General features: G+C 65.3%; 840 protein-coding genes, 1 tRNA gene, 1 other RNA gene, 77 pseudogenes and 3 riboswitches (2 of these 922 cut by a window edge). Of the genes and pseudogenes, 401 read left to right on the top strand and 518 right to left on the bottom strand.

What is annotated here, in order from left to right; genetic code table 11:
• Both ACVWWN_RS23385 and gcvP read left to right on the top strand, forming a co-directional pair.
• Positions 1-456 carry the 3' portion of a MerR family transcriptional regulator gene (locus ACVWWN_RS23385; protein WP_457145976.1) on the top strand. It extends 168 nt beyond the left edge of the window, so 456 of the gene's 624 nt are visible here — the last part of the coding sequence; the start codon falls outside the window, past its left edge; its stop codon occupies positions 454-456.
• A gap of 91 nt (positions 457-547) precedes the next feature.
• Positions 548-646, top strand: a riboswitch (glycine riboswitch).
• A riboswitch (glycine riboswitch) is annotated at positions 647-756 on the top strand.
• 45 nt (positions 757-801) lie between these two features.
• Positions 802-3642 (top strand): aminomethyl-transferring glycine dehydrogenase, encoded by a 2841-nt coding sequence (gcvP, locus tag ACVWWN_RS23380; RefSeq protein ID WP_457145975.1) that lies wholly within the window; start codon positions 802-804, stop codon positions 3640-3642.
• Here the strand turns inward: gcvP and ACVWWN_RS23375 are convergent.
• The 6 genes from ACVWWN_RS23375 to ACVWWN_RS23350 form a co-directional block, all read right to left on the bottom strand.
• Entirely contained in the window at positions 3639-4298 is a 660-nt protein-coding gene (locus ACVWWN_RS23375; protein ID WP_457145974.1) for a LysM peptidoglycan-binding domain-containing protein, read from the bottom strand. The genes gcvP and ACVWWN_RS23375 overlap by 4 nt on opposite strands.
• A 241-nt stretch (positions 4299-4539) precedes the next feature.
• The gene (locus ACVWWN_RS23370) at positions 4540-6174 is read right to left on the bottom strand and encodes a peroxidase family protein (protein WP_457145973.1); all 1635 of its coding nucleotides are present in this window, start codon (positions 6172-6174) and stop codon (positions 4540-4542) included.
• Between the two features lie 67 nt (positions 6175-6241).
• Positions 6242-8317 carry a substrate-binding domain-containing protein gene (locus ACVWWN_RS23365; protein ID WP_457145972.1) on the bottom strand — a complete coding sequence of 692 codons (2076 nt, stop codon included), beginning with the start codon at positions 8315-8317 and terminating at the stop codon, positions 6242-6244.
• A gap of 99 nt (positions 8318-8416) precedes the next feature.
• Entirely contained in the window at positions 8417-10627 is a 2211-nt protein-coding gene (locus tag ACVWWN_RS23360) for a malate synthase G (protein ID WP_457145971.1), read from the bottom strand.
• Between the two features lie 118 nt (positions 10628-10745).
• Complete coding sequence (locus ACVWWN_RS23355) at positions 10746-12113, bottom strand: alpha/beta hydrolase (protein ID WP_457145970.1); 1368 nt, start codon at positions 12111-12113, stop codon at positions 10746-10748.
• The gene (locus ACVWWN_RS23350; protein WP_457145969.1) at positions 12110-13339 is read right to left on the bottom strand and encodes a lipase family protein; all 1230 of its coding nucleotides are present in this window, start codon (positions 13337-13339) and stop codon (positions 12110-12112) included. Before ACVWWN_RS23350 ends, ACVWWN_RS23355 begins: the two co-directional genes overlap by 4 nt.
• 82 nt (positions 13340-13421) lie before the next feature.
• Here ACVWWN_RS23350 and ACVWWN_RS23345 point away from each other — a divergent pair, with 82 nt between their 5' ends.
• Positions 13422-14285 (top strand): 3-methyladenine DNA glycosylase, encoded by an 864-nt coding sequence (locus ACVWWN_RS23345; RefSeq protein ID WP_457145968.1) that lies wholly within the window; start codon positions 13422-13424, stop codon positions 14283-14285.
• Between the two features lie 28 nt (positions 14286-14313).
• Here ACVWWN_RS23345 and ACVWWN_RS23340 read toward each other — a convergent pair whose 3' ends face one another.
• From ACVWWN_RS23340 to ACVWWN_RS23315, 6 genes are all read right to left on the bottom strand, one after another.
• The gene (locus ACVWWN_RS23340) at positions 14314-15366 is read right to left on the bottom strand and encodes a hemolysin family protein (protein WP_457145967.1); all 1053 of its coding nucleotides are present in this window, start codon (positions 15364-15366) and stop codon (positions 14314-14316) included.
• Positions 15359-16726 (bottom strand): hemolysin family protein, encoded by a 1368-nt coding sequence (locus tag ACVWWN_RS23335; RefSeq protein ID WP_457145966.1) that lies wholly within the window; start codon positions 16724-16726, stop codon positions 15359-15361. Before ACVWWN_RS23335 ends, ACVWWN_RS23340 begins: the two co-directional genes overlap by 8 nt.
• Before the next feature lie 204 nt (positions 16727-16930).
• On the bottom strand, positions 16931-18367 hold the full coding sequence (locus tag ACVWWN_RS23330) for a GuaB1 family IMP dehydrogenase-related protein (RefSeq protein ID WP_457145965.1): 1437 nt from the start codon (positions 18365-18367) through the stop codon (positions 16931-16933).
• Between the two features lie 49 nt (positions 18368-18416).
• Positions 18417-19895 carry an NADP-dependent phosphogluconate dehydrogenase gene (gene gndA, locus ACVWWN_RS23325; protein WP_457145964.1) on the bottom strand — a complete coding sequence of 493 codons (1479 nt, stop codon included), beginning with the start codon at positions 19893-19895 and terminating at the stop codon, positions 18417-18419.
• 54 nt (positions 19896-19949) lie between these two features.
• The gene (locus ACVWWN_RS23320; protein WP_457145963.1) at positions 19950-20897 is read right to left on the bottom strand and encodes a M56 family metallopeptidase; all 948 of its coding nucleotides are present in this window, start codon (positions 20895-20897) and stop codon (positions 19950-19952) included.
• Between the two features lie 14 nt (positions 20898-20911).
• On the bottom strand, positions 20912-21319 hold the full coding sequence (locus ACVWWN_RS23315; protein ID WP_457145962.1) for a BlaI/MecI/CopY family transcriptional regulator: 408 nt from the start codon (positions 21317-21319) through the stop codon (positions 20912-20914).
• Between the two features lie 221 nt (positions 21320-21540).
• Between ACVWWN_RS23315 and ACVWWN_RS23310 the strand changes: the two genes are divergently transcribed.
• Entirely contained in the window at positions 21541-22089 is a 549-nt protein-coding gene (locus tag ACVWWN_RS23310; RefSeq protein ID WP_457145961.1) for an iron reductase, read from the top strand.
• A 106-nt stretch (positions 22090-22195) separates the two neighbouring features.
• On the opposite strand, the gene ACVWWN_RS23305 is transcribed toward ACVWWN_RS23310, so the two are convergent.
• Entirely contained in the window at positions 22196-22573 is a 378-nt protein-coding gene (locus tag ACVWWN_RS23305; RefSeq protein WP_457145960.1) for a rhodanese-like domain-containing protein, read from the bottom strand.
• Positions 22574-22636: 63 nt separating this feature from the next.
• On the opposite strand from ACVWWN_RS23305, the gene ACVWWN_RS23300 reads away from it, so the two are divergent.
• From ACVWWN_RS23300 to ACVWWN_RS23270, 7 genes are read left to right on the top strand one after another with little or no spacing between them, the layout of a single operon-like run.
• Complete coding sequence (locus ACVWWN_RS23300) at positions 22637-23041, top strand: PaaI family thioesterase (RefSeq protein ID WP_457145959.1); 405 nt, start codon at positions 22637-22639, stop codon at positions 23039-23041.
• A gap of 54 nt (positions 23042-23095) precedes the next feature.
• Positions 23096-23398, top strand: coding sequence for an urease subunit gamma (locus tag ACVWWN_RS23295; RefSeq protein ID WP_457145958.1), 303 nt, complete (start codon positions 23096-23098; stop codon positions 23396-23398).
• 17 nt (positions 23399-23415) lie between these two features.
• The gene (locus ACVWWN_RS23290; RefSeq protein ID WP_457149245.1) at positions 23416-23730 is read left to right on the top strand and encodes an urease subunit beta; all 315 of its coding nucleotides are present in this window, start codon (positions 23416-23418) and stop codon (positions 23728-23730) included.
• The gene (locus ACVWWN_RS23285) at positions 23727-25457 is read left to right on the top strand and encodes an urease subunit alpha (RefSeq protein WP_457145957.1); all 1731 of its coding nucleotides are present in this window, start codon (positions 23727-23729) and stop codon (positions 25455-25457) included. Before ACVWWN_RS23290 ends, ACVWWN_RS23285 begins: the two co-directional genes overlap by 4 nt.
• Positions 25457-26092: an urease accessory protein UreF gene (locus tag ACVWWN_RS23280; protein WP_457145956.1), complete on the top strand. Its 636-nt coding sequence runs from the start codon at positions 25457-25459 to the stop codon at positions 26090-26092. Before ACVWWN_RS23285 ends, ACVWWN_RS23280 begins: the two co-directional genes overlap by 1 nt.
• Before the next feature lie 20 nt (positions 26093-26112).
• Complete coding sequence (ureG, locus tag ACVWWN_RS23275; RefSeq protein ID WP_457145955.1) at positions 26113-26841, top strand: urease accessory protein UreG; 729 nt, start codon at positions 26113-26115, stop codon at positions 26839-26841.
• Entirely contained in the window at positions 26823-27449 is a 627-nt protein-coding gene (locus tag ACVWWN_RS23270) for an urease accessory protein UreD (protein WP_457145954.1), read from the top strand. The genes ureG and ACVWWN_RS23270 overlap by 19 nt, the downstream gene beginning before the upstream one ends.
• Here the strand turns inward: ACVWWN_RS23270 and ACVWWN_RS23265 are convergent.
• The 3 genes and pseudogenes from ACVWWN_RS23265 to ACVWWN_RS23255 form a co-directional block, all read right to left on the bottom strand.
• Positions 27446-28819, bottom strand: coding sequence for an NAD(P)/FAD-dependent oxidoreductase (locus tag ACVWWN_RS23265; protein WP_457145953.1), 1374 nt, complete (start codon positions 28817-28819; stop codon positions 27446-27448). The genes ACVWWN_RS23270 and ACVWWN_RS23265 overlap by 4 nt on opposite strands.
• 116 nt (positions 28820-28935) lie before the next feature.
• A pseudogene (locus ACVWWN_RS23260) lies at positions 28936-29449 on the bottom strand (hypothetical protein); the annotation flags it as partial.
• 27 nt (positions 29450-29476) lie between these two features.
• Positions 29477-30148 (bottom strand): SDR family oxidoreductase, encoded by a 672-nt coding sequence (locus tag ACVWWN_RS23255; protein WP_457145952.1) that lies wholly within the window; start codon positions 30146-30148, stop codon positions 29477-29479.
• A gap of 226 nt (positions 30149-30374) precedes the next feature.
• Here ACVWWN_RS23255 and ACVWWN_RS23250 point away from each other — a divergent pair, with 226 nt between their 5' ends.
• The 3 genes from ACVWWN_RS23250 (at position 30375) to ACVWWN_RS23240 (ending at position 33441) form a co-directional block, all read left to right on the top strand.
• Complete coding sequence (locus ACVWWN_RS23250) at positions 30375-31142, top strand: ABC transporter permease (RefSeq protein WP_457149244.1); 768 nt, start codon at positions 30375-30377, stop codon at positions 31140-31142.
• Entirely contained in the window at positions 31139-32197 is a 1059-nt protein-coding gene (locus tag ACVWWN_RS23245; protein WP_457145951.1) for a sulfate/molybdate ABC transporter ATP-binding protein, read from the top strand. Before ACVWWN_RS23250 ends, ACVWWN_RS23245 begins: the two co-directional genes overlap by 4 nt.
• 233 nt (positions 32198-32430) lie before the next feature.
• On the top strand, positions 32431-33441 hold the full coding sequence (locus ACVWWN_RS23240; protein WP_457145950.1) for an alanine and proline-rich secreted protein Apa: 1011 nt from the start codon (positions 32431-32433) through the stop codon (positions 33439-33441).
• A 27-nt stretch (positions 33442-33468) separates the two neighbouring features.
• On the opposite strand, the gene ACVWWN_RS23235 is transcribed toward ACVWWN_RS23240, so the two are convergent.
• Positions 33469-33720 carry a CDGP domain-containing protein gene (locus tag ACVWWN_RS23235; protein ID WP_457145949.1) on the bottom strand — a complete coding sequence of 84 codons (252 nt, stop codon included), beginning with the start codon at positions 33718-33720 and terminating at the stop codon, positions 33469-33471.
• A gap of 273 nt (positions 33721-33993) precedes the next feature.
• Here ACVWWN_RS23235 and ACVWWN_RS23230 point away from each other — a divergent pair, with 273 nt between their 5' ends.
• Together ACVWWN_RS23230 and ACVWWN_RS23225 are read left to right on the top strand one after the other, a co-directional pair.
• The gene (locus tag ACVWWN_RS23230; protein ID WP_457145948.1) at positions 33994-34296 is read left to right on the top strand and encodes a GlsB/YeaQ/YmgE family stress response membrane protein; all 303 of its coding nucleotides are present in this window, start codon (positions 33994-33996) and stop codon (positions 34294-34296) included.
• 49 nt (positions 34297-34345) lie between these two features.
• Positions 34346-35374, top strand: coding sequence for a zinc-binding alcohol dehydrogenase family protein (locus ACVWWN_RS23225; RefSeq protein ID WP_457145947.1), 1029 nt, complete (start codon positions 34346-34348; stop codon positions 35372-35374).
• Here ACVWWN_RS23225 and ACVWWN_RS23220 read toward each other — a convergent pair.
• Positions 35371-35859, bottom strand: coding sequence for a hypothetical protein (locus ACVWWN_RS23220; protein ID WP_457145946.1), 489 nt, complete (start codon positions 35857-35859; stop codon positions 35371-35373). The genes ACVWWN_RS23225 and ACVWWN_RS23220 overlap by 4 nt on opposite strands.
• Positions 35860-35972: 113 nt before the next feature.
• On the opposite strand from ACVWWN_RS23220, the gene ACVWWN_RS23215 reads away from it, so the two are divergent.
• A complete protein-coding gene (locus ACVWWN_RS23215) occupies positions 35973-36563 on the top strand; it encodes a CGNR zinc finger domain-containing protein (protein ID WP_457145945.1) in 591 nt (196 codons plus the stop codon).
• A gap of 9 nt (positions 36564-36572) precedes the next feature.
• On the opposite strand, the gene ACVWWN_RS23210 is transcribed toward ACVWWN_RS23215, so the two are convergent.
• Positions 36573-37337, bottom strand: coding sequence for a CPBP family intramembrane glutamic endopeptidase (locus ACVWWN_RS23210; protein ID WP_457145944.1), 765 nt, complete (start codon positions 37335-37337; stop codon positions 36573-36575).
• Positions 37338-37366: 29 nt separating this feature from the next.
• Positions 37367-39787, bottom strand: a complete 2421-nt coding sequence (locus tag ACVWWN_RS23205) for a phosphoketolase family protein (RefSeq protein ID WP_457145943.1) — start codon at positions 39785-39787, stop codon at positions 37367-37369.
• An 84-nt stretch (positions 39788-39871) separates the two neighbouring features.
• On the opposite strand from ACVWWN_RS23205, the gene ACVWWN_RS23200 reads away from it, so the two are divergent.
• Positions 39872-42265: a CoA transferase gene (locus ACVWWN_RS23200; protein ID WP_457145942.1), complete on the top strand. Its 2394-nt coding sequence runs from the start codon at positions 39872-39874 to the stop codon at positions 42263-42265.
• Positions 42266-42269: 4 nt separating this feature from the next.
• A complete protein-coding gene (locus ACVWWN_RS23195) occupies positions 42270-43745 on the top strand; it encodes an acetyl-CoA acetyltransferase (RefSeq protein WP_457145941.1) in 1476 nt (491 codons plus the stop codon).
• Positions 43746-44270: 525 nt separating this feature from the next.
• Here the strand turns inward: ACVWWN_RS23195 and ACVWWN_RS23190 are convergent.
• From ACVWWN_RS23190 to lon, 7 genes are all read right to left on the bottom strand, one after another.
• A complete protein-coding gene (locus ACVWWN_RS23190) occupies positions 44271-44864 on the bottom strand; it encodes a hypothetical protein (protein WP_457145940.1) in 594 nt (197 codons plus the stop codon).
• A gap of 46 nt (positions 44865-44910) precedes the next feature.
• Positions 44911-46146, bottom strand: a complete 1236-nt coding sequence (locus ACVWWN_RS23185) for an NAD(P)/FAD-dependent oxidoreductase (protein WP_457145939.1) — start codon at positions 46144-46146, stop codon at positions 44911-44913.
• Positions 46147-46448: 302 nt separating this feature from the next.
• Positions 46449-47180, bottom strand: a complete 732-nt coding sequence (locus ACVWWN_RS23180; RefSeq protein ID WP_457145938.1) for a DUF72 domain-containing protein — start codon at positions 47178-47180, stop codon at positions 46449-46451.
• Positions 47177-47824 carry an endonuclease gene (locus ACVWWN_RS23175; RefSeq protein WP_457145937.1) on the bottom strand — a complete coding sequence of 216 codons (648 nt, stop codon included), beginning with the start codon at positions 47822-47824 and terminating at the stop codon, positions 47177-47179. Before ACVWWN_RS23175 ends, ACVWWN_RS23180 begins: the two co-directional genes overlap by 4 nt.
• A gap of 21 nt (positions 47825-47845) precedes the next feature.
• Positions 47846-48193, bottom strand: a complete 348-nt coding sequence (locus ACVWWN_RS23170) for a TfoX/Sxy family protein (RefSeq protein WP_457145936.1) — start codon at positions 48191-48193, stop codon at positions 47846-47848.
• Positions 48194-48223: 30 nt separating this feature from the next.
• Positions 48224-49249 (bottom strand): LLM class flavin-dependent oxidoreductase, encoded by a 1026-nt coding sequence (locus ACVWWN_RS23165; RefSeq protein WP_457145935.1) that lies wholly within the window; start codon positions 49247-49249, stop codon positions 48224-48226.
• Positions 49250-49268: 19 nt separating this feature from the next.
• On the bottom strand, positions 49269-51599 hold the full coding sequence (gene lon, locus ACVWWN_RS23160) for an endopeptidase La (protein ID WP_457145934.1): 2331 nt from the start codon (positions 51597-51599) through the stop codon (positions 49269-49271).
• Between the two features lie 96 nt (positions 51600-51695).
• Between lon and ACVWWN_RS23155 the strand changes: the two genes are divergently transcribed.
• Positions 51696-52115, top strand: a complete 420-nt coding sequence (locus ACVWWN_RS23155) for an SDR family oxidoreductase (protein ID WP_457145933.1) — start codon at positions 51696-51698, stop codon at positions 52113-52115.
• Positions 52112-52441, top strand: coding sequence for a hypothetical protein (locus ACVWWN_RS23150; RefSeq protein ID WP_457145932.1), 330 nt, complete (start codon positions 52112-52114; stop codon positions 52439-52441). Before ACVWWN_RS23155 ends, ACVWWN_RS23150 begins: the two co-directional genes overlap by 4 nt.
• Positions 52442-52509: 68 nt before the next feature.
• Here ACVWWN_RS23150 and ACVWWN_RS23145 read toward each other — a convergent pair whose 3' ends face one another.
• The 4 genes from ACVWWN_RS23145 to ACVWWN_RS23130 all read right to left on the bottom strand — a co-directional run bounded on the left by ACVWWN_RS23145 (position 52510) and on the right by ACVWWN_RS23130 (position 58546).
• Positions 52510-53505, bottom strand: a complete 996-nt coding sequence (locus ACVWWN_RS23145; protein WP_457145931.1) for an esterase family protein — start codon at positions 53503-53505, stop codon at positions 52510-52512.
• A 212-nt stretch (positions 53506-53717) separates the two neighbouring features.
• Complete coding sequence (locus tag ACVWWN_RS23140; protein WP_457149243.1) at positions 53718-54962, bottom strand: alpha-hydroxy acid oxidase; 1245 nt, start codon at positions 54960-54962, stop codon at positions 53718-53720.
• Between the two features lie 12 nt (positions 54963-54974).
• Positions 54975-56375 (bottom strand): mechanosensitive ion channel domain-containing protein, encoded by a 1401-nt coding sequence (locus ACVWWN_RS23135; protein WP_457145930.1) that lies wholly within the window; start codon positions 56373-56375, stop codon positions 54975-54977.
• On the bottom strand, positions 56372-58546 hold the full coding sequence (locus ACVWWN_RS23130; protein WP_457145929.1) for an adenylate/guanylate cyclase domain-containing protein: 2175 nt from the start codon (positions 58544-58546) through the stop codon (positions 56372-56374). Before ACVWWN_RS23130 ends, ACVWWN_RS23135 begins: the two co-directional genes overlap by 4 nt.
• A gap of 38 nt (positions 58547-58584) precedes the next feature.
• Here ACVWWN_RS23130 and ACVWWN_RS23125 point away from each other — a divergent pair, with 38 nt between their 5' ends.
• Positions 58585-59037 (top strand): DUF1810 domain-containing protein, encoded by a 453-nt coding sequence (locus ACVWWN_RS23125; RefSeq protein ID WP_457145928.1) that lies wholly within the window; start codon positions 58585-58587, stop codon positions 59035-59037.
• Here ACVWWN_RS23125 and ACVWWN_RS23120 read toward each other — a convergent pair whose 3' ends face one another.
• The 7 genes from ACVWWN_RS23120 to ACVWWN_RS23090 all read right to left on the bottom strand — a co-directional run bounded on the left by ACVWWN_RS23120 (position 59038) and on the right by ACVWWN_RS23090 (position 65215).
• Entirely contained in the window at positions 59038-60333 is a 1296-nt protein-coding gene (locus tag ACVWWN_RS23120) for an alpha-amylase family protein (protein ID WP_457145927.1), read from the bottom strand.
• Positions 60330-60809, bottom strand: coding sequence for a nucleoside deaminase (locus tag ACVWWN_RS23115; protein WP_457145926.1), 480 nt, complete (start codon positions 60807-60809; stop codon positions 60330-60332). The genes ACVWWN_RS23120 and ACVWWN_RS23115 overlap by 4 nt, the downstream gene beginning before the upstream one ends.
• 11 nt (positions 60810-60820) lie before the next feature.
• A complete protein-coding gene (locus ACVWWN_RS23110) occupies positions 60821-61432 on the bottom strand; it encodes a rhomboid-like protein (RefSeq protein ID WP_457145925.1) in 612 nt (203 codons plus the stop codon).
• 65 nt (positions 61433-61497) lie between these two features.
• Positions 61498-63198, bottom strand: coding sequence for a tetratricopeptide repeat protein (locus ACVWWN_RS23105; RefSeq protein ID WP_457145924.1), 1701 nt, complete (start codon positions 63196-63198; stop codon positions 61498-61500).
• Positions 63122-64195, bottom strand: coding sequence for a hypothetical protein (locus tag ACVWWN_RS23100; RefSeq protein ID WP_457145923.1), 1074 nt, complete (start codon positions 64193-64195; stop codon positions 63122-63124). The genes ACVWWN_RS23105 and ACVWWN_RS23100 overlap by 77 nt, the downstream gene beginning before the upstream one ends.
• Positions 64188-64778: a TetR/AcrR family transcriptional regulator gene (locus ACVWWN_RS23095; protein ID WP_457145922.1), complete on the bottom strand. Its 591-nt coding sequence runs from the start codon at positions 64776-64778 to the stop codon at positions 64188-64190. Before ACVWWN_RS23095 ends, ACVWWN_RS23100 begins: the two co-directional genes overlap by 8 nt.
• Positions 64779-64867: 89 nt before the next feature.
• Positions 64868-65215, bottom strand: a complete 348-nt coding sequence (locus tag ACVWWN_RS23090) for a DoxX family protein (RefSeq protein ID WP_457145921.1) — start codon at positions 65213-65215, stop codon at positions 64868-64870.
• A gap of 41 nt (positions 65216-65256) precedes the next feature.
• Between ACVWWN_RS23090 and ACVWWN_RS23085 the strand changes: the two genes are divergently transcribed.
• Entirely contained in the window at positions 65257-65640 is a 384-nt protein-coding gene (locus ACVWWN_RS23085) for a hypothetical protein (protein WP_457145920.1), read from the top strand.
• 263 nt (positions 65641-65903) lie between these two features.
• Complete coding sequence (locus tag ACVWWN_RS23080; protein ID WP_457145919.1) at positions 65904-66044, top strand: TetR/AcrR family transcriptional regulator; 141 nt, start codon at positions 65904-65906, stop codon at positions 66042-66044.
• Between the two features lie 50 nt (positions 66045-66094).
• Here the strand turns inward: ACVWWN_RS23080 and ACVWWN_RS23075 are convergent, their stop codons facing one another.
• From ACVWWN_RS23075 to ACVWWN_RS23045, 7 genes are all read right to left on the bottom strand, one after another.
• A complete protein-coding gene (locus ACVWWN_RS23075) occupies positions 66095-68539 on the bottom strand; it encodes an arylsulfatase (protein WP_457145918.1) in 2445 nt (814 codons plus the stop codon).
• 17 nt (positions 68540-68556) lie between these two features.
• Positions 68557-70923, bottom strand: coding sequence for an arylsulfatase (locus ACVWWN_RS23070; protein WP_457145917.1), 2367 nt, complete (start codon positions 70921-70923; stop codon positions 68557-68559).
• 140 nt (positions 70924-71063) lie between these two features.
• The gene (locus ACVWWN_RS23065) at positions 71064-73121 is read right to left on the bottom strand and encodes an FUSC family protein (RefSeq protein ID WP_457145916.1); all 2058 of its coding nucleotides are present in this window, start codon (positions 73119-73121) and stop codon (positions 71064-71066) included.
• A gap of 18 nt (positions 73122-73139) precedes the next feature.
• Positions 73140-73463, bottom strand: a complete 324-nt coding sequence (locus ACVWWN_RS23060; RefSeq protein ID WP_457145915.1) for a ScnB — start codon at positions 73461-73463, stop codon at positions 73140-73142.
• A 314-nt stretch (positions 73464-73777) separates the two neighbouring features.
• Positions 73778-74491 carry a thiocyanate hydrolase subunit gamma gene (gene scnC, locus ACVWWN_RS23055; protein ID WP_457145914.1) on the bottom strand — a complete coding sequence of 238 codons (714 nt, stop codon included), beginning with the start codon at positions 74489-74491 and terminating at the stop codon, positions 73778-73780.
• Positions 74488-74799, bottom strand: coding sequence for an SH3-like domain-containing protein (locus ACVWWN_RS23050; RefSeq protein WP_457145913.1), 312 nt, complete (start codon positions 74797-74799; stop codon positions 74488-74490). The genes scnC and ACVWWN_RS23050 overlap by 4 nt, the downstream gene beginning before the upstream one ends.
• Positions 74796-75221 (bottom strand): hypothetical protein, encoded by a 426-nt coding sequence (locus ACVWWN_RS23045; protein WP_457145912.1) that lies wholly within the window; start codon positions 75219-75221, stop codon positions 74796-74798. Before ACVWWN_RS23045 ends, ACVWWN_RS23050 begins: the two co-directional genes overlap by 4 nt.
• Positions 75222-75414: 193 nt before the next feature.
• Here ACVWWN_RS23045 and ACVWWN_RS23040 point away from each other — a divergent pair, with 193 nt between their 5' ends.
• The 3 genes from ACVWWN_RS23040 to ACVWWN_RS23030 are packed head-to-tail and all read left to right on the top strand — an operon-like array spanning position 75415 to position 77394.
• A complete protein-coding gene (locus tag ACVWWN_RS23040; RefSeq protein WP_457145911.1) occupies positions 75415-76140 on the top strand; it encodes an EthD domain-containing protein in 726 nt (241 codons plus the stop codon).
• Entirely contained in the window at positions 76137-76580 is a 444-nt protein-coding gene (locus ACVWWN_RS23035; RefSeq protein WP_457145910.1) for a TIGR03618 family F420-dependent PPOX class oxidoreductase, read from the top strand. Before ACVWWN_RS23040 ends, ACVWWN_RS23035 begins: the two co-directional genes overlap by 4 nt.
• Before the next feature lie 16 nt (positions 76581-76596).
• Positions 76597-77394 carry an enoyl-CoA hydratase/isomerase family protein gene (locus ACVWWN_RS23030; RefSeq protein ID WP_457145909.1) on the top strand — a complete coding sequence of 266 codons (798 nt, stop codon included), beginning with the start codon at positions 76597-76599 and terminating at the stop codon, positions 77392-77394.
• Positions 77395-77414: 20 nt separating this feature from the next.
• On the opposite strand, the gene ACVWWN_RS23025 is transcribed toward ACVWWN_RS23030, so the two are convergent.
• Positions 77415-77612, bottom strand: coding sequence for a (2Fe-2S)-binding protein (locus ACVWWN_RS23025; RefSeq protein ID WP_457145908.1), 198 nt, complete (start codon positions 77610-77612; stop codon positions 77415-77417).
• A 10-nt stretch (positions 77613-77622) separates the two neighbouring features.
• Entirely contained in the window at positions 77623-78255 is a 633-nt protein-coding gene (locus tag ACVWWN_RS23020) for a fatty-acid--CoA ligase (protein ID WP_457145907.1), read from the bottom strand.
• A gap of 242 nt (positions 78256-78497) precedes the next feature.
• On the opposite strand from ACVWWN_RS23020, the gene bfr reads away from it, so the two are divergent.
• The 3 genes from bfr to ACVWWN_RS23005 all read left to right on the top strand — a co-directional run bounded on the left by bfr (position 78498) and on the right by ACVWWN_RS23005 (position 81009).
• Positions 78498-78977, top strand: coding sequence for a bacterioferritin (gene bfr, locus ACVWWN_RS23015; RefSeq protein ID WP_457145906.1), 480 nt, complete (start codon positions 78498-78500; stop codon positions 78975-78977).
• A 139-nt stretch (positions 78978-79116) separates the two neighbouring features.
• The gene (locus tag ACVWWN_RS23010) at positions 79117-79599 is read left to right on the top strand and encodes a carboxymuconolactone decarboxylase family protein (protein WP_457145905.1); all 483 of its coding nucleotides are present in this window, start codon (positions 79117-79119) and stop codon (positions 79597-79599) included.
• Positions 79600-79656: 57 nt separating this feature from the next.
• Positions 79657-81009, top strand: coding sequence for a glutamine synthetase family protein (locus tag ACVWWN_RS23005; RefSeq protein WP_457145904.1), 1353 nt, complete (start codon positions 79657-79659; stop codon positions 81007-81009).
• Positions 81010-81026: 17 nt separating this feature from the next.
• On the opposite strand, the gene ACVWWN_RS23000 is transcribed toward ACVWWN_RS23005, so the two are convergent.
• The 4 genes from ACVWWN_RS23000 to ACVWWN_RS22985 all read right to left on the bottom strand — a co-directional run bounded on the left by ACVWWN_RS23000 (position 81027) and on the right by ACVWWN_RS22985 (position 84674).
• Positions 81027-82799: an N-acyl-D-amino-acid deacylase family protein gene (locus tag ACVWWN_RS23000; protein ID WP_457145903.1), complete on the bottom strand. Its 1773-nt coding sequence runs from the start codon at positions 82797-82799 to the stop codon at positions 81027-81029.
• Between the two features lie 9 nt (positions 82800-82808).
• A complete protein-coding gene (locus ACVWWN_RS22995) occupies positions 82809-83252 on the bottom strand; it encodes a nuclear transport factor 2 family protein (RefSeq protein WP_457149242.1) in 444 nt (147 codons plus the stop codon).
• Between the two features lie 102 nt (positions 83253-83354).
• Complete coding sequence (locus tag ACVWWN_RS22990) at positions 83355-83663, bottom strand: hypothetical protein (protein ID WP_457145902.1); 309 nt, start codon at positions 83661-83663, stop codon at positions 83355-83357.
• A 93-nt stretch (positions 83664-83756) separates the two neighbouring features.
• A complete protein-coding gene (locus ACVWWN_RS22985) occupies positions 83757-84674 on the bottom strand; it encodes an SDR family oxidoreductase (protein WP_457145901.1) in 918 nt (305 codons plus the stop codon).
• Between the two features lie 68 nt (positions 84675-84742).
• Between ACVWWN_RS22985 and ACVWWN_RS22980 the strand changes: the two genes are divergently transcribed.
• The 5 genes from ACVWWN_RS22980 (at position 84743) to ACVWWN_RS22960 (ending at position 88720) form a co-directional block, all read left to right on the top strand.
• The gene (locus tag ACVWWN_RS22980) at positions 84743-85675 is read left to right on the top strand and encodes a dienelactone hydrolase family protein (protein ID WP_457145900.1); all 933 of its coding nucleotides are present in this window, start codon (positions 84743-84745) and stop codon (positions 85673-85675) included.
• A gap of 237 nt (positions 85676-85912) precedes the next feature.
• Positions 85913-87019: a glycosyltransferase gene (locus ACVWWN_RS22975; RefSeq protein ID WP_457145899.1), complete on the top strand. Its 1107-nt coding sequence runs from the start codon at positions 85913-85915 to the stop codon at positions 87017-87019.
• 33 nt (positions 87020-87052) lie between these two features.
• Positions 87053-87742: a YoaK family protein gene (locus ACVWWN_RS22970; RefSeq protein WP_457145898.1), complete on the top strand. Its 690-nt coding sequence runs from the start codon at positions 87053-87055 to the stop codon at positions 87740-87742.
• A 14-nt stretch (positions 87743-87756) separates the two neighbouring features.
• On the top strand, positions 87757-88155 hold the full coding sequence (locus ACVWWN_RS22965) for a hypothetical protein (protein ID WP_457145897.1): 399 nt from the start codon (positions 87757-87759) through the stop codon (positions 88153-88155).
• 169 nt (positions 88156-88324) lie between these two features.
• Positions 88325-88720: a cupredoxin domain-containing protein gene (locus tag ACVWWN_RS22960; RefSeq protein ID WP_457145896.1), complete on the top strand. Its 396-nt coding sequence runs from the start codon at positions 88325-88327 to the stop codon at positions 88718-88720.
• Here the strand turns inward: ACVWWN_RS22960 and ACVWWN_RS22955 are convergent.
• Positions 88713-89087: a ClpX C4-type zinc finger protein gene (locus tag ACVWWN_RS22955; RefSeq protein WP_457145895.1), complete on the bottom strand. Its 375-nt coding sequence runs from the start codon at positions 89085-89087 to the stop codon at positions 88713-88715. The genes ACVWWN_RS22960 and ACVWWN_RS22955 overlap by 8 nt on opposite strands.
• A 111-nt stretch (positions 89088-89198) precedes the next feature.
• Here ACVWWN_RS22955 and ACVWWN_RS22950 point away from each other — a divergent pair, with 111 nt between their 5' ends.
• A complete protein-coding gene (locus tag ACVWWN_RS22950; protein ID WP_457145894.1) occupies positions 89199-89894 on the top strand; it encodes an HAD family hydrolase in 696 nt (231 codons plus the stop codon).
• Positions 89895-89902: 8 nt separating this feature from the next.
• Here the strand turns inward: ACVWWN_RS22950 and ACVWWN_RS22945 are convergent, their stop codons facing one another.
• Positions 89903-90544: a TetR/AcrR family transcriptional regulator gene (locus ACVWWN_RS22945; protein ID WP_457145893.1), complete on the bottom strand. Its 642-nt coding sequence runs from the start codon at positions 90542-90544 to the stop codon at positions 89903-89905.
• A gap of 59 nt (positions 90545-90603) precedes the next feature.
• Here ACVWWN_RS22945 and ACVWWN_RS22940 point away from each other — a divergent pair, with 59 nt between their 5' ends.
• Positions 90604-91926, top strand: coding sequence for an FAD-dependent oxidoreductase (locus ACVWWN_RS22940; RefSeq protein WP_457145892.1), 1323 nt, complete (start codon positions 90604-90606; stop codon positions 91924-91926).
• On the opposite strand, the gene ACVWWN_RS22935 is transcribed toward ACVWWN_RS22940, so the two are convergent.
• The 3 genes from ACVWWN_RS22935 to ACVWWN_RS22925 all read right to left on the bottom strand — a co-directional run bounded on the left by ACVWWN_RS22935 (position 91923) and on the right by ACVWWN_RS22925 (position 94081).
• Positions 91923-93206: a cytochrome P450 gene (locus ACVWWN_RS22935; RefSeq protein ID WP_457145891.1), complete on the bottom strand. Its 1284-nt coding sequence runs from the start codon at positions 93204-93206 to the stop codon at positions 91923-91925. The genes ACVWWN_RS22940 and ACVWWN_RS22935 overlap by 4 nt on opposite strands.
• Before the next feature lie 42 nt (positions 93207-93248).
• Positions 93249-93578, bottom strand: a complete 330-nt coding sequence (locus tag ACVWWN_RS22930) for a hypothetical protein (protein WP_457145890.1) — start codon at positions 93576-93578, stop codon at positions 93249-93251.
• A 65-nt stretch (positions 93579-93643) separates the two neighbouring features.
• Positions 93644-94081 carry a hypothetical protein gene (locus ACVWWN_RS22925; RefSeq protein ID WP_457149241.1) on the bottom strand — a complete coding sequence of 146 codons (438 nt, stop codon included), beginning with the start codon at positions 94079-94081 and terminating at the stop codon, positions 93644-93646.
• A gap of 108 nt (positions 94082-94189) precedes the next feature.
• Between ACVWWN_RS22925 and ACVWWN_RS22920 the strand changes: the two are divergent.
• The 3 genes and pseudogenes from ACVWWN_RS22920 to ACVWWN_RS22910 form a co-directional block, all read left to right on the top strand.
• A pseudogene (locus ACVWWN_RS22920) lies at positions 94190-94471 on the top strand (alpha/beta hydrolase); the annotation flags it as partial.
• A 67-nt stretch (positions 94472-94538) separates the two neighbouring features.
• Positions 94539-94922 (top strand): alpha/beta hydrolase fold domain-containing protein, encoded by a 384-nt coding sequence (locus tag ACVWWN_RS22915; RefSeq protein ID WP_457145889.1) that lies wholly within the window; start codon positions 94539-94541, stop codon positions 94920-94922.
• Between the two features lie 131 nt (positions 94923-95053).
• On the top strand, positions 95054-95506 hold the full coding sequence (locus ACVWWN_RS22910; RefSeq protein ID WP_457145888.1) for a hypothetical protein: 453 nt from the start codon (positions 95054-95056) through the stop codon (positions 95504-95506).
• Between the two features lie 23 nt (positions 95507-95529).
• On the opposite strand, the gene ACVWWN_RS22905 is transcribed toward ACVWWN_RS22910, so the two are convergent.
• Complete coding sequence (locus tag ACVWWN_RS22905) at positions 95530-95991, bottom strand: SRPBCC family protein (protein WP_457145887.1); 462 nt, start codon at positions 95989-95991, stop codon at positions 95530-95532.
• Between the two features lie 37 nt (positions 95992-96028).
• On the bottom strand, positions 96029-96442 hold the full coding sequence (locus ACVWWN_RS22900) for a DUF6188 family protein (RefSeq protein WP_457145886.1): 414 nt from the start codon (positions 96440-96442) through the stop codon (positions 96029-96031).
• Positions 96443-96528: 86 nt separating this feature from the next.
• On the opposite strand from ACVWWN_RS22900, the gene ACVWWN_RS22895 reads away from it, so the two are divergent.
• Positions 96529-97410 carry a TIGR03854 family LLM class F420-dependent oxidoreductase gene (locus tag ACVWWN_RS22895; RefSeq protein ID WP_457149240.1) on the top strand — a complete coding sequence of 294 codons (882 nt, stop codon included), beginning with the start codon at positions 96529-96531 and terminating at the stop codon, positions 97408-97410.
• On the opposite strand, the gene ACVWWN_RS22890 is transcribed toward ACVWWN_RS22895, so the two are convergent.
• Complete coding sequence (locus ACVWWN_RS22890) at positions 97367-97879, bottom strand: DUF6653 family protein (protein WP_457145885.1); 513 nt, start codon at positions 97877-97879, stop codon at positions 97367-97369. The genes ACVWWN_RS22895 and ACVWWN_RS22890 overlap by 44 nt on opposite strands.
• Positions 97880-97984: 105 nt before the next feature.
• Here ACVWWN_RS22890 and ACVWWN_RS22885 point away from each other — a divergent pair, with 105 nt between their 5' ends.
• Positions 97985-98491, top strand: coding sequence for a protein disulfide oxidoreductase (locus ACVWWN_RS22885; protein WP_457145884.1), 507 nt, complete (start codon positions 97985-97987; stop codon positions 98489-98491).
• Positions 98492-98505: 14 nt separating this feature from the next.
• On the top strand, positions 98506-99408 hold the full coding sequence (locus ACVWWN_RS22880) for a cytochrome c biogenesis CcdA family protein (RefSeq protein WP_457145883.1): 903 nt from the start codon (positions 98506-98508) through the stop codon (positions 99406-99408).
• Here ACVWWN_RS22880 and ACVWWN_RS22875 read toward each other — a convergent pair.
• From ACVWWN_RS22875 to ACVWWN_RS22860, 4 genes and pseudogenes are all read right to left on the bottom strand, one after another.
• A complete protein-coding gene (locus ACVWWN_RS22875) occupies positions 99350-99649 on the bottom strand; it encodes a hypothetical protein (protein WP_457145882.1) in 300 nt (99 codons plus the stop codon). The genes ACVWWN_RS22880 and ACVWWN_RS22875 overlap by 59 nt on opposite strands.
• An 89-nt stretch (positions 99650-99738) precedes the next feature.
• Positions 99739-100224: pseudogene (locus tag ACVWWN_RS22870) on the bottom strand (chorismate mutase); the annotation flags it as partial.
• Positions 100225-100347: 123 nt separating this feature from the next.
• Complete coding sequence (locus tag ACVWWN_RS22865; RefSeq protein ID WP_457149239.1) at positions 100348-100554, bottom strand: hypothetical protein; 207 nt, start codon at positions 100552-100554, stop codon at positions 100348-100350.
• Positions 100555-100639: 85 nt separating this feature from the next.
• Positions 100640-101554: a bifunctional helix-turn-helix transcriptional regulator/GNAT family N-acetyltransferase gene (locus ACVWWN_RS22860; RefSeq protein ID WP_457145881.1), complete on the bottom strand. Its 915-nt coding sequence runs from the start codon at positions 101552-101554 to the stop codon at positions 100640-100642.
• 220 nt (positions 101555-101774) lie between these two features.
• On the opposite strand from ACVWWN_RS22860, the gene ACVWWN_RS22855 reads away from it, so the two are divergent.
• On the top strand, positions 101775-102659 hold the full coding sequence (locus ACVWWN_RS22855) for a cyclopropane mycolic acid synthase family methyltransferase (protein WP_457145880.1): 885 nt from the start codon (positions 101775-101777) through the stop codon (positions 102657-102659).
• A gap of 330 nt (positions 102660-102989) precedes the next feature.
• Here ACVWWN_RS22855 and ACVWWN_RS22850 read toward each other — a convergent pair whose 3' ends face one another.
• Positions 102990-103304 (bottom strand): hypothetical protein, encoded by a 315-nt coding sequence (locus ACVWWN_RS22850; RefSeq protein ID WP_457145879.1) that lies wholly within the window; start codon positions 103302-103304, stop codon positions 102990-102992.
• Positions 103305-103385: 81 nt separating this feature from the next.
• Complete coding sequence (locus ACVWWN_RS22845; protein WP_457145878.1) at positions 103386-104234, bottom strand: alpha/beta fold hydrolase; 849 nt, start codon at positions 104232-104234, stop codon at positions 103386-103388.
• Between the two features lie 60 nt (positions 104235-104294).
• Between ACVWWN_RS22845 and ACVWWN_RS22840 the strand changes: the two genes are divergently transcribed.
• Positions 104295-104927 (top strand): TetR/AcrR family transcriptional regulator, encoded by a 633-nt coding sequence (locus ACVWWN_RS22840; protein WP_457145877.1) that lies wholly within the window; start codon positions 104295-104297, stop codon positions 104925-104927.
• A gap of 151 nt (positions 104928-105078) precedes the next feature.
• Here the strand turns inward: ACVWWN_RS22840 and ACVWWN_RS22835 are convergent, their stop codons facing one another.
• The 6 genes and pseudogenes from ACVWWN_RS22835 to ACVWWN_RS22810 form a co-directional block, all read right to left on the bottom strand.
• Positions 105079-105612, bottom strand: a complete 534-nt coding sequence (locus tag ACVWWN_RS22835) for an N-acetyltransferase family protein (protein ID WP_457145876.1) — start codon at positions 105610-105612, stop codon at positions 105079-105081.
• Between the two features lie 9 nt (positions 105613-105621).
• On the bottom strand, positions 105622-105999 hold the full coding sequence (locus tag ACVWWN_RS22830; protein WP_457145875.1) for a thiol-disulfide oxidoreductase DCC family protein: 378 nt from the start codon (positions 105997-105999) through the stop codon (positions 105622-105624).
• A 10-nt stretch (positions 106000-106009) separates the two neighbouring features.
• Entirely contained in the window at positions 106010-106273 is a 264-nt protein-coding gene (locus ACVWWN_RS22825; protein WP_457149488.1) for a hypothetical protein, read from the bottom strand.
• A 62-nt stretch (positions 106274-106335) separates the two neighbouring features.
• Positions 106336-106548 (bottom strand): annotated as a pseudogene (locus ACVWWN_RS22820) (nitronate monooxygenase); the annotation flags it as partial.
• Between the two features lie 115 nt (positions 106549-106663).
• Complete coding sequence (gene speB / locus ACVWWN_RS22815) at positions 106664-107695, bottom strand: agmatinase (protein ID WP_457145874.1); 1032 nt, start codon at positions 107693-107695, stop codon at positions 106664-106666.
• A gap of 35 nt (positions 107696-107730) precedes the next feature.
• Positions 107731-108165: an acyl-CoA thioesterase gene (locus tag ACVWWN_RS22810; protein ID WP_457149238.1), complete on the bottom strand. Its 435-nt coding sequence runs from the start codon at positions 108163-108165 to the stop codon at positions 107731-107733.
• Positions 108166-108452: 287 nt separating this feature from the next.
• On the opposite strand from ACVWWN_RS22810, the pseudogene ACVWWN_RS22805 reads away from it, so the two are divergent.
• Together ACVWWN_RS22805 and ACVWWN_RS22800 are read left to right on the top strand one after the other, a co-directional pair.
• Positions 108453-108611, top strand: a pseudogene (locus tag ACVWWN_RS22805) (LLM class F420-dependent oxidoreductase); the annotation flags it as partial.
• A 124-nt stretch (positions 108612-108735) separates the two neighbouring features.
• A complete protein-coding gene (locus ACVWWN_RS22800; RefSeq protein WP_457145873.1) occupies positions 108736-110073 on the top strand; it encodes an ISL3 family transposase in 1338 nt (445 codons plus the stop codon).
• On the opposite strand, the gene ACVWWN_RS22795 is transcribed toward ACVWWN_RS22800, so the two are convergent.
• Positions 110063-110797: a plasmid pRiA4b ORF-3 family protein gene (locus tag ACVWWN_RS22795; protein ID WP_457145022.1), complete on the bottom strand. Its 735-nt coding sequence runs from the start codon at positions 110795-110797 to the stop codon at positions 110063-110065. The genes ACVWWN_RS22800 and ACVWWN_RS22795 overlap by 11 nt on opposite strands.
• 71 nt (positions 110798-110868) lie before the next feature.
• Between ACVWWN_RS22795 and ACVWWN_RS22790 the strand changes: the two are divergent.
• Both ACVWWN_RS22790 and ACVWWN_RS22785 read left to right on the top strand, forming a co-directional pair.
• Positions 110869-111630, top strand: a pseudogene (locus ACVWWN_RS22790) (TIGR03560 family F420-dependent LLM class oxidoreductase); the annotation flags it as partial.
• Between the two features lie 25 nt (positions 111631-111655).
• Positions 111656-112603, top strand: coding sequence for a threonine ammonia-lyase (locus tag ACVWWN_RS22785; RefSeq protein WP_457145872.1), 948 nt, complete (start codon positions 111656-111658; stop codon positions 112601-112603).
• Positions 112604-112985: 382 nt separating this feature from the next.
• Here the strand turns inward: ACVWWN_RS22785 and ACVWWN_RS22780 are convergent, their stop codons facing one another.
• The gene (locus ACVWWN_RS22780) at positions 112986-114452 is read right to left on the bottom strand and encodes a peptide MFS transporter (RefSeq protein ID WP_457145871.1); all 1467 of its coding nucleotides are present in this window, start codon (positions 114450-114452) and stop codon (positions 112986-112988) included.
• 212 nt (positions 114453-114664) lie between these two features.
• Here ACVWWN_RS22780 and ACVWWN_RS22775 point away from each other — a divergent pair, with 212 nt between their 5' ends.
• From ACVWWN_RS22775 to ACVWWN_RS22765, 3 genes are all read left to right on the top strand, one after another.
• Entirely contained in the window at positions 114665-115957 is a 1293-nt protein-coding gene (locus ACVWWN_RS22775) for a DUF7159 family protein (RefSeq protein ID WP_457145870.1), read from the top strand.
• Between the two features lie 84 nt (positions 115958-116041).
• Positions 116042-116665, top strand: coding sequence for a Pr6Pr family membrane protein (locus ACVWWN_RS22770; RefSeq protein WP_457145869.1), 624 nt, complete (start codon positions 116042-116044; stop codon positions 116663-116665).
• A gap of 146 nt (positions 116666-116811) precedes the next feature.
• A complete protein-coding gene (locus ACVWWN_RS22765) occupies positions 116812-117558 on the top strand; it encodes a L,D-transpeptidase (protein WP_457149237.1) in 747 nt (248 codons plus the stop codon).
• Between the two features lie 12 nt (positions 117559-117570).
• Here the strand turns inward: ACVWWN_RS22765 and ACVWWN_RS22760 are convergent.
• From ACVWWN_RS22760 to ACVWWN_RS22750, 3 genes and pseudogenes are all read right to left on the bottom strand, one after another.
• Positions 117571-118248, bottom strand: a pseudogene (locus ACVWWN_RS22760) (sterol desaturase family protein).
• Positions 118245-118870, bottom strand: a pseudogene (locus ACVWWN_RS22755) (FadR/GntR family transcriptional regulator). The pseudogenes ACVWWN_RS22760 and ACVWWN_RS22755 overlap by 4 nt, the downstream one beginning before the upstream one ends.
• Before the next feature lie 30 nt (positions 118871-118900).
• Positions 118901-119293, bottom strand: coding sequence for a nuclear transport factor 2 family protein (locus ACVWWN_RS22750; RefSeq protein WP_457145868.1), 393 nt, complete (start codon positions 119291-119293; stop codon positions 118901-118903).
• Positions 119294-119367: 74 nt separating this feature from the next.
• Here ACVWWN_RS22750 and ACVWWN_RS22745 point away from each other — a divergent pair, with 74 nt between their 5' ends.
• Positions 119368-119949 carry a PadR family transcriptional regulator gene (locus ACVWWN_RS22745; protein WP_457145867.1) on the top strand — a complete coding sequence of 194 codons (582 nt, stop codon included), beginning with the start codon at positions 119368-119370 and terminating at the stop codon, positions 119947-119949.
• Here ACVWWN_RS22745 and ACVWWN_RS22740 read toward each other — a convergent pair.
• Positions 119927-120346: a lipoprotein LpqH gene (locus tag ACVWWN_RS22740; protein WP_457145866.1), complete on the bottom strand. Its 420-nt coding sequence runs from the start codon at positions 120344-120346 to the stop codon at positions 119927-119929. The two genes, ACVWWN_RS22745 and ACVWWN_RS22740, sit on opposite strands and share 23 nt — an antisense overlap.
• A 68-nt stretch (positions 120347-120414) precedes the next feature.
• Positions 120415-121152, bottom strand: coding sequence for an MmyB family transcriptional regulator (locus tag ACVWWN_RS22735; protein ID WP_457149236.1), 738 nt, complete (start codon positions 121150-121152; stop codon positions 120415-120417).
• 125 nt (positions 121153-121277) lie between these two features.
• On the opposite strand from ACVWWN_RS22735, the gene ACVWWN_RS22730 reads away from it, so the two are divergent.
• A complete protein-coding gene (locus ACVWWN_RS22730) occupies positions 121278-121583 on the top strand; it encodes a hypothetical protein (RefSeq protein WP_457145865.1) in 306 nt (101 codons plus the stop codon).
• A gap of 7 nt (positions 121584-121590) precedes the next feature.
• Here the strand turns inward: ACVWWN_RS22730 and ACVWWN_RS22725 are convergent, their stop codons facing one another.
• The gene (locus ACVWWN_RS22725; protein WP_457145864.1) at positions 121591-122847 is read right to left on the bottom strand and encodes a cytochrome P450; all 1257 of its coding nucleotides are present in this window, start codon (positions 122845-122847) and stop codon (positions 121591-121593) included.
• A gap of 259 nt (positions 122848-123106) precedes the next feature.
• Between ACVWWN_RS22725 and ACVWWN_RS22720 the strand changes: the two genes are divergently transcribed.
• Positions 123107-123604: a hypothetical protein gene (locus tag ACVWWN_RS22720; RefSeq protein ID WP_457145863.1), complete on the top strand. Its 498-nt coding sequence runs from the start codon at positions 123107-123109 to the stop codon at positions 123602-123604.
• Between the two features lies 1 nt (position 123605).
• Here the strand turns inward: ACVWWN_RS22720 and ACVWWN_RS22715 are convergent, their stop codons facing one another.
• Positions 123606-124097, bottom strand: a complete 492-nt coding sequence (locus ACVWWN_RS22715; protein WP_457145862.1) for a hypothetical protein — start codon at positions 124095-124097, stop codon at positions 123606-123608.
• A complete protein-coding gene (locus tag ACVWWN_RS22710; RefSeq protein ID WP_457145861.1) occupies positions 124094-124690 on the bottom strand; it encodes a DUF2867 domain-containing protein in 597 nt (198 codons plus the stop codon). The genes ACVWWN_RS22715 and ACVWWN_RS22710 overlap by 4 nt, the downstream gene beginning before the upstream one ends.
• A 62-nt stretch (positions 124691-124752) precedes the next feature.
• Between ACVWWN_RS22710 and ACVWWN_RS22705 the strand changes: the two genes are divergently transcribed.
• Complete coding sequence (locus ACVWWN_RS22705; protein ID WP_457145860.1) at positions 124753-125301, top strand: TetR/AcrR family transcriptional regulator; 549 nt, start codon at positions 124753-124755, stop codon at positions 125299-125301.
• Positions 125302-125310: 9 nt separating this feature from the next.
• Here the strand turns inward: ACVWWN_RS22705 and ACVWWN_RS22700 are convergent, their stop codons facing one another.
• From ACVWWN_RS22700 to ACVWWN_RS22680, 5 genes are all read right to left on the bottom strand, one after another.
• Complete coding sequence (locus ACVWWN_RS22700; RefSeq protein WP_457145859.1) at positions 125311-127581, bottom strand: molybdopterin-dependent oxidoreductase; 2271 nt, start codon at positions 127579-127581, stop codon at positions 125311-125313.
• The gene (locus ACVWWN_RS22695; RefSeq protein ID WP_457145858.1) at positions 127571-128167 is read right to left on the bottom strand and encodes a TetR/AcrR family transcriptional regulator; all 597 of its coding nucleotides are present in this window, start codon (positions 128165-128167) and stop codon (positions 127571-127573) included. The genes ACVWWN_RS22700 and ACVWWN_RS22695 overlap by 11 nt, the downstream gene beginning before the upstream one ends.
• A gap of 129 nt (positions 128168-128296) precedes the next feature.
• On the bottom strand, positions 128297-129430 hold the full coding sequence (locus ACVWWN_RS22690; RefSeq protein ID WP_457145857.1) for a nitronate monooxygenase: 1134 nt from the start codon (positions 129428-129430) through the stop codon (positions 128297-128299).
• 56 nt (positions 129431-129486) lie between these two features.
• Positions 129487-129843, bottom strand: coding sequence for a VOC family protein (locus ACVWWN_RS22685; protein WP_457145856.1), 357 nt, complete (start codon positions 129841-129843; stop codon positions 129487-129489).
• 27 nt (positions 129844-129870) lie between these two features.
• The gene (locus tag ACVWWN_RS22680; RefSeq protein ID WP_457145855.1) at positions 129871-130638 is read right to left on the bottom strand and encodes an HAD family hydrolase; all 768 of its coding nucleotides are present in this window, start codon (positions 130636-130638) and stop codon (positions 129871-129873) included.
• A 381-nt stretch (positions 130639-131019) separates the two neighbouring features.
• Between ACVWWN_RS22680 and ACVWWN_RS22675 the strand changes: the two genes are divergently transcribed.
• Together ACVWWN_RS22675 and ACVWWN_RS22670 are read left to right on the top strand one after the other, a co-directional pair.
• Positions 131020-131415, top strand: a complete 396-nt coding sequence (locus ACVWWN_RS22675; RefSeq protein WP_457145854.1) for an STAS domain-containing protein — start codon at positions 131020-131022, stop codon at positions 131413-131415.
• A 44-nt stretch (positions 131416-131459) separates the two neighbouring features.
• Positions 131460-131894 (top strand): ATP-binding protein, encoded by a 435-nt coding sequence (locus ACVWWN_RS22670; RefSeq protein ID WP_457145853.1) that lies wholly within the window; start codon positions 131460-131462, stop codon positions 131892-131894.
• Here ACVWWN_RS22670 and ACVWWN_RS22665 read toward each other — a convergent pair whose 3' ends face one another.
• Positions 131895-132968, bottom strand: coding sequence for an NAD(P)H-dependent amine dehydrogenase family protein (locus ACVWWN_RS22665; RefSeq protein WP_457145852.1), 1074 nt, complete (start codon positions 132966-132968; stop codon positions 131895-131897).
• Positions 132969-133074: 106 nt separating this feature from the next.
• Here ACVWWN_RS22665 and ACVWWN_RS22660 point away from each other — a divergent pair, with 106 nt between their 5' ends.
• The 3 genes from ACVWWN_RS22660 to ACVWWN_RS22650 all read left to right on the top strand — a co-directional run bounded on the left by ACVWWN_RS22660 (position 133075) and on the right by ACVWWN_RS22650 (position 138108).
• Positions 133075-133812: a glucose 1-dehydrogenase gene (locus ACVWWN_RS22660; protein ID WP_457145851.1), complete on the top strand. Its 738-nt coding sequence runs from the start codon at positions 133075-133077 to the stop codon at positions 133810-133812.
• Positions 133813-133861: 49 nt separating this feature from the next.
• Entirely contained in the window at positions 133862-135205 is a 1344-nt protein-coding gene (locus ACVWWN_RS22655) for a pyridoxal phosphate-dependent decarboxylase family protein (protein WP_457145850.1), read from the top strand.
• A 137-nt stretch (positions 135206-135342) separates the two neighbouring features.
• On the top strand, positions 135343-138108 hold the full coding sequence (locus ACVWWN_RS22650; protein ID WP_457149235.1) for a glycosyl hydrolase 2 galactose-binding domain-containing protein: 2766 nt from the start codon (positions 135343-135345) through the stop codon (positions 138106-138108).
• 25 nt (positions 138109-138133) lie between these two features.
• Here the strand turns inward: ACVWWN_RS22650 and ACVWWN_RS22645 are convergent, their stop codons facing one another.
• Entirely contained in the window at positions 138134-138271 is a 138-nt protein-coding gene (locus tag ACVWWN_RS22645; RefSeq protein WP_457149234.1) for a hotdog domain-containing protein, read from the bottom strand.
• A complete protein-coding gene (locus ACVWWN_RS22640; RefSeq protein WP_457149487.1) occupies positions 138232-138471 on the bottom strand; it encodes a PaaI family thioesterase in 240 nt (79 codons plus the stop codon). Before ACVWWN_RS22640 ends, ACVWWN_RS22645 begins: the two co-directional genes overlap by 40 nt.
• A 78-nt stretch (positions 138472-138549) precedes the next feature.
• Here ACVWWN_RS22640 and ACVWWN_RS22635 point away from each other — a divergent pair, with 78 nt between their 5' ends.
• Positions 138550-139860: a competence/damage-inducible protein A gene (locus tag ACVWWN_RS22635; protein WP_457145849.1), complete on the top strand. Its 1311-nt coding sequence runs from the start codon at positions 138550-138552 to the stop codon at positions 139858-139860.
• The gene (locus tag ACVWWN_RS22630) at positions 139857-140081 is read left to right on the top strand and encodes a hypothetical protein (RefSeq protein ID WP_457145848.1); all 225 of its coding nucleotides are present in this window, start codon (positions 139857-139859) and stop codon (positions 140079-140081) included. The genes ACVWWN_RS22635 and ACVWWN_RS22630 overlap by 4 nt, the downstream gene beginning before the upstream one ends.
• Before the next feature lie 11 nt (positions 140082-140092).
• On the opposite strand, the gene ACVWWN_RS22625 is transcribed toward ACVWWN_RS22630, so the two are convergent.
• The gene (locus tag ACVWWN_RS22625) at positions 140093-140467 is read right to left on the bottom strand and encodes an ACT domain-containing protein (protein WP_457145847.1); all 375 of its coding nucleotides are present in this window, start codon (positions 140465-140467) and stop codon (positions 140093-140095) included.
• A 62-nt stretch (positions 140468-140529) separates the two neighbouring features.
• Between ACVWWN_RS22625 and ACVWWN_RS22620 the strand changes: the two genes are divergently transcribed.
• Entirely contained in the window at positions 140530-141759 is a 1230-nt protein-coding gene (locus tag ACVWWN_RS22620; RefSeq protein ID WP_457145846.1) for an enhanced intracellular survival protein Eis, read from the top strand.
• On the opposite strand, the pseudogene ACVWWN_RS22615 reads toward ACVWWN_RS22620, so the two are convergent.
• From ACVWWN_RS22615 to ACVWWN_RS22595, 5 genes and pseudogenes are all read right to left on the bottom strand, one after another.
• Positions 141756-142689, bottom strand: a pseudogene (locus ACVWWN_RS22615) (alpha/beta fold hydrolase). The gene ACVWWN_RS22620 and the pseudogene ACVWWN_RS22615 overlap by 4 nt on opposite strands.
• A gap of 177 nt (positions 142690-142866) precedes the next feature.
• Positions 142867-144330, bottom strand: coding sequence for an amidase (locus ACVWWN_RS22610; RefSeq protein WP_457145845.1), 1464 nt, complete (start codon positions 144328-144330; stop codon positions 142867-142869).
• 58 nt (positions 144331-144388) lie between these two features.
• On the bottom strand, positions 144389-144628 hold the full coding sequence (locus tag ACVWWN_RS22605; protein ID WP_457145844.1) for a hypothetical protein: 240 nt from the start codon (positions 144626-144628) through the stop codon (positions 144389-144391).
• Between the two features lie 42 nt (positions 144629-144670).
• On the bottom strand, positions 144671-145033 hold the full coding sequence (locus ACVWWN_RS22600) for a hypothetical protein (RefSeq protein WP_457145843.1): 363 nt from the start codon (positions 145031-145033) through the stop codon (positions 144671-144673).
• 37 nt (positions 145034-145070) lie between these two features.
• On the bottom strand, positions 145071-145931 hold the full coding sequence (locus tag ACVWWN_RS22595) for an oxygenase MpaB family protein (protein ID WP_457145842.1): 861 nt from the start codon (positions 145929-145931) through the stop codon (positions 145071-145073).
• Between the two features lie 270 nt (positions 145932-146201).
• On the opposite strand from ACVWWN_RS22595, the gene ACVWWN_RS22590 reads away from it, so the two are divergent.
• Positions 146202-146696 carry a hypothetical protein gene (locus ACVWWN_RS22590; protein WP_457145841.1) on the top strand — a complete coding sequence of 165 codons (495 nt, stop codon included), beginning with the start codon at positions 146202-146204 and terminating at the stop codon, positions 146694-146696.
• 150 nt (positions 146697-146846) lie between these two features.
• Here the strand turns inward: ACVWWN_RS22590 and yaaA are convergent, their stop codons facing one another.
• From yaaA to ACVWWN_RS22575, 3 genes and pseudogenes are all read right to left on the bottom strand, one after another.
• Entirely contained in the window at positions 146847-147593 is a 747-nt protein-coding gene (gene yaaA, locus ACVWWN_RS22585; protein ID WP_457145840.1) for a peroxide stress protein YaaA, read from the bottom strand.
• Between the two features lie 73 nt (positions 147594-147666).
• A pseudogene (locus ACVWWN_RS22580) lies at positions 147667-148321 on the bottom strand (peptidoglycan endopeptidase).
• Between the two features lie 243 nt (positions 148322-148564).
• Positions 148565-149704 (bottom strand): alkaline phosphatase family protein, encoded by a 1140-nt coding sequence (locus ACVWWN_RS22575; protein ID WP_457145839.1) that lies wholly within the window; start codon positions 149702-149704, stop codon positions 148565-148567.
• 102 nt (positions 149705-149806) lie between these two features.
• On the opposite strand from ACVWWN_RS22575, the gene ACVWWN_RS22570 reads away from it, so the two are divergent.
• From ACVWWN_RS22570 to ACVWWN_RS22560, 3 genes are read left to right on the top strand one after another with little or no spacing between them, the layout of a single operon-like run.
• Positions 149807-150580, top strand: coding sequence for an ArsR/SmtB family transcription factor (locus ACVWWN_RS22570; protein ID WP_457145838.1), 774 nt, complete (start codon positions 149807-149809; stop codon positions 150578-150580).
• The gene (locus tag ACVWWN_RS22565; RefSeq protein ID WP_457145837.1) at positions 150577-151314 is read left to right on the top strand and encodes a DUF899 family protein; all 738 of its coding nucleotides are present in this window, start codon (positions 150577-150579) and stop codon (positions 151312-151314) included. Before ACVWWN_RS22570 ends, ACVWWN_RS22565 begins: the two co-directional genes overlap by 4 nt.
• Before the next feature lie 5 nt (positions 151315-151319).
• On the top strand, positions 151320-152066 hold the full coding sequence (locus ACVWWN_RS22560; RefSeq protein WP_457145836.1) for a DUF899 domain-containing protein: 747 nt from the start codon (positions 151320-151322) through the stop codon (positions 152064-152066).
• On the opposite strand, the gene ACVWWN_RS22555 is transcribed toward ACVWWN_RS22560, so the two are convergent.
• Positions 152063-152713 carry an MBL fold metallo-hydrolase gene (locus ACVWWN_RS22555; RefSeq protein WP_457145835.1) on the bottom strand — a complete coding sequence of 217 codons (651 nt, stop codon included), beginning with the start codon at positions 152711-152713 and terminating at the stop codon, positions 152063-152065. The two genes, ACVWWN_RS22560 and ACVWWN_RS22555, sit on opposite strands and share 4 nt — an antisense overlap.
• A gap of 98 nt (positions 152714-152811) precedes the next feature.
• Here ACVWWN_RS22555 and ACVWWN_RS22550 point away from each other — a divergent pair, with 98 nt between their 5' ends.
• The 3 genes from ACVWWN_RS22550 (at position 152812) to ACVWWN_RS22540 (ending at position 155430) form a co-directional block, all read left to right on the top strand.
• Positions 152812-153237: a hypothetical protein gene (locus ACVWWN_RS22550; protein ID WP_457145834.1), complete on the top strand. Its 426-nt coding sequence runs from the start codon at positions 152812-152814 to the stop codon at positions 153235-153237.
• Between the two features lie 183 nt (positions 153238-153420).
• Entirely contained in the window at positions 153421-154677 is a 1257-nt protein-coding gene (locus tag ACVWWN_RS22545; protein WP_457145833.1) for an acyltransferase family protein, read from the top strand.
• Between the two features lie 60 nt (positions 154678-154737).
• Complete coding sequence (locus ACVWWN_RS22540) at positions 154738-155430, top strand: Rv0518 family GDSL lipase (protein ID WP_457145832.1); 693 nt, start codon at positions 154738-154740, stop codon at positions 155428-155430.
• A gap of 70 nt (positions 155431-155500) precedes the next feature.
• Here ACVWWN_RS22540 and katG read toward each other — a convergent pair whose 3' ends face one another.
• From katG to aceA, 8 genes are all read right to left on the bottom strand, one after another.
• A complete protein-coding gene (gene katG / locus ACVWWN_RS22535; protein WP_457145831.1) occupies positions 155501-157729 on the bottom strand; it encodes a catalase/peroxidase HPI in 2229 nt (742 codons plus the stop codon).
• Positions 157730-157775: 46 nt separating this feature from the next.
• Positions 157776-158201, bottom strand: coding sequence for a Fur family transcriptional regulator (locus ACVWWN_RS22530; RefSeq protein WP_457145830.1), 426 nt, complete (start codon positions 158199-158201; stop codon positions 157776-157778).
• 38 nt (positions 158202-158239) lie between these two features.
• On the bottom strand, positions 158240-159664 hold the full coding sequence (locus ACVWWN_RS22525; RefSeq protein WP_457145829.1) for an aldehyde dehydrogenase family protein: 1425 nt from the start codon (positions 159662-159664) through the stop codon (positions 158240-158242).
• A complete protein-coding gene (locus tag ACVWWN_RS22520) occupies positions 159664-160764 on the bottom strand; it encodes an AMP-binding protein (RefSeq protein ID WP_457145828.1) in 1101 nt (366 codons plus the stop codon). Before ACVWWN_RS22520 ends, ACVWWN_RS22525 begins: the two co-directional genes overlap by 1 nt.
• Positions 160765-161717: 953 nt before the next feature.
• Entirely contained in the window at positions 161718-162488 is a 771-nt protein-coding gene (locus tag ACVWWN_RS22515; RefSeq protein ID WP_457145827.1) for a glutamine amidotransferase, read from the bottom strand.
• Between the two features lie 80 nt (positions 162489-162568).
• On the bottom strand, positions 162569-163885 hold the full coding sequence (locus ACVWWN_RS22510; protein WP_457145826.1) for a septum formation family protein: 1317 nt from the start codon (positions 163883-163885) through the stop codon (positions 162569-162571).
• A 146-nt stretch (positions 163886-164031) separates the two neighbouring features.
• Positions 164032-164286, bottom strand: a complete 255-nt coding sequence (locus ACVWWN_RS22505; RefSeq protein WP_457145825.1) for a hypothetical protein — start codon at positions 164284-164286, stop codon at positions 164032-164034.
• Between the two features lie 6 nt (positions 164287-164292).
• Positions 164293-166581, bottom strand: a complete 2289-nt coding sequence (gene aceA, locus ACVWWN_RS22500) for an isocitrate lyase ICL2 (RefSeq protein ID WP_457145824.1) — start codon at positions 166579-166581, stop codon at positions 164293-164295.
• Positions 166582-166817: 236 nt separating this feature from the next.
• On the opposite strand from aceA, the gene ACVWWN_RS22495 reads away from it, so the two are divergent.
• On the top strand, positions 166818-167144 hold the full coding sequence (locus ACVWWN_RS22495) for a hypothetical protein (protein WP_457145823.1): 327 nt from the start codon (positions 166818-166820) through the stop codon (positions 167142-167144).
• Here the strand turns inward: ACVWWN_RS22495 and ACVWWN_RS22490 are convergent.
• Complete coding sequence (locus ACVWWN_RS22490) at positions 167096-167692, bottom strand: TMEM175 family protein (protein ID WP_457145822.1); 597 nt, start codon at positions 167690-167692, stop codon at positions 167096-167098. The genes ACVWWN_RS22495 and ACVWWN_RS22490 overlap by 49 nt on opposite strands.
• A gap of 304 nt (positions 167693-167996) precedes the next feature.
• On the opposite strand from ACVWWN_RS22490, the gene ripD reads away from it, so the two are divergent.
• From ripD to ACVWWN_RS22435, 11 genes and pseudogenes are all read left to right on the top strand, one after another.
• Positions 167997-168641: an NlpC/P60 family peptidoglycan-binding protein RipD gene (ripD, locus tag ACVWWN_RS22485; RefSeq protein WP_457145821.1), complete on the top strand. Its 645-nt coding sequence runs from the start codon at positions 167997-167999 to the stop codon at positions 168639-168641.
• Between the two features lie 79 nt (positions 168642-168720).
• Positions 168721-169164 carry a YybH family protein gene (locus ACVWWN_RS22480; RefSeq protein ID WP_457145820.1) on the top strand — a complete coding sequence of 148 codons (444 nt, stop codon included), beginning with the start codon at positions 168721-168723 and terminating at the stop codon, positions 169162-169164.
• Complete coding sequence (proS, locus tag ACVWWN_RS22475) at positions 169164-170570, top strand: proline--tRNA ligase (protein ID WP_457145819.1); 1407 nt, start codon at positions 169164-169166, stop codon at positions 170568-170570. Before ACVWWN_RS22480 ends, proS begins: the two co-directional genes overlap by 1 nt.
• A gap of 113 nt (positions 170571-170683) precedes the next feature.
• Positions 170684-172270, top strand: a complete 1587-nt coding sequence (locus ACVWWN_RS22470; RefSeq protein ID WP_457145818.1) for a GMC family oxidoreductase — start codon at positions 170684-170686, stop codon at positions 172268-172270.
• Positions 172271-172518: 248 nt separating this feature from the next.
• Positions 172519-172974 (top strand): hypothetical protein, encoded by a 456-nt coding sequence (locus ACVWWN_RS22465; protein WP_457145817.1) that lies wholly within the window; start codon positions 172519-172521, stop codon positions 172972-172974.
• A complete protein-coding gene (locus tag ACVWWN_RS22460) occupies positions 172974-173630 on the top strand; it encodes a LysE family transporter (RefSeq protein WP_457145816.1) in 657 nt (218 codons plus the stop codon). The genes ACVWWN_RS22465 and ACVWWN_RS22460 overlap by 1 nt, the downstream gene beginning before the upstream one ends.
• Before the next feature lie 124 nt (positions 173631-173754).
• On the top strand, positions 173755-174135 hold the full coding sequence (locus ACVWWN_RS22455) for a helix-turn-helix transcriptional regulator (protein ID WP_457149233.1): 381 nt from the start codon (positions 173755-173757) through the stop codon (positions 174133-174135).
• A gap of 5 nt (positions 174136-174140) precedes the next feature.
• Complete coding sequence (locus ACVWWN_RS22450; RefSeq protein WP_457145815.1) at positions 174141-174551, top strand: VOC family protein; 411 nt, start codon at positions 174141-174143, stop codon at positions 174549-174551.
• 26 nt (positions 174552-174577) lie between these two features.
• Positions 174578-174970, top strand: a complete 393-nt coding sequence (locus ACVWWN_RS22445) for a DUF1801 domain-containing protein (protein ID WP_457145814.1) — start codon at positions 174578-174580, stop codon at positions 174968-174970.
• A pseudogene (locus tag ACVWWN_RS22440) lies at positions 174927-176448 on the top strand (excinuclease ABC subunit UvrA); the annotation flags it as partial. The gene ACVWWN_RS22445 and the pseudogene ACVWWN_RS22440, both read left to right, overlap by 44 nt.
• A 265-nt stretch (positions 176449-176713) precedes the next feature.
• A pseudogene (locus tag ACVWWN_RS22435) lies at positions 176714-176833 on the top strand (NAD(P)-dependent oxidoreductase); the annotation flags it as partial.
• 145 nt (positions 176834-176978) lie between these two features.
• Here the strand turns inward: ACVWWN_RS22435 and ACVWWN_RS22430 are convergent.
• Entirely contained in the window at positions 176979-177284 is a 306-nt protein-coding gene (locus tag ACVWWN_RS22430; RefSeq protein ID WP_457145813.1) for a hypothetical protein, read from the bottom strand.
• A gap of 234 nt (positions 177285-177518) precedes the next feature.
• Between ACVWWN_RS22430 and ACVWWN_RS22425 the strand changes: the two are divergent.
• The 5 genes and pseudogenes from ACVWWN_RS22425 (at position 177519) to ACVWWN_RS22405 (ending at position 180725) form a co-directional block, all read left to right on the top strand.
• Positions 177519-177898 (top strand): annotated as a pseudogene (locus ACVWWN_RS22425) (DUF4267 domain-containing protein).
• Between the two features lie 3 nt (positions 177899-177901).
• Positions 177902-178282, top strand: coding sequence for an NYN domain-containing protein (locus tag ACVWWN_RS22420; protein WP_457145812.1), 381 nt, complete (start codon positions 177902-177904; stop codon positions 178280-178282).
• 101 nt (positions 178283-178383) lie between these two features.
• On the top strand, positions 178384-178575 hold the full coding sequence (locus ACVWWN_RS22415; protein ID WP_457145811.1) for a hypothetical protein: 192 nt from the start codon (positions 178384-178386) through the stop codon (positions 178573-178575).
• A 215-nt stretch (positions 178576-178790) separates the two neighbouring features.
• The gene (locus tag ACVWWN_RS22410; protein ID WP_457145810.1) at positions 178791-179675 is read left to right on the top strand and encodes an extracellular catalytic domain type 1 short-chain-length polyhydroxyalkanoate depolymerase; all 885 of its coding nucleotides are present in this window, start codon (positions 178791-178793) and stop codon (positions 179673-179675) included.
• Between the two features lie 132 nt (positions 179676-179807).
• Positions 179808-180725 carry an alpha/beta hydrolase fold domain-containing protein gene (locus tag ACVWWN_RS22405; protein ID WP_457145809.1) on the top strand — a complete coding sequence of 306 codons (918 nt, stop codon included), beginning with the start codon at positions 179808-179810 and terminating at the stop codon, positions 180723-180725.
• Between the two features lie 25 nt (positions 180726-180750).
• On the opposite strand, the gene ACVWWN_RS22400 is transcribed toward ACVWWN_RS22405, so the two are convergent.
• Positions 180751-181419: an MOSC domain-containing protein gene (locus ACVWWN_RS22400; RefSeq protein ID WP_457145808.1), complete on the bottom strand. Its 669-nt coding sequence runs from the start codon at positions 181417-181419 to the stop codon at positions 180751-180753.
• A gap of 187 nt (positions 181420-181606) precedes the next feature.
• Between ACVWWN_RS22400 and ACVWWN_RS22395 the strand changes: the two genes are divergently transcribed.
• The 4 genes from ACVWWN_RS22395 (at position 181607) to ACVWWN_RS22380 (ending at position 184559) form a co-directional block, all read left to right on the top strand.
• The gene (locus ACVWWN_RS22395; RefSeq protein WP_457145807.1) at positions 181607-182170 is read left to right on the top strand and encodes a chorismate mutase; all 564 of its coding nucleotides are present in this window, start codon (positions 181607-181609) and stop codon (positions 182168-182170) included.
• Between the two features lie 77 nt (positions 182171-182247).
• Positions 182248-182544: a hypothetical protein gene (locus ACVWWN_RS22390; RefSeq protein WP_457145806.1), complete on the top strand. Its 297-nt coding sequence runs from the start codon at positions 182248-182250 to the stop codon at positions 182542-182544.
• A 12-nt stretch (positions 182545-182556) separates the two neighbouring features.
• Entirely contained in the window at positions 182557-182772 is a 216-nt protein-coding gene (locus ACVWWN_RS22385) for a tautomerase family protein (protein ID WP_457145805.1), read from the top strand.
• Positions 182773-183215: 443 nt separating this feature from the next.
• The gene (locus tag ACVWWN_RS22380) at positions 183216-184559 is read left to right on the top strand and encodes a serine hydrolase domain-containing protein (RefSeq protein WP_457145804.1); all 1344 of its coding nucleotides are present in this window, start codon (positions 183216-183218) and stop codon (positions 184557-184559) included.
• Between the two features lie 10 nt (positions 184560-184569).
• Here ACVWWN_RS22380 and ACVWWN_RS22375 read toward each other — a convergent pair whose 3' ends face one another.
• Entirely contained in the window at positions 184570-185124 is a 555-nt protein-coding gene (locus ACVWWN_RS22375; RefSeq protein ID WP_457145803.1) for an HPP family protein, read from the bottom strand.
• Between the two features lie 216 nt (positions 185125-185340).
• Positions 185341-186744, bottom strand: a complete 1404-nt coding sequence (locus ACVWWN_RS22370; protein ID WP_457145802.1) for an FAD-dependent oxidoreductase — start codon at positions 186742-186744, stop codon at positions 185341-185343.
• Positions 186745-186846: 102 nt separating this feature from the next.
• Between ACVWWN_RS22370 and ACVWWN_RS22365 the strand changes: the two genes are divergently transcribed.
• Entirely contained in the window at positions 186847-187353 is a 507-nt protein-coding gene (locus ACVWWN_RS22365; protein ID WP_457145801.1) for an LLM class flavin-dependent oxidoreductase, read from the top strand.
• 152 nt (positions 187354-187505) lie between these two features.
• On the opposite strand, the gene ACVWWN_RS22360 is transcribed toward ACVWWN_RS22365, so the two are convergent.
• Complete coding sequence (locus ACVWWN_RS22360) at positions 187506-188066, bottom strand: TetR/AcrR family transcriptional regulator (protein WP_457145800.1); 561 nt, start codon at positions 188064-188066, stop codon at positions 187506-187508.
• Between the two features lie 136 nt (positions 188067-188202).
• On the opposite strand from ACVWWN_RS22360, the gene ACVWWN_RS22355 reads away from it, so the two are divergent.
• Positions 188203-189255: an aldo/keto reductase gene (locus ACVWWN_RS22355; RefSeq protein WP_457145799.1), complete on the top strand. Its 1053-nt coding sequence runs from the start codon at positions 188203-188205 to the stop codon at positions 189253-189255.
• Positions 189256-189267: 12 nt separating this feature from the next.
• On the opposite strand, the gene ACVWWN_RS22350 is transcribed toward ACVWWN_RS22355, so the two are convergent.
• The 4 genes from ACVWWN_RS22350 to ACVWWN_RS22335 form a co-directional block, all read right to left on the bottom strand.
• Positions 189268-189477, bottom strand: coding sequence for a DUF3072 domain-containing protein (locus ACVWWN_RS22350; RefSeq protein ID WP_457145798.1), 210 nt, complete (start codon positions 189475-189477; stop codon positions 189268-189270).
• Positions 189478-189544: 67 nt separating this feature from the next.
• Positions 189545-190120 carry a cobalamin-dependent protein gene (locus tag ACVWWN_RS22345; RefSeq protein WP_457145797.1) on the bottom strand — a complete coding sequence of 192 codons (576 nt, stop codon included), beginning with the start codon at positions 190118-190120 and terminating at the stop codon, positions 189545-189547.
• A gap of 112 nt (positions 190121-190232) precedes the next feature.
• Complete coding sequence (locus ACVWWN_RS22340) at positions 190233-190421, bottom strand: B12-binding domain-containing protein (RefSeq protein ID WP_457145796.1); 189 nt, start codon at positions 190419-190421, stop codon at positions 190233-190235.
• A complete protein-coding gene (locus ACVWWN_RS22335) occupies positions 190409-190726 on the bottom strand; it encodes a hypothetical protein (RefSeq protein ID WP_457145795.1) in 318 nt (105 codons plus the stop codon). The genes ACVWWN_RS22340 and ACVWWN_RS22335 overlap by 13 nt, the downstream gene beginning before the upstream one ends.
• Before the next feature lie 1496 nt (positions 190727-192222).
• On the opposite strand from ACVWWN_RS22335, the gene ACVWWN_RS22330 reads away from it, so the two are divergent.
• The 4 genes from ACVWWN_RS22330 (at position 192223) to ACVWWN_RS22315 (ending at position 195436) form a co-directional block, all read left to right on the top strand.
• Positions 192223-193566: an MFS transporter gene (locus ACVWWN_RS22330; RefSeq protein WP_457145794.1), complete on the top strand. Its 1344-nt coding sequence runs from the start codon at positions 192223-192225 to the stop codon at positions 193564-193566.
• 158 nt (positions 193567-193724) lie between these two features.
• Complete coding sequence (locus ACVWWN_RS22325; protein WP_457145793.1) at positions 193725-194336, top strand: hypothetical protein; 612 nt, start codon at positions 193725-193727, stop codon at positions 194334-194336.
• Between the two features lie 73 nt (positions 194337-194409).
• Positions 194410-194748: an AraC-like ligand-binding domain-containing protein gene (locus tag ACVWWN_RS22320; RefSeq protein WP_457145792.1), complete on the top strand. Its 339-nt coding sequence runs from the start codon at positions 194410-194412 to the stop codon at positions 194746-194748.
• 259 nt (positions 194749-195007) lie between these two features.
• A complete protein-coding gene (locus ACVWWN_RS22315) occupies positions 195008-195436 on the top strand; it encodes a helix-turn-helix transcriptional regulator (RefSeq protein WP_457145791.1) in 429 nt (142 codons plus the stop codon).
• On the opposite strand, the gene ACVWWN_RS22310 is transcribed toward ACVWWN_RS22315, so the two are convergent.
• The 8 genes from ACVWWN_RS22310 to ACVWWN_RS22275 all read right to left on the bottom strand — a co-directional run bounded on the left by ACVWWN_RS22310 (position 195422) and on the right by ACVWWN_RS22275 (position 204286).
• Positions 195422-195847, bottom strand: coding sequence for a (2Fe-2S)-binding protein (locus tag ACVWWN_RS22310; protein WP_457145790.1), 426 nt, complete (start codon positions 195845-195847; stop codon positions 195422-195424). The two genes, ACVWWN_RS22315 and ACVWWN_RS22310, sit on opposite strands and share 15 nt — an antisense overlap.
• A gap of 23 nt (positions 195848-195870) precedes the next feature.
• Positions 195871-198141: a xanthine dehydrogenase family protein molybdopterin-binding subunit gene (locus ACVWWN_RS22305; protein WP_457145789.1), complete on the bottom strand. Its 2271-nt coding sequence runs from the start codon at positions 198139-198141 to the stop codon at positions 195871-195873.
• Positions 198138-199037: an FAD binding domain-containing protein gene (locus tag ACVWWN_RS22300; protein ID WP_457145788.1), complete on the bottom strand. Its 900-nt coding sequence runs from the start codon at positions 199035-199037 to the stop codon at positions 198138-198140. Before ACVWWN_RS22300 ends, ACVWWN_RS22305 begins: the two co-directional genes overlap by 4 nt.
• Entirely contained in the window at positions 199034-199906 is an 873-nt protein-coding gene (locus ACVWWN_RS22295) for an ABC transporter permease (protein WP_457145787.1), read from the bottom strand. The genes ACVWWN_RS22300 and ACVWWN_RS22295 overlap by 4 nt, the downstream gene beginning before the upstream one ends.
• A gap of 20 nt (positions 199907-199926) precedes the next feature.
• Positions 199927-200757: an ABC transporter permease gene (locus ACVWWN_RS22290; RefSeq protein ID WP_457145786.1), complete on the bottom strand. Its 831-nt coding sequence runs from the start codon at positions 200755-200757 to the stop codon at positions 199927-199929.
• Between the two features lie 15 nt (positions 200758-200772).
• Positions 200773-201519 (bottom strand): ABC transporter ATP-binding protein, encoded by a 747-nt coding sequence (locus tag ACVWWN_RS22285; RefSeq protein ID WP_457145785.1) that lies wholly within the window; start codon positions 201517-201519, stop codon positions 200773-200775.
• Positions 201520-201618: 99 nt separating this feature from the next.
• Positions 201619-202764 (bottom strand): ABC transporter substrate-binding protein, encoded by a 1146-nt coding sequence (locus ACVWWN_RS22280; RefSeq protein WP_457145784.1) that lies wholly within the window; start codon positions 202762-202764, stop codon positions 201619-201621.
• 901 nt (positions 202765-203665) lie between these two features.
• Positions 203666-204286, bottom strand: coding sequence for a pyridoxamine 5'-phosphate oxidase family protein (locus ACVWWN_RS22275; RefSeq protein WP_457145783.1), 621 nt, complete (start codon positions 204284-204286; stop codon positions 203666-203668).
• Between the two features lie 419 nt (positions 204287-204705).
• Here ACVWWN_RS22275 and ACVWWN_RS22270 point away from each other — a divergent pair, with 419 nt between their 5' ends.
• Positions 204706-205362, top strand: a complete 657-nt coding sequence (locus ACVWWN_RS22270) for a hypothetical protein (RefSeq protein WP_457145782.1) — start codon at positions 204706-204708, stop codon at positions 205360-205362.
• A 52-nt stretch (positions 205363-205414) separates the two neighbouring features.
• Here ACVWWN_RS22270 and ACVWWN_RS22265 read toward each other — a convergent pair whose 3' ends face one another.
• Complete coding sequence (locus tag ACVWWN_RS22265; protein ID WP_457149232.1) at positions 205415-205780, bottom strand: RNA-binding S4 domain-containing protein; 366 nt, start codon at positions 205778-205780, stop codon at positions 205415-205417.
• Positions 205781-206254: 474 nt separating this feature from the next.
• Between ACVWWN_RS22265 and ACVWWN_RS22260 the strand changes: the two genes are divergently transcribed.
• On the top strand, positions 206255-206641 hold the full coding sequence (locus ACVWWN_RS22260) for a hypothetical protein (RefSeq protein ID WP_457145781.1): 387 nt from the start codon (positions 206255-206257) through the stop codon (positions 206639-206641).
• A 113-nt stretch (positions 206642-206754) separates the two neighbouring features.
• Here the strand turns inward: ACVWWN_RS22260 and ACVWWN_RS22255 are convergent, their stop codons facing one another.
• A complete protein-coding gene (locus ACVWWN_RS22255) occupies positions 206755-207018 on the bottom strand; it encodes a YdeI/OmpD-associated family protein (protein ID WP_457145780.1) in 264 nt (87 codons plus the stop codon).
• 303 nt (positions 207019-207321) lie between these two features.
• Between ACVWWN_RS22255 and ACVWWN_RS22250 the strand changes: the two genes are divergently transcribed.
• Entirely contained in the window at positions 207322-208236 is a 915-nt protein-coding gene (locus ACVWWN_RS22250; protein ID WP_457145779.1) for an alpha/beta fold hydrolase, read from the top strand.
• A 385-nt stretch (positions 208237-208621) separates the two neighbouring features.
• Here the strand turns inward: ACVWWN_RS22250 and ACVWWN_RS22245 are convergent, their stop codons facing one another.
• Positions 208622-208867: a hypothetical protein gene (locus ACVWWN_RS22245; protein WP_457145778.1), complete on the bottom strand. Its 246-nt coding sequence runs from the start codon at positions 208865-208867 to the stop codon at positions 208622-208624.
• A 326-nt stretch (positions 208868-209193) separates the two neighbouring features.
• Here ACVWWN_RS22245 and ACVWWN_RS22240 point away from each other — a divergent pair, with 326 nt between their 5' ends.
• The gene (locus tag ACVWWN_RS22240) at positions 209194-209640 is read left to right on the top strand and encodes a hypothetical protein (protein ID WP_457145777.1); all 447 of its coding nucleotides are present in this window, start codon (positions 209194-209196) and stop codon (positions 209638-209640) included.
• A 75-nt stretch (positions 209641-209715) separates the two neighbouring features.
• Here the strand turns inward: ACVWWN_RS22240 and ACVWWN_RS22235 are convergent, their stop codons facing one another.
• From ACVWWN_RS22235 to ACVWWN_RS22225, 3 genes are all read right to left on the bottom strand, one after another.
• Positions 209716-210387 carry a GntR family transcriptional regulator gene (locus ACVWWN_RS22235; protein WP_457145776.1) on the bottom strand — a complete coding sequence of 224 codons (672 nt, stop codon included), beginning with the start codon at positions 210385-210387 and terminating at the stop codon, positions 209716-209718.
• Positions 210388-210448: 61 nt separating this feature from the next.
• Positions 210449-211441: an asparaginase gene (locus tag ACVWWN_RS22230; protein ID WP_457145775.1), complete on the bottom strand. Its 993-nt coding sequence runs from the start codon at positions 211439-211441 to the stop codon at positions 210449-210451.
• Positions 211438-212283: an alpha/beta hydrolase gene (locus ACVWWN_RS22225; RefSeq protein ID WP_457145774.1), complete on the bottom strand. Its 846-nt coding sequence runs from the start codon at positions 212281-212283 to the stop codon at positions 211438-211440. Before ACVWWN_RS22225 ends, ACVWWN_RS22230 begins: the two co-directional genes overlap by 4 nt.
• A gap of 111 nt (positions 212284-212394) precedes the next feature.
• Here ACVWWN_RS22225 and ACVWWN_RS22220 point away from each other — a divergent pair, with 111 nt between their 5' ends.
• From ACVWWN_RS22220 to ACVWWN_RS22190, 7 genes and pseudogenes are all read left to right on the top strand, one after another.
• Complete coding sequence (locus ACVWWN_RS22220; RefSeq protein WP_457145773.1) at positions 212395-213675, top strand: MFS transporter; 1281 nt, start codon at positions 212395-212397, stop codon at positions 213673-213675.
• 92 nt (positions 213676-213767) lie between these two features.
• Positions 213768-215528: a CocE/NonD family hydrolase gene (locus ACVWWN_RS22215; protein ID WP_457145772.1), complete on the top strand. Its 1761-nt coding sequence runs from the start codon at positions 213768-213770 to the stop codon at positions 215526-215528.
• Positions 215525-216142, top strand: coding sequence for a cysteine hydrolase family protein (locus ACVWWN_RS22210; protein WP_457145771.1), 618 nt, complete (start codon positions 215525-215527; stop codon positions 216140-216142). The genes ACVWWN_RS22215 and ACVWWN_RS22210 overlap by 4 nt, the downstream gene beginning before the upstream one ends.
• On the top strand, positions 216139-217143 hold the full coding sequence (locus ACVWWN_RS22205; RefSeq protein ID WP_457145770.1) for an amidohydrolase family protein: 1005 nt from the start codon (positions 216139-216141) through the stop codon (positions 217141-217143). The genes ACVWWN_RS22210 and ACVWWN_RS22205 overlap by 4 nt, the downstream gene beginning before the upstream one ends.
• Before the next feature lie 54 nt (positions 217144-217197).
• A complete protein-coding gene (locus ACVWWN_RS22200) occupies positions 217198-218343 on the top strand; it encodes an aldehyde dehydrogenase family protein (protein WP_457149231.1) in 1146 nt (381 codons plus the stop codon).
• Positions 218322-219677 (top strand): dihydroorotase, encoded by a 1356-nt coding sequence (locus ACVWWN_RS22195; protein ID WP_457145769.1) that lies wholly within the window; start codon positions 218322-218324, stop codon positions 219675-219677. Before ACVWWN_RS22200 ends, ACVWWN_RS22195 begins: the two co-directional genes overlap by 22 nt.
• Before the next feature lie 291 nt (positions 219678-219968).
• Positions 219969-221180 (top strand): annotated as a pseudogene (locus ACVWWN_RS22190) (MCE family protein).
• A 127-nt stretch (positions 221181-221307) separates the two neighbouring features.
• Here the strand turns inward: ACVWWN_RS22190 and ACVWWN_RS22185 are convergent.
• From ACVWWN_RS22185 to ACVWWN_RS22150, 8 genes are all read right to left on the bottom strand, one after another.
• Entirely contained in the window at positions 221308-221517 is a 210-nt protein-coding gene (locus tag ACVWWN_RS22185; RefSeq protein ID WP_457145768.1) for a hypothetical protein, read from the bottom strand.
• A 283-nt stretch (positions 221518-221800) separates the two neighbouring features.
• A complete protein-coding gene (locus tag ACVWWN_RS22180) occupies positions 221801-223003 on the bottom strand; it encodes a cytochrome P450 (RefSeq protein ID WP_457149230.1) in 1203 nt (400 codons plus the stop codon).
• 202 nt (positions 223004-223205) lie between these two features.
• Positions 223206-224234 (bottom strand): alpha/beta fold hydrolase, encoded by a 1029-nt coding sequence (locus tag ACVWWN_RS22175; protein ID WP_457145767.1) that lies wholly within the window; start codon positions 224232-224234, stop codon positions 223206-223208.
• A 290-nt stretch (positions 224235-224524) separates the two neighbouring features.
• Entirely contained in the window at positions 224525-224953 is a 429-nt protein-coding gene (locus tag ACVWWN_RS22170) for a hypothetical protein (RefSeq protein ID WP_457145766.1), read from the bottom strand.
• A 9-nt stretch (positions 224954-224962) separates the two neighbouring features.
• A complete protein-coding gene (locus ACVWWN_RS22165; protein WP_457145765.1) occupies positions 224963-227794 on the bottom strand; it encodes an MMPL/RND family transporter in 2832 nt (943 codons plus the stop codon).
• A complete protein-coding gene (locus tag ACVWWN_RS22160) occupies positions 227773-228216 on the bottom strand; it encodes an MmpS family transport accessory protein (RefSeq protein WP_457145764.1) in 444 nt (147 codons plus the stop codon). Before ACVWWN_RS22160 ends, ACVWWN_RS22165 begins: the two co-directional genes overlap by 22 nt.
• A gap of 241 nt (positions 228217-228457) precedes the next feature.
• Positions 228458-229066, bottom strand: a complete 609-nt coding sequence (locus ACVWWN_RS22155) for a TetR/AcrR family transcriptional regulator (protein ID WP_457145763.1) — start codon at positions 229064-229066, stop codon at positions 228458-228460.
• 103 nt (positions 229067-229169) lie between these two features.
• Positions 229170-231110 carry a dipeptidyl-peptidase 5 gene (locus ACVWWN_RS22150; RefSeq protein ID WP_457145762.1) on the bottom strand — a complete coding sequence of 647 codons (1941 nt, stop codon included), beginning with the start codon at positions 231108-231110 and terminating at the stop codon, positions 229170-229172.
• Between the two features lie 64 nt (positions 231111-231174).
• Here ACVWWN_RS22150 and ACVWWN_RS22145 point away from each other — a divergent pair.
• The 6 genes and pseudogenes from ACVWWN_RS22145 to ACVWWN_RS22120 form a co-directional block, all read left to right on the top strand.
• A pseudogene (locus ACVWWN_RS22145) lies at positions 231175-231309 on the top strand (GMC oxidoreductase); the annotation flags it as partial.
• On the top strand, positions 231306-231653 hold the full coding sequence (locus tag ACVWWN_RS22140) for a hypothetical protein (protein WP_457145761.1): 348 nt from the start codon (positions 231306-231308) through the stop codon (positions 231651-231653). The pseudogene ACVWWN_RS22145 and the gene ACVWWN_RS22140, both read left to right, overlap by 4 nt.
• A gap of 12 nt (positions 231654-231665) precedes the next feature.
• Positions 231666-231821 (top strand): SH3-like domain-containing protein, encoded by a 156-nt coding sequence (locus ACVWWN_RS22135; protein WP_457149229.1) that lies wholly within the window; start codon positions 231666-231668, stop codon positions 231819-231821.
• 37 nt (positions 231822-231858) lie between these two features.
• Positions 231859-232455, top strand: a complete 597-nt coding sequence (nthA, locus tag ACVWWN_RS22130) for a nitrile hydratase subunit alpha (protein WP_457145760.1) — start codon at positions 231859-231861, stop codon at positions 232453-232455.
• On the top strand, positions 232341-232790 hold the full coding sequence (locus tag ACVWWN_RS22125; protein WP_457145759.1) for a nitrile hydratase accessory protein: 450 nt from the start codon (positions 232341-232343) through the stop codon (positions 232788-232790). Before nthA ends, ACVWWN_RS22125 begins: the two co-directional genes overlap by 115 nt.
• A gap of 202 nt (positions 232791-232992) precedes the next feature.
• On the top strand, positions 232993-233586 hold the full coding sequence (locus ACVWWN_RS22120; protein WP_457145758.1) for a TetR/AcrR family transcriptional regulator: 594 nt from the start codon (positions 232993-232995) through the stop codon (positions 233584-233586).
• A gap of 271 nt (positions 233587-233857) precedes the next feature.
• On the opposite strand, the gene ACVWWN_RS22115 is transcribed toward ACVWWN_RS22120, so the two are convergent.
• Together ACVWWN_RS22115 and ACVWWN_RS22110 are read right to left on the bottom strand one after the other, a co-directional pair.
• On the bottom strand, positions 233858-234946 hold the full coding sequence (locus ACVWWN_RS22115) for a class I SAM-dependent methyltransferase (RefSeq protein WP_457145757.1): 1089 nt from the start codon (positions 234944-234946) through the stop codon (positions 233858-233860).
• Between the two features lie 97 nt (positions 234947-235043).
• The gene (locus ACVWWN_RS22110; protein ID WP_457145756.1) at positions 235044-236231 is read right to left on the bottom strand and encodes a cytochrome P450 family protein; all 1188 of its coding nucleotides are present in this window, start codon (positions 236229-236231) and stop codon (positions 235044-235046) included.
• 609 nt (positions 236232-236840) lie between these two features.
• On the opposite strand from ACVWWN_RS22110, the gene ACVWWN_RS22105 reads away from it, so the two are divergent.
• Complete coding sequence (locus tag ACVWWN_RS22105) at positions 236841-237053, top strand: hypothetical protein (protein ID WP_457145755.1); 213 nt, start codon at positions 236841-236843, stop codon at positions 237051-237053.
• Between the two features lie 892 nt (positions 237054-237945).
• On the top strand, positions 237946-239196 hold the full coding sequence (locus ACVWWN_RS22100) for a nucleotide disphospho-sugar-binding domain-containing protein (RefSeq protein WP_457145754.1): 1251 nt from the start codon (positions 237946-237948) through the stop codon (positions 239194-239196).
• Positions 239197-239803: 607 nt separating this feature from the next.
• Here the strand turns inward: ACVWWN_RS22100 and ACVWWN_RS22095 are convergent.
• The 4 genes from ACVWWN_RS22095 to ACVWWN_RS22080 form a co-directional block, all read right to left on the bottom strand.
• Positions 239804-241075, bottom strand: coding sequence for a multidrug effflux MFS transporter (locus ACVWWN_RS22095; RefSeq protein ID WP_457145753.1), 1272 nt, complete (start codon positions 241073-241075; stop codon positions 239804-239806).
• 534 nt (positions 241076-241609) lie between these two features.
• On the bottom strand, positions 241610-242680 hold the full coding sequence (locus ACVWWN_RS22090) for a threonine aldolase family protein (protein ID WP_457145752.1): 1071 nt from the start codon (positions 242678-242680) through the stop codon (positions 241610-241612).
• 102 nt (positions 242681-242782) lie between these two features.
• Positions 242783-243349 (bottom strand): FKBP-type peptidyl-prolyl cis-trans isomerase, encoded by a 567-nt coding sequence (locus ACVWWN_RS22085; RefSeq protein ID WP_457149228.1) that lies wholly within the window; start codon positions 243347-243349, stop codon positions 242783-242785.
• Positions 243350-243863: 514 nt separating this feature from the next.
• Entirely contained in the window at positions 243864-244550 is a 687-nt protein-coding gene (locus tag ACVWWN_RS22080; protein ID WP_457145751.1) for a sensor domain-containing protein, read from the bottom strand.
• 396 nt (positions 244551-244946) lie between these two features.
• Between ACVWWN_RS22080 and ACVWWN_RS22075 the strand changes: the two genes are divergently transcribed.
• Both ACVWWN_RS22075 and ACVWWN_RS22070 read left to right on the top strand, forming a co-directional pair.
• A complete protein-coding gene (locus ACVWWN_RS22075) occupies positions 244947-246395 on the top strand; it encodes an amino acid permease (RefSeq protein WP_457145750.1) in 1449 nt (482 codons plus the stop codon).
• Positions 246392-247294, top strand: a complete 903-nt coding sequence (locus ACVWWN_RS22070; protein ID WP_457145749.1) for a universal stress protein — start codon at positions 246392-246394, stop codon at positions 247292-247294. The genes ACVWWN_RS22075 and ACVWWN_RS22070 overlap by 4 nt, the downstream gene beginning before the upstream one ends.
• Before the next feature lie 48 nt (positions 247295-247342).
• Here the strand turns inward: ACVWWN_RS22070 and ACVWWN_RS22065 are convergent, their stop codons facing one another.
• Positions 247343-248410, bottom strand: a complete 1068-nt coding sequence (locus tag ACVWWN_RS22065) for an NAD(P)-dependent alcohol dehydrogenase (RefSeq protein WP_457145748.1) — start codon at positions 248408-248410, stop codon at positions 247343-247345.
• A 557-nt stretch (positions 248411-248967) separates the two neighbouring features.
• Entirely contained in the window at positions 248968-249390 is a 423-nt protein-coding gene (locus tag ACVWWN_RS22060) for a MarR family winged helix-turn-helix transcriptional regulator (protein ID WP_457145747.1), read from the bottom strand.
• Between the two features lie 570 nt (positions 249391-249960).
• Here ACVWWN_RS22060 and car point away from each other — a divergent pair.
• Entirely contained in the window at positions 249961-253491 is a 3531-nt protein-coding gene (car, locus tag ACVWWN_RS22055) for a carboxylic acid reductase (RefSeq protein ID WP_457145746.1), read from the top strand.
• Here car and ACVWWN_RS22050 read toward each other — a convergent pair.
• The 12 genes and pseudogenes from ACVWWN_RS22050 to ACVWWN_RS21995 all read right to left on the bottom strand — a co-directional run bounded on the left by ACVWWN_RS22050 (position 253477) and on the right by ACVWWN_RS21995 (position 267821).
• Complete coding sequence (locus tag ACVWWN_RS22050; protein WP_457145745.1) at positions 253477-253884, bottom strand: hypothetical protein; 408 nt, start codon at positions 253882-253884, stop codon at positions 253477-253479. The two genes, car and ACVWWN_RS22050, sit on opposite strands and share 15 nt — an antisense overlap.
• Before the next feature lie 121 nt (positions 253885-254005).
• Positions 254006-254920, bottom strand: coding sequence for an MBL fold metallo-hydrolase (locus ACVWWN_RS22045; protein ID WP_457145744.1), 915 nt, complete (start codon positions 254918-254920; stop codon positions 254006-254008).
• A gap of 449 nt (positions 254921-255369) precedes the next feature.
• The gene (locus ACVWWN_RS22040; protein WP_457145743.1) at positions 255370-255984 is read right to left on the bottom strand and encodes a dihydrofolate reductase family protein; all 615 of its coding nucleotides are present in this window, start codon (positions 255982-255984) and stop codon (positions 255370-255372) included.
• Positions 255985-256048: 64 nt separating this feature from the next.
• Positions 256049-256310: pseudogene (locus ACVWWN_RS22035) on the bottom strand (integrase core domain-containing protein); the annotation flags it as partial.
• A 40-nt stretch (positions 256311-256350) separates the two neighbouring features.
• Entirely contained in the window at positions 256351-256956 is a 606-nt protein-coding gene (locus ACVWWN_RS22030) for a class I SAM-dependent methyltransferase (RefSeq protein WP_457145742.1), read from the bottom strand.
• 160 nt (positions 256957-257116) lie between these two features.
• The gene (locus ACVWWN_RS22025; RefSeq protein ID WP_457149227.1) at positions 257117-259309 is read right to left on the bottom strand and encodes an acyltransferase family protein; all 2193 of its coding nucleotides are present in this window, start codon (positions 259307-259309) and stop codon (positions 257117-257119) included.
• 59 nt (positions 259310-259368) lie between these two features.
• The gene (locus tag ACVWWN_RS22020; RefSeq protein ID WP_457145741.1) at positions 259369-259893 is read right to left on the bottom strand and encodes an AMP-binding protein; all 525 of its coding nucleotides are present in this window, start codon (positions 259891-259893) and stop codon (positions 259369-259371) included.
• 229 nt (positions 259894-260122) lie between these two features.
• Complete coding sequence (locus ACVWWN_RS22015) at positions 260123-260968, bottom strand: hypothetical protein (protein ID WP_457145740.1); 846 nt, start codon at positions 260966-260968, stop codon at positions 260123-260125.
• A 199-nt stretch (positions 260969-261167) separates the two neighbouring features.
• Complete coding sequence (locus tag ACVWWN_RS22010) at positions 261168-262730, bottom strand: glycosyltransferase family 39 protein (RefSeq protein ID WP_457145739.1); 1563 nt, start codon at positions 262728-262730, stop codon at positions 261168-261170.
• 822 nt (positions 262731-263552) lie between these two features.
• A complete protein-coding gene (locus ACVWWN_RS22005) occupies positions 263553-264296 on the bottom strand; it encodes an FAD-dependent oxidoreductase (protein WP_457149226.1) in 744 nt (247 codons plus the stop codon).
• A gap of 220 nt (positions 264297-264516) precedes the next feature.
• Entirely contained in the window at positions 264517-267378 is a 2862-nt protein-coding gene (locus tag ACVWWN_RS22000; RefSeq protein WP_457145738.1) for an MMPL/RND family transporter, read from the bottom strand.
• A complete protein-coding gene (locus tag ACVWWN_RS21995) occupies positions 267375-267821 on the bottom strand; it encodes an MmpS family transport accessory protein (protein WP_457145737.1) in 447 nt (148 codons plus the stop codon). The genes ACVWWN_RS22000 and ACVWWN_RS21995 overlap by 4 nt, the downstream gene beginning before the upstream one ends.
• A 944-nt stretch (positions 267822-268765) precedes the next feature.
• Between ACVWWN_RS21995 and ACVWWN_RS21990 the strand changes: the two genes are divergently transcribed.
• Complete coding sequence (locus ACVWWN_RS21990; RefSeq protein ID WP_457145736.1) at positions 268766-270169, top strand: FAD-binding oxidoreductase; 1404 nt, start codon at positions 268766-268768, stop codon at positions 270167-270169.
• Positions 270170-270255: 86 nt separating this feature from the next.
• On the opposite strand, the gene ACVWWN_RS21985 is transcribed toward ACVWWN_RS21990, so the two are convergent.
• Positions 270256-270666, bottom strand: a complete 411-nt coding sequence (locus tag ACVWWN_RS21985; protein WP_457145735.1) for a cupin domain-containing protein — start codon at positions 270664-270666, stop codon at positions 270256-270258.
• Positions 270667-270822: 156 nt separating this feature from the next.
• Complete coding sequence (locus tag ACVWWN_RS21980; protein ID WP_457145734.1) at positions 270823-272052, bottom strand: FAD-binding oxidoreductase; 1230 nt, start codon at positions 272050-272052, stop codon at positions 270823-270825.
• Positions 272053-273017: 965 nt separating this feature from the next.
• Here ACVWWN_RS21980 and sigJ point away from each other — a divergent pair.
• Positions 273018-273884 carry an RNA polymerase sigma factor SigJ gene (gene sigJ / locus ACVWWN_RS21975; RefSeq protein WP_457145733.1) on the top strand — a complete coding sequence of 289 codons (867 nt, stop codon included), beginning with the start codon at positions 273018-273020 and terminating at the stop codon, positions 273882-273884.
• A gap of 208 nt (positions 273885-274092) precedes the next feature.
• A complete protein-coding gene (locus ACVWWN_RS21970; RefSeq protein WP_457145732.1) occupies positions 274093-274551 on the top strand; it encodes a carboxymuconolactone decarboxylase family protein in 459 nt (152 codons plus the stop codon).
• A 122-nt stretch (positions 274552-274673) separates the two neighbouring features.
• Here the strand turns inward: ACVWWN_RS21970 and ACVWWN_RS21965 are convergent, their stop codons facing one another.
• The 9 genes from ACVWWN_RS21965 to ACVWWN_RS21925 all read right to left on the bottom strand — a co-directional run bounded on the left by ACVWWN_RS21965 (position 274674) and on the right by ACVWWN_RS21925 (position 286165).
• Positions 274674-275900, bottom strand: coding sequence for a cytochrome P450 (locus ACVWWN_RS21965; RefSeq protein WP_457145731.1), 1227 nt, complete (start codon positions 275898-275900; stop codon positions 274674-274676).
• Positions 275901-275979: 79 nt separating this feature from the next.
• Positions 275980-277533, bottom strand: a complete 1554-nt coding sequence (locus ACVWWN_RS21960) for an APC family permease (protein WP_457145730.1) — start codon at positions 277531-277533, stop codon at positions 275980-275982.
• 320 nt (positions 277534-277853) lie between these two features.
• Positions 277854-278162, bottom strand: a complete 309-nt coding sequence (locus ACVWWN_RS21955) for a hypothetical protein (RefSeq protein ID WP_457145729.1) — start codon at positions 278160-278162, stop codon at positions 277854-277856.
• A 375-nt stretch (positions 278163-278537) separates the two neighbouring features.
• Entirely contained in the window at positions 278538-279797 is a 1260-nt protein-coding gene (locus tag ACVWWN_RS21950) for a hypothetical protein (RefSeq protein ID WP_457145728.1), read from the bottom strand.
• An 816-nt stretch (positions 279798-280613) separates the two neighbouring features.
• Complete coding sequence (locus ACVWWN_RS21945) at positions 280614-281381, bottom strand: SDR family NAD(P)-dependent oxidoreductase (protein WP_457145727.1); 768 nt, start codon at positions 281379-281381, stop codon at positions 280614-280616.
• Between the two features lie 42 nt (positions 281382-281423).
• Positions 281424-282506, bottom strand: coding sequence for an ABC transporter permease (locus ACVWWN_RS21940; protein ID WP_457145726.1), 1083 nt, complete (start codon positions 282504-282506; stop codon positions 281424-281426).
• Positions 282503-283513, bottom strand: coding sequence for an ABC transporter permease (locus ACVWWN_RS21935; protein WP_457145725.1), 1011 nt, complete (start codon positions 283511-283513; stop codon positions 282503-282505). Before ACVWWN_RS21935 ends, ACVWWN_RS21940 begins: the two co-directional genes overlap by 4 nt.
• Positions 283510-285021, bottom strand: coding sequence for a sugar ABC transporter ATP-binding protein (locus ACVWWN_RS21930; RefSeq protein WP_457145724.1), 1512 nt, complete (start codon positions 285019-285021; stop codon positions 283510-283512). The genes ACVWWN_RS21935 and ACVWWN_RS21930 overlap by 4 nt, the downstream gene beginning before the upstream one ends.
• 85 nt (positions 285022-285106) lie before the next feature.
• Positions 285107-286165 (bottom strand): autoinducer 2 ABC transporter substrate-binding protein, encoded by a 1059-nt coding sequence (locus tag ACVWWN_RS21925; RefSeq protein ID WP_457145723.1) that lies wholly within the window; start codon positions 286163-286165, stop codon positions 285107-285109.
• A 239-nt stretch (positions 286166-286404) separates the two neighbouring features.
• Between ACVWWN_RS21925 and ACVWWN_RS21920 the strand changes: the two genes are divergently transcribed.
• The 4 genes from ACVWWN_RS21920 (at position 286405) to ACVWWN_RS21905 (ending at position 290452) form a co-directional block, all read left to right on the top strand.
• Entirely contained in the window at positions 286405-287523 is a 1119-nt protein-coding gene (locus ACVWWN_RS21920; protein WP_457145722.1) for a substrate-binding domain-containing protein, read from the top strand.
• Positions 287514-288233, top strand: coding sequence for a helix-turn-helix domain-containing protein (locus ACVWWN_RS21915; protein ID WP_457145721.1), 720 nt, complete (start codon positions 287514-287516; stop codon positions 288231-288233). Before ACVWWN_RS21920 ends, ACVWWN_RS21915 begins: the two co-directional genes overlap by 10 nt.
• Positions 288234-288575: 342 nt before the next feature.
• The gene (locus tag ACVWWN_RS21910; protein WP_457145720.1) at positions 288576-289529 is read left to right on the top strand and encodes an alcohol dehydrogenase catalytic domain-containing protein; all 954 of its coding nucleotides are present in this window, start codon (positions 288576-288578) and stop codon (positions 289527-289529) included.
• A 32-nt stretch (positions 289530-289561) separates the two neighbouring features.
• Entirely contained in the window at positions 289562-290452 is an 891-nt protein-coding gene (locus ACVWWN_RS21905) for an enoyl-CoA hydratase/isomerase family protein (protein WP_457145719.1), read from the top strand.
• Positions 290453-290626: 174 nt separating this feature from the next.
• On the opposite strand, the gene ACVWWN_RS21900 is transcribed toward ACVWWN_RS21905, so the two are convergent.
• A complete protein-coding gene (locus ACVWWN_RS21900; RefSeq protein ID WP_457145718.1) occupies positions 290627-292000 on the bottom strand; it encodes a pyridoxal phosphate-dependent decarboxylase family protein in 1374 nt (457 codons plus the stop codon).
• 312 nt (positions 292001-292312) lie between these two features.
• Positions 292313-292600, bottom strand: coding sequence for a DUF1272 domain-containing protein (locus ACVWWN_RS21895; protein WP_457145717.1), 288 nt, complete (start codon positions 292598-292600; stop codon positions 292313-292315).
• 543 nt (positions 292601-293143) lie between these two features.
• Between ACVWWN_RS21895 and ACVWWN_RS21890 the strand changes: the two genes are divergently transcribed.
• The 4 genes from ACVWWN_RS21890 (at position 293144) to ACVWWN_RS21875 (ending at position 295673) form a co-directional block, all read left to right on the top strand.
• Positions 293144-293656, top strand: a complete 513-nt coding sequence (locus tag ACVWWN_RS21890; RefSeq protein WP_457145716.1) for an FAD-dependent oxidoreductase — start codon at positions 293144-293146, stop codon at positions 293654-293656.
• Between the two features lie 485 nt (positions 293657-294141).
• On the top strand, positions 294142-294432 hold the full coding sequence (locus ACVWWN_RS21885) for a DUF4189 domain-containing protein (RefSeq protein ID WP_457145715.1): 291 nt from the start codon (positions 294142-294144) through the stop codon (positions 294430-294432).
• Positions 294433-295070: 638 nt separating this feature from the next.
• The gene (locus tag ACVWWN_RS21880) at positions 295071-295292 is read left to right on the top strand and encodes a hypothetical protein (RefSeq protein WP_457145714.1); all 222 of its coding nucleotides are present in this window, start codon (positions 295071-295073) and stop codon (positions 295290-295292) included.
• A gap of 42 nt (positions 295293-295334) precedes the next feature.
• Positions 295335-295673 carry a hemophore-related protein gene (locus ACVWWN_RS21875; protein WP_457145713.1) on the top strand — a complete coding sequence of 113 codons (339 nt, stop codon included), beginning with the start codon at positions 295335-295337 and terminating at the stop codon, positions 295671-295673.
• Between the two features lie 24 nt (positions 295674-295697).
• On the opposite strand, the pseudogene ACVWWN_RS21870 reads toward ACVWWN_RS21875, so the two are convergent.
• The 6 genes and pseudogenes from ACVWWN_RS21870 to ACVWWN_RS21845 form a co-directional block, all read right to left on the bottom strand.
• Positions 295698-295799, bottom strand: a pseudogene (locus ACVWWN_RS21870) (arabinosyltransferase C-terminal domain-containing protein); the annotation flags it as partial.
• Positions 295800-296639: 840 nt separating this feature from the next.
• A complete protein-coding gene (locus ACVWWN_RS21865; protein ID WP_457145712.1) occupies positions 296640-297707 on the bottom strand; it encodes a hypothetical protein in 1068 nt (355 codons plus the stop codon).
• A 1111-nt stretch (positions 297708-298818) separates the two neighbouring features.
• On the bottom strand, positions 298819-299334 hold the full coding sequence (locus ACVWWN_RS21860; RefSeq protein ID WP_457149225.1) for an alpha/beta fold hydrolase: 516 nt from the start codon (positions 299332-299334) through the stop codon (positions 298819-298821).
• A 246-nt stretch (positions 299335-299580) separates the two neighbouring features.
• Positions 299581-299913 (bottom strand): aldehyde dehydrogenase family protein, encoded by a 333-nt coding sequence (locus ACVWWN_RS21855; RefSeq protein WP_457145711.1) that lies wholly within the window; start codon positions 299911-299913, stop codon positions 299581-299583.
• Positions 299889-300128 (bottom strand): aldehyde dehydrogenase family protein, encoded by a 240-nt coding sequence (locus tag ACVWWN_RS21850; RefSeq protein WP_457145710.1) that lies wholly within the window; start codon positions 300126-300128, stop codon positions 299889-299891. Before ACVWWN_RS21850 ends, ACVWWN_RS21855 begins: the two co-directional genes overlap by 25 nt.
• Before the next feature lie 556 nt (positions 300129-300684).
• Positions 300685-302097 (bottom strand): MFS transporter, encoded by a 1413-nt coding sequence (locus ACVWWN_RS21845; RefSeq protein ID WP_457145709.1) that lies wholly within the window; start codon positions 302095-302097, stop codon positions 300685-300687.
• 313 nt (positions 302098-302410) lie between these two features.
• On the opposite strand from ACVWWN_RS21845, the gene ACVWWN_RS21840 reads away from it, so the two are divergent.
• The 3 genes and pseudogenes from ACVWWN_RS21840 to ACVWWN_RS21830 all read left to right on the top strand — a co-directional run bounded on the left by ACVWWN_RS21840 (position 302411) and on the right by ACVWWN_RS21830 (position 304758).
• Positions 302411-302938 (top strand): hypothetical protein, encoded by a 528-nt coding sequence (locus tag ACVWWN_RS21840; RefSeq protein ID WP_457145708.1) that lies wholly within the window; start codon positions 302411-302413, stop codon positions 302936-302938.
• Positions 302935-303146 (top strand): annotated as a pseudogene (locus tag ACVWWN_RS21835) (IS3 family transposase); the annotation flags it as partial. The gene ACVWWN_RS21840 and the pseudogene ACVWWN_RS21835, both read left to right, overlap by 4 nt.
• 193 nt (positions 303147-303339) lie before the next feature.
• On the top strand, positions 303340-304758 hold the full coding sequence (locus ACVWWN_RS21830) for an IS30 family transposase (protein ID WP_457149224.1): 1419 nt from the start codon (positions 303340-303342) through the stop codon (positions 304756-304758).
• On the opposite strand, the gene ACVWWN_RS21825 is transcribed toward ACVWWN_RS21830, so the two are convergent.
• From ACVWWN_RS21825 to ACVWWN_RS21810, 4 genes and pseudogenes are all read right to left on the bottom strand, one after another.
• Positions 304644-305642 carry a glycosyltransferase gene (locus ACVWWN_RS21825; protein WP_457145707.1) on the bottom strand — a complete coding sequence of 333 codons (999 nt, stop codon included), beginning with the start codon at positions 305640-305642 and terminating at the stop codon, positions 304644-304646. The two genes, ACVWWN_RS21830 and ACVWWN_RS21825, sit on opposite strands and share 115 nt — an antisense overlap.
• A 362-nt stretch (positions 305643-306004) precedes the next feature.
• Positions 306005-307041, bottom strand: a pseudogene (locus ACVWWN_RS21820) (FAD-dependent oxidoreductase).
• 184 nt (positions 307042-307225) lie between these two features.
• The gene (locus tag ACVWWN_RS21815) at positions 307226-307582 is read right to left on the bottom strand and encodes a hypothetical protein (RefSeq protein WP_457145706.1); all 357 of its coding nucleotides are present in this window, start codon (positions 307580-307582) and stop codon (positions 307226-307228) included.
• Between the two features lie 611 nt (positions 307583-308193).
• On the bottom strand, positions 308194-310995 hold the full coding sequence (locus tag ACVWWN_RS21810) for a helix-turn-helix transcriptional regulator (RefSeq protein WP_457145705.1): 2802 nt from the start codon (positions 310993-310995) through the stop codon (positions 308194-308196).
• Positions 310996-311905: 910 nt separating this feature from the next.
• Here ACVWWN_RS21810 and ACVWWN_RS21805 point away from each other — a divergent pair.
• The 3 genes from ACVWWN_RS21805 to ACVWWN_RS21795 all read left to right on the top strand — a co-directional run bounded on the left by ACVWWN_RS21805 (position 311906) and on the right by ACVWWN_RS21795 (position 317762).
• The gene (locus tag ACVWWN_RS21805; protein WP_457145704.1) at positions 311906-313300 is read left to right on the top strand and encodes a dihydrolipoyl dehydrogenase family protein; all 1395 of its coding nucleotides are present in this window, start codon (positions 311906-311908) and stop codon (positions 313298-313300) included.
• 322 nt (positions 313301-313622) lie between these two features.
• Entirely contained in the window at positions 313623-314414 is a 792-nt protein-coding gene (locus ACVWWN_RS21800) for an alpha/beta hydrolase (protein ID WP_457145703.1), read from the top strand.
• A 678-nt stretch (positions 314415-315092) separates the two neighbouring features.
• Entirely contained in the window at positions 315093-317762 is a 2670-nt protein-coding gene (locus ACVWWN_RS21795) for an MGH1-like glycoside hydrolase domain-containing protein (protein ID WP_457145702.1), read from the top strand.
• 682 nt (positions 317763-318444) lie between these two features.
• Here the strand turns inward: ACVWWN_RS21795 and ACVWWN_RS21790 are convergent.
• Positions 318445-318801, bottom strand: coding sequence for an alpha/beta fold hydrolase (locus ACVWWN_RS21790; RefSeq protein WP_457145701.1), 357 nt, complete (start codon positions 318799-318801; stop codon positions 318445-318447).
• 1135 nt (positions 318802-319936) lie between these two features.
• Here ACVWWN_RS21790 and ACVWWN_RS21785 point away from each other — a divergent pair.
• From ACVWWN_RS21785 to ACVWWN_RS21740, 10 genes and pseudogenes are all read left to right on the top strand, one after another.
• Positions 319937-320587: an Rv1733c family protein gene (locus tag ACVWWN_RS21785; RefSeq protein ID WP_457145700.1), complete on the top strand. Its 651-nt coding sequence runs from the start codon at positions 319937-319939 to the stop codon at positions 320585-320587.
• A gap of 53 nt (positions 320588-320640) precedes the next feature.
• A complete protein-coding gene (locus tag ACVWWN_RS21780) occupies positions 320641-321198 on the top strand; it encodes a DUF5994 family protein (RefSeq protein WP_457145699.1) in 558 nt (185 codons plus the stop codon).
• A 712-nt stretch (positions 321199-321910) separates the two neighbouring features.
• Entirely contained in the window at positions 321911-323176 is a 1266-nt protein-coding gene (locus tag ACVWWN_RS21775; RefSeq protein ID WP_457145698.1) for an NAD(P)/FAD-dependent oxidoreductase, read from the top strand.
• A 126-nt stretch (positions 323177-323302) separates the two neighbouring features.
• Positions 323303-323758: pseudogene (locus ACVWWN_RS21770) on the top strand (GreA/GreB family elongation factor); the annotation flags it as partial.
• Between the two features lie 267 nt (positions 323759-324025).
• Positions 324026-324508 carry a GreA/GreB family elongation factor gene (locus ACVWWN_RS21765; RefSeq protein ID WP_457149223.1) on the top strand — a complete coding sequence of 161 codons (483 nt, stop codon included), beginning with the start codon at positions 324026-324028 and terminating at the stop codon, positions 324506-324508.
• Between the two features lie 50 nt (positions 324509-324558).
• Positions 324559-324879 carry a hypothetical protein gene (locus ACVWWN_RS21760; RefSeq protein ID WP_457145697.1) on the top strand — a complete coding sequence of 107 codons (321 nt, stop codon included), beginning with the start codon at positions 324559-324561 and terminating at the stop codon, positions 324877-324879.
• 349 nt (positions 324880-325228) lie between these two features.
• Positions 325229-325780, top strand: a complete 552-nt coding sequence (locus ACVWWN_RS21755; RefSeq protein ID WP_457145696.1) for a DUF5994 family protein — start codon at positions 325229-325231, stop codon at positions 325778-325780.
• Between the two features lie 83 nt (positions 325781-325863).
• Positions 325864-326435, top strand: a pseudogene (locus ACVWWN_RS21750) (GreA/GreB family elongation factor).
• Between the two features lie 184 nt (positions 326436-326619).
• Entirely contained in the window at positions 326620-326760 is a 141-nt protein-coding gene (locus ACVWWN_RS21745) for a hypothetical protein (RefSeq protein WP_457145695.1), read from the top strand.
• A 146-nt stretch (positions 326761-326906) separates the two neighbouring features.
• Positions 326907-327674 carry a hypothetical protein gene (locus ACVWWN_RS21740; protein WP_457145694.1) on the top strand — a complete coding sequence of 256 codons (768 nt, stop codon included), beginning with the start codon at positions 326907-326909 and terminating at the stop codon, positions 327672-327674.
• 90 nt (positions 327675-327764) lie between these two features.
• Here ACVWWN_RS21740 and ACVWWN_RS21735 read toward each other — a convergent pair.
• Positions 327765-328053, bottom strand: a pseudogene (locus ACVWWN_RS21735) (ionic transporter y4hA); the annotation flags it as partial.
• A gap of 354 nt (positions 328054-328407) precedes the next feature.
• Here ACVWWN_RS21735 and ACVWWN_RS21730 point away from each other — a divergent pair.
• Positions 328408-329637, top strand: a complete 1230-nt coding sequence (locus ACVWWN_RS21730; protein ID WP_457145693.1) for a TerC family protein — start codon at positions 328408-328410, stop codon at positions 329635-329637.
• A gap of 35 nt (positions 329638-329672) precedes the next feature.
• On the opposite strand, the gene ACVWWN_RS21725 is transcribed toward ACVWWN_RS21730, so the two are convergent.
• Complete coding sequence (locus ACVWWN_RS21725; protein ID WP_457145692.1) at positions 329673-330320, bottom strand: trimeric intracellular cation channel family protein; 648 nt, start codon at positions 330318-330320, stop codon at positions 329673-329675.
• 64 nt (positions 330321-330384) lie between these two features.
• Between ACVWWN_RS21725 and ACVWWN_RS21720 the strand changes: the two are divergent.
• Positions 330385-331331, top strand: a pseudogene (locus tag ACVWWN_RS21720) (M20/M25/M40 family metallo-hydrolase).
• A 441-nt stretch (positions 331332-331772) separates the two neighbouring features.
• Here the strand turns inward: ACVWWN_RS21720 and ACVWWN_RS21715 are convergent.
• Positions 331773-332015 (bottom strand): hypothetical protein, encoded by a 243-nt coding sequence (locus tag ACVWWN_RS21715; protein WP_457145691.1) that lies wholly within the window; start codon positions 332013-332015, stop codon positions 331773-331775.
• Between the two features lie 399 nt (positions 332016-332414).
• Here ACVWWN_RS21715 and ACVWWN_RS21710 point away from each other — a divergent pair.
• From ACVWWN_RS21710 to ACVWWN_RS21695, 4 genes and pseudogenes are all read left to right on the top strand, one after another.
• Positions 332415-333100: pseudogene (locus ACVWWN_RS21710) on the top strand (aldehyde dehydrogenase family protein).
• Positions 333003-333236, top strand: a pseudogene (locus ACVWWN_RS21705) (methyltransferase domain-containing protein); the annotation flags it as partial. The pseudogenes ACVWWN_RS21710 and ACVWWN_RS21705, both read left to right, overlap by 98 nt.
• Positions 333237-333365: 129 nt before the next feature.
• The gene (locus ACVWWN_RS21700) at positions 333366-333569 is read left to right on the top strand and encodes a hypothetical protein (RefSeq protein ID WP_457149486.1); all 204 of its coding nucleotides are present in this window, start codon (positions 333366-333368) and stop codon (positions 333567-333569) included.
• A 1344-nt stretch (positions 333570-334913) separates the two neighbouring features.
• A complete protein-coding gene (locus tag ACVWWN_RS21695; protein ID WP_457145690.1) occupies positions 334914-336359 on the top strand; it encodes an FAD-binding oxidoreductase in 1446 nt (481 codons plus the stop codon).
• A gap of 1153 nt (positions 336360-337512) precedes the next feature.
• Here ACVWWN_RS21695 and ACVWWN_RS21690 read toward each other — a convergent pair.
• Positions 337513-337947, bottom strand: a complete 435-nt coding sequence (locus ACVWWN_RS21690; protein WP_457145689.1) for a hypothetical protein — start codon at positions 337945-337947, stop codon at positions 337513-337515.
• Between the two features lie 114 nt (positions 337948-338061).
• Between ACVWWN_RS21690 and ACVWWN_RS21685 the strand changes: the two genes are divergently transcribed.
• From ACVWWN_RS21685 to ACVWWN_RS21675, 3 genes are all read left to right on the top strand, one after another.
• The gene (locus ACVWWN_RS21685; protein WP_457145688.1) at positions 338062-340059 is read left to right on the top strand and encodes a hypothetical protein; all 1998 of its coding nucleotides are present in this window, start codon (positions 338062-338064) and stop codon (positions 340057-340059) included.
• On the top strand, positions 340056-340688 hold the full coding sequence (locus ACVWWN_RS21680) for a response regulator transcription factor (protein ID WP_457145687.1): 633 nt from the start codon (positions 340056-340058) through the stop codon (positions 340686-340688). The genes ACVWWN_RS21685 and ACVWWN_RS21680 overlap by 4 nt, the downstream gene beginning before the upstream one ends.
• Positions 340689-341348: 660 nt before the next feature.
• Positions 341349-342200: a TIGR03621 family F420-dependent LLM class oxidoreductase gene (locus ACVWWN_RS21675; protein ID WP_457145686.1), complete on the top strand. Its 852-nt coding sequence runs from the start codon at positions 341349-341351 to the stop codon at positions 342198-342200.
• Here the strand turns inward: ACVWWN_RS21675 and ACVWWN_RS21670 are convergent, their stop codons facing one another.
• The 5 genes from ACVWWN_RS21670 to ACVWWN_RS21650 all read right to left on the bottom strand — a co-directional run bounded on the left by ACVWWN_RS21670 (position 342201) and on the right by ACVWWN_RS21650 (position 347600).
• Positions 342201-343424, bottom strand: a complete 1224-nt coding sequence (locus ACVWWN_RS21670; RefSeq protein ID WP_457145685.1) for a glycosyltransferase — start codon at positions 343422-343424, stop codon at positions 342201-342203.
• A 467-nt stretch (positions 343425-343891) separates the two neighbouring features.
• The gene (gene pdxR / locus ACVWWN_RS21665) at positions 343892-345343 is read right to left on the bottom strand and encodes a MocR-like pyridoxine biosynthesis transcription factor PdxR (RefSeq protein WP_457145684.1); all 1452 of its coding nucleotides are present in this window, start codon (positions 345341-345343) and stop codon (positions 343892-343894) included.
• Positions 345344-345393: 50 nt separating this feature from the next.
• Complete coding sequence (locus ACVWWN_RS21660) at positions 345394-346152, bottom strand: isocitrate lyase/phosphoenolpyruvate mutase family protein (protein WP_457145683.1); 759 nt, start codon at positions 346150-346152, stop codon at positions 345394-345396.
• A 31-nt stretch (positions 346153-346183) separates the two neighbouring features.
• Positions 346184-346690: a carboxymuconolactone decarboxylase family protein gene (locus tag ACVWWN_RS21655; RefSeq protein ID WP_457145682.1), complete on the bottom strand. Its 507-nt coding sequence runs from the start codon at positions 346688-346690 to the stop codon at positions 346184-346186.
• 91 nt (positions 346691-346781) lie between these two features.
• Positions 346782-347600, bottom strand: a complete 819-nt coding sequence (locus ACVWWN_RS21650) for a thioesterase family protein (RefSeq protein ID WP_457149222.1) — start codon at positions 347598-347600, stop codon at positions 346782-346784.
• A 305-nt stretch (positions 347601-347905) separates the two neighbouring features.
• Between ACVWWN_RS21650 and ACVWWN_RS21645 the strand changes: the two genes are divergently transcribed.
• The 4 genes from ACVWWN_RS21645 to ACVWWN_RS21630 all read left to right on the top strand — a co-directional run bounded on the left by ACVWWN_RS21645 (position 347906) and on the right by ACVWWN_RS21630 (position 351507).
• Positions 347906-349108, top strand: coding sequence for an NAD(P)/FAD-dependent oxidoreductase (locus ACVWWN_RS21645; RefSeq protein ID WP_457145681.1), 1203 nt, complete (start codon positions 347906-347908; stop codon positions 349106-349108).
• On the top strand, positions 349108-350001 hold the full coding sequence (locus ACVWWN_RS21640) for an RNA polymerase sigma-70 factor (RefSeq protein WP_457149221.1): 894 nt from the start codon (positions 349108-349110) through the stop codon (positions 349999-350001). Before ACVWWN_RS21645 ends, ACVWWN_RS21640 begins: the two co-directional genes overlap by 1 nt.
• Before the next feature lie 14 nt (positions 350002-350015).
• Positions 350016-350528, top strand: a complete 513-nt coding sequence (locus ACVWWN_RS21635; protein WP_457145680.1) for a GNAT family N-acetyltransferase — start codon at positions 350016-350018, stop codon at positions 350526-350528.
• An 82-nt stretch (positions 350529-350610) separates the two neighbouring features.
• Positions 350611-351507 carry an alpha/beta fold hydrolase gene (locus ACVWWN_RS21630; protein ID WP_457145679.1) on the top strand — a complete coding sequence of 299 codons (897 nt, stop codon included), beginning with the start codon at positions 350611-350613 and terminating at the stop codon, positions 351505-351507.
• Here the strand turns inward: ACVWWN_RS21630 and ACVWWN_RS21625 are convergent.
• Positions 351443-352831 (bottom strand): purine-cytosine permease family protein, encoded by a 1389-nt coding sequence (locus ACVWWN_RS21625; RefSeq protein WP_457145678.1) that lies wholly within the window; start codon positions 352829-352831, stop codon positions 351443-351445. The two genes, ACVWWN_RS21630 and ACVWWN_RS21625, sit on opposite strands and share 65 nt — an antisense overlap.
• Before the next feature lie 138 nt (positions 352832-352969).
• On the opposite strand from ACVWWN_RS21625, the gene ACVWWN_RS21620 reads away from it, so the two are divergent.
• A complete protein-coding gene (locus ACVWWN_RS21620; protein ID WP_457145677.1) occupies positions 352970-354442 on the top strand; it encodes an MFS transporter in 1473 nt (490 codons plus the stop codon).
• Here ACVWWN_RS21620 and ACVWWN_RS21615 read toward each other — a convergent pair.
• Positions 354439-354891 carry a type II toxin-antitoxin system Rv0910 family toxin gene (locus tag ACVWWN_RS21615; protein ID WP_457145676.1) on the bottom strand — a complete coding sequence of 151 codons (453 nt, stop codon included), beginning with the start codon at positions 354889-354891 and terminating at the stop codon, positions 354439-354441. The genes ACVWWN_RS21620 and ACVWWN_RS21615 overlap by 4 nt on opposite strands.
• 465 nt (positions 354892-355356) lie before the next feature.
• Here ACVWWN_RS21615 and ACVWWN_RS21610 point away from each other — a divergent pair, with 465 nt between their 5' ends.
• The 4 genes from ACVWWN_RS21610 to ACVWWN_RS21595 are packed head-to-tail and all read left to right on the top strand — an operon-like array spanning position 355357 to position 359360.
• On the top strand, positions 355357-356397 hold the full coding sequence (locus ACVWWN_RS21610; protein ID WP_457145675.1) for an ABC transporter ATP-binding protein: 1041 nt from the start codon (positions 355357-355359) through the stop codon (positions 356395-356397).
• 59 nt (positions 356398-356456) lie between these two features.
• The gene (locus tag ACVWWN_RS21605; protein WP_457145674.1) at positions 356457-357641 is read left to right on the top strand and encodes a polyamine ABC transporter substrate-binding protein; all 1185 of its coding nucleotides are present in this window, start codon (positions 356457-356459) and stop codon (positions 357639-357641) included.
• A 4-nt stretch (positions 357642-357645) separates the two neighbouring features.
• A complete protein-coding gene (locus ACVWWN_RS21600; RefSeq protein WP_457145673.1) occupies positions 357646-358521 on the top strand; it encodes an ABC transporter permease in 876 nt (291 codons plus the stop codon).
• Positions 358518-359360, top strand: coding sequence for an ABC transporter permease (locus ACVWWN_RS21595; RefSeq protein WP_457145672.1), 843 nt, complete (start codon positions 358518-358520; stop codon positions 359358-359360). Before ACVWWN_RS21600 ends, ACVWWN_RS21595 begins: the two co-directional genes overlap by 4 nt.
• Here ACVWWN_RS21595 and ACVWWN_RS21590 read toward each other — a convergent pair.
• From ACVWWN_RS21590 to eltD, 10 genes are all read right to left on the bottom strand, one after another.
• Positions 359357-359566 carry a hypothetical protein gene (locus ACVWWN_RS21590; protein ID WP_457145671.1) on the bottom strand — a complete coding sequence of 70 codons (210 nt, stop codon included), beginning with the start codon at positions 359564-359566 and terminating at the stop codon, positions 359357-359359. The two genes, ACVWWN_RS21595 and ACVWWN_RS21590, sit on opposite strands and share 4 nt — an antisense overlap.
• 23 nt (positions 359567-359589) lie before the next feature.
• A complete protein-coding gene (locus ACVWWN_RS21585; RefSeq protein WP_457145670.1) occupies positions 359590-360456 on the bottom strand; it encodes an EamA family transporter in 867 nt (288 codons plus the stop codon).
• Positions 360457-360730: 274 nt separating this feature from the next.
• Entirely contained in the window at positions 360731-361201 is a 471-nt protein-coding gene (locus ACVWWN_RS21580) for a ribose-5-phosphate isomerase (protein ID WP_457145669.1), read from the bottom strand.
• A 2-nt stretch (positions 361202-361203) separates the two neighbouring features.
• Positions 361204-362949, bottom strand: a complete 1746-nt coding sequence (gene derK / locus ACVWWN_RS21575; RefSeq protein ID WP_457145668.1) for a D-erythrulose 4-kinase — start codon at positions 362947-362949, stop codon at positions 361204-361206.
• Positions 362946-364088, bottom strand: coding sequence for an ABC transporter ATP-binding protein (locus ACVWWN_RS21570; RefSeq protein ID WP_457145667.1), 1143 nt, complete (start codon positions 364086-364088; stop codon positions 362946-362948). Before ACVWWN_RS21570 ends, derK begins: the two co-directional genes overlap by 4 nt.
• A complete protein-coding gene (locus ACVWWN_RS21565; RefSeq protein ID WP_457145666.1) occupies positions 364085-365209 on the bottom strand; it encodes an ABC transporter ATP-binding protein in 1125 nt (374 codons plus the stop codon). Before ACVWWN_RS21565 ends, ACVWWN_RS21570 begins: the two co-directional genes overlap by 4 nt.
• Positions 365209-366090 carry a carbohydrate ABC transporter permease gene (locus tag ACVWWN_RS21560; RefSeq protein ID WP_457145665.1) on the bottom strand — a complete coding sequence of 294 codons (882 nt, stop codon included), beginning with the start codon at positions 366088-366090 and terminating at the stop codon, positions 365209-365211. Before ACVWWN_RS21560 ends, ACVWWN_RS21565 begins: the two co-directional genes overlap by 1 nt.
• Before the next feature lie 4 nt (positions 366091-366094).
• Entirely contained in the window at positions 366095-367051 is a 957-nt protein-coding gene (locus ACVWWN_RS21555) for a carbohydrate ABC transporter permease (RefSeq protein ID WP_457145664.1), read from the bottom strand.
• A 14-nt stretch (positions 367052-367065) separates the two neighbouring features.
• Positions 367066-368490 (bottom strand): extracellular solute-binding protein, encoded by a 1425-nt coding sequence (locus ACVWWN_RS21550; RefSeq protein WP_457145663.1) that lies wholly within the window; start codon positions 368488-368490, stop codon positions 367066-367068.
• Between the two features lie 28 nt (positions 368491-368518).
• Positions 368519-369607 (bottom strand): erythritol/L-threitol dehyrogenase, encoded by a 1089-nt coding sequence (gene eltD, locus ACVWWN_RS21545; RefSeq protein WP_457145662.1) that lies wholly within the window; start codon positions 369605-369607, stop codon positions 368519-368521.
• A gap of 164 nt (positions 369608-369771) precedes the next feature.
• Between eltD and ACVWWN_RS21540 the strand changes: the two genes are divergently transcribed.
• The gene (locus tag ACVWWN_RS21540; RefSeq protein WP_457145661.1) at positions 369772-370818 is read left to right on the top strand and encodes a sugar-binding transcriptional regulator; all 1047 of its coding nucleotides are present in this window, start codon (positions 369772-369774) and stop codon (positions 370816-370818) included.
• A gap of 10 nt (positions 370819-370828) precedes the next feature.
• On the top strand, positions 370829-371611 hold the full coding sequence (locus ACVWWN_RS21535; RefSeq protein ID WP_457145660.1) for an SDR family NAD(P)-dependent oxidoreductase: 783 nt from the start codon (positions 370829-370831) through the stop codon (positions 371609-371611).
• Between the two features lie 2 nt (positions 371612-371613).
• On the opposite strand, the gene ACVWWN_RS21530 is transcribed toward ACVWWN_RS21535, so the two are convergent.
• From ACVWWN_RS21530 to ACVWWN_RS21505, 6 genes are all read right to left on the bottom strand, one after another.
• Positions 371614-373095, bottom strand: coding sequence for an FGGY-family carbohydrate kinase (locus ACVWWN_RS21530; RefSeq protein WP_457145659.1), 1482 nt, complete (start codon positions 373093-373095; stop codon positions 371614-371616).
• Positions 373096-373137: 42 nt separating this feature from the next.
• Positions 373138-374265: an aromatic ring-hydroxylating oxygenase subunit alpha gene (locus tag ACVWWN_RS21525; protein ID WP_457145658.1), complete on the bottom strand. Its 1128-nt coding sequence runs from the start codon at positions 374263-374265 to the stop codon at positions 373138-373140.
• A 44-nt stretch (positions 374266-374309) separates the two neighbouring features.
• Positions 374310-375509 (bottom strand): NAD(P)/FAD-dependent oxidoreductase, encoded by a 1200-nt coding sequence (locus tag ACVWWN_RS21520; RefSeq protein WP_457145657.1) that lies wholly within the window; start codon positions 375507-375509, stop codon positions 374310-374312.
• Positions 375506-375868, bottom strand: a complete 363-nt coding sequence (locus ACVWWN_RS21515; RefSeq protein ID WP_457145656.1) for a bifunctional 3-phenylpropionate/cinnamic acid dioxygenase ferredoxin subunit — start codon at positions 375866-375868, stop codon at positions 375506-375508. The genes ACVWWN_RS21520 and ACVWWN_RS21515 overlap by 4 nt, the downstream gene beginning before the upstream one ends.
• 219 nt (positions 375869-376087) lie before the next feature.
• Positions 376088-377632: a BCCT family transporter gene (locus tag ACVWWN_RS21510; protein WP_457149220.1), complete on the bottom strand. Its 1545-nt coding sequence runs from the start codon at positions 377630-377632 to the stop codon at positions 376088-376090.
• A gap of 620 nt (positions 377633-378252) precedes the next feature.
• Entirely contained in the window at positions 378253-379035 is a 783-nt protein-coding gene (locus ACVWWN_RS21505) for an IclR family transcriptional regulator (RefSeq protein WP_457145655.1), read from the bottom strand.
• 216 nt (positions 379036-379251) lie between these two features.
• Between ACVWWN_RS21505 and ACVWWN_RS21500 the strand changes: the two genes are divergently transcribed.
• Both ACVWWN_RS21500 and purU read left to right on the top strand, forming a co-directional pair.
• Positions 379252-381711, top strand: a complete 2460-nt coding sequence (locus tag ACVWWN_RS21500) for a GcvT family protein (RefSeq protein WP_457145654.1) — start codon at positions 379252-379254, stop codon at positions 381709-381711.
• 40 nt (positions 381712-381751) lie between these two features.
• Positions 381752-382603 (top strand): formyltetrahydrofolate deformylase, encoded by an 852-nt coding sequence (purU, locus tag ACVWWN_RS21495; protein ID WP_457145653.1) that lies wholly within the window; start codon positions 381752-381754, stop codon positions 382601-382603.
• A 13-nt stretch (positions 382604-382616) separates the two neighbouring features.
• Here purU and ACVWWN_RS21490 read toward each other — a convergent pair whose 3' ends face one another.
• Positions 382617-383246, bottom strand: a complete 630-nt coding sequence (locus ACVWWN_RS21490) for a GntR family transcriptional regulator (RefSeq protein WP_457149219.1) — start codon at positions 383244-383246, stop codon at positions 382617-382619.
• A 138-nt stretch (positions 383247-383384) separates the two neighbouring features.
• The gene (locus tag ACVWWN_RS21485) at positions 383385-384056 is read right to left on the bottom strand and encodes a GntR family transcriptional regulator (RefSeq protein ID WP_457145652.1); all 672 of its coding nucleotides are present in this window, start codon (positions 384054-384056) and stop codon (positions 383385-383387) included.
• A gap of 114 nt (positions 384057-384170) precedes the next feature.
• On the opposite strand from ACVWWN_RS21485, the gene glyA reads away from it, so the two are divergent.
• The 6 genes from glyA to ACVWWN_RS21455 all read left to right on the top strand — a co-directional run bounded on the left by glyA (position 384171) and on the right by ACVWWN_RS21455 (position 391243).
• A complete protein-coding gene (glyA, locus tag ACVWWN_RS21480; RefSeq protein ID WP_457145651.1) occupies positions 384171-385484 on the top strand; it encodes a serine hydroxymethyltransferase in 1314 nt (437 codons plus the stop codon).
• Positions 385481-386725 (top strand): sarcosine oxidase subunit beta family protein, encoded by a 1245-nt coding sequence (locus tag ACVWWN_RS21475; RefSeq protein ID WP_457145650.1) that lies wholly within the window; start codon positions 385481-385483, stop codon positions 386723-386725. The genes glyA and ACVWWN_RS21475 overlap by 4 nt, the downstream gene beginning before the upstream one ends.
• A 38-nt stretch (positions 386726-386763) precedes the next feature.
• Complete coding sequence (locus tag ACVWWN_RS21470; protein ID WP_457145649.1) at positions 386764-387039, top strand: sarcosine oxidase subunit delta; 276 nt, start codon at positions 386764-386766, stop codon at positions 387037-387039.
• Positions 387039-389888: a 2Fe-2S iron-sulfur cluster-binding protein gene (locus ACVWWN_RS21465; RefSeq protein WP_457145648.1), complete on the top strand. Its 2850-nt coding sequence runs from the start codon at positions 387039-387041 to the stop codon at positions 389886-389888. The genes ACVWWN_RS21470 and ACVWWN_RS21465 overlap by 1 nt, the downstream gene beginning before the upstream one ends.
• Positions 389881-390474 carry a sarcosine oxidase subunit gamma gene (locus ACVWWN_RS21460; RefSeq protein ID WP_457145647.1) on the top strand — a complete coding sequence of 198 codons (594 nt, stop codon included), beginning with the start codon at positions 389881-389883 and terminating at the stop codon, positions 390472-390474. The genes ACVWWN_RS21465 and ACVWWN_RS21460 overlap by 8 nt, the downstream gene beginning before the upstream one ends.
• 100 nt (positions 390475-390574) lie before the next feature.
• Positions 390575-391243, top strand: a complete 669-nt coding sequence (locus ACVWWN_RS21455; protein WP_457145646.1) for a GntR family transcriptional regulator — start codon at positions 390575-390577, stop codon at positions 391241-391243.
• A gap of 58 nt (positions 391244-391301) precedes the next feature.
• On the opposite strand, the gene ACVWWN_RS21450 is transcribed toward ACVWWN_RS21455, so the two are convergent.
• Positions 391302-391688, bottom strand: coding sequence for a MerR family transcriptional regulator (locus tag ACVWWN_RS21450; protein ID WP_457149218.1), 387 nt, complete (start codon positions 391686-391688; stop codon positions 391302-391304).
• A gap of 93 nt (positions 391689-391781) precedes the next feature.
• On the opposite strand from ACVWWN_RS21450, the pseudogene ACVWWN_RS21445 reads away from it, so the two are divergent.
• Both ACVWWN_RS21445 and ACVWWN_RS21440 read left to right on the top strand, forming a co-directional pair.
• Positions 391782-392522, top strand: a pseudogene (locus ACVWWN_RS21445) (TIGR03619 family F420-dependent LLM class oxidoreductase); the annotation flags it as partial.
• A gap of 3 nt (positions 392523-392525) precedes the next feature.
• Positions 392526-392807 (top strand): OsmC family protein, encoded by a 282-nt coding sequence (locus ACVWWN_RS21440; protein WP_457145645.1) that lies wholly within the window; start codon positions 392526-392528, stop codon positions 392805-392807.
• A 15-nt stretch (positions 392808-392822) separates the two neighbouring features.
• Here ACVWWN_RS21440 and ACVWWN_RS21435 read toward each other — a convergent pair whose 3' ends face one another.
• Positions 392823-393908 (bottom strand): S-(hydroxymethyl)mycothiol dehydrogenase, encoded by a 1086-nt coding sequence (locus ACVWWN_RS21435; protein ID WP_457145644.1) that lies wholly within the window; start codon positions 393906-393908, stop codon positions 392823-392825.
• A gap of 19 nt (positions 393909-393927) precedes the next feature.
• A complete protein-coding gene (locus ACVWWN_RS21430; protein WP_457145643.1) occupies positions 393928-395976 on the bottom strand; it encodes an oxidoreductase in 2049 nt (682 codons plus the stop codon).
• A gap of 259 nt (positions 395977-396235) precedes the next feature.
• On the opposite strand from ACVWWN_RS21430, the gene ACVWWN_RS21425 reads away from it, so the two are divergent.
• The 3 genes from ACVWWN_RS21425 to ACVWWN_RS21415 are packed head-to-tail and all read left to right on the top strand — an operon-like array spanning position 396236 to position 398876.
• Complete coding sequence (locus ACVWWN_RS21425) at positions 396236-397624, top strand: L-serine ammonia-lyase (RefSeq protein ID WP_457145642.1); 1389 nt, start codon at positions 396236-396238, stop codon at positions 397622-397624.
• A 25-nt stretch (positions 397625-397649) separates the two neighbouring features.
• Positions 397650-397898, top strand: a complete 249-nt coding sequence (locus ACVWWN_RS21420; RefSeq protein WP_457145641.1) for a hypothetical protein — start codon at positions 397650-397652, stop codon at positions 397896-397898.
• Between the two features lie 60 nt (positions 397899-397958).
• Positions 397959-398876 (top strand): LysR family transcriptional regulator, encoded by a 918-nt coding sequence (locus ACVWWN_RS21415; protein ID WP_457145640.1) that lies wholly within the window; start codon positions 397959-397961, stop codon positions 398874-398876.
• Here the strand turns inward: ACVWWN_RS21415 and ACVWWN_RS21410 are convergent, their stop codons facing one another.
• From ACVWWN_RS21410 to ACVWWN_RS21400, 3 genes are all read right to left on the bottom strand, one after another.
• A complete protein-coding gene (locus ACVWWN_RS21410) occupies positions 398877-399119 on the bottom strand; it encodes a hypothetical protein (RefSeq protein WP_457145639.1) in 243 nt (80 codons plus the stop codon).
• Complete coding sequence (locus ACVWWN_RS21405; protein ID WP_457145638.1) at positions 399106-399345, bottom strand: DUF6400 family protein; 240 nt, start codon at positions 399343-399345, stop codon at positions 399106-399108. Before ACVWWN_RS21405 ends, ACVWWN_RS21410 begins: the two co-directional genes overlap by 14 nt.
• A gap of 129 nt (positions 399346-399474) precedes the next feature.
• Complete coding sequence (locus tag ACVWWN_RS21400; protein WP_457145637.1) at positions 399475-400872, bottom strand: xylulokinase; 1398 nt, start codon at positions 400870-400872, stop codon at positions 399475-399477.
• Between the two features lie 78 nt (positions 400873-400950).
• On the opposite strand from ACVWWN_RS21400, the gene ACVWWN_RS21395 reads away from it, so the two are divergent.
• From ACVWWN_RS21395 to ACVWWN_RS21380, 4 genes are all read left to right on the top strand, one after another.
• Positions 400951-401541 carry a dihydrofolate reductase family protein gene (locus ACVWWN_RS21395; RefSeq protein ID WP_457145636.1) on the top strand — a complete coding sequence of 197 codons (591 nt, stop codon included), beginning with the start codon at positions 400951-400953 and terminating at the stop codon, positions 401539-401541.
• Positions 401516-402022, top strand: a complete 507-nt coding sequence (locus ACVWWN_RS21390) for a DUF6328 family protein (protein WP_457145635.1) — start codon at positions 401516-401518, stop codon at positions 402020-402022. The genes ACVWWN_RS21395 and ACVWWN_RS21390 overlap by 26 nt, the downstream gene beginning before the upstream one ends.
• Before the next feature lie 36 nt (positions 402023-402058).
• Complete coding sequence (locus ACVWWN_RS21385; protein ID WP_457145634.1) at positions 402059-403000, top strand: DoxX family membrane protein; 942 nt, start codon at positions 402059-402061, stop codon at positions 402998-403000.
• Positions 403001-403115: 115 nt separating this feature from the next.
• Entirely contained in the window at positions 403116-403610 is a 495-nt protein-coding gene (locus ACVWWN_RS21380; protein ID WP_457145633.1) for an RDD family protein, read from the top strand.
• A gap of 13 nt (positions 403611-403623) precedes the next feature.
• On the opposite strand, the gene ACVWWN_RS21375 is transcribed toward ACVWWN_RS21380, so the two are convergent.
• Both ACVWWN_RS21375 and ACVWWN_RS21370 read right to left on the bottom strand, forming a co-directional pair.
• Complete coding sequence (locus ACVWWN_RS21375) at positions 403624-405099, bottom strand: GntP family permease (RefSeq protein WP_457145632.1); 1476 nt, start codon at positions 405097-405099, stop codon at positions 403624-403626.
• The gene (locus ACVWWN_RS21370; RefSeq protein WP_457145631.1) at positions 405096-405614 is read right to left on the bottom strand and encodes a gluconokinase; all 519 of its coding nucleotides are present in this window, start codon (positions 405612-405614) and stop codon (positions 405096-405098) included. Before ACVWWN_RS21370 ends, ACVWWN_RS21375 begins: the two co-directional genes overlap by 4 nt.
• Positions 405615-405738: 124 nt before the next feature.
• Between ACVWWN_RS21370 and ACVWWN_RS21365 the strand changes: the two genes are divergently transcribed.
• Together ACVWWN_RS21365 and ACVWWN_RS21360 are read left to right on the top strand one after the other, a co-directional pair.
• On the top strand, positions 405739-406446 hold the full coding sequence (locus ACVWWN_RS21365) for a FadR/GntR family transcriptional regulator (RefSeq protein WP_457145630.1): 708 nt from the start codon (positions 405739-405741) through the stop codon (positions 406444-406446).
• A gap of 21 nt (positions 406447-406467) precedes the next feature.
• Positions 406468-407352: an SCO6745 family protein gene (locus tag ACVWWN_RS21360; RefSeq protein WP_457145629.1), complete on the top strand. Its 885-nt coding sequence runs from the start codon at positions 406468-406470 to the stop codon at positions 407350-407352.
• Here ACVWWN_RS21360 and ACVWWN_RS21355 read toward each other — a convergent pair.
• The 6 genes and pseudogenes from ACVWWN_RS21355 to ACVWWN_RS21330 form a co-directional block, all read right to left on the bottom strand.
• Positions 407349-407564 (bottom strand): DUF2945 domain-containing protein, encoded by a 216-nt coding sequence (locus ACVWWN_RS21355; protein ID WP_457145628.1) that lies wholly within the window; start codon positions 407562-407564, stop codon positions 407349-407351. The genes ACVWWN_RS21360 and ACVWWN_RS21355 overlap by 4 nt on opposite strands.
• A gap of 114 nt (positions 407565-407678) precedes the next feature.
• On the bottom strand, positions 407679-408008 hold the full coding sequence (locus ACVWWN_RS21350) for a YnfA family protein (protein ID WP_457149217.1): 330 nt from the start codon (positions 408006-408008) through the stop codon (positions 407679-407681).
• A gap of 132 nt (positions 408009-408140) precedes the next feature.
• Positions 408141-408329: pseudogene (locus ACVWWN_RS21345) on the bottom strand (DUF7064 domain-containing protein); the annotation flags it as partial.
• Between the two features lie 101 nt (positions 408330-408430).
• Positions 408431-408691 (bottom strand): hypothetical protein, encoded by a 261-nt coding sequence (locus ACVWWN_RS21340; protein WP_457145627.1) that lies wholly within the window; start codon positions 408689-408691, stop codon positions 408431-408433.
• A 108-nt stretch (positions 408692-408799) separates the two neighbouring features.
• Positions 408800-410749: a primary-amine oxidase gene (locus ACVWWN_RS21335; protein WP_457145626.1), complete on the bottom strand. Its 1950-nt coding sequence runs from the start codon at positions 410747-410749 to the stop codon at positions 408800-408802.
• Between the two features lie 58 nt (positions 410750-410807).
• Positions 410808-412316, bottom strand: a complete 1509-nt coding sequence (locus tag ACVWWN_RS21330) for a carboxylesterase/lipase family protein (protein WP_457145625.1) — start codon at positions 412314-412316, stop codon at positions 410808-410810.
• 75 nt (positions 412317-412391) lie between these two features.
• On the opposite strand from ACVWWN_RS21330, the gene ACVWWN_RS21325 reads away from it, so the two are divergent.
• Positions 412392-413072, top strand: coding sequence for a hypothetical protein (locus ACVWWN_RS21325; RefSeq protein ID WP_457145624.1), 681 nt, complete (start codon positions 412392-412394; stop codon positions 413070-413072).
• Here ACVWWN_RS21325 and ACVWWN_RS21320 read toward each other — a convergent pair.
• The 10 genes from ACVWWN_RS21320 to ACVWWN_RS21275 form a co-directional block, all read right to left on the bottom strand.
• Positions 413062-413988, bottom strand: a complete 927-nt coding sequence (locus ACVWWN_RS21320; protein ID WP_457145623.1) for a cation diffusion facilitator family transporter — start codon at positions 413986-413988, stop codon at positions 413062-413064. The genes ACVWWN_RS21325 and ACVWWN_RS21320 overlap by 11 nt on opposite strands.
• Positions 413988-414371: an ArsR/SmtB family transcription factor gene (locus tag ACVWWN_RS21315; protein WP_457145622.1), complete on the bottom strand. Its 384-nt coding sequence runs from the start codon at positions 414369-414371 to the stop codon at positions 413988-413990. The genes ACVWWN_RS21320 and ACVWWN_RS21315 overlap by 1 nt, the downstream gene beginning before the upstream one ends.
• 22 nt (positions 414372-414393) lie before the next feature.
• Entirely contained in the window at positions 414394-414975 is a 582-nt protein-coding gene (locus ACVWWN_RS21310) for a hypothetical protein (protein ID WP_457145621.1), read from the bottom strand.
• Between the two features lie 55 nt (positions 414976-415030).
• Positions 415031-416122 carry an LLM class flavin-dependent oxidoreductase gene (locus ACVWWN_RS21305; protein ID WP_457145620.1) on the bottom strand — a complete coding sequence of 364 codons (1092 nt, stop codon included), beginning with the start codon at positions 416120-416122 and terminating at the stop codon, positions 415031-415033.
• 11 nt (positions 416123-416133) lie between these two features.
• On the bottom strand, positions 416134-417165 hold the full coding sequence (locus ACVWWN_RS21300) for an ABC transporter substrate-binding protein (protein WP_457145619.1): 1032 nt from the start codon (positions 417163-417165) through the stop codon (positions 416134-416136).
• A gap of 25 nt (positions 417166-417190) precedes the next feature.
• Entirely contained in the window at positions 417191-417928 is a 738-nt protein-coding gene (locus ACVWWN_RS21295) for an ABC transporter ATP-binding protein (RefSeq protein WP_457145618.1), read from the bottom strand.
• Positions 417925-418707, bottom strand: a complete 783-nt coding sequence (locus ACVWWN_RS21290; RefSeq protein ID WP_457149216.1) for an ABC transporter permease — start codon at positions 418705-418707, stop codon at positions 417925-417927. Before ACVWWN_RS21290 ends, ACVWWN_RS21295 begins: the two co-directional genes overlap by 4 nt.
• Before the next feature lie 159 nt (positions 418708-418866).
• Positions 418867-419580: a hypothetical protein gene (locus ACVWWN_RS21285; RefSeq protein ID WP_457145617.1), complete on the bottom strand. Its 714-nt coding sequence runs from the start codon at positions 419578-419580 to the stop codon at positions 418867-418869.
• Positions 419581-419674: 94 nt separating this feature from the next.
• Entirely contained in the window at positions 419675-420934 is a 1260-nt protein-coding gene (locus tag ACVWWN_RS21280; protein WP_457145616.1) for an alpha/beta fold hydrolase, read from the bottom strand.
• A gap of 84 nt (positions 420935-421018) precedes the next feature.
• Entirely contained in the window at positions 421019-421348 is a 330-nt protein-coding gene (locus ACVWWN_RS21275) for a hypothetical protein (RefSeq protein ID WP_457145615.1), read from the bottom strand.
• Between the two features lie 120 nt (positions 421349-421468).
• Here ACVWWN_RS21275 and rbpA point away from each other — a divergent pair, with 120 nt between their 5' ends.
• A complete protein-coding gene (gene rbpA / locus ACVWWN_RS21270; RefSeq protein WP_457145614.1) occupies positions 421469-421807 on the top strand; it encodes an RNA polymerase-binding protein RbpA in 339 nt (112 codons plus the stop codon).
• Between the two features lie 20 nt (positions 421808-421827).
• Here the strand turns inward: rbpA and lnt are convergent.
• The 6 genes and pseudogenes from lnt to ACVWWN_RS21240 form a co-directional block, all read right to left on the bottom strand.
• Positions 421828-424262, bottom strand: a pseudogene (gene lnt, locus ACVWWN_RS21265) (apolipoprotein N-acyltransferase); the annotation flags it as partial.
• Positions 424263-424416: 154 nt separating this feature from the next.
• Entirely contained in the window at positions 424417-426015 is a 1599-nt protein-coding gene (locus tag ACVWWN_RS21260; RefSeq protein ID WP_457145613.1) for an amidohydrolase, read from the bottom strand.
• Positions 426012-426527: an FxsA family protein gene (locus tag ACVWWN_RS21255; RefSeq protein ID WP_457145612.1), complete on the bottom strand. Its 516-nt coding sequence runs from the start codon at positions 426525-426527 to the stop codon at positions 426012-426014. The genes ACVWWN_RS21260 and ACVWWN_RS21255 overlap by 4 nt, the downstream gene beginning before the upstream one ends.
• Positions 426528-426625: 98 nt before the next feature.
• A pseudogene (locus tag ACVWWN_RS21250) lies at positions 426626-426808 on the bottom strand (PPOX class F420-dependent oxidoreductase); the annotation flags it as partial.
• Positions 426809-426825: 17 nt separating this feature from the next.
• The gene (cobN, locus tag ACVWWN_RS21245; RefSeq protein WP_457149215.1) at positions 426826-430422 is read right to left on the bottom strand and encodes a cobaltochelatase subunit CobN; all 3597 of its coding nucleotides are present in this window, start codon (positions 430420-430422) and stop codon (positions 426826-426828) included.
• A 233-nt stretch (positions 430423-430655) separates the two neighbouring features.
• Positions 430656-432113 carry a flavin-containing monooxygenase gene (locus ACVWWN_RS21240; RefSeq protein WP_457145611.1) on the bottom strand — a complete coding sequence of 486 codons (1458 nt, stop codon included), beginning with the start codon at positions 432111-432113 and terminating at the stop codon, positions 430656-430658.
• Between the two features lie 158 nt (positions 432114-432271).
• Between ACVWWN_RS21240 and ACVWWN_RS21235 the strand changes: the two genes are divergently transcribed.
• Positions 432272-433192 (top strand): TauD/TfdA dioxygenase family protein, encoded by a 921-nt coding sequence (locus ACVWWN_RS21235; protein ID WP_457145610.1) that lies wholly within the window; start codon positions 432272-432274, stop codon positions 433190-433192.
• Here the strand turns inward: ACVWWN_RS21235 and ACVWWN_RS21230 are convergent, their stop codons facing one another.
• Positions 433193-433501, bottom strand: coding sequence for a hypothetical protein (locus ACVWWN_RS21230; RefSeq protein ID WP_457145609.1), 309 nt, complete (start codon positions 433499-433501; stop codon positions 433193-433195). It abuts the gene before it with no gap.
• 720 nt (positions 433502-434221) lie between these two features.
• The gene (locus ACVWWN_RS21225; RefSeq protein WP_457145608.1) at positions 434222-434512 is read right to left on the bottom strand and encodes a hypothetical protein; all 291 of its coding nucleotides are present in this window, start codon (positions 434510-434512) and stop codon (positions 434222-434224) included.
• 149 nt (positions 434513-434661) lie between these two features.
• Here ACVWWN_RS21225 and cobG point away from each other — a divergent pair, with 149 nt between their 5' ends.
• The 4 genes and pseudogenes from cobG to ACVWWN_RS21205 all read left to right on the top strand — a co-directional run.
• Positions 434662-435774 (top strand): precorrin-3B synthase, encoded by a 1113-nt coding sequence (cobG, locus tag ACVWWN_RS21220; protein ID WP_457145607.1) that lies wholly within the window; start codon positions 434662-434664, stop codon positions 435772-435774.
• A gap of 19 nt (positions 435775-435793) precedes the next feature.
• Complete coding sequence (locus tag ACVWWN_RS21215; protein WP_457145606.1) at positions 435794-436420, top strand: precorrin-8X methylmutase; 627 nt, start codon at positions 435794-435796, stop codon at positions 436418-436420.
• Positions 436407-437900 carry a precorrin-2 C(20)-methyltransferase gene (locus tag ACVWWN_RS21210; protein WP_457145605.1) on the top strand — a complete coding sequence of 498 codons (1494 nt, stop codon included), beginning with the start codon at positions 436407-436409 and terminating at the stop codon, positions 437898-437900. Before ACVWWN_RS21215 ends, ACVWWN_RS21210 begins: the two co-directional genes overlap by 14 nt.
• A 22-nt stretch (positions 437901-437922) precedes the next feature.
• Positions 437923-438657: pseudogene (locus ACVWWN_RS21205) on the top strand (phosphotransferase family protein); the annotation flags it as partial.
• Positions 438658-438767: 110 nt separating this feature from the next.
• Here the strand turns inward: ACVWWN_RS21205 and ACVWWN_RS21200 are convergent.
• The 4 genes from ACVWWN_RS21200 to ACVWWN_RS21185 are packed head-to-tail and all read right to left on the bottom strand — an operon-like array spanning position 438768 to position 442228.
• The gene (locus ACVWWN_RS21200; protein ID WP_457145604.1) at positions 438768-439499 is read right to left on the bottom strand and encodes a cobalt-precorrin-6A reductase; all 732 of its coding nucleotides are present in this window, start codon (positions 439497-439499) and stop codon (positions 438768-438770) included.
• Positions 439499-440254 (bottom strand): precorrin-4 C(11)-methyltransferase, encoded by a 756-nt coding sequence (gene cobM / locus ACVWWN_RS21195; RefSeq protein ID WP_457145603.1) that lies wholly within the window; start codon positions 440252-440254, stop codon positions 439499-439501. The genes ACVWWN_RS21200 and cobM overlap by 1 nt, the downstream gene beginning before the upstream one ends.
• Positions 440251-441456, bottom strand: a complete 1206-nt coding sequence (gene cbiE, locus ACVWWN_RS21190) for a precorrin-6y C5,15-methyltransferase (decarboxylating) subunit CbiE (protein WP_457149214.1) — start codon at positions 441454-441456, stop codon at positions 440251-440253. The genes cobM and cbiE overlap by 4 nt, the downstream gene beginning before the upstream one ends.
• A gap of 28 nt (positions 441457-441484) precedes the next feature.
• The gene (locus tag ACVWWN_RS21185; RefSeq protein WP_457145602.1) at positions 441485-442228 is read right to left on the bottom strand and encodes an SDR family NAD(P)-dependent oxidoreductase; all 744 of its coding nucleotides are present in this window, start codon (positions 442226-442228) and stop codon (positions 441485-441487) included.
• A gap of 35 nt (positions 442229-442263) precedes the next feature.
• Here ACVWWN_RS21185 and ACVWWN_RS21180 point away from each other — a divergent pair, with 35 nt between their 5' ends.
• Positions 442264-442677 carry a F420-dependent biliverdin reductase gene (locus ACVWWN_RS21180; protein WP_457145601.1) on the top strand — a complete coding sequence of 138 codons (414 nt, stop codon included), beginning with the start codon at positions 442264-442266 and terminating at the stop codon, positions 442675-442677.
• A 22-nt stretch (positions 442678-442699) separates the two neighbouring features.
• Here the strand turns inward: ACVWWN_RS21180 and ACVWWN_RS21175 are convergent, their stop codons facing one another.
• Positions 442700-443005 (bottom strand): hypothetical protein, encoded by a 306-nt coding sequence (locus ACVWWN_RS21175; protein WP_457145600.1) that lies wholly within the window; start codon positions 443003-443005, stop codon positions 442700-442702.
• An 86-nt stretch (positions 443006-443091) separates the two neighbouring features.
• Here ACVWWN_RS21175 and ACVWWN_RS21170 point away from each other — a divergent pair, with 86 nt between their 5' ends.
• Positions 443092-444630 carry a recombinase family protein gene (locus ACVWWN_RS21170; RefSeq protein ID WP_457145599.1) on the top strand — a complete coding sequence of 513 codons (1539 nt, stop codon included), beginning with the start codon at positions 443092-443094 and terminating at the stop codon, positions 444628-444630.
• Between the two features lie 17 nt (positions 444631-444647).
• On the opposite strand, the gene ACVWWN_RS21165 is transcribed toward ACVWWN_RS21170, so the two are convergent.
• The 5 genes from ACVWWN_RS21165 to ACVWWN_RS21145 form a co-directional block, all read right to left on the bottom strand.
• Positions 444648-445109 carry a hypothetical protein gene (locus ACVWWN_RS21165; protein ID WP_457145598.1) on the bottom strand — a complete coding sequence of 154 codons (462 nt, stop codon included), beginning with the start codon at positions 445107-445109 and terminating at the stop codon, positions 444648-444650.
• A gap of 155 nt (positions 445110-445264) precedes the next feature.
• The gene (locus tag ACVWWN_RS21160; RefSeq protein WP_457145597.1) at positions 445265-445543 is read right to left on the bottom strand and encodes a hypothetical protein; all 279 of its coding nucleotides are present in this window, start codon (positions 445541-445543) and stop codon (positions 445265-445267) included.
• The gene (locus ACVWWN_RS21155; RefSeq protein ID WP_457145596.1) at positions 445530-445874 is read right to left on the bottom strand and encodes a hypothetical protein; all 345 of its coding nucleotides are present in this window, start codon (positions 445872-445874) and stop codon (positions 445530-445532) included. The genes ACVWWN_RS21160 and ACVWWN_RS21155 overlap by 14 nt, the downstream gene beginning before the upstream one ends.
• A 284-nt stretch (positions 445875-446158) precedes the next feature.
• Positions 446159-446377, bottom strand: coding sequence for a hypothetical protein (locus ACVWWN_RS21150; protein ID WP_457145595.1), 219 nt, complete (start codon positions 446375-446377; stop codon positions 446159-446161).
• Positions 446374-447567: a transglycosylase family protein gene (locus tag ACVWWN_RS21145; protein ID WP_457149213.1), complete on the bottom strand. Its 1194-nt coding sequence runs from the start codon at positions 447565-447567 to the stop codon at positions 446374-446376. The genes ACVWWN_RS21150 and ACVWWN_RS21145 overlap by 4 nt, the downstream gene beginning before the upstream one ends.
• A gap of 112 nt (positions 447568-447679) precedes the next feature.
• Here ACVWWN_RS21145 and ACVWWN_RS21140 point away from each other — a divergent pair, with 112 nt between their 5' ends.
• The 4 genes from ACVWWN_RS21140 to ACVWWN_RS21125 all read left to right on the top strand — a co-directional run bounded on the left by ACVWWN_RS21140 (position 447680) and on the right by ACVWWN_RS21125 (position 450958).
• Positions 447680-448045, top strand: coding sequence for a hypothetical protein (locus ACVWWN_RS21140; protein WP_457145594.1), 366 nt, complete (start codon positions 447680-447682; stop codon positions 448043-448045).
• Positions 448046-448502: 457 nt separating this feature from the next.
• Positions 448503-448745, top strand: coding sequence for a hypothetical protein (locus tag ACVWWN_RS21135; protein WP_457145593.1), 243 nt, complete (start codon positions 448503-448505; stop codon positions 448743-448745).
• The gene (locus ACVWWN_RS21130) at positions 448745-448897 is read left to right on the top strand and encodes a hypothetical protein (RefSeq protein ID WP_457145592.1); all 153 of its coding nucleotides are present in this window, start codon (positions 448745-448747) and stop codon (positions 448895-448897) included. Before ACVWWN_RS21135 ends, ACVWWN_RS21130 begins: the two co-directional genes overlap by 1 nt.
• On the top strand, positions 448898-450958 hold the full coding sequence (locus ACVWWN_RS21125) for an AAA family ATPase (RefSeq protein WP_457145591.1): 2061 nt from the start codon (positions 448898-448900) through the stop codon (positions 450956-450958).
• Here ACVWWN_RS21125 and ACVWWN_RS21120 read toward each other — a convergent pair.
• Positions 450889-451971: a DUF222 domain-containing protein gene (locus ACVWWN_RS21120; RefSeq protein WP_457145590.1), complete on the bottom strand. Its 1083-nt coding sequence runs from the start codon at positions 451969-451971 to the stop codon at positions 450889-450891. The genes ACVWWN_RS21125 and ACVWWN_RS21120 overlap by 70 nt on opposite strands.
• Positions 451965-452156 (bottom strand): hypothetical protein, encoded by a 192-nt coding sequence (locus tag ACVWWN_RS21115; protein ID WP_457145589.1) that lies wholly within the window; start codon positions 452154-452156, stop codon positions 451965-451967. Before ACVWWN_RS21115 ends, ACVWWN_RS21120 begins: the two co-directional genes overlap by 7 nt.
• Before the next feature lie 63 nt (positions 452157-452219).
• On the opposite strand from ACVWWN_RS21115, the pseudogene ACVWWN_RS21110 reads away from it, so the two are divergent.
• Positions 452220-452763: pseudogene (locus ACVWWN_RS21110) on the top strand (integrase catalytic domain-containing protein); the annotation flags it as partial.
• 151 nt (positions 452764-452914) lie between these two features.
• Here the strand turns inward: ACVWWN_RS21110 and ACVWWN_RS21105 are convergent.
• Positions 452915-454057 (bottom strand): M24 family metallopeptidase, encoded by a 1143-nt coding sequence (locus ACVWWN_RS21105; RefSeq protein WP_457145588.1) that lies wholly within the window; start codon positions 454055-454057, stop codon positions 452915-452917.
• A gap of 10 nt (positions 454058-454067) precedes the next feature.
• The gene (locus tag ACVWWN_RS21100) at positions 454068-454463 is read right to left on the bottom strand and encodes a VOC family protein (protein WP_457145587.1); all 396 of its coding nucleotides are present in this window, start codon (positions 454461-454463) and stop codon (positions 454068-454070) included.
• A gap of 309 nt (positions 454464-454772) precedes the next feature.
• On the opposite strand from ACVWWN_RS21100, the gene ACVWWN_RS21095 reads away from it, so the two are divergent.
• Positions 454773-455462, top strand: coding sequence for an SDR family NAD(P)-dependent oxidoreductase (locus tag ACVWWN_RS21095; protein WP_457145586.1), 690 nt, complete (start codon positions 454773-454775; stop codon positions 455460-455462).
• A gap of 230 nt (positions 455463-455692) precedes the next feature.
• Here the strand turns inward: ACVWWN_RS21095 and ACVWWN_RS21090 are convergent, their stop codons facing one another.
• Positions 455693-457465: an FAD-dependent oxidoreductase gene (locus tag ACVWWN_RS21090; RefSeq protein ID WP_457145585.1), complete on the bottom strand. Its 1773-nt coding sequence runs from the start codon at positions 457463-457465 to the stop codon at positions 455693-455695.
• Positions 457466-457700: 235 nt separating this feature from the next.
• Here ACVWWN_RS21090 and ACVWWN_RS21085 point away from each other — a divergent pair, with 235 nt between their 5' ends.
• Entirely contained in the window at positions 457701-460412 is a 2712-nt protein-coding gene (locus ACVWWN_RS21085) for a LuxR C-terminal-related transcriptional regulator (RefSeq protein WP_457145584.1), read from the top strand.
• Positions 460413-460421: 9 nt separating this feature from the next.
• Here the strand turns inward: ACVWWN_RS21085 and ACVWWN_RS21080 are convergent, their stop codons facing one another.
• From ACVWWN_RS21080 to ACVWWN_RS21035, 10 genes and pseudogenes are all read right to left on the bottom strand, one after another.
• A complete protein-coding gene (locus ACVWWN_RS21080) occupies positions 460422-460778 on the bottom strand; it encodes a hypothetical protein (protein ID WP_457145583.1) in 357 nt (118 codons plus the stop codon).
• Positions 460779-460917: 139 nt separating this feature from the next.
• A complete protein-coding gene (locus ACVWWN_RS21075; protein WP_457145582.1) occupies positions 460918-461607 on the bottom strand; it encodes a condensation domain-containing protein in 690 nt (229 codons plus the stop codon).
• 97 nt (positions 461608-461704) lie between these two features.
• Entirely contained in the window at positions 461705-462868 is a 1164-nt protein-coding gene (locus ACVWWN_RS21070; RefSeq protein ID WP_457149212.1) for a branched-chain amino acid ABC transporter substrate-binding protein, read from the bottom strand.
• Between the two features lie 84 nt (positions 462869-462952).
• A pseudogene (locus tag ACVWWN_RS21065) lies at positions 462953-463341 on the bottom strand (GMC oxidoreductase).
• A gap of 164 nt (positions 463342-463505) precedes the next feature.
• A complete protein-coding gene (locus ACVWWN_RS21060) occupies positions 463506-464039 on the bottom strand; it encodes a GMC family oxidoreductase N-terminal domain-containing protein (protein WP_457145581.1) in 534 nt (177 codons plus the stop codon).
• Positions 464000-464431, bottom strand: a complete 432-nt coding sequence (locus ACVWWN_RS21055; protein ID WP_457145580.1) for a GMC family oxidoreductase N-terminal domain-containing protein — start codon at positions 464429-464431, stop codon at positions 464000-464002. The genes ACVWWN_RS21060 and ACVWWN_RS21055 overlap by 40 nt, the downstream gene beginning before the upstream one ends.
• Before the next feature lie 146 nt (positions 464432-464577).
• Positions 464578-465405, bottom strand: coding sequence for a metal ABC transporter permease (locus tag ACVWWN_RS21050; RefSeq protein ID WP_457145579.1), 828 nt, complete (start codon positions 465403-465405; stop codon positions 464578-464580).
• A gap of 5 nt (positions 465406-465410) precedes the next feature.
• Positions 465411-466316 carry a metal ABC transporter permease gene (locus ACVWWN_RS21045; protein ID WP_457145578.1) on the bottom strand — a complete coding sequence of 302 codons (906 nt, stop codon included), beginning with the start codon at positions 466314-466316 and terminating at the stop codon, positions 465411-465413.
• On the bottom strand, positions 466313-467173 hold the full coding sequence (locus ACVWWN_RS21040; RefSeq protein ID WP_457145577.1) for a metal ABC transporter ATP-binding protein: 861 nt from the start codon (positions 467171-467173) through the stop codon (positions 466313-466315). The genes ACVWWN_RS21045 and ACVWWN_RS21040 overlap by 4 nt, the downstream gene beginning before the upstream one ends.
• Positions 467154-468074, bottom strand: a complete 921-nt coding sequence (locus tag ACVWWN_RS21035; protein WP_457145576.1) for a metal ABC transporter solute-binding protein, Zn/Mn family — start codon at positions 468072-468074, stop codon at positions 467154-467156. Before ACVWWN_RS21035 ends, ACVWWN_RS21040 begins: the two co-directional genes overlap by 20 nt.
• Before the next feature lie 203 nt (positions 468075-468277).
• On the opposite strand from ACVWWN_RS21035, the gene ACVWWN_RS21030 reads away from it, so the two are divergent.
• Entirely contained in the window at positions 468278-469246 is a 969-nt protein-coding gene (locus tag ACVWWN_RS21030; protein WP_457145575.1) for a 5'-3' exonuclease, read from the top strand.
• 3 nt (positions 469247-469249) lie between these two features.
• On the opposite strand, the gene ACVWWN_RS21025 is transcribed toward ACVWWN_RS21030, so the two are convergent.
• The 14 genes and pseudogenes from ACVWWN_RS21025 to ACVWWN_RS20960 form a co-directional block, all read right to left on the bottom strand.
• Positions 469250-470023, bottom strand: coding sequence for a DUF4333 domain-containing protein (locus tag ACVWWN_RS21025; RefSeq protein WP_457145574.1), 774 nt, complete (start codon positions 470021-470023; stop codon positions 469250-469252).
• A gap of 101 nt (positions 470024-470124) precedes the next feature.
• Positions 470125-472923 carry a DEAD/DEAH box helicase gene (locus ACVWWN_RS21020; RefSeq protein ID WP_457145573.1) on the bottom strand — a complete coding sequence of 933 codons (2799 nt, stop codon included), beginning with the start codon at positions 472921-472923 and terminating at the stop codon, positions 470125-470127.
• Positions 472907-473839 (bottom strand): twin-arginine translocase subunit TatC, encoded by a 933-nt coding sequence (gene tatC / locus ACVWWN_RS21015; RefSeq protein ID WP_457145572.1) that lies wholly within the window; start codon positions 473837-473839, stop codon positions 472907-472909. The genes ACVWWN_RS21020 and tatC overlap by 17 nt, the downstream gene beginning before the upstream one ends.
• 65 nt (positions 473840-473904) lie before the next feature.
• Positions 473905-474159 carry a Sec-independent protein translocase subunit TatA gene (gene tatA, locus ACVWWN_RS21010; protein ID WP_457149211.1) on the bottom strand — a complete coding sequence of 85 codons (255 nt, stop codon included), beginning with the start codon at positions 474157-474159 and terminating at the stop codon, positions 473905-473907.
• A gap of 30 nt (positions 474160-474189) precedes the next feature.
• Entirely contained in the window at positions 474190-475173 is a 984-nt protein-coding gene (locus ACVWWN_RS21005) for a helix-turn-helix transcriptional regulator (protein WP_457145571.1), read from the bottom strand.
• A 101-nt stretch (positions 475174-475274) separates the two neighbouring features.
• Positions 475275-476267 carry a helix-turn-helix transcriptional regulator gene (locus ACVWWN_RS21000; RefSeq protein WP_457145570.1) on the bottom strand — a complete coding sequence of 331 codons (993 nt, stop codon included), beginning with the start codon at positions 476265-476267 and terminating at the stop codon, positions 475275-475277.
• A gap of 10 nt (positions 476268-476277) precedes the next feature.
• Entirely contained in the window at positions 476278-476532 is a 255-nt protein-coding gene (locus tag ACVWWN_RS20995) for a hypothetical protein (RefSeq protein WP_457145569.1), read from the bottom strand.
• Between the two features lie 35 nt (positions 476533-476567).
• Positions 476568-477318 (bottom strand): annotated as a pseudogene (locus ACVWWN_RS20990) (SDR family NAD(P)-dependent oxidoreductase).
• 14 nt (positions 477319-477332) lie between these two features.
• Positions 477333-478102: pseudogene (locus ACVWWN_RS20985) on the bottom strand (SDR family NAD(P)-dependent oxidoreductase).
• Entirely contained in the window at positions 478099-478449 is a 351-nt protein-coding gene (locus ACVWWN_RS20980; RefSeq protein WP_457145568.1) for a hypothetical protein, read from the bottom strand. Before ACVWWN_RS20980 ends, ACVWWN_RS20985 begins: the two are co-directional and overlap by 4 nt.
• Positions 478416-479225: an MFS transporter gene (locus ACVWWN_RS20975; RefSeq protein ID WP_457145567.1), complete on the bottom strand. Its 810-nt coding sequence runs from the start codon at positions 479223-479225 to the stop codon at positions 478416-478418. The genes ACVWWN_RS20980 and ACVWWN_RS20975 overlap by 34 nt, the downstream gene beginning before the upstream one ends.
• On the bottom strand, positions 479192-479443 hold the full coding sequence (locus tag ACVWWN_RS20970; RefSeq protein ID WP_457145566.1) for a hypothetical protein: 252 nt from the start codon (positions 479441-479443) through the stop codon (positions 479192-479194). Before ACVWWN_RS20970 ends, ACVWWN_RS20975 begins: the two co-directional genes overlap by 34 nt.
• A gap of 31 nt (positions 479444-479474) precedes the next feature.
• The gene (locus ACVWWN_RS20965; protein WP_457145565.1) at positions 479475-480371 is read right to left on the bottom strand and encodes a polysaccharide deacetylase family protein; all 897 of its coding nucleotides are present in this window, start codon (positions 480369-480371) and stop codon (positions 479475-479477) included.
• A 45-nt stretch (positions 480372-480416) separates the two neighbouring features.
• Positions 480417-481388, bottom strand: coding sequence for an asparaginase (locus tag ACVWWN_RS20960; RefSeq protein ID WP_457145564.1), 972 nt, complete (start codon positions 481386-481388; stop codon positions 480417-480419).
• A 220-nt stretch (positions 481389-481608) separates the two neighbouring features.
• On the opposite strand from ACVWWN_RS20960, the gene ACVWWN_RS20955 reads away from it, so the two are divergent.
• Complete coding sequence (locus ACVWWN_RS20955; RefSeq protein ID WP_457145563.1) at positions 481609-482643, top strand: LacI family DNA-binding transcriptional regulator; 1035 nt, start codon at positions 481609-481611, stop codon at positions 482641-482643.
• On the opposite strand, the gene pafA is transcribed toward ACVWWN_RS20955, so the two are convergent.
• Positions 482644-484002, bottom strand: a complete 1359-nt coding sequence (pafA, locus tag ACVWWN_RS20950; protein WP_457145562.1) for a Pup--protein ligase — start codon at positions 484000-484002, stop codon at positions 482644-482646. It abuts the gene before it with no gap.
• Positions 484003-484084: 82 nt separating this feature from the next.
• On the bottom strand, positions 484085-484747 hold the full coding sequence (locus ACVWWN_RS20945; RefSeq protein WP_457145561.1) for a TetR/AcrR family transcriptional regulator: 663 nt from the start codon (positions 484745-484747) through the stop codon (positions 484085-484087).
• A gap of 62 nt (positions 484748-484809) precedes the next feature.
• Between ACVWWN_RS20945 and ACVWWN_RS20940 the strand changes: the two genes are divergently transcribed.
• The 8 genes from ACVWWN_RS20940 to ACVWWN_RS20905 all read left to right on the top strand — a co-directional run bounded on the left by ACVWWN_RS20940 (position 484810) and on the right by ACVWWN_RS20905 (position 488601).
• Entirely contained in the window at positions 484810-485301 is a 492-nt protein-coding gene (locus tag ACVWWN_RS20940; RefSeq protein WP_457145560.1) for a hypothetical protein, read from the top strand.
• Positions 485285-485563 (top strand): DUF7162 family protein, encoded by a 279-nt coding sequence (locus ACVWWN_RS20935; protein WP_457145559.1) that lies wholly within the window; start codon positions 485285-485287, stop codon positions 485561-485563. The genes ACVWWN_RS20940 and ACVWWN_RS20935 overlap by 17 nt, the downstream gene beginning before the upstream one ends.
• The gene (locus ACVWWN_RS20930) at positions 485560-487077 is read left to right on the top strand and encodes an alpha/beta hydrolase (protein WP_457145558.1); all 1518 of its coding nucleotides are present in this window, start codon (positions 485560-485562) and stop codon (positions 487075-487077) included. The genes ACVWWN_RS20935 and ACVWWN_RS20930 overlap by 4 nt, the downstream gene beginning before the upstream one ends.
• Positions 487062-487301, top strand: coding sequence for a hypothetical protein (locus ACVWWN_RS20925; RefSeq protein ID WP_457145557.1), 240 nt, complete (start codon positions 487062-487064; stop codon positions 487299-487301). Before ACVWWN_RS20930 ends, ACVWWN_RS20925 begins: the two co-directional genes overlap by 16 nt.
• Before the next feature lie 4 nt (positions 487302-487305).
• Complete coding sequence (locus ACVWWN_RS20920) at positions 487306-487545, top strand: hypothetical protein (protein ID WP_457145556.1); 240 nt, start codon at positions 487306-487308, stop codon at positions 487543-487545.
• The gene (locus tag ACVWWN_RS20915; RefSeq protein WP_457145555.1) at positions 487542-487964 is read left to right on the top strand and encodes a hypothetical protein; all 423 of its coding nucleotides are present in this window, start codon (positions 487542-487544) and stop codon (positions 487962-487964) included. Before ACVWWN_RS20920 ends, ACVWWN_RS20915 begins: the two co-directional genes overlap by 4 nt.
• Positions 487961-488197 carry a hypothetical protein gene (locus tag ACVWWN_RS20910; protein WP_457145554.1) on the top strand — a complete coding sequence of 79 codons (237 nt, stop codon included), beginning with the start codon at positions 487961-487963 and terminating at the stop codon, positions 488195-488197. Before ACVWWN_RS20915 ends, ACVWWN_RS20910 begins: the two co-directional genes overlap by 4 nt.
• A gap of 278 nt (positions 488198-488475) precedes the next feature.
• A complete protein-coding gene (locus ACVWWN_RS20905) occupies positions 488476-488601 on the top strand; it encodes a DUF2510 domain-containing protein (protein ID WP_457145553.1) in 126 nt (41 codons plus the stop codon).
• 280 nt (positions 488602-488881) lie between these two features.
• Here ACVWWN_RS20905 and ACVWWN_RS20900 read toward each other — a convergent pair whose 3' ends face one another.
• The 4 genes from ACVWWN_RS20900 to ACVWWN_RS20885 all read right to left on the bottom strand — a co-directional run bounded on the left by ACVWWN_RS20900 (position 488882) and on the right by ACVWWN_RS20885 (position 491603).
• On the bottom strand, positions 488882-489694 hold the full coding sequence (locus ACVWWN_RS20900; RefSeq protein ID WP_457145552.1) for a DUF2637 domain-containing protein: 813 nt from the start codon (positions 489692-489694) through the stop codon (positions 488882-488884).
• Positions 489691-489915: a helix-turn-helix domain-containing protein gene (locus ACVWWN_RS20895; RefSeq protein WP_457145551.1), complete on the bottom strand. Its 225-nt coding sequence runs from the start codon at positions 489913-489915 to the stop codon at positions 489691-489693. Before ACVWWN_RS20895 ends, ACVWWN_RS20900 begins: the two co-directional genes overlap by 4 nt.
• Before the next feature lie 129 nt (positions 489916-490044).
• Entirely contained in the window at positions 490045-490638 is a 594-nt protein-coding gene (locus tag ACVWWN_RS20890) for a hypothetical protein (protein WP_457145550.1), read from the bottom strand.
• 34 nt (positions 490639-490672) lie between these two features.
• Positions 490673-490783, bottom strand: a riboswitch (SAM riboswitch).
• A gap of 415 nt (positions 490784-491198) precedes the next feature.
• Entirely contained in the window at positions 491199-491603 is a 405-nt protein-coding gene (locus ACVWWN_RS20885; RefSeq protein ID WP_457145549.1) for a helix-turn-helix domain-containing protein, read from the bottom strand.
• Between the two features lie 447 nt (positions 491604-492050).
• Here ACVWWN_RS20885 and ACVWWN_RS20880 point away from each other — a divergent pair, with 447 nt between their 5' ends.
• From ACVWWN_RS20880 to ACVWWN_RS20865, 4 genes are all read left to right on the top strand, one after another.
• A complete protein-coding gene (locus tag ACVWWN_RS20880) occupies positions 492051-492488 on the top strand; it encodes a tetratricopeptide repeat protein (RefSeq protein ID WP_457145548.1) in 438 nt (145 codons plus the stop codon).
• A 260-nt stretch (positions 492489-492748) separates the two neighbouring features.
• Complete coding sequence (locus ACVWWN_RS20875; RefSeq protein WP_457145547.1) at positions 492749-496243, top strand: helicase-related protein; 3495 nt, start codon at positions 492749-492751, stop codon at positions 496241-496243.
• A 166-nt stretch (positions 496244-496409) separates the two neighbouring features.
• Positions 496410-499187, top strand: coding sequence for a DUF1156 domain-containing protein (locus ACVWWN_RS20870; RefSeq protein WP_457145546.1), 2778 nt, complete (start codon positions 496410-496412; stop codon positions 499185-499187).
• Positions 499188-502550 carry a Swt1 family HEPN domain-containing protein gene (locus tag ACVWWN_RS20865; protein WP_457145545.1) on the top strand — a complete coding sequence of 1121 codons (3363 nt, stop codon included), beginning with the start codon at positions 499188-499190 and terminating at the stop codon, positions 502548-502550.
• 101 nt (positions 502551-502651) lie between these two features.
• On the opposite strand, the gene ACVWWN_RS20860 is transcribed toward ACVWWN_RS20865, so the two are convergent.
• Entirely contained in the window at positions 502652-502783 is a 132-nt protein-coding gene (locus ACVWWN_RS20860; protein ID WP_457145544.1) for a hypothetical protein, read from the bottom strand.
• 39 nt (positions 502784-502822) lie between these two features.
• Between ACVWWN_RS20860 and ACVWWN_RS20855 the strand changes: the two genes are divergently transcribed.
• The 5 genes from ACVWWN_RS20855 (at position 502823) to ACVWWN_RS20835 (ending at position 506650) form a co-directional block, all read left to right on the top strand.
• Positions 502823-503221 carry a hypothetical protein gene (locus ACVWWN_RS20855; protein WP_457145543.1) on the top strand — a complete coding sequence of 133 codons (399 nt, stop codon included), beginning with the start codon at positions 502823-502825 and terminating at the stop codon, positions 503219-503221.
• Positions 503222-503288: 67 nt separating this feature from the next.
• A complete protein-coding gene (locus tag ACVWWN_RS20850; protein WP_457145542.1) occupies positions 503289-503780 on the top strand; it encodes a DUF4365 domain-containing protein in 492 nt (163 codons plus the stop codon).
• Positions 503732-504910 carry a hypothetical protein gene (locus tag ACVWWN_RS20845; protein ID WP_457145541.1) on the top strand — a complete coding sequence of 393 codons (1179 nt, stop codon included), beginning with the start codon at positions 503732-503734 and terminating at the stop codon, positions 504908-504910. The genes ACVWWN_RS20850 and ACVWWN_RS20845 overlap by 49 nt, the downstream gene beginning before the upstream one ends.
• Positions 504911-505158: 248 nt before the next feature.
• The gene (locus ACVWWN_RS20840; protein WP_457145540.1) at positions 505159-505668 is read left to right on the top strand and encodes a PIN domain-containing protein; all 510 of its coding nucleotides are present in this window, start codon (positions 505159-505161) and stop codon (positions 505666-505668) included.
• On the top strand, positions 505550-506650 hold the full coding sequence (locus ACVWWN_RS20835) for a hypothetical protein (RefSeq protein ID WP_457145539.1): 1101 nt from the start codon (positions 505550-505552) through the stop codon (positions 506648-506650). Before ACVWWN_RS20840 ends, ACVWWN_RS20835 begins: the two co-directional genes overlap by 119 nt.
• A 198-nt stretch (positions 506651-506848) precedes the next feature.
• Here ACVWWN_RS20835 and ACVWWN_RS20830 read toward each other — a convergent pair whose 3' ends face one another.
• The gene (locus ACVWWN_RS20830; RefSeq protein WP_457145538.1) at positions 506849-507418 is read right to left on the bottom strand and encodes a recombinase family protein; all 570 of its coding nucleotides are present in this window, start codon (positions 507416-507418) and stop codon (positions 506849-506851) included.
• Positions 507419-507696: 278 nt separating this feature from the next.
• On the opposite strand from ACVWWN_RS20830, the gene cas3g reads away from it, so the two are divergent.
• The 4 genes from cas3g to csb2 are packed head-to-tail and all read left to right on the top strand — an operon-like array spanning position 507697 to position 514473.
• Entirely contained in the window at positions 507697-510036 is a 2340-nt protein-coding gene (gene cas3g, locus ACVWWN_RS20825) for a type I-G CRISPR-associated helicase/endonuclease Cas3g (protein WP_457145537.1), read from the top strand.
• Entirely contained in the window at positions 510036-512129 is a 2094-nt protein-coding gene (cas8g1, locus tag ACVWWN_RS20820) for a type I-G CRISPR-associated protein Cas8g1/Csx17 (RefSeq protein ID WP_457145536.1), read from the top strand. Before cas3g ends, cas8g1 begins: the two co-directional genes overlap by 1 nt.
• A complete protein-coding gene (gene cas7g, locus ACVWWN_RS20815; RefSeq protein WP_457145535.1) occupies positions 512126-513085 on the top strand; it encodes a type I-G CRISPR-associated RAMP protein Csb1/Cas7g in 960 nt (319 codons plus the stop codon). The genes cas8g1 and cas7g overlap by 4 nt, the downstream gene beginning before the upstream one ends.
• Positions 513064-514473, top strand: coding sequence for a type I-G CRISPR-associated protein Csb2 (gene csb2 / locus ACVWWN_RS20810; protein ID WP_457145534.1), 1410 nt, complete (start codon positions 513064-513066; stop codon positions 514471-514473). Before cas7g ends, csb2 begins: the two co-directional genes overlap by 22 nt.
• Positions 514474-516243: 1770 nt before the next feature.
• Here the strand turns inward: csb2 and ACVWWN_RS20805 are convergent.
• From ACVWWN_RS20805 to ACVWWN_RS20780, 6 genes and pseudogenes are all read right to left on the bottom strand, one after another.
• A complete protein-coding gene (locus tag ACVWWN_RS20805; RefSeq protein WP_457149210.1) occupies positions 516244-516918 on the bottom strand; it encodes a helix-turn-helix domain-containing protein in 675 nt (224 codons plus the stop codon).
• Positions 516818-518017 carry an McrC family protein gene (locus ACVWWN_RS20800; RefSeq protein ID WP_457145533.1) on the bottom strand — a complete coding sequence of 400 codons (1200 nt, stop codon included), beginning with the start codon at positions 518015-518017 and terminating at the stop codon, positions 516818-516820. Before ACVWWN_RS20800 ends, ACVWWN_RS20805 begins: the two co-directional genes overlap by 101 nt.
• 35 nt (positions 518018-518052) lie before the next feature.
• Positions 518053-520140 carry an McrB family protein gene (locus ACVWWN_RS20795; protein ID WP_457145532.1) on the bottom strand — a complete coding sequence of 696 codons (2088 nt, stop codon included), beginning with the start codon at positions 520138-520140 and terminating at the stop codon, positions 518053-518055.
• A gap of 234 nt (positions 520141-520374) precedes the next feature.
• A complete protein-coding gene (locus ACVWWN_RS20790; protein ID WP_457149485.1) occupies positions 520375-521025 on the bottom strand; it encodes a hypothetical protein in 651 nt (216 codons plus the stop codon).
• Between the two features lie 86 nt (positions 521026-521111).
• Positions 521112-521486: pseudogene (locus ACVWWN_RS20785) on the bottom strand (DUF4238 domain-containing protein); the annotation flags it as partial.
• A gap of 861 nt (positions 521487-522347) precedes the next feature.
• Positions 522348-523240 (bottom strand): annotated as a pseudogene (locus tag ACVWWN_RS20780) (serine/threonine-protein kinase); the annotation flags it as partial.
• 261 nt (positions 523241-523501) lie between these two features.
• On the opposite strand from ACVWWN_RS20780, the gene ACVWWN_RS20775 reads away from it, so the two are divergent.
• On the top strand, positions 523502-523786 hold the full coding sequence (locus ACVWWN_RS20775) for a hypothetical protein (RefSeq protein WP_457145531.1): 285 nt from the start codon (positions 523502-523504) through the stop codon (positions 523784-523786).
• Positions 523787-523791: 5 nt separating this feature from the next.
• On the top strand, positions 523792-524070 hold the full coding sequence (locus ACVWWN_RS20770; protein WP_457145530.1) for a hypothetical protein: 279 nt from the start codon (positions 523792-523794) through the stop codon (positions 524068-524070).
• 266 nt (positions 524071-524336) lie between these two features.
• On the opposite strand, the gene ACVWWN_RS20765 is transcribed toward ACVWWN_RS20770, so the two are convergent.
• Positions 524337-524906: a recombinase family protein gene (locus ACVWWN_RS20765; protein ID WP_457145529.1), complete on the bottom strand. Its 570-nt coding sequence runs from the start codon at positions 524904-524906 to the stop codon at positions 524337-524339.
• Between the two features lie 472 nt (positions 524907-525378).
• Here ACVWWN_RS20765 and ACVWWN_RS20760 point away from each other — a divergent pair, with 472 nt between their 5' ends.
• The 8 genes from ACVWWN_RS20760 to ACVWWN_RS20725 all read left to right on the top strand — a co-directional run bounded on the left by ACVWWN_RS20760 (position 525379) and on the right by ACVWWN_RS20725 (position 530346).
• The gene (locus ACVWWN_RS20760; RefSeq protein ID WP_457145528.1) at positions 525379-525909 is read left to right on the top strand and encodes an ImmA/IrrE family metallo-endopeptidase; all 531 of its coding nucleotides are present in this window, start codon (positions 525379-525381) and stop codon (positions 525907-525909) included.
• A complete protein-coding gene (locus ACVWWN_RS20755) occupies positions 525909-526943 on the top strand; it encodes a hypothetical protein (protein ID WP_457145527.1) in 1035 nt (344 codons plus the stop codon). The genes ACVWWN_RS20760 and ACVWWN_RS20755 overlap by 1 nt, the downstream gene beginning before the upstream one ends.
• 108 nt (positions 526944-527051) lie before the next feature.
• Entirely contained in the window at positions 527052-527537 is a 486-nt protein-coding gene (locus ACVWWN_RS20750) for a hypothetical protein (protein WP_457145526.1), read from the top strand.
• A 185-nt stretch (positions 527538-527722) separates the two neighbouring features.
• Positions 527723-528061 carry a hypothetical protein gene (locus ACVWWN_RS20745; protein ID WP_457145525.1) on the top strand — a complete coding sequence of 113 codons (339 nt, stop codon included), beginning with the start codon at positions 527723-527725 and terminating at the stop codon, positions 528059-528061.
• Complete coding sequence (locus ACVWWN_RS20740) at positions 528058-528450, top strand: DNA-binding protein (protein WP_457145524.1); 393 nt, start codon at positions 528058-528060, stop codon at positions 528448-528450. The genes ACVWWN_RS20745 and ACVWWN_RS20740 overlap by 4 nt, the downstream gene beginning before the upstream one ends.
• Positions 528447-528659, top strand: a complete 213-nt coding sequence (locus tag ACVWWN_RS20735) for an excisionase family DNA-binding protein (protein WP_457145523.1) — start codon at positions 528447-528449, stop codon at positions 528657-528659. Before ACVWWN_RS20740 ends, ACVWWN_RS20735 begins: the two co-directional genes overlap by 4 nt.
• Entirely contained in the window at positions 528656-529363 is a 708-nt protein-coding gene (locus tag ACVWWN_RS20730; RefSeq protein WP_457145522.1) for a helix-turn-helix transcriptional regulator, read from the top strand. Before ACVWWN_RS20735 ends, ACVWWN_RS20730 begins: the two co-directional genes overlap by 4 nt.
• Positions 529360-530346 carry a hypothetical protein gene (locus ACVWWN_RS20725; protein WP_457145521.1) on the top strand — a complete coding sequence of 329 codons (987 nt, stop codon included), beginning with the start codon at positions 529360-529362 and terminating at the stop codon, positions 530344-530346. The genes ACVWWN_RS20730 and ACVWWN_RS20725 overlap by 4 nt, the downstream gene beginning before the upstream one ends.
• Before the next feature lie 213 nt (positions 530347-530559).
• On the opposite strand, the gene ACVWWN_RS20720 is transcribed toward ACVWWN_RS20725, so the two are convergent.
• Positions 530560-531519, bottom strand: a complete 960-nt coding sequence (locus tag ACVWWN_RS20720) for a hypothetical protein (protein ID WP_457145520.1) — start codon at positions 531517-531519, stop codon at positions 530560-530562.
• Positions 531520-531653: 134 nt separating this feature from the next.
• On the opposite strand from ACVWWN_RS20720, the gene ACVWWN_RS20715 reads away from it, so the two are divergent.
• From ACVWWN_RS20715 to ACVWWN_RS20700, 4 genes are all read left to right on the top strand, one after another.
• On the top strand, positions 531654-531905 hold the full coding sequence (locus tag ACVWWN_RS20715; RefSeq protein ID WP_457145519.1) for a DUF4238 domain-containing protein: 252 nt from the start codon (positions 531654-531656) through the stop codon (positions 531903-531905).
• Positions 531906-532035: 130 nt separating this feature from the next.
• Complete coding sequence (locus tag ACVWWN_RS20710) at positions 532036-532221, top strand: hypothetical protein (RefSeq protein WP_457145518.1); 186 nt, start codon at positions 532036-532038, stop codon at positions 532219-532221.
• Between the two features lie 138 nt (positions 532222-532359).
• Positions 532360-532506 carry a hypothetical protein gene (locus ACVWWN_RS20705; RefSeq protein ID WP_457145517.1) on the top strand — a complete coding sequence of 49 codons (147 nt, stop codon included), beginning with the start codon at positions 532360-532362 and terminating at the stop codon, positions 532504-532506.
• 77 nt (positions 532507-532583) lie between these two features.
• Positions 532584-533435 (top strand): hypothetical protein, encoded by an 852-nt coding sequence (locus tag ACVWWN_RS20700; RefSeq protein WP_457145516.1) that lies wholly within the window; start codon positions 532584-532586, stop codon positions 533433-533435.
• Between the two features lie 24 nt (positions 533436-533459).
• On the opposite strand, the gene ACVWWN_RS20695 is transcribed toward ACVWWN_RS20700, so the two are convergent.
• Positions 533460-534008, bottom strand: a complete 549-nt coding sequence (locus ACVWWN_RS20695) for a hypothetical protein (RefSeq protein WP_457145515.1) — start codon at positions 534006-534008, stop codon at positions 533460-533462.
• Between the two features lie 173 nt (positions 534009-534181).
• On the opposite strand from ACVWWN_RS20695, the gene ACVWWN_RS20690 reads away from it, so the two are divergent.
• On the top strand, positions 534182-534547 hold the full coding sequence (locus ACVWWN_RS20690; protein WP_457145514.1) for a hypothetical protein: 366 nt from the start codon (positions 534182-534184) through the stop codon (positions 534545-534547).
• Positions 534548-534889: 342 nt separating this feature from the next.
• Here the strand turns inward: ACVWWN_RS20690 and ACVWWN_RS20685 are convergent.
• From ACVWWN_RS20685 to ACVWWN_RS20675, 3 genes and pseudogenes are all read right to left on the bottom strand, one after another.
• Positions 534890-535000, bottom strand: a pseudogene (locus tag ACVWWN_RS20685) (hypothetical protein); the annotation flags it as partial.
• Between the two features lie 116 nt (positions 535001-535116).
• Positions 535117-535887: a hypothetical protein gene (locus tag ACVWWN_RS20680; protein ID WP_457145513.1), complete on the bottom strand. Its 771-nt coding sequence runs from the start codon at positions 535885-535887 to the stop codon at positions 535117-535119.
• Between the two features lie 123 nt (positions 535888-536010).
• Positions 536011-536103 (bottom strand): excalibur calcium-binding domain-containing protein, encoded by a 93-nt coding sequence (locus ACVWWN_RS20675; RefSeq protein WP_457145512.1) that lies wholly within the window; start codon positions 536101-536103, stop codon positions 536011-536013.
• A gap of 294 nt (positions 536104-536397) precedes the next feature.
• Between ACVWWN_RS20675 and ACVWWN_RS20670 the strand changes: the two genes are divergently transcribed.
• The 3 genes from ACVWWN_RS20670 (at position 536398) to ACVWWN_RS20660 (ending at position 538146) form a co-directional block, all read left to right on the top strand.
• Positions 536398-536538 carry a hypothetical protein gene (locus ACVWWN_RS20670; RefSeq protein WP_457145511.1) on the top strand — a complete coding sequence of 47 codons (141 nt, stop codon included), beginning with the start codon at positions 536398-536400 and terminating at the stop codon, positions 536536-536538.
• A gap of 131 nt (positions 536539-536669) precedes the next feature.
• Positions 536670-537317, top strand: a complete 648-nt coding sequence (locus ACVWWN_RS20665; RefSeq protein WP_457145510.1) for a toll/interleukin-1 receptor domain-containing protein — start codon at positions 536670-536672, stop codon at positions 537315-537317.
• 184 nt (positions 537318-537501) lie between these two features.
• Positions 537502-538146 (top strand): toll/interleukin-1 receptor domain-containing protein, encoded by a 645-nt coding sequence (locus ACVWWN_RS20660; RefSeq protein ID WP_457145509.1) that lies wholly within the window; start codon positions 537502-537504, stop codon positions 538144-538146.
• 147 nt (positions 538147-538293) lie between these two features.
• Here ACVWWN_RS20660 and ACVWWN_RS20655 read toward each other — a convergent pair whose 3' ends face one another.
• On the bottom strand, positions 538294-538551 hold the full coding sequence (locus ACVWWN_RS20655; protein ID WP_457145508.1) for a helix-turn-helix domain-containing protein: 258 nt from the start codon (positions 538549-538551) through the stop codon (positions 538294-538296).
• A gap of 154 nt (positions 538552-538705) precedes the next feature.
• Here ACVWWN_RS20655 and lpqN point away from each other — a divergent pair, with 154 nt between their 5' ends.
• On the top strand, positions 538706-539818 hold the full coding sequence (gene lpqN, locus ACVWWN_RS20650; protein ID WP_457145507.1) for an envelope biogenesis lipoprotein LpqN: 1113 nt from the start codon (positions 538706-538708) through the stop codon (positions 539816-539818).
• 718 nt (positions 539819-540536) lie between these two features.
• Here the strand turns inward: lpqN and ACVWWN_RS20645 are convergent.
• The 7 genes from ACVWWN_RS20645 to ACVWWN_RS20615 form a co-directional block, all read right to left on the bottom strand.
• On the bottom strand, positions 540537-540785 hold the full coding sequence (locus tag ACVWWN_RS20645; protein WP_457145506.1) for a hypothetical protein: 249 nt from the start codon (positions 540783-540785) through the stop codon (positions 540537-540539).
• A 3-nt stretch (positions 540786-540788) separates the two neighbouring features.
• Positions 540789-540980 carry a hypothetical protein gene (locus ACVWWN_RS20640; protein ID WP_457145505.1) on the bottom strand — a complete coding sequence of 64 codons (192 nt, stop codon included), beginning with the start codon at positions 540978-540980 and terminating at the stop codon, positions 540789-540791.
• Between the two features lies 1 nt (position 540981).
• Positions 540982-541131, bottom strand: a complete 150-nt coding sequence (locus ACVWWN_RS20635) for a hypothetical protein (RefSeq protein ID WP_457145504.1) — start codon at positions 541129-541131, stop codon at positions 540982-540984.
• Positions 541128-542039, bottom strand: coding sequence for a hypothetical protein (locus tag ACVWWN_RS20630; RefSeq protein ID WP_457145503.1), 912 nt, complete (start codon positions 542037-542039; stop codon positions 541128-541130). The genes ACVWWN_RS20635 and ACVWWN_RS20630 overlap by 4 nt, the downstream gene beginning before the upstream one ends.
• Positions 542036-542239 carry a hypothetical protein gene (locus ACVWWN_RS20625; protein ID WP_457145502.1) on the bottom strand — a complete coding sequence of 68 codons (204 nt, stop codon included), beginning with the start codon at positions 542237-542239 and terminating at the stop codon, positions 542036-542038. Before ACVWWN_RS20625 ends, ACVWWN_RS20630 begins: the two co-directional genes overlap by 4 nt.
• A gap of 193 nt (positions 542240-542432) precedes the next feature.
• Complete coding sequence (locus ACVWWN_RS20620; protein WP_457145501.1) at positions 542433-543380, bottom strand: hypothetical protein; 948 nt, start codon at positions 543378-543380, stop codon at positions 542433-542435.
• Positions 543381-543602: 222 nt separating this feature from the next.
• On the bottom strand, positions 543603-544934 hold the full coding sequence (locus ACVWWN_RS20615) for a recombinase family protein (RefSeq protein WP_457145500.1): 1332 nt from the start codon (positions 544932-544934) through the stop codon (positions 543603-543605).
• Between the two features lie 14 nt (positions 544935-544948).
• Between ACVWWN_RS20615 and ACVWWN_RS20610 the strand changes: the two are divergent.
• Positions 544949-545215: pseudogene (locus tag ACVWWN_RS20610) on the top strand (alpha/beta hydrolase); the annotation flags it as partial.
• Positions 545216-545235: 20 nt separating this feature from the next.
• Entirely contained in the window at positions 545236-546102 is an 867-nt protein-coding gene (locus ACVWWN_RS20605; RefSeq protein WP_457145499.1) for an alpha/beta fold hydrolase, read from the top strand.
• A gap of 11 nt (positions 546103-546113) precedes the next feature.
• On the opposite strand, the gene ACVWWN_RS20600 is transcribed toward ACVWWN_RS20605, so the two are convergent.
• Genes ACVWWN_RS20600 through ACVWWN_RS20575 form a run of 6 tightly spaced genes read right to left on the bottom strand, consistent with a single transcriptional unit; the run spans position 546114 to position 556151 of the window.
• Positions 546114-547964: a putative nucleotidyltransferase substrate binding domain-containing protein gene (locus ACVWWN_RS20600; RefSeq protein WP_457145498.1), complete on the bottom strand. Its 1851-nt coding sequence runs from the start codon at positions 547962-547964 to the stop codon at positions 546114-546116.
• Positions 547939-549474: a GMC family oxidoreductase gene (locus ACVWWN_RS20595; protein ID WP_457145497.1), complete on the bottom strand. Its 1536-nt coding sequence runs from the start codon at positions 549472-549474 to the stop codon at positions 547939-547941. Before ACVWWN_RS20595 ends, ACVWWN_RS20600 begins: the two co-directional genes overlap by 26 nt.
• A 1-nt stretch (position 549475) precedes the next feature.
• The gene (locus ACVWWN_RS20590; protein WP_457145496.1) at positions 549476-551023 is read right to left on the bottom strand and encodes an APC family permease; all 1548 of its coding nucleotides are present in this window, start codon (positions 551021-551023) and stop codon (positions 549476-549478) included.
• A gap of 13 nt (positions 551024-551036) precedes the next feature.
• Entirely contained in the window at positions 551037-552527 is a 1491-nt protein-coding gene (locus tag ACVWWN_RS20585) for an aldehyde dehydrogenase family protein (RefSeq protein ID WP_457145495.1), read from the bottom strand.
• Positions 552524-553696 (bottom strand): aromatic ring-hydroxylating oxygenase subunit alpha, encoded by a 1173-nt coding sequence (locus ACVWWN_RS20580; RefSeq protein WP_457145494.1) that lies wholly within the window; start codon positions 553694-553696, stop codon positions 552524-552526. Before ACVWWN_RS20580 ends, ACVWWN_RS20585 begins: the two co-directional genes overlap by 4 nt.
• A 4-nt stretch (positions 553697-553700) precedes the next feature.
• On the bottom strand, positions 553701-556151 hold the full coding sequence (locus ACVWWN_RS20575) for a GcvT family protein (protein ID WP_457145493.1): 2451 nt from the start codon (positions 556149-556151) through the stop codon (positions 553701-553703).
• A gap of 250 nt (positions 556152-556401) precedes the next feature.
• Between ACVWWN_RS20575 and ACVWWN_RS20570 the strand changes: the two genes are divergently transcribed.
• The gene (locus ACVWWN_RS20570; RefSeq protein ID WP_457145492.1) at positions 556402-557238 is read left to right on the top strand and encodes a glycoside hydrolase family 16 protein; all 837 of its coding nucleotides are present in this window, start codon (positions 556402-556404) and stop codon (positions 557236-557238) included.
• A 12-nt stretch (positions 557239-557250) separates the two neighbouring features.
• On the opposite strand, the gene ACVWWN_RS20565 is transcribed toward ACVWWN_RS20570, so the two are convergent.
• From ACVWWN_RS20565 to dop, 5 genes are all read right to left on the bottom strand, one after another.
• Positions 557251-558774, bottom strand: coding sequence for a glycosyltransferase family 39 protein (locus ACVWWN_RS20565; protein WP_457145491.1), 1524 nt, complete (start codon positions 558772-558774; stop codon positions 557251-557253).
• 19 nt (positions 558775-558793) lie between these two features.
• Positions 558794-559534, bottom strand: a complete 741-nt coding sequence (gene prcA / locus ACVWWN_RS20560) for a proteasome subunit alpha (RefSeq protein WP_457145490.1) — start codon at positions 559532-559534, stop codon at positions 558794-558796.
• On the bottom strand, positions 559531-560427 hold the full coding sequence (gene prcB / locus ACVWWN_RS20555) for a proteasome subunit beta (RefSeq protein ID WP_457145489.1): 897 nt from the start codon (positions 560425-560427) through the stop codon (positions 559531-559533). Before prcB ends, prcA begins: the two co-directional genes overlap by 4 nt.
• On the bottom strand, positions 560424-560618 hold the full coding sequence (locus tag ACVWWN_RS20550; protein WP_457145488.1) for a ubiquitin-like protein Pup: 195 nt from the start codon (positions 560616-560618) through the stop codon (positions 560424-560426). Before ACVWWN_RS20550 ends, prcB begins: the two co-directional genes overlap by 4 nt.
• Positions 560619-560735: 117 nt before the next feature.
• The gene (dop, locus tag ACVWWN_RS20545; RefSeq protein WP_457145487.1) at positions 560736-562232 is read right to left on the bottom strand and encodes a pup deamidase/depupylase; all 1497 of its coding nucleotides are present in this window, start codon (positions 562230-562232) and stop codon (positions 560736-560738) included.
• 63 nt (positions 562233-562295) lie between these two features.
• On the opposite strand from dop, the gene ACVWWN_RS20540 reads away from it, so the two are divergent.
• The 4 genes from ACVWWN_RS20540 to ACVWWN_RS20525 all read left to right on the top strand — a co-directional run bounded on the left by ACVWWN_RS20540 (position 562296) and on the right by ACVWWN_RS20525 (position 564367).
• On the top strand, positions 562296-563438 hold the full coding sequence (locus ACVWWN_RS20540; protein ID WP_457145486.1) for a hypothetical protein: 1143 nt from the start codon (positions 562296-562298) through the stop codon (positions 563436-563438).
• A 111-nt stretch (positions 563439-563549) separates the two neighbouring features.
• Complete coding sequence (locus tag ACVWWN_RS20535) at positions 563550-563789, top strand: hypothetical protein (RefSeq protein WP_457145485.1); 240 nt, start codon at positions 563550-563552, stop codon at positions 563787-563789.
• A gap of 82 nt (positions 563790-563871) precedes the next feature.
• A complete protein-coding gene (locus ACVWWN_RS20530; RefSeq protein ID WP_457145484.1) occupies positions 563872-564078 on the top strand; it encodes a hypothetical protein in 207 nt (68 codons plus the stop codon).
• A 16-nt stretch (positions 564079-564094) separates the two neighbouring features.
• Positions 564095-564367, top strand: a complete 273-nt coding sequence (locus ACVWWN_RS20525; protein WP_457145483.1) for a hypothetical protein — start codon at positions 564095-564097, stop codon at positions 564365-564367.
• On the opposite strand, the gene ACVWWN_RS20520 is transcribed toward ACVWWN_RS20525, so the two are convergent.
• A complete protein-coding gene (locus ACVWWN_RS20520) occupies positions 564339-565064 on the bottom strand; it encodes an SDR family oxidoreductase (protein WP_457145482.1) in 726 nt (241 codons plus the stop codon). The genes ACVWWN_RS20525 and ACVWWN_RS20520 overlap by 29 nt on opposite strands.
• Here ACVWWN_RS20520 and ACVWWN_RS20515 point away from each other — a divergent pair.
• Positions 565027-565635: pseudogene (locus tag ACVWWN_RS20515) on the top strand (hypothetical protein); the annotation flags it as partial. The gene ACVWWN_RS20520 and the pseudogene ACVWWN_RS20515 sit on opposite strands and share 38 nt — an antisense overlap.
• Here ACVWWN_RS20515 and arc read toward each other — a convergent pair.
• Positions 565624-567456, bottom strand: a complete 1833-nt coding sequence (arc, locus tag ACVWWN_RS20510) for a proteasome ATPase (RefSeq protein ID WP_457145481.1) — start codon at positions 567454-567456, stop codon at positions 565624-565626. The pseudogene ACVWWN_RS20515 and the gene arc overlap by 12 nt on opposite strands.
• A 145-nt stretch (positions 567457-567601) precedes the next feature.
• On the opposite strand from arc, the gene ACVWWN_RS20505 reads away from it, so the two are divergent.
• The 3 genes from ACVWWN_RS20505 to ACVWWN_RS20495 are packed head-to-tail and all read left to right on the top strand — an operon-like array spanning position 567602 to position 568960.
• On the top strand, positions 567602-568102 hold the full coding sequence (locus ACVWWN_RS20505) for a hypothetical protein (RefSeq protein ID WP_457145480.1): 501 nt from the start codon (positions 567602-567604) through the stop codon (positions 568100-568102).
• Between the two features lie 7 nt (positions 568103-568109).
• Positions 568110-568646 (top strand): hypothetical protein, encoded by a 537-nt coding sequence (locus ACVWWN_RS20500; RefSeq protein ID WP_457145479.1) that lies wholly within the window; start codon positions 568110-568112, stop codon positions 568644-568646.
• An 11-nt stretch (positions 568647-568657) separates the two neighbouring features.
• Positions 568658-568960, top strand: coding sequence for a DUF503 domain-containing protein (locus ACVWWN_RS20495; RefSeq protein ID WP_457145478.1), 303 nt, complete (start codon positions 568658-568660; stop codon positions 568958-568960).
• 420 nt (positions 568961-569380) lie between these two features.
• Here ACVWWN_RS20495 and ACVWWN_RS20490 read toward each other — a convergent pair whose 3' ends face one another.
• The gene (locus tag ACVWWN_RS20490; protein ID WP_457145477.1) at positions 569381-570208 is read right to left on the bottom strand and encodes a tRNA (adenine-N1)-methyltransferase; all 828 of its coding nucleotides are present in this window, start codon (positions 570206-570208) and stop codon (positions 569381-569383) included.
• Positions 570209-570292: 84 nt separating this feature from the next.
• Here ACVWWN_RS20490 and ACVWWN_RS20485 point away from each other — a divergent pair, with 84 nt between their 5' ends.
• Genes ACVWWN_RS20485 through ACVWWN_RS20465 form a run of 5 tightly spaced genes read left to right on the top strand, consistent with a single transcriptional unit; the run spans position 570293 to position 573477 of the window.
• Positions 570293-571168: a RecB family exonuclease gene (locus ACVWWN_RS20485; RefSeq protein WP_457145476.1), complete on the top strand. Its 876-nt coding sequence runs from the start codon at positions 570293-570295 to the stop codon at positions 571166-571168.
• The gene (locus ACVWWN_RS20480) at positions 571165-571962 is read left to right on the top strand and encodes a thioesterase family protein (protein WP_457145475.1); all 798 of its coding nucleotides are present in this window, start codon (positions 571165-571167) and stop codon (positions 571960-571962) included. Before ACVWWN_RS20485 ends, ACVWWN_RS20480 begins: the two co-directional genes overlap by 4 nt.
• Positions 571963-572013: 51 nt before the next feature.
• The gene (locus ACVWWN_RS20475; protein WP_457145474.1) at positions 572014-572331 is read left to right on the top strand and encodes an ArsR/SmtB family transcription factor; all 318 of its coding nucleotides are present in this window, start codon (positions 572014-572016) and stop codon (positions 572329-572331) included.
• Positions 572328-572828, top strand: coding sequence for an SRPBCC family protein (locus ACVWWN_RS20470; protein WP_457145473.1), 501 nt, complete (start codon positions 572328-572330; stop codon positions 572826-572828). Before ACVWWN_RS20475 ends, ACVWWN_RS20470 begins: the two co-directional genes overlap by 4 nt.
• Before the next feature lies 1 nt (position 572829).
• The gene (locus ACVWWN_RS20465) at positions 572830-573477 is read left to right on the top strand and encodes a flavodoxin family protein (protein ID WP_457145472.1); all 648 of its coding nucleotides are present in this window, start codon (positions 572830-572832) and stop codon (positions 573475-573477) included.
• Here the strand turns inward: ACVWWN_RS20465 and ACVWWN_RS20460 are convergent.
• The 7 genes and pseudogenes from ACVWWN_RS20460 to metH form a co-directional block, all read right to left on the bottom strand.
• The gene (locus ACVWWN_RS20460) at positions 573428-574798 is read right to left on the bottom strand and encodes an FAD-containing oxidoreductase (protein ID WP_457145471.1); all 1371 of its coding nucleotides are present in this window, start codon (positions 574796-574798) and stop codon (positions 573428-573430) included. The genes ACVWWN_RS20465 and ACVWWN_RS20460 overlap by 50 nt on opposite strands.
• Positions 574799-574808: 10 nt before the next feature.
• A complete protein-coding gene (locus ACVWWN_RS20455; protein WP_457145470.1) occupies positions 574809-575291 on the bottom strand; it encodes a DUF4126 family protein in 483 nt (160 codons plus the stop codon).
• 67 nt (positions 575292-575358) lie between these two features.
• On the bottom strand, positions 575359-576231 hold the full coding sequence (hisG, locus tag ACVWWN_RS20450) for an ATP phosphoribosyltransferase (protein ID WP_457145469.1): 873 nt from the start codon (positions 576229-576231) through the stop codon (positions 575359-575361).
• A pseudogene (locus tag ACVWWN_RS20445) lies at positions 576231-576513 on the bottom strand (phosphoribosyl-ATP diphosphatase). The gene hisG and the pseudogene ACVWWN_RS20445 overlap by 1 nt, the downstream one beginning before the upstream one ends.
• A gap of 43 nt (positions 576514-576556) precedes the next feature.
• A complete protein-coding gene (locus tag ACVWWN_RS20440) occupies positions 576557-578014 on the bottom strand; it encodes a sugar porter family MFS transporter (protein WP_457145468.1) in 1458 nt (485 codons plus the stop codon).
• A 57-nt stretch (positions 578015-578071) separates the two neighbouring features.
• The gene (locus ACVWWN_RS20435) at positions 578072-578752 is read right to left on the bottom strand and encodes an HAD family hydrolase (RefSeq protein WP_457145467.1); all 681 of its coding nucleotides are present in this window, start codon (positions 578750-578752) and stop codon (positions 578072-578074) included.
• Positions 578753-578909: 157 nt separating this feature from the next.
• On the bottom strand, positions 578910-582497 hold the full coding sequence (gene metH / locus ACVWWN_RS20430; protein WP_457145466.1) for a methionine synthase: 3588 nt from the start codon (positions 582495-582497) through the stop codon (positions 578910-578912).
• Between the two features lie 81 nt (positions 582498-582578).
• Between metH and ACVWWN_RS20425 the strand changes: the two genes are divergently transcribed.
• A complete protein-coding gene (locus ACVWWN_RS20425; RefSeq protein WP_457145465.1) occupies positions 582579-583469 on the top strand; it encodes a PAC2 family protein in 891 nt (296 codons plus the stop codon).
• On the opposite strand, the gene ACVWWN_RS20420 is transcribed toward ACVWWN_RS20425, so the two are convergent.
• From ACVWWN_RS20420 to ACVWWN_RS20375, 10 genes are all read right to left on the bottom strand, one after another.
• Positions 583466-584899: a DUF1254 domain-containing protein gene (locus ACVWWN_RS20420; protein ID WP_457145464.1), complete on the bottom strand. Its 1434-nt coding sequence runs from the start codon at positions 584897-584899 to the stop codon at positions 583466-583468. The two genes, ACVWWN_RS20425 and ACVWWN_RS20420, sit on opposite strands and share 4 nt — an antisense overlap.
• The gene (locus tag ACVWWN_RS20415) at positions 584896-585771 is read right to left on the bottom strand and encodes an SDR family oxidoreductase (RefSeq protein WP_457145463.1); all 876 of its coding nucleotides are present in this window, start codon (positions 585769-585771) and stop codon (positions 584896-584898) included. The genes ACVWWN_RS20420 and ACVWWN_RS20415 overlap by 4 nt, the downstream gene beginning before the upstream one ends.
• 45 nt (positions 585772-585816) lie before the next feature.
• Positions 585817-586626 (bottom strand): arginase family protein, encoded by an 810-nt coding sequence (locus ACVWWN_RS20410; RefSeq protein WP_457145462.1) that lies wholly within the window; start codon positions 586624-586626, stop codon positions 585817-585819.
• Positions 586627-586628: 2 nt separating this feature from the next.
• Positions 586629-587867 carry a cysteine--1-D-myo-inosityl 2-amino-2-deoxy-alpha-D-glucopyranoside ligase gene (gene mshC / locus ACVWWN_RS20405; RefSeq protein ID WP_457145461.1) on the bottom strand — a complete coding sequence of 413 codons (1239 nt, stop codon included), beginning with the start codon at positions 587865-587867 and terminating at the stop codon, positions 586629-586631.
• Between the two features lie 91 nt (positions 587868-587958).
• Positions 587959-588759 (bottom strand): 3'(2'),5'-bisphosphate nucleotidase CysQ, encoded by an 801-nt coding sequence (locus ACVWWN_RS20400; RefSeq protein ID WP_457149209.1) that lies wholly within the window; start codon positions 588757-588759, stop codon positions 587959-587961.
• Positions 588759-589595 (bottom strand): SCO1664 family protein, encoded by an 837-nt coding sequence (locus ACVWWN_RS20395; RefSeq protein ID WP_457145460.1) that lies wholly within the window; start codon positions 589593-589595, stop codon positions 588759-588761. The genes ACVWWN_RS20400 and ACVWWN_RS20395 overlap by 1 nt, the downstream gene beginning before the upstream one ends.
• Complete coding sequence (locus ACVWWN_RS20390) at positions 589579-590166, bottom strand: DUF3090 domain-containing protein (RefSeq protein ID WP_457145459.1); 588 nt, start codon at positions 590164-590166, stop codon at positions 589579-589581. Before ACVWWN_RS20390 ends, ACVWWN_RS20395 begins: the two co-directional genes overlap by 17 nt.
• 67 nt (positions 590167-590233) lie before the next feature.
• Complete coding sequence (locus ACVWWN_RS20385) at positions 590234-590950, bottom strand: histidine phosphatase family protein (RefSeq protein ID WP_457145458.1); 717 nt, start codon at positions 590948-590950, stop codon at positions 590234-590236.
• Complete coding sequence (locus tag ACVWWN_RS20380; protein ID WP_457149208.1) at positions 590947-591777, bottom strand: undecaprenyl-diphosphate phosphatase; 831 nt, start codon at positions 591775-591777, stop codon at positions 590947-590949. The genes ACVWWN_RS20385 and ACVWWN_RS20380 overlap by 4 nt, the downstream gene beginning before the upstream one ends.
• Positions 591778-591822: 45 nt before the next feature.
• Positions 591823-592134, bottom strand: coding sequence for a hypothetical protein (locus ACVWWN_RS20375; RefSeq protein ID WP_457145457.1), 312 nt, complete (start codon positions 592132-592134; stop codon positions 591823-591825).
• Between the two features lie 120 nt (positions 592135-592254).
• On the opposite strand from ACVWWN_RS20375, the gene ACVWWN_RS20370 reads away from it, so the two are divergent.
• From ACVWWN_RS20370 to ACVWWN_RS20360, 3 genes are read left to right on the top strand one after another with little or no spacing between them, the layout of a single operon-like run.
• Positions 592255-593292, top strand: coding sequence for a hypothetical protein (locus ACVWWN_RS20370; protein ID WP_457145456.1), 1038 nt, complete (start codon positions 592255-592257; stop codon positions 593290-593292).
• The gene (locus tag ACVWWN_RS20365) at positions 593289-593540 is read left to right on the top strand and encodes a DUF5703 family protein (protein WP_457145455.1); all 252 of its coding nucleotides are present in this window, start codon (positions 593289-593291) and stop codon (positions 593538-593540) included. Before ACVWWN_RS20370 ends, ACVWWN_RS20365 begins: the two co-directional genes overlap by 4 nt.
• Positions 593540-594601, top strand: coding sequence for a quinone-dependent dihydroorotate dehydrogenase (locus ACVWWN_RS20360; RefSeq protein WP_457145454.1), 1062 nt, complete (start codon positions 593540-593542; stop codon positions 594599-594601). Before ACVWWN_RS20365 ends, ACVWWN_RS20360 begins: the two co-directional genes overlap by 1 nt.
• Here ACVWWN_RS20360 and ACVWWN_RS20355 read toward each other — a convergent pair.
• From ACVWWN_RS20355 to ACVWWN_RS20345, 3 genes are read right to left on the bottom strand one after another with little or no spacing between them, the layout of a single operon-like run.
• Positions 594598-595059, bottom strand: a complete 462-nt coding sequence (locus ACVWWN_RS20355; RefSeq protein ID WP_457145453.1) for a nitroreductase family deazaflavin-dependent oxidoreductase — start codon at positions 595057-595059, stop codon at positions 594598-594600. The genes ACVWWN_RS20360 and ACVWWN_RS20355 overlap by 4 nt on opposite strands.
• Before the next feature lie 13 nt (positions 595060-595072).
• Positions 595073-595603, bottom strand: a complete 531-nt coding sequence (locus ACVWWN_RS20350) for a YbhB/YbcL family Raf kinase inhibitor-like protein (RefSeq protein ID WP_457145452.1) — start codon at positions 595601-595603, stop codon at positions 595073-595075.
• A 32-nt stretch (positions 595604-595635) separates the two neighbouring features.
• Positions 595636-596988, bottom strand: a complete 1353-nt coding sequence (locus ACVWWN_RS20345; protein WP_457145451.1) for a M20/M25/M40 family metallo-hydrolase — start codon at positions 596986-596988, stop codon at positions 595636-595638.
• 62 nt (positions 596989-597050) lie between these two features.
• Here ACVWWN_RS20345 and ACVWWN_RS20340 point away from each other — a divergent pair.
• Positions 597051-597139, top strand: a tRNA-Leu gene (locus ACVWWN_RS20340).
• Here the strand turns inward: ACVWWN_RS20340 and ACVWWN_RS20335 are convergent.
• Positions 597090-597452, bottom strand: a complete 363-nt coding sequence (locus ACVWWN_RS20335) for an ArsR/SmtB family transcription factor (protein ID WP_457149207.1) — start codon at positions 597450-597452, stop codon at positions 597090-597092. The genes ACVWWN_RS20340 and ACVWWN_RS20335 overlap by 50 nt on opposite strands.
• Positions 597453-597518: 66 nt before the next feature.
• On the opposite strand from ACVWWN_RS20335, the gene ACVWWN_RS20330 reads away from it, so the two are divergent.
• The gene (locus ACVWWN_RS20330; protein WP_457149206.1) at positions 597519-598727 is read left to right on the top strand and encodes an MFS transporter; all 1209 of its coding nucleotides are present in this window, start codon (positions 597519-597521) and stop codon (positions 598725-598727) included.
• On the opposite strand, the gene ACVWWN_RS20325 is transcribed toward ACVWWN_RS20330, so the two are convergent.
• From ACVWWN_RS20325 to ACVWWN_RS20305, 5 genes are all read right to left on the bottom strand, one after another.
• Positions 598706-602680, bottom strand: coding sequence for a molybdopterin-dependent oxidoreductase (locus ACVWWN_RS20325; protein WP_457145450.1), 3975 nt, complete (start codon positions 602678-602680; stop codon positions 598706-598708). The genes ACVWWN_RS20330 and ACVWWN_RS20325 overlap by 22 nt on opposite strands.
• A 109-nt stretch (positions 602681-602789) precedes the next feature.
• Complete coding sequence (locus ACVWWN_RS20320) at positions 602790-603185, bottom strand: universal stress protein (RefSeq protein ID WP_457145449.1); 396 nt, start codon at positions 603183-603185, stop codon at positions 602790-602792.
• The gene (locus ACVWWN_RS20315; RefSeq protein ID WP_457145448.1) at positions 603182-604720 is read right to left on the bottom strand and encodes a tripartite tricarboxylate transporter permease; all 1539 of its coding nucleotides are present in this window, start codon (positions 604718-604720) and stop codon (positions 603182-603184) included. Before ACVWWN_RS20315 ends, ACVWWN_RS20320 begins: the two co-directional genes overlap by 4 nt.
• Positions 604721-605245, bottom strand: coding sequence for a tripartite tricarboxylate transporter TctB family protein (locus ACVWWN_RS20310; protein WP_457145447.1), 525 nt, complete (start codon positions 605243-605245; stop codon positions 604721-604723). It lies immediately after the preceding gene.
• Positions 605242-606225 (bottom strand): Bug family tripartite tricarboxylate transporter substrate binding protein, encoded by a 984-nt coding sequence (locus ACVWWN_RS20305; protein WP_457145446.1) that lies wholly within the window; start codon positions 606223-606225, stop codon positions 605242-605244. Before ACVWWN_RS20305 ends, ACVWWN_RS20310 begins: the two co-directional genes overlap by 4 nt.
• Positions 606226-606326: 101 nt before the next feature.
• Here ACVWWN_RS20305 and ACVWWN_RS20300 point away from each other — a divergent pair, with 101 nt between their 5' ends.
• Positions 606327-607967, top strand: a complete 1641-nt coding sequence (locus ACVWWN_RS20300; protein ID WP_457145445.1) for an ATP-binding protein — start codon at positions 606327-606329, stop codon at positions 607965-607967.
• Positions 607960-608637 (top strand): response regulator, encoded by a 678-nt coding sequence (locus ACVWWN_RS20295; protein WP_457145444.1) that lies wholly within the window; start codon positions 607960-607962, stop codon positions 608635-608637. Before ACVWWN_RS20300 ends, ACVWWN_RS20295 begins: the two co-directional genes overlap by 8 nt.
• Here the strand turns inward: ACVWWN_RS20295 and ACVWWN_RS20290 are convergent.
• Positions 608623-609909: an HNH endonuclease gene (locus tag ACVWWN_RS20290; protein ID WP_457145443.1), complete on the bottom strand. Its 1287-nt coding sequence runs from the start codon at positions 609907-609909 to the stop codon at positions 608623-608625. The genes ACVWWN_RS20295 and ACVWWN_RS20290 overlap by 15 nt on opposite strands.
• A gap of 105 nt (positions 609910-610014) precedes the next feature.
• On the opposite strand from ACVWWN_RS20290, the gene ACVWWN_RS20285 reads away from it, so the two are divergent.
• The gene (locus tag ACVWWN_RS20285; RefSeq protein ID WP_457145442.1) at positions 610015-610170 is read left to right on the top strand and encodes a hypothetical protein; all 156 of its coding nucleotides are present in this window, start codon (positions 610015-610017) and stop codon (positions 610168-610170) included.
• A 31-nt stretch (positions 610171-610201) separates the two neighbouring features.
• On the opposite strand, the gene ACVWWN_RS20280 is transcribed toward ACVWWN_RS20285, so the two are convergent.
• Positions 610202-611746 carry a phospholipase D family protein gene (locus tag ACVWWN_RS20280; protein WP_457145441.1) on the bottom strand — a complete coding sequence of 515 codons (1545 nt, stop codon included), beginning with the start codon at positions 611744-611746 and terminating at the stop codon, positions 610202-610204.
• A gap of 180 nt (positions 611747-611926) precedes the next feature.
• Between ACVWWN_RS20280 and ACVWWN_RS20275 the strand changes: the two genes are divergently transcribed.
• A complete protein-coding gene (locus tag ACVWWN_RS20275) occupies positions 611927-612292 on the top strand; it encodes a PAS domain S-box protein (RefSeq protein ID WP_457149205.1) in 366 nt (121 codons plus the stop codon).
• Positions 612293-612302: 10 nt separating this feature from the next.
• On the opposite strand, the gene ACVWWN_RS20270 is transcribed toward ACVWWN_RS20275, so the two are convergent.
• A complete protein-coding gene (locus tag ACVWWN_RS20270) occupies positions 612303-612959 on the bottom strand; it encodes a TetR family transcriptional regulator (protein WP_457145440.1) in 657 nt (218 codons plus the stop codon).
• Positions 612960-613542: 583 nt separating this feature from the next.
• On the opposite strand from ACVWWN_RS20270, the gene ACVWWN_RS20265 reads away from it, so the two are divergent.
• Positions 613543-614775 carry a serine hydrolase domain-containing protein gene (locus ACVWWN_RS20265; RefSeq protein ID WP_457145439.1) on the top strand — a complete coding sequence of 411 codons (1233 nt, stop codon included), beginning with the start codon at positions 613543-613545 and terminating at the stop codon, positions 614773-614775.
• Positions 614775-615533, top strand: coding sequence for a type 1 glutamine amidotransferase (locus tag ACVWWN_RS20260; RefSeq protein WP_457145438.1), 759 nt, complete (start codon positions 614775-614777; stop codon positions 615531-615533). Before ACVWWN_RS20265 ends, ACVWWN_RS20260 begins: the two co-directional genes overlap by 1 nt.
• Here ACVWWN_RS20260 and ACVWWN_RS20255 read toward each other — a convergent pair.
• Positions 615489-616838 (bottom strand): TIGR01777 family oxidoreductase, encoded by a 1350-nt coding sequence (locus ACVWWN_RS20255; RefSeq protein ID WP_457145437.1) that lies wholly within the window; start codon positions 616836-616838, stop codon positions 615489-615491. The two genes, ACVWWN_RS20260 and ACVWWN_RS20255, sit on opposite strands and share 45 nt — an antisense overlap.
• Positions 616839-616984: 146 nt before the next feature.
• Between ACVWWN_RS20255 and ACVWWN_RS20250 the strand changes: the two genes are divergently transcribed.
• Positions 616985-617662: a phosphoribosyltransferase gene (locus ACVWWN_RS20250; protein WP_457145436.1), complete on the top strand. Its 678-nt coding sequence runs from the start codon at positions 616985-616987 to the stop codon at positions 617660-617662.
• Here ACVWWN_RS20250 and ACVWWN_RS20245 read toward each other — a convergent pair.
• From ACVWWN_RS20245 to ACVWWN_RS20150, 20 genes and pseudogenes are all read right to left on the bottom strand, one after another.
• The gene (locus ACVWWN_RS20245; protein ID WP_457145435.1) at positions 617659-618009 is read right to left on the bottom strand and encodes a DUF308 domain-containing protein; all 351 of its coding nucleotides are present in this window, start codon (positions 618007-618009) and stop codon (positions 617659-617661) included. The genes ACVWWN_RS20250 and ACVWWN_RS20245 overlap by 4 nt on opposite strands.
• A 46-nt stretch (positions 618010-618055) precedes the next feature.
• Positions 618056-618871, bottom strand: a complete 816-nt coding sequence (wag31, locus tag ACVWWN_RS20240; protein ID WP_457145434.1) for a DivIVA-like cell division protein Wag31 — start codon at positions 618869-618871, stop codon at positions 618056-618058.
• A 238-nt stretch (positions 618872-619109) separates the two neighbouring features.
• On the bottom strand, positions 619110-619400 hold the full coding sequence (locus ACVWWN_RS20235; protein WP_457145433.1) for a YggT family protein: 291 nt from the start codon (positions 619398-619400) through the stop codon (positions 619110-619112).
• Positions 619401-619556: 156 nt separating this feature from the next.
• Positions 619557-620195, bottom strand: coding sequence for a cell division protein SepF (locus ACVWWN_RS20230; protein WP_457145432.1), 639 nt, complete (start codon positions 620193-620195; stop codon positions 619557-619559).
• Between the two features lie 68 nt (positions 620196-620263).
• Positions 620264-621011: pseudogene (locus ACVWWN_RS20225) on the bottom strand (YggS family pyridoxal phosphate-dependent enzyme).
• The gene (gene pgeF, locus ACVWWN_RS20220; protein ID WP_457145431.1) at positions 621008-621715 is read right to left on the bottom strand and encodes a peptidoglycan editing factor PgeF; all 708 of its coding nucleotides are present in this window, start codon (positions 621713-621715) and stop codon (positions 621008-621010) included. The pseudogene ACVWWN_RS20225 and the gene pgeF overlap by 4 nt, the downstream one beginning before the upstream one ends.
• A 23-nt stretch (positions 621716-621738) precedes the next feature.
• Positions 621739-622875 carry a cell division protein FtsZ gene (ftsZ, locus tag ACVWWN_RS20215; RefSeq protein WP_457145430.1) on the bottom strand — a complete coding sequence of 379 codons (1137 nt, stop codon included), beginning with the start codon at positions 622873-622875 and terminating at the stop codon, positions 621739-621741.
• A gap of 188 nt (positions 622876-623063) precedes the next feature.
• Positions 623064-623978, bottom strand: a complete 915-nt coding sequence (locus tag ACVWWN_RS20210; RefSeq protein WP_457145429.1) for a cell division protein FtsQ/DivIB — start codon at positions 623976-623978, stop codon at positions 623064-623066.
• Positions 623975-625402, bottom strand: a complete 1428-nt coding sequence (gene murC / locus ACVWWN_RS20205; protein ID WP_457149204.1) for a UDP-N-acetylmuramate--L-alanine ligase — start codon at positions 625400-625402, stop codon at positions 623975-623977. Before murC ends, ACVWWN_RS20210 begins: the two co-directional genes overlap by 4 nt.
• Before the next feature lie 38 nt (positions 625403-625440).
• Positions 625441-626514 carry an undecaprenyldiphospho-muramoylpentapeptide beta-N-acetylglucosaminyltransferase gene (gene murG / locus ACVWWN_RS20200; protein WP_457149203.1) on the bottom strand — a complete coding sequence of 358 codons (1074 nt, stop codon included), beginning with the start codon at positions 626512-626514 and terminating at the stop codon, positions 625441-625443.
• A gap of 62 nt (positions 626515-626576) precedes the next feature.
• Positions 626577-628130: a putative lipid II flippase FtsW gene (ftsW, locus tag ACVWWN_RS20195; RefSeq protein ID WP_457145428.1), complete on the bottom strand. Its 1554-nt coding sequence runs from the start codon at positions 628128-628130 to the stop codon at positions 626577-626579.
• A gap of 6 nt (positions 628131-628136) precedes the next feature.
• A complete protein-coding gene (gene murD / locus ACVWWN_RS20190) occupies positions 628137-629600 on the bottom strand; it encodes a UDP-N-acetylmuramoyl-L-alanine--D-glutamate ligase (RefSeq protein ID WP_457145427.1) in 1464 nt (487 codons plus the stop codon).
• A gap of 1 nt (position 629601) precedes the next feature.
• Positions 629602-630681: a phospho-N-acetylmuramoyl-pentapeptide-transferase gene (gene mraY, locus ACVWWN_RS20185; RefSeq protein ID WP_457145426.1), complete on the bottom strand. Its 1080-nt coding sequence runs from the start codon at positions 630679-630681 to the stop codon at positions 629602-629604.
• Complete coding sequence (locus tag ACVWWN_RS20180) at positions 630678-632189, bottom strand: UDP-N-acetylmuramoyl-tripeptide--D-alanyl-D-alanine ligase (RefSeq protein WP_457145425.1); 1512 nt, start codon at positions 632187-632189, stop codon at positions 630678-630680. Before ACVWWN_RS20180 ends, mraY begins: the two co-directional genes overlap by 4 nt.
• The gene (locus tag ACVWWN_RS20175; protein WP_457145424.1) at positions 632186-633712 is read right to left on the bottom strand and encodes a UDP-N-acetylmuramoyl-L-alanyl-D-glutamate--2,6-diaminopimelate ligase; all 1527 of its coding nucleotides are present in this window, start codon (positions 633710-633712) and stop codon (positions 632186-632188) included. Before ACVWWN_RS20175 ends, ACVWWN_RS20180 begins: the two co-directional genes overlap by 4 nt.
• A gap of 42 nt (positions 633713-633754) precedes the next feature.
• Complete coding sequence (locus ACVWWN_RS20170; RefSeq protein WP_457145423.1) at positions 633755-635689, bottom strand: peptidoglycan D,D-transpeptidase FtsI family protein; 1935 nt, start codon at positions 635687-635689, stop codon at positions 633755-633757.
• The gene (locus ACVWWN_RS20165; protein WP_457145422.1) at positions 635686-636711 is read right to left on the bottom strand and encodes a hypothetical protein; all 1026 of its coding nucleotides are present in this window, start codon (positions 636709-636711) and stop codon (positions 635686-635688) included. Before ACVWWN_RS20165 ends, ACVWWN_RS20170 begins: the two co-directional genes overlap by 4 nt.
• Positions 636712-636713: 2 nt before the next feature.
• Positions 636714-637847 (bottom strand): 16S rRNA (cytosine(1402)-N(4))-methyltransferase RsmH, encoded by a 1134-nt coding sequence (gene rsmH, locus ACVWWN_RS20160; RefSeq protein ID WP_457145421.1) that lies wholly within the window; start codon positions 637845-637847, stop codon positions 636714-636716.
• Positions 637822-638253 carry a division/cell wall cluster transcriptional repressor MraZ gene (gene mraZ / locus ACVWWN_RS20155; protein ID WP_457145420.1) on the bottom strand — a complete coding sequence of 144 codons (432 nt, stop codon included), beginning with the start codon at positions 638251-638253 and terminating at the stop codon, positions 637822-637824. The genes rsmH and mraZ overlap by 26 nt, the downstream gene beginning before the upstream one ends.
• A 304-nt stretch (positions 638254-638557) precedes the next feature.
• Positions 638558-638959: a DUF3040 domain-containing protein gene (locus ACVWWN_RS20150; protein WP_457145419.1), complete on the bottom strand. Its 402-nt coding sequence runs from the start codon at positions 638957-638959 to the stop codon at positions 638558-638560.
• A gap of 240 nt (positions 638960-639199) precedes the next feature.
• Between ACVWWN_RS20150 and ACVWWN_RS20145 the strand changes: the two genes are divergently transcribed.
• The 4 genes from ACVWWN_RS20145 to ACVWWN_RS20130 all read left to right on the top strand — a co-directional run bounded on the left by ACVWWN_RS20145 (position 639200) and on the right by ACVWWN_RS20130 (position 643439).
• Entirely contained in the window at positions 639200-639802 is a 603-nt protein-coding gene (locus tag ACVWWN_RS20145; protein WP_457145418.1) for a GNAT family N-acetyltransferase, read from the top strand.
• 238 nt (positions 639803-640040) lie between these two features.
• Positions 640041-640679 (top strand): LppM family (lipo)protein, encoded by a 639-nt coding sequence (locus ACVWWN_RS20140; RefSeq protein WP_457149202.1) that lies wholly within the window; start codon positions 640041-640043, stop codon positions 640677-640679.
• Positions 640680-640771: 92 nt separating this feature from the next.
• Positions 640772-641860 carry a bifunctional (2E,6E)-farnesyl/geranyl diphosphate synthase gene (gene idsA2, locus ACVWWN_RS20135; RefSeq protein WP_457145417.1) on the top strand — a complete coding sequence of 363 codons (1089 nt, stop codon included), beginning with the start codon at positions 640772-640774 and terminating at the stop codon, positions 641858-641860.
• Between the two features lie 4 nt (positions 641861-641864).
• On the top strand, positions 641865-643439 hold the full coding sequence (locus ACVWWN_RS20130) for an alpha-(1->6)-mannopyranosyltransferase A (RefSeq protein ID WP_457145416.1): 1575 nt from the start codon (positions 641865-641867) through the stop codon (positions 643437-643439).
• Here the strand turns inward: ACVWWN_RS20130 and ACVWWN_RS20125 are convergent.
• Positions 643360-643764, bottom strand: coding sequence for an Rv2175c family DNA-binding protein (locus ACVWWN_RS20125; protein WP_457145415.1), 405 nt, complete (start codon positions 643762-643764; stop codon positions 643360-643362). The two genes, ACVWWN_RS20130 and ACVWWN_RS20125, sit on opposite strands and share 80 nt — an antisense overlap.
• Positions 643765-643800: 36 nt before the next feature.
• Between ACVWWN_RS20125 and ACVWWN_RS20120 the strand changes: the two genes are divergently transcribed.
• The gene (locus ACVWWN_RS20120) at positions 643801-645012 is read left to right on the top strand and encodes a protein kinase domain-containing protein (RefSeq protein ID WP_457145414.1); all 1212 of its coding nucleotides are present in this window, start codon (positions 643801-643803) and stop codon (positions 645010-645012) included.
• Between the two features lie 22 nt (positions 645013-645034).
• On the opposite strand, the gene ACVWWN_RS20115 is transcribed toward ACVWWN_RS20120, so the two are convergent.
• The 3 genes from ACVWWN_RS20115 to ACVWWN_RS20105 are packed head-to-tail and all read right to left on the bottom strand — an operon-like array spanning position 645035 to position 647844.
• On the bottom strand, positions 645035-646420 hold the full coding sequence (locus tag ACVWWN_RS20115) for a class II 3-deoxy-7-phosphoheptulonate synthase (RefSeq protein ID WP_457145413.1): 1386 nt from the start codon (positions 646418-646420) through the stop codon (positions 645035-645037).
• Positions 646421-646470: 50 nt separating this feature from the next.
• Positions 646471-646974 (bottom strand): polyadenylate-specific 3'-exoribonuclease AS, encoded by a 504-nt coding sequence (locus ACVWWN_RS20110; protein WP_457145412.1) that lies wholly within the window; start codon positions 646972-646974, stop codon positions 646471-646473.
• Positions 646975-646980: 6 nt separating this feature from the next.
• On the bottom strand, positions 646981-647844 hold the full coding sequence (locus ACVWWN_RS20105) for a hypothetical protein (protein WP_457149201.1): 864 nt from the start codon (positions 647842-647844) through the stop codon (positions 646981-646983).
• Positions 647845-647952: 108 nt separating this feature from the next.
• Here ACVWWN_RS20105 and ACVWWN_RS20100 point away from each other — a divergent pair, with 108 nt between their 5' ends.
• Entirely contained in the window at positions 647953-649230 is a 1278-nt protein-coding gene (locus ACVWWN_RS20100) for a glycosyltransferase 87 family protein (protein ID WP_457145411.1), read from the top strand.
• Here the strand turns inward: ACVWWN_RS20100 and ACVWWN_RS20095 are convergent.
• The 5 genes from ACVWWN_RS20095 to ACVWWN_RS20075 all read right to left on the bottom strand — a co-directional run bounded on the left by ACVWWN_RS20095 (position 649227) and on the right by ACVWWN_RS20075 (position 652557).
• Positions 649227-649946, bottom strand: coding sequence for a lysophospholipid acyltransferase family protein (locus ACVWWN_RS20095; protein WP_457145410.1), 720 nt, complete (start codon positions 649944-649946; stop codon positions 649227-649229). The two genes, ACVWWN_RS20100 and ACVWWN_RS20095, sit on opposite strands and share 4 nt — an antisense overlap.
• An 82-nt stretch (positions 649947-650028) precedes the next feature.
• Positions 650029-650409: a hypothetical protein gene (locus ACVWWN_RS20090; RefSeq protein ID WP_457145409.1), complete on the bottom strand. Its 381-nt coding sequence runs from the start codon at positions 650407-650409 to the stop codon at positions 650029-650031.
• Positions 650406-651668, bottom strand: a complete 1263-nt coding sequence (locus tag ACVWWN_RS20085; protein ID WP_457149200.1) for an ArsA family ATPase — start codon at positions 651666-651668, stop codon at positions 650406-650408. Before ACVWWN_RS20085 ends, ACVWWN_RS20090 begins: the two co-directional genes overlap by 4 nt.
• Complete coding sequence (locus ACVWWN_RS20080; protein ID WP_457145408.1) at positions 651661-652098, bottom strand: SRPBCC family protein; 438 nt, start codon at positions 652096-652098, stop codon at positions 651661-651663. Before ACVWWN_RS20080 ends, ACVWWN_RS20085 begins: the two co-directional genes overlap by 8 nt.
• Before the next feature lie 69 nt (positions 652099-652167).
• Positions 652168-652557: a polyketide cyclase / dehydrase and lipid transport gene (locus tag ACVWWN_RS20075; protein ID WP_457145407.1), complete on the bottom strand. Its 390-nt coding sequence runs from the start codon at positions 652555-652557 to the stop codon at positions 652168-652170.
• A gap of 91 nt (positions 652558-652648) precedes the next feature.
• Here ACVWWN_RS20075 and ACVWWN_RS20070 point away from each other — a divergent pair, with 91 nt between their 5' ends.
• Positions 652649-654454 carry an AMP-dependent synthetase/ligase gene (locus tag ACVWWN_RS20070; RefSeq protein WP_457145406.1) on the top strand — a complete coding sequence of 602 codons (1806 nt, stop codon included), beginning with the start codon at positions 652649-652651 and terminating at the stop codon, positions 654452-654454.
• Here the strand turns inward: ACVWWN_RS20070 and ACVWWN_RS20065 are convergent.
• The 4 genes from ACVWWN_RS20065 to ACVWWN_RS20050 all read right to left on the bottom strand — a co-directional run bounded on the left by ACVWWN_RS20065 (position 654439) and on the right by ACVWWN_RS20050 (position 657910).
• Positions 654439-655593, bottom strand: coding sequence for a glycosyltransferase family 4 protein (locus ACVWWN_RS20065; RefSeq protein ID WP_457145405.1), 1155 nt, complete (start codon positions 655591-655593; stop codon positions 654439-654441). The two genes, ACVWWN_RS20070 and ACVWWN_RS20065, sit on opposite strands and share 16 nt — an antisense overlap.
• Before the next feature lie 10 nt (positions 655594-655603).
• Positions 655604-656440 carry a peptidase gene (locus ACVWWN_RS20060; protein WP_457145404.1) on the bottom strand — a complete coding sequence of 279 codons (837 nt, stop codon included), beginning with the start codon at positions 656438-656440 and terminating at the stop codon, positions 655604-655606.
• The gene (ripC, locus tag ACVWWN_RS20055; protein ID WP_457145403.1) at positions 656409-657548 is read right to left on the bottom strand and encodes a peptidoglycan hydrolase RipC; all 1140 of its coding nucleotides are present in this window, start codon (positions 657546-657548) and stop codon (positions 656409-656411) included. The genes ACVWWN_RS20060 and ripC overlap by 32 nt, the downstream gene beginning before the upstream one ends.
• A gap of 158 nt (positions 657549-657706) precedes the next feature.
• Entirely contained in the window at positions 657707-657910 is a 204-nt protein-coding gene (locus ACVWWN_RS20050) for a hypothetical protein (protein ID WP_457145402.1), read from the bottom strand.
• Between the two features lie 118 nt (positions 657911-658028).
• Between ACVWWN_RS20050 and ACVWWN_RS20045 the strand changes: the two are divergent.
• Positions 658029-659819: pseudogene (locus tag ACVWWN_RS20045) on the top strand (DEDD exonuclease domain-containing protein); the annotation flags it as partial.
• On the opposite strand, the gene trpD reads toward ACVWWN_RS20045, so the two are convergent.
• Positions 659757-660815: an anthranilate phosphoribosyltransferase gene (gene trpD / locus ACVWWN_RS20040; RefSeq protein WP_457145401.1), complete on the bottom strand. Its 1059-nt coding sequence runs from the start codon at positions 660813-660815 to the stop codon at positions 659757-659759. The pseudogene ACVWWN_RS20045 and the gene trpD sit on opposite strands and share 63 nt — an antisense overlap.
• A 66-nt stretch (positions 660816-660881) precedes the next feature.
• Between trpD and ctaE the strand changes: the two genes are divergently transcribed.
• Genes ctaE through qcrB form a run of 4 tightly spaced genes read left to right on the top strand, consistent with a single transcriptional unit; the run spans position 660882 to position 665234 of the window.
• The gene (ctaE, locus tag ACVWWN_RS20035) at positions 660882-661493 is read left to right on the top strand and encodes an aa3-type cytochrome oxidase subunit III (protein WP_457145400.1); all 612 of its coding nucleotides are present in this window, start codon (positions 660882-660884) and stop codon (positions 661491-661493) included.
• Positions 661494-661552: 59 nt separating this feature from the next.
• Positions 661553-662359 (top strand): cytochrome bc1 complex diheme cytochrome c subunit, encoded by an 807-nt coding sequence (gene qcrC, locus ACVWWN_RS20030; RefSeq protein ID WP_457145399.1) that lies wholly within the window; start codon positions 661553-661555, stop codon positions 662357-662359.
• The gene (qcrA, locus tag ACVWWN_RS20025) at positions 662356-663555 is read left to right on the top strand and encodes a cytochrome bc1 complex Rieske iron-sulfur subunit (RefSeq protein ID WP_457145398.1); all 1200 of its coding nucleotides are present in this window, start codon (positions 662356-662358) and stop codon (positions 663553-663555) included. The genes qcrC and qcrA overlap by 4 nt, the downstream gene beginning before the upstream one ends.
• Positions 663552-665234 carry a cytochrome bc1 complex cytochrome b subunit gene (gene qcrB, locus ACVWWN_RS20020; protein ID WP_457145397.1) on the top strand — a complete coding sequence of 561 codons (1683 nt, stop codon included), beginning with the start codon at positions 663552-663554 and terminating at the stop codon, positions 665232-665234. The genes qcrA and qcrB overlap by 4 nt, the downstream gene beginning before the upstream one ends.
• A gap of 38 nt (positions 665235-665272) precedes the next feature.
• Here qcrB and ACVWWN_RS20015 read toward each other — a convergent pair whose 3' ends face one another.
• From ACVWWN_RS20015 to ctaC, 4 genes are all read right to left on the bottom strand, one after another.
• Positions 665273-665923 (bottom strand): DUF2561 family protein, encoded by a 651-nt coding sequence (locus tag ACVWWN_RS20015; protein WP_457145396.1) that lies wholly within the window; start codon positions 665921-665923, stop codon positions 665273-665275.
• Positions 665923-666792: an MmpS family transport accessory protein gene (locus ACVWWN_RS20010; RefSeq protein ID WP_457145395.1), complete on the bottom strand. Its 870-nt coding sequence runs from the start codon at positions 666790-666792 to the stop codon at positions 665923-665925. The genes ACVWWN_RS20015 and ACVWWN_RS20010 overlap by 1 nt, the downstream gene beginning before the upstream one ends.
• A 155-nt stretch (positions 666793-666947) precedes the next feature.
• Positions 666948-667367 (bottom strand): cytochrome c oxidase subunit 4, encoded by a 420-nt coding sequence (locus ACVWWN_RS20005; protein WP_457145394.1) that lies wholly within the window; start codon positions 667365-667367, stop codon positions 666948-666950.
• A 10-nt stretch (positions 667368-667377) separates the two neighbouring features.
• On the bottom strand, positions 667378-668457 hold the full coding sequence (gene ctaC, locus ACVWWN_RS20000; RefSeq protein WP_457149199.1) for an aa3-type cytochrome oxidase subunit II: 1080 nt from the start codon (positions 668455-668457) through the stop codon (positions 667378-667380).
• Positions 668458-668516: 59 nt separating this feature from the next.
• On the opposite strand from ctaC, the gene asnB reads away from it, so the two are divergent.
• A complete protein-coding gene (gene asnB, locus ACVWWN_RS19995) occupies positions 668517-670460 on the top strand; it encodes an asparagine synthase (glutamine-hydrolyzing) (RefSeq protein ID WP_457145393.1) in 1944 nt (647 codons plus the stop codon).
• Between the two features lies 1 nt (position 670461).
• On the opposite strand, the gene ACVWWN_RS19990 is transcribed toward asnB, so the two are convergent.
• Positions 670462-671436: a carbohydrate kinase family protein gene (locus ACVWWN_RS19990; RefSeq protein ID WP_457145392.1), complete on the bottom strand. Its 975-nt coding sequence runs from the start codon at positions 671434-671436 to the stop codon at positions 670462-670464.
• Between the two features lie 176 nt (positions 671437-671612).
• Here ACVWWN_RS19990 and ACVWWN_RS19985 point away from each other — a divergent pair, with 176 nt between their 5' ends.
• Complete coding sequence (locus ACVWWN_RS19985; RefSeq protein ID WP_457145391.1) at positions 671613-672260, top strand: Rv0361 family membrane protein; 648 nt, start codon at positions 671613-671615, stop codon at positions 672258-672260.
• Positions 672261-672273: 13 nt separating this feature from the next.
• Here the strand turns inward: ACVWWN_RS19985 and ACVWWN_RS19980 are convergent, their stop codons facing one another.
• Together ACVWWN_RS19980 and ACVWWN_RS19975 are read right to left on the bottom strand one after the other, a co-directional pair.
• Positions 672274-672636, bottom strand: coding sequence for an iron-sulfur cluster assembly accessory protein (locus ACVWWN_RS19980; protein WP_457149198.1), 363 nt, complete (start codon positions 672634-672636; stop codon positions 672274-672276).
• A 330-nt stretch (positions 672637-672966) separates the two neighbouring features.
• A pseudogene (locus ACVWWN_RS19975) lies at positions 672967-673173 on the bottom strand (glycerate kinase); the annotation flags it as partial.
• 219 nt (positions 673174-673392) lie between these two features.
• Here ACVWWN_RS19975 and ACVWWN_RS19970 point away from each other — a divergent pair.
• Genes ACVWWN_RS19970 through ACVWWN_RS19955 form a run of 4 tightly spaced genes read left to right on the top strand, consistent with a single transcriptional unit; the run spans position 673393 to position 676404 of the window.
• The gene (locus ACVWWN_RS19970) at positions 673393-674058 is read left to right on the top strand and encodes a DUF3043 domain-containing protein (RefSeq protein WP_457149197.1); all 666 of its coding nucleotides are present in this window, start codon (positions 673393-673395) and stop codon (positions 674056-674058) included.
• 17 nt (positions 674059-674075) lie between these two features.
• Positions 674076-674612, top strand: coding sequence for a bifunctional adenosylcobinamide kinase/adenosylcobinamide-phosphate guanylyltransferase (locus tag ACVWWN_RS19965; protein WP_457149196.1), 537 nt, complete (start codon positions 674076-674078; stop codon positions 674610-674612).
• Positions 674609-675676 (top strand): nicotinate-nucleotide--dimethylbenzimidazole phosphoribosyltransferase, encoded by a 1068-nt coding sequence (gene cobT / locus ACVWWN_RS19960; protein ID WP_457145390.1) that lies wholly within the window; start codon positions 674609-674611, stop codon positions 675674-675676. The genes ACVWWN_RS19965 and cobT overlap by 4 nt, the downstream gene beginning before the upstream one ends.
• Entirely contained in the window at positions 675673-676404 is a 732-nt protein-coding gene (locus ACVWWN_RS19955) for an adenosylcobinamide-GDP ribazoletransferase (protein WP_457145389.1), read from the top strand. Before cobT ends, ACVWWN_RS19955 begins: the two co-directional genes overlap by 4 nt.
• Before the next feature lie 4 nt (positions 676405-676408).
• Here ACVWWN_RS19955 and ACVWWN_RS19950 read toward each other — a convergent pair whose 3' ends face one another.
• Complete coding sequence (locus ACVWWN_RS19950; RefSeq protein ID WP_457145388.1) at positions 676409-677515, bottom strand: branched-chain amino acid aminotransferase; 1107 nt, start codon at positions 677513-677515, stop codon at positions 676409-676411.
• A 52-nt stretch (positions 677516-677567) separates the two neighbouring features.
• The gene (gene gcvT / locus ACVWWN_RS19945; RefSeq protein WP_457145387.1) at positions 677568-678677 is read right to left on the bottom strand and encodes a glycine cleavage system aminomethyltransferase GcvT; all 1110 of its coding nucleotides are present in this window, start codon (positions 678675-678677) and stop codon (positions 677568-677570) included.
• A gap of 241 nt (positions 678678-678918) precedes the next feature.
• Here gcvT and ACVWWN_RS19940 point away from each other — a divergent pair.
• Positions 678919-679220, top strand: a pseudogene (locus tag ACVWWN_RS19940) (adenylate/guanylate cyclase domain-containing protein); the annotation flags it as partial.
• A 6-nt stretch (positions 679221-679226) separates the two neighbouring features.
• Positions 679227-680750, top strand: a complete 1524-nt coding sequence (locus ACVWWN_RS19935) for a leucyl aminopeptidase (RefSeq protein ID WP_457145386.1) — start codon at positions 679227-679229, stop codon at positions 680748-680750.
• Here ACVWWN_RS19935 and ACVWWN_RS19930 read toward each other — a convergent pair.
• Both ACVWWN_RS19930 and ACVWWN_RS19925 read right to left on the bottom strand, forming a co-directional pair.
• Positions 680747-682528, bottom strand: coding sequence for an SDR family oxidoreductase (locus tag ACVWWN_RS19930; RefSeq protein WP_457145385.1), 1782 nt, complete (start codon positions 682526-682528; stop codon positions 680747-680749). The two genes, ACVWWN_RS19935 and ACVWWN_RS19930, sit on opposite strands and share 4 nt — an antisense overlap.
• Positions 682529-682584: 56 nt before the next feature.
• On the bottom strand, positions 682585-682941 hold the full coding sequence (locus ACVWWN_RS19925; protein ID WP_457145384.1) for an oxidoreductase: 357 nt from the start codon (positions 682939-682941) through the stop codon (positions 682585-682587).
• 159 nt (positions 682942-683100) lie between these two features.
• Here ACVWWN_RS19925 and sucB point away from each other — a divergent pair, with 159 nt between their 5' ends.
• Genes sucB through ACVWWN_RS19900 form a run of 5 tightly spaced genes read left to right on the top strand, consistent with a single transcriptional unit; the run spans position 683101 to position 688204 of the window.
• Complete coding sequence (gene sucB, locus ACVWWN_RS19920; protein WP_457145383.1) at positions 683101-684882, top strand: 2-oxoglutarate dehydrogenase, E2 component, dihydrolipoamide succinyltransferase; 1782 nt, start codon at positions 683101-683103, stop codon at positions 684880-684882.
• A gap of 4 nt (positions 684883-684886) precedes the next feature.
• Positions 684887-685795 (top strand): TIGR01777 family oxidoreductase, encoded by a 909-nt coding sequence (locus ACVWWN_RS19915; protein ID WP_457145382.1) that lies wholly within the window; start codon positions 684887-684889, stop codon positions 685793-685795.
• 18 nt (positions 685796-685813) lie between these two features.
• The gene (lipB, locus tag ACVWWN_RS19910) at positions 685814-686488 is read left to right on the top strand and encodes a lipoyl(octanoyl) transferase LipB (protein WP_457145381.1); all 675 of its coding nucleotides are present in this window, start codon (positions 685814-685816) and stop codon (positions 686486-686488) included.
• The gene (lipA, locus tag ACVWWN_RS19905; RefSeq protein WP_457145380.1) at positions 686485-687438 is read left to right on the top strand and encodes a lipoyl synthase; all 954 of its coding nucleotides are present in this window, start codon (positions 686485-686487) and stop codon (positions 687436-687438) included. Before lipB ends, lipA begins: the two co-directional genes overlap by 4 nt.
• Before the next feature lie 13 nt (positions 687439-687451).
• Complete coding sequence (locus ACVWWN_RS19900) at positions 687452-688204, top strand: DUF4191 domain-containing protein (RefSeq protein WP_457145379.1); 753 nt, start codon at positions 687452-687454, stop codon at positions 688202-688204.
• 6 nt (positions 688205-688210) lie between these two features.
• On the opposite strand, the gene ACVWWN_RS19895 is transcribed toward ACVWWN_RS19900, so the two are convergent.
• Positions 688211-688693 carry an RDD family protein gene (locus ACVWWN_RS19895; protein WP_457145378.1) on the bottom strand — a complete coding sequence of 161 codons (483 nt, stop codon included), beginning with the start codon at positions 688691-688693 and terminating at the stop codon, positions 688211-688213.
• Between the two features lie 150 nt (positions 688694-688843).
• On the opposite strand from ACVWWN_RS19895, the gene glnA (ACVWWN_RS19890) reads away from it, so the two are divergent.
• The 3 genes from glnA (ACVWWN_RS19890) to ACVWWN_RS19880 all read left to right on the top strand — a co-directional run bounded on the left by glnA (ACVWWN_RS19890) (position 688844) and on the right by ACVWWN_RS19880 (position 692259).
• Positions 688844-690280, top strand: coding sequence for a type I glutamate--ammonia ligase (glnA, locus tag ACVWWN_RS19890; RefSeq protein ID WP_457145377.1), 1437 nt, complete (start codon positions 688844-688846; stop codon positions 690278-690280).
• Positions 690281-691083: 803 nt separating this feature from the next.
• Positions 691084-691566, top strand: a complete 483-nt coding sequence (locus tag ACVWWN_RS19885) for a DoxX family protein (protein ID WP_457145376.1) — start codon at positions 691084-691086, stop codon at positions 691564-691566.
• Between the two features lie 207 nt (positions 691567-691773).
• The gene (locus ACVWWN_RS19880; protein ID WP_457145375.1) at positions 691774-692259 is read left to right on the top strand and encodes a MarR family winged helix-turn-helix transcriptional regulator; all 486 of its coding nucleotides are present in this window, start codon (positions 691774-691776) and stop codon (positions 692257-692259) included.
• A gap of 23 nt (positions 692260-692282) precedes the next feature.
• Here ACVWWN_RS19880 and ACVWWN_RS19875 read toward each other — a convergent pair whose 3' ends face one another.
• Positions 692283-692489, bottom strand: coding sequence for a hypothetical protein (locus tag ACVWWN_RS19875; protein ID WP_457145374.1), 207 nt, complete (start codon positions 692487-692489; stop codon positions 692283-692285).
• A gap of 551 nt (positions 692490-693040) precedes the next feature.
• Between ACVWWN_RS19875 and ACVWWN_RS19870 the strand changes: the two genes are divergently transcribed.
• The 3 genes and pseudogenes from ACVWWN_RS19870 (at position 693041) to ACVWWN_RS19860 (ending at position 695468) form a co-directional block, all read left to right on the top strand.
• Positions 693041-693859: a mycofactocin-coupled SDR family oxidoreductase gene (locus ACVWWN_RS19870; protein WP_457149195.1), complete on the top strand. Its 819-nt coding sequence runs from the start codon at positions 693041-693043 to the stop codon at positions 693857-693859.
• A gap of 88 nt (positions 693860-693947) precedes the next feature.
• Positions 693948-695031 (top strand): annotated as a pseudogene (locus tag ACVWWN_RS19865) (IS630 family transposase).
• 29 nt (positions 695032-695060) lie between these two features.
• Positions 695061-695468 (top strand): VOC family protein, encoded by a 408-nt coding sequence (locus ACVWWN_RS19860; protein WP_457145373.1) that lies wholly within the window; start codon positions 695061-695063, stop codon positions 695466-695468.
• Here ACVWWN_RS19860 and ACVWWN_RS19855 read toward each other — a convergent pair.
• Positions 695387-696070, bottom strand: a complete 684-nt coding sequence (locus ACVWWN_RS19855) for a TetR/AcrR family transcriptional regulator (RefSeq protein ID WP_457145372.1) — start codon at positions 696068-696070, stop codon at positions 695387-695389. The two genes, ACVWWN_RS19860 and ACVWWN_RS19855, sit on opposite strands and share 82 nt — an antisense overlap.
• Before the next feature lie 152 nt (positions 696071-696222).
• On the opposite strand from ACVWWN_RS19855, the gene ACVWWN_RS19850 reads away from it, so the two are divergent.
• The gene (locus tag ACVWWN_RS19850) at positions 696223-697632 is read left to right on the top strand and encodes an FAD-binding oxidoreductase (RefSeq protein WP_457145371.1); all 1410 of its coding nucleotides are present in this window, start codon (positions 696223-696225) and stop codon (positions 697630-697632) included.
• Between the two features lie 3 nt (positions 697633-697635).
• On the opposite strand, the gene ACVWWN_RS19845 is transcribed toward ACVWWN_RS19850, so the two are convergent.
• From ACVWWN_RS19845 to ACVWWN_RS19805, 9 genes and pseudogenes are all read right to left on the bottom strand, one after another.
• Entirely contained in the window at positions 697636-698388 is a 753-nt protein-coding gene (locus ACVWWN_RS19845; protein ID WP_457145370.1) for an alpha/beta hydrolase, read from the bottom strand.
• Between the two features lie 30 nt (positions 698389-698418).
• The gene (locus ACVWWN_RS19840; RefSeq protein ID WP_457145369.1) at positions 698419-699933 is read right to left on the bottom strand and encodes a GMC family oxidoreductase; all 1515 of its coding nucleotides are present in this window, start codon (positions 699931-699933) and stop codon (positions 698419-698421) included.
• 11 nt (positions 699934-699944) lie between these two features.
• A complete protein-coding gene (locus ACVWWN_RS19835; protein ID WP_457145368.1) occupies positions 699945-700553 on the bottom strand; it encodes an isochorismatase family protein in 609 nt (202 codons plus the stop codon).
• A gap of 127 nt (positions 700554-700680) precedes the next feature.
• Positions 700681-701029 (bottom strand): annotated as a pseudogene (locus ACVWWN_RS19830) (LLM class flavin-dependent oxidoreductase); the annotation flags it as partial.
• Positions 701030-701256: 227 nt separating this feature from the next.
• Complete coding sequence (locus tag ACVWWN_RS19825) at positions 701257-704223, bottom strand: bifunctional [glutamine synthetase] adenylyltransferase/[glutamine synthetase]-adenylyl-L-tyrosine phosphorylase (RefSeq protein WP_457145367.1); 2967 nt, start codon at positions 704221-704223, stop codon at positions 701257-701259.
• A gap of 37 nt (positions 704224-704260) precedes the next feature.
• On the bottom strand, positions 704261-705601 hold the full coding sequence (gene glnA, locus ACVWWN_RS19820) for a type I glutamate--ammonia ligase (protein ID WP_457145366.1): 1341 nt from the start codon (positions 705599-705601) through the stop codon (positions 704261-704263).
• Positions 705602-705646: 45 nt separating this feature from the next.
• A complete protein-coding gene (locus tag ACVWWN_RS19815) occupies positions 705647-707179 on the bottom strand; it encodes an alpha/beta hydrolase (RefSeq protein WP_457149194.1) in 1533 nt (510 codons plus the stop codon).
• 72 nt (positions 707180-707251) lie between these two features.
• Complete coding sequence (locus tag ACVWWN_RS19810) at positions 707252-708763, bottom strand: alpha/beta hydrolase (protein WP_457145365.1); 1512 nt, start codon at positions 708761-708763, stop codon at positions 707252-707254.
• 85 nt (positions 708764-708848) lie between these two features.
• The gene (locus tag ACVWWN_RS19805) at positions 708849-710240 is read right to left on the bottom strand and encodes a WS/DGAT/MGAT family O-acyltransferase (protein WP_457145364.1); all 1392 of its coding nucleotides are present in this window, start codon (positions 710238-710240) and stop codon (positions 708849-708851) included.
• A gap of 158 nt (positions 710241-710398) precedes the next feature.
• On the opposite strand from ACVWWN_RS19805, the gene panB reads away from it, so the two are divergent.
• Positions 710399-711235, top strand: a complete 837-nt coding sequence (gene panB / locus ACVWWN_RS19800; RefSeq protein WP_457145363.1) for a 3-methyl-2-oxobutanoate hydroxymethyltransferase — start codon at positions 710399-710401, stop codon at positions 711233-711235.
• Here panB and ACVWWN_RS19795 read toward each other — a convergent pair.
• Both ACVWWN_RS19795 and ACVWWN_RS19790 read right to left on the bottom strand, forming a co-directional pair.
• Positions 711232-711994: pseudogene (locus tag ACVWWN_RS19795) on the bottom strand (enoyl-CoA hydratase/isomerase family protein). The gene panB and the pseudogene ACVWWN_RS19795 overlap by 4 nt on opposite strands.
• 18 nt (positions 711995-712012) lie before the next feature.
• Positions 712013-712663: a TetR/AcrR family transcriptional regulator gene (locus tag ACVWWN_RS19790; protein ID WP_457145362.1), complete on the bottom strand. Its 651-nt coding sequence runs from the start codon at positions 712661-712663 to the stop codon at positions 712013-712015.
• A gap of 139 nt (positions 712664-712802) precedes the next feature.
• Between ACVWWN_RS19790 and ACVWWN_RS19785 the strand changes: the two genes are divergently transcribed.
• The 4 genes from ACVWWN_RS19785 to ACVWWN_RS19770 all read left to right on the top strand — a co-directional run bounded on the left by ACVWWN_RS19785 (position 712803) and on the right by ACVWWN_RS19770 (position 717758).
• Positions 712803-713555 carry a DUF1989 domain-containing protein gene (locus ACVWWN_RS19785; RefSeq protein WP_457145361.1) on the top strand — a complete coding sequence of 251 codons (753 nt, stop codon included), beginning with the start codon at positions 712803-712805 and terminating at the stop codon, positions 713553-713555.
• Entirely contained in the window at positions 713552-714190 is a 639-nt protein-coding gene (locus ACVWWN_RS19780; protein ID WP_457145360.1) for an urea amidolyase associated protein UAAP2, read from the top strand. The genes ACVWWN_RS19785 and ACVWWN_RS19780 overlap by 4 nt, the downstream gene beginning before the upstream one ends.
• On the top strand, positions 714187-716181 hold the full coding sequence (locus ACVWWN_RS19775) for a 5-oxoprolinase/urea amidolyase family protein (RefSeq protein ID WP_457145359.1): 1995 nt from the start codon (positions 714187-714189) through the stop codon (positions 716179-716181). Before ACVWWN_RS19780 ends, ACVWWN_RS19775 begins: the two co-directional genes overlap by 4 nt.
• Before the next feature lie 71 nt (positions 716182-716252).
• The gene (locus ACVWWN_RS19770) at positions 716253-717758 is read left to right on the top strand and encodes a CYTH and CHAD domain-containing protein (RefSeq protein ID WP_457145358.1); all 1506 of its coding nucleotides are present in this window, start codon (positions 716253-716255) and stop codon (positions 717756-717758) included.
• A gap of 10 nt (positions 717759-717768) precedes the next feature.
• On the opposite strand, the gene rnpB is transcribed toward ACVWWN_RS19770, so the two are convergent.
• Positions 717769-718193: RNase P RNA component class A (rnpB, locus tag ACVWWN_RS19765), an RNA gene on the bottom strand.
• A gap of 21 nt (positions 718194-718214) precedes the next feature.
• Here rnpB and ACVWWN_RS19760 point away from each other — a divergent pair.
• From ACVWWN_RS19760 to ACVWWN_RS19730, 7 genes are all read left to right on the top strand, one after another.
• Positions 718215-718667, top strand: coding sequence for a helix-turn-helix transcriptional regulator (locus tag ACVWWN_RS19760; RefSeq protein ID WP_457145357.1), 453 nt, complete (start codon positions 718215-718217; stop codon positions 718665-718667).
• A gap of 10 nt (positions 718668-718677) precedes the next feature.
• The gene (locus tag ACVWWN_RS19755; RefSeq protein ID WP_457145356.1) at positions 718678-719115 is read left to right on the top strand and encodes a VOC family protein; all 438 of its coding nucleotides are present in this window, start codon (positions 718678-718680) and stop codon (positions 719113-719115) included.
• A 532-nt stretch (positions 719116-719647) separates the two neighbouring features.
• Positions 719648-719929, top strand: coding sequence for a hypothetical protein (locus ACVWWN_RS19750; protein WP_457145355.1), 282 nt, complete (start codon positions 719648-719650; stop codon positions 719927-719929).
• A gap of 355 nt (positions 719930-720284) precedes the next feature.
• A complete protein-coding gene (locus ACVWWN_RS19745; RefSeq protein WP_457145354.1) occupies positions 720285-720677 on the top strand; it encodes a DUF1942 domain-containing protein in 393 nt (130 codons plus the stop codon).
• Between the two features lie 117 nt (positions 720678-720794).
• Positions 720795-721307 (top strand): methylated-DNA--[protein]-cysteine S-methyltransferase, encoded by a 513-nt coding sequence (locus ACVWWN_RS19740; protein WP_457145353.1) that lies wholly within the window; start codon positions 720795-720797, stop codon positions 721305-721307.
• The gene (locus ACVWWN_RS19735; RefSeq protein WP_457145352.1) at positions 721307-722023 is read left to right on the top strand and encodes a 2OG-Fe(II) oxygenase; all 717 of its coding nucleotides are present in this window, start codon (positions 721307-721309) and stop codon (positions 722021-722023) included. The genes ACVWWN_RS19740 and ACVWWN_RS19735 overlap by 1 nt, the downstream gene beginning before the upstream one ends.
• Positions 722020-722280 carry an Ada metal-binding domain-containing protein gene (locus ACVWWN_RS19730; protein ID WP_457145351.1) on the top strand — a complete coding sequence of 87 codons (261 nt, stop codon included), beginning with the start codon at positions 722020-722022 and terminating at the stop codon, positions 722278-722280. Before ACVWWN_RS19735 ends, ACVWWN_RS19730 begins: the two co-directional genes overlap by 4 nt.
• On the opposite strand, the gene ACVWWN_RS19725 is transcribed toward ACVWWN_RS19730, so the two are convergent.
• Positions 722277-722909: a class I SAM-dependent methyltransferase gene (locus ACVWWN_RS19725; protein WP_457145350.1), complete on the bottom strand. Its 633-nt coding sequence runs from the start codon at positions 722907-722909 to the stop codon at positions 722277-722279. The two genes, ACVWWN_RS19730 and ACVWWN_RS19725, sit on opposite strands and share 4 nt — an antisense overlap.
• Positions 722910-722956: 47 nt before the next feature.
• On the opposite strand from ACVWWN_RS19725, the gene ACVWWN_RS19720 reads away from it, so the two are divergent.
• Positions 722957-723532 carry a helix-turn-helix domain-containing protein gene (locus ACVWWN_RS19720; RefSeq protein WP_457145349.1) on the top strand — a complete coding sequence of 192 codons (576 nt, stop codon included), beginning with the start codon at positions 722957-722959 and terminating at the stop codon, positions 723530-723532.
• Here the strand turns inward: ACVWWN_RS19720 and ACVWWN_RS19715 are convergent.
• Genes ACVWWN_RS19715 through cobC form a run of 4 tightly spaced genes read right to left on the bottom strand, consistent with a single transcriptional unit; the run spans position 723529 to position 727530 of the window.
• Positions 723529-724620, bottom strand: coding sequence for a bifunctional RNase H/acid phosphatase (locus ACVWWN_RS19715; RefSeq protein WP_457145348.1), 1092 nt, complete (start codon positions 724618-724620; stop codon positions 723529-723531). The two genes, ACVWWN_RS19720 and ACVWWN_RS19715, sit on opposite strands and share 4 nt — an antisense overlap.
• Positions 724617-725354, bottom strand: coding sequence for a zinc ribbon domain-containing protein (locus ACVWWN_RS19710; RefSeq protein ID WP_457145347.1), 738 nt, complete (start codon positions 725352-725354; stop codon positions 724617-724619). Before ACVWWN_RS19710 ends, ACVWWN_RS19715 begins: the two co-directional genes overlap by 4 nt.
• Positions 725351-726478 carry a Nif3-like dinuclear metal center hexameric protein gene (locus ACVWWN_RS19705; protein WP_457145346.1) on the bottom strand — a complete coding sequence of 376 codons (1128 nt, stop codon included), beginning with the start codon at positions 726476-726478 and terminating at the stop codon, positions 725351-725353. Before ACVWWN_RS19705 ends, ACVWWN_RS19710 begins: the two co-directional genes overlap by 4 nt.
• Complete coding sequence (gene cobC, locus ACVWWN_RS19700; protein WP_457145345.1) at positions 726475-727530, bottom strand: Rv2231c family pyridoxal phosphate-dependent protein CobC; 1056 nt, start codon at positions 727528-727530, stop codon at positions 726475-726477. Before cobC ends, ACVWWN_RS19705 begins: the two co-directional genes overlap by 4 nt.
• 34 nt (positions 727531-727564) lie before the next feature.
• Between cobC and ACVWWN_RS19695 the strand changes: the two genes are divergently transcribed.
• Genes ACVWWN_RS19695 through ACVWWN_RS19685 form a run of 3 tightly spaced genes read left to right on the top strand, consistent with a single transcriptional unit; the run spans position 727565 to position 729577 of the window.
• Positions 727565-728251, top strand: coding sequence for an HAD-IA family hydrolase (locus tag ACVWWN_RS19695; RefSeq protein WP_457145344.1), 687 nt, complete (start codon positions 727565-727567; stop codon positions 728249-728251).
• A complete protein-coding gene (locus ACVWWN_RS19690; protein ID WP_457145343.1) occupies positions 728244-728747 on the top strand; it encodes a low molecular weight protein-tyrosine-phosphatase in 504 nt (167 codons plus the stop codon). The genes ACVWWN_RS19695 and ACVWWN_RS19690 overlap by 8 nt, the downstream gene beginning before the upstream one ends.
• Entirely contained in the window at positions 728747-729577 is an 831-nt protein-coding gene (locus ACVWWN_RS19685) for an SURF1 family cytochrome oxidase biogenesis protein (protein WP_457145342.1), read from the top strand. Before ACVWWN_RS19690 ends, ACVWWN_RS19685 begins: the two co-directional genes overlap by 1 nt.
• Here the strand turns inward: ACVWWN_RS19685 and ACVWWN_RS19680 are convergent.
• Positions 729531-730505 (bottom strand): cobalamin biosynthesis protein, encoded by a 975-nt coding sequence (locus ACVWWN_RS19680; protein WP_457145341.1) that lies wholly within the window; start codon positions 730503-730505, stop codon positions 729531-729533. The two genes, ACVWWN_RS19685 and ACVWWN_RS19680, sit on opposite strands and share 47 nt — an antisense overlap.
• A 36-nt stretch (positions 730506-730541) precedes the next feature.
• Between ACVWWN_RS19680 and ACVWWN_RS19675 the strand changes: the two genes are divergently transcribed.
• From ACVWWN_RS19675 to ACVWWN_RS19665, 3 genes are all read left to right on the top strand, one after another.
• Positions 730542-731369 carry an oxygenase MpaB family protein gene (locus ACVWWN_RS19675; RefSeq protein ID WP_457145340.1) on the top strand — a complete coding sequence of 276 codons (828 nt, stop codon included), beginning with the start codon at positions 730542-730544 and terminating at the stop codon, positions 731367-731369.
• Positions 731366-731791, top strand: a complete 426-nt coding sequence (locus ACVWWN_RS19670) for a hypothetical protein (RefSeq protein WP_457145339.1) — start codon at positions 731366-731368, stop codon at positions 731789-731791. Before ACVWWN_RS19675 ends, ACVWWN_RS19670 begins: the two co-directional genes overlap by 4 nt.
• Before the next feature lie 690 nt (positions 731792-732481).
• Positions 732482-732877 carry a VOC family protein gene (locus ACVWWN_RS19665; RefSeq protein WP_457145338.1) on the top strand — a complete coding sequence of 132 codons (396 nt, stop codon included), beginning with the start codon at positions 732482-732484 and terminating at the stop codon, positions 732875-732877.
• Positions 732878-732883: 6 nt separating this feature from the next.
• Here ACVWWN_RS19665 and ACVWWN_RS19660 read toward each other — a convergent pair.
• Positions 732884-734082, bottom strand: a pseudogene (locus ACVWWN_RS19660) (FAD-dependent oxidoreductase).
• Between the two features lie 36 nt (positions 734083-734118).
• Positions 734119-735459 carry an MBL fold metallo-hydrolase gene (locus ACVWWN_RS19655; RefSeq protein ID WP_457145337.1) on the bottom strand — a complete coding sequence of 447 codons (1341 nt, stop codon included), beginning with the start codon at positions 735457-735459 and terminating at the stop codon, positions 734119-734121.
• 158 nt (positions 735460-735617) lie between these two features.
• Between ACVWWN_RS19655 and ACVWWN_RS19650 the strand changes: the two genes are divergently transcribed.
• From ACVWWN_RS19650 to ACVWWN_RS19635, 4 genes are all read left to right on the top strand, one after another.
• A complete protein-coding gene (locus ACVWWN_RS19650) occupies positions 735618-736376 on the top strand; it encodes a GntR family transcriptional regulator (RefSeq protein ID WP_457145336.1) in 759 nt (252 codons plus the stop codon).
• A gap of 28 nt (positions 736377-736404) precedes the next feature.
• Positions 736405-737520, top strand: a complete 1116-nt coding sequence (locus tag ACVWWN_RS19645; RefSeq protein WP_457145335.1) for a sulfite oxidase — start codon at positions 736405-736407, stop codon at positions 737518-737520.
• A gap of 222 nt (positions 737521-737742) precedes the next feature.
• Positions 737743-739695 carry a M4 family metallopeptidase gene (locus ACVWWN_RS19640; protein ID WP_457145334.1) on the top strand — a complete coding sequence of 651 codons (1953 nt, stop codon included), beginning with the start codon at positions 737743-737745 and terminating at the stop codon, positions 739693-739695.
• 67 nt (positions 739696-739762) lie between these two features.
• Complete coding sequence (locus tag ACVWWN_RS19635; RefSeq protein WP_457145333.1) at positions 739763-740449, top strand: Clp protease N-terminal domain-containing protein; 687 nt, start codon at positions 739763-739765, stop codon at positions 740447-740449.
• Positions 740450-740477: 28 nt separating this feature from the next.
• Here the strand turns inward: ACVWWN_RS19635 and ACVWWN_RS19630 are convergent, their stop codons facing one another.
• Positions 740478-740888: a transglycosylase family protein gene (locus tag ACVWWN_RS19630; protein WP_457145332.1), complete on the bottom strand. Its 411-nt coding sequence runs from the start codon at positions 740886-740888 to the stop codon at positions 740478-740480.
• A gap of 391 nt (positions 740889-741279) precedes the next feature.
• On the opposite strand from ACVWWN_RS19630, the gene ACVWWN_RS19625 reads away from it, so the two are divergent.
• Positions 741280-741642: a hypothetical protein gene (locus ACVWWN_RS19625; protein ID WP_457145331.1), complete on the top strand. Its 363-nt coding sequence runs from the start codon at positions 741280-741282 to the stop codon at positions 741640-741642.
• A gap of 241 nt (positions 741643-741883) precedes the next feature.
• Here the strand turns inward: ACVWWN_RS19625 and ACVWWN_RS19620 are convergent, their stop codons facing one another.
• Both ACVWWN_RS19620 and ACVWWN_RS19615 read right to left on the bottom strand, forming a co-directional pair.
• Positions 741884-744157, bottom strand: a complete 2274-nt coding sequence (locus ACVWWN_RS19620) for an ATP-binding protein (RefSeq protein WP_457145330.1) — start codon at positions 744155-744157, stop codon at positions 741884-741886.
• A complete protein-coding gene (locus ACVWWN_RS19615) occupies positions 744084-744794 on the bottom strand; it encodes a hypothetical protein (protein WP_457145329.1) in 711 nt (236 codons plus the stop codon). Before ACVWWN_RS19615 ends, ACVWWN_RS19620 begins: the two co-directional genes overlap by 74 nt.
• A gap of 393 nt (positions 744795-745187) precedes the next feature.
• Here ACVWWN_RS19615 and ACVWWN_RS19610 point away from each other — a divergent pair, with 393 nt between their 5' ends.
• Positions 745188-746591 (top strand): protein adenylyltransferase SelO, encoded by a 1404-nt coding sequence (locus ACVWWN_RS19610; protein WP_457149193.1) that lies wholly within the window; start codon positions 745188-745190, stop codon positions 746589-746591.
• An 888-nt stretch (positions 746592-747479) separates the two neighbouring features.
• Here ACVWWN_RS19610 and ACVWWN_RS19605 read toward each other — a convergent pair.
• The 6 genes and pseudogenes from ACVWWN_RS19605 to ACVWWN_RS19580 all read right to left on the bottom strand — a co-directional run.
• Positions 747480-747614, bottom strand: a pseudogene (locus tag ACVWWN_RS19605) (IS3-like element ISMyma8 family transposase); the annotation flags it as partial.
• Positions 747602-750325 (bottom strand): annotated as a pseudogene (locus ACVWWN_RS19600) (AAA family ATPase); the annotation flags it as partial. The pseudogenes ACVWWN_RS19605 and ACVWWN_RS19600, both read right to left, overlap by 13 nt.
• A 187-nt stretch (positions 750326-750512) precedes the next feature.
• Positions 750513-751154 (bottom strand): annotated as a pseudogene (locus ACVWWN_RS19595) (IS3 family transposase); the annotation flags it as partial.
• Positions 751043-751879 (bottom strand): hypothetical protein, encoded by an 837-nt coding sequence (locus tag ACVWWN_RS19590; protein WP_457145328.1) that lies wholly within the window; start codon positions 751877-751879, stop codon positions 751043-751045. The pseudogene ACVWWN_RS19595 and the gene ACVWWN_RS19590, both read right to left, overlap by 112 nt.
• A gap of 918 nt (positions 751880-752797) precedes the next feature.
• The gene (locus tag ACVWWN_RS19585) at positions 752798-753793 is read right to left on the bottom strand and encodes a 1-acyl-sn-glycerol-3-phosphate acyltransferase (protein ID WP_457145327.1); all 996 of its coding nucleotides are present in this window, start codon (positions 753791-753793) and stop codon (positions 752798-752800) included.
• Positions 753790-754617, bottom strand: coding sequence for a patatin-like phospholipase family protein (locus ACVWWN_RS19580; protein WP_457145326.1), 828 nt, complete (start codon positions 754615-754617; stop codon positions 753790-753792). The genes ACVWWN_RS19585 and ACVWWN_RS19580 overlap by 4 nt, the downstream gene beginning before the upstream one ends.
• An 821-nt stretch (positions 754618-755438) precedes the next feature.
• Here ACVWWN_RS19580 and ACVWWN_RS19575 point away from each other — a divergent pair.
• Complete coding sequence (locus tag ACVWWN_RS19575) at positions 755439-755726, top strand: GlsB/YeaQ/YmgE family stress response membrane protein (RefSeq protein WP_457145325.1); 288 nt, start codon at positions 755439-755441, stop codon at positions 755724-755726.
• 27 nt (positions 755727-755753) lie between these two features.
• Here ACVWWN_RS19575 and ACVWWN_RS19570 read toward each other — a convergent pair whose 3' ends face one another.
• The 10 genes from ACVWWN_RS19570 to ACVWWN_RS19525 are packed head-to-tail and all read right to left on the bottom strand — an operon-like array spanning position 755754 to position 761221.
• Positions 755754-756041: a gas vesicle protein K gene (locus ACVWWN_RS19570; protein ID WP_457145324.1), complete on the bottom strand. Its 288-nt coding sequence runs from the start codon at positions 756039-756041 to the stop codon at positions 755754-755756.
• Positions 756038-756214 (bottom strand): gas vesicle protein, encoded by a 177-nt coding sequence (locus tag ACVWWN_RS19565; protein ID WP_457145323.1) that lies wholly within the window; start codon positions 756212-756214, stop codon positions 756038-756040. Before ACVWWN_RS19565 ends, ACVWWN_RS19570 begins: the two co-directional genes overlap by 4 nt.
• Positions 756211-756978 (bottom strand): GvpL/GvpF family gas vesicle protein, encoded by a 768-nt coding sequence (locus tag ACVWWN_RS19560; RefSeq protein ID WP_457145322.1) that lies wholly within the window; start codon positions 756976-756978, stop codon positions 756211-756213. The genes ACVWWN_RS19565 and ACVWWN_RS19560 overlap by 4 nt, the downstream gene beginning before the upstream one ends.
• Positions 756971-757354, bottom strand: coding sequence for a gas vesicle protein (locus tag ACVWWN_RS19555; RefSeq protein WP_457145321.1), 384 nt, complete (start codon positions 757352-757354; stop codon positions 756971-756973). The genes ACVWWN_RS19560 and ACVWWN_RS19555 overlap by 8 nt, the downstream gene beginning before the upstream one ends.
• Positions 757351-757722 carry a gas vesicle protein GvpO gene (locus ACVWWN_RS19550; protein ID WP_457145320.1) on the bottom strand — a complete coding sequence of 124 codons (372 nt, stop codon included), beginning with the start codon at positions 757720-757722 and terminating at the stop codon, positions 757351-757353. Before ACVWWN_RS19550 ends, ACVWWN_RS19555 begins: the two co-directional genes overlap by 4 nt.
• A 21-nt stretch (positions 757723-757743) precedes the next feature.
• The gene (locus tag ACVWWN_RS19545) at positions 757744-757977 is read right to left on the bottom strand and encodes a gas vesicle protein GvpG (protein ID WP_457145319.1); all 234 of its coding nucleotides are present in this window, start codon (positions 757975-757977) and stop codon (positions 757744-757746) included.
• Positions 757968-758711, bottom strand: a complete 744-nt coding sequence (locus ACVWWN_RS19540) for a GvpL/GvpF family gas vesicle protein (protein ID WP_457145318.1) — start codon at positions 758709-758711, stop codon at positions 757968-757970. The genes ACVWWN_RS19545 and ACVWWN_RS19540 overlap by 10 nt, the downstream gene beginning before the upstream one ends.
• Positions 758708-759151: a gas vesicle protein GvpJ gene (gvpJ, locus tag ACVWWN_RS19535; protein ID WP_457149192.1), complete on the bottom strand. Its 444-nt coding sequence runs from the start codon at positions 759149-759151 to the stop codon at positions 758708-758710. Before gvpJ ends, ACVWWN_RS19540 begins: the two co-directional genes overlap by 4 nt.
• A gap of 2 nt (positions 759152-759153) precedes the next feature.
• On the bottom strand, positions 759154-760377 hold the full coding sequence (locus ACVWWN_RS19530) for an SRPBCC family protein (protein WP_457145317.1): 1224 nt from the start codon (positions 760375-760377) through the stop codon (positions 759154-759156).
• 10 nt (positions 760378-760387) lie between these two features.
• Entirely contained in the window at positions 760388-761221 is an 834-nt protein-coding gene (locus tag ACVWWN_RS19525) for a hypothetical protein (protein WP_457145316.1), read from the bottom strand.
• Between the two features lie 2053 nt (positions 761222-763274).
• Between ACVWWN_RS19525 and ACVWWN_RS19520 the strand changes: the two genes are divergently transcribed.
• From ACVWWN_RS19520 to ACVWWN_RS19505, 4 genes are all read left to right on the top strand, one after another.
• Positions 763275-763589 (top strand): hypothetical protein, encoded by a 315-nt coding sequence (locus tag ACVWWN_RS19520; protein WP_457145315.1) that lies wholly within the window; start codon positions 763275-763277, stop codon positions 763587-763589.
• Between the two features lie 167 nt (positions 763590-763756).
• Positions 763757-764029 carry a CsbD family protein gene (locus ACVWWN_RS19515; protein WP_457149191.1) on the top strand — a complete coding sequence of 91 codons (273 nt, stop codon included), beginning with the start codon at positions 763757-763759 and terminating at the stop codon, positions 764027-764029.
• Between the two features lie 683 nt (positions 764030-764712).
• Entirely contained in the window at positions 764713-765087 is a 375-nt protein-coding gene (locus tag ACVWWN_RS19510) for a DUF3618 domain-containing protein (RefSeq protein ID WP_457145314.1), read from the top strand.
• A gap of 1270 nt (positions 765088-766357) precedes the next feature.
• On the top strand, positions 766358-766708 hold the full coding sequence (locus tag ACVWWN_RS19505; protein ID WP_457145313.1) for a hypothetical protein: 351 nt from the start codon (positions 766358-766360) through the stop codon (positions 766706-766708).
• 451 nt (positions 766709-767159) lie between these two features.
• Here ACVWWN_RS19505 and ACVWWN_RS19500 read toward each other — a convergent pair whose 3' ends face one another.
• Positions 767160-767366, bottom strand: a complete 207-nt coding sequence (locus ACVWWN_RS19500; protein ID WP_457145312.1) for a hypothetical protein — start codon at positions 767364-767366, stop codon at positions 767160-767162.
• 1628 nt (positions 767367-768994) lie between these two features.
• Between ACVWWN_RS19500 and ACVWWN_RS19495 the strand changes: the two genes are divergently transcribed.
• Together ACVWWN_RS19495 and ACVWWN_RS19490 are read left to right on the top strand one after the other, a co-directional pair.
• Complete coding sequence (locus ACVWWN_RS19495) at positions 768995-770143, top strand: AI-2E family transporter (protein WP_457145311.1); 1149 nt, start codon at positions 768995-768997, stop codon at positions 770141-770143.
• Positions 770144-770380: 237 nt separating this feature from the next.
• Entirely contained in the window at positions 770381-770845 is a 465-nt protein-coding gene (locus tag ACVWWN_RS19490; protein ID WP_457145310.1) for an FHA domain-containing protein, read from the top strand.
• 162 nt (positions 770846-771007) lie between these two features.
• Here the strand turns inward: ACVWWN_RS19490 and ACVWWN_RS19485 are convergent.
• Positions 771008-771142 (bottom strand): annotated as a pseudogene (locus tag ACVWWN_RS19485) (IS110 family transposase); the annotation flags it as partial.
• Between the two features lie 100 nt (positions 771143-771242).
• A pseudogene (locus ACVWWN_RS19480) lies at positions 771243-771395 on the bottom strand (hypothetical protein); the annotation flags it as partial.
• A gap of 395 nt (positions 771396-771790) precedes the next feature.
• On the opposite strand from ACVWWN_RS19480, the gene ACVWWN_RS19475 reads away from it, so the two are divergent.
• Positions 771791-772759, top strand: a complete 969-nt coding sequence (locus ACVWWN_RS19475; RefSeq protein WP_457145309.1) for a glycoside hydrolase family 26 protein — start codon at positions 771791-771793, stop codon at positions 772757-772759.
• 39 nt (positions 772760-772798) lie between these two features.
• Here ACVWWN_RS19475 and ACVWWN_RS19470 read toward each other — a convergent pair whose 3' ends face one another.
• From ACVWWN_RS19470 to ACVWWN_RS19450, 5 genes are all read right to left on the bottom strand, one after another.
• Complete coding sequence (locus tag ACVWWN_RS19470) at positions 772799-773677, bottom strand: alpha/beta hydrolase (protein WP_457145308.1); 879 nt, start codon at positions 773675-773677, stop codon at positions 772799-772801.
• A gap of 636 nt (positions 773678-774313) precedes the next feature.
• On the bottom strand, positions 774314-774793 hold the full coding sequence (locus ACVWWN_RS19465; protein WP_457145307.1) for a GtrA family protein: 480 nt from the start codon (positions 774791-774793) through the stop codon (positions 774314-774316).
• Between the two features lie 73 nt (positions 774794-774866).
• Positions 774867-776192 (bottom strand): UDP-glucose dehydrogenase family protein, encoded by a 1326-nt coding sequence (locus tag ACVWWN_RS19460; protein ID WP_457145306.1) that lies wholly within the window; start codon positions 776190-776192, stop codon positions 774867-774869.
• Between the two features lies 1 nt (position 776193).
• Positions 776194-777606 carry an ArnT family glycosyltransferase gene (locus tag ACVWWN_RS19455; protein WP_457145305.1) on the bottom strand — a complete coding sequence of 471 codons (1413 nt, stop codon included), beginning with the start codon at positions 777604-777606 and terminating at the stop codon, positions 776194-776196.
• A 107-nt stretch (positions 777607-777713) separates the two neighbouring features.
• Positions 777714-779114, bottom strand: coding sequence for a glycosyltransferase family 2 protein (locus ACVWWN_RS19450; RefSeq protein WP_457145304.1), 1401 nt, complete (start codon positions 779112-779114; stop codon positions 777714-777716).
• Between the two features lie 1300 nt (positions 779115-780414).
• Here ACVWWN_RS19450 and ACVWWN_RS19445 point away from each other — a divergent pair.
• The 6 genes from ACVWWN_RS19445 to ACVWWN_RS19420 all read left to right on the top strand — a co-directional run bounded on the left by ACVWWN_RS19445 (position 780415) and on the right by ACVWWN_RS19420 (position 785537).
• Positions 780415-780750 (top strand): helix-turn-helix domain-containing protein, encoded by a 336-nt coding sequence (locus ACVWWN_RS19445; protein WP_457145303.1) that lies wholly within the window; start codon positions 780415-780417, stop codon positions 780748-780750.
• Between the two features lie 121 nt (positions 780751-780871).
• Positions 780872-782227, top strand: coding sequence for a diaminopimelate decarboxylase (locus ACVWWN_RS19440; protein ID WP_457145302.1), 1356 nt, complete (start codon positions 780872-780874; stop codon positions 782225-782227).
• Positions 782228-782268: 41 nt separating this feature from the next.
• On the top strand, positions 782269-783351 hold the full coding sequence (locus ACVWWN_RS19435) for an amino acid permease (RefSeq protein WP_457145301.1): 1083 nt from the start codon (positions 782269-782271) through the stop codon (positions 783349-783351).
• Entirely contained in the window at positions 783351-783659 is a 309-nt protein-coding gene (locus tag ACVWWN_RS19430) for a hypothetical protein (protein ID WP_457145300.1), read from the top strand. The genes ACVWWN_RS19435 and ACVWWN_RS19430 overlap by 1 nt, the downstream gene beginning before the upstream one ends.
• Positions 783656-784513 (top strand): serine hydrolase, encoded by an 858-nt coding sequence (locus ACVWWN_RS19425; RefSeq protein WP_457145299.1) that lies wholly within the window; start codon positions 783656-783658, stop codon positions 784511-784513. The genes ACVWWN_RS19430 and ACVWWN_RS19425 overlap by 4 nt, the downstream gene beginning before the upstream one ends.
• A gap of 676 nt (positions 784514-785189) precedes the next feature.
• On the top strand, positions 785190-785537 hold the full coding sequence (locus tag ACVWWN_RS19420; protein ID WP_457145298.1) for a tautomerase family protein: 348 nt from the start codon (positions 785190-785192) through the stop codon (positions 785535-785537).
• Positions 785538-785596: 59 nt separating this feature from the next.
• On the opposite strand, the gene catC is transcribed toward ACVWWN_RS19420, so the two are convergent.
• From catC to ACVWWN_RS19400, 4 genes and pseudogenes are all read right to left on the bottom strand, one after another.
• Positions 785597-785878, bottom strand: a complete 282-nt coding sequence (catC, locus tag ACVWWN_RS19415) for a muconolactone Delta-isomerase (protein WP_457145297.1) — start codon at positions 785876-785878, stop codon at positions 785597-785599.
• A 127-nt stretch (positions 785879-786005) separates the two neighbouring features.
• Positions 786006-786476 (bottom strand): annotated as a pseudogene (locus tag ACVWWN_RS19410) (dioxygenase); the annotation flags it as partial.
• Between the two features lie 48 nt (positions 786477-786524).
• Positions 786525-787631 (bottom strand): mandelate racemase/muconate lactonizing enzyme family protein, encoded by a 1107-nt coding sequence (locus ACVWWN_RS19405; protein ID WP_457145296.1) that lies wholly within the window; start codon positions 787629-787631, stop codon positions 786525-786527.
• Positions 787628-788542, bottom strand: a complete 915-nt coding sequence (locus ACVWWN_RS19400) for a LysR substrate-binding domain-containing protein (protein ID WP_457145295.1) — start codon at positions 788540-788542, stop codon at positions 787628-787630. The genes ACVWWN_RS19405 and ACVWWN_RS19400 overlap by 4 nt, the downstream gene beginning before the upstream one ends.
• A gap of 133 nt (positions 788543-788675) precedes the next feature.
• Here ACVWWN_RS19400 and ACVWWN_RS19395 point away from each other — a divergent pair.
• A pseudogene (locus ACVWWN_RS19395) lies at positions 788676-789073 on the top strand (Rieske 2Fe-2S domain-containing protein); the annotation flags it as partial.
• Positions 789074-789131: 58 nt separating this feature from the next.
• On the opposite strand, the gene ACVWWN_RS19390 reads toward ACVWWN_RS19395, so the two are convergent.
• From ACVWWN_RS19390 to ACVWWN_RS19380, 3 genes are read right to left on the bottom strand one after another with little or no spacing between them, the layout of a single operon-like run.
• Positions 789132-789860, bottom strand: a complete 729-nt coding sequence (locus tag ACVWWN_RS19390; RefSeq protein ID WP_457145294.1) for a 3-oxoacid CoA-transferase subunit B — start codon at positions 789858-789860, stop codon at positions 789132-789134.
• Positions 789857-790552, bottom strand: coding sequence for a 3-oxoacid CoA-transferase subunit A (locus ACVWWN_RS19385; protein WP_457145293.1), 696 nt, complete (start codon positions 790550-790552; stop codon positions 789857-789859). Before ACVWWN_RS19385 ends, ACVWWN_RS19390 begins: the two co-directional genes overlap by 4 nt.
• A 22-nt stretch (positions 790553-790574) precedes the next feature.
• Entirely contained in the window at positions 790575-791750 is a 1176-nt protein-coding gene (locus ACVWWN_RS19380) for an acetyl-CoA C-acetyltransferase (RefSeq protein WP_457145292.1), read from the bottom strand.
• Here ACVWWN_RS19380 and ACVWWN_RS19375 point away from each other — a divergent pair.
• Positions 791670-791852: pseudogene (locus ACVWWN_RS19375) on the top strand (LysR substrate-binding domain-containing protein); the annotation flags it as partial. The gene ACVWWN_RS19380 and the pseudogene ACVWWN_RS19375 overlap by 81 nt on opposite strands.
• 167 nt (positions 791853-792019) lie before the next feature.
• On the opposite strand, the gene ACVWWN_RS19370 reads toward ACVWWN_RS19375, so the two are convergent.
• On the bottom strand, positions 792020-792355 hold the full coding sequence (locus tag ACVWWN_RS19370; protein WP_457145291.1) for a hypothetical protein: 336 nt from the start codon (positions 792353-792355) through the stop codon (positions 792020-792022).
• Between the two features lie 317 nt (positions 792356-792672).
• Here ACVWWN_RS19370 and ACVWWN_RS19365 point away from each other — a divergent pair, with 317 nt between their 5' ends.
• The 4 genes from ACVWWN_RS19365 to ACVWWN_RS19350 all read left to right on the top strand — a co-directional run bounded on the left by ACVWWN_RS19365 (position 792673) and on the right by ACVWWN_RS19350 (position 795776).
• Positions 792673-792942, top strand: a complete 270-nt coding sequence (locus ACVWWN_RS19365; RefSeq protein WP_457149190.1) for a hypothetical protein — start codon at positions 792673-792675, stop codon at positions 792940-792942.
• 773 nt (positions 792943-793715) lie between these two features.
• Positions 793716-793898 (top strand): hypothetical protein, encoded by a 183-nt coding sequence (locus ACVWWN_RS19360; protein ID WP_457145290.1) that lies wholly within the window; start codon positions 793716-793718, stop codon positions 793896-793898.
• A gap of 15 nt (positions 793899-793913) precedes the next feature.
• Positions 793914-794303, top strand: a complete 390-nt coding sequence (locus ACVWWN_RS19355; RefSeq protein ID WP_457145289.1) for an FAD-dependent oxidoreductase — start codon at positions 793914-793916, stop codon at positions 794301-794303.
• Positions 794304-794450: 147 nt separating this feature from the next.
• Complete coding sequence (locus ACVWWN_RS19350) at positions 794451-795776, top strand: GAF domain-containing sensor histidine kinase (protein ID WP_457145288.1); 1326 nt, start codon at positions 794451-794453, stop codon at positions 795774-795776.
• 759 nt (positions 795777-796535) lie between these two features.
• Here the strand turns inward: ACVWWN_RS19350 and ACVWWN_RS19345 are convergent.
• A pseudogene (locus ACVWWN_RS19345) lies at positions 796536-797203 on the bottom strand (MsnO8 family LLM class oxidoreductase); the annotation flags it as partial.
• Positions 797204-797398: 195 nt separating this feature from the next.
• On the opposite strand from ACVWWN_RS19345, the gene ACVWWN_RS19340 reads away from it, so the two are divergent.
• The 3 genes from ACVWWN_RS19340 (at position 797399) to catA (ending at position 800835) form a co-directional block, all read left to right on the top strand.
• Positions 797399-797809, top strand: a complete 411-nt coding sequence (locus ACVWWN_RS19340; protein ID WP_457145287.1) for a hypothetical protein — start codon at positions 797399-797401, stop codon at positions 797807-797809.
• A gap of 344 nt (positions 797810-798153) precedes the next feature.
• A complete protein-coding gene (locus ACVWWN_RS19335; RefSeq protein ID WP_457145286.1) occupies positions 798154-799767 on the top strand; it encodes a 4-hydroxyphenylacetate 3-hydroxylase family protein in 1614 nt (537 codons plus the stop codon).
• 201 nt (positions 799768-799968) lie between these two features.
• Entirely contained in the window at positions 799969-800835 is an 867-nt protein-coding gene (catA, locus tag ACVWWN_RS19330) for a catechol 1,2-dioxygenase (protein ID WP_457145285.1), read from the top strand.
• A 213-nt stretch (positions 800836-801048) separates the two neighbouring features.
• Here catA and ACVWWN_RS19325 read toward each other — a convergent pair whose 3' ends face one another.
• The gene (locus tag ACVWWN_RS19325; protein WP_457145284.1) at positions 801049-802125 is read right to left on the bottom strand and encodes a GlxA family transcriptional regulator; all 1077 of its coding nucleotides are present in this window, start codon (positions 802123-802125) and stop codon (positions 801049-801051) included.
• 575 nt (positions 802126-802700) lie between these two features.
• On the opposite strand from ACVWWN_RS19325, the gene ACVWWN_RS19320 reads away from it, so the two are divergent.
• Positions 802701-802877: a hypothetical protein gene (locus tag ACVWWN_RS19320; protein ID WP_457145283.1), complete on the top strand. Its 177-nt coding sequence runs from the start codon at positions 802701-802703 to the stop codon at positions 802875-802877.
• Between the two features lie 756 nt (positions 802878-803633).
• Here the strand turns inward: ACVWWN_RS19320 and ACVWWN_RS19315 are convergent.
• From ACVWWN_RS19315 to ACVWWN_RS19300, 4 genes are read right to left on the bottom strand one after another with little or no spacing between them, the layout of a single operon-like run.
• A complete protein-coding gene (locus tag ACVWWN_RS19315) occupies positions 803634-804104 on the bottom strand; it encodes a cupin domain-containing protein (RefSeq protein WP_457145282.1) in 471 nt (156 codons plus the stop codon).
• A complete protein-coding gene (locus ACVWWN_RS19310) occupies positions 804101-805039 on the bottom strand; it encodes an NADP-dependent oxidoreductase (RefSeq protein ID WP_457145281.1) in 939 nt (312 codons plus the stop codon). The genes ACVWWN_RS19315 and ACVWWN_RS19310 overlap by 4 nt, the downstream gene beginning before the upstream one ends.
• Positions 805040-805050: 11 nt before the next feature.
• Complete coding sequence (locus tag ACVWWN_RS19305) at positions 805051-806373, bottom strand: MFS transporter (protein WP_457145280.1); 1323 nt, start codon at positions 806371-806373, stop codon at positions 805051-805053.
• A gap of 26 nt (positions 806374-806399) precedes the next feature.
• Complete coding sequence (locus ACVWWN_RS19300; protein ID WP_457145279.1) at positions 806400-807038, bottom strand: HD domain-containing protein; 639 nt, start codon at positions 807036-807038, stop codon at positions 806400-806402.
• Positions 807039-809059: 2021 nt separating this feature from the next.
• Here ACVWWN_RS19300 and ACVWWN_RS19295 point away from each other — a divergent pair.
• Positions 809060-809239, top strand: coding sequence for a hypothetical protein (locus ACVWWN_RS19295; protein ID WP_457145278.1), 180 nt, complete (start codon positions 809060-809062; stop codon positions 809237-809239).
• Positions 809240-809487: 248 nt separating this feature from the next.
• On the opposite strand, the gene ACVWWN_RS19290 is transcribed toward ACVWWN_RS19295, so the two are convergent.
• Positions 809488-811356, bottom strand: coding sequence for a GAF domain-containing sensor histidine kinase (locus ACVWWN_RS19290; protein ID WP_457145277.1), 1869 nt, complete (start codon positions 811354-811356; stop codon positions 809488-809490).
• 2110 nt (positions 811357-813466) lie between these two features.
• On the opposite strand from ACVWWN_RS19290, the gene ACVWWN_RS19285 reads away from it, so the two are divergent.
• The 3 genes from ACVWWN_RS19285 to ACVWWN_RS19275 all read left to right on the top strand — a co-directional run bounded on the left by ACVWWN_RS19285 (position 813467) and on the right by ACVWWN_RS19275 (position 816535).
• Entirely contained in the window at positions 813467-813943 is a 477-nt protein-coding gene (locus tag ACVWWN_RS19285; RefSeq protein WP_457145276.1) for an MFS transporter, read from the top strand.
• Between the two features lie 150 nt (positions 813944-814093).
• A complete protein-coding gene (locus ACVWWN_RS19280; protein WP_457145270.1) occupies positions 814094-815758 on the top strand; it encodes an AMP-binding protein in 1665 nt (554 codons plus the stop codon).
• A gap of 243 nt (positions 815759-816001) precedes the next feature.
• Positions 816002-816535: a nucleoside deaminase gene (locus ACVWWN_RS19275; protein WP_457145275.1), complete on the top strand. Its 534-nt coding sequence runs from the start codon at positions 816002-816004 to the stop codon at positions 816533-816535.
• A 325-nt stretch (positions 816536-816860) separates the two neighbouring features.
• Here ACVWWN_RS19275 and ACVWWN_RS19270 read toward each other — a convergent pair whose 3' ends face one another.
• Positions 816861-817130, bottom strand: a complete 270-nt coding sequence (locus tag ACVWWN_RS19270) for a hypothetical protein (RefSeq protein ID WP_457145274.1) — start codon at positions 817128-817130, stop codon at positions 816861-816863.
• Positions 817131-817347: 217 nt separating this feature from the next.
• On the opposite strand from ACVWWN_RS19270, the gene ACVWWN_RS19265 reads away from it, so the two are divergent.
• Both ACVWWN_RS19265 and ACVWWN_RS19260 read left to right on the top strand, forming a co-directional pair.
• Positions 817348-817524, top strand: a complete 177-nt coding sequence (locus ACVWWN_RS19265) for a hypothetical protein (protein WP_457145273.1) — start codon at positions 817348-817350, stop codon at positions 817522-817524.
• 13 nt (positions 817525-817537) lie between these two features.
• Positions 817538-818158, top strand: a pseudogene (locus tag ACVWWN_RS19260) (class I SAM-dependent methyltransferase); the annotation flags it as partial.
• Between the two features lie 1202 nt (positions 818159-819360).
• Here the strand turns inward: ACVWWN_RS19260 and ACVWWN_RS19255 are convergent.
• The 4 genes and pseudogenes from ACVWWN_RS19255 to ACVWWN_RS19240 form a co-directional block, all read right to left on the bottom strand.
• Entirely contained in the window at positions 819361-819666 is a 306-nt protein-coding gene (locus ACVWWN_RS19255; protein ID WP_457145272.1) for a hypothetical protein, read from the bottom strand.
• Between the two features lie 3 nt (positions 819667-819669).
• On the bottom strand, positions 819670-819975 hold the full coding sequence (locus ACVWWN_RS19250; protein WP_457145271.1) for a hypothetical protein: 306 nt from the start codon (positions 819973-819975) through the stop codon (positions 819670-819672).
• 324 nt (positions 819976-820299) lie between these two features.
• The gene (locus ACVWWN_RS19245; RefSeq protein WP_457145270.1) at positions 820300-821964 is read right to left on the bottom strand and encodes an AMP-binding protein; all 1665 of its coding nucleotides are present in this window, start codon (positions 821962-821964) and stop codon (positions 820300-820302) included.
• A 260-nt stretch (positions 821965-822224) separates the two neighbouring features.
• A pseudogene (locus ACVWWN_RS19240) lies at positions 822225-822468 on the bottom strand (IS630 family transposase); the annotation flags it as partial.
• Positions 822469-822508: 40 nt separating this feature from the next.
• On the opposite strand from ACVWWN_RS19240, the gene ACVWWN_RS19235 reads away from it, so the two are divergent.
• The gene (locus ACVWWN_RS19235; RefSeq protein ID WP_457145269.1) at positions 822509-822883 is read left to right on the top strand and encodes a hypothetical protein; all 375 of its coding nucleotides are present in this window, start codon (positions 822509-822511) and stop codon (positions 822881-822883) included.
• On the opposite strand, the gene ACVWWN_RS19230 is transcribed toward ACVWWN_RS19235, so the two are convergent.
• The 6 genes and pseudogenes from ACVWWN_RS19230 to ACVWWN_RS19205 all read right to left on the bottom strand — a co-directional run bounded on the left by ACVWWN_RS19230 (position 822877) and on the right by ACVWWN_RS19205 (position 829539).
• Positions 822877-823734 carry a GNAT family N-acetyltransferase gene (locus tag ACVWWN_RS19230; protein WP_457145268.1) on the bottom strand — a complete coding sequence of 286 codons (858 nt, stop codon included), beginning with the start codon at positions 823732-823734 and terminating at the stop codon, positions 822877-822879. The two genes, ACVWWN_RS19235 and ACVWWN_RS19230, sit on opposite strands and share 7 nt — an antisense overlap.
• A gap of 33 nt (positions 823735-823767) precedes the next feature.
• The gene (locus ACVWWN_RS19225) at positions 823768-824910 is read right to left on the bottom strand and encodes an LLM class flavin-dependent oxidoreductase (RefSeq protein WP_457145267.1); all 1143 of its coding nucleotides are present in this window, start codon (positions 824908-824910) and stop codon (positions 823768-823770) included.
• Between the two features lie 114 nt (positions 824911-825024).
• Positions 825025-826437 (bottom strand): FAD-dependent oxidoreductase, encoded by a 1413-nt coding sequence (locus tag ACVWWN_RS19220; protein WP_457145266.1) that lies wholly within the window; start codon positions 826435-826437, stop codon positions 825025-825027.
• Positions 826424-826873 (bottom strand): AMP-binding protein, encoded by a 450-nt coding sequence (locus ACVWWN_RS19215; protein ID WP_457145265.1) that lies wholly within the window; start codon positions 826871-826873, stop codon positions 826424-826426. The genes ACVWWN_RS19220 and ACVWWN_RS19215 overlap by 14 nt, the downstream gene beginning before the upstream one ends.
• 150 nt (positions 826874-827023) lie before the next feature.
• Positions 827024-827392, bottom strand: a complete 369-nt coding sequence (locus tag ACVWWN_RS19210; RefSeq protein ID WP_457149189.1) for an MFS transporter — start codon at positions 827390-827392, stop codon at positions 827024-827026.
• A 1178-nt stretch (positions 827393-828570) separates the two neighbouring features.
• Positions 828571-829539, bottom strand: a pseudogene (locus tag ACVWWN_RS19205) (IS630 family transposase).
• A gap of 1168 nt (positions 829540-830707) precedes the next feature.
• Between ACVWWN_RS19205 and ACVWWN_RS19200 the strand changes: the two are divergent.
• Together ACVWWN_RS19200 and ACVWWN_RS19195 are read left to right on the top strand one after the other, a co-directional pair.
• Positions 830708-831049, top strand: a pseudogene (locus ACVWWN_RS19200) (hypothetical protein); the annotation flags it as partial.
• Positions 831046-831744, top strand: coding sequence for an alpha/beta hydrolase (locus ACVWWN_RS19195; protein WP_457145264.1), 699 nt, complete (start codon positions 831046-831048; stop codon positions 831742-831744). The pseudogene ACVWWN_RS19200 and the gene ACVWWN_RS19195, both read left to right, overlap by 4 nt.
• A 639-nt stretch (positions 831745-832383) precedes the next feature.
• Here the strand turns inward: ACVWWN_RS19195 and ACVWWN_RS19190 are convergent.
• On the bottom strand, positions 832384-832629 hold the full coding sequence (locus tag ACVWWN_RS19190; protein WP_457145263.1) for a hypothetical protein: 246 nt from the start codon (positions 832627-832629) through the stop codon (positions 832384-832386).
• A 330-nt stretch (positions 832630-832959) separates the two neighbouring features.
• Here ACVWWN_RS19190 and ACVWWN_RS19185 point away from each other — a divergent pair, with 330 nt between their 5' ends.
• Positions 832960-833793: a hypothetical protein gene (locus ACVWWN_RS19185; RefSeq protein ID WP_457145262.1), complete on the top strand. Its 834-nt coding sequence runs from the start codon at positions 832960-832962 to the stop codon at positions 833791-833793.
• Positions 833794-834121: 328 nt separating this feature from the next.
• Positions 834122-834418: pseudogene (locus tag ACVWWN_RS19180) on the top strand (4-hydroxyphenylacetate 3-hydroxylase C-terminal domain-containing protein); the annotation flags it as partial.
• A gap of 566 nt (positions 834419-834984) precedes the next feature.
• Here ACVWWN_RS19180 and ACVWWN_RS19175 read toward each other — a convergent pair.
• From ACVWWN_RS19175 to ACVWWN_RS19150, 6 genes are all read right to left on the bottom strand, one after another.
• On the bottom strand, positions 834985-835137 hold the full coding sequence (locus tag ACVWWN_RS19175) for a hypothetical protein (RefSeq protein WP_457145261.1): 153 nt from the start codon (positions 835135-835137) through the stop codon (positions 834985-834987).
• Between the two features lie 166 nt (positions 835138-835303).
• Entirely contained in the window at positions 835304-835459 is a 156-nt protein-coding gene (locus tag ACVWWN_RS19170; protein WP_457145260.1) for a hypothetical protein, read from the bottom strand.
• Positions 835456-836901 (bottom strand): FAD-binding oxidoreductase, encoded by a 1446-nt coding sequence (locus ACVWWN_RS19165; protein ID WP_457145259.1) that lies wholly within the window; start codon positions 836899-836901, stop codon positions 835456-835458. Before ACVWWN_RS19165 ends, ACVWWN_RS19170 begins: the two co-directional genes overlap by 4 nt.
• 243 nt (positions 836902-837144) lie before the next feature.
• Positions 837145-838527 (bottom strand): hypothetical protein, encoded by a 1383-nt coding sequence (locus ACVWWN_RS19160; protein WP_457145258.1) that lies wholly within the window; start codon positions 838525-838527, stop codon positions 837145-837147.
• A 714-nt stretch (positions 838528-839241) separates the two neighbouring features.
• Entirely contained in the window at positions 839242-839460 is a 219-nt protein-coding gene (locus tag ACVWWN_RS19155; RefSeq protein ID WP_457145257.1) for a hypothetical protein, read from the bottom strand.
• A 595-nt stretch (positions 839461-840055) separates the two neighbouring features.
• A complete protein-coding gene (locus ACVWWN_RS19150; protein WP_457145256.1) occupies positions 840056-840955 on the bottom strand; it encodes a LysR substrate-binding domain-containing protein in 900 nt (299 codons plus the stop codon).
• Positions 840956-842107: 1152 nt separating this feature from the next.
• Here ACVWWN_RS19150 and ACVWWN_RS19145 point away from each other — a divergent pair.
• Positions 842108-843481: an MFS transporter gene (locus ACVWWN_RS19145; RefSeq protein ID WP_457145255.1), complete on the top strand. Its 1374-nt coding sequence runs from the start codon at positions 842108-842110 to the stop codon at positions 843479-843481.
• 109 nt (positions 843482-843590) lie between these two features.
• On the opposite strand, the gene ACVWWN_RS19140 is transcribed toward ACVWWN_RS19145, so the two are convergent.
• Both ACVWWN_RS19140 and ACVWWN_RS19135 read right to left on the bottom strand, forming a co-directional pair.
• Positions 843591-843938, bottom strand: a complete 348-nt coding sequence (locus ACVWWN_RS19140; RefSeq protein ID WP_457145254.1) for an IS3 family transposase — start codon at positions 843936-843938, stop codon at positions 843591-843593.
• On the bottom strand, positions 843869-844552 hold the full coding sequence (locus ACVWWN_RS19135; RefSeq protein ID WP_457145253.1) for an IS3 family transposase: 684 nt from the start codon (positions 844550-844552) through the stop codon (positions 843869-843871). The genes ACVWWN_RS19140 and ACVWWN_RS19135 overlap by 70 nt, the downstream gene beginning before the upstream one ends.
• A 692-nt stretch (positions 844553-845244) precedes the next feature.
• Between ACVWWN_RS19135 and ACVWWN_RS19130 the strand changes: the two genes are divergently transcribed.
• The 5 genes from ACVWWN_RS19130 to ACVWWN_RS19110 all read left to right on the top strand — a co-directional run bounded on the left by ACVWWN_RS19130 (position 845245) and on the right by ACVWWN_RS19110 (position 850537).
• The gene (locus ACVWWN_RS19130; RefSeq protein ID WP_457145252.1) at positions 845245-845883 is read left to right on the top strand and encodes an HD domain-containing protein; all 639 of its coding nucleotides are present in this window, start codon (positions 845245-845247) and stop codon (positions 845881-845883) included.
• Between the two features lie 26 nt (positions 845884-845909).
• Positions 845910-847232, top strand: a complete 1323-nt coding sequence (locus ACVWWN_RS19125; RefSeq protein WP_457145251.1) for an MFS transporter — start codon at positions 845910-845912, stop codon at positions 847230-847232.
• Between the two features lie 11 nt (positions 847233-847243).
• Entirely contained in the window at positions 847244-847984 is a 741-nt protein-coding gene (locus tag ACVWWN_RS19120) for a CoA transferase (RefSeq protein WP_457145250.1), read from the top strand.
• Positions 847981-848703, top strand: coding sequence for an N-acetyltransferase family protein (locus ACVWWN_RS19115; RefSeq protein ID WP_457149188.1), 723 nt, complete (start codon positions 847981-847983; stop codon positions 848701-848703). The genes ACVWWN_RS19120 and ACVWWN_RS19115 overlap by 4 nt, the downstream gene beginning before the upstream one ends.
• 757 nt (positions 848704-849460) lie before the next feature.
• Entirely contained in the window at positions 849461-850537 is a 1077-nt protein-coding gene (locus tag ACVWWN_RS19110; RefSeq protein ID WP_457145249.1) for a GlxA family transcriptional regulator, read from the top strand.
• Between the two features lie 527 nt (positions 850538-851064).
• Here the strand turns inward: ACVWWN_RS19110 and ACVWWN_RS19105 are convergent.
• The 5 genes from ACVWWN_RS19105 to ACVWWN_RS19085 form a co-directional block, all read right to left on the bottom strand.
• Positions 851065-851961, bottom strand: a complete 897-nt coding sequence (locus ACVWWN_RS19105) for a response regulator transcription factor (protein WP_457145248.1) — start codon at positions 851959-851961, stop codon at positions 851065-851067.
• Positions 851962-852177: 216 nt separating this feature from the next.
• Positions 852178-854487 (bottom strand): N,N-dimethylformamidase beta subunit family domain-containing protein, encoded by a 2310-nt coding sequence (locus tag ACVWWN_RS19100; RefSeq protein WP_457145247.1) that lies wholly within the window; start codon positions 854485-854487, stop codon positions 852178-852180.
• Positions 854484-854918: a hypothetical protein gene (locus tag ACVWWN_RS19095; RefSeq protein ID WP_457145246.1), complete on the bottom strand. Its 435-nt coding sequence runs from the start codon at positions 854916-854918 to the stop codon at positions 854484-854486. Before ACVWWN_RS19095 ends, ACVWWN_RS19100 begins: the two co-directional genes overlap by 4 nt.
• On the bottom strand, positions 854915-856315 hold the full coding sequence (locus ACVWWN_RS19090) for an APC family permease (protein WP_457145245.1): 1401 nt from the start codon (positions 856313-856315) through the stop codon (positions 854915-854917). Before ACVWWN_RS19090 ends, ACVWWN_RS19095 begins: the two co-directional genes overlap by 4 nt.
• Positions 856316-856689: 374 nt before the next feature.
• On the bottom strand, positions 856690-856851 hold the full coding sequence (locus ACVWWN_RS19085; protein WP_457145244.1) for a hypothetical protein: 162 nt from the start codon (positions 856849-856851) through the stop codon (positions 856690-856692).
• 77 nt (positions 856852-856928) lie between these two features.
• Between ACVWWN_RS19085 and ACVWWN_RS19080 the strand changes: the two are divergent.
• Positions 856929-857111, top strand: a pseudogene (locus ACVWWN_RS19080) (IS1380 family transposase); the annotation flags it as partial.
• Positions 857112-857993: 882 nt separating this feature from the next.
• Here ACVWWN_RS19080 and ACVWWN_RS19075 read toward each other — a convergent pair.
• Positions 857994-858281, bottom strand: coding sequence for a helix-turn-helix domain-containing protein (locus tag ACVWWN_RS19075; RefSeq protein WP_457149187.1), 288 nt, complete (start codon positions 858279-858281; stop codon positions 857994-857996).
• Between the two features lie 587 nt (positions 858282-858868).
• On the opposite strand from ACVWWN_RS19075, the gene ACVWWN_RS19070 reads away from it, so the two are divergent.
• Positions 858869-859246: a hypothetical protein gene (locus ACVWWN_RS19070; RefSeq protein WP_457145243.1), complete on the top strand. Its 378-nt coding sequence runs from the start codon at positions 858869-858871 to the stop codon at positions 859244-859246.
• A 55-nt stretch (positions 859247-859301) separates the two neighbouring features.
• Here ACVWWN_RS19070 and ACVWWN_RS19065 read toward each other — a convergent pair whose 3' ends face one another.
• On the bottom strand, positions 859302-859559 hold the full coding sequence (locus tag ACVWWN_RS19065) for an aldose epimerase family protein (RefSeq protein ID WP_457145242.1): 258 nt from the start codon (positions 859557-859559) through the stop codon (positions 859302-859304).
• A 35-nt stretch (positions 859560-859594) separates the two neighbouring features.
• Between ACVWWN_RS19065 and ACVWWN_RS19060 the strand changes: the two are divergent.
• Positions 859595-860325, top strand: a pseudogene (locus ACVWWN_RS19060) (hypothetical protein).
• Between the two features lie 288 nt (positions 860326-860613).
• Here ACVWWN_RS19060 and ACVWWN_RS19055 read toward each other — a convergent pair.
• From ACVWWN_RS19055 to ACVWWN_RS19030, 6 genes and pseudogenes are all read right to left on the bottom strand, one after another.
• A pseudogene (locus ACVWWN_RS19055) lies at positions 860614-863363 on the bottom strand (helix-turn-helix transcriptional regulator).
• Between the two features lie 5 nt (positions 863364-863368).
• Positions 863369-863881: pseudogene (locus ACVWWN_RS19050) on the bottom strand (helix-turn-helix transcriptional regulator).
• A 765-nt stretch (positions 863882-864646) separates the two neighbouring features.
• Positions 864647-865009 (bottom strand): Ppx/GppA phosphatase family protein, encoded by a 363-nt coding sequence (locus tag ACVWWN_RS19045; RefSeq protein ID WP_457145241.1) that lies wholly within the window; start codon positions 865007-865009, stop codon positions 864647-864649.
• Positions 865010-865483: 474 nt separating this feature from the next.
• A complete protein-coding gene (locus ACVWWN_RS19040) occupies positions 865484-865666 on the bottom strand; it encodes a hypothetical protein (protein ID WP_457145240.1) in 183 nt (60 codons plus the stop codon).
• A 77-nt stretch (positions 865667-865743) separates the two neighbouring features.
• Positions 865744-866118 (bottom strand): hypothetical protein, encoded by a 375-nt coding sequence (locus ACVWWN_RS19035; protein ID WP_457145239.1) that lies wholly within the window; start codon positions 866116-866118, stop codon positions 865744-865746.
• Positions 866119-866253: 135 nt separating this feature from the next.
• Positions 866254-866976: pseudogene (locus tag ACVWWN_RS19030) on the bottom strand (SDR family oxidoreductase); the annotation flags it as partial.
• 369 nt (positions 866977-867345) lie between these two features.
• On the opposite strand from ACVWWN_RS19030, the gene ACVWWN_RS19025 reads away from it, so the two are divergent.
• The 4 genes from ACVWWN_RS19025 to ACVWWN_RS19010 all read left to right on the top strand — a co-directional run bounded on the left by ACVWWN_RS19025 (position 867346) and on the right by ACVWWN_RS19010 (position 874405).
• A complete protein-coding gene (locus tag ACVWWN_RS19025) occupies positions 867346-868608 on the top strand; it encodes an IS256 family transposase (RefSeq protein WP_457145238.1) in 1263 nt (420 codons plus the stop codon).
• Between the two features lie 842 nt (positions 868609-869450).
• On the top strand, positions 869451-871001 hold the full coding sequence (locus tag ACVWWN_RS19020) for a GMC family oxidoreductase (RefSeq protein WP_457145237.1): 1551 nt from the start codon (positions 869451-869453) through the stop codon (positions 870999-871001).
• A 920-nt stretch (positions 871002-871921) separates the two neighbouring features.
• Positions 871922-872791 (top strand): LLM class F420-dependent oxidoreductase, encoded by an 870-nt coding sequence (locus ACVWWN_RS19015; RefSeq protein WP_457145236.1) that lies wholly within the window; start codon positions 871922-871924, stop codon positions 872789-872791.
• Between the two features lie 99 nt (positions 872792-872890).
• A complete protein-coding gene (locus ACVWWN_RS19010) occupies positions 872891-874405 on the top strand; it encodes a GMC family oxidoreductase (RefSeq protein ID WP_457145235.1) in 1515 nt (504 codons plus the stop codon).
• Positions 874406-874484: 79 nt separating this feature from the next.
• Here the strand turns inward: ACVWWN_RS19010 and ACVWWN_RS19005 are convergent, their stop codons facing one another.
• Entirely contained in the window at positions 874485-875477 is a 993-nt protein-coding gene (locus ACVWWN_RS19005; protein WP_457145234.1) for an NADPH:quinone oxidoreductase family protein, read from the bottom strand.
• Positions 875478-876037: 560 nt separating this feature from the next.
• Here ACVWWN_RS19005 and ACVWWN_RS19000 point away from each other — a divergent pair.
• A complete protein-coding gene (locus ACVWWN_RS19000; RefSeq protein ID WP_457145233.1) occupies positions 876038-876673 on the top strand; it encodes a TetR/AcrR family transcriptional regulator in 636 nt (211 codons plus the stop codon).
• Positions 876674-876798: 125 nt separating this feature from the next.
• Here ACVWWN_RS19000 and ACVWWN_RS18995 read toward each other — a convergent pair whose 3' ends face one another.
• From ACVWWN_RS18995 to ACVWWN_RS18985, 3 genes are all read right to left on the bottom strand, one after another.
• Positions 876799-878139, bottom strand: coding sequence for a GAF domain-containing sensor histidine kinase (locus ACVWWN_RS18995; protein ID WP_457145232.1), 1341 nt, complete (start codon positions 878137-878139; stop codon positions 876799-876801).
• Positions 878140-878728: 589 nt separating this feature from the next.
• Positions 878729-879637, bottom strand: a complete 909-nt coding sequence (locus ACVWWN_RS18990) for an SDR family oxidoreductase (RefSeq protein WP_457144366.1) — start codon at positions 879635-879637, stop codon at positions 878729-878731.
• Positions 879638-879678: 41 nt separating this feature from the next.
• The gene (locus ACVWWN_RS18985) at positions 879679-880410 is read right to left on the bottom strand and encodes an SDR family oxidoreductase (RefSeq protein ID WP_457145231.1); all 732 of its coding nucleotides are present in this window, start codon (positions 880408-880410) and stop codon (positions 879679-879681) included.
• Between the two features lie 834 nt (positions 880411-881244).
• On the opposite strand from ACVWWN_RS18985, the gene ACVWWN_RS18980 reads away from it, so the two are divergent.
• The 4 genes and pseudogenes from ACVWWN_RS18980 (at position 881245) to ACVWWN_RS18965 (ending at position 885500) form a co-directional block, all read left to right on the top strand.
• A complete protein-coding gene (locus tag ACVWWN_RS18980; RefSeq protein ID WP_457145230.1) occupies positions 881245-882687 on the top strand; it encodes an aldehyde dehydrogenase in 1443 nt (480 codons plus the stop codon).
• Positions 882688-882715: 28 nt separating this feature from the next.
• A pseudogene (locus tag ACVWWN_RS18975) lies at positions 882716-883114 on the top strand (methyltransferase domain-containing protein); the annotation flags it as partial.
• 105 nt (positions 883115-883219) lie between these two features.
• The gene (locus ACVWWN_RS18970; protein ID WP_457149484.1) at positions 883220-883531 is read left to right on the top strand and encodes a hypothetical protein; all 312 of its coding nucleotides are present in this window, start codon (positions 883220-883222) and stop codon (positions 883529-883531) included.
• A gap of 343 nt (positions 883532-883874) precedes the next feature.
• Entirely contained in the window at positions 883875-885500 is a 1626-nt protein-coding gene (locus tag ACVWWN_RS18965; protein ID WP_457145229.1) for an amidohydrolase, read from the top strand.
• A gap of 487 nt (positions 885501-885987) precedes the next feature.
• Here ACVWWN_RS18965 and ACVWWN_RS18960 read toward each other — a convergent pair whose 3' ends face one another.
• The gene (locus ACVWWN_RS18960) at positions 885988-887202 is read right to left on the bottom strand and encodes a branched-chain amino acid ABC transporter substrate-binding protein (protein ID WP_457145228.1); all 1215 of its coding nucleotides are present in this window, start codon (positions 887200-887202) and stop codon (positions 885988-885990) included.
• Between the two features lie 719 nt (positions 887203-887921).
• Between ACVWWN_RS18960 and ACVWWN_RS18955 the strand changes: the two genes are divergently transcribed.
• Complete coding sequence (locus ACVWWN_RS18955) at positions 887922-889151, top strand: acyl-CoA dehydrogenase family protein (protein ID WP_457145227.1); 1230 nt, start codon at positions 887922-887924, stop codon at positions 889149-889151.
• Positions 889152-889740: 589 nt separating this feature from the next.
• Here ACVWWN_RS18955 and ACVWWN_RS18950 read toward each other — a convergent pair.
• Positions 889741-890061: a hypothetical protein gene (locus ACVWWN_RS18950; RefSeq protein ID WP_457145226.1), complete on the bottom strand. Its 321-nt coding sequence runs from the start codon at positions 890059-890061 to the stop codon at positions 889741-889743.
• A gap of 284 nt (positions 890062-890345) precedes the next feature.
• On the opposite strand from ACVWWN_RS18950, the gene ACVWWN_RS18945 reads away from it, so the two are divergent.
• The 3 genes from ACVWWN_RS18945 to ACVWWN_RS18935 all read left to right on the top strand — a co-directional run bounded on the left by ACVWWN_RS18945 (position 890346) and on the right by ACVWWN_RS18935 (position 893396).
• Complete coding sequence (locus ACVWWN_RS18945; protein WP_457145225.1) at positions 890346-891080, top strand: amidohydrolase family protein; 735 nt, start codon at positions 890346-890348, stop codon at positions 891078-891080.
• Positions 891081-891083: 3 nt separating this feature from the next.
• Positions 891084-891335: an isocitrate lyase/phosphoenolpyruvate mutase family protein gene (locus tag ACVWWN_RS18940; protein WP_457145224.1), complete on the top strand. Its 252-nt coding sequence runs from the start codon at positions 891084-891086 to the stop codon at positions 891333-891335.
• A gap of 528 nt (positions 891336-891863) precedes the next feature.
• The gene (locus ACVWWN_RS18935) at positions 891864-893396 is read left to right on the top strand and encodes an APC family permease (protein ID WP_457145223.1); all 1533 of its coding nucleotides are present in this window, start codon (positions 891864-891866) and stop codon (positions 893394-893396) included.
• A 324-nt stretch (positions 893397-893720) separates the two neighbouring features.
• On the opposite strand, the pseudogene ACVWWN_RS18930 reads toward ACVWWN_RS18935, so the two are convergent.
• A pseudogene (locus ACVWWN_RS18930) lies at positions 893721-894308 on the bottom strand (transposase); the annotation flags it as partial.
• A gap of 6 nt (positions 894309-894314) precedes the next feature.
• Here ACVWWN_RS18930 and ACVWWN_RS18925 point away from each other — a divergent pair.
• Positions 894315-894566: pseudogene (locus tag ACVWWN_RS18925) on the top strand (hypothetical protein); the annotation flags it as partial.
• Here ACVWWN_RS18925 and ACVWWN_RS18920 read toward each other — a convergent pair.
• From ACVWWN_RS18920 to ACVWWN_RS18905, 4 genes and pseudogenes are all read right to left on the bottom strand, one after another.
• Positions 894546-896108 carry a PE-PPE domain-containing protein gene (locus ACVWWN_RS18920; protein ID WP_457145222.1) on the bottom strand — a complete coding sequence of 521 codons (1563 nt, stop codon included), beginning with the start codon at positions 896106-896108 and terminating at the stop codon, positions 894546-894548. The pseudogene ACVWWN_RS18925 and the gene ACVWWN_RS18920 overlap by 21 nt on opposite strands.
• Positions 896109-896506: 398 nt before the next feature.
• Positions 896507-896853, bottom strand: a pseudogene (locus tag ACVWWN_RS18915) (transposase); the annotation flags it as partial.
• A 253-nt stretch (positions 896854-897106) separates the two neighbouring features.
• Positions 897107-897658, bottom strand: a complete 552-nt coding sequence (locus ACVWWN_RS18910) for a GMC oxidoreductase (protein WP_457149186.1) — start codon at positions 897656-897658, stop codon at positions 897107-897109.
• A 159-nt stretch (positions 897659-897817) separates the two neighbouring features.
• A pseudogene (locus ACVWWN_RS18905) lies at positions 897818-898642 on the bottom strand (GMC family oxidoreductase); the annotation flags it as partial.
• A gap of 891 nt (positions 898643-899533) precedes the next feature.
• On the opposite strand from ACVWWN_RS18905, the gene ACVWWN_RS18900 reads away from it, so the two are divergent.
• Positions 899534-899875, top strand: a complete 342-nt coding sequence (locus tag ACVWWN_RS18900) for a hemophore-related protein (RefSeq protein WP_457145221.1) — start codon at positions 899534-899536, stop codon at positions 899873-899875.
• On the opposite strand, the gene ACVWWN_RS18895 is transcribed toward ACVWWN_RS18900, so the two are convergent.
• From ACVWWN_RS18895 to ACVWWN_RS18885, 3 genes are all read right to left on the bottom strand, one after another.
• Complete coding sequence (locus ACVWWN_RS18895; protein WP_457145220.1) at positions 899854-900129, bottom strand: hypothetical protein; 276 nt, start codon at positions 900127-900129, stop codon at positions 899854-899856. The two genes, ACVWWN_RS18900 and ACVWWN_RS18895, sit on opposite strands and share 22 nt — an antisense overlap.
• A 1307-nt stretch (positions 900130-901436) precedes the next feature.
• Complete coding sequence (locus tag ACVWWN_RS18890) at positions 901437-902162, bottom strand: alpha/beta fold hydrolase (protein WP_457145219.1); 726 nt, start codon at positions 902160-902162, stop codon at positions 901437-901439.
• A 146-nt stretch (positions 902163-902308) separates the two neighbouring features.
• Complete coding sequence (locus tag ACVWWN_RS18885; RefSeq protein ID WP_457145218.1) at positions 902309-903307, bottom strand: alpha/beta fold hydrolase; 999 nt, start codon at positions 903305-903307, stop codon at positions 902309-902311.
• 1397 nt (positions 903308-904704) lie between these two features.
• On the opposite strand from ACVWWN_RS18885, the gene ACVWWN_RS18880 reads away from it, so the two are divergent.
• Both ACVWWN_RS18880 and ACVWWN_RS18875 read left to right on the top strand, forming a co-directional pair.
• The gene (locus ACVWWN_RS18880) at positions 904705-905766 is read left to right on the top strand and encodes a cytochrome P450 family protein (protein WP_457145217.1); all 1062 of its coding nucleotides are present in this window, start codon (positions 904705-904707) and stop codon (positions 905764-905766) included.
• Positions 905767-905846: 80 nt separating this feature from the next.
• Positions 905847-906973: pseudogene (locus tag ACVWWN_RS18875) on the top strand (IS3 family transposase); the annotation flags it as partial.
• Positions 906974-907540: 567 nt separating this feature from the next.
• On the opposite strand, the gene ACVWWN_RS18870 reads toward ACVWWN_RS18875, so the two are convergent.
• Positions 907541-907771: a hypothetical protein gene (locus ACVWWN_RS18870; protein ID WP_457145216.1), complete on the bottom strand. Its 231-nt coding sequence runs from the start codon at positions 907769-907771 to the stop codon at positions 907541-907543.
• 419 nt (positions 907772-908190) lie between these two features.
• On the opposite strand from ACVWWN_RS18870, the gene ACVWWN_RS18865 reads away from it, so the two are divergent.
• The 3 genes from ACVWWN_RS18865 (at position 908191) to ACVWWN_RS18855 (ending at position 910511) form a co-directional block, all read left to right on the top strand.
• Positions 908191-908385 (top strand): hypothetical protein, encoded by a 195-nt coding sequence (locus ACVWWN_RS18865; RefSeq protein WP_457145215.1) that lies wholly within the window; start codon positions 908191-908193, stop codon positions 908383-908385.
• A 488-nt stretch (positions 908386-908873) separates the two neighbouring features.
• Complete coding sequence (locus ACVWWN_RS18860; protein WP_457145214.1) at positions 908874-909335, top strand: hypothetical protein; 462 nt, start codon at positions 908874-908876, stop codon at positions 909333-909335.
• A 414-nt stretch (positions 909336-909749) separates the two neighbouring features.
• Positions 909750-910511 carry a DUF4062 domain-containing protein gene (locus tag ACVWWN_RS18855; RefSeq protein WP_457145213.1) on the top strand — a complete coding sequence of 254 codons (762 nt, stop codon included), beginning with the start codon at positions 909750-909752 and terminating at the stop codon, positions 910509-910511.
• On the opposite strand, the pseudogene ACVWWN_RS18850 reads toward ACVWWN_RS18855, so the two are convergent.
• Positions 910453-911426: pseudogene (locus ACVWWN_RS18850) on the bottom strand (IS256 family transposase); the annotation flags it as partial. The gene ACVWWN_RS18855 and the pseudogene ACVWWN_RS18850 sit on opposite strands and share 59 nt — an antisense overlap.
• Positions 911427-912147: 721 nt before the next feature.
• Here ACVWWN_RS18850 and ACVWWN_RS18845 point away from each other — a divergent pair.
• Together ACVWWN_RS18845 and ACVWWN_RS18840 are read left to right on the top strand one after the other, a co-directional pair.
• Positions 912148-912954: a class I SAM-dependent methyltransferase gene (locus ACVWWN_RS18845; protein WP_457145212.1), complete on the top strand. Its 807-nt coding sequence runs from the start codon at positions 912148-912150 to the stop codon at positions 912952-912954.
• A gap of 95 nt (positions 912955-913049) precedes the next feature.
• Entirely contained in the window at positions 913050-913316 is a 267-nt protein-coding gene (locus ACVWWN_RS18840; RefSeq protein ID WP_457145211.1) for an FAD-binding oxidoreductase, read from the top strand.
• 809 nt (positions 913317-914125) lie between these two features.
• Here ACVWWN_RS18840 and ACVWWN_RS18835 read toward each other — a convergent pair.
• From ACVWWN_RS18835 to ACVWWN_RS18820, 4 genes and pseudogenes are all read right to left on the bottom strand, one after another.
• Positions 914126-914731, bottom strand: coding sequence for a GNAT family N-acetyltransferase (locus ACVWWN_RS18835; protein ID WP_457145210.1), 606 nt, complete (start codon positions 914729-914731; stop codon positions 914126-914128).
• A 393-nt stretch (positions 914732-915124) separates the two neighbouring features.
• Entirely contained in the window at positions 915125-915349 is a 225-nt protein-coding gene (locus tag ACVWWN_RS18830; protein WP_457145209.1) for a GMC oxidoreductase, read from the bottom strand.
• 7 nt (positions 915350-915356) lie between these two features.
• Positions 915357-915467, bottom strand: a pseudogene (locus ACVWWN_RS18825) (NAD(P)-binding protein); the annotation flags it as partial.
• Positions 915468-916597: 1130 nt separating this feature from the next.
• Entirely contained in the window at positions 916598-917974 is a 1377-nt protein-coding gene (locus ACVWWN_RS18820; protein WP_457145208.1) for an FAD-dependent oxidoreductase, read from the bottom strand.
• A gap of 1128 nt (positions 917975-919102) precedes the next feature.
• Between ACVWWN_RS18820 and ACVWWN_RS18815 the strand changes: the two genes are divergently transcribed.
• The 5 genes and pseudogenes from ACVWWN_RS18815 to ACVWWN_RS18795 form a co-directional block, all read left to right on the top strand.
• Positions 919103-920188: a hypothetical protein gene (locus tag ACVWWN_RS18815; protein ID WP_457145207.1), complete on the top strand. Its 1086-nt coding sequence runs from the start codon at positions 919103-919105 to the stop codon at positions 920186-920188.
• A gap of 388 nt (positions 920189-920576) precedes the next feature.
• A pseudogene (locus ACVWWN_RS18810) lies at positions 920577-920803 on the top strand (prevent-host-death family protein).
• A gap of 3 nt (positions 920804-920806) precedes the next feature.
• A pseudogene (locus ACVWWN_RS18805) lies at positions 920807-921203 on the top strand (PIN domain-containing protein).
• A gap of 546 nt (positions 921204-921749) precedes the next feature.
• On the top strand, positions 921750-922274 hold the full coding sequence (locus tag ACVWWN_RS18800) for a hypothetical protein (protein ID WP_457145206.1): 525 nt from the start codon (positions 921750-921752) through the stop codon (positions 922272-922274).
• Between the two features lie 268 nt (positions 922275-922542).
• On the top strand, positions 922543-922746 hold the 5' portion of the coding sequence (locus ACVWWN_RS18795) for a DUF2510 domain-containing protein (protein ID WP_457149185.1). 171 nt of this gene lie beyond the right edge of the window; the window shows 204 of its 375 coding nt (coding positions 1-204); it begins with the start codon at positions 922543-922545; its stop codon lies off the right edge, out of view.

Genomic DNA, 922746 nt, shown 5'->3' with positions numbered 1-922746 from the left:
GGCATCACCTACCGGCAGCTGGACTACTGGGCACGGACCTCACTCGTGGTGCCTTCCATCCGCAGCGCGGCCGGATCGGGCAGCCAGCGGCTGTACTCGTTCAAGGACATCCTGGTCCTCAAGATCGTCAAGAGATTGCTGGACACCGGAATTTCGCTGCACAACATCCGCGTCGCCGTCGATCACCTGCGGCAGCGCGGAGTACGCGACCTGGCCAACATCACGCTGTTCTCGGATGGCACGACGGTGTACGAGTGCACCTCCGCTGAAGAGGTCGTAGACCTACTGCAGGGCGGCCAGGGGGTGTTCGGCATCGCCGTCTCGGGCGCGATGCGCGAATTGACCGGCGCCATCGCCGACTTCCCGGGCGAACGTGCCGACGGTGGCGAATCCATCACCGCCCCGGAGGACGAGCTGGCATCGCGACGTAAGCACCGCGACCGCAAGATCGGCTGAGACTTGTCGCTGCAGTTCGCCGCGGGTCGACGGCCGTTGCGGCGGCCTATTCGTGCTGTGATCCCGCTCACCGGTAGAATCAATCGAGCATCGCCCTTACGCGGGAGAGTTCCGTGACCGCCAGTCACGGACGCCGAAGGAGCAACACCTCTCCGTCAACCTCTCAGGCACCCGGGACCGCGCTCGGCCACGATGCCTCTGGAAAGCGGTAAGCGTCGCGCTTACCCGCCCATGGGGAAAGGCTGCGCGCAGGCCGAATCTCTCAGGCGCCCGATGCGGGTTGACGACAGAGGGGGAGGAACCCAGCGGTACCCGCTCGAGTTCCTGGGCCCTACACGTCGGGAGATGTCACCAGTGTTCCACCACGACCAACCCAATTTCGCCGACCGGCATATCGGACCGGATGCCGACGCCGTCTCGACCATGTTGAAGGCGATCGGCGTGGGTTCGCTCGACGAGCTGGCCGACAAGGCGTTGCCGGCCGGCATCCTCGACGCACTGTCCGCCGCTGGAATCGCTCCGGGGCTGGATCAGCTGCCGCCGGCCGCCAGTGAAGCGGAGTCGCTCGCCGAGCTGCGCGCGTTGGCCGACGCCAACACGGTCGCCGTGTCCATGATCGGCCAGGGCTATTTCGATACGCTGACCCCGCCGGTGCTGCGGCGCAACATCCTTGAGAACCCGGCCTGGTACACCGCCTACACCCCGTACCAGCCCGAGATCAGCCAGGGCCGCCTCGAGGCGTTGCTCAACTTCCAGACGATGGTCGCCGACCTGACCGGACTCGAAGTCGCCAATGCCTCGATGCTCGACGAAGCAACCGCCGCCGCCGAGGCGATGACGCTGATGCACCGCGCCGTGCGCGGCCCGTCGAACCGGCTCGCGGTTGATGCCGACATCTACCGGCAGACCGCTGCGGTGCTGGCCACCCGCGCCGAGCCGCTCGGTATCGAGATCGTGACCGCTGATCTGCGACAGGGCCTGCCGGACGGCGAGTTGTTCGGTGTGATCGCGCAGTTGCCGGGGGCCGGCGGCGCGGTGCCGGACTGGGCGGAACTGGTTGCGCAGGCCCATGAGCGCGGCGCACTGGTGGCGATCGGCGCCGATCTGCTGGCGCTGACGTTGCTCACCCCGCCCGGCGACTTCGGCGCCGACGTCGCGTTCGGCAGCACCCAACGCTTCGGTGTACCAATGGGATTCGGCGGACCCCACGCGGGTTACCTCGCCGTGCAAGCCAAACACGCCCGGCAACTGCCCGGTCGCCTCGTCGGGGTGTCGGTCGACGCCGACGGATCGCCGGCGTACCGGCTGGCACTGCAGACCCGCGAACAGCACATCCGCCGCGACAAGGCCACCAGCAACATCTGCACCGCGCAGGTGCTGCTGGCGGTGATGGCCGCCATGTACGCGAGCTATCACGGCGCCGACGGGCTGGCGGGAATCGCCCGCCGCGTCCACGGCCACGCCGAATTGCTCGCCGGGGCGCTCGGGGATGCGCTGGTGCACGACACGTTCTTCGACACCGTGCTGGCCCGCGTTCCCGGACGCGCCGACGAGGTGATCAGTGCGGCGAAGGCCAAGGGCATCAACCTGTGGCGCGTCGACGACGATCACGTTTCCGTCAGCTGTGACGAGGCGACCACCGATGCCCACGTCGGCGCCGTGCTGGAGGCGTTCGGGGTTTCGGCCGCCGAGCCGGTGCACACGGAAATCGAAACGCGGACATCTGAGTTCCTGACACACCCAGCGTTCATCAAGTACCGCACCGAGACCGAGATGATGCGATACCTACGGTCTCTGGCCGACAAGGACATCGCGCTGGACCGCAGCATGATTCCGCTCGGTTCCTGCACCATGAAGCTCAATGCGGCAGCCGAAATGGAGCCGATCAGCTGGCCCGAGTTCGCCCGCCAGCACCCGTTCGCACCGGTCGCGGACACGCCGGGGCTGCGCCAGCTGATCTCCGATGTGGAGACCTGGCTGACCGGGATCACCGGCTATGACCGGGTGTCCTTGCAGCCCAACGCCGGTTCGCAGGGGGAGTATGCCGGCCTGCTGGCGATCCAGGCCTACCACGCAGAGCGCGGCCAGCCGCACCGCGATGTCTGCCTGATCCCCTCGAGTGCGCACGGAACGAATGCGGCGTCCGCGGCGCTGGCCGGCATGCGCGTCGTGGTGGTGGCCTGCCGCGCGAACGGCGACGTCGACCTCGATGACCTGCGTGCAAAGGTGACCGAGCACGCGGATCGATTGTCCGCCTTGATGATCACCTACCCCTCGACCCACGGCGTGTACGAGCACGACATCGCCGACATCTGCGCCGCGGTGCACGACGTCGGCGGCCAGGTGTATATCGACGGCGCGAATCTCAACGCGCTGGTGGGGTTGGCGCGTCCGGGCCGGTTCGGCGGTGACGTGAGCCACCTCAACCTGCACAAGACGTTCTGCATTCCGCACGGCGGCGGGGGTCCGGGCGTTGGGCCGGTCGCGGTGCGCGCACACCTGGCGCCCTATCTACCTGGTCACCCGCTGGCCGAGGAACTTCCCGAGAAGCACGCCGTGTCGGCAGCACCGTACGGTTCGGCGTCGATCCTGCCGATCACCTGGGCCTACATCCGGATGATGGGTGCGGCGGGCCTGCGTGCGGCGTCGCTGACCGCGATCGCGTCCGCCAACTACATCGCCCGCCGCCTCGACGAGTACTACCCGGTGCTCTACACCGGCGAGAACGGCATGGTCGCTCATGAGTGCATCCTCGACCTGCGCGGCATCACCAAGGCCACCGGTGTCACCGTGGACGATGTGGCGAAACGACTGGCGGACTATGGTTTTCACGCTCCGACGATGAGCTTCCCGGTGGCGGGCACGCTGATGGTGGAGCCGACGGAAAGCGAAAGCCTGGCCGAAGTGGACGCGTTCTGCGAGGCGATGATCGCGATCCGGGCCGAGATCGACCGGGTGGGGGCGCGCGAATGGACCGTTGAGGACAATCCGCTCAGGGGCGCGCCGCACACCGCTGAGAGCCTGCTGGTCGCCGACTGGGATCATCCGTACTCGCGTGAGGAAGCGGCCTACCCGCTGGGTAAGGGTTTCCGGCCCAAGGTGTGGCCACCGGTGCGCCGAATCGACGGCGCCTACGGTGACCGCAACCTGATGTGCTCGTGCCCACCGGTCGAGGCGTTCGCCTAACCGCCGAGCTCGAACGACGGGAAGTAGATCACCTCACCGACGGTGATGTGGTCGGGGTCGTCGATGAAGTTGGCCGCGGCGACCATGTTCACCAGGGTGAACGTGCGGTCCGCCCCGCCGTCGCCGTAATTGTCCTCGACCAGCTTCCACAGCGTGTCACCGGCGGCCACCGTGCACTTGCGGTTCAGCCGAGGCTGAATCAGCACCGTGCCCGGCGCTGGGTCACCGTCCGGCAGCTGATTGGCGATCGAGATGATCGTCCATAACCGGGCTTCGCCGTACCAGCGCTCCGCCAGCCCCTCGAGGGTCTCGCCTGAGACGACGGTGTGGTGCCCGGCCTCGGCGAGATCGGGGATCAACAGCCATTCGCCGACGATCAGGTCGCGTTGCGCAGCCCCGTTTGGTATCTCGTATACCCCGCTCATCGCGGCGTCGTGGTAGAACTTCAGCGCCAGCTTCTTCTTCGTGTCACCGGCTCGCACGTGGTAACGCAAGGTGACGTACGGGATTTCCAGCTCCTGTCCCACCACGATGACGTCGGGGTCGGCCAGATGGTTGATCACGGCGATCACCGGATTCAGCCGCCCGTCGCCGTAGAACCGCCCGGCGAGTGCCCACAGGGTGTCGCCGCTCTGGATTTGATACTTCGCGCTCATAGGTGTCCCCTCGGTGTCCTTGATGCTGGATGCCGTCCCGGTCGGGACGCATGGAGATTGTGGAATCCAAGTGGGGTCGGGTCGCGAGTAGTGCACTACTCGAATCGGCACGCGCTGGCCACGTCCTCCGAGCTGTTGGCCCAGACCCGAAGTGCCACCCGCTGCCGATTGGCGAGCTGCCCGGAGCTGGGCGTTACCAGCTCGAGGTGCCGAGGAGTTCAGCCGGGCCGCGGTGGCCCCGCTAACGGCGCCACCGGAATGAGCGCCGTTCCTGGTTGAAGTCCACCCGGGGATTCGGCGCCTCGCCGGGGATGTTGCGCTTGACGATCTGGGCCAGAGTGCTCGTCGACCTGATCACGCCCATTCCGGCTGTGGAGAACGTCTCTTCGTTGAAAATTCCCGGGGCGAGCAGCGGATTGGTGAGCGACTGCGAGAATGCGTCCACCGCCACCATGGTGGCCATCAGCGTTGGTAACAGCCCGCCCTTCCGGATGTCCTCGGCGAACAGACCCGGGTACAGCTCGACCTTGTCGATATGGCCGTAGCAGTTCCGAAGAGCCTCCCGCACGGTGGGATTCGACGAGAGATCCTCCAATGAGGTCAATCTGGGGTAGCCACATCGCACCCGGTAATCGTTGTAGGAGGCGAGTTTGGTCGTGCGTCCGACGCCGATCGACTTCCCTTCGATGTCGAGCATCGAGGGGTCGGTGTTGAGCAATCCGATCGCGTTGCAAGGCTGCCTCGATGCCTCGTCGAACAGTGCCGCGAGGCCGTTGGAGGTCACCAAGTCGTTGTCCCACAGCACGTCTTTGACGTCACGGTCTTTGCCACCGACCCGCATGCGGCTGGGAATCATGGTGTGCCAGCGGTACAGCAGATTGAACTCGACTGACATCCAATTCTGGCGATACCACTTCTCTCTGACACCGATGCCCGATTCCGCGAACAGCTTGAACTTGATCGGCGTGATGTGGTTGATGTAATCCTCGATGACCACCTTCAGCAGCACCACGATCAGCGTATTGCGAGTCGTCTCGAAGACCCGGTCGTCGTCCCAATCCGGGTTCTCGGCGGCGATCAACCTGGCGACGCGGTTGTGCTCCCGCAGGAACAGCGTGCTCATCATGACCAGGCCGTAGTGGATGTTTCCCCGTGCGATGCCAAGGGCGAAGAGCTTCTCCTTCTGCGAAGGGTCGAACTCCACCAGCGGAACACCGGTCTTCGGATCTTCGAATGGCAGGTTCGCGATCTTGTCGCTTCCTGGGAACACGATCTCGAGGTTCTTGTACTCGCTTCTGACCTTGCCGTCCTCGCCGAAGTAGTGGGGCGGGAACTCCTGCCCGTTGATGAACTGGCTGGCCAGCTGTCCCCTGCCGGCGGCGCCGTAGCGAAGAACTTTCGTCGTGGTGTGCGTCTGCCCGTACAGCTGGCTGAGGTCGATGTCGTGGGTTGACTTGTTCTTCCGGACGTTCCTGGGGTCGGTACGCAGGAAGCCGTCGACGAACCACTGTGCGAAGTGGGGAAACAGCAACGTCGACTTGGGCGAGATTTTTCCGCCCGCCCCCGGTCGCCGAAACAACTCGGTGACGTCGCCGACCTCCGGAGGGGGCTCCTGCAGGGCCGGGTCCTCCGACAGGTGGCGCGCACTCCACCGACGGTCGGTGAGCCCGGGCCAGGACCGGTAATCGGCGAGCGTACTCAATCCCGATGGCCGTGGCGGCATCGTGTGGATGAGCCGGTTGATCAGCGTGCGGTTCACCAGCGAGCGCACCCTCGGCGTCCGGCGCAGGACCCACCACACCGGACCGAAATGCGTGGTCGCCCCGATCCGCAGGCCGTTCTTCCACCCGTTCTTGCGCCAAAACCCCCCGGTCACAGGATGAACGATCGCAGAATTTCGCGCCGGCTGTGCGGATTCGGCCCGCAATGACGCCGTAATTCGATCAGCCGAGGAAGGTGGTGACCGCCGACGTCAGGTCCGGTGATGTCGAGCTGTCCACGTTCTGGTAGGTTCCGCCGCTGGCCTGCGCGACCGCCTCCCAGGTCGCCCGGTCGGAGTCGTTGCCGAAGTCGATGACGTTGATCGCGACCGGCCGGGCCGGATCGAACGCGCCGCGGATGTACTGCTGCAGACCCGAACCGTCCAGCGACTGGTCGGTGTGGGGGCCCGTGGTGACCACCAGGATCGAATTACTCTGGCCTTGACGATAATTCGCCATCGCATCGGTGTAGATGAGCCGCAGCGTCGTGAAGGACACCGCGCCGCCGGCCGATGGGGATTGCGAGTTCAGGGCGGACGTCAGTGCCTCCGCGCGCCGCTGGCCGTTGACCTGGTCGGACAGCGGGCCCGTACTCACCTCCGACCTGCCCTCCGTGCCGTCGAAGCTCCACAGCCCGATGGCGGAGTTCGGCGGGAGCGCCTGCAGCCGCGCGTTGAGCGCCGCCACCACGTTGGCCAGCCGGGATTTGCCGCCCTCGTCGGCCGGCATCGACTGGTCGAGCATGATGGTCACCGCCGGATTGTCCACGGGCGCGGTCAGCGCGTTGGCCAGCGTCGTGCGCATGGCGTTGTCGCCGACCGACAACGGCGCGTCCACCGGCGCGAAGTTGGTGACGTCATTTTTCGGCGGGGTGCCGCCGTCGAACCGGAAGCCCGCCTTGCCGAGCTCGGCGAGGTGTTCGGGCTTGCGCATGAACCGCGCGAATTCGCTGGCGGCGCTGACCTGCTCCTGAGACAGCCACTTTCCACTGAGCAAAACGGTCGGATAGTCCGCGGTGGCGGTCGGGCCCGGTGGCAACCACATGGCGAGTTTGGACTTCGCGTCGGGCAGCGACGCCGCGCGCTGGAACACCTGCTGTTCCGTGGTGACCACGGCATGCACCGGTGCGGTGGCCGGATCACCGGCGTTCACCAACGCATCCATCGCGGTACCGGCCTTCGTGTCGGCGAGTTTGGGTTGGCCGGCGATCAGCGTGCTGACCGCGCCCATCCCGGCGCTGGCCGGCGCACCGTCGGGCGCGGACGCCGCGGCCACCGCCTCGGCAGCCAGGTACGACGAGTCGCTGTCGCCGCTGAGCGGCAGGGCCAGCCGCAGCGAGCCCCATCCGGAAAGGTCGAGGCCGTCCAACGCCGTGGGGTTGGTCTGCAAGCCGGGCAGCGTCGACCAATTCTGTTGACCCAGGTTGTCTTTGAGTTGCGGGGAAACGGCGAGCACCACCGGTGTGCTGACCAGCGAGCGGCTGTCGCTCACCGTCTCCTTGCCCGCCGCCCCTTCCAGCCGGGCCTCGGCCACGGAACTGGCCGGGACCCACAGTGCGGGGCGCTCACCGAGTTCGCCCGGCCAGTTGCCGACGAAGCCGTTGACCACCTGGTCGGAATCGGCGGGCTTGACGCCGACCTTGACGCATCGGTCTCCAACCGGGCTCGCGCTTTCGTTGTACGACTTCGCCAGCGTCTGGATCTGGTCGGCGATCGAAGGATCCGCGATCACCGCGACGGCGAGTTCACCGTCGACGCAGCGGGCGGCGGCGGCGTCCGAGCGGCTGGACAGTGCGTCGCCGAAGAAGCGCCACAGGATGAACGCGCCGACGACCACGACGACGGTGATGAGTGCGGCGATGACTCCGATGCTGACGCCGCGCCGCTTCGTGGTCACTGCGCGGTGGCTGCCGGTCCACTCGCCACCCTCCCATTCGCCGCCGTGCGCGGGGCCGCCAGGCCCCCGTGGCGGGGAAGTCGGGCCGCCGCTGAACATCCATCCCCGGTCGCCGGGATGGTCGGTGCCGTCGTAATCCGTTTCGTCGTAACCGGATTCGCTGTAGTAGGAGTCGTCGTCGTGAGAATCGTCGTAGTAAGAGTCGTCGTCGGACTCGTCGTCCGATGTGCCGTATCCCGACTCGCCGTAATCCCCTCCGTAGTCGGGATCGTCTCCGGCTTGGCCGAAACGCTGGGTCTCCGGCTCGTCTGGCCCCTGTTCGCCAGCCGAATCGTCGGGATCCGGAATGCTGTGCCTACCCATTCCTGCCCTTGTGCTCGTGTTGTCGACCGGTCATTGTTGGCCCGCCATCCGACGTTGCCGAAGTGTACTCAACGTCGGTGTGATCCTGCCCGAGACGACTCAGCCACCGTTGTTGGCGGCCCACTCCTTGAATTCGCGGCGCCGGCGATGAAGGATCGGTTCGGTGTAGCCGTTCGGCTGCTGGGCGCCGGACAGAATCAGCTCCTGAGCGGCCTGGAACGCGATGCTGCCGTCCGGGTCGGGCGCCATCGGGCGGAAGTCCGGATCCTTGGCGTTCTGCTCGTCCACCTTTTCGGCCATCCTGCGCAGGCTGGCCTTCACGTCATCTTCGGTGATCACACCGTGGCGCAGCCAGTTCGCCAGCAGCTGGCTGGAGATGCGCAGCGTGGCGCGGTCCTCCATCAACGCCACGTCGTGGATGTCGGGCACCTTCGAACAGCCGACACCCGCGTCGATCCACCGCACCACGTACCCAAGGATGGACTGGCAATTGTTGTCGACTTCCTCGCGGATCTCTTCCGAAGCCCAGGCGAGCTCCTTGGCAAGCGGGATCGTCAGCAGCTCATCGACGGTGGTGCGCGTCTTGCCCTCCAGATCCTTCTGCACCGTGAACACGTCCACCTCGTGGTAGTGCATCGCGTGCAGCGTGGCCGCGGTCGGGGACGGCACCCATGCGGTGGTCGCGCCTGCCTTGGGCTGACCGATTTTCTGCTCGACCATGTCGGCCATCAGTTCGGTCATCGCCCACATACCCTTGCCGATCTGCGCCTTACCGGAGAAGCCGGTCGCCAGGCCGGCATCGACGTTCGCGTCCTCGTAGGCCTTGATCCACGTCGTGCCCTTCATGGCGCCCTTGCGGATCATCGGGCCGGCCTCCATCGAGGTGTGGATCTCGTCGCCGGTGCGGTCCAGGAAACCCGTGTTGATGAACGCCACGCGGTCTGCGGCCGCCTTGATGCAGGCCTTCAGGTTGACGGTGGTACGCCGCTCCTCGTCCATGATCCCGACCTTGAGCGTGTTCTGCGGCAACCCGAGAACGTCCTCGACCCTGCTGAACAGCTCGCAGGTGAACGCGACCTCATCCGGTCCGTGCATCTTGGGCTTGACGATGTACACCGAACCCGTCCGGCTGTTGACCATGGGGCCGTTGCCGTCGCCCGCCTTGAGGCCGTGCACGGCGATCAAGCTGGTGAACAACGCGTCCTGGATTCCCTCGTACACCTCTGTGCCGTCGGCGGTCGTGATCGCGTCGTTGGTCATCAGATGCCCGACGTTGCGTACGAACATCAGGCTGCGCCCGGGGAGCGTCAACTCCCCACCCTCGGGGGTGGTGTACGTCCGGTCCTCGTTGAGCACCCGGGTGAAGGTCTCGTCGCCCTTGGTCACCTCTTGGGTGAGGTCACCCCGGTTCAGGCCGAGCCAGTTGCGGTAGCCGAGCACCTTGTCGTCCGCATCGACGGCGGCCACCGAATCCTCGAAGTCCATGATCGTGGTGATCGCGGACTCCAGCAGGACGTCCTTGACGCCCGCCGCATCGGTGGAACCGACGGGGGAATCGGGGTCGATCAGGATCTCGATGTGAAGACCGTGGTTCGCCAACAACACCGACCACTGGGGGGAGCCGAGCACGCCGGTGTAGCCGACGAACTGGTCGGGACTGGCCAGGCCCGTCGACTGATCGTCACCGAGGTCGACGACGAGCTGACCCGCCCCGTCCTCTTGATTGATCTTGATGCCGGTCGCGTCGCTCCATGAGCCCGAAGCCAGTGGCACCGCGCCGTCGAGGAACTGACGGGCGTAGGCGATGACCTTGTCACCCCGCACTCGGTTATATTCGGTGCCCTTTTCGGCGCCGTCGTCCTCACTGATGACGTCGGTGCCGTACAGAGCGTCGTAGAGCGAACCCCAGCGGGCGTTGGCCGCATTGAGCGCGAACCGCGCATTGAGGATCGGAACCACCAGCTGCGGCCCCGCGGTCGTGGTGATCTCGTCATCGACGTTGGCAGTGGTGATGGTGAAGTCGTCGGGCTCAGGTTGCAGGTAGCCGATCTCGGTGAGGAATTGCTTGTAGCCCTCGGGGTCGATCGGCTCGATCACGTGCTGACGGTGGTACCTGTCGATCTGCGCCTGAAGCTCGTCGCGGCGGGCCAGCAGGTCCTGGTTCTGCGGACCGAGGTCGGTGACGACCTTGTCCACCCCCGCCCAGAAGCTGTCGGGGTCGAGGTCCGTGCCCGGCAGCGCCTCATTGTTGATGAAGTCGTACAGCACCTGGGCGACGCGTAGGTTACCCACCGTCACGCGGTCCGTCATATTTCCTCCCTCGCCTGCAAGGCGCTCCACGCGCCATGCCGTCGATCCAGCTTACCCGCGGGTAACTGCAGCTTTACGCCGTGCGCCGGTTGACGGTCACGGCTCGCAGCAGTTTAGGTCAGCCCGCTCCCGGGCCGCCGGGGAGTGGGACGGGGTTCGCCGCGGGAGTTCCCAGTCGACCGGCCAACCACGGCAGCGCCGCGGCGAAAGCCTTGGCGGCGTCGCCGAAGTCGTGGTCGCCGCCTTGCGGAACCACCGAGCATTCGATGCCGCTGCTGCTCGCCAACGAGCAGAGGTAGTTCGCGACGCCCAGGTGATCCTCCGGCCCAAGGCCTGCACCTCCGTCCGGACCCGGCGCCGGCGCGGTACCCGCCGCCCGGTACATCGGTTGCCCCGGTCCGGAAACCGCAAACCATCCGGCGACGCCGGTGAACGGCCCGCGAACCGTCATCACCGCGGTGGGATCGAACGCGCGGTATGCGGCGGCGTCGCCACCGAAGAGCCGGTCGATCGTCTGGTCCTCCGAACCCGCGTTGGGTCGGAGCTGACCGTCGATGTCGAGGAACGTGCTGAACACATCGGGGTGCATCACCGTCGTGGTGATGGCGCAGGTGCCACCCGCCGACCAGCCGACGATTCCCCAGTGGGCCGATTCAGGACTCACCGTGAAGTGTGACTCGACGTACGGGACGACGTCCTTGGTCAGGTGGTCGGCGGCATTGCCCCTCACCCCGTTGACGCATTCGGTGTCATTGCTGAATCGCCCGCCGGTGTCGACGAACACGAGCAGCGGCGCGTTCCCGCCGTGTCGTGCGGCGAAGTCGTCTGCGGTGCGTTGCGCCTCTCCGGAGTCGGGCCAGTCGCTGGGACGTCCGAACTCGCCGCCCGCCATCACCAGGGCGGGCAGCGGCGGCGGGGCGTCGCCCGCGAACCACGCGGGTGGAAGGTAGACGAGCTCGTCTCGGTGGGGGAAGCCCGAGCCGGTGTCGGGGATCCTCACCGAGACCAGCACGCCAGTGTGCGGTATCTCCCGGTGCTCCCGCATGTGCTGCACCGTCGCCTCGTCCACCTGGCTGGGCAGCGGCTTCTCGGCGGCCCGATTCCACAGCGAGCCCACCGTCGGCAGGTATCCCGTCCACGCGTCGACAGTGAGCGCGACACACCCGACGCACAGTGGTATCGCGACGAGCGATGCGCCACGTCGCCACCATGTGGCGGTCCGCCAGCCGCTCGCGGCGACCGCAATGACCAGCCCGCTCAGCGCGATCCACCACCACAGGAACCATGGGGCGGAATCGTCTGCGATCGCCTCGTAGTCGATGAACCAGTGTGCGGCGAGCGCCAGCACGGCTCCCAACCCCGCCGCGAGCGGGATCCAGACTCTCCGCCAGCGTCGGCTGCGCCAGCCGATCGCGACGACAAGGACGCCTGCGGTAACGGTCTGGACGAGGATCGGCAGCCAGCCGTGCGTCAGCGCGAAGTTCACGAGCGCGGTTTCGTCTCAGCCACCGACCGACTGGCGGGGTAGCTCGGCACCGGACAGTCGGTTGTGGCGGGATCGGCGTCGAATCGGGCGTTGATCCACCCGATGACGGGCGTCGGGTCGGCACCCATCGGGGCGCCCACCTGGATGACGTCACCGAGGCCGCACGAGCGCCGGAGCGCATCCGCCGTCCAGTCGGTCGGGAGCAGATCCCCCTCGAGGCCGGCCGCGACGAGCATCGGCGCCGCCGTGCGGCCCTGCGGAAGCGACGTCTTTTTCAGGTACCCAGCCAGGATGTCGCTGGCTTCCTGACCGTCCGGCCGCAGATCGTCCGGCCCGAGCGCCGCGGCGAGCGCGGCGCGGTCAGCGAATTGCGGGCCCCAGCAGGCCGACAGTTCGTCCCAGTGGTCCTTGGCGACGCCGTGGCGGTAGCCGTCCAGGTCGAAGTCGCCGTACTCCTCGTGCAGCGCCTGAAGGTATTGCTGTAACACCAGTTGCTGGTCCCGGTTCAGCGTTCCCGCGGCCGCGCCGTCGGCCAGTCCGGCGAGGGCGGCCAGGGGCGCAACGGCGATCGCCCCGACCAGCCGCAGGCCGTCGTTGTAATCCGGCGAGAGCTCGTTAGCCGCCCACGCCGCCTGCCCGCCCTGGTCGCGGCCGTAGGCCAGCCACACGTCCGACGCGGCGGGCACCAGTCGCCGGGCCGCACGCACCGAGTCGATGAGGTTGTAGCCCTCGGTCGACGAGTCGAGGAAGGGGTGATAGTCGGCGGCGCCGCCGAGCCCCTGATAGTCGGTCATCGCGACCATGAAGCCGGCGCCGACGAGCGCGGCAATCAAGGGCGCCGAGCCGAGCAGGGTCGGGGACGCCGACGGCGCACATTCGGTGTGGATGCCGGACATCGGATGACCCACCGCGACGATGCGCCAGCCGCCTGGGGGCGGGCCGCCCTCAGGCACGAACACCGTCCCGGTCACCTGCGGGTGTTCGTCGTTAACACCCGAACTGGAGACGTAGGTGATGCGGGCCGCGAGCGACGTCTCGGCGCGCAGCAAGGGGTCGAGTTGGGGCAGGGTCTCGGCGGCGATCAGCGTTCCGGGCCCCGAGCCGCTGAAATCACCACGCATCGGTGCCCCCGTCGGCGGGGTGTGCTGTGCGATCGGTGCGGGCGCGCAGCCACCGAGCAACAGCACGGAGACGGCGAGCGACGCGAACGTCGCCAGTGCGCGCATCGAACTCCTCGTCGTCGGACCCTGCCTACCTCGCGTCCGCAACGAGGCAAACACATTGCGGCGCGATGTAATCTTGCGAAATATGATCCTCCTGGAAGCGAGGTCGGCGCAGCGTGACCGCCATCACGACCGTGTGGAGGCGTTGCTGGGGACCTACCTCCGACGACGCGCAAGCGGCGCGCCGCACCCGGTGATCGACTTCCTGTTCACCTACTACAACCTCACGCCGGGCCAATTGCGTCGCTGGCATCCCGGCTACGGAGTCACGCTGCACGGACCCGGCGCAGAAGAGTACGCCCGACGGCGCGGCTATCGACGCACCGAATCAGGCGTGAGCGTCGATCCCCGCTTTCTCGCCAAGCGCCGGGAGACCATCGCCTACGTCGCACGATTGATGGAGGCGACGGCGAGCCGCCCCGCAAGCCTGGGCTGTTTCGGCCTGCACGAGTGGGCCATGGTGTACCGCTCCCATCCCGGTGAGATCCGTCACGAGACGCCGCTGCGGCTCGGGCGGGAGGGTACCGACGCCGTGGTCGAGTCGCTGCCGCTGCGGTGCACACACTTCGACGCCTTCCGCTTCTTCACCGCACCCGCGCGCTCGCGAAACGCCGCCGAGCTCACGCGAGCCAGGCAGGTCGCCACCGAGCAGCCTGGGTGCCTGCACGCCGGGATGGATCTGTACAAGTTCACAGCGAAGCTACTGCCGTTGGTCAGTTCCGACATGCTATGGAGTGCATTCGAATTGGCATATGAGGCACGATCACTCGATATGCGCGCGTCGCCGTATGACCTGAGCGCGTACGGGTATCAACCGGTGCGGATCGACACGCCGGGCGGCCGTGCCGACTACGCCCGGGAACAGTCCGAACTCGCCGTTCGAGCGGCCGAGGTACGGAGCTCACTACTGGGATGGTGCCGAGGAATTTTGAGTTCCGGCGACGGCTGACTGTCCGCCGCCCGCCTCGAGCACGACATCAGGCGCGGTGCGTTCCGTCGCGCACGGCACCGATGAGGTCCTCGACCAGATCCTCCAGCGCCACCATCGCGGTCACGCTGCCGTCGGCCTTGGTGACCAGCGCCAGGTGGCTGTTGGTGCGACGTAACAGTGTCAGCGCGTCGGGCAGCGGCAGTGACTCAGGCACCTGCGGCAGCGAACGCACCAACGTCACGTCCACGACGGCGTCGGCGTCGTCGACGAGAGGAAGCACATCCTTGATGTGTACGTAGCCGACGAACCGGCCCGATGATTCCACTACCGGGAAGCGGGAGTAGCCGGTCTCGGCCAGTGCGCGCTGGATTGCCGCCACTGTCGGGCCGGCACTGTCGGCGGCCACCCGCACCGCGTGCACCTCAGCCAGCGCCACCGCAACCTCGCCCACCACGCGGTTACGGATCCGCAGGGCCCGCGACAGCCGATTGTGCTCTTCCGGGTCCAGCAGACCCTCGGACAGCGATTCGGCGATCATCTCGGACAGTTCGACGGTGGAGACGGTGTTCTCCAGTTCCGTCTTGGCCTCGACACCGAATATGCGCAGCACACGGTCCGCGCACCAGTCGTAGAACGCGATGACCGGCCGCGCGGCGCGCACCCACCACAGATACGGCGGCACGAGCAGCATGGCCGATGATTCCGGCCCCGCGATCGCGATGTTCTTCGGCACCATCTCGCCCAGCAACACATGCAACACCACGACGATCGAGATTGCGATGACGAACGAAACCGTGTGAAGGACTGTGTCGGGCATGCCGAGCAAATGGAACGGCCGCTCCAACAGATGCGCCACCGCCGGCTCGCCGACCCGACCCAGCAGGATCGAACAGGCCGTGATCCCGAGCTGCGCGCCCGCCAGCATCAGCGGCAGATTTTCACCGGCCCGGATGACCCGCACCGCGCTGTGTTTTCCTTGCTCCGCGAGGGCTTCCAGCCGGTCGCGGCGCGCGGAGATCAACGCGAATTCCGCGCCGACGAAAAATGCGTTGGCGGCGAGCAGCAGCATGGTCAGGAGCACACCGAGGAAGTCACCCATCGGCGGCTCCGTCGTCGTCGCCACGTCCGCCCAGCCGCGTCAGTTCCAGCTGGTCGATCCGGCGGCCGTCCATCTGCAGCACGGTGGCCAGCCAGCGCACCGGGTCTCCGAGCGGTGCGTCCGGGTCGAACGCTGCCAACTCGACCGACTCGCCCGGTTTGGGGATGTGGCCGAGTTCCTGCAGGACGAGGCCGCCGATGGTCTCGTATTCGCCCTCAACCGCCCGGAATCCGGTTCCGTCGGCCACCTCGTCGATCCGCAGCAGTCCCGAGACGTGCCAGCCCCCGCCGGCCTGGACGACGTCAGCGGTGGGCTCATCGTGCTCGTCGCGGATGTCGCCCACGATCTCTTCGATGACGTCCTCGACCGTCACCATGCCGGCGGTGCCGCCGTACTCGTCCACCACGAGGGCGGTCTGCAGACCGTTGGCGCGCAGCTGTGCCATCACGTCGTCTCCGTCCAGGGTCGACGGCACCCTGGCCACCGGCTGCGCCAGAGTGGCCAGCCGCCGTTCGTGGTGATGCGCGGGTGGCACTTCGAACACCTGCTTGACGTGCACGATTCCAACGGTCTCGTCGAGGTCGCCGTCGACGATCGGGAAGCGCGAGTAACCAGTCTGGATCGCGGCCTCCACCAGATCGGCGACCGTCCCGTCGATCTCGAGGCTGACGATTTCCGTCCTGGGCGTCATCAGCTCTTCCGCCTTCCGCGAGCCGAACTGCAGCGAACGGTCGACCAGCGCCGCGGTAACCGGATCCAGCGACCCTCGCCGCGCCGAGTTGCGGACCAGAGACCCGAGCTCCTGCGGTGAACGGGCCGAGCGCAGTTCCTCTGCGGGCTCGATGCCCAGCCGCCGCAGGATCCAGTTGGCGGTGCCGTTCGTCAGGTGAATCAACGGGGTGAACAGCATCGAGAACATCACCTGCGGGCCCGCCACCACACGTGCCACGGGTAGCGGCTTGGCCACCGCGAGATATTGGGCGACGAGTTCACCGAACACCATCGACACCGAGGTGGCGATCAGCAGGGCCAGCACCAGCGCCAGGCCGCTGGAGAGGTCACGGGACAACGACGTCGCCGCGAATATCGGCTCCAGCAGGTGAGCCACCAGCGGCTCGGCCAGATAGCCGGTGATCAACGTGGTGATCGAGATACCCACCTGGGCGCCCGAGAGCTGGAACGACAGCGTCCGGTGCGCCCGCTGCACGAGTTTGTCGCGGCGCCCACCGTTGCGGGCGTTCGCGTCAACCGTGCTGCGCTCCAGCGCGGTGAGAGAGAATTCGGCCGCGACGAAGACCGCGGTACCGGCGGTAAGAACGAAGAATGCCAGCACCGCGAGCACCGTGTAGAAGACGTTCATCGCATCTTCACCGCGACATCGCCGGGCCCGCAGCCCGGCTGACTAGGGGAGGGCTCGGCGTCCGACGGCTCGTGGGACTGCTGCTCGGCGCCGAGGGCCGGTCTCGCATTCGAGACGTCGACGCGTGCCTGCGGCACTGGTTCCCTTTCGAGTAGACGGCGTGATGAAAGCCCTATGTTAGCCGGTAACTCAGGCCGGGCAGGCTCACCAACCGGTCGGCAGGGGGTGCCCTTCCGCGTAGCCCGCTGCGGACTGCACCCCCAGCACCACCTTCTCGTGCAGTTCGGCGATGGTGACCGCACCCACGTAGGTACAGGTGCTCCGCACCCCGGAGGTGATGTGGTCGAGCAGGTCCTCGACACCCCCTCGGGACGGGTCGACGCCCATCCGCGAGGTCGAGATACCCTCCTCGAAAAGTGCCTTGCGGGCGCGGTCGAACGGGCTGTCGGCGGCGGTCCTGGCGGCCACGGCGCGCTTCGACGCCATCCCGTAGCTTTCCTTGTACTGCCGGTCTTCGCGGTCGCGCATCAGGTCGCCGGGGGATTCATAGGTTCCGGCGAACCACGAGCCGATCATCACGTTGGAAGCGCCGGCCGAGAGTGCCAGCGCGACGTCGCGGGGATGCCGGACCCCGCCGTCAGCCCACACATGGCCACCGAGTTGCTCTGCCGCCGCGGCACATTCGACCACCGCAGAGAACTGCGGCCGTCCGACACCGGTCATCATCCGGGTGGTGCACATGGCGCCGGGGCCCACCCCGACCTTGACGATGGTGGCGCCCGCGCTGATCAGGTCCCGGGTGCCCTCGGCCGACACCACGTTGCCGGCGGCCAGCGGCAGGCCGAGGTCGAGCGAGGACACCGTCTTGATCGCGTCGAGCATCTTGAGCTGATGGCCGTGGGCGGTGTCGATCACCAGCAGGTCGACGCCGGCTTCGGCGAGCGCCCGCGCCTTCGCGCCGACATCACCGTTGATGCCGACCGCTGCGGCGATGCACAGGCGACCCTCGTCGTCGACCGCGGGGCGATAGATGCCCGCCCGGATCGCCCCGGTGCGGGTGAGCACGCCGGCCAGCGCACCATCTGGTCCCGTCATCACCGCGACGTCCACCGGCGCGTGTTCGAGCAGGTCAAAAACTTTTCGGGGATCCGTTCCGACGGGCGCCGTGACGAAGTCGGGTATCGCGACATCGCGAACCCGGGTGAAGCGGTCCACCCCGACACAGTTGGCTTCGGTGACCAGCCCGATGGGACGCCCCTCGAACACCACGACCGCGGCGCCGTGCGCCCGCTTGTGGATCAGCGCGGTGGCGTCCGACACCGAATCGTCGGCCGACAGTGTCACCGGTGTGTCCACCACCAGGTCGCGGCTCTTGACGAAGTCCACCGTCTCCTTCACCGCCGAGATCGGAAGGTCCTGTGGCAGAACGACGATCCCACCGCGGCGCGCGATGGTTTCGGCCATCCGGCGACCGGCGACCGCAGTCATATTGGCCACCACCACCGGAATCGTGGTGCCCGACCCGTCAGATGTCGACAGGTCGACGTCGAACCGCGACTGCACGTCCGATCGGCCCGGGACGATGAAGACATCGTCGTAGGTCAGGTCATAGGCCGGTGTCTGGCCTTCGAGGAATCGCATCCCCACCGAGTCTAGTTCGCCCGGGTCTCGGCGAACGCGTCGCCGATTGCTACGACTGAACCTCGCTGCCGTCCCCGCTCCACAACGTATGGAACCGCTTCTCGGAATCGGCGTCGGTGCGGCCATAGGTATGTGCACCGAAGAAGTCGCGCAGCCCCTGGGTCAGCGCCGCCGGGAGCCGTTCGGTGCGCAGCGCGTCGTAGTAGGACAGCGCCGAGGAGAAGCCGGGAATCGGGATGCCGAGTTGGGTGGCGGTGACGACGACGCGGCGCCAGCTGTCGATCGCGGCCTCGATCGCGCTGCGGAAGTAGGGCGCCACGATCAGCGTCGGCAGGTCGGCATCCTCGTCGAACGCATCCTTGATCCGGTTGAGGAACTTCGCCCGGATGATGCAGCCGCCGCGCCAGATGGTCGCCAGGTCACCCGGGGTGATACCCCAGTCGTATTCGGCGCTGCCTGCCTGGATCTGGTTGAAGCCCTGCGCGTACGCGATGATCTTCGATGCGTAGAGCGCCTGACGGACGTCCTCCGTGAACTTTGCGGCGTCGCTGGGCTTTCCGCCGAGATCGCCCGATGCCAGGCCGGTGGTGGCCTTGCGCTGGATGACCGAACCCGACAGCGCCCTGGCGAACACCGCCTCGGCGATCCCGGTCACGGGCACCCCGAGGTCGAGCGCCGACTTCACCGTCCAGCGGCCCGTTCCCTTCTGTTCCGCCTCGTCGAGGATGACGTCGACGAGTGGCTTGCCGGTCTGGGCGTCGGTCTTGCGCAGCACCTTGGCGGTGATCTCGACGAGGAAACTGTCGAGGTCGCCCTTGTTCCATTCGTCGAAGACGTCGGCGATCTCGCCCGCGGACTTGCCGAGGCCGTCGCGCAGCAGTTGATACGCCTCGCCGATGAGCTGCATGTCGGAGTACTCGATGCCGTTGTGCACCATCTTCACGAAGTGCCCGGCGCCGTCGGGACCGATGTGGGTGCAGCACGGCACACCGTCGACGTGCGCGGAGATCTCCTCCAGCAGCGGCCCGAGCGACTTGTACGACTCGGCCGGCCCGCCCGGCATGATCGACGGCCCGTTCAACGCGCCCTCTTCACCGCCGGAGATACCCGCGCCGACGAAGTGCAGGCCGCGTTCCCGCATCGCCTTCTCGCGACGGATGGTGTCGGTGTACAGCGCGTTGCCGCCGTCGATGATGATGTCGCCCTTTTCCATCGCGTCGGCGAGTTCATTGATCACCGCGTCGGTCGGGTCGCCGGCCTTGACCATGATCAGCACCCGGCGCGGCTTTTCGAGTGCGGCCAGGAATTCCGGAATGGTTTCGCTGCGTACGAACTTTCCTTCGCTGCCGTGCTCGGCCAGCAGCGCATCGGTTTTGGCGACGGACCGGTTGTGCAGCGCGACGGTGTAGCCGTGGTGCGCGAAGTTTCTGGCGATGTTGGAACCCATCACGGCCAGGCCGGTGACCCCGATCTGAGCGGTGCCTGTGGTGTCGGTTCCGTCAGAAGGAGAGGTTTCAGGAGAGCTCATTCGGGCAGCCTTTCATTTTTTTGTTGTCGCAGTGCGGGCTTCGTTCGCGGCTGTCTAGGCGATGAACAGCCGGTGTAGTTCGGTCAGCCACGGGACCGCCAGCGCGACCGTGGGTACGAAGAGCACCGCGGCCGCCGCGAGGTAGGCCGTCGCGGACAGCACCAGGCTGTTGGGCTGGCCACCGAGCCTACGCACGCGCAGCACTGTGGTGGGGCCACCGGCGGCGAGCGCGCCCGACGGGGTCCGTCCGGACGCACAGGCGACCAGGGCACGGGCCAGGGGAGTGGGGCCTTCGGCGCGGACGGCGGCGTCGTCGGCGAGCAGCTCGATGAGCAACCGCACCGCATCCAGCGCGCTGGCGCTGCGGACGAAGCGCGGAAACGCCGCGTGCACCGCGGTGAACATTTCCAGCACCAGATCGTGCCGGGCCCGCAGATGCGCGCGCTCGTGGATGAGAATCGCGTTGATCTCACTGTCGGCCAACGTGTTCAATGTGCCCTCGCTGACGACCACGCGGCTACGCACCCCGGGCAGGCAGTACGCCAGCGGCTGCTCCACATCGAGGATCCGCAACTGGCCGGCGTGCTCACACGGCGGCGGCACCGATTCGCGAGGCATGTCGAGAAGGTCGACCAGCATCCGGTGGTGGGCCCTTCGACGCCGGGTGGCGATGGCCACCTGCAGCACCGCGATGATCAATCGCCCGCCGACCATCAGCGTCAGCGCGAAGACCACGACGTAGGCGATCCACAGCGGCCAGCCGAGCACGTCGATCTCACTGGTGATGGTGGCGGTCGGCCGCCCATCGAGCCCGGGAACGAAGAGCCGGCTGGCGATCGAGATTCCGGCGGAGAATGCGGACAGGACTGCGGCGAGTGCGATGGACTGCCACAGCACGATCGCGGCCCGCGGTGCCCGCGTCGGCCAGCTCGATCGCGCCAGCAGTGCCGGGACTGGTCCCGACAGAACCAGCGCGACGATGGTGAAGGCCAGCGCGGACACGCTGTAAGTGTCTCTCAGCCGGTGCCCGGATCGCCAGCGGGCGGGGTCAACCGGTGCTTGCTCTCCAACTCGGCCAGCGCACGGCGCAACGCCGCGGCCTCATCAGCACCGACGCGCTCGACAAAATGCACGAGAGCCGCCTCCCGGCTACCGGAGTCCGAGACCTGGTCCAGCGCGTCGACCATCAGCCCCGCGACCAGTTCGTCGCGGCCGTGGGTGGGGGCGTATCGGTGAGCGCGGTCGTCACGGTGTTGCACGACCAGGTTCTTCTTCGCCAGTCGCTGCAGCACGGTCATGATCGTGGTGTACGCGAGGTCGCGCCGGGCCGAGAGCGCCTCGTGGACCTGCCGCACAGTCTGGGGTTCGCGGGTGGACCACAGGTGGTCCATCACTGCGCGCTCCAGTTCCCCTAGACGCGTCACTTCGCCATGATCCGTTCATCTCCTACAGGCTCGAATCCAGGGTACTACGGCCGTACTACCGTGCGTCGTATCCGGCACCGCCGGACAATCTCGGGCTATCGGCGGGACGTTCCGCCCGTGGTCACCGCTGTTTCGTTGACCCGTGTGAGTCGGGTCACAGCGCCTGGCACCCCATTGGCCCGAATTATAGTAAGGCTAACCTAATTTTCACGGGAGGTGCCATGACGGTAGTCGTCGACAAGCCCTTGATCGCGGGCATGGCGATACGGCGGCCGTTGCCGCTGCACGAGTCGAGCCGACGATTGCGAGAGCTTTACCCCGCGTGTCCCCGCCTGTATGGCGTCGCGGTCATGGGTGATCTGTCCCGCCGGCGGTGGTGGCCGTTGGCGGAAGCGCTGACGACCGACCGGCTCAGGATGATGTTCGATCTGGCCGCCGAGGAGACCGACAGCCACGCCGCGGTCGCCCAGCAGTTGGCCGCCACGCTCGCGCATGTGGTCGTCGGCCGCGTGGTGCCTCTGCTCGTCCTCGAGGGGCGGGCGTGGGACACCGGACTGGAGAACCTCTGGGTGCACGTCGATTCCGAGGGTGCGATCGACTGGGTCGGGGTGGTGGATCCCACGCTGCGGGCGATGTCGGTCGCCTCGATGTGGCACATCGTCGGCGGTGCCGTGGTGAGCGCCGCGACGCAGGTGCCCCTTCTGGCCGGCTCGAGCGAGCTGACCAGCATGCGGCGCGCGCAGCCTTGCCTATTCTCTTCCCGGTGGTAAAAAACCAGCGGACCGCGCCGGAGTCCTGAGGGCTGCAGAGACCCCCGGTCCATTCGAAGGACGGGCCCCACGCCGTTGGTGTGGGGCCCGTCCCTCGTTCCCGGAGTCACTTGTCGATCGCTCCGCCGCTGTCGGCCCAGTCACCGAATCCGCCGAGGTTGTACACCTTGCCGTAGCCCATCTCCTTGAGTGCCTGTCCGGACAGGGCTGCGCGGCCGCCGGCCGCGCAGTACACGATGACGGCCTTGTCCTTCTTCAAAGTCTGGTCGTAATAAGGCGATTCGGGATCCGCACGAAACTCGAGCATCCCGCGCGGAATATGCACCGCGCCCGCCACCTTGCCGCTGGACTCGACTTCCGCCGCATCCCGTACATCCACGACCACCGTGTTGCCCGCCGCGATCATCTGCTGCGCCTGCGCAGGGGTGATCCGCGGTACGACAGCATTGGCGGCTTCAACGAGGTCCTTGACGCTTTTGCCCATACCCCGACGATAAACGCCGGGGTACGCGCACAGGCCTGGATAGGCAGGTGTAAACAGATTCGGGTGACGACAGACGCGCCGCCGGGTACCGGAACCGGATTCGACTCCGAACTCGGAATCACTTTCGACGGGATCACCCCCGACGGCGGTCGGGCGCGACTGCAACTCCACGACAGATTGTTGCAGCCGTGGGGGATAGTGCACGGCGGCGTCTACTGCTCGCTGATCGAAACCCTGGCCAGCCTGTCGGGACAGGTTTGGCTGGCCGAGAACGGGGGCGGCCACGTCGTCGGCGTCAACAACAACACCGACTTCCTGCGTGCCATCTCGTCGGGTGCCGTGACGGCGGAGTCGACGCCGGTTCATCGCGGCCGCCGTCAGCAGCTGTGGGTTGTCACCGTCACCGACAACGAGAACCGCCTCGTGGCGCGCGGGCAGGTGCGGCTGCAGAACCTGCCGCCCGAATAGCTGCGGATTCTCCTAGGCTGCTGATTGCCGCCACCCGTGGCAATATGCCGCGGTATGCGTTTGAGCCCGCATGAACAGGACCGGCTGCTGATCTCGTATGCCGCCGAACTCGCCCGCCGCCGACAGGCCCGCGGGCTCAAGCTGAACCACCCCGAGGCCGTCGCGCTGATCACCGACCACCTCCTCGAGGGCGCACGCGACGGCCGAACGGTCTCGGAGCTGATGATCACCGGCCGCGAGGTGCTCAGCCGCGACCAAGTCATGGAAGGTGTGCCCGAAATGCTCCACGACGTCCAGGTGGAGGCCACCTTTCCCGACGGCACCAAGCTCGTCACCGTCCACGATCCGATCTCATGAGCGGCGATCACACGCCAATGGTGCCGGGTGAGATCGTCTACGGCAGCGGCGACATCACCATCAACCCGGGCGCGAAACGCCTGACGATGGGCATCGTCAACACCGGCGACCGCCCGGTGCAGGTAGGCAGCCACGTGCACTTGTCGCAGGCCAACACGGCGCTGGACTTCGACCGTCAGGCCGCCCACGGTCATCGACTGGACATTCCGGCGGGCACTGCCGTGCGCTTCGAACCCGGAGTCGCCCAGCATGTCTCGCTTGTCCCGCTGAGCGGATCGCGGGAAGTGCACGGGCTCAGCCTGGATCCGCCCGGCCGATTGGACGCCATATGACCGAGCCTTCCCGGCTTTCCCGCGCCAGATACGCCGCGCTGTTCGGCCCGACGACCGGCGACCGGATCCGGTTGGCCGATACCGGGCTCTTCGTGGAAATCACGGAGGATCGCAGTGGCGGACCTGGTCTGGCAGGCGACGAGGCGGTGTTCGGCGGCGGCAAGGTGTTGCGCGAGTCTATGGGCCAAGGCCGCGCCACCAGGGCCGACGGTGCTCCCGATACGGTGATCACCGGCGCGGTGGTCGTCGATTACTGGGGAATCATCAAGGCCGACATCGGTATTCGGGACGGTCGTATCGCCGCGATCGGCAAGGCGGGCAATCCCGACATCATGTCCGGCGTGCACCCGGACCTGGTGGTCGGGCCGTCGACGGAGGTCATCGCGGGCAACGGCCGCATCGTCACGGCCGGCGGCATCGACTGCCACGTCCACCTGATCTGTCCGCAGATCATGGAAGAGGCGCTCGGCGGCGGCATCACCACGATCATCGGAGGCGGTACGGGTCCCGCCGAGGGCAGTAAGGCCACCACGGTGACGCCGGGCTCGTGGCACCTGGCCAGGATGCTGGAATCGCTGGACTCATGGCCGTTGAACATCGCACTGCTCGGCAAGGGCAACACGGTGAGCGCGGAGTCGATGTGGGAGCAGTTGCGCGGCGGCGCCTCGGGTTTCAAACTGCACGAGGACTGGGGTACCACACCGGCAGCGATCGACGCCTGCCTGCGGGTGGCCGACGCGTCGGGGGTACAGGTCGCGCTGCACTCCGACACGCTCAATGAAGCAGGCTTCGTCGAGGACACGGTCGGCGCGATCGCCGGGCGATCGATCCACGCCTACCACACCGAGGGGGCAGGCGGCGGCCATGCACCCGACATCATCACTGTCGCCGCCGAACCGTATGTGCTGCCGAGTTCGACGAACCCGACCCGGCCGCACACCGTGAACACGCTCGACGAGCACCTCGACATGCTGATGGTGTGCCACCACCTCAATCCCAGCGTCCCTGAGGATCTCGCGTTCGCCGAAAGCCGTATCCGGCCCTCGACCATCGCTGCCGAGGATCTGCTGCACGACATCGGCGCAATTTCGATGATCGGCAGCGACGCCCAGGCGATGGGCCGCATCGGCGAAGTCGTCATCCGGACCTGGCAGACCGCGCACGTGATGAAACGCCGCCGCGGAGCGCTCCCCGGTGACACCGTTGCGGACAACAACCGCGTCCGGCGCTACGTCGCGAAGTACACGATCTGTCCGGCCATCGCCCACGGCCTCGACCACGAGATCGGATCGGTCGAAGTCGGCAAGCTGGCCGACCTGGTGCTCTGGGAGCCGGCGTTCTTCGGCGTGCGCCCACACGCCGTGTTGAAGGGCGGGATGATCGCCTGGGCGGCAATGGGTGACGCGAACGCGTCCATCCCCACACCGCAGCCGGTGTTGCCGCGGCCGATGTTCGGTGCCGCTGCCGCGGTCGCCGCCGCCACCTCGGTGCACTTCGTCTCCCCGCAGGCCATCGAGGACGGCATCGGGGACCTGCTGGCCGTCAACCGCAGACTGGTTGCGGTCACCGACGTCCGGCAAGTCGGCAAGGCCCAGATGCCGCTCAACGACGCGATGCCGCGCATCGAGGTGGACCCTGACACCTTCACCGTGCGCATCGACGGCGAGGTGTGGCGGGAGCAGCCCGCCGCCGAACTGCCCATGGCCCAGCGATATTTCCTGTTCTGATGAGCAACCTCGCCACCCTTCTCGCGCTGGCCGATTCGCGCCTGCCGACCGGCGGTCACGTGCATTCCGGCGGTATGGAGGAAGCGGTGACGGCCGGCCTCGTGGTCGGCCTCGACACCCTGCGGGCGTATCTGCGCCGCCGGATCTGCACACAGGGTCTGGTGTCGGCGTCGATCGCCCATGCGGTGCATGCCGGGACGTTGTCGGTGCCGGACGGCGACCGTGAAACCGACGCCCGCACACCGGCGCCCGCGGCGCGTCAGGCCTCACGCGCGCAGGGCCGCGGCCTGGCCCGGCTGGCGAGACGGGTCTGGCCGCACGGTCACTGGGACACGCTCGGGGCGACGCCCCATCTGGCGGTGGTCGCCGGTGTCGTCGGTCAGGTCAGTGATCTCGAACCCGAACAGACGGCGCTGTCGGTCGTCTACACCACGATGACGGGCTCTGCGACGGCCGCGCAGCGGCTGTTGGCCCTCGACCCCGGCGACGTCGCGGCCCTCACCTTCGGCCTCTCGGCGCTGTGCGAGCAGATCGCCGCCGAGGCCACCAAGGAACTCGCCGACATGTCCGATCCATTGCTCGACGCGCTGGCTCAGCATCACAGTCAGCGCGAGCGACCGCTTTTCGCGTCCTGAAAGGCAGGAAGGTTCACGCTATGCCACCGCATTTCCTCGAGTCCGGTTCGGCTCGTCAACCACATGCGCACCCCGCCCGTCCCAAACGGGCGCGTCAGCCGGGGGAACCGTTGCGCGTCGGTGTCGGCGGACCGGTCGGCTCGGGTAAGACCGCGCTGGTGGCCGCGCTGTGCAGGCGGTTGCGCGATGAGTTGTCGCTCGCCGTCCTCACCAACGACATCTACACCACCGAGGATGCCGACTTCCTGCGCCGTCGCGCCGTCCTGCCCGACGAACGGATCGCCGCGGTGCAGACGGGCGGGTGCCCGCACACCGCGATTCGGGACGACATCACCGCCAACCTGGATGCCATCGACGATCTGATCGCGGCGCATACCGGTCCGGGCCGGCACCTGGACCTGATCCTGGTCGAATCCGGTGGCGACAACCTCACGGCGACCTTCTCGTCGGGCCTGGTCGATGTCCAGATCTTCGTGATCGACGTGGCCGGTGGTGACAAGGTGCCGCGCAAAGGCGGGCCGGGCGTGACGTATTCAGATCTGTTGGTGGTCAACAAGACAGACCTGGCACCGTTGGTCGGTGCCGATCTCGAGGTGATGCGTCGCGACGCCGGCGCGGTGCGCGGTGACCGCCCGACGGTGTTGATCTCGTTGACCGACGATCCCGCGGCAACCGCGGTGCTGGCGTGGCTGCGGGAACAACTCCCAGCCACCGAGACCGAGGGTCCCGAATGCGCTCGGACGTCTTGATCGTCGCGAGGCCCGCCCGGCAGCCGAAGATCGAGTGCTCGGGCGGTCTCGCCGCACGCCGCACCGAATCCGACACCGTGCACCTGGTGTCGGCGGCGGCCACGCCACTCGGGGGTGACATCATCCATATCCGCATCGTCGTCGAACGGGGCGCGCGGCTGCGCATGCGCGCCGTCGCCGCAACCGTGGCCCTGCCCGGCGCCCTGACACCCGAGTCGCACGCGTTCTGGACGCTGGAGATCGGGGGAGACCTCGATCTCGACCCCCAACCAACGGTGGTGGCCGCCACCTCGCGCCACGTCACAGCTACCCGGCTGGAGATGAGCCGAGACGCTCGAGTCCGGCTGCGCGAGCGGATTCAGATCGGCAGATCAGATGAGCGCCAAGGTTTTTGGTCCGGGTCGCTGCACGCCGACGTCGATGGCACACCGCTGTTGCGGCACCGGATCGAACTCGGCCGTGGATCGGTGGCCGACGACGAACTGGGCACGCCACTGGCGTGCGTCAGCGAGCTGTACTATCCCGAGACCGATGTCGACACCGCGGGGACACCACTGCAACTCGCCGGCGGCGGCTGCCTGTCGACGTGGCAGGGCGGGCGGCTCTAACTGGCCGCCCTCTCGGTGTCCTCGACGGCCGCGGCGATCTCTTCCAGCTGCTCGATCCGGGTGCGCGCGTACGCCTGTTGCTCGGTGATGGTGAGCTGGCCGCGGCTACGGCCCAGGAACGTCACCGTCCACGACAGCAGGGTGGTGATCTTGGTCTTGAACCCGACCAGATACACCAGGTGCAGCACCAGCCAGGCCAGCCAGGCGATGAACCCGCCGAACTCCAGCTTGCCGATCTGGGCGACGGCGTTGAACTTCGACACCGTCGCCATCGACCCCTTGTCGAAGTACTGGAAGGGCTCACGCTCAGCGGGGTTAGCGCCCTTCAGCTCGGCCTTGATGGCTTTCGCGGCGTACTTGCCACCCTGGATCGCACCCTGGGCCATGCCGGGTACGCCTTCGACGAGAGCCATGTCGCCGACGACGAATACGTTGGGGTGGCCGGGAATGGACAGGTCGGGCAGCACCTTGACCCGACCGGCACGGTCGAGTTCGACCCCGGACTGCTCGGCCAGATCGCGGCCGAGCGGGCTGGCTGACACACCGGCAGACCACACCTTGCACGACGACTCGATACGCCGGATGGTGCCGTCGGAATCCTTGACCGTGATGCCGTTACGGTCGACGTCGGTGACCATCGCGTTGAGCTGGATCTCGACGCCCATCTTCTCGAGCCGGGCCTGGGCCTTCTTGCCGAGTTTCTCGCCCATCGGCGGCAGTACCGCCGGCGCGGCGTCGAGCAGGATCACCCGCGCCTTGGTCGAATCGATGTGGCGGAACGCGCCTTTCAGCGTGTGGTCGGCGAGTTCGGCGATCTGCCCGGCCATTTCGACACCGGTCGGGCCTGCGCCCACCACGACGAAAGTGAGCAGCTTCTCACGCCGCACCGGGTCGCTCGAGCGTTCCGCCTGTTCGAACGCACCGAGGATGCGGCCACGCAGTTCCAGCGCGTCGTCGATGGACTTCATACCGGGCGCCCACTCGGCGAAATGATCGTTGCCGAAGTAGGACTGGCCCGCGCCCGCGGCGATGATCAGGCTGTCGAAGGGGGTCACGTAGGTGTGGCCCAGCAGTTCGGACCGGACCGTCTTCTTGGCCAGGTCGACGTGGGTGACATCGCCGAGTAACACCTGGGCGTTCTCCTGATTGCGCAGGATCACCCGGGTGGCCGGGGCGATCTCACCCTCCGAGATGATCCCGGTGGCCACCTGGTACAGCAGCGGCTGGAACAGGTGATGAGTCGTACGGGCGATCAACTTGATGTCCACATCGGCGCGCTTGAGCGTCTTTGCCGCCGTCAAGCCGCCGAAGCCGGACCCGACGATGACGACCTTGTGCCGATCCGTTGCCGTAGCTCCGGGGTGGCTCATTTCAACTCCTTGACGTACTTACCAGTTCCTTATCTGTCCAGTACAACCACTACGTTAGCGGGCGGGCATCCAGGTGGCGCGGTGAGATTGCCCACGCAGGCGTTTGTCCACGCGGTGACCATCGGCTTGAGCGCCTCGCCCAATGCGGTGATCAGCCCCGGCTGGTAGGCCTCGCATGTCGACCGGCTGGTTCAGGATCACCGGGTCGACGCCCACGTCGAAAATGTTGATCTTGATCTGCTCGGCGGTCGCTTCCGCGGTACCGACGACCATCCGTCCCTTCGTCTCCGCGGGAATGACCTCTGCTGTGACGTCCTTGTCGACAAGTGCCGTGGTAAGCACGCTTGTTTCGAATGTCGACGGGTCGCGGTAGGTGTTGCCAGTGACCAGCGAGCCCGGCTGGCTGCGCTCGGTGGCGGTGGCCAACCCGTCCAGTGCCGTGTACGCCTCGAGCATCGGTTGGTCCGGCGAGCCCAGCGGTGGCAGTTGATAGAAGTGGTCCATCACGAAGAGTGAGTCGAAGCCGGCCGCCTCCGCTTCTCGCGCCTGGGCGATGACCGTCGGGTAGAGGTCGCCGACGCCGGTGCCGTAGGAGAAGTTGGGGATCTGTGGTCCGACTCGAATTGTCACTTGGTCACCCCTAATGAACTGCCGCATCTAGCCGAAGTTGGTCAGCGCTCCGTTGCTGACGTGCAGGGTCTGACCGTTGATGTGGCGCGCGGCCGGTGTCGACAAGAAAAGTGCCAACCGGGTGATTTCGTCGGCGACCGACCGCGGCGTGCACGACAGGCCTTCGTAGCCCGGTTCGGCACTGCGTCCCGAGGCGACCGCGTTGACGGTGATGCCGCGGGTGCCGAAATGGGTGGCCTGTCCAGCTGTCCAGTTCGAGAGGGCGGCCTTGATCGCGGCGTCGGCGCTACCGTCGCGCGGGTGCTCCGGAACGATGCTCACGATCGATCCGCCGGAGCGCAGGTGGTCTCCGAGGATCTGCACTGTCAGCACCGCCGAGAGCACGGAGGATTCCAATGCGTTGCGCCACGCCGCAGCCTGATCGGACAGCGAGTAGGTGCGTGGGTCGCCACCTGCCCAGCGCGGGGCGGGCACGTTGATGATCGTGTCGAGGTGGTGCGGGAACTGTCCGCGGGCCTCCTCGAGGCCGACGGGATCCGTGTTGTCCAAGACGATCGCGTCGACGTCGAGTTCCTTGGCGGCCACCTCGAGGTCGTCGCGGCGCGCGCCGGCGATCACCACCGTGTGGCCGGCATCGCGGAAGCCTTCCGCGACCGTGCGTCCCAGATCGGTGTCGCCGCCGGTGACCAGCACCTCCATCACCATGACCTCCTGTCGTGTTCAACGCTGAACCCCAGCGATCGTGGAAAATGTTACTGGACAGTAGCTAGCAGACGAAACTCGGCACGCGCACGACATGACAACGGTTCGGCGTCGTCGCCCTAGTACTTTTGAGCCGTGGAGCGACCAGCCGCCCTGACCATGGCGAACGGCGCCGGTTCGTGACGCCGTGACCGCCTCGGCGGGCCTGCCCCGGTGGATTTACATGCCCGCCGCCTTCGGGGGGCTGTTCGTGGTGGTGCCGTTGATCGCGGTGATCGCCAAGGTCGACTGGCCGAATTTCTGGTCACTGATCAGCAGTCCCTCGTCGGTGGCTGCGTTGGTGCTGAGCCTGAAGACCGCGGCCGCCAGTACGACAATGTGTCTGCTGTTCGGGGTACCGATGGCGCTGGTTTTCGCCCGCAGCAACTCTGCGCTGGTGCGGACGTTGCGGCCGCTCATCCTGCTGCCCTTGGTACTGCCACCCGTTGTGGGCGGCATCGCCTTGCTGTACGCGTTCGGCCGCCTCGGCCTGATCGGCGAGTATCTGTACGCCGCGGGCATCCAGATCGCGTTCACCACCACGGCGGTGGTGCTCGCGCAGACGTTCGTGTCGCTGCCGTTCCTGGTGCTCGCCCTCGAGGGCGCCGCCCGCACTGCCGGGGCCGACTACGAAGTGGTCGCGGCGACGTTGGGGGCACGGCCGACGACGGTCTGGCGGCGGGTGTCATTGCCGCTGCTCGCTCCCGGCCTGGTGTCCGGGGCGGTGCTGGCATTCGCCCGGGCCCTGGGTGAGTTCGGCGCCACCCTCACGTTCGCCGGCTCACGGCAGGGCGTCACCCGGACGCTGCCGCTGGAGATCTATCTGCAGCGCGAAACCGATGCCGATGCGGCCGTCGCACTCTCGCTGCTACTGGTCGCGGTGGCCGCTGTCGTCGTGCTCGGGCTGGGCAGCCGACGGCTCCGCGGCGCCAGCGCCTGGAGTTCGACGTGACCGGCGTGGCGCTGCGTGCCGTTGTCGAAAGTCGGGACGTCGACGTCGAATTCGACGTCGCGGCCGGTGAGGTCCTGGCCATCCTCGGGCCTAATGGCGCGGGCAAGTCGACCGTACTGCACGTGCTCGCCGGCCTGGTCCGGCCCGACAATGGCACCGTGCGGGTGGGAGATCGCGTGCTCACCGACACCTCGGCGGGCATCCAGGTTGCCACCCATGACCGCCGCGTCGGGTTGCTGCTGCAGGACCCTTTGCTGTTCCCGCATTTGAGCGTCGCGGCGAATGTGGCCTTCTCTCCGCGCAGTTCCGCTGCGGCCGCGGCACATTGGTTGACCGAGGTGGACGCCGCCGACCTGGCCGATCGGATGCCACGCCAGCTGTCCGGGGGGCAGGCCCAGCGGGTGGCGCTCGCGCGGGCACTGGCGGCCGAACCCGATGTCCTGTTGCTCGACGAGCCGATGGCCGGACTCGACGTGGCCGTCGCAACGGCGATGCGCAAGGTGCTCCGCCGGGTGCTGTCCCGCGACGGCCGCTCTGCGGTCCTCATCACGCACGACCTGCTGGACGTGCTGACCCTGGCCGATCGCATGCTGATCCTCGAGTCGGGACGGGTCGTCGAAACTGGTTCGACCGCAGCCATCTTGGCCACACCGCGCAGCCGATTCGGAGCCCGCTTCGCCGGGGTGAACCTGGTCGGCGGCAGGGCAGGTGGCGGCGGCGTACTCAATACGAAATGGGGCACCGCTTGGCATGGAATGGACGGGCCCGACGTGGTGGCCGGTGAGCCCGCCGTCGCCGTCTTCACCCCGACGGCGGTTGCGGTGTATCGCGACAAACCGCACGGCAGCCCCCGCAACACTGTGGAGGTGACGGTGGCCGAACTGGACATCCGCGGTCCGGCAATCAGGGTGCGCACCGAGGAGCAACCCGACGGCGCGCCCGGCCTGGCCGCAGACATCACCGCCGAATCGGCGGCCGATCTCCAGTTGACGCTCGGCGACCGCGTGTACTTCTCGGTCAAGGCACAGGAAGTCAGCTTTCATCCGAGCCCGTAACGGTGTGCCCAGCCCGCGCGATCAACGGTTCGAATGAACCGTGAAGCCGACGGAAAACCAAGGCGGGGCAAGCGGTTCAACGCCCCCGTGCCACGCACGGGGACGTCGCCATGCCAGCTACCCGTTATTCACGGGGCTTACACGGAGTTCTCTGCTTCCAGCAACCTCTCAGCTGAGCACTTTATGAGCAACTCACACTTGCGTCACGGCCGTAACACTGTAGTTTCTTCCACATGGATCAGCCGGACGCGATTACCGAACACCGCAGGGGCTTCTCGAAGACGCTCGCAATCGCGGCACTGACCGGCGCCACCATGGCGGCGCTGACGCTGCCGTCGGTGGCGTACGCCGATCCCGAGCCGACGCCGCCACCGCCGCCGCCGCCGGGCAACATCTTCATGCAGGGTCCGCCGCCGGCGCCGAATGCGCCGCCGCCCCCGGCCGACCCGAACGCGCCCGCGCCACCGCCACCCCCGGCCGATCCGAACGCGCCCGCGCCACCGCCACCCCCGGCCGATCCGAACGCACCTCCGCCACCCCCGGCCGAACCGAACGCGCCACCGCCACCCCCGGCCGAACCGGGCCGCGTCGACAATGCGGCCGGCGGCTTGAGCTATGTGGTGCCGGCCGGCTGGAAGGTGGCCGACGCCACCCAGCTCTCCTATGGCCAGGCGCTGCTGAGCAAGATCCCGCCGGAGGGTGCACAACCGCCCAATGACACCAGCGTGCTGCTCGGGCGCCTTGATCTGAAGCTCTTCGCGGGTGCCGAAGCCGACAACGGCAAGGCCGCCCAACGGCTGGCCTCCGATATGGGCGAGTTCTTCATGCCGTTCCCCGGCACGCGGATCAACCAGGAGACCGTGCCGCTGAACGCGAACGGGATGACCGGTGTCGCCTCGTACTACGAGGTCAAGTTCACCGATACGACCAAGCCGAACGGACAGATCTGGGCCGGCGTGGTGGGCAACCCCACCGCCGCGGGTACGCCGCGGGGTCAGCGCGCGCCGGAGCGGTGGTTCGTCGTCTGGCTCGGCACCGCAACCAACCCCATACCCAAGCCCGAGGCCGTCACGCTCGCGCAGTCGATCCGCCCGTGGACGCCGCCGCCACCGCCCGTGCCGGATCCCAACGCGCCGCCGCCGCCGGTCGACCCCAATGCTCCGCCGCCGCGGCCGGGTATCGGCGTTCCCGTTCCGGTGGACCCGAACAGCGTTCCGCCGGCAATGACAGTTCCGCAGGGGTAGGGGTCGGTCGGGCCTGCTGGGTTGCCGTCATGGTCCGACGTACGGCACCTGCCCGGCGAGGTTGTCGATGTCGAGCAGGTAACAGTTGGTGCCGCCGAATCCCATCGCGCCGGCGGTCACGCACCGCTGGAACGTGCCGTCACCCGCGAGCGGTCCGTCACAGGTGGTGCCGCCCCCCCAGGGTGTCCACCCGCCCTGGCAACCGGCGCCCGCGGGGGAGGCCAACGCTATTCCGCCGGCTGAAAGCACGGCGATGGACAGTGCAACAAGGGTTTTCATAACTTCACCTCTTCTCGGCAGCACCGGTCTGGCGTGACCGGTACGGGTCGTCATCCGAGTTGCGGCCTCGGTCGCGCGCCGTGGTGACGGGTCGCGACGGGCCGTGTTATTACCAGGTTATTACTCTGCTGTCCGTTTGCAATCGGATTCGGCCGCGGCGAAAACCCAACGATCGTGCCCGTAGGACACGCCGAATCGTTATTCGCTGCGGGTATATCTGGGAGGTGGTTCAGCGAACGCGCTGGACTAGGTCAGCGACGGCAGGAGAGCCTGATGAACGTGATTGCCGCTACCGAATTTCTCGCCCGGTCGACGACGCTGACCAGCGTCGGGTGGATCGGATACATCGTCATCGGGGCCATCGCAGGATGGATCGCGGGGAAGATCGTCAAAGGCGGCGGCTCCGGCATCCTGATGAACATCGTCATCGGCATCGTCGGAGCCTTGATCGGTGGCTTCCTGCTCAGCTTCTTCCTCGACACCGGCGCGGGTGGCTGGTGGTTCACGTTGTTCACCGCGATCCTCGGTTCGGTGATTCTGCTGTGGATCGTCGGAATGGTGCAGAAACGGACCTAACCGGCGGTAACCATCTGCGCGCGAGCCCGTTTCGCGCCACCATGGGGCGATGCCCACGCAAACGATGAGAGCCTGGCAGGTCCGGCAACCGGGGCCGATGGACACCAAGCCGTTGGACCGGGTCACCGTCGAGATACCGAGGCCGTCGGCCGGGGAACTGTTGGTCGCCGTGCGCGCGTGCGGCGTGTGCCGCACCGATCTCCATGTCGCGGAAGGAGACCTGCCGGTACATCGACCCGCGGTGATACCCGGGCATGAGGTCGTCGGTGAGGTCTTGCAGGTCGGCCCGGAGGTGGACCAGGGCATCGGTGACGGGTTCGCGGTCGGCGATCGGGTGGGTATCGCCTGGCTTCGGCATACCTGCGGACGATGCAAGTTCTGCGTCCGCGGCCAGGAAAACCTCTGCCCGCAATCCCGCTACACCGGCTGGGACGCCGATGGCGGCTACGCCGAATTCGCCACTGTACCAGCTTCTTTCGCGCATCGTCTGCCTGCCGGTTATTCCGATACCGAATTGGCGCCGTTGCTGTGCGCGGGCATCATCGGATACCGGTCCCTGCGGCGGGCCGACCTGCCAACCGGTGGCAGGCTGGGCATCTATGGGTTCGGTGGCAGCGCGCACCTCACCGCACAGGTGGCCATCGCCCAAGGAGCCGAGGTGCACGTGATGACGCGCGGAGAGCGGGCTCAGGAATTGGCGCTGTCGCTCGGCGCGGCGTCGGCGCAGGGCGCGTCGGACCGTCCACCGGTGGCTCTCGACTCCGCGATCTTGTTCGCGCCGGTGGGCGAGCTGGTCCTGCCGGCGCTCGAGGCGCTGGACCGCGGCGGGACGCTGGCGATTGCGGGCATCCATCTCAGTGACATCCCGGCGCTGAACTATCAGCGTCATCTCTTCCAGGAACGTCAGATCAAATCGGTGACGTCGAATAGCCGTGCTGATGCCCGAGAGTTTCTCGACTTCGCCGGCGGCCACCGCCTTCACGTGACGAGCCCCGAGTATCCGATGGAACGCGCCGCTGAGGCGCTCGGCGACCTCGTTGCGGGCCGTATCTCCGGAGCAGCCGTGCTCGTGGTCTAGAGCGCGGCGAGTGCCGCGCGGAGCCGGCCCGTGAGGTCGCCCGAACCGTAGCGGTACAGCGGCCCGCGTCCGTCTGCCAGCAGCCGCCGCAGCCGCGCCACCCCACGCGCCCCGACCGGCCGCGGGGAGTGCAGCCGCAGCGTCACTGCGTCGATCACATCGGCGGCCGCAACGATGTTGGGCGCGTTGACCGGAATCCGCGACGACATCGGGCCCCCGTCCCACCGGGCGTCCCGCGCAACCTGCCGCAGCGCACGGGCGACCGCCTCGCGCTCGCCGGCAGACGTCAGCCGGGCCTGATGGACGGCGAGCGCACTCCCGGCCGGCGCGGGCACCCCGACGGCGAGCATCCGATCGTATTGATCGGCCCGGAACCGGGCGCTCATCCGGGCCAGCAGTGAGATACGCGGAGCGTCCTCGCGCCGGTCTTGGCGAAGAGCGGTGGAGAGAACCTCGGGCGAAATCCTGTTGTTCGGCATTGTCATCTACGTCTTGTCACGCTGCCTGGGCTTGTCTTCATGACTGTCAAACACGCTACAGCGGTCATTCATGACCAGTCAAGTGGATATACCGGTCACGTACGGCGTAGGCTTCCTTCATGACTGGACGGCCTATGGTGTGGCCCGGCGACCATGAATCGAAGCCGGCTCCGGGTGCGCTGGTGCTGGTTCAGGCACTGGTCAACACGGTCGAGCGGCCCGACGGCGCCGACCGGCTCGATGAGCCCGCCGAGGCGACCCCATGGTTGATCGACAACCATCTGCTCGGTCCGGATGACGGATTGACCGACGCTGACCTGGACCTGATCCGCGGCGTACGCGAGGCGCTGCGCGCGCTGCTCATCCGCAACGCCGGCGGTCCCTTACCCGACGAGGCGACGCTCGCCCCGCTGCACACGGTGGCGGCCGGCGGGCGAGCGCATGCCAAGGTCGGTCCCGACGGCGAGGTGCGGCTGGCCGCAGCAGGGGACTCCGTGCCGGAGCGCCTGGTCGAACTGCTGCTGATCGTGCGCGATGCGCAGCGTGACGGCAGCTGGGCGCACCTGAAGGCCTGCGCCAACGACGAATGCCAGTGGGCGTTCTATGACCGGTCCCGCAACCATGGCGGCACCTGGTGTGAGATGTCCTCATGCGGCAACAAGCTCAAGAACCGGCAGTTTCGCGCACGCCGTCGCGAAATCCCTCGCTGACGGGTCAGGTCAGGTGGACAGGTGCCACACCAGGGCGGCGGCCAGTGCACCGAGCCCGTTCAGCGACCAGTGCAGTGCGATCGGGGCCAACAGGCTGCCGCTGCGACGGCGCAGCCAGGTGAAGACGAAACCGGCGACTGCGGTGGCAATCACTGCCATCACCACCCCGGCGACGGTGCCGAGCAGCCCTCCGCCGAACAGCCGGGTGAAGCCCACGTTGCTGCTCGTAAGGCCCAGCGACGTGGCGATGTGCCATAGGCCGAACAGCAGCGACCCCGCCGCGGCCACGCCGCGCACGCCCCACGCGCGGTTCAGGGCGCCGTGCAGTACTCCGCGAAAGGCGAGTTCCTCGGGAATCACCGTCTGCAAGGGGATGATGATCATCGATGCGACGAGCGCCCCGGAGATCGTCGCGTAGTTGTTGTTCATGAACATCGGTCGCGTCCACGGCAGCAGCGCCCCGATCGCGATGACCGACACCACCACCGCGACGGCCGCGAGGGCGTATCCGAGGCCGGTCTTCGCGTGCTCGCGGCCGAGCCCGAGTTCGGCCCAGCCCAGCCCGCGCGAGCGGACCAGGACGAGTAGTCCGAGCGCCGCGGCCGGCACCGTCGCGATGCTCGCCCACGGCGTCGTGAAATGCGCGATGACGTTGGTGAGGGCCAGCACGACGACTACAACGGCGATATCGACGTACGTGCGGAAGTGATGGAGAGCGGAAAGCTGGGCAACCAGGGGGTGTGGTTGCGGCTCGGCTACCGCTTGCTCGGACACAGCACGCCAGTGTACCGGCGGTTGTGCCCTCAATCCTCGCCGCGCGTTTCCTGAGATAGCGATTGGGCCTGCTCCGAGGCGTAATCAGAGTTCCATGTCCATCCGGAGATCTGCGGGTCGTCCTCGCCGTGTTCACGGGTGTAGCGCCGGGCCGCCAGGCGGGCGTCGAGCATCCGCTGTCGCAACACCGCGGCCCGGTCGGCCAGTCCGGCCACCCGGTCGATGACGTCGATGACGAGGTGGAAGCGGTCGAGGTCGTTGAGCATGACCATGTCGAACGGCGTGGTGGTGGTGCCCCGTTCCTTGAAACCACGTACATGCAACTGGGCGTGGTTGGACCTGCGGTAGGTCAGCCGGTGAATCAGCCACGGATAGCCGTGATAGGCGAAGATCACCGGCCGGTCCGTGGTGAACAACGAGTCGAACTCGTGGTCCGACAGGCCGTGTGGGTGCTCGGTGTCGGGCTGCAGCCGCATGATGTCGACGACGTTGATCACCCGTACCTTCAGGTCGGGCAGTTCCCGGCGCAGGATGTCGGCAGCGGCCAGCGTCTCGAGCGTCGGGATGTCGCCCGCGCAGGCCAGCACCACATCGGGTTCAGCGGCGGTGTTGCTCGCCCACTCCCAGATGCCGAGGCCGCGGGTGCAGTGCGCGATGGCGTCGTCCATGTTCAGGTACGTCAGGGCCGGCTGCTTACCCGCCACGATGACGTTGACGTAATGCCTGCTGCGCAGGCAGTGATCGGCGACTGAGAGCAGCGTGTTGGCATCGGGAGGCAGGTACACGCGGACCACCTCCGGCCGCTTGTTGGCCACGTGGTCGATGAATCCGGGGTCCTGATGTGAGGCGCCGTTGTGGTCCTGGCGCCAGACATGGGACGTGAGGAGGTAATTCAGCGAGGCAATCGGGCGTCGCCACGGCAATTCCCTACTGCTGGTCAGCCATTTGGCGTGCTGGTTGAGCATCGAGTCGACGATGTGCACGAACGCTTCGTAACAGTTGAACAGCCCGTGTCTGCCCGTGAGCAGGTAACCCTCGAGCCAGCCCTGGCACATGTGCTCGGACAGCACCTCCATCACCCGGCCGTCGGGTGCGAGGTTCTCGTCGTCCGACCCGATCTCGGCCAGCCACGCCTTATCGGTCGCCTCGAACACCGCCGAGAGCCGGTTGGAGGCCGTTTCGTCGGGGCCCATCACCCGGAACCGGTCGGAATTGCGGGTGATGACGTCGCGCAGGAAAGTCCCGAGCACCCGGGTGGCCTCGGCGGTTTCGGTCGCGGGCTGGTTCACCGCGACCGCGTAGTCGGGAAACGGCGGCAGGTCCAGATCCCGCAGCAGCAGGCCACCGTTGGCGTGCGGATTTGCGCTCATCCTCCGCGTCCCGGAGGGCGCCAAAGCACGCAGTTCGGGGTTGAGCGCGCCGTTGGCGTCGAACAGCTCTTCTGGCCGGTAACTGCGCAGCCACGACTCCAGCGCTGCCCTGTGCTCCGGGTTGGTCCGCGTCTCCGACAGCGGGACCTGATGTGACCGCCAGGTGCCCTCGACCTTGTTGCCGTCCACCACTTTCGGACCCGTCCAGCCCTTCGGGGTGCGTAACACGATCATCGGCCACAGCGGCCGGCCCTCCTCGCCGTCCAGCCGCGCCGCCCGCTGAATCGCCGCGATCTGGTCGAACGCCTCATCGAGTGCGGTCGCCATCTGCTGGTGCACGTTGACCGGATCGTCACCGGCCACCGTGATCGGCCGGTAGCCGTAGCCGTTGAGCAACGACTCGAGCTCGTCGGCCGGAATCCTGGCCAACACCGTCGGGTTGGCAATCTTGTAGCCGTTGAGGTGCAGGATCGGCAGGACCGCACCGTCGGTGACGGGGTCGAGGAATTTGTTGGAATGCCAGCTTGCCGCCAGCGGGCCGGTCTCGGCTTCGCCGTCGCCGATGACGCATGCCACGACCAGGTCGGGGTTGTCGAATGCCGCACCATACGCATGCACCAGGGCGTAGCCGAGTTCGCCGCCTTCGTGAATCGAGCCGGGGGTGTCCGCCGCAACATGGCTCGGAATCCCACCCGGAAATGAGAACTGGCGGAATAGCTTTCGCAGCCCTTCCGCGTCCTCCTCGATTCCGGTGTACACCTCCGAGTAGGTGCCCTCCAGATAGGCATTGGCCACCAGTCCCGGGCCACCGTGTCCGGGTCCGGTGACGTAGATGACGTTGATGTCGCGGTCGCGGATGACGCGATTCAGGTGGGCGTAGATGAGATTGAGACCGGGCGTCGTGCCCCAGTGCCCGAGCAGTCGCGGCTTGACGTGTTCGGACGCCAAGGGCTCGTGCAGCAACGGGTTGTCCAGGAGGTAGATCTGGCCGACCGACAAATAGTTGGCCGCGCGCCAGTACGCGTCGACCAGGTTCAGTTCGTCGCCGGACAACATCGGGGAGAGGGCCTGGCTCGTCATGAAGGCATTATCGTCTCGTCGGGTGAACAGCAGGTGAGGCCTTAGTACCCGAATGCCCGGGTACTAAGCACTAGCCTGGCGGTCGTGCTGGGAGTGGAAGAAACGACTGCCGGACCGTCGAACAGCGGGTTGCTGGCGCACGTGCGCGTGCTGGATGTCGGTATTGGCGAATCCGACGGTGTGGGCCGACTTTTCGCCGACCTGGGCGCCGACGTGCTGAAAGTGGAGCCGCCGGGTGGCAGCCCCGGGCGCCGGACGTCACCCCGTGTCGCAGGCGTCAGCGTCCCGTTCCTACTGGACAATGCGAACAAACGTCTCACCGTGCTTGATCCGGCGGATGCCGCCGACCGCGATCGGTTGATCGCGCTGGCTGGGGACGCCGACATCCTCGTCGACGGCGGCGACCCCGGTGGCACGGCCGCGTTCGGCACATCGTGCGCCGCGCTCGCCGAGCGGTTCGCCCACCTGGTCGCGCTGTCGGTCACCGATTTCGGCGCCGCAGGACCACACGCGCGGTGGCGGGCCACCGACGCCGTGCTGTACGCGATGTCCACCGCGCTCTCGCGGACGGGTCCGACAACCGGGACACCTGTGCTGCCGCCTTACGGAGTCGCCTCGGCGACGGCCGCAGTCCAGGCCACCTGGGCGGCGCTGGTCGCCTACTACCATCGATTGCGTTATGGCAGAGGCGAGTACATCGACTTCTCCCGTTTCGAGGCGGTCGTTCAGTCGCTCGACCCGCCGTTCGGTTCCGAGGGTCAGGCGGCCGTCGGCCAGAGGCAGTCCAGCCAGCTGTGGCGCGGCCGGCCGCGCAATCAGCAGATCTACCCGACATTTCCGTGCCGGGACGGCCACGTCCGGATCTGTGTGCTGTCCTCACGTCAATGGCAAGGGATGCGGGCCTGGTTGGGGGAGCCCGAGCAGTTCGCCGACCCGAAGTTCGAGACCATCGCGGCCCGCTACGCGGCGTCCGCCGAACTCAACGCGGCGATCGCCGACCTGTTCGCACCGCAGACGATGGCCGAGTTGGTGGAACAGGGGCAGGAGCGGGGGGTTCCCATCGCGGCGGTACTCACCCCGGCGGAGGCGATGTCCTCCGAGCACTTTTGGGACGTCGGTGCGCTGACCGACACGGAGATCGCGCCCGGGACACACGTCATGGTGCCGGTGGGCGCCTTCGTCGTCGACGGCCGACACCGCGGCTATGTCGGGGGTGCGCAAGTCGACGAGCCGGCCTGGGTATCAGAACGACTTGCCCCGGTGACCGCCGGTGACAGATCCGCGATGCGACGTCCGTTCGACGGTCTGCGCATCCTCGATCTCGGTGTCATCGTCGCGGGCGGGGAACTGGGCCGGCTGTTTGCCGACCTCGGCGCCGAGGTCATCAAGATCGAGAGCGCCACGTATCCCGATGGGTTGCGTCAGACGGCGCCGGGCCAGGCGATGAGCAGATCCTGGGCGCTGACGCACCGCAACGAGTACGGCCTCGGTCTGGACCTGCGGAATCCATCCGGTGCCGATCTTTTCGGCCGCCTGGTGGCCAAGGCCGACGCGGTGTTCGCCAACTTCAAACCGGGCACGCTTGCCTCACTGGGCTTTTCGTATGACCGGTTGTACGAGATGAACCCACGCATCGTCCTCGGCGAGAGCAGTGCCTTTGGCGCCACCGGCCCCTGGAGCGCCCGCATGGGTTACGGCCCCCTGGTCCGCGCAACCACCGGTATCGCCCGGCTGTGGACGTCGGCAGATGCCGAAGCCGCCGAACCAGGCAGGTTCTACGACGCCACCACGATTTTCCCCGATCACGTTGTCGCCCGCATCACGGCGATCGCCACGCTCGCCGCTCTCATCGCGCGCGACCACACCGCAACCGGTGCACACGTGCATATTTCGCAGGCCGAGGTCGCGGTGAACCAGCTTGCCGCCACCTACGTCGCGGACGCTGCGCGCGTGGCGGGGCTGACGGTGACCGATGACGGGGCGGTCCATGCGGTCTACCCGTGCGACGGCGACGACGAGTGGTGTGTCATCTCGGTGCGCACCGAGGCTGATCGCGCCGCAGTGGCCGCCGCCATGGCACGCGAAGCACTGCCCGCCGACCGTGCCGGCCTCATCGCTGCGGTATCGCAGTGGACGGCGGGCAAGGACAAGGCGGCGATCGCGGATCAGCTACAGCGGCTGGGCGTGCCTGCGGGCCCGATGAACCGGGCGGTCGACGTGCAGAATGATCCGCAGATCGTGTTCCGGGGGCTGTACACCGAACTGATGCATCCGCTTTTCGACGCGCCGATGTCCAGCGAGACGGGCCCGGCCCCGTATCAACGCATCCCGCGCTCGGAGCTGCGGCCGGCGCCGATGCCGGGTGAGCACACCCGCGAGATCTGTCAGAAGGTGCTGGTCCTGGACGCCGCAGAAACCGAGAGTCTGATCGCAGAAGGCGCCCTTTTCACCGCCCGGCCCGACGGACCGGCGGACTAGAGGAATGCCCCTCGACCCCCGAACACCGGTGTTGATCGGCTATGGCCAGGTGAACCAGCATGACGACAATCCCGCGGTGGAGCCTGTCGATCTGATGGTCGCCGCGGCCCGGGCCGCCGCCGATCCCCGGGTGCTGGAGGCGGTCGACTCGGTGCGGATCGTCAACCTTCTGTCGTGGCGCTACCGGGATGCCGGGCTGCTGCTGGCGCAGCGCGTCCGCGCCAAGAACGCGGGCACCGTCTACACAGGTGTCGGCGGCAACGTGCCGCAGTCACTGGTCAACCAGGCCTGCCTGGACATCCAGGCCGGACGCACCGATGCGGTGCTGATCGCCGGCGCCGAAACCTGGCGTACCCGAACCCGGTTGCGGGCGAGCGGAGCCAAGCCCGCATGGACCAGCCAGGACGAGTCCGTGCCGATGGCCGTGGCCGCCGATGACAGTGTGCCGATGGCCGGGCCCGCGGAGATCCGGATCAAACTGGACCGTCCCGCTTATGTCTACCCGTTGTTCGAGCAGGCGGTGCGGATCGCGGCGCAGGAGTCACCCGACCACCACCGCCGCCGAATCGGCGAACTCTGGTCGCAGTTCAGTGCGGTGGCCGTCGGTAATCCGCATGCCTGGAGCCGTGAACCCCTTGCGCCTCATCAGATCTGGCAGTCCGGACCACGCAACCGGATGATCAGCTGGCCCTATACCAAGCTGATGAACTCCAACAACATGGTGGATCAGGGTGCCGCACTGGTGCTGACATCCGTGGACAAGGCGACGTATCTTCAAATTCCCAAGGACCGTTGGGTGTTTCCATATGCGGGCACCGACTCTCACGACACGTATTCGATCGCGGAGCGCTTGGAGTTCCACCGCTCACCAGCCATCAAGATCGCGGGGAAGCGGGTGCTGGAACTGGCCGGTGCGGGCGTGGACGAGATCGAGCTGATCGACCTCTATTCGTGCTTCCCGTCGGCGGTTCAGGTCGCCGCCGACGCACTCGGGCTTCCGGTGGGCGACCCCGCCCGGCCCCTCACCGTCACCGGTGGGCTGACGTTCGCCGGCGGCCCGTGGAACAACTACGTGACCCACTCCATCGCCACGATGGCCGAGCGGCTGGTCGCCGACCCGGGCCGGCGCGCATTGATCACCGCCAACGGCGGCAATCTCACCAAGCACAGCTTCGGCATCTACGGCACGGAGCCACCCGGTAACGAATTCCGTTGGGAAGACGTCCAGTCCGTCGTCGACCGGGAGCCCACCCGGCGAGCCGCGGTGGAGTGGGCCGGGGTGGGCACCGTCGAACCGTGGACGACGCCGTTCAACCGGGACGGCACGGCCGAGAAAGCCTTCCTCGCGGTCCGCACGCCCGACGACTCCCGCGCGCTGGCGGTGATCACCGACGCGTCGGAGGCACAAGCCACTGTCCGCGACGATATCGCGGGCACGAAGATCCAGGTCAACGATGATGGAACCGCCGCGCTGCTGTAACGGTCAGTCCAGATCCGCCAGCAGCATGTCGACTCGCTGGCGGACGACCGTCGGTGTACGGGCCGACGACCGCGTGCACCCGGCCCGGCGGCACCAGCGCGTACGAATGGGAACCAAGGGCGGTGTCAACCAACCCGGGACACAGCACTGTCGCACCCAAACACGCTGAGACGGAGCGCACCACACCCATCGGCTTGATGTCGACCATCCACCTCCACGTCTCGGGGCGCTGCTCCCAGACCGGTGATTGCTCGCCGACCACACCGGCGTTGTTGCAGACAAGGTCCACCGGCCGAATCGCTCGACGGTTTCGCCGGCGACGGCGTCCACGTCGGCCTCGACACCGACGTCGGCGCGTACCCCCGCCACCCGGCCTGGACAACGCGTCGACCGCGACCGGTATCGCGTCCTCGCGGATAACGGCGATCATCACGTTGACGCCGCGGCCCACCAGCGCGTCGGCGAGTGCGAATCAGATTCCGCTGGCTCCGCCGGTCACCACGGCGACCTGCCCCGCCTCGATCTTCATGGTGCGTTCACCGGCACGCTGGTGTACTGCGGCGACATCCCCGATTCCGCCGAAAAGGTGAAGCCCTTGCCGCTCAACTCACTCATGCAGGACACGCCGATTTCCTGGACGTTGCACCGGAATCCCGCGGCGGCCAGGATGCGATTGAACGGCAGCACTGTGGCCGGTCCGGTGTCGAGCCAGAATTCGGGCCTGTCCATGGCGACGAACTGCGGGTCGCCCTCGCGGTCGATCATGATCGCGTTCGGCGTGGTGTCTTCGCCCGTCGGGTCGGCGACGGTGGCCGGTTCGTCCGGGAGGTTCAGGCCGGACTGCCAGTTGCTGGCCGCCTGGCAGCCCGCCTTGTCGCGCGGCACGATCGCGCAGCGCCACTTGCCGCTCGGCGTGGTGAAGTAGTAGACCGCGCGATCGTCGACGTGCGCGACGTAGTCGAACGCGTTGACGAGATGCGCGTTGTCGGCCGGCGCCGAGGGCGGTGGCGCCGCTGTCGGTGCGCCGCTCGGCACCGGCGGTTCTCCGGTGTTCACGATGCGTTCTCCAGAGCAGCCGGCGACGAGCACGGCAACTGCAATGGCTGGGATCCGGGTCATGGCACGCATATCAGCCACCAAGGGTGCCGGATCTCTCTGTCGCGGCTCAGTGGGGGGTCAGTTCACCGAGCGCCTGCTTCGGGTCGGCCAGCCGGCCTGGTTCGATCGGGGCGCGCGAGCGCACCAGCGCCTTGACGTCGTCGAGCACATCCCAGACGTTGACGTTCATTCCGGCCAGCACCCGGTTGTCGCCGTCGAGCCAGAACGCCACGAACTCCCGGCCGTCCACGTCACCGCGGAACACCACCCGGTCGTAGGCGGGCGCGTATCCGACGTACTCCATGCCCAGGTCGTACTGGTCGGTGAAGAAGTAGGGCAGTTCGGCGTAGTTTTGTGGTCTGCCCAGCATCCCGGCCGCCGCGACCACGGGCTGCTTGAGCGCGTTGGCCCAGTGTTCGGTGCGGATGCGGGAGCCGAACAACGGGTGCTCGGCCGCCGCGATGTCACCGACGGCGAAGATGTCGGGATCGCTGGTGCGCAGCGATGCGTCGACGAGTACGCCGCCATCGCCCATGGCCAGACCGGCCTGCTCGGCCAGCGCGACGTTGGGCTGGGCGCCGACCGCGACGAGCACCGCATCGGCGGCGACTTCGGAGCCGTCACCGAGCTTCAGCCCGGTGGCGGTGCCGTCGCTCGTCATGATCTCGTCCACCGCGGCGCCCACGCGTAGGTCCACGCCGTGCTCTCGGTGCAGGCGGGCGAACACCTCGCCGACCTCACGGCCGAGCGCACCCATCAACGGCACCTCGGCCATCTCCACCACGGTGACGTTGACCCCCCTGGCGCGTGCTACGGCGGTCACCTCGAGCCCGATCCAGCCGGCGCCGATGACCGCCAGCGAAGATCCCTCCGGCAGAGCCGAATTCAGTGAATCGGCGTCGTCGACGGTGCGCAGATAATGCACACCGGCGGCATCGGCGCCGGGGATGGGAGGACGGCGTGACCGGGACCCGGTCGCCAGCAACAGTTTGTCGTAACCGACGGTGTCGCCGTCGGGCAGCGACACGGTGTGGCCCTTCGGGTCGACCGCCGACACCTCGGTGCCCATTCGCAACTCGACGTTGTGGTCGCGGTACCAGGCGGAGGATGCGGCGGCGAAGTCGCCGAAACTCTTGTTTCCGGCCAGATAATCCTTGGACAGCGGCGGACGCTCGTAGGGTAGCCGCTCCTCCGCAGCGAACAACACGATGTGGCCGTCGAAATCTTTGTCGCGCAATGCTTCTGCGGCCTTGGCGCCGGCAAGACCACCGCCGACGATGGCGAATGTGGACGACGTTGTCATGTCGAATCAGCGTACTCGCGTTGAGGTCTCAGAGGGGTGATGCACGCTTTCCGGAACCGGCAGCAATCCCCCTGGTAGAGGAGGCGGACCAGCCTTGGTGGGCAAACAACCCCGAGATCGAGGCCCTCCAGCACGAGCTCTCGACGAGATCATGGTGTTGAGCGCGACGAGCCTGAATCTGACACGCCCGACCCGGTAGTCCAGGTATTACTCAGCGGTGGGAGCGGCGGAGACGGTGGCGCTCACGTGGAGTGGCATCGGCCAGATCCTCGGGGTTTCGCGGCAGCCGCTGCACCGAAAGTTCAGTCGCCGGACGCCACCATCTCCTTGAGCGTGCGCGCATTCCGGACGGCGTGCCCGCCCAGGTCGTTGTTGAAATAGACGAGAACGCGGCGCCCTTCCCGCTGCCATCCGAGCACCCGGCCCGCCCATCGCCGCAGCTGGTCCTCTGGATAGGACCCCTCGTACATCGAGTCCTGATCGGGGCCGTGCAGGCGGACATACACCAGATCGCTCGTGGCGCGCGGCACGCAGCGCAGCCGGGCACCGCTCATCACCACATACGCGGCATTGTGGCGTTCGAGAATGGCGTAGACGATCTCGTCGTCCCAGGACGAATGCCGTAGTTCCATCGCCACCGGAATCCCGTCCGGCATCACCTCGAGGAAGTGTTGGAGCCGCTCGTCATCGCGCTCCAAGTCCGGATGCGACTGGACCAGCAGCGCTTCGCGCCGGTCGCCGAGGGCGTTCCAGCACCGCTCGAAGCGCTCTACCCACGGCTCCGGCGAACGCAGCCTGCGGTAGTGCGTCAGCCCCCGATGCGCCTTCACCGACATCGTGAATCCCTCGGGCAGCCGCTGCCGCCAGCCGGCGAAGGTGGCGTCCTTCGGCCAGCGATAGAAGCTGGCGTTGAGCTCGACGGTGTCGAACTCCTCCACGTACCGTGCCAGCCGCTTGGCAACCGGCAACCCCGGCGGGTACAACACGCCGGCCCAGTGGTCATAGGACCAGCCGGAGGTACCGATGCGGATCACGACGACTGCAGTACTTTGTCCCGCAGCCCGTCGTCGAGGGAAACCCGAACGAGGGCCGCCGCCAGCGTCGCGTTGGAACGCGGTGCGAGTGCGCTCAACTTGTCGGCGCCGGCGGGCAATCCGAGCACCTTGGCGGTGTCGAGAACACGTCGGTCGAAGTACGGCCGCGCCCATGTCCACACGTCCTGGACCTCGCGCAGGAAGATATCGGCGCCCGTCTCGCCGATTCCCTTGAACTGCTGCAGAAGTCGGGATGCCGCCTTCACCTCTTCGGATGCGGTACGCGCCAGCCCACGCAGGTCGTCGTCATATGTCTCATGGAGCGCGTCGGCGATTTCGGTGAGCCGGGTCGCCGAACTCTCGTCGTATCGTGCGTAGCCGGCCCGGCCGAAGGCGTCGATCATGGTCTGCCGTTCGGCCTCTCGGACTGCCCGCGGGGTTCGCAGGCCCGCCGCAAACAGTTCGCGAGCCGCGGCCACCGCGACGTCAGCGCTGATGGGCTTGCTGGCCAGCATGCACAGCGTCAGCAGCTGGAAGAGCGGCATCGGCTTATCTTTGAGCGTGATCCCGGCGGCATCGGCGTAGCTGGTGCCTGCCACCTCAAGCAGGCGCCGCACCAGCGCTTCGGGTGCCGACTTCTTCACCTGTACCGGCGTACCCGCGGTTCAGGCACGGAAACGTCTTTTGTCGGCCAGCCCCTTGGCGTGGTCGACGCCGCGGCTGACCCAGGACTGAAGCTGGCGCTTGGTCTTCACACCATCGACGGAGACGCGCAGCCAGCCACGCGTCTCACGGCCCGCCATCACCATCGGCTGAACGTGATCACGGGTCAGCAGCTTCTCAGTTTGATCCGGCGGCACCCGCACCATCAGCCCGCCTCGGCTGCTGACCGCCACCGACATATTGCCGTTGATGAGGAATGCCAGGCCGCCGAAGATCTGCTTTTCCTCGACGCCGCGCTCAGCGGCGATCAATTCGCGGATGCGATCTGCCAGCGCAGTGTCGTACGCCATCAGACGACAGTATCGCGGGCAACCGACAGGTCACCGGTTTGCCGGACTCCATCCCAGTTTGGGCCCGAGCTTCTCGGCGAGGTCGGTGATGATCTGGAGGTAGTCGTCTTCGGCGAAACTGAATGGCAAAGCGAAGGCGACTTCGTTCGCGCGCTGGAATCCCGCGTGAGCGTGCAGCGCCTCGGCCAGTTCATCGGAGGTGCCGACGAAGTCGGGGGAGAAGAGCATGCCGCGTGGGCCTTGCGGCGACTTGGTCCGCTCGAAGCGACTCGCCGCGTAGGCACGGTACTTGTCGATCTGCGCCGGCGACGCCGAGTCGGTCGGGATCACCACGAGACCGTGGCTGACCCGTGCGGTGTCCGGATGCGGATGGTGCGCACGGAAAGCATCGATGTACTCGGCCTGGATGGTCGCGAAGTCGCGGGAGTCAGTGCCGTCGATGCTGACGACCGAACTCGTCAGGTAGTTGATGCCCTGCCGCCCGGCCCAGACCGCCGACGACAGCCCACCTCCATACCAGACCCGGTCGGCGAGGCCCGGCGAGTGCGGCTGGATGTAGTCGGTGAACTGTTCGATACCGACGGTGCCCGCGAAATCGCTGACCTTTGCGCCGCGCAGGTAGTTCAGCAGCCGCACGACGCGCTCCTTCGAGAAATCCTCCGCTTCGTGCGTCGTCGGGTACAACGACTCCTTGTAGTGGTCGTAGAGCATCGGCGTGCCCACCGACACCCCGGGGTTGATCCGCCCGCCAGACAGAATGTCAACGGTGGCAAGATCTTCGGCCAACCGGAACGGGTTCTCCAAGCCCAGTGGAATCACCGCGGTGCCCAGTTCTATGCGGGTGGTCCGCTGGCTGGCCGCGGCCATGATCGCCACCGGAGAGGAGATGCCCGGCTGTAGATGCCGGCACCGCAGCCAAACGCTGTCGAATCCGAGCGTCTCGGCCTGTTCGATGACCCGGAGGGTCTCCTCGATTCCCGGCGCCGGATCGGCCGCATCGAAGCGGCCGATGGTCAAGAACCCGAGCTTGCCCAGGGGCTGTCCGCGAACCGGCATTTGCTGGTCACCTTCCCGGTCAGGCGGCCGCGGTGGCCGTCGCAGCCGCAGGCTCCAGCGCCTGCGCGACGATCTCCGCGACATCCGTCATCGGCCTCACATCCAGCGCCTCGAGCACCTCCGCCGGCACATCGTCCAGGTCGGGCTCATTGCGCTGCGGAATGAAAACCGTTGACAGGCCGGCACGTTGGGCGGCCAGCAGCTTCTGCTTGACCCCGCCGATCGGCAGCACCCTACCGTTCAAGGTCACCTCGCCGGTCATCCCGACGTCGGAGCGAACCTGACGCCCGGTGGCCATCGAGACCAGCGCCGTCACCATCGTCACGCCGGCCGACGGGCCGTCCTTGGGCACCGCACCTGCGGGCACGTGCACGTGGATCCGGCGGTCGAGCGCCTTCGGATCGACACCCAACTGCTCGGCATGCGAACGGACGTAGGACAGCGCGATCTGCGCCGACTCCTTCATCACGTCACCGAGTTGACCCGTCAGCTGCAGCCCGGGTTCACCGTCGGTCGCCCCGGCCTCGATGTAGAGCACATCGCCGCCGAGACCCGTCACGGCCAGCCCGGTCGCGACACCGGGCACCGCGGTCCGTTCGGCGGACTCGGGCGTGAAGCGCGGACGGCCCAGGTAGGCAACGAGATCCGGCTCGTCGATGGTCAACGCCTCCGGCGAGTCAGCGAGCTTCGTGGTGGCCTTGCGCAGCGCCTTGGCCAGCAACCGCTCGAACTGCCGAACCCCCGGCTCCCGGGTGTAATCCGCGGCGATCTTGCGAAGCGCGGCGTCGGTCACCGCCACTTCATCGGCCGTCAGTGCCGCCCGCTCCGCCTGCCGGGGCAGCAGGAAGTCGCGCGCGATGGCAACCTTGTCGTCTTCGGTGTAGCCGTCGATCTGCACCAGTTCCATGCGGTCCAGCAGGGCCGACGGAATGTTCTCGATCACGTTCGCGGTCGCCAGGAACACGACGTCGGACAGGTCCAGATCCAGATCCAGATAGTGGTCGCGGAACGTGTGGTTCTGCGCCGGGTCCAGCACCTCCAGCAGCGCCGCGCTCGGGTCGCCGCGGTAGTCCGAGCCCACCTTGTCGATCTCGTCCAGCAGCACAACCGGATTCATCGACCCCGCCTCGCCGATGGCACGCACGATTCGGCCCGGCAGCGCACCCACATAGGTACGCCGGTGGCCACGGATCTCGGCCTCGTCCCGCACACCGCCGAGGGCGACGCGGACGAACTTGCGGCCCAGGGCGCGCGCCACCGACTCGCCCAACGACGTCTTGCCGACGCCGGGCGGACCGGCCAGCACCATGACGGCACCGGAGCCGCGACCGCCGACGACCGCCAGCCCCCGCTGGGAACGCCGGGCCCGCACCGCCAGATACTCCACAATGCGGTCCTTCACGTCCTCGAGGCCGTGGTGGTCGGCGTCGAGGATCTGGCGCGCCGCCTTCAAGTCGGTGGAGTCCTCGGTCGTGGTGTTCCACGGCAGATCCAACACGGTGTCCAGCCAGGTGCGGATCCAGCCGCCCTCCGGGCTCTGGTCACTCGAGCGCTCCAGCTTGCCGACCTCACGAAGCGCCGCCTCCCGGACCTTTCCCGGCAGGTCGGCTTCCTCGATCCGGGTACGATAGTCGGCTGTTCCTCCTGGCCCGTCCGTCCCCTCCTCGCCCAGTTCCCTGCGGATCGCAGCGAGTTGCTGGCGCAGCAGGAATTCCTTCTGCTGCTTGTCCATGCCCTCGCGGACGTCTTCGGCGATCTTGTCGTTGACCTCCACCTCGGCCAAATGCTCGTTGGTCCAGTCGATCAACGCCCGCAGCCGCTCGGCGACATCAGGTGTCTCCAACAGCCGGCGCTTCTGGACCGCGGTCAGGTACGACGCGTATCCGGCCGTGTCGGCCAGCGCCGACGGGTCGGTGAGCTGGTTGACGAAGTCGATGATCTGCCAGGCTTCCCGTCGCTGCAGCATCGCCAGCAGCAACTTCTTGTACTCGGCACCCAGCGTCTTGGTCTCGTCGGCGGCCGGCTCCTCGGTTACCTCGGTCACCTCGACCCAGAGCGCGGCACCCGGCCCGTTCGTCCCGGTGCCGATGTGAGCCCGCCGCTCACCACGGACGACGGCGGCGGCGCCGCCTCCCGGCACCCGACCGACCTGCACGATCGAGGCGATCACGCCGTACGTGGGGTAACGATCATCGAGGCGCGGCGCGATCAGCAGCTTGCCGGACTCGCTGGCTTGAGCCGCGTCGACGGCGGCGCGGGCAGTGTCATCGAGTTCGACCGGGACCACCATTCCCGGCAGTACGATCGGCTCGCTGACAAACAGCACCGGCACTGAGATGGCTTCAGACATCAATCCTCCAAAGTTGAACCTGTTGCGCTCAACCCTGGAACTGGTTCCTTTGTTCCCGGCTTGCCTGGGGAAGCTGCCACCGGCAGTGTTGCGATCGTGACGAACGATCCGATCGACGGCACCGTCGTCGTCATCACCGGTGCCAGCAGCGGCATCGGGGAGGCGACCGCCCGGCTGCTGGCCGCCCGGGGCGCGGCCCTGGTGCTGGGTGCCCGCCGCAGCGAACGACTCGAGGCGATCGCCGGTGGACTGCGCAGCGACGGCGCGCGCATCCTGACCCGGGTTACCGACGTCGCCCGGCCCGACGCGGTGGAGCACCTGGTCGGCGCGGCGGCCGACGAGTTCGGGCGGCTCGACGTGCTGGTCTCCAATGCCGGCATCAGCAAGATCGGGCCGATGGGCACCGGCGACGTGGCCGCGTGGTCATCGATGATCGACGTCAACCTGCGTGGCGTCCTCAATGGCATTGCGGCGGCCACACCGATCTTCCGCCAACAGTCCATGGTCATTTCGTGACGACCATCTCCACCGCGGGGCTGAAGATCATGCCCGGGATGGGCTTGTATGCGGCGACCAAGAACGCGGTTCGCACGATCATGGAGACACTGCGGCAGGAGTCGACCGACGGGGTCATCCGCACCACGTCAAATCTCTCCGGGCTTCGTCGACACCGAGCTCGACGCCTCGATCGACGACCCGGCGCTTCGCGCCGAAATCCGTTCTCGAATGGACAGCTTCGGCCTGCCCGCGGATGCGGTCGCGGGGCCATCGCCTTGGCGATCGAACAGCCGCACGACGTCGAGATCGGCGATCTGACCATCCGCTCCACGGCGCAGGGCTGACAACTGTCAACAGCAGGAAGCCTGCCGTTCGGGGGTAACGGCAGGCTTCCTGGTTGTGGGTGGGTCGTTTATGCGGCGGCTTGCGCGCCCAGCACCCTCTGGATATCCGGCATCATCTGCTGCAGCTGCTGACCCCAGTAGCCCCAGCTGTGCGTGCCGTTGGCCGGGAAGTTGAACACCCCGTTGGTGCCGCCGGCGGCGACGTAGTTGTCCTTGAAGGTGACGTTGGTGCGCAACGTCAGGCCTTCGAGGAACTGCGCGGCCATCAGGTTGCCTCCGCCGCCGGAGGTGTCGAGTTCCGAAGGAGTACCGCTACCGCAGTAGACCCAGACCCTGGTGTTGTTGGCCACCAGCTGACCGATGTTGACCATCGGGTCGTTGCGCTTCCAGGCCGGGTCGGTGGACGGTCCCCACATGCTCTCGGCGTTGTAGCCGCCGGCATCGTTCATCGCCAACCCGATCAGCATCGGCCACCAACCCTCGGAGGGATTGAGGAAGCCGGACAGCGACGCGGCGTAGATGAACTTCTGCGGGTAATAGATCGAGTACGTCAGCGCGGTGCTGCCGGCCATCGAGATACCGACGATCGCGTTTCCGTTCGGCGACACACCCTTGTTCGCCTCCAGCCACGCAGGCAGTTCCTGCGTCATGAAGGTCTCCCACTTGTAGGTGTAGTCCTGACCGTTGCCCCGCGACGGCTGGTACCAGTCGGTGTAGAAGCTCGACTGGCCGCCGACCGGCATCACGACCGACATGCCGGACTGGTAGTACCACTCGAACGCCGGGGTGTTGATGTCCCAGCCGTTGTAGTCGTCCTGGGCGCGCAGACCGTCCATCAGATACACCGCATGCGGTCCGCCGCCCTGGAACTGAATGCGGATGTTGCGATTCATCGACGGGGAGAACACATCCAGATACTCGACGGGTAGACCCGGACGAGAGAACGCCCCCGCGGTCGCCGATCCCCCGGCGAAGCCGATCAGCCCGGGCAGTGCTGTCGCCGCGAAGGCGGCCACCGCCAACCGGCGCAACCACTTACCTCGAAACTTCTCTTTCAACTTCATAACGGCAACCAACCCACCTTTCTCGCGCTTGCCGCACTTTCCGCAACTTTGTGCCGTCGCTTTACGTGAGCTAGCTAAACACGCACAGGGGGTGGGTCCCTGGGCTCAACACTCGTTTGCGATATCGCGGTTGGCTAACGATTCCGACTCGGCGCGGACTCGTGGTGCCCGCCTATCCGCCGTGACCATTGGGAATGAAGTTACAAGTGTGACTAAGCGCGAAGCTCGGACTCGCCGCGGCCGAACCGGTGCAGTTGTGTCACGTGGTCGGGTGTCAGCTCATCGAGAGTTCGCACACCCAGGAGGGCCATCGTGCGAAGGACCTGCCCGGACAGGATCTCGATGGCCCGATCGACACCAGACTCGCCGCCCGCCATCAACCCGTAGAGGTAGGCGCGGCCGACCAGGGTGAACCGTGCCCCCAGCGCGATCGCGGCCACGATGTCGGCGCCGGACATGATGCCGGTGTCCAGCAAAATCTCGGTGGCCCCGCCGAGTTCGCGCGCGACGGCCGGCAGCAGGTGGAACGGCACCGGCGCGCGATCCAGTTGGCGACCGCCGTGGTTGGACAACACCACGCCGTCGACGCCGAGGTCAACCACCGTCCGCGCATCTTCAAGAGTCTGAATACCCTTGACCACCAACTTGTTCGGCCACTGGGACTTGATCCACGCCAGGTCCTCGAACGTCACGGTCGGGTCGAACATGGTGTCCAGGTATTCGGCGACGGTGCCCGGCCAGCGGTCCAACGACGCGAACGACAACGGTTCCGTGGTCAGCAGGTCGAACCACCAGCGGGGACGGGGCATCGCGTCGAGCACGGTCCGCAGCGTGAGCGTCGGCGGAATGGACATGCCATTGCGAGTATCGCGTAAGCGCGCACCGGCGACTGGGACGTCGACGGTGACGAGCAAGGTGTCGAAGCCGGCCGCGGCCGCCCGCTCGACCAGGGCCATCGACCGGTCCCGGTCCTTCCACATGTACAACTGAAACCAATTGCGGCCGTGTGGGTTCGCCGCCTTCACGTCCTCGATGGAACTGGTGCCCAGCGTGGAAAGGGAAAACGGGATCCCGGCGCGAGCGGCAGCGTGGGCGCCGGCGATCTCACCTTCGGTCTGCATCAGCCGGGTGAATCCGGTGGGCGCGATACCGAAGGGCAACGCGACGTGGTCGCCGAGGACCTCGCGGCCGGTGTCCACCTTCGCCACGTCGCGCAGGATCGTCGGGTGGAATTCGATGTCGCGGAATGCGCGCCGGGCCCGCGCGAGGGACAGTTCATCCTCGGCGGCGCCATCGGTGTAGTCGAACGCGGCCCTGGGAGTGCGACGCTTGGCGATGCGGCGCAGGTCGTCGATGGTCAGCGCCGCAGCCAGGCGCCGCTTGGTCGCATTCAGCCGGGGCTTACGAAATCCGATCAGGGGCGCCAGTTCGGCGGGGCGGGGGAAACGTCGCTTCATCGCGCTCACCGGCTATTCACCTGCAGCGGCGAGCGCTCGCCGGGCGCTGGCCCGTCGCTCCTCGATCGCGCGGCCGATGTCCTGTAACAGCACCGGCTTTCGCTCCACCAACTCCTCGATGCGGCGCCGATCGATCTGCAACACTGTCACCTCTTCAAGCGCATACGCTGCCGCGGAGACCGGTTCGCGGGTGAGCGCTGTCTGACCTAGGAAGTCTCCGTTCTCAAGAGTACGCACCGGGACGATCGCGCCGTCGTCGCCCGTCACCACAAGCCGAACCCGGCCGTTGACCACGAAGGACATCCGCTTGGGCACCTGCCCGGCGAATTGGATGTACTCATCCGTCCCGTACCTGGTGACACGCACGTGCGGAACCAGTTCTTCGTGCTCGGTCGGCGTCAATCGCAGGACGGGAGCGATGATCCGCAGAGACTCCTCTATCCGCTCGGCAGTCGCGAACTCGTCGCTTGCGCCATCGAGGTGGAGTCCGCCGCGCCGCGCCGCGTACCACACCCAGCGCAGGAACGTCGCCCTGGCGGCGGCGTCGTCCGCTGGGCTGCGCAGCGGAATCAGCGTCGTGTACTCGGCCTCGCCTGCGGGCCTGCTCGTCGGCGCCGAATCGGGCCGTAGCTGCGGAAGCGTGCCTGCCACCCGCGTCAGCATCCCGCACACGTCGTCCGGCGGGTCGTCCACCGTGAACACCGTGGTGACAGCGAGTGAGTGGGAGCCCGGAGGCCGGCTGAAGTTCGTGAAGGACGCGGCGGCCAACACCGAGTTCGGCATGATCAGCAAGCCGCTGCCGGTGTCGATATGTGTGGCGCGCCAGTTGACTTCGAGCACCCGGCCACTACCGGTGGGCGTCTCTACCCAGTCGCCGAGCTGGAAGGGCTGCTCGAACAGCACGAGCAGGCCGGAGATGATCTGGCCGACCGAGTTCTGCAGCGTCAGGCCGAGCACAATGGACGTGACGCCCAACGCCGTGAACAATCCGCCGATGTGCGCTCCCCAGATGTAAGCCAGCATCACCCCGACACCGACCGCGATCAGTGCGAACCGGGCAACGTCCAGGAAGATCGACGGAACTCGCTTGCGCCAGCTGCCTTCCGGCGCGCCCTGGAACAGGGTGGCGTTCAGCCCCGATAACAGCAGCACCAACACCACGAAGCCGAAGACCGTGGCCACGATGCGGACGGGTGTCGCCTGGCCCGACACCTGCATGGCGGGCACCAGCAGAATGAGCAGGGCGCCGAGCGGCAGGATGTAGTTGCGGATCAGATGGACCGGTCGGGCCAACCCGCTACCGCGGCGCAGTAACCCGTTATGCAGTTCGGTGAGCAGGACCAGGGCCGTGGGAAAGCCCACCGCCACCCCGATCGCCCAGTAGAACCACGGGGCGTCGAGCACGCTGGTCACGGCTGACGCTCCGCGAGCCGCCAGATCGGCTGTTCGTCGCCGTCGACGGTGACCACCCCGGCGGAGGTGAAGCTGCGGCTGCCGCCCATCGCGTCGTACACCCCCGAGGTGACATACACGCCGGCCTGTGGCGACCCACTCTGCACCTGATACGCGAGATTGACCGCCGAACCCCACATGTCGTATGCCAACGTCGACCGGCCAACCAGACCACTGGTCACGGTGCCGGTGTCGATGCCTGCCCGTAAATCCAGGTCGTGCCCGGCCTCGGCGTTGAACCGCTCGATGATTCGCTGCATCTCGACCGCGAAGTCGACGGTGCGACGAACGTTGTCCAGCCGCGGCACGCTCAGCCCGCAGCTGGCCAGGTAACCGTTGTGCAGCGTCCTGATCTGCTCGACGCCGAGGCTTTCTGCGGCCGAGTCAAACTGCTGGGTCAGCCTGTTCACGATCGATAGAAGCTCGTCGGAGCTCAGGGTGGCGGACAGCTCCTCGAGCCCGACGATGTCGGCGAAGATCACCGTCACGTTCTGGTGATCCTGTGCAATCGTCTCCTCGCCCTCCCGGTAGCGCTGCACCACCTGTTCGGGCATGAGCGACAGCATCAGCCGGTCGTTCTCGCGCCGCTGTTCGACGATCAATTCCTCCTTGATCGCGAGGTTGCGGCTCATGTCGTTGAACGCGACGGTCAGGTCCCCGAATTCGTCGCGCGATTGGACGGGCAGCGTGACGCGAAGATCGCCGGAGCTGATCTGTTGCGCGCCGGCTTCGAGTCGGCGGATCGGGCGCACGAACAACCGTGCCAACAGCATCGCGGCCAGGCAGACCACGAAAATGATGCCGGCCGTGGACAATACGAGGGTCCGAGTGAACCTTGCCACTGGGGCGAACGCCTCCGCGGTGTCGATCTTGGCGATGATCGACCAGTTCAACCCGCGCATGTCGAGCGGTGCGTACGCCTGCAGGGTCTCGTGCCCCAGATAGTCGTCTCCGATGGCGGTCCCCGTCTGGCCGCGCTGCGCCAGCCGAGTGGCCTCGTTTTCGACCGGCTGCACCAACGTGGTGCCGTGCTGGCGGAGCGACTCGTCCGCAACATCGGGTGGGGTGCCCGCTTCGATGACATCGCGTTTGAATCTCTCGGGGTCCTGCAGAAACAACCGCGAATCCGAGCGCATCAGGCCGTCGGGGCCGACCAGGAACGTCTCACCGGTGGCGCCCATCCCGGCCTTTTCCCATTGCTGGTCGGCCGTCATCAGCCTGTTGATCTTCGAGATCGGGAACTGTAGCGCCAGCACGCCTTCCACCCGGCCCTGCGGCCCGACCGGCGACATCATCCACGCGGTCGGCTCGTCTGCGGGTTGATAAACGCCGAAGTCGGTGATTCCGACATAATCGACGGCGTTGGACGCCATGGCCTTCTGGTAGGCATCCCGCAGTTCGCCCGCGCGGTAGGGGCCGGTGAGGATGTTGGTACCGAGGTCGACGCCCTTGTAGGCGCTGTAGACGACGTTGCCGCGGGTGTCGAGAAGCAGTGCATCCTCGAATTCGAAGCGCCGCACGATCTCGCGGAAGAAGTCGTTGAACCGGGCATTGGCCGCCGACCAGGCGCTGCCGTCGCGCGCATCGTCGAATTGCAGCGCCTTGTCCCAGTCGTCGAACGGAGCGGTGTAATAGGCCTGCAGATATTTCTGCGCATTCGAACCGGGCAGCAACGCGTCGACGTCGACCTGGTTGCCGGTCTGCTCGGCCTCGGCTTTTTCGAAATTCTTGGAGTAGTAATCGACAATCGACTGCCATTGCCCGGGGTTGATCGTGCTGTCGTTCAGTTGGTCGAATCCGGACGTGAATGCCGCGATCGCCTCGGTGCTCGTCGCACCCCTCGTGTAGACGATCAGAGAATCCTCGAGATCGGCGAACTTCGACTCCAATTGACGCGATTGCGACGACCGGATCTCGGTCAGCCGGTCGAAGACCGAGGCCCGCAACGACGACCGCCCGGACTGATAACCGATGGCGCCCACCACGGCGGCGGACAGGATGCTCGTCACCAGTAGCATCAACAGCAGCTTGCTCTGGATGCTGACCCGCGACAGCATGCGGCGGGGCAACCTTCTGGCCTTCGGTGCCGGCTCCGGCCGGGTCTGCGCTGGCTGTTCGGTGCTTGTGGTCATTGAGTCCAGAAGATTAGCCTGCAAAACTTGCCAACGAGATGACTGTGGGGAAATCGTTGTACTCAAATGACGCTGATCCGTTCGACCTGCAACGCTTTATCGACGCCCAGGACCCCATTTACGACACCGTGACCGCGGAACTGCGCAGCGGCGCGAAACGCAGCCATTGGATCTGGTTTGTATTTCCTCAGCTGCGCGAGCTGGGACGAAGCCCCACCGCGCTTCACTACGGAATTTCCTCGCTCGACGAGGCACGGGCGTATCTCGCACATGATGTGCTCGGGCCGCGCCTGCGGGAGTGCGCGCGGTTGGTCGTGAGCATCGAGGGCCGGTCGGTCGACGAGGTCTTCGGCTTCCCGGACAACCTCAAGGTGCGCTCGTCGATGACGCTGTTCCGGTACGCGACCGAGGACGAGGCCGATTTCCGCGCGGTGCTCGACAAGTTCTACGGCGGCGAAGAAGACCCGGCCACCCGCGAAGCGGTGTCGTGATCAGCGCGGCGCGATGATCAACCAACCATGCGGTTCGACTGCCGTCTCGGCGACGACGGCCTGCGGGGGAGCACCCGATCCCGCGAGCACCTCGCCCTCGTTGAATCCAAGCTCCACCAAGGACAACGGCAACGGGTCGCTGTCGACGTTCAGCGCCACCAGCAGTGTGTCGCCGCCGTTGCGGGTCGCATAGACGTACTGGGTATTCGTCAGGACCAGCGGCGATGTTCGGGCCGTGTGCAGCCAGGGATGGCGCCGACGCAGCCCGATCAGATACTGGTGCAGACGGAAGGTCTCGTGGCCATCCGTATCGACTTCGGTTGGCTGGGCGGCGAATTCGGGCCGCACCGCGTCGTCGCCGCCGAAGCGCTCCTCCTTCACGCCGCGATAGGCGGACTCGTCGCCGTAATAGACGCTCGGGGTTCCGCCGGTGGTCATCAGGATCACCAGTGCGTGCCCCAGATGGCGGATGTCTGACAACTGGCTGGCAATGCGGGTGACGTCGTGGTTGCCGATGAACGTCATCGGCACGAAGTCGTCGAGGAATTCGCCGTGCCGCACCAACGCCCAGTCGAGCTCATGGAAGTTGCCGTCGTTGAGGCTGCTCCAGATCGCTTTCCACAGTTCGTACTGGGTGACGGAGTCGAATCCGGACGCCCGGACCCGCGCCACGTAGTCGCCGTGGATGACCTCGCCGACGATCCAGGCGTCGCCGGCCTTTTCGCGCACCCTCGGCAGGACGCGAGCCCAGAACGTGTCGGGCACGGCGTAGGCGGCGTCGAGGCGCCAGCCGTCGGCTCCCCGCCGCAGCCAGTGCCCCATCACGTCCACGACGTAGGCCTCGACGTCGGGGTTGTCGTGGTTGAGGGCGATCAGGTCGCCATGACCCTCGAACGTGTCAACCTGGTTGCCGCGTTGTCGAAACCACGCGGTTTCTCCGTCGCGGTAGTGCCTGAAGTCGGTGCCGACATGGTTGAACACACCGTCGAGCAGCACCCGCAGGCCCCGCCGACGAGCCTGGGCGATCAGATGGTCGAAGTCGGCATCGTCGCCGAGTCGCGGATCGATCCGGTAGTGGTCGGTGGTGTCGTAGCCGTGTGTACGCGATGCGAAGATCGGCCCCAGCGCGATACCGGATGCGCCGAGTTCGATGGCGTAGTCGAGCCAGTCCGCGATGCGGCGCAGCCGGTGCTCGTCGGCGGTCGGCACGGGATCGGCGGGATGCGCGCCGACGAACCCCAACGGGTAGACCTGCCACCAGATCGCGTGCTGCACCCAGGCCGGGTCGGTTGTCACGCCCGGAACCTCTTCTCGTAGAGGCCTTTCACGGTTTCCGCGAACTGGAGGACGGGTCCGTCGACGCGCAGGCCGGGGGCGACGGTCGTGATGGGCAGCGGCGCCACCGGCGGCGGGGGTGAACCCCATTCGGCCAGCCACTGAGTCAGCTGTTCCGACGAGGTGGCGTACACGATGCGGCCAAGGCCAACCCAGGCATGTCCGGCGGCGCACATCGGGCAGTGCTCGCCGGAGGTGTAGACGGTGGCCTCCGCCCGCTCCGCCGCGGTCAGGTTGTCGACCGCCCAACGGGCGATCGCGAATTCGGGATGACGGGTCTGGTCACCGTCCTTGACGCGGTTGCGATCCTCGAAGAGCCTCACCCCCTGCGCCCCGACCAGAACGGAGCCGAAGGGTTCATCGCCGGCGTCCAGCGCCTCGCGCGCGAGGTCGACGCATCGGCCGAGCTGTTCGAGGTCGTCGTCGCTGATCACCACAGCCGGTGAGTTTACGCAGCTACCGCCACCGGCCGGCGCGATCGGGTCAGCGGATAGCACGCCAGCCCGATCAGCAGCGCACTGAAATGGCCGAGCTGGGTGAAGTCCTGTTTGACGGCCAGCGAGATGACGAAGACCAGTAGCGCGCCCACGACGTACATCCATCGCCAGCGTCGCGGAATGCGGTAAGTGAGCACACCCACGATGCCGACCACGAAATAGCTCACCCCGATGTCGCGCGCGTCGATCAGCCGCGGAGAGGACACCGCCTCCTGGATCCTCCAGTAGAGGTATCCCTCGCTCAGATACGTGGCCCCGACATGACTGACGAGCCCCACGAACAGCCATCGCAGACGCCCGAGCCAGCGCTCGGCGGGGGCCAGGAACAGCGTGAAGACCACCAGATAGGGCGTCCAGTACTGGCCATCGATCCACAGCAGGCTCTGGACCAGCACACGGACCGGATCCGAGGCCAGATGGTGCAGGTTCGTCGAGTCCTTCTGCAGCAGCGCGTGTAGCCGCCGTAGCGGTATGGAGTGTTGGACGATCGTCGTGACGAGCAGCAGGGCGAGCCACGAGTAGGTCAGCGGGGCGCTTTTCACGTAGCGCCAAACCCTCTCCACGTGTGACCACGATAGAGCTCGGCGGAAGGAGACCGTGGAATGAGTGTGTGGGTTTCGGCTGAGGCTCAGCCGTGGCAGCACGCCTCGGTCACCTCGAGACGGCAGGCGCAGGACGCAAGAATCGGCACATCGGCGCGGGCCTGCAACAACTCGAGCTGTTGGCCGATGATCGCGGCCTCCGCCCTGCGTCCGAGCTTATGCAGGCATTCGTGGTACCCGTGCAGGCTCCAGACGTTGCCGGGATGCTGGCACGGCCGGCTCAGTGTGGGGTCGAGGCCGAGGTCCGCCGCGTACACCTGGGCCGCCTCCTCGACATGCCCCTGTTCGAGCAGGAGCGCGCCGTAGGCATGCCGCGTCGGCTGCATCCAGCCCCACGGTTCGTCATAGGGCAGTGCGTCGTCGAGTTCGATGGCGCGCCGCAGATGGGCGAAGGCATCGTCGTATCGGCCTTCCCGGTAATCGATTTCGCCGTCGAGCATGGCGGCCGCCACGGCGAGAATGTCGCGGACGGTGTTGTTGAACAGGTATCGGGTATCGGGGATGCGGGCATACGCCTGCGTGAATGCCTCACGCTCGGCGCGCGCCGCGTCCACGTGTCCCTTCGCGGCGTGGGCCACCCCGCGGCCGTAATGGATGGTGGCCGCGGTGCTGCAGAACAGCTCGGGATCGGCGGGCAGCCGGTGGCCGATCAGCTCCTCCCACCGCCCGAAGCGGACCAGGACGTGAACACGCAGCGGAACGAACGCTTCGAGCCAATCGGCCATCGGGGGAGACTCGATGGCGAGCAGCTCGGGGGTGAGCTGCCCGGCCAACTCGTCGGCGGCCCGCAGAGCGATGGCCGATGAGCCCTCGAACATCGCGGAGTACACGATGAAGTGCAGGTTGTGTGCTCGGTACAGCGAGTAGAAGTTCAGCGGGCCCTCTCGCTCGACGAACCGTCGATCCGCTTGCGCCGCAGCCAGATTGGACACCACCGAATCGCGGTAATTGCCGCACAGCACATCGATGTGGCTGGCCATGTGCTGCAGATGACCCGCGTCGGGCACCAGACCGCGGAGCAGATCCGCGGCCGGCAGGGCATTCTGCGGGGTGCCCGACATCTCCATGGTGTGCAGATAGAGATGGAGGACACCGGGATGCTCGCGGCCGGAGGCGGTGGTCAGCGCATCGTCGAGGATGCGCTTCGCCTCCACGACCCGAGACCCCTTGGCGGGCTCTCCGGTTGCGGTGTCCCACAATGCCCATGCCGTCACATTCACCAGTGCATCGGCGGCCAGCGCCTGCACGTCGATGTCGTCGGCAAAGGCCGCGGCGAGCGCCGCCATCGCGTCGGCGTAGGCCCCGTGCCCGGCCTGCAGGGCCGCCGCGTCGAAGGGGTCATCGGTGGGGAAACGGGCCTGCAGCGCTTCGATGAGCCCGCGTTCGGCCGCATCGGCGCGCCCGTTGGCCGCCAGGCGCAGTTCCATCCGGGCGCGGGCAAGCGAGGCGGCCAGGTCGACGGGGTCGAACGCCTCCCATGCCTTGTTGTAGTTGGGCCCGACACAGTAGGCGACGCCCCACCGCGCGATCGCGAGGTCCGGATCCAGTTCGAGCGCACGGTCGAAACAGTGAATCGCCTCTTCATGGTTGAACGCGTACGCCCACACCATCCCGCGGTCGAACCAGATCTGTGCCTGCGGCGAGGTCGTCTCAATCGGCCGGTGATAGGACCCCAGGTCGTAATAGGGCTCGGTCTCGCCCGGCACGACCGGGGAGGTAACGCTCATAGAGGGCACGATAATTGACTCGCGAGGCGGTGGCGAGGAAAGCGAGCAGGGCGCCCGAACCGGCCCAGATCGCCAGCGTGACAAGCGGCGTGATGGCGCCGTTGCCGCCGAAGTAGGAGACGCTGCGCAGCAGCGAGACACCCGAGCCCTGGGGCACGATCGCGGTGAACGCGGAATAGAAGCCCGACAACAGCGGTCTGCCGACCGGACCGGCGGCAGCAGCGTTGCCAACCACCACCAGGAAAGCCGTCAGCACCATCGACGCGACCGCCCCGAATGCCGCCGCGACACCCGTGATGGCGCCGCCGACCGCCATCGCGTAGAGCCACAACACCGCGAACACCTGCCAGCTGTGGCCGGTCAACGCATCGAGAATCAGGTCGACATAAACAGTCACCGCGCCCGCCAGCAGGGCCGCATAACCGGCCAGTGTGGCGCTACGCAGTGCCAGCGTCAGCGGCTTGCGCACGGTACCCATCACACGCACGAACACGGTGGCGCCCACCGAGGCGCCGATCGAGATGAAGATGATCGCGTAGAACTCCACCGTGCCCGACGGGTCACCCGCCGAAGCGGGCGCGACATCCTCGACAGCGGGTCTCAGGCCGGCCTTGGCGGCGATGCTGCGGCCCACCGTCTCCCCGGCGGTGGCAACACTGTGCCCGCCACCGCCTGCGACATAGATCTTCATCTCGCCGTTCGGCGCGACGACGAACGCCGCGTCGGTCTTGCGCTCGTACACCTGCGCTCGGGCGGCGGCGTCATCACCGACTTCGTTGACCGTCAAAGCATCCCGACCGCGAATGCCGTCCACCAACTGCTCGGGTCCGGCGACGGCGACCGTCATGTGATGCAGCGTCGGCTTGGCGAACGCGCCGGAGTAACTGGCGATCATCGCGATGACGAGCAGCGTCAACCCGATCATTGCCAGCGCCACGGTGCGTACCGCGGCACGATCGCGAGCGGGATGCCGCTCGGCGGCTTGATGTTTAGCCATGGTGATCACCTTTCGAGTACGTGTTGAGCCCGAGTAGGCCGTCGACGGTGTCGAGCGCAGCGCTGACCCGCCCGCCGAGGTCGGTCGAGTCCGGGTCCTCCATCCAGGACCGCAGCACCTCCATGAACCCGCCGACCAGGAATCGCGTCACCGACTCCGGGGTCAGGCCGGCGATCCGGGAGACGACGGGCATGCCCTGCGTCGCGATTTGCTCGCAGGCTGGCAGGAGTTCGGTGCGGAATGCCGTCACCACTCGCTGGGTGACGGCGCTCGGCACGATGTTGCGGTACATCGTCCGGTGCTCGGCGGCGAAGTCGAACAGCCGGAGGATGCGGGCGCGGGCATCGCCGCACCCGTCGGCCGTCGCGGCGGCGAAAGCGGCGCCGAACGCGGTCGCCACGGCGTCGTCGCGGTCGCTGAAGTGCTGATAGAACACCTGCCGGCTGACGCCTGCCCGGGCGACGATGTCGCCGACGGTCAGCTCGTCCACCCGATGCTGGTGGGCCAGCGCGAACGATGCCTCTCGAAGCCGGGCGCGAACGCGTTCGGCGCGGGGGTCCACGCTGTTGGTTCGAGCAGCCATGGTGAAAGCCTAAACCATTTCGTAGACAACTGACCACGAAATGTTAGGTAATCTAAGACAGCTGTTTGCGCAGGTGTGACTCGCGCTACTCAGAGCGTGGGCAGCACGGCGGCGGCCAGGGCCAACACGAGTCCGAGCACGGCAGGCGCGGTATCGGCGGCCCCGCCTCGGACGCGCAGGTGAAATGCGATCGCCCCGACCGACAGCAGCGCCAGACCGGTCGCCGCAGCGATGCCGAGCGGGGCCCAGAGCAGACCGACGAGCACGCCCGCCACGCCGGCGAGTTCGAGCGCCCCGATGAGCCGCCACTGCAGAGGTTTGACGCCGAGGTGGTCGCGGATCTCCAGCGACTTGGGGACGCCGAGCAACTTGATGCTCGCGGAGAAGGTGAACAGCGCCGCGAGCAGCAGCGTCACGATTACGGTGGCGGTGTCCATCCCTTCGCAGGGTAGAAGCCCATGCTCATCAGGAGTCGGAAATGATCCGATGCGTTCGCTTGTGGACGGGCGACGACGACTCGTCGCATGTTCAGATCGGCCGACTCGACATGACGCCCGGCCGCAACGCCGACCAGGTGTCGCCGGCCATGGCGGTGTCTCATGTGACCGTCGAGGAGACCGCCACCGGCGGGGCATTGGCCTGGCACACCGCGCCGGTACGTCAACTGGTCGTGACGTTGGCCGGCACGTTGAGCTTCTCGACGCGAGACGGTGAGCAGTTCACGCTGCGCCCCGGCGACGTTCTGCTCGCCGAGGACACCGCCGGATCCGGCCACCAGTGGCGCCTCGAGGGCACCGATTCCTGGCGGCGGATGTACGTGGTCCTTGCCGAGGACACCGAGGTCCCGTTCGTCGTCGACTAGTGGCCCGGGATCGGCGCGCTTACCTTCTGGGACGTTCTTCCACACTTTCCGCACCGAGCCGCCTACCGAGTGGCGTTGCAGCGGCTCACGGGTCGGCTGACGGCTGGGCACGTACCTCGACGGCTGCCCGCGCGACCGTGCCGTCAGGGCGCTGCTGCTCGAGGCGCGCGGACACCTGCCGATCGCCGATGAGGTGACGCACGGCAATTGGACCTCAAACGCGGTCGCCGCGACTCCGCCGCCCTGCACAGCGGGCCGGCCTGATGGGAGCGTTCGTGATCGGCCTCGCCACCACGCGCTGCGTGCTGGCCAACCCGGCGATCGCAGATCTGAGCCATGACGAGCTCGTCCGCTGGGCCGGCCCCGTGATCAGTCAGCTGTTGGTAGGTCCCGCACCGCCGTAACGGAGATTCGACACCGTCGCTGGAACGTGTTCTAGTCCAGCTGTGCTGGACTACTGCCGTGCCATCGCCAGGTTGAACCGTTCTTCGGGCGTGATGAGATGGTCGTGGCCGTCCTCGCCGATGTCGAGCTGAACCCACTCGATCTCGCCGGTGAAGCGGTTGCCCGTCGGCCCGTAGTCCGGCGAGGCGGGCGAGCCGGTGTCTGAACCGACGTCGCAGGCCTCGTCGGCGGAGTAGCCCATCGGAATCGTGCGCTCGACTCGTCCTTTTCCGACGGCCTTGCCGTCGTAGTAGAGCGTGACGTCGCCGCCCTTGGCCAGGCCGCCGCCGTCGTAGCGGAACTCCATCCGAACCTGGTGCCTGCCCGTCGGGATCGGCTTCTTGGCGGCGACGATGTAGTGCTCGATGCCGAAGAAGTTGAAGCAGTACTTCAGCTTTCCCTCGTGCGCATACAGCGACCAGCCGCCGACGCTGCCGCCCTGGGTGACGATCACGCCCTTGGCGCCCGATTCGGGCACGACGACGTTGGCGGTCACCGAGTGTGATTTGTTCTTGAGCGTCAACACGGCCCACTCGCTGACGCGCATCCCCTGGAACAACAGCTGCGTGTTGCCGCGGATCAGTTGCGGACGCCCCGCGATGTCGGGATTGATCCGCTCGAACCCACGATCGTCGAGCGGGACAACGTTGTACTTGACCGCCTCGATCAACCAGAGCCGTTGCAGCTCAGCGAGTTTCTCCGGTCTCGCGGTAGCCAGATCGTGGGCCTGTGTCCAATCGTCGGGGCCGTACAACTCCCAGATGTCGTCGTCGAACGGCGGCGGAGTGTCGGCCTTCCATGGCGTGCGGTGCTTCGTCACCGCCGTCCAGCCCTGGTGGTAGATACCACGATTGCCCATCATCTCGAAGTACTGCACCTCGTGGCTCTCCGGTGCTTGGGCGTCGCGCAGTGTGCCCAGCATGCTCACGCCCTCCAGGGGTGCCTGCGCGATCCCGTTCACCAACGTCGGTGCGGGAATTCCGGCGGCCTCCAGAATGGTGGGCGCGACGTCGATGACGTGGTGGAACTGGTTTCGCGTCGCGCCTTTGTCCCCCATGCCCGTTGGCCAGTGCACGATCGTGCCGTTGCGGGTGCCGCCCCAGTGCGACGCCACCTGCTTGGTCCACTGGTAGGGCGCGCACAGGCCGTGGGCCCAGCCGACGGCGTAGTGGTTGTACGCCTCGGGAGTACCGAAGTCGTCGATCTTGGAGAGAAGGAACTCCGGGGTCTCGATCCCGGGCATGCCGTTGAGAGTCGTCATCTCGTTGAAGCAGCCGTTGAGTGTGCCCTCGGCTGATGCACCGTTGTCGCCGAGAATGTAGTAGATCAGGGTGTCGTCCAGGACACCGAGGTCCTCGATCGCGTCGATGACACGACCCACCTCGTGGTCGGTCTGCTCCATGAAGCCGGCGTAGATCTCCATCTGACGCGACAGCACAGGGTGAAGTTCGGCGGGCATGTCGTCCCAAGCGGGTATTTCGTCGTGGCGCTCGGTCAGCTCCGCCTTCCGCGGTACTACGCCCAACTTCTTCTGCTGTTTGAGCATCCGCTCTCGAAGCGCGTCCCAGCCGTCGTCGAACTTGCCCCTGTACTTGTCGGACCACCTCCCCGGGACGTGATGAGGAGCGTGGGTAGCCCCGGGGGCGAAGTACATGAAGAACGGCTTGTCGGGTAGCAGCGCTTTCTGCTGGCGCACCCAGGTGATCGCGTGGTCGGCCAGATCCTCGGTCAAGGTGTAGCCCTCCTCGGGTGACTTCGGCGGCTCGACCGCCGTGGTGCCCTCGTAGAGACCCGGATAGTACTGATTGGCCTCTCCGCCGACGAAACCGTAGAAGTATTCGAAGCCCGAACCGGTCGGCCACTGATGGAACGGCCCGACGGGAGTCACCTCCCAGCCCGGCACCTCATGGCACTTCCCGAACTGCGCCGTCGAATATCCGTTGAGCTTCAACGTTTCAGCGATCGGCGCCTTCTCCTTGGGCCGGATGCTGTTGTTGCCCGGCGCCGACGTCGCCATCTCGGTGATCGCCCCCATCCCGACCGAGTGATGGTTGCGACCGGTCAGGAGAGCCTGCCGGGTGGGGGAGCACAGTGCCGTGGTGTGAAACCGGTTGAGTTTCAGTCCGTTGGCCGCCAGTCGCTCGGCGACGGGGGTACTGCACGGGCCGCCGAACGCCGACGAGGCACCAAATCCGACGTCGTCGATGAGTACGATGAGCACATTCGGGGCGCCCGGCGGTGGCCGCAGCTCCGTGATGGGCGGATACTTTGTGTTCGGGTCCTTGGCGTCATACGTGGTGAGCCCGACGTGTTTGGGATCCGGGATGGGTAATTGCTCGCGCGCCAGGTGCGGCGCCGTCTGCGTCCCGACCGCCGGCGGCGCGGACTTCTTCGCCGCCGCGGACTTCTTCGCCACCGACTTCTTCACTGCGGTCTTCTTCGTGGCCTTCGCCATGGTCGGCCTCTCTGAGTTCACTGACGCGCCATGGCGACTCGCGCCTCGGCCTTCTTGGTCTCTGCTTCGTCGTGATCGGGTTTTCCGGATACGTCCACGGTGACTTTCGAGATCGTCCCGGTGAACGGGAACGGCGACGTGTACCGCGCCGACGTCGCCGAACCCGGATTGCGGCCGACGGCGAAACCGCTGCCGAGTCCCAGTGCCAGCGGAATCGTCACCGACAGATCAGCCTGACCCACCTGCTCTGCGTCGACGAAGAGCTTTCCGACGCCGGGGGTGCCACGCCCGGCCATCAGGTCCGGGGCGCCGGTGGGCTCGAATTCATAACGCAGCGCATGCTTTCCGGCGGGTATCGGTTCGTCGGAGGACACCGGGAGTTCCTCGGCGCCGACGTAGTTGTGGACGTAGTGCAATCTGCCATCCTGGATGAACAGCACGTAGCCGCCGACGTTGCTGCCGTGGCAGGCCAGCACGCCTTCATCACCGTCGGACAGTTCCACGTCGACGGTGATGCTGTGGGCACGGTTGAGAACCTTGGCGGCGACGTTCTCGGGCACCGCCTGGGTGCCGGGGAAGTAGACGTAGGTATCGCGGGCAGCGGCGATCTGCGGGCGCGGATCGGCGAACCTCATGGTCCCGCGGCTGTCCAATGGCAGCACGTTGTACTTGCCGGCCTCGGTGTACCAGAGCGCGATCATCTCGATCAGCGTGGCGCGCTCCTGCTCGGCGAGATCCCTGGTTTCGGCCGGGTCGACATCGACGTGGTACAGCTCCCACCCGGTCGCGTCGAGTGCGCGCAGTCGGTCCTCGGCCAGTTCGAGCTGGCCGAAGCTCACGCCTGCCTCCGCGAACGACGTGCCGGGGAACGGGCACACCGCGCGCCAGCCGTCGTGGTAGATGGCGCGGTGGGCGAACATCTCGAAGTACTGCGTGTGGTGCTTCGTCGGAGCTTCGGAGTCGTTGAAGGTGTGGGCCAGACTGACGCCCTCGATCTCCGACTGGGCCACCCCGCGAAGCTCGGTCGGCGCCTCGATGCCCAGCGCCTCGAGCACGGTCGGGACCATGTCGACCGCGTGCGCGTATTGGTTTCGGATCTCACCCTTCGCCTTGATCCCCTCGGGCCAGTGCACGATGAACCCATCGGACACACCACCGCGGTACGTCTCTCGCTTCCAACGCCGGAAGGGCGTGTTGCCGGCGAACGTCCAGCCCCACGGATAATGGTTGAAGTACTTCGGGCCGCCCAGGTCGTCCAGGGCGGCGAGGTTCTGCTCGAGGTCGTCGGGCACGTTGTTGAAGAACTTGTTCTCGTTGACCGAGCCGTGCGGGCCGCCCTCGGCGCTGGCCCCGTTGTCGGAGATGACCATCACGATCGTGTTGTCGAGCTGACCCACCTCGTCGAGGAAGTCGAGCACGCGGCCGATGTGGTGGTCGGTGTACTCGAAGAAACCTGCGAAGAGTTCCATCATGCGGGCGTAGAGCTTGCGCTCGTCCTCCGACAGGTCGGCCCACTCCTGCACGTCCGGGTCGTGGCGGGACAACTCGGCATCGGCGGCGATGATGCCGAGTTCCTTCTGGCGGGCGAACACCTTCTCCCGGTAGGCGTCCCATCCGTCGTCGAACTGCCCCGCGTACTTGTCCGCCCATTCCTTGGGTACCTGGTGCGGGGCGTGGTTGGCGCCGGTGGCGAAGTACAGGAAGAACGGTTTGTCGGGCGCTACTTGCTTCAGATCCGCGACGAACTCGATCGCCTTGTCCGCCAGGTCGGCCGAGAGGTGGTAGCCCTCGTCCGGCGTCTTCGGCGCCTCCACCTGGTGGTTGTCGAAGACCAGGTCCGGGTAGTACTGGTGGGTGTCGCCGCCCAGGAACCCGTAGTAGCGATCGAAGCCCCGGCCAAGGGGCCAGCGGTCGTACGGTCCCGCTGCGCTGATCTGTTCAGCCGGTGTCAGGTGCCACTTGCCGACGCAGAACGTGGCGTAGCCGCGGGGCAGCAGCATCTCGGAGAGGAATCCGTTCTCGAACGGGATCGCGCCGTTGGATCCCGGGTAACCCGTCGATCCCTCGGTGATGCACGCCATCCCGTTCGAATGGTGGTTTCGCCCGGTCAGCATGCACGACCGCGACGGCGAGCATAGCGCGGTGGTGTGCATGTTCGTGTAGCGAAGGCCGTTGGCCGCCAGCCGATCGAGATTGGGGGTGTTGATGGGCGAGCCGTAGCAGCCGAACTGCCCGTAGCCCGTGTCGTCCAGCACGATGTACAGGACATTCGCAGCCTCCGGCGCCGACCGGACAGGCGCGGGCCACGCCGGCTGCGACTCGCTTACCGTCCGCCCCATCCGACCGGTGAAAGTGGTGCCCGGTCTGTACTCGCGCAACGCCATCTCATCGCTCCCTGCTGCTCTGAAGGACCGGCGGAGCCGGAGGCGCTCAGCTTACGCCCGCGTCAAACAGGTATTGGCCGCTTCGAACAACCCAAAAACCCAAAGGGCCAATGGAAAACAGTGGACGTCAGCGGTTGGATTTATTCACCCGCGGTGGGTTCGCGAGTGCCCGCGATGCCGGACAGGCTGCTGGTGATCGTCGCGACCTCGGCGACCAATGCCCGCGCGGCTCCGTTGTCCGAATCCACTAGCGCCGCTTGTTCTCTGAGCTGTTGGTGGGCGGCCGTCAACTCCGCGATGTCGACCGCCCACGGGGTGGCCGGGCTCGGGGGTGCGCCCCGTAGTGCGTCGACGTAATCATCGACGGCCGCGATGAATTCGGGGCTCAGCGCCATCGCCGGCTTTGCAGGCAGACTGCTTTCCAGGGACGTGCACGCGCTCGTGACGGCGTTCAGCGCGGTGCGGTACGACCGCAGCCAACGGCGGAGCTCGCGCGAATCGCCTCTCGTCGCGCCGGCGGCGGCCTCGAAGGCGGCACGTGCGCGGTATGCCCGCTGCCAGGCCGCCGACAGCGCGTCGGCCGGATGATCCAGTTCGTGCACGAAGGCCTTGACAACAGTTGCCGCATAATCGATCTCCGTCTTCAACAGCTCTCCGGCCCGCTGCCGCAGCCGAATCATCGCGTGATCGGGCAGCATCACATGCGCCACTACCGCGAGCCCACCACCGATGACAATCGAGAACAACCGGTCTTCGGTCGTCGCACTGGCTGCGGCGACATCGATGCTGAGCAGGAAGAACACGGCGACCGCCAGCGACATGCTCACCGCCAGGTACCCCAATTGCGTCGCGCCGTAGGTCAGCGCGAGGAACACCGCGGCGACCAGGGCGGCCGACGCCCCGGTCGGTTGCCACACCGTTGTGAGCGCCGACGCGATCAACACTCCGACGGCGATGCCCGCGACTCGGCCGATACAGCGCGTATACGTGTGTGACGTCTCCGGACGCAGCACCATCAGCGCGGTCAACGCGATCCAATAGCCGTGCTCGATCGGAGCGAACCGGTCGCCGGCAATGCCCACCGCGGTGGCCGACGACAACCGGACCGCATGCCGCAGCACCGGCGAGGTCCAGGTCAGGTGGCTGCGCACCACCACGGCCGCGGCGCCGAGCGACCCGATCAGATCGGCACGGTGAATGTCGCCGAAGCGGGATGCGGCCGCTTCGTGGAGTTGCTGCGAAAACCGCTGTACCGTAGCGGCTTCGGCACCCGTCACGAGCTCGGCCGCGGCGTCGAACCGGACCAGCGCGTGTTCGGCGTCTCGCCGCGCGTTGTGGCCGTGTTCGGCGAGGGCGTCGAGGAACACGGCGGCGGCGCTGAGCATCTGCCGAACTCCGTCATCGTGGCTGTCGCCGCGGTCGTTGCGCATTGCACACAGGGTCACGCTGAGCCGCTCGGGCATCCGGTAGCCGCCGTGATAAGCCTCCGGACGGCGGGTGGCCTGGCTGTCCACGAATGCTTCCCGCAGCCACGGCAGAGGGGAGTCCTCGACCGGGGCGCTGCGGTCGGCGGCGATGCTGCGGGCGTCGGCCGCCAACGACCGGTATACCCGGGTCAATGCGTCACGCTGCACCCGCCACCGCTGGGGCGGCCACACCGCGATGAGTGCGGCCTGCACGCAGCCCGCCACCAGTGTCAGGAAGATCGACAGCGCCACCGTCGAGATCGTCGGCGCCGCCGGCGGTGCGATCACCAAGAGCGCACCGCATCCCGCCGCCACCAAGCCCGCGTGGCCGCCGAGTGCCCACTGCATGCCCGCGGCGAAACACCACACCGCGATCACACCGATGAACAGCACGTCATAGTGCGCGGTCACGGCGCCGAGAAAGACCGCGGCGCCCATTTGGATCGACACCCCGAGTACGAGTGGAACCCTCCCGGCGGGGCTGTCCTGGAGTCCGATGGCACCGGCGATCGCGGCTGCGCCGGCCCCCCACACCGCGGCCGGCGCGACATTGCACGCCAGCCCGATCGAGGCCATCGCCAGCACCCCGAGCATGCTGCGGGCCACCGCGCCGGCGTCCGGCGTGGTGAGCCGGACGGCGTGCCACCAACCGCGGCTCGCCGGCGGGATGAGCCGGCCGATGATCACCTGCCCATTCTCGCCCCGCCGGCGTTTCCCGAACGTGGAAAGCATGCGACGACTCGCCGCCGATTACGGCCGGTTGAACCTCTCGCGGACATCTGCCATCCGGGCCCGCAGTTCGTCGGGGGTGAATGCGCCGCGGTCCATCAGCTCGTGGGCGGTAACGACCACCGAGCGGGCATGCACTGGGACGTCGCGGTACGTGGACGCGCCGAGCCCGTCCTCGGCGTGGCGTCGTTCGAGATTGTCCAGGGCGCCTCGCCAGGAGAGGCATTCACACGTCGCCTGCATGCTGGACTCCCACGGATCGGCCTCGCGCTCCAATTCGGGCAGCGCCGTCTCGCGTTGCCCGCCCGAATCGAGGGTCTCGAGCAGAACCTCGTATGGGTTCATGTCTCGACTCCCGCTCGCTTCGGTCCTCGCTCGTTCCTCGCTGCGATCCTCACTCGCGCTCGTCTTCGGGTTCATGTCTCGACTCCCGCTCGCTCCGGTCCTCGCTCGTTCCTCGCTGCGATCCTCACTCGCGCTCGTCTTCGGGTTCATGTCTCGACTCCCGCTCGCTCCGGTCCTCGCTCGTTCCTCGCTGCGATCCTCACTCGCGCTCGTCTTCGGGTTCATGTCTCGACTCCCGCTCGCTCCGGTCCTCGCTCGTTCCTCGCTGCGATCCTCACTCGCGCTCGTCTTCGGGTCAGCGCTGGTGTTGGCGCTCATGCGTTGGCTTTGACCTCCGACGGTGGCCCCGACGCCGTCCAATCCGCTTGGGGCAGCGCGACTCCGATCATCGTGTCGCGAGTGATGATCGCCGCGAGCTGTTCCTCGGTCCAGTCCTCGGTGCCGTCTGGTCGCATCGGCATCACCATGAACCGCGACTTCTGGTTCGAGTCGTGCACCCGTACCTCGACGTCGGGTCCGAAGTGCAGGCCGAACTCGGCCAGCACCTCTCGCGGCCAGCGCACCAACCGCCTGCGGTAGTTCGGGGTGCGGTACCAGTCGGGCGACATGCCCAGCACCGGCCGCGGATAGCACGAGCACAGCGTGCACACGATCACGTTGTGCACCTCGGGGGTATTCTCCAGCACGTAGAAATAGGTGTAGTCGCTGGGCGTTCCTACGCCGGTCGGGTCGAGCCAGTCGATTCCGACCTCCTTACAGGCCTCGGTGCCGTCGGCGAGCAGCCGCTCCTTGAAGTCGGGGTCCGTCCAGGCCTTCGCGACGAGCCTGGAGCCGCCGCTCGGCCCGATCGATTCCGCCCATTCGGAAAACCGCCGGTGGTCTTCCTCGGAGAACAACCCCTTCTCGATGGCGAGCTCACGCACCGCCTTCTCCAGCACCTCGAATTCGCTGAGCTGATCGGATGCCTGGATCGGATCGTGGGCACCATGGTCGTGGTCATGACCATGATCACTGTCGTCGTGGGTCACTGATTCTCCTTCGCCGGCTCGAGCCAGTGCTCGGAGACCTCGGTCTCCAGCGTGTCGACGTCAAACCCGGTGTAGTTGGGCCACAGGTCAATCTGGCGAAACCGGACCACGTAGAACGGTTCATATCGGCCGCCGCGTTCCGCGTCGTCGCGGCCCCACGCTTCGTCCTCCGGAATCACCCATTCAGGCCGGAATTCGACCACCGTTCCCGTCTTGCCGCGGGTGAATGCCTGCGTCCTGGTGTGAAACAGGGTCGTGCCGTCCTTCACCGTGACGCGGTCGCCGATTTCGTATTTGTACTGGCTCACGCGTCGGCCTCCAATCGCGCTCGCACGTCGTCGATCTTCGCGGTCAATTCGTCGGGCGTGATCAGTCCCTTGTTCACCAACACCTTGGCGGCCACCGTCGCCCAGCGTGCGTAGTAGGGCAGACCGAAATACAGGGTCGCACCGAGATCGTTCTCGGCGCGCCTGCGCTCCTCGGAGTTCCACGCACCGCGCCAGCCGAGGCATTCGCACGTGACGTAGGTGTCCATCTCCCATTGCTCTTCGGGTTTTTCCTTGAACGGCAGCGGGAGATCGATCTGGCCGCCGACGTCGTGCAGCACGTGCCGCAGCGCTGCGTACAACTCATTCGAGATCTCATACGGCGAATCCAGGGGGTCACGAAAGACCGGCGCGAGATCAGCGACCCGACCTGCCACCGAATCGAAACTGCGGGGTGGGGACACCGGCACCTCCAACACAAATAGAAATTGACGTGTGCGTGTATGACTGCGGCGAGGTACGCGGCTTCGTCAGGTCGTGAAACCACAACCGCCCGACCGAAAATGAATCCACCACCCCTCCGGTATTCGAAGTTATCGGAAACCAGTGCGATCACGGGGGAAGAAACGAAATATCGGCGTCGGCTAAATTCGGGTGGTGGAAAAAGTGATCATCACGCTTCGCGGAGCCGAGGCCGACGAAGCGTGGTGCGCGAGACTGCGCGCACACGTCGCGGCCGATCTACTGGACCTCGAAGTGCCGGGACTGGTGATCAACGTACGCGACGACGCCGTGCGGAACTCGCTGATGACACTGTCGACGATGGATCCGCCGGTGGTCGCGTTCGTGACCGTGTGGACACAGCAGTACTACGGCGATCAGGTGCACGCCGCGATCGCGCGACTGAATGAGGAATGCGAGGACGTCGCGGCCTACCTTGTCACCGAATCCGTTCCGTTGCCGCCGCCGGCAACCGTGCCCGGGCAGCGCACGGTCGGCCTGGCCAACGTCGCACTGCTGCGGCGCCCGGGCGAATTGGACGAGGCCACGTGGAGATCGCGGTGGCATCTGGACCACACGCCGGTGGCCCTCGCGACCCAGTCCACCTTCGGCTACATCCAGAACACCGTCGTGCACCCGCTGACTGTGGCGGCGCCCGTCATCGCCGCGATCGTCGAGGAGCTTTTTCCGCAGGCGGCGATCTCCGATCTGCATGCGTTCTTCGGGGCTTCCGATGACGACGATCTGCGGGACAGAATGGAGCGCATGGTGGCCAGCACAGCAGCGTTCGGCGCGAACCGTGATGTCGACACCGTGCCGACAAGCCGGTACGTGTTCCGCAGCCCCTTCGGCAGCCCCGGCTCGCGGACGGTGAACCGATGACCACGCTCGACGAAGCGGTCGCCCTCGCGGACGAGGACAGCGGGCTGGCGGTGGTGTCGACCCTGCGCGCCGACGCGACGATCCAGGCGTCGCTGGTCAACGCCGGAGTGATCCCGCATCCGGCGACGGGCCGGCCCGTTTTGGCGTTCGTCACGTACGGCAAGGTGAAGCTGGCCAACCTGAGGGCGCGACCGCAACTCGCGGTGACGTTCCGCAAGGGCTGGATGTGGGCGACGGTCGAAGGGCACGGCGAACTGGCGGGCCCCGACGACCCACAACAGTGGCTCAGCGACCCCGACCAGTTGCGTCTGCTCCTTCGCGAGGTGTTCACCTCGGCGGGAGGAACCCACGACGACTGGGATGAATACGACCGGGTGATGGCCGAGCAGCGGCGCACCGCCGTGCTGATCGCCCCCAGTCGGGTGTACAGCAACGGCTGACGTTTACGCTGCTGCCGTGGAAGGCGCGCACCAGGAGCAAAACACCTCACTGCTGATCGACGACGACGGCAGGGTGCGCACCCTGACCCTCAACCGCCCCGAAGCTCTGAATGCGTTCAACGAAGACCTCTACCACGCCACGTCCGTCGCGCTGCGCGATGCGGCGACCGATCCGGAGGTCGCCGTCGTACTGCTGACGGGCGCCGGGCGAGCGTTCAGTGCAGGCAACGATCTCAAGGAAATGCAGCTTCGCATCACGGACCCGAGCTTCAACGATCGCGGCAGCCACTTCACGGACATGGTCGATGCGCTGACGGATTTGCCGAAGCCGCTGATCTGTGCCGTCAACGGCGTCGGAGTCGGCATCGGCGCAACGATTCTCGGTTATGCGGATCTGGTGTTCATGTCATCGACGGCACGCTTGAAGACCCCGTTCACCAGCCTGGGTGTCGCGCCCGAGGCGGCGTCCTCTTATCTTCTGCCCCGGTTGATGGGCCGGCAGAACGCCGCATGGCTGCTCTTGTCATCGGAATGGATCGATGCCGCCGAGACCCACCGGACGGGCCTGGCGTTCAAGGTCTGCGAACCCGACGAGCTGCTGCCTGAGGCGCGCAAGCACGCGGAAATACTTGCCTCCCTGTCGATTCCGAGTCTGATGGCGGTCAAGCAGACCATCGTCGAGCCCACCCGCGGCGAGATTGCCGCCGCGACAGCGAGGGAGATAGCGCACTTCGCTGCCCTGCTCGGCGCCGCGGCCAACGTCGAGGCGCTCACCGCATTCACCGAACGACCCGAAAAGCGCGCTCCCGACTGATCTCTGCGCCGACTTCCCGGCTAGCGACTGATGCGCTCCGTGGTACGGCCGTTCACGGCAAAATGCGCCTCGATCATCGCCCGCAGCGTACGGCGGCACCGGCCGCAGTCACCGCCGGCACCGCATGCCTCGGCGATCTGTTTCGACGTACAGGCACCGTTGGCCACCGCCTCGCTGACCGCGTGGCTGGTGACTCCCATGCACAGACAGACGAACATCGCGGCCCCGTCAACTCGGCTCTTCGACAGCCATGAGATGGGCGAACTTGCCGACGAACTGGGTCGGATAGGCGCCGAGACCGGCGTTGCACATCCACTCCGCGGCGGCGTCGGGATGCTCGATCCACTGCCGGGCGCTGACCTCGTCCTCGATCTCCTGGAGGATCATCACTTCGTGACCGTCGTCGAGGGCGCCGTAGACCCAGATCTTGCGCACGCCGCCGCTCTTGAAACGGTCGAGACCGTCGTGCACCTTGACCATCAGCGCCGACACATCCCCGACGGAGGACATCACGCCCACCACGACCTGGCCGACGTGCTCTTCGGACGACGGGCCGTACAGATCGATCTTCTCGACGACCTCGCCGCCGAATATCGGCGGAATGTCGTCCGCGCCGGAGATGTCGAACCATTCGAATAGCGCCGGCGATCGCAACACCTCTCGAATTGACCGGGCGTGACGAATTCCGATTGTGACCAATACCCGCCGGGGCTCCCAAATCGATTCGTAGAGAACCACATGGTGCGCACCGATGGCAGCGAGACCATCTTTGTGCTTTTTGATCCATCGCCACATTTGTTCGACATCATCGACGCGGTAATCGCACGCGAGAATAAGCGAGTGCAAATCGTACTCACTCATCCGTTTTCCCGTCTGGCCGAGGCCGTCGCGTTGTCGTTAGCGCAGTCTAACCTTAGTTAGCTTAGCCAGTCCACCGCCTGCCGGCCGATCGCGTCGCCCGGAGCCGAAGTTTGTTGGCGGAGCGCGTGAAACACGCCTACATCAGTGGAGATGGTTCGCCAGGCCGGTGGGCGCTGCACTAGATTGAACGGGCACGACAGTCTGCGACACTCGACCAGCCCCCACGTTGCTTAGGAGCGACCATGCAAGGCGACCCGGACGTTCTGAAATTGCTCAACGAGCAATTGACGAGCGAGCTCACGGCAATCAACCAGTATTTCCTGCACTCCAAGATGCAGGACAACTGGGGCTTCACCGAATTGGCGGAGCACACTCGAAAAGAATCGTTCGAGGAAATGGTGCATGCAGAGCACATCACCGATCGCATCCTCATCCTGGACGGACTGCCGAATTACCAGCGCCTCTTTTCGCTACGTGTCGGTCAGACGATTCGTGAACAATTCGAAGCCGATCTTGCCATCGAATACGAGGTGATGGCGCGGCTGAAGCCCGGCATCATCATGTGCCGCGAGAAGGGCGACGCCACCTCCGCCAACCTGCTCGAGAAGATACTGGCCGACGAGGAACTGCACATCGACTATCTCGAGACGCAGCTGGAACTGATGGTGAAGCTGGGCGAGGAGCTCTACTCGGCCCAGTGCGTGTCGCGGCCACCGCAGTAGCCCAGGCAGAACCTCGTTTACCGCCCGCTATGCGCTGCGCACGGCCGATCGACTGCGCTCACGCCCGGGTGAACCGTGACAGGGTGATCGGAAACTAGAACGTGTTCCAATCAGGGGCGCTCGGGCGTACGATCCCGCCATGAGCCGAATTGGACCTTACGCCGATGACGACGCCGCTGCCTGGGTGGCGAAATCGCCCGATATCGGTGTGGCGATGGCCCGCTTCACCACCGCGGTCTACACGAGGAACCGGCTGCCGATGCGGGTGCGGGAGTTGGCCAGAATGGTCATCGCGCTCGACAACGAGTGCGTGGTGTGCCAGCAGACGCGCGACTCCGACGGCATCGCGGCGGGTGTCGACGAGGACCTCTATGACCATGCCGCCGAATGGCGCACCTGGCCCGGGTACAGCCCCGCTGAACGCATCGCCGCCGAGTTCGCGGAACGCTTCGCCAGTGACCACACCGCGTTGCGGGACGACGAGGATTTCTGGGACCGCTGCAGCGAGCAGTTCAGTGACGAGTTGTTGACGGATCTGGCGTTGTCGTGCGCCATGTGGCTGGGCATGGGTCGCATGCTGCGAACGCTCGATATCGGCCAAACATGCAAAATCACGCTGTAGTTTTCGTCACCCGGTTCCTCTCTGCCGAACCCCCCGAGTTCCTTCTAAGCTGCAGGCATGGCAGCCAAACCCCTCGCCGCAGCGGCCATTGCCCAACTGGAGGCCGACGGGGTGGCCACCCTGATCGGCACCGTGGTCAACCCCGCGGGGCTCACCCATGCGAAGACGGTGCCGCTGCGCCGGATGGGGGCCTTCGCTGATCCAGGCCTCGGGGCGAGCCCGGTCTGGCATGCGTTCGGCATCGACCAGGTCGGTGTCGTGTTCGGCGACGCACTCGGCGTGGTGGGGGACCAGCGCATCCGCATCGATCTGGGCGCGCTGCGCATCCTCGGCGACGGATTGGCTTGGGCGCCGGGCGCTTTCTACAATCAGGACGGTTCGCCCGACCCATACTGTAGCCGTGGTGTGCTGCGCCGGGTCGAGGACAAGCTGTCCGACGCCGGAATCAGCGCGGTGGTCGGACACGAGATGGAATTTGTGCTCGTCGGACCCGACGGCGCCGCGTTGCCGTCGCGCATGTGGGCGCAGTACGGCCTGGCAGGGGTACTCGAGTTCGAGGGCTTCGTTCGCGATGTCACCAATGCGGCCACCGGATCCGGCGTCGCGATCGAGCAGTTTCATCCCGAGTACGGGCTCAACCAGTTCGAGATTTCGCTCTCGCCGCAGTCGCCGGTGGCTGCCGCGGACCAATTGATATTGATGCGCATCATCATCGGCCGGGTGGCCCGGCAGCACGGGTTGCGGGTGAGCCTGTCTCCGGTGCCGTTTGCGGGCAGCGTCGGATCGGGTTCACATCAACACTTTTCGATGCGGCGCGGTGAAACTCCGCTGTTCTCCGGTGGTGCCGGCGCCGCGGGCATGACGTCCGAGGGGGAGTCCGCGATCGGTGGCCTGCTCGCCGGCATACCGGCAGCCCAGGGCATCCTGTGCGGCTCGATCCTGTCCGGACTGCGGATGCAACCAGGTCACTGGTCCGGCGCGTATGTCGGCTGGGGCACGGAGAACCGGGAAGCCGCAGTGCGTTTCCTCGCCGGAGGACCCAGCAACCCTTACGGCGCGAACGTCGAAGTCAAGGTCATCGACCCGTCTGCCAACCCGTACTTCGCGACCGCAGCGATTCTCGGGCTCGCTCTGGACGGAATCGAACGTGAACTCACGCTGCCGCCGGAGACGACGGTCGACCCCGCCCAACTCACCGACGCTCAACGCCAACAGGCCGGTATCACGTTGCTGCCGACAAGCCCATCCGAGCCGCTCGACGCCCTCGACGAATCCGCTTTGTTGAGAAGCATTCTCGGCGACGAGCCGGTGGATGCCATCGTCGCCGTGCGGCGTTACGAGCAGCAGAACTACGGTGATCTCAGCCCGGAGGAGCTCGCGGAGAAGTTCCGACTGGCGTGGAGCGTGTGACTCAACGCCCCGGCTGACTACCGGACCCCGCGCAGCAGCCGACCGGGCCGGGCGCCGGTGTCAACTCCGTTGCGTCGGGTCACTTCTCCGCTGACAACGGTCGCGTCGTAGCCCTTGGCGCCTTGGATCAGCCTCCGGCCGCCGGCCGGCAGGTCGTAGGCCATGCGCGGCAACTCGAGCATCAGGCCATCCATGTCGATGACATTGAGGTCGGCCTTCTTGCCCACAGCGATGACGCCCCGATCGGACAGACCGTACAGCGTTGCGGTTTCCAGCGTCTGTTTGCGTACCACGTACTCCAGCGGGAACTTCGGACCACGGTGCCGGTCGCGCGCCCAGTGGGTCAGCAGGAACGTCGGGTAGGACGCATCGCAGATCAGCCCGCAGTGCGCACCGCCGTCGGACAGACCGGAAACGGCGGCAGGGTGGGTCATCATCTCGTAGATCACGTCGTGGTTCCCCGCGGCATAGTTGTAGAACGGCAGCATCAACAGTGCCGAGGTTTCCGATTCCAGCATCAGGTCGTACATCGTGGCCAGCGGGTCCTCGCCGCGGCGCTCGGCGATCGCCGCCACTGTCTGCTCGGCCGTCGGCTCGTAGTCGGGCGGGTCGCCGATCGCGTAGATGCGGTTCGCGCTGTACTGGATGAGGGCGTACATGCCGTCGAACAACGGAAGCGGCTGCGGCGGAAGGTCATCCTCGGACAGGATCGCCGCGCGCACCGCCGGCTCGGCCAGGCGGCGCGCCAACTCGTCGCGGTCCAGCTGCGCCTTCAGCTTTCGGAACGTGGGCCGGTGGGTGAACGCGTGGTAGCCGGGGAAACCGAACAACATCCCGAACGGTCGCGCGGCGATCTGGGCGTAGAGCTCGATTCCGTTCTCGAGCGCCTTCCCCGCACGATCCAGCATGTCCCGCCACAGGTCCGGAAGTCCGGACGACTGGATCATGCCGAACGACACGGGCCGTTCGATCTCGGCCGCCAGCTTGGTCATCCAGTCGAGCTCTCTCATCGACACCTCCGCGGGGCTCTCGCCGGCGATGCCCTCCGGCGCCACCTCGAACACCGCGCGGCCGCCGGCTGCCATCGCCCGCCCCAGGCCGAACAGCTCCCGCTCGGCCGCGTACGTCCCGGGCACCGCCTCGCCGTCGATGGCGCGATGCCCCTCGGTGCGGGACGTCGAGAATCCCAGTGCGCCCGCCTCGATGGCTTCCTGGACGATCCTCGCCATGGCGGCGATGTCGCCGTCGGTGGCCTCTTCGTTGCGGGCACCGCGGTCACCCATCGCGTAGCCGCGCACCGCGCCGTGGGCGATCTGGGTGCCGAAATCGATGGCGAGTGGACGCTTCTCGATCGCGTCGAGGTATTCGGGGAAGCTCTCCCACTGCCAGGTGATCCCCTCGGCCAGGGCGGATCCGGGAATGTCCTCGACGCCTTCCATCAATTCGATCAGCCACTGCTCGCGACCGGGTGCGACCGGGGCGAACCCCACCCCGCAGTTCCCGCCGACAACGGTGGTGACGCCGTGCAGGCTCGACGGCTCCAACAGCGGATCCCAGCTGACCTGCCCGTCGTAATGGGTGTGGATGTCGACGAACCCCGGCGCCACGATGCCACCGATGGCATCGATGGTCTGCGCCGCAGGGTTCTCGGAGCCCCTCAGCCCTGCCTCGTCACCGGCGCATCGGCGCACCTCGACGATCTTGCCGTCCTTGATGCCGATATCGGCGCGGAATCGGTCGGCGCCTGTCCCGTCGACGACGGTCCCGCCGGTGATCTTCAGGTCGTACATGGGGCGTCCTCAGACCAGACCGGTGGCGTCGAAAATCCACGACATGTCGGAAGTCATGAGGTTCTCCACCCAGTTCGGCGGTGCGGAATTGGCCAGCGTCGCCATGTCCCAGTAGTCCCTCCAGAGCGTGATCTTGCCATTCTCCACGCGATGGACGCTCACAAATCGATTCACCGCGGACTCGCCTGTCGGCCAATACCATGCCTCATGGTGCTCGTACATCGCATCCGCGCCGTTGGTCAGCAGCAGACCGGGAAAGTTCTCATAGGACTCGAGCTGATCAAAGGCGATCCGGATGCGCTTGACGATGTCTTCCGGCCCGCGGGCAGCCGCGGCCGGGCCATAGGGCACGTCGTAATAGATGCAGTCGTCGGACAGGAAGGTCTTCAGCGAATTCCAGTCCCGGGCCGACAGCGCCTTCCACATTCCGACGACCGTATGCTCAACTGACACTTGCCAACTCGCCTTCATTCGAGGTAACGGCCAGCGCCTTGTGCGCGGCGCGCAGGAACCTGCCGGTGCGGTGCGTGCCGACGAGCCCGGTGGCCTTGCCGTTCAAGAACACCGCGCGCCCACCCAGCGTGCCAGGCCGCCGTACTGTTCGACGCGGTCCCCGGCGTAGTCGTCCAGCGACGCGTCGAGCCGCGCCGGGTCGACGACCAGCAGGTCGATGATTCCGACAGTGACGCCGGGCATCACCCACGTGCCCGCCGCGCCGACGGTGAGCGGGCAATCCGTCGCATCGAGCTCGTGGGGCGTGATCGCCACGACCCGGCCGTCGCGGATACCGAGGTTGCGCTGCGCCGACGGGCCGCCGCTGCCAGCGAACCAGCGGCCGTTACGAATGACGATGTCGTGGCTCACCAGGTCATCGAACAGCGCGTGGTGGCGGGTGTCAACGGAATCTGTGAACAGATTTCGAGAAATGTCTACTTGGCACGCTGCCGGCGGCGCTGACTATGTCCAGCCATCCGGTTGGCGGCCGTCGGTGTCGGTGAAGCCGTACTCCTCCGCGAGTTCGGCCGAGGTCACCGACCGCTGATTCCAGCGCGACCTGTCCGAGTCGGCGGCGATCGCGACCACGCCCCTTCCGACGTACCGAGGCGTCTCGGACTCGGCGAAGCCCGGGGGAGCGATCGGGCCGTCGGACCGGTACGGGTCCAGCGCCGTCTGCCAGTTCTCCTCGGAGACCTGCCAGTTGTCGAGCATCATCTCCGACCGCAGCCAACCGGGCGTCACGGCGACGGCGGTGGCGCCGAACACCCTCAGTTCGTGGCCGTGGCTGAAGGCGAGCCGGTTCACCGCTGTCTTGGACAGGTCGTAGAAAACCGAGATCCGGTAGGTGGCGTCGTTGAATTCCTTTGTCCCGTCGGTCACCTCGACGAGCAACCCGCCGGGCCCGGTGACCAGCAGCGGCAGCAGACAGTGCGAGGTGATCAGGTGGGTATCGATGCCGAGCCGCAGTATCCGCAGCCCGTCGTCGAGATCGTGTTCCCAGATCGGTTTGTTCCACGACGACGGGCCGCCCTTGAGGATCTCGGCTCCCCATATGTCGTTGACGAGGATGTCGATCCTCCCGTGGTCGGCACGGATGCGGTCGGCAAGCCCACGCACCTGAGCGATGTCGAGGTGGTCGACTTGGACCGGAATGCCGACCCCGCCGAGTTCGGTGACCAGTTCGGCGGTCTCCTCGATGGTTTCGGGGCGGTCGTAGTCGGAACCGGCGTTGCCCGTGACGCTGCTGCGGCCCGTGCAGACGACGGTGGCACCGGCCTCACCGAGCGCCGCCGCGATGCCGCGGCCTGCGCCACGGGTCGCGCCGGCGACCACGGCAATGCGGCCGTGCAGCGCGCCGCGATCCGGTGTCCATTCCATGAGTCTGAGTATTGCCTGTAAAGGCATTCGTCAACGGCGATTCAGCTTCCGGAGGCATACTCGCGAAGGTGACACCGCTACAGCGCTATATCGCCGAAGAAATCGCCACCGACCACGTCGACGGTCTGCTGTCCAGACGCGAGGCCCTGCGCAGGCTCGCGCTGCTGGGCGTGAGCACCGCTGCTGCCACCGCCCTGATCGCCGCGTGTGGGGAGAACCAGAAGCCCACCGCGGAGGCCCCGGTGACCTCCACCGGCGCCGCCACCTCCAGTGCCGCCGCCACCCCGAGCGCCGCCGCGCCGCCCGGCATGGACAAGGCGGTGCCCACCGCACCCATCACCTGGACGGGTCCCCAGGGCGAACTGCAGGGGGCGTGGGCCGAGGCGCCGGCCGCCCGCGGAGGAGTGCTGGTCATTCACGAGAACAAGGGCTTGAACGACTGGGCCCGGTCGGTCGCGTCCCGGTTCGCCGGCATCGGCTATTCCGGGTTGGCCATCGACCTGCTGTCCGGCCAGGGCGGTACGGCCAAGTTCACCGACCCCGCCGAAGCCACCGCGGCGCTGGGCAAGATCGCGCCCGAGGAATTCGTCGCCAACCTCAAGTCGGGTGTCGGCGAACTGCAGCGCCGGGTCCCGGACAAGAAGGTCGCCGTGGTCGGCTTCTGCATGGGCGGCGGCCTGGCCTGGCAGCTACTCGCGTCCGGCGAGCCGCAACTGGCCGCGGCGGTGCCGTTCTATGGCCCCGCTCCGGACAATCCCGACTTCTCCGGCTCGAAAAATGTTGCAGTCCTTGGGTTCTACGGCGCGCAAGATCAGCGCGTCACGTCCACGGAGCCGGTCGTCAGGGCGGCGCTCGAGAAGGCCGGACTGGTCCACGACCTGATCACCGAACCCGATGCCAATCACGCCTTCTTCAACGACACCGGTGACCGCTACAACGCCGCCGCAGCCGAGGACGCCTGGCGCCGCGTGCAGGACTGGTTCAGCAAATACGTCGGCTGACCACCATCTCCGCGAGCGTGCGTGTCTGAGCCCGACACGCCGCGGATTTCCGCGAGTTCGCGCACCGTCGCGACAATCCACGGTGCAGCGAGCGTGCGGAAACTCGGGAGTCGCAACGGCGTGTCGCCGGCGGACACGCACTCCCGCGGAGAGTGGGGGCGGCGTGTTCACGCACCGTTTTCCCCACGGTCGGTGTCGCGTTGTTGACCGCACACGCGTGCCAGTTCTGATTCAGCCATGCGGGTGGTTCAGGTCGCCAACTTCTACGGCCCGCGTTCGGGAGGCCTGCGCACTGCGGTGGACCGGCTGGGCGCGGAGTACTGCGCCGCGGGCCACGATGTCTTCCTGGTGGTGCCGGGCCGCTACTCCCAGTGGCACGAACTCCCGTCGGGGGTGGTCCGTATCTCCCTACCGGCCAGACTGATCCCGTTCACCGGCGGCTACCGCGCGGTGCTGCCCGGACCGGTGACATCGCTACTGGAGCAACTGGCGCCCGAGGCGCTGGAGGTGTCGGACCGGCTGACCCTGCGTAGCCTCGGCGGCTGGGGGCGCCGGCACGGGGTGGCCACCGTGATGATCTCGCACGAACGCCTCGACCGACTGGTCGGACAGATACTGCCGGCTCGCGTCGCCCGCACGATCGCCGACGCCGCCAACCGTCACACGGCCGCCAACTACGACGCCGTGGTGTGCACGACGGCATTCGCGCGGGAGGAGTTCGACCGCATCCACGCGCCGAACGTCCTCACGGTGCCGCTGGGTGTCGATCTCGACCAGTTCCATCCCAGCCGCCGGTCGGCGCTCGTGCGGGAATGCTGGGTGCGACCCGGGCAGACCCTGCTCGTCCACTGCGGCCGGCTGTCGGTGGAAAAACATCCCCATCGCAGCATCGATACCGTTGCCGCGCTGCGTGATTCGGGGGTCGACGCGCGACTGGTGATCGTCGGGGAGGGCCCGCTGCGGGCGCGGCTGGAACGCCAGGCCGCCCGGCTGCCGGTGGATTTCACCGGCTACATCGGTTGCCGGAACACGGTGGCCACCATCCTGGCGACCGCCGATGTGGCACTGGCACCCGGTCCGCACGAGACGTTCGGGCTGGCCGCCCTCGAGGCGTTGGCCTGCGGCACTCCTGCCGTGGTGTCGCGGACCTCGGCGCTGGCCGAGATCCTCACCTCCGAGAGCGGGGCGACCGCGGACAACGACCCGGACGCCATCGCGCGTGCCGTCGCGTCGATCATCAGCAGACCCGAACGGCTGCGGCGCAACAGCGCACGCCGACGGGCCGAGCAGTTCACCTGGCCCCGCTCGGCGGCCGGCATGCTCGGCGCTTTGGGCGCAGGCTAGGCACGGTCGGCGGCGCCGGGCTAGGTTGTCCGGATGGTTGGCCCAGTTACCGGCCCCGCGGACGCCCAGCGGACGAGAAGCCTGTGGTTCGCCCTCCTGCTCACATTGGCCAACGGTTTCCTCGACGCGCACACCTACCTGGCGCGCGGCGGAGTGTTCGCGAACGTCCAGACCGCGAATGTCATCTTCGGCGCCATCGACTTCTCCGAGCGCAAGTTCGCGCTGGCCCTGGCTCATCTGTGGCCACTGCTAGCGTTCATCGCAGGCGTGGGGCTGGCCTCGCACATCAAGTCCGGTCGCGTGGAGCGCAAGGTGCCCCGGCCGCTGATCTGGACGATGGCGGTTCAGGCCTTGGCCTTGGGAATCATCGGCTTCGTTCCGCCGTCGGTGCCGCACAGCTATGTCACGGTGCCGATCAGCTTTCTGGCAGCGGTCCAGATCGGTCTCTTTCGCAATATCGGCGAACTCGTCTACCTGCCCGTCGCCACCACGGGGAATCTGATGCGGTTCGTCGAGGCCGGCTACGACGGGTTCGTGGAGAAGAAGGCGGCCTCCCGGCGCGCCTTCGCTGTCTACGGCTCCTTGATTCTGGCGTTCGCCTCCGGTGCGCTCATCGGCGCGATCGCCAGCCGCGCCTGGGGTGTGCACGCCATCTGGTTGCCCTCTGGATTTCTCGCCATCACTCTTTGTCTGTTCATCATCGATGAACAGCACATGCGGTGAACTACCATCCAGAGATGATCCGGTTTGCTGCGATCCTTGCCGCCGTGGTGGCGTTGGGAATGGCCGGCATCACGCCGGTGGCCGGCGCCGAACCGGGCCCGCCGCCATGCACCTACACGCTGTCCCCGCCGCACGTGGTCGACCTGTCCGGCACCAGTGTGGTGACGGCGACGGTGTCACCCGCGGCGTGCGATCAATCGATGACGTTCCAAATGGTGGCATGCGTTCAGCTGCAGGGCAGCAGCGACGCCGAACAGTGCGCCCTCGGGCAGGGGATCCTGCCCGCGCAGGTCTTCTACCAGCCGTACCGGCCCGGCGCGACGTACATCGCCACCGGCAGGGGATGCGCCTCCAAGGGCAATCCACCACAGCCGTTCTGTCAGCCGAGGGGACCGCTCGTCGCTACTCTCTAGTCGTCGAACCACGGCCCGTAATCCGTTGTCCCACAGTGGGTTCCGGCCCCGTTTACGCCGTTTACCTTTCCGGATCGCGACTCCGAGCTCCGAAACGGGCCATCGGTGAACCGAATTGGATCGGCAATCGTGTCTCTTACGAAAAGCGCATCCGGTCAAAGGGGTCACGATGAAGAAGTTCGGTTTGTTCTGCGCGACGATCTGTCTCATCACGGCGGTGGCCACCGCGTGCGGCGGTTCCGCTACCAGCTCCGAGCAGTCGGGAACGGCCACCGCGACCGCCAGTCCGGCGGAGACCAGCGGGCCCGCCGCGGCCGCCGGATCGACCATCACCATCGCAAGCATGAAGTTCGGAGACACCGTCACCGTGTCGCCGGGTACGCAGGTGACGATCAAGAACGACGACACGGTGGAGCATTCGGTCACGTCGGACGACAAAGGAAAGTTCGACGTCCATGTCGACGGCGGCGAACAGGGCACGTTGACCGCCCCGACCGAGCCGGGCGAGTACACCTTCTACTGCGTCTATCACCCCTCGATGAAGAGCACACTCATCGTCAAGTAGACGCGGGTGAGAACCGCTCCCAGGCAGATTGGCGGGTCATGCCCAGCGCCGCGCCGATGCGGGCCCAGGAGACGCCTCGCTCTCGCAGTTCGTGCACGCGATCGCGCAACCCTGATCCGATTTGGGCCGCCGACGATGCGATGAACGGGATTCCTTCCAGCAGTTCGTCATTCGAGAGCGAAGCCCATTCGGGCAGTGATGGAGGAGCGGCGGGCGATTCCTCGGCGAGGATGTCAACGCACAACCCCACGCAGCCATCGCAGATGTAGAGCCCGGGCACGGCAATGAGCTTCGCCACGTCCGTGTGCAGTTTGCCGCAGAAGGAGCACCGCGCTTCGAACGGCTCGGGAGACGTCGGACCCTCCACAGTTGTCAGGCACCTCCTGACTCAACACATGTCAGGCTAGCCCTGACAAACCATCGCAACAAGCACACGGCACGCCGGTTTAACGGATCCCGGCCCCGGGCACCCGGCGGCATGGCCACCGACACCAGGGCTCCCGCCGTGCTGTTCGACATCGACGGCACGTTGGTCGATTCGAACTATTTGCATGTCCACGCGTGGCAGCGGGCCTTCACCGAGGTCGGCCTTTCCGTCGAAGCGTGGCGGATCCACCGGGCGATCGGCATGGACGGTTCGCTGCTCCTCTCATCGCTGGCGGGTGATGCGGACGACGCCGTTCGCAGCCGCGCGAAGGACCTGCATGGCAGGTTCTACCAAGAAACAGCACCGCTGATGCGACGGCTGCCCGGCGCACGCGGACTTCTGGAACGCGTCGGGGATCTCGGCCTGCAGATCGTTCTGGCGACGTCGGCCCCGGAGGAGGAACTGGCCCTGACACGGAACGTGCTGGCCTGCGAAGACCTGGTCTCCGTCGTGACGTCGTCGGAGGATGTCGACACCGCCAAGCCACAGCCCGGCATCGTGCAGGTCTCGCTCGACCGGGCGGGTGTCGACAGCGATGGCGCCGTCTTCGTCGGCGATGCCATCTGGGACATGAAGGCCAGCCGGAAAGCCGGGGTGCCGTCGATCGGGTTGTGCAGCGGCGGGGTATCCCGGGCGGAGCTCGAAGACGCCGGTGCACGTGTCGTTTTCGATAATGCTCTCGACCTGTGCAAGCACCTCGACAGATCGCCCATAGCCGTGCTGGCAGACACCGTGTCGGCCCACTGACCATGTCGTCAGCCCAGCAACTGGCGGCACAGGGCGGCGGACAGCCACGCCTCGAACCGGCTTGGTGACCAACCCCGCACGATAACCAGCCGATCGAACAGCGCGGTGTCGGTGGCCAGCCACGCCACGTCGACGGCCTCGCGCCGGGTCAACCCGGACTGCAGTGCATCGAGAGCGATCAGACGTTTGACGATCAGGCGGGCGCCGTCGAGTCGCTGTCGTTGCGATTGCTCGACCAGCATCGCGGCCTGTGGTTCGAGGCCTGCGGCCACCTCGAGCGCCCGGGACAGCGCGGCGACGCGGGTGTCGATGCCGACCAGCAGGCCCACCCAGTCGGTGAGCAGCCCCCTCGGTTCGTCCCGATCGAGAAGCCGCCGCATTGCGATTCGCTCGCCCAGTGGAACCGGCTCGTCATCCCCGGCGACTGCCCAGTCCATCGCGACCTTCAGCAGGTCCAGCTTGCCGCCCACCGCGGTGAACACCGTCTTGCGGCTCACGCCGGCGGCATCGGCCACCGCGCCGATCGTGGTCGCGCCGTAGCCCTCGGTGACGAACAGCCGTGCGGCGGCTTCGACGATGGAACGCCGCGTCTCCTGCGCCTGGGCGGCCCGCAGGTTCGAGCGGTAATCACGCTTGACAGGTTCCGTCATTCTAGTTCACTCTGAGTGTATTCATTACACTGAATGTTACCTTAATTACGGGAGCGAGTGTGCGAGTTGTCATTGTCGGCGCCGGCCCGACCGGCCTGTTCGTTGCGATCTCACTGGCCCGTCGCGGTCACGACGTCGTGGTGATCGATCGCGACGGCGGACCGCCTCCGGCCGGCAGCCGATGGGACAGGAAGGGCGTGATGCAGTTCCATCACGCCCACACCTTCCGCGGCCAGGTCGTCGCTGCGCTGCGTGCCGAAATGCCCGATGTGCTCGCGAATCTGACCGCCGCAGGCGCGAGGATCGAACTCGGCCCGGACGGTCGGCCGCTGGCGCTCCTGTGTCGGCGGACGTTGTTCGAACGCATGCTGCGCAACGCCGCGACAGCAGAACCCGGCGTCGCCCTCATCATTGGACACGCCGAAGGAATCCACAGCGAACGAGGTCGGGTCAGCGCACTGACCGTCGACGGCCGCACGCTTCCGACCGCACTCATCATCGACGCGTCGGGCCGGGCCAGCCGATTCACCGACGGGATCCGCCCGCGGGCGGAAGGCGACGACTGCGGGGCGGTCTACGTGACCCGCCAATTCTCGCTGCGTGACGGCGCACCGGCCGGGCCGGTGAACTCACCGATAGGGCTGTCGCTGGGGTTCGCCGGCTACTTCGCGGTCGCGTTTCTTCATGACGGCCCCATGTTCTCCGTCACGTTCACCCATGACGGCTCCGACAAACGGCTTCGTCGGCTCCGCCACGACGAGGTATTCGACGAGGCCGTGCGCGCGATACCGCGCCTCTCCGAGTGGACAGATCCGACACGGTCGCAACCGGTCTCTCCGGCACTTCCGGGCGGACGGCTCTACAACACGTACCGCGGCCAGCTCGACCGAGCCGGTCGGCCGGTGCTGACCGGCCTGATTTCCGTCGGTGACGCCGTGTGCACCACCACCCCGCTGGCCGGGCGCGGGGTATCGCTGGCACTGCTGCAGGCAGGTGAGCTCGTCCGGATCCTTGAACTCGCCGGTGATGACATCGCCATGGCCACAACGCAGTTCGACCGATGGTGCGTGGACAACATCAGGCCGTGGTTCGACGACCATCGACACACGGACGCGGACCGGATGCGCCGATGGTCGGGCGGGGACGTCGATCTGCGCCGTCGGCTGCCATCGGACCTGATCGTCGCGGCGGGTGCGGCCGATCCGCGCGTGACGCACATCGCCCGTCTGTACACCACCATGGATGCCCTGCCGGCGAGCCTGACACCCGCCGAGCCACTTGCTCGTGCCGTCTACGCCACCGGATGGCGGCCCCTGCCTGCGGCGGGGCCGACGAGGGAGGAACTCGCCGAAATCTGCGGCGAAGACGCCAGCGCCGCCTAACCTCCCGGCGCCCAGGACACCGGGAGTCGCTTGATGCCGTGGATGAACGCGGAGTGCAGCCGATCGGGCTCCTCCGTTGCGGTGATGTCGGGAACACGCCCGTGCAGTTCTTCGAACGCGACGGTGATCTCGCGGCGGGCAAGATTGGCTCCCAGGCAGAAATGGGCTCCGCCGCCGCCGAACCCGACATGCGGGTTGGGATGACGGCGCACGTCGAAGCGCCACGGATCGGCAAACTTCGACTCGTCGCGGTTCGCCGAGCCGTACCACAGCGTGACTTTTTCGCCCGCGGCCATGGTCGCGCCCCCCAACTCGATATCGCGGGTCGTGGTCCGGCGCATGTAGGCCACCGGCGACGCCCAGCGCACGATCTCCTCGACCGCCGTCGGCGCCACGTCGTCGTAGTCGGCCCACCAGTCATCACGCTGGTCGGGGTAGCGGCTCAGGGCCAGCACGCCGTGGCTGATGGCGTTGCGCGTGGTTTCGTTGCCAGCGACCACGAGCAGGATGAAGAACGACGCGACTTCTCCGGACGTGAGCCGCTCACCCTCGAGTTCCGCCTGCACCAGGCTGGTGGTCAGGTCATCGCCGGGATTGCTCCGGCGGTCCTCGGCCAGCGCGGTGGCGTAGCCGCCGATGTCCAACGAGACCCGGACGAAATCGTCGAAGTCTGTCGCGAAGTCCGGATCGCCGAATCCCAGAATCACATTCGTCCAGTGAAAGATCTGCTGCTGATCCTGTTCGGGGATGCCCATCATGTCGCAGATGATCTGCAGCGGCAGGGGACCGGCCAGGTCGGTGACGATGTCACCCCTGCCGTCGGGATGGTTCGCGATCATGGCCGCCACCAATCGCCGCGCGCGGTCGCGCACCGAGTCCTCGATGAGCGCGAGAACCCGCGGCGTGAACGCGCTACGGACGATATTGCGTAGCCGGGAGTGCCGAGGATCGTCCATCGCGATCATCGAGCCGAAGTACTCGGCGAGTTCGGGGTTCTGGTCGCCGATCGTGATTCCCAGACTCGAACTGAAGATCTCTGGGTGGCGACTGGCATAGAAAACGTCGTCATAGCGAGTGAGAGCCCAGTGGCCGGCCATCTCGGCGGTGGCGTCCCTGAAGAACGAGGAGTGGTACGACACCGGCGCCTCACGCCGAAGCGTGGCGAAGGCGCCATCGCGCAGATCATCGTCGAGACCCCAGAAATCCCACGAGCCGAGATTCACCTCGGAGAGCGGAACCTCTGGCGGAGCCGCTCCGTTGATCCGCGTCACGATGCCCATCTGCCTGAGCCTAGGCCGTCTTCCAGCCGCGCCGTCAGTACGTCATGACGCCGCGGTCGATGTTGATCTGGCTGCCGTCAACGTGTTGGCCGCATCCCCGGCGAGCCATACCACGACCTCCGGCACCTCGTCGACCGTGATGTCAGCCCGGCCGCCAGGAGCCGCGGTGGTGTCCAGCGCGTGAACCGGCATCGGAGCGACGCTGTGTAGGTACTGCGGGTGCTCTTCTAACAGTTTCACCATCCCGGCGTTGGCCGTCATCGGCGTCGCCACGGCGTAGGGATGGATGGACGACCCTGACCGCGCGCTGCGCCGGTGATGAAACCACTCGCCCGTCCAGAGATCCGCCAGGCTCCACTTGTTGCTCCTCATGCGTCGGGGACACAACACCGTCTCCCGGAAACGCCCGGCGGCGGATTTCGATGCTGTGAACCGATTCAGGGATGCGCTTCGTGACCCGTCTTGCCGTGGGTGCGGCGGCGCTCCTTCATCTGTGCTTCGAAGGCGTGCCGGACGCCACCCATCAGCTCGTCGCGGATCCGGCGCTCGTGGTCGCGGAACAACGACCAGTAATCGTCGTCGAACTCCTCGACCACCTGGAAACTCCACCGGCCATAGAGCACGTTCCGCCCTACCAACTCGGTCTCCAACCGCTGCGCGACGCCCGCGTGGCCGGCGTCGCGCAGGTTGCCGGCGGCCTCGCCCAGCAACAGGTCGGCGTGCCCCATCAGCTGGTGGAACGAGTACAGATGCCCACGCGCCCGCTCGACGAACTCCAACGCTTCCGAGACCTTGCCGACCGCCTCGATGGTTTCATCGCCTACACCGTCCGGCCGTCGTCTCTCGTCGGTGCGGGATTCGAATGACTCGGTCACCGCGACGAAGTACCCCGCTGTGGGGGCGGGAACCCTCACGCTCGGCTGGTATCACTCGTCCGGCCCGAGCAACCGGGCAGCGCTGTCCTGTATCTGCACGGTGACGGGATGATCTTCGGCCTCGAGCAACTCGGCAACCTGGTCAACGCGATAGTCCGTGATTACGTTGCGGACTCGGGTCTGCCTGCGCTGGTCGTCGACTACCGGATCGCGCCCGAACACCCGCACCCCACCCCAGTGGAGGATTGTTATGCGGCGCTGAAGTGGCTTGCTGAACACGCGTCGACGCTCGGAGTGGACCCGGCCCGGATCGCGGTGATGGGGGACAGCGCAGGTGGCGGCCTTGCGGCGGGCGTCTGCCTGCTGGCCCGCGACCGCGGCGGGCCTGCCGTGGCCCAGCAGTTGCTGATCTATCCCATGCTCGACGACCGCACGACAACGCCCCGACCCACAGCTGTTGCCGTTCCTCACCAGGACCTATCACGACAACATCACCGGCTGGGGCGCACTGCTCGGCAGCAGTGCAGCCACTGGGGAGGTCTCGCCATATGCTGCGCCGGCGCGCGCCGCCAACCTCTGCGGTCTGCCCGACACCTACATCGACGTCGGTGATCTCGACATCTTCCGCGACGAGGACCTCTCCTACGCGCGCCGGCTCTCCGATGCCGGTGTGCCGACGGAGCTTCACGTGCACCCGGGAGGCATGCATGTGTTCGAAGCCCTGGCCGTGGCGCAGATGTATCACCGCGAGCAATCGCCGACCGGGTACGTCGCCTGGGGGCTCTCTGAACACCGCAAATCATGTCATTTCAGCTGGCGGCCCAACACTATCCGAAAGTAACGTCGCCGCCTCGCCGGGCGATATTCATCGCGGGGGCCATACCAGCCCGCACCGGGCTGCCCCGGGGAACGAACCGCGATAATCCCAGCGTCGATTCGACGTCTATGTCGCAAGCTAGGAGTTGACAAACGATGACAGTGTCGAAGTTCGCGTCTGCGGCCTTGATCATCGGGGCACTCGGCCTCGGTGCTTTCGGGCCCGGCGGAGCCGTGGCCGCAGCGCAACCGGGGCTGCCCGCACCGCTGAAGCCAGGACACGACGATCCATGTCCGCCGCCTGTCTGCGGTGGACACGGAAACGGCCACGGCAACGGTCCGGATTTCAGGGCGCCGGATTTCAAGCACTGGGATGGGGACAAGGGACAGTGGTGGGCGAACAATCGCCACGATTGGTGGGATGACCGCCAAGGGCCGCCACCGTGGGGTTGGGGCCCACCGCCGCCGTACCAGTGGGACGGCGGACCGCCACGTCCGTTCAACTACTGGGGTTACAACGTGAATCCCGTGTGGGATGACGGCTTCCACGGATGGGGTATCTGGCTGTTAGGCCAGTGGATCCCGGTATTCGGGATCGGCGTCAGCTGATCGAGGGGTGGGTCACCGGGCGGTCATCCGCCCGGTGACTCCACGACGTCTTTGATCCGTTCCAATGTCTTGCGCATGTCACGGAGGTTGCGCCGCCTACGCAACTGTCCGCCGAACACCGAGAACAGATTCGCGACGACGCCCTCGGTCATCCGGAAGGACTCGGTGACGTCAGTGCCGGCTGCCACGGGCGCCAAAGCGTAGTGCCAGTTGTTGACGGGCCGGTCGCCGACCAGCACCTCGAAGCCGAACTCCTGTCCCGGCTCACATGCCGTCACCCGGCACGTGGTCCAGTACACCGGGCCGATCTCATTGCGGCGCACGTGGCCGCGGAACCGCACCCCCAGCGCCGGGCCGGTGGCACCGTCCAGCCATTCCGCTTCGAAGGTCTCCGGCGAGAATCGGCCGGTGTTGCGGACATCCGAGATCAGCCCCCAGATCTTGTCTGCCGGGGCTGCCATGTTCACCGTTACCGAGCCGTCCATGCTGGGATCCTGCTACGCCGACGCCGTCACCGGTGCATCAGGGCTCGGCGGACTCGTCTTCGGGCAGATCGTGGCGAACCACGCGAACCCGGCCGTGCGACAGGCACGCCGCGTAGCCATGATCCTTGCCGTACAGCTCCCAAGCGGTTCGATGGTCGTCACTGTGCGCGTGAATTTCGTGTCCGTCGGAGAACCGGACGTGCAAGCTGCCGTCCTCATCCCAGCCGGCATGGGTGCATGTCGACCCGGCGAAGTCGAAGAGGGCGCGCTCCACATCTCTGAGCGCCTTCGGATCGATGTGCACCGCCTCTTCGGTGTCCTTCTCCGTCGCCGGCAGCGTCAGGAAGAATGGCACCGAGATCACGAGTTCGTTGTCGTCCAGGCTCAGCACCAGACCGTCACGGAACATGATCCGCTGGACCACACAGCCGCGGATCCATGGTTGGGTCATTTCTCAACTTTGGCTGCTCGCGCAACTGGACACAAGGGCTCCGACGGCGGTTTCCGTAGCATTGACCGGTGAATCTGGAGGTGCGTGTGAAGGTTCGCTTCGGAGTCGGGCTCGGCGCGGATACCGGCCCCGAGCAGCTTGCGGGCATCGTCGACCATCTCGAGGCAACCGGGGTCGATTCGCTGTGGTTCTCGGAGTTGGTGTACTCGAAGGCGGTCGACCCGTTTGTCGGGATGGCCTATGCGCTGGCGCGGACGACCCATTTGAAGGTCGGTACGTCCGTGGCGGTGCTGCCGGGCCGCCATCCGGTTCTGGTCGCCAAACAACTGGCGTCGCTGGCCGGCCTCGCACCCAAGCGCGTGCTGCCGGTTTTCGGTCTACGGTCGGCGATCCCCGCCGAGCGCGAGATATTCGTCGTGCCGGACGGTGCGCGCGCCGCGGTCTTCGACGAGTCGTTGCAGTTGCTCCGATCCGTTTTGGAACAGAACGATGTGGCGTTCGCCGGCGACTATTTCGCGGTCAACTCGGCGGGTGTCGAACCACGGCCGGTCAAACCGCTGGACATCTGGCTGGGCGGCTCCGCCCCGGCCGCGTTTCGCCGCATCGGAGCGCTCGCCGACGGCTGGCTCGGCAGCTTTCTCACCCCCGACGAAGCGCGTCGCGGCCGCGAGGAGATCCTGCGGGCCGCCGCCGACGCAGGACGCGAGATCGAGGCCGATCACTTCGGCATCAACATCGCGGTGAGCGACGGCTCGCTGCCCGACGAGTTGGTCGCCGCGGTCAAGCGGCGCCGCCCTGATCTCGACCCCGCGGAGGTGGTCGCGACCGACTGGTCGCAGCTGCATCGGCGGCTCGACGCCTACGAAGCGGCGGGGCTGACCAAATTCGTCATCCGGCCCGCTCGCCAGTCGGGGATCGACACCTTCATCGACCGCTTTGTGTCGGAGCTTCTGCCGCGACAGAACTGACATTGTCGTACAGCAACGCCATCCGGTCCAGGAACCACAGCTTGCCGAACATCTGGACCGCCAGTCCGAAGGCCGTCAACCACGGGTCGGAGACGACCAGTCCCCACACCAGAAATGGCAGACCGGCCGCACTGACGACGCTGAGCACCAACGGTACGGTTCGGTGCCGTGCAGGCACGGGCGTTGTCTTGCGGCGTGTCCACACCGCTTCACCGAGAACCGACCGCGACGCCCAGCTGTCCAGTGTCCGCGGCACAGGGAACACCCGCGGATTGAGCACCGTCCAGACGACGATCAGCGCAACCGGAATCAGCGACCACCAGCCGATCCAGGCTCTGCTCCAGACCGCCACGACCAGGAGCACCAGAATCGGGATGCGGGTGTAGACGCTCCACGGATTGGCGTGCCGCCGCCAGGCGTCGTCACCCCGCAGTCCGAAAATCTTGGCGATGCCCGCTTCGACCGTCAACGTCGTCCCTTCCGAGCATGAACGCAGACCCTCTTGCCCACGTGTTTAGAAGTGTGTGGCCTCGGGTCATTCACGCGCTGGAGCTTCAGCGAAGGAGATGAGGGAATGACCGGTAGATTCTCGCGGGTATGCAGGGCGCTCTTGCTTCTGGTGGGGGCCACCGCCCTGGCGCTCGGCCTGGTGAGTGCGCCTACCGCCACGGCCGCCGACGATCGGCTGCAGTTCACCGGGACAACTCTTGCGGGGGCGTCGTTCAGCGGATCGAGTCTGGCGGGCAAGCCCGCCGTGTTGTGGTTCTGGACGCCGTGGTGCCCGTTCTGCAACGCCGAGGCGCCCAACGTGAGCCAGGTGGCCGCCGCCAACCCGAAGGTCTCGTTCGTCGGCGTCGCAGCGCGCTCGGATGTCGCCGCCATGCAGGGTTTCGTGTCGAAGTACAACCTCAACTTCCCGAACCTCAACGACGCCGACGGTTCGATCTGGGCCCGCTATGACGTTCCGTGGCAGCCCGCTTACGTGTTCTACCGCGCCGACGGTACATCGACATTCGTCAACAACCCGACGTCGGCGATGTCGCAGCAGGAGCTGTCCGACCGGGTGGCGGCGCTAGCCTAGGCCGCGCGGCATCGATGAATCAGGACCTCGTCGGCCTGGCCTTCGGCGCCGGGCTGGTGGCGGCTTTGAATCCGTGCGGATTCGCCATGCTTCCCGCGTATCTGGGGCTTGTGGTGCGCGGCGGTGAAACCGGGCGGGCCGCGGCCGCGGGACGGGCGGTCTTGGCGACCGCGGCGATGGCTGCCGGATTCATCGCGGTATTCGGAGTGTTCGGGGCGCTGACAGTGACGGCGGCCTCGACGGTGCAGCGTTATCTGCCCTACGTGACTGTCGTCATCGGCATCGCCTTAACCGGGCTCGGCGGTTGGCTGCTCCTCGGGCGCGATGTCACGGTGCCGACCTTCGATCGGCTCAAGGGTCGCGCTCAGTGGGCACCGACCGGGGGGCTGGGCTCGATGTTCGGGTACGGGTTGAGCTATGCAGTCGCCTCGTTGTCGTGCACCATCGGGCCGTTTCTGGCCGTGACTGGGGCGGCCCTCCCCGGCGGCGGCACGCAAACGGTGACCGTCTATCTCGCCTATGCGGGCGGTTTCATCCTCGTGGTGGGTGTACTGGCGGTCGGGGCGGCCATGGCCGGTTCGGCGGTGGCCGACCGGATGCGCCGAATTGTGCCGTACGTCAACCGAATCAGCGGAGCGCTGCTGGTGCTGGTAGGTCTGTACGTCGGGTATTACGGCGTGTATGAGGTGCGGTTGTTCACGTTGAACGCAAGTCCTCAGGACCCGGTGATCGCGGCCGCCGGCCGAGTGCAGGGAGTGCTCGCTGGTTGGGTTCATCAGCACGGAGCGACGCCATGGCTCGTGGTGCTGCTCGTTCTCGGATTCGTCGCGCTGATCGCGACATGGCGGACGCGAGCGGCTAGATCGACTTCGAGACGTCGCCGTGCAGATCGGGCCACGGCGGCCGGCGGACCATAGCGATCCCGGCGAGCAGGGCCGACACCAGCCCAACCATGATTCCCATCGTCGCGACGCGGGTGGCGTTCACCGCGGGCTGCCAGTTCGCCTTGCCGTCCTTGACCGCGAACACCCCGACCGGTTTGAGGACCGGGATGACCGTTGTCCCGTCGGCGGTTTCGTACGATTGCCCGTACACGCGTGACGCGTCCGGGTCGGTGACCAGATCGTCGACGATCTTTCGAGCCTCTCGCAATTCCATGCCACCATGCTTAGCCCGAGCAGACGCAGAATCGCCCGCTTTCCCACAGATTTGACCCATTTTGCGACTGCTCGGCAAAGGCGTGTCCGTCACCGTCGACAGTAGGACCGCGTCGAGAACGAAATGGCCTGCTGGTAGAGCGGATCCAGCGCGCGCGCCGCGGCGACGGCAGCCCTGGCCTCTTCGAGCCGGGCCGGGCCGTCGGGGGAGTGCAACAGCGGCCAGTGACGCGTCATCTCGCCGACCATTTCCCGGTTCAGCCGGTCGATGGCCATCCGTGATGCGCTCAGATCGGGCGCGGTGTGCGGAGCGCTGTCGGGGTCGAGTTTCCACTGGGCGAACCGGGCGTACTCGATGGCTTCCGTCGCGTGTATCTGGTCGGTGAAGATCCCGGTGACGTAATCGCCATCGATGCCGCGACTCGCGGCGTCGGCGGCCACCGCGTGGAGCACCTGTTGAACACGTTGGGGGTCTTCGATCGACCCCCTCGTCCTCCACTTGATCGCCGCCACCGGCTCAGCGGTCTGCAACCGCGCTACAGCGGTGTCGACCAGGTCGAACAGCGGGCTCATCGTCTCATCGCGACTTCTCCAGTGTGGCGGTCAATCACTCGTAACCCAGGCGTTAGCGCGTTGCGCGGGAAGGGATCTCGCATCCACACTACATCGGCGCCGCGGCGCGGCCAGGTGTGGCTTCGCTCAGCGCTCGAAATCCGCGTCGTCGTCGGGAACGGCGATGGCCTGCTCGATCAGGTCGGCCTCGTTGGCTTCCCAGTCCCGCGCGCTCGAGACGCGAGCAGCATCCCGCCAGGTGTCCTCGTCGCCGGCATCGATCGGTATCAGTTGTTCGACCGTATCGGCTTCGGGCGCGTCGTCGCCGAAACCGCGGCTGTCAGGATTGGTCATCATCGGTCTCTGTCCATTGTCGAAAGGGACTACCCGTCCACGATAGTGCCACGGGCCTCGAGGGCAGGCCCGCGTCGCGCCGCCACTAGAGTTCGCGCGACCAGTACTCCCCGACGAGGTCGTGCCCAAAGCTGTGGTGGGGGTCGCGCCGGTCGAGCTGAAAGCCGGCACGTAGGTAAATGCTCCTCGCGTTGGCGAGAACGTCATTGGTCCACAACAAGATTCGCGTGTAGCCAGCCCTGCGGGCAAAGCGCAGGCATTCGTCGACAAGCCGGGTGCCGATCCCCGCCCCACGCGCCGACGGTTCGACGAGCAACAGGCGCATCAGGGCGGTGTCCGGCCGCTCGGAGCACGTGCAGAACACGCTTCCGACCCGTTCGCCGTCCACCTCGGCTATCCACGCCGCTTCCCGTCGGGTGTCGTTGCGTTCGGCGAAATCGGCGACGATCCGCGCCGCCAGCGCCTCGAACGTCACATCCCAGCCGTGATCGGCGGCATACCTCTGGCCGTGCTGGGCGACGACCCAGCCGAGGTCTCCCGGCGCCGGCGGCCGGAAGACGAGACCGGCCCAGCGGGGTTCGTCACCCAACATGCGCCGGATCCGGCCCATCGAGGCGACGAGATCCTTTCGCTGGCTCCCGTCGAGTGGGGCGAGCAACTTGTCGAGGGCCACAGTCTGCAGCCGTTCGAGTTCGGCGAAGGCCCGCTTACCGTCGTCGGTCAGCCGGACGATCTGCCGACGACCGTCGCTGGCGGACTGCTCCTTGGTAACCAGACGGGCAGTGGTGAAGCCGGTCAGTATCCGGCTGAGATAGCCCGCATCAAGATCAAGCCGGCGCCGGAGGTCGGATACCTCGATATTGTCGTCTTGCGCGAGTTCGAACAACACCCGAGCTTCGGTCAGCCCGAAGGCGGAGCCGGCCAGGTCGGGCTGCAAGAGGCCGATGACGCGGGTGTAGAAGCGGTTGAAGCCGCGGACATCCTCGATGACGCAGGACATAGTTGAGATAGTCAACGAGTTACCTGACGATGTCAACTACCATGCTCCGGCATGTCACGACTGATGTTTTGCCAACCGGTGACATCGGGGCGCTCGTGTCATTTACTCGTCACAGCTCTTCTCGGGTACTGTGCGTAAACTGCGCAGACGACGGGGGAAGGCTCCCAAGACGTGCGGAGCCTGTCGGATAGAACCAAACATATAGAGCCAAAGGCCTACCTTGCCAGACACCACGAGCGGCACCGGGAACTTGAAGCCGCACTTCGAAGACGTGCAGTCCCACTACGACCTATCCGATGACTTCTATCGGCTGTTCCTCGACCCGACCCAGACGTACAGCTGTGCATACTTCGAACGCGAGGACATGACGCTGGAAGAAGCTCAGATCGCCAAGATCGATCTCTCCCTCGGCAAGCTCGGCTTGGAGCCGGGCATGACGTTGCTGGACATCGGCTGCGGGTGGGGCGCCACGCTGAACCGCGCCTTGCAGAAGTATGACGTCAACGTCGTCGGCCTCACCCTGAGCGAAAACCAGAAGGCGCACGTCGACAAGCTCTTCGCGGAGTCGGACAGCCCGCGGCGCAAGCGAGTGCTGCTCGAGGGCTGGGAGCAGTTCAACGAGCCTGTCGACCGCATCGTGTCGATCGGAGCGTTCGAGCACTTCGGACGCGACCGATACGACGACTTCTTCAAAATGGCCTACTCGGTGCTACCCGACGACGGCGTGATGATGTTGCATACGATCATCAAGCCCAACGACGAGGAATTCGAGGCCACCGGCCTGCCGTTGACCATGCGCCTGCTCCGGTTCTCGAAGTTCATCATGGACGAGATCTTCCCCGGCGGGGACCTGCCGAAGCCTCACATCGTCGAGGATCACGCAGCGAAGGCCGGGTTCGAGCTCAAGCTCGCGCAACGGCTCCGGTTGCACTACGCGCGGACCCTCGAGATCTGGGCGGCTGCGCTGGAGACGCACAAAGACGAAGCGATCGCGATCCAGTCCGAAGAGGTCTACAACAGGTATATGAAGTACCTGACCGGCTGCGCTGAACTGTTCCGCGACGGATACACCGACATCTGCCAGTTCACCCTGACCAAGAGCTAGTCCCGGCGAAACCGCCGCCACAGGCGAAGCGGTAGCAACCCGAGCAGCGGCGCCCGCGTACCGATCGCGTCGCTGTCCCGTTTGTTGAACGCGGCGCTGTAGTGGATGCATCGTCCGCGCTGTCGTACCGCTTGGTGCCGCGCCTCGCCGCACCGGTCACCTGCCCATCGCATGGTGCGCCCGTCGTGGAAGCGGGGTTGGTGGCCGAACAGCCGGCACGCGAGTGTCACCACCGGGTCAGGCCGCTTGCTGTCCGGGCATCCCGGTGCGACCGGTGTCTTTGCGGCCGATCCTCCTCTCCACCAACGTCTCCCGCAGTGTCGGGCGTGTTCACTGCCGCCGCTTGTCGCTTTCGTCGGGTGCTGCGTCGTCATCGGCCGTCAGCGGCAATGCGATTTCCTCGAGTACGCGAGCCTTGGCCTTTCCCGAGGCGATCCCGTAGGACTCGCCCAGCAACGAGGCAAGTCGAAAAATCGCGCTAGCGCGTGAACGCGACACGGGACGTTCCGGCGGACCACCGGGACCGCCAGCCCGAACACCGCGCCGATCCCGAACGCCACCCGCGGCCGAATTGATGGCGGCATACTCACCGCCGATCCCGGCGCCGGTGAAGAACCGCGCGACGAAGGAGTACCACGGCGCCAACGCGAAGGCAGTCGCCGCGGCGGCCGTCAGGTACCCCGCCAGCGCAACCTGACATGCCCGGTGACGTAGGCGGGGAGTCGGTCAGGCGAGCGGCTTCGCTGCCCCGATGTTCGCGATCGCGTCCACCACGGCGGTCGGCGCATCCAGCGACACGAACGTCCGCGCGCCGGGCACCTCGATCAGCGTGGAGGCATCGAATACCGCGGCGAGCCGCCTCCCCAGTGCGGGTGTGAAGGCACGGTCGCGTTGACCCCAGACGATGGTCACCGGCTTGGTGAACCGGCACAAGCGGGTGGCGACATCGGTGAGATCCGTTTTCGCCACGGCGCGCAACATCCTCGTCAGATCGCGGCGGATGCCGGCGTCATCGCGGCAGGGTTGCAGCCACGAGTTGGTCAGTGCCGGGTCCGCGTCCGCCAGCAGCCCGAATCCCAGCGGCGAATGACGGAGGGGCTTCAGCCTCATCTGCTCGAACAGCACCTTGATCGAGATGGGCCCGCGCAACAACGCAAAGACGGCCGTGAACGGAAACGGCGGGAACTTGTCGAACGCGTCGCAGTTGGTGAGTACCAGGCGGCCGATGTGTTCGGGATAGGCGTCGATGACCAACTGGCACAGGCCGCCGCCGGTGTCGTTGCCGACCAGCGTGACATCGGAAAGGCCGACGGCAACAATGAAATCGCGAATCAAGGTGGCCACGCCGTGCGGTGTCAACGACGCCTGGTCGTTGACCGCGATGGTATGGGAGCCCAGCGGCCAGTTCGGCAGGTAGCAGCGGAAGCCCTGTCGGGCCAGGCGGTCGGCGACCCCATCCCAGAGTCGGCTGTCGACCAGGATGCCGTGCACGAACAGCACGGGCGGATGCACCGGGTTCTCCGGACCCAGCACGCGGTAGTCGATCGTGGCTTGTTGCAGCGCGACCTGCGGCATGTTCGCTATCCTTCCGGGCAGACTTACAAACACTGAGTATGAAAGTTACGTGCAGACTGTATGAAAGTCAACGATGTCATCGCCTCCGGCCCGTCCGGGCGACGCACTCAGGCAGAGCGCAGCGCCACGACGCGGGCTCTGCTGATCGGCGCCGCCCGGACATTGTTTGCCCACAAGGGCTTTACCGACGTTTCGACGCAGGAAATCGTGGCCGCGACCGGTGTGACGCGCGGCGCGCTGTACCACCAGTTCGGCGATAAGGCGGGCCTGTTCGCGGCGGTGTACGAAGACGTCGAGCGCGGTCTGGTCGATACTGTCGCCCGGGACATCGCCGAAGCAGGGCCCCTTGATCCGCTCGAGTCGATGCGGGTCGCGGCCCGCATGTTCCTGGATCGCTGCTCGGCTCCCGACGTGCAGCAGATCGTGCTCATCGACGCGCCCGCCGTCCTCGGCTGGGACCAGTGGCGCGCCGTCGGCGTGAAGTACGGGCTGGGCGTGATCGAAGGCATGCTCGCGTACGCGATCGCCGAGGGGGCCGTGCCCGAACAACCTCTGCGGCCGACCGCGCACGTGCTGCTCGGCGCGCTCGACGAGGCGGCGCTGTACGTGTCGCGGGCGGAGGACCGCGAGCAGGCGCGCAAGGACATGGACGCGGTATGCGACCGGTTGATCAGCGGAATCGCCGCGCGCTGATTCGGTCGCGGGCCCGGGGCACTGCTGATCGCGGCGCTGGCGGTGTCATTGCTCCTCGGCCCGCGTATCGGTCGTCCACGGAGCCGTTGACAGACCTTGCGAGCACGGCGCGGCTGTCGAATCGGCCGAACAGATCGTCAGAGCCCCAGGGTCACCGCGCAACTGCGGTGACGTCAGCCCCGTTCAGGTGTTTCTGCAACAGCAGGGTGTCGAGCCATCGTCCGTGTTTGAAGCCGACCGACGTCAGCCGTCCCGCGTCGATGAAGCCGCGATTACGATGCAGCGCAAGGGAAGCGGCACCGCCCTCATCGACAACGACGGCGATGACCTCGCGGATGCCCATGCGCTCGCAATCGGCGAGTAGCGCATCGAGCAGTCGTCCGCCGATGCCGCGCCCGACCGCATCGGGCGCTATGTACAGGGAGTCCTCCACGGTGAGGCGGTACGCGGGGCGCGCCTTCCACGGCGCGCAGTACGCGTATCCGGCCACAGCACCGTCGAGAGTGGCCGTGAGAAAAGGCAAACCGGCCGACGTGATCGTGTGAAAACGGCACAGCATCTCGGCCCGATCGGGCGGGTTCAGCTCGAACGTGGCCACCCCGGTTCGGACGTAATGGGCGTAGATCACGCCGATAGCGTCAAGTTCGCCCGGCGTCGTGGGCCGTACCGTCACCTCTGCAGACACAGCGAGAGGTCAGCAGGCGACCGGATGAGATTCGCAGTACGGCGTGGTGCCGGGAAACCGGTAGCGATGCGTGGCGACCCACCTGTACAGCGCGTCCTGCAGAAACCGTACGCCGGGGGTCCGGTAGACCAGCAGAGGCAAGCGGGTTCCGATCGCGGCCGACACCGCGGCGTTGATCGCCTCGGCGCCGCCGTATACGGCGCCGGAGGAGTCCAGCCACCACGCGGATTCGGCGAGACGCGAAGCGGCAACGCCGAGCCGCTCGGGGGTGCCGGGGTGTTGGAGCGGCACGGTCTCCAGGTCGCCGGTGCGGTCGAGTCGGACCAGGAGATTGCGTGATCGCGTGCACATTCCGCAAACACCGTCGAAGAAGAGAACTCCGGTCATGACTCCATTCTCACCCCGGCACGAGCTCGGTGAGCGCCTGCTGGGCGGACATCACAGAGGTGAGTCGCAGCACGGTGTCGCCCGCGTACAACGCCGAGCGGTCCACGGCGGAGGGGCATCCGAATCGTGGAAGCGACGGACAAGAACTAGGGCAGGCGAGAGGCGTCTGTAGCCGCACGGCTGAGCCTGCGGCGCTGTCCGGCAGCCTGGCCAGCACACCGCTGCGCCCGTTGACCTGCGAGGCGCCCGCTTCGCTGTGCCGTCGCCGTGACACCAGCGCCTGGTGGCGGCATTGGCCACCTCTCGGTGCGGGGCGGGCCATCCGCAACCAAACAGTGTCGTCCGAAATGTGTTGTCGGAAGCAAAAATTCGGCGCTGATATTCGGGATGCGCTCGGGATTCACGGGTCAGAAGGAAGCGGGTTCCCGCAACAACGCCGCTGGCGCCGCCCTCCAGCGCGGCGCGGGTGTCGTCCGCAGCTGCGATCCCGCCGGCCAGGAACACGGCGCGGGTGCCCGCGATCCCCAGTACCGAGGGTAGCAACGCCATCGCTTGGATGTCGCCGGACAGATGTCCGCCCGCCTCGACGCCCTCGGTCACCCTACCGGGCTCCGATAATGCTCTTGAGAAAGAAAACCGCTGGGGGACAACCTGTTGCGCTGTTCTACCGTGCGGGCGGACCGGGCTTGGCCTGCGCGGCGTCGCGGCGGCGCGCAGCCATGCCGGCCAGCGCCTCGAACACGACGCGGTGCGCGGCGTTGACCGTCAATTCGGCGTGGTCGTAGGCGGGTGAGACCTCGACCACATCGACGCCGGCCACGTCGTGTTCGTAACAGAGCTGACGAACCAGCCTCAGCAGATCGGCACTGGTGATGCCGCCGGGCTCCGGTGTGCCGGTGCCGGGCGCGTGTGCCGGGTCGAGCACATCGATGTCGACCGAGACATAGAGCTTGTCGGCCTTCGCCAACGCCTCACTGACCGCGTCGCGCATCACGTCCTTGAATCCGCGATCCCAGATTTCCTGCATGGTGTGCCAGGTCATCCCCTGTTCGAGCATCCACTCGAAGGTGTCCTGGGGTGGCCAGTAGCCACGCAGCCCGACCTGAACGAAGTGGGTGCCGGGAACCGCGCCGGATTCGATGAGCCTGCGCATAGGAGTGCCGTGGCTTGCCAGGTTGCCTTCGATCTCGTCCGCGGTGTCGGCGTGGGCGTCGAAGTGGACGATCCCGACATTGCCGTAGCCGTGCACGTCGGCCACCGCGGTGGCGGCCGGCCACGTGATGGAGTGGTCGCCGCCGAGGATCACCGGCACGATGCCACGAGAGGCGATTGCGTGCACCCGTTCGCGAATGTTGGCGTGCGACACCTCGGTCTGGCCGTGGGGGCAGTACGCGTCGCCGAAGTCGACGACCTCCAGCCAGTCGAAGATCTCGAGGCCGAGATCGAGGTGGTAGGTGCCCGGCTCGTAGGCCGTAGCCCGGATGGCCCGCGGACCGAACCGCGCACCAGGCCGGTTGGTCGTCGCGATGTCGAACGGGGCTCCGACGATCGCCACGTCCGGCCGCCACGACTCCAGCTGTTCGACCTCCGTCAGAAACGGGCGATGCCCGAACGACACGAGTCCGGCGTAGGCCAGATCTAGTTGCTCGGCCAGTCCCGGGGGGAGCTCGCGCTGGTGATCATGCTCGTGGACCATGTGTGAACCGTACCGCTGCGGAGCTGCGCAGGAGTTCATTCGCGAGCGTTACGCGCTTGGCCGTCAAGAGAAATCAGCGCATCGCGCAGCACACCGGGAATCGGTCGCTTCACCCAATCTTCGCTGGAGACCACGACATAGACGTTATGGCCGCGCACAGCCGGCGACTCGGCGGCGCCTGCCGGGTCCCCACTCCGTCGCAGCACCGTGAATCCCAGCGTGAAGCTCGTCGCTCCGACCCGCTCGCACGACACGGCGACCCGGACCGAATCCCGCCAGCGCACGGGCGCCAGGTAATCGATCTCGCTGTGCACCACCTGCAGATCGTGTCCGGTGTCGATGAGGCCCGGGTACGTCACGCCGAGGTGGTCGAGGAACCCGGTGAGCGCCTCATCGAACCAGGTCAGGTAATGCCCGTTGAACACCACGCCCTGTTGGTCGATCTCGGCATAGCGGGGCACCACCGGCATGGAGTACGTGGCATCGTCGTCGGTCCACGTGTGCTCGGAACTCACGCAGTCACAGTAGTGCCGCGGCGGCCGGCGACCATGACGCGGCCGCGGTGAAGCGATTGCCAGAAGCCGCCGGGTCTGCCCGGCCTGTTCCAGCAGTGGTTCAACCTGATGCCACTCCTGAAGTGAGGCAGCAAATTCCGGGTGCACGCCAACGGCTCGGAGTCCCGGTCTCCGCCGTGAATGTGTGGCCTGCCGAACGCGTTCGGTGTAGCGACACGTGAGCTAGAGATGCGGAGACGAAAGTGACCACACGACTTCGCCTGGCGATTGCGAACTACTCCTACCCAACCGGAGTTTCCGACCTGTTCGATTCGGTGATCCGGCAGGCCAAGGAGGCCGAAGCCGCCGGATTCGATTCGCTTTTCCTGCAAGACCACTTCTACCAAATGCTGTTCCTCGGGGGCATTGAAGAAGAGGGCCTTCGCAGATGAGGGTGTAGAGGTAGTCGGCGCGTCGTTGCTGGGATAGGGGTCGAGGTCTTCCGATGATGGAGGTTCCTACGCCACCCATCCGAAAGACCGCGACGTGCACGACGCTACCGGTCGCGCGGGCTTCGCCTGCGCTGACTTGACTACTTTCTGCCACCTCGACGAACTCGGGTTGGAGGTGACCGGTCAACGGCTCGCCGCCGACCGCGCGGTGCTGGCGTGCAGGATCGTCGAGGACGACCGATGGTGCCGTCGTTGTGGTGAAGAAGGCAGTCCGCGTGACAGCGTCACACGCACGCTGGCCCATGAACCGTTTGGGTGGCGGCCTACCACGCTGCTGGTCACGATCCGCCGATACCGGTGCGCCGGATGCCGTCATGTGTGGCGACAAGACGCCGGCAAGGCAGCCGAGCCACGCGCCAAGCTGTCTCGGCGCGGATTGCGGTGGGCACTGGAAGCCATTGTGTGCCAGCACTTGTCAGTGGCGCGGGTCGCGGAGGCCCTGGCGGTGTCGTGGAACACCGCCAACAATGCGGTGCTCACCGAAGGTCGACGTGTACTGATCGCCGATCCGGCCCGTTTCGACGGGGTGGCGGTGATCGGGGTCGATGAGCACGTCTGGCGGCACACCCGCCGCGGCGACAAGTACGTCACCGTGATCATCGATCTCACCCCTGTCCGTGACGGGACTGGTTCGGCCCGGTTGCTCGACATGGTGCAGGGCCGCTCCAAGAAGGCATTCGCCGACTGGCTGGCTGAGCGGCCCAAGGACTGGCGTGATGGAGTGGAAGTTGTTGCCATGGACGGATTTTCCGGGTTCAAGACCGCCACCGCTGAGGAGATGCCCGAGGCGGCGACGGTGATGGACCCCTTCCACGTGGTCAGGTTGGCCGGCAACGCCCTCGACGAATGCCGGCGCCGCGTGCAGCTGGCCACCTGCGGGCACCGGGGTCGCAAGACCGATCCGCTCTACGCGTGCCGGCGCACCCTGCACACTGGAGCTGATCTGCTCACCGACAAGCAGAAAGCTCGGCTGGCCGCCCTGTTTGCAGTCGACGCTCACGCCGAGGTCGAGGCCAGCTGGCAGATGTATCAACGCACCGTGGCCGCCTACCGCGAACCAGATCGCCGACAGGGCCACACCATGATGGCTGCACTGATCACCACGCTGAGCACCGGCGTCCCCAAGCCGCTGAAGGAACTGATCACCCTCGGGCGGACCCTCAAGAAGCGGGCCGCCGACGTGCTGGCCTACTTCGACCGGCCAGGCACCAGCAACGGCCCGACCGAAGCGATCAACGGCCGCCTCGAACACCTCCGCGGATCCGCACTGGGCTTCCGCAACCTCACCAACTACATCGCCAGATCTCTGCTCGAGACCGGAGGCTTCAGAGCCCAGCTCTTTCAACCGACAGGGAAAGCCCTCAACTCGTAGTCAGCGCGGCCAGAGCGTCGTTGGTCTCGGCCACCGAGAAACGGTCGGGGTGCCAGCCCTGGGGCAGCCAGTCCCTCATCTCCTCAGCACTGAGCCCCATGGGCGTTGCCTGCCGTTCGTACCCGCCACGAACCCAAGCAGCTAACTCCTCATAGCCGCCAAGGCCGCCACAGTCCTCCGGCGGGCAAGCCATCTTGCCCGTTAGGCAGACCAGAGCCGGAGGTCGATCGTCGAAAACGTCTTCAACCACCAGCACGTGCTCCCATCCGTCGCCGAAGTCGTAGTCATAGAACAACCGCTCGCCCTTGTCGGACAACACCTGATCGAGCCGCACGCTGTCCTCGGCGACGCCTTCGTCACCCTCGCTGAGATCGAACCCGGTGACGAAGTAGGCACGGGTACGCCGGTCCGCTCCGACACCGAACTTATGCAGGTGACCGTCCTGCCAACCCATCGCGACCTGCAGCACGACATGCAGCTCATCGAGCCTGAGGTCGCCCGGCAGGTCGAGACGACGCCAGATCGGCGGCTTGGCGTACATCAGGTCCACCCGCACCCGGAAACCCTGCGCTCGCTCCGGCACAGCCCGGACCTTGGGCGTCGGCTCATCGAACATATCGCCAGCGGCATTGGCCATCAACTTCTGAAGCAACGCCAAGTCCGCCCCCGCCCCGGGCACCCCGCTCTTCCTCTTCCGCTTCTTCTCCGGCACACCCCCAGCCAACCAGACCCCTCGATCACTAGTCGAGACCAGCTGGCCAACCGGTCCTACACCCTCAACTGCGAAGAGCCATTGAAGAGCCGATGCTGGAGGCATACACGGCGCTGGCGGGCCTCGCGACCGTGACCGGAAAGATGCAGCTCGGGACGCTCGTCACGGGCATCACCTACCGCAACCCGGCCCTGCTGGCCAAGGAGATCACCACATTGGATGTGATCAGCCACGGCCGGGCCATCCTCGGCGTCGGGGCCGGCTGGTTCGAGCTGGAGCACCGGCAGCTCGGCTTCGAGTTCGGTTCTTTCACTGAGCGTTTCCAGAGGTTGGACGAGGCGTTGCAAATCATGGTGCCGATGATCGAAGGCAAGCGGCCCACCTTTTCCGGCAAGTACTACAGCACCGAGTCCGCGATCGCCGAGCCGCGCTACCGCGATCACATCCCGACGATGATCGGCGGTGGCGGAGAGAAGAAGACCTTCGGACTGGCCGCACGCTACTGCGACCACCTCAACGTGGTCGCGGACTTCGACGAGATACCGGCCAAGCTCGAGGTGGTGGCCAACCGCTGCGCCGAGGTCGGCCGAGACGCCTCGACGCTCGAGACCAGCGTCACGGTTGCTGCGCTACTGGATGACAAACTCACTGTCGACCGGCTCCCCGAACCCATCAAGGGGCGGATCGTTCTGGCGGGCAGCCCCGAACGGATTGCCGATGAGATCAGGACCAGAGCCCTCGATGCCGGCATCGACGGGGTGATTGTCAACCTGCCGGTTCACGGCCACATCCCCGGCAAGATCACCGAGCTGGGCCAAGCATTGATGGCGGCTGTTGGACCGTGACGCCCGCTTCGGCCAGACTTGACCGGTGCAGCGGGTAACGATCGACGACATCCGGGCGGCCGCGGAACTGATTCGTCCATACATCGTGCGAACACCTCTACTGCCTGCGGGCTGGGCCGACCCGGAACGCCCGCTGTGGATCAAACCGGAGAGTCTGCAGCCGGTGGGCGCGTTCAAGGTGCGCGGCGCCTTCAACTCCATCGGCCACCTCGACGAATCTGTGCGCACCCGCGGGGTGGTGGCCTATTCGAGCGGTAATCACGGCCAGGCCGTGGCCTACGCGGCCGCTGTGTACGGGGTGCCCGCACACATCGTGATGCCCGAAGAGACCCCGCAGGTCAAGGTGGAGGCCACCCGGGGACATGGCGCCGAGGTCGTGCTCTGCGCGGCCGGCCAGCGGGAAAAGGTCGCCGCTGAGGTGGTGGAGCAGACGGGCGGCGTGCTGGTGCCGCCCTTCGACCACCCCGACGTCATCGCGGGGCAGGGCACGATCGGCCTCGAGATCGCCGAAGACCTGCCAAACGTCGACAATGTCCTGATCCCGGTGAGTGGCGGCGGCCTGGCGTCGGGGATCGGCACGGCGATCAAGGCACTCTGCCCCAATGCAGCGGTGTTCGGGGCCGAACCCGAATTGGCGGCCGATACCGCCGAGGCCCTGCGTGTCGGCCATCGGGTGGACTGGTCGATCCACGACCGAAACCGCACGATCGCCGACGGCCTTCGCTCACAGCCCTCCGACTTGACCTTCGCTCACCTGCAGAAGGTATTGGACGACGTCATCACCGTGTCCGAGAACGAGATTAGGGACGCGGTTCGCGAGATCGCCTACCGGGCGCACCTTGTCAGCGAGCCGAGCGGCGCCGTCGCACTGGCCGCCTACCGCCGGGGCTCGACGCCGCCGGGCCGCACAGTGATGATCCTGTCGGGTGGAAACATCGAACCGCTAATGCTGAAGGAGATCCTGGCGGGGTAGCGTCAACCTGGTCACGCGAATCACCAACGGGACTGACACCCTGCATTTCTGGTGCATCGAATGTATCCACGCATCCTGCTGGGCCGCGGCCTTGAGCAGCCGGTGGTGACCAGTCCAACCGCAAGAACACAGGGCCACCGAGTGACCCAAACCGTACCTGTGGACGGCGACCACGCCGGGCTCGAGCCAACCGAACGACGCGAGATCTCCCGTCTCGATCGATAGAGCCACCGACATCCGTCAGCCTCCTACGTCGGCCCGACCTCGCAGTCCCGTCAGGCGCACCCGTGCGATCCGGTTCCCATGCTGACCTTGATTCATGCCGAATTCGGTCGCGGCCGGGTCACGACTTGGCCACGGGCGCAGAAGCGCTCAGAAGCCCTCAGTGCACGCCTTCCATGAGCCGGCTGATCCACGACGAGATCGCGAAGACAATAACACCGACGACAATGGCGGCAGCGCCGATGATGCCGAAGTAGGCGAATTCGTGCGCCGGATCGTAGTAGCCGGCGAGCAGGCCCGACATCGACGTGCCGAGCCCGACGGAGAAGAAGTACAGCGCCATCATCTGTGCCCGAAATGCTTCCGGCGCAAGCTTTGTGGTGACCGACAACCCGATCGGCGACAGCAACAACTCGGATACCGCGAACACCGCCATGATGCCGACCACCAGCAGGGCCGGGACGGCCTTGCCGGAGGTTCCCGACATCGGGAGGAACAATAGGAATGCCGCGCCCATACCGATCACGCCGTAGGCGAACTTGCGCGGGGTGGTGGGCGCTCGATTCCCGAGTTTGGTCCACATGATCGCGAAAACCGGTGAGAGCAGGATTATCCAGACGGGCTCTATCGACCCGATCCAACTCGACGGCGCCGTCCAACCGAAAATCGACCAGTTCATTCGTTCGTCGGAATAGATCGCGAGCACCGTGAAGATCTGCTGGAACAAGGACCAGAACACGGCATTGGCGATGAACAAGGGGATGAACGCCCGGACCCGCGTACGTTCGATCGGACTGACCTTGTCGCTGGTCAGCATGATGACGAAGTAGGCCGCCGCGGCGACGACGATCACGCCGGTGGTGACCTGAGACAGGTTGGAGAGCTTGACCAGACCGGTGGCGAACACCACCGCGATCACGGCGGCCAGGACCACGACGGCGCCGACCGCCCATGGAATCCCGTTGCGGGGCAGGGGGTTCGGAACAGTACGTCCGTGGTCCCCCAGGTTCCGCCGGAACGCGATGTACTGGGCCAGACCGAGCGCCATGCCGACCGCTGCGGCGCCGAATCCGTAGTGGAACCCCACGTGGGTCTGGAGCAACCCGGTGATCAGTGGGCCGATGAAGGCGCCGAGGTTGATTCCCAGATAGAACAGCGTGAACCCACCGTCGCACCGCGGGTCACCCTTCTCGTAGAGCGTGCCGAGCAATGAAGACGCGTTGGCCTTCAGCGCGCCCGAACCGAGCGCGACGAGCACCAGCCCGGTCGCCACACCGGCCATGCCCGGCAGGACTGCCAGCCCGATGTGGCCGCACATCACCACCACGCCGCCGTAGAAGACCGTACGTTCCATGCCGAGCAATCGGTCGGCGATCCAGCCCCCGAGCACAGTCGAGAGGTAGACAAGGCCACCGTATGCCCCGACGATGCCGGTGGCGGTGCTCTTCGGCAGGTCGAGACCGCCGTCGGTGACCGAATAGTAGAGGTAGTAGCCGAGGATCGTGAGCATCCCGTAAAACGAGAATCGCTCCCACAGTTCCACCCCGAATAGGTTGGCGAGGCCGACCGGATGGCCGAAGAGCTTGCGCTCGGCGGGACGCCCCTCCATCTGTTCCACTGCAGCCATGTGGGTCACCCTGCCACTCCGTCTGTATCTGCGTGGGCAATAGCGCACACGGATTCTCCGGCAAAGGCAGTCATGCTGGACTTACAGGAGTTTCCTGCGGCGCAGCACATTTCGCTTCGCGGATTATGCCGGTGCATGGTCACGCCCGGGTAACGGCGGCCGCCGAACGGATGTAGTGTCACCCCGGTAAGTGGACGTCCGAAAGGGCTTATGTGGACGCCGTACTCGGCTTGTCGGTAACACCGTCTGCCGTCGGTCTCGTGCTCGTCGAAGGGCAAGAAGCCGACGGCGCCACCATGGACCGCGATGCGTTCGAGGTTCGCTCGGGCGGGCGGTCGAGCGCGCTGAAGACCTCGGAACAGGCCGCCGCGGCGGTGTTGCGCAGCGAGGCCATCGCCGCTACCCGCGGCCACCGACTGCATTCAATAGGCGTGACCTGGAGCGACGACGCCGACGCCGAAGCCTCCCTGCTGTTGAAGTCCCTGACGGATTCGGGTTTCGGGAACGTCGTGCCCGTCCGGTTCCCGGAGGCAACCGAGGCGCTGGCGCGGGGCATCGCCGAGGTCATCGGCTTCGACACGACCGCGGTATGCATCGTCGAACCCGAGGCGGTGATCACGTTGATCGTGCATACCCGCGACGGCTCGGTGCAGACCGCGATCAATCACGCGATCGACAGTGATGAACGGCTGATCCGGTGGTTGAGCGGGGTGTTCACGCGCGCCGACTGGCAACCGAAGGCCCTCGTCGTGGTCGGGTCCGGTGGCGGCCTCGACGACATCATGCCCGCTCTCGAGGATGCCCTGTCGGTGCCGGTCTTCGCGCCGGCCGAAGCCGGATTGGCGCTGGCGCGCGGCGCGGCCCTGGCGTCCACCCAGAACACCGATCTCGCCTTCACCGACGAATACGCTGCTCCTGTCCCGCTTCCGCGCCATCGGCGGCACGAAGACCGGCGCCGGCGGCCGCTCGCGCAGTCGGGACCGGTGGCCATGCTGGCCGCAGGAACGGTCACGTTCGTGGTGTCGGTGTCGATCGCGATCAGCATGCAGATCACGCCGAAACGGGACGCCTTGCCCGCCGAACTGCGCCCGGCCGCCGTCACGTCGTCCGAGATTCCGGCCGCTGCGAAGCAGACACTGCTGCCGGTTGCCCGTCCCGCTCCGATCGAGGAGGCACCGCCCGAGGTGTCCGAGGCGCCGCCTGCCGATCTCGCGCCGGCGGAAGAGGCGCCGCCATCACCTGATGTCGCCGATCAGGCGACCGTGCCCGACACCGCTTCGGTCGAGGGTCTGGCGCCCGAACCCCCGGCGGCTCCGATGGTGCCGGACCCGGCGGTGCCCGCACCCGCCCTGCCCGAACAGGTCGCTCCTGATGCGCCGCCGCCGGAACGGGGACTGCTGGACCGCATCCGGGACCGGCTGGCGGGTATCGACCCCGACAGCGGTCAACAGGCGCCTGTAGCGCCACCGCCGGACGCGCCGCCGCTGATGCCGCCTCCGTCATAGTCGAAGCCCTTGTCGTACACGGCTGTTCGCCCACGGCTCCTCGGTGGAGCAACACGTTCAGTGGCTTGAGATAACCTCGCTGAGGTGAACCGCCGTCCGACCTCGCGCAACCTGGTCACTCTTCGCTTGCTACTGCGCGTCGCGATCGTGGCAGCGGTTCTGCTCGCACTCATCGCGGTCGCGACGACGTCGCGGTCGGGCCTGTTCTGGCGGCTGAGCACATTCACCTACCAGGCCAATGTGCTCGCGGCGGCGTTCTACCTTTCGACGCTGATCTCACCGTGGGCGGATGCCCGCATCGGCCTTCGGGGAGCAGTCGTCCTCTATGTCGTGACCGCCGGTGTGTTGTGGAACCTCCTACTCACGGGCTACAGCATGGGCTACACACCGGCCAATGTGCTGTTGCACGTCGTCGTGCCGGTTCTGGCGATCACCGACTGGCTCCTGGTCGGACGCGGGCAGGCCACCGTGCGGTGGTGGCAACCCGTGCTCTGGATGGCGTATCCCGCCGCCTATGCCGCCCTCGCCCTGGCTGTCCTGAACCACGCCGGGCGCCGCGCGCCGTACTACTTCCTCGACCCCGACAGCGTCGGCACCACCACGGTGGTGACGAACGTGTGTGTGCTCGGCATCGGCGTGCTCGCTGTCGGCTATACGTTGCTGGCCATCAACCGGGCCGTCGCGACGGTCCGAGTTGATGCGTCCTAATGCCCTCTGAACAGCTATTTCAAACGGCGCCTTTCGCGCAGTGCGCCATTTGGTGGCGCGGCGGAACTTGCGGTTGCCACCGGAAAACGCCCGCAACGACCTAGGATGAGAGTGTGCTGAATCCCCGTCTGAAGAGGACGCTGGCCATGGTCAAGGCCCTTCGACATCTGCTCGTGGTGGTCGGCCTCGCCGCGGCTGCGGTGACAGGATCCGTCGCCACGGGCTCGGCAGGCGTGCCGACGCTGCCCGCAGTCGCCTTTATTACGCCCGCCTCGGGCATGACGGTGGGGGTCGCATATCCCGTGACCGTGACGTTCGCGGGACCCATCCCGGATCGGCGCGCCGCCGAGAAGACCATCACCATCACGTCGCCCACCACCCCCGAGGGCAGCTTCACGTGGCTCAATGACCGTGTCGTGCGATGGAATCCGCAAGGATTCTGGCCCGCGCACTCGTCCATCAGCGTGAGCGCGGGCGGCGCGAAGTCCAGCTTCGAAGCGGGCGCTTCGGTGGTGGGTGTCGCCGACATCGACGCCCACACGTTCACCGTGAGCATCGACGGCGCGGTGGCGCGCCAGATGCCGGCGTCGATGGGCAAGCCCAAGCATCCCACGCCCATCGGACAGTTCACGGCGCTGGAGAAGCAGTCCACTGTCATCATGGACTCGCGCACCATCGGCATTCCGCTCAGCGACCCCGAGGGATACAAGCTGACGGTCAACGACGCCGTGCGTGTCACCTGGGGCGGCGTCTATGTACACGGGGCACCGTGGTCGGTGGGGTCACAAGGCTATGCGAACGTCAGCCACGGCTGCATCAACCTCAGTCCCGACAACGCCGCATGGTATTACGACACCGTGAGCATCGGCGACCCGATCATCATTCAGGCGTAGTCGCCGGATCGCCTATGCCGGAACCTTGTCGGCGTGCAGGTTTTTCGCGGTCGGTGACGTGGCAACGGCCGCCGCGTCGGGATAGGCGCGCAGCGCGCGGTCGGCGGTGCCGGAGCTGGTCACCGTGAACCAGTAGTGCTCTTCTTGTAGTGATGCTGGCGGTGGTTGTGCCAAATCGCGTGATAGAAGACAGTTTTCGGCCTCTAGTCACTGTGAATCAGGTAGTGGCTCCACTCGTACCCGATGCCCAGCACGGACAGGCACACGACACGTCAACCCGTACCTACCCGGGCGGGGGAAGGCCAGCAGCGCGATCGCGACGGCCAGCGGCAACCCCCACAACAGCGCTTTCCACGGAATGAATATCAACGGCACATTGCGCGGGTCCATGTGGTGGGCGCGGTGCTCACGCGCAAGTAGCGGATCGATGGTCAGCCGCCCAAGGTGCTTGGGCCGCCAATGCAGGACGAAGACGTGGATGATCCATTCGAAGAACGGGAACAGCGCGACCATCACCACGGGCGCGACCGCGTCGGTCACGTGCCAGTCGCCGAGGATGATCGCACCGTCAAAGCGGCCGCGAGAGTGGCGCCGATCATCCACGGAGGGGTACTTCCAGAATTCCCGCCAGCATTGGCCCAGTGAGAAACCCTTGCGGGCCGTGCGCTCCGCATTGGTTGTCGCTGTCATGGTTGATCCTCCATCCTGTCGATGGCTGCCACCAGGGCTGCGGTCGCGGGTTCCAGCAACTCCTGCGCGGCATGTCTGGCCATGCCCGGATCGCCGGCCGAGATCGCTTCAGCGAGACGGCGATACGCCTCGGGGCGGCCGACCTCGTCCGCCATCACTGCGGCCAGGGCCGGAAGCGCCGGCTCGTACGCGGCGCGAAGAGTGTTGTCCATGAGCCGGAATGCGATGGAATCGGCGCCGTCGACGATGTGATCCCAGAATGTCAGCGCATGGCGCTGCCGTTCTACCGGGTGGTCCTCTCCAACGAGTTGTCGAGTGCATCGTCGAGTGGTCCGGCGAGTTGCGGGCCCCGACGCGTCGCGGCCAACTCGGCGACCTTCGGGCCGTTGTGCAGGCGCGTCTCCAGGATGCTGTGGGCGACGGAGAAGTCGAGCTGGCCTGCGGCGGTCAGCCGCTTGAGTGCTTCCCGAATCGCCGGCCGGAAGACGCCGAGCACCTCGGCGAGCCTGCGCTCGCTGGGAAGGCTCTCGCCGGGTCGCATTTCGCCGCTGAGCACTTCGGTGACGATCTGTTCGAAGACGTCCTCAGGAACGGATCGCCGGTTCACCGGTTGCAGGGCCATCCGCGAAGAATGACAACCAAGGGCCCAGTTCTAGCCTTTTACTTCCACCGCGTCCACGGCGGCAAGCCGGTCCTTCATGGCTTGAGCCAGTGCATGCATGCCCGACATCGGACGCACCATGACCGTCAGCTCGCTGATGGCGCCGTCGTCATCCAGACGAATGAAGTCGGCGCCTTCCACCTGCTTATCGTCGATCCTCGCCTCGAACACCAGGACCTGGTCACGGGAGCCGGCCTCGCCGATCTCGCGGACATACCGGAAGTCTTCGAACACCGATGTCACGGCTTCGAGGATCGTGCGCAACGCCGCGCGGCCCTGGTAGGGCCGGAACACGACCGGGCTGCGGAACACCACGTCGTGGCGGGTGAGCTCGATGGCGGCGTCGAGGTCTCGGGCCTCGATCGCGTTGCGGAATGGATGCACGGCTTGACCGCCTTATAGTCAACTTGTTGAATAGGTGTGAACGATACTAACGCGGCGTTTGGAAGGTCGTCCAGATGGCATTGCGTCACGCGGTCCTCGCCGCCCTGCTGGAAGGGGAGGCGTCGGGGTACCAGCTCGCCAAGCGGTTCGACGTCTCGGTCGCGAACTTCTGGTCGGCCTCTCCACAGCAGCTCTACCGCGAGCTGGACCGTCTGGAAGCCGATGGTCTGGTTCGCGGGCGGCTGGTGCGCCAACAGCGCCGACCCGACAAGCGGGTGGTCACGCTCACCGATTCAGGTCGTGCCGAGCTGCACCGGTTCACCTCTACCGCCGCCAAGCCGGTCGCGATGCGCGACGAGTTGCTGGTCATGCTCCAGGCCGTCGATGTGGGCGACGTCGGCTCGATCACCAAGGAACTCCTGTCGCGGCTGGATCGGGCCAACGCCAAGCTCGCGCTGTACGACGGGCTGCTCGACGACATGTGCGGCGCCCAGGGCGAGGTCTTCGAGAAGAACGCGCAGCGCATCGGGCCCTACCTGACGCTGATGGCGGGCCGCATGTACGAGCGGGCCAACATCGATTGGTGCACCGCCGCCCTCGAGGTGCTGCGCCGGCGATCGTCGGGTGACGAGCTCAGCAGCTCGCTTCGATCCTGAACGTCGCGGTGACCGCCTTGCTCGGGTTGTCGGTGTAACTCCCGTCCGCCGAGCCGGTGATCGTGTACTTCCCGTTCACGCCGGACACCTCGGCCTCGCCGATGTTCTTGCTCCAGAAGCTGCCCGTGAAGCCGCCCAAATCGCGGAAGTCGACCCGCTCCGCGGTCACGGTGTCACCGGTCTGGACGACCGCGGTGAAACCGTTGCCCTTGTCGGGCGTCGCGATGGTCCAGTCCCAACCGGTTTGCGAACATTTCACGACGTGCGCACCACCGGTGCTCTTACCGTCGATGGTCACCTTCGCCGTGGTGCCTCCGAGTGCCGACGGCTCGGTTGAACAGCCGGCGACCGCTGCCATGAGGACCACCGATGCCACCACCACGAGTCGGGTCTCCATGCCGTCCGACTCTATTGGCGTCGGCGGCCACGCGCCCTGGTTTCATCACGGACGGGACACGCGCAGCATCAACGCAGCGCCGCCGCGGTGGCCTCGTCCGCTGGGAGGAAGGCTTCGATGCTGAGCTCCGCGGCGGTCAGGTCCAGCGCCGTGCCGAAGGTCGTCACCGTGCTCAGGAACGTCAACAGCCGACCCCGCGAGGTGTAAAGCTCCAACGCGACCGCGACACCCCCGAGGTCAGCCGCCTCGTCGAAACAGCCTGGGTAAGAATTAATTTCGACGAGAAGCGCGGAGAGTTCGGGCGATCCGCTGACGGCAGTCTCGCGCCGCAATCGCTCCATCAGATGGTGCCGCCACTGTCCGAGGTTCCGGATGCGCGGCGCCAATCCGTCCGGATGGAGTGCGATGCGCAGCGCATTCGGGTGCTCGAGCAGATGAGGGGCGACACCGTCCAGCAATACCGCGGCGCCGGCATTCGCGTGCACAATCTGCCAGGTGCGGTCGACCACGACGCACGGGTACGGGTTGTAGGCAGCCAGCACCCTGTCCACCCCATCGCGCACAGCGGCCATCTCCGGATCAGCCAGCGAACGCTCGCCGTAGATCGGCGCCAGGCCCGCGGCCATCAGCAGCTGGTTCTGTTCGCGCAGCGGCACGTTGAGCACCTCGGCCAGGCGCAGCACCATCGCACGGCTGGGCGTCGATCGGCCGGTCTCGATGAAGCTGACGTGCCGGGCCGAGACGTCGGCCTCGATCGCCAGATCGAGCTGGCTCAGACGTCTGCGTTGTCGCCATTCCCGCATCATCGAGCCGAACGGCGGGGTCTGCACGTGGGCGGTGGTCACCGGCTCAGTGTCGTCGCTCCGTCGGATCGGGCCATTACCTGTTGGGTAATTGCATCGCTTACCTTCCGGCGGGCACCGTTGAGGGCATGAGTGATTCCACGGCCGGGAACCAGATCCCACGTTGGCTGCGTCTTGTGCTGATTTCCGACCGCGCCGGATCGGCGTGGTATATCGGGGCGGGGTTCTTCTTTGCACCGGTCCTTGCCGTCCTGTCACCGTGGCAGACCGTCACCGCAGTGTGTTGGGCGGTCATCGGCCTCGCCGGTCTCTGGCTTGGCCTGCTGGGAATCGCCATGGCCACCGGCCTGGCGCTGGTGTTGCGGTCGAACACCGAAATCCCGGAGGACTACTGGCGTTCGATCATCGACTACCCGGATGCGCCTTCGGGGTGACCGCAGACTACGGCTGGTGTGCCGGCCGGCCGGCGCCGGTGTAGTCCACCTGCCAGTGCTTGATTCCGTTGAGCCAGCCGGACCGTAGCCGCTCCGGCTTGGAAACCGGTGTGAGGTTCGGCAGTTCGTCGGCGATCGCGTTGAAGATCAGATCGATCGTCATCCGCGCCAGGTTCGCGCCGATGCAGTAGTGCGCGCCGGTGCCGCCAAAGCCGACGTGCGGGTTCGGGTCTCGCAGAATGTTGAACGAGTACGGGTCGTCGAAGACGTCCTCGTCGAAGTTGGCAGAGCGGTAGAAGATCACCACCCGCTCGTCCTTCTTGATCGGCACCCCGGACAGTTCGGTGTCCTCGAGGGCGGTGCGTTGAAACGACGTGATCGGGGTGGCCCAGCGGACGATCTCGTCGGCCGCGGTCGCGGGCCGTCTCTTCTTGAACAGCTCCCACTGGTCCGGGAAATCGGTGAACGCCATCATGCCGTGGGTGATGGAGTTGCGGGTTGTTTCGTTGCCCGCCACCGCCAACAGGATCACGAAGAAGCCGAACTCGTCGTCGGTCAGCTTGTGTCCCTCGACATCCGCCTGAACCAACTTGGTGACGAGGTCGTCACCCGGGTTCTTGCCGCGCTCGGCGGCCATCTGCATGCCGTACATGATCAGCTCGACGGAAGCGGCGGTCGGATCGTTCCTGCCGTACTCCGGGTCCTGGTCGCCGACCATCTGGTTCGACCACTCGAACAGCTTCTTGCGGTCCTCCTGCGGCACGCCCATCAAACCGGCGATCGCCTGCAACGGCAGCTCGCACGACACCTGCTCGACGAAATCGCCCGCGCCCTCCGCCGCGGCAGTCTTGGCGATGTCATGTGCCCGCTCGCGTAACTCTTCGCGCAGCGACTCGATGGCCCGCGGGGTGAACGCGCGCGAGATGATCTTTCGCAGGTGCGTGTGATGCGGGGCGTCCTGGTTGAGCAGCACGACTTTGCCGCCCTCCAGCGATTCGGGTTCGGCCTCGTCGCGATAGCGCGGTAAGGCGGTCTTCCTGTTGCTGGAGAAGACGTCGTTTCGGCGCGACACCTCCTTGACGTCCTTGTGCTTGGTCACCACCCAGTAGCCGTCGTCGCCGAATGCCCGACTCCCGTTCGACTGCTCGTTCCACCAGATCGGGGCCACCTTCCGCATCTCCGCCAGTTCCTCGATCGGCAGCCGCTCGGCATAGATGTCTGGGTCGGTGAAGTCGAACCCGGGAGGTAGATTCGGCGTCGGCACTCGTTCCTCCTTGCAAGGGGTGGGCCCCCGATATGACGTTCTCTAGTGCCCGTAGCTTATTGCTACACCACAGGTAGCGCATGGTAAAGCGGATACTTCAAAGTCGGCGAAACTCCGAAGTGAAACGTGTTCTGACGCCCAGGGGCCGACATTGACCCCTTGGCCACAAGGGGCACAGGTGTAACAATTTCTCTTGTCAAACTGAAGCACCCAGTAGCACCGCAGAATCGCGGATACCGGAGAGGGGGCATCGGTGCGCATGGATATCGAAGCAAAGGCGCTGTCCGTCGGCATCGGAACAGCGGGCCTACTCGCGGCGTTGCTGATCGCCGCTCCACCGGCACTGGCCGATCCCGTCATTCCGGAGCCTCCGGCTCCTGCGCCCGCCGACCCGGTGACCCCGGCACCCGCACCAGTGCCTGCGCCCGGGGCCGGGCCGGAGACCACACTTCAGGCCGCGGGAGTCGATGTCGCCGCACCCGCCGCACCCCCCGACGGCATGCCACACCTGTCGAGCCCCGAGAACCTGCCGCCGGGTACCACCGATACCCCGATCGACCAGGGCCAGCCGCGGACGTTGGGCTATCTGCGTGACCTCTGGCATGCGGTGCAGACGCAGGAGGTGAGCGGAGGTGACGCGCTGCTGCTGCTGACGCAGCGTCCGCTGGATGCCAACGCGGCACCACCGCCGGGCATGCCCGCCAACCCGACGCCACCGCTGCCTCCCGCACCTGACGCTCCGCCGCCGACGCCGTAACTCACGACGGGCGCGGCGCCGCTGACGCCCGCAGGCGCCGACTGGCATCACTCATGATGTCACGGACCATCCGCACGTGCACCGGTTCGACCACTGCCCACAGTCCACGCGCCGCGAGATTGCCGTGGTGCACGAAAGTCGCGAAAAGCACTGCGTCGCCGTCCTTTTTGAACAACAGCTCGCCAGGCATGCCGATCCGCGAGTCCGCGCCGAGCAGGAGGTGGTCGCGGGTGCTGCGCCGGACCGCCCAGCCGAGCAGCGAGGGGCCCGACGACCGGCCGACCTTGAGCCCGATCGCCGTCCAGCCCGAGAGCAGTTGTGTCCGGGTGACTGCCGGCGCGCCCTCGATGATCTCCCTGGCCCAGTGCTCGGCCTCGGCGTCGCGGGTCGGACCCACGTCGACGAGAAACGCGTCCGCGTAGTCGATCCGGGTCAGTGTGCTCAGCGCCGGCACCTCCGGTGGTACCTCGATCTGGCGCACGCCACCGGTCACCGGCCGGCTCCGGTGACGGCTCGGCGCCATTGCCGGTCGATGGCCCGCAGCATCATGGGGTAGACGATCAGGTGCCGGAACGGCGCAATGGCCGCGAGGTAGGCGGCGCCGAGCGCCCCGTTCGGTCGCACCAGGACGGCCATCTGGCCCCGGCATCCGCCGGCGTTGTCGGGCACCCAGCCCAGGTGCATCACGCCGTGCACGGTCTGGTTCGCGATCTCGAGGGCAAGCTCGTCGTCGGTGAGGTAGAGCGCGGTGAACCGATGCCCGTCGAATCCATCTGCGCTGCCTGCTAATTCAGCGGGAACCCGGTTGCGGAGGGACTGCACGCGGGATCCGAGGCCGGTATCCGCGCGGTCCAGGCCCAGTAGCCGGCCGGCCGACCACCTGATCGCGAACAGCGCGCGCACGACGCCGGAGGTCTGCGCGGGGTCGAAGGTCCTGATCAGCCGCACCAACCGGGTGAAGTCGTGGGGCCCGCCCGGTGTCGGCAGCGCCCACACGTCCAGTACGCGAAAGTCCTTCGCGATTTCGTGGATCCGCCACGGTCGCGACGTGTGCTCGGAATTGCTCAGCGTTCCGGATTCAACCATACAGTACTGTATGGTTGATGCTCGGGCGACGTCAAGACCCACCGCCCGGACAGGGAGAAGCGATGGTTTCCCAGATCCGTACGACCCGCGGCGGTTGGATCGAGACCGGGCTGGCGGCCCTGGCGGACGGCGGCCCCGACGCCGTGCGGGTGGAGTTACTCGCCACCACCCTGGGGGTCACGCGAGGCGGCTTCTATCACCATTTCCCCAACCGCCAGGCGCTTCTCGACGAGATGCTCGACACGTGGGAGCGTCGGAGCACCGCCGAAGTCCGCGAACGCGTCGAGAAGGACGGAGGAGGAGCGAGGGAGAAGGTCCGCCGGGCGGGCATGCTCACCTTCTCCCGGGACCTGCTCCCGATCGATCTCGCCGTGCGGGACTGGGCACGACGCGACCGGTCGGTGGCCGAACGCCTGCGTCGGGTTGACAACGGCCGCATGGCTTATCTGCGGGCGCTGATCGGCACGCTCACCGACGATCCCGAGGAGGTCGAGGCCCGCGGACTGCTCGCCTTCGCCCTTGCCATAGGTAACCACTTCATCGCTGTTGACCATGACGGCCGCAGCCGCACGCAGGTGGTGGAACGAGCGACTGCATTGCTGCTGGCGTGATCGCCGACGTCAGCCGGCGTGCAACCCCATCGACATGGCTTCAATTCGCGCGGGAACGTGTTTGTGCCAAGGGGTTCCGGCGTACGCATCGCGCCATTCGGTCGAGGTGAGCGCATTCGGGGCGACGCCGGGCACCTGAGCCCGGCCGTCGTCGTCGACGAAGTCGAGGCCGAAGCCGTTGGGCAGCGAGGCATGTCCGGGCAGCATGGTCTCGCTGACCTCGACGCTGGCCTCGGACATCCCGGCCGCCGTGGTGATGCGCGCCCTGCCGCCGTCGACCAGACCGAGGGCCACGGCGTCCTCGACGCTCACCCGCAGTGCGCCATCGGCGTCGCGTTTGCGCCACGACGGATCCCGGAAGATGTCGTTCGCGGTGTACGCGCGGCGCTCACCGGCGGACAGCACGATCGGGAACTCCTCGGTGGTCAGCTCCGGGCGATCATCGGAGAGCCGGCGGATCTCGTCCAGCATCTCGGGCATGGCCAGCGCGATCTTATGATCGGTGTGGGTGATCAGCTCGAAGTCGTCTTCGTATTCGTGCACGGTGAACGTGACAGCCGAACGGCTCGTCAGGATCGCGTCGAACAGCGCGTTACCGTCGGCGTGACCGGCTCTCCGCACCGCCTCCGGATATGCCATCGCGGCCTTCTGCGCCAGGCCCCACAGGGCGGCCGCACCGGAGAGTCCCTCGGGCAGTGTGGCCCCCAGTGTTTCGTATAGCACGAACGGCAGCACCTTGCCCAGTACCGGACTGGTGCCGACCGCCCGCAGGAACGCCTGGGTGAACGCCTGGCGGCCTTCGGCCGCGGCCGCGCGAAGCGGTTGCAGCTCGGCGTCGTCGACCACGCCCAGCGCGCGCGTCAGCCGCGCCCAGATCTCCGGCTCGGGAAGCGTGCCTTCGAGCGGCTCCATCAAGCGGTGGCGCAGGTGAAAAGTGTTGTGCGGAAACTCGAGATTGAAGAAGGTCGCCTCCGCCTTCTCGTACTGCGTGGCGGCGGGCAGCACATAGTGCGCCATCCGGGCGGTCTCGGTCATCGCGACGTCGATCACGACCATCAGCTCCAGCGATTGGAACGCCTTCCGGCAGGCGGCCGAGTCGGCGAGCGAATGGGCCGGGTTGCTGCTCTCCACGATCATCGCCCGGAACCGGTCCGGGTGGTCGGTCAGGATTTCCTCGGGCACAACGTTGCTCGGCACCAGGCCGCCGACAATGGGTGCGCCGGTGACCGGCGTCCGCCCGACGGCGGTGGTGTGGCGGAACAGCGGTCCGAACGACGAATGCAGATGCTGGCCACCACGTTTCGCGAAGTTTCCGGTCAGGATCCACAACAGCTTGTTCAGGTACGAGCACAACGTGCTGTTGGGCGCCTGCTGGATGCCCAAATCCTCGAACACCGAGACGCTGGCGGCCCCGGCGATCCGACGCGCGGCCGCGCGCAGCAGTTCCTCGTCGACGCCGCAGCGCTGCGCGTAGTCGCCGATCGAGACGTCACGCAACGCCTGCCGGACGGGCTGGGCATCCTTGACGTGGTCGGCGATGAACGCCTCGTCGCAGCGGTTCTCCTGGACGAGCACGGCGGCCAGTGCCGCGAGGCACCAGGCGTCGGTTCCGGGGCGCACGCGCAGGTGGAAGTCGGCCATTTTCGCGGTGTCGGTGATCACCGGATCGATGACGACCATCGATCGGGCGGGATCCTTGGCGATCTCGTTGAGGACGGTGCGTGCCCGCGGGAAGCTCTGCGACATCCACGGGTTCTTGCCGATGAACACCGAAACCTCGGCGTGTTCGAACTCGCCCCTGGTATGGCCGCCGTAAAGGTGGGCGTCGACCCAAGCCTCGCCGGTCTTCTCCTGCGCGAGGGCATTGGAGCGATAGTGGGAGCCGAGCGCCTTGAGGAACGCGCCGCTGTAGGCGCCGCCGAGGTGGTTGCCCTGCCCGCCGCCGCCGTAGTAGAAGATCTTGTCCCCACCGTAGGTGTCGCTGATGTGCTTGAAGCCTGCCGCCACCTCGGCAATGGCGGTGTCCCAGTCGATTTCCTCGTAGGTACCGTCGGGTCGACGCCGCATCGGCGAGGTCAGGCGGCCGCGGTTGTTCTGGTAGTGGTCGAGGCGTAATGCCTTGTTGCAGGTGTATCCCTGTGACGCCGGGTGCGCCTTGTCCCCGCGGATTTTCGTCAACTTGCGGCCGTCGAGTTGGACCACGATCCCGCAGTTGCATTCGCACAAAATGCATGCGGTCGACTGCCAGTCCACCGGAGTCGCTTCGTCTCTAGCGGTCATTGCCCCGGTTTCCTTTCGACGTCTCGGATTCCAGCAGCGTGCGCAACTGCGCATGCACCACATCGAGGGGCTTGAGGTCGCAGGATGCCCGCGCGACCACGATCGCCCCCTCGAATGACGTGGTCGTCAGCATCGCGAGTTCTTCGGCGCGAGCCGCCGGAATGCCATCGGCGGTCAGCCGCCGGGCGATCAGGTCGGTCCACCGCGCGAAGGCCGACGCCGCCCGTTCGATGATCGCTGCGGACTGATCCGGCTTCGCGGGATCGCCGGCCTCGACCGAAACCGCGACGACGGGGCAACCCGCGCGAAAATCGGAGCGGACGAGTTGCGTGCGGTAGTCGTCGATCAGGTGGTCGAGGAGTTCGACGCCGCTCGCCGCCGCCGCGATTCGCCTTGCCACATGCTCACCGGCGTAGTCGATGGCCTCGCAGAGCAACTGTGTTCGACCGCCGGGGAAGTAGTGGTAGGCCGAGCCGCGGGGGGCGCCGCTGTGTTCCAGGACATCGGCGATCGCGGTCGGGTGCGCACCGCGTTCTCGGATCAACAGCGCAGCGGACACCACCATCCGCTCTCGTGGGCTTGCCATGGCCGCACTCCATCCCTCGCTTATGTATGTCACCCTACATAACCGCTTGGGCCAAAGTAATGCCGAGACTGCGGACAGATCCTCAAATCCCGCTGACCGGCGATCTGTGCGCAGCCTCGGCGTTCGCGCTCAAACTGATGCCGCCTCGTTGATCTCGTTCAGGCTGTTCGTCGCCTCGAGGTACTCCTGCACCCAGCGCTCGATCACCGTCGACGTCTTCTCGACCTTGGTGAACTGTCCGACGACCTGGCCGATCGGATTGAACGCGACGTCGACGGTCTCATTGGGATACTTGTGGGTGGCGGCGACGGCCATGCCGGACACCATGTACTGCAGTGGCATCCCGAGCGGCTTCGGGTTGTCCGGGTTCTCCCAGGCCTCGGTCCAGTCGTTGCGTAGCATCCGCGCCGGCTTGCCGGTGAAAGACCGGCTGCGCACGGTATCGCGGCTCGTCGCCTTGGCGTAGGCGGCGTGCTGCACAGCGGTGTTCTCCGATTCCTCGACCATGACCCATTGCGAACCGGTCCACGCCCCCTGCGCGCCGAGAGCGAGTGCGGCGGCGATCTGCTGACCGCTACCGATCCCTCCGGCGGCCAGCACCGGGACCGGTGCGACCTCCTTGACGACCTGCGGCCACAGCACGATCGAGCCCACCTCGCCGCAGTGGCCGCCGGCCTCGCCGCCCTGGGCGATGATGATGTCGACGCCGGCGTCGGCATGCTTGCGGGCCTGCGCAGGCGACCCGCACAGCGCGGCGACCTGGCGCCCTTCGTCGTGGATGTGCTTGATCATGTCGGCGGGAGGGGTACCGAGCGCGTTGGCGATGAGCGTGCACTTCAGGTGTCTCACCGCCACCTCGACCTGCGGCGTCGCGGTAGCCTCAGTCCAGCCGAGCAGCTGCAGGGCATCATCGTCGCTGTGCTCGACCGGCACGCCGTGGTCGGCGAGGATCTTGCGGGCGAACTCCAGATGCTCGTCCGGCACGAGCGCGTTGAGCGCCTTCTTGAGCACCTCGGGTTCGAGGTCGGTGGAGTCCATTCCCTCGTATTTGTTCGGGATGACGATGTCCACTCCGTAAGGATGGTCACCGATGTTGTCGTCGATCCACTTCAGCTCGATCTCGAGCTGCTCGGCCGTGAAGCCGACCGCCCCGAGCACGCCGAACCCGCCGGCCTTGCTCACCGCGACGACCACATCTCGGCAGTGGGTGAAGGCGAAGATCGGAAACTCGACCGCGAGGTCGTCGCAGATGGGGGTGTGCATGTCTGCTCCTCGGTGGGCGCCACACGAATTGAAACGTGTTCTATTTTAGTACACGGTCAATGGCGGGTGACCTCTTCGACGAACGAGACTTCGTTGCCGTCCGGATCGCTGACGTCGACGACCTTGACCATGTCGGCGATGACCGTCGGCTCACCCGCCGCGATGCCCGACTCACTGAGTTCCGCGATTTGGGCGTTCAGGTCGGCGACACCGATTCGTACCGCGGACTTTCCCGCGCGCTGCGGGTCTTCGACCAGTTGCAGCCATGCGGTCGCGGTGATCTGCCACTCGGCGACCCCCTCGACGGGTTCCAGGTCGGGTTCGCGGCCGATGACCCGGCTGTACCAGGACCGGGCGGCGCCGTAGTCGCGGGTGGCGACGACGGCGGCGATGTCGTCGAACTTGTCGGGCATGGATGCCTCCTCACGGAGTCGGACGCCTCAGTCGTACCCGATGAACCTGCGCAACGAAGAGCGTTTGCGGTGACCCGAACCGACGACATGCAACACCGGCCAGCCCTGTTCGGCGGCCGCCGCGGCCAGGCCCGAGCGCGGATTGACCGGCCGGGGGTTTCCCACCAGCACCATCAGCGCGGCATCTTCGTCGCCGTCGGCGTAGAAGTAACTGCTCTGCAGCCCAACATCATTGGCCGCGCAGAATTGTTGTACCGCGGTCGCCTTGTTTCGTCCCCAGACGACGGGTTTCGCGATCCGGCCGGTGAGTCGGCCGTCCTCGTCGAGTTCGAAACGGTTGCACAGCACATGATCGATCTCCAGGAAGCGGGCAACCGGTTCGGCGTGGATGGTCAGCGCCGATGAGCTGAGCACCACCGTGTGGCCCCGGCGCTGATGCGCCTGCACGATTTCGTGCATGTGCGGGAACACCCGCGATGCGACGCGCTCGACGAAGAGTCGTTCGCCGAGTTCGTCGAGCTCGGCCAGCGACTCGCCGCGCAGATAGCCCGCCGCCCTGGTCAACAGATGCTCGAACCGCATGCGGCCCAAGCGGTAGCGCATCGAGGCCTCGACGACGCCGAGGATTTCGCCGATTCGCGCCTGCCTTCGGCGGATCCGGTCGCTGGCATGTGCGGTTGCGGTGAACCCGTCAACCAGCGTTCCGTCCAGATCGAAGAATGCGCCCACCTGGGGCCCGGGCGCGCTCGCAGCGATCTCCGCGACCGGATCCGGGGGCGCTGGCTCCGCGGTCATCTCGCTCCTGTTGTCCGGGCCGGTGACTGCCATGCTACGTGTGGTTTGCCGCCGCCTCGCCGCCCCGCATACAGTCGACCACGTTGCGGCGACGGTAGTGTTGAGATGTTTCGCCGATCTTGGTGAAACGGGCCCCCCCTTCCAGCAGTGCGGAGGCACCGTGGCGAGCGCAACACAGGCGCGTTCCGGTCAGACCGCTGCTCGGGTGACACCTGCAGGTCGAGGCTCCGCCCGCCTTGGTTTAGTCTGTGGGCCGACCGCGATCGGCGCCGTCCGATGGCGGTCGTCGGTTCTTGCCGGGTTCAGCCTGGAGCCTCGCGAGCGTGAACGTAGCTCGTGCGTGGCACGGGCGATCGCAGCTTGACCCAGGAAAGGTGAGCGTTGGACGAACAGTCGGGAGTCGCACCAGACAGTGCCTCCATTCCATCCGAAGCGACCACATGCGTGGTGACCCAGCACCGGGTCGACCAGGTGATCGTCGTATCGGTATCCGGTGTTGTGGACATGCTGACCGCGCCTCAACTCGAGACGGCGATCACGGCGGCGCTGGCGGAGAAGCCGGCCGGTGTGGTGGTCGACTTCACCGATGTCGAATTTCTGGCCTCGGTGGGAATGGGCGTGCTGGTCGCGGCCCATGACGAGGCCGGCGACGACATTCGCTTCAGCGTGGTCGCCGACGGTCCCGCCACCAGTCGACCCCTCAAATTGATCGGCATCGCGGACATCCTCCCGCTGTTTCCGACACTCGATGAGGCACTGACCGCGCAGCGCGCGTAGCAAGTGGCGCGTCGGGGTAAGCAGTGACTGTCATGATTGACTCGATGTCACTCGCAGAGGTTGCCGAAGCCGAGCGCTTCGAGCGCACCGGCATGGATGCCGGCCCGCGCGCCGCCTCGCTGGCCCGTGAGGCGTTCGCCGACTGGCTCGAGCGGTATTTCGATCTTGATCCGATCCGATCCGCAGATCTGGTACTGGCCGTCAACGAGGCGCTTGCGAACGCCGCGGAATTCGCCTACCTACGCGCCGAGCATCCCGGGACGATGGATATGCGCGCCGACTATGACGCGGACAGCAAAAGGCTCGTCGTGAGCATCTGCGATCACGGCGCGTGGCGCACGCCCGTGTCGAACGCGAACAACCCGGCCCGTGGCCGGGGTATCCCGTTGATGCGGGCGCTGTCGGACCGGGCCGATATCGAGATTTCGCCCGGAGGGACACAGGTCTCGCTGGCGTGGCACGCCGTCACTCAGCGCTGATCAGCGGTAGAACAGCCCGGCGCCGGTGACGAACGGCAGGTCCAGCGTCGTCCTGATGCCCGGCGGCGCGGCCACCACCGCCGGTATCGCGTTCACGATCCGTCCGGCGGCGGCGACAATGGCGGCGTGATTGTGGTCGCCCTTGCGGCTGGAAGGACAGATATCCACGGCATAGGACGGCTCGCCGAGGATTTCGACCCGGTAAGAGCCGCCCGGCTGAGCGGGTTGCGCCCAGTCCGGACGAAGATCGTCCCGGAGCCGCGTCACGTGTTCGACCACCACCACCGGCCGGCCCGCCACATTGCCGTTGATCTCGAACCGCACCGCGGCGACGGTGCCCTTGGCGACATGCCCGGCCGCGATGTCGAAAGGCTCCGGCGCCAACTCCTGTTCGAAGGACTCGGTGATGTCGTCGATCTCGATGTCCAGGCCCGCGGCCAACTGCCGGATGGCGGTACCCCACGCAATGCTGAGCACTCCGGGCTGGAAGAGGATCGGAAGATCCTCGGGCGCCTTCCCGAACCCCATCACGTCAAATATCACCGTCGCCCCGTCGTAGGTGGCGTAGTCGGCGATCTCCATGGTGCGCACCTGCTCGATCCGCTGACAGGTGCTCGCGAGCGCGAAGGGGATCAGATCGGTGGCGAATCCCGGGTCGACTCCCGTGATGTAGATGCTCGAATTCGTTTGCTTTGCCGCCTCTTCCACACGGCCGATGTATTTGTCGGGGATCACCCCCCACGGGTACAGCAGTACACCGGGTGAGGAGCCCACCACGTTCACCCCGGCCGCCAGGATCTTCATCACGTCGGCCATCGCGTCGGGCAGCCGGTTGTCGCCCATCGCGCAATACACCACGCAGTCGGGCCGGGTGGCCAACACCGCGTCGAGGTCCTTGGTGGCGGTGACACCGGTCGCCGGGTCGACACCCGCCAGTGCACCGGCGTCCAGACCCACCTTGTCGTCGGATGAGACGCCGACGGCCGTGAGGTCGAACTGTGGATTCTCGATGAGTTCGGTCAGCGCGAGTGGGCCGCAGTTTCCGGTGCCGATGAGCGCGACGCGGATGGCCATCCTGCCTCCTTGCGTGACCGTTCTCGTGTCGGCGAAACCGTAGCGCAATCCGTCTCGAAATTGGAACAAGTTCTACTTTCCGGGCGGCACGGTAGCCTGACCGGTCATGGGACGCGTGGACGGGAAAGTTGCACTGATCAGTGGCGGGGCTCGTGGCATGGGCGCAGAACACGCCCGGGCGCTGGTGGCTGAAGGCGCCAAGGTGGTGATCGGCGACATCCTCGACGACGAGGGCAAGGCGTTGGCCGACGAGATCGGTGCCGCCGCACGCTATGTGCACCTCGATGTCACCCAGGCCGAGGAGTGGGACGCCGCGGTGGCCACGGCGGTCAACGAGTTCGGCACGCTCAATGTGCTCGTCAACAATGCCGGCATCGTCGCCCTCGGCCAGATCGGCACATTTGACATGGCGAAATGGCAGAAGGTCATCGACGTCAACCTGACCGGCACGTTTCTGGGCATGCAAGCGTCGGTCGAGGCTCTGAAAGCCGCGGGCGGCGGATCGATCATCAACGTCTCGTCGATCGAGGGCATGCGCGGCGCTGTCATGGTGCATCCGTATGTGGCGTCGAAGTGGGCCGTGCGCGGTTTGACCAAGTCGGCGGCGCTCGAGTTGGGCTCACATCAGATCCGGGTGAACTCCATTCACCCCGGCTTCATCCGCACCCCGATGACGAAGCACTTCCCGGACAACATGCTCACCATTCCGCTGGGGCGGCCCGGTCAGTCCGATGAGGTCGCGACGTTCGTGGTGTTCCTCGCCAGCGACGAGGCGCGCTACGCCACGGGCGCGGAGTTCGTCATGGACGGCGGGTTGGTCAACGACGTTCCGCACCGGACCTGACCCGTCGGTAACGCATCGGCGGCCGCCCTCCTGGTGCCAGACTTCAGCAATGCACCAGGTCGATCAAACCACCGAAGAAATGGTGCGCAGCGTGCTTGCGTACGCCGAGAACCGGCTGCGGATGGATCCCGTGCCTCTCGACAAGGGCACCCTGTCCGCCGAGGAACTCTACGACCGCCTCGACGGGGTGATCAGGGAGACGCCGCATCCGCCCGATGAGGTACTCGGTGTGTACACGTCGGTGATCGCTCCGAGCGTCATCTCGGCGGACAGCCCACGGTTCCTCGGCTTCATCCCGGCGGCTCCCACCAAGGCCAGCCTGTTGTTCGACATGCTCGTGTCGTGCGCGTCGATTCAGGGCATCTCCTGGCTGGAGGCCTCCGGCGCGATCGCGGCGGAGAACAGCGTGCTTCGGGTGATCGCACACGAGGCCGGCCTGCCGACGACATCGGGCGGATGCTTCGTCTCCGGCGGTTCAGCGGGAAACCTCTCGGCGCTGGCCGTGGCCCGGGAGACCGCGAAGAAGCGAGGTGCCACCGGCAGGCTCCGGGTCGTGGTCGGCTCCGACGCGCATTCCTCGATCGTGAATACCCTCCGGCTGCTCGAGATGGACGCGCTCGTGGTGGAGACACCGGATCATCAGCTCACCGCCGATACGGTCCGCGACGCGGTCGCGGCCGACGCGACGAACATCGCCGCAGTGGTCTGCACCTCGGGGACGACCAATGCCGGCATCATCGACGATCTGGCCGGAGTCGGCGCGATCGCGCGCGAGCGCGGCTGGTGGTTCCACGTCGACGGCGCCTACGGCGGTTCGGGCATCTTCGCCCGATCGCTCCGGCCCAAATACAACGGCCTGGAGCAGGCCGACTCGTTCATCCTCGACCCCCACAAGTGGTTGTTCACGCCGTTCGATTGCTGCGCGCTGCTGTACCGCGATCCTGAGCTGGCCCGGGCCACCCACACCCAGGACGCCTCGTACCTCGACGTCATCCACGCCGGCGACGGGGAGTGGAACCCGTCGGACTACGCGTATCAACTGACCCGACGGGCGCGCGGGCTGCCGCTGTGGTTCTCACTCGCGGTCTACGGACTCGAGGCGTATCGGCAGGCCATCGAGGTCGCCGCCGCCCTGGCCCGCGAAACTGCGAAGCTGATCACGGCGGCACCTCAGCTCGAGTTGATCCGCGAGCCCGACCTGGGCGTGGTGCTGTTCCGGCGGCTCGGCTGGAAGCCGGAGGACTACGACGCCTGGGCCCAGCGACTTCATCAGGACCAGGTGGCATTCATCCCGCCGACCAAATGGGAGGGTGAAACCGTCGGCCGGTTCGCCTTCCTGCACCCCGCCACCACCATCGACCTGGTGCGCGAGGTGCTGGACCGCACCGAGTAATCCGCGAAACCTGTTGACGCTGCGGCACTTTCCGCTGCGCCGGGCGCCGCCGTCAGGCGTCCGAGGCGGCTGACCGTCCCGACAGGTACGGTGTTCCGGTGGCCGAGGTGGAGATGTCGGGTGGTCGGCGTCGGCACATGGTCCTGCGGATTCTGCTTTCGGTAGCGCTCCTGCTGTTGCTGTGTGCGGCCGACTTTCCGGATTTCGGGCAGCCGGGCCCGCCCCCCGGACAGATCGAGCTTGCCGACGGCTGGACGATGACCTCCGCCCGCGATCTTGCCGCCGACGGCGCGGTGCTCTCGAAACCGGGCTACCGGGAGTCCGGGTGGCACACCATCCCGCGGATGCCCTCGACCGTCCTGCAAACGCTGCAACAGGACGGCACCTACCCCAACCTGTACTTCGGCACCAATCTGCGCGATGAGGTCCCGCAGGACCTGTACAAGCAGGACTGGTGGTACCGCACCTCGTTCTTCGCACCCGCCGGCCACACCACCTACCTGCTGGAGATTCCCGGCATCAACTACCGCGCCGAGGTCTGGCTGAACGGGCACCTGGTCGCGGGCAACAAGCAGATCGTGGGCATGCACGCCGCGCACGAACTCGACGTCTCGCCGTGGATCGACCAGGGGACGGCCAACTCCCTGGCCATCAAGGTCACCCCTGAACAGGCGCTCCAGGACATCAACGGGGTGGAGCTGGCCGACAGCTGGTACGACTGGATCAACTGGAACTATCTGGGTTATCAGGGACCGGGGAAGAGCCCCAACAACGGGGATTCCTTTGTGCCGGACCGGAATGCGGGGATCTGGAAGCCCATCTACCTGAAGGTGTCGGGCCCGGTGTCTCTCGGCCCCGCGTCCGTGAACTCGGAATTGCCGCTGCCGCGAACCGATTCCGCGCGCCTGTCGATCTACACCAGCGTTCGCAACACCTCCGCCGCACAGGTCAGGGGCGCCCTGCGGGCGACGATCACGCGGCCAGGTAAGCCCGACATCCAGATCGAACAACCGGTCACGCTGGCGGCGGGGGAGAAGCGCGACGTCGGTTTCGACCCGGACAAGTTCAGCGAGCTCACCGTTTCCCATCCCGACCTGTGGTGGCCGTACACGATGGGCCAGCCCGACCTCTATGACCTGAAGCTGGAATTCCGCCAGTACAGCCGGCCGATCGACAGCAGCCATCTCCGGTTCGGCATCCGCAGCATCCAGCAGTTCCGCGACCAAGACGAGCAGTTTCCCGAACTCGGTAAAGGCGGCAGTTTCTACCTGAAGGTCAACGGCAAGGACTTTCTCGTTCGCGGTGCGGCATACACACCGGACCTGCTGTTCGCCAACGACCCGGCGCGCGACGCCGCCACCCTGAGCTACGTGAAAGATCTCGGGCTCAACATGATTCGGCTGGAGGGCAAGTTTCCTGGCGACCGCATCGTGGAGATGGCCGACGAGATGGGCATCCCCTTGATGTTCGGCTGGATGTGCTGCAACCAATGGGAGAAGTGGGCCCAGTGGGACGACGAGGACAACCGGGTCGCGCAGGACAGTCTGCGGTCCCAGATTTTGGCGCTCCGACATCACGCCTCGGTGTTCGTCTGGGCCAATGGCAGCGATGGTCTGCCACCCCCCGCGGTGCTGGCGAAGTACCACGGCATTCTTTCCGACCTGCACTGGCAAAACGCCACCGTCGACACGGTCTCCTCGCTGGCCACGGACGCGGACGGCGAGCGCAAATGGAACGGCATTCAGATGGCTGGACCGTACAGTTGGCGACCACCGAGCTACTGGTTCAGCGGCCGGTACGCGGCCACTCGCGGCGCCACGGCCGAACAGGGCGATAACGAGAGCATCCCGCCACTGGCAAGTCTGAAGAAGTTCATCCCCGCCGACAAGCTCTGGCCGTTCAACGAGGCGTGGTACTTCCACGCCGGTTCGAACCCCAAAAACGCTGCGCTGACCAGCGTTCGGCAGGCCATCCTTCGCCGCTACGGACCATCCGACGATGTGGAGGAGTTCACGCGCAAGGCACAGGTTGCGGAATACGAATCGACGCGCGCCCAGTTCGAGGCGTTCGCCGCGAACGGCTGGGACACCCACAAGATGACGATCTACTGGATGCTGAACAACCATTGGCCGTCGTTCTTCGGGCATCTCTTCGACTACTACCTGCGGCCCGGCGGAGCCTACTTCGGCGCCAAGAAGGGCCTGCGGCCGTTGTCGGCCGTCTTTGATTCGTACGCCACCGGCGACCACAGCACGGCCAACATCAAGGTCGTCAACCAGACGCCCGTCAACCAGGACGGCCTTCGTGTCCGCGTCCGGGTGTACGACCTCGCGGGCCGGGTCCGCGATGACCGCACCGTGGACCACCTCAAGGTTGCATCCGGGGGCACCACGCTGGCCGTCGCATTGCCCAGAACCGTCCGGGACTCGAGGGTGTTCTTCGTGCGTTGTCAGCTGTTCGACAAGGCCGGAAACATGGTCAGCGAGAACGTCTATTGGCAGTCGCAACAGCCAGACGACGTCGGAGATCCGCGAAACGACCTGGCGTTCGAACTCAAGCAGTCCAGCTGGGCCGACATGACCGCGCTCAACAACCTGCCGCGGGTGCCGCTGGAGGTGACCGCGCGGCGGAGCGATTCGGACCATAACCGAGTCTCGATACGGCTGCACAACCCCTCGCAGCAGATCGCGTTCTTCGAGCGGGCCGAGCTCACGTCGGCGCCGGACGCGGATGAGATCCTGCCGATCGAGTACAGCGACAATTACGTCACCGTGTTCCCCGGCGACACCGTGGACCTGACGGGAACGATTCCGACCGGAGGCGTGGACGCCCGTTGGGTCAGGGTCTCCGGATACAACACCGCCTCTCAGGTGGTGCCGGTCAGTCCACCGCCGCAAGGTTGACCGTCGCGTCGCGCCCACCTCCTCGTCATTGCCCCGGTAGATGTCGACCCTGCCCGACGACCGACCTCTTCCCGCTGCGCAGGATGCGCGCGACCGCCTGCGCCGGCCCCACCTTGATGGGCCTCAGGTAGCGGATGAACAGATCGGTGGTGGCGATGCCCATTCCGAAGGTGGTGCTTCGCACGCGAGTTGCCCGGCCGTCACGTCGGCCGTGGTGGCGATCAAACCGCCTTGTAGACCACCGGCCGTGTTGACCGTTCGCTCGTCAACGGGCATCTCCATCACCACCGTGCCCTCGGTCGAAGGAACCTCGGTCAGTCCGAGTTGGTCGAACAGTTCCCGCAGCGATCTCGGCGCCGTCACACGCTGTTCCTCTTGCGCAAGGAGAACGACATTACCGGCTTGTCGTCGTCGCGGCCGGGCTGCGTAATCTCGTACCTCGTGAGTGCACGGGCAGGCATCGTGGTCACCGGGACCGAGGTCCTCACCGGTCGAGTCCAGGATCGTAACGGCCCGTGGATCGCCGACCAGTTGCTCGAACTCGGCGTCGAACTGGCGCACCTCACCATCTGCGGCGACCGGCCGCATGACATCGAGGCGCAGCTGAAGTTCCTCGCCGACGACGGCGTCGACCTGATCGTCACCAGCGGCGGCCTCGGTCCGACCGCCGACGATATGACCGTGGCAACTGTGGCCCGGTTCTGCGGCCTTGAACTCGTCCTGGACGAGCCGCTCGAGGCGAAGATCGCCGACATCATCAGGCGACTGATGGCGCGCTTCGACAACGTCGACTTCGAGGCGGTGCGGGCCGCCAACCGCAAGCAGGCGCTGGTTCCGGTGGGGGCGCACGTCATCGATCCGGTGGGCACGGCGCCCGGCGTCGTCGTCCCCGGCACGCCGACCGTCGTCGTGCTGCCCGGCCCGCCGCGCGAACTCCAGCCGATGTGGCCGCTGGCGCTGCAGACCGACGCGGTGCAGCAGGCGATCGCCGGCCGGACGACGTACCGGCAGGACATGGTGCGGATGTTCGGGCTGCCCGAATCCGGGCTCGCCGACACGCTGCGCGATGCCGAGCAGCGCGTCGCCGACTTCGGGCGGCTGGAGATCACCACGTGCCTGCGCCGCGGCGAGATCGAGATGGTCACCCGCTATGAGCCGGATGCGGCGCCGATCTACGCCGACCTGATGGAGCTGCTGCGGAATCGGCATGGGACCGAAATCTTCTCGGAGGACGGAGCGCGGGTCGACGACCAGGTGGCGCAGCTGCTGGCCGGCCACCGCGTCGCTACGGCCGAGTCGTGCACCGGCGGCCTGCTCGCCGCGCGGCTGACCGACGTGCCGGGTTCGTCGGCATACGTCGCGGGCGGCGTCGTCGCCTACGCCAACGACGCGAAGACAGAATTGCTCGGTGTCGACCCCGCGCTCATCGATGCGCACGGCGCGGTGTCCGAACCTGTCGCCGAGGCAATGGCAGAGGGTGCATTGCGATACTTCGGTGCAGATACGGCGGTGTCGATCACCGGGATCGCGGGGCCGGGCGGCGGTACGGAGGAGAAACCGGTGGGAACGGTGTGCTTCAGCGTGAAACGCGCCGACGGGTCGACCCTGATCCACCGCATCCGGCTGCCGGGTGATCGCAGTGACATCCGCGAGCGCTCGACGACGATTGCGATGCACCTTCTGCGCCGGTCGCTGAGCCGACCGGACGGATCGGATACCGTACGCCCGGTGACACAGGAGGAACGCCGATGACTGACACGGACGAACGGCAGACCATCGCCGATCTCGCCGAAGCGGGCGGCTGGCAGCGTCGGGAGATCGAGCGCACCGACTACTACGCCAAGGGTGGCGTCCGGGTGCAGGTGCTGTGGCAAGGCACGGCCGTGATCAGCGGCGGATCGCTGTACTACGACGACGTCTTGACGACCACCACGCGGGAACTGGCCACCGTCCAGGGGTGGTTGCGGCGCTGAACGCACCGCAGTCAGCCGAGTGCGGCTCTGGCCTCGTCCAGATTGTCCGCGCCCAGCACGAGGCGGGTGTTGGTCGCGAGATAGGCGGTGGTCAGGTTGACCTTCGCGTTGCCCAGTCGCTGCGCGACGTCGCCCAGCGCGCCCGGCCGGTCTTCGACGTCGAGCACGATCACCTCCTGCTCGGAGACGATCTTGATACCGGCCGCCGCGAGCGCTTCGAAGGCCGACGTCGCGTCGTGCACCAGGATGTGGACCTCTGCTTGACCGCCCCCTGTGGATAGCGCGCAGAGCCCGGCGATGTTCGCGCCCGCCTTACCGAGCACGTCGCCGACGCGGGCCAGTTCGCCGGGCTGGTCATCCAGATAGAGCGTCAGATCGGTGGCCATCAGGCTCTCCCTTCGCGCCACTGGTAACGGTAGTTAAATCGGATGCGTTCGGGTATCGCTTTATGGCACCGTCGAGTTCTGTGCGCGCCTCCGATGCCTCGGCCTCTCTAGAAATTCGCACTGCGACCGACTCCGATTGGCAGGGCATCTCCCTGCTCCGAGCCACCAGTTTCGGCGGTTTCGAGCCTCCTGAGTCGTTGGACTCGTGGCGGACGCTGATGCCGGGCGACAGTTCGGTCGTCGCATGCGATGAAGGCGATCTCGTCGGAATGGCGCACTACCTCGACCTACAGATGACGGTGCCCGGTGGCGCGGTGCTGCCGGTCGCCGGCATCACGCTCGTGGCCGTCGCTCCGACACACCGACGTCGCGGCATCTTGCGCGCGATGTACGCCGACCTGCACGAGCGGATCTCCGCCGCGCGGTATCCGATCGCGGGCCTCACCGCGAGCGAGGGCGGCATCTACGGCCGGTTCGGCTACGGCCCGGCGACGATCGAACGGGAACTCACCGTCAGCCGCCGCAATGCCGAGTTCCATCGGGACGTACCGGACCCGGGCGGTGTCCGTCTGGTCGCCGCGGCCGATCACGGTGCGGACTTCGCCGACATCTATGACCGCTGGCGCAGGGCCACACCCGGGGGCCTGGCCTGCCCGCGGGCGTTGTGGGACGAGCTGCTCGCCGACCGTGAGCACGACCGTCGCGGCGGCAGCGAACGGTTCGCGTTCCTGCACCGCGACGGCTACCTGCTCTACCGTGTTTTCCGCGACGACCCGATGGTGGTTCGCACCCACGAGTTCATCGCCGCTACCGGTGACGCGCACATTGCCCTCTGGCGCGCGCTGTTGGGGCTGGACCTCATGGAGAAGGTCAGCGTGACAACGCACCCCGCCGACCCGTTACCGTATCTGTTGACCGATGCCCGACTGGCTCGCGTCACGCATCACGAGGACGATCTGTGGCTGCGGATCATGGACATCCCGGCGGCTCTCGAGGCGCGCACCTACCCCTCAGACCTGTCCACGGTTCTCGAGATCTCGGATGGATTCCGTAGCGACGGAGGACGATTCGCTCTGCAGGTGCACAACGGTCGCGCACGGTGTACGCCGACGGATGCTGCGGCCGACGTGCAGATGGATCTCGACGTGCTGGGCAGCCTTTATCTCGGCGTGCACGGCGCCACAGTTTTCGCCGCGGCGAACCGGTTGCGCTGCAAGGACTCCGAGCTGATCCGACGGCTGGACGCGACGTTCGCCAGCGATGTCCCCGCCATGCTCGGGTACGGCTTCTAGGGACGGGGGTCGCCGGCCTCGTCCCAGACACCGACCATGGTCCGCAGGATTTCCTCGGCGCGGCCCAGATCGGCGAGATGGCTATCGCCCGGCAGGTGATGCAGCTCGACGTCGGGCAGCTTGGCCACGACATGCTGACCGTCGGCGAACGGAACGATGTGGTCGTGATCGCCGTGCCACCAGCGAATCGGGACCTTGACCTGGTCGAGCCGGAAACCCCAGTCGCGGGAGAACACGATGACGTCGGCGAATGGTGCGGCCATCTGTTTGCGGCTCCCGTTGAGCAGGTCGTCCAGGAACATCGCCTTGATCTCGGGCCGGGCCAGCAGAGCGCGGTCGGCTTCCGGTGACACCCGGCCGTATCACCCGGCCGTACAGATCGGCGGCCGGTCCCGCGACCGGCTTGATGAGCCTGATGAGCGTGGTGGCCGCCAGCCTGATCGGGCCGCCCGCGAACTGCAGCAGCGGCGCGACCCGCACACCGACGTTTCCCATCACCCCGCCGGCGATCGCGTCGGGCCCCATCGTCGGCGCGACCCCACCGATCACTCCGGCGGCCACGACACGTTCCGGCATCGCCGCGGCGCACGCGAGGGTGTAGGGGCTGCCACCGGGCAAGCCGACCACGATTATCTTGTCTATGCCCAGCGTGTCGGCGATGGTGCGCAGATCGTCGGAGAACGCGAACGGGGTGCCGTACTGGTACGGAGTCGACGAACCGATGCCGGGGCGGTCGAGCCCGATCAGGCGGATGTTCGCCCTCTCGGCGTACACGCGCGCCTCCATCGGGATCTGCCTGCGCGCCCCCGGCGTGCCGTGCAGCCAGAAGACGGCGCGTCCCTGCGGGTCGCCGAACTCGGCGAATCCGATCTGGTCGTCACCGACGGCGATGTTGCCTTCCAGCTTGGGATGGGCGATTGCGACAGGCATGGCCAGAGTGTCTCACGGGGTTACGCGGTGTTAACCCGGTCAGAGAACGACACGGAACAGGTACGGGGTCCATCTGGGCATAGCTGCGCCCGATGTAGCGGTAGCTCAGAAATGCGCCCCAGCGGCGGCAAGCTGCGCGGCATATTCCTCCGGCGAATCCGGTCAGCTCGCGTACTGCTAGACGGCTCCCACCCAGCCCGCGGGGCGACGGCCCGACCACGGCGCCGCGACCTCCAGCTGGGCCGCCAGCTGGAGCAGGATCGTTTCGTCGGCCGCCATCAACTGAACTCCGATCGGCAGCCCATCCGCGGTGGCGCCCAGCGGTAGCGACATCGCGGCCCAGCCGGTGACATTGGCCAGCGACGTCCATCCCGTCGTGGCGAACTCGACGTCGAAGAACGCCCGCGTCGTGTCGCGCGGCTGGTCCAGCAGGGCATACGGCGGCGGGGGAGTGAGCAAGGTTGGCACCAGCAGCACGCTGTGGTCGCCCATCCCCGCAACGAATCGGCGGGTCTGGGCGTGGACCGCGGCGATCGCATCGGCATAGGCCACGCCGCTCGTCGTGAAGCCCTCGCGGACCATCATCCAGGTGCTGGCCTCGAACTCGTCCGCAAGCGGTTCGCGGCCGAGGTGAGCGGTCGCCAACGAGTGCAGTTGCGCATTGCTCACGGTGTGCAGCACCGCGATGGCATCCGCGACGGCGTCGGGATCGATCGAGGGAGCGCCGGGCTCGACGATGTGTCCGAGGCCTTCCAGCGTTCGGCCGGCCTGCTCGACGGCGGCGACGACCTCGGGATGGGTGGCGCCGGGGAATGGAGAAGCGGTGGTGACCAGGATCCGCTGCGCGGGTGGTGTGCGCATGATCGCCTGCAGGAAGGGCATATCGGGCATCGGGGCACTGTACGGGTCGCCGGCCGCCGCACCGGTGACAGCATCGAGCAGGGCCGCGCTGTCGCGGACGGTACGGGTGAGGGCGTGCGCGTTGACGAGGCCCTCGAGTCCGTGGCCCTCCGCCGGGGCGAAGGAAGTGCGGCCACGGCGCGGTTTGAGTCCGACGAGTCCGCAGCACGATGCGGGCACCCGGATCGAGCCGGTGCCATCACCGCCGGATGCCGCCGGGACCACGCCGGCCGCCACCGCTGCCGCCGACCCGCCGCTGGATCCCCCCGGCGTGATCAACGGCGACCACGGATTCGCCGTGGGTCCGAACAGCGAGGGTTCGGTGGTGCAGTGGTTGCCCCACTCGGGGGTGTTCGTCTTGCCGAAGATGACCAGCCCGGCCGCGAGATAACGTTCGACGATCCAGGCGGATTCGGTTGCGACGTGACTACGTAACGCCCGCGAGCCCATTGCCTCCGGCGCGCCGGCGAGTGACGCCCCAAGATCCTTGAGCAGAAAGGGAATTCCCATGAGCGGCGATGTGTCGGGGCTGCCCGCCATTCCCGAGTCGTCGAGCGCCGCGGCCTGCTCACGCCCTCGTTCGAACAGGTCGGTGACGACAGCGTTCAGGCGCCGCGCCGCCTCGAGCCGGATGATCGCGGCATCGAGGAGTTCCACCGCCGACAACTCGCCGCTGCGGACCAGTTCGGACTGGCCGATCGCATCGGTGTCGGCGAGTTCAAACGCGAGTTCGGAGTTCATCGAAACGGATCTTCCGCCGCCGGGAAGGCTTGAGCAACTCGGCTTCGAAGGTCCCGCGTCACACGGCGTGCCGGGCTGACCTGCTCATCTCGTAGCCCGACGGAAACGACATCTCTATCACCCGAATCTGATCGTTGGCTTTGGATTCGAGTTCAAGCACCACGCAACCCTCGGCGAGGACCTTGGCTTCCAGAACGATGTAATGCTGTCCGTCACCGTTGACGTCGGTGACCAGATCCCCCGAGCGCAGCACCTCCACCGGTACGAGCTCGGGGGCGTCAACACGGTGTGCGTCCACCCTCGCCACGGTAGGGCACCACGGGGCGCGCGGGGGCCGGTTTCACCCGACAGCGGCCGCGTAGCCGATGCCGCCCACGACGAACGCGGACGCGCACAGCACGAGAGTGGCGACGGCGAAGGGCCAGCCGGGCTTGCGCCGGACGAGCTGAACCACTGTCGCCAGCAGTCCGACGATCCCGATGCCCAGGGCGACGAGCAGCGTCGCGCCGACCGCGGTGACGGCGCCGTCCACGCTGCAACTCTCCGGCGGGCAGGAGTCCAGGAACGCAAGCATGAACAATCCCATTCCCGCCGCCGCGACCCCGAGCGTTGCGGTCACCACGAGCAGGCCCACCGAGATCAGGACGTCAGAGGTCGACACCCGCGCTTTGGCCGGCGGTACCGGACAGCCGGGATAGCCCATGGCCCGCGATGCTAGCGCCGTCGTCGCCGGTTTCGCGTCAGCGACCGGCTGTCAGGGCCCAGCGGATGCCTCCGACGACGACGCGGCCGGCGACGCGGATGACGGTCGCCTCGATGGGCGGGAAATAGGGCAACAACAAGGGCATTCGCGCCCAGCCGGGGAGCATCGCCACCGATGTCGCGGCGAGCACGCCGTATGGTGCGCGCGCGGCAAGTGGCAGGGGAGGTGTGACGAGAAGGAATCGGGCGGCCTCGCGCGCGGCCGCGGTGCCCGCCAGTTCGGGCCGGAACGACTCGATCCTCGTTTGCAGTTGCGATTCGGTACGGGGTGGATCGGCCACGCCGAGGGCGGCCGCGACGCGAGCGGTGTCGGCGACATAGCCGTCTCTGCCGTCCTGGTCGAGCGGCTCGGCTCCGTACAGTCGATGCGCCAACAGGAAGCTGTCCACCTCGGCGATGTGCACCCACTCCAACAGGTGCGGATCAGACGCCCGGTACGGTCTGCCGTCAGGTGCCACCCCGCGGACCCGTTGGTGGATGCCACGGACCTTGTCGACCGCACGCTGGGCATCGGCGGCGGGGCCGAAGGTGGTCACCGCCAAGAATGTGCTGGTGCGCTGCAGCCGCCCCCACGGATCGCCGCGGTAGTCGGAGTGCTCGGCGACGCCCGCCATGGCCAGCGGGTGCAGAGACTGCAGCAGCAGAGCGCGAAGGCCGCCGACGAACATCGCCGCGTCGCCGTGCACCCGCCGGATCGGGCGATCGTTGTCGAACCACCGCGGGCCGGGCGTGTCGTGGATGCGCGAACGGTTCGCCGGACCGTCCGGGCCGGCAACCATGCCGAACAGGCCGCGCCCCAGACTCTCCCGCACGGCGCCCAGATCGCGCAGTACCGTCATGGGATCGACGGTACGCGACGGTGCGCGGCTGTCCGGCAATCAATGCAGGCAGCACTTCGGTCCCGCAGACTCGTCGAGCCGGATCGAGGTCAAGGGCGATCCCAGCTACACCGTGGCGACGACTTCGGGGGAGTTGACACCGCGTGGTCCGAGGTACTCAAAGCCGCACTGTGGTTTACGGTTGGCACAAGCGTCAATAAGGCTTTCGGGGCTGACTGGCGCACCCACGAGCGGAGGGATACCGGGACGATGCGTCAGATGAGACGGTCTGTGAGCACTGCTTTGGCGGCGGTCGTCGTCGCGTCGCCGACGGTCATGTTGATCGCCGGGATAGGCACGGCCGCGGCCGACTCCACGAACTCGGCTAGGACGACCTTTTTGCCGTTCGCCCAGATTCAGCGTCGGTGCGACCACAGCGCCAACATGTACACCAGCCCTACCGGTTACGGCAGGGCCACGGCCGTCGTGCGAAGCTCGGGTTCCACCGTGACGGCCGACGTGCAACTGCTGACCGCACGGCCCGATACCCGTTACGACGTCCGGTTGATCCAGACACCGCGTGCGTCATCGGCATCGTGCAACGGAGGTGACCCCGGTGTCATGACGGGGGCACTGCAAACCGACGGAGCCGGGTCGGCCAACGTCACCCTGCAGGGGCCCATCGCGTCCGGCGCGACGAAAGCGTGGGTCTACATCAGCCTCCCGGGTGAGTTCAGCCAGACGCCGGCCGAGTACTACACCACCGACTACGAGGCCGCGATCTAGCGGACGGGCCGCTGAGCGACTGTGTCTGGGCCACCTCCGTCGAGGAGCACGAGACCGCCCTCGATTGAACTATCCGATGTTCTCGCAGCCGATGAGCTGTCGCATTAGGCGGCGCGGGGCCGAATCGCCTGATGATGAATCTGTTTCGGGTCATGCGGGCACGAGTACGGTCAGCTCGCTGCCGCGGCGTTCCACCTTCATTCCGGCGCGGCGCGCCACCGCGGCCACGGCGGCCGCGTCGCCGGGCTCGGCTCTCGTCGTCGCCAAAGCCCTGGCCAACCGGCCCTTGTGCGACTTGTTGTGATGACTGATCACGGTCCGGCGGCCGTCGGCGTGCTCGGCGAACACGTCGACACGCACCGCACCGGGCAGCCGCCCCAACGCCGCGTAGGAACCCGACCGCAGATCCACCATCAACTCCATCAGCGCGAACTCGGCAAGGACCGGTTCCAGCACCGGCCGCCACCGGGTCACCAAGGAGGGTCTGCCGGGAAGCTTCGATGTCGCGGAGAGGCGGTAGGCGGGCACGGGATCATCGGCCCGCAGAAACCCGAACAATGCCGACCCGATGGCCAGCCGTGCGCGGGCACGGGCCGCCGCCGGGCCGTGCAGCGAGCCGATGTCGAGGGCGTCGTACAGCACACCGGTGTACCGGTCGATCGCGGGCACGGTCGGCGCGGTGCGCAGGGTCGCGTTGCGCTCGATCTCGGCGTGTTGTGACTCCGAGATCCCCAGGGCGCGGCGGCACGCCGATGCGTCGGCGGACAACTCGACCAGATCGTCGACGAGCTGGGTGCGCAGCGGCCCGAGCGGGGGGGCACTGAGCGCCTCCAAACGCAGGGCCGGGCCGTCGCCGCCGCCGTGCTTGGTCTCCGATGGCGGCAGCAGCACGATCACGGCACAGACGCTAGCTCATCGCCGTCGCCGGCCGGACGGTAGAAATGGTTCTGCGGCAGCACTTCTGAGCCGGTTACGCAGGCGGCCCCGGGCCGATCGGCATGTCGGGGCCGGCCGGCGCGTCGAGCGGCATCGGCGATTCGGGCGCGGGCGGTGGTTCTGGCGCCGGTGGTGGCGCCATCTCCGGAGCCGGAGGTGGCGCGGCCTCGGGCGGGGGGGCCGGTGCCATGTCCGGCGCGGGCGGCGGTGCCAACGGCGCCTCACCGGCCATCAGGACAACCGGGGCGTCCGGCGGGGGCGGCAGGAACGGATCCATCGGCGGGGCCATCGTCGGATCGTCGGCCGGGCTCTCGTCGACCGCCATCGGCAGGAACATGTGGTGGCTGAACTGGCCCTGGTAGGCGCCGCCGCCACCGACCCGCACACCACCGCCCTCGCCCGAGGTCACCCGGGGTGCCGTCCGGCAGCGTCGCGGCGGTGTGGCCGCCGTTCCAGCCGACGTTGAGGGCGCCGGGCTGCGAGCCGTACTGGAAGCCGCGCGCGAGCAGCGCCTTCTCGATATTGCCGGTGTCAAACCGGTCCCCGTAGATGGGCCGGCCAGTCGCGGCATTCGTCACCCATGAGACCAGGCCCGAGCAATCCGTGCCGCGCGGAGAATCTCCGCCGGAGATGTACGGCGGGCCCGAAACCGAGTGCACAAGTGTCAACAGCGTTACGGTGGCAAACATGCGGCCGGACGTTAACAGACGTTAACTGAGCCGCTCAAAATCTGTGACGCCCAAACGGTTTAATCCATTTATCGGCTGTTTCACCGAAGTCGGCTGCCGTTCAATCCGGTTCGGAGCCGTAAGCAGGCCCTTTGGCTGCCTTGCAAAAACACGAATCGGCGCACTTTCAGCAACGGCAAACTAGCTCCATCGCCGAAATGTGCGCGCTGTCACACAATTCACCGCGTTCAGGCCGTGTCCGGGTCACCCCTGGGCGAGGAGCAGCGGGACGAGCTGCTCGGCGGTTGTCAGTGACCCGTGCTGGCCGATCAGCGCAGACTCCAACGGCTCCACCGTTCGGCGCACCACACCGGCCGAACCACGCGCCGCCGCGACGATATCGCCGATCCGCGGGCGCACCGCGTCGCCGATCCGCTCGCCGAACCACCCGGCTGCGATCGCCTCCTCGCGGGAAACCACCCATGCGCGATTGCCGAGGATGCCGCGCCAGGCCGCGAGCACGTCGGCCTCGGCGCCGTCGGCCACGTAGACGTGTCGGGCTCGTACCTCGCCTCCGATGGCCTCCACGCCCTCCGTCAGCGGCGTGCACGCGTCGGCGTCGATGGTGTCGCCCTCCTCGACGGTGACCATCCCGTGGTCGGCGACGACGGCCAGCAGCCCACCGGGCGGCAATCCCTCGACCACGGACTCCACGAGCCGGTCGACCTGGCGCAACTGCATGCGCCACGCCGCGGAGCCGGGGCCGTACAGATGACCCATCATGTCGAGCTCGCTGTGGTAGCCGTAGCAGAATCCACCGGCGGCGATGGCCGTCTGCACCGACGAGCCAAGGTCTCCGAGGGCCTGAACGCCGATGTATCGGCCGCCGCGCAGGACGGCGCGGGTCATCCCCGAGTGGGCGAACTCCGCACCGGAGATGACGCTGACCGCGATTCCGGCGGATTGGGCACGCTCGAACATCGTGGGCGCCGGCTGGACCTGCTCCGGCGGCACCTCCTCGCGAAGATCCGCGCCCCAGGGATGCTGCCGCCAGCGCAGGGAATTGAGGACCCCGGCACCAGGCAGCCGAAACGAGTAGCCCACCAAGCCGTGCTGGCCCGATTGGCAGCCGGTACCGATGGCGGCGAGGCCGGCGACGGTCGTCGACGGAAACCCGACGCGCAGTGTGCGGCCGCGCATCCCCGCGAGCACCGGCGCGTCATCCGCGTAGGTGTCGAGCAGATCCGCGCCCAGTCCGTCGATCAGCAACACGCAGGCCCCGGTGATGTCGCCGGGCAGCCGGATCGGGGCGGCAAAACGACCGGTCGCGCCCATGGCCGCCAGGAGCGACGGCACCACGTCGGCCAGGTGCGGGATGTCCAGATCAGGCTGCGGCAGGTCCACAGCGTGAGCCTGCCACAGCCGGATCAGGGTTGACTGGCAGCCTGCTGGCTGCATATAGTCAGTCATGCAGCCGGATGGCTGCATATTGTCGGTGAGGCGGAGATGGACGACGTGTTCAAGGCGTTGGCGGATCCGAGCCGGCGCCTGCTTCTCGACGGACTCAACACCCGCAACGGACAAAGCCTGCAGGAACTGTGTGCCGGCCTGTCGATGGCACGGCAATCGGTCAGCAAGCATCTGGCGGTGCTCGAAGCCGCCAACCTGATCACCATCGCCTGGCGGGGCCGGGAGAAGCTGCATTACCTCAACGCCGAGCCGATCAACGCCATCGCCGATCGCTGGATCAACCAGTACAACCGTGCCCGGGCGCAGACCCTCGCGGACCTGAAATCGATATTGGAGACCGAACCCATGAGCAGTGATGCCGAATTCGTCTACACCACCTATATCCGAACGACGCCCGAACGGCTGTGGCAGGCGATCACCGACCCTGCCTTCTCGCGTCGCTACATGGGCCACGCCATGGTGTCCGACTGGGAGAAGGGTTCGACGTATGTGTGGGCCGAAGACGCTCTCGCGATCGAGCATCCGGATCAGGTGATCCTGGAGTCTGATCCGTACCGCCGGCTCGCGTTCACGTTCCACACGTTCGTCCCGGAACTGACCACCCTGGGGTTGGGCGAGGAGACGATCGCCAAGGCCGCCGCCGAGAATCGTTCGAAGGTGTCCTTCGATATCGAGCCGTACGGCGACGAGCAGGTCAAACTCACCGTCGTCCATGGCGACTTCGGTCCCGACAGCACCGTGCGCGGACTGATCTCCGGCGGCTGGCCCTGGAAGCTCTCAAGCCTCAAGACGGGGCTGGAATCGTCGTGACGGCCACCCCGGAGGTCGTCGACCGAGCGGCGTTTCAGGAGGAACTCGATGTGCTGCGGGCACGGGAGAAGGCCCACACCCGCGAAGCAGACGCGATCGCAGCGGCCCGCCGGCGTCTGCCGATGGTCGAGGTGGACGCGACAACGCCGCTCATCGGCCCCGGCGGTGCCGTCACGCTGCTCGATGCGTTCGAGGGACGTCGGCAACTGATCGCCTATTACTTCATGTGGCATGCCGGCCATCCCGCCGCGGAGCAGTGCGAGGGCTGCACATGGTGCACCAGCCAGGTCGCTGAGCTGTCCTACCTTCACTCCCGCGACATCACCTACGCGGTTCTCTGCCAGGGCCCCTACCGGGAGAGCCGCCGCTACCGCGACTTCATGGGCTGGGATATGCCGTGGTATTCGGCACAGGACTCACTCGACACCCTGCTCGTCGGGCGCCAGATCGGATTGATGCACCTCGTCAGCTATCTGCGTGACGGTGAACGCGTCTTCGAGACCTATTGGACGAACTACCGCGGCGTCGAGGCGATGGACTACAGCTTCGCCCTCATGGATCTCACCGTGTACGGACGGCAGGAGGCCTGGGAGGACTCGCCGGCCGGCTGGCCCCTTCGCCCGATCCGGCACAACAGCGAACGGGTGCGCGCGAATGGACGCCCGATCGCCCAATGGTCGCGACTCGAGGCCGGCAGCTGCGACGACTTGACGACGAAACCCGAAGGGAGATAACAGGGATGGAAACACCCCCGATCGTATCGGCGCAGGAGTGGGAGACCAGGCGCCGGGAAATGCTTCTCAGGGAGAAGGAGATCAGCCGCGCCAGGGACGCGTTGGCCGCCGAGCGTCGACGGATGCCGTGGACGGCGGTGGAGAAGGAGTATGCCTTCGACGGGCCGAACGGCAGGGCACGCCTGCTCGACCTGTTCGACAGCCGTCGGCAGTTGCTCGTCTACCGAGCCTTCTTCCAACCCGATGTGCACGGCTGGCCCGACCATGCGTGCGTCGGATGTTCGCTGATGGCCGACCATGTCGGCAATCTGGCCCATCTCAACGCCCGTGACACCACATTCGTGTACGCCTCGCCGGCGCCGCAGGCCGACATCGAGCGGCTCAAGTCGCGGATGGGGTGGGAGCACATTCCGTGGTTCACCATCACCGACGACTTCGACAAGGACTTCGGGTGCGATGAATGGCACGGCACCAACGCGTTCATCCGCGACGGCGACGACCGCGTATTCCGCACTTACTTCATCAACGGCCGCGGCGACGAGGTGTTCGTGAACACCTGGAGCCTGCTGGACATGACCGCGCTCGGCCGCCAGGAGGAATGGGAGGATTCGCCTGCGGGCTACCCGCAGGACCCGCCATACGAGTGGTGGGCGTGGCACGACGCCTACGCCCACCATCAGCCGTCGCGATGGTTCGGTGAGCCCGACCCGAACGACCCCGACGACCAACGGCCGCCCCGCAGGGACGCTTAGGACCCCAGGCTGGCAAGCGCCTCGTCGAGGCATCGGGTCCACCGACCGTTCGTGACCTCCTCGAGCGCCGTATCTCCACCGAAGGCGCTCGAGATCACCAGGCCCGGTGACAGCGACCGCAACGCCGCGAGGCTGGTGCTCATCTCCGTGGCGTCGCCGCGACCGGGGACCAGGTAGGTCGACCATGTGCCCCGGCCGGTGGGGAACATGGTGTCGCCGGTGAACAGGTACTCCTCACCGTCGACGCCGCGCACCAGGTAGCAGGTGCTACCGGGCGAATGACCGGGGGTGGGAATCACGTCAACCCCGTTGGCGTCGATGTGCCTTCGGCTTCCGATCGGCACGTCGACGTGCGCGTGCCTGCCGATTTCGGCCAGTTCAGCGGCGGGTGCGTGCAGCCGGGAACCGAATCTCTCGGCGATCCGGGCCAGGTTCGGGCCCGCCTCGTCGAGATGCGACAGGTACTGCGCGGTGACGCCGCCGAGTTCGGCGATGGCATCGAAGTCTGCGTCGGTGGCCGGACTGTAGAACAGCATGTTGCCGCTCGGTCCCCGCCAGAGATAGGAGTGGGTGGTCAATCCGGGGAAGGGCGAATCCATCCGCGTCTGCCAGAGATCGGCACGGATCCGGGTCAGTGTTCGAGTCATGTCTACCTCCATGTCAGCCACTGTGGACCCTCAACCATTGTTGAGGTCAAGGGCGCGCGCTGACGCCCAGATGTCCTATGCAGCTAAACTCGCGTTTCATGAGGTCGACTAAGTTCGCCACCGTCGCGGCGGCGTTGTTCGTCGCCGGCTGTGCCTCGGCGAGCATGGCGCATGCCGACCCGACGACACTGCCGGGCCCGACTCCGCCTCCCGGCCCGAAGACGACCATCGACAGCGACGGCACCTACACCGTCGGGACCGACATCGCGCCCGGCACCTACAGTTCCGCCGGTCCCGTCGGCGATGGCACGTGTTACTGGAAGCGAGTCAACGGCAGCGACCTGCTCGACAATGCGCTCAGCAAGAAAGCGCAGGTCGTGACGATCGAGGCAACCGATACCGTGTTCAAGACCAACGGCTGCCAGCCGTGGCAACTGACCGACTGCTTGCCGGGATGCGCGCCCCCGGCGGCGAACCCGATCGACGTGCTCGGCCAGATCGGCCGGCTGTTCGGACCGCACTGAGGGTCCGGTTCCGGCCCTGTTTGACAGGAATCGCACAGGCGTTGCATCACGCGATCTGACCGTCCTCGTTGGTATTCTGCGAAAGCTGCCGAATGCGAGGGCGCGGGGAGGCGAACCGCACGGTGGTCGCATGCATACGCGTGTCCGTACGAAAACCGCAGAGTCCCTCACGAAAAGAGATTTGTGCGCACCGGAGAGATCAAAGCCCTATCCGGCTTGCGCATCATTGCCGCGGTTTGGGTCGTACTCTTTCACTTCCGGCCGTTACTCGAGCAGGCAGCCCCGGGGTTCCGCTCGGCGCTGGCGCCGGTGCTCAATTGTGGCGCCCAAGGCGTCGACCTGTTCTTCATCCTCAGCGGATTCGTGTTGACCTGGAACTACCTCGACCGGATGGGCGAATCATGGTCGACCAGATCGACGTTGCGGTTTCTCTGGCTGCGATTGGCTCGCGTGTGGCCCGTCTACCTGGTCACCCTGCACCTGGCGGCCGCATGGATCATCTTCACGCTGCATGTCGGTCACGTGCCATCCAAGGTCGCTGATTCGCTCAACGCCGTCAGTTATGCCCGCCAACTTCTGCTGGTGCAGCTGTGGTACGAGCCATTCTTCGACGGAACGAGCTGGGACGGCCCAGCCTGGTCGATCAGCGCGGAATGGCTGGCCTATCTCATTTTCGGGGTCCTCGTGCTGGTGCTTTTCCGGGTCGCGCGGGTGACACGAGCCAGGGGACTGCTCTGGCTGGCGGTGGCCGCGTCGTTACCGCCGACTCTGCTCCTGCTCGCGTCAGGCCACTTCTACACCCCGTGGAGCTGGTTGCCGCGGATCATCATGCAGTTCACCGCGGGCGCGCTGGCCTGTGCCGCGGTCCGCAAGCTGCAACCCGCTGACGGGACACGCCGTATCGCGGGCCTCCTGTCAGCGCTGCTGGCGGCCGCCATCGTCGGAATCCTGTACCTGCTCGACGCGCATCCCGTGCCCAGGATGATCGACTCGAGCGGTCTGGTCGACGTGCTGTTCGTTCCGCTGGTGGTGACGCTGGCGATCGGTATCGGATCGCTGCCGAGACTGCTGTCCAGCCGGGTGATGGTGTACCTCGGCCACATCTCGTTCAGCTTGTACATGGTGCACGAACTTGTGCACACCGCATGGAACTGGACCGCCGAGCAGTTCGGCATCCTGCTCACCCCCGGCTGGCCGGCGAAGTTCGCGGTCGTCGGCCTGCTCGGGATCGCCCTCGGTGGCGCGGCGGTGCTGTATCACGTGGTGGAGGAGCCGGCCCGGCTCTGGATGCGCCGCATGGCCGACGGCGGCCGCACCAAGTCGGTCAGGGCGAAGGTTGCGGCGCGTCCGGCGGACGACACGGTGCACGGCAAACTGCAGTCGATCGAAGGCGTCCGCGAAGCACGGACAGACTCCCCGGTCTCGGCGCGCGCGGGGTAACGAGTTGGCAGAGCAGCGCGTTGGCGGCGTCATCGGGTCGCCCGGATCTAGGCTGTGCTGGTGAGCCGTCTCTTCACGTTGGCCCTCTCACTCGCACTGGTTGTCGGCACTCTTGGGGCACGCCCAATACCCTTGCAGCACAACGAGACACTGCCCCTCGACTACCTGGCAAACCGCATCGCGGTGATCAGCGACTCGTACACCACCGGTACCGACCAAGGCGGCATGGGGGCCAAGAACTGGACCACGCTCGCGTGGCAGACACTCGCCAGCGAGAAGGTGCCGGTCACCCCCGACGTGCAGGCGGAAGGCGGGGCCGGTTACGGCACCCGCGGAAATCACGGCAGCGTTTTCGAGGATCTGACGACGAAGGCCGTCAGGCCCGATGATGCGCTGGTCGTCTTCTTCGGCTCCCGCAACGACAAGGATGTCGACCCGGCGCGGCTCTCGGTGTTGATCTACGGCACGTTCCAGCTCGCCCGTCACACCGCACCGTCGGCGCAGTTCCTGGTGATCGGGCCGGCCTGGCCGACCGCTGATCCGCCCGTGGAGATCCTGCGAATCCGCGACGCGCTCGCATACCAGGCGCGGCTCGCGGGTGCGGTGTTCGTCGATCCCATCGCGGCCGGCTGGTTCGTCGGCAGGCCGGATCTGATCGGTGCGGATGGAGTGCATCCGACCGACGCGGGGCACACGTACATGGCGGACAAGATCGCGCCGCTCATCGTTTCGCAACTCACCAGGCGTGTCTGACGAAGCCGCGCTCCCGGATGCCCAACGCCCCGCGAGCCTTTCGACCCGCGGGGCGTTGTAGCGATCGTGATCAGGCCAGGTCGAACCGGTCGTTGTTCATGACCTTGACCCACGCCGCGACGAAGTCCTCCACGAACTTCTCGTTGGCGTCGTCCTGCGCATAGACCTCGGCCAGTGCCCGCAGCACCGAGTGCGAACCGAACACCAAGTCGTTGGCGGTGGCCGTCCACTTGGTCGTGCCCGAGGCGCGGTCGCGACCGTCGTAGACGTTCTCCGTCGTCTCAGACGGCTTCCACTCGGTGCCCATGTCGAGCAGGTTGACGAAGAAGTCGTTCGTCAACACGCCCGGCCGGTCGGTGAACACGCCATGCTTGTTGCCGCCGTGGTTGGCACCGAGCGCACGCAGCCCACCAATGAGCACGGTCAGCTCCGGAGCGGTCACGTCCAGCATGTAGGCCCGCTCCAGCAGCAACTCCTCCAGCTGCGCCTTCTCACCCGGTCGGATGTAGTTGCGGAATCCGTCGGCCCGCGGTTCGAGCACCGCGAACGACTCCGCATCGGTGTTCTCCTGCGACGCGTCGGTGCGTCCCGGCGCGAAGTGGACGTCGATTTCATAGCCGGCGTCCCTAGCCGCCTTCTCGACCGCGGCCGAGCCGGCCAGCACGATCAGGTCCGCCAGTGAGACCCGCCTGCCACCCGAGCCGTTGAAGTCCTGCTGGATCTTTTCCAGAACCGGCAACACCTTGTCCAGCTCGGACGGTTCGTTGACCTCCCAATTCCTCTGCGGCTCGAGGCGCAGCCGCGCACCGTTGGCGCCGCCTCGCATGTCGGTGCTGCGGTAGCTCGCCGCAGCCGACCATGCGGTCTTCACCAGCTGCGGCACCGACAGGCCGGAATCGAGAATCTTGCTCTTCAACGAGGCGATGTCCTGCTCGTCGACCAGTTCACCCTCGACGGCGGGAACCGGGTCCTGCCACAGCTGCGGCTCGGCGACCCAGGGGCCGAGGTAGCGGCTGATCGGACCGAGGTCACGGTGCAACAGCTTGTACCACGCCTTGGCGAATGCCTCGTTCAGTTCCTCGGGGTGGTCGAGCCAGCGTCGGGTGATCTCGCCGTAGATCGGATCGACGCGCATGGAAATGTCGGTGACCAGCATCGTGGGTTTGCGGCTCGGCCCACCGAACGGATCGGGGATGACCGGCTCGGCGTCTTTGGCCTCGAACTGCCACGCGCCACCGGGGCTCTTGGTCAGCTCCCACTCGTAGCCGTAAAGGTTTTGCAGGAAGCCGTTGCCCCACTTCGTCGGAGTGGCGGTCCAGACGACCTCGATACCGCTGGTGATGGTGTCGTTGCCCTTGCCGGACGCGAACGCGCACTTCCAGCCCAGCCCCTGCTGTTCGATCGGGGCGCCCTCCGGCTCGGGACCGACCAGGTCGCCGTCGCCGGCGCCGTGGGTCTTACCCAGGGTGTGGCCACCGACGATCAGCGCCGCCGTCTCCTCGTCGTTCATCGCCATCCGGCCGAACGTCTCACGGATGTCGTGGGCCGCGGCCAGTGGATCCGGCTTGCCTTCTGGCCCCTCGGGATTGACGTAGATCAGGCCCATCGTGGTGGCGCCGTAGCGTTCCTCGAGCTCCCGCGCGCCGGAGTAGCGCTTGTCGGTGCCGAGCCACTCCTCTTCCTCGCCGAAGATGATCTCTTCCGGCTCCCAGAAGTCGGGACGGCCGAAGGCGAACCCGAACGTCTCGAATCCCGCCGACTCCAGCGCACAGTTGCCGGCGAACACCAGGAGGTCGGCCCACGAGATCTTGCTGCCGTACTTCTTCTTCACCGGCCACAGCAGGCGGCGTGCCTTGTCCAGGTTGGCGTTGTCGGGCCAGCTGTTGATCGGGGCGAAGCGCTGCATGCCTTGGCCGGCGCCGCCGCGACCGTCGTAGATGCGGTAGGTGCCCGCGGCGTGCCAACTCATCCGGATGAACAGACCCGCGTAGCTGCCGTAATCGGCGGGCCACCAATCCTGCGAGGTGGTGATCACCGACATCACGTCGGCCTTGAGAGCTTCCACGTCGAGCTTCGCGAACTCCTTGGAGTAGTCGAAGTCTTCGCCCAGTGGGTTGCCCTTGTTCGAGTGGGTGTGCAGCAGCGACACGTTGATCTGGTCGGGCCACCAGTCCTGGTTCGTCAGGGGGCGGTGGGCCTTGGGCTCCGGCGACTTGATCGCAGGATTTTCGCTCTCGCTGTTGCTGGCCGTGCCGGCTTGAGGCGTGGACGGGCGGGCGTCGGATGTATCAGATGACACAACATTCCCTTTCATCTGGGTGATGGGGCTGCGATCACGGATGTGATCAGGAACTTCGTGGTGCCGAACAATCGGGGCACAGGCCCCAGTAGACGACCTCGGCCTCGTCGACGAGGAAGCCGTTTGGGTCAGATGCGGTGAGGCAGGGCGCTTCTCCGACGGCGCAGTCGACGTCGGCGATCGTTCCGCACGACCGGCAGACGACATGGTGGTGGTTGTCGCCGACACGCGACTCGTACCGGGCCACCGAGCCCGACGGCTGGATCCGACGGATCAGCGCCGCCGTGGTCAGCGCCGCCAGCACGTCGTACACGGCCTGCCTGGACACGTCGGGCAGGCTGGCGCGGACGGCGCCGAAGATCGTGTCCGTGTCGGCGTGCGGATGTGCGCGCACCACCTCCAGTACCGCCAGCCGAGGACGAGTCACCCGGAGGTCAGCGGTCCGGAGTTCGTCCGCGTAGTCCGACGTCACGAGGACACTATCGTCCCCTATCTGGAATCGGTCAAGTCTTAACACGGTGAATCGCCGGCGCGTCTGACGGTCTTGGTGCGCATCAGAAAGTCCGCCAGGTATCCATCGTGCGGAAGCCCGGGAGCGGCCCAGTAGGTCGGGAAATTCCCGCTGTAGACGTTGGCCACGGTGGGCTCGTTGACCAGCTCGTCGATCAGGTCTTCGTCGCTGGTGATCACGTTGAGCACCAACGAGTCTCGCAGTGGCTGCACCCCGTCGGAGCGGGACCAGGGCGCCACCCAGACGCAGGGGAACGCGAGCTCGATGTTGAGCCTGTCGACGTCGGCGTCTGCCAGCAGGTGGACTGCCGGCCGCATCGCGGCCCGCCCATTCCCGACGTCGGCCACCACCTGGTCGGCCCCGAGGACCGGACGCGCTCCGACCGCCTTGGCCGAAAGGTATTCGGACATCGCCCGGGCCCGCGCGATCGGCAGTACCGGCAGGGTCGCCCGGTCGTCCTCGTTGCCCAGCGGTGGGATGGCCGCCAACCGGCCGGCGATCGCCTCGGCCAGCGGAGCCGCATCACCTTCGTACAGCACGGCGGTCGCGTTCATACAGGCCGTGCCGCCGAGCCCCGCGACGGAGTCGACGATCATATCGAGGTAAGCGCGCCAATCCATTTCGGCGGTGATCAGGATCTTCGACCGTCCGGGGCCGTTGACGAAGACGGTCGGGTCCCCCGCGAACGTGTCCAACGCGTCGGCACCTCCGTAGACCATGGCAAGGTCGGCGGCGGCGATCATCCCCGCAGCACCTGCATGGTCGGTGGGCAGATACGAAGCATCCTCGGGCCGAAAACCGGCTGCGCGCAACGCATTGATCAGCCGGTGTGCGGTGAACGGTTCGCGCCGCGAGGGGCGAATCGCCACCCGGTAACCCAAGGCGAGCGCCTGCGGCCACGACCCGTGCACACCCGGCGCATTACCCGAGGCGTTGACCGCGAAAACCTCACCGCGGCGCATCCACACCGCCCCTCCCGTGGACGGGTTCACCTCGCGCCACCTCATCACCGAGCCCGATGGGCGGGCTGATTTCACGGCAGCGAACGCCGAAGCCACTTCCTCGGCCACGTCGAGGGCTCCCGCCCGCGCCACCGCAATGGGCAAGCCCGACACTCGGCTGGCGAGCCGGACATAGCCGTCGAAGTCGATGCCGTCGAGTCTGCGGCTGGTGAAGATCTCGGCCGCCTGAGCGAGCGCCCCTTCTCGCTGCGCACGCGGCAGTGGCCGGACCTTGCGCTGCATACCGACGGTGCGCGCGACGTAAAGCGCTGGAACGAGACACAGTTCGGCAAGCGGCACACCTGCGGTGTCCTTGATGATCTCGCGGTTGCGCGTCCGGTAGACACCTTGCGGACCGAGCGCCGGCAACTGCACGAGATTGCTTGCCGTCGGTGTACTCACCGGATCACTTGTGGCCACCATCAATAAACCCCTTCGATGACCGCCTGGCCGTCGAACGTCGCCACCGGCGCGACGCCGCTGACCGAATCGCCGACCTGCCCATCCTGGCCCGGCAGCCGGATGGCGTTGTCGCGTTCGAGATTGTTCGGGATGAACATCCCCTTGCTGACATGGTTCATCACGATCCGACCGCGTTCACCATAGGGCACCTGCTCGCCGGTGTCGGGATCGACCACCCAGAAAACGACATAGGGTGTGCGGGGATCGAATACGAACGAGTCGCTGTCAGCGTTCGGGTTCCGCGTGCTGCCTTGCGCGAGAATCATGGTGCTGCCGAAGGCCATGGTGATCGTCGCCGCCGGGAAGATCTCGCGGAACAGGTCGTAGGTATCGGCGTCGACATGCGCACCCGAGAGCAGGATGAAGCGCACCTTCTCGCAGACCAGCCGGGTGAGGACGTCATCGCGGGCGATGGCATCCAGCAAAGGTGCGGTGGTGTGCAGGTTGATGATGTCTTGGCTCTGCAGAATGAATCCGACCTGCTCGATGACATGGGCGACGTAAGCCGACAGCTCCCCGGCCGCGCCCCTGGCGGCCAACTTCTTGGCCCAGCGGGGATCCAGGTCGACCAGGTGGCAGGTCGAGCCCAGCCGTGCCGACACCGCACGTGAGAAGTGGCCGACGCCGTGCGGCCCGCACGGCATCACGCATAAGAAGCCGCCTTGGGCGATGAATCCTCCATTGCGGAAATCCTCGGTCTGCCAACGGATCACCTGCTCGACCCAGTCCAGCAACTGCACCGTGCGCTTCGGTGCGCCGGTGGTGCCGCCTGACTCGAAGATGAGCGGCACCGGTGCCGGTGACCCGTAGCCGCGGGGAATCAGGTCGTCGACGGGCACGGTGCGTAATTCGTTGACGAGATTCGGAAACAGCCGTAGATCCGCGAAGGTGTTGATCTCCGTCAGCGGGTCGAAGTCAAGGTTCTTCGCGGTGCGCAACCAGTACGGCGAGCCGGTGTCCTCACCGAAGTGCCACGCGACCGCCGCCCTCAGATATTCGTTCGGTTCGCCGATCGACGCCTCGGATGGCACGTCCAAGAGCGAGAAGTCGACATCTGCCATAGCACTCATCCTGTCGATGCGTCCGGGGTTGTGCGATGAATAGCGGTGATGTTCACCGTATTGGCAACCAGCGCTTGTCCTGTCGACACATCGGGGGTGACGAATCAGCCGCGCAGTGATCGCGCGAGAGAGAAGAACTTCGTGAATCGTCGGGGTGAATGTGACGATAGCTCATGCCGGGATCGGCCCGACGATCGGTGATGGTGGTCGCGAGTCGAGCGCCGTCAGAAGGGTCGCCAGCGCTTGCGACCGTCCCCGGGTGTCGCGGAATTCGTGCCCGGCGCCGGTCGTGGCGAGGGGGCGACACTGACGGGTGCCCGGGTGACGGGCGTGCGGGTGACACCGATCTCGATCTCCGGTCCGTCGGCATCGTCCGGCGGGGCGTAGCGGGGGATAAGGGTCCGACCCGGTAACCGCCGGTGCGGTCGGGGGCCCGGAGCGGTCGGGGCTTGGCGGAGGCGGCGGGGCAGAGCGCTCGGTGGACCGGTCCCTGCCGCGGGCTTGGTGCTGAGCGTGGCACTGTTCGCGGGGAGTCGGCGCCACGGTCGGTGACTCCTCGACGGACACGGAGCGAACCACGCCACACGGTGAGGACCACCACCGCGGTGGCGGCAACGGCCGTCGCCGCGGCCAGTGCGATCGCCACCCGCCTGCTGCGGTACCAGCGACGCGGTGTCGGCCTGAACGTCAACGTCGTGCCGATGCGGACGTCCGCCGTCGGCGCTTCGTCGGTTATGGCAATCGGCCCCGTCGCCGGCTCATCATCGAAGCGCTCGTCGGCACGCCACGGGCCGCCAGTAGCGATAGCAACGCCGGCTTGCGGCTCGAAACCATGGAAGATCCGTGTCCGTTGCATGGCACGGCGAATCTGCCGACGTTGCCTGAGCCGATCGACGAGAACCACACACGGCTGACCGCCGGGGTGTGACCCGTCCCGCGAAGTCGCAGACCGATCATGCCCGACGGAGGTAGCGTTCGGCGAACCGGCGCAGGATGGCCGGGGGATATTCGATACTCCGTTGCCGCGCGGCTGCTTTCAGCGATTCGGCCGCCTCGGGAGCAAAATAGCCGTAGTCCTTGTAAACGTTGATCCGGGTGGACATGCCGTCGAAGTCGAGTTCGGGGTGGAACTGCGTGGCATACACGTTGTCCCCCACCCGAAACGCCTGGACCGGACAGTCGGGTGAGGACGCCAGACAGACAACATGCGCGGGAAGGGACGCGGCCGCCTCTTTGTGGCCGCCGAATGCATCGAAGACCTCGGGCAGGTCGGCAAACAGCGGCTCGTCACGTCCGGCGCGGTTGAGGGTGATCGTGACGGCTCCGACCGGCTCCGGGTAGGTGCGGTCGATGGTCGCTCCGATAGCCGTGCCGAGGGTGCCCGCGCCGTAACAGCAGCCGAGAAAGGGAAAGTCACGCTCCACGATCCGGCCGATCAAGGGCAGGAGCTCGGATTCGACCCGCCGTTGGGTCGCCGACTTCTCGTCGACAGGGTCGCTGACGTTGTAGGGGCCACCACCGAGGACGATGCCAGACCAATCGGCCAAGTCGATCGGCCCTAAAGGCTGGTGGGTCAGGCGAATACGATGCATGCCGCGCTCGTCGAGCCCGGCGAAGCGCATCATCGCCGAGTATTCGTCATCTGCCGCTTCGTCCTCGGCGCGGATGGACAGAAGCAGGAACGGAGCGACAGAGGCTGTCGGGTCTATGGGGTCGATGGGCATGCCGTTTCGTTCGACGAGTTATCAGTCATTCATCTCACGGATTTCGGTGTGCCTGGCGCCGATCCTGCATATTGGCCGCCTCAGCCGGGCGGCGGGGGAGGCGCGGGCGGTGGTGGTGGTGGTGGTGGTGGTGCGGCCGGGAAGGTGATCGGCCCGAGGCCTGGTATGTCCAAAATGTTTGGTGGCGGTGTCGTCTCCGGCGGAGGGCCGGGGGCTTCGTTTGGTGGTGGCAGCGGCGGCGGTTCGCTGGTGGTCGTCGTCGCCACGGTCGTGGTCGTGGTCGGCGGGGCGGCGGAGGTGGTCGGTGCCGGCGGGCTCGGGGTGAACGCCGGCGTCGGGGTCGAGACCGTGGTCGTCGGCTCGCTGGTCGCCGGCACGGGACTCGGGGGACTCGGGGTCGCTGCGGGAACGGGCGTTGAACGGCCCTTGGCGCTGCCCGTCGACGCTACCCAGCTCCGGTCGGGGCGCGTGGTGCCGATGCGGCACGACACCTGACGACTGCCCGCCGACCAGCTCGCCGGCGTGATCATGGTGTAGTGCACGCTGAAGGCGGTGTCGGCCAGCGTGGTCGGCGCGAGGTAGGCGTTGGTGATTCGCGTGCAGGCGTCATTGAGGAAGGCGTCCTGGTCTGCCAATTCGGGTGGCGAGTCACCGAACCTGTCGGCCAGGTTCGCCGTGCCGGTGATCTCGGCCGCGTGCGGCCCGGCACAGTCGACGGGAATGTCGGTCGGCCGCCCAGTGGCCTCATCGAGGCTCAAGCACGTGCCGGGAGCCCACGTTTTGGACTGATCGGCATCGGCCACCTTGCCTTTGAACGGCATGGGTCGACCATCGGGACCGAGCAGTTGCAGTCCGCACAACAGCCGGCGCTCCGGTGATTCCGGTCCTGTGCCGTCGCCCGGCCACAGCACACCGACGGTGAACTTGCCGTCGGGATCGTATCGGGGTCCGAGATAGCGCTGCACGGTCAGCTGACACGGCTCTTGGAAATGATCCATATCCACCGCCGCCGCGACCTCGAACAGATGGTCGTCCCTGCACAACACGAAACTGGGCTTGTCCGGCTGGTTGTCCGGCCACGTGAGGCAATCCCCGGCCTTCGCGTTACCGAACACCACCGTCGCGCGGTGCACACCGGCGTCCACGGGCCCCGACGAGCGCCCGTCATCGTCGTCGCGAATCTGGAGTACGGCGACGACACCGGCCACCAGCAGCCCGGTCAGCGCCGTGATGAGCAGCTGGCGGGGCGACGGTATCCGCGACTGGCTCCGGCCCTGCTGAGCTGGAGGTGGTGTCGGACGGGTGGTCAACGACCGCTCACGATCGATCGCGTCCAGCGTTCTGGCAAGGTCGTTTTCCTCCTCCCGCAACGGCGAGGTCGGGAGTTTGCCAACCACGGTAATCAACGATGGCACAGCCGACGTCGTCGCGCCATCCGATACTGCCCAACATTGCCAAGCTGTCGCCGACCCGTTACCTACGCCTCGGCCGCATTCACGTACGGCGACCCATTCATGTTTGCTGGCCGCGAATTTCGCAGTGGTTACTGGCTCGGTCCCGACAATGGCGGCGCAGGAGGAGGCGGCGGCGGGACCCGCGGGTCCGCGACGCACACCCCGGTCTGGGTGTCGAGCGCACGACCGGGCAGGCAGAACGGCGCGCAGCCGTAGATGACGCCCGTCTCCCCGGGCGCACACGCGGAGGCGGCCGGCGGCGTGACGACGGTGATCGCTGCCATCGGCGTTGCGGCGAGCACTGCCACTCCCACCGCCGCAACGACCTTCGAACGCAGAACCACGCCGGCTCAGTCCTCCTTGCGGATCAGTCGGCCGAGCGCCGCGCGGTCCGGCGCCAGCAGCTCGTCGATCCGGGGCTGGTTCACATCGGCGACGATGATCTCTCCCACTTCCTGATACACGTCGCGGAAGATGCCGTGGGCCTTCATCTTCTCGGTCTGATAGATGTTGTCCTCGGTCGGTGTCACGTAGTACACGATTTCGGGCTTGAAGCGATGGATCAGCCACAGGTGGATGACGTCCATCAGACGCTTCTTACGCAGTTTCTCGGCAAACGTGTTCTGGTCACGCACGGTGAGGATGCTGCGACCGTGCCGGTCCTTGATGGGATCCACGACGACGTTGGCCAGCGGGTCGTCGCCGTCGCCGTAGATGCCGAGGTCGAGCACATCGGACCCGGCGCGCCGTGGGCGGAGCTGCACCCTGAGTTTCTCGCCGAGCTGATAGTGGTCGCTCCACAGCGCCAGCCACTCCTCCAGCAGCTTCTTCGGCACCTCGGTCTGCACCAGATGCTGATGCTGGGTGGAGCCCGCACCCATCGCCTTGGTGGTCGCCGTGCGCCCAGACGAGGCGGCCAGCGCGGCATCGCTACGCGGTCCACCTACCAGGGTTTGCGGTGTGCGGTAAGGAGACTCGACGAGGCGCATCTTGCGTTGCAGGCGCGCAAGCGCGAGCATGCCCTCCTGCCGCAGCGAGGTGGCGAATTCCTCGCAGGCGACCCCGTCGACCTGATGCCCGCCGTAGGTGATGAAGTTGAAGACGAACCCCAACTTGCCGAGTTCCTCAGGAAACAGCCGCATCTCGTCGTCCGTCATGCCGGTGGTGTCCCAGTTGAACGAGGGGGACAGGTTGTAAGCCAGCATCTGCTCGGGGAAGACGGCGTGGATGGCGTCGGCGAATTGCTTCGCGTCGGCCAGGTCCGCGGTTTTGGTCTCCATCCAGAGAATGTCGGCGAACGGCGCTGCCGCCAGCGATTTGGCGATGGCATAGGGGATTCCGCCGCGGATCTGGTAGTAGCCTTCCGGCGTCTTCGCCCGTTCGCAGTCCCACGCGACGTGGGCGCCGAGCTCCTTGGCCTTCTCGCGCGCGGAGTAGAGCGACGCCGTTGCGGCGAACTTCCGCCAGTCCGCAGCGCTCGTCTCGGCCGGCTCGCCCTCCCGCTCGCGGAAGTCGAGCAGGTCCCCGACGGCCTCACCGTAGGTTTCCAGTCCGGCCTCGACCTGCCACACGTCGACGAATTGGGACTCGACCTTGTCGAACAGGGCATCCACTGAGTCCGCGGTGCCGTCCTGCCACGCCTTGGCGGCCTCGGCGATCGCGCCGTGAATACCGTGGCGCTGAAGCCATGCGTCGGCCGCGGCGTACTCGCCGTCGGGAAGCGCATAAAGAAGATGTCCGTTGAGGTCCGTGACTCCCGAGTCGTAGAACCGTCGCATCATCGCCAGGAAGCAGGCCTTGTACGAGGGAATCTTGAGGTTGGTGGCGCCGAGGAGGAACGGCTGGTCGCGCTCATCGGCGCGGCTGTCGAGTAGGTTGGCCGCCTCGGCGTCCGTACGGGCCACGATGATTCCCGGCACCCGCATGATGTCGAGCTGGAAGCGTGCGGTGTTGAGGCGTTTGATCTGTTCGTCGGACGGGACCAGAACCTTGCCGCCCTGATGGCCACATTTCTTGGTGCCGGGGCGCTGGTCCTCGATGTGATAGCCGGGCACCCCCGACTCGACGAATCGGCGGATCAGATTGCGGACATGCGGATCGCCACCGTGACCGGTGTCGGCATCGGCGATGATGAAGGGCCGGTAGTCGAATGCCGGCGTCGCCGCCCGCTGCGCGTCGTTCATCCGTAGCCGGAGATACTGCTGGTTGCGGTCCGCGGTGAGCAGCGCGCGCACCAGGCCCGCCGCCTCGTCAGGCACCTGGCTCAGCGGATAACTCGCCAGGTCGGGTCCCGGGTCCTCGCTGATGGAGCCCTTCGCCGAGGTCGCCCAGCCGCCGAGGTAGATGCCCTCGATGCCCATCCGCTTCATCACCACGGCCTGGCCCGGCGAATAGGGGCCGAACGTGGTGATGCTCTTCTTCTGGGCGAACAACTCGCGCAGGCGCGGGTAGAAGGCCTCCGCGGCTTCCCGTGCCACGGTGTAGTCCGACGGAATCGTGCCGCGCTGTTCCGCGACCTGCCGCGCCGAATACAAGCGGATGATCCCCTCGAAACGCGGGCTGTCGAGGTACCGCTGGGTGGCGGCGACGTCCTGGTCAAACGGTGTCTGGGGCTGTGCATCCGTTTCGATGATGGCCATCGGATTGACGCTCCTGTTCAGCGCGGGGTTTGCCGTTCACGGTCCGGGGACTGGACCACTACTGATCCGACGATACGGCGCGGATTTCACCCGCGATGGCGTAATGACCGCGGCAATCACAGCAAAGCGAAAGAGGCCGCCGTCCGTGACCGGCGCGGCGCTGAACCCGCTACTAGCGGTTTGGCTGGCTCTGAGACAGACCGATGCATGCCCCCAGGTGCTCTGGGGTGCAGGGAATGCCGTCCACGGTCGCAAAGGGACTGCCCGGCGGGGGCCCCGGCAAATCGGGGGCATTCACCGACGGGGGCGAGTTCTGGATGCCTCCCGCGACGCCGCTGGTGCACACACCGCTGAACCGGGTGGGCACGGTTCCATACGGGCAGCCGTCGGCTGCCGCCGGGGATGCAACGGCCAACGGCCCGACGAAGATTGCGGCCACGCCGCCGGCGATCAGAACTTTGCGCCTTGCCGTCATCTTCGCCCGCGCGTCACTCACGTCGCACACGATACTGCGTCAACTCGGCGCACTGGGTTTCGGCGGCAGGATCTCGGGACGCAGGTAGCCGATCAGACACAGACAAATGAGCGCCATCGCCACCACCGGCCATCGCAGCGCTACCAGCGCCGCGACCACGAAGACACCTATCGTGACGAACGATCTCATCCGCAACAGCCTGCGCATGCGCTGTGTGACGTCCTCATGCGCGGGCCGGTCGACCGCTTCCCAGCACAGCGCGAGGTAGGTGACGTTGACGACGACGAACACCGCTGCATACATCGCCACCGGCGCCGCGGCCAACCTGCTTTCGGCAAGCCACTCCGTGGTGAACGGGATCAGCGATACCGAGAACAGATGTGCGAAGTTCGACCAGACCAATTGCGGTGTCGCCGTCTCGGCGTAGCTGAACAGGTGGTGGTGGTTGATCCAGACGATCGCGATGAAGAAGTAGCTGACCGCGTAGCTCAAGCCCGTGGGCCACAGCGGCAGTAGGGCGCTGAACGTGTCGGCGCTCGGCGGTTTGAGTTCGAGCACCAAGATGGTGATGAGCACCGCGAACACGCCGTCGGAAAAGAGACTGAGTCGAGCCGTATCGGTTCGTCGCTGTGCCACCCGTACCTCCCGACCCTGACCCCGGTTGCGTCGACGGCCGCCTGCTGATGCTAGCGAAACCGCAACCGCCTTCAGGCAATTGATCGCCACGATCACGACCGGTAACTGTTGGGTCACAGTACGAACAAGCATTTCTCGGCTAGCTGGGCCGATGCGGATAATCAGCGAACACCTGTTGCAAAAGTGGCTATTGTGACTGTTGTGAATTGATGGCGGCGACGCGGTTCGGTTTGCCGCAAGCACTGCAGCATGGAAGTCGGCGAGTGGGTCGCCGCGCAGAGACCCGATAGGGGTGGAGTTCGACATGAGACGCGTCTGGGCTGTCGCGATTAGCTTGGTCCTGCTGGCGGGGACGCCGGGTCTCGCGACCGCGGAGCCGAGCGCCTGGCAGGGCAGCAGGCAGCAGGCCATCAACTATGTGATGCAACGCGCGCTGTCGCAGCGCGGCGTGCCGTACACCTACGGTGGCGGCGGGGTCTCGGGTCCCACTCGCAGGCCCGAAACCATCCAGCCGCCCAGTGCCGTACCGAATGCGGGCGCCGTGCCCGACGCCGCGGCCGTTTCTGGCACATCCATCTTCCCCAGCAACGGCACGACCCCCGGGACATCGATTTTTCCCGGCACCGGCGTCGAACCTCTCGCCGCGGCCCCTGATCCCACCGCGAACACCGTCGGCTACGACGCATCGGGCCTGATCGTGTACGCCTTCGCCGGCGTCGGGATAAAGATGCCCCGTTCGTCGGGCGAGCAGTACAAGGTCGGCCGTAAGGTCCTGCCGTCACAGGCACTGCCCGGCGATCTGATCTTCTATGGGCCGGAAGGAACCCAGAGCGTCGCGCTGTTCATCGGGAACGGACAGATGGTGGAGGCCACCGATCCGGTCGTCACGGTGTCGCCGGTGCGCACCAACACTATGGCGCCATATCTCGTCCGCATCATCGACGCGTAGCGCCCTCAAAGGTCTGCCGGTCCCGTGGAATTAATTCCGTTGTGTCGTGCCACTGTGCAGCCCACAATTGGGTGCCACGATGACTCCAAGAAAATTGCAGGACGAAGACGACGTTCGACAGCGAATCGACAAGCTGGCCGCCGCGATTCGTGACACGGATCTCGACCGAGTCATGGCGTGCTACACGCCGGACGTCGTGTCGTTTGACGTTGAGGCACCGCTTGCGCACGTGGGGGCGGCGGCCAAACGCCGGAACTGGGAGCGCGTATTTGCGGCCTATCGGTCTCCGCTCGGCTACCAGATTCGGAACCTCTCCATCACGGTCGGTGACGATGTCGCTTTCGCGCACAGTCTCAACCGGCTCGCCGGCACGTTGACCAACGGTGTCGCGACCGACGGTTTCTGGGTCAGGGCAACCGTGTGCCTGCGCAAGATCGACGATGACTGGCTCATCGTCCACGACCAGGCATCGGTCCCCCTGGACCTGGAAACGGGCTCGGCTTCACTGCATCTCGAGCCGTGATGGCGGTCCTGACTCCGCAGCACCACGACTTTCCGCGGTGGTACCAAGATGTGTTGACCAAGGCGAAGCTGGCCGAGAACGGGCCGGTGCGCGGAACCATGGTCATCCGGCCCAACGGTTACGCGATCTGGGAGCGGATGCAGCAGGAGATCGACGCCCGGATCAAGGCCGCGGGGGCACAGAACGCGTACTTCCCATTGCTGATCCCGATGCGGTTCTTCGAGCGCGAAGCGGAGCACGTCGAGGGCTTCAGTCCTGAGCTCGCCGTGGTGACTCACGGCGGAGGCAGCGAATTGACCGAGTCGCTTGCCATCCGCCCGACGAGCGAAGCAGTGATCGGTGAGTACATGGCCAAATGGATCGACAGCTACCGCGATCTACCGCTGCTGCTCAATCAGTGGGCCAACGTGGTCCGGTGGGAACTGAGACCACGAATATTTCTGCGCACCACAGAGTTTCTGTGGCAGGAAGGGCATACGGCGCATGCCACCGAAAACGAGGCGCGGCAATATGCCAGGCGGATCCTGCATGAGATGTACCAGGATTTCATGCGCACCGTCCTTGCCATGCCCGTGATCGTCGGCCGCAAGACTGCCAAAGAGCGATTCGCCGGAGCGGAGAACACCATGACCTGTGAGGCTGTCATGCGCGACGGAAAAGCACTGCAAATGGGTACCTCTCACGAACTCGGCCAGAGGTTCAGCCGCGCCTTCAACATCGGCTATTCGACCGCCGACGGGACAACCGAGCTGTGCTGGACCACCTCCTGGGGCGCATCCACGCGCATGCTCGGGGGGCTGATCATGTGTCACGGTGACGACTTCGGGCTTGTTCTGCCGCCCGCACTCGCGCCGGTGCAGGCCGTCGTCGTAGTGGTCAAGGATGCCGACGGTGCGGTTTCCCGCGCGGCCGGGTCGGTAGTCGAGGCGCTCGAACGGCACGGTGTCCGTGCACGTCTCGACGACGGCGTCGCCCAGGCCTTCGGCTGGCGGGCCACCGAGTGGGATCTGCAGGGCGTGCCGATCAGGGTGGAACTCGGTCCGCGCGAACTCGCAGCCGATACGGCGACGCTGTACCGGCGGGACAGCCGCGACAAGACCGCGGTGCGCATCGAGGACATCGCCGACGAAGTGCGACGACTGACAGTTCGTATCCAGACGGACATGCTCGCCGCCGCCACGCAGCGCCGCGATGCGTTCATCTCCGACTGCCGCACGCTCGAACAGGCTCGTGAGGCGGCCCAGGAGGGCGTCGCCCGCGTTCCGTGGCAGGTGATCGGCGCCAAGGGCGAAGAAGAGCTCGCCACGGAAGCCCTCACGGTGCGGTGCCTGCAGCGGGACGACGGGTCAGTGCCCGAAACGGATTCTGATGCAGGAGCGTTCGCGTACGTTGCACGAGCCTACTGACGTCTGAAGTCGGCTACACCGCGAGAAGGCGGCCGACCTGATTCTCGGCGCGATATTCGATCACTTCGCGGTCAGCTTGCGTTAGACAGCCATGTCCTGAAAGGGAGGCCTGCATGTCCGATAATTCGATTAGCACCGCTGACTACATCGTCGTCGGCGCCGGCTCCTCGGGCAGCGTGGTTGCGCGACGCCTCCTCGAGGCCGGGTTCAGCGTCCACGTGATCGAAGCCGGTCCAGCCGACCTGAATCCGAACATTCACAGCCTTCAGGGCTGGCCGGCGCTGTTCCACAGCCAACAGGACTGGGCTGTGATGACGACACCGCAGCAGTACGCCGGCAACCGGTCGCTGCACTGGCCGCGCGGCAAGGTGCTGGGCGGCAGCAGTTCGCTGAACGGGCTCATCTACGTGCGCGGACACCGCAGTGACTACGACGGCTGGGCGGCGGAAGGGTGCGCCGGCTGGGACTTCGCCAGCGTGCTGCCTCTCTTCCTGCGTTCCGAAGATCACGTCGACGGCGCAAGCCATTGGCACGGCACCGGCGGGCCACTGCCCGTCGAACGCATCACGCAACCGCATCCCACGTCGGAGGCTTTCGTCGAAGCCGCATGTGCACTGGGTTATCCGGCGAACGACGACTTCAACGCCGGCGAAATGACCGGAGCGGGCTTCAACCACATCACGGCCCGGCACGGCCGGCGGGCAAGCGCTTGGCAGAGCTTTATGGCGCCCGTGCTCGATCACCGCAAGCTCACCGTCACCACGAGTGCGCTCGTGCACCGGGTGCTGGTGCATGACGGCCGGGCCATCGGCGTCGAATACTCCCTCGACGGATCCGTGCACCGGGCGCACGCAGAAGCCGAGGTGGTCCTCAGTGCGGGCACCATCGGCTCACCGAAGATCCTGATGCTCAGTGGCATCGGGCCGGCACCGCATCTGCGGCACATCGGCGTCCCGGTCGTGGTGGACCTGCCCGGCGTAGGGGAGAACCTGCACGACCATCTCTTGGTGAGCGGTGTCTACGAGGCATCGAGGCCACTGCCGCCCGGTCACCACAATCTGCTGGAGAGCCAGCTGTTCACCACGAGTTCCGGATGGCCCGGCCCGGGTCCCGACCTCCAACCGGTGTTCCTGCACATCCCGTATCCGGCAGAGAGCTACCCGGTTCCCGAACACGGATACACCATCGCTCCGGGGATCGTGCGGCCGCAGTCCCGAGGCACCCTGCGGCTGGCATCCGGCGACCCCGCCGCCGCGCCGCAGTGCGATCCGAACATCTTGGCCGAGAGCCGGGACATGGACGCACTGGTCGACGCGGTGGAAATCTGTCGCGAGATCGGTGCGGCGCCGGCCTTCCGGGCGTGGCGCAAGGCGGAGGTCGCGCCGGGACCGGACGCACGCACCCGCGAAGACCTGCGTCAGTACATCCGACGGGCCGTCGGCACCTATCACCACCAGGTCGGCACCTGCCGTATGGGGATCGATAGCGGCGCTGTCGTCGGCCCGGACCTGGCGGTGCGCGAAATCAGCGGATTGCGCGTGGCCGACGCCTCGATCATGCCGTCGGTGACGTCCGGCAACACCAACGCACCGTCGATCATGATCGGCGAGAAGGCGGCCGACCTGCTCCTCGAGCGCGTCAGCGTCACCGCAGGCGCTTCGATCGAAACGGCACATCGCGGCGTTGTTGAACAGGGGTAACGACAGACGACTGGGAGTGGACTCGGAGTGGACACAGGGCACGCCGGTGATGGCCATCTGGATGGCCCGGCGATCTGGGCCCGGGTCAACGAAGTCGACCCCGTCGTCCGCGAGCACACCAGGCAAGCGGAGGTCGACCGACACCTGAGCAAGCCGGTGGTGGACGCCCTGCGGTGGGCCGGTGTGTTCCCGGATGGCGATGCCAATCGCATGGGGTGGACGGGAGCTCCGATGTGTGCAGTCACGGCGTGGTGCGCCATGATCGGCGCGAAAGCGGCTTCTTCGCTTTGTATCTGGGCAATTGGGTCGCGCGCGTCCTGTACCCCGGACTGGACATGATCACCGCCGAGCTCGGGGCCTCGCTCGACCCGATCGGGCTGGCCGGAACACAGGATCGCGCTGCTGCCTACCGAGCAGTGGGAGGTGCTCGAAACCTGGATCCCGACGGTTTGGGATGCCGCTCGGCACGGCTGCCGGGGCGCGCTGCCGCGATGATCGGGTCGTCGCGCAGTTACGTCTTCGACACCCTCGGTGAGATGTTGGGGGTGGTCTGGAGCACTGTATTTCGGCAAGCAACCACCGGTCGCCGCGTACTGAAAACGGCGCCGGATTTGGCGGACCGGCATCGAACGATGGCGAATTCACCTGGCTTTGACGGCCATATGGCGATCGCCGAGGCGATGTCGCCGGGAGGGGTGCACTGATGGTGGTGGCGAATACGGTGGCGTCGGACTGGCACCTGTGGCTCGGATTCGCCGGTGCGGCGACGGCGATCGCTTTCTCACCGGGTGCCGGCGCGATTCAATCGATGGCTTCCGGCCTCACCTATGGACCGCTGCGGGCGTACTGGAGCATCGTCGGCCAGGAGCTCGGGCTGATGTTTCAATTGGCCTTGGTAACAGTCGGTTTGGGTGCTGTCGTAGCCCATTCGATTGCGGCATTCACGGTGATCAAGATCGTCGGGGTGGCCTACTTGCTGTACCTCGCGGTCCGGCAGTGGCGCGCGTCGTCTCATGGTCTGCGGGCCCGGATCGGCGACAGTCCGTCGCGCGCGGGGCTGCCCTTGTTGGCGCGCGGCTTCCTGGTGAACGCGACGAATCCGAAAGCCTTGGTGTTCTACCTGGCTGTCGTGCCGCAGTTCATCGCGCCGACGGCGCCACTGCCTTCGCAGTACGTGGTGATCGGCGTGACGTTCGTCGCGGTGGACTTCGTCGTGATGGGCATCTACGCCGGGTTGTCCGGGCGGTTGCTGAGCGTGATCGGCGCACGGGGAGAACTGATCGTGAATCGCTTCTTCGCGAGCCTCTTCGCCACCGCCGCCGTGGTACTCGCTCTGGTGCGACGCAGCGGCGCTGCCTAGCAATCCACCCCGGGGGGTGCTCGGCAAGTCAAGGTGGCATGGCAGCATCGCGCGGGTGGCGAACACACCGGCGGAGGCCCAGCGTTTGCGTGACCTTAAACTGCTGCGGCGCGTACGTGACCGGATGGACCGCGAGTACGCGCAGCCGCTTAACGTCGAGGCGCTGGCCCGCGATGTGAACATGTCGGCCGGGCACCTGTCGCGCCAGTTCAAGGTCGCCTATGGCGAGTCGCCGTATTCGTATCTGATGACGCGGCGCGTCGAGCGGGCGATGGCAATGCTGCGCCGCGGGGATCTCTCCGTCACCGAGGTGTGCTTCGCCGTGGGTTGCGCTTCGTTGGGCACCTTCAGCACCCGCTTCGCCGAATTGGTGGGGATGTCGCCCAGCAGCTATCGCGAACGGACAGCCGGCATGACGGAGGGGCTCCCATCATGCGTGGAAAAGCAGGTGACCAGACCGATCAGGAATCGAGAAGCACCGATCACCGGGATGCACCTAGCGTGACCGTCATGGACATCACCATTCACTCGAGCTTCCTGCCGCACGACGACCCGGAAGAATCGCTGGCGTTCTACCGCGACATTCTGGGCTTCGAGGTCCGCCTCGACGTCGGCGGCGGCACAATGCGCTGGATCACCGTTGGCCCCCCGAACCAGCCCGACACCTCGATCGTGCTGTATCCGCCGACCGCCACCCCGGGCCTGACCGACGACGAACGCCGCGTCATCGCCGAGATGATGGCCAAAGGCACCTACGGCACGCTGCTCCTGGCCACGAAGGACCTCGATGGCACGTTCGAGCGGCTGCAGTCGGGTGAGGTCGAGGTGGTCCAGGAGCCGACTGAGCAGCCCTACGGGGTCCGCGACTGCGCCCTGCGCGATCCCGCGGGCAACATGGTCCGCATCCAAGAATTGCGCTGAGCTTGCGTCAAGAAGGAGCTACAACCATGGCGAAGACGACTAGGGACGATGCCTCCGCACTGATCGATGCGAGGATCAAGGAGCTGGGTGACTGGCGCGGCGACCTGCTCGCACGGATCCGCAAAGTCATCAAGCAGGCCGACAAGGACGTGGTCGAGGAATGGAAGTGGCGGGGAGTCCCGACCTGGTACCGCGACGGAATGATCTGCACCGGTGAGACGTACAAGGACAAGGTCAAAGTGACCTTCGCCAGGGGCGCGTCGCTGGACGATCCATCGGGCCTCTTCAACTCCAGCCTCGACGGCAACACCCGGCGCGCGATCGACATCGGTGCCGACGACGACTTCGACGAGAAGGCGTTCAAGGCGCTGGTGCGTGCCGCCATCGAACGGAACACCGAACTCAACGCGGAGCAATGAACCTGCCGACGGCCACGACCCCATCTGCGTCACCGGCGCGCGCGAAAACAACCTCAAAAACGTCGACGTCGAACTCCCCAAGCGCAGGCTGTCGGTGTTCACCGGCGTCTCCGGCTCGGGCAAGAGTTCGCTGGTGTTCGACACGATCGCCGCGGAGTCTCAGCGCCTGATCAACGAGACCTACAGCGCTTTCGTGCAGGGGCTTCATGCCCACGCTGGCCCGACCCGAGGTCGACGTCCTGGAGGGGCTGACCACCGCGATCATCGTCGACCAGCAGCGGCTGGGTGCCGACCCACGCTCGACAGTCGGCACCGCCACCGACACCGGCGCGATGCTGCGCATCCTGTTCAGCCGCCTCGGAAAGCCGCACATCGGCTCTCCGCAGGCGTTCTCGTTCAATGTCGCGTCCATCAGTGGAGCGGGTGCTGTCACGATGGAACGCGGCGGTAGAACCGTGAAGGAGCGTCGCGAATTCAGCGTCACCGGAGGCATGTGTCCGCGCTGCGAAGGGCGCGGCTCCGTCGACGACATCGACCTCACCGCACTGTACGACGACAGCAAGTCGCTCAACGGCGGCGCGCTGACCATCCCCGGCTTCAGCATGGACGGCTGATACGGCCGAATCTTCAACGGCTGCGCCCTTTTCGATCCCGACAAACCGATCTGCAAGTTCACCAAGAAAGAACTGGATGCTCTGCTCTACCAGGACGCGACCAAGCTCAAGATCGACGGCGTCAATCTGACCTATCAGGGACTGATCCCTCAGATCCAGAAGTCGTTCCTCGCCAAGGACATCGAGGCGATGCAGCCGCACATCCGTGCCTTCGTGGAGCGGGCGGTCACATTCACCACCTGCCCGGAGTGCGACGGCACCCGGCTGTCAGAGACAGCCAGGTCATCGAAGATCGAGGGCGTCAACATCGCTGACGTCAGCGCTATGCAGATCAGCGATCTCGCCGAGTGGGTCAAGGGCGTCGCTGACAGGTCTGTAGCGCCGCTGCTGTCCGCGCTGCGGCATACTCTCGACTCGTTCGTCGAGATCGGGCTGGGTTATCTGTCGCTCGAGCGCCCGGCGGGCACGCTGTCGGGTGGCGAGGCCCAACGTGTCAAGATGATTCGTCACCTCGGATCGTCGCTCACCGACGTCACCTATGTCTTCGACGAGCCGACGATCGGTCTGCACCCTCACGACATCACCCGGATGAACGGCTTTCTGCTGCGGCTGCGAGAGAAAGGCAACACCGTGCTGGTTGTCGAGCACAAGCCTGAAGTCATCGAGATCGCCGATCACATAGTCGATCTCGGCCCCGGAGCCGGCGCGGCAGGTGGTGAGGTAGTTTTCGAGGGCACGGTCAACCAGCTCCGCAAGAGCGACACCATCACCGGCCGCCATCTCGACGACCGCGCCTGCCTGAAGACGACTGCACGCAAGTCGACGGAGGCACTGCAGGTTCGCGGCGCCGGCAACAACAACCTGCTGACCGGCCAACACCTCGCCGTCTACGTCGGCCAGGAGCAATCACAAGATAAGCGCTCGGGTGCGCAGTTGAAACCTATGTGGCTCGCGAAGCGCCGCCCGTCAGGGTCAGGGTCCGCGGGCACTTCATTGCGGCGAAGGAGTGCTGAGACAGCTTGAGCTGGAGGCGGATTGGCTCGACGTCCGGTTCTGCGCCGCCGAGGACGACGAAACGTTTTATGCCGGCCTCCGGGATGCGCATGTAATTTGGCGCGTACGCCCGGAATGGCGATCGCTTGCCGAGTTGCTGGCCGTCAGCGACATCGTGTCGCTGCATCTCCCGCTGACCGATCGCATCCATCACCTGCTCGACCGCGCCGCGGTGGCGTCGATGAAGCCCGGTGCCCGTCGGCCCGTTCCTCGAGTGCGCGGAAATCTGAGCCCGCGACGCCATCATCGATCTCGGCGATCCCGCATCTCATAGGCGAGGCAGCGAGATGACCGAATCCGGCGGTGGCCTGGCTTACTGGCCACCGCCAGATCCGTGAGTCTCAGACGCAGAGATTGAACAGGCAGACCCCACCGTTGGGCTCCCAACCGCCGTTCCAGCCTCCCGGGAAGGGTACCGGCGGACCGGGGGGCGCCCAACCGGCCTGACCGGGACCGCCCCATCCTGGACGACCACCCCATCCGGGTCGGTCGCCATGCCACGGCGGTGGACCGGGCCGCCAATCGGTGGGTACCGGACCGAGGCCCGGACCCGGGTCGGCATTCGCTACGCCGGCCCCGACCACCACGGCACCTGCTGCAAGTCCGCCTGCGACTGCCACGCCGGCAACGATCTTGGTGAGCTTCATCGTCGATCAACTCCTTCGTCGTATATGACGGCAGGGCACCTGTCGTCAGCCACTGGCGGGCACTGCCTGTTGGTCGACGGTGTCGACAGTGGCGTACCACCATGATCGTTAGCCAAGTTAAGTACCAGCTGTGCACAGCTTCAGCGTCGGCTATTCGTTTCGTCTCGTTTCGTGGGTCAGACACGCAATCCCCGAACAGAGCAGCGTGCGACCGCGATGTCTAGGCTGCATGCCATGTCCGTGGACCGCCCAGCCCTGATCGCGGGCGGTATCCGCCTGGCATCAGGTATTTCGTTTCTCGTCGATCCGCTCCGCGCAAACCGCCGGTGGGGAGATCCCGAAGAGCCCGCCCCCACGGCGCGGCTCTTGTTGCGCTCCATGGGTTATCGCGACGCCCTCATCGGCGGAATGCTGGTGTCGGCGGCCGTTCGCGGCCAGGACACCCGCGGCTGGTTCCCGGCTTCGGGCGGGCCGACGCGGCCGACTTGTTGGGCGGCATGAGTATCCATCACGAGATGAAGCGCTCGCAGCGGATCGTCGGGCTCGGCGGCGCCGTCATAGGCATCGGTGTCGGCGCATGGGGCGCGACTCGCCGCCGTCGAGAAGGCGCGTAGCGCGTGCGATGGATCGTCGATGCCATGAACGTGATCGGCACGCGGCCGGACGGCTGGTGGAAGGACCGCCACGGCGCGATGGTCAGGCTGGTAGATCTCCTGGAGCGGTGGGCATCGACTCACGGGCGCCGCGTGACCGTGGTGTTCGAGCGTCCGACATCGCCGCCGATCGAATCGGCAGTGGTCGACATCGCACATGCACCCAGGCCGGCGGCGAACTCCGCCGACGATGAGATCGTCCGGCTCGTCGAGGCGGACGACCGACCTCGCGAGGTCACCGTCGTGACATCGGATATCGCGCTGGCCGACCGCGTCCGCAATGCCGGCGCGTCGGTGTACTCGGCCGCAGCCTTCCGCAACCTCATCGAACCGCCCCGCGAATGAACCGCTCAGCGTCGCGACTCGTGCCATCGGGGTAGCTGCGTCTAACCAAGGACACCGATGTACGCCCGGCGCGACGCGCACGAGGAGTCAACGCGCTGGCGTTGTCACCCTGGTTCTGGGTTTCGTGTTTCCACTCGCAGCTTGCGCGGACCAGGGAACGCGGCGGTGGGCTGGCGCTGGTGGGCATGGCGCTCGGCTATCTCGTGCTCGGGTTGTCGGTGCTTTTTCTCGTCTTTGTCACCTTCGGTTTCGGGGCGAGCGTGCTTGGCTCCGGTGGCCAATCGGGCGGATGACGGACGGTGGTCGCGGTACGGTGCGGACCGGTGATTCAAAAACGACGAGCGGGGAACAGAAGATCCGTGACTACCGCCGGGTCTTCGTCGATGGCAACGCGGGCCGGAACGCAGGTGATCCCGACGCGTTGCGGGCACTCACCGTTCCCCGGCGGTTGGTCTGCAATCCATGGCGTGTCGCAATGAGACGTCACCGAGGGTGCGCCCTGGGTGCCATGACCTGCGTTTTAGCATGTCTGGCGCCCGGGCTGGCTGCGCATGCCCATGCCAGCCCCTTCCAGACCGCGCAGCTGGATTTCGGGGGAATGCCGCGAACCTACAGCGTGCATGTGCCGGCCGGCATCGAGCGTCCGGCGGGCCTGGTCATCAACCTCCACGCCGCCGGCGCCACCGGCCAGGACCAGGCCGCGCTGACCCACTATGACTCGGTTGCCGACGCGCACGGCTTCGTCGTCGCTTACCCCGATGGGATCGATTTCAGCTGGGCCGACGGTCGCGGCGCCTCGGAGCCCGACCGGCGGGCAGTCGACGACGTCGGATTCATCTCGGCGTTGGTGGGCAAATTGGTCGCCGACTTCGGCATCGACCCCGGACGGGTGTACGCCACCGGCTTGTCGGCCGGCGCGTTCATGACCAACCGGCTGGCGTGTGAACGTGCCGACCTGTTCGCGGCGATCGCACCGGTAGCGGGCACGCTCGGGGCGAACCTGGCGTGCAATCCGTCCAGACCGGTGGCCGTGCTGGAGACACACGGGACAGCCGACCCGGTCGTGCCATTCGACGGCGGTGCCATGACAGGCCGTGGCGGTGCCAGCAATATCCTTGCCGCGCCCGCGATGGTGGACCGTTGGCGGCAGGTCGACGGCTGTCAGGGCGCCCCGGTCGAGGAGGTGCTGCCGGATTCCGCTGACGGCACGCAGTCCCACCGCTTGACGTACTCGGCGTGTGCGGCCGGGACGGACGTCGTCTTCATGCGTGTCGACGGCGGCGGTCATACCTGGCCGGGCGCCCCGACGATCCTCACCGAGGTCGGCCCGACGGCCCGGGCGTTCGACGCCTCGGAGGCGTCGTGGCAGTTCTTCAACGCTCACGCACGTTAGGCGTCGGCTGGCGCATCGTGGGCACGGTAGAGAGCTTCTAACACAACGTAAGTCAGCGTCATGATGATGCTGTGATATAGCCCACCGAGCCCAGCATGGCGACGGGGTGATGACGTGATGACACTGGCTCAGGTGGCAGTGTCAGACCAGCCCGCCGTCAAACCCACTCCGGCGCAATGGCTTATTCGTCAAAGCGGCATTCGCAACCGGTTCATTCCGGTTGGCAAGTTTGACCATTGGGTGACCCATCCGCGGGCGCCCTATTCCGGCCGGCCCGCGAAACGGCTCCTCCGCAGGGTTGACGTGTCGCGCGCTGATGTTGCCGGTCTGCCGGTGTATGAAGTCACGCCCCGGCTGTCGGATACCCGGCGACTGAACGGCCATCTCGTGTACTTGCACGGTGGCGCGTACGTGATGGATTTCATCCCCGGTGTGCATTGGCCGGTGGTCGCACGGTTGGCCTGCCTCCTGCGCCGCAGTATCACGGTGCCGATCTATCCGCTTGCTCCGGAATACAATTACCGTGCGGTGTTTCCGTTCCTGCTGAAGGTCTACCAGGGCATCGTCGACCACCATCCGCCGGATTCCGTCGTATTCGCCGGCGACTCGGCCGGCGGAGGAATGGCGCTGGCTCTCTGCCATGCGCTGCGCACCGCCGGCCTTCCTCAGCCACGCGATGCTCTGTTGCTGTCGCCCTGGATGGATGTCGCCTTCTCGGATCGAGCCGTAGACGCGGTGGCACTGATCGATCCACTGCTCAACGTCGATCACCTACGATCCGCGGGGCTTCGGTACGCGGACGGCGATCCGCTGGACTCGCCCCTCGTCAGTCCGGGAGCCGGACCGCTTGCGGGCCTGCCCCGATTGACGATCTTCACCGGCACCCGTGATGTGCTCAATCCCGATACTCGGGCGTTCCGCGCGCGGGCGGCACTGGAAGGTGTCGACGTCGGTTGGCACGAGCGCGAGAACGGCGCGCACTGTTGGATGTTTTTACCCGGGCAAGCTTCACGTGAGGCCTTCGACATCATGCGCCGCACCGTCGAGTGATTCTCGGTCGGCGAGCGTCGTATGACTAGCTCTCGTTCGCACCGACTCGGCGGCGCGCATAGGCTTTGAGTTCGGCCGAGAGCGTATCGGCCTTCAGCAGCTGCGCAACCAGATCAGGTTCGGACATTCGGGCTCGAAACACCAGGTTTATCGTCACGTCGTGTTCTGGGCGGTAGGCGATGGAGATCTCGTCACCAGCCCGTACCGTCCCGGGGGAGATGACCCGTAGATACGCTCCGGGTATCGCCGCCTCGGTGAAGGTCTTGATCCAGTTGTCCAGCTGCAGGAACGCCGAGAAGGTACGGCATGGCGTGCGGGGTGCGGACACTTCGAGCTCCAGGCCGTCGGTACCGACTCGCCAGCGTTCACCGATCCGGGCGTGGGTCACATCGACACCGGAGGTGGTGAGGTTCTCGCCGAACATTCCGTTGGTCAGCGGGCGCGCAAGGTGCGTTTCCCATGCGTCGAGGTCCTCCCGCGCGTACGCGTAGACCGCTTGGTCGTCACCGCCATGAAGCTTGTGGTTGCCGATCGTGTCGCCGATCAGGCCGCTGCCGCGGCCGCCTTTCATCGGCCCAGGCGCCGAGACCATCACGGGCTCACCGGCTGCGGCTTTATCGATACCCGTCGGCCTCCTCGGTGCATCCGGATTAGCCCGGACACGTGCCAGGTTGACAGACAACACATTTGCCATCAGCCAATGGTAACGGGTCATCACACACGGTTACGAATGACCATTCCGCGTAAAAGGAATCGACATCATCGGCGTGGCGTTAGCTACGAACGGCCAGGCTCTACAGGCCGGTGTAGATCTGGGCACGTCGGCAAACTACCGCCGTCGCGAAAGCGGCATCCACACAACAGAATCAGGAAAGGCCACAATGCGACTTCAAACTGCGGTCACGTCCATGCTTCTCCTGGCCGCGGTGTCTGCCGCCGGCGCACCGGTTGCCGAAGCCGACGCACAGAGCCCGCTGCTCCCGCTGGTCGACGCCGCCGCGCAACGCCTGCAGACCGCAGACCCCGTCGCAGCCTCCAAGTACCGAACCGGGGGCCAGGTCGACGATCCACAGCGCGAGCAGCAAGTGATCGACGCGGTCACCGCGGATGCCATGGCAAAGCACATCGACCCGACCTATGTGCACGATGTCTTCCGCGATCAGATCGATGCCACGGATTCCGTGGAGCACAGCCGGTTTGCGCAGTGGAAGATCGATCCCGGCGCCGCCCCTGCCAGCGCTCCTGATCTGTCGACGTCGCGGACCACGATCGACAACCTCAATCAGACGATGGTGGATGAGATCGCGAAGCAGTGGACTGTATTGCACTCGCCGTCGTGCCCAGCCGATCTCGGTCACGCCGTGGATGCAGTCGTCAAGACAAGGAATCTCGACCCCACCTATCGGCAGGCTCTGGCGTACGCGACGCATTCGTACTGCCGGTAGATCACTCCGGATCGACCAGAGGGAACCCATATGGCAGGTAGTTCTGAAGAGAACGTCGCGCTGAGCGGGGAACCCGTGTGGCTGAGGGGTACCGAAGGCGAGGCGATGGCGATCCGCGTCGACAGCCGATCGACCGCGGGCGCAACGAGGTCGTGCTCGCCGGGCAGTACCGCATCGCCATCGGCGATGACATCATCGGAGCCCGGCCCGGGACTCGTGCGACCGCCCCCAGGAATACGCCTGACAGCTGGCGAAACATCGCAACGGGTGAGGGCCGGCTGCTGATCGTCGTCACACCGGGTGGATTCGAACAACCCGTCCTCGAGCTTTCGGCACGATATGGGTGCGAAATCCTCGGGCCGCCTACGGTGTAGCTGCACGACCCCGTGACTCGACAATTCACGAAGGGCCGACATATGCCAATGGTGAGGGTGTCCTGGGTAACCGGACGAAGCGCCGAACAGAAGAAGCAACTCGCAGCGCGCATCACCGTCGCCGTAGCCGAGATCGGGGATGTCTCCGCAAAGAACGTCTGGGTCGTTTTCGACGATGTGGATCCACAGAACTGGGCCGTCGAGGGCCGCCTGGTTGACGAGACCTGAAACCCGCAAGGCAACAACGGCTCTGATCGCTACGAAGACATTCCGAATCAACCCACATCGTCGAACAGGGGAGCGGATCAGGGGCCACGGATAGTCGGGAACCTTCGCAACACCGTGCGATCAAGTTGACGGTGCACGGTCTGATCGCTGGTCCGCGTTTCCATCGCCGGGGTCGCACCGGATTCGGTTGGCTGAGTGAGCGAGATCGTGTTGTTGCTTCGGGACGCCGCCGAGCAGGCACAGCTCCTGCTCGCGGAGTTGTTGACGCCATAACCCGGCGCCGAGTCCGCGGCGCGCATCGGATTCGAGCCGGTCCTGATCCCCGGCACACAACAAGGACTGCTCACTCATCCCGATGAGGTGTCCCGGGCGATCCTGACGTAACGGTGACCGCCGCGGAAAACCGGTCCGCCAGAGACAGAAACGGGCTAGGGTGCCGACCTATGCATGCGACGCCGCCCGCGGCTGTTCGGGTCAGGTGTGCGATAGCCGGAGCTCGTGACACCTTCCGCATCGCCGGCCTCACCGCGTGCGTCGCCGTGTTGCTTGCGGGTTGCGCGTCCACGTCCGAAACGGCGACCGTCGCATCTCCGGGCCCGACGACCGCCACCACGTCTGCCCGGCCGGGATCTGCGTTGAAGCCGATCGATCCGGCCGCCTTTCAGGCTGTTGTCGACGCAGCGGCCAAGAACATGATGGTGCCCGGCGCGGTGGTGGTGGTGCGCACACCGCAAGGGACGTACACGGCGGCCTCGGGCACCACCGAGGTGGGACAGCAGACCCCACCCGACGCCAATACTCATTTCCGGATCGCCTCCAACACCAAGACGATGACGTCGGCCCTGATCCTGCTGCTTGCCCAGGACGGCAAACTCAAGCTCACCGACACGGTCTCGCAGTACGTGCCAGGTGTGCCGAACGGCGAGCACATCACCATCACAGACCTGTTGAAAATGCGCAGTGGCCTCTTCAACTACACGGCCGCGCCGGAGCTTTCCGCGAATCTGGACGCAGACCCGGCCAGGGTCTTCACCCCGCAGCAGGTGCTGGCGATCGCATTCCAGCACCAGCCGTCCTCGCCGCCCGATGCCACCTACGAATACAACAACACGAATTACGTGCTGCTGGGTCTGGTCGCCGAGAAAGTCGGTGGACGGCCGCTCGCGCAACAGCTCGAGGATCGCTTGTTCGGCCCGCTCGGTCTCGCGCAGACGTCGCTTCCGGCGGTCGACGACACCGTCATCCCCAGCCCTTTTTCGCATGGCTACATGTACGGCGGAACCATCTACGCCCTCGCTGACGATCCCTATCCCGCTGACATGGCGTCCGCCGCGCGGGCTGGATCACTGAAGCCCCTCGACTACACCAACCAGAATTCGTCGTACGCCCGCGCGGCCGGCGGCGCCATCTCGACGGCCGATGACGTCGCCACATGGATAAGCGCCCTCGTTTCGGGCAAGGTCTTCAATCGCGACTACCAGCAACAATGGCTCACCAGCCTGCAGGCCGAGGATCCGGAGAATCCCGACGGGCAGCAGTACGGGTACGGGATCTCATTTCAACGATTCGGCCCCGCTGCCGCAATGTACTACCACGGCGGTGAGTTACCCGGGTTCAACTCGTTCATGGGCCACGACCCCGAGAACGAGGTAACGCTCGTCATATGGACGAACTTGACGCTGTCGCCCGACGGCAAGACGACGGCGAATGCGATGCTGCCGACCCTTCTCGATGAGATCTACGCCGGGTTGTCCCTGGCGACATCGACACCCACCACTACCGGTTAACCGGAGACCCTCACCACCAGTAGTGGGGATACCTCGCGCCGTTGACCTTGTTTCCGGCCAGGCCCACGGCGACCAGGATCACCGCCGCCGACCCGACCAGAACGACGAATTCCCATCGGGGAATGGTGGGGACGACAGCTATCATGGCAGTCGCGGCGGCCGGCGAGTGCGACATCCGCAGCAGTTTCATCACTCCCAGAGCCAATGCTCCGGCCAGTGCACCGGCCCACAACGAGTCGATGCCAATCATGCCGACGAGCACGCCGACGGTCGCTGACATCACATGACCACCAATGACGTTGCGGGGCTGCGCCAGCGGGAAGTGGGCACCGCCCACAACCAATGCCATGCTCGCCGCCAGCGGCGGGATCAACCACGGGTCGTGGGTGAAGGCCGTCAGCGCCGCTACGATCGCCAGCGCCACCAGACTCGCAACCGTCTCGACGGCGATGACCAACAGCTTCTGCCGAGGCGGAGCAGCGCTTACATACCACCGCGATCGGCCCGTTGCCGGCGACTCCGCCGCCGAGTGTGGCTGCGCAGAGATCAAGGACGGTTCCGTCACGAAGTCCTCCCGACCGATGAGACCATCAGAAAGAAGCTATGCGGCGCGTCGCGAGTCGAGCAAGCTTATGACGTCGATCACGTCATTCACAGTATTTATCGTGCGGCACAATGGATGTCGGAGCGGCAGAAGGTGTTTGTCTCGGGGGGTTTGCCGGTGCTTTCGATCACACCATTCACGCCGTTTATCGACACCGACCCCGACACCGGAGGGCGGTTATGCCGTCGAGGTATCGGCGTAGCTGCGTCGACGTCTTGACGCGCCCTTCAAGCGCTCCGGCCGCTTGCGGCGGTAGGCCATCAGCACGCGCAGGATGAACGGGGGCCGGAACAGACGTCGCGGGGAATCCAGCATTCCGGTGATGCGCATGAACTGCCGCGACACGACGAGGTCCGAACCCGCGGCACCCATCACCCAATCGAGGTAGGCGTTGCTCAGCCGCATTGACAGCGAGCGACGGCCCTTGACCTCCGGCAATGCCGAATCCGAGCCGACAGCGGTCTGCCATGCGACTCTGACAGGTTTGGCGGCGGCGCGGAAGAACCTACGTGGTAGCTCGTCCGGCCCTGCCCGCAGGCAGTCGCGCAATACTTCGGCTTCCATCGACGCCACCGTCATGCCCTGCCCGTAGATGGGATTGAAACTGCAGACGGCGTCGCCGATTACGAGGAAGCCATCGGGCAGGCAACGCATCGAGTCATAGCGCCTCCAACGGTTCGACGGGACGGTGTAGTGGCTGACTTCACCGACCGGTTCACTGTCGGCCACCGTCGCCATTGCGTGCTCGGGGACGAAATCCGCACCGAAGGAGAGGATCGCGTCACGCCCACTCGGCGGCTTCTCGCCCGCCATGGTACCGACGGTCAGAATGGCGGTGTTGTCTTCCTGGGCGATCAGGGCCCACATCTTCGGCCGGCCGGGTACCGGAAACACCGCGGTGACGTACTGCGGCAGGGGTTCTTTTGGGAGGCGCAGCATCTGGCTGGCGTAGGCCAGCCGCACCGTCAGTTCATCCACGCGTGGCTTACCGTAACCGAGTTCAGCCAGAAAAGAGGGGGCACGCGAGCCGCGGCCGGTGGCATCCACCACCAGCTCGGCCGAGAGTGATTTCTGGTCGCCGCCATCTCCGCGCGTCACACGTACGCCCGTCACACGACGACGATCGGGAGTGGACGTGAGTGCAGCGACCTCATAGCCCTCGATGATTGTCACTGTTGAGAACTGCTGGACCCGGCGTCGCACATGCCATTCCAGGCGCGCGCGGCTCGGGAAATACTGTGTATGGGGTCGGGGGAGATGGCCCGAGTCCGGCAGCACGTTCCGGCCCCCGATCGACACCGACACCTTCGACACATCGCCGTCGCTCCACGCCGAGACACCGTCGTCAACCAGTTCACCCAGAAAGCCAGGGAACAGCTTCTCGAAGACTTGTGATCCTCGCGCATTGAGGATGTGGCCGTGCCAACCCTGCGGAACACCACGCCGGTTGGCGGGCCCTTCAGGCAGCACGTCGCGCTCCACTACGGTCACGGCGCGATAGAAGTCCGCCAGCACCGTCGCGGCCAACAGTCCACCCATGCTCGCGCCGAGGACGACTGCGTGCTCCCCCAGTTCCGCCACGTTCCACACCTCTCATCCGCCAACGGGGGCATCCCCACATATTGGTGAACGGCATGGCAAATCGATCTGGTTCAGATAGCTTGGCGGCGCCGATGGGTGAGGTTGATCACGGCGGCAGGGCGCTGCCGACACGGGAAACGAAAAGGAAACGAGGCCCGGCAACTGCCGCTGTTCAATGTCGAACCACAGGACCATCGGCGCCAACTGGCAGAGAAGTATGAGCTGTTGCGTCGCCTGTGGCGCGAGGAGGGGTTACCTGGGACGGCGGTTTCCGCAATCCATTGCGCGTTGGCGGCTAAGTGGGGAGACCCGCTGTTCAATGCCAACAGAATTCACCTCGAGACAATTACCGAGTGCATCATCGATCACTATCGCGTGGAATACGAAGCACACGGCCATGATCCGCGGTACGCGTACGTCGGAGCCGGCTCAGGTTTCCTGTACCTGGCGGACACCACGCGGGAGGCGAAGGAGCACTACGGTCCGGCCTATGAGCGAATAGTGGCGTTCTTCAATGCGCCCGGTTATGACCTTCAACCCTTCAGCCTCCCAACGGTGTACCGCACCAACAGCAACTCGAGATGCTCGAGCGCATGGCGAGCGATGTGATCCCTGTTGTCCGCAAAGAGGCGCCAGCACGTTATGGACCGAACAGGATCCCTACGGCGGTCACCCCGCATTCGCGGGCGCTCAACACCCGATGCGACGGGGGTCATCGACGCGTCGGCCGGTATCACCGTCATTGCCACGCCCTGACGGATTCACCCGTTGCCCGACTCGCCATCGCGAAAGCCCCGCAACACTGTCTGCAGGTGGCGGCGCCACAGCGCTTGACCGCGGTGCAGAGGATCGGTCCGTTCTGACTGGATCACACCGCGCAAGGCCCAAACTGTGGCGGTGATATCGGTTGTGGTCAGGTCTCTGCGCACGGCGCCGGCCTGTTGGGCGCGCAATAGCAGCACCGCGGTGCGTCGGCGTAGTTCCTCGACAAGCGGTTGGGGTGCGAGCTCGCCCCAAACCGGAGCCGCCAGCCCGCCCTTCTCGGCCAGTTCGACACCGACCGTCTGCAAGAATACCTCCACACAGCTCTGTGCGGGTGCGCGCTCGGCGTCTTCGGCCAGCGCGATCAGGTGACGAAAGAAACCGCCGAGAACCTCCCTGACCAGGGTGTCCTTATTGGCGAACCGGCGATACAGGGTCGCCGCTCCCACCTGGGCGGCGTCGGCGACGTCTTGCAGTGTGGCGGTTGAGCCATGGACGGCGAACACCTCTTCCGCCGCCCTGATGAGGCGTTCACGGTTGACTGCGGCATCACGACGCACCGACCGCCCCCTTTCGTCCCCAGTCGTTCACTTGCATCGGCATTCGACGCGGCGGATCCCCTCCGGGAATGCAGAGCCCTAGTCGTGCGTTCGAATTAACTGAGAGTCTAACTATCAGTTAAAGAGGATTGCGACCATGACGGAGACCGCCGACCCGGTGATCGGTGCTGCACGCTTGCGACTGGGGCATTCGGATTTGACGGTGCGTCCGATCGGGTTGGGATGTATGGGGATGTCGCAGTTCTACGGCCACGCCGACGACCGCGAATCCATCGAGACGATCCGGTCGGCAATCGATCTCGGTGTGAATTTTCTCGATACTTCCGACATCTACGGCGCCGCCGATATCGCAACGTCGACCGATGTCCGCGGGTTCGGGCACAACGAGCAGTTGATCGGTGCGGCCATCGAGGGTCGCCGCGAGGACGTGGTGCTGGCGACGAAGTTCGGCGCGAAAGTCAGCGACGACCGCGACGGAGTGGTGCTCGACGGGCGGCCCGAGTACGTCAAGGCGGCGTGCGAGGCGAGCCTGAGCCGACTCCGAACCGACGTCATCGACCTGTACTACCTGCACCGGCTGGATCCCACGGTGCCCATCGAGGCCACCGTCGGTGCGATGGCTGAGCTTGTCGCCGCCGGCAAGGTCCGCGCACTCGGGCTCAGCGAAGCCAGCTCCGATGTGATTCGCCGGGCACATGCCGTGCATCCCATCACCGCCCTGCAGAGCGAGTATTCCCTGTGGGAGAGGCGGGTCGAACAAGGTATCACCACTACGTGCCGCGAGCTCGGCATCACCCTGGTACCGTTCAGCCCCTTGGGCCGATCCGCCCTCACCGGTTCCCTCAAGCCCGGAGACACCTTCGGTCCCAATGACTTTCGGACGACCAACCCGAGGTTCGCCACCGACAATCTCGCCACCAACCTGGCACCCGTGCAGACCCTTACCGAGATGGCCGCAGCAAAGGGCTGCCGTCCCGGGCAGCTTGCCCTGGCGTGGCTGTTGGCCCAGCCATTGGACGTGGTGCCGATCCCTGGAACCAAGCGCCTGCAGTACGTGCAGGAAAATGCCGCGGCGGCGTCTGTTGCAGTCAGCGCTGATGAAGTCGCTTACCTAGGAGACCTTTTCGCGCCGGGCCGGATCGTGGGCGAGCGATACAACGCCACTCACGCTCGGACAGTCGCGTCCTAGCTCGCGAACCGCTCACGATCCGCGGCCGGTACGTTCCTGCAACTCGTCGATCAACTCCGATGCCTGAGCCTTGCTCAAGTCGTCGGGCACCTGGCGACCGGCCTCCTGGGCGAGTGTGTGCAGATAACTCCGCTGCGGACCGGTCATCGGTTCGCCGCCCGTCACCCACTGTGACGGGTCCTTCTCGGCGTTCTCGTTCGGTGCATGCTGTGGGTTGCTCATGTCCATCACCTCCACAGCGCGAATAACCGTCGAACACACATTCGAAACCTCTCTTGCCGGCACGGCGCTAATTCGACTTGAATTGACTCCGGACGAGGTCGATGCTCAACGGATAGTCGACCAGCGCTGCGGTCAGCACCCGGGTCAGGAGGTCGCCGCGCGACCTGCGACGGACCCAGCTCCGAGTCCGCGGTGACGGCCCACTGACGCCGCAGTCGATCAACCAGCTGCGGTGGTCCACCTCCATTGCGGCTTGCTCCTGAGCAGGCACATCGGGCAGCGGCGGCGCCGGTGGCACCACAGCCGGCAGGCCGGCCACGGCGTCGGCCGCGCTCCGCGCGTCAGCCGCCCACTCCGACGCGCCGACTGCGGTCGCCCGGACCTCATCGCGACCGAAGGCCGCTCCACCGACGACCACCGGGACGCCCGCCGAAGTGCTTGCCTCGATGAACCGTCGGGTGGTCGGCACCGCCCCCAAAACCGAACAGCTGATCGCCACGGCGTCAGGGCCGAGATCCTGCACATACTGACTGAGCCGCAGTGGTGACGTCGCCGGGCCGAGTGGTGTCGTCTGCCAGCGTCCGCGCGCAGTTCGCACCCGATGATCGCGGCGGGTAACCAATGCCGCTCGCGCTCTGCGCATGTCACGATGACATGGCCACGTGTGATTGGCGTTTTGGGCTATCGCTTGTGTGACGACATCAGTGGCGGCCATCGCCATCGCCGTAGCGGCATGCTCCTGCGCAACCGTCCACTCAACCCCGCTGCCACTTCTGGCCGACGTTGCGTTGCGCGGAAGCGACGACCCGGGTCAGTACGTCCAGCGGTGTCATCCCGCCGGCGAGAAGGCCTTCGACCAGCCTGACAATTTTGGACCTATCGCCTTCGGCAAGCGCTTCTTCATAGTGCTGCAGCGCGTTTCGCGTATCGGCTACGTCTTGCATGTGACGGCCAACAATGCGCTCAGTACTCGGCCCAGTGAGACATCCGCGAGGCCGTCCCCACTGACGACGATTCCGCTCGGCGCCGCGCCCAGCACAATGAGTTCGCCGGTGCCGCTATCGGGAACCACCGCCATCGCCCAGTCCGCCATTCGGGGTTGGATCATGGCGAGCAGTCGCAGCGCGGTGCGACGCAGGTTGAGGGAGCCACCAAGGTCGAGGGCCAGTTCCTCGGCCACCTGCTCCCGCAATCGTGCGAGCTCGCGCGCGTCGACGTCAGCGTGCGCACGCACATTCTGCTTTTTCAACAGCACTAGGCAACCGACCTTCTCCCGTGGGGGCGGTGGAGATACGAGGGACATCAGGCCTTGACCGGTATCGCGGATGAAAGGCTGGCAGCTCGACCTCGTGTCTCTAGGCTACCTAGTCGTCCCGACCGGGCACCGCGCAGCGAGAAACTTCGGAAGTTAGCCGACGGGGCAGCGCCGGCAGCAATTGCATCGAATTGCAAACGTCCGCTCTGTCCCGGTGAGATTGTCGCGATGCTCGGCCACGTTGTCCAGCACGGTGCCGCGGATCGTATTGTCCAGTCGATACAGATCGACGATGATTGCTACCCAATCACGGTTGCCATCGGCGCTCCAGGTGAACGGAAGCCGCGACAAGTCCCACGGTCTGTCGACGGTGCTCGTAAACGTCCATTCTCGAGCGGCGCTGATGATTCATGTTGCCGACCGATCGGTGCGCGAGGCGGCTTCACGGCAGGATAAGAGCAGACCAACACGCGGCCTACGGCATTCGTGGACGAGGTGTGTGGCCAGGCCCGTCGACAGTTCCTCAAACATGCTGATCGAACCGACAATTGACAGCGCCTCGTCGGCGTAACGATCGACCACGCCCTGCTGTTCAAGGTGATCATCGTGTCCCGCGGATAGCCGGCATTCGGGTCGGCAAGCGCGAAGGCAGCAGCAGGGGTTCCCATGCGCAAATAAGACCTCATGCACATGCGCTCGCGGGGAAGCAGCCGATAGGTCAGATCGTTGTGGTGCGAATCCGTTGCTGAGCGGGAAAGTATGCGCCGCTGGTCACGAGCAGGCCCACGGTGGCGTCCTCTAGTGCCCAATCGGTTGCCACGTCGACGTCGAGGGTCATTTGTCCCTCCTTCTGGTCGTGTAGAGGCCGGCGCTTCGCCCGAAGATCGCTCGAAATTTCCCTTGAAAGACGCTATCCGAGTATTGTTTTCATGTACGCCTCGGCGGACTCATCGATTCACGACCAAGTTTCCCGCCGACATCGCTGCATCGATATACCCATCCGGGCATGAGGAATAACGCCTCCGCATAGGTGGATCCTTGCGTGATGACCCGCCGCACAACGGTTTCGCGACTGACTTCACGGGTAGTCGCACAAAGAGCCGAGCAATCGCCGAGTCGAGGCAGTGAGGACCCCATGGCGATGTGCATGCAGAGTACCGGCGCCCACGTGCCGCCATTGTGAAGAGTTGTTTGCCGATTAGGTGCTGATGCGGCATCCGATCGACAGCCCTAGCCGAAAAGCGAACATCGGGCGGCGCCGGACGATGAAGGCAGATGGCGGCTCGACATGCCTCTCACTTTTGCCCACCATTGCGGCTCCTCGTCTTCTACGATTTGATAACCAGGTGTGCTCCGCAGCGAGTGGCCAATTTGGTGATGCGCAATGGGATTCATGTCAGAAAGGGATCTGGAAACCGCCTGCTTCCCAGTCCAGAAGCGACCACTGAGTCCCGAACCAGCGATGATGTTGTAACCGGAGGTGCGGCAAGATGGTTGGAAACAACGAGGTCAACCAAGCGCTGGAAACCAGCCCGGGCTCGCAGCGAAAACAGGTGCGGCGTGCCGCAACGGCCAGCGCGGTCGGAACGACGATCGAGTGGTACGACTTCTTTCTCTACAACACCGCGGCCGCGTTGGTGTTTCCACACCTGTTCTTTCCCGAGTCGAGCGCCTACGCGGGTGCGCTCCAGTCGTTCGCGACTTACTTCGTGGGATTCCTCGCGCGGCCGATCGGGGCTGCGATCTTCGGGCACTGGGGTGACCGGATCGGGCGCAAGTACACCCTGATCGTGACCTTGCTCGTGATGGGCATCTCCTCGGCCGTCGTCGGCATTCTGCCCGGCACCGCCACGATCGGCATAGCGGCGCCGATAATTCTGGTGGTGCTCCGACTCGTCCAGGGGATCGCGATCGGTGGTGAGTGGAGCGGATCGGTGCTACTCGCCATGGAATGGGGCAACCAGGACAAACGCGGGCTGCTCGCCAGTTCCGCACAGATCGGCGTGCCCGTCGGGCTGGTCCTCGGCACCGGCGGCATGACGCTGCTGTCCGCAACGCTGTCGCCCGATGCGTTCAATTCCTGGGGTTGGCGGGTGCCGTTCCTGGCCAGCCTGATCCTGGTGGCGATCGGCCTGCTGATCCGACTGAAGATCCTCGAGACGCCGATGTTCGCCAAGGTGCTGGCTGAGGGGAAGGCTGCGCGGACCCCGGTCATGGACGCGATCCGACACCACTGGCGGGAAATCCTGCTGTCGGCCGGTGCGCGGTTCAGCGAGCAGATGCCTTTCTACCTGTACACCACATTCGTGCTGATCTACGTCGTCGAGCATCACGAATTCAGCAAGACGTTCGTGCTGACCGCAGTGCTGGCGGGCGCCACCCTCGAGCTCGTGATGATCCCGCTGTTCTCCCACCTGTCGGACCGCTTCGGCCGAAAACGGGTTTACCTGAGCGGAGCCGTCTTGACCGGGGTGCTCGCCTTCCCGTACTTCGCCGTCCTGACCGACGGTGGCGCGGCGCTCATCTTTATCGCCATCGTCATTTCGCTCGTCATCCATGCGATGCAGTACGGGCCACAGGCCGCGTTGATCGGTGAGAGCTTCCCCACGCACCTGCGGTACGGTGGCGCCGGGCTCGGGTACCAGCTTGCATCGGTCTTCGCCGGCGGTCCCGCGCCGCTCATTGCGACATGGCTGCTGCACGAGACCGGGACCCCCTACTCGATCTCCGTTTACATCGTCTTGGCCGCGATCGTCACGGTGTTCTGCGTCCGTGCGCTTCCGGATCGTTCGCGGGTCAACATCGACGACGCCGCTGTCTACGCCCGCAACTGAAGCGCAATTAGACCCGGGTCCCGGGCAATCCGGGAAGAAATCCGGTTCCTTCATCTGGTCCTTCGCACCGCTCTACGATTCACCCATGGTGAAGCGCAGCGCCTGATCGTCCATACGCGCTGGTCCGGCGACCTCCGGAGACGCTTGCCCACGGCATCGTGACCTTCATCGAGCGGCAGCCACTGGATCTGGAACTGGCGAAGCAGCAATGGGACGGCTACGTAGCCACGCTGCAGCGAAACGGTTGGTCGACCGTGGTGATCGACGGCGACGATGCGATGCCCGATTGCGCTTTCGTCGAGGACACCGTGGTGATGTTCGGCGACCTGGCCGTCATCACCAATCCACGTCAGCCTGCGCGCAATCCGGAAATCGTTGCGGGACAACGCGTAATCGCCGACCTGGGGCTGGAATCGACGCCGATCACCGGACGACGCGAGCGTATACCCCTCGTTCCTTTCGGTTCCCGAGGGACAAGGCGCGCATGTGGTGATCCTCGACGACGATCTGCTGCTGATGAGTTCGGCGGCCGAACGCACGGCAGCTCTCTTCGCCGAGCGCGGCTACCGGGTCGAAACCGTGGACATCTCGGAATACGAGAAGCTCGAGGGATGCGTCACCTGCCTGAGCGTGCGCGTCCGCTGACAAGTATCCGTATCGCGCGCGGCGGCGGATTAACCGACGGAGGCGCTGCAGGGGAAAGCGAAGTAACCGGTTCAGCACCAGAATGCGTTAAAGCAAGTATGGCCGACCCGGCCGCTGATCTCTGAATGGTTGCGGTCAGTCGGGTAGCGAGGGCCCGCCGAAGCGGCTTGGTGTAGCGGTGAACGGAGCGGAAGATCGATGGATGGATCGGCGGCGGCCGGCGCGCCGCGGCATGATTGGACCGCGGAGGCGTTCAGCGATTACCGACTCATGTGCTGCGGCCGGCCTCACCTGAGCCTGGTGAGCGACGCGTTCTCCGTGTCCCAGCGGGTCGCCGGCATGGGTCCGGCCGCGCTCGCCGATCTATCCGTCGATTCTGACCTGTCGATGGACTGTAAAGACCTGTGCGGCACCTACTACCGAGTGCTTCTGGTGCACAAAGGCCACGCCGAATGCGTTTTCGGTGGAACTGCGGTAAACATGGGGCCCGGTACCGCGGCCGTGTACGCCCCGGAGGGTGACGGCGCGACGCGGTGAACAGCGGGCACCAGGATGACCTTTTTCAAGGTCGACCGGCATGTCGTCGATGATGCTCTGAGCAGTGCGTTGGGTCGGCAGGTGTCGTCACGCATCGACTTCACCCCGCTCTTGCCGCCATCGGCAGCGACCGACAGCTGGAACAGCATGTTGTCGCTGTGGAGGGAGCAGCTTTTCCAGCCCGATAGCCTGCTCAACCAACCGCTTGTGGGACTGCCGTTTGTCGACGGCCTGGTGCGCGGCATTCTGTTCGCCGCCAATGGGAAGCGATCACCCATATGCACCGTCCGCCGTGCGTACTGCAGTCGAGGTCATCGAGACCGAAGCACATCTGCCGTTGACGCTCTCCTCGATCGCTGCCCGCAGTCACGTTTGTGTTCGCACGCTGCAGCAGGGTTTCCAGCGACATCTGGGCACGTCGCCGATGGCGTATCTGCGTGAGGTCAGGCTCCGTCGAGCGCATCAGACCTTGGTGGAATCCGACCCCTCCATGGTGACCGTGACATCAGTCGCTCATGACTGGGGTTTCACCAACGTGGGCAGGTTCGCCGCGGCTCATGTCGCCCGTTATCACGAGACACCCGCGGAAACGCTACGCCGGGATAAGACCCGTGATGGGGGGCGAAAGCACCGCAACTACAGTAACCGCGAGAGTGCTGGCCGGTCAGTGTCTTCACGACCCGAATAGCTCGCGAACAGCAGAGCGGATCTGTTGATAGCTGCAACATCTGCACAAGTGCCCGCTCAGCGCGGCTTCGGCGTCCTGCCCGTCAGCGGGTTCATCCAGCATCGCCGCGACGCTCATCACAAGTCCTGGTGTACAGAAGGAACACTGGAATGCCTGGTGATCGATGAAGGCCTGTTGCACCCGGTCAGCCGAGCCCCCCTCGGCAGTCTGCACGTCCGCATCCCGACAGGTGAAGGCCATGGTGAGGCAGGCGCTCACCGCTCGCCCGTCGAGCCGTACGGTGCACGAACCACACACGCCGATGCCGCAGGTCTCGCGGCAGCTGTAGAGGCGGAGCTGACCGCGCACCACATCGAGCAGGGTGTCGTGCGCCCCGACGAGAACATGGTGTTCGATACCGTTGACCCGCAACGTGAGCGGAAATGTCGCACTGGTCATGTTCTGCCTTCCCATGCGGCGAGTACGCGTTCTGCGGTCATGGGCTGCTGCTGCAGCCCTACACCGATCGCGTCGGCGACGGCGTTACCGATCGCGGGGGCCACTGGCGGCAGCGCAGTCTCACCGAGCCCATGCATGACGTCGGTGTCCGGATCTTCGAGCAGGGAGACCTCCAGTTGACCAGGCAGGTCGAGCCGACCGGCGAGGGCATACTCGGAGAGGTTTGAATTCACCACATGCCCGCCCTCGTGGAGGATTTCCTCGAACAGCGCCTGACTGATCCCGAAACTCACGCTGCCCTCGACCTGCATTCGTGCGTTGATCGGATTCACGACGGTTCCCGCGTAGACGGACGCACGCAGTCGGCGGACGTACACCTTTCCGGTCCGCGTGTCGACGTCGACCTCCACCGCAATCGCACCCTGATGCCAGTGGTCGGACGCGATGCCCTGGCCGGTTTCCGGGTCGAGCCCGCCGGTCCACATGCAGGTGCCGTTGCCCCAGAGGGTCCCAAGCCTTGACTGGCCGACCACCTGCGCAACACTGCGCAACGTTTCGGGGTCGCCCTTGATGCCGATCCGCCCAGCATCGAAGTCGAGATCATGGATGGACGCCTCGAGCTGGCCGGCCGCGAGTTCCAACAACTTCTCCCGAACGTCGACGACGGCACGTCTGACGGCCATGCCCATGGCGGCGGTCGACCGACTCGAACTGGTCGTCGTGTCGAACGGCGTTATGTCGGTGTCGGGTCCAACAATGCGTATTGCGCCGATGTCGATGCCCAAACCTTCGGCCGCGATCTGCGCCAGCGCGGTGTGCGCGCCCTGGCCCATTTCCACGGTCGACGTCAACACCTGCATGCTGCCGTCGCTGTTCACCTTCACCGACGCGTTGGACGTGGAAGGCGTGATCGTCGACTTGATGCCGACGGCACACCCCCGCCCGCGCCGTATCGCCGGGTCGGCCGGCTCGTCGTCGAGTCTCGTGTCGTAGACGCGCACGGCATCGTCGAGCAACTCCCGAAACCGCATATCGTGCATCTGTTGTCCGGTGGCGAATGTGTCATTGTCATCGAGCAGATTCCGCCGCCGCAGCTCGGCCGGGTCGATGCCGAGCTCGACTGCGATCATGTCCATCTGCCGCTCGTACGCCCAACAGCCTTGTGCCACTCCGTATCCACGGAAGGCGCCCGCGGACGGCAGGTTGGTGAATACCGCGCGGGAGTCGACGTGCACGTGCGGGATTCGATAGGGCCCGACCGCCCCGTAGCCGCCGTTCTTGATCAGGCGGGGGCTGATGTCGGTGTACGCGCCGGCGTTGAACAGTGCGTCGACGTGGCGCGCCACCATGACACCGTCGTCAGAAACACCGGTGCGCAGTCGAATGAAAGACTGGTGCTTGGAGTTGGTGACGAACTCCTCCTCGCGCGACAGCACGACCTTCACTGGGCGTCCCGTGCGCTGCGCCAGCACCGCCGCGAGAGGTTCGACTTTCGCGTAACACTTGCCGCCGAATCCGCCACCCACCGGTGGAACGACGACACGCACCCGCGAGGTCGGCAACGAGAACATGTACGCCAATGCGTCCCGCACGGCGTACGGCGTCTGCGTACAGGTGATCACGACGAGATCGTCTCCGACGAACTGTGCGATGGCGGCGTGCGGCTCCATCGAGACGTGCTGCACTGCGGGAGTGGCAAATTCGTGCTCGAATATCCGGTCGGCGTACTTGAAGCCGTCCAACCCCTCGCCCTTGCGGAGACGGAACATGTTGCAGACGTTGCCGGTCCTGCCGTGCAGCACGATATCCGCGTAGCCAGGCGCCTGTTCGTCGCGCCCGTCGTGTAGCAGCGGGGCGCCGCCGGCGAGTGCATCATGAGGCGTGAACACGGCGGGAAGTTCCTCGTAGTCTGCCTCGACGAGTGCCGCCGCTCGCAGTGCCGCGCGCGCACTCGTCGCAGCCACGGCCGCGATCGGCTCGCCCACATACCTGACTTTGTCGGTGGCCAGTACCGGCTGGTCGCGATAGACGGGCCCGAACAGCGGACGGATAGACCCGTCCTGCAGGTCGGCTCCGGTCAGCACCGTGACGACACCGGGCTGTCGCGCCGCCTCGGCAATGTCCAACGTCCGCAGCCATGCGTGCGGCACACTGCTTCGCGCGATCGCAACGTGCAGCGTGCCGGCGGGTTCCTCGTTGATGGCGTAGCCGAGCCGGCCCGACACCCGGGCGCGGGCGTCGATCATCGAGGTCCGCTCGCCGATCACAGCAACACCGCACCGTTGTGTCCGGCGCAAGCGCGGCGGAGCGCCTCGACGATCAACTCGGGCAGCACGCGAAGCCGGAAGTCCGCGCTGCCCCGGATGTCGGACAGCGGGTCGGCGGCCGCTACGTAGCGTCTCGCGAGCTCGCGCATCGATTCGGCCGACACCGTAACGCCTTGGAGGTCCTGCTCGGCCTCCGGTATCCGCAGTGGCACCGGCCCGGCCCCGATGACGGCGACCCGGACGGCTTGGCAGGTGCCGTCTTCGGCAGTGTCGACGAAGGCCGCCACGCCGAGGCAGGTACGGTCCTCGGCCGACCTCGACACGAACTTCACGTAACTGCCCGCGCAACCTGGCGGAGGAACAGGGACCCGCACTTCGGTCACGAGCTCGTCGGGTGCCAGCACCGTCTCGAAGTAGTCCACGAAGAACTCGCGGATCGGAATCGTCCTCGTGCGCGCCGCAGACCGCGTCAGCACCTCCGCGTCGAGTGCGGCCAGCAAGCAGGGCAGGTCTGAGGTGTTATCGGCCTCGGCCACGTTGCCACCCCACGTTGCCGCATTGCGGACACGCAGGTTGCCGACGTGGCCGAGCGTGGCGGTCAGAACCGGTAGCCGGCTGCGCGCCTCGCCCGACACTTCGGTGGATCGCAGTCGTGCCAATGCTCCCAGCGTCACGATGTCTGCGTCCACGGTAATGCCGTCCAGCCCAGGGACCCTGGTGCAGGCGACGAGATGTCCGGCCGATAGCAGACCTGCCCGCCACAGGATCGTGAACGCGGTGCCGCCGGCGACCAGCTTGGCGTCCTCCCCGTGTGCGGCCAGAAGGGCGAGAACCTCGTCGACTGTGTCGGGACAGTGCAAGGCGACGTCGGGGACGGACGGTGCCGACATGGTCATCTCACGACCTCCGGCTCCCGGTCGCCGACCTGAGGCTCGGAGTCGTTGTGCAGTTCCTGGTTCCTCGGCAACCAGGGGGCCATCGCCACGACAGAACGGGAAACGATCTGGGTGAGGAGCCAGGTCAGTGCGACCAGGATGACGATCGCGGTGAAGAGACCGGTCGCGTCGAGTGACGAGCCGGAGTAGAGAACCAGCCAGCCCAAGCCGCGGTTCGATGCGATGTACTCGCCGAGGACGGCACCGATTACGGCGAACGGAACGGCCAGCTGCAGCCCCGAGAAGATGGCGGGCAGCGAGGCGGGCATGAGGATGCGTCCGAGCACCGTGCGGCGCGAAGCACCCATGATCCGCGCGATCTGTACCAGCTGTTCATCGATCTCCAGCACGCCTCTGATGGTGCTCATGAACAGAATGAAGAACGACTCCATCGCCACGATGGCGATCTTCGATTCCAAGCCGATGCCAAGGATCAGGATGAACAGCGGCGCGATGGAGATCTTCGGGATGGCATAGAACGTCAGGATGTACGGCTCCAGCGCTCGGCTCAGCCACTTCGACCTGCCCACCGCGAACCCGACCAGGACACCGCCGGCAGCTCCTGCCACGTAGCCGATCAGCACCGCATCTGTGGTGATCCAGATCTGCTCATAAATGGTTCTGCCGTACACCTCGGCTCCGAGCAGGTCCTGCCATAGTCGGACCACTATGTCGGTCGGCTTGCTGTAGAAGACGCTGTCGATGGTCCCGGCGCGCGAAGCCAGTTCCCAGGCGAACAGGAACAACACGCCGACGCCGAAGGTGCACGCCCAGACGATCAGTTGCCGGCGCGGGATCAACAGTCGTCCCCGCGACGGGGTGCGACTCACAATCATTGTGGGGCCTCCGCTCATCGACGTTGCCAACGCAGCACGCGCCGCTCTATTACGTGGATCACCTGGACGAAGAGCCAGACCAGCACGACCAGATAGACGAGGGCCGCAAAGAGGCCGGTCGGGTCGTACTGGGCGGTGGCCCGCTGCATCAGCCAGCCGAGACCGCTCGACGATGCGATGAACTCACTCGTGATGGCGCCGATGAACGCGAATGGCACGCCGGCCCGCAGACCGGACATGATGGCGGGCAACGCGGCCGGGATCACGATCCGCGTCGCAACGGTCACCTTCCGGGCACCCATGATTCGCGCGAGGTTGACGAAATCCGCGCGCACCGCGGCCACGCCGGAGAATGTGCTGAATACCACCATGATGAAGACCATGAGCACGACATTGGCCGTCTCGGCCTGCACCCCGATGCCGAAGACGAGGACCAGCAAGGGCACGAGGGCGATCTTCGGCACAGCGGCCAGCGCGCGGATGTACGGCTGGAAGACCGCGGCGACGAATGGCGCCCTGCCGAGCACATATCCGATGACGACGCCGGCTACCGCGCCGAAGAAATAGCCGACGCATACGGCCTGCGCCGTCACCGCGACGTTCTCCCAGATGCTCTTGTCGTACATCGGTGCCCCGCCGAGTGCGCCCCAGATCCGCACACCGACCTGACTCGGGGCACTGAATGTCGCGGGACTCAGCAGGCCGAAGGCGCTGCTCAGCTGCCAGATCCCCAGCAGAACAACGCCGACGAGTAAAGGGGGCCAGACCCGTGCTATCAGTATGCGGTGCCGCGGGGCGTTGCGTGGCACCACCTGACCGACCGCTGCCCGTGCCGTAAGAGTCACAATGTCTCCGAGACGTCAGAAGCCGGCCGGCGCGCGTTCGGCCGGCTCTGCGGTGGGATCGAGCTCTGACTTGAAGGATGACCAGATCCGTTCGTAATCCTCGGCGAAGCCTGCCGCGGTGTGGATCTGGAAGACGTCTCGCGGCCGCTCGACACCGATGGGGAAGAGGCCTTTCACACGGCCGGGCCGTGCGCTCATGACGACGACATTGTCCGAGAGGGCAACGGCCTCGACAAGGTCGTGGGTAACGAACAGAATTGTCTGCTTGCGTACGCTCCACACCCGCAACAGATCTCGTTGCAACAGCATCTTTGTCTGCGCATCGAGCGGCCCGAACGGCTCGTCCATCAGCACCACGTCGGGCTCGTAGACCATCGTCCGGATGATCGATGCCCGCTTCTGCATACCTCCGGAGAGCTGATGGGGGTAGTGGTCCTCGAAGCCTGTGAGGCCGACCATTTCAATGTGCTCCATCACGCGTTCGCGGCGCTCGCGCACCGGCACTCGGCGAACGCGCAACGGGAATTCGACGTTCTGGTACATCGTCATCCACGGAAACAGGTTGCTTTCTTGCGTGACGAACCCGACTTCCGTGTTGAGTTCCGTCACCTGCTTACCGTGACAGAGAGCGCGGCCCGCCGTCGGGAATTCCAGTCCCGCACAAAGCCGTAGCAGCGTTGTTTTGCCGCATCCGGATGGCCCGACGATGCTCGTGAATTCGTGATCGTCAACGTCGAAGGAGACGTCGTCGAGCGCGAGCACGGACTTGCCACCGCCGCTGAACATCAGCCCGACGTTCTCGAAGCGGATGACGTGGTCAGCCATAGCACCTCCTTGCGTAGCCGCCGACGCGGCACGCCGTTAGTAGACCTTCGCGGATTCGACGTTGATGTAGTTGTTCGTCCAAATGGCGCCTTCCGTCACATCCAGGGGTTTGGGAATGAACCCGCCTTCCTGGAGGACCTGGCCCGTGCTCGCCCACATCTCCTCGCTGAACTTTCCGTCACCACGGATATTCGGCAGGATGTTGTCCCCGAACGCCTTAGCCACTACGGATGGGGGGACCTGCGGGTACTTCTTCTGCAACACCTCGAGCGCCTGTGTCGGATGTTTGAGGATGAAGTTGTTGCCCATCGCGACGGCGGTCGCCACGCGCGTCGCAATGTCCGAGTTCTTCTTCGCCCAGTCGGAACGGACGTAGAGCACCTCATGGGTGTAGTTCCTAAAGGTCTCTATCTCGGTCGGCTGGATCAGTACCTCGCCTTCCTTCGCCTGCTGACAGTTCGGTGCGGAGAGGATGAACGCCTGCACTCGGTCGCTGTCGAGGGACGGCGCGAAGGACGCCGCCCCGCCCACCTGGATCAATGAGACGTCGTTGTTCGCGTCCAGTTGCGTGTACTTCTTGAGAAGCCACCGGGCGATGGTGTCGGACACCGAGCCCGGCCCGGTGATGGCGATCTTCGCGCCCTTGAGGGCCTCCACCCGATCAGCGAGCGGTGACGAAGGGGTCACGCCGTGGCTTTGCGCCCACGCCTTCCGCACGCACACTTGCAGGGTCATCATGATGGTGTTCTGGATCGCCTGCAGTGGCAGGCCCTTTACCGCCGCCGTGGCGATCTCCGTCGAAGCCGAGTCACCGATGTTGATACTGCCGCTGGACACGGCCTGCAGCATCGTCGAGCCCGCTTGCAGCTGCTGATAGTCGACGTCAACGCCGAGGAAGCCGAAGAAGTTCATCTCTTGTGCGATGTCTAGCGCGGCGAAGGACAGCGCGGGAATGGACTGACCCACAGCAACCTTCGGCAGGTTGCCCGGCTGCGACGGATATGGCGAGAGGGGATTCGCTTCGGCTTGCTGCAGTGTCGGCGCCGGCACCAGGGGACCGGTAGGAGCGCTGGTGGGTCCGGCTGCCTCCGAATCCTTACCGCAGCCGGCCACGATCAGAGCCGTTCCGACGATGAGCGCTGTCGCCTTCAGGCGCAACTTGGCTCCGATCGGGATCGTCATGCTGTCCGCCTTTCCGGGATGAGGGAAGCAGGGTGCTCGGACGATTCGGTATACAGATTTCGGTATACATCTGTGTGCACATACCGTTGTATGCAGAACACTAACTTGAGTGTCCGCGCCGCTCAACCCTTTTGCCCGTACCGGCGAGTCATGCGCCTGACCGGGCGGTGGGCGTCGATACCCAAACCGCGGCCTTTTGCAGATACAGCAAATCAGCGAGCGACCGCCGCCCGGGCGGTGTCAGTCTCAGGCGCTGCGGGTCATGGGGATAGTGAGGGAGGTGTTGTCCCGCCTGATTCTCGACATATGAATACGTGGGGCGAATTCGGCTTCCGTTCTCAACATCAGTACCGAAACGACGTCGGCCTCATCCCGCCCCTCCGGGCAATGCCGCGGTGATGTCTACGAGCACGACAGGGGAGCGGCATAGCCGGGGCGCATCCGCGATCCGTTCGGTGCCGAACTGTCAACGGGACTTGGTTCGCTCGAGTTCGGCCTGGTGCTGCAGGTTCTTGATGGTCGCCCAATCGACTTCAGGCCGTTTCAGGTCGCGGGTAGCGAGGTATCGGCGAGACGCACGCCGCATAGCTTTGGCCATCAGCCAGCGGGACTTGAGTCTTCCCTGCGGCGGTGGAGTGAATTCCGTACTGGTGAAACCCAGTGATCCGACCGCCGTTCGACGCGGCCCTTGATCCGTATCATCGTCAGATTCCAGAGGTTCTCGTCGTGATAGTGGGCGAGTAGGTTCGCCGGGCCGGGCACCACCGCTACGGATGCCGGAATGCGCACTCGCATCTCACCGGTCTCGGCGTCATAGTGCGGCGATCGCTGCCGAACGCTGACGGGGTATCCGTCGAAGCTCAACGCCGTGAATATCACCTCAGGAAAACGGCCGATCGAATCAGCGGCCTGATGCCACATGGCAAAGCTCCTTCAGGTGGATGCGCTCTGGTGGTGCAGCGAAATCTCTTGTTTGCCAGGAGAATGCGTGCACTGGGATCACGTAGATCGCCAAGCGCCAGTAGTAAGATGGGAAGAGCAGCCGTCCGGCGAACGAGCTCATGAACTTGCTCGAAGGCTGCCGCTCGATGACTATCCGCATCAAATCGACCAGTTCCGGTGAGGATGTCATGTCGGCAATGACCCGATCCTCGGCAACAGCGTCGCCGCGGATCAATATGGCGCCCGAGTCCGATAGTCCGCTACCGGTCGGATCCGAGAAAAGCAGACTGACCTTGGGGTTGCGCCGGATATTGAACGCCTTCTGGGGGAATCCGATGCTCGTACAGAGCAGCAGGCGGCCATGTCGAAGGAGCAGCGAACTGACGGGCCATGTCCGGGGCGACCCGTCGCGGAACACCGTGGTGAACTCACAGGTGCGGTAGTTCTCGATGATTGCCAGGGCATCGATGACGCTCGCATCGCCGCTCGCCGCGAGCTGTGATGCCCCGGTTGCACTCCTTCTGTTCGCCGATGAATCTTCGAAGTTCCAAACCGGCGGCTGGCCAGTCGGGTCTGTCATGGTTCCCATCTTCTGGTGAATGGCGGTTGAGGTTCCCGCCTGCTATCTGGGCCGTTCGGCTTTCCGAGCGACCACTTGTCTCGACGCTAGAGCGGAACCGGAAATCAGCGCAGCCAGCCGGCGCAGGACCACGGACGTGATGCGCACAGTCCGGGGCGTCAGGGTGCTTTCACTGATAGTGAGCGGATTGGGCGTTTTGCCGTTCGATGAGGGCCAATCTCTGTTGTGGTGGATGCGTGAACAGCGTCCAGGCATGGCTGTCCCCGGATGACAGCGGCTCGTGCGCGTCAGATCCTGCTGGAACGAGGTGACGCCGCACGGGTAAGGCGCTAGCCTTGCTCGGAAGTCGGGTCCGGCTCCCACGCCGCTCCTGGAAGGGAGTCGACGGCGGGCACCGCCAGAGAGGACAACCGGAATTGATGACCGAACGACAGCGCGCCATCACCGCCGCCAACGCCGCGAGGGTCGCCGTTGCGAGTGTGATCGTCGCCGGCGCCGCGCTGGCCCTGGCCGGCCAGGCCGGGGCGGATCCTGCGGTGCCCTTGCCGACGCCTGCGCCAGCGGGGCCTGACGCGGTCCCGCCACCTGGACAGCCCGTCGCCGACCCGGTGGATGCACCGGTGGGTCCGCCGCCGCCGCCGCCCGTCGGTCCGCCAACGGTGCCAGAGATCGCGGACCCGCACTACGGCTCAGGTCAATCCGGCTCGGGCCCAATCGCGAGCCTCAGAGATATCTGGCACGAGGTCCGCGACGGTCCCCAGGGGATGGCCGATCCCGACCAGGCAGGCCAGCCATTCGCACCGCCACCCGGAGCTGGTCCGGCGCCGAAGCTTCCGCCCGGATACACGTCGCTGACCGACCCCTCATCCTCGACTCCCGCCTCGCCGACCGGTCCTCCAACAGGGGGACCACCTTTGCCGCCCGGGTACTACCCGTTGAACGGTCCACCCCCGCCGGGGTACTACGACACGCCGCCGGGAACTGCTCCGGCGGCGCCGGCAGCCGATCCGGCGGTACCACCGGGGCCCGATCCGGCGGCACCACTGGCAATCGAGCCGGCTCCGCCGACGCCCTGACCGATCTACCCGCCGGGCCGCGAAGGCTCGAGGCTCGACTACCCGACGCCGATCACGGCTGGCTCGCGCGCCACCTGTCCAGCATCCGGCGATCCCTTTTCGTGGGCCGCCCAGCACCGCGATCCCTGGCCGCCACCGGAACGAACGGCGTCGCGGGCGGCGCGGGTGTTCGATCGCGGTAGCAAGTCACCGCGTCGGGCGCGCCGACCCGCTTTTGGATCACCCGTACCACCTCTACGATCCGCGTCGTGTCCCCGACCCGGGCACGCACCTCGTCACCGGGAGACACCATCGTCGACGGCTTGGCCAGCCGATCGTTGACCCGGACATGCCCACCTCGGCACGCCGTTGCGGCGTCCGGCCGGGTCTTCGTCAGCCGCACCGCCCACAACCACCGATCCACGCGGGTCGCTTCCACGACATCCATCATGGACCGCTGCCGGTGGAGCGTCATCCTTCCGTCTCCGTGCCCCTGGTGATTGCCATGGCGAGTCGGTCCTGCGGGCGTGGCGAAGCCGCGTGTCGCGGCAGTGCGGACAATCAAGAGGAAATTGCGGAAAAGGCTTCGTGTGCCGGGACGGATCGGTCGCGCACCGCCCGTAAACGGGGTTCGCCGGCGCGTCACCGACACGAGTGATCCGCCACAGGGCCCGATCTTGGCAAGAACTTTGAAGGGGCAACAGCGATTGCTGCCGGCGAACCCGGGCAGGCCGTGCACCTCTCGGGTGTGGAGCACGTGACCGATCGTTGAGACACGGTCTCCGTCTATTCGCCAGCCGGTCTACTCACCCCCGCCCATGAACGCAACAGGTTTTGCTGGCGTCCGTCGGCGGCGGCGCGAGGGCAAGCGGTTCGCCGACGCCGCCAACGCCGCCCGGGGTGCCGATCACCTATGTCGTTCGCCCCGGAGGGGTCCCGCACCTGGGGTCTGTTCGAGTCGGAAATGCAGGAATCCTCGAACACCACGATCGGACCGGCCTTCTACAACCGGATCGACGAGACCGTCGTGTTCGACGCCTTCGATGCGGGCACCGTAGAACTGGTCGCCCGCAAGGAGATAGACGGACTGGTACGCAAGCTGAAGCGACGCAATGTCCACTTGGAGGTGGACGCCGGTGTCGTTCACCTCCTGCGGCGTGTCGGGTTCGATCCCGTCTATGGGGCCCGCGGGCTGAGCCGCGCGATACGCAACACGCTGACCGAACCGGTGGCACATTATGTGATCAGCCGAGGGAGCGTCGGAAGGTCCTTTGCGCGTGCTCGCAACGCTCGACGGTGACGCCGTACCCTGTACCGCGCTTGCTGGCCACTGACAGGAGGGCCGCGTGGAGTCGAGGTCTTATTGGATTGGTGCCGAACGGGAAGAGGTGGTGACCGATGTCCGCTGGGTGCTTACCCGGAGGTGTTGCGGTGCTTGCACCCCGGCCAACAGCAGGGCCGACGCTTGCCTTCTTCCAACTCTTCCTGCGTCCGCCGGATGCGGCGCTGTCGGGTCGCCTCTTGCTTGGCATCTTCGACCCAACAAATGAACTCGTTTCGCGCCAAGGTCGTGATGTCCTTCCAGGCAGCGAGCGCGGTGTCGTTGGCGGTCAGCGCGTTGCGCAGGTCAGCGGGCAGCTTGTGCACCGCGCCGCCGGGCACTTGCTGGTTGCTCATGGCGCCAGCGTAGTAGCCTGCCCAGGCCGGTATGAGGATGTCCGAGACCAAATTCTCGCTTGCTGTGAAGCGGTCCGAACGACTGTGCCTCAGCGGAATCATGCATGCGACAGCGGGAGGAGCTGACCTGGGCATGGCATGGTCAATTCCGCCTGGTCATCCAGTCGCCGGTGTACGGTCGGCGAGTGACCAGGCGGTGACCAGGACCAAGCGGCACAGTCGCAGCGTTGGATGTCACGATGCGTAGGCAACGCCGTTTCCCACGGAGTCTGCCGCGGTTGGAAGTCTCCGCGGTCTCCTCTGATGCTGCCCGGCTATCCCGGCGAGCATCTCGACGGGCACAAATCACGCGAAAGGGCAGCAATGATCCAGAGCGTCAGCAAACGCGCAGCTGTAAACGGCATCAATCTGCACTACATCGTGGCCGGCGAAGGACCGGTGGTCCTCGGCATGCACGGGTGGCCGCAGAATCATCGCGAATTTCTGCCGCTGATAGACAGGCTCACCGACCGGTATCGATTCGTCGTTCCTGATCTACGCGGCTTCGCCGACAGCGACAAGCCCTTTTCGGGTTACGAGCCAAAGACGATGGCTCAAGACATGATCGAACTCCTCGCCGCGGAAGGCGTCAATAGATTCCACATCCTGAGCCATGATCTGGGTGGCCCGGCTTCTGTCGCGCTGGCTTACCTGGCGGGCGACCGCGCGCTGACGCTCGCCACGATCGAAACGCCGTTCTTCGGGCTGGATTACCCTGGCTACGTCGATCCCCGCGTCCCATACTGGCATCTGGCCATGCACATGAACATGGACGTCACCACCTTCCTTGTCGAGGGGCGGGAGGATCGGTACTTGCGGCACTTTTTCCGCGATTTCGCGTACGACCCCGATGCGATCCCCGAGGAAGAGGTCGAGCGCTACGTGATGCAGATGCGCCAACCGGGCAATCTCCGTGCGAGCCTCAACCTCTACGGTTACATCCCGCAGATGGCAACCCAGACAGCAGAACTGACACAGCTCAAGCTCACCGTACCGATGCTGGCCTGGGGTGGAGTGCATTCTTTCGGCGCCCACTGTTGCGACAGCGCCAAGGCGATTTCGGTAAGCGCGGAGGGCGGCGTGATCGATGAATGCGGCCATTGGGTCTTCGAAGAAAAGACCGACTTCATCTGCGAAGAACTTTCCGGCTTCTGGCAGCGTCATCGAGAGGCGGACTGACCGTCGAAAGGGTTTCAAGCAAGTGCGGGTTGACTTTTCAGTCAGTGTGGCGAGGAGTGTCATCTGCCGACAGGGTCCGTAGCGATGCGATATTCGCCGCGCCCCGGTCAGGCTAACCGCCCGCGCGCTCGAACCTGTCCTCGAAGTCACCACCGCCGGCGCAATCGCTTCCCGCCGCCACGGTTTGTTTGCCTCGGCCGGTCAGCACCGCGATCGGATCGTCCAACTACGCCGGTAACGGGTACCCTCTTCGTTGCGTGTCCACTTGTCGCCGGCGAACATCAGCGTGATGACTCCGTCAGCCCCGTGGAACACGCTCATGCACTTATCGCCAACGCGAAGACAGCACCTGCCGGGAGCGAGAATCTTTCCGGCGCACTGATGTTCATCGTGAACCTCGTCGTGGGCGGGCGGTGTGGCCGCCGCCGTGGAGCTCACCAAACACGACAAACCCGCCGCCAGCGTACCGTCGACCGTGTCCGATCGTGCTGTCGTAGGGCCGCCAAACCTCGCCCATGCCAACGCGGCTCAGCAACTCGATCAGCTGATAGCGGCCGAATGGCGTGCCCTCCACCGGCTCACGATAGCGGCCAACAGCCGTCAATGTGGCGTGATAGGCGGCGTCGGGCACCCGATGTCCTGCGGCGCGGAGCTAACCATTGGTTTCCGAGACCGGCCGCTTTGTCACCGACAACAACGGGCCCCAAGCCAGGGCACCACACCGGGACTTGCCGGCCTCGGACACTTTGCAACGCACCATTCGCGTCGACCGTGCGCCCCGGCAGCAACTACCGAGGGCATCGACAGATGGGCCACCTGGGCGCACATCGATTGTTCGTGCTCGATTTTGTACGCCGGCAGAATTTCGAATATTGGGATCGGTAGCCGCGCCGATGGTCTGTACTGAACGCCGGCAACGCCAATGGGGCGGTGCCCGACGGAAGGACGGAACCGTCCATGAACCGACTTTCGCGGTTCGCGACGACAGTCGCAGTATCTGGCGCCGTGGCAATGGCCGGTCTGACACTGGGCGCCGGTATCTCACCCGCTGAGGGCCCCAGCTATCAGGGTGGGAACTGTGCGCAGGGACTGACCTGTACCCACTGGTGCCCCGGCGACCCCGCCATTCCGGGCAGCCAGGTGCTGTCCTGGGATTGGAACGTCTGCCACGACTGGTACTGGAACTCGGAAGGCATCGTCGACGTCGCTACCAACACCATCTACCCGTGGTCGGGCACACCTCACCCGGCAGCACCGCCGCCACCGCTGCCGGCGGCACCCCCTCCGCCGCCTCCAGTGGGTCCCCATCCGTTCTGCAGTCCACGCGGAGCCCTCATCATCATCCCGCCGATCTGCGACGAAATCGGTGTCGACCTACCTCCCGGCTCGGTCTCGGGCCAGTGATTCGATCACATATCGGAGGAAAGCAAAAGCGTTGCGACACAACGTCAGGTATTGACCCAGGCGCTGCGCCGACCTTCAGAGCAACCCTTCATCGTGCGCGTGCTCGATGGTCGACAGCGTGGTCCTCATATGCTGAACCGAAATCTCGATCGCCCGCTCGGTATCACCGCGGCGATAGGAATCCAGAATCTGGGCGTGTTCAAGATTGGATTCGGCGCGGCGGTCCGGACTTGCCTGCAGTGACAGGCCGACGTAGGAAGATGCGCTGTCCCGCAAGCCGTTCAGGGTAGTGGCCAGACGACTGGTTTTATCGGTGTCGTTGAAGCATGCGTGGAACTGCCAGTTCAGCTCCGACCAGATGCCGCGATCCTTGACGCGGTCCATCTTGCGTATCAGCCGCTCCGCTTCGTTCAGCCGCTCGGGCTCGACGCTGCCGACCATTCGTCGCACCATGATGGGCTCCAACGCGACTCGCATCTCGTAGATTTCACGGACCTCGCCCAGATCAAGGCTGCGAACCGTGGAGCCCCGATGCGGATCAAAGACCACCAAGCCCTCACCGGCAAGGTCGCGAAGCGCCTCACGGACCGGTGTCACACTCACCGAGAACTCGGAGGCGAGTTCGACCTGCCGCAACCGCGTTCCACCGGGAAGATCCCCGTCCAAGATCGCCCGGCGAAGGTGTTCCAGCACATAGCTGTGCGCGGTCGGGTTCGGCCGCTCTCGGCGTCCTTGCTGACCACTCATTATCGCTGACCTCCGGACATCGGCTGTGTCGCCGGCGAAATTCTTGGGGTGAGTTTACGCGTCAGGACATCCGTCCCCTGACATGAAACTCGCCGCGGATGTCAGCACGACTGCCACCCGCCCCGAGTAAGCAGGACAGCAGGATGCGCGCTTTGCGAGCATCCAGCCAGCCGGCCAGGATTGCGCCGCGCGAGATGAGATCGGATTCCGAGCCGGCAAACCCGTAGGTGGACTCGTGGGTACTGCCGGCTCCGGTCCGCGACGCGACGACGACGGACAATTGTGATGCGCGTTCGATCACGTCGGCGAATGCCGCCGACACATGGCCGACGCCGAATCCGGCCACCACGGCGCCGTCGTAGCCGGCCGTCGCCACCATCTCGAGCAGCTCACCCCGGTCGCCGAGGGTGGTTTCCAGGAGAGCAACGCGCGCAGGCGCCGCAGGGCGGTTCGGCAACGGCAGTGCCCGAGCGGATCGTCCGCCGTAGACCGGATACCCGGCGGCGATAAAACCCGTAGGGCCGAATACGGGGGAGCAGAACGCGTTTGGCGCGCTGGAATGACTCTTGCGCACCCATGTTGCGTGATGTATCTCGTCGTTGAGCACCACCAGGACACCCCTGTCCCGAGACGATGGGTCGGCAGCTACTGCGATCGCCGCGGCCAGGTTGGCTGGACCGTCGGCGCCCAGCGCATGAGCGGACCGCATCGCGCCTGTGACGACCAAAGGTTCGGCGCGCTCCCAGTAGAGATCAAGTAGATAGGCGGTCTCTTCGATGGTGTCGGTACCTTGCACCACCACCGCACCGCCGGCGCCGGCGCGCACCGCCGACCGCGCCCAGTCAAGGGTTTCGGCGATATCCTCGAACCGTAGCCACGCACCCGGGATGCTCGCCAATGTCGTGGTTTGGACGTCGGCGACGGCCGAATCCGGCAACAGTCGGATTAGGTCGGTGGCGTCGAGCGCCGGTGCGACGTCTCGTCCATCGGGACGCGAGGAGGTCATCGTGATCGTGCCCCCCAGCGATGCGACCGCCACGCGGGCGCCGTTCACCGGTGCTCCGCTTCGCGTACCCGCGGCCGCGCGATGACATTGTCCAGCCACTCTGCCACGATGGCGCTGACCAATTCTTCGTGTCTTGTGTAGAAGTGGTCGCAGTCGTCGATAATCCGAACCTCGACCTCACCCGCGGCCGCCTCGGCGAAGGCTTCGGCGGGGTAGAGATCGCGATCTTCTTGCGAGCCCCGGATGAACAGCACCGGGCACGCGATACTGGCCGCGTCGTCGAGAAGCATCGGCGAGTTGGTCAGCGCGTCGACGAAAGATGCCGCGGTCGTCACGTAATACCAACCAGGCATCGTCATCAACCGGTCACCGTGCCCACAAGCAACGAGCTCCCCGGCCCGGGAGATGAATTCGTCGAGTTGCTCGCCGGCGAAGAGTCCGAGCCGCGAGGCGCGGCGCACCATTTCAGCTCCTCCGCAATGGGCCGACAGCAGCACCAGAGCGGGTGTCTCCGGATGCTGGACGACATGACGCGCGGCAAGCATGCCCCCGTTGCTGTGACCGATGACGATCGGAGCGCCGTAGTCGCGGTTCCCCAGAAAGTCAGCCGCGCAGCCATTGTCGGCAATCGCCTGGGCGGTCGTCTGGTAGGCATTGCCTTCCGGATCACGCGCCGAGCAGCTCACGGTGTCATGCCCGTGGCGGTTGTAGGCAAGGCTTGCGATTCCACGCTCGAGTAGCGCTGGCGGCAGGAACCGCAGCGCTCCGCTGTAGAAGTTCATCCCGTTGCCGTGCATCAACAGAGCCGACGCCCGCGTGGCGCCTTCCTCTGGTTCATAGATGAGCCCCATCAGCGGCGTGCCGCTTGTCGGGATCTCAACAAGTTCCATCACTACGAAACCTCTCCGGACGGCCGCCACACCCACTACGGTCATCATCGATATTGACACAACGCATTGTGGATTTTATACAATCGACTAACCCAATCCGTGGAGGCCCTCGTGAGCGGTAGCGTAGGAAAAACCGGCCGTCCGACCGAACTAGCGGCTCAGATCGCTCTCCCGCGCCTGCCGCTCGGCATCGCGCTGGTCTTCTTTCTGGTCTTGGGCGGCTCCTACGTGACCAATGCCATGGACAGGCAGGTGTTCCCTGCACTGCTGCCGATGATCAACTCGGACCACGGGTTCTCACTGAGCCAGGGCGGTCTGCTGTCGACGATCTTCACCCTCGGCATCGGCGTGGCCGGCATTCCTGGCGCATACCTGCTCAACCGCTACACACGCAAGACTGTCGTGATTCTGGGCATCGTCACCTACTCCGTGTTCACCGCGCTGACCGCGGTGTCCGTCGGCTTCGCGGATATGTTCATTTACCGAGCGCTCTCGGGCGTCGGAGAGGCCATTCAGAACGCTGCGTTGTTCGCCGCCGTCGGCGCCTATTTCTTCAAGAACCGGGCGCTGGCCATCGGTGGCCTCAACTTCGCCTATGGCGTCGGCGCTTTCCTCGGGCCGCGCCTCGGAGCCGGCCTCGCCGATTCAATGGGCTGGCAGGCGCCGTTCTACATCTTCGCGGTCGCCGGCTTGGTGTTCGCTGTGGTGATCGCCGGCGTCGTCAGCAAGCGTTTCACCGAGCAGTCCGAAATCGTGGAAGAGGGCGACTCCGACCGCGTGCTGGCGCATGTCCCCCCGCAGCTCTACAACCGCAACGTCCTGATGTTGATGGTGGTGGCTGCGATCGCCGGCGTGTCGGTCTACGGCTACCTCGGCCTGTATCCCACCTATCTGCAGCAGGAGCTTGGATTCCCGGTGGTGGACGCCGGGACGGCGGCCGGCATGTTCGGTCTCGGCGCATTGATGGGCATACCGGCCGGACTGCTCGGTGACCGGTTCAACCAGCGCTGGATCCTGATGGCCTCGCTCGTCGGCGGCGCCGTCATCGGGTACCTACTCTTCCACGGACCGACGAGCCTGGGTGGCCAGTCGGTGCTGTCGTTCCTGATGGGGACGACGGGCAGCGGACTGCTGTTCACCAACACCTACTCGGCTATGCAGCGCGCGGTGCGGCCGGAGCGGGTGGGGCATGTCTCGGGCGTGTTCGTCAGCTCCTGGTACCTTCCGTCTGCATTGGCCGGGTATCTCTTCGCACTGTTGCATGACGCTTTTGACTGGGGCGGCGCCAGCGTCGTGCAGTTGACCATCCTCCCGTTTGTCGGTGTGGCCGCGCTGCTGTTCCTGAAGACGGGTGAACTGACCACGGCGAAGGTCGGCGTTACCCATCACTGAAAAGAACTGTGCCCGAGTAACTTCAATTATCGCTAGGTGACAACGCTCGTCGCGGTGGCCGGCGATGCAATCGATGACGCAAGGAGACGCTGATGGTGGAGATGAAGTCCGAGGTCCGCGATGGCATGCGTATCGACTGGGATGTCAAGATTCCGGTCGACGACGGAACGCTGCTCGCGGCCGACGTCTACCGGCCGGACGACGATCAGCCGCATCCCGTGTTGCTTGCGATGTGCCCGTATCCGAAGGGTGTGCCGTTTCAGCTCGCCTATGCCAACCAGTGGAACGCGCTGGCCACCGAACATCCTGAGGCGCTGGAAGGTTCGTCCAACAAATACCAGTCGTGGGAGTACCCCGATCCCGAGCAGTGGGTGCCACACGGGTACGTGCTGGTGCGGGTCGACAGCCGCGGAACAGGCGGCACCCCAGGCGAAATCAGTTTCTTCTCCGCCCGCGAGACCAAGGACCTCTACGAGGCGATCGAGTGGGCGGGCACACAAAGCTGGAGCAATGGAAAGGTGGGCCTCAGCGGCATCTCGTACCTGGCCACCAATCAGTGGCACGTCGCCGCCCTGCATCCGCCGCACCTGGCGGCCATCGCACCATGGGAGGGTGCCAACGATTTTTATCGCGAGTACGCGCGCTCAGGCGGACTCGTCTCGGAGTTCATGCCCTCGTGGATGCCGGCGCAGGTCACTCCATTTCAGTACGGTAACCCCGATGCGCCCGTAAACCCGAACACCGGGCGGCGAGTGACCGGCGACGAGGTGGTGCCGGCAGAGGAACGCGAGCGACTGCGGATCGACCCCGGCGTCGAGTTCAACAAGCATCCTTTGGACGACGAGTTCTACCGCGAACGTTCCGTTGACTTAGAAAAGATCACCGTTCCGCTGCTCTCAGCGGGCAACTGGGGCGGTGTCGCACTGCATCTACGCGGCAACATCGAGGGTTTCATGCGGGCCACGTCGCCGCAGAAGTGGCTCGAGGTCCACGGTTACGAACACTGGACCGAGTTCTACACCCCCTACGGGCGTGACCTCCAACGCAGGTTCTTCGACCACTTCCTCAAAGGCGAAGACAACGGTTGGGACGCCACACCGCCGGTGCAGTTGAAGGTTCGGCACATCGACAAGTTTGTCGAGCGTAGTGAGGGCGAGTGGCCGATCGCGCGGACGCAGTGGACCAGGTACTACCTCGATCCAGCGCGAAAAGCACTCTCTACCAAGCCCAGGCAGGACACGGCGTCCGCGTCGTATGAGCCACGGATGACCAAGTTGTCGTTCCGTACCGAACCCTTCTCCACCGAAACCGAGATGACAGGTCCCGTCGTGCTGAAGCTGTTCGTCAGCTCGTCGACGTCCGACGCCGACATCTTCGCGACCGTCAGCCTCTTCGACCCCGACGCCAACGAGGTGCTGTATTCCTCGGCGATGGAGCCCAAGGCCCCGTTGACTCAGGGTTGGCTGCGGCTTTCGCAGCGCAAGACCGACCCCGATCGGAGCCTGCCGTATCGCCCCTGGCACACCCACGACACCATTGAGAAGCTGGTCCCCGGCCAAGTCTACGAAGTCGAGGTCGAAGTGTGGCCGACGTCGATCGTGATCCCGCCCGGCTACGTGCTCGGCCTGACCATCGAGGGCACCGACTACAACCACGGTCTGCCCAACCCCAAGCATCATTACGGACGCCCGCAGACCGGCAGTGGACCGTATTGGCACGAGCATCCCGGCGACCGGGACAAGCCCGAATACGACGGCACGGTCACCATCTTTGCCGAACCCGGCTGGGAGCCCTATCTGCTGATGCCGGTGATCCCGGCAAGTTCCGACCGAGAGGACATCGCACACTCGTGAGCGACATCCCGCTGAATCGGCTCACCACGGCGGTGGTCACCATCGACATGCACCGCGGTCACCTCGACCCCGCAGTTGCGACCATGCCGCTGCCCGCGGAAGCCGCCGCGCGCGTCACGGCGGCCAACAAGGTGCTGATTGACGGCGCCCGCCGCGTCGGCGTGCCAGTGATCCACGTGGTAACCAGCTACCACGACGTCAGCGAGATCGCGTCAAATCCGTGGTGGAAGCGGATCGCGGGTACCGATGCCACCCGCTCGAATGTGTTGGCACACCAGCTTCCGGGCAGCCCGGGGCTCGAGGTGATGCCTGGATTGCTCGATCCGGCCGACGTCGTCGTCTTCAACAAGAAGCGGTACGACGCGTTCGTGGCCACCGAACTCGACTTCGTCCTGCGCGCTCGCGGCATCAACACCGTTCTGCTCACCGGGGTGAACACGAACAGCTGCGTGCTGGCCACCACCGTGTCTGCCAATGCGAAGGACTACGCACCCGTCGTCGTCGAGGACTGTGTCGACACGATGGATCGGTCGCTGCACGAGGCGGCGTTGAATTTGATCCGCCAAGCCTTCGGCTGGACGGCCACGGCTCGAGAGGTCCTGGGCGCGCTGTGAGGGTCGTCGACATCCACGCCCACGTGATCCCCCCTGCGCTGGTCGAGCGCATGCGCTCTGGTCAGGCCCCCGATGGCATCACCATCGACCACAGCAGTCCGCAACCAATGGTGGTCCACCGGCAGGGCTATCGATATCCGCTACTCGACGCGTTCCACGATGTTCCAGCCCGATTGGCTCAAATGGACGCTTCTGCAACGGATGTGGCGGTGCTGTCCATTGCGCCACCGCTGTTCCTGTACTGGATTGAAGCCGACGGCGCAGTCACGGCGGCGCAGACCATCAACGACGCGATCACCGCCATGGTCGCACAGGCACCACATCGATTCGCGGGACTCGCCACGCTGCCGATGCAGGATCCCACCGCGGCGGCGGCCGAATTACGGCGCGCTGTAACGGAACTGGGCATGCGCGGCGCGCAGATCGGACCGCACATCGAGGGTGTGCCATTGGACGGCGCGTCGATGCGCCCGGTGCTGCTAGCCGCCGCTGACCTTGGTGTGCCCCTGATTCTGCACCCGTATTACGTCGGCTCGTCGCCTGGGCTCGACGACTTCTACCTGACCAACCTGCAGGGCAACCCATGGCAGACGGCTTTGAGCGCGTCGCGGCTCATTCTGTCGGGCACTCTCGATGAGATGAGTGACTTGGACTTTGTTCTCGTGCACGGAGGCGGGCATCTGCCCTACCAGATCGGCAGGCTGGATCACGGTCACCGGGTCCGGCCTGAGGCACGTATGGCGGCCGCCGCTCCCAGTGAGTATCTGCGTCGATTTCACTACGACTCGTTGACGCACAGCACCGCCTCCACCAGGTGGCTGATCGACCGTGTCGGCGCGGACCGGGTCATGTTCGGCACCGACATGCCGTTCGACATGGCGGGCGGGACGTTCACCGAACAACTGGACGGCTTCTCCGGTCCCGTCGATGAGCTGTCGGCGGTCGCCGCGGCCAACGCCGACCGGTTGTTTGCCCTCGACCCGGAAGCCGGGGATGCCTGAACCGATCCTGCTGCACATCGATGGCAAGGACGTTGCCGCCGCCGACGGCGGAGTATTCGATGTGCGAAATCCGGCCACGGGCGAGCTGGTTCACACCGTCGCCGACGGCACGGCCGACGATGTCGACCTCGCTGTGCGGGCCGGACGGGCCGCCTTAGACGACGGGCGCTGGCCGCGGAGACTCGTTGGTTCTCAAACCCAGCGAGCTGGGTCCGTTGGTGCCCCGTCGGCTCGTCATGCTGCTCGAGGACGCCGGGTGCCATCGGCCGTGCTGAATTTCGTTCCGGGACTTGGACCAGCACCGGTAAAGCGCTCGCCGAACATCGCGGTATCGCCAAGCTTGACGTCACAGGTGGTACCGCGACGGGACGTGTCATCGTCGCCGCCGCGGGGCATGCGTTGATTCCGATCACTGCCGAATTGGGCGGCAAGGCGCCCGTGCTCGTGTTCGATGACGTCGATATCGACGAAGCGGTCGCGGAGGCGTTGTGCGCCGCGTTCATCGCCACCGGGCAGACCTGCGTGCAGGGCGTACGAATACTGGTGTCACGCAACATCTACGAGGCGTTTGTTGGCCGCCTTGTCGAGCGCACCGGGAACTTGCGCCTCGGCGACCCGCTCGATGTGCAGACCCAGATCGGCCCGCTGGTTTCGCAGGCGCAGCGCGACAGGGTCGCAGAAGCGGTCGACCGCGCGCGCCGCCAAGGTGGCGGGGTGCTGGCAGGCGGCCGAATTCCGGAGGGTACTGCGTACTCCGACGGGGGGTTTTACGAGCCCACCATCGTCGCCGACGTGGGGGTCGACGACGACTTGTGGATCGAGGAGGTGTTCGGTCCGGTTTCGGTGATAACCGCGTTCGACGATGAAGCCGGCGCGGTGCGCCCTGCGAACGATTCGCCGTTCGGTCTGGCCGCGTCGGTGTGGACTCGTGACATCGGTCGGGCTGTGCGGGTGGGTCGACGGCTGGGTATCGGCATCGTCTGGATCAACGATCACCACCGCATCGACCCGGCCTCACCGTGGGGCGGTTTCAAGGACAGCGGGATCGGCTCCGAGAACGGTATCGAGGCATTTCGTGCCCATACCCAACAGCAGTGCCCGATCATCAACACATCTCGCGGTGATTTCGACTGGTTCGGTGCTGTCGCGGACCTCCGCTATTCGGTAAGGAGCCAGGTATGGGCAAACCGGAACTCGTAATTGCGGGTGGCACTGTCGTCACACCGGATGGCCGTCGGCGGGCAGATATCGCCGTCGCTGACGGGCGCATTGTCGAGATGGGCCCGTCGCTGCGCGAGGGCCGCACCGTCGTCGACGCGTCCGGGTTGCTGGTCATGCCCGGCGGCGTGGACACCCACGTGCACTTGATGGATCCGGGCGATCCCGAACGTGAGGACTTCCCGACCGGCACCAGCGCTGCGGCCGCGTCCGGAGTGACGACCATCGTCGAGCACTCGCACGGGCGTCCGGTGCGCACCACAGCAGACCTCGCCGACAAAGTCGAGTATCTGGCCGATCGCTCGAACGTCGACTTCGGTCTGGCCGCCCACGCCTGGCCCGGCGCCGTCGCCGAGGTGCCGGCACTGTGGGAGGCCGGGGTGACGTTCTTCAAGGTTTTCACGTGCACCACACATGGCGTCGCCGGTCATGACGCCGCAGCGCTCCGCGCACACCTGGAAATGTCCGCACTGATGGGGGCGGTCAGCCTGCTGCACTGCGAGGATGAGTCGCTGACCGAGGCCGCCGAGACAATGCTGCGCGGGCAGCGCCGTGACGACCCCGGTGTGCTGCCCGAGTGGCGTAACCGTGACGCGGAGTTGGTGGCCGCTGCGGTGGCCGCGCTGCTGATCCGCCGTACCGGCGCGCGCGCAACGATTGCCCATGTCAGCAATGACGAAGTCGCGGCGTATGTCGCAGCCGAACGCGCCAAGGGCGCCACCATAGCTGCGGAAGGTTGTCCGCAGTACTTTCTGCTGCGCGAGTTCGAGGTTCATGAGCACGGAGCGCTTCGCAAGTTCACGCCGCCGGCGCGGGCGCGCACCGACGAAGACGAGGCGCAGCTGTGGCGGCTGTTGCGCAGCGGCGTATTCACCCACATGTCCAGCGATCATGCGCCGTCGACGTTGGCGCACAAGAGCGCAGGCAACATCTGGGAGGTGCACTTCGGACTGCCCGGGCTGGACAGCACGATGGCCGTCCTCCTCGACGCCGCGGCGCGTGGCCATCTCGCCTACGAGGATATCGCCCGCGTCTACAGCCTCAATCCCGCACGCACATACGGATTGTGGCCACGCAAAGGCCGGCTGGCGCCCGGCGCCGACGCAGACCTCGTCCTCGTCGATCCCGCGGCAACACGGACACTGCGCAATGCCGATGTGCTGTCGAAGGCGGGGTGGACCCCTTTCGATGGACGAACACTGACCGGCCGCGTCGTGCAGACGTATCTGCGCGGTCGGCTCGTGGCCGAGGAAGGCAAGCCCGCCGACGACCGTACCGGGCAATTCATCCAAGGGGGAGGAGCGCGCGGACACTAGGAACGCGCCTCAATACCGAATTCATCCGACTGGATTTCAGGTCGTGCTGCAACGTCGTTGGTAGGAACCGAAATACCGACATCGGTGAGCTCTCATTCGCATCGATTACCTAGATGAGACTTCCGCTACACCGGCCCAAGCTGATTCAAACGGCGCAGCCTTGCGTTTGACCTGAACTGGTGGCTGCAATGCCGCCGGCGTTGGCGTTGCGATGAGGTGTTCAACCCAGACGGACCGCCGCGACTATAGGCAGGTCCGGAAGGAAACAACTTTGCCGCGACGGCTTTGGGGTTGAGGCGGCGTTTCCGACTCTGGCGCTACGATCCTCCGCTCAAGACATCGGCGTTCGTGACGGCCGTCGGGACAGCGTTGATCTTCAACTGGTTTGCGTTCAGGCGAACGGCTACTTCGACGAGCGCACGCCGTTGACGATGCTGGCCTCGCGTGCCGGCCTGGAGATGGATGCTGGCGCCAAGGCGACGTACAACGGCGTGCAGATCGGTCGTGTCGGCGCTGTAAAAGCGATCGAGGCCGGCGGCAAGCAGGAGGCCGAGCTGACGCTGGAAGTCGACCCCCGATATCTCGCGCTGATCCCCGAACGTCGGGGCCACGATCAGCGCCACGACACTGTTCGGCGACAAACACGTGTCGCTGACTAATCCGAAACGCCAGTCGCTGCAGCGTATCTCCTCGTCCGATCCGATCGACGTGACGACGGTGAGTACCGAATTCGACACATTGTTCGAGGCAGTCGAGGATTTGGCTCGACAGGTCGATCCGATCAAGCTGGACCAAACCCTCAACGCCACCGCGCAAGCACTTTGGCGGCCTCGGCGAGCCGTTTGGTCAGTCGATCGTCAACGGTGACCAGATTCTCGCCGACCTCGATCCGCGCGTAGCCCAGGTCGATGGCGACAACCACCTGCTGGCCGACCTCGCGGACGTGTACGCCACCTCGGCGCCGGCCTTGCTGGACAGCCTGCAGAACGCGGCGACGACCGCGGACACGTTGAGCGAACAACAGGGCAACTTGGACTTCGCGCTGATGGCCGCGATCGGGTTCGGTTACACCGGCGGCGACATCTTCGACCGCGGCGGTGCGTACCTGGTGCGGGCCGCCGGAGACCTCACTCCCACCACCAGCTCCTTGACGCGTACAGTCCGGACCTGTTTTGCACCATCCGCAACTTCCACGACGTCGAACCCAGGGTCGCCGCAGATACCGGGCAAAACGGCTACTCCGCCGTCACTCACACCGAGATCGTCGGACCGGGCAACCCCGACGTCTACCCGGACAACCTGCCGCGCACCAACGCGCGCGGTGGCCCGGAGGGCAGGCCGGGCTATTGGCAGCCCATCACCCGTGACCTGTGGCCGGCGCCGTACCTGGTGATGGACACCGGGTCCTCGATAGCGCCGTACAACCACGTAGAACTGGGCCAGCCGAGCGTGATCGACTACGTGTGGGGTCGTCAGGTCGGTGAGAACACCATCAATCCCTGATCGCCATCGCAGAGCTGACTTCGGCGCCGACGGCAGGCTGGGTGACCGTGCGTTTTACCGTCTGGAACGTGCGTACCGAAGCAACAACTGTGCTTCTTATGGCCGGTCAGCTGAAAATCGGCTGAGGTCAGCAAAATTCGTATTGGACGGCCCAATAGCCGGGTGCCGGCTCCCACCGTGCTGAGAAGTGACCGCCGAGCGCCGGGTTCGCATCGTTGACCATCCCCGCTCCGCCCATCCCGGGGATGAAGCCCGGCGGGTCCCACGTGATGGACAGCGGATCACCCGGTGTATCTGGGGTGCAGTCGCTCTGTTTGAGGAAATAGCCGTCGGTCACCGTCCATTCGGCGCTGTCCTGGCCGGGGTAGGCGTCGGTGGGGCTGCGTGCGCGGTGACTGCGCTGCCGATGAGCATCGACGCGGCAGCACCGGCGGCAATCAGAATATCGCGGGGAATTCTGCGTCGACTTCGCATTCTGAGCCCCTCCGCAAGCCAGTCGATACCGACAGTTGTCAAATTAGAGGAACCGGCTGGCGGGTGTCGCAAAATGCGCAATCGATTTCGGCGAAGGGCGACGCAGATGGACGGCGCGTCTTGACGGTGGGCACGGCAGGCCGACGTCACCTCAACGCGTATCGAACCGGCAGGTGCTTGAAACCACCGACGAACGTTGTCGCGGACAGTTCCGGCTCACCCGCAAGCTCGATCGATTCCAGCCGGGGGAGCAGTTCGGCGTAGAGGCTACTCATTTCCATCCGCGCCAGCGCGGCGCCGAGGCAGAAATGTACCCCGGATCCAAAGGCGAGGTGCTTGTTGGGGTCGCGGCCGATGTCGAAGCGGAACGGGTCGTCGAAGACGTCCTCATCGCGGTTGCCGGAAACGTAGGCGAGGTACACCGACTCTCCCTGAGCGATGTCGACCCCTCGGACCGTGGTGTCGGCGGTGGCCGTGCGCATGAACTCCTTGACAGGCGTGGACCAACGGATCATTTCCTCGACCGCCGTCGGCATCAGTGACAGATCGTGCTTCAAACGGTCCAATTCGCCGGGGTTTTCGACGAGCGCGTGCAGTCCGCCGGAGATGGCGTCCTTGGTGGTGTCGTGGCCGGCGGTAGCGATGATCAAGTAGTAGGACGCGGTGTCCATTTCCGAAAGTGGTTCACCGTCGATGCGCCCGTTGGCGATGGCCGAGGCGAGGTCTTCGGTGGGCTCCCGGCGGCGCGACGCGGTCAGCGTGGCGAAGTAGTTGAAGAAGTCGAGCAGCACCTCCAGCATGTTCTCGGCTGCCTGGCCCCGCTGGTGTTCGACGTCATCGGCGCCGAGAAACTCCTGCGTCAGCTTGTGCATTCGCGGGAAGTCCGATTCAGGTAAGCCCAGCAAGGACAGAATGACGTGCAGGGGGAGGTCGACGGCGATGTCGGTGACGAAATCGCACTCGGGTCCGATCTCGCGCATCTTGTCCACATACCGCTTGGCGAGTCCGTCGACGCGTGCCTTGAGCTCACGCATGGCCTTCGGTCGAAACCAGTCCGCGCCGATCGCGCGCATCTTGCGGTGGTGCGGGCCGTCCATATGCACCAGGGTGCGTATGCCGGTCCCCGCTTCCTGCTGCATCTTGAGCAAAGCCTCCCGTTCCTCGGGCTCCAGTACCGGCCGAGGCCCGCTGATGAACAGATTGTGGTCGCGTTCGATGGCCATGATGTCGGCGTGTTTGGTGATCGCCCAGAACGGCCGGTAGGGCGGATTGTCCACCAACGCAATCGGATTGTTGACCCGAAGATGGCGCAGCGCCGCGTGCAGGCGTTCGTCGTCGGCGTACGCCATGGGATCGGCCAGTACCTTGGCGGCGTCACTCGCCGCGGACGTGTTCACATCGGCTCCTATGGGTTGTCGAGACGCGACCCGCGTCAAGGCAGCCAGCCGCGACCGCCACGACCGGCGGATCTCCCGTACCCCTGAAAACGTCGTAGCGCCGGGATCGCTTCAACCCGGGAGCCGCCGCACGACAGCGGCGTAGGTCAGCTCCTCAGCTAGCGAGGAGCTCCTTGAGGGCGTCGTCGATGAACTTGATGTCGTCCGGATTGGCGCCGCCGCCCGCGAAGTGGCCGTAAATGCCCGGAATCACGCGCAACTCGGCGTTGGGGATGTGGCCGACAGCGAACTCCTCGTCCTCGGGCGGGAAGTAGAGGTCCTTGATCGCCGGCAACACGATCATCTTGGCCTTGATGGTCTTCAGCGCGGCGACCTGGTCGCCGTCGAAACTGCGGCCGGGCGTCGCACCGACGTTGCCGTTCTGCCAGGTCCACAGCATCGTCAGCAGATTGTTGGGGTCGCGACGATCAAGGAAGAATCCCTCCCAGAAGCCGACGAGGTAGTCCTCGAGGGAGGCGTAGCCCATCTTCTTGTACTCCTGCTGCCAGAAGAAGGCTTGGGAGAATCCCCAGCCGGCGTACACCCGGGCGGCCGCGCGCAAGCCCTTGGCCGGTTTCTCGGTGTACCAGCCCTCTTTGAACGCGGCGTCCGCGGTCAAGGCAGCCTTGACCCCCTCGAGGAACACGACGTTGTGCTCGCTCGTCTTCGAGGAGCCGCAGAACGGAAGCGCTCGCTGGACCATGTCGGGGTAGCTGACAGCCCACTGGTAGGTCTGCCCGGCACCCATCGACCAGCCGGTCACGAGCGGAAGCGTCTCGATCCCGAGCGAGGTCACCAGCTGGTGCTGCTGCTCCACCTGGTCGTAGAAGGTGACGTGAGGGAAGCGGGCGGCGTTATAGGGCGGCGGCGTGTTCGACGGTGAGCTGGAGAGCCCATTGCCCAGCATGTTGGGGACGATGATGAAGTACTTCGCCGGGTCCAGGGCCATACCGTCCCCGATCAGCCATTCATTGTCCCAGTGACGCCCCGAGTACCAGGTCGGGTACACGATCGCGTTGCTCTTGTCGGCGTTCAGCTCGCCGTACGTCTTGTATGCGAGCTTGGCGTCGCGCAGCGTGGCGCCGTGCTGCAGCGTCACATCGCCCAGGTCGAAGATCTGGTAGTCCTGCGGGAACTCATCCATCGGATGGCACCTCCTCATCGTGGGATGCGCCTGATTGCGCACCATCGGCACGGCCGGATCCTGGCGTACTTTCAGTAGCCCTACTGCGTCCGAAATGCCTTGATATCGGTGATGTTAACGAATACGAGCGGGCTTTTTCGGTTTTGCCGCTAACCCACAGAAGTTCCGTCGAATTGAGATTCCCATGGATGGTGATCAACAGATCATCGAGCGAGGGTGACATGGTTGCCGAGCAGGAGCATAAGAACACCGCAGACCTTGGTGCCGTGACGGCTCATGGATTCGAGGCTTCAAGAACCCTTCTTCAGACGCCCTTTCAGAGCTGCACTCCGGACTAGTCGAATTGCCAGAATTGTCGACGTCAACATGGGAATCACACCGAGAAACGTTCGTTCGGAGGGCGTGGCCCCATGCAGATGTTCGAGGCTGCCGAAGACATAGAAGCATCCGAGGGTGAACAGAGTGGCCGGGATGGAATAGGCCATCCAGCTTCCGCGGTCGGTGATGGCCTGCTCGGCAAGACTCAGTTCGTCATCCGACATCGGTTCGCGTTTGCGCAACTTCCGCACGACCCCAAAGATGCTTCCGACGTCCTCGCTCATCGCAGCGTTCTTCCGATTCAACAGCCGGTTGGTGAACACCGCGGCGACTGTCGCGAACACCAATACGAGCACCAGGGCGATGATGGTCAGGATTCCGAACAGGCTCGAAGTCGTCATGTCACATCTTCATCGCTGGCGTAGCGGACGGGCGCGCACCAGTGTCGGCCACCAGAACCACGGCCCGAGGATCCTCAGGATGGACGGCACGATGAACGAACGCACGATCAAGGTGTCGAGAAGAAGGCCGATGCACACCGTCGAACCCACCTGGCCGATGGTCCTGAGATCGCTCGTAAGCATCGCGAGCATGGTGAACGCGAACACCAAACCCGCGGACGTCACCACGCCACCCGTGCTTCCGAGGGCGCGGATGAGACCGGTGTTGATCCCAGCGTGGACTTCTTCTTTCACTCGGGCGATCAGCAACAGGTTGTAGTCCGAGCCGACCGCCACCAGGATGATGAACGTGATCGGCAAGACCAGCCAATGAAGATGCAGGCCGATCAAGTGCTGCCAGACGAGGACGGAAAGACCGAACGCACCGGCGAACGAGAAGGCCACCGTTCCTGGAATCACGAAGGCGGCCATCAGACTTCGCGTGATGAACAACATGATCAGGAAGATGAGCGCGAACGCTGCGATCGCCACGATGAGTAGATCCGAAGCGGCGTAGGCCTTGATGTCCTTGTTGTTCGATGCCGCGCCGCCGATGTAAATCCTCGAGCCGGCCAGCGAGGTCTCTTTCAGTGCTGTTTTGATGGCATCGGGGAAAGCTTCGACATGTTCGACACCTTCGGGCCCCATGGCGTTGCCCTCGTGGGTGACGATGAAACGGGCCGCCTTGCCGTCCGGCGACATCATCAGCGTCATACCGGTCTTGACGTCTTCGTTGTCGAAGGCCTCTCTTGGGATGTAGAAGAAGTCATCGCTGCGGGACTTGTCGAAATCGTTTCCCACGTTGATCATGTCATCGTAGGTCTGGTCGGTCTGGGTGGACTGCAGATGCGCGGGACCGTACGAGTGGACGATGACGGCCTGCAGCGCCTGCGAATCGTCGAGCATGACCTTCAACTGGGAGATCAATTGGGGCATGAGCGCATCGACGGCCTGAAAATCAGTGACGGCGTATCCGATCTGCTCCCTCAGAGCGTCGATGCCGTCTAGCCCATCGAACAGCGAACGGAACGCCCAGCACACGGGAACGTCGAAACAGTGCGGCTCCCAATAGAAATAGTTCTTGAGCGGCCGCATGAAGTCGTCGAGATTGGAGATGTCGGAATTGACCTCGTCGGTGACCTGCTGCAGATTCTCCAAGGTGAGCACCGTCGAGTGCAGATCATCAGCCAACTTCTGAGTGAGGTCGATGGTCTTGCTCAAGGTCGCGACGGTGTCGGCCTGGATCTGCGCCTGCTTGTCGGTGTCGGCGTTCGCCTGCTGATTGAAGGGCAATTGTTGACCGGTGCCGCTGCCTTGCGTGGTGAACAGGTAGGGAAGCGTCGCGTGTTCCAGAGGTCGGCCGAGGGGCCTGGTGATGCTCTGCACCATGGCGACACCGGGAAGACGGATGAGACTCTTGGCCACGCGGTCCAGCGAGATGAAGTCAGCCGAGTTGCGCATGTCGTGATCCGACTCGACCATGAGCATCTCGGTGAACAGCTTACTCTGTGAGAAGTGCCGATCCGAGGCCGCAAACCCTTGATTGGCAGAGGCATTGGCCGGTTGGTAGGCGCGGTCGTCGTAGTTCACCCGGTAGGTCGGCACGAACACCGCTCCGATCATGACGACGGCGCAACTGGCCGCGAGGATCGGCACCGGCCAACGCACCACACTTGCCCCGATCCGTCGATACAGATGCGCTTTGACCATCCGTCTCGGGTCGAAGAGCCCGAACAGGCTGCCGACCGTCAGCAGGGCCGGGCCCAAAGACAGCGCAGCCGCGATGGTGAACAGCATGCTGATCGCCACCGCCGGTCCCATGGTGTGGAAATAGTTGAGCCGCGCGAAACTCAAGCAGTAACCCGCCCCGGCGATGGTCAGCCCTGAGCCGATGATGATGGGGGAGACACCCCGGTACGCGGTGTAGTACGCCTGCTCGCGACTCTCGCCCTCCTGCCGGGCCTCCTGATAGCGACCCAGTAGAAAGATGCCGTAGTCCGTTCCCGCTCCCAGGGTCAGCGCGACGACGATGTTCACGGCGAATGACGAGAGCTCGATCAATCCGAAATGCCCGAGAGTTGAGATGACTCCCTTCGCGACCAGCATCTCGATCAGAACGCTGGCCAGGGGCACCAGCAGGGTGCTAACGGAGCGGTAGACCAGCAGCAGCATCACGACGATCAGGATGATCGTCACGATGGTGATGTTGTTCAAGCTTGCATTCGCAATGGACAGCGTGTCCGAGGCGAGCGGCGCGGCACCGCTGACATAGACCTTGAGCCCCGGCGGCGGGGTGTCCTTCGCGACGATGTCACGAACGGCGTCGACGGATTGATTCGCTTGAATCTGGCCGATATCGCCCGCAAGACGCAGCAGCACATACGTCGCCTTGCCATCGACGCTTTGCGCTCCAGCCGCGGTGATCGGCTTTCCCCACAGATCCATGACGTATTGCACGTGCTGCTTGTCTTGGTTCAGCCGACGCATCAAATCGTCGTAGTATCGATGGTCTCTGTCATCCAACGGTCGGTCGCCTTCCAACACGACCATGGTGAGGCTCGTGGAGGTGGATTCCTTGAACTTTTCACCGATGCGCAGCATCGCTGCCTGCGACGGCGCGTAGGTCGGAACCATCGGCCCCGCGAGTTCGGCCGCGACGTCCTCGACCTTTGGGATGAAGGTGTTCGTCGTTATGGCCAGAAGCGCCCAAAAGACGATGATCGGTATGGCCAGGACACGTACCGCTCTCGCGATGAACGGTCGGTTCGCCCGATGCTCGCTCACGCGGATTTCACCCTGCATGTGATGTCAGCGTCCTGATGGGTGTCCGACTGTTCGTCGCGGACAACGCCATTCACCAACATCCGGCAGCCGACCTGACCCCCATGGACCTGCGCCGAGATACTGCCGGACACCACAGTGAGCGTGGTGGTCTCCGTGTGCGACCATGGCAACGTCGTGAGATCGACTTGATGTGGATGCCCGTCGATATCCACGTAGTCGAGCATTCCCCCTTGGCCGATGTCCCCGAACAGTTCGTACGTGAGTTGCTTGGGGGTGAACTGCTCGGGTGCCTGTGGACTATTGACAGCGATGACAGGCCCGGGAGCGGACGCCTGGTGCACCTTCCACATGCATACCGCACCAACTGCGACCGCAACGACGGCAACCAAAGGCAGCCAGATTTTCTCCAGGACAGTCCGACAGGCGCAACGTTGGCTCACTCGATCTCCTCCCGGAATCCGGACGACTGCGGCGGACCGGCCAGGAGAATCACGCAGTCGCACAGCGGCAGGGCTCGCCCCGGCCCGCAAAAAGAATACACGCTCTCTAAACGCCCGCAATGAGGATGCTCGCTGTTCGTGTGGGTACGGGCACCATCTGTGGCGGATGCCTGCAGGACGTCGGGTAGCAGCGCAGTAGAACAACGTGGAGGGCGGTCAGCGGGCGCTTTCTGCGCGAACGCTACTGGGGGTCGGTGACCGTATCGCATAGCGCGAGGACAAGGGTGTCGACGAAGTCCGCGCTGGCCAGTTGCCCCATCAAAGCCGAGTTCACCATGTGGCCCTGCAGGAGTACGACTAGGACGCGCGCCACACGCTGGGCGAGTGCGCTGCGGTCGCGAACGCCACTGGCATGCGTGGCTGCCCACGGGTGAATCACCGCAGCCAGTGACTCCGCGAGAGTCCTTGCTGCGCCATCGACAACAGTCCGCAGTTCGGGATCGGTGGTGGCGGCTCCCCAGAACTGCACAAGGACGTCTCGGGGAAAGTCATCCTCGACCAGGACCGTGAGAAAAAGGTTCAGCACATCGCCCGGCGTGTAGAGCCGGCCGTCGGTGAGCCGCGCCTCGAACTCGTCGAGTTGCCGGGTGAGCAGATAGTTGGCGACGTACCGCGCAAGCTCGGCCTTGTTCTTGAAGTTCGCATAGATTGCACCGGTCGACAGCCCGGACTCCGCCACAATGTCGGCGATCGAGGTATCGGCGAGACCCCGGAGCTGCAGGCATCGCACGGCAGCCAGCGCGATTTCATCGCGCCGGTTCCGGCGGTAAGCGGCAGTCACCCTCGGCACTCCGACAGGGTAGCCACCGGCGATCACCAGGGGCAACGTTCATCCAATTCGTGAACGACCGGTGATCGCGATTCTGGTCACCAACGGTGGTGTGCGAGTGTCCTCAGGAAGCGTTCTCGATCGTGACCGGATCGATCCGATCTGCGGGTGTGAAGTCGAATACCCGTGAATAGAAATAGAGTTCGGCTTCGAGGGTACGCCGAATGGTCTCCGCCTTGCGGAACCCGTGCTGCTCGCCCTCGAACGCCAGGTAGACGAACGGCAGCCCGTTGGTGCGCAGGGCAGCCACCATGGCCTCCGCTTGGGCGGGCGGCACGATCTCATCCTCCAAGCCTTGGAACAGGATGACCGGGCACGACAATCGGTCGGCGAAATGGATCGGCGAACGCTGATAGTAGACATCTTTTGCCTCCGGCCACGGACCGATCAGTCCGTCGAGATAGCGTGACTCGAATTTGTGGGTGTCGGTGGCCAAGGCGGCACAGTCCGCCACGCCGAAATAGCTTGCGCCGACGGCAAAGTCATCGTGAAAGACAAGCGCGCACAGCGTGGTGTAGCCACCTGCACTGCCGCCCCGGATCGCCAGACGCTGTGCGTCCACCTCACCATGGCCGGCCAAATAGCGCGCCGCATTGATGCAGTCGTCGGTGTCGACGATTCCCCACATGCCGTTGAGACGCTCCCGATACCTTCGGCCGAACCCTGAACTTCCGCCGTAGTTGACGTCCGCCACGCCGAATCCGCGACTGGTCCAGAACTGGATTCCCAGATCGAGATGGCTGCTGGCCATCGCGGTCGGTCCGCCATGACTGATGACGATGAGCGGCGGATTCTCGCCGGCGGGACCGACAAACTCCGGGTTGGTCGGTGGGTAGAACAGGGCATACGCCGTGGCCCGCCCCAGGTTGGTCGGAAACGCGACTGGCCGCGGCGATGCGACGAAGGCCGGATCGACATCGTCTTCGACACTTCGCCCCAGCACCTCATTGGAAGCCGCCGACGGTGTGAGGCGCACCACTGAGGCGCTCTGGGTCGGCGAAGCGGCGACCATGACCAGCCCCCGGCCGTTGGAACTCAGCGCGCTCAGAACCGTGTAGGGCAGAGCCACATCCACCATTGGCTCGCCCGGTGTCAGGTACGCCAGGTGGTCGAATCCGTCCCGTGAATACTGCACCGCGATCCGACCGTCATCGAGGAAGGCATAGCGCGACATCCCGAATACCCATTGGGGCGTCCCGAACTCGGCTTCCATCGGCGCAAGCGCCTCCGTCACGTCCTGCTGCACTCGGTAGAGATTCCACCAGCCGGTGCGGTCCGAGATGTAGTGGAGCACTCCGTCAGGACTCCACTCGGGTTGGAAGATCGATTCCGTGGCTCCGCCGGCGACGAGACGGGCACCGGTGACGGATCCGTCAGCGTGGAAGTCGGCCACCCACAGCTCTGTGCCGTCCCACGGCATCCGCGGATGGTCCCAGGTAAGCCAGGCCAGGTACTGACCGTCCGGGCTGAGGCGGGGCGTCGAGAAGAAATCGTGACCAGACACAATTGTCCGCGGTGCGGCTGAGCCGTCAGTGGGCACCACAACGAGTTCATTGACCGCACCGCGGTGGTCGGAATGATGGCTCTCGCGAACACAGACCAGCAGTCGTTCATCGGCGGTGGCGCGAGCGTCGGCAAAACGGTCTCCCGACGCCGTCAGGGGTTCAGCGGTGATCGGCACCGGCCCGCCGCCGCGGTCCTGTCGATAGAGGCGTTGGTCGGCGAAATTGGAGAAATAGACGCTCGAAGCGGTGACCAGATAGGCACCCCCGCCGTACTCGTGGGCACGGGTACGGACATTGAACGGCTTCGGCGTGAGCTCGGTTCGCCGGCCATCACCAGAGATGCGGATCAGCACGTAACGTCCGCCCTCGTGCGGCCTGCCCTCCAGCCAGTAGACGTCGTCACCGACACACGAGGCTTGGGCGATCGGCACCGAGTCGGCCGCCACACTCGCGGCCGAGATCGGCGAGCGCCAGCTTCCGTACGGAGCTACCTGAGACATGACCGTACTTTAGCTGTTGTCAACTTCCACGATGGCAACCCTTTTCGCTGCGGCGTCCGCCCGGGGAACCGACATGACAGCCGTGGTCGATGGACAGCTTCGTCCGTACGGAGTTGACCGTCTCAGGATCGCAGATGCCTGCGTCATGCCCCGAATCACTGCAGGCAACACCATGGCACCGCTCGAGCGTTCGCGTTGACTTCGGTCTCCAATCAGCTGGCCGGAGGGAATCTCGACACATTCCGGCACGCTATCGAGAGGTTGGACCGAAGCGCCTATCTGAGCGAGGGCTATTACGGGCGATGGCTCCATGGTGTCGAGCTGATGCTCACGGAGAGCGGTCTGCTGGCGTCGTGCGCAGTCGAGATTCGCGTGCGCAATCTGTGCGGTGAGCGAATCGAAGAATCGCCGGCACCTCAACCGGTCACCCGTGACTATACGGCCACGGCCGAGGGGTCACTTCGCGTCTTGGACCACGCACCCGCCTTCATCATCGGTGAGAAAGTGCAGGCCAAAAACATGTCCCCGGCTGGGCACACCTGATTGCCGCGCTATGTGCCCGGGCACGTCGGAACCGTCACGCACATCCAGCCGGCTCTCGTCTTCCCTGATACGAACGCGCACCTCGAAGGCGAGAATCCGCAGTACGTGTACACCGTGCGATTCGAGTCCCGCGAACTGTGGGGGCAGACAGTGAACCCTTCGCACTGACGATCGAGATGTTCGAAAGTCACTTAAGGAAGCACGCATGTCCAACGGCGAATCATCAGCACTCATGCCACCGTCGCTGCGTGCCGAGGCACTCGAGCAGCTGCTCGCCGAGCGGGGTCTGGTCGAACCGGGTGAACTCGACGCCATCATCACCACCTACGAAACCAACGTGGGCCCGCTGAACGGAGCAAAGGTCGTCGCAAAGGCCTGGAACGACCCGGGCTACCGGGAGTACTTGCTCGACGACAGCACCGCCGCCATCAAGGAACTGGGCTTTCTCGGAACTCAAACCGAACACGTCGTCGTCGTGGAGAACACCGCGACCAGCCATCATGTTGTGGTGTGCACGTTGTGTTCGTGTTATCCCTGGCAGCTGCTCGCTTTGCCGCCGAGCTGGTACAAGCACCCTACTTACCGCGCTCGCGTAGTCAAGGAACCCCGAAAAGTTCTGTCGGGGATGGGTCTTGAGCTTGCCGATGATGTACATATCACCGTTCACGACTCCAGCAGTGAAGTGCGATGGCTGGTGTTACCCGAGCGTCCGATCGGCACAGAGGCTCTGTCCGAGGACCAACTCGTCCCGCTGATCACGCGCGAGGCGATGGTTGGTGTGGCAAAAGTCGCGGCACCATGACCTCGCCGATGGACATCGATGCTCCCGTGGCGCCGCCCCGCGCCAACGGCGAGCTCGTGTTTGCAGAACCATGGGAGAGCCGAGCCTTTGCTATGGCTGTCAGTCTGTACGACGCGGGCATGTTCACTTGGCCGCAATTCCAGGCGGCGCTGATCGCCCGGCTCGCGAGCTGGGAGGCGTCATCGACGAAGAACCTGGACTGGAATTACTACCATCACTGGCTGGGTGCACTCGAAGACCTGATCGCCGGGTGCGGCGCGCTCCTGCCCGATGACGTCACCACTCGGGCCGCAGCGCTGGCTCATCGCCCCGTCGGCCACGATCACGCGCACTGATCGGCGCACGCTCGCCGAGTCTGCAAAGTCGTGTCCGGGTGAGTTTTGCATCTTGGTGGAGCGCGCGGCAGCGTACGGGACAGTCGGGAGCCCCAACTCGCCCTCATCAGGTGGCTCACGCCGAATGCCGAATCACTGCCATCGCAGAAGACAGCTACACGTAGATTCGCGCCGATAGCAAATTCGCGTTACTGTTATTTATATGGAAAGCGCCACGCGGCCGTACCGGATGACCGCGCGAGCCGTCACGACGGCGCGTACCGCCACCGCCATATTGGAAGCCACGTGGGAATTGTACGAGGACAAACCGTTCGCCGACATCACCCTTGCCGACATCGCCGCACGTTCGGGCGTGACAGTGCAGACGGTGCTGCGCCGGTTCGGTGACAAGGACGGGGTCTTCGCCGCGATGTTCGCCAAGCTGGGCACTGAGGTGGTCGAGCGGCGCGGTCGTGTGCAGCCCAATGTGATCGACGACATTGTCTCCAACTTGGTTGACAACTACGAGCTCTCAGGGCGTCTTATGCTCAAGATGCTCGCCGAGGAGGCGACTACCCCGGCGGTGCGGGATACCCTCGCCGCCGGCCGGATCGGCCACCGCAACTGGTGCCGGACGGTTTTCTCCGACACCCTGGAAGGCTTGCCCCGTGCACACCGAGACCGTCGGCTTGCGCAGCTGGTCGCCATCTGTGATTTGCGCACCTGGGAGGTGCTGAGGTTCGGATCAGGACTCAGCCGCCGGGCGACCAAGCTGGCGCTATCTGAGATGCTGGCACCGCTCGTCCAGAATGGGTAGTTGCTGAGTTCCACGCGGCTTCAATCATCAACTCCTCACCGCTGTCAGGCGAGGCGCCGCCTCCGACGCAGCACCCAGCGAGCGACGGATGCCCGCCATGCGCAGGCCTCATCCTTTACCCGCGCACTGTATTGAAGGACTCAACCGGTCGTCTCGATCCCTCGGTTCTTCGGAGGTGCGCGGTGGGGCAGAGGGCGCGGATGTTGGAGGTCGGGGCCATCGGGGTCTGATGTCGTTGCTGGGTCGGCCGGCTACTACCTAGTCGACGCCATCACTTGAAAGCGATGTAGTAATTGTTGAACGGGTCTGTTTCGATTTCACGGACATCGACGCTCCTGAATCCCGCATCGGTCAGCATCGACACCGCCAGCTGCCTTCCCCACATGCTGCCCAGCCCCGTACCGCCACCAGCCAGCGATACCGTCATGCAGTGCATGGTTGAAATTGTGTACAACAGCGGCGCCCAGGGTATCTCGATATTTTCCTCGAGACGGCTCGATGCCTTGATGTCCGCCATCAACAATGCGCCGCCAGGTCGCAGTGCGCGGTGGATATTTTCGAGCACGCGCGCCGGCTGGACCTGGTCGTGCACCGCGTCGAACACGGTAATGACGTCGAACGCGTCCGTCAGGTCCAGCACTGTGAGGTCCTGTGTCAGGAATGTCGCGTTCGGCACACCGAGGTTCGCAGACTCGACGCGTGCGGCGGCAACGGCCGGTTCGGCGAAATCGAGGCCGGTGAACCGGCTGGCAGGAAAAGCTTGTGCCATGACATTGATGGCATGACCGCTGCCACAGCCGAAGTCAGCGAGGTCGACACCGGATCGCAGTTTATCCGGTAGGCCCTCGACCAGTGGGAGGATGTCCTCGACGAGGCTGGTGTCGATCAATGCGCGCGCCTCTTCTGCTCGCGCCGCGTGGAATCTCGGGAACTCCGAATACGGCAGGCCGCCGCCGTTGCGGAAGCAGGCAATGATCTTCTGCTCGACCTCGCCGAGGATCGCGATATGGGGCGCAACCTTCGCTACGTTATTCAAACCGCCCGCGCGAGTGAGCGCAGCGGTGTGATGGGTGGGCAACGCATACGTTTGCGACTGCGCCTCATAGGCGACGATCCCCGCAGACGCGAGGCCGCCCAGCCATTCGCGCACGTACCGCTCGTTGAGTCCCGCTGCGTCGGCAATCTCCTTACTGCTCGCGGGCGGCAAGGTTGCGAGTACATCGAACAGCGAAGTTTGGTGACCAATGCTGACCAACAGTGCAACAGCAGCATCGCTCATGATGTTGATCATCCGGTTGGTGAAGCTGTCGGCGGCGGCCTGGTCAGAACTAGTGGCCTCCGCTTCATCGATCGTCGACATAGTAACTTTTCCTCTCAAAACTGTTGCTGAAAAAGGAGACTCGGGCAATTGAACTAGTGCAAGAGAACTTTGGCTGCCGGCGGGGTAACGCTGGTCGTCAGGGATAGCAGCGTACGGGCAGTGTGACGAGTCCATGGATGATGGAGCTGTCGCGGTATTCGATGGATTCGGACGTGGCGAGCTCGAGGCGTTGGAAGCGGTCCAGCAGCCGCGCTAGGGCGATGCGGCCTTCCAATCGGCCGAGAGCGGCTCCCACACAGTGGTGGATGCCGTGACCGAACGCCAAGTGTGAGTTGGGTTTGCGGGTGATGTCGAGCCGGTCGGGGTCGGCGAATTGCCGTGCGTCGCGGTTGGCAGCCAGCAGGGAGATCATCACGAACTGTCCTGGACCGATCTCGACGTCACCGACGTTGATGGTTTCGGTGGTGAACCGGATGGTGGCGATGTTGACCGGGCTGTCGAACCGCAGGAATTCCTCGACCGCGGTGGGCATCAACGTCGGATCGGCGCGCAGTGCTGCCAGCTGAGAAGGATTGCGCAGCAATGCAAATACACCGTTGGCGATGAGGTTCACGGTGGTGTCGTGGCCCGCAATGATCAACAGGGTCAGGGTAGCCAACAACTCCTTTTCGGACATTCTGTGACCGTCATCGGTCGCCTCGATCAGCGCGCTCGTCAGGTCAGTAGCTGGGTGCCGCCGCTTATCGGCGATCAACGCTGTCAGCATGGCGGTCACCTCATTGCCGCCGACCTGTTTCTGATCGGCGGTGGACTGATCGAGAAGCGGCTTCAGTACGGCAAGGAATCGGCTCCGTTGCATGACGGGGATGCCCAGCAGTTCACTGATGACCCGGACGGGTAGCGGACCGGCGTATGCCTTGATCAGGTCTACCGGGCTGCTGGTGTCGATCAAGTCGAGTAACTCATCGGCGATGGTCTCGACCTGGCAGCGCAATTCTTCGACGGCCCGTGCCGTGAACGCATTGACAACCAGTTTGCGTAGCCGCGTGTGATCCGGTGGATCGGCCTGCAACATATGGTTGGTCAGTTCACTGGCGAGCTCGCCGCTGTTGTTTGGTGGAAGCAGGTTCAGTGCGCCATTTCGGTTCTTGCCGAGGCGGGGGTCGGCCAGTAGCGCCTTGGCTTCCGCGTAGCGGGTCACCAACCAGACCGGGACGCTGTCCCACATCACTACGCGGCTCACCGGAGCCTCGGCCTGCAAGCGGCGCAACACGTTCATCGGGTCTCGTGTGAACGACGAATCAATTTGCGGGATCTCAACCATGCTTCCTCCTGGAACAAGCACACGCGGCGGGCACGCGCCGGGACGATGTGTGGCGCGGTCTGTGTCGGCGGCGCCGGTGCCACCGGGTTTGTTCGCGGCAGAGCCGGGGCGAATCTGGCTGCCGCAGTGATGCTTCCTCGGCCGAGGCGGCCACCGGTGCGCTAACAAATATGCTGTCGGCGTCACACCCGAAAGCGCGACAATGCAGGTATGAGTGGCTGTGGCAACAACTCTGTCCTCGAACAACTCTCAAAGGTCACCAATATTGCCCCAGCGGGCCGCCCCGCCGTGCCGGCGCGCACCGTAGTACGGCCGATTAGCATGATTCATGTAATCGACATTAACGCGAAATGGAGCGCGGCGCGAGAGACGCACTCCGGCGCGCATCAACCTTGTGCTCGTCGAGCACGAGCACAAGCCCCTGGTCGTTGACCAATATATGGACCCAGGCGCCGGTGTCACCTCACGACCGACCGCTTGTACACACCTCTGTTGGCCTGAGCATTTCGGTCTCATCGACTTGGGTCACGTGTAATAGATTTGCTTACAGGGCACGTCGAAATGGCGGACCTTCGACGTCCGCGACGGCACATATGGACCTCGCGTTTAGTGACGAGGAACACAGGCTTCGGCGTACGTCGATTGATCACCACGCACGAAGCGAACACGGCGCTCTCCACTCTGTCCGGTTCGCCTATTCCGAGCCCGACCCTGACGGCTGCACCCCCGTCAAACCCGAACCTCACCGCCCGCGACGACCGCGGTGGCGACATGCCCCTGTTGGCCACACTCAAGTGGCGCAAAGGCATTGCCGGATTCTGACTAACGTCGGATACGTGTTGGTGTTGCGGAACCACCGCGGCCCTTTTGGGACTCAGGCCGCCCGCTCGGCGGCCGCTTCTTCGCTGAGGGGTGGACGCGCTGCGGGATAGGTGCCCGTCGGGTCGCAAGCCCATGACCCGTGCTCGGCAGATCTGGTACCTCTGGCCGACCGGCCCTGCTTCAGCGAGCCTCGAGCTCAATAGGCCAAGCCAATCATGCTTCAGAACAAAGCCGTTCATCGACTACGACCGCGTCATGCGATGTAACCGCCACTAGCAGATCAATGTCACTGGTCGTGGCTCGCGTCTCCGCGGCTGCACGCACCGCGGCCTCACAGGAACTTGGTGGGAATGATCGAGGACGTTGGCATCTGGGTGATGTAGTAGGCAGTGGGCAAACCGCCCTCCGCTCTTTACCGTCACCGTGTTTCTCATCACTAAACATCGGGGTGAACCCCGCGCTGAAGGTGTCGCTGGTGGCGATGGCGATGCCGCAGACCAATATGCGGTCCGCGGTAAATCGACGCGTCTTGCCGCGCGCCCACGATGCTATGTGCCCCGAAATGCGTTGGGTCACTGGGTCATAAGGAATTTCTGGGCGCCAGCGTCTGCGCGCGGTGTCCCGAATGGAAGATTACGACCGCGAGAAGCACGCGTCGAAGGCCGGGATACCTTCGCGCGCGGGGCACGGGACTCGCCAGAGTCAGCTTTTAGAGTTAATCTCGACCACATCAAAGTCACGACTGAGGTAAGTGGTGCAGCCTTGTCGCCGAGGAGCATTGTCCGGCTCGGCACCCCAAGTGGGTCACAATGCCGTCACCTGGGAAATTGGCCGACACCTCCGGTTCCGCACTATCCGAGCTCCTCGACTGTTTGAGTATGAAAGGTCCCTAGTGGCGAAGATTCTGGCGTACGCGACACCGGCGATGGGTCATCTGTTCCCGTTCAGTGCGCTGTTGACCGAACTGCGCGACCGGGGGCACGATATCGCGTTGAGAACTCTGGCCGCCGGTGTGGAAACCGGTCGCTCGTTAGGCTTCGCGACGGCGGCCGTCGATCCGCGCATCGAGGCGATACCCTTGGATGACGCGCATGCCCCGAATCCCAAAGTCGCCCTGCAACAGGCGTTGAGCGCATTCGCGAGGCATGCCGAGTATGAGGTGACCGACCTAGCTGAGGCAATCGCCGAAGTTGGCCCCGACGTGGTGATCGTCGATGCGAATTGCTGGGGCGCGGCCGCGGAAGCCGAAGCCAGCGGGCTGCCGTGGGTGTCGTTTTGGCCCTTCCTTCCTTATCTGCGATCGCGTGGAGTACCACCGTGGGGTCCTGGGCTGCGGCCCTGGCCCGGCGTGGTGGGCCGCATCCGTGACGCGCTGCTTCGACCGATGCTGTCGGACTTCGATAAGGGCATGGTGGGTCCACTCAACCGCATTCGCGCACGAGTTGGCGTGCCGCTGATCACATCGGCCGACGATTACGGGCGCCGGGCGCCGCTGAAGCTGGTGGCCACCGCGCAACCGTTCGAATACCCACATCCGGACTGGGACGACTCAATTCAGCTGATCGGAGCATGCGCGTTCGACCCCACACCACAGGAAACACCGCAATGGCTCGCGGCGATCGACCGGCCCATCGTACTGGTCTCGACCTCTTCAGAATTCCAGGGCGATACTGACCTGGCACGAACGGCAATCGACGCGCTGGCCAGTGAACCGGTCCACGTCGTGGTGACATTCCCGGCCGGCGTCCCGCCGTGGTTCAAGGTGCCGGGCAACGCGACCGTATGCCAGTTCGCTCCGCACGGGTTGGTGCTCGATCGCGCGGTGTGCGCCATCACCCACGGTGGAATGGGCACCACCCAAAAGGCGTTGATGCGAGGCGTTCCGGTATGCGTGGTGCCCCACGGACGCGACCAGTTCGAAGTCGCCCGTCGCGTCGAGGTCGCCGGATGTGGAACTTGGCTATCACCCAAGAAACTCACCACGACCCGACTACGCGACAAGGTTCGCCAAGCGATGACGATGGCCAACGGCGCCCGCCGCGTCGCCGCCGGATACGCCGCCACCGGCGGAACCGCGCACGGAGCCGACCTCATCGAACAACGCCTACTCAGCCAAGAGTGCGCACCCACCAATCAACGGTAACCACCCACAAGAAACCACCAACACTCAGGATCGAGCGGATTATCCCGAAATAGTTGGAGTAGTGGCCATTGCCCCTCCAGTGACGGTGCGCAAAGCCACTGAGCCGATCGACGCAGCCACCAGCGCATTGATCACCCCGCGTTGCCAGGACGCTCGCAGATGGCCCACAACACCTACCTCTCCGCCGAGACGGCTCTCGCAAGAGCTCGAGACAAGCCACGAGGAGCTGGCACGAATCCTGGCTTTGACGACGATTGCACCGGCCGACGCCCCCGTTATGCCGTTGCCGATCGTGAAAGAGACAGTGGCGGAGGAACTGTTGCGACTCCCGGGCCGGCCTGATCAAGAAGCCGTCCATGAACAACGCGCTGTCGGAGTTCACCGCGATCGGGGCTTACTTTTTCACCTCGGATATCGAGCACCTATGCCGCAGATACCCCCGGCTACGGCAAAGTTGATCGCCGGCACCTGGTGCGAAGCGAGAGCCCGAGCGCGCCTGCTCCCGGGCAGGCGACGCTCCGTCACGTCGGTTCAACCCTTGTGCCACGAAGGGTGTCGCGGTGGATCGGCAACATGCGTCTCGACCCGATCGACTCCAGTTTCGGTATCACGTGTGTTCGGCACCAGCGAGTGACAGCGTCTCATCGCGATGCCCGTGGCAGGGACTCGGCCCCCGGGCAAGGAGCAACAAGGCAGCCAGCGCGGCCAGGGTGGCGCCCGACATCACAATGCCCATTGGGACGGCGCTGCTGTGGCCCGCAACGCCGACCAGCGGCGGCGTGACCGCTCCGGCGCCGTACTGCAGGAACCCGAGTAATGCCGAACCGGTCCCCGCCGCCTGCCGAACCTCGGACATCGCCAGCGTGGTGGTACTGGCGTAGTTGAAGCCCACGCCCGCCATGAAACACGCCATCAGTGCGATAGTCGCCCAGGCGAGAACGTGGCCAACGGTGACTGTGAGCAGCAACAGCAGGCTGATGATCAACATCACGATGAGTCCGCCGAGCACTGACATACGCGGTGAGACTGTATTGACGATGCGCGTTGCGATAGCGCTGCCGGCGGCAACCGCGAGTGAACACGCACCGATAACTGCCGAATAACCTGCGGGCGACAAGCCGATGATGCTTTGCAAGACGAATGGGGACGCCGAGATGTAACCGAACATCGCGCTCGTCGTAAATGCAATGGTCAAGGCATACCCGATGTAGTGCCTGTTGGCGAGCACAGCGCGTGTACTCGCGGCGAGTGATTTCAGGCCGCCGGGACGCCGACGACCTTCGGGCAGCGATTCGTCGGCGAAGAGGACCACGCCGATGAGCATCGACAGGTTCATCACGGCCAACACCGCGAACACAGCACGCCACCCGAAGGTGGCGACGATGATGCCGCCGAGCATCGGCGCGGCGACCGGCACAAGGACTCCGATCCCGATCATCATCCCGAAGAGCCGCGCGGAGGCGGCGCCCCGCGTGCGATCGGTGATCATGGCCCGGGCGATGACGATGCCGGCTGCGCCCGCGAAGCCTTGGACAAAGCGCAGCCATATCAGCACTTCGATCGACATCGACACGATGCACATCATGCTGGTCACCAGGCACAGGGCGGATCCCATGATCAGCGGGCGTCGACGGCCGTAGCGGTCGGAAAGGTTGCCGATGAGCAACTGCCCGCTTGCCATACCGACCAGAAAGGTCGTCAGCGTCAACTGAATCATCGACGCTGAGGCACTGAAGTCCAGTTCCAGCTGCGGGAACGCTGCCAGGTACATGTCGATCGAGAACGGAGCTACAGCATTGAGTAGCACGAGTACGGCGATGAGCATCTTGGACGGTGATGACGGCGAGGTGGTCGCCCCGGTCAGCGTTTTCCCGCTCATGGCGCCTTTCTCTGCAGATCTGCACGGGTCTGTGACTGAATCCCACCTCTCGATCCGTTCATTACGTTCCAATGGCTTCGAGTGAAATGTCGCCCGTGGACCGGCTTCAGTCGCCGCCGCTACCAGTTGTGGACCGATGCGCGAGCATTCGTCCGATCACTGCGTGGTGGGTGGACTTCACCGCCTCGCAGCGCCGGGCGGACAGCTCGGATGCCGTTCAGGAACAGGACTCGGGCCGCGATGACGGCGCACGGGGGTCTCCGATAACGAGGGGTATGGCTTTCATGTTATCAAGATTAACGTCAAAATGCGATGGATGCGAATCCGCACTCCGTTAACCCGTTTACCCCCGCGATCGAAGCTCACAGCCAGGTTTAGGCGCCGTTACGGCCGATTCGCACACAGCTGGCACTCTAATGAGCAAAGACATTGCGAAGGGACGTCGACGCCGTTCACACGTGTCGGCGACATCAAGGCGAGGGACTCCGTGCTCCACACACCTCGCGGTCTGCCGAAGGGAAGACGAACGCGGAGCTACCGGCCGAGCTCTTCACGGATCGCGGTGACGAAGTCGTCGACATCGCTCTTCGTGGTGTCCCAGGAACACATCCAGCGCACCACCCCGCCCGCACGGTCCCAGTCATAGAAGCGCACGCGCGTACGAATGCGGTCGGCGGCGTCATTTGGCAGTACGGCGAATACGGCGTTCGCTTGCGTCTGCTGGCAGAAGGCGAGACCACGAATCTCGCCGGCGTCGATGCCGTCCTCGAGCGCTGAACGCAACCGTGACGCCATATCGTTCGCATGCGAGGCCAAACGCGCGCCAAGTCCGTCGTCGAAGAGAGCCAGGAGCTGAGCGCTCATGAAGCGCATCTTGCTCGCGAGCTGCATGGTCAGCTTGCGTAGGTACAGCATTCCCTCGACACGGGATGGGTTGAGGATGATGACGGCTTCCGCGCCGACAAGTCCGTTTTTGGTGCCGCCGAAGCTGAGGATGTCGACGCCGGCGTCCGTCGTGAAATCGCGGAACGGCATGCCCAGGGCAGCGGCCGCGTTCCAGATGCGGGCGCCGTCCATGTGCAGGGCCATACCGTGCTCGTGCGCATAGTCTGCGATCGCGCGCACCTCGGCCGGCAGGTAGAGGGTGCCGAGTTCGGTCGTCTGGGCAATGCTGACCGCCAGCGGCTGGGCACGGTGCTCGTCGCCCCAGCCCCACGCCTCCGTTGCGATCAGCTCGGGCGTGATCTTGCCGTCGGGGCTGGGCACCGTGTACAGCTTGAGGCCGCTCACCCGCTCGGGCGCACCACCCTCGTCGCTGTGAATGTGAGCGGTGGCCGCAGCGACGACGGCGCCCCAGCGTGGTAATACGGCCGTGAGCGCCACCACGTTCGCGCCCGTGCCGTTGAACATCGGGAAAACCTCGGCGGCATCACCGAACTCGGCCTTGATGAGCTGCGCAAGTCGTTGCGTATACGCATCCTCACCGTAGGCGGCTTGGTGGCCGCCGTTCGCCGTCGCCAACGCCCCAAGCACCGCTGTGTGCACGCCGGCGTAGTTGTCGCTCGCGAAGCCGCGGTATCCGGTGTCGTGAAGAACCTCGACCATGCGCCATACCTTTCCAGTTCAGTTTTGAGGCGTCGGCAAAGCCGGCTGAAGTGGCTGCGGGTAAGCCGCGCCGGAATCTTCCAAAGGGTCTTACCGCGCAGCTCAACTAGCGAGGCGGAGGATCTTGATCGCGAAGATGAGCGTGTCGCCCCGCTGAATTCCAGCGCTGGGCTGGCCATCGGGGTAACCGTCGCTCGGGTTCATTGCCACGGCGACGGTGGATCCGACGTTCTGTCCAGCGATGGCCTTCTGGAAGCCGGGCACGACTCCGTCGAGCGGGAATTCGGCCGGGGTACCCCGCTCATAGCTGCTGTCGAACACCGACCCGTCACGCCCATTGACACCCATGTAGCACACTGAAACCGTCGCCGTCGGCGCGACGGTGGGCCCGTCACCGATCTGCAGCGTGTGCACTTGGGTCTGGGTCACGCTGAATGGTGCGTCCACGTTGACGCGTGGCGCCGTCGTATCCGTGGACCCCGTGATCCCGACACTGCCAGTGGTCCCGGGCAGCGTCCACTCCGGTGCGCCACTGCTCTCCGGTGCTGCCGTCGGGCACGTGCTGGCCGCGGTTGCCGTCTCGGTGGCTGAGGAGGCTACCGCGTCGGCGACGGACGGCGTGTTCGCCGATGAAGTATCCGCATCGGAGCCACACGCGGCGAGTGCCATGACGAGCGACGCTGCGGCGCAGGTCGCGAGCGCGACGGTAGGAGAGAAGTTCACGGTCGTCACGCTACAGCCACAATGCGCAGTCCTTATCGCTAACCCTGCGATGTCGCCGTGAATCCATCAGGCGCGACACCACCGTCAAGAACCGAACCCAAAAACGCTGGGCGGTAGCGTAAACCGAAGAACTAATCGGTTGTTCCTCGTTTTCCGCAGCCAAGCAGTGGGGGTGAAGGAAACGGACCAACGGGCAACCGGGGGTAAACGGCGGGGGCGGCCTGACCGGAGATTGGCTCGTCGTCTGGTCGCCGAGGTTGAATCGGCTACGCGGTCAGCGGCCGGCCCGCACGCAGAGCCAAGCGCAACGGACCCACCGGTGCGGAAGTCTGCATGCATCAAGCTGACTCGACCAAACATGCTCACAACGCAGCACGCGCAGGCACCGAAACATGGTGCGGTTCTCGATTCTCATCGGCGTCAGGCGCGATGGAGGGGGAGTCCCGACTCGCAGGCCCGACTACCACCGCGCAGTTACGTTGGCGCCGATCTGGTCGGCAATCTTCAACGCCGAGTCGGCGGGATCGGCGCTGCACGTGTTGATATCGACGATGACATTATTTCTGAGCGCCAGCGCGCGCCCGCAGCCCCAGCCGGGGGCAGCGGCATTCTGTTGAGTCGCGGTGGTACTCAACGTGCCGTGCGTGTTGGAGAGCTGCCCCACCAGCCACTGCGACTCGCTCTGCGTGTGCGTGTACTGGCGGCAGGTGGACCACTGCTGGACAGAGGCATCGAAGAAGGCGGCGGCTTTTTCGATAGTCGGAAACAGCACCACTGCCTGTTTGAGATAGTGCGTGAAATTATCGCCGTTGTTGAGGCTCTGATCGCGCTCGGCCCAGAAGCCGCTCTCCGAGTAAACCGGCGCCTCAGCTGCGCCATCGATGGCGAGGCACTCCTCCGGAGCCATGGTGGGGCTGTTGTCAGACATTGTCGTCTGGGTATTGGTGACCGTCATTCCGGTCGTTGCCATCACGACATTCACCTGTTCCGGATCAAGCAGTAAGACGGCCAACTCACGCTCGACAAGAGGGCGCGGAATCATCGAGCGGGTCGGCGTTGTCGACTCGGCATGGCCCCTTGTGACGGCGCACCCAGAGACGAGAACACTGATGACTGCAATAGCAATTGCGGCCGTTGGTTGGCGCATCCGTTCCTCCTCCCTACACCAGCCGTGCGCAACCACACCGTGGCGAGATATCGCCATCGCGCAGCACGTGAAGACATGGTCCAGCAATGCCGCCGACGCCCATGCGAGGTCAACGGTGTTTCCTGATAACAATCACCGTTGTTCTTGATAACGATTGATGGTTGGAGCACGACTCAGAGCGGCCTGGCGCCCGCTGAAAGGGAGACGCCGTATCTCAATCGGCTTGATTGCCGCCGCCTGCACCAATAACAAGTGCGTTCAGCTTTTCCGAAACACCCAATCCTCGATATGTACGGCCGTAGCCTGACCGCGAAGGCATCTGGCGGCAACGCAAACGGTGTCGGCACCTTTAGATCGTCACGCGGCAAGGACGCACGCCGAGGCTAAGGAGAGCGCATGACTTCGTTCCGAGACCAAGTATTGCGAAGTAAGCCGGTGCAGGAGATGGCGGCCGAAACGGGCGCCGACAGCGGACGCAGTGAGCTCAAGCGCACGGTCGGGCTCTGGAGTCTCTCGGCGATCGGTATCGGCGGCACTATCGGCACGGGGATCTTCTTCATACTCAGCCAAGCGGTTCCGATGGCGGGACCCGCCGTGATCTGGTCGTTTGTGATCGCCGGAGTCGTGGCCGGCCTGACCGCAGTCTGCTACGCGGAATTGGCCGGGGCCGTCCCGGTGGCCGGTTCATCGTATTCGTACGCCTACGCCACACTTGGTGAGCTGACCGCGCTCGCAGTCGGAGCATGCCTGCTGCTCGAGTGGGGCGTAGCGGGTGCGGCCGTCGCCGTGGGGTGGTCGGAGTACCTGAACCAATTCCTGAACAACCTGTTCGGCTTCCAGATGCCAGAGGCGTTGTCCAACGCACCGGAACAGGGCGGTGTATTCAACCTGCCCGCGGTGGTTCTCGTGGTCATGTGCGCCACGCTCCTGATTCGCGGGGTCAGCGAGTCAGCGAAGACCAACGCCATCATGGTGGCGATCAAGATCGCAGTGCTCATCATGTTCGTCGTCATCGGCGTCGGGGGCTGGGATTCGAACAATCTGCAGCCCTTCGCTCCGTTTGGCTTCGCCGGCGTTACGGCCGCCGCAGGCGTCATCTTCTTCACCTTCGTGGGTTTGGACGGCGTCGCCTCGGCGGCGGAGGAAGCGATAAATCCGCGTCGAAACCTCCCGCTGGCGATCATGATCGCCCTGGTGACGGTCACGTTGCTGTACGTGTTGACCGCCCTGATCGCGGTCGCGGCCCAGCCTGTCGAGGGCTTCGAGAACCAGGAGGCCGGGCTGGCACAGATCCTGGAGAACGTGGTCGGTTCGACATGGCCCGGCACCGTGCTGGCTGCCGGTGCGATCATCTCGATCTTCAGCGTGACGCTGGTGTCGGTGTATGGCCAGACGCGAATCCTGTTTGCAATGTCGCGTGACGGCATGATCCCCGAGATCTTCCATCGAGTGAATCCGCGGACCCTGACACCGATTCCGAACACCATCATCGTGGCGGTGGTGATTTCGCTGCTGGCCGGTCTGATACCGATCAACTTCCTCGCCGAGATGACCAGTATCGGCACGCTCGTGGCGTTCATCACCGTGGCCATCGGTGTGATCGTGTTGCGGCAGCGAAACCCCGAACTGCCCCGTAGCTTCAAGGTTCCGCTGTATCCGGTGCTTCCGATCCTGGCGATTCTCGGATCACTGTGGATCATCTCGAGCCTGCGGATCGTCACAATTTATGTTTTCGTGATCTGGGTTGCTCTCGCATTCGTCTGGTATCTCGTCTACGCCCGCAAGCACTCTCATCTCGGTAGGCACGAACACGTCGGCCTGACGGCGGAGGACGGCCAGCCATGACGATCCTGGTCGGGTATCCCATCAATCGACGGGCCAAAGCGGTGCTCAGCATGGCCGCGATGCTCGCCCGCTCGAGCGGGGAGGAACTCGTCGTCGGTGTGGTCATACCCGCACCCTTGATGGCCGGCCTGTCCCGGGCGGACGAGGGCTACCGAAGCTACATCAATGAATCCGCCTCCGCCGCCCTGACCCAAGCCCGTGATGACCTCCCCCCGGATGTGCCCGCGAAGTTCATCACGGTTGATGCCCGGTCGGCTCCCAGCGGCCTGATGCAGGCGGCCGACGAGTGCGACGCCGGCATCATCGCGGTGGGATCCTCCGATGCCGGACAATTCGGCTACATCACGTTGAGCACCGTCGCCGACCGACTGCTGCACAGTTCGCCGATCCCAGTTGCGGTTGCCCCGCGCGGCTTTCGGCTCAAGGGGGGCAAGGTCGACCGCGTGACATTGGCGTTCACAGGCGATAAGCAAAGCGGTGTCCTACTGAGAGCCGCCGAGGCTTTGGCAAGTAGGTTCGGTGCGCGGTTGCGGCTCGTGTCATTTGCCGTGCAGCTGTCCCCACCGGAAACGGCTCGCTTCCGAGCCGAGAGTGAGGCGGTGACTGCCGAATGGACGAGCACTATTCGCGCCGCGGCCCGGGAAGCTCTGGAGGCTGAGGGTAAGCCTGGAACGGAGCAATCCGAGCCCGCAGTCGTCATTGGACACGGCGAGGACTGGAAGGAGGCCTTCGAAGACGTTGAATGGTTACCCGGTGATGTGCTCGTGGTCGGATCGAGTGAGTCGGGACCGATGGCGCGAGTGTTTCTCGGATCGCGGGCCAGCAAGATCCTCCGGCATTCGCCCATTCCTGTTCTGGGGGTGCCGCGCACCGCAGCGAGGGAGCTCTCTGAACAATGAGCGTCCGATCCGAAACCGATTGGCATGCCTGGCCGCCCGGGGCGGTAATTACGGGCGGTCCTGTGCCCCAAGGAGTTGCAGACTCGCCATGTCGATGACGAAGCGATACCGGACATCGCTTTTGACTACCCGTTCGTAGGCGTCGTTGATGTAATCCGCGCCGATCAGCTCGATGTCTGGGTGGATGTCATGCGCGCCGCAGAAGTCGAGCATTTCCTGAGTTTCGGCGATACCGCCGAAGAAAGACGCGGACAGATTGCGCCGCATCGCGGCCAGCGCGAACACCGGCAGCGGCATTGGGTCTTGGGGCAGGCCGATCTCGACCAGCGTGGCGTCAACGGCGAGGAGCTTCAGGAAGGCGGCGATGTCGAGATCGGCCGACACGGTGTTCACGATGAGGTCGAACGTACCCGCGAGCGTGTCGAACGTGTCGAGGTCGCTAGTGGCGTAATAGTGGCTAGCGCCAAACCGCAACCCGTCGTCCATCTTCCGCAGCGAGTGCGAGAGGACGGTGACTTCGGCACCCATCGCGGCGGCGAGTTTGACGCCTATGTGGCCGAGGCCGCCGAGGCCGACGATCGCCACCCGCTTGCCCGGCCCCGCGTCCCAGTGCCGCAGTGGCGAGTACATGGTGATGCCGGCGCACAGCAGCGGCGCGGCCAACTCCAACGGGATGTTGTCCGGGATACGCAGCACGTAGTTCTCGTCGACCACGATCGCCGAGCTGTAACCACCAAACGTAAGAGCCCCGTCGCGGCCTACTGCGTTGTAGGTGAGGACCATGCCGGTGCAGTACTGCTCCAGACCCGACTTGCAGCTGTTGCATTCCCGGCAGGAGTCGACACAGCAGCCAACGCCAACCCGGTCACCGACCTTGTATTTGGTGACCTCGGAGCCTACTTCGGTTACCACTCCTGCGATTTCGTGGCCGGGCACCACGGGGTAGCTGGCCGGACCCCACTCACTCCTGACGATGTGGATGTCGGAGTGGCAGATGCCGGCGAACTTGATGTCGAACGCGACGTCGTACGGGCCGACGTCACGGCGCTCAATGGTGATCTTCGACAGCGGCTCGGTCGCCGAAGTGGCGGCAAAGGCAGAAACCGTACTGCTCATGAAAATAGAGAACCTCTCTTGTTGCAGCCGTTGGTATCCGACGACCGCTGCGGCCGTCGGATGGTCTTCTCGTCGCCCGCGTACCCTGACGATTCCGGCGAGGCCGAGCAATCAGCGGCAGAAAATTACGCGCCCTGCCGCGGCCTGATGCGAGATGTCTTTGACACATACAAGCATCAAGGCTCGGATGCAGTTTGCAACCAACATGGCTTCGACGTTAGGTCAGACTCGGTGCTGAAGATGGGCCACTTTGGGGCGGCGAACTGAGGCCAGTCGAGCTGGTCCAGGCCACCGCTCGACACGTTCGCCAGTGCCTCCAAATACGTTGCTGTATTGCATTAACCAATGTCGGTGACACAGCTGTCTCAAGCCACGATGGCCATCGCGTTGGTCGTAGGCGTGGCGTATTCGGTGACAATTTGTGTCTGCCAACGTGCAAGTTCCGCGTGACGATCCTTCCCGGCGGCGCAACCGGGGTGTGGGCGATTCCGCAGGCACAGTTCTGCATGCACTTGCAGCGTCAGATGGTTGCACATCGCATCATGTGATCTTGCTGTCTAACGCGGTGCTGAATTCGTGGCGTTGTCGATGAGCTGCCGGATAATAGGCAGCGATACATGCGCCGCCAGGGTCAGCGTTACTTCGTCCTGGGTAGACAGCGCCGTCAGCAAGTCGTCGAGCCTGTCTCGGCGATCCAGGCGTCGGTCACGCATGAGCGCGCGCCCGGCGGCCGTAATGCCTACCAGGGCCGCGCGCCCGTCTTCAGGATCGTTGATCCGGGTCACGAGCCCCTGTCGCTGTAGCCGATGAACCAGTTCGGTCATCGACGGCTGGCTGATTCCGGCGGCCGCAGCCAGCGCGGTGAGCCGCACTGAGCCTTCACTGAGAGCGCTGAGGGTCGTGGCGGCGGTCAGGCTCAGGGCTCCGCGGCTGGTTAATTGCCGCGTCATAAGGATCGCCGCTTGCTCGAGCGCCTGCACGATGCAGTCGCGGTGATTTCCGCAGTCTGACCCCACTACTCATCTATACCACAATTACATCGGTCTCCGATATAGTGGATCGTGTCGACGTCTTATGATGGACCTGTGGCGATCGGCATGTGGCCGCCAATGGTGTGGATGGGTCGCGGTGGCGCGCCCGGGCATGACCGTGCGGCGTCGCGGTGTCTGCGGATTCCCGGCAACCCCTTCGCGGAGACGCAGTGAGAACGTGTGCCCTCACCCTCCAGTTTTGTGCGCACCTTGCTGGCCGCACCAGTGGTAAATCGACGAGATCCCTCTTGTGACAACATATTCAAGGAATTCCACGACGCACTGCGCTGGATCAGAATCCGGCATCTCCGAAGAGTCACTGCGTTAGCCTACGCATCCACCCTTCTAGGGCCGGATTATCGGGCGCCCTACGCTCACTTCGCGGACAGCACGGGTGGGGACCATCGCGGCATACCGAAGTGCCCATTGGTGAGTTGGCTCATAACTACTTGCGCGGTCACTTGTCAGGCATCTACGAATTAAATAGGAACCCGATGTAATCGTGGAACGGAGCTCACTATGTCGAATGACGCTCGTCAGGAGCGGCTCACGCGCCGCTTGTCCGATTTGTATGCCAATGATCAGCAGTTCGCCGACGCCCGGCCCAGCGCGGTGATCACCACGGCGATCAACGAGCCCGACCTGCGCCTACCGCAGATCGTGGAAACCGTCATGGAGGGTTACTCGGACCGTCCCGCGCTCGGGCAGCGCGTCGTGCGATTCATAACCGACCCGAACACCGGCCGCACTTCACCTGAGCCGCTGCCGCGGTTCACAACCATGAGCTACCGCGAACTCTGGCGCCGCGTCGGCGCGGTCGCGAGCGCCCTGGCCAACGACGTGGTGCATGCGGTCCGCCCTGGCGATCGCGTATGTGTGCTGGGCTTCACCAGCGTCGATTTCACCACTGTTGACCTCGCGTTGGTAGTGATGGGCGCGGTGTCCGTTCCGCTTCAGACCAGCGCGCCGATCAGCCAGTTGCGACCAATCGTCGAAGAAACCGAGCCGACGGTGATCGCGTCGAGTATCGACGAGCTCGCCGATGCCGTCGAGCTGGTACAGACCACTTACACGCCTAAGCGGCTGGTGGTGTTTGACTACCACCCCGAGGTGGATGACGCGCGCGAGGCATTCGAGGGAGCCAAGGCACGTCTGGCGCAATCCGGCGTCGAGGTGATCGTGGAGACCTTAACCGACGTGCTCGACCGCGGCAGCGCGTTGTCCGCCGCACCGGTGTTCATCTCAGAGGAGGCAGACCCTCTGACCCTGGTGGTCTACACCTCCGGCAGTACGGGCGCTGCGAAGGGCGCGATGCAATCAGAGCGCCTTGTCGCCAACCATTGGCAGAAGTTCAGCCAGACATGGAGTGGATCAGCCGTCACGCCGTCGATCACGCTCAACCTCATGCCGATGAGCCACCTCATGGGGCGGGGGGTTCTTTACGGGACGCTCGGTGCCGGCGGCACTGCCTACTTCGCCGCCAAGAGCGATTTGTCCACACTGCTGGAGGACCTCGCTTTGGTGCGCCCGACCCGGTTGGATTTCGTGCCACGCATCTGGGAGATCTTGTTCCAGGAGTTCCAGAGCGAGGTCGACCGGCGGTCGTCCGACGACGCCGACCGTGCCGCGCTGGCGGCGGAGGTCATGGCCGAGCAGCGCCAGAAAATGCTCGGCGGACGGTTTGTGGCGGCGATGACCGGCTCGGCGCCGATGTCCACCGAGACCAGAGGTTTCGTCGAATCCATCCTCGATCTGCACCTGGCGGAAGTCTATGGTTCGACGGAGGTCGGGCCGGTCTGCGTCGACGGCCAGGTGCGGCGTCCAACGGTGATCGACTACAAGTTGGCCGACGTGCCCGATCTCGGCTACTTCGGCACCGATCAGCCGTATCCGCGTGGCGAGCTACTGGTCAAGTCGGAGGACCTTTTTCCCGGCTATTACAAACGCCCGGAGGTCACAGCCGAGGTCATCGATGACGACGGCTACTACCACACCGGCGACGTCATGGCCGAGATCGGGCCCGACCAGCTGGTGTACCTGGACCGACGCAACAACGTGCTGAAGCTCTCCCAAGGTGAGTTCGTCGCCGTCTCCAAAGTGGAGGCGGTGTACACGACCAGTCCGCTGGTGCGCCAGATTTACCTCTACGGCAACAGCGCACGCTCGTACCTGCTGGCTGTCGTCGTGCCGACCGAGGAGGCGCTGTCCCGAAGCGCCGATGACGTGCATTCGCTCAAGCCGCTCATTCACGACTCGTTGCAGCATGCCGCCAAAGCAGCGGGGTTGCAGTCCTATGAAATCCCGCGGGACTTCCTCGTCGAGACGACGCCGTTCTCGCTGGAAAACGGCTTGCTGACCGGAATTCGGAAGTTGGCGCGCCCCAAGCTCAAGGAGCACTACGGACCACGGCTCGAACAGGTCTACGCCGAGCTGGCCGACAACCAGAACAACGAACTGCGGGCGCTGCGTCAAGTCGGCACCGACCGGCCGGTGCTGGAAACCGTCAGCCGGGCCGCGGGCGCTCTGCTCAGCGCGCGGGCAACTGATCTAAGACCCGACTCCCACTTCACCGACCTGGGCGGTGATTCCCTGTCGGCCTTGACCTTCGCCAACCTGCTGCGCGAGATCTTCGACATCGATGTGCCGGTGGGCGTGATCGTCAGCCCTGCCGCCAACCTGCAGGCCATCGCCGACTACATCGAGGCTGAGCGGACGTCGGGTACGCATCGACCCTCCTTTGCCACCGTGCACGGCCGCGACGTCACCGCGGTGTACGCCGGTGATCTCACCCTTGACAAGTTCATCGACGCCAACACGCTGGCCACGGCCCATGAAGTGACGCGGCCGGGTGCCGAGGTGCGCACCGTCCTACTGACCGGGGGGACGGGGTTCCTCGGCCGATACCTCGCCCTGGAGTGGCTCAAACGGCTGGACCCGGTCGGCGGGAAGCTGATCTGCCTGGTCCGGGCCAAGGACAACGCCGCCGCCCGCGAAAGGTTGGACAACACCTTCGACAGCGGCGATCCCGAATTGCTGCGCCAATACCGTCAATCGGGCGGCGCCCATCGTCTGGAAGTCATCGCCGGCGACAAGGGCGAACCGAACCTCGGCCTGGACCCGCAGACCTGGCAACGGCTGGCCGACACAGTAGATCTGATCGTCGACCCCGCGGCAATGGTCAACCATGTGTTGCCCTACAGCCAGCTGTTCGGCCCGAATGTGCTGGGCACCGCCGAGCTACTCCGCATCGCGCTCACCACGAAACTCAAGCCGTTCATCTACGTGTCGACCATCGGCGTGGCGGATCAAGTGGAAGCGTCGGCGTTCGTCGAGGACGCCGACATCCGGGTCATCAGCCCGAGACGGAACATCGACGACAGCTACGCCAACGGCTATTCGAACAGCAAGTGGGCCGGCGAGGTCCTGTTGCGTGAGGCGCACGACTTATGCGGCCTGCCGGTGGCGGTCTTTCGCTGTGACATGATCCTGGCCGACACGACCTATGCCGGACAGCTCAACCTCCCAGACGTGTTCACCCGGCTGATGCTCAGCGTGGTCGCCACCGGCATCGCGCCCGGATCCTTCTACGAACTCGGTCACGAAGGCCGGCGGCAGCGCAGCCACTACGACGGGCTGCCCGTCGAGTTCATCGCCGAGGCCGTCTCGACCCTCGGTACCCGGGTGGACGCGTGTGCGACCTACCACGTGCTGAACCCCCACGATGACGGTATCGGTCTCGACGAATTCGTCGACTGGCTCAACGAGGCGGGTTATCCGATAGAGCGCATAGGCGATTATGACCTCTGGTTACAGCGGTTCGAGACGGCTATCCGCGCGCTTCCCGCACGCCAACGGCAAAGCTCGCTGCTGCCGCTGTTGCACAATTTCCAACGACCCCAGAAAACGAGCTGCGGCGCGATGGCGCCCACCGAACGATTCCGATCCGCCGTGCAGGACGCGAAAGTAGGACCGGACAAGGACATTCCGCACGTCACACCGCCGATCATCGTCAAATACGTCACCGATCTGCAATTGCTAGGGCTGCTGTGACTTGCGCAGCGAGCCGATCAGGGAGTGCCGGGGAGCGTAGACGAGATAGGTGGTTGCGCATGGATGTTGTACGCGCCCTTGACAGTCGATATAGCCCTGGGCAATACGCGGGTTCGGGAGTGCCGCACGGCACTTGAACGGCGCCATCGACGTAGCGTGCAATGTGGCCATGGACTCCTGCCCGAGGAGCCTCCACAGCGTGCAGTCACAGACATTGGTGTTGACGAGTTCGGTGGTGGAGGTGGAACCCGGCGCGCGGCCCATAGCAGCTCGATCACTGTGTAACCGTGCCTGACGCAGCGTCACGTCCTCGAGCTGCTCGCGCACCGCCATCGACAGTGGCACATCGGAAATCGGGCCCCGTGCGACGTCACTGGCCCCTTGAGTGCCCACGGTTTCGGGACCTTCCTGCAACGGCTCGTTTTACGAGGGAGGGCAGGGCCAGTGCAGATTCCGATCGCCTACCAACGCCAGCAGTGCCCGCATCAAAGGTGCTGGAGGACATCAACAAGCTTCAGTAGTCCCAATTGGCCGGTACAAACCGGAAGGCGTTGCCGGCGATCGCCACGTGGCAGATGGACGGGAACGGCAGGTGAGTGGCCACCAGTTGCTCTCCGCTCGCTGCCAGCTCCTGCAGAAGTCGGACCCGAACCCGCGCTGACTCTTCGGGGTCGTGTTCGAAACCGTTGTGCCACTCGGGGTTATCGAACCCGGGCTGGAACACGGCGTCACCGGCGAACGTCAGTCGCTGGCCGCGGGACTCCAGGCGGACGATGCTGTGACCGGGAGTGTGGCCGCCGGTGCGGCAGATCATTACTCCCGGCGCCACCTCGTACTCCGACTCGAAGGGCCGCAGCTGGTTGCGGTACACCTCCAGGAACTTTGTCGCGGTCGATCGAAGCACATCCGGCACAGGTGCCGGCATGACGGTGCGGGAGAAATCGGGCGCAACCCAGAACTCGGCCTCGGCGGCAGCCAGGTGGACTCGCAGGTCCGGGCGTAGCCGGCCCCGCAGCCCGTCGACGAGCAAGCCGCCGATGTGGTCCATGTGCAGGTGGGTGAGCACCACATCGGTCACGGATGCGGGATCGATCCCGGCGGCGTCGAGTCTCATGGCTAATTGCCCGGCCCGCGGGAAGTCCGGGAATTCCGTACCCAGCCCGGAGTCGATGAGTATGGTCTGGTCCCCGCTGCGCACCACGGCCACGTTCAACGGCCAGTCGAGCATGTCCGGCGGCAAGAACATGTCACTGAGCCAGGCCGCCAGGTCGGTGGAGGCGACGTTGGTGGCCATCGTGACGGAGGGTATCGGCAGCACCCCGTCGCTGATCACCATCACGTCGATGTCGCCGACCCGCAGCGCGTAACGCGACGGAACCAACTCGTCGTGCGCCCCCGTCACCAGGTGTGAGGTGGTGTCCAAGCTCATGTTTCTCTCCTTGTGAGGCGTTACCCGAAGGCATCTCGAAGTGGACGGTCCGGATCCGTCTACCGTTATGACCGACCGGTGGCGCCTTTTGTGACACTCGGCCGAAAACGGCGAAGCGAGCGGTGGCTTTCACTCCGTTCTGCGACTCAGCTTGATGGTGTGGGTGCCAGTCGACGTCGCGTTTCCTACTGCGTCCGATGACTGTCGACCCCGATTGCACGTTCATGAGTGTCGGTGTCGGGATGAACCCGCCGCCTGGTGATACAGGGGAAGGCGTAGGTTACGGTTCGCGACCCTGAAATTCATTGAGCGCCAGTCGTTCCCGGGCAACTGGCCCGCGGTGGATGAGAGGCGTTCATCGTTGAGTGCGGCCGGCGGCGTACCGGTGTGGATTCGGGGGAGCGGCGGGGGCTTGACGCACCGGTTCCACTACTGACGCGACGACCGGGTCATCGGACGACACGGTAGCGTAGGTGGGCGACGCCCGGGGCTTCGAGCACCCGGACTAGCTCGAGTGCGGGCTTACCCGCCTCGAAACCGTCGAACAGGCGCTCACCCGAACCCAGTATCACCGGGTTGATCTGGAGATCGATCTCATCTACGAGACCTGCTGCGATCGCCTGCCGTGCGCACGAGGCTCCTCCTGCGATCGAGATGGCGCGCCCACCGGAAGCCGCCTCAGCCTGGGCGTAGGCGGACTCGATCCCGTCGGTGACAAAGTGAAAGGTAGTCCCGCCCTCCATCTCGATCGGGTGGTGCGGGTAATGAGTCAGGACAAATACTGGGCAGTGGTACGGCGGGGCGTCACCCCACCACCCCTTCCAGTCCGAGTCGTCCCATTCGCCACGAATTGGGCCGAACATGTTGCGGCCCATAATGGTCGCTCCCATGCCATCCATCATGTCGGAGACCACCTGCCGGTTGACAGGATGGTTCTTGGCGGAGCCCAAGTGCCAGTGATGAAGCGCCCCGCCTCCGACGCCGAGCGGCTGCTCCTCGCACTGGCCGGGCCCGGCGACATAGCCGTCGGCAGAGATCGACATCGAAAGATTGGTTCTGGACACATAGCCCCCGTCTCGCGGTGATTACGTCGTTTGCATCTAAGAAGACTGACGTGGCTTGAAAAACTCATCGTGACCGAACCCGTGAACTGGCCCACGGCGAACGAGAGTTGTTCATCGGCGCGGTACAGGTGGGAGCGTAGCGGGCTGGCGGTTGATCGCTGAGTGTCCGCGGTGAAGGTGGATGTAGTCGTGCTTTCAGTCGGTGACGACAACGCGGACATGCGCCAGGCACCAGAAGCGTTGATAGTGATAGCGGGGCATTCGTCGCGGATACGGGAGTCGAACGATTCGACGTAACCGTTGCGCCATGACTTTCCGGGCGGGATGTCGTTCCGGGCTTAGAAGTCTTCCCGGGCGATCACACCGCTATGCCGGCCGAAGGACCGCGACGAGAAAGTCGGAGTCTTCAGTGAACGGCCGCAAATTCCAGGTGGACAGCAGCAGCTCGGGCGAGAATTCGGCCTCTGCTGCATCGTCGAGAAACTCAGCGAACTCGTAGCCGCGTCCGGCGCCGAAGCCGATGACCGCTCGACCGTCGCCACTGAGGTGGGCACGCAGTCGGCGCAGCACCTGAACGCGGGTGCTCGCCGCGAGAAACGTCATGACATTTCCGGCAGACAGGATCACGTCGAACGGTTCAGTGATGCCGCGTGCAGGCAGGTCGAGCTCGGCGAGGTCACCGACGAGCCAGAGCGGACCGGGATGGTCGTGCTCAGCCGCCTCAATGAGCACGGGGTCGACGTCGACACCGACCACGTCGTGACCGATCGCGGCCAGATGACCGCCCAAGCGGCCGGGGCCGCACCCGGCATCGAGGATGTGGGCCCCGCGAGGGGCCATCGCATCGACAAAACGCGCCTCGCCGACCACGTCGTCACCTGCGCGCGCCATCGCCCGGAACCGTTCGACATACCAGTGCGAATGTCCCGGGTCAGCGGTGACCTTCTGCATCCACATGCTCTGTTCGACCACGCGACCATTGTCTCAAGGATCTGCCGGCGGGCGGATATGTGAGGGTGGGGCGGGTTGACAAATGCCTCAGGGTGATCGAGGTGCGCGGCGATCAGTGCCATCCGTTAACAGCAGGGGTGCTCAGTTCGATGGTCACCGCCGCCGGCGTGGCGTGCAGTTGTCAACCGTGGGCGAGCGCGCGGTCGGCCAGCGCTCCCAGTGCCGGCGCTAGAAGCTGGGAGTACTCGTGCGTTATGTGGCCTGCGTCGAAGTAAGCCAGGGTGTTGCCGATGATGACCGGGCAACGGGTATTGCTGCAGAACAGTTCGCTGATGTCGGCGTACTGTCCACCGCCGGCTTTGGTGGCGGTCGACTCAGCTTCCATGCCGATTTGATGCTCTGCTCCCCGCACCGCCGAACACGCCATCGGGTCATTGGAGTGCTCGGACAGGCAGGCCGACGGTGGCATGGCGAGATCAGGGGTCGGACCGAGTACTAGGACCTTCGCGCCGGTGTCGCTCAGCTGCTGCGCGAGGCGGGTCAGACCGTCGAGCCAAGCCTGGTCGTACATCTTTAGGCCGGGCACCATCGTATGGGCACCGTTGGCGTCGTACGCGCGCGCCGATCCCACCACGACCAGCTGGGGACGCTCGGCCCGTAACCGGTCCATGATGTTGGAACGCCATTGCGCGCATTGTAGGAACAGTTCCGCCAAGCCGTTGAAGTGGCTGCTGACCGGCAAGTCCACTATTGGGCAGCCCGCCTTGGCCATCATTTCCAGCCGCCAGTGTCGCTGGGTGGCGACCTGCTCGAACGCCGGATTGAACATCGCTGCACGTGAGTCGCCGATCATGGCCACCCTCGTCTTTGAGGCGGTGTCGCCCACCGCGCATTCGGGCTGTTCGGCGTCGAACGGCAGTATGCGCAGGCAACCGTTGGCCAAGATGGCAAGTTGTTGGGCCGTCAGGTCGCTCAGTGCCGGCTGCAGGTTCGACGGGACGGCTTTCAGGTCTGTCGAAGCAGCGACCGCAGCCTGCACCTGAGCGAACACGGTGCGCACGGCCGCGTCATACGCTGCCATGCTGGATCCCGGGGGCTCAGGCGCTGCGGTGATTCTCATTGGCGTAGCGGCAGGACTGCGGCTGGGGCCGGGGCCGCCCGGGGTGGGTACCCATACCAGCAGAATTACGCCCACGCAGACCGTCACTGCGGTAACGCCGCCGCCGAGCGTTAAACTTGCCCGGTGAGAGCGGCGAATGCGAGGGGCGAATCGCAACGGGTTCTCGATGAAACGTAGGCTGAGCGCCGCCAGCCCGGCAGAGACCAGGACCGCTGCCAACTTGGTGGCCAGACCCACCGGGTGACCCAGCAATACCGGCGTGAGCACAATTACGGGCCAGTGCCACAGGTACCACGAGTACGACATTCTCCCGATGGACCCCATCGGCGCCAATCCTAAGACGCGGCCACATCCCAGCGACGGTCCGGCGCAGCCGGCGCCGATCACCAGCATCGTGCCGACCGCGGGCACCAACGCGGCGTATCCCGGATAAGGCGTGGTTGCGTCAAAGAAGGTGCAGGCCAGCAGGATCAGAGCCAGCCCCGTCCATCCGATCAGCGCGGTAGGTCTTGCCGGTAACCGACCCCATTGGTTGGCCGTGAGAGCCACCAAGCCGCCGGCGGCCAGCTGCCAGGCCCGGGTGGGCAGCGAGTAGAACGCTACGGGTGGTATCAGATAGGTGAGCACGAGTGACAGCGCGAAGGACACCACGGCGACCAGCGCAAGGATGACGAGATACGGCCGCACTGTCGACGTGGCCTCGGCCTTGGTGTTGTGTCGGCGCACTCGCCGGATAAGCCAAGCCGTGCCGATGATCAAAATCGGCCACACCAGGTAGAACTGCTCCTCCACACCCAAGGACCAGTAGTGCTTGAATGGCGACGGAACCAGCAGGCTGTCCTTACCGAAGTAATTGACGCCTGAGCTAATGAATCGGTAGTTGCTGACGTACAAAGCGCTGGTGATGCCGTCTATGCTGATCGACTTGACTTGCAACGGGGGAAGCATTAGGGCCGACGCGACCATGGTGACGATGCCTACCGTGGCCGATGCCGGCAGCAGTCGGCGGGCCCGCGCCCCATAGAAGCCACGCATCCTGACAGTCCCAGTAGCGCTGGCCTCGCGCCACAGCAGGCCGGTGATTAGAAAACCCGAGATGACGAAGAAGACGTCCACGCCGACATATCCGCCCCCCAAGCCGGGCAGATCAGCGTGAAACAGGACAACGGCCAAAACCGCTACGGCGCGCAGGCCTTCGATGTCGGGGCGAAATTTTTTCGCTGCCGAATCCCGAGTTCGGGGTTCGGCCAGAATCTTGCGAGCCTGGCGAACTATTTTGGATTCTTGAGTGCCCTCTTGCGGTCCGGTGGCTCTCACGTCGCGGAACCGGCGCCCGGTGAGGTGCTGGCAGCGCACTCAAGATCCAGGGCCTCAACGCAAATGTCACGCACCGCGGCCACCTCGTCACCGTCCATCGCGTGAACCGGAAGCCGACGTTTACGGAGAGCAGGAATGACGTGAGGGAGGCTGTCACTGTCGGCTGTAACCCGGTCCCCTCCAAGGTCTGCGAGCTGGCACTGCCTCTCCGGCGCGCTGTCCGACGGATTCATCGGTATGACGACGGCGCCCGCACCTAAGACGGCGTCCAACGCCTCCAATATCTCCCCCCGGTTATTCAAGTAAATCCCCAATCGTGCATGCGATAGTAGTCCAGTGATTGCCAGATAAGCAGCGAGATTGCCTGCTTCCCCACAGAAGAGCGATGCTTGACGGCTCGCCGTTGCTGAGACACGATCCGGTCCGCATGCGCCTCTGCGAGGAGGACGTACCGTTGTACGGATCGGTTCGACATGAATGTTCGAAACATGTACCGGATGCTCTAGCGCAACCTCACGCATCCTCTACCACCTCAAGTGAGAGTGTTATGCGGGCACTTGGGCGTTGCGCTATTAACCCCATAAGGGTCAGCTGGCGGGACGGCGTCCTCGGACGAAGCCACACCTCAGACAAGCGCCGCCGTCGGATTTCGACGCGGGCAACGTTGGTCACCGCTTGCGGCCTTTCGTCAGGAGTGGATGAGGCGCCGGTTGCGGTCGCGGGAAATTCCCCGAGCGATGGTGCGTATCGTTATACGACTTGTCCCGCAACAGCGCCCGTGGAATTGGCCGGTGCCGTCGCAGAACTGCGGAGGCGCCCAATATGCCGTCGGCTTCGACTGAATCTCCAGGCCATCTTCATCAGCCAACCTGAATGCACCTCACCGAACCCGATGACCAAGGTCGCACGAAGCATCCCGGGCTCGCATGCGAGGTTGCCATGAAACTGGCGATAGCCCCAAAATACGTAGGCATCACCCGGCTGAAGCGCAACGATGTATTTGCCTGGGGCGTTGTCGACCCTCTTGATGAAATGACGGCGATACAGCGCGTTATGGGTCAGGACCGTTTCAACCAGGTGTGTCGCGACCGAGCGGCGGAACGGGCGCTTGTTTCCAAACGCTACCAACTCGCCGCAATTGCCGACGGTAGCGCACGGAGTGAAGATTGGTACGACCATGGTGAGCACGCTCGGGTCGTAATGGAACAGGTTCGAACGCATTTTCGGCGCAATACCGTTGCGAACGGGAATATTGCACTGGAACTTTTGAGCCAGGCCGGCCTTCGGGCGTCGAAGCCTTGCGGTGTCGTCGAAGAGTCGGCGCAGCGCGGGGTCGGACATCAGTTGGTGCGCGGCAGATCCGATCTCGCAGTCGGGCCGCGCGATGTAGAGGTCACCGTCGCCATGGCTGGCGATGCGATTGTTCACCGTTTCGCGCATCGCCTCCAACCATTCGTTGGAAAACACATCCCGCAGCCGCACTACGCCTTGCTCGTCAAGTTGGTCTGCAAGCGATGAGGGCGAGATGCCGCCGAGCCTGATGACCTCTGGAAACACGTCCTGATCCACCGCCTCCGAGACATACTCCGCTGCCATGAAGCCGCCTCTCAACCCGCCGTAACACATCGGCACAGGACGATCACTTATTGGTTCTGATGTAGCCAAGAGTCGCCGAGCATGAATACTGCGATGAAAATTGACGACACAAGTTTAGCGGAGTTCGAGCCAGCTTCCGACCTGGGGTTCTCGGTTAGCACATTCGAGGCTGCGTCTAGTTGTCAGCACCGGCTAATCGTCAAGGGCGTTGCACGCGAGCATCGGCGACTTCCTCCAATCGACATTCGGCGTTTGCTATCGTTTGCGGCGCAGTGCCACCATGTGCCCGAGGTGTCGTGCGCCTCCACAACTCGAACGGCTGCCGGCCATTTGGATAACCGACGGTTAGGGCGAAGTGGCTCAAGACGTAAGCACGCGTCGACCCGTCCCACTCCGGAAATGTCGGCGGAGAATACCGCAGGAGCAGGTAATCGGCGTGCCGCATTTGTTCAACGTTGGCTTCCTGCCAACATTTGTCGGCGACGAACCCGTACGGGTAGAAGCTCACGCGGTTGTCCCAAGTGGTGTTTTGGGTCAGGGCGACGCCGCGTCCGTCGACGTATGACGGGCAAAGGGGGCTTGGCGCGCTGTAGACGCCGGCCATCAGAGGCAGGCTGATCGCGTCGGAGTAGACGCAACTGCCGTTGGGAATGGCGGCTGCGGCGGAAAGCAGGTTCCCCTGGCCCCGAAGATCGCTGAGCTGAACGCCGGTGCCGATCACGAACGCGACGGCGAATGCCATGGCGATCAGAGCGCCTCTTCGTATGTCGAGGGCGCGGCTCACCAAGAGCGCGACGCCGGGACCGAGGAATTCGCCGTAATGCGTGAAGTAAGTCGGTGACGTCGCGAACGCCAGAGCAGTGATCACCAGCACTGACACCCACAGCCCGGCTTGCGGGTCGAAACGTCGAAAACTGACCACCACGAGCAGCGCGATCAGCACCAGGGCGACTGGGATCGTGATGTCGGCGAGCCCAACCATGTTGACGACACGGTCGAGGCCGTCGGGCACGAACGGGTTGCGCGGGCGGCCGAGCTGGGTGACGACCACGTCGTGCCAGGCGCGGGCAGGAGCTGAGGCGACGAACGGCGCGATGACCACAGCCATCGCAAGGAGCCCGCCGCCGGCCAGCGGTATCAGCCATCCGGGTCGTCGGGTCCATAGAAGGTACCCGACGACCACGACTAGATAGGAGAGTGCGAATAGCTTCAGCGAGACACCGGCGACCAGGAACATGCCGCAGGCAACAAGGTCGACGCGTGTGGGTTGGTCGTGGCGAAGCAGGAACCAGACCGCTGCGAGGCATGCACATGTAGCGAGCGGCTCCAGCAGGATCGTCTGCCCGGCCACGATCGCGTTCGGCATGACGGCGTAGAGGGCGGCCGCGACGAGCGCACGTCGGCTGCGAGTCACCCGGTCACCGGGGAGGAGCGCGGCGAGCCGGTACACGAGCACGATGTTGAGCGCCACGACCAACTGCATCTCGAACCGGCCGGCGACCATTCCGATCGGGTCGCCGAGGAGGTGTCCGAAGGCGGCCGCGGGCAGCAGGACAAGTGACACCCCGGGCGGGTGGACGATCAAGAAGTCGGAGTAGGGCAGGTCGCTATCGAGAGGCAGTCGCGCGGACGCGTAGTAGACGCCATCGTCGTACTCGAGCACACCAAAGAGGTTGTGCGACGGCCACCACACCAATGTGCGCAGCGCCACGCCGACCACGACCGCTGCCGCGAGTGGCAATGCGACTCGAAACGTTGGCACGGGGGAGACTGCTGTTACAGATCGAATTTTTTGTTTCCCTGTTTGGCGCAGAATGGCTCGAAAATGGCCCGTGGTAGCGCGATCGTGCCAGCCAACAGCGTGCCGAGCGTGGTCCAGGCCGGCGGGCGCATTTTGACTGCGAGGTTCAGTGTCGCGAGCAGACATCGGCTCGTCCATCTCACTTGCACCATGCGGCGACCGTAGCGAGTGGGTCCGGAATTCGCGGTGCAATCGCAAGCAAAGGACCGGTTCTGCCACGCGCCGGGTCGGCCGCGGCCAAGGAGACTTTGTGCGCTCGGAGATCACGGATCCGATCCTTGAGACCCCCGCGCCGGCGGCGGGTTCTTCGGTGGCACCTCAGTTCGCCCACGCTCGGCGCACCGTATTGCACCCGACTCGTATCAACCGGCCCATCGCCTTGATGGGCATCCCTTCGGACCGGCGCAAGCGGCGGACCTCAGCCAGTCATCCACATCACTTCTCATCGTCAGCGGCGGGGTTCTAAATGCAATTTGGAGACCTGCCCAAATTCGAAGGGACCGCGAACAACGCTAATCGGATGTGAAGCAACGCTTTTCGAGATGAACGTAATGCCGCACATTCGATGTTGCGCATTTGTGAGAGATGCAAAGGATTTGCGAGTGTTGGCAGGGGCATTTCGCCAGGCGGCAAGTTGCACGTGCCGTTGGGCGACTTGGTCGCCGAGGAGTTCGGCGATCAGGGGAGGGCCCTCGGCAAGGAGATCACGCCAAGTAGTGAGTGGTCCGTTAGTCGATGAAGGCGGCCTATGCCGAGTGCGCCGGCTAGTGGCGCGGCCAGCCTTCACTGGATCGGAGCGTTCGTTGTGGATTTCATTGGAATCAGCCATGTCCCGATGAAATCAACGACTTGACCGGCATCCTCAAGGACGCTGTGGGCACCGACGTACATATCCGGTCGAATGAGAATAACGCGAGCGTCGTGACAGCCGATCGCGTAGCGTTGGGCCAGTTCACCGAGCTGGTCATCCACCAAATGGTCCTGGTCGAAGCCCTTCGCCCGTCGGCGCAACAAGCACGGGCTGCACTCGCTGACCGTAGCGTGCCGTGGCCGCGTCCGCCGTATCCCGCGCGAAATCGACATCGTCTGGTCGGCCCGGGCGTAGCGATGATCAGCAATCGATATCGTCACCTTCTCGTGATCCTGGGTGAGGTCGGTTAGTTCCCTGCCATATTCGGGAGTTATTCCGTACTGGGCGCGAAGATTCTCGCGAAGGACCTGCCCGAAATCATTCTGGTAAAGCTTGTAGTAGAAGGGGTATCGCGTCGGCAGTGGCCTGAAGTCTGTTCTCGGCTTTTCGTCGTCAGAGAGTCCTTCGAAGTGATAGACGTTGCCTGGGCATGGCAGCGATATCTCTTCCAAGCGGTGCGCGACGCCGATATGTTCGAACATCTCCCACGATCGCGCGTGAAGGGTGAAGGCCCGGGTGGTATGTGACGGTCCCGGCCGCTTGTCAAGAAGTCGAACCGGCACGTTCCTGCGCAGCAGTTCGTGCGCAACAATCAATCCTACTGGCCCGGCACCAATGATTGCGACGCGTTGTCTTTGCGCATGGGTATTTTCACCTTCGTCGGTTCGGCCTCTGGCAGATCATGGCTCCGCCAAAGGACCCGGTTGCGGAATCTCGAGAGACGCATAGGAGGGCACGCGAGCGTGCTTACCTACTCTCAATCAACGCGCTGTTGCGTGACCGCAATCCAAAGCGCCAGAACGATTTTGCACGCATGCCGGCCGCATAGTCGTCCGGTCAGAACAGCGAAAGCTGGCGCATATCCTCACCGCCAAACTTTTCCGCCACGGGCCGTTGGCGCACCTTCACGGGCCACCAGAACCATCGTCCGAGTAGCGCGGCGATGGACGGGGTCATGAATGATCGCACGATCAGGGTGTCGAACAGCAGGCCGAGCGCGATGGTGGTGCCGATCTGGCCGAGCGCCAGCAGGTCGCTGTAGATGAACGAGGTCATGGTGAAGGCGAATACGAGTCCGGCGGCGGTCACCACCGAGCCGCTGCCGGCCATGGATCGGATGATGCCGGTGTTGATGCCGGCGTGGATCTCGTCCTTGAACCGGGAGACCAGCAGCAGGTTGTAGTCCGACCCCACGGCCAGTAGCAGGATCACGGACAACGGCAGGATCACCCAGTACAGCGGGATGCCCAACAGGTGTTGCCAGACCAACACCGACAGGCCGACCGAGGCGCCCAACGACAGCGCTACGGTGCCCACGATGACGAGTGCGGCGACCAGGCTGCGCGTGATGAACATCATGATCATCAGGATGAGGCTGAGCGAGGCGATGCCGGCGATGATCAGGTCGTAGTGCGCCATCTCAGAGATGTCTTTGTAGGTTGATGCGGTGCCGCCGATGTAGATTCTGGAGCCGGCCAACGGGGTGCCCTTGACGGCCTCCTGGGCCGCGTGCCTGATCGCGTCGATGTGGGCGATACCTTCGGGTGTTGCCGGATCCACGTCATGGGTGATGATCATCCGCGCGGCCTTGCCGTCCGGCGACAGGAACAGTTTCAGCCCGCGCAGGAACTCGGGGTTGCTGAACGCCTCCGGCGGCAGGTAGAAGGAGTCGTCGGTCTTGGACGCGTCGTAGGCCTGGCCCAGCGCGGTGGAGTTCTGCAGCGCCGCCTGCGACTGGTCGTAGATACCGGCCGTGGTGGCGTAGTTCGTCATCGTCAGGTCGCGGTTGGTCTGCTGATTGGCGATCTGCGGCGGGATCAACGCGAGCAGCTTGGGCTGCAGCGCATCCAGCTTGCCGATGCTGATCGCCACATTGCTCAACTGATCGGTCAGCTCGTCGATCCCGTCCAGCGCGTCGAACAGCGACCGCAACGCCCAACAGACCGGGATGTCGAAACAGTGTGGTTCCCAATAGAAGTAGTTGCGCAGCGGCCGGAAGAAATCGTCGAAGTTCGCGATCTTGTCGCGCAGCTCCTTTGCCGTGGCGACGGTGTCCTGAAACGCCACGCTCTGCTCGTGGGTCACGTCGCTGGACTGCTGCTGCAACGCCAGTTGTTGGCGCAGCACGCCGATGGTGTCGTCGATGACGGCCACCTGCTTGGTCAGATCGTTGGCGCGGTCCTGCTGGAAGGGCAGGTTGTTGATCTGGGCCGCACTGCTGGTACTGAGCTGGAACGGGATCGAGGTGTGGTCCAACGGCGTGCCCAGCGGCCGGGTGATCGACTGCACCTGCGCGATGCCGTCGGTGTGGAACACGGCCTTGGCCACCCGCTCCAGCAGGATCATGTCGGTGGGATTGCGCAGATCATGGTCGGTCTCGATCATCAGCAGTTCAGGATTCAGCCGGGCCTTGGAGAAGTGCCGCTCCGCAGCGGCGTATCCCACATTCGACGGTGCACTGGCCGGCATATACCCGCCGATGTCGTAACTCACCCGGTAGCCCGACAACGCCGCCAACCCGACGAAGGCCAGCGCCAGCGTGGCGATCAGGATCGGCCCCGGCCACCGCACGATCGCCGTGCCGATCCGCCGCCACCCCCGCTTGGCCGTCGTGCGCTTCGGTTCGAGCAGACCGAAGCGGCCGCCGATCACGATCACCGCCGGCGCCAGGGTCAACGAGGCGATCAACGAGACCAGCACACCGATCGCGGCCGGAATCCCCAGGCTCTGGAAATACGGCAGGCGGGTGAAGTACAGGCAGAACACCGCACCGGCGATGGTCAGCCCCGACCCCAGGATCACGTGCGAGGTGCCGCGGTACATGTCGGCGAAGGCGACCTCTTTGTCCAGGCCCTCGTTGCGCCGCTCGTGATAACGGCCGAGCAGGAAGATGATGTAGTCCGTGCCGGCGGCGATGACCAGCAGCGTGAGGATGTTCGTCGAATACGTCGACAGCCCGATCACACCCGCGTTGGCGAGGAACGCCACGATCCCGCGCGCCGCCGACATCTCGATGAGCACCGTGACCAGCGCCAGGATCATCGTGACCGGCGAGCGGTACACGATGAGCAACATCAGCGCGATCACCGCGACGGTCAACAGGGTGACCATGACGGTGCCCGCGTTGCCCACCTCGAACTGATCGGCGATCTGGGGCGCCGAGCCGGCGACGTAGGCATGGACCCCCGGTGGGGCCGCTGTCTTGGCGATGATGTCGCGCAGCGCGTCGACCGACTCCAGCGACAACGCCTCGCCCTGGTTGCCGGACAGGAACACCTGCACGTAGGCGGCCTTGCCGTCGGGGCTCTGCGACCCGGCGGCGGTCAGCGGGTCACCCCAGAAATCCTGCACGTGCTCGATGTGCCTGCGGTCGTCCTCGAGCCGCTGGACCAGCTCGTCGTAGTAGCGGTGGGCATCGGCGCCGAGCGGCTGATCGCCCTCCAGCACCACCATCGCCGCACTGTCGGAGTCGAACTCACCGAACACCTTGCCGATACGCTCAAACGCCTGCAGCGAGGGTGAATCCGGCGAACTCAACGCCACGTTGTGAACTTCACCGACCGCCTCGAGCTGGGGCACCAGCACGTTCGTCAGGGCGGCGACGGCCACCCAGAACAACACGATCGGCACACAGAGCCAACGAATCCACCTGGCCACCCGGTCGGTGATCGTCGCGCGCTCGACGAGATGGTTGCTCATCCCGACTTGTCCAGGCAGTACGTGTAGGCGTTCACCGTGTTGGCCGTTCTCTCGTCCTTGACCACGTCGTCGATCGTGATCCGGCAGCCGATGGAGTCGCCGTCGCCCTGGGCGGAGACGTTGACGAACACCGCCGGGTCGGTGGTGGTGGTGTCGTAGGCCCACGGCAGCGCCGCGTCGTCGACCCGCTGCGGTTGAGCGTGCACGTCCAGATAGGTGATGGTCGCGACGGCGCCCGGGGCGCCGAACACCTCCAACACAACGTGCTTGGGGTTGAACGCGACGATGTTGTTCTCCGCGCCGCTAGGAGTGGAGGTGACATCGCGTGAACCGAAGATGCCGTTCAGCCGGTACACCGCGAATCCCGCCACCACGACCACGAGCACCGCCACCAGCAGCATCCATCGCCGGCTCAGCACGCCGCCGAGCGAAACCCGCTGCATCCCTGACCCTTTCGACGAGCGGCGACACGTTGCCGAACGGTGGGACATCTCTTTAGGAGATATCAACCAGGTGACCGTCGCGCAGGTGCTCGTCGACGATGATGGCTCTCCGAACACCGGTCGTGATGTGCGGCGCCTCTGGGCCCAGATGGCGCGTCACGGGCCCGCGGTTTCCTCCACGCGGGATTGACACCGCGGAGTTGGGCGAGCCCTGACTATTGAAATTACGGTGAGCCAGTCTTTTTAGGTGTTGCGGTCCGGCGCATGTCGCGGGTACCTGGATAGAGCAGCGGAGACACGCGTCATACGCCCACTCGCGGTGGCACGGCCGGCGACTACTGAGGATGTCGCGGGCCGTGACGCCTCCAGTGGAAGTATTCATGTGAACTACACTAACGTGGAAATGCGGTCGGTGCCAACGAAGCGCTCAACCGCGTCATGGACATGCGCATGAGCGGTCGACCCGCGGCTCGTGCACAGCGCGCACGCCTCCCAAGTCGCGACCGACAGCGGCCTGTGCTACTGCCGAGGATCGGCGTAGTTGGTGCTGCCCTTAACATTGCCGATCCAAAAGTGCTCGGCGACAAGCCCGCTGGGCACACCCTCGCGGTGGTCTTCGACTCGCTGGGCGTCGAGAGCGGCCAGTCTGTCTGGGTGTGACCAACATATGGGTCGAGGGACGAAGCCACTATTCCGTGACATGGGTCACCAAATGCGATGGGCGGAATGAAGTTGACTCACAAGACATTTGATGAAACAGGCAAGTATCACATCGACGAGGACGTACGCCGCCCTACCCGCTGTGAGCCTGCCCCAGCGGGGATGGCTGGCGATCAATTGTCCCGGTGCCCGTCCAGACGGTGCCGGACAGAAGCGCAGGCCTTCGGGACCCTCGTCCGTTCTTGCCGCTCCGGCCTATCACACTAGAAAAGAGGATGTCCGTCATGACTTTCGATGTTTCGTCTCTGCCGCCGGTGCAGCGGGAGGATGCCGCGACCCTCGTGACGGCGGTGGCGGGTACGGTTCTGCTGCCGGGAGACGCGGGATACGACGACGAACGCGCCGTGTTCAACCTGAACCACGAGCTGGTGCCCGCGGTGATCGTGGTGGCGCAGAGCGCATCCGATGTCCAGGCGGCGGTTGCTTTCGCGGCGGGACAGCACCGGCCGGTCCTGGTCAAGACCACCGGCCACCAAATGGTCGGCAAGGCCCACGATGCCGTCCTGATCACTACCCGCCTGATGAATGACGTCACCATCGACGCTGCCGGCCGCACGGCCAGAGTCGGCGCCGGAGCGATATGGGCCGAGGTCGTCCCCAAGGCAGCCGAAGCGGGGCTGGCACCGCTGAACGGATCCAATCCCACGGTGGGAGTCTCCGGTTACACCCTGGGCGGCGGTCTGAGCCCGACCCTGGGCCGCGCCCACGGTTACGCCGCCGACCATGTGCGCTCACTCGACGTGGTGACCGCCGACGGCGAACTGCGCCATGTCGACGCGCAGTCTGACCCCGAACTGTTCTGGGCGCTGCGCGGCGGCAAGGGAAACTTCGCGGTGGTCACGGCGCTGGAATTCGATCTGTTCCCGGTGTCTCGGCTCTACGGCGGCGCCATCTACTTCCCCGGAGAACAGATGGCCGACGTGCTGCGCGCCTGGACCGCCTGGCTCCCGCACACACCGGAGACGATGAGCTCCTCCTTCGCCGCCATGCGGCTCCCGCCGCTGCCTGAAGTGCCCGCACCGCTGCGCGGCGTGTTCACCGTGTCGCTGCGGATCGCCTACACCGGCACCACCGAGGACGGCCAACGGATGATCGCCCCGTTGCGGGCAGCAGCTCGGCCAATCCTGGACACCGTGGCCGACATGCCCTACACCGACGTCGCATCCATCCACAGCGAGCCAACCGACCCATTGCCGTATTACGAACGCAGCATCATGCTGCGCGAATTTCCCGCCGAGGCGCAGGACACGCTGGTCGAACTCGTCGGCCCGGACTCCCACACCACCATGTGGATCGCCGAACTGCGTGCCCTGGGCGGGGCCTGGGACCGGGAGCCGGCGGTGCCCAACGCCGTGGCGACCAGGGGCCTACCGTATGTCCTGTTGGGCGTCGAGGTCGCTCCGCTGCCGCAGGAGCAGCGGCTCAAGGAGTCGGTCGCCGCGCTACTCGACGGCATGCAGCCGTGGCAGAGCGACCGGCGGCTGGTGAACAACCTCGCCCCCGAAGAAGCGGCCGACGCCGCCGCAATCTACGGCCCGGAACGCTACGAGCGCCTGGCACGCATCAAGAAGACCTACGACCCCACCAACATGTTCTGCATCAACCACAACATCATGCCGGCCTCCTGAGCAGAGACGGTCCCCCGAACAGAGCCGGACGTAATCACGGTAATCACTTCGTCGAACACGTCCGGCCCAGTTCCCGACCTGGCTACCTAGCCGTTGTGCTGGCGGGCACTCGGGTGGCGCAGATGATCGCGGGCCACGATTTCTTCTTGTTCGAGCATGGTAACCATCTCCACACCTGGAGCACAGATGCACACAGCGATAAGCCGGAGCCAGGTGTCTGCGTCCGCATTCGCAATCTGGTAGTGCACAACGTCGCCGCCAGGTTCCCAGAAAGCTTCGCCCGCAACGATTTCCCGGGGCGCTTCACCCTCCAGCTCGAAAAGCATCCTGCCCTCCAGTACGTATCCGAAGACCGGCCCAGAGTGGCGATGCGGCGCGACACCGGCGTCGGCCGGTGGGAGTTCGAGGAGCTGTGTCATGGCATGCGACCCCTCAGGAATGGAGGGAGGAGTGGCACTGAGGAGATCCGTTTTCTTGACGTTCCCGTAACCAATCACGGTCAAAATCCTTTCAGGAAGGTGGTGGTAGTACGATTTCGATGTGCCGCACGCCCTCGTCGATGTTCGGCAAACAGTTTCCGGGCGGATATCACCGCGCCATATCACTGGGCCAAAACAACCTCCAATACAGATCGTCCTGCACATCGCGGGCTGCTACCGCGCTAACTGGCCGACCGTCGCCAGGATGCCTAGGGGATCGTACTGTTGGGCCATGGCCTGAAGCCGTCGCAGAGATACTTCGTTGTAGGCGGTCCTCAACCGGTCGGGGTTGGTGGTTGCAACGAAATTGGCGAAGATGCCGTCAATGGCCCAGGGCCGCAGGGCATCATGAATTCGCCGGCCAGCATCGGCGACGATCTGAGGGTCCGACGGCACGTTGAGTCCGACAGTGTGGACCATGTATGCCGCCTCGCGATGGCTGAATACGCTCGGCGCAGCCGAGCTACTGGCGAGTGCACCACCCAACCGGCGCAGTGTGACGACAAGCATTGGCGACCGCGACTGAGGTCCTGCCGTGTCAGCCAGCGCGTCAACAGCTTCCGACGGCAGCGATTGCAGCAAGGTGAGGTCCTTTTGCACCGGCATAGGCATGGTCGGTTCGTCGTAGATACTGGTGATATCGCTGTAGGGCCTGGCGCCGATGGTGTCTTTGATCGGCCTTGCGACAGCCCGTATCGGCGCCAGAAGCCTTTCGGCCGTAACCAATGAGACCGCCGCGGCAATACGAACCACGACTACCAGCCGTCCGGCTAGTTCGGGGGCAACAAACGGCATGTTGGGGAGTTGGAGCACCGACAACGCCGTCGCCGCAACGTTGGTCAGTGAGTCTGACCATTCCCGTAGCACCTGCGAAAAGTCGGCACCGTCGAAGTACAGCGCGCCCCCGTAGAAGGTCGGCAGAAAGGGTAGTTCGATTTCGACCTCGGTGATGATTCCCAGAGTGGTCTTACTGCCCCGCAATCCCCAGAACAGATCGGCATGTTCGGACTGGGTGACGTGATACTTTTCCCCCTGCCCGCTTACGACGTCCAGTGACCGCACAGAATCCGACGACAAGCCAAAGGTGGCGGCCATCGCCCCGATTCCTCCGCCACTGAGGAAGCCGACGAACCCGACGTCACCCGCGGTCCCGACAAGCGGCGCCAAGCCAAACGGCGCCGAGGCGTCGATCAGCTGTTGCGATGAGACGCCCGCACCCACCTTGGCGGTGTGCTCGTCAAGACTGATGTTGCACCGCCGTAATCGGCCGGTATGGATCAGCAGTACGTCCTCCCCGTAAGGTACTGCGCCGTGACCGGTGGCCTGGACGGCAACGCGCAAGCCGTTAGACGAGGCCCATCGCACCGCCGCGACGACATCATCGGCATGGGCGGCTGAAACCACGGCCGCAGGGGACATCATGACCGATTGATTCCACGGTGTGCTCAACTCGTATCCAGCCTCATTCGGCAGAGCCAGTGTCCCCGCCAGCTTTTGACGGAGGTCGGCTAAAGCAGAATCTGCGAGCCTCTGCGTGGTCGGCACGATTCCTTCGTTTCGTTGGTGGGCTGCGCCGGTGGGGTCCACTCAGGCGCGTCGAATTTCGGCGGGTTGCCGGCGATCATCGACGATGGCATGTAACAGAGGGAATGCAGGCCGTACCGCGGTGAGCGATCGCATCTGTGCGCGAGCATCCCTTCGTCGTCTCGTTCTCATCAGGGAGACGAGGTAGCCCCTGCGGGTGTGACAGCTCAGAGATGAGAAAGTTTGTCCGGGTTGAGGATCCTGCGGTAAGCGGTGATCAACCCGTCAGCGATCTGCACCGTATCGACCAGTCGATGGCGATGCTCCAACGCATGGATACACCGTCGAAGAGCACTCCACACCAGACAAGCGGGCAATCCTGGCATCCGCCACTTTCATCGCGGTCGGTCACGGAGACCAGTTGTGGTTGGTGCACAACGTCGTCCGACGCCTTCGCCGTTGACCACGTCACATTCCGGTGGCCGATTGCGCAATTCACACCGTGCGCGGCGTTACCCCCTGGGAGTCCTCCCGATAGGTGCGGTACTCAGCCCGACGCTCAACCGCTCTTGGTCTATCCCGGATGCACGTCTGAATACGGAAGGTCAGTCATGGCAAAAATACTTGCCGACAACTCGCCCGCGATGCGGCATCTGTCGACGTCGTCCAGCACGACGAGCCACCGCGGGAAACGCCCGGTCGAGCAAGGACAAGCGGATGAGGTTTCCAGACGGTGATGCATGACGCGAAGTAGCCCACCACCGGACGGAATACCGATCTCGGAACAGCCCCGGTTACGCTGGCGTCGTACGCCAGAGGAGGTCGAATCTGCAAGGGTAGCGGAATTGTCTGAGCAGCAGAATATCCTCGTTGCCGAGTGGGCGACGCATCGACCTGCGGTATTCGGTGCGGCCTACCGACTGCTGGGCAGTGTGGCTGATGCCGAGGACGTGGCTCAGGATGTGTGGCTGCGGGCTGCCGGGGCGGATCTGGACAACGTCGATGATCTGCGGGCCTGGTTGGTCACGGTGGCCGCGCGACGGTCCTACGACATCCTCAAGAGTGCCCGCTTGCGCCGCGAGGCCTATCTTGGGCCGTGGCTGCCGGAACCGCTGCTGACAGGGCCGGACGCGTCGGAGCCGGTCCTCGTCGACGACTCGGTCAGCTCGGCGATGTTGCTGATCATGGATGAGCTGAGCCCGCCGGAGCGGGTGGCCTTTGTCCTCCACGACGTCTTCGGTATCGAGTTCGCCCGAATCGCAGAAGTGCTGGAGGTCTCCGCGCCGGGTGCGCGGCAGCTCGCCTCGCGGGCGCGACGGCGCGTGGCCAAGGCAAAGGGATCCACTGCGCAGGTGTCGAAGGCGGAGCGGGAACGGGTCCTGGTGACCTTCCGCGCCGCCTACGAGTCCGGTGATATGGATGGTCTGGTCCGGCTCTTGCACCCGGGTGTCGTCTATGTCACCGACGGCGGCGGCAAGGTCTCGGCGGCACGCAAGTTCATCCATGGCGGTGAGCGCGTCGCCGAGGTGATGGTACGAGTGGGGCGCCAGTGGCGTCCGGACCGCATCAAGCTCATTGAGGTAGGCGGCGAGCTCGCCCTCGTGCTCTACCGGGAGGGTGGCGTCTACTGCGTCGATACGGTGCAGATCGCTGACGGGTTGATCACCGCTTACCGCAGGATCCTCAACCCGGACAAACTTTCTCATCTCTGAGCTGTCACACCCGCAGGGGCTACCTCGTCTCCCTGATGAGAACGAGACGACGAAGGGATGCTCGCGCACAGATGCGATCGCTCACCGCGGTACGGCCTGCATTCCCTCTGTTACATGCCATCGTCGATGATCGCCGGCAACCCGCCGAAATTCGACGCGCCTGAGTGGACCCCACCGGCGCAGCCCACACCAACGAAACGAAGGAATCATGCCGACCACGAATCGCGTACCCGTCAACACGCAGCACCCAGCCGCCTACAACGCCCTCATCGCCTTATCGGCGGAGGTGGAACGCAACGCCGCCGCAGCAGACCTTGACCCGCTCCTGGTGGAGTTGGTGAAGATACGCGCATCACAGATCAACGGTTGCGCGTTCTGCCTGCGTATGCACACCCGCGAGGCCCTCAAGATTGGCGAGAACCCCGACCGGATCGCCGTGCTACCCGCATGGGAAGAAACCGGCTACTTCTCCGAGACCGACCGCGCCGCCCTGCGTCTGACCGAGGCGATCACCCGGGTGTCCGACGGGCACGTCAGCGACGAGATTTACGACACCGCCGCGGCCGCACTCACCCCAGACCAGATCTCGGCTGTCACCTGGCTTGCCACGGTGATGAACGCCTTCAATCGCGTCGCGATCACCAGCCGGTACTCGGTTGCCGGCTGATCTCGCGCCTCAGCGGCACGAGACTGCGCTGCGTTCCATGGTGTTGGATTGCGGAACGACGTGGAAGGACCAGGTAGACCGTGTCTTCGACGATAGTCCGGTTTGGTGCGCACCATTTCAGCTCAGATATCCCACACAATCGGCAGTGATTTCGCCGCGCGGGTGAGCCAACCGTTCACGATGGGCTCACGGTTCGGGTCTAACCGAAGGTTGGGTAGCAGCCGGAACATCTCTTCGAGCACCACTTCGCCGATCGCACGAGCGAGGTTGTGGCCGATGCAGAAGTGCGAGCCAAAGCCGAACGACAGATTGCCTTGGTCGGAGCGGTCCATGTCGAAAACGTCAGGGTGGACAAACCGTGTGGGATCCCGATTGGCAGAGCCGATCACCAGGGCGATCTCTGTGTGCGCGGGTACGCGAACGTTCCCGAGAACGACATCTTCTGTCGTCAGCTTTTCGGTGAATCCGAAGGGGGGAAGCCAGCGCAGCCCTTCCTCCAACGCCGTGCGGGCCCAGGTCGCAGGATCCGAAGCGACCCGCCGTGCTTGTTCGGGCCGCCCGAACAAGCCCAGCAACGTGTTGGAAATGAGGTGCGCCGGCTCTTGGAACCCGCCGACGATCAGTACGCCGACCGTTGGAGCGATGTCGGTGATGGAACGCAGTTCGCCCGGTGGCATGCCGTCGCGCAGAAGATGATTCAGGCCACTGTGGTCCGGATGCTCGGCGAGTAGTCGGATCCGCGCTTCGAGGTATTCCCATACCTCGGCCTTGACGTCCTTGATGCGTTCGGCAACCTGGCGGTCGCGACCGTAATCGACCAGATAGTCCGCGTAGACGTGGAACCATCGACTCAGAGTGGCATTGTCGACGTCGGTGAAACCGAGCACGTCGCCGACCAGGCGCTGGCTGATGGGTTCGAAGATCTCGAGGGTCGCGTCGGCCGCGCCTTTCACGCGGATCGACTCGATGTAGCGCACTGCGGTCCTGCGGATGCCGTTCTCGTAGTATCCCTTGACCGCTTTGGGACGCACGGGCGCCTTGGCGGCATTCCGCAACTTACGATGCTCGTCGCCCGTCATGCTCATGACATTCGGGCAGCCGTAGACGGTTTCGTGTGCCTGTTTGGTGGGGCCGAAGACGCTGTCGTTGACGCCTGCCTCCTTGCACAGATCCCAGGTAGTGACCAGAACCCGACCTGTTTCAGGTACGTAGACGATCGGAGCCTCAGCGCGCATCCAGCCGTAAAACTGATAGGGGTCGTCTTCGAGAGCTTGCAACGGTAGGTCCGCGACGATGTCCAAAGCAGTCTTGATCGGATCAGCCTGCACGATGGGGGGTTTCGCGTGCACTAGTCGGGCTCCCGTTAGTCGTGAGCGGTGTCGGGATGGAACGAACTGCGTCGCCGAAGTGCTTCGACGACACTGCAGATCAGGCCTCGCGGTCAGTCATATCGGCGACAAGCGCGTCAGCCGATGATGCACGGGCTGCCGCCGCCCGCACGCCGCGCCCTCGCCGATACCCGATCAACGCGATCAAGATCACAACGACCAGGGTGCCGACCGTAAAAAGCTCGAAGTTCAGTTGGGATACGCCCCACACGTCTACAAATGAGTACTCCAGGCCGAAGAGGCGCTCGATGGTGCCGGGGAAGACAGCCACCCACGATCCCAGCACGATGAAGCCCAGCACCACGGCGGCTAGAACATAGAAGCCGGTAGTGCCGCCAGGAACGCGGTAGGGGCGGGTCACATCAGGGAAGTCTCTGCGGAGCTTCATGACGGCCGGCACGATGAGCAGGTAGCTGATCAGCAGGGTGGACACGGCCACCGTCAGGACAACCACGAAAATCGCAGCAGTGGTGCCGTGGACGAACGTAAGAGCGGCGATGGCAAAGACTGTGGACACCACGCCCGAAAGGATGTTCATCCGGACCGGAGTGCCCAGCTTAGGGTGGAACTCGCCGAAGAACCCGCCGAAGAAGGATCCGTCGGCGGCGGCCATCGCTTGCATCCGGTCGGTCGCCATCATCCATGCGCTGCCCTGAGTGAGCAGAGCGAATGCGAACAGCAAGGCGGTCAGCGTGACCAGGAAACCGGCTGCAGGTCCGTAGACAGAGTAGGCGCGCTCCAGGGCTGCCATCACGCCGGCGTCACCGATCTCGTCTGCCGGTGTCGCCCAGATGATCGCCAAGACCGGCAGTACATACGCAAGCATGGTGATGACGCTGCCGCGGCGAATCGCGGCGGGGACGTCCTTTTGCGGGTTGTGCATCTCTCCTGCCGCGGAATTTGGCGATTCAAATCCGAGGTATGCGAAGAGTGCGATCGGAACGATCGCGAGGAATCCTCCGCTGGTCGGTGTCAGCGACGACAAGGTGATTGGTTCAAAACCGTTCGTGAAACCGTAGATGATCGCAGTCACCACCAGGCTGATCAGCACGAGAAGTTTGGCAATCGCACCTGCGCTGATGACCACTTTTCCCTTCTGCAGGCTCACGATAGCCAGCGTGATCGCCACCCAGATGAAAATCAGCTTGAAGAGATAGTCCGCGGGACTTTGCGGCGCGATGCCGAAGACATATTGATTCCAGACCGCCGAGGTGATGAAGACCAGGGAGCCACCCAGCCAGATCGGATTGGTGATCCAATACAGCACCACGGCCACCGCCGCCCAACTGCGCCCGAACGCGTACTTGACCCAGTTGTACGGGCCGCCCTCCTCGGTGAACGCACCGCCCGTTTCGGCGAAGATCATTGCGGATGGGACGAGAAATGCACCCGCGAGGAAAATCGCCCAGAGAAGTCCCTCGGGTCCGCCGGACGCCATCACTCCTATGGTGTCGACGCTGATCACGGCGGCGACGATGAACAGGACGATGTCGCCGCGGCGTAGCGTCTTGATTAACCGGGCCTCCTGCTTGGCGGCCAGTTCCGTCAATCCAGTGGCGCCGGAGGGGCGAACGCTATCGGCTAGTTCCGACATGACAATCTCCGTTGTGTGAGATGACGTAGCGCAGTCGCCGCTGCCACGTCGTGGCGGTCGGTGTGACGACCACCACTATGCGCCGGAGTGAACTAGCTGTAAAACACAAGAATCCGACTTAGTGCATCGTCAAATCCGATGCGTTCACGCTTATCGCCTGCGGGCTCCTAGTGGATGAGTCCGGCTGGTCTTCGGGGTCTTGTGGCCCCGTTGCCCGCACAGGGGGAGCGGTCGGGGGAGAAGCCCGGGGCGTTCAGGCCAGTCGTTACGCCGTGAGGATCATGGTCGAGGTCGATGCGTCGAGGAGCTCCAATCTCTAGTCACCGGCCCTTTTCGAACTGGAGCCGCATCACTCCGGTGTCGGTGGGATTGTGCTTTGTGGCCAGCGGGGTCGTGTTGCGCCCCGGCCGGATGTAGTGCGCCCCCTTGGGCATCTTGGCCCCGTGGCTGCGGAACCATTCGGCGTCCCACTCACGCGTGGAACTGCCCCAGAGGTTTCCGCTGTAGAAGCCACCAGGCACCAGCTGACCGCGGATCCAGGCCCCGGGATGGCGCGCGTCCCAGTCCCGGTAATACTGGCCGTACCACGGACCCGGCTTGGCCCGGCCAAGCCAATCAGTATTGATCATTTCTCTCCTCTATTCGACGGGACGGTCGTCACCCCGTTTCACTCGCGTAGGCGTTGAGCAACTGATTCATCGGCCACAGCGCCGCTGTACAGCACCTCAGCGACCTCCATGGTGGACACGCCCTTGGTGAGGTCGTCTTGACGATCCACTGCCTCCCCGCCTACAAGGATGCGTCCGGAACGTGGCGAAGTCAGCATTGAGAAGTCGTTGATGTCGGGACCAACCAACACCGACCAACGTACGTCATCAAGTTCCGCACTCTGATTTGGCCAGCACCGTGGCGCCGGAGGTCTAAGCGATCGCCATCGAACGGAACCGTCGCCAGCTAAGCCTTCGACCGACCGTTGGGAACAAAGCGTGCCCGCGCAGCGGTTGCTATTTCCCACCCTTGGCGCCGGTGTGGTGCCGTGACGCTCCACCTTTGCGGTGCGACCCGCCGGGGTGGCGCGACGACGACCCCGCTGCGCCGCCTCCGATGCCCTGCTTCTTGGCGGACGATCCCCCGCTTCGCATACCGTTATCGGCTCGGTGCTTACCGGCGCCGGAACGGACAGCGGTGTTGCTCGTCGATCCGGGGCTGGTCTTCGGCGAATGCTTGCCGACAGCTTGCGCACCTGAGCCGCCGTCGTCGAGCGTGGTCTTGGTCTCGGTCTTTGTCTGCTGGCCCTGACGGCCCCCATCAGGCGCTTTCACAGCCACGGGTTGAGCCTGCGGCTTTGGATCAGCGACGCTTCCCTTCGGTTCCGTCTGGTCGGTCTGCGGCGCCGCGTCGGGCGCGACCGCCGACTTGACCGGGGGTTGCGGACGAGCCGGGGGCTTCGGGATAGCGGCGCGAATTCCCTTCAGCAGCGAGCGCAGTAGATTACCAGCGCTCGCCGGACCACTCAACGGATCCGAGGTCTGCTCCGGTGCCGCAACGAGGCTCATCTGGGAGGCGGTGCCGGCCGCGTCCTCGTCGACCGAAGGACTCGGCGCCAAAAGTGCCTGGATGGCGCTGAACGCATCGATGTTGCCTAAGGCGGAAAGGTTGCCGGACAGGCCATTTCCCAAATCTCGAAGCGCGCCCAGGGCAGCGTAGCCGGCATTCGTGTCAGTGGGGAGGAACGCATCCAAGTTGCCGGTCTGGATGAACTGGAGCAACGACGGGAACCCATTGGCTGCACTCAGGCCGCTCGTTGCGGCCAACGGGTCACCGCTTAGCAAAGCCAAATACGCGGGAAGCCCATTCACCGAATCCAGGTCCGCCACCGCGTCCAGCTTGCCGCTGAGCAAGTCGGCGTACACAGGTAGCGCACTGAAGCCATCGATGTCGCCCAGCGTGTCCACCACGCCACGGGCGTCACCGGCGGCCGCACTGGCCACCGCGCCCAGATATGACGGAATTCCATCAGTCGCAGCCAAGCTGCTGGCTGCGGTCGACGGGTCGCCGCCAAGCAACGCCGCGTAAGCGAAAATTCCGTTGACGCCATCCAGGCCCGCGAGACCCGACAGGTCGCCGCCTAGCAAATCGACATACGCCGGGATCGCGTTCAACCCACTCAGCGCATCAAAATCGGCTGTCAGTTTCACATCGGCATTCGAAACCTTCACCACCTGCTCTGCTGCCGCACCCATCACCGGCAGTGCCACGGTCACGGCCGCCGCGACACATGCCGCGCACGCCACGGACGCTGTTGAAGTGGAAAGCTTCGCCCACACGTTTGTTGCCTCTCTCGAATGCGGAGACCGCTAGCCCGTTACGCCACCCAGCGGACGGGTACACCGTCCGCTCAAGATCAACGCATCTTGATAAAGATTTGATGCAGAGCGGCACACCTCCGCTAGTTCGGCCTAACGAAGGCGGGCCAGCCGAGCCGAGGCCAGTCGACGAAGAACTCCGATCTTGCGCCGGCCGATCTGTTATCTGATGGAGACGATCGGCGAGCTGCGTGCGTGCTGTGAATCTGAGTTCAGTAGTGGCGTATAGAGTTCCAGTCGTTCTCGATTCATTTGTCGTCAAAGACCGGAAACGAATCTTCGCGCCGCATCGACCCGGCGCATCTCGTCAAAACTCAATCGGCCGGCGCCGTCACCTACTCGACTGAGATCCACAGCGGCTGCCTGGGCGCGCCGAAGTTGATGTCGGCGCGACTAGCCATGTTGACAGCGGCAAGTCGTGTCCACTTCACAATCAGGTCCAACCGGATCCGGCGTTCGAAGGCGATGGTTAGTGTGTGGGTCAGCGGACGTGGTCGTGGCCGGTGGGGCGCTGGTCTCGCCGAAGGCATATCGCGACCGATTCTCCACAACGCGGGCTGGGCGCTTCGGTACTGGCTCATTAGCTCCTAACCAGCTGCGCTAATGCTGCGAGTGCTCGGTTTCGGCACCCAAGGTACCAAGGCAGTTTCGCCCAGTCGCTATCCAAAGCTTTCCGCCCAGTTCGGCGGACTACCCGGATATTGGAAATGCGGGTCAGTGAATGGTGTAGCCGCCGTCGATCACGACGACCGATCCGGTCATGAACGCCGAGGCGTCGGAGGCCATGTAGACCACGGTCGGGGCGATCTCCTCCGGCAGCGCGAAACGCTTCATGGGAGCGTCCTCGATCCAGTACCTGTGGAATTCCGGCTTGTCGACCGGAGCCATTTCGGTCTTGACGTAACCGGGAGCGAGGGCATTGACCCGGATGTTGTACGGAGCCCATTCGGCCGCAAGGGATTTCGTGAGCTGGTGAACCGCTGCCTTCGACGCGTTGTAAGACGGCTGCCATTGCGGGCGGTTGACGATGATGGAGCTGATGGAGCCGACGTTGATGATGTTGCCGCCGCCGTGATCTTTCATATAGGCGCCGGCCTTCTGGCTGAGCCGCCAGAGCGACCGGGTGTTGACGTCGAAGACGTGGTCCCACTCCTCGTCGCTGATCTCGAGCGCGGGGCGGTGGATGGCGATGCCCGCGTTGTTGAGCAGCAGATCGAGCCCACCAAGCCGTTCCACCGCGCCGTCGACGGCCTTGGCGGGCCCGTCAGATGTGGTGACGTCGACATCGAACGCTTGAACCTTCAGGCCCTCGTCAGCGAGCGTAGCGACGGCGGCAGCGTTGCGTTCGGCGTCGCGAGACACGAAGGAGACATCGGCGCCGGCCTCAGCCAGTCCGCGCACGAACGCCAGTCCCAGGCCCCGGTTGCCGCCGGTGACCAGAGCACGCTTTCCGGTCAGGGCGAAGGTTTCGAGAACAGTCATGTGTGTCTCCGTTTGATGGCTGGCAACTGCGTCGACTACTGATCACTGGCCGCCGCTGTACCTTCTGGTGGTCAGACCGTTGAGAAGTGCTGCGATGATGAGAACGGCGCCGAGCGCCAACAGTTGGAACTGGGTGCCTGCGTTTCCCTCGAAGTAGAGGATGATGCCGGCGTTGAGCCATACGATCAGCACGGTGGCGAGCAGAACGCCGGTCAAGCGTCCGATGCCGCCGGTGATGGCGACACCACCGAGAACTGCGATGGTGATCGCCGGCAGCGCCAGGCCGTTGCCGGACGTGCCGGCATCGGGCCGCGCGGAGGCGAATTCGGCGGTGACATAGACGGCCACGAGGCCCGACAGCGCCCCGGACAGAATGTAGGCCCGCATCCGGGTGCCTGCGACGTTGAGGCCCGCCCATCGAGCGGCGATGTCGTTCGTGCCGATGCCGTACAACCGGCGGCCGTAGGTGCCGCGGTCGATGACCAGCCACAGGATGACGAGCACGGGTAGCAGGAACGTGAAAACACCAAGCGGAACGTCGGGGATGTAATCGCCGATGATCGGGATCCGCACGGAACCGGTTAGGGAGTACAGGCCCTGGATCGCGGGACTGTTGATCGGCTTCTGATCGCTGATCACCAGTGCGATGGATCGGTAGGCGTAGTAGGTGGCCAGGGTCGAGATGAGCGCAGGGAAGCCGATGCGGGCGATGAGGAATCCGTTGATGCCGCCGAGGATGCCGCCGACGACCACGGCCAGCGGTACTGCAGCCCACAGCGGCCATTCCCACTGGCCGCAGGCGAATCCGAAGATCATCCCGACCAGCGACACCATGGCGCCGACGGACAGGTCGATACCGCCGCGCCCGGAGACGATCACGATGAGTTCCGCGAAACCCAACAGCGCCAGTGGAACTGCGTCGATGAGGGTCGCCGACATGTAGTCGAAGTCGTAGTCACCGGTGAGGTACCCGGCGTTGCTCATATAGATCAGCACGCCGACGACGATGACGATCAACACGCCGAGCAGCGCGATGCGCTGCGTCAGTACGGTCTCCAGGAATCGTGCAGCCCACGGCCGGGACGATTGTTCCGGGGTGGCGGGTGGGGCGGTGTCAACGCTCATGCCGATCTCCTCGTGCGTTGGCGAAGCAGGTCGGTGCCGACCGCCAGGACGATGAAGATTCCAACGAAGAGGTCGGACAGTTGTGAAGGCCAGTTCAGCTGGATGACACCGGATTTCACGGTCTGCACGAGGAGCGCGCCGAGAAGGGTGCCGAGAACGGATCCGCGGCCGCCCATGATGGACGTGCCGCCGATCACGACTGCCGCGATGACGGCGAGCTCCTGTCCGTTGCCGACAGATTGATCGAGGTTCGACGTGCCCTTGGCCAAGGTGTAGATCGAGGCGAGTCCGATGAGCAGGCCGGTGATCACATAGGTCATGAGGATCCGGCGCTGCACCCTGATCCCGGCCAGCCGGGCGGCGACGGGATCGCCTCCGACTCCGAAGAAATGGCGACCGCCCGGGGTGTGCCGCAAGTACCACCATGCCACGGCGGTGAGGATTACGGTGATGGCGAAACTGTGCGGTATTCCGAAAGTTTGGCCGTCAGCACCCCGCCCGAACCACGCCAGGGTGTTCGGCATGCCGGTGACCGGTTGCGAGGCGAATGTCTGCAGGCCGATGAATAGGAAGAGGTTGGCGGTGCCGAAGGTGATGATGATGGCGTGCACCCGCCCGTAAGCGATGAGCACGCCGTTCACCAGGCCGAGGATCGCGCCGATGACCAGAGCCACGATCAGGCACATGATCAACGGAAGTTGTTGGTCACGCATGAGTTTGGCGGTCACCACTGAGCACACCATTATTGCGCCACCGACGGATACGTCGATACCGCCGGCGATGATGACGAAGGTCATGCCGATGCCGATCAACGCGACCGGCGCCACCTCGACCAACAGCGGGATCAGCGAGCCCGCGCTGAGAAATGCCGGCGTGGCGAAGCCCAGTACAACCCACAGCAGGGCGATCACAGCGATGAGGCTGATCTCGGCGGGTGTGATGGGGAACGGAAGAACCCGCCCGCGGGCCCGGACGGGGGCGGCGGCCGGATCGAGGGTGATGCTCATGCTGTGGTCGCCTCTTCGATGTCGCCCGCGGCAGCAGTCAGGAGGTCGACTTGTCGTGCGCTGGGGCCGAATTCCGCGGTGATGGTGCCTGCGCGCACGACGAGCAGTCGGTCGGCGATGCGCAGCGCCTCTTGCAGATCGGAGGTGACGATGAGGACCGCGGTGCCGTTGTCGGCGAGGTCCGTGATGATGCGGTGGATTTCCTCCTTGGCGCCGATATCGACGCCCTGAGTCGGTTCGGCGAGGAGCAACAGTTTGGGCCGCTCGACAAGCTGGCGGGCGAGCACGACCTTTTGTGCGTTGCCACCCGAGAGCTTGCCGACGGTGTAGTTCTCGTCGGGTGCCTTCACCGCCAACCGGCCCATCAGATCTTTGGCCACACTGCGTTCCGTGCGCTGGTCTACGAACGCCCGGCCCAGCGAGAGGCGGGACAGGTGGCCGATGGAGATGTTGAAGGCGATGGACTGAAAACTGAACATGCCTTCCGTCTTGCGGTTGGCCGGCAGCAGGGCAATGCCCGCCTTCTCGGCCTGGCGCGGTGTGCGCGGCGCGATGCGTTTCCCCGACAGGATGATCTCGCCACCACTGGTGCGGGCGAGGCCGTGAATGCACTCCGCGATCTCGGCGACGCCGGAACCGACGAGCCCGTACAGCCCTAGGATCTCACCGGCCCGGATCTGCAGGCTGACATCGTGGAAGTGGCCGGCTCGCGCGAGTGATTTCAGCTCCAGCAGCGGCGGACCGTCAGGGATCACGCGCGGGGAGCGTTCGTCCGAAAGTGCCTCCCCGACCATGAGTTCGGCGATGCGCCGCACTGACATGTCCTTGATGGGATAAGTGCCGATGGTGCTGCCGTCACGCATGACGGTCACCAGGTCGGCGATCTTGACGACTTCGTCGATCCGGTGGGAGATGTAGATGATCGCGACGCCTTCGTCGGCAAGTCTGCGGATGATTCGGAACAAAACCTCGATCTCGGCGTCGGTCAGGATAGCCGAGGGTTCGTCGAGGATCAGGACCCCTGCCTCACCGGCCAACGCCTTGGCGATCGACACCTGTTGCTGAGTGGCTACCGGCAGACTGCCCACGACAACGGTGGCTAGTTCCTCTGGCAGATCCAAGGTTTTGAGGAGTGCTACGACCCGTTCGTTCTGTGCGGCCCAGTCCACACGGCCGCCTTTGACCATCTCACGGCCGAGGAAGATGTTCTCGGCGACGGTCATCTCGGCGAACAGTTGCGGCTCCTGGTAGACAGTCGAGATGCCGAGATTGATCGCATCGAGGGTCGAGCTGATCGTGGTGGGTGCTCCGTTGTAGGTGATGCTGCCCGCATCGGGAGTGACGGCACCTGAGATCACCTTGATGAGGGTGGATTTACCGGCTCCGTTTTCACCCACCAGCGCGTGGACCTGCCCCGGCTGGAGTTCGAAATCGGCATGCCTGATCGCCTTGACCGCTGCATAGCTCTTGACAATCCCGGTCAGGGTCAGTCGTGTGTGCTCCGGCATGAGATCTCCCGTGGTGCTGGTGATCGACCACTCGGCTGCGCGGCCCAGCTCGTTGACGAGCGGGGCCGCGCAGCCGACAGGCGTATCAATAGTCGAACTGGTCCACGTTCTCGGTGGTGATCAGCAGGGGATCACCGAGCACCAAGGTCTTGCTGGCCTCGTCCCATTTGATGGCCTTCATGTCGGGGCTGACGTCGTTGGTGGCGGCGAACGTCTTTCCGGTGGCGAGCTGTTCACCGGCCCACGCCGTCAGGTAGCCGAGGTTCTGCACGTTCCACAGGATCGAGCCGGAGGAGGATCCGTCGGCGAGATATGGCTTCATGGACTTCGGCGTGCCGACGCCGACGGTGAAGACCTGCCCGATCTTCCCGGCATCCTTGACGGCCTGTGCGACACCGACAGCGGAGGTGGTGCACTGCCCGACGAGGCCCTTCAGATCGGGGTGCGCGCTCATCAGGTCGGTCGCCATCTGCGTTCCGCGGGCCTGGTCCTCGCCGGAGAACACGACGTCCACAAGTTCGGCCTCGGGATACTTCTGGGACACGTAGGCCTTTTCCACGGCGATCCAGGAGTTCAGGTTCTCGGCGGTTTCACCGCAGGACACGATCGCCCACTTGCCTTTCCCGCCCATGGCTTTCATGAGCGTCTCGGCGGTGGCGTTTCCGATGCCGTCCGCGGTGGCCTGATTGACAAAGGCTTCGCGGACGGAGTTCGGCGCGTCGGTGTCTGAAGTGAGCACCTTGATGCCGGCGTCCTGGGCCTGCTTCATCAGCGGAGCCATCGAGTCGGGGTCGTTGGGGGCAACGATCAGCGCGTCGACCTTCTGCTGGATGAAAGAGCGCACGATCTGGGCTTGGGCGGCGGCATCGGCCGATGTGGGCCCCTGGTAGAGCCAGTCGATGTCGCCGAGTGCGCCCGCGGCCTGCTGTGCGCCGACATTCATCGCCTCGAAGTAGGGCGAGCCCTGCAGCTTCGGTACGAAGGCGACCTTGAGGTTCTTGCCGGAACCTCCTGCCTGTGCTGACGTCGCACCCGGTGACGAAGAACTGCTGCTCTCTTCGCCCTTCTTGGTGCACGCTCCTGCGACCATCGTCGTCGCCAATACCACGCACGCCAGGCCGACGAAACGCCGGGAAATCCTCATCGACTTCTCCTCCAAGTGGATTGGGATTACGCGCCCGCGCTGGGTCAGCGTTTGGCCGCGCACCATTTCCGCCCGCCTGCGTTTCATATTTCGAACCGCTAGTCGGGTGGTGAAACACACGTTAGGGTGGCGAATGTGACCTTGTCAACAGTACTTCTCGCGCGCAGATTCGATATTTGAAACGCCCAATTGTGTTGTCCAGTGCGCCTGATCGCGAAGGGCCGACTATCGTTCCCGGGATGTCGGTCCGGGAGTCCCTTCGCCAGGAGGGCTGGCAGGACAGCGTCCGGGTGCCCGCGCTGGCGCGCACAGTTGCGGTGCTGCAAGGGATTTGCGACGCCCGCCATCCCATGGGACTGGCCGAACTGTCCGGGGTCACCGGCTTCCCGAAGAGCAGCGTGATGAGGATATGCCACGCGTTGACCGAGGAACATCTGCTGATCCGTGGCGTGGACGGAACGTACGCACTGGGCTCGCGGGTGTTCGAACTCGGATCGGTATCGCGTAGTCATAACACCCGACTACGCGACATCGGATTCACCTACCCGGTGGACGAAAGCTTCTTCGTCGCCGAGATCAAAGCTCTTCGCGCGGAGGCGACCGCACTGAGTGGCGATCTGCAGGTGCGTTGCGCCGCGGAGAACAAGGACCGGCAGTCGCAGCAGATCCGGGACTTCGTTGCGGCCCGCGTCGATCTCATCCTGGTGGAACCGGTGGTGTCCGAGGGGCTGGAAGCGGCGTGCGCTTTTGCGCACGCGGCACGTATCCCGGTGGTGGCCATCGGTTCCGCGCATACCGGTGCCGACGCGGTTGTCGCGACCGACAACACCAGAGCCGGCACGCTCGCGGGAGCCGCACTCGCCAAAGCCCTTGCCGGGCAGGGCCGAGTGGCCGTCGTCGGCGGCATACCGATCACCGCAAATTCCGACCGAGTCGCCGGATTCCTCGGCGCGATCGCCGCCTACCCAGGGATGGCCGTCGTAGCCACCAGCCGAGGCGAGCTGGATGCACCGTCGGGGCAGCGGGCCGCTGAGGAGATCCTCGCTACGCACCCCACGGTCGACGGGTTCTTCGCCAGCAACGACCAGATCGCGATCGGCATCTCCGGTGTCCTGTCCCGTCGCGACCTGTCCGTACCGATCGTGTCGGTCGACGGCGCCCGGGGAGCTGTCGACCAGATCCGGTCCGGCGGGGCGATCATCGCCACCGCCACGCAGGACCCGGTGGCACTGGTGCGCGCCGCGATCGAGATAGGGAGCGCCCTGCACAGCGGCCTCGGCGTCGTCCGCCAATCGCACTACATCTCGCCGCGGCTGATCGATGTAGAGAACGCGGAGGACTATCAGCCATGGGGTTAGCGGGGCCGCGGACACCCGCGGTGCACCGGGGTGTCCGGATTCTCGACGCGATCGCAACAGGGGACGCGAACACTCCCGCGGCACTAAGCAGCGCCCTCGGACTCGCCAAGAGCTCGATCGCCGACCTCGTCGGCGCCTTGGAAAATGGCGCCCTCATCGGCCGCAGCGTCGACGGCCGCCTCCGCATCGGCCCTCGGTGGGCCACGCTGTCCGACCCCGACGAGGTGCTGGACCGGCTGTTGACCGCATGCGCGCGCGCACCGGGATTGGACGGGCACACCTTTTCTATCGTCCACCTGTTCGGGAACCAGATCATCTGTCTTGATGTTCGATCGGGCCGGTATCCGCTGCCGCTGACGCCACGACCGGGTCAGCGGATGATGGCGGAGGACAGCGCGGGAGCGATCGCCATCCTGTCGTCCGTGCCGCTGTCCGAAGCGGCGGGACTGGTCCGCAGCGCGACGGGCCACCTCGGTCTCAGCGACGAACAGGTGGACCAGACGCTCGCGCTACGGCGCCGACAGCGCAGCGCTGTCTATGAATTGGCATCAGCGCATACTGGCCGCCAGTTCGCGTGCGCAGTGCCGGGGACCCGATCATCAGCGCTCACCCTGCACGTGCCCGATCGGTGGTCCGAACCCGGATTCGCGCGCAAGGCAGGCAGAGCATTGACCGCCCTGGCGACCGACAGCGGGCTGGGCTCCCGTTGAATATTCCCGTCCTCCTGGGAAATCCGCGGTGCGGATTGGCTACCGGCACGGAGAACAAGAACGATGTATCGGAGCACTGCGGCGCGGGGCATCTACCGTGTTTAATGACCGTTGGCCGAATGCACGCTTTGTCGGACCGCGAAGTCGGCACTCGCGCGACTGCTGACCACGACCCTGCACGGTGCCAGCAAAGGACATACCGATGGCGCACCACCAACCCGGCGTAGTCCGGGCGACGAGATCCCAACGCACGACGACTGCGCCCGCCGCTGCCACCTCGAAGGCCGCGCAACCGTGCGCGCGGTAGTTGTTTCCGGCCCCGGCCAGGTCAGCGTGGACAGCGTGGCGGACCCCACTCCGGGTCCTGACGACGTGATCGTGCAGGTCGACAGCTGCGGAGTGTGCGGCACAGATCTGCACATCCTGGCTGGGGATTATCCGGCCTCCACGCTTCCGGTGATTCCAGGACATGAGATCGCGGGCACGGTTGTCGCAACCGGATCGAACATCTCTAAAGCCATGGAGGGACGCTTCGTTGTCCTGGATCCGGTTGTCGCCTGCGGTTATTGCACAGACTGCCGCGGCGGGCAGCCGAATCTGTGCCGAAACTGGCAAGGCTACGGGGTAACGCTGCCCGGAGGCTTCGCGGAATTCATCCGCGTCCGCGCCGTCGATGTCGAGGCGCTGCCCGCGTCCATTCCGCGACACTGGGCGACATTGACCGAGCCGCTGTCTTGTGTATTGCACGCCATGGACCGCATGGGGCCGGTGAGGCCGGGAGATTCAGTACTGGTCATCGGGGCGGGACCGACTGGCCTGATGATCAGCCAGCTCCTCACCGCGGCAGGGACGTTGGTGGATGTCGTCGAGCGGGTGAAGGATCGACGGCTGCGCGCGTTGAACTTCGGCGCTCGGCGAGTTGGCGCCGACACCTCTGAGCTTGATCAGCCGGAGGGCTGGCACCTCGTCATCGAAGCGACCGGTTCGGTTGGTGGCTTCGAAGCCGGGCTGCGATCGGTACGTCGCGCCGGCCGATTCCACGTCTTCGGAGTAGCGGCTCCCGACGCACTTGCAACGGTGTCACCCTATGACATCTTCGCCCGCGAACTGACGATCAGCGGCTCACAGTCGTTGCAGCACACACTGCACCGCGCGGTCGGTGTACTGGCCGCCGGACTCCTCGACGGCAACGCCTTCGTCACCAACCGCGTCGACATCACCGATGCCGAGCGAGCATTCGAGGTGGTCCGGCGCGGCGAAGGTGTCAAAACCCAACTCGTGCCTAACGGTGGCTGAGCGACTCGCGCCACCACCGATGGGAAGCACTCATGGTCGACCGAGACTCAGCAGCAGAACCAGCCAGAGAGAAGCGAGCAACCGGAATGAAAACTCAGCAGTGGTCTCATTTTTCAGCCGTCCGCGAGAACGAACGTCTCTGGCGGGTCACGTTTAATAATCCGCCGATCAATTTGGTGAGCCCGGAGATGCTCGTCGAGTTGCCCGGGCTGATCGACCAGATGGAAGCGGCGGGTGAGCTGCGGGTGGTGGTGTTCGAGTCGGCCAATCCGGACTATTTTTTGAACCACTACGACACTTCCCGCGTGGCGGAAACGCCTAAGGAACTAGGAGTGACCGGATACCCGCTGGTGATCGACACCAGCACTCGACTCTCGCACTTGCCCGTGGCGTCGATCGCCAAGATCCGGGGGCGGGTGCGCGGCATCGGCAGCGAGTTCACCCAGGCGATGGACATGCGTTTCGCCAGCGAACGGGCGCTCTTCGGCCAACCCGAAACCGCTAGCGGAAACCTGCCCGGTGGAGGCGGCCTAGAGCACCTTCCCCGCCTGATGGGCCGGGCCCGGGCATTGGAAGTTGCGCTTTCCAGCGACGACTACCCGGGCGAACTGGCCGAGCGGTACGGGTGGGTCAACCGTACTGTCGACGACAAGGACCTCGATGCGCTGGTGGACAACCTGGCCCGCCGGATCGCGTCATACGACAAGGAATCCATCGCGGCAGTCAAGCAGCAGATCAACCGATACACGTCGCCGTCGCCGGAGGACATGATGTCCTCCCTCGAGATCTATTTGACCTCGTTCCAGTGGCCAGGGTCTAAACGCCGACTCGCCGCCGCGCTCGCAGCCGGACGCAATCAACCTGGTGACTATGAAATGCGCCTCGGCTACCACTTGGGCCGCCCTATAGAAGCAGAGGTCTGACGAAAGTTCGAAGACCGCTGGGTGGTTGCGGCATCAGACGTACCGGGATAGGACATCGAACTCCGCCCAGGGCGCGGGCAGCTTCGGCAACATCGAGACGATGCGATCCGCGTTCATGCGAGTGGTCTCGATCGGGCCAGCCAGTACTGAACCGGTTGCGATGTGCAGAGATGGTTATGCGGTGACCGCGGCGGCGATCGCCGCGGCGGAGCGGTCGACGTCTTCATCGGTCGTCGCCCAGTTCGAGATCGACACCCGTAACACGTACACACCGTTCCATGTAGTCCCGCCGAGCCAGCACGTCCCGTCGCGCTGAATCGTGGAAACGGCTGCGCGGTTGGCATCGTCGGCGCCGGGCAGGCGGACCAGCACCTGGTTGAGAACGACGTCGTTGAGCACCTCGGCGCCGGGAATAGCGGCCAGACGTTTGGCCATCCGCTGTGCCTGCGCACAATTGCGTTCAATCATCTCGGCAATGCCCGCGCGGCCCAGCGAACGAATCGCAGCGTAGATGGGGACTGCGCGGGCACGTCGAGAGCTCTCCGGAACGTAGTTCGTGCTGTCGCGCTGGCCCGGATCGACGACCAGATAAGGACCGGCCAAGCGCATCGCGGCCAGGTGAGCATCCGGATCGGCGACGATGGCCATCGCGCCGTCGTAGGGCACGTTGAGCCATTTGTGCGCGTCGACGGCCCAAGAGTCCGCTCGCTCGACGTCGGCGGTGAGGTGCCGGGTGGCCGGTGCGGCGGCGGCCCACAGCCCGAATGCGCCGTCGACGTGCAACCAGGCGCCACGCTCCGCGCACACGTCGGCGATCGGTCCGAAGGCGTCGAACGCTCCGGTAGCCACGTTGCCGGCCTGCGCGCACACGATAGTCGGTCCGCCGTTGTCGGTCAGGGCTTTTGCGAGCGCATGGGGAGCCATCCGGCCTTGCTCGTCGGCTGGTATGCGGATAGCTGTCTCCGATCCGAGGCCCAGCAGTCGCAACGACGTGTAGATCGTGGCATGGGCCTGCTCGCCGCACAGGACGCGGACCACGGGTGCGCCATTCAGCCCGTCGCGCTCGACATCCCAACCCGCGCGCGCGAGGACGGCATTCCGCGCCGCAGCCAGGCACGTGGTGTTGGCGCCCTGTCCACCGGTGACGAAGCCGACACTTGCGGTTTCCGGCAATCCGAGCAACTCGAGCGTCCAGGCCGACGTGATTTCCTCGATGGCGGCCGCAGCAGGGGACAGGGAATGGAAGGCGGCGTTTTGGTCCCACGCCGACACCAGCCAGTCCGCGGCCAGCGCGGCGGGCAGCGCGCCGCCGATGACGAAGCCGAAATGGCGCGGTCCGGCGGTCGCGACCAGGCCGGGTTCGGCGCCTGCGGCCAGCGCGTCGACCACCGTCGCCGGGTGTTCACCGTGTTCTGGCAACGGTCCGCCGAGGGCGTCGCGGACGGCCGCCGCGTCGGAGCGGGCGGCTACGGGGCGGTCGTCGACTGTGGCAAGAAATGCCTCAGCGTGCTGGACGGCAGCGCGGAGGCCGGCGGTGCGGTCAGGCATGAGCCGACCCTACGTCACGGCAGGTTGGCTGCGATCTCGTCGAACGCGGCGATGGTGAGAAGCAGCTTGGTCGAGTCTGCTGGTGCCGTCGGGTGGGTCGATGACGCCGGCCTCGGCGGCGGCATGAACGTACCGCGAGGTCGGCGTACATCACCCGCAGACATTTCGGCTTCAGCCAGGTCGCGTACGACACTGAGACGATAACTGCCATTTCCGTTGACACTTCGGTTATTTGGCTGCGGTGGCTGGTCAGCGATGGACCGCCAGGTGCGTCTCGAACGCCCAGAGCCTTCTGCCGATACAGCGCGGCTGTCAACGGCGGAGGTGGATTGCCGCTGGCACTGTCCAAGATCGAGTCAGGTCGGCGCGGCAGTCCGGGTTGAAGGTCCGGGTCGCGGCAGGGGGATTGGCCTTCAGCAAGCCGGCCGGCCGAATCGGCCTCGGTGTCAGGTTGCCGCCGCAGTTCGGGCAGGCCCGGTCTGGGAAGGTCGCAACGCAGTCGGCGCACCAAGTGCACTCGAAGGTGCAGATGTAGACATTGGGTGAGGCGACATCGAGATCGCGATCACAGCACTCGCAGTTGGGGCGCAATTCCAGCATCGGTCTTCCTCGATTCCGAATCCAAGACCCGTAGGACATCAGAGCACACGGAACGGAACTAGCGAAACACACCAACGGGGCTGGATTCGCTCTGTTGACTCGTGATGGCACCCTGGTATCGACCGCCGTCCGAAACGCGCCGATCGATGCTGCACGGCGAGAAGCCGCCGCCTAAATCCGCGCGCCGAAGAGAGGAAATCGGCACACACGGTTCTCCCAAGCATGAATCGATTTTTCACCGAAAAAGTAGATGAGCGATGCGAGTGACGCACCGAAGTCGTTGGGGGACAGGCGTTGCCCCAATCATGGGGGAGTGGCCGACAGTACGGCAATTGGGTGCCGACGCCTGAGGCATAGCGCAACAGTGGCCCGATGAACAAGATCACCGGTCCAGTCCAGCCCCAAATCCAATCCGCCGCTGCCCGCACCGATCCTGCGGGCCGTCGACGCCCTAGGATTCGGCCGCTACGAAAGACCGTGCTCGCTTTCAGTCCGCCTTCTGGAGCGACGACGGTCTTTCGCATCTGATCGTGTTTCCCGCCGATGACGGCGAGCCGTCGATATGGGTGTTCGATCTCGACGCATTCGCAGCAGGCCCGTGTTGTGTGCGCACCTGTTTCACACCATCACGCCCTACGCGCTCGACCGTCCACCGGCGCAGGCCGTCGATTGGCTAAGGCTTTGTTGGCAGAGGTTTTCGGCCGTCCGGTACCCGAACCGGTCGCGACGGCAGTGACGTCGTGGACGAGCGACCCCTACACCCACGGCGCGTATACGCAGTGCCCGCCTGGCGCCGACCCGTCGATGTTCGACGCGCTCGGCGAACCGGCGCACGGTCGGCTGCTGTTCGCTGGCGAGCACACCAGCCGAGCGAGGTCCGGTTACGCCGACGGCGCGTACGTCAGCGGCCTTCGCGCCGGTCAACTCCTGGCGTCAGGCGTGAACTCGACGGAATTGCGCGCTAGGCCTTGTTCGGTCCCGATCTTTCTGGTGGACATATGCATGCATTGGCCAGGTTCCACGGTCGTCAATGCACCGCGGCGCCGCGACCGCTGAACCAATACTCGTCCCGTGGAGGACACCGGGACAAACCGAGACCTACCCGTGCTGGTGGTTGTTGTCGAAATCGCCTATGGAGCAGCCTGTTCCAGCATCCACATAAGCGATATCAAGGTTCGGGTGGCTTGTACGACGCCACCGTTCAACGCGCTCTCCGCGTTCTTTCAGCGAGCATTATCTCCAAGAGCCCAAACCGACGATCGCACGGGAAAACCACCCCGACAGTGCCGCGCGACTTCATGGGTTACAGCCAGCCAGAATGGCGACTCCATTAGCCAACTCCGGGCCATGCGCTCTGGTATAACAATTTTCAGAAACCTCATCGAGGAGGTGCGGTATATGCGCGCAGTACCTGTTTCGTTACGCCGCTCGCGGCTGCGGGCGTCATCGCTCTAGGGATCTCGACAAGCACCGCCTGGGCGGGCGGGCCGGGTGGCGCTATCGAGGACTCAAATGACATCTCCGTTGCGGTCGGTACCGGTGTGTTCGTTGATGGACTGGTGGGTTTTAGAGCGAGCGGCGCCACCAATGAAGAAGCGTCGGCGCAGGTGATCGCGCAGTGCCAGAGCGCGGGTGGTCAAGAGTGCACCAGCGATGAGGTAACCAACGATAATCTCTGCATCGTTTCCGTTGGCGACGACAGCAACGAGATCGTGGCCGGCGGTGCCGGGCTGACTGTCGAAGCTGCCCGCGACAATGCGTTCCAGCGGGCGGGTGCCAGCGGTACGCCCCTGGGCTCGACCGCCGCCATCGTCATATCGGATTGTCACTAACGGGTGAGCCGATGTCAGGGCCTGCAGCGAATGACCATTGTGTACCGGCCTAGTAGGCCAAAAGGTGAAAGACATATGACAAATCGACGCAAGTCAGCACTGTTGCTGGTGAGTTTGACGGTGGTGGCGGGCGTTTCCGCGCCCGCCGCCGATGCCCTACCGAGCTGCCAGGATTCAGGCACCACGTCCACCTGCCAAACCAACGGCAGCGTGTCGATCAAGGCGCGTCCCGGGACAGTGGCGGCCCCTGCCAACCAGCCTGTAATTCGGTGGGGGCGCCGTCGCTAGTACCCACTTTCCGTGAGTGGCCGCGTGTGCCTCACGCAGGCACAATGCAAAGCGCACAACGCGTCACCGTGACGCATCTGAGCGGTGCTATCTCAAAGAACCCGCGCGGGCTCGGCCGTGATTAGACAGCCGGTAACTTCGGTGCATCGCTGCGGCACCTGGTTTTCCGCCGGCCTCGGCACGATTCGACGCATGCCGGGTAGTCGTCCACTCGCTTCGTTCAGCTGACAATATCTAACTTATCGACGCACCAGTTGGGGCTTCCCGAGGCGGCGGCGTCCAATCCGCCGAGGTCGTCGAGAAGACGTTCATCGCGAGCACGGTGGACAGCGCAGCGAGGGAAGCATGCTATGAGCAGCCGGGCCCGGCACTACCGGGGGGCCGAGCGGCTGCTGGAGGCCCTGCTGCGCGACAAGCGCGGTAGACACGCTGGCGGTGAAGGCTCGGGTGCAGACGGTGTGGGGGTACAGGTGCCCGCCATGCTGGCCACCGTGCGCGATGTCGCCGACAGCGAGTACGTGGAATTCAAGTCGATGGAGGAAAGGCGTGAGATGGTGGGCCGGGGTGCCTGACGCGATGTCCACCTGACTGGCTAAGGACGACGAAGGAGAACCATGATCAAGACCCTGACCGCCATCGCCATCGCGGGGGCGGCCATCGCTTCCAGTATGCCCATAGCGACCGCCGAGCCGGGCTGTACGGCCTCCGGGCTATCCTCTGCCCTGGGCCAGGTCGCCAACTCCACCGGGGCGTGGTTGAGCGCCCATCCAGAGGCGGAGGCGGCGGTCAACACGGCCGATGAGAACGCCATCCGCACCTACTTTGCCACCCACCAGGGTGAATGGCGCGAGCTGCAGGGCATCGCCTCCCCGCTTCGATCCTTGCGCCAGTCTTGTCCGCAGCAGGTCAGCCCCGGTGACGTCGCCCGGCTCTATGACGCGATGGCGAGCTGATCAGGGTCCGCGGAGATGCGGTAAGGGGGACTCGGAGACGCCGTTGGCGTGCAGCATGGGGTGCTGGCAGAGAGAAACCAGTCCCACGGCCCAGTCGAGCAGGACCGGCGGGGTGGAGCCGAGGTATGGCGACGACCCGTACGCAGGTTCGTCGGTCTCGGCTTGATCGTCGGCATACCTTGGGCGGTCTGGTACTACGCGGACAGCAACCCGCCATGGGCGCCGGTTGCCTACGCATCCTCGAACGCATCATCACCGAAGCCTGGTGATCGTCATGTCCGGCCGCAGGTTCACACTCGTCGAATCCCACGCTAGGCATCCCAGCGCAGGAGCGGCCAACAACATTGTCGTAAGCCACTCCCGGCGGTCCCCGAAACCTCGTTTGAGAAGCGGCTGCCCAATCGTTTATTCGTGCATCCTGATGATGCACGCGCTACCGCCGTAGAGACACCACCTGGGCAATGACGGAATAAGCGCTGCGCGGCACTGAATCGACGATCCACGCCATCGATCCAGGTGAGACCCAGCCCACCGAAAATGCGGGGCGATCTCCGCTCTTCCGCCTAGCCACGCGCAAAATGTCACTGCGACGAATTGATTTGCTGCGCAGCCTTTCTGAAACGCCGTGTAGGGCGTGCCGACCACGGCGCAGAGGGCTTCGTAGTGGCCTCAGCCGGACGCCATACCCCCGTTGATACTTCTCCCAGCCGAAACCGTCTGCTGCCGAGCCATGAAAGGCGTTCGCTATCCGTATAGGTGCGCGAACATTACGCTGCGGCGTGCCGTTATGGGCGCGGGCGGCTCGGTCGTGAGCAGCGTGCCGCTCGAAAACTAGGTTTTGGCGATGAACTGGGCCGGCAAGGCCCCTCGGCAGTCGTATCGGTTCACACCACGAGCTACCGAGGGGCCCGCGCTCATCGCTGACCTACGGAACGATCATCCAACGGGAGACGTCCCGATAGGAACCTAGGCTCCCTTGCCGTGGCGCGAGTGATTCGCGCCCTGGCCGTTGCCGTGATTGCCGGCATTGCCCCCGCCCTGGCCGTTGCCGTGGTTGCCGGCATTGCCCCCGCCCTGGCCGTTACCGTGGTTGCCGGCATTGCCCCCGCCCTGGCCGTTACCGTGGTTGCCGGCATTACCCGATCCTTGACCATTGCCGGGCTTGTCGGGCTGGGTCGGTTGCTTGGGCGGAACCACTGGGCCGGGTGCATGCGGTCCTGTCACCACCGGTCCTCCCGGGACCTGCGGAACCGGCGCCTGCGCCGGCGGGATCTCCGGACCAGGCGCCTGCGGTCCTGACACCACCGGTCCCCCCGGGACCTGCGGAACCGGCGCCTGCGCCGGCGGGATCTCCGGACCAGGCGCCTGCGGCCCTGACACCACCGGTCCCCCCGGGACCTGCGGAACCGGCGCCTGCGCCGGCGGGATCTCCGGACCAGGCGCCTGCGGCCCTGACACCACCGGTCCCCCCGGGACCTGCGGAACCGGCGCCTGCGCCGGCGGGATCTCCGGACCAGGCGCCTGCGGCCCTGACACCACCGGTCCCCCCGGGACCTGCGGAACCGGCGCCTGCGCCGGCGGGATCTCCGGACCAGGCGCCTGCGGCCCTGACACCACCGGTCCCCCCGGGACCTGCGGAACCGGCGCCTGCGCCGGCGGGATCTCCGGACCAGGCGCCTGCGGCCCTGACACCACCGGTCCCCCCGGGACCTGCGGAACCGGCGCCTGCGCCGGCGGGATCTCCGGACCAGGCGCCTGCGGCCCTGACACCACCGGTCCCCCCGGGACCTGCGGAACCGGCGCCTGCGCCGGCGGGATCTCCGGACCAGGCGCCTGCGGCCCTGACACCACCGGTCCCCCCGGGACCTGCGGAACCGGCGCCTGCGCCGGCGGGATCTCCGGACCAGGCGCCTGCGGCACCGGCAATTGCGGCGCGCCGTAGCTCAGCTCTGCGGCATGAGCGACGGACGAGAGGCCCAGTGCGGCTGCGACAGACGCCGCACCAGTGAATCCCCATAAAACAACCCGCTTCATATGTCTCCTAATTTCTTGGAGTGAACTGTGTATGTGCATGGAATTGACTGCACATCCCAAGTGGCCGAACGGATTTCGGTTCGACCGACACCGTCTTGACGGCTACGTGCGATTTGAAACCCAACTGAGCCACAGATCACACCGGCGTCTGTGGCAGCCAAGTCGAAGGATGTTGCTGCGTCACGGATGCACCGCTACTCAATGCCGCACGCTCTGTGCATATTCGGGCGAAGAGCTGCGCAGGGTGTGGAGCCGTCAGGCGGTGTAGACGAGATCCCTTGTATGCAGCGCTGATTGCCGACGTGCGCCATAACCGCGGAATAGTCATCCAGCAGCGACGGGCGAGTTCGTCAGCAAACTCAGTCAGCGCAACTTCCGTTCGTCCATCACGCAGCAACTGGCTGGCCGGAATGCCTGTGTTGGCGCCGACCGGTGGGCAGCACATGCGCGCAGCGGCGCCTCACCGCGACAGCGGCCAACACACGAAACCGCCCGTGTTGCAAACAGACCACGACGACGCGTCGGGTGACAGACCAACGTTGCCGCCCGTTCTGGCCGAACTGGTCGTCGCGGGTGTGACCGGTCACTGCGGCTGGTAAAACCCCGCAGGCTATCCGGTCGCGTTCGTGTCAACCAGCGAGGTCGTGGAACAAGGGGAAACTTCGATATAGTTCGCTCGCAACTGGTCAGTCGCTGGTGCGACCATTCGGGGTAGGACGTGACGACATGGCGCCATCGTGAGATGAATGCCGCGCCTGGTGGGCGCTACGGCGCCGCCTGTACCCGGCGGGGCGCTGACGAAACGACAGAAGTCATCGGCAATTACCTGACATTCGAATCTGCTGCGACACCGCATGATAGACAATACCGTGGGTTACTGGTAACCCGCCGTATTCGTCCTGACTTGCAGCAGCTCATCGGTCGAGATGTGGCAGGGGAGAGGCGCCGATTGCCGCGATGGCTGCCGACCATCGGGTGAGTAGTCGGCCTGCGCGGCGGCGGACCGATGCGACCTTTCCGAGGTAAACCGGCCGTCGGTAGGCCAAGGCAGAATTGTGCGCCATGACATGGTTCGTTGAGTTCCGGGGACGACGACGCCGGCTATCTGGCCTCAAGGACGGCGCGCATCGAACTTCCCAGGTGTGCTTACCGAGAGGATGCGACCAACCCACGTCGCGCAGAGCACCAAACCGCGCAGCCGCCCCGCCAGCTCGGGGTGCTCGACAAGCGCGCGGATCGCGATGAACCCGCCCGTCGAGTGCCCAACCAGCACGCCGTCGTGCACCTCGAAGTGCTCCAACACCGCGGCGTCGTCGGCCGCCATGGACTCCGACCCAATGCCGGCAGAGCCGATCGTGGAGCGGCCATGGCCCCGCTGGTCGAACGCAATGACCCGATGACCGCGGTCTAATGGCCTCCCCCACAAGATGTTCCACTCCGCGAGGGGGGTACCCGTACGCGATCGCGAGGACCACCGTCGGCCCTTCTCCCGCCACCACGCCGCGAATGACCGTCCCGTCCGGGCGACCAATGAACACCTGCTGATCGCGGGGGAACAGGTCCGGATTGCGTTCGATGGCCGCGACCGCCGCCCGCGCCGCGCACCACCCCGCCACCCCAATTGCACCAACCAAGCGGTCACGCGGGGCTAGCGCTGCAATCCTGCTCATTTCCTACACCGCTCAGTAGAACCGCGACCCGACACTCACCGAGGTCGATATCGTGCCCCGCAAGCTCGCCGGGCTCACCGTCATCTCAAGCGAGCGGGCTGGCATGTAGGTGCTGAGTGCATTCCGTTTGCGCGTTCGGTCCAACACGACGCGCGCCAGCGGGCCCTCAAGCTCGACTCGGAGCTGCCCGCCGGCGTCGCCATTCATCGTGGCCGAGGGGTGGTGCGCTGCAGTCTGGTCCAGCATCGCTCGGTGAGCAGGTCGATGTTGGCGCGACCGCCCAGGTCGTCGCCCAGCCCGGAGGAGGCGACGCCGGACGGGACCTGCGATTCATGCATCGCCGAGCCGTCATTGACGTGCACGATGCCGGAGCGGACCCGGTCGGCGACGGCCCAGGCGTTGTCCAGGTCGCGGCCGAACACTGCCGTGGGCAGTCCGAACCGGGTGCCGTTGACGATCTCGATTGCCTCCTCGACGGTGTCGACCACGCTGATCGGCGCAACGGGTGCGATTACCTCCTCGTCGTGCAGCGGCATCCCGGTGCAACGTCGGTGACCACGGTCGGGCGTAGGAGGACACCGCCGACGGTGCCGCCCTCGACAACGTGGGCACCCAGCTCGACAGCGCCCGAAACCATTTCGAGCGCGCGGTCGGCCTGACGCTCAGACAACATCGGGTCGACGTCCACGTCGCCGAGGAAGGGATCGCGACGGTGAGGGCGTGGGCGCGTTCGACTGGCCAGTGTGGTCATGATCGCTTCGATTTCGATCGGGGTCGACCGCCCAAGAGTGGCCTGGCGTCGACGACGGTGGTAGGTCCGTTCGATCCAGCCGTCGGTGATGCCCTTACAACGCGCTGGCCGATACCGCCATCGGCCTGTACAAGACCGAGCGCTGCGCGAGGATTCACCGTGCCCTAACGGCCCGCTGCGCACGCTGACCGACCGCGAAGACGCCACCTCTGCGTTGGATGCACTTGTGCAACACCACCACGCTTATGCACCGTCTGAACCGCCGACCCCGGCAGAAGCCGAGGCTGAGAACTACGGTCACCACCAGATCGGGCTGCACACCGATCACATGTAACGAGATATGCACGAAAGCCGGGACACTTCAATGTGATCGACCGCAGTTCGTAGGCATGGACCGGTAACTTTCCGTGCTGACTGGGCGGGCTCAATAGCGGTCTGGTCCACCATCTCGCATCGGGTCGCAACGCGTTTCGGCACCCGCCCGGACGGTGCCCGCTCTATCTCACCAATTAAGGGGCCTCGTCGTCTCGTCGAGCAGAAGGTTCGGCCCGTCGTGTTACGAGGCAGCGGGCGACTCGATGACCGGTCGGCTATAAAGGCTCACGGTCACCGCGGCAGAGACGCCCGCGACGACCAACAGGCCCCAGCCACGGTGGAACGCCCCAAGTGAAGCAGCGTGTCCCTGACCCAGCAGCACGACGACCAGCGCCACGCCCACTGCACTGCCCACCTGACGGGCGGTGTTCAACACCGCGCTACCCGTAGTCGCCCGCTGCGCCGGCAAGGCGCTGGCGGCAGCGAAGAGCGGCGCCTGCACCAGCCCCGCGGCACAACCCGCCAGCACCAGACCTGGCAGGAAGCCCGTGAGGTAATCCGGTTGGTTGGGGGCGATCGCGACCCACCAGGCACCCGCGCCCGCCAGGCACAAGGCACCGACGATCGCCGGCAGGCGCCGCCCGAGTCGCGCGCCGATACGGCCGGCGTTGATCGACCAAAGCAGCGCAACGAACGGCCCCGGCGCGATGGCCAACCCCGTGCGCAGTGCGCTGTAGTGCCAAACGTCCTGCAGAAGCAACACACTGATGAGCACCCATGCCGCGAAGCCAATGAAGTACAGGAACAGCGCCAGGGTCGCACCCGTGAAGGAACGGGAAGAGAACATAGACGCTTCGATCAGTGCGTGTGGGTGGATGACCGACCGCCGCACAGTGAGCGCGGCAGCCACGGCCGCAACGGCATACAGCGCCAAGACAGGGGTGGTGAGCCATCCCCAGCTGGGTCCTTCGACGGTAGCCAGGACGAACGCAGTGATCGCCGTCAACAGGGACACCGTCGAAACCGGATCCGGGAGATGGGATCCCGTAGCCGCGCGGTGGTGTGGCACCGCACGGACGGCGAACGCCACGATGAGTAGCCCGATCGGCACGTTGATCAGGAAGATCCACCGCCAGCCCAGGCCGACTAGCAGCCCACCGACAGTCGGGCCCAGCGTCCCGGCGACCGCAGCCAAGCCAGCCCACAGTCCCACCACCATGTTGTGTCGTCTCACCGGGAAGGCTTGCAGGAGAAGGCCAAGGGAGGTCGGGACGATGACCGCGGCGCCCACCGCCTGGGCGGTGCGGCCCCCGATCAGGATCGCTAGCGACGGCGCTGCCGCACATAGCGCGGAGGCCACCGTGAACACGATCGTACCGACCACGAGGAAGCGCCGGCGTCCGAAGTGATCGGCGAGCCGCCCGGCTGGGATCAGTAGGGCGGCGAAGACCACCGTGTACGCGTTGAGCACCCACGACAATGTGCTCAACGAGGCTCCCGCGTAGGTGTCGCCCATCGCCGGCAGGGCCACGTTGACGACGAAGAGGTCCAGCTGCGCCATGAAGGCGACTGCACCGAGAACGGCCATCGCCGCCCACTTCCTCGGATGGTCATCGCCCCGCACGAACGAGTCGATGTGGGGCAGTTGTGCCATCTCTAGCCCTCCACAGACACTTTGTGTAGTGCGAACGATCTCATCGACGCCATCGCAAGGTTTCCCCAGTGGTTTCCAACAGGCGTCGGCGGCGCACCGCATGATGACGGGCGTGGTCATTCGGCAGGATGACGTAGTGGCGGCCCTTCATGTCAACGACACTAACGCGAAATTGTGGACGGCGCGAACCCGCACCTCGGTAACGCATGCACCCTACGACCGCAATCGCGGGCCCTGACTACGGGGAGCAATCGTCTGGACCATCCAAATCGCCGCCCGGTGCCTGCCGCACATCCAATCACTGTGCCCCAATGTGTACGGTGATTACGGGCTGGTTGACGCGCGTAGTCCGCGCGATTTATGGCGCCCCACAGATTGTGATTACGGCGTCGCCGACGTCAACATCGCCACCTCCGGCGCGGTGTTCGGCGGACCGTCTGGTGATGAGAAACACGGTGGCGGCTTCGGTGCTAGCGTTCTTGATCGCAAGCACCCTGTTGATTGCTGCCGCTGCGCGCGCAGCATTAAGCTGGTAGCCGCCATGTTGCGACCCGATACATTTGCCGCGCAAACCGAACCCCTTGTCAATGTGCGCTTCGCGGTCGCCCACCTGGTCTACACGGGGACCCTCAGCCGAACCGACGGCGAGGCGATCGTGCAGGCGGCCGCACACCTTCACTTCAGCGAGCGCACCTATCCTACGATTCTGGCCGCATCCGGCCTTGCCGACGATATAGGCATAGCCGCCATCATTACCCTCTTGAAGCGCATCAACCTCAAGGCAGATGACGCATTGCTGCTCCTTGAGACCCTCGCCCACGCCGAACCGAAACAAACTTAGCCCCGCCAGCCCTCGCCGCCGGCGAGCCGATGGTCGCGCCCACTGCCTGGCGGATCTGCTCGACCCACCGGTTGTGGAGCGTGTTCGGCAAGAAGCGCGGCAAGAACGGCAAAGTGGACCCGCCAGTGCACGACGATCTGGTGGAGCGCGACTTCAGCGCCGAAAATTAAATCGGTTGTGGCTGAGCGATATCACCGAGCATCCGACTCTCCTTGGGTTCCAGTAGTCGTTGCAACACTTCACGAAGGGTGGCGATGTTGTCGGGACCGAAGTACAGCAAGGAGCAGAAGGCGCAGTTCTTTGAGCTGCTCGACAGAGATGGCAGTGTAAGGGCGGCCGCTGATGCGGCAGGGGTGAACGTCCATGCGGCATATAGCTGGGTCCGACAGGCCGGGCTGGTGATGCAGCGGCGTGCACCACGCAGGTACACCGAACAGGAGAAGGCCAAGTTTCTACGGCTGGTAGCGGAGCGGCTAAACATCTCGACCGCTGCTCGCGACACGGGGATTCATCGCCCCACGGCGTACGCCTGGGCGCGTAAGGCCGGGATCTTCACCAGTGAGGCCCGCAAGGTCAATCCGCGCCGGGAGGAGTTTCTGCGGCTTCGCTCCGAGGGGCTCACGCGGCGCGAAGCCGCCAGGAAGGTCGGTGCCGAAAACCGTTCGGCTACCGACTGGGACAAAGGCATCACGATCATCCATCGTGGCCGGGTCTACCCGGATGGTCGCATTGTGCGCTACCCGGAGCCGACAATCACAACCATGAAGCCTGCACGTCCCAAGCGCCACATCGGCGGCACCGTCGACTTGAACCGGGTTGAAAAGGTTATTGATCCGCGTTACTTGAGCCTGCTCGAGCGCGAGCACCTCAAGGACCTACACTCGACGGGTATCTCGATCCGCAAGATCGCGGCCGCGATGCAGCGGGCGCCGTCGACGATCAGCCGAGAATTGAAGCGCAACACCGTGTCCAAGTCCGGGTACCTTCCACACACCGCGCATCGGTTGTCCGCGCAGCGCCGGATTCGCGAGCGCCCGCTGAAAGTGCTTGCCAGCACTGAGCTGCTGGCCTACGTCAAGGCCAAACTGAAGAAGAAGTGGTCGCCGGAGCAGATCAGCAATCGGCTGTCCAGAGACTGCCCTGACCGGCCGGAGATGCAGGTGCGCACCGAGACGATCTATCAGGCGATCTACGTGCATGCCCGCGCTGAGCTCAAGCGCGAGTTGGTGAGCGGGTTGCGTCGCGGTCGCGGAGTCCGTAAGCCGCAGAGAAGATCCGATGCGCGTCGGCCCCGGTTCGTCGACCCGATGAAACCAATCAGTGAGCGACCGGCCGAGGTTGGCGATCGCGCCATCCCGGGCCATTGGGAGGGCGACCTCATCATCGGCGCCAACCAAGGATCAGCGATCGCCACTTTGGTTGAACGGTCCAGCCGCTTTGTGATGCTCGGGCTGGTTGGGCGCGACCGCAGCGCCGAGATTGTTCGTGACACCCTCATCACGACCGTTTCCCGGCTGCCCGAAACGCTGCGCGGCACGCTGACCTGGGACCAAGGCGCCGAGATGTCAGAGCATCGCGCATTCACCGTCGCGACCAACATGGATGTCTATTTCTGTGAGCCGGCGTCTCCCTGGCAACGCGGCAGCAACGAGAACACGAACGGGTTGCTGCGCCAGTACTTCCCGAAGGGACTTGACCTGTCGCATCAGTCCGTCGAGCATCTTGAGGCGGTCGCCGACGAACTCAACACCAGGCCACGAAAGTCACTCGATTGGCAGACCCCAACGGAACGTCTTGCTGCTTTAATGAACGCGTCATAATGCCGACCGTTGCAACGCCATGGCGGCACCCCGGCCGGGAACGTCACCACGACGTGGACGGGTTCATCGGCCAGCGCGGCCAGCGCCGTTCGTGCTCGGGCAGTGTCGCCCAGGAACTCTGAAGAGGTCGACACCAGCACGATGGGTCGATCGATCGAAGCGAGCCATACCGGCGTTTCTTGTGGGATGGGATCGAACGCGCAGGCGCCGATCAGCGCAATCGAGTCGTCCCAATCCGGATGCGGATAGTCGAACGGTTGGGCGGTGGCCACCAGTTTCAGTGGTGCCCGGCGCCCGTAATCATCAGCCGATGTGATCGGCGGCACCCCGACTCGTGCGCGTAGACGGTTGAGCGGACCGGCCATCCCTTTGTCGAATACGCCGGTCACCATCGGTCGAAGCAGCGCGTCGCGAACCCGACCAGCCAGACCCGGCCACGGCCGCAGCCCAGGACCCCACGGCGGCACTCCGCGCGATCGCAGGTAAGGAAGGAACGGCCAAAACGACAACCACGGCAGACCGCTGGCTTCGGCCCCCGCAGCCGCGCCCCAGCAGTTCGCATCCACGAGCACCACATCGGGGCCGACCTCGTCGATCGCCGCGGCCAGATCGGTTACTTCATACTCGGCGTGCCGCGCGAATGTGCTCAACGCCTTTTGCAGGGCGACTTTGGGGTTTGGGGCGTCGGCGTCGTCCAAGGGCATGGTTTCGATACGGGGATCGACGGCCGCGGTCGCGCAGCCTAAGCCGAGACCAGTGTCCACACCGGCGGACAGGGTGCGCAACGCAATGTCATGTCCCCGGTCGCGCAGCTCGCTCAGCAGCGCACTAATCGGGAACAGATGACCCATCGCGGGTGTGGTGTACGCCAAAACTGTTGCCACAATGATCTTTCCGTATTCGAGGCGCTGAGCTTTCCGATAAAGATGGCCCGACCACGTGGATCCAAAGGATGCAGCAGAGGTCCCTCAGATGCGCAAGTCGCCGATCGATGGGTTCTAGCAGTCAACGAGTATCTGGTCGCCAGGCATCCTGAAGGTCTTACTTATCAGGCAAGATGGAGTCAGCGACACGGTTGACTTCGAACCGGCGTGGCACCTTCTGGCTCGTTACCACGATTGATTTGATTTTTCGGACAACTCCCGCCGCCTCGCCGCGCGCCACGCGCTGTCCCAATTGATTCCGGTACACAACGGATCTCTTATGATTCGTCGTGCGACATCCGTGGTGAGAGGGGTGGCCAGCGCTATGCGCTGTAGCTCAGCCACACCGGCAGGGCAGCGTTCAAGTGCTGCATGAACTTGAACAGCCCCACACGGTACTCGCCAAACCCTAGCCGGTCGGTCTTGTAATCTGGGAACGCGATTCCGATCCCGAAAAGACCGGGGGCGAGAATTCCATTGGTCACGTTGTGCTCCAACGGACCCCATTGTGGGGTCAAGGGAAGGCGCCTGGGTTCGAATCCGATGGTGTAGACGACGTGGTCGCACACCTGAAGTAATTCCTGAAATTGCGGACATCGGACCGAATACCTCTTAAGCCGGTCCGGGTGTAGCCCGTCAATGTTTTCCCGAGCCCAGCACGCCGCCTGCCCCTTCAAACCGATGGAATCGAACAACGTCCAGTCCTCGAAGTTAACGGCGTACGTGAGCGGGCCGCGGTAGAAGTCGATGACTTGCGTTACCGGATTAGCCAATAGGTTGGGTAAGGCGATCATCGCCGAGTGCGACGCACCGAAGACGGCAACGGTCGCACCTTCCAGCGGTTGCTGCGCCAGTGTCTGGGGATCGAGAGCCACTTCGACCGGAATCTCTTTTAATCCCTCGTAGGCGAGCTTCTTGGGGACTGAGCCGACGGCGAGAATCACGTTGCGCGAGGTGATTTCACGGTGCTCGGTGCTCACGATCCACCGCCTGTCTCGCAATGAAAGTTCGGTCGCGATCGTTTGAATGGCCGTCACCCGCTCACGAAGGTGCTGCGAAATCCACAGCAGCGGGTCGGCTATTGCCCCGAGTGGGCACGTGTCCTCGGGTTGGATCTGGTTCAGTTCGAAATGGGGTGCCTCGGCGAAGCGGAAAGACGGTGACGCGTTCAAGTAGTCCGGAATAGCGCGACACGTGTGTTGCTGTGGACGGCTCGCCACTTTCCACCGATGTCCCCAGCGGCGAACTGAGGGTCGATCCAGGCAACTTCGGCAGGCGCGATGCCATGGTCGAGGAGCCTTCCCACCGCCGCGATCCCCGCAGGACCTGCTCCTACGACGGTCCAGTCGTATCCTGTCATTTCTGCCCTTTCAGTTCAAAGAGTGTGGTCAGCGCCATCGGTGAATGGCACGGCCCACTGGCACTCGCGATTCAACAAATCTGCACGGTTGGCCTTCAGGCCCGCCGGGCCTAGTTTTTGCCCGATCTTGGTCCTCAGCCCGAGTGGCGCCGGAATAGCCTGGTGTAACGCCTTTTTGGCTGCTCTAAACAGCACTTCTCTGCCCGAACTTCCCGCCCGGATGTGTTGGCAGCTTTGGTGGAGACTTGCCGGAGGTGCTATTCCGCGTTGCGGGAAGCGAGAAACAGTGCCGCCATGATTTGCGGGTTGGTGAGGTCGTGGCCTCTTGAATAATGGAACCGTTGTCGAGTAGGAAATTCCCTGCGGCGTAAGCGCGGTCGGTTTTTAAGAAATCGGCGATCAGCACCGTGACGATCTCGCGGCCGACCGCGACGTCAAACGGCTCAGCGCGCTCCCGAAAGTTGTGCCCGCGCCGCTGCACATCCTCAGCTGAAGCGAGAGCGACCCTCAGCGTCGTGGGTAATGCTCGCTGCTGGGCCACGTCGGTCTCCTCTCGCCATATTTGGCCGGCGCTGCAGGCCTGCGACCAGCCTCGCCTGTCAACCCGTGATGCGGCATCCGTGAAACCCTCGGGCGTGCCCCTGGTTAACGCCCCGGTTTGGCCCTGATTGACGAAACGGGGTGGTGACAGGTGAGGCCGACCGCATCGCGAACGATGGCGATGCACAGCGGATCTTGGGCTGTTGTTCTCCGAATAATGTTGGTGCAGAGTCAAACCCAACGCCGACCAGACGCGTGACACCACCGAATGGGATAATCTAAGTGCCCGCCATCGACGACGTCTATCAGTCCATAGCGCCGGACGCCGCACGTCCTGTGTTTGGTGAGTGCCTGACGGCGAAGTCGTGTTGATTGTGCGCGTGGGACATCAACGTGGGCGCCGTTTGGGCGCTCGGCCACGCAAGTGATGCAACTTATCAAGCCAGCGCATCGGCGGCCGCATCGACGGCGGCGTGATCAGGCGGTATCCATGCCCAATTCTGATCACGCGAGCGTTGGAAATGTGGCTACCATCATCGCCAGTGCGGCGCCGCGTCCGCTGAATCGTGGGCGTCCTAACCTGGACCACGGTTCCCGTAACGTCCGGGGCGCCTAGGTGGCGTCGCGAAGCGCTTTGCGTAACCCCCGTCGGGAACTGATTTGGAGCTTGTTGAAGACCTTGGTCAGATACCATTCGACGGTCTTGGGGCTGAGGAACAGCTGCACGGCGATCTCCTGGTTGGTATACCCGTCGCTGGCCAGGCGTGCGACGACGGACTCTCGACCGGTTAAAGAAACCGAGGCTCTGGAGTTGCGCCTCCGTACGGAGTCCCCGGTGGCCACCAGTTCCCGGGTGGCGCGCTCGGCGAAACCGTCAGCCCCGGCCTCGACGAAAAGGTCAAGGGCTCGGCGCAATTGTTCGCGGGCGTCGTGGCGCCGGTTCTCGCGGCGCAGCCATTCGCCGTAGATCAGCTGGGTCCGGGCCACCAACATGGTGATGTGGGTGCGCTCGAGGTGGGCAATCGCTTTCTGGTACAGGGCTTCGGCTTCTCCTCCCTTCGCCAGCAGCGCGCGTGAACGTGCCGCGAGTCCGAACGCCAGGTCGGTTCCACTGGCTTCGGTTCGCGCTATCAGCTGGTTCAACGCCTCGGTGGCGATCTCGGTTTCGCCGAGGCGGGCGGCGGCTTCGATCCTCTGTATCAGTGCATACCCGGCATACCCGCCGAGACCGAGATCGTCGTATCCGATGGCTAATTCGGTTGCGGCCAGTGCCTCCGAGTACTCACCAAGACCAAGGTGGAGTATTGCAGCCGCGAAATGGACCATCGGGATCTCTTCCTCGGCGTGCACGGTCGCGTGAGCCGTGCTGGCCCGAACGAGGTTGAGTGTGCGGTTCTTGTCGCCGCGGTACGCGGCGAGCACCGGCTCGATGCTACCGACATGCCGTCCTCCCACCCCGCCACGAACACCCGGCATAGTGGCGCCCACGGCTTCGGTGATCAGGCGGGCTTCTTCCAGTAAGGTTTCTGCGTCGGGGAATCGCCCGGCGTGCAGGCTCATCCACGCCCGGAAGGCAAGTGCGACGGGAAGCAGTGTCAGCAACCCGCTGTCGCGCTGCGTTTGGATCTGGCGGACGGCCAACTCGTCCCAGGCGTTCCAGTCCCACAGGTCAAGGGCGACCCGCCCGGCCAGCACATACCAGCGCGGATCACCGTCGCCGCGAGAGTAGTCGCGACGCAGTTCTCGCAAAGCCTCATTGAGCAGGGGCGCGGCCGCACTATAACCACTGCTGAACCGCACCACCAGGGCATCGAGCAGCAGATCCACCGCCCGCGCAGGCTTTGGCGCCGGCGGGGCCGCCTTGGCGGCGCGTACCACTGACTTCGGGTCGGCTCCCTCTTGACTGGAGAGTCGGCCCGCGAATATCGACGCCATCAGCGCTTCGAGGTAAGTCTCGCGGGCCAGGAGCTCATCGAGCGGTGTCAGTCTTGCCGCGGCGGCCAAGAAAAGCAACGGCGCGTCACCGCCGCGGTGCCCGGCGAACGCGACGCGAGCGCGCAACAGCAATTGCTGCGCGCTCTGTTGATCGTCGGAGGTGCCAGCCTCGGCAATAGCAACCAGCTCCAGCGCGGCGTCTGGCGCCCCCGCGTCGAGCTTGGCGCGCCCAGCGGCGAGGGCACGGCGCGCCCGCTGGACAGGATCGGGCGTCAGGTGTGTCGCCCGGTCGAGAAAGGCAGCAGCCGCCGCGACGCCACCGCGCCTGCTGGCCTGTTCGGCTGAGCTTTCCAGCTCCTGCGCGATCGCCTCGTCGGGGGCGCCGACGGCCTGAGCACGGTGCCAGGCTCGTAGTTCCTCGTCGGATTGCGGGTCGATGGCCTCGGCCAATGCCTGGTGTGCTCGCCGACGACTCGACAGCGTCGCGCCGCGGTAGATCGCGGAGCGCACCAGTGGATGCTGGAACCGCACGCGGGTGTCGATGGCGATGAGATCGGCTTCTTCCGCCGGGGTGGCGTCGCCGATACCGAGTCCAAGAAGTTCGGCGGCTCGCCACAACGACGTCGGGTTTCCGATGGGGTCAGCAGCCGCGATCAGGAGCAGTTGCCGGGTCTCGCGGGGGAGTGCGCGCAGTTGGACGCTGAAGCTATTTTCGATGCGGCGCGCCAGCGGCCGGGATTGGGCCAGTCCGTAGCCGCCGGCAAGTTCGGCCGGTGTCGGACCTGTCTGTAACTGAAGCAGCGCCAAGGGGTTACCGCGCGCCTCGGCGAGAATGCGTTCACGCACCCGCTCATCGATCGCACCCGGCATGGCCGCGGCCAAAAGTGCGCGAGCGTCGGTGTCGTCGAGTGCCTCGACCATCAATTCCGGCAGGCCAGTGAGCTCACGCTCATCGTTTGGCTCGCGGACGGCGAAAACCATTGCGATTGGGTCCGCCAGTATCCGTCGCGCAACGAAAGACAACGCCTGCACTGATGCACGGTCCAGCCACTGTACATCGTCGATTACGCAGAGCAACGGATGTTTTGCCGACGACTCGGCCAGCAGACTCAGAACGGCTATTGCCAGCAAAAACTGGTCGGGCGTCTTACCTTCTCGCAGACCGAACGCGACGCCGAGCGCTTCACGCTGAGGACTCGGCAGCTTTTCCAAATCATGCAGCATGGGGCCACACAACTGGTGCAGGCCGGCGTAGGCCAGTTCCATCTCCAATTCCGCGCCCGCGATCTGCGCGACGTGAACGTCCGATGCCCGGTCAAGAAGATAATCGAGCAACGCGGTCTTCCCGACGCCGGACTCTCCCCGCAGGACGAGCACGGCGCTCTGACCACAACGTGCGTCGTCGAGCATCCGATCCAACGCCGCGAGTTCGCGGCGCCGACCGAAGAGCTTGGGTGAAGTACGACCGGGGGCCGTCACTTGCACCTCCCTTCACCCAGGGGTTCAACCACGTAGGACCCGGCAAAGTTTAGCCAACGTTGCCGTCCAACCAGGCAGCAGGCGGTTCCGATGGGTTCGGCAAACCTTTGGGGCGCCGCCGGTCTCGACCACTCTCCTGAACGCTTCATCGCGCACGACGATGTATGAGCAGAATGCTGCTGCGAAAGATTCGCCGCCGCAGCCAATCCCGAGAAGCCGATACCGTTGATGAGCACATCAGTCCCAAATTCGGCAGCTCAGGAAGGCTCAACCCTCACTTCGTGCCTATCATTCGTCCACGGGCGCGGCAGAAACGGTTGGCGTCGTTGGGCAGGTCGTTGGCCACACTGCCTACTAATGTCACCAGCCACCGGTGCGATCACGGGACAGAGTCTGCGAGGCGATGGCGGCGCCGCGATCAACGCGGTGGCTTAACCGCGAGATCAGCATTGTTGACCTCTGCGCAGCTCGCACGGGAAGCGTGGCAGTTTGCGACGATGCGCCGTTAGAGCAGTGCCATCGCGCGGCCCAGCCCGTGCCTTCGCGGCCACCAGCGGTTGTCCTCGTCGGTTGCGTCCCGGATGTGCGGAATGAATTTCTTGAAGTCCGCACCCGCGGAGCTGTCGAGAAGTGCCGCGTTCCGGATAGGGACGTCGTAGGGAAACTCGCGCTCGACACCAAACGCTTCTGGGGCAAAGAGTTTGACTTAGGGACGTCCACCCGTTCAAGGGCAGCACTGTGACGAGAGTGGCATCGATGTTGGCGACCGGCCTACTGGTAGTTCGGTTTTATGGCTTTCGGTGCGATTCTGCGGTCGGGTGAATCCGGGTCGGTTCCCGGGCAGTTTCCGGGGCCATACCAGGGTTGAATCCTGGCGCGGGATGCTGGAACGGGGCCCAAGATGAGACTCATGAGTGCAGCTCCTGGCCCCCTCGATGTTGATCTCCTGGTTATTGGATACGGCAGGGGCGGTAAGACCCTGGCCGCGCGATTGGGCCGGCTGGGGCGCCGCGTCGCCTTGGTGGAACAGTCCGACCGGATGTACGGCGGCACGTGTGTCAACATCGGCTGCGTGCCCACCAAAGCGCTGGTGCATGAGGCCGAGACGCGTCGTGGCGCCGATGACCCGCGCCGCTGGTACACCGACGCGGTTGGCAAGGTGGACGCACTGACCACACGGTTGCGCGGCATCAACTTCGCGCTGCTCGACACTATCGACGCGGTGACCGTGATCACCGGCCGCGCGGTGTTCACCGACGCGCATACCGTCGAAATCCGCGCGGGCCAAGACCGGCTGATGGTACGCGCCGAATCCATCGTCATCGGCACCGGTTCCGAACCAGTGATTCCCGACGTCGCCGGCCTGCGCGACAGCTCGCGCCTGGTCACCAGCACCGATCTGATCGCTACCGATGCGCTGCCGAATCGATTGGCGGTGCTGGGCGGCGGGTATCTCGGTGTTGAACTCGCCGCGATATACCGCCGCTTCGGGTCCACGGTCACGATCCTGGAGCAGGGCTCGGCGCTGTTCGGCAACGAGGACGACGACATCGCTGCGGCGGCGACCGGGGTTCTCGCCGATGAGGGCATCCAGATCATCACCGGCGCCCGGCTCGACAAGGTGCGCGACACCGCGCGCGAGATGGCCGTTCTGAGCTATGCGGATGCCGCAGGCCAGCACGAGCTGGAAGTCGACCTGATTCTGGCCGCCGCCGGGCGCAGGCCCGCGACACGCGATCTGGGTCTGGAGGCGGCGGGCATCGCGACCGATGCCCGGGGAGCCATCATCGTCGACGAGCACCTGCGCAGCAGTCAGCCGCATGTCTTTGCGATCGGGGACGTCAATGGCGGCCCGCAGTTCACCTATGTGTCCCTCGATGACAGCAGAATCGTCGCCGACCAGCTTCTCGGCGGCGGCATGCGGGCGGTCACCGACCGCGCTGCAATGCCCCGGACCGTGTTCATGACCCCGCCGCTGTCGACCGTCGGCATCACCGAGCGGCAGGCCCTCGATCTTGGTCACCGGGTTCTGGTCGCAAAAAAGTCGGTTGCGCAGATCGTGGGGATGCCACGGGCGAAGATCGTCGGGGACACGCGGGGGGTGATGAAGTTCGTCATCGACGCCGACACCGACCTCATTCTCGGCGCCGCATTGTTGAGTGTGGACTCCCAGGAGCTGATCAATACCGTTGCGCTCGCGATCCGCAACGCGGTGACCGCCACCCAACTACGCGATGCGATCTACACCCACCCGAGTTCTACCGAGGCGTTCAATGAGGTGCTCGACACCATGGCCCCAAGGTAGCCGCCTGCACGCTCGTCACCATCGCCATGCCGGTCCTATCAGCCCAGCAACGGGCCGGCGGTCTTGTTCGCCGTCGAATCCAACCGCGCTCGGCTCGCCGGCCTCGCAACGCGGTTGAGGGCTGGACACCTACGACCACTACGGCGCCCGGCTCCAGTCCCTGACTGCGCCTCGGCGAAGCCGTGGTCTCCAAGCAGCATGGCCGCATCGTGAAAGTCACGCCTACTTCATAAGCGACTCGCCCGTACAGACTTTCGCCCGCAGGATCTGACGGTCAGCAGGTATTTGTTCACACGGCACTTGACTTGAGAGGGAGTATTTAGTGACCGCCGCGGCCAAAGATCTTTACATAAAGGGCGTTCGCGTCGAGACCTACGGCGATCCATCGCAGTCGGCACCACTGCTGTTCGTCCATGGCGGGGGCCAAGGTAGTTGGGCCTGGGAGAAGATCGCACCACGACTAGCCCGACACGGCTGGTATGCGTTGTGTCTGAACTGGTTTGACCACAACGGTTCAGCACCGCTTGACCAGAGCCGAGCATTGACGCGATCACTGCTGGACCTCACGACCGAGATCGCGATAGTTGCTGAAACTTTAGACCGTCCACCCGTTCTCATATCCCATAGCATGGGTAGCATTCCCAGCTTGGAATACGCCACCGCGAATGAAGTCACTGCGATGGTGTTGCTCGCCCCGGTCCTGCCCGCAGGATTCGGCGCAGACATCACCGAGCTTGAGGTCGATCCGGAGACGATGTACACACCACCGCTAGAACGTCTGAAACCCCTATTCTGGTCGGAAGTCAGCGACGACGAATCACGACGTTATACGTCGTTGTTCGTTCCCGAATCACCGCGCGCGGTGCTCGAGACGACACGATCTCTGTGTGAAGTGGACACCAGCAAAGTACGCGTCCCGGCCTTGGTGATCGCCGCTGGCGCTGATGACTTGATCCCTCCCCAAGTCGAATTACTCGCCGACGCGATCAACGCCACATTCCTCGTCCTCGAAGACCAGACCCACGGGATCAACATCAATCCAATCTGGACTCAGGTCACCGAAAAGATTCAGACGTGGCTCTCCTGGTTACAGCTGCCCAATACCACACGCTAAGCACCCGGGCTTGCGCTTATTGTCGCGGCTTACACCACGAATACCGCGGGCGCCAACGAAACGCCCGAAGCCCACACCACATTAACTGCATCGAGTTCGCAGGGGCGTCGGCGGTACACAAGTGTGCCTTTCAGAAACGTAGTGGTCGCACGATATCGAGGTGCCTCATCCGATACGGCCGCTCCTCGGTGTTCATGTCATTGACATTAACGCAAAAAAGTGGGTTTGCAAGAACTGACACGTAGCTCCGGCATCGGCCAAATCGGGCGTTGATTGATTCGCATCAAACGGCCCCAGTCCACTGGTAACCTGCCGTATTCGACCCGGCCGTATTCGTTCTGACTTGCAGCGGCGCATCGGTCGAGATGTGGATGTGGTAGGGGATAGGCGCCGATTACCGCGATGGCTGCCGACCGTCGGGCGAGTAGTAGGCCTGCGCAGCGGCGGACCGATGCGAGCTTTCCGAGGTAAACCGGCTGTCGGTCGCCCAAGGCAGAATTGGGACCCAACCTGAAACAACGCCGAGGCCGCCTCGGCCGCCCATGCCGGCCGCGGCTGCCGGTGCCACTCCGGGTGACGCTCCGACGATCGGGGCGGCGGGCCCCAGGGGCCCCCGCCGCGAGCATTCCCCACTAACGGTGGGCAAGGGTCCGGCGGCCGGCACGTCACAATGGATCGGTGAGCACGGCAGAACATGATCGCCTCGATGAAGTCAAAGCCGGCGTGACGGACTGGCGACGCTGGGGCACCTACGTCAGTGAACGCGCCTGGGGTACCGTCCGGGAAGACTACAGCGGCGACGGCGACGCGTGGGCGTACTTTCCCTTCGAACAGGCGCGCAGTCGCGCGTACCGGTGGAACGAAGACGGCTTGGCCGGTTGGTGTGATCGCGATCAGATCATCTGCCTGGGGTTGTCGCTGTGGAACGGCCGCGATCCGATACTCAAGGAGCGTCCCTACGGGCTGGCCAACGAGGACGGCAACCACGGCGAGGACGTCAAGGACTACTGGTTCTACACCGACAACCTGCCGACTCACGCCTACGCGGCCATGGTCTACAAGTATCCGCAGGCCGCCTTCCCCTACGACGATCTGCTGCGGACGAACCGCGACCGCGGCCAGGACGTCGGGGAATACGAGCTCTACGACGCGCTCGAGGATCAGTGGGTGCAGCAGCGCTATTTCGACGTGCAGGTCGAATACGGCAAAGCCGCACCAGAAGACCTCTATTCGCGCATCACGGTGACCAACCGCGGCCCTGAGCCCGCCGAGATCCACGTGCTGCCCCACCTCTGGTACCGCAACACCTGGTCGTGGGACCCGGCGGAGCGTGCGCCGCGCATCACCGCACAGGGTGCCGGTACGGCGACGACCACCCATCCCGCCCTGGGGGAGCGGTGGTTCTCGGTCACCTCCTCAACCGGTGTGGCGCCCAGATTGCTGTTCTGCGAGAACGAAACCAACAACGCTGTGCTGTTCGGATCCCCGAACGCCTCGGCCACCACCAAGGACGGCATCAACGACTACGTCGTGCATGGTGATCTCGCCGCGGTGGACCCGAGGGCGGGCAGCAAGTCCGCCGCCCACATCCACACGACCCTTTCTCCCGGTGAAACGCTCACCGTCACCGTTTGTTTCGCTCCAGCGCCGCTCATGGCACCCTTCGACTACGCCGACATCGTACTGGCGCAACGTCGAGCGGAGGCGGACGCGTTCTACGACGCCGTCGCCGCGCCCGACCTCAGCGCCGACGAACGCCTCGTGCAACGGCAGGCGCTCGCCGGGCTGCTGTGGTGCAAACAGTTCTACCGCTACAGCGTGCGCCGCTGGCTGCAGGGTGACGCCGGTCAGCCGCCGCCTCCACGACAGCGCTGGAAGAGCCGCAACAGCGACTGGCAGCACCTGGTGCTGGCCGATGTGATCCTCATGCCCGACGCGTGGGAGTACCCCTGGTTTGCCGCCTGGGACTTGGCTTTTCACTGTGTGGCCATGGCACTGATCGACCCCGGGTTCGCCAAGGAACAAGTACTGCTCCTGCTGCAGTCCACCACCCAGCACCCGCACGGCCAGATCCCCGCCTACGAATGGTCCTTCGGCGACACCAATCCGCCGCTGCACGCGTGGGCCAGCTGGCAGGTCTACCAGTTGGACCGGCTGCACACCGGTGTCGGCGACCACGCCTTCCTCGCATTGGCCTACCGCTCACTGACGCTGTGCGTGATGTGGTGGCTCAACCAGAAGGACGTCGAGGACCGCGGCGTGTTCGGCGGCGGCTTCCTGGGCATGGACAACATCGGCGTTTTCGACCGCGACCAACCCCTGCCCACCGGCGGCTCGCTGGCCCAAGTAGACGGCACGGCGTGGATGGGTGCCCTCGTGCTGCAACTGCTCGAGATCACCGTCGAGCTGTCGCACCAGGAGCCCGGCTACCTGCAGATGTTCGGCAGATGGGTCTGGGACGCCTGGCTGATCGCCAACGCGCTGGAGAAGGGCGCCGGCCGAGTCAGCTTCTGGGACGACAGCACCGGCTTCTATCACGACGTCATCGAACGCGCCGACGGCACCGCGTCGACTCTGCAGGTGTTCTCGATGCAGGCCCTGGTTCCGTTGTTCGCCTCCATTTGCCTCCCATTGGCCCCCACCGAGGCGGTGCAGACGATGAAGGAATCAATCGACGCTCTGGCCCGCGCGTACGAGCACACCGACCGCGACGTCCGCCTCGATCTCGCCGACGGCAACGGCACCCACTACATGCTCGCGATGGTGCACCACGACCGCCTCGCGGCGATTCTCGAACGCGTCCTGGACACCGAGCAGTTCCTATCGCCGCACGGCATCCGGTCGCTGTCGAAGTACCACCGGGATCGTCCCTACGTGTACCACCTGGATGGTCAGGACTACAGTGTCGATTACGTTGCCGCGGAATCGACCACCCGGATGTTCGGCGGCAACTCCAATTGGCGCGGCCCGGTGTGGATTCCCATGAATTTCATGTTCCTGCAGGCGCTCAATGCCTACGCGCGCTTCTTCGGTGACACCTTTGAGGTTCCCGACCCGGCCGATCCCAGCGGCACGGCGTCACTGAGCACCGTCGGAGATCGCATCGCCCGGCGGCTCAGCGGACTGGTGGTGCGCGACGAGCACGGCCGCCGTGCGGTGTTCGGCGACAACGACTACTTCCAGAACGATCCGCACTGGCGAGATCTCGTACCGTTCTACGAGTATTTCGACGGCGACACCGGCCGCGGCCTCGGCGCCGCCCACCAGACCGGGTGGACGGCGATGATCGCCCTGCTCCTGCAGTTCCGCGGCGCACTGCGCTTCGACGCACGCGGCCAACAATCCTGAACAGCAGCAGAGTACAGACGGTCCCGGTCGGTTTTCAGCGAGGCGAATACTCCTCGTAACAGGCTGCACAGAGGGCACGCGGCGCACGGTCGACCAACTTCTGCCGATAGGCGATGAGCGTCAGCGGGGAAATTCAGCGAGCGTAGTCATGGATCGCCACCCAACCTGAGGGTCACGTGGTCAACGTTGCGCACGGCCACAGCGCGGCTCAACCGCGCGTGCACCATGCCAGCTGCCGGACAACTAGTGGCCAGGTTCCTAACGGGTGCACGTGGACAGGACCGTACGTCAAAGTCTGCGCGGAAGATCTTGACGAACTTGAGCGGTGGGCGATCGAGACGGCTGCGCAGCCGATTCCGCAGTGCGGGAGTTGCGACCGGACTGAAATGCCATACGGCCCAATTCAACCAAGCCAACTCAGCAGGTGATGGCGGCGCCTAGGCCCGAGGGTCGCTTCGAGCAATGCCCGAAGTCATCTACCGAAAACTGCTGCGGTCAAAGCGTTTTGGATGAGTCAACGCGAAGCCGTGGGGTAAGAGGTGTCCGGTCTCGGCTGTTGGTAACCGCCAGTTATTTTGAGACCGTGATGGCTGTTATGTCTCAATCTAATTGGTGGTTGCGGACAGTGGCCGCGTACTTGACGAGGGGAGCGGTAGCACAGGGCAGCCATGCCCGGGTGGATTCATTCTCCCGCGCTAAGCAACGGGCGTTTCTCGAAAGATCCGATGACTTCGACCAGCGCGTCGGGCGCCTCCCAGTTCAGTATGTGTCCGGCGTCGGGCACGGTGACGAGCCGGGCGCCGGGCACCCCTGCGGCGAGCCGCCGGGCATGGCTGGGCGGCGTGGTGCGATCCGCAGAACCCACCATCACCACGGTCGGCACTGTGATCTCGGCCAGGCGCGGGTAGCGATCTTCGCGCATGCAGGCGCGAAGGATCGGCAGCAGCGGCCGGTGGTCCTGTTGCAGGAACATGTCGCAGCCCACCTCGATCATCGCCGGTGACGGGTGCTTGCCGCCCGTGCTGGCGCCGATCAGCACGCGACCTGTCCTGGTATGCATCAGTTGTTGCAACATCCCGGTTTGCAGCAAGGGGATCTGCAGCCAGTTCTGCGGTGCCCCGTCCAGGATGCGGCCAGCCCAGGTCGCGCAGAGCACCAGACCGCGCAGCCGCTATGACCCGCCGCCAACATCACGGTTGGGTGTACCGCGTCGTTGGCAGCGTACTTTCTGTGGTGGGCTGACAGGCCGGAACGTCGGGATAGTCCGAGCACTCCTGGAATGCCTGGCACATGGGGGCCCAGAAAGATATCGATGGCACTGCAGACCGGACAGTCAGACCATTCACCGCCACGTCGATTATCGGCATCCGACCCCGCTTGGTAACGGCCGTCGGCCGTCAGTGCAAATTTGCGATTTCTTATTTGCGGACCTCACTCGATATATTCGCTATTTGACGGTTCTTGCTGTCGCGCGAACTTCCGATGACCTTGATTCATTCGGATGAAACGGCGTAGGTCACTTGACATAATGTGGCTTATCGGCGCGCAACCAATGCGAGTTGCATCTAATGAGACCGAGCGCACTTAGCGCGCGCGTCCCAGGCTGTAACTACCTCCCTATCCGGCTACTAACCCTCACACCCCAGCTGACCGCTGCCCCCGATGCCAACCATCCTCAACGGTGCCCTCCGGCGTGGATGCATTACGTCACAGTGACAAAATGGTTGCTTCTGGCTGGATCTGCGTTTAGGCGCCGGAAAAGGTGAATCTCCCTCCCGTGCACCGATTTCCGCATCGCGAGGCATGTCATCGACAGATTTCGAGAATGGCGACAATGCATGGCGGGCTGTACTGCAGATTGTTGATACGCGACAAAGCGCGGCGGCATCGTTGTTCGGCGCGGGCAAGCCGGCGCCAGCAATCCCCACCACCATGGAGGTTGAAGCCAAAGGGTGTGAGAGGTGGAGGCCTTGATGGACGACGGACCGCTACCGCGATCAATCGTCGCAGCCCGTGCGAGCTTTGCTGGGCCGCCTGGCCGAGACCCGCAAGTCCACGCGGCGCAGGCTAAAGCGGTCTGCGCGCCGAGTCCCGCGGCGGGTGCCCCGCCCGTCCTCCACGCGCCGACTGCTCGCCCCTCGGTTTGTAAAGCGACTCGCTCAGAGGGGATTTCGATGACCGTCCCACGTCCGCATGATCGCCCGATCAGCATCCACGCGCTCGCTGACGAAGGCCTGGACACCTTCACGATGCGCCTACCACGGTGGCCCATCTTCGGGGTGTTTCGCCGTAACCCTCTGATACGTGCCAGCGATCGGTTCCAGGCACTGGTAATGGCGCTGGCTGTCATGGTGTCGCTGCTGGCCGTCCCTGTCGCCGCCGCGGTCGGCACCGCCGTTCACGATTCACGCCGCGACATCTACGCCCAGCAGCACCACACTCGTCACCTCGTCACCGCGACGATCACCGACACTGCCGCCCAAAACATCTCGCGAACCAACAACGCCACCATGGCGGCCCGTTGGTCAGCTGCCGGCACCGAACGCACCGGCGCGGTCAAGGCGCAATCGGCGACCGAACCCGGCGACCACGTCGCGATCTGGGTCGACAACAACGGCGCACTGACCGACGAACCGACCCCGACCACCCGCGCCGGGGTGGACGCGGTGACGGCCGCGCTCTTCACGTGGGCAGGCGTCACAGCTGCTGCGGCGATCCTGTTGGCCGGTACCCGGGCAGTCGGTGTCCGTATCCGCGCCATCAGATGGCAACACGCCATCGACACCCTGATCGGCCACGACGGGCACAAACCCAGCCAGCCCTGAACCGCCGCCAATCCGCAAGTAGCGCAATCATTCACGAGTACAGGAGAACCTCCATGTCCGCACCACCGTTGTCCTTCGAAACCACCCAAGCTCGCCCGTGGACGATCGCACATCCGCGATTGCGGCTGAAGCCCGCCCACCGTTCTGCAGGCTTCGTGCAGGGCGGCTGCTGGCCGCTGACCGACCAACTGTACATCGAACTTCGGCACCTCCTGGCGGCCTTGTCGTCGCGGCCGGGGACCATCGAGCGGGTCATCTACGCCGAGAACAGCTGGGCCTCAGCATCATTGCGGATGGAGTTTCGCGGCCAGAGCGTGATCCTCGAGCCCAGCAACACCTCACCGAACACACTGACCGTCAGCGGCAAGAAGTTCGGAACGCTCGTGCTGCTGGTGGTTCCCTCCAACACCAACCCGACCGCTGCGCACGCCGCGGTGATGGCGGCAGCCGACCCCGACGACGTGTCGACCGCCGAGGAGCTGCTAGCGATCGGGATGCGCGCGGCGGAGGAGGACCGTCCTGCGTCGCGACGGACCACTGTGGTGGTCCCGACGGCGAAACGTTACGCCGTGGGGCATCAACGCCGCGAACGTGCAGATTCCGTTCGGTAACGCTCAGTAGGGCTTGCCGCGCCTGGTCGCGGCTTGTGGGTATACGTTGCATCGCCCCCGCATACCCACAGCGCATCGACCCGGCCGGGTCCAGCAGCACGCGCGGCAAAGTGCAGCGTGGTCTACCGACCCGACCGAGGAGCAACTGGCCCACACTGTCGCCCCAGCCAGCATAGATTCAACTCGATGTGCACATTCGCGCCCAGCGTGACGATTGGACTGCTTCGCATTCGGTAGCCGGCGCGGCATGAAACGGCGTGCCCACCGGTAAAAACCGGTTATGGGAATTTGTGTCGCATTTTTGCTATACCAGCTGAGAAAGCGGCTATAGGGTCAGCGCTTGCGCTTGCGCGCCATCGGTGTCGACTCTATGACCTTGGTGCGCTTGGCAGCCCGGCGTTCCTTGAGTGACAGAGCGGGCTTTCGACGAGTTTTGCCCGGAGATTTGTCAGCCATTGTCGCTCCCTTAATCGAAGTGGCAACCACCTGTCCCGACCATACGTCAGAAAAAATAAAAAGCCAGCCCGCTCCCTATTCACGTGCTCTTCACCCGAGGCTGAATTCACTGTCCGCGCACTACCGGTGATATAAAGCGGCGTTGTCGAATACGAACAATCCGGCGTCGGCGGGTTGTCCGATTTCAGCAACCGTTGCGGGGTCCGTGCACGCCACCATGGAGATAACAACGAAAGTTCAATGGTGGAGGTTTGTGATGGGTGGCGTCGAGCGCATTGACGGCGGTCCGCGATCAGCGATCGTGGTCGGTGCAGGCATCGTCGGGTTGTCGACGGCGTGGTTCCTGCAGGAGCGCGGAGTCGATGTCACCGTGGTGGACCGCACCGGTGTGGCCGCCGGCGCCTCGTGGGGCAACGCCGGCTGGATCTCGCCGGCGCTGACCATGCCGCTGAACTCTCCGGGCGTGCTGCGCTACGGGCTGCGCTCACTACTCGACCCGGCCGCACCCCTACATATTCCGTTGAAGGCCGACTCCGGGCTGGCCAGCTTCCTGGTCCAGTTCGCCGCCAACTGCCGGCGTTCTTCGTGGCGGCGGGCGGCACGGGCCAATGTGCCGCTCAACGCGGAAGCGATCGAGGCCTACGACGTGCTCGTCGCCAATGGAGTCGACGCGCCGGTGACCGACGCCCCGATCACTGCGATGTTTCGCACCACTGAAGAAGCCGAACAGATGATGCGTGAGCTTCGCGCGCTCGAAACCGCCGGACAGACAATGTCTGTCACTGCACTGGCCGGGGCGGCGCTACGCGAACAAGTGCCGTTGGCATCGCCGGCGATCACCGCCGCGCTGAACATCAATGGTCAGCGCTTCGTCGACCCGGGCCGATTCGTGCACGCTCTCGGACAGGCGGTCGCCGACCGGGGGGCAACGATGCGCACGCTGGAAGCTCGCAGTGTGTTCAGCTCCGGCAGCGGCATCACGGTCTACCCACGCAGCGGCAAGCCGTTGACCGCCGACACCGCGGTGATCGCCACCGGCGCATGGTTATCCCGGCTGGCAGGAACCCGGGTTCGGGTGCCGGTACAGGCCGGTCGCGGCTACTCGTTCACCGTGCCCGTGGACCGCCCCATCCCCGGGCCGATTTATCTGCCCGACGTGCGGGTGGCGTGCACGCCCTACCAGGGAGGATTGCGGGTGTCGGGGACCATGGAGTTCCGCGACCCCGACGAACCGGCGGTGCCGGCACGGGTAGGCGCGATCGTCGCCTCGGCCAGCCCCCTGCTGGAGGGGGTGCGTTGGGCCGAACGCAGCGACATCTGGGTGGGTCCGCGCCCGGTCACCCCCGACGGGCGGGCCCTCATCGGGGAGATGTCGCGCGGCGTGTACGTCGCCGGCGGTCACGGTATGTGGGGACTGGCGCACGGCCCGGTGACCGGTCGGCTGCTGGCCGAACAGATCACCACCGGCAAGCAACCCGAAGCCCTACGCGAATTCGACCCGCTGCGCCGAACCGGCCGCTAGACCCGCAATCCGGCGTCCACACCGCCACCAACCACGCCCATCATGGGCCCCCGAGTCGTCAGGGGCGGCGCTTCTTTCCGGCCCGCCCCTGACGACAACCCCCAAGCCGAAAGGACACCACCCGAAATGACTAGCACCGACCTCGTTTGGATGACACGAGAGGCTTACGCGCGGCTGAAGGCCGAACTGGCCGCGCTGCGTTCACGTTCCAACATCGAAGTCCCTGAGGACTTCATGGACTACGACGACAACCTCGTCGCGAACTACACCGCGCGACAGGCACGTATCCGCCAGATTCAAGACCTGCTCTCCAATGCCGTGGTCGGTGAGGATCCGCCCGACGACGGCGTCGCCGAACCAGGCATGGTTCTGACGGTGCGCTACGACGACACCGGTGAGACTGAAACGTTCCTGTTGGGCGTGCGTGGCGTCGAAGACGCCGACATCGACGTGTACTCGATGCAATCACCGTTGGGCAGCGCGATCGCCGGGGCACGCCCCGGCGAGCAGCGCACCTACTCCATCCCCAGTGGGGCCGACCTGCCCGTGACGCTCCTCAAGGCGGTGCCCTACGGAATGCACGCCCCGAAACCCGTCCGGCGACAGTCTGTGCCACCGAGACGCGGCCCTGAGCGACCTGTGGCCACGCGAACAGGCAGCGAACCGACACCCACGCGCACAGCGACGGCCTCGCGTCGCGCCCGCTCCGCTACCTAGACCGGCGACCTTCGATGGACAACGACGTGTACCGGGCCCGTCGGCGCATGCTCGATGCGCTATTGGGCACGGGGAACGCTAGGCCGAAAGTCCAAGACCTCACCGAGGTGCAAGCCAATGAAGGGAACTGATATGCCCACTACGCCACGTGTGTGGATCTCACCGCAGGCCCACGAGCGGCTCCACCGGGAACTGGGCACTCTGCGTTTTTTGTTCTCCGCCGGAATCGCCGATGGGGATACCGACGAAAACGCCGCCGCCGTGAGGCGCGCGTGGGAGGTACGGATTCAACAGATTCATGATCTGCTGATCAACGCCGTCGTCGGCGAGGATCCCCCCAACGACGGGATAGCCGAACCCGGCATGGTGGTCACCGTCCGCCATGACGCCACCGGAGACACCGACACATTCCTGCTGGGCGTGCACGGCGCCGAATTCGCGGACATGGCAGTCTATTCCATCCAATCCCCGTTGGGCGCCGCCATCGCAGGGGCACGCCCCGGTGAACGCCGCACCTACCACCTGCCCACGGGTGCCGCCCTGGCCGTCACGCTGCTCAAAGCAGTGCCCTACGGCCTTCACATCGCTGACCTGAACCAGCCCGCCATCCATTGAGACCGCAAACGGTCAAAACACGACGCCCACAGATGGTTAAGAGGAATCCCATGTCTCCGACAGCTCCCACTTTCGTAACACTCAACGACCGACTCAACAAGGCCCACCGCCGAATCCGCGAACTCCAAGCCCGCGAAACTGAGCTGTTCGCCCAAAACAGAATCCTGCACGCCGTCATCACCGAACTCATTGACAAGGACACGCGCATCGCCGCCGAACTCTGCTCGAGTCCACTGCCCACCTCGCCGCCTCATGATGGCAGCGACGGCAGGCTCGGCGTCGGCGAGCACGCAAGCCAGCGCCCGGCTCTTGCGCCGACATCCGGCGCGGGCAGGACCCGCGACAAAACAAGGCGATCGCTGTATGTTTGACCTCGACCCGATCCGTGCAATGTTCCTCGTCATCGCCGTGTTGTGGCTCATCGCCGCCGCGGCATACGGCCGCGATGACCGCTGACATGCGTGCCAGGACGGCGCCTTCGGCACGAATCTCGGGAAACTAGAGGTTCGCGAGCTATCGAGCACGGCCATGGCCAGCCCGACGATCCTGCGCTGTTCTACCGCGACAAACGCCAGCTGAACTGTTGTCGGACTGCGGCAAGCCAGCCACTCAAATCTATACGCCCATGGAATATGACGGCGAACGCATGCGCTCGACAACCCCGGCGCCCGAACACAACTCGTCCTGAACACACGATTCCACAACAAGACAAGGCAACACATGTTAGCAATCACCGAGAACATCGCCGACGCATCAGCGCGCCGGCCGGCCATCGGAACCCTGCGACTGCAGTTGAAACCCGCACACCGGTCGTGCGGGTTTGTCCAAGGCGCCTGGTGGCCCCGATCAACAGAACTGACCGGCGAACTGCCCGCACTTCTGGCAGCACTCTCGTTACGGGTCGGCTCAATCGACAGCGTGCTTTATCACGAAAGTGACTGGTCCTCAGCACCCCTGAGCATCAAACACCAGGGCGACCAGGTAATGCTTGGCGCCCACCAAGAGTGGCCGAACGTCGTATCTCTATTCGGTCCGCGGTTCGGGAGGCTGGACCTGCTGGTGGTACCCCCACACACCGAATCCACGCACGCCTACAACGCGGTGACAACTGCGGCCAGCGTCAACGATGCGTCCACACCCGACCAACTACTCGGCATCGGCACACGCCGCACTGGCGATCCCCTGCTCTCCCCCGTCGCGCTGCAGCGATGGGAATCCGACGGAGGCGCAGTGCCAGCACCACGCTCCCAGGCTCAGATGCAGGACGCCTGAGCGTCCACACCGCCCGTGAACCACCCCGTCGCAGGCGGCCCGTCCCTGACGACAACCCATTCTCATGAGAGGACACCACCACAATGACCACCGCCCAAGGTGTTTGGATGACACGGCGGGCCTACATCCGCCTGCAGGCCGAACTGGCCGGCCTGCGTTCCCAACCGGCCATCGAAGTCCCCGACGACTTCATGGATTACGACAACAACGTCGTCGCCGCCTACCGGGCCCGCCAAGCACGCATTGGTCAGATCCATGACCTGCTGGCCAACGCGATCGTCGGTGAGGATCCACCAGATGATGGCGTGGCCGAACCGGGCATGGTGCTGACCGTGCGCTACGACGACACCGGCGACACTGAAACGTTCCTGTTGGGTGTGCGTGGCGCCGAAGACGCCGACATCGAGGTGTACTCCGCGCAATCGCCCTTGGGCAGCGCCATCGTCGGGGCACGCCCGGGCGAACAGCGCACATACTCGATTCCGAGCAAGGACACCGTGCCTGTGACGCTGCTCGACGCAGTGCCTCACGGGCTATGCGCACACAGACGCTTTCGGCCACAGCCCGTTTCACGGATACCGCCGCCCAGCAGCCACACTCACCGGCCGGCACTTGGCATCGAGACGCGCCCCCGCAAGACCACGGTGCGCGGTAGCTATCGGCGCGTGATGTTCGCCCAGTTCCGTGCTAGACGGAAGGACGACAATGACCAGTACCCAACGTGTCTGGATATCACCGCAGGCCTACCAACGGCCACAGTTGGTCGAGCCCGGCGGCGGCATTGTTAGCGACGATCTAAGTGGGCCACCACATTTGACCTCGTCAATGTGGTCCTACTCGTGGTTCTGCTCATCGTTGTGGTAGCCGGCGCATGTGGGTCGGCAATGCAGATCATCTACCGAGCCGTCACAGCCACCGACCGGCGAAATGCAGTGAAGCCGCTGCAACTGGCCACCGCTGCGGTGGTGTTCGGCCAATGAGACGACGGGTAGCCAGCAAAGACGGTCCTGGTGAACGCTGCGCTGGCCCGGTTACCGATAGCGATTCTGCCGCCGGCCGTTCTGCATCTTCGACGCCGAGGCACATCAGAAACATATACACGCATCGTGAGGATGAGGAGTTTGTCGTGAAGAGTTGGGCTAGACCGCTTATCGGCTGCGCCGCGTTGGTGCTGGGCATCGGCGGGGTCGTGGCATCACTTGCAGTCACACCGACGCGAGCGGGGGAAGGTCTGACCTTCGGGTTCGCTGCGTTCATTGCCTTCTTCGGACTGTTGTCGCTGCTGGTGCGCAATCCGACCCCCGATCACTGGGGCTTGTTTGTGTCCGGTTTCGTACTGTTCCTGCTGCCCTGGCTGGGTGCAGGCTTCGCCCCGGATCCAGGAGCCGCATGGACCGCATGGGTGGTGGGGTTTGTCGCGATGGCCCTCGGCGCTATCGGATGGCTACACAACAGGCCGCCGACCGTGTCCGGCATCGACGAGAACACCAGCAGCCAGACGAGGCCTAGTGCGGTGGCCCGTTGGATCAGTCGAGCAGCACTTGTCGTCGGCCTTGTCACCGTGGTGCTGGGAGCCACGGTCGTGCAGTCATCGCCTGCGGCGGTCGCTGTCACGATCGGGTTGGGCGCCTTCACGGCGGTGATCGCGGTGTGGTCGCTGCTCGCAGCCGACCCGACCCGGGATTACCTGACCCTGGCCGTGGTCGGGTTTACGTTGTTCCTCGCGCCGTGGCTGGCCGGTTTCGCCGGTGACCAGACCGCGTGGGCCGCCTGGATACCCGGCGTCACCGCCACAGCGCTCGGTGTGGCCGGGTATCTGCGCGGTGAATCCCTTGACTTCGCGCGCACAGTCCGCGCCGACGCCGACGCACGCTACCGCGAACGATACGGCTAGAAGACACCGGTGTGAGAACCTCGATTGGCACGGCTGCCGTGCAGGGCCCGGCGGCGTCGGCAGCGGCTGTGAGGCTGGCCGAGGATGGTAGTGAGCCGACGAGCAGCGCCAGACCGACGATCCCGTTGCAGGTGATCATCGCCGCGGCGAAAACCGTGTCGCGGGCCAACGTCGAGGTGTCGGGTCCGCCCGAAACCATCAGCATCACAATGAGTCCGACCTCGATGACCGTCACCGCAACGGCAAGGATCAGTGCACCGAACGGTTCACCGACACGATGGGCGACCACCTCGGCGTGATGCACAGCGGCGAACACACAGACCGCCAGCAGCAGGCCGACCATCACCAGCACCGCGGTCGGTGGCTGGTATCCCCACATCACCGCGAAGATGATGGCGCCCAGCACAGGCACCGCGACCGTCCAGCGCGTCAACGGCAATAGTCGTTGGACAATCACCCACAAAGCATGCCCGCCGCCGACCAGCTGAACCACCGCCGCACCGTGGGCGTTTTGTTGGCTGATGCGGCGAGATCGATGGTGGGCACATCATCGCAATCGATGTTGGATGGATCCCGTGCTGTAGATCAGCGCATGCGGTGATCAGTCAGCACAAGCCGCGACCCGCACGGCATTCGGGTGTCAAGGGCCGACAAGGCGCCGAGGGGCCATGACTACTGTCACCCACTTCGGGTACGCGGAGGTTGGCGCGCCAACGCTAGCGGGAGGTAGCGGATGAACGTCCCCGGCTGGGTGTGGGGTGTGACAATTGTTGCGATTGTCGGGTTGCTGGCGTTCGACTTTGTCTTTCACGTCCGCAAGGCCCACGTCCCGGCCCTGAAGGAGGCTGCGGTCTGGTCGGCGGCCTACATCGGCATCGCAGTGCTGTTCGGCGTCGGCGTGGTCGTGTTCGGCGGCGTCGACGCCGGGTCGCAATACTTCGCCGGCTACGTCACCGAGAAGGCATTGTCGGTCGACAACCTGTTCGTCTTCCTCATTCTCATCGCCAGCTTCCGGGTACCTCGCGAGGACCAGCAAAAGGTCTTGCTGTTCGGAATCGTCTTCTCCCTGATCGCCCGTACCGGCTTCATCTTCCTGGGCGCCGCGCTGATCAACACCTTCGCGTGGGTTTTCTACGTGTTCGGACTGGTGCTGCTACTGACCGCCGGCAACATGTTCAAACCCGAGAGCAGCGAAGAATCCCACACCGCCGACAACATCATCGTCCGACTGGCCAGGAAGGTCTTCCACACCACCGACTACTACGACGGCGACAAGCTGTTCACGATTCGGGACGGCAAGCAGGCGATGACCCCGATGCTGCTGGTGATGGTGGCCATCGGTGGCACCGACGTCCTGTTCGCTCTGGACTCGATCCCGGCGATCTTCGGCCTCACGCAAAACGTCTTCATCGTCTTCACCGCGACGGCGTTCTCGCTGCTGGGTCTGCGGCAGCTCTACTTCCTCATCGACGGCCTGCTCGACCGGCTGATCTACCTGTCCTACGGCCTGGCGGCCATCCTGGGGTTCATCGGCGTGAAGCTGATCCTGCATGCCCTACACGAAAACAACGTCGCGTTCATCAACGACGGCCAGCCCGTCAATGTCGTCGAGATCAGCACCGGCCTGTCCCTGTCAGTGATCCTCGGTGTGCTCGTCGTCACCGTGCTCGCGTCGCTGTTCAGCCGCAAGGGCAAGGCCCAGACCGCCATCGCCAACGCCGGCCGCCACGCCGCGGCCTACCTCGACTCGGAGTACACCCGAAGCGCGGCAGAACGGGAACGCATCTTCGGCCTGCTCCTGCAGGAGCGTGATCAGATTCTGTCGCTTGGCCCGAAGTACCGGCAGCTGGTCCGCGACGAACCGGCCCTCATGGAGCTGCTCGAGCGCGCAGCCGCCAAGCACGACGAAGCAGTTGATCGTGGTGAAGCTGAGCCGTTCACCCGCAAGGGATTGACCTCGTAAGTACGGTTCGGACGGCGTCGTGGTTCTACGCGACTTCAGCCCGACGTCGTGCCGCCCTCAGTGGTGCCGGGCGGGCGGGGCGCATTGAGATCAAAACGGACCCCGATCATGCGGATCACGAAGCAGACCGCTGCAGCGCCCAAAGCGGGCAGGGTGCCGTCGTAACCAAAACCGTTGGCTGCCACGGCACAGCCGGCGCCGATCAGCGCCGGGATGGCATAGAGCTCGCTACTGAGCACCGTCGGGATCCGTCGGATCATCACATCGCGGATCGTCCCACCGCCGACGGCGGTGATCGTGCCGACGATCAGCGCCTGGACCACGCCGAACCCCAAGCTCAGCGCCTTATCGGCGCCCAGCACCGCGAACACGCTCAGCCCGACGGCGTCGAGCACCGTAATCGCCATGGCCAACCGTTCCAGCCGGCGGCTAAGGATGAACGCAATCAGCCCGCCACCGGCTGCCAGCGCCAGATAGCGCCAGTCGAGAAACGTGGCCGGCGGCAGGGCATCCAACAGAACGTCGCGGATCACGCCGCCACCGAGCCCGGTGAACATGCCAAGGGTGATCACTCCGAAGATGTCGAGCCGTTCGGCCCGCACCGCGGTCAGCGCGCCGTTGAGGGCGAACACCAACGTGCCGGTGAAGTCCAGCGCCAACAGCAGCGGAGTTTCAGTAGACATGGCCCGAGGTATACCCCGCCCCTACCGGCCCCGTGTCGGTATCCGTTCGCGGTCGGAGAACACCATGACCGATTCATCGACCGCCTTACAGACAGTGCTCAGCGGGTTGTCGACGATACGACACTGGCAGGAGGACTTCTACCGCGATCTGCACGCCCATCCAGAGCTGTCACATCAGGAGTACGAGACCGCCGGCAAAGTTGCCGCCCGGCGGGGCGAGTGGAGCTATGACGTCCACGGCAGCATCGGCGGCACTGGCGTGATCGGAGTGCTACGCAACGGACCGGGCCCGACGGTGCTGCTGCGAGCTGACATGGACGCCTGACCGGTGAAAGAGGCCACCGGACTCGATTCGTCAGCACCGTGCAAACCACCGACACCAATGGCAACGAGGTACCGGTCATGCATGCCTGCGGACACGACGTACACGTCGCCGCGCTGCTCGGGGCGGCCCAACTCTTGGCTGCTGGCTGCGATCACTGGAGCGGCACCCTGATCACACTCTTTCAGCCTGCTGAGGAAACATCCGACGGCGCCCGCGCAATGGTCGATGACGGCCTTGCGAACCTCCTGCCCACAGTCGATGTTGCATTCGCCCAGCACGTCCTGCCCGCGCCGGCCGGCCATGTTGGGACAGGCCTCCGGATCGCCCCGAGAACCCGAATTTGATGTTTTCAACCGATACCCGTTGACGGACAACGACCTGCCGACAACCTCTCGCGTAAGTGGCGCATTCACAACGTTTTCGGGCGCCGTTACCAGACGCTGCCAATGTAGTCTGCAAGCGGAGACTTCAGCGACATCCCGACCGCCCTCGGCGCGCCCTACACCTACTGGGGCATCGGCGGCATTGACCCTGTCGCCTATCAGAGTGCCGCTGACCACGGACAAATCGACCAAGACATCCCGATCAATCACTCCACCGCCTTCGCCCCCGTGATCCAGCCCACCCTCGACACTGGAACCCAGGCTCTGGTCGTCGCCGCGATGGCATGGCTAGCGCCCAACTGACTTCGTCCGCCGCCCGTCACTCCGTAGGAGCCGGGCCTACGTGACACGTCAGCAGCTGCACGCACAAAGGCAGGGCACGACTCTGAGAAATTCAGGCCAATTGGTTGCCAGGTCGCCGACGTGCGTGCAGGCGGCCACGACAACGACTGGGCCGTCCACCTACTCAACGTGATGTGATTCCGCGCCCCGGAGAGCCCCGCGCGCCGCCGCAGAATGCCCTATGCCACCAACTCGGCGGCAGACAAGAGCCGCCGCCGCCGGAACCGCCCCCGCACAAGCCGGTCGTCCCGACCTCCTTTTGAACCCACCAATCGCCACACATTGCCTCCTCAAAGGTGACAGCCACTCGAGCGACACGCATCAGCGTTACCGGTCGTATTCGCCAGTGAAGCGCTATAGCGGCAAGGCGACACCACCCCGCACGACGCACCGCCGCTCCAGTCAGCCGGCCGTATCAGCAGCGGGACTGCCAGGCGGTATCACCTGGTAGCTGTAACGCCACTCGACCTCAGTGCCATGCTCACCGCCGACCGGTCGTGATCCGTGGAGATGCAAAAAGGCGACCATGTCATCCTCGCCGACTTGAGCTTGAGCCTTCCGCTCCGCCAGCGCCTTTACCTCGGCCGGGCTCATCCCCTCGGGCACCACGATGGTGTCGTGCCGCACGTTCGAGGCATCTGCCATAGCGCCAGGCTGCGGCAAGTGAAAGCTTCTGTGCCCGACGACAGGCGTCCTCATCCAACCGTGATCGACACGTGCTCGAACTGCGACGCAATCACCGCCACTCGCCATTGACCATGCCGAACGGACACCCAGGCAACCGGCAGGACCAGTTGGCGGCGGCTTTCAGTTGGCTTGCCCCGCCCATTCTCGCTGCCCTCGGGCGACATCGCCATCCTTGGACCAGCCCTGCCCGATCACCGTGCGGTCGAGTCGCTCAAACGGCCACTGGTCAAGCTCACATCTCACATCCTCGCCGATATTCGTCGACCGGCAGGACAGTCCGAACAACGGTGGATCTGATCGCGACCGCCACCGTGGACCGAGGTCGGGCCCTTGGTCAGCAGCCGACAGCGCGACCGTGTGCTCAACTACATCGACATCGGCCAGGCCAACGGTGCCAGGCTGGTGTCGGGGGCGAGAATCCGAAGGACCAACCTCGCGGCTGGTTCGTCTCCCCCACCGTTTTCGCCGACGTCGACAACACCGACCGCATCGCCCGCGAAGAGATTTTCGGCCCGGTTGTGACCGTCATCGCCTACGACTTCCAAGCCGAGGCGATCGACATCGCCAACGACAGCGAGTTCGGCCTTGGGGGTTCGGTGTGGTCGACCGACTCAGATCGTGCCACCGAGGTGGCCCGCCAAGTGGCTACCGGCACGATCGGACTCAACGGCTACCAGCTCGACATCGCGGCCCCGTTCGGTGGAGTGAAGGGCAGCGGTGTCGGCCGCGAGCTCGGTCCCGAAGGACTGGCCGCCTACCAACACTCAAATCGATCTACCACCTGCAGCCGACCGGCTGACGCCCAGCCGACACCGAAGAGGATTTCGATGCACAACACCAATCACGTGTTCGGCCACGACCAGCACGAGTTCGAGCGCCTAATGCGACAAGATGTTGAGGCCCATCACACAGCGCCTGTTGGTCAGGGCCGGCGTGGAGAAAGGCATGCGAGTAATCGACATCGGCTGCGACTTAGGCGATGTGGCGATGCTCGCGGCCGAGCATGTCGGACCCACCGGTCCGGTAATCGGCATCGATCGTAACCAAGGAGTCATCGATGCCGCGAGGCAGCGAACCGGAGAGCGTGGATTCGACAATGTTCAGTTCGCGCGCCACGATGCCGAAACGTATGACGCACCTGCGGACTTCGATGCGGCCATCTGCCGCTACGTCCTGATCCACCAGCGCCACCCGGTTCGATTCCTCCAGCGATCAAGCGCCTCGCTCGCCCAGGCGGGATCGTCGCGCTCCACGAGATGGACGCCACCCGTGACGTCACCTCCACACCGCCTGCCACTCCGACACCAGATGTCAGCGTTCGTTATGGCGACGTTGCTGTTGTTCACCGATGCCGGACTACCCGTCCCCCACCTCTTCGGGGAGACCATTGTCGAGAGCGGCGACGATTCGATGCTGTTGCCGTGGGTCACGGACTGTCTGCGACAAGTGTTGCCACGCTTACTCGCAACTGGTGAGGTGACCGAAGACGAAATCCAGATCGACACACAGTGATGATTCACCTTGTCACGCAGACTACGTCCGACCGCCACAGGCCTCGCGCTGTGACCCCGCTTCCCGCCGAAAGCGAGCTGATGGCAAATCGTCACTGTGACGAATCATGTTGCGAGAGCCAACTTGAGTCGGCAGCCTCCGTGATGGTCGTCGGCCAACGACCAATCTCCTGTACCGCGTACACGGGTCACGTTGCAATTCGGCGGCGAGCCAAAACACCGGTGATCGAAACGAATACGGGGATTTGCTCGACGACCTAGGAAACATCGACGCCGTGACGTCACCCGAAATTCACTTCGAGGAATCTTCCCCTAGGCACTGGCAGCGGCCGACACCCATCATGAAGCACAACAGGCACACAATCGGCTCTTCGTCCTCGTCTTCGACAATCGGATCATCCATAACCCTATTCAACGGCTTTGGGGCGCAGCCTGCTTCAATCGCGTTAAGACGTCATACCCGCTCTGCTCGATCTCGGCGGTTCGCGCACCGGCGTTCGCGAGTTCGTGGGGCGGGACCGTACTGATGCGATCCCGTGTCCTGGGCCTCGAGTACCTCGTACCCGATATGGGCGTTAAGGGCGGCATGTCGTGCCGCGGTGTTGGAGTCGCGCCAGATCTGCTGCATCGGCCTTGTTTCGGCGAAACGGCCGCGCCGTGCACGACGATCAGAACGGCCACATGGTAGGCGTGCAGACGCGCGTTCCGCAACTTCATGGCCGTTTGTGGCCGCCTCGTCGATCTGGACTGCACTCATTCCGAATCGCTTTGGTAGCGAAAGACGTTTGCACCAGCTGCGATCGCGAGGTCCAGTGCACGTTGCCCGAGCCCGAGCAACGGAGCGAGGTGCCATATGCCTTCCACGGCGAGCCCTGCCGCAGCACGCACAAAGACTCGCCCTGTAAATGTCGCTGTAACGAAATAGTCAATGGGGCAACGATTATCGACTTACCGACACTATCGAGTTTCTGCATCTGGCGATGGCGCTTCTGCGAGAACAAAACCGGCATCGCGTCGCAGTGTGTTCAAGCTTCCATTTGACCTTCACACCAGTGTGAATGTTCAACACTCGATGAATGACATCTTGCTGTGGCCACCACGATCACGACTGCATCGGTTCGTTTACCCATGACCATGGCACGTTGGGAGCTCACAACGCACTCCCATGATTGATACGCATTACAAAACCTGGACGGCTCGAGGGCATTTGACTGCCTCGCAACCGGTCCAGACAGCGCCGTTTCGGGACCGGGCGACAGGCGCCTGCTCACCAGTGGACTCGTCCATACATGAAAGGGGCCGCGATGAATATCGCCAGCCACAGCAGCCAACACCGCGACGCGTGATGAGTCCAACCCACGGCGGTCCGAGGTCATGGGATTACGCCGAAACTGTCCATCTCGCGGCGCAGGTCGCCGGTCCGGTGTTACTGCCTTATGAGGCCGGTTATCGCGTCGAATGTGACACATCCAACCTGTGGACTCCGGTACGGCCAGCCGTCGCCGTGGGCGCGCTCAGCGTAGTCGATGTGCAGGCGGCGGTTCGGTTCGCCGCTGAGCGGGATTTGCCGGTGGCCGTCCTCGCGACAGGGCATCAGGTGGCCCGCGCTGCCGAGGACTCGGTGCTGATCAACGTCTCCCGGATGAACGTACGATTTCTCGACCCGACCCGACGCTTCGCCCGCGTCGAGGGCGGTGCCCGTTGGCAACAGGTCCTGGACCTGACCGACAAGCACGGGCTCGCGGCGATCAGCGGCAGTTCTGGAGACGTGGGCGTCGTTGGCTACCACCTCGGCGGTGGGGCCAGCCCGATCCTGGGCCGCACCCACGGCTACGCCGCCGATCACGTGCGAGCGATCGAGATTGTCACCGCCGATGGCGACCTGCGTCGGGTCACCGCCGACTCAGAGCCGGACCTGTTCTGGGCACTGCGCGGCGGCAAGGGCAACTTCGGGGTCGTCACCGCCCTGGAGTTCAGCCTCTTCCCTGCAAGAAGCGTCTATGGCGGGGTTCTCGTGTTCGCGGGCGAAGACGCCGCGGAAGTGCTGCATACATGGCAAGAGTGGGCGGTTGACCTACCGGAGGAGATAAGTTCCTCCGTTGCTTTTGTGCGCTGGCCGCCAATGCCCACGGTGCCGGAGCCCCTGCGTGGCCGCCTCGTCATTCAAGTGCGGTTCTCCTCGCTACTGCCGCGAAAAGACGCTGCACCGGTGCTGACGCCCATCCGCATGATCGGCCCGACGATCCTGGACACGATTAGCGAGCACGGCTACCCCAACAGCGGTTCGGCATTCATGGACCCGCCTATGCCGATCGCACGGGTACAGCGCGCCATATCCCTGCAGGCCTTCCCAAGTGTGGCCGCCGACGTCGTGCTTGACATGCTCGGCTCCGAATCGAACATCCACCTTCGATTCGTCGAGTTGTGCCGGCTGGGTGGAGCTTTGCAACGTCAACCGGCGGTACCGAACGCCGTCCCCGGTCGCGATGCACGCTGGTCGCTGTTCGGCTCCGGTGGCGGACGACGCGACATGACTGCCGTTTTCGACGAGCAGCTAACCACGCTGATCGACGCACTTTCGCCCTGGGCTCAGGACGAGATAATGCCCAACCTTCTCGGTGCTGGCCAGGGCACTACCGCCAGGGAGCTGCGTGCGATCTACGGTCCCGCGCGCTACGACCGATTGGCTGCCATCAAGGCACGGTATGACCCACGCAATTTGTTCCGCATGAACCACAACATCGCACCCGAAGACACGGCGTCGCCCAAAACCAGAGGAGACAAGCGATGATCCAACGACATTCTTTCGTCACGGTGACGAGTCAAGCGATGGCATCTTGACGGCACACGGTGCCGTGGCCGCCCATCTGAGCAAATCCGTTGACCTGCAGCGTGTCAGCGCCCCGGAACCCCACAGGCCTGCCGTTACGAGAATTGCCTGTGACGAAAATGAATTTGATACCTCGGGCCCAAATGGAACCACCGATGATCAGTTACGGTGACCCCGTCACGGTCTGCCACCAGGCGGATGCATCTGGCGTGGCTTGCCTGGAGAATGCCCAAGCTTTGAGGACACTTTTTCAGCGCTGATTAGCAGCCCAACCGCCCATGCGTCGCTCAAGGCCGTTGTAGACCATACATTCCCGAAAGGGCGGGCCATTCCGGTTTTCACCGGCAGCGCCCTGCGCATCGTCGCCGGACCCCGCGGCGAGGGCGAAGCATTCTGGTTCCACTACGATCCCAGCGCCGTCCCGATGCTCGCACCACTTTTCCGGCCGGACGCCGGCCGCGGCATGTCGGGTGAGTTGGTCTGACTTTTCAGCAAGCGGCCTTTCCGGCGGTTTCTCATCATCAACATCATCGCAAAGTCGTCAGTCAAAGCAGGGTCAATGGCAACCTGTACATGTTCTGGGGTTACCGCAGTCTGCACGCCAACCTGCCGTGCCAGTCTGGCGTGTTACGGGCGACGCTGGTTCTGCACTTCGGCCGACTACATTGGTCGAGCCGAATGCTCGCGACTGTGGTTCACCTTCAGAACAATCCGGACATCGACTGAATACGTCCCCGACCGAATTCCTCAGCGGAAGAACATAATTCATCGCCGCAAGGTTGAATCACCGCGAGCAGCACGGATGCGACGACTCACCCGGCCATGAAGGGGCCGCCGGAAAGGATCCCCAACGCGGGGGCGGTGACGGCCAAGACGGGTCTGCCGGGTAGGACGGGGGCGCCGGATGAGTCGAGTTCGCCGGCCAAGACCCGGGAGCGGCGGTACCACAGTCAGCAAAAAACTGAGGAAACCGAGGCCGAGCGCCAAACCGCCGGTGGCAACGTAGCCGCGAGCAACCGACGCACCCTGCGGCCGACGGCTGCTGCCAGCAATGGCGATGCGGTCCGTAATGCCGAACAGCCGAACTGAAGCAGACCCAATAGCGAGGCCATCCTCACCAGCGCTTGTCGCACACTTCCTCAGTCGCGGCCGCATCTAAAGCGTCCATGATCAGCGTCTCGTGTTGCGGGCAGACGTGATGGACGGCGGTGATCAGCACCAGCGCCCCGTCCACCTCATCAAGCCCGGTGTTCTCGAGACTTCTCAGTCCGCCCATCACCCCACCCTCGGTGGGACTGCGGTCGATCGCTCCGCACAGCTGCGCAGCGGAGGACTCGATCGTGGGCATTGGCGTCGCCGGATTGGCCGTCGCCACAGCCGAACTGGCCAATACTGCGCTGGCGCCGATAATCGCCGCAGAGATGATGTTTTTCTTCATCACAACAATCCCTTCGTTCGCGCCGAGTTGTCGGCGATGGATTCGATCGTCTCGCCAAGCTGTAGCGGGGACGTGCGTAGCGGACCACTCGATTTCGACTGCACCCCGCAACCTCGACTACTTCCGACGACCGGCCGGGGCGGGGATTTCCTGCCCGATCAGGTCACCACAAGCAGGTTTGTCGTTGCTCTGCGCCACCACCACCCGCACTCCTACCCTGTATGGATGCGGTTGATATGGCCGTTGACTGGACGCCTCGCGGAGATGCGACTCATTGAAGCCGCACTATCCGAGGAGGGGTTGTCCGGTGCTGTGGTTTGCGGGGCGGCAGGGGTCGGCAAGAGCCGTATCGCCCGTGAGGCGCTCGACTCGGCGGCGTCGCGGGGAAGTGTGACGCACTGGGCCGTCGGCACGTCATGCGCACGGACACTCCCCCTCGGCGCCTTCACGCCCTGGGCCCCCTCGGAAGGCGCCGACACCGTTCATTTGGTCCGTGGGGTGATCCAGTCGTTGACCACGGCTCCCCCGGGGTCGACGGTGGTGGTTGGCGTTGACGACGTGCACCTGCTCGATGATCTGTCGACATTCGTCCTGCATCAGATCGTGCAGCGCTCCGCAGCGAAAGTACTGCTGACGGTGCGTGACGGTGAACCGGTTTCGGCTGGCACACAAGAACTCTGGAAGGCAGGCCTTTTCGAGAGGCTCGATCTACAGCCTTTGCCGCCCGATGACACCACCACGCTGTTGTCGAACACTCTGGGCGGATCAATGGACTCGCACGCCGCCGGCAGCCTGTGGGAGCTGGCCCGAGGCAACGTTCTCTACCTACGCCACATTGTCGAGCAGGAGGTCGCTGACGGCCGGCTCAAGAAACTGCATGGCTATTGGCATTGGATCGGCGATCCGATCATGCCGTGCGGCCTCGTGGAAATGATCGAATCCCGCATCGGAGCGTTGCCCGCGGGGGCTGGTGAGGTCATAGACACACTCGCCATCGGCGAGCCGATCGATCTGACTGCGCTCCAACGGATCGTCGATCCAGATGCCGTCGAGGAGGCCGATACACGCGGGCTGATCACCCTCGACCACGTCGACATCAACATCGAAGTCCGGATGGCGCACCCGCTGTACGGTGAGGTGCGCAGGAAGCATGCACCGCCCACCAGGCTGCGTCGGCTACGCGGACTGGTCGCTGCCGAACTGGCTGCCGCCGACAACCACGACGATATCCAGGTCGTGATCCGCCGCGCCACCCTGAGCGTCGACTCCGACCTTTCCGCAGATGTCGGTCTGCTCACCAAGGCCGCCAACGGCGCTATCTGGCTCGCAGATCTGTCACTCGCCAACAGGCTCGCCGAAGCAGCCGTAGGCGCCGGTGCCGGACCAGAAGCCCACTTCCTGCGCGCGCACGCATTGTCGTGGCTGGGCCGCGGCCAGGAAGCAGAAGCGGTGCTCGCCGACATTCCGGTCACTGACCTGACCGACGCGGAACACGCCCGACTCACCTATCTGCGGGCCAGCAACATGCTGTGGGCGCTCGCCGACCCAGCGCGGGCCAAGGACATCATCGACGCCGCATCGCACACCACGGCACGCCAGGCTCGCAGCTGGATCGACGCCCTGATCACGATGTACTGGTTTGCGATGGACCGGCCCGAAGCGGCGACCTCGGCTTCGAAGAAGCTGGCGCTGGACAGCCTGCCTCCCATCGTCGGCACCGAGACAGCCTGGGCGCTCGCCGCCATATCTGCAGACGCCGGTCGCGCCGCCGAAGCCGTGGCCATCGCCGAGACTGGAACAGCGTCGCCACCCGCTGTTTGGACGCGCCGCACATGCGATTCAATGTGGCCGACGCGCATCTCAGCGCGCTCGTGTTGGCCGGCCGCATCACCGACGCTCGCGATCTGGCCCAGCACGTGCGTCAGGAGGCAGCCGACCTTCCAGGCGCCGCTGAATCGCTCGGCGCCGCCGTTGCTGCTCGGGCCGCACTCGGCGCAGGCCATCTCGATACCTCATGCGCGCTGCTCGAAGAGGCAACAGCAGCATTGTCCGCCTCGGGCTACGCCATCGGCTGGGGTTACCGCTATCAGGTCCCCTATGCGACCGCACTCGCCATGCGCGGCTGCACTGACATGGCCACCGCCACACTTGCAGCTCTCGACGGTCTGCATCGTCCATTTCGATCACTCGACTATGAGCGGAGCATCGCCCGTGCGTGGGTGAGCGCCAGCCAGGGCGCCATTCAGGAGGCGATCAGTACTTTGCAGTCGGCCGCCGAATCAGCGGCGGCCAACGGGCGATTCGCGGCCGAAGTGTTCTGCCTACAGACTGCCACGCAGTTCGGCGACCGCTCCTGCGCACCCCGTCTGCGTGAACTCGAAACGATCGTAGACGGGCCCCGGGTCACAATCGCGGCACGCTTGGCCAGCGCTCTGCACAACGGCGATGGAACTGAATTGGCCGCCACATCAGAAGATTTCGAGGCGATGGGTGATCTGGTGGCCGCGACGGATGCGGCCGCGCACGCCGCCGTCGCCTATCGTCATCGCGATCTGCGTGGGTCTGTGCTCTCATCCGTCACCCGAGCAGAAGCGCTGGGCGCACAATGCGGCGGCGCCGATACCCCCGCTCTTCGTGCGGCCCGCGAGCCGTTGCCGCTGACCGACCGAGAACGCGAGATCGTGATGCTGGTCGGCGAGGGTCTGTCCAATCGCGACATTGCTTCGCGACTGACCTTGTCGGTTCGCACGGTCGAAGGCCACATCTACAAGGCGATGAGCAAGACCGGGACGACCACCCGCGAGGAACTGGCAGCGCTGCTCCCCCCGCGTAGACCACACACCGAACCCTAACTCTGGCCCCCAACAGCATTCGTCAGGCACCGCTGATGCTGCCGCCGCCGTCGACCACTACTGACGCGTCCCCGTTTCTAGCGTGACTGCGTGCGTCGTCACACGGTGTGGAGCATTGCCCGTCAGCAATGAAACCACTTGTGCCATAACCCATCAATACGCTGTTCGTGTGCGAGGAATCACGGCATCCACTTCTCCGTTCACACGTTCTAACCGACAGAGACCGCCGTGCAAAGGCCTGCATCTCGAAGACTTTTGTTTTCAACAGAGTTGGTCTCCGACGTATCGCAGAAGGGGCGAAGCTGATGTTGACCAAACAGACAGGCCTGTTTGTCCTCTGGGTCTGCGCTATGACGGTGGTGGTCGGTATTTATGTCATTGCCCTGAATTGGGAGCAGAGTGGCGGACAGCCCATGCACGCGTCATTCGCATTGGGCGGAGTATCAACGGGAGTCACTGTGACTGAGTCCATTCCGCCGTCGTTTGCGACGATCTCGAAAGCGGTCCCGTTGATCAAGGGACCTGCACCGCTACCGTCAGAAGAACAAGGATTGCCCGGCGACTGAGACCGCAAACTCTCACTTCCGAGAACCGAATGGAAGTTCGGTGCTCTGCGTTCAACCTCGGTGACACCTGAGGAAGGACGATGAAGGACTCTGGATGGCTCCCCGATTGCCGCGGTTCGGCATCGTACTGAACGCCCGGGGATCTGTCGGCGATGTCGTCGACGACGCCAGACGAGCAGCCGACGTGGGGTTCGACACCATCTTGATAACCGATCACCTTGGATTCATCTCTCCCCTGGTCCCGCTCGCGCCGATCGCCGCAGCGGTCCCGTCGGTGCGGGTGGGGAATTGTGTGCTCAATTCCGCCTTCTACCGACCCGCACTGTTGAGCCGGGACCTGACGGCCGTCGCATCGGTGACCGGCGGGCGTTTCGAGATCGGGCTCGGAGCCGGTTACGTTGCAGACGAATTCGCGATGGCTGGGCTGCCCTTCCCGACACCCGGACGACGGCTGCGGTTGCTCACCCAACATGTCGACACAATCAAGTCGGCCTTCGCCGAGCATCCGTCGAGGTCGCTCCAAGCACCGCCCATCATGATCGCCGGCAGCGGCGACCGGATGCTGACGATGGCCGCGCAGAAGGCCGACATCATCACCATCGGAGCATTGACCACCGAGGCCGATCTGGCGGAGCGAGTCGCTTACATCAAGCGCCAGGCCGGGGAACGGTTCGATGAGATCGAACTGGCTTTCGGCTTCTTCCAGCCTTCCCTGGATGATCCCGACGACATGCGGGTCATCGAAATGTTGGCACCGGAAGCCTCCGATGCCCAGCGACGCGCGATGGCGACTGTGCTGGACGGCTCGGTGACCACTGCCGCCGACCGCATCACCCGGATGCGCGAAAACCTGGGAATCACCTACTTCCAGTTCAGCCTCATCACCGATTCCATGAGCACGTCCTGGGACACCCTGGAGAAACTGCTGATCGCCGCCCGGCCGTAATTACCCGGACACGGGTGACCTGTGCCGGCTGATCAACTCGAGCAAAATTTTCGCGGCGACCGCTGCTCCGTCGGTACGGATCGCGCCGGCCAACTCGATCGCTCGTGCCCGGGTCTCGGGCGTCAGGGCCACGGCGAGCGCGGACGAGAGGGAATCGGTGGTCGGAGTGGGGCCGTCGTGTGCCGCGCCGATGGCCAGGTCGGCCACCCGTCCGGCCCAGTATGGCTGGTCCGCGATCTGGGGCACCACCACCTGGGGCGCGCCGGCGCGGGCGACGGTCGTCGTGGTACCCGCGCCGCCATGGTGCACAACGGCGTCCACCCTCCCGAACAAGGTTTGAAGGTTGACCTCGCCGACCGCGAAACAGTCGTCGCGCTCGTCGATCAGCGACAGGTCGGCCCATCCACGGCCGACCACAACGCGACGGCCGTGCGCGCGGATCGCCGCGATCGCGACCCGCGCGATGTCCGCGGGCGCGCGGACACTGCCCATACCCACGTACACGGGTGGTGGGCCCGCCTCCAGAAAGGCTTCCAGGTCAGCGGGCAACGGACGCTCATCAGGCAGGATCCAAGCACCGGTCTGCACGACGTCGAGGTCCGGCGAGCCCGGCCAGGGTGCCAGGATCGGGTCCGCCGCCAGCCACGGATGATCGGTGAAAACGTGATCGCGGACGTTGTCCACCGGTGGCAGTCCCAGCGACGTCCGACGTGCGTTCAGCGCGGCACCGTAAAGCGTTTGGACACGCTCGGCGTCGACGTCCCAGAGCACCCGGTTGTCGGTCACGCCCGGCGGGAACGGCCGACCCGGCCGAGACATCGGCGACTGATGCGGCGACGGCAGGACGCCCGGAATAAACGTCACGAGGACGTACGGGATGCCGAGCAACTCGGCTATCGACCGCTGGCCGGCGGGCATCAGACCGGAGGCCACCAAGCCGTCACAACCCTTGGCAGCCTCCGCCACGGTGTCGAACTGGCTGGCCACCAGCTCGGCCGCGACCCGCGGCGCGTCCGCGGTCGACGCCGGCTTAGCGCCGTGGACCAACTCACGCACCGACTTGCCCGCCGCGACCATCGGCACACCGGCACGGCTCACATGTTCCGTGAAGTCGGGCGGCGCGCACATCCGCACCTCCGCACCGAGTGCCTGCAACTGCACCGCGAGACCCAACAGCGGCTCGACGTCCCCGCGCGACCCCCACGTCGACAACAACACACGCATCTTGCTACCTCTACTTCCGCAGGTTGTGGCTTCGGCCAGGGATTCTGCGGCATGACCCGGGCCTTGCCGCAAGCCCCCGGGTGCGCTATATGTTGAAAGTGGAAGGGAGTTGTCACTTCCCTTTCCGGCCGCACAGCGTCATCGATGATTTCGCAGAGCCAAGGCGTTCTGTTCTCACAGGAGCCGATGGCCGATTGTCGCGGTTACTGGAGCTCGCCGACAGCGGCCACCTCGGGCACATCGAGCAGCCAGCCGAATTCGCCGGTGGTGTATCGGGTCTCCTGCATAGGGCGTGATGGTCCCGCACGGCACCCGCGTCAACTGGAGGGCCACCTATGACGCTTTCCTCGGAATCCGAGACTGGGCACCGACGCGCATACGGCGATCGACGCTGCGTTGCACGAACGACTAAGCGAGCTGAACCAGCACCGCGAGTTGAGCGGTTCTATCGCCCACGACACCTAGCGTCATCGGACAGCCTTGGTGGCGAGGGCCGTGCACAGGGCGTCGATTGCGCTGGACCAAGCGCTGTCCGAGGGACCGGCGTACCCGACGACCAATGCATCACGTTCGGGGAACTGCCAGCCCGGTCCGGGCTCGTCGCAGCGGAACTGTGACAGCCCGCTGATGGCCAGACCCTGCCTGGCCGCCGCCTGCACCACCGTTTCTTCAGTGCCGGCGGGCAGCTCCAGGACTGCCTGCAGTCCAGCGGCCATGCCAGTGACGCGCACTGCGGGAGCCCGCTCGGTCAGGGCTGAGACCAACTGGTCACGTCGGCGCCGGTATCGCAGCCGCATCGAACGCACGTGGCGGTCATACGCACCAGCCGCGATGAACTCCGCGAGGGTGAGCTGCTCCAGCGCGCTCGACCAGTCGACATGGCCCTTGGCCGCGGCGATTTCCGGGACCAGTTCCTCGGGCAGCACCATCCACGCGAGCCGCAAGCCCGGCGCCAACGACTTGCTGGCCGACCCGAAATAGACCACCCGCTCCGGATCGAGGCCCTGCAGTGCACCGACCGGCTGACGGTCGTACCTGAACTCTCCGTCGTAGTCGTCCTCCAAAATCAGCCCGCCGCTTCCACGCGCCCAGTCGACCGCGGCCGCACGCCGGTCCGGGCGTAATGCGACGCCGGTCGGATATTGGTGCGCCGGTGTCAGCAGCACCGCGGCGACGCCGGACAACTTTCCCAAATCCTCTGTGCGCGCGCCGGATTCGTCGACATAGAGCGCTGGCGTCTGCAACCCGACGCCCGACAGCAGTTCTCGATATGCCTCGAAACCGTACGCCTCGATGGCTACCGCCTTCGCCCGCCGCGCTTTGAGCGTGTGCGCCATCAAGGCCAGGCCGTGGTGGAAACCGGAGCAGATGACGACCCGGTCCGGCTCGGCATACACACCACGCGCTCGGGCCAGGTAATCAGTCAGGACGGTGCGCAGTTCCAGCCGCCCGCGCGGATCGCCATAGCCGAAGGCGTCATGAGGTGCCGCCGTCAGAGCTCGCCGTGCCGCGGCGAGCCACTGCGAGCGGGGAAACTCGGCAAGGTTCGGCGAACCGGGCATGAGTCCGGACGCCGGCCGGATAGGCGGCAGCGATATTCGGGCAGAGGCAGGCGTGGGGCCGCGTGGGGGCGCCCGCCGCGTCACTCGGGTCCCCGAACCCTGTTGTGCGAGTAGCCAGCCTTCGGCGATCAGCTCGGCGTAGCACTCGGCCACGGTGTTGCGCGCAATACCGAGATCAGCGGCGAGCGCGCGAGACGACGGCAGCCGGGTGCCAGGTGCCAGACGCCCCGTTCGCATCGACTCGCGCAGGGCGTCCATGAGCCCCGCACGCACCCCGGATCCGCTCAGATCCAGATGCAGGTCGGTGCCGCTCACCGAAGCCGCTGCGCGGCTGGAGGTGCCCCGGGGATCTGTCATGGAAATCGACCATATCGCTTATCTGGCAAATACATACCGAAGGCGTCGACTCAGGCGGCGGTGATCGTAGCTTTGGCGGCGTTACGGAGATTTCCGCGGCTCCTCGCGACGTCAACAAGCGGCCAGCGCTGCCTCCGACGGCCCTGATGCAGACGTGACATGACTGTCCCGAGCGGCCAGCCGGTGATCTGCGCAATCTCCGTGTATCGCCAGCCTTCGACATCGGCATAGAAGGTGACTATTCGGTGCTCCACCGGCAAAGCCTCAAGCGCATCGACAACCTCGCTGTCGCCCATTCTCAGTAACGCCTGCAACTCGACCGACAGCATCCCTGCGGAGGAATGCTGTGCGCGCCACCAACTGAGCGTTGGTGACCGCCTCACCTGGGACCTCGACAGGGCGGCGTCACCCGATGCTTCGCGTACTTCGGCGAGCCAATCCGAATGCTGGACAGGGTCTTTGAGCTCATCATGCTCTGAATCCTCCAGATTGCAGCCGACAGCGCCTGTCTCGATGAGCCGCTCAACCAGCTCACGGGGCGCAAGGCCGTGGCCACTTTCGATGTCGGCGGACACGGGTACGGAAACGGCGCGGACAATCCTTGCCACCGCGGTGAACATCTCGTCGGGCGGGGTCGAGCCGTCCTGGTAACCGAGCGACGCGGCAATGCCGATACTCGGCGTGGCAAGCGCCGGGTAACCCGAATCGGCCAGGGCCCGGGCGCTGCCGACATCCCACGGACCGGGCAGGACGAGGGGATCACCAGCGGCGCGGTTCTGGTGCAGTGCACGGAAGGCAGAGGCCGTCATTCGTAGTGTGCTCCTAGGCGGTATCGGGGATTCAACGATTTGAAACCGGCGTGTAGTGACCGGGAACCATCCGGGTGGAGACCCCGAATCGGTTCCAGGCGTTGATCATCGTGATGGCACCGATGAGGTAAGCCAGTTCGATTTCGGTAAACTCGGCTGCGGCCCTGGCGTATACCTCGTCGGATACGAAACCGTCCGTGAGAACAGTGATCGCCTCGGTCAGCTCAACCGCCGCGATCTCTTTCGCCGTGTAGAAGTGCTTCGACTCCCGCCAGCCGTCGAGCTGGATCATCCTGTCGACCGATTCGCCGGCCGCCAGCGCGTCCTTGGTGTGCATATCGATGCAGAACGCGCAGTGGTTGAGCTGTGACGAACGAATCTTGACCAGGTGGAGCACCCTCGCCTCCACACCCTGGCTTGTGACGGTGTCAAGGCGCGCCATGGCCTTGAAGACATCGGGGGCGATCTTCATCCAGTCGAGGCGCTGCGCGTGTTCCGGCAGCCGTTGCTGAGCATGCTGCACATCGGTCGTCGTCATGCCATCACGTTATGGCCGAGGTGGCCTCAGCCCAAGGGCCAATTATCGACCGATTCTCTGGGCCAATAATGACTGCGGGGATGCCGGCCCGCTACTCGTAGTTGAGACCCTCGAGCAGGAACGTAGCCTTCGAGAAGTCGATCTGTGCAGACGGATTGGCAACCGCCGTGACGATGCCCGACCCGAATGCGCCGTGACTGTCGAACAACGTTGCACTGCCTGCGGATACACCGTCGGATGCCCAATGCGAATCCGCCTGGATGCCGATCCAGTCGTCGCGCGGCAACCGCGCCAGCGCGACCGTCAGATCACCGTTGATATATCCGATGCCCTCGGTGCCGAGGTTCGTCACCAGGCTCGTCGATTCCGCGAGCATCACCGCTCGAACGAACGGCGAATTCTCTTCTCCTGCAAGAATCCGTATGCCGTCGTTGCAGAACCGCTTCCGGGAAGCGTTTTGGTGTGCCGCCGGTGATCGCGTCCAGCCCGCATCGTCGCTCTCGACAAAAGGCAGCACCTGTTCGTCTGGAGTGGGGAGTTCCAGGGTCGTGACCGGTGTGGTCCACTGGCGGCCGGGCGGCGGAGTCGACCGACGATACTGGACCAGAGTTGCACGTGCCACCGGCCGGCCGTCCTGCACCACATCGCATTCCGCGCTGCGAACCCGCCGGCCGTCGCGCACGATCCGGAGGTCGATCGTGGTGTCGCCGTTACGAGCGGCGCGAAACAGGTCCACGGTGAGTCGTGCCGGCATGAAGTCGGGCGATCCGTGATGGTGTTCCAGCGCCCGCGCCGCCAACCCGACGACGGCCGGTCCGTTCAGATGGTCATCGCCCCAGTGGCTCTGTGCAAAACGCGTCGGCATGAACCCGCCGTCGGTACGCGTGAAATGCGCCGGTTCCATTGCCATTCCGCCATCGTCGCACGAGCCGGTCCCGAATCCGGCGATCAGGTGTTCCGGCCGCCGTTCACGCCCAGTAGTTGTCCGGTGATGTAGCTCCACCGCGATCGCCCAGTATGTCGCATCCTCGGCATAGCCGAGAATGCGATCGGCGAAGCGCTGCCGTTCCTCTTCGTCCTCCTCCTGCTCGGATTCACCCTTGCTCACCGCCGCCTCCGATTCCTTCGCCTCGGGGTCAGTCTGTACGTCGCGCGGGCGCATGACTGCAGTTACCCAAACAGCGATGTCACAAATCCGGCCGCTGGATGCGTCTGATGCATATCACCGCCAACACCGCGAAAGGCAGCACGATGAACGAGATTCTGATTCTTGGCGCCGGATACACCGGCCTGGCCGCCACCATGGGTCTGGTGGGCCGGCTCAAAGGCCGCGCCGACGTCCATGTCACCCTGATCAACCCGCAGACTCGGTTCACCGAGCGGTTGCGACTGCATCAGGTCGCATCCGGCCAGAAGCTCGCCGATCTGCAGATTCCCGATCAACTCGCCGGCACCGGCGCGGACTTCATCCAGGGCTGGGTCACCGGAATCGATGCGGATGCACATACGGTGCGGGTCGACGACACGTATGCGGTCAGATACGACACCCTGATCTTCGCCTTGGGCAGCGTCGCCGACACCGAGACCGTCCCCGGCGTCGACGAGTTCGCCTACACCCTCGACAGCGCGGCCGATGCGACGCTGCTGGCCCAACAGTTGGACCGGCTGTCGGCCGGATCCATGGTGGTGGCCGGCGGCGGGCTGACCGGCGTCGAATCCGCTGCAGAGGTCGCCGAGCGGCATCCGGGATTGGACATCACATTGCTGTCCCCGGAGGTGCCCGGGTCGATGATGGGCGACCGCGCGCAGGCGCGACTGCGTGCGGGGCTGAACCGGCTCGGTGTGCATGTCCGTACGGGCGTCGAGATCGTGAAGGTGATGTCCGACGGGGTGGCTCTCGACGACGGCGAGGTGGTCCCCGCGAATGCCGTGCTCTGGACGGCCGGGGTGCGGGCGTCGCCGCTGGCTGCCGCCGCCGGCTTCGACGTCGACATCCGCGGTCGCATCGTCACCGATGAATCGCTACGTTCGGTGTCGCACCCCGACGTGTACGCAGTCGGCGATGCCGCCGCGATACGGCAGAGGTACGGGGTGATACACGGGACCTGCCAGAGCGGCATTCCGACCGCTCTGCACGCCGCGGCGTCCATCGCCCGTCAGCTGAAAGGCAAGGAACCCAAGAAGTTTCGGTTCGGATACATCCATCAGCCGGTCAGTCTCGGTCGCCGTGATGCAGTCATTCAGTTCACTCGCCCCGACGACAGCCCACGACGGTGGTATCTGGCCGGCCGGTTGGCGGCGGCGTACAAAGAGACGGTGAGCTCCAGTCCATGGACCACCTATCGCCTGCTCAAGATCGTCCCTGCGCTGGGTGCGGCGACGTGGCGACGCGGCGGCCGGTCGACGCTGGAACTGTGATGAACTCCGAGCAGCAGACCTTCGCCGACCACCGGAACCTCTTGTTCTCGATCGCGTATCGAATCCTCGGCTCCGCGGCGGACGCCGAAGACGTCGTGCAGGACGCGTGGTTCAAATGGTCGGCGGACGACCGCTCAAAGGTGTCCGACCCGAAGGCTTACCTTGCCCGGATCGTGTCGAATCTGTCGATGGAACGACTGCGCTCCACCCGCCGGCAACGCGAAACCTATATCGGCCCATGGCTTCCCGAGCCCATCCTGACCGCTGACGATACCGCCGCCGATATCGCGACCGCCGAGTCGGTGTCGATGGCAATGCTGGTGGTACTGGAGACTCTGAGCCCGCTGGAGCGTGCGGTGTTCGTGCTCAAGGAGGTCTTCGACTTCGGTCACGCCGAGATCGCCGAGGCTGTCGAACGATCCGAGGCATCGGTGCGCCAGGCGGCCCACCGGGCTCGCGAGCACCTGCGAGCCCGAAGACCCCGATTCGAGACGGATCGCGCCAAGAAACGCGCAGCCACCGAGCGGTTCTTCGCCGCCACCACGGGTGGTGACATCAATGCGCTGATGGAGTTGCTCGCGCCCGAGGTCACGCTGTGGACCGACGGTGGAGGCAAGGTCCGCCAGGCGATGCGCCCGATCATCGGCGCGGAGAACGTCGCCAGGTGGCTCGCCGGAACCGCCAAGCGTCCTTACGAAGGTGTCGAAATCAGCGATATGGCAGCCGAACTCGTGGACATCAACGGCGGACCGGGCATCGTGATGAGCGGCGCAGGCCGCGTCATCGCGACCGTCACCGTCGATCTCGACGCCGACGGTCGCATCGTCACGGTGCACAACGTGGCCAACCCGGACAAACTGGGCGCCATCGCAGACGGGGTGCGGCACACCTGAGCTAGTTTGGCCTGATGGCGACCGAATGGCAGGTACGGACCGGTAACGCGGCGGATCTCGACCTGCTGGGACCGCTGTGGGTGGCCGTGCATCACCGGCACACCGAATCCATGCCCGAGCTCGCCCCCTACGTCGACGACGAGGAGACATGGCGGGTGCGACGGGCGTTGTACGTCGACTTGCTCGCCAAACCCGAAACCATTTTGTTGCTGGCTTCCATCGGCGAGGCCACCGTGGGCTACGGCCTCGCACACGTACTACCGGCCGACGACAGCTGGATCCCGGACACCTGGGTGACCGGGCCGCGAATCGGCGAGATCGAATCGCTCAGCGTGCTGCCGGAGTACCGCGGCGGCGGCATGGGCTCGGAACTGCTGCGCCGGCTCGAGGAACATCTGCACCAACTCGGTGTGGAGGATCTGATCCTCGGCGCACTCGCCGGTAATCACGACGCGATCCGTCTCTATGAACGGCGCGGATACCAACCGACGTGGCTCTACTTGTCGCGCTTCAACGGCAGGCGCTGATGTCGGGCCCCGACCAGGCCCGAGGATCGTCTGCAACGATGGGGACGGGCGATCCGGATCAAGTCGGAGGGAACGGGTCCACATGGACGAGCTCAAGTATCTGGCACTGCACGGTGACCGCATCGCGTACCGGGACGCCGGCAGCGGCGAGACCTTGCTGCTGATCCACGGGATGGCCGGGAGTTCGGACACCTGGCGGGCGATGATCCCGCAGCTGGCGAAGAAGTATCGCGTGGTGGCACCCGATCTGCTCGGCCACGGTCGATCGGACAAGCCGCGGGGCGACTACTCGCTCGGTGCGTTCGCGGTGTGGTTGCGTGATCTGCTCGACGAACTGGGCGTCACGCGGGCGACGGTCGTCGGTCAATCGCTCGGCGGCGGTGTGGCCATGCAGTTCGTCTACCAGCATCCGGATTACTGCCAGCGGCTGGTACTCATCAGCAGCGGGGGTCTCGGTCCCGACGTCGGCTGGACGCTGCGCCTGCTGTCGGCGCCGGGGGCCGAATTCATCCTGCCGATCATCACGCCGACGCCGGTGCTGACGGTCGGCAACAAGCTGCGCTCGTGGTTCGGCTCAGCCGGGATTCAGTCGCCCCGCGGTGCCGAGATGTGGAGCGCCTATGCGTCGCTCTCGGACGCGCCGACGCGCCAGGCGTTCCTGCGGACACTGCGCTCGGTGGTGGACTACCGCGGGCAGGCGGTGAGCGCGCTGAATCGGCTGCATATCACCTCTGACCTGCCGACCATGGCCATCTGGGGCGACCGGGACCACATCATTCCCGTCGAGCACGCCCATGCTGCGCACGCCGCCCGGCCGGGAAGCCGGCTCGAGGTCCTCGCAGGGGTGGGACACTTCCCGCAAGTCGAGCGACCCACCGAGGTGGTGGACCTCATCGACGACTTCATCGCCAGCACTACCGAGACCGCCGACGAATCACTCGATAGCCCCCGTATAGCAGGGCCGCGACAAGAAGATTGACGAAGTAGGCGATGTCAGCCCCGTGCCACGCCTTGGCGATCGGCCCCTGGATCAGGGACGTGTTCATGAACGGGACGGCGGCCGCGTATGCCACCACGAACGCGACGACCGCCGCTGCCGCGTTGCGCGGGTCGGTCGGTTCTGCGGCGGGGTTGACACTGGCGCGGCCCTGGATCCGAAGCAGCCAGTCGATGACGACGACCGACACGAAGGCCGGTATCCAGTAACTCACCAGCAGCAGAACGTCCTGGAACCGGGTAGCGGTGTCGGCGGCGTGCAGCCAGAGGATCAGCGCGAAGGCCAGGACGGTGACGATGACCGCGGATACCGGTCTGCGCACCCGCACCCCCATGGTCTGCAGCGCCAGGGACCCGCTGTAGTCGTTCATCACCCCCGAGCCGATGGAAGCCAACGCGATGATCAACAGCGTCACGCCGCCCAGCAGCCCGCCCCCCATCACCGACCGCACTCCCTCGACGCTCTGCTCGGCCACCAGGTCGCCGGCCGCGATACCGATGGCCTGAACGAAGATGTACGCCAACGCGATACCGGCGAACGTGAAGCCGAACACCCGGGCTCGGGAGGAGTCTGCGGGCAGATACCGGCTGAAGTCGGCGGCATAGCTTGCCCACGACACGGCCAGGCTGAAGGCGAGTGTCACCTCGAGCACGAACGCTCCGGTGAGGTCGGCGCCGGTCACGCTGGCCTGGGTGATGATCTCATGTCCGCCAACGAGTTTCACCGCAAAGACGACAAAGGTCGTGAACAACACCACCGTCAGGACCGCCTGCAGGCGGTGGATGAGCTCGTAGCCGAAGAAGCCGACCGCACCCTGGATGCCGAGCACGATCAGCACCGCGCCCCAGAACTGGATGCCGAGCAGTGCTGCCAGCGCCTCCCCTCCGAACAGGCCGACCAGCGCGTCCCATGCGATCGACGAGAGCCACTGCAACGCCGCAGGTAGGACGACGCCACCGCCGAAGGCCATCCTCGAGTTCGGCACCTGCCCGGTCCCGGTGCGCGGACCCCACGTCGACAGGTAGCCCACCACCAGCGATCCCAGCACCGTGCCGATCACCATCGCGATGAGTCCGAGCCAGAACCCCAGCCCGAGCACGATCGCCAGCGTGCCGGTGAAAACGCCGGACATGGTGACCTGCGGGGCGAACCACACTGTGAACAGTCGGCCCGGAGTTCCGTAACGCTGGTCCTCGCCGATCGGCGCGATGCCATGCGTCTCGACCGACATATCGCCTGCTGCTGCGGGGCGGCGCCCACTGAAGGCCGATTCGGTCAGCGCGCTGAGGGGGGACGCTTGCGACATGGGACTATTCGATCACGGCGTGACAGGGTCCACGCACCCATGCCTCTCGCCATGCCTTCTGCATGTGTGGTTGTTATTGCAACTGACCGCGGCGACATAATCAGACGAACAAAGATTGGCTAACGATCGGAGCGGGGCGTGGTCAAGACCGACGCGACACAGGACTCCGCGTCGAACGGCACCGTGATTCGCCCCCGGCTGCTGGTGGCCGGACTCAGCTTGGTCGTCCTCACCGTGGCCGTTCTTCAGACCGCGGTCGTCCCGGTGCTCGGCATCATCGCCGCCCAGCTACACGCCTCCACGGTGACGGCCAGCTGGGCGGTCACGGCCAATCTGCTCGCCGCCGCAGCGGCGACGCCGTTGATCGGCCGACTGGCCGATCTGCACAGTAAGAAGACGGTGTTACTCGCCGTCCTCATCGTGGTGCTGGCCGGTTCACTACTCGCCGCGACGACGACGTCGCTGGCGCTGCTCATCGTCGGCCGTGTCCTGCAGGCCGCCTCGTTTGCGCTCTACCCGATCGGCGTTGCGATCCTGCGCGAGGAACTCTCGGAAGAACGCATGGTGTCGGCAATGTCGGTGCTGTCGGGCACGTTGGGTTTCGGCGGCGGCACGGGCCTCGTCGTGGTGGGGCTGCTGATGAGCGGCCACGCCGGCTATCACCGCGTGTTCTGGCTGACGACGGGCTTCACAATCGTCGTCATCGTGATCGTCGTTGCGCTCGTGCCCGCTCGGCCGAGCCGCGCTACCGGGTCGATCGACTGGCTCGGCGCCGCCGGCCTCGCGATCGGCCTGTCAGCAGTCCTGCTCACGATCACCCAAGGCAACTCGTGGGGCTGGGCGTCGCCGTGGACGCTGATCAGCGGGACGTGCGGGGTGGTCGTGCTGGCGGGCTGGTGGTTGTGGGAGCGGCGCGCCAAGCAACCGCTGGTATCGATCAGGATGCTGACGCACCGCCCGATCATGCTGACCAATCTAGCCACGATCTTCGTCGGGATGGGCTTGTACTTCGCCTTTCTCGGTCTCACCCAATTCGTCCAGATACCCCGCGCAGCAGCCGGATACGGCTTCAGCGCCACCGTTCTTCAAGCCAGCGTCATCTACCTGTTGCCTGGAGCCCTCACCGGTTTCGTCGTCGCGCTGGCCAGCGGACGGTTCATCGACCGGTTCGGTGCACGGCCGGTTCTCGCCATCGCGGCGGTGGCCGGCATCATCGGTTTTCTGCTGGTCGCGTTCGCCCACTCCGCGCCGTGGCAGGTCATCGTGGCCAGCGTTCTCGCCAATGCCTACATCAGCCTCGGCTACGGCGCGTTGCCTGCTCTCGTGGTGAGCGAGGTCGACGGCGGCGAGACCGGCGTGGCGACGAGCATGAATGCCATCGCCCGCACGATCGGCAGCTCGACCGCCGCCGCACTGGTCGCGGTCCTTCTGGGCAGCCCGGCCGCCGGCATCGCACCTGCCGAGGGCAGCTTCGTCGCGATCTTCATCGGCGGCGCCGCGACCGCAGCGCTGGCGATGGTCCTCATCACGTTTTCCCGGCCGCCCGCGCGCCGTGCCGAATCCGTCGAGGCGAGGTACGAATCCCGCGCCATGAACCACGAATGGGGCTAGGTCAGTGCGGCCAGCCTCTCGACGGACTTGCGCACATCAGCCTCGAGAACCTTGGCGACCAGGTCGCCTATGCGAGTGTTGAGCAGTCCACCGGTCAGGTCCGCGACGACTTGAAAGACGGAGCCGGAGGCGACATCAGACCCGCGTTCGGGGCGTACTTCCTTCACGCATAACCGCAGGGCGATACAGACTGCGGGTCGGCCCCTGCCGACCAATTCGATCGCCTTCGGCTCGTCGTAGCGGGTCACCCGCCAGTGGATGACGTTGCGAAAACCCTTCACCTTGATCAGCGACGACACGGACGTACCGATCTCGACCTGCTGGGGAACCTCGCTGCGCCACCCGCCGAAGATCGTCAGCCATTCGTCGAAGCGACTCAGATTCGACGCGAGCTCCCAGGCTCGTTCCGGACTGAGATCCGATGAGACCGACACGTCAACCGTGGCCATCCCTCACCTCTACCCCTACTGGCGGGCGAGGTAAACGGCGTCGCGGTTTCCGGGGACCGCTACTGACCCGACTGAGAGACTGAATGTGCGCGCTCTCGCACACGGCAGCAGCCGGCCGAAGACGGTCAGGCGGTGTATATCGGCGCGCGATTAAGCGGAATCTCATGGTCTTCAGGGCGACTGACGAAGGATTCCATTGTAGAAATGTAAATTCGTTGCGGAATCGCTTGCGAAGGACCGTCCGATCCGCGATGGTTTATCCACAGCCGCACGGCTGACCCCGAGGAGGATTCTTCCCTGACCGGCACACACACCACCGCCGTCGATAACGAGGCGGGCGAAGACGGGACCACCCGCGCCAAGGGCGGTCCGGTCATCGAGATCGACCATGTCACCAAACGCTTCGACGACTACGTCGCCGTCGCAGAGGCCGACTTCTCCATCGCATCGGGCGAGTTCTTCTCCATGCTTGGCCCGTCCGGCTGCGGGAAGACCACGACGTTGCGGATGATCGCCGGGTTCGAGACCCCGACCGAGGGCGCGATCCGGCTCGAAGGCACCGACGTCTCGCGCGTGCCGCCGCACAAGCGGAACGTCAACACGGTGTTCCAGCACTATGCGCTGTTCCCGCACATGACGGTGTGGGACAACGTGGCGTACGGCCCCAGGAGCATGAAGATAGACAAGGCCAAGGGGAAAGGCGAGGTCAAGAAGCGAGTCGATGAACTGCTCGAGGTCGTGCGGCTCACCGACTTCGCCAAGCGCAAGCCGGCGCAGCTGTCCGGCGGCCAGCAGCAGCGCGTCGCGCTGGCCCGCGCACTGGTCAACTATCCGAGCGCGCTGCTGCTCGACGAACCGCTCGGCGCGCTGGATCTCAAGCTGCGCCAGGTCATGCAATTCGAGCTCAAGCGGATCCAGCGCGAGGTCGGGATCACGTTCATCTACGTGACCCACGACCAAGAGGAAGCGCTGACGATGAGCGACCGGATCGCGGTGATGAACGCGGGTAACGTCGAGCAGATCGGCTCACCCACCGAGATCTACGACCGGCCGTCGACGGTGTTCGTGGCCAGCTTCATCGGACAGGCGAACCTGTGGGCCGGCCGCCAGACCGGCAGAGGCAATCGCGATTTCGTCGAGGTGGAGGTACTGGGCACCAGGTTGCGGGCCCGGCCAGGCGACACGACGATCGAACCGGGCGGCCAGGCGACCCTGATGGTTCGGCCCGAACGAGTCCGCGTCTCGATGGACGCCCCCACCGGCGATGTCGCGACCGTGCGGGCCACGGTGCGCGATCTGACCTTCCAAGGTCCGGTCGTCCGGTTGTCGCTCGCGGCCGCCGACGACTCGGCGATCCTGGCGCACATCGGTCCCGAACAGGATCTGCCGATGCTGCGCCAGGGCGACGAAGTGCATGTCTGCTGGGCCCCCGATGCGTCGCTGGTACTGCCGGCCGCCGACATCCCGACCACCGAAGACCTCGAAGAGATGCTCGACGACTCGTAGTCACCGAACCGCCCCCCCCCCCCGCTTTTTCCCGGACATCTACGAAAGGCAACGTCGCCATGCCCTCCTCGAAGATCCATGCGATCGCCGCCAACCCCACGTCACGCAGACGGTTCATCGGCGGCGGCGCCGCCGCGGCCGCCGCGCTGGTCCTCGGCCCGTCCTTCCTCGCCGCCTGCGGCTCCAACAGCGGCACGTCCAGCAGTCCCTCGGCCTCCGCGCCGGCTGACGACGGCTCGAAGGCCACCGGCATGCTGCGAGTGTCCAACTGGCCGCTCTACATGGCGGACGGCTTCGTGGCCGCCTTCCAGACGGCCAGCGGCCTCACAGTCGACTACAAGGAAGACTTCAACGACAACGAACAGTGGTTCGCCAAGGTCAAGGAGCCGTTGTCGCGTAAGCAAGACATCGGCGCCGATCTGGTGGTGCCCACGCAGTTCATGGCGGCACGCATCCAGCGGCTCGGTTGGCTCAACGAGATCAGCGAGTCACGCGTGCCGAACAAGAAGAACCTCCGGCAGGATCTGTTGAACTCAAAGGTGGATCCGGGCCGCAAGGTGACCGCGCCCTATATGACCGGAATGGTCGGCCTGGCTTACAACAGAGCCGCCACCAAGCGCGACATCAAGGGCATCGACGACCTGTGGGATCCGGCGTTGAAGGGTCGGGTCAGCCTGCTCTCGGACACGCAGGACGGGCTCGGCATGATCATGCAGTCGCAGGGCAATTCACCCGAGAAGCCGACGACCGAGGCCGTGCAGAAGGCGGTCGACCTGGTCAAGGAGCAGAAGGACAAGGGGCAGATCCGGCGGTTCACCGGCAACGACTACGCGGACGATCTGGCTTCGGGCAATATCGCTGTCGCGCAGGCATATTCGGGCGACGTGGTGCAGCTGCAGGCCGACAACCCCGACCTGCAGTTCGTGATCCCCGAGTCCGGCGGCACGTGGTTCATCGACACCCAGGTGATCCCGTACACCACACAGAACCAGAAGGCCGCAGAGGCGTGGATCAACTACGTCTACGATCGGCCGAACTACGCGAAGCTGGTCGCCTTCACCCAGTATGTCCCGGTGCTGTCCGATATGACGGACGAGCTCAACAAGATCGATCCGAAACTGGGCAGCAATCCCCTGATCAACCCGCCGCAGGCGAGCATCGACAAGCTGAAGTCGTGGGCCGACCTCACCGACGAGCAGACCCAGCAGTTCAACACCGCCTACGCCGCGGTCACCGGCGGCTGATCGGATGGCGGGTGTAGCGAGCAGCAGTCGGCAGCGGAGCAAGATCGCCCCGTATTTGATGATCTTGCCCGCGCTTGCGTACCTCGGCGTCTTCTTCGTGGTGCCGTTCTTCTCGCTGGCGCGCACATCGCTGTCGTCGTCGGGCGGCTCGGTGTTTCTGCCGACGCTGACCTTCAATTGGGACTTCGGCAACTACCTCGACGCGTTCTCGCACTACCAGGATCAGATCATCCGATCCTTCATCTACGCGTTGCTGGCGACACTGTTGTGCCTGCTGCTGGCATTTCCGCTGGCGTACGTCATCGCATTCAAGGCGGGCCGGTTCAAGAATCCGCTTCTCGGACTGGTGATCCTGCCGTTCTTCGTGACCTTCCTGATCCGCACCATCGCGTGGAAAACCATTCTGGCCGACGACGGTTGGGTGGTCAGCGCGTTGGGCACGGTGGGCTTGCTGCCGGAAGAGGGCCGACTGCTGTCCACGAGCTGGGCGGTCATCGGCGGCCTGACCTACAACTGGATCATCTTCATGATCCTGCCGCTCTACGTCAGCCTGGAGAAGATCGACCCACGGCTGATCGAGGCATCGAAGGACCTCTACTCGACGAACCGGCGCAGTTTCAGCAAGGTGATCCTGCCGTTGTCGATGCCAGGCGTGCTGGCGGGCAGCCTGCTGGTCTTCATCCCCGCCTCCGGTGATTTCATCAACGCGGACTACCTCGGCAGTACACAGACGACCATGATCGGCAACGTCATTCAGAAACAGTTCCTGGTGGTCAAGGATTATCCGGCCGCGGCGGCGCTCAGCATGGTGCTGATGCTGATCATTCTGGTGGGAGTCCTGATGTATACGCGCGCCCTGGGCACCGAGGATCTGGTATGACGACGCAGGCCACCGCCGCGGTCGGCATCGCCGAGCGCAAAACGGTCAAGGGCACCCCGAAATGGGGTGACGTCCTACTGCGCATCGTCGCCGGACTGGTGCTGCTGTATCTGTTTCTGCCGATCTTCGTGATCATCCTGTTCTCGTTCAACAATCCCAAGGGCAAGTTCAACTACTCGTGGCAGGGCTTCACCCTCAACAACTGGGCCCATCCCTTCAAGTACCCGGCACTGACCGACGCGTTGAAACTGAGCCTCAACGTCGCCGCGGTTTCCACCGCGATCGCCCTGGTGTTCGGCTCGTTGGTGGCGATAGCGCTGGTCCGGCAACGGTTCCGGGGGCAGACCGCGGTGGATACGTTTCTGGTGATTCCACTCACCGCACCCGAGGTGGTGCTGGGCGCGGCCCTGCTGACGCTCTTCCTCGACTTCGGGTGGGCTGCGGGCTATGTCACGATCCTGATCGCGCACATCGCTTTCGAGATCAGTTTCATCGCGATGACCGTGCGGGCCCGGATGCGCGGATTCGACTGGACCCTGGAGGATGCCTCGATGGATCTGGGAGCCAGCCCGGGCCGCACCTTCTTCAAGGTGACGCTGCCGCTGATCGTTCCGGGAATCGTGGCCGCCGCGATGCTGTCGTTCGCGCTGTCCCTCGACGACTTCATCATCACCTACTTCGTCAGCGGCTCGACCGTCACCTATCCGCTGTACGTCAACGCGGCGGTGAAGGCCGCGGTCCCACCGCAGATCAACGTGTTGGCCACGGCGATCCTGGTGATCAGCCTGATCTTGCTGGGCGTCGGAACGCTGTACCGGCGCAAGCGGATCGAGACCTAGTTGTCCGGTGACATGACGTTGATGACGATCCCGTCAGCGGAGCGGCGGTAACCGACGGGGGTTTGGATCGTCTTGCCCGAACGCCGTCCGACGTAGCGGATGTTGATCACGCCCCGCCGCACGAACTGCCCGAGGATGGGCGCATCGATGAGACCGACGAACAGTTTGTTGACGATGCCGGCTATTGGCGTGTTTGACGATTCCACTTGCCATCACCCGAGCGTAGGCGTCAACCCACCTCGGCGGGGACCGGCGTGGATCGCGAGCCGGCCCGAGCCGCACCGACGCCGGCGGCCACCACGAAACAGATGCCCACCACTCCTGACACACCCGGCATCTGGGTCAGCACGATCATGCCGACGATCAGCGCAAAGGCGGGCTCCAACGCCATCAGTGTCCCGAACGCGGCGGTGGTCAATCGCCGTAACGCCTGCATCTCCAAGGCGAACGGTACGACGGGCAGCAGGATTGCCAGGCCGATGCCGATCAGCAGGATCTCCGGGGTCATCCGGCCGATGACAGAGGGCCCGACGACGATGCTGGCCACAATGCCTGCGACCGGCATCGACACCGCGAGCCCGTTGATCCCCGCGACGTCGTCCCCGACGCGCTGGGTGAGCAGGATGTAGCACGCCCAGCACAGGGCCGCCCCCAGCGCATAGATGACGCCGATCGGATCGACTGCGCCCGCCCACGGCTGGGTCAGCAGCACCACGCCGATCGCTGCCAACCCGGGCCAGAGCAGTCGCTGCCTACCCGTGCCGTGCGCGACGGCGACACCGAGCGGCCCGAGGAACTCCAGCGCGCTGGCGGTGCCGAGAGGTATGCGGTCGATCGCGGCCATGAACAGCATCGTGACTGCCGCGGTGACGATGCCAAGCAGGACGCACGCCCCGAAGGTGGACCAGGTGAACGCCGTACGCCGGGGTCGGACGATGATCAGCATCAGAATGCCGGCCCAGGCGAGCCGCAGCCATGCCGCGCCCTCAACCCCGGTGCGGTCGATCAGGGTGACGGCGACCGCGAGGCCGACCTGCACACAGAGCATCGACCCCATGGCCATCAAGGCGCCGGAGCGGGCACGGTCGGAGGTCATCCCTGAATTGAACGGTACGGGTACCGTTCACGTCCACATGATTTCCCTGGACATATCGTTCATGAATCATGAACGTTTGCGTGAAGGCAGACGCCGAGAGTACGGGTTATGACGGCATTCGACCGATTTTCATCAGAAGTCGTACTCTCGCCGCAACCAAGCGTCCTGCCGCAGCAGCCAGTTCAGAAGGAGCCGAACGCGGTGACGAGTCGCCTCAAGCGCAGCGCAGGGATCTGATGCGGGTCAGCCGTGACGGTGCTCACCCGTACGACCTTTACGTTTGGCTGACCGGTTCATAGCCGCAGATGGCGTCGACCTTTTCCGCCGACGGACTTTCCGGATCGAACTCGTAGTCCAGCCATTCGCGGGCCAGCCGCCGTGCCAGTTCAAGGCCGATCACGCGTTGACCGAAGCACAGCACCTGCGCGTTGTTGGACAGCACCGACCGCTCGACCGAGAAACCGTCGTGTGCCGTGACGGCGCGAATACCCGGCACCTTGTTGGCACTGATCGCCACGCCGAGACCGGTGCCGCACACCAGCAGCGCCCTGTCCGCCTTCCCCTCGGCGACGAGTCGCGCCGCCGCCACCGCGATGTGCGGATAGGCGGTGTTCTCGTCTGTACCGACGCCGACGTCGGCGACCTCGGCGACCCTCGAGTCGCTGCGCAGGTCACCCTTCAGCGCTTCCTTGTATTCATATCCGGCGTCGTCGGACCCGACGACGATGCGAAGCCCAGATGCCATGTCTAATGGTCTCCTTTGGAACTCAGTGTGAAACTCTCTGCCACCGTACGTGCGCACATGGCCAGCGAGGTGGCGCCCGCATCCGCTGTGCCGACGCTGCGTTCGGCGAGTGGCCTGGCGCGACCGACCTTCGGGCGCATCTCCGCCGTCGCCTGGGCGGCCTCGGTGGCCACGTCCGCAGCGGCGGCCCACGCCTGCTGCCAGCGTTCACCCTCGCCGACTCGTCGTTCGAGTTCTTCGACGAACGGCAGCAGCGCATCGAGCATGGTCTTGTCGCCCGGCGATGCGCCACCGAGCCGGATCAGCGCGTCGTAGCCGTCGCGCATCCCCGCGGCGATCGTTGCGCCGTCGGGCCTGCCCGTGTCACCGACACGGGCACCGATCGCGTTCAACAAGGCGCCCCACAAGACTCCCGAGGTGCCGCCGGCTTTCGCCGCCCACTCCTTACCGGCGGCGGCAAGGACCGAACCCTGTCCGGCGCCTTCGGCGACGGCATGGGTGGCGGCATCACGCGCGGCGGCCGAACCCTTGACCATCCCGCGGCCGTGGTCGCCGTCTCCGGCGACCGCGTCGATGCGGCCGAGTTCATCCTCGGCCTCGGCCAACATCTCCGCCATCGCCTCGAGAGCCCTGGCCACCAGCCTGCCGCCGTTGCGCCCGTCGTCATCGGACAATTCCGCCAGATCCGGTGTGGCTGCCGCTGTTCCGGTGTCCTCCGCAGTGCGTCGCTCCCCGGACTCCCCGAAGACCGACGCCGCGCCCTTCTTGTACGCCGGGGTATCGGCTGGTGCGGTCCAGTAGCGCTCGAGCTCGTCGTCCAGCCACATCACGGTCAGCGAACAGCCGGCCATGTCGAGGCTGGTGACCAGCTCCCCGACTTCGGGCTCGACGATGGTGTAGCCGCGATCCCGGAGCAACCGGGCCGCCTCGCCCCACACGACGAACAGTTCCTCGTACTTCGTCCGGCCCAGTCCGTTGAGAATCACCGCGATTCGCCGTGACTCCGCATCGGCGTTGTCACCGAGCACGCCATCGACGAGCGTTGCGGCCAGGTCCGACGCCGTCGGCATCACCTCCTCGGCGACTCCAGGCTCACCGTGGATGCCCAGGCCGACACCCATCTGTCCTTCCGGAACGCTGAACAACGGGTGGTCCGCGCCCGGCAGCGTGCAGCCGTCGAACGCCACGCCCAGGGTTCGCGTCGCTTCGTTGGCGGCTTCGGCGACGCGCACCACCCCGGCGAGGTCCAGTCCTTCTTCGGCCGCCGCGCTCGCGCACTTGAACACGGTGAAGTCGCCGGCGATCCCCCGCCGCTTCGCCTCCTCGCCCTTGGGTGCGCTGGCCACATCGTCGGTGACCGCGAAGTAGACGGCTTCGATGCCCTCGCTGTTCAGTTGGTTGACCGCGAGACCGAAGTTCATCACATCGCCGGCATAGTTACCCGTGGTCAACAGCACGCCCGCGCCACCGTCGGCGGCACGCGATACCGAAGCGGCCTCCTCGGCCGAGGGCGAGGTGAAGACGTTGCCGACAACGGCGCCGTCGGCGAATCCCGGTCCCACCGTTCCGCAGAACGCCGGATAGTGTCCCGAACCGCCACCGATCACCACCGCGACCTTGCCCTGCCGCGTCTTGGTCGCCCGCACGACACCGCCGGGCACACCGATGACGTATCGGGCATTGGCGTCGAGGAAGCCGACCAGCATGTCCTCGGTGAATCGGGCGGGATCATTGAAGAGTTTGGTCATCGCAGTCGGTCCCCACTCTCCACGTCGAACAGATAAACCCGTTCGGGCGCCGCGGTGACGGTGACCTTCTGCTCGGGCTCGTAGGTCTCCTGCGCCGGAGTCTGCACGACGATTCCCTCCTCCATCCCGGCGACCGTGCTGGTCGCCAGACCGAACTCGAGCAGGTGTTCGAAATAGGCAACGGTGGTCCGGATGCCCTCACCGCCCGTCAGCGCGCAGTCCTGCGGGCGAACGCCGACAGTGACCCGGGTCCCGTCGGCGACACCCGTGACGTTCGTCTCCAGATGCCCTGTTCCGGAACCTATCTCGACACGAACGCGACCGTCGTGAACCTTCGCTGTGCCGCGCAACACGTTGATCTGTGGTTCCCCCACGAAGGTGGCGACGAACAAATTCGACGGGTCGTCGAACACCTCGTCCGGAGTACCGAATTGCTGCACGATACCGGCGTCCATCACGGCCAGCCGGTCAGCCAGCGACAGCGCCTCGACCTGGTCATGCGTGACGACGATCGTGGTGTAGCCGAACTCGCGCTGCAGCACCTTGAGTTCACGCCGCACCCGCTGCCTGGCCGAGGCATCGAGGTGGCTCAGCGGCTCGTCGAGCAACAACACCGGCGGGTTCCGCACCAGCGCCCTGGCCAGCGCAACACGCTGCTTCTGCCCACTCGAAAGTCCGGCCGGCCGCAGGTCGAGCATGTCATCCATGTCCAGCCTGCTGCTGATGGATGCGACCATCTGATCGGCACCCTTGACTTTGCGTGCTTTCAATCCGTAGAGCAGGTTCTCGCGGATGGACATCGGCGGGTACAGGGCATAGCTTTCGAAGCCCACCCCGATGCCGCGCTTGGACGCCGGAAGTTGGGATACCTCTCGGTCGCCGATCCGGATGGATCCGCTGGTGACCGTTTCCAATCCCGCGATCATTCGCAGTGTCGTCGTCTTGCCGCAGCCCGACGGCCCGAGAAGCGCCACCAATTCACCCGGTTCGATTGCCAGGTTGATGCCCTTGACGGCTGTCACGCTCTCCCTTCCGCGTGACGCGTAGGTCTTCACGAGGTCGGTCAACGTCAAGCTCTGCGCGGTTCCAGACGATGGGCCGGCGTGCCGCGCGTCGGATGGGGTGGTCGTCACACTCATGGCGTTGCCTCCAAAGCGGACTCGCGATCGACGGGCCCAAGCCGCCGGGTATCGCCCTCGCCGGCGGCGAAGACGTGGACGTCGGACGTCGCGATGGTCAACATCACCTGCGCACCTTCCTCGACTCCTTCTCGACCGGAGGCGAGCACGATGAGTTGACTGTCACCTACGTCGACGGTGAGCTCGACATTGCGACCGAGACGCTCGGCGAGCGCGACCCGGCCCCGCATCGCTGACCCGTTGTTGGCGCCGCCGGTCACGTGAAGGTCACAGGGCCGCAATCCGACCCGCACGCGATCTCCGCGATCACAGCGGGCGTCCGGTGGCACCGGCACCCCAAAGCTTCCATCACCCAGGCGAATCCGCCCGTCGTCGACCACACCCTCGAGCAGATTGATCTCGGGCTGGCCCAGCGCACGGGCCACGAAGGTGTCGGCGGGACGGCGCCAGATGTCCTCTGGAGAGCCGATCTGCACAAGCCGACCTCCTCGCATCACCGCTATGCGGTCGCCGAGCGCCAGCGCCTCCTGGTAGTCGTGAGTGACGTAGATGGTGGTGGTGCTCGACATCGCGCTGAGCTGTTTGAGCTCGGCACGCATTGCGGCGCGGAGTTTGGCGTCCAGGTGACTGAGTGGCTCGTCGAGCAGGTAGATGTCGGCAGGCCGTACCAGTACCCTGCCGAGCGCTACCCGTTGCCGCTGCCCATTGGACAGCTCCCGGGGAAAACGCTTCAGCAGGTGGTTGATTCCGAGTGTGGTCGTCACCTGGTCGATGCGCTCAGTCTGTTGCGCCTCTGAGTATTTGCCGGTCCTTCCCGACTTGAGCGGTGACGCGAGGTTCTCGCTGACGGTCTTCTGCGGGTAGAGGGCATAGCTCTCGAAGGCCATCGCGACATTGCGGTGGTACGGCTCGATCAACGTCATGTCGACACCGCCGATGTGCACCGACCCGGCGTCGATGTCCACCAAACCGGCGACCGACTTCAGGGTCGTGGTCTTACCGGCCCCACTGGGCCCGAGGATGACGAAGAACTCACCGTCGGCGATGTCAACCGACAGGTCGTTGACCGCCGTGGTCTTACCGAAAGTCTTGCGCAAGTTGGCAAGCGACACCGTAGCCATCAGGCCTTCACCGCCCCGAACGACAGGCCCCGGACCAGATACCGCTGAATGGTCAGCGCCAGGATCAGGGGCGGCAGTGCGGCGATGATCGCTGCGGCCGCCGTCAGGTTGTAGTAGGCCTGACCGCCACCGCCGAGGAATTTGGTGATGGCGACGGTCACGGTTCCCGCGTTGCTGTCGGCGAGAATGAGTGGAAACACGTAGTTGTTCCAGGCGAAGATGAAAGCCAGCAGCGCCGCCGCGGCAATACCCGGCCGCACGATCGGCAGCGCGACCATCACGAATGCCCGTCTGCGGGTGTAACCGTCCAACAGCGCGGCCTGCTCCAGGTCTTCGGGCAGATCCTCGAAGTAGGACCGCAGGATCCACACCACCAGCGGCATGGTGACCAACTGGAGCACCCAGATCATCCCGACCTTGGTGTCGAACAGCCCGATCTGGTTATAAATGACGAACAAGGGCACGATCACCATCAGTTCCGGTGCGAACCGGAACGACAGCATCTGAAACATCAGGTCATTGCTGCCCCGGTACTTCCAGCGGCCGGCGGCGTAGGCGGCGGGGATGCCGATGACCAGCGAGACGATCACGGCACCGCCGCAGTTGATCAGACTCGTCAGCAGCGACGTCTTGAAGTCGACACTGGTCATCTGAGTGCCCTTGTCGGACAACACGGTCGCAAAATTCGACCACGTCGGACTGAATGTGAAGTACGTGGTGGTCTGCTCTTCTGCGTTCTTGAGCGCCAAGATCACCATCCAGACGATGGGGAACAGCGAGAAGATGAACCATCCGACGAGGCCGATGTCGGCGGCCACGGGTCCGATACCGACCCGCTTCTGTCCGGGAAGCAGCTCGTTTCTGGAGAGTTTGAGTGCCATGGCTCTACGACTCCGCTCCGGCAGCACGCCGCTGCGCTTTTCCGAGCACGCTCACCAGGTAGCGCGCGGTGATGAACACGATGATCCACAGCAGCAGCATGTAGGTGCTGCCGCGCGAGTAGTTGAGGTTGATGATGGAGTCCTCGAACGCGCCGATCTGCAGTGTTCGAGTGGCCACTCCAGGGCCGCCCGCGGTGAGCACATATATGTGGTCGAAGACCTTCAGGTTGTCCATGAACCGGAAGATCACCGCCACCAGGATGTAAGGCCACAGCATCGGCAGCATCAGCTTGCGGAACATGAAGAACCAGTTCGCGCCGTCGACCTCGGAGGCTTCGAACGGCTCCTTGGGCAGTGAGCGCATGCCGGCGAGCACCAGGATGGCGACAAAAGGCGTGAAGATCCACAGGTCGACGAGAATCACCGACCACAGGGCATGGGTGCTCGACAGCCAGTCGAACGTGTTTCCCAGTCCTAGAACGTGATTCAGAATACCGAACTGGGGGTTGAACATCAGCTTCCACATCACGCCCGCGATCACCGGAGCGATCATCAGCGGCAGGATCAGCACCTTCTCGAAGATCTTGCCGATGATGCTGGAACGGTTCAACAAGAGCGCCAGCCCGACCCCGAGAGTGGTCTCGACGGCGGTTGCCACCACCGCGAAGATGGCGGTGACTTTGACGCTCTGCCAGAAGACCTGATCCCCGAGAACCGATTTGAAGTTCTCGAACCACACGAAGTGCGGATCTGGGTTGACCGCGGCGTAGTTCAGGAACGCGTAGTAGGCGCCAACCACGAACGGGTAGAGAATGCCGATCACAATCACCAGGGCCGGGATGGACAGCAGATACGGGCGCAGTTTGCGCCGCCAGCTCGGTACCTCGGGCAGTGCGCGGCGCGGCGCCTTCGACTGCTGGTCGGGGGAGGTCGTCGGCGCCTTGTCGGCTTGAGTTGTCATCAGTGCCAGAGCTCCTACAGGTTGACCTTGGAGGTGTTGGTCTTCGCCAGACTGCGCAGACGGGAACCCGCATCGTCACCGCCATAGATGTCCTGCAGCGCAACGGCCCAGTTCTGAGTGGTGTCGAAGAAGGCTTTCTGCGGCGTGAACTGGATCTTCGACTGGCCGATGACGGTCTCGAAGGTCTCGAGATAACCGTACTGATCCGCAGCGATCCGCTTGAAGGTGGTATCGAACACCGACTTTCGCACCGGATCGGCATAAGTGCCGCCCTCGACGGCTTTGTTCATCGATTCCTTGCCGGTGGCCCACTGAATGAACAACCACGCCGGTAGCTTGTTGCGCGAGTTGGCACTCATCGCCCAGCTCCAGGTCCACAAGTTGGTCTTGTAATTGCCATCGGGCCCGGCCGGCCCGGGATACCACGCCAGATTTCCGGCTTCCTTGCTGGCGCCGGGTTTGTTCTTCGGATAAGTCGCGCTGTCGGCGTCGAACACCATCATCGCCTTGCCGTCGCCCAGATCACCCGTGGCGTTGGGATAGTCGTAGGTGGTCCACGACGTGGGGCCGGCCTTGTGCTGCATCTCGATCCACTTCTTGGTGAATTCGATCGCCTTGTCGCTGTCCATCTCCGCGATGAGGTCGGAACCGTTGAACTTGTAGTCGACCGCCCCTTCGCGGGTGTACTGGGTCATGAAGCCCGGGTGGATCGTGGCCCACGACTTGGATCCGCGGGTGGAGATTCCGTAGCGGTTTTGCGACCGGTCGGTCAGGTCGACGGCCAGCTGGATGAAGTCGTCGAGACGGTCGGGCAGCTTTGTGATGCCCTTCTCGTCGAAGATCCTCTTGTTGTAGGCGACGACGTTGTTCTCGAAGCCCCACGGGATCGCCCATTGACCACCTGTGCCGAGCGGGTTACCCAGCGTGAAATCCCAGCGGGTCGACGTAGGCAGACCGTCGAAGATGTCCTCGAAGTCGTACTCGGCGTTGGTCGCCGACGTGTTCTGTAACCACGGGTGCAGGTCCTCGATCCAACCGGGCGGACCGTACTGCCAGATGAAATAGGCACCGAGCATGAACGCGTCGTGTTTACCGGAACCGCCCGCCAGTTCGGTGTTGAGCTTGGTGAAGTAGTCCGCCTCAGGTACCAGGTCGACGTTGACGTTGATGCCGGTCAGCTCGGTGAATTCACGGAGCAACGGCTGGTAGGACAGCTGATACGGGTGCGGGGTCTGCAGGATGGTGATCGTCGATCCGGACGCCTTTTTCCAGTCGAAACCTCCACTGACCTCCGAGGCCCCGTTCGGCGCGCTTTCCTTGCCGCCGACCCCGCAGGCACTCAACACCGGCAGGCTCGCCGCCGCAGCGCCGGCAAGACCCAAGGCAGCCAACATGTTTCGCCGCGACATCTGCGGGCCGGCATGGCGATCTCGACTCATGTCTGTGTCCTTTGTGGCAGTGACTCGACTACGCCGGAATCAGGGAGACTTTGACGGACTCCGTGCCGCTGGCAACGAGGTCGAGCCCCTTCTGGAACTCCGTCAGCGGGAGTTGGTGGGTGCAGATCTCGTTCATCGGCAGCACGCCGGACTCGATCATCTTGATCGCAGCAGGCCAACAGTACGGTCCCAGGTGGGCACCCAGTACATCGAGCTCCTTGTCGTCGCTGATGATGCTCCAGTCCACAGTTACGTCGCTGCCGAAGACGCCGTACTCGACGTAGCGGCCGAGTTTGCGTAATGAGTTGAGTCCCTGCGGAACTGCGGACGGATGGCCGGTACCTTCCAGGTAGACGTCTGCGCCGTAGCCGCCGGTGAGTTCCTTGATGATCTCCTCGGCGTTCTGCTCGGCGATGTTGATGATCATGTCGGCACCGCACCTCTCGGCCAGTGCGAGTTTCTCGGGGGCCATGTCCAGCGCGATGACGTGCATCGGGTTCTTGGCGCGGGCTCCGGCGATCATGCCGAGACCGATGGGCCCGCACCCTGCCACCACGACGGTGTCCTCGAAGAGAATCTGGGCGCGTTCGACCGCGTGCAGCGAACAGGACAGTGGCTCGGCGAACGCAGCGTGGTGTGCCGGGATCTCACTGGAGATCTTGTGCACCAGCGATTCGACGGGATAGGTCATGTAACTCGCCATACCGCCTGGGGTGCGGCGCTTGAAGCCGTAGAGGTCGTGCGGCTGGCACATGTGGTACTGACCGTGCTTGCAGAACCGGCACTCCCAGCACGGCACGATCTGCTCGGATACCACTCGGTCACCCACCGAGATGCCCCAGCGCGACGCGGCCTCGTCATCGAGTTCGACTACCCGACCGGCGAATTCGTGTCCGGGGATGACCATGGTCTCGGCCCATGCCGGGCGGTTTTCGTCACCCCAGAACTTCGCGGCACCGTGGTAGCACTTCAGATCACTCGCGCAGATGCCGACCGCTTCAACTCTGATCAGAGCCTCACCGGGCCGGCGTTGGGGTACCGCCACCTCTTCGAGTCGGTAGTCATGTGGTCCGTGACAAACAACGGCCTGCATTTTCTCGGGGATCTGTTCGGGCATCTGCGACTCCTCCGCACGCGGGCTGCACCAGGCCGTTCCGGCCGATCACATCGCCGGTCACGATGTGGCTGCAGTCACAGTAACCGGCCCGGTGCACATATGTCCAGAACACTTGTTCATTGAAATTATGGCCATGCACAGGTGTGCAGTGTCATACTCGTCACGTGCCTCGGCCCGCACAACCAGCCCAATCGACCCCTGTCGCCAACTCCGTCGCGGAGGCGGATGCCGGGCATTTTTCGGCGTCGCTGCTCTACACCGCCTCGAAGCTCTACTACAACGAGGACGCCACCCAGGCCGAGATCGCCGCGCAGCTCGGCACCAGCCGGGCCACGGTCAGTCGGCTGCTCGCGGAGGCGAAGCGCCGGGGCATCGTGCGCATCGAGGTGGTGCCTCCCGCCGAGGTGGGCTCCGGGGATCTGGCGGATCAGCTGGCCCGGGCCCTGTCGCTGACCACCGTGTTCCTGAGTCACCCGCTACCCAATCCGGGTCAGGGACGCACCGTCGTCGACGTGATGGGAAGCGTGCTGGCGCCGGCGGTGGGCCGCGCCTTGGCCGCGGCAGGTCTCCTTCCCGGTGACGTCCTGCTCGTCTCGTCCGGGCGCACCGTCTACGAAGTCGCGCAGTTTGACCTCGTCCCGTTGCCCGGAGTACTGGTGGCTCCGACGGTGGGTGGCAACGACCAGCCCGAAGAGTGGTATCAGACCAACGAGATCACCCGCCTGGTCGCCAACCGCATCAACGGCAGGCCCAACTACCTGTTCGCGCCGGCCTTACCGGGCCCCGACCTGTACCCCTCCCTGCTCAACGACCCCAGCATTCAGCGCGTACTGCACCTGTGGCCCCGTGCGCGATGCGCGCTGATGGGCGTCGGCGCACCGCCGTTGATCCGTTCCGATATTCCGCAATTCGTTCCGACGGAGTCGGGATCGCTGCGTACCTCGGTGGGAGACGTGTGTTCGCGATTCTTCGACCAGGCCGGCGACGAAGTCGACTTCGAAGGAAGTGACCGCCTCATTGCGGTGAAACTCGAAGCGCTGCAGCATATTCCCGTGACAATTGCGGTTGCGGTCGGCCAGGAGAAGATCGACTCGATCGTCGCAGGCGCCCGGGGTGGCTATTTCAACCAACTGGTGACCGATCCGTCCACGGCGGGAGCGATCCTGCAGAGCCTGGGCACCATCGGTGAATCCTCGGCGAAAGGTCTGTGATGTGACGACGATGGCCGATCCACGCTATGCGGGCGCCCTGCGCCTCGACGGCAAGCGTTCGCTGATCACGGGAGCCACCAAGGGCATCGGCGCAGATATTGCCCGCGCATTCGCCTCGGCGGGAGCATCGCTGGTCCTGAGCGGCCGGGATACCGCGGAGCTGGACGCGGCGCGTTCGACGCTGTCGGACGCGTACGGCACCGAAGTGCACACCGTCGCAGTGGATCTCGCCGATTCCGACGCACCGTTCGAGCTGGCACGACAGGCCGCAGACGTCATGGGCGGGATCGACGTGCTGGTGAACAACGCGGGCATCTCCTATCCCCAGCCGGTCGTCGACACCGATCCCGCATTGTTCGATGCGACGATCGCGGTGAATCTGCGGGCGCCGGCGCTGCTTGCGTCGGCGGTCGGAGCGGCGATGGTCGAGCAGGGTACGGGGGGTGCGATCGTCACGGTCGCCTCGGCTGCGGCGCTGGCACCGTTACCCGATCACTATGCGTACTGCGCGTCCAAGGCCGGGCTGGTGATGGCGACCAAGGTGCTGGCCCGCGAGCTCGGCCCGCACGGTATTCGCGCCAACTCGGTCTGCCCCACCGTCGTGCTGACCGAAATGGGCCAGCGAGTGTGGGGTGATGATGCCAAGGCTGCACCGATAATCGCCCGGATTCCGCTGGGACGGTTCGCTGTTCCACACGAGGTGTCCGACACTGTGGTGTGGCTGGCCTCGGACGCCGCGAGCATGATCAACGGCGTCGACATCGCCGTCGACGGTGGCTACACGATGGGCTGAATTCAGGCCGGATCGACTCCGGCCAACCGGTGTACCTGTTCGCGTGTCGCCGGGTAGAGCTCACGCCACGTCTCGTACAAGTTGTCGTAGGCATCCCGGTTGACCGCGTTGGGTTCGATCTCCCGGGCGATCTTGGCCCAGTCGGTGTCGGGCGGCACCAGACCGACGCCGATCGCCGCGAGCAGAGCATCGCCGTAGCTGGCACCGATCGCCTGCTCGGGCACCAGCTGCGTGCGGCCGGTGATATCGCTGACCGCCTGCGCCCAGATCGGACTGCGCAGACCGCCGCCCACCGCGACGGTCCTGGTCGCGGTATGAGCATCGTCGAACCGCTCCAGAATCTGCCGGATTCCGAATGAAATGCCTTCGTAGGCAGCACGAAACAGGTGTCCGCGGCCGTGCCGAAGCGTCAACCCGGCCACCACTCCCCGCGCCTGCGGATCGAAGACCGGGGTCCGTTCACCGGCGAGGTAGGGCAAGACCAGCAGGCCCTCGCTGCCGGGCGCGACCTGTTGCGCTTCCGACATCAGGTCGTCGAACGACGCACCCCCGGTGACCTCCTGCAACCAGCTGATCAGGCTGCCCGCGGTCGACGTGCCCGCGGCAAGCGCCAGGCTGTCGTGTTCGACGCCCGCGGTGGTCCACAGTGTCGGGTCACTGAAGTACTCGTCGATGAGTTGCACCAGAAACATCGTCGAGCCGTACATCAGCATCTGGTCGCCCGGTTTGCGCACGCCGACCGAGAACGCCTCCGAGTACGCATCCACCGTTCCCGCCGCGACCGGGGTACCGGCCGGAACCCCGGTTTCCTCGGCCGCCGAAGCCGTCACGACACCCACCACGTCGCTGGGCCAGACCAGGCGTGGCAGCGGGAGGTGACCGCAGATGCGCTTGGCCCACTCCTGATTCCAGTCGAATTCGCGCATCGCGTACATCGGATCGCACTGGCTGGCGGTGTGGTGGTCCATCACATACTCGCCGGTGAGTTTGGCGGCGATGTACGAATTCGATCCGTACCAACGGGTGGCACGGTCGAAGACGTCCTTTTCGTGACGATGCACCCACTCGAGTTTCGGCCCGACCGCTTGGCTGGACAGCAGCGTTCCCGCGCGGTCCAGAATGTTCTGCTTGCCCAGTTCGACTGTCAGCGATTCGATCTCGGCCGCCGCCCGGGTGTCCACACCGTATAAAATTGCCGGCCGCAGCGGCCGCAGGGCGTCGTCGCACAGCACCAGACATGGACCGACCCCACTGACACACATACCGGCGAGCGTCGCACCCGCAGGCATCTGCGCCATCAACGCGGCGCTGACCGAGCACACCTCGCGCCACCAGACGCGTTCGGCGTCGACTTCGGCCCAGCCGGGCCTGGGCAGATCCATCGTGTGCGCGATGGTCTTCGACGCCAGCACCGTTCCCGCCGGATCGACGAGGACCCCCTTGGTACTCCCCGTCCCCATGTCGATTCCGAGCAGCAGCTCCATTCCGGTAACCCTACGTCCGGTCATCCCGCCGTAGGCGCCCCGTCACACGGCAAGCTTGTCGCGCAGCCAGGTGTGGAACTCGCCGATGTGGTGCTCGCTGGGCACCAGGACACCGCCGTCGCGATAGAGGCGAGAGTCCATCGCCGGCTGGCAGCGCTCGCAGGCGGCGAAGTCCTGCTGGTTCACCCGGTGGAACAGTTCCACCGACCGGCTGACGTCGCGCCCCGATTCGACCACGTCGGGTAGGTACAGCCAGTCACATTCGACGACGGTGCGATCGGCGGCCATCGGGAACATGCGGTGCACGATTACGTGGTCGGGCACGAGATTGACGAACACCTGTGGGCGCACGGTGATCGCGTAGTACCGGCGATCCTGGTCGTCGGTCACCCCGGGGAGGTGATCGAGCCCGTCAGACCCGTCAACGGTGAAGCCCCTGACGTCCTCTCCGAATTCCGCACCGTGGCCCACATAGAACTGTGCGGCATAGCCATCGGCGAACTCGGGCAGCACCTCCGTGAGTTCGGGGTGGATCGTGGCGCAGTGATAGCACTCCATGAAGTTCTCGATGATGAGCTTCCAGTTGGCCTTGACGTCGTAGACGATGCGGCGACCCACGCTCAGATCGGCCACGCTGTAGTGGTCGATCGATTCGACATCACCGAGCCGGTCGACGATTTCCTGCATGACGGTGCGTTCGAACGAAGGCGGTTCGTCGGCCAGGCACACCCACACGTAACCGAGCCACTCCCGCACCGAGATCTTGCGCAGTCCATACTCGACCCGATCGATATCGGGCATCTTCGTCAGATTCGGCGCGGCGACAAGCTTGCCGTCGAGGTCGTAGGTCCACGCGTGATACGGGCACTGGAACGCCCGCTTGACCTCACCGCTGTCCTCGGTGCACAGGCGCGCGCCGCGATGCCTGCAGATGTTGAAGAAGGCGTTGATGTCACCCCGGCGTGACCTCGCCACCAACACGCTTTCGCGGCCGACCTGCACGGTCCTGAACGCGCCGGGCTTGTCCAGGTCCGACGCCCGCACGACGCAGAACCACATCGTCTCGAAGACCTTTTCCTGTTCCAGCGCGAACACCTCGGGGTGGGTGTAGTAGTGGCCGGCCAGGGTGGAGATGAGGCTTTCGGGCAGGCTGGGGGCTGTCGTGGTCATGGATCCTCTCTGGGTTTTCTCGGTGGGGCTCGGTCCGGCGGGGGTCAGACCGCGGCGGGGACGGTCATCAGCTGACGGCGCCAGCGGGTGAACAGACGAGGTTGGTCGACCGCGAGGACCGCGACCAGACGGCCGTCGCGCCGGTATGTGGCGAGGAAGCAGAGGTCATCGCAGCTGCCGTCCTCGATGGTGATCTCGTCGTCGGGCTGGGCGATGCCGGCGAACTGGATCCGTGAGCCGTACTGGTCGGACCAGAAATACGGGGGCTTCACCGCGGCGCCCTGGTCGAGCCCGCCGGCAAGCAGCGCGGCGACCGCGATCGCCGGCCGCTCCAACGCGCCGGTCCAGTGCTCCACTCGATGACTCGCCCCGGTGGATGCGTCATGCCACGCGGCGCAATCGCCGACGGCGACCACGTTCGGGATGGCGGTCTGACCGTTGGGTCCGCAGAGCACGCCGTTGTCCAGCAGGAGGCCACTGCCCTGCAGCCATTCGGTGTTGGGGACACCGCCAATTCCGACCACGACGACGTCAGCGGGTAGGTGGCGCCCGTCGACGAGGTCGACCCCCGTCACGCGATCAGCGCAGCCGGTGGTTCGCAACGCACGATGCTCGCCGGTCAGACCGGCAACGCCGACACCACATATCAGTGTCGTACCGTTCGTGCCGTGCGCGGCTGCGACAACGGCGCCCAGGCGTGACCCGAGCTGGACTTGCAGCGGAGTCGGGGCTGCCTCGACGACCGTGACGTCCAGTCCGAGCTTGCGAGCCGTCGACGCGACCTCCGCGCCGATGAATCCGGCGCCGATGACCACCAGGCGGGCACCCGGGCGAAGGTCTGTCCGTAGCGCGATCGCGTCGTCGATGGTGCGGATCACATGCACACCGGCCATCGCTTCGCATCCGGGCCAGCGGCGTGCCCGAGACCCCGTCGCGATGACCACGCCATCAGCATCGATCCGCGTACCGTCGGCGAGTTCGATTGCGCCAGAAGGAGTATCGAGGCCGATGGCGGCAGCGCCGAGCAGCCAGTCCGCCCGAAGGTCGTCGTCGTCCGCTTCGAGCGCCAGATCGGCCTCGACCATGTCTCCGGCGAGGAATTCCTTCGACAGCGGCGGGCGGTCGTATGGCCGCCGAATCTCATCGCCGACGACGGTCACGCGCCCGTCGTAGCCCTGCGCACGTAGTGCGCGGGCAGCAGACAGGCCGGCCAGCGACGCACCCACGATCGCGACGTGTTTCACGACGTTGTCCCTTCGGCCAGTCGTGCGCGGATGTCGGGCGGCAGGTTCGGCGCATCGGCGCTCGGCTCGACATGGATGACGCCGTTCGCGATCACCACGGCATGCGTGCGGACAGGCCGCTTCGCCGGAGGAGCATCCACGGCACCCGTGCGCAGATTGAACCGCGAGGCATGCAGCGGGCACTCGACCTCGCATCCCTCCAACCAGCCGTCCGCGAGCGACGCATCCTGATGTGAGCAGGTGTCGTCGATGGCGAATATCTCGCCGTCGTCGGTATGGAAGACGGCGATGGGCGGATCCGCCTCAACGCGACGCGCCTCGCCGGGCGGCAGTTCCGACAGCGGACAGATTTCGAGCATTCTGGGCCTCTCATTCGCAAGCGACGAAGCGTATAGAGAAACTGGATTCGTATTATGCAACAGTGTGGGTCGAGTCACAGGCTGTGTCAAGCGGTGTGACTGTCTTTTTTCAAACCCTCCTGCGATCGCAAAAGGCACGTCAGTCACATCAATCGCGACGGGCAGCGAAGGTCCGCCCCGGGCCGGGATGTCCCGGCGCGGGCGGCCCAGGCCGACGATCTACTTGGCCGCCTTGACCCTCTCGGGAGCCTTCCGGCGCAGATGCGCCACCATCGGGTCGCGGGAGACGTCGAGGTACAGCGACACGCACATGCCGATCATCACGACGACGAACGGTGCCGCCACGATGATGGTCATCGTCTGCAGTCCGTTGAGCGCGTCATTGCCACCGGCCCACAGCAACAGCACGGCCACCGCCCCGGTGCTCAGGCCCCAGAAGGCGACCGCCCACCGCGACGGGAACAGCGAACCGCTTTGGGACAGCGTGCCCATCACCATCGACGCCGCGTCGGCACCCGAGACGAAGAAGATTGCCACCAGAGCCATGACCAGCAGGGACGACAGCCCGGCCAGCGGCAGGTGATCGAGCATCCCGAACAGCGTCGACTCCGGTTCGCCGCTTCCGTAGATATCGATACCGTCGCGTTGTTGACCGATGCCCGCACCACCGAAGACCACGAACCAGATCAGACTGACCGTCGTCGGGATCAAAATGACGCCCACCACGAACTGGCGAATCGATCGTCCGCGACTGATGCGAGCAAGGAACATACCGACGAAGGGCGTCCAGGAAATCCACCAGGCCCAGTAAAATATGGTCCACGATGACAGCCACTTTCCGGTTTCGGCGCCGTCTTCCGCGGATCGCGCCGACATGGCCGCAAGGTTGGCCGCGTAGTCGCCGAGCGCGGTCGGCATCAGGTTCAAGATCAATATCGTCGGCCCGGCAACGAACACGAAGATCGCCAACACGAGGGCCAGGACCATGTTGATGTTGGACAGCCATTGAATGCCGCGTGAGACACCGGACACCGCGGAGGCCACGAACGCGAGAGTCAGCAGCGCCACGATGGTCACGAGCAGCAGCGTGCTCGCCTTGCCCACCCATCCGACAACCTCCATGCCGGAACCGATCTGCAGAGCACCGAGACCCAGCGACGCCGCGGTGCCGAACATCGTGGCGAAAATGGCGAGGATGTCGATCACTTTCCCGATCGGACCCTCGACCCTCTTGCGGCCGAGCAGTGACGCGAACGACGAGCTGATGAGCTGCCTGCGCCCCATGCGGTAGCTGCCGTAGGCGATCGACAGGCCGACCACCGCGTACATCGACCAGGGGTGAAAGCCCCAGTGGAACAGCGCGGTAGCCAGCGCGGTGCCGGCCTTCGAGTCGCCCAGTCCGGGAGGCGGATTCACGAAATGGGTCAGCGGTTCGGTGACGCCCCAGAAGATCAGGCCGATGCCCATTCCGGCGCTGAACATCATGGCGATCCAGCTGACGGTGTTGAATTCGGGTTTCTCGTCGTCGGCACCGAGCGGTATTCGGCCATAGCGGCTCAAGGCCAGCCAGCCCGCGAAAAGGACGAAGCACGTCGCCGAGATGATGAACAGCCAACCGAGATTCGTCACCACCCAGTCCAGGATCGACGCCATTGTCGAGTTGAACGACGTCGACCCGATCAGACCCCAGGCGAGAATGGCGACGACGATGGCGGCGGTGAGGCCGAACACGAACTTGTCGGTGACCGGTCGCCGGGCGCACAGCGGAACATCATGTTCATCGTCATGGTCTTCCGGTACCGGTACGCCGGGGCCGGGAAATGTTTCGTGGAGCTTCGCTTTGATCTCGGCTTCGAGCGAACCGTGTTCCTGTGCTGTCACTTCAAACTCCTGAGGCGGAACGCCTTCGTCGGTGTGATCGCTGTCTGGGCTGTATGGACGTTTTCCTGTGTGATCCGGGCCGCTACTGACGCCCCAGTATGACCTGCATCACACCTTCGTGATGGTATGCGCGTGCGGCGGATTCCTCGGTTCGATTTCTTCACCGCGCTGCACACACCGACGTCACGCCGATCCGGAAGGTCACCTCCGTGAACGGGTGCGCCGACCCGCGCATCACTGGACGGGCGTACACGTTGTCAGTCGCCGCCGGGCGCCTAGGCCTCCGACATCCAGCGGATAAGCTGATATATTAGATTGCTGCGCAGTGATACGCGACTGTTAGACGAAAAATATTTCCGTTTCGTTCACGTTCTGGTAACGGCGTTGATTGCTGCCGGGGTGTGATGTCGAGCACACAACCCGAAAATGGACTTGCTGAAGCGCCGTAAATTGTTTCCCTTTCGTCCGCAAAAAGGCCCGGCCGCGCGCCGGGGCGGTCGCCGTCAGCCTTGATAGCCCATCCGATGGCCCACCGCATCGGCGGCCGACGCCACAGCTGGCGCGATCTCGAGCGCGCGTTCCTCAGTGAGGCGATAACCAGGACCCGAGACGCTCAGCGCGGCAACGACCATCCCCGTGTGATCGCGAATCGGTGCGGCAACCGCGTTGAGTCCGTGCTCCAACTCCTCGAACGACACCACATAGCCGTCGCGCGCAACAGAACCCAGTTGACGATCCAAATCATCAATTGACGTGATCGTGCGCTCGGTGAAGCGCGTGAGGCCGGCCGATTCGAGTAGTTCGCGCCTCGCCTGCGACGACATGGACGCCAACAAGACCTTGCCGCTCGAGGTCGCGTGCAGGGGTGTGAGTTCGCCGACCCAGTTATGGGTCCCGACGGCGGACGGCCCACGGGCCTGATCCACGTTGACGGCATAGTGTGACCGCAACACCGCAATGTTGACCGTCTCGCCGACCTCACCGGCCAGTCGTTCGCAGATTTCGCGACCCTGCTGAGTGACATCGAGACGTCCCGACACCGCACTGGCCAGTCGCAAGATCCCGAAGCCGAGTCGATACTTGCCCCGCTCGTGGGCCTGTTCGACCAATTCGCGTTCCTCGAGCGCGCCGAGCAGCCGGAAGGCCGTTGATTTGTGGACTCCGATTTCGGCGGCGAGATCAGTGACTCCCGCCTCGCCGTGACGAGCAAGAAGCTCCAGCGCATAAAGCGCGCGGTCGACCGACTGCACGCCACCATTGCCCGAGTCCGAGCTTCCGTTGCTCATAACGCAACACTACCCACCACATCCCGAGTCGTTGTTCAACGAGCAACGGGTTGCGCGCTATGCGATGAAAGAGTTGACCTCACGCCCGCGGAGCCATAGTATTGGTATATCAGTTGTTGATCACGGTTGGCATCCCGCTTTGCGGACCCGTCGACTACCCGGTTGTGAGGCGGCGACGACTGAGTCCCCTGTCTGACCAGCAAGGAGTACGCGCTCATGGGATCACCTCGCGTCGTGATCATCGGGGCCGGCATCGTCGGCACAAACCTGGCCGACGAACTCACCAGCCGCGGATGGGACCGTGTGACGGTCCTTGATCAGGGCCCGCTTCCGCACACCGGCGGGTCCACCTCCCACGCCCCGGGTCTGGTGTTTCACACCAGCCCGTCGAAAACGATGACCGGGCTCGCGAGCTACACCGCCGAGAAGTTCCTGTCGCTGCACCTCGATGGGCAGTGGTGCTTCAATCAGGTCGGCGGTCTTGAAATCGCCACGACGGAGAAGCGCCTTGCCGACCTGAATCGCAGGCAGGGCTGGGCGACCTCCTGGGGTATCGGCGGCCGGGTCATCGACCCGCAGGAGTGCGCGAAGCTGCATCCGCTGTTGGATCCCGACCGCATCCTGGGCGGTCTTCATGTGGAGGCCGACGGACTGGCCAAGGCCACCCGGATCGTTGTGGCGCTGACCCGTCGGGCGAAGAGCCGAGGTGCGGTGTTCCACGGCTCGACAAGGGTGGTCGGTATCGAGCACAGCGGCGGAAAAGTCACGGGCGTCACCACCACCGACGGAATTGTGGCCGCCGACGTCGTCGTGTCATGTGGTGGATTCTGGGGTCCCGACCTCGGCGCGCTCATCGGGATGAAAGTCCCTCTGCTCCCCCTGGCTCACCAGTACGCCAAGACCGACCAGATCCCCGAACTGGTCGGACGCAATACCGAACTGTCCGAGGCCGGCTTCCCGATCCTGCGGCACCAGGACCGAGATCTCTATTTCCGTGAACATGTCGACCGCCTCGGCATCGGATCGTATGCGCACCGTCCGATGCCGGTGGACATCGATGAGCTGCCCGACGGTGAAATCACCGCCGCCGCCATGCCTTCGATGCTGACCTTCACCGAGGACGACTTCGCCCCGGCTTGGGAGCAGTGCAAGAATCTGTTGCCCTGCTTGCAGACCGCCAAGATCGACTCGGGCTTTAACGGCGTCTTCTCCTTCACCCCGGACGGTGGACCACTGATCGGCGAGTCCCCGGACGTGGCAGGCTTTTGGATCGCCGAAGCCGTGTGGGTGACCCATTCGGCGGGTGTCGCCCGAGCCGTAGCGCAATTGTTGATCGACGGGCGATCCGAGGTGGACTTGCACGGCTGCGATGTAAACCGTTTCGAAGATGTTCAGCTCGACCCCGACTACGTGAGCGAGACCGCGCAACAGAACTTCGTGGAGATCTACGACGTCCTACATCCCTTGCAGCCCAAGGAATCCCCACGAAACCTGCGGGTCAGCCCGTTTCATGCTCGGCAGGCCGAACTCGGGGCGATGTTCCTCGAGAGCCATGGCTGGGAGCGGCCGCACTGGTACGCCGCCAACGCCGCACTCGTCTATCAGCTGCCGGCCGAGTGGCAGCCGCCCGCCCGCGACGAGTGGTCGGCCATGTTCCATTCCCCCATCGCCGCTGCCGAGGCATGGCGTACGCGGACCGCCGTGGCACTCTACGACATGACCCCGCTCAAACGGCTCGAGATCTCCGGTCCCGGCGCCTTGAACCTGTTGGAGCGCACCACCACCGGCAAAATGGACAAGTCCATCGGCGCAGTCACCTACACCCTCGCACTGGATACCGCAGGCGGCGTACGAAGCGACCTCACCGTCGCCCGGCTGGCCGAACACACTTTTCAGGTCGGCGCCAACGGCAACCTGGACCTGGACTACTTCCGCCGGCAGGCCCCCGACGACGGCACAGTCACGGTTCGCGACATCACTAGTGGCACCTGTTGCGTCGGGGTCTGGGGGCCTCGGTCCCGAGACCTTGTCTCTGCACTCAGCCGCGACGACTTCTGCAACCAGTCGTTCAAGTACTTCCGCGCCAAGCAGGTTCGGATCGGCTGCGTTCCCGTCACCGCGATGCGACTGTCCTACGTCGGAGAACTCGGCTGGGAACTGTATACCTCCGCCGACTACGGCTTGCGGCTGTGGGACGCCCTGTGGGCCGAAGGCCAACGGTACGGCATCATCGCCGCCGGCCGCGCCGCGTTCAACAGTCTGCGCATGGAAAAGGGCTACCGCTCCTGGGGTACCGACATGACCACCGAGCACAACCCGTATGAAGCCGGCCTCGGGTTCGCCGTGCGGACCCAGAAGGAGGAGTTCGTCGGCCGGGGCGCACTCGCCGAAGTCTCCGACGACTCCGTCGAACGGCGCCTCGTGTGTCTGACCATCGACGACGGCCGCTCCGTGGTCCTGGGTTCCGAACCGGTTTTCCTCGACGGGAATCCGGCCGGCTACATCACCAGCGCGGCGTTCGGCCACACGGTCGGTGTACCGATCGCCTACGCGTGGCTGCCTTCCACCGCGGCGCCTGGAACACGCGTTGAGATCCAGTACTTCGATCGCCGTGTCCCGGCCACCGTGGTGGCCGAGCCACTGGTCGACCCCGAGATGAAAAAGATCCGGTCGTAGCCGTGCCAACCCGGCGGGAACAGCCATCCAAGGAGACACCATGACGCAGGACTTCACCCTGACGTTGAGCTGCTCGCAGCGGCCCGGAATCGTGCATGCTGTCAGTTCATTCCTGTTCGCACGGCATTTCGACATCGCCGAGCATCAACAGTTCGACGACATCCGAAGCCAGGCATTCTTCCTGCGCACCAAGTTCGTGTGCACCGGCGACGCCGTCGATGTGGCGCAGCTGACGGGGCAGTTCGACTCGGTAGCTGCCGAATTCGGCATGACATTCCGCTTCGACAGCACCGAACGTCCTCGGGTGGTGGTGATGGTCTCGAAGATGGGACACTGCCTCAACGATCTGATCTTCCGTTGGCGCGCAGGCACACTCGGCGGTGAACTGGTCGCGGTCGTGTCCAATCACGAGGTCCTGCGGCCGATGGCCGAGGCGGCGCATCTGCCGTTCGTGCACGTCGCGGTGACTCCTACCACCAAGCCGCAGGCAGAAGCGGAGCTACTCGCTCTCGTCGAAGAGTTGAACGCCGACCTCGTCGTCCTCGCGCGGTACATGCAAGTCCTCTCTGACGAAGCCTGCCGGGCGCTGCGCGGCCGCGCGATCAACATCCATCACTCGTTCCTGCCGGGATTCAAGGGCGCCAAGCCGTATCACCAGGCGTTCGACCGGGGGGTCAAGCTCGTCGGCGCGACGGCACACTATGTGACACCCGACCTCGATGAGGGACCGATCATCGAACAAGAAGTCATTCGTATCGACCACTCCTTCGACCCGGCACGGTTGGCCACCGTGGGCCAGGACGCCGAAGCCTTGGCTCTTTCGCGCGCCGTGCGCTGGCATTGCGAGAACCGGGTCCTGCTGCACGGGCATCGCACCGTTGTGTTCAGTTGACCGCCGGACCTCCTCACACGATCGCGCGGATGGCTTTCTCGAAGCCGATGACATGATCGCGTGCGATCTCCGCGGCGGCGTCGGCATCCCCGGAAGCGATCGTCCGCAGCAGGGCGGTGTGCTCGCCCACGTGGCGGGCCACCGTCGGCAGCCGATCGAGGAAAAGGCAGAAGATCCGGGTGGCGAGATTGTCGTAGCGCACCAGCACGTCCTCTAGATGAGGATTGCCCGTCGCCCGGTAGATGGCGCGGTGCGCACGCAGGTCCCATCGCATGAGTTCATGGCGGCCGATGTTGGCGACATCGAGTCCGTCTGTCCGGCCTGCCAATTCGAGAAGGTCGGTCCGTACCGCGGCCGACGCGTTCTCGGCCGCCGCTCCGGCCGCGACGGGCTCGAGGTTGACCCGAATCTGCGAGATGTGGCGGAGATCGGCGACGTCCACCCCGGTGGCAAAAGTCCCCCGGCGCGGAAAGGACACCACGAGCCGATCGGCTTCCAGCCGCTTGAGCGCCTCACGCACCGGAGTGCGTCCCAGGGTGAGCTGTGCCGCGAGATCACTCTCGACAATTGCCTCGTTGGGCCGGATGTCGAGCATGATCAGCTTGTCCCGAATCACCAGATACGCCCGATCGGCGAATGACATTGCGTCGAGATCGATGTCGTCGAGCGCCTCGATTCCTACCACGGTCACAGCGCGACCCCTTCCCGACGCAGTCAATCCCGTCCTCCGGCAACTGACCTAACCCTGTGAGAAGAATGATATATCAGAGGGTCGAGCGTCCTACAGCAATGCTCGAATGGCCCTTTCGAAACCGGTGACATGGGCGAGAGTGAGCGCCGCGGCAGTTGCCTCGTCGCCCGCGACGATGGCCTCCAACAATGCGATGTGCTCGCGGACGTGGCCGGCGACGTTGGGCAACCGATCGAGAAACAGGCACCAGATCCTGGTTGCGTGGGCGTCAAGGCTCACCAGGATCTGTTCGAGATGCGGATTGCCCGAAGCGCGGTAGATCTCTCGGTGCACATGGACGTCGTGGCGCAGCACTTCGCGCGGGTCTTCGGTGTCGTCGATCTCGGCGATCGCCGCAGCCAACGCCGTCAGCCGCGCACGACCCTCGGCCGTGGCGGTGCGGGCGGCCCGGGCTGCGGCGGTCGGCTCCAACTGCTTGCGAATCTCGGAGATGTCGGCGAGGTCGGTCATGTCGACGGCGGTCGCGAATGTGCCGCGGCGGGGGTAAGCGATCACCAGACGATCACGCTCGAGTCGTTTGAGCGCCTCGCGAACGGGGGTGCGGCCCAGGCCAAATTCCGCGGCCAGGTGGTCATCGTTGATCGGTTCGCCCGGCCGGATGTCGAGCATGACCAGGCGCTCGCGCACAATCTCATAGGCCCTATCGGCGTTGGTCTCGGGGCTGCCGTCGGTGTCGACGATCGACAAATCCGTCAGGGTCATCGCCGTCCCTTCCTGTCGTGACCGGCCTATTGACGTGGTCGCATTCTGATCCTACTCTAGCCTGCAGTTGATATATTAGTCATCGTTCAGCACCAAAGCCCCGGAAAGGCGCTCATGACTCTCGACACCGCGACGGCTGCGAACTCGATTCTGGGTGAGAGCCTGGCTGAGCTCGACCCCGATGTGTACCGGGCGATTGCCGACGAGCTGGTTCGCCAGCAGAGCACCCTGGAGATGATCGCGAGCGAGAACTTCGCGCCACTGGCCGTGATGCAGGCCCAGGGCTCGGTGCTGACCAACAAGTACGCCGAGGGCTATCCGGGCCGGCGCTACTATGGCGGCTGCGAACACGTCGATGTGACCGAGCAGCTGGCCATCGACCGGCTCACCAAGGTCTTCGGCGCCACCTACGCCAACGTGCAGCCGCATTCCGGCGCACAGGCCAACGCTGCGGTCATGGCGGCGCTGCTCTCCCCCGGTGACACGATCCTCGGCCTGGCCCTGGCCCACGGCGGCCATCTCACGCATGGGATGAAGCTGAACTTCTCCGGCAAGCTCTACGACGTCGCCGCCTACCACGTCTCCGAGAACGACTTCCGCGTCGACATGGCCGAGGTCGAGCGCGTGGCACACGAGCGGCGTCCGAAACTGATCCTGGCCGGCTGGTCGGCCTATCCGAGGCAGCTCGACTTCGCCGAGTTCCGACGGATCGCTGACGACGTCGGCGCCTACCTGATGGTCGACATGGCTCACTTCGCCGGCCTCGTCGCCGCGGGTTTGCACCCGTCGCCGGTCCCGCACGCCCACGTGGTCACCTCGACGACGCACAAGACGCTCGGCGGTCCGCGCGGCGGCATCATTCTCACCAACGACGAGGGCCTGGCCAAAAAGATCAACTCCGCGGTGTTCCCCGGTCAGCAGGGCGGCCCGCTCGAACATGTCATCGCCGCGAAGGCGGTGTCGTTCAAGTTGGCCGCCGAGCCGGAGTTCCGCGAGCGTCAGCAACGCACCCTGGATGGGGCAAAGCTCCTCGCCGAGCGCCTCCTGCAGAACGATTCGCGCGCCGCGGGAATCAACGTGGTTTCCGGCGGTACCGACGTGCATCTGGTACTGGTCGATCTGCGCGAATCCGAACTCGACGGCAAGCAGGCCGAAGACCGGCTGCATCGGGTGGGAATCACGGTGAACCGCAACGCCGTTCCCTTCGACCCGCGTCCACCGATGGTCAGCTCCGGGGTACGCATCGGCACCGCGGCGCTGGCAACCCGCGGCTTCGACCTGGATGCGTTTCGCGAGGTCGCCGACGTCATCAGTCTCGCGTTACGGCCGGACGCCGACGACGCCACGCTCGACACTCTGCGCAGGCGGGTCGATGTCCTGGCGCAGCGCTTCCCCCTCTACCCGAACCTCACGGAGGCCACGCTGTGACCGTCCCGTCCACACCCGCCGCTCCCGGCGCGCATCTTCCTGACCATCCCGAATTCCTCTGGCGCACGCCAGAACCAAAGACAACATACGATGTCGTCATCGTCGGCGGCGGCGGGCACGGTCTGGCGACGGCACACTATCTGGCCAAGAACCACGGCATCACCAACGTCGCGGTGCTCGAGCGAGGCTGGCTCGCCGGCGGCAACATGGCCCGCAACACCACTCTGATCCGGTCGAACTACCTGTGGGACGAGAGCTCACGCATCTACGAGCACGCGCTGAAGCTGTGGGAAGGACTCGAGGACGATCTCGAGTACCCGATCCTGTTCAGCCAGCGCGGTGTGCTGAACCTCGCGCACAGCCTGCAGGACGTCCGCGACAGCGTGCGGCGCGTCGAGGCCAACAAGCTCAACGGGATCGACGCCCAGTGGATTGACCCCGATGAGGTCAAGAAGCTGTGCCCGATTGTCAATATCTCCAGCGACATTCGGTATCCCGTCCTGGGTGCCACGTATCAGCCCCGCGCGGGTATCGCCAAGCACGACTACGTCGCTTGGGGGTTCGCCCGTCGCGCCGATGAGGCCGGAATCGACATCATCCAGAACTGCGAGGTCACCGGTTTCACCACCGACGGCGACCGGGTGACCGGCGTACGCACCACGCGTGGCGACATCGGCGCCGGTCGAGTTGCGTTGTGCGCGGCAGGGCACACGTCGACGCTCACCGACATGCTGGGCATCCGCACGCCCTTGCAGAGCCATCCACTGCAGGCGCTGGTCTCGGAGCTGCTCGAGCCGGTGCATCCGACGATCGTGATGTCGAACGCGGTGCACGTCTACGTGTCTCAGGCACACAAGGGCGAACTGGTGATGGGCGCCGGCGTCGACTCGTACAACGGGTACGGCCAGCGCGGGGCGTTTCACATCATCGAGCGGCAGATGGCGGCGGCCGTCGAGTTGTTCCCCGTGTTCGCGCGCGCGCACCTGCTGCGCACGTGGGCAGGCATCGTCGACGTCTGCCCCGATGCCTCACCGATCGTGGGCCGCACACAGTACGAGAACCTGTACCTCAACGCGGGTTGGGGCACGGGAGGTTTCAAGGCGACTCCGGGGATCGGCTGGTGTCTCGCCGACACGATCGCCAATGACGAACCCCATGAGTTCATCGTCCCGTTCGGCCTCGACCGCTTCGTCAGTGGGGCACTGGTGGACGAACACGGCGCGGCCGGCGTCGCGCACTGAAATCCACATCAGCCCAACCGAACTACAGGAGCCATCCCATGCAGATCATCGAATGCCCGTGGTGCGGACCGCGCGAGGAAACCGAGTTCCGCTACGGCGGCGAGGCCCACGTCCCCTACCCTGCCGATCCGCAGGCCCTCACCGACGAGCAGTGGGCCCACTATGTCTTCTTCCGGGCGAACCCCAAGGGCGTCTTCGCGGAGCGATGGAGCCACAGCGCCGGCTGCCGGCGCTGGTTCAACGCACTGCGTGACACCGCCACCTACCGATTTCACGGCGTGTACCGCGTGAACGAGCAGAAGCCGACTATCTGATGAGCGCACCTTTCCGCACGCCACAGGGCGGCCGCATCAAACGCGACACCACGTACACCTTCACGTTCAATGACCGCGAACTGACCGGGCATCCCGGCGACACCTTGGCCTCGGCGCTGTTGGCCAACGGCGTGCACCAGGTCACCACGAGCATCAAACTGGGCCGGCCTCGCGGCTTCACCGCGGCATGGGCCGAGGACACCGGCGGCCTGGTGCAGATCGAGGCCCCCTTCCCCGAGCCGATGCTGCTCGCGACGACCGTCGAGCTTTTCGACGGTCTCGCGGCGCGCGGTATCCCCGGCCAAGGCCGCCTCGCCGAAGTCGCCGACACCGCAAAGTACGACGCGACCCACGTGCACACCGATGTGTTGGTGGCCGGGGCCGGGCCGGCCGGTCTGGCCGCCGCGCTCACCGCGGCGCGGTCCGGTGCGCGAGTCGTGCTGCTCGACGAACAGAGCGAAGCCGGCGGCGCGCTGCTGGGCGCCAACGACACCATCGACGGCCGGCCCGCCTTGGACTGGGTCGCCGACGCCGTCGCCGAACTCGCGGCCTGTCCGGATGTACTGCACCTGCAGCGGACCACGGCGTTCGGCCACTACGACGACGGGTTCGTGCTGGCGCTGCAGCGGCGCACCGACCACCTCGGCGCCGAGGCTCCCGCCGCCGTCAGCCGTCAGCGGGTGTGGCGGATCCGGGCCCGCCACATCGTGGTGGCCGCCGGCGCCCACGAGCGCCCTGTCGTGTTCACCGACAACGACCGGCCGGGCATCATGCTCGCCCACGCCGCGCGCACGTTCCTGCTCCGCTACGGCGTGACGGTCGGCGCCCGGGCCGCGGTGTTCACCACCAACGACAGCGCCTACCAAGCGGCCCTCGATCTGCATGATGCCGGTGTCGGGGTCGACGCGATCGTCGACGCCCGCGCCGATGTGGCAGAGGACCTGCTCGACGCCTGCGCCACCCGCGGCATCCCGGTGCAGACCGCGTCGGTCGTCACCGGCACACGCGGCGAAACCCGTGTCACCCATGCTCTTGTCTCCGGTCCCGCGGGCTCGTCTGTCGTCGAGTGTGATGTGCTCTTGGTCAGCGGCGGCTGGAACCCGGCGGTGCATCTGTTCAGTCAGGCGCGGGGCCAGCTGCGCTACGACGAGGCGCTCGGTGCGTTCGTCCCCGCCGAACAACTCGACGGGGTCAGCGTCGCCGGTGCGGCCGACGGCGTCTTCGACCTGCCGGGCTGCCTGCGGGCTGGACGCGAGGCGGCCGCTGCGGCGCTGTCCGAGCTCGGCTTCGCCGCCTCCCCCGAACCGATTGCGGGAGAGAACGATCCGGTGCATGTCCGCGCGGACGGCCTGGTGATGTGGCGGGTGGCCGACCCGGATGCCGCCTCGAGGCAGTTCGTCGATGTGCAGCGTGACGCAACGGTGGCCGATCTGGTCCGTGCGGTGGCAGCCGGGATGCGTTCGATGGAGCACATCAAGCGCTACACCACCATCGGCACCGCGCACGATCAGGGGAAGACCTCCGGCGTCTTGGCATCGGGCATCACGTCCGAATTGCTCGACGTTCCCATGGAAAACCTCGGTGTCACCACCTTCCGGCCGCCGTACACACCTGTGGCGTTCGCGGCGCTCGCGGGTCGCAGCCGCGGCCACCTGTTCGATCCGGAACGCATGACGGCCGTGCACGACTGGCATGTCGCCCGCGGAGCGGTGTTCGAGGATGTCGGCCAGTGGAAGCGTCCGCGGTACTACCCGCTGCCGGGCGAAAGCATGGAAACCGCGGTCCTTCGCGAATGTGCGGCCGTTCGTGGCGGAGTAGGCATTCTCGACGGTTCCACTCTCGGCAAGATCGACGTGCAGGGCCCGGACGCGGGCGCATTCCTCGACCTGCTCTACACGAACATGATGAGCACTCTGAAGGTCGGGATGATCCGCTACGGCGTGATGTGCGGCGTGGACGGCATGGTCATCGATGACGGAACCGTCATGCGGCTGGCCAATGACCGCTACCAGGTGTTCACCACCACGGGCGGGGCCGCGCACATCCTGGATTGGATGGAGGAATGGCTGCAGACCGAGTGGCCCCATTTCGCGGTGCGGCTCACCTCGGTCACCGAGCAGTGGCACACGTTTCCCGTCGTGGGGCCGAAGTCACGCGACGTGGTCGGTGCGGTGTTCGGCGATCTCGACGTCAGCAATGACGCCTTCCCGTTCATGGCCTGGCGGGATACTCACCTCGACGGCGTGCATGTGCGCGTTGGCCGGGTCAGCTTCTCCGGCGAACTCGCCTATGAGGTCAACGTCATGGGCTGGTATGCAACCGCGGTGTGGGAGAAGCTCATCGCCGCGGGCGAGAGCCACGGGATCACCCCGTACGGCACCGAGACGATGCACGTGCTGCGCGCCGAAAAGGGCTATCCGATCATCGGGCAGGACACCGACGGCACCATCACGCCACAGGATCTCGGGATGAATTGGGTCGTGTCGAAGAAGAAGCCCGACTTCGTCGGCAAGCGGTCCTTCACGCGCAGCGAGAACCTCAACCCCCTGCGCAAGCAGTTCGTCGGCCTTCTCCCGCTCGACGCCGACACCGTTCTTCCGGAGGGGGCGCAGATCATCGAAGCACCCACCGACGGCGAGCTGCCGCCGGCCCCGGTACCGATGCTCGGACACGTCACCTCGAGTTACCGCAGCGCCGAACTGGGACGTCCATTCGCGCTGGCCCTGGTGAAGGGCGGCCACGCCCGCATCGGAGACACCCTCACCGTTCCGGTGGACGGCACTCTGGTGGCCGTGGAGGTCACCGGCTCCGTCCTCGTCGATCCCGAAGGAGCGCGCCGCGATGGCTGACACCCTGACCCGCCGAAGCCCATTGCAGGGCTGGGCCTCTCGGTTCGCCGAGCTGCCCGAAACAGCGAGCATCGCCGAGATCCCCTTCGTCACGATGGTCGACCTGTGGGTCGACCCGAACGGACCCGGCGGCGCCGCAGCCGCCGATGTTCTCGGGGTGGACGCATTGCCGACCACGCCGTCGACTGCGCTCACCGGACCGGACACCACGATGATCTGGTTCGGACCACAGGAATGGCTGGTCATCTCCGATGACGTCGACGGCGAAGCTCTCGAGACGAAGTTGCGCGAGGCTGCCGGCGTACACGGCGGAGCCGCCGTCGACGTCTCGGCGCAACGGACCACCGTGCGGTTGCGCGGCGCACACGCCCGCGACGTACTGGCCAAGGGCAGCTCGCTGGACCTGCACCCATCGGTGTTCGGGTCCGGCGGTGCCGCGCAGACCATGCTCGGCCAGGCCGCCGTCGTGCTGATTCCGTTGGACGACAACGGAACCGACTACCGGATCCTCGTCCGGTCATCCTTCGCCGGCTACCTGGCCGACTGGTTGATCGACGCCGCCGAAGAGTTCGGCGTCGAGTGGTGACGAGCCGGGCATCGGCCCGGACGGTCGCCAACTGATGTACCGTCAACATCGACTGACATCTCAGATCAGCCGTGTTGTGTGTCAACAGAAAGGTGGCCGCATGGCCGGTGCGCATTCGGTCCGCTCGTCGGCCAAGCGGCCGACCGCCAGCCCACTGCTGTCCGATCGGGCCTACGACGCCATCCGGGACAAGATCGTCTCACTGGAGATTCCGCCCGGCGCCCCGATCGAGGAAGAGCAACTCGCCGGCGAACTCGGGGTCGGACGGACCCCGGTGCGTGAGGCCATCAAGCGGCTTGCGTATCGCCGGCTGGTCGTCATCTATCCCCGCAGCGGGAGTTTCGCGGCCGATCTGCACCCCGCCGATCTGGAAGCGCTTTGTGACATGCGAGAGCGGCTGGAGGGCCTCGCCGCCGAGAGGGCCGCGAGTGAAGCCACCTACGAGGAACGCCAGGAATTGCGCGAGCTTCTCGACGAATTGGCCGTCTGCACTGAACCCGAAGCGCTGCTCGAGTTCGACGTCGCCGTGCACCGATCGGTGCACCGGATGGCGCACAACCCGTACCTGCTCGACGTCCTGACGCAGAGCCTCGATCTGTCACTGCGGATGTGGAACCTGGCCAACGAGCGACTGCCCGACCTCGACCATCATGTGCACGGTCAGACCGAGGTGCTGCAGGCGATCCTGGACCGCGACGGCGCCAAGGCACGCGAACTCGCGGAGGCCCACGTCCGCGAGTTCGAGGACGACATCCGCAAGATGTTCTGACCAACCTGTAGTTGCGTGCCCACCAAGTTGATTCGCCGCCGGCAAGACAATCGTCAGATCATGGCGTGACGCTGCTCTTGTTGTTCGCCGCCTTGACGCTGAGCACCTTGTCGAGGTAGTCCGCGACGGCGTCTCTGTTGCGGGTCAGGAACTCGATGCGTTCGGACAGCCGAGCTTGTTCGCGTCGCAGTGTGTCGATCATTTCCGGTGTCACATCGGGTACGTAGATGGTCTGCGGCTGCTCCAGGCACGGCAGCAGTTGCTCGATGATGCGGGTCGGCAGTCCGGCATCGAGCAGTTTCGTGATCTGCAGCACGACATCTACGTGCGCTTCGCCGTACTCACGGTAACCGTTGAGGGCGCGGCTGGGCTTGATCAGCCCCTGCTCCTCGTAGTAGCGCAAGAGCCGACGGGAAACGCCCGTACGCTGCGCGAGCTGTCCGATTGCATGCGTTCGAGCTTACATTTGACCTTCACACAGAAGTGAACGTTCAACACATGAAACTCGGACTTCGCATACCCCAGAGACTGGGGGTCCGCCGACCCCCTGGCGGTCCTCACCGCGGCGGCGGTGGTGACCGAGAAGGTGCGCCTCGGTGTTTCCCTTCTGGTCGCCGCCCGGCACACACCCGTCCAGCTGGCCAAGGCGCTGGCCACGATCGACCAGATCAGTGGCGGGCGCATGATCGCCGGTATCGGCAGCGGCTGGTCCACCGACGAATTCCGGGCCGCCGGCGCCACCGGGGCCGATCGCGGCCGCTTCCTCGACGAGACGCTGGACGTCTTTGACGCCGTGTGGGGGCCGGACCCGGTGACCTTCCGCAGCCCTCGATGCGTGATCGACAACGCCGCGGTGCTGCCCAAGCCCACTTCGAAAATCCTCGTGATGCTCGGCGGCGTGAGTCCCAAAGCCGTGCGGCGCATCGCCGAACGCGCAGACGGTTGGCTACCGTTTCTGAGCACACCCGGATCGGCCGGAGCCGCGGAACTGCGCGCACGCTGGGACCGCATCCGCGACCTGGCCTCGGACTACGGCCGCGACACCAGCCGCATGGAGATGGTCGTGGTCGGAAACGTCACCTTCACCGACCGTCCGGCAGGACCGGACCGAACGCCGTTCGTCGGCACACTCGACCAAATCATCGACGACGTCCAGACTTCCGCAGCGGCCGGCGCAGACGAGGTCATCATCGATCTGAACCTGCAGGACTGGTTCACCAGCACCAAGCAGATGCTCGAGACGGCGGTCGAGATTCCCGAACGGGCCGCAGTTTCATGACCGATGGAGCCGACGCCGGGCAAGGCCGGCCGGTCCGACGACTCGCGGGCCGGTCGGTTCGATCGCGAGTACCTCCTTCAGGCTCTCGGCGGCTGTTACACGGTCACTCTCGCCGCCAACGCCGCCGCGCGGGGCATTGCGCTCGACGGCTACCGCCTGCACCTCGAGGCCGACTTCGATTTCGCCGGTTTTCTCGGCGTCGACAAGGACCGCAGTCCCGAGGCCCGCTCCCCCATCCGTGACACGCTGGTGCGCCCGATCGATGTCACCACCACGCTGACTTGACCGGCCCGTCACCGCTCACAGCACGACCACCGAACGCAGCACGGCTCCGGCGTGCATGGTGTGGAAGGCGTCCTCGACCTCGTCCAGCTTGATGCGTTCGGAGACAAAGCGATCCAGCGGGAGGCGGCCCTGCCGATACAGATCGACCAGCGTCGGGAAGTCGCGTTCGGGAAGGCAGTCGCCGTACCAGGACGACTTCAATGATCCACCGCGGGAGAACAAGTCGACCAACGGCATCTCCAACCGTTCGTCCGGGGTGGGGACGCCGACCAGCACGACCGTGCCTGCCAGGTCTCGTGCGTAGAAGGCCTGGCGCCAGGTTTCCGGGCGTCCGACGGCGTCGATGACGACGTCGACACCGAACCCGCCCGTCAACTCCCGAACCGCTTCGACCGTGTCGGTCTCGGTGGCGTCGACGGTGTGGGTGGCGCCGAGTTCGCGGGCCCACTCCAGCTTGCGGGGGTCCCGGTCGACCGCGATGATCGTGCCCGCCCCGGCCAGCCTGGCGCCCATGATGGCGGCGTCGCCGACGCCGCCGCACCCGATCACCGCGACCGAGTCGCCGCGGGAGACGTTGCCGGTGTTGACCGCGGCCCCGAGGCCGGCCATCACACCGCAACCCAGCAACCCGACCACGGCAGGATCCGCGTCAGGGTCGACCTTCGTGCACTGCCCCGCGTGCACCAGGGTCTTCTCGGCGAAGGCCCCGATGCCCAGTGCGGCGGTCAGCTCGGTCCCGTCGTCCAGGGTCATCTTCTGGGCGGCGTTGTGGGTGTCGAAGCAGTACTGCGGACGGCCACGCCGACATGCCCGGCACTGACCACACACCGCTCGCCAGTTCAGGATCACGAAGTCACCGACGGATACGGATGCGACGCCCGCACCGACCTCGTCGATCACACCGGCGGCCTCGTGGCCCAGCAGGAAAGGGAACTCGTCGTTGATACCGCCCTCGCGGTAGGTGAGGTCGGTGTGGCAGACGCCGCAGGCCTGAACGCGTACCACGACCTCGTCGGGTCCCGGGTCGGGGATCGTGATGGCGGTGACCTCCGCGGGGGCACCCTTCGACCGGGCGATCACACCTCGAACTTGTTGTGGCACAGTATTACTCCTTGCTCTCCTAGAGCGTGATGCACAGCCGGAAGGCGTCGTAGATCGCCGCGTGGATATTGCGGCTGGCTACCGCGTCGCCGATCCGGAACAGTTGGTAGCGGCCCTCGGGGTTGCGGTCGACCTGCTGCGGCTGCAGGTCGAGCAGTGCCTGCTGGTCGACCTCACCCAGGTTCGATGAGCCGGCGACCAGGGAGAAGTAGAGCTCGTCCTGGGGCAGGGTGCCGTGCTCGACGACGACCTGGTCGACGACGCGCTGTCGGGTCGCGTGGGCATACTCGTTGTAGAGATCGACTTCGAGACGACCGTCCTTGCGTCGCACGGCGGTGAGACGCTCGTTGAGCGTCACCCGGATGTCGTGCTCGGCGAACACCTTGAAGTAGCCCGGATAGTTGACGCCACCGACATCGGGCGCCAGGGTCCGCTCCGGTGTGATGAACTCGAGTTGCACCCCACTTCGGGCCAGTACCTCGGCGGCGTCCAGGCCGGGGTGGCCGCCGTTGTCGTCATAGAAGAGCACCTCCCCGCGCGGGCGGACCGCGCCACACAGTACGTCCCAGCCGTCGGCCACCAATTCGCTTCCCTCGGTGAGGAATTGGGTGTTCGGCAGCCCACCTGTCGCCACCACTACCAGGTCGGGGTTCTCGGCGAGTACCTCGTCGGCCTCGGCGTAACTGTTGGTCCGGATGTCGACGTCGAGCAGCTTGCACTCGGCCAGGCGCCAATCGATGATGCTGATCAGATCCCGCCGCCGGGGCGAGGAGGCCGCGAGGCGGATCTGCCCACCGGGAGCGTCGGCGGCCTCGAACACGACCACCCGGTGTCCACGCTCGCCGAGTACCCGCGCGGCTTCCAGGCCCGCCGGCCCGCCACCGATGACCACCGCAGTGCGCGCGGGGCCGGACGCGGCGGGCACACGATGGGGCATCCGATCTTCGCGACCCGTGGACGCGTTGTGCACACACTTGGCATCTCGGTTCTGGTAGATCTCGTCAAGGCAGTAGCTGGCGCCCACGCACGGTCGTATCCGGTCCTCCTCTCCTGCTTGGATTTTCGCGACGATGTGCGGATCGGCGATGTGTGCGCGGGTCATCCCGACGAGGTCGATGAGACCGTCGCGGATGGCGTGGCGGGCCGTGGCGACATCGTTGATCCGCGCGGCGTGCATGACCGGGATGGCGAGCGTGCGCTTGACGTGTGCCGCGAACTCGAGGTGAGGGGCGACCGGGGTGCCCATCGGGGGGATGACCCGCGACAGCGCCTCGTCGCTGGCCATGTACCCCTTGATCACGCTGATGAAGTCGATGCCCTCGGCGACAACGCGCTGCGCGATCTGCATGCCCTCGTCCAGTTGCACACCACCCGGCGTGTCCTCGTCGAGGGACATCCGGATGCCGACCACGAAGTCCGGCCCCGCCGCCTCGCGCACGGCACGAATCACCCTCAGCGGGAATCGAAGTCGGTCGTCGAGACTTCCGATGCCGTACTCGTCGTCGCGGTGGTTGGTCAGTGGTGACCAGAACGAGTCCAGCAGATGGGTGTAGGCCTCGATTTCGATTCCGTCCAGGCCCGCCTCGCGGCACCGGGCCGTCGCGTCGGCATAGGCGCGGACGATGCGGTCCATGTCCCATTCCTCGGCCACTTTGGGGAAAGACCGGTGGGCTGGTTCGCGGATGGCGGACGGCGCGATCACCGGCAGCCAATCCCCGTCGTAGTTGCTCGTGCGGCGACCGAGATGGGTGATCTGGCACATGACCGCGGAGCCGTTTTCGTGCACCCCGTAGGCCAGTTCGCGCAGCCAGGGCACGATCTCGTCCTTGTACACGTGCAGGTTGCCGAATGCTGCCGGGCTGTCCGGCGCGACGACCGCGGACCCGCCCATCATGGTCAGCCCGATGCCGCCCTTTGCCTTCTCCTCGTGGTAGAGGCGGTAGCGCCGCTTGGGCATGCCGTCCTCGGTGTAGGACGGCTCATGGGAGGTGCTGACCACTCGGTTGCGCAGAGTCACGTTCTTCAGCCGGAAAGGCTGCAAAAGAGGGTCAAGGAGGTGCAGAGTCATATCAGATCGACCTTCTGAAATTTCAGACGCATCTTCTAATACGTCAACGTGATTGTAATGTATGTCACCCGCGGTCGAGCGGTCAAGCCTGGCCCACCAGTCCGAAAAGCGCCTGTGTCGGCCCGGTCCGAACAGCCTCGGCACGCCCTTGACCTCGTCGTCATCCTGACCTACTGTTGTAGCACGACTCATATATCACATGTCGATCAATTCATGCGATGGCTTCACCGCCACCCAGCCAGAAGGGAATGGTCACCGGATGACCATCAGCGTGTTCGACCTCTTCTCGGTAGGTATCGGCCCGTCGAGTTCTCATACGGTGGGTCCCATGCGGGCGGCGGCCAGGTTCGTCGCCGACCTGCACACGCTGGGTGCCCTCGACGAGGTGGCGAATGTCCGGGTCGATCTGTACGGCTCGCTCGCCGCGACCGGCGCCGGACACGGCACGATGACCGCGGTGCTTCTGGGACTCGAAGGCAATCGACCCGAAGAGATCGAGTCCGAGCGGCTGGAACAGCGCATCGACGTCATGCGCAGCACGGGACGTATCTCACTGGGCGGCTTCCGCGAGATCGCGCTCACCGAGTCGGACATCGTGCTGCGGCCTTTGACGATCCTGCCGTTCCACCCCAATGGCATGACGCTGACCGCCGTGGCCGCCGATGGTTCGGAGGTCCATCGCCAGACGTACTTCTCGGTCGGTGGCGGCTTCGTCGTCACCGAGGCAGAAAGCCAGGACTCCGGTGGGCGCGCCCCTGCCACAACGGGCTTGGCCTTCGGTTCCGCCAAGGAAATGCTCGAACTCTGCCGCGCGCGCCAGTGCCCCGTGAGCGAATTGATGCTCAGCATCGAATGCGAAAGCCGAACGACCAGCGAGATCCACGATCGACTACTCCACATTCGTGACGTCATGGTCGAGTGCGAGAAGCGCGGGATCACCCGCGATGGCTACCTACCGGGATCATTGCGGGTTCGCCGCAGAGCGAAGGACTGGTACGAGCGCCTCAGCAACGAGGATCCCGACCGGCGACCCGAATTCGCCGAAGACTGGGTCAACCTCGTTGCCCTGGCAGTCAATGAAGAAAACGCCTCCGGAGGACGGATCGTCACCGCCCCGACCAACGGTGCCGCCGGGATCGTGCCCGCGGTCCTGCATTACGCCGTGCATTACACCGCTGCCGGTCGACGCGATCCGGACGAGACGGCGATTCGGTTCCTGCTGGCCGCCGGCGCCATCGGCTCGCTCTACAAGGAGCGCGCCTCCATCTCCGGAGCCGAGGTCGGCTGTCAAGGCGAAGTCGGCTCCGCTGCCTCGATGGCCGCCGCCGGTCTTGCCGAAATCCTCGGTGGCACAACGGAACAGGTGGAGAACGCCGCCGAGATCGCGATGGAACACAGTCTCGGATTGACTTGCGACCCGGTCGGCGGACTGGTTCAGATACCCTGCATCGAACGCAACGCGATCTCCGCAGGCAAGGCCATCAACGCCGCACGGATGGCCCTGCGTGGAGACGGCATGCACCACGTGACACTCGATCAGGTCATCGAGACCATGCGCACGACCGGCGCCGACATGCACTCCAAATATAAGGAAACCTCCAGAGGAGGCCTCGCCGTCAACGTCCCCGTCAACTACGTCGAATGCTGACGCTCGCGCGGGTGAGGAGGGAACGATGAGGATGCACCTTGACTGGTATGACCGCAGAATTCTCACCTTCGTCCTCGATTGGGCACCGCAGCCAGAACCTCCCAACGACGAATCGTTCGTGAATTTCGGCATCAATTCGCGCCGGGTGATGCGTCGCTTCGATGCCGTTGTCGACGTGTTCGACGCGATTCCCCTCGAGGAGGCCGACCAGAACCTCCTACGGCGGGCGACGGACTTCCGGCCGCACCTCTCCCGCCGGCCGGTAGGCCACTAACGTTCAGGAAATCGCGCCCTTTGGCGCGATATCGTTCGGTGATCGTCGACAATAGAGTCGATGGACACTCGACGATTAGGTCTTCTCCTCGCGCTGTCCAGGCTTGGATCCATGCGTGCCGTCGCCGAGGCGCATCGCCTCACCACATCGACGGTCTCGCAGCAGATCGCCGCTCCGGCAAGGGAGACCGGCGCCCAACTGATCGAGCCGGAGGGCCGCCGGGTTCGACTCACACCGGCCGGCCAGCGCCTCGCCGACCACGCGGTCACGATTCTCGCGGCCGTTGACAGTGCGCGTCTGGACCTCGACCCCGACGCCGAACCCGCCGGCACGGTCCGCGTGGGAGGGTTCGCCACCGGTATCCGGGTTTCGCTGCTGCCCATCGTTTCCGGGCTCGCCGAAAGGTACCCCGCACTCGACATCTTGATCAGCGAATACGAGCCGATCGAGGCCTTCAGGCTGCTCACCGATGATGACTTGGACCTGGCGCTGACATATGACTACAACCTGGCTCCCGCGTCACCCGGCGCCGCGCTGGAGACGTTGCCGCTGTGGTCGGTCGCTTGGGGCCTCGGTGTGCCCGCCGATACCCCGGACGGGCCCGCGGACATCGCGGCGTACGCCGACCGGCCGTGGATCGTCAACTCCCGTAACACCGCCGACGAAGCCGCTGTCCGCACACTGGCGTCGCTGGCCGGATTCGTCCCGCGGATTGCGCACGAGATCGACAGCCTCGACCTGGTGGAAGATTTGATCGTGGCCGGTTACGGCGTGGGACTGCTACCCATCGGCAGGCCAACGGGCAGGGGCGTCAAGGTGTTGCCGTTGCCCGAACCCCGAGCGATCCTGACCGCGTATGCCGTTACTCGCCGCGGTCGCACGACGTGGCCGCCGCTGCGGGTGATGCTGGACCGCATGCGGCCGCCGCCGGTTGACGGGCTACCGCGACCACCGTGGCCGCGGCCGAGAGCCGGGTGATCAGGCGGCGCGGCGCTGCCGGCGGCCCTGGCGTTCGCGGCCATGGGTGTCGACCGACCACAGGTGGGCGCAACCCGGGCATTGCAGGTGCACCACCGCGGCGTTGTTGCTCAGCAGATACTGCCAGTGCTCGGAGCAGTTGCGCGGTAATTGGCAATCCGAACACCCGGCGCCGTGGCGGCAGTTCGGGCACTCCAGCCATGCCCGGCGGGCACGGTCAGCGGTTGGATCAATCGGCAACACGGTCGACCGTCCGATCGTGAAGTACGCCCGCTCCGACCAGTACGTCGTAGATCCGCTGCTGCTCCTCGTCCAGATCGGAGTACAGCATGTCGCACGCCTTCTGTTCTTCGCTGAGCACCGCGATCGGGTCCCACTCGTCGCCCAGCGCCTCGAGCACGGCGCTGCGCCGTCGCGCTTCGTCGAAGGTCAAGTCGTATGCGAAGTCTGCAAAGTCGGTGTCGGCCATCGTGCTCCCAGCATCGGGGTAAACAATGTCGGTGAGGCTGCCCTAACTAACTGCTCCACGCAATGACCTGCGTCACTGTCTCGGGTAGAAATTCGTCACACTCGGCACCCAGCGGGGGTGCCGCGCACTTCACTGGCCCAGCGTCAGGCCCTGCGCGGCGTCGTACTGCTCGAGCACCCGGGGTGTCGATTCCCCGGTGTAGCTCGCGGTGACACCGAAGGACCAGTCAGGAGGCGAATCCTGTTGCGACAAAGCCCAGGCCGCCTGTCTCGCGGCGCCGAGCGCAACGTACTCGGCGGGCGTCGGCACATGGACGGGCGCGCCCCAGATGGACGGAGCGATGCGCCGGACCGCCTCCGAACGTGCTCCCCCACCGACCAGGATGATCCGCTCGACAGTCACGCCCTGCGTGGCGATCTTCTGAATGCAGAAGGCCATCGAGCTCAACAGCCCTTCGACGGCTGCGCGGGCGACATTCACAGACGTGAGGTTTCGCGTCGTCATGCCCTGCAGCGCACCCGCCGCCCTTGGAAGGTTGGGCGATCGTTCACCGTCCAGGTAGGGCACCAGGGTGAGCCCCTCTGCGCCGGCGGGAGCCGACAGGGCCAGCCGGTCCAGCTCGCCGAAATCGACCCCCAACATCGTGGCGACGGAAGCCAGTACGGGCGCGCCGTTGAGCGTGCAGACCAGCGGCAGTTGACGTCCGGTCGCATCGGCAAAGCTCGCCACGATTCCTTCGGGATCATGCGGCGCGACCGTCCCGACCGCACTCACCACTCCCGAGGTGCCGAGCGAGATGATGCAGTCGCCGGGACCGGCGCCCAGGCCGAGCGCCGCCGCCGCGTTGTCCCCGGCCCCCGGGCCGAGCAGCGCCCCGGCTGACGTGTCGCCCGCCGAATCATACGGACCGAGCACCGTCGGCACCGCGGGTCGCCGGCCCCGCATCGCCACCTCCAACAGATCGGGTTGGTAGCTGTCGGTCTCCGACGAGAAGTAGCCTGTTCCGCTTGCGTCGCTACGATCGGTGCGCAGGGTGCCGATATCGGTCGAGCCGCTCAGCCGCCACGTCAGCCAGTCGTGGGGCAGGCAGACCGCAGCGGTCGCGTCGGCGTTGCCGGGCTCATGGTCGGCCAGCCAGCGCAACTTGGTCGCAGTGATCGCCGCGACCGGAACGACGCCGACACGTTTCGCCCATTCGGTCGGGCCGCCGAGGTCCTCGACGAGCTCGGCGGCTGCGTCCGCTGACCGGGTATCGTTCCACAGCAACGCATCTCGCACGATGTGCCCCGAACTGTCGAGGCAGACCATGCCGTGCTGCTGCGCGCCGACCGACACCGCCGCCACATCGTCGATTCCCCCGGCGGCCTCGATGCTGATTCGCAGCGCCGACCACCACTGTTGTGGATCGATCTCGGTGCCGTCGGGATGCGGTGAGGACGAGGAGCGCACGACCGCACCGGTGTCGGCGTCGCAGATCACGACTTTGCAGGATTGGGTGGACGAGTCGATGCCCGCAACGAGTGCCACGCCTGCGAAGTTACTCCAGTCATCGGCCGGCGGACCGCTGTCCGATGACTTCGCTCCCGACGCGATGTCCAAATAGGTATGCGCAAACTCGTCATCACCCAGAACATCACCGTCGACGGCTCCGTCGAGATGCTCGACGACTGGTTCGACCCTCAATCACAGGACGACGAACTTCTCGCCGAGTCGCACCGTCAGGACGAACAGGCCGACGCGCTGCTCGTCGGGCGCCGAACATTCGAGGACTTCCGCGCCTATTGGCCCAACCTGACCGATGACGCCACCGGGGTGACCGACTATTTGAATCGCGTGGCCAAGTATGTGGCGTCCTCGACGATGTCCGATCCGCGATGGGACAACTCCACGGTCCTCGCCGGCGACCCCGTGCAGCGAACCGCTGAGTTGAAGGGGAAGCCGGGGCGGGACATCGTGCTCACGGGCAGCATCACCCTGGCCCATGCGCTGATCGCGGCCGGTCTGGTCGACGAGTACCGGTTGTTCGTCTATCCCGCCGTGCAAGGCCGCGGCAGGCGACTGTTTCCCGACGGCACCTCGATCGACTCTCTGCGGCTGGTCGAACCGCCGAGGGCCTTCCAATCTGGGATAACCCTGTTGAAGTACACCCCCCAACTGTCAGACTCATCGTGTGGACGTCGAGCATCCCGGAGCTGAGAAGCGGTGGGACGCGGACCGAGACGAGACGGAAGCCGAACGGCTGGACCGTAATTGGTCGAGTTTGCTTCAGGAGCTGCGCGTTGCCCAGACCGGCGTTCAGCTGCTGACCGGCTTCCTGCTCACGTTGCCGTTTCAGCAGCGCTTCACCGTGCTCGACTCGTCGATGAGGAACCTCTACCTGGCGACCGTGGCCTGCTCGATCGGCTCGACCGTGTTGCTGGTGGCACCCGCCGCAATGCACAGGGTGCTGTTCCGGCGTCATCGCCTCAACCTGCTGGTCTCTGCCTCGCATGCCTATGCGATCGCCGGACTGGTCCTTCTGGCTGCCGCCCTCTGCGGTGTCGCCGTGGTGGTCTTCTCGGCGGTGGCGGGACCCACGGCGGCCTGGATCGCCGGTGCCGTCACCCTCGTCTGCCTTACCTGCTTTTGGATCGCTGTGCCGTTCCCCGCCCGACGCCGACAGGACACCTCTTACTAGGGTTTGCGTCGCAGTACGGGGGGGAACCCACCGGCCATGTTGATCCGACGAATTGCGCGCCCGATGTTGTCAGCGGCCTTCATCAGCCGAGGTGTCGAGGCTCTGCGCAGCCCCAAACCGGCGGCCGACGCGGCCCGTCCCACCCTTGAGGGTTTGAGCAAGCTGCCCGATCCCGTCGGTACGAACGTCCCCGCCAATGCCGAAACTGTCGCGCGGATCAACGCTGCGGTTCAGATCGGTGGCGGGTTGTTGCTCGCGACCGGCAAGCTGCCGCGGGTGGCCTCGGCCACTCTGGCGCTGAGCGTGGTCCCCGGCAGCCTTGGCGGCCATAGCTTTTGGAGCGAAACCGATCCGCAGCGAAAGGCCGAGGAACGCCGCGCGTTCCTGACCGACATCAGCTTGATCGGCGGGCTGATCATCGCCGCGGTCGACACCGAGGGCAAGCCGTCGCTCGGCTGGCGTGGTCGCCGCGCGGCGGGCAAGCTATCCGGCGCAGTCAGCACCGCACTTCCGATCGGGGCCGCGTCGGGTGGCGCGCTTGCCGACAGCGTGCTCGCCGACAAGGTGGGCCATGGGCTGCATGTGGCACGTGAGCGCGGCGCGGAGTTGGCGGAGGTCGCCCGCGAGCGTGCCCCCGAAATCGCCGAAACTGCCCGCGAGCGAGGAGCGCGATTTGCCGAGGTCGCCCGTGAACGCGCACCTGAACTGGCCGAATCGGCACGTGAACGAGGAGCGTGGCTGGCTGACGTCGCCCGCGACCGCGGCGCGGAGTTGGCCGACGTCGCCCGCGACCGCGGCGCGGAGTTCGCTGACATTGCCCGCGAACGCGCACCTGAGTTGGCCGAGACCGCACGGGCGCGAAGTGCCGAGCTGGCCGAATTCGCTCGAGGACGCGCCGAGGATCTGGCCAGCAGTGCTAAATTACAGGCCAAGCAGGCTCGCAAGCAGGCCAAGAAGAGCCGCAAACAGCTGCGCTGAGCCGCAATTTCATCTCACCGCCCGTGCTATTTGATTCGCCGGGCGTCAAATCCACCGCGCGTTGGCACGTGGGCGGTAAATTTGCCGCAACACTCACGGCGGCAGGAGCCACCCCATGACGACCCCGAACTTCGAACCTCAGCCAGGGGAGTACGGCGACCCGGGCGCCTATCGCCCGCCCACCGGCGGCCGGGAGCCCGGTGGCCTGGGCTTGCGCTTCGGCGCCCGCATCATCGACGGCATCATCGTCGGCCTCGTTTCTTCGTTGCTCTTCCTGCTCACGGACACCCTTTCCAGCTACTGGTTCACGGGGTTGTTCACCGGCCTGCTGACGTTCCTGTACTTCCTGGCCTTCGAGACCACGCAGGGCTGGACGCCGGGCAAGAAGCTGCTCGGCCTGAGCGTGCACGGCCCCGCCGGCGCGCCCAAGCCGACTGCGCAGCAGTCTGCGATCCGCAACTCGTGGACCCTGTTGCCGATCGTTCCCTTCGTCGGTGGCCTGCTCGGCATCGTTGCGATCATCGTGATCGCCGTGACCATCAACGGCAGCCCGACAAAGCAGGGCAAGCATGACGAACTGGCCGGCGGCACTCAGGTCGTCAAGGGCTGAGCCGCCCGGAACGTCAGATGACGATCCCGAGCAGCAGCACCAGGATCAGGCCGGTGACCGAGAGTACGGTCTCCATGATCGACCACGACTTGATCGTCTGACCGACGCTCATTCCGAAGAACTCCTTCACCAGCCAGAACCCAGCGTCGTTGACGTGGGAGAAGAAGAGCGAACCTGCTCCGACCGCCAGCACCACCAGCGAGACCTCGCCGGTGCTCATCCCTTCCACCAGTCCCAGCATCAGAGACGACGCGGTGATGGTGGCCACCGTCGCGGAACCCGTTGCCAGCCGGATCAACACGGCGAGCACCCAGGCCAGCAGGATGACCGAGACATTGGCACCCTTGGCCCAGTCCGCCAATAGCGTGCCGATGCCCGTGTCGACGAGCACCTGCTTGAAGCCGCCGCCCGCGGCGACGATCAGGATGATGCCGGCAACCGGAGGCAGCGACATCTCGATGCACTTGACGATCTGACCGCGGGTCATCGAAGCCCCACGGCCGAGCGTGAACAGACCGACGACGACGGCGATCAGCAGCGCCATCAGCGGGCGGCCGAGGACGTCGAAAATTTGTCGCACCAGATTGCTTTCGTCATCAATGAAGATGTCGGCCAGCGCTTTGCCCATCATGAGGGCGACGGGAAGTAGCACGCTGAACATCGTGACGCCGAAGGATGGGCGCGTCCGCGCTCGCGTTTGGACGTCGGTTCGGGTTCCGCCGCCACCGTCCGGGTCCGCCGCCGCGCCCCCGCCGCCGTTGTTTCCGCCGAAGTCGTCGGCCTCGAAGCGATCCGGGATGTCGATGACCACCCATTTGCCGGCGAGGCGGCCGAACAACGGCCCGGCCACCAGGACCGTCGGGATCGCGACGGCGACACCGAGTGCCAGCGTGATGCCCAGATCGGCGCCCAGCAGGTCGATCGCTGTCAGCGGCCCGGGATGCGGTGGTACCAGCCCGTGCATCGCGGAAAGCCCTGCCAGCGCGGGAATTCCCACCGTGATCAGGGACAGCTGCGACCGCTTGGCCACGAGATAAATGACCGGCATCAACAGCACAAGGCCGATCTCGAAGAACATCGGGAGCCCGATGATGGCTCCTACCAATGCCATTGCCCACGGCAGTGCCCGCGGTGAGGCGTGTCCGACGATGGTGTCGACGATCTCGTCGGCACCGCCGGAATCCGCAAGAAGTTTGGCGAACATGGCCCCGAGCGCGATCAGGATGCCGACGCCTGCCGCCGTCGTACCGAAACCGTCGCCGAACGAGTCGAGCACGTCGCCGACATTCTCCCCCGCCACGATGCCCACCGTCACCGCACCGAAGATCAACGCCAGGAACGGATGCAGTTTGGCGACGGTGATCAGCACGACGATGAGCGCGATCCCGGCCAGGGCAGCCAGCACCAACTGCCAGCCGGCGGCCACCGGCTCGGCCAGTTCGGTGCCCGCCGCCAGGGTGGTGACTGCCAACCCCACTTCTGAAGTCATCGGTTCTCCTGTTCGGTTGCGCGCGCACCGGTTGACGCGACATAGGTTTCGACGATGGCATCGATGTCCTGATCGACATCGATGGTGATGCCGCGTTCATCGGGATCCAGCGGCTCGAGCGTTTCGAACTGAGAAGCCAACAGCGATGCGGGCATGAAATGTCCGGGCCGGCTCGCCTGCCGCCTGCCGATGACCTCGGGCGAACCACTGAGATGCAGGGACACCACGTCGGCGCAATGGCGCCGAAGTTGGTCCCGATACTTGCGTTTGAGTGCCGAGCAGCTCATCACCGCACCGCTCTCGCAGCGTTCGGCAAGCCACTGTCCGATCGCTTCCAGCCAGGGATACCGGTCGTCGTCGGTAAGAGCTTCGCCCGCGGTCATCTTGGCGACGTTGGCCGGTGGGTGAAAATCATCCGCGTCGGCGAACGGCACCCGGAGCCGCTGCGCCAGCGCAGCGCCGACGGTCGACTTACCGGAACCAGAAACTCCCATGACGACGATTGGTGACGCCATATCCTCCACCTACCCAGTTGTGCTCGACGTCACACAGCATGCCTCAATAGTCATACGATTGCAATCGGACATCTGAAAGATATGGCTTTATATACGTTCAGCAAAGATATGACACGATGTATACGTGGACTCGCATCCAATCGTCGGCGCGCTGCACAGCAATCTGCTGGCGGCCCTGGGCGCGGCGATCGTCTCCGGCAGGTATCCGCCGGGCGAGGTGATCACGCTGGACGGCGTCAGTGCCCAACACAATGTGTCCCGGAGCGTGGCGCGCGAGGCGATCCGGGTGCTCGAATCGATGGGCATGGTGGAGTCGCGCCGCCGGGTGGGCATCACGATCCAGCCATCGAAGAGCTGGAATGTGTTCGATCCTATGCTGATTCGGTGGCGGCTGGAGTCAACTGACAGAACCGCTCAACTGGAGTCACTGTCAGAGTTGCGGCGGGGGTTCGAACCCGCCGCTGCGGCGCTGGCGGCCCGGCGCGCGGACCCGCAGCACTGCCGGATCATGGCGGCGGCGGTGTCGGACATGGTGGTGCACGGCCGCTCCGGCGACCTCGAGGCCTATCTCCTGGCCGACAAGATCTTCCATCAGACGATGCTGGACGCCAGCGGCAACGAGATGTTCCGCGCGCTTAACGGAGTCGTGGCCGAGGTGCTCAGCGGGCGCACCCACCACGGCATGATGCCAGAGATCCCGAACCCGGCGGCCATCGAGTTGCACGACGAAGTCGCGCGGGCGATCCGGCTGCGGGACGAAGGCGGCGCCGAACGAGCGATGCGAGAGATCATCGACGAGGCGGCATCGGCTGTGGCCGAGGAGTTTTCGTAAGCCGTCTGGTTAACTGCGGTGGTGGACAGAGAACTCCGGCTGGCGCGGCGTTTCTTCGATCGCTTCGAACCCGTGCATGCCGTCACATACTTCGCACCGGAAGCCCGCGCCGCACTCGACGGGCTCGGCTTCCGCGGCTTCTGGATGGGCTACTTCGCAGCCCGCTCCGCCCCGTTCGGTGTGGTGCCGACGGCGGTGGTGACGGCCACGTTCTACAACTTCGCCCCCGAGCGCGTCGCCAAAGCACTGCCCGCAGCCTGGGAGGTGACCTCGCCCGCCGAGGCCCTGCGAGCGCGCGAGCAGTCCGCCGTCGCGGCCCTGCGCCGGTACGGCGTCACCGAGGACGAGGCCGGTCGCGCCGCCGACCTGGCGTCCAAGGCGGCCAAGGCAGCCGCCTTGGACGGCCGCCCGCTGTACGCGGCGAATGTCGCGCTGGACTGGCCGGAGGAGCCCGTGGCCAAGCTGTGGCATGCCGTGACCTTGTTGCGCGAACATCGCGGCGACGGGCATGTCGCGGTACTTGCCGCCGCTGACGTCTCCGGGCGCGAGTCCAACGTCCTGCACGCCGCGGCGGGGCGCGTCCCACCGGCGATGATCATGCGCGCCCGCGACTACGACGACGAGCAATGGCGCCAGTATCAACAGCGGCTGGCGCGGCGCGGGCTGCTCGACGGCGATGGCGAGCTCACCGACGCAGGCCGGGCACTCAAGCTCCACATCGAGGATTGCACCGACCGGCTGGCGTTGAGGGCACTCGACGTGCTCGACGATGACGAGATGGAGACGCTGTTTCGGGCCCTCACGCCGATCACCCGCAAAGTGGTTGCCGCGGGCGATGTTCCTGCAAGCACCCCGATGGGCCTTGGCCGGCACAACCTCGACGACGACAGCGTCCACCTGGCCTAGTTCTTCTTTTTCAGTGCCTCAGGTTTGTGGACGGCGTCGTTCCCACTCTTGTCGCTGCGCACGCGATACTGCGGTTCGTCCTTCGACGCGCGGACGGTGCGGCCGGCGGCATCGGTGTCGGAGGTGATCTTCTCCTCCACGGCGCCTTCAGCGGTGCTGCCGTGGCTCTGCCATGTCACCTCGTCGCCCTTACGGAGCTCTTTCTTCGCCATCGGGGTGGGGTACCCAATCGAACCGGTCAACCCGCCCGACAGGTGCAGAGCCTGCCCGCCATTCCGGTACCGCCGGCCAGTTCCGGTGGATATGCCAGTCTCACATCGACACGGTCAACGCGGTGCGTACATGATGACGCCCACCCCGGCGAGGCAGACGGCCGCGCCGAGCACATCCCAGCGGTCGGGCCGGAAACCGTCGGCCACCATTGCCCATATCAGCGAGCCGCCGATGAACACGCCACCGTAGGCCGCCAGCACCCTGCCGAAATGGGGATCCGGCTGAAACGCGGCGACGAAACCGTAGGCGCCCAGGGCGATGATCCCGGAGCCGACCCAGAGCAGACCGCGGTGCTCGCGTACGCCCTGCCAGACCAGCCACGCCCCGCCGATCTCCAACAGCGCGGCCAGGGCGAACAACGTGATGGATTTGAGCAACACCATGGCGATCACCCTGCCGCGAACGTGCGCGTCATCGTGTCGGATCTCGGCGTGTCGGCCGCAGGCACGCACGCTCGCGGCAGCCCAGGCGCGGGGCAAGTGACTGAGCCGACTGTCAGGAGACGTCAGGAGCAGCGGCGCGTGCCCGCGGATGTCGATGTCGGCGGTGAGCCCTCCCGGTCTGTGGACGATCGTGGTGCTCATGGGTAAGCCGTTGTCGCCCATGGTTTCCCGGGCCGTCACCGCGTCGAGTTCGACAAGCTCGCCCGGCCGCTCTACGTAGCCGACGCCGATCGGCGGCGCGCCCGGGATTCGCAGGTCCACTCCGTGGGTGTGGGTGCCGTCGGCGGTAACGGTGCCCGCGACCGTGCACGGGATTTCGTATCGGGGTGTGACCGGTACTGGTAGGGCCTGCAGCTCGTGGTTCACACCAGGTCCATCGTCAACGCGACGGGTCTGCCGGACTCCCCCTCAGCGGGGCGGCCGGATCGTCGCAGCGAGACGCGGTACGTCCGCAGCGGTTCGGTGGCCGTGTGGGTGAGTTCGACCGTTTCGGTGCGCACCCGGCCGGGGTCGAAAGGCATGGGAGCCTCGAGATCCACCACCGCGGTGGTCGGAATATCCGGCCCACAGAGCAAGGCGGTGACCCACGCCGTACCCTCGTTGGGCATCAGGCCCAGCCGCACCCACCCGCCGACGCCTTGTCCGGGATCGGCGAAGTCCAGATACCAGCTTGCGCTCCACAGCGGCTCGCCGGTCGCCGGGTGGGCCCGTTCGGCCGCATCCCGTCGATGTTAGTGGCCGGCGGAATGTGCCTCGGTATGACACATGTCCGGCGGCGTGCCGACCACGTCCAGCGACGGGTTGCGGTCGAAGAATCCGAACGGCTTGAGCCAGAACGACACGATGTCGACCGGCATCACCGGCCAGTCCTCCGGCCGGGTGATGTGGTGAATGCCGAAGACGTACCACATCACCACGTCGGTGTTGTCGATGGAGCGGTTGGCCAGAGTCCACTTGGCCAGGCCGGTGTCTTTCGCCGACTGGTTGACGAATTCTCCTGCGGGCCAACGCTCGCCGGGATGATTCTGCGTCACCCACAGCGTGTGGCCGATCACGCTGGCGCGCTCGATCACCGGTGAGTCCGGATCGAACATGGGCGGAATCGCCCCACTGGGAACGAGCTTGTAGGACGGGTGGGTACCGAGACCGTTGACGACGTTGGTGTTGACGACTTTCCACGCGCGTTGGGTCGCGTAGTTGACGTCCTGTTTGCCCTGGCTTTCGGTGTGCAGCGGGTGGTTACGGGTCACCAGCGACAGTCCGAACGGATTGTCGGGCCCCATCGGCTCGGCGTGTGATTCGGTCATGAAGACGGTGTTGTCGGTGCCGTCGATGTCCATGTCGAGCCGTGCCACCAGGAAGTGCTGGTGATACGGGGCGTACGTACGGTCATCGACCAGGGTGCCGTTCGGGTGCGGTTGCCCGGGTGCCACCGGAGTGGTCACCATGATGCCGGTGGCGCGGATCTCGCACTCGATGTTGCCGTCCTGGTAGAGCCGCCAGTAGATGAGGTACTCGTAGTTGGCGACGGTCACATGCGAGGACACGGTGAGCCGCCGCATCCGCCGCACTTCGGCGCCGATGTCGTGGTCGACGTGTTTCCACAGCACCGCGTTGTCTTCCTCGTGGATGCAGACGGCATTGGTGATCGTGTACGGCTCACCCTTGCTGTTGTGCAGCACCGCGTCGAGATAACGGATCTCACCCAGACAGTCGCAGCCGAGTTCCAGCGACGTGGTCATGAAGCCGAGGCCCCATTCGCCGATGTCGAAGGCGGTGCGCCGGTAGTGGTCCTCGGACGAGTCACGGTACGGAACGATCATCTCGGCCAGCGATATCCGGTGCGCCACAGAGCGTTCACGGTCGCCGTCGCGGTACCGGATGGTGTGCAGCGTCATGCCTTCGCGATGGTTGAAGCCGATCCGCAACGACCAGTTCTGCCAACGCAGCAGGTTGCCGTCGAGGGTGAACGACGGACCTTCGGGCTGATCGACGTGAAGGGGTTTGAGCGGTTCGCGCCGCGATCCGGCGCGGATGCTCTCCGGAATGTGCTTGGGGACGTACTCCCCCATCACCGTGGGAGGCTCGACGCCAGCCCCGGAAAACGGGCCGCCGTCCTCGATCCGCAGCAGTTCCATCGAGTTCAGGTCGACGACGCAGTGCAGTCCGCTCACCGGGTGGGCATAGGGATTCGTACCAGCTCCGTCCTTGAGCCAGGTGTCCGACCAGCCGATCCGGCGGTCGCGGTACTCCGGCGGCGCGACCGCGTCGCCGTAGGTCCAGGTGTCCATGAACACCAGGTCCATATCGGTGATGCCGCGCTTGGCGAGTGTGGCAATGACATCAGGATGGTTCCTGAGGAGCTCATCGCATTCGAGGAACTCGTCGACCGTGAAGTTGGCCTGCACGCCCGGGATGTGCTCGAACGATTCCACCCGGTCGTCGGTCAGGGACACCACGCTCTTGTAGGTGGCGTTGCTCGCGCGGTGCAGGCAGTTCACTTCCGCGCGCCGCGGCGGCCGCGGTCCCCCGTCGTCGAAACCCCGCAGTTCGGCCTTGGTCGGTTCGATCAGTTCGATGGACGCAAACCGCCAGCCCTCTCCAACCTGGTGCTCGCGGTGCAGGATCGATGCCACCGCTGTGAACTCGTCGCCGCTGAGCGGGTCCAGTGGGTACGCCACCAGGTCACGCAATCACATCCGTCGACGCTGCGCAGCGATTTCCGCCCACGGCACGGATTCAGCGGCCGGCCAGTGAGAATCCCTCCCACGCCTGCCTGCGGTCGGCGTGCGGGTCGTACTCGAGGCGGGCACGGCGGTCGAACACCATGACCGCGCGTTCTGGACTGGTGTAGACCGGCCAGCCATCGCCTGGCACCCCGGTTCGGCTGAAAGCGCGCCACCGCCTCTGCATGTCGTTGCTGACCCGTAACGCGGAACGCCGATCTGCGGCGGCGGTCAACAGCCGGCCGAACTTGGTGCGGTAGACGTCGAAAACCGCCAGCAGTTCTGTTGCGTGAGTCGCGCCCAGGCCCGACCACCGCAGCGTGCGCGGCGAGTAGTCGTAGCGGTACAGATACGTCGGGGCGTGTCGGCTGTGCGCCTCGGCAATCTGCCAGGCGGCCGACCCGAAGGCGAAGTCACCACCGAAAGTGATGCATGCCGCTCGGTCCGGATAGCCCGGGTATGCGGCCGTGATACGTTCGCGCTCAGCCGGTTCCGCTACCGCCAGCACGCGCTCGATCATCGGTTCGGTCATCGGCAACAGTTTGAGGAATCGGCCGAAAAGCCGGGCCTCCTCGGCGTTGGTGCCGACGATGAGAGGGATCCGGTGCGCCTTGCCGGTGCGCATCGCCTCGACCGGGTCCAGCGGCAGATACTCCGTGCCGCTGGTCGGGCCCGCAGCGAATGCGCCGAGCATCGCGCGTTGACCATGGGTCACCAGCCGGTCGAACGCGTTCACCAGATCGGCGGGACGGGCAGCCATCACGGTGGACGCGCCGTCCTCCGGGCGGGCGCCGAGCAGCGCGGCGAACTCGGTGGCGTACTGGGTCGCCACCCCGGGGGTACGCACCATTCCGGCGGCGGGGCTCTCGGAGATGGCCTGGGCGAACAAGCTTTTGGCCGCCGGCACGGCCAGCAGCGTGGCGACGGCGTGTGCGCCCGCACTCTCGCCGAAGATCGTCACGTTGCCCGGGTCGCCGCCGAACGTCGCGATGTTGTCGCGTACCCAGCTCAGTGCCATCACCAGGTCGCGCAGGTAGAGGTTGTCGTCGAAGGCGATGTCCTTCGTCGACAATGCCGTCAGGTCGAGGCAGCCCAGTGCCCCGAGCCGGTAGTTGACCGAGACGTACACGCAGCCGCGGCGCGCGAGGGCGGCGCCGTCGTAGATCGGCGTCGCCGAACTGCCCATGAAATAACCGCCGCCGTGGATGAAGAACATGACAGGAAGCGGTGCATCGGCCGGTGACTCGGGGGCGACGACGTTGAGTGTCAGGCAGTCCTCACCCATCGGCTGGTACTTGCCCGGGGCGAGGATGGTGTACATGCGCTGCTGTGGCGCACAGTTGCCGAATCCGTGGCAGTACCTCACTCCCCGCCACGGCTGCACCGGTTGCGGAGCCCGCAGGCGCAGCGGCCCGACCGGCGGACGGGCGTACGGAATCGAGCGCCAGCGGTTAACTCCGTCGCGGGTGAAACCTTCGACGGTGCCCGAGGCGGTGGTTGCGCGGACAGTGTGTTCGTGCATCATCCGAAGGTAGCGTGGAACACTCGCCGCCGCGCCTGGCAGGCGATCGGGTGTCGGCCCGCTAGCCTTGCCGATATGCGGAGAGCTGTGCTGATCGCGGCGTCTGTGCTGGTGGCGGGGTGCTCCAGTTCGGTGGGCGGCGATGCGGAAAAGTCGTCGCCCTCCCCGGCCGCGCCGCCGAGCACGTCACGCACCACCCCGCCACCGACCTCCACAGTTCCGGCCAAGCCGCCGGTTCAGGGGGCCCCGATCGGCGAAGTCGTCAAGTGGATCGAGGCGGGCTCCCCTGCCGACCCCGGCACGTTTCATGTCGCGACTCGCGACGGCGCCACCACCGATCTCGGCGACGACGTCGCGTTCGTCACCCCGTCCGGCAAGACCAACTGTCTCACCGATGCGCAGTACAACGGCGGTGCGCTGACGTGTCTGGTGGAGCTGGCCGATCCACCCCCGAGGCCGGCCGACGCCGAGGGCGAATGGAAAGGCGGGTGGATCGACTACGACGGCACCACTGTTCAGATCGGCTCACTGCACGGGGACCCCGGCCCCTTCGTCAAGGGCGACGGCGCCCAGCTGCCGTATGGGCAGGCGTTGGCCTTCGGTGACTTCCGCTGCCGCAGCGACCAGGCCGGGCTGTTCTGCGTGAACTACGCCCATCAGTCCGCTGCCAGGTTCAGCGATGCGGGCGTGGAACCGTTCGGCTGTCTGCAACCGGCGACAGCTCCGCCGCAGATCGGCAAGATGTTCAGCTGTTGACCGCCGCCTCGTGGGCCGGATAGGCATGCACGATGACGGAACCGAGTTTCGGAATGGCGTGCGCCAGCTCGTGTTCTGCGCCGTGCGCCAGGCTGTGCGCCTCGGCCAGGCTCAGTGACGGATCGACGTCGAGCTCGGCGTCTGCCTCCAGTTGATGGCCGATCCAGCGCATCCTCACCCGCCTCACCCGGCGGACCTGCGGACGGGCCCCCAACACCGCATGCGCGGTGTCCACGAGCTCGGGATCCACCCGGTCCAGCAGCCTGCCGAAGACGTCGCGGGCCGCCACCACCAGCACCGCGCCGATGGCGCAGGCGATGAGCAGGCCGATGATCGGGTCGGCCGCGGGAAAGCCCAGCGCGGCTCCGATCGCACCCGCCACAACGGCCAATGACGTCAAACCGTCTGCGCGCGCGTGCATTCCGTCGGCACGCAGGGCCGCAGACCCGATCCGCCTCCCGACTCGGATCCGGTACAGGGCGACCAGTTCGTTGCCGACGAAGCCTACGACTCCGGCCGCGGCGACCCAACTCAGGTGCGTGAGCGGAGTCGGCTCGATCAGCCGGTGGACGGCTTCGACCGCGGCGACCACAGCCGAGATCGCGATCATCGCGACGACAAACAGGCCGGCCAGGTCCTCTACGCGTCCGAAGCCGTAGGTGTACCGACGCGTCGCGGCCCGTCGGCTCACCGAGAAGGCGATCCACAACGGCACGGCGGTCAGGGCATCGGAGAAGTTGTGCACCGTATCGGCGAAGAGCGCCACCGACCCGGACACGACGACGATCGCCGCCTGCGCAGCCGCGGTGATGCCGAGGACGAGCAGGCTGATCTTGACGGCGCGGATGCCGGCAGCACTGTCCCGGAGCGCACCGTCGACCCGGTCGGCATGGTCGTGGCTGTGGCCGACGCCCATCAGCTCGGCCCCTCGTTGACCACGCGCAGTTCGCGATCGGCGAGGTGGTGAGCGGGCACCCCGCCGGCCGCGTGCTCCGCGTTGTACACGGCGTCGGTGACCAGCTGCCGCACGTGGTCGTTCTCGAGGCGATAGAACATCTGGGTGCCGTCGCGGCGCGTTCGCACCAGCCGCGCCATGCGCAGCTTCGCCAGGTGCTGAGACACCGACGGTGCGGGCTTGTCGACCAGGTTCGCCAGGTCGTTGACCGACATCTCGTGGTCGGCGAGCGCCCACAGCAGCTGCACGCGGGTGTGGTCGGCCAGCATCCGGAACACCTCGACGACCAGGGCGGCCTGTTCGACGGCGAGCCGCCGGGCACGCACCTGCTTATCTGCATTCATACGCAGATAGTAGCGCAGTGGGTCAGGCGGCGCCCTGCGGTCGGGCGTTTGCCCGGGCCTTCTCCGGATAGATCTGGGTCATCCCGACCGCGCCGACGATCACGACGAGCGGTATCACGGCCTTGGTCCAGTTGACGGTGGACGGCGAGTTCACGGCGACGAACCCGAGGACCGCGATGAGCGCCAACACCAGGGCCCACATCAGCGTCAGCACCAGGTTGGTGCGCCGGAACGCCGCCTCTTCCCACTCCTCGCGTCGGGCCGGATCGGGAGCGTACTGCGCGGTGAACGGGACGAACGCCAGCGAGATCAGCGACATTGCCGCCAGCACGCCGCTGGAAAGCGTTGTCGCATAAGCATCCATCCAATCGCGGTCCTCGGCGCCGACGACCATTCCGACGATGGTCACCGCGATGAAAAACACGATCGTGACCACCTCGAGCAGTCGCGGGCCGCCCCGGCCCACCGACACGCCGAGGATCAACGCCGAGAGCACCGCACAGATGGCACCGAACATCCACGTGCTGGGGCCGTCGGCGACGACCCAGTAGATGATCCACGGCGCGAACCCGACGAACGGGCTGCGTTCGAACCATTCGTCCACACCTCAGCTTGACGGCTGCGCTGCGCAAGGGCCAACGACACGCCGCAACCGCGGATCAGGCGACGCCCTTTTGCTTGAGCAGCGGCAGCACCCCCTCCCCGAACCAGTACGCCTCCTCCAGGTGTGGGTAGCCGGAGAGGATGAACTCGTCGAAGCCCAGCGAGTGGTACTCATAGATCAGGTTCGCCACTTCCTGGTGGCTGCCCACCAGCGCGGTCCCCGCGCCGCCGCGGACCAACCCCACCCCGGCCCACAGGTTCGGGTAGATCTCGAGCCGGTCGACTCGGCCGCCGTGCAGCGCCGTCATCCGCCGCTGACCTTCTGACTCCGATTTAGCGTGCAGCTCAGTGGCTTTGGCGATCTGGTCGGGAGACAGCTCGGCCAGCAGCTCGTCGGCGACCGCCCACGCCGCCGCTGAGGTGTCGCGGCTGATGGTGTGCAACCGGATCCCGAAGCGCAGGTTTCGCCCACGCTCGGCGGCCAGTGCGCGCACCCTGTCGATCTTGGCGGCCGCGGCCTGCGGTGGCTCACCCCAGGTCAGGTAGACGTCGACGTATTCGGCCGCGATGGGCAGCGCGGCGGGTGACGATCCGCCGAAGTAGATCTGCGGCAACGGATCCGGCGGCGCGGAAACCCTCGCATCCTTGACGGTGTAGTGCTTTCCCTCGAAGTCCAGCGAGTCCTGGCGCCACACCGAGTTGACGATGTGCAGGAATTCGCCTGTCCTGGCGTAGCGCTCGTCATGGCCGAGCCAGTCGCCGAACCGCCGCTGCTCAAGATCGTCGCCTCCGCTGACGATGTTGAGCAGCACGCGACCCTCCGAAAAACGCTGCAGAGTGGCGGTCTGCTGTGCCGCCAGCGTGGGCGGCACCAGACCAGGCCGGAACGCGACGAGGAACTTCAGTCGTTCGGTTTCGGCCAGCAGCGCCGAGGCTGTCAGCCAGGCGTCCTCACACCATGTGCCGGTGGGCGTGAGCACTCCTTCGTAGCCCAGCCGGTCGGCGGCCCGCGCCACCTCGGCGAGATAGCGACGGCTCGGTGGCCGGTAGTTGGCGGGCACCGTGTGATGCGACGAGGCGTGCGAGGCCCCCACGATGGAGCGGCTGTCGCCGTTGGTGGGCAGGAACCAGAAGAATTTCGCGGGCATTGAGCTCCTCGTCAACGATTGATCAGTAAGGGATTGAGCACATCGTCGTAGCGATGATCGACCCAGTTCGTGAATTGCGGTGCGGCGGCGATCTGCCCGGACTTCGCGAACAGATCGGCGAGGTCCTGTTCGGAAGCCACCAGTTCATCCGACAGCGCTGTCGGCAACCGCAAACTGCGAGCCTGGGATGCGGCGGCCACCTTCGGATCCAAACCAACTGCGGCAGCGTAACTCTGCGCCCACTTGTCGGGATTGTCCTTCGCCCAGCGCACCGCTTTCGCATAGCGAACCAGTAGGTCGCTCAGCGCCGTGCTCCGTTTCGGATCGGCCAGCGCCTCATTCGAAGCGACGCCGAAACCTGCGCCATTGGTGACGTCGGTGGCCTCGGCGATGCTGCGCACCGGGATATCGGCCTCCGCCGAGGCGGTGTACGGGTCCCAGGTGGCCCACGCGTCGACCTGCCGCTGCTTGAATGCGCCGAGTGCGTCGGCCGGTTGCAGGAAGATCAGCGTCACATCGGACGGCGAAAGGCCGGCGCGGTCGAGCTGGGCCAGCACATTGCCGTGTGCAGAGCTGCCCTTGCCCAGCGCGATCTTCTTGCCGCGCAGATCGATGATCCCGTGCACCGGCGAATCGGCGGGCACCAGAATTCTGTCGCCGCGGCCACTGCCATCGTAGGCGGACACCACTTTCACCTTCGCGTTCGCCGCGGCACCGAAGATCGGTGGTGTGTTTCCGGTGATCGCGAAGTCGATCTTGCCCGCCGTCGCGGCCTCGATCTGGGGCGGCCCGGATGTGAAGGTGGAGAACGCGACCTGGTACGGCAGGTTGTCCAGGGCTCCGGCGGCGCGCAGCAGCGACTCGGTGCCGCCCTTCTGATCGCCCACCTGCAGCGTCAGTCCGGTCAGCTCGGACAGCGGCACCGCCGGCGGCGCCGCCTGGGCACCCTGGCTGTCCGGCCGCGAGACGCAGCCCGCGAGCAGCCCGACCAGAGCGGACAGAACAACAAGGCGCAGCACGAACGGCCGCTGTGACGCGGGCATGTGGATCCCTTCCTCGATCGACTCGTCAGATCCGCACGCCGAGCTGGTCGAGCAGCTCGGCACGGTAGTGCTCGGTCTCGGGGCGGGCTTCGCCGGGCGGCACGCGCGGCTCGCCGATCGTGAGTGCGTGCGTCACGCGTCCGTCGTCGAGTACGAGTACGCGGTCGGCCAGCGCGACGGCCTCGTCGACGTCGTGGGTCACCAGCAGCACACCGAATCCGTGTTCGCGCCACAGCTCGAGCAGCAAGCCGCGCATGGTCAACCGGGTCAGCGCGTCGAGTGCCCCGAACGGCTCGTCGAGCAGTAGCAGTTCGGGTTCGGCGACCAGCGCCCGGGCCAACGAAACCCGTTGAGCCTGCCCACCGGACAGCGTCGACGGCCACACACCGGCGCGGTCGGCCAGTCCGACATCGGCCAGCGCCCGGTCGGCCCGCGCGACGACCTCGTCGCGCCGCAGTTTGCTCCTGTTCAATCCATAGGTGACGTTGGTGCGTACGTCGCGCCACGGGAACAGGCGCGGCTCCTGGAACGCCAGCGCGGGTGCTCCCGTCACCGTGCGGCTGCCGGTGTGGTCGGGCGACAGCCCGGCCAGCACCCGCAGCACCGTCGACTTGCCCGATCCGCTGCGGCCGATGAGCGCGACGATCTCGCCCCGGTCGATCCGCAGGGAGACGTTGGTGAGCACGTGGTGTTCGCCGTACCACTTGTTGACGTCGCGCAGTTCACCGGCGACCTCGGTTCGGCGTTGGACGGTAGCGGTCATGCGCGGTACCTCAATGCTCGTCGTTCCAGTGCGCGGACGACGGCGTCGGTGCCGATGCCGAGCAGTGCGTACACGATCAATCCGAAGATGATGATGTCGATGCGCAGGAAGTCCCGCGCATTGTTGATGAGGAATCCGATTCCTTTGTCCGCGTTGATCTGCTCGGCGACGATCAACGTCAACCAGGCGATCGCGAGCGACTGCCGGAGCCCGACCAGGATTTGCGGCGCCGCGCTGGGCACGATGATGGTGCGGAACCGCTGCCAGAACGAAAAGCCGAGCACCTGCGCCGTTTCGAACAGCTTCGGGTCGACCTGGCGGATCGCGGAGAAGGTGTTGAGGTAGAGCGGGAAACTCACCCCGAGTGCCACCAGCAGCACCTTGGGGAGTTCGCCGATACCGAACCAGAGGATGAACAGCGGGATCAGCCCGAGGTGCGGAAGCGCGCGGACCATCTGCATCGGCGGGTCGACGGTGGCCTCGAACCAGCGGGACAGGCCCACCGCGGTTCCCAATGCGACGCCGAGCACTCCGCCGAGCACCAGACCCTCGAGCACCCTGACGCCGGAGACCCGCAGCGCATCGGCCAACTGACCGTTCTCGATCAGCGCGACACCGGCCTGCATGATCAATGACGGGGCGGGCAGCACGTCGTCCGGAATGAGCCCGATCGCGCTGCCGAGCTGCCATAACAGGAGCAGCACCACCGGCGATGCCAGCCGGACGATCACCCACTTGCGCTGACCCCACCTGCTGGTGGGGGTCCGAGTTGATGTCATCGGCAGAGTCAACTCGACGGGACTGGTCACGGTGAGACGATGTTAGCGGCCGCCGTCGGGGGCTTGAAGGGTTTCATTCTTCATGATGCAAAGATGAACGGCCCCGCCGAAGTGAGCGTTGAATCGCGCACTCCGGCAAGGCCGTTGGTCGTCAGTTGATCAAAGGCGGAAGGTGCCGTTGACGAGAGTCGGTGTCACCTCATTGCCGTTGATGCTCGAGCGTGCCGACTTGTTGGCCAGCAGCGTGATCTGCTGGGCCTGCTGTAGCTGCCGCTTGTTCCGAACGCCGTTGCGGAACTGCTGCTCGTTGAGTTGCTGGAGTTCGGCCTGCTCGAAGTCGCGCCCGCTGACGCCGCCGTTGAATTGGACGCCGATCGCGCTGCCGTCCTCACGAACCACCCACGATGCGCGGACACCTTCGACGGCGGCGGTGTACATGCCCGCCACACCGCTCACGGGAGCCGCGTTGAATTTGTAGGGAGTGCCGTTCATGATCAGATCGCCGTCGACGTTGGTGCCGTCGAACGACGCCGTGAGGGTGTCCTTGAACCGGGACGTGATGTCGATCTTCCCGTCCGCCTGGTTGCCGAAGAACCAGGCCTCGTCGTCGGTGCCGTTGCAGGCATAGGCCGCGATGTCGGCGCCGTCGACGGAGATGCCGATGGTCATCGTCTTGCCGTCGGCGGCTTTCATGTCGGCGATGTATCTGGCCGACTGCGGAAACGCGGTGGGGGTGGGCGCCTCAATGGTGGCCGGCGCCGGCGCCGGGGTGGACTTCGCTTCGGTGGAGGTGCCACCGGAGCATGCGGAGAGGGTGCCCAGGGCGAGGAGCGCGCTGACACCCACGATCAGGGTGCGTAGGTGATTTTTCATGTGACCAGCATGGATGGATCAAAGCCGCACTACATGAAGAATGTGTGGAGATTGCCTGGAGAACTCAACCGAGATGAAGCGAACTCGAGCGAGATCACGCGAGGAACACGGTGATCTCCTGGCGAAACACCTGCCATGCCGGTTCGGTCGCGGTCAACAGGTGGTTGTTGCTGGAAAGCGCCACCAGCCGCGATTCGGGGATCAGGGAGGCGAGTTCCTCGCCGAACCGCATCGGCACGCGGTGATCGTCGCTGGAGTGCATGATCAGCGTCGGGCACGCGACCCGCTGCGCTTCGTCGCGCACGTCGATGCGCCCGAACTCCTGGAGGAACCGCACCGCATTCTCCGGCGAGGTGGTGCGCCGCTGCAGTTGATCGAACGCCGCCCAGTCGGCTCGGGTGCCGTCGGGCAGGAACTGCGCGGCGAACACCTGCCGAAACGCCGGGTCGTCGCGACCCCAGCCCACCCGGGCCAGATCGAGATCCAGGGCCGCGGCGCGCTTCTCCTCCTCGCCGACGGCCCGCACCGCGCGCCCCCGGCCGTAGGCGCCGCACAGCACCAGCTTGCTGACCCGCTCCGGGTGGCGCGCGGCATAGGCAACCGCGACCGCGCCGCCCTGTGACACGCCCAGCAACGGAAATCGCTCCAGATTCAGTGCCTCCACCACCGATTCGAGGTCGGCCACCCAGTCGTTGAAGCAGAAATCGCTTGCCTCCCAATCGGATAGGCCGCAACCGCGCTCGTCATACCGGATGAAGGTGTGCTGCGACGACAGATCGCGAACCCAGTGTTTCCAGACCGGGCTCTCGATGTCATATCCGAGGTGGGTCATCCAGTTGGCGGCCCGCACCAGCGGCGGGCCTTCCCCCGCAACCGCATACGCCAACCGCACACCGTCGGCCGCCCGGCAGAACGCGATGTGCTGACGGGGGGGCGCCGGTTCCGCGGGGGGCGGCTCGACGGGCACCGCGACAGGAACATCGCGCGGCTCCACGGCTTGCACGGTTCCGACGAACTGGTAGCCCCGCCCGCGGACAGTCCTGATGTAGCACTGAGCCTCGCCGTCATCGCCGAGCGCGCGGCGGGCCGCCTTGATGCGGCTGGTCAGTGCCGCCTCACCGACGAAACGACCACCCCACACCGAATCGAAGAGTTCCTCCTTGGACACGAATCGCTGGTGGTTTCTGATCAGCTGGGTCAGCACGTCGAACACCTGTGGTTCGACGCGGATCACCCGATCGCCGCAGCGCAGTTCGTAGCGCTGGGTGTCGAGGACGAAATCGTCGAACCGCCACACTCCCTTGGCGCGCGACTCCGTCGTGGGGGGCGTCGACTCGGGTGTGGACAAAGGCACAGCGGTCCGATCTCGGGTTTCTGTCGATGGTCATCGTATGACGGTTGACCGCCCGGCGATGTTCAGCGCGCAAACCCGTGACGACTACCGCCAGCCGTCGGCCGCCTTTGCTGCCTGCATCAGGGCATCGCAAAGTTCCCGCAGCTCGGCGCCGGCGGCGCCTTCCTCGACCGCCGTCGCGACGTCCTCGGCGGCGCATCTGACCTGGTAGACGCGGTCGGACAGCTCCAACGCCTCGTCGGCGCTGAGCACCACGGAGTCCGGCGCCAGCGACGTGCCTTTGACCGTCGCGCGCTGCTCGTAGGCGCGCTGGCGGCACGACTGCCTGCAGTATTGTCTGCGCCGGCCCATCCCCGCGTCGGCGACCTCGCGGCCGCACCACCGGCAGGGTTGGGGACGAAGACGACGAGCCACGGGCCGACTGTAAACCGAAGCCCCTCCAGATCCCGGTATCATCAACGGTCGAGTCGGGAACTGCGCACCGCGTTGCTGCGTTGTTAATCCGGACCATTTGCGTATTGAGGAGTGATGACGATGGCAGATCGTGTTTTGAGAGGCAGTCGCCTCGGAGCCGTGAGCTACGAGACCGACCGCAACCACGACCTGGCGCCGCGTCAGGTCGCCCGGTACCGCACCGACAACGGCGAAGAGTTCGACGTCCCGTTCGCCGACGACGCCGAGATCCCCGGCACCTGGCTATGCCGCAACGGCATGGAGGGCACCCTGGTCGAGGGTGACGTTCCGGAGCCGAAGAAAGTCAAGCCGCCGCGCACCCACTGGGACATGCTGCTGGAGCGCCGCTCGGTCGAGGAGCTCGACGAGCTGCTCAAGGAGCGCCTGGACATCATCAAGGCCCGCCGCCGCGGCAACTAGCGGGTGACGCCGACTCCGCGGGCCCGGTCCAGGCGTCCGCGGATACCCCATTCCCCCACCTTGAACAGGGCCTCGCGAATGTTCGACCCGCTCATCTTGGACTGGCCGAACTCGCGTTCGGTGAACGTGATGGGGACCTCGACGACGACGAACCCGTTGTTGAGCGTGCGCCAGGTCAGGTCGATCTGGAAGCAGTAGCCTTTCGAGTCCACGGCGGACAGGTCGATCTTCTCCAGTACTTCGCGCCGGTAGGCGCGATAACCGGCGGTGATGTCGTGCACGTCGACCCCGAGCAGGATGCGCGAGTAACCGTTGGCGGTGCGGGACAACACCATCCGCCGGCGCGGCCAGTTGCGCACCTCGCCGCCGGGAATGTAGCGCGAACCGATCACCAGGTCCGCCCCGCCGTCGACGGCGTCCAGCAGCCGATAGAGCTGCTCGGGCGGATGGCTGCTGTCGGCGTCCATCTCCACCAGGACCGAGTACTCGCGGCCCAACCCCCAGGCAAAACCGGCCAGGTACGCCGCGCCGAGACCGCCCTTGGCCGTCCGGTGCATGACATGAACCCGGTCGGGATCGGCCATGGCGAGTTCGTCGGCCAGCTCACCGGTGCCGTCGGGGCTGCCGTCGTCGACGATCAGCACGTGGACGTCGGGACGAGCCTTGTGCACCCGCGCGGCGATCAGCGGGAGGTTCTCGCGCTCGTTGAAGGTGGGAATGATGACCAGAGTGCGCTCACTCGGGCGCTGATCGGTGGTCATGTGACTCCTTTGTCGTCGGCACCCTCCTGGGGCCGCCTGTGTTTGCCGCCATCGTCGGGCGGAGACGCTTCGCGCGGATGCGCGGTGGGGTTCGTCGTCGTTTGCCGACGACGCACGAACCTCCCATTGTGCAGTATCGCGACGAGCGCAGCGCCGACTCCGAGTGCGACCAACAGGCCCTGGAGCACCGGCTCCCACCGCGTCGCGGGCGTGAGCTGCGTCTTCAGCCGTATCGACATGTCGAGGTAGGCCGGTTCGAACCAATCGGTGCGAGCCAACTCACGGCCATCGGGGGCGATCACCGCGCTGATCCCGGTAGTGCCCGCGACCACGACGTATCGGTCGTGCTCGACCGCGCGCAGCCTGCCGAACGCGAGTTGCTGCTCGCTCATCGCTTCATCGAAGGTGGCGTTGTTGGAGGGCACGGTCAGCAGTTGGGCGCCGTTGAGAACCGCTTCACGGGCGGCGCGATCGAAGATCACCTCCCAGCACGTGGTGATGCCGATCGGCACGCCGGCGGCGTGCACCACACCATTGCCCGTGCCGGGCACGAAATAGCCCGCCCGGTCGGCGTACTGCGACAGATGCTTGAAGAAGCTGCGCCACGGCAGGTACTCGCCGAACGGCTGCACGATCTTCTTGTCGTGCCGGTCTGCGGGGCCCGTCTCCGGGTTCCACACGATCATCGTGTTCGTCGCCACCGGGTTGTCGCGGGAGTATCCGGGGGCGGCGACGACACCGCCGACGAGGATCGGCGCCTTGATGACCGTGGCCGCCGACGAAATCTCCGCAGAGGCGTCCGGATTGGCCAGCGGGTCGATGTCGGATGAGTTCTCCGGCCAGATGACGACTGTCGGCTGCGGCGCTCGCCCCGCATGCACGTCGTCGGCCAGGGCAAGGGTCTCCTTCACGTGGTTGTCGAGCACGGCGCGGCGCTGCGCATTGAACTCCAGACCAAGCCGCGGCACGTTGCCCTGGACCGCGGCGACCGTGATCGTCTGCTCATCGCCGGCGCCCACCCCCGAGTGCCGCACATGCGGCCACACCAGGGCAGTGGTCAACAGGACGGCGCTGATGCACACCCCGGGCAGCAGAACGGCGGGCGGCGCCGCGGTGTGGGTGTCCTCGCCGTGATGCCATAACTGCACGACCTCGAGGACGAGGGCGGCCACGCTGAATCCGATCAGCACCACCGCGAATGACACCAGCGGCGCCCCGCCGATCTGCGCCAGCGGTAGCAGCGGGCCGGTGGTCTGGCTGAAACCAACAGCACCCCAAGGGAATCCACCGAACGGGATGGTCGATTTGAGCCACTCCTGCAGTGCCCACACCCCGGCGAACCAGAGCGGCCACCCGGGCAGGCGCCGGACGACGACGGCGAGCAGACCGAACAATCCCGGAAGCAGTGCCTCCATGATGGCCAGGACGATCCACGGGATGGGCCCGACCAGTCCGCTGATCCATGGCAGCAACGGCAGGTAGAAGGCCAGCCCGAACAGAAATCCATACCCGAACCCGCCTGCGCGTGTTGTCGTGTCGCGGGACAACACCCACGCCAGCAAGGCGAATGCCACGATCGCGGCGTACCACCAGCCCAATGGCGGGAAACTCACGCACAACGCCAGGCCGGCCACGATTGTGACACCGAGTTGGGCCAGCCGGTCGACGACTGCCTCACCGAACCGATTCGCCAATCGCGTGGTCCGGGACGGTGGCTCCGGCTCGGTCTGGACGTCCTCGACCTCGTCGTCAGTCTCGGCCCCGTCGTCCTCGTCGTCGTCGTCCTCGACAGCCGCAAAGGTGTCGGTCTTGTCGGTGGAGCGGGACCACTCGCGCCTGCGCCTTGAGTCAGCCATGGATGACGGCACCTCGATGGACCGTCTGTCGGCACCAGGGCAACCAGTCATCCAGACGCGGAAGGGCCGGAACCCTCGACCGCCGATCGGTCGACCAGCGTTGCACGGCATCGGAAGGCGCACTCACCTCGAGGTCGTCGGCGTCCCAGATCGCATAGGTAGCAGGCGCACCCGGGACCAGGGTTCCGGTGATGCCGTCACGCACACCACCGGCCCGCCATGCGCCGCGGGTGGCCGCCGTGAACGCCGCGCGCGCCGACACCGCGCTGCCCGGAGTCCGGTGGTGGGTCGCCGAGCGCACCGTGACCCAGGGGTTCATCCCGGTGACGGGGCTGTCAGAGCCGAAGGCGAGGGGCACGCCTTGGGATGCTAACAGCGCCAGCCGGTTCAGCCCGCCGGCGCGGACGGGGCCGAGACGCTGGGCATACATCCCGTCGCCGCCGCCCCAAAGCGCGTCGAAGTTGGGTTGCATGCTGGCGAACACCCCCCACGACCCGAGCAGGGCGGCCTGCTCCTCGGTGACCATCTCCACGTGCTCGAGGCGGTGGCCGCAGCGGGCCACCGCAGTCCGGCCGAACTCGGTCACGATCCGCTGCAGCGCCTCGACGACGGCCGCGACGGCGGCGTCGCCGATGACGTGGAAACCGGCAGTGATCCCGGCCTCGGTGCAGGCGCGCAGATGGGTGGCGATCGCGTCGGTGTCGAGATAGCTGTTGCCGATCACGGCTGGTGAGCGGTCCGGCGCATCGGCGTAGGGCTCATGCAGCCACGCGGTGCGAGATCCCAGCGCCCCGTCCACGAACAGGTCGCCGGCCAGCCCGCGGGCGCCGGTGCCGTCGATCAGCCGTCGCGCCTGTTCGGCGCTGCTCACCTGTTCTCCCCAATAGCCGACGATCTCGACGCCGTGGTCTAGGTTTCGCAACTCGTGCCAGTCGTCGAGACCACCGATCTGCGGGCCCGCACACTCGTGCACGGCCGCGATGCCGAACGCGGCCGCGCTGTCCAGCGCGGCATGCTGGGCCCGCCGTCGCTGCCGCGGCGTCAACCGGTCGCGCGCGACCGTCCGCACCAGGTGGTGCGCATCGCCGATCAGCGGACGCTGGTCGGCGAATCCCGCGGCGCCGGGAAGGTCGGGTGCGAGCCGGCGCAGCGCGGTCGAGGCTGCCGCGGAGTGGACGTCGATCCGCGAAAGGTAGGCCGGCCGGTCACCGACCACCGCATCCAGCTCGTCGGTGCTCGGCGCGACCGGGTCGGGCCAGCCGGACTCATCCCAGCCGTGTCCCCAGATCGGGCCGTCGAGATGGGCGTGCGCGTACTCGCCGATCAGTGACAGGCAGTGCCGCCTAGACGTCGCCTGCCGCAGGTCCAGGCCGGCCAACGTCAGGCCGGTCGAGGTGAGATGGACGTGGCTGTCGACGAACGCGGGGGCGACGAAGCCGCCGTCGAGGTCGACGACTTCGGCGTCGGGAAACTGAGCGCGGCCGACGTCGTCGCGGCCGAGCCAGGCGACCACGCCCTCGCGCACTGCCATGGCGGTCGCATCGGGCATCGCGGGGCTGTACACGCGCCCGTTGACGAGAAGGGTCGTCACGTACCGGGGTTCTTGTGCCCCTCGGGTCCGCGGGGCTCGCGCTCCACAGCCGGCGGCTTCACATCCACCACGTCGACGACCTCACCGTCGATGTAGTCACCCTGCCCTGCGGCGGTGTATCCCCAGCCTGTCGCGGCACCTGCGCCCGCAGCGGCCACCAGCGGAACCCGGCGGACCGCCATGGCGGTGATCACCGGACGGGCCGCGGCGCGCGTCGGCGGCAGCAGAAGCAGCGCGCCGAGGACGGAACTGGCCAGACCCGGGATGACCACCAGAACTGCGCCAAGGGCGACCAGCACGCTGTCGGTCACCGCGCCTTGCGCGGTGCGGGCGGTCAGCCCGGATTGCAGCCGGGCGATGTGGCGCTTGACCTGGGAGCCCGCCAGCGCGATCCCCACGACGAACGTCGCAAGCAGCGCAAGAACAGTCCAGCCGAAGCCGATCGTCGAGACCAGCGCCACGACGACGGCCAGCTCGACGACCGTGTAGATCAAGAACAGCCGCATCGCCATGTCCTGTTCAACGCGTAAGGGTCGCGCGCGGTTCCTCACCCTACGCGGGAGCGGTGACCTCGATCGCTGCGTGCACCTTGCCGATCCCGCCGCGGAAGAATCGTCACCCGCGGGGTGTTGCGGATCCGCTTGACCTTCCACGACTTCTCCTGGGTGATCACCACCAGGGCGTTCCCTGCCGGCGCCGCCCATATCGCGGTCGGCTTCGGACGGCCGTCCTTGGTGAACGTGGTCAGCAGGATGTATTCGCTCTTCGCGACGTCGGCAAAGGTGGCAGGCACGTAGCCAACATATCGTCTCAGCCCTCGAGTTCGCCTTCCGTCTCCAGCAGCGTCTGCCGCAGACCGTCGAGAGTGGCCTGTTCGGGCTGGGCCCACATGCCGCGCCCGGCGGCCTCGAGCAACCGTTCGGCCATGCCGTGAAGCGCCCACGGGTTCGACTCGGCCATGAATTTGCGGTTCTCGTCGCTGAGGACGTACTCGGCCGACAACCGTTCGTACATCCAGTCGGCCATCACCCCGGCGGTTGCGTCGTAGCCGAACAGGTAGTCGACGGTGGCGGCCATCTCGAAGGCGCCCTTGTAGCCGTGGCGGCGCATCGCGGTCATCCAGCGTGGGTTCACCACACGCGCCCGGAAGACTCGCGTGGTCTCCTCGGACAGCGTGCGGGTGCGTACGGCGTCGGGGCGGGTGTTGTCGCCGATATAGGCCGCGGGCGCCTGTCCCGTCAGCGCCCGGACGGTGGCGACCATGCCGCCGTGGTACTGGAAGTAGTCGTCGGAGTCCGCGATGTCGTGCTCGCGGGTGTCGGTGTTCTTGGCGGCCACCGCGATGCGGCGGTACTGGCGGTTCATGTCGTCGGCGGCGGGCGCGCCGTCGAGGCCGCGACCGTAGGCGAAGCCGCCCCAGGCGGTGTAGACCTGCGCGAGGTCGGCATCGTTGCGCCAGTTGCGGCTGTCGATCAGCTGCAGGAGGCCTGCGCCGTAGGTGCCGGGCTTGGAGCCGAAAATCCTTGTGGTCGCACGGCGTTGGTCACCGTGTTCGGCGACATCGGCCTGCGCGTGAGCGCGCACATAGTTGTCGTCGTCGGCTTCGTCGAGGTCTGCGACGAGTTGCACCGCATCATCGAGCATCGTCACCACGTGCGGGAATGCGTCGCGGAAGAATCCGGAGATGCGCACGGTCACGTCGATGCGCGGGCGCCCGAGTTCGGCGAGCGAAATCGGCTCCAGGTTCACCACCCGGCGCGACGCGTCGTCCCAGACCGGCCGAACACCCAGCAGCGCAAGCACTTCGGCGATGTCATCGCCGGAGGTGCGCATCGCCGAGGTGCCCCACACCGACAACCCGACCGACTGCGGCCAGTGGCCGTAATCCTCGCGGTAGCGGTCGAGCAGCGAATCCGCCATCGCCACACCGGTTTCCCACGCCAGCCGCGACGGCACCGCCTTGGGATCTACCGAGTAGAAATTGCGACCGGTGGGCAACACGTTGACCAGGCCGCGCAGCGGTGATCCGGATGGCCCGGCCGTGATGAACTGTCCGGCGAGGGCGCGCAGTATCTGAGCGATCTCGTTCGAGGTGCCGGCGAGGCGCGGAACGACTTCGGTGGCGGCAAACCGGAGAATCGCGGCGACGTCGGGGTTGTCGCTCAAACCGGCGACCGCGGTCGGGTCCCAACCACTCTCCTGAAGCGCGGCGACGAGTTCGCGCGCGCGTGCTTCGGCGGCGTCGACAGCGGCGCGGTCGTCGTGACCGTCTTCGGCCAGACCCAGGGCCTGCCGCAGGCCCGGCACCGTCTGGTCGCCGCCGAAGAGCTGACGGGATCTCAGGATGGCCAGCACGAGATCGAGTTCGGCCTGACCCGCTGGCTTTTGACCGAGGATGTGCAGCCCGTCGCGGATCTGCACGTCTTTGATCTCGCACAGCCAGCCATCGACGTGCAGCAGCATGTCGTCGAACGAGTCGTCTTCGGGCCGTTCGTCCAAGCCGAGGTCGTGATCCATCTTGGCGGCGCGCATCAATGTCCAGATCTGCTGGCGAATGGCCGGCAGCTTGCCGGGGTCGAGCGCCGCGATGTTGGCGTGTTCGTCGAGCAGTTGCTCCAACCGTGCGATGTCGCCATAGGTTTCGGCGCGCGCCATCGGCGGGATGAGGTGGTCGACGAGCGTCGCGTGGGCCCGGCGTTTGGCCTGGGTGCCCTCCCCTGGATCGTTGACCAGGAACGGGTAGATCAGCGGCAGGTTGCCCAGCGCGGCGTCGGCGCCACAGGCCGCCGACATGCCGAGCGTCTTGCCCGGCAGCCATTCCAGGTTGCCGTGCTTGCCCAGGTGCACGACCGCGTCGGCGCCGAAACCCCGCGGCGCATCCGACCCGATCCAGTGGTAGGCGGCCAGGTAGTGGTGGCTGGGCGGCAGGTCCGGATCGTGGTAGATGGCCACCGGGTTCTCGCCGAAACCCCGTGGGGGCTGGACTATCAGCACCACGTTGCCCGCCTGCAGCGCGGCGATCACGATCTCCCCTTCCGGATCGCGGCTGCGGTCGACGAACAACTCGCCGGGCGGCGGCCCCCAGTGCGCGACCACCGCGTCGGTGAGTTCGGACGGCAACACCGCGAACCAGGCGCGGTAGGCCGAGGCGGACACCCGGATCGGGTTTCCCTCCAGCTGGCCGGTCGTGAGCCAATCCGGATCCTGGCCGCCGCGCTCGATCAGCCCGTGGATCAGTGCATCACCGTCGCCTGCGTCGACGCCTGGGATGTCGCCGATCACATATCCGGCGTCGCGCATGGCCCGCAGCAGCGCAACGGCGCTGGCGGGGGTGTCCAGACCGACCGCGTTGCCGATCCGGGCGTGCTTGGTCGGGTACGCGGAGAAGACCAGCGCCACGCGCTTGTCGGCGGGATCGACAGCCCGCAGCCGGGCGTGTGCCACCGCCAGCCCCGCCACCCGGGAACAGCGCTCCGGATCCGCAATATAGGAGATCAGCCCCTCCTCGTCGATCTCCTTGAACGAGAACGGAACCGTGATGATGCGGCCGTCGAATTCCGGCACGGCGACCTGGGTGGCCACGTCGAGCGGCGACAGTCCGTCGTCGTTCGCCTGCCACTGCGCGCGGGAACTCGTGAGGCACAGGCCCTGCAGGATCGGCACGTTCAGGGCCGCCAGGTGTGCCACATTCCAGGAGTCGTCGGCGCCGCCGGCGCTCATGGTCGCCGGAGTCGATCCCCCGGCCGCCAGCACGGTGGTCACCATCGCATCGGCGGTGTGCAGCACGTCGAGCAGTCCGTCCTCGGCGGTGCGCAGCGATGCGCAGAACACCGGTAGTGCCCGGCCGCCCGCCTCCTCGATGGCCCGGCACAGCGCCTCGATGTAGGCCGTGTTGCCGGCCAGGTGCTGGGCGCGGTAATACAGCACCGCGATCGTCGGACCGTCACCACTCCTCGACGCACGCTCGAGGACGCCCCAGTTGGGGGTGGTTACCGGCGGGCTGAACCCGAGGCCCGTCATCAGCAGCGTGTCGCAGAGGAACGCGTGCAGCTGTCGCAGATTGTCGACGCCGCCTTGAGCGAGGTAGATATGTGACTGCAGGGCCACGCCCGCAGGTGTCGTCGAGCGGCCCATCAATTCCGCGTCCGGTGCCTGCTCACCGCTGACGACCACGGTGGGCACGGCGCTGGCGACCACCGTGTCTATGCCGTTCTGCCAGGCGCGATAGCCGCCCAGGATGCGCACGACGGCGATATCGGACTCGCGAAGTAGTTCCTCGAGCTCTCCGTCCACCAGCCGCGACGGGTTCGCCCACCGGTAGCTCACTCCGGCCGCGCGCGCTGTGATCAGGTCGGTGTCGGAGGTGGAGAGCAGTAGGACGGTCGGTTCCGGGTGAGGCGGCGGCAGCGAGTCAAGCACTCACCATTCGTACCAGCGATCAGCGGTCGGAGCTGCCCCAGCGCCCGTGCCAGGTCTGCGGATAGGGCAGGCCCAGCCCGGCAACGAGGAGGAGTACCACTGCGCCGAATGCGATGAGTCGAACATCGTCGTTCCTTCTATGAGATGCGTATTACACACGAGTTCAGTAGTGCGCCGTACGAGGAGCAAGCGACGCGGAGGACGTGTGACCAATGTCATATTCAGGCGGAGCGGACGTCGAAGTCGTCGTCGTCCGGGTTGGCGAGGAGTTCGCGGTGCCGCACCGGTTTCCACGGGAACAGTTCGGGCAACCCATCCGTGCCCAGATACCAGCTGTTGCAACCCGTCATCCAAACCGTTTGCGGTAGCGCCGCTTCCATTTCTTCGTTGTAATCCTTCGTCGCCGCTTCGGTCGGCGCAGCGGCGAGGATGTGGCCGTCGCGGATCCGGTTGATCCACCGCATCGCGTAGTCGGCCTGGGTCTCGGCGACCATCACGAGCGACTGGTTGCCGATCGGCGAATGCGGACCCATCAACATGAACAGGTTGGGATAGCCGGGAACGGCCACCGATCGGTACGCCATGGCCCCGTCGACCCAGGTTTCGTCGAGAGTGACACCACCCTCGCCGATGATCCGCATCGGCCGGACGTAGGCTCGGGCGTCGAAGCCGGTGGCCAGCACCAGCAGATCCAGCTGGTGCAGCCTGCCGTCGGCGGTGACGACGCCGTTGCGTTCGACGTGGTCGATCGCCTCGGTGACCACGTCGACCCCAGGCTCTTGCAGGGCCTGATAGTAGTGCCCGGCCAAGATCTGGCGCTTGCACATCGGGTGGTAATCGGGAGTGAGCTTGCGGCGCAATTCACGATCCCGCACCGACAACTGCAGGTACAGGCGACACAGGGCGGCCAGCAGGCCGCGTTGCCAACACGGTTCCACCGCCGCCCGGCCCACTGCGTTCTCGATGTAGCCCTGCCAGAAGCGGTAGGCCAGCTTGTTCAGCGCCGGCCATCGTCGCATCGCCGCCTTGGTCGGTCGCGAGTACCGCAGGTTCGGAGTCGGTAGCACCCACTGCGGCGTGCGTTGGAAGATCGTGAGCTCACGGACCTTTCCACCGAGTTCCGCCGCGATCTGCACACCCGTCGAGCCCGTGCCGATCAGTCCGATTCGCTTGTCGGACAACGAGACCGAGTGATCCCACCGCGACGAGTGAAACATCGGCCCGGTGAAGCTGTCGAGTCCAGGGATGTCCGGGTACCGCGGGACACGGAGCACACCCGTCGCGGTGATCAGGACGTCGAACGCTTCTTCCCCGTCCTTGGTGACCACCCACCAGCGCCCCTCCCAGAACTGCGCCGAGCTGACCTGGGTGCCGAATCGGATATGCGAGCGGATCCCCCGCTGCTCGGCGACGCTGCACAAGTAGGACTGAATCTCCGGCCCCGGCGACATGAAGCGCGACCAGGCGGGATTGGGGTGGAACGAGTACGAGTAGAAGCGTGACGGGACATCGCACGACAGTCCCGGGTAACTGTTGTCGCGCCAGGTCCCCCCGACCTCGTCGGCCTGCTCGAAGATGGTGAAGGTGTGGATGCCGGCGTCCTGCAACTTGGCGGCCATGCACAAGCCGGACATGCCCGCACCGATGATCGCGACCTTCACCGTGCGTTTCTGTGCCACCGTGACCCCTTTGCCTGTGGCGCCGGACTGGCCGAACAGAACGCCGACGCGCGGGACTTGCAGATAGTTTTGACAAATTTGCCGTCGCCATTGACGGACTTCGAATCGCGCTCAGCCAAACGGTTTACGGCCCCGTACCCGGCTGGCGCAATGGCACCATGACTGCATCGATTGACGTGGTGAAGCTCGGATCGAACATCGGGGCCCGGATTGACGGCGTGCGGCTCGCCGGCGAGCTCGACGCACCGACCGTCGCATCCATCAACGGCGCGCTGCTCGAGCACAAGGTGATCTTCTTTCGCGGCCAGCACGACCTCGACGACGCCGGGCAGCTCGCGTTCGCGCGTCGGTTGGGTACGCCGACCACCGCGCATCCGACGCTGTCCCGCGGCGCATCGGTGTTGCCCATCGATTCGCGCTATGACAAGGCCAACAGCTGGCACACCGACGTCACCTTCGTCGACCGCGTCCCGAAGGCATCTCTGCTGCGCGCGGTTACGCTGCCTAGCTACGGCGGCACGACGGCATGGGCATCCACCGAGTCGGCGTACGACCAGCTGCCCGCGCCACTGCGGGCGCTCACCGAGAATCTGTGGGCCGTCCACACCAACACGTACGACTACGCGTCCGATCATGACGGCCGGTACGACGAGCTGGCCGATACGGTGCGCGAATACCGCGAGGAATTCGTCTCCGATTACTACGAGACGGAACATCCGGTGGTGCGGGTGCACCCCGAAACCGGGAAGCGCGTCCTTCTCCTCGGACATTTCGTCAAGCAGTTCGTCGGACTCGGGCCGAGCGAGTCGGCGACCCTTTTCCAGCTGTTGCAAACACGAATCATCAAACTCGAAAACACTGTTCGATGGAGTTGGCAGCCAGGCGACCTGGCGATCTGGGACAACCGCGCCACCCAGCACTACGCGGTGGCCGACTACGACGACCAATACCGACGGCTCAATCGGGTCACGCTGGCCGGCGATATTCCAGTCGACATTCACGGTCGACACAGCCGCGCAGTGGTCGGCGACGCCTCACAGTATTCCGACGTTGTCATTCCCATCGCGTTGGCAGGCTGATCAAAGCCTGTCCATTTCCCGCGACATCAGCGCGTTCTCCAGATAGGCGTGCCGCTTCAGGTAATGCCGTTGCGCGGGTGGCTTATCCGAGCCGAGGAAGACCAGGCGGACCGCGCCCGCAAGGGCGTGCAGGGCGTCGATCGCTCGGTGGGTCTTGACCGGTGCCACCCCGATGGCCGCCGCAGAGGCCATCAGCACCTGCTGTTCGGTGATCAACGTCGACGTGTCCGTCGGCTTCACGGTGGACGTGCTGGGCGCCTGGTCCCCCGCCTCATCATCGCGGCGATACGACGTTGCCAATTCGGTCATTTCGAAATCTCCAACTTGGGTGTTTCGGGTCCCCACTGAGCCGGGATCCTCATGCCAGAAACGCTAATTTCGGTGTGCGATGAACTCACGCGTAGCGGGATACCTGTTTATGTAGTTAATTCCGGAGGCATTACGCAGTGCGGGCGACTGGGTACTCTGTGACCTGCGTCATAGCTATTGACCTGCGGGTTCCGTCGATCGCCATCGCGATGGGCCTGATCAACGGCGATGGCACGGATACGCGCCGCTAGTCAGCAACATATCCGCGCCACGCTCGGAGCCGATACATTTCCCGTGCAATGCGCGACGACTCGAGAAAGTCATTTCTCGCCGGATAGTGACGCCGCGGCCGGCTGGTCTTCGCGGGCGCCAACGGCCGCGCCGCCACAGAAGCGAAAAGAACCTGCTGCTCGGTGATCAACACCGGTGCGCCAACGGATCTTTCTCTCGGCTGCCCGCCTGTGGCAGCCTCCACGACTCCGGCGTCATCGTCGGCAGCGTCGAATGACGTTAGCAATTCCGACATTTCGATCCCCCTGGCCACTTGATGTCCCCGCCGAACGGTTCGGCCGGTGATGAGAGAGATTCAAGCCCGTTGATTGACGCTGCGGCGCGAGTAATCGACTACCCGAATTTTCAGCTAACGCTCCGGGATGGCTGCGCGCCAGGCGAAACCGCTGGACGGCCACCAGTCAGCAACGTATCGATGTCCGACTTGCTTCAGAGCCGGTGCATCTCCCGGGCCATGCACGATGAATCGAGGAATGCATAGCGCTCGGGATGGTAGCGCTGCGGGCGTGCGTCCCTTTTCGAAGTCACATACTTCCGGCGGAGTGCGCCGACGTTAGCCAGCCATCGGCGCACGCCTTTCACGGGCACGAGTCCACGCGCCGCCGCGGAGGCGAAGAGGACACGATGCTCGGTGATCAGCACTGGTGCGCCAGGTACGTTTCGGCCTGCCGGCATGGCCGACCGTGCGTTGCCGGCTTTGCTGTCATCGATGTCGGTCATACCGTGGTCCTCACTGTGCCGGGCTCCGTTCCGAACCGCATGGCTGCTGCCTACTTTTTGGTTAACGCCCCCACCCGACGAGAGTTCACGCCTGTGTCCGGTGTCACGGCCGTCCGACGGCGCAGATGTGCGCGACGTACCGTGTGGTGATGGGCCGAAGCCGTGATCAGGACGCCTGCCCCGGAGCGCTGCAGGTGCATCGGGCGGCCGACGGTGCGCTGGCGCGGGTGCGGCTGCCGGGCGGGATGATCTCCGCCCAGCAACTCGAGGCACTCGCGCTCGCCGCGGTGCAATGGGGTTCTCCGGCCATGGAACTCACCTCGCGCGGAAACCTTCAGATCCGTGGGATCACCGACACCGTGGCGACGGCCGACGCGATCGCGGCGGCCGGGTTGCTGCCGTCCGAGACGCATGAGCGGGTGCGCAACATCGTCGCCTCGCCGCTGTCCGGCCGGACCGGCGGGCTGGCTGACATCCGCGGACTGGTCACCGCCCTGGATGCGGCCGTTCAAGACGAGCCCCGGCTGGCCGCACTGCCCGGCCGGTTCCTGTTCGGAATCGACGACGGCCGGGGCGACGTCTCTGGGCTCGCCGCCGACGTCGGCGTACACATCCTCGGCCGGTCGGGTGCGCTGCTGTTCGGTGGTCGCGACACCGGCGTCCGGCTGGCCGCGTCCGAGGTGGTGTCCAACCTCGTCGCGGTCGCGGTCCGCTTTGCCGAGGGGCGCGGAAAAGCCTGGCGCATCTCCGAAATGACGGACACCCGACCGCTGCTGGGTGATCTGCGCGCCGAGTGCGAACCCGGCAGAAACTGGCCACCGGTCACGCGCCCACCCGTCGGCTGGATTCAGCAGGACGACGGCCGCGTCACACTCGGCGCGGCGGTCCCGCTGGGCGTGCTGGAGGCGAACGTCGCGTCCTATCTCGCCGCGATCGGAGCCCCGATGGTTGTCACGCCCTGGCGTTCCGTGCTCGTCTTCGATCTCGACGAAGCTGTCGCCGACGTGGCACTGCGCGTGTTGGCGCCGCTGGGACTGGTCTTCGACGAGAACTCCGCCTGGCTGTCGGTCAGCGCGTGCACAGGCAGCCCCGGTTGCGAGCATTCCGCCGCCGATGTCCGGGCTGACGCCGCCGCAGCCCTCGACGAGCAGACGGACGAGCATCGCCATTTCGTGGGCTGTGAACGGGCGTGCGGGAGCCCGGCCGTGGGTGAGGTGCTGATCGCCACCGACAGCGGCTATCAGCGGCGGGCGCGTTCCTAGCCGCGGTTAGGGTGGGCGGGTGCTCGACTACATCCGCGACGCCGACGAGATCTACCGGCAGTCGTTCGCGACGATTCGCGCCGAGGCGGATCTGTCGCGGTTCCCCGCCGACGTCGCGCGCGTCGTGGTGCGGCTGATCCACACGTGCGGACAGGTCGACGTCGCCGAGCACGTCGCGTTCAGCGATGACATCGTGGCCAGGACTTCTGCTGCGCTGGCCGCCGGCGCGCCGGTGCTGTGCGATTCGTCGATGGTGGCCGCGGGCATCACGCGCAACCTGCTACCCGCCGACAACGAGGTGGTGTCGCTGGTCGCCGACCCTCGCGCCGCCGGCCTCGCCACTCGCCTCGGTACCACCCGATCGGCCGCGGCGGTCGACCTGTGGGCCGATCGACTCGGCGGCGCGGTGCTGGCCATCGGTAACGCGCCGACCGCGCTGTTCCGGCTGCTCGAACTCCTCGACGAGGGCGCGCCGGCGCCTGCCGCGGTGCTGGGCGGCCCGGTCGGGTTCGTCGGCTCGGCGCAGTCCAAACAGGAACTGATCGACCGGCCCCGAGCGATGTCATATCTGGTCGTACAGGGCCGCAGAGGCGGCAGCGCGATGGCGGCCGCCGCGGTGAATGCGATTGCCAGTGGACGCGAATAGGCGAGGCGCCCTCTGGGGTGTCGGACTCGGGCCCGGTGACCCCGAGCTGGTGACGGTGAAGGCGGCGCGGGTGATCGGTGAGGCCGACGTCGTCGCTTACCACAGCGCTCGGCACGGCCACAGCATCGCGCGCGGGATCGCGGCGCCCTATCTGCGACCGGGACAGACCGAGGAGCATCTGGTCTACCCGGTCACCACCGAGACCACCGAGCACCCGGGCGGCTATGCCGGTGCGATGGAGGACTTCTACCGGGAATCCGCCGAGCGCATCGCCGAGCACCTCGAGGCGGGCCGCGACGTCGCCCTGCTCGCCGAGGGCGATCCGTTGTTCTACAGCTCGTACATGCACATGCACACGCGACTCACCGAGCGGTTCGACGCCGTCATCGTCCCCGGCGTGACATCGGTCAGTGCCGCGTCGGCGGCCACCGGCACACCGCTGGTCCAGGGCGACGAGGTGTTGTCCATCCTGCCGGGCACGCTGCCCGCCGACGAGCTCGCGCGGCGGCTTGCCGATACCGACGCCGCGGTGATCCTCAAGCTCGGACGCTCGTACCCGATTGTGCGGGAAGCACTTTCGGCAGCGGGTCGACTCGACGAAACTTTTTACGTGGAGCGGGCAAGCACTCCGGCGCAGCGGGTCCTGTCCGCCAGCGATGTCGACGAAACGACCGTGCCGTACTTCTCGCTGGCGATGCTTCCCGGCAGGGCGCGCCGACGCCCAACCGCGGCCGGCAGCGTCGCGGTGGTCGGCCTCGGTCCCGGCGACAGCGACTGGATGACACCACAGAGCCGGCGGGAGCTCGCGGCGGCGACCGATCTCATCGGCTACGGCCCCTATCTCGACCGTGTCGGTTCCATTGACGGTCAGCGTCGCCACGCCAGCGACAACACCGACGAGCCTGCTCGGGCGCGGCTGGCGTGCACGCTGGCGGAGCAGGGCCGTGCGGTCGCGGTGGTGTCCTCGGGCGACCCCGGGGTGTTCGCGATGGCGACCGCGGTGCTCGAGGAGGCCAAGCAATGGCCCGCGGTTGCGGTCCGGGTCATACCGGCGATGACGGCCGCCCAGGCTGTGGCCAGCCGCGTCGGCGCCCCACTGGGTCACGACTATGCCGTGATCTCGTTGTCCGACCGCCTCAAGCCATGGGATGTGATCGCCGCGCGGCTGACCGCCGCGGCCCAGGCCGACCTGGTGCTCGCCATCTACAACCCGGCGTCCAAGACCCGCACCTGGCAGGTGGGCGCGATGCGCGAGCTGCTGTTGGAGCATCGCGACCCCGGTACGCCGGTGGTGATCGGGCGCGACGTATCGGGTCCCCGCGAAGAGGTGAAGGTGCTGCGGCTGGAGGACCTCGACCCGGCCGACGTAGACATGCGATGCCTGCTGATCGTCGGGTCGTCGCAGACGCAGTGGCACACCAGCGACGCCGGAGACGCCGGGGACCGTGTGTTCACCCCACGCCGCTATCCCAGCACCTGACCGATCAGATGAGGGCGACGTCATGACGATTCCGCGCGGTCCTGGCGATGTGACCGCACAGTGGCTCGGTGGGGTGCTGGGCGCCGACGTGCTCGACGTCGAGGTCAAGCCGACCGGCACCGGGCAGACCGGTGCGACATACCGGCTGGCGGCGCCCTATTCGGCTTCAACGGCCGAACTGCCGGGCACCTTCGCGGTCAAGCTGTCCGCCCAGGACGACGCCGTACGCCGGCGCGTGGCACTGGGATACCGCTCCGAGGTCGAGTACTACGCCCGGGTCGCCGACAGGATGCGGATACCGGTGCCCGGGTGCTTCCACCATGAGATCTCCGACGACGGCGCCGACTTCGTGTTGCTGCTGGCCGATATGGCCCCGGCCGTCCAGGGCGACCAGATCGCCGGGTGCACGCCAACCGAGGCGGCGCTGGCGGTCGATGCGCTTGCCGGGCGGCACGGGCCGAGCTGGTGCGACGAAGAGTGGCTGGCGCTGACCGCGATCGCCATGCCCAAACCCGGGGATGACGATGCGGCAAAGGGCCTCGGCGACATCTCGGTGATGGCGGCAGGCATCCTGATCGACGAACTGGGTGCGTCCATGAGCATCGAAGACCAGGAAACCCTCCGCGCGGCCATGTCTTTGGTGACGCCGTGGCTGATGGCCGAACCGCAGCGATACGCGCTGATGCATGGCGATTACCGGCTGGACAACATGTTGTTCGACCCGGACCACACGCGGATCACCGTCGTCGACTGGCAGACGGTCGGCATCGGCCTGCCGGCACGCGACCTGGCGTACTTCACCGCTGATGCTGACCATGCTTCACCGCGGCTGCCGGGCCATCCGCGAACTGGACACCCTGGATCTGATCAAGTCGTACCAGTCGATCTGACCCACGCCACCGCATCATCGACGGTGTCCACCGTGGCGACGCCCACAGGCAGCGGGGATCGTGCGACCATGAGCACCGGAATGTCGAGGGCGGCCGCGGCGTCCAGCTTCGGCCGGGTCATCGCACCGCCGCTGTTCTTGGTCACCAAAGCGTCGATACGGTACTCGCGCAGGACGGCGACCTCGTCGTCGTAGTGGTAAGGCCCCCGCGACAGCAGCAATTCGTGGCGGTGCGGCAACATCGCCGGATCGGGGGCGGTCACTGCCCGCACCAGAAACCACGCGTCGACCGCAAGGAAGGCTGCCGTACCGGACCGGCCGGTGGTCAGGAATACTCGCGAATAATGTTCCCGGGCAACGGTTTGCGCTGCATCGATATCAGAACAAACCACCCTCGCGTCGCCCGTCGGCCACGCCGGCCTGGACAGCAGCAGATACGGCAGACCCAGGTCGCTGCACACCGCGGCCGCGTGCGCGGTGATGGTGGCCGCATAGGGATGCGTGGCATCGACAACGGCGTCGATGCCGTAATCGACCACCCACTCCCGCATCCCGTCGACCCCACCGAATCCGCCGATGCGCACCCCACCGATGGGGAGTGCGGGGTCGGGCACGCGTCCGGCCAGTGAGCTGATCACATCGACGACGGAGTGCAGTCGCGCCGCGAGCGCCCGCGCCTCGGAAGTGCCACCGAGCAACAGGACCCGCATCAGTGTCTGTCCCCCCGTGACCGGCCCGACGAGTACAGGTAACTATCTGAGAAACCCTCCGCGGCTAGCACATCACCGATGACGATCACGGCCGTGCGAGAGACTCCGGCATCGTGTGTCCGTGCGGCAAGGTCGGCCAGCGTGCACCGTAGGACGACCTCCTGCGGCCAGCTGGCGAATGCCACGACGGCGCAGGGAGTCTCGGGCAGGTATCCGCCGGTCAGCAGCTGCGGCACGACCGCGTCGACCTGTGCGGCCGCCAGATGCAGCACCAGGGTGGAACCGGGTGCGGACAGCGCTTGAAGGTCCTCCCCCGGCGGCATCGCGGTCGACAACGTCGCCACTCGTGTCAGCGTGACCGTTTGTGCGACACCGGGGACCGTCAGTTCACGACCGAGTACCGCCGCGGCGGCGGCAAACGCAGGTACGCCGGGCACGATCTGATAGTCGACGCCGAGTGCGTCGAGTCGGCGGCACTGTTCGGCCAGCGCACTGTAGAGCGATGGGTCGCCCGAGTGCAGCCGCGCCACGTCAAGACCCGCTGCGTGGGCGTCGGCGAGCTCCGCGACGATCTGATCGAGGGTCAGCGGGCCGGTGTCGATGACCCGGGCCTCCGGCGGACACAGCGCCAGCAGGTCGTCGGGCATGATCGAGCCCGCGTACAGGCAGACCGGGCAACGGCCGAGCAGCCGTTGACCGCGCACCGTGATCAAGTCGGCGGCACCGGGCCCGGCGCCGATGAAGTAGACGGTCATCGCTTGGTCGCCGACCACTGCGTGACGGGCAGCGCGGGGCGCCAACCGGTGAATCCGCCGACCGGCTCGCCGCGGTAGTGCTGATAGCGCTGCAGTTCGCCGCCGTGTCGGAGATACCAATGGGCAAGTACGGCTTCGGATTCCACGGTGACGGCATTGGCGACCAGCCGGCCGCCCAACGGAAGGTGTGCAAAGCAGGCGTCGACCAGACCCGGCTGGGTCAGACCGCCACCGATGAAGATGGCTGTCGGCCGTGGCACTCCGTCGGCGCCCCCATCCTCGAGCACGACTTCGTCGAAGGCGACGGGCGCCTCCCCGCGCACATCGACCTTGACGCCGAAAGCCACCGTGTTGGCGCGGATACGTCCGCGCCGCTGTTCGTCACGTTCGAATGCGATCGCCCGGCAACCGGGACCGCTTCGGCACCACTCGATCGCGACGCTGCCCGAACCCGCGCCGACGTCCCAGAGCAGCTCCCCAGGGCGCGGCGCCAGTGCCGCCAGCGTCACCGCTCGCATCGCTTGCTTGGTGATCTGCCCGTCGTGGCTGAACGCAGCGTCGGGCAGCACGCCGAACTGCCGCTCGTCGGGGAGGTACCGGACGGCAATGACATTGAGGGCGTCGACATCATCGGGCGGGTTGGCGGCCCAATCGCGGGCGGTGGCGTCGCGGCGACGCTCGCCCGGTCCGCCGAGTTGCTCGAGAACCGCGATCTCGGAATCGCCGCGCCCGGTATCGGTGAGCAGCCGCGCCAGTGCGGCAGGGCCCGCGCCGTCTCGACTCAAGACGACGGCGTGACCGCCGCGGCGCACCGCGGTATGCGTCTCTGCGCTGACGAGGCTGATAACCTCCGTCTCCTGCACCGCCCAGCCCATTCGTACGCATGCCAGCGTCACCGACGACACGTGGGGCAGGAACGCGACACGGTCGGCGCCGAACATCCGGATCAGAAGACCACCGACACCGTGCAGCATCGGGTCGCCGCTGGCGAGCACGTGGACGTCACCGTCGATGTCGCGCATGGAGTCCAGACCGGACAGCAGCGGCGACGGCCATGTCCTGCGCTCCGCCTTGACGGTGCCGTCCAGCAGGCTCAGCTGGCGTCGAGAGCCATAAATCACTGTCGCCCTGACCAATTCGGCGCTCGAGGTGGGCGGCAGTCCAGACATCCCGTCGGCCCCGATACCGACCACGACGATCATCGCCACCCTCGGCTCTTCGCGCGAGCGCTCATCGCGGCAACCTCCTCCAGATGAACTGCGGCGCCAGCCGCATTCCCACCGACACGGGCCCGAGCCGCCCCGGGATCCACACCGTCCGCCGCCCCTTGGCCAGCGCCCGTGCGGTCGCGTCGGCGACCTGCTGCGGTGTACTCGACATGGGCGCCGGCGCCATGCCCTCGGTCATCCGCCCGATCACGAACCCCGGCCGTACCAACAGCAGGTTCACCCCGCTGCCGTGCAGGGCATCGGCGAGGCCACTGCAGAAGCCGTCCAGGCCGGCCTTGGCCGATCCGTAGACGTAGTTGGCGCGGCGCACCCGTACCCCGGCCACCGACGAGAACGCGACGATGGTGCCCTCACCTGCGTCCCGCATCACGTTCGCGAGCACGGTCAGCAGGCTGACCTGCGCGACGTAATCGGTGTGCACGATCGCCGCGGCATGTGCGGGATCATTCTCGGCGCGGGCCTGGTCCCCGAGGATCCCGAACGCCAGCACCGCGGTACCGATAGGGCCGTGTTCGGCGACGATCGATCGGATCAGCGGGGCGTGGGAAGCCAGGTCGTCGGCGTCGAACTCGCGGACGAGCACGGCCGTGGCGCCCGCGTCGCGCACGGCCGCCAGCTGGTCGCCGAGGCGGTCGGCGCGGCGGGCGGCCAGCAGCACGGTCGCCCCGGCGGCCAGCCGCTTGGCCAGTTCGATGCCGATTTCGCTGCGGCCGCCGAAAATCACGACCAGCCTCGTGTCCTTCACGGCTGTGATTATCACCTGCGCTAGCGTGGGGCTCGATGGCGAAGGCAACCACCCGGCTCACGAACGACGCGATGGCGTTCCTCACCGAACGACATCTGGCCATGCTGACCACGCTGCGTTCGGACAATTCACCGCACGTGGTGGCGGTCGGATTCACCTTCGACCCCAAAACTCACATCGCACGCGTCATCACCACGGGTGGGTCTCAGAAGGCGGTGAACGCCGACAACCAGGGCGTGGCCGTGCTCAGCCAGGTCGACGGCGCACGCTGGCTCTCGCTGGAAGGCAAGGCCACCGTCAACACCGACGCCGACGCCGTGCGCGACGCCGAGCTGCGCTATGCCCAGCGTTACCGCACTCCGCGGGTCAACCCGCGCCGCGTCGTCATCGAGGTGCGGGTCGCGCGCGTCCTCGGCTCTTCAGACCTGCTCGACCGCGCCGACAACTAGCTCTACTCATTCACCACGCCGCTCAGAAGGGTGGTTCGTCGTCGTCGTCGTCTGTGGGTGGCAGGGGTGGTGGCTTCCAGTCGGCGGGAATGTGTTCGGGTTCGAGGGGGTCGTTGACCCAGGTGCACCAGGGGCTGGTGCTGGGTTGGCCGCCTTTGAACATCTGCAGGGTTCGGCGCATGTTGTTGCGCCATGTGCGGTTGGCGATCTCCTGGCGGCGGGCGCGGTTGATCCGGCGATGCTCGGCGTTGACCGGTCGTTGGGCCGCCAACCGGTGGCGGGCCCGCGCCCGACGGGCGGCCTGTTCCCGGGCCCGGCCGGCCCGCATCTGGGGAAACACCTCCGGTCCGCCGGGGTGGGTGCGGTAGGTCCGTCCGGTCCGGAATGTCGAGTTGATGCACTAGTCTCGATGGCATGACCACCAACAGGAAATCGCAGGCCAAGACACGCGCCGCGATCTATGCCCGCATCAGCCAGGACCCCGACAAGAACAACGGGGACAAGGCCGCCGACAAGGAGCAGCCCCGCAAGGGTGGCGACGGCCTCGGGGTGGCCCGCCAGCGCGAGGACTGCCTGAGGCTCGCCGACCGGCTCGACTGTCACGTCGCCGACGAGCACGTCTACGAGGACAACGACATCTCCGCCTACAACGGCAAAACCCGGCCCGACTTCGAGGCCATGCTCGCGGCGATGCAGCGCGGCGAATTCGGCGTGCTGCTGGTCTGGCATCCCGACCGGCTGTACCGGTCGCTGAAGGACCTTGTCCGGCTGATCGAGGCTGCCGACGCCGGGCGCGTGCAGATCCGCACTGTCAACGGTGGCGACCTAGACCTGTCGACCGCAACAGGCCGGATGCTGGCCACTATCGTCGGCTCGGTGGCCGTGCAGGAATCGGAGCACAAGGGTGAGCGGCAGAGGCTGGCCAATCAGCAGCGCCGCGCTGCAGGCGAGTGGAACAACGCCGGGCAGCGCCCGTTCGGTTACACCAAGTACGGCCAGCCGCTCGAACCGGAGGCGTCGCTGCTGAAGAAGGCGGCCACCGAGGTGCTGCGCGGGCGGTCGCTGCGCTCCATCGCCATCGAATGGAATAAGGCCGGTGTGACTACCACTCGCGGCTGCACCTGGACCAACCTTCAACTAAGCCGGATGCTTTCCAACCCGCTGTACGCGGCGCTGATGACCTATGAGCGCAAGGTCGTCGGCCACGGCACCTGGGACCCGCTGCTGGAGGAGAACATTCACCTCGGGCTGGTGGCTTTCCTGTCTGACCCGAAACGAAGGACGGGCATCGCATTTGAGACCAAGCACCAGGGTTCGGGGGTGTATCGGTGCGGTATCTGTGGCGGGAAAATGTATGCGGGGTACCCGAACCGAGGTAAGGGCAGGCCCACCCGGATGACCTACCTGTGCAGGCCAAGCTCTCATGTGGCCCGCCTCGGTGAGCCGCTGGACGCGTTCATCAACGATCTTGTCGTGGGGCGGTTGAGCAATCCGAGAAAGGAAGACGAGGGACGGTTGGCTGTCGATGGTGAGGATGACGGCGTTGATGTCGTCATGGTGAAGGCGCAGAAGAAGGCGCTGCGGGAGCGGCTCAACGCTCAGTCCCGCATGCACGCGAACGGGCTTATCGATGATGAACAGTTAGCCAGCGCCACAGCGGAATTGAAGCCACAATTGGAAGCGCTGGACGCTGTCCTGAAGGCCCAGCTGGCCGAGGAGGTCAGCACCGACCCGGTCGATGAGATCACCAAGGACGGCCCGGAAAAGGTTCCCGAAAACTGGGCGAAGGCGTCACCCAACACGCGCGGGAAGGTGATCGACCGGCTGATGACCGTGACGGTGAACAAGGCCCAACGGGGCGTCAGGGTGTTTGACGATCAGTACATCGACATCGAGTGGAAACGGCGAACTCGTGCCATGGGGGGTATCGACCCGCGCCTGGCCTTGGTGTAGGCGGCGGCGGCTGCCTTTCAGCTCAGCATGTTGCCGCCGGCACCACCGAGGGCGGCGATTGCGACCTGAGCCACAGCGCCTCTCAGAAACAGCGCGGTCTGCTTCAGCTTTCCCCGCTCCTCGTCGGGTCGATCTGGATCCTCGGCTGCGCGTTCCAAGCCAGCAACGAGGCGCTCCAGAAGGCCCTCGGGTGAAGGCCACGCGCCGACAACCCGACGTGCCTCGCCAGTCGGAGGACCGACGCGCAGGTACCGATTGCCCGAAGCCGCCGTGCGACCGTCCCCGGTCAAGTAGGGCTGCGAATAGAGCGCGCGGATTGCTCGTTGAACAGTCGACTCGTCGAAGTGGACGCGCTTTACGATGTCGGCGACATGCATCCTCTCCTGACCTTTCTCTTCGTAGAGCTCAACGATGGCCTTGAGCACGGGCAAGTCTCGAGTGGTCCAGATGTCTTCCATGGCCTCGTTGGTTTCGCTCACCGCTCTTGGTTTTCCGCTCTTCTTAGGGGGGCTGCCTCGCGGAGTCTCCGCGCGATGTCGCCCACGCTAGGTGAACTAACATTCGATTGAAGGCGACACGCCGAGCTGTTTCGATTGAAACCACGGCGACCTGCGGCGTCCCATCAACCACGCGATCACACGACCCGCAGCACGTCGTCGGCGCCGAGCACCCAATCCGTGGTGACGCCGTGAACCAACGCCCAGTGACCATCGGGTAGTTGCCACGCGTGCAGCCGATACTCCCCGCCATTGGCCAGCGCATCGACGGAGCAACTCAACTGGTCCCACACCGACGAGGACCAGTCGGCATCGTCAGCGAGACGCGAGGCCATCTTTTGGCGGAACGCCTTGCGCTCGCGCAGTAACCACTGGCGCAGATCAGCCTCGGTGCGCCGAAACTTAGGCTGAGGCACTGGCACCGTGCCAACGGCTCAACGCCGCCCGTTGATGCGGCGCCGACACCGACTTCGTCTGCGAACCATCAGGATTCAGTGTGCGAACCCACCGGTTGATGGCGTCTTCGAGGAGCCGGATCTCAGCGGACAGCACCGCGAGTCGGTTCTCGGTGACCTCGGGGTTACGCGCCGCCACGTCGAATCGCTTCCGCAGCGCGTCGAGCCGGTTGCCGGCGTGTTCGACCGCGTCGAGGGTGATGCCTTCGACTTGGGTCCATTCCATCGAATCCGGTAGGGCCGACGTCAACGCCTTAACCAGACGCTTGCCGGGCGATTCCTTGGCGGTCATAAGGGCACCTTCGCGGTCATGGGACACAGGAAAAAACGGTAAGCCTACGAGTGCGTGCGGGCTTCGCGGAGCGGTATAGCCTGCGGGTGGCCGGACCGGGCCGGTCGGAGTGCACCCCCACCCTGGGCTCCAGTCGTGCGACCGGACCCCAATGACCTGCGGCGATGGGTCAGGTGTCACATTTGTTACAGCTGGATCGACCCTTCTTGCCCGCCACGCCGGCCTTGGCCTGCGGCGATGGGTCAGGTGTTCGGTTTTGAACAGGCGTGGTCTTCGACTACACGTCACTGGGCGGCGAGCCTCTGCAGTGTGACGGCGAGGAGCAGCGACAGGCGGGCGACGGTGCGCAGCGGGTCGCCGTCGCCGTCGTGCAGGCTGGCCAGCGCCATCTCCTCGACCGATGGTGCGATGCCGTGCGCTTGCAGCTGCCGTAGCGCGTCGATGAGGCGGTCGACGGTGTGGATGGCACCATCCAAGTCCGCGTTGCTGACGACGTCGTTCACGGCAGCGGCCTCAGTCGCGGTCGGGCTGCCTGCAAATGGCCTTCCTGGATCCCGTCTTTGACCGCTGTCTGGCTGTAGCCGAAGTGGGAGCCCTCCAGGTGCACGCTCTGGTCGTAGATGCGTTGGGCCGACTTGCCGGCCTCCGTCTTGGGTTGCGGGACGAGCCCGCCGAGGATGGTGCTGGCGGCGGCGCCGTGGCCGCCGTCGCTGATACCGGGGATGAATTCACCGGGTGCGTCCTCGGGGCTGCCGCTGTTGAGCGCCCCGAACGGCTGCGGGATGATGCCCATCAGGCTGTCCAGCAGCCCGCCGCCACCGCTACCGCTGCCACCGAGGAGGCCGCCGAGGCCGCCGCCCTGGTCTTGGCCTTGGCCTTGGGTTTGGTCGCCGACCTTGACACCCATGAGGCCTTTGAAGATTTTGAACAGCCCGAATTGTGTTGGGTCTTTGAACAAGTCGCCGAATCCCAAGATGTCCATGAACCCCGACACGATGTCTTTGCCCAGCTGTGCGCCTCCGCTGTCCTTGGCGGATTCGACGTACATCGGGCTGTTGCGGTTCTGGCCGGGACCGTCGTAGCCGCCGGCGCCGGCGACGCTGGCGTTGTCGAATCCGGCTTTATCGCCGAAGGTGATGTGAACGTGGTTGCGGTGGCCCTCGGTGTCGCCTGCTCTGCCGAGCTTCTTGCCGGGACTGCCGTTGGTGGGCTGCCAAAAGTCTTGCCAGATCGTGTCTTCCACGCCCAGCGCGTCCGCGTTCTGCTGGAAGAAGCTCATGATTTGGTCGCCGAGGGCTTTGCCCTGTGCGGATTGATACTGAGGAATCATCACGTCCAGGGCGCGTCCACTGGGGTGGAACGGCAGCGAGTCTGGGCGAACCCCGCCGATGGACTGGATCTCGGGAAACAGGTTCTCGATGAGGCGCCCGGAGTTGAGCGCGGCTGGTTGCAGCCCCGTCTCCTGCAGCGCGGTGGCACCCGCCGGTGCCGGCAGCAGACCTGACGGCAGACCGCTGCCGCGACCGCCACCGCCGCCGCCGCTGGTCTTCTTGGCGGTCAGCATCCAGCCGTTGGCTGGCCAGGGGGCCGCGCCCTGGTCGTTGTAGAGCGCGGTGGCCACCTTGATCTGTTCTTCCTTGGTGGCCAGGTCGGCGCGGTCGGCGAACTGCTTGCCGCCGTAACCCGAGGCCAGGGCCGCGTGAGGACGACGGCGAGGAGTCCGACGAGGAATTCCTGGCCCGCTTGGATGCCGAGCGCGCCGAGCGTGAACCCCTTGAGGAGTTCGTGGCGCGTGTGGAATCCGAGTGCGCCGCTATATCACCCGAGGAGCCACCGAGGGAGCTGACATCTGGCCGGAGCTGCTGGAGAAGTTAGTGAAGCTCGACGCGAAAATCGACCAACATGATGAGGATGTGCGCCGGTTGGAGCGGATGAGGTTCGCCATCGCCTTCGCCGCAGTGGAGAAGGAACCGAAAGGCTATGCCAGGGACGCGCACTATGTGGGCCTCTACTTCCGCTGGATGCGGACTGTCATCGGGTGGGGCCTGGGCGAGGGCCACAGCATCGAGGAGATCGCCGACGAGATGGGCGTGTCGGTTGGGATGGTCGAGGACTACGTCGCCGCGCCGACATCGAGCAACGATGAGTTCATCGCGGCGGTGTGCCGGTGACAACCTTTATCGACATCATTTGCGACGACCCGCGCCATGCCCGCAGCAAGGTCGCCAAGATCCAGAGAATCACCGTAAACAGCGACGAAAGTTGGAGTCTCAACCGGATGCCGCCCCGCCGGATGGCCCGCGCTGAGCGGAAAGCCGCTAGCGGCCAGGTTCGTCACCGTCGTGCCCTGGTTCAGTCCGCGTTCGGCACCGACCTCATCGCGTGCAAGCTGTGCGGGCGTCGCCTGCCCCGATACTGCGGTGTCCCGTTGGGCCAAGTCGTACGCCGGCTCGCATTTGATGGCATAACAACTATCCGTCTAGCCGAATTAGCTGCCATAATCTGTAGGCAAGAAGGGCGTTAGTTTCCTTCCTTCCCGCACGCGGGGCGACCAGGTACGGCATATACCTGGGGGTCACATCCCCTCCCAGCAGCCAGGGGTGATGGATCGACCCCTGGAGTTAATTTATGCCGATTTCATCGGAGGCCGCCCACTACCGTGCAACCATCGCCGGCATCAAACGCGCCATCCGCAATGGTGAACGCCCTTCTGGCGGCCAAGCATTGGACGACGCCAAGCGCGGGCTGGCCTGCGCCAAGATCAGCGACTTCATCGAGCGGGTGCTTGCCGAAGCGGATCTGACCGATGCCCAGCGCACCGCGCTGGCCGAGCAGCTTCGCCCGGCACCTGCCACCGGCGGTGGTGCATGATGCCCACCGATCCCGAACCCGCCGAATCTCACCAAAGCTATTGCCCCGCAGCCTGGTCCGACCGGGTCAAGCGGCTTCTTGACGAAGCGCCGCCGCTCACCCGCGAGGACCTGCAGGAGATCGCCACCCTGTTGAAGATGCGGGTGGTCTGAATGAGTCCCCCCGAAGACGAAGGCAGGCCCGGCCCTGTACAGGTCGAGCCCAGCCCCGAATCGTCAGCTATCACCACCGACAACACGAAGTCTAACGCCGGCGGCGACCCCGGCGGCAACGGTGAGATGCCCGCCAGTGCCGACGCGGACACGGTGCGCGCCTACCTGCACGCCACCCTCGGGGACGCCGTCGGCTACCTGATAACGGCCACCGGCACCGGCGTGCACCTCGGCCCCAACGGCAAGCCTCGGCACAGCAGTTGGCGAGAACGTCCCTACACCTGGCCCGCTCAGGCGGACAAGGCCGTCAACGCGATCCTGGCCGCCGCGCCGCACTCCGACGTCTACGTGTGCCCCTACGTCATGAAGGACCGCACACGGGCCAAGGGAACGGCGGTAACACACACGCTGGTGCACGCCGACATCGATAGGGGCACGGCTGACAGCGAGGGAACTTCGAGTGAGGCACTCGACGACGTGGCCCAACTTCACGTCCTAGTGCACCAAGTGCAGATGCGCAGCGACTTCGACGGGTTCGCCGTGGCCTCAGGCACACCCGGCCACGCCCACGTTTACGTCCCCCTCGCGGCGCCGGTGACAGCCGCCCAACATGAGGCGCTGTGCCGGGCACTGACCAAGCGCCTGGGCGGCGACCCCGGCAAGATCAGCGACAACGACCTGTTGCGTCCGCCCGGCACGTTCAACCACAAGCGCGCGGCCTTCGGCGGCAAGCCGACACCGGTCCTGTCGGTGGAAGGCATCTTTCCCGACAACCGTGTCGACCCGCGCGCTCTCGCCGACGCGCTCGGCGTCGACCTCGGCGCCGTCACGAACGGAAAGGCCGGCACCGCAGCCGTTCCCACACGCTGCGAGTCGGTTGACCTGACCGCGCACCCCGACGTGCAGGCGGCGCTGGACAACGTCACCGGCGACCGCTCCGGCGACACCTACCGCGTCGTCGCCGCCTGTAAGGACGACGGGCTCACGCTGGAGCAGACCCGCTACGTCGTCGCCAGCCGCGCCGATCTTGCCGGGCGGCTCGATGAGCGCAACGACGACGACGTGCTGACGTGCTGGCTCAAGGTGATAGACGACCAGCAGCAGCAGGTACAGATCATCGGTGGGTCGGTCGGCGGCGACGACGACGACCAACAGGCCACACCGCCCGAGCCGCCGCTCTACACCTCCCGCATCCTGACCCGCGCCGCGCTGCGCGAGCTGCCCGACCCCGAGCCGCTCATCGACAACGTCCTCGACCAAGGCACCATCGTCCTGCTGTACGGCAAGTGGGGCACCGCGAAGACGTTCATTGCCCTCGACTGGGGGCTGTCCGTGCTCACCGGTCGCAAATGGCAAGCGCGGGCCGTCGAGCAGCGCCGCGTGCTCTACGTCGCCGCCGAAGGCGCGTTCGGATTCAAGGGCCGCGTCGACGCATGGGAGCGCGGCTGGCACGCCACGATTGGCGACGGCGACTTTGCGCTCCTGCCGCACCCGGTGAATCTGACGCGGGCAGTGGACGTGGCCAACCTCGGCGCGCTCATCAGCTGGGGCGGCTACGACTACGTCATCCTGGACACCCTGGCCCGCTGCATGGTCGGCGCCGACGAGAACAGCGCCAAGGACTGCGGCGTCGCCGTCGACAACATGGTGCGGCTGCTGGGCTGCACCCCCGGCGGGCGCGGCGTCGTGCAGGGCGTGCACCACGCCGGGAAGGACGGCAAGACGATGCGCGGGTCCTCGGCGTTCGAAGGCGCAGCCGACACCGTCTACTTCGCCAGCCGCGACGGCGCGGTCATCACCCTCGACCGTGAGAAGCGCAAAGACGGGCCAGAACTCGACCACCACCAGTTCGTCATCGTCCCGATTGTGGGCACCAACAGCGCCGTCATATACCCTTGGCCGGAAGCATCCGCCGTGACACGCCGACGCGAATTTTTCGCGACGCGCCAACGCGAATCGCCGCCAACCTGGGCAGCTCTGCCCAAGTTTCCTTACGGTTGCAGGACTTCGACATTCCCGGTCGGTGAGGTCCACACGATAGAGCCATCGGCGAGCTGGTGATCACGCCAGCCGTCGAGAAACGTTTTATACCGGTGGTGTTCACGGCAGTAACAGCCCAGGTTCCACGGCACCGTCCACCCACCCGCGGCCGGATCGTCATGGTTGAAGGGCTCAGTGTGGTCCACATCGCAGATCCAGGCCGAACGGTCGCAGCCGGGAAACCGGCACGTCACATCCCGACAGCGGATCCAGCGCTCCAACGCCGCCGACGGCCGATACCGCAGCGCCTCGGCCGCGGACACGACCGGGCACTCCACCGGACGCACCAACGCCGCCTGCGCCAGCTCGCGGACGTGGGCGGCGTCGATCACCCCGTAGCCGGCCAGATAACCCGGCGCCTCACTATGCCCGGCCACGGTATCCGCCCCGGCGATCACATTGAGCACCATGCGCACCCCACCCGCGGGCCTCGCCACCGGCGTCGTCTCGTCAGGTCGGGCCGGGCATTCCGGCCGCCGGCAATCACAGGCCAGCGGGCGGCCCTCACACAGCGCGCTCACCGCGTCGGCGCGGCGTTGAGCCAGGGTGCGCGAATCCTTCGCGCACACCGAGGTCGCCATCTCGGCCAACCGGGCATCGAACAGCGCCCCGGCCGGCGCCGACAGATTGCCCCGCACCTGGGCCGTCCCGTTTGGCAGTGCGGTGACACTGAGGTGGCGTTCGGTGTCGTCCGTCACCCGGCGTTCCTTGGCCGCCTGCGCATCGATCACCTGAACCGCGGCGTCGACGGCGTTGATGATCCGCCGCCGCGACCAGCACTGCCAATGCGCGATCCGCTCGGCCAACGAGGCGTCCAACTCGCCGATCGACTCCGAGCCGACCAGATCAGTGCGGGCAATGATGATCTGCACGGTGCGCCAATCGGTCCTGCCCTCGGCCAACAGCGCGGCCACCTTCGGCAGCCGGGTATCCAACGCTTCGGCCTGCGAGACCAACTGACGCGACCCCATCGGCGAGAGGTTCAACGCCGCCGACACCTCCGCGGTCGTGCGGGCGAACCCGGTGATCAACATGTATCCCGGATCGGGATCGTCTTTCTCGCGTCGTCCACCCGATGCCACAACAACCCCGCGATCGCCGCCATCCGCTGCGCCATCACCGCCGACTCCTCGCGCCGGCCGGCCTCGATCACCGACAGCAACACATCCGGTGACGGCAATTCGAACTTACATTCGATTATGCCGGACTCCACTGACACGTTGACTCGTCAAAAATGCGCGCGAACGGTTGATTCGTTGCCTCATTGAAAATGCGCGCGTAGGCCACCATCGACCGCCGCCTGGCCGACGAGCGGGCTAAACATCGACTCAAAGGGCGCTGCAGCACCAAGCCGGGATCGCTGCTCAAAAGTCAGATCCCGGTGCGCACCTGGGCTGACTGGGACGACGCTCGCCCCGGGTTTGTTGAGATCGACCTGGTCGGCCACGACGGCGGCAACCCGGCTGGACCTCATGCGTTCACGCTGACGGTCACCGATATCGCCACCGGCTGGACCGAGAACCGCTCAGTGCCCGACAAGACCGGCAAATTTGTGCTGGCCGCACTCAATGACATCGCCCGCAAGATGCCGTTTCCGATCTTGGGCGTGGACCCTGACAACGGATCAGAATTCATCAACGACCACTCGTTCCAATGGTGCCAAGGGCGCCAAGTCACCTTCACCCGGGCACGGCCGGGCAATAAGACGATGGCTGTCACGTCGAGCAGAAGAACTGGGCGTAGTGCGCACCGTGGTCGGCTACCACCGCTACGACACCGCCACAGAGCTGTTGTTACTCAACGAAATCTGGCAGCTGCAGTCCAAAACCAGGCCAGCCAACATCACTAAATAACGCATCCCACCAGCACAAACACCGCAAGCTGACCAACTACTTCTCGTGAGGCAACGAATCCACCTACGCGCGCATCTTGACATGAGGCAACAGGCCGACACGAGTCAGAAGTCGTCCACAGGGCCTAACTTGAGGCCTCCGGCCCCGCGGGCACCACAATCAGTTCGTGCGGCCGGTGGTTGACCGGGCTGGCCCCGTCGGCGGTGACGATCACGATGTCCTCGATCCGTGCACCCCACTGGCCGGGGAAATAGATGCCCGGTTCGACGGAGAAGGCCATGCCCGCCTCGAGCGGAAGATCGTTGCCGGCGACGATGTATGGCTCTTCGTGCACCGACAGCCCGATCCCGTGGCCGGTGCGGTGCAGGAACGCGTCGGCCAGCCCCTCCGCCGCCAATACGTCGCGGGCCGCGGCGTCGACCTGCTCGGCGGTCACTCCGGGTCGCACCGCGTCGACCGCGGCCTGCTGCGCGCGCTGCAGCACTGCGTAGCGGCTCGCCACCTCGACGTCCGGCTCGCCGATGCTGTAGGTGCGGGTTGAGTCGGAGTTGTAACCGGGCTTGTATGGTCCGCCGATGTCGACCACGACGATGTCGCCGGCTCGCAGTTCGCGATCGGAGCACTCGTGGTGCGGGTCGGCGCCGTGCGGTCCGGAGCCCACGATGATGAATGCGGCCTCCGAATGTCCTTCGGCCACAATCGCTTCGGCGATATCGGCGGCCACGTCGGCCTCGGTCCGGCCGGGCACCAGAAACTCCGGCACCCGCGCGTGCACCCGGTCGATGGCGGCACCGGCCATGCGCAGCGCATCGACCTCTGCGGCATCCTTGATCATGCGGAGTCGGCGCAGCACGTCGGTGGCCAGCACCGGAACCACCCCAAGGACCTCGGCGAGCGGCAACAGATGCAGGGCGGGCATTGCGTCGGTCACCGCCGTGGCGGCCGGTGCGCCGCCGAGCGCCTCGGTCACCAACCGGTACGGGTCGTCCCCATCCACCCAATCGCGCACCGCGAGACCGAGTTCCGTTGCCGCGGATTCCTTCAGCGAGGCCAGTTCCAGCCGGGGCACCACCATCGTCGGCTCAGCCGATACGGGCAGCACCAGCGCGGTCAATCGCTCGAAGGTCTGGGCCTGTGAGCCGATCAGGTAGCGCAGGTCGTAGCCCGGGGTGATGACCAGGCCGGCCACCCCGGCATCGGCCACAGCGGCCGACGCCGCCCGAAGCCTCTGTGCGTAAACATCGGTGCCGAATCGGTTGGCAGTCATGCCAGCCAGGCTAATCCTGGGTCCGATAGCTTGCGACCTCGATCAGGTTCCTGTCTGGATCGCGGCAGTAATGCGACGTCATGGGGCCCGATGCACCGGTCTTCGGCACCGGTCCCGCAGTGATCTGCACGCCGCACGCGCGCAGATGCGCGCCGATGTCGTCCGCACTCATCTCGGCGATGAAGCACAGATCGAGCGAGCCCGGCACGTCGACGGCACCGGTTTCCCAGTTCGGCGCCCCGGTGGGCCGGACGTTGATCTTCTGGTTCCCGAACACCAGCGCGACTCGATTGTCGCCGAAGACTTCACGCTGCATTCCCAGGACCCGCACATACCAGTCGACGGTGGCGTCGACGTCGCGGCAGTTGAGCACCACATGGTCGATGCGGTCGATAGCGAAGGGCATGCCAACCACGCTACTGCGACACCGTGGCGACGTGCGGCCGGTCCCATTCCGGGCGCTCCCGCAGCACCGTTTGACGTAGAACAGTGGCGTCACGTACTCGCGGCCACTGCGCCGGCCTCGGCGGCGGAGCAGCAGATGAATTTCGGCGACGTAGCCCCAGGTGGCGGGCCAGCACCAAACTAGGGACTCGACGGATTCGCCGGATGAATGATGTCGACGATTCTCGTGATCGAACGGTTCGACCCGGCAGCGACGTTGTGGTTGACGAGACAAACGCCGTCCACCCGACAACGAATGGAGCATGCAGAATTGAGTACAACAGTCATCGTCGGCGGGAGCAGCGGTATCGGGCAACACCTGGCGCAGCGACGCGCCGACCGGGGCGACACGGTGTTCATCACCAGCCGGGACGAGTCACGAGCCAATCAGGTGGCCACCGAGATCGGCGGCAAGACCATCGGTCTGGCAATCGATCTGACGAAGCCCGACGGAATCGCCGATGCGCTGCACCCTGTCACCGAGGTGGACTACCTTGTCATCACGGCAATCCCGCAGTACTTCAACACTTTTGCAGAATTCGACCCTGCACATGCGATCGAAGCGGTCACGGTGAAACTGGTGGGCTATACGGCTACGATCCGGGCCTTGTTCGACAGGTTCACGCCCGATACGTCGGTTGTGCTGTTCGGCGGTCTCGCCAAGGATCGCCCGTATCCCGGGTCCACGGTGGTCACCGCGTTCAACGGTGGGGTTGCCTCCTTGATCAACACGCTTGCGGTGGAACTGGCTCCGCGCCGAATCAACGCCATCCATCCCGGTGTTGTCGGTGACAGCCCGAAGTGGCTCGGGGTACGCGACACTCATCCACACATTCAGCGCACGCCCATCGGCCGACTGGTGACGATGGACGAGATCGTCGACGCGGTCGAATTCCTTCTGACCAACGGTGGCATGAACGGGGCCAATCTGACGGTGGACGGCGGCCTGATGACCAGCTGACGCCGTCGGCCGGAATCAGTTGCGAAACAGGAAGAGTCGCAACCTCGATTCGGCACACCAATACTTGGTGCCTGCCCTCGATTTCCCGCACTTTCAACCCGACGGGGCGCTGTCGAGGCAATCGCCTCGTACCGAAGATGAACACCGCTGCCGCGCTTACCCGGCACCGCCTCTTCACCGAAGCCGCGGACCGGTTCGACATCGACCACTGGTTGGGTATCGATCCCTGGTCACGGACGAACCTCGGGCTCGGGCCCCGTAGCGCCGGGTGCGATGGACAGCCGCAGGGCGGCCGGCGCGGCGGGCGGCACGGTCGGCGATCTCGGCGCAACCGGATCCAGCCGGCAATAGTCGTCGGTCAGCGGGGGGCGAGGATCTTCGTCACCGTTGTTCGGCCAGAACGACATGGCTCGCTCGGCCAACGCCGTGATGGTGAGCGACGGATTGACACCGAGATTCGCTGTCACCGTGGAGCCGTCAACGATGTGCAGCCCTGGATACCCGTAGACGCGGTGGTACGGGTCGATGACGCCGGTGCCGGGCGCGTCACCGATGGTGCACCCGCCGAGGAAGTGGGCCGTCATGGGGATGTTGAAAATTTCGCCGACACCGTTTGCGGTGAAGCCGTCGATTTTGGCCGCCAACCGCTCGAGGACTTCATCGGAGGCCCGAACCGACGTCGGATTCGGCGCACTCTCCCCTTGCCTGGATGTCACCGTCCATCCACCGAATCTGCCTCGCTTCGGGTAGAGAGTCAGTGAGTTGTCCAGGTCCTGCATCGTCACGGTGACGATGCTGCGCCGCGCCCACTGATTGATCCCTCCGTACAGCGAAAAGAGCATGCCTGGATGCCTGACGGCCTTACCCAGCCACAGCACCCAGCGCGGATGCTGCCCGCCGCCCTTTGTCGCCACGGTCATCAGCAACCCCATCGTGTTCAATCGCTTGCCCTGGCGGAACGGCTCGACGACAGTGTGTTCGTCGGGTTGAAACGACGAGGTGACCGTAACTCCCGAGGTGAAGTCACGAGTTCTTCGATGGCGCCACTTCCCCGTGACACTGCCTATCGATTCGGAGTTCGTTCTGGTCAGCACACCCAGTCGATCCGAGAGGAGGGGCAGGACCCCGGTCGCTTTCATTCGGTGCAGCACCTGTTGGGTGCCCCATGCTCCTGCGGCGAAGACGACCTGGTCTGAGCTGAATGTTTCCCGGCTGCGTCGCCGGCGCCACGCGCCAGTGTGGACGGTGTCGACCTGGTAGCCACCCGACGGCATGGGGTGCACCGCGGTCACCGTGCGTTCCGCGTGCACAGTCGCGCCTGCCTTTTCCGCCAGATACAGGTAGTTCTTCGGCAGGGTGTTCTTGGCGTTATGCCGGCAACCGGACATGCACTCCCCCACTTCGATACAACCGCTGCGGGCCGGGCCGACACCACCGAAGAACGGGTCATCGACCTGCTTGCCGGGCTCGGCGGAGCCGTCCGGGCCGAAAAACACACCGACCGGGGTCATTTCGAAGGTGTGCCCGACGCCCATGTCCGCGGCGACATCCCTCGCGATCTCGTCTATCGAAGTCGTGGTAGGGCTTCGGGACACACCGAGCATGCGCTTGGCCTGGTCGTAATGTGGGGCCAGTTCGGCACGCCAGTCAGTGATATGCGCCCACTGCTTGTCGCGGTAGAAGGCCTCGGATTTGGGTTCATAGAGAACGTTGCCGTAGTTGAGTGAGCCGCCGCCGACACCGGCTCCCGCCACCACGATGACGTCAGGAAGCGGATGGATGCGCGTTATCCCCTTGAGCCCCAGTTTCGGTGCCCATATGAATGGTTGGACGTCCCACGTGCTCTTGGCGAAATCGGCGTCGGCCCAGCGCCGCCCCGCCTCGAGGACTCCGACCCGGTAGCCCTTCTCGGTCAGCCGCAACGCCGTGACGCTGCCGCCGAACCCGCTACCGATGACGAGCACGTCGTAATGTCGACAGTTTGCGCTGGGATGTTCAGTCATTGCCTGCCTGCCTACGTTGTGTTTCCGGACCGCTCGCCGGGATATGTCGGACCGCCCTGAAGGCTCGTCAACACCACGGTGCTCACGAACGCGGGCGGCCGAATCCGTGTCGGCCCCAGCGCCAACCCCAGTTGCGGGCTGATTCGCCCGGTCGGTGGCCACATGGCGAACAGTTCCGGCGTTGCTGGTTACGGGGTAGCGTCGAATGCGAATCCCAGATACGAGGTGGGATCAAATGCTGCTGGGCCGAGCCCGTGAATGCGAGGAACTCGACGAACTGCTCGAAGCGGTTCGTCGCGGTGAGAGCCGGGCGCTGGTGGTGCGGGGCGAACCTGGCATCGGCAAGACCGAATTGCTGGACTACGCGGTCGCGTCCGCGCGCGGCTTCAAGATTCTCAGGGCCGTCGGCTCCGAACCGGAGACCGAACTCGCTTACGCGCTGCTGCACCAGGTGTGCGCACCGTTTCTGGGCCGTGTCGAGCGGCTGGTGGAACCCCAGCGAGACGCGCTGCAGGTCGCCTTCGGGCTGAGGGTGGGCGACGCTCCCGACCCCTTCCTGGTCGGGCTGGGACTTCTCAGTCTGCTCTCGGACGCCTCCGACGACCAGCCGCTGTTGTGTGTCGTGGACAACGAAAACGTCGTTGACCGGGCGTCGGCCCACGCGCTCGCGTTCGCCGCGCGCCGACTGTTCGCCGAGCCCGTCGCGATGGTGTTCGCGACCAGCCAGACGAGCCCCGAGCTCGCCGGGCTGCGCGAGATCCATTTGGCAGGGCTACGCGACGATGCCGCGCGCATCCTCTTGAGATCTGCCCTTGCCGCGCCGTTCGACGAGTACGTGCTCGACCGCATCGTGGCCGAAACGCACGGAAACCCATTGGCTCTGCTGGAGCTGCCCAAGGCCATGTCGCCCGCCGAGCTCGCCGGCGGATTCGGAACGCCCGCCGTGCCGACACTCTCGACACGAATCGAGGATGGATTTCGGCGGCGGTTCGAGTCACTCCCGCCGGACACACGGCTGCTGTCGCTGCTGGCCGCCGCCGAGTCGACGGGTGATCCGGCCGTTGTGTGGCGCGCCGCGGAGCGGCTCGGGGCCGCGCCCGAGGCGAGCGCACCGGCCACCGCGGCGGGCTTACTCGAAATCGGTGCGCGAGTGCGGTTTCGTCATCCGCTCGCCCGGTCGGCGGCTTACCACGTCGGGACCGCAGACGAACGTCTGCGCGCACATCGCGCGCTTGCCGAGGTGATCGACCCCGATGTCGATCCGGCCCGACGGGTATGGCATCGGGCTCTGGGTACCGCCGTCCCCGACGATGACATCGCCGACGAACTCGAACGATCCGCATCGCTGGCCGAGGCACGAGGAGGCGTGGCCGCGGCGGCGGCATTTCTGGCGAAATCTCTTGATCTCACCAAGGATCCGATCCAACGTGGTCGGCGGGCATTGGCAGCGGCTCAAGCCAAACAAGAGGCGGGAGACCCAGATGCGGCCATGGTGCTGCTGCGTGCCGCGGAGAAGACGGATCTCGACGAACTCCAGCGGGCCCGCACCGACCTGCTGCGTGCGCGAGTCGCCTTCGCCGTGAACCGTGGAAGCGATGCGCCCGCGCTCCTGCTGCGGGCGGCTCAGCGCTTCGCCCCACTCGACGCGAGATTGGCACGCCAGACCTTGCTGGACGCCTTCGTCGCGGCGCTGTTCGCCGGGCGGCTGGCCGGCGATGTTGGACTGCAGCGAGTCGCCGAAGCGGTGCGCCGGACGATGCCCTGCTCGGAACCGCCCGCCGCGCTCGATCACCTGCTGGACGGAATCGCGCTGCTGGTCACCGAAGGCCAGAAGGCGGCAGCACCCGCGTTGCGACAGGCATTGCTCTCGCTCCGCACCGAGGACACCGGGTTGCTCCGAGTTCGCTGGTTGTGGCTGGCTTCGCGGGTCGCGATGCAATTGTGGGATGACGAAAGCTGGGATGTGTTGTCGGCCCGCCAGGTCGAGGTCGCCCGCAAGACCGGCGCAGTCAGCGTGCTGCCAGTGGCCCTGCGCGGCCGCATCGGTTTTCAGCTGACGGCGGGCCGAGTCGAGGCAGCCACCATGCTGCACGACGAGCAAGAAGCCGTGACGCAGGTGACGGGCAGCGAACCGCTCCGTTACGGCGCTGTGGCCCTGGCCGCGTGGCGCGGCCGGGTCAGCGAGATCGGGCCTCTGATCGAGGCCAGCACGAGGAGTATCGAGGATCGGGGCGAAGGCGGCGGGCTGACACTCGTCGACTGGGCCTCGGCTGTGCTTTACAACGCTCTCGGGCGGTACGCCGAGGCGGTCGTGGCCGCCGAACACGCCAGCAGCCACCCGGAGGAATTCGGGTTGTGCGCCTTGGCCCTGCCGGAACTCGTCGAAGCAGCGGCGAGAAACGACGATCCCGATCGCGCTGCGGCTGCGCTGGAACGGCTTTCAGAGGCCACCCAGGCCAGCGGTACGCGATGGGCGCTGGGCGTCCAAGCACGCGCGCGAGCACTCGTCAGCGCCGGCGCGGAGGCCGATTCTTCATACCGGCAGGCGATCGACCACCTCAGTCGCACGCGCGCCGAGGTGGATCTCGCGCGTGCACACCTCGTCTATGGCGAATGGCTACGGCGACAGAAGCGCCGCCTCGACGCTCGTGAACAACTGCAGGTGGGGCACGAGATGTTCACGGCGATGGGGCTCGACGCCTTCGCCGAACGGGCTCGCCGGGAACTGACCGCCACCGGCGGCATCCCGGCCGCAACCGGCCACCGTTCCGCCGACGCTCTGACCCCACAGGAGGCACAGATCGCACGGCTGGCCCGTGACGGTTTGTCCAACGCCGAGATCGGTAGCCGCCTGTTCATCAGTCCGCGCACAGTCGAGTACCACCTGCGCAAGGTATATACGAAGCTCGGTGTCACCTCGAGAACCGCTCTGCCACAGATACTGTGAATGCCCGGCTCAGTCGGTCGACGCCGCCAAGAGGATCTCCACGACTGAGTGCAGATAGTCGGTGACAGGTGAGTAGCCGACGCAGGTCATGCGAAGGCAACCGCGGTAGGTGACGATGCCGATCACGTACTCGCCTGCAGTGTGCATCTGCACGATCGGCGCCCAGATTGCCGATGGGGCAACCTCTCCGGTATTGGTGAGGTCTTGCCGACCCAGGTTGGTTGCCAACACCTCCCACGCGAACACCTCGCCAAGGACTTGTCTGGCGGTGGATGCCGTTGCGCCCACGGTCATGGCTTGACGAATGGCTTGTGAGACCGTAACGACGCCGACCCCGGACCGGGCCACATCAACTTCGGCCGACATCGCGCGAGCTTGATCCCAGAAAGATGTTCCGTCAGCCGGCGCCAAGCCCGTGCAGGCGCCGCTGAAGTAGGCGGCGCAATGGTCTTGCGCTCCTGTGAACGCACGGATGTTGATGGGGCTGAGTGCACGGACGAATCCGTCACCGAGCAGTTGGCTGCGGGCACGAGACGCGGCGACCAGTAGGGGGTGTGCCGTCGAAGGGCCGATGTGAGGCCGGCGCCGTCATCCGCTCATCTGGCTTCGCAGTCGCCATAGTCGAGCCCCCGTTCAACGAATTGTCGACGAGATCCTCGATGGTGGGCGGCATGGGCAGGTATTGGAGTTGTCGGCCGTTGAGCCCGGCGATCAGGTCATCCAAGACGATCACGGAGGAGATGCCGTCGGCAATCGAATGGTCGAACGTCAGGATGAGAATCGACGATATGGGTCCTGTCAGAAGAGCGGCGCGCATGAGCGGCGCGGTGGAGCGGTCGAACGGCCGGGCGAGCTCCACGGCCGCCATCGACCGCCAGTCGCAATGTGCGGCATCCAGCACCGTCAGCGGGATGGGTTCAACAGCAGCAGCGCGATAGAAACCGAGGCGAATCGAGGGGTGGTCTTCGACATGGACCGACAGCAGCGGGTGACGCTGCTGTACGGAATTCAACGCTTTGCGCAGCTGCTGGGCTTCCAGGACCACGTCGAACTCGGCGACGAGCAGAAAGTGTGAGGGGTTGCGCTCGCTGTACCGGAAGAAGAGGCGTTCGAGCGCCCCAACCGGCCGGACCAGAGTGGAGCGTTCGGTGAGTCCTGTCGTCGAACCGTCGAAATGAGCTCGGGTTCCTGCCATGGTGAATTTTCCGCGTGGTTGTGTCATTGCACTGTTCACGCTGCCAGTCAACAAGGTTAGGAGGCATCCGTCGGACCCTAGTCAATGCCCTGGATTGTCATCCTTCGACTTTGTACATCCAGATCAGGTCGTTGCTGAGCTCACCCGTCGCTGTCCACTGATAGCTGCGGGCCACCCCCTGCCCGCGGTAGTTGTGCACGAAGTCCAGCAGGGCCGGTCGGGTCAGATGTGCGGAGTCGATCCCCTTGAGCACGATGGTGGTCAAATCGTAGCTTTCGGTGCTATAGGTGCCGGGCGGTCGGCCGAACTCTTTTTCGTATGCTTCGGCAAAGGCTCCAGAAGCCGGTGCGCAGGGACACGAGAGAAGAGCGCCCGTCGAGGCGTCCCCGGCAAGCTTGACGAACTCCGCATCATTGGCGGCGTCACCGGAGGAAAACGTCGCCGGCACCCCGGCATCCCGCAGTTGCGTGATAAGCTCCGCGGCCTCGGTATAGAACCCGCCGTAGAAGATCGCGTCCGGTGCGGAGTTTTTGAGTTGCGTGACAGCTGCCGACAAGTCTTTGTCGCCCCTCTTCACCTCGATATTGCAGTTCGACCCTGCGGCTCCGAGAGCCCCGCGCACCGCGTCTGCCAATCCGAGCCCGTAGTCTGTGCTGTCGTCCACCACGCACACCCGCTTTTTACCAAGCGTTCTCGTCAGATAGTGCGCTATCGACGGGCCCTGCACGGCGTCGTTGGCCAAGCCCCGAAAGAACGTCCGCCACCCACTTTTTGTCAGTGAGACATTGGTGGCTGACGGTGTGAGCGCAGCAAGGCCGGCTTGGGACAGCGCCGGGCCGGTGGCCTTCGTCTCACCCGAGTTGCCGGGACCGATCAACCCGATGATCGACGAGTCATCGATGATCTGCGCCGCGGCGGCAATTGCCTTCTCCGGATCGCCCTCGGTGTCAAAGGCTTTCAACCCAACCCGGCAGCCTGGGTTGTTGACGTTGTGCTGGTCGACCGCCAGTTGGGCACCATCCCTGATATTCATGCCCAGTGCGGAATCCGCGCCGGTGATCGGGCCTGCCATCGCGATGGAAACCGCCGGGCATGCCGCCTGGCCGTCTCCGGTGGGGTCGGCCGGCACATTGTTCGCTTGCGGCGAGGTGGAGACGCCATCCTGATCGATCTGCGACACCGGAACGATTCTGAGATCCGGATGGCCGGCACCGCCGACCGGTGGGGATTGCTGACAGCCACTGAGTACCAACACAACCATTGTCATCGAGTAGAACGCGAAACCTCGTCGTGCGATGAGGTGGGGCTTTTTCACGACACTGTTAACGCCACGCCGGCGGCGAAGTCATCCGTTGATGATCAGCTCGGCCGCACGTTCGGCCAGCGCATACACCGTCGCCGCAGTGTTGACCGAAGGCACCGTGGGCATCACCGATGCGTCTGCTATGCGCAGCCCGTCGACTCCGTAAACTCGCAACTCTGCGTCGACGACGGAGTCGCCTTATGGCCCATGGCGCATGTCCCGACCAGGTGGGTGTAAGAGCCGAAACTGCTTCGTACGAACGTGCGCAACTCCTCATCGGTTTCGGCGGCCGCGCCTGGCGAGACTTCTGCGGCCCGCCAGTCATCGAGTTGACTCGCCATTCCGATTTTGCGCGCGATGCGCAGCCCTTCGATCATTGTGCGCATGTCGCGGTCGTCCCCGAAATAGTTGGGATCGATGACCGGACGCATGTCCGCACTCGATAGTCGGACGGTGCCGCGGCTGAACGGCTGTACCATGCACACTGCGACGACGAAACCATTGGCGACACCGTCGAATCCGACGAATTCCGGTCCACTCGAGTCCCCGAAGATGATCTGTAGATCCGGTGCCATCCCGCTCGCGCCGCTGTGGATCAGCCCGATGATCTCGCCGTGATTGTTCCGGGCCGGGGCACCGGCCGGGCCCCGCGGTAAGCAACCATGACCCAGGCGTGGTCCTGCAGGTTGGCGCCCACTCCCGGCAAGTCCAGACATATATCGACACCGACATCCCGCAAATGGGACTGTGGCCCAATACCCGACCGCATCAGTATTTGTGGCGAGCCGACTGCGCCCGCAGCCAGTATGACCTCGCCCGCCCGGGCCTCGTGAATGTCACCCCGATAACTCTTCCCATATCCAACGCCGACACAACGGCTTCCCTCGATGAGCAGGCGATGAACCGCGGCGTCGCTGATCAGATCCAGATCTGGCCGTCGCGCGGCCGGCCACAGATAAGCATCGGCCGCGCTCTGCCGTTTGCCATCGACAATGTTCAAATCGACCGGCGCGAAACCGAGTTCGAGGCCGCAGCCGATATCGACGGCTCGCCGGTGTCCCGAGTCCACTGCGGCCGACAGGCAGGCGGTCAGTACCTCGTTGGGCGGGTCTGCCGGTGCGACCACCATCGGCCCGTTGGTTCCCCGCAGTGCGGGATCGCGCTCAGACGCCGTTTCACTACGCTTGCCAGATTCGCCCAAACATCGAAGTTCGTCCGATGTCCGCGCATGAAGATCATCCCGTTGATGAGCGACGAACCACCGACACCCCGCCCTCGCGGCACAGGCACAGACCGGCCCGTCGCGGATTGAACCGTCGACGAGTCGCCCCAGTTCCATTCGGTCGTCGAGAGCAAGGGCCAGCCTTGCGGAATCGAGCTCAGCGGCGGCGGTGACGCGCTTCCCGCTTCGAGAACCAGTACACGGGCATCGGCACATCGCGACAGCCGGGCAGCCAGCACCGCACCCGCGGCGCCGGCACCGACGACTATGTAGTCATACGTTGTCGGTGTCTTCGACATCGTGACCTCTCCGCGGATTACGTTTACGTTGCGCTCTCCACTATGAGTGCTGCAACCGGGGCCGAGCACGGCGTGTTGTTGGGCGGTGCGGCGACCGCGCGTCGGTGCCGGTGTCGCCTTGCCGCCATGCGCAGGGGCTGGACCACTCATGGGGATACGAAGTGCCGCCGAGGTTTTCGACTGTCGATGATTCCGGCCGCAAGGTAGACGGTGGCGGATGTGCTCATGATGGTGAAGCTGGCCGGGGCGGCGCGAATGAGATACGCCAGAACGATGCCGCCCCAGACCGCGGCCACGGCAAGGATGGCCGACAGCCAGATGCCTGACCACGGTCGCGTCGTCAGCCGGGCCGCGGCGGCACCAGGTGCGGCAAGCAACCCGAGCACGAGCAGCGCGCCGATGACCTGGCTGGCCTCGGCGACGGTGGCGCCGACTACACCGAGGAACAGCGCGCCCAGCAATCGGGTGTGGATTCCTGTCGCGGCGGCCACGGCGGGGTCGATGGTCGCAAACAGCAGCGGTCGGGCGATCGACACCAGAATCAGGCCGGCCGCGACGGACACCAATACGGCTTGACCAGCCGCATGCGCGCTGAGGCCGAAGATGCTGCCGAACAACACGTTGACGTTGGCGGCGCCGTTGGTGTGGCTGCCGTGCAGCGTGTAGTAGGTCAAGAACAAGACGCCCAGTCCCAGCACCCAGGAAAAGAACGATCCGATCGCGACGTCGTCGGCTCCGCGCCGGCCGCCGGCGCCCAAGATTAGACCGACGAGGACCGCGCCGACGAACAGCCCGGCGCGCAGATCCAGCCCGACGACCAGGGCGGCCATCGCGCCCGTATAAGCGACGTGGCCCAGGGCATCTGCGGCGAACACCTGGTTTCGCAGGACCAGGAAGTAGCCGGCGGGCCCGCACAAGGCCGCGACAGCGGTTCCCGCGATCACGGCATAAACGATGAAGCTGTGGTGCAGCATCGCGATCAGCCCTCCTGGTCGCGTCGCCCGGGGACGGCCACAGCGCGGAGACGCCGAATCGCCGCACGCCATCCGAGGACGCCAAGATAACTGCCGTAACCGAGGCTGGCCACCCAGAACCCGATGGGATAAGGGCTGAAAAACGCCGCGCCCATGCCCATCCAGGTGATCGCCAGCGCGATCAATACCGAGGCGACGATGCCCAGTGATGGGTTTGGGGTCAGCTGCTGGGCTGCCGCGGCCGGCGCGATGAGCAGCGCGAACACCAGCAAGCTGCCTGTCAACTCGCTTGCCGCACCGGCGGTGATCCCCAGGATGACGAGAAACACCGCCGCCACCAGCCGCGTCGGAACTCCTTGAGCGGCAGCAGCAACCGGGTCGATACTGCTGAACAGGAGCGGGCGGCCGACGACGGCCAGCACCGCCAGACACACCACAGCCGCGGCGCCGACCAACCAGACCTGGGCGCCGCTGACACCGGCGATCGTCCCGAACAGGAGGTTCGTCAGTCCCGACAGGAAGCCGTGATAGAGGCTGACGAAGAGAAGACCGGTGGCGAGCGCAACGGCCTGCACGGTGCCGATGACTGCGGACGCCTCGGAGAAACCACCCACCCCACCAGCCCGCGCCAACGGTGAGCACGCGGCGATGATCACTGCGGCGGCCAGACATGCCGCCACATAGCCGTAACCGACGGCCACGCCGAGCCACGCGGCGGCCGCTGCGCCGGGGAAGCCGATCACGGCCAGGGTGTGCCCGGCGAAGCTTTCCCGACGCAGTACCATCATCCATCCGACCGCACCGGCCATGATCGCCACGATGCCGCCGGCACGCAGGGCATTGACCATGAACGGGTAGGACAACATCTGTTGCACATCGGCGGCGAGGTTCCAGGTCAACTGCGTCGTCACGTCACTCCGCGGAATCTGTGACAGCGCGGGACGCTGGGCCGGCTGACCACGGTGAGCCGGCCGATGCTGTCGCGCAACACCTCGACCGTGATCCCGTAGAGGTCGCTCAGCGCTTCGGAGGTGATGACATCGTCCGGAGTGCCGATGACGGCGGTGCCGCGCGCCAGGTACATCACCCGATCCAGATACGGCGCGACGGGATTGACATCGTGGGCGACCATCACCACCGCCACCTGCTGGCTGCGACACACATCGCAGACGAGTGCGCTGACACCGGCCTGGCTGGGCACATCCAGGCTGTCGAGAGCCTCGTCGAGCAGCAGCAGCCGTGGTCGGCGCACCAGCGCCTGGGCGATGAGCAACCGCTGTTGTTCCCCTCCCGAACAATCCCCGATCGGACGATGCGCGTAGGCGCTCGCGCCCACCAGGTCGATGACCTCGGCGATGCGGGCGCGCCGGGCGGCGGTTCGGCGTGGAGCCAGTAACCGGCTGACCGCCGGAACGGGTGTGCCCCAGCGGGCGCCGTCCAGACCCAGCGATACGACATCGACACCCCGGATGCGCAGCGCGGAATCGAATGCCCGTCGTTGTGGCACATAGCCGACGCTGCGGTTGGCACGCCCCGCGCGTTGTCCCATCACCTGGACTGTTCCGCGGGCTGAGGTCAACCCGAGGATGGCCTTGAGGAGAGTCGACTTGCCCGATCCGTTCGGGCCCAACACAACAATGAACTCTCCCGCCTGGACCTGCAGGCACAGTCGCGACCACACGATGCGGCCGGCGACCACCGCCTCGGCGTCGTGCAACCGGAGCACCGGCTCGGGCGCGGCCGGGCGATCAGTTTCCCGTGGCGACATGCAAGGCGTCTTCCAGAGCGTGCAGCTGGCCGACTTGCCAATCCTGAAACGACGCGCCGGCCGGGGTCAGCGTCTCCGTCACCGTGGTAACCGGGATGTTCTGTTTGCGGGCCGCATCGACCTGGGCCTGCACATCGGGCGTCGTGTTCTGGCTGTTGTATACGTACACCCGGATGGCCTTGGTGGCGATCTGGTTGTCGATGGTGGATTTGTCGGCCGGTGCCGGGTCGGTGCCCTCGCTGATGGCCTTGAGGAACTCCGGCGGGGTGATCAGATTCAATTTGAGCGCATCTGCCAAGGGGGAGACGATGGATTCGCTGGCCCCGACCGGTGTGCCGCCGTATTTGGCTTTGATGTCGTCGAGCAGGGCGTGGTATTGGCCCAGTGCCTGGTTGAGGAAGTGCTGATGCTGCCGATCGAAGTACGCGGCGTCGGTCGGGTCGGCGTGCTTGTAGGCCGCGGTGATCGCATCGGCGACTTTGCCCACCGAATCCGGGGAGTACCACTGGTGTGGGTTGCCGTCATCGGGCACGCCGATCGTGTCTCCGACGGAGATCACCGTGCGCCCCGGATCGGGATTGGCGCCCAACAGTTTGTCGGACCACGCGTCGTACCCGATGCCGTTGGCTACGAAGACCTTCGAGTCGGCGGCGGTCCGGGCATCGGCCGGTGACGGCTCGTAATCGTGTGGGTCGGTGTCCGGGTTGGTGATGATGCTGGTCTCGTCGATCCGGTCCCCGCCGAGCTGGGCGGCGATGCTGCCCCACGTGTTGATGGTCGCCACCACCTGCAGCTTTGCCGCCGGCGCGCCGGGAGTGCTTGGGGCACAACCAGTCACCGCCAGGGCCACGCTCGCGGTAACGGCGCTCACCATTCGTATCACGCCTCTGTGCTCAGCCATAAGTGCATCACCTAGTTCCTTACTGATAATGAAAGTCATTATCAGTAACGTAGCAGTGTGAGGCGTCGATGGGAATCCGACGTCTCCAGAGCGCCGGAACGCTGAACGCCGTACTGATCAATCACTTCCAACGCTTCCCTGAAATGCCAGACGCGGCAGAGGAACTCGCTCCGGGTCGTGGGAAAGCTGGCAGGATGGCGCCCATGACCACGGACGCTCCCCTTGTCTTGCTCGACGGCGCCAGCATGTGGTTTCGCTCCTACTTCGGGGTGCCCTCGTCGATCACCTCCCCGGACGGACGGCCGGTCAACGCGCTGCGCGGCTTCCTGGACGCGGTCGCCACGGTGATCACCCGGGAGCGCCCCGGACGCCTGGTCGTCTGCCGCGACGACGACTGGCGTCCGCAGTGGCGCGTCGACCTGATCCCGTCGTACAAGGCGCACCGGGTCCTCGAGGCGAATCCCGACGGCGAGCCCGATGTGGAGCAAGTGCCCGACGAGCTGACGCCCCAGGTGAACATGATCATGGAGATCCTCGACGCGTTCGGTATCCCGACCGCCGGTGCCGCCCAATGCGAGGCTGATGACGTGTTGGGCACCCTCACCGCGCGTGAGCGACGCGATCCCGTGGTGGTGGTCAGCGGTGACCGCGACCTGCTGCAGCTGGTGCGCGACAAGCCGGTACCGGTTCGGGTGCTCTACCTCGGCCGCGGGCTGGCCAAGGCGACGAAGTACGGACCCGAAGAAGTGGCCGACAGCTACCACGTGCCGGTGGACCGCGCCGGGCCCGCCTACGCCGAACTCGCGCTGCTACGGGGCGACCCGTCAGACGGCCTGCCGGGTGTACCCGGGGTCGGCGAGAAGACGGCGGCGACGCTGCTCGCTCAGCACGGCTCACTCGAGGCCATCCTGGCAGCGGCCCACGATCCGAAATCCAAGATGTCCAGGGCGTATCGGACGAAACTGCTGGCCGCCAGTGACTACATCAAGGCGGCCGGACCGGTGGTGCGGGTGGCCAGCGACGCCGACGTCAGCTTCTCCACCCCGTCGGACGCACTCCCCTTGGCCGCCGAGCATCCACGCAAAGTCGCCAAGCTCGCCGAGGAGTACGGCGTGACGTCGTCGATCGGTCGGCTGCAGAAGGCCCTCGACGAACTGCCGGGCGCCGACTGACCGCTACTTGGGACGGCCTACCTCGTAGGTGCCGTTGTTGTCCTGAAAGGTCACGGTCACCTGACGCTTGGTGCCGTCAATGCTGACCTCACAGTTGAAGGTGTCACCCTTCTTCACCGTCGGGCTCTGGCCGTTGTTGCACTTGACGTCCTTGACGTTCTTGGCGCCGTAACCGTTGGTCTCGTCGGTCAGGATCTGCTGCACACCGCTCTGCGCGGCACTGACGTCCAGCTTCGTGGTGACGAAGAAGCCGGGCTTCCAGAAGCCCAGCACGAGGACGACCGCGACGACAATCGCGGCCAGCAGGCCGATGACACCGCCGATGACGGCCAGCGAACGCTTCGAGCCCTCCTCAGCAGGCGGGGCGGTGTAGCCCGGGTACTGGCCGTACTGGCCGGGCTGCTGTCCGTACACGCCCGGCTGCTGGCCATATTGACCGGGCTGCTGACCGTACTGCTGGCCGTACTGACCGGGCTGCTGGCCGTACTGACCGGGCTGCGGATATCCCTGGGCCCCGTATTGCTCGGTCGGCGGGTACTGCTGCGGCGGCTGATACGCCGGCGCGGACGGCTGCTGATATTGCGGGTACTGCTGTTGCTGCGGGTCATAAGCCGGGGGCTGCCACTGGGGCGCCGCGGTGGTCGGCTGGTCGGCCCCGGAGACGGGCGGCTGCCACGGTTGGTTGGCGTGCGGCTCGCTCGACGGCTGGTCCTGACCGGGCTCCTGCCCGTGACCGGGCCGCGGCTGCGTCGGATCGGATCCTTGCGGTCCGCTCATTTCTCTCCTTGATCGACGTGTGCTTGCCACACACTACCGCGCATCAACTGCCGAGAAGCTGCGTCGAAGCCGGTTGCAGGCGTGTTGCGCGGCGAAATTCCTCACCCCGCGTCGACCGCGACCACACCGCGCCGGATGTCGCTGATGGCACGCTTCGCCGTGGTCCTCAGCGCCGGCGTCGGCGCGGCAATCCGGACCTGGTCGAGCAGATCGAGTACTTGACGGCACCACCGCACGAAATCACCTGCGGACAGCGGCGACCCGTTGCCCGCTGCGTCCGACGCCGCGAGCGCATTGCTGAGATCGCCCGTGGTGGCCCACCGGTAGATGGCCGGGACGAATCCGTCGTCGGGCTCCCGGCTCTGGCTGATCCGGTGCCGCTGCTCGTCGGTCCGCAACTCGGTCCACAGCCGGCGCGTCTGGTTCAACGCCCGGCGCAGCCGGCCCGTCGCGACGTCGACACCCTCTGGCGTGCCCGGCGAGTCGCCGCGGGATTCATACAGGACCGCGGACAACACGGCCGCCAATTCGGCCGGCCCGAGGCCGTCCCAGGTACCGCTGCGGAGACACTCGGCGACCAGCAGGTCGCTCTCGCTGTAGATACGGGCCAGCAGCCTGCCATCGTCGGTGACCCTTGGGTCGCCGTCCTTCTGTTCGATGAACGCCCGCTCGATGAGCAGCACGACAATGCGATCAAACGTGCGCGCCAACGAGTTGGTGGCCGCGGCGACCTTCTGCCGAAGCTGCTCGTTGTCGCGTTCGATCCGCAGGTAGCGCTCTGCCTGGCGCGCCTTCGCTTCCCGGTCCGGCAGGTCATGTGCGGTGTGCCGGCGCAATCGCTCACGCAGGGTGGCCAATTCGGGGTCGACGTCACGCTCGGCCCCGGCGCCACTGCGCTTCCGATTGGCCGACAGAACGTCGAGGCCATCCGCCGCCGACCGCAACGCAGAGGCGAGATCGCGGCGAACCCGCGGATTGCGGTGTTCCACCCGCTTGGGCAGCACCATCGACCCCACCGGCGCGGACGCCCCGGAGTAGTCGGCCGATGAAATGCGCCCGGCCCAACGGTGTTCGGTCAGCACCAAGGGGCGCGGATCCTCGTCGTTGCGGTCCGGTTCGAGCACTACCGCCAACCCGCCGCGGCGGCCGTGGGTGATGGTGATGATCTCGCCGCGGCGCAGCGAGGCGAGCGCATCGTTTGCGGCTCTGCGCCTCTGCAACCTCGATGCCCGCGATTGAGCCCGCTCGCGTTCAGATATCTGCATGCGCAGCCGGACGTAGTCGAGAATCGGCGGTTCCGCTCTTGATTCGTAGCGTGAACGCTCATCACGCCGGGCCCCGAGTTCGGCCAAGATCTCGTCCTGCATCCGTTCGCCCCGCTCGATCGCGCGGACCACACCCACCACGGACCGGTCGGCCTGATACTGCGCGAAAGAACTTTCGAGCAGCTTGTGCGCCTGCGTCGGGCCCATCTGTTGCACCAGGTTGATGGTCATGTTGTAGGACGGCGCAAACGAACTGCGCAGCGGGAAGGTTCGAGTCGATGCCAGTCCGGCGACCTCGGCGGGGTCGGCGGTGTTGTCCCCCGGGTGCCAGAGCACCACCGCGTGACCCTCGACGTCGATGCCCCGCCGGCCGGCCCGCCCCGTCAACTGCGTGTACTCCCCCGGCGTCAGCGGCATGTGCTGCTCACCGTTGAACTTGACCAACCGCTCCAGCACCACCGTGCGGGCAGGCATGTTGATACCCAGAGCCAATGTCTCCGTGGCGAATACAGCCTTGACCAACCCCGCGGTGAACAGTTCCTCGACGGTGTGACGGAACACCGGCAGCATGCCGGCGTGATGGGCGGCGAGTCCACGCAGCAGGCCTTCGCGCCATTCGTGGTAGTCCAGCACGACCAGATCCGCCTCAGCGAGGTCCGCGCAGCGCCGGTCGACCACCTCGGCGATCCGTTTGCGCTCCTCGTCGGTGGTGAGTCGAAGCGACGATCGGAGGCACTGCTTCACGGCGGCGTCACAGCCCACGCGGGAGAACACGAACGTGATGGCGGGCAGCAGTTCCGCGCGCGCCAGCGTGTCGATAACGTCGGGGCGGCTCGGCGGGCGGTACATGGTCGGCCTGCCCCGGTTTCCCGGCCGCCCGCGCCCGCGCGGCTGCCAGTCGGTCAGCCGGTCGGCCTCTCGCCGGTGTGCGATGTGACGCAACAGCTCCGGATCGACCAGCAGTTCCCGCCCGGACTTGGCCCCCTCCGAGGCGCGGTAGTCGAACAGGTCGAAGAGCCGCTTGCCGACCATGACGTGCTGCCACAGCGGCACCGGCCGATGTTCGTCCACCACCACGGTGGTGTCGCCGCGCACCGTCTTGATCCAGCCGCCGAACTCCTCGGCGTTGCTCACCGTCGCCGACAGGCTGACCAACCGCACCTCGTCGGGCAGATGCAGGATCACCTCCTCCCACACCGCCCCGCGCATCCGATCGGCCAGGAAGTGCACCTCGTCCATCACCACATACGAAAGCCCTTGCAGAGCAAATGAATTCGCATACAGCATGTTGCGCAGCACTTCGGTGGTCATCACCACGATGTCGGCGTCGCCGTTGACGGACTGATCACCGGTGAGCAGGCCGATCTTCTCCGGTCCGTACCTCTGCACCAGATCGTTGTGCTTTTGATTGCTCAGCGCCTTGATCGGCGTCGTGTAAAAGCACTTCCGGCCCGCGGCCAGCGCGAGATGCACCGCGAACTCGCCGACGACCGTCTTCCCCGCGCCGGTGGGCGCGCACACCAGGACACCGTGGCCGCCCTCCAGAGCCTGACAGGCGCGCCGTTGGAAGTCGTCCAGCGCAAACGGCAGATGGGCGGTGAAGTGGGCCAGCCGGCTATCAGGTGGCGTCGTCATCGACTACGAGCGGGGCGGGGGTGGGCACTGCGGTCGGCGGATCGATCGGTGCCGCGAGGTCGTCTGGTACATCCTCGACGGCTGCGCGGCGGGCTTTGCGCCTGTCGTTGACGCGGGCGATCTGGATCGCGACTTCGAGCAGCAGCGCGAGCGCGCACGCCAGCGCCAGCATCGAGAAGGGATCCGAACCGGGCGTCGCGAACGCGGCGAACACGAACAGGCCGAAGATCAGGCCTCGCCGCCAGGCCCGCAGCCGGTCGTAGGTGAGCACGCCGACCAGATTGAGCATGACGATCAGCAGCGGGAACTCGAAGCTGATGCCGAACACCAGCAGCAGGTTGAGCAGGAACCCGAAGTACTGCTCACCGGACAGCGCGGTGACTTGCACGTCGCTGCCGACTGTCAACAGGAAGTGCAGCGCTTTGGCGAGGACGATGTAGGCCAGCACCGCCCCGGTGATGAACAGCACCGCTCCGACGCCGACGAACGCCATCGCGAACCGCCGCTCCTTGCGGTACAGGCCGGGCGTGATGAACGCCCACAGCTGATACAGCCAGACCGGACAGGCAAGGATGGTCCCCGCGGTCAGCGCGACCTTAAGTCGCAGCATGAACTGGTCGAACGGTGCGGTGGCCAGCAACCGGCACTCGCCATCGGGGGCAATCGTGGCGCGGGCGGATGCCGGGAGGGAGCAGTAGGGCCCGCGCAGCCATTCGCCCAGGCTGTGAAAGCCCAGGAAACCGTGGCTGTACCAGAAAAATCCGAGAATGGTGGTCAACACGACCGCGGCCGACGCGATAAGGAGCCGGGATCGAAGTTCGTGAAGGTGCTCGACCAGCGACATGGTGCCGTCGGGATTGACCCGCGACCGCCGTCGGCGGGGATCGAGTTTCTTGAAGATTCCTGGGGTTTGCACGGGCTCGTTTTTCAGGCGCGGCCTAGGGACGCGGCATCACGCCGCGACCACGTTTCGGCGCGGGTTCAGGCCGGGTGCTTGTCCGACGGCTCGGTGTGCGGAGCCGGGCCGGGGCTGTCGGCGCGTTCCGAGGCGATCGGGGTGGCGGGCGGGGTCTGCGCCTCCGGCTTGCCGTCGGACTGCATCTCCTTGATCTCCGACTTGAAGATCCGCATCGACTTACCGAGCGAGCGGGCCGCATCCGGCAGCTTCTTCGCGCCGAAGAGCAGCACGAACACCGCGATGACGATCAACCAGTGCCAGGGTTGTAGACCGCCCAATTTGGTCACCTCCAGAAGTCGTGGTCGAGTCTACCCGCCGGACGTCTGCGTACTGACCGCATAGGCATTCAGGGCCGCGCCGGCCGACTCGCGCACCCTTGCCGCCAGCGACTCCGGTTGCAGAACACGCACCGCTGACCCGAAGCCCAGCACGAACCGGGCCATCCAGTCGTCGGAGGCGTAGGTCATGGCGGCCTCGCAGGCGCCGTCGGGCAACTCGTGCAGGACCCGCAGCGGGTAGTAGTCGAACATCCACGACGCCGACCGGTCGATCAGCAGGGTCGCCGACGGCAGCGCCGGGTCCGCATCGAACAGCGACATGTCCGGGCCCGCCTGCACGGCCGGCGGCGGCGGAGCGGACGGTTCGTCGAGTACGTGCGCGTCGACGATGCGGTCGAACCGGAACAGCCGCACGCTTTCGGCCGACCGGCACCATGCCTCCAGATAGCTGTGGTCGGCCACCAGCACCACCCGGATCGGGTCGACGGTCCTGCTCGACAACGCGTCGTGGGACGCCGAGTAGTACTCGATCATCACGGCGTGTCCGTCGCGGACCGCCTCGCGCACAGCCGCCGCGGCCTGGCTCTCCACCGCAGCGGGCTCCTCGACCGCGGCGGTCGGGCCTTCGACGTCGTGGCTGGCCGTCCCGGCCGCGGATTCGATCTTGGCGATGGCGCTGCGCGCTGCCTCCGGGTCGAGGATGCCTGGCACGTCGACCAGTGCCCGCAACGCCACCAGCACCCCGGTGGCCTCCGGCGATGTCAGCCGCAGCGGATGATCGATGCCTGCCGTGAACGTGACTGCGATGGTGTCACCGGAGAACTCGAAATCGATCAGATCGCCCGGCCCGTAGCCGGGCAGGCCACACATCCAGAGCTGGTTGAGGTCGTCGCGCAACTGCTTGACCGTCACCCCGAGGTCCGCTGCCGCCTCGGCGTAGGTGATCTTCGGGTTGGCCTGGAAGTACGGAACCATGTTGAGCAGCCGCACCAGACGGGTCGATACCTGAGTCATGCGCGATCCGCCTTCGCTCCTCGCTTGCAAGTCATGCGCGATCCGCCTTCGCTCCTCGCTTGCAAGTCATGCGCGATCCGCCTTCGCTCCTCGCTTGCAAGTCATGCGCTCTGGCCTGCCTGCGCCTTGAGCCGGCCGAGCACGTCGTCGCGCAGCGATTGGGGCTCGAGCGCCACGGCGTCGGCGCCGTAGCTGGCGATCTCGCGGGCGAGCCGGTCCGGCATGCCGATGTCGATGGCTATCTCCTCACCCGTTCGGTCACCCAGCGTCCGCTTGCCGACGACGGTGGCCTGCCGGCGGAGCGCGGTCGCGCGCCCGTCAGCTACCCAGACCTTGGCCTGTCCAGTCGTCGGCCATTCACCCACTGCCCGTTTGACGATCTCGCGCAGGTCCACACCCGCGGGACGCGTCACCGCACCGGCGGGGCCCACGGCCGTCACGTCCGACCCGATGCGGGAGAGCCGGAAGGTTCGGGTGGCGTTGCGGTCGCGGTCGTGGCCGACGAGATACCAGCGGCCCCGATCCGTCACCACACCCCACGGCTCCACCGTCCTCACGGTGTACGGGTCGCTGCGCGACGGACGGTGCGGAAACTGTACGGCCCGTCCGGAATCGATGGCGGACAGGAGAAATCCCAGCACATCCTCCGAGCCGCGCAGCCCGGGGAGCACACCCGTGGAGGTGATGGCCACCGCGGAGTCCGGCGCGTCGACGTCGACTCCGGCGGCACGCAACTTCAGCAGTGCGCCCTGGGTCGCGGTGATCAGCTCGGGCGATTCCCACAACCGCGTGGCGACCGCCACCGCCGCCGCCTCGTCGGCGGTGAGCTCGACTGCGGGCAGTGCGTAGGCCGCGCGATTGATCCGGTAACCCTCGGTGGGATCGAACTGGGACACCCGCCCGGTCTCCAGCGGAATCCCGAGGTCACGCAGTTCGTTCTTGTCCCTTTCGAACATCCGCGAGAACGCCTCGTCGCTGGCGCTGTCCGAGTAGCCGTAGACGGTTTCGCGAATCCGCTCGGCGGTGATGAATGTGTGGGTGGACAGCAACGCGATAACGAGGTTCATCAACCGCTCGACTTTGGAAATCGCCATCTGGAACAGCTTAAGGTGCCCATCCCCCCTGGTGTTGCAGCACAGCGGCAGCGAGCAGTTCGGGTTCGGCGACGGCGCGCGGTATCCCGAACCCTCCGAGCACGTCAAGCAGGTCGCCGAAGGTGCGGCAGACCGTGACCCGTCCGGTGCGTTCGGCCACCGTCCACATCCGTTCGGCGACCCGGATCCGCAGGCCGGGGCTCAGTCGCGTCGCGGCCGCGGCGATGGCTGCCCGACGGCGCGGTCCGGCGACCTGTGCCGCCATCGGTTCATCGGGCCCGGCGCCGCACGCACCGCACATCAGGGCATCACGTCACCGGAGTTGGGGCCGAGCACCTGCCCGACGAACAGGTTTCCGCCCGGATCGGATGCCAGCAGGACGGCGGTGGGGGCGACCTCGTCGGCGGCGCCGATCCGCCCCAGCGGGAGTTCGAGCGCACTTGGCGATTCGCCAGTTCTCGTCGATACCGGCCAGCAGCGGCGTCTCGATGGGACCGGGCGCAATGGCGTTGACCAGTACTCCGCGGGAAGAAACCTCCCGGGCAAGCGATTTGGTCATCGCGATGACACCACCCTTGGCGGCTGCGTAGTGCGCCAGCGATTCGCCGCCCTTGATCCCGAGCTGAGATGCGACGTTGATGATGCGCCCGTCGCCGGCCGCCAGCATGCCGGCCAGCACCGCGCGGTTGAGCAGAAACACGCTGCACAGGTCGATGTCCAGCGTTTCGCGCCACTGCGCCAGCGGCATCTGTACCAGCGGCGACTGGGTCAGGATGCCGTGCGAACAGACCAGGATGTCGATGCGATCCAGCACCGCCGTGGCCGCGGCGACGGTGTCCGCCACCTGCCGCTCGTCGGTGGCTTCGAACACCAACCCGCCGGCGGCACCGAGGTCGGCTGCGGCCCCGATAACCGATTCGGCCCGGTCGGCCAGCACCACCCGGGCGCCGGCGGCCAGATAGTGCGCGGCGATCGCGCGGCCGATACCGCTGGCCGCACCGGTGACCAGTGCGGTGCGTCCGGCCAGCAGGTTGCTCTGCGGGACACTCATCGGGCTCCTCTCGGTCAGTCGCGCATCGCGACGGTCAGCGCGCCATCGACGATGATCGCCTGGCCGTTGATATAGGAGGCGGCGTCGCTGGCCAAAAAGCTGCGACCGAGGCGATTTCCTCCGGACGCCCGACTCGGCCGGCAGGAATGTAGCCACCGGCGGCCCGCAGACCGTCGGCGCCGAGTGAGTTCACGGCATCCAGCGACTGGGGGGTCTCGATGAGGCCGGGGATGATCGCGTTCGCCCGGATGCCGCGCGGGCCATGTTCGACGGCCAGGCTGCGCACCAGGCCGATCACTCCGGCCTTCGCGGTGGCGTAGTGCGCGTGTTCACCCCACCCGTACACACCACCCGCGATCGAGGACACCGCGACGATTGATCCGCCGGCGCCGAGGTGGGCCATCGCGGCGCGCGCAGTGCGCATCACTCCGTGGAGATCGACCTGCAGCACGTCGTCCCACTGCTCATCGGTCATCGCCGCGAACGGCGCGGCGCGAAGAATGCCCGCGTTGGCAATCGCGGTGTCCAGCCGCCCCCAGCGCCCCACCGCCGCATCGACGAACGCGTTCACCGATGCGGTGTCGCGCACGTCCACCTCGATCACGGTTGCCTCACCGCCGGTCTCCTGCACGGCGGCAAGGGTTTTGCCGGGGTCGTGCGGATCGCCGGAGTAGCTGCCGATGCCGACGCGGTAGCCGGCGCGGGCCAAGGTCACCGCGGTCGCTGCGCCGATGCCGGACGCGGCGCCGGTGACGATCGCGACGGGGGCGGTCGGTGTGGTCACGCGGGGGCCTCTTCGGTTGTCACGGATTCTTCCAATTCGTCGCCGGAGGTCACCGTGTGCGCGAACATCACCACCACGGCCGAGATGACGGCGCCGACCGCCCCGACCAGCAGTGCGGCGGTCGAGTAACCCACCGACGCGGCAGTCAACCCGGTGAGGATGAAACCGGCGATGATGGCGCCCGGCTGGCTCATCGCGCCGATGAAGGAGCTGCCCGTCGCGCGACATTCGATGCTGAAGCACTCGGCCTGGAAGAACATGATCGCCGCGTACGGGCCCAGCAGGAAGAACAGCCCCAGCATGTAGGTGACGATCACGTAGACCGGGGTGGCGGGGCCGAGCAGCATGCGGCGAAGAAGGCGCCGGACGCCAGCCAGCCGACCGCGATGGTGTTACGCCTGCCGAACCGGTCACCGGCCCAGCCGTGGGCCAGGTAACCCATCGCACCCACCAGGTTGGATACCACCACCATCAACAAGGTGTTGGACGCGTCGATACCCTTACCGCTCTCCAGCACGGTGGTGCCGAGCACCGAAAAGGTTTGGATGGCGAACCAATTGAACAGCCACGCCACCGACAACACGACCGTGTTTCGCAGGTGCACGCCATGGAATATCCGCTTGAACGGCGCCGCGGAGTGGTTGTCGATGTCGTGCGCGGTGGCGAGCCTGGCGGCACCGGCGGTGTCACCGTCCTTGCGCAGCTGTCGGACCTGCTGCTGCAGCTCGAATTGCGGGCTCTCCCGCAGGGTTCGGCACAGCAGCGCGACGAGCACGGCCGGAATCGTAGCCAGCAGGAACGCCAGCCGCCACGAGTCGGCACCGAAGATCGACGTGACGACGGCGACGAACGCCGCGGCGAGCAGTGCACCGATCGGCCAGCCGGTCTGCACCATGGAATACACGAAACCGCGGTTGCGGCGGATCTTTTCATCTTCGGTGACGGCGTAGAGCTCGTTGAGGTAGGTGGCGTTGACGGATTGCTCGGCCAAACCCAGGCCGCTGATCGAGCGGACCCCGATCAGGCTGGCCGCCCCGGTGGTGGCTGCGGTGGCCGCCGACGAGGCCGCGGTGCCCGCCACGGAGATGATCATTCCCTTGCGCCGGCCGAGCCGATCGACCATGGGCCCGACACCGAGCACCACGATCGCGGGGCGTGACTGGTGCTCCAACCGAACGATTCGCTGATTCGCGGGAGCAGGGTGCCGAACAAGATGAAGTCGTAAACGGCGATGGTCCACGCGAAGAACGCGATGCTTGTGGCGCGCCGGGTTTCGCGGACACCAACTCGGCGCAGCGGCGGCACGGTGGTGCCCGGGGGCGGATCCGGTGGAGTGGTCACGCTGGAGGTCCTTCGGTCGGTAGAGGCGGTGTCAGGCCTTGGCCCGGCGCGGTCGGCGCGCCAGGAAGTCGTCGGCGATGGCGTCGAATGTGGTCCAGGTGACGCCCGCATGGGTGTTGATGTGCTCGATGAGACGCTCGAGCATCAACAGCACCTGTGGCCGTCCCGACACATCCGGATGGATGGTGAACGTGAAGACCGCGTAGTCGCTTTCGCGATAGACCCAGTCGAACTGGTCTCGCCACATCTCTTCGATGTGCCTCGGGTTGACGAAGCCGTGGCTGTTCGGGCTGGTCTTGATGAACATCATCGGCGGTAGGTCATCGAGGTACCAGCTGGCGGGGATCTCCACGAGATCGGTCTCCTCGCCGCGGATCAGTGGCTTCATCCAGGTGGACGCCGGCTGGTCGTAGTTGATCGGGGTCCACGAGTCGCCGACCCGCACGTAGTAGGGCTCGAAGTCGCGGTGCATCAGCGAGTGGTCGTACTTGATTCCGCGCTCGATCAGCAATTCGTTGGTGACCCTGCTGAACTCCCACCACGGCGCGACATAGCCGGTGGGCCGTCGCCCCGTCCTCGTGGTGATGAGATCGATGCAGTGGTCCAGGATCTCGGATTCCTGTTCGCGGCTCATCGCGATCGGGTTCTCGTGGCTGTAGCCGTGCACACCGATCTCATGGCCGGCGCCGATCACCTCGTCGAACTGCTCGGGGAACGTCTCCACGGAGTGACCGGGCCAGAACCATGTGGTGGTCAGCCCGTAGCGGTCGAAGAGCCGGTTGAGCCGGGGCACTCCCACCTCCCCCGCGAACACGCCGCGGCTGATATCACCCGGCGAGTCCTCGCCTCCGTAGGAGCCCAGCCAGCCGCCTACAGCGTCGACGTCGACGCCGAAGGCAACGAAGATTTCCTTACCGTTTCCAGCCACGTTCACATTCCTTTCGAAATTCGATTGAAAAGCGGATAGCCGGGGTTACGCGTACGCGTCGAGATCGCCGGTGACTTCGGCGGGCGAGCGGCCCGATGACAGCAACAGCGCCAACGCGATACGGGTTTGCGAGGCGGGCAACGCGACCGGCACGGCGCCCGCCGCCACCAGATCGGCACCGCCGCCGTCGCCGTAGACCGGCAGAACCGGTCCGGCCGCGACACGGGTGGACAGGGCGACCACCACGCCGGTGCGGGTGATTTCGGCGACGGTGTGGGCCACGCCTGGCGGCGCGTTGCCGATTCCCATTGCCGCAAGGACGATTCCGCGCGCCCCGGCGGCCACCGCGGCCCGCAGCAACAGGTCATCGCCGCCGGGATACGCGGCGACGATATCGACCCGGATTTCATCGAAGCGGGCATCCGGAAGCGCCAGCGGCACCGGCCGGGCCGGAACCCTGTGCAGCCGCGGCGTTCCCGTGTAGACGTCACCGATCACGCCCGCCGGGCTGGTGAATGCGGCGAGGTCGACGGTGTGTGATTTGCGTACCCCACGTGCGGCGTGCACCGTCCCGCCGAAAACCACCATCACGCCGTGCCCACGGGCGGCGGGATCGGCGGCGACCGTGATCGCGTCACGCAGGTTGCGCGGGCCGTCGGTGTCCGCGATGTCGGCGGCGCGCTGCGCTCCGGTGAGCACGACGGGTTTGGCGGCGGTGTGGATGAGGTCGAGCAGGATCGCCGTCTCTTCGAGGGCGTCGGTTCCGTGGGTGATCACCACGCCGTCCACGTCGGGGCGATCCAGCCTGCGGGTCACTTCCTCGGCCAGCGTTCGTAGGTCGGCCAACGACATCCGATAGGAGCCGACACGCAGCACATCGTGCGGCTCGAGGGTGATGTCGTCGCCCAACTCGACACCCGCGGTCACCGCCGCGACGTCATCCACGGCCGTGACCGCACCGTTGGCGCGGCGCGACGAGATGGTGCCGCCGGTGGCGAGGACAACAACGCGGGGCATCAGCTCGACCGTTCTCCATGGACCGTCGCGAACTCGCGACGGTCGCGCGAATGTGGTGCAGCTCTCATGCCAGTAGACACCACACAATCGTTCGACACAAACCTTTGCGTCAATCGTTTGGGTAAACTCTCTGGAACGCCGGTGTTTCCTCGCGCCCACACCGTTAGGGTTTCGCTACGCAGGGCGTCCGAGCGGACCTGGCGGGGGTTCAGGAGGGGCGATGACGGACACGGGGGGCGCGGCAGGCGAGGGGCGGCTGGCCCCGGTGACCTTGCGCATGATCGCCGATGAGGTCGGGGTCAGCGTCTCGACGGTGTCGCGGGTGCTGAACGCCGAAGACGCCGAAGCCCAGCGCTGGGCCTCGGCCCAGACGGTGGCACGAATCAGGGAGTGCGCCACCTCGTGGGCCTATCGCGCCAATCCGCACGCCGCCAGTCTGCGCACCGCCAGATCCGGGCTGGTCGGCGTGCTGGTGCCACGCCTACAGGACTTCGTACTCGCCACCATCTACGAGGGCATCGAGGAGGCGGCGACGGAGAACGGGTACTCGACGTTTGTCACGAACTCGCTCGATGACCCCGACATCAAGGCACTTCGCACCGAGATGATGCTGCAGCGTCGCGTCGAGGGGATGATCTTCGGCGACGCCCACCACCACGACCCACTGCTCGCCGGCGTCGCGGCGCGCGGTGTCCCGTTTGTGCTGGTGTCGCGCCGCAGCGCCGACTATGTGTCGGTAACCTGCGACGACTTGCTGGGCGGCCAACTGGTCGGGCGCCGGCTGGTCAACGCGGGCCGGCGCGACCTCGCGGTACTGGCCGGCCTGCCCTTCGCCTCGACGGCGATCGAACGCACGAAGGGCGCGGTCGACGCTTTCGCCGAGGCCGGTTTGACCGTGCCGCCGGACCGCATCGCGTGGGGCCCGTTCGACGCGGCAGGCGGTCGCGAGGCCGCCGAGAAACTGCTGGCCACCGAGCCGTATCCGGATGCGATCTTCGCGACCAACGACTTCGCCGCAATCGGGGCTCTCGGCGTACTGCGCGACCGGGGACTCCGGGTGCCCGATGACATCTCCCTGATCGGCTACAACGACACCCCGCTCGTCGCCGAGTTGCCGACACCGATGACCACCGTGCACTCCCCCATGCACGAAATGGGCAGGCGCGGCATCGAACTGCTCATCGACATGATCGGTGGTGGACACCCGGAGTCGGAGCGACTGGCCCCGACCTTGGTGATCCGGGAGTCGGGCTGACTACATGCTCGCGATCAGGCGCTTGACCCGTTCGTCGACCGACCGGAACGGATCCTTGCACAGCACGGTGCGTTGGGCCTGGTCGTTGAGCTTGAGGTGGACCCAGTCGACGGTGAAGTCGCGGCCGGCTTCCTGTGCGGCGCTGATGAACTCGCCCCGCAGCTTGGCCCGGGTGGTCTGCGGCGGGGTGTTGACCGCGGCCTCGATGTCCTCATCGGTGGTCACCCGCGCGGCCAGCCCCTTGCGCTGCAACAGGTCGAACACACCGCGGCCGCGCTTGATGTCGTGGTAGGCGAGGTCGAGCTGGCTGATCTTCGGATCGGACAACTCCATGTTGTAGCGATCCTGGTAACGCTGGAACAGCTTGCGCTTGATCACCCAGTCGATCTCGGTGTCGACCTTTGCGAAGTCCTGGCTCTCGACCGCGTCGAGTTGACGGCTCCACAGGTCGACGACCTGCTCGATCTGCGAGTTCGGTTCGCGGGTCTGCAGGTACTCCACGGCCCTGGCGTAGTACTCACGCTGGATGTCCAGTGCGCTGGCCTGCCGCCCACCGGCCAACCGGACGGGCCGCCGGCCGGTCAGATCGTGGCTGACCTCGCGGATGGCGCGGATCGGATTGTCCAGCGAGAAGTCGCGGAACGGCACCCCTGCTTCGATCATCTCCAGCACCAACGACGCCGTGCCCACCTTGAGCATCGTGGTGGATTCGCACATGTTCGAGTCACCGACGATGACGTGCAGTCGACGGTATTTCTCGGCGTCGGCGTGCGGTTCGTCGCGGGTGTTGATGATCGGTCTCGAGCGCGTGGTCGCCGACGACACGCCTTCCCAGATGTGCTCGGCGCGCTGACTCAGGCAGAACGTCGCCGCCTTGGGTGTCTGCAGCACCTTCCCCGCGCCGCAGATCAGCTGGCGGGTGACCAGGAACGGCAGAAGCACATCGGAGATCCGGGAGAACTCGCCGGCCCGCACGATGAGGTAGTTCTCGTGGCAGCCGTAGGAGTTGCCCGCCGAGTCCGTGTTGTTCTTGAAGAGGTAGATGTCACCGCCGATGCCTTCATCCGCGAGTCGCTGCTCGGCGTCGATCAGCAGGTCTTCCAGAACGCGCTCGCCGGCGCGATCGTGGGTGACCAGCTGGATCAGGTTGTCGCACTCGGCGGTGGCGTACTCGGGGTGGCTGCCCACGTCGAGGTACAACCGCGCGCCGTTGCGCAGAAAGACATTGGAGCTGCGGCCCCACGACACCACCCGCCGGAACAGATAGCGGGCAACCTCGTCGGGGCTGAGCCGACGGTGTCCGTGGAACGTGCAGGTGACACCGAATTCTGTCTCGATGCCCATGATTCGTCGCTGCACGTCATCGAGCGTACTGGTTGCTCGCCGGGCGTGGCAGGCAAGCCGCGCCGAAGGTTGCCGTTGAAGGCGATTCGACCCGGCCTCACTTCGCGATCGCCAACGACCCGGCCGCGGCTCCAAGGATGCGCTCGAACGCCTGGAGGTACGCGTCCAGCAAGCCCTGGATGTGCGGACCCGTGATGTCCGCACCGATCGATCCGTCGGCGTCGAGTGCGTCGATGAAGGCATCGGCCAGGTGCAGGCCCATGCCTGTGATGATCACCGCCGCTTCGTGTGGATAACCGGTATCGAAGACGCCCTCGTCGCAACCCTGCCGAATGATCGCTTCGAGCATCGGCGTTGTGTTCCGCATCGTCTCCTGGGAGATCTTCTGCCGCAGCAGGGCGTTGTTCTCGTCGCGCCACAACCGCATCGCGGTGGAGACGGCGGTGAAATTCCCGGCCTTCCACGCCGACGACGTCGCGAAGTAGGCATGGAGCTTGTCGACGGCGCCGAGTGCCGGATCGTTCACCACCACCCGCAACTCGCGGGCGGCACCGTCACCCATCGCCTCGACGACACCGTCCAACAGTGCACGTTTGGACCGGAAATAGTGGTACAGCGCGCCCTTGGACATCTGCATCGTGCTCAGCAGATCCTCGATCGTCATCCGCTCGTAGCCCTTGTCGTGCATCAACTGCAGCGCCGCGTCGAGGATCTCTGTCCGCCGTGCCGCATGCTCGTCGGGCTTGACCAGTCTTGCCACGGTTGCCGAGGATAGTCTATAAATAGACCGTCCGTCGGTTTATTTACTGGGGAGCTCTCGACATGTCCCAGCCCGTCCGCGCCGCGACCGTCGCACGGACCCGCGCGTTCGCCCGCGTCATAGGCCCGTTCCTCGCACTCGTCACGCTGGTCATCACCATCCGCCTGCCGGATCTGACCGGTCTCGTCCAAGACCTTTTCGCCAACGCCGCCCTGCCCTGGATCCTGGGCGCCATGATGCTGATCGCCGGCCTCCTGGTGATCGCCTTCCACCAGTACTGGCGCGGCTTCTCCGCCGCACTCATCTCGCTTTTCGGCTGGTTCGTCGCCCTGCGCGGACTCACCTTGATGGCGTTCCCGTCGGCGATCGAGACCGGTGCGGGTGACGCCCTGGCCGACCCGGGTCTGCTGACCAGCGCCCGAATCTTTTTCGGGCTGCTGACGCTGCTGGGCGGGTGGCTGACCTGGGTCGGATGGATCTCCCGGGGCCCTGTGGATAACTTCGGCGCCACCGGCGGCCGATCTGCCAGCATGAGCCATGGGGGAAATCACTGAAGTCGACCTGACCCGGTTACGGGCGACCGCTGATCACGTGATGGAGGCCGCCGAGCGGATCTCGGAAATACGTTGGGCTGCAATGGATCCCGAAGACCTGGCCGGCTCGGCGGTGAGCGGAGCTGCCGCGCCCGTGCTGATCGCCGCGCGCCTGTCCGACGTCGTCGCCAACATGCGGGGGTGGGCCGTGGCGGCACACATGTCGGCCGACGCGTTCGAGCGCGCCGACCGGCGCAACGGCGAGCGCTTCCGTCCGAAGTGAACCGGCCCCGCGTCTCGCAGGCCGAGGCGTGGCGACCGGATGCACTGCGCCGCCTGGCCGACGGGTGGGACGAGGTGGCCCGGCGGGTGAAGGCCGACCTCGAGGCCGTGATGGCCGAAAGCCGCCGCTGTGCCGAGTTCTGGCGGGGTGAAGCCGCCGATGCCGCGCAGCGCGACGCTGCGGTGTTCGCCGCCGCGGGGGAAGCCGTCGCGCGCACCCTGATCACCGCGTCGGTGGCCGCGACCGATGGCGCCGACCAGATCGGCGCCGCACGCGATGCGGTGTTGGCGCGGGTCGCCGATGCCAGAACCGCCGGATTCATCGTCACGGACGATGGAACCGTCTCGCCTGATACCGACCCCTCGCCGCTGTTGACCGCGATGTCGGGGGGCGACGGCGGCGTGGCGCGGGACATGTTGGGGATGCGCGCGACGGACATCAGCGCACAACTCGTGACCGCACTGGACCGGCTCGGCGCCGCGGACGCCGACGCCGCACACGACATCGACGAGGCGTTCGCGTCGGTGCCCCCGGCGCAGCGCGGGGCGCCGACGGTCCCGGCCGGCGCCCGGCCGGTCGAGGCCGCCGACGTCGTCGCGGGCTGGCCCGCGATGAGCCAGGACCGCATCGCCGGCCAGATCGCGGCGATGACACCGGATCAGCGGGACCGGCTGATCGCCGAATTCCCCCGGCAGACCGGCAATACCGACGGGGTGCCGTGGGCCATGCGGATCGCGGCGAACAGGGTCAACATCGCGGGGGCGATCGTCGACGAGCGGGGCACGGATCCAGAGTCGACGCGGCGCATAGCGTTCTACCGGAGCCTGCTCGGCGAGGTCGACGACCCGGCCCGCACCGGTCGTCGCATCGACCGGCAGATCCTCGCGTTCGACCCCGGGCGGGCCTCGCTGATCGAACTCAACGGGGACCTGGCGACCGCCAGGAGTGTCGCGGTGCTGGTCCCCGGGTTGAACACCACGATCGAGGATTCGCGGCCCAACACCCAGACCGCGCGGCGGTTCGTGAGCGCCACCCGCGGCGACGTCGCGACCATCAGCTATCTGGGCGGCCCCTTCCCGCGGGGCGACAACGTGGCGGCCGCCCTGGTGGCCGCCGCGGATCCGCGCTACGCGCTGGACATGGCGCCGCGGCTGGTGGCCTTCAGTGAGGACGTCGACCGCGCCGTGAGCACCCGATCGATCCCGGTGACCTACGTCGGTCATTCCTATGGCGGCTCGATCCTCGGGACCGCCGAGGCGTTGGGACTGACGGCCGACCGCACGCTGTACCTCGCCGCGGCCGGAGCCGGGGTGGGTGTCGACGCGCCCGCCGATTGGCACAACCGCAATCCGGAAAGGGTTGCAGTACAGAAGACCCACGGAGACACGAGAACCACATCATGGGCCACAACGATCACCAGCAGTGGAGTCAGCCACCCACGAAGAAGCGTACGGGCATCAGGGTCGGGGTGGCTGTCGGCGCCTCGGCCATCGGCATCATGGGCCTGTTCGTAGGCGCGGGCTCTGCCGGTGCCGACTCCATCACTGATGCGATGGACCAGGGCATATGCGACATGTTCGACGAGGGCGCTGATACCGCCACCGTGGTCGACGTTCTCTACCGCGGCTACAAGGGCGTCATCAGCGGTCTCGGTGATGAATCGAGCCGTGACACACCTGGCGCGACTACGTCGAAGGGGCTGTTGCCCAGACATGCCCCGGCCACCTGTCGGAGGTGAAGTGATGACCAAGCTGATCGCAACGACATTGGCGACAGCCGCCATGGGCCTGGGCCTGCTCCTCGGCGCGGGCACCGCCCAGGCCGACACCTGCAAGACCAGCTATTACGGCAGCGCTTGGCACACCTACTCCTCTGACGGCAGTTCGGCTGTGTGCTACCCGGGAGGACGTTGCCACTACCAGGACGCGCCTGCGCGCAATCCCTACTCGCAGATCCTGGAAGGACTGGAGGAACTGCGATGATCACTCAGGTTCGCTGCGACCAATGCCGACAGCAGTGCACGGGTTACATCATTTCCGAGTTCGGCCGGATTGCCTGCGCCAGCTGCACCATGAAGGACCGAACGCCCGCGCTGAGCCGGTTGACGTGGGACGAGCTGGAAAACCTGGCGCTCGACCGACTGGTTGCCTCTGTGGACGACGAGAACGGCTGCCCGGACCGATCGGCCCGGCAGCAGCTCGCCGTGCAGCTGCAGCTTGAAGGGGCCCTCCGCGGTCTGTCGTGGGCCGATGCCTCACGGGCGGTAGTGGCCATCTCCGCGGACGCCTGCCAGGGCTGGCACCTTCACAAGTTGCTGGCTCGGGCTGCGTCGGATTCCTGGGATGACCCCATCGCGGTGTCACGGGCATTCACAATCGTTGTGGAGGTGCTAGAGCGATGACTCAGATCGATGTCTACTACGGGCCCGGCCACGAGTTTGCCGAGTGGATCGACAAGCACCACTTGCACGACGAGCCGGTGCTTGTGTATCGGCACGGCAGCACCACCCGGGGCAAGATCCCAGATGGTTGGGTGCTCGTCCATGACGATGATATTTGGATCACCGGCGCCTGGGAACTAGACGGCGTTGATAAGGCTGTTACCAGCGCCAAGCAACACATCTCCCAGCTCTAACCCAGAAACACGAAAAAGCCCCCGGGCTCTATGGCCGATGGTTTCTTTGTTGGGCGGGAGTCGATTCGGTCCTCAAGGCGTTCATGCAGGGCCATGAGGAATACCGATACAATCGACGCCGAGTTGCGTCTGGTTTGCTGCGCTGCGCGGGGCATGCCGGGAAACGGGCGGGCCGCTGAACGGATGTGCTCGTGGCCGATGGTCTACTTGACGAGCGACTGATGCTGTTGTGAATTTGCTGTACGGGTGTAAGCCAGCAGGCCCTACGATGCGGGGCCATGACCACGTTGCCGCCCGGCTGGTATCCCGATCAGGCGGGGAGTGGCGGGCAACGCTACTTCGACGGAACACCATCCACTACGGATTCGTCGTTCTGGCCATCCTTGCGCTGCTCGGCACGCTGATACTGGCCACACTGATGTTCTCGACGGCCAGCGACCCGAACACGGAAGGCATAGGTGTCGGGATAGGTCCGCTGTGGCTGATGTGGGGCGGCATGTGGACGTCATATGGTCCGCCTCCGGCATCCACCACACCCGACGTGGCAGACGGCAGGGATGACGGCTGCGCAAGCACGCTCATCAGCGCACGGCAGCATGCCCGGCGGGGGTCCTGCAGTCGCGAGTCAGTGACGGGCCGGTAGACGGTCGCTCCGCATGGAGTGATTGCGCTGTCTGCGGTTTCCTACACCAGTTCCAGCGTGCGCTGACGGTGCGCTGCGGCGGCGGCGATAACCCGAGATACGGCCGAATGATGCACCCCGGTGTTCTTGGCGATCCGGTTCTGCGGATCACCAGAGTCGTGGGCGGCGAGGATGCGCGCGACCACCGCGACAGGTTGGCGTGTGATCTTCTCAGCAACCAGCACGGCCGCGAGTACGCGGTTCGGTTCGTCCGCGCTGGGAACCGCGCCTTCCGTCGCGGACGCATTCGCGTCGTTGCGGTCCGCCATCGCCACGGAGGCGGGTGTCGCGATCGAGGCGTCGCGTCTCGAAGTCGCGGTGATCGCGCTCGGAGCCGCGGTTACTCCCGCGCTACGCGTCGCGTTACGGCTGCGACGTGCAGGTTTGTCACCAACTGCAACGAGCGCGAGCGTGGAGACGCCGATCGCCAGATCGATGACGAGAGGCAAGACGGGCGCGAGTCCTGGCCGGATACCCGCGATCACCGCGAGGTCGCGCAAGGCGACGAACGACAAGATGAACGCGCCCACCGCGAGTGCTCCAGTCGCGGCCACCGCCGCGCGGTAGACAGCACCCGAGGCGGTCACCTCGGCCAGCACGGCAAGACCGTGGACCGACAGCAGGAGCACGATGGGCGGCACCGCGGCGACACTCCCAGCGAGCGGCCGAGTATCGGGCGCAGCCGTGAGCCACGCATGCGCCACGTTGCCCGCCAGCGACACCCATGTGGCGAGAATCAGCCACGTCCAGAAGAACCGGACCGCCCGCCGATGGTTCCTGCGCGTGATGTCGCCCTGGGTGAGGTTGGTGGTCATTGCTGGTTCCCCGCCAGGACATGGTCGAATGTCCGCTCCCCGATCGTTACGGTGACGCGAGCTTTGGCTCCGAGGGCGTTGAGGTACTCGGACAAGGTGCTCAAGAGCACATCACCCCGGCGCTCAAGTTGAGACACGCTGCCCTGAGTGGTGCACAGTCGAGCCGCCATCTCGGCCTGGGTAACTCCGGCCTCGCGGCGGATCTCCGCCAGTTCGATCATGAACTGAGATTAGCTGCGACTGATATCAGTTTCAACTGATACACGCTTGTTAGCTTGGTCGAGACGGGACGCGATAGCTGCCCCTGCGAGCCCTGTGCTGTCCAGGTCGCTCCGCTGCGGTGACGTCGGTCAGTCCGCTTGTTGCTCTCGGCGTTGGCGGACGACGTCTTCGGGGTTCGTGGTGGCAGGCGCGTCACCGAACTTCGCTGCGAGTTTCTGCAGCAGCGCCGTCTCCTGCGTGGTTGGAGGGTCGACCCCAACCAAATACCCCGACTGCGGGTCCCCGGCGTCACCGTCAGGTAGGGCATCGAGGTCAGCCAGCCAGTGCTGGGGAATCGTGTAGCCGTGGTTCTCCCGCATCGCCCGCTCGATGAACTGCCTGGTCGTCTCGGTCGGCCGCCGACGGATGGCTGGAACGCAGGGTGCCACCGTCTCAACCGTGGCGAGATTGAAAGAGCCACTTGAGATCACGTATAGCACGTGATACCTAGGCTTCCATTCGGCGCGGCCACCGAAGATGAGCGCCGAACGCAGACGGTCAGGATCGTGATACCACAGCGTCAGTTTCAAGTCGTCACCTTCGATTTCGACGCGGCCATCGTCGTGAACGGCAACGACCTTCACTTTGACAATCGGCTGCCCGTCCTGGTGTGACTTCTTCCCCTGAATCCAGTGCATCAGGTGGCCGGAGCCGTACGAACCGCAGGAACGATTCTGAGACATTGCGGTACTCCAGAAAGATTGGGCCTCCACTGCCGAGGCGCTCCTGCCCGCACCCGTTGGTGCCAGCCGCTTCGTCATCCGAGCCACCCACGAGCGTGGGGTTGGCGTGCCGCAAGTCGGAGCTTGGCGACGGCATCTCGTGAAGCTCTCTCGATTTTACGGACGTCCGCGTCGGCCATGGCTCTTCGGGGCGCTTTGGGTGGAGCTGCCGGGAATCGAACCCGCTTCTCTACCAGGCAGTATGCCTTCTGAGCTGCATGCTCGCTCCGTCCCGGTCCGGTTCAGTCCCGCTCGTTACCTGCGGTTTTGTTCTCGGGTCTTGACGGCGTCAAGACCGATCACACCGCTGCAAGCCGCCGGTTTCAGATGCCTTGCAGTCGTCATAACAACAGCGTCTGCAACTTCCTGGGCCAGTCATGAAGCTCTCCGCATGTCCCTGACACAGCAGCACGACAGCTGCACGCGCCACTGGTACGTCTTGTCCGGCACCGAGTAGTGCACATCGAAAGACAGCTGGCCACAGGACCTTCATCGCGTTGCGGGGATGCAGATCCTCCCACTCAGCAACCAACCGCTCGCGGGAGATGGGCGCGCCCGGCAGCTTCCGTTCGACCGGAAGGGTCATATCGCTTTCTCCTTACGAAATCGTCAAGGTCTTCCGCCTGGACAAACGAGCGGCGGCCGATCTTAACGAGGGACAGTTCGCCGTCCTTGACCAACGCGTAGAACGTGGTGGGGCTGATGCCGCCCAGCTGATGCCGGGCTTCTTTAACCGGCACGAGGTGCCGGTTATGTTTCTTGTCGCACCATGGGCATAGAAGAAAATCTTCTTGGGGTATCTCGGGACGTTCAACCGCGCGTGCAGGCGCCGGAGTTGGGCCCTCCCGCCGGACGGCTGCCGCGCTGACGGCCTCGTTGACGACGTCGCGGATGGCTTGGGCGAGCCGGTCGGCGGCGTCGCTCATCGCTGTTGTCTCCGATCATCGGTGCGCTGAATAGTGTTGCGATCCAACCAATCCAGCACGTCTGACCAACGGTAAAGCACCCGCCTTCCTCGTTTGACGAACATCGGCCCAGTGCCCCTGTATCGATCCTGGGCAAGAGAAGCGGTCGTGGTGTGGAGGTACTGGGCCACCTCAGCGGGCGTGGCGAGTGCTGGAAGTTTATCGGGCATGACCGCCGATGATAGGAATTGAAAGGGGCTGGTGCCATCTCCACGACACGGGCACGGCTGGGCACTCAGGTGCATCCGACCGCCGCGAGCTGTCGCTGAAACAGCACGGTGATGGTTCCTCTGGGCGATCTCGATCTGGGTGGTCATCGTGTTCCCCTTCTGGCGGTGAGGTCGTACGTCACCGTTCGCTCGCCAACTTCAACGACGATCTTGGCGTCCACGCCGAGTGCCGTGAGTCATGACGCCACCTGTCGCCACCACGGCTAGAGTCCACTCGCATGGGGACATTGACGTAACCGCCGCTGAACTGCAAGCGATCACTGCTGAGGCCAAGAGTGGCGATGTTGCAATGCAAAACGTCCTTGGGACCATCTTCTTTCAACGTGGAGATCTGGATAGGGCTGAGCAGTGGTTGCGGACAGCTGCTCTCGCTGGCCACTACGACGCGGCTTACAACCTCGGCGTCCTGTTCCTCAATGATCGAGCCAACGAACCTGCGGCGGAGCGGTGGTGGCAACATGCTTCAGCGGGTGGCCACGCGGGAGCCAAGCATGCACTAGGGATCTTGTGTTATCAGCGCGAAGATATGGCAGGAGCCAAGCGGTGGTGGGTGGAAGCAGCTCGCGCCGGTGACCAGGATTCCATTGACAAACTCGAAATATTGCTCGCCGACTGAGCCGCTTGGTCTCGACGCCGTCGCCGTTAGTTCCTTGTACATGATCGGTACGAGCCCGGCGAGCAGCTTCTGTGACAGGTCGGGTTGTTGAGGATCTGGGCCGAGAGGTAGACGAAATAGTCACCGCTGAAGGGCTGTGCTCAAGGAGGGGAACAATGTCGGACGCGGCCTCGCGCCTCTCGGTCGACGATCGTCTTCACGTCTCTGCGTCGGCCAGTCCTCGTATCCTCCACCCATGACCGCGCAACTGGGCCGACTCGATGACTGATCAGACCGCCGCCGGGGCCTCGACACGTTTGGAGGACCTGCAGGCTGGGCTCAGATTGTCCGGCTTGTTGCCGCAGACCGTGTCGATCCTTGCGGTTACTGCCCACGGACCTGATGCGGTCACGCTAACCTTCCAGGATGTCAGCGGCGCTCTGGGCCAACGACTGCTCTACCGCACCGACGAGGCCGCGCTGTCGATTGAATCCCCGACCGCCCGCTGGCAGTTCGACGCGGACCCTGCCGAGTTCCGTCTTGCTGCCGAGGCGTTACGGATCCGGATGGCCGGTCTGCACGACCCGATGGTCGCGGTCTCGTCGAGTGCGGTTGAGCCGCTGCCGCACCAGATCCGCGCCGTCTACGGCGAGCTGCTGCCCCGCACCCCGCTGCGCTTCCTGCTCGCCGACGACCCGGGGGCCGGAAAGACGATTATGGCCGGGCTCTACGCCAAGGAGCTGATGCTGCGGGGTGATCTGACCCGAATGCTAATCATCGCCCCGGGCAGCCTGGTCGAGCAGTGGCAAGACGAACTGGCCACCAAGTTCGGCGTCGCCGCCGAGCTGCTGTCGCGGGAGATGATTGGCGGGCTCGTCGATGGCAACCCGTTTGCCCGGTATCCGCTGCTGATCGCCCGGATGGATCACCTGGCCCGCAACGACGAGCTGATGACTCTGCTTGACGCCAGCGACTGGGATCTAGTGATCGTTGATGAGGCGCACCGTATGTCGGCGAACTGGTGGGCTGGAGAGTTGTCCACCACTCGCCGCTACGAACTCGGCCAGCGCCTGAGCCCAATCACCCGCCACCTATTGCTGATGACCGCCACCCCCCACGCGGGCAGTGAATCAGGATTTCAGGCGTTCCTCGCGCTGCTAGACCCGGACCGGTTCGAGGGTGAATACCGTTCGGGCGCGCACACGACCGACACCTCGGGGCTGATGCGCCGGATGGTCAAAGAAGAGTTGTTGACGTTCGAGGGCAAGCCGCTGTTTCCGGAGCGGATCGCCGAGACCGTGCCCTACCAATTGTCCGACGGGGAGAAGCACCTCTACGAGGAGGTGACCCGTTACGTGCGTGAGGAGATGAACCGAGCAGAGCGACTCGGCAGTGACAACCCCCGCGCCCGCACCGTCGGCTTTGCCCTCACCGTGCTGCAGCGTCGTCTGGCGTCGAGTACCCACGCGATCCTCCGCTCGCTGCAGCGCCGCCGTGAACGGTTGGAGACAAAGCGCCGCGAGATGCTCGACCCACGTCTGGCCCGCTCGGAAGACGAGTTAGCCGAGTCGCGGTGGACCCGGCTGGAGGATCCCGACGAACTCGACGCCGACGAGACCGAGCAGCTCGAAGAGGCCGTCGTCGATGCCGCCACGGCAGCGCAGACGATCGCTGAGCTCGACATCGAGATCGCCCAGCTCACCGAGCTGGTCGCCTGGGCGCGCTCGGTGAACGAGAGCGGCGAGGACCGCAAGTGGAGCGAGCTGCGCGCCCTGCTGCTCGATGAACCCCTGCTGCAGGGAGATGACGGGCCCCGCAAGCTGATCATCTTCACCGAACACCGCGACACCCTGAACTATCTGGTCAGCCAAATCCGCAACGTTCTGGGCCGTGGGGATGCGGTGGTGACCATTCATGGAGGCACGCGCCGTGAACAGCGACGAGTCATCCGAGAGGCCTTCACCCACGACCCCGGCACCCGCATCCTGGTGGCCACCGACGCCGCCGGGGAGGGGCTGAACCTGCAAGCGGCCCATCTGATGATCAACTACGACCTCCCGTGGAACCCCAACCGCATCGAGCAGCGGTTCGGGAGGATCCACCGCATCGGCCAGCGCAACACCTGCCGCTTATGGAATCTGGTCGCCGACGACACTCGCGAAGGGCACGTGTTCACCCGGCTGCTGGAGAAAATGGAAGTACAGCGCCGCGCCTACGGCGGCCGGTTGTTCGACGTGCTCGGTGATGCGTTCAGAGACCAGCCGCTGAGCAAGTTGCTGATGGACGCCATCCGCTACGGCGATGACCCCGCACGCCGCGCAGAGCTAGACCGTGTCGTCGACGACCAGGTCGGCAAAGGAACCGAAGATCTTCTCCGAGAACGGGCCTTGGCCCGCGAGTCGCTGACTCCCCACGAGCTGAACGAGCTGCGTCGACAGATGGACGAGGCGCGGGCCCGCCGCCTGCAGCCCTACTACATCGAGTTGTTCTTCCGCGACGCGTTCAAACGCCTCGGTGGGCGGATGACCCGCCGAGAGCAGGGCCGCTACGAGATCACCAATGTGCCCTCCACGGTTCGGCTTCGGCAACGTCCCGGTGCGACGATCCCGATCGCCACGCGTTACGAGCGGACCACATTCGAACCCGACTGTGTCGATGCCGACGCCGCCCGCCGCGCCGAATTGCTTGCGCCCGCACACCCACTCATGGACACCGTCCTCGACGTCACCATCGAGACGCACCGACGGGCCCTCGAAGCCGGGACACTGCTGTTTGACCCCACTGACCCCGGCACCGAACCCCGCTTGATCGTCGCGTTGACCGCCGAGATCGTCGACGGCACCGGGGCGGCGGTGTCCAAACGCTTCGAGTTCGTCACCCTCACTCCGGCGGGCGGGGCGGCGGTCATCGGCCCGGCCCCCTACCTGGACCTGCAGCCGCTGCCTGAGCATGCCCGGGCCGCCGCCGAGGCCGCGCTCGCGGGCGGGTGGTTGGCCGACGGCGTCGAGCAGCTTGCCACGTCCTGGGCGATCGCCCACGCGCAACCCCAACACCTTGAGCAAGTGCGGGCCCAGTTGGTGCCGCTGATCGACAAGACCCGCGCCGCCGTGCGCCAACGGCTGGTGCAACAGATCAACTACCTCGACGCCGAGGCCGCCCGACTGCGCGATACGCAGAGCACTGGCAGGCCCGGTCGGTTACGCAAGAACAGGCAGAGCCCCGAACGGCTGGAAACCCGCGCCCGCGACCTCGAAACCCGCCTGGAACGACGCACCGCCCAACTCGACGCCGAGGCACAACTCGCCGCGAGCCCACCGACTATGGTCGGGGCGGCTCTGGTCATCCCGGCCGGACTCATCCCCGGCGATATCGCCACCCACGCCCGCGAAACAGCACGAGTGGAGCGGCGCGCCGTCGACGCGGTTCTGGCAGCCGAACAAGCCATTGGACGGGACCCCACGGAGATGCCGCACAACAACACCGGCTACGACATCCACTCCACAACCTCCGAGGGGGAGTCGGTTTTCATCGAAGTTAAGGGCCGCATCGCCGGGGCCGAGGACGTCACCGTCACCCTGAACGAGGTGCTACTCGGCAAGAACGTCCCTGCAGCGCACCGCCTCGTTCTCGTGGAAGTCAGCCCCGATGGACCCGAAACCGACCGGCTCCGCTACGTCTGCGAACACTTCCGCAGGATCAACCTCGGAGATCTCGCCGCCACCGACGTACGCCTGAACTGGGCCAAAACCTGGGCGAAGGGCACCGAACCCTGCTGACACCAATCCAACTCGAAGCCTCCGGACGTGTCCCGGCCCACTGCTACGGTCGCCCAAAACAAGAACAGCCCTATAGCCCAGGAGCCGACTACCTAATGCCCCGAACCGTCGTCACCCTCCGCCGGATTGCGGCCACTAGTCTCGGTGCGCGCGACCGGTGTCGGCGATGAGCGACCCGAGGCGCAAGCTCATCGAGGTGGGCATCCCGCTCAAGACGATCAACGAGGAATCGGCGCGGGAGAAGTCCATCCGTCACGGCCACCCCTCGACACTTCACCTTTGGTGGGCTCGCCGTCCGCTTGCCGCCGCGAGAGCGGTGCTGTTCGCCCAGTTAGTCGACGACCCGTCCGCACACCCGGACAAGTTCCCCACCGACGAGGCGGTTGCTGCCGAGCGCACCCGCCTACACGCGTTGATGGAGCAGCTTGTGGTCTGGGAGAACTCCAACGACGAGGAGCTCCTCGCCAAGGCGCATCGGGAGATTCTGGAGTCGACTGGTGGTAATCCGCCGCCTATCCTCGACCCGTTCGCTGGGGGCGGCACCATCCCCCTTGAAGCCCAGCGCCTCGGGCTGGAGGCACATGCGTCAGACCTCAACCCCGTCGCAGTGCTGATTGGCAAGGCGCTCATCGAGATACCCCCTAAGTTTGCCGGACGCCCGCCGGTGTCTCCGGAGGTGGCCAAAGTGCAGCTCGCCCACCCGTGGCCACGTGCCACCGGCCTGGCCGAGGACGTCCGCCGCTACGGGCGGTGGATGCGTGACGAAGCCGAGAAACGCATCAGGCACCTCTATCCCAAGGCCACCCTGCCCGACGGTTCACATGCCAAGGTGATCGCGTGGATATGGGCGCGCACCGTCACTTGCCCCAACCCTGCCTGCGGTATCGCGATGCCCCTCGTTCGCTCCTGGTGGCTGGGCAAGAAGAAGGGTAAAGAGGCCTACGTCGTCCCCTCAGTCGTCGACGGGAGGGTCAGCTTTACTATCGGCCACGACGTCAAGACCGCACCGGCCGCCGACACGGACGGCACCGTCAGACGCACTGGCGCAACCTGCATCGGCTGCGGAGCAGCGGTCGACCGGGAGCACATTAAGGCGGAAGGCCGCGCGGGGCGCATGGGCCAACAACTCATGGCCACCGTTGCCGAAGGCAACCGCACCCGCATCTATATTCCGCCGACAACCGAGCACGAGACAGCAGCCCGTATTGCGCGACCACTCGATGTGCCGGATCAAGAACTCGGCTACCACCCAAAGGACATCTGGACGCCACCATATGGTCTGACGACGTTCGCGGACCTATTCACGGCGCGGCAGCTCACCGCACTCACCACCTTCAGTGACCTCGTCGAAGAAGCGCGCCAGCATGTTCTCGGCGATGCCCTCGCCGCTGGTATGGCAGAAGGGGACCGCCTCGAAACCGACGGCACCGGAGCCGCCGCCTACGCCGACGCTGTCGCAACCTATCTCGGCCTGGGCGTGAGCAAGATCGCCGATATGAGTAATTCGATCGCGCGGTGGAAACCGACAATGGATCAGGCTATTGCTCTTTTTGCTCGACAGGCGATCCCGATGGCATGGGACTACGCCGAGACCCTGCCACTAGCCGAAAAGCACGCAGGCGGGTTCATTACGAGTATTACGGGCATGGCAAAGGTGCTTGACGGACTCAGGCCCATGTCGCCAGGGCTCGCCACACAGGCATCCGCTACCGATCGTCCGCTCAATCGAGCTCTTATCTCCACTGACCCTCCGTACTACGACAACATCGGCTACTCGGATTTGTCGGACTTTTTCTACGTGTGGCTCCGACGCTCTCTGCAGTCTGTTTACCCCCGCTTGTTGAGCACCATGCTGGTTCCGAAGGCCGAGGAGCTCGTCGCGAACCCGTACCGCCACGGAGGTAGGGCTGGCGCGCAAGAATTTTTCGAGAACGGGTTCCGGCAGGTGTTCGCCCGGGCGCGGGAATCGGCGCTGCCAGATTTCCCGATCACGGTGTACTACGCGTTCAAGCAGTCCGAAACGACGGAGGGAAACGAAGCCTCTACAGGCTGGGAGACTCTGCTCGAAGGGATGATCCAGTCTGGGTGGTCGGTGACGGCGACGTGGCCGCTGCGCAGCGAGTTGGGCAATCGGATGCTGTCTCAAGGCACCAATGCGCTGGCGTCGTCGATCGTGCTGGCACTTCGACCCCGACCGGAAGATGCGTCGCGCACGGACCGGCGGCGGTTCATCGCCATGCTTAAGGCAGAGCTTCCGACAGCGCTGAGGGAGTTGCAGCAGGGTGCAATCGCACCTGTCGATCTTCCGCAGGCTGCGATCGGCCCGGGCATGGCGGTGTTCTCCCGATACTCGGCGGTCTTGGAGGACGACGGGTCGAAGATGCGGGTCCGCGCCGCGCTTTCCCGCATCAATGAGGTCCTCGACGAAGTGCTCGTCGAGCAGGAGGGTGACTTCGACCCGGACACCCGGTTCGCGATCGCGTGGTTTCGCCAGTACGGGTTCGACCCGGGTGCCTACGGGGATGCGGACAACATCGCCCGGGCCCGCAACGCTTCGATCGACCATCTCGACCGGGCGGGGATCCTCACGAGTCGGGCGGGCAAGGTGACCCTGGTCGCCTCTGACAAACTCGATCCCGATTACGACCCTTCAACCGATCCCTCGATCAGCACGTGGGAGGTGGTGATGCACTTGACCCGCGCCCTGGCCACGCACGGCATCCCGACGGCCTCGGCACTTCTGGCGAAGGTCCCCCCCTCGATCGAGCGGGACCTGTGTAAGGAGCTGGCATTCCTTCTGTTCACCGTCGCTGAGGGCCGCAAGCACACCAAGATCGCCGTCGAGTTCAACGCCCTGGGTACCGCGTGGAACGAGATCGCCGCCGGTGCTCCAACAGCAGCAGCGCGACCGACGCAGCAGGCTATCAATTTCGAGGGGGACTAGATGGCCAGCAGTAACCGAGACCGAGTCCGTCGGGCACTGGAGCTACTCGGTGAATCGCTAGACTCATTCATCACCGGCGCAACCCGCGACAAGATCCCGGACGGCAAGGACTGGACGATGCTGCTGGCGGCCAAGGACGCCGGTAACGGCGCCAGCGTGAACAAGAAGTACAACCCGGTGGACCCGCAGAACGGTTTGCGGATGCTCACCGAGAACATCACCAGCAGGGCGATCCCCGGCTGGTATCCCTTCGGCGAGCTGCTCTCCCGCGCCGAGCAGAGCCTGGCCAGCGAGCTGCGCGACGTCCGTGACCGCGAAGCCCACCATGAGCCGTTCTCCGCCGATGACGCATACCGGGCTCTGGACACCGCCGAGCGGCTGTTGCGGGCGATCGGTGCACCCGATGCCGCCGATGAGGTCAAACGCTCCCGCGTCGACCTGCGCCGGGTCTCCTCCGAGCAGGAGGACCGCCGCGTCGTCAAGGCCGCCGGGGCCACTGAGGTCGGCTCGACGGGGCTGGTGCCCTGGCGGGAGGTGCTGCGCCCGCACGACGACGTCGCCAAGGGAAACTTCAGGGCAGCCGAGTTCGCCGCCGACCTAGCCATGGTCGCGCGCGGTGAAGGCGATCCGGAGTACACCGACCCCGTCGAGTTCTTCCGCCGCACCTTCCTCACCGGCGGTCTGCAGGACCTCATCACCCGAGCGGTCGCCCGGATCTCCGGCGACAAGAATGCCTCCCCGGTCATCAACCTGCAAACCAACTTCGGCGGCGGCAAGACCCACTCCATGCTCGCCCTGTGGCATCTGGCATCGGGGCGCCCAATCAGCGACTACCCGCAGGAGATTCAGGACTTGCTCGGACCGATCCGGCTCGACCGGGACATCCGCCGCGTCGCGCTGGTCGGCAACCATCTCGAACCGTCGGGTCTCAAGCCCAAGGCGGACGGCACCAAGATCAACACAGTGTGGGGCGAGATGGCCTGGCAGCTCGGGGGCCGAGAGGCCTACGAGATCGTCGCCGAGGCCGACCGGACCTCCACCAACCCCGGCGATAGCCTGCGCGAGCTACTCGCCAAGTATGCCCCGGCCGTCATCCTGATCGACGAATGGGTCGCCTACGCCCGCCAGCTCTATGGCCGCGACGACCTGCCCGGCGGCACCTTCGACACCCAATTCACCTTCGCGCAAACCCTCACCGAGACCGCCAAGGCAGTGCCAGGGGCGCTCGTGGTGATCTCCATTCCGGCCTCGGCACGCGACGACGACGGACACAGCCTGATCAGCGAGGAAGAGGTCGGTGGCGAAAACGGGCGCGAAGCACTGCGCCGCCTGCAGAACATCGTGCGCCGCATCGCCGATCAGTGGAAGGCCGCCAACCCCGAGGAGTCCTTCGAGATCGTCAGGCGCCGCCTGTTCACCGCCCCGGACGGCCAAGCTCTCGCACAGATCAACGCCACCGCCACCGAGGTGGTCAAGTTCTACCGCCAGCACCACGCCGAATTTCCCAACGAGGCCACCGACAACGCCTACATCGACCGGATCCGCAGCACCTACCCGGTGCACCCCGAACTCTTCGACCGGCTCTATGAGGACTGGTCCACCCTGGAGCGTTTCCAACGCACCCGAGGTGTCCTGCGGTTGATGAACACCATCGTCGGCTCGCTCTGGCGCGGCAACGACACCGCCCCGTTAATCATGCCCGGGTCCGTGCCGCTGAGGGACGGCGAGGTGATGACCGAGATCACCCAATACCTCGACGACCAGTGGAAGGTCATCATCGACGCCGACGTCGACGGCCCGAACGCGGCTCCGGCGCAGGTGGACAAGGACAACCCTGACCTGCTCGGCAAACGGTTCATCACCCAACGCCTCGCGCGCACAGTGTTCATGGGGGCGACACCCACCCTGCACACGTCCCACAAGGGGGTCATCAAGCAACGGGTGTTTCTCGGCACGGCGCTGCCGGGCGATATCCCGGGCAATTTCCACTCAGCGCTCAACCAACTCGCCGACAAGGCCACCTACTTCTACTCCTCGGGTGAGCAGTACTGGTTCGACACCCAGGCCAACACCACCCGCACCGCCCGCGACTACGCCGAACGCCTGCACCCCGAGGACGTCTGGGCCGAAATCGTGCGCAGGCTCCAGGTCCACCGCAGCCCGTCACCGCGCGGATTCACTGCCGTACACGTCGCCCCCGATTCCTCCGCCGACGTCCCCGACGGGCAGGAGGCGAGGCTGGTCATCGTGCCGCCCGCGCACGTCCACGACCGCCGCCAAGGACCCGAGTCAGCGGCCTACGCCTGGGCGTCCGACGTCGTCGACCGACGCGGCTCCGGGGCGCGGGTGCATCGCAACGTGCTGGTGTTCCTGGCTGCCGACGCGGCCCGCTACGAAGAATTGCAGGCTTCCGTCCGCGACTATCTGGCCTGGCGGTACGTGCGCGACAACGCCGACGGGGTGCTCAACCTCACCTCCCAGCAGCGCCAACAAGCCGTCGAGCGACTCCAGCGAGCCGACCGCACCCTGAACGATCGGCTACTCGGCGCGTATCACTGGGCGCTGGTGCCCACCCAGCCCGACCCCACCCGCCCGCTGCAACTCGATGCCGTCAAGGCTGAGGGCGGCCCCGACAACCTGGCGGAGCGCACCGCTGCCCGTCTGATCGAGAAGTCCGAATTGGTTCTGCGTCGAGCCGCAGCGGCGATTCGCCTCGACCTGGACACCAGCTTGCGTTCGGTGTTCGAACGCGACGGCCAGATCAGCCTGGGGACGCTATGGGAGTACTACACCACCTACCCCTATCTGGCACGGCTGCGCGACCGCACTGTCCTCGAAGACGGGGTGCTCTCGACCCTGGATTCTCAGATTGACTGGCAACACCAGGGATTCGCCTTAGCCGACGGCTGGGATGGACAGAACTACAGCGGACTGGTGCTGCCGACCGACTCGGTGAGCAGGCCAGCCACCGTGGACGCGCTGCTCCTGGTCGACCCCGTTCGTGCCGAGCAACAACGCCAGCGTGAGATCGACACGCGGCCACCGGAACCTGGCCCTGGCCCTGGGCCGCATATACCCGTCGTCACACCACCCAAGGTCCCGACCCCGCCGCAACCACCGGGCCCGTCAAACACCAGATTCTTCGGCACGGCGACGCTGAACCCGGAGTTTTACGCCCGCGACTTTGGCCGCATCACAAGCGAGGTGATCCAGCACCTGGCCGCTGTCGAGGGCGTCGAACTTGAAGTGCGCCTTGAGATCACCGCTGTCGCCAAGAACGGGTTCGACGAGGCCAAGGTCCGTACCATCAGCGAAAACGCCCAGACACTGAAGTTTGAGCAGTCCGGCTTCGAAACGGAGTAGCCCCGCAGGCGCGGGATCCATTTCGGGGCTCAGAGACTTTCACGGCGTCACAGGGCGACGTCGAGGTCCGCCAGGGCGTGGCACTGATAGTCCTCGGCACGCTATGGCGCAGCGCCGAGGCGATGGCGCGCCCACTTGGCCAACTCGCGCTCCTGGCCGTCGCGGTAGTCATGACGTCCATCCTGCCCACTGCCGCCGTAGCGGGCGCGTCGAGGCGGTGCTGTCGTGGTCACCGCGTAGCTTGTCGATAGGACCACCACAGAGGGGGATGCGTGTCGTACTTGGACGAACCGCTGCGCATGATCAGCGTGCAGTTGCCAGACCGAGCGTTGAAGACCTATCGAGTACTCAACGATGGCAATCCTGACCTGTATCCGGTCGTCGTCGGATTCAATCGACCGGTCAACGAGTACGAACGCCTGGCGTTGAAGGATTTTGGGGTCATTCGGGGCGATACCGATCGAATCTGGGCACTGATCGAGGACACCACGCTGGAAGCCGTCGCCGACAATCTCGACGAGTACAACGCCGAGTTGGACGCGGCAGTCGAGAAGGCGCGCCAGGTGAAGTCCGACGCGGAGGCCGAGGACGGCCGACTTCGCAAGCAGACCTTGCAGCTGATCTACAAGCTTCGCCGTGAGTACGGCCTGGACGCACCTGCCGAGAACTGACGTTCAAGGGGCCGCTAACTGCTGGGGTTCGGCCTCGACCGAACCGCCGAACGGTTAGCGTGATCCCGTGGCGGGGGCACAGTCCATCGGGGGCGCCGACCAGACCGGTCGCCTTGGCGTGATGTACTTCCGCTCCCTCCTGGCCCAAGCGGGGGTGGCTCACGGCGAGTTCTCGCCAGGTGAGGACTACCTCGCCGTGGATGTCACAGTGGAGCTTCCTATTGGTGGAGTCCGCGTTCAGATCAAGACCGGCACCAAGCGATTGAACAAGGACGGCAGCGTCACGGTGCCGGTGACGGATCAGTGGAAGGCGAAGTGGGCCGCGGCGCAGGTGCCCGTCTTCCTGGTGTACGTCAAGCTGGAGACGTCCGCCTCCGCCAAGTGGATTGAGCACAATGCCGCACACACCATCGTCTTCGCGAAAGCGTTGTGGACTCAAGTGAACGCGGTGAATGGAGCGAGTGTCAGAGTCCCGGCGCAGAATCGCCTCACCGCAAGGACATTTGATGGATGGGCCAACGAGTTCGAGCGGAACTGGGGAAGGGCGGCGAGCGCGTGACGACGGCTCTGCATGACCGTGTGGTTCGCTACCTGGCAGCAACCGGCTGGCTCGCGCCTGAGGAAGTCGGCGAAGTTGGACAGCTGTGGCGGCACCCCACCTCGGATTTCATCCTGCCCGTGCCTGACCACCTGGTGGAGGCTGGCATCGATTGGCAGGTGATTACAGAGCGACTTGCAAGGCTGGAACGTATCAAGGTCGTCGAGGTTGTCGCGCGGCTGACCGAACAGCCGGTCGACATCGCCAATCTGCGCGCCGCCAACGACATCGTGGTCAGGGATACCATCCCCCTACAGGCGGGCGTGACCCTGGTGCAGTCTTACTGGACGATGCTGCGGTCGTCGGCGACCACCGCCCTGGGGCCACGCTCCTTTATCCGTCGCTATCGCAAGACCGGCGACGATCTGGTCGTTGCTGCGCGCATGGCGCACACCAAGCGCGGATCGTTCATCATTCCGATCTTGTTGCCCCTTTCCGAACCCGAACCTGACGAGAAGACACCGAGGGAACCCGCGCTTCCCGATATGGAGGTCACAGCTGCGCCTGAGCCTCTGGAACGCCGCGTGATGCGCACGTTTGCCGAGTCGCTCGCCGCACTCGACACACTTGCGGTGACACCAGAGAATGAGCCTCAGGGTCCTTCCGTCCATGAGTTGATACGCGCCGGTGTGAGTCACCAGTTCGTAAGTGCGCTACACCGCGTGCTGACCGAAGATGCCGTAGACGAGTTCAGCGCCGCGTTCGAGTGGGCACCGGTCGGGGACCCGCCGAGGGGCTTGCGCGAGGTTTCAATTCCGGCGGCGGCCAGTGACCGGATCAAGTCGGTCGCCAGCCGCCTCAAGGACGCACCCACGGCGCGCACCGAGGAGCAGTTCGTTGGACCGACCCGGCGTGTGGAACGGGACCCCAATGACGACACGGGGACGGTAACCGTGCAGACGTACCGCAATGGTCATGCCGCCAGTATCGCGGTGCGTGTGTCTGCTGGTGTGCTCGACCACGCATGGGACTGGGCTAGGGACCGTAAAACCCTCGTCGTACAGAGTAGGGTTCGCCGGACAGCTGACGGTCTCATGGCAGCGACTACCGACGCCGTGACTCCGCTCATGTTGGACACGTCTCCTGGCTGACCGCAGGCGGGAACCGCACGACTCGCGGTGAGAGGGCCTGACGGCCCGGCCCCCATAGGCGGCAAATGCCTCGATGTGATGCGACCCGCCGCCACCCCTATACCTCGTTAAGTCGTTGACTCCGTTAGGAGAATAAGCTTGTGACCGTCATCGTCGTTGATACCAACGTCTTGGTCGAGTCGCCGCACTTGCGGAAGCGGGCATGCGAGTCACTGGTCGAGCACGCCGAAGCCTGAGGTGTTCGCACCGTGGTTCCGGAAGTCGTGTTCATGGAGACGGTGAACGTGGTCGGGCGACGGTGGATGGAGGAGCGTGACACGCTCGCGGGACTGAAGCTCGGCGAGTTCGCGGTGTCGGACCAGATCGCGGCCATCGTTGCCGAGATCGAGGCTCGTGTGGACGGGTACGCAACTTGGCTCCGCAAGTATTTCGACGAGCACGGCATTTCGGTCGAGCCGGTTCCGCCCGTCGACCACATGGAGATTGCGCGCCGCGCGTCTGACGGGCGTAACCCGTTCACGCGGAGTAAAGACGGCAAGACCAAGGATGGCTACAGGGACACGCTGATCTGGCTGACTTTCCTTGCGGTTGCTCATGACAACGACGACGAAGAGGTGTGGCTGGTCAGCCACAACACCCGTGACTTCGGGGTCGAATCAGGAGAATCGCAAGTCGATCGACGGCGACGACCGCGAGGAGCAACCCGGCCAAGTCTTTCACGAGGAGTTCGCAGAAGAACTCGCCGAGCGCGGCCTTAGCGAACGAGTCCGGTACGCGGTCAGCGTCGACCGGCTGGAAGGACACCTGGCTGCGCAGTTCGCTCCCATCACTGGTGCAGACCTACAGGAACGAGTCGATACCATCGCGGTGGATGTGTTGGCGTCCGCGTTCGTGGACGCCTTGGTTGGTACAGAGGTCGATCCAGAATCAGCCGCATTGCCCGTCGAGGCGCTCAGGGCTGTCGTCGTCGGCGCGCGCGAACCAGAGGAGGGCTGGGAGTTCAGCGAAGCGGCGGGCAGGGGCAGCGCAGGATGGACTGCACGGTTCATCGTGGACACGGAAGTAGACCTCACATTGGTCGGCGCACCCCTCATCGGCGCCGAGCACACGAGACCTCTTAGGGCGGTAGGCCAAGTGACCGTTGCGCCAGATGGCCAGGTCGTCGAGGTCACCGTCGACTCAGTTGAGGCATTGCCCGGAGACCCCATGCGAGCGCGGTGGGTAAGGCGCGCCGGACGGCCCCTGATTGACGTCGCACAGCTGTCGAGTGTCACCGAGGCCCTCAAAGCCCAGCAAGACGCACAGGCCAAGATGATTCGCGACGCCACGCCTGCTCTAACCGATGCGCTGAAGGCACAGCAGGAGGAGTGGTCGAAGACCATGCGCCACGCGATGCCCGGTCTCGCCGACGTCCTGAGGGCGCAACAACATCAGTGGGCTGAGGCGATCCGCGATGCAACGCCCGGTATCACCGGTCTCAACGACATGCTGAAGAAGCAGCAGGCGGAGTGGGCCAAGATGATTCAGGTCGCAACGCCCGCTCTTACCGGCATTAACGACGCACTCAAAGCGCAGCAGGAGCAGTGGGCGACGATGATTCGGGATGCGACGGGTGGTCTCGCCGGTCGTCACCAGGGCCGGGGATTTCCGGAGGTGGGCAACGGCATGGGCAGCGACATGACATCAGACAACGACGCCGAAGAGGCCGACCCCAACACCACTAACGAGACCGACGGATGACCCACTCGCCGGGCGGCGAGTAGCTCAAGCCGCAGGAGCTTCACCCACATGCCTGTACAAAGTTGCTCGGCTGACCCGAGGTACTTGGCGATGTCCTTGCCGGTATGACCATCAGCTTTCATCCCGCGAGAGTGCGGCATGCGACTGCCCGTTGTTGTCTGACGCGCTCGATGGTCGCCGATGTGGGAACTGAACAAATCAGGCAGAGAGCGGCACACCATCGGAGAGGTAGCGGTACACCGTGGCGCGAGAGATTCCCAACATTTTCGCGATGTCGGTGGCTGCGATGCCCTTCTCTCTCAGCTTTCGTGCTTTAGCGGCATCGGCGTCGTCGACCTTGCGTGGGCGTCCACCTTTACGCCCGTTCGCTGCGGCAGCGGCCAGCCCCGCGCGGGTCCGCTCGACCATGGTGTCGCGTTCGAGTTGAGCGAAGGCGGCCATGATGGTGAGCATCGCCTTGCCCATAGGCCCCTCGGTGTGCAGACCCTCGGTGAGGCTGCGGAATCCGATCCCGCGAGAAGTCAGGTCGTCGACGACGGCGAGCACGTGTTGAGTGTTGCGCCCGAGTCGGTCAAGCTTCCAGACCGTGAGGACGTCGTCCTCACGGAGGTGATCCAGGCAGGCGTCAAGCTCCGGGCGGCGGGCCGTGGAGCCGCTGACTCCGTGGTCGGTGAAGATGCGCGCGGCACCGGCCTCGCGTAACGCGTCGAGTTGCAGCTGGGGGGTCTGGTCGGTGGTCGACACCCTGGCGTACCCGATGACTGCCATAACTGAACCCCTGTCTCATAATCCCGTCGACACCTAACAGCTGCACCGCGTCGACAGTCGGGGATCCCGGGTGCTAGGACGCAGCTATCGGCGCCGTTCGCGACGAACAGACGACCGGTCGCCTGTCAGCCGCTGAGACGGCCGATCCTTGTAGCCGTCCGGCGACGGGGGTTCACCTGGGCGTCAGCCACGACAGGTGCGATCTTTGCTTTTTCAACCACCTTTGTCAGACCTAGCACGTAGTTTCTGACGGGTTAATTCAGTCGAGAGGGGCGAGGGTGGCGTTCGGGGATTTCGTCGCCGCGGCTACAGGCGCGCACGTACGGCCGTATCCATACCAGGTGGCGTTAGCGGAGTCGGGATTGCCGGACGTGCTGCGTGCGCCCACGGGCTCGGGTAAGACGCTGGCGGCGTTGTTGCCGTGGCTATATCGGCGGATCGCCCATCCCGATCTGACAGTGCGCGCGGCAACGCCGCATTGGCTGGTGGTGGTGCTACCGCAGCGCACCCTTGTCGAACAGACCGTGGACTCAGCGCGTGAATGGGTCGAGGGGCTGGGTGCTGCAGTGGGGGTGCATACCCTGATGGGCGGCGAGGACAGCCGCGACCGTGAATGGAAGATGCATCCGGACACTGAACGGATTTTTGTTGGCACGCAGGACATGGTGTTGTCGCGGTTGCTGATGCGCGGCTTCGCGGAATCGCGTGCCGCCTGGCCGATGAGCTTCGGGCTGCTGCATGCCGGGGTGCAATTCGTGTTCGACGAAGTTCAGCTGATGGGCCCGGGCTTGCCCACGTCGCTTCAACTGCAAGGTCTACGGGAGGTGTTCGGCACCGCGCTGCCGTGCCAGTCGATGTGGATGTCCGCGACGATTGATGCGGCCGAGCTGTCGACTGCGGACTTGCGGCGCCCGCTCTCCGTGGTGGACGTGACGGACGGCGTCGGCGAGCTCGCCCAACGAATGGGCGCGACCCGCACCGTTCTTCGGCTTGACCTTGGCGCAGACGCCAAGAAGTACCCCGCCGCGCTGGCGGCCAGGGTGGTTGCCGAGCACCGGGTCGGCACCCGGACGCTGGTCGTGGTGAACACGGTAGAGCGTGCGATGGAGGTTCACGCGCAGCTGGCCAAGCTCGCCCCGCAAGCCGAATTGGTGCTGCTGCATTCGCGTTTCCGGCCCGCCGACCGTTCGTCCAACACAGCGGGGGCCTTGGCGCAACCCGGGCCGGACGGCACGATCGTGGTCGCCACCCAGGTCCTGGAAGCTGGCGTGGACGTGACCTCCGATCTGCTGATCACCGAGGTCGCGCCGTGGCCGTCGATCGTGCAGCGTGCGGGCCGGTGCAACCGCGACGGGCGCGCCGCCGACCCGCGACTCATGTGGACCGTCCCCCCTGGCGCGAAGGCGCACCTACCGTATGACTCACGTGATCTCGACTCAGCAGCGGCAGGGCTAACCGCGCTCGAAGGTCGTGCGATGACCGGCCGCGAGCTGGCCGAGCAGGACGTGACGGTCCTGCCGGTGGTCCATCCGGTGCTGCGTCGGCGAGACTTGGTTGACCTCTTCGACACCACACCAGATCTCGCTGGTGATGACATCGATGTCAGCGCATTCATCCGCGACGCTGACAACCGAACCGTGTCGGTCGCCTGGCGTCGACTCGACACCAACGACATGCCTGCGGTCGCTCGCAGCGAGTTGTGCCAAGCACCGATCGCCGACGTGCGCGACATGATCATTCGGAACGGGGCGCGCGCCCGGATCTGGGATCAAGTGGTCGCGGCGTGGCGGCCTGCACGACGGGATGATGTGCGTCCAACCGCTGTTATCGTGCTGGATGCGCTCCGTGGGGGGTACTCGTCCGAGCGCGGTTTCGACCCCAGAAGCACACAACCCGTTGACCCGGTGACCGTCGAGTCGACGGCACCGGACGCCTTCGACCGCGACCCGCTGTCGACCGGTTGCGGGCAGTGGGTGGCCCTAGCTGACCACCTCGTGGAGACCGAAACCACGGCAAGGGCGCTGATAGAGCGACTTGGAGGCGGCATCGATCTCACCGCGGCGCAACTTGACGCGATCCCTCACGCGGCGTTGCTTCACGACCTCGGCAAGGCGCACCCCGCCTTCCAGGCATCGCTGGCCAACGCGAATCCCGATGAGCCACCACCGGCTACCGACATTCCGTGGGCCAAATCCCCCAGTCATCGGCCGTTGCGTCACGATCCCCGGCACTTTCGGCATGAGCTGGTTAGTGCGCTGTGGCTGCACGGAGCGTCAGCCGGTCTGCTCGACGGTGAGCCGGAACCAGATCTCGTGGTGTATCTGGTCGCCGCCCATCACGGAAAGGTGCGGGTAACGATTCGGGGGCATCCCGACGAGCCATCCGGCACCACGCTCGGGGTCCAGGATGGCAGCCACACAATTGCTTTCGCGATCAACGGCCGGACGATCCCTTCGGTCAATTTGTCCCTGCGCCCAACCACCCATGGAGTCGATTCATTGACGAGCCGCGCCATTGCGTTGCGCGATCGCGCCGACCTCGGACCGTTCCGGTTGGCGTTCTGCGAGGCCCTCGTCCGAGCCGCCGACTGGCAGGCGAGTGCGAATGGAGTCACGTGATGAGCGAACTCGCGCTTACCGGCTGCCGGGCCACACCGCTGTCCGGGTATTTGTCCGCCCTAGGTGTCCATCGAGCCGTCCATCGGATGCTGGATGTGGGAGCCGAAGGTTACTGGCGGCACAGCGAGTACGTGCTGCGCTGCGAGTACGGCACAAATGAGCAACTGGCAGCAGCACTTTACGCCGCCTTCCAACCGGAATCTATTGTCTCGCCATGGAATTCGGGGTCGGGATTCTCGGCGCGCGGCACACGACCTACCGCTGATCAAATTGTGCAGTGGATCCGCGACAGCACCGACACGCGACTCGATGAGCTGCGACTCGCCGTCGCTGCCGGTGACCGGGTTGTGGCCGAGTGTCGACGACGAGATATCGACCCGTGGGACAAGAAGCTCAAATCGCAAGTAATGCAGTTATGCCGAAATGAATTTCCGGACGCTGGCGTCGCATGGCTGGATGCAGCGGTTGCGCTCGGGCAGGACCGTGATCCGTCGTACTCTCGGCTTCTCGGTACGGGTGGTAACTTCGGCAGCCAGGAGCTTTCCGCGACCTACTTACAGCAGGTCCGTACAGTGCTGGAAAACCCTGAGAGCCTTGAGTGGCTGGCATCGGCACTCGACGGGCGTCAACGTGCAGCTTTGCCGAAGGACTCGCTGGGGCAGTTCGACGCGGGCGGCGTCGGAGCGTCTGATGAGCCAAATCCAGTGGGTAATCCCTGGACATTCCTATTCCTCGTTGAGGGCACTCTGCTGTTCGCCACCGCCGTTGTTCGGCGGTACGGTTCCGCCTATCCGGGAGCAGCACTCCCCTTCCAAGTGCGTGGTTCAACGGCAGGCTTCGCATCGTCAGCGTCCGGGGAACCTCCACTCGCAGAGCTGTGGGCGCCGGAATGGTCTGAGTCCATGCGGATCGCCGATGTCGCGCATTTGCTCGGCGAGGGGCGTGCCGACTGGAACTCCCACACAGCGCGGTCGGGTCTGGATATGGTGCGCGCAGCAGCCACTTTCGGTGTGGATCGGGGCATCGCCGCGTTTCATCGCCATGTCTTCGTTAACCGACTCGGGCAGAACCCGATCGCGGTGCCCGCAGGCCGCATCGAAGTCGGCGTTCGCGGCGGTGTGGATCTGCTGACCGAGCTGGACCGCTGGCGTGACGCGCTTCGCCGCTCCGCTCCGCCCTCTTACACCGCTGCACGGCTGCGCGCTCTCGACCAGGCGATCTACGACCACGCGCGTGGCGGCGAGTCATCAGCACTTACAGAGGTTTTCGCCGCGCTCGGCAGATGCCTTTCGGCGGCATCCCGATCCGGAAAGGTTCGCGCGGCCGATCTGCCTGAGCTGCGCCTGCCGGATGGTGCGAAACTGTTCAACCACCTGCGCGACGCACTCGGCGACGACCGAGAACTGCGAATCGCGTTGTCGGTCGCGACCTCCCGCGGCGAGCGGAGCCCATTCCGAACATGGCTACGAGATCCGCTACTGGCCGCCGGACTCGCTGCAGGACTCGCTGACATCGCGCGGCGTCGAAGCTTCCCGCTCGCCACCAACGAAACTGTCCGCGACCGAACGCTGTCGGTGCGCGGCGCGCGGATCGTATTCGACACGGGAATGAGGCTGCGTCCGGGCGACGCGCGGGCATTCGTCGAAGGCGAGATCGATGACGACCGAACCGCCGCACTAATACTCGGCCTCTCGTGCGTCGACTGGCGCTATGTCAGCAGCGAGAACTTGCCCGGAGCTACATCATATGGCTCCCCTGCACTCGATCTGCTGCTGCTCTTCACGTCGCCGACACCGCTGAACTACACGAGTGCCGACGGCAACCCAGAGTCACTATTCGTGCGCCCCGATCACGAGTGGGCCGCCCAGTTGATCGCGGGCCATATTCCCGAAGTTCTGCATGAAGCTTCCCGGCGCTTGCGCATTGCCGGGCTGAGGCACGTCGTGACCGTTCCAGGCGCGTCATACGACGGCACCCGACTGGCGGCCGCTCTGCTGATGAACACCGCGACATCCGACCGCCGAGCAGCCCTCAGTCGCGTCGCCGTCATCGGATCGCACCGAAACCCATCGATAAAGGAGGCCACTGCATGACCACGCGCTACATCTATGACGTTGAACTAGCACCGCTATTCGGAAGCACATTTCAACCCACCGGGTTCCCCGATATCGGTGCCGCCACCTTCACCCGACACGAAGACGGCCGCGAAGTCGACGCACTGCTGGTGGAATCGGTGCAGTCGATGGCGAATCGGCTCGAAGCGACGGCGTGGGATAGTGCCGAGAACCAGCCCGAAGACGCGGTGTCGGGACTGCCGTGGGTCCGGGTGATCCGAGCCAAGAATGGCGAATTCCTGGCGTCGAGCAGACTCGAAGCGCATCGGCTCGCGTCGCCGTTTGTCCACACCGCCACCCTGCACGGCAAGCCAATGGTGGACGTGATCCGCGAGCGGCTTGGTCTTGTCGATGACACGCCGCTCGACTACCGGGCCATGGCGGCCGCGGTCGCACAGTTGGACCCGTTCTGCCTGCTGCATGGTGTGTTCTTCACCCAGAAGCAGTGGCTCGGCCAACCCAGGTTTACGCGGGCGGTCTCCGGCGTGATCGAGGCCCACGACGTTCAGCGTGCCGTCAGCGGCGGCCGCAAATCAGATCAAGTGCGTCACCACCTCGGTCAGGAAGGTGAAGGCGGCACCGCCGAAGGGTACGGGTCGGTGCCGTTCTCCCGAACCGAGTGGACAGCCAAGCGCATCATCGCATCGTTCGTCGTCGACGTCGAACTGCTGCGCTCCTACGGACTACCCAAGACGGCAACCGAGACGCTGGAAACTCTAGCGCTGTGGGAGATTCGAAACCTCCTCGACGGCGGCCTACGGCTCCGCACCGCCTGCGATCTTGATGTGGTGTCACCGGTCACCGCTCGCCGCGGACCCGAATTGCCGCCAGCCGACGAACTCGCCGACACACTGCGCGGACTTATCGCCAAATCCGATGGCGCGTTCGGAAATGGCAAAGCGATCACCGTCGAATGGTCCGGGAAGAAGGGCTGATCGTGCCCACCACCCTTGTGCTGACCTTTCCTCTCGGGCGGTATCACGCCACGCCCTGGGACCGGCACGTCAACGAGGGAGCAGTAGAGCTGCCCCCCTCACCGTGGCGGGTGCTGCGGACGCTGTACGCCGTGTGGCGAACTCGCTGCCCGGACCTGCCGCAGGAGACCGTGCACCCGCTCCTGGCCCAACTCGCCGGTCCGCCCACATTCTACGTCCCAGCCCACAGCCTGGCGCACAGCAGGCACTACTACCCAGATGCCAAGGACGGGACCGACCGCACCCTCGACACCTTCGCCGTGTTCGGCCCAGAAGATCAGCTCGCCATGCAGTGGCCAGCTGAACTGGAACCGGACACACGGGATGCGTTGCGGCGCATAGCCGGATCGATTCCATACTTCGGCCGCGCCGACAGCATCTGCACCGGCAACATCGAAACAGGTTGGACGCCTGCCGGACAAGCGATCTGGAAACCACTCGACGTCGCCGAACACATCTATGGATACGCCGAGGCGACATCGGTCCTCGCACCAGAGATCCCTTTGGTCGTCGACACACTCCTCGCCCGTCCTGCCGAGGTTCGCCGCAAAGGCCTACGATTCCCGGTCGGCTCGCGACTCGTGGCCTATGGGCTCGAACGCCCGGCCAACAGCCCAATGACGCTTGCCGAACCCCGACCGGCCAGCATTGTCACCGCGGTGCGGTTCGACCTCCTGCACGCCGCACTGCCACCAGACACTGACGCTGCGATCTACACCGACCTGCTGCGTCAGGCAGCTATCAAGCAACTCGGCGAGCACGCGGAAGGGACCATGCTGGGCGGAAGAACCTCCGACGACGCGCCGATGCAAGGCGGGATGCACGCCCACTACCTGCCCATCATCCGTGACCGACGCCTGACCGGGCTGGTGGTCTGGATTCCCGGCGGGCTTGCGGACAAGGAATTGACCGCCTTGAGCAACGTTCGAGTCCTCTACGACTACAAGCACCGCATCCAGGTGCGGGTGTCCGGCATCGGCGCGATCGAACAGGTCGCCCCGGAGCTCGTCGGCCCAGCGCAGACATGGCGCGCCGTCACGCCGTTCACGCCCTCCCGATACCCCAAGAAGAACCGCGACGAGTGGAACAACTTTGTGGTCAACGAAATTCACCGCGAACTTGGATTACGCGGACACACCACAGCAGCAGAATTCGAGTTCACCGACGGGCCCTGGACAGCCTTCGTGAGACACCGGCCAAGCGCACGCCTCCGCGGAGAAAAGCGGCAGGGCCAAGCGCACCTGCCCGCCCAATTCCTTCAACTGCGCTTCGCGCAGCCGGTTCACGGACCGCTCACATTGGGTTGGCTCAGCCACTTCGGGCTCGGACTCTTCATTCCGGAACCTTGAGCGATGGACAAGTTCATCGCCCCAGCGCCACCGGTGTACACCCAAGGCAGTGCCCACCCCAATTCCGGTCCCAGTGGCCGGATACCATCGAGGCCCCGGCTCTTACAGGCGGGTCCTATTTCCGGTCCCGGTGGCCGGACACTATTGAGGCGCGATCCAGTACTTGATTATGTCGTGCCCGTTGTAGCTGATTCCGGTCCCAGTGGCCGGACACCATTGAGGCCCCGGCTCTTCGTAGACGACCTTTACAGGCGGGTCCTGATTCCGGTCCCAGCGGCCGGACACCATTGAGGAGGCGTCGGAATGCCCGTGTACGTCCAGTCGGCTTCCATCTGATTCCGGTCCCAGCGGCAGGACACCATTGAGGCAATTTAGTACAGGGTCGTCTGCTTGAGGGCATTCAGCTGATTCCGGTCCCGGTGACCGGACACCATTGAGGCCCGATGTGCGATTGCGTCGTGCTGGCGCGGCCCACGACTGATTCCGGTCCCAGTGGCCGGACACCATTGAGGCTGGGGCATGCCCCGCAACCCCGACGACCCCAAACGCGCTGATTCCGGTCCCTGTGGCCGGACACCATTGAGGCATGCCGGACGGCTGGTCGATGCACAAGTTACGGCATCCTGATTCCGGTCCCTATGGCCGGACACCATTGAGGCACCTTCGGCAGCAGCCGGTAGGCGCATACGTCGCGCATGATTTCGGTCCCTGTGGCCGGACACCATTGAGGGATCTACTACAAGGCCACCGATACGTCGTTCGTGACGGGCTGATTCCGGTCCTAATGACCGGACACCATTGAGGCTGCGCCGCCGGGTATTCCCAAGTAGGCCCATCGCCGTATGATTCCGGTCCCAGTGGCCGGACACCATTGAGGCGGCACTTTCGGCATCATGCTCAACCCCTGATTCCGGTCCCAGTGGCCGGACACCAATGAGGCAACACGTACTGGCGGCGGTTGTCGGTCGCGGTGTTCGGCTGATTCCGGGCCCTTGGGTCCGGACACCATTGAGGTTGTCACTGCTTGAATCCGAACTGCCGCAACGCCATTGAATTCCGGTCCTTGTGACCGGTCGCTTCTGAGGCGTGGTTACCGTTTCGACGTCGTGGCTGTTGATCACGGCTGATTCCGGTCTTCAAGACTGGACACCATTGAGGCTCGTGAACGGGCATGATGACGGCGAGTTCGTCGACCCGATTCCGATCCGTGTGGCCGGACACCATTGAGGCTGGGCGTAAACTCGCGTTGCCACGGTCGCGACGTATCCTGACTCCGGTCCCTGTGACCGGACACCATTGAGGCTGCACCCGTTTGCCGCCTACCCCGGAGGTGTCGATCTGATTCCGGTCCCCGTGGCCGGACACCATTGAGGCTGGCGCACCCGGGACTGCCACTGCTGGCACTTCGCATGATTCCGGTCGGTGTGGCCAGACGCCAGACACCATTAAGGCTCGTTGGTGGGGTGTCCGAAGATGTTCGCAGCTTATGATTCCGGCCCTAGTAGCCGGACACCATTCAGGCACGAACGTGCCACGCGGGAACAGGTGCGACAGCGCGTCTGATGCCGGTCCCAGTGGCCGGACACAATTGAGGTCCCGAGCAGCTGGATACCGACAAGTACTGGCGCTCAACTAGTTCCGGTCCCTGTGACCGGACACCATTGAGGCGTGATGCTGTCGACCACGACCAGCGCAGGGAAGTCTCCTGATTCCGGTCCCTGTGGCCGGACACCATTGAGGCACCGGCGACCCAACGTTCCCCGGCGAGTACTAGACGCATGATTCCGGCCCCTGCGGCCGGACACCATTGAGGCCATACGCCCAGGTCCCCGGCACCGCATAGCCGACATACTGATTTCCGGCCCGAGTGGCCGGACAGCATTGAAGCGATTGGATCGGCATGTCCACGGGCCGGTTGAACGGGCTGATTCCGGTCCCAGCGGACGGACGCCATTGAGGCCCCGGCTCTTCGTAGACGACCTTTACAGGCGGGTCCTGATTCCGGTCCCAGCGGCAGGACACCATTGAGGCGACACCCGCTACGGTTTCCGGCGTTGGCCTAGGGCCGGATTTCGGTCCTTGGCCGGACACAATATTGAGGGCAAAGTGTGCAAAGGATCGTTCCTTCACCCAGAGCAGGAACATTAAAGCGTTGAGCCGTCGTCGATCGGCGGCCCGTTCTACGGCGAGGCACCGGTAAAGCGTCGCTCGGCTTACTTCCAGGTACTTCGCGATGTCCCTGCCGGTGTGGCCGTCGGCCTTCATCCGTTTTGCGGTGGTGATTTGCTCGACGTCGTCGATCTTGCGCGGCCGCCCGAACTTGGTGCCATTGGCGCAAGAACCTTCATTCGACGCCGAGCACGTCGCGAGCGCAGCTTGGGTTGAGCCAGCTTCCGACTCTTTCGGCGAGCCTTGCGGCGGCTTGGTCCGGTGTCGCTGCGTCAGAGTTCCAGTTGAACCCGTTCACCTGGACCGACCCCACATGCACTTCCTCACCTATCTCGCACGGACCGAACGCGATGACGGTCGCCTTCTTCGCGTGGTATCCCGTGGCAAAGGTTGTGACCTGGTTCAGGTCTCCCCGTTTGATTTCTCCGTCGGCAGTGAGACGATATTTCACGTCACCGACCGCGTCGTTGCCGCCGAAGACAAGGTCAGGGTTGAGGCTTCTGTTGCGGTCGCCGAGCAGGATTTTGCCCGTTTTCTGGACCTTCCAGGCTGGCTCAAGGTGTGTGCGCAGCGAATTGCGCAGGCCCTCTTCGACGGCCTCCGGTGTCCGGAAAACGAAAGTCCAGGTTGACTTTTCGCCCTTCTCCATGCTGAGGCCGGTGCTCGCGAGGATGGCCAGCGCCAGTGGATGAGCATCACGGTAGCGTCGGCTCAGGGTATCTGGTCTGACGCCGAGATCGGCCCGCCGCAGTCCACCCACATCGCTCATTCGGTGATGGATTCGTCGGCACCGCTCCCGCAGACCCAACGGTAAATCAGGCAACCCCAGCAGCCTTACGCCCGCCGCTTTGAGCACCCTATTCAAACTGGTGTCTTCACCGAATCGGTCAAATTCACAACGGATTACGGGACGACCGGCCAGCACTGACTGCGCGGTCTTCACCGGGTGGATGCGTCCCCGCGCGCACGACAAGTCGGCGGTGAACCTGCCATAGTCACTGACCAGTCCGCGCCGCAGGAGTACCTCACAGCTATGAACGAACCATCGTGCGATGAGGCTGAAGAAATTGTCGTCGACCCCGAGCCTCGAGCGCTCATACAGCGACCGTGGGACCTGGTTCGACTCAACCAGAAGATAAAGCAGATGCGGCAGAGGGATCTTCGGTTCGATGATCAGTTGCAGATCTCCCAGCCCAATGACTCCAATCGCGTCGGCCACCCTGACGGCGTGCCGGGCGTCTGCGAGGCGTTCGCACCGCACCACGCTGCGGTTCGGAGTCTCGGTGTCGTCGCTGGCTCCCCACCATTGTTTTTGGGATGCCAGGGCGCGGCCCACCCGGCGCAGTTCATCGGCTTGGCTATCGGTGAGTGTCACCGTCGAGGTTTTCGACTCGGTGAGCCGCTCAGTATTCACAGGCTGGGGGCGCTCGGCCAAAACATGGTGAGGTCGAACTGCTGGACAAGATCAGGCTGATCGAAGAAATACTCCTCGATCAGCGGCCGGATCTGGCGAAACCACGTGCGGCCAAGGTCTCTGTGGCCGAAGTGTTTTGCCATGAAGAAGCTGTGGCCGATGGTGTGGTGTTGGTCAAGATGTTGGGTCAACAGATCGTTCAGTTTCCGCAGGCCCTCGGCGAGGCCGACGACCTCGGAGTTGTTCCCGCCACTGCGGTAGTAGGCATCGAGGATGTCGGGCCGAGGTGGGCACTCGAACATATCGAATCGCCTTCTAAGGGCGGTGTCGACACTGCGGATACTGCGATCCGCAGTATTCATCGTGCCAATGACGTATAGATTCGGCGGCAGTGAGAACCGATCACGGTGCAGCAGTCGTATCTCCTTGTCACGATATTCAAGCAGGTACAACAGCTCACCGAAGACGCTGGGAAGGTTCGCCCGGTTCATCTCGTCGATCACGAGCACGACGCGATGATCGACCCGGCGGGCGTGGTCTGCGACTTTGACCAGTGCTCCGGGGACCACCTCGAACGCCACTTGCCCCTCGCGCGCCACCGGGCGAAGCCCCTCCACAAAATCTTCGTAGGCGTAGCTCGGGTGGAACTGCACGATGTGGACGGCATCCGGTTGGCCTTCGGTGAGAAATCGCCCGATCCGCTCCGCGACCCAGGTCTTGCCGGTGCCGGGGGGTCCCGCCAGGATGATCTGGGGCCGACGTTTGAGGAGCGTGTCGAGGACATCGTCGACTTCGGCTCTGCTCCACAGGGTTTCGCGGAGCAACCGTTCCAAATTGTCCGATGGATCAAGCCGCTGCGGAGGTGTCGACGGTGCCGCCTGGGTACCGCTCGGCGATTCGATCAACGGGCGCAACGCCTCCCACTGTTGTTCGGTGACAGGGAAATTGGTGCCCTGCGGTTGGCGGATGACTGACAGATCCTTCAACACCGCGTGGTTGATCAGGTCTCGGCGCAGCACCGGTCGGTCTAGAAGGATGTGTTCCAGCCGGTAGCCGATGGCGCGGCTCTCCGGCGGTGCCTCAGTGGGTTCCCAGTCCTCGCGGTCCCTCATGAAGCTCTCGCCAACTATCGTGCCCGTCGCGTAGATGCCTGCGTTTTCGCCCGCCGTCCACAGCAGGACAGTGTCGCCGTCGGAAACCTTGTCGGCGTGCTTCCGCAGCAGCCAGCTATCCACAGTGCCGGGCTGTGTTGACGGCTCGGCGAGAAAGTCCAGCAGATCGAACAACTGTGGGTTGGCCTGGAAGATCCAGACCTTTTGCCCAGGCCGGGGGTGGGGCCGCGCGCCGCCCAGCCTGACTAACTCGTCGAAATCTTCTTTGGCGATCGGCAGGATTGAGGTCTGATGGTTGACACTGGGTCCCTCCGGCGACGGTACCGGCCGCTCGAATCGCACATAGTCAGCGATTGTCGCGACGAAGTCACCCGGCGCTTGCTCTGAAACCTGCCCGATTGCCCCCACTCCAAAGTAACTTTGCGCTGTTCCGTCCGATGCTGTTCGAGGTCGGTAGTACACAAAGTGGGCACCAGGCGAGACCGACAGCCTCTTCCATGCTCCAGATGACCGCGAAGTCCAGTGGTAGCTTTGTCCCTCCGCATCGTTGTAGCCCTCGTCATCGGCACGCACCTCGCGCTGATTGAGAATGAAGTAATCGGAATCCACGGTCTGTTCGTTCAGTGCTTTACCCTGCCCTTCCCCACGTTCCGCGCGGCGTTCCAGACTGCTCTGCCACTCACGGTGGGAGTTCCACGTGACCTGAATATGCGTCGGATCAACTTGGATACCCTTGCCAGCGAGAAAAGCTGCGAACGCCTTCGCAGGCTCTGATGGATCATCAACCGATTGCGTGCGGTTCACGAACGGCAAACCGGTCTTCCTTCGCTCAGCTTCCCACCCCTGCCACTCCTGGGTATTCGGGTGGGTGGCCATCACCTCTCGTGCGGTAACAGGGACTTTCTTCTTATCCTGCAACCAACGCGCGAACGACTTCACTGCTGGACTTGGGTGGTCGATGTCGTATGCCATGGAGGTGGCCTATGCCGTCGCCTTCTGGGGGAGCGTGAAGATCACATCGCCGTACTGGTTGGTCTGATACGGCCCCGCAGCAGGTCGGCGATCTTCCAGATCAGATTGGCATTGGTCTGCGCCATGGTGGCGGTAGTCCCCCTCGCGTCGGTTGCTACAGGTGGAAGTTACCCCGATCGCGCGACATTTCATTCACGACTCGACGATGATGTCGGCTCCGACGACGATTCCCAGTCACCGTGGCCCAGCGGCAACGACGGCCAGTCCGTAGTGCCGACCACCCACTCGCCGGTTTCGTCGGGTGCGATGACTCGCCACTCGCTCGTCCCGAATGCGGCGCTCCAGGCGGGCAGCAGCCAGACAGGGCTTATATGTGCGTGGACCGTCCGGACCGAAGTGGCTGAAGGTGCTTTCGACCTTGCGCCAGAACATGTATTCGTTCGTCTTGCCGTGGTACTCGGCGATGTCGACGCGGACCCTTTCGTCACCGGCCACCTGCTCCCAGAACCAGCCGTAGAACTTGCGCACCTTGGTCGAGTAGTCGGCGATGGCGGGCAGGAACTCAATGTCGCCGTCATGGGCTTCAATGTGCCGCCCGGAAGCCCCTTTCCACCCGCCCCACTTGAGCAGTTCAGCACGGTCCAGCCGCACGGAGTTCTCCTGCATCACCGGACCGCCGCCCACCCCGGGCAGTCTGGTACCCATCCGCACCGGCGGAATCGCATAGTGCACAGAGAAGCTCCTCAGATCGACCAGGAACTTGATCGCGTCGTCGCCGAACACTCGGTCGCGCTTCGGCTCCCACACCTTGACTTCCCAGACGGTCCGCCTGTCGTTCTCGTTGTCCGGCACGAGGCGACCCGGCCACAGCTTGTGGTGCACCATGCGCTATGCGGGTTTTGATCGTCGTCAGCGATCGATTGAAACTCGGGGCTTTGAGCCGACATCCAGACGCTGTACCGGGTCTGGATGCGCCTTTGCTGGAGAGTTCGCATGCGCCGGACCGCGATCGTTATGCCCAGGCCCAAGAGGTCATCGAAGCTCAGGGTCTCCGGGTCTTCGAGGTCCGCAAACAGACGCTGGACACGCCGAAGCTCCGTGTCCACGACACCGAACAGCTTCTCGACTCGAGAGTGCGGCGCGCCATCTGGCCCGATTACTCTGTAGAAGCCCTCGTTGACACAGACGTCCCGAGTGCCGAGTGCCTTAACCGATCCCGTCGCCGTGTCGAGCGCCCACACGCGCCGACCGTCGAACGACCACTCACGTAGGTATGCCTGCGGGACATAGTGGTGTCGACGGCTCTCCGTGTCAGGCACCCGTTGCTGAGCCAGGAGTCTGTCCATGTAGCTGCGGGCAGCATCGGAAAGATAGCGTCCACCGCCCGTGTGGGGAACTCCGCACAACCTTGGTGACCCGCCAACCGCCCGGCGCTATCGGGTGGCGTGTCAGTTGCGAAGCTCACGCTTCGCCTTTTCGGTCTGCCGGTCGTCGCATGTGCGGCAGTATGCGCCAACGCGCCGACGCTGATGGCGGGTCAGCTAGCTGCCGCCTCGGCGGCTCGTTTTCGAGACGACCGTCTACGGGTGGTACGCAACCCACACGGGATTCTTGTCAGACTGCGCACCGTCTCCCATGCACCACACCCCGTACCCGTCGCTGGACCGCCCTGTCGTGAACGGCACCTCGCCGCTGCAGGAGCTGCCGGTCCTGCCGACACGGGGTGCATCCGCCCACCCCGCTGATGGTCCCACCGCACCCGCCTCGGCGGAGTACCACTTCATGGGTTCACCGCGATTGAGATTCTCCGAGTAGCCGCTGCACAGCATCTCCTGCCCCGACAGCGGATCGGTGGAGAACTTCATCCAGTCGGAGCACTCGTCACCAATGGTCGGACCACTGTGAACCTGGGCGGTGGTTGTCGTTGGTGCGGCCGTGACTGTCACCGGCGGCGGGGCGGCAGTGGATGATGGGGCTGCAGTCGAGGTCGGGGTTGGGGTGGACGTGGTCGGTGCATTGCTCGATGAGCTGATGGTGGTATTGGACTGCGAGTGCTGCCATGGCCGCCACAACATCCCGGCAACACCGAGCAGAAGCAATACCGCTGCGACGGAGGCCCCGATCAGTTTCCGCGTGGCAGGGTGAGTTGAGCCACTCTGGGCTTTAGCACCCACGGTTTTGGAGGGGGTAGGCGTGACGTGGGGCCTGCGGGCTGCCGAGGCTGGGGTGGTGGGCGGTGCGGCAACTCGCGGGGTCGGTGGAGCAGTGGTTTCGGTGAAGGCACGGGCGAAGTCGGTGCAGCTTGCGAAGCGGTCATTGGGGCTCTTGGCCAACGCTGCAGCCAGAATTGGGTCGAGCGAGGCGAGGTCGGGTCGTGTGTCAGCAAGGGCAGGTACTGGTGCGTTGAGGTGGCGGCTGATGACGACTGCGGGGTTGGAGTGTGGGAACAGCTGCAGGCCTGTCAGTAGGTGGTAGGCGGTGGCGGCCAGCGCGTACTGATCGGCGCGTCCGTCCAACGGCGGCTCGCCCATGAGTTGTTCGGGCGCGGCATAAGCCACTGTGCCCACGGTCATGTTGGTTGTGGTGATGCCGCTGATTTCATCGACTGATCGGGCAATCCCGAAGTCGGCGAGGAGAACCCGTCGATCATCGTTGTCGAGATCGGCGACGATGATGTTGGCGGGCTTGACGTCTCGGTGCAGCAGACCCTCTTGTGGGCATAGTCCAGTGCGCTGGCGACGGCGTTAATGATGTTGATAGTCAGTTCGGCGGGCATGCCTGCGGGGTAGCGAGTTTGCACCAGCCGGGCCGCGTCGGAACCCGCGATGTAGTCCATCGCGATCCACAGCTGGCCGTCATGTTCGCCACGGTCATGTATTCCCACGATGTGGGGATGCCGGAGGCTTGCGGCGAGGTCTGCTTCACGGATGAACCGCTCCTGGAACGAGATGTCGCCGGAGACATCGGGGCCGAGAACCTTGAGGGCATCGTGGCGGGGCAGACGGGGATGCTGGACCAGGTACACCTCGCCCATTCCGCCCGAGCCGAGCAGTCGCAGAATCCGGTATCCGGCGAAGGTTTCACCGATCCGCAGTGGCATGGGCGCATGTTAGTTGCTGACGAGGTTGCTCGGTGCTTACTGCGCGCCGACCACAGTGCCGTGTGCCTAATGGTCACAGCGAGAAACCACTTAGCAAACTAACTGTAGGGAAACACCCGATACCTCCCGCGCCCCTTTCGCCTAAGTTTCGTGGTGGATGCGGCTCAGACAAGGTCAGGCCGTCTCATCTCATTGCTCAATTCGGAAGCTGCGGGGCCGCAGCCTCGCTTTGGTGGAAGCGCCAGGAGAGTGCGGGGAGGAATGATCGAGCCGACCAAAATCTGCACGACTGGGCTGGTTATCGCTGGGGCGGTAACCGCCGCTGGACTTGCCCTCGGATTCTCGGCTCACGCCCAGGCTGACATCACTCCAAATCATGACAGCATGATCACCACCAATGTCTGCGAGGACATTCTACTGGGGTGGTCAGATGGTCAAATCATCGACAATCTTTCGAATAGATATGGAGTTTCGAGTCAACAGGGCCTGCAAGTCATAACAGAGATGCGTGTTCCTGGGAACTGTCAGTACGACGAGAATTTCTGACGACCGTGACCAAGTTGTTTGCCGTCGTCGCTGCCGCCCTGTCCGTCCCGTTCCTGGGCGCGGCTCCCACAGCCCATGCTGATGCCTACTGCGAACTCGGCAACCTGCTGATCCCGCAGGAAGTGCATCATGTGGGCACCTACCGTGACGCTACCTGTGCGACGGTTGCCGAAGTTGTCACGACTATTGACGACAGCGACTGCGTTCGCGCCGTGACGAACTACGTCGTGAGTCGCGGTTACGACCCCTACGTGGGCAAGGACATCGCCCTTCACAACTGCTGAGCGCGCACTGGTTCGTGGGCGGTGTCCCCGGGTGGTGGGAAATCTCTAGCCGGTTTCCTCAGCTGAGGACTCTTCGCACATACAGCCCTCGAGCGTCACGAGTGACGTGATGCCGCCCTGGTTGACGCAACACGCAGCAGTCGGCGACCACCCACAGCCCCCTGCGGGGATGCGTTCAGGCGCTGCCAGGCGAGACCGAGCCTCCGCTCCCGGAGCGCGCCCAGTTCCACAGTGCGCTGTTCGGATGGCATCGGGCGTAAGGGCCGTCAAGCAGCAGAGGACTCGCCACTGGCGAGGTACCGGTACACCGTGGCGCGGGAGACGCCGAGCATCTTGGCGATGTCGGTGGCGTTAATGCCCTTCTCCCGCATGTTGCGCGCCTTGGCGGCGGCGGCGTCGTCGACCTTGCGAGGACGACCACCCTTCCGCCCGTTGGCGGCTGCGGCAGCGAGACCGGCGCGGGTGCGTTCGATCATGGTCTCCCGCTCAAGCTGCGCGAAGGCGGCCATGATGGTCAGCATCGCCTTGCCCATCGCGCCCTCGGTGTGTAGGCCCTCGGTGATGCTTCGGAAGCCGATACCCCGTGACATGAGTTCGTCGACGACGGCGAGGACGTGCTGGGTGTTACGCCCGAGTCGGTCGAGCCTCCAGACGGTGAGCACATCGCCTTCTCGGAGGTGATCGAGGCACGCGTCGAGACCCGGTCGGGCCGAGGTCGAGCCGGAGACACCATGGTCGGTGAAGATACGAGTTCCCCCGGCTTCCTCAAGCGCGTCGATCTGGAGCTGAGGGTTCTGGTCGGTGGTACTGACCCTTGCGTATCCGATAACGGCCATTGGTGTTTCCTGTCTCAAAATCCCATCACGATCCGGGTTTTGATACTACACGGTTATGAGACGGGTTTTCAAGACAGCCCGGGATGCGATTGCACCTGTTCAATGGAGTCGGCCCGAGCGGGCTACCGCAGTCGCATCAACCCATCGTTTATGAGACCGTGACCGAGACACAGCCCGCAAGACACGACATCGGCCTAGACGGCGATGAACTCGCCGCCGGGCGCTTACCGAGGCTCGCTCAACACACTGAAGCGCACGACCGGCAGCGCCTAGCTGAATGTCGGTGAGCAGCAATAAGCTCTGATCGTTGCGATGAGCAGAGTGTCGAGTGCCCGGTGGCGGTTTGGCGCGCTACTCTCCGCACAGCCGGATAGCGAATACCATGGTCACCCAGGTCACGAAGGGCCGAATTTGCGATGTAATTCGCACTATCAAACGCCGACGGAAGCGGGATGATTGGGGGGTGGACGTCATGAGTGTGATTAGTGAGGGTGCGATAGAGGCCCCGCGATCGAGGCTGTCGTACTCGGCGATCGCGACGTACGCCGAGCAGATCGCATACGAACACAAAGTCATCAACGAACATGGCTACGTCGACGTGCATGCGCTGCTCAAGAAGCTTGGCGGTCAGATCGAGGTCGACAACCGCGCTGAGTCGCTCGAAGTGCGGGAGCCAGGCGACTTCACGGTAATCATCCCCACGCACACCTCACAGCTGCGGGACAGGTTCACAATTGCCCATGAGCTAGGGCACTACTTCCTGCACTACCGAGCTCCTGAAAGTCATCGCATTGGTGAGCGCACATCCACGTTCACTCGGTTGGGCCGCAACGTAGCCGAGACTCAGGCGAACGTGTTCGCGTCGAACCTCCTGATGCCCACTGAGCACTTCAGAGACGTGTTCGTCCGGCAGAACTGCAACATCGTGACGGTCGCTGAGCACTTCGGGGTGTCAGTCCCGGCGGCGAAGGTCCGCGCCGAGTATCTCCGCCTTCTCACCTGATGGCGGCTGGCCTCAACCAAGACGGCTCCATACTCTTCCTCTCCTGCGATCTGCAGAACTCAACCCAGTTCAAGCAGAAGAGCGAGGGCGGATGGATTGCGACCTTCCTCGCCTTCTACAGCGAGTTCCCCTCGCTGCTGGCAAACAAGATAACCGACTCATATCCGGTTCTGGCGGACCGTCTGTCGCTGTGGAAAGCCATCGGCGACGAGTTGATTTTCTCGGTCCGGATCCAGTCGGAGGAGGAGTGCAGCGACGCCATCGACGCGTGGATGGCCACGATGCTTGAGTTCGAGATCCAACACCTCCTCGGGAAGACACCGATGACGCTCAAGGGCGGAGCGTTCCTGGCGACCGTCCCCGCACCTGACCGTCGTGTTGCGATCCCCCGCACAGTCCAGATCTCCGACGGCGGATCGCAGATTGATGTGGAGGAGACGAACGAAGCGGCGCTCAACACCGCCGACGCAACTGGGGACTTCGCGATCAACTTCGCAATGGACTTCGTCGGGCCGAGCATCGACACTGGCTTCCGCGTCCTCAAGTTCGCTGCCCGCAGCTACTTCGTGCTGACTGTCGAGGTAGCTCACCTTCTGTTCAAGCACTACAACGACGACAAGACCAAGCGTGGCCGTGCGGCACACCTCCTCGGAACGCACTCTCTCAAGGGTGTGTGGGGCGGCAGGCCGTACCCGGTGTTCGCGATTGCGCGGCCGTTGGAGGCGGCCACTCCTGAGCAACTGCTCGCCAAGGCATTCGGGGACGGTGACAACCCCGGCCTGGTCACCGATGAGTACCCGCACCGCACGCCCAGTGAGGTGCTCGCGGCGATCGAGGCATACCGCAGCGCTGATGCATGGCAGGGCGCGGTTCACGCCCCTGATGCGCATGAGCCGGACTTCAAGAAGCATCAAGCAGTCATCGACGTTCGTCAGTACCTCGACAACCTCAACGACACGTCCGAGGATCCCCTCGACAGCGCGGAGGATCGCGGCGAGGAGGACGCGGTCGCCGACGACCTACCTCGCGACTGAGGACGCCACCTAGCGGTCAACTGCCTGGGGGCTGGCACCCGAACCAACCGCCAATTCCGGTCATCGATCATGGCCAACGGTCGGAGTCGTCCGCGCTATGGTCTGCGCATGGCAACCGCATCTAAGCGACCCAAGCTCACCAACCAGCAGGTCGGCGCAGCGGGGGAGCATTTCGTCACCGCTGAGATTCACAGACGTGGCGGCTACGCGATGACCTTCTCCGGCAACATGCACGACATCGATCTGTTGGCTAGCGACGTCAGCCACGACCGCGTCATCAGCATCCAGGTCAAGACCAAGACCAGCGGCACATGGCAGACGAGCACGACCAGAGGGAAGAAACAGAAAGCGCCCGAGGTCGAGACGAAGTATCGGGTGCTTGTCGACCTCGGCAAAGAGCAACCCGAGTTCTATATCGTCCCAAAGTGGTGGGTGGAGAACGACATTCACACGGCCCACAACAAGTACCTGAAGGAGTTTGGCGGTCACCGCGCCAAGAACCATGCCAGCACCCACCACGCGATACCGGTGTCTCGCCTCGCCCACTGGAAGGACCGCTGGGAAGTCCTCGGGATACTGCCGACGGTTGAGTAGTCGCCAAGTGGCGGGCCTGGTTCATCATCGCAAGCGGCTAGGTGGCTGCGGCGTTTGGTTGTCCCCCTTTCTGAGTGCTGTCATCGATATGGCGTCGCGAAGCGCGAAAACTGCTCACCGGGACAACAGCCTGATGTCAACTTTCATTTGAATCGTATTTTCCTGCGGCATTTAGCATCTGGCCGATGGCGAGTTCGGAGGACACTCCGCAGATGCGCAGTCTGCGCGGCCGCATCGGCGCTTACGAGTCTTGGGCGAGAACGGAGGACCGGGCAGCCCGCACGTGGCCCGGACGCAAAGCTGCGTTGGACCGTTTCGAGCGGGAGGTGGACCCCGACGGTGTGCTGGCATCCCAAGAGCGCGTCAAGCGTGCTGAGTGGGCACGCAAGGCCCACATGCAAAGGCTGGCGCTGAAGTCGGTGGCGGCACGGCAGCGGCGCAAACTCATCTGCCAGACCTGCGGTGCGCCAAAGGAAGCCGATGCGCTGATGTGCCCACGGTGCCTGGACAAGATCGAGCCGTGACCACCCTGCCGCCGTGGATGACGACCGCGCAAGTAGCCGAGCACTGCGGTGTTGATCGCGCCGATGTGCATTACCGGCTGCTGCAGAAGCTGGAGGTCCGCCGGATCGGCGTTCGAGGTGGCGCTGCGCCGTGGGGTCGACTGATCCGCGTCGGACGTGCATCAGTGCTGCGGATATGCGGGGAAACCGTTGTGCCCGCTGAAGCGCTGCCGCGCTGGGTGACCCTTAGACAGGCCGGGACCTACTACCAGGTCAGCGCGCACCTCATTCGCCTGCTGATCGCGCATGAGCAACTTGATGCCCGGCGCATCGGCTCTGGCGGCGCCATCCGCATCGACCGGGACTCCCTGCTTGAGCTGGGCCGAATCCGTATTTGGAGGGCGTCGTGACGCGGCGCTACATCACCATTGCCGAGACCGCCGAGTACCTCCAGATCAGTGACCGCACAGTGCGCCGATTGATCGCTGACGGCGAGCTGACCGGCTACCGGATGGGCCGCTCGCGCCGCACGATCCGGGTCGATCTCAACGAGATCGACGAGCAGTTGATGCGCCCGCTAAACGCTGCGCCGCAAGTTCGGAAGCGCCGGACCTCATGAGCGGTGACCCCGGCTCGATCAAGGCCACGACCTTCTGTGGCGAGTGCGGCCACTTCGCCAGCGTGCACCACGGCGGCGGTGGTGGCCGCCCCGGCGGGTCATCATGCGCGGCCCCCGAATGCGACTGCACCATGTTCGTCGACCCCGGCGATGCCCGCGTGCCACTCGGAGTCGGCAACTTGACCGCTGCCGAGGTGGCTCAGCTCACCGGACTGTCGGTACACACGTTGAGCTACTGGCGGCAGAGCGGCCAAGGACCCAGCACCATCAAGGCGGGCAGCCGCACGCTATACCGCCGCGAGGACATCGAGCAGTGGCTGGCCACCGTCGATGGACGCATCCAGCCATCAGCCACCGGGGCCTCGGGCTGGCACCAGAAGGCCGTCGACGCGGCGACCAGAATCGACCCGAACCACACCGCACCGTGGAAGCTGGCCACCACCTACGCGCTGCTGGCCATCGCCGAAACACTGCTTGCGCAACCAACACCCAGAGCGCCGCGCCCGCCAGCACCGTCTGGCACAGGTCAGCCTGATGGCGAGCTACTCACCGTCGCCGACGTTGCCGCCATGACCCGGCTGTCGGTGGGCACTCTGCGGTACTGGCGGCATACCGGGTCGGGTGGTCCGCCGTCGGTGAAGCTGGGGCGGCGGGTGCTTTATCGCCGCGCGGAGGTCGAGACGTGGCTTAAGGAGGCACGGTGACCGCACCGGTTCAGCGCACGCTGCCGGGGACTCCCATTCCCCGCGAGAGGCTGGTCGCCGAGTGGGAAGACCTGCGCCGCCGCAACCTCCTGAAAGGTCCGATGGCCAGCTTCCTGTTCGACCTTCACTACTCGGAGCCCGAGAAGACTTACCAGTGGCGCATCCAACTCGACTGCGGCTGTGTGCGCGACGTCCTCACCCGCCACCACACCGACGACAAGCCCGCCGACAAGGCGGAGCGGCTAGCCGAGCTGGCCCAGACCTACTACTTCGGCCATGTGAAGCCGTCGGAGCCTGAGATCCGCGAGACCAAGGAACAGGCCGAGAAGCGCGCCGAACAAGCCGCCCGAGCGAAAGTGACAGGCACCGACCTCCCGGCCGAGCCTGAACAGCCCAGCATCTACGGCAAGGCGCGACTCAAGGATGACCAATTCCTTTGTCAGGACCCGAAATGCCCGCAGTATCGATCGCACGGCGGTCCCGTCCGAGACATTGTGGAATGGGTTCGCCGCCGGGACACCCACTACGTCAGTGAGCCGCTGGAGATCGACGGCAAGGTGATACGGGATGCCCGCCAGTACGCCGTCTGGGATGTCGTGCTCAGCTGCGGGCACTTCACGCAGGAACACACCGAACCCGGATGGAAGCCCGAAGACGGCCCGGTTCACCGGAAGAGCAAGAAGCGGCTCCCCCTCAATCAGGTTTTGGAGGAGATCGCCAACGGCGATCCTGACGAGGAGGCCTACTGGCGCCGGGTGTACGACGAGAACCACCCTGACCCCGCGCCGTTCACACGATGTCGCACGTGTGCCTGCCTGCGCACGATCACCGCCTACCAGCGCGTCGGCTGGCTAGCGAAGAAGGCCAAACCTGTTAAGGCGCGGCCGATCCCACGCAAGACCCTGGAACGGCGCCTCCGGAAGCTGGAATCCGAAGCCGTGCGACTACGCGAACAACTCGACAATCTGCCCGTAGACGGGTGAGCCCCTAAGGCCGGGTCTACGCGTCATCATCAGCACATGGCTACGTGGCTGCGGCGTTGATCGCGGCGCGTGCCATCGAGCCTGAGGATGCGATGTTCAGATGCTGCCGAACTCGCCGATGTGTCCGTGGCACAGGTTATAACCGGCGTTCAGCGACGTTCACCTGCCGGGCCGATCGCCCGAGGAACGGCGGATCAGTCGCCGTTCGGTGGTCTACGCGGCGAGCAGTTCCGTGGACCACGCGGCGATCGTCGGCTCGAACCGCTCAGGAATATAGGACTCTTCGGGGGGTGCACCGCCCGGAGCGCGGGAAGCAGCCTCGTACAGGCACACGGCGCACTCGACCATGTTCAGCGTCACGGCGAGGGCATCGGCGATCAGCGAGAAGATCGTGCCGCCTCGGGAATACTCCGTCATCCACTTGTATCCGTGGATGAAGCTGGAACCGTAGGAGTAGAACGACCGGGCCGCGCCCTCCAGTCCGTTCGCGGCGATCTCCCCGGTATCGTGCGCCGGTACGTGGCCATCGACCCACTGGGCGGACGACCGGATCGTCGCGGTGAAGGATGGCGTCTTGGCGAAGGTGTACTCGGCCTTCGCCTTGTCGAGCATCTCGTTGTACTTGCGCCGGTGATCGGCGTTCATGGCCTGCAGCTGCGGCGTGAACCGATTGCCACGCTTGGCCTCGTTCTCCGCGTCGATCACGAGGTAACGGCGGCGCTGTTCCAGCTGTTCCATCTCCTCGGACCTACACCGGTCCCGGCGGACCTCGCGATCCGGGTCGCCCAACAGCCAGATGGTCAGGGAGGCGCACTCCATCGCCACCCGGCACAGCTGCAGGACCTCGGATACGTGGGGCTGACGGTGTGATCGGCGGCGGGCGACCAACAGCCCGGCGGTGTTCATGCTCTCGACGGCGCTCATTGCGGGGAACATCGCGTGCTCGGCGACGGCATGCGGTCCCGCCAGCGTCAGCGGGTACACCGCGGCGAAGGCGGCGTCATCGGCGGCCAGTAGACTCGCGGGCTCCGCGTGGTGCGGGTGCAGACCCCACTGGTAAAGGTCGCCGCAGCGCTGTCCGCGCTCGTCGATACGGGTCAGGACACCGTTATTCGCGAGGTTGAACAGCGCCTCGGCTTGTTCCGCAGTCAGTCCCATGTTCGGAGTGCCCATGGGACAACTTTAGGCAGCGGGTCCGACAGGTTGCGGTGCCTGGCGGCCTCGCCTTCCACCTCATTGAGCAACTGTTCGGGGGTAACCTCCCTGCGCTGGCAGCCTGTTGTCGCCGTCCTTGAGTCCCGTCACCGATGTCGCGTCGGGAACCGCGAGGACTGCTCAACTACTTCTACTCCATCGACGGCCACCCCGATGGCCCGGACGCCTTTGAGCAGGCCCTGTCGAAGTTGGAAACCGGGGCTGCGGCGGTACTGCGCGCCATTGTTCAGGGCAAGTGGCCGCTGTCCGCAGAGCAACGCCTCACGTTGAGCACCTTCTTCGCGGTGCAGTACGTGCGCGGCCCAGACCACCGTCGGACATGGAGTACATGGCGGCGCAGATGACGCGGCTGGAGGTCACGTTCAACGGGCGCTAGAACGTTCAGCAGTGGGCCGAGCACCGGTACGGCGTCGAGCTGGATGCAGACGAAGTCAGGAGCTGTGGCAGCAGACCACCCGGCCCGAGGGTCCACCAATGACGTTGCCACCGATCGCGCACATCGCTCAGATCATCGAGTCGGCTAACATTTTGTTGCCCTACATCGCGGGAAGGCCGTGGACACTTGTGCGGTTCAACCGCCGACCGCTGGTCACCTCTGATTTCCCCGTGGCGCTCATACCCGAGCAGGGGATCGATTCGCGGGAGGGGGTGGATTTATGACGGCTCAACTGATTACGTTCCCGCTGACCCGCAAGCTCGGTTTGATCATGGGTGATGCGATGATGTTCGCTCAGGCCAACATCCCGGTCCACCGACTACGCGCGGGCGAGGCCGATGAGACCGAGGGGGACGACCTTGATGGCGAGACTCATCAACGACAGCACGGTGCATTCGGCCAGCGAGTACGTCTATCACCACCCTGCCGACGAGCATGCGTTGCCGTCGCCGCTTCCCGGCACGCGCTTGAGCAACCTGTCGATACCGGGCCACGAGAACGACGCATAATCCGTCCGCTCGCCGGTCCGATCAGCGGCAGTGCCAACACATCACCGTGGCGGGCCGGACCTCCTAGCATCCACAGCATGGCCTCCAACACACCAGACATCGAAGTCCTGCGCGACCGTGTGATCCGCGCCAGCGAAGTACGCGCGTCGATCGGGACGCTATGGAACGAATACATGGAACGGCAACCGCGCCGCTTCGGTCTAGTAGCCGACGCCGAGTCCGGTACCCGCTGGACTCTCGTTATCAACACGACCGAACCGATGCCCGTACGGATCAGCGCCCTGTTCGGCGAATGGCTGTACCTCCTACGTGCGGCGCTCGACGGAACTGCCTACTACGTCGCGGTCCGCGACAGCGGCCAGAATCCACCGCCCAAAGAACGCAGCATCTACTTCCCGATCAAGACCGATCCCGCCAAGTACGACAGCCCGGGTCACCGGCAAGGGTTGATCGCTCTGTCCGACTCGACCTTTGCGGACCTGCGTACCGTCCGGCCGTTCAACGCGCAGCCCGACTACAAGTCGAACGTGCTGTGGTGGATCGAAGAGTTGGCGCGTATCGACCGTCACCGGTATGGGCACACCCTGGCCCCGCACATCGTGAACGTGCGCATCGGGCTGAAACCTCCGCTGACGTTGGTCAAGCACCACCTTCCCGAGCCAATGACAGTGCGGGTGCCGATTGACGAATCCGCCCCTATGCCGCTCCTTGACTTGGAGGCCCCAGCCGATTTCAACGAATTGGCCGTCCGACAGCACATGGACATCAGCGACGCGACCGAGAACGCGCTCGATGTCACCGAGTGGGTGTCCAACGCCTCAGCGCCCATGAAGAATATGGACCTCGGCAAGCGGATGTGGCGGTGCGAAGACTTCCTGCTAAACGACATCATCGAACCGATGGTTAACGCCTCGCCGTCTCCTCGGTGAAGCGCGAACGCGACGCCCGCTTTCTCATCCCTCGGTGACGATCAGGGCGTCCTCGATGCTGTAACTGTTGGTGAGGCCAAGTGATTGCTCCCAGTCGTGAATCAGGTCGGCGGACTTGTCGCACGCCCATTGCGCGACTCCGGCGCACAGGACATGGTGCGGAAACCACGGGGTCGCGCCTTGCATCAACGGGTTCTTCGGGACTAGCTCGATCAGCCGCTTTTCGAGGGCGTGGGCCTCGTTATCCCATTGAAGTTCGGGCTTGAAATGAACAAATGCGTCGCGCAACTTCAGCAGGCCGGAGACATCTTGGCCGGGGCGCTGCCCCTTGTCGATGGCTCGTCCGGTGACGCAGACAAGCGTCTCATCGAGCTTGTCGATTACTGGCAGGCGGTCCGCCCGCTCTCCCCCGGCCAGGTCGCGGATGGCATCAATCTGCTTATCGCTCAGACCGGCTAGACGGTGGCTCGCCGACGCTCGAATCGGCTCCAAGGCAGCGTGCCAAATCTCGTTGACGCGGGCTTCCAAGAAGGCCGCCGACTCGACAATCGCGCACACCGCATATGAGCGCACGTCGTAATCGTAGTCGGTGAATCATCCTGGCGGGCTTCTAGAGCGACCCGTTCGCGCTCATGGCAAAGCGACGCCATCAAGCGAGCCGCGCGGATGTGCGCACCTGCGAAATAGTGGCGCGTCCCGATCACGTCGTAGGTCGGTTTACCGGACGAATCTCCCATGGCCGAAGTATGCCGAAACGACTCGTCAGCCCGCCCGACGACGACTATTATCCGCCTATCCGGCGTGTCATCCAGGCGGGCGGCAGTGGCACCCTTCCCCCGTCCCTCATGGGCACGACGCTCGACATCAAGCGGGCTGACGAAATACACCTACTGACCCACCAAGTGCACCAACACGTCGTGGGCCACGACGAGTACGGCGAGACTGTCGGGCTGGTGCTGCCCGGCCTGCCACGTCACCGCCTGCTCAAGATCGGGGAGGTGACCGGCGATGCGGGTGGTGCCAGTTTCGAGAACCTGCAGCAGTGCCGGGCGACCGGGCTGGGACCCGCGCGAGGCACAGGTTCCAACTATTGCCATCCAATTCATGGGTGATCATCGAGATGATCGACCGGTTTGATCGAGCATCCGGCGGGCACCGTCGCGGACGATCTCATCCAACAACGACCCGCGGCCACCACCGTCGTTCTCATTGGCGCATTCCGCATCCGGAACCACCGTAAGCATGGGCGTACCTTCCCGAACCAGCGCGCGAACGCCGGGCTCTTGATGAGACCTATGGCATCGAGATCATCCTCGGGAAGCTGCGCCCACTTTCACGCTGCCTCGTCGAGGCTCATCCACAAGGGGACTGAGCGCGAACAGGGGGTCTTCAATGACGCCGGAGGCGGACTTCTGGAATGAACTCACCGTCGCTCAGGAATGGTTCTGATCGTCCTACAACGCTTGCTCGTGTGCTGCTTGGAAGGCGTCCTGGATGTCGTAGGGGATCATGCCGTAGGCGGCACCATAGTGCCCATTCTTGAGCGCCCACGACCTCATCGCGGGAGCGTCACGGCGATGTGAGGCTCATGTGGACCTTGATCTGTACCTTGATCCTTCTTCCGCTTCTGTTGTTGTGACGGTCATCGGTCCGCCTCTGGTTGATCAGGCGTCGTAGCTCATCAGCCGCTTCCGTAGCCGTAGGGGCCTTCATGCCACTGCCCGTTCTCACAGGTAGCGAGGTCCCCCTCGCCCTGGAGCACGCGGGTCGCACCTTCGGTGCACCCGGCTTGCACCGGGGGCGACTCGACGGGCGTGACCGGCGGAGCGGGTGCCTGGACAGTCACCGCCGCAGAAGGTGGCGGTGATGCGGAATGGCACAGGTACTGAGCAGCGATCTCCATGAACACCCCCTCGTTGTAGACGTTGGCCTTGCTGATCTTCGCGGGATCACGGGTATAGCCCGCGTCGCGACTCACTTCCGCGTAAAAGGGCTCAGCAGCCGCGCGGGGATTTGGATATCGATCCATCACCTGACATGCCTGGTAGCCATAGGCGACCAGCCTGTTGTCTGTGGGACGACCACCGGGGATATCGGCGGTGGGGATGTTGGCATAGACATCCGACACAAAGCTCGCCTCACCGGCAGGGTTGGGCGGATAAGGCGGAATCGGAGTCGGCGACATCGGCGCTGGGGGTGCAACCGTCTCGACAACATGAGGCGAAGGTGCCTGTGCGACAGGCTGATTGGCATCGCGGACGACAACAAGCGCCACCACACCGGCCACCGCAATCACGACCAGGCTGACCGCAATACTCAGCGCGGTAATGCGCCGCGACGTCAGCCGCTGTGTTGGAAACTCGTCGACGTCGTCATAGTCGAGCGCCCAGGCGTAGGCCGCCTGGGTTTCGGCCTCAGCGACGCCCGCCATCTCGGTCGGCTCGTTACTCATCGATGGCCTCGAGGACGATCCCGGCGGCATTGCGGAACCGCTCCGGGGTGAAGTCCGCACGCCCCGGCTGGCCGCTGGGATCGGGAAGCCAGCCCGCTGCTGGTTGGTCCATAGTGTTTCTATCTACTCACAGGCGATGCCGTCGCCGTCACGGTCAAGAGGGGAAGGCGGGTGCCCCGGCGGCGTATATGTTCGTCTCGGCCTGCCCCTCGTCAAATGGGTCCACCATTTGTGGTCCCCTCTCCGACCAGCACTCCGGCACAGCAAAGTCAACAAACACTCTGACGCGACCGTAACAAAATCCGCACACAATCACTCGCAGTTCAGCAAAGATGCTCACCCCTGCTGAGATGCGGATTGATACAGCTCAGTGACCTCACGCACTGTCGATCCACCATGACGTCCCGGCCGTCACCACAGCAGTCGAATCAGCCATCTCCGCACCACCCCTCAAGTTGGATCGGCGGAACTGCGGATCGTGTCCGGCAGTTGGGACATGACGGTGCGGGTGTGGCCCGCTTACCCCGACCCGTGTCGGCGTTGTGCGCCAAGCTCACCACCAATATGAGCCACCAGCTGTGGCGGGACTGGGTGTCGCCCGACATCGACTACATCAAGGTCTGCCCTGACCTGCCGGTCGCGCCGGACTAGCTTCCCTGCCGTGCGGCAACCGGTGGCCGAGCTGCCCGCCCTCATGATGTGAAGGGGCGATTCGAGCGTCGGGCATATGAGCATCGGTGCCTCCTTAAGGCGAGGCACCAGTGTTCGTGGGGGGTGATGGCATGCGCCAACTGTTCATCTCCTACGCGCGCGAGAACAAGCCTGACGTCGAGGCGCTGGTCCGGGACCTGGACGTCCTCGGCTATCAGACGTGGGTGGATTCATCGCTGCGGGGCGGCCAAACGTGGTGGGAGGATATCCTGCGGCGCATCGCCGACTGCGATGTGTTCCTGGCGATCGTGTCCGGCCCCATGCTGAATTCGGTGGTCTGCAAACGGGAACTGGAATGGGCGCTGGCGCTAAACAAACCGGTGCTACCGCTTGCGGTGGAGAGGCTTCCTGACGCTCTTCCCCGCTCCATCTCGATTTGCCAGACCGTCGACTTTTCCCAGCCCGGGAGAGAGGCCGAGTTCGCCGTGGCCGGTGCACTGGCGAACCTGCCACCTGCACCGCCGCCACCCACCCTCCGACCCCAACCACCCGCTGCGCCGCTGTCGTATCTAACGCACTTCGTCGAGCTGGTATCTGCGCCAAACGCCCTTTCCCACGACCAGCAACGCCAAGTCATTATCGAACTGGAGCCTGCCCTTCGTTCCGTCGATCTCGAGGAGCGACGAGGGGCCCGCGTCGTGCTGGAGAGGTTCAGCGGTCGTGACGACCTCTACGCGGACGTGGACCGGACGATCACCGTGTTGGAAACGGCTCAATAACCCGGCGAGCGAACCCCCGAGGGCTGAATCACGACAACATCCCAACCTGTCGGTGAGGTCGTCAAAGCCTGCGGCCCGGAGACCTTCGCCGTTCGAGCGCTCGTGGGGTCACCCGCGCCTACCCGTCCGCAAAGACAGGGCCCGCGACTCCTCGCCAAGCGCGGGCGTTCGACTGTCCAGTTCTGTGTTCGCCCCTCGTGAGGTGCAACCGGGCCAAACCTTTATGGTTCGGGTATTTGCCCACTTGCCAAGCGAAGACGAAGAGGTCGAAGCCCTGGCGCGCAAATTCGACGATTCGTCGCGGCCGATGGGCACCGACGTACTGGATTCCCGGGTGCGTGAGGGCGAACGCCTGGCATTCGAATTGCGGCTGCCGGAGCTGCTCGTCGACGATCCAGTCCAGTCGATGGTTTGGGTAGGTCAGCCGCGATCGGTTCAGTTCGGTGTAACAGTGCCAACCGATTCCACGCCGCAAACCGTGATCGGCACGGTGACAATCAGCCGTGCTTCGGTGCCGATCGGACGTGTCACGTTCATGGTGAACGTGTCCGAGCCTGAACCAGGTCTCGTGCCTGGACTCCCCTCGGCGCCGCGTTATCCAGCCCTTCGACCTAATTATCATCGCTACCGAAGGGCGTTCATCTCCTATGCGTCGGCCGACCGGAAGGAAGTGCTCAAGCGGACTCAAATGCTCCCCGGCGCTGGCATCGACTTTTTTCACGACATCCTCACGCTCGACCCAGGGCAGCGCTGGGAGCGTCAGCTCTACTACGAAATCGATCGCTGCGACCTGTTTCTCCTGTTCTGGTCCTCGGCAGCGAAGACCTGAGCATCCCGCCGATATATTGACGAACAGCTGATGCGCCGACGAACCAACCGCCGCGGGCACGAAATCGGCGCACGGCCTAGTTCTCGCGGCCGAGCCAGCACGCAGATACCACGGCCAAATCGCTCAGTGAGTGCGGTACGTCCGCGTTTACGCCTGCGGCGGAACCGGCAGCTTGCTCACGAGCTTTCCCGCATCGATTTCGAGACCATCGGCGATCTTGACGATTGTCTCCAGCCGCAGGCTGCGTTGACCGCGTTCGACCTTGCCCAACTGTGTCCAGTGAATGCCGCACCTGACAGCCGCGGCTTCCTGACTGAGGCCGAGCGCCCGCCGACGATCGCGTACCCGTTCGCCAAAGACCCGGGTGGTCTCGTTCAGGGCGGGCTTGGATCGCTCGTCGGGCATGATGACCAACCACATACGGCCCGCGTGGAATCGACCAGAGCGTGCTGTACGCATGCGTATTGCACCCATGCGCAATGACCTTTACGATCGACTGAATGTTAGCTGGTGGGATTTCTGAAGCTGCTTGTGCGGCCCAGCTACTTTGCGGAGAGAAATGAACCCACCATTGCGCACCCCTGGGCCACCCCAGTACCGCGGAGTCAACCTATGGCTCACGGTCATCGCGGTCGGCGTGTTAGTACTCGGGGCGTGCTCGCAATCGGAAAGTTCGGGTAGCGAGCCCTCTGGTCAGGACGTTGGCGTAGCGGCCCCTGTACAACGAACAATCTCCGGGACATCGGACGATTGGTTAAGTGCGGTCTGCGAGCCCGGCCGCTTGTATGAAAACCCATCAATGCCGGGTGCCGTTGGGGGCGCCACATGTGCACCGCGGGTGACCACACCAAACCCGAACACCCAGATATGGATTTCGCAGTTCGACTCCGAGTTCACAATGCGCAATGTACTGCCCGCCCGCCTCGCCAAGTACGCCGCGACAACCGAACATAGCGGTTTGATCTGGACGTTCTCCATCATCGACAGCGATCCATCTCCGCTCCGGCCCTTGGAGCAATTCGGCTTCAGCATCGAGCAAGTCGCCGCACGCGGCACAGCCCCGCCCATCTCGAGAGCACCGCCAACTACAGCTCCTGCACCGCCTAACCGAAGCGCACTACCCGCGCCTACACGCGAGCGGTCCGCTGGACGCCAGCCGACGATTGCGTCGTATATCAAGGAGAACGGCATCGCCGAGACTCCGGCAAAGCGTGGCGATCCAGTGTCACCAACAATCAACTTGCCGTTCCCGCCGGGCTGGGAGGACGCGGGTAGCCGCACCCCCGATTGGGCTTACAGCGCAATACTTTCCACCGACCCGGCCATGGCCGCGGATCCGCCGTCCATCATCGCGCTGCTATCCAAGCTGACCGGCAATGTCGATCCCTGGCAGATCCTCATGTACGCACCCAACGAGCTCAGGAATCTCCCGGGATACGACGGAGCGCAGCACGCCACGTCGAGCACTCTCAGCGGGTTCGATGCGGTCCAGATCGGCGGCACCTACATCAGGGACGGCGTCAAGCGCGTCATCGCTCAGAAAACTGTTGTCATCCCTACAGCGAATGGGCTGTATGTCTTCCAGCTCAACGCCGACGGCACCGGGGATCAGAAACGTGCATTGATGGATGCCACCCAAGTCATTGACGACAAGACCAAGATCACGCCGTAACGGCGGCGTCCGACCCACTGCTCGGCCACATGTCGAGGTGTCCGCCGGTGAGCTTCTCGGTGACCGCTCGTGCCTCAACCGATCCACAGAGTCGCGGTATTACACGTCGGCTCGTCCTGCCAGACCGGCTGGGCAGGCGCAACATTAGCGGCCTTCGAACGGCTACGCGACACCTGGGAACTCGTCGATACCGCCCGGGCCCAAACGCCTCGACGACATCGCCATCAACCTCTTCCGCGCCGCTGACGTCTACGAGTACCGCGACCACGCCAGCGGGCGACAACATCCCAGAGTTCGTAGTTCGCCGAAGCTGCGCTACATTACTCCTTGATAAATGCTGCGTCGATTCTTGCGCGACTCTTTGCAAGTTCTGTACCTTCGCCCGGAAACACCGCACGTCACAGGCGTAAGAGGTTCGAACCCCTCAAATTTCATCTGTTAGAGCTTGGCCTAGTTGGCTATTGGACTTAAACCTCTGCGGCATTGAGCTTAATCTCGTCGCCAATTGACCGAAGCAGACGGCCGGATCCTCTGACGCCGTGCCTTCGGGCAGCTGCTGCACGGCGAACCGGACGTCTTAGGACATCAAGTGATCAGGCAACGGCAGGGGTTGACCAGCATAATCTCGCGGCGACACCCTTCCAGGTCTCCCAATCGCCGGGTGGTCCGTGTCAGTGCCTGGGGGCCAGCGCCCGGGCTGGCCGTGCCTGGAGCAGGTTCACGATGTGTCGTCATTGCGCACCCCCCGGATGATCGCCCCCATCGGTGTCGGCGAAGTAAGTTCTTCTCTGGTAGGTCCGGTCTGCCGGTCCTGCTGCCTGCGTATCCCATTCGCGGAACGTTCCAGCCATTCACAGTGCCCGTGGTGCCCGTTTGTCGGGTTGCGGGCGTAACTATCACCGGGGTTGAGCCAGAGAGTGCCGTGGTCGGCGAGGACACGGCGCAGCTCGGCGAACAGCTCGCGCATCTTCTAGACGTACTCGGCGGGCGAAGCCTCCAACCCGTACTGGACTTCGATGCCGTAGTCGCGCAGGCCATAGTAAGGCGGGCTCGTCACGATGCAATCCGCCGAGCCATCGGACAGCTCGGTGACGCACTCCAGTACGTCACCGCGCAGCAGGATCAGTCGCTCGGAGGCGGAAAAGGTCTGGAAACTCTTCACGTCATGAGGCCAACTCCTCGACGTGGGCGTAGCGGCAGAACATCGACCGCAACATGAGGGCTTGATCGACGCTGAGCGGCGGTGCCTCGGCCGCGAGTTGTGCAGCGCGGGCTATCATTTCGGCCCGGATCTGGGCGTCGACAGTGGTCATCGGGTAGACCACATCTCGATGAAGTCATGGATGTTGTCGAGGTATTCACGAATCGCGTTGACCTGCGGGAACGGCATGTGCTGGAACACGTCATCGAGGCGGACGGCCTGGCACTCCACGACGACCGCAGCAAGGGTCTCCGCGATGTGGTCAAGGACGGAACCTGGATCGATGGCGTCGATCTCGCTGTTCAACTTGGTCAGGGCTGTGATGGCGTGGATCGGCCAGGGCAGGATCGCGCAGCCTACCTGCTCTCGGCTGTCGGCGAACCGGTCATCGGCCAGGACCTTCTCCACGCGCTTTGTGATCTTGTCGACTCCCATCCCGACGAGATAAGCCTCGTCCTTCAACGGCTTGCGGCGCGGCGGCTTTCGCTCCGGTTGCGGGTACTTCTTGCCGTCGAGTCCATCAATCACCACAGCCGGTTGCGGCTCAGCTTCACGGGCTCGGCTCAATGCCTCGGCCACACGTTCGGTTTGGCCGGGGGTCTGATCGGTGATGCCGCCGGGTGGTGGTTCGGCCTCAATCAATGCCTCGGTCAGCGCATCTTCGTCAACCTCGACGTCGACAGGTCCGTCAGGTGGAACATTTGTTACACCTGCATCGAGTGACCGGCGTGCTTCTGTGTGACTGATTCCAGTCGCCGCTGCGATGGCTCGCAGGCTCAAACCTGATTCCCGCAGCGAGGCAACTACTTCCGCGCGTTCCTCGCGCGGCAGCCGCAACCGACTAGTGTCGAACTCACGGGTGCAGTATGAATCCCACGAGCTATAACCCAAGGCTGACCATGCCCGTTCGATGTACGCCTGCGTGATCAGCTCCCACACGGCCTCGACGTCGGCGTTGATGCGGTCGGTCAACCGGCGGGCCTCATTGGCGTCGATCGCAACGACGACTGTCGCGGTCATGATGCGCCCATCAACATTCCGAGGATGCGCTGGCGCACCTCATCGGTCAGGGGTGGTGCTGCGGCCAGGGCGCGTTGGACCGCGGTCATGAGCCGCTCGTCGTCCAGGGCCTCTTTGGCGCTCAGGGTTTTCGGGTGGTCCTCGCCGTAGTGGCGCTTCAAAATGCCGAAGCGGGACCGGGCGCTGGCTAGGGAACTCATGGTGGAAGTCCTAAGGGGTGCAGCCTGTGGCAACCCTGATCTTCGATCACGCGGGACACCCGATTGCGGATGCCGATCTCTAGGTTCACTAATGGGCTTGCGCCCGTTGCCTACTCAATAGGATAGTACAGAGAAACGGGGTGTGTGTCTGAAACACCTTGGTCTGCAACATTATACAAAATCTAGGTCAAAGCTATGCGCATTGCCACGATCCAAAACTCATATGCAGGCCGATCTCATCCCAGTTGTCCAGAATCTGCTTCAGCCGGGTTAGCTTGCGGTCCTTCGGCCGGGTTCCGCGGCCGGTCGGCGAGAACACGTTGACGGGGTCAAAGGGCAAGACGCCCTCGCACTCATCAAAGACCCAAGAGAGAGCGTCCACAACGTCCTCAAGACGCGGTCCTTCACTCTCGCCAAAGGATGACAAGGCGCTCTGGTACCAGGAGTCAAAACGCTTGTCGGAAACCCGGTCAAGCAAGGGTTTGCCAAGAGCTTGGCGGTCACTGTTGGCCCTCGCCAAGACGAGGGACTCAAAGTGAGAGGCCAACCAGCACGCCTCACGATGAACAGCGAAAAAACTCACGTCACCCCAACCACCACTGGACTTCCTTCTGGGCATAGGGGTATCGCAGACAACACGATCCCATGCCCACATCCTGGCTGCGGCCGCAGGCCGCCTTGCCTTTGTCGTGATGGTGGCACCGCGGCCGCAGGCCGCTTCGCGCGGGGAGCGAGCCGAGCCGCGCAGCGGCTCGGTGAAGCGGACCGCAAGCTCCTGGCCCAGTACCACTCCTACGGAGTGGTAGTGATTATCTCTATGTTTCTTACTAGAAGAAACACCATCTGTTAGTACAGAAGTAGTAGTAGGAGAAGTAGTACTTATATCTACTTCGTTAGGCCAAAAACGAGCCGCGGGCAAAAGCCGGTATCGGTTCGCTCGGCGGCTGCTGTTGATGAACCGGGCCGAGACCTCGATCAGACCCTGGCCGACGGCCCACTGGAGGTCCCGTTTCAGAGTCCGCACGGGGATGCCGGTCGTGTCCGATATCTGCTGATGCTTCTCGACGAAACTACGGCCGGTACATCTCAACTGCAGGTATTCGACCAACACGACACGCCGGGCGTCAGTGCGGGCCGTCATTTGTTGGACTCGTGTACAATAATCATCGACTTCCTTGGCTGGTGGTCACCGCGGCCCCGGGGGTACTGGTCCCCCCGGGGTCGCACCTTTTCTGGGGTATGTTCCAGCGTGAGTCCTAGCACGCGCGTTGTCAATTTCGCCGCGCCCCAACCCCGTTGTGTTGCAACGGATTACGCGTTCAGATCTGGTCCAGAGTCCGTACAGAATGCCTGATCAGTGCTATTACTTCGGTTGCCCCAGCACAGAGCGGACCTGTAGGCGTTGGCCGGTCTTTCTGCTCACGATCACTACGTTGTCGCGGTCGAAATTGCGAGACCGGCTAGCGGGCTTGCGGATGGTAATGGACAAGTGGTGGTCGAGAAACCGGCGCTGTCGGTCGATCGGAAGCGAGTCGAATGTGGCCAGCGCATTGTGTCCGGTCCACACCTCGGAGATGCGCTGGTCTATCAGCTGCTGTTCTGCTGCTGCGATCTTGGCCGCCAACCTGTCCCGCTTCTTGGAGTAGGCCCGGGCGTCGACGACATCATCCGCGTAGTCTGCCTCGTTCTGCCGCTCAGAGGCCCGCAGAGCGTCCAAGTCGCTGGCATCGGCACCCACGCTGATCCGTTCGGGTCTGATCGACTCAGGGTCTCTGAGGAGGTAGTAGCGCACAGCATTCAATACCTCGTACTCCACCGGCTCGCGGACGATCGAAAGGCACTTGCGAGGGCATAGGTACCGGCGAGACTGCCCTGCCATGCGGCCGCCACAGAGGGCGCATGTCGCGCACCCTGACAACAGGTACTTCCTCGCCGTCCCCGTCTGCATGCGTCGATCCGGGCTGGCAAGGATGGTCTGGGTCAGCTTCCATTCCGCCTCGGACACGGCCGGTTCCCAGTCGCCGGGCCCGACGGTCTCTTTTCGGCCATAGGGCATCAGGCCGCCGTACCGGGGGTTCGTCAATCGGGTTCGCACCGTGTTGTTGGAGACATCCAGCCATCGGGCCAGCGACGCGATCGATTCACCGGCGAGGAATCGCTTGTACATCTCCGTTGCACGGGGCAGGGCGTCCGTGGCGGCACCGTCCGTGTCGTACCCCCAGAGGGCCACTCCCTTCGGTGCCTTGCCCTGCTGTCGGCGCTGCGCGTTGGCCGCCCGCTGGCGCTTGGCCTTCAGCTCGCTTTCGCTCCGTGCGACAGCCGCCTTCATGCGGGCGAACAGGCGGCCGTTTTCCGTCGACAGATCGACGTTGCCGTCGACCGTAACCAGCGTGAAGCTGCGAGATTCTGCAAGGTCGATCAAGTCTTCGAGCTGGCGGGGCTGTCTGGTGAGCCGGTCCAGGTCCCAGACGACCAGGGCACCGAACTTCTTCGCCGCGAGGTCGGCCATCATTCGCTCGTAATCGGGGCGCCTGGCCGTCTTGGAGAACGCGGAGATGCTGTTGTCGGTGTAGACGGCACTGACGGTCCACCCACGGGCGTCGGCGATGGCACGGCAGGCCTGCTCCTGGCGCTGCACGCCTAGCCTCTCGCCGGTCTCATCGAGGGATATGCGCAGATACAGGGCTGCCTTCATATGTGGTATATTACCACCGCAACCCGGATGTGCTGCGCTTCGCCATGACGGCGCCCGGCGACTTCATCCAGGCCGTGCAGGGCATTCCCGTCGGTCCGCACGGCGCCGACCCCGACCACATGCCGGGCGTGATCCATTTGGCGACAGGACATTACGACGATGGCCGGCCGATGACGGGTTGGCAGGCCCACAGTGATGTGGTCAATTGGCCGTCGGATGCGTGGCGCAACGTCCTGGCGGTGATCACCGGTGATTCCGAAACCCTGCACCAAGCCGGCTGAAAAGTCGCCAGAATGGGCGGATGTGGTCGCGCAGCGCCCCGGTGGACGGATTCCGGCTGGCCTATGACCGGTTCGGCACCAGGGGCGCGCCGCCCGTCCTACTGCTGCACGGATGGCCGGGCAATCGCCACGACTACCGCGCGGTGCTGCCGTTGCTCGGGGGCGCCGCCGACGTCATCGTGCCCGACCTGCGCGGCTTCGGCGCCTCCGACAAGCACGCGGTGGCGGTGCGCCACTTCTACAGCGCGACGGCGCAAGCCGCCAGCATCGTGGGCCTGATCAAGGAACTGGGCCTCTCCGGCGTCGTGCTCGCGGGCTACGACGTCGGCAGCCGCGTCGCGCAGAGCGTGGCACGGATGCATCCCGAGCTGGTCCAGGCGTTGGTGCTCTCTCCGCCGCTGCCCGGCGCCGGTGACCGCGTCCTCACCGCGCACGCGCAGAGCGAATTCTGGTACCAGTCGTTTCACCAGCTACCGCTCGCCGGTCAGTTGATCGACGGCAACCCCGATGCGGTCCGCGAGTACCTCCGGCACTTCTGGAACCATTGGTCGGGCCCGAACTTCACCGTCTCCGAAGACGACTTGGACCGCGTGGTACCGGATTACGCGCTGCCAGGGGCCTTCATCTCATCCATCGCCTGGTACCGCGCCGGCGCCGGGATGATCGCCCAGTCGCTGATCGAGCTTCCACCCGACCGCGCGATCAAGATCCACGTGCCCACGGAGGTGCTGTGGCCGCGCCATGATCCGCTGTTCCCACCGGAATGGGCCGATCGGGTCGAGCACTACTTCACCGATGTCGAGGTGCATTTCGCCGATGCCGGTCATTTCACACCCCTGGAATGTCCGGACCAATTCGGCGAACTCATCCTCATCCGGGCCCGCTGAGCGCCACGACACTAGCCCGACGGGATGCCTATGGTGCCGACTCGCCGCCGGACCGCCGCGATCTCTCTGATGCCGTCGCCGAGCAGACTGCGGTTCAGTGGTGAGAGCTCCGACATGGTGATCACGTCACCGGGTGTGCGGCCCGCGGATATCTGCTCGACCTGATGGACCATCCGCAACCGCTGCAGCATCACGAAGACATCGCACAGCGTGTTGGCGTCGCGCTGGCTGATCGCTCCGGCATGAGCCGCGGCCGCCAGGCGCGCGGGCGTCGTCGCCGAGGTGACGTCGGCGCTGAGACCACCCCACCGGGCCAGGTTGACAATCGGTGTCACGGCGTGGCTCTTGAGGTCGAATGTTCCACCCCGGCGCGACAACACATCACGCAACGACCGGATCCGGACCTTCCCGGACAGCGCATCGAGCAGCTGGAGCCGCAACGCGTTCGCATGCTCGTCGCGCATCCGTCGATAGGCTGCGGGAACCGTGTGCAACACGGGATCGCCCCACACCACCCGGCCGTCGATCAGCAGCGAAGAGTAGATCAGACCGCGGTCACGCAGCGGGTCGGCCAACCAGCCCTCCGCGGCGGCGAACCAATCCGACTGCGAGCGAGAGAAATTGACGTTCGAAGCGAGCGCCCCGTTGCTGTCCGACGGCAGTCCGCAGCCGTCGAGGATTTGATGGACGCGCACGGCGACGGCCCGTAGTTCGTGGCTCGCCGGGGCCAGCCGGTCCCGCCACGACAGCGCGCTGTCCACATCCGACGACGGCATCGCCTCGCGTCGCGCCACGCTGCCGAGGGTGAGCCAGGCGAACCCGTCCGGACCTTCGGAGGGTGTTCGATCCGCCTCTGCCAGGGCGAGTTCCAGCGCCTTACGCACCAGGCTGTCGATGACCACGGACAGGATCGCACTGGTCGCCGAGGCCTTGGTGCCGTTGCGGAACAGCTCGCCCGCCACGCCGGTCACCCGGCGGCCGACGGCCTGCAGCGCATCGGCGTCGGCGGCCAGACCGATCGAGCGCCGCAGCATGAAGCTCTGACGTGCCGACGCGGCCAGCAGGTCGGCGTCCTCCAGCACTCCGACGACCTCCCCGCGCGATGTCAGCACCGGCATGTGCCGCATGCCGCTCTCGAGCATCTCCATCAGCACGGTATCCGCAGTCAGATCCGTGGTGACGGTGCGGGCGGGTGCGCTCATCACCTGCTCGACCGGTACGTCGACGGGAATGTCGGCCGCCACCACGCGGGTCCGCAGGTCCCGGTCGGTGAAGATGCCCAGACCGCCATCGGGCAGGCGGATGAGCGCATAGGACACGTGACGCTTGGTCATCTCGACCACCGCGTCGCGTACCGAGGTGTCGGGCCCGACCAGCAGCACGTCGCCGTGCACCAGTTCGGCCACCGGTCGGCTGTCGGTGGCGGGCGCGACCGTGGGCCGGTCGGGGGTGCCGAGATTCCAGGCCGACGACGCGAGAAAGGCCAATCCCGCCGGCTTGGCGAACTGCGCGCGCACCAGCGCGCCCGGCAGCCGGATCAGCTTGGTCTGCACGGTCGTGTGAGCCTCGAATTCCATGCCACCGCCGGTCAGCAGTGGCATGTAGCCGAAGATGCCACCGGGGCCGACGGTATCGATGGTGGTGGCGTCGCCGGTGTTGCGCAGCACGACCTGTCCCGTGTGAACCATCCACACCTCGTCGGGCACCCGAGTCGCGTAGTCGGCAACCAGGGACCCGGCGGGAAACTCAACGACAACCGACCCGGCCGCCAGATCGCCGAGTTCCTCATCGGCCATCGCCTGGAACGGCGTGTGTTCACCCAGGAAGGTCTTGAGTTCAGGCCTTTCGGATGAGGTCGGCACACTTCTCAGCCATCGTCATCACCGTGATGTTCGGGTTCACGGCGGGTAGCTTCGGCATCGCGGAGGCGTCCACCACCCGCAGCCGCGACACGCCCTTGACCCGCATTTCCGGGTCGAGCACCGCCATCGGGTCGGTGACGGCGCCCATCCGGGCCGTCGCGGCCGGGTGGTAGACGGTGTTGTGGCACTTGTGGATGTAGTCCAGCAGTTCGTCATCGGTGGTCGCGTCGGGTCCCGGCGCGAGCTCCCGGGCCACCCATCCGGCCAGCGGCGCCTGCTCGGCGATCCTGCGGGCCAGCCGGACTCCGGTGAGCATGATGCGCTCGTCGTAGCCCTCCGGATCGGTGAAGTAGCGCGGGTCGACCCGCGCCCGGTCCCTGAAGTCACGGGTCCGCAGCCGCACCGTGCCGCGCGACCGTCCCTGAGTCACGTTGGGAGTCAGGCAGAACCCGTTGTCGGTGGTCGGATAACCGCGCCGCAGCGTGTTCATGTCGAACGGCACGCTGCCGTAGTGCATCATCAGATCCGGCTGGGGGCAGCCCTCGTCGACGGTGGTGAACAGCCCGATCTCCCACCACTGGGTCGAGCTCGTCACCATCGGCCTCGACGCTTCCCAGAACACCAGCCCCTCGACATGGTCGTCGAGATTGGCGCCCACCCCGGGTGAATCGACGCGAACGTCGACGCCGATCTCCCGTAGGTGCTCGGCGGGGCCGATACCGGAGAGCATCAACAACTTCGGGGTGTCGATGGCGCCCGCCGTGACGATGACCTCCCGCCGAGCCGACACCTCGTCGTAGCCGGTCAGGTCCGGCCGCTGATACCGCACCCCGGTCGCTGCCAGCGACTCGTCGAACAGGATCTCGGCCACCCAGCAGTCGGTGCGCACCTCGAGATTCTTGCGAGTGTCCAGAATCGGATGCAGGTATGCGTGTGAACTCGAGTTGCGGAGGCCGTGGTCGTCCGCGTTGATCTGGAACCAGCCGGCACCGCTGCGCACCGTCTCCCCGCGGTTGAACGCGACGGTCGGAATTCCGACCCGCGCGGCGGCTTCGAGCACCGCGACTCCGCACGGGTCCTTCGGTGGTACGTCGCGCAGACCAACCGTTCCGGTCAACCGCCGGACCAGCGGAAGCACCTCGGCGGCACTCCAGCCCTTGGCGCCCATGGTAACCCACTCGTCCAGGCATTCGGCCGGCGGCCAGAATGCGATGCACGAGTTGTGCGACGAACATCCGCCGAGCACCCTGGCCCGGGCATGGCGCATGAACGAGTTGCCGCGCTCCTGCGGTTCGACGGGATAGTCCCAGTCGTAACCGGAATCGAGCAGGTGCATCCATTCCGAGAGCACCAGGATCTTGTCGTCACCGACATCGGACGGGCCGGCCTCGACCAGACACACCGTCACGTCCGGGTCCTCGGACAACCGCGCGGCCAGCGCGCAGCCCGCCGTCCCACCGCCGGCGATCACATAGTCGAACGTTCCCGATTGCTGTGCAGCAGAGGTCATCTCACTCCTGCTCCGCGACGCCCGGCTGCGCCTCGGCCTTGGTCGCCGCGGCGTGGGACTCCAGGGTGCCGATGTGGTGGCGGCCCTTGACGAAGTACCACAGCAGGCCCGAACCGAGGATCACGCCGATGTAGACGAAGGCGCCCCACGTGTTGTACCAGGGCTCGCCGTAGACAGCCGCCCGCGGCCACGCCAGGTTCAGCGCCATCAGCGCGCCCCACGCCACCGCGAAGATGTTGACCGGCAGTCCCCAGCGGCCCATCGTGAAGTAGCCGCCCTCCTTGAGATCCTTGGGCGGCCACTGGCCCTGCAGCCGCTTCTTCAGCATCGGCCCGGTCACCATCAGGTACGCGAGGTAGATCATGATGATCGCGATCGACGTCAGGACGGTGAAGATCTTGGGCTGACCGATGTTGATCACCAGGATGATCGCCGAGATCAGGCCGATGACGATGGCGGGGATGATCGGCGTCTGGGTCTTCGGATTCACCCGGGCCAGCTTCTCCCCGAACGGAAGCGCGTTGTCGCGCGCCATCGCGAACGACAGCCGGATCGCCGCCGTGTGCACCGCCAGCGTGCACACGGTGACTGCGACGACGATGCAGACCAGGAAGATCTTGCCGAGCGGCCCCCACATCACCTGCTCGACGATGTACTGCAGGCCACCGCTGCTCTCACCGATCTTCGGGTCGTCGAGGTTCGGTGCCGACATCACCGCGAACACCAGGATGCCGCCACCGATGACGAAGGACGCCAGGATCGCCCGCGCGATCGCCTTGGGCGCGGTGCGCCGTGGCTCGACGGTCTCCTCGCCCAGCGAGCTGGCGGTGTCGAAGCCGTACATCACGTAGAGCGAGGCCAGCGACGCGACCAGGAACGCGCTCAGGTAGCCGGCGCTCTCGCCGGCACCGTAACCCTGGGTGGAGAAGAAGATGTCCGGGCCGCGCTTGATGTTGAACGCCAGGATGATCACGATGAGCACGGCGGCGATCAGCTCGATGAACACACCCGTGCTGTTGATCAACGCCATCAGGCGCACACCGAGCGCGTTGATCACCGTGGTGAAAGCGATCAGCACGGTGCCGAGAATGACGGCGTTGGTGGCGAAGTCGTATTCTCCGGAGCCGTCGCCGATGATCTGGAACCCGCTCCACAGCCGCGGCAGGTTGAGCTGGTAGGCCAGCACCACCGCCGAGATCGTCACGATCGACGCGGTCAGCATCAGCCAACCCGACGACCACCCGACCAGCCGGCTGCCCAGCATCTTCGACCAGTTGTAGACGGAACCAGCCACCGGATACTTGGCGGCCAGTTCCATGAAGCACAGGGCGACCGCCATCTGCCCGACGAACACCATCGGCCACGACCACAGGTAAGCCGGACCTCCGGTGCCGAAACCAAAGTAGAACAGCTGGAACGTACCGGTCAGGATCGAGATGTAGCTGACGCCGGCCGCGAAGCTGGCGAACTTGCCGATGCTGCGGTCCAGCGACTCCTTGTACCCGAACTCCTCCATGCCGCTGTCGGCGTGCGGATCCTTGATCACCATGAGTGTGCCCTCTCTAGCCCTTGAACCAGCCGGCGGCTTGTGGTGCGGTGTTGTGCCAGATGTGTTTGATTTCTTGGTATTCCGCAAGCCCGGTTGGTCCGAGTTCGCGTCCGTTGCCGGACTTTCCGAATCCGCCCCACTCCGCCGCCGCGGTGTAGTAGCCGAAATCGTTGAGCCACACCGTGCCGTGCCGCAGTGCCCGCACCACACGTTCGCCCCGCGCCGGATCGGATGTCCGAACACCAGCCGCAAGACCGTATTCCGTGTCGTTGCCGAGGGTGATCGCCTCGGCCTCGGTGGTGAACCGCTCCACCGTCAGGATCGGTCCGAACGTCTCCTCGGACACGATTCGCATCGACCGGTCGCACCGGTCGAAGATCGTGGGCAGATAGAAGCTGCCCTCGGCCAGCGCAGGATCGCTGGGCCGGCCGCCACCGGTGACAAGCTTCGCACCTTCAGAAATCCCCTGCTGGACATGAGCTTCCACCTTGGCACGGTGTTGCTCGGACACCAACGGCCCGGTTTCGCTGGCCGGGTCCATGCCGTTGCCGACGCGGATCTTCTCGGCGCGTGCCGCCAGTTCGGCAACGAAGTCATCGGCGATCGACTCTTCGATGATCAGCCGGGTGCCCGCCGAGCAGACCTGCCCCGAATGCAGGAACACACCGGTCAGCACGTGGTCGACGGCGTTGTGCCAGTCATCGCCCTTCGTGATGTCGGCGAACACGATGTGCGGGTTCTTGCCGCCGAGTTCGACGGCGACCTTGGTGACGTGGTCCGCGGCGACCTTGGCGATCGTGCGCCCAGTCGCCAACCCGCCGGTGAACGAGATGAAGTCGACGTCGGGATTGTCGGTGAGTGCGCTGCCCAGCACCGCGCCACTGCCCTGCACCAGGTTCACCACCGAGCCGGGTACGCCCGCCTCCTCGAGCAGGTGGGTGAAGGCGATGGTGGTCAGCGGCGTCACTTCGCTGGGCTTGGCCACCATGGTGCAGCCGGCGGCCAGGGCGGGTGCGATCTTCCACGACATCTGCAGCAGCGGATAGTTCCACGGCGCGATCAACACGCAGACGCCGATCGGTTCGCGGACCACCCGGCTGATCACCGCGGCGTCGCCGACGTCGACGAGGCGGTCGGACTCGATGCCTGCCAGTTTCGCGTAATAACGGAACACGGATGTGACGTCGTCGATGTCGATCCGGCTCTCCGGCAGGGTCTTGCCGGTGTCCCTGGTCTCCAGTTCGGCGAGCGACTCTTTGTCCCGCTGGAGCAGATCGGCGATCCGGTCGAGCAGTGCGGCGCGCTCGGTGGCCGCGGTGGCGCGCCAGACCCCGTCATCGAATGCCCTGCGCGCCGCCGCGACCGCGCCGCGCGCGTCGTCCGGCGTTGCCTCGTCGACCACCGCGGCGACAGTGCCGTCCGCCGGGTTGATGATTTCGCGGGTGCCGCCGTCGGATGCGTGACGCCACTGTCCGCCGATCCAGAGATCGGGTTCCCCGTTCATAACCGCTCACCTCGCTGTATGCCGAGACGGGACACTACCCACGAATGGAACTCCGCGATGTGGTGTTCGGCAGGAACGAGTACTCCGCCTTTTCGGTAGGCCCGCGACGCCATCGCGGGCTGAGTTCGCTCGCAGGCCTCGAAATCCTGAAGATTGACCCGGTGAAACAGCTCCGCCGAGTGCGACACGTCGCGACCGGACGCCACCACATCGGGCGCGTAGAGCCAGTCGCACTCGACGACGGTGCGATCGGCGGCCACCGGATACATCCGGTGAAAGATGATGTGGTCCGGGACAAGGTTGATGAACACCGTCGGCCGGACGGTGATCGCGTAGTAGCGACGATCCTGTTCCGCCGTGATGCCGGGCAGGTCTTCGAAACCCGCAGCGCCGTTGACGGTGAATCCGGCTATGTCGGAGCCGAATTCGGCGCCGTGTCCGACGTAATACTGCGCGGCCAGGCCACTGGAGAATTCGGGTAGGACCTCGACCAGCTCGGGATGGATCGTCGCGCAGTGATAGCACTCCATGAAGTTCTCGACGATCAGCTTCCAGTTCGCCGCGACGTCATAGACCACCCGGCGCCCCACCTGCAGGCCGTCGATGCCGTATCGGTCGACGGCCGATGCGTCGCCGAGTCGTCGGGTGACGTCACCGACCACGTCGTCGAAGAAGGACGGCGGTTCATCGGCCAGGCACACCCACGCATAGCCGAGCCATTCGGTCAGCGCGACCGGCACCAACCCGTACTGGTAGCGGTCGATGCCGACCCCGTTCTCATCGGTCAGGGTGGCGATGTTGGGTGCGGCTACGAGTTTGCCGTCCAGCGCATAGGTCCAGGCGTGGTACGGGCACCGCAGATTGCGGCGTACCTGCCCTTCCGGCTCGGTGCACAGCTGGGCGCCGCGGTGCCTGCACACGTTGAGGAAGGCCCGCAGGATATCGTCACGGCCGCGCACCACGAGCACGCTCTCGCGACCGACCTGAACCCTGCGGAACTGCCCAGGCTTGGCCATGTCGGCCGAGCGGGCCGCGCAGAACCACATGTTCTCGAAGATCTGGCTCTGCTCGTCGGCGAAAACCGATTCGCTGGTGTAGTACTCACCCGCCAACGTCGAAAGCAGGTTCGAGGGCTGTCGTGTGGATGATGCGGTGACGTCGTATCCCATTGTCTTACCTCTTGATCCGCGTCATCTCGGGATCGACGACAGGCTCCGCGTGCACCCGGGCGCCGTGCCGGGTCCCGAGGTAGTCGACCGTGACGCCATCTCCGACGGAGACCTCGGCGGGCAGCCACGCGTAAGCGATCGTGCGGCCGATGGTCGGCGAGTAGCCGGCACTGGTGAGGTAACCGATGCACTCGCCGTCCCCGACGCCGGAGTACACCGGCTCCTTGCCGAGTGCAACCGCCGCCTGATCATCGAAGACGATGCTGCGCAACATCATCGACGGCGGCGCCGCGTTCTGCAATGCCGCCTTGCCGATGAAGTCCTCCTTGGTCATCCTTACGGCGAAGTCCACCCCCGCCGCGGCGGGTTGGTGTTCGGCCGTCATATCCGTGCCCCACAGCCGATAGCCCTTCTCGATGCGCAGGCTGTTGAATGCGATCCGGCCCGCGGCGATCACCCCGTGTGGCGCCCCTGCCTCGGCCAGCAGATCCCACAGCGCCGCGCCGTACTCGGCACTTGCATAGATCTCCCAACCGAGTTCGCCGACGTAGGACACCCGCAGCATGGTGACCGGGATCGCGCCCAGATGGGTCTGCAGCGCGCGGAAGTACTTGAAGGCCTCGTGGGAGAGGTCGTCGGGACACAGCGGCGCCACCATCTCCCGGGCCAGCGGTCCCCATACGCCGATACAGCAGGTTGCGCCGGTGATGTCGCGCACCGTGACATCCACCGGGAGGTGCCTGTGCAACCAGTCGAAGTCCATCGGCCCGTTGACGGCGACCTGGAAGGTGTGGTCGGAAAGGCGCGCGACGGTGATATCGCTTCGTATTCCGCCTGTTTCGTCGAGCAGCATCGTGTAGGTGACCGATCCGACGGTCTTGTCGACGTTGTTGGACGTCATCCGCTGCAGGAACCCGGCCGCACCGGCACCCGACACTTCGTAACGGGTCAGCGGTGTCATGTCGTACATCGCCACCCGCGCCCGCGTCCAGTGTGCCTCGGCGATCGAGATCGGCGACCAGAATTTCGACGACCAGTCGTCGCGGTCGGGGAAGGTCAGGCCGCCCGCGGCGAGACGTTGCGTCAGTTCGGCGTTCGCCTCGTACCAGGCGGGTCGCTCCCAGCCGCCCCCCTCGTAGAAGAACGCGCCGAGTTGCTGTTGCCGCGCGTAGAACGGGCTGGTGCGCAGGCCGCGCAGCGCGGTTCGGAACTGGTACGGGTGAATGATGTCGTAGACCTCGACGAACGCCTGCGAGCTGGTCTGCATGATGAACTTCGGGCTACGCGCAACATCTTCGAAGCGGTACAGGTCGCACTCATGGGTATCGATCGACGGCGCCCCGTCGACGATCCATTCGGCGGTCGCCTTGGCCACCCCGGCCGAATGCGTCACCCACACCGCCTCGGCGACCCAGAACCCGCTCAGGTCCCGATGCTCCCCCATCACCGAGAAACCGTCCGGGGTGAACGAGAAGATGCCGTTGAAGGCCTCCTCGACCTTCGAATCACTCAGCGCCGGAAGCAGTTCGCGGGCCTGGGTCCACGCCGGTGCGAAATCCTCCTCCGTGAAGGGAAGCATCGACGGCATCGGCTCGCCGGCGGTGTCGGCCATCAGTGTGGACATGTCGACCGGCATGGGTCGGTGGCTGTAGGACCCGATGCCCAGGCGGTCGACGTGTTCGCGGAAGTACAGATCCTGATCCTGATGTCGCAGAATCGGCAGCCCGGCCTCGGCCTGGTCGGTATTGCGGCCGACCAGTGCGGTGATCTGTCCGGTCCGCGCGTACTGATGCGCCATCGGCACCAGAGGGACGACGAGGCCGACCTGCTTGGCCAACTCGGCACCCCAGAAGCCGGCCGCGCACACCACGACGTCGGCCTCGATGACGCCGTCGATGGTCTGCACACCGGTGACGCGACCGCACGACTCGACGATCCCCACCACCTCGGTGTGCGGCCGGAACCGTGCACCGCGGCCGATCGCGCGCCGGGCCTGAGACTCCGCGGCGCGTACCGCCTTCGCCAAACCGTCGGTCGGGGTGTGGAATCCACCGAGTACGCGGTCACGGTCGAGGAGCGGATGGAGCTCGACGCACTCCTCCGGTGTGAGCAGGCGACCGTCGATCCCCCACGCCGCCGCCCAGCCGGCCTTGCGGTGCAGGTCGGCCCACCGGGCCGGGGTGGTGGCCACCTCGAGGCCGCCGACGCTGTTGAACACCCACCCGTCGGGATGCTCCAGTGCACCGAACTTCTCCACGGTGTAGCGGGCGAACGCGCTCATCGTCTTGGACGGATTGGTCTGGAACACCAGGCCCGGCGCGTGCGAGCTCGACCCGCCGGTGGTGAACAGCGGCCCGCGATCGACCACGGTGACATCGGTGCACCCGCGAGCAGTCAACTCGTCGGCCAGGGACGCGCCGACGATGCCGGCGCCGATTACGACAACTCTCGCCATTCGCAGGACAGCTCCCGACTTTGTTGCGTATCACGCAACACGTTTCCGTAGTGCTTCATATCGTGCGCCTACGGTGTGTCACCGTCAACCGGAACGTGCGAAAAAGATCATTCTGGGAATCGGCTGTGAGCAGCGCGGTTGGGCTCCAGCAACGTCCGGCGGGCCCGAAAACCGACACCGACAGCGCGGCGCTGTGAAGAGAATCACGGACGATTCACGATTTGGGCTTTAGGGTATCGAGGTGCCCCAGATGGACCGCCGAAACATGATGATGATGACCGGGATGGGCTTGCTCGCGTCCGCGGTCCCGCTCCCGCAGGCCCGGGCCCGCCCATCCCTACGCGAAGCACCTCCGGTGCCCAGCAGTGAAACCGGGGCCTACATATTCCAGGACGAGTTCGACGGCCCGCAGGGTGCGGGCCCCGATCCGGCGAAGTGGACGGTGCAGAGCTGGCAGGACGACGTGTTCCCGCCCGTCGCGGGCATCTACCGCGACGATCGCCGAAACGTGTTCCTCGACGGCAACTCCAATCTCGTGCTGCTCGCCACCCGCGAACTCGACCAGTACTACGGCGCCAAACTGCGCGGCAACTGGCGGGGCATGATCAACACCACCTGGGAAGCGCGGATCAAGCTCGACTGCCTGACCACAGGGCTCTGGCCGGCGTACTGGGCGGTCAACGAGGACCCGCTGCCCGACGGCGAGGTCGACTTCTTCGAGTGGTACGGCAACGGCAGCTGGCCCGCGGGAACCACGGTCCACGCCGCATCCAACGGCAAGACATGGGAAGGGAAATCGATTCCCGAACTGGTCGACGGCGGGTGGCACACCTGGCGGATGCGGTGGGACGAGGAGGGTTTCAAATTCTGGCGGGACTACGTCGACGGTGCGAAACCGTACTTCAGCGTGCCGAACAAACCCATCCAGGTCTCCGGCAGACCCGACGACTGGCGGTGGCCGTTCAACAACCCCGGCTACTGGCTGTCTCCCATGTTCACGCTGGCCGTCGGCGGCGTCGGCGCAGGCGATCCTGCCTTGGGCACCTACCCGGCGGCCATGCTGATCGACTACATCCGCGTCTGGTAGCGGACCTGTGGGCTATCTCGTTGCCCTGATGACCTGAACCAGGTTGAACTGCCAGCGCTCCACGAGCCGGAAGCCCAGATCCCGCGGGACCGAGAAGGCGGGGGTGGCGCCGTACCGAGGTCCGGGCGGCATCAGCGGCTCCTGTTCGTGATCGGGCATCGCCTTGTCGGCTTCCGTGATGATCCACACGACGCGGCAGTCGCTCAGCGGACCGGCGCTGGCCTCCGGTATGAGGTTGGTGTCGAACACGTCGTTGCGGTCCGTCGCTCGTTGCCACAGGCTGAGATCGGTCAGTTTGCGGTAGGCATCGGGTCGCGCCGCCAGCAGGGGTCGCATGGGGGCGGGCATGAAAGCCACCGTGTCGTTCACGAGTAGGCAGTCACCCGGCGCGGCCTCCGCGGTGATCAGGTCGGCCACTTGGCTGTAGTCCATTCCGTACTTCGCGTACGGACCGCGTTGCACCAGAAGATAGTTCGGCACCGCCGCCAGCCCGAAAACCGTCACGACGGCGGCCGCCGCCCACGGCGTGACGGCCAACGCGCCGACGCAGACGCCCAGGACCAGTGCCATCGCCGGTGCGGTGAAGCACAGGTAGCGGGGCGTGTAGACGGGATTGACGAACGCCGACCACGCCAAAATCAGGGCGGTCGGTATCGCGAGCCATGCGACGGCCAGCGTCAACAGTTGCCGATCTCTGTGCGCCAGTCTTGCGGAGGTGCAGAGCCACCACACCACAGCCGTCGCCACCACCAGTGCCGACACGATCGTGAACGGCGGGCTCCTCTCGAAATACTGTTGAACCGCCACGTCTTCGAGCGTCCGGCGGCCGATCGGTGCGATCCAGACGATCTGATGGACCTGGCCGACGGCCGTCAGCACCAACGGCGTAACGGCACCACACGCCAGAACCGACGCGACGATGAACGACACCACGACCGGTCGGGTGCGGCGGTACAGGGCAATGAACACGATGTGCGCCAACAGCACCAGTACGAGATAGATGTCGAGCAGAATCGACATCGCCAGGGCGATCGCGTAGGCCAGCCAGATCCAGGCCGTGTTACGGCGCGCGGCGTGCACGAGCAGCACCGTCACCCAGACGGCGGCCATCATCGAAAAGGCATAGGGCCGTGCCTCGATGCCTGCCCACGTCGCCCGGGGCAGGATCGCACAGAGCAGGCCCGAACTCACTGCGACGGTGCGGGTGGAGAACTGCTTGCCGAGCACCACGACGCCGGCCGCGGCACCACCGACAGCCAGACCGCTCGGCGCGCGGGCCCAGAACTCGGTCGGCGGGAAGACGGTGAACCAGCCGTGCATGAGCAGGTAGTACAGGCCGTGCACGGCGTCGACATTGCCCAGCATCTGCCACAGCTGACCCAGAGTTCGGCTGTAGGAAGCCGAAATCGTCGCGGCCTCGTCGTACCAGTAGGACGGGCGTGCCGCTCCGATCAGGCTCACCGCGGCGGCCAGCAGCCCGACGAACAGCGAATCCCATACCGCCGGCGGCGCCGCCAACCGGTCCCTGGTGAACACGCCGGAGGGTCGGGTGCGGCTAGGCGCCGGACTTCTCGGAATCCGCCGGCTGCTCTTCGTCCGGGATCAGGGCCTCGAGCGCCGAACCGGTGATCCGCCGAAAGGCCCGCCGTGGCCGGTTCGCATCGAGAATCGCAACCTCCAGCGTGGCCGGCCCCAGGGTGCGCGCCTCCGACCCGCCGTTGGTGCCCGCTTTCAGCGCGTCGATCGCGATCTTGGCCGCCTCGGACAGGCCGGCATTCTCGGTATAGGACTCGTTGAGCGCCGTGGCGATCGGTTCGGTGGTGCCGCCCATCACCACGAAATGCGGCTCGTCGGCGATCGACCCGTCGTAGGTGATGCGGTACAGCTCAGGCGCTTTCGCCTCGCCGTAGTGCGCGACCTCGGCGACGCAGAGCTCGACCTCGTACGGTTTGGCCTGCTCGGTGAAGATGGTGCCGAGTGTCTGCGCGTAGACGTTGGCCAGCTGCCTGCCGGTGACGTCGCGGCGGTCGTAGGCGTAGCCGCGGGTGTCGGCGAACTGGATGCCGCCGCGGCGCAGGTTGTCGAACTCGTTGAACCGGCCGACCGCGGCGAAGCCGACCCGGTCGTAGAGTTCGCTGACCTTCTGTAGCGACCGCGACGGATTCTCGGCGACGAAGAGCACTCCGCCGGAGTAGGCCAGCGCCACCACGCTGCGGCCGCGAGCGATGCCCTTGCGTGCGAGCTCCGAACGCTCGCGCATCGCCTGTTCGGGCGAGATGAAGTACGGAAAGCTCACAGTTCGTCCCCTCGCTGCGCTTCAGCGTCGGGACCGAATGTATCGGAACGCGAACGGCTTTCGATCACTTCACGTGCCAGAGCGGCGATCCGCTCCACCGGCACGTCCTCGGCTCCGTCGGCACTGAGGACGACGGCGGTCGGATAGATGCCACGCACCAGGTCGGGTCCACCGGTCGCGGAATCGTCGTCGGCGGCGTCATAGAGCGCTTCCACCGCCACCCTGAGCGCCGAGTCCCCGTCCACCACTCGTGAATACAACTTCTTCATCGAGGACTTCGCGAAAATCGAGCCGGAGCCCACCGATTGGTAGCCCTCCTCCTCGAGGTTCCAACCACCGGCGGCGTCGAACGACACGATTCGGCCGGCCGCTTGCGGGTCGCGGTCGTCGACGTCGAAGCCGGCCAGCAGCGGCAGGGCGACGAAGCCCTGCAGGGCGGCGCCCAGATTGCCGCGCACCATGGTCGACAACCGATTGACCTTGCCACGGAAGGTGAGTGGCACACCCTCGGTCTTCTCGTAGTGCTCGAGCTCGACGGCATACAACCGGGCGAACTCGACCGCGATCGCCGCGGTGCCGGCGATCCCGGTCGCGGTGTAGTCGTCGGTGATGTACACCTTCTGCACATCGCGGCTGGCGATCATGTTGCCCTGGGTGGCGCGACGGTCCCCGGCCATCACGACGCCACCGGGATACTTCAGCGCGACGATCGTGGTGCCGTGCGGCAGCGCATCCCCCGGCACCCCGGCTCCGGCGGCCGACCTGTGGACCGGCAGGAGCTCGGGCGCCTGCCTGCGCAGCAGATCAGAGAACGACGAGAGGTCCACGCCGACGGCGGGGGGTCCGGATAACGGTGAGGGAAAGGCCAGCTGCTTGCGGTCCGGCCAGGTCACTGTCCACCCTTCTGGACGTACGCGCGAACGAAGTCTTCGGCGTTCTCCTCGAGGACGTCGTCGATCTCGTCCAAGAGGTCGTCGGTCTCCTCGGTCAGCTTCTCGCGACGCTCCTGCCCGGCGGCCGTGCTGCCGGTGAGGTCCTCGTCCTCCCCGCCACCACCGCCACGCTTGGTTTGTTCCTGAGCCATCGCTGCCTCCTGCGTAAGTGTTCGACGGGCTCACAGCCGCCCGTCGGTTACTCCACACTACCGGTCGGGGTCCGAATTGCCCGGGATGGGACTGTTCGGGGCGGCGGCCGGGAGGGATCAAGTCGTGAGCTGTTCGACCAGTTCGACGGCGCTGTTCACGGAGTCCAGCAGGGCTCCGACATGCGCCTTACTACCGCGCAGCGGCTCCAGGGTCGGAATCCGGACCAGCGAATCGCCGCCGAGGTCGAAGATCACCGAGTCCCAGCTCGCCGCGGCGATGTCCGCACCGAACCGGCGCAGGCATTCTCCGCGGAAATAGGCCCTGGTGTCCGTCGGCGGGTTGTCGACTGCGTCGAGCACCTGCTGCTCGGTGACCAGACGTTTCATCGATCCGCGGGCGACCAGCCTGTTGTACAGGCCCTTGTCGAGCCGGACGTCGGAGTACTGCAGATCGACCAGATGCAGCCGCGGCGCGTTCCAGCTCAGGTTCTCGCGGTGACGGAAACCCTCGAGCAGGCGCAACTTGGCCGGCCAGTCCAGCAGGTCGGCACATTCCATCGGGTCACGCTCGAGCAGGTCGAGTACGTTCGCCCAGGTCTGCACGACTTCCGCGGCGCGCGGATCGGGATCGCGACTGTCCACCAGCTTGGCCACCCGGTCGAGGTAGATGCGTTGCAGCGCAAGACCGGTCAACTCCCGGCCGTCCGCAAGCGCGACGGTCGCGCGCAGCGACGGGTCCCGGCTGATGACGTGGACGGCGTGCACGGGGCGGGCCAGCACGAGGTCCGACAGATCCATGCCCTCTTCGATGAGGTCCAGAACCAGCGACGTGGCGCCCAACTTCAGGTAGGTCGAGGTCTCCGCCAGGTTCGCGTCGCCGATGATGACGTGCAGCCGCCGATACTTGTCGGCATCGGCATGCGGTTCGTCACGGGTGTTGATGATGCCGCGTTTGAGCGTGGTCTCCAGACCGACCTCGACCTCGATGTAATCGGAGCGCTGAGAAAGCTGGAAGCCGGGCTCGTCGCCAGATGGGCCGACGCCGACCCGGCCGGAGCCGGTGATCACCTGACGGGACACCAGGAAGGGCGTCAACCCCTGGATCACGGCCGAGAACGGCGTCTGACGCGACATCAGGTAGTTCTCGTGAGACCCGTAGGAGGCCCCCTTGCCGTCCACATTGTTCTTGTAGAGCTGCAGCTTGGCGGCGCCGGGCACGCTCGCGACGTGGCGGGCGGCGGCTTCCATGACCCGCTCCCCCGCCTTGTCCCAGATCACCGCGTCCATGGGGTCGGTGCACTCCGGCGCGGAGTACTCGGGGTGGGCATGGTCGACGTAGAGCCGGGCGCCGTTGGTGAGGATCATGTTGGCGGCACCGACCTCGTCCGCATCCACCACCGGAGGTGGTCCGGCGGAGCGGCTGAGGTCAAATCCGCGCGCATCGCGCAGGGGCGACTCCACCTCGTAATCCCACCGGGTGCGCTTGGCGCGCTGAATCCCGGCGGCGGCCGCATAGGCCAGCACCGCCTGGGTGGACGTGAGGATCGGATTCGCGGTCGGATCGGACGGCGAAGAAATGCCGTATTCGACCTCGGTCCCGATAATCCGTTGCATGTCGCCCAGCCTAGGCGACGGACCGCAGTAGCCTGCGACCGTGCCATCCGCGAAGGGCGTTTCATGATTGACGCGGCACACCGCCGGGCGGCCGACGGCTGGTTCCTCGACCACGGCCTGCCCGCGGTGCTGCGGCCGGGCGCGCTGGTTCGGCGGCTGTGGCCGCGCTCGGCGCCCGCGCTGGCGGCGTTCGCGGTGTTCATGGCCAACTCCGCGCTGGTCGTGTTCATCACGGGCAAACACACCATCAACATCGAGGGTCAACCGACGCGGACCGAGTGGTTCGTCCTGGCGCTGATTGTTCTCGTGCTGCCCATCGCGTCATTGGTCGGTTGGATGGTCTCGCGCATCTCGACCCTCCGCGGCCGCGCCACCGCGGCGACGGTGGCGATGGCGATCGCGGTCGCCGGCGGCATCGTCGGCGGCCCGAGCCCCCGGCTGCTGGCCGACCTGATCTTCGAGGGCATCGTCATCGCGGTCATCCTGGCGCTGACGGCGACCGGCGCGGGGTCGATCCTCGGCTGGACCGTCCGGATGACGCTGTCGCATCTGGCGGCGGCGGGTTCGCTGCTGATCCGCGCGCTTCCCGTGCTGCTGTTGACCATCCTGGTCTTCTTCAACTCGCCGGTGTGGCTGATGGCCGCCATCGTCTCCCGGCGCCGGTTATGGCTGGCGCTGCTGTTCCTCTCGCTGATCGCGGCGGTGTTCGTGGTGTCGGTCACGATCGAGCGGTTCAGGCCGATCATGAGTGCACCGAGGCCGCCGGTGGACCGCGACGTGCGGCTGGCAGGCACTCCGTTCGAGGCGATGCCGGATCTTCCGCATGGTCACCGCCTGCGCCGGTCCGAACAGCTCAATGTGATGTTCGTGCTGGCCGCATCGCAACTCGCGCAGATCCTGGTAGTCGCGGCCATCACGTCGCTCATCTTCTTCGTGCTCGGCCTGATCGTGCTGTCCCCTGAACTGCTGGCCGCCTGGACCCGCAACGGGTCCAGTGACGGGACCTTCCTGGGCATGACGATCCCCGTGCCCGAGGCGCTGATCCAGATCACGATGTTCCTCGGCGCGCTGACGTTCATGTACGTCAGCGCACGGTCCGCGGGCGACGGTGAGTACCGCTCGCAGTTTTTCGACCCGCTGACCGAGGACCTGCGATTGACCCTGGCCGCGCGCAACCGCTACCACGCCGCCCTCGACCCGCGCTAGCCCCGGCGCCGGCCGTCGAAGCATCTCGTCCAGTCCAGCATCACGGCCGAGATCTTGCGATCTCGGCGCGCTGACCCGCGGCCACATCGGCTTTCGCGCACGATGTTGCCCGTGTCCGACATGCGGGAAGTCCACGAGTGGTGCCTGCACCGCGGGCTCCCACTCGTGCTGACCCGGCGGGTGCGGTCGCGTTCGCTGATCGAACGATCCGCGCCGACGGTCGGCGGCGTCGCCGCGCCGTTCGCGCTGCATCTGCTGCACCGCTCTGGCACCACGCTCGGTGCAGCGGGCAGGCGCTCGGCGGCTCTTCTGGTGATGGCGCTCTTCGTCTTCGGCTCGATCGCGCTGTAGGCGTTCCGCTTCGCCTGGGTGGCAGCTGGCGGCCCGGACGTCGCACCCACAGCTGTGGCTGACAATCGGTTTCCTCTCCCTGGTGGCGCTCGTCTTCGTGGTGACCACCATCAGGGACGAGGTGCGGTCACTGCGTGAGGATCGCGCCGAGCAGGCCGACCCGGCCAAGCTGCTCGAGGGCACACCGCGGGCCACCGACGACGGCCGTCCTCCGGTGCGCACCCCGCTCTCGTTCGCCGAACAGGTCAACGTCGTCGCGGTCATGGCGGTGTCGCAGGGTTCTTCCTGACGCTCGCATCGTCGCGGTGCCGGACGACGTGGCCGTGCTGTGGTCGTCGGAGGAGACCTGCCCTCTCGGTCAACCTCCTTGTCCGGGAACGTGGTTCGGCATCCATGTGCCGGTGCCCCAGACCATCGTGGACGTGTCCCTGTTCGTCGCGGTGCTATCGGCGCTCTACTTCACCGTCAGCACCAGCGTCGATCCGCTGTACCGAGCCGTCAGCCTGGCCAGCGCGACGCCTACCTCGAACTGGAGAGCCGCAGTCGCGCTTAGCGCTGGCCGGCGGGGCGCACGATGATCTCGTTGACGTCCACGTCGTCGGGCTGGCCGATGGCATACGAGATCGCCGCGGCGATGGAGTCGGCGGGAATGGACACGGCGCGGTAGCTGCGCATCGCCGCCTGCGCGGTGGGATCGCTGATGGTGTCGGCCAGTTCGGACTCGACGACGCCGGGGGAAATCGTCGTGACGCGAATGCTGGGATCGCTCTCCTGCCGCAGCCCCTCGGTGATCGCCCATGCCGCGTACTTGCTGGCGCAGTAGACCGCGCCGGTGGCCACCACCTCGTGCGCACCGATGGAGGCGACCGTCACGAAGTGACCACCGCCCTGGGTCTTGAACTGCGGCAGCGTCGCCGCGATGCCGTGCAGCAGGCCCCTGATGTTGACGTCGATCATCTGGTTCCACTCCTCGACCAGCAGCGCGTCCAGGCGCGACAGGGGCATCACGCCTGCGTTGTTGACGAAAACGTCCACGCTGCCGAATTCACCGACGACGCCGTCGACCAACGCCACCACGTCGTCGCGGTCGGTCACGTCGACGGCCCGCGCGACGGCGGTCCCGCCATCGGCGGTGATCTTCGCGGCGGTCTCGTCGAGACGGTCGGTGCGCCGCGCGGCCAGCACCACCCGGTAGCCCTCAGCGCCCAACCGGAGCGCCGTCGCCTGCCCGATGCCGCTGCTGGCGCCCGTGATCACGACAACCTTGTTCACCATGGGCCCAGCTTGCCACGAACGCGCACGCTCGCACCGACTACGCGGATACCTTGGCGGGCATGGCCGACGATGTCACGATGAGCGGCGACGTGTTCGGGACTACGGCGAGGTGCTGCTCGTCAACGCGACCGAATCCGGACCCGAAGCGACCGTGTACAACACCTTCCCCCTCAACGACTGCCCCGCCGAACTGTGGGACTCGCTCGACGCGGAGGCGATCGCCGCCGAGAACGGCGCCGCCGCCGCTCTGCTCAACGGACCCCGCCACTGGCTGATGAGCCGCATCGGCAAGCGGGACCGAGAAGATCAGGACCACAAGAGCTTCGGTGGGATCGAAATGATCCGCCAGGCGACGGTGCTACTCGCGTCGATGAACCCGCAGCCCTATCACGTCAACCGGGTGGACAGACGCTGGGTCATGCAGACATGGAGCCAGACCGTCGACCGCACCCTGGCGCTCGCCGATCTGGCCGGCCTGGCGCACCGACTGTCACCGCCCGCGGGCTGGGGACGATCTGGCCAACAGCTAGTCGCTGCAGACAGGCTAGCCGCGCGCGAACTACAGGTACTGGCCCAGATTCGATTCAGTGTCGATGGCCCGGCTGGCGCTGGAACTCTTGCCCGTGACCAACGTCCGGATGTAGACGATGCGCTCGCCCTTCTTGCCCGAAATTCGGGCCCAGTCATCGGGATTGGTGGTGTTGGGCAGATCCTCGTTCTCGGCGAACTCGTCGACGATCGAGTCCAGCAGATGCTGGATGCGCAGACCGGGCTGCCCGGTCTCCAACACCGACTTGATCGCGTTCTTCTTCGCCCGGTCGACCACGTTCTGGATCATCGCCCCGGAGTTGAAGTCCTTGAAGTACATGACTTCCTTGTCACCGTTGGCGTAGGTGACCTCCAGGAACCGGTTGTCGTCGATCTCGGCATACATCCGGTCGACGACCTTCTCGATCATCGCCTTGATGCAGGCCCCGCGGTCGCGTCCGAACTCGGCGAGGTCGTCGGCGTGGATCGGCAGATCCTCGGTCAGGTACTTGGAGTAGATGTCCTGTGCCGCTTCGGCGTCCGGCCGCTCGATCTTGATCTTGACGTCCAGCCGGCCGGGCCGCAGGATCGCCGGATCGATCATGTCCTCGCGATTCGAGGCGCCGATCACGATGACGTTCTCCAGACCCTCGACACCGTCGATCTCCGAGAGCAGCTGCGGAACCACCGTGGTCTCGACGTCGGAGCTGACGCCGGTGCCGCGGGTGCGGAAGATCGAGTCCATCTCGTCGAAGAACACGATCACCGGGGTGCCTTCGGACGCCTTCTCGCGGGCGCGCTGGAAGATCAGCCGAATGTGACGCTCGGTTTCGCCGACGAACTTGTTCAGCAGTTCGGGACCCTTGATGTTGAGGAAGTACGACTTCGCCTCGCGGGCGTCGTCACCGCGGACCTCCGCCATCTTCTTGGCGAGCGAGTTCGCCACGGCCTTTGCGATCAGCGTCTTGCCGCAGCCGGGCGGGCCGTAGAGCAGCACGCCCTTGGGCGGCCGCAGCGAGTACTCCCGGTAGAGCTCCTTGTGCAGGAACGGCAACTCGACCGCGTCGCGGATCTGCTCGATCTGGCGGCCCAGCCCGCCGATGTCGTTGTAGCTGACGTCGGGTACCTCTTCGAGGACCAGGTCCTCGACCTCGGCCTTGGGGATGCGCTCGAACGCGTACCCGGCCTTGGTGTCCACCAGCAGCGAGTCGCCGGGGCGGAGCTTGCGCGGCCGGTCGTCGTTGTCGTCGTCGATCGGCTCGAGATCGGGCAGGAACTCGGCGGCCACCAACGGCTCGGCCAGCCAGACGATGCGCTCCTCGTCGGCGTGGCCGACCACGAGCGCGCGATGGCCGTCGGACAGGATCTCGCGCAGCGTGCTGATCTCGCCGACCGACTCGTAGTTGCCCGCCTCCACGACGGTCAGTGCCTCGTTCAGGCGGACGGTTTGGCCCTGCTTGAGCTCTTTGGTGTCGATGTTGGGTGAGCACGTCAGGCGCATCTTGCGCCCGGAGGTGAACACGTCGACGGTCTCGTCGTCCTGCACGGACAGCAGGACGCCGTAACCGCTCGGCGGCTGACCCAGCCGGTCGACCTCCTCACGGAGCGCCAGCAACTGCTGCCGGGCCTCCTTGAGGGTCTCCATCAGTTTGGCGTTACGTGCGGCGAGCGAGTCGATGCGCGCCTCGAGTTGATGCACGTCGCGGGCACTCCGCAGCCCACTCTGCGGTCCTACGGCGTTCTCCAGCTGCTCGCGCAAAAGCGCGGCCTCTCGGCGCAGCTCTTCAAGCTCGGCGGCGTCCTCGGCGGACATTCCGGCATCGCCGGATGTCCCGAACGCTTCAGAACGCTCTGACTCACTCATGTTGCGCTCCCTCCCGCACCGAATATTGGTGCAGTAACAACTTCAACGCTACCGGCGATTCAGACTTTGTGTGCGGTGTAGTAATTCGACACACCAGCAACACTGTTAGCCTCTGTGATGAGTTCGGCCGATCGAAAGGACAGCCGTGACCCTGAAAACCCTCGTTACCGGCATTGCAGCCGCCGCCCTCGTGGGTGGCGCCGCGGTCGGTGTGACTTCGGTTGCATCCTCGGCCGTGTCGCCCTCTCCGGCCGTGCAACCGGTTGTGTGGGACATCCCGATGCCGCAGGCACCGGCGCCGGAACTGGCGAGCGCATTGCAGACCACCCTCGCCACGCTCGCGGGCCCCGGCTCGTTCAGCCCCAGCGGTAACAAGGCCGCATTCATCCAGGGTGGGACTGGCCGGATCGAGGGCATCACCGCCGACCGGGCGTACAACAACGCCGCCGCCGAGGGCAAGTTCCCGCTGAGCTTCGCCATCGTGAACATCGACCAGGAGGGTGGCGTGGTCACGGCCGATGTCACCGCTACGTCAGCAAACGGCGCCAGTGCCAGCCAGAACATCCAGTTCGTGGAGGGCCCCAGCCCGACCGGCTGGCAGATCGCGAAGCAGTCCGCACTGTCGTTGCTCTCCTCGGTGGGCTGACAGACCGGTGCGCCGCACCACCCATGCCGCAGTCCTGAGCGCCGCCGCAATCGCGGCGGCGTTCGGCCTCGGCGGGTGTGGTGACGACGACAAGCAGGCCGGTCGGCCGCCGGAAACACCGGCGCCGCTCACCACGCCGTCGACGTCGGCAACCGAAGTGGCCGCGCCGTTGCCCCCGGTATCGACGCTGACCGACGTGGTGGCCCGGTTCACCGACCCCGCGGTGCCCGGCGCCCAGAAGATCGGCCTGGTGCAGTACGGCACCGCCGAGGATGCCGGCGCACTGGACCGGCTGACCAAGGCCTTGAGCGACAACGGCTATGTGCCACTCACCATCGACGTCCACGATCTGGTCTGGGCGCCCTCGCATCCGGGCGACGTCGTCGCGACCGTGACCATCAAGACGGCCAACGCGCCGAGCAGCGGCGACTTCACGTTCCCGATGGAGTTCAGCCCGATCCGGGACTCGTGGCAACTGACTCGCGAGACCGCCGACATGCTGCTGAAGTTCGGTGAACAGTCGACGGCGCAAACCACCCGCTGAGCCTGTTTCAGATGTGGATCGGCTGGCTGGAATTCGACCTTCTGCTCGGTGACGTCCGCTCGCTGAAGCAGAAGCGGTCAGCTGTCCGACCGCTGATCGCGGAATTGCAGCGCAGATTCGCGGTGTCCGCGGCCGAGACCGGCGCACAAGACCTGCACCGCCGCGCCGGAGTCGGCCTGGCCGTCGTATCGGCTGACCGCGCACACGTCGTTGAGGTCCTCGACGCCGCCGAACGGCTCGTCGCCGCGCGCCCGGAGATGGAACTGCTGTCGGTCCGGCGCGGCCTCCGACGCAGCACCGACGACGAGATCTGATCGTCGTACGGCTAGATCTGATCGCGCACTCCTCAACGCGGCTCGTCCCCCCGCAAGCGAGGGTGCCCCCAGCCGCTTGATCGTCGTACGGCTAGATCTGATTGCCGCACTCCTCAACGCGGCTCGTTCCCCCCGCAAGCGAGGGTGCCCCCACGCCGCTTGATCGTCGTACGGCTAGATCTGATTGCCGCACTCCTCAACGCGGCTCGTTCCCCCCGCAAGCGAGGGTCCCCCACGCCGCTTGATCGTCGTACGGCTAGATCTGATTGCCGCACTCCTCAACGCGGCTCGTTCCCCCCGCAAGCGAGGGTCCCCCACGCCGCTTGATCGTCGTACGGCTAGATCTGATTGCCGCACTCCTCAACGCGGCTCGTTCCCCCCGCAAGCGAGGGTCCCCCACGCCGCTTGATCGTCGTACGGCTAGATCTGGCGCTTTCGCCGCAGCGGCAGAGGCGCGACGGCGCCCGGCGCCAATTTGCGCGCACTGATCAGAAAGGCCGTGTGGCCGCGCATCGTGTGCTGCGGGCGCACGGCAAGCCCGACGACGTGCCAAGCGCGCTGCATGCTCTCCCAGGCCCGCGGTTCGGTCCAGCACTGCTGTTCCCGGAGCGCCTCGACGGTGCGGGACAACTGGGTGACAGTCGCGACGTAGATCATCAGCACCCCGCCCGCGACGAGCGCGCCGGCGACGGCGCCGAGGACCTCCCATGGGGCGAGCATGTCGAGTACCACCCGGTCCACTTCGGGGCCGGGGTAGTCCGCGACGTCAGCGATCACCAGTTCCCAGTTGGCGGGGCGCTCGCCGAAGAAGGTGTCGACGTTGCGCGCCGCGTGCGCGGCGTGGTCCTCGCGGACGTCGTAGGACGTGACCTGCCCGCCCGGTCCGACGGCGCGCAGCAGGGAGCACGCCAGCGCGCCCGAACCGGCGCCTGCCTCGAGCACCCGGGCGCCCGGGAAGATGTCGCCCTCGTGCACGATCTGGGCGGCGTCTTTCGGGTAGACCACCTGGGCGCCGCGGGGCATCGACATCACGTAGTCGACCAGCAGCGGCCGGAGCACCAGGAACTGGTCACCGCTGGTCGACTTGACCACGCTGCCCTCGGGCAGTCCGATCACGGTGTCGAGCGCGATGATGCCCCGGTGCGTGTGGAACTCGCCGCCGGGCGTCAGCAGCATCGTGTAATGCCGGCCCTTCGCGTCGGTGAGCTGCACGCGGTCCCCGACGGCGAACGGACCGGTCCTGGGCATAGCTGTTCAGCCTGCCAGCCGACGCGCGGATGCCGATGAGTGGGGTTGCCCGTTTTTGTCACCGCGTCGCCATACTCTGGCCTCATGAGCGACGAGCCGGTTCCGATGCGTCGGCCGGCGCTGTCGCCGTCACGGGCCAGTGACTTCAAGCAGTGCCCGCTGCTCTACCGATTCCGGGCGATCGACCGGCTGCCGGAGCCGTCGTCCACCGCCCAGGTTCGTGGCTCGGTGGTGCACGCCGCCCTCGAACAGCTGTACGCGCTGCCCGCCGCCGAACGCGGCCGCGACACGGCGCTGACCCTGGTCGCCCCCGCGTGGGACCGGGTGGTCGCCGGGCAGCCCGAATTGGCCGCCGACATCGACCCGGGGCTGCGTGCCGAGCTGTTGGAGGACGCCAAGGCGCTGTTGTCCGGCTACTACCGCCTGGAAGATCCCACCCGCTTCGACCCGGAAAGCTGTGAGCAGCGCGTGGAAGTCGAGCTGCAGGACGGCACGCTGTTGCGCGGGTTCGTCGACCGCATCGACGTCGCCCCGACCGGTGAGCTGCGCGTGGTCGACTACAAGACCGGCAAGGCGCCGCCAGAGGCGAGGGCACTGGCCGAGTTCAAGGCCATGTTCCAGATGAAGTTCTACGCGGTGGCGCTGTTCCGGTCGCGCGGCGTGTTGCCGGCCCGGCTGCGGCTGCTCTATCTGGCCGATGGCCAGGTGCTGGACTACACCCCCGACCTCGACGAACTGCTGCGCTTCGAGAAGACCCTGATCGCGATCTGGCGGGCCATTCAATCCGCCGGAGCGACAGGCGATTTCCGCCCGCACCCGTCGAGGCTGTGCGACTGGTGTGCACATCACGCCCACTGTCCGGTGTTCGGCGGCACGCCGCCGCCGTATCCGGGCTGGCCGCATCACCCGGACGAAGGGGATGATCACGCCGTGTTGCACGCATCGGATCCGGCTGCGTGATCGACTGCCACTATCGTCGGCTCGCCGTCGACGGCGACTACCAGGTGTTCGAATCCACCGACGGCACCCGCAGCAACTGGACACCCGAAATCCAGCACGGTTCACCGCCGTTGGCGTTGATGACCAAGCTGATCGAGGAACTCGCCGCAGGGTCCGGCCTACGTGTCGGCCGGCTGACGCTCGACATTCTCGGCGCGATCCCGGTCTCGACTGTCCGGGTGCGGGCGTGGGTACAACGGCCCGGCGCCCGGATCTCGATGATGGCCGCCGAGATGCTCGCGCGCGGTCCCGGCGGACAGGACCGCGCGGTGGCCCGTGTGACCGCATGGCTTCTGGCCACGAGCGACACGGCCGACGCCGCGACCGACCGCTATCCCCCGCTGGTCGAGGGTCAAGCGGCGCCGGTGCCGCACAGCTGGGTGGGCGCCACGGGCTATATCGAGACGGTCAGCTGGCGGCGGCAGATGACGGCACCGGGTGAGTCGAACCAGGTCTGGCTCAGCCCGCTGGTATCTCTGGTGGACACCGAGGAGATGACGGACCTGCAGCGGCTGGCGATGGTGGTCGACTCGGCCAACGGCGCAGGCGCGATCCTGGATCCCGACCGGTTCGTCTTCATGAACACCGACACCGCCGTTCACCTGCATCGGTTACCGATCGGTGCGGACTTCGGGGTGCGGGCGCGCGGTTCGATCGGCCCCGACGGAATCGGCGTCACCACCGCGGAACTGTTTGACCGCCAGGGTTTTATCGGCACCTCGGCCCAGACGCTGTTGGTCCAACGCAGGCCGTAGCTCAGTCATATGTGATTGCATCTATATAGACGAAGTGCAATACTAGCGGGCATGGACGTCTTCGAAGCGGTCGCCGAGCCGAGCCGCCGTGCGCTGCTCGACGCACTCGTCGACGGTGAGCGCACGGCCGGCGAGTTGGTCGCGACGCTGCCCGGCCTGACCCAGCCGACCGTCTCGCGGCACCTGCGCGTGCTGCGCGAGGTCGGCCTCGTCGAGGTCCGGCCCGACGCCCAGCGCCGCATCTACGCGCTGCGCGCCGATGGCCTGGTCGCGATCGACGAGTGGATCGAGCGGTACCGCCGCTACTGGTCGGATCATCTCGATGCCCTCCAGCGGCACCTCGAACGCACGCGTAAGGAGACACGATGAGCCAGCGCAACGGGCGCCTGACGGTCGACGGCGAGCGCGCCGTACTGAATTTCGAACGCCGCCTGCCCTTTCCGGTCGAGGTGGTGTGGTCGGCGATCACCGACCCGGAGCAGCGCGCGCAGTGGTTCGGCGAGACGACGATCGAGGCGCGTGAGGGCGGTGTGATCGACATGGTCGCGACGGGTCCCCCGCTGCCGCCCGAGCGCAAGCGGATGACGGGCCGGATCCTGGTGTGGGATCCGCCGCATGTGCTGGAACACGAATGGAAGCAGCCGATCGTCGAGGACGGTGTGGTGCGCTACGAGCTGACCTCCGACGGCGCCGGCACCATGCTCCGCTTCACCCATCGCGGCCTCGGTGTGCGCAATGCCGGCGGATTCCTCGGCGGCACACACGCCTTTCTCGACCGCTTGGAGGCCTACCTCACCGGCGCCGAGTTGCCGGACTGGACGATCCGCCGCCATCAGGTCAACCAATCGATGCAGGAGACGAAATAGCATGTCGAACAACGGGTCTCCCGTCGCAGCGCCGAGCCTGGCGATCGCCTTCCACTCCGGTTTCGGACACACCGCTACGCTGGCTGACGCGGTGGCCACCGGCGCCACGGAGGCCGGCGCCGACGTCAGAGTCATCGCCGTCGGGCGCATGGCCGAAGAAGACTGGGGCATCCTGGACGCCGCCGACGGAATCGTGTTCGGCACCGCGACCTACATGGGCAACCTGGCCGCCGGTTTCCAGACGTTCGCCGAACAGACGGGCCGCCGGTGCCTCCATGGAACGTGGCGGGACAAGGTGGCGGCCGGGTTCACCAATTCGGGCGCCAAGAGCGGCGACAAGCTCGCCACCCTGGTGTCGCTGGCGGTGTTCGCCGCACAGCACCACATGCATTGGGTCAACCTCGGTTTGGTCGCCGGATGGAACAGCTCCACCGGCAGTGAGGACGATCTCAACCGGCTCGGCTTCTGGCTGGGCGCCGGCGCACAGACCGGTGTGGACGCCGGTCCGGAGAATGTGCACCCCTCCGACATGCAGACGTGCCGACACCTCGGCCACCGGGTTGCGCTGGTGACGCGCCAGCTCAACGTCGGCCGGTCGGCTACTGCAGCGGTTTCAAATCCTCCAGCATCGTCGGCAGCAATTCGCTGACCGTCGGGTGGATGTGCATGGTGTGCGTCAGCGTGGTGTAGGGCGCATCGGCCGACATCACGTCGAGGATGGAATGGATCACCTCGTCGCCGCCGACACCGAGGATCGCCGCGCCGAGAATCCTGTTGGTCTCGGCGTCGACCACGACCTTCATGAACCCTTGGGTCTCACCCTTTTCGACCGCACGGCCGACCCGGGTCATCGGGCGGAAGCCGACGAGCGCCCTGCGGCCGGACTTGCGGACCTCGTCGACGGTCTTGCCCGCGCGCCCCAACGGTGGGTCGATGTAGAGGGCGTAGGTCGGGATTCGGTCGCTCACCCTGCGTGGCTCGTTGTCCAGCAGGTTCGCCGCGACGATCTCGAAATCGTTGTACGACGTGTGGGTGAACGCACCGCGTCCGTTGCAGTCGCCCATCGCCCAGATGTGCTCGACGTTGGTGCGCAGCTGATCATCGACGACGACATAGCCGCGGGCGTCGGTGTGCACGCCCGCCCTGTCCAGGCCGAGATCGTCGGTATTCGGCCTGCGGCCCACCGCGACGAGCAGGTGCGTTCCGCTGATCGGATCCGCGCCGTCTGCGACAATGACGTCGAAACCCTTGTCGCGCTTCGTCAATCGGATCGCAGTCGCATCGACCACGACGTCGATTCCTTCGGCTTCCAGGATCTCCCGGATGGTCGCCGAGACGTCTTCGTCTTCACGCGACGTCAGCCGCGGCCCCTTTTCGACGACCGTCACCCGTGCTCCGAACCGGCGGTACATCTGGGCGAACTCCAGCGCGATGTAGCTGCCGCCGATGACTACGAGATGTTCTGGCAGAGTGTCGAGTTCGAGCACACCGACATTGGTCATATAGTCGATGTCGGCCAGTCCGGGCAGGTCGGGCACCACCGCGCGCCCGCCCACGTTGAGGAAGACCCTGTCGGCCTCCAACACCCGCCCGTCGACCGCGATCGTGTACGGGTCTTCGAAGCGGGCGTGCCCGCGGATGAGGGTGGCGCCGGCCATCTCCTGCAGCCAGGATTCGACGCCGTTGCGGTCGTCGAGCATGACCTTGTCCTTGCGCGCCTTGACCTTCGACATGTCGACCGTGACTTCGCCTGTGCCCACGCCGTATTCGGCCCCGCGTCGGGCCACGTGGGCGGCGTGCGCGCTCGCCACCAGCGTCTTGGTCGGGATGCAGCCGGTGTTGACGCAGGTACCGCCGACGAGTTTGCGTTCGATCACCGCCACGGTGTGGCCGGCGTCGGTCAGCCGTCCTGCCAAGGGTGGTCCGGCTTGACCCGCGCCGACGATGATCGCGTCGAACTTCTCTGCCATCGACCGCGGTTCAGACGAGGGTGACCAGGAACGCGACCAGGAATCCGCCGCCGACCGCCACGACGTCCTCGATGAACGCCCCCGGCCGATCCTTTCCGCCGTTGGTGGTGGCGAGACGCGTCCGTGCCGCCGCGCCGCCGAGCGTACCGAGCACCGCGCCGACGATGCCTGCACCCAGCGCGCTGAAAGTGTGGTAGAAGGCACTGCCGATGACGGCACCGGCGAAGGCGCCCATGATGAGCCGCGTGGCGAACTGCGGCGCCGTCTTGCGGCTCGGAGTCTTGGGCAGCTGGTCGGTGACCAACTCCACCAGCAGGAAAACGGTCAGCACGGTGACGGTGATCGGGTGGGCCACCCATTGCGACCACTTTCCGTCGACGTCGATCCAGCCGAGAAACGCGCCCCAGGCCACCACGGCAGGCGCGGTGAGCGCCCGCAGTCCGGCGATCACACCGATCAGCAAAGCGAGCACGATAACCAGGACCTGCGTCATGAAACCTCCCGACCGGTGGAAATGTCATCCGGACGCTAACACGCAGGGCGCGGAAGGGCCGATCGAATCAGAAGCGGCAGAACCGGATGTCGGAGGCCAGGATCGCCTTGGCGCCGATGGCGGCGAGTTCGTCCATGATCGCGTTGACGTCCCGGCGCGGAACCAGCGCCCGGACAGCTACCCACGCGGGATCGGCCAGCGGGGCGATGGTCGGCGATTCGAGTCCCGGCGTCACCGCGGTCGCGTCATCGAGAACGGTACGCGGACAGTCGTAGTCGAGCATCAGATACTGCTGGCCGAACACCACGCCCTGCACGCGGCCGGCGAGTTGATCGCGTGCCGCGGCGCGGTGTTCCCCCGGCTCCGCCCGCTCGATGAGCACCGCCTCCGAATCGCACAGCGGCTCGCCGAAGGCGGCCAGGTCGTGCAGTCCCAGGGTGCGACCCGAACCGACCACATCGGCGATAGCATCGGCGACACCGAGCTGTACGGAGATCTCCACGGCGCCGTCGAGCCGGATGACCGTCGCGTCGATCCCGCGCGCCGCCAAGTCTTTTCGCACCAGGTTGGGAAACGCGGTGGCGATGCGCTTGCCTTCGAGGTCGTCGATCCGCCAGGGCTGTCCCGCCGGGGCGGCGTAGCGGAATGTCGACGATCCGAAGCCCAGCGCCAGTCGCTCGCGAACGGGCGCTTCGGACTCCTGCGCCAGATCGCGGCCGGTGATTCCGAGGTCCAGCTGTCCCGATCCGACGTAGATCGCGATGTCCTTGGGCCGCAGAAAGAAGAACTCGACGTTGTTCGCCGGGTCGATGACGGTGAGGTCTTTGGGGTCGGTCCGGCGCCGATAGCCGGCTTCCGACAGGATCTCGGCGGCCGGTTCCGACAGCGTGCCCTTGTTGGGGACGGCAACCCGCAGGTTTCCGTTCGGCGAAGCGGCCATCAGAGCTTCGCGTACACGTCGTCGAGGGTCAGGCCGCGGGAGATCATCATCACCTGTGTCCAATAGAGCAGCTGGCTGATCTCGTCGGCCAGTGCCTCGTCGCTCTCGTGCTCGGCGGCCCAGCCAGACCTCGCCGGCCTCTTCGAGGATCTTCTTGCCGAGCCCGTGCACGCCGGCATCCAGCGCGGCGACGGTGCCACTTCCGTCCGGCCGGGTGCGCGCCTTGTCGCTGAGTTCGGCGAACAGCGCGTCGAAGGTCTTCACGGCACGCGATTGTTCCACGCGCACACCCCGCCGGTCACGCGGGTTTACCGCCGGGAGCGGATCAGTGCGGTGTAGGCAGGTGGTGGGCTTCGCGGTGCATGTCCTCCAGGTGTTTGCCCTTGGTCTCCTCGACCCACCGCCAGACGAAGATGAGCGACAACACCGCGCAGACGGCGTAGAAGCCGTAGGCCAGGCTGAGAGACAACTCGCCCAGCTTGGGGAACGATACCGTGATCAAGCAGTTGGCGATCCATTGCGCCGCGGCGGCCAGCCCGAGCGCCGCGGCACGGATGCGGTTCGGGAACATCTCACCCAGCAGCACCCACACCACCGGACCCCATGACATGCCGAACGCCACCACGAACAGGTTGGCGGCGACCAACGCGATCGGTCCGGCGGCGCCCTCAAGGTGCGGTTGGCCGTCGATCACCGGGGCCGTGCCGAAGATCACCGCCATCGTGCCCAGCGTGACGGCCATGCCGATCGAGCCGACCAGCAGCAGCGGCTTGCGGCCGACCTTGTCGATCAGCGCGATCGCGATGAGCGTGGTGGCGATGTTCGTCACCGAGGTGATCACGGTGATGATGAACGACTGGCTCTCGTCGAATCCGACCGCCTCCCACAGCACATTGCTGTAGTAGAAGATCACGTTGATGCCGACGAACTGCTGGAAGACCGACAGGCCGACACCGACCCAGACGATTCCGTAGATTCCGCCGGTCGGCTTGCGCAGATCCATCCACGACGGCGGCTTCTCGGACTTGAGCGACTCCTGGATACGTGTGATGGTCAGCTCCAGGTTCTTTTCGCCCAGCAGCATCGAGAGCACCTTGCGCGCCTCTGGAATGCGGTATGTGGCAACGAGATAGCGCGGCGACTCGGGAATCGTGAATGCCAGTGCGCCGTACACGACGGCAGGCACCGCCATGATGAGGAACATCCAGCGCCAGGCTTCCATGCCCAACCACAGCTCCCCGCGCGACCCGCCGGCCAGATGCGCCAGCAGCGCGTCGATCGCCAGCGATACGAAGATGCCGGTCACGATCGCCAGCTGTTGAAGCGAACCCAGCCGGCCACGGATGCGCGGCGGGGACGTCTCGGCGATGTAGGCGGGGGCGATCACCGAGGCCACCCCGACGCCGATGCCTCCGACGACACGGAACAATCCGAAGACCCAGACATTGGGCGCCAGGCCGGTGAAGATCGCGCTGATCAAGAACAGCAGCGCGGCGATCTTCATGACAGAAAGCCGGCCGATCTTGTCTGCGAGCCGTCCGGCCATCACGGCACCGACCGCCGCGCCTAGCAGCGCCGCCGCGACCGCGACACCGACCGTGAAGCTACCGATTTTGAAGTGGTCCTGAACAGCCGATACCGCCCCGTTGATCACCGCGCTGTCGTAACCGAACAGCAAGCCGCCCAAAGCGGCAACCGAGGCTATTCGGACAACGCGGCCACTGTGTTCGGTGTCCTCGTAGTCGATCCCGGATGCTGAATCACCGACGGGTCCGTGAGTCATGTGACGCCCTTCCGCAGCATTGCGTGACGAGGATCACATTCAATCACAAGCGTGCAGTCAGGCGGTGCGTTCTCCGAACTGCGTGAGTTCTGCGTGGACACGCCTCAGGTCGGCCGATGACACGTCGGCCAGCGAAGTGATGTGGTGTCGCCGCGGACCGTGCGGCACCGCTACGTCGTTGGGCACCACCAGCACCGGGCATCCCGCGGCCTCGGCCGCCGCCGTGCCGGTCACCGAGTCCTCGATGGCCAGACATGCCGATGGGGCCAACTCCAGCAACTCTGCCGCCCGCCGGTAGACATCCGGGGCGGGTTTGCCGGTCGGAACCTCGTCGCCGCACACCGTCGCCGAAAAAAACTGTCGACCGATGCTGTTCAAAGCCCGATCGGTGAGCGCGCGTCTGGTATTGGTAACGAGCGCCATCGGAGTTCCTTCGGAGGCAAGCGCTTCGAGCAGTTCCCGGGCGCCGTCGCACCACGGCAGTCCCTGTTCGAACAGCACTCCCGTGTAGTCGTGCAGCCATCGGTCGGACCCGGCCATCGAGACGGGGTCCAGCGCCAGCCCCAGATCGGTGTAGATCGTCCGGATGGTGTCCTCTGCGGAGCCGCCGACCAGCGCGGCGCGGACCTCTCGGCTCAGCTCGCCACCGAGCTCCCGGTACAGCGCCGCCAGTGAGATGTCCCAGAGTTTTTCGGAGTCGACGAGGGTGCCATCCATATCGAACAGCACCGCTTTCACGTCCGCGATTGTGTCATGGCCGTGTCGCAGCGCGAAAATCATGACGATGCTCGTGACCGGCGCCACAGGCAATATCGGTCGGCGCGTCGATCACCTGATCGATCTGGGCGGCGTCGGCGCCGCGCCCCTGGCAACAGGAGGCCGATGACCGCCCGGCCTAGGTGTTGAAGTACTTGGCCTCGGGGTGGTGCAGCACGAACGCGTCGGTGGACTGTTCGGGGTGCAGCTGCAGCTCCTCGGACAGCGTGACACCGATCCGGCCGGGCTCCAGCAGCTTCACCATCTTCGCGCGATCGTCGAGATTCGGGCAGGCGCCGTAACCGAATGAGAACCGGGCACCGCGATAGCCGAGCTTGAAATAGTCCTCGACGGCCTCGGGATCCTCGGCCGCCATGGCGTGGTCGGCGAACCTCAGCTCCTCGCGAATGCGCTTGTGCCAATACTCGGCCAGCGCCTCGGTCAGCTGCACGCCGATGCCGTGGACCTCGAGATAGTCGCGGTAGGAGTCGGACGCAAAGAGCTCATTGGCGAAATCGGCGATCGGCTGACCCATCGTCACAAGCTGGAACGGCCAGACATCCACCTCGTCGCGTTCCGCGGCCAGCTCGCGCGAGCGGATGAAGTCGGCGATGCACAGGAACCGGTCGCGCTGCTGGCGCGGGAACGTGAACCGGAATCGTTCGGAGGCATCCGGTTTCGGCTCGGTGAGAACGACGACGTCGTCCCCTTCCGACACCGCGGGGAAGTATCCGTAGACCACGGCCGCGTGGGCCAGGATGCCGTCGGTGGACAACCGGTCCAGCCAGTACCGAAGGCGCGGCCGGCCGTCCGTCTCCACCAGTTCCTCGTACGACGGACCCTCGCCGCCACGGACCCCGCGCAGCCCCCACTGCCCGAGGAACAGTGCGCGTTCATCGAGCAACCCGGTGTAGTCCGCCGTGGCCACGCCCTTGACGATCCGGCTGCCCCAGAACGGTGCCACCGGCACCTCGACATCGGCGGCGACGTCCGACCGCGCCGGCACCTCGATCGGCTTCTCGTTGGCTCTGCGTTCAGCAGCAATGCGTTTCGACCGCTCGTGCCGGGCCTTGCGCTCGGCCTCCTTCTCGCGCGCCGCGACGGCCTCCGGACTGTCGGTGTCGACCGCGCCGCCGCGCTTGGTGGTCATGATGGTGTCCATCAGTCGCAGACCCTCGAACGCGTCGCGGGCGTAGTGCACGTCGCCTTGGTAGATGTCGGCGAGATCGTTCTCGACGTAGCCGCGGGTCAACGCCGCCCCGCCGAGCAGCACCGGGAACTTCTCGGCAACGCCGCGGGTGTTCATCTCCTGCAGGTTTTCCTTCATCACCACCGTCGACTTCACCAGCAGCCCCGACATCCCGACCACGTCGGCGCTCTTGTCCTCGGCCACTTCGAGAATCGTGTTGATGGGCTGCTTGATGCCGATGTTGACGACCTCGTAGCCGTTGTTGGTCAAGATGATGTCGACCAGGTTCTTGCCGATGTCGTGCACGTCGCCCTTGACGGTGGCGAGCACGATGCGACCCTTGCCCGCGTCGTCCTCGGCCTTCTCCATGTGGGGTTCCAGATAGGCCACTGCGGTTTTCATCACCTCGGCCGACTGCAGCACGAACGGCAGCTGCATCTGGCCGGAGCCGAACAGTTCGCCGACGGTCTTCATGCCCGCCAGCAGGTCCTCGTTGATGATGGACAGCGGCGGCTTCTCGGCCATGGCCTCGTCGAGATCGGCCTCCAGTCCGTTGCGCTCACCATCGACGATGCGCCGCGCAAGCCGTTCCAGCAGCGGCAGTTTGGCCAGCTCCGCCGCCCGCGACTCCTTCGACGAGGCCGCCGAAACACCCTCGAACATCCCCATCAGTTCCTGAAGGGGGTCATAACCGTCGCGACGACGGTCGTAAACGAGGTCGAGAGCGACCTCGCGCTGCTTGTCGTCGATGCGGTTCATCGGCAGGATCTTGCTGGCGTGCACGATCGCCGAATCCAGTCCGGCCTCCCGGCACTCGTGCAGGAACACCGAGTTGAGCACCTGGCGAGCAGCAGGATTCAGGCCGAACGAGATGTTCGACAGCCCGAGCGTGGTCTGTACGTCGGGGTGTTTCTGCTTGAGCAACCGAATGGCCTCGATGGTCTCGAGGCCATCCTTGCGGGACTCCTCCTGACCGGTGCAGATGGTGAACGTCAGGGTGTCGATCAGGATCGAGGACTCGTCGACCCCCCAGTTCCCGGTGATGTCGGCGATCAGCCGCTCGGCGATCTCGACCTTCTTGTCCCTGGTGCGGGCCTGGCCCTCCTCGTCGATCGTCAGCGCGACGACCGCGGCGCCGTGTTCGGCGACCAGTTCCATCGTCTTGTGGAACCGCGACTCGGGTCCGTCGCCGTCCTCATAGTTGACCGAGTTGATCGCGCACCGGCCGCCGAGATGCTCCAGACCGGCCCTCAGCACCGGGGTTTCGGTGGAGTCGAGCATGATCGGCAGCGTCGATGCGGTGGCCAGCCGGCTCGCCAGCGCGTTCATGTCGGCCACGCCGTCGCGGCCCACGTAGTCGACGCACAGATCCAGCAGGTGCGCGCCGTCGCGGGTCTGGTCCTTTGCGATGTCGAGGCACTTCTGCCAATCCTCGGCGATCATCGCCTCACGAAAAGCTTTGGAGCCGTTCGCGTTGGTGCGTTCACCGATCATCAGCACCGAGGCGTCCTGGTGGAACGGCACGGCGGTGTACAGCGATGACACCGACGGTTCGTGGGTGACGGCGCGGTCGGGGCGGTTGCGCTCCGCATTGATCCTCTGAATGGCGTCGGCCACCTGCCGGATATGTGCCGGCGTGGTGCCGCAGCAGCCACCGACCAGCGACAGGCCGTAGTCGGTGACGAAGCCCGCGAGCGCCTCGGCCAGTTCGTCGGGCTGCAGCGGATATTCTGCGCCGTTGGCCCCGAGTACCGGCAGTCCGGCGTTGGGCATCACCGACACCGGAATGCCCGCGTGCCTGGACAGATGCCGCAGGTGCTCGCTCATCTCGGCAGGTCCGGTCGCGCAGTTCAACCCGATCACGTCGACGCCCAGCGGTTCGACCGCCGTCAACGCCGCACCGATCTCGCTGCCCAGCAGCATGGTGCCGGTGGTCTCGACCGTGACGTGCGCGATCACCGGGATGTGGCGGCCGAACTCGGCCATCGCCCGGCGCGACCCGAGCACCGCGGCCTTCAGCTGGAGCAGATCCTGGCAGGTCTCGACGAGGACGGCGTCCGCGCCGCCCTCGAGCATGCCCAGCGCGGCCTCGGCGTAGGCGTCGCGGATCAGCGCGTACTCGGTGTGCCCGAGCGTCGGCAGCTTCGTGCCGGGCCCCATCGACCCCAGCACGTAGCGCTTGCGGTCGGGAGTGCTGATCTCGTCGGCGACCCGCCGGGCGATCGCGGTGCCTCTGTGGGACAGATCACGGATCCGATCCGCGATGTCGTAGTCGCCCAGGTTGGACAGGTTGCAGCCGAACGTGTTCGTCTCGACCGCGTCGGCGCCTGCCTCGAAGTAGTTGCGGTGGATCGTCTCGATCACGTCGGGCCGCGTGTCGTTGAGGATCTCGTTGCAGCCCTCGAGATTGTTGAAGTCATCGAGGGTCAGATCGGCGGCCTGCAGCTGGGTCCCCATCGCGCCATCGCCCACCATGACACGCTTCGACAGGGTGTCGAGAACGTCGGTGTCGTATGCGCGGTCGTCGGCAGCAGTCACAACGACAGGGTAATCGGTCCGGGGCCCAGACCCGTGTGGCGATGGGGGTCAGTGGGGTCAGGCAGGGCTTACGCTGGCGTAGTGACCCCGTCAAGCGGCTCATCGCGGGCCGGTCCAGACATGCCAGAACTGCGCGACACGATCGTCGTCGCCGCCTTCGAGGGCTGGAATGACGCCGGCGACGCCGCCAGTGATGCGCTCGAACACCTCGACGCGATCTGGGAGGCCGAGACGATCGTGGAGATCGACGACGAGGCGTACTACGACTACCAGGTCAACAGGCCGGTGATCCGTCAGGTCGACGGCGTCACGCGCGAGCTTGTCTGGCCGTCGATGCGGATCTCGCACTGCCGCCCGCCCGGCGCCGATCGCGACATCGTGCTGATGCACGGCGTGGAGCCCAATATGCGCTGGCGGACGTTCTGCGCCGAACTGCTGGCCATCGCGGACAAGCTCAACGTGCACACCGTTGTCATCCTGGGCGCGCTGCTGGCCGACACCCCGCACACCAGGCCGGTGCCGGTGTCGGGTGCGGCGTACTCCCCCGACTCGGCGAAGACGTTCGGGCTGGAAGAGACGCGCTACGAGGGCCCGACCGGCATCGCGGGGGTGTTTCAGGACGCCTGTGTCCAGGCCGGCATCCCGGCCGTGACGTTCTGGGCGGCCGTACCGCACTATGTGTCGCAGCCCCCGAACCCCAAGGCCACGGTGGCGCTGCTGCGCCGCGTCGAGGATGTGCTCGACATCGAGGTGCCGCTGGCCGACCTGCCGACGCAGGCCGAGGACTGGGAGCAGGCCGTCACCGAGATGACCGCCGAGGACGACGAGATCGCCGAGTACGTGCAGTCGCTCGAACAGCGCGGCGATGCCGAGGTCGACATGAACGAGGCGCTCGGAAAGATCGACGGCGACGCGCTGGCCGCCGAGTTCGAGCGCTATCTGCGCCGCCGCGGCCCCGGCTTCCGCGGCTAGACCTTTTCCGGTTTGGGTGCCTTCCACACGCCGTTGAGCGCGTCGGGCTTGGGCCAGTACAGCCGCAGCACGAGGACGAACGGCCCCTTCGGCGCGGGCAGCCAGTTGGACTCCTTGTCGATGCCCGGCGACTGGTTCTGGATGGAGAAGGTGTAGCCGCCGTCGGGGTCGGGGACCAGGCTCGTCAGCATCGGCGAATTGATCAGATAACGATTCATCGGGTTGGCGACCAGCAGGCTCTGCGGCAGCTCGTACATGGTCAGTGACCAGAACGCGTTGACCGGCGGGAGCTGATCCTTTGCGAAGTGGTACGTGTAGTTGTTCGCCCCGGTCAGCGGCGCGCCGGTCGAATCGGCGAACGATGACGGGTAGATCGCCTCCGCGGCGGTGTTGCCGTAGATCCCGAGCACCGCACCGGCCATCCGGTACAGGTAATTGCCCTTCAGGTCCGCCGCCGTGCCGAAGAAATCGGCAGGGTTGACCTCATCGGTGTCGACCTTGTCCTTCTTGAATGTGTCGAACTCGGCCCAGGCGTCGGCCATCCCGCCCTCGATGGCGGTGCGCATCTCGGGGGTCAGCTTGTCGGCGTCGAAGTTGCCGTCCGGGCCGATGCCGATGGTCGCGAACTTGTCGCGAAGTTCCTTCTCGTCGGGCAGGACGGGAGCGAAACGCATCGCGAAGCCGAGGATCTCGAAGAACTGCGGTGAGGTCTTCTGCTGGTCGGGTGTCAACGGTGGCGCGAAGTCGATCGGTGGTGCGGGTGCAGGCGGGGGCTGGTTCAGATACACCGACAGCGGTGCGACCTGGTAGCCGGCCTGGATCTTCTTGACCTCGTCGATGTCCGAGGGCCCGACCAGCTGGGTGCGGTACAGGACGAAGGCCAGGTCGGTGTCCGAGCGGATGACCTCGTTGATGCCCTCGGGTTTGTCGCCCTTCCAATTCGGTCCGGCGAGAAGGTATTTCCCGCCGCCGTTGCCGGTGGTTCGGCTGCCGACGTAGGCGAAGTTGTTGGTGTAGCCGTTGACGAACTGCAGCGAGTAGTACCGGTCCTGCTGGATCGGCGGGACGGTGAGCACCAACGGTTCCGCACGCAGGTCGGCGCCGACCACCGAGTAGGGGGTGTCGGAGTTCGGCGTCTGGATCACCTTGTCCTCGGGCGTGTACACCCGTGCCGTGTTGTGGATCTCGTTCCAGCCGCCCTTGTACTCGGGATCTTCCTTGTTGACGAAGTAGGCGTACTGGACCCGGTAGTTGTCCACCATCGGGAAGCCGTATATGTAGGCCTCCTTGGCGATCTCCCGGGCCTGTTCGGGCGAGACGGTGGCGGCAGGAGGCGGCGAAGACGACGTTTCGGCCTGGTCCGCGCCCTTACCACTGCAGCCGGCCAGCAGCGCGACGATCGCCAGGATCACGCCGATCCGGCGGATCAATGGTTTTCCAGGCTGTCGATCCGGGCGCTCATGGACCGGCCTTGGGCAGCGATTTCCGCGTCCATCTGCGGCAGCAGTTCCGGGACCGACCTCTGCGTGGCGGCCTCACCGATGCGGGTCGACAACAACGGCTTGATCCACCGCAACATTCCGACCCAGCCAGGGCAGTTGATTTGGCGCTTGCGGTCCTCGATGCCCGTGATGAAGGCCTCACCGCACTCTTCGACGGAGGTGGTTTTGCTCAACGGACCCGGCAGCCTTCTGATCATCTCCTGGACGGCCGGAAGCGACTTGCTCTCGCGGACCAGAGGCGTGTCGATCCACATCATGTGCGCGGAGCCGACCTCGACGCCGTGGTGGGCGACCTCCAGCCGCAACGCGTTGGCGAATTGCTCGACACCCGCCTTCGTCAGGTTGTACGCCGCCCCGCCCGGCAATGGCGCGTAGGCCGCGGCCGAGGACACGACCACGACATAGCCACGCCGTTCGACGATCGACGGCAGGGCCGCCCGCACGGTGTGGAACACCCCCAGCGCGTTGACATCGAGGATCGTCTTGAACGCCGCCGGATCCACGCTCAGCACCGAGCCGTAGATCGAGATACCCGCGTTGGCGACCACGATGTCGATGCCGCCGAACCGCTGGATGCCGGCGTCGACGGCGGCCTGCATGGCGGCCAGATCGCGCACGTCCGCGACGGCGGTGAGGACCCGGTCTTCGCCGAGTCGGGCCGCGACGTCGCTGAGCAGCGACTCATCCAGGTCGGTGAGAATCAGTCTGGCACCCTTGCCGTGCAGGCGGCGGGCCACTTCGGCGCCGATGCCGTTCGCGCCGCCCGTGATCAGCGCGACTTTTCCGTTCACAGAACCCATGGCGGTCAACGTACTCCATCGGGCGGAACCGCTCGACCGCTCGAGTCAGCCTTCGACCAGCGGCGACAGCGCGTCCAGCATTGGTCGCGGGTTACCCGGGTCCCCGGTGTCCGCCCACGTCGCCTCGAACTCGGCGACCTCGATTCCGACGACCTTGTTGGTCGCCAATCGTTCTGCCACGCCGGCTAATTCGTCAAATGTCAACCCGTTCGGGACGCGGTAATCCGTGGGCACCAGCCCCGGCTCCAGCACATCGCAGTCGAGATGGAAGTACACGGGACGGTCCCCTACCGCGGCGTCGAGCTCCTGCAGCATGTCCGGGCCGACGGGGACATGTCGGACAACGCCCTCGTGGATGAGGCGGCGTTCGGGCGGATCGAGATCGCGGGCGCCGCCCAGCACCACGTTCGCCGGGTCGACCCCTGACCCGAGCCCGGAGTCCCACAAACCCATCGGGCCGGACAGCGCGAGGCCGCCGATGAACCCGGTCGAGCTCGATTCGGGCGTATTGATATCGCCGTGGGCGTCGAACCAGACCACCAGCGCTTCCGGGTGATATCGGGCCACCACAGGCAAAGTCGCCAGCGCAACGGCGCAGCGGGTCAGCGCACTGACCGGCGTGTGCCCGGCGGCGTAGATGTCGTCGTACCGGCGCGACATCGCCGTCAGCGCCGGCGCGGCAGCGATCAGCTCCGCGCGCCAGTCGGTGCTCAGCGGTGCCTGCGGCGCGCCGACGGTGGCCGCCGCCGCGCCGAGACGGCGTTCCCACTCCGCGGCGATGACCGCGGCACCACCGAAACCGCGATCGTTGTGGTCGCCGGCGCGGCCCTGGAAGACGGTGAGGGTGAGGGGCATCGCTACAGCTTGATCCCCAGCAAGGCATCGACCGCGGTGGCGACCAGCGCCGGCGCCTCGGTGTCGTGCCCGCCGTATTCCAGCGCGTCGGTGGTCCAGCCATCCAGTGCGGCAAGGGCTTTGGGCGTGTCCAGATCATCGGCCAGATAGCGGCGCACGCGCGCCAGCACATCGGTCGCATCAGGTCCGGCAAGCTGCGACGTCGCGGCGCGCCATCGCTGCAGGCGCGTGGTCGCCTGCTCGAGCACCTGGTCACTCCAGTATCGGTCGGCCCGGTAGTGGTCGGCGAGCAGACCGAGCCGGACCGCGGACGAGTCGACGCCCTCGGCCCGCAACCGCGACACCAGCACCAGATTGCCGCGGCTCTTCGACATCTTGTGCCCGTCCCAGCCGATCATGCCGGCGTGCACGTAGTGGCGCGCGAATCGCCGCTCCCCCGTGACCGATTCGGCGTGGGCAGCGGAGAACTCGTGGTGCGGGAAGATCAGGTCGCTGCCCCCGCCCTGGATGTCGAGGCCGGTGCCGATGCGGCTGAGCGCGATCGCCGCGCATTCGACGTGCCACCCGGGCCTGCCGGGTCCGAACGGCGACGGCCAGCTCGGCTCGCCCGGCCGCTCCGCGCGCCACATCAGCGCGTCCAACTCGTCGCTCTTGCCGGCGCGGTGCGGGTCGCCACCCCGCTCGGAGAACAGCTCGAGCATGGTGTCGCGGTCATAGCCGGATTCGTACCCGAACTGTGCGGTGGCATCGGCACGGAAGTACACGTCGGGATATTCCGGGTCGTCGACGACGTAGGCGGCGCCGGACGCCAGCATTTTCTCGACGACCTCGACCACTTCCTCGATGGCGTCGGTCGCGGCCACGTAGTCGTGCGGCGGCAGGACGCGCAGTGCCGCCATGTCCTCGCGGAACAAGGCGGTCTCACGGTCGGCCAGTTCGCGCCAGCCGATACCGTCGCGCGCCGCGCGCTCGAACAGGGGATCGTCGACGTCGGTGACGTTCTGCACGTAGTGCACGCGGTGGCCGGAATCCAGCCACAGGCGATGCACCAGGTCGAACGCCAGATACGTGGCGGCGTGACCCAGGTGGGTGGCGTCGTACGGGGTGATGCCGCAGACGTACATGGTCGCCGTCTCGCCCGCGGCGACGGGGCGTATCTGGCGGTCGGCGCTGTCGTAGAGCCGCAGTTGCGGGCCGCGTCCGGGCAACTCCGGGACGCTTGGTGCCGGCCACGATTGCATAGCGTCGACTCTAAGGTGTGCGCTCAGGACGGCCTCCGATGGTGTGTGGCTTCCCACGTGACCTACAACCGCGGCGGCCGATCCATTCCCGTCACCGGCCGCGGTATGCCGACCAGATCCCCTCGAGCAGCACATCGGCCAGCTCGGCGCGGCACATCAGGAAGTCCGGCAGGTAGGGATCGCGCCGGTTGTAGATCAACGGTGAACCGTCCAGCCGGGACGCGTGCAGACCGGCGGCGCGCACCACACCTGCCGGGGCCGCCGAATCCCACTCCCACTGACCGCCCGCGTGAAGGTACGCGTCGACGTCGCCGCGGACCACGGCCATCGCCTTGGCGCCGGCCGAGCCGATCCGCACCAGCTCGATGTCCATCATGTCGCGAAGCCGCCACAGCACCGCCGGCGGCCGATTTGCACTCGCGGTGACGCGAATCGGCCCTTCGGTGCGCGGTGGCGGCGGCTTCACGGTGTCGGTCCGGTACACCTCCCCACGCGCCGGCAGCGCGACCGCCGCATCGGTGATGCCGCCGTCGGGCCCGTTCAGGCCGAGCGCCGCGGGCCCGTCCGCGCCGGCCCGCTGCCAGAGGGCGATGTGCACGGCCCAGTCTTCCCGGCCCCGCAGGGAGAACTCGTGCGTCCCGTCCACCGGGTCGACGATCCAGACGCGGTCGGCGTGCACGCGGGAGAGGGTGTCGACGGCCTCCTCGGACAGCACCGCATCATCGGGCCGATCCCGGTGCAAGCGGTCCAGGATCAGCGTGTTGGCCCGCTTGTCACCCGCGTCGCCGAGCTCGTACGGATCATAGAAGCCGACCTCTTCACGCACCTGGAGCAGGAGCTTTCCGGCGTCGACCGCCACGTCGGCGGCCAGCGCCGCATCGGTCAGCCCCATCAGAACGCGGGCCACGGGATCGGGCGACGACGGTCCGGAGTCGGCATCACCGGATTACTCAACAGCGCAAGGACTCTGGCGTGCAGCGCGTCGACCTCGCGGGCGGTGATGTGTTCACACAACCGGTCGCCCAGTTCGCCGCGCAGGGAGTCGCGCAGTCCGGCCACCGCCTCGAGCGTCTCATCGTCGACGGGCTTGCCCGCCCATCCCCACAGCACGGTGCGCAGTTTGTCCTCGACGTGCAGACTCACGCCGTGGTCGACGCCGTAGACCTGCCCGTCGACTCCGGAGAGGATATGTCCGCCCTTGCGGTCGGCGTTGTTGATCAATACGTCGAAAACCGCCATCCGCCGCAGTCGCGCATCGTCGGCGTGCACCAGGGTGACCTCGTCGCCGGCGTAGTCGTAGGCCTGCAGGATCGGCAGGAAGCCCTCCGGCACGTGGCCGGCCGGCAGCAGGTCGACAAGATCCGGGCCCGCCGTCGGCTCGTCACCGACCTCGTCGCCGGGTTGGTCCACCCACAGCTGCAGCATGCCGCGCCCGGCCGGTCCATCGCGAATAATCGTGTACGGCACGATATTCCAGCCCAGTGCGGACGACACCAGATAAGCGCTGCGCTCTCGACCGGCCAGGGTGCCGTCGGGGAAATCCCACAGCGGCGCCTCCCCCGCAATGGGCTTGTACACGCAATGTGCTTGGCGCTCACCGAGATGCGCCTCGCAGAGAAAGGTGGCGTTGCTCGCCGAGCGGATCCGTCCGATGACGGTCAGCTCGCCGTTTCGGCACACCTCGTCGAGGTCATCGGAGTCTGGGCCCTCGTTATTCGTCGGCGTCATCGTCCGACCCGGCAAGGGCCCCTCGCCGGTAGCCGTTGGTGCGCACACAGATGTGGCCCTCCGGGTCGAGCGGCTCGTCGCACAGCGGGCAGGGCGGCCGGCCCGCGGAGATCACCCGGTTGGAGCGCGTCGCGAACTGACGGGCCGACTCCGGCGTCAGGAAGACCCGCACCGCATCAGGTCCCTCCTCAGCGTCGTCGAGCACCACCGACGCGTCGAACTCGGTTTCGGAGACCGCGAGCAGTTCGACGACCACCGTCTGCGCCTCGGAGTCCCAGCCCAGGCCCATCGTCCCGACCCGGAACTCCGCATCGACCGGTGTGATCAACGGGCTCAGGTCATCGATATCGGCCGTCTCGGGCGGGATCGGGGTGCCGAACCGGCGGTTGATCTCCAGCAGCAGCGCGGCGATCCGCTCCGCAAGCACCGCGACCTGCTGCTTCTCCAGGATGACCGAGATCACGCGCTTGTCGTGAACGGCCTGCAGGTAGAACGTCCGGTTTCCGGGTTGCCCGACGGTCCCGGCCACGAAGCGGTCGGGTGTGCGGAAGACGTGGATTGCGCGGGACATGGCAAGTTCCAAAATACCGGCTACAGCACCCCAGCCGTAATTCCACGGCGTCCGGCATCCGGTGGTGTCAATCCGTCGAGCCACCGACGACGGCATCTTCGGGGGGCACCTGACCGTCGGAACTGCCGGCCTGCTCCTCGGGCTTGGGCGGCTTGGCCAGCAGTCCGGCGGTCAGCTGATCCCCGGTGTGGTTGACATGGATGACGAAGGGGCGCAGCGCGGTGTAGCGGATGACACTCATCGATGCCGGATCGGCGGTGATGCGCTGGAAGCTGTCGAGATGCGCGCCGAGCGCGTCGGCGACCACCGCCTTGATCACGTCGCCGTGCGTACAGGCAACCCACAGCGCGTCGCCCTCGTGAAGTTCGGCGAGACGCCGGTCGTGCTCGCGCACCGCGGCGACGGCGCGCGCCTGCACCTGGGCGAGCCCCTCCCCGTCAGGGAACACCGCGGCGCTGGGCTGCTGCTGCACCACCGCCCACAGCGGCTCTTTGACCAGATCGCCGATCTTGCTGCCGGTCCAGGTGCCGTAGTCCACCTCAGCGATCCGCTCGTCGACCACCGGGTCGAGGCCGAGCGCCGCCGCCAGCGGTTCCACGGTTTGACGGCAGCGCAGCAGCGGCGAGCGCACGATGGCGCGGATCGGCAGCGAGCCGAGCCGCCCGACGACGGCCTCCGCCTGCTCGCGGCCCTTGTCGTCGAGCTCGACGCCCTCGGTGCGGCCGGCCAGCGTGTGCGCGGTATTGGACGTCGATCTGCCGTGCCGCAACAGGATCACCGTCATACCGCCGCCACCACCCCGGCGCCCAGGAGGACCAGGACCACGGCGCCCAGCAGCACGCGGTAACCCACGAACCAGTACATGCTGTGCCGGACCAGGAACCGGAGGAACCATGCGACGGCGGCCAATCCCACCACGAACGCGATTATCGTCGCCACCAACAGCTGAGCGCCGCTGGCGCTCATCCCCTCGCCCACCGGATGGAACGCGTCGGGCAGCGAGAACAGGCCCGAGGCGAACACCGCCGGGATGGCCAGCAGGAAGCCGAAGCGTGCGGCGAGCTCGCGATCGATCCCGAGGAACAGACCCGCACTGATCGTGGCGCCGGACCGCGAGACGCCCGGCACCAGAGCCAGACACTGGGCCAGCCCGACGATGATGCTGTCCTTCCAGGTGAGGTCTTGCGCGTGCCGGGTCTGCCTGCCGAAGTACTCCGCGGCCGCGATGACCGCGGAGAAAACGATCAACGCGGACGCGATCAGCCAGAGATTCCTTGCGCCCGTTCGGATCTCGTCCTTGAAGAGCAGGCCGAGCACACCAATCGGAATGGTGCCGAAGATGACGTACCAGCCCATCCAGTAATCGGTGGTGCGGTGTGCGGCCACGAAGAGCCCGTTGAACCAGGCCTTGACGATGCGGCCGATGTCACGGGCGAAGTACAGCAGCACCGCGAACTCGGTGCCGAGCTGGGTCACCGCTGTGAACGACGCACCCGCATCGTCGGCGAAGAACACCCGGGACACTATCGCGAGGTGGCCGGATGACGACACGGGCAGAAATTCGGTGAGCCCCTGCACTACCGAGAGAACGATCACCTGCCACCACGACATCGCCGGCACGTCCGTCACGACGACGACCGTACCGTGGCGTCGTTGCTACCGCCCCGCGCGTGGCACAGGCTGCGCCGCGGCGACCGCGTCGCGCACCGCGGCACTCACGCTTCGCTCGTCGGTCACGTCGATATCGGTGAGCTTGCGACTGGCGGTGGCGACGACGTCCTCCTCGTGCGGGACGGGTCCGTCCAGCCGCGGCCGGTAGATCTCGACGACGAGCATCCGGTGCTCGATATGGAAGGAAAAACTGCGGCCGTCACCAACCTGGCCAAACCCACTGGCGTGTACACCTGTGATGATGTCCTCTAAGGCAAACTCGTCATTCCCCAATTCCCGGTCTGCGGCGAGGGTCATGACCGAACCATACCGCCGGGATACCCGCCGAGCGGGCCGGACGTGGCCGATTTGCGCGGGGGCCATTGCCTACACTTGCCTTTCGATATCCATCCCATTCGCACGACCGAGAGCTACCCCTTGCCGCCCCGTCTAAACCCGCCGGCCACACGGTTTCGCTTTTTGGCCGTTACGCTGGCAATTCTGGCTATTTCGGGCTGCTCGAACAAGGCCGCCGACGCCCCGCCGCCGACGATCGCTCCGGCCGAGGCGGCGGTGTCGCCCGCGGTGACGTCGGCCCCCGACGGGGTGGTCCTTCCGCTGGCCGGCAAAGCCCAGGCCGCGGTGCTCGATGCGGCCACCGGCGCGCTGGTGGTGCTGAGTCCGGGGCCTGGCCGAAACTCGCTGGTCACCATGCTTGTGGCGGCCCGTCCGGACCGGGTGGTGCCGCTGCCCGGCGCGGCAACGGCGCTCGTCGGCGACGGTAGGGGCGGCGCATTCGTCTCGACCCGCGGCGGATACTTCCGGATCGACCTCGCCGCGGGCACCGCCACCCGGATCGATGTGCAGGGTCAGCAATCCACCGACTTCACCGCGATCGCCCGCCGCGCCGACGGGCGGGTCGTGCTGGGCAGCGCCGACGGCGCCGTGTACACGCTGAGCTCCGATAACGCCGTCGGGGCCCGGCTGAAGATCTTCGCGCGGGTGGATGCGCTTGTCACCCAAGGTAATACCACGGTGGTGCTGGACCGTGGCCAGACCTCGGTGACGACCATCGACGCCGACGGCACCGATGCGCAACACGCGCTTCGGGCCGGCGAGGGGGCGACCACCATGGCGGCCGATTCGGCGGGCCGGGTGCTGGTCGCCGATACGCGCGGCAACGGACTGCTGGTGTTCGGCGCCGATCCCCTCATCCTGCGACAGCACGCGCCCTCACCGGACGCCCCGTACGGCCTGGTCGGCTCCTCGCGGCTGGCATGGGTGTCGCAGACGGCAGGCAACACCGTCGTTGGATACGATCTGTCGACCGGCATCCCCGTCGAGAAGGTGCGTTATCGAACCGTGCAGCAACCGAACTCTCTGGCCTTCGACGAAGCGTCTGGCACCCTGTATGTGGTGTCAGGTTCGGGAGCGGGTGTTCAGGTGATTGCCGATGCGGCGGTGAAGAAACCTTGACTGCCATCCATCGCGGCCGGATGCCGGAGGGCTGGGATCACGACCTCAGCGACGAATATGAGTGGATACCGCTGCGACTGCCGCCCGACCTGACCCGGATCAGTGCGTCGACCCGCCTGTCCATCGAGGCGGAGTACCGCGGCTGGGAGCTCACCCGGGTACGCCTGTACACCGACGGTAGCCGGCGAGTCTTGTTGCGCCGCAAGAAAACCGCCGCTGACAGGCTGCCGGATCAACCCGGATTGTGATGTATCGCGCGCTGCGGCGGGCGCTGTTTCTGCTGCCTCCCGAACGTATCCATACCTGGGTTTTCGCGCTTCTGCGCGCAGTCACCGTGCCGCGCCCGCTGCGACGGGCGCTGTCCCGGTGGCTGGCGCCGACGGATCCGGTGCTGGCCATCACGGTGTTCGGGGTGCGCTTCGCCGGCCCGCTGGGGCTGGCTGCCGGTTTCGACAAGGACGGCCGGGGCGTGCACGCCTGGGGTGCGCTGGGGTTCGGATTCGCCGAGGTCGGGACGGTCACCGCCCAAGCACAGCCGGGCAATCCGGCGCCGCGGATGTTCCGGCTGCCGGACGACCGTGCGCTGCTCAACCGGATGGGCTTCAACAACCACGGCGCCGGTGACCTGGCGGTGCGGCTGGCCGGGCAGAGCCCGGATGTGCCTATCGGGGTGAACATCGGCAAGACGAAGACCACGCCGCCCGATGCGGCCGTCGACGACTACGCCGAAAGCGCCCGGCTGGTCGGTCCGCTGGCGACGTTCCTGGTCGTCAACGTCAGCTCGCCGAACACTCCGGGGCTGCGTGACCTGCAGGCCGTGGAGTCGCTGCGGCCGATCCTGGCCGCGGTACGGGCCGCGACGATCAAACCGGTGCTCGTCAAGATCGCTCCCGACCTCTCCGATGCCGATGTCGACGACATCGCAGATCTGGCAGTTGATTTGGGCTTGGCAGGCATCGTCGCGACCAATACGACGGTGTCCCGCGACGGGCTGGTGACCGCCGGCGTCGAGGAACTCGGTCCCGGCGGGATCTCCGGCCCGCCCGTCGCCCGGCGGTCGGCCGAGGTGTTGCGCCGGCTGTACCGGCGCGTCGGTGACCGATTGGCGCTGATCAGCGTCGGCGGCATCGAAACCGGCGACGACGCCTGGGACCGCATCACTTCGGGCGCCTCGCTGCTGCAGGCCTACACCGGCTTCGTGTACGGCGGCGGGCTGTGGGCCAAGCACATTCACGACGACCTGGCCCGTCGCCTGCACGAGGGCGGCTTCACCTCCCTGGCCGACGCGGTCGGCTCGGCAGCAGGCTAGGACTCCAGGTCGAGCCTGACCATCGGCAACTGCAGATCCGGTGCGTCCAGGGCGGCCGACATGGAAGCTCGCAAGATGCGCCAAGGGCGCGGATGGCGACGGGCATACCGTTCGAGTGTCGCCTCGGTGGCCTCGGCAGACATCGGCGTGGCCCGCGCCGGAACGTTACACCGGGTGCCAACGCTGACAAGCACATTCGGGTTGGCGACCACGTTGCGATACCACTGCGAACGCTCCCCGAAGCCGGACACGATCACGTACTGGTCGGCCGCGGGGCGGTCGACAACCTCGAGTACCGCATACCGTCGAACCCCGCTGTTACGGCCGATGTGCGCCAGTAGCAGCATGCGCTGACCGAATACCACACCCAGCCGGAGCCGGTACAGGCCGACGGGCGCCCGGACGATCCAGCGCACGGCCAGCACACGGCCCAAGAGGGCGGCTGCGGTCGAAGCCAAGGCCGGCAGCCGCCTAGGACTCCTCGTGCGTGCCGTGAATGAGCGCGCGGGCGATCGCGTGGCCGAACAGGTTGAAACCCAGATAGGCCGGCGTCGCCTCGCCCGGTATCTCCAGCTTTTCCACGTCGACGGCGTGCACGGCGATGATGTAGCGGTGCGGACCGTGCCCGGGTGGCGGTGCCGCACCGATGAAACGCTTCAGACCGGCGTCATTGGCCAGAGTCAGTGCGTCACCGGGCAATCCGCTGCCGTCCCCGACGCCTGCGGGCAGGTCGGTGACGGTGGCGGGCAGGTTGGCGACCGCCCAGTGCCAGAAGCCGGAGGCCGTCGGAGCGTCCGGGTCGTACATGGTGACGGCGAAGCTGCGGGTCTCCTCGGGGAACCCCGACCAGCTCAGCTGCGGCGACACATCCGAACCGCCGGCGCCCATGATTCCGCTGACCTGGTCGTTGGCCAGCGGTTGCCCGTCGGTGACCGACTCCGAGGTCAAGGTGAACGAGGGCAGCTTCGGCAGAAAGTCGTACGGGTTGTAGTCAAACGCCATGATCGTCCTTTCGCTATCGATCTATTGGGTCATCAGCAGTGCAGCAGAAAATGCTCGAGAACCTCGGCGCCGAACGTCAGCGCATCAACGGGTACCCGCTCGTCCACCCCGTGGAACAACGCCGCGAAGTCGAGCTCGGGCGGCAGCTTCAAGGGCGCGAAACCGAAGCAGCGGATCCCAAGGCGCGCAAAGTGTTTCGCATCGGTGCCGCCCGAGAGCATGTACGGCACGGTACGGGCGTCGGGGTCGGCGGCCAGGATCGCCGCGTTCATGGCGTCGAGCAGGTCACCGTCGAAACTGGTCTCGTAGGGCGGCAGGTCGGTGATCCACTCCCGGGTCACGTCCGGGCCGATGAGCTCGTCGACCTCGCGTTCGAAGGCGGCCAGCCGGCCGGGCAGCACCCGGCAGTCGACCACGCCCTCGGCCGTCGCCGGTATGACGTTCGCCTTGTAACCGGCCTTGAGCATCGTCGGGTTGGCGGTGTCCCGCAGGGTCGCCCCGACGATCCGGGCGATCGGGCCGAGCTTGGCGATCGTCCCCTCCAGATCCGGTGAGTCGACATCGAAGGTGTAGCCGGTTTCCTCGCTGACGGCCCGGAGGAACTGCTCGACGGACTCCGTCAGCACCACGGGGAACTGGTGACGGCCCAGCTTGGCCACCGCTTCGGCGACGGCGGTGACGGCGTTGTTGTCGTGGATCATCGACCCGTGGCCCGCGCGGCCGCGGGCCGTCAGGCGCATCCACATCATCGCCTTCTCCGCGGTCTCGATCAGGTAGAGCCTGCGCTCACCGCCGTCGCGGCGCGGGATCGTCAGCGAGAACCCGCCGACCTCCCCGATCGCCTCCGTCACCCCCTCGAACAGGTCGGGCCGGTTGTCGACGAGCCACTTGCAGCCGTACCTGCCGCCCGCCTCCTCGTCGGCGACGAAGGCGAAGACCAGGTCGCGCGGCGGCACCATCCCGGACCGCTTGAAGTACCGGGCGACGGCGATGATCATGCCGACCATGTCCTTCATGTCGACCGCGCCGCGACCCCAGACATAGCCGTCCTCGACGGCACCGGAGAACGGGTGCACGCTCCAGTCGGACGCCTCGGCGGGCACCACGTCGAGGTGTCCGTGCAGCATCAGCGCACCGCGCGAGGAGTCGGCGCCCTTCAGCCTGGCGAACACGTTGGCCCGGCCGGGGGCGCCGGATTCGATGTATTCGGTCTCGTACCCGACCTCTTGCAGCTGTTCGGCCACCCAGCGGGCGCATTCGGCCTCACCCTGGGTGGTCTCGAGCTCACCGGTGTTGGACGTGTCGAATCGGATGAGCGCGCTGACGAGGTCGACCACCTCGACTCCGGGCTTGGGGGTGGCAGTCACAGTCACCTTTCCTACCATTGCTACCTCAGTTGGGTTTGGGTCCGGGCAGTCTGATCCGATAGCCTTAGCTGCCCGAACTGGTCCGAGTGGCGGAATGGCAGACGCGCTAGCTTGAGGTGCTAGTGCCCTATTAACGGGCGTGGGGGTTCAAGTCCCCCCTCGGACACCAGGTGATCAACCTCTCGATTGGCGCTCGCCACAACGGAGCTCAGCAGTCCCGGCACCGCCGCCTCGAGTTCCTCGGTACGCAGGCGCTGGTACGTCAGGCCGTCCGCGACCGACCGCTCGATCACGCCGGCCTCCCGGAGAATCTTGAAATGGTGGGTGGCGGTGGACTTGTTGATGCCGTCGTAGAGCGATGCGCACTGGACAGGCGCGCCGGCGTTGTGGAGCCGGCGGACGATCTCCAGCCGGATCGGTTCCTGTAACGCCGCGAGCACCTGGTGCAGGGGCGCGACCGGCATATCCGGTTTGACGTTCATCAAACCCAGCGTACGCTGGAACGAGTTCGAGCGCGGCGAAACTACCCGAACGGAGGCCCGGTGGCGCTGGTCGTGGTGGGCCGTCCGTCCGGCAACGAGACGCAGCGCTGGGCGTACCCCCTTCTGCTCGTGCTGAGCGCCGTCGCGCTGGGTGTCTCGGGGCTGCCCGCGCCCCTGTACGGCCTCTACGAGAACGCCTGGCACCTGTCTCCACTCGCGACCACGATCATCTTCGCGGTGTACGCCGTCGCGGCGCTCGCGGCGGTGTTGGTGTCCGGGCGGATCTCCGACGTGGTCGGCCGCAAACCCGTCCTGCTCGGCGCCGTGGTCGCGATGATCGTGGGCCTCGGCGTCTTCCTGGTCGCCGACAACATGGCCCTGCTGCTGGTGGCCCGCACCATCCACGGGGCGGCGGTGGGTTCGATCGTCGTCGCCGGCGCGGCCGCGCTGCTCGATCTGCGCCCGGATCACGGGGTGCGGTCGGGCCAGTTGAGCGGCGTCAGTTTCAACATCGGGATGACGGTCGCGATCGTCGGCGGGGCGATGCTCGCCCAGTACGCACCGCACCCGATGCGCACGCCGTACGCCGTCGTCGCGGTGGTGTGTGTGGTGGTCGGGGCGGGCCTCATCGCGCTGCGGGAGCCGCATCTGCACCGCCCCCGTGAGCGCATCCGCATCGCCAGACCCGCTGTCCCGCAGGAGATCTGGTCGGACTTCTGGTTTGCCGCGCTCGGCGTGATGGCTTCGTGGTCGGTACTCGGCGTTTTGCTGTCGCTGTATCCGTCGCTGGCCGCCCGACAGACGCACGTCGACAACCTGGTCTTCGCCGGCGGGGTGGCCGGTATCACGGCGTTCACGGCCGCGCTCACCCAGCTGTTCGCCACGCGTATCCCTGCCCGCACGGCGGCGATCGCAGGGGATGTCGGGATGGCGGCGGCGCTGGCGTTGACCGTGCCGATGTTGTCGACTCACAGGTGGCCGTTGGTGATTGCGGCCGCGGCATTGCTCGGCGCCCCCTTCGGGCTGGGGTTCGGCGGCTCGTTGCGGCACCTGTCGAACGTGGTGCCCGCCGCGCGGCGCGGAGAGACCATGTCGGCGTACTACCTCCTCGCGTATTCCGCGATGGCGGTGCCGACGCTGGCGGCGGGCTGGGCGGCAACGCGGTGGCCGCTGGAATCGGTCTTCCCGTGGTTCGCCGGACTGACCGGGGTCGCCTGCCTGGCCGCGGCGGCCGTCGGCGCGCTGGGCACGCATCAGTACACGTCGCGCACATAGCGTTTGGCCGCGACCAGCTCACGTTTGTAGTCGTGGGCGCTTTCGTCGGACATCCCGCCGTGCGTCCTGATGATTTCCGTCAGCACCGCATCGACGTCTCTGGCCATCCTGGTGGCGTCGCCGCACACGTAGAGATGCGCGCCGTCCTCGAGCCAGCGCCAGACGTCGGCGCCGTAGTCACCCATCTTGTGCTGCACGTAGACCCGCTGGGCCTGGTCACGGGAGAACGCGAGGTCGAGCCGGTTGAGGAGGCCGTCGCGGACCATGTCATTCAGATCGTCGCGGTAGTAGAAGTTTTCGCTGCGGCGCCGGTCGCCGAAGAACAGCCAGTTGCGGCCGGTGTGCCCGAGCGCGCGACGCTCCTGCAGGAAGCCGCGGAACGGTGCGATGCCGGTGCCCGGCCCCACCATGATCATCGGCGTCTCGGCGTTGTCGGGCGGCCGGAAATGCGGCGAGCGCTGCAGGAACACCGGGACGGCCGCCGCGCGGTCGGCCAGGAATGCCGAACAGACGCCGGCCCGCGCAGCACCGGTGACACCCCGGTAGCGCACCACCGACACGGTCAGTTGCACCTCGTGCGGACTGACCAGCGGGCTCGACGAGATCGAGTAACTGCGGGGGGTCAGTCGGACGAGCACATCCTGCCACTGCTGTGGCTCGGCGCGCACGGTGAACTCCGAGACGAGGTCGAGTCCGTTGCGCCCTCGCAACCATTCGTCGAGTTTGTCGGTGCGTGACCGAAGTGCCCTGGCCGCGGCGGTGTCGCCACATGCATCCGCCACGAAGCCAAGCAGATTCGGCGTGATCCGGCAGAGGTCGTAGGACACGGTCAGGGCCTCGCGGAGCGACTGCTCGTTGCCGTCCACTGCGACCACCGCGTCGCCGTCGAGCGCGGTGGCCGTCAGCCACGCGTCCACCACCGCCGGATCGTTGGTGGCGTACACCCCGAGCGAATCACCCGCGGCGTAGGTGACGTCGTACTCGGAGATGTCGAAGCCGATCTGGCGCACCTCTTTTCGTGAGGTCGGCGCCGTCAACACGACGTTCCGGGCCACCGGTGCCAGGATCGGTTTGGCGCGGGTGAACGGCTCGGTCACCGCGGCCGGCCGGGCGGCCGGCTCGCCGAGCAGCACGGTCACCTGCTCGGCCCACCGGTGTAACCGGTCGTCGTCGAAAGCCTCGCAGTCGGCGCGGTCCAGTATCCGGGTGGCACCGAGGGCTGCGAGTCGGCCGTCGATCGCCCTGGCGTGGCCGCAGAAGTTGTCGTACGACCGATCGCCGATGCCGAGCACCGCGTAGCGCAGACCCGCCAGGGCGGGCGCCTCGGCGGCTTGCAGCCGGTGCCAGAAGGCCGTGCCGTTGTCGGGCGGGCCGCCGTCGCCGAAGGTGCTGGTGACCACCAACACGTCGCGCGTCGCCGCGAGATCGGTCAGCGCCAGGTCGTCCATGTTGATCAACTGTGCACCCGTGAGGCGCACGGCCAGCCGTGCGGCCAAATCCTCGGCGGTGCCGGTCTGCGACGCCCACAGCACCAGCGGTCCGGTGGTGACCGGCTCGTCGGTGGGCGCTGCGCCGATCCGCGAATACCGGCCGGCCAGCAGACCGTCGATCCACAATCGGACGTCGGCCGCGACCGGCGCGGACACCGGCAGCACCGGCACATCCGTGACGCCTTCGGCCAGCGCGGTGAAAAACGCTGTCAGGTAGATCTTTTCGGAATCTGTCGGGGTAGGCCGCCGGTCGACATCCAATTCGGGGGGAACATCGTGCACGGACCTGACGGGACGCAGACTCACCGCGCACACCTTGAGCTCGGGTTGAAGCGAATCGGCGTCGACGGCATCGCTGGTGAGCGCGTTGACGGTGAGGTATTCGCCGTGTTCGTCGTTCCAGTGGAACGGCACGAAGCAGTTGCCGGGGCGCACCCGGTCGGTGACCACGGCGGGAAGCACCGCGCGTCCCCGCCTCGAGGTCACCTCCACGGCCCGTCCTTCGGTGATGTCCAATGTGACGGCGTCAACCGGATGTATCTCGACGAACGGTCCGCTGTCGAGCCGGTTGAGCTTGTCCACCTTCCCGGTCTTGGTCATGGTGTGCCATTGGTGCTGCAACCGCCCGGTGTTCAGGACCAGAGGGAAGTCGTCGTCGGGCAACTCGCGCGGGTCCATGTGCGGGCGGGCGTGAAAAACCGCGCGGCGCGACGGCGTCGGGAACGCCAGCCGTGGCGTGTGCCCGTCGGCATCGACGAACGGGTGCTGGCTGACGCCGTCGTTGAGGTACCGGATCGGGTGGCGGCTGTCCGCCCCGCCCGGCGAATCCTCCGGCGGACACGGCCACTGCAGTGGGGTCTCCCGCAGCCGCGGGTAACTGGCGCCCCGGAGGTCGTAGCCGGTCTTCGGGTTCGAGAACCGGCGGATCTCCTCGAAGACCTGCTCGCTGGACCTGTGGTCGAAGTGCTCGCCGAACCCCATGTGCCGGGCCACCTCGCAGATCAGCCACCAGTCGGGCCGCGACTGGCCGGTGGGCGGCGTCGACTGCTGCAGCAGGGTGAGGGTGCGTTCCGAATTGACCATCACCGCATCCGATTCCGCCCACAGGGTCGCGGGCAACACAATGTCCGCGTAGTGGTTGGTGGCGGTGGTCCGGTACGCATCCTGGGTGATGACGAGTTCCGCCGCGTCCAGCCCGGTGATCACGGTTCGGCGATTGGCCACGGTGGCAACGGGATTCGTGCAGATGATCCAGCAGGCCTTGATCTCGCCGTCGGCCAGACGCTGGAACATCTCGATGGTGCCTGGTCCGACCTCGGCGCGGATGGTGCCGGGCGTCAGACCCCACTGGTGCTCGACGAAGGCCCGGTCGTCGGCGCTCACGACGGATCGCTGACCGGGCAGTCCCGGGCCCATGTAGCCCATCTCGCGTCCGCCCATCGCGTTGGGCTGGCCCGTCAGCGACATCGGTCCGCTGCCGGCACGGCAGATCGCCCCCGTGGCCAGGTGCAGATTGCAGATCGCATTGGTGTTCCAGGTGCCGTGGGTGCTCTGGTTCAGTCCCATGGTCCAGCAGCTCATCCACTCGCCCGCCTCGGCGATCAGCCGCGCGGCGGTGCGGATGTCGGATTCCGCCAGGCCGGTTATCTCGGCGACCCGGTGAGGCGGGTAGCCGGCGAGAAACGCGGGCATCGCGTCGAAGCCCTCGGTGTGCGCGGTGATGAAATCATGGTCGATGTCGCCGTTTTCGACGAGCAGATGCAGCAGACCGTTGAGCAGCGCCAGATCGGTGCCTGCCTTGACCTGCAGGAAGAGGTCGGCCTTCTCCGCGGTGGCGGTGCGTCGCGGGTCGACGACGATCAGCTTGGCGCCCGCCTTCAGCCGGTCGGCCATCCGCAGGTACAGAACGGGGTGGCAGTCGGCCATGTTGGAACCGACGACGAAAAAGAGTTCGGCGCAGTCGAAATCGGCGTATGAACCCGGTGGGCCGTCCGCGCCCAGCGACTGCTTGTATCCCGTGCCTGCGCTGGCCATGCACAGCCGGGAGTTCGACTCGATGTGCACGGTCCGCAGAAAACCCTTGGCCAGCTTGTTCGCCAGGTATTGCGCCTCGATCGACATCTGGCCCGAGACGTAGAGCGCGACGGCGTCGGGACCGTGCCGGTCGACGATGGCACGCAGCCGTCGGCCCGCCTCGGCGACGGCGTCGTCGACGGGCGTGGGTACCAGCTCCTCACCTCTGCCGGGACGCAGCAGCGCCGACTTGAGCCGGCCGTCGTCGGCGCGCATCAACTCGGCGTGCGTGGCGCCTTTGGTGCACAGCCTGCCGAGGTTGGCCGGATGCGATCTGTCGCCGGAGACCCGGGTGATGACGAGTCGGCCGTCCTTCGGGTCGGCGGCCGTCTGAACCTCGATGCCGCAGCCGACGCCGCAATACGAGCACGCCGTCCGCGTCACCACCATGCGTCGATGGTGTCGGCGCCCTGTTCCGGCTAGTTTCCGTCCGCGTTATCGCGAGGATAAGTGATTCTCACCGGGCCGCTACCGCGGCAGTGAGGAGGATATGCGCAGGTCAGAAGTCGTCCGGCTTGACAGCCAGCACCGGCTTGGGGCACTCCAGCAGCAATTGCTGCGACACGCTGCCCAGCAGCAGCTTGCCGACTGGGCTCCGGTGCCGGATGCCGATCACCAGCAGTTCGGCGGCGTCATCGTCCATGGCCTTCAGCAGCTCCTTCGCGGTGTCGACGCCGACCGGTTGGGTCAGCTCGAACTCCACACCGCACGTGGTGAGCCGTTCCTCGATGTCGTGGACCTCACCCGTTTGCGCGAAGTCGGCGTCGACGTAGGCGTCGCCCGGCGTGGCGTTGATCACCCGAAGGGTGGTGCCGCGCAGCTTGGCCTCGGCGATGCCGTGCTCGAGCGCGGCCCGGCCGAACGGGTCCGCGCTGTACCCGATGACGATCGTCATGCCTGGGCCTTCTCTACCTGGTCCCTGTCGTCCTCGACGACGAGGAGCGTCTCCTCGCTGCGGTGCATCAGCTTGAGCAGCAACGGCATCAGCAGCAGGATTGCCATCAGCACGTAGACGATGATCGCGACGGGCTCGGTGAACAGCCCGCCCCAGTTGCCGTCGGCGAGTTGCAGCGCCTGGCGGAGCTGTCGCTCGATCCGCGGCCCGAGGATGACCCCGATGATAAGCGGCAGCACGGGCAACCCGAACCGTCGCATCATCAGCCCGAGCAGGCCGAACACCAGCAGCAGCGCCAGATCCAGGGCCTGCACGTTCACCGCGAGCGCACCCAACGTGGCGAAGAACAGGATGCCCGCGTACAGATACGGCCGTGGCGTGCGCAGCAGCTTGGCCCACAGCGGCGCCAGTGGCAGGTTGAGTACCAGCAGCAGCAAGTTGCCGATGAACAGGCTGGCGATCAGTGTCCAGATCAGCAGCGGCTCCTTCTCGAAAAGCGTTGGTCCAGGCTGAATTCCGTACGACACGAACGCGGTCAGCATGACCGCCGCGGTGGCGTTCGTCGGCAGCCCGAGCGAGAGCATCGGCACCAGAGTTCCTGCCGCGGAGGCATTGTTGGCCGCCTCGGGCCCGGCGACACCCTCGATCGCCCCCCTGCCGAACTCCTCTTTGTGCTTCGAGAGCCGCTTCTCGGTGATGTAGGACAGGAACGTCGGCAGCTCGGCTCCGCCGGCGGGCAGCGCCCCGAACGGGAATCCGAACGCGGTGCCGCGCAGCCATGGTTTCCACGACCGGCGCCAGTCGTCGCGGCCCATCCAGGGCCGGCCCACGGGGATGACGTCGGCCGGACGGCGACGCAGATGTGCTGCCACCCAGAGCGCTTCACCGAGGGCGAAGATGGCGACCGCGATCACCACGATGTCGATCCCGTCGGACAGCTGCGGTATCCCGAACGTCGCGCGCGGCTGGCCGGTGAGAAAGTCGATCCCGACGACGCCGATCGCCAGTCCGAGGAACAGCGATATCGCACCGCGTAGCTTGGAGGCGCCGAGCACCGCGGTCACCGCGACCAACGCGAACAGCATGATCGCGAGGTAGGACGGCGCGCCTAGGGTCACGGCGAATCTCGATATCGGCGGGGCGAACGCGGCAAGCAGGGCGGTGCCGATGGCCCCGGCGACGAAGGACCCGATCGCCGCGGTGGCCAACGCCTGGGCGGCGCGGCCGGCCTTGGCCATCTTGTTGCCCTCGATGGCGGTGATCACCGACGACGACTCGCCCGGTGTGTTCAACAGGATCGAGGTCGTGGATCCGCCGTACATGCCGCCGTAGAAGATTCCGGCGAACATGATGAACGCCGCGCTGGGGCTGACGTTGTAGGTGATCGGCAGCAGCAGCGCCACCGTCATGGCCGGGCCGATGCCGGGCAGCACACCCACAGCGGTTCCGAGGAGCACGCCGATGACGGCGTACAGCAGATTCATCGGGGTCGCGGCCTGCTCGAATCCCTGGAGCAGCCAGTCCAAGTTGTTCATCTACAGAATCCCATCCAGAACGCCTGCGGGCAGCGGGATTCCGAGCCCGGAATAGAACGCGTAGAAGCTGACGAGGGCCAGCGCCAATCCGATGACGAAGTTGCGGATGTAGTGGCCGCTGCCCAGAACCGTCGCCGCGCCTGCGAACAGCAGGGTCCCCATGATCACCCAGCCCAGCGGATTGACCAGCACGATCACCGCGACGAACAACCCGACCAGCAGTCCGACCGTGCGCCAGTCCCCCGGCGCGTTCGGGTCGACGTCTTCACCCGCATCGGCCTCACCGATCGACCCGCGCGGAATCGCAATGGCCAGAATGATTGCGAGTGCTACGAGTGCGACGCCGATGGCCAACGGAAACATCCTCGGCCCGACCGGGTCGACCTTGGCGAAGCCGGCATCCAGCGTCACCGCGTCGTAGATCAGGAATGCGCCGACCAGGACGAGCACGGCGCACACCAGATACTGCGCCTTGTCGACCGGTTTGGCCGGCACCTGTTCCTGCGGTTCTTCGGTGGTCGTCATAACAGCCCCAATTCGGTGAGTGTCGAGCTGACCCGGTTGTCCTGGTCCTTGAGGAACTGTTCGAACTGCGCGCCGGTCATGAACGCGTCGGTCCAGCCATTCTTCGCCAGCGCGTCCTTCCATTGCTGTGTGCCGTGCAAGTCCTCGAGGACCTTCACCATGGCGTTCTTCGCGCCATCGGAGATGCCCGGCGGCGCAAGGACTCCGCGCCAGTTCGCGAACGTCAGGTCGATTCCCGACTCCTTGAGGGTCGGAGCGTCGATGCCCTCCACCCGTTCGTCGCTGGACACCGCCAGCACTCGTAACTGTCCGCCCTCGATCTGGTCGATGAGCTCGCCGGGACTCGATGTGCCCACCGTGATCTTCTTGCCGAGAAGCGCAGTCAACAGGTCGCCTCCGCCGTCATACGTGACGAAGTTGACCGACTTCGGGTCGACACCGACCGCCTTGGCGAGTTCCATCGGAAACAGGTGGTCGGGACCGCCTGGTGACGAGCCGCCGCCGATCGTCACCTTGGAGGGGTTGGCTTTCCACGCCGTGACGAAGTCCTGCACCGTCTTGAACGGCGAGTCGGCGGGAACGAAGATGGCGCCAGGGTCCTCGATCAACTTGGCGATCGCGGTGGCGTCGGAAGCCTTGACCTTGGAGCCGTTGGTGTAGGTCGCGCCGACCACGCCGAGCCCCATCGTCATCATGAGGTCGTCGTTGCCTTTTTCGTTCATCAGCCGGGCCATGGCGACCGTGCCGCCCGCGCCGATGACGTTGAAGACCTCGACGCGACCGGTGATGTCGTCGTCCTCCATGATCTTCACCGCCGTGCGCGCGGTCAGGTCGTAGCCGCCACCCGGGCTGTTCGGCACCATCATGCGGAGACGGTGAAATCCCTGCGCTTCCTCCCCCCGGGTGACGCCACACGCCGTCACCAGCAGTGCCACCACCGCCGCGATGACGAATAAGGCCCGTTTCCGCGTTCTGTACACGTCATCCCCAATCACCGATTTGTGATGCTCAGCAATACTGGACCCGAACGGTGACCCAGGTCACCGATACGAACGCAAAGGAAGTATTGGTCATTGAGTTCATGACCTCGTCGCGGTGGTCCACGGTCGCCGGCCTGCTCAGGGGCAGAAGCCTCGCCGGTCAGTTCCTGCTGTTCCAGCTGATGGTGGTCGCCGTCGTGCTGGTCGCGGTGGCCGGGGTGTCGGTGGCCCAGTCGACGCGGGAGTTCCGCGAGGTGCGGGGGCAGCGCATGATCGCGGTCGCGGAGAACATGGCGTCCACGCCCCTCGTGCGGGAGCGGTACGCCGATCCCTTCGCGTCGCGCGTGCTGGCGCCGGAGGTCGACCGCGCGGTGGCGTTGTCGGGGGCGGGGTTGGCCGAGATCCTCGATCCCGACGGCAGCGTCCGGGTGTCATCGGACCCGTCCCGCGTCGGAAAGCGAATGGATCTGGGACCCAGCCGGGCCGACGAGGGCAGGGCGTGGTTCGGCGACGACAATGTCGACGGTGTGCACAGCCTGGTCGGGCAGGTGCCGATCCTGTCGATCGACGGCGATGTGCTGGCGGTGGCCTCGGTGAGCGAGCGGTACCCGTCGGTGTGGGAGCTGCTCAGCGGTGCGGGCGAACGGCTCCTGATCTACCTGGGCATCGGCGCGGCGTTGGGCCTTGTGGCGTCGTGGTTGCTGTCGCGGCGGATCAAGGGCCATACCCGCGGGCTGGAGGTCGCCGAGATCGCCAACCTGGCCGACCATCGGGAAGCGTTGCTGCACAGCATTCGTGAGGGCGTGGTGGCGGTCAACAACGAGGGTGACATCACGCTGCTCAACGACAGTGCGCAGGAACTCCTCGACGTCACCGGCGCGGCCGTAGGGCGACGTGTCGACAGCGTCGGGCTCGACCGGGCGGTGATCGAATTCCTGCTGTCCGGCGAGGATGGGCGCGACGTCGTCATCGCCACCCGGACCCGCGTGCTGGCGTTGAACCGGCAGGCCGCCACCAGCCAGGGTCAGCGAATCGGAACGGTCACGACGATGCGCGACAGCACCGAACTCGCTGCCCTGCAGGGGCAGTTGTCGTCGCACAAGAGCGTGACCGACACGTTGCGGGCACAGACCCACGAGTTCGCCAACCAGCTGCACACCATCTCCGGGCTGGTCCAGCTGGGCGAATACGATTCGGTCCGGGATCTGGTCGGCACCCTGACGCGCCGGCGCGCGGAGATCAGCGATGCGGTCACCCAACGGATTTCGGACCCCGCCGTCGCCGCATTGCTGATCGCGAAGACCACACTGGCCGCCGAGAGCGGAGTGGTGATGGAGATCGATCAGCAGTCACACCTCGTCGCCCTCGACCCTGCGCTCGCCACGGATGTGATCACGCTGCTGGGAAATTTGATCGACAACGCCGTCGACGTCTCGGTGGGGGCCAAGCCCGCAACGGTCACAGTCGGCATCAACGACCGCGACGGGCTGACCATATCGGTGACCGACTCGGGCCCGGGTGTGCCCGAAAATCTTCGGGAGGCGATCTTCGCGCGCGGGATCACCTCGAAACCCGACGTGCCGGGTGGGCGCGGTATCGGGCTCGCGCTCGTGCGGCTGGTCACGGCCCAACACGGTGGCACGGTCGAGGTCAGCGACGGGCCGTCCGGCGGCGCGTTGTTCGTCGTCCGGCTGCCGGAGAGCAGCGCGGTGCCCACCTCCGAAAGAGCCGTCCATGCGTGATGTCCTGGTCGTCGACGACGATTTCATGGTCGCCGAGATCCACCGGCGTTTCGTCGAGCAGGTCGAGGGCTTCCGCGCTGTCGGCGTCGCCCGCACGGGTGCCGATGCGTTGGCGGCGGCGCGCGAACTGAAGCCGCAACTGATCCTGCTGGACGTGTACCTGCCCGACATGACCGGCCTGGAAGTCCTGCACCGGCTGCGGTCCGACGGCGACCGGGTCGGTGTCATCATGATCACCGCGGCCCGCGAGCTGGACACCGTGAGTGGCGCACTGGACGGCGGCGCCGCCGATTACCTGATCAAACCGTTCGAGTTCGGCCAATTGAAGGCCAAATTGGCGGCGTTCGCGGCCCGCGCCGATGCACTGGAGTCCGCCGCCGGCGGCGCCGACCAGTCGTTGATCGACTCGCTGTTCGGCGGACCGGCGGCCACCCCACCCGGGCAGGAGATTCTGCCGAAGGGGCTCGGCGCCGAAACCGGACGCCTTGTCCTGGACGCCGTGCGCGACAGCGGCGAGGTGTCGGCGGCGGAATGCGCTGAGCTGGTGGGTATCTCACGTGTCAGCGCCCGCCGATACCTGGAGCACTACCTCAGCACGGGCGCCCTTGAACTGCGCCTGCAGTACGGGGTGGGCCGACCCGAGCGGCGCTACAACCTACGCGGCGTGTAACTGCGCGATCGCGATACCGATCCGAACCTCGACTTCACTGACCACGGTCGTCGGCGAACCCGGCAGTGGCGGCGCCGTCGATCGGTAGTGCGCGCCGGTCGGTGTCACGAATTCAGCTGTGTGGACTCCGTCTTCCTGGTGGGCGCAGACACACCAACCGGGTGACTCTTTCGAGTAATTGCAGTGCTCACACATGCCGAGGCCGTTGACCACCGCGGTCGGTCCCCCGCGGCTGCGGGGCTGGGCGTGATCGCGATGCCGGATTGGGGCGTCGCAGTACGGTGTCCGGCAAGTTTGATCCCGCAACCCGATGAACGCCGCCAAACTCTTCGGGAAACACCGCGACCGTGACTCCATCGCCACCAATGTTCCCGCCTTCGGATGCCGGTACAGCCGCCGTAACGTTGCCTTGGAAAGTCCGTCGGTGACCGCCGCATTGACCAGACCGCGCGCCACCGACGCCGGAATCGGTCCGAATCCCTCGATCAACGCCGGTGAGTCGTCAGCGCCGAACAGTGTCTGGTCCGAGATCACCAGATTGACCGCCATCGGCTCCGCCTCCTCGGCAGGCCGCCCGGTGACCCGCTCGACCAGGGTGTCGGCCATTACCTGGCCCCGTGAGCGGTCGTCGAACGTGGTGTCGGCCGCCCGCTTGAGCGCCGCGAAGACACCGACGCCCTGCGCGACCGGCAAAAGCACGGTCACATACGTCATGGTGTCGGGCGCCGGCCGAATGGTCACGGTCCGGTCCGCCACCGCCTTGGCCGCGCGGTCGACCACGGCCCGCGGGTCGAGCCGGTAGGCGATATTCTTGGCCACTGCCACCACCCGGGCGTCCCCCATGCCGTCGAGTTCGCTGATGTCGCCGCATAATTCGGCGTCCAGCGCGCGACGGTCCTCGACGGCGAGGCAGGCGGATTCCCGCACGATCAACGTCGCACGCCATTCCGACAGTGCGCCACACTCCAGTGCGGCCATGGTGTGCGGCATCTCGTAGACCAGTGCTTTCGCGAAACCCAGATGCCTGTCGCCCCGCGACGGGGAATCCCGCCGCGCCAGCGCCACCTCGCCGGCCACACCCCGGCCCTGCTTGGCCCTGGGCACACCCGCGGCCGCTTCGCCGGCCCGGCGCACGGCGTCCAGCGCCGCGGCCGCGCGCGCCTGACCAGCGGCGGCCGCCGACTTGACCCGCTCCAACTCGTCGATCCGCCTGATCAGGGCCGCTTGATCGGCATGCGGGTCCACCGCCGCCATCCCTGCCAAATCGAACATACTTTCGATTCTGCCGCGGTCCACTGACAGCGGCGGTCCGACAAGCGGGAAAACGAGTACTCCTCTACCCGCATCACGGCGTGCACCAGCGCAAAGAATTGTTGATTGACGGTCCCACCCGACAACCGCGGGGAGCTGCCTCGCGCGAACCTCGCGAGAATCGAACTCGGCGCGAACCTCACGATCATGGCGCGCCGGATGCGTGGAAGCGGCATCAGCGGTCCGGTCGGCCTGCCCGTCGAGTTCGACTACGGTTATTGAGCCGGCTGTTGAGCTGATTTCCGAACACGCGTCACAGTCGTCGCATCACCCGGTCGCGAACCGACCGTCCGTCCGGGTCGTAGATCATCCGGTAGGCCGGCTCGGCCCACAGCCGGGTGAGCAGCCGCAGCCGTCCGGACCGGTGGCGCCGCAATCGGCCAGGCGGTCTGGGTCCCGCGCAATCCCGTGCGTACCAGTCGTCCAGCGCCTCTGCGGCTGCGGTGATCTCGCGCACGGCGGTGGCGGGATCGGCCAGTCCACCGTCCATTCCACCGTCGGGTGCGCGATCGAGATGTTCACGCATCAGCCGCAGCCGGAGGTCGCGCGCGAATGCCCCGGTGTCATCCAGCACGGCGCATGCCAACTCAGTGTCGTGCGTCCACGACCGGCGGTTGAAGTTGTCACTGCCGACCGAAGCCCAGATATCGTCGATCACACAGACTTTGGCGTGCACGTACACCGGTGTGCCGTCGTGGTTCTCGACGTCGAATACGTGTACGCGTTCCGGGCTGGCCCGATGGCACACTTCGAGCGCCTGCCAGCGACCGACGTGATTCGGGGGCAGTTCGAGACGCCCGTCGACGTCGGGATACCGCGGCACGACGGCGACCAGGTGGAGGTCGGGGTTGTCGGTCAGGGCGCGCGCGAACAGGTGGGCGACCCGCTTGGACCACAGGTACTGGTCCTCGAGGTAGATCAGTCGCCGCGCCCGCGGCACCGCCTTGGAGTAGGCGCGGGCGATGCTGCGCTCGCCCCGCGGCGCGTGGTCGTAAGTGAAAAGGGTCTTCGGGTAGGTGCGCAGCACCTGAACCGCGAGCGGCCCGCACGGTGACGGATCGGGCGGCTTCGGCGGCAGGCGGCCCGATGAGAGGTCCGCCCGGCGCAGCCTGTCCACCACCCAGGCGATCGGCGACGTCACATCGATCGGCGTGGAGTCGGTCCAGCGCTCCCGGAACGACGTATCCAGCGCACCGACGACGGGACCCTGCAATCTCAGCTGAACGTCGTGCCACGGCGGGTGCTCGCCGTATCGTTGAGCCATCCGAACCGACTGGGGATCACCGCGGTGCGACTCGTCATCGCGGCGGGAATGGCACAGGTCGATGCCGCCGGCGAATGCGACATCCCGCTGCGGCTCATCGGGATGGCGGCAGATCACCAGTTTCTGGTGATGCGAGCCGCCGATCCGGACACGCTGGTCCAGCAGTACTTCTCCGCCGGCGCGCTCGATATCCTCGCCGAGGTGTTCGTTCTCCTCTTCGCTGTACTGGAGCCGGTCCAGATGCGACCGCCAGACCAGGCCCTTGACGATCACTCCGCGCTCCGCGGCTCGGCAGAACAGTTCGGCGACCGTGGGTCCGCCGGCGCGCATCTTCTGATCGGGATCACCCCGCCAGTCGGTGAAGAACAGGTGATCGCCGGCACGCATCGCCTCGACTTCGGTTGCCAGCCGGTCGAAATACGTCGCACCGTGAACCAGCGGCTCCGCCCGGTTGCCCTCACACCAGGCGGGCAGCCGGGTGCTGAAGTTACCGCGCTCGGCCGTCGTGAGGAACCAGTCGGATCGATCCGACACGTGCTTCCTCCTTGCGTCGGCCCGGCGGACGACCGCGGGTGACCCCGGCGACCGGGTAGCCGATGAATGCGGCTGTGAAACCCATCACCGTGATCGTGGGTTTTCAGCAAATTCTGCTCGGTAAGACGCGATAATCCGGGCGTGAACCGACGACGGCAGAGTCAGAGCGTGCAGTCACCGATCACCTTGCTCGGGCAGCTGCCGGCCCGCGTGGTGCTCGAGCGGATGCCCGTCCCGGTGGTGGCCATCGGTCAAGACGGCTCGATCCTCTTCGCCAATGCGGCATTCGCCGAGATGCTCGGCTACACCACCGAGAAGGTGCTGTCGCTGAAGTTCATCGAGATCTTCAACACCGCACCGGTTGACGCGTCGCCGGTGTCCGCCGTTCGTGGCTACGCCAACGAGATCGTGTCGTTGATGCATGCCGACGGGTCCATCGTGCGGGCCAAGATGAGCAAGTCCGCGCTGCTGCGTGAAGACGATCCGCTGGCGTTGGCGACGTTCGAAGACCTGACGGAACAGTTGTGGGATCGCGGCCGCCGGTAGGCGGTCGGAGTCAATCGGCCGGCGTGGCCGGCTGCAGACGCGACGACTGGCGGGCCAGGAACTGACGGAAATACGACAGCGACGCCTCGGGCACGATCGTCGGGAGGAGCATCTCCCACGCGTGGTTCACGCGCACCACGAGGTCGCGGCCGCCTGACAGGGAGTTCGAGATCACCTCGGCGCCGATCAGCGTGCTGAGGATCACGCCGCCGACGACCTCCGCGTCGAGATCCGAACGGATGTCGTCCTCGGACTGTGCCAGGCGAACCCGAGCCACCGTGCCCGCGAGCCAGGCGCGGTAATAACCGGCGACCGACTCGTTGAACTTCGCGAACGTGAGGAGAAGGTGCCCGCCGGTTCGCACCAGCTTCTCCGAACTTGTGAGTTCGGCCGCCGCGAATCCACCGAGGATCAGACCTTCCAGCGCCGATGACGACTGGCTGGCGCGCCGGAGCGCATCCCCCACCTGGTACACGGCCTCATCGATGATGGCGAACGCCAGAGATTCCTTCGAATCGAAATGGTGATAGAGCGCGCCCTTGGTGACGTCGACGCGTTCGATGATGTCGCCGAGTCCGGTGCTCGGATAGCCGACCTCGTCGTACAACTCGACGGCGGCATTGATGATCTTTCGCCGGGTGACCTCGGACCGAGGCTGCCGGACCATCCTCGTCGCCCCCCGGAATTGATCGCCACTACCTGTACACCGGCGTCAGATTTAGCTGGCCGGTTTCGCCAGCCTAGCAGCGCCGATCGCAGGTTCTTCGGAATCGACGACAGTGTCGATTGTCGCGAGTTGCCGCCAGGTGAGCAGTGCTGAGCAAGCCCACGCAGCGTCAGCAACCTTGTTTCGATCTATGACCGCCTCCGTCGAACCGATATCAGCTGATCGACGTCCGGACTTCCAAGGTAAGCCCGGCATCTGAGGGGCACTTTTCGCAAATTAGGATATTCCGAGTGGATTCACGAGGCGCTGGCGATAGCAAATCGCGATTCGAAACAAGCACGGCCAACTCGACCCGGAAGCCGACCAAGCCGATTCATCCGGCGACCGCGGAGAGACGGACTACCGCGCCCGGCGCTCAAGTATTTGCTAACTGGAATACGCGGCGCCGAATCTCACGCTCATCGCTCGCGCACGGCTCGCGGAGCCGATCTCGTCACCGAAGGCGCAGCCCCGGGGGCGGATCGCCCAGTCGACAATCGTCGAAGGCGGCCTGCTCACCCGCGGCTCTGTCAGGATCGGCGACATGCCCGTCACCCGATGCCTCCTCACGGTGGCCAGCGTCCTCATCCTGCTGACGGGCTGCGCACCCGATGCGCTACCGTCCCGATCCCCCACGTCGACCATCGACAATCCCGAAGCGGACGCGGTGATGCGTGCCGTCCGGGACGTGATGGCCGAGGCCCATCTGAAGGCCGCCATCGTCCGGGTCACGGTGGACGGCACGGAAGTCGTCACCGAGGCGCTCGGCGAATCGATGACGGGAGTGCCTGCGACGACGAACATGCACTTCCGCAACGGCGCCGTGGCGATCTCCTACGTCGCCACGCTACTGCTCGAGCTCGTCGACGAGAAGAAAGTCAGGCTGGACGACAAGCTGTCGAAGTGGTTGCCCGAGATTCCGCACGCCGACCGGGTGACGCTGGGCCAGCTGGCGCAGATGACCTCGGGCTACGTCGACTACGTGATCGGCAACACCGCGATGAACGCAGCGCTCTACGAGAACCCGTTCCGCCGGTGGACCACCCATGACCTGCTGGACTTCGCCGTCAACAGACCTCTGCTCTACGAGCCGGGAACCAACTGGAACTACGCGCACACCAATTACGTGCTGCTGGGGCTCGTCCTGGAGAAGGCGACGGGCCAAGACATGCCGAAGCTGTTGTCCGACAAGGTGCTTCGCCCCCTCGGCTTGACGAACACGGCGAATTCCAGCACCGCAGAGATCCCGTCGCCCGCGCTGCACGCGTTCAGCTCAGAACGGCGTGCCGCCCTGAGGATCCCGGCCGGCATCCCGTTCTACGAGGAGACCACGTATTGGGATCCGTCCTGGACGATCACTCACGGTGCGATCCAGACCACCAACATCTACGACCTGGAGGCGACGGCGGTCGGCATCGGCTCGGGCCGGCTGCTCACCGCCGACTCGTATCAGAAGATGGTGGCGACCGATCTGCGCGGCAAGACCCACGAGCAGCCCGGGTGTACCACCTGCGACGCGATGACCGACGGCTACGCCTACGGTCTCGGGGTCGTCATCTCGGGGAACTGGCTGCTGCAGAATCCGCTGTTCTCCGGGTACTCGGCCGTGGAGGCCTACTTACCGGCGCAGAGGATCGCCATCGCCGTCGCCGCGACGTACGCCCCGGGAGCGTTCGATGCCCAGGGCAATTACCGTAACGAGGCCGACACGCTGTTCCGCCGGATCGGCGCCGAACTGGCCCCCGACGACACGCCACCCATGCCGCCACCGAAATAATGGCGATCGTGGCGTCGAAGGTTCTGTTCATCTACAACGAGCACCTCACAACCGAGGGCCTGCTCGGGGAGGCGTTCACCGACCACCGCTTCGACGTGGACACCTTCGAGGTGGTGCCCGCCGAGCGCATCGACAGCCCGGCGGGCGAGGTGACCTTTCCCGATCCGACCGGCTACGACGTCATCGTCCCGCTGGGCGCGCGTTGGCCGGTGTACGACGAGGCGCTGCGCCGCACCTGGGTGGGCAGTGAGATGCAGTTGATCTCCTACGCCGCCGATGCGGGGGTGGCCCTGCTCGGGGTCTGCTTCGGCGGCCAGCTACTGGCTCAGGCATTGGGCGGGTCCGTTGCGCGGTCGTCCACTCCGGAGATCGGCTGGTACGACGTCGCCAGCGACAATCCCGATCTGGTGCCCGGTGGACCGTGGTTCCAGTGGCACTTCGACCGGTGGACGCTGCCGCCGGGGGCGACCGAGATCGCGCGGACAGCGAACTCGTCGCAGGCGTTCGTGCTGGGCCGGGCGATGGCGCTGCAGTTCCATCCGGAGATCGACCTCGCCCTGCTGGATCTCTGGCTCGCCGAGGACCGCGACGGCGAGGTCGTCGGCGTAGGACTCAGTCACGATGAGTTGCGTTCGCGCACAATAGAACTGGCTGACAGCGCGGCCAGGCGGATCCACGGTCTGGTCGGCGGCTTCCTGACCCACGTCGCACGGTCAGCCGCGCCCGAGTTCATGAGCGAGCGCATCGGCGAGTTGTGACCGCCTGAATCGGTGACCGAGCGTCTGCAGCTTCGTCGGCACCACCCGCTGATTGGCCGTCGCGAGTTCGCGCGCACCCTGCTCCCCCAGCAGAAGCCGTGGACCGAAGGGCGGCACCGGCAGCACCGTCGGCCGGTGTACCACCCGGCCCAGCGCTTTGGTGTAGTCGGAGTTGCACACCGGTGCGGGCGCGACCGCGTTGACCGGTCCGGTCAGTCGCGGGTCGTACAGCGCCCGGTAGTAGACGTCGATCAGGTCATCGAGTCCGATCCAGGACAACCACTGTTGTCCCGTCCCCAGCCGTCCGCCCAGTCCCGCCAGGAACAGCGGGCGCATCAGTCGCAGCGTTCCACCGCGCGCGGACTGCACGATGCCGGTCCGCACGCGCACGACGCGCAACCCCGCGCCGGCCGCCGGTTCCGTCGCCGCCTCCCATTCGGAGACCACGTCGGCGAGAAAGCCGTCACCGGCGACGCTCTCCTCGCACAACACCGCATCACCGCGGTCGAAGCCGTAGATCCCGATCGCCGAGGCGCTGACGAACGTGCGCGGGCCGTCGTCCGCGCGCGCCGCGACGTCGGCGAGGCGCCGGGTCGGCCCGATGCGGCTGTCCCTGATCGCGGCCTTGTGCCCGTCGCTGAACCGCCCGGCGATCGACGCGCCGGCCAAGTGCACGACGGCGTCCACGCCCGACAGCAGGTCAGCGCTGGGATTGTCCGGATCCCATTGCCGCTCAAGCTCATTACGTGCCGAGTGGCGCACCAACCGGATGACCCGGTGACCGCCGGTGCTCAGAAACGCGGCCAGTGCCGAGCCGATGAGGCCGGAGGCACCCGTGATGGCGACCACCATCGGCCCCGCGCCCGAGTCGGCGGCGTCGCGGTGTGCGGCCAGGTCATCGGCGAGCTGTCGGTGGCGATAGACAAAGGTGGACCGAAGGGCGGCCGCGGGTACCGAGGTGTCGACGTGGTCGTACACGCGGGTACCCCGCGCCGCCTCGCTGAATTCGTGGGTGTGGCGCCACCAGCCGATGACGCGCGGGGGCCAGCTCGCGGGTCCCTGTGATGCGAGCGCGTCAACGAAGCGGTGCGGTGGGTCATAACGCGCCGGATCGTGTTGGGCGATCCAGCGCAACCCGCCCGGCAGTCCGAGCACCGCACGGCCGTCGGCAAGCGACTCCGTTTCGGCCACCGCGGTCATGGACTGCCACGGCGGAATCAACCGGGTCATGGCGCCGGGGCGCGTATGCCAGGCGAATACCTCGGCCAGCGGGTGGTCAACGACGCTCTCGTACTCGATTCCCATGGTCCTCCGGTGTGGGCTCGGCAGCTATTCGTTGCGGACGGGCGGGCGGATTGCTCCACGGAGGTTCGGGTACCCGTCCGCAGATAACACCCGAAGCCACGCCCACGGTCGTACGCTGGACATGTTCTCGAATCGAAAAGACTGCGATGAACGGATGGAGCGGGCTCACCCGGCGAGATGCACGTCGCACGTTCCGGGACCGCCGAGACGCCGGCCGGGTCCTGGCGCAGGAGTTGGTGTCCTATCGGGGTCAGGAGAACCTGCTCGTGCTGGGCCTCGCGCGCGGCGGTGTCCCGGTCGGCTGGGAGGTGGCGGTGGCCCTGCGGGCGCCGCTGGACGTGTTCCTGGTGCGCAAGCTCGGTGTGCCACAGTGGCAGGAACTCGCGATGGGTGCCTTGGCCACGGGCGGTGGCATCGTCGTGAACGACAACCTGGTGAGAAACCTGGGCATCAGTGACGAACAACTGCAGGCGACGATTCGACGCGAGACCGACGAACTGAACCGCCGCGAGTCGGCCTACCGGGGCGACCGTCCACCGGTGAGCATGGCGGACCGGACCGTGATCCTGGTGGACGACGGTATCGCCACCGGTGCCAGCATGATGGCCGCGGTCAGGGCCGCCCGGGCCGCGAAGCCTGCGCGGCTGGTGGTCGCGGTGCCCGTCGGGCCGCCGTCGGCCTGCCGTGAGCTCGCCTCCGAGGCCGACGACGTGGTGTGTGCGACGATGCCGCCGGGGTTTGAAGCGGTGGGTCAGGTGTTCGCGGACTTCCACCAGGTGACCGACGACGAGGTTCGCGATTTGCTGGCTACGCCAACGGTTTAACGACGGTTAGTGTCCTCGTCATCGCGCCGCTCGGTGCCCACGGCGGTGGTTTCGGCGTCGCTCTCGTCGTTTCTCTCGTCGACGACCGGAGCTTCTTCCGGATAGTCCTCGACGTATTCCGGCTCGACCTCGCGGTCCTTGGTGTCGACAGTGTCGACGGTGCCTTCCCTGGCTTGCTCGCCCGAGTCCCGTCGGGAGCGCTCGCGCAGCGCGTCGACGATCAGCAGCACCACCCCGACGACGCTGGCAGCAATGCAGACCCAGGCGATCAGTTCATTGCTGGTGACCACGGCGGTCACCAGCGCGGCAAGACCGATGATGGCCAGAACGAGCGCAACGATCAGCATTGCCCAACCCTAGGTCGAAGAGGCGCCCTCTGCGCGCAGGACTGCGCTAGTTGTTGCCCCGATTGAATTGGTTGAATCCGCCGCTGTCGTTGTTGGCGCTGGAATCGACCGGCGCCGCCGAACCACGCTGACCCAACTCCTCGAGCTGCGACTCCAGGTAGGTCTTGAGCCGGGTCCGGTATTCGCGCTCGAACGTCCGCAGTTGTTCCAGGCGACCCTCCAGCACCGTGCGCTGCTGGTTGATTGTGCCCATGATCTCGGAATGCTTGCGTTCGGCGTCGGCCTGCAGAGCGTCGGCCTTCTCCTGCGCCTGACGCAACTGGGCCTCCGAGCGGGTCTGGGCATCGGAGAGCATGGCATCCGCGCGCTGCCGGGCCTCGGTGACCGTGGTCTCTGCGGTCTGCCGGGCCTCGCTGACCATGGCATCGGCCTGAGCCCGGGCATCGGAGAGCATCTTCTCCGACTCCGCCTTGGCGCTGCCGGTCAGCCGGTCCGCGGTGTCCTGGGCAAGGCTGAGCACCTTTGCGGCCTTGAGATGGCTGTCCTCGCTGACCGGCGCCGGTGCCGCGGGCGGGGCTTCGTACACAGGTTGCGGCGCGGCGGCGGGCGCCGGCTCGGGTTCGGGCTCGTAGACAGGAATGGCCTGGGTCGGTTGGGCGCCGGCGCCGGATCGCGCGTTCGCGACCTCTTGGTCCAGCTCCGAGACCCGCTGACGAAGATCGGCATTCTCCTCGATGAGCCGGGTCAGCTCGTTCTCAACCAGATCGAGAAAGGCGTCGACCTCATCCTCGTTGTAACCGCGCTTGCCGATGGGTGGCTTGCTGAACGCAACGTTGTGGACGTCGGCTGGTGTGAGCGGCATTGTCTGCCCCCTTGGAGTCTGGACCGTCAACCGATCTCAAAGTGTAGAGCCTTACTGGAACGTAACTGGCGTCCATCCTGTCACACGTGACCCTGCGGTTGCAGGAGAGGCAGATAATTAAGAGCGAATTTCAACATTCCGGCGGCCGCCCCGCGACATTCGGCGGCCAAATATCACGCCCGGCAAACCCGAGTCGGCGACAGCTGCGATCGCCAAAACCGTGTTGTTGTACCGAGTCTCAGGCGGCCGCGCCGAATGCCAATTGCATGCCGATGAAGGCGACGAGCAGCAGCACCATGATCGACAGGTCGAATCGGACCGCGCCTATCGTGAGCTGCGGAATGAGCCGCCGCAACAGCCTCACCGGCGGATCGGTGACCGTCATGATGACCTCGAGGATCACCACCGTCAGCCCCTTCGGGTGCCAGTCGCGGGAAAACGACCGGATGAACTCGACCACGACCCGGGCGATCAGCAGCAGCCAGAAGACAAACAGCGCGAAACCCAGGATCTCGAAGAAGAGCGACAACGACAGCCGTCCTCACTACAGGCAGTTGTGTGACATTTGATACAGACGGTCGCCACTGTCGCTCTAGGGCCGAGCGCCAGCGTGACGCCGCAAGCCTACCCGTCGGATTCGGCAGCGGCGTTCGGGCCGCCGACCGTTGCTGCCCGGAACTGCGCGCTACTGATAGGCGTAGAAGCCCGCCTCGGCGATCCGCCGCCGTTCCTCGGCGGACACGTCGATGTCGGCGGGTGACAGCAGAAAGACCTTCGTCGCGACCTTGTCGAACGAGCCGCGCAGCGCGAAGGCGAGTCCGGCCGCGAAGTCGACGAGTCGCTTGGCGTCGGCGTTGTCCATGGAGACGAGGTCCATGATCACCGGGGTGCCGTCGCGGAACCGCTCACCGATGGTGCGCGCTTCGCTGTAGTCCTTGGGCCGCAGCGTGGTGATCTTCGACAGCGGGCTGCCCGCCTCGAACAACTCGGCCATCCGGCGCGGATCCATCGCGAGTGCACCCCTGGTGGAGCCGCGCAGGGCATTGAATCGCGGTGCGGGCCGCTCGAATTCGCGCGGCGCACGGATCCGTGGCTCGAACCGGCTCTCGTCGTAGGCACCGCGGTAGGGCGCCGGCTCCTCGTATTCGCGGCCCTCATAGCCGCGACCGGCGCGATCGAGATAGCCCTCGTCGTCGAAGCGGTCGTCGCGGACCCGGCGTGAGTATCCGCGCGATGGGGCGCCGTCGTCCTCGTAGTACTCGTCGTCGTAGTCGTCCATCGGGGCCATACCGAAGTAGGCCTTGACCTTGTGCAGTGTGCTCATCGGCGGGGACCCTTCTCAACCTCTGGATGTTCTGGTGTCAATGATGAAGATGTGACGGGAGTGACTACTCATGGAGACGTTAGCGGTCGTGGCCCCATGAGCGCGGTACCGACACGCACACAGGTAGACCCGTGTCTGACCGCCGCCTCGAGGTCGCGTTGACATCCCGGCCGACAGCTCGAGTGGCTGCTGGTAGCGGCGCTGTACCCGCTGCAACTCCGCGTGCAACCGCACGAAACAGTCGTCGGGGTCGGATCCCAGCGGCGGGATGGCCATCAGGCCCACGAACTGCAGCCCGTCGGCGGTGTCGATGGCGGCGCAAAGTTCGTCGATCGCATCGGGTCTCGCGATGTTCACGCCGCCGCGCTCCTCGTCGCCGTCGAGGCTGAGTTGGAGATAGACCCGCATGGGATCCGCGCGCCGCTCCGCGACCAACGCGTCGGCGGCGGCCCGACCCAGCGCGGTGATCAATTTGGCGTTGTCGACCGAGTGTGCGGAGTGGGCCCAGCCCGCGATAGCTCGCGCTTTGTTGCGCTGGATCCGGCCGACCATGTGCCAGCGAATGGGGTTGGGCCCGATCATTTCGCCGACTTCGGCAACTTTATTCGATGCTTCCTGTTCCCTCGATTCGCCAAATGCCAGACACCCCAAATGCCGCAAGATAATGACATCACTGGCCGGAAAGAATTTGGTGATCGGAAGTAATTCAATTTCGTCGACATTGCGATCGGCAGATTCGGCGGCGCGCGCCAGACGCGCCCGCACGGCCGCCAGCCTCTCCGTCAGTTCGAGTTCTCGAGCGGTCACCACCGTCATTCCATCCACACCACAGACGCCATTCGTCCGGTCGGGGCATCGCGGCGATGGCTGAACAAATTGCGGTCGTCGACGGTGCAGCGCGGATCGATGACGATCGCGGAGACGCCCAAAGATGTTAATTGTTCGGCGATTCCGGCGCGCAGGTCCAGTCCGGGGGTACCGCGGGACGTCACGGTGCGACTGCCCGGCAACGCGGCCGCCACCTCATCGGCCATCGGTTCGGGCACTTCGTAGTTGTGCCCGCTGACGGCAGGACCGAGCAGTACGGAGATGTCTTCGGATCGTGCGCCGAGGCCCAACATGGCCTGGATCGCCAGGGCCACAATGCCCTTCTGCGCCCCTACCCGCCCGGCGTGCACCGCCGCGACCACACCGGCACGCGCGTCGGCCATTAATACCGGAACGCAATCGGCGGTTACCACCGCCAAAGCCAATCGCGGTGTGGTGGTGACCAAGCCGTCAGTTTTGTCGACGGCGCCGTCAACCGGGCCGTCCACGGTGACGATTCGGTCGCTGTGCACCTGGTTCATCCAGACCACTGCGTCATCACCCAACCCGATCGCCGCGCTCAGCCGTTTCCGGTTGGCGGCCACCGCCGCCGGATCGTCACCGACGTGGTCGCCGAGGTTGAACGTGTCAAACGGCGGCGCCGAGACGCCGCCTGCGCGGGTAGTGGTCACGCGCCGTATGCGAACGGTCACGGTGCCCAGTATGTCCGCCTCTGTCAGTGGCGCATGAAAGGCGGCACGTCGACGTCGTCATCGTCGTCGCCACCGATGCTGACCGTCGCGCCGTTGGTATGCACCGGCACGCTGACGGCGTCGGCGGGCTCGAACAGCGGCGAGGTCACCTTGCCCGCTCTGCCCGGTGCGATCGGCTGAGCACCCGCGCCCACCACCGGCTTTCGGCCGGGCCCTTGGGCGTCGAACCCCGCCGCGATCACCGTGACGCGGACCTCGTCCCCCAGTGAGTCGTCGATGACCGTGCCGAAGATGATGTTGGCCTCGGCGTGCGCGGCCTCCTGGACCAGCGACGCGGCCTCGTTGATCTCGAAGAGACCGAGGTCGCTGCCGCCGGCGACCGACAGCAGCACGCCCTGGGCGCCCTCCATCGAGGCCTCGAGCAGCGGCGAGTTGATCGCGATCTCCGCGGCCTTGAGGGCCCGGCCGTCACCTCGCGCCGATCCGATGCCCATCAACGCCGTGCCCGCGCCGCTCATGACACCCTTGACGTCGGCGAAGTCGACGTTGATCAGGCCCGGCGTGGTGATGAGATCGGTGATGCCCTGCACACCGTTGAGCAACACCTCGTCGGCGCTGCGGAACGCGTCCATCAACGACACCGCCGCGTCGCCCATCTGAAGCAGCCGGTCGTTGGGGATCACGATCAGGGTGTCGCAGCTCTCCCGCAGCGAGGTGATGCCGTTCTCGGCCTGGTTGCTTCGCCGCTTGCCCTCGAAGGAGAACGGCCGCGTCACCACGCCCACGGTCAGTGCCCCGAGCTTGCGCGCGATGGTCGCGACGACCGGCGCTCCGCCGGTGCCTGTGCCGCCGCCCTCACCCGCGGTGACGAACACCATGTCGGCGCCCCGCAGGAGCTCTTCGATGTCGTCCTTGGCGTCCTCGGCCGCCTTGCGCCCGACCTCGGGGTCGGCGCCGGCGCCCAGGCCGCGGGTGGAGTCGCGACCGACGTCGAGCTTGACGTCGGCATCGCTCATCAACAGCGCCTGAGCGTCGGTGTTGATCGCGATGAACTCCACGCCCTTGAGGCCCTGCTCGATCATTCGGTTGACGGCGTTCACGCCGCCGCCGCCGATGCCGACCACCTTGATCACGGCTAGGTAATTATGCGGGGGGGTCATGGATCGCCTTCCTCCCAGGTTGCTGTCGTAGCGTCAAAGCTTCTCGGCAAACTCTCAACCTCAACCATAGGCTTAGAGTTATGTCAAGTTGTTCCGCGCAACCAGAACGGTAGGGCGACCGTGCGAGGTATCCATGCAGGCGCGCCGACGCGTCCGTCAAGAATTTCTGGCGTCCAGGCCGCGGATCGCTACTTCACCGTCGGCAAATCCGGGCTCGACACGTCGTAGATCTGGCCGGGCTGGGTGAGCAGCGCCCCCAGTTTGAGCGCTTTCTCCTCGGTGCGGTCGGTGGTCCCCCACACCACGGTGCGGCCATCGATCAGGCTCAGCGTGATCGCGGCGACCGACGGCGCGGAGATCCGGCCCACCTGGCCGGCCACCTCGGGCCGCAGCGACGTCATGACCTGCAGCGCCGCCTTGGTCGCCGGATCGTTGGGGCCGGGATTCTCGACATCGAGGTACGGCACTCCCGGCGGCGGCGGCACGGTCGCGAAGTCGACGCCATCGCGATCGAACATGTGCGAACCGTCGGGGTAGTCCTTGACCACCACCGGCACCCGCTCGACGACCGTTACCCGCAGCGTCGACGGGTACTGACGTTGCACCCGGACGCTGGCGACACGCCGGATTGCCGCCACCCGCTCGGCCACCGCATCGGTATCCACCTGCAGCAGCGGCGTCCCCGTCGGCACGGCCGCTGCGGTGACGACCTCGTCCTGCGTCACCGCACCCAATCCGGTGACGACGAAGTCGCGGGCGGACATGATGGGCGTGAAATAGAGCAGCAGCCCGAGGCCGACCACCACCACACTCAGCAGTGCCGACCACATCAACACCATCAGGCCCCGAACGGTCCGGCGGCCAACGGCATTCGGGTCGATCGGCGACCCGCCCACCACACTGCGCTTGGCCTCGCGCCGTTTGGCTTCGATGGCGACCGCGCGGGCCTGGGCGGCGCGGCGTTCTTCGCGTTCGCGGCGCGCCCGTCGGCGCGGCCCCTCGTAGTCGGCCGCCGCCGGGTCCGGAGTCTCGGCCGGCGCCTCGGGTTCCTCGACATCCGTCTCGGGCGCGATCGGGCCGCCGGCATCCTCCGGCTCGGTCATCGCAGCGCCGTCCCCGGCCCGCCCGGTGCGTTCCGGTTGGCCTTGAGCTGCAGGGCCGCAATGATCTCCCGCCCGAGCATGGTGACGTCGCCGGCGCCCATGGTGATCACCACGTCACCCGGCCGGGCGGCCCCGGCCACCTTCTCGGCGACCGAGGAGAAGTCGGGCACGTACGTCACCGGCACGCTCACGTGATCCGCGACGGTCGCGCCGCTCACCCCCGCCAGCGGTTGTTCGCGGGCGGCATACACGTCGAGCACGAATACCTCGTCGGCGCCGTCCAACGCCTCCCCGAAGTCATGGGCGAAAGTCTGTGTGCGCGAATACAAATGTGGCTGAAACACGGCGATGGATCGGGCATCGGCGCCAGCGTCACCCTGCTCGGTGACCGTCCGGACGGCGCTGAGCGTGGCACGGACCTCGGTGGGATGATGCGCGTAGTCGTCGAACACCCGCACCCCGTTGGCGCTGCCGACCAACTCGAAACGGCGTCGCACACCCTCGAACCCGGCGAGCCCGTCAAGCACGGTGTCGGCCTGCGCGTCCACCTGCATCGCGGCCAGCAGCGCACCGAGCGCATTGAGCGCCATGTGCCTGCCGGGCACCGCGAGCCGCATGACGCGTGGATGCGGTTCGCCGGCCAACTGGATATGCGCGACCGCACCGGTGCCCTGTTGGCTCCAGTCGAGCAGCGTGCCTGCCAGACCTGAGCCGTCGCTGCCGTATGGAAGCACCCGGATTCCCATCGCCGCTGTGCGTTCGGCCAACGCGGCCGCACCGGGATCGTCGGCGCACACCACCAGTGCGCCACCGGGTTTGAGTCGCTCGACAAAATCGTCGAACACCGCGCGGTAGGCCTCGGCGCTGCCGAAGAAATCCAGGTGGTCGGCCTCGATATTGGTCACCACGACGACGTCGGGGGTGTACTCCAGCAGTGACCCGTCGCTTTCATCGGCCTCCGCGACGAAGCAGTCGCCGCTGCCGTGGTGGGCGTTGGTGCCGGCTTCGCCGAGGTCGCCGCCGACTGCGAAGGACGGATCGAAACCACTGTGCTGCAACGCCACGATGAGCATCGAGGTGGTGGTGGTCTTGCCGTGGGTGCCGGTCACCATCAACGTGGTCTGGCCGGCCATCAGCTTGGCCAGCACCACAGGTCGCAGGATCACCGGGATGCCGCGCCGTCGCGCCTCGACCAGTTCGGGGTTAGTTTTCGGGATGGCGGCATGCGTGCTGACGACGGCCGTCGGGCCGCCGGGCAGCAGATCCAGCGACGACTCGTCGTGGCCGATCCGGATCACCGCGCCGCGGGCGCCCAGCGCCACCACCGTCCGTGACTCCTTGGCGTCGGAGCCCGAGACCAGGCCGCCCCGGTCCAACAGGATGCGGGCGATGCCGGACATTCCCGCACCCCCGATGCCGACCATGTGCACCCGCTGCAGTTCGTCGGGCAGGTTCTTGGCGTTCACCGCAGGCGCTTTCGGCCGTCGCGAGCGCTGCGCGCGATATCGAGCGCCACCTCGGCCACCCGTTGCGCGGCGTCGCGGTGCCCAACCAGTGCCGCCGCGGACGTCATCGCCGTCAACCGCGGCGCGTCGGTGATCAGCCCCGCCACCGCGTCGGCGACGAAGCCCGGCGAGAGGTCCGCATCGTCGACGACGATCCCGCCGCCGGCGTTGACGACGGGCAGCGCGTTGAGTCGTTGTTCGCCGTTGCCGATCGGGAGCGGCACATACACCGCGGGCAGGCCGACCGCCGTGACCTCGGCGACGGTCATCGCACCGGACCGGCAGATCGCCAGGTCGGCGGCCGCGTAGGCCAGATCCATCCGGTCCAAATATCCGACCGCGACGTATGGCGGGTCGCCGTCGGCGGGCTCACGAAGGTCGAGGACGTTCTTCGGTCCATGCGCGTGCAGTACCGACACACCCGCTGCCGCAAGGTCCTTGGCAGCGGCCGAGACGGCGCGGTTGATCGACTGCGCACCCTGCGATCCGCCGAACACCAGCAGCACGCGCGCGTCATCGGCGAACCCGAAGTGTTCGCGTGCCTGCGCCCGCAGCGCCATCCGGTCCAGCGAGGTGATTGCGGCGCGCACCGGCACGCCGACCACCTCCACCCGGCGCAGACCGGGGTCGGGGACCGCCGAGAGCACGCGTCGGGCCGAGCGCGCGCCGACCCGGTTGGCCCAGCCCGCGCTGGCATTGGCCTCGTGGATCACCACCGGTACCCGACGCCGCCGCAGCGCACCGCCGCGCGCGGCCAGATACGCGGGCAGAGCGACATAGCCGCCGAACCCGATGACCACGTCCGCGTCGACGTCGTCGAGCACCGCGCGTGTCTGCCGCACCGCACGGCGCACCCGCAGCGGGAGGCGAAACAGGTCACCCGACGGCTTGCGCGGCAGCGGCACCGGGGTGATCAGCTCGAGGTGATAGCCGCGCTCGGGCACCAGTCGCGTCTCCAGACCCCGGGCGGTGCCCAGCGCGGTGATCCGCACCCCCGGTTCGAGCGCGCTCAGGGCGTCGGCCACCGCCATCGCCGGTTCGACGTGCCCCGCGGTGCCACCTCCGGCGAGGACCACCGAGATGGTGCTGCTGCTCACCCGTAACGCTGACCTTCCAGTGTGCGAACCCGACGGCCCTGAGTATTTCGGCCGCCTCCATGATGCCCTGAGCGCCGCACGGGACGGTCGGCCGGCTGGGGTTTGCGCCGGTTGCCGGCGACGGGTTTACGGTCGGGCGTGCGGGCCTTCTTCGGCTCCGGGCGCGACCGCAGCCGGTCGCGCAGCGCCTCGGTCCGGGTCGGCACATAGGGCGCAGGCAACGGCAGCCGTAGCAGTCGGTTCATCGTGTCGTCGCGCCCGGCGCGCAGCGCGGCCACCGCCTCGGGTTCGTGCCGCGCCGCGTTCGCCATGATGCCGATCATCAAAAGTGTTGTCGCCGTGGATGTTCCGCCCGCAGAAATCAGCGGGAGCTGCAGACCCGTGACGGGCAACAGCCCCACCACGTAGCCGACGTTGATGAACACCTGGCCCATCACCCACAGGGTCGCGGTGGCCGTAAGCAGTCGCAGGAAGGGGTCGGCCGAGCGGCGGGCGATCCTCATCCCGGTGTATCCGAACAGCCCGAACAAACAGAGCAGGCCGACGGCGCCGACCAGGCCCAGTTCCTCGCCGATGATCGCGAAGATGAAGTCGTTGTGGGCGTTGGGCAGGTAGTTCCACTTGGCGGTGCCCTGCCCGAGGCCGTCGCCGAACATTCCGCCGTTGGCCAGCGCGAACTTGGCTTGACGCGCCTGGTATCCGGACCCCTGTGAGTCGGCGCCCGGGTTGAGCCAGGACTGCACCCGGTCGGATCGGTAACCCTCCGAGACGGCCAGCACGGCAGCGGACGCCATGACCGCGAGCAGCGAGCTGAGGAAAACTCGCAGCGGCAGGCCAGCATACCACAGCAAGCCCAGCAGGATGATGCCGAGCGACACGGTTTGACCGAGGTCGGGCTGGGCCACGATCAGCGCCAGCGCGATGACGGCGGCCGGCACGAGGGGAATCAGCATCTCCCGCAGCGACGCGCGCTCCATGCGCCGGGCGGCCAGCAGGTGCGCACCCCAGATCGCGAACGCGATTTTGGCCAACTCCGAGGGCTGCATGGAGAATCCGGCGATCACGAACCAGCCGCGGGAGCCATTGGCTTCCCTGCCGATTCCGGGGATCAGCACCAGCACCAGCATCACGACGGTCAGCGCGAAGCCGGTGAACGCCAAGTTGCGCATCATTTGCACGGGCATCCGCAGTGCGACGTAAAACGCGAAGAGCCCGACCACCGTCCACAGCACCTGGCGGGCGAAAATCGCCCACGGCGAGCCGTCCTCGTCGTAGGAGTGCACGCCGGACGCGGACAGCACCATGATCAAACCGAGGGTGGTCAGCAGCGCGGCCACGGCGACGATGAGGTGAAATGACGTCATCGGGCGGCCCAGCCACGCACCGAAGCGGGTACGGGGAACACGACCGGCGTCCTCAGCCTCCCTGGCGTTCTTGCCGTTCTTGGCGTTCTTGCCGTTCTTGGCGTCCTTGACCTTCTCGTCTTCCGCCTGTGGTTCGGCGGCTGCGTCGCGTTTCCGCCGCCGCAACCGGGTCAGGAGGTTGCTCACGGGCGGCTATCGGGTCACTGCGCGGACAGCCGAGGCGAACGCATCGCCGCGTTCGCCGTAGCTGCTGAACTGGTCGAAGGACGCCCCTGCCGGTGCCAGCAGCACGGTGACGCCGGGGGCCGCCAGGCTTCGGGCGGCGTCCACGGCGGCGGCCATGATCGCGTCACCAATGGAACGTCCTCCCACATCAACCCGTTGAGTCACATAATTAACATTCGTCCCATCTGACTCAATTATCCCAAGCACCCCAGAATCCTCCCCCGCCACAAGCTCGACGACGGGTACATCCGGGGCGTGTCGCGATAACGCGTCGGCGATCCGGGCCCGGTCGCGCCCGATCAGCACCACGCCGGCCAGCCGGTTTGCTGTCGCCGCGACCAGACTGTCGACGGCGGCGCCTTTCAGCAGGCCACCGGCGATCCAGACCACGCGTGGATGTGCGCTGATCGATGCCTGCGCGGCATGCGGATTGGTGGCCTTCGAGTCGTCGACGTAGGTGACGCCGTCGGCCGCGCCCACCACCTCGGCCCGATGGCGACCGACCTGAAACGACGCGAGCGCAGCCGCAACGGCCTCAGCGGGCACATCGACGGCACGGGCCAGCGCCGCCGCCCCGAGCGCGTCGAGCACGCCGACCGGTCCGGCCACCGGGATCGACTCCGTTGCGGCCAGTGCCACGCCCACACCGAACGCTTTGTCGATCAGCATGCCGTCCTCGACGCCGAGCTCACCGGCCGACGGCCGGCCGAGCCGGAAGCCCACCCGAACCGGCGCGGCCGCGGTGTCCAGTAGACCGGCCGCGATGGGGTCGTCGAGACCCGCGACGGCCACCCTGCCGTCGAGCACCCTGGCTTTGTCGCGGGCATACGCGTCCATCGAACCGTGCCAGTCCAGGTGGTCCTCGGCGACGTTGAGCACCACGCCCGCGTCCGGACGCAGTGACGGCGCCCAGTGCAATTGGAAACTGGACAGTTCGACCGCCAGCAGGTCGGCCTCCCGATCGAGCACGTCGAGCACCGGATCGCCGATGTTGCCGCACAACAGGCTTCGCCGCCCCGCCGCGACCAGCATCGCGTGCAGCATCGACGTCGTGGTGGTCTTGCCGTTCGTGCCGGTCACTACCAGCCAACGGCGCGCCGGGCCGTACCGTCCGGAATTGTCCAGGCGCCAGGCAAGCTCGATGTCACCCCAGATCGGCACTTTCGCGCGCGCCGCGGCGGCGAGCACGGGCGCGGTCGGAGGAAAGCCGGGGCTGGTGACGACCAGATCGAAGTCGGCGATCTTTCCGACGGCGTTGGCCGAGTCGATCACCTCGACACCGGACTGCGCGAAGGACGTGAGGGCGGTGGGGCTGTCATCGGTGAGGGTGGCACGCGCCCCGAGCGGGGTCAGCGCGGCGAGGATCGCGCGACCGGTGACTCTGGCACCGGTGACCAGGACCGCGGCGCCGGCGAGGTCGAGGTCGGTCACGTCATGCCCCGACGGTGGTCAGCCACTCGCTGTAGAAGAGCGCCACCCCGAGCCCACAAGCGATCGCGGTGAGCAGCCAGAACCGGATGATGACCGTGGTCTCGGCCCAGCCGACGAGCTCGAAGTGGTGGTGGAAGGGCGCCATCCGGAACACCCGGCGCCCGGTGGTGCGGAAGGCCAGGATCTGCACGACTACCGAGGTCACCTCCGCGACGAACAGCGAACCGAGCACCACCGCAAGCATTTCGGTGCGGCTGGCCACCGACAGCCCGGCGATGATGCCGCCCAGCGCCAACGAGCCGGTGTCGCCCATGAAGATCTTGGCGGGTGCGGCGTTCCACCACAGGAAGCCGATACAGGCGCCGGCGGTCGCCGCCGCGATGATCGCCAGGTCCAGCGGATCACGGACGTTGTAGCAGCCCAGCCCGGGACTGGTCGCGCAGGCGTTGCGAAATTGCCAGAACGTGATCAGCACGTAGGCCGCGGAGACCATCGCCATGGCGCCGGCCGCCAGCCCGTCGAGGCCGTCGGTGAAGTTCACCGCGTTCGACCAGGCGCTGACGATCACCACGCAGAACAGCACGAAGATCGCCGGCGCCAGGGTCACCGTGGCGATCTCGCGGACGTAGGACAGCTCGGCACTGCCCGGCGTGAGCCCGTCCGCGTTGTGGAACTGCAGGGCCAGCACGCCGAAGAGCACCGCGGCGGTCAGGATCCCGACCGTCTTGGCGGTCTTGTTGAGGCCGAGGTTGCGCGACCGCCTGATCTTGATCAGGTCGTCGACGAACCCCACGGCGCCCAGTGCGGTGGCCAGCCCGAGCACCAGCCAGCCCGATGCGGAGGGCCCGCGGCCGTCGAGCACGATGCCCATCAGCTGGGTGCCGAGGTAGCCCGCCCAGATGCCGGCCAGGATCGCCACGCCGCCCATCGATGGGGTGCCACGCTTCTTGTGGTGACTGGGCGGCCCGTCCTCGCGGATCTCGTGACCGAAGCCCTGGCGGGTGAACAGCCGGACCAGCACCGGGGTCAGCAGGATCGAGACCGTCAACGCGATGCCGACGGCGATGAGAATCTGCCTCATCCGGCAGCGCTTCCGGTGTCGGCGACCAGCGCCTCGGCCAGTGCGCCCAGCCCCGCCGAGTTCGACGCCTTCACCAGCACCACGTCACCGGCCCGCAGCTCGGACCGCAACAGTGCCAGCGCGGCGTCGGCGTCGGCGACGATGGTGGATTCGCTCCCCCACGACCCCTCCATGACCGCGCCGTGGTGCATGGCACTCATAGACCTCCCGGTTCCCACGACGATGAGTCGTGACACATCTAATCGCACCGCCAGCCGGCCGATGCGGTCGTGCTCCGATATCGCGTCGTCACCGAGCTCTGCCATCTCGCCGAGCACCGCCCAGCTACGGCGGGTCTCGCCGCCTTCCCGAGCCATCCAGACCAGCGCTTTCAGGCCCGCACGCATGGAGTCCGGATTCGCGTTGTATGCGTCGTTGATCACCGTCACCGCGTCGCCCCGGGTGGCGACCTGCATCCGATGCTTGGACACCGGGCCCGCCGCGGCGAGCGCCGCGGCGATCTGATCGAGGCCGGCTCCGCACTCGAGGGCCACCGCGGCCGCGCACAGCGCGTTGGACACCTGATGGTCACCGTGCACCGCGAGCGCGACGTCGACCTCGGCAGGTCCGGCCGGCCCGGTGGTGTGCAGCGTGAAGCGGGGCCGGGCCAACGGGTCCAGCGTGACCGGGCCGGCCCACACGTCGGCCTGATCGGTGCGGCCCACCCGAACGACCCGCGCCGAGGTCTGGTGCGCCATCGCGGCCACCACGGGGTCGTCGACGTTGAGGATGACCACGCCTGACGACGGAACCGATTGCGGCAGTTCGGCTTTCGTCGCGGCGATAGCCTCTCGCGAGCCGAACTCGCCGAGATGCGCGGTACCGACGTTGAGCACCGCCGCAATCGACGGCCGGGCGATCTTGGCCAGCGCGGCGATGTTTCCCGGGCTGCGCGCGGACATCTCCAGGACCAGGTAGTCGGTGGATTCTCCGGCGCGCAGCACCGTCCAGGGATGGCCGAGCTCGTTGTTGAAGGAGCCCGGCGGCGCCACCACCTCGCCGAGTGGCGAAAGAACCGCGGCAACAAGGTCTTTGGTCGACGTCTTACCCGACGAGCCGGTGATCCCGACGATGGTCAGCCCGCCGTCGGCCAGCTCGGCGGCCACCGCGCCGGCAAGCTTGGCCAGCGCCGCGAGCACCGCGGCGCCCGACCCGTCGGCGTCGTGTTCGAGCACGCCGGCCCGGCTCGGCGCGGCGGAGTCGGCCGCCGGAGGCACCACGACGGCAGGCACGCCCACCGGACGGGCGGCCAGCACCGCGACGGCGCCGGACTGCACCGCGGCGGCGGCGAAGTCGTGGCCGTCGGAGCGCGCCCCGGGCAGCGCGAGGAACAGCCCGCCCCGTGTCACCGCCCGTGAGTCGAATTCGACGGAGCCGGTCACCCGCGTGGCCGCCGCCTGTTCCAGTGTGATGTCGGCCAGCTGACCGCCGACGATGTCGGCGATCTGGGCGACGGTCAGGTCGATCACGCCCGCGACCCCAGTGCTTCGAGTGCCCTGGCCAGCTCGTCGCGATCGTCGAAGGGCCGCGTCCGCCCCGCGCTGGTCTGGCCGGCCTCGTGGCCCTTGCCGGCGATCAGCACCACATCTCCGGGCCGCGCCCACGCCACCGCGTGTTCGATGGCATCGCGGCGGTCGCCGATATCGAGCACTTCCTTCCCGCCCGCGGCGAGCGCGCCCGCCATGATCGCCGCCCGGATGGCGGCGGGATCCTCGTCGCGCGGGTTGTCGTCGGTGACCACCACCAGGTCGGCGAGTTCCGCCGCCACGGCGCCCATCGACCCACGCTTGCCGGGGTCGCGGTTGCCGCCCGCACCGAACACCACCGCGATGCGCCCGGAACTCTGCCCGCGCAGGGTGGCGAGCACCGCCCGCAGCGCGCCCGGTTTGTGGGCGTAGTCGACCAGCGCCAAAAACCCCTGCCCCCGGTCGATCGCCTCGAGCCGGCCGGGCACGGTCGCGGCGCGCAGACCCGGCGCGGCCTGTTCCGGAGACACACCGACGGTATCCAGCAGGGCCGCGGCGAGCAGGCAGTTGGCGACGTTGTAGCGGCCGGGCAGCCCGATCCCCAGCGGGTGGTGCACATCGGCGGCGTCGACGGCGACGAACTCCTGCGCGCCCCGAGCGCCGGTGCGGATGTCCTCGGCCCGCCAGTCCGCGGCGCGTCCGGCGATGCTGACGGTCACCGGATCGGTCGCGAGTTCGGCCATGGCGCGGCCCGCGTCGTCATCGATGCAGATCACCGAAGCCGCTGCATGAGTGGTGAATCCGGGAGCGAACAACCGGGCCTTGGCATCGAAGTAATCCTGCATGGTCGGGTGGAAGTCGAGATGGTCGCGCGACAGGTTGGTGAAACCCCCGACCGCGAACTTCACCCCGTCCACGCGGCCCTGGCTCAAGGCGTGACTGGAGACCTCCATCACCACCGTGTCGACCCCCTGCTCGACCATCGCGGCGAGCAGGGCCTGCAGGTCGGGCGCCTCTGGCGTGGTCAGCGTGCTGGGCTGGTCGCGGCCGTCGATCCGGATGCCGACCGTGCCGATCAACCCCGCCACCCGGTCCGCGGCGACCAGCCCGGCCTCCACCAGATAGGTGGTGGTGGTCTTGCCCGACGTTCCGGTGACACCGATGACGCGCAGCCGGTCCGACGGGTGCCCGTACACGGCGGCGGCCAGCGCGCCCAGGACCGATCGCGGATCCGGGTGAACGAGTACGGGCACGCCGGACCCGCGGCCCAGGTCCGCGGCACCGGCGGGGTCGGTGAGCACCGCGACCGCGCCGAGGGCCACCGCGTCACCGGCGTAACGGGCCCCGTGCGAGGACCCGCCGGGCAGCGCGGCGAACAGGTCCCCCGGCTGCGCGTTCTGGCCGCGCAGGGTCACGCCGGTGATCCGGGCGTCGGGTATCGCGGCACCCGCCGCCGCTACGGCCCCCACCTGCTCAGCGAGCTGCCCCAGCGATTGGCCGACGGGGTGGGCGGGACGCAGGTTCATGGCCTTGACACAGTACCGGCCCTACAACCGCGGGCACCGATGTCAGGTGGCCTGCAGCGTGAGCGGCGGGCCGGGGTCCGGGGACAGCGGCACGTTCTCGCGCTGCAGTAGCCAGGCCGCGATGTTGTGGAAGAGCGGTGCGGCGGTCGTCCCCGGCTGGCCGTCGGCCGTGCGGTGCGGGTTGTCCATCATGACGCCGATGACATAGTGCGGATCGTTCGCCGGCGCCATCCCCGCGAAGGTGATCCAGTAGACGTCGTCGTAGTAGCAGCCGCAGGCGGGATTGATCTGCTGCGCGGTACCGGTCTTGCCGGCGATCTGGTAGCCCTCGACGGCCGCACCGGAACCGGTGCCCTGCTGGACGCCCGTCGGATCGCGCTGCACGACAGAGCGCAGCATCTGCCGGACGGTCTGGGCGGTCTGCGGCGACACCACCCGCAGCCCTTCGGGCCGCGGCTCGTCGGTGCGGGTGCCGTCGGGCGCGATGGTGGTCTTGATGATGCGCGGCGGGATACGCACGCCGTCGTTGGCGATCGCCTGGTACATGCCCGTCATCTGCAGCAGGGTCATCGAAAGACCCTGTCCGATAGGCAGGTTGGCGAAGGTGCTGCCCGACCACTGGTCGATCGGCGGCACCAGGCCCGCGCTCTCCCCCGGCAGGCCGACGCCGCTGCGCTGGCCCAGCCCGAACTTCTTGAGCATGTCGGCGTAGCGCTCCGGCCCGATCCGCTGAGCGAGCATCAGGGTGCCTACGTTGGAGGACTTTCCGAAGATACCGGTGGTGGTGTAAGGCGTCGTGCCGTGGTCCCAGGCGTCGTGCACGGTGACCCCGCCCATGTTGATCTCACCGGGCACCTGCAGCACCTCGTCCGGGTTGGACAGCCCGTATTCGATGACCGAGGCGGCCGTGACGATCTTGTTCACCGAGCCGGGCTCGTAGGGTGACGAGACGGAGAGGTTGCCGAGCTCGCGGTCCTGCTGCCTGCCGATGTCCTGGCTCGGGTCGAAAGTGTTGTCGTTCGACATCGCCAGCACCTCACCGGTTTTGGCGTCGAGCACCACGGCAGAGACATTCTTGGCGCCGGACAGGTTCTTGGCCTGCTGGACCTGCTGCTGGACGTAGAACTGGATGTCGTCGTCCAGCGTCAGCTGCACCGTGGATCCGTTGACCGCATCGTGGCGGTTGCGGGTACTGCCCGGGATCACCACACCGTCGGAGCCGCGGTCGTAGGTGACAGAGCCGTCGGTTCCGGCCAGCACGGAGTCGAGCGAGTCCTCCAGCCCGAGCAGCCCGTGACCGTCCCAGTCGATACCGCCGACGATGTTGGCGGCCAGCGCACCGCCGGGGTACTGGCGCAGATCCTGGCGCTCGGAGCCGACCTCAGGGAATTTCTTGATGATCGCGTCCGCGACCGCCGGATCCACCGCGCGGGCCAGATAGACGAACGAGTCGTTGCCCTCGAGCTTTTTCAACACCGTCTTGGCGTCGGGTTTGTTGTTGAGGCGCAGGGCGATCTCCGCGGCGATGTCGCGGAGCCGCTTCCGGGGATCGGGCGCCTCGGGCGTTTTCGCCCTGGCTTCGGTGAGCTGCTTGCGGATCCTGGCCGGCTGGAAGGTCAGCGCGCGGGCTTCGATGGTGAACGCCAGCTTGTCGTTGTTGCGGTCGACGATGGAGCCACGCACCGCCTTTTCGACGTCGGTGACCTTGAGCTGGCTGGCGGCCTCGGCCCGAAGTCCTGCGGCGCGGGGCACCTGGAGGGTGAACAGTTGCACCGCGGCCACCAGCAGGACTAGGAAGATCACCCCGTTGCCGACCCGATGCCGAAACACGAACGACGCACTGCGCGAGCCCTCTTCGGTCACCGCCGTCCGGGTGCGCCGGGTACGGGCGGAATGCTCCTGGGTCTGCTTGTGTTGCTTGCCGGACTTCGGTCGCGGCTTCGGGCGTCCCCGGCTCTTGTCGGGGCCGCGGCTCACGCGGGCCCCCCGGGGACGGGTACGGCCGGCTGATCGGCGGGGGCCGGCGGTATCACCAGCGGGGTCACCGGCTGCTGTTCGGCGGGCGCCGTGCTGGGTTGCTCCGCGGGCGGCGCCACGGGCGCGGCAGGCAGCGGGCCCGGCGCAGGCACCTGCCCGGGGACACCGTACGGCGCCTCCGCACCGGGTGCCGTGGCCAACGGCGCGGTGGGAACGACGGGGACCGACTGCTCCACCCCGGACAACGGGGCGGGTGCACCCCGCGGCGGCATCCGGACGGTCACCTCGCGCGGGTCGACGACGCGGGGCGCGGGGGGTGCGGGCGGTACCGGTGGTCCCTCGTCCGGCAGCGGTGCGTTCAGCGGCGGCGGCGGAACGCCTTCGGCCGGCTTGGGCGTGCCGACCACGATCCAGTTGCCCGTCGGATCCTGGACCAGGTGCGCGGTGTCCCGCGACGGGATCATGCCCAGGTTGCGTGCGGACTCGGCCAGCGCCGGGGCGGCCTGGGCCTCGAGCACATCGCGCTCCAGCGCCTCCTTCTGCTGAAGCAGCGCCTGGTTGGTGTCGCGGGCACTGCCCAACTGATAGGAGCGCTCGGCCGCGTCGGTCGAAAGCCACAGCGTGACACCGAGCCCCGTGCCCAGTGAGCCGATGACCAGCACCACGAACGGCACCCTGGCGACGAGGGTGCGGGGATTCAGGTCGATCGAAGCGACCTTGACCAGCAGGCGCTGGCGAAGCGGTGGGCGGACAACCTTGGGCGCCTTGGCCTTTCGCGCCTTCGCGCGTGCCTTCGCCTGGCTGGCGTTCTTGGCCCTTACCGGCCCGTCGGTGGGCCTGGGGATGGGTCCGGTCTGGGGCGCGGACCGCTGTGGTCGCTGCGGCCGCTGTTCGCGGGTCGGTTTGCGCCTGCGCGGCGGCGCATCGCCCGAGCGCTTCTTCGCCTTGCGCGTCGTCGGACCCTTCGCGCGCCGGGGCTCGTCGCCGTCACCGCGCACCTGGGTGGCTCGCTTGGCCTTCATGGTTACCCACCAACCTTTTCCAGGGCTCGTAGTCGCACGGAAGCGCTCCGCGGATTGAGTTCGATCTCCTCGGGACCCGCGCGTTCGGCACCGCGGGTGAGGGCGATGAATTCAGGTTTGTGCCCGGGCAATTCGACGGGAAGACCCGGCGGCGTGCGCGACGCCGTCGCCGCGGCGAACTGGTTCTTCACGATCTTGTCCTCCAGGGACTGATAAGCCATCACCGCGATGCGTCCCGCGGGCGCCAGCGCCGCCAGCGCGGCCGGCAGCGCGTCCCGGAGCGAGTCCAGCTCCCCGTTCACGGCGATGCGCAGCGCCTGGAAGGTCCGCTTCGCGGGATGTCCACCTGTGCGCCGCGCCGGCGCGGGAATGGCCTCGTAGAGCAGTTCCACCAATTCGCCGGTGGTGGCGAAAGGTTCGCGGGCGCGGCGGCGGACGATCCGGGCGGCGATCCGGCTCGCGAACCGTTCCTCGCCGAACTCGCGCAACACCCGCGTCAGCGCCCGTTCGTCATAGGTGTTGACGATTTCGGCGGCGGTCAGCGGCGCATCGGGATCCATCCGCATGTCCAGTGGCGCGTCGGCGGCATAGGAGAACCCGCGCTCCGCGCGGTCCAACTGCATCGACGACACGCCGAGATCGAATAGGATGCCGTGAACATGCGAGACGCGTTGGGCTCCGCCGAGCACGTCCGCGATGCCGTCGTAGCGGGTGCGCACCAGCAGGACACGCTCGCCGAACGGCGCGAGCCGCTCGCCGGCGATCCGCAGCGCGGCGGGGTCTCGATCGAGCCCGATCACCCGCAGGCCCGGCAGTTGGGTGAGGAAACGCTCGGTGTGGCCGCCGGCGCCCAGGGTGGCGTCGATCAGGACCGCGCCGTCACCGTCGGGGCTGCGCCGGGTGAGCGCCGGTGTCAGCAGCTCTACGCACCGGTCCAGCAGGACCGGAACGTGTCCGTGATCGGATTCTCGAGCCATCGCAGCGCCTCCGGTGAGAGCCCCTGCACCGAGGTCCCTGTCCGAGGTCGCGGTCCTGGCGTTGGGGAAGTACGTCAGGGCCGGTTCGGGCAGAGACCGCGGTGCACGGGCTACGGCCGTGCCAGCCTCCGGGTCAAATAATGTCGCGCAGAGTTTCATCGCTGGCCGCGGAGAAGTTCTCTTCGTGCGTCTCCTGGTAGGACTGCCATGCCTGGGCGTCCCAGATCTCCAGATAGTCCACCGAACCGATCACCACACAGTCCTTGGCGAGGGCGGCGTAGCGGCGGTGGTCGGCCGACAGGGTGATCCGGCCTTGCGCGTCGGGGTGCTGTTCATCGGTGGCCGCGGCCAGGTTTCGCAGGAAGGCACGGGCCTCCGGATTGCTCCGTGACGCCTGCGACGCCCGTCGGGCCAGCTTTTCGAACTCGGCGCGCGGATAGACGGCGAGACTGTGATCTTGACTCTTGGTGACCATCAACCCTCCTGCCAGCGCGTCGCGGAACTTGGCGGGCAGCGTCAGCCGCCCCTTGTCGTCGAGCTTTGGCGTGTAGGTGCCGAGAAACATCCCGCCACCTCCCTGCCCGACGGAACCCCGGTCGCTCCGTCGGACGCCACTTTACCCCACAATCCCCCACTTTGCGCCAGTTGATAGCAAAAGTTGCCTCAGCGGCCCCACCGGGCGCCACGAACGTAGGCATTTCGGTTTGCCGGTGCGGATCAGCGGCCGCCAGAACCTGGGATAACGCCAGCTAGACCGGTTATCGGTGATGGTGGGGCGATGTAGGGGAAATCTCCGGCACACCGCGCATACGAAAATGGGGTAGCCCGCGGCGGGCTACCCCATGGTCAGGTACGGGACCTGCGCGAAACTAGTCGTCGAAGCGCCGGCGGAACCGGTCCTCCATCCGACTGGTGAACGAGCCGCCGCCGCCCTTCGCACGCTTCTGACGCGGTGCACCGGGCTGCTCCGGGTTCGCGCGATCCCGGCTGACCCGCGGTCCGGTGATGGCGAACACCACGCCGCCGAACATCACCACGAACCCGATGACGGAAAGGATCGGGAAACTCCCGATCATGGTGGCCTTGAAGGCAACGCCCGACACAAGCATCGCCAGGCCGATGACGAAGAGGGCGGCACCCTGGATGCGGCGCCGGGCCGACGGTGCGCGCAGAGTTCCGCCACGTACGCTCGACGCGAACTTGGGGTCCTCGGCATAGAGCGCGCTCTCGATCTGGTCGAGCATGCGCTGCTCATGATCGGAGAGTGGCATTCGTCCCTCCTCGGATGCCGCGGCGGCGGTCTCAAAAGTTCAAACTGATGTATGCCCGCATCTACGGGCACCTAACAGTAATGATACGAGGTCAATCTGAGCCGTACCACCTACTTCGACCCTCGATTGTATGACGGGCACCACCGGGGGTAGCCGACACGTCCCCAACCCGATAATGGTGTAGGCATTCCGCACCGCACCAACCGAATAACGCTCGACTTTCTGGAGGGCACCGAAACGTTGGCGACCTTTCTGATCGATCTGTCGCCGAGCGATATGCAACGCCGGCTCGGTGACGCGCTCGCGGTGTACGTCGATGCCATGCGGTATCCGCGCGGCACGGAGAACCAACGCGCGTCGATGTGGCTCGAGCACACCCGCAGGCACGGCTGGAAGGCCGTCGCCGCAGTGGAGCTCACGGAGTCCGAAGACGGTGCGCCCACGGATGCCGACGCGTTGGTCAAGGCGCCATTGCTGGGCGTCGCCTACGGCTATTGCGGCGCTCCCGACCAGTGGTGGCAACAACAGGTCGTGCAGGGGCTGGCCCGCATCGGCGCCGACAGATCACGCGTGACCGAGCTGATGACGAGCTATTTCGAGTTGACGGAACTGCACATCCACCCGCGGGCCCAGGGCCGCGGTCTCGGCGAGGCCCTCGCCCGGCGGCTGCTGGCAAACCGCGGCGAGGCGCATGTGCTGCTGTCCACGCCGGAGATCAACGGCGAATCCAACCGCGCCTGGCGTCTCTACCGCAGGCTGGGCTTCAACGACATCATCCGCGGCTACCACTTCGCCGGCGATCCGCGGGCGTTCGCGATCCTCGGCCGGGCATTGCCCCTTTAGCCGTACGACGATCAAGCGGCGTGGGGCACCTCCCGCTTGCGGGGGAGAACAGCCGCGTTGAGGAGTGCGGCAATCGGCTAGCCGTACGACGATCAAGCGGCGTGGGGCACCTCCCGCTTGCGGGGGAGAACAGCCGCGTTGAGAGTGCGGCAATCGGGCCTGACGGGCCGGGGTCTGGCACGATGACCACGTGCCCGCCCGTCCACTGCGAAACCGCAGGCGTACCCGCCTCGTCGCCATGGTGTTGCTCCTGCTGGTCGTGATCCCGATGGCCGCAGGCTGCGTACGGGTACGGGCGTCGATCACGGTCTCACCCGACGATCGGGTGTCCGGTCAGATCATCGCCGCGGCCAAGCAGCGCAATGCCGACGACAAGGGCCCGCAGCTGCTCAACTCCCTGCCCTTCGCACAGAAGGTGGCGATTTCCGACTACAGCCGCGACGACTACGTCGGCTCCGAGGCCGTGTTCTCCGATCTCACCTTCGCCGAGCTGCCGCAGCTGGCGAACATGAACCGCGACGCGGCGGGCGTCGACATCTCGCTGCGCCGCGCGGGCGACCTGGTGATACTCGAGGGACGTGCCGACCTCACCTCGCTCAATGACCCCGACGCCGACGTGTCGCTGAGTGTGTCGTTCCCCGGCGAGGTGACATCGACGAATGGCGACCAGGTGTCCTCCGAAGTCGTCGAGTGGAAGCTGCGGCCGGGGGTGGTCAGCACGATGAGTGCCCAGGCCCGCTATACCGACCCCAGCGCCCGGTCGTTCACCGGTGCCGCGATCTGGTTGGGCATCGGGTCGTTCGTGGTGGCGGGAGTCATCGGCGGACTGGCGTACATGAATCGGGACCGTTCGCCACGAGTCGGCGAACCCCACTAGCGATCCCCTGGCGCAAGAGACCCCTGACTTGGTATGCGACCGCTCGCACGCTCTACGCTTGGAGCGGACATAGAAAGGGGCGCCCGCTGAGCGTGCACACAGCGGTACCGTCGGCCGCCGAACTGGCCAGCGCCGTCACCGATCAATTGCGGGACTATCTCCGCGAGCAACGTCGCGACTGCGCGTATATCGGCGCCGACTACGGCGCCCTCACCGCCGCCCTCGAAGAGTTCGTGCTGCGCGGCGGCAAACGGCTGCGGCCGGCGTTCGCATACTGGGGGTGGCGCGCCGTCGCCGACCGACCCGACGATCCGCTCGACCCGTCGATCCTGCGGCTGATCTCATCGCTTGAACTGCTGCATGCGTGCGCGCTCGTGCATGACGATGTGATCGACGCATCGGCCACCCGCCGGGGGCTGCCCACCGTGCACCGGATCTTCGCCGACAAGCACCGCGACAACCACTGGCGCGGCTCGTCGGAGCAGTTCGGTATGTCGGCGGCGATCCTGCTGGGCGACCTCGCGCTGGTATGGGCCGACGACATCGTCTTCACCGCGAACCTGTCCGTTGACGCACTGCAGCGTGTCCAGCGCGTCTGGGCCGCGATCCGCACCGAGGTGCTCGGCGGCCAGTACCTCGACATCGTCGCCGAGTCCAGCGGCGCGGAGACCGTCGCCTCCGCAATGACGGTCAACGTCTACAAGACGGCCTCCTACACGATCTCCCGTCCACTGCAACTGGGCGCGGCCGCGGCCGCGGACCGCCCGGATGTGCAGTCCGCCTTCCACGAGATGGGCACCAGCCTCGGCGTGGCGTTCCAACTGCGCGACGACGTGCTGGGCGTGTTCGGCGATCCGGCGGTGACAGGCAAGCCGTCCGGCGACGACCTTCGGTCCGGCAAGCGGACGGTGCTGCTGGCCGAGGCCGTCGAGCGCTCCGAGAAGACGGACATCGTGGCGGCCAAGCTGCTGCGCACCTCCATCGGCAACGAGCTGTCAGAGGCGGCGGTCAGGGAACTGTGTCTGGTCATCGAGTCCGTCGGTGCGCTCGCCGCGGTCGAACAGCGCATCGATTCCCTCACCCGCCGTGCGCTGGAAATTCTCGACGCGGCCGACATCTCTACCGAAGCCAAGGTCGGGCTGTCCGAGCTCACCAGGTTGGCCGCGAACCGGTCTGCCTAGGAGCATGGCGACCCCAGCGCCTGTCCAGGTGCCGAAAGCTTGGTTGGCACAATATATTTCACGATTGACCGCATTTGCCGCGTCAGAAGCCGGCCGCCCGGCCCTACTGGGTTTCCTCGGTGCGGTACTGATCACCGCCGGTGGTGTCGGCGCCGGTAGCACCACCCAGCACGACCCGCTGCTGGAGTCGCTGCATCTGTCGTGGCTGCGGTTCGGCCACGGCCTCGTGCTGTCCTCGGTAGCGCTCTGGGCCGGCGTCGCGCTGATGCTGTTCGCCTGGCTGTGGCTGGGCCGGCAGGTGATCAACCGCACCGCAACCGAGTACACGATGGTCGCCACCACCGGCTTCTGGCTGGTCCCCCTGTTGTTGAGCGCGCCGGTCTTCAGCCGCGACACCTATTCCTATCTGGCCCAGGGTGCGCTCCTACGCGACGGTTTCGATCCCTACCTGGTGGGCCCGATCGACAACCCGAACTCGTTGTTGGACAACGTAAGTCCAATCTGGACCACGACCACGGCGCCATACGGACCCGCATTCATCATGGTGGCGAAGTTCGTCACCATGCTCGTCGGCGACGACGACGTGGTCGCGGGGACCATGCTGCTACGGCTGTGCATGCTGCCCGGGCTGGCGTTGCTGATCTGGGCGGCCCCGCGGGTGGCCCGTCACGTGGGGGCCAGCGGCGCTGCGGCCCTGTGGATCTGCGTGCTCAACCCGCTGGTGATCATCCACCTGATGGGTGGCGTGCACAACGAGATGCTCATGGTCGGCCTCATGATGGCCGGTATCGCGCTGACGTTCGGTGGCCGTCACGTCTGGGGCACCGGCCTCATTGCCATCGCGGTGGCCGTGAAAGCCACCGGCGGCCTTGCCCTTCCGTTCATGGTGTGGGTGTGGATGCGCGACCTGCGTGACCGCCGGGGATACCCGCCGGCCAAGGCGTTCGCGGCCGCGACCGCGGCGGCGGGGCTGATCTTCGTGGCGGTCTTCGCGGTGCTGTCCTGGCTGGCCGGGGTCGGCCTGGGCTGGCTGACGGCGCTCGCGGGATCGGTCAAGATCATCAACTGGCTGACGGTGCCGACGGCAGTGGCGAATCTGGTGAACGTGTTCGGCGGACTGTTCCTGCCGGTCAACTTCTACGCTGTGCTCGAGGTCGCACGCATCGTCGGCATCGTGATCATCGCGATCTCACTTCCACTGCTGTGGTGGCGATTTCGCCACACCGACCGCGAGGCGCTGATCGGCATCGCGATGGTGATGGTTGTGGTGGTGCTGTTCGTCCCGGCCGCGCTGCCGTGGTACTACACCTGGCCGCTGGCGGTGGTCGCCGCGCTCGCCCAGTCCCGGGCGGCGATCGCCGTGATCGCCGGGCTGTCCACCTGGATCACGGTGATCTGGAAGCCCGACGGCGCCCATGGCATGTATTCGTGGATCCACGTGCTGCTGGCCCTCGGCTGTGCGACGGCGGCCTGGTTTTCGCTGTCGAGGGCGCCCGAATCTAGTACGCCATCGCCTGGGCCCGGCGAACCACCTCACGGGCTTGGTGGGAGTGCAGCGCGTCGACCGGTCGAGCATTAGCCTGCCGTTCGGTCTCGCCGTCCCGGGAGATGGTCAGCGAGGGATCGGGAGTGAACAGCCAGCGCACGATCTCGGTGTCGCGGTAGCCGCCGTCGTGGAGCACCACGAGCAGGCCGGGCAGGCTCTTCACCACGTGGCCGGTCTCGTCGAAGAAGGCCCTGGGCACCACGACGGCGCCCGCGCGCCGCACCCCGACCAGGTGGCCCTCCCGTAGGTGCTGATGCACCTTCGTCACCGGTACGCCGAGGAGGTCGGCCACGGCGGGAAGGTCGTACACGACCTCGGCGGGGTCAAGGACGTCGTCTGCGGCCGGAATGCTGCTCACCGCGTCAAGTCTAGGTCTCATCGGCCGACTCGTAACATGTGTTTGGTGGAGACCTACCAGCAATACGACCCGCTCGTGGGCGCCGTGCTGGACGGTCGGTACCGCGTCGACACCCTGATTGCCACCGGCGGAATGTCAGCCGTCTACCGCGGGCTGGATCTGCGGTTGGACCGGCCCGTCGCACTCAAGATCATGGAGTCGCGCTACGCCGGCGACCACCAGTTCCTGACCCGGTTCCAGCGTGAGGCCCGGGCCGTCGCCCGGCTCAAGGATCCCGGCCTGGTGTCCGTCTACGACCAGGGCCTCGACGGCCAGCACCCGTTCCTCGTGATGGAACTGATCGAGGGCGGCACGCTGCGCGAACTCCTTCGCGAACGCGGCCCGATGCCGCCCCACGCGGCCGCTGCCGTCCTGCGCCCGGTATTGAGCGGCCTCGCGGTGGCACACCGGTCCGGGCTGGTGCACCGCGACGTCAAACCGGAAAACGTGCTGATCTCCGACGACGGCGAGGTCAAGATCGCCGACTTCGGTCTGGTGCGTGCGGTCGCCGAGGCCAAGATCACCTCGACCAGCGTCATCCTGGGCACCGCGGCGTACCTGTCGCCCGAGCAGGTGGGCACCGGTGATGCGGATCCGCGCAGCGATGTCTACGCCGTCGGCATCCTCGCCTACGAGCTGCTGACCGGCGACACTCCGTTCACTGGTGACAACGCGCTGACCGTCGCCTACCAACGGATGGACCACGACGTCGAGGCGCCCAGCCGCGTAATCGCCGGTGTGCCATTGCAATTCGATGAGCTGGTGCTCCGCGCAACCGCGCGTGACCCGGCCGCTCGATTCGCGGACGCCGCAGAGATGGGCGCCGAACTCCATTCCATCGTCGACGAACTGGGACTGCCCGATTTCCGGGTCCCGGCGCCGCGCAACTCGGCACAGCACCTCTCGGCCGAGCTGCATCGAAGCCGGCTCGAAGGGGGTCCCTCTGCGCCGCCGCCGCCGCCGCTCGCCCCGCGTCAGCACACCAGGGAACTGACCCGCGACGACATGGCGCCGGTGCCGCCGGACGACGAGTACGAATACCAAGGTGTCTCCGGGCAATTCGCCGGAATCGAACTGAGCGAGTTCTATTGGGCACGGCAGCGCGCCAAGCGGGTGCTGCTCTTCTGGGTAGCCGCCGTCCTGATCCTCACCGGGCTCGTCGCCACCGCCGCGTGGACACTCGGCAGCAACCTTCCCGGTCTGCTCTAATCGCGGAGCATCTCCGCCTCATCTAATCGCGGAGCATCTCCGCGACCAGGAACGCCAACTCGAGGCTCTGTTGCGTGTTCAACCGGGGATCGCAGGCGGTTTCGTAGCGGCCGGCCAGGTCGGAGTCCGAGATGTCCTGCGCACCGCCGAGGCATTCGGTGACGTTCTCGCCGGTGATCTCGACGTGGATGCCCCCGGGGTGGGTACCGAGCGCCCGATGCACCTCGAAGAAGCCCTGCACCTCGTCGACGATGCGGTCGAAGTGCCGGGTCTTGTAGCCGGTCGACGATTCGTGGGTGTTGCCGTGCATCGGATCGCACTGCCAAATCACCTGATGACCCGTGCCCTGCACCTTCTCGATGATCGGCGGCAGCAGATCGCGCACCTTGTTGTTGCCCAGCCGGCTGACGACCGTGAGGCGTCCGGGCTGGTTGTGCGGGTCGAGTCGCTCGACGTACTCGACGGCCAGTTCCGGGGTCATGGTCGGGCCGATCTTCACCCCGATCGGGTTGGCGATCACCTCGGCGAACGCGACATGCGCACCGTCGAGTTGGCGGGTCCGTTCACCGACCCACACGAAGTGTGCCGACAGGTCGTAGAGCCGAGGCTCGTCGAAGTCGGTGGACAGCCGCAGCATCGCCCGCTCGTAGTCGAGCACCAAAGCCTCGTGGCTGGCGTAGATCTCGGCCGTGTCGAGATTGCGGTCGTTGACCCCGCAGGCACTCATGAAGCGCAGGCCGCGGTCGATCTCGCCGGCCAGCGCCTCATAGCGGGCGCCGGCGGGCGAGGTCCGGACGAACTCGCGGTTCCAGTCGTGCACCAGATGAAGCGATGCCAGGCCAGAGGCCGTCAACGCCCGGACCAGGTTCATCGCGGCGCTCGCGTTCGCGTAGGCCCGCACCAGCCGCGAAGCGTCGTGCTGGCGCGCGGCGGCGTCCGGTGCGAACCCGTTGATCATGTCGCCGCGGTAGGACTTCAGCCCCAACGCGTCGATGTCGGATGACCGCGGCTTGGCGTACTGGCCGGCGATGCGGGCCACCTTGACCACCGGCATGCTCGCGCCGTAGGTGAGCACCACCGCCATCTGCAGCAGCGTGCGGATATTGGCGCGGATGTGCGGTTCGGTGTTGTCGACGAAGGTCTCGGCACAGTCGCCGCCCTGCAGCAGGAAGGCGTTACCGCGGGCGACGTCGGCCAGCTGGCTCTTGAGCCGCTCGATCTCGGCGGGCACGGTCACCGGCGGGACGCTCTCGAGCACCGTGCGCATGGTCCTGGCCGCCTCCGCGTCCCAGTCCGGCTGCTGCGAGGCCGGCTTGGCCAGGGCGGTGTCCAGCCGTTGCCGCAGCTCGTCGGGCAGTGGCGGCAGCGACGGCAGCTGGTCGATGGGTACGTCGACGGTCCAGTTCACCCGTTCATGGTAACGGGCGTGCGCCTGTGCTTTTTACCCGTGTGCAGGCACTACTCGCTGTCCGAGGCCCTGTTCGACCCCGTCGTCATCAGGCGAAATCGCAGCAGATTGTGCCGCGCGTCGACCAGGGCGTCGTGCGCATCGCGCGGCCGGGGTGGCATCCGTGGCGACCCGCGATCCTCCCAGAACTGCCGAAGCTCGCGGGTGAAGCGCGGAATCGCGGGAGGCAGGTCGGTCATCGGACCCCACAGCTGACACAGCACCACATGGTCGTAGGCGCCGACCCACGCCCACAGCTCGATCGGCTCGTCGCCGTCCACGCCGAAGAAGTCCTCGAGCTCCGTCCGGATCTGTCGACGCGAGCGCCACAGCTGTGACGACGGCGACGGCAGCTTGGGCAGCACATGCTTGCGCACCCAGCTGCCGGCTTGGTCCGGGTTGAATTCGGTTGAGATTGCGTAGTATTCGCGACCGTCTTCGGCGGCGACGCCGATGGAAATCAGTTCGATCGTGCGGCCGTCGTCGATGAACTCGGTGTCGTAGAAAAATCGCATGCGCCGCTAGACCGCCGCTCCTCGCTCGACCGGTGCGCGCTCCGGCGGCGCGGCGGCATGTATTTCGCGATCCAGCTGCTCGTTGACCTCGCTGTCGTCGGGAAAGTGAGGTTCGCCGGCGATCACGTGTTGCAGCCAAAGTTTGGCCTGCACGACCGGCCTGCGCAGCCGGCGTTCGCGTTCCAGGGCCCTTCGCATCTTTCTGGGCCGCTTTCCGTACCGCCAGCGCGCCCACGGCGCATGCGGACGCGACAGCCGGATCGCCCCGACGATCAGCAGCGGGGTGATGAACATCCCCACCAGACCGGTCCATACCTTGCCCTTGAGCAGCACGATCACCGCCAGCAGCAGCGTCACCAGCGCGATGCCGATGACGGTGGCGCGCGCTGCAATGGTGTGGTCATCACGCCAGAGACTGACATCGAAGAAGGACAGCGGATTGAGGCCGAGGATGAGCAGGCCCGCGACCGCAACAGCGGCGAAAACTGCATCGACCGACGTGCGGCCGTCCTCTGACCAGTACACATCCTGTAGATGCAGGATCAGCGCGAACTCATCGAGAACCAGGGCCGCACCGATACCGAAAAAGATTGCCGCGGCCGTGAATTCGGGTACCCCACCATCAACTGCAAGGGTCACCATCGTCACGCCGGAGACCATGACCAGGATCACGCCGATGACGACGTGATGGATGTGCAGCGAGCCGTGGCCGATATTGCGTGGCTGCCACCACTTGCGCGGCGCGTCGCTGCCGGCGTGCGCGCGGATGTACCGGACGATCGTTCGTGTCAGGAAGAAGGTCAGGAGGAAGGCGATCAAGCACCACATCAGCGGCAACCGCCCCGGCGGAATGGCCAGGTCGAAGTGCATGTCGAACTTGAGAGCGTCGAACACGCAGAAAACTTACGCCGACCCGCGCGCGTCACGCCCGGGATACGGGACGACTCGCCGGACCCGGCCGTTAGGCTGGTCGGCGACATGAGTAATCGGCGGTCGCCCGGCGGGGCTGGTTGGGGGCCCACGCTCGCCTGGCGGCTGTTCCAGCTGCTCACCGTGGCGGCGTTGGCCTGGGCCGGCTGGCGGCTGCTCGGCCACATCCCGTACCGGATCGACGTCGACGTCTATCGGATGGGCGGGCGGGCCTGGCTGGACGGCCGGCCGTTGTACGCCGACGGCGCCATGTTCCACACCCGCGGTGGTCTTGACCTGCCGTTCACCTATCCACCCCTGGCCGCGGTGGCCTTCGCGCCGTTCGCCTGGCTGCCGCTGCCGGCGGCCAGCGTCGCCATCACGCTGACCACGTTGGTGCTGCTGATCGTGTCGACCGTGATCGTGCTGACCGGGCTCGACGTGTGGCCTCGAACGTCGGTGACCTGCGAGCCGGCGTGGCTGCGGCGGTGCTGGGTGGCCGCTGCGATCGTGGCGCCCGCCGTGATCCACCTGGAGCCCATCCGGTCGAATTTCGACTTCGGCCAGATCAATGTCGTACTGATGACCCTGGTGATCGCCGACTGTGTGCCGCGCAAGACTCCGTGGCCGCGGGGCATGTTGCTGGGCGTCGCGATCGCCCTCAAGCTGACCCCAGCGGTGTTTCTGCTCTATTTCCTGCTGCGACGAGATATGCGCGCGTTGCTGGTGTCCATCGCGTCGGCGGTGGCTGCCACGCTCGTCGGCTTCGCCTTCGCCTGGCGCGATTCCTGGGAGTACTGGACGGCGACTGTGCGCAACACCGACCGGATCGGTACCGCGACGCTGAACACCAACCAGAACATCGCGGGCACACTGGCGCGCCTCGGCCTCGGCGAGGGCGAGCGGTTCGTGCTGTGGACACTGGCCTGCTTCGCCGTGCTGGGGGTGACGGTGTGGGCGGCCCGCCGGATACTTCGTGCCGGGCAGCCGGTGCTCGCGCTGATCTGCGTGGCGATGTTCGGGTTGATGGTGTCCCCCGTGTCGTGGTCGCACCACTGGGTGTGGGCGCTGCCGACGATGCTGGCGATGGGTGTGGTGGCCTACCGGCAACGGCAGGTGCTGCTCGGCCTGGTCGCGCTGGCGGGGGTGGCGCTGATGGTGTGGACGCCGATACCGCTGATGCCCGAACATCGTGAGACCACGGCATCGCTGTGGCGCCAGCTCGCCGGAGGCTCATACGTGTGGTGGGCGCTGGCGGTGATCGTGGTGGCAGGCGCCGCGGGCGCGACGGCGACCGTGCGCAGCAGGCCCTCGATCGAGGGTGCGGCCGTTCCGGCTGTCGGTTAGGCCGCGACCGTCTTTTTTTCGGCCCTACCGTCCCTGCCCTCTTTGACGCCCTCTTTGACGTCGGCGGCATACAGGTCGACGTATTCCTGTCCGGAGAGCTTCATCAGCTCGTAGATCACCTCGTCGATCACCGCGCGCTCGATGAACCGGTTGCCGGCCAGGCCCTCGAACCTGCTGAAGTCCATCGGCTTGCCGAACCGGACCGTGACCCGGCCGAACCGCCACATCTTTTTGCCCGGGGGGTTGACCACGTCGGTGCCGATCATCGCGACCGGAATGACCGGCACGCCCGTCTGCAGCGCCAGCCGCGCCAGACCGGTCTTGCCCTTGTACAGCCGCCCGTCCGGCGAGCGGGTGCCCTCGGGATACATGCCGAGCAGCTTGCCCTGGTTCAGCACCCGTTCGGCGGTGGTCAGCGCGCTTCGCGCGCTGTCGGCGTCGGTGCGGTCGATCGGCACCTGGCCCGCGGCCGTGTAGAACCAGCGGTTGAACCAGCCCTTGATGCCCGTGCCCGTGAAGTACTCGGCCTTGGCCAGGAAGGTGATCCGGCGGCTGACCACCAGGGGCAGATAAAAGCTGTCGGCGACCGCCAGGTGATTACTCGCCAAGATCATCGGGCCGGAGTGCGGAACATGCTCCAACCCTTCAATTTTCGGCCGGCCAAGCACAATCAGCAGGGGTCCCATGAAGACGTACTTGAACAGCCAATACCACATGGACCCTCCCCAGATCGAACACCGTGCGATGTTCTGCGACAACTGTACCCATGCACTGCGGATGCGACCACAGGAGCCGACGTCAGTCCTCCACCGTTACCGGGATGTGCTGATATCGGCCCGGGTCGGTCGGCGGCGGTCCGTCGGGACCGTCGTCGCCCGGGGGCGGGGGCGGCGCGTCCGGCGGCTCGGGGGGCGTCGTGACGTTGTCGACCATGGCCCGCACGACGGTCAACAACGCCACACTGTGTTCTGCGATGACGTTCAGCAAAGGATGCTGTTCCCCGGCGGCCAGCGCGGCCAGGGCGCAGACCGGGCACCACACCTGCTGGCACTTGCCGGGGCCGGCGGTACTGCCCGCCGCGCGCGCGGCCGCCAGCCGGACCGCCGGATCGATCTTGTCCAGGATCGCCTGAGCCAACTGCCGCAGTTCCGGACCCAGGTCGGGATGCGTCCCTGTCACGCCGGCCACACCTCCGGATTCGGTCGAAAACGCACGGTCAACTCGCTGCCTCTGAGCTGTGCGTCCATCACGATGCACCGCCGTAGCACGGACGCCAGCCGGACCCGGCGCCGCATGCCGCCGGCACCGATGATCAAGTCGTCGTCGACCCTGCCCAATGTCAAGGCCGCCGAGTCGACCTGCGCCAACTCTAGCCGCAACCGGTAGACCGCTTCGAGGCCTGAGCCTGATTCCCGGTCCACCACCGGCCGTACTGGTCCCGGCGGCGGCGAACCGTCGCGGCGCCGGGCGCAGTCGAGCAGCTCACCCAGCGCCTTCGGCCCGATGGGCTCCCCTGCCAGATGCGGCACGAGCACCAACTGCACGTCGCCGATGGTGGTGTCCAGTTCGGCGAGAACCGACCGCTGTTCGCTGATGCGCTCGGAGTACCAGTCGAATGCGGGATGCTCGGGCAGGTTGCGGTACTCGAACGAATCATCCTCGATCAGTATTTGATTGACGATGAGTTCCTCGAGTTGCAAACCCATCAGCGCCAGGGAGCCCAGGGTGCGGACCGCCTCGGCGGCGACGACGCGCTCGGCCGTCATCACCAGATGCGCCCGTACCCGCGACCCGTCGGTGAGCAAGCAGGAGAGCTGCTCGGTCCCGGCGGCGATGCGCTCGAGCAGCCCGATCAAGGCCGCCGAACGCGCGTCGCCGGACGCGGCGGACAGCCGGCGGTGGCGCGGCCAGGCCCGCTCCAGGTAGAGCCCGAACGTCGCCGGCAACGTCAGCATCCGCAGTGCGTCGGCGGTCGACGCGCAGTCCACCACCACGTGGTCCCATTGACCCGATGCCGCCAGCTCGCCCACCTCATGCAGACCCAGCACTTCCTGAATGCCGGGCAGGGTCGAAAGCTCTTCTGGCGCAACATCTCCCAGATCCGACTCGGGAAATCGCCCCGACAGCAGCCCGGCGATCTCGCGCCACCGGGCTTCGAGCAGGGCCAGGGTGTCCAGCGCGAGGGCGTCGAGCAAGCCGCCGCCGGCGTCCACGTCATCGGCCAGGACCCGGGTCGGCGCCCGCATTCCGGTCGGGGTGACGCTCGCCCCGAGCACGTCGCCGACCGAGTGCGCCTGGTCGGTCGACACGATCAGCACCCGCAGCCCCGCACGCGCGTCACGCACGGCGGTGGCGGTCGCCAACGTTGACTTACCTACCCCGCCTTTTCCGACGAAGAGACTGATCCGGGCGTTGGCAGGCCCTGGAGATTCACTCAGCCTCGACTCGTTTCTTGAGGTCCTTCAACGCGGTGTCGGTCAGCCGTCGCTCGGCCTTGCGCTTGAGCAGCCCGATCATCGGAATGACCAGGTCGACCGACAGTTCGTAGGTGACGTCGGTCCCAGATCCCTTGGGCACCAATCGATATGCGCCATCGAGGGCCTTCAGCAACGAGCTCGAGACCAGGCTCCACTTCACGGAACCGCGATCGGGCGGCCAGTCATAGGACAGCACCATGGTGTCCTTGAGCACGGCGGCGTCGAGCACCAGGCGCGCCGTCTTGGGATAGCCGTCGGCGTCGGCCTCGAGCACCTCGGTTTCCTTGTACTCCGCCACCCAATCAGGGTAGGAGCCGATATCGGCGATGACATCCATCACCGTCGAAGGATCGGCATCGATGTAGATGGTCTGCGCCGTCTTGTCCGCCACTGCTTCTTCCCGTCAGGTCTGCTCGCTGGTGTGAAAATCTACCCCCCGCACCCACCTCTGGCCGAACTATCAAGCCAGCCGCGACACCCCGACCGGGCGGGTGGCCTCCAGCGTCTGCTTCAGCTCGAACGCCATGTTCTTGCCCGCCACCCGGCGCCGATGGTTCATCTTGGCCAGGTTCATCTTGGCCAGCTGCCACGCCGCGGCGCCGGACGGCTCGGCGTGCAGGAAATAGTGCAGGACGACCCCGTCCAGCACGGGCTGGAGCCAGACTTCCATGGTTCCGGTCAGCGCGCCGGCGACCGTCCAGCGGTGGCCGGCTTCGCCACGGTCCTCGACCACTGTCAGTCGGAGGTCGGACCACCATCGCCGCCAGCGCGCGGGATCGGCGACGGCCCTGCCCACCTCGGCCGGATCGGCGGCAACGAAAGTCTCGTCCGCGATCTGGATGCTGTTCATGGCGTACAAGCTTCACATATGACGGTGGGGCCGCAATACCTGGCCGACTAGGCTGGCAACGGCACAGCCGCCAGATCGAGAGGTCAAGATAGTGCGTGAGTTCAGTGTTCCCGCCTCGTTCACCGTCGGCGAGCACGACAACATCGTCAGCTCGGTGTATTCACACGAACGCGAAGACCCTGAACATGTCATCTTCCAGCGACTCGTCGACGGTGCGTGGACGGACGTCACGTGTCGGCAGGCGGCTGATCAGATCCGTTCGGCCGCAATGGGTTTGATCGCCGAAGGTGTCAGGCCCGGCGATCGGGTGGCGATCCTGTCGGCGACCCGCTACGAGTGGCCGATCCTGGACTTCGCGGTCCTGTCGGTCGGCGGCGTGACGGTGCCCATCTACGAGACGTCCTCGGCCGAGCAGGTGCGGTTCGTGCTGGGCGACTCTGGCGCGGTGCTGGTCTTCGGCGAGTCCGACGGACACGCCGATACGGTCGAACAACTCACCGATGAGCTCCCCGACCTGCGCAGGGTGTTCCGCATCGAGGGCACCGGGCCCGCGGCACTGGACGCGCTGGCCGAGGCCGGCAGGCCGGTGGACCCGAAGGAACTCGACGAGCGGCTGGCCGGGATCTCCTCGGGCGATCCGGCGACGCTGATCTACACCTCGGGCACCACCGGACGCCCCAAGGGCTGCCAGCTGACCCACGCCAACCTGCTGTACGAGACCCGCGGCGCCAAGGACTGCTTCCCCACGCTGCTGGACAAGGGCGAGCGCATGCTCGTGTTCCTGCCGCTTGCGCATGTGCTGGCCCGCGCCATCACGCTGGCCTGCTTCACGAACAAGGTCACGGTCGGCTTCACCAGTGACATCAAGAACCTGGTGCCGACCTTCGGGGTGTTCAAGCCGACGCTGGTGGTGTCGGTGCCGCGGGTGTTCGAGAAGGTGTACAACACCGCCGAGCAGAATGCGCGAAACGACCGAAGGGGCCCCATCTTCGAGATGGCCGCCAGCACCGCGATCGAGTTCAGCCAGGCCCGCGACGCCGGTGGCGCCGGGCTGCTGTTGCGGGCCAGACACGCGCTGTTCGACCGACTGGTGTACGGCAAACTGCGGGCCGCGCTGGGCGGCAACTGCCGCGGCGCCATCTCCGGCGGCGCTCCCCTGGGCGCCCGGCTCGGCCACTTCTACCGCGGGGTGGGGCTGACGATCTACGAGGGCTACGGCCTGACCGAGACCAGCGCGGCGATCACCGTCAACCGAATCGACGACGTCAAGGTCGGAACCGTCGGAAAGTTGCTGCCCGGCAACAGCATGCGGATCAACGACGACAACGAGCTGCTGGTCAAGGGTGGCGTGGTGTTCGGCGGCTACTGGCGCAACGAGGGCGAGACCAACGCCGTCATCGACACCGAGGGCTGGTTCCACACCGGCGACCTCGGGGCGATCGACGACGAAGGCTTCCTGACGATCGTCGGCCGCAAGAAAGAAATCATCGTCACGGCCGGCGGCAAGAACGTGGCGCCCGCCCTTCTTGAGGACAGACTCCGGGCGCACCCGTTGATCAGCCAGGCGATGGTCGTCGGCGACGCCAAGCCGTTCATCGCGGCGCTCATCACGATCGACCCCGAGGCCTTCGGAGCCTGGAAGCAGCGCAACGGCAAGAGCGCCGACGCCCCGGTCGCCGACCTTGCCGGCGATCCCGACCTCACCGCCGAGATCGACCTGGCCGTCAAGGAAGCCAATCAGGCGGTCTCGCATGCCGAGTCGATCCGGAAATTCCGCATCCTGCCCGTCGATTTCACCGAGGACACCGGCGAGCTGACGCCGACGCTGAAGGTCAAGCGCAAGGTGGTGGCGCAGAAGTTCGCCGGCGATATCGAAGCGCTCTACGGAACGGGCTGACCGCTCAACAGGGCGCCGAGGCGGTCCGCCTGCGTGCGCCACTGCCAGTTGTCGACCACCCACCGCCTGCCTGCGGCACCCATCCGGGCCGCCCGGTCGGGGTCGGCGAGCAGGTCGCCGACCGATGCCGCGATCGCGCCGACGTCCCAGCCGTCGACCAGCCGCCCGGTCTCGCCGTCGCGCACCGTCTCCGGCGCGCCCCCCGAGCGTCCTGCCACCACCGGGACTCCGCACGCCGACGCCTCGAGGTAGACGATGCCGAAGCCCTCTACATCGAGGCCTGCGCCGCGGGTGCGGCACGGCATCGCGAACACGTCGGCCATCGCGTGGTGCGCGGCCAGTTCCTCACCGGGCACCCCGTCGGTGAACACCACATGCTCGGCCACCCCGAAACTGTGTGCGAGCCGGCGCAGCGACGTGCGGTACGGACCACCGCCGACGATGACGAGCGCGGCCCCCGCGACGCGCTGCCGGATGGCCGGCATCGCGCGGATGAGCATGTCCTGTCCTTTGCGGGGCACGAGTCGCGACACGCAGACCACGACGGGCCGCCTGCCCAGCCCGTAGCGGGCGCGCATCTCCGCGCGGGCGATCTCATCGGGCACGAACCGGTCGACGTCCACGCCGGGCGGCAAGTGTTCGAGCGCGGCGCGCGGCCCGAACGCCGACGCGAACCGGTTGCGCGTGTAGCGACTGACGTAGGTCACCACGTCGGTATCGGTTCCAATGCGGCGCAACGCCGTTCGGGCCACCGGCAACATCGACCAGCCCACCTCGTGGCCATGGGTGCTGGCGACCACACGCTCGGCCCCCGCCTCGCGGGCCACCGGCGCCATCAGCGCCAGCGGCGCGGCGGCGCCGAACCACACCGTGTCGATGCCGTCCCGCTCGATCAGCTTCTTCATCCGGTTGGCCACCGCGGGCACCGGCAGCATCAGCGTGCCGGGATGCCGCACCACGGAATAACCGCAGGCGCGAGCCTGGTCGTCGAATTCGGCCGCGCCCTTCCACTTCGGCGCGTACACCGTCAGCGTGTGACCGCCGCCGGCGACCAACTCGCCGACGAATGCCTGCAGGTAGGACTGAATCCCGCCACGGCGTGGTGGAAAGTCGTTGGTAACCAGCAGGACCCGGGTCATCCGGGAAAGGCTAACGCGTCAGCCATTGCCGCCACCGGGACACCACCGCGGGCAGGTCGGCGCCGAGGATTTCCCGCACGGCGGCGGCCGCATCCGGGTGGCCGGGTGCACACGCGCGCAGATACAGGCCGCGCAGCGCCGCCACGCCGTACTGGTCGGCGACGAACCGGCTGAACCACCACGCCCGGTCGTACGCCAGCGAGCGCTGCGGCCCGACGCTGCCCAGATCCGCGTCGGTGGGCAGGACCGCCAGGTCGGCCGCGTCCGGTGGTGGTCGCGGGGTGGCGGGCCGGCCGACGAAGTCGGCGACCCCCTCGGTCAGCCACGTGGGGGCGTCGGCCGCTGTGCGGGCGCGGGCGGCATAGTGAAACAGCTCGTGACGCACGACTATTCGCAGCGACGCGTCGCTCATCTCGGCAGCACCCGGGGCGAAGGTGATCCGCTCCGCGGTGGTGGTCGCGGCGACGTCGGGCCCCGCGCCGGCCAAAGTGGCGAACTCGGCGTCGGATCCCGTGGCCACGATCACGATGCTGCGTGGCCAGTCCCCGCCCCAGAACGACGTGACGGCATCCGCGGCGTCGTTCATCTCGGCGGCGATGCGCGTCAGCAGCGGGGCCTCCGAGGGTCCGGCCAGGTTGAGCAGACGCACCGTGCGGCCATCACGCAGGGCTTCGGTGGCGGCCGCGGCGGTGGATGTCGTCAACGACGCAGGCGCGGCTGCAGGCGGGGACAGCGGCGACCCGTGGGGAACGCGCACCAGGACCGCCCCGGCCAGGACCAGCTCGGCGAGCAGAAGAAAACCGAGGACCGGGCGTTTAGTACCGACGAACGTTGTGGATCGGCGCATTGTTCACCGGCGCGACTCGCACCGGCGTGCCGTAAGTCGAGGCGTGCACCATCATTCCGTCACCGATGTAGATGCCCACGTGCGACGCGTCCGAGTAATAGGTGACCAGGTCGCCCGGCTGCATCTGGTCCATCGAGACCGCCTGCCCGCCCTGGGCGAGCGCCTGGCTGGAGTGCGGCAGGGAGACACCGGCCTGCTGGAAGGACCACATGACCAGACCCGAGCAGTCGAAGGCGCTGGGCCCCGACGCGCCCCACGAGTACGGCGACCCGATCCGGCTCAGCGCCGCCTGGATGACGGTGGCCGCCTCCGGCGAGCCGCCGGGTGCCATGTCACCGGGCGGGATGGCGTCAGGCGGCGCCGGGGCCGGGGCTGCCAGAATGCTGGGGTCGTTGGTGGGCGGCGCCGCGTCAGGCGCGGGAGGCGTCACGGGTGCGGGGGGTGCCGGCGGCACGGCGGCGAGCGCTTGCCGCTGGGTCGGGGTCAGCGCTTGGTACTGCGACTTGACCACGGCGATCTGCACCTGCAGCTGGCTCTGCTTGGATTGCAGGTCGGCGCGCACGCTCGCGGCCTGCTCGGCGGCCGTCTTGGCGTCGGCGGCGGACTGCGCGGAGGCCTGCTCGGCCGCGGCGGCCTTCGCGCTGATCTCCCGGTAACTCTTCATCTGTGCCGACATCTCGGAGGCCATCACCCGCTGCACGGCGAGCTGGTCGATCAGACCCTGCGGCGACGAGGCCGTCAGCATCGCGTCGAGACCGTCGGTCCGGCCACCCATATATTGGGCGGCAGCTACCTTGTCGACCGCGGTCTGGAACGTTGCGAGCTGCGCCTTCGCCGAATCCACCGTTGCTTGGTCGGCGGCATGCTTGGCGTCGGCGGCCTGCTGAACGGCCAGCTTGTTGTTCAGGTCGAGCTGGGCCGAATGCATGGCTTCGGTGGTCTGCTCGGACTGTCGCGACAGTTCGTTGAGCTTTGCCATCGCGTCGTCGGCGGGATCGGCCTGCACATGCCCGGCGACCACACCTCCGAGGATGGTTAAGCCCGCTATCGCACCTACTACGAGTCGTTGAATTCCACGTGTGGTCCGGTGCGTGCGGTGGAGCCTCAAGATTTGCGTCCTTCAACTGCCGTGTTTAACGAAGCCGCGTCGAACTGCTCTTAGGTCTCAGATAGGTTACGAAACGGCATCGGCCTTGTCCAATGGAGGACGCAAATTTAACAGCCGCAAGGAGAAACGCAATCACCGCCCGCGTCGATCGCGTGTCGTCACGCGACTCCTGAATCGTTGTGCCGATGGATCGGCACCAATCGCAGCCGCGGCGCCAACCCGACGTCGGCAAGCACCTCAAGCGCGCGCTGTTCGTCGTCGAGCAACGTCTCGGGTGTGCCGAGCAAGACGCTCACGACACAGTCCTTGCAACCGTGGCCGCGCACCGCGCAGTCGTCGCAATCGATCTTCACCGTGCCCATTGGTTGGCCGTCCTCTCGATCGGTGTCACGCGCACGGTATCGAGGGGTACCGACAAGCAGCCCGGCCGAGCGCGCGTGGCAACCCCAACCTGTCGGTCGGGTTCCTTACCTTCAGCGCATGGGTCAGCTGAGCTTCGCGGACGTCGATCCGCTCTCGGACCTGTCCCTGCGGGAGACCACCTTCGTGGTGGTCGATCTCGAGACCACCGGTGGCCGCGCCACGGGTGACAATCACGACGCGATCACCGAGATCGGCGCGGTCAAGGTCCGCGGCGGCGCCGTGCTGGGGGAGCTCGCCACGCTCGTCGACCCCGGCCGCAGCATTCCGCCGCAGATCGTCACGCTCACCGGCATCACCACCGCGATGGTGTCCGATGCGCCCAGGATCGAGTCGGTGCTGCCGAGCTTCCTCGAGTTCTCGCGCGGCGCCATCCTGGTCGCACACAACGCCGGGTTCGACATCGGTTTCCTACGGGCCGCCGCCGAACGCTGCCAGATCCCCTGGCCCAGGCCACCGGTGCTGTGCACGGTGCGGCTGGCCCGGCGGGTGCTCACCCGCGACGAGGCGCCCAGTGTGCGGCTCTCCGCGCTGGCCCGCCTGTTCGACACCGGCACCACACCCACCCACCGGGCGCTCGACGATGCCCGTGCCACGGTCGACGTGCTGCACGGGCTGATCGAACGAATCGGCAACCAGGGCGTGCACACCTACACCGACCTGCGGGGGTATCTCCCCGACGTCACCCCCGCGCAGCGCCGGAACCGCCACCTCGCCGATGCGGTGCCCCACCGGCCGGGTGTGTACCTGTTCCGCGGGCCGTCGGCCGAGGTGCTCTATGTCGGAACGGCGGTCGATCTGCGCCGGCGGGTCCGCCAGTACTTCAACGGCGCCGATCCTCGCACCCGCATGAAGGAGATGGCGTCACTGGCCACCGCGGTCGACCACGTCGAGTGCGCGCACGAGCTGGAGGCCGGGGTGCGCGAGCTGCGGCTGCTTGCCGCGCATGCCCCGCCCTACAACCGCCGCTCGAAATTTCCGCACCGATGGTGGTGGGTGGTGCTCACCGACGAACCGTTCCCCCGGTTCTCGGTGGTTCGAACTCCCAAGCACGACTGCACGGTCGGGCCGTTTCGGTCCCGCGCCGACGCCGGCGAGTCGGCCGCGTTGCTGGCGCGATTCACCGGCGTGCGGTCCTGCACCGCGCGGCTGAGCCGCTCGGCGCTGCACGGCCCCGGGTGTCCCGAGGTCGAGCTGTCACCGTGCCCTGCGCCGCGCGACGTGTCCGCCGCCGACTATGCACCCGCCGCGGCACGCGCGGTCAAACTGATCGAGGGCCGCGACAGCGCTGCGCTGGCGGCCGTGTCCGGTCACCTCACCGAGCTGTCCGAGCGTGGCCGCTACGAGACGGCTGCGCGGCTGCGGGATCACGCGGCGGCCGCCATCGACGTGTTGTGGCGGGGTCAGCGGCTGCGGGCGTTGGCCTCGGTCACCGAGATGGTGGCCGCACGCCCGGACGGTGACGGGGGGTGGCATCTGGCGGTGATCCGCCACGGTCAGCTGGCGGCCGCGGGCAATGCCCCTCGCGGCGTTCCCCCGATGCCGGTGATAGATGCCATTTGCGTTGGCGCACAAGCGATCATGCCCTCCTCGGCGCCGTTGGGCGGTGCGCTCGTCGAGGAGACCGGGCTGATCGCGCGCTGGCTCGCGCAGCCCGGGGTGCGCATCGTACGAGCCGAGCCCGGTTACGCCTCGCCCGCGGCATCGGCGGGCCGGTGGGCGGCCTGGGCGGCGTCAGCACGCTCGGCGCGGCTGGCGGCCGAGCAGGCGCTCACCCGGGACGACGCGTCACACCTTCTGGGTGAACCGCACCCAACGCGCGAGCAGTTGTTCGGCAGCACCGGAGTCGATCGCCTCGGCGGCCCTGGCGAGTCCCGACTCCCACGCCGGCACCCATTTGGCGTCGCTGGATAGCCCCGCATGAGCCACCATCGCACCCGCCGCGTTGAGAATCACCGCGTCCCGAACGGGGCCCTTGGCGCCGCCCAACACGGTACGGACCGAGGCGGCGTTGGCCTCCGCGTCGCCGCCCATCAGTTCGGCGACCGCGGCGCGCTGAAAGCCGAAGGCAGCCGGATCGAATGTCAACCGCTCGACCGTCCCCGCCTGCACCCGCCAGATGGTGCTCGTCGTCGTGGTGGTCAGCTCGTCGAGGCCGTCGTCACCGTGCACGACGAGCACGCTGGACCGGCGCGCAGCGAACACCCCGGCCATCACCTCGGCCAGATCACCCCAGGCGCACCCGATCAGGCCGGCCCGCGGGCTCGCCGGATTGGTCAGCGGCCCCAGCAGGTTGAACACCGTCGGCACCCCGATCTCGCGTCGCACGACGGAGGCGTGTCGAAGCGACGGGTGGAACTGAGGCGCGAACGCGAACCCGATGCCGACCTCGGCGACACTGCGCGCGACATCCTCGGGTCCGAGGTCGACACGCACTCCGAGTGCCTCGAGGGTGTCGGCACCGCCGGACATCGACGACGCGGCCCGATTGCCGTGTTTGACCACCGGCACGCCGGCGGCGGCGACGACGACCGCGGCCATCGTCGACAGGTTCACGGTGTTCGCCCCGTCGCCGCCGGTGCCGACCACGTCGACGGTCTCGTTGCCGATCGTGTCCGTCGGCACGCGGCGGGCATGCTTGAGCATGATGTCGGCCAGTTCGGTCACTTCAGCCGAGGTCGGGCGCTTCATCTTCATCGACACGCCGAAGCCCGCGATCTGCGCGGGAGTGGCCGCGCCGGTCATGATCTGGTCCATCGCCCACGCTGCCTGGCCGGGTGCGAGTCCCTGACTGGTGGTCAGCCGTCCGAGGATGCGCGGCCATGTCGGCGTGTTGTCAGAATTCACCGGCTGATTATGACGAATGCTCGACCCGGGTGGAGTTTAACAACTACAAAGCGTCATACTTGCGGTGTGACGAGCGCTGTAGGGACCTCGGGAACCGCCATCACGTCGCGAGTACATTCGCTGAACCGCCCGAACATGGTCAGTGTGGGCACCATCGTGTGGCTGTCCAGCGAGCTGATGTTCTTTGCTGGCCTATTCGCGATGTACTTCACCGCCCGGGCGCAGGCAGGCGGCGACTGGCCGCCGCATCCCACCGAGTTGAACCTGGTTCAGGCGGTCCCCGTCACGCTGGTGCTCATCGCGTCGTCGTTCACGTGCCAGATGGGCGTGTTCGCCGCCGAGCGCGGAGACGTGTTCGGGTTGCGCCGCTGGTACGTCATCACCTTCCTGATGGGGCTATTCTTCGTGCTCGGTCAGGCCTACGAATACATGCATCTGGTGGAACACGGCACCACGATCCCCGGCAGTGCGTACGGCTCGGTGTTCTACCTGGCCACCGGATTTCACGGGCTGCACGTGATCGGCGGTCTGGTCGCCTTCATCTTCCTGCTGGCCCGCACCGGGATGAGCAAGTTCACGCCCGCGCAGGCCACCGCCGCGATCGTCGTTTCGTACTACTGGCACTTCGTCGACATCGTCTGGATCGCGCTGTTCGCCACCATCTACTTCGTCCGATGATCGGCTCGTCGATGCGTCCGATGATCGGCTCAACGCCGAGTCAGCCGAAAAGGGGATCAATGACCGACAAGTCCCGCCGTCGTCTGCGCCGGCGCCTTTCGGCAGCTTTGCTGCTGCTGATCGGACTGGCAGTCGCCGGTGGCCTGGCGGCCACCCTCACGCCGACTCCTCAGGTCGCCGTCGCCGACGAGTCGACGTCGGCGCTGCTGCGCACCGGCAAGCAGTTGTTCGACACCTCTTGCGTCACGTGCCACGGGGCGAATCTGCAGGGCGTGCCCGACCGCGGGCCCAGCCTGATCGGTGTTGGTGAGGCCGCGGTGTACTTCCAGGTCTCGACGGGCCGCATGCCCGCGATGCGCGGCGAGGCCCAGGCCCCCCGCAAGGACCCGATCTTCGACGAGAGCCAGATCGACGCGCTCGGTGCATATGTCCAGGCCAACGGCGGCGGCCCCGTCGCTCCGCGCGATGACAACGGGAAGATCGCCCACGACTCGCTGCTGGGCAGCGACGTCGCCCGCGGCGGCGATCTGTTCCGGCTGAACTGCGCGTCCTGCCACAACTTCACCGGAAAGGGCGGCGCGCTGTCGTCGGGCAAGTACGCCCCCGACCTGGCACCGGCCGAACCGGCACAGATTTACACCGCGATGCTCACCGGGCCGCAGAACATGCCGAAGTTCGCCGACCGGCAGCTCAGCCCGGACGAGAAGAGGGACATCGTGGCCTATGTCCGGATGGCGACCGAGGCGCCCGACCCGGGTGGGTACGGACTCGGCGGCTTCGGACCGTCGTCAGAAGGCATGGCGGCCTGGATCATCGGTATTGTCGCCGTCGTAGGTGCGGCGCTGTGGATCGGATCGCGCGCATGAGCGAAGAAATGAAGGGCACCGACGCCCCCGGCCACGCCGGTGTGCCGGGGCAACCCAACGATGCCGAACTGGCGTCGATGACGCGCGAGGAGCTCGTCCAACTGGGCGGCAGGATGGACGGTGTCGAGACCGTCTACCTGGGCGATCGATGGCCGGTTCGCGATACCAAGGCGGAGAAGCGGGCCGAGCGCGGCGTCGCGTACTGGCTTCTGCTGGGCGGCTTTTCGGGTCTGGCGCTGCTGCTGGTCTTCTTGTTCTGGCCGTGGGAGTACAAGGGCGGCGACACCGAGGGCCACATTTGGTATGACCTGGCCACCCCGCTGTACGGGCTGACCTTCGGCCTGTCGATCCTGGCGATCGGGATCGGCGCAGTGCTGTACCAGAAGAGGTTCATTCCCGAAGAGATCTCGATCCAGGACCGTCACGACGGCGCCTCCCCCGACATTCAGCGAAAGACGGTCGCGGCCAACCTCACCGATGCTCTGGAAGGTTCCACGCTCAGGCGGCGCAAGCTGGTCGGGATGTCGCTGGGCATCGGGCTGGGCGCGTTCGGCCTCGGCACCCTTGTCGCGTTCGCCGGCGGCCTCATCAAGAACCCGTGGAAACCGGTCGTTCCCACCGCCAGCGGCAAGAAGGCGGTGCTGTGGACGTCGGGATGGACCCCGAGCTTCGCCGGCGAGACCATCTACATGGCCCGTGCCACCGGAGTTCCCGGTGAGTCGCCGTTCGTCAAGATGCGGCCCGAGGACATCGACGCCGGCGGCATGGAGACGGTGTTCCCGTGGCGGGCGTCCGATGGCGACGGCACCACGGTCGAGTCACACGAGCGGCTGAGCGAGATCGCCATGGGTGTGCGCAACCCCGTGATGCTGATCCGCATCCGCCCGCAGGACATGTCCAAGGTGGTCAAGCGCAAGGGCCAGGAGAGCTTCAACTTCGGCGAGCTGTTCGCGTTCACCAAGGTGTGTTCGCATTTGGGTTGTCCCTCTTCGCTTTACGAGCAGCAGACCTACCGCATCCTGTGCCCCTGCCACCAGTCGCAGTTCGATGCGTTGCACTTCGCGAAACCCATATTCGGCCCCGCTGCGCGGGCTCTCGCGCAGCTTCCCATCACTATTGACCAAGACGGGTATCTGGTCGCCAACGGCGACTTCATCGAGCCCGTCGGACCGGCATTCTGGGAGCGGCGCTCATGAGTCCGAAACTTGGCGAGATGCTAGCCGAACAGGGCGATGCGATCGATTCGCGCTACCACCCCTCGGCGGCGGTGCGACGACAGCTGAACAAGGTCTTCCCCACTCACTGGTCATTCCTGCTGGGCGAGATCGCGTTGTACAGCTTCATCGTCCTGCTGATCACCGGCGTGTACCTGACGCTGTTCTTCGACGCCTCGATGGCCGAAGTCACCTACGACGGCGTCTACCAGCCCCTGCGCGGCGTCGAGATGTCCAAGGCCTACGCCTCCGCGCTCGACATCAGCTTCGAGATCCGCGGCGGCCTGTTCGTGCGGCAGGTACACCACTGGGCCGCACTCCTGTTCGCCGCGGCGATCATGGTCCACCTGGCCCGCATCTTCTTCACCGGTGCCTTCCGCAGGCCTCGTGAAGCGAACTGGGTGATCGGCTCGCTGCTGCTGATCCTGGCCATGTTCGAGGGCTACTTCGGCTACTCGCTGCCCGACGACCTGCTGTCCGGCATCGGCCTGCGTGCCGCGCTGTCCTCGATCACTCTCGGCATACCGGTGGTCGGCAGCTGGATGCACTGGGCCCTGTTCGGCGGTGACTTCCCGTGCGGCGGCCTGGGTTACCAGTGCTCGGCGGACGGCGTACTGCTACCGCGGATGTACGCGCTGCACATCCTGCTGATACCGGGAATCATCCTGGCGCTCATCGGTGTCCACCTGGCGTTCGTCTGGTTCCAGAAGCACACCCAATTCCCCGGACCCGGCCGCACCGAGAAGAACGTCGTCGGCGTTCGCGTGATGCCGGTCTTCGCCGTCAAATCCGGCGCGTTCTTCGCGATGACGACGGGCATCCTCGGCCTGATGGGCGGTCTGCTGCAGATCAACCCCATCTGGCAGCTGGGCCCGTACAAACCGTCACAGGTCTCGGCCGGCAGCCAGCCGGACTTCTACATGATGTGGACGGAAGGCCTGGCGCGTATCTGGCCGGCATGGGAGTTCTACCCGTTCGGCCACACCATTCCCGCCGCGGTTGGCGTGGCGGTGCTGATGGGAGTGATTTTCGGGCTGCTGACGGCGTATCCGTTCCTCGAGCGGAAGTTGACCGGCGACAACGCGCATCACAACCTGCTGCAGCGTCCTCGGGACGCCCCGGTGCGCACCGCCGTCGGATCTGCCGCCATCGCGTTCTACATGGTGTTGACGCTGGCGGCGATGAACGACATCATCGCGCTGAAGTTCCACATCTCGCTGAACGCGACGACGTGGATCGGCCGCATCGGCATGGTCGTGCTGCCTGCGATCGTCTACTACATCGCATACCGGTGGGCCATCGGCTTGCAGCGCAGTGACCGGGCGGTGCTCGAGCACGGCATCGAAACCGGCATCATCAAGCGGCTGCCGCACGGCGCCTACATCGAGCTGCACCAGCCGCTGGGACCGGTCGACGAGCACGGCCACCCGATTCCGTTGGAGTACCAGGGCGCAGCGCTGCCCAAGCGGATGAACAAGCTCGGCTCCGCGGGTGCGCCGGGCACAGGCAGCTTCCTGCGTGCCGACCCGCTGTCCGAGCACGAGGCGCTCACCGAAGCCGCACACCACGCGGAACGCAGGGCGCTCATCGCGTTGCGCGAGCATCAGGACGACGGCTCGTCGAACGGGCAGACCAACGGCCACACCAACGGGCATCACTGAGGCGTTGCCCGGCCACGGGTGAGTGGCGCCGGCCGGCCTCAGTCGGTTGCGGCGCGTAGCTCTCGCAGGAAGTAGTACGGAACGGCGGGCATCGCCACCGTGATCAGGCCGGCCAGCACGTACAACACCCAGGCCGCCGTATTGCTGTCCACCGCCATCAAATAGGTCGCGACGCCGATCGCCACCATCGCGACGCCGATCGCGCAGACGATCCCCGCGGCGCCGCGCAGGAAGAGCCGGTCGACGACGGCGCGCGGCTGAACAAGGGTCGGTGCGCCGGCGGGACGCACTACGGGTGCGTCGCGGTCGGGCTCACCCATGCCGCCGAGCACCCGTATCTTCTCCGTCGGCGCCTCAGTGCCGCGCACCTGCGCTTCCGCAGTGGTCGGCAGGGTGCTGGCCGCGACCGGCCGGACAGGCGCCCGGGAGACGTCCTCCAGCGCGCTACGACGTGCCCGCAGCAGCAGCGGAACGGCACCGACGATGACGGCCGCCGAGACGCCGATCACCGTGTAAAGCAGCCATGGCGTGCCGGAGTCGTGCGATGTCTCGGGGTGGCCGCCACCGAGGTCGACGAGCGCGACCGCAGCGGCGACGCCCGCGCCAAGGGCGGCCAGCCAGATCGCCGCGCATGCGCCGAGCAGAATGCGGTCGGTGCGGTCCAGCTCGAGGCTCGTTTCGTAGGTCATCAGCAGCTGGTCTGTGCGGCGTTGTTGGTGTTCGACGACAGCACCGTGCCGTCGCTCGTCGTGATCGAGCAATTCAGCCGGCTCACCAGGAAGAGACTGGACGCCTGCACGGAGCCGACGTCGGACTGCGAGATCGGGGTCACCGTCAACGACCACGGGATGTACACATTGCGCTGGGTGCGGCTGCGGCCCGACGCGTCGACGTAGGTCACCGTGATGATGTCGCCGGGCGCCTTGGTCCCGGTCACCGAGTAGGTGACCTGACGCGGTCCCGAGCGCGTCGTGGTCGGTGGTGGCGGAGGCGGCGCTTCGGTGGTCACGGGCGGCGGGGGCGGCGCCTCGGAAGTCTCCGGTGGCGGCGGCGGCGGTGGCGGTTCCTGCGTCACTGTCACCGTCTCCGGCGGTGGCGGCGGGGGCGGCTCCTCCGACGTCGGAGGAGGTGGCGGCGGCGGGGGCGGGGCGGTCGTCGTGGTGATCTCGTCCTGCACCGGAGGCGCGCTGGTCGTCGTCCCAGGGGTAGCCAGGTTGCTGGTGTCGGTGCGGGTCACCAACACCGACACCGAGGCGACCAGCGCGATGGCGGCGATGATCGCGACCACTCCCACCACCCAGGGCCAGCGCGGCGGCGGCGGCTGGTCGACCAACTCGGTCGCCGGCTCGAAGGTCTCGTAGTCATAGAGATGCGGATCGGCGGGCACGTACGGGCCGCTGGTGAACTGCTCGGACTCCGGTGCGGAATAGGCCTGCGAGTGGATTTCGGCCTCACCGATATTTTGTGTCTCCTGGTCGGAAGAGGGCCGGCTGCCCGCCTCTTGACCTGGCAAATCCGACCCTTCAGAGTCCGGCTCCGGGGGATTCGGCCCGCTCATCTACGCCTATCCTTCTCGACTTCATCACTGGCGCCGGCGTCGGCCACAAGCTGGCTGTCCGTGCCTCGGCAACACTACCCAACCGAATGACCCGAACGAATCTCACAGCAGGGTCACTGGACGAACTGTTGTCCGGATTGTGACCTTGTTGAGGCTCAGTGCTTCTCGGGGCCCATGTAGTACTCGAACACCAGCCCGGCCGCCGTCGAGAGGACGAAGCACGCGCCCGCCGCGATCAGCCATGGTAGCCACAGCGCGACGCCGACGGCGGTGACCGATGCCGACAACGCGATGAACAACGGCCACCAGCTGTGCGGGCTGTAGAAGCCCAGCTCGCCGGCGCCGTCGCTGATCTCGGCGTCCTCGTAGTCCTCGGGCCGGGTGTCGAGCCGCCGGGCGACGAACCGGAAGAACGTACCGGTGATCAGTGTCAGGCCCGAGGTCATGACCAGCGCGGTCACGCCGGCCCACTCGACGCCACCGTTGGCGAACATCGCCGTCAGCACCGCGTACACGACGGCGGCCAGCACGAAGAACGCGGTGAGGAATTCGAACAGCCTGGCTTCGATGTGCATGCGGTGTCCCCTACTTGCTCGCCTGAGATGCCCCGGGTGCCTGCTCGCCGCGGCGGGTGTCGAACGGATGAGTGGTGACGGCGGTCGGTGGCTGGTTGATGCCCCGCAGCGCCTCGGCGTTGGTCTTGCCGGAGATCCGCTGCTGCAGATACGCCTTGAAGTCGTTGGGCTCGACCACGCGCAGCTCGAAGTTCATCATCGAGTGGTAGGTGCCGCACATCTCCGTGCAGCGGCCGACGAACGCGCCGGTCTTGTTGATCTCGGAGACTTGGAAGACGTTGTCCGAGTGGTTGGCCTGCGGGTCGGGCATCACGTCACGCTTGAACAGGAACTGCGGCACCCAGAACCCGTGGACCACGTCGGCCGAGGCGATCTGGAACTCGATGCGCTTGCCCGACGGCACGACCAGGATCGGGATCTCGGTGGAGGATCCGAGCGTCTCGACCTTGTCGAAGTTCAGATACCGGCGGTCTTCGGGGTTGAGCCCGCGAACCGCGCCGACAAGCTCCTCGCCGTGGCTGTCGACCCCTTCGGGCTTGGACCCCATCGCCGCTTTGCGGTCATTGTCGGCGCCGTCGTAGCTGAAGGTGCCGTCGGTGAAATTGATCTTCTGGTAACCGAACTTCCAGTTCCACTGGAACGCGGTGACGTCGATGACCACTTCGGGGTTGGGGTCCTTGTGCAGCATCTTCTCCTGCACCACCACGGTGAAGTAGAAGAGCACCGAGATGATCAGGAACGGCACGACGGTCAGCACCAGCTCCAGGGGCATGTTGTAGCCGAACTGGCGGGGCAGTTCGGTGTCGCCCTTCTTGTGCCGATGAAACGCCGAGGACCAGAAGATCAGTCCCCACACGATGGCGCCGACAACCAGCGAGGCGATCACCGAACCGATCCACAGCTCGCGGTTCAGGTGCGCTTCGGGCGTGATGCCGTTGGGCCAGCCCAGGCCGAGCACCTCCGACCAGCTGCAGCCGCTGAGCAGCACGGCAGTGCCACCCAGGACGACTGACAACGCCAACACCCTGAGCCCGCGAGGTGTCACGTTGAGCCTCCTAGAAGTCGGAAATGCTAGGCGAATACTACGCAGCGTAGACCACCCTCGGGTGCCGGTCTCGACACACCTGCGCCATTAGGCATACTGGCGCGGTGTGCGGACTGCTTGCCCTGCTTACCGACCCGTCCGCGGACAGCTCCCCTGCCCTCGTCGACGCGGTCGCCGGCGCGTCGCACCTGATGCGTCACCGCGGGCCGGACGAGCCCGGAACGTGGTCCGACGACACCGCTGACCCGCACGTCGTCCTTGGGTTCAACCGGTTGTCGATCATCGACATCGCCCACAGCCATCAGCCGCTGCGCTGGGGTCCGGCCTCCTCGCCCGACCGCTACGTGTTGGTGTTCAACGGCGAGATCTACAACTACCTGGAACTGCGCGAGGAACTGGCGGCCGAACACGGGGCCGTTTTCGCCACCGACGGCGACGGTGAGGCCATTATCGCGGCCTACCACCACTGGGGAACCGGCGCGCTGACCCGACTCCGGGGGATGTTCGCATTCGCGCTGTGGGACACCGTCGAGCACGAACTGTTCTGCGCGCGCGATCCATTCGGGATCAAGCCGTTGTTCATGGCCACCGGGGCAGGCGGCACGGCGGTGGGCAGCGAGAAGAAGTGCCTGCTCGACCTCGCCGACACGTTGGGCATCGATGTCGGTGTCGACGGGCGCGCCGTCCAGCACTACACGGTGCTTCAGTACGTGCCCGAACCCGAGACCCTGCACCGCGGCATCCGGCGGCTGGAATCCGGCAGCTACGCCACGGTCCGCCCCGGACGGTCACCCGAAGTCAGCCGTTATTTCACCCCGCGATTCGCGGCTGTGCCCTTCGTTGCGGGCCGCGAGCAGAGCCGCTATGACGAGATCACCGCGGTGCTGGAGGATTCGGTGGCCAAGCACATGCGCGCCGACGTCACCGTGGGCGCCTTCCTCTCCGGCGGCATCGACTCCACCGCGATCGCCGCGCTGGCCATGCGGCACAACCCGCGGCTGATCACCTTCACCACCGGGTTCGAGCGCGAGGGATTCTCGGAGGTCGACGTCGCGGTGGCCTCGGCGGAGGCGATCGGCGCGCGACACGTCACCAAGGTGGTCAGTCAGGCCGAGTTCGTGGCGGCGCTGCCCCAAATCGTTTGGTATCTCGACGAACCCGTCGCCGACCCCGCTCTGGTGCCGCTGTTCTTCATCGCCAGGGAAGCCCGCAAACACGTCAAGGTGGTGCTTTCGGGCGAGGGTGCCGATGAGCTGTTCGGCGGCTACACGATCTACCGAGAACCCTTGTCGCTGCGGCCTTTTGAGTATCTGCCCCGACGGCTGCGCAAGTCGGTGGGCCGGATCTCGGCGCCCTTGCCCGAGGGCATGCGGGGCAAGAGTCTGCTGCATCGCGGATCGCTGACACTCGAGGAGCGCTACTACGGCAATGCCCGCAGCTTCTCCGATGCACAGCTACGAGCTGTGCTGCCCGGGTTCCGCCCTGAGTGGACCCACACCGACGTCACCGCGCCGGTGTACGCCTCGTCGACGGATTGGGACCCCGTCGCGCGCATGCAGCACGTCGACCTGTTCACGTGGCTGCGTGGCGACATCCTCGTCAAGGCCGACAAGATGACCATGGCCAACTCGCTGGAACTGCGGGTCCCGTTCCTGGACCCGGAGGTTTTCGCCGTCGCTTCCCGCCTTCCTTACGACCAGAAGATCACCAGGACCACCACAAAATTCGCGTTGCGGCGGGCGCTCGAGCCGATCGTGCCCGCCCATGTGCTCAACCGGCCCAAGCTGGGCTTCCCGGTGCCGATCCGGCACTGGCTGCGGTCCGGCGAACTACTGGACTGGGCCTATGGGATGGCGGGCTCGTCCGGCGCGGGCGAGCTGGTGGACCTTGCAGGCGTACGAACGATGCTCGAAGAACACCGCAGGGGCACAACCGACCACAGCCGCAGACTGTGGACGGTGCTGATCTTCATGCTGTGGCACGCGATCTTCGTCGAGCGCAGCATCGCGCCGCAGATCAGCGAGCCGCACTACCCGGTGCAGCTGTGAGCTAGTTGAGTGCCGCGGCGATTTCGGTTCCGGCTTCGGCGCCATAGGCGTCGCTCAGCCGGTGCACCGCCTCCTCGCGGTCCCAGGTCCACTCCTGCGGGCCAGGCGCCTCGAATACCAGCACGGCCACCAGCGACGCCAGCTGCGCCGACCGCTCCAGGTCGAGGCCGGCGCTGCGGCCGGTGAGAAACCCGGCCCGGAACGCGTCGCCGATGCCGGTCGGGTCGGCCTGATGCTTCTCCGGGACGACGTCGACATGGATCACGGCGCCGTCCGCGCTGACCAGGTCGACGCCCTTGGGGCCCAGTGTGGTGACACGCAGACCGATCTGGCTCATCACCTCGGCCTCGGTCCAGCCCGATTTCTGCAGCAGCAGATCCCATTCGTAGTCGTTTGTGAACAGGTAGGTGGCGCCGTCGATCAGCCGGCGGATCTCCTCGCCCGACAGGCGGGCAAGCTGCTGGGACGGGTCCGCTGCGAACGCCAGACCGAGCTTGCGGCACTCCTCGGTGTGCAGGAACATCGCCTCCGGGTCATTGGCACCGACGATCACCAGTTCCGGTGTGCCGACCTGCTTTACGACATCGGCCAGCGAGATGTCGCGGGCCTCCGACATGGCGCCCGGATAGAACGACGCGATCTGCGCCATCGCCTCGTCGGTGGTGCAGACGAATCGTGCGGTGTATGCGCTTTCGGAGATGAGCACGGTGTCGGTGTTCACGCCTGCTGATTGCAGCCATTTCCGATAGTCGTCGAAGTCCTGCCCGGCGGCACCCACCAGCGCGACGTCACCGCCGAGCACGCCGATCGCATACGCCATGTTGCCCGCCACGCCACCGCGATGCACGACCAGATCGTCGACCAGGAAGCTCAGGGACACCTTCTGCAGATGATCGGCCAACAGCTGTTCGGAGAACCGCCCGGGAAAGCGCATGAGATGGTCGGTCGCAATTGATCCGGTCACCGCAATGGTCACGAAACGTCACCCTCCATTTATTAAGCCGTCTAGAGAATCGTACTCAAACCAGGGTGCGCCGTTCTCGGCTCGCCTCGGCCCGGGACACCGCCGCTGGTGCGCTAACCTGCCTACAAGTGCCCGCCCGGTCACTGTAGATAGGTGTTTTCGTACACACATCTTGGGGGAGCAAATAAATGGCCGGTCCGTACCCGCCCGAATACGGCGCCGGACCGCTTGGCCCGCAAATGTATCCCCAGTATCCGGCGCAGCCCTACCCCGACAACATCCCGTCGGTACCGTCGGCCTATCCCGGAATGTTGCCGCCGCCCGTGCCGTATCCGAAGAAGCGCCGGGGGCGCATCGTCGCCGCGGTGGTCGTGGCGGTCGCGGTGGTGGCCGCGCTGGTGACCGTGATCGTGCTCGCCGCGGGGAACGACAAGTCGGGCGGCGGCGGCACGTTCACCGAGACGTCGGCCAAGGCGGCCATTCAGCAGTACCTGGACGCGCTGTCCAAGGGTGATGACGAAACGGTCGCGCGTCATACGCTGTGCGGCTTGTACGACGCCGTCAAGGAGCGCCGGTCCGATCTCGCGCTGGCCAGTTTGAGCAGCGACGCCTTCCGCAAGCAGTACAGCCACGTCGAGGTGACGTCGATCGACAAGATGGTGCTGTGGTCACCGAATCAGGCGCAGGTGCTGTTCACCATGAAGGTGGCACCGGCCAGCGGTTCGAGCCGGACCCAGCAGCCGAGCGGCGAGGAACAAGCCATTGCCCAGCTGCTCTCGCAGGACAACGAGATCCTCGTGTGTTCGTACCTGCCGCGGTCGACCGGTCAGTACTGAAGGCCGATACGACTCAGTTGAACGAGTCGCCGCAGGCGCACGATCCGGTGGCGTTCGGATTGTCGATCGTGAAGCCCTGCTTCTCGATGGTGTCGACGAAGTCGACGGTGGCGCCCTGGACGTACGGCGCGCTCATCCGGTCGACGGTCAGTGCGACCCCACCGAACTCCGCCACCAGATCGCCGTCGAGGGACCGGTCGTCGAAGAACAGGTTGTAGCGCAGGCCGGCGCATCCGCCCGGCTGAACCGCGATGCGCAGCGAGAGGTCGTCGCGACCTTCCTGGTCCAGCAGCGCCTTCGCCTTCGTGGCGGCGGCGTCGGTCAGGATCACGCCGTGGGTGGCGGTGGTGGTCGCCGACTCGTCCTGAACAGTCATTGCTTCTCCTGAGTGCATGTACGTGGGTGGACCCCCTGATGGGCACATGTCCACTCCATCAACGGTACCTTGTTCCGGGGCTATTCCCGACCTATCCCCAGCTCGCCGCCGTGACCTGGGCAGCTGGTTTGCCGCGTCGTCGATGGCCAGCCCGCTCGAGCCGGCGTGGTCGGCGATCGAGTACGTGGCCGTGATGCCTGCCGCCAGCAGCATCGATTCGTCGAGCGCGACCTGGCCCGCAGGCACCAGCACGGGGGTCCGGCGTGTGCCGGCCCCCGCTGGGAGGGCGCTGATCACGCGACCCGCCGCATCGTCGAGTTCGACCGCCCAGGCGGCCAGCCGCTGCTCGAGGATGCGCACCGTGTCGCGATCGGCACCCCTCTGCGGCCCGAACACGGCCGCCGCGCCCATCGGCCCGAGCAGCGGGTGCTCGACATCCGTGGCGGCGACCAACTCGGCACCGGCCACCAGCTCGCGGCCTGCGCTCAATTTGGCACCTGGTGTGCCCTTCGCGTCCGCGGCCAGTTCCTCGATCATGCCCCTGCCCCGTCGGTGCAGCTGCTGCCGCCGAGCCCCGACGACGATGCCGCCGGCACCGGCGCGTCAACCGCTCGCGATCGCCTCCGCCGCCTGCACGGCCGTCACGCTGTCGCCGTAGCAATCCGGCGCGATCAAAACCCGCACGACGGCAGACTATCGCCCCGAATCGTGCGGTGCATGTCCGGGCGGATGCGCGGCGGAAGTAATCTGGCAGGCGTGAAGCTGCTTGGCCGCAAAAAGGACAACTCGGAGGATGGCGCCGACTCGGCCGCGCCCGAGGAGGCGGTCCAGGACGGGACCGGCAAAACCGCCCCCAAGGGCCGGCCGACTCCCAAGCGCAGCGAGGCCACCCGGAAGCGGGGCCCCGTCGCGCCGGCACCGATGACCGCCGCCGAGGCGCGCCGCCGGCGCAAGGAAATCGGCGGCCCGAAGCTCAGCCGCGCCGAACGCAAGACCGAGCGCCTCGCCCGGCGCGCCGACACGTCCGAGCGCCGGGAAAGGATGATGGCCGGTGAGGACGCCTATCTGCTGCCGCGCGACAAGGGCCCGCTGCGCCGGTACGTCCGCGACATCGTGGATTCCCGGCGAAACCTGCTCGGCCTGTTCATGCCCGCCGCGCTGGGGCTGATCTTCATCATGCTGGCGGTGCCCTCGGTCCAGCTGCAGCGGTTGCTGTCACCCGCGATGCTGGTGCTGGTGCTGATCATGGTGATCGACGGCTTCATCGTGGGCCGCAAGGTGAACCGGTGGGTCGACGAGAAGTTCCCGGACAACACCGAAAGCAGCTGGAAACTGGGCTTCTACGCAGCCAGCCGCGCCTCGCAGTTGCGGCGGATGCGCGCGCCGCGGCCGCAGGTGAACCGCGGTGACAGTGTCCGTTGACGGAGCCTGAGCCGCCGGTGCGGGTCCTCGTGCTCGGCGGCATCCGGTCGGGTAAATCTCAATACGCGGAGGCGGTCATCGCCGAGTCTGCCGGCGAGGCTCAGCCGGTGCGCTATCTCGCCACCGGTGCGGTTCCGGGTGATGACACCGATTGGTCGGCGCGCGTCGCCGCGCATCGCAGTCGTCGACCGCCGCATTGGTCGACTATCGAAACCGCCGATGTGGCAACGCAATTGCGGTCGGATACCGCCACGGCGACGATGGTCGACGATGTGGGCGGATGGTTGACCGCCGCGCTGGACCGCCGCGACGGCTGGAGTGGCGGGTCGGTCCGCACCGACGTCGACGAGCTGATCGACGCTGTCGAATCGTTCGGGTCCCCGCTTGCGCTGGTCAGCCCGGAGGTCGGATTGACCGTCGTGCCCGCGACCGAATCCGGTCGCCGGTTCGCCGATGAATTGGGCACGCTCAACCAGCAGTTGGCCCGGGTCTGCGACGGGGTGGTCCTGGTGATCGCCGGGCAGCCGCTGGTGGTGAAGGAGGCCGCGCGGTGACCGAATCTCCCCCCTTCCCCGCCGTCGATGCGCCGGATCCCGGGGCCGCCGCCGCGGCACGCGCCCGTCAGGACCGGCTGACCAAACCGCGCGGTGCCCTCGGCCGGCTGGAGGACCTGTCGGTGTGGGTGGCATCCTGCCAGGGCACCTGCCCGCCGCAGCAGTTCACCCGGCCGCGCGTGGTGGTGTTCGCCGGCGACCACGGTGTCGCCTCGGCGGGCGTCTCGGCGTATCCCCCTGAGGTCACCGGGCAGATGGTCGCGAACTTCGAGGCGGGCGGCGCGGCCATCAATGTGCTTGCCGAGTTGGCCGGGGCGAGCATGCGGGTGGTCGACATCGCGGTGGACGTCGAACGGCCGCTCTCGGAGCGAATCGGTGCCTACAAGGTGCGTCGCGGTAGCGGCAACATCGCGGTCGAAGACGCCCTGACTCCCGAGCAGACGGAGGCCGCGATCGAGGCCGGCCGGCACATCGCCGACGAAGAAGCCGATTCCGGCGCGGACCTGCTGATCGCCGGCGATATGGGAATCGGGAACACCACTGCCGCAACGACACTGATCGCCGCACTGACCGAAGCGGAACCAGTGGCGGTGGTCGGCCGCGGCACCGGAATCGACGATGTGGCGTGGGCGCGCAAGACCGCCGCCATCCGCGACGCGCTCTACCGCGCTCGCAGCGTGTCCGCGGATCCGGTTGCGCTGCTACGTATTTGCGGTGGCGCGGATCTGGCCGCGATGGCCGGCTTCCTCGCACAGGCCGCGGTGCGCCGCACACCGGTAATCCTGGACGGTGTGGTGGTGGCGGCATCGGCGCTCGTGGCTGAACGGTTGGCGCCGGGGGCCAGGGCGTGGTGGCAAGCGGGACACCGATCCACCGAACCGGCCCATATGCTGGCGCTGCAGTGGCTCGACCTGGAGCCGATCGTCGACATGCGGATGCGCCTCGGTGAGGGCACCGGCGCCGCCGTCGCGCTGCCGATCGTCCGGGCCGCGGTCGCCGTGCTGGCGTCGATGGCCACCTTCGACGAGGCCAGCGTCAGCGACGGTGAGCCCGCCTCGTCGTGATACGTTCGCTGGCAGGGGCTTTCGCGTTCGCCACCATTCTTCCGACGCCTGACGGGCGGACCGCTGTTGTGGGCCGCGGCGCCCTGAGCGCCCTGCCCGTGGTCGGTGTCGCGCTCGGCGCCCTGGCTGCCGCGGTGCTGTGCGCATCGTCGTGGGCGTTCGGCCCCGCCAGCCCGCTGGCGGGTGTGCTGACGGTGGCGATTCTGCTGATCGCCACCCGCGGCCTTCACATCGACGGGCTGGCCGACACCGCGGACGGGCTGGGCTGCTACGGCCCGCCGCGGCGGGCGCTGGAGGTGATGCGTGACGGCCGCGCCGGGCCGTTCGGGGTGGCGACCGTGGTGATGCTGCTCCTTGCGCAGTCGTTCGCGTACGCGCAGCTCGGCGTCATCGCCCTGATCGCCGCCGTGACCGCGGGCCGGGTGGCCGCGGTGCTGGCGTGCCGCCGGTCGGTGCCCGCCGCCGAGGGCAGCTCGCTCGGGTCGCGGGTGGCCGCCACCCAGCCGGTTGCCGTGGTGGCGGCGTGGATCGTCGCAGTCGCCATGCTGGCCGTCTTCGCGGGCCCGCGGCCGTGGCAGGGACCGGTGGCCGTGGCGGTTGCCCTGGCAGCGAGCGCGGCGCTGGTCGGGCACTGTGCGCGGCGGTTCGGCGGCATCACCGGCGATGTGCTGGGAGCTGCGATCGAGGTGACGACGACGGTGGCCGCGGTGGGTCTGGCGATCCGCTAGCCGTTCAGAACAGCCGGGTCATCCAGCCGTGGGTGTCGGCGAACATCCCGCGCTGGATTCCGGTCAACGTGTCGCGCAACGCCATCGTGATCTCACCCGGCTCACCGTCGGCGATGGCGAACCCGCCCTCGGCGTACTTGACGTGAGACACCGGGGTGATCACGGCGGCCGTGCCGCAGGCGAACACCTCGGTGATCTCACCGGCCGCGGACTTCTTCTGCCATTCGTCGACGTCGATCTTGCGCTCTTCGACGGCGAAGCCGGCATCAATTGCCAACTGCAGCAAGGAATTCCGAGTGATTCCAGGCAGCAGTGATCCCGACAGCTCCGGGGTGACCAGGCGCGCCGTTCCGCCGCTGCCGAACACGAAGAACAGGTTCATACCGCCCATCTCTTCGACGTAACGGCGCTCGATGGCATCCAGCCACACCACCTGATCGCATCCGTTGTCGGCGGCCTCGGCCTGCGCCAGCAGCGACGCGGCGTAATTTCCGCCGAACTTGGCCGCGCCGGTTCCGCCCGGCGAGGCACGCACGTATTCGTGAGACAGCCAGACGCTGACGGGCTTGATGCCGCGCGGGAAATATGCGCCGGCGGGCGAGCCGATCACCAGGTAGCGGTACTCCGAAGCCGGCCGCACACCGAGGCCGGGTTCGGTGGCGACGATGAAGGGCCGCAGATACAGCGACTCCTCCCCGCCCGCGGGGGGCACCCAGCGTTCATCGACGGCGATCAGTTGCCGAAGAGATTCGAGGAACGCTTCTTCGGGCAGTTCGGGGATGGCGATCCGGCGAGCCGACGAGCGCAGCCGGGCGGCGTTGGCCTCGGGGCGGAACGACACGATCGAGCCGTCCGCCCACCGATAGGCCTTGAGCCCCTCGAAAACTTCCTGCGCATAGTGCAGGACGATCGCCGACGGATCCAGCTCGATCGGCCCGTACGGAATCACCCGCGCGTCGTGCCAGCCCGTACCCGAGACGTAGTCGATCGACACCATGTGATCGGTGTGGAACCGGCCGAATCCGGGATTTGCCAGGATATCGGCCCGTACCTCATCGGTCGCCGGGTTCGCACTGCGCTCAACCGTGAACTCGAGGGGGCCGTCCGTCATGAGGCGATTGTATAACCGGCCGCACCGCGTTTTCTCCTCTCCGAACGGGCCCTTAGCGCGTCCGCGCCTGGACAAACGGCGGAGCCACCACCTCGCACTCCACTGCTCGGCCCCGTACGTCGACCGAGACCGTCCGGCCGTCGGCCACCTGGTGGCCGGTGTCCAGAAGCGCAAGCGCGATACCGGCTTTCAGGCTCGGAGAGAAGGTTCCCGATGTCGTCACCCCGATCGGGGTGTCGCCGTCGAGCACGGTCAGGTCGGGTCGAAGCACACCGCGACCGACCGCGCGCAGACCGCGCAGAAGCCGCCGGGGCCCGGCCTCCTTCTCAGCGAGAAGGGCCTCGCGGCCCCAGAACGCGTCCTTCTTCCAGCCGATGGCCCAGCCGCACCGCGCCTGCAGGGGCGAGATCTCCAGAGAAAGCTCGTGACCGTGCAACGGGTAGCCCATCTCGGTGCGCAGCGTGTCGCGAGCGCCGAGACCCGCGAGTGCGCCGCCGGCGGAGCCGACGGCCTCGACCAGCGCGTCGAACACCACCGGCGCTTGATCCCACGACGGCAGCAGCTCGTAGCCGTGTTCGCCGGTGTAACCAGTGCGGCACACCCGAACACCGGCACCGCGCAGTTCGGCATCCTCGTAGCCCATGTAGTCCATGTCTGTCGGCAGTCCCAGCCCGCCGACGACCTCGGCCGACTTGGGCCCCTGCACCGCCAGCACCGCATACGAGCGATGCTCGTCGGTGACGGTCAGCCCCGCGGGTGCGCGCTCGGCCAGCGCCGCGACGACCGCAGGTGTGTTCGCGGCGTTGGGCACCAGGAAGATCTCGTCGTCGGAGACGTAGTAGGCGATCAGGTCGTCGATGACGCCACCGGAATCGGTGCAGCACAACGTGTATTGCGCCTTGCCCGGCCCGATGCGACAGAGGTCGTTGGTCAGGGCCGAATTGACGTACTCGGCGGCGCCCGGCCCGCGCACCGAGGCCTTGCCGAGGTGGCTGACGTCGAAGAGCCCGACCGCATTGCGGGTCGCGGTGTGCTCACTCACCGTGCCGGCGTAGGAGACGGGCATCAGCCAGCCGGAGAACTCGGCGAAACTCGCGCCCAGTCGCCGATGACGGTCTTCGAGGGGGCCGTGCTGGATTTCGCTCGCCTGTGTTTCGCTCACGCCGAACCACCCTAATCCGACGGCGCTGCCGGCACACTTGCGCAGGTGGTCCGGTATACCGCCAGCGCAAGTTGCGGGTACTCGGCGCGACGATGGCCCGGCTGGCCGAGGCCGGCTCGACGGTGGTTCGCGTCGGGCAAGCCGACATCCGACACCACATCGCAAGCGCCCGAAGTACTTCGAGGATGTCATCCGGGACTCCACGCGAGCGTGATGTGTGGATCGGGTTCGCGGACCTGTCGTCGCCGATGTGGAGCACACCAACGGTGACCGCGTGGTCAGTTCATTGGCGACGAGGTGGTGTGGGTGACCTCGACACCGGAAGTGCTGGTCAGAGTCGCGGTGCCCTGGCCGAACACCTGCGGTCAACCACGCCGCCCGGCTGGCCGCGGCCGCGGCGCCCGGTCAGATCCTGGCCGGGTCCGACCTCCGCGATGAGCTCGCACCGACCTGTCGGCCATCCAGGAACCGTTGACGCTCAAGGGTTTCGACTCCCCGGTGACGGCCTATGACCTGTGCGGCGGCCCCCGAGTACTAGGGTGAACACTCGTGAGCCCAGCAAAACCCGGTTATCAGGCCCCCAGCGTCACCGTCGCCGGCACACTGCCGAAACGTGCCGAGGACGCCGTGTTGATCGTCCCGGTGGTCAGCGGTGACGACGACGATTCGACCGCGACAGTGGTCGCCAATCCCTTCCTCGACGCCGAGGCGACGGGTGAGATCGACGTCGCGCTCAAGGCACTCGGCGCCAAGGGCGGGGCCGACCAACTGACCAGGGTGCTCGCCCCGTCGCTGCCCGTCTCCAGCGTGCTCACCGTCGGACTCGGCAAGAGTCGCGACACGTGGACGGCCGATACGATCCGCCGCGCCGCAGGGGTGGCCGCGCGATCGCTGAACGGCACCGACACTGTTCTCACCACCCTCTCGGGCCTGGACCTGTCCGCCACGATCGAGGGGCTGATCCTCGGCGCGTACCGGTTCACCGATTTTCGCAGCGAGAAGACCGCCCCCAAGGACACGGGACTGCGCGCCATCACCGTCCTGACGGCCGATACGAAGACGAAGACCAAGGCGGAAGCGGCCCGGGCCGCCGCGATCGCCACCGCGGTGGCCACCGCCCGGGATCTGGTCAACACCCCGCCGAGCCACCTGTTCCCCGATGAATTCGCCAAGCGCGCAAGGGCTTTGGGCGAGGCGGCGGGCCTCGAAGTCGAGGTGCTCGATGACAAGGCGCTCGCCAAGGGGGGCTACGGCGGCGTGATCGGCGTGGGCAAGGGCTCGTCGCGGCCGCCGCGACTGGTGCGGCTCACCCACCGCGGGGGGAAGAACAAGAAGGCCAAGAAGGTCGCGCTGGTCGGCAAGGGCATCACCTTCGACACCGGCGGCATCTCCATCAAACCGGCCGCCAACATGCACCACATGACCTCCGATATGGGCGGGGCGGCGGCGGTCATCGCCACCGTCGTGCTGGCCGCCGAACAGAAGCTGCCCATCGACGTGATCGCCACCGTGCCGATGGCCGAGAACATGCCGTCGGCGACGGCGCAGCGTCCCGGCGACGTGCTGACCCAATACGGCGGCATCACCGTCGAGGTACTCAACACCGACGCCGAGGGCCGGCTGATCTTGGCCGATGCGATCGTGCGGGCCTGCGAAGACGGTCCGGACTACCTGATCGAGACGTCGACGCTGACCGGTGCGCAGACCGTCGCGCTGGGTGCCCGCACGCCCGGGGTGATGGGCAGCGACGAGTTCCGTGACCGGGTCGCCGAACTGTCGCAGGCCGTGGGTGAGAACGGCTGGGCGATGCCGTTGCCCGAGGAACTCAAGGACGACCTCAAGTCGCCGGTGGCCGATCTGGCCAACGTGAGCGGTTCGCGGTTCGCCGGCATGCTGGTGGCCGGCACCTACCTGCGCGAGTTCGTCGCCGACGGCGTGGCCTGGGCCCACATCGACGTCGCCGGCCCGGCATACAACTCCGGCGGACCGTGGGGATACACCGGCAAGGGGGGCACCGGCGTGCCGACTCGCACCATGTTCGCGGTTCTCGAGGACATCGCAATGAACGGCTAGAGAATGTTTCCTCCACGCGCGCTGCTGCGCATGGCCGGCGGCAGCAGGTGCGCCGCCCCGTAGACGAAGTACGCCTCAGGGGCGACCGGCCGGATCGGCTTGTTCTTCTTCACCGCTGACACGATCGCCTTGGCGACCTTGTCAGGGCCGTAGCGGCGCGCTGCGAACGCCTTCTGGGCCAGCTTGCGCCGTCCCTCCATCTCGTCCTGCCTGCCGACGGGTCCGTGGAACCGCGCGGTGTTGACGATGTCGGTGTCGATCACCCCGGGACAGACGGTCGTCAGACCGATTCCGGCGGTGTCGAGTTCCGCCCGCAGACAATCCGAGAACATGTAGACGGCGGCCTTGGACGTGCAGTACGCGTTCATCGAATTGACCGGCGCGTATGCCGCCATCGAGGCCACGTTGACGATGTGGCCACCGGTACCGCGCTCGACGAGGCGGCGGCCGAACGACCGGCAGCCGTTCACGACGCCGCCGAAGTTGACGTCGAGCACCCGGTCGAACTCTTCGGCGGGGGTGTCCAGGAAGAAGCCGGCCTGTCCCACTCCGGCGTTGTTCACCACGACGTCCGGCACCCCGTGCTCGGCGCAGATCTCGTCGGCGAACCGTTCGACCGCCTCGGCGTCGGCGACATCGAGGGTGTACGCGTGCGCGACTCCGCCACGCGCGGCGACCTGGGCTGCGGTGTCCTTCACGCCCGCTTCGTCGATGTCGCTGATCACCACCTCGGCACCCTCACGGGCGAAGGCCAGCGCGGTTTCGCGCCCGATGCCGCTTCCCGCTCCGGTGACCGAAACCAGAGTGTCGCTGAAGTATTCGCGCGGGCGGCCGACCTGCGCCCGCAAGAGACCTCGACTGGCCGGCTGTCCGCCGAGGAAGTCGACGAGTTCGCGTACCGATTGCGCCAGCACCTGTGGATGCGAGAACGGCGACCAGTGGCCGGCCCGGACGTCGCGGCGCCACAGCCGCGGCACCCACCGCGATTCGAAGTCGTATCCGTACGGCATGATCACCGGATCGTCGGTGTTGACGATCAGCTGCACCGGCACACTGACGTGATGATCGCGCCTGACGACCGCACCGGATCGTAACCCGTTGGCGCGGTAGATCTTCAGCCCGTTCGCTGCATCGGCGTTGATGTCGCCGTAGTGAATCTGGTCGCGGCGAGCGCCACGCGCGTAGGCGTGCTGGATCCACCGCCCGAGGCCGGACCGCATCAAGGCGGGCGTCAGCAGCGGGATCGAGAACGGAATCCAGTACGACAGCCTCGATGCCAGTGCCATGCCGCGAAGGAACTGGACCGGCCGATACGGGCGGGCCAGGCGCTCCCGGATGAGCGCACCGTAGTGATCGGCGCTCGGTCCCGACACCGAGGTGAACGACGCGATCCGGTCGGCGGCGCCGGCTCGCGCCAGGTACTCCCAGACCCCGACCGAACCCCAGTCGTGGGCCAGCACGTGGACCGGATCGGCGGGGCTCAACGCGGTGATCACCGCTTCGAAGTCGTCGGCGAACCGCGGCATGATGTAGGCCTTTACGGGCGTGGGCACCGATGACCCGCCCGCACCGCGGTTGTCGTAGCTGACGATCCGGAACCGGTCGGCCAGCAGCGGAACGACGCCGTCCCACATCACATGTGAGTTCGGCCACCCGTGCACGAGTACCAGCGTCGGGCCGTCGGGATTGCCCTGCTCGTACACGGCGAGCCGAACCCCGTCGCCGCTGTCGACGAACCGCTGCGCCGGCACGCCGGCCTTCTCACCAAACACTGCCATCAGGCCTCCGATTACTGTGACTGTGAGTAGTCAATACCCGAGTGCCGGTAGTAACCTCAGCGCTCCTCGAGTTCCTCGCGGGCGGCGCGCCTGCGCTCGATCCGCTTCCGCTCGTCGTAGTCGCGCATGCGCTGCGGATAACCGACCTTCTGCACGTCGTAGACCGGAATCTGGAGCCGTTCGTTCAGCCGCCGGGCGCCGGCGTCTCCCCCGGCCCTGCGGCGGGTCCACTCGCCGTCGGCGGCCACCAGTACGACGGTGACCTCGGTGACCGTGGTCTTCGGTTCGACGAACGCCTCTACGCCGGTGTGCTGGGCGACCCACTGGCGGAGGTAGGCCAGATCGGCGGCCGGATCGTGGCCGGCCGCTTTGCGCGCCGAACCGCGGCCGCGAAACTTATCGAACAGTCCCACGCCGGCCGTACTCCCTTCAATCACCTCCTTCGATAGTGCCAGAGGCGCGAGTCCGCAGGTCTGCGGCGAGGCGCGCGAGCAGACGTGAAAGGATGGCATCCGACATTCGGACCGGTACTACGTGACTGACCGTTCAAGGGAGCGAGGGAGTCGATACCTATGGCCATCTCTGTTCAGATGCCCGCACTTGGTGAGAGCGTCACTGAGGGCACTGTCACCCGCTGGCTGAAGCAAGAGGGCGACACGGTCGAACAGGATGAGCCACTGCTCGAGGTCTCCACGGACAAGGTCGACACCGAGATTCCCTCACCCGCGGCGGGCGTGCTGAAGAAGATCGTCGCCCAGGAGGACGACACCGTCGAGGTCGGCGGTGAGCTCGCGGTGATCGGCGAGGCGGGCGAGGAGGGGGGCGACACCGAAGACGCCGGTGATACCGGCGACGCAGCAGAGGAGAAGCCCGCCGAAGAGCCTGCTGCCCAACCAGAACCGGCCGCCGAAGAAGAAGAGGCGCCCACAGAGCCTGAGGCCGAGTCCAAGCCGGCCGCGCAGTCGTCGGGCTCGTCGACGCCGGTCAAGATGCCCGAACTGGGTGAGTCCGTCACCGAGGGCACCGTGACGCGGTGGCTGAAGAAGGTGGGCGACAGCGTCGAGGTGGACGAGCCGCTGGTCGAGGTGTCCACCGACAAGGTCGACACCGAAATTCCCTCGCCGGTGGCCGGAACGCTTCTCTCCATCACCGCCGAGGAGGATGACACCGTTCCCGTCGGCGGCGAACTGGGCAAGATCGGCGAGGCCGGCGCGGGAGATTCAGCGAAGGATTCAGCCCGGGACGCAGCGGAGACCCAAAAAGCGCCCGAAAAGAGGCCCGCCCCGAAGCCGGAGCCGCAACCCGAACCAGAAACAAAGCCCGAGCCCGAGCCCGAGCCCAAGTCGGAGCCCAAGCCCGAACCCAAGCCACAAGCCGCTCCCGCGGCCGAGGCGCCATCGGGCGGTGCCACCGACGGCAGCCCGTATGTCACCCCGTTGGTGCGAAAGCTGGCGACGGAGAACAACGTCGACCTCGCGTCGGTCAAGGGCACCGGCGTCGGTGGGCGCATCCGCAAGCAGGACGTGCTCGCGGCGGCAGAGTCGAACAAGGCCCCGGCCGCGGCGCCGGCGGCGGCCCCCGCGAAGTCGCCTGCAGCGGCGGCGCCGACGCCCGCACCGGCGCTGGCACACCTGCGCGGCACCACCCAGAAGGTCAACCGGATCCGTCAGATCACCGCCAAGAAGACCCGCGAATCTCTGCAGACCACAGCGCAACTGACGCAGACCCACGAGGTCGACCTGACGAAGATCGTGGCGCTGCGGGCCAGGGCGAAGGCGAGCTTCGCCGAGCGAGAGGGCGTCAACCTGACGTTCCTGCCGTTCTTTGCCGTCGCGGTGATCGATGCGCTGAAGACACATCCGAACGTCAACGCCAGCTACAACGAGGATTCCAAGGAGATCACCTACTACGACGCCGAGCACCTCGGCTTCGCCGTCGACACCGAGCAGGGCCTGCTCTCGCCGGTGGTGCACAACGCCGGTGATCTGTCGCTGGCCGGTCTGGCGCGGGCCATCGCCGACATCGCGGCACGCGCCCGGTCGGGCAACCTCAAGCCCGACGAGTTGTCCGGCGGCACGTTCACCATCACCAACATCGGCAGCCAGGGCGCGCTCTTCGACACCCCGATCCTGGTGCCGCCGCAGGCGGCGATGCTGGGCACCGGCGCGATCGTCAAGCGGCCACGGGTGATCGTCGACGAATCCGGCAACGAGTCGATCGGTGTTCGTTCAGTGGCCTACCTGCCGCTGACCTACGACCACCGGCTCATCGACGGCGCGGACGCGGGACGCTTCTTGACCACCGTCAAGCGCCGGCTCGAAGAGGCTGCGTTCGAGGCCGATCTGGGACTCTGAGCCAGTGGCCGCCGCCGTCGTCGCGATCGCGGGGTCCTCTGGGCTGATCGGTTCGGCGTTGGTGTCGGCGTTGCGTTCCGCGGACCACCGGGTGGTGCGGATCGTTCGCCGGGCACCCTCCAGTGCCGACGAGGTGTTCTGGAACCCCGACACCGGCGAGTTCGATTCCGCTGCGCTGCAGGGCGTGGATGCCGTGGTGAACCTGTGCGGTGCCAGCGTCGGCGCCAAGCGGTGGTCGGGAGCCTTCAAACAGAGCTTGCGCGACAGCCGGATCGGGCCGACCGAGGTGCTGTCCGCGGCGGTGGTCGAGGCCGGGGTTCCGGTGTTGATCAACGCCAGCGCGGTCGGCTACTACGGGGACACCGGTGGCCGCACCGTCGACGAAACCGCGCCCCCCGGGGAGGACTTCCTGGCGCAGCTATGCCAGGACTGGGAAGCGGCCACCTCGCCTGCCGGCCGGGACGGCGCCAGGGTCGTGATGGTGCGCACCGGCGTGGTGATGGCGCCGTCGGGCGGCATGCTGGCCCGCATCAAGCCGATGTTCGCCTTGGGGCTGGGCGCGAGGCTGGGCAACGGCCGTCAGTACCTGCCGTGGATCAGCCTCGAGGACGAGGTGCGGGCGCTGCTGTTCGCGATCTCGCACACCGAGCTGTCCGGCCCGGTGAACTTCACGGGTCCGGCGCCGGTGACCAACGCCGAGTTCACCGCGGCGCTGGGCCGCGCGGTGAACCGCCCGACGCCGATGAGCGTGCCTGGGTTCGCGCTGCGCACCGTCCTCGGCGAGTTCGCCGACGAAGGCCTGCTCAGCGGCCAACGAGCCATCCCGGCCATGCTGGAGCGGGAGGGCTTCACCTTCCACCACAACACCATCGGCGAGGCGCTGTCCTACTCGACTGCGCCGAAAGACATGTAGGCGGGTACGGTCGGCGACATGGAGGTATCCATCCGGTCCGCCACCACCGCGATCGAGGTGAGGCGGCTCGGCACGGTCGATTACCGGGACGCCTGGCAGTTGCAGCGCGACCTGGCCGATGCCCGCGTCGCCGGCGGTCCGGACACCCTGCTCCTGCTGGAGCATCCGTCGGTCTACACCGCGGGCAAGCGCACCAAACCCCACGAGCGGCCGCTCGATGGCACGCCCGTGGTCGACACCGACCGTGGCGGCAAGATCACCTGGCACGGCCCCGGACAGCTGGTCGGATATCCGATCGTCGGACTGGCCGAGCCGCTTGATGTGGTGAATTTCGTTCGGCGCCTTGAAGAATCACTGATCAAGGTCTGTGCGGACTTAGGCCTGGAGGCGGCCCGCGTCGAGGGTCGCTCCGGCGTGTGGGTGCCGCCCGGCAGAGGGCGGCCCGCGCGCAAGGTCGCCGCGATCGGCATCCGGGTGTCGCGCGCCACGACGCTGCACGGCTTCGCGCTGAACTGCGACTGCGACCTGACCGCGTTCTCCTCGATCGTGCCGTGCGGTATCTCCGATGCCGGCGTCACGTCGCTGACCGCCGAACTCGGCCGCCCGGTGGGCGTGAAGGACGTGCTGGCGCCGGTCACCGAGGCGGTGTGTGACGCGCTCGACGGTCGGCTGGTAGTAGCCTTGACACAGTGACAGTCGCTCCCGAAGGCCGAAAGCTGCTGCGTCTCGAGGTTCGTAACGCCGAGACGCCGATCGAGCGCAAGCCGCCCTGGATCAAGACCCGCGCGAAGATGGGCCCCGAGTACCAGGAACTCAAGGCGCTGGTGCGTCGCGAGGGCCTGCACACCGTGTGCGAGGAAGCCGGCTGCCCCAACATCTACGAATGCTGGGAGGACCGCGAGGCCACCTTCCTGATCGGTGGCGAACAGTGCACCCGCCGCTGCGATTTCTGCCAGATCGACACCGGCAAACCGGCCGAGCTGGACCGCGACGAGCCGCGGCGGGTCGCGGAGAGCGTCCAGGCAATGGGCCTTCGCTACTCCACCGTCACCGGTGTGGCACGCGACGACCTTCCCGACGGCGGAGCGTGGCTGTACGCCCAGACCGTGCGGGCGATCAAGAAACTGAATCCGAACACCGGCGTCGAGTTGCTGATCCCGGATTTCAATGCCGAACCCGAGTTGCTCGAGCAGGTCTTCGAGTCTCGCCCAGAAGTGTTGGCGCACAACGTCGAAACGGTCCCGCGAATCTTCAAGCGCATCCGACCTGCGTTTCGCTACGAGCGAAGCCTCGGAGTGCTCACCGCGGCCCGTGACTACGGCCTGGTCACCAAGAGCAACCTGATCCTCGGTATGGGTGAGACGCCCGACGAGGTGCGAACCGCGCTGACCGACCTGCACGCGGCGGGCTGCGACATCGTCACGATCACCCAGTACCTGCGCCCCTCGGTGCGTCATCACCCGGTGGAGCGGTGGGTGCATCCGGAGGAGTTCGTCGAGCACGAGCGGTTTGCGCAGTCCCTTGGATTCGCCGGGGTGCTGGCCGGACCGCTGGTTCGTTCGTCCTATCGGGCCGGCAGGCTGTATACCCGAGCGGCGGCGTCGCGTCCTTCGGGAGCCGCAGCGGCGGCGACATCAGACTAAGTATCCTGAACAAATGGCTAAATCCCGCAATCCCGCGGCCACGAAGGCAGCCAAGGCCGAGGCCAAAGCCGCCCGCAAGGCGGCCTCCAAGCAGCGCCGCAGCCAACTGTGGCAGGCGTTCCAGATGCAGCGCAAAGAGGACAAGCGGCTGCTGCCGTACATGATCGGCGCGTTCATCCTGATCGTGGCCGTCGCGGTGGCTGTCGGAATCATCGCGGGCGGCTTCACCGGATACATGATGATCCCGCTCGGCGTGGTGCTCGGCGCGCTGGTCGCCTTCATCATCTTCGGCAGGCGGGCGCAGAAGTCGGTCTATCGCAAGGCCGACGGGCAGACCGGCGCGGCCGCCTGGGCGCTGGATAATCTGCGCGGCAAGTGGCGGGTCACCCCTGGTGTCGCGGCGACCGGCCACTTCGATGCGGTGCACCGGGTGATCGGTCGTCCGGGTGTCATCTTCGTCGGCGAAGGGTCGGCGGCGCGGGTCAAGCCCCTCCTCGCGCAGGAGAAGAAGCGCACCGCACGCCTGATCGGCGACACCCCGATCTACGACGTTGTCGTCGGCAATGGCGAGGGCGAGGTGCCGCTGGCCAAGCTGGAAAAGCACCTCACCAAGTTGCCGGCGAACATCACGGTCAAGCAGATGGACGCGCTGGAATCCCGGCTGGCCGCGCTGGGCACCAAGGTCGGCCCGGCGGCGATGCCCAAGGGACCGATGCCGTCGGCCGCGAAGATGCGCGGCGTGCAGCGCACCGTCCGCAGGAAGTGATCGGGCTCAGCGCCGCACCACCGCGGTATTCGTGAACCGGTCCTGATAACCACGCAGATCGCGGTCGGTGAACAACGCCGGAATCACGAGAAACACCAGCAACCCGCGCACGGTGGCCCGGCCGATTCCGACATGCATGCGGTAGTCAATGGATGCGACTCGCAGTCCCAGCGCCAGTTGGCCGGGTGTGAAGCCGAACAGCCGGACCGAGACGATGCCCAGGACGATCCACACGACCGCGATGGCCGTCGACCCCAGTCGGGTGTAGAGGAAGTCCTGTTGGCTGATGAGGCCGAACGGCACAGCCAGCCCCACCAGTCCGTAGGCGATGAACCAGTCGATGAGTAGCGCGGCGATGCGCCTGCCGAAGCGGGCGATGGATCCCGAGCCCGTCTTGGGCAACCCAAGCCGTTCGCCGGGATAGTCATGGGGTCCGAGATCGCTGCCGGGGTCCGACCCCGACATCCACGATCCCGCAGTGCGGGCCATACTGACAGGATATGCGGGCTCCATTCGGAGCCGGTCGAGGGTCGTGAGCGCGAAATTGCGTAACTTCGGCGCAACATGCGGTTGACTGCCGCGCAACATCGTGTCCATAGCGTCATCCCGCGGGTTAACAAGACACAAGGAGAGTTCCCAGTGGCAGACAAGACGGCCGACGACGTCATGAAGCAGATCAAGGACGAGGAAGTCGAATACGTCGACATCCGGTTCTGCGATCTCCCTGGCGTCGTCCAGCACTTCTCGATCCCAGCGGCGGCGTTCGACGACAGCGTCTTCGAGGACGGATTGGCGTTTGACGGCTCGTCGGTGCGCGGCTTCCAGTCCATCCACGAGTCGGACATGATGCTGCTGCCCGATCCCGAAACGGCGCGCATCGATCCGTTCCGCGAAGCCAAGACACTGAACCTGAACTTCTTCGTGCACGATCCGTTCACCCGTGAGGCCTACTCGCGCGACCCGCGCAACGTGGCTCGAAAAGCGGAGAATTACCTGGCCAGCACCGGGATCGCGGACACCTGCTTCTTCGGCGCGGAGGCCGAGTTCTACATCTTCGACTCGGTCAGCTTCGACTCGAAAATGAACGGCACGTTCTACGAGATCGACTCTGAAGCCGGCTGGTGGAACACCGGCGAGCAGTTCGAGGCCGACGGCAGCCCCAACCGCGGCTACAAGGTCCGGCCCAAGGGCGGCTACTTCCCCGTCGCGCCGTATGACCACTACGTCGACCTGCGCGACCAGATGTGCACCAACCTGCAGAATGCCGGCTTCGTCCTAGAGCGCGGTCACCACGAAGTGGGCACCGCCGGTCAGGCCGAAATCAACTACAAGTTCAACACCCTGCTGCACGCCGCCGACGACCTGGTGCTGTTCAAGTACATCATCAAGAACACCGCGTGGCAGGCGGGCAAAACCGTGACCTTCATGCCCAAGCCGCTCTTCGGTGACAACGGGTCGGGCATGCACGCCCACCAGTCGCTGTGGAAGGACGGCCAGCCGCTGTTCCATGACGAGTCCGGCTACGCCGGCCTGTCGGACACGGCGCGTCACTACATCGGCGGAATCCTGCACCACGCCCCGTCGCTGCTGGCGTTCACCAACCCGACGGTGAACTCCTACAAGCGGCTGGTGCCGGGCTACGAGGCCCCGATCAACCTGGTGTACAGCCAGCGCAACCGGTCGGCATGTGTCCGCATCCCGATCACGGGCAACAACCCGAAGGCCAAGCGGCTGGAGTTCCGCTGCCCCGACAGCTCGGGCAACCCGTACCTGGCATTCGCGGCGATGATGATGGCCGGTCTGGACGGGATCAAGAAGAAGATGGAGCCCCAGGCCCCGGTGGACAAGGACCTCTACGAGTTGCCGCCGGACGAGGCGGCCAGCATCCCGCAGGCGCCCACCTCGCTTGGGGCGGTGATCGACCGCCTCGAGGAAGATCACGAGTACCTCACCGAGGGAGGCGTGTTCACCGAGGACCTGATCGAGACGTGGATCTCCTTCAAGCGCGAGAACGAGATCCTGCCGGTGCAGATCCGTCCGCATCCCTACGAGATCGCGTTGTACTACGACGTGTAATTCCGACCGGGTCCATCCGCTCCGTGATCACCGCACCGATTGCCGAGCGGGTGGACTCGTCGGCCGACCACCGACGCCCATACGTGTCAGTCACCCCACCGCCGTTCGCAGTAGTCGTTGCGGTACCCCCCGACCAAGTGCCGTAGTCGACTACTGCATGCGGTTCCCTCGGCGCGCCCGAGGATCGGTGCTGTGAGTAGTCGAAGCTCGCGGTCATCGATAGGAGAACCACACATGCTCAAGAAACTGGTTCTCACCGCGGCGGCTGCGGCAGCCGTGTCTGTTCCACTCGCCGGAGGGGTATGGGCCGACCGCCCGTCCGACCGGGGTTCCAGCCACCCGGGCGCCCCCAACAACGATAACGGGATAGGTCAGGGGGGCGTCCCAAAGGTGGCCGCCGGTTTACTCGACAGTGCAGGGGCCCCGAACCCGAACGGGCGTGGAAACCCGGTTCCTGTCGGCAAGGTGTATTCGACCATCGCAAAGAGGACGGCGACGTTCCTGACGGCGTTGCGATTTTCGTGAACAACTTTTACGAAACGTATGGCGGTATTCCGAACCCGGGCTTTTGGCCCCACCCCTTCAGGGATAGCCACGAAGACTTTCACACCCGGGTGCTCCAGCGGTCATACCGCAACCCTGGGGGACGGTCGATCTGCAACTGAAAGCACGGTGCGTGCCGATCTCGGGCCAGGGGTCAGGTCTCGATCCGGCCTTTCGTGTGGGTAACGACTACGTTTTGGTCTGATGACCATGGGGGCGAGCTGTGAAACTGCTGCGAGCCTCGGCGTAAGGTCTGGCTCATGACTGCCAACCTGGACACGCGCTTGGCAAGCTACTCCTCGCCTGTGCTGAGCGCCTTCCGCATCATCTTCGGACTGCTCTACATGCTGCACGGCACCATGAAGCTGTTCGGCTGGCCCGTCGGCACCGCGGCGCCGACCGGAGCCTGGCCGTTCTGGTTCGCCGGGGTGATCGAGACCGTTCTCGGTCTGTTGATCGTGATCGGCCTGTTCACCCGCATCGCGGCGTTCCTCGCCTCCGGTGAGATGGCCTTCGCCTACTTCTATCAGCACTGGCCGCCGCTCAAAGGCGGAGGCATGGCGAGCTTCTGGCCGTTCGGCGCCCAAACCGGCGGAAATGGCGGCGAGCTGGCGATCATGTTTTGCTTCGCATTCCTGCTCATTGCGACCGCGGGCGCAGGCACGTTGTCGGCCGACGCACGGCGGCGCCCGAGGGCGGCTGTCGGAGCTCCCGCCGGACGCCTCCGCCGGCTACGACGTTAGCCGCAACGCGCCACTGATCGTTCACGGACGCAGCAACTTTCACCACGATCGCCAACAGGTCGGCCGCGGCGGTCCATTGAATTCGTCACAACGGCCGACGCATCAGCCCAGGTTTCGATGTAGGAAGCGATTGCGCCATGCCGCCCCTGATCGGATCCCGGCGCCCGATATGGTGGCTGATCACACAATGTGACAGTGGAGGCGCGGTTGACAAACGGGGAGGGCGGCAGAGGCAACGACCTGGGCGTGCTGGCCGGGCGACTCCTCTTCGCCGTGCAGGGCGAACTGTTCGATCGCCTGCATGAGGAGGGGTTCGCCGACATCGTTCCCCGCCACGGCGCGGTATTGGCCTATCTTCGCCCGGAGGGTGTCCGGGCGACGGACGTGGCACGCTTGTCCGGGCAGCTCAAGCAGGTCGTCGGGGTGATAATCGACGACCTCGAGGCCTTGGGCTATGTCAAACGCAAACCCGATCCCGCGGATCGCCGCGCCAAGCTGGTGGTGCCGACGGCCCGTGGACGCAGGCAGATGGATGCGGCCGATTCGATCATGGCCGACATCATGAACCGCCATGCGGCCAACCTCGGTGCCACGAAGTTTCGCCGGTTCCTGGTCGATTTCCGAACGGTCATCGACCATCAGCGCGCGATGACGCTGGACGCCGCCGTGGAGTCGGACCGGCGTGACCGATGACGTCACGTAGTCGCCCAGCGTCATCACCACGATGGTTGCAAGGGCACCACAGTCGGTAGCTGACAGATGCCGACGGTCCCTTGGCCCTGGTCGCTGTCGACCCTGAACGTACCGCCGAGAGCCTCCACCGGGTCGCGCAGGCCGGTGATACCGGAGCCAGCGGCGTTCGCGCCGCCGGTGCCGTCGTCACGGACCGATACATGCAACCCGCCGCCGCCCGGCGTAGGCATGGATACCTCCGTCGGCATGACCGAGCGTCGACCGAGTGCCAGGAGCGCGTACCGAGGCCGGCCTCGGACAGGACGGTGGGGTGTATCCCGTGGGCGATTTCACGGAGTCCTTCCCAACGGTGGCGAGGTCCGTGCCGTACTCGGCCGCGGTCCGTAGGCGCAACGCGACGAACCGTTGCTGTGAACCATCGTGCAAATCGCGAACCCCCAGAGTGACGGCATCGAACACGGTATTCCAGGTCTGCGCCATCGGCAACAAGCATCGCAATACGGCGCAGCGAGGCGTCGGTTTCACGCAATCGATCGCGATCGTCGGCCGTCATCGGTGCCATGTCTCCCTACCCCTACACCTGACACCACCGTACGTACCACTATACCGATCTCAATTCCTGCCTATGACGCTGCTTATACCGGAGGTTTGAATACCCAAGCGCTTCTTTCCGGTACGGAAATACCGGTCGTGCGGGTCAATTTATTCACCACGGTTGCCTATATCGCGAATGAAACTGGCGCAGAGACTGATTCGACAACTCGATACGTTGGAGGGTGGTATGGGCTTGCTCGATGACAAGGTGGCTTTCATCACCGGCGCTGCACGAGGACAGGGGCGAAGTCACGCTGTTCGATTCGCAGAAGAAGGTGCAGACATCGTCGCGATCGACCTGTGTGACCAGATTGATTCGATCCCGTATCGGTTGGCCACCGTCGAGGACTTGAATGAGACGGCGAAAGCTGTTGAAGCGCTTGACCGCACTGTCATTGCGCGGATAGCCGACGTGCGTGATGGGCCTGCGTTGCACCGGGTTGTGTCCGAGGCAACGAGTGCTCTCGGCCCGATCGACATTGTCGTCGCCAATGCCGGAATCGCCGCGGCCGGCGCAAAGGCCAACTCCGAAAAGGTGTTTCGTGACATCGTCGAGGTCAACCTGACCGGCGTATGGAATACCGTCATGGCGGCCGCACCCAGCATGCAGGAGGCGGGCAAGGGCGGAGCTATCGTCATCATCAGTTCCACCCAAGGCTTCAAAGGCACCGGTGGTGACGGCACCGCCGCGCATTGCGCCTACAGCGCTACCAAACATGGCGCCGTCGGCTTGATGCGGTCATTCGCGCACTGGCTGGCCCAAGACGGCATCCGCGTCAACACCGTGCACCCGACCGGCGTCGAGACGCCGATGATCATGAATGAGGCAGTCGGCAGGTTCATGGCCGACAATCCGCAGGCGGCCGAAGCGACCGTCAACCTACTTCCGGTTTCGATGCTTAAGCCGGCGGACGTCAGCGATGCGCTCCTTTGGCTCGTGAGCGATCACGCGAGGTATGTCACCGGAGTGACCCTGCCGGTCGATGCGGGTTTCAGCGCACGATGAACACACTCGAAGTGAATACAACAATCGTCATCAGCACCTAGTGGTGTGTCCTGTAATTAATTGATGATTCCTTGGTAGGCTTCACGCCATGAGGCAACCCGTTCCGGCTCTGTCGGTGTCTACAGGGCAGCGTGAGGTTCTCGAGTCGGTGGCGCGGTCGCAGTCCGCGCCGCATCGCGAGGTGGTCCGCGCGCGGGCGTTGTTGATGGCGGCCGACGGTCGGGCGAACACGGCGATCGCGGAATCGTTGTCGGTGTCGCCGGGGTCGGTCAGCAGCTGGCGCGCCCGGTTCGCCGAGGAGGGGCTGGTCAAGTTCGCCCAAGTCCGCGAGGGCCGGGGTCGCAAGAAGACGATCCCCCAGGACAAGATCGATGAGATCGTGGATCTGACACTGAACTACCGTCCCGAGGGCGAAACCCATTGGAGCTGCCGGACCATGGCCGCGGCTACCGGGGTGTCGAAATCGACTGTGCAGCAGGTGTGGTCGGCCCGGGGGCCTCAAACCGCACCGGGTCGAGACGTTCAAGCTGTCCAACGATCCGAACTTCGAGGAGAAGCTGGTCGATGTCGTGGGGCTCTATCTGAATCCCCCCGAGAAGGCCATCGTCTTGTGCGCCGATGAGAAGTCCTCGGTGCAGGCGCTCGACCGCACCCAGGCATCGCTGCCGATGGTCAAGGGGCGGGGCGAGACGATGACCCACGACTACAAGCGCCACGGCACCACCACCCTGTTCGCCGCTCTGAACGTGCTGACCGGCATGATCATCAGCCAGTGCATGCCCCGGCACCGGCATCAGGAATGGTTGAAATTCCTCAAGAGCATCGACCGGCAGGTCCCCAAGGACCTGCAGATCCACCTGATCCTGGACAACTACGCCACCCACACCCACGACGATGTCCGCCAGTGGCTGGATAAACACCCCCGGTTCCACCTCCACTTCACCCCGACATCGTCGTCCTGGCTCAACCTCGTCGAACGCTGGTTCCGGGAACTGACCGACAAAGCGTTGCGGCGCGGGGTCTTCCACTCAGTGCCGGACCTCGTCGCCTCCATCCAGGAATACATCGACGCCCACAACAACGACCCCAAACCCTACGTGTGGACCGCCACCGCCGAGTCCATCCTGGCCAAAGTCGCACGCGGCCGGATCACACTCGAAAAAGTCAGCTAAAAGCAGGACACACCACTAGGAGCTTGCCCATGGCCTTCTCTCCGATCAACCACATCGCGCTGACAGTGCGGGATCTCGAAGTCAGCGCCCCGTGGTACCGCGCGCTGATTGGAGACGACCCGCTACACGTTGAACATACCGACGGCGGCTTTCACCATGTGGTCTGGCGACTGAGCCGCGACACGCTGATCAGCATTCATCAGCACGACCAGGCAACGGACGGCCGGCGCTTCTCCGAGTTTCGGGTCGGGCTGGACCATGTGGGGTTCGGGTGTGCCAATCGCACCGAACTCGAGGCGTGGGTGAAAAGGTTGACGGAACTCGGGATCGAACACGGTGGCATCGTCGACGAGAGCTACGGATCCGGATTGAGTTTTCGAGACCCTGACGGCATCGCCCTGGAGTTCTTCGCCCTCCCCGAGGATCGCTCACGGTAACCGGTCCGGCCCAGCATCTCGGCAAGTTGATTCAGTAAGGCGGTTCGAAAGCGGTCGGCCGCCGGAGCGGGGAACTGCAGAACGCGGGGCACCATGGCACCGGCAAGCGCACCCAGTAGCAGATCGACAATATCCTCGGGACTGAGTGCGGGTGAGAACGCGCCCTGGTCACAGCCCTCGACCACCGTCTTCAGGAAGGGTGCTCGGTAACAGGCCCAATGGTCCTGGGCGTACTCGCGCATCTCCGCGTCCCGGATGCCGGCGCGCCAAAACTCAATGAGCAGTTCATGGTTGTACACCGGCGTGTTGAGGTTGCGGTCGATCAGCGCGATGAGGCGATTCCACGGGTCGACTACGGCGCTGGCCAGCGTGTCCAACGCGAGGAGTTCGACCTCGGTTGCGTGGCGCAGCGTGTCGATCAGCATGTCTTCCCGGGAACCGAAATAGTTCTGCAGTGTGCTGACCGCGACCCCGCTCGCCTCCGAAACATCGGTGTAGCGGGTGTTCTCGTAGCCCCGCTCCGCGAGGACTCGTGCCGCGCTTTCCAGGACAGCCGTCCGCCGTGTCCCGCCCGCACGGCGTTCGCGACGGTCAACAGGCATCCCAAAAGCGTATCGCAGTATCGACCGGCGCCTGCGTCGTACCTCGGCGACGGCTGAGGTGATGTACCCGACATCGTCGGCACGGTATCGGTATGTCCATACCGTGCTGTTGTACCGAGTAGAGCTGTCCAGTCAGCACGGAAGGACTATCGATGAACTCATGGCGTGACACACTCGGGGAACTGACACAAGCGCTGGAGGGTCCGAGCTTCGTCGCCGATTCTCCTGGCTATCAGGACGAGGTGGCCGTATTCAATCACGCGGTAGTCCACCAACCTGCACTGGCGGTGGGCGCAGCGACCGCGACGGACGTGCGCGCGGCAGTGGAATTCGCCTTGCGCCACCGCATGAACATAGCCGTCCTCAACACCGGTCACGGTCCATCGCTGCCCGCCGGGCCGGACACGCTGATGATCACCACGAAACGAATGACGAAGGTAGACATCAACGCCGACAACACGACGGCTCGCGTCGAGGCCGGGGTCCGGTTCGGGCAGCTGGTAGATGCCGCGGCGGCCCACGGGCTGGCACCGCTACCGGGTTCCTCACCCAGTGTCGGCGTAGTGGGCTACACCCTTGGCGGGGGCGCCAGCTCTACCATAGGACGAAAGTACGGCTGGGCGTCCGACCATGTCAGCGCGCTCGATGTGGTTACCGCGGACGGCCAATCGCGTCGAGTATCAGCAGAATCAGAAGCCGATCTGTTCGGCGCGCTTCTTGGCGGAAAGAGCAATTTCGGGGTTGTCACGGCGATGGAGTGTGCGCTGTTCCCCGTGACGCGGCTCTATGCGGGCTGCCTGTTCTACGCAGGCGAGCACACCCGAGAGGTGTTGCGGGCCTACGGGCGATTCACCAAGTCGGCGCCCGACGACATCACCACCGGCGTCGCGCTTCTCAATTTCCCGCCGCTGCCCCACCTTCCACCATTCCTGCAGGGGAAGCCGGCGGTTTCGGTGCGGTTCTCCTACCTGGGCGATGCCGAATCCGGCGACCGATTGATCAACCCGCTGCGAGACGCGGCGCCCGTTCTCCTGGACACCCTGGCGGAGATTCCCTACACCGAGTTCGCCTCCATCACCAATGATCCGACAGACCCGGCGCCCGCCGTCGAGCACTTCGGCCTGCTTCGCGAGCTGACCGACGACGCCGTGGACGCGATCGTCAACGTGGCCGGCCCCGACGGGGGCAGCCACCTCAACATCGTCGACATCCGCCACCTGGAAGGCGCTTTCAGCCGTCCGCCGGCGTTTCCGCATGCGGTCGGCGCGCGCGACGCGGCGTTCGCCTTCTTCGCCCTGACCGTGGTTCCACCCGGCCACGACGTCGCCGACTACCGGAACTCCGGCGGGGAACTGGCCAGCGCCCTGTCACCGTGGCACTGCGACAAATCCCATCCCGGTTTTCTTGGGCCGGCCGACGCCACTGAAGCCGGCACCCGCTCCGCGTATGACCCGGACACGTACCGGCGACTGCAAGAGGTCAAGTCAAAATACGATCCTGACAATGTGTTTCGCACGAACCACAACATCCCGCCCACCACGTTTAGGGACTCCAGACCGTGATGCTCAACGGAGCAGCTCGACCCAATCGTCGAGATGACCGGTCAGGAACTCGGCTGCCCCGTCGAGTGCCCTGCGCGCGCTGACGAGTTGCTCGACGTTGAACTGGAAGACGTGATGCATTCCCTCCCACACCTCGAGCCGCACTGTGCCGCGAGCGTTGACGACGGCAAGGGCCAAGCGCCGCGAATCATCGACTAGGACCTCGTCAGCGCCGACCTGGATCAGCAGCGGCGGCAGGTGCTCGTGGGCGTCGGCCCCGCTGAGGCTGAGATCGGTCCATGGCGAAAAGGTTGCAACGGCTGCGATCTCCAGTCCGTCCCGGACCGCCCGCGCTGTGGCGGCCAGGGCGAGGCCACCGCCGGCCGAGTCACCGGCGACCGCGACGCCGGCATGCGTGTGGCAGATCCTGCTCAGCGTCTCCACCGCAAGGTCGAGCGCTTGGGGCAGCGGAGAATCGGGGGCCACGGGAAAGTCGAGCACGAACGCCGCGACACGCGCCCGTGCCGCGATCTGGCTGACCAGACCGGCGTAAGCCGAAGCGCTGCCCACGCCGTAACCACCGCCGTGCAGGAACAGCAGGGCGCGATCCGGTGCAGCGTCGACGGGGCGCATCCAGACGCCGGGAGCGGGGTCATTGGTGGTGTGCTGCATGGTCACATCCGCAGCGACCGGAGGAGCGGCGGTGAACTGTCCGAACTCGGCCCTCAGCGCTCGCACGGCCGGAATGTCCTGGTCGTCGATGGGTATGACGGGCACTGCTGCTCCTTCGGTTGCCCGATGCCTGTGTCAGTCGCCGACGAGTCGTCTGCTGATGGCTTCGGCCATCATGATCGTGGTGACGTTCGGCGGGCCCGAAGGGATGTCGGGCATGATCGACGCGTCGATCACGCGCAGCCCCTCCACGCCACGGACGGCGCCCGTGGCGTCGACAACGGCGCCGGCATCCTCGGCACTGCCCATCGGCACCGTCGAGGTGGGATGGTGGTAGGCATCCACGGAGGCGATCACGGACTTCTCGAGCGCGGTGCCATCTTCCACTCGCTCGCCAGGGGTCAACTCGCATTCGACCATGTCGGCAAACGGCGCCTCGCGACCTATCCGGCGGGATAGCCGCACCGCTTCGAGCATTCGCCGGAGGTCACCAGGGTCTTCGAAGAAGTTCAAGCGGATGACCGGCGCCATCCGTGGGTCACGGCTTGCGAGGCGCACCGAGCCTGTCGAGTTCGGCAGCGTCACCGCGTTGGCCAGCACGATCGCTGCACCGGTTGGGCTTTGCGCCGGGTCGAAGATGTGCGTGGCGGAGATCTGAACGTCCAGTTCGTCGGGGTCCGCCTCGCTGGACCTGGTCCAGATGAGTGCTCCCGCGACGGGGTCCATTGATTTCGCTTCGGGTTTGAGTGCGTAGACGTTGTAGTAGAACGGGTGGTCTTTGAGGCGCTCGCCGACCGGGGCGTGAAGCAGGACGGGAATGTCCAGGTCCTGTAGATGTGACGCCGGGCCGATACCCGACCGCATCAGGATCGCCGGACTGCCGTAGGCGCCGGCAGAGAGGATGACCCGATTGCCGGTCATGGTTTCGCCGGTCACCAGGCGAACTCCGGTCGCGCGGCTGCCCGTGAATGTGACGCTGTCCACTTCGGCGTTTCCCTTGATCGTCAGGTTCGGCCGGCTTCGTACGTCCTCGGTCAGGTATGCCATGCCGGTGTTGATGCGCCGGCCGTCGAGCACGTTCAGAGGATAGGGCGACACCCCCTCTTGCTCGGCCCCGTTGAAGTCGTCTATCCGTGCCAAACCGACGGCCTCGGCTGCCCGCACGAATGCCCGCATCGACGGGGTGTTGGCCTCCATCGTGGTCTGACGTATCGGGAAGAGACCGCAACGTCCGTGCCATTTGTCGTCACCGGTGGGGGTGTTTTCGAGATCCTTGAAGATCGGCAGGACGTCGTCGAACGACCAGCCATCGATGCCGCGGGCCGCCCATCGTGCGAAATCGCTCGGGCGAGAACGCATTGCCACCGCTGCGTTCACGGCCGAACTGCCGCCGAGAACCTTGCCCCGTTTTGCCGCGATGTCGTGGCCGAGGCCGAGGTGGTCTTGGGTGTGATATCCCCAGTCGTGTGCGGCATCGGCGCCGACACGGTTGGCGTCTGCGATCACGTCCGGAAACTGCCCGGGCGCATATGCCGGTCCTGCTTCGAGCAGCAGGATTCGTCGTTCGGGATTCTCGCTGAGGCGATTGGCGAGTACAGCTCCCGCCGATCCGCCGCCGACGATGACGACGTCGAATGAATTGCTGGGCATGTCCGCGGCCGTCACCGCCTCAAGGCGTCGGCCACCTGGCCCATCAGGGTGGCGAAGGGCATGTCGAGCGCGCCGTAGATGGCGTTGGCCTTGGGGTCGGCGTTGTCGGCCATGACCTCGACCATCATGGTGGCGTAGTCAGACACCTCGATGCCCAGAGTGGTGAGCCGTGCGAGTCCGGCTTCGCGCTTGTGGTGCGAGAACGTGCCGCATGCGTCGACCGCCACCACCGGGTGAAAGCCGTTGTCGCGCGCGCAGATCGCGGGAAGCGACGCGCACACCTCGAATGACAGACCGGCGATGATCAGGTGATCACGCCCAGTCTGTCTCACCTGGGCGACGAATCGCTCGTCGTCCCAGGCGTTCACAGTCGACCGATCGAGGATATCGGTCTCGCCCAGGACTTGTTTGAGCTCGGGGATGGTGGGACCCCACATGCTGTCGCGTGCAGTGGTGACGGCAACGATCGGCAATCCGAGGATCTGCGCAGCGCGCGCCAACCCCACCACATTGTGTTTGAGTTCGTTGACGTTGATATCTCGTACACCGGTGAACAACCCCACCTGATGATCGATCAGCAGTACGGCAGTGTTGTCGCGAGTGAAGCGCACCCGACTCATGTTGTCTCCTTGATGTGCTCTGACCCGCTCGATGCCCGCGTGGAGGTATGTAGTCATGAAAAATGACTGTCAGTGACAATTACTACTTGCCGAGACCAGATCTGTCAAGAGCCGCTCGGCCTGACCATCAGTCGTCGAGTCCCAGGTCCTTGCGGAAGCTACGCATACCGTCGATCTTCTCGGCAGTGGTCGCGTTGGGTCCGGCGTAGAACATCCACGGCATCGTGATGATGCCGTTGATACAGCCGGCCTCGGCCCGTTCGTAATGCTCCGCGGTGAACACGTCGGTGAGCGGGGTCAGGACGGTGAGATCGTCCATCGACAAGCCGTGCTGTGCCCGCATTTCACGCAATCGGTCGACACGTTCCACGGCGCGCTCCGTGGTGATCAGGTCTCCGATCCAGCCATCGTGCCGGGCGGCGCGGCGCAGCGCGATATCGGACAGGCCACCCGACGTAGACGGGAATGTGCGGAGGGCAGCGTGGAGGTGGCACTCCGCTGCGCACGTTCGAGGATTGCGGTCACCGCCTCGATGGCCGCCTGCGCCTCGCGAACGGTGTCCTCGTCGACCGCGGTCCGGATGCCGGCATCGATCAGCCGACGCAGCGCGTCGGTCAGCGGCCCGTACAGGTCCCGCTGGCGCTCGTATTCGTCGGCACTGATCAGATCGAAGCCGAAGTCCACGCAAACCGGGTCTGCCCCATTAGCCGAAGACCTTTCGTACCACGGCTTTCGCCCGGCGGGTGACTCGCAGGTAGTTGTCGAGGAACTCTCCCCCGTCGTCACTGCCCCATCCCGCGGCGAGCGCGACCGCGTTGAGTTGGCGGCCCGGTCCCGGGAGCTGGTCGGTGGGCTTTCCACGCACCAGCACCAGCGCATTCCGCGCCCGGGTGGCGGTGAGCCACGCCTGCCTCAACAACTCCACGTCGCCTTCCGCGATCAGTTCTGCGGCTCCGATCGCGTTGAGTGTCTCCAGGGTCGAGGTGTTGTGCAGCGCCGGGATCTTGTCGGCGTGGCGAAGCTGCAGCAGCTGGACCGTCCATTCGATGTCGGCAAGGCCGCCGCGGCCCAGCTTCGTGTGCGTGTTGGGGTCCGCGCCGCGGGGCAGCCGCTCGGCATCGACCCGGGCCTTGATCCGGCGGATCTCCTGCACGGCTTCGGCCGACACCCCACCCGGCGGGTAGCGGGTCTTGTCGACCATCACGAGGAATCGCTCACCCAGACCGACATCGCCGGCCACCCGGTGCGCCCGCAGCAACGCCTGGATCTCCCATGCCTGCGCCCACTGCGCGTAGTAGGCCTCAAACGAAGCGAGGGTCCGCACCAGGGGCCCGCTGCGGCCCTCAGGCCGCAGGTTCGCGTCGACCTCCAGCGGAGGGTCGCCGCTGGGCGTACCGAGCAGCGCCCGCACCTGTTCGGCGATGCTGACCGACCAGCGCACCGCCACGGACTCCTCGACACCGTCTTCCGGCTCACACACGAACATCACGTCGGCATCCGAGCCGTAGCCCAGTTCGCCGCCGCCGAGGCGCCCCATCCCGATCACCGCAATACGCGCCGGCGCAGCCGAATCCACCGTGTTCTTCCGGATCACCGCCTCCAGCGCGGCCTGCAGCACCGCCACCCACACCGCTGTCAGCGCCTTGCACACGTCGGTCACCGCGAGCATGCCGAGCAGGTCGGCGGAGGCGATCCGGGCCAGCTCCCGCCGCCGCAGCGTGCGCGCCGCCGCGATGGCGCGCAGCGGGTCGGCGTGCCTGCCCGCCGAGGCGACGAGTGCACGGGCCACACCGTCCGGTTCCACTTCGAGTAACTTGGGACCGGCCGGACCGTCGGCGTAGGACTGGATGACCTCCGGTGCGCGCATCAACAGATCGGGTACGTAGGCCGACGTGCCGAGCACCTGCATCAGCCGCTTCGCCACTGCGCCCTCGTCGCGCAGTGTCGACAGGAACCACCTCTGCTCGGCAAGCGCCTCACTGATCCGGCGGTACGCCAGCAGGCCCGCATCCGGGTCGGGGGTGTCGGACAACCAGTCCAGCAGCGTGGGCAGCAGCACTTGTTGGACACGGCCGCGGCGGCCGCGGGCGCCGGTGAGCGCCGCCAGATGGGTCAGCGCACTCTGCGGCCCCTCATAGCCGAGCGCAGCCAGCTGACGCTCGGCGGCCTCGGCGCTCATGCCCCCGGAAATGCCGAGCGCCGGTTGTCCAACCGACTCCAGCAGCGGCTGGTAGAAGAGCTTCGCGTGCAGCCGTGACACCCGCAGGCTCTGCCGCTTGAGTTCCTCGCGCAGCACGCCGAGCGCATCATGCCGGCCATCGGGGCGCATGTGAGCCGCACGCGCCAGCCAACGCATCGCCTCGTCGTCATCGGTCTCCGGCAGCATGTGGGTGCGCCTGAGCCGCTGCAGCTGCAGCCGATGCTCGAGAAGTCGCAGGAATTCATATGACGCGGTCAGATTCGCGGCGTCGTCGCGTCCGACGTAGCCGCCCGCGCCGAGCGCCGCCAGAGCATCGACCGTCGACGCCACGTGCAGCGAATCGTCATTGCGGCCGTGAACGAGTTGCAGCAGTTGCACGGCGAACTCGACGTCACGCAGCCCGCCGGTGCCCAGCTTGATCTCGCGGGCCCGCACTCCGGCGGGAACCAACTCCTCGACGCGTCTGCGCATGGACTGCACCTCGGGCACGAAGTCCTCGCGCTCGCTGGCCGTCCACACCATCGGCATCAACGCTTCGACGTACTGCTCGCCGAGTTCCGCGTCGCCCGCCGCGGGCCGCGCTTTCATCAATGCCTGGAACTCCCAGGTCTTGGCCCAGCGCTGGTAGTAGGTGACGTGAGACTCCAGCGTGCGGACCAGCTGGCCGTGTTTGCCCTCCGGCCGCAGCGCCGCATCCACCTCGAAGAACGCGTCGGCGGCGAACCGCATCAATTCGCCGGCGACCCGGGTGGTGGTCGTGTCGGCGGACTCGGCGACGAAGATGACGTCGACGTCGCTGACGTAGTTGAGCTCGCGTGCTCCGCACTTGCCCATCGCGACCACCGCGATCCGCGACGCCTGGGCGCCGGTCACCGATCGGGTGGCCACGGTGAGCGCGGCGCCCAGGGCGGCGTCGGCCAGGTCCGAGAGGTGCTCGCCGACGGTGGTGAACGGCAGCACGGGTTCGTTCTCGACCGTCGACGCCAGATCCAGTCCGGCGAGTATCAGCAACCGGTCGCGGTACAGACTCCGCAGCGGGTTCACCGCACTGGTTGTGCCCCTGTGCATCTCGACCGTTCCGGCGAGCTCGGCGAAGGCGTCACGCAGTTCCACGGCCGACGGCAGCTCCACCGCGCCCTCGAGCAGATGCCATGATCCCGGATGGGCGACCAGATGGTCTCCCAGCGCCAGTGAGGAACCCAGCACACCGAACAGCCGGCCGCGCAGCCCGCGATCCTTGAGCAGAGCGGCGTTGAGTTCGGCCCAGCCGTCCTTGGCGGCCTCGGCCAGTCGCACCATCGCCTGAAGCGCGGTATCCGCGTCGGGCGCGCGCGACAGCGACCACAGCAGCTCCACATGGGCGTCGGTGTTCCAGCCCAGCCCGTCCAGGTCAGCGGGGGCCTGAGGGTCGACCAGCCCCAGCCGGCCTACGCTGGGCAGCTTCGGACGCTGCGTCGCAGGTTTGGCCACTCAGTCACGGTAGCGCAGGCGCCATTCCGTACGTTTTCTACAGCGAAAGGTACGTCTTCAGCTCGTAGGGCGTGACATGGCTGCGATAGGTTTCCCACTCGGTCCGCTTGTTGCGCAGGAAGTAGTCGAAGACGTGCTCCCCCAACGCTTCCGCGACCAGTTCGGAGTTCTCCATGTCCGCCAGGGCCACGCCGAGGCTGCCCGGCAGCTCCTTGTAGCCCATCGCGCGGCGCTCCTCGGGCGTCAGACTCCACACGTTGTCCTCGGCCTGCGGACCCAGCACGTAGTTCTTCTCGACCCCGCGCAGACCCGCCGCCAGCAGTACCGCGAACGTCAGATACGGGTTACACGCCGAATCGGGGCTGCGCACCTCGATGCGCCGCGACGACGCCTTGCGCGGCGTGTACATCGGGACGCGGACGAGCGCCGAGCGGTTGGCGGCTCCCCATGACGCGGCGGTCGGGGCCTCCCCGCCATGCACCAGCCGCTTGTAGGAGTTCACCCACTGATTGGTGACGGCGCTGATCTCCTTGGCGTGTTCGAGAATGCCGGCGATGAACGACTTGGCCACATCGGAGAGCTGCAGCGGATCATCGGGGCTGTGGAAGGCGTTGGTCTCCCCTTCGAACAGGCTCATGTGGGTGTGCATCGCCGAACCCGGGTGCTCCGCGAAGGGTTTGGGCATGAACGACGCCCGCACCCCGTCGCCGAGCGCGACCTCCTTCACGACGTAGCGGAACGTCATGACGTTGTCCGCCATCGAGAGGGCGTCGGCATAGCGCAGGTCGATCTCCTGCTGCCCCGGCGCACCTTCGTGATGGCTGAACTCGACCGAGATCCCCATCTGCTCGAGCGCGTCGATGGCATGGCGGCGGAAATTCGGCGCCGCGTCGTGCACGGCCTGGTCGAAGTAGCCGCCGTTGTCCGCGGGCACCGGCGGTGATCCGTCGTCGGGGCCCCGCTTCAACAGGAAGAACTCGATCTCCGGATGCACGTAGCAGGAAAAGCCCAAGTCGCTGGCCTTTGCCAGTTGGCGGCGCAGCACATGTCGCGAGTCCGCCCACGACGGTGAACCGTCCGGCATGGTGATATCGCAGAACATCCGCGCGGAGTGGTGCTGGCCAGAGCTCGAGGTCCACGGCAGCACCTGGAACGTCGATGGGTCGGGGCGTGCCACCGTATCGGATTCCGACACCCGGGCGAAGCCCTCGATCGAGGAGCCGTCGAACCCGATGCCCTCCTCGAAGGCACCCTCGAGTTCGGCGGGTGCGATCGCGACGGACTTCAGGTATCCGAGCACGTCCGTGAACCACAGGCGGACGAAGCGGATATCGCGTTCCTCCAGCGTGCGCAGCACGAATTCCTTCTGCCGATCCATGAGCGCAGCGTAGGTTCCGGCTGTTAATTCTGTGTTACGAAGCTGCTAGCACCGCAATCCGTCCGGCGGCAGGACGGAGTCCACGAGGAAGTTCACCACCGCGGTGTCGACGCACTGGTCACCGTTGAACACCACCGTGTGCTGCGTGCCGTCGAACGTGATCAGCGCGGCATCCATCTCGCGGGCCAGGTCCACGCCCGCCTGGTACGGGGTGGCCGGGTCATGAGTCGTCGAGACGACCACGACCTTGCCGGGACCGGGTGACGACGCCTGGTGCGGTGTGGTCGTGGCAGGCACCGGCCACATCGCGCAGGTGTCACGCGGTGCGAGGCCGGTGAAGTCGCCGTAGGCCATGAACGGGGCCACCTGGCGGATCTGGCGATCGGCTTCGGCCCACACCGCCGGATCGGTCGGATAGGGCGAGTCGACGCAGCGGATCGCGGCGAAGGCGTCCTGCAGGTTCTGGTAGTGGCCCGATTGATCGCGGTGCTGGTAGTCGTCGGCCAGCAGAAGCAGGTCGCCCGGGTCGCTGCCGCGCTGCAGTCCGAGCAACCCGCTGGTGAGGTACTTCCAATATCGCTGCGTATAAAGAGCGTTCACCGTGCCGGTCATGGCGTCCTGATAGCTGAGCCCGCGCGGGTCCGCGGTCGCGGCCGGCCGCTGCACCAGGGGATCGACCAACGCGTGGAAGCGGTTGACGTACTGTGCCGGATCGTTGCCGAGTGGGCAGCCGACGTATTTCCCGCACTCGGTGGCGTAATCGTTGAATGCGGTCTGGAAGCCGGCCATCTGGCTGACGGTCTCGGCGACCGGATCCGCACTGGGGTCGACCGCACCGTCGAGCACCATCGCACGGACCCGGTCGGCGTACCGCTCGGCGTATGCCGATCCGAGTTCGGTTCCGTAGGAGAAGCCGAGATAGTTGATCTGGTTTTCACCGAGTGCGGCGCGGACGACGTCGATGTCGCGCGCCGACGATGCGGTGCCGACGTTGGCCAAGAACTCCGCACCCATGCGATCGGCGCACTCTTGCGCGAATTGCCGGTAAACGCTTTCGATCCGGGCGACACCGGCGGCGCTGTAGTCCGTCATCGGCTCGCGCCGGTAAGCGTCGAATTCGGCATCGGTGCGGCACCGAAGTTCGGGCGTGGAATGCCCGACGCCACGCGGGTCGATGCCGACGAGGTCGAAGCGGCGCGCGATGTCGGTGCCGGCCAGCGATGCGCCCATGCTGGCGACGGTGTCGACCGCGGATGCGCCCGGACCGCCGGGGTTGACCACCAGCACGCCGAGCCTGTCGCCGGTGGCCGGTACCCGAATCACGGCCAGTTGCGCTTGCGCGCCTTCAGGTTTCGCGTAATCAACCGGCACCGAGACGGTGCCGCACTGCGCGGCGGGGACGGCGTTGGCGTTGGTGTCACCGATGAACCGCCCACAGCTTCCCCAGACCGGTGGCTGCCCGTAGAGCTGGGTGGCTTGTCCGTCCGGCGCCGCCGAGGCCACCGGGCATGCGACCGCTGCCAGGAGGATGGCGAGCAGCGCGGAGATCATCGTGCCCACCCGCCCCATGGCGAACATGGTCGCACGGGTACCGGGCATGGGTCTGCCCCGGGAGACAAAGGTGATCGGGCTGTTATCGGACGCGGGCGGTCAGCATTTGGTGTCCGGCGGCGGCACCGTCACGTCGACGAGGTAGCGGGCGGCGATGTCGTCGACGCAGCTGTTCCCCTGGAACACCACCGTGTGCTGAGTGCCGTCGAACGTGAGCAGCGTTCCGCCGAGTTGATGGGCCAGGTCGACACCGGCCTGATACGGCGTGGCCGGGTCGTTGGTGGTCGACACGACCAGGATGGGAGGCAGCCCGCTGACATTGATCTCATGCGGCGTGCTGGTCGGCGGCACCGGCCAGAACGCACATGTGCCGAGCGGCGCGTCTCCGGTGAAGTCGCCGTAGCTCATGAACGGCGCGACCTCGCGGGTGCGCCGGTCCTCGTCGACGACCTTCGCGTGGTCGGTGACCGGCGGCTGGTCCACGCAGTTGACCGCCACCCGCACATCGGTCGAGTTGCTGTAATGGCCCTGCGCGTCCCGACCCATGTACAGATCGGCGAGCGCGAGCATCGTGTCACCTTTGCCGTTCTTCATTTCGTCGAGCGCCTGGGTGAGATGGCGCCACAGGCTGGGTGAGTACAGCGGCAGGATGGTCCCGACGATGGCGTCGCTGTAGCTCAGGCCCCGCGGATCGTCGGTCTTGTCCGGCTTCTCGACCAGTGGATCGACCAGGCTCTTGTAGACGTCGACGGCCTTGGCCGGGTCGGTGCCGAGCGGACAGTCGGGTTCTTTGGCGCAGTCGGCGGCGTAGTCGTCGAACGCCTTCTGGAACGCGGCGGCCTGGCGGATGTCGGCCTCGACGGGGTCGGCATTCGGGTCCACGGCGCCGTCGAGGATCATCGCGCGCACGTTCTGCGGAAAGGCCTCGGCGTAGGCCGATCCGATCCGGGTGCCGTACGAGTAGCCCAGATAGGTCAGCTTCGCGTCGCCGAGGGCTGCACGCATCGCGTCGAGGTCCTTCACCACGCTGACGGTTCCGACGTTCTCCAGGAATTCCTTACCCATCTTGTCCACACAGCGCTGGACGAATTCCTTGGTTTCCTTCTCGATGTGGGCGACGCCGGCCGGCGTGTAGTCGACCTGCGGGTCGGCACGGAGCCGGTCATTGTCGGCGTCGGAGTTGCACCACACCGCGGGTGTGGAGTTGGCCACCCCGCGCGGGTCGAAGCCCACCACGTCGAAGCGCTGACGCACCGATTGCGGCAGCGTTCGGACGAGCGAGGCGGCGGCCTCGACACCCGATTCACCGGGTCCGCCGGGGTTGACGATCAGCGAGCCGATCTTGTCGCCGGTCGCCTTGAACCGGATCATCGCCAGCTGGGCGACGTCGCCCTCGGGCTTGGCGTAGTCGACCGGGACCGAGAGCATGCCGCACTCGGCTCCGGGCGGAATGCGGCTCTCGTCGGAGGGCGCGGACTTGCAGTCCGCCCACTGGATCGGAGAGCCCGGCCGGGGCACCGCGATGACGGCGCGCCCGTCGACCACATTGCTGCAGCCGGCGACAAGTACCAGCGCAGCAGCCGCCGCGAGGACCCCGGTCCTGAGGTTCATGGCTCAACATGCTGCCATGGACACGCGTCGGCCCTGGTTAGGCGGGGTTTGATGTCGCCCGCCGGAGCGGCTGCGGTTCCCGCGGCTAGCTCGTGGCGTCGAGCAGCTCGGACAGCGCGGCCTGGAAATCGTCGGCCATGTCCCACAGATCGGGCAGCAACTCCGGGCACGACACGATCCCGACGTCGAGTTTTCCGGTCAGCGACATCACGGTGATGTTGAGCCCGCAGCCGTGGAAGATCGGGCCCAGCGGGTACATCGCCTTCACCTCGGAGCCCATGAAGTACAGCGGCACCTGGGGACCGGGCACGTTGGATATCACCAGGTTGTGCACCGGTTTCGCGCCACTGAGCCGGCTTGCGGCGTAGACGCGCATCGCCACTCCGAACACCGCGGGCGCGGCGAACTGCGACCAGTCCTGCAAGAGCGTGGCTCCGATCGCCGAACTGTGTTGTTTCGCAACGGAATTCGCCTCGGCAATCGACTTGATCCGTTCCACCGGATCCTCGATATTGGTCTCCAGCCGCGCGAACATGCCCGACACCTGGTTGCGTCCGGGCCGGTCGGACTTGTCGTGCACCGACACCGGAACCATCGCCACCAGGGTGCTGTCCGGCAGCTCACCGCGGTCGAGGAGGAACTTCCGCAACACCCCGGACACCAGCGCCATCACCACGTCGTTGACCCTCACCCCGAAGTGGTCCTTCACCTTCTTGACGTCTTCGAGGTCGAGCTGGGCGAACGCGACGTTGCGATGGCCGGTGACGTTGGCGTTGAACGCGGTCTGCGGTGCCGCGAACGGCGCCGCCATGGTGAGGCCGCTGCGGGCGCGTTTGACCGTGTCGATCACCGACGACACCGTCGTCGGCAGCACATTGACCAGCTTCAACGGCCGGGTGGCAAACCTGACCGCGCCCTGCACGACGATCTCGAGGCCGCTGGCATTGCCCACGCCCTCCACCGGATCAGGGGGCGGCGCGTCGGGTTCGGTGCTGCACAACTGCGACATCAGGTTGGCGCCGGTGACACCGTCGACGCCGGCGTGGTGCACCTTGGTCATCACCGCTATCCGGCCGCCGTCGTGGGCGTCGGTGCCCGCGAGGTTCTCGATGATCCACATCTCCCACAAGGGACGGCGGCGATCGAGCGGCAACGAGGCGATGTGTCCGCAGATCTCCGCAAGCTCGATGCGGCCGCCGGGCGACGGCAGGCCGATGCGGTGCAGGTGACGGTCGACGTCAAAGTCCTTGTCCTCCACCCAAACCGGATGATCGAGGTTGAACCGGTTGTTGGCGAGCTTCTCCCTGAACTCCGGCATCGCCTTGATCCGGAGGCCCAGCGCGTCGCGGAGCCGGTCAAACGTGTACCCGCCCGGCATCGTGGAGGTGTCGACCTCGAGGATCGAACACACATGCAGCGGCTGCGCGGCGGTTTCGAGATACAGGAAGCTGGCGTCGAGTCCGCTGAGCCGTTGCATGCCGCCGATGTTAGGCGTGGGCGAGACAGGGTGTGAGGAAGTCCACTTAACAGTTCTTTTACCTTCTGACGCCAGGGTGGCAGACTTGGGACGTCAGAACGGACCCGGGGACCCAAAGGGCCACGAGGGACGACCAGACCAACCCATGAGGGACAACGATGTCTGAGCAGACTGTCTATGGTGCTGCCGAATCCCGGCCGCGGACGAAGGTGCGCACCCACCACCTGCAGAAGTGGAAGGCCGAAGGCCACAAGTGGGCCATGCTGACGGCCTACGACTACTCCACCGCCCGGGTGTTCGACGACGCCGAGATCCCGGTGCTGCTGGTCGGCGATTCCGCCGCCAACGTCGTCTACGGCTACGACACCACCGTTCCGGTGACCATCGAGGAATTGATTCCCCTCGTGCGCGGCGTGGTCCGCGGCGCCCCGCACGCGCTGGTCGTCGCCGACCTGCCGTTCGGCAGCTACGAGGCCGGTCCCGCACAGGCGCTGGCCACCGCGACGCGATTCCTCAAGGAGACGGGCGCGCATGCGGTCAAGCTCGAGGGCGGTGAGCGCGTCGCCGACCAGATCGCCACGTCGACGCAGGCAGGCATCCCGGTGGTGGCCCATATCGGCTTCACCCCGCAGAGCGTCAACGGTCTGGGCGGCTTCCGGGTCCAGGGCCGTGGCGACGCCGCCGAGCAGACCATCCACGACGCCATTGCGGTGCAGGAAGCCGGTGCCATCGCGGTGGTGCTGGAGATGGTGCCGGCCGAACTGGCCACGCAGATCACCGGCAAGCTGACGATTCCGACCGTCGGCATCGGCGCCGGGCCCAACTGCGACGCGCAGGTGCTGGTGTGGCAGGACATGGCGGGGCTCACGGGCGGCAAGACGGCCAGGTTCGTCAAGTGTTTCGGCAATGTCGGCCGCGAATTGCACCACGCCGCAACGCAATACGCCGCCGAGGTGGCCAGCGGTTCATTCCCCGCCGACGAACACTCGTTCTAGGCGAACTCCGGCTTCCGCTTCCCGAGGAACGCGTCGATACCTTCGCGTCCGTCGGCGGACTCGGCACGCTCGGCGATCTGCCGGCCCTCGAGTTCCATCTGCTCCTCGAGGCCGCTGGAGAAGGTGGCCAGCAGTAGCCGCTTGACTCCGCCGTTGGATCCGCCTGCGGCGGCGGCCATTCGGCCGGCCAGCACATCCGCCCGGGCAGCCAGTTCGTCGTCGGGTACGACTTCGGTGACCAGGCCCCACTGAGACGCCTCCTGAGCCGACAGCGTCCAATTGGTCAGCATCAGTTCTTTGGTTTTGGCGATATCGATGAGTCGCGGCAGGTAGTAGGAGGAACTGCCGTCGGGGCTCAGCCCGACCCGGGTCTAGGCCATGGTGAACGAGGCGGACTCCGCGGCGAGTACGAGGTCACCGATCACCGCGATGGAGAAACCCGGCGCCCGCGGCGGTGCCGTTGACCGCCGTGATCAGCACGGCGTCCATGCGGGAGAACGACGAGATGGCGCGGTGCAGATCGTCGGCGACGCCCTTGATATGCAGCCCGCGTTTCGGCGCCGAGGCAAACGGCTTCAAGTCGCCGCCCGCGCAGAAGAATCTTCCGGACCCAGTGAGCACGACGACCTTCGTCGCATCGGCGTCGCAGCGCCGTGCGGCATCGGCGAGTTCCCGAGTTATGGTGGCGTTAATGCCGTTTGCGGCGTCGGGCCGGTTCGGTGCAATCCAAGTGATCGGCCCGGAGTGCTCGACTGTGATGGTCTCGGGTTGGGTGGGTCACACCGGGGACTCTAGCGGGCAGTGTTTGCGCAACGCCGCGAAGTCGCCGCCGAAGCCGAGCAGGCGTAGCGCGCCGTCCGCGATCACCCAGGGCTGCTCGGCCGGACACTCGATGTCGTCCGAGCGCCCGTTGATCACCGATTCCACTAACCGAAACGGCAGGTCGTCGGCTTCGACCGGACCGCCGCACTCCGCGATCACCGCCGCGGCGAGGCTGCGGCAGCGGTCCCGGAGCTCGGCGCGACGCAGCCGGAACTGCTCGAACCGGTCCAGCCGCAGCTCGGGTAGCAGGTAGAGCGCGCCGAGGTTCCATCGGCTGGCGCACAGCTGGGCGACATCACTGACCACGAGCGCGTACAGGCGTGGTGCGGCCGGACCCTCCTCGGCCAGCAACTTGGCCGCCAGCCGCAGTGGTTCGTCGACGGTCCCGGCCAGCAGCGCGTCGAGGATGTCGTCCTTGGTGGCGAAATGGTGATAGAGCGAGGCCTGACGCACCCCGACCGCATCCGCGATGCGGCGGGTCGACGTGCTCGCATAGCCGAGATCGGTGAAGAGTTCGGCGGCGGCGTCCAGAATCTCCTCCCGCGCCGTCTTTCCCGGCCGCCGTGAGCGCTCCAGTCTCGGGCGTCCCCGGCCGTCGCCGCTCATGGCCACATTCTCGCACGACGCCGCGAATATCTGTCACTCGATAGAAACACCGGCAACGCAGTCGTAATGGCGCGGACATCCGGCGGGAATGGCCGGCCACAAAACTTTCAAATGACAGTTAATCGACGAGGAGTTGACCGTGACTACCGATTCGACCGGCGGGGCCAGAGACCACGCTCGATCGCAGGCCGCGACCGCCGTCATGCGGGTCCCCGACACACCAGGCGACATCGGGGAATCGAGATTGTTGTGGGCCGAATCCGTCCCGGCCGGCTCCTACGCCACCAAGGTGCTCGGCCGGGGAACCCGGCTCCGGCTCGTCGACGTCGGCGGCGGAGCCTGTGCACATCTGCTTCTGTTCCGGGCCGACGCGCCATGGGAACGACTGAACGTCGCCGACACCGTGAAGGTGCCCTGGCAGGCGTACCTCGGGGTCGGCCACCCGCTGCTCTCCGACCAGGGCAGGCTGCTCGCCACGGTGGTCGCCGACGGCTCGGGCCACCACGACGCGCTGTGCGGAATGACCCGGTCGGGCCGCGCCAAGATGCTGCTGGCCGCCGTGAAGCACGGTCTCGACATCCGCGACGTGGCACCGTCGGTGTCCCTGTTCAAAGGTGTGCGCGTGGGTGACGACGGATCGCTGATCTTCACCGGTTCGTCCCGCCCCGGCGCCGCCGTCGATCTGCTGGTCCATCTGCCGGTGGTGGTGGCCATCGTCAACGCCGAACACCCACTGGATCCCGACCCGGCACCCACGGATCTCGACGTGCTGGCGTGGCAGTCCGACCAGCCGCTGCACTTCCCCGTCAACGACGAACCCGAATATCTGCGCGCCCTGTTCAACACCGAAAGCACTTGGGCAGCAGCACAACCCAGTGAGGAATCGAGATGACCACTCCTATGTTGGCCGCGAGCGTGGTCTCCGACGACGTGGTGGCCGCATGTGCGCCGTGGTCGGCAATCGCGCGCGCAGGGCAGACCGTGCAGATCATCGATCTGCACGGCAACCAGGCGGTGGACACGCTGTTCTGGGGCGTGTCGGGCAGTCAGGTGGATCACGCCCGCCGCTACAGCGGGCAGACCACCATCGCGGCACAGCGCAACATCTTCCTGACCACCGGATCGGTGTTGCGCGCGGCCGACGGCAGTCCGCTGGTGACGATCGTCGCCGACGACGTCGGCAACCACGACACGATCGCCGGAGCCTGCTCGAAGGAATCCAACTCGCTGCGGTACGGACACCACACCGTGCACCAACACGCCTGTGCGGAGAACTTTCTGGCCGAGGGCGCCAGGTGGGGGCTCGGCAAGCGCGACATCGTGCCCAACGTCAACTTCTTCATGAACGTGCCGGTGGAGACGGACGGCACGCTGGGCATCGTCGACGGGCTTTCCGCGCCGGGCAAGTCGCTGACGCTGCGCGCGGACACCGACACGCTGGTTCTGGTGTCGAACTGCCCCCAGATCAACAACCCGTGCAACGGTTTCGACCCGACACCGGTGCGAATGGTGATCTCGGCCGGATGAGCGTCATCGAGGTGGTGCGACCCGGAATGCTGACCACGGTGCAGGATTGGCCGGGCCGCACCGGCTACTGGCATGTCGGCGTGCCACCGTCGGGACCGATGGACGACCTGTCGTTCCGGATCGGCAACCGGGTGCTGGGCAACGCGGAGGGCGCGGCCGGGCTCGAATGCACCAGAGGCGGTCCCGCGCTGCGCTTTCCGGACGGCGGCCGGGTCTGCGTCACGGGTGCGCCGGTCGTGGTGACAGTCGATGACACGCCGGTGCCGCAGTGGCGGTGCGTTGTGGTGCCCCCGGGCGCGACCCTGGACGTCGGCATGCTGACCGGTCCAGGCATGCGCTGTTATGTGCTGGTGGCAGGCGGTCTTTGCGAGGCCGAATATCTGGGCAGTACCGCAACATTCACGCTCGGAGCCTTCGGCGGCCATGAAGGTCGGCCGTTGCGGGAGGGCGACCTGTTGACGGCGGGAACCGATCCGGGACCGTTGACCGGGCGGCCGGCGCGCGCCGCGATCGAGGCGCAGCCCAGCATCGGTCACCGCTGGGAGGTCGCGGTCACCGAAGGCCCGCACGCGGCGCCGGAGTTCTTCACCCGCGCGGACATCGAGACATTGAACGCGACCGACTACACCGTGCACTTCAACTCCGACCGCACCGGTGTCCGGCTGGTCGGCCCGAATCCGGAGTGGGCGCGCAGCGACGGCGGCGAGGCGGGCCTGCACCCGTCGAACATTCACGACACCGCTTATTGCGTGGGCACATTGGACTTCACCGGCGACACCCCGATCCTGCTGGGTCCCGACGGACCGAGCCTCGGCGGGTTCGTCTGCCCCGTGACCGTCGTCGGCGGCGACCGGTGGAAGCTCGGCCAGATGGCGCCGGGAGACGCGGTTCGCTTCGTCCCGGTGCGCGCCGACCGTGCGCCGTCGCTGAGGACCATCGACATCGGTCGGCGGGCGTCTTTCCCGCCGGTGATCTCCACGTCGAGCGACAACGACGACGGTGTGCTGTACCGGGCCACCGCATCCGACGGCGCCGACGTCACGCTGCGTCGCGCCGGCGACGGGGGCGTCTTGATCGAGTATGGGCCGATGGTGCTCGACCTGGCGATGCGCGCCCGGGTGCACGTGCTGTACGAGGACCTCCTGGCGCGAGGCATTCCGGGCCTCACCGAGCTGACGCCCGGCGTGCGTTCGCTGCAGGTTCAGTTCGACCCGGCGGTGCTCTCGATGGCCGAACTCACCGAGCTGCTCATCCGCCTGGACAGCGAACTGCCCGCGTCGGATCAGCTGATCGTGCCGAGCCGCACGGTTCGGCTGCCGTTGTCGTGGGACGATCCGGCGACCCACGAAGCCACCCAGCGCTACATGCACGGGGTACGGGCCGACGCACCGTGGTGCCCGTGGAACATCGAGTTCATCAGGCGCATCAACGGCCTGGCCGACGTCGGGCAAGTACACGATATCGTCTATGACGCAGAGTATCTGGTGCTCGGCCTCGGCGACGTCTACCTGGGGGCGCCGGTTGCCACTCCCCTGGATCCGCGGCACCGCCTGGTGACCACGAAGTACAACCCGGCGCGTACCTGGACACCGGAGAACGCTGTGGGCATCGGCGGCGCCTATCTGTGCATCTACGGGATGGAAGGCCCCGGCGGCTATCAGTTCGTCGGGCGAACCACCCAGGTGTGGAACCACTGCCATCCGGGCGCAGCCGGCAACTTCGAACCCGGAACCCCTTGGCTGCTAAGGTATTTCGATCGCATCAGCTTCTACCCGGTGAGCGCCGAGGAGCTGCTGGATCTACGCGCCGAGATCGCGGCCGGGCACGGTCGGGTGGCGATCGAGGACGGCAAATTCTCGCTGGCCGGCTACCGCGACTTCCTGACCGGGCACGACGAGGGCATCGCGGCGTTCCGTGCCCAGCAGGCCGTCGCATTCGCCGCCGAACGCTGGGCCTGGGATCAGTCCGGCGAATTCCGCCGCGCTTCCTAGGAACGGCTGTTCACCTTCGTATGGGACGCTGTCCACCGCGTGTTAACCATCGAAAGGACACTTTTCGCACCATGGCTAAATCCGGCGACCAGGCAAATTCCAGGTATCTGGAGGTCGAGCGCAAGTTCGAGGTGGTCGAAGCAACCGTGCGGCCGTCGTTCGACGGTCTGGCGGCGATCGCGCGGGTCGAACACTCGCCGTCGCAGCGGCTCGACGCGGTCTACTTCGACACGCCCGGACATGAATTGGCGGCCCGCCACGTCACCCTGCGCCGTCGAACCGGTGGAGCCGATGCCGGCTGGCATCTTAAGCTGTCCGCCGGGCCCGACGCACGAACCGAAGTACACGCTCCGCTCGACGCGGACAGCAACCCCGATACCGTGCCGGGAGACTTGCTGGATGTGGTGCTGGCGATCGTCCGGGATCGACCCGTACGTCCGGTCGCCCGCATCACGACCGATCGAACCGTGGATGTGCTCTACGGGCATGACGGCAACGCGATCGCGGAGTTCTGCGACGACCAGGTGACGGCGCAGGCCGGACCCGACGGGCCGCAGCAGCGGTGGCGCGAGTGGGAGATCGAACTGGCCACCGGCGTCGACCGCGACCTCCTGGATCGGTTGACGAACCGGCTTCTCGACGCCGGGGGCGCGCCCGCCGGTCACGGTTCGAAACTGGCCCGGGTACTGGAGGCCGACGGCACGCCCGACGATGACGGGGACGACGACATCCCGGTCCCCGGGGACCCGGTGCACCGTGCGGTGGCCGAGCAGGTGGAGGATCTGCTGGTCTGGGATCGCGCGGTGCGGGCCGACACATACGACTCGGTGCATCAGATGCGGGTGACCACCCGCAAGATCCGCAGCCTGCTGCAGGCGTCCGAGGAATCGTTCGGCATCTCCGACGATGCGTGGGTACTCGACGAGTTGCGACAGCTGGCCGCGGTGCTCGGTGTGGCGCGCGACGCCGAGGTCCTGGCCGAGCGTTACGAGAAGGCGCTGGGCGAGTTGCCCGACGATTTGGTGCGCGGACCGGTGCGGGAACGGCTCGTCGACGGCGCCAAGCGCCACTACAGTTTGGGGCTGCGGCGGTCGCTGATCGCGATGCGGTCGCAACGGTATTTCCGGATGCTGGACGCGCTCGAGGCGCTGGTCGCAGCGCAGCCCCCGGCGACGCCGGCCGATGAGGACCCCGCGCAGCTCACCATCGACTCGGCGTACAAGCGGATCCGCAAGGCCGCCAAGGCCGCCGCCGCGGCCGCCGACGCCGACCGCGATGAGGCGCTGCACCGAATCCGTAAAGGCGCCAAGCGTCTTCGCTATACCGCAGCGGCGACCGGCGCAGGCAAGGTAGCCGACCGCGCCAAGACGATCCAGACACTGTTGGGCGATCACCAGGACAGTGTGGTCAGCCGTACCCATCTGAGCCGGCAGGCCGAGGTGGCACATGCCGCGGGCGAGGACACCTTCACCTACGGGCTGTTGTACTCGCTGGAAGACGATCTGGCCCGGCGCTCACGTGAGCAACTCGAAGCCGCGCTGAAGAAGCTGGACAGGTCGGTTCGCAGGACGCGCTGAGGCGCGAGGGCGGATGAGTTGGCCTGTAAGCCGGATTCTGTTCCTCGCCGTCGCGGTATTACCGACGGCGACGAGGCGGCGACCATCCATCTGGACACACCGTTGCCGGGTGCCTCGAGCGGCCTACCCGCAGGCTCGGGCGAGCAGCCCTCGGGCGCCTGCGCTGTCGCAACCCCCTGCGACATTCTTGGCCTTGCTTCGGGTGGGGTTTGCCTAGCCACTCCGGTCACCCGGAATGCTGGTGCGCTCTTACCGCACCGTTTCACCCTTACCACCGCGAGGTGGCGGTCTGTTTTCTGTGGCACTGTCCCGCGAGTTGCCTCGGATTGCCGTTAGCAATCACCCTGCTCTTTGAAGTCCGGACTTTCCTCGAATCACCGCCGGTCCCTATCCCCCGTGAACCGGCAAATGACCCGCGGTCGCCCAGCCAACTCATCCGCCCAATAAACTTAGCGCATGCCGCAGGTGCCGCCGGCCCGCTATCTGATGCGTGCCAAGGATCTGGTCGACGCCCGCTACGCCGAGGCGATCACGGTCGACGATCTGGCCGCGGCGGCCGGGTTGTCGCGGGCCCACTTCAGCCGCATGTTCACCCGAACGTTCGGCGAATCACCGCGTGCCTACCTACAAACCCGACGGTTGGAGCGAGCCGCGGCGCTGCTGCGGCACACCGATCGCTCGGTGGCCGACATCTGCGTGATGGTCGGCCTGCAGAGCGTCGGGTCGTTCACCACCAGTTTCGCCCGCGTGTATGGAATGCCGCCCGCCGCCTACCGGGCCAGCGTGCCGCCCGCGGCAGTACACGCCCGGGTGCCGAACTGCATTCTCAAGCGCGACACCCGCCCGCGCGCCGACAGCCGGGTCAAGACAGCACACGGGGAGAAGACGGGCGGACACGGCCGACCGTAGCGTCGGCCTCATGATGAAAATCGGCAGCGCCCACCTGTGGGTCCATGATCAAGAAGTTGCGCTCGAGTTCTGGACCGAGAAGGTCGGTATGGAAGTGCGACAAGACGTGTCGTTCCCGGAGGAGATGGGCGACTTCCGCTGGCTCGCGGTCGGACCACCCGGGCAGGACGACGTCAACCTGGTGTTGATGGCAGTTCCGGGCCAACCGGTGATGGACGAGGCGACCCGCAAGCAGGTCCTTGATCTCACCGCAAAAGGGTTCGCGGGCACCGTGTTCCTCCTGACCGACGACATCGAGACCTCCTATAAGGAGATGACCGCGCGCGGTGTCGAGTTCACCGAGCCGCCGACCCAGATGCCTTACGGCATCGACTCCGGCTTCCGCGATCCGTCCGGCAACAGTGTGCGACTCACCCAACTGGCCGAGGTCGGCGCCAATACCGGGTAGGTGCGAACCTCACCGCCGTGATCGGCTCGGCCGCACTCTTTCTGGTGGCTGCCGGGCACCTTCGTGGACTCCGCCCGTGGCGGATCACCCGTTGGGTGGTTCCCGGGCTCACTCCGCCCCTGCGGGTGGTGCTGGGTTGGCTGTTCATCGTGGCGGGCCTCATCCAGGCGGGCGGCGCGCCGATGCCATCGCACCGAACGAGCACCTGGTTTCACCGGCTTCCATCGATTTGTTCGGCAGCATCTGGTTGATGCTCTACGCCGTCATCGGGTGGATCGTCACTGCGTCCTTCGTCCGCTGGTACGAAGACCCATGCTGGTGCGCACATACGGTGACGAGTACGAGGTACCGCCGGAATGTCCCGCCTGGACGCCGCCACTGACGCCGTGGATGCCGAACCAACAACGATGGCGGTTCGGCCGCGTACCGGGCCGCATTGATTGCGCGCTCTCGCGCGATTCGATGGGCGAGATCTTTATCGGCTCCCCCACCAGGGTTAGGCTGATGAAAGCAAGGGATTGGAGGCACAGCAATGACCTCGTCAGGAATCCTCAGAAAGACGGCGGCGGGAGTGGGCGCGGTGGCGGTGCCCGCGGTGTTTGCGGTTGCCGGAGCGGGGCAGGCGGCAGCAGATCCTGGTGTCTGCGTCAGCGGGCCGTTCGGATACGCATCCGCATGCGTCGACGGGCCCGAATGGGTCGGCTGGGATCCGGGAGTCAATTGGGGCCCGCCCGGACAGATCAAGAATGCATGGTGCCCCTGGAACCCGCCCGGTCACTGGAAGGGCGGTCCACACGGTATTCCGTGTAGCTAGAGTGCACTTGAGTTCCCGTAGGTAACACGATGGCCGCCTTGCCTTTTCGACGAGGTGGCCATCTTCGTATCGACATGGAATTCCTAGGCGACCGAACCGCCGAACAGGCTGACCGCGACCAACAAACCTGCCAACTTCTTGAGTCGAGACAGGATGGGGCGGCCGACAGGATCGAGGGCCGCTGTGCTTCGAACCTGTGCATGGTGTTTGCCGAAAGGCTCGACACCTCGGCAGGTGATTGCGTTTCGATAAACGTATGGCGGGGTATGTTTTGGTCTGTGTACAGCGTCGACACCCGAGGGGAGTAAGAGTGAAGATCAGAAAACTAGCGGCACCGGTTAGCGTCGCCGCGATCATGATCAGCGTTGCTGCCGGTGCGGTGGCCCCGGCATCGGCGGCCAGCAACATCAAGCCGTTCGGTCAGGCGGAGACCCTGCTCGATCCCATCACCGGTGCCCCGCAGATCACTTATACGGTTGACGGGCTGAATCCAAGTTCGGACGCGGTGCCCCACAACGGCCAGTTGTACGAAGCAACCGTGAACGCCGAAGGCGGGATTCCCATTGTCCCGATGTTCAACGCCCGCGCTGAGGACGGAGCGAATTACCGCGTCCTCGGCGGCACGGTGCCCGGCAAGCTCTACTTCGACGTCGTGGGCCCAGTGCCGAACAGCGTCGTCTACAACGACGGTGTGCAAGATCTGCTGACGTGGATTCCCGGCCCTCGCGAGGGCGGCACACGCCCGTAGCGGTGCGGCACCGGCATCTGGCGCGCGGCGCGACGCACCTGGTTGGAGCGCGCCTTTTATTTCGTATCGGTCTGATATCAAATCTCACGCCGGGACCGCCCGCGCCGTCTACCAGATATGAACACCCGACATGCGTTGATCGGCAGCCCGCTCGGTGAGCTTACCCTCGTCGCCCGCGAGGACGGCCTCGTCGGTGTGTATTTCCGCCATCACTGGCACCGGCCGGCCGGAGACGGATTCGGGCGGCGGCTCGACGCCGAATCCGACACCCTCCTTACGGCTACCCGGACCCAGTTGACCGACTATCTGGCCGGCGACCGGAAGGACTTCGACCTGCCGGTGCGGCTCGACGGCGATGAAGCACAGCGCCGCGTCTGGCTACTGCTGACCGAAATCCCCTACGGCGAGACCGTCACCTATGGAGAGTTGGCCGCGGCGCTCGCCGACGGAACCACCGCCCAGGAGGTCGGGCAGGCGGTCGGACGCAATCCGGTGAGCATCGTCGTGCCGTGCCATCGTGTCGTCGGTAAGAACGGCCACCTCACCGGTTACGCGGGAGGCCTCGCACGCAAGCAGTTCCTGTTGGACCTCGAGGAGCCCGCCGAGGTCAAGGAGGCGAGACTGTTCTGATGCCGAACACCAGGTGGCAGATGCGCGTGGACTCGGGCGACTGGGACGCGATCACCGCCGAGATCAACGACTTCGGCGGGGCCGTACTCCCCCTCTTGGTGAGGCCCTCCGAGGCGGCCACGCTGCGCGAGTTCTATTCGGACGACAAGATGTTCCGGGCGACGATCGACATGCGTCGATACCGGTTCGGCGAAGGAGAATACCGTTATTTCCACCGGCCGTATCCGGAGCCGATCGAGCAGCTCAAGCAGGCGCTGTACCCGCGGCTCCTGCCGATCGCGCGGGATTGGTGGACGAAGCTGGGCCGTCAGACACCGTGGCCCGACACGCTCGACGACTGGCTGGACATGTGCCACGCGGCAGGCCAGCAGAAGTCGACCGCCATCCTTCTCAAGTACGGCGCAGGAGACTGGAATGCGTTACATCGAGACCTGTACGGCGACTTGGTCTTTCCGCTGCAGGTGGTGATCAACCTCAGCGAGCCCGGCGTGGATCACACCGGCGGTGAGTTCCTGCTGGTCGAACAGCGCCCCCGCGCCCAGTCCCGCGGCACGGCGACGTTGCTGCCGTACGGCCATGGTTTCGTGTTCACCACACGGGAACGGCCGGTGCACTCCACACGCGGGTGGTCGGCGGCCCCCATGCGCCACGGCGTCTCGGCGGTTCGCTCCGGTGCACGCTACACGCTCGGGCTGGTCTTCCACGACGCGACGTGAAGGCGAAACGGTACACCCTCGTGGACGGCGACGGGCGGTCCTACGATTCGCCTACTCCGGGCCTCCTCGGCGGTCACCGGGCAACGCGGACCTACGGAAGGCTCCAGTGCCCCTCGGCGTTGCGCGCGATCCGACGAGGCGGATACGTCGGGAACCGGGTGTTCTTCGCCGCCGAAACCGATGCCGTCGCGGCCGGATACCGCCCGTGTGCCAGGTGTATGCCCGACCGCTACCGCGCGTGGAAAGCCCTCAGCTAACCGCTCTCCCGCCGGCGCAGCACGATGACGTTGTCGGTGAGCGTCCCGACCTGGCCGTCCGGGCCGGTGGCCTCGCGACCGACGGCTTCCACCCGCACCCGTTCGAACTCCGTCTCGTCGAGATCCAGCGATGCGACGACCTCCCCGGCGCTCGGGAACTCGTGATGATGGTGCAGCTTCGACGCCCACGGCGGCGGGCCCGCGTGGTCGACGATGAGCAGTGTCCCACCCGGAGAGAGGGTTTCCGCGGCCATTCGCAGCAGACGAGGCCGGTCGAACTCGACCATGGAATGCATGAATTGCGCGGATACCAGATCGAACGCACCCTCGACAAAGGTATGAGGGAGATCGTGTCGCTGAAAGTCTATTCGCTGCAGCAGGTTCCGTGCCCGCGCATCCGCGGCGGCGCGGTCCAGCGCGGTCTGGGAGATATCGACCGCCGTCACGTGCCAGCCCCGTTCGGCCAGCCACATCGCATCACCACCTTCGCCGCAGCCGAGATCCAGCGCACGGCCCGGCGGCAACGACGCAGCGACCTCGACCAGGCGCACGTTCGCCCGCCCGCTCCAGACCCGATCCCGTTCGGTGTAGTGCTCTTCCCAGACCTGCTGCGCTTCTGACATCGACATGGTGCCCACCTTGCCCGCCGTCGGCGCCGGTGCCAAGCTGATTTGCCATGGAGGCAAAAGCAGAGGACAGCGTCGACCACCGGGTCCGGCGCCGGCTCCGCGAACTGCGCATGCAGCGCGGCCTGACACTGGAGGAGGTCGCCGGCCGCTCGAGCATCGACGTTTCGACGCTGAGCCGGCTGGAGTCGGGCAAGCGACGCCTGGCGCTGGATCACCTGCCCCGGCTAGCCGCCGCGCTATCGGTCAGCACCGATGACCTGCTCAAGGCGCCCGAGGCCGACGATCCGCGAGTCAAGGGCGGCTCGCACACCCGCCACCACGTCACCTACTGGCCACTGACCCGGCAGGGGCCGTCCGGCGGCTTACACACCTACAAGATCCGGGTCAGCGCCCGGCGGCGCACACCGCCCGCCGAACTGCCGGTGCACGAGGGCCACGAATGGATGTACATCCTGTCTGGCCGCCTCAGGCTGATCCTCGGAGACCGGGACTTCACCATCAGAACCGGTGAGGCGGTCGAGTTCTCGACGTGGACCCCGCATTGGTTCGGCGTCGTCGACGAAGCCGTCGAGGCCATCGCCGTGTTCGGGCCGCACGGCGAGCGGTTCCACCTGCACACCTAGTCCAGGTAGGACGTCTGATTCACCAGCCGCACCGAGGCCACGCCGTCCGGATAGAACTCGGCGATCGACAACGACGCCAGGTCGAGGTGCAGACGGTAGAGAATGCCGGGCCCGGCGTCCAGCGCGCGCCGGAGCACGGTCTTGATCGGCGTCACGTGCGACACCACCAGAATGGTCTCGCCGTTGTGCTCGTTGATGATTCGCGCCTGAGCGCGACGAATGCGTTCGGCGACGCTGTCGAAGCTCTCGCCGTCGGGCGGCGGGACGCTGGTATCGCGCAGCCATTGCCGGTGCAGGCCGGGATCGCGCTCGGCCGCCTCGCCGAATGTCAGTCCTTCCCATCCGCCGAAATCGGTTTCGATCAGGTCGTGATCGACATTGACATCCAGACCCAGCGCCTTCGCCGCCGTCGCCGCCGTGTCGTAGGCGCGCTGCAACGGTGACGTGATCACCGCATCGATGCCGCCCTTCTGGGCAAGGTGCTGCGCGGCGGCCTCCGCCTGATGTAGGCCGACAGAAGTCAGGGCCGGGTTGCCGCGGCCCGAATACCTGCGCTGGATCGACAACTCGGTCTGGCCGTGGCGGAGCAGGAGGAACCGGGTCGGCGCGCCCTTGGCGCCGGTCCAGCCCGCCGGGTTCGACGACGATTCGGTCGACTGGGGCGTTTCGGCCGCGGCATCGAGTTCTGCGGCGGCATCCATGGCCTCATTGGCAAGGCGATCGGCGTGACTGTTCTTCGCGCGCGGAATCCAGGCATAGCTGATCCGGGTGAACCGCCTGGCCAGGTTCTTCGCCTCTTGATTGAGAACGGCGAGATCGGGGTGCTTGACCTGCCATCGCCCCGACATCTGCTCCACCACGAGCTTCGAGTCCATCCGGACATCGACCTCGGTGACGCCCAGCTTCGCCGCCTCTTCCAGACCGGCGATCAGCCCCCGATACTCGGCCACGTTGTTGGTGGCGCGGCCGATCGCCTGCTTGCTCTCGGCCAGAACGGTGCTGCGATCGGCCGTCCAGACCACTGTCCCATACCCCGCCGGACCCGGGTTCCCGCGCGACCCTCCATCGGCTTCGACGATGACCTTCACTGGCCGGATCCCTTGACCCGCAGCAAGATTGCTCCGCACTCGGGGCACCGCATCACGTCGTCATCGGCGGCCGCAGAGATACGCGCCAGCTCACCGCGGTCGATCTCGATCCGGCACGCCCCGCACCGGCGGCCCTGGAGTAGGCCGGCGCCGACACCGCCGCGGGAACGCTGCCGTTCATAGAGCGCGACCAGATCGGCGTCCGTGGCGGCGACGAGTTGATCGCGCCGCGAAGCCGATTGATGTCGCAGCTGATCCAATTCGGCGCGCGCCAGGTCGGACATCCGCTGCGCATCGGTCATCTTCTCCTGCAGCTCGTCGATGTTCGCGAGCTCGCCCGTGTGCTCGGCCTGCAGTTCCTCCCGCCGCTCCATCACCTCGAGCAGTGAGTCCTCCAGGCTGGCCTGCCTGCGTTCGAGCGTCTGCAGCTCGTGTTGCAGGTCGGTGAGTTGCTTGGCGTCGACGGTGCCCGCCGCCAACAGCGAACGGTCGCGCTCCTCGCGCTGACGGACGGAGTCGATCTCGGACTCGAACTTCGCCACCTGCGCGTCCAAATCCTCGAGGGCGATCTGCACGGCCGCAAGGCGGTCATTGGCATCGCGGTGCCGGGCACGGGCCTCCTCGAGCTGCTGCTCTTCAGCCAGGTTCTTTGCCCGGTGTTCGATGCGGCTGAGCTCAGCATCCAGCTCTGTCAGCTCGAGCAACGAACGTTGGTGAATCACTTCAGCTTTCATGAATCATTTCTCTCGACATTCCAGGGATCGGTGCGCACTGTCGACACCCGGACCGGCAGCGAATCGGTGAAATGGGCGCGCAGCAGCTCCGCCGCCTGGGCGCACCACGGGTATTCGCTGGCCCAATGCGCCACATCGACGAGCGCCACCTCAGATGCCCGGCGATGTTCGTCGGCCGGATGGTGTCTCAGATCGGCGGTGACGTACGCATGTACGCCGGCGCCCGCGACCACGTCGAGCAGCGAGTCGCCCGCGCCGCCGCACACCGCCACCCGCGACACCGTCGCGTCCGAATCACCCGATGCCCGTACCCCCCACGACGTCCCCGGCAGCGCAGAGTGGACACGGGATACGAACGCCGACAACGATTCCGGACGCGGCAGCGCTCCGACCCGCCCGAGTCCGACATCACCGGGCACGGGCTGCAGCGCGAATATGTCGAATGCGGGTTCTTCATAGGGATGCGCGTTTCGCAGCGCGGTCAGCACGTGGCCGCGCAAACGCGCAGGAGCTATCAATTCGACCCGGTCCTCGGCAACGTGTTCGACGGTACCCACCGTCCCGATGGCGGGGGACGCGCCGCGTTGGGGCAGGAACTGCCCGCTGCCCTGCACCGACCAACTGCAATGAGAATAGTCGCCGATGTGACCGGCACCCGCGGCGAACATCGACTCGCGGACGGCGGCGGTGTCGGCGAGCGGGACATAAACCACCCACTTGTCCAGATCGGGCCCTGGCGCGATCGGGGCGAGCACCTCCTCGACGGCGATGCCGAGCGACTCGGCGAGGGCATCGGATACCCCGGGCGCCGCGGCGTCCGCATTGGTGTGTGCGGTGAACAACGCCCTGCCGGTTCGGATGATCTGGTGCACGAGCGCACCCTTGGCGGTATTGGCCGCGACGGTGTCGACACCGCGCAACAGCAACGGGTGATGTGCCAGCAGCAGGCTGCGTTCGGGCATCTCGGCGACCACGGCAGCGGTGGCGTCGACCGCGACGGTGACCGTGTCGACGGTTTCCGCAGGATCGCCACAGACCAGCCCCACGGAGTCCCAGTCCTGCGCGAGCCGCGGCGGGTACGCCGTGTCGAGCACGTCGATGATGTCGGCCAGTCGCACACTCACCGCAAGACCTCGGCGACCCCGTCCACCAGCACCGGCCACTCCTCGCACACGGCGGCGCGCAGGAACTCGCCGTCCAGGCCCACGAACGTATCGCACCGCCGGACCGCAATACCTCTGTCGTCCAATTTCTTTCGCATCAGCTCAGCGTCAGGAACGGTGAAAAGAACAAATGGCGCGCACCCATCGACCACATCGACGCCGATGCTAGTCAGACCTGCCACCATCTCGGCGCGCATTCGCGTCAGCCGGTGCGCATCGGCGGCGGCCGCGGCCACCGCCTGCGGCGCACTGCAGGAAGCGATCGCCTCCAGCGGCAGGGTACCCAGCGGCCAGTGCGCACGCCGCGCGGCCATCCGTGCCAGCAGCCCGGCCGGACCGAGCGCGTATCCGACCCGCAGGCCGGCCAACGACCACTTCTTGGTCAGGCTGCGTAGCACCACCACGTCGGGCAGTGCCTCACCGGCCAGCGAGCCGGGCTCTCCGGGAATCGCGTCGGCGAACGCCTCGTCGACCACGATGGTCCGCCCTGGCCGGCGGAGCCCGAGTATCTGCTCACGGCCGTGCAGCACTCCGGTGGGGTTCGTGGGGTTTCCGATGACGACCAGATCGGGCTCATCGGGCACGACCGCGCCCGCCAGACCGAATGGCGGCGCAAGCGTGACGTGCCGGATCCGCACACCCGCCCCGGTCAGGGCGGTCTCGGGCTCGGGGAACGACGGCGCGAACAGGGCCGCCAGCCGGGGACGCAGGTCGGCGAGGAGCGCGAACCCTTCCGCCGCACCGGCCAGCAGCACGACCTCCTCGGGGCGCCGTCCGTGCCGGTCCGCAACCGCGTCCACCGCACGATGTTCATCTTCGGCGCTCGGGTAGTGACCGAGGTCGCCGAGCCGCGCCGCCAGGCGCTCCACCAGCCACGACGGCGGTACAGCGGCACGGACGTCGACCGCGAAGTCAAGCATGCCCACACGCACGGCCTGGTCGCCGTGGTAGCGCGCGGCGGCCCGCAATCGACTTCCCACATCACGACAGTAGTGGGCACCCAGACCGGCCATCGGGACGACCGCGCACGTCGGGGACAATGGTGTTGTGACAAGCACGCTGGACGGCATTGTGAAAGGCACGGTGGCTCGACCGCAGCTTGTCCTCTTCGACCTCGACGGCACGCTGACCGACTCGGCTCAGGGCATCGTGTCCAGCTTCCGCCATGCTCTCGACGCAGTGGGCGCGCCAGTTCCCGACGGCGAGCTGGCGACCCGGGTCGTCGGTCCCCCGATGCATCACACCCTGAGTGAAATGGGTCTCGGCGAACGCGCCACCGAGGCGATCGCCGCCTACCGCGCGGATTACAGCAAGCGCGGCTGGGCGATGAACAGGGTGTTCGACGGCATCCCCGCACTCCTGACCGACCTGCGTGAGGCAGGAGTGCGACTGGCGGTCGCGACATCCAAGGCGGAGCCGACTGCGCGGCACATTCTGGCGCACTTCGGCCTCGACGACCTTTTCGAAGTGATCGCCGGCGCGAGCGTCGACGGCACCCGCGCGACCAAGGCCGATGTCCTGGCGCACGCCCTGGCACAGCTGGAGCCGCTGCCCGATCGCGTGCTCATGGTCGGTGACCGTTCCCACGACGTCGAGGGCGCCGCCCAGCACGGCATCGCCACCGTGGTCGTGGGCTGGGGTTACGGTGCCACCGATTTCGAGAACCCGAACACCGCCGCGGCCGTGCTGCGCGTCTCCACGGTCGACGACCTGCGCGAGGTGCTGGGTGTCTGACTCTCCGCGTCCTCTGCACATCACCTTTATCTGCTCCGGCAACATCTGCCGGTCGCCGATGGCGGAGAAGATGTTCGCCCACCAGATCACCGAGCGTGGGCTGTCAGATTCGGTCCGCGTCAGCAGCGCGGGAACCGGCAGCTGGCATGCCGGTGAGCCGGCCGACCGGCGCGCAGGCCACGTACTGCGCGAGCACGGCTACCCCAGCGCACACCGCGCGGCGCAGGTGGACGCCGAGCATCTGTCCGCGGACCTCGTCGTGGCGCTGGGCCGCAACCATCTGCGGCTGCTGCGCGAAATGGGCGTACCGGACAACAGGATTCGGATGCTGCGCTCGTTCGACCCGCGGTCGGGCGCGCATGCGCATGATGTGGAGGATCCCTACTACGGCACCCAGGACGACTTCGAAGACGTCTTCACGGTGATCGACGCCGCCCTCCCGGGCCTGCATACATGGGTAGACGAGCAGCTGGCCGACCGGGGAATCGCAAGCTGATGCGACGGTGGGCGTTTATGTTTCGGCCGCAATGGTTGGCCCTGTTCGTCGTGGTCATCGCGTTTGCATACCTGTGCTTCACCGTGCTGGCGCCCTGGCAGCTCGGCAAGAACACCAAGACATCGCGGGAGAACTCTCAGATCACGAACTCGCTCACCGCTGATCCGGTACCACTGACATCACTGCTCCCGCATCAGGACTCGTCGGCACCCGATGCGCAGTGGCGCCGCGTGACCGCGTCGGGGCGGTATCTGCCGGAGGGACAGGTGCTGGCCCGCCTGCGGGTGGTGGAGGGCGACCCCGCATTCGAGGTCCTGGTGCCGTTCGCGGTGGACGGCGGCCCGACGGTGTTGGTCGACCGCGGTTACGTGCGACCGGTGCAGGGCTCGAAAGTTCCGGCCATTGCGCCACCGCCGACCGGAACCGTAACGGTCGCCGCCCGGCTGCGCGACTCCGAGCCCGTGACTCAGGGGAAGGATCCGTTCCGCCAGGACGGCGCGCAGCAGGTCTACTCCATCAACACCGCCCAGATCGCCGCACTCACAGGGATACCGCTTGCCGGCTCCTATGTGCAGTTGACCGAAAACCAGCCGGGCGGTCTCGGTGTCATCGGCCTGCCCCACCTGGATGCCGGCCCGTTTCTATCCTACGGAATTCAGTGGATCGCGTTCGGCATCATCGCCCCGATCATGGTGGGTTACTTCGTGTATTCGGAGATCCGGCAGCGGCGAGGGGAGAAGGCCTATACCGCTGCCAAATCCGAGTCGAGCCCTGCCACTCCCCTCACCCCGGAAGAGAAGCTCGCCGACCGCTACGGCCGCAGGCACTGAGACCCACCACCAGCACGGCTGCCACCGCCTGTACCGCCCGCGACAGGCGCACCGCGCGCGTGAGGTCACCGATCTCGGGCGCGCGACCGTCGCCGAGAGTCGGCCGGATCTCCAGTTCGTGGGCGTATTGCGTTGGGCCGCCGAGGCGCACGCCCAGCGCGCCGGCGAACGCGGCCTCCACCACACCCGCGTTGGGGCTCGGGTGGCGTGCGGCATCGCGGCGCCACGCGCGCACCGCGTCTGCCGACGAGCCGCCGACGACCGGCGCGCAGACCACCACGAGCACCGCCGTCACCCGGGCCGCCGCGAAGTTGACGGTGTCATCGAAACGGGCTGCGGCCCAACCGAATCTGATGTACCGCGGCGAGCGGTTGCCGATCATCGCGTCCAACGTGTTGGCGCCACGGTAGACCAGCACCGCGGGTATCCCGCCGACGCCACCCCAGAGCAGCGGCGCCACCTGGGCATCGGAGGTGTTTTCGGCGACCGATTCCAGGGCGGCACGGGCCAGTCCCCGCGCGTCGAGCACCGCTGGATCGCGACCGCACAGCGAAGGCAACAGCGAACGGGCGCCGTCGATGTCGTCCGCGCCGAGCAAAGCCGCCATCCGGTTTCCGGTGCGGATCAGGGACGTGCCGCCGAGCGCGGTGAACATCGCACCCGCCGTCGCGACGCCCAGCGGCAGCGGGCCCAGATACCGGCACCATCGCTGGACAAGGGCAGCCAGTGCGCCGAGCGCAGCCAGCAGGGCGCCGGCGTGCACGGCGCCCGCCGTCCGGCTATCGGAGTAACTCAGGCGCTCCCCCGCGGCGGCGGTGCCGCCGAACAGCGCGACCGGGTGTCCGCGGCGCGGATCACCCAACAGCAGATCGGCGAGCACCCCCGCCGCGATCCCCGCGGCACGAACCCGACCTGCTGGCACAAACACCCCGGCAGCGTCTCACAAGGTGGTGTACTCGAAACCATGAGGCTGGGTCCTCCGCGGCGGCCGAGGCGGGTGGTCGACCTGATCAATCCCGCGGCGGTCTTGCTGCCCGCGGCCAACGTGATCATGCAGCTGTCCTCGCCGGGCGTTGGATACGGCGTGCTGGAGAGCCCGGTCGACAGCGGCAACGTGTACAAGCACCCGTTCAAGAGGGCACGTACCACCGGCACCTACCTCGCGGCGGCCACGCTCGGCACGGAGTCCGATCGTGCGCTGATCCGCCGCGAGGTGGACCGGGTGCACGCGCTGGTCCGATCGACGGGGTCAAGCCCCGTGTCCTACAACGCCTTCGATCCGCGGCTGCAGCTGTGGGTCGCCGCCTGCCTGTATCGCTATTACGTCGACCAACATGAGTTCCTCTATGGACCATTGGACGACGCGGCCGCCGACGCGGTGTATCGCGACGCCGGGAAATTGGGCTCCACCCTGCAGGTGCGTGATGACCTGTGGCCGCCCGACCGGGTCGCGTTCGACGAGTACTGGAAGCGTTCGTTGGGCGCTCTTCGCATCGACCCGCCCGTTCGGGAACATCTGCGTGGGGTGGCGGCGATGGCATTTCTGCCTGCGCCGCTGCGCCTGTTGGCGGGTCCGCTGAACCTCTTCGCGACCACGGGTTTTCTGTCTGCCGAGTTCCGGGTGCACATGAAGCTGGCATGGACGGCCGGTCAGCAGCGGCGATTCGAATGGATGCTGAGCCTGCTCCGGGTCGCCGATCGGGTCATCCCCCGAGAAGTCTGGCTTCTCGGCTACGAGCTGTATCTGCGCGATATGCGGTCCCGGGCACGCCGCGGCAGGCGGATCGTGTGATCCGCCTGCCGGGCGCCTCCCCTCGCTATCCGGTTGACCTCGACCAGGACCTGCTGCCGCGGGTGGTCGGGTCGGCGGAGCGCGCGGCGCGCCGCGACGTGCCGTCGCCGGTCGAACCGGTGGTACCCGAGGCGGCATCGGTCGTGCCGCCGGCTGTATCCGGCGTGCTCGTCGACGCGGAACCCGTTGGCGCCGCGGCTGCCGGTGCTGTCGCCGGTGCGAGGGTCGTGGGCGTCGCGGCGGCATCGGCCGGAGCCGCCAGGGTGCTCGGCGGAACCGTGGAAGCCACCATCGGCGCCACCGTTGTCGACGACGCCGTCGGCGTCACGGCGCCCGGCGCGGTCTGCGGATGGGTTGCCGTCCACTGCTGGATGACGTGTGCAGCCGGCTTCCGCGTCCAATCGCTGCGGAGTACACCGTAGGTGTCATCGTTGTTCGTGCTGCCCGTTTCACGGTCACGCGTCGTGTAGATGAACGCCGGCCCGGCGTAGTCGAATTGGCTCCACGTGTTCAGGTAATCGGAGATGAGCGCGGCTTGGCTGTTCTCGTCGACAAGCGAGGTTGGCTCGCCGTATTCCACTCGATCAGATGAGCTTGTCGCCGTCGCCGTTGGCGATCATCGTCTGGTGCATCAACGGCAATTGATTGACGGGCGTGATGTCGCCGTACGGCAGCCCTTGCGACAGGGTGATTTTGCCACACGAGTATCCCCATTTCGCGATTCATCCCCTACCCGGCCCCCCGGACCGGGTCGTCGATACGAATTCGGGGTCTCCAGCAACGTCGGCGTATAACCACACTTCGGTCCAATTTTAGTCTTTACCTGCATTTTGGTCGCAGCCAAGCGTCTGTTCGCCGGTGTCCCCACGAACGCTGCTGCGAATTTAGCAAAATTTAGTCGCCTTACAATTCGGCAACTAAGCAGCGTTGTAATCGTTGCCTTTGATGTTTGCTAGCGGGCAAACCGCGTCGCGGACCGCGATTTTCGGCAACGATCTTGAAATTCGCCAAACCATGCCGATATGCGGTGAGAGAACGACTGTTTGCGCGAACCTTGACGCAGGAGGTGATTGTCTATTGTGTCTTCAGTCCCCAAAAGATGAGGAGTCCCAATGGCGTTCCCACCGCTCAACCACGTCGCGCTCACTGTTCGCGATCTCGAAGTGAGCGGACCCTGGTACCGCGCACTCCTCGAGGCCGAGCCGGTGCTTGACGAGCACACCGACGCTGGGTTTCACCACCTGGTGTGGGCTTTCGAGGACGGCACGGTGTTCGGCATCCACCAACACGATCAGCGCGCGGAGGGTGAACCCTTCAACGAACTGCGAGTCGGCCTTGATCACGTCGGGTTCGGCTGCGCGAGCCGCGCCGAGCTGGAAACTTGGGCCGGGCGGCTCGATCAACTCGGTATCGCCCACGGCGGCATCGTCGACGCGCCATACGGATCGGGCCTGAGTTTCCGCGACCCCGACGGTATCGCGCTGGAGTTCTTCGCCCCGCCGTCGTGACGGGCCCTATGCACGGCCGGTGAGGATCAGCCTCCAATACAGGGCGGGCAGACCGTGCCGCTTCAGGTACCACAAGTCGCGTCGCTCGCCAGTGGTGTCGATCAACGGAATCGAGGGCGTGGGCGTCATCGTGTAGTCGAATTCGGCGAGGAGCATTTTGCCGCGGGCGGTCGTCAACGGGCAGGACGCATATCCGCCATAGCGGGCTGGCAAAGGTCGTCCTGCGAGGCTGGCCTGCAGGTTGGCGGCGACCACAGGGGCTTGCTTACGGATGGCGGCGCCGGTCTTGGAGTTCGGCGATGACCCGACATCTCCCAAGGCGAAGATGTTGTCGAAACGCCTGTGTCGCATGGTGTTCTTGTCGATCTGGACGTAACCACCGGGATCGCCGGGGTCAGAGATCGGACTGGCCTTGATCCAGTCCGGCGCCGACTGTCGTGGCACGACGTGCAGCATGTCGTATGGCAGTTCTTCCGTGGTTTGCTCGGCGTTGTCGGTGATGGTCACCGAGCGGGCGTCCGGATCGACTGCCGTCACCTCACTGTTTTTTCGAACTTCGATGTGGTACCGCGCGGACGCGTTCGAGTTCATCGGCGAACACCTTCACGCCGAACATGGCCGGGGTGGGAAGCACGAGGACCACCCGGATGGCGTCGAGAACACCCTGTCGTCGCCAGTAGTCAGCCGCGAGGTAGGCGATCTTCTTCGGAGCGCCTGCACACTTGATCGGCCCGGATGGCATGGTGAACACTGCTGTGCCTGAACGCATTTGCTTGATCAACTGCCAGGTCTTCGGCGCAAGATCGTATCGATAGTTGCTCGAGACCGCTGCAGTGTCGATCGACTCCGCCATTCCGGGTACCGCCGCCCAGTCCAACTGAATGCCCGGGCAGACCACGAGGTGGTCATAGGACGGACGTACCAGACCTGGTGGTCACCGTTTGCGCGCCCGGATCCAACTCCTGCGCATGGTCCTTGATCCAGCCCACTCCCCGCGGCATGACGGAGGCCTCGGACCGCCTGCTCTGCGCGGCCTGGGCGCAGCCGCCACCGACCAGCGTCCACAACGGCTGGTAAAAATGAGATTCGGCTGGCTCGATCACGCCGATATCAGTGGTTCCGGCTCGGCGCAGCCGAGCAGCGAGCGAGATACCTGCGTTACCCCCACCGACGATTGCGACCCTGTAACTGTTGCTCAATGGCATGAAACCTCCTGTGCGCGAGATTGACCGGGGGTAACTTCAGACCGTGGCGGTTAGGCCGGCGGTCACTGCGCTTTCGAAGGAGTCGTCGATGAAGACGACGTCGCGGCCCGCGCGAGCGAGCAGGCTGGCGGCGATCGACGCGCGGTAGCCGCTGGCGCAGTGGACCCACAACTGTCCGGGCGGCAGAGCGTCGAGTCTCTCGAGCAGGTGGTGCAGCGGCACGTGAGCCGCACCCGGTATGTGGCCGGCGACGTACTCGTCGTCGCGCCTGACGTCGAGGAGCACCGCGCCGTCGGGCAACTCGGCGAACGTGCACCGCGGATACCACGATGCCGGCGTGCCGCCACTCAAGTCCTCCACTGAGCCCGTTGCGGCGCCCTGCAGTTCATCGACACCGATGCGTGCAAGCATCCGCTGGGCGTCGGCGACCTGTTCGGCCGACTCTCCGATCAGCGACAGCGGTGTGCCCCAAGGCATCAGCCAGCCGACGTAGGTGGCGAACTGGCTTCCCAGCGCGATTCCGATGGTTCCATGAACGTGCGACGCGGCGTACGCCGTACGATCACGCAGATCGATGACCCACTCGCCGGCATCGATGCGCGTACGCAACTGGCGGGCTTGCAGCGGCGCCGGCGTCGAGAGGTCGGGCGCAGCAGGTCCGCTGCGGTTGAGCGGCCCCATATAGGCGTAATACGCCGGATAGGGGGTGAGATCGGCGATCAACCTCTCGACGAACGCATCTTCGTCATCGGAGATCAAGGCATCATTGCGGTGTTTCTCGTCCCGGATCGTGCCGCCGATACCGCCGGTGACCGAACCAGAAGAACAGAAACTGCCGAATCCGTGGGTCGGGTACACCGGGGTCGCGTCGGGAAGTGCGTCGGCCAGGCGGCGCGCCGAATGAAACTGCTTGCGGGTGAGTTCGTCTGTACGCGCACTGCTGACGAGATCGGTGCGTCCGACGCTGCCGTGCAGCAGAGATCCACCGGTGAAGACCGCCGGAATCTCGTTAGCGACGGTGATCACGTATGCGAGGTGAGCGTCGGTGTGCCCCGGAGTCGCTATCACGCGGACGGTCATCGATCCCACCAAGAGCTCGTCGCCGTCACGCACCGCGAGTCGGTCGAAAGACACCTCATCCCCGGCGCTCACTACGTACGGGCAGCCGCTGCGCTGCGCAAGGTCGTAGCCGCCGGTGACGTAATCGTTATGGATGTGTGTCTCCAGGACCATCGCGCAGCGGAGGCCGAGTTCTGCCAGCGCCTTCTCGACCCGGTCGACGTCGCGTTGGGGGTCGACAACCACCGCGAGGGATCCGTCGTGAACCAGATAGCTGCGGTCGCCCAGATCCTCTGTTGGCATCACTTCGACCTGCATGCTGAGTCCCTTCCTTGCCCGGTCGTACGGATGTACGTACATATGGGCTACACTAGCCCTGAGAACGACGAGATGGTCCCGACCAGCATCGGTGTTTGTTCTCACAACGATCAGCGGATGAAAGCGACGCGATGCCTGCGGACGACCTCAGTTCACGAATGGATCGATCCAGCCCGCTTCCTCTGTGGGCTCAGCTCCACGCCGACTTGGTCAGCCGCATCGCAGCCGGTGAATTCGCCGAGGGATTTCCGGGCGAGCACGCGCTCACCGCGAGCTACGGTCTGAGCCGACACACCGTGCGGGAGGCCCTCCGCCGACTCCGCGAGGACGGCGCATTGGTGGCAGAACGTGGCCGCGCCACCCGCCTGGCCGACGTCCCGGCAATCGAACAGCCCCTCGGCGCGCTCTACAGCCTGTTCCGCGCTGTCGAAGCGAATGGGGTGACCCAGCGCAGCATCGTGCGCGCACTCGAGCCGCGTAAAGACCCCGCTGTGGCGGCAGCCTTGGAGATGGGCCCCGACGCGCCGTTGGTGTATCTCGAACGTCTCCGCATGGCCGGCGATCTGCCACTGGCTCTCGACTGTGTCTGGCTGCCGGCCGATGTGGGCGAACCGCTGCTGTCGGCCGACTTCACCCATACCGCTCTTTACATCGAACTCGACACCATATGCGGCATTCGGCTGACCGGCGGCAGGGAGGACATCACCGCAGTGGTGCCCGACCCCGCGCAAGCCACGGTGCTCGACCTGGACGAACGCACGGCCGCCCTTTCGATCAGACGACTGAGCCACATGCATTCGCGCCCGATAGAACTGCGGCACACGCTCATTCGCGGCGATCGATTCACCGTGAGCGCCCGCTTCTCGGCGAGCGAGGGCTACACATTCGACACCGCAGACATGCTGGCAATGAACTGACCGTCGTCCGATCGAAGGAGAACACGCAATGACAACGCCCGTGAGAACGACGAGCCGGTTGTGGGACAAGCGCAGCGACACCGTGGTGCGCGAGGAGTCACCGTTCAATGCCGAGCCGCCCGCGTCCGTTCTGGCCGAGAGTGACATCACGGCGCTGGACGCGTTCTACTGTCGCAATCACGGCCCGTTTCCCGACATCTCGCCCCAGCAGTGGCGACTGACGATCGGCGGCCGCGTAGCCAAGCCACTCACGTTCACATACGACGAATTGACCACGGTGTTCGCCCCGCACTTAGTGGTGGCGACACTGGCGTGTGCCGGCAACCGGCGCGCCGAACTGGTGAAGGTTCGCCCGATACCCGGCAAGGCGCCGTGGGCCCACGGTGCGATCTCGACCGCCGAATGGGTCGGGGCCCGGCTGGCGGACGTACTGGAAGCGGCCGGAGTCCACATCGATGACAGCCTGCATGTCGCCTTCTCGGCCCCTGATGTCGCGCCGGAGGCGACCCCTGTCCAGTCCTTCGGCGGTTCCATTCCGCTGACCAAGGCCATGTCGGCCGAAGTGCTCCTGGCCTGGCAGATGAACGGTCAACCCCTGCCGCGAGTCCATGGTGGCCCGGTGCGCGTCGTCGTTCCCGGGTATGTCGGGGCCCGCAGCGTCAAATGGCTCACTGCCATCACAGTGCAACCGCGCCCGTCGGAGAACTATTTTCAGGCCCTGGACTACCGCATCCTGCCCGCCGACGCCAACCCGGATACGGCGGCGCCTGGCGACGGCATCTCGTTGTCGACGAACGCAGTGAACTGCGACATCCTGGTGCCCGGCGATGGCGCCCAGATTACTGCCGGACCGCTGACCATCCGCGGGTACGCACTGGCCCCCGACGGCCGCCATGTCGCCCGTGTCGACGTGTCCCTGGACGAGGGTCGTACCTGGCGGCAGGCAGATCTCGAACCCGGGCGCGGCCAATGGGCATGGCGACAGTGGTCCCTTACCGTCGAGGCGCAGCGGGGACCACTGGTCCTGACCGCCCGCGCATGGGATAACACCGGCGCCACACAGCCCGAATCGCCGGCGCCGTTGTGGAATCCGCGCGGGTACGCAAACAATGCCTGGGCCCGCGTCGCGGTGATCACCGTGTAACGATGACGCCGGGCGGCTGCACAGCAAACCTCCACAACCGGCCGTCCCTTGTTCCGTCACGAGAGTTTGCCCCGCCATGGCGGTGACTGAACTCTCACCCGGACGCGCCTGCGGAGACCCACTTTTTTAAAGCGACGTCAATAATTGCCCGTCCGGTGCTAGGGTCGCCCCAAGCTGGTCCGTGAAGTATCCGGTGGCAGTGCCTGGCGAGGGGGATTCAGGGTGGCCGTGGCGAAGCGCAATAAATCATGCTCACGCTGGTTGCAGGTCGGCGTGGTCACCGTCGGTCTCGGCGCGGCCGCTGCGGCCGGCCAGGGCCTGGCCATAGCATCACCGATCGATTCGACTGACTCCGCCGGCGTCAGCAGTGCGACGGGCTCCGCCGATCAAACGGCCGATTCCGGCACTGCCGATGGGACGTCGACTGTCGATAAATCCACCGACGATAAGTCCACGGCCAATACCGACACGGACACCTCACCGACTGCCACTCGGCCCGATTCGGCGCAACAGTCGGTATCGACATCGACGGGTGACGGACCGACATCCACGCTGTCGGCGCAACAGAACTCCTCACACGACGCGTCGCGGGATGAACCCACCGTCAGTTCCGATGCGGAACGCCCGGCCGAACGCTCCGCGCGGGACGAGGTACCGCAGCCCCTCGTGAACGAGGCGATCACCGAGCGCGTTGACGAGACCCCACCGATCCTCGATTGGGAGGACGCCCTCCACCCCGACGAAGAGATCGACGACACCGCGGATACGAACGCCAAACCACACAACGGGCCCGTCGCGGATTCGCTGGCTCCCACCGGGTCGATCCTCGCCGACGATGACAGCAAATCTCTATCGTCCTCGACGACGCACGATATCGCCGCGCGCGTGGCGACTGTTGCCGATCAGGATGCCGACGTTGAGACCATCGCGCCAGGGACGACGTCGACGGCGCAGGCGGCGCAGGCGGTGAGCACCTTGAGCCCGATTGCACCCCCACCACTGGACGTGCCTCCGAACCCGGTGCGCACACTCGTGCAGTCGTTCCTCGGGCTGTTCGGTTTCAATCCGTACGCCACCGGCCCATCGTCGAATCCCTTCAACCCGATCTTCGAGGCGGCGTGGGGCTTCTATCGCCGCATCGAAACCTCGGTCGCCGAAACCGTTTTCACCATCTTCGGGTTGCGGCTGAACACCGCCACGACCCCGGCCGTGGACACCGCGGTGGATTTGCTTGGACAGACCCGCCAGCTCAACGTGGTGTGGACGGATCAGGGATACGTCGGATACATCCTGTCGGACACCACCCGCGGCATCGCGATCTACCAAACGACGATGTACACGATGGACGGCCCCCTTCTTGCCCCCGCCAAGCCCCCGGGCAGCCCCGTCGGGCTCGGGCCGACGGGTATATGGGATCCCTCGGCGGTGTCGGCTTACGCGAACATGGTCGTCGTCTACGACTACTACGCGAACATGCTCGGGCAGACGTCGTTCAACGACCGGGGCGCAGCCATCCGGATCACGGTCGTCGACTATCAGCTCAACAACGCCTACTGGTATCGCACCTACCAGCAATTCGTCTTCGGCCACGACTTCGAAGCTGCCTTGGACATCATCGGTCACGAATACACGCACGCCGTCATCGACAGCGTCGTCGCCAGCAGATTTCCTGGCCACATTTTGGGTGAGAACAACCAGGCCAGGGCGCTCGAGGAGGCCTACGCCGACATCATGGGCAGCCTGATCGAGGGCAAGACTGATGTCGGTGAATGGTTGGTCGGCGAAGACTACGGGTGCGGCAGCCCATCCGGCTGCGCACTTCGAAACCTCGCGAATCCCTCGGACTTCAACGATCCCGAGAATTTCCTCGACTACGACGCCGACGCCGACGCCGACGAGCATTACAACAGCACAATTTTCAGTTTCGCGGCCTACAAGATGATGTCCAACCCGTTGACCGACAACGTGTCCCGAGATACCTGGGCGAACGTCTTCTACCGGTCACTGTCCCATCTGCTCCCGGGCGCGTCGTTCGCGCAGGCGCGAACGGCCGTGGTCACCGCCGCACACGAGCTGGGCCTCACCACCGACGAGGTGGGCGCTATCAACGCCGCCTTCACGGACGTCGGCATCCCATCCGCCGCCACGGCGGCTCGCGGCTCGGTGCTCGTGTAAAGGGCCGCACGCGTGATAAGGCAACCACAGGTTGCCTTATACGCGGTGTGCAATTTACAGTTGCACAATGCGATCTGTCGAGTTGAATGCGCTGATCACCGAGGTTCGCGAGGGATTCGAGCGCGCGCCGGCCTTGGATCGCCTCACCCGCGCGGTCGACCTCTCCGGCGAGGTCAGGGAGCTCGGCGAGAATCTCGTCGGGTTCTATGTCGATGAGGCCCGGCGAGACGGTGCGACGTGGAACGAGATTGGCGAGCGACTCGGGGTGAGCCGCCAAGCCGTGCAGAAGCGGTTCATTCCGACCGCCGACTCAAAGGACCGGCGAGGCTTCTGGGACCGCGCGAGCAGCGAACTACGCATCGTCGTCGACGAAGGCCGACGCCAAGCTCAGGCCCGCCGCAAGACCTATCTCGGTACCGAACATCTGCTGCTGGGCATCATCGAGCAACCTCAGGACCGAGCCTGCGCAGCTCTGGCCCGGTGCGGCGCCGACCCGATCACGTTGCGGGGTGCGATCGACGGTCGAATCGGCCCGGTCAGCGACGATCCGCTCCCCGACGAGACCCCATTCACACAGCTCGCGCTCAACAGCCTGCAACATGCGCTGCGCGAGGCGCTCCGCGCGAACGTTTCGACGATTGACCCGATCCATCTCGCTCTCGGACTCATCACTGTCGGACAGGGCGTCGCCCACGATGTCCTGGTGACCCTCGGCGTCAGCCACGAAAGACTCCGGGCGGAAGCCTGCAATTAGCCCAATCCGGTTGCGGCGGAGCGCTGGATCACGGGAACGACGTGAGCAACACGGTGCACAGATGCGCCAGATTTCCGAGAGGAATCCAGGCCGCCATCTCGCGGCACGTGCTGGCCGCCATGCCCATGGGACCCCCGCAGACCGGCCACGCTCCCAGTCCCTGGGTCTGTAGCACGTTGCGTGCAACCCGTATCTGGTCATCGCGACTCGCCGCGGCGGGTGACCCTGTCCCCCCGTTCTCGGCCCAGGTGGACGGCTTGAACTGAAGGCCTCCGTAGAAGCCGTTGCCGGTATTGGCCGACCAGTTCCCGCCCGATTCGCATTGCGCTACTGCGTCCCAGTTGGGCTCGGCGCTGGCAGTCGGAACTCCCAGCCCCGTTTGGACCAAGGCGATGGCACCCATGATCGCGAAGACTGTCACGGCCTTGCGCATGCGCATATCGACTCCTTCATCAGGGCGTACGCGGATGCGCTCACCCGAACGGCGTGGGAAAGCAATTTCCGCTCCAGGTCGTGATACGGAGTTTACCGATGAGGCTGGAGTTAAACAGTGTGCAAATGAGTCTTAATAACTTCTATGAGGTTATTTATTAGTTATGTGTCTGATGTGGCCCATGATACAGCGGAGGACCGCAGATCATCTGCATATCCGCTGGTGAGAGCTGCGCAAAACGAACTCCAGGTCCTCCAAAGCAGCCATAAACGAATAAGAGCGCAAACACCGGCCATTATCTGGGGTCGAAAATTTTGGTGCCTGTGTTTCGAAAGTGCTAGAAGCTAACAAATTGAATATTGATGATGCTGTGACTTGTGAGGTAGAAGTGATTGGTGTGGTACGAAATGTCCGGGAATGCCGCCCGTCCCGCGCACCGTTGGAACTCGTCCACGTCGTCTTTCCGGAGTTGGGCGCCGACCATGTGTTCACTGGTGGCAATCCGTCGACGTCGGCGTTTATCCGGGGATCGATCCGAGCAGGACGCAGCGAGCAGGTCCGGCGCACGCTGATGCAGCGGATCTCCAACAGCTACCTGGAGATCACCGGGGCGGACGCAATGGGTCTTCTCGTGGTGCTGATCGACTACCCGCCGACCTGGGGGATGGAAGGCGGCTTAGTCCTGCCCGATATCACCCCAGAGGCACAGGAGGCATGGATGGCCAAGGTGACCGCGGCGCCTGAAGCGCCACAAGGTTGATTTGCCCCGACGGATCGGCTTCCCCGGCGACGACCCACCCGCGCCAGCTTCGGTCGGGCGTCTTGAGGGACTGGGGCCGCAGGGAGATCCGCTTGCCGGCCGTTTGCGTTCGCCACGGCCGCGTCGGAGGTAGGAGACCACTTCGTCAATGGACCCTGCGGCACCCTCGGCCCAGGCGCTGTCGAAGTCTCTGCTAGTCATCCTCTTTCGTAGTGTCGCGATTGATGCTTCATAGCCGACGTCATAGATCTGGAATCGGGTCACGCTCATTTGTTCGCGCATATTCTGTGCCGCGCCGAACAGTCGGGCGGCCTCGCCTTCCTTGCGGCCGGCCGAGACGGCCAGCCCGGCGAGACACTCGATGATGTCGGGAATCCCCGTGTAGCCCTTGACCGCAGCGGCGCATGCCAGCGCCTCGTGCGAAGCGTTCAGCGTCTTGTGCCTCGCCTTGGGCGATCGCCACCCGAGCCCGAATGGTCAGTGCCTTCATCAAATGAATCCCAGTCGTCGCTGAGACGGCTTGGTCCGCCCAGCGCCGCGCCGCAATGAGATCACCGTGCGCCAGCGCTACCTCGGCTTTCAGGTAGGCCCTTACCACGGCCCTACCAGTACAGGCTCCGGTATTCATTCGGTGCCAAGCTCTTTCACTTGCTTCAACGGCGGCTGCCACATCGCCGGCCGCCAGACTTGCGACAGCGAAGGCCGCATAACCGAGTCCCTGGACCTCTCCGCCGAGCTTCTCTGCGGCCGCGATCGCGGCGTCGGCTGCGGCCCTCGCTCCGGAGGTGTCACCGTACTGAGCGAGAGACATAGCCGAACTCAGCAGGTGCACGGCCCGGGATAACGTGTCCTGCGCGTGATCGGCCTCGACCGCTACCTGCTGAAACTGTGCGGCGGCTGCGCCAGGAGCACCCATCACAGACTGCGTCCAAGCCAGGCACCACCGGCACCGACGGGAGGTGAAACCATCACCGATCGCATCGGCGAGTTCGCGGCCTTCTTCCGCGACCGCGCGGGCGGCAACCGGATCTCCCTTCGCGTAGGCGGCAAGCACCCCTGCGCCCAGGATCTGACTCAGCCGCCAGTCGTCGCCCTGGACGCGGGCCAACGTGACAGCTTCGGCGAAGTACGGCTGGATCACCTCCGGGTTGAACGCCGCGGCGGTGACGCAAGCGGTTAGCGCGCGGGCCATCAGCGCGGGGTCGTCGAGTTTGCGCGCGATCGCCAAGCTTTGTTCAGCCAACTCCAAACTGTTGGTCGTGCCGATCCATGCGACAAGGTTTGCTTTGTCCGCCATTGCGCGCGCCTGCAGAGCGGCTGTTACCTCGAGGCCAGGGGTTGTGGCCGCGGTGAGGACGGCGTCGAACCACGCCATCCCTTCTCGGATTCGGCCGCGGGTGAGCCAGAGCGGGTGCAGGGACGACGCGAGCTGTAAGGCTTCTTCGATGTCTCGGCGTTCGCAGCTCCAGCTGAAGGCGGCGCGGAGGTTGTCGATTTCGGCCTCCACCACCTCCATGCGCTGATCACTACCGGTGTTGACGGCAGCGTCGAACTGGATCGCCAATTCGAGGTAGTACTGGCGGTGTCGCCACCGCGCAGCATCGGCTTCGCCGGACTCGGCCAGCTTCTCCTGTGCGTAGAGACGTATCGTTTCGAGCAATCGATACCGCGTTCGGTCGCGAGTAACGGTGGCGATGACGAGCGACTTGTCGACGAGCAAACCGAGTTGCTCCACGGCGTCGATACTGCAGCCTCCGGAGACCACCTGTGCCGCCTTGCTGTCGAAACCGCCCATGAAGACCGCCAGCCGGCGAAACAACGTTGTCTCCGGCTCGGTCAACAGAGCGTGCGACCAGTCGACCGACGCCCGCAGTGTCTGTTGGCGGCGCACCGCGGTGCGGGCACCGCCGGTCAGCATGCGGAATCGGTCGTTGAGACTGTCGAGAATTTCAGCCAGCGACAACGTACGCACCCGCGCGGCCGCAAGCTCGATTGCCAACGGCAAGCCATCGAGGCGTCGGCAGATTTCCATCATCGCCGACGCGGTGTCGTCGGTGACGCTGAAACCCGGCCGGGCCCGCCGGGCACGGTCGCTGAACAGTTCAATTGCTTCATCGGGTAGCGACAATGACGGCACCTGCCAGACCACCTCGCCGGGCACAGCGAGCGGCTCGCGACTCGTCGCTAAGATCTTCAACCCTCGGCAGGCGCTGCAGAGAGCAACGACAAGCGCCGCACACTCATCGAGCAGATGCTCACAGTTGTCGAGGACGACCAGCATCCGGCGGTCAGCGATGAAACCGATGAGCGTCTCGGTCGTCGAGCGGTCCGGCTGATCGGGCACGCCCAGCGAACGAGCCATGGCGACGCGCACCACGTCGGGGTCAGTGATGGACGCAAGGTCGACGCATCGAACTCCGTCACCGAACCCGCGTGCCATCTCAGCGGCTACCTGGATCGCCAGGCGGGTTTTGCCCACACCGCCGGCAACCGACCAGGGTAACCACCTGGTCATGGGCCAGGATCCGCCGCAGATCGGTTATCGCAGCTTCCCGTCCCACGAAACTCGTTAGCTGCACGGGAAGGTGACGGGTCGCAACGGTATGAGCCCGCACTGACGGAGCCTCATTGGGAAGATCGGGATGGCAGAGCCGACTGACCCGCTCCGGACCGCACTGGTCACCGAGCTGGTAACGCCCTAGGTGAACAAGCCACGTTTGATCGGGAAGCTGATGAGCGACCAACTCCTCGGTGGTGCCTGACAGCAACACTTGACCACCATGCGCGAGATCACGCAGCAGCGCCGCGCAGTTGATCGCCGAGACGGTAAGGCCGCCCTCACACCGCCGTGGCACGTGGGCGGTATGCACGCCGATACGGAGTCTGATCGCGTCTCGTTGTTTCTGCTGCAGCACCCCCAGTGCGCACTCCACCGCGTCACCGGCATCCTCGAACACCGCTACAAAGCTGGTGTCCTCCCCGGGCGCGACGGATCGGACACCACCATGCGCAGCGACGGCCGTTGCGACCAGCCGGTCCAACTCTGCGAGTGCAGCCATCGCCCCGTCGGAGTCGTTGGTCGGCAGCCGCGCCGAGTTCTCGACCTCGGCCAGTAACCACGTCGCCCTTGCCTTCGGAAGTAACTGGCTCACGATCAGTACAACGAACACGGGGCCGCAGGCCGTGCACAGCGGTCTTCAGCAGTAACGAACTGCCATATGCGCCAGACATCCCACATGCCCGCTCCGGGAGACGACGCCTCCTATCTGGTCGATGTCGGGTTCCTCGGTGAGACGCCGCCCTGCGGTGCTCCGGCTGGAGCTGAGCCGACCGCCGCCGGAAGTGATCGAGACCCTGAGGGCGCGGTCGCGGAACGCTTGCTGCGCCTGCGGCGGGGTGGATGGTCGCGGCGCAACCCCGTCCTCACGACCCCGCAGTGTCGCCATCACCCTGACCTGCGGCTGCGCCGTAGGCTGGATGAGGTGAACGTCGCACCGACCACGCCCGTCGTCCTGCAGGATCGCTTCGCCAACGAGCTACCGGAGATGGCTGTTCGCTGGCAGGCGGAGAAATTCCCCGACCCCGCGCTGCTGATACTCAACGAGTCGCTGGCCACCGACCTCGGTCTCGACCCCGACTGGCTGCGGAGCCCCGACGGGATGGGGCTGCTTGTCGGCGCAGCCGTGCCCGGCGGTGCGACGCCGGTGGCGCAGGCCTACGCCGGGCACCAGTTCGGCGGGTTTGTCCCTCGTCTCGGCGACGGCCGCGCACTGCTCGTCGGTGAGCTCGTCGATGCCCAGGGCCAGCGGCGGGACCTGCATCTGAAGGGCTCCGGCAGAACGCCGTTCGCACGCGGCGGCGACGGCCTGGCCGCGGTCGGTCCGATGCTGCGCGAGTACGTCGTCAGCGAGGCGATGCACGCGCTGGGCATTCCCACGACCCGGTCCCTGGCGGTGGTCGCCACGGGTCGCCGAGTACAGCGCGACACCGTGTTGCCCGGTGCCGTGCTCGCCCGCGTCGCGAGTAGCCATTTGCGGGTAGGCAGTTTCCAGTACGCCGCGGCCACCGGTGACCTCGATCTGCTACGGCGCCTTGCCGACCATGCGATCGCCCGTCACCACCCCGAGACCGCGCAGGCCGCGCAGCCCTATCTGGCGCTGTTCGATGCGGCCGTCGCCGCCCAGGCGTCGCTGGTGGCGCAGTGGATGCACGTCGGCTTCATCCACGGAGTCATGAACACCGACAACATGACGATCTCGGGCGAGACCCTCGACTACGGACCGTGCGCCTTCATGGAGGCCTATGACCCGGGCACCGTCTACAGCTCGATCGACCACCGTGGGCGATACGCCTACGGCAACCAGCCGTCGATGGCGATGTGGAATCTCGCACGGTTCGGCGAAACCCTGCTACCGCTGCTCTCCGATGACATGGAGCAGTCGGTCACCCTCGCGACGGACTCGCTCGGCCGATTCGCTGCCCAGTACGACGCCGCCTTCTCAACCGGTATGCGGAAGAAACTGGGCCTACCCGCAGGCGTCGACGACTCGGTCGCGGGCGCGCTGATCGACGAGTTGTTCGATCAACTGCGTCAGAACCACGTCGATCACACCTCGTTTTTCCGCCGACTCGGGCGCGCGGCACGCGGCGACGCCGAACCCGCGCGCGGCCAGTTCGTCGACATCTCCGCATTCGACGGCTGGACGGCGCGCTGGCGTGCCCTCGCTCCCGATGCGGAGGTGATGGATCGGGCCAACCCCCTTTACATCCCCCGCAACCACCTCCTCGAGGAGGCGCTGACCGCCGCGATCGGCGACGATATGAAGCCGCTCGAGCAGCTTCTGGACGCAGTCTCCGCGCCGTACAACGAGCGTCGCGTTCTCCAGCGCTACGCCGCCCCCGCGCCGCCGGAGTTCGGCGCCACCTACCGAACCTTCTGCGGTACCTGACGCGGCCTTAGGCCCGTATGTTCGATGTGACGACGGAGAGCCGCGAGGTTCGGTCCAGATTTGTTGATCGACGCCAGACATGCCGCCGAGCCAACAGTGTTCTGCCGCAGCAGACTTCGTGGCTTACGATAGAGCGCTCGGCAGCTCGGCTCGCGTCCGTACCCGCTCAGAAAAGGTGACAGTGTCGGCCGACGTTAACCGCACTCCGACGACCGCGCGTCGTCGGCAGTGGTGGTAAACGCGCTCGATCCAGATCACGACCGCGAGCCATGATGCAGTCCCCTTCGCCTGACGTTGTCGGTCGAGGATTTGCGTTGCAGAAGTCCAAAGCACTCCATGCCGGCGTTGTCGCTACACCCCGGCGCGACACGTCGAACCGCTGCCTCTGGACCAGCAACTGGGGTCAGCCCATTACCATTCGCGTTCTGAGACGAGGCGAATCAGATGGAACGCATTGCGACAGCGGCGGCCGGCTCTGAACAGCTTGCACACAGCGGCTTGACATGGCAGTTCGGGGGCTGCAGCGCAAGAATGTGGCGCGCCCCCATCCCATAGGAGTTGATCATGTTTCGAAGGTTGACCGTCGCATTGTCGATAGTCACGGCGGCGATTCTGTTCGCGCCTGTCGCAGCGGCCATGCCGCGAAATGAGTGCGCACACTTGTGCTCTGACCGACATGCCTATAAAAACTGCGTCACCGACTGCCTCAGTCGCTAGCCGCATTCGAGCCACCGTAACCTGCCCCGCCGAAGAAAGCACACCATTCAATATCGCCTACCAGAGCACACCATCGAGATAACGTCGGCGTGGTGGACGAGACGGTCGATCATGGCTGCGGCTACGGCGTCGCTGAAGACTTTGAGGGGGACCCATTTGGTGGTCCAGTCGCTATGCGGCTTGGGGTTGGTGGGTCGTGGTCCACTGTAGAGCGAACTCGGCTGGTGTGAGCTCGCCGTGGGCAGAGTTGGGGGCGACTGGCGTTGTAGTCGCAGCGCCAGTCTTCGTGACCACCCGGGCTTCCAGCTCGGCAGCACATCTCGGAGTTGAGCGCGTGAGGTGATGTCGAGCTTGGTGAATACTTTGCTCAGGTGGTAGCCGACGGTCTTGGCGCTGATGAACAGGCGGGCGCCGATTTCAGGGTTGGTCAGCCCTTCGGCAGCCAACCGCGCTACTTGCGCCTCCTGGGGGGTCAGCTGCGCAGCGCTGGTGGCGGCGGTGCGCTTGCGGGCAGTTTCGCCGGTGGCCGCAAGTTCGCGCCGGGCCCGTCGGGCGAACCCATGCATGCCCATCGCATCAAACATCTCGTGCGCGATACGCAGCTGCGCCCGCGCGTCGATGCGGCGGCGCCGCCGGCGCAGCCATTCCCCGTACAGCAGATGTGCACGCGCCAGCTCAGTGCGCATGCGGGTCCGGCCCGACAGCTCGACCGCCTGGCGGTAAAGACGCTCCGCCTCCGGACCGTCGGCAAGCAGTGCCCGCGAACGCGCCTCGACACCGAGCGCCCAATCAGTGCCACTGGCTGTGGTGGTGTCCGCAAGCTTCGTGAGGGCGTCGGTGGCAATCTCCACGGCGCCGCAACGCGCGGCGGCTTCGACCAGCTCCACCGCAGCCTTGACCGGTGTGACGAGGTCGGGCTGGTCGGCGGCGCGCCGGGCCAAGATCAGCGCCGCCTTAGAGTTGCCGATGCCATTGTTGAGCAGTGCTTGCGCGAAGTCGGCAACAGTCAGCCAAAACCCTTCCCCGCGTTTCATGACATCGTTGATGTTGGCGTCGATGAACGCTGACAGCTCCGCCTGATCGCCACGGAGTGCCAAGAGGGTCGCGAAAGGCAAGGCGGCGAATTTGTCACCCGTGGTTCGTGTGACGGCCCGCGCCTCGTGGATAAGGGCTTCCGCGGCGGCCAGGTCACCGGTCTGTAGGCGATTCGAGGCACGAGAGCTGAGTGCCACCGGCAACTGTGTCATCGCGCCGGCCGCACGGGTTAACTCGACATCGCGCGCCGTGAGCACGTCGTCGCTCTCGTCGTCCCAGCTGTGCGTGGCTGCGACGGCAGTCATGAGAAACTCCGGCTCGTCGCACGGCGCCGATCGCTTGCGCGCGGCGCTGACCGCGCGGCGCAGAATCGGCAGCCCCGCGGCATAACCGTCGGTGAAATGTGCCACGAAACCGTCGAGGACAAGATCGGACAGACGCGGGTTGTGCGGGGGTGGGACCGTCCGCGCCGCGCGGGCAACCTCCAGCAGTCCAGCGCCCGTCGTCAACCGGCCCGCGCACAAAGCGGCCTCCATCGCCTCCAGATAGGTCGCGCGGGACAACGCCGGGTCGACCAGCTCCAGTCGCTTGGCGGCGTTGAGCAACAGTTGGGGGGCGTCGTTCCCCCGGTCGGTGACGAACGCGAGCCGCGCGCGGATCAGGTGGGTGCGCGCCTGCTGGGCATCGGTGAGTGGTCCGCCCTCGGCGACCGCCAGCAGGTCGGCGGCCGCGGTGAAGGCGCCCGCATCGAGGTGGGCTGATGCTGCGGCCAGCGCCCGCTCGGCCCGACTGCTCGGCCCAAGGGTGAGCAGCGTGGCCTGCTCGAGGAACGCGGCCGCCGCTGCTAGACCGCCACGGGCGCGCGCCCGCCCCGCGGAGCGCTCTAATTCGGCGGCGACGTCCTCGTCGGGTCCCACTGCTGCCTGGGCCCGGTGCCAGGCGCGCCGATCGGGGTCGCGGTCGGGGTCGGTCACCTCGGCCAGCGCTTGGTGCACCATCTGTCTTTCCCCCACCGAGGCCGACCGGTAGATCGCCGACCGCGCCAGCGGGTGACGAAACCGCACCCGCACGCCGAAGGTCGCCAGTTCTGCGCCAGTTGCCGGTGCGGCCGCCTCGGCGCCGATGTTCAACCGTGCGGCCGCGCGCCACAACAGTGCTGGATCACCCAGCGGCTCGGCGGCCGCCAGCAGCAGCAGCCGGCGGGTCTGCTCGGGCAGGGCCTGCACCGCCCGCCGGAAGCTCTCCTGCACCGCCGCCGTCAACGGCGCCGAGCCGGGTTCGCCGAACCCGCCGGCGAGCTCGCGGACACTGAACCCGCGCGGCAATTCCAGCAGGGCTAGCGGGTTGCCGCCCGTTTCGGCGACGATCCGATCGCGGACCCGCTCGTCTAGCGGCGCGGTCAGCGCCGCGTCCAGCAAGGCCCGCGCATCTGCTTCGGGCAGGCCAGCGATCTGCATCATCGGCAGAGCGCTCAAGTCGGGATGCGGAACACGGGTCGCCACGATCATGCCCACCGCTTCCGCGCCGAGGCGCCGCGCCACGAACGCCAGCGCCTGCGCCGAGGCGCGATCCAGCCACTGCAGGTCATCGACCAGACACACCAAGGGCTGCTCCTCGGCGGCGTCGGAGAACAGGCTCAGCACGGCCAGCCCGATCAGAAACCGGTCCGGCGGCGGCCCCGCGCGCAGCCCGAACGCGGTATCCAACGCATCGCGCTGCGGCGGTGGAAGGCGCTCCAGCCGGTCCAGCAGGGGCCCGCACACCTGGTGCAGCGCCGCATAGGCCAGCTCCATCTCCGACTCGCAACCGGCGGCACGGACCACTCGGCAGGCACGGGCTTGACGGGCAACGTAATCCAGCAGCGCCGACTTCCCCACCCCCGGGTCGCCATACAGCACCAGCACCCGGCTCTGACCCGAGCGCACGTCGCGCAGCACCCCGTCCAGCACGCTGCACTCGACGCGGCGATCAAACAGCTCCATGGCATTCCGATGTTCACACCATGCTCACGCCCACCGCCACATAGATATGGAGCATCCGCGAATCCATCGCCTCCCGGGCCGTTATCCGCGTATCCACCGGAGTCGACCTCGTAGAACCGATGAGCAGGCTCATCAGCGTCGTCTTACCTGCGCCGGGTGGGGGGCCCATTTGGTAGTCGCTATGCGGCTTGGGTTGGGTCGTGGTCCACTGTAGAGCGAACTCGGCTGGTGTGAGCTCGCCGTGGGCAGAGTGGGGGCGACTGGCGTTGTAGTCGCAGCGCCAGTCTTCGATGATCACCCGGGCTTCCAGGAGCGAGTCGAAGCGCCACGAGTTGAGCAGCTCGTCGCGGAGCCGGCCGTTGAACGATTCGATCCAGGCGTTCTGCCACGGCGAGCCGGGATCGATGAAAAGTGAACCGGCTCGGTTGATTCGGCACCAATCACTCACCGCATGTGCCACGAACTCGGGACCGTTGTCGAAGCGCACGTAGTGCGGCGCCCCATGTTGCAGAACCAATCGATCCAGGACATCGACGACACCGTCGCCGTCGATGGAGCGATCGACCTCGATCGCGAGGGCTTCTCGGGTGAACTCGTCGATCACGTTCCACATCTTCACGGTGCGGCCATCGGCCGTCGTATCAAACTGAAAGTCCATCGCCCAGATCATGTTCGGACGAATCGGTGACATCGCGCCCACTGCGACACCGATACCGGTCAACCGTGTCTTCTTGCGACGCTGCGGGACCCGCAGACCCTCCTCACGCCACAACCGGCGGATACGTTTGTTGTTGACCTGCCAGCCGGCTCTACGGGCCATCTTGGCGGCCCATACTCGCGGAACGCATCGTTGAGCCGGGGTTCGGTCGCGTGCGCGGTGGTGACGATGGCTTTCATGTTGTCGGGGATCGCCACCGCGAACACGCCGCCGAAGAACGCCCAGGCCGCTTCGAATCCGACGATCACCTCGTTTAGGGTCTGGCAGTAGGTAGGCCAGACGAACATGCGCCGCGAGTACACCGCGGTGAAGATCAGCCCGTGCACCACCCGGCGTCGGCCATCGCCGGCATCGGTGAGCAGACCCAACCGCCCGAAGTCGACCTGCACCTCCGCGCCGGGCTCGCAGTCGGCTACCGGCACCGTGGCTTGGCGGCGACCGACGTCCAATTCAGCTGTGGCGTAACGGTTCAACGTCGGATACGACACCACCACACCCCGGCGCTCCAACAACGTGTGGATCTTGGTCAGCGTCAACCCGTCCTTGAGCCACGCCTTGATCTGCTCGTGCTCGGCAGCGATCGTCTCCCACACCAGGCTCTTGCCGGCAGGCCGGCTCGGACGGACCTCGGCGATCACCGCCGCAAGCAGCTCATCGGTGAGCTGACCATCTCTACCGTCATGGTCCAGCCCGCATGCCCGTGCACGGTCGACATACCGTCGCACCGTTTTACGATCGGTCCCCGATAACCGGGCGACCTCCCGCAACCCCAACCCCTCCAGCCACAGCCGCAGCATCTCCACGATCTCGATCACCGATACCTCCCGGTAGCTCATTGGGCCAATACAGCGGCCCAACAACCGGAAGCCCCGACACCACGCCGGGTGGTCCCATAACTGGCAAACCGCCAGCCAGGTGGTCCCATCAATGGCAAACAGGTGGTCCCATGCTCATGGCAAAACCAGCCCTGAAATGGTCCCTTTCACCTGGCAGCCGACACGAGGACAGCAGCTGGAAGAAGAGGTTGGCCGCCTCGGAATCGAAAGGGTAGGTGGCCGAACTCGTCGATGACACGAGTGGAATCCGGCCCAGCTTGATCACGTGTCGCATGATCGACCACGAGACGGGTCAGGATTCACCCAACGTAAACAGCCATGTGGATCGCCTGCGTTTCGAAGTGTCAACGAGACGAAGTCTGTCCGCCTGCAGGTGCTTTGGAGTGAATAGGTGACTTAGCTGTTGTCGGGCACAGCCGAGGTCATACTGACTACCCCCCGCGTGTTTACGCTGCCGTTAAATGGGTTAGACGCTTTGTTAAGCGACATCCACAGCGAGGACAGAGGAGGTCGTTCAGTGGAACGCGCCACAGCGTGGAGGCCTATACGCGAGTCCTGCCTTCAGTGCGGCAAACCGCTACTAGGCAGAACCGTTACCACGGAACTAGCCCACGCTCGAACCCCCATCAATGTCCACACCGAAACGCGCTGCGCAAACAACGACTGCCGGGGCTAGTGATAGCGCGTGGACGCCTCCTCATGACCGGACGCCAGCCGAAGTATTCACACGGTAACCTCTGAACAGTCCCCATCTTTCAATGACCGCTGATCACCCCGTCGCTCCTGGCCGGCGGTGGACCGTCGTCAATACGTGCCTTTGATCTGGACACCGGACGCAAGATCTACTCACTCCGGACAGCATCGAACTCGCGACTTGCCGAAACGGACGTATCCGCGCCCGTTTCGAGACACGCCCGCCTAAACGAATCCCTTGCCGCCCGTCGAAGAACTGGGTTTCAACGGCGTTGGGTTGTCGTCATCGGTGTGGCGGGCCACCCAGGCGTCGACCCGGCTCCAGGTATTTTGCAGCCACGAGCTCAGCTGATCGGGGGAAGGCAGTTCGACAGCTGGAACAAGAAACACGTGGACGACCAACTGCCGGTGTATCGGTAAGCGCCACCAGAGCCGGGCCCGTCCGTCCGCGCAGAAGCCACTGTGGGTCAGCACGAGGACATTGGCCCCCGGTGCCCCCGCCAGTGCGGCGGCGGCGCCTCCGGTCCGCGGCGGCAGCGTGTGCGACTGTCGCCATGCGCGCCGCGCTTCGCGGAGCCGGCCCGACGAACGCAGCTGAATGATCGCATTCCGCCAACGCGTCCAGCTGAAGTTTCCGCCCTCGGGGAACAGCAGCAACGCCTGCCCGCCGACAAGAGAGGCAGCGAGATCGCGGATCTGTGCGCGAGCCCGCTCGCCGCGGTGACTCAAGAAGCACAGGCAGCCCAAATCACCAGCGAGATCGAGCGCGGGTTCGCACCGCAAGAGGGCTTTCAGCACGATACGCAGGCGCAGCCCGTAGTGGACCGTCAACAGCCAGGCCACAAATACGCTGTCGCCCGGCCCGCAATGCCGCGAAAGCACTATCACCGGCTCGTCGCCGGGAACCACTTCCGGGTCAACTGAGGCAGTATCGAGCAGCACCTCGACGTCCAGGATTCGGCGCGCCGCCGCGTAGGCCGTCTCGAGGAATTCACGCATGAACTGGTCGCTGTCCTGGCCACCATGCAGCAGCTTCGCCAAGGCACGAAGTTCCATCGCCGCATACGCGATCGCGATCGCGATAGTCCGACTCGGCCTACTCGACCGCAGCACCAGGTCTGCCAAAACGGCGAATGCGAGTAACGGGAGCCCGTACATGAGCAGGCACACCATCAGCGCGGTGACCAGCGGCACCGTCACCGCGCGGCGGAGCCGGGTCATGGCAGCGCCTCGAGATAGGCACGGGTCGCGTCGTAGGCCAACTCGGCGCGGCGACCGATCCGGCGGTTGTCGCGGTACCGGAGATTGGACCACGTCGCCGCGGCCCGCTGCGGCAGTCCGGACGGAAGCACATGGACGGTGACATCGGCGTCCACGCGTTCGAGATCACCATGAAAACGGTGTCGGCGCGAAATCTCAAAGGCGACAAAGCCGACCTCCCACAAGAAGCGCGGTGCCGCCAGTTCTTCCTCGAGGCGCCCGACATGCAACACCCATATCGTGTCGGCGCCCCGCGACACGGCTCGATCCAGCGGAATGCTGTTCACCAGGCCGCCGTCGTAGAAGTGCTCATCACCGATTCGCACCGGCGGCAACACACCCGGCAGTGCACAGGACGCCAGGACCGGCTCGATCAAGTCGCCAGTGTGGAACCAATGCTCTCGGGCACGCTCGATGCTGGCCGCCACGCACTCGAACGGGACCACGAGATCTTCGAACGTTTGGACGGGTAACCGGTCGTGGAGCATTCGGCGAAGCCCTCCATTGCCATGCAACGATGTCCTTCGACGCACGACCTCGGCGACACGACGGATCAGTGATCCATCGAGGACTCCCTCCTCGCCCAGAGCGTCCCACATCCTTGACAATGCCCGCGCACCTCCTGGCGTCGGGTCCGCCGCCAAAGCCGCACCGTTGATCGCCCCGACTGAGGTACCGCAGACCAGGTCGGGGTGGATCCCCGCCTCGAGCAACGCGCGCGCCATCCCGGCTTCGGCCGAACCAAGCACACCACCGCCGCCGAGCACGAACGCAACGCACGACACGGGAGAAGGAATACCCACAGAAGCGCTCTAACACCGCAGCGGTCAGTCGGCGGTTCTCATCATCAGCACGCCCGCCGGCGGTCAGCCGTAGGGGTAGTCGAACACCATGCGCGTCGCCCCAGCGCAACGACGAGAGCGGGCCGCCGTCGCCCACCAGGGGCCTGGACAGCGGCATCCCTACGTCGAGGTTGGGCCAGGGTCCAACACGACCCCAGCTATCCGGCCGCGTGCAGCCTGGAACCTCAGCGTTGACCCATCACCACACACGTGTGGCGTCGCGCTCCGGGCGGTAGACCATTATTCGGACTTGAGCCTGCCGCAAGCCGTCTGCACGAGACGGTGCACTGACTACTCTCGATGATCACGCCCGACAAGGTAGCGTTGGTTCAAGTACTCCTACCGGCTTCCCGGCGAAAAGTTGAGTGGCCGCGCGAACGCCGAGTCAGACAATTGCGCGGCGTCGTCGAGAAGGCATCCGGGTGTGCGGCGCTTGGGCGTACATGCGCTGCAAAAGACGCCGGATTCAGTGTAAGCCGCTATGCCGCTGCGCTTTCGGAGAAGCAGCCCCAGCGTGATCGCGACCAGGCGACGCGTCGTCGACGACAAGAGAAAGCGGACCGCTCACGCGGATCCGGTGCTGATCAACGAGTTGAAGCACCACCGGTTCGGGTGGCTTCCCTGCCTGTCGGCCGGTCCAGATGGTGGCCATGCGGCGGCGGAATCTCGCGCTCGCGAACGACGTCGGCGGAATTCACGCCGGCGTTTATTTGGAGCGCTAAGTGGGTATCTGGTGCAAATCTCAATCTTGTCTGGAGGAAATGATGACCATCACCGGCATCATCAGCGCAATCCTGGTCGGCTTGGTGATCGGTGCGCTCGGTCGCCTAGTGGTTCCGGGTAAGCAACACATACCGATCTGGTTGACGATTCTCGTAGGTATCGGGGCGGCGTTCCTCGGCACCGCCTTGGCGCGAGCGGTGGGCATTCCCACGGCGACGCAAGGCATCGACTGGCTTGAACTACTCGTCCAGGTAGTGGTGGCCGCCATCGGCGTCGGAATCGTGGCCGCCGCATTCGGCAGAAGGCGCTCGAAGATCCTGCGGCGTTAGCGCCGCCTGTAGCGGGCCCGGCTGGATTCAGCCGGGCTCGCGCGGCAGCAGCGGCCCGAGCGGCCCGAGATCCAGGTTGAGGTCTTCTGGTCGCAGGCCGAAGTGTTCACGCAGTTCTTCCATGGCTTCTTCCAACCGCATCAGCCCCAGGCCCAGCCGCTCAACCGTTTCTTCAGAAAGATCTCCAACGTCCACCCGGCGCAGAGCTTGGCGCTCCATCAACTGTCGCAGCAATTCCACGATTGTCAGGACCAGCCGGCCCAGATCGCGGCCGACGGCGTCGGGGTCCATCTCGATGCGGCCGCCCGACGTCATTGCTCCAACAGCTTTTCTACCGAACTGATCAGCGCACGCAGCGAAATGTGCACGAGGTCGACGTCAGCGAGGCTGATCGTCAAATCACCGGTGATGACCACACCGCCGGCCAGGAGGCGGTCGAGCAGGTCGACCAGAGCGACGTCATCGGCCCGAGACGTGGCATAGGTCATGAATCGCCCAGGCTGGTGAACGAGTACGGTGCCCACGGACCCGTGAGCTCAAGTCGCAGCTCGTTGCCGGTCGCTGCATCGACCCGCTGAGCCAGCGCCGCCGCCCCGGCCTCGTCCACGAGGTACGCCACGTTCAGGATCATCTCCTCGCGTCGTCCGGTGAGCCGAGGGTCCTGCAGGGGGTAGACGCGGCTGTCGGCGGCCAACTGCGCGAATTCTTGGTGCAGTTTCTCGGCTGTCTCCGCGACGCGCTCGCGCCGGCGCGCGACCCGATCTCGCTCGGTGCGGCGACGCATCAGGTAGGAGGTGCCGGGTGCATCCGACGCGGACGCCGCCGGCTCTGCAGCGGACGTCTCGGCGGGCGCCGCATACCCCTTGACCCCCCACTCCGAACGGCCGCGAACTCGGTCGAGTGTCGCAGCCAGTTCGGCAGCGCGATCGCGGAGCAGTTGACGAACGCCCGCGTCGTCGAGGTAGATCGTCGCCATCCGCACCGGCGCAATCGGGTGCACCCGGGCTATGCGGTCAACGACCTCGTGGTGCGTCCGCGCGACTTTCTCGAGCCACTCCAAGTCCTCGAGGTGTGTGCGAATGGACTCCTCGCTGAACCGGTCCCGGTCCACGGCCGCGACAACTGCCGCTAGCGGGCCCTCGACCAGGGTGTGCACGGCGGCAGCGTCGACACCAGTGGTGTCCACCAGCACCTCGGAGTCCGCGATCGCCGCGTCGCCGATTGCGTAGAGGTACACGCTATGGTCACTCATCTCCGGTGACACCTTCGGCCCGGGTGCGACGACGCGGCCGAGCCCCGTCGGACGCACCTTCGCCGTTTGATGCCTCGAGCTCCCCGATGCGTTCTCGGAGTTTGCGGTTCTCGACCGCCAGGTCGCCTCGACCCGAACTGAGCGACGGATCGTGCTCCCACCAGTCGATGCCAATCTCCCTGGCCTTGTCGACGGAGGCCACCAACAGCCGGATTTTGATCGTCAACAGCTCGATGTCCAAAAGGTTTATCCGGATGTCTCCGGCGATGACGATACCCTTATCGAGCACCCGCTCCAAGATGTCGGCCAGGTTCGTGCTTTCCTGCCGGTGGTCCAGCTGGTGCGCCCGTCCAGACGGATACAGGTCGTCGTTCATCGCGACCGTCCAATTGTCTGGCCGCGAGAATAACGCTGCGTGCGACGGTAGGACTCCAACTCGCCGCCTTCGTCCAAGCACACTTCGTAGACCGCCAGGATATCCGCCGAGTCTGGAATGCGGTGGCTTTCAACCACTTCCACCCCGACGCGCCATCCATCGTCGTTTCGCTGCACGGATATCACGGCTTCCACGTCGTGCCCAGTGAGGTCTCCAATCTCTGCCATGGCTCCCCGGGCGGCCTTCGCTGCAGAAAGCCTCGGTTTCCGCACCCCGTTTCGCCTCGCCCCGTCGCCGTTCGCCGCCGATGGGCGCGCTTCATCGCTCGGCGTCCGTCGACGTCGAGGCCTCTCTGTTTGTTCAGACATAGCGCTTCATGGTCGGGAGCTTCAACGCTGCGGGGGGTGCATCAATCGACGGAGCAACTCGTTCTCCCACTCGGTACATTCGTCCTCGGTCAGCTCGCCGGTTTGACGGGCCTCTTCCACGCGCTCGAGCTCGGCACGGATATTCACCGGATCGTAGTACTGCTCTTCGGCGTAGTCCCTTATCTGCTCCGCCATCCACACCACGCCACGGACGGGCGCGAGCGGCAGAGTGAGCAGTCCGGAGATCAACCCCACGGTCGGCCTTCCGGAACGAAGTCATATGGCGCCAGCGGGCCCACGAGCCGGAACCGCACTCGACCGTCGAGGGCCCGACCGACCTCGTCCACAGCGTCGTCAAACCGCTTGGCGTCATCCCGGGCGACCAAGAACGCGGCATTGACCACCTCGTCGGGCTGAGCCAGCTGGCGGTTCGAGATATCAGTCGCGAAGGGCCGCAGCTGTTCCAGCACCCACCTACCCTCCTTGTCGCGGAGCTGCTCCATCGCGGTGACCACGAGCTCGCCCAGACGTATCCGGTCGTAGTACGACGCATCCTCCGGCAGGTCACGCACCCGCTCGCGCAGTGCCATGATTTCGTCGTCGGCTTCGGCGATCTCGCGTAGCGCAGCGTCCTGCACGTAGCGGCCCTTCAGTGTGAACTGGACCAGACCATCCAGCCGCGAAAGAGCCTCCACGAAGCGTTCCTCATGCGGCGCAAGTAGCTCCTTGACCACGCCCGCCTCTTCAACGACGGCAGGAAAGCGCATGGGCAGCACGGCTGCTCGTTCCGCTACCGTATCGAGCACGCGCTCATGCGCGATCAGATCATCACGCGTACCCAGGGGCCGATCGGTAGGGACATCGCTCACTATCGCAGCAACCCGCTGATGCGTGACGGTCGTTACCCGCCCGGACGGCCCAAGCCCCGACAGGTCAGGCGGCAACTCGGTATCCGAGCTGACCAGACCGTAAACGTACGTCGCAGTCATTCCTCATCCTCACGACGACGCGGTCGCGGACGTCGCCGCGGCGCGGGCTCCTCCTCGCCTTCGCGGCGCTCACGTCCTCTGGTGAGCATGTCGTCGACCTTCTCGACGGCGCCCTCGAGCACTCCGGACGTCTTGCCCTTGGCGCCGCCCTCCATAATTCCCTGCGTCAACTCGGTCAGATCCTTGCCGCCCTTGCCCTTACCGTAAAGATCCAGGCGGTTGGTGGCTTCGGCGAATCGAAGGAACGTATCCACGCTGGCCACCACGATCCGAGCATCAATGGTGAGGATTTCGATACCCACCAGAGACACCCGGACGAAGACGTCGATCACCAGGCCCTTGTCGAGAATGAGCTCGATGACTTCGGCCAGACCGCTCGACCCGCCGCCGGTGTACCGCTCGACCTGGCCGCCGCCGCCACCTTCTCGTTGCGCCGTCATGGTCATGAGCTGACAGCCTTCCGGCCGCGGCCGGCGCCGACCGGCCGACGCCCGCGCCTACGGGCTGGTGGTTGCTCTTCGTCTTCGTCGTCGTATTCGTCTTCGTCGCCTTCGTAGTCCTCGTCAGCCGGCGCTTGTTCGTCGCCTGCGTCCTCGGCCTCGTCGTAGCCCTCGTCGCCTTCGTCGCCTTCGTCGTCGTAAGCGTCGTCTTCGTCGGCCATGTCGTCGGCTTCGTCTTCGTCCTCGTAGGCATCGACGTCGCCTGGCCCGGCGTCTTCATCTTCGTCCTCGTCAGGTTCGAGGTCCTCGTCCTCGGCAACAGCCTCGCCGTCGTAGTCTTCGTCCGGTGCACCGCCGTCCTCCTCAGGGCCGCCGGATGCTTGCTGCTCTTCCTCCAGCGCTTCCTCGTGAGTCTTGACGACCTCGCCGTCGTGGATTTCCCCACGCCAGCCCTCGACCTCATCCGGGTGCAACAACGCCTGGGTCATCGCATGGCGGCCAAAGTGCTTGAACTCCAGGCGCGCGCGTCTGCCCTGGGCCCGCCAGAGATTTCCGGTCCGTTCGAACAGTCCCTGCGGGTGGTACTCCAACACCAATGCCACCCGGGTCATGTTGGGGCCTAGGGTGCCGAACGTCACGGCGCCGTCCACGTGGCCCTTGGCGCCCTTCGCGCGCCAGACGATGTGGGAGTCGGGCACCTGCTCGAGAATCGTGGCCTCCCATTCGCGATGGGAGAAGAAGACCTGAGCCTTCCACTGGGTGACCTCGTCCTCGGGTTGCGTGACGCTTTCCACCTTCTTCATGAACGTCGGGAAGTCGGTGAATCGAGTCCATAGGTCATAGGTGGTGCGCAGCGGCAGGCCAACGTCGATCGTCTCGACGATGTTGGTCAGCTTGAGCTTCTTCTTCCCCCCGGATTCGCCCTTGGACCCGCTGAAGACGTTCTGAACCTTGTCCTTCAGCCCGCTCAACATGGAGCCGAACCCGGAACCGCTGTCCTCACCGTCGTCATCGCTGTCGTCATCGCGGTCGCCACCATCCGGACGGCGCACCAACGACCGCAGGCTCTCTCCGTTCTCCGACACATTCGTCAGACGATCGGAGAAATCGGAGACGCGGTCGCTGGCAGACGAGGCGGCACGTTTCAGAACGACGCCAAGTAATTCCTGGCCGGCGTCGCGCAAAGTGTCGGTCGCCGCGCCGCCGCCATTTCGTTCACCATTCACTGAATCCTGCCTAGCCATCGCTACCCTCCCGATGTGTGAGTCCTGTGCGTGAAGCCTTGCGACTTGCGCCGCCCTTCTTGGGCGTCCGCGCCGACGACGTGGCGGCCTTCTTCGCGGTCTTTTTCGCGGCCTGTGCGCGGCCGGTGCTCTTGGTAGCACCAGCCGTGCTGCGCGACGCTTTCGGTGTGCTGCGAGACGCTTTCTGCGCGCTGCTGGACAACCGCGCGGACCGGCTGCCGCCTGAGGCCCGCGTACCCGACGACCGGCTCGCGGCTGCAGAGCGGGCGCCGGCCGACTTGCGGGTAGTGCCGCTTTCAGGCGTGCGAGCGCGACGGGTCCGGCGCGGCGGGGCTTCTTCTTCCGGTTCTTCTTCAGGTTCTTCTTCCGGTTCTTCCGCTTCTTCTACCGGCTCTTCCGCTTCTTCTTCTTCCCGGTCTTCAGGTTCTTCTTCCGGCTCTTCCGCTTCTTCGACGTCTTCGTAGTCGTCGTCACGGTCACGGGCCCCAGGGTCCAAGTCATCCAGGTCCGCTGGCCGGCGTACTTCGGCCAGGTCACCGACACGCCGGCTCACGCGGTCGGTAAGCGCCTCCATCCGGCGGGTGGCGACCGCCATGGCAGCGTCTTTACCGGCTTCGAGTAGTCGACCCCGCACCTGGTCGGTCAATGCTGTCAGCTCCGGCGACTGCCCAAGCACCTTATTCGCCTGGCCGAGAATCTGTCCGGGACCGCCCATCTGCCGGCCTGCCGCCCAGCCGCCCATCATCAAGGCAAGCTTCATTTTCTTTGTCCTGCCGAGGAAGTAGCCTCCGGCTACACCCATGGCGATGCGGGCTCCGCATTTCACGACATTCTCCTAAAGTTCAGTTGGGTTGCCTGGGACGTCGTCTTCGGCCGGTTTCTACCGACCTCACCTCCGCCCCGCACAAAAGCGCAAATACCCAGTGGCCGAGATCACTAAACGCAAAGTTGCGCGCCTCGCTCAAAGGCATTCTTCGAGAGAAGCGGTCCGTTGACCGTTTCGGGCCGATATGGCATCGACTTTGTCAATTTCGATCCCATGAAGGAGGGCGTGGAGCCGCTGGTCGTCGCGTTGCCAAACTGAACGGGTAGTGGACTTGGTCGCCTTGGCCCGGCATGGGATGGACCGGGTACCGTCCGTTGCCCCGCAGGTCGAGTCGGCAGGCAGGACCGCGCCGCACTGGGTGGCACCCATATGCGCCAACGTACGTCGACGTCGTCGCGTGAGCTACCAACTTTGCCAAAATCTTAGCTCCACGTCAGCGCAATTCTGGGACCACATTAACCGCCACCTACTACTACCTTCAATCGCAGCCGAGAAAATGATGTGTAGTTTCTGCCGCGGGCGTGAAGCGATTTGCCGATGGTACGCCAATTAGAATATGGGGCTTGCTAAATTTAGTCAGATAATCAAAATATCTCCGATGAATATGTCACCGATCAGCTGTCGGTGTAGCAGTTGAGCAGTAACCTGATAAAATTTCTTGATTTGTTTTTTGATCGAGGGAGCTTTGTAAGTGTTCGGCATCGATGGAAACGTTCCACTCATCGACGCGTAGTGCCACACAGTGGCGCCGCATCCGCGCCGTAACCGTTCGCGCGCAGACTAAGTCGGTCGGCGGGCCCCGAAATCGGGGGCGGCCCACGCCCACCAATAATTTACGTCTGCGCAACAGGAACTACGCCGCTCAAATACTTGGACGCAAACCGGCGGATCGCGCCGAGTATGCACTCCACAGTCATCACACCGCCGCGAACACGCGATTCCCGACGTTTCAAATAACGACGTCAAACTTCAAACTCGGCCTACAGCAATGCGTTTGCCCATCGAACACCATGCGAGTCGAAAGTCTCAATGGCCTGCTCATCGAGGCTCTTGCCCGGCAGTTCTCCGGCACGTTGCTTAATTTGCACCGGCGTCAATCCGCCGCTGACTGTGTTCGCGGCCAGATAACTTTGAACGTGTTCTGGCCGGCAAACTGTGATTGTGCCGCGCCTGCCTGCACCATGCGGGGATACGGTGTGATCCAGAAGTGCGGTCCTGCAGTCGTTTTCGCCCCAAAGCGCTGTCAGGTCGAGATCGGCGGCCAGGCGGTCGGCGCTTGATCTACTGCACCACCCAGAACTATCACCCAGAACTGTCCAGCAGTCGAACCCGAACCCCGTGCCGTCGTCGCGTGCGTTGAAGGCCGATTCACCGGCGGCGCAGATCGGTGCTCGCAAAGGAGGTGTCGGCGACTGGGGCGCGCTTGTACGGGGTGCTGGAGTCCGCGAGCGAGTCGGGCGATCCTCTAGCCGTCCGGAAAGTCGTTCATATGAAGCAGCGCGCCGTGCGGCGTCACGCGCGTGACCCGCGTGCTGTGGGCTGGGCGTGTCGTCGGCGAGGGAGAACCCGAACTACTGCGATAGAGCCTCATCGGCCGGTTATTCCGAATACGGGATGAACTCGCATCCCCCGGAATAGCCGGCGTAGGGCACCGGCCTCAGGTCACGCCTACGAGGCGTCATCGAAAGGACGTGCCTTCGTCAATAGGCCACGCCTTGGCCCCGGCCGCAGCCCAGATCCACCACGCCGCCACAGACTTACGGGTGCCTTCGTCAGCCGAGCATGAACTGACAACCGGGTTAATTTATCCAGCAGCGGGTACTCCTGCCGGGATCGGAAGGAAGTTCCGTGCAGGAATGGAGCGCCAGTGGTGGTTGGGTGGTCGACTCAGCCGTGCTAGGGATTGACCGGGTGACCAATACGGCCATTTGTGACGCGTGCGGCTATCCGACAGTCCGCCCGGGCCTATGCGCCTTATGCCAACAGTACCCAGGCTTATAGGTCCCGGCGCGGCGGCCACAGCGGGCGCAATTTCGAACCAAGGAGGGTCACCATGCGACTACTACGAGGCCTGCTCGGGGCGCTGCTGTGGGTTCTCGGAGCCGTTCTCGGGCTTGTCGGCTTGGTGCTGTGTGTGACGGTCATCCTGCTACCGCTGGGCATCCCCGTCGTGGCGTTTGCAGGCCGGATCTTCGCCTATGCCGTAAAGATGATGTTGCCCCGCTCGATCGCGCATCCGATCGACGAGTTCACGAAGACCACGAAGACGAAGAGCCGGAAAATCCGCTCTGCTTCCGCAGACGCTGTCGCCGATACCACTAAAAAGGCGCGCAAAGTTGTGCGCAAGCAGCGCAAGCTTGTTGCTTGAGAGGACCGACGCCACTTGCTGACGAGAATCATAAAAGGGCGAGTTCCCCGGTTCGCGAAGTGCCGGGACAAACGGGACAACACCCGGCGGCGCTTCACCGGCCACAAGTCAGGAGGCCATCATGCGATGGCTACGCGGGATAGGGAGGAGCACACACTGTGAGCGGTATGGATAGAGCAAAAAACAAGGCACAAACCTTCGTCGGCAAGGCCAAAGAAGCCGTCGGCAAGGTCACGGGCGACAAGGGCACCAAATATGAGGGCAAGGCCGACCAGGCGAAGGCGAACCTCAAGGACGCCGGCGAAAAGGCCAAGGCCGCATTCAATAAGTATGTCCCACGTCACCGTGCTGGAGCGGGAGACGGCCCAGGCAGTACGGGAACCGTTCCAGGCAGTACGGGAGACGCTCCAAGCAGTACGGGGGACCGTCCCCAGCAATGAGGACGACCGAGCGTCAGCCCCACTCCGGTCCTTAATGGACGGTGCCGCACTCGCAGCGCCACATGATGTACCGGCCGAAATGGATGGCCCCTGACAACAGGTGACCGGGCCGCAGTTGTTGCCTGCGTGGGCAGTTGACTGCCAAAGCGTCGAGCCTGGTGCCCAAGGGACGAACAGGTGGGTCCGCTCTGTGTAGGGGCATTCGGCCCAAACGCCGACTCCCAAGACACTCGTGACAGTTCTAGTCGCCCCTCCGACGGTGACTACTGATCCGAGCGCTCGCGCCGGCCACCTGTTTCACCGGCGTCAATTAGGGGCATGCCGATCGGTGACAGAACATCGCTGGCCGATAAGCGTTGGCGCGAGGGGAAGTAGAGATGAATCCTAAGCCGAAACCGGCCGCTGAAGACCTGGTCAGGCAGCCGATGACGCAACTCTACTCACAAACGCCTCTCGTAAACCGTGATGAAATGCGGCTGGCCCAGCAGGAATTCGTCGAAACCACAACGCATGCCAGCGTCGGCGCCGGGCTGGTGAGTGCATCTGCGGGCTGGGCAGCCCCGTTCGGACGGCCACCATGATTGTCGTTGCCTTGACGAAGGCAACTCCACCGAGCTCAATCCACCCCGAGATGACCAATTCCAGTGTCGAACAAGACATCCAAGTAGCGAAAGGTGCTCGCCGTGACGACTGACCAAAACCCAACATCCCCCCAACCCGGACCCGATGCCGGGATCGATGACAACCAAACCGACATCGAGAAGATCCGCACGGAACTTGGCGAGACTGTCGGGGCCTTGCCAGGCACGGCCGACGTTGGAAACGAGATCAAGCAGACGGTAACCGACGTCAAGGACCCCCTAACCGAAACGGCGAACGAGACGGCCGACGCCGTCGTCGAGACGGCCGATGCCGTCGTCGAGACGGCCGATGCCGCACAGTCCGCGGCCCGCGGAGCATTCACCAACATGACCCGCTCGGTCAAACCCGGCATACCGATCGCGGCGCTAATCGCAGCAGGGGTGGCGATCAGCGTCGTGGCGTGGCGCCGCCGATGACACAAACCAGCGTTCAAGAACTCAAGGGACCAACAAGATCTGGACCGCAGCGTATTCACGAGCCGCCGACACAAGATGTGGTCGTTCGCGGCAACGCCTTGGTGGGCGAGCAATGGTTCGCGCGCTGCTGCGCCGACGCTTACAGCCTGGATGATCGTGGCCGCAACCGACGCCATTGAGACGGCTCGCTGGTCGGGGACGGCAAAACGCTCGATGAAATCGGCGCGGTGTCCTCGACCGGCACCGTCGGCGACGGTTTTGACACCCGTAGCGCGGCGGCGGTCATGTAGGGAGCTACAACCACACTTTGTGCCCGGTGCAGGAGCCACACAATTAACCACACGTGAGTAAAATACGCCGGTCCTTTCCAGAGCTGGGCTGCTCAGGACGCATCCCGTCACGGCGATTCCAACAATAACCATGTTGTCCCAGGTCTGTTTATTCACATGCCGTTTCGTCGACTACAGATCGACGCCGCATGCACTTCGTTCGAGATGGGATCACCCAGGACGGCCCGGACGGCAAACCCGTTTCAGCAGAAGACAACTCGTCGTACGCGTGGATGGAGTTGGTGGCAAAACCGCATAAAACGCGGACCACAACGGACTTGACAATTCCTAGCTCTACCAAGTTGACGTGTAACGTACCTGTGTTGATCTGTTGCTAACTTATTACCAGCGCGCCGAGTATCGTTTAGCGCTCCGCCGCTGATCCGCTCGGTTTCGGGGCCGGGCCCGGAGGGTATTAGCTGTGTATGGCTTCGCGAGAGAAGGCGACCGGCAAAAGCGTGCCGGTCAAGCCGCGCCGTAGCGGCACCAACGGCAAGACTACTGACCGCGTCAAGTTGACGGCAACGGCCGAACCTAAACCGGCCAGGAGTGCAACGCCTCCCTCCGAGGCCGCAGTGGTGCAGCTGCACCGCGGGCGAAAGGCGGCCAGGAAGTCGACCACCTCCGCACCTCAGCGCGGCCCACGTCGGGCGGAACCGACACCGCCACCAAGACTATCCCGTACTGCGCGCGCATCAGCCCCCGACAAGTTCTCGCAGCGCCGCCCCCAGGGCGGGGATCCCTCGCGCCTGGAGTTGGCGCAGGCCGTCCCCGCGAAGCCACCGGCTCGGAAGCGTGCTCAAGAACAGAAGTCACGCGCGTCCGCCCACTCGCGGTCCACAACGCCGAATCGCGCGCGCCGACCGGACTTGTCGGCGCCCGAATCCAGCGGCGCGACCGACGCCCCTTGGGGCCCGGTGTGGCGGTCGGTCGAGGCGGTCGTGGACTGGCTGAGAACCCATATTCACCAGCTTCTGGACGCGGTGAAAGACGGCGGGGAAGCGTTGACGAGCAAGGCCCAGGAGTGGATGGACACACTCGTCGAAGCGGTCGCAAACGGCGGCGCGGGCGTGCAAGCGGGGCTGGCAGGCCTCCGGGCGGTGCTGGCTGGTAAGAATCCTGTGTTCGCGGCGATCAAAGGTCTGGTGTCTGGACTGAGCGGCAAAGCCAAGGTCGCCCTCATACTCCTCCTGGTCCTCGGGCTTCTGCTCGGGCCGGTGCTGCTCGTAGTCCTCCTGCTGGCGCTGGTTGTTGCGGCGTTGATCGCGGCGGTGCGAGCCGCCGCCGAGTAGCCATTCGACCGGCGAGAACCGATGAGCGGCATCGGCTCTAGGCCTGAGAGTCATGCGCACCGAAGGGACGACGCCAGTTGACTCAATCAACTCCCCTCGTCGAATCAGTGCTGAGCGCGCTCGAGGCTGGCCTCATCAACTCCGACGGCACAGGGAGATCCGCAAACGTCTGTCGCGGCAACGCTCGGATGGCAAAATCCGACGAGCGCATATTGCCATCCGACGCCGTCCTGCGTCGCATGAGGCCGGCGGGCTAACCTCGATCATGCAGATCCAGTTCACGACTCAATCACGAACCTCCGTTCGTCGGCAGCCACGCGTGCGGCGTCTGACACGTCGGCCCGTTTCGCCGCCGCCTTGAGAGTGTGTCGACCGGACCGGCCACCGTTCGGCGGGTCACGACGCGGATATCGTCATTCGGCTGCGTGACTGTGTGTGGGCGCAAGTCGCCTTAGGGCATATGCATTAGGTCGCCGGCAAGCGTGAATAGGCGATGGCCGAGCTTCGTGACGGGGATTCCGAGCGGAAGCAGAATCACCGTGACACACAGCACCATGCCGAGTAGCCACACCACGGCCGCCACGATCCCCAGGACAACGCCGAGCACGGCCGTGAGAATGCCTAACACCACGCCGAGCAGCCCGTTCAGTACTCGCATGATGACCTCCTCGGTGAGGAGAGAATACCCATAGCGTGACTCAATTATCCGGCCGTCAGCCTGCGTTCTGAATATAAAAAGCGCGACCGACCAAACGAGCCTTTGACACGGAAATACCGTCACGCCAACCCCTATTCCGATGTCTAAAGACAACTGGCGCGTGGCCCCCGCCTCAGCTCGTCTTGGCACAAGTTCCCTCCGGTGGTCCGGCTGTCCGAGATCCCTACCGGCTCGCGGGCGATCCACGTTTCGACCCGACTGGTGCGGGTATCAGTTGGCGGCGCGGAGCGAAGCCCCGGCCTTCGGTCCCGCAAATGGTGGGTCGGCGGTCAGGGGGGACCAAGCCGCCTTCCGGCGAGCACGGCCGCCGATCCACCGCCTACGCATGCGGATGCGGCGGCGGTGCAATCTCGCCTATGGGCGTGGCCACAACTTCTCTCGATCCGCCTCGACTGGGAAGCAGTAGAACTCATGGCGGCGGGCGATGACTACCAAGAGTCCCTTCTAGCTCCGGATGCGCGGTACCACTCTCGCTGACCGCAGCACTGCATTTGCTTATCCGGCGGTGCTCGACGCCGCCGCAGCCCGCAGGGGAAACTGCTGCGGCGCCTGCAGCAGAGTTCGGCACTCTGTACCGCCTATGGCCTGCGCCCCTCACCGCCGCGTCACGAGCGGGAGTCGAGCTCACTTTGGTTCTGTCGGCCACTCCGCGCGCGCGGCCGACCGCGTCAGGCATCACGATTTTCTGGGATGGGCCGCGGGGAGCGCCAGTTGGCGCGGCACCCAGCCGAGTCGTCCCCCAGCTGGCACTTCGGCCATCACGACATAACAGCCTTGGTCAGTATCCCTCAGCCGCAGCCTTATTCGCACCGCCCCGAAGAACCTGCTCGTGCGAATGAGTTCCTCTGGTGGCGTCGATGAGTCGACCTCTGTTTTGTCGTTGAGCACGACAGACCAGTTGCCGATGGTGCGGTCGATAGTCGCGCCCGGGGCGGGCCGGCCAGATCGGGTCGACGGCTCGCATGCGGATGTTGTCGACCACCCGCTGCAAGTACGTCCAACGTCGGCAATGTCATCCATACCTGCTGCCGCGTCGCTGCCATGTCACGTTCGACAGTCAGCGTCACTTCCGCTGGCTGTGTCATCCGAATTCCTTTCCACGACTTTCGGTGCGGGCGACCCAATATGCATTCGACAGAGCGACGGGGCTGCGAGAGCGTCAAACGCGAGCCACCCCAGCGGAGAACTTCGTCGCAGGCCCATCGACGGCCGCCCGCGGGCCTCATACGTTTCAGTAGCGCAGATCGCAGAGCGTCTCGTTATTCTGGGACAGATCTCAACTCCGGCTCACCTCACCACCGCAGTACTGCCGATGACCATGGGATGGACGGAGGGGTACCAACACTTCCCCACTGAGACATGCAGGCGTTGCTGCGCGGAACACGATGTCATCCCAATTCATTGCTGCTGCAAGGCTTTGGCTTTCTACCTTCGCCATGCCGCGGCGCGGTCGGAGTCGGACACGTCACGCCTTCGCCCCACCGAGAGCTGCTCGGCGGCACGCAAGTCGATTCGGAGGCATCCGCCACGGCGTTTCTACGCAGCGGCCTCGGGTTATCCCGTTTCGCATGCCTGCTTCGCTGTCGCTGGATGATGCGGCCGTCGCTCCGCTGGTCCGTAAGACCGCCGCATGGTCTTGGCGGCTACTTGTTATCGCTGCGGCGGCCTGGGTCCTGTGGAACGCACTGACGAGGCTGGGTGTGGTGATCGTCCCGGTCGCGCTGGCGTTGATGTTGACCGCCCTGCTGGTTCCGGCCGTGGACTTCCTCGACCGTCGCGGCGCACCCCGTGGCGGCGCGGTGGCACTGGTTCTGATCTGCGGCCTCGCCGCCGTGGGGGGCATACTCACTTTCGTCATCACCCAGTTCGCCGACGGCTTACCCCAATTAACTGATCAAGTCAGCCAAAGCATCGACAGCACCCGGCGGTGGTTGATCGACGGGCCATTGCATCTTCGGCCCGACCAGATCAACCATTTCGGTGACACCGCCATCCAGACATTGCGAAGCCACCAGCAGGAGCTGACCAGCGGCGCGCTATCCACGGCAGGCACCGTCACCGAATTCGTCGCCGGCGCTCTCCTGGCGCTATTTACCTTGATCTTTCTCCTGCTGGGCGGACGCAACATCTGGCACTTTGTCACCCAGCTCGCTCCAGCCGCCGTACGCCGGCGCGTCCGCGACGCCGGAGCAGCGGGATTCCATTCACTCACCGGCTACGTCCGCGCAACGTCTCTCGTTGCTCTCGTGGACGCCGCCGGCATCGGCACCGGGCTGGCGATCATGGGGATTCCGCTGGCGTTGCCACTGGCGTCATTGGTGTTTCTCGGCGCCTTCATACCTCTGGTCGGGGCCGTCCTATCCGGATTTTTCGCCGTGGTGGTCGCTCTGTTGGCCAAAGGCTTTGTCTACGCACTCATTACCCTTGGACTGGTCATCGCTATCATGCAGCTCGAAGGGCACGTGCTGCAGCCGCTTGTGATGGGCCGCGCGGTGTCGATACACCCGTTGGCGGTGGTGCTCGGGATTTCCGCGGGCGGCGTCATCGCCGGCATCGCAGGTGCGCTATTGGCCGTGCCGACCATCGCCTTCTTCAACAGCGCAGGGCGTGTGCTCCTGGCACGCGACCCGGTGGAGGAAAAGGCGCACCAGGAGACGGGGGAAGCTCCCCTCCTCGAAGCCGAGCCCGACAGCGTTGATGAACCCACTTCGCAATAGGTGAATTTCGGTCGTGTGACACGCCGCTAGCCTGGCGAGACGAGATCGGCACCGGGGGACGTCGACGAGGCGCCAACAGCCCTCGGCTCTGCTCGGCCATTGCGAGGGATACTCATCGCCACGGCTGGCCGGCTCAAACCACCGAGGAGCGGCGCGTCAGTGTCGTCAACGTTGGGTATCCAGTGATAACGACGCCGGGTCTAGTGCCGGGCGAGTGCACGATGAGGGGCCGACCGCATGGCAATCAACGACAACGACCCCACGACTATCGACATCGCCGGCGAATCGACTCGTGCCGTCTCGCGCCCCGTGCTCGGCGATCGTGATAGTCCAGTCGGCCCGCAAAGACAGAGTTCTACGACTGGCGCGAAATTCATGTCGCCCGGCGCGGCGGCGTTGGTGATAAATCGAGGCCCTGGCTCAGGTCACAGATTCCTGCTCGATCAGCCGGTGACGACGATAGGCCGGCATGCCCGAAGCGGCGTTTTTCTCGATGATGTCACGGTGAGTCGACGGCACGCAGAGTTGCGGTGGGCGAACGGCGAGTTAAGGGTTGTGGACGTCGGCAGCATGAATGGCACCTACGTCAACGGTCAGGCGGTCGAGTCGACGGTGCTGGTCGACGGAGACGAGCTGCAATTCGGCAAGTTTCGGCTGACGTTTGTCGCCGCTTCCAGTCCGGAGCGCGGAGTCGGCGCCTGATCAACGCAAGTAGACCGAAGCGGCGGCAATGTGGCGTTCGACACCACAGCAAAGCTGCAGCTGACCGGCCATCGCTGGGGCAGCTATCCCAACGGATGCGGATATTCCGAGGAGGGTCGGATTTCTCGATGGTCCACCAGCTGGCGTGTCACGACGTCACCGTCACGGAACCGAGTGCGGGCGGCGCGTGTCCAGGCTCTGGGGCTCGTCGTAGATGCGGTGGTGGAGTAGGCAACCGTGCAGGATGCCGACGAATCGGTTGCCCAGGGTGCGTAGAGCTCGGTGGTGCAAGTCGCCGATCGTGGTGGTAGTAGAAGGCGCGGGCACCCCGTTGAGCCCCTTTGATGAGGGAACGCGGTGAGCACTGGATGCCCATCTGTAGATACTCGGATTCCCAGTTCTCGAAAGTTGCTTCGACGAAGTCCCCGGTGCCGATTATTGGCGCGTCGAGATTTGCTCGGCGGAGCCGGGTCGGCGTTGTTTGTCGTTGTACATCGCCGCACCAGAGATCACCATCCCGGCAAAGAACAGCAGGAACAAGCCGAGACACGCGGGCAGCCACCGCCGCCGTCCAGCACGGCGGATGTGTTGTTCGGAGCGCGGCTGCTGTGCTCTACGTGGCGCCTAGCGCAAGAAATCGACAACGGGATCGCGCACACTTGACTGTGAAGAGAACCAGTAAGCTGACGGTCGTCGAAGGCTACGAACGCCTATGCCGGGGGAACTCACCGAAGCGAACACTGCAAGCCCGGTCACGATCATCGGGCGGAGGGAAGAGATGGATCGGCCCGAACCGAAGGCTTAGATGCCTCTGAAGCGAAACATGTTTTATTACTTGGACATTACTCTCCATGCGCTCAGTCGACATCAGTCAACCGACGGCTTCCCCCGCTCGGAATCAGGGGTGGTCGATAGGACTTGAGAGCGAATACCATTGTGTTAATCGTGAATAAATCACACACCTCGATCGTCGCGGGTGGCACCCGTACCAGCTTGCTGATTGCCATGGTCCTCACCCTGATAGCGGTGTCCGGCTGTGGCAAAACTGAACGGCCAGTACGCATTTTCGGGCTGTCGTCGCAAGGTCCGGATTTCGGAGTTGAGGAAGCGGAACAGACCGGGCAAGCCATAGGACGAAAGATCGAGGTGATCAACTTCTTCATGGCATGGGAGTGGGAAGAGCCGTTGCCGATCGAAACGTTGCGCCACATTCACTCGCTCGGCGCGTTGCCAGCAATCACCTGGGAGCCGTGGCATCCCTCGGAAGGTGCTGATCAGCCGCGTTATGCGCTGGACCGAATCGCCGCCGGCGACTACGACAGCTACATCGAGCAATGGGCAAGGGCGGCAGCATCATTCGGCCAGCCGATGCAGATCAGACTCGCACACGAGATGAACGGCACTTGGTACCCATGGTCGATTGGTGTGAACGGTAACACCACAGCCGATTTCAAGAATGCATACCGGCATGTTCACGACAAATTCATTGCCGCCGGTGCGGCCAACGTGCAGTGGGTCTGGTCGATCGATGCCGCACACAATCGGCCTGAGGGGCTGAGAAACGGTGCTGATTCCTACCCAGGCGATCGGTACGTCGACGTGGTGGGCGTCGATGGCTACAACGGCGGCCCGACAGGAGCGACTTGGGATTCACCGGATGAGCTGTTCGGTCGGGTGATACGCCTCGCGACCGCGGTTGCACCGACGAAGCCATTGTGGATCTACGAGACTGGATCAGGCGACAAACGAGGCGACAAGGCGCAATGGATCACCGATCTGTTCGCCTACTTACAACAGACGAGAGTCACCGGGCTGCTTTGGTTCAATTTCGATAAAGACGGCGAACAGAACTGGCGCCTCGACAGTCCTCCTGCCGTCGAAAAGGCGGCAAAGGCAGCGCTTGCAGATTGGTAGTAGCCAAATAAACCGGCCGGGTAAGCGGGTTCACGGTTTTTACGACCGCGGTCCTGACGGCGCTCCGGGCAATGGTGCCGGTGGAACGCCTGGAGTGTGCAGCTGACTGGCAAGCCACGGGAACGTTTGCTCGAATGCCGCTGCTCCCAATGACCAGTCATGCTTGCCGGAAACCTCGAGTATTGAGCAATCGATACCCTTTGCAGATGCGGTATGAGCCAGCGAGCTTGCTGCGGCAGCGTGGCTGTCGCGATCTACGGGGTCAACTGGTCCTTCGACTGCAAACACTCCCGACATACCCGTGTAGCGGCCGTGCCGGGTAATCACCATCGTCGGATCAAAAGCCGCCCTCGCTGCTTCGTCACCGTCGAAGAGGCGCTCGACCGTTTCTGATTTGGTCCCGGCATTCGGGCCGATATCGCCGTCGATATCGACGAACGCGCTGAACAGTTCGGGGTGCATCACCGTCAGCGTGACGGCGCACGTGCCGCCCATCGACCAGCCGGCGATCCCCCAGTTCGAGCTATCGGCGCTGACATTAAACGTCGAGACCATGAACGGCACCACGTCTTTGGTGAGGTGATCGGCGGCATTTCCTCGCGCACCATTGACGCATTCAGTGTCCTTGTTGAATGCGCCGCCCTTGTCGACGAAGATCACAACGGGTGCGTTGCCTCCGTTGGCCATGGCGAACGCGTCAGCGACGTTCTGTGCGTTTCCCGCCCACAGCCAGTCTGCACTGGTGCCAAACGCACCGCCGATCAGCATCACAACCGGCAGCCGGGGTGGCGGTACGAATCTGAACCACGCAGGTGGCAGATAAACGAGCTCCCCTCGGTGTTTGAAACCCGACGCCTCCGAACTGATCGTGACGGGGACGATGCGACCCTTGTGCGGCACGTCGCCGTTGGCCGCCAACGCCTTGACTGTCGTCAGGTCGGCTTGATTCGGCAGTGGTCCCACGGTGACAAAGTTCCAGGCAGCCTCGACTGTGCGGACGTATCCGACCCAGATGTTGAGCAGCAGCACGGCGCATAGCAGGCACACCGGGATTGATGCCGCGGACGCGATCCGTTGCCACCACCGCGCGCTACGCCAGCCGAACACCAGTACTGTCAGAGCGGCCCCCGCCAACCCGGTCCACACCCAGAAGAGTAGTGGCGCAGGATCACCGGTGAGGCCCTCGGATACGACGTACCATCGCGCCGCCAAGGCGGTCATAAGCGCGGCGACTGCAACTATCGGCATCCAGTGAACCCACCAGCGGCGCGAACCCCGAGCGATGGCCAGCGCAAGCACAAGACCCGCGACGAGTTGGATCAGCAGCGGCAGCCAGCCGTCGATTGTCGACGTATTGCCAAACCCCTGATCAGCCCTTATCACGGCGGCTTCCGCACCCGCGAAAGGATTTAGGGCGACGAGAATGCGCATCAAGCCGTTGCCTTCATGCCATCTCACGGCCCGGCGACTTACTCCACGCTACGCGAGCGTGCGAGGTCGACCATGCCGGCCCGCTGCTGCCGTTCGGCCATCGCATCAAGAGCGGCGCGAACATCAGGCCAAGCCCCGTACAGCGTGGTCTTCGCCGGCCGATATCGGATCCTTCGATGTAACCATCGCATCCATATACGCCGGGACGAGCCGCCGCGCTCGATAAATTATCCAATCGGTTGCGGTATATCGCAGTGCAAACATCACCACCACCGTGATGACGGTCGCAGTCATATAGCCGATATGCGCAAGTTCGACCATGGCGGCCAACATGGGAATACGGAGCAAGAGGTCCAAATTGTTGAGCGCCACGAATTGTGCGCCCCGGCGGTACCACGATCCAGAACGATTCTGCCGGTACACGAACTGGTCGAGTAGAACGAAGTTCCAGGAGATGGCGGCCTGGGTTGCGATAACTGCCGCCAACACATAGTTGACGTGGAAGTATTCGGCGATAACGAATAACAGAAACAGATTGGGAACGAAGCCGCTCAGTCCAACCGTGCCAAACAACATCAGACGACCCACCCCGCTGTGTGTCATCGAGCGCATCTTCACGGATGCCTGGCGCGCAATACGCGTAAAGGAGTCGGAAGAGACTGAGCACATCGGATGTCTACGCTCGCCCCGGACCGCGGAATTTCCAACCCGCGTTGCGCCATTGCCGCGGGTCGAGGCAATTGCGGCCGTCGATTAACACCTTCCTGCGCACGACCGGATTGAGATCCTCCGGGCGCAATTTCTTGAAGTCGGACCACTCGGTGAGCAGCAGTACAACGTCTGCGTCTTCGCATGCTTCCAGCGTTGATGTGGCGTAATTGAGCGTGGGAAACAACGCCCGCGAGTTATCCATCGCCTTGGGGTCGTAGACGCTGACGGCGGCGCCCTGGAGCTGGATCTGGCCTGCCACGTTGAGCGCGGGCGAGTCGCGAACGTCGTCTGAGTCCGGTTTGAAGGCAGCGCCCAGCACAGCAACTCTCGCACCTGAGAACGATGTGCAAGCTTCACGAGCCAGTTCGACGATGCGGGTACGGCAGCGCATGTTGATGCTGTCGACTTCGCGCAGGAAGGTAAGCGCTTGATCAGCGCCTAATTCGCCCGCGCGGGCCATCAACGCTCTGATGTCCTTGGGCAGGCAGCCGCCCCCGAAACCAAGTCCGGCATTGAGGAATTGGTGCCCGATGCGTTTGTCGTAGCCGAGGGCGTCGGCCAGGACTGTCACGTCGGCGTCCGAGGCCTCGCAGACTTCCGCCATGGCGTTGATGAATGAGATCTTCGTCGCCAGAAAAGCATTCGCCGACACCTTGGCCAATTCCGCCGTGGCAAGGTCGGTAACGATGAACGGGACGTCCTCGGCGATGAGTTGAGCGTAGATGGTGCGTCCCAGCTCTTCTGCCCGGCCGTTGCAGTCCGGGTCGACGCCGAGCACGAGGCGATCCGGATGCAGCGTGTCGTGCACCGCGTGACCCTCGCGCAAGAATTCGGGGTTCCAAGCGACCTCGACAGCGTCGCCGGCAGGAGCCAGTTCGCGCGCATGAGCCCGGACTCGCTTTGCGGTGCCCACCGGCACTGTCGATTTGCCGAAGATCACCGTCGGTGCTGTGAGCAGCGGCGCCAACGTCTCGATGACGGCGTCGATATATTGCATGTCGGCCGCGAATTCTCCGCGCTTTTGCGGTGTGCCTACAGCAATGAAATGTGCTTGGGCGAACCCAGCGGCCTCTTCAAAGGAGGACGTGAACCGCAGCCTGCCGGCGGCGATGTTGCGCCGCAACGCTTCTTCGAGTGCCGGTTCGAAGAATGGCACCTCACCTGCTTCCAGCTTCGCGAGCTTCGCCACATCAACGTCGACGCCGAGCACATCGTGGCCGAGCTCGGCCATACATGTCGCCTGCGTCGCACCGAGATAGCCGGTCCCATATACCGCGATGCGGATTGTCATCTCAGCGGCCCAGAACTTTCGGAGTCCACACCAAGTAGTTCCCGGCCCATTGACCGTGGCGGTAAAACGGGACTTGCTTGGACAAGCGATACGGCGTGTCAAACTTCGTGAGGTAGTCGTTGATCTTCTTGCCGTTGACCGTCTCGAGCGTCAGATAGATCGTTCCGAAATGCGTTTGGTCAATCGCCTGCCGGTAGGCTTCAATGCCCTTCTTGTTGCCGTACAGCAGGACGAATGTGTCATTCCATTGCTCAGGCGCGACGGCTCCGCGCAAGGCATACCGCTGCGCGGACGGTTCCTCACCCAAAATCGCCTTGTGTGGCGAGATGGCAACCTCTTGGCGAAGTTGGGCCACGATCTCTCGATCATCCACCCACGTCGTCAGGAACTGCTCCGCGTGCCCCGTTCCGTACACCAGCATCGAGGCCATCACTGCCACCGCGACGGGGATGCCCATCCACTTCGACCGATTGATCACCCACACGAACAGCGAGCCGATCAACGGCGCGGCGAATACGATACCGAACGCGACATGCTTCGAGAGTGACGTGCCTTCACCGATCCTGATTTGCTGCAGTGGTCCGATCACCGACATGCCCAACAGCACAACCGAAATCGGCCAACGACGCACTCGAGTCAGCGCGCCGAGCAGGGCAAGCAACAGCCACGGCCCGACCCACTGAACGACGTAGAAGACCAATTCCTCACGAGGGCTTGGCGAGAGTGGAGACCGATGCGCCGTTGTCGATACTATTCCGCGTTTGAGATCGTTGGCCCAGAAGGTCAGGATGAAGAACACCGCCGCTGATGTTGCGGCAATGATGAGAAGCCCACGTCGCAATGCTCCCCACCGAATGTGGCTCCAGGACAGCAGAATTCCCAATGCAGCGATCCCCGGAACGTAGACCGCAGTCGCGTACTTGGTTAGGAATGCCAAGGTGAGAATGAGCGCGACGATCGGCGCCCACAGCAACTTGTCATGGTTGGCGCTGTACAAGGTCAGCCAACAGCCCAGTGCCATCAGGCACAGCGCCATCGCGTCCAACGTAGCCAGTTGCGCGATGAACATGACGGAGCCGCACAGGGCGAACGCGCCGGCGCCGAGAAGCCCACTGAAGTTACCGAACAACTCCTTCCCGATGCCGTACGTCGCGATGACCGCGACACAGACGAAGGACAGGCTCAACAGGCGCGCCGCCGGAACGCCGCCAACGGAATCCGCGAGCGCCCCGACCACGGGGTACAAGCCGGGTGCTCCAGAAAAGTACGACCCAGGATATTCGGTCACCTGTACGCCGGAGAGTACGTGATCGATCATCCGGTGACCCATGAACAAATAGAGGCCCTCATCCTGAAACGGATTGCGGTTTTCGTCGATGCGCAGAGTGTTCAGGACGAAAGCCGAGCAGATCACACAGAGCGCAAATACGCTGCACAGAAGACTCCGCGACCGCCATGAGTGGCCATCTTCAGCCGCACGGACAGCCGGTAGTGCAGTCGTATTCGCATCCAATGTTGCTGTCACGCGTGCAACCCCGCCAACTTGCGCCTGGGCATCATCGGATCGAGCCATCTAGGAAAGCCTGCCCGCCACAAAATAATCGGATAGGTGATGGCCAGATTGAGCACAGCAAACGCCATCATCGGAAGAAAGTTGAACCACCCGTACACCGGTGCCCGCCACAGGCAGGAGGCCCACATCAGAACCTGCACCAGCACGCACCAGGTCATGACCAGGCGGCGCACTCGCCGCGCCGTGGGGGTTCCACCTTTCACGCCGGTGGCCTGCCACGCATCGGTGCGCCCACGGATCGCGTCGAACAAGGCTAACGCGTGTGCGAACGAGTACGTCGACTGGATGCGGGTCAAGCCCGTCATCGATTCGGAACCCATGGTGACGACCGGGACAATCGACATGCGCACGATCAGCGCGAGGAACACGAACAGGTAGTTGTTCACCGAAACCGCCTCCGGCGCCAGGACAGCCATCAGGATGGGTGGCAGCGAAACGACAAAGACGTTGATGGCGGTGTCGATGTAGTACAAAAATCCTGACCAGAAGCACAGCCGTTGTATCCGCGTCAGCGGTGCCTTGTGGAAGCCCCGGGACAACAACAGGCTCATAGAGCCGGTACACCATCGATACTGCTGGTTTGCAAACTGGCCCAACGTATCCGGGCACAGACCCTTCGACACCACTATCGGAACGTAACGGACCCGGAAACCGACGCCCATTAAGTTGACTCCGGTGTGAACATCCTCGCTGTGCCCGATCTGCGCGAATCCACCACTCCGGTTCAGCGCGCTGCGCCGGTAGATCGCGCACGTGCCGACGCAGATGGCTGCCGCACTGCGGTCCCGGGCGGGCTGCACCCATCGATAGAACAAGATCTGCGTCGCCCCGGCGGCGAACTGCACCCAGTTCATGCTTGGATGGGTATCGAAGAACTGCGGGCTCTGAACGATCGCGACGTCTCTGTCAGTCGTATATGGCATCAACTGGCGGAAGTAGTCGGGACGCGGAACAAAATCCGCGTCGAAGATCGCGATGAAATCGCCCGAGGAATTATCGTATCCGAACCGCAGGTTGCCCGCCTTCTTCAGATACCCGCGATTCGGCCGCGTCAGGTAGCGGAAGCCGTACTCCCGGGCAAGATCGCGAACAACTTCACGCGCCGAATCATCGAGCACATAGACGGTAATCTCGCCGGCCCATTCCAGGCGGCTCACGTGGTAGTAGGTGTTGGCCAGCACCGCGAGATCCTCGCCCGCGCTTGGCAGGAAGACATCGATACTCGGCGGATCCAGCGGGTGGAAGGACTCCACACGCCGGCGGTGTCGCACGAGCGTGTCCCGTCGTTTCTGGACGGAGGTCATCAACGATGCGACCATGCCTACGGTGGCAACGGCCAGCGGAATCAACAGCGGAATCGCCCACACTTGACTCCGCACGAGAAACAGAAGACTGACGGTCGTTAGAAAGCCTCCGAACGCCGATGCGACCGGAACCCATCGATGTGAACTTTGCAGGTATGAATCGCGTTCACGGTCGTCGGGCGGGGCGGGAAGCGCAGGGTCGGCTGGAAGCGCTACTGATTGCGTCGATCCGACGTGATGTGTCGGTATTGCACCTTGTACGACAAGCTCAGCGATGTTGGTCAACAGTTCCCCCGCAGCTTGTTAGATCTTTCCTAACCCAACCCGATGCAAACGTACAACAGTCAAGGTGTTATCGCGAGCCGGCGTCAATATTCGTTGATCTTGAATTAGCCCGGCGCAGAAGCGATTCCGACTAGAAACGGCAATGAAGCGACCGTCATGGTTTGTGAGCTGCGCGAAAGGAGCTAGGCCGCTTTAACTTTGAGGTGCTAGCCTTTCCTGCCGGATTTGCTACCCGCCAGAATAACGTCATCTGTTCGTTGATCTTGAAATGACCAGGAGCAGAAGCGATTCCGACCACAAACGGACGCTGGAGTTGCTGATATTGCTTGTGAGCTGCGCGAAAGCCGGACCGCCACTTCAACTCCTGAGGGCCCCTTTACTCACCCTGGCTTGGTGTGTAACCACGAGAGGACCGTCGTTAGCGTCGAATGAAGGGCTGGGACCTTGGTGGGCGCGGACGGTATCGAACCGCCGACCGCTGGTATGTAAAGCTGCTGAAAGGCATTCGCCTAGTCTCATTCGGTTGCTTTGATCCCGATATGTCCAGGTCCTGAGTCCCAGAGATGTGTCCCCGCGTTCACCGCTTCACGACTCGTTGTTGCGCGTCTTGGCACACTCTGGGCACACCGGGGGTGATCTCTCGCCAGCTTCGTAGATCGACTTGTCGAGTTCACCATCGAAGCACTCCCCCAAAAGCGAGCTTTCGGTGCGTCCTCGGCGACGGCGCTAGTCGGCAGGCAGGCGCGAACATACGGCGTCGTACGCAGTACATCGACAATCACCGTCCGCTCTCCCGCGCGGTGGTGATCGCTAGCCTTGGAGGTCGTCGCGGAACGCTTGCTGCGCCTCCGGCGGGGTGCATCATCACGCCGATAAGACAATCGCTATGGACGTCGCGCACCTGCCCGCCCCGGTCAACGCCGGCCGCAGGTTCGCCTACTCTGCGCCGAACTTCTGCGCCGCCCAGCGCAAACATCGCAACGCTGTCTAGCCCCCTGTCGACGCGGATGAATCGTCGTCGCGCGTTGTAGTGTATTCGGATGCGCTGACCTTGATCCTGGTGGCTGACCTCTTGGCTCCGATGGCGCACACCATCGCGGAACCGCTGGAAATCCTCCGCCAGCACGACACCGAGCACGGAACCTCCTTCGTCGACACCGTTGCGGCGGTTCTCGCGCATCCGGGCAATCTGTCCGAAGCGGCCCGCGAGTTGGGAATTCACGCAAATTCGTTGCGGTACCGCTTGGACCGGATCGGTGTGGTCTCCGGCATCGATCCGCACTCGGCAGCGGCTCGGCTTCGGGCGGCTCTTGGTCTTCTGCTGTGGGAGCAGGTTCGGGAGCGCCCTTCCGGGCCGGTCCCCTCCGAAACTGACAACGACGGTGGATACCGCTAGTGCAGTTCGGACAAGCTGTTGGCAGCGTCACGACGTGATTCTCCGAAACAACGGAGATCTGCGCAGAGTTCCTCAGCCCGTGCGACGCTCGGCGACCCCATTCGTTCCATAGGGTTCGTATGTGACTGATGTACCGATGTGCACTGGACAATCCCTGCCTAGTCCAGACACCCTGCTGCGCCGCCGCGGAGAGCTTGTCGCCGGCGTGGCTCGACGAGGATTCATCGACGACGTGCACCCGCTGTGCGGAGTCATTGACCTAGACACGCTCGACGAGCTGATGCGCGCGTTGACCGAGGCCTACCCGACGGGCATGCCGGCGCTGCATACCATTGCGGCGAAGGCGATACCTCTGCGCCCGGTCCTGGCGCGTTTCGCACAGGCGGGATTCGGATGCGAGGCGGCCAGCCCGGGCGAGCTCGAGCTGGCCCTGGCCGCCGGCTTCCCGGCGGAACACATCGTGTTCGACTCCCCAGCCAAGACCACGACGGACATTATCCGAGCGCTCGAATTGGGAGTGTCGTTCAATATCGACAATTTCGAGGAACTCGCGCGGGTCGACGAGGCGATCGCACGGGTCGGCGATTACCGGTCGAACGTCGGCGTGCGGCTTAACCCGCAAACCGGAGTGGGCGCCATCGGCGCCATGAGTACGGCGACCACAACATCCAAATTCGGCATCGGGCTGGCCGATTACCGCGAACGCGTCAGCGAGGCGTTCGGGTCCCGACCGTGGCTGACCCAGCTGCACGTGCACAGCGGCTCTCAAGGACTCAGCCTCAGTCACGCCGCCGAGGGTGTGCGCCTGATCGCCGACCTCGCGCAGGAGATCACCGTCCGTGTCGGACGTCAGCAGATTCAGCGGATCGACATCGGCGGGGGGCTACCGGTGAACTTCGAGTCGGACGACATCACACCGACCTTCTCTGATCACCGGGCTGTGCTGGAGGCAGCGGCCCCGGCGTTATTCGACGGGACCTACACCCTGGTGACCGAGTTCGGCCGGGCCCTAACGGCCAAGGCCGGCACCATAATCGCCCGGGTCGAATACATAAAGCTGACCGGCGGCCGGCCGATCGCCATCACCCATGCCGGAGTGCAGGTCGCCACCCGCACGATCTTCGCACCGGACGCATGGCCGCTGCGGATCGACGTGTTCGACGCTTGGGGTCGTCGCCGGGAGGAGGAGCCACAAGTGCAGGACGTGGCCGGTCCGGCGTGCTTCACCGGGGACATGCTGGCCGTCGGGAGGAAACTGTCCCCAATTCGCCAGGGCGATCTGGTGGCCATTCCGGAAACCGGCGGCTACTACTTCTCCACCCACTTCTCGTACAACGCCCTTCCGCGACCCGCCATCTACACGATTGGATCCGACTCCCACGGTCACCGACGCTGGTCTCTGGCCCGCCCCGCCCAATCCATTGAACAGATCGTCGCCGAGGCCGGCGAACCGTCACTGGTGCCATTGCCCGCCTGATCACCGCCCGCTTCAACACTTTCGCCGAATCGAGACCCGACATGTCTTCTTCCAATGAACCCCACTCCGGCCTGGCCAGGTCGTTGAAAACGCGGCACATGACCATGATCGCCATCGGAGGTGCCATTGGTGCCGGGCTCTTCGTCGGCAGCGGAGCCGTCATCCAGACGGCCGGCCCCGCGGCCATCGTGTCGTACTGCCTGGCCGGCGCTCTGGTCTTGTGTTCGCTACGCATGCTGGGCGAGATGGTGGTCGCCAAGCCCTGGGCCGGGTCGTTCGCCGACTACGCCCGAATCGGCATCGGACCATGGGCGGGATTCACCATCGGCTGGCTGTACTGGTACTGCTACGTGATCATCATCGCGGTGGAAGCGGTGGCTAGTGCCCAGATCCTGCACGTGTGGGTCGGGTTGCCACTCTGGGTGATGGCCATGTTGCTGATGGCCGTGATGACCGTCGTCACCCTGATCTCGGTAAAGTGGTTCGGCGAGTTCGAGTTCTGGTTCGCGGGCATCAAAGTCGCAGCCATCGTCGCGTTCATAATCCTGGGCCTGCTGTGGGTCGCCGGCGTATGGCCGGGGAGCACCGGCGGCCTGGGCAACCTGATGGCCCATGGCGGGTTCGCCCCGAACGGATTCGCTTCGATGCTGAGCGCCGTCGTGGTCGTCATCTTCGCCTTCGGCGGCGCCGAAATCGTCACCATCGCCGCCGCTGAGAGCGTCGAGCCGGCCAAGTCGGTGGCCACGGCCACCACCGGCGTCATCTGGCGAATGATCCTGTTCTACGTCGGCTCCATATTCCTGGTCGTGTGCATCCTGCCCTGGGGCGACGGATCTGTGCTATCCAGCCCCTACGTCGCCGCCCTGGAGAAGCTGGGGATCCCGGGCGCCGGGGTGATCATGAACTTCGTCATCCTCACCGCTGTGCTCTCGGTGCTGAACTCGTCCATCTACACGTCTTCTCGCATACTGCGGGTCCTCGCATCGCACGGTGATGCACCCGAGTGGCTCGTCAGAACCGATACCCGGGGTGTCCCGACACGAGCCATCCTCGCCAGCACGGCGATCGGATGGATCTCGGTGGGGCTCGCATACATCGCCCCCGATTCCCTGCTCCTATCCTAGTGAATTCCTCCGGCGTCATCGCAATCTTCATGTACGTGATGATCGCGGTATCGGAGTTGCGGGTGCGCCGGACCATCGAACGCGAAGAGCCATCCCAGCTGAAACTCAAAATGTGGTTCTTTCCGCATCTGACCATCGCGGTCATCGTGGCCTATGGGGTCGTCCTTATAGCCATGGTCTTCAACGCCGGTCAACGCGTGCAGCTGCTCGCCAGCCTGATCAGCCTCGTCGTGGTCCTCATCGCCTACACCCAGCGCAAGCGGTCCGACAGGGTGCCGGTCGACGCAGACCTGGACGAAATGGCATGAGCGCTCCATTCGCCCAGGCGTTATCCGGGCTGCCCCATGCGGTGACATGGTCCGCGCGCGTCGCCGACCTCACCACCGGCGAAACCTTGTGGGAGCACGATTCGGCCCGCGTGCTCAAGACAGCGAGCGTGGGAAAAATCTTCCTGCTGGCCGAGGTGGCGCGACGATTCGAGGTCGGGACGTTGTACCGGGACGAAGTCTTGGCCGCCGCGGCGGACGATCGGATAGCGGACTCAGGCATCCTCTACTTGCTGCGGCAGCAGAACCATCGCATTGACGACCTCTGTCTGTTGGTCGGGGCGGTCAGCGACAACATGGCCACCAACATTCTGTTGCGCCGACTCGGGCTGGCCGACGTGCAACGAGCCACACGGGAGCTCGGGTTCACCGACAGCGGGCTACGGGACAAGGTGCGGTTAAACCGTTCCCAGGACGATCCGCTCACCCTTTCGGTGGGCAATGCCGCGGAGCTCTGCGAACTCGTCGCGCGCCTCGACGCCGGCACCCTTCACAGCGCCGCTGTCTCCGAACAGGTGCGACGGTGGTTGTGCGTGAACACCGACCTCACCATGGTGGCCCACGCGTTTCACCTCGATCCGTTGGCCCACACCGAGCCCGACCACGGCTTCGAACTCTGGAACAAGACCGGCACCATCTCGGACGCCAGGATTGATGTTGGGTGTGTCGGACATAGCGCCAGCGGTCGCAAGGTGAGCTACGCCGTCCTGGCAAACTGGATCTGGGGCGAGAACCATCGCGCCCCCGTGTTGGAAGCCATGCAGCGCGTGGGCCTGGAGATCCGACGACATCTGGAGAATGGCACTCAAGCCGGTACCGCAACCCCAGTGATCTGATCGGCCATCGCCCGTAGCGCTTCCACATTCGACACCTCCAACAGCAGTGACGAACCTCGTCGCGCCCGTGGACTTGACCCTCCGTCGGCATTCTTTAACGACCGACTGCTTGAACATTGAACCTGCGACCACTTGGTCCCAGTCCACCCAGAGGCATTCCGATGCGTGTCCCCCAGTCTCCAAAATGCCATCTAGCTGTGAGAACGATCCCGTCCCGTATCCCCTCGGCCCACGGTGCGCCAGGTGTGTTGTGACACTGCCGTGACATTGAGGTTGGCACTCATGCCCCATGTCGGAGGGAGATAGCAAACTCAGCGTTTCACCAATCACGGGATTTCGCGCGGCCGGGAGCTGACGGAATCGAAATCGGCCCCCAAACGAGCTTGACCTGGTCTTATATTCGTCTTTGGCGCGCGAAAGCACGCGAAAACAATGCACGCGATCTGCGAATGTACGGTGAGATGTTGATGGCATCAACACGACCTGCGATCGGCGTGTCGCTGCGCCGCGCGACACTCGGGGAGAGGACGCCACTCAACTCCGCTGGCGTTAGCGCGATGACTGGTTCAATCCCATTATCGCGTCACTCCACCAGTCCTCAGAAGGAGATAAGTCGATGCCCGTCTTCACAATTGACGCACCCACCGGGGTACCGCAGGACGCCAAGCACAAGATGATGCGCGAGGTCACCGAGGCGCTTCACGAAGCCTGGCCCATTCCTGACACCCGCGGCTGGCTGCGCGAGTATCCGGCCGACAACACCTCCCAGGACGGGCGCATCCAGGCCGAGCCGGTGCGGCCGGTGTGCTCATTGGAGGCGCCGGCGCTGGCGAACCTGGACGCCAAGCGCAAGCTCGTGCAGAAAATCGAATCCGCAATCGCCGCGGCCTACGACGGCATCGCCAATACCGACGAGGTGTTGGTGCTGATCAATCACTTCCCGCTGGAAAACGTCGGATGGCAAGGAAGTCTGCAATCTGACAAGCCGGAGATTGTCGCTGCGATCGCGCAGCTGAATCAGTAGGACGAGGCCATTCGGGGCGGGGTGCCACAGTGCGGTCCGCCCCGAATGGGCTGACGCGCCTACGAGTTGACGTCCGACGGATGGGTGGCCAACGGCGTGACATGGACGTTCATGTAGGCAAACAGCGGCAATCCCGAAATGATCTGGTGCAGTTCGTCATTGGAATCGACGTCGAAGATCGAATAGTTGGCGTATTCGCCGACGACGCGCCAGATGTGTGGCCACTTGCCTTCACGCTGCAGATCCTGCGAGTAGGCCTTCTCCCGGTCAACGATCTCGGCCCGTGTCTGCGGGTCCATGTCGGCCGGGAGCTTCACCTCCATGTGCACGTGGAAGAGCACATCAGCTCCGTTCTGGGTCGAGCACGAAGTCGTAGGCGATGAACTGAGAGCCGTCGGCTTCGACCCGGGGTGCGAGGATCATTTCCGGCTTCACCGCGCTCGCGTTGTCGTCGTCGTCCGCGTGTCAGAGTTCGACCCGCACCGGTGTGCCGTCGGTGTCGGTGATGCGGCCCCGCCAAACCAGTGGTGTGCCGTGCTCGCCATCGCGCATCGGGATCGTGCCCTTGGCGCTCGATTCGGGAGAACCCGGGACGTAGTACGGGCCCTCGATGCTGCCCTTGTTGCCCGTGCGGTGGTCGGTGGCCACATCCTCGACAACATGCTCCACCCATCCATCGAGGAACAGCGGCCACTCGCCGTCTTGGCCGACGTCGATCAGCCACGCCTTGAGCGCGTTGTACTCGTCGTACGTGACGCGGTGCCGTCGAATGGTGTCATGCACGGCGGCGAGCACCTCGCGAGCCGGCAGGTCGACCCGCTCGGTCGGGGTGTCCTTGACGGCCTCATACGGCGACTTGTCGGCGTGGAACCGCTCGATGGCCGATGCTCCCGAGTCGGCAGCGCTGGCGACGTCGCAGGGTTGTTCGACAGTGGTCATGTTCGGATCTCTGTTCTCTCTTCTTTGCGTTCCGCGGGCAAGTTTCCTTCAGTGCTGGTCGGTCCGGTAGCGGGCGAGTTTGTCGGCGTCGATGTCGAAGCCGAGGCCGACGCCGGCAGGTACCCGCAACAGCCCGTCACGGATACGCAGCGGCTCGGTGAGCAGGTCGTCGGACATGTCGAGGAAGTTGGACAGTTCGCCGGCGCGACGCGACGTGAGCGCGTACGCGGCGCCGAACGCGACGGCGCAGGCGCTGCCGATTTGACCGTCGATCTGGTTGCCGATCACCACTTCGAGACCCATGCCCTCGGCGAGATGGTGGATGCGTTGGGAGGTGGTGAACCCGGTGCGTGCAGTCTTGATGCTGATCGCCGTGGCGGACTTGCCCAGCACCTCCCGCGTCACGTCGGCGGGCGTTGGTACCGACTCGTCGGCGATGAACGGCACGTCGAGCCGCTCCACCAGCCACCGACGGCCCAGCACATCGTCGGCGGGGCACAACTCCTCGGCGAAGAGCAGGTCGAGATCGGCCATCTCGCGCATGGCCCGCAGTGACTCTGCGGCCGTCCACCCACGGTTGGCGTCGACGTAGAGCTCGACAGCATCCCCGAAGCGGTCCCGCAAGGCCCGCACCACAGCGGTGTCCAGGGTCGCGGGTCTGCGCCCGACCTTGACCTTGAAGGTGTTGATGCCGTAGGTGTCTCGCATCTTCTCGGCTTCGGCGACCATCGCCGCCGGCTCGTCGAAACCGAGCATGTGGCTGACGCGCATACGGTCGGTGTATCCGCCGAGCAACGCCGTGACGGGCAGTTCGAGCGTGCGCCCCAGCGCGTCCCAGATCGCCATGTCGACGGCCGCTTTCGCGGCCGGATTGCCGACGGTGCGGGCCATTCGGCCAACTGCAACCTCGCGTTCGGTCAACGTCAGCCCGACCAAGGCGGGCGCGAACAGCTGGTCGACGACCGCGACGATCCCGGTCTGCGTCTCGCCGTAGGTGAATGGCCGGGGCGGGGCCTCGGCGACGCCGACCACTCCATCATCGGTGTGGACGCGCACCAGCACGTGGTTGGCGGTGTGCACCTCCCCCGATGCGAACTTGAGCGGCTTCACGTAGGGAACGGCGAACGGAATTGCCTCGAGAGCAGTGATTTTCATATCAGTTCCTCCACTGCGGTGGGCACGAACGCCAGTCCGAAAGCACGGGACAAGACGTTGATCACGGCATCGACGACCGGATTTTCACCACCGCGTCTCCAGGCGAGGGCGAGTTCGATGCTGCCTGCGTCGGCGAGATCGCGAAAGACCAGCCCTTGCAAAGGCAACGCGCGCACCGAAGCAGGCAGCACTGCGACACCGAAGCCCGCGGCGACCAGCGCCAGCAAGGCGGCGGTACCAGGCGCGGCATGTTCCCGATGCGGCACGAATCCGGCACGTTTACAGCTGCGCATCACCGCGTCGTTGACCGCCGAATGCCGGCTGGCGTATGCGACAAACGACTCGCTGCGTATGTCGGCCAACGCGACCACGGCTTCTGCGGCCAACCGGTGATCGGCCGGCACCGCGAGCACCAGCGGTTCCACGTCGATACTGCGGAGCTCGATGTCGTCGCCCACCGCAGGCGGACGCAGGACCCCGACGTCCAGCGTGCCGGAGCGCAGCTGCTCGCACTGCATGGGCGTGAGCACGTCCGCCTGGATCTCCATCGCCACACTAGGAAGCTCCTCGCGAAGGATGCGCGCAATGCGTGGCAGATGGGAGAAGGCGGCCGTCCCGGTCAGCCCCACCCGAAGCAAGCCGCTGCGTCCGGCGGCGATCCGGCGTACCCCGCGCTCGGCGTCGTCGACGCCCGCAAGGATCCGGGCGGCCTCGGCTTTCAGGAATTCGCCGGCCGCGGTCAGGGACACCTGCCGCGTCGTTCGGTTGAAAAGGGTGACGTCGAGCTCCGCCTCGAGCTGGCGGATCGCGTAGGACAACGCCGGCTGCGCGACCAGCATCTGCTCGGCCGCCTTGCCGAAGTGGCACGTTGCGGCCACCGCGGAGAAATACCGCAGGTGACGCAGCTCCATGGGCATTCCGTTCGTCCGAGGCCCTTCGTGTGATGACCGCACGTTCGACGGTAGGCGCTGAATCCATATAGCACCAGGACATGATTTGGCGATATTAATCATTATTTTCGATGAATGGACCGCTTGCAAGGGCAACTGGATGACGCTGACATGCCCCTTCCACGGGTGGACGTTCCGCAACGACGGCACGCTGCTCAAGGTCGAGGACCCCGAGGGCGCCGGCTGCCCCGACACGTTCCACATCGACGGCAGCCACAATATGAGCACGGTGGCGCCGTTCGACGGCTATCGCGGATCCTGTTCGGCAGCCTGAACGACGACGTGTTGACACTGGACGAGCACGTGGGCGACACCACCGAGGTGATCGACATATTGGTCAACCAGTCGCCCGAAGGCCTTGAAGTGCTGGGCCGGTCGTCCACCCACACCTATGACGGCACCTGGAAGGTGCAGGCCGAGAATGGAACTGACGGCTATCACGTCATCGCCACGCACTGGAACTATGCCGCCATCAGCAGCCGCCGCAGCACCGTCTTCGCCAAGCTGGGGGTGCGTTCGACGTCGGACCTGGCCGCGCTGCGCCGCTGAGTCACCCCGAGCAACGATCAGGTCGAGGTACGGCCTTCGGTTGCTCCCGTTCGTCGAGCAGTTCGACGTCCATCCGTTCGGACAGCGCCGCGACGCTGAGGCCGAACGTTTCACGGACCCATATGCCGTGACCCGCAGGGTCGATGTCGAAGGTCGCGTACTCGGTGTACACCCGGCTGACACAGTGCAGCCCGGTCAGCGGATAGGTGCACTCGGGCACGAGTTTGGCGGTGCCGTCCTTGGTGAACAGGCTCATCATCACGAAGACGCGCTTGGCGCCAATGGCCAGGTCCATTGCGCCACCCACTGCCGGGATCGCGTCCGACGCACCGGTGTGCCAGTTCGCGAGGTCCCCGTGCCGGCTGACCTGGAACGCGCCGAGCACGCACACGTCGAGGTGACCGCCGCGCATCATCGCGAACGAGTCCGCGTGGTGAAAGTACGACGCCCCAAGGGTTTCGGTGACCGGTATCTTGCCCGCGTTCGTCAGATCCGGATCGATCTGGTCACCGACGGCGGCCCCACCCATGCCCAGCATCCCGTTCTCGGTGTGCAGTACCACTCCGGCGGCGGGGTCGAGGTAGTCGGCCACCGTGGTGGGCTGTCCGATACCCAGATTCACGTAGGACCCCGCGGGGATGTCACGCGCGATCATGGCGGCGAGTTCCCGCTTGTCCACGGGACCCCGGTCGAGATGCTCGACCGTCGCCAATTCCAGGGTATCGGTCATGATGCCTTCTGTTGGGTGTCGGACAGTTCGGACAGGTTCAGCACGCGGTCGACGAAGATACCGGGTGTCACCACGATTTCAGGGTCGATGTCGCCGGCGTCGACGACGCGGGCGACCTCGGCAATCGTCAGTGCCGCGGCCGTGGCCATCACGGGGCCGAAGTTGCGAGCCGTCTTGCGGTACAGCAGGTTTCCCGCTCGGTCAGCGACGTGGGCGCCGATGAGCGCGACGTCGCCGTGGATCGGGTACTCCAGCACATAGTCGCGGCCGCCGATGGTGCGGGTCTCCTTGCCCTCGGCCAGCGGGGTACCGACGCCCGTCGGGCAGAAGAACGCGCCGATGCCGGCGCCGGCCGCCCTCATCCGCTCGGCCAGGTTGCCCTGCGGCACCACCTCGAGGTCGACCTTACCCGCACGGTACAGCCCGTCGAACACGTAGGAATCCGCTTGGCGCGGAAAAGAACAGATCACCTTGGTGACCCGGCCTGCGGCCAACAGCGCCGCCAACCCGGTGTCGCCGTTGCCCGCGTTGTTGCTGACGATGGTGAGCTCGGACGCACCCTGAGCGATCAGCGCGTCGATCAGTGTGGTCGGCATGCCTGCCATGCCGAACCCCCCGACGAGTACGGTGGCGCCGTCCTCGATACCGGCGACGGCCTCCGCCGCGTCCGAGCAGATCACCGTGCGGCTCATCGCCCCTCCAGGAATTTCTCGATCATCGGATTGCTTCGAACACGGCCGCAAGTCCTTGGCCGCCGCCGATGCACATGGTCTCGAGTACGAAACGCGCCTGGCGGCGCTGGGCTTCGTACGCCGCGGTGGCGAGGATGCGGGCGCCGGTGGCACCGATCGGATGCCCCAGGGAGATGCCCGACCCATTGGGATTGAGCCTGTCGTCGCGCGGATCGACTTTCCACTCGGCGAGCACGGCGAGCACCTGCGCGGCGAACGCCTCGTTCAGTTCGATGAGGTCGACGTCGTCGAGGGTGAGGCCGACGCGGTCCAGTGCCGCAGCCGTGGCGGCGACGGGTCCGATGCCCATGACCTCCGGGTTGCATCCGGTGACCGCCCAAGACCGCAGCGCGAGCATCGGTGTGAGTCCATGGCTTTCGGCGTGTTCCCGGGTGGTGACGATGCACATGGCCGCGCCGTCGTTCTGTCCCGACGCGTTCCCGGCGGTAACCGTGGCCGCGGCGTCCACCTTCGAGCGCATCGGGCGCAGCGCCGCCAGTCGTTCGACGGTGATATCGGCTCGGGGGTGTTCGTCGCGGTCCACAACGACGTCCGGTCCCCCGCGCCTGCCCGGAACCGCGACCGAGACGAGTTCGTCGGCGAATCGGCCTTGTTCCCGGGCGGCGACGGCGCGGCGATGCGAGCGGACCGAGAGTTCGTCCTGCTCTTCGCGGCTGATGCCGTACTCGCGGCGGAGGTTCTCCGCGGTCTCGATCATCCCCCCGGCCACGCGATGAGTAGCACCGCCTGCGGTTTCGCGGGCACGGTCGAGACGGTCCAGCAGTGATATTCCGCCTTGGCGCACCCCGCTGCGAAGGCCGAGTGCATAGTGCTCGACATTCGACATCGACTCGGCGCCGCCTGCCACGACCAGGCGGGCCGCACCCGTCGCGATCTGGCCGGCGGCGTAGAGCACGGCCTGCAGCCCGGAACCACAGCGCCGATCGATCTGAAGTCCAGGCACCCCGGTACCCAGACCGGCGTCCAGCGCGGCAATCCGACCGAGGGCCGGCGCCTCGCCACTGGCATAGCCGTTGCCCAAGACCACGTCGTCGACGTCACCTTCACCGGGACCCACCTGGCCATCGGCTGCGTCGGATCGGCGACCTATTCGGTCCTTCCCCAACTGGTGCGCCCGTTGCGCGACGAAGTGCCACATCTCAAGGTCAGTATTCGAGGCGAGATGCCGGCCCCAGCCCAACTCATTGCACTGTTAGCCGGTGACATCGACATCGCGCTGCTCAGACCGCCCGTCGACAACCGTACTTCGACCGCTATAGGTAGACCCGCGAACCCCGAGCGGATGGCGGGGGCGAAGAGTCTGCATTCAGTACCAGTTCGAGCTTGCGTCATTAAGTCGCTGTGCTAGTTGCTCTCGCGTCTAATCCGGACTCGTTCGAATCGTGACGCCGCTTGCTGGGCTGACTGTCATAGCGAGCCGCCTCGCGGCCAGGCGATCCCGTCAGCCTCGGGGCCAACGCGTAGCCGCGCTGGCCAGATTGGTGCGTAGATCGCGACACCGAAAGCTGCGAACGCCTTGATCATCGGCAATGCCGAGCCGATGGCTATCGACAGCCAACCGCCACCGAGAATGAGCAGCACCGCGGCGAAGGCGATTAGGCAAATGGGCGCTGCACGGACACCCGCGCTGCTCGCTCGTCCTCGCCAGTCGTCGGCCAGGCGGTCGATGTCGACAACCGAGGCCGGGTCGTTGTAGTCAAACGCCGCACCATGGTGATCAACCAGATCAAGGCGCAGCTGCATGTCTGGCTCGACCACACTCCAGCCGACCTGTCACGCACCAAAGCGCTGACCACCCTAACGGCGCTGTTGGGAGCAGCACCGCCGCGCACTCATATCCGCCAGGCGTTCACCGAGATGCTCGCCGAGATCGCCGACCTGAACCGACGCGTCCACGATCTAGACGCAACAATCAAGGATCTCGTCACCCCACTTGGTCCCGGCACTTCTCGAGATCACGGGATTAGCCACAACTCGGCAGCAGTGCTGATCTCCGAAATCGGCGACGTCACTAGGTTTCCACATCAGCCAAACTCGCCCGCTACACGGGCTGCACGCCGATTCCGGTTTATTCCTCGGACAAAGAGCGCTACCAGCTCCATCGCGGCGGCAACCGCCGACTCAACAGCGTGCTATATACAGCCGCCATCGTGCAGAAGAGATGGCACCCCGCCGCGCAAGAACTACTCGCTCGCCACACACCAGACAAAGGCAGCCGCGGGGCACGACGAATCCTCCAACGCCACCTCGTCGACGTCGTACATCGGGCGATGACAGCCGACCAAGCGTCTTGGCAGCACCAGATCACCCGATATCAGGCCGCCGCTTGACATAGAAACATCAACGGACTGCTGCGCGACTACTTTCCCAAGGGCGTCAGCCTCGCCAATCACCTGCCCGCGCACCTGTTGGCCGTTGAGCACGAGCTCAATCCCCGACCACGCATAGTGCTTCAAGACCGTTGTCCGGCCGACCTATTCGCCGCCTGTTAACCTCGACTGGTCCGTCAATGTTGCGACGCTGACTAGAACTCATCCCGACGATTAGGGGTCAGTCTTCACCCGACGCCGACAGCCGACCCAGGCTTTGTCTCGTTGCGCGACCACACTTCTCGGTCCGTTGGTTATTTGACTGACAACAGCCCGTGGACACCGCGCCGACACATCCGTAACCAAGCGACCGAGCAGCAGATCTCAGACGCAGGGCTCATCACTGACCTGAAACGGCAGCAGAAGAAAACCACCCGAAGCGAGGACCCGGTAGAACTCACTGAAGACGCCCGTCAGGTACTCGTCAGGCTGTGATGATCGAGTACCGGGCACAAACGCCATCGACGCTGCCGTTGGGTCCCGCCCACAGTTGAGGTCCTGTTTGGCCAAACGGGTTTGGCGGAGATCCGGGCCTAGGGGCGCGGTCACATCCTATCGATTTTGTAGATCGCAACTATCGTATCTATTCGTTGGACTTGATGACCGTTTGTTGGTGTGCTGGAAGGACAAGAAATCGGACCGACCACAACCGGCCCTGGCCCGAACCGCAACGAATAAAAGAAGTAGGCACAGCAATGAGAAAGATCGGATCCACCAGTCTCATAACAGCCGGCGTGGCAGCGGCCATCCTTGGCGTCGGCGGCCCCGCTCTGGCGGTCGCTCCCGGCAACGCGCCACTGGTCCTGCAATCCGTGGCCAATGGCAAGAACGGTATCGACCACCTGGAGTGGCTCGACAATATCCGCCCCAAGGCGAAGGTCCCGATGGTCAACACAAGTGTGCACCAAAGCCGTTGACCCCGCCCCCTTTCGATGACAGGGACGCGACGCGGACTGGTCGTGGTGGGTGCTGGAATTGCGGGTTTGGGCGTGGTCGAAGGAGTTCGTCGGGACGGGTACGCGGGCCCTGTCACGATGATCGGAGCCGAAGCGCATCTGCCCTATGACCGACCTTCGCTTTGCAAGCAGGTTCTCAGGGGCGAGCTGACAACGACGCGGGCCGAGTACCACACCTCCACAGGTGCGGGTCGAGCCGCCTCAGCGCGATCTGTGACCAATGAACCGCAACCTGCGCCCTATCAACTGACTCCAAGGCTAGCGTGCGCCACCCGTTGGCTGATCTCACTCGAGACCGCGGCGGCACACGCCGCCGCCGACGAAGGAGTCCGATATGACGACGCTGCAACTGTCGCGAGATTTTGAGCGCACTTCCGACGTGCTGAGGTCGAGGAATAAGGCGGCACAAGATGAAGACTTCAATGAGGTGGCACAGAGTTCATCAACAAACACTGGTGTCGCTGTGATGCGCGCGGCCAAGACACCCATCCCCTTGACAACGCCTCGGCCGACGTGACGAACGCCGAGAACGAATTCCTGAAGGCCGAGGCGGCGCCTTGTCCGGAGGCATACCATGTCGACAAGCCCGGTGCGGCGCACAAAGCCACCGACATCGGCGCCGTCGAGATCAATCTCGGCCAAGCCGCTGACCCCAGTGGTTCGACCTCGGATTCAGGCCTCGTCGTGCTGGCCCAGGACGGGTCTCTGTGCCCACTTAGCGATCTAGTCGATACGCATGCATCACTGCGTCGTCTGGCGATGCTCGTTGCGCAGGGACCGCCGCCTGAGGAAGTATTCGCCGGGGTGACGCGTGAGGCGTTGCGTCACTTCGGGGGCGGAACAGCACGACTGATCCGGTATGAACCAGACGGCACCGCAACCCTTTTGGCTAACCAAGGTGCATCCGGGCCGCACGTCCAAGTCGGTGGGCTATGGGCAGGCTTCCCCGCAGACGGATTGACGGCGAGAGTCCGTCAGACCGGATCGCCGTGTCGGGTCGACGACTATCGCGAACTCGCCGGCGGAAATGTCTACCTCGACGAAGGACTGCGCTCCGCAGTGGGAATGCCCATCCATGTCGGCGGCCGACTGTGGGGGATGATCGCTGTCGGGTCTGAGGCGACTCCCCTACCGATCGACGCAGAACAGCGGATGGCCGAGTTCACTGAATTGATCGCCACCGCAGTCGCGAACGCCCAGAGCACCGCTGAACTACGGGCCACCCGGTCTCGGCTGGTGGCGGCTTCTGACGAGGTACGACGGCGAATCGAGCGCGACCTGCACGACGGCGCTCAACAGCACCTCGTTGGGCTCGCGCTCAAACTGCGCATGGCGGCGGACACCGCCGACGACTCGCCCCATACCGCATCGGTGATACGTAGTGTCGCCGACGATCTGCTAACGATCCTCCAAGATCTTCGCGAGATGGCGCACGGTATTTACCCGGCGCTGCTGTCGAGGTGCGGACTGGCGATGGCTCTGCGTGCACTCGCGAGGCGGGCCATGATCCCAACGGAAGTCAATGCAGAGATCGATCGCCGATTACCGGCGCCGATCGAGGTCGGGGTGTACTACATCGTCTCCGAATTACTCGCCAACGCCGGCAAGCACGCGCAAGCCTCAGTGCTGCAAATCGATGTACGGATCGTCGTGGATAGGCTGGTCGTGCGGGTTCGCGACGACGGGGTGGGAGGAGCAGACTCCCTCCGCGGTTCAGGGCTCACCGGCCTCGCCGATCGTGCTGAGGCTCTGGGCGGAACCTTCGATATCGACAGTCCCGCAGCTCGGGGTACCACTGTCCACATTGAGCTCCCCGCAGGACCGGACCACTCTGACTGACACCCACCGAAATAGCAAGAGCGACCGGAATTGGCATGCCGAAGCGCAGCGTTCCTCCACGCCACGTGCGGAACACCGCAACAGCGCACTCCCGCTTCCTCTTTGGCGAGCCAAGCCCCCGAGGCCATCAAGCGGTTAAATCTCCGCGAGAGCGCCTTGGTTCCGTACAGGTTCAACTCAGGCTCATCGGTGGGTGAAATGCAGCGCTGTGGGGGCGTGGTCCGGGCCGCCGGGTGCCGGGCAAACCCGGACCGCTGTACTCCCGACAGAAAAAGGGGTGTCCGCGGGAGACCTTCGGGTCTCAACAGTATGAACGAGATACGCTGTGCTGGTGGGGCATTAGTCAGGACGATCCTGTAACAATGAAGTCTACGCAACGCAAATGTGGCTAACCCAGAGACATCATGGTGATACCAGAAGGGTGGGACGGCGGCGCATTGGCTCGGCTTTGCTGCAAGGCAAGTCGCGTTTGCTGTTCTCTAGCCCGCGCTCATTGAAATCCATGACCGATTGCTCAGCTCCTACGACGTCACCTAAGCTGAGGTTTCGGCGTTGCCTGATATCGTGGCCACACCGAATGCGAAATTTGAATTATACATCGGCGCAGCGTATTACCGCATGTCTAGGTTGTCGAACGAGTTGATTCGATTACCACCATCGCGCCGGCCACGCCGACGGAAGATCGGCGGCAGGATCCGGTGAAGGCCAACATCCCGACGGCCCGCCACCTGCTGGATTCGGTGGCGGGCCGTCACTTTTAAACGTCACCGGCTCGGCGGCGAACTTGCCGGGCACGAACCGGGAGCGGAAGTCTCGAGTGCCTCTTCGATTCCCTTGCCGGAGAAGTGATTGGCGAAGACGTAAGGCAGTCCCTTGGTTGCAGCCAGATGCACCGAGTACATCGACGAGCCCAGCAGCCACAGGCGCGGTTCGCCGGCCGCGGCCGGGGTGGCCTTGAGTCGGTAGTCGCCCGACCGCACCGAAAGCTCCGCGCCGCGCGGGCTCATCAACGCCCCACGTCGTCGAGGTATTCGGAGAAGTTCTCGATGTCGCGGTCGTTGCGACCGCCGCGGAGGGCATACGACGTCACCGGGTCGGAGCCGGGCGCCCGGCCGACACCCAAGTCGATGCGGCCTGTGCGGCCGCTTCCAGCAGCGCGAACTGCTCGGCCACCGCCAGTGGCGCGTGATTGGGCAGCATCACGCCCCCCGACCCCAGCCGCAGCTGCGAGGTCTGCGCGGCCAGATAGGCGATCAGGACCGGCGGACTCGTGGCTCCGACGTTCGGCATGTTGTGGTGCTCGGTGACCCAGTACCGGATGAAGCCCAGCCGGTCGGCGGTCTGCGCCAGCTGCACGGTGGCCGCCAGCGCTCGCCGGTGGTCTGGTCGCTGCGTACTGGGACGAAGTCAAGGACTGAAAGCCGCACAACAACGTCAACGCCCCAGTGCCGCGGGAACATTCAGGGCTCAGTACTTCTTGAGGGTGATAGAGCCCACAATGCGGTCGAACACCTCATGCGGGATGGGGGCACCCCCCGGGATGTCGTCGACCGGCCCGAGAGCGGCGAGCAGCAAGCTATCGGTACCCGCATGCGTGGTGGTGCACAGTCGTTGACAACCGGATGCCCATCGACGCGCAGATAGCGGCCGCACAGCGGCGGCAAGGTGACATTGTTGATGAACTCATCGACAGCCTCGAGGCGAAGGTGACGTCCGAGCTGGACGCTGGCGACTTCACCTACTTCGGCCACGGCGCTATGGAATTGGCCAAGCTTCTCATTGCCCGTGCCCGCAGGGACGATTTGAAGTCCGCGCATCGGGTCGCAACGCGGCTCGCAGCCGAGACTAGTGCGAGATCGCAATCAGCGCTGGGCTTTTGGGCGCTGCTGTGTCAGATATTGCTGACCGATGCGGAGGGTGACAATGTCGGTCATGCAGCGGTGTTGGCACGCTGCCGTGACACTGCCCAGGCGCTTGATGCCAGGGGCCATCTGGTCACGGTCGCAAAGCTGTCCAAAGCCGGCGCATCGTAGCCCGGGTATGGCCATGGACGACGAGCACGCTGAACCGCACTTACCGGGTCATCATCTTTAGTGCGGTAGACCAGGCCTGAGTCCAGTATCGGTCCGGCGCCGGCTCAACTGGACCCTGTTCGGCGCACCAGAGTGGCCCATCGTCAGTGCAGAGTCTGGCCTAGCGTCGAAGCCATTCTGATTGCAAATGCAATCAGAACGGGGCGGAGGTGGGCCGACGATCCCCACTCAGGATGGTTCGACGCCACCACGAATTTTGTTCCGGTAGCGCCCTTGCAGACCGGGCCGTTGGCCTGCCCACCTTCGACATTCCCGTCATTCAGCGAACAAAAAGAGGTGACAATATGACCGCAACTCAGCAGCCCGCAGTCGACGAGACCACGGTTCTAAGTAATCCGGCTGCCAATGCCGCTGCCAACACCGCACCGAACTTCGCCACCCGTCCGATGACCGGCCAGGAGTACATCGCTTCGCTGCAGGACGGCCGCGAAATCTACCTCCACGGTGAGCGGGTCACCGACGTGACGACCCATCCGGCCTTCCGCAACCCCATTCGCATGGTGGCACGACTCTACGATGCGTTGCACACCGGCGACCACGTCGATGTGCTCACCACCCCAACCGACACCGGTAACGGCGGGGTCACCATGCCCTTCTTCAAGGCACCCACCAGTAGCGAGGACTTGCTCAAGGCACGCGACGCGATCGCGCGATGGGCCCAGATGACCTACGGCTGGATGGGCCGCTCACCTGACTACAAGGCCAGCTTCCTGGGCACGCTGCATGCCAACAAGGAGTTCTACGCTCCCTTCGAGGCCAACGCGGAGCGTTGGTATCGGGAATCGCAGGAGAAGGTCCTGTACTGGAACCACGCCATCATCAACCCGCCGGTGGATCGTCAGCTGCCACCCGACGAGGTGGGCGATGTGTTCATGAAAGTGGAAAAGGAAACCGACGCCGGCCTCGTGGTCTCCGGCGCCAAGGTAGTGGCGACGGGATCGGCGATCACCAACTACAACTTCATCGCCCACTACGGACTGCCGATCAAGAAGAAGCAATTCGCGATCATCTGCACGGTGCCGATGGATGCGCCGGGCATCAAGCTGATCTGCCGCTCGTCCTACACCCAGAACGCAACCGTGATGGGCAACCCGTTCGACTACCCATTGTCGAGCAGGCTGGATGAGAACGACACCATCTTCATCTTCGACAAAGTGCTCGTCCCGTGGGAGAACGTATTCATGTACGGCGATGTTGATCGCATCAACTCATTCTTCCCCCAGTCCGGATTCCTGCCCCGCTCCGCGCTTCCCGGCTGTACGCGTCTGGCCGTCAAGCTCGACTTCATCGCCGGCTTGTTACTCAAGGCGCTGGACGCCACCGGCGCAGGAGGGTTTCGCGGGGTGCAAACCCGCGTCGGTGAGGTGATCGGTTGGCGAAACCTGTTCTGGACGCTGACCGACGCCATGGCTCACAATCCCGAACCGTGGATCGGTGACACCGTCATCCCCCGGCTGGAGTACGGATTGACCTATCGAATGTTCATGATCCAGGGCTATCCCCGTATCAAGGAAATCATCGAGCAGGACGTGGCTTCCGGGTTGATCTACCTGCCGTCGTCTGCCGCCGACTTCAAAAGTCCCCAAGTCCGGCCATACCTGGACAAGTACGTCCGCGGATCTGACGGGATCACCGCCGTCGACCGGGTGAAAGTGATGAAGGCCCTGTGGGATTCCATCGGTACGGAGTTCGGGGGCCGCCACGAACTCTACGAACGCAACCACATGGGCAACCACGAGAACGTGAAGGCCGAGTTGCTGTTCGCAGCGCAAAATCGGGGCGGGGTGGCGCAGATGAAAGGGTTGGCCGAAGCCTGCCTGGCCGAGTACGACCTGGACGGCTGGACCGTGCCCGACCTCATCGGAAACGATGACGTGACTTTCTTCGGGAACCGCTGAGGCTGACGGTGACTGGCTCTGACGGCAGCCGACCATAGACGTGATGGTGAATATCCCTGGTGTCCAAAGCGTTTCCAGAACTAACCAGGACTGCGCACAGCTTGAGGACTTGCCACGGTGCCGTGGCCACGGAAATTGCCGAGTCTGCAGTGTCTACTAGCCGTAAGTGCCAGCAGCAATCACAGTGAAAGAGGAGGAGAGATGGCAAGTGTCGAGAATCGGGATGAGGCAGCCTCGGCGGCCGCTTCGGGTGCGTCAGCTACCGAGCGCTTCCATGCCGATAAGTCGCCGTACGACGCGGTACGGGACACCCCGCCGGAGCGAGTGAAGACGCTCGTGGGCGAGGTGCTCTCCGCAGTGCACGACACCATCCGCCGCCACCGAGTCACCTACGACGAATACAACGCGCTCAAGGCGTGGCTGATCGGCGTGGGCGAAGACGGCGAATGGCCTCTGTTCCTGGATATTTGGGTCGAGCACGTCATCGAGGACGTTGCCACCGATCACCGCCAGGGCAGCAAGGGCAGCATCGAAGGTCCCTACTACGTGCCGGACGCCCCGCAGTGCGGTGCGACGGGCGTCCTTCCGATGCGTGCCGATGAGGCCGGAACTGCATTGGTGTGGTCGGGCACCGTCACCTCCACGGACGCCGCGCCGCTGGCGGCCACGGTGGAACTGTGGCAGGGCGACAACGACGGCTACTACTCACAGTTCGCGCCCGGGCTGCCCGAATGGAACCTGCGGGGCTGCCTCACCACTGGCCCCGATGGGCAATTCCAGATCACCACCATTCGCCCGGCTCCGTACCAGATTCCCACCGACGGATCGTGTGGAAAGCTGATCGCGGCAGCTGACTTACACGCGTGGCGGCCGGCACATCTACATGCGAAGGTCAGCGCACCGGGCCATGAAATACTCACGGCTCAACTGTATTTCCCAGGCGATCCGCACAACGCCGACGACATCGCGAGCGCCGTCAAGCCGCAATTGATGCTCGACCCGGTGCGCCAGCCCGACGGCAGCGATCATGTCGTATACAACTTCGTTCTGGACCCTGTCCGAACCTGACCGCCAGTCGCCGACTGATTTTCAATCGGGTTGTCAAGCCGCGATGGAGCTATCGATCGATGCCGGGGCTCCCGAGACGAAGGACAAGAGCCTCATCGATGCGGCTGCAACACACGCATTAGCAGACGTGTCAGGCAGTCTGGCCTTGGAATCGCAGCCATCCCCGTCAGTCCGTCGGTCCGTAGCCTGGCCACTGGCTAAAGACCGACGGCGCTATCCCGCGTTGGCGCGGCGAGCTGTGCTGAACCGGCGCTGGTAGGCCGCGGGGCTGATGGACAGCTTCTTCGCGAACACCCGTCGCATACTTTCGTAGCTGGGGAACCCGGCGAGAGCCGCTGCTTGTGTCGCGGTGTGTCCTTGGTCGAGCAGCGCCCTGGCCATGTCGAAGCGGATGTTTTCTACGTACCGGGCCGGTGTGGTGGACAGTTCTTCGTGGAAGAGCCGGGTGAGATGCCGGGTGCTCACGTTGAGGTGTTTCGCAAGTTCACCCAGCGAGTGGTCTCCCTGCGGGTCCGCCGTCACCACGTCGGTGACCTGCCGCAGCGCCGGAGACCGGGGCGGGGGCCCTTGCAGTGGAGCCGAGAATTGCGACTGTCCACCGGAACGCTGCATGTACACCACCAGGAAGCGGGCGACCTCGCGGGTCAAGTCCGGTCCGTAGTCCTCTTCGACGAGCGCGAGAGCCAGATCGATTCCCGACGTCACTCCCGCCGAGGTGTACGTGCTGCCGTCACGGACGTAGATTGCGTCGGGTTCGACGCAGCACGTCGGGCATCGGGAGGCGAGCTCGCGGGTGGCCCGCCAATGTGTGGTCGCACGCTTGCCGGCGAGGAGGCCTGCAGCGGCAAGGATGAACGCGCCGGTGCAGATTGACGCGACGCGTCGAGCTCCGGCTGCCGGCACCCGTGCGGCTTCCGCCAGAGCTAGCGGCACAGGCGTCCGCGGATAGCGGTCGGAGCCGGCCACCAGAAACGTGTCCGGCGTGCGCTCCGAGTAGACGGCGCCATCGACTGCGACCCCGAACCCGAGGTTCGACGTGATGTCCTCCCCCGTCGGCGACAGCAGCACGATCCGGTAATCGGCACCGAACCGGTTCGCCGCCTTGAACACCTCCGCCGGACCCGCGACGTCCAACAGGGTCACACCGTCATAGACGAGGATCGCGACGCGGCGCGGGACCGACTTCGCGCCGGCGGAGGTTTGCGGCGCAAGCCCCGTTGGCCGCCGAGAGAGTCGACGAGCCGCTGACGACCGGGCGGTCGCGCGAACGGGGAACGGAGGCACAGCCATTACTCGATTATCGTCGGCTCAATCCCACTGTGGGTAACCGATTTCCCGTTGATGTTCTGGTTTGCACCATGGCAGCCCTCGTAGGAACGCTGACGGTGCTGCGGGTGGCGCGATCCGGCCCTGAGCACCGCGGCATCCGAACGGCCTTGTCTCGAGGGGGTGAGTCTGGCGACAGTGAATATCGCAACGAAAGAAACAGTCACCGTCGCCACTATCGGCGACGGCCGCACCGGTGCAGATCGGCGGCCGGTTCGGCAACAGCCGGGAATCCGGGGCGCGGGGTCCGAAAAGGCGTTCGTCGTTCATCAGCAAACTGTGCCAACGTTCACAGACCGATGCGGCACGACGTACAGGTTGTCACGACGTTGTCACAACTAGGTGCGAAATCGGGGAGTTGACGGGATGGCTTGAGACCTTTCCGCTGGCCAAAGGGCGTTGAGAGGATCTGCGGGACAAAGCAATTCGACGAATGTCCGATTGGAAATACGGCGGTACAACCTCAGCACGGTATTCGTACGACCGGCGGCGCTCGACCAAGGATCTGTCAGCCGTTGCGGCTCGCTGACCATCTGGCAATGACAGGTATCCATCTCGATGAGGGTCTGCTCACCGCCGCGCGCTTCGATGTATTTGCGGTGTACCTTCCGCGTGAGGGCACGGTCCCGCAGGGTCAGAATCCATGTGCGCGGAACGTCGTCGGCATGCCGCGCCGGGACACGTTCTCCGTGCGGATGCGAAGTGATTCTGCATAGAGCTTGCCGGCCAAGGATCGGCGACGCGCGGCGGCCATGTGGCGCGGTCAGGTCGGGGGGCGAGGGCCCTGCCGCCACCTTGAAGCCGCGCTCCGGATCGGCAGCGATCAGCGGTTGTCGAAGTGACGCTTGGCGGCGGTGAGAAGTCAGCGGCAGGCGGCGAGTTCCAGGGCGGCTCTGGCGGGAGGGCGGGAACTGGCAAGGGAGGCAAGGTCTCCGGTTGCATGGGCTTCGGTGGCTGAGGGGCGGATCAAAAACGGTGGACCGACAGGCTCAGAGACGACCCCAGCCGATTTCCGCCACCCCACAAGACGAAGGTTGGCCGGTGGGGCGTTGCTCATGGCTTCTTTGCCACGCGCGAGCAAGCGGAGGCGTGCAAGCCCGTCGAACTCGACGTGCCGTTCATGTTCGTGGCCCGGGAGCGTGGCTAGGTCTGACTCCGCACGTCCTCGCGAGTTTACGAGGGCCTCTGACTGCCAAAAAGCTGCGGTCGCAGCTAGTTCGATGGACCGCTGTTGCGGTCGGCGGTGGTCATCGGCGCATTTTCATCGGCTGTCAACAAGGAAGACCGTGGCGGGAACGGGAACGGTCGCGTGCAGGTCCCCTCTTCGCGCGCATGTCTGTGCTGCCACGCCGGTTGCCATTCTGGCCCGTGACAGGGAACTCGTCCCTGCCGGAAGGCGACGAGGTGGGATCTGAGACCGGCAGCGTCGGCGAAGCGCGGAGGCTCACAGCACGTGCTCGCGGAGGCATCGGTCAACGGTGCGACAGTGTGGCGGCTTTCCGGTGTGGATCATCGACTTTGAGCGGTTCTCCGGTGGTAGCGATGAAGACGACCAGCAGCTTCGCCGGGTCGGTCGGGCTGGTGTTCTCGGTGGACACGTGGTGGGCGCCTGGCTGTTCGGACCAGTTCTCGCCTTGGTGGTACACGTGCGCGGGTTCGCCTTCGAGCTGGCTGCTTACGGTGCCTTCGAGCACGTAGGCGTAGACGAAAGCGTCGCCGTGGCGGTGGGGCACCGCATGTGCGGCCGGCGGGAATGTCACGATCGCCGAGGTGAAGGTCTTGCCCCGGGCGTTTGGGAGCGCCTGTTGGAAGAGGGGCGCCAGGGTCTCGGACGGGTATGCCGAAGCAGTGTCGGTCTGAGGCTGTGTCGCAGGAGCGCAGCCGCCGACCATGGCGGCGACCGCGGTGGTCAGCAGGCCATTGGCGATAGCGGCTCTGATCATGGACGGTCTCCTTCTTGGTCTCTTGCTACCTGGATGATCGTTTTACCGGGAGTGCGTCGGTGGCGGGCAAACGCGTCGGCCGTCTCGGTGAGGGGGCGCACGGCGCCGACGATGGGCTTTAGCCGCCCGCCCCGCAATCGCTGGGCCAGGTCTGCAAGCCGCGCGCGGTCGGGTTCGACCACGAAGAAGACGGCGCGCCCTTCCTTGGGCTGCACCGTAGGTGGCATGGCGATGGTCACAAGGGTGCCGCCGGGGCGCAGCAGCGCGGTTGACCGCTCGAGGACGTCGCCGCCGATGACGTCGAAGACCGCGTCGACTTCGCCGACGTCCTCCAAGGGCTCGGCGTCCAGATTCAGGAATGCTTGTGCACCGAGGCCCAGCACGACGTCGCGGTCGCCGGTCAGGCCGGTGCCGATCACCTGAGCACCCACCTCGCGTGCGAGCTGGACGGCGATCGACCCCACACCGCCGGCAGCGCCGTGGATCACAACCTTCTGGCCGGTGGTGAGCCCAGCATGGACGAACAGTCCTTGCCACGCGGTCAGCCCCGAGATCGGCAGTGCTGCGGCCAGGATGTGGCCGATGTCGGCGGCGAGAGGGGCGAGGTTGCGTGCCTCGACGGCGGTGTATTCGGCCAGCGAGCCGTTGCGGCTCCAGTCGGTGAGGCCGAACACCCGTTGGCCGACGGTGAGGCCAGTGGTGCCGTAGCCCAGCTCGACAACGACTCCGGACAGTTCGTGCCCGGGAACGCTGGGCGTGCGGTCACGGCCGGCCCGGTCGGTCCAGGTGCCGGGCCATTCGAGTTCGCCGGGGGTGAAGCCGGCGGCGTGGACGCGCACGATGACGTCGTTCTCGGCGGCGTGGGGGTAGGGCAGGTCGGTCAGGGTGAGCCCACCGACACCGGCGTCACGGTCTCGTGCGGTGATGGCTTGCATGTCGGGTCTTTTCATGCGGTTTGTCGAACGTTTAGTGGTGTCCTCGCGGACGTGCGCCGAGGGTGGTTGTCGCGGCGTTTTGCTGCCTGGCCGGGCGACCATGGGCGGCTTGGCCGCGAATGGTCGGGCCGGGAGGTGAGGTGCCGGCCGGTGTGGAGCGCGGCGCTCAAGGACAGCGCACCGATGAACGCGAGGTACAGGTAGGTCGTGTTCTGCAGTCCCGACGACGGGGCCGCCAGCCCGGCGGCGAGCGACGGAAGGCCTAGTGCGGCGTAGCTGACCACGAAGGCGGCGGAAAAGACCTCCGATCGCGACTTCGCGGTGGTGGCCCCGCTGATGGCACGCAGCGTCCCGTTGAACGTCAGGCCCACGCCCAACCCGGAGACGATCGATGCACCGATGAAGACCGACGGGGACGCGACGGCCAGGGCAGCGGCCAAACCCGCTGCGCCCAGTGACAGCAGGGCCGCTCCCAGCAAGGTGGCGCTACGCGCCGGGCGCCGCGCCGCCCATAGTCCACCCGCGGTGTTGGCGATGAACAGCATGGTGATGCTGAGACCACCGGCGGCGCCGAACCGGACATGCAGGACCTCGCGCACCAGCGACGGCGCGAGTGCGAGGAACAATCCGGTGACCGACCACCCCGCCACGATGGCGGGAAGCGCGGCGAAGAACTCCCGCCGCGTTTCGCGGGGAACCCGGATTCTCGGGCGCAGCGCGGCAAGTCCTGCGGCGCGCCGAACGACCGTCTCCGGGATCGCCAAGACCAGCGCGGCCAGAACCACGAACGCCACCGTGAGCGCGGGAAAAATCGCCGCATCCGGACGTGGGCTCACCTGAACGAGCACACCAGCCAGACCGCCACCGAGGGCCAGCCCGAAGCCGGTGCCCGCGGCGGTCATCGTCGGCCCCACCTGCGGACGGCCTTCGGGGGAGAACTCGACCAGCCCGGCGGCCAGCGCACCCGTGGCCGTCCCGGTGGCGATGCCCTGCACGACCCGGGCGAGCACGAGCGAGACGACCCCGCCGGCCGCCCAGAAGATCGCCGTGCCGGCCGCGGCCACCAGAAGCGACGCGACCAGCACCGGACGGCGCCCGAGGTGGTCACTGAGCGATCCGACGGTCAGCAGGGCAGCGACTAATCCGGCCACGTAAACGGCGAAGACCAGCGTCAGCATCGTCACTGAAAAGCCGAACCGCTGCAGGTACAGCGGGTAGATCGGCGAGGGCGCACTCGTTGATGCCATCAGCAGCACGTTGGCGAAGACGAGCACGCCGAAGGAGGCATTTTGTCCGAGGCGACGCCCGCCCGGGAAGCGAGTTACACCATTCATCGCGGTTGTCCCAACGCCTGTTCGGGTCAGCTCGGCCAGGCCGAGCCGAGCATGCGCTCGACCGTGGTGGTGCGTCGGAAACCGGGGATGAAGTGCTCCACAACGTCGGAGTTCACCGTTCCGTTGGTGGTCTCCGGGCGGTCCTTGAATCCGTCGAAGTAGGCGCGCAGGAACTCGTTCTTGAAATCGCCGCGCGGGTGAACGGCCAGGATCTCGGTCACCTGGTCGGTGCGCAGCCCGTCGAGGCCGAAACCGAGCACGTCGGTCAGCACGCCCAGATGCGTGGTGGCGATCTCTGGGCCCATTCGGTCCGGAATTCCCGGTGTCGTATGCAGCGCGATAGCCGTCCAGACGGTGTCGGCTGCCGCGGTGGAGAAACCGTGCTCACGCAGGAACTTGCGTCCGTGGTCGGCCCCATCGACCTCGAAGCGCTGTTCGGCATCGGAAAAAGGCGTCACCAGACCGGTGTCGTGGAACATGGCGGCCAGGTAGGCCAGTTCAGGATCCGGTTTCACGCCGAGCAGGGGAGCGTGGATCTGGCCGAAGAAGAACACCCGGCGGGAGTGGTGATAGAGGAGCGGACTGACCGTCTCCTGCACCAGACGAGTCGCTTCGGCGACCGCCGCGGTCTCAGGAACCTCCACACCCGCAACGATTTCTGACATGACTGCTGCGCTTTCTGCTAATGGTTGTCGGACTGTGTCTGACATCAATGCTGGCGCCCACCATGGGTTCTGCGCCGCCTTCCTCCGGCCAGGAATCCCTCAAATCCAGACGGCGAAACAGCCGCGGTGAGCGGCGCCAAGCAACAGGTCGACAAATTTCGTGCGCCGTAGCAGCCTTCGCGTTTTCGCTGACCATGGCCACTCGTGTGCCGAGTGAGTGTGCCCCGCAACGGTGCTTGGGGCATCCGTAAACGCTCATCGCGGATTGTCCGTCCGATGGAGGGTGTTGTGCGCGAGCAGTTTCAGTACGTCGGCCACCGGTACAGCACGTTGTGGCCAACGTTTGTGAACGTCGGCCTGGTTCCGCGATAGTCCTTTTGCGCCCGCGTGTCGATGGTGGTGTGCACGAAGTTTGTCGACCTCACGCGGTGGACCTGCCTTGACGACTTCGTTTCGGTGCTCCTGGGATCGCACGCGATCAGGGGTTAACACCAACGTGCGCCGCTGCCGGACCGTCGCCCGGCTCGACGGTGTTCGCCCGGGGGTCGCGCAGTGGTGCGTGGCGCGGCTCACTGCGGCTGTTTCGGCGTCCGGATTTCAGGGATTCCTGGCCGGAGGAAGGCGGCGCAGAACACCTGGGGAGCGCCAGCATTGATGTCAGACACAGTCCGACAACCACTATCAGAAAGCGCGGAAGTTATGTCAGAGGTCATCGCAGGTGCCCACTCACCGACCCCGGTGTACCTGCGGCGGTGGGGCTTTTCAGTGACGATACTGACGGTGCTCTTCGCCGTCTACGTCGCGGGATTAGTAGCCACCCGGTTGACGGTGGGATCGCTCAGTGACCACCTCGGGCGCCGTCCGGTGCTGGTCGCGTTCTCCCGCGTTCTGCAATGGTGGGGTCGCCTGCACGTTACTGCAGTTGGCCGCAACAGCATTCGCGAATGTATCACAGAGTCCAGGTGCCGGGTTAGATCCAAGATTACTGATTGCGCGATTGCCGCAACGATCGCGATCGGACTGACCGCCGTGTCATTAGTGTTGGCCGTTCCTGCCTCGGCGACGCATCGCCACGGCACCGACGGTCGCGCCGTTCACACCGCGACTAGCGCTAGCCAGGACCGGGATCGAAGCGTTGGGGATTCGTCACAACGGTCCAGACGTGACGGCGTGGACAACGTCGGGAAGGTGGCGACCGATGCCTCCGTCGGCGAGCCCGCGACCGCCGCAGAGCCCGACACTGCCAATCCTGGAGCGTCGGCAGTGTGGCTACCTGGCCACGATAAGTGCAAGAAGCGCATCGGGTTTCGATTACTGCCCCTGTGGTGCACCGACCCTGCGCCGGTTGGATTGGCAGTATTACCTATTCGGTGCAGAATAATCCGGGTACCCCAATCGGCATCTATGATGCCAGCAGCCTTCATCCTGCCTCGCGTTGCCGCCCCGTACGCCAGCTGCTGACGTGACGTAGTCGCTAAGGCGGCGAGATCCCGGGCGAGCGAGCCGGATCGTTCAGCGCTGAATGACTACCCGGCCGGGCCGTGTGGCGGTCGACGGCTTGATATGTCGCCGGGCCCTTGTGGCAGCGGGTATGCGGCTGTGATCGGCACCGGCGGGCGGTCGCCCCGGTTGGAAGTAACCGGTCAACCGGTCGAGCCGACGGCCTGATTCCCCAACGTCTAGGGTGCGGCACTCGGATCCAAGGACCCGAGTTTCGTTGTGGTACAGGCCGGTAAGGTTGGTCTGCGGTGTCCGGGACCCTACGGCGCTGAGGACCACCAGCTGGCTACGATGCGCCGGTGATGCGAGCGCCGCCGAAGTGCTCATCCGCCGACCGCGTCATAGACCACGTCTACACCGCGCACCCCGGTGAGCCCGCGCACCTTACCCGCGACGTCGCGTCCGGGTCCCGGAGGGCGGCGTCAATTATGGCGGCGGCCGGAGTGACCACTTCAATGACGGTGCTCGGCCACAGAGTAGGGCTGCACCCGTCCCCCGTAACACGTTGTCGACGTCGAGGATTGGCCCGGCGCCGACGCTTTACGCATGTCCCAAGTACCGGTGCGGGCTGGGTTCCGTTCGGAGCGTCGGCTGTCGTCGTCGCCTATCTGCTGCGCGGTGTCGGGCCCGATGCGTGGCGCCACCTGTTCGCAAGCCCGGCCGCCTTCGCGGTCATCACCCTGCTGGCCCGCCTGGGCTGAAAGGAGATGCGACCTCTACGGCGGTTCACCGATGCCGGCAAGCGATGACGCTCCTCGGGCCATGGACCCGGATCACCATAGAGATTGCAACCAAGTCGGGCCGCGGCTGCAAGACTGGCGAAATACCGAAGCCGTCGAATGCACCACCCGACTCTTCTGCGCGGGTTGCGATCATGATGAGACTTCGTGGTCCGCTGCACAGCACGGGCGCTGCTCCGAAGCTCCTCGTTGGGAAGTCGGCGTCGTGGTTAGTTGACCGGAATGCTCACCGTTAGCGTGGTCCCTTGGCCGGGGGGGCTTGACACCGTTAATTTGCCCGATACCGATTCGACTCGGTCTTTGAGCCCGATCAGTCCAGACCCGCCGCCGAGCACGGCACCGCCCACCCCGTTGTCACTGACCGACACGTGTAGGTGTCCCTCGTCGATGGACGCACTGACGTGGACTGTTGAGGCGTGTGCATGCTTGGTTGTGTTCGTCAGTGCCTCTGCGACGACGTAATACGCTGCGGCCTCTACTGGTTCCGCGAGGCGGCGACCAATGTCGATGTTCGAGGAGGTCGGTATCGCCGACCGACGCATCAATGCCTTGATGGCGGGCCCCAATCCACCCTTGGACAGGATCGCCGGGTGCATTCCACACGACAATTCACGAAGGTCTTCGTGCACGCCCATCAGAGACTTCACCGCGCAACGGACCGCGTCGCGGTGCTGGGCGGGCACCGATGTCTCCAAGTCCCGCAGGTCCAGTCCCAGCTTCACCAGACGCTGCTGGGCCCCATCGTGCAGATCGCGCTCGAAACCTCGCCGGGCCTGATCCGCCGCTGCAACGATGCGCGCTCGCGATGCCTGAAGCTCCGCCTTATTCTCCGCGTTGGAAATCGCTGTGGCCACCAAGTCCGCGAAGTCCCCCACCTGTGCGCCATAGTGCGCTGGCATCGCCTCGGCCGTGGCTGACCCCGCGATCAACGCACCGCGTACTTCACCGCCGACCACAACCGGCGCGCCCACCCTCGAGCGCAACCCCAGCCCCCGCATGCGGTCTGCGATCACTCCCCCGCCGAGGTAATCCTCAACACGCCCCGGCTCACTTGTCCGCACGACTTCAGCGCAGATGCTCAATCCGTCGAGCCGAAACCGTTCCCCCACAGTCAGCGTCGCTCGACCCGAGATATCCCGCACCGCCAGCACCACACACTCATCCCCGTCGTACTGGATCAACGTCGCATGTTCTACCTCCAGACCGTGCGCCAACTCCGCTACCGCCGCGAGGTACACGTCGTCCGGAGTCGCCCCGCGTGCGACGAGCGTGGCTACCCGCCGCAGCGCAGCCTGCTGCCTTGCGAGGGCGCTGACTTCGGCGTTGATCTGCTGTCGATGTCGCATCGCGGCCACTAGCGCCTCCAGCGGGGGCACCAGGCGCCGCAGTCGCTCCCATTGCCTGCCCGGCAGATCCGTCGGCACCACCAACGTGCCGATTTGCTCGTCGCCCTCTCGTAGAGGGACCGCCAATCTCTGCTCGTCGCCGCGAAATTCGAAGAGAACCAGATCGGCATAGGGCAAGCCGATCACCTGGGCAACGCGCTGACCCGCGCCGTTAAGTGCTGATTCCAACTCTTCCGCATGCAGTGTCGTTCGCGCAATTTCCGCCACTAGGTCCGCCTCCGCCCGCCGCTGTTCGGCTTCCGCCGCGTGTGAACGAGCCTGTCGGGCCAGCACGTTGGCCACCAGCGCCAGGCACAGGAAGACGACGAGCGCAGGTCCCGGACTGTCTCGGTGCAGAAGAATCACATACACCACCGCGCTGGCCACCGACGTGGCCGCTGCCACGCCGAAGTCCCATGCCGCCGACACCACGAGCACACCGAGCAGGAACAGCGCACCGTATGCGTTCTGCGGCGCCACCCTGCGCAACCACCACACCAGGACAGCTTCCGCACCCAGGAACGCCGCCGCCACCACAACCCCCAGCCACAGCGGCGGCGCCGTCGCGCGCACAACACGAGCAAGAAATCCCCGGTACAGTGATGGGATACGCAGCAGACTGGCGGTAATGCCGCCCAGCTTGTGCTTCCTGATCCGGTCGCCGCAGGGACTCAGCTCAACGGACACCACCACCACCCCTCATCGCATCGAGGGCAGCAACGTCAGAAAGACGGCGAAACGAGCTGCACGCCAACTGGGCGATCACCCCGAATCCACGGTAGTCCGTGCACTCAAACAAGATGCAGGCCGACAGCGCTATCCATGACGCACAGACCCCAGCCGGTCGGTTCATTCCGGGTGCGCTATAGGCACAGAGTGCAGCCGCGTTGGTGACGTCACGGGCCATCGCAACACGGTCGACAGAGACCAACGCACGTACGACCGCCGCGCGAGGATGCGCGCGAGACACGCGAGTCAAGCCAGCAAGCGCACGACGAGTCGGTGCAACCCCGGTGACCGCGCTGGGTGGCGTCGCGGCGGATATCACATAGAGCGCCACAGCGGCCATGCCGAGCCGGTCTGGAGCCAGGGTCGTAGACGAAGGAATCTTGCCGATGGTTCGAGGTCTGGCGGGCACTGTGATCCTCTCGACGCGGAAGTATTGCAGAGATTTGTTCGGAGCAACGCCCTCCCGTAGGCGACGCGGAGGCGTCGCAGCGTCGGATCCGACGCTCAACTCAGTGCCCGTTTCATAAATTGGCGGGGCTATATCCGGAGACTTTTTGGCGGGCGTGATCTAACAGAGGATGGGCAGATCAGGCCGGTTTCATTCGCGAATCGTGCTGTTATCCGACATGCCCAGTTGTTGGGCGAAATCTTGTGTTCGTACGAAATAGGTTGTGTGGGAGCGGCCAGACGCCGGCTGACAGAGAGATCGCCATGCACGGACGAGTTCGATGTGAACCAGGTGTGCCATCTCTAGTCCTCCGTAGACATTTCTGTAGGAACACCCCCGTCGATTGCGACTGTGTACCCGGTGATTCGGTTGGCGCGTTGGTCAATGTCGGACAAACGCAACGCGGTACCGTCGGCCGCAACCGCCAACTCCCACTGGACAATTCGCCAGTGCGTTCACGCCCAGCCGCCTCTCCGATGCTAAGTGAGATACGGCAATGTTTGTGGGCCACTTGAAGTGCGGATAGCAGGGGCCACTCGCCACCCCTGTCACCGCAACAGGTGCACCTACCCTCCAGCGCCCCCTTATCACGCGCCAGCGTATATCTGCGCATTGCCGCTCACCGCAATGTCCGTCGAATCAATGCCGGAGCAACGGCGTCACACGGAGTGTCGGTCGCTCACGAGCTGCACCAGCTGCGAGCAGCGCCCTGCCACCGGGACCCGCGCGACGGCCGCGATCATGCACCTCGGCACTATCTATGGTCGTCGCCCATCACGCTCGGCCAGAGGCAACGGTACAGCCGAAGGGTCCGCCTCCACATCGGCGTCCGACCTGCAGGAAATATCGGTCCCTTCTAATTCCCCGAGGGGCGCGCCAGAACAGAGCGCGCGGCCCCGGCCTTTACGGTTTTGGAGTCGTGACCGACATCTCATTTGGTGGTGACGCCCCTAACGTCATGAAACTTCGAGGGAAGTGATCCGAGCCGCCTGCCCGGCTCCACTGGCCTCATTGCGCTGCATCGAAGTGGCCCATCGTCAGTGCAGAAGTTGGCCTAGCGTCGAACTCATGTTGATTGGCAGACGCTACCCAAGATCTCAGGTCTTCTGTGCGCCAGAGACACTCGCACACCACGTCACGGTATAGGAGCGCAACTGCGCGGCTGACCGACAGGCTTCGCCACACCGTGGCTTCACGGATTGGTCAGGGTGCATAGGTGATGACAAGACCAGCCGCCCGCCGCAGGGGCCGCTCGTCGGCACGAACGGGTGTATCAAGGGAGCAACGGAATGAAGAGTTCTCTCGTGCTGAGCGATATGCCGGGTGGCAACCGCTTACCGCGATTGTGGAGCGCTGGATGTCATCGGCGTGCACGACTACGGCTGTTCTGGCACCGGGCCCGTCGCCGGGCCTGACGGCGCGGATCAAAACTTGAGTCGGGTCTGCTTGCTGGGCTGAGGAACTCCCTGTTCGTCAAAGATCAGCACCTTTTTCAGACCTTTTCGCGCTATCAACGTGTGGCGTCCTGCGACGACAGCAGGAGGCAGGGCACATCGAGCACGGTGTGGTGCTGGGATCACACGACTGGAGTCGCATATGTCAGGTCATCTCATTGATGATTCGCCATTGACGTCCTTCGACAAGAAGCTCGCGCTGTACCCGTCGGACGGGCCGTTCATCGACGGGTATGCGCTGACGATCGTCGGTGTTGTACTCATCACCCTGGAGCCGGCACTGGCGCTGACGTCGACAAAGATCGGGCTGATCGGCGCTGCGAGTCTGGTCGGCATCTTCGTTGGAGGTCTGTTCTTCGGCTATCTCACCGACCGGATCGGCCGGCGATTCATGTACATCGCCGATCTGATTGCGCTCGCGCTCTTTTCGATTTTGTCGGCGTTCACCGGTGAGGCCTGGCAGCTTGTCATCCTTCGGTTCCTGCTCGGCGTGGCGATTGGTGCCGACTACCCGATCGCGACATCGCTGCTGGCCGAGTACTCACCGAAGAAGTACCGCGGGACGCTACTTGGCGCCATGTTCGTCGTCTGGACTCGGCCACTGGTCGAAGGACACTGCGCCATCTGGCGTGGCCACGGATTTATTTGAGCCACTTGGTCGTTCGGTCATAGCAGACCGATGAACTGAGTCGTTGGGACACTGCCGAGCTGGCGGAGCTGGCCAGACGGTCCAACCAATCGGATATCGCAACAATGCTCGGGCGCGGTCATGGAGTAGTCGATCCCATCAGGAGGAATGATGTCGGCCTTTACGATTCGTCCGCCGGCTTCCAGGGTGCGGGCGTACCGCGCCGCTGGGGTGTGGCGCGACTACGGGTCGATCGGTTATCTGCGCCGGTGGCGAGACCAGACGCCGCAGGCCTTGGCGGTCAGTGCATTCGGTCCCTCCGATGCACCGGTACAGATCAGCTACCACGCTTATGCGCATCTCGTCGAGCGCTTCTCGGGTGCACTCTACGAACTAGGGGTGCGGCCGGGCCACGTGGTGGCGATCCAGCTACCGAACTGGTGGCAGGCGCTGGTGTTGTTCCAGGCGGTGGCGCGGTTGGGTGCGGTGCTCGCACCGTGTATGACCACGATCCGGCCGCGTGAACTGCAGCGAATGCTGCGACGGGTGGAGGCCAGCGTCTGCATCACCGTGGACCGGTGGGCGGGTTTCGACCACGCCGAAGCGTTGCGCGACATGGCTTCCCAGTTGCCGACGCTGCGTCACCGGGTTGTCCTCGGGCAGGCAGGGAAAGGAGATATCGAATTCACCCCGATGTTCGAAGAGACCCCGTGGGAGCAGCGCCATCCAGTGGCGTTGGACGACGCCCAGGAGGACCCAGACGCTGTTTCAGCAGTGTTTTTCACTTCGGGAACCTCAGGGGAGCCGAAGGCCGCACTGCACACCGAAAACACGATATTCACCACCACCACCGGCGTGTGCGAAGTCATGGATATCGAGTCCTCGGACGTGTTGTTCACCCCGCACGCCCTCATGCACATGGCGGCGCAGATGTCGGCCAGAGCAGCGTTGCAGACCGGCGCCTCGATCGTCCTGCTCGACACCTGGTCGGGGCCACGCGGGCTGCAGGTGATGGCCGAGAGCGCCACCACGCAACTGGTGATAGCCGCACCGGTCTTCATCAATGACTTGATCGCAGCACTCGGGGAACAGCAGGGTCCGCAAGTTCTTCCGGCCTTGCGCGCGGTCGCCACCGGCGCCACCACTATCCCGGCACCACTGGTTGCAGCAGTCGCCAAGGCGTTCGGCAGGCCGCTGCAGACCAGTTTTGCGATGACAGAGACAGGTGCGGCGACGATGACCCGGAGCGACGACCCGCCGGACTGGGCCGCCCACAGCGATGGCAGACCAGTGCTGTCAGTGGAACTGGACCTGCGATCGGACGGCGAGATCAGCCGCGAGCGACCCGCTGAACTATTCGTGCGAAGTGGCGGCGTGTGTGTGGCGACGGTGGGACGTGACACCGGCAATGTGGTGGTGATCTCCGAGCATGACGACGGCTGGTATGACACCGGCGACTTGGCCGTGCCCGACGGGCGCGGAGGGATTCGGCTGATGGGCCGCGCCGGCGACCGGATCGGCGGGGCGTTCATGATACCGGTGAACGACGTCGAATCTGAGTTGCTGCGCCATCCCGCCGTTCGAGACGTGGCCCTGGTTGGCTATCCGGACGGGCAGGGAGGTGAGCTGGCCTGTGCGGTCGTCGTTCCCACCAACACCCCGCCGGTCACGCTGGATGAACTTCGTCAGTATCTGGGCGACTTGGGCATGACGGATTGGTATATGCCCACCCGGCTCGAGTGTGTCGACGCGCTACCCCGAAACGGCACCGGCAAGGTCCGCAAGGAATTGCTACGGCGCTGGCTAAAGGGCGAGGCCAGCCTCACCGACCAGTAGCAACCCATTTACCGTAGGCGACAGATAGTGTTTGTGAGACATAGGTCTCGGTGGCAAGTTTCGCGCAGTTTGTTAACCGCCGGGGCTACAACGACCACACCACCGATGACGACGAGACGAGATGTGCTGCGCCTGGGGAGTGTGGCTGGGGCGGGAGCGATCGCGGCAGCTTGCTCAGTCGCGCCACACGGGCACGCAAATCGCTGGGTGATAACGACCTCGGACGCTTCCGCCTCAAGCGAGTTGCCGTCCCTATTCGACGCCCATCCACAGGCCCAGCAGGCTGCGCACCGGTTGCTTGCGATTGCGCCCAGCGCCGAGGAGTTGCGCATCCACGAGCAATTCATGCAACTTGCTGTTGACGTGTCGGGTGGCAATGCTTCCTACCCCTTCGGGGCAGTGATGGTCGATCACATGACTGGTGAGGTGCTCGGGCGGGGCGCGAACGGAAGCTCGCAGAGTCCGATGCTGCACGGTGAGGCGGTGGCGATCAATGACTACATCGCTCGGCATGGGAATCAGGGCTGGAACCGATCGACGCTGTATTCGACCGGCGAGCCGTGTGCCATGTGTTGTGGTGCGCTGGCCTGGGCCGGCGTACCCCGAGTGGTGTGGGGCAGTTCGATTGGCGCCATTCGTGAGTCGGGTATTCCACAGATCGATATCCGCGCGGTTGAGGTCGCTGCTCGCGCGTACGAAATGTACACGCCAGAGTTGTACCTCGGCGGGGTGCTTGCCGACGTGACCGACAAGCGCTTCGCCACACGGCGACGATAAGTGCAGCCGAGGGTTCCGCACGGCGGCCGCGCCTGAACGGTCACGAGCCCGGCAGCGGCCAAGTGTTCGTTGGCCATGAGGCCGGTCTGGGGTGCCACGACTGCCCGGGGTGGATTCGATGCCCGGGGCCCAGGGGACGGAGAATCGCGGGGAGAGGATGGGCCGCAGTCCAGAGGAGCCCTTCCAACTCGCTGATGACGACACCGTTACCAGCGCTAAGGCGGCCCACTGGCAGGCTTGCGCGACGGCCCGCGCGTCGGTCGCCGACCGCTCGCTGGACGCTGTCGTGACGGGCCATCGATCAGTACCGCATGCGCCTGGTTCCTCAACGCGGCCGGCATCCAACTGTTCGCCGTGCTGGGAACGCGGCCGGCATCCAACTGTTCGCCGTGCTGGGAACCACGGTGCTCACCGAGAGCGCGAACAGAATCCCCGAGATGATCCAGCCGAACGCGATCACATTGCGGCGGCCCAGCCGATCACCCAGGAAGCCGTGCGTCACGCCGCCGAGGTAACCCACCGCGTTCGCCACGCTGAGCAGCACCAGCGAGTTGGTGAAGCTGACGTGTTTGCCTGCCTGGCTATTCGGTTTCATTAAGTGAGTCAAGCGGGATGATCGGGGACGGTCTGGCGAGTCGGAATGGGGATCTTCAACTTTCCTCGGCGGCCCATGCGACTGCGTATTTAGTGACGAGGAGCACGAGCTCCCGGATGTGTCCCTTTCGCCGTGCTGACAGGCGTCGCGGCAGCGGAGAGTCTTTCGGGTTGGCGCCGTTGACATTAACTCCGTCTGTCTGGCGTTCGTCAGCAACGTGACCAAACCCAAATATGTTCTGGGCAGCGACGAGATTGCGCGTCTGCAGACGCAGGCCGCGCTGATCGTCGACCCGACCCTCTGCTCCTTCAGCGTGGCGGTATTCGGCCTGGCATGCGGGTCCTCGACCTCGGCTCCGGGCTGGGCGACGTCGCGTTTCAAGTCGCCGAGATGATCGGACCAGCGGATCTGTGCTGGGCGTCGAGCAGGATCCCGCTCAGATCGCCGTGGCCATGCAACGTCGCGACGGGTTCGGCTTGCGCAATGTCGACTTTCGCCACGGTGACGCGCGCACGTTCCTGGACGAGGAACCGTTCGACGCCGTCGTCTGCCGACTGCTGCTAATACACCTGCCCGACATTGTGGATGTCCTGGCCCACCACTTACATAACCTGCGTCCGGGCGGTGTCTTCATCGCCGTCGATTGCGACGTGGCTGGTGTGCGCGCGCTGCCCGAGGTCGAGCTGTATTCGCGCATTAGTCTATGGATCATTGCCGGTTTCGAATACATATACGGCGACGTGTTCGTCGGGATGCGCTTTCCCGTGCTCTTCGAGCAGGCGGGTTTCCGTGACGTCGGGACCCTTGGGTTACAGGTCTACTGCCCGCCGAGAAGCCCCCACGTAGTGGCGTACATCGTCGCTGCTGTGCGCACGATGAAAGACGCGATAGTGAACTCCGGTGTCACGACCGAGGAGGAGATCGGCCTCGACACGCTCGAGCAGCGGCTCGGCGAGGCCATCATGTCGGTGAACGCGGTGTTCTCATTGCCGACTCTGGTCGGCGGGTGGGGACGGCGCCCCGAGTAAGTGCTCGTATGCAGATTTCAGTACTCGAACAGGAATACGGCAAGATCGACTATGGACGGTTACCGGTAGGCGCCGTATTGCCCTGTTCTGCAGTGCTTTTCACTGCCAAAAATGTTGAAGAGCTTACGATCGTCCATCGGTAAGCTTCGTCTTCTAGAATATGACTGGTCTCCCACCTTTCCATCCCGCGGCGTGGCGGCGTTTCATGTCGTCAAGGCGCGATGGATCACGTTGCGTTCCATATGATGCGGTTTAGCGGCCCCTTTCGCGGGATCGTAGCGCGTAGACTACGGCCCAAATCGTCATGGTGACAAAACTGCGTCGACAGCAACCCCTTCATCCACAGCAAGCGCCATCAGCATCGGCACTATATCGTCGGCGGCCAGTCGGCGCGATGCGCCCACCACGCACACCTGCGGACGTTCTGTGTCGTGCCTGAGTAATGTTGCCTCACAGGATGTCAAGCTGCCCGCTCTTGCTCCCACTGTCGTTGATCCGATCGATAGGCCCCTCCCCTTTCGCTATCTCTCACTAAATCGAATCGGCGGGCCGCAAAAAGATACCACCTTTGAGACAGTTAATTAGCACTGCTCCCGATAAGATATCGCTGGTGGCACCCGTGCCGGACATGTCGCTACGACGTGGACCGGCTCCTCTGCCAACGCGCTGAGCGCTACGCGCGCCAGCTCGGAATCGCTCTGGTTCGCTGAGGACGTCGATTCCAGGACAATCGGTCGGACGATCTGCGCCAACCATGCCGGCACAGTCGAAGGTGCCGGATCGAAGGAGCAGGCGCCGATGAGCTGGATGGAGTCGTCCCAGTCCGGGTGTAGGTAGTCAAACGGTTGGGGGGTGGCCACCAGAACCAGCGGTGGCCGACGCGCATAGTCGTCAGCCGATGTGAGTGGCGGGATGCCGAGCTGGGCGCGAATGATCCTGAGGGAGCTGACCATCGAGTCGGATGCGGTGAAGTGCCGTCGCGGAAGCGCGTCTCTGAGGCGACCGACCGGGCCCGGTAACGGCCGCAGCCCCGGCCCATACGGTGGGACTCCTTGCGATCGCAAGTATGGCAAGTAGGTCCAGAACGACAGCCAAGGCAGGCCGCTGGCTTCGGCTAGCGCGGATGCACCCGAGCAGTTCGGGTCGAAGGTCAGCACGTCTGGGCGAACGTCGCTTATCGCTCTGGTCAGATCGGGGACTTCTTAGTCGGCATGCCGCGCGAATGTATTTCGCTCTCGTGACAACGCCTGCTGCGGGTTCGCGGCGCCCGCGTCATCCAGGGGCATGCCCTCGATACGGGGATCGACCGGTGCGGTTGCGAATCCCATGCCGCGGCCGTCGCCCTCTACACCGGCGGCAATGGTCCGCAACGCGATGTCGTGGCCCCGGTTACGCAGATCCGTCAGCAGCGCGCTGATTGGGAAAAGTGTCCCATCGCCGGAGTGGTGTACGCGAGTATTTTCGCCATAACAAGGCCTTTCATAACCAGAGCGGATGGAAAAGTCCAACGGTCAGCGTTGGAGGTGCGGTGTCATTTGCGGTTTCCACGCGACTTCCGGAAAAGGCAGTGGCATGGCACACGGCTCGCCGGTCGAATACAGCGTCGATCGGTTCCAGCCCTGATTCCCATGCCGAGCGATGTAGTCATTGATCGCCACCGCCTCACCGTGCAGCATCGGACTCTGCGAGCTTCCGTTCGCGCCCCGCCCGAGCACCTCACCAGTCATGTGATCGACCATCACTGCCCCGAAGGGGTAGGAAGCATTGCCACCCGACACGTCAACAGCAAGTTGCATGAATTGCTCGTGGATGCGCAACTCCTCGGCGCTGGGCGCAATCGCAAGCAACCGGTGCGCAGCCTGCTGGGCCTGTGGATGGGCGTCGAATAGGGACGGCAACTCGCTTGAGGCGGAAGCGTCCGAGGTCGTTATCACCCAGCGATTTGCGTGCCCGTGTGGCGCGACTGAGCAAGCTGCCGCGATCGCTCCCGCCCCAGCCACACTCCCCAGGCGCAGCACATCTCGTCTCGTCGTCATCGGTGGTGTGGTCGTTGTAGCCCCGGCGGTTAACAAACTGCGCGAAACTTGCCACCGAGACCTATGTCTCACAAACACTATCTGTCGCCTACGGTAAATGGGTTGCTACTGGTCGGTGAGGCTGGCCTCGCCCTTTAGCCAGCGCCGTAGCAATTCCTTGCGGACCTTGCCGGTGCCGTTGCGGGGTAGCGCGTCGACACACTCGAGCCGGGTGGGCATATACCAATCCGTCATGCCCAAGTCGCCCAGATACTGACGAAGTTCATCCAGCGTGACCGGCGGGGTGTTGGTGGGAACGACGACCGCACAGGCCAGCTCACCTCCCTGCCCGTCCGGATAGCCAACCAGGGCCACGTCTCGAACGGCGGGATGGCGCAGCAACTCAGATTCGACGTCGTTCACCGGTATCATGAACGCCCCGCCGATCCGGTCGCCGGCGCGGCCCATCAGCCGAATCCCTCCGCGCCCGTCGGGCACGGCCAAGTCGCCGGTGTCATACCAGCCGTCGTCATGCTCGGAGATCACCACCACATTGCCGGTGTCACGTCCCACCGTCGCCACACACACGCCGCCACTTCGCACGAATAGTTCAGCGGGTCGCTCGCGGCTGATCTCGCCGTCCGATCGCAGGTCCAGTTCCACTGACAGCACTGGTCTGCCATCGCTGTGGGCGGCCCAGTCCGGCGGGTCGTCGCTCCGGGTCATCGTCGCCGCACCTGTCTCTGTCATCGCAAAACTGGTCTGCAGCGGCCTGCCGAACGCCTTGGCGACTGCTGCAACCAGTGGTGCCGGGATAGTGGTGGCGCCGGTGGCGACCGCGCGCAAGGCCGGAAGAACTTGCGGACCCTGCTGTTCCCCGAGTGCTGCGATCAAGTCATTGATGAAGACCGGTGCGGCTATCACCAGTTGCGTGGTGGCGCTCTCGGCCATCACCTGCAGCCCGCGTGGCCCCGACCAGGTGTCGAGCAGGACGATCGAGGCGCCGGTCTGCAACGCTGCTCTGGCCGACATCTGCGCCGCCATGTGCATGAGGGCGTGCGGGGTGAACAACACGTCCGAGGACTCGATATCCATGACTTCGCACACGCCGGTGGTGGTGGTGAATATCGTGTTTTCGGTGTGCAGTGCGGCCTTCGGCTCCCCTGAGGTTCCCGAAGTGAAAAACACTGCTGAAACAGCGTCTGGGTCCTCCTGGGCGTCGTCCAACGCCACTGGATGGCGCTGCTCCCACGGGGTCTCTTCGAACATCGGGGTGAATTCGATATCTCCTTTCCCTGCCTGCCCGAGGACAACCCGGTGACGCAGCGTCGGCAACTGGGAAGCCATGTCGCGCAACGCTTCGGCGTGGTCGAAACCCGCCCACCGGTCCACGGTGATGCAGACGCTGGCCTCCACCCGTCGCAGCATTCGCTGCAGTTCACGCGGCCGGATCGTGGTCATACACGGTGCGAGCACCGCACCCAACCGCGCCACCGCCTGGAACAACACCAGCGCCTGCCACCAGTTCGGTAGCTGGATCGCCACCACGTGGCCCGGCCGCACCCCTAGTTCGTAGAGTGCACCCGAGAAGCGCTCGACGAGATGCGCATAAGCGTGGTAGCTGATCTGTACCGGTGCATCGGAGGGACCGAATGCACTGACCGCCAAGGCCTGCGGCGTCTGGTCTCGCCACCGGCGCAGATAACCGATCGACCCGTAGTCGCGCCACACCCCAGCGGCGCGGTACGCCCGCACCCTGGAAGCCGGCGGACGAATCGTAAAGGCCGACATCATTCCTCCTGATGGGATCGACTACTCCATGACCGCGCCCGAGCATTGTTGCGATATCCGATTGGTTGGACCGTCTGGCCAGCTCCGCCAGCTCGGCAGTGTCCCAACGACTCAGTTCATCGGTCTGCTATGACTCAACGACCAAGTGGCTCAAATAAATCCGCCGGATCCGCAGGATGGTGTCAGTGCCGTTCTGCTCTGGCTGGTGCCGTCGATCAGCTGGCCAGATTTCGGCGCATCCTGGCAGCATGAGTACGTCACGAATCCTGTTTGGACGGAGGAAATCCGAATGCACGGCCACACCCGCGAGGCCATCGATTGCGACAGCCCCTAGGTGCTCAGCCATCGACCGGGTCGAGCAGTACGTGACATCTGCGGGACGCTCTCAGGCGTCGCAGTGATCAACGCCTCGATTTGGGTGGCGCGGACTGCCCGCGGCCGACCCTGCCGTGGTTCGTCCAGCAGCCCATCGCATTGATACTCATTGAACCTCCTTGCGGATCGCGCTGCGATTACCGGCCTAACCGTCAGACAATCAACAGGTGTGGCGACGCGGCCAGAGGGTCCCTATTTCGGCTCTGTGGCGTCCGAACCACTCATTAACACGATAAAGAGCGCCAACGCGTCGCGCCTGGAGGTGGTCGTCGGGGATAGCGGCGCCGTGCTAAACGTGTGTATCCGCGATAACGGCATTGGTGGCGCAAACCCGCGCGGCCCAGGACCGATCAGGCTACGCGACACGGTGGCGGCGATCGGCGGCTCGATGCAGATCATTAGCCCTGCGGGCGGCGGCACAACGATCCAGATTTCGATGCCGATTCAACAGATTGACGGCGAGGCTGCGGCTTGGTCCTGCCGCGCCTGGCTGAACCCCAGTGATGGGCCGAGGTTTCTCAACGGGATGTGTTGTCTTCAATAGAGAATGGAGGGCAGAAATACTCCTCGCGGTTCCTGATATAGGCCAATGGTCATGAGGTTGCCTATGTACACGACTCGTAGGTCATGTTGCAGGCACCAGCGCAGGAGTTCGGTGTTGCGCAGCGGTACCAAAAACCCGGCCTCAGAGAATTCTTCGGCCGCGCCGATGAGCGCGGCGAGATCATCGTTGGTTTCCGCGACCGAGTGCGCGAAACGGCCAATGCCGGTTGCGTAGCCGCTGATGCGTCCTTGACGCTTGACGACTTTGGCGCTGCGCTGCGCAATCGCCTCCACCAGCTCACCGTTGCGGTCGTGGCCGAACACACGTCGACACAGGGCATTACAAGCATCGAGGTCCGGCTCGGCCGCCGTGCGGACAAGATACCCAGGTAGTGCCAGCGCCAACGGGGTGCCTTGTACTTCGGCCACCGGTTCGCGAACATCGAACCCGACTTTGCTGTAAAGGCTCATCGAGCGAGTGTGATAGGCCACTTGGACCAATCGCACTCCGGGCGCGCCGCGAGCCGCGCTTCGCTCGAGGACCGCCATCATCAATGCGCGGCCGATCTGGCGGTCCTGCACTGCGGGCTCCACAGAGACGGGTCCTACGCCAAGCATTGTCGAGCGCTCATCGAGGAAGTTACTGCCAACGACCCTTCCCTCTAGGTCCGCGACGACACCGAAGAAGCCGGGATTCCTTATCAGTTGCGAGGTTAGCGCCATTGCCGCCTCGACCGAAGGGATTTGCGGTGGATATCCATGGCGGCCGGCAATGGCTGCGAACGCTTCATAGCAGATCCGTCCACAGACGGGAGCATCGTCGAGCGTGGCGGCACGTATTCGTAGCTGCATTAATATTTCCTCATATTTTGTTCGCGGCTTAGCTCATAATTTGCGCAGTTGACGAAGGATTCTGGTGAAGGGAAGGCATGCCGCCATACCGCGGCACAGACTGGGCTGTAGGCTGCTGAGGTTGCCGAGCACCGCGTATCGCAGGCCCTGGTCCCGCCATTCGGCGACCTGCTCGATGACTTCGCCGGGCGTGCCGGTGAGGAGCATCTGTTTGAGCAGTGACGGCGGCACGTCAGCCGTCAACGACAATACGGTCTGCTCGTCAAACGCATGCGGAACGATGTCTTGTGCGCCGGTGAACTCGTCACCAAGTGGGTGAGTTCCCCCGTGGCGGGCCCATAGCTCCGCAGGTGCGTTGAGTGCGATTGATTTCATGGCAGGCATGCTCAATGCTTCGTCGACCTCGTCGCGGCTGCGACCCGTCACGACGAAAAATAAACCCGCGGCGGTGAGAGCCATCGGGTCGCGTCCGACGTCGGACGCCGCAGCCCGAATCTTTTGCAGGCCGGCGGCGTAGTCTCTGGGCCGCAGCGTCATAGCGGCGGGATACCAGCCATCGGCATAGCGGCCGGTGGCCTGCAGCATGCGCGGCCCATGGGAGCCGATCCAGATGTCCGGCCACGCGCCGCGGTAGGGCGGCAGATCGAACACGGCGTCGCGCAGCGGGAAGAACGGCGAATCGCGGTCGATGAGTTCGCCCCCGGAGTTCCAGAGCGCGCGGATCGTGGCCAGGGCTTCTTCGAACCGTGCCACCGGCTGTGACCAGTCCACACCGTAGGGTTCGTTGCTGGTGCGGGCGCCGGTACTAATGCCGAGGATGGCTCGTCCCCGGGTGAGCAGATGCAGTGTGGCGGCCGCTTGTGCGGTGACGGCGGGATGGCGTCGGCTTGCATCCGTCACGCCGATCCCGAATCGACGCTTTACCAATCGATTTCGGGCAGCTAGGTACCCGAAAATCGTCCACGGTTCGTAATGTGCATCGATCTTGGGCGCCAGCCGAGCACTCCCGACGTTCTCCGATGTCATAACTGATCGCGGGAATAGGGAGCTGAGATGGTCGGGTAGCCAGAAGGAGTCAACCCCGCTGCTGGCCGCGGTGAAGTAACTGGCGCGCACCAACGCCGTCGGTGAGTAACGGGTATGCAGCGGCTGTTCTGACAGCCCGACTTTGAACATGGCTTATCGCTTTCACGTGGGCGACAGATGGATGTGACCTTGTCGCTATGTCGTTTCACCGCTTGTCGTTGGTGTGCTCACGCGGAATGCCTCAGCAGCTTCTGAATGACTCGCTTACCGGGGCCCGTTTTTGGTAGAGCGTTTCCGGAGTTTGCCCGTATCGGCTTCACGGGTAACCGCTGGCTTTCGTGACCTCTTGGCTACCCGCAGCATCGTCGAGGGGTGCATCAGCTGCGACGGCGGATCGAGAAGGTTGATCAACCGTAGGAATTGTTGGACGACGGCGGGATCGGTTTCGGCGGCACACAGGACCCGATCCAGGTAGGCGTTGCTGGCCCGTACGGATGCCGGTCGGCGTCCTTTTATTTGGGGCAGAGCCAGGTCGGAGTTCACCGCGGCCTGCCAGGCCACGCGAATGTCTTTGGCGGACGCGCGAAAGAATCGCCGCGGTAGGTCGCTGTCACACTGGGTGAGGCAGTCGCGCAGCACAAGCGCTTCAATCGCGGCGACCGACATGCCCTGTCCGTATAGCGGGTTGAAGTTGCACAGCGCGTCGCCGATGACGATCAGCCCGTCGGGGGTTCGGGTCAATTTGTCGTAGCGGCGCCACCGGTTGGAAGGAAACCGGTACTGGGTGATGTCGGCCAGCGGTTCGGCACGGCGTGCGGCAGCAACCACGTGCGGGGGTGCAAGGTCGGTCAGGCAGTCCAGCAGCGACGCGTGATCGGTGGGCGCTGGTCGTCCGGCGATGGTTTGGACCGCCAGCCGGTAGGTGTCGTCCTCGCCGGCGAACATCGCAAAGCACATAGGTCGGTTGGGTTCGGGACCGGTGAAGGCGAGGTTCTCGCGCAACGTGTCGGCCGGTAGGTGAACTGGCAGGCCGGCGTAGGTGATGTGCACCGTCAATTGATCTTCCCGGGGGCGCTGATAGCCCAGCTCGTCGAGAAACACCGGTGCCCTCGAGCCGCGTCCGGTGGCGTCCACGACAAGATCGGCCGCCATGGTCGTCTCGGCGCCAGAAGCGCGGCGCGCGACCACCACACCGGTCACCCGGTCATGGTCGCGCGTCGCGGTCAGACGCACCGCCTCGTGACCATCGAGGATCTGCACGTTGGCAATGGCATGCATCCGTTGCCGCACGCGGTACTCCAGAAACGGGCGGCTGACAAAGTAGGTGACTATCGACTGAGGGTCAGGAATCGTGCCGGCTGCCAGCAGCCGGTGCCCGCCGAACGATACCGAAAGCCGTGACAAGTCACCATCGTTCCACACCCGCGCACCGCCTCCGACCAGCTCGTGAAGGAAGCCGGGAAACAGCTCATCGAGGATTTGTGTGCCCCGTGCAGTGGGTAGGTGCGGCAACGCGCCCTGCGGGATTCCGCGGCGGGCCACTGGTGCGTCGGGCAGCGTGTCGCGTTCCACCACGGTCACGTCGCTGTAGAAGTTGGCGAGCACACGAGCGGCCAGCAACCCACCGATGCTTGCTCCGAGAACCAGTGCCGTCTCACCACGTTCAGGCATCGTCATCAACTCTCCACGGTAACCCCGTCGGGCTCTGCCGGTGATGACGTGAGAACGCAACCTGCCGATCCCTACCTTCATTGAATGAAAACCGGCGGACATAACTGTCTGGTGCCCGGACCGTGTTTTCCACCAACCGCGCCACCGCCTGGAACAGCACCAGTGCCTGCCACCAGTTCGGTAGCTGGATCGCCACCACGTGGCCCGGCCGCACCCCTAGTTCGTAGAGTGCACCCGAGAAGCGCTCGACGAGATGCGCATAAGCGTGGTAGCTGATCTGTACCGGTGCATCGGAGGGACCGAATGCACTGACCGCCAAGGCCTGCGGCGTCTGGTCTCGCCACCGGCGCAGATAACCGATCGACCCGTAGTCGCGCCACACCCCAGCGGCGCGGTACGCCCGCACCCTGGAAGCCGGCGGACGAATCGTAAAGGCCGACATCATTCCTCCTGATGGGATCGACTACTCCATGACCGCGCCCGAGCATTGTTGCGATATCCGATTGGTTGGACCGTCTGGCCAGCTCCGCCAGCTCGGCAGTGTCCCAACGACTCAGTTCATCGGTCTGCTATGACCGAACGACCAAGTGGCTCAAATAAATCCGTGGCCACGCCAGATGGCGCAGTGTCCTTCGACCAGTGGCCGAGTCCAGACGACGAACATGGCGCCAAGTAGCGTCCCGCGGTACTTCTTCGGTGAGTACTCGGCCAGCAGCGATGTCGCGATCGGGTAGTCGGCACCAATCGCCACGCCGAGCAGGAACCGAAGGATGACAAGCTGCCAGGCCTCACCGGTGAACGCCGACAAAATCGAAAAGAGCGCGAGCGCAATCAGATCGGCGATGTACATGAATCGCCGGCCGATCCGGTCGGTGAGATAGCCGAAGAACAGACCTCCAACGAAGATGCCGACCAGACTCGCAGCGCCGATCAGCCCGATCTTTGTCGACGTCAGCGCCAGTGCCGGCTCCAGGGTGATGAGTACAACACCGACGATCGTCAGCGCATACCCGTCGATGAACGGCCCCGCCCGATGAGTACAGCGCGAGCTTCTTGTGGAAGGACGTCAATGGCGAATCATCAATGAGATGACCTGACATATGCGACTCCAGTCGTGTGATCCCAGCACCACACCGTGCTCGATGTGCCCTGCCTCCTGCTGTCGTCGCAGGACGCCACACGTTGATAGCGCGAAAAGGTCTGAAAAAGGTGCTGATCTTTGACGAACAGGGAGTTCCTCAGCCCAGCAAGCAGACCCGACTCAAGTTTTGATCCGCGCCGTCAGGCCCGGCGACGGGCCCGGTGCCAGAACAGCCGTAGTCGTGGTCGCCCATAGACAGTCAGCGCTCCGAAGTTCCGGTCGGCGGTGGCAACACGCGGCGGCATACGTGCGAATAACCAGACGGATGGGTAATATTCCGGCGTCGATGCGGGCGCGTCGCCTGGGCCGGATTGTGCTGACTCCTGCGGTACGGAATCTTCGCGCCCACAGCGCCGCAGGGCAAATCAGCACATCGCTCAGCACGGTAGCACTTTCATTCCGTTGCTCCGTTGGTACACCCGTTCGTGCCGACGACTGCCCCTGCGGCGGGCGGCTGGTCTCGTCATCACCTGGAACCCTGACCACCCCGTGAAACCATAGTGTGGCGAAGCCAGTCGCTCGCCGCGCCGTACGCTCCTCTACCGTGACGTGGTGCGCGAGTGTCTCCGGAGCACAGAAGACCTGAGATCTTGGTAGCGTCTGCCAATCGACATGACATCGACGTTAGGCCGGCTTCTGCACTGACGGTGGGCCACTTCGATGCAGCGCAATGGGGCCGGTTGAGCCTGGCAGGCAGCCCGGATCACTACCCTTGAAGTTTCACGAGGCGTCACCACCAATTGGGATGTCGGTCACGAGTCCGGAACCCTGAGGGCCTGGGCCGCGGGCTCTGTCCTGGTGCGTCCTTTGGCGGAATTAGAACGGCTGCCGATATTTACTGCCGGTTGCAGGCCGATGTGGAGGCGGGCGCGACGCCTGTACCTTCGCCTCGGCCGAGCGTGTCGGGTGACGACCACAGATGGTGCCGAGGTGCATGATCGCGGCCATCGGCCGCGTCCCGGTAGCAGAACGCTGCTAGTGGTCCGTCTTAGTTTTGGCTAACTACTTGTTGGAGTTTTGTGCGTGCGCTGGACTTTGGCGAGGATGGATTCGGCGGTGGCTGTCCACACCTAGGGTTTGGGGTCTGCGTTGTGGCTTTGAGACATTCCTCGATGCTGGCGATCAGGTCTGGCACTCTGCCGAATACGCCGCGACGCAGGCTTTCGTCGGTCAGGTCGCGGAAGCAGCGCTCGACCTCGTAGAGCCAGAACGACGATGTTGGCGTGAACCACGGTGCCGGTTGAGCCATCGGTGGACCCGATGTGCTTGTGGGTGCTGTAGTTGTCCAGGATCAGATGGACGTGTAGCCCGTCGGGACTTCGCGGTCGATCGTGTTGAGGAATATGATGAACTGGTGTGACGGTGCCGGGGCAGGCATTGACCAATCACCATTCCGGTCAGCACATCCAGGGCGGCGAACGAGGTGTTGGTGCCGTTGCGCTTGTAGTCGTGGGTCATCGTGGCCGCCCGGGTGGCCACCATCGGCAATGAGGCCTGTGTCCGATCCAAGGCCTGGGTCTGGGATTTCTCCTCCATACAAGCACGATGGCCTTCTGCGGCGGGTTTAAATACAGGCCGACCACGTCGATGAGCTTGCATATCCGTTGCACCGTAGCCGGACCACTCCGACCCGCTTGGCCATCGTCCGGCACGACCGATATGTTGCATCCGCCTGAGTCGTTGTGGTGGTCAACCGCACAATCTCAGCGACCGTCTCTTCGGGAATCGACGGCTTGCGCCCCGGCCGTCGGGTATCTTGCCCAACCCGGCCAGTCCGTCGACGGCGAACCGCTGTCGCCACGCCCGCAGGGTCACCGGCGTCACCCCAACTTCTTCGGCGATCACGTTGTTCGCCACCCCGTCCGCAGCCAACAACAACACCCGCGCCCGCAACACCTGCCGATACGGCGCCGACTTCGCCCGAGCCAACCTCAAAACGTCTCGCGCTCACCGTCTGACAAAAGCAATGCCGCAGCTGGTGTAGAGCGTGAACAACCGGCGCCCCGTGGGACGCCGCTGCTCCGGCATTGATTCGACTGATATTGGGGTGAGCGGCAATTCGCAGAAATACGCTGCCCGCGTCATGAGGGCTGGCGGGGAGGATGTACCTGTTGCGGTGACAGGGGTGGCGCGTGGCCCCTGTTAGCCGCAAGCAAGTGGCCCACAAGCATTGCCGGATCTCACTTAACATCGGAGACGCGTTGGTTGCGGGAACCACCGAGGTCTGCGAGGCCCCTATCGGGGGTGACCCTTCCTGAATGCGGGCAGCTGTAGAGGCGAGGCCTGAACTCATCGAGCGTCAGCCTGCGGATGCGGCTCGGCGTGAACTCACTGGCGAGTTGTTCAGTGGGTGTTGGCGGTTGTGATCGACGTTAACGCCTTGCGATGACCGACATTGACTGACGCCGCAACCGAATCACCGGGTACACAGTCGCAATCGACGGCGGTGTTCCTACCGAACACGTCTACGGAGGACTAAAGATGACGCACCTTCTTCACATCGACTCCTCGCTGCGGGGTGATCTCTTTCAGCCGGCGTCTGGTGCCCCGCACAACGTATTTCGTACGAACCACATGATTTCGCCCAACAACTGGGTATGTCGGGTAACAGCACGATTCTCGAATGAAACCGGCCTGGTGTGCCATCCTCTGTTAGATCAGGCACGCCGAAAGGTCTTTGGATATAGCCCGCCAATTTATGAGAAATGGGGCACTGGGTTGAGCGTCCGATCCGACGCTGCGACGCCTTCGCGTCGCCTAGTGGGACGTTGCTCCAGACAAATCTCTTCAATACGTTGGCGTCGACATCGAGAGGATCCACAGTGCTCGCCATACCTCGAACTATCGGCAAGACCCCTTCGTCTACGGTCTACGTCCCTCGTTCCAGACCGTCGAGGCGTGTCCGCTGTACTGCTTTTTGTGATATCCGCCGCAGCGCCGCTCAACGCGGTCGCTGGGGTTATACCGACTCGTCTTGCGCTTAGTGGCTTGGCTGGCGTGTCTCATGCGCATCTTGCAGTAGCCGTCGTACGTGCGTTGTTCACTGTCGACCATGTTGCCACTGCCCGTCACTTCATCAACGCGGCTGCACTGCCTTCCTATATCGCACCCGGATTGAGCCGACCGGCTGTCGTCACTCAAAAGGCGTTGGTGCGCGGTGTACCGGTTATGCGTGGTGCCCTATGGACGGGATCAGTTCGCGGTGGCCCGGGGCGTGGAAATGGCGAAATGCGGCAGTCGGCTGCTGCCCAAGGACCTCACCGCTCCCCGACTGCGCGACAAGGTGCTCCGGGCCATGGCGATGACCGACGGCGCCCGCCGCGTCGCCGTCGGCTATGTAACGACCGGTGCGCGGCCCGTGGTGCCGACCTGATCGAACAACGGCTGCTCACCTCGACGCGACCCAAGGCCTCGGATGCCGCGTATCCCCCGCAGTTGGCGAACCCAGTTGTCAAGTCCGTCAGTAGGATCGCATGATCGTTCCCTCAGTGCTGCTCGTCCCAGGTGCCTGGCACAAGCCAGACCACTTTCGCCTGCTCATCGACCAACTAGCGGATCTCGACGCGCACACCGTAGCGCTGACGAGCAGCGGTGATGACCCCGCCACACTGCGGGATATGTATGCCGACGCCGAAGTGATCGCGCAAGCAGTCGCAGCCATTGACGGGCCAGTGGTTGTGGTCGCTCATTCTTACGGCGGCATACCCACCACGCAGGGATTGACGAACGCGCGGAATGTCCCACACATCGTCTATCTCGCCTCATTCCAACTGGACGTCGGTGACGGGCTGCTTTCTGGGAACCCCGGGGGTGCACTATTGCCGTGGGAGAAGCTGCACCACCGGAACGGAATCGGCGACTACGTCGAAGCCATGGCGCCCGAGACGGTGTTCTACAACGATCTCGACGCCACGGCCGCAGCGTGTGCCGCCCGACAACTCGGTTACCAGTCCTACATCTCGATGCGACAAACACTGACCGAGACCGCGTGGAGGACCATTCCAAACACTTACGTCATCTGCGAAGCCGACAATGCGGTTCCTGTCGCCGCTCAGGAGCTGATGGCCGAGCGCGCCGATAACGTCCAACGGCTGAACACATCGCACTCGCCTTTTCTCTCTCAACCCGCCGCGCTCGCACAGCTCATACGGCGTTCGCTTGCCGACGCCTAACTTGCACTCGAATCACTCTGTCGAAGAAACAAGAAAGGAATAGGCCCGGTGCCGTCGCGCTGAAGCCTCGGCTGTGCCGATGTAGAGGGCGCCGCGAACCATCCTAAATCGACACAGCTAGCGTGTTTCTCACCGTGAAATTGCCCTTTGGCTGGCACAGCACCGAACGTCCCGATCCAAGGTTGCGGCCCCAAGTGACAGCCATCACAGGCCATCCGTCGATCACATTTGCGTTAGTTTCAGTATATCCAAATTGTGAACTACTAACTGGGCCACCGACTAGGAGATCGAATTGACTACGAATGAGCGCGACGAGGTGAATGTTAAGCCGTCGCCTGTCATGATCATGTCGAAAAGTGCCAACTAAATCTGAAACAGGCGGAGGAAGTGCGTTTTGGCTTCGAAGGCACTGCAGGCAATGTATACAGTCGTACCGGTGGGGACGACTCGACTGTGATATCTCGCGCGCACCGCCCACATCTCCCGGCGGTCGGAGACCCTGCTGATGCTGGAGCGGCTGATCGCGATCACGTCAACGGGCACGAAAGCTACGCTGGGCCACGTTCAACGAGATGCCGTGGGCTCCCTGAGGCGTTCCCTGCGGTCCGGAAAGTCTGATCCTTCGGTTTTCGGCCACTTTCAAAGGGGCACAGCCATGTCCGCTGTACCGGAGAGCCGCGCGACCAACTCGTTCGACGAGTAGGAAACCACGCCAACCGGAAGGCGACGATCATCGGCTTCTTTGCCTGGTTTCTCATCGACGCCGACAAACTCGCGCGCTACGAACCGACAGTCCAAAATCCCAAAGAAAAACGAGGAAAGAGCCGTGAAATCAATCGAGATGACAATCGACACCGCCGCCGCTATCTCCGCCGGTCCGGGCACGGCCAGCGCTACCCCCGGACCCATCACCGGGCAAGCACTACGGCATCGCCGTCGGCGATAAGGGTCGCGATCGCCATGACATATCGGTCGTTGCGAGGCCGTCTGCTTGAGGGACGTTCGAAGTTCGCCTATGGGCAACACCGGAACGCGCATGTCTAGAGGTGTGAGCCGGCGCAACAGTCTGGCACCTCCTATCACGGGCTGGCTGCCGACGCGGAAAGCCGTGAGGGGTAGCTAATACGGCAGATATCCCATTCCAGGCCGCGATGTCGGCTGGCAGAATGTACCGCGAAACACACATCGCAGATCGGAATCAACAGACACACGGCCATGCTCAAACTCAATGATTCTCTAGCCTGCATCGAACTCGCCAAAAAGCAAAGCCAGGAACTCAATGCAGTGTTCGGTAGATGGGCGAAAAGCCAAGGCATCGAGGCGATCTGTGTGCGAGACCGTCAATACGCCCGGTACACCTGGGCCATAGCCATGTATCGCGAACCGGAACAGAACTTGACTTCGCTCGCCGGAGAGCTGGTCAACAACTTGCGAATCGCACTCGATTACGTTGCCTTACAGATCTACCAGGCCGGCGGCGGCGACCCAGCCGCCAGACAGGCAGAATCTGTTTCCTTCCCCATCGTCGATGACGAGAAGGACTGGGAAAAAGCGGTCTCCGACCATGTTCCCTTCGCGTGGGACGAAGCGAAACAGAAATTGCAGTGGTGCCAGCCATTCGTTCAGATCGGACCACAAACCAGCGCCCTACCAGCACTCCGCGGAGTCGGCGCCAGAGATAAACACCACAACCTTGTGCTCTACGCCATGGCCGTCTTCGGTGTCGGCGACGTCGCACCCGACCTCGGCGATGACATTGAGACGACCATCAAGATGGCCCAACCTGGGCCCGACCTTTCGCTCGATCGACCCGCCATCATCAGCGAGGCTTACTTGCAGACGGCTGACAGCGTTCCGCCAAACGTCGTCCTCATCCCATGGTCGAGCGGCATCAAATTCGATCCTCCTCCAGCGCCGGGAACCGAATTCGGATTCCGCGCGACGGATGGATCCAACGTCAGCATCAACGCCATCCCAGTGCTCATTTCGTACGTGGAACAGTTGGTGAAACGGTTCGAGCAATTGGAGCCTCCACCGCCGATGTCCTGATCATCGGGGCGTTACCCGGTTGGTGCTCGGCACTTCGGATTCAGATCCGCACATCCGCGGCCCCGGCCCCATCCCGGCAGTTTCGAAACGGTCCACGCGTGTGACACGGAGAGTAGGAATCAACAGTATCTAAATGGCATCAGCGGAGTTCCGCTGATCCTTACCGGCCCGTATGTGACCGGGAGACAAACAACCGGTAGGTGATCGAGTGCGCTATCAGCAGTAGCCTGTCGCGATTGCGACATGGGCTGCACAGCTGCCTGGTGCTTGGACTGTCTTTGTAGTGACGGTCGCCGACTGATATACGCGTTTGGGGCGGTGATGGGATCGCGGCGTGCAAACCCGAGTCGGGGAAGTGATCGGGTGGCGAACCCTGTTCTGGTCCTTGACTAAATCGATGGCCCGCGACCCCGAACCGTGGATCGGCGACACGGTGATCCCCAAGCTCAAATACGGGCTGACATACCGCGTGTTCATGATCAACGGCTATCCCATCTATCTGCCGTCGAGCGCACGAGACTTCCACAGCCCGCGGGTGCGGCCCTACTTGGACAAGTACGTGCGCGGGTCGGACGGTATGCCGGCCGTCGAACGGGTGAAGGTCATGAAGGCCCTGTGGGACGCGCGGGTTCGGGACATAGTGACATCCTTCCAGCGGGACCATTCATCCCGCTATCGCGATGTCCACCATTCGGGGTAACCCCAAAACGGCTTGTATGCGCTTATTCCTGACGCCGTAAAAGAACGGGGCCCTAGGGGTGACTTCTAGTCAACGTCGCAACAGTTGATTGTTTGGTGAGGTTAGCAGCGCGGTGAAACGACGTTCGGCCGGACTGCCGTCTCCGAGGACGCGGCGGGTCGTCTTTTGAGCTCATGTTCGTTCTGCAGCAGCTACTCTGGATGGATTGGCGGTTGTTTCAGAAGGCCACTCGCAAGCTTCGTGGCACGCGACACGTGAGACGAGTAAGGATCCGTTGATGGTCGGCAATGCCGAGCGGACCGAAACCAACGCTTCGAGGAACAGCGCGAGCGTCTCCACAGCCGGTACCTGACGCCCGAAGGCGCGCGGTCGCCCTCCTCGGCGCGCGGTTTGCACCACAACGATCCGGTCATCAGCATCGTCGAACGCACCATCCGCTTCTACCGAGAACAGCTCGAGTTTCCGCTGACCGGGTTGATCGAGGCCCGCGACTATCCGGCTCCTGGCACCTCTTCTTCGACAACGGCAACGGCAATGTTCGTCCCTTCTTTGGTTTCCCCGGCCACGATCTCGGTCGGTACTAAAAAGTGTTGGGCGGCGGCCTGCAACACGTCGCGATCAGCGTCGAGCCGCGGTGATGGCACCACCTCGCACCAAACTGATCGACGCGAGCGTGGAACTCAGCGAAGACAGCGAGGTCTCGCTGTACTTCCGCGGGGCCCGACGGCGCCCGCTTCGAGCTCATCACCGACCCGCTCAGCCAGATTTACGGAGCGAAAGTGCTCTGAGCGGTAGCTCGATACCATTCCGCTAGACACCGTGCATACGTTGCGTGGCGATGGCGGCGAGGAGTTGACGGTGCAACGGCGTGACATCAACGCAGTCCTCCCGCTCAACTAAGGTGAGTTCGCCGTCGGTGGCGGCCTCCATCGTACGATCGGTATGTGCCACGCTGTGGAGCGTCATCCGTTGTCCCCTTGAGGTTTTGGCGACGTCCCGCTTTCGGGTGCGATGTTGTGGTTCATGCGGAACAAATTGCGTGGGTCATACCGTGCCTTGATGGCAGCCAATCGGTCGTAGCGTGCGGGACCGTAGATCGCACGCAGCTCCTGAGCGGTGGTGCCCTGGCCAGCACCGAGCAGGTTGGGCATTATCTCGTCCTGAGCCCAGGGTGAAAGTGCATCGATCAGCATGGTTAGCTGCTCGTCGAAAACGGCAGTCATGTCGCGTCGTCCGCCACCGGCGGCAATCAGCGACCAGCGCGTATCGCGACCGGGAACGGCGTTCGGTACCGCGGGCGGACGTTGCAAAGCTCCTCCGAGCCGGCGCAATTCAACGAATCCAAGCTGGGTGCCCGATTCGGGCCCAAGCATGTCAAGCACGACATCGGCGGCCACACTTGGGAAGTCCTGCAGGAGTATGGCGCGCTGTACCCATGCGATCGGCACAGGGGGATCCATGAATATCGAACTGGCGTTGCGATACCGCTGCTCGGTGATCGTGTCGAGGATCGTGGGGGCGATCATGCGGATGGGCGCCAGCACTGGTGCTACTTGCTCTCGCGGCAGAAGCGAGGAGAACCGCACCTGAATGACGAACCGGTCATGCAGCGGCTCCGGCACCGTGGGCATTGGGCGCGAGCGCAGGAGTGCAACAGAGGAACTTATCTCCTCCGGTAGGTCAACCGCCCACTCTTGCCATGTATGCAGCACTTCCGCGGCGTCTTCGCCGGCGAACACGAGAACCCCGCCATAGACGCTTCTTGCAGGGAAGAGGCTGAACTCCAGGGCGGTGACGACCCCGAAGTTGCTCTTGCCGCCGCGCAGTGCCCAGAACAGGTCCGGCTCTGAGTCGGCGGTGACCCGGCGCAGCTCGCCATCGGCGGTGACAATCTCGATCGCTCGCACGTGATCGGCGGCGTAGCCGTGGGTGCGGCCCAGGATCGGGCTGGCCCCACCGCCGAGGTGGTAGCCAACGACGCCCACGTCTCCAGAACTGCAACTGATTGCCGCGAGCCCGTGCTTGTCGGTCAGGTCCAGGACCTGTTGCCAACGGGCACCGCCCTCGACGCGGGCGAAGCGTCGGGTCGGGTCGAGAAATCGTACGTTCATCCGGGAGACGTTGATCAGCACCGAGTCCTCGGCAGCGCGGGCCACCTGATGCCCTGTCGCGAGGACGGCCACCGGCAAATCCCGCTCAGCGGCGAACCGAACCGCCGCCTGCACATCGACTACGCTGAGCGCGCCCACGGCGACGGCTGGCCGTACCGGAGTCCACAGGTTGGATGTGTCACATTCGACGCGATAACCGGCCTCATAAGGCAGTAACACCGGACCGGCGACCTGCGCCGCGAGGTGAACCGTATCGGCGCGACCCCATGACACCGGACCGCCGTGGCTTGGACTCATCTCGCGCCGCGGAGTTGTCTACTGTGGCTCGCGATGTTCACCGCGGCCCCTTTCATGTATGGACGAGTCCCTCGCTTGTTCACCGGGTTTCGCGTGAACGACGAATCAAGCTGCGGAATCTCCACCGTTCCTCCTCCTGAAACTTTTCCATTGCATAGCGCTCGATTACGGCAGGGCTGCTTTCATCCCGATGCGGGCTGCAGAGCTACGCGAAGCGGTTGGCTCCGATACCGCAGCGTCGGTTTAGCCGCCGGGCTGCGCTGGCATGAAGCGGCGGCGCTTGCCGAAGAGTGGGCGGGGAATTTTGCCGCCGACCGCGACCCGTGCGGTGGCCGCGGGGACGCCTGCGGTCACCAGCGCCGCGGTGAGCTGCATGGTAAGGGGCGCGACGTTCCATATTCCGCAGACTTGAATGAGTACCTCAGCGCCGTCGGGCTTTCGACGGAGCTGGTAGTCGTCCACTGAGGCGTGTCGGGTCAGAATGGAGCGGAGCGTATGCGGGTGCACGGTGACGTCGCCGTAGCGAAAGACATCCTCGGTGCGTCGGTCGATGGAGGCGATGCGCGTGAAGGCGGGATATCGTCGGCCGGCCGGTGACGCAAACCGGATCCGGTCCTCCAATCGGATCATCGGCATGGTTCGCTGATGCAGCGAGGTGACCAGCACGTGGTGCGACAGCTCGCCAGGCCGAACGGGGTGGTCGTCTTCGTCGACCGGCGTAACGATCATCAGGTCGTCATGGACGATCAGGGCGTCCTCCGCGGGTGTTTGGTCGGCCACCATACCGACGTCGGTGGTTGCGTTCGCGACGCGACGTGTGCCGAACACCGCTTCCACCGCAGCGAGCGTCCGCGGGTCGACCGCATCGGCGCCCTCGGTAATGCGGCGTGGCGAAATGCGCAGCGCCAACGGCCGCGGCATCGATGAGGCCGGTAGGATCGACGACACGACCCACGGGCTGTCGGGCGCGATCACATTCAGCTGCTCGACGATGGCCGAGACTGGTTGGTCGATCGGGACACGCTGCCGGGATCCGGCGTACCGCCAATGGAGCAAGAGAGGTGGCCACGCCGAAGGATGGCGCAGGGGACGGGCAGCGACGAACGTCAGACGCTTGACCGGCGTGTCTCCAGCGTCAATCCCGAGCCGGATCGTGCTAGCACCCAAGCGAGCGAATTCTTCGATCGACCAGACGAATACGCCCGACTGGCCGGTATTAACGCCGGTGGTGAACACGAAGTACTTGTCGAACAGGAACGGCGGTCCCCTGTCGTCGACGCGGGAGAGGTGCCGCCGGGCTGCGTCCAACGAGAGACAGGGATCGGTGATGATGCGGTCCCGCGCCTCCATCACGTCGGCCTTGGTCATCGTTGGCAATGACGTGAGGTCCTTCGGTATGAGCGCCTCCAGGTCCAGACTGGATAGCCGGTCGGCGTGCCACGGGGATTGCACAGCGGCGACGCGGAGTATCTCTGTCAGTCGCGCCGACCGGTACCGGGCGAGGCTAGCCGCGTCCCAGTGGAGGCGCGAAATTTGATCCGGCACCACCCCGAGGAGTTGTTGTCGGGCGGTCGCCGCGATCTCCTTGAAGTGGTCGCCGGACGCATCTGGCCAAGGGTCCAACATAAGGTGGTTTCCTCTCTCTCGTTTCATCTTTCGCTGGCCGGGCCCGTCCAGCGTGGGTTATTGCCCGGCGTCAGACGTATCGGCGCTGTTTGGTAAGCCGGCTCAGCACGGCGGCGCGGCCTCACCACCGCAAGGAGCGCAGAGATGACTACTTGACGGTCCGCAACCTCATTCGAACGCGATGCAGTAGTCGTTGAAGGGGTCGGTTTCGATTTCACGGACCTCGACGTCCTCGAAACCAGCATTTATCAGCATCGACATCGCCTGCTGTCTTCCGCACATGCTGCCCAGCCCCGTCCCGCCGCCCGCCAGCGATGCGGTGTGCAGCGCATGGTTGAGACCGTGTATGATATTGGCGCCGAGAGTATTTTGTTGTCTTCAGGGTGGCTCAAGGCTTTGATATCGCCCATCAGTAACGCACCGCCAGGCCGCACAACAGATCGATGATCTTGGTGTCGCCCGCGACTAACACGCATTTACGCTATTGCGATATGGGACTGGCTGTGGGGCCACTTGAGTGCGGCGAGATGGCGCCAGTTGAGCCGGATATGCGAGAGGCGACTTCCCTTTCCTGAGTCCACCAGATCTGAACCCGTGTTGTTGGTCCACGGTTGTGAGAGCGGAGCTTGAGCGTTTCCTGGCCGCCCATAATTTCGCATATCATCAGGCAGCGGCATTCGGCAATTGTCACTGCAGCACTGAAGTTACTAGTACTCAACAGCTTTGGCATAGGCTCGTGTCGACCAACGGAACCATCGCCTTCGGGCGGATGTTGTCGAGCCACACCAGGTCGTCGACACCGTTCTTGCCGTCGGCCACTGAATGCCTGAGTGTCGCGTTGCTGGGAGTCACGGCCAGAGCGGGAACGCCTACGCCAAGGATGGCGGCGGTCAAGCCGCCGATAACGAGAGTGGTGAGTCCGTACTTTCTCATCGCGCTGCCTACTTCTTTCACTCGTGGGGGGTTGCGGGCCGGCCGGTTGTCGTCGGTCCGACTTCTTGTCCTTCCACCACACCAAGAAGCGGCTGTCAAGTCCAACGAATACCCACGATAAGCGGGATCTGCAAAATAGATGGAGTGCTGCCCATGCGTGGGTCCCGCTTTGGCCAAACCCCTTCGGCCAAGCAGTGGCTGAACTGTGGACGTCACCTTTTGGTGGCGTGCGGCCGCTCACGTGCCGCCCGGCAATATGGGTCATGGGTGAGCCTGAACCCCTGACTCTGATACGGGAGGTTAGACCGGTCCGCGGCAGACTTCGCCGAGTGTTCCAACGACCTGGAAAACAAGCCCGTCGACCGGGCGACGGCGTCCTGGTGCACCGGATTGACGTCGTTCTCGCGGACAGGAATTCAAGAAGTGTCATAGCGGGTTTCGACGGCTGGCCGGTGCCGGTCGGGGTATAACACCGCCTCAACAGGGGAGGTTCAGGTGAAGACCAAGAAAGCGGCAGGAGCCGCCACGGCAACAGCCGCCATGCTGGGCTTCGGTGCCATCCCAATAGTCCGGTGCGCCAGCGACATTCAGGGGTTTACGGCGTGTGCGCCTGGGCTGTCCCCGCGATCAGCATCTGAGCCAGCTTGGCGGCGGCGGGTGTCATCTCGGCCTGCTCGGGAGTGGCGAGGAAGATTCGCCATTCTATTGCCGGCTGTAGCCGGACCGCGCGGAGATCAGGGAAGCGGCTGGCGTCGCTGGCAGGCATGAATATGCTGCCCAACCCGTGCCGAACCAGACTGGCCGCAACCCAATAGTCAACCGCCGCTTCAGATGGCGTACGTGGGGTGATGCCGGCCGCAATGAACGCCTGCTCGACGATGCGCCGCAGCCCGAATTCGACGGGGAAGCCGATCAAATCCTCGCCGGCGAGTTCAGTGATGACGATCTGGTCGCGTTGCGCCAAACGGTGGTCGGGCCTGCAGACAAACACCATCGGCTCCTGTGACATGAGCCGCAGGTCGATGTCGGCGGGGAAACGATCGGGCGCCGACACGAAGGCCAAGTCGAGCGACCCGTCAGCGATAGCGGACAGATACGGCATCGAACCAGTCTGACTCTGGCGCAGTCTGATCAGTACGAACGGGTACGTACGGTGAAACTCGCCGAGAGTCTTCGGGACATCCAGGGCACCGAAGGATATGAGGGATCCAAGCTCAACTGTGCCGGACAGCTCACCGCGGTAGTCGCTGATGGAATCCCTGGCCAGTCGGGCGGTATGGACCACGCGACGCGCGTGCTCGCGAAACAGCTCGCCCGCGGGGGTGATTTTGATCTGCTGCCTGGATCGGTCGAACAGTTCTACCCCGAGTTCCTTCTCGAGCTTGCCCACCGACGCGGAGAGTGCCGACTGGACGACATGGACCCTCTGCGCAGCGCGGGAGAAATTCATCTCACTCGCGACGGCAATGAAGTACTCGAGTTGGCGCAGTTCCATCTGTCACAGCCTATCCACAACGTTGACTAACATTTTGTAAACCGTTCGTCGCACAGGACTAGTCCCGTCGGCCTCTAGTCGTGCGAGCGGCACCCGCGCCTGAGGTCGAAAGAGTTACGTAGTCGAACTACTCCGCCGCCTGCCCGATCGGCTGACCGGTGATGGCACCATCTTCCGACACCACGCCGGGGTGCACTGGTACATGGTCTGGGCTAAACCTTCGCCACCGAACTCGCCAACGCCAAGGTCAGCGTCTACACACTGATGAAGCTCCTCGTCCACGAATCCACGGTCACCTCACAACGCTACGTCGGCGGCGCCGGCACCAACACCCAATCCGCTGCCGAGCACCCTTCTCTACCATCTTCTCGCAACTACTGACGACGGGGCACCCATGAGCCTGCCATTGTCTAGCGCTACAGCGTCTCGCACGCCACATTTCAACTGGCCCCATTGCGTGGCATCGAAGTGGCCTATCGTCAGTGCAGAAGTTGGCCTAACGTCGAAGTCATGTCGATTGGCAGACCGTATCAGGATCTCAGACCTTTTGTGCGCCAAGGATAGTTCGTGCATCACGTCGCGGTAGAGGCGCGTAACTGCCCCCAGACCGACAGTCTTCACCACACTGTGGCTTCACCGGATTCCGTCAGGGTGCACAGGCGATGAAAGGGCCAGCCGGCCGCCGCAAGGTCGCGGCGAACGGGCGTAGCAAGGGAGCAACGGGATGAAACTTTTTACCGTGCTGATCGATGTGCTGATTTGCCCTGCGACGCTGCGGCGCGAAGGTTCCGTGCCGCAGGAGTCAGGCGCAATTCGGGCCAGGCGACATAGCCGCGTCGACGCCGGAAAGGACCAACCCGTCTGATTTTTCGCACGTGGTGCCCACCGTGCGCGGACCGAAACTTCGGAGCGCTCACCGTCATCACCAAGCACGACGAACGGCCGGTCTGAACGCGGCCGTCGCCGACCCAGACAGCACGGATCAAAACTCGAGTCTGGTCTACTTGCTGGGCTCAGGAATTCCCTGTCCTTCAAAGATCGACACCCTCTTCTCATACGTTTTGTCATCAACGGGGGGCGTCCTGCTATGACAGCAAAAGGCAACGCACATCGCACAGGTGTGGTTGCCCGGATCACCGACTGGAGTTATACGTGCCAGGTCATCTCATCGATGATTCGCCGCTGACGTTCTTCCACATGAAGCTGGCCCTGTACTCATCGGGCGGACCATTCATCGACGGGTATGCGCTGACGATCGTCGGTGTTGCACTCATCACCCTCGAGCCGGCACTGGCGTTGAGTTCGACCGAGAAAGGCCTCATCGGCGCGGCGAGTCTGGTCGGCATCTTCGTTGGAGGTCTGTTCTTCGGCTATCTCACCGACCGGATCGGACGGCGATTCATGTACATCGCCGATCTGCTCGCGCTCGCGCTCTTTTCCATCCTGTCCGGCTTCGCCGCCGAGGCCTGGCAGCTCATCATCCTTCGGCTCCTGCTCGGCGTGGCGATTGGCGCCGACTACCCGATCGCGACATCGCTGCTGGCCGAGTACTCACCGAAGAAGTACCGCGGGACGCTACTTGGCGCCATGTTCGTCGTCTGGGCGATCGGAGCGGCGGCGGCGTTCGTCGTGGCCTACCTGCTGCGCGGTGTCGGCCCTCACGCGTGGCGCTACCTGTTGGCAAGCCCGGCCGTCTTCGCGCTCATCACGCTGCTGGCTCGCCTGGGAACCCCCGAGTCAGCACGCTGGCTGCTGAGCAAAGGCCGCATCGCTCAGGCGGACGCGGCCGTGAAGAAAATCTTCGGCTTCCATTACAGCGTCGACGATCTTCCGGCGGAGCCGGAGGTGAAGACCTCGTTCGTCAAGGTCTTCCAGCAGCCTTACCTGCGGCGCACCGTCTTCGTGGCGGTGTTCTGGACGGCCCAGGTGATACCGCTGTTCGCCGTCTACACGTTTGCGCCGGATCTCCTCACATCGTTTGGGCTGAAGGGGGACGCGAGCCTCTACGGCGGCTCGCTGATCATTGCGCTGCTCTTCGTCGTCGGCGGTTTTCCGGGCCTATACCTGGTGGAGCGCATCGGTCGCCGCAAGCTGCTACTCGGATCCTTCGCGGTGATCGCGGTCGCATTGGCGATTCCCGTTGTGGTTCCCAATGTTCCGGAGTGGCTGTTCTTCCTGGCACTGGCGATCTTCGCCGTCACTTCCGGTGCCTCGAGCTTCCTCTCGGTCGTCTACCCCAACGAGATCTTCCCCACCGAAGTGCGTGCAACCGGTGTCGGTGTCGGAACCGCCGCCAGCCGGGTGGGATCGGCGGCGAGCACTTACCTGATGCCGCTGGCGCTGACGAGCATCGGTGCCCCAGCAGCGATGGCTATCGGAGCCGCGATCGCCCTGGGCGCGTTCATCATCTGCTACTTCCTGGCTCCCGAGACGCGCGGAATCTCGCTGCATGCCAGTTCCGCGGGCGACGCTGAAGTGGCCTCCGATCGCCGAGTCCAGTGTCCGAGATCAAAAAAGCCTGAATAGCACCCTCTGACTAACACCTCGCCATTGGGTGCTGTCCCGCCCACACAGATTCCCGCCACGCAGACAAGAGCACCTTCGCACGTATCCACGAGGCCGACTCGATCAGTGATTACCACATCGCGGAGCTTTGAACCGCTCCGACATGTCCGGAGACTTTGATGTGCCCGGGTTCGGTGATGTCGTCATACTTGGTTCCAGGCCACGGGTTGGGCGCGGGGTGATGGTGCATTTCGAACTCTATCGGAGTGCGCATTCCGAGAGCGGAATGACGTCTTTGTCGGTTGCGAAGGATCTCCAGGTAGTCGAAGATGGCGTTGGCCACCTCGATGCGCGTCTTCCAGCGTTTGCGGTTGAGTAACTCGGTCTGATTCTCGCAGAATGATTCGATCATTGCATTGTCATAGCAATCCACCGATCGAGCCCATGGACGGCACCAGCCCTGAGCCCATGGCCCCATCGGTGAATGCCCAAGAGGAATTGCACGCCGTGGTCGGAGTGGATGATGCTACCGCCCTGCGGATCACGGTTTGCGATGGCCATGCTCCCGCATTGGTGACCAGCACTGCGGTCTGGCTGGAGTCGATCGACCAGCCGACTACCCGGCAGGAGAAGGTGTCGAGCACCACCGCGCAATACACCTTTCCTCGTAGGTACGGTGCTCGGTGATGTCGTTGACTCACAACCGATGTGGCGCCTCGCGTGTGAAAATCCGCTCGACCAGATCGGCGGCCGTCGGTGTCTCGTGACGGGGCCGAGGACGACGGTTGCCCGGCAGCCCCTTGATCGCTGCCGCGCCATCAACAATTCAACCTGGGTGTGGCCGACCTGCAGCCCGAGCCCGAGGGTCAGTTCAACGTGGACCCTGCGGGCACCGTAGGTGCCCCGTGAGGCGCTGTGCACGGCACGGATCTGTTCGGTCAACCACGCATGACGGACGGCCCGCGCTGACGGCGGGCGTGAGCGCCACTCGTATAGACCGATTCGACCACCGACAACAGTCGGCAGGCCAGCTGCACGGGCAGTCCTTCTGCGGCCATCGTGGCTATGGCCGCATACCGCCTTTTGGGTCATCCGGCTCCCGCAGCAGCTCACGTGCCCTTTCAGGATGGCTACCTCCCACAACGCTCTGCGTTGGAACATAGATGGCGGCACAACTCAGCCAAAATCAGATGAAAGCGATTGCGCTCCTGTATGGTTCACCGATCTGAGCGCGTTATGTCGCTGATGTCGGGCTCTCGCTCCCTAGCGGCCGGCTTGCATCGGTTCTGCATACGCCGCGCCAAGAGTGTGTGCCCGCACCGCACTTGGTGTATCTGTAAACGCTGATCGCGGAGCGTCCGTCTGATGGATGGTGTTGTGCGCCAGTCACTCAGCACGTCGGTCCACCGGTACAGCACTTTGTGGCCGGCGTTATGAACTTGGGGCCGTTCCCCGATCGCCCTTTTGCGCCAGCATGTCGATGCCGGGATGCAGGAAGTTTCTCGACCGCACGCGGTGGACTTGCCCTGACAAATTCGTTTCGGTGCTCCTGCGATCGCAGGCGATCAGCGGTGAACACCAACGTGCGCCGCGGCCGGACCGTCGCCCGACCCGACGGTGTCCGCCGAGGTCACGCAGCGGTGCGTGGCGCCGCTCACCGCGGCTGTTTCGCCGTCTGGATTTGAGGGATTCCTGGCCGGAGGAAGGCGGCGCAGAACGCATGGTGAGCGCCAGCATTGATGTCAGACACAGTCCGACAACCATTAGCAGAAAGCGCAGCAGTCATGTCAGAAATCGTTGCGGGTGTGGAGGTTCCCGAGACCGCGGCGGTCGCCGAAGCGACTCGTCTCGTGCAGGAGACGGTCAGTCCGCTCCTCTATCACCACTCCCGCCGGGTGTTCTTCTTCGGCCAGATCCACGCTCCCCTGCTCGGCGTGAAACCGGATCCTGAACTGGCCTACCTGGCCGCCATGTTCCACGACACCGGTCTGGTGACGCCTTTTTCCGATGCCGAACAGCGCTTCGAGGTCGATGGGGCCGACCACGGACGCAAGTTCCTGCGTGAGCACGGTTTCTCCACCGCGGCAGCCGACACCGTCTGGACGGCTATCGCGCTGCATACGACACCGGGAATTCCGGACCGAATGGGCCCAGAGATCGCCACCACGCATCTGGGCGTGCTGACCGACGTGCTCGGTTTCGGCCTCGACGGGCTGCGCACCGACCAGGTGACCGAGATCCTGGCCGTTCACCCGCGCGGCGATTTCAAGAACGAGTTCCTGCACGCCTACTTCGACGGATTCAAGGACCGCCCGGAGACGACCAACGGAACGGTGAACTCCGACGTTGTGGAGCACTTCATCCCCGGTTTCCGGCGCACCACCACGGTCGAGCGCATGCTCGGCTCGGCCTGGCCGAGCTGACCCGAACAGGCGTTGGGACAACCGCGATGAAGGGTGTAAGTCGCCTCCCGGGCGGGCGTCGCCTCGGACAAAATGCCTCCTTCGGCGTGCTCGTCTTCGCCAACGTGCTGCTGATGGCATCAACGAGTGCGCCCTCGCCGATCTACCCGCTGTACCTGCAGCGGTTCGGCTTTTCAGTGACGATGCTGACGCTGGTCTTCGCCGTTTACGTGGCCGGATTAGTCGCTGCCCTGCTGACCGTCGGATCGCTCAGTGACCACCTCGGGCGCCGTCCGGTGCTGGTCGCGTCGCTTCTGGTGGCCGCGGCCGGCACGGCGATCTTCTGGGCGGCCGGCGGGGTCGTCTCGCTCGTGCTCGCCCGGGTCGTGCAGGGCATCGCCACCGGGACGGCCACGGGTGCGCTGGCCGCCGGGCTGGTCGAGTTCTCCCCCGAAGGCCGTCCGCAGGTGGGGCCGACGATGACCGCCGCGGGCACCGGCTTCGGGCTGGCCCTCGGTGGCGGTCTGGCTGGTGTGCTCGTTCAGGTGAGCCCACGTCCGGATGCGGCGATTTTTCCCGCGCTCACGGTGGCGTTCGTGGTTCTGGCCGCGCTGGTCTTGGCGATCCCGGAGACGGTCGTTCGGCGCGCCGCAGGACTTGCCGCGCTGCGCCCGAGAATCCGGGTTCCCCGCGAAACGCGGCGGGAGTTCTTCGCCGCGCTTCCCGCCATCGTGGCGGGGTGGTCGGTCACCGGATTGTTCCTCGCACTCGCGCCGTCGCTGGTGCGCGAGGTCCTGCATGTCCGGTTCGGCGCCGCCGGTGGTCTCAGCATCACCATGCTGTTCATCGCCAACACCGCGGGTGGACTATGGGCGGCGCGGCGCCCGGCGCGTAGCGCCACCTTGCTGGGAGCGGCCCTGCTGTCACTGGGCGCAGCGGGTTTGGCCGCTGCCCTGGCCGTCGCGTCCCCGTCGGTCTTCATCGGTGCATCGATCGTCTCCGGGTTGGGCGTGGGCCTGACGTTCAACGGGACGCTGCGTGCCATCAGCGGGGCCACCACCGCGAAGTCGCGATCGGAGGTCTTTTCCGCCGCCTTCGTGGTCAGCTACGCCGCACTAGGCCTTCCGTCGCTCGCCGCCGGGCTGGCGGCCCCGTCGTCGGGACTGCAGAACACGACCTACCTGTACCTCGCGTTCATCGGTGCGCTGTCCTTGAGCGCCGCGCTCCACACCGGCCGGCACCTCACCTCCCGGCCCGACCATTCGCGGCCAAGCCGCCCATGGTCGCCCGGCCAGGCAGCAAAACGCCGCGACAACCACCCTCGGCGCACGTCCGCGAGGACACCACTAAACGTTCGACAAACCGCATGAAAAGACCCGACATGCAAGCCATCACCGCTTTTTCGGATCACACCGACGATGCTCTGTCTCTAAGCGGATTACGGGTGCTGGACAACACCCATAGCATCGCCGCGCCGGTCGCGCCTTGGATCGCCGCTGAACACGGCGCCAAATGTTTGCACCTATCGGTGCCGTCCCACGCTGAACCCACTGCCATGAGCATCGACACCAGCATCGATGAACGTGCGCCATTGTGTGACCTGGCCGACCCTGCCCAGGCGAGCACGTTTTGGCGGGTGCTGGTGAGCGCCGATGCGTATCTGAACAGCTACCTCAATCTGGACGCCAGGGGCTTCGGTCCCCTCGCGCTCGCCCCACACCGACCAGGTCTCGTCGTACTCGATTATCAACGGTGGGGCACAACGGGGCCTTGGTCGGCAGGCGGTCGTTTCGACCAACGCGACTGCGCCACTATTGAATTCAGTGCCGACGAAGGCAGCTACCACATACAGATCGACTTGGCCAAGGTACAAGTGTGGGTAGAGGAGCTTGGCTTGTACGCGGACCGCCAAGCGGCCATCCTACGGCTTCCGAACCGTGCGAAAGCGCACGCAGCACCGGCGCCGCTGCGTAGTGCGTTCAGCCAGGTGACCTCCGTTCCGGCCATATTCACTTGCTCGATGCTGCGTCCTCGGCTGACGCGCGCCGCCGAGCCGTTGGGCGCCTCAGCGCTGGCCTCGTCACCGGCCACGATCGATAACGTCGGCCCGTGGTCCGCATGAGTGGGTCGCATCGACTTACGACCGCAGGCGTCCTCATTCGCTCGTGGCGGCCAGAGGACAAAACCGGACTTGAACGCGTCGGCGATCGTCTGTCGCGAACAGCATTGGCGGGTCGATTCTATGGTGGGACCTCGCGAGTGCCGGCGGACTACCTGCATGCGATCGACGAATGGTGGCCGACCCGCTGGAACGCGGCCGTCGCCCTGCGGGACGGAGTGTTGATTGGCTGGTCAGAGTACAGCCTTGACCGCGACGATCCGCATCAAGCAGAGATTGGGGTCTGCGTCGCCGACACGGAACAAGGCCTGGGTGTGGGGACCGCATTGGTCGGTGCAGTCGTAGACCTGTGCATGGCACGCGGCATCACCACTATTCGCGCCGTGGTCAACGACGACAACCCCGCTGTATTGCGGCTGTACCAAAAGCTGACCATGCGCAGCGGTGAAGCGGGAGTGGCTAACCGACCGGTGACATGTGTAGTAACCGTCGAGGCGAGCGGCTTCAACTTGGCGGCACCCATGACCTCGCTGGCTATACGCACGGCTGACGACACCCACAGCGTGCGCCGATCTTCGCCGCCAAATGGTGATTCGACGAAGACTGAGCTCGACAGGGGATCCATCGGTGAACATCACGAGTCGACAGCTAATCCTGATCGCCGGTGCCAGCGGCCAAACGGTCGGACAGACAGTTCGCCTCTTATTGCAACGGGGGCATAAGGTCCGTGCCCTGGTGCACCGGCCAAATGAACGGCCGCGGCACTTGGCCGACGGGGCGCCGAGGTGATCATCGTGATGTGCATGACTTCACGTCGGTGCGAGCGGCGTTCGACGGCGTAAACCGGGCGTCCTTTACCTACCCGACTCGAGCCGGACTGCTGGAGACAACCGCGAGTGTGGTTCTCCTTCGTCCGACGTGCTCGCGGAAGCGCGGCCGGATCTCGTCGGGGCCGGTCGTGCTGGTGGGGCACTCCTAAGGCCTTTAGGTGAAGATCTACCTATGCGATGACAACAGTGCGAATGGCCGCCTTTGGCTGCACTCAAGTCGCCCACGAACATCGCCGGATCTCACATAGCATCGGACACGGTGTCCGGCGCCCCGTCCGGCCGGTCGCCGCCTACCGGGCCGGATACGGCTGCATCCGATCGATATTCCGGTGTCCGTACCGTCGTCTGGCGCGTCGACGATCAGCCGCATCGCTGCCGTGTCGCCCCGCAATGACAGGGTCGGCCGATGAACCACGGCAACGTGATAGCCGTCCCGTGTGACCAGGTCATAGACCGCCCGCGAGGTAGATCCGTCTACAAAAGCGCCGTGCACCAGACGACGTTGCTGGGTGCTGAGCCGGTACCCATGACAATCTCCTAACGACACCAGTAGCTGTGACGGTAGTGGCGGAATCGGAGGTTCCGCGCTGATCGACTTCAACCGCCCTGAAGCGACCCCAATGCCTCTTCGGTGACGAATAATCTAGTAATGGTGGTGCCTTCGTCCCCCGTTCGCGCGACCGCCCGGTCGTCAGCGGCTCGTCGACTCTCTCGGCGGCCAACGGGGCTTGCGCCGCAAACCTCCGCCGGCGCGAACTCCATCCCCCGCCGCGTCGCGATCCTCGTCTACGACGGTGTGACCCTGCTGGACGTCGCCGGTCCAGCGGAGGTGTTCAAGGCAGCGAACCGGTTCGGTGCCGATTACCGGATTGTGCTGCTGTCGCCGACGGGTGAGGACATCACTTCGAACCTCGGGTTCGGGGTCGCAGTCGATGGCGCCGTCTACTCGGAGCGCGCACCGGACACATTTCTAGTGGCCGGCTCCGACCGCTATCCGCGGACGCCTGTGCCCCGAGCTCTGGCGGAAGCCGCACGGGTGCCGGCAGCCGGAGCCCGCCGCGTCGCGTCAATCTGCACCGGCGCGTTCATCCTTGCCGCTGCAGGCCTCCTCGCCGGCAAGCGTGCGACCACACATTGGCGGGCCACCCGCGAGCTCGCCTCCCGATGCCCGACGTGCTGCGTCGAACCCGACGCAATCTACGTCCGTGACGGCAGCACGTACACCTCGGCGGGAGTGACCTCGGGAATCGATCTGGCTCTCGCGCTCGTCGAAGAGGACTACGGACCGGACTTGACCCGCGAGGTCGCCCGCTTCCTGGTGGTGTACATGCAGCGTTCCGGTGGACAGTCGCAATTCTCGGCTCCACTGCAAGGGCCCCCGCCCCGGTCTCCGGCGCTGCGGCAGGTCACCGACGTGGTGACGGCGGACCCGCAGGGAGACCACTCGCTGGGTGAACTTGCGAAACACCTCAACGTGAGCACCCGGCATCTCACCCGGCTCTTCCACGAAGAACTGTCCACCACACCGGCCCGGTACGTAGAAAACATCCGCTTCGACATGGCCAGGGCGCTGCTCGACCAAGGACACACCGCGACACAAGCAGCGGCTCTCGCCGGGTTCCCCAGCTACGAAAGTATGCGACGGGTGTTCGCGAAGAAGCTGTCCATCAGCCCCGCGGCCTACCAGCGCCGGTTCAGCACAGCTCGCCGCGCCAACGCGGGATAGCGCCGTCGGCCTTCAATGGATGGCCAGGTTACGGACCGAGGGGCATGGCTGCGATTCCAGGGCCGGACTGCCTGACGTGTGCTGACTCAGGCGTGAACGTTCACAGGCATATCGAACGCCACAGGGAATGGCCCTCCGCCGTCGGCGGCGACGCGATTATCGTGGGCATTCGCCAAATCCCAGCGGCGGGTGATCTATTACTACTTTTACCTCTGGGACGATGATTTCGGGCCGGGGTTTGTGAAGGTGGCTACTCAATCATCGCCCCCGTATGGTCCTCCGAGACCGTTGTCCGGCTGACTTATTCGCCGCCCCGGGGAAACGGGAAAACCCTGCCCTGCAACGAAATCAGGGCCAATTCGGCTTGCCCACTTGACAAAGCGTCCCTCCATATCAGCCTCGATCCACCGATGGGCTGTGGGGTGTGCGTTCTGAAGTCTGTTGATCTTGGTCCTGGGGATATGGGCGTGGAGTAGCCGCTCAAGACCGCCGACGAAATCCTCACCAAAGCTAACCGTAAAGTCACTTCAAACACACGACACTAGGCGGACCAGGTCCTCGTGAATAGCCCGTATGGCGGCGCCGGTGCGCGATCGTTCATCGAGCTTGTTCAAGATGCGTTCGACATGTGTCGTCGTAGTGCGGAAGGAGATGGCATGGCTTGATGCGATCTGTTGGTTGGACAAGCCTTCGGCGATGCCGGTGAGTACGTCGACTTCACGCTCCGTGAGTCCATACGGCAGAAGCATGTCCGTCTCGGTGACCAAGGCGACCGCGCGCGAATCCAGCAGGGGCTCGTTCACTCGGTCCAGGCGTACTCGCAGCCAGGTCTTTGCGCACAGCCATAGTCCGACGACGGATTCTTTGCCGCTGTCAAGGAAGGCCGTGATCGTAGCGGTGAGTCTCGGATCGGTGGCTACGGTGAGCGTGGTGGTGTGGTTGATGATCTGAATGCAACCCGTTCTATCGACGAAGGCCGAACGGGATTCATCTGCAGCAGGGAATGCGCGAGGTCGAGCGAGGGTGCAGAGTTTTCCGATGCTGGGGGCGATGGCGTTGAGGAGCGTTGGATGTCTGGGTTCGAACGATCCGCGCGTCGCCGACGACATGTGCACCATGCCGACGTAATGGCCATCCGCGGCGAATAGGCACGTCGTCATGCCGTCGCGAAAACCCATGGGCGCGATGACATTCTGGTACATCTCGGTATCGCGATAGTCATAAGGTAGGTCCGCGATGCGAAGCGGCTGGTGGGTGGACAGCATCCGCTGGTGCGGATCGGTATCCGCATAGGGGTCGCTGAGGCCGTCCAACGTCGGTTGGGTGTAGTCCAGGTTGCTGACGAGTACGTGGCGGTGGGCGGCCGAATTCCACGCGAAGATTGCCGCGGCGTCCGCATGGAGAATGTCTCGCAGGCGCTCCAAAATGTAGGAGCCAGCCTGCCCTCTGTCACCACTGCCAGCGCTGAAGGCGCAGTCGGCCAAGACGCGTGCCTCGAAGACGGTGACTTCGGCGTCACCGTCTGCGAGGTGTGTTTGGTGTGCGATGGACAATGGCTGCCTTCGGCAGGGCTGGCATTGTCGTCCAGTCTAACGCCGAGGTCAGCAGCGGCGCACCTCGTCAATGCCTATTTCAACGGCCTATTTCAACGGCTCGGGGTCCCGGAACCGGCGAAGCACATTGGTGGTGAGCCTGGCGACGTTGTTGTCGTAGTCGTTGTGGGACAGTGATCCGGTCCAGGCGATGGAGCCCACCGAGAAGAACCCGCCCCCGCCGTGAACAGAGCCGTACACGAGGTCCGAGCGGACTGACGGGTGTTCGGAGCCGCCAATGCCTGGGAGCGTCTCGTAGAGTTCTTCCATCGCCAGTTGATAGACGTCGGTGAGGGGCCCCGAGGTTGCGAGGACCAACGTGTTGGGCGGAGTTCCGAGGGTCGGGTTGTAGAAGTCGATTTCCGACCCCGCCGCACCGCCGCCGATGATGCCGAAGTCGCCGATGAGTTCGGTGTCGCCGATTCGGTTGAAGATGAACTCTGCACGGGGGTCGAAGCTGTCCTGCAGCCGTTCGTAGTGCGTCGACCGGTCGAATCCCTGTGCCGACATCCCTACGCCGACCAGCCGTTCAGGAGCCTTGCCCTTGTCGCGCCACAGCCCGGCCAGTTCTCCCGAGGTGGCGTGCCGCTGCTCGGCGAAGGGAGTTTGGTGTGGGCGGGTACCTCCGGAAGCGCGTCGGACTTCCACCACATGGGGGTTCTCGGGATCATACGATGTGGTCGCGTAGAAGCCGTTGCCCCCGAGGTACATCAATCGGCCACCGTTGGCCGTGAGTTCTTCGAGGGCGTCGAGTTCGGTGCGCGTGACGTACTCGGGGTGGCTCCCGGTGATGACGACACGGTAGTCCGCGATCAGCTCGTAGCCCTCGCGGTCGAGATCTTCGTCGGTGATCGCATCGAACTCACACTCGACGGTCTCCAGCCAGTGCGCGATGCACAGATCAGCGGCGAGCGCCCACGGCCCTTCGCTGGCGAACGAGTAGCAGTAGCGCGGTTGCATCGTGATCAACGGACGCCGGCAGCTGCTGAAGACTACTCCGGATCCGTCGTTGTGCGCTTCGTAGCAGGACCGCCCGAACTCGGGGTTGTTCTGCAGGACAAGGTCTTCGGCATGCACTACCGGCGTGTGGCCGAGGAGCACTTCCATGCTGTCGGCTTCGAAGGCGATGCGATCGTTGGCATACGCAAGGTACGTTCCGGTCGGGAACAGGACGGCGACGTCGCGGCGTCGTGCCTTGGCGGGACCGACGAAGAACGGTACGTGGTGATCCATGCCTTCGACGGTGAGCCGGAATGCGTAGACACCACTTTCCATCGTTTCCGGCACGGTCAAGGTGAGCGCAGCGGGCCAGTCGGTGTCGGTGATGTCGTCGTCGTGGAAGAAGATGGCGTCGTATTCGTCTGGCGCCAACCGGAAATCTCTTGCCAAGCCTCCGAATCGTGGCCCGGTCACGGCGCGCATGGGTCCGTTCCTGCATTCGCCGTTCAAGCGGTTGGGCGACTCGTCGATCACGCGTGAGAGCAGTAACCCGTCACTGCGCTCGCTGCGACCGAAGTGCCAGCGGGCGACGGGAACGAGCACCCCATCGATGTGGCGGTCCACCGTCACGCCGCCGATCTTTCCGTTGAAACCGGAAGACGGAGTGAGTCGGTGGCCGTCACGTGCAGTCAGCGCGCCGATGCGGAACGGCAACGCCGACGGCGTGCATTCGCCATCGATGTTCGTTTTGGCCACTTTCGGCTGAAGGTTGGACGCAGCGGGGAGGTGTAGATCGGAAAGATGACCGAGCGGGGTGCATTGCAGGACGATGTTCGTTCCATCAGGAGAGACCGTCACGGAGAGCTGGTACCAGTGTTGCGCCACCAACTCGTGTTCTAGTCGCGTGGCGTGCAAGGCGCCGTTCGCTGCGACGGTGAATGTCGGCCTTCCCTCGTCGAGGGTTAGCGCCCAGCCTCCGTACAGTTCAGTGTCGAGGTTGCCCAAGATCGCCTGCCGAGAGCCCGTGAGCATGTTCGATGCGTTGCTGATCCGGTAAGCGCCTACCGTACCGCTGTGCGCTTTGCTTGGCAGGGTGGGAAATACGGCGACGGACAATGACAGTCCAATGGGCTCGGCGAGTCTCGACTCCGGGTCGGGTACCTCCACGTACGAGCCGGGTACGCAGGCGTAGTGGTGCCCCGGGTAGCTCCCGTCGACGTCGCTGGGTACCGGCGTCTCGACGAATCCCGGTCCGGCGGCACCGTCCCAGCCGTGCTGCAGTCGGACGATGCTCACGTCGAAGGCGTCGTCTTCGGGACAGCTGACATGCAGGGACAGCGACTCTCCAGACCGTGCCGAGAGTCGATCCGTGTAGCCAAATACCCTCTGCAATACGGGTGTTGCGCTGATGTCTGTCATTTCGAGGCGCCTTCATCGGTGGTCTGGGCGCTTGCCAACGGTGCTTGTCCAACAGTGAGGAATGCTTCGCGGCGTGCGGCGAATACTGCTCTCATCGCATCGTCCAGACGATCGAAGGTGGCGGGTTCGAGTGTGAAGTTCCCCAAGGTCCCAGGGGTGACCCTTCCGAGTTGCCACGGACCGTCGGGGCCAGCCGAGTAGATGAGGTGCTTGCCCACGATGGGCTGACCGCGCAGGAAGCGCAGGACTCTGTTGGCGGCGTCGTCGAGGACGCAGGTCGGGTCGCTGTCGTGGAGTTGAGCGACGCGATCGGTGAATTCCGCACCAATTCTTTCGCTGCAACGCTTTTCGAAGACGTCGCGAAGTTCTGCAAGTCTGTCGGCGACTGTCCGAGTCATGGCGATCTGCTCCTGTTCGATGTCGATGATCACTTGTCGGACTGCACGAGCGAGCGCCCGCTCACTTTGAGATAGAGGGCGACGGCGGCTCCGAGCGCAAGCCACGTCAAGCCCAATATCTGCGCATGCGGGTTGGCGTTCACCAGCGCCAGCAGCAGAATGACCGAGCCGATCGCCGGCGATGCGTAGTGCACGAGGTACCGACGGCTCTTCTGCCGGAGTCCGAAGTAGTTGATGACGGCGACGTTCAGCAACACGTACGCCGTCAAGGCGCCGAAGGTGACCAGCGTGGTGAGCAGGTCGGCTTGCTCCACTCCCAGGATTCCGATCGCCACGGAGACCGCGGCGATGAAGATCATCGAGTTGCGCGGCACTTTGCGCTTGCTGACCCGACCGAGAATGGACGGCAGTTGCCCGTCGCGCGCCATGCTGAACACCAGACGCGAGGACGTGGCGTTGGAGGCAATGGCGTTGGCGAACAGTGCGATGAGCGCATTGGTCAGCAGCACGACCGTTCCGAACCACGACGTCATGGCGTGCCTCACCACGTCGTAGAACGCGTTGGTGGTGTCGTCGCCCTCTGCGAACGTCGTCCCCTGGGGGACGAGGACTGCGGCCAGGCACACCTGCACCACGAACAGCACGGCGATCAGCCACATCACCCGCATCGTGGCCTTGGCCACGGTGGCGCCGCCGTGTTCGGCTTCTTCGTTGAGCGTGGAGATCGCGTCGAACCCGATGAAACTCAGCGCAGCGATCGGCACCGCGCTGATGACCAGCGCCAACGAGGCACTGCTCGAGGGTATGAGGACGTCGAACGACAGGTATGCGTCACCGCGAACGATGAGCACGGTCGCCCAGCCCACGAATAACGCGAGGACCGTCAACTGAATGTAGAGGAACAGTTTGTTCATCGCGGCGGTGACGGTGACGCCCTTGATGTTGATAAGGGCCGTTGCTACGACGAAGACGATGACCCACCCCCACCCGGGAATGAGGGGGACCAGTGACGCCATCGCGACGGACGCGAAGACGCACAGGAGTGCCGGCAGGAGCAGGTAGTCGAGCAGGATCATCCAGCCGGAGATGAAACCCAGGAAGGCGTTGGTGCCGAGCCTGACATAGGAGTACACCGATCCGGCCACGGGAAATTGCAATGCCATTTCCCGGTAGCTGAGAGCGCTCAGCGCCATGACGATCGCGGTGATCACGTAAACGGCGCCGATCGTGCCGCCCGACAGCGAGTACACGACGCCGAACACCGAGATCGGTGCGATCGGAACCATGTAGATCAGGCCATGGATGACGACGTCGCTGAGGCTCAAGGAGCGGGACAACTCGGCTTTGTATCCCAGTTGCGAGAGCCTGACGTCCTCCTCGGCGGTGCTGGTTTCGGTGGGCACCCCTTCAGAGCCGACTGATCCGGTCACGTCAATTCCTCCCGCACGGCTGGGTCACGCGCCCGCGCCTGACGACGCAGATGCTGGTAGACAAATATTCGACCGCCGTTCACCAAGGTTCAATACGTACTTCTACCGAGGAACCCGAGATGTCGTGTGCTGGTGCCTGCGTTCACTCAAGAGATCCATAGTGATCAGCGATGTGTTCGCGCGTCGTCGGGCCATCGCGGCGAGGGTGAGGTGTGCAGGATGGCCTGGGTCCCATCCGGTGCAGATGGATGTTCACGAGGTGACCGCTTGCAAGGACCCTCAATCGGGAGAGATCGAACCGCGGGTCGTCGGTGACCACTGCTACTCCGCGCCCGGCGGCGGCGAGCGCCTGCGCGACGGCGCCGCTACTTGCTTCAATGTCGACGCGGACTGTACTGCGTCCGTATCGTGGCGGCGTCGAGCGCCTGGCGTCCGCTGGATGTCGTCGGCAGGGAAATGACGGTCTCGGCGGTGAGTTCGGTGAGGTCGATGGCTTCTCGGGTGGCCCACGATGCGCGCCGGGCAGATACGCCCACTCCGGGAGCACGCCGATTTCGAGTGAACGAACTAGATCAGCTGGGCGGTCGTTGGCGATAACCAGATCCGCGCCAGCGCGCAATGCGTCGCACGAGGATCAACGCTGCGACGACGCATCGTCAACATCCCGGCTCGGCTGGCTCGACCCCAACGCCGACCCATCCTGCACCTACCAACGCACTGGCCCTGGGCACAGCATTGGCTCACCCTGTGGCACAACATCATCGGACACAGCCCACCAGCCACCGCGATCCTCTGACCACCCGCCGAAAGGCCCGACCCAACATCACAGGAAAAGCTGGGCAGACCAGCGGCTACAAACTGCCCACGACCACAGCGCGGCAAAAATCAGTCCCGAGACATCCCAACGGGGTCGATCCACGGATCGAAGCTAAGTACCGATCCGATGCCGCCGTGACGACGCCTGCACTTAAGACCGACTCTTAGTGCGCGGTATCCTACACGCGCGGCATCGATCTTAGGAACCTTCTCCCCAGGGCATTTGGGCGAACCGCCCGACGTTTTGTCGCCACATTGTGGGGCGGCGACATCATGAGAACGGAGGAAGCGATCGGTTACTTTTATCCCTAGAGCGCCGCCGGTTGTGAGACAGCCGGCGGGGCCGACCCATCCCGCACTGTCGCATCAGTTGCGGCGCTGCTGTGGAACCGAGGGATTCAGGTCATACCGCCGGGTGGGTTCATGTGCCTGCTCGATGCATACGACGTCGAGTTCACCAGGCGACGCGCGGTGGTGATCGGCCGCAGCCCCGTGCTCGTCAAGCCAGTTGGGATACTGCGTCGCCGCGGAGGGAGTGAACCGCCGCCAATCCAATTGAGACTGGACACTGAGTGTGACTGGCGGTATTCGCAATAGACCTGGCGGATTACGGTTTGGCTGCCGTTCGAAGCGAATTGGGGGGGTTCGCCGACGTCAGCTGGACCGCGTCTACCGGCCACTCAACGTACCCGTCCAGCTCCTCTCTTGGATTGTCTCGGTGCTCAACACAGTGGCTTGAGTGGAGCTGGCAACGACGCTGAACCGCGCTCCGCGTTCGAATGCAACAACATCAGCGTTGTCAGACGAAGGTGGCCATCGGATGTACATGGAGCCGTCGGCGTTCGCGGTGTCACGCACGACATCAATTGACAGAGTCCGACGCGGTGGGTGCGGAGCCCAGACTGCGGCGAAGTTCGGCGTTCATCGCGTGGGCTTCAGCGAGTTGGTTTTCAAGGATGATGATGCGGCACGCCGCCTCCAGCGCGGTGCCGTGATCGACCAATTCACGAACCCTCGCCGCGATCCGTAGTTGATAGCGGGAGTAGCGACGGTGTCCACCCTCGGAGCGTTGAGGTGCAAGGAGCTTCGCCTCGTCAAGGCTTCGCAAGAACGCCGGGGTGGTTTTCAGAATTTGGGCGGCACTACCCATGCTGTAGGCGGGGTAGTCCTCGTCATCGAACTTGTCGTTCGGGCTACTGTCGGCAGAACCGTTCTTCGTTTGTACCACAACACCTTTCGAGGTGCGCTAGCAGCTGCTATACCACGGTCCGCTCACCACTCCTGCATAGCCTTGGCTTGCGGCGCCGGAAAACCACCACTTTGCTTACCGTGAAGGGCCGGCACCCCGGGCGCAATCGCACCGGGGCCACCGGCCCTGAGGAGATCAATACCATCTCTAGACACTGCGTTGAAACTGCGGTATCGGCCCGACACACTCAACATCACGGGCGATCCGACGGTATCTCCTCCTTTCTTCCTCTACCTTATGCGGACGTACTGCACTTACGGGTAGTACTTCACGTGCGCGCCACCCTGAGAACCGTTGTCCGATCATGGCCCTCGCCTATCGGGGCGCGCTGGTCCTTCATGCATCACGGGTAGTTCGTCATCTCCCGCGCCATCACCCTCTGCTCTTGTCTACGTCAGGTACTCTAAAACCACGAACGGTGAATGTCTACCCTCGACACTGTAGATTTTTGATGGCGTCGAGAGCAGCAAGTGGTCTACCATCCCGACATGGCCTTACTTGACTCTGGCGCCGTCGGGGCGGATGCGATCCTGCGTCACATCGACGCGGAGGCCGATTCCGTCAGCATCGAAGTGACGCTGTACCTGCCCTGGGGGATGGCGACGGGAATAACGGTGCCCAGTGCATACTTCGGCCACTACGTCACCAAATTCTTCACCGCAAACGATGCCGAGGATGTCGCCAGCCGTATCGCGGCGCTAGAGGCCGAGCAGGCCGGAGTCTGTATTCATCTCCGTAAAGTCCGCTGTTACGTCGCCGGCACCATGGTCGAGCACGACTCGTTGCGGATCCGCTTATCCGATGTGTCCGCATGGACACTTGCCGGCATCGACGGACCATCAACCGAGGCGCCACTTCCCCGGTAAGCGCACCTGGTGATCCGGGCGGGTAGCGCGGGCGCGTCCTCATGTCAGGACAAGATCAGTGGCAGTCGAACACGAATCGCATACTGTTGTGGTAGCTATCGCCCGGCTTCAGCTGCGCTTGAGGGAAATGCGCGTGATGTGGTGAGTCGGGGAACACCTGTGTTTCGAGAGTGGATCCCGCGAAGGCCTGATAGGCGCCGCGGTCTCCTTTTGCGCTGACCCCTTCGAGGTAGCCGCCGACATACAGTTGCACGCCAAGTTGGTTGGTCGTCAGCGTGAGTCGCCGTCCGCTCGTGGGTTCGCTGACCTGCACGACGCGCGCATGCCGGTTCCGTCGAGCACCCAATTGTGGTCGTAGCCCACACCGGTGTCGGTGACTCGGCCGGCTCTGGAGTGAGTGACCTCGGTGATGTTCTTGCCGATTCGGTGATCCGACCGCTCACCAACCCGGTCACCAACGAACCCGCGCTGGTCGCGCTTCGCGGCAACCTCGCACCCGACGGAGCGATCCTCAAGACCGCTGCCGCACGACCCACCTGCTCACCCACACCGGTCCGGCCGTCGTGTTACACGGCTACGCCGACATGATGGCGCGCATCGACGACCCCGCCCTCACCGTCACCACCGACAGCGTTCTCATCCTGACCGGGTGCGGCCCACGCGGCGGTGACGGCTTCCCCGAATAGGGAATGATTCCCATCCTGAAAAAGCTTGCGGCGCAGGGAGTCACGGACATGGTCCGTATCAGCGACGCCCGCATGAGTGGCACCAGCTTTGGCACCTGCGTCCTCCACGTCGCTCCAGAGGCCGCCGTCGCCGGACCGCTGGCCGCCGTCCGCGACGGCGACATGGTCACCCTCGATGTGAGACGCCGCCTGCTGCAGGAGGACCTGACCGCCGACACCATTACTGAACGACTCGCCCACACCCCTCCCGCCACGGTGGTGCACCACCGCAGCTGGCCGGCGCTGTACCAATCCCACGTCCTGCAAGCACCCCAAGGCGCCGACCTCGACTTCCTCGTTCCCGCGACACCACAAGCGTTGCCGTTCGTCGAACCCGTCATCGGCCGAAGCTGACCGGCCGGCTTTTCGGCGACCCAGTAGTTCTTGGGCGGGTCGGTGCATGCGCGCCTGAGTCATCGCGATGCGGTGCAGTGCAGCGTTGAGTTGACGATTTTGGTGCGCGACAACCGATGCCGCTGTTTGTTGGACCACCACACGGGTATTGGTGCGGTGCCGTTGAGTCGGGCGAAGGCGCACATCCCGCAGAACTTCGTCCAGCAGGCTGAATTCGGCGCGGCGATCAATCAGCTCCACCGCATTCAGATAGTCCCAACTGCGCCACCGCGTCAACGATATGCGGCTTCAGCGGACCGCGCCGTGGCCGTCCTGCAAATGACGATCGCTCGGCAAGACCTGATGAAGCTGGCTGCGCGAGCTGATGCCAAACTTAGTGAACACCTTGCTCAGGTGGTACTGGACGGTCTTCGCGCTAATGAACAGGCGCCCACCGATCTCTGGGTTGGTCAGGCCTTCGGTGGCCAACCGCGCTACTTGGGCTTCCTGCGGTGTCAGCTGTGGGCCACTCGCGGCGACGGTGCGCCTGCGGGCGGTCTCCCCAGTCGCACGTAGTTCGCCGCGGGCCCGCTTGGCGAACTCATGCATTCCCATCGCATCGAACATGTCGTGCGCGACGCGTAACTGCATTCGAGCGTCAGTGCGGCGGTGCCCCCGGCGTAGCCATTCCCCGTACAGCAAATGCGCACGGGCAAGCTCTGTGCGCATGCGGGTACGGCCCAGCCGCTCAACCGCCTCGCGATACCACCGCTCCGCCTCCGCGCCGCCACTGACGAGTGCACGCGAACGCGCTTGCACGCCAAGCGCCCAATCTGTGCCACTGGCACTGGTCATCTCACTGAGCCGAGAAACGGTGTCGGCCGCGATCTTCATTGCGCCGCTGCGCACCGCAGCCTCGACGAGTTCGACCGCGGCCCAGGCCGGCAGGACGAGGTCGGTGTCGGCATGTTCGGCAGCGCGTTGTGCCAGGGCCATGGCCGCCTGGTGGTTGCCGATGCCGTTGTTGAGCACTGCCTCCGAAAACTCGGCGACACTTAGGAAGATTCCTTCGCCGCGCCGCATGACGTCTCCGATGCTGGCTTCTACCAACGCCGACATCGCTGCCTGATCGCCGCGGAACGCGAGCAGAGTCATGGCAGCGTCGGCAGCGAATCTGTCCCCAGTCGCCTTCGTTATGACCTGCGCCTCTTGTATAAGGGCTTCTGCGGCGGCCTGTTCGCCGGCGAATAAAAGCGCCATCGCACGCGAGCTGAGCGCGAGCGGCAGCTCAGTCAATGCTCCGGCGGCGCGGGCAAGCTTGACGTGGAGCGCCGAGAGGGCGTCCCAGCTTTCGTCATCCCAGATGTGTACCGCGGCGATGCCGAGCAGGAAATGCAGCTTCACGTCGGACGATCCGTCGCGCGCGACGCTGACAGCACGCTGCAGAATTGGCAGGCCCGCCGCATACCCGTCGGCGAAATATGTCGAAAAACCGTCGAGAATAAGGTCGGAGAGACGCGGGGATTGCGGCTTCGGTGACTGCTGCACCGCCCGGGCAACCTCCAAAAGGCCACCGCCCAAAGCTAATCGGCCGGCAATCCACGCGGCCTGTAGCGCGTCCAGGTAGGTCACGCGGGACAGAACGGCGTCGATCGACTCCAGCCGTTCGGCGGCCTTCATCAACAGTGGCGGGGCATCGCTGCCCGGCCGGTGACGTAGGCGAGCTGCGCCCGGAGGATCTCGGTGCGGGCACACTGGAAATCGCTGCGCGACGTGACCTCCGCGATGTTCAGCAACTCCAGCGCCGCGTCGAACGCACCTGCCTGCACCTTGGCTGACGCGGCAAGCAACGCCCGGTCGGCCCGTCGGCTCGGATCAAGCGTCAGCATCGTTGCCCGCTCCAGAAACGCAGCCGCCGCGGCCAGGCCACCACGCGCCTGTGCCCGGTCAGCCGAGCGCTCCAACTCGGCGGCGACGTCCTCATCGGGTCCCTGCACCGCCCGGGCCCGGTGCCACGCACGACGGTCGGGGTCGCTATCCGGATTGGTCACGTCCGCCAATGCTCGATGGACGAGCTGCTTTTCGTGAACCGGCGCGGACCGGTAGGTCGCCGAGCGCACCAGCGGATGCCGAAAGCGCACCCGGGCACCGAACTCTGCCAGCCCATCATGAACGGCGGGTGCGGCAGCGTCGGTACCGATTCCAAGCCGAGCGGCAGCTCGCCACACCAGGTTCGGATCACCAGTGGGCTCAGCCGCGGCGATCACCAAGAGTCGTCTGGTCTGCTCGGGCAACATGGCAAGGCGACGCTCGTAGCTTTCCTCGATGCGGCCCGAAAGCCTTAGCGCAGTCGGCATCCCGAAACCGCCAGCCAGCTCTCGGTCGGTCAGATCGCGAGGAAGTTCCGACAGCGCCAGCGGGTTGCCTCGGGTCTCTGCGACGATCTGATCGCGGACCCGCTCATCGAGCGGCCCGGTCCACACCATGTCCAGCAGCGCCCGGGCATCCGCTTCGCGCAGACCACTGAGCTCCATCTGCGGCAATTTGGTCATCTCAGGATTGACAGCGCGTGTCGCCATGATCAAGGCCACCGATTCGGCGACCAGCCGGCGGGCCAGAAACGCCAGCACGTGCGCTGAGGCACTGTCGAGCCATTGGATGTCGTCGACCGAACAGACCAGCGGCCGATCCTCGGCGGCCTCGGAGAACAGGCTCAGGACGGCCAGCCCGATCACCAGCCGGTCCGGTGCGGGCCCGGCCCTCAAACCGAAGGTGACGCCCAATGCATCACGCTGTGGGGATGGGAGATGGTCGAGGCGACCCAGCAGCGGGATGCATAGCTGATGCAGTGCCGCATATGCGAGCTCCATTTCGGACTCGACACCGGCCGCACGGACCACACGGCAGTCCCCCGCTTGCCCGGCCACATACTCCATCAACGCCGACTTGCCCACACCCGGCTCGCCATGAAGCACCAGCACCCGACTTTGACCCGACCGCACATCCCGCAGCACCCCATCCAGCAGGCTGCGCTCGGCGCGGCGGTCGATCAGCTTCATCCCACTCAAATAGTCCCACCAATTGCCGCTGCATGACGATAGGCACGTTTTTCAGTAGACAAAACCGAGGCGGTCCTAGAAGCCACAATTGCCAAGGGCATGACCAAGTTGGCGCGTGAGCTGATGCCCAGCTTGGTAAACACCTTGCTCTCAGGTGGGACTGGACGGTCTTCGCGTTGATGAACAGTCGGCCGCCAATGACGGGGATTGGTCAGACCCTCCGCGGCCAACCGCGCGACTGGCGATTCCTGTGATGTCAGCGGGAGACGCTCGAGGTGATCCAGCATCGGCGCACACAACTGGTGCAGCGCAGCATAGGCGAGCTCCATATCCGATTCGACACCAGCAGCACGAACCAAACGGCAGGCCGATGCACGGCTAGCAGATACTCCAGCAACGCCGACTTACCTACGCCCGGATCGCCATGCAGCACCAGCACCCGCCTGTGACCCGAACCCCACATCCCGCAGCACCCCATCGAGCAGTCTGCGTTCGGTGCCGCGGTCGATCAGCTCCATAACCCACACATAGTCGCACCCTCACCCAGGATCCCAACCCTCAAGATCAATTCGTGGCACTACGCACGCATACGCACCGCGGTGTCAATGTGCCGTATCAGGACATCTTCGACGGCTCTGCGTCAGGACACCCTGTGCATACAAGGAATCTTGGACGGTGCCTTGCCGGTGAGGAGTCGTCGTCGCAGGTAGGCCTTGAAGCGGGGAGCACGAGGGCTTGCCAGACCGCCGTGAAGCGCACGGTGACCCGTTGGCCGGTCAAGCAGTGATCCCGACCCTCGCCGCCGCGAGGATCCGGAGTTCGGCTACCGATACCTGGTCGAGGAAGTCCCCGCGCCGCCGGCGACCCGATGGCCGCGCGCACTACGGGCGATTCCTGTCGACCCACAGGTTCTGGAGCGTAATCGGAAAGAAGCGCGGCAAGAATGGCGAAGTGGGGTCCACCAGTTCACGACGATCTGCTGGGCGGGACTTCAGCGCGAAGGTCGAATTATTGTGGACTGAGCGACATCACCGAGCATCCGGCTCGCGAAGCGAGCTCTACTTGTGCGCGATCAAGGATGTGTTCTCCCACCCGCATCGTCGGCTACTGCATGGATTCGCAGACGAGTCGCGTTGGCGACCACCGCCCTGCACAGCACAGGAATCGTCCTCAGTGTCGTTGATCAAGCGCCAATGCGGTCACCGAAGCGACACCGTGGGTTGTCGTGCGCTGCACAGGCTGTAAGGAGAACGGGGGCGAGTAGGTCATCGACTCCAGGTGCCTCAACACAATGCCCTCGCGGAGCGCCATGGACAGACCTCGAGCGACTCGATGTCCAACGTGGCCATGGTCAACTCCGCGAGCACCGCGCCGGCGAGGATCTGACGACTGCGCGGGTCGGACACGCCGCGCAGCCTCGCGCGTTCAAATGCGCACATCGTGGCCAGCCGTGGCGTCCGCGCTCGGACATCGCGCCGCGCGAGCTCACGATGAACGAACGGTCCCTTACGTTGTGGCGCCGCACCGGAGAGCCGCGCGAGCTGCTTGAACGTCTTGGACGTGGCCACCACTCGACGCGGGTCACCTAACCGTCGAACTGTCGAGTCGGCAATTCTGGCCAACGGTGACGAGATCCAGATCGCCATGGTTCGTCTGATGTCTTCAACCGGGCGCCGACGAGTTCAGCCGCCCGTGCGTGCTGACAATCCATTGACGTATTCCGGCGTTTCGACGCCGCGTTCGATTCGCAGACTACACAGACCGCGAGCGCGGCCCCCTACAAGTGAAGCTCATTGACGTTGCCTGCCAGGCGATCCGGTAGGAATCGTGCCCGGGCTGCATCAACAACGGTCGATACATCGAGATGGTGCAGAGTTGGCCACGGCCACCGCATTGAGCCGACCCAACCATCCGCCTCAGTGGATAGGCCGTCACCAAGCACACGCGGAAGCGTTGCTGGCCAGGGTCAGGACCTATCCGGCCAAACCGCCACGCAGACCTCAGCTCGCCTCCATGACCGGCGGTCGCCGACAAATCGTCACCGTGGCTTGATCGGCGCTCGACGATGGCAACGATCGGCGGGCCCTCGGCGCTACCGGCATGACACCCAGATAGACCCATCAGGGCGTCGGTATGACGCTGCCATGAAAGGTCTGAATATCGCCAATAAGAAATAGGTGCATACGCACCGAGACGTTGCGGTTGACCCCGAGTAGGGCTGCGCCGTCGACATCGATCGCCTCGGCACTGCCCCAATAGATCAGTGTGTGGTCACCAATGTGTGCAACCCGCAGCAGAGTCACCCAGTGGGTGCCTTACACCGGGCCCGGTCGGGGCCGAGACGGCGACCGCGTACTGGTGCAGGTCGTCACCAGCCAGTCTATTTCGGTGTCCCTGAACTGCTCACGCTGAGCAGATCGCTGAGACCGATCCGCTGGTAGAACCACTGCCGGACCCGGTCACCCACGCGGAAGACGTCCTCGGCGCCGTCGTCGGCCGGGTCGATGTAGATCCGGAACGGCCGTGAACCTTTCTCCGCCTCAACAACTTTCACAATCTGGCGGGCGACCTCGAACGGGTCGGCGTCTGCGGGCGCCATCTCGGCGAGCTTCTGCCCGACCTCGTCCAGCAAGCCCGCGTATTCGGTGTCATAGGCGGCCGCGACGTCGGCGTCGGCCGGGTGTCCGGCGTTGTCGAAGTGGTTGGTGCCCGTGGTGAACGAACCGGGGATGACGATCGTGGTGTCGATGCCCAAGCGTCAGTTCGGCGGCATAACTGACCGTGAGGACATCCTCGGCGGCCTTGGCTGCGAAGTAGGGCCCGAGATAGGGCGGGGTGCCGCCGCGTGAACTCGACGAACCCACCCAGAGCACCAAACCGTCCCGTTGCGCCCGCCGTTGACGAGGATGACCTGACCGTTGACCCAGCGCGCCGGGCCGGCGAGGAAGGCGACCGCCTCGGCGATGTCCTGCGGCTCACCGAGCCGCTCCAATGGCGCGGCCGCCTTCGCGCGGTCGATGACATCCTGCGTCTTGCCCTCGAAGTACAGCGGTGTGGCGGTCGGTCCGGGTCCGACGGCGTTGACGGTGACGTCGCGACCCCGCATCTCCTTGGCGAGAATCAGCGTCATCGCGTCAACGGCGCCGCCCTCGGTTGCGGCGTAGGCCGTGTAGCCGGGTATGGCGATCTTGGTGATCGAGGTCGAGAAGTTGATGATGGCGCCGCCCTTCCGGACGCGGCGCGCCGCCTGCTGGCTCACCACGAACGTGCCGCGCACGTTGGTCCGGTGCATCCGGTCGAAGCCGTCGAGGTTCAACTCGGTCAGCGGCGACAGCAACATGATGCCTGCGGTGTTGACCACCACGTCGATGCCTCCGAATTCGGCCTCGACCTCGTCGAACATCGCTACCACCTGCGCCTCGTCGGCCACATCGGCGGCCACCACGAGCGCGCGTCCGCCGGCGGCGACGATCTCCTCGGCCACCGCCTGCGCGCGGTCCTTGTTTCCGGCGTAATGCACGGCCACGGCCATGCCCGCCTGCCCGAGTCGGACAGCCACCTGGTGTCCGATTCCGCCCGATGCACCCGTCACCAGGGCGACGCGATCAGCCATCTCACTCACACTCCCTTTCTATGCCTCGCGCCCACAAATTCAGCAAATTAACAATTAGTCCATATATGCGCGGCAGTCTCCCGGGATGCTCGCGACCGAAGGCCCAATGAGGGGCCGCTGACTACCGACGCGGTCCAGGCCGAGTCCGCGCTGCGGCACATCGACGAAGCCGCACCCACCTCTCTGTTCGACGAGGCCATGCGTCATCCTCGATCGAGAAAATCACCAGCGATCGAAAGTCAGCGTGGTCGTAAACTGCTAGCCCCGCCACCCCTGCGGGTGGTGAGCGTGTCTAGGGACTGTCTGAATAACGGTTGATCTGGTCTTGGTCTGACACGCCGGGCGTGAGCTTGGCGGGAAGGACTGATGATGTCCGAAACACTGAAATCCGTGGCGATCGATGTGGATCACAAGCAGCTCGCCGAGCAGTTGCTCGCGCAGGCCAAAGAACAAGGTGTGGAACTGGTAGGTCCGAACGGCCTGCTCAATCAACTGACCAAGAATGTCCTCGAGACCGCGCTAGGTGCCGAGATGACCGAGCACCTCGGCTACGACAAGCATGACTCCGCGGGGCGCGGCAGCGGAAACTCCCGCAATGGCACTCGATCGAAGACGGTGTTCACCGAGATCGGCCAGGTTGAGCTCGACGTGCCGCGGGACACCAACAGCACCTTCGATCCGGTGATCGTCAAGAAGCGGCAACGCAGGTTGACCGGCATCGATGAGATCGTGTTGTCGCTGACGGCCAAGGGTCTGACCACCGGGGAGATCGCGGCGCACTTTGATGACGTCTATGGGGCCACCGTCTCCAAGGACACCATCTCCCGGATTACCGACAAGGTGATTGAGGAGATGGCCGAATGGTGCAACCGGCCGTTGGAATCGGTGTATCCGGTGGTGTTCATCGACGCAATCTTCGTCAAGGTCCGCGATGGCCAGGTCACCAACCGGCCCATCTACGTCGCGATCGGGGTGACCTGCGCCGGGGAGCGCGACATCCTCGGGCTGTGGGCCGGCGACGGTGGCGAGGGTGCGAAGTTCTGGCTCTCAGTGCTCACTGAGATCAAGAACCGCGGCACTGTCGATGTGTGCATCGTGGTCTGTGACGGCCTCAAAGGGCTGCCCGACGCGATCAATACGGTGTGGTCGCGGGCGGTGGTCCAGACGTGCGTGATTCATCTGCTGCGCAATACGTTTCGTTATGCGTCGCGCAAGTATTGGGACCACATCGCCAGGGACATCCGCCCCGTGTACACCGCAGCTACTGAGGCGGCGGCCAAGGAACGCTTCACCGAGTTCACCGAGAAATGGGGTGCTCAGTATCCGGCGATCACCCAACTATGGGAGAACGCCTGGAGCGAGTTCGTGCCGTTCCTGGACTACGACGTCGAGATCCGCCGTGTCATCTGCAGCACCAATGCGATCGAATCACTGAATGCTCGCTATCGGCGGGCGATTCGGGCCCGCGGGCACTTCCCGACCGAACAGGCCGCGATGAAGTGTCTCTACCTGGTGACCCGATCCCTAGACCCCACCGGCCGCGGTAAGGCACGATGGGCAATGAGGTGGAAGCCCGCACTAAATGCGTTCGCGATCACCTTCAACGGCCGGATCACTCCGACTGGCAACTAACCAATGCCAAGATCAGATCCACCGTTTATCTGACAGCCCCCGTGTCTACACCGACGTTGATGTGCGCGCCGATCGCGGAGTGGCGCCGGAGTTTTCATGAGTTGAGGCTGCCATGCACCGCTTCCGTAACGCTTCTGCTTGTCCCGCTGTGTGGAACATGATGCTTTGCGTTCAGACCCAGGAAGGTTGATGCCAGTAGCAGGGTTGGACGGTGATGGGAAAGGTACTGCAGTGCGTTGTTCGCGGTGTTCGACAAGGTCCGTTCGATGATGGCGAGTCATCAGTTGGGACGCGGCCAAGTGGACGTAGCAGCGTGGTCGCAAGGCTGGCATGGACGCTGAGATTTCTCTTGGTGACGGGCTTGGGGCTCGTCAATCCCGAACTTGAGCGTGTTGCGAATGAAGCTGATATGCCTTTTGGGGTCCGCTCGACGATTTCGCTGTCTCGGCGGCGGTATGAATCAGCGGCGACCCGTCACGAATGTGACCAGAGAGCGGTCGCATTACAGCCGTTGCCCCGCAGGCACAATGCCTAAATTCCACTTTATGCGCGCGGTGAAGCTGCCAGCGTGGAGGCGCGATAAAGCGAATGACAGTGGCAGCTCGCATTGCAACCACATCATCGGGATCGACCCTAGCCGGCGCTTCCGATTGTGGTCCGGGCGAACGACGGTTCCACTAAGCGGTACACGCGGTTGCACGGCATAGGTCCACCTCGTTGAATATTCCATGCGACTCCTGTAGCGACTTCGGTTCGCCACAGGTCACGCACTCCAACCGCCCGGATCGCTGGCGGTAAACCTTCAGCAGGTGCTAGAGCAGGAAGAGGTAGGAGCAACTCTCATGTTAGCCAGCTACGACTACGTCGTCATCGGCGGCGGCACCGCGGGATCGGTTTTAGCGGCGCGGCTTTCAGAAGCCGACGTTCGCGTCCTGCTTCTTGAGGCAGGTCCGGTAGAGCCACCGGAAGTCGTGTACCCCGTCGACTCTTTCCCTCGGCGACTACTTGGTTCCGCCGTCGACTGGGGCTATTCCACCGTGCCACAACCAGGGACTGATGGCACGGTGCATCTTTGGTCACGGGGAAAGGTTCTAGGTGGTTCGAGCGCCATTAACGCGATGGCCCATATCCGGGGCCATCGCGCAAACTACGACGGGTGGGCTGCGTCGGGAGCCACCGGTTGGAGCTACGAGGATCTCCTACCCTGCTTTAAGCGCAGTGAAACCGCACCTGAGCGTGACCCCCAGTTTCGAGGGATGCATGGGCCGCTCCGCGTCGCACCGATGCGCAATGAAAGCCTGGGCGCTCAAGCGTTCTGTCAGGCGGTCATCGAAGGTGGTTACCCGAGCACCGATGACATCAATGGCGAAACGCAGGTTGGTGTGTTCCGCACCGACATGAATGTCGTTGAGGGGCAGCGCCAGAGTGCGGCAGATGCTTACCTGCGCCCAGTGATGGACCGTGCCAACCTTGACGTGATCGGCGGAGCGCTGGTGCATCGGCTGCGGATCGCAAACTACTCTCGATGTGTAGCCGTCGACTTTGCAATCGACGGCAACGTGGTCTCGGTGCGAGTGGAACGCGAAGCCGTGCTGACCGCCGGTGCCATCGGTTCCCCACAACTGCTGCTGCTATCAGGAATCGGACCGGCCGACCAGTTGAAGTGCCTCGGCATTCCCGTTGTCGTCGACCTGCCTGGGGTAGGTCAAAATCTCCAGGACCACGTTCAAAGCCGCATCATCTACTCGACGAAGAAGCCTATGCACACGGCGGATAACGGCTTCTGCCAAGAGATCGCGATGTTGCGCAGCGAGCTAGCTCCCAGCGACGCGCCGGACATGTACCTGATGATGATCGACTTTCCCGCCGGGCCGATAGTGGCCGATCAGCGGTTCGCCTCCTTACTACCTGAGGAGGGATACACGCTCGCCTTCTCACAATACGCGCCACCGGCCAGCCGTGGTTCAATTCGCCTCGCTGGCAGCGATCCTGAGCTCGCGCCTCTTATCAATCCCGGCTACTACGCCGAGGACGCCGATCTTCAAGCGATGATCGAATATCTCCGCATGGCCCGCAGTATCGGTGAGGCCAACGCACTGGATCCGTGGCGAGGAGCAGAAATCCTGCCCGGACCCGAAATCCTTGACGAACCCGAACTACGCGACTTCATGCGCCGATCCTCCGGAACGTCATTCCACCCCGCGGGAACCTGTCGGATAGGCACAGATTCACTCGGCGTCGTCGACACCGACCTACGCGTACACGGCGTTACAGGACTCCGGGTCGCCGACGCCTCGATCATGCCCGACATCGTCAGCGCCAACCTTAACGCCACGGTAGTGGCAATCGCCGAACGCACCGCAGAGCGAATGAAAGCCGATACGGCATCCTGACTGATCGGACGGCCGGTTGGTAACGATGCCAAACATGCCACTGCGTGTGGGGACCTACTTGTCGCCGATCAGTCGCGACGGCGTGGTTTCCACCGGTCGATGCAACTCAAGGTAAGTCTGTGGAGGTGGTTGGCAATTTCCGCCGTCTGAGGAAGGGGTCGGGCCGTCAGCCGCAGTGGGCCAAACGACAGCAATTCCTGGAGCTCCTAAGCTGCTAGCTGTCGTGACGCGGGGGTTGTTGACGGCGTGCCTGCTTGGAAGTGGGAGGACCTCCTGAACGGAGTGGATGTGTCTGGCATTCACCCGTAGGAGGTCCGTGCGTCTCACGCTAACGCCCGAGTACTTCGACGAGCGCCTCTTTGAGTCCAATCCGACGCTGTGTGACCCATGTGCTAGCACGGTTTCGCCTGATCCCGACCGGCTCAGAATTACTGGGCGACCTGGAATGGGCGGTGTACCTCTGGTCACCGTTGTCGGGCAGATAACCGGCCTGCCATCAGCATTCGTTCGAAAGCACGCGAAGACGTACGGTAGATGCCAGCTCGCCGAAGGTGTGGATGTCGCTGGCCGTCACCACGTTTATATCTGATGCACCGTCAGCATCAGATGTAAAAAATGTATAGCGCGTTGCTGATTCACGTTGACGGAGATGCACCCGTGGTCCTGTGCGGTGACCAATGTTCCATTTGGTGGAACAGCCACTTGGTGGACGGTAGATTCGCTCACTTAGTCTAGATGCAGGCGTCCGGCCGTCGCAAAGCCTGGTAGCGGTTGACGTTTGCAATATGACTTCACTCGGTGAAGACCGTCAGTCCCGTATTGCGGTCCGCACGCACGGCTGGAAGGAGCTGGAACCTCTTGAAATTTCTGACTCCAGGGCCCTTATACCGCAACGAATCTGACGCTCCGATGATGAAATCGTGGACATCAGCATGAAGTTTGGTATCGCAACGTTCGTCACTGATCTCGGCATCCGCCCCGGTGCACTCGCAAAAGCGGTGGAAGAGCGCGGATTTAACTCCCTGGTCGTCGCCGAGCATTCTCACAAGCCACTCACGCATTCTCACAAGCCACTCACGTCCGACAAGACAGACACGCGCGTCGTCGAATTGCCGCCGTTCTTTTACCGAACTCTCGACCCGTTCGTGGCGCTCGCTTCGGCGGCGGCATCGACCCAGACACTTACCCTGACCACCGGGGTGGTGCTGCTCGGTCAACGAGATGTCATTTTCACCGCCAAAGAAGTCGCGAGCTTGGACTTGGTCTCGGATGGCCGAGTTGTTTTCGGTGTAGGTGCCGGCTGGAATCGACAAGAGATGCGTAACCACGGGCATGAACCAGACACGCGGGGCAACAGACTCAACGAACAAATTCGAGCCCTCAGGACAATATGGACCAACGATACTGCTGAGTTCCACGGAGAATATGTCAGTTTCGATGCCCTAGCATCGTGGCCGAAACCGGTGCAGCAGCCGTTTCCACCCATCTACATCGGCGGTGCAAGCACGGCGGCACTAGAGCGACTCCGATCCCTTGGCGATGGTTGGCTTCCGCTCGGCGGGATTCCCCCGGACGAAGTCTTGCGCGGCCGGCGATGGTTAGCCGATCACGGGCGCCTCGACATACCAACCACCATCTGCGGTGCAGGAAGGGACAGACAAACCCTCGAAGCCTACGCACAGGCCGGTGTCGACGAAATCGCCTTGCTGCTGCCCACTCTCCCGGAGGCCGACACTCTACGCGAGCTCGACGAACTCACCGATATCGCGCAATCCATCGTAAGAGATTAACCGGTCAGCATCGAAAAGTTGCGATCGTCAAATACCAAGTGCTATTGCGCAATGTTATTGCGTTGCAAACCATGTCCGTCAATGTGAATGAGATTCGATATGTCAAAGCAAGATAACAGGTACGATTTCATTGTCGTCGGGGCGGGCACCGCCGGATCGGTTGTCGCAGGGCGGCTTACCGAAGATGAAAACCTCAGCGTGCTGCTGCTCGAGGCGGGAAGCGCGACGCCGCCCGCGGCCAGCGCTACCCCCCCGGCGTGGCCGACACTGATGCAGGGTGAGGCAACCTGGGGTGACACGACGACGGTTCAAACCCAAACCGGCAGAGCTATTCCACTTGTCCGAGGCCGAGGCATCGGCGGATCCTCGACTATCAACGCGATGGTCTTCGCCCGCGGCCATCGAGACAGTTATGCCACCTGGAATAACCCCGGCGCGACTTCTTGGGATTTCGACAATTTGCTGCCATATTTCAAGCGCAGCGAGACGGCAACCCACGGCGAGCCCACGCTGCGCGGCCGCAGCGGGCCCATGCTCGTTGCTCCCGCTTACCCGCCAAACCCCGTTCTGGTTGCATGCCTTGACGCGGCACTAGAGCGCGGTTACGGCCGAGCTGGCGATGTCAGCGGCGGCCTCGAGGTCGGCTTTGGGTTCACAGACCTCACGATCGCCGCCGGGCGGCGGCAAAGCGCCGCTGATGCATACCTTGCACCGGCCCTGCATCGGCCCAACCTCAAATTCGCCGCCGACACGACCGTTCGGCGCCTAGTCATCCAAGGCAATCGCTGCACGGGAGTGCAATACACCGACGGCAACGGCCAATTAATGGTTGCCACCTCAAGCGAGGTCGTACTCGCCGCAGGCGCGATCGGATCGCCGCATCTGTTGATGAGGTCGGGTATCGGACCGCCGCATCACCTACGGTCATGCGGCATAAATGTCCTCGTGGATCTACCCGGAGTCGGTCTGAATCTGCAGGATCATCCAATAACTCCGATCGTCTATCGCGCCGCTCAACCGGTGCCGGCCGCCCAACACAACCATGGTGAGCTCATCGGATTGATCCGCACCAATGCGGCGGGTGGCGCACCTGACATCCAGATCTTCGGCGTCGACTCCGCTAACGTACCGGGACTCGGCGATGTCGGTGGCTATGTCCTGGGCGTGTCTGTTCTGCAACCGATCAGCCGCGGTCGCGTCAGACTGCCGGGACAGGACGTGGACGCGGCGCCGCTGATCGACCCGAACTACTTCGGCGACGAACGCGACATGCAAACCATGCTTGACGGACTCAAAATCACCCGCGAAATCGGCGCCGCAGAAGCCCTCGATGAATGGCGGGCCGAAGAGATAGCACCGGGTCTAGCAGCCGCAAGCGATGACAAACTGCGCCGATACGTTCAACAGGCTGTCGCGTCCTATTTCCATCCCGTCGGAACCTGCGCAATGGGCACCACGCCCAAAAGCGTTGTCGACATGCAACTGCGAGTACACGGAATCAATGGACTTCGCGTTATCGATGCCTCGGTAATGCCCTCCATCCCATCAAACAATCCCGCGGCAACGGTCTACGCGATCGCCGAACGCAGCGCGGACCTGATCCGGCACGGTTGATCTACGCGACCGGAGCGCGCCGAGAGCCGATCCGCAACGTTGCCTAGACCGCTTAGCCCGTTCAGTTTTCGATGTTCCGCTACCAAGAAGCTGTGATCACTGTCTTTCCAGCGTCTGGGGCAGCCTGATCGCCGATCATCTGGGGCACCTGGTCGAAGCCGTACACGGCTCCCACCGGCGTCCTGATTGCCCCCCGTTCCGCTAGGTCTGCAAGGTGATGCCAAACGGCGGCCTCGGCGGCCATGTCGTCGTTGGGAGTCGCGAGCACCCCGACCGCTGTGTAGTTACGCAATAACATGTCGGTCGAGTCAAGCGGCGCTGTTGTGCCGCTGGCCAGGCCGATGATTGCTATGCGTCCGTTGCGCGTGATGCTCTTGAGCGCAGTGACGGCGATATCACCGCCGACCGGTTCGTAGATCAGGTCTACGCCGCGCCCGCCTGTCAATTGCGCGATTCGAGCTGCCAGGTCGTCGGTGCGGTAGTTCACCGTATGGTCAGCGCCGTGTCGTCGGCAGAACTCCACCTTCTCCCCGCTGCCCGCTACCGCGATTACCCTGGCGCCCAGCACCTTACCAAGTTGGACCGCGGTTATACCGCTACTGCCCGCCGCACCCAGGATGAGTAGCGTCTGTCCAGCCTCGACCGGGGCTCGCTCGACCAGGCCTGCGTAGGCCGTTCGGAAGCCGATCGGGACACCACCAGCTTGTTCGTCCGTCATGCCAGTCGGGATGCGGATCGCCGAGCCCTCTCGCAGGTACGCGTAGTCGGCGTACCCACCCCACCCCTGCAGGAAATCGGTAATGCCCATCACTTGGTCGCCGATCGCGAACCGTGACCCTGCCGGCACGGCGACAACCTCACCCGCGGCTTCCAAGCCCAGACCGAAGGGTGGATCACCCGACAGGGGGTACTGGCCCGCCACCATGAGCACATCGGGGAACCCCGCGCCCGCGGTGCGTACCCGAACCAGCACCTGCCCAGCGCCTGGCTCAGCCCAGCTCATCTCCTGGAGTTCGACCGCCTCCCTCGGATCGCCGAATTTCACCACGCGCCATGCATGACCAGAAAACATCTCACTCCTCTGAGTCTGGCTGTCGTTTAGGACCTGGCGCGTCGACTCTTTCCTGGCTACGAGAATTTCCCGTCGCACCGGGCGCTGCTCGACGCAGAGGGCGTCAACCAACTCGGTGACCTCGCCATCAGCGGTGACGAATCCCACGTACGAGATCAGCTGCGGCGCCCTGCCGACATCAACTCCCCGCCGAACATTGCTCAACGCGTTTGCGTGAGCAATTACAGGGGCTCGACTTTTATCTTCTGCTCTGGGCTGAACAGGTAATCGCAGTAACGCATACAGATCCTTTCAGGTTTTAGAGACGACAGGTCATAGGCGGCTGGTTGCAGCAATAGAGGACTTGAGTGCCTGGTACGCGGCACATCCGTCGGGACGGACCGCCTCGACGTCGGCGTCCTGCGAACGGGTGGACCAGTCGCATGGCGGCACCTCACTACTTCCCCAACCTTGGCGACCGACACGCTCGTCGAACCGTCACACAGTCGCTCAGCACCCGACGGAATGTTGTTGTTTGTCGACAACAAACTTAAACGCACTGCTCCCATAAACTCATCCCCATGGATCGAAGCGCACATAAGGACACTGCGCGGACTCGTGCGGAGCAGAACGCTTACTCTGCGCGTCGACTGCGCAAGGCCCTCGTCGACCTTGTGGCCGAACAGGGCTACGAGGCGACCAGCGCGGCGGAGATCGGCGTGCGCGCGGGGTTCAGCAGAGCGATGGTCCACGCGCGCTTCGGCACTAAGGATGCGTTGCTCGATGAACTCATGCGCACGGAGTTCGAGCAGCAGATCCTTGGCGGCACGGACGACGGTCTCACCGGCCTGCAGCGGGTACTGACAATTCTCGAGCGCCTGGGCCAACTCGCCGACGACGATGAGCGTTTTTTAAAGGCCATGTTCGTCCTGGGCTTCGAAGCAGCCCGCGGTTCTGAGGTCATAACACCAAGAATCATTCGATGGCTTGAAGTTTTGGAGACCACCGTCGCCGCCGCGATGACGCAAGGCCAGGAGGACAAGTCGGTGCGCGCCGATGTGCAAGCGTCTGACGCTGCGCGTGAATGCCTGATGTATGGACTGGGAGTCGCATACGCCTGGATAGTCCTGCCTGGGACGGACTTCCACGCAGAACTCGAACGCTGGCGCGCCCGCATTCTCGCCGATTACGCCCCACCCAAACGAAGACGCCGTTGACCAACCCTGGCGACAGGTCGCTGGCACCGCACGCAGTACCGCCATCGAAGCCACGATCGCGGATGCACCTCACCGCAAGTGGCCGCGCCGCCGCCTGGCACAGAGTTCGGCCTCGCTGGCCAAGCTCAGAGGTGGAGGGTAGGGAGCGGAATAGTCGCAGCCAGTGTCGTTCCGCGCCCGACTGGGCTGACAACCTCAAGGCGACCGCCAAGTGCCTCGACACGGTCCTTGAGTCCGATGAGTCCCGACCCACTGCCGACGACTGCGCCCCCGGTCCCGTTGTCGACTATCCTCAGACGCAGACTTCCGTCCGCGATGCCGGCGCGGACGGTGACTTCAGATGTGCGCGCGTGCTTGGCGGCATTTGTCAGAGCTTCTGCGACGACGTAGTACGCAGCGACTTCAACTTGTTCCGGCATCCTGGATTTCACGGCGAGGTCCAGACGTACTGGTATTGCTGAGCGGCGGGCTAGTCCGTTTATCGCAGGACCTAGGCCGCCTCTCGACAGAATGGCGGGATGTATCCCGCGGGAAATCTCGCCGAGTTCGGTTGCGATTGCGCCGAGTCCGACGACAGCACGCGACATGTGCGCTCGTAACTCGTCCAGGTCAGGTGGCACCAGCGCCTCCGCGGCACGAAGTTGGAGGCCAAGTGAGACGACTCGCTGCTGCGCGCCATCGTGGAGGTCACGTTCGAAACGTTGCCGTGCGTGATCTGCCGCGGTGACGATTCGAGCGCGAGAAGCAGTGAGTTCGGCACGGATTTCGGCGTTGGTAATCGCAGTGGACACCAGGTCGGCGAAGTCTTCGATGCGCCGTTCGGTGTTAGGCGGGAGCGGTTCGGTTCGCGTTGACCCGACCATCAAGGCACCCCAGATGCGGCCATCGACGATGATCGGCGCGCCTGCGGCGGAAAGCAGGCCGAGCGACCGAATGCGCTCGGCAGTAGAACCCGTTGCGCCGGCGTAACCATCCATCCGGGCCGGCCGGCCATGCCGCAGGATCGAAGAGGCTACGTTGTCTCTTTCCAGCGAAATATGCTCGCCCTCGTGCATAGTTACATCACCGTGCTGGTCGCCTACGTTCGCAATAATCGTTGCCCCGTGGGGCCCGTAGCGCAGCAAGGTGACGTTGTCCACGCCCAATCCTCCGGACAATTCGGCCACGGCTGCCGGATAGATCTCCACCGGAGTCGCTCCGCGCGCAACCAGCGTTGCGACGCGGCGGAGCGCCGCCTGTTCCACGGCTAGCGTTTTGGCCAGGCATGCCACAGCATCGGCTTTCTGGCGGCGTTCCTCTGATTCGGCGGCCCGTACTTGGGCCTGCCTGCCGAGGAAATTGGCTAAGAGTGCGATGGGCAGGAAGACGAACACTGCGAGAAAGTCGTGCGCGACGATCGGCCCACCGTGGTCGAGATGAAAGTAGAAGTACACAGCCGCGCTTGCGAACGTTGTCGCCAACGCCAACCCGGATCCCCAGCCTGCTGATACGACTAGCACGCCAAGAAAAAAAAGGGCTCGGAAAGATTTCTCGGATCCCGCCGCTTGGAACCAGGCGACCAACACCGTTTCGACACTGATGAATGCGGCCGCAACGGCGATGCCGATACCGAGCGGTAGGGGTTGCGGTCGAAGCAATGCCCCTAGCAGTCCACTGCCAGGAGACGCTGGCGCTGGCTCCGGTCGCTGCGACGCAGATGCGTCGTCCGTCGTTCGCATCAGCTCAACCTCGCTTCACAAAGTAGGAGCCACGGCCCCATGGTGCACTCCACAGAAGGGGTTGCTGTTTAGCGGTATGGGCTGGTGGGTTTGAGAACGGCTAGATCTTTTCGGCGCGGCGCGGGAAAGCCTTATTTGACACCAAGGAAGGGCACCAGATACAACAGCAGCGCGTGATCGCTGCTGCCGACGGTGGCCGACCAGCGCCGCCGATGAACGTGCCGCCCGGCGCAGACACCGAGGAGACGTGCGGAACCAGTGAAAGCTGTGCGGCATAGCGGCCAAAGTTCGTCAGGAGTGACCGCGGTCGGTCACATTGGATGTGGAGTCGCCCAGTCTATTTCGGTGTCCCTGAACTGCTCACGCTGAGCAGATCGCTGAGACCGATCCGCTGGTAGAACCACTGCCGGACCCGGTCACCCACGCGGAAGACGTCCTCGGCGCCGTCGTCGGCCGGGTCGATGTAGATCCGGAACGGCCGTGAACCTTTCTCCGCGTCAACAACTTTCACAATCTGGCGGGCGACCTCGAACGGGTCGGCGTCTGCGGGCGCGATCTCGGCGAGCTTCTGCCCGACCTCGTCCAGCAGGCCCGCGTATTCGGTGTCATAGGCGGCCGCGACGTCGGCGTCGGCCGGGTGTCCGGCGTTGTCGAAGTGGTTGGTGCCCGTGGTGAACGAACCGGGGATGACGATCGTGGTGTCGATGCCGAAGCGGGTCAGTTCCGCGGCATAACTGACCGCGAGGGCATCCTCGGCGGCCTTGGCTGCGAAGTAGGGCCCGAGATAGGGCGGGGTGCCGCCGCGTGAACTCGACGAACCCACCCAGAGCACCAAACCGTCCCGTTGCGCCCGCAGATGCGGCAGTACCGCCCGGTTGACCCGCTGCGTGGACAGCACGTTGGTGTCGTAGATCGCCGCGACCTGCTCGGTGGTGAAGGCCTCGGCGGGCCCCAGCACCATGTGACCGGCGTTGTGGATGACCACGTCGATGCGGCCTTCGGCGTCGAGCACACTGCCCACGGCCGCGTCGACCGAGACCTGGTCGGACACATCCATCTCGACAGGATGGAGGGCGACGCCGTGTGCGCCGGAGTAGGCGCGGGCGGCCGCGGCCGCCTCGGTGTTGCGGCCGCCGATATCCCGCATGCCCGCATAGACAGCGTGCTTCGCGTCGGCGAGCGCTCGCGCCGTCATCGCGCCGAACCCGCTCGAAGCGCCGGTGATCAGGATGACCTTGGAACTCATGACCGTCCTTTCCTGGATCGGGAAAACTATTGGGGCACGTGTCAGGAAACGACGCCGCCATTGACGAGGATGACCTGACCGTTGACCCAGCGCCCCGGCCCGGCGAGGAAGGCCACCGCCTCGGCGATGTCCTGCGGCTCACCGAGCCGCTCCAACGGTGCGGCCGCCTTCGCGCGGTCGATGACGTCCTGCGTCTTGCCCTCGAAGTACAGCGGTGTGGCGGTCGGCCCGGGTCCGACGGCGTTGACGGTGACATCGCGACCCCGCATCTCCTTGGCGAGAATCAGCGTCATCGCGTCAACGGCGCCCTTCGTTGCGGCGTAGGCCGTGTAGCCGGGTACGGCGATCTTGGTGACCGAGGTCGAGAAGTTGATGATGGCGCCGCCCTTCCGGACGCGGCGCGCCGCCTGCTGGCTCACCACGAACGTGCCGCGCACGTTGGTCCGGTGCATCCGGTCGAAGTCGTCGAGGTTCAACTCGGTCAGCGGCGACAGCAACATGATGCCTGCGGTGTTGACCACCACGTCGATGCCTCCGAATTCGGCCTCGACCTCGTCGAACATCGCTTCCACCTGCGCCTCGTCGGCCACATCGGCGGCCACCACGAGCGCGCGTCCGCCGGCGGCGACGATCTCCTCGGCCACCGCCTGCGCGCGGTCCTTGTTTCCGGCGTAGTGCACGGCCACGGCCATGCCCGCCTGCCCGAGTCGGACAGCCACCTGATGTCCGATTCCGCCCGATGCACCCGTCACCAGGGCGACGCGATCAGCCATGCCACTGACTCCCTCCCGTTCCATACCTTGCGCCCACATAGTCAGTAACAGAACGATCAACCCATATTTGTGCGACGCTCCCCTGAGATACTGACGACCGAAGGCCCAATGAAGCACCGCTAGCAGTCACGGGGTCCCAGCCCAGTCGGCGCTGCGGGGCACCGCGAAGCCACAGCCACCTCCCTGTGGACCCTGTCGACGAGGCAGGGTGTCCTCCTCGATCCAGAAAGCCACCAGCAACTGGAAGGCAGCAGCGTCGTTCACTGGTAGCGCCACACCGCTGCAAGTGGTGAGCGCGTCTACACCGATGCCATCGTCGACGCCGACCGTGTAGTGGCGCGCGAGTGTTCATGAATTTGAGGTTGCCATGCGCTAGTTGCTCAGCGCCTCTGCTTGTCCCGCTGGGTGGAACGTGATGCTTTGCGCTCAGCCCCCAGCAGGCTTGATGCCAGTAGCCGGACTGGAGGGTGATGGCAACGGTACTGCAACGTGTTGTTCGCGGTGGTCGTTCAGGTCCGTTCGATGAGGTGCTCGGGAGTGCCTCGAGCACCCGGCGGGCCACTGGGCACCTCCTCGAGCCGCTCACCGCTGGAGCGCAGTCCTGTTCGGTTGTGCTGGTGGCGTCAAGCCTTGCTCGATAATGAGATTGATGGGAGCTGTCTGTGGGCGGCGTGCTGATTCGGCATTGAGCTCAGCGCGAGTCCGACGCGCGGTGTCGCCGGGGGCTCTAGACCTCACGAGATGAGTTTGAGAACCGGTCGCGTTGGAGTTGTTGTTGACATACAACAATGCGGAGCTGTTCGAGCAGTGATCGCGAGAGCCAGGGAGTTGACGATGACGACATCAGATGGGGCGCGGTTGTTCATCGGTGGCCACTTCCGAGCCGCCGAGCAGACCGCCGACGTGGTGGAAGCGGCCACCGAGGCGGCACTGGGTGAGGGGGCCAGCGCCACCACCGCCGCCGACGTTGATGCAGCCGTTGGCGCCGCCCGATCGGCCCTGCCCGGGTGGCGCTCGACACCCCCACAGGAGCGGGCGGTGATTATCGGTGCGTTCGCCGGCGCGTTGAACTCCCGCGCCCAGAGCACCAGTGAACTGATTTCGCGCGAGACCGGCCTGCCCATCTCGGTGTGTCAGATGACAAACGGTGCGCTGCCGGCGGTGCTGCTGGAGTACTACGCCAACATGGCCGCGCAGACTGCTCCTGAAGAGATCCGGCCAGCAGCAGTGGGACACACCATTGTTCGCCGCGAGCCCATGGGCGTGGTGGCCGCGATACCACCGTGGAACTATCCGCACGGGCTGGCCGCGTTTAAAGTCGCGCCAGCGTTGGCCGCCGGCTGCACCGTGGTGCTCAAGGCCGCGCCCGAGACAGCGTTGGATGCAATGATTTTCGGCGAGGCCGCGATCGAGGCCGGTCTGCCGCCGGGTGTGCTCAACGTGATCGCCGGCGGGGCGCAGGCCGGGGCACATCTGGTGGGGCACCCCGGTGTCGACCGGGTGGCTTTCACCGGGTCCACCCAGACCGGCCGTGAAATCGGCGAGACCTGCGGTCGGCTGTTACGGCCGGTCACACTCGAACTCGGCGGCAAGTCCGCCGCCATCATTCTCGACGACGCTGACCTGGACGCAACGATGCAGGGCCTGCGGACCGCTTCATTCGCCAACGCCGGCCAGATCTGCTACCAGAACTCGCGGATCCTGGCGCCGCGGTCACGGTACACCGAGGTCATCGACGCCCTGGCCGCCCTCGCCAACGACCTCAATGTCGGCAACCCGTTGGATCCAGCGACCGAGGTCGGGCCCTTGGTCAGCAGCCGACAGCGCGACCGTGTGCTCAACTACATCGACATCGGCCAGGCCAACGGTGCCAGGCTGGTGAGCGGGGGAGACACTCCGAAAGACCAACCTCGCGGCTGGTTCGTCTCCCCCACCGTTTTCGCCGACGTCAACACCACCGACCGCATCGCCCGCGAAGAGATTTTCGGCCCGGTGCTGACCGTCATCGCCTACGACTCCGAAACCGAGGCGATCGACATCGCCAACGACAGCGAGTTCGGCCTCGGGGGTTCGGTGTGGTCGACCGACTCAGATCGTGCCACCGGGGTGGCCCGCCAAGTGGCTACCGGCACAATCGGAGTCAACGGCTACCAACTCGACATCGCGGCCCCGTTCGGTGGAGTCAAAGGCAGCGGCATCGGCCGCGAGCTCGGCCCCGAAGGACTCGCCGCCTACCAACACCTCAAAACCATCTACCACCTGCAGCCGACCAGCTGACGACCCGCCGACACCAAAGAGAATCACGATGCACAACACCAATTACCTGTTCGGCCACGACCAGCACGAAATCAACCGCCTAATCCGGCAAGCGGAGATGTTGAGGCCCATCACACAGCGCCTGTTGGTCAGGGCCGGCGTGGAGAAAGGCATGCGAGTAATCGACATCGGCTGCGACTTAGGCGATGTGGCGATGCTCGCGGCCGAGCATGTCGGACCCACCGGTCGGGTAATCGGCATCGATCGTAACCAAGGAGTCATCGATGCCGCGCGGCACCGAGTCGCAGAGCGTGGATTCGACAATGTTCAGTTCGCGCGCCACGATGCCCAAACGTATGACGCACCCGCGGACTTCGATGCGGCCATCTGCCGCTACGTCCTGATCCACCAAACCGACCCGGTTCGATTCCTGCAGGCGACCAAGCGCCTCGTTCACCGAGGCGGGATCGTCGCGCTCCACGAAATGGACACCACCCGTGACGTCAGCTCCACACCGCGCCTGCCACTCCTACACCAGATGACAGCGTTAGTGATGGCGACGTTCGAGCAAATGGGCACCGCGCGCGACGCAGGCGCGCGTCTGGTGCCATTGTTCGCCGATGCCGGACTACCCGTCCCCCATCTTTTCGCAGAGACCATTGTCGAGAGCGGCGACGATTCCATGCTGTTGCCGTGGATCACGGACTGTCTGCGACAAGTGTTGCCTCGCCTGTTCGCAACTGGCGAGGTGACCGAAGACGAAATCCAGATCGACACACTGACCGAACGCCTAAAACAGGCCGCCCTGGAGTCGCGCAGTCAAATCGTCTCCGTCCCACAGTTCTGTTGCTGGGCCCGCATGTAGCGATCGGCCCGATCTGCACCCGCCGGACAGAGAAAAATCGGTCCGCCCATACGCTATGTGGATTGCCCGATATAGCGAAGGACACCCAGGACAACCGCGGTCGCGCCCGGCATCAATCAGCCACGATCCGCGCTTCCGAAAGCTGATTCTATCCGAGATTCGACCCGACGATTCGCAATGTGATCTGCTCGATGAGGTGGCATCGACATTGCTTCTCCGAAACTATTCAGCCAGTGTGTAATACGGATCGAAATGGTCGCGTCGATACCGTCTGTCGGTGAACCGCATTCACTGGATGCGCTCTGCCGCACGGACATGTCCTTAAGCATTGAATGGAGTAAACATGGCGCCGGCCGGGGATCTTGTGCTTCTGAATGCCAACATCCGCACGGTCGACGAACGGGATTCCACAGCGGAGGCAGCGTTGGTCACTGACGGAAGATTCGCGGTGGTCGGCGCGGAAGAACAGGTCCGTGCCGCGTCGGCCACCGCTGAGGTGATCGACGTCGGGGGTCGGACGGTGATTCCCGGCATGATCGATGCCCACAATCATCTGAGCATCGCCGCGTTCGCTCCCGACAGCGTGGACTTCTCGGTCACGCCCGTCGCGACGTTGGCCGAGGCGCTTACGGCGATCGAGAACCACTGCCAAACCGTGCCGTCCGGCCGGTGGGTGCGCGGCATGCGGTTCAACCCGTGGCAGATTCGCGAGCGGCGCGGTCCTACGCGCGCCGAGTTGGATGAAGTCGCACCGAACAATCCGCTCTTTCTGATCGATGTGAGCTGCCATCTCGGGTGGGCCAACAGTCTCGCTCTCGCTGAGGTGGGGATCGATACGCATACTCCCCAACCCTGGGGAGGCCAGATCGAGAAGGACGCCGATGGCGAACCGACCGGCACAGTGATCGAGACGGCGACGAATCTGTTACACAGCGCATCGTGGAATTCCTATGCCGAACGCGACTGGGACCGTTCCGTGGCGCTTCTTCACGCGAAACTCCATGAGTATCTCGCGGAGGGTCTGACCGGTGTCGGTGACGCCATGGTGACCGCCAAGGCTGCCGAGCTCTATCGCCGCGCCGATGCCGCGGGCGGACTGCCACTCACCGTGCAGCAGCTTCACCATGGCGACCACTTCTTCGCCATGCAGGATCTGCGCCGGTTCGACATCATCGAGCAGGTCAAGGAAGCGAGCACCAAGATGCTGCGCGGGGGGGCATTGAAGATCTTTGTCGATGCCGGCCATCCGGACGGACCGGCGATCGATCAAGTCCACGGCGGATGCAAGACTCACGCCGGATCGACGTACTACACCAAGGACGAAATCCTTGACTTGGCTACGCGCGCCAGCGACCTGTCGATCAACACCGCGATCCACGCAATGGGCAATTGCGCTGTGGACACCGTCCTGCGAGCGTACGAAGCGGTCCGTGGTAGAACGACTTCCGACGCGGTGTTGCGGATCGAACACGCTTTCGTCGCGGAACCGCGACAGGGTGCCCGGATGGCCGAACTCGGGATCGATCTGGTGACCAACCCGGGCCTGGCTTATTCGTTCGGCGCCCAATTCAGCATGTGGCGGGGTGAGAACCAGCCGCACCTGCGCGTTATGCCGGTCCGCAGCATGATCAACGCTGGGGTACGGGTCAGCCTCGCGTCCGATCATCCATCTGACGGGTACTCACCCTTCGAACTCATGTGGGTGGCCATCACGCGAGCCACCGCCCAAGGTGACCAGGTGGACCCGGAAGAGGCCATCACGGCTGCCGAGGCATTGCGCCTCTACACGATCAATGCCGCGCACGCCTCCGACCGGGCCGGTGAAGAGGGAAGCATCGAGGCTGGCAAACGCGCCAACTTCGTTGTCTTGGACCGCGACATCGTCACCTGCGCCACCGACGACATTAAGGATGCACAAGTCGACATGACCTTCGTCGACGGTCAACGGGTCTACCAGCGCCCCGTGTAGATAAGTCGACCGGTCAGTGTTGGCGTGCACAAATGGGAGTGAGGAAACTACAAGCGTCGCAGACGTTGCAAGAGTAAACCAGTGGGTTGGCGCCATTATAGTTCTCTGATACATGCCATTCCGGAGCCATCTGGACTCCGCCAACCGCACTCGGTTGCTTCCACATCGGATCGCGGAGTAGGTGAAGAGGTGCCCCCGCGGGCGGCAACCTCGATGTAACGTCTGCGGCCATCGCCGCCCACGCGGGTCTCAACTGCGGATCGGTGAGGCAGCACCGAGCACGGGCTGTACAGACTCTCATTCGTGTTTGATCGGTCCCGCTGCGGTCAACGTTGTAGAAGTTGTCGACCTAATCGGTCATGGCGGCGGCCAACTCGATCGCGGCGGCCCATCTGCGGGTGTTGAGCAACTCGACCTGCACCCGTGCCCAGAACGACTTTGTGGCGGCGTTATCGAAAGATGCCCGTGCATGGTTGTCGTCAACGCGCTACTGCACCTTGTACATCCAGATGAGCGTTGTGGTCAGCTCGCCGTCGATGCCCCATTGGTACTTTCGGGCGACGCCCTGACCGTTGTAGTGGCGTACGAAGTCAAGCATTGCGGCCCGGGTGGTCGCACCCGAGTCGATGCCCCTGAGCATCATTGTGGTCAGATCGTAGGCCTCCGTGCTATACGTACCCGGATCCTGGCCGTATTTCTTGGTGTAGGCGTCGGCGAACGGCCCACTGGCCGGAGCGCATGGGCAGCCCATCAGGGCATCTTTCGCCGCTGAGCCGGCCTGCTTGACCAACTCGGGATCCTTGCTGCCATCGCCAACGGCGAAGGTTGCCGTCACCCCCGCATCGCGCAGCTGCTGCAACAGGATCGCGGCCTCAGTGTAGTAGCCGCCGTAGAAGATTGAGTCGGGTGATTCGGCCTTGATCTGGGTGACCGCGGCGGCGAAGTCCTTGTCGCCTTTCTTGACCTGAATGTTGCAGTTGGCGTCCGCGACCGAACCCAGCGTCTGACGGACCGCGTCGGCGATACCAAGCCCGTAATCGCTGCTGTCATCGAGGACGCAGGTCTTCTTCGCTCCCACCGAGTTCTTCAAGTAGTTCGCGATCGCCGGACCCTGCACTCCGTCGTTGGCCAACCCGCGAAAGAAAGTCTTCCAACCGTTTTGTGACAGCGTCACATTAGTTGCACCGGGCGTGGCGGCCACCAAGCCCGCTTGGTCGAAGATCGTTCCGGAAGCCTTGGTCTCACCGGAAAAGGTTGGTCCCACCAGGCCAACAATCGAGGCGTCGTCAACCATCTGCGGTGCAATCTCGCTTGTCTTCTGCGGATCCGATTCGGTGTCGAAAGGCTTGAGAGTTACCTGGCAGCCCGGATTCGCCGCGTTGTGTTGATCGACTGCCAGCTGCGCCCCGAACTTGACGTTGTTGCCCAGCGCCGCATCACTTCCCGTGAGGGCGCTCGCGGTGGCGATGGATAACGGTGGGCATGAGGCCTTGCCATCACCGGCGGGATCCGCAGGCGTCGCGCCAGCCACGGGTGGCACCGCCGCACCATTCTGATCAATCTGAGTGAGGCCGACGATCTTCAGCGGGGTCGGCGTCGTTCGGTTACTTGTGTCTTCTGCGGGCGCCTGCTGACACCCAGCCACACCGATGACGATAAGTGCGGTCGAACTCAGCACGAACGCCTGACAAAGCGCGGGCATACGCACTCTTCCACCTCCAGAGTTGCAAGTCTTCACACCAGACAGGCCCGCCACGATGCAGGGATGTCGATGCTTGGGTCGATCACGAACGGCGCGCTGCACGCCGGTCGGCTTTTGTCGCCGCGCGCAGCCCCAAAATGACTAAACGAGCACCCAGCCTAAAGTGGTTAAACCCGCAGGTAGAACACGAAATACCGTGTCTGCCTACCGCCGACAGTTGATTAGCTACGTGTCTCCCTTTATATGAGGCCGCTAGCGACGGTCAAGCAACAGAGCAGCGCGAGCGCATCAGTGCGGGTATGCAACTCACGGCTATCGTGCTTGACCGCCGCCCGGTTGATCTGGGCAACTCGCGTCAACGCTCCCCTACGCCGGACGATCTGCAAATACTGCACACCCCGTAGCGTGGTCAAGCTCGGCACAACGTTAGGTAGAACCGCCTCGGCCGGTGTGGGTCGGGCCGGCCGGACGACCTTTGGCGATCTGCTTCCCGTACTTTCGTCACGCGTAGCGACGGCTGCCACATTACTGATGGACAATTCGGTGAACGACGCTCGCGGCCAGTCGGTAACGATCACCGCGGCAGGCAACATATATGTCACCGTCGCAGACCGATATAGCATCGGCGGTGCCGGAGTTTGACCTTCTCTGCACCGACATCCCAACCTTCAACGGCGCACGGCCCCACGGCTTCTCGCCGACGTTGATAGACTTTTGGTGTGACCAAAGATGTCCCCAACGCTCCGCGCCTGTCCACCACCCAGGCAGCTGTGGCGGTAGCAGCCAAACTGGCCGAAGAGATCGCCGTCGGCAGCGCCGGACGGGAACGCACTGGCGCGTCGCTGCTGCCCCAGTTGTGGCTGGTGGCTGAATCCGGCCTGCTCGCTATTTCCGTGCCCGCCCAGTATGGCGGCCCCGGGTTACCCGCAGCGACGGTGGTCGAGGTGATTCGTCTGCTAGCGCGCGGTGACAGCGCCGTCGGGCAGTCGTTGACTTCCCATTTTGTTTTTGCACAAGCTATTTCGCGGCTCGGCGACCGTCAGCCAGCACCCCGAATCTACGCTGACATCCTCAGGGGCGCTCGACTCGGCAACGCGACAGCAGAGCGTGGCACTAAGCACGCTCTGCACCGGCGCACCACGGTCATGAAATGCGACGGCGATCGCTGGGTCCTCAACGGGACCAAGTATTACGCGACTGGCGCGCTTGGCGCCTCGTGGATTGCGGTGGCCGCGCGCATCGAGGACTGTGATGGCGAGACCGTTACCGCGTTCGTGCGTCCAGACCAGCGCGGCGTCACCCTTGACCTCAACACGTGGTCGGCGTTCGGCCAACGCGGTACAGCCAGCGGTCAAGTCCGCCTCGAGGGCGTGGTCGTCGACGACGAGCTGGTGGTCCAGGAGGGCGCTGCACCGGATCCAAGGACTGGACCACCGACCGTCCTCGGCGCCTTCGACCAGGCTCTGCACGCCGCGATCGACATTGGAATCGCCCGCGCCGCACTCGAAGACGGCGCCGAATTCGTGCGGACATCATCGCGTCCGTGGCTGGAGGCCGGTGTTGATCGCGCCGACCAAGAGCCACACATCGTGCGGCGCTTCGGTGAGCTCACCGCGAAACTGTATGCGCTGGAGGCGCTTTTGGCCCGGGGCTCGGCCCTGGTAGACGACGCCCTCGCCGAGCCGGAACTGTCCCGAGACGGCGCTGCGCAGGCCACGCTAACGATCGCCGCGGCTAAGGCCCTGGCGCAAGAGTTCGCCGTCGAGATCGCCAGCGGCATCTTCGAACTCACAGGCACCGCGGGCACGGACGGCGCGGTGAATCTTGACCGCCACTGGCGCAACGTACGCACTCACTCATTGCACGACCCCGCTCGGTGGAAGTACGTCCACCTCGGCCATCACACCCTTCACGGCACCCGACCGCCACGGATTGGCCTGGTGTACTGACGGTCCTGCCGAGCACGGCTGCCCCGCACTGGACATGCTCAGATGTCGTCCAGGTGTAGTGCCATATCCCCAGCCTTTACAGGCGCCATTGTGTCGAGCACCACCGCTATGTCGAGAAAGTACAGAGGATCAGCACGCATCACAACGCCAGCACGATGTTCTCGACGCTAGTTCAGCTGCCTCGGCGCCGATTATGCAAGTTGGTCGACACCAACGGCCTGCGCGTCGGCGAGATCTTGCCGCATCACTTCGCTATCCATACCCGTCGCCTCAGGAGCTTCTTCGGCTTCAACCTAAGGCCAGCAGGTGACCACGTCCACCGAGGCAGCCGGCACCATTTCAACGGCGGTGTTGCTCACACCGAACGCACTCACCATGCCACAGCTGCGCGTCAGACCATCGTCGTCGATGCGACCGGCACCGAAAGCTCAAGGCCACTTATGTACTCCCCCGCCAATGTGACCGCTGCGGTCCGGATGTGTGTTGCATTCGGACGTTGCCCGCTGGTGAACCGGGCTTAGCTTGAACTAAGCACCCAGTCAGCCGTTCGGGTATCACTTACTAGCTATAGTCCAGACAGGAGACTTCGCTATGTCTGTCGACGATATCGCCGTGACGACGTCTGATCGAGAGCCTTCCAACAGGTCCCGGCTGAATACTTAACGGTGGGCGCGTCATCGTCGGTGACGGAAAGACGGTCTACGACGATGCCATCATCGTGGTCTGCAACGGCTGCATCTGCGACGTCGCCACCAATCACAAGTTCGCGCCAGCCGAGGGTGATCGGGTGGTTGATGTTTCGACCAAAACGATCATGCCCGCCATCGTCAATCCGCACGGCCACCTTGGCTACTTCCGTGGCAAAACGCCCATTGCCCAGAACTTGTCCCGCGCAGGCGTTCTCGATCACCTACGACGCCTGCTGTACGCCGGAGTATCGGCGTTTCAGTCGCTTGGTACCGATCGTGACGATCTCGAGCTTGCGATTCGCGACGATCAGCGCGGCGGCAGACTATCGGTCGAAGGCCCATTGCCGGCCTTGTTCAGTGCTGGAACCGGCATCGTGGCGCCGACACCCGAGGCACCCAATGGCGGCCCGTTCTACGCGACCGCATCTGACCACGAAGCATGGAGCGCCGAGGACGCCCGTGCTCACGTCCGACGCCCTTCGGCCAAGCGCGTCGACATCGTCAAGTGTGGATCGACGACCGCCATGGCGCCAAGGTGAAGCTCGCACCTGAGATATGCACGGCGATCATCGACGAAGCGCACCGAGTCGGCCTGCCCGTCGCCGCGCACATCTACACCACCGATGACGCGAAGAACGCGGTACGAGCCGGCGCGGACATCCTGGCGCACCTTCCGCGCACCGGCGCCGATCCTGAGCTCACCGACATGATGGTGAAAGACGACGTAATCGCCTTCACTTCGCTGAGTATCCAGCGGCCCGACGGAACGGCATGGCTCGACGACCCGCTCGCAGAAGAGCTGGTCAGCGAAGACACCAGAGCACACCTACGCGAGCGCATCAAAGAAAGCGCTCCCGCACCAATGTTCGACTCAATCCACGCCTACGAGCAAATCACCGAAGCGCTGCGGCAGTTGTTCGATGCCGGCGTCCACGTCGTATTCTCGGCCGACACCAGTCTGTTGACCCAGATACCGGGTCTTGCCGAGCACCGCGAGCTCGCGGCGATGGCCGACGCGGGAATTAGCATCAACGACGTTATCGCTACAGCCCCCAGCAAGTCGGCCGCACTGCTTGACCGGGATTCGGGGATGTCTGCGCCTGGCCGCCGAGCCGACCTGCTGGTTCTCAACAGCAACCCCCTCGACGACATGGGCAACACCCGCCGTATTCACTCAATCTACCTAGACGGCGAGCTGGTGGACCGCCATGCTCTGCATGACCGATTCTTGGAGTTCTGACCAATGAAGACCCGCGCGGTCACCGCCCTGCGCCGAGCCTTCGACCAGGATCTGCAATCAGGACGCCCAATCTTCAGTCCGGGAGCGTACGACGCCCTCAGCGCCTGTTTGGTGGCGCAAGCAGGATTCGACGCCGTTTACATTGGCAGCTTCGCGACGGCTGCGTCGGTATACGGCCTGCCCGACGTGGGACTGCTCACACTCATCCGCTGTCTGGTGCCATCGAAACGCCGAGAGTCAACGAAAGTCGTTTAAGCAGAACCTTTCCACGGGCTGCGGGTGATTAGCGACCCAGCCGGTTCCCGGCCGGCGGTGGCGGTCTGGACGGTCTAGATGGACTCTCGATTTTTGGTCGGGGCTCCCTCACCGTGGGCCCGACGATGAGGCACCTCGCCATCAAAACGCCCGACGCTAGCATGCCCGCCGACACCCCGCCACCGGTCTACACGGATAACGCCCGCAGGACGCGGACCGGTCGGTCTCGCCGCCGACCTATCCCACAGCATGGCGCCGCTACCGCCCACATTCCCGAGTGGGTAGCGTTGCAACGCAACACGTCCCGGCTTCGACGGGCGGACAGGCCCGAAGTGGATCGCGGGTATTGGTGCATCTGCCGACGACGGCAGGGTTGTCATGGATATGGTCATGAGTTCGCGAGATGTCGCTTGATGCACGATGATTGGATAGATTCTATGGCAGCGCACGTTAGTTGATTACGTGGCACCTCGCCGCAGCCCCTAGACCTGTCTGACGAGACCGAATGGGCACCAACCAGGCGACCGCATGTGTCGACTGCCTGTGCTTCACACCGATACCGCCCCACGGAAGGCAACAATGCCAACAACTGAGCTCGGCGCCACCCAAGGTGGTCTGAAACTTCGTCGCAGTTTGAATGTGTGGGAGGCAATCGGGCTTTCGGTTGCGGTCATGGCGCCCGCGATGGCGGCCAATATCAATCCACAGGGAACGGCCAGCGTCGTCGGCCGCGCCGTCCCGCTTTCATTCGCGCTCGCCACGGTAGGAGCGCTTCTGATCGCCTACTCCTTCATCCGCCTGTCCCAGCGCTTCCAGCACGCTGGATCGGTCTACGGCTTTGTCGGCGCAATACTTGGCTCTCGTGCAGGGATCTTCAGCGGCTGGATTCTCGCCGTGGCCTATGTGTTATTCGACGTCTACACCGCGATCGCCGCTGGACGTTTCATCACCGATGAAATGACCACATCCGGACTCTGGCCCGGCATACCGGACTACATGGGTTTCGTTTTCGCCGGCATCGCGCTGCTGGTCGTACTGTACTTCGCCACGCGCACCATCCAAGGTGGCACCCGGCTTCTACTCGTCGTCGAAGGGCTGACCGTTATGCTTATCGTCGTCGTCACCGGCGTCGTCCTCGGCAAGCTCCTGACACACGCCGCTCCCGGCGGACAAACATTCGATCCCACCGTCTTCACTCCGGCGCCGGGCACCGGCCTGTCGAGTGTGTTCCTGGGAGTTGTGTTTGGCTTCCTGTCTTTCGGGGGTTTTGAAGCCGCCGCAACCCTCGGCGAAGAGACAATCCATCCCCGCCGTGACGTCCCGCGCGCCGTAATCGGCACAGTTCTGTTCGGTGGTGTTTTCTTCGTCGTCGTCACTGCCGTCGAGGTCATGGGCTTCGGCACCAGCCAGGACGGGATTGCTGCCTTCGTCGCATCACCGTCGTTGTTGGGTGACCTCGGGACGTCGTACGTAGGGAGTTGGATCGGCCACCTCATCACCATCGGCGCGGCCGTCAGCGCAATCTCCTGCGCGACGGCGTGCGCGGTGAGCGCGTCTCGACTCGTATATGCGTTCTCACGCGATGGCGCTGGAGCCGCACCGCTCAACGCGCTGTCACAGACCCACCAAGTCCCTGCTCGTGCCGTCTGGGCTGTCCTGACCGCAGCCGTGTCCTTCGGCGTACTCGGTTGGATCATCTCTCGGGGAGCGCCGTTTTCGGTCAGTGTCGTCGTCGGAACCGCTGCCACCCTGATGTTACTGGTCGTTTACCTAATGGCGACCGCTAGCACAATCAAACTGCTGTTCTTCAGTGGAAGCCGCGCCGTCAGCAAGTGGGAGATCATCATCCCGGCAGCCGGATTGCTGGTCCTGGGGTACACGATCTGGCGCAACCTGTACCCCTTCCCGGTGGGCAGCGCGTGGTGGGGACCAGGGTTGTTTATTGCGGCATTGGCGGGTGTCCTGGTGACAGTGGTCATCCGGGCCGACGTCGCGAAGAACGTCAGCGCCAAGCTGATCGAAAACGACGGTCTCGAAGACGGTTCCGTAATCACCAGCTGATAAGGCTAAGTAATCGGCTGGCCATAAGCCAGGGCACCGCCCGGTGTGCTGCGGTGTCCACACCACCGCACCACGGACCCACTCGATGAGCTGATCGGGCAGCGTCCCAGTCTGCTAAGCGATGAGCTTCTTCCATTGCAGCCAACGCATGGCTAATCGTCAACATGCCACCGATCTCGAACCAGAACCAGGACCACGCTGCAGTGTGACGCGCCGGGCGAGAACCGCTGACCATTTGTCGTAGCCGGAACCTTCGCAGCCGCGTCCCTGAACCGGCTTACAAGCCGATCAGAGTAATTGTCAATACCCTATGGATCGGGTTCTTCAAGCGACCTCCGCTCCGGTTGATTCGGCCGGTTCGGGCGGGTTCGCCGCTGGCGTGATGTCGGTGGGGCATTCGAGCAGTTTGCCTTTGTGGATGAGGGCGCCAGCTCGGACGAGTGCGACCAAGTGTGGGACGTCGACGGCCCGCCAGCGGGCTTGTGCTGCATCGATCAGCTTGTAGGCCATGGCAATCCCCGCTGCGTGCGATCCCGGCCCTTGGTGACTGTCGTGCGCAGCCGTACGGTGGAACGTTGGCTCGATCGGGCTGGCGGTGCGCAGATGGATCCAGTGCTCGGCCGGGTACTTGTAGAACTGCAGGAGCACATCGCCATCATCGACGATCTTGGCGACTGCCTTGGGATACTAGGCGCCGTAATCGACCTCGAACGCTTTAATCGCGACCTGGGCCTTGTCGATGTCCTCGGCATTGTCGATGTCCTTGATCGCAGCCAAAGCACCGGGATGCGCTGAATTCGTCAGCGCCAGAACTATTGGCCTGCTGGTGAAACCACCCCCACGCAGCGCCTTAGCCGCCCGGAACACTTCCCGCACAGCCTTCCAAAACCCTAGGGCGCCGTCCCCGACGGCTGAGGCGCCGCATGGCGGGAATCATCATGGCGGGCAACCGATCTGCTGGCATGGTCGACATTGATCGACTTCACCGACCCCCCCGACCTAGCCACCTGCGAGATCGACACGTTCCGCTACCGGGTCCTGCACGTCGCCCGCATCACGCGAGGCGCCCACCGAACCCGCTTACGGATCGACGCCGCCTGGCGGTGGGGCCTCGGCGGTCCACCCCGCGGCCTGACCACTGATGGTTCGTCAGGCCGCTGTCTTGGCTGAGTGCTTCCCGCCGGCGGCTGGCTTCGTGCCGACGCCAGTCTTCTTCCCGGCGGCCGGCTTCGTGTGGGTGCCGGTCCTCTTGCCGGCGGCGGTCTTCCTACCTGTGTCGGCGTCCTTCTTGTCGTGGACGGGCGTACCCGATGGCCTCGTCTTATCGGGCGTGGTCGGCACCTCGGACTTGGGCGTCTTCTCTGGCTTGGACGTTGCGTCCTTCACAACCTCGGTCAACGGGTCGACGGAGTCCTTCTTCTGTTGCACTGCGTCCGTCTTTACCTCGGCGGTGTCCTCGTCCTTCACCGCCGTCAGCTTCGTCGTCGAGTTCTCGGCCTCCACGGCCTTCTCCGTCGGCGTTGTCATCTTCGCGGCTGCCAGTGTCGTCACCGGTGCTGTGGTCGTCGGCAGGCTGATGACTGAGGTGATGGCGCCGAGGTCACCGATGAGGGCCTGGATTCCTTGGATCGTCGCTGTCTGGAGGTGCATGCCCACCGCTGGCCAGTCCTGGATGGGATTGAAGGGCAGTATTGACAGAAACTGCGTCTTGCCGGGATCGCGGCTCCAGTCATACCCAAGGTCGGCCAAGACCTTGTACACCGGCGAGACGAGGTCGACCACGGGCTTCACCGCCGGCCGCAGAGGGGCGGGCACCGCGGACGTGATCAGGTCCATGATCGGCAGGCTCTTGGCTGGGATCATGTAGTACTTGTTGCCGAAGGAGTCGACGCGGCAGTTGGCCCCTGGGCAGGACGTCGCGAGTATCGCCGCCAATTCCGGCTCGGTATATCCGTAGGCGATCGGATCCATTGGTCCGTTGCCGTTAGGTGTCAAGTAATTTCCATGGACGGTTTCTGCCGCGGCAACTGCATTCACGACTGAGAACGGGTTCCCCCAGTACTTCGGGGCGTACATCACCGGGTCGTACTCGAAGCCGATGCTGGTCATCGGAATGCCGGTGTCGACAGGCGTCGCCGGGCCGAACGTAATGTTGAGCAAGGGGATCGTCGGGAGAAAGCCGAGTCGCGTGAAAAAGCCGCCGTCGGGGTTAAACGCGTTGCCGATCAAAACGACCGACTTCACTTTGTCCAGCAACGGGTCGCCCTGCAGCTTGCGCAGGGTGTCGGAGACGACGGCACCACCCTGGGAGTATCCGAAAAGGATCGCGCCGTCCGGGTCGGTCAAGTTCTGCAGTGCCGAGTATGTATTCTCGACGCCCGTTCCCACCGAAGCGTCCCACGTGTCACACGAATATCCGGGGCACCAATTGCCGATGAACCCGAGCGGGAAGAACGACGCGGGGTAGTCGATGCCGTCGAGATGGCAGCCGTTGGTAGATGTGCACGACGGGTTGAACGGGGCAATGTAGCGATCGGTGGCGTGCTGTCGATACAGATCGACGATATTTGCGTCGGGCGTACCCGTGCCCGGCACGATCAACGCCGTCGCGGCCAGGCTGACGGCCGCGGTCAATGCAGTTACTGCGCTGAGCAAGAGGGATCCGAAGATTCCGAGAAGAAAAAGGAAGGTAATTCGTGTCGACGTACCCATGCGCGCGGTCGCCCAACCCATATCGCCTCCAGAGTGAAACTTCGAATGAAAAAGGACTCCATCGGATCTCAACGGCTACTGCACGAAATTCATTCAGACCGCCGGACGAACACTACGCAACAAGGCCCGCGCTCACCTAAGTTCTCACTCCGGTCTGCTTTCAACCACGAAGGGGACAAACGCCTGACGTGTTGGATGAGCAGAAGCGCGCGCAACGCGGCGGCTGCGCCGGTAAGCCCAAAGACCACATATTCCAATGGCTTACGCCAACGCAGCTATCCGAAGTTCCGCGAACGTCGACGATCTGTAATGACGCTTCTAGCGGCGATTTTGCTGGTGCCGCGACCGACTTCCGTGGCTTGGGGAGATTATTGTCAAGATCCGTGGATGGGGTTGTTTCAGGCGAACTCCGCTTCGGTGGATTCGCTCGGTTGGGTAGGCGTGATGTCGACGGGGCGTTCGAGCAGTTTGCCTTTGTGGAACACCGCGCCGGCGCGGACCAGGGCGACCAGGTGTGGGCCGTTGACTGCCCGCCAACGGGCTTGCGCGGCGTCGATCAGCTTGTAGACCATGGCAATCCCCGCAGCAGGGGATCATCCGGGGCCTTGGTGACCTTGGTCCGCAACCGCACGGTGGCAAACGTCGACTCGATCGGATTGGTCGTCCGCAGATGGATCCAGTGCTCGGCCGGATACTTGTAAAACTCCAGCAGCACATCAGCGTCGTCGACGATCTTGGCGACCGCTACCGTGGCGTTCAGATTGGCGCTGACGATGTCGGGCATGATCGAGGCGTCGGCGACCCGGAGCAAGGGATCACTTGTGCCTCCGGTTTGTGGCCGGAGCCAACGTGTCTGCCATGCGGGCACGATTTCGGCTATGGCTGCCGGATGACAGCCGCTTTGGTATTCATCAGCTCGCGGGTCGACGTGCCCTCGGGCCGTATTGGCTCTCGGTTCCGGCTAAGTCGACGCACACCGTGGTTGCAAAAGCCGCCCGTTAGAGGCTTCCGGCTTTTTCGGGGCGGATTATTAGGTCCGCTGCGCGTTCTGCAATCGCGTAAACCGTGGCAGCAGTGTTGTTCGATGGGATCGAGGGCATCACGGAGGCGTCCACAATTCGAAGACCCGCGATGCCATGCACGCGTAGCCGGCCGTCGACGACGGACGCTCTAGTACTCCCTAGCGCACAAGTCCCGACCGGGTGGAAGTGGGAGGCAACGGACTTGCGCACATATCGGCGCAGCGAATCGCCATCGGCGACATCAGGACCGGGCAGCAGTTCCTCGCCCAGCCACGCATCGAGCGTTGGAGCCGTGCCAATCTCGCGAGCGATCCGCAATCCGGCGACTAGGGTGCACACGTCACGGTCATCGTCCAAGTAGTTTGGGTCGATTCGTGGAGGGTAGAACACGGAGGGTCCCGACAGCCGCACTTCCCCGCGACTAAAAGGCTGCAATAGGGCCACTCCGAGCACATAGCGGTCAGGTTCACCGAAGTTGCAACCGTCGGTGAAATCGACGCCGAAGATTTGCAGATCGGGGACTGGCACCGATGCCTCACTACGGATCAGTCCGACAAGCTCGGCCCGGTTGTGTCGCGCTCCCGACACGGGTCTGGATGCGCGGGCAGGGTATATGAGCGCCGTTGTGGGGTGCGTCTGGAGGTTCGAGCCCACCCCTGGAAGGTCTTCGACAACTGCGATTCCGTGGGATCGAAGGTGATCGTACGGTCCGACTCCAGACACCATCAACAGCTGAGGTGACCCGATAGCACCTGCCGCGAGGACCACTTGGCCGGCCGCAACTTCTACCGTGCGACCGTCACCTTCGGTGTACTGGACTCCTGTGCAGCGTCCACGCTTTATACACAGCCGATTCACCACGGCGTCTGCGATGAGCATCAGATTTGGTCGGTGGATAACCGGATCGAGATATGCATCAGCGGCACTCTGCCGTCGTCCATCCACAATGTTGAGATCGCTGAACCCGAACCCCTCTTCGAGACCGCCACTGACGTCGACGGCACGTCGGTAACCGCGCTGCAGCGCGGCGAGAAGGCACGCGACAAAGAAATGACTTGGCGGGTGGCCCGGCGCCACGGATAGTGGGCCTTGATCACCACGCAGAGTCGGATCCCCATGGGCAGCGGTCTCACTGCGCTTGAAGTATGGCAGTAGGTCGTCGAAGCTCCATCCACTAGCGGCATTGGCCTGCCATGATGCGTAACTATCGCGATGGCCTCGGGCGAATACCATTGCGTTTATCGATGAAGAGCCGCCGATGCCTCGGCCCCGTGCGAACGACGCTGCTCTACCGGTCGCAGCCTGAACAGTCGTCAGGTCACCCCAGCTGGCTTGGCTCTCTCCGAGTGACGGCCAGGAGGATGGGTCAGTGCTCGCCTCGGGCGGGGTGCCGCTACCAGCCTCCAGCACTAACACCCGGACGCGATCGTCCTCCGTGAGTCTTGCTGCCAGAACAGATCCGGCTGTTCCTGCACCGATCACGATGAAGTCGTAGAGGGGGCCTTTTTCCATATGGTGCTCCTAATCTAGTTCCTATCGCGTGCCGCGATGCCGGCGCGAGTTCACGCCACGAGCGCATGTCTCCACTTCCGTATCAAACTGGCTAGAAGAGTGGAGTTTCCATTCATAGAGTGCACGCGCCGTGAAAAGTTCTTACCTGCAGCTTCATTCGGCCCTTGTGGACCGCGCTGTCCCTCGTCATTCCGGCTGTGTAGGGCGGGTATATGTCCATAGTGGTTACCAAATTGGTTGCTTCTCTGCGAGACTCAAAATTCATCACCGCCGTTGGAGCACTCGCGGCCAGCGCCGTGCCGCGTGCTCGTAGCCTGGAGATGAATTTGAGGCCACACAGACAGCCGCTTGCACCAAGTCCCAGCCGAGGCGCCTTTAAGCCGACACCTTGGCTTAGTGTCGACCACCTCTGCATCAACAAAAAACGGGATTCGATCCCTTCCCATAACACTTGCCAAAATTAATAGTTGCGCGCAGGGCACACGTCGAGCCTCCTGAATGCCCCACGCCCGCTGTCTCCAACTGATGAGTACGCCCCGCTCCAAGCCACAAGCTTCTCGCTCCCTGCTGGCCGCGTACCACCAACTGATGCCTCGCTTGGCCTTCCACGGGTTCGACTGTCTTACACGACGTCCTTGGGCCGCTCCCCGCAAGGACGGAATCCGATGCCATCGTCGGTGGCCGACCGTGTAGTGGCCGGGGCGCGAGTTTTCATGAGTTTGAGGTTGCCATGCGCTGTTTGGTCACCGCTTCTGCTTGTCCCGCTGGGTGGAACGTGATGCTTTGCGTTCAGCCTCAGCAGGGTCGTTCAGGTCCGATCGATGAAGGCGAGCCGTCAGCTGCGACGTGGTCAAGCCGACCCGCCCAGCTCAAGGACGACGAAGGAGATCCGTGATCAAGACCCTGACCGCCATCGCCATTGCGGGGGCCGCCATCGCTTCCAGCAGCATGCCCATGCCGAACGCCGAGCCGGGCTGTACGGCCTTCGGGCTGTCCTCTGCCCTGGGCCAGGTCGCCAGCTCCACCGGGGCCTGGCTGAGCGCCCAGCCACAGGCGGAGGCGGCGGTCAACACGGCCGATGAGAACGCCAGCCGCACCTACTTCGCCGCCCACCAGGCTGAATGGTCTGACCTGCAAGGCATCGCCTCCCCGCTGCGATCCTTGCGCCAGTCATGTCCGCAGCAGGTCAGCCCCGGTGACGTCGCCCGGCTCTATGACGCGATGGCGAGCTGATCAGTCAGATCCCGACCACCGACCTGGACAGCGCGCATCAGGCGCTGGACCACATGCTGGTCAGTGTGCGCGAGCACACCGCCCAACGTGCCCTCGGTGACGGTGGGCGCTGCGGAGCTCAAAAACTCGTCGTCCTCGTCGATGAACGCAGTCGGATCGAAGGGCTCGTCGTCGGCATCATTGAAGGAGTCCGTGCCGACGTCGAGCGCCTCCGGATGCTGTTCCAGCTCCTGCAGCTTCTCGATGATCTCCACCCACATCTCCTGCGGCAAGCTGGACTTGACCGCGTCGCAGATCTAGTCGATCTGAACCTTCATCACCAACCGATCGTGGCTGTAGTCCCTGGAATCGATCAGCGACTGCAGCCGACCCGCCGCGACGATGCCGGTGTTCGCATCGACCCTGGTGTCCGAGTCGACCAGGTACTCCTAACGTCTGACGTGAGCATCTCGAACAACGCAATGGGCGTGAGCGCGGTGGCCACACCCTCGATGGCACTGGTTTGAGGCTCATCGAAGGTGGCGAGGTTCAGGAATGTAGGAAGACGCACTCGCCGAAACCCGCGCTAGTCCCCGGCGGGGAGCGGCCAACAACATTGTCGCGCGCGGTTTTGAAGACGTGTAAAGGTCGAGGTTCTGTACCTATTTTTCCCTGACCAGCCCCGTCCGGGACACATCAGTACGAAGACGGTTGCAAGTAGGCATTATCTGGTCCACCGTGGACGCTGTAGCACACTGCAGCACAGCCGTTTTCACCCTGGCCGAGCGGGTGCCCGTCTGGACGTCGGCTACCCGATAACCCTGCGCCTACCCACCCACTGACCCTAGGCCGGCGCATGGCTTCAATTGCGGCGCAACATAATCGTTCATAGTCCACCGGTGACGACCCAAACTCGACAGTTGCCGATCACCGGCCCGACCGAAGAGAGAAGCTGGAGGCGAGGACAGACCAGCAAATACCCCTGCCATCACCAATCAAATATCCACCGACGCCAACCAGTCGGTGAATCCTGGCTAAGGCCCTGATCTCATGGCCTTACGCCCGCGGCGAAGGGTTCGCAAACCAAGGCGCATTGGTCAGGCGAGCGGCCACGGCGGAGGTAACGGTTATTTCGATTCACGCTATGAAAGTTTGGTATCTCGTGGCTGAGGATTGCGGATGCTCCGCAATAACTGATCCGGCCGAGGCGAAAGGGCGGCCCGCCGTTGATATGGCAATGGTATTAAGGCGTTGTTCGATTGCGACGGTTTGACTCGGTCAGCCGTCAACTCGGATCGGTTGTTCTTCGATGTGGATCGAAGGCGTGGCATCGGAAAATCCCCACAACTACTATGGTGCGTCACCAGAACAATGTATGCACATTCGTTAGCCCTCTCTTGCGCAGCAGCATTCGCTGCCGGGAATCAAGCGCACTGAAGCCACAGGTCGGCGTCAGCGCGTTCGGCTACACACATGGCTAGCAGCGCGCCTGGGGTACGCAGGAGACAAACGGCGCCGAAGGCCGATTGGCGGTCCCATGCCGGGCGGTGTATGGCAACGCCCTCTTGACAACGGCCGCCAACTAATCGCGGCCGGCTTCTATAAGTTTGTCGGCCAGCCCCTTGGGATTGGAAAACATCAGTTCGTGTCCACCAGGCATCTGTAACAAGCGGAAAACGCCCAGCCGGCTGGTCATCCGGGGATGAAACTCCCACTCACCAGGTGGCATCACAGTATCCTCAGTGCCTCGCACATAGCTGCGAGGCGTTTGCAATGTGTGGAACTTCTTCATTTCGATCCGATCCAGGAAGGTCCGAACCGGTTGGGGTGAGAGCTGTTCGTAAGCCCATCGAGCGACCTGTAGATCAGCGTCCCCAATGTATCCGTCACGCCACAAGTCGAAAGGCGGCATCAAGGTGCCGTCCGGCGAAGTGGTAGCCAACTGGTCGATTACGACGCGGTGGCTAGGGGGCGATAGATCGTATACCGACTCGCCATCCTGTGGCACTATCCCGGCGTAGAACACAAGGCGTCGAACGCGGTCCGGGATAGTCTCTACGACTTTGCATATGACGGATCCACCGAAGCTGTGCCCCACGAGGATGACATCAGTCAGGTCGCGATCGACGATGTAATCGATCGCAGATTGGGTGCATTGAGCATGAGACACACTCTTATCGGCGTTCTTGCCATGGCCGGCAAGGGTAGGTGCGTAGGCGACGTGCCCATGCTGCTCGAGCCGCTTGATCACCCCGCCCCAGGAACTTCCGTCGTGACAGAAGCCATGGATAAGGACGAAGGTTAACATGTGATTTCTCCTTTTATAACGTTGGTGCAGTGCAACATCCGATCGTTCGTCGACAGTCAGCTACGAGAGGTGTACGGGCTGTGTCCGAGCCGACAGGTAAAGGGCGCCAAATGCCGCATGCCCGCGTATGCGATTGTTCCTACTGATCACAGCGACGTCAGGAAGGCGATCAACTGTTGGTTTACCTCGGGAGCGCGTTCCTGTTGCAGCCAGTGTCCAGCGCCGGACAAAATCTCCAGGTTGCGCAGTCCCGGCACCTGGGCGGGCAGGTCGGCCAGTGCTTGCTGGGTGTTTCCAGCGACCAAGTCGTGTTCCCCAGCGAGATACAGCACCGGTTGAGTGATCGCCGCCCCGACAAACGGCCCAAGGACCGTCGGTAGCGCGTTGAGGTTGCGGTACCAGTTGAGACCACCTCGAAGGCCGGTGCGAGAGAACTCCGAGACATAGAACGCAAGGTCGTCTTCGGTGAGCCAGGACGGCAGCCTATCGGGCTGCACGAGGTGGTCAACAAAACCGTCTCCCATTGGGTAATAACCATCCCAGCCGTTCGTGTGCACACCGTCGCCCACAATGTCACCGCTAAAGGTGTACAGAATCGCGCGTAGCGTATGGTCCACGTCGGCCTCCAGCACCGCCTCTGCCAACCCGGGCTCCTGAAACCACAGTCGGTAATACGCCCGCTCCCCTGCGGCCTGCCGCATCAGGTCGTTCATCGTCACCCCTTCCGGAAGCGCGGGAATAGGCGGACGATACGGCACGCTCAAGACCGCAACGGCGCGAAACACATCCGGGCGCATCAGCGCGCTGTACCACGCCGCCGATGCGCCCCAGTCGTGTCCCACCACCACAGCCTGCTCGACACCCGTCATCGCGACCACGCCCACAACGTCAGCCACGATATGGCTCATCGAGTACGCATCGACCGCTGCGGGTGCACTCGTCGTGCCGTACCCGCGCATATCCAAAGCCATGGCCCTGAATCCAGCGCCGGCGACCGCCGGCAATTGGTGACGCCAGGCATACCATGACCCCAGAAAGCCGTGACAGAAGACAACGAGCGGGCCCTCGCCTACCGAAACGGTATGCACTGCGATGCCGTTGACCTCCACGCGGTCATGGGTGAATTGGTCGGTGACCACGTTCATTCCTCTCTGTCGATCATTAGATAACTTGAGATCCGACCGGTCCGATACCCCGTATCGGCCGTTGCTGAGGATCGTGCCTCGGGACCTCAAAGCGCTGGATTACTTACTGCCAACACAGCGAATAACTCTCATTAGGGCGGATTTCATCCGGACACGTGGTGCGGACACAAATCTCCGTCGGCGGGTATACGGATTATGTTGCGGTCCACCGGGTTCTACCGCGAAGAAGCTCCGTATCGACGAGGATGCGTTTCCAAGCAAGGCTGCCCCGGATGATGACGATTCGTAGCAGTAGCCCTGCGGTCGACTCCCGTCGCCGTCGCAGCGCTCCTCACGATCCGCACCGACACACACCAAGCCGGGCCAGCCACGTTTTAAGCTGAGATCCACCGATTTAGGAGATGTGGGTGAGTGTGCTGAGGCGCGAGAATGTCCTTTCTTTGTAGGAGAATTGGGCGTTTGTCAGTCCGATTCACGTGCTCGCGGATGGGCATCTCGTAGGTGCAACTCTCTCATGTCCGCCCGGTGGGGGCGGTGGCGATTCGCTTGGTCTTGTGTGTTGACCACGTGTCCCGCCAGGTGGAACAGCCGCTTGCTGGACGGTGGCCCTCACCCACTTAGCTTAGGTGCAGGGCGTACTCCCCGTCGCTAAACCAAGTAGCGATTGCGATGTGCGATAGAACTTTACCGTTGGGAACCGTCGGACTGTGGGACGCGGGCCGCGCCGCGGGCCAACACTTATTGTAAGGAGGTTAGATTTATGAGTCATTTGGCGCCAGTGTTGCTATACCGCACAGGCTTTGACAGACGGAAGCTGAAATAGGTTTTGTTTCAGTTATTATCGGGGTGCGACATGAGGATCGGCCGAAGCCGACGACGATGCGATCAGTGGGTCTAGCGAATACAGCTTGCATGGAAGCGACTCTGCGGCGCCATTACCCAGTGAGTCGGACTAAATGTCGTGAGTAATCCACGGCAGCCATGAACACGAGAACCCCTCTCTGGCCGTAGCCGCGCCGTCGCACTTGACATGAGGACGGCGCTTGTGCTTCTTGCAGGCACTGCTCACTCAGCGGGTGCAGTTGGAGACCGGTCCCGCATTGCATCCGTGACTGTCCGGAAGCGATCAAATAAGCTGAGTTACAACCACTTTAATGCGGCTAACCAAGCAGTGTAGCGGCGTTTCGCCCGGTCAGCAGCTGTGCAGATTCTGGAAACGTCCGGTAAAACAGATGGATCGGAAGATGACGTGCGTTTCAAATTGTATGTCAGACAACACCGAAATCAGCTTCCTCGACATAGGTTTTACGCAACAGCCCCACCTCATACTCGACCGACTTCGGGCCGCCGGTCCGGTGAGCCGGGCCATAATGTGGGGCGGTGTTCCAGTCTGGTTGGTGACCAGATACCAGGAAGCCAAAGCCCTCCTCGCTGATCCGCGGCTGAGCAAGGACAACGACAAGATTCAGACCCTTTTCCCACCAAACCACAACGGCGCCTTTCAGTCATCGATGAACTCGAACATGCTGCAGAGCGACCCGCCAGACCACACCAGACTTCGCAAACTGGTCGTCAAGGCCTTCACCGCGCGTGCTGTGGAGAATCTACGAGGTCGGGTAGAAGAGATTGCCGACCATCTGCTCGAGCAGATCGACGATCGCGGCGTATTCGATCTCATGGAGGCGTTCGCGACGCCTCTACCTCTGCAAGTGATCAGCGAATTGGTGGGTATACAGACGTCGAACAACAAGCTATTCCGTGACTCCGTAATGGCCCTTTCAGACCAAACCGACCGTCAGGAAAAGGACACCGCACGCGCCACCTTGTCGGGTCTGCTCGCAGAGGTAATCGCCGATAGGAGAAAGAAGCCCGCCGGCGACCTGCTCAGTCGCCTGATCGAAGCGACCGACCAAGGTGACCAGCTCTCGGAACAAGAGTTGATGGCGACGTGCTTCGTCATCATCGGTGCCGGCTTCGAAACTACCGTCAATCTGATTGGAAACGGTGTCTTGGCACTGCTGCACAATCCCGCCCAACTGGCGGAACTCCGTGCAGACGCATCACTCCTCCCTGGAGCGGTCGAAGAGTTCCTACGCTTCGGCAGCCCGGTAAGCACCGCGACACCGCGGTTCACCACCGTTCCAATCACCGTAGGCGATGTAGAAATTCCCCCGAACGAGTTCGTCATGATCTCACTGCTGTCGGCCAACCACGACGAACGACATTTCGATCTACCAGCAATGCTCGACATTGCGCGAAAGCCGCAGTCTCACCTGGCGTTCGGACACGGCATCCACTATTGCATTGGCGCATCTCTTGCGCGCCTCGAAGCCAGCACTGCATTCGAGCGACTAATGACGCGGTTCCCCCACATGAAACTCGACAACACAAGACCCGTTGTCTTTCGCGACAGCACCCTGATACACGGGCTTGAGGCCTTATACATTCGATGCCGATGAACGCTTCGAGGGGTCTGCCGCACGAATAGGTGACAACCGAGATCGCTTGCCCAGGGTGGGCGGGCTGGAAGGATGTCACCATGGCAAGGCCCTATCCGAAAGAGTTCCGTGACGACGTTGTCCGGGTCGCTCGCAACTGGGACGACGGTGTGACAATCGAGCAGATCGCGTCGGATTTCGGTGTCCACCCGATGACGCTGACCAAGTGGATGCGTCAAGCCGACATCGACGACGGGGCCAGACCGGGCACCACGACCGGCGAGTCAGCCGAGCTACGCGAGCTACGTCGCCGAAACCGGCTGCTGGAGCAGGTAAATGAGGTCCTGCGTCGAGCGGCGGCGTATCTGTCGCAGTCCAACCTGCCGGGAAAAGGCTGTACCCGCTCGTGAAAGAGCTCGCCGCCGAGGGCATCCCCGTGGCGGTGACGTGCCGGGTCCTCAACCTCGCCCGCCAGCCCTACTACCGCTGGCTGGCCCAGCCCTTCACCGACGCCGAGCTGGCCGGGGCCCACCTGGCCAACGCCTTGTTCGATGCCCACCGCGACGACCCGGAGTTCGGCTACCGGTTCCTGGTCGCCGAGGCCGACGATGCCGGGCAGCCGATGGCCGAGCGCACCGCTCCTGTTCGGACAACGGCTGGTGGAGTGCGTTCAGGAAGCGCAAACGGGGCAAAAACGGGGAAGGTCGGCCCACCTGTGCACGACGATCTGGCCGGCCGCGACTTCACTGCCGATGCGCCAAATCGATTGCGGCTGTCCGATATCACCGAACACCGCACCGGCGAAGGCAAGCTCTACCTGTGCGCGATCAAGGACGTGTACTCCAACCGCATCGTGGGCTACCGCATCGACTCGCGGATGAAATCCCGGCTAGCCACCACGGCGTTGGCCAGTGCAGTCGCTCGACGCGGTGATGTCGTCGGCTGCCTGCTTCACAGCGACCGAGGGTCGCAGTTTCGGAGCCGAAAATTCGTGCACGCCCTCGGCCGCTACCACCTGGTCGGGTCCATGGGCCGCGATGGGGCGGCCGGCGACAACGCGGCCATGGAAAGTTTCTTCAGCCTGCTGCAGAACAACGTCTTGGACCGTCACCGATGGGACACCCGCGAGCATTTACGCACCGCCATCGTCACCTGGATCGAACGCACCTACCACCGCCGCAGCCGACAAGCCGGTCTCGGCCGATTGACCCCCGTCGAATTCGAAGCAGCAGACCCCAACTCGTACTGCAAGTCCTGGCTGCTGACCATCATGCGCAATATGTGGATCAGCGATTACCGCTCCGCGCTGCGCCGACCGACCGAGACTCTCGTGGCGATCGATTCAGCATACGAAGCAACACTTGCCTCACCGAAATCTCGCCAGGCAGCCCCCTCGGCCGAGCACCAAGCACTCAGTCGCGAGATCGACGCCGATATCGCCGAAATCATGGGCCACGCCGGTAATCGTGACCTCGGATGCGCCCGGGCACCACTGACACTCCGGGCGAGCACGTCAACCCCGGCAGTCACCGTCGGCACATTCGGGTCGGCCGCGACCATCGCCGATCGTTCAGCCGTCGACATCACGGTTTGGATCGCCACCGCCACCGCCACTGCGACGGCCGCCCCCAGCCACACCATCCTCCCCCGGCCCATCAGACCACCACTGGTACTCGCACGGCGTCAACCACTGTCAGCGGCATGTAATCTACACTCTGGCCTGCGGATATTGCCGCATTTTGCGTCGAAATTATAGTTACGATGTGGTCGATTTGAATTGTCTTGCTGTCAAAGGTTATTTGTCAGTGTAAGGGTCGGGATCGAGAACCCCGCCGGTCACCTTGCAGTTGCGGGTGCCTGGTTTGAATGTGACGTCCTTCAGCCAGACTGCCAACAAGCGGCTTTTCGCATCGCATCCGGAGTGATCGCGGGGATCGTTCCACGCCGGGCCGAACACGCATCGTTCACCCTTGCCGCAGCCTCGCTCATATCCGTCGACGGGCGTGATCTGGTCGACGACCTGCACATGCTGTAGAAGGCCGGCGATGTCGCCGGCGGCGGGTTGAGCGCTCGTCTGGGAACGGTGGCGGTGTCGTGGCCGATGTCGGGGTGCAGCCAGACCAGGGCACTGATTGCGGTTGCGGCGATCGCCAGCCATCGTCTGCGCCGGATCCTCATCGGACCCGCATTCTCGGTGACGGGCGCAGATGCACCGTTTTGTTCAGCGTGCGGATCTGCAGCGTACCGACGTACACCGCGGTCGCCGCCCACGAACCGAAGCCGGCGACGGGCACCAGGACGTCGACGATAGTGGGCGTGTTGCAACCAGCGGCCGTCAGGCAGCTTGCGCCAGCAGGGTGATCGGGACCGAGAGTGACCGTGGGCGCATCGGCTAAACGCTGACCGCAGCGCTGAGGCGTCCGGCCTCCGGAGGGTGCACTCCGGGTGCACGCGCCGGGATCTGGCGCCTACGTCTGGTCGGACACCCAACGCATTTCCTTGCATCCCGAGCGACGAATCGAGGTGCGTCGCTACGGCGTGCTCTTGGGCAACCGCGAGCGCTGGGATTACGACAGCGTGACCGCCCTCATCTCCAATCTAGACGCCATCGAGTCCGGGCAGTGCGGCGAGTGCGGATGAATCAGACATGGCTAAGCCTACGAAGTCCGTCGTTGTTTCTGCCGCCGCAGTTAGGGCAAGTGGGCGAACCAACACCAGAGCGTCCGCTCGGCTCGCAGGAACCGAACTGCCGGAGGGTCACATTCGTTCCGCCGGGGTCGCAAAATTGCTAGCCGAGCATTCCTCAGGATCTACCGACGCGCACAACGCACAGCGAGACGACCCGAGCAGCGCTTGACTCCTATCGAGTCGGCTCTGTCGCGCAGTGACATCTGCCGACGGTGGCATTGGTCAAGCCGGTCCCGTGGAAGTGCCGCCGCGGCCATCCGGCGTCTACGACTCCTAACGCGGCCCAATGGACGAAACAAATCGGGCGCGCAGCGTTAGCTGCTGTCTAGACGGACGACGGGATAGTCCACGCATCGGCATCGGCATCGACCGCACGACGGGTCGGGCTGGAATGGGGGCTACTGTGCCGCCGTTGTCGGGGCTCGTCATAGCCTCGGGCCATGGCCGAGACCGATACCTCCAAAGACTTGCAGCAATTCCGCCGCGACACATTTGGGACCAACACAAACGGCGAGACAATGCCCCCCGCATTCCTGACGGTGTTACGACACCTTGTCACCGGGGCGGACGCTGTGCTCGGTACAAAGACGAGCGTCGACGAGCGGCAGGGGTTCTGGCTACGCGGACGAAGCCTTGGCGTGCTGTCCTGCCGCGGAATGAGTGATGAGGACGCGCAGATCGACGGTCGGGTGATTCGACTCGATGCCCTTCGCGATGTCCATCTTGAGGTGCCCATGGAGTACAACCGGTGGGAGAATTCGAGCACGTATGGTCGGGTTCTGACGATCGACGGTGACATCAAATTCAGTTCCGCTCCGGGCGCAGCGTCAGCCGATTTGTTGAGCCGAATCGAAGACTTCATCGATCGCGTGCTGATTTTGATCGCCGGTGGGAGCACCTGAATACTAGCCATTGGCGCGATTAGGGAGGGCCGCCGTCCCGACAGTGGGCGACGTCGACCGTAACGCTCTTCGACGTCACGCCGAGATGACGTGGCTAACAGTTGCGGCGGTGAGTACTGCCCGTCCAAACGTGTCGAATCGGTTAGCGGCACCGGTCGGGATAAGGCGGCTGGCCGCAATCACGCGTGACTGATTTGCGCCTATCGGTCGTGGATCGGGATCACTGTCGCGATTCGACGTACCGGCGGCCTCGTCGGCGCGAGGAAGCGCGCCGGCATTGACGCTTCGGCCTTCAACTTCGCTCGGAGTGGCCGTAAGCCCTTGTCGGGCATTCCGCGCTCGTATTCAGGTCACAAATTGAGCACTAGTTTGGCCGGCGGCACTTTGTCGGGTCGATGTGGTGCACTGGATGCTGTGAATTCTTCGTTGCTCATCGATCAGCGGTCGGCGTCGCTGGCCGCAGCCGAACCGGACGTGCGCAGGTGGGCTAGCGGTCGCCGCGTCTTTGTGTCCAGTCTGATCACCGACATGCCAGCTGAGCGCTCGGCAGTGCGTGCAGCAATCGAGGCAGTCGGTGCGACCCCGGTGATGTTTGAGGATCTTGGAGCGCAGGACATCTCCGCGGAGCAGGCGTACCTCGCAGGGGTGCGGAGTTCGGACATCTACGTCGGCATGTGGGGTACTCGTTACGGGGTGCGGATGTCGGATGGTTACTCCGCCACCCACGCTGAATACTTGGAGGCGGAGCGCAATGGGCTGCGGCTATGCTTGTTCGTGCACGGCGAGGCTTCAGGCGAGATGGACTGGGCGCAACGCGATCTCATCCAAGGCGCACGCAATCTGTACACGACCAGTCCGTGGACCGATCCCGCTGACCTCCGGCACCGGGTTCAGCGGCGCCTGGAAGCTCTCGCGTCCGAGGATCTTGCGCCGTGGGTTCGCGTTGGCCGTGCGGTATTTCGGGCGACGGACATCGTCGACGACGGAGGCACAATCGCGATCACAGCTGACGTCCGCAGCGGAGCGGTGCACACAAGTTTGGTCCAACTGCGCCAACAGCGTGGCGGCACATTGCCGTTCGCCTCTCCGAGCTTGGCCCGGATCGTGCAGTTTGCCGAACTGTCGACCCGCACACTTTGGGGTACTTGGCGCCATAATCGACCTCGAAGGCTTTGATGGCCAGCTGGGCCTTCTCGATGTCCTCGGCGGTGTAGATGTCCCTGATCGCGGCCAACGCCCCAGGATGCGCCGACTTAGGCAGCCCGGCAAGGACATTAGCTTTTTTGTGAAACCAGCAGCGCTGCTCACGGGTCACCGGGAACACCTCGCGTACGGCTTTCCAGAAGCCGAGTGCCCCGTCGCCGACGGCCAGGACCGGGGCGGTCATCCCGCGGCGGCGGCAATCCCGCAAAAGGTCAGCCCACGACTCAGCAGATTCCCGATACCCGTCGGTGATCGCGACGAGCTCCTTGCGGCCATCGGCACGCACCCCGAGCATCACCAGCAAGCAGAGCTTCTCCTGCTCGAGGCGGACCTTGAGGTGGATGCCGTCAATCCACAGGTACACGTAGTCGGTACCCGACAGGTCGCGTTGCCCGAGAAGGCCTTGGCCTCGTCTTGCCACTGCGCGGTGAGCCGGGTGATCGTCGTGGCCGACAGACCAGCGCCGGATCCCAGGAACTGCTCCAACACGGGCCCGAAGTCACGGGTCGACAAGCCATGCAGGTACAGCGGCAACACCTCACTCATCTGTGGGGACTTACGTGCCCAAGCCGGCAAGATAGCCGAGGAAAACCGTTGCCGCTCACCAGCATCGGGATCGACACGTTTGTCGTTGACACGCCGCGCGCGAACCGCCACCGCGCCCGCGGCAGTGAGCACCTCTCGCTGATGGTGATAACCGTTGCGGACCACCAGCCGATGACCGTTCTCATCCACCTCGCCGGCGTGGGAATCGATGTAGACGGTCACCTCAGCCTTTAGCGCCGCGGCCAACATCTGCCGGGCACCGTCGCAGACAATCTTATCCAACACCGACCGACGGCCAGCACCCTCGTTGGCTGACTCCGTGTCGTGAACTACCGTAATCAAGGGCGTACCTTCCAGAATTCAGCGCTCCAACGCCGGCTCTTGATCAGAAACGAAATGGACTACAGATCATCCTCGGGAAGGTGCGCCCACACTCACGCCACCACACCAAGGCTCATCCACAAGTTCTGATCATTGCTCCAGCTGATCACTCCGGCATTGAGTAGCCTCGCGCCCAAGCGAATACATGTCGGGACGCGTCGCCGGCCTTTTGATGTCGGTGAAGAACATTTCCTATGGGTTGCATCCGCTCGCCACGACGCAGTCTATTACGCAGAGCGGTACCTGCAGTCGGGGAAGGTCGAACATCGCACCGGAATCGACGACCGCGCCCAATGTTTATGAGGGTAACAGCGTTGTTATCACGCCGCTGGCTGAAAGCACCCGGGCGGTGTACCGCTACCGCGTCCGCGACAGTGTTCGATTGGCCTGCGGCACAGCGTGACCAATCATCTCGTGAGCCGGCTATCCACGAAGGATCAGTTGTCCCGCTGTGTGACACACCCCCTTGAACGGGCTACCTTGACTGCCTTTAGTTGAGGGCAGTAACCCGCGCAGCGACGGCGCCAGTTGACCGCATGGCAACGCATACCGCATGGCAACGCATACCGCTTGGCCGCTGCCGGCGGATCATCGGCAAACTGGTCCGTAAAAACAGCTGTCGCAGCGGACTGCAGCTCAACCCTGACTTCTAACAGAGTCAGTTACCGGTTCGGAGAAGGATTTGACAGGACGACGACGCGATTATTTGTACCTTGGTGATTTCGCGGACGAGCGGGCTCAGCTCGACGGCATTAGAGCGCTATGGGATCCGGGCAGTCGGACGCTGCTCGAGGAGGTTGGGCTCAAAGCGGGGTGGCGGTGCCTAGAAGTCGGCGCCGGAGGCGGTTCGTTAATCGAGTGGATGGTCGGGCGGGGCGCGGCGGTGACCGCTGCTGACATCGACACCCGGTTCGTCACACACCACCTCTCGGCAGACGTTAATGTTAGCTGCCTGAATATCGTTACCGATCAACTGCCTGCGGGTGAGTTGGACCTAGTTCATGCGCGGCTGGGACTCGAGCACCTCGGTGATCGCAGAGCCATCCTCGACCGGCTCGCGTCGACGCTCCGTCCGGGGGGCTGGATCGTCATCGAGGATTACAAACTCACATGCTTGAGTCTCAGTGATCAGTCATACCTTGAGGCGAGTGTGCGCGCGATCGTCGGATTCATGGAACAGGCCGGCTTCGACGTAAGTTACGTGCGCACACTGCTGTCCGACCTTGCCGATGCCGGCTTCACCGATATTCGAGGAGAGGGCCGCGCCCGGATCGTCGACGCTGGGCCTCCGGGTTTCGACTTTTTCAAGCTCTCGTTTGAGAGCATCCCGGATACCGCCGCCCAGGCTGGTGCGTTGTCTGAAGCCGACGCCGACGCCGACGCAACCGCTGCCCGCTTCGCCGATCAAAGCATGCGGATCTTCACGCCAATGCGGCTGACTGGTGCGCAGGCACTCGTCGGGATGGCTGCAATCGCCTGCCGCATCTAATCTGACCATCGACAACACCGCGATACTCGCTTCCAGCAGGGCATCGAAAGGAGAGACGGCACATGCCGAGAAGTGGTCCCGCATGAGCGGCCGTTGTGATCTTTGGTGGCGGTGTGATCGGGGCTAGCATCGCCTATCACCTCGCCGCCGCCGGTGTGCGCGAGGTTGTCCTCGTGAACGCCACGAGCTGTCCAGCGGATCGACCTGCAAAGCCGCTGGCGGTGTACGCGCCAGTCTCGGCCATCCCGCCAACATTGCCCCCGGCATGCGCGGACTGGAGGTTTACGCGAAGTTCGACGAGAACTCTACGGCCAGGACATCGATTTCCGTCGCGAGGGCTACTTGTACGTGCTGTCCGATGAGAGCAGCCTGCAAACGTTCACCGAACGCGTCGCCCTGCATCACCGGCACGGCCTACGAAGCGTCATGGCGAATACCTCTGAAGGTCAACGCATTCACCGCTGATCCGCATCGACGACATGGTGGGCGCCTGCTGGTCTCCACAGGACGGCGACGCTACCCCTGAAGCCGTAGTCATGGGGTATGCCGCCGCGGCACGCCGGCACGGCGCGCATATCGCCCCGTCACGGCGAAGTCCGCCAAAGGGTGCGAAGCTCCCTTCATGGGTGGCCGTATGACGCGAGCTACTTGCGCTCACAGGCCAGGCACCGAACAACCCGACCTTCCGGCTCATCGTCGCGGAAGCCGCCACCATCGCCCACTGCAGCGCCCTGGGATCTGCCAACGAGGTATCTCGCTCAGCGCCCGATACCGCCGCACTACCACTACCGCGGGCTCATGTGTCCGGATCTGCGTAGACGCGCCTAAATGAACTGATTGAGCGAGATACAACCAAACCCTCTGGCGCCGCGGTGAGTTGGTCCCAAAGGCGCGGACCCCCGAGAGGAAAAGTCGGTTCCAGTCGAAGGTCAGCTGGTACTTCCGAAGCAGGCTACTCAGCATTCAGTTGGAAGCGACAGGGAGGAGACTGCTTACTCACCGAGAACCCATGATGCTCGCGGCGTCTGCCAGGCACCGCCAAGACCGCTTCGCGGGCATCGCCGTCAAAATGGTCGGACAGGGCGACGTCAGTCATGAGGTGACGGAGGTCCCGAGGAAGACGCGTCGTCGGTGCCGCGCATTGGTTGAAAGTCGAGTAAAACCTTTTCTGTTACCGAGCCTTTCGCCACATTTGAGATATCACCGGGCTGCCGGGAGGTAGGGTCACTTCGCCGATGACCTCGAATCCGAACCTCTGGTAGTACGCCACGTTCACTGGATTGGTGCACTCGAGGTATGTCGGTGCGTGCTCAGCGTCGCACCGCATGAGTCCCGAGCGCATCAGTTCGCGGCCAAACCCTGCACCTCGCACAGATGGATCACTACCGATAAATCCTAGATACCAGTGCGGCTCCTCGGGATGATGCTTTGCGACCCGCTCCAACATGTTCTGGATGTAGAGGCTACGTCTGCCAAGCGCCAACAACATGCCCGGCAGCATCCGCAATTGTTCACGTCGAGGCTCTCTCCACCGACCTGGAGGTGACCAGAGCGTGGCGGCTCCGATCACCGAGCCGTCCATCGCGACCTGCACACCGTCGCCGGCCAGGTAGTGATGGAGGGTCAAGGTAGCGAACACCAGCCGAAGACTGCGGGGGCGAGATTCGTTGCTTGGCAACAACCAACTCATCACCGGATCGTCGTAGAACGCCCGGCCCAACACCCCGGACAGGTCCGGCACATCAGATCGTCGCCCGGTGCAAACCGCAATGGTCATTGCATTCCTTTCCTCTTAACTGCTTGAGACACTGTGAGACTGATGCCACCAAGGCTGGTGACACGAGCACTGCGTTAACGACACACCGTGATGATGCGTGCCCGCACCAGCCGCCTCATTCCTCGTCGCCTTCCTCGCCGCTGCTCGGTCGAACACGGTCGTTTAGTAGTCCCTTGCGCGCGTCACCACCCAACTTCGCAGATCCGGTGCTACGGGCCGGACATGGCTGTAGGCGATGCAGGGCGCCTCCCTTTCACCGGTCGCGACTCCGAGGGCCGGCGTCTCGTCGAGTCGTCGGCGACGGCGTCAATCAATGCAGGTGATCGGCGGTGAGTAGCTCCCCACTCGCCACTGGCTCGTCTTGGAATGGTTACCGGCCTGCCGTCCGATCAGTCACGATGCCGTATCGGCTTTCATTCGCTCTGCGGTGCGTTCGGCGATTGCCACTACCGTGGCGTTCAGATTGGCGCTGACGATGTCGGGCATGATCGAGGCGTCAGCGACCCGGAGTCCTGCGACGCCGTGCACGCATAGCTCGGCGTTGACGACGCCGAGTGAATCACTGCCTATCCGACAGGTTCCCGCGGGGTGGAATGACGTTCCCGAGGATCGGCGCATGTAGTCGCGGACCCGCTTCAAGGAGCAGAACGCGAACGTTGGCTTCTGAAAGTCGGGCCGCCAGAACCGATCCCGTGGTACCGCCGCCGATAACGACATAGTCGTAGCTGGCTTGCATGAGAGCTGCTTCTAGCTCTTCCTACAGATAGCACGTGCCGAAAGGCCACCGCTAGCGATCGGACAGTTGCGCCCAGTGACCTCTGGCGACATGACATCACATCGATGAGTTGCATGAACTACACAACGACGACGGCGCTATGCTGTTCAACTGTGTGTGCCGCGTGGTGGAACAGTCGGCCGATCGCGCCAGATCGGCCTACATCCATCTAGGGTTGGTCCCGACGATGCAGTTGCGGTGCAAGTTGCCGCCGTCATTGGGTCTGTCTGCGGCACGATCAAGTGACAGTTTGGTCACGCGGGCTGACTGGACGGTGTGGTCGTGATTGCTTCGAATCAGCCGGGTCAACCTCCCGAAGCCGGTCTGGCGTCGACAGCGCTAATAGGTCCGTTCGACCCAAGACAATTGGCGATCCTCCGTTTCTCCTGGGTGGCCCACTCGCGGTGGTCGAGCACGTTCTTCTACAGCTGAACAAGCTCTCCTTGGTCGCATTGTCGCTCGGCGGCACGGACGCAACCCCTCGATCCAGCCATTTCGCAGCGGCCCATACTGCGCACGAAGCTTCCTGATCTGAACCGAGATCTACCATCGGAGCGCAGAATTCAGCCGCCGTTCTCGCCACGGCGCCACCGCAGCTATGCAGCGGTCGCCACCAACCGATTTTCACGCGCGAGTCCATGCAGCATCCGATGATGCGGCCGGAGAGTGACCGCTCGTGCACTTGTCCCGTGTTCGAGTTAAAATCGCGGAATGGCAATCTGGTGGAAACAGAGGGCCACCGATAGTTCGTTTTTGGCGCAGGCCGCTGGTGACTAGTCCATCGCTACACCGATTTCCGTCAATGGCAGTAGGCTCCGCGCAAGTGTCGATCCGCTGTCTCACAACCCAAGCGGGCTTGGGTCTACGGCATACCTCACATTACTGACCATCGACACTCGGCATTTTGTCGTCGATGCGAAAGTGCGAGAGACGGTACCCAACAATATCAGCGACAGCAGGCAAGTCTCCAAGGGGCGAGTGAACAACAAGGCGCCGCATGAGGGAATTTTCGTCCGACACAGCGCTCCCGTCAGTGTTTGGCTGCTGAACGGCATGCGTCGCCGCCTACTACCGGCTCGTGACAGGGGCGGTTATGCCAACTTCTGTTGATGATGTTGAAGGCGCCGACGAGGATGCACGAGTGCCGCGGCGACCGGCATGAGTACCGCGGGGTGTAGCAGCTCGCTCCGTGGCGCCACCAGGTTCATAACCTTCCAGAACTGCTCGGCAACAGCGGGATTCGACTCTGCGCACCGCAAGACGCGGTCTGTGTACCAGTTTGACCAACGCATGGCAAGGGTCGGCTTACCAGAGACTCCGGGCAATGTGAGGTCGGAGCTCACCGCCATATTCCATGCGACCCGTGTGGCTTTGGCAGCGCCGGCGAAGAAGCGACGTGCCACATCCTTTTCGCCCGACGCCAACGCTTCACGAAGAGCCAAGGCGTCCAATGTCGCGATTGTCATCCCCTGGCCATAGACGGGATTGAAATTGCAATATGCGTCACCAGTAACGACAAGGCCCTTCGGCAATCCGCGCAGCTTGTCGTAGCGGCGCCAGCAGCTCGAAGCAGTATGAAACCGTGCAGATTGACCAATTGGCTCAGCGCGCCGAAGCGATTCCGCCACATGTGGCGGAGCCAGTTCATCGACGACATCAAGCATCTGACTTATATCTGACGGCGGTTCATACGCGCCGATCCCCACCAGCGTCAGCATCGACGTGTCGTTCTCGCAGGCGAACCACCCCAATCCTTTTCCAGTTGAGGTAAGCGTGTCGAAAGCATTTATGGCGATTTCCGGCGGCCTTATGGGGGACAACCGGAACAGTTGACTGCTGTAATTAATTCGGACCACTAGCTTATCCTCGATGGGGCGTGGATAGCCTCGGCTCTCCAGTAGCACTGGCATGCGCGACCCGCGGCCCGAGGCGTCGACGACCAGGTCGGCTGAGAGGAGCGCTTCTTCACCGTTGTCCTGGTCGTGTGCGCGGATACCGCAGATACGGTCATCCTCGACGAGCACGTCGATGAAGTCGTACCCTTGGTAGGGCTGAACATTACTCAGTCTCAACACATGTCGGCGAAGGTGAAATTCCACGAACGGCCGAGTCGCACTGTAGATGAGTGTTGAGTGCAGGTCCGTGAATCGACCATGCCGCGCGAGTCGATGCCCAGCGACGGAGAAATCCAACTTGGTCAGATCCCCGTCCTCCCACACTGGCGCACCGCTGGCCACCAGTTCTTCGAGCAGCCCGGGAAACAGTTCCGACATCGCCAACGAACCCCGCCGCATGAGGACATGACTGTGTCGTCCCTGCGGAACTCCACGCCGATTCTGCGGTGCATCGGCAAACCGATCCCGTTCTACGAGTATGACCGTGTCATAGAAGTCGGCCAAAACCCGCGCGGCCAGTAGCCCTGCGATGCTTGCGCCCACCACAATGGCGCGCTCGCCAAGATGCTTCATAGTCCTCTTCCTTTGTGATCATTGCGACACAGTGCTGTTAGCTTGGGTTCTCGTGTGCGGTCATTGCCTATTCAGCTCTATGGCGCCATAGATCGTGGAAACGCGTCGCGGATTCGGCGGCGAGCATGAGCAGCGCACAGTTGATTTCAAGGTGGTTGCGCGGCGGCGTGGCACACTTTTCGCCCACGTGTTCGTTTTTGATTTGGTGGCGTAATGCCGTAGTGACCACTCTGATGCCACTGACTTCCTCCTGTAATGCATTCCCTGCCAGCGATTGCAAGGTACGCGGCCGCGAGCGTCAATCACCTTTGAAATTAGGGTCCAGGGCCCGCCGAGTTTTCACGTGGTTGAAGTTGCCATGCGTTACCCCGTCAGCGCCTCGGCTTGTCCCGCTGGGTGGCACGTGATGCTTTGCACCCGGACCCAGCAAGGTTGATGCCAGTAGCAGGATTGGCGGTAGCTGACCCCGCAGCCGCTGCCCATACTTGAAGGAATAGATGACGATGATCACCTGCCGAACACTGACGTGGTGGCCAGGTGGAGGCTTCAGAGAAGCGACGATTGGGGGATGACCTATGCGATACACCGTTGACGCGAAGCGTATTAACCACGCGTCACGAGTTTGTTGACAGAGCGGTCGCATTACAGCCGTTGCTCCGCGATCACAACGGCGCCGGGGGACTCTTTCGCCCCGTGCCCGAAGTCGTTATTGAGGCGCTGACGGCGGCCGTTACTGTGCCTACGGAAACTGTAGTGCTCGAACCGCTTTGACAGCCGCTTAGTTTCCGAAATCCTTTGACCATTAACCTCGCAGCGGCGTTGAGCGGTTTGAGACCGGGGCTTGGCAAGTGTCGGTCTCTTGGGCGAGCTCGCTGTGCGCGTCCGCAATCGACGTGCTGCGTAGTTGGGCGTTGATCTTCTCATGCAGACCGATTTTGCGTTCGGCCACCCCAACGTTGGTTCCGCCTAATGGAACACCAGAGATCTCCCCAGATGCGGTGGGCCGTTGATCCTGGTGTCGGAGCCGCATGAAATGTCCTCCGACCAGGATCGCGCTCATCTTTCTTTCAGATAGCCGGTGTCCATCACACATGATGTCCGATCCCAATCCTCGACTAGGAGAAGAGCATGCAAATTTCCAAACGGCCTTACCCCACCACTGGGCTTTTGTTCGTGGCAGCCGGCGCGATAGTCGCAACGGCGATCACACCGCCTCCTCAGGGTCAACTGCCCATCGCGCACCACCTCGCCGTCCACATGACCGCACTGGAATCCGCCTTCGTGCCGCGACACGCAGCCAGCGCCGCCATCGTCCATGTGCTAGCCGAAGCGGTCGAGGAAATCGTCTCCGCCAAGGCGTCCGTCGTGCGATCTACTGCCGACTACACCCCGATGCAGCCCTCCAGCAGTACCCCGCCCGGCGCTACCCTGAAGGTGCTGCAGGACAGTTCGGCGCACCGCGGTGACCCAGCCAACCAGCAACATGACGCCACCGTCTTCTTGGCGGGCCCCAAATCCGAAGATTCGAGCGAATCGAGGGCGTTGATCAACGCCGAGACTCCGTCGGCCATGGCCAATGTCTCAGGCGGCCTTCCCGATATCGGAGGCGATATCTTCAGCGCTGTAGCGTTTCTCGCGATCGTTACGGTCGAGAACGCTGCGAATGTGCTCGGGTCTGTACTCACGTTTAACCCAGCACGGATTGCCGATGCGGTTCGTGAATTCGGCACTGTGGAGAGCGTCGCGGTCGGTCTGATCGCACGTGCGATTGGTGGCATCTTTGCGGCAGGACTTACAAACGGTGCCGCCACGGCATCCGCGGTGGGCCTCGTGAAGGGCGGCACGTCCAACGGCCCCACAAGCGCTCCGGCAACCGTTACGACTGGGGACATCAAACCGAAGACTTCCATCGTGCACCTCGCCAATGCCAGTCAGGGCGGCGCCCAGACCGGTCAGGCGTCCGACACAGAATCTGCCGGGACCTCGGCCACCAAACCCGGCCACGTCTCTTCAGCCACCAAGCACGACACCACCAAACCCGGCAACGTCGCAACCACCAAGCACGACACCACCAAACCGGGCAACGTCGCAACTACCAAGCACGACATCACCAAGCGCAGCGTGGCTGCACACCACATCGGCGCTACTGGGCAATCCGGTGACCGCCGGACCGCCAAGAAGACTGGCACCAAGACACACAGGCACGTCGCCTGACCTTTGGATTCATCAGCACCCACAAATCAGGGATACCTGTCTGATCGCTCGTTGCATCACAGCACCCGCCAGACACACATCTCGCCCAGCGTCTCGTTCAGACCGTCAAGCTGGCCGTGAAAACTGCGTGCGCGTGAGCTAACTGTAGGCGGGCCTGCCGTGGGCGGCATCCTCAATGAACCGCGCTTCAACAAAACTCACCCCTGCGAATCGCTCACCCTGTGCGGCAATGCGGCGGTGCGATCCGCACGCCGCTAAGGACACGCGGTTGGGACAGCACGTCGCACATGGTCCCGTGGTCTCCTGATAACCTGCGCGGCACCGGGATCATGCTTAAGGCGTCGGAAGGTCCACGGTCTACTGGGGAACACTCAATTGCGGTTTCGGATTGTGTGGACGCGTCAAACGTGGCGAAGAGATCACCTTGACGGAGCGCGGTGAAGTGATTGCGCGGATAGTCCCCGCTTCCGCCGGGCCTCTTGTCGAGCTGACAGCACTGGGAGGGTGTAACCCGCGACAGTGCATGGTCGGGCCCCTCGGCCCACGGTCGCTATGCGTGGAGACATTGACGCTGGCACCCTAATACAGCGTATGAGAGCAGACGAGAGGTACTAGGCGATCTACCTTGATACCGGCGCTGGTCAAGCTCATCCGGATCGAAGCTGAGTCCGACCCGCTGGCGACTGGCTCGATGAAAACATCGAGTCCGTCGGATCACATCAATTTTGGCCGAGGTAGAGCGCCGAAGAGCTATCCGCGCCGTCGACCCAGACGCCCTAGTGGGCGGTACCGTGGTGCTAGCGAGGCTAGACCGCTTGAGATTGACCAGTCATTCGCGCCACTGCCACCGCCTACCCTGGCCCCGGACTGCGATCACTGGACGCCATCCATCTGGCCACCGCTCAAACTGCCTCAGCCACTGCACCATTCACCGCACTGGTTACCTACGACAGCCGCCTGGGAGGCAGCCCGGCAACTGGGGATTACGGTAACCGCACCCGGCAGCAAGGCATGACATCTGCACTCTCAGAGGCCGACCGCCGACTTACCGTGACGGTGTCGCGGCTCGGTGCTCAATCTCCGTCCAGCGTGACAAGCTTGCCCACCGGCAGCCACCCAGGCCATAGCCACGAAACCCATTCGGGCCGCACATCGGCCAATCTGGTTAGGGTGAACTTGGGAGCTGTAGGTATCCCAGCCATCAGGCCGCAGCCCGCTTCGACCAAGGGTGTTGCGCCTCAAACTCGGCGCGGTTTACGGATGACCCGAGCCAACTGGGTGCCTGGCGGTCATTGCAAGGGCCGGACTGGTGGCTTCTTCGGGATCCGGGTCAACGGCTCAGTGACCACTGCCGGCCGCGCGTCCCCGGAACCGAGTCAGCCTACGCGTGGAGCCAGGCTGACGTGCTCGACGAGGAGATGCCCCCACAGCGGTTGACTCCTCGGCGGATCACCGCGACGGCTTTGGCCACTACCTCGCGGTTAGGACGCTGAGTTTCGTAGACCAACCCGGGCCGGGGCGCGTGCACATGCAACATGTGGTGTCTGCGTGCGACGCCGGCATGACGTCCTTTGTCGCCGGGGCCAGTCAAGGGAATGTGGAGCATCACCCCGAGATACTGGCCGTCATCTATGCCGAATGGTTCACCTACATCTTCGCGATTTGGGAAGAGCAGTTCCGCAGCAGGCTAGCCGATTTCTGGGACGCACAGCTCGACGACAAGATTCGCCGCAGCGACATACTGGTGGACTACTTTGGCGACATCCGGCTCATAAACGATTTCGTCCACACCAAGCGGATCTGCAAAGAGTCGGCGGATGCGGCCCTCCTAAAGTGGAACTTCGTCCAAGGGCAGCCGATCGAGATATCCCCGCAACAGATGATCTCCCTCATAGATCGCTTTCCACGAGACGAACTGTGGACGGCGCCGGCGCCTCAACCACCCGGCAAGTCAGAGTCCGCGCCAGGAAGGATCAATGCCCATCTCTTCGAGGATGTCAAAGAGCGGCCACGTGAACTTGAGCTGAAGGACAACGAGTTGGCCGGCGCCGCCTTCTCGTCGTGGCTCGAAGCAAACCGCGGATAGCGAAGGCGGACTTACACATCGGCGTATCCGGAAAGTCCTCGACCACAATCCGGCGGGTAGCGGGCGCCAGCACCTGAGCTGGGAGCCGCGGCATGGAGCGCCGCGGCCCTCGGGTGGCGCGCCGATCTGGCGTGGCCCGCAACGACTCACGGAGCCCGGACGTATTGTTTGCGGACATGCGCGGATCACCAGCTTCGCCAAGTCTGGCGGTTCTATTCCATGTTTGCCTCGAGTGGTCTGATGTGATCTTCCGGTAGAGGGAGAGCAAATTGCAACACCGGCAGCGCCGCCAGGCTGGTATCCCGACCCAGCAGGTCAAGGGGGCTTGCGCTTTTGGGACGGGCGGGCGTGGACGCAACATCAACCGCCACAACCACCGAACAAGCGGCCGAAGTGGCTGGTGCCCGCGGCAATCGTGGGAATCGTTGTGGTGCTGGCCATCATGGGGAGCATCGGCGATGACGACAAGAAA

The organism is Mycobacterium sp. URHB0021, from assembly GCF_054057895.1.
The sequence above is the reverse complement of the archived record's forward strand: the minus strand, read 5'-3'. Positions and strand labels throughout refer to the sequence as shown.

Excerpts from the sequence above, each read along its gene's own strand:
- gcvP (WP_457145975.1), top strand. The coding sequence starts at position 802 with ATGTCACCAGTGTTCCACCACGACCAACCCAATTTCGCCGACCGGCAT.
- ACVWWN_RS23375 (WP_457145974.1), bottom strand. The coding sequence starts at position 4,298 with ATGAGCGCGAAGTATCAAATCCAGAGCGGCGACACCCTGTGGGCACTC.
- ACVWWN_RS23365 (WP_457145972.1), bottom strand. The coding sequence starts at position 8,317 with ATGGGTAGGCACAGCATTCCGGATCCCGACGATTCGGCTGGCGAACAG.
- ACVWWN_RS23360 (WP_457145971.1), bottom strand. The coding sequence starts at position 10,627 with ATGACGGACCGCGTGACGGTGGGTAACCTACGCGTCGCCCAGGTGCTG.
- ACVWWN_RS23350 (WP_457145969.1), bottom strand. The coding sequence starts at position 13,339 with ATGCGCGCACTGGCGACGTTCGCGTCGCTCGCCGTCTCCGTGCTGTTG.
- ACVWWN_RS23345 (WP_457145968.1), top strand. The coding sequence starts at position 13,422 with ATGATCCTCCTGGAAGCGAGGTCGGCGCAGCGTGACCGCCATCACGAC.
- ACVWWN_RS23340 (WP_457145967.1), bottom strand. The coding sequence starts at position 15,366 with ATGGGTGACTTCCTCGGTGTGCTCCTGACCATGCTGCTGCTCGCCGCC.
- ACVWWN_RS23335 (WP_457145966.1), bottom strand. The coding sequence starts at position 16,726 with ATGAACGTCTTCTACACGGTGCTCGCGGTGCTGGCATTCTTCGTTCTT.
- ACVWWN_RS23330 (WP_457145965.1), bottom strand. The coding sequence starts at position 18,367 with ATGCGATTCCTCGAAGGCCAGACACCGGCCTATGACCTGACCTACGAC.
- gndA (WP_457145964.1), bottom strand. The coding sequence starts at position 19,895 with ATGAGCTCTCCTGAAACCTCTCCTTCTGACGGAACCGACACCACAGGC.
- ACVWWN_RS23310 (WP_457145961.1), top strand. The coding sequence starts at position 21,541 with ATGACGGTAGTCGTCGACAAGCCCTTGATCGCGGGCATGGCGATACGG.
- ACVWWN_RS23305 (WP_457145960.1), bottom strand. The coding sequence starts at position 22,573 with ATGGGCAAAAGCGTCAAGGACCTCGTTGAAGCCGCCAATGCTGTCGTA.
- ACVWWN_RS23295 (WP_457145958.1), top strand. The coding sequence starts at position 23,096 with ATGCGTTTGAGCCCGCATGAACAGGACCGGCTGCTGATCTCGTATGCC.
- ACVWWN_RS23290 (WP_457149245.1), top strand. The coding sequence starts at position 23,416 with ATGGTGCCGGGTGAGATCGTCTACGGCAGCGGCGACATCACCATCAAC.
- ACVWWN_RS23285 (WP_457145957.1), top strand. The coding sequence starts at position 23,727 with ATGACCGAGCCTTCCCGGCTTTCCCGCGCCAGATACGCCGCGCTGTTC.
- ACVWWN_RS23280 (WP_457145956.1), top strand. The coding sequence starts at position 25,457 with ATGAGCAACCTCGCCACCCTTCTCGCGCTGGCCGATTCGCGCCTGCCG.
- ureG (WP_457145955.1), top strand. The coding sequence starts at position 26,113 with ATGCCACCGCATTTCCTCGAGTCCGGTTCGGCTCGTCAACCACATGCG.
- ACVWWN_RS23270 (WP_457145954.1), top strand. The coding sequence starts at position 26,823 with ATGCGCTCGGACGTCTTGATCGTCGCGAGGCCCGCCCGGCAGCCGAAG.
- ACVWWN_RS23265 (WP_457145953.1), bottom strand. The coding sequence starts at position 28,819 with ATGAGCCACCCCGGAGCTACGGCAACGGATCGGCACAAGGTCGTCATC.
- ACVWWN_RS23255 (WP_457145952.1), bottom strand. The coding sequence starts at position 30,148 with ATGGAGGTGCTGGTCACCGGCGGCGACACCGATCTGGGACGCACGGTC.
- ACVWWN_RS23250 (WP_457149244.1), top strand. The coding sequence starts at position 30,375 with ATGCCCGCCGCCTTCGGGGGGCTGTTCGTGGTGGTGCCGTTGATCGCG.
- ACVWWN_RS23240 (WP_457145950.1), top strand. The coding sequence starts at position 32,431 with ATGGATCAGCCGGACGCGATTACCGAACACCGCAGGGGCTTCTCGAAG.
- ACVWWN_RS23235 (WP_457145949.1), bottom strand. The coding sequence starts at position 33,720 with ATGAAAACCCTTGTTGCACTGTCCATCGCCGTGCTTTCAGCCGGCGGA.
- ACVWWN_RS23230 (WP_457145948.1), top strand. The coding sequence starts at position 33,994 with ATGAACGTGATTGCCGCTACCGAATTTCTCGCCCGGTCGACGACGCTG.
- ACVWWN_RS23225 (WP_457145947.1), top strand. The coding sequence starts at position 34,346 with ATGCCCACGCAAACGATGAGAGCCTGGCAGGTCCGGCAACCGGGGCCG.
- ACVWWN_RS23220 (WP_457145946.1), bottom strand. The coding sequence starts at position 35,859 with ATGACAATGCCGAACAACAGGATTTCGCCCGAGGTTCTCTCCACCGCT.
- ACVWWN_RS23215 (WP_457145945.1), top strand. The coding sequence starts at position 35,973 with ATGACTGGACGGCCTATGGTGTGGCCCGGCGACCATGAATCGAAGCCG.
- ACVWWN_RS23205 (WP_457145943.1), bottom strand. The coding sequence starts at position 39,787 with ATGACGAGCCAGGCCCTCTCCCCGATGTTGTCCGGCGACGAACTGAAC.
- ACVWWN_RS23195 (WP_457145941.1), top strand. The coding sequence starts at position 42,270 with ATGCCCCTCGACCCCCGAACACCGGTGTTGATCGGCTATGGCCAGGTG.
- ACVWWN_RS23190 (WP_457145940.1), bottom strand. The coding sequence starts at position 44,864 with ATGACCCGGATCCCAGCCATTGCAGTTGCCGTGCTCGTCGCCGGCTGC.
- ACVWWN_RS23185 (WP_457145939.1), bottom strand. The coding sequence starts at position 46,146 with ATGACAACGTCGTCCACATTCGCCATCGTCGGCGGTGGTCTTGCCGGC.
- ACVWWN_RS23170 (WP_457145936.1), bottom strand. The coding sequence starts at position 48,193 with ATGGCGTACGACACTGCGCTGGCAGATCGCATCCGCGAATTGATCGCC.
- ACVWWN_RS23165 (WP_457145935.1), bottom strand. The coding sequence starts at position 49,249 with ATGCCGGTTCGCGGACAGCCCCTGGGCAAGCTCGGGTTCTTGACCATC.
- lon (WP_457145934.1), bottom strand. The coding sequence starts at position 51,599 with ATGTCTGAAGCCATCTCAGTGCCGGTGCTGTTTGTCAGCGAGCCGATC.
- ACVWWN_RS23145 (WP_457145931.1), bottom strand. The coding sequence starts at position 53,505 with ATGAAGTTGAAAGAGAAGTTTCGAGGTAAGTGGTTGCGCCGGTTGGCG.
- ACVWWN_RS23140 (WP_457149243.1), bottom strand. The coding sequence starts at position 54,962 with ATGAAGCGACGTTTCCCCCGCCCCGCCGAACTGGCGCCCCTGATCGGA.
- ACVWWN_RS23130 (WP_457145929.1), bottom strand. The coding sequence starts at position 58,546 with ATGACCACAAGCACCGAACAGCCAGCGCAGACCCGGCCGGAGCCGGCA.
- ACVWWN_RS23125 (WP_457145928.1), top strand. The coding sequence starts at position 58,585 with ATGACTGTGGGGAAATCGTTGTACTCAAATGACGCTGATCCGTTCGAC.
- ACVWWN_RS23105 (WP_457145924.1), bottom strand. The coding sequence starts at position 63,198 with ATGAGCGTTACCTCCCCGGTCGTGCCGGGCGAGACCGAGCCCTATTAC.
- ACVWWN_RS23100 (WP_457145923.1), bottom strand. The coding sequence starts at position 64,195 with ATGGCTAAACATCAAGCCGCCGAGCGGCATCCCGCTCGCGATCGTGCC.
- ACVWWN_RS23095 (WP_457145922.1), bottom strand. The coding sequence starts at position 64,778 with ATGGCTGCTCGAACCAACAGCGTGGACCCCCGCGCCGAACGCGTTCGC.
- ACVWWN_RS23090 (WP_457145921.1), bottom strand. The coding sequence starts at position 65,215 with ATGGACACCGCCACCGTAATCGTGACGCTGCTGCTCGCGGCGCTGTTC.
- ACVWWN_RS23085 (WP_457145920.1), top strand. The coding sequence starts at position 65,257 with ATGATCCGATGCGTTCGCTTGTGGACGGGCGACGACGACTCGTCGCAT.
- ACVWWN_RS23080 (WP_457145919.1), top strand. The coding sequence starts at position 65,904 with ATGGGAGCGTTCGTGATCGGCCTCGCCACCACGCGCTGCGTGCTGGCC.
- ACVWWN_RS23075 (WP_457145918.1), bottom strand. The coding sequence starts at position 68,539 with ATGGCGAAGGCCACGAAGAAGACCGCAGTGAAGAAGTCGGTGGCGAAG.
- ACVWWN_RS23070 (WP_457145917.1), bottom strand. The coding sequence starts at position 70,923 with ATGGCGTTGCGCGAGTACAGACCGGGCACCACTTTCACCGGTCGGATG.
- ACVWWN_RS23065 (WP_457145916.1), bottom strand. The coding sequence starts at position 73,121 with ATGCTTTCCACGTTCGGGAAACGCCGGCGGGGCGAGAATGGGCAGGTG.
- ACVWWN_RS23060 (WP_457145915.1), bottom strand. The coding sequence starts at position 73,463 with ATGAACCCATACGAGGTTCTGCTCGAGACCCTCGATTCGGGCGGGCAA.
- ACVWWN_RS23035 (WP_457145910.1), top strand. The coding sequence starts at position 76,137 with ATGACCACGCTCGACGAAGCGGTCGCCCTCGCGGACGAGGACAGCGGG.
- ACVWWN_RS23025 (WP_457145908.1), bottom strand. The coding sequence starts at position 77,612 with ATGTTCGTCTGTCTGTGCATGGGAGTCACCAGCCACGCGGTCAGCGAG.
- ACVWWN_RS23020 (WP_457145907.1), bottom strand. The coding sequence starts at position 78,255 with ATGAGTGAGTACGATTTGCACTCGCTTATTCTCGCGTGCGATTACCGC.
- bfr (WP_457145906.1), top strand. The coding sequence starts at position 78,498 with ATGCAAGGCGACCCGGACGTTCTGAAATTGCTCAACGAGCAATTGACG.
- ACVWWN_RS23010 (WP_457145905.1), top strand. The coding sequence starts at position 79,117 with ATGAGCCGAATTGGACCTTACGCCGATGACGACGCCGCTGCCTGGGTG.
- ACVWWN_RS23005 (WP_457145904.1), top strand. The coding sequence starts at position 79,657 with ATGGCAGCCAAACCCCTCGCCGCAGCGGCCATTGCCCAACTGGAGGCC.
- ACVWWN_RS23000 (WP_457145903.1), bottom strand. The coding sequence starts at position 82,799 with ATGTACGACCTGAAGATCACCGGCGGGACCGTCGTCGACGGGACAGGC.
- ACVWWN_RS22985 (WP_457145901.1), bottom strand. The coding sequence starts at position 84,674 with ATGGAATGGACACCGGATCGCGGCGCGCTGCACGGCCGCATTGCCGTG.
- ACVWWN_RS22975 (WP_457145899.1), top strand. The coding sequence starts at position 85,913 with ATGCGGGTGGTTCAGGTCGCCAACTTCTACGGCCCGCGTTCGGGAGGC.
- ACVWWN_RS22970 (WP_457145898.1), top strand. The coding sequence starts at position 87,053 with ATGGTTGGCCCAGTTACCGGCCCCGCGGACGCCCAGCGGACGAGAAGC.
- ACVWWN_RS22965 (WP_457145897.1), top strand. The coding sequence starts at position 87,757 with ATGATCCGGTTTGCTGCGATCCTTGCCGCCGTGGTGGCGTTGGGAATG.
- ACVWWN_RS22960 (WP_457145896.1), top strand. The coding sequence starts at position 88,325 with ATGAAGAAGTTCGGTTTGTTCTGCGCGACGATCTGTCTCATCACGGCG.
- ACVWWN_RS22950 (WP_457145894.1), top strand. The coding sequence starts at position 89,199 with ATGGCCACCGACACCAGGGCTCCCGCCGTGCTGTTCGACATCGACGGC.
- ACVWWN_RS22945 (WP_457145893.1), bottom strand. The coding sequence starts at position 90,544 with ATGACGGAACCTGTCAAGCGTGATTACCGCTCGAACCTGCGGGCCGCC.
- ACVWWN_RS22935 (WP_457145891.1), bottom strand. The coding sequence starts at position 93,206 with ATGGGCATCGTGACGCGGATCAACGGAGCGGCTCCGCCAGAGGTTCCG.
- ACVWWN_RS22930 (WP_457145890.1), bottom strand. The coding sequence starts at position 93,578 with ATGAGGAGCAACAAGTGGAGCCTGGCGGATCTCTGGACGGGCGAGTGG.
- ACVWWN_RS22910 (WP_457145888.1), top strand. The coding sequence starts at position 95,054 with ATGACAGTGTCGAAGTTCGCGTCTGCGGCCTTGATCATCGGGGCACTC.
- ACVWWN_RS22905 (WP_457145887.1), bottom strand. The coding sequence starts at position 95,991 with ATGGACGGCTCGGTAACGGTGAACATGGCAGCCCCGGCAGACAAGATC.
- ACVWWN_RS22900 (WP_457145886.1), bottom strand. The coding sequence starts at position 96,442 with ATGACCCAACCATGGATCCGCGGCTGTGTGGTCCAGCGGATCATGTTC.
- ACVWWN_RS22885 (WP_457145884.1), top strand. The coding sequence starts at position 97,985 with ATGACCGGTAGATTCTCGCGGGTATGCAGGGCGCTCTTGCTTCTGGTG.
- ACVWWN_RS22880 (WP_457145883.1), top strand. The coding sequence starts at position 98,506 with ATGAATCAGGACCTCGTCGGCCTGGCCTTCGGCGCCGGGCTGGTGGCG.
- ACVWWN_RS22875 (WP_457145882.1), bottom strand. The coding sequence starts at position 99,649 with ATGGAATTGCGAGAGGCTCGAAAGATCGTCGACGATCTGGTCACCGAC.
- ACVWWN_RS22865 (WP_457149239.1), bottom strand. The coding sequence starts at position 100,554 with ATGACCAATCCTGACAGCCGCGGTTTCGGCGACGACGCGCCCGAAGCC.
- ACVWWN_RS22860 (WP_457145881.1), bottom strand. The coding sequence starts at position 101,554 with ATGTCCTGCGTCATCGAGGATGTCCGCGGCTTCAACCGCTTCTACACC.
- ACVWWN_RS22845 (WP_457145878.1), bottom strand. The coding sequence starts at position 104,234 with ATGCCGCAGGTCGCGCTGCAACAAGCCACGATCGACTACCGCGTGCTG.
- ACVWWN_RS22840 (WP_457145877.1), top strand. The coding sequence starts at position 104,295 with ATGAAAGTCAACGATGTCATCGCCTCCGGCCCGTCCGGGCGACGCACT.
- ACVWWN_RS22830 (WP_457145875.1), bottom strand. The coding sequence starts at position 105,999 with ATGACCGGAGTTCTCTTCTTCGACGGTGTTTGCGGAATGTGCACGCGA.
- speB (WP_457145874.1), bottom strand. The coding sequence starts at position 107,695 with ATGGTCCACGAGCATGATCACCAGCGCGAGCTCCCCCCGGGACTGGCC.
- ACVWWN_RS22810 (WP_457149238.1), bottom strand. The coding sequence starts at position 108,165 with ATGCCGGTGGTGCCCCGCTATGCCGAGATCGACCAACAGGGCGTGGTG.
- ACVWWN_RS22780 (WP_457145871.1), bottom strand. The coding sequence starts at position 114,452 with ATGGCTGCAGTGGAACAGATGGAGGGGCGTCCCGCCGAGCGCAAGCTC.
- ACVWWN_RS22765 (WP_457149237.1), top strand. The coding sequence starts at position 116,812 with ATGGTCAAGGCCCTTCGACATCTGCTCGTGGTGGTCGGCCTCGCCGCG.
- ACVWWN_RS22745 (WP_457145867.1), top strand. The coding sequence starts at position 119,368 with ATGGCATTGCGTCACGCGGTCCTCGCCGCCCTGCTGGAAGGGGAGGCG.
- ACVWWN_RS22740 (WP_457145866.1), bottom strand. The coding sequence starts at position 120,346 with ATGGAGACCCGACTCGTGGTGGTGGCATCGGTGGTCCTCATGGCAGCG.
- ACVWWN_RS22735 (WP_457149236.1), bottom strand. The coding sequence starts at position 121,152 with ATGATGCGGGAATGGCGACAACGCAGACGTCTGAGCCAGCTCGATCTG.
- ACVWWN_RS22730 (WP_457145865.1), top strand. The coding sequence starts at position 121,278 with ATGAGTGATTCCACGGCCGGGAACCAGATCCCACGTTGGCTGCGTCTT.
- ACVWWN_RS22720 (WP_457145863.1), top strand. The coding sequence starts at position 123,107 with ATGGATATCGAAGCAAAGGCGCTGTCCGTCGGCATCGGAACAGCGGGC.
- ACVWWN_RS22710 (WP_457145861.1), bottom strand. The coding sequence starts at position 124,690 with ATGGTTGAATCCGGAACGCTGAGCAATTCCGAGCACACGTCGCGACCG.
- ACVWWN_RS22705 (WP_457145860.1), top strand. The coding sequence starts at position 124,753 with ATGGTTTCCCAGATCCGTACGACCCGCGGCGGTTGGATCGAGACCGGG.
- ACVWWN_RS22700 (WP_457145859.1), bottom strand. The coding sequence starts at position 127,581 with ATGACCGCTAGAGACGAAGCGACTCCGGTGGACTGGCAGTCGACCGCA.
- ACVWWN_RS22695 (WP_457145858.1), bottom strand. The coding sequence starts at position 128,167 with ATGGCAAGCCCACGAGAGCGGATGGTGGTGTCCGCTGCGCTGTTGATC.
- ACVWWN_RS22690 (WP_457145857.1), bottom strand. The coding sequence starts at position 129,430 with ATGCACACCCCCATCTGCGACGACCTCGCGGTCGAGTTTCCGATCTTC.
- ACVWWN_RS22685 (WP_457145856.1), bottom strand. The coding sequence starts at position 129,843 with ATGCCCGACAAGTTCGACGACATCGCCGCCGTCGTCGCCACCCGCGAC.
- ACVWWN_RS22680 (WP_457145855.1), bottom strand. The coding sequence starts at position 130,638 with ATGACCGCGGAGCCAGCGCCCCCGGATCCGGTCGCGGAGATCGCTGCG.
- ACVWWN_RS22670 (WP_457145853.1), top strand. The coding sequence starts at position 131,460 with ATGTCACTCGCAGAGGTTGCCGAAGCCGAGCGCTTCGAGCGCACCGGC.
- ACVWWN_RS22665 (WP_457145852.1), bottom strand. The coding sequence starts at position 132,968 with ATGGCCATCCGCGTCGCGCTCATCGGCACCGGAAACTGCGGCCCACTC.
- ACVWWN_RS22660 (WP_457145851.1), top strand. The coding sequence starts at position 133,075 with ATGGGACGCGTGGACGGGAAAGTTGCACTGATCAGTGGCGGGGCTCGT.
- ACVWWN_RS22655 (WP_457145850.1), top strand. The coding sequence starts at position 133,862 with ATGCACCAGGTCGATCAAACCACCGAAGAAATGGTGCGCAGCGTGCTT.
- ACVWWN_RS22650 (WP_457149235.1), top strand. The coding sequence starts at position 135,343 with ATGGTCCTGCGGATTCTGCTTTCGGTAGCGCTCCTGCTGTTGCTGTGT.
- ACVWWN_RS22645 (WP_457149234.1), bottom strand. The coding sequence starts at position 138,271 with ATGGGCATCGCCACCACCGATCTGTTCATCCGCTACCTGAGGCCCATC.
- ACVWWN_RS22630 (WP_457145848.1), top strand. The coding sequence starts at position 139,857 with ATGACTGACACGGACGAACGGCAGACCATCGCCGATCTCGCCGAAGCG.
- ACVWWN_RS22625 (WP_457145847.1), bottom strand. The coding sequence starts at position 140,467 with ATGGCCACCGATCTGACGCTCTATCTGGATGACCAGCCCGGCGAACTG.
- ACVWWN_RS22620 (WP_457145846.1), top strand. The coding sequence starts at position 140,530 with ATGGCACCGTCGAGTTCTGTGCGCGCCTCCGATGCCTCGGCCTCTCTA.
- ACVWWN_RS22610 (WP_457145845.1), bottom strand. The coding sequence starts at position 144,330 with ATGAACTCCGAACTCGCGTTTGAACTCGCCGACACCGATGCGATCGGC.
- ACVWWN_RS22600 (WP_457145843.1), bottom strand. The coding sequence starts at position 145,033 with ATGGGCTATCCCGGCTGTCCGGTACCGCCGGCCAAAGCGCGGGTGTCG.
- ACVWWN_RS22595 (WP_457145842.1), bottom strand. The coding sequence starts at position 145,931 with ATGACGGTACTGCGCGATCTGGGCGCCGTGCGGGAGAGTCTGGGGCGC.
- ACVWWN_RS22570 (WP_457145838.1), top strand. The coding sequence starts at position 149,807 with ATGGACGACGTGTTCAAGGCGTTGGCGGATCCGAGCCGGCGCCTGCTT.
- ACVWWN_RS22560 (WP_457145836.1), top strand. The coding sequence starts at position 151,320 with ATGGAAACACCCCCGATCGTATCGGCGCAGGAGTGGGAGACCAGGCGC.
- ACVWWN_RS22555 (WP_457145835.1), bottom strand. The coding sequence starts at position 152,713 with ATGACTCGAACACTGACCCGGATCCGTGCCGATCTCTGGCAGACGCGG.
- ACVWWN_RS22550 (WP_457145834.1), top strand. The coding sequence starts at position 152,812 with ATGAGGTCGACTAAGTTCGCCACCGTCGCGGCGGCGTTGTTCGTCGCC.
- ACVWWN_RS22525 (WP_457145829.1), bottom strand. The coding sequence starts at position 159,664 with ATGGTGGCCACAAGTGATCCGGTGAGTACACCGACGGCAAGCAATCTC.
- ACVWWN_RS22520 (WP_457145828.1), bottom strand. The coding sequence starts at position 160,764 with ATGGCAGATGTCGACTTCTCGCTCTTGGACGTGCCATCCGAGGCGTCG.
- ACVWWN_RS22515 (WP_457145827.1), bottom strand. The coding sequence starts at position 162,488 with ATGCCCATCGACCCCATAGACCCGACAGCCTCTGTCGCTCCGTTCCTG.
- aceA (WP_457145824.1), bottom strand. The coding sequence starts at position 166,581 with ATGGCCATCATCGAAACGGATGCACAGCCCCAGACACCGTTTGACCAG.
- ACVWWN_RS22495 (WP_457145823.1), top strand. The coding sequence starts at position 166,818 with ATGCCGTCCACGGTCGCAAAGGGACTGCCCGGCGGGGGCCCCGGCAAA.
- ripD (WP_457145821.1), top strand. The coding sequence starts at position 167,997 with ATGAGACGCGTCTGGGCTGTCGCGATTAGCTTGGTCCTGCTGGCGGGG.
- ACVWWN_RS22480 (WP_457145820.1), top strand. The coding sequence starts at position 168,721 with ATGACTCCAAGAAAATTGCAGGACGAAGACGACGTTCGACAGCGAATC.
- proS (WP_457145819.1), top strand. The coding sequence starts at position 169,164 with ATGGCGGTCCTGACTCCGCAGCACCACGACTTTCCGCGGTGGTACCAA.
- ACVWWN_RS22470 (WP_457145818.1), top strand. The coding sequence starts at position 170,684 with ATGTCCGATAATTCGATTAGCACCGCTGACTACATCGTCGTCGGCGCC.
- ACVWWN_RS22460 (WP_457145816.1), top strand. The coding sequence starts at position 172,974 with ATGGTGGTGGCGAATACGGTGGCGTCGGACTGGCACCTGTGGCTCGGA.
- ACVWWN_RS22455 (WP_457149233.1), top strand. The coding sequence starts at position 173,755 with ATGGACCGCGAGTACGCGCAGCCGCTTAACGTCGAGGCGCTGGCCCGC.
- ACVWWN_RS22450 (WP_457145815.1), top strand. The coding sequence starts at position 174,141 with ATGGACATCACCATTCACTCGAGCTTCCTGCCGCACGACGACCCGGAA.
- ACVWWN_RS22445 (WP_457145814.1), top strand. The coding sequence starts at position 174,578 with ATGGCGAAGACGACTAGGGACGATGCCTCCGCACTGATCGATGCGAGG.
- ACVWWN_RS22430 (WP_457145813.1), bottom strand. The coding sequence starts at position 177,284 with ATGAAGCTCACCAAGATCGTTGCCGGCGTGGCAGTCGCAGGCGGACTT.
- ACVWWN_RS22410 (WP_457145810.1), top strand. The coding sequence starts at position 178,791 with ATGACCTGCGTTTTAGCATGTCTGGCGCCCGGGCTGGCTGCGCATGCC.
- ACVWWN_RS22400 (WP_457145808.1), bottom strand. The coding sequence starts at position 181,419 with ATGGCAAATGTGTTGTCTGTCAACCTGGCACGTGTCCGGGCTAATCCG.
- ACVWWN_RS22395 (WP_457145807.1), top strand. The coding sequence starts at position 181,607 with ATGCGACTTCAAACTGCGGTCACGTCCATGCTTCTCCTGGCCGCGGTG.
- ACVWWN_RS22380 (WP_457145804.1), top strand. The coding sequence starts at position 183,216 with ATGCATGCGACGCCGCCCGCGGCTGTTCGGGTCAGGTGTGCGATAGCC.
- ACVWWN_RS22355 (WP_457145799.1), top strand. The coding sequence starts at position 188,203 with ATGACGGAGACCGCCGACCCGGTGATCGGTGCTGCACGCTTGCGACTG.
- ACVWWN_RS22350 (WP_457145798.1), bottom strand. The coding sequence starts at position 189,477 with ATGAGCAACCCACAGCATGCACCGAACGAGAACGCCGAGAAGGACCCG.
- ACVWWN_RS22345 (WP_457145797.1), bottom strand. The coding sequence starts at position 190,120 with ATGCGCAGAGCGCGAGCGGCATTGGTTACCCGCCGCGATCATCGGGTG.
- ACVWWN_RS22340 (WP_457145796.1), bottom strand. The coding sequence starts at position 190,421 with ATGCAAGACGTAGCCGATACGCGAAACGCGCTGCAGCACTATGAAGAA.
- ACVWWN_RS22330 (WP_457145794.1), top strand. The coding sequence starts at position 192,223 with ATGGTTGGAAACAACGAGGTCAACCAAGCGCTGGAAACCAGCCCGGGC.
- ACVWWN_RS22320 (WP_457145792.1), top strand. The coding sequence starts at position 194,410 with ATGGATGGATCGGCGGCGGCCGGCGCGCCGCGGCATGATTGGACCGCG.
- ACVWWN_RS22315 (WP_457145791.1), top strand. The coding sequence starts at position 195,008 with ATGGGAAGCGATCACCCATATGCACCGTCCGCCGTGCGTACTGCAGTC.
- ACVWWN_RS22300 (WP_457145788.1), bottom strand. The coding sequence starts at position 199,037 with ATGACCATGTCGGCACCGTCCGTCCCCGACGTCGCCTTGCACTGTCCC.
- ACVWWN_RS22280 (WP_457145784.1), bottom strand. The coding sequence starts at position 202,764 with ATGACGATCCCGATCGGAGCCAAGTTGCGCCTGAAGGCGACAGCGCTC.
- ACVWWN_RS22275 (WP_457145783.1), bottom strand. The coding sequence starts at position 204,286 with ATGACAGACCCGACTGGCCAGCCGCCGGTTTGGAACTTCGAAGATTCA.
- ACVWWN_RS22270 (WP_457145782.1), top strand. The coding sequence starts at position 204,706 with ATGACCGAACGACAGCGCGCCATCACCGCCGCCAACGCCGCGAGGGTC.
- ACVWWN_RS22260 (WP_457145781.1), top strand. The coding sequence starts at position 206,255 with ATGTCGTTCGCCCCGGAGGGGTCCCGCACCTGGGGTCTGTTCGAGTCG.
- ACVWWN_RS22255 (WP_457145780.1), bottom strand. The coding sequence starts at position 207,018 with ATGAGCAACCAGCAAGTGCCCGGCGGCGCGGTGCACAAGCTGCCCGCT.
- ACVWWN_RS22250 (WP_457145779.1), top strand. The coding sequence starts at position 207,322 with ATGCTGCCCGGCTATCCCGGCGAGCATCTCGACGGGCACAAATCACGC.
- ACVWWN_RS22240 (WP_457145777.1), top strand. The coding sequence starts at position 209,194 with ATGAACCGACTTTCGCGGTTCGCGACGACAGTCGCAGTATCTGGCGCC.
- ACVWWN_RS22235 (WP_457145776.1), bottom strand. The coding sequence starts at position 210,387 with ATGAGTGGTCAGCAAGGACGCCGAGAGCGGCCGAACCCGACCGCGCAC.
- ACVWWN_RS22225 (WP_457145774.1), bottom strand. The coding sequence starts at position 212,283 with ATGGAACTTGTTGAGATCCCGACAAGCGGCACGCCGCTGATGGGGCTC.
- ACVWWN_RS22215 (WP_457145772.1), top strand. The coding sequence starts at position 213,768 with ATGGTGGAGATGAAGTCCGAGGTCCGCGATGGCATGCGTATCGACTGG.
- ACVWWN_RS22195 (WP_457145769.1), top strand. The coding sequence starts at position 218,322 with ATGGGCAAACCGGAACTCGTAATTGCGGGTGGCACTGTCGTCACACCG.
- ACVWWN_RS22180 (WP_457149230.1), bottom strand. The coding sequence starts at position 223,003 with ATGGCGTACGCCGACGACGAACGCCTGCACGCGGCGCTGCGCCATCTT.
- ACVWWN_RS22175 (WP_457145767.1), bottom strand. The coding sequence starts at position 224,234 with ATGGATGAGTTCCCGCAGGACTACCAGATCTTCGACCTGGGCGATGTG.
- ACVWWN_RS22170 (WP_457145766.1), bottom strand. The coding sequence starts at position 224,953 with ATGACGACTTCGAGCCTGTTCGGAATCCTGACCATCATCGCCCTGGTG.
- ACVWWN_RS22165 (WP_457145765.1), bottom strand. The coding sequence starts at position 227,794 with ATGCAGGGTGAAATCCGCGTGAGCGAGCATCGGGCGAACCGACCGTTC.
- ACVWWN_RS22150 (WP_457145762.1), bottom strand. The coding sequence starts at position 231,110 with ATGTCTCAGGTAGCTCCGTACGGAAGCTGGCGCTCGCCGATCTCGGCC.
- nthA (WP_457145760.1), top strand. The coding sequence starts at position 231,859 with ATGTCCAACGGCGAATCATCAGCACTCATGCCACCGTCGCTGCGTGCC.
- ACVWWN_RS22125 (WP_457145759.1), top strand. The coding sequence starts at position 232,341 with ATGGCTGGTGTTACCCGAGCGTCCGATCGGCACAGAGGCTCTGTCCGA.
- ACVWWN_RS22120 (WP_457145758.1), top strand. The coding sequence starts at position 232,993 with ATGGAAAGCGCCACGCGGCCGTACCGGATGACCGCGCGAGCCGTCACG.
- ACVWWN_RS22115 (WP_457145757.1), bottom strand. The coding sequence starts at position 234,946 with ATGTCGACGATCGATGAAGCGGAGGCCACTAGTTCTGACCAGGCCGCC.
- ACVWWN_RS22110 (WP_457145756.1), bottom strand. The coding sequence starts at position 236,231 with ATGGTTGAGATCCCGCAAATTGATTCGTCGTTCACACGAGACCCGATG.
- ACVWWN_RS22095 (WP_457145753.1), bottom strand. The coding sequence starts at position 241,075 with ATGAGCGGGAAAACGCTGACCGGGGCGACCACCTCGCCGTCATCACCG.
- ACVWWN_RS22090 (WP_457145752.1), bottom strand. The coding sequence starts at position 242,680 with ATGGTCGAGGTTCTTCACGACACCGGATACCGCGGCTTCGCGAGCGAC.
- ACVWWN_RS22085 (WP_457149228.1), bottom strand. The coding sequence starts at position 243,349 with ATGGCACTCGCCGCGTGTGGCTCCGATGCGGATACTTCATCGGCGAAC.
- ACVWWN_RS22080 (WP_457145751.1), bottom strand. The coding sequence starts at position 244,550 with ATGCGCCAACCAACGGCCGCAATTGCTATTGCAGTCATCAGTGTTCTC.
- ACVWWN_RS22075 (WP_457145750.1), top strand. The coding sequence starts at position 244,947 with ATGACTTCGTTCCGAGACCAAGTATTGCGAAGTAAGCCGGTGCAGGAG.
- ACVWWN_RS22070 (WP_457145749.1), top strand. The coding sequence starts at position 246,392 with ATGACGATCCTGGTCGGGTATCCCATCAATCGACGGGCCAAAGCGGTG.
- ACVWWN_RS22065 (WP_457145748.1), bottom strand. The coding sequence starts at position 248,410 with ATGAGCAGTACGGTTTCTGCCTTTGCCGCCACTTCGGCGACCGAGCCG.
- car (WP_457145746.1), top strand. The coding sequence starts at position 249,961 with ATGTCGAATGACGCTCGTCAGGAGCGGCTCACGCGCCGCTTGTCCGAT.
- ACVWWN_RS22045 (WP_457145744.1), bottom strand. The coding sequence starts at position 254,920 with ATGAGCTTGGACACCACCTCACACCTGGTGACGGGGGCGCACGACGAG.
- ACVWWN_RS22020 (WP_457145741.1), bottom strand. The coding sequence starts at position 259,893 with ATGCGTGAGGTTGCGCTAGAGCATCCGGTACATGTTTCGAACATTCAT.
- ACVWWN_RS22015 (WP_457145740.1), bottom strand. The coding sequence starts at position 260,968 with ATGGCAGCGGAGTATGTCTCGGAGGCGGTGGATCAGGACGTGTTTCCA.
- ACVWWN_RS22000 (WP_457145738.1), bottom strand. The coding sequence starts at position 267,378 with ATGAGCAACCATCTCGTCGAGCGCGCGACGATCACCGACCGGGTGGCC.
- ACVWWN_RS21995 (WP_457145737.1), bottom strand. The coding sequence starts at position 267,821 with ATGCAGCGGGTTTCGCTCGGCGGCGTGCTGAGCCGGCGATGGATGCTG.
- ACVWWN_RS21990 (WP_457145736.1), top strand. The coding sequence starts at position 268,766 with ATGACTTTCGATGTTTCGTCTCTGCCGCCGGTGCAGCGGGAGGATGCC.
- ACVWWN_RS21970 (WP_457145732.1), top strand. The coding sequence starts at position 274,093 with ATGCCGACCACGAATCGCGTACCCGTCAACACGCAGCACCCAGCCGCC.
- ACVWWN_RS21960 (WP_457145730.1), bottom strand. The coding sequence starts at position 277,533 with ATGTCGGAACTAGCCGATAGCGTTCGCCCCTCCGGCGCCACTGGATTG.
- ACVWWN_RS21955 (WP_457145729.1), bottom strand. The coding sequence starts at position 278,162 with ATGATCAATACTGATTGGCTTGGCCGGGCCAAGCCGGGTCCGTGGTAC.
- ACVWWN_RS21945 (WP_457145727.1), bottom strand. The coding sequence starts at position 281,381 with ATGACTGTTCTCGAAACCTTCGCCCTGACCGGAAAGCGTGCTCTGGTC.
- ACVWWN_RS21940 (WP_457145726.1), bottom strand. The coding sequence starts at position 282,506 with ATGAGCGTTGACACCGCCCCACCCGCCACCCCGGAACAATCGTCCCGG.
- ACVWWN_RS21935 (WP_457145725.1), bottom strand. The coding sequence starts at position 283,513 with ATGAGCATCACCCTCGATCCGGCCGCCGCCCCCGTCCGGGCCCGCGGG.
- ACVWWN_RS21930 (WP_457145724.1), bottom strand. The coding sequence starts at position 285,021 with ATGCCGGAGCACACACGACTGACCCTGACCGGGATTGTCAAGAGCTAT.
- ACVWWN_RS21925 (WP_457145723.1), bottom strand. The coding sequence starts at position 286,165 with ATGAGGATTTCCCGGCGTTTCGTCGGCCTGGCGTGCGTGGTATTGGCG.
- ACVWWN_RS21920 (WP_457145722.1), top strand. The coding sequence starts at position 286,405 with ATGTCGGTCCGGGAGTCCCTTCGCCAGGAGGGCTGGCAGGACAGCGTC.
- ACVWWN_RS21915 (WP_457145721.1), top strand. The coding sequence starts at position 287,514 with ATGGGGTTAGCGGGGCCGCGGACACCCGCGGTGCACCGGGGTGTCCGG.
- ACVWWN_RS21905 (WP_457145719.1), top strand. The coding sequence starts at position 289,562 with ATGGTCGACCGAGACTCAGCAGCAGAACCAGCCAGAGAGAAGCGAGCA.
- ACVWWN_RS21900 (WP_457145718.1), bottom strand. The coding sequence starts at position 292,000 with ATGCCTGACCGCACCGCCGGCCTCCGCGCTGCCGTCCAGCACGCTGAG.
- ACVWWN_RS21895 (WP_457145717.1), bottom strand. The coding sequence starts at position 292,600 with ATGCTGGAATTGCGCCCCAACTGCGAGTGCTGTGATCGCGATCTCGAT.
- ACVWWN_RS21890 (WP_457145716.1), top strand. The coding sequence starts at position 293,144 with ATGACGGCGAGCCGTCGATATGGGTGTTCGATCTCGACGCATTCGCAG.
- ACVWWN_RS21880 (WP_457145714.1), top strand. The coding sequence starts at position 295,071 with ATGAGCAGCCGGGCCCGGCACTACCGGGGGGCCGAGCGGCTGCTGGAG.
- ACVWWN_RS21875 (WP_457145713.1), top strand. The coding sequence starts at position 295,335 with ATGATCAAGACCCTGACCGCCATCGCCATCGCGGGGGCGGCCATCGCT.
- ACVWWN_RS21865 (WP_457145712.1), bottom strand. The coding sequence starts at position 297,707 with ATGAAGCGGGTTGTTTTATGGGGATTCACTGGTGCGGCGTCTGTCGCA.
- ACVWWN_RS21855 (WP_457145711.1), bottom strand. The coding sequence starts at position 299,913 with ATGCCGCTGCACGACGAGGAGGTAATCGCACCCGTTGCGCCGATCAGC.
- ACVWWN_RS21850 (WP_457145710.1), bottom strand. The coding sequence starts at position 300,128 with ATGACCACACTGGCCAGTCGAACGCGCCCACGCCCTCACCGTCGCGAT.
- ACVWWN_RS21845 (WP_457145709.1), bottom strand. The coding sequence starts at position 302,097 with ATGGCACAACTGCCCCACATCGACTCGTTCGTGCGGGGCGATGACCAT.
- ACVWWN_RS21830 (WP_457149224.1), top strand. The coding sequence starts at position 303,340 with ATGCAGCGGCGTGCACCACGCAGGTACACCGAACAGGAGAAGGCCAAG.
- ACVWWN_RS21805 (WP_457145704.1), top strand. The coding sequence starts at position 311,906 with ATGAGTGCAGCTCCTGGCCCCCTCGATGTTGATCTCCTGGTTATTGGA.
- ACVWWN_RS21785 (WP_457145700.1), top strand. The coding sequence starts at position 319,937 with ATGACCGTCCCACGTCCGCATGATCGCCCGATCAGCATCCACGCGCTC.
- ACVWWN_RS21780 (WP_457145699.1), top strand. The coding sequence starts at position 320,641 with ATGTCCGCACCACCGTTGTCCTTCGAAACCACCCAAGCTCGCCCGTGG.
- ACVWWN_RS21775 (WP_457145698.1), top strand. The coding sequence starts at position 321,911 with ATGGGTGGCGTCGAGCGCATTGACGGCGGTCCGCGATCAGCGATCGTG.
- ACVWWN_RS21765 (WP_457149223.1), top strand. The coding sequence starts at position 324,026 with ATGCCCACTACGCCACGTGTGTGGATCTCACCGCAGGCCCACGAGCGG.
- ACVWWN_RS21760 (WP_457145697.1), top strand. The coding sequence starts at position 324,559 with ATGTCTCCGACAGCTCCCACTTTCGTAACACTCAACGACCGACTCAAC.
- ACVWWN_RS21755 (WP_457145696.1), top strand. The coding sequence starts at position 325,229 with ATGTTAGCAATCACCGAGAACATCGCCGACGCATCAGCGCGCCGGCCG.
- ACVWWN_RS21730 (WP_457145693.1), top strand. The coding sequence starts at position 328,408 with ATGAACGTCCCCGGCTGGGTGTGGGGTGTGACAATTGTTGCGATTGTC.
- ACVWWN_RS21725 (WP_457145692.1), bottom strand. The coding sequence starts at position 330,320 with ATGTCTACTGAAACTCCGCTGCTGTTGGCGCTGGACTTCACCGGCACG.
- ACVWWN_RS21715 (WP_457145691.1), bottom strand. The coding sequence starts at position 332,015 with ATGGCAGATGCCTCGAACGTGCGGCACGACACCATCGTGGTGCCCGAG.
- ACVWWN_RS21700 (WP_457149486.1), top strand. The coding sequence starts at position 333,366 with ATGTCAGCGTTCGTTATGGCGACGTTGCTGTTGTTCACCGATGCCGGA.
- ACVWWN_RS21695 (WP_457145690.1), top strand. The coding sequence starts at position 334,914 with ATGAGTCCAACCCACGGCGGTCCGAGGTCATGGGATTACGCCGAAACT.
- ACVWWN_RS21685 (WP_457145688.1), top strand. The coding sequence starts at position 338,062 with ATGCGGTTGATATGGCCGTTGACTGGACGCCTCGCGGAGATGCGACTC.
- ACVWWN_RS21675 (WP_457145686.1), top strand. The coding sequence starts at position 341,349 with ATGGCTCCCCGATTGCCGCGGTTCGGCATCGTACTGAACGCCCGGGGA.
- ACVWWN_RS21670 (WP_457145685.1), bottom strand. The coding sequence starts at position 343,424 with ATGCGTGTGTTGTTGTCGACGTGGGGGTCGCGCGGGGACGTCGAGCCG.
- pdxR (WP_457145684.1), bottom strand. The coding sequence starts at position 345,343 with ATGACAGATCCCCGGGGCACCTCCAGCCGCGCAGCGGCTTCGGTGAGC.
- ACVWWN_RS21660 (WP_457145683.1), bottom strand. The coding sequence starts at position 346,152 with ATGACGGCCTCTGCCTTCCGTGCACTGCACCAGAACCGCGCCGCTGGT.
- ACVWWN_RS21655 (WP_457145682.1), bottom strand. The coding sequence starts at position 346,690 with ATGACGACGACCGATGTGCAGCATGCTCAGCAACGGCTGCCGGAACAC.
- ACVWWN_RS21650 (WP_457149222.1), bottom strand. The coding sequence starts at position 347,600 with ATGGCAATGGAACCGGCGCATTTCACGCGTACCGACGGCGGGTTCATG.
- ACVWWN_RS21645 (WP_457145681.1), top strand. The coding sequence starts at position 347,906 with ATGCATATCACCGCCAACACCGCGAAAGGCAGCACGATGAACGAGATT.
- ACVWWN_RS21640 (WP_457149221.1), top strand. The coding sequence starts at position 349,108 with ATGAACTCCGAGCAGCAGACCTTCGCCGACCACCGGAACCTCTTGTTC.
- ACVWWN_RS21635 (WP_457145680.1), top strand. The coding sequence starts at position 350,016 with ATGGCGACCGAATGGCAGGTACGGACCGGTAACGCGGCGGATCTCGAC.
- ACVWWN_RS21630 (WP_457145679.1), top strand. The coding sequence starts at position 350,611 with ATGGACGAGCTCAAGTATCTGGCACTGCACGGTGACCGCATCGCGTAC.
- ACVWWN_RS21625 (WP_457145678.1), bottom strand. The coding sequence starts at position 352,831 with ATGTCGCAAGCGTCCCCCCTCAGCGCGCTGACCGAATCGGCCTTCAGT.
- ACVWWN_RS21615 (WP_457145676.1), bottom strand. The coding sequence starts at position 354,891 with ATGGCCACGGTTGACGTGTCGGTCTCATCGGATCTCAGTCCGGAACGA.
- ACVWWN_RS21610 (WP_457145675.1), top strand. The coding sequence starts at position 355,357 with ATGCTTGGCCCGTCCGGCTGCGGGAAGACCACGACGTTGCGGATGATC.
- ACVWWN_RS21605 (WP_457145674.1), top strand. The coding sequence starts at position 356,457 with ATGCCCTCCTCGAAGATCCATGCGATCGCCGCCAACCCCACGTCACGC.
- ACVWWN_RS21600 (WP_457145673.1), top strand. The coding sequence starts at position 357,646 with ATGGCGGGTGTAGCGAGCAGCAGTCGGCAGCGGAGCAAGATCGCCCCG.
- ACVWWN_RS21595 (WP_457145672.1), top strand. The coding sequence starts at position 358,518 with ATGACGACGCAGGCCACCGCCGCGGTCGGCATCGCCGAGCGCAAAACG.
- ACVWWN_RS21585 (WP_457145670.1), bottom strand. The coding sequence starts at position 360,456 with ATGACCTCCGACCGTGCCCGCTCCGGCGCCTTGATGGCCATGGGGTCG.
- ACVWWN_RS21580 (WP_457145669.1), bottom strand. The coding sequence starts at position 361,201 with ATGGCATCTGGGCTTCGCATCGTCGTCGGGTCCGACGACGCCGGATAT.
- derK (WP_457145668.1), bottom strand. The coding sequence starts at position 362,949 with ATGACCAAACTCTTCAATGATCCCGCCCGATTCACCGAGGACATGCTG.
- ACVWWN_RS21570 (WP_457145667.1), bottom strand. The coding sequence starts at position 364,088 with ATGAGTGTGACGACCACCCCATCCGACGCGCGGCACGCCGGCCCATCG.
- ACVWWN_RS21565 (WP_457145666.1), bottom strand. The coding sequence starts at position 365,209 with ATGGCTACGGTGTCGCTTGCCAACTTGCGCAAGACTTTCGGTAAGACC.
- ACVWWN_RS21560 (WP_457145665.1), bottom strand. The coding sequence starts at position 366,090 with ATGGCACTCAAACTCTCCAGAAACGAGCTGCTTCCCGGACAGAAGCGG.
- ACVWWN_RS21555 (WP_457145664.1), bottom strand. The coding sequence starts at position 367,051 with ATGACAACTCAAGCCGACAAGGCGCCGACGACCTCCCCCGACCAGCAG.
- ACVWWN_RS21550 (WP_457145663.1), bottom strand. The coding sequence starts at position 368,490 with ATGAGTCGAGATCGCCATGCCGGCCCGCAGATGTCGCGGCGAAACATG.
- eltD (WP_457145662.1), bottom strand. The coding sequence starts at position 369,607 with ATGCCCGAACAGATCCCCGAGAAAATGCAGGCCGTTGTTTGTCACGGA.
- ACVWWN_RS21535 (WP_457145660.1), top strand. The coding sequence starts at position 370,829 with ATGGCCGATCCACGCTATGCGGGCGCCCTGCGCCTCGACGGCAAGCGT.
- ACVWWN_RS21530 (WP_457145659.1), bottom strand. The coding sequence starts at position 373,095 with ATGGAGCTGCTGCTCGGAATCGACATGGGGACGGGGAGTACCAAGGGG.
- ACVWWN_RS21525 (WP_457145658.1), bottom strand. The coding sequence starts at position 374,265 with ATGACCACGACAGCCCCCAGCCTGCCCGAAAGCCTCATCTCCACCCTG.
- ACVWWN_RS21515 (WP_457145656.1), bottom strand. The coding sequence starts at position 375,868 with ATGCTCGAAATCTGTCCGCTGTCGGAACTGCCGCCCGGCGAGGCGCGT.
- ACVWWN_RS21505 (WP_457145655.1), bottom strand. The coding sequence starts at position 379,035 with ATGAGCAACGGAAGCTCGGACTCGGGCAATGGTGGCGTGCAGTCGGTC.
- ACVWWN_RS21500 (WP_457145654.1), top strand. The coding sequence starts at position 379,252 with ATGGGATCACCTCGCGTCGTGATCATCGGGGCCGGCATCGTCGGCACA.
- purU (WP_457145653.1), top strand. The coding sequence starts at position 381,752 with ATGACGCAGGACTTCACCCTGACGTTGAGCTGCTCGCAGCGGCCCGGA.
- ACVWWN_RS21490 (WP_457149219.1), bottom strand. The coding sequence starts at position 383,246 with ATGTCATTCGCCGATCGGGCGTATCTGGTGATTCGGGACAAGCTGATC.
- ACVWWN_RS21485 (WP_457145652.1), bottom strand. The coding sequence starts at position 384,056 with ATGACCCTGACGGATTTGTCGATCGTCGACACCGACGGCAGCCCCGAG.
- glyA (WP_457145651.1), top strand. The coding sequence starts at position 384,171 with ATGACTCTCGACACCGCGACGGCTGCGAACTCGATTCTGGGTGAGAGC.
- ACVWWN_RS21470 (WP_457145649.1), top strand. The coding sequence starts at position 386,764 with ATGCAGATCATCGAATGCCCGTGGTGCGGACCGCGCGAGGAAACCGAG.
- ACVWWN_RS21465 (WP_457145648.1), top strand. The coding sequence starts at position 387,039 with ATGAGCGCACCTTTCCGCACGCCACAGGGCGGCCGCATCAAACGCGAC.
- ACVWWN_RS21460 (WP_457145647.1), top strand. The coding sequence starts at position 389,881 with ATGGCTGACACCCTGACCCGCCGAAGCCCATTGCAGGGCTGGGCCTCT.
- ACVWWN_RS21455 (WP_457145646.1), top strand. The coding sequence starts at position 390,575 with ATGGCCGGTGCGCATTCGGTCCGCTCGTCGGCCAAGCGGCCGACCGCC.
- ACVWWN_RS21440 (WP_457145645.1), top strand. The coding sequence starts at position 392,526 with ATGGAGCCGACGCCGGGCAAGGCCGGCCGGTCCGACGACTCGCGGGCC.
- ACVWWN_RS21430 (WP_457145643.1), bottom strand. The coding sequence starts at position 395,976 with ATGACTCTGCACCTCCTTGACCCTCTTTTGCAGCCTTTCCGGCTGAAG.
- ACVWWN_RS21425 (WP_457145642.1), top strand. The coding sequence starts at position 396,236 with ATGACCATCAGCGTGTTCGACCTCTTCTCGGTAGGTATCGGCCCGTCG.
- ACVWWN_RS21420 (WP_457145641.1), top strand. The coding sequence starts at position 397,650 with ATGAGGATGCACCTTGACTGGTATGACCGCAGAATTCTCACCTTCGTC.
- ACVWWN_RS21415 (WP_457145640.1), top strand. The coding sequence starts at position 397,959 with ATGGACACTCGACGATTAGGTCTTCTCCTCGCGCTGTCCAGGCTTGGA.
- ACVWWN_RS21405 (WP_457145638.1), bottom strand. The coding sequence starts at position 399,345 with ATGGCCGACACCGACTTTGCAGACTTCGCATACGACTTGACCTTCGAC.
- ACVWWN_RS21395 (WP_457145636.1), top strand. The coding sequence starts at position 400,951 with ATGCGCAAACTCGTCATCACCCAGAACATCACCGTCGACGGCTCCGTC.
- ACVWWN_RS21385 (WP_457145634.1), top strand. The coding sequence starts at position 402,059 with ATGTTGATCCGACGAATTGCGCGCCCGATGTTGTCAGCGGCCTTCATC.
- ACVWWN_RS21380 (WP_457145633.1), top strand. The coding sequence starts at position 403,116 with ATGACGACCCCGAACTTCGAACCTCAGCCAGGGGAGTACGGCGACCCG.
- ACVWWN_RS21375 (WP_457145632.1), bottom strand. The coding sequence starts at position 405,099 with ATGACTTCAGAAGTGGGGTTGGCAGTCACCACCCTGGCGGCGGGCACC.
- ACVWWN_RS21370 (WP_457145631.1), bottom strand. The coding sequence starts at position 405,614 with ATGGCGTCACCAATCGTCGTCATGGGAGTTTCTGGTTCCGGTAAGTCG.
- ACVWWN_RS21355 (WP_457145628.1), bottom strand. The coding sequence starts at position 407,564 with ATGGCGAAGAAAGAGCTCCGTAAGGGCGACGAGGTGACATGGCAGAGC.
- ACVWWN_RS21350 (WP_457149217.1), bottom strand. The coding sequence starts at position 408,008 with ATGGTGTTGCTCAAATCCATCACGTTGTTCGCCCTGGCCGCGCTGTTG.
- ACVWWN_RS21330 (WP_457145625.1), bottom strand. The coding sequence starts at position 412,316 with ATGCACGAACACACTGTCCGCGCAACCACCGCCTCGGGCACCGTCGAA.
- ACVWWN_RS21325 (WP_457145624.1), top strand. The coding sequence starts at position 412,392 with ATGCGGAGAGCTGTGCTGATCGCGGCGTCTGTGCTGGTGGCGGGGTGC.
- ACVWWN_RS21320 (WP_457145623.1), bottom strand. The coding sequence starts at position 413,988 with ATGGGCGTCGGCCACAGCCACGACCATGCCGACCGGGTCGACGGTGCG.
- ACVWWN_RS21315 (WP_457145622.1), bottom strand. The coding sequence starts at position 414,371 with ATGAATGCAGATAAGCAGGTGCGTGCCCGGCGGCTCGCCGTCGAACAG.
- ACVWWN_RS21305 (WP_457145620.1), bottom strand. The coding sequence starts at position 416,122 with ATGCCCGCGAAATTCTTCTGGTTCCTGCCCACCAACGGCGACAGCCGC.
- ACVWWN_RS21300 (WP_457145619.1), bottom strand. The coding sequence starts at position 417,165 with ATGCCCGCGTCACAGCGGCCGTTCGTGCTGCGCCTTGTTGTTCTGTCC.
- ACVWWN_RS21295 (WP_457145618.1), bottom strand. The coding sequence starts at position 417,928 with ATGACCGCTACCGTCCAACGCCGAACCGAGGTCGCCGGTGAACTGCGC.
- ACVWWN_RS21290 (WP_457149216.1), bottom strand. The coding sequence starts at position 418,707 with ATGACATCAACTCGGACCCCCACCAGCAGGTGGGGTCAGCGCAAGTGG.
- ACVWWN_RS21285 (WP_457145617.1), bottom strand. The coding sequence starts at position 419,580 with ATGAAAAATCACCTACGCACCCTGATCGTGGGTGTCAGCGCGCTCCTC.
- rbpA (WP_457145614.1), top strand. The coding sequence starts at position 421,469 with ATGGCAGATCGTGTTTTGAGAGGCAGTCGCCTCGGAGCCGTGAGCTAC.
- ACVWWN_RS21255 (WP_457145612.1), bottom strand. The coding sequence starts at position 426,527 with ATGGCGATGCGGCTGTTCTTGATCTACACGGTCGTCGAGCTGGCCGTC.
- ACVWWN_RS21235 (WP_457145610.1), top strand. The coding sequence starts at position 432,272 with ATGACTGCATCGATTGACGTGGTGAAGCTCGGATCGAACATCGGGGCC.
- ACVWWN_RS21230 (WP_457145609.1), bottom strand. The coding sequence starts at position 433,501 with ATGACCGAATTGGCAACGTCGTATCGCCGCGATGATGAGGCGGGGGAC.
- ACVWWN_RS21225 (WP_457145608.1), bottom strand. The coding sequence starts at position 434,512 with ATGACCGACATCGATGACAGCAAAGCCGGCAACGCACGGTCGGCCATG.
- cobG (WP_457145607.1), top strand. The coding sequence starts at position 434,662 with ATGGGCCGAAGCCGTGATCAGGACGCCTGCCCCGGAGCGCTGCAGGTG.
- ACVWWN_RS21200 (WP_457145604.1), bottom strand. The coding sequence starts at position 439,499 with ATGCGGGTCCTGTTGCTCGGTGGCACTTCCGAGGCGCGGGCGCTCGCG.
- cobM (WP_457145603.1), bottom strand. The coding sequence starts at position 440,254 with ATGACCGTCTACTTCATCGGCGCCGGGCCCGGTGCCGCCGACTTGATC.
- cbiE (WP_457149214.1), bottom strand. The coding sequence starts at position 441,456 with ATGATCGTCGTGGTCGGTATCGGGGCCGACGGGATGTCTGGACTGCCG.
- ACVWWN_RS21180 (WP_457145601.1), top strand. The coding sequence starts at position 442,264 with ATGGCGAAGGCAACCACCCGGCTCACGAACGACGCGATGGCGTTCCTC.
- ACVWWN_RS21175 (WP_457145600.1), bottom strand. The coding sequence starts at position 443,005 with ATGCGGGCCGGCCGGGCCCGGGAACAGGCCGCCCGTCGGGCGCGGGCC.
- ACVWWN_RS21170 (WP_457145599.1), top strand. The coding sequence starts at position 443,092 with ATGACCACCAACAGGAAATCGCAGGCCAAGACACGCGCCGCGATCTAT.
- ACVWWN_RS21155 (WP_457145596.1), bottom strand. The coding sequence starts at position 445,874 with ATGACCGCCAAGGAATCGCCCGGCAAGCGTCTGGTTAAGGCGTTGACG.
- ACVWWN_RS21135 (WP_457145593.1), top strand. The coding sequence starts at position 448,503 with ATGCCGATTTCATCGGAGGCCGCCCACTACCGTGCAACCATCGCCGGC.
- ACVWWN_RS21130 (WP_457145592.1), top strand. The coding sequence starts at position 448,745 with ATGCCCACCGATCCCGAACCCGCCGAATCTCACCAAAGCTATTGCCCC.
- ACVWWN_RS21125 (WP_457145591.1), top strand. The coding sequence starts at position 448,898 with ATGAGTCCCCCCGAAGACGAAGGCAGGCCCGGCCCTGTACAGGTCGAG.
- ACVWWN_RS21120 (WP_457145590.1), bottom strand. The coding sequence starts at position 451,971 with ATGTTGATCACCGGGTTCGCCCGCACGACCGCGGAGGTGTCGGCGGCG.
- ACVWWN_RS21105 (WP_457145588.1), bottom strand. The coding sequence starts at position 454,057 with ATGACTGCCAACCGATTCGGCACCGATGTTTACGCACAGAGGCTTCGG.
- ACVWWN_RS21100 (WP_457145587.1), bottom strand. The coding sequence starts at position 454,463 with ATGCCCTTCGCTATCGACCGCATCGACCATGTGGTGCTCAACTGCCGC.
- ACVWWN_RS21090 (WP_457145585.1), bottom strand. The coding sequence starts at position 457,465 with ATGACTGAACATCCCAGCGCAAACTGTCGACATTACGACGTGCTCGTC.
- ACVWWN_RS21085 (WP_457145584.1), top strand. The coding sequence starts at position 457,701 with ATGCTGCTGGGCCGAGCCCGTGAATGCGAGGAACTCGACGAACTGCTC.
- ACVWWN_RS21080 (WP_457145583.1), bottom strand. The coding sequence starts at position 460,778 with ATGTCGGCCGAAGTTGATGTGGCCCGGTCCGGGGTCGGCGTCGTTACG.
- ACVWWN_RS21075 (WP_457145582.1), bottom strand. The coding sequence starts at position 461,607 with ATGGCAGGAACCCGAGCTCATTTCGACGGTTCGACGACAGGACTCACC.
- ACVWWN_RS21070 (WP_457149212.1), bottom strand. The coding sequence starts at position 462,868 with ATGGTTGTGTTGGTACTCAGTGGCTGTCAGCAATCCCCACCGGTCGGC.
- ACVWWN_RS21060 (WP_457145581.1), bottom strand. The coding sequence starts at position 464,039 with ATGGTGGTCGCACCGGCAGACCCGCCCAACGAGGTACTGACCGCCTGC.
- ACVWWN_RS21055 (WP_457145580.1), bottom strand. The coding sequence starts at position 464,431 with ATGTCGAAGACACCGACAACGTATGACTACATAGTCGTCGGTGCCGGC.
- ACVWWN_RS21050 (WP_457145579.1), bottom strand. The coding sequence starts at position 465,405 with ATGCTGCACCACAGCTTCATCGTTTATGCCGTGATCGCGGGAACCGCT.
- ACVWWN_RS21040 (WP_457145577.1), bottom strand. The coding sequence starts at position 467,173 with ATGTCGCCACGGGAAACTGATCGCCCGGCCGCGCCCGAGCCGGTGCTC.
- ACVWWN_RS21035 (WP_457145576.1), bottom strand. The coding sequence starts at position 468,074 with ATGGCTGAGCACAGAGGCGTGATACGAATGGTGAGCGCCGTTACCGCG.
- ACVWWN_RS21030 (WP_457145575.1), top strand. The coding sequence starts at position 468,278 with ATGACCACGGACGCTCCCCTTGTCTTGCTCGACGGCGCCAGCATGTGG.
- ACVWWN_RS21025 (WP_457145574.1), bottom strand. The coding sequence starts at position 470,023 with ATGAGCGGACCGCAAGGATCCGATCCGACGCAGCCGCGGCCCGGTCAC.
- ACVWWN_RS21020 (WP_457145573.1), bottom strand. The coding sequence starts at position 472,923 with ATGACGACGCCACCTGATAGCCGGCTGGCCCACTTCACCGCCCATCTG.
- ACVWWN_RS21005 (WP_457145571.1), bottom strand. The coding sequence starts at position 475,173 with ATGACTCAGGTATCGACCCGTCTGGTGCGGCTGCTCAACATGGTTCCG.
- ACVWWN_RS21000 (WP_457145570.1), bottom strand. The coding sequence starts at position 476,267 with ATGGCGATTTCCAAAGTCGAGCGGTTGATGAACCTCGTTATCGCGTTG.
- ACVWWN_RS20995 (WP_457145569.1), bottom strand. The coding sequence starts at position 476,532 with ATGGCGGCACAGGTCGCCGGACCGCGCCGTCGGGCAGCCATCGCCGCG.
- ACVWWN_RS20980 (WP_457145568.1), bottom strand. The coding sequence starts at position 478,449 with ATGCTGCTCGGCCCCGCCACCCCGGTCTACGTGATCGTCACCTACATG.
- ACVWWN_RS20975 (WP_457145567.1), bottom strand. The coding sequence starts at position 479,225 with ATGGTCGATCGGCTCGGCCGGCGCAAGGGAATGATCATCTCCGTGGCG.
- ACVWWN_RS20960 (WP_457145564.1), bottom strand. The coding sequence starts at position 481,388 with ATGCCCCGCGTTGTTGTCCTCGCCACCGGCGGCACCATCTCGTCGCGC.
- ACVWWN_RS20955 (WP_457145563.1), top strand. The coding sequence starts at position 481,609 with ATGACGGACACGGGGGGCGCGGCAGGCGAGGGGCGGCTGGCCCCGGTG.
- ACVWWN_RS20940 (WP_457145560.1), top strand. The coding sequence starts at position 484,810 with ATGTCCCAGCCCGTCCGCGCCGCGACCGTCGCACGGACCCGCGCGTTC.
- ACVWWN_RS20935 (WP_457145559.1), top strand. The coding sequence starts at position 485,285 with ATGGGGGAAATCACTGAAGTCGACCTGACCCGGTTACGGGCGACCGCT.
- ACVWWN_RS20925 (WP_457145557.1), top strand. The coding sequence starts at position 487,062 with ATGGGCCTGTTCGTAGGCGCGGGCTCTGCCGGTGCCGACTCCATCACT.
- ACVWWN_RS20920 (WP_457145556.1), top strand. The coding sequence starts at position 487,306 with ATGACCAAGCTGATCGCAACGACATTGGCGACAGCCGCCATGGGCCTG.
- ACVWWN_RS20915 (WP_457145555.1), top strand. The coding sequence starts at position 487,542 with ATGATCACTCAGGTTCGCTGCGACCAATGCCGACAGCAGTGCACGGGT.
- ACVWWN_RS20910 (WP_457145554.1), top strand. The coding sequence starts at position 487,961 with ATGACTCAGATCGATGTCTACTACGGGCCCGGCCACGAGTTTGCCGAG.
- ACVWWN_RS20905 (WP_457145553.1), top strand. The coding sequence starts at position 488,476 with ATGACCACGTTGCCGCCCGGCTGGTATCCCGATCAGGCGGGGAGTGGC.
- ACVWWN_RS20900 (WP_457145552.1), bottom strand. The coding sequence starts at position 489,694 with ATGACCACCAACCTCACCCAGGGCGACATCACGCGCAGGAACCATCGG.
- ACVWWN_RS20895 (WP_457145551.1), bottom strand. The coding sequence starts at position 489,915 with ATGATCGAACTGGCGGAGATCCGCCGCGAGGCCGGAGTTACCCAGGCC.
- ACVWWN_RS20890 (WP_457145550.1), bottom strand. The coding sequence starts at position 490,638 with ATGTCTCAGAATCGTTCCTGCGGTTCGTACGGCTCCGGCCACCTGATG.
- ACVWWN_RS20885 (WP_457145549.1), bottom strand. The coding sequence starts at position 491,603 with ATGAGCGACGCCGCCGACCGGCTCGCCCAAGCCATCCGCGACGTCGTC.
- ACVWWN_RS20880 (WP_457145548.1), top strand. The coding sequence starts at position 492,051 with ATGACGCCACCTGTCGCCACCACGGCTAGAGTCCACTCGCATGGGGAC.
- ACVWWN_RS20875 (WP_457145547.1), top strand. The coding sequence starts at position 492,749 with ATGACTGATCAGACCGCCGCCGGGGCCTCGACACGTTTGGAGGACCTG.
- ACVWWN_RS20870 (WP_457145546.1), top strand. The coding sequence starts at position 496,410 with ATGAGCGACCCGAGGCGCAAGCTCATCGAGGTGGGCATCCCGCTCAAG.
- ACVWWN_RS20865 (WP_457145545.1), top strand. The coding sequence starts at position 499,188 with ATGGCCAGCAGTAACCGAGACCGAGTCCGTCGGGCACTGGAGCTACTC.
- ACVWWN_RS20845 (WP_457145541.1), top strand. The coding sequence starts at position 503,732 with ATGGGCCAACGAGTTCGAGCGGAACTGGGGAAGGGCGGCGAGCGCGTG.
- ACVWWN_RS20830 (WP_457145538.1), bottom strand. The coding sequence starts at position 507,418 with ATGGCAGTCATCGGGTACGCCAGGGTGTCGACCACCGACCAGACCCCC.
- cas8g1 (WP_457145536.1), top strand. The coding sequence starts at position 510,036 with ATGAGCGAACTCGCGCTTACCGGCTGCCGGGCCACACCGCTGTCCGGG.
- cas7g (WP_457145535.1), top strand. The coding sequence starts at position 512,126 with ATGACCACGCGCTACATCTATGACGTTGAACTAGCACCGCTATTCGGA.
- csb2 (WP_457145534.1), top strand. The coding sequence starts at position 513,064 with ATGGTCCGGGAAGAAGGGCTGATCGTGCCCACCACCCTTGTGCTGACC.
- ACVWWN_RS20795 (WP_457145532.1), bottom strand. The coding sequence starts at position 520,140 with ATGGCATACGACATCGACCACCCAAGTCCAGCAGTGAAGTCGTTCGCG.
- ACVWWN_RS20790 (WP_457149485.1), bottom strand. The coding sequence starts at position 521,025 with ATGGTGCACCACAAGCTGTGGCCGGGTCGCCTCGTGCCGGACAACGAG.
- ACVWWN_RS20775 (WP_457145531.1), top strand. The coding sequence starts at position 523,502 with ATGATCGAGCCGACCAAAATCTGCACGACTGGGCTGGTTATCGCTGGG.
- ACVWWN_RS20765 (WP_457145529.1), bottom strand. The coding sequence starts at position 524,906 with ATGGCCGTTATCGGATACGCAAGGGTCAGTACCACCGACCAGAACCCT.
- ACVWWN_RS20760 (WP_457145528.1), top strand. The coding sequence starts at position 525,379 with ATGAGTGTGATTAGTGAGGGTGCGATAGAGGCCCCGCGATCGAGGCTG.
- ACVWWN_RS20755 (WP_457145527.1), top strand. The coding sequence starts at position 525,909 with ATGGCGGCTGGCCTCAACCAAGACGGCTCCATACTCTTCCTCTCCTGC.
- ACVWWN_RS20750 (WP_457145526.1), top strand. The coding sequence starts at position 527,052 with ATGGCAACCGCATCTAAGCGACCCAAGCTCACCAACCAGCAGGTCGGC.
- ACVWWN_RS20745 (WP_457145525.1), top strand. The coding sequence starts at position 527,723 with ATGGCGAGTTCGGAGGACACTCCGCAGATGCGCAGTCTGCGCGGCCGC.
- ACVWWN_RS20730 (WP_457145522.1), top strand. The coding sequence starts at position 528,656 with ATGAGCGGTGACCCCGGCTCGATCAAGGCCACGACCTTCTGTGGCGAG.
- ACVWWN_RS20720 (WP_457145520.1), bottom strand. The coding sequence starts at position 531,519 with ATGGGCACTCCGAACATGGGACTGACTGCGGAACAAGCCGAGGCGCTG.
- ACVWWN_RS20715 (WP_457145519.1), top strand. The coding sequence starts at position 531,654 with ATGTCGCGTCGGGAACCGCGAGGACTGCTCAACTACTTCTACTCCATC.
- ACVWWN_RS20710 (WP_457145518.1), top strand. The coding sequence starts at position 532,036 with ATGACGTTGCCACCGATCGCGCACATCGCTCAGATCATCGAGTCGGCT.
- ACVWWN_RS20705 (WP_457145517.1), top strand. The coding sequence starts at position 532,360 with ATGGCGAGACTCATCAACGACAGCACGGTGCATTCGGCCAGCGAGTAC.
- ACVWWN_RS20700 (WP_457145516.1), top strand. The coding sequence starts at position 532,584 with ATGGCCTCCAACACACCAGACATCGAAGTCCTGCGCGACCGTGTGATC.
- ACVWWN_RS20690 (WP_457145514.1), top strand. The coding sequence starts at position 534,182 with ATGCCGAAACGACTCGTCAGCCCGCCCGACGACGACTATTATCCGCCT.
- ACVWWN_RS20680 (WP_457145513.1), bottom strand. The coding sequence starts at position 535,887 with ATGAGTAACGAGCCGACCGAGATGGCGGGCGTCGCTGAGGCCGAAACC.
- ACVWWN_RS20665 (WP_457145510.1), top strand. The coding sequence starts at position 536,670 with ATGCGCCAACTGTTCATCTCCTACGCGCGCGAGAACAAGCCTGACGTC.
- ACVWWN_RS20655 (WP_457145508.1), bottom strand. The coding sequence starts at position 538,551 with ATGCCCGACGAGCGATCCAAGCCCGCCCTGAACGAGACCACCCGGGTC.
- lpqN (WP_457145507.1), top strand. The coding sequence starts at position 538,706 with ATGAACCCACCATTGCGCACCCCTGGGCCACCCCAGTACCGCGGAGTC.
- ACVWWN_RS20645 (WP_457145506.1), bottom strand. The coding sequence starts at position 540,785 with ATGCGCGAGCTGTTCGCCGAGCTGCGCCGTGTCCTCGCCGACCACGGC.
- ACVWWN_RS20635 (WP_457145504.1), bottom strand. The coding sequence starts at position 541,131 with ATGACCACTGTCGACGCCCAGATCCGGGCCGAAATGATAGCCCGCGCT.
- ACVWWN_RS20630 (WP_457145503.1), bottom strand. The coding sequence starts at position 542,039 with ATGACCGCGACAGTCGTCGTTGCGATCGACGCCAATGAGGCCCGCCGG.
- ACVWWN_RS20625 (WP_457145502.1), bottom strand. The coding sequence starts at position 542,239 with ATGAGTTCCCTAGCCAGCGCCCGGTCCCGCTTCGGCATTTTGAAGCGC.
- ACVWWN_RS20620 (WP_457145501.1), bottom strand. The coding sequence starts at position 543,380 with ATGACGGCCCGCACTGACGCCCGGCGTGTCGTGTTGGTCGAATACCTG.
- ACVWWN_RS20615 (WP_457145500.1), bottom strand. The coding sequence starts at position 544,934 with ATGAAGGCAGCCCTGTATCTGCGCATATCCCTCGATGAGACCGGCGAG.
- ACVWWN_RS20605 (WP_457145499.1), top strand. The coding sequence starts at position 545,236 with ATGTGGTCGCGCAGCGCCCCGGTGGACGGATTCCGGCTGGCCTATGAC.
- ACVWWN_RS20595 (WP_457145497.1), bottom strand. The coding sequence starts at position 549,474 with ATGACCTCTGCTGCACAGCAATCGGGAACGTTCGACTATGTGATCGCC.
- ACVWWN_RS20590 (WP_457145496.1), bottom strand. The coding sequence starts at position 551,023 with ATGGTGATCAAGGATCCGCACGCCGACAGCGGCATGGAGGAGTTCGGG.
- ACVWWN_RS20585 (WP_457145495.1), bottom strand. The coding sequence starts at position 552,527 with ATGAACGGGGAACCCGATCTCTGGATCGGCGGACAGTGGCGTCACGCA.
- ACVWWN_RS20580 (WP_457145494.1), bottom strand. The coding sequence starts at position 553,696 with ATGGGATACGACGTCACCGCATCATCCACACGACAGCCCTCGAACCTG.
- ACVWWN_RS20575 (WP_457145493.1), bottom strand. The coding sequence starts at position 556,151 with ATGGCGAGAGTTGTCGTAATCGGCGCCGGCATCGTCGGCGCGTCCCTG.
- ACVWWN_RS20570 (WP_457145492.1), top strand. The coding sequence starts at position 556,402 with ATGGACCGCCGAAACATGATGATGATGACCGGGATGGGCTTGCTCGCG.
- ACVWWN_RS20550 (WP_457145488.1), bottom strand. The coding sequence starts at position 560,618 with ATGGCTCAGGAACAAACCAAGCGTGGCGGTGGTGGCGGGGAGGACGAG.
- dop (WP_457145487.1), bottom strand. The coding sequence starts at position 562,232 with ATGCAACGGATTATCGGGACCGAGGTCGAATACGGCATTTCTTCGCCG.
- ACVWWN_RS20540 (WP_457145486.1), top strand. The coding sequence starts at position 562,296 with ATGATTGACGCGGCACACCGCCGGGCGGCCGACGGCTGGTTCCTCGAC.
- ACVWWN_RS20520 (WP_457145482.1), bottom strand. The coding sequence starts at position 565,064 with ATGGTGAACAAGGTTGTCGTGATCACGGGCGCCAGCAGCGGCATCGGG.
- arc (WP_457145481.1), bottom strand. The coding sequence starts at position 567,456 with ATGAGTGAGTCAGAGCGTTCTGAAGCGTTCGGGACATCCGGCGATGCC.
- ACVWWN_RS20495 (WP_457145478.1), top strand. The coding sequence starts at position 568,658 with ATGTGGATCGGCTGGCTGGAATTCGACCTTCTGCTCGGTGACGTCCGC.
- ACVWWN_RS20490 (WP_457145477.1), bottom strand. The coding sequence starts at position 570,208 with ATGCCCAGGACCGGTCCGTTCGCCGTCGGGGACCGCGTGCAGCTCACC.
- ACVWWN_RS20485 (WP_457145476.1), top strand. The coding sequence starts at position 570,293 with ATGAGCGACGAGCCGGTTCCGATGCGTCGGCCGGCGCTGTCGCCGTCA.
- ACVWWN_RS20475 (WP_457145474.1), top strand. The coding sequence starts at position 572,014 with ATGGACGTCTTCGAAGCGGTCGCCGAGCCGAGCCGCCGTGCGCTGCTC.
- ACVWWN_RS20470 (WP_457145473.1), top strand. The coding sequence starts at position 572,328 with ATGAGCCAGCGCAACGGGCGCCTGACGGTCGACGGCGAGCGCGCCGTA.
- ACVWWN_RS20465 (WP_457145472.1), top strand. The coding sequence starts at position 572,830 with ATGTCGAACAACGGGTCTCCCGTCGCAGCGCCGAGCCTGGCGATCGCC.
- ACVWWN_RS20460 (WP_457145471.1), bottom strand. The coding sequence starts at position 574,798 with ATGGCAGAGAAGTTCGACGCGATCATCGTCGGCGCGGGTCAAGCCGGA.
- ACVWWN_RS20455 (WP_457145470.1), bottom strand. The coding sequence starts at position 575,291 with ATGACGCAGGTCCTGGTTATCGTGCTCGCTTTGCTGATCGGTGTGATC.
- hisG (WP_457145469.1), bottom strand. The coding sequence starts at position 576,231 with ATGGCCGCTTCGCCGAACGGAAACCTGCGGGTTGCCGTCCCCAACAAG.
- ACVWWN_RS20440 (WP_457145468.1), bottom strand. The coding sequence starts at position 578,014 with ATGACTCACGGACCCGTCGGTGATTCAGCATCCGGGATCGACTACGAG.
- ACVWWN_RS20415 (WP_457145463.1), bottom strand. The coding sequence starts at position 585,771 with ATGGGTTCTGTGAACGGAAAAGTCGCGCTGATCACGGGCGGCGCGAAC.
- ACVWWN_RS20410 (WP_457145462.1), bottom strand. The coding sequence starts at position 586,626 with ATGCCCCTCACCCTCACCGTCTTCCAGGGCCGCGCCGGCGACCACAAC.
- mshC (WP_457145461.1), bottom strand. The coding sequence starts at position 587,867 with ATGCAATCGTGGCCGGCACCAAGCGTCCCGGAGTTGCCCGGACGCGGC.
- ACVWWN_RS20400 (WP_457149209.1), bottom strand. The coding sequence starts at position 588,759 with ATGGGGCTGACCGATGCGGCGCTGGCCGCCGACGTGGCGGTCGACGCC.
- ACVWWN_RS20395 (WP_457145460.1), bottom strand. The coding sequence starts at position 589,595 with ATGACGCCGACGAATAACGAGGGCCCAGACTCCGATGACCTCGACGAG.
- ACVWWN_RS20390 (WP_457145459.1), bottom strand. The coding sequence starts at position 590,166 with ATGTCCCGCGCAATCCACGTCTTCCGCACACCCGACCGCTTCGTGGCC.
- ACVWWN_RS20385 (WP_457145458.1), bottom strand. The coding sequence starts at position 590,950 with ATGACGGTGATCCTGTTGCGGCACGGCAGATCGACGTCCAATACCGCG.
- ACVWWN_RS20380 (WP_457149208.1), bottom strand. The coding sequence starts at position 591,777 with ATGTCGTGGTGGCAGGTGATCGTTCTCTCGGTAGTGCAGGGGCTCACC.
- ACVWWN_RS20375 (WP_457145457.1), bottom strand. The coding sequence starts at position 592,134 with ATGACCCTCGCCGCAGACCGGGAATTGGGGAATGACGAGTTTGCCTTA.
- ACVWWN_RS20360 (WP_457145454.1), top strand. The coding sequence starts at position 593,540 with ATGTATCGCGCGCTGCGGCGGGCGCTGTTTCTGCTGCCTCCCGAACGT.
- ACVWWN_RS20350 (WP_457145452.1), bottom strand. The coding sequence starts at position 595,603 with ATGGCGTTTGACTACAACCCGTACGACTTTCTGCCGAAGCTGCCCTCG.
- ACVWWN_RS20345 (WP_457145451.1), bottom strand. The coding sequence starts at position 596,988 with ATGGTAGGAAAGGTGACTGTGACTGCCACCCCCAAGCCCGGAGTCGAG.
- ACVWWN_RS20335 (WP_457149207.1), bottom strand. The coding sequence starts at position 597,452 with ATGAACGTCAAACCGGATATGCCGGTCGCGCCCCTGCACCAGGTGCTC.
- ACVWWN_RS20325 (WP_457145450.1), bottom strand. The coding sequence starts at position 602,680 with ATGGTGGTGACGCGGACGGCGTGCTCGTATTGCGGCGTCGGCTGCGGC.
- ACVWWN_RS20320 (WP_457145449.1), bottom strand. The coding sequence starts at position 603,185 with ATGACGATCGTCATCGGGTACAGCGCGGACCCGTTCGGCCGGGCCGCG.
- ACVWWN_RS20315 (WP_457145448.1), bottom strand. The coding sequence starts at position 604,720 with ATGAACAACTTGGACTGGCTGCTCCAGGGATTCGAGCAGGCCGCGACC.
- ACVWWN_RS20310 (WP_457145447.1), bottom strand. The coding sequence starts at position 605,245 with ATGACGACCACCGAAGAACCGCAGGAACAGGTGCCGGCCAAACCGGTC.
- ACVWWN_RS20300 (WP_457145445.1), top strand. The coding sequence starts at position 606,327 with ATGACCTCGTCGCGGTGGTCCACGGTCGCCGGCCTGCTCAGGGGCAGA.
- ACVWWN_RS20295 (WP_457145444.1), top strand. The coding sequence starts at position 607,960 with ATGCGTGATGTCCTGGTCGTCGACGACGATTTCATGGTCGCCGAGATC.
- ACVWWN_RS20290 (WP_457145443.1), bottom strand. The coding sequence starts at position 609,909 with ATGTTCGATTTGGCAGGGATGGCGGCGGTGGACCCGCATGCCGATCAA.
- ACVWWN_RS20270 (WP_457145440.1), bottom strand. The coding sequence starts at position 612,959 with ATGGTCCGGCAGCCTCGGTCCGAGGTCACCCGGCGAAAGATCATCAAT.
- ACVWWN_RS20265 (WP_457145439.1), top strand. The coding sequence starts at position 613,543 with ATGCCCGTCACCCGATGCCTCCTCACGGTGGCCAGCGTCCTCATCCTG.
- ACVWWN_RS20260 (WP_457145438.1), top strand. The coding sequence starts at position 614,775 with ATGGCGATCGTGGCGTCGAAGGTTCTGTTCATCTACAACGAGCACCTC.
- ACVWWN_RS20255 (WP_457145437.1), bottom strand. The coding sequence starts at position 616,838 with ATGGGAATCGAGTACGAGAGCGTCGTTGACCACCCGCTGGCCGAGGTA.
- ACVWWN_RS20250 (WP_457145436.1), top strand. The coding sequence starts at position 616,985 with ATGAACGGATGGAGCGGGCTCACCCGGCGAGATGCACGTCGCACGTTC.
- ACVWWN_RS20245 (WP_457145435.1), bottom strand. The coding sequence starts at position 618,009 with ATGCTGATCGTTGCGCTCGTTCTGGCCATCATCGGTCTTGCCGCGCTG.
- wag31 (WP_457145434.1), bottom strand. The coding sequence starts at position 618,871 with ATGCCGCTCACACCAGCCGACGTCCACAACGTTGCGTTCAGCAAGCCA.
- ACVWWN_RS20230 (WP_457145432.1), bottom strand. The coding sequence starts at position 620,195 with ATGAGCACACTGCACAAGGTCAAGGCCTACTTCGGTATGGCCCCGATG.
- ftsZ (WP_457145430.1), bottom strand. The coding sequence starts at position 622,875 with ATGACCCCCCCGCATAATTACCTAGCCGTGATCAAGGTGGTCGGCATC.
- ACVWWN_RS20210 (WP_457145429.1), bottom strand. The coding sequence starts at position 623,978 with ATGACCGAGCCGGAGGATGCCGGCGGCCCGATCGCGCCCGAGACGGAT.
- murC (WP_457149204.1), bottom strand. The coding sequence starts at position 625,402 with ATGGTCGGCATCGGGGGTGCGGGAATGTCCGGCATCGCCCGCATCCTG.
- murG (WP_457149203.1), bottom strand. The coding sequence starts at position 626,514 with ATGGCGGTGGCCGACGCCCTGAGCGCGCTCGAACCGGGGGTGCGGATC.
- mraY (WP_457145426.1), bottom strand. The coding sequence starts at position 630,681 with ATGAGGCAGATTCTCATCGCCGTCGGCATCGCGTTGACGGTCTCGATC.
- ACVWWN_RS20175 (WP_457145424.1), bottom strand. The coding sequence starts at position 633,712 with ATGAACCTGCGTCCCGCCCACCCCGTCGGCCAATCGCTGGGGCAGCTC.
- ACVWWN_RS20165 (WP_457145422.1), bottom strand. The coding sequence starts at position 636,711 with ATGAAGGCCAAGCGAGCCACCCAGGTGCGCGGTGACGGCGACGAGCCC.
- rsmH (WP_457145421.1), bottom strand. The coding sequence starts at position 637,847 with ATGAAACTCTGCGCGACATTATTTGACCCGGAGGCTGGCACGGCCGTA.
- mraZ (WP_457145420.1), bottom strand. The coding sequence starts at position 638,253 with ATGTTTCTCGGCACCTACACGCCAAAGCTCGACGACAAGGGGCGGCTG.
- ACVWWN_RS20150 (WP_457145419.1), bottom strand. The coding sequence starts at position 638,959 with ATGCCACTCTCCGATCATGAGCAGCGCATGCTCGACCAGATCGAGAGC.
- ACVWWN_RS20140 (WP_457149202.1), top strand. The coding sequence starts at position 640,041 with ATGGTGTTGCTCCTGCTGGTCGTGATCCCGATGGCCGCAGGCTGCGTA.
- ACVWWN_RS20130 (WP_457145416.1), top strand. The coding sequence starts at position 641,865 with ATGGCGACCCCAGCGCCTGTCCAGGTGCCGAAAGCTTGGTTGGCACAA.
- ACVWWN_RS20120 (WP_457145414.1), top strand. The coding sequence starts at position 643,801 with ATGTGTTTGGTGGAGACCTACCAGCAATACGACCCGCTCGTGGGCGCC.
- ACVWWN_RS20110 (WP_457145412.1), bottom strand. The coding sequence starts at position 646,974 with ATGCGATTTTTCTACGACACCGAGTTCATCGACGACGGCCGCACGATC.
- ACVWWN_RS20105 (WP_457149201.1), bottom strand. The coding sequence starts at position 647,844 with ATGCACTTCGACCTGGCCATTCCGCCGGGGCGGTTGCCGCTGATGTGG.
- ACVWWN_RS20100 (WP_457145411.1), top strand. The coding sequence starts at position 647,953 with ATGAGTAATCGGCGGTCGCCCGGCGGGGCTGGTTGGGGGCCCACGCTC.
- ACVWWN_RS20095 (WP_457145410.1), bottom strand. The coding sequence starts at position 649,946 with ATGTGGTATTGGCTGTTCAAGTACGTCTTCATGGGACCCCTGCTGATT.
- ACVWWN_RS20075 (WP_457145407.1), bottom strand. The coding sequence starts at position 652,557 with ATGAACAGCATCCAGATCGCGGACGAGACTTTCGTTGCCGCCGATCCG.
- ACVWWN_RS20065 (WP_457145405.1), bottom strand. The coding sequence starts at position 655,593 with ATGACCCGGGTCCTGCTGGTTACCAACGACTTTCCACCACGCCGTGGC.
- ACVWWN_RS20060 (WP_457145404.1), bottom strand. The coding sequence starts at position 656,440 with ATGCGCCGATCCACAACGTTCGTCGGTACTAAACGCCCGGTCCTCGGT.
- ACVWWN_RS20050 (WP_457145402.1), bottom strand. The coding sequence starts at position 657,910 with ATGGGCACGGTGAAGATCGATTGCGACGACTGCGCGGTGCGCGGCCAC.
- qcrC (WP_457145399.1), top strand. The coding sequence starts at position 661,553 with ATGACCGACAAGTCCCGCCGTCGTCTGCGCCGGCGCCTTTCGGCAGCT.
- qcrA (WP_457145398.1), top strand. The coding sequence starts at position 662,356 with ATGAGCGAAGAAATGAAGGGCACCGACGCCCCCGGCCACGCCGGTGTG.
- qcrB (WP_457145397.1), top strand. The coding sequence starts at position 663,552 with ATGAGTCCGAAACTTGGCGAGATGCTAGCCGAACAGGGCGATGCGATC.
- ACVWWN_RS20015 (WP_457145396.1), bottom strand. The coding sequence starts at position 665,923 with ATGACCTACGAAACGAGCCTCGAGCTGGACCGCACCGACCGCATTCTG.
- ACVWWN_RS20010 (WP_457145395.1), bottom strand. The coding sequence starts at position 666,792 with ATGAGCGGGCCGAATCCCCCGGAGCCGGACTCTGAAGGGTCGGATTTG.
- ACVWWN_RS20005 (WP_457145394.1), bottom strand. The coding sequence starts at position 667,367 with ATGCACATCGAAGCCAGGCTGTTCGAATTCCTCACCGCGTTCTTCGTG.
- ACVWWN_RS19985 (WP_457145391.1), top strand. The coding sequence starts at position 671,613 with ATGGCCGGTCCGTACCCGCCCGAATACGGCGCCGGACCGCTTGGCCCG.
- ACVWWN_RS19980 (WP_457149198.1), bottom strand. The coding sequence starts at position 672,636 with ATGACTGTTCAGGACGAGTCGGCGACCACCACCGCCACCCACGGCGTG.
- ACVWWN_RS19950 (WP_457145388.1), bottom strand. The coding sequence starts at position 677,515 with ATGACGGACGGCCCCCTCGAGTTCACGGTTGAGCGCAGTGCGAACCCG.
- ACVWWN_RS19930 (WP_457145385.1), bottom strand. The coding sequence starts at position 682,528 with ATGGCAGTGTTTGGTGAGAAGGCCGGCGTGCCGGCGCAGCGGTTCGTC.
- sucB (WP_457145383.1), top strand. The coding sequence starts at position 683,101 with ATGGCCATCTCTGTTCAGATGCCCGCACTTGGTGAGAGCGTCACTGAG.
- lipB (WP_457145381.1), top strand. The coding sequence starts at position 685,814 with ATGGAGGTATCCATCCGGTCCGCCACCACCGCGATCGAGGTGAGGCGG.
- ACVWWN_RS19900 (WP_457145379.1), top strand. The coding sequence starts at position 687,452 with ATGGCTAAATCCCGCAATCCCGCGGCCACGAAGGCAGCCAAGGCCGAG.
- ACVWWN_RS19895 (WP_457145378.1), bottom strand. The coding sequence starts at position 688,693 with ATGGCCCGCACTGCGGGATCGTGGATGTCGGGGTCGGACCCCGGCAGC.
- ACVWWN_RS19885 (WP_457145376.1), top strand. The coding sequence starts at position 691,084 with ATGACTGCCAACCTGGACACGCGCTTGGCAAGCTACTCCTCGCCTGTG.
- ACVWWN_RS19875 (WP_457145374.1), bottom strand. The coding sequence starts at position 692,489 with ATGCCTACGCCGGGCGGCGGCGGGTTGCATGTATCGGTCCGTGACGAC.
- ACVWWN_RS19870 (WP_457149195.1), top strand. The coding sequence starts at position 693,041 with ATGGGCTTGCTCGATGACAAGGTGGCTTTCATCACCGGCGCTGCACGA.
- ACVWWN_RS19860 (WP_457145373.1), top strand. The coding sequence starts at position 695,061 with ATGGCCTTCTCTCCGATCAACCACATCGCGCTGACAGTGCGGGATCTC.
- ACVWWN_RS19855 (WP_457145372.1), bottom strand. The coding sequence starts at position 696,070 with ATGCCTGTTGACCGTCGCGAACGCCGTGCGGGCGGGACACGGCGGACG.
- ACVWWN_RS19850 (WP_457145371.1), top strand. The coding sequence starts at position 696,223 with ATGAACTCATGGCGTGACACACTCGGGGAACTGACACAAGCGCTGGAG.
- ACVWWN_RS19840 (WP_457145369.1), bottom strand. The coding sequence starts at position 699,933 with ATGCCCAGCAATTCATTCGACGTCGTCATCGTCGGCGGCGGATCGGCG.
- ACVWWN_RS19835 (WP_457145368.1), bottom strand. The coding sequence starts at position 700,553 with ATGAGTCGGGTGCGCTTCACTCGCGACAACACTGCCGTACTGCTGATC.
- glnA (WP_457145366.1), bottom strand. The coding sequence starts at position 705,601 with ATGGATCGGCAGAAGGAATTCGTGCTGCGCACGCTGGAGGAACGCGAT.
- ACVWWN_RS19815 (WP_457149194.1), bottom strand. The coding sequence starts at position 707,179 with ATGTTCGCCATGGGGCGGGTGGGCACGATGATCTCCGCGCTGCTCGCC.
- ACVWWN_RS19810 (WP_457145365.1), bottom strand. The coding sequence starts at position 708,763 with ATGAACCTCAGGACCGGGGTCCTCGCGGCGGCTGCTGCGCTGGTACTT.
- ACVWWN_RS19805 (WP_457145364.1), bottom strand. The coding sequence starts at position 710,240 with ATGCAACGGCTCAGCGGACTCGACGCCAGCTTCCTGTATCTCGAAACC.
- panB (WP_457145363.1), top strand. The coding sequence starts at position 710,399 with ATGTCTGAGCAGACTGTCTATGGTGCTGCCGAATCCCGGCCGCGGACG.
- ACVWWN_RS19790 (WP_457145362.1), bottom strand. The coding sequence starts at position 712,663 with ATGAGCGGCGACGGCCGGGGACGCCCGAGACTGGAGCGCTCACGGCGG.
- ACVWWN_RS19780 (WP_457145360.1), top strand. The coding sequence starts at position 713,552 with ATGACCACTCCTATGTTGGCCGCGAGCGTGGTCTCCGACGACGTGGTG.
- ACVWWN_RS19775 (WP_457145359.1), top strand. The coding sequence starts at position 714,187 with ATGAGCGTCATCGAGGTGGTGCGACCCGGAATGCTGACCACGGTGCAG.
- ACVWWN_RS19770 (WP_457145358.1), top strand. The coding sequence starts at position 716,253 with ATGGCTAAATCCGGCGACCAGGCAAATTCCAGGTATCTGGAGGTCGAG.
- ACVWWN_RS19760 (WP_457145357.1), top strand. The coding sequence starts at position 718,215 with ATGCCGCAGGTGCCGCCGGCCCGCTATCTGATGCGTGCCAAGGATCTG.
- ACVWWN_RS19755 (WP_457145356.1), top strand. The coding sequence starts at position 718,678 with ATGATGAAAATCGGCAGCGCCCACCTGTGGGTCCATGATCAAGAAGTT.
- ACVWWN_RS19750 (WP_457145355.1), top strand. The coding sequence starts at position 719,648 with ATGACCTCGTCAGGAATCCTCAGAAAGACGGCGGCGGGAGTGGGCGCG.
- ACVWWN_RS19745 (WP_457145354.1), top strand. The coding sequence starts at position 720,285 with ATGATCAGCGTTGCTGCCGGTGCGGTGGCCCCGGCATCGGCGGCCAGC.
- ACVWWN_RS19740 (WP_457145353.1), top strand. The coding sequence starts at position 720,795 with ATGAACACCCGACATGCGTTGATCGGCAGCCCGCTCGGTGAGCTTACC.
- ACVWWN_RS19735 (WP_457145352.1), top strand. The coding sequence starts at position 721,307 with ATGCCGAACACCAGGTGGCAGATGCGCGTGGACTCGGGCGACTGGGAC.
- ACVWWN_RS19725 (WP_457145350.1), bottom strand. The coding sequence starts at position 722,909 with ATGTCGATGTCAGAAGCGCAGCAGGTCTGGGAAGAGCACTACACCGAA.
- ACVWWN_RS19720 (WP_457145349.1), top strand. The coding sequence starts at position 722,957 with ATGGAGGCAAAAGCAGAGGACAGCGTCGACCACCGGGTCCGGCGCCGG.
- ACVWWN_RS19710 (WP_457145347.1), bottom strand. The coding sequence starts at position 725,354 with ATGAAAGCTGAAGTGATTCACCAACGTTCGTTGCTCGAGCTGACAGAG.
- cobC (WP_457145345.1), bottom strand. The coding sequence starts at position 727,530 with ATGGCCGGTCTGGGTGCCCACTACTGTCGTGATGTGGGAAGTCGATTG.
- ACVWWN_RS19685 (WP_457145342.1), top strand. The coding sequence starts at position 728,747 with ATGCGACGGTGGGCGTTTATGTTTCGGCCGCAATGGTTGGCCCTGTTC.
- ACVWWN_RS19675 (WP_457145340.1), top strand. The coding sequence starts at position 730,542 with ATGAGGCTGGGTCCTCCGCGGCGGCCGAGGCGGGTGGTCGACCTGATC.
- ACVWWN_RS19665 (WP_457145338.1), top strand. The coding sequence starts at position 732,482 with ATGGCGTTCCCACCGCTCAACCACGTCGCGCTCACTGTTCGCGATCTC.
- ACVWWN_RS19655 (WP_457145337.1), bottom strand. The coding sequence starts at position 735,459 with ATGCAGGTCGAAGTGATGCCAACAGAGGATCTGGGCGACCGCAGCTAT.
- ACVWWN_RS19650 (WP_457145336.1), top strand. The coding sequence starts at position 735,618 with ATGGATCGATCCAGCCCGCTTCCTCTGTGGGCTCAGCTCCACGCCGAC.
- ACVWWN_RS19645 (WP_457145335.1), top strand. The coding sequence starts at position 736,405 with ATGACAACGCCCGTGAGAACGACGAGCCGGTTGTGGGACAAGCGCAGC.
- ACVWWN_RS19635 (WP_457145333.1), top strand. The coding sequence starts at position 739,763 with ATGCGATCTGTCGAGTTGAATGCGCTGATCACCGAGGTTCGCGAGGGA.
- ACVWWN_RS19630 (WP_457145332.1), bottom strand. The coding sequence starts at position 740,888 with ATGCGCATGCGCAAGGCCGTGACAGTCTTCGCGATCATGGGTGCCATC.
- ACVWWN_RS19620 (WP_457145330.1), bottom strand. The coding sequence starts at position 744,157 with ATGACCAGGTGGTTACCCTGGTCGGTTGCCGGCGGTGTGGGCAAAACC.
- ACVWWN_RS19610 (WP_457149193.1), top strand. The coding sequence starts at position 745,188 with ATGGCTGTTCGCTGGCAGGCGGAGAAATTCCCCGACCCCGCGCTGCTG.
- ACVWWN_RS19590 (WP_457145328.1), bottom strand. The coding sequence starts at position 751,879 with ATGAGCTACCGGGAGGTATCGGTGATCGAGATCGTGGAGATGCTGCGG.
- ACVWWN_RS19585 (WP_457145327.1), bottom strand. The coding sequence starts at position 753,793 with ATGACCCGGCTCCGCCGCGCGGTGACGGTGCCGCTGGTCACCGCGCTG.
- ACVWWN_RS19575 (WP_457145325.1), top strand. The coding sequence starts at position 755,439 with ATGACCATCACCGGCATCATCAGCGCAATCCTGGTCGGCTTGGTGATC.
- ACVWWN_RS19570 (WP_457145324.1), bottom strand. The coding sequence starts at position 756,041 with ATGACGTCGGGCGGCCGCATCGAGATGGACCCCGACGCCGTCGGCCGC.
- ACVWWN_RS19565 (WP_457145323.1), bottom strand. The coding sequence starts at position 756,214 with ATGACCTATGCCACGTCTCGGGCCGATGACGTCGCTCTGGTCGACCTG.
- ACVWWN_RS19560 (WP_457145322.1), bottom strand. The coding sequence starts at position 756,978 with ATGAGTGACCATAGCGTGTACCTCTACGCAATCGGCGACGCGGCGATC.
- ACVWWN_RS19555 (WP_457145321.1), bottom strand. The coding sequence starts at position 757,354 with ATGAACGACGACCTGTATCCGTCTGGACGGGCGCACCAGCTGGACCAC.
- ACVWWN_RS19550 (WP_457145320.1), bottom strand. The coding sequence starts at position 757,722 with ATGTCTGAACAAACAGAGAGGCCTCGACGTCGACGGACGCCGAGCGAT.
- ACVWWN_RS19540 (WP_457145318.1), bottom strand. The coding sequence starts at position 758,711 with ATGACTGCGACGTACGTTTACGGTCTGGTCAGCTCGGATACCGAGTTG.
- gvpJ (WP_457149192.1), bottom strand. The coding sequence starts at position 759,151 with ATGACGGCGCAACGAGAAGGTGGCGGCGGCGGCCAGGTCGAGCGGTAC.
- ACVWWN_RS19520 (WP_457145315.1), top strand. The coding sequence starts at position 763,275 with ATGCGACTACTACGAGGCCTGCTCGGGGCGCTGCTGTGGGTTCTCGGA.
- ACVWWN_RS19515 (WP_457149191.1), top strand. The coding sequence starts at position 763,757 with ATGGATAGAGCAAAAAACAAGGCACAAACCTTCGTCGGCAAGGCCAAA.
- ACVWWN_RS19500 (WP_457145312.1), bottom strand. The coding sequence starts at position 767,366 with ATGCGAGTACTGAACGGGCTGCTCGGCGTGGTGTTAGGCATTCTCACG.
- ACVWWN_RS19495 (WP_457145311.1), top strand. The coding sequence starts at position 768,995 with ATGCCTGCTTCGCTGTCGCTGGATGATGCGGCCGTCGCTCCGCTGGTC.
- ACVWWN_RS19490 (WP_457145310.1), top strand. The coding sequence starts at position 770,381 with ATGGCAATCAACGACAACGACCCCACGACTATCGACATCGCCGGCGAA.
- ACVWWN_RS19465 (WP_457145307.1), bottom strand. The coding sequence starts at position 774,793 with ATGACACACAGCGGGGTGGGTCGTCTGATGTTGTTTGGCACGGTTGGA.
- ACVWWN_RS19460 (WP_457145306.1), bottom strand. The coding sequence starts at position 776,192 with ATGACAATCCGCATCGCGGTATATGGGACCGGCTATCTCGGTGCGACG.
- ACVWWN_RS19435 (WP_457145301.1), top strand. The coding sequence starts at position 782,269 with ATGTCTTCTTCCAATGAACCCCACTCCGGCCTGGCCAGGTCGTTGAAA.
- ACVWWN_RS19425 (WP_457145299.1), top strand. The coding sequence starts at position 783,656 with ATGAGCGCTCCATTCGCCCAGGCGTTATCCGGGCTGCCCCATGCGGTG.
- ACVWWN_RS19420 (WP_457145298.1), top strand. The coding sequence starts at position 785,190 with ATGCGCGAGGTCACCGAGGCGCTTCACGAAGCCTGGCCCATTCCTGAC.
- ACVWWN_RS19405 (WP_457145296.1), bottom strand. The coding sequence starts at position 787,631 with ATGAAAATCACTGCTCTCGAGGCAATTCCGTTCGCCGTTCCCTACGTG.
- ACVWWN_RS19400 (WP_457145295.1), bottom strand. The coding sequence starts at position 788,542 with ATGGAGCTGCGTCACCTGCGGTATTTCTCCGCGGTGGCCGCAACGTGC.
- ACVWWN_RS19390 (WP_457145294.1), bottom strand. The coding sequence starts at position 789,860 with ATGACCGATACCCTGGAATTGGCGACGGTCGAGCATCTCGACCGGGGT.
- ACVWWN_RS19385 (WP_457145293.1), bottom strand. The coding sequence starts at position 790,552 with ATGAGCCGCACGGTGATCTGCTCGGACGCGGCGGAGGCCGTCGCCGGT.
- ACVWWN_RS19380 (WP_457145292.1), bottom strand. The coding sequence starts at position 791,750 with ATGTGGCACTTCGTCGCGCAACGGGCGCACCAGTTGGGGAAGGACCGA.
- ACVWWN_RS19370 (WP_457145291.1), bottom strand. The coding sequence starts at position 792,355 with ATGCAGCTGCGCCTTGATCTGGTTGATCACCATGGTGCGGCGTTTGAC.
- ACVWWN_RS19355 (WP_457145289.1), top strand. The coding sequence starts at position 793,914 with ATGACAGGGACGCGACGCGGACTGGTCGTGGTGGGTGCTGGAATTGCG.
- ACVWWN_RS19340 (WP_457145287.1), top strand. The coding sequence starts at position 797,399 with ATGCCCATCGACGCGCAGATAGCGGCCGCACAGCGGCGGCAAGGTGAC.
- ACVWWN_RS19335 (WP_457145286.1), top strand. The coding sequence starts at position 798,154 with ATGACCGCAACTCAGCAGCCCGCAGTCGACGAGACCACGGTTCTAAGT.
- catA (WP_457145285.1), top strand. The coding sequence starts at position 799,969 with ATGGCAAGTGTCGAGAATCGGGATGAGGCAGCCTCGGCGGCCGCTTCG.
- ACVWWN_RS19325 (WP_457145284.1), bottom strand. The coding sequence starts at position 802,125 with ATGGCTGTGCCTCCGTTCCCCGTTCGCGCGACCGCCCGGTCGTCAGCG.
- ACVWWN_RS19320 (WP_457145283.1), top strand. The coding sequence starts at position 802,701 with ATGACAGGTATCCATCTCGATGAGGGTCTGCTCACCGCCGCGCGCTTC.
- ACVWWN_RS19315 (WP_457145282.1), bottom strand. The coding sequence starts at position 804,104 with ATGATCAGAGCCGCTATCGCCAATGGCCTGCTGACCACCGCGGTCGCC.
- ACVWWN_RS19310 (WP_457145281.1), bottom strand. The coding sequence starts at position 805,039 with ATGCAAGCCATCACCGCACGAGACCGTGACGCCGGTGTCGGTGGGCTC.
- ACVWWN_RS19305 (WP_457145280.1), bottom strand. The coding sequence starts at position 806,373 with ATGAATGGTGTAACTCGCTTCCCGGGCGGGCGTCGCCTCGGACAAAAT.
- ACVWWN_RS19300 (WP_457145279.1), bottom strand. The coding sequence starts at position 807,038 with ATGTCAGAAATCGTTGCGGGTGTGGAGGTTCCTGAGACCGCGGCGGTC.
- ACVWWN_RS19280 (WP_457145270.1), top strand. The coding sequence starts at position 814,094 with ATGTCGGCCTTTACGATTCGTCCGCCGGCTTCCAGGGTGCGGGCGTAC.
- ACVWWN_RS19270 (WP_457145274.1), bottom strand. The coding sequence starts at position 817,130 with ATGAAACCGAATAGCCAGGCAGGCAAACACGTCAGCTTCACCAACTCG.
- ACVWWN_RS19245 (WP_457145270.1), bottom strand. The coding sequence starts at position 821,964 with ATGTCGGCCTTTACGATTCGTCCGCCGGCTTCCAGGGTGCGGGCGTAC.
- ACVWWN_RS19230 (WP_457145268.1), bottom strand. The coding sequence starts at position 823,734 with ATGCAGCTACGAATACGTGCCGCCACGCTCGACGATGCTCCCGTCTGT.
- ACVWWN_RS19225 (WP_457145267.1), bottom strand. The coding sequence starts at position 824,910 with ATGTTCAAAGTCGGGCTGTCAGAACAGCCGCTGCATACCCGTTACTCA.
- ACVWWN_RS19220 (WP_457145266.1), bottom strand. The coding sequence starts at position 826,437 with ATGACGATGCCTGAACGTGGTGAGACGGCACTGGTTCTCGGAGCAAGC.
- ACVWWN_RS19215 (WP_457145265.1), bottom strand. The coding sequence starts at position 826,873 with ATGTCGGCCTTTACGATTCGTCCGCCGGCTTCCAGGGTGCGGGCGTAC.
- ACVWWN_RS19195 (WP_457145264.1), top strand. The coding sequence starts at position 831,046 with ATGATCGTTCCCTCAGTGCTGCTCGTCCCAGGTGCCTGGCACAAGCCA.
- ACVWWN_RS19185 (WP_457145262.1), top strand. The coding sequence starts at position 832,960 with ATGCTCAAACTCAATGATTCTCTAGCCTGCATCGAACTCGCCAAAAAG.
- ACVWWN_RS19170 (WP_457145260.1), bottom strand. The coding sequence starts at position 835,459 with ATGACGCTCCACAGCGTGGCACATACCGATCGTACGATGGAGGCCGCC.
- ACVWWN_RS19165 (WP_457145259.1), bottom strand. The coding sequence starts at position 836,901 with ATGAGTCCAAGCCACGGCGGTCCGGTGTCATGGGGTCGCGCCGATACG.
- ACVWWN_RS19160 (WP_457145258.1), bottom strand. The coding sequence starts at position 838,527 with ATGTTGGACCCTTGGCCAGATGCGTCCGGCGACCACTTCAAGGAGATC.
- ACVWWN_RS19155 (WP_457145257.1), bottom strand. The coding sequence starts at position 839,460 with ATGAGAAAGTACGGACTCACCACTCTCGTTATCGGCGGCTTGACCGCC.
- ACVWWN_RS19150 (WP_457145256.1), bottom strand. The coding sequence starts at position 840,955 with ATGGAACTGCGCCAACTCGAGTACTTCATTGCCGTCGCGAGTGAGATG.
- ACVWWN_RS19140 (WP_457145254.1), bottom strand. The coding sequence starts at position 843,938 with ATGGGGCCATGGGCTCAGGGCTGGTGCCGTCCATGGGCTCGATCGGTG.
- ACVWWN_RS19135 (WP_457145253.1), bottom strand. The coding sequence starts at position 844,552 with ATGACCCAAAAGGCGGTATGCGGCCATAGCCACGATGGCCGCAGAAGG.
- ACVWWN_RS19130 (WP_457145252.1), top strand. The coding sequence starts at position 845,245 with ATGTCAGAAATCGTTGCGGGTGTGGAGGTTCCCGAGACCGCGGCGGTC.
- ACVWWN_RS19125 (WP_457145251.1), top strand. The coding sequence starts at position 845,910 with ATGAAGGGTGTAAGTCGCCTCCCGGGCGGGCGTCGCCTCGGACAAAAT.
- ACVWWN_RS19120 (WP_457145250.1), top strand. The coding sequence starts at position 847,244 with ATGCAAGCCATCACCGCTTTTTCGGATCACACCGACGATGCTCTGTCT.
- ACVWWN_RS19115 (WP_457149188.1), top strand. The coding sequence starts at position 847,981 with ATGAGTGGGTCGCATCGACTTACGACCGCAGGCGTCCTCATTCGCTCG.
- ACVWWN_RS19110 (WP_457145249.1), top strand. The coding sequence starts at position 849,461 with ATGGTGGTGCCTTCGTCCCCCGTTCGCGCGACCGCCCGGTCGTCAGCG.
- ACVWWN_RS19100 (WP_457145247.1), bottom strand. The coding sequence starts at position 854,487 with ATGACAGACATCAGCGCAACACCCGTATTGCAGAGGGTATTTGGCTAC.
- ACVWWN_RS19075 (WP_457149187.1), bottom strand. The coding sequence starts at position 858,281 with ATGGGTAGTGCCGCCCAAATTCTGAAAACCACCCCGGCGTTCTTGCGA.
- ACVWWN_RS19070 (WP_457145243.1), top strand. The coding sequence starts at position 858,869 with ATGGCCTTACTTGACTCTGGCGCCGTCGGGGCGGATGCGATCCTGCGT.
- ACVWWN_RS19045 (WP_457145241.1), bottom strand. The coding sequence starts at position 865,009 with ATGGCGATCTGGATCTCGTCACCGTTGGCCAGAATTGCCGACTCGACA.
- ACVWWN_RS19025 (WP_457145238.1), top strand. The coding sequence starts at position 867,346 with ATGTCCGAAACACTGAAATCCGTGGCGATCGATGTGGATCACAAGCAG.
- ACVWWN_RS19020 (WP_457145237.1), top strand. The coding sequence starts at position 869,451 with ATGTTAGCCAGCTACGACTACGTCGTCATCGGCGGCGGCACCGCGGGA.
- ACVWWN_RS19010 (WP_457145235.1), top strand. The coding sequence starts at position 872,891 with ATGTCAAAGCAAGATAACAGGTACGATTTCATTGTCGTCGGGGCGGGC.
- ACVWWN_RS19005 (WP_457145234.1), bottom strand. The coding sequence starts at position 875,477 with ATGTTTTCTGGTCATGCATGGCGCGTGGTGAAATTCGGCGATCCGAGG.
- ACVWWN_RS19000 (WP_457145233.1), top strand. The coding sequence starts at position 876,038 with ATGGATCGAAGCGCACATAAGGACACTGCGCGGACTCGTGCGGAGCAG.
- ACVWWN_RS18990 (WP_457144366.1), bottom strand. The coding sequence starts at position 879,637 with ATGAGTTCCAAGGTCATCCTGATCACCGGCGCTTCGAGCGGGTTCGGC.
- ACVWWN_RS18985 (WP_457145231.1), bottom strand. The coding sequence starts at position 880,410 with ATGGCTGATCGCGTCGCCCTGGTGACGGGTGCATCGGGCGGAATCGGA.
- ACVWWN_RS18980 (WP_457145230.1), top strand. The coding sequence starts at position 881,245 with ATGACGACATCAGATGGGGCGCGGTTGTTCATCGGTGGCCACTTCCGA.
- ACVWWN_RS18970 (WP_457149484.1), top strand. The coding sequence starts at position 883,220 with ATGGCGACGTTCGAGCAAATGGGCACCGCGCGCGACGCAGGCGCGCGT.
- ACVWWN_RS18965 (WP_457145229.1), top strand. The coding sequence starts at position 883,875 with ATGGCGCCGGCCGGGGATCTTGTGCTTCTGAATGCCAACATCCGCACG.
- ACVWWN_RS18960 (WP_457145228.1), bottom strand. The coding sequence starts at position 887,202 with ATGCCCGCGCTTTGTCAGGCGTTCGTGCTGAGTTCGACCGCACTTATC.
- ACVWWN_RS18940 (WP_457145224.1), top strand. The coding sequence starts at position 891,084 with ATGAAGACCCGCGCGGTCACCGCCCTGCGCCGAGCCTTCGACCAGGAT.
- ACVWWN_RS18935 (WP_457145223.1), top strand. The coding sequence starts at position 891,864 with ATGTGTCGACTGCCTGTGCTTCACACCGATACCGCCCCACGGAAGGCA.
- ACVWWN_RS18920 (WP_457145222.1), bottom strand. The coding sequence starts at position 896,108 with ATGGGTACGTCGACACGAATTACCTTCCTTTTTCTTCTCGGAATCTTC.
- ACVWWN_RS18890 (WP_457145219.1), bottom strand. The coding sequence starts at position 902,162 with ATGTTAACCTTCGTCCTTATCCATGGCTTCTGTCACGACGGAAGTTCC.
- ACVWWN_RS18885 (WP_457145218.1), bottom strand. The coding sequence starts at position 903,307 with ATGAACGTGGTCACCGACCAATTCACCCATGACCGCGTGGAGGTCAAC.
- ACVWWN_RS18860 (WP_457145214.1), top strand. The coding sequence starts at position 908,874 with ATGGCCGAGACCGATACCTCCAAAGACTTGCAGCAATTCCGCCGCGAC.
- ACVWWN_RS18835 (WP_457145210.1), bottom strand. The coding sequence starts at position 914,731 with ATGACCATTGCGGTTTGCACCGGGCGACGATCTGATGTGCCGGACCTG.
- ACVWWN_RS18830 (WP_457145209.1), bottom strand. The coding sequence starts at position 915,349 with ATGCGCCGATCCTCGGGAACGTCATTCCACCCCGCGGGAACCTGTCGG.
- ACVWWN_RS18820 (WP_457145208.1), bottom strand. The coding sequence starts at position 917,974 with ATGAAGCATCTTGGCGAGCGCGCCATTGTGGTGGGCGCAAGCATCGCA.
- ACVWWN_RS18815 (WP_457145207.1), top strand. The coding sequence starts at position 919,103 with ATGCAAATTTCCAAACGGCCTTACCCCACCACTGGGCTTTTGTTCGTG.
- ACVWWN_RS18800 (WP_457145206.1), top strand. The coding sequence starts at position 921,750 with ATGACGTCCTTTGTCGCCGGGGCCAGTCAAGGGAATGTGGAGCATCAC.